This is a genomic window from Amycolatopsis sp. WGS_07 (assembly GCF_045278895.1).
Taxonomy (GTDB): Bacteria; Actinomycetota; Actinomycetes; order Mycobacteriales; family Pseudonocardiaceae; genus Amycolatopsis.
Map to the genome: position 1 here is coordinate 4,026,404 of NZ_CP136053.1, position 919,899 is coordinate 4,946,302.

Genomic DNA, 919,899 nt, shown 5'->3' on the forward strand with positions numbered 1-919,899 from the left:
GGCCTCTCTCTTCTCGACTCGCTCTACTACGCGACGGTTTCCCTCTCGACCACCGGCTACGGCGACATCGCCCCGGCCACCGCGTCCGCGCGGCTGGTGAACGTCATCGTGATCACGCCGCTGCGGGTGCTCTTCCTCATCGTCCTCGTCGGGACCACCCTGGAAGTGCTCACCGAGCGCTCCCGGCAGGCGTTCAAAATCCAGAAGTGGAGGACGAAGGTGCGTGACCACACCGTCGTCGTCGGTTTCGGCACGAAGGGCCGCTCGGCGGTCAACGCGCTGCTCGGCGACGAGGAGGTGCAGGCCAACCGCGTCGTGGTCGTCGACACCGACCAGCAGGCGCTGGACGCGGCGAGCGCGCTCGGCCTCGTGACCGTGCACGGATCGGCGACCAGGGCGGACGTCCTGCGCGTCGCCGGCGTGCAGCACGCGCGCGCCGTAGTGGTCGCGCCGAACCGCGACGACACCGCCGTGCTGGTCACCCTCACCGCGCGCGAACTGGCTCCGAAGTCGCACATCGTGGCGTCGGTGCGCGAGGCGGAGAACGTGCACCTGCTGAAGCAGTCCGGGGCGAACCAGGTCGTGGTGTCGAGCGAGACCGCCGGGCGGCTGCTCGGCATGGCGACATCCACTCCGCTTGTAGTGGACATGGTCGAGGACCTGCTCACGCCGGAATCCGGACTGGCCATCGCGGAGCGCGCCATCGAACCGAGCGAGGAGGGCGGATCGCCGCGGCATCTGCCGGACATCGTGCTCGGCGTGGTGCGCGACGGGGTGCTGTACCGGGTGGACGCCCCGCAGGCCGACGCGCTGGAGCCGGGGGACCGGCTGCTGTACGTCAAGAAGGTCACGCAGGTCGATCACATCGAACGCTGAGGTCGGCCGCGGCTGGGCCCGCCCCAATGTGGCATTGGGTGCTCCATCCATGCCCCCGCCGCCACCCTCAACGGAGGCGCTGCGCGCCGCCAGTTCGCTCAACGCAACCAACGCCACATTGGGTGCGTGGGGCGCAACCAACGCCACTTTGGGTGCGTCAGATGCACCCAATGCGGCATTGGGGCCAAGCGGGACAGCGCCGAGCGGGCGGCGGCGGGTGACCTGGTCGGCACACCGGGACGCGGGGTCCCCCGTGCGCGGGCACCTCACTGGGTTTTGCCCCGGGGATCTGGAAGCATGGCGTCGTGCAGGTTTCCGACCCCCGCATAAGAGCCCCGTCAAGCGGGGGCTGCAGGTGGGCATCCCGGTCGCGGTCGGGGTGCTCGTCGTGGTCTTGACGTGGCTCGCCGGCCCGGGGCTGCTCGGCATCCACGTGAAGCCCGCCGGTGCGCCGGTGGACGCCCAGATCACGAAAGCCGTCGACTGTTCGGTGCAGGGGGCGGCCGAATCGGTCTCCTTCCAGCTCGGCGGCAAACCGCGCCAGGGCACCCTCGACAGCTGCGGGCACGGCAAGGACGAGCATCTCCAGGTGCTGGTCCCGGACGACGCGCCCGCCGACGGCGTCGTCTCGGTCACCACTCCGGACAGCACGGCGGGTTCGCAGGACCTGCGCGCGCCGATCGCGCTGGCGTTGCTGGTGTTCGCCTGCTTCTGCGGCGCGATGTACGCCTACCTGGTGATCCGCGGTCCCGGCAAGCTCGCGCTGCTCAGCTGATTCGTCCGAAGCACGACAGCTGTAGTACTGCAACCGCGCCCGCCGCAGTCACGCCGAGCAAGCCACTGCGTCTGTAGTGGTCTCAGCTGACGTCGGAAGCGGAAGCGGCGAAGGTGTTGCAGTCCGCGATCCGGTTGTCCTTCGCCCCGGCGCGCCACCACTGGGCGTAGTGCGCGTTGGTGCCGTGGTCGTGGCTGCGCGAAGTGTTGTCGCCGCGGGTTTCCTGGTCGTTCCAGGCCTTGTTGTACATGTCGCGGGTGATCGTGCCGCCGCGGTCGACGTGCGCGCCGAGGAACATTCCGGAGAAGCACTGCGCCTGGAGTTCTTTGCGCCGCGACATGTCCAGGCCTTCGGGGCTGTTCTGGCCGGCCGCGTAGATCTTCTGCCACGCGGCGTCCATGATGCCCGCGACTTCCTGCACGTGGTGGCCGTACTCGTGGGCGAACAACGCCAGATAGACGCCGGGGTTGTTGCCGTACTGGTCGGTCTGCAGTCCCTTGAACGGGACGTACAGGTTGTTTTCGCAGTAGTACGCCGCGGTCGCGATGCCGACCTGGATGGTGCCGCATTCGGTGTCGAAGCTGGGCCCGGTCGGGAAGTGCAGCGCGGGCGGCGTGAACGGCAGGTTGTAGGACTCGAGGAACGGGCCCCACGCCGCGTCGAGGCATTTGCTCGCGGCGGTGAAGAACGCTTCCGCGCCTCCCTGCGTGCTCGTCCATGGCGGCAGGTTGCAGGCGAGGTTCTGCAGGCCGGCGTTGCGGTCCTGCAGGATCGGGTGATCAGCGAGCTTCAAGACCTTGTGCGGGCCCGCACTGGTGGAGGTGCTGGGGCTGTCCGACGGACTGGTCGGCGTGCTCGAAGCAGTGGCGGAACCGCTGGTGGGCGGCAGTTCGTAGGCGGACGTCGGCGACGGCGGCGCGGCCTGGTAGCCGGCGTTGCTCGGACCCGACCCGCGGTTCAGCGAAACGATCGCCACGACGCCGAGCGCCAGCACCGCGACCGCGCCGAGGCACAGCCCGACGATCAGCCCGGTCGGCTTGCGCGGCGGCACCGGATAGGACGGCGGCTGCTGCCACTGCGGACCCTGCGGCGGCGGGCCCTGATACGGCGGCTGTTGTCCCTGGTACGGCGCTTGTCCCTGGTACGTACCCGACTGGTACGGACCTTGCGCCTGCCCCGGGTGCTGGCCCGGCGGCACCGGGCCTTGCCCCGGCACCGGCGGCGGTTGAACGGTCCCGCGTGGCGGCACCTGGCCGTAGGGCGGTTGCGTCATCAGGGCAGTCCCGGTGGGTCTCGGCGCGGGCCGGGCGTCCCCCGGCTTGCCGTTCAGCATATCGGGGGACCCCCGGTCCGCCGCAGCACTTCGCCGGACTGCCCGCTCGCCCGGACGTCCCCCCAGGTCTGGCCGGGTGCGGACGGCTCTGGAAGAGTGACGGCAGCAACCGCAGGGCCGTGCAGACGAGGGGCTCCGATGACAGACAAACCCGGTTCGCCCGGGCAGGGGGACGACACGCCGACGCCGAGCCGGGGCTCCGCCGTGCCCGACCCGGCCGCGTCCGCCGCGACTCCGCCGGAGACCGGCGAAACGGACACCTCGTCCTCGCCGTCCGGCTCGAGCGCCGGAACTTCGCCGTCCGCCAGCGAAAACGCCGCTTCGGGTGAGGTGAATCCGGCTGCCGGAGGGGGTCCGGCTAGCGTGGATCCTTCTCCTGCCAGCGAAAACCCGGGCTCGACGGCGCAGCCAGGTGGCGGAAACGCGGCTGGCGTGACGTCGCAGACGGGCAGCGAAGCCGCGGCAGGCTCGACGCCGCCTGCGGGCGGCGAAAGCTCGACGGCCGCGACTTCGCAGCCAGGCAGTGAAGCCGTGGCAGGCTCGACACCGGCAGCCGGGGGTGAAAGCCCGACTCCCGCGACGCCGCAGCCAGCCAGCGAAACCGCAGCAGGCTCGACGCCGCCAGCAGCCAGCGAAAACCCGGGCGCCGGAACCACTCCGCCCCAGCCAGGCGTGACCCCTCCCGCCGGGCAAACCCCGCCCAGCTCCTTCCCTCCACCCGGCGCGACCCCGCCGCCCCCACCAGGCGGTCAGTGGCAATCCCCAGGCCAGCAACCGCTTCCGCAGTACCCCGGCGGCATCTCGAGTCGCCCGGGCGCCGGCTGGAGCCCGAACGGGCTGGGCAAACCGGGCGTGATCGCGTTGCGTCCGTTGAACGTCAGCGACATCCTCGACGGCGCGATCACCGCGATCCGCCGGTATCCGCTGCTGATCCTCGGGGTGTCCGCGATCGTCGCGGTGATCTCGGCGGGGCTGAACCTCGCCGCGTCGCTGTGGCTGGTGCCCGATTTCGAGCGGGTCACCCGGCTCGGCCCGGCCGCGACTCAGCAACAGCAGCTCGACGCGCTCTACAGCATGCTCGGCTCCACGCTCACCGCGTTGCTGCCGTCGCTCGTGATCACCATGCTGGCGCAGACTTTCCTCACCGGTTTCCTCACCGTGGTGATGGGCAAGGCGGTGCTCGGCCGCCCGGTCGACTTCGGTTCGGCGATGCGCGAAGCCGCGCCGCGGCTGCTGCCGCTGCTGGCGGTCACCGTGCTTTACGCGCTGGCCACGATTGTCGCCGCGGCGTTCTGCCTGCTTCCCGCCGTGCTGCCGTATGTGTTCTGGTCGCTCGCCGGTCCCGCGCTGGTGCTGGAACGCGGCACGATCGGACAGGCGTTCACGCGGTCGCGCCAGCTGGTGTCGGGCATGTTCTGGCGGGTGTTCGGGGTGCTGCTGCTGGCGGCGGTGATCGGCTGGGTGATCTCGGCGGTCATCGACATTCCGTTCAGCGTCGGCTCGGGCGCGTTCAGCGGCCTTTTCGACCCGCAGGCGACGGTTCCGAAGGTGACGACCGGCGGCCTGGTGCTGCAGTCGGTCGGCACGGTGATCGCGTCGACGATCGTCATGCCGTTCACCGCGCTGGTCACCGTGGCGCTTTACATCGACCAGCGGATGCGCCGCGAGGGCATGGACATCGAACTGGCCAGGGCGGCCGGGCTGAACCCGCCTGAACCGCCGCGTCCGCCCCAGCAGGCGTGGTGATCGGTTTCCTCGCCGACGTCCCGGTCGACATCGACCGGGACCCGGCCCGGCTGCGAGCGGTCCAGGAGCTGACCGATCCGGGGTACGCGGCCGCGCGGCCGGGTTTCCTCGAGCAGGTCTGGCAGTGGCTCGGGCGGCGGATTTCCGAGCTGTTCAACGCGTTGTCGGGGGTGCCCGGCGGGCCGCTCGGCCTGGTGCTGGTGCTGGGCTTGGTGATCGTGCTGATCGTGGTCGTGCGGCTGCGGGTGGGCAAGGTCGGCCGGTCCGCGAAATCGTCCGGCGAGGTGTTCAGCGGACGGCGGAAAACCGCGGACGAGTACCGGAAAGCCGCCGAGGAAGCCGCTGCTCGCGGTGATTTCGCCGACGCGGTGCGGGATCGGTTCCGCGCGCTCGTGCGGGGCATGGAGGAGCGCGCGCTGCTCGACGTCCGTTCCGGCCGGACCGCGGACGAAGCCGTCGCCGAAGCGGGGAAGTTCCTGCCGGAGCTGGCCGGTGACCTCACCGCGGCCGCGCGGCTGTTCGACGACGTGCATTACGGCGGACGGCCGGGCACCGAGGCCGGTTACCGTGCGCTGTCCGATTTGGACGAACGCGTCCGGCGTGCCCGGCCGGTTCTGGCGGACGCATGAGCACCGCAGTTTCCCCGGATCTGCGCCGAATCTGGCGCGGCGCCCGGATTCCGCTGGCGATACTCCTCCTGATCGTGATCGTCGCACTGGCCATTGTGCTCAGTCGCGGCAAACAGACCAGCGGCGAACTCGAGCCCGGTTCCTACGAACCGCAGGGCAGTCACGCGCTCGCGCATTTGCTGGAGCAGGAAGGCGTCCAAATCCGCGCGGTGCATACGCTCGCCGAAGCGCGCGAGGCCGCCGACAGCGGAACTTTGCTGATTACGGACCCGCAGCTGGTGCCGTCGAACGGGCTGGCCGACCTGCGCCGCCGGGTCGCGCATCTCGTGCTCGTCGCGCCCGGATCGTCCGCGCTGGGCATGGCCGCGCCGACAGTTTCGGTGGGCGGAGGCGGAGAAGTCCGTACGCTGCAACCGGGTTGTACGGTCGGCGCGGCGGTCAGCGCGGGGTCGGTCACGCTCGGCGGTCGCCATTACCTCACCGAGGACAGGACTGCGCGTGCCTGTTACCGCGAGAACGGCGAACCGACTTTCCTGCAGCTGGCCGACCGGACCGGCACGGTGACCCTGCTCGGCACCGGGGACGCGTTCACCAACGACCAGATCGCCAAGGAGGGCAACGCGGCGTTCGGCATGCGGCTGCTGGGCGATCACCGTCAGCTGGTCTGGTATGTACCGTCCACAGAGGACCCCGCGCTGGCCGGCGAGAAGAAACCGTTCTTCGAACTGATCCCGCCTGGCTGGCGCTACGGCGCGCTGACCGCGGGGATCGCGGCCGTACTGTTCGCGTTGTGGCGTGCGCGGCGGCTCGGGCCGGTGGTGCGCGAACCGCTGCCGGTGGTCGTGCGGTCGGCGGAAACGGCGGAGGGCCGCGCCCGGCTGTACCGGCGGGGCGGCGCGAGCGGGCACGCGGCGGAAACCTTGCGCGAGGCGGCGAGGACCCGGCTGCGGAAGAGATTGGGATTGCCGCGCGACGCCGGCCCGCCCGCGGTGGTGGAGACGGTGAGCGCGCGGACCGGCCGGGCGCCGAACGAGGTCGGGGCGGTGCTGTACGGCCCGCCGCCGTCCGACGAGGCGGCGCTGGTGCGGCTGGCGGACGAACTGGACGCGGTGGAACGAGAGGTGGAGCGTTCTTGAGTACCGAACAGATGCAGGACGCGCGGGCGGCCCTGATCGCGTTGCGCACCGAGGTCGGGAAGGCCGTGGTCGGCAACGACGCGGCCGTCACCGGGCTCATCCTCGCGCTGCTCTGCCGGGGGCACGTGCTGCTGGAAGGCGTGCCCGGCGTCGCGAAGACGCTGCTGGTGCGGGCGCTGGCGGCGTCGCTCGACCTGAAGACGACGCGCGTGCAGTTCACCCCGGACCTGATGCCGGGCGACGTCACCGGGTCCATTGTGTACGACGCGCACAGCGGCGAGTTCTCCTTCCGCGAGGGCCCGGTGTTCACGAATCTGCTGCTGGCCGACGAAATCAACCGGACGCCGCCGAAGACGCAGTCGTCGCTGCTGGAGGCGATGGAGGAGCGGCAGGTATCGATCGACGGCACCTCGCGTCCGCTGCCGGATCCGTTCGTGGTGATCGCGACGCAGAACCCGGTCGAGTACGAGGGCACCTATCCGCTGCCCGAGGCGCAGCTGGACCGGTTCCTGCTGAAACTGACCATGCCCGCTCCGTCGCGAGAGGATGAAATCGGCATTCTCTGGCGGCACGCACAGGGTTTCGACCCGCGTGATCTCGCCGCCGCAGGCGTGCGTCCAGTGGCTGGCGCGGCGGAACTCGCGGCCGCGCGGGAGGCGGTCGCGAAGGTGACCGTCGGCCCGGAAGTGATCGGCTACGTCGTCGACCTCTGCCGCGCGACCCGGGAACTCCCGGCGGTGCGCATCGGCGTTTCCCCGCGTGGCGCAACGGCTTTGCTCGCCGTCACGCGTGCGTGGGCGTGGCTGTCCGGCCGGGACTACGCGACTCCCGACGACGTCAAAGCGCTCGCCCGCCCTGCGCTCCGGCACCGCCTCGACGTGCGTCCGGAAGCCGAACTCGAAGGCGTGACCGCGGACGGCGTCCTCGACCGGGTGCTGGCCTCCGTGCCGGTGCCGCGCTAAATGGCCGTCACCGGGCGGCTCGGGCTGCTGGCGCTTCTCGGAGCGCTGGTGGTCGGGCTGCTGTTCCCTTCCACTACGGGTGTAGTGGTTGTCGCCGCGGTGCTGCTGGTGCTGGTCGTCGTGGACCTCGTCCTGGCCGGAAGCGTGCGCGCGCTGCGATTTTCGCGCAGCGGGGCCACTTCCGTCCGGCTCGGCGAACCTGCCGAGGTCACGCTGACCGTGACGAACCCGGGCAGCCGCACCGTCCGTGGCTCGCTGCGGGATGCCTGGCCGCCGAGCGCCGGTGCCGACGACCGGCACCCGCTGGCGGTCCCGTCTGGCGAACGGCGCGCGTTGACGACCGCGCTGCTCCCGACCCGTCGCGGCGACCGGATCGCGGCCCGCGTGACCGTACGCGCGGTCGGCCCGCTGGGGTTGGCCGCGCGGCAGGGTTCGCACGAGGTGCCGTGGACGGTCCGGGTGCTGCCGCCGTTTCACAGCCGGAAGCATCTGCCTTCGCGGCTGGCCCGCTTGCAGCAGCTGGACGGGCGCAATGCGGTGCTGATCCGGGGCCAGGGAACGGAATTCGACTCTCTCCGCGAGTACGTCATCGGCGACGATGTCCGGTCGATCGACTGGCGCGCGACGGCTCGTGCCGCGGATGTGATGGTGCGGACGTGGCGGCCGGAACGCGATCGGCAGGTGGTCCTCGTGCTGGACACCGGCCGCGTTTCGGCTGGCCGGGTCGGCGACGCGCCTCGGCTGGACGCGGCGATGGACGCGGCGCTTTTGCTGGCCGCGCTGGCTTCCCGGGCGGGGGACCGGGTTGATCTGCTCGCCTACGACCGCCGGGTGCGCGCTTCGGTCCCGAACGCGTCGACGCCGTCGTTGGTGAACGCCTTGGCCCCGATCGAGCCGTCGCTGGTGGAGACGGACGCGCGGGGAATGGTGGCGGAAGTGCTGCAGCGGACGCGTCGGCGGGCTCTTGTGGTGCTGCTGACCGGATTGGAGCCCGCGCCGTTGGAGGAAGGGCTTTTCCCGGTGCTGGGGTCGTTGACCGCCCGGCACGAGGTGCTGGTGGCGTCCGTGGCGGACCCGAGGGTGGCGGAGATGGCCGCGGCGCGAGGTTCGGCGGAGGCGGTTTATGACGCTGCGGCGGCGGAACGCGCGCTGGCGGACCGTGAGTCGTCGGTAGCGCGGTTGACCCGGCATGGGGTCGGGGTGGTGGACGCGGTTCCGGAGGAGCTGCCGCCTGTGCTGGCGGACCGGTATCTGGCGTTGAAGGCGGCGGGACGGCTGTAGCGGTACCCGGCGGCGGCTGGGTGCGGCAGGATGCTGTGAGTGACCATCGAGGCTGATGCCGGGGCACGCACCGGCGCGGAGCTACTGTTTGTATCGATCGATTTGGGGACCTTGCCCACGTTGGGGGCCCTGGACCGAAACACAGTAGCGTTGCGCGCTCTGACCAAGCATGCGCGGATTCTGGTGGCATTGCCCGGCGTGCCGGAAGCCGAGCAATTTCGCTATTACCAGCAGAAGCGGGTGCCGACTCGACTGCCACAGCAGCGGGGTTCGTTGCCGCCGAGGCTGGGTTGGGCTGCGGACTTGCGGGTGGTCCGGATGTCCATGGCCAGCCCGTGGCAGGTGGTGCTCGCTGAGGTTGCGAAGGCATCGTCGCCGGTTGCCTACACCGGTGCCGCGCTCATCGCGTTGCAGCAGTTGCTCAAGATGGTCATGGTCTGGCAGCAACACCGGATCGAGCTGGCCAGGGCGGAGATCGACCTGCAAGCCCGTCGCCACGAGCTGGCTCTGCGGGTGATGCGCGAAAGCGGCACCGTGGTCGGCCAGTTGCCTTCCGAGTCCGCAGACCCGGCTATGAAGGAACAGGCGGCAGCTTTCGCCGCGCAACACCGGGTTCCCGATGATCTCGTGGATTCAATCGAAAACCTCAACGACGTCCAAGCCGCCGAGCTGATCCCTCCCGACGACCCGCGCGCGACCGGCCGCTGATCTCAGCCCGCCTCCGGCAACGCGTCCCCGGCCGCCCGCCGGTCCACATCCCCAGTCTCGCCGTCCAGTGCCGCCCGTCGTCCCAGCGTGAACACGTACGTCAGGAACAGCAGCTCCACCACCACGCCGATCCCGATCCGCATCCACGTCGGCCAGCCGGACGGGGTCACGAACGCCTCGATCACGCCCGACACCAGCAGCACGCACGCCAGCCCCAGCGCCATCACCACCACTGAGCGGCCCTGTTCGGCCAGCGCCGCGCTCCGCGACCGCCGTCCCGGGTCCACCACTGTCCAGCCGAGTTTCAAGCCGGTGCCCGCCGCGATGAACACCGCCGTCAGTTCCAGCAAACCGTGCGGCAGCAGCAGTCCCAGCAGCACATCCCCGCGTCCGGCCGAGGACATCAGGCCGATCGCGACCCCGGCGTTCAGCGCGTTCAGCCACAACGCGGAGATCACCGGCAAGCCGAGCGCGACGCCGAGGAACAGGCAGGTCGCGGCGACCCAGGCGTTGTTCGTCCACACCTTCGCCGCGAACGAGGCCGCCGGACCGTCTGAGTAGTACGTCTCGTATTGGCCGCCCGGCGCGGTCATCGCCTTCACCTCGTCCGGCGACACCAGCGACGCGCGCACCTGCGGGTCGCCGGCGATCCACACGCCGAGCACCGCCATCACCGCGACTGACAGCAGCGCCGCGAGGGATCCACCAGCGCCTGCTCAGGTACACCGCGGCCGGGAAGCGCCGCGTGAAGAACAGCCCGACTTCGCGCCACGCCGGGCTGTGCGAGCCGGCCACCGCCGAACGGCCGCGCGCGACCAGCGCGGACAGCCTGGCCAGCAGGGCCGGGTCGGGCGCGGTCGAGCGGAGCATTGACAGATGTGTCGCGGCGCGCTGGTACAGCGTGACCAGCTCGTCCGCCTCCTGGCCGGTCAGCCGCCGGCGTCCGGCGAGATCGCCGAGCCTGCTCCATTCGGCACTGTGCGCCGCGACGAACACGTCGACGTCCACCGGCCACCTCCTCCGCCACCAGGATAGAGGCAGGCGCTCTACGCTGGCGTCGTGCAGGAAGAGTCCGATCTCGTCACCGGTGAGGCCGTCGTCCTCGACCTGCGGGTGGCGAAGCTCGCCAGCCGCGCGGTCGCGATGCTGCTCGACGTCCTGGTCCAGGCCGCGTTGCTGCTGCTCATCCTCGTGACGCTGCTGCTGACCGCGGGGTCGTTCGACTCCGCGCTCACCGTCGCGCTGATGCTGACCTCGTTCGTGCTGGTCGTGATCGGGTACCCGGTGCTGTTCGAGACGCTCAGCCGCGGCCGTTCGCTCGGCAAACTCGCGCTCGGCCTGCGCGTGGTGCGCCTCGACGGCGGTCCGATCAGCTTCCGGCACGCGCTGACCCGCGCGCTCGCCGGTTTCTTCGTCGACTTCTGGGCGCTCGGCTTCCTCGGCGCGGTCGCGATCATTGTGTCGCTGACGTCGTCGAACGGCCGTCGCGTCGGCGACTACCTCGCGGGCACACTGGTGATCCGCGAGCGTGTCCCGCAGTCCGCGCAAGCGATCCTCGTGGTGCCGCCCGGTCTGGAGGCGTGGGCCGCGCAGTTCGACCTCAGCGGCCTGTCCGACGACCTCGCCATGGCCGCCCGCCAGTACCTCGGCCGCTACCACGAACTGCGCCCGGAAGCTGCCGCGTCGCTCGGCTTCGGCCTGGCGCAGGAGGTGTCCGCGGCGATCGGCGTGCCGCTGCCGTACGGGATGCCTCCGTGGGTCTTCCTCACCGCGGTGCTGGCCGAACGCCGCAATCGCGACCACGCCCGGATCGCGCCGACGCACTACAGCCCGCCCGCCTACTCACCGCCGCCGGTGCAGCCTCCCGCTCCGCCGCAGTCCGACAATCCCTTCACCCCGCCGAGCTGAGGACATGCTCGCCGACGACGTCACCGTCACCGCCGCCCAGGACGGTCAGCTCACGGTCATTGAGCGCGTCGTCGCCGACGCCCCAGCCGTCCACCGCATCGCCGAGCGGGTACCTGTCAGCGATAGCGAGGACCGGCTCTACTCGATCACCGACCTCCGGGTTTCCGGTGCTGCCACTGCGGACGGACCGACGGTCACCGTCACCGGGCCAGCCACTCTGAAGTACACAGTGGACGGTGCGGTCGCGGCTGGCGGACAGGTGCGGTTCCAGCTCACCGGCGGCTGGGACCGTGCGCTCGACCGCGTCACCGCCACCTTCACCGCGCCCGGAGTGTCCACAGCGGACTGTTACGCGGGTCAACCCGGCTCGTCTCGGCAGTGCACCTTCTCCGAACTCCGGAGCGGGGGAGCGCATGCCGAACAGAACGTTCTGCGTCAAGGGGATCGGATCGACCTGGCGGTCCAAACCGGGCCGTTGCCGGAGAACGCCAGGTTCGTCCCGAATGGACCGTTGGCCGCGTTCGCGCCTGGATTCCCGACTGTCCTCAGTGGTCTGACGTTGGTGCTGTACCTCCTCTTCGGGGCCAGCCTGCTGCGTCGCCGTACGAGACCGCCCGCTCCTGGAATCCCGCCCGCCTACCTCGCGTACGTCGCGCGCGGCGAACTCGACCTCACCGGAACCGTCCTCGACCTCATCGCACGCGGCCACCTAAGCATCACCGACGGCCAGGTCACCCATGGCGAAGGCGACCAGCTCACTCCCTTTGAGGAAGCCGTCAAAGCCGCGTTCCCGCCAGGCCCGCTCGCGGCCGCGCGGCCAGACCACAACGAACTGCGCGCCCTCCTCGAAGCCGAGTCGCACCGTCAGGGCTGGCTGTCCAATCGGCAACCGCACGTCCGCCGGGCCGGATTGGTTCTGGCTGCAGCAGGCATCGTGACCACCGTCGTCCTGGCCGCCACGGTCGGCGAGGCCCTGATCGGTGTCGCGGTCCTGATCGCCGGGCTCGCCACCTTCGCCGCCGCCCCGATGGTCCCGCGCCAAACCCGCTCCGGCCGAGCGCTGGGCACCCCGGCCGCACGGGCCGAGTCCCCGCTGACGGTCGAGATCGATGCGGTCCAAGCGATGGCCGAGCGCCGCTCGGCGGTGTCCGCGCAATGAAACTCGCGGCCCTGTTGCTGATCCCGTTCCTCTCCGTGGCGCAAGACCAGCCGTCGCTGCCGGGCCTGCCGCAAAGCGTCGAGGTCGCGCTCAAGGTCCAGCACGACGGCAGCCTGTCGGTCACCGAGGCGGTATCGGTGCCGCGCGACACCTCGATGACCCGCACGATTCCGTTGCGCGCCAACGCGCGCGTGCTCGGCATCCGCGACATCAGCATCGAAGGCGCGGGCAACGCCGAATCCGGAAACGACCAGGTCACCTTCTATCTGCGCGGCGGCACGTCCGTCCTCCGGTACACAGTGGACGGTGCGGTCGGCACGAGCCTCGGCGTCGAGCACGTGACCTGGGACGTCGCTGGCGGCTGGGATACCCGCCTCGAACTGATCCGCGCCACCTTCGCCGCGCCCGCCATCCCCGACGCGCTCAGCTGTCTCGCCGGTCCGCCGGGCTCGGCGACCCGCTGCGGTGCCGCGCAGATCGACCACTCCGGCCTGACCCGCGTCTCGGTACCGAACCTCCAGCCGGGCTCGCGCGTACAGCTGACTGCCGAACTCCCTGGCGGCACCGTCGCCGCGACAGAGCGTCTCGTCCCCTCGGGCCCCTTCGCCGCCACTGCGCCGGTGTGGTGGGCGTGGCTGGCCTTCGCCGTGCTGTCGATCGCCGGTGCCGTCACCGTGTTCGTACGCCGCCGTCGAGACCGACAGCCAGGCCGTGCCACTCCCGTACAGCTTCTCGACGACGGCCGTTTCTCTTCGCCGGACGGTGTGCTCCCTGGACACGTAGGACTGCTTCTCACCGGGCGCGTCAGTTCCGTCGACCTAGCCGCGACCGTGCTCGACCTATGCGTCCGTAACTATCTATGGGTCAGCGAGGATGGCGAGGACAACTGGGTCCTCGTCCGTCGTAACCCGCCCGACGAACACCTGACAGCCTTCGAGCGCGCGGTCTACACAGCCGCCGTGCCGGGCGAAGCCGCGACACTCGCCGAGGTCCGCGAAGCAGGCGTACACGAGCTAACCACTGACGCTGTGCGCCGCGGCTGGCTCTCCTCGAAACCGAAGCGACTGTCGAAGGTCGGCCCACGCCTATGCGCGTACGGCGGCTTCCTCACCCTCCTGCTGGCCTTCACCGTCGGTTACGCACAACTCGGGTTGGTGCTTCTCGCCACCGGCATCGCTGTGACGGCTGCCGCCCGGCTCCTGCCAAAGCGGACGAAGGCGGGTATAGACCTCCGAGACCGCCTCCTCGGCCTCGACGCTCAGCTGCGCACGATGGACGCGCCAGACGACGAACTGCTCGCCTCTCGGGCGCTCCCGTACGCGTACGCGCTGGGGGAAGCAGACGCTTGGCTTGTTAACGCTTGTTCGCTGTCGGCGTACTGGTATGGCACCTCCGGCGGAGCGGGTGTTCCGTTGCCCCGGACCAGGGGATTCGTGGCTGCACTGACCGTTGCCTTCGAGGCCGCGCGGCACCTCCGACCGGACGAGTCCAAGACGCCCGCGCCTGCGTAGGGTGGAGGCATGGCCGATCCCGAGCTTTTCCGTTTCACGATCGACAACGGTCTGCGCGTGGTGCTCGCTCCTGATCCGACCGCGCCGGTGGTCGGGGTCAGCGTGCACTACGACGTAGGCTTCCGTTCCGAGCCGGAGGGGCTGACGGGTTTCGCGCACCTCTTCGAGCACCTGATGTTCCAGGGCAGCGAAAGCCTGGAGAAACTGGCGCACTTCCGGCACGTGCAGTCCAGCGGCGGCACCTTCAACGGTTCCACCCACCCGGACTACACCGACTACTACGAGGTGCTGCCCGCCGCGGCGCTGGAACGCGCGCTCTTCCTGGAAGCCGACCGGATGCGCGCGCCGAAGCTGACCGCGGAGAACCTGGCGAACCAGATCGAGGTCGTCAAGGAGGAAATCCGGCTGAACGTGCGCAACCGGCCGTACGGCGGATTCCCGTGGATCCTGCTGCCGCCGGTGCTGTACTCCACCTTCGCCAACGCGCACGACGGCTACGGAGCGTTCGAAGACCTCGAGGGCGCGACGCTGGACGACTGCGCCGCCTTCTTCGACACCTTCTACTCGCCGGCCAACGCGGTGCTGACCGTCGCGGGCGACTTCGAGGTGGAGAACGCGAAGGCGCTCGTCCAGAAGCACTTCGGCGACGTCCCGCACCGGCCGGCCCCGGTCCGGCCGTCGTTCTTCGAGCCGCTGCCCACCACGCAGCAGCTCGGCGAGCACACCGACCCGCACGCGCCGCTGCCCGCGCTGGCCGTCGGCTACCGGATGCCGGACCCGATCAACGACCTCGACGGCTACCTCGCCTACCTCGTGCTGGCCGGCGTGCTCACCGACGGTGACGGTTCCCGGCTGCAGCAGCGGCTGGTGCACGTCGAACCGCTGGTGGTCGACGTCGGCGCGGGGGCCGGGCTGTTCGGTCCGTTCGAGGCACGCGACCCGGACACGTTCACCATCACCGCGATCCACCCGCCGGACGTGCCGCGCGAGCGCGTGCTGGCCGCGCTGGACGAGGAGCTGGAGAAGCTCGCCTCCACGCCGCCGGATGCCCACGAGCTGAAGAAAGTCACCGCGCGCTGGGCGGCGAGCCTGCACGCGGAGCACGACCGGCTCGTGTCGCGCACGCTCGCGCTCGGCGCGTTCGAACTCCTTTACGGCGACGCGTCGCTCGTCTACCAGCTCGCCGACCGCCTGTCCGCGGTCTCCGGCGAAGCCGTGTCGGCGGCGGCGAAGGCGCTGCGCCCGGACACGCGCGCCGTGCTCGTCGTGAAGCCCGCAAGCACCGAAGGGACGGAACAGTGACCTCGGCTGAACAGGTCAAAGCCGCACACCGCAGCGCCGAGGAGATCGGCCGCACCGCCGCCGGACCGCGTCCGCTGCCCGCACTCGGGCACCAACGCGCCGCCGCCGATCTGTCCCATGTGGACACCACGCTGTCCAACGGGCTGCGCGTGCTCGCGGTGCGCAAGGCGAGCGTCCCGATGGTCGAACTGCGGCTGTGGATTCCGTTCGCGGGCGAGGACCGGATGCACGCGGCCACCGCGGAGGTGCTCGCGGAAACCGTGCTCACCGGCACCGCGCGGCGCGACCGGGTGGAGATCGACGCCGAGGTCGCGCTGATCGGCGGCGACCTCAACGCGGGCGTGGACCCGGAGCGGCTGTACTTCGGCGGCACCTCGCTGTCCGAGGGCCTGCCGACGCTGCTGGACGTGCTCGGCGACGTGCTCACCGGCGCCACGTACAGCGACGCGGAGGTCGCGCGCGAGCGGGAGCGGCTGATCGAGCGCATCGCGGTGTCGCGCACGCAGCCGCGCACCATCGCGCGGGAAGCGCTGCAGAAGCACCGGTACGGCGACCACCCGGCGACGCGTGAGGTTCCGCAGGCCGAGGACGTCGCCGAGGTGACCGCCGAGCAGGTGCGCGCGCTGCACACCGCTTCGGTGCTGCCGCGCGGTGCCGTGCTGGTGCTCGTCGGAGACCTTGACCCGCAAGAGGTTCCGGCCGAGCTGGAGCGCGCGCTCGGCGGCTGGAAGTCGGACCGTTCGGCCGTGCTGCTGCCTCCGCTGCCCGAGCTGACCGGCGGCAACGTCCTGCTGGTGCCGCGCGCCGGCGCGGTGCAGTCGCAGATCCGGCTGTCCGCGCAGACGGTGCCGCGCACCGACCCGCGCTACCCGGCATTGCAGCTGGCGAACCTGGCGTTCGGCGGGTACTTCTCCTCGCGGCTGGTGGAAAACATCCGCGAGGACAAGGGATACACCTACGGCGCGCACTCGGGCTTCGAGTTCACCGGCGAAACCGCGGTGGTCAATGTGGACGCGGACACGGCCAACGAGGTCACCGCGGCGGCCTATCTGGAAACCCGGTACGAGCTGTTCCGGCTCGGCACCGTGCCGCCGACCGCCGAGGAGGTCGAGTCGGTGCGGCAGTACGCGATGGGCTCGCTCGTCACCGGCACGTCGTCCCAAGGCGGGCTCGCCGGGCAGCTGATGGCGCTGGCGTCGAACGGCCTCGGCATCGAATGGCTGCAAAGCCACCCGGAGCGGCTCGCGGCCGTCACCGCGGACCAGGTCGCCGAGGCCGCGGCGGAGTTCTTCGCGCCGGGCCGGTTCACCGGCGTCGTGGTCGGCGACGCGGACCTGCTCGCGCCGAAGCTGGCCGCGCTGGGCGTTTCTGCGAGCGAGAAGGACTGATGAGCGTTCCGTTCGAACTAGGGGCCCTGCCGACGCTGTCGCGTTCCACAGTGGACCGTCAGGAAACCTTGCGCACCAACCCGGAGCGGCTCGCCGCGAAATGGTCGGAAGCCCGCGTGGTGCTGCTCGACGACACCGGGCGCACCCCGGTCGTCGAGGGCAGCTCCGCGCTGGCCACCCGCAAGGCGATGGACTTCGGCACCGAACCGCCCGCCGACGCGGTGTTCCTCGGCGAGTGGGAGGACGTCGACTACTGGTCGCTGCCCGGCGGTATCGAGGGCGAAGCGGACACCGTGCGGCTGGCGGGCAGCTGGGGCGTCATCGAAGAGGTGCCGCGCGCCAACGGCGAGCTGTGGGTCGAGTTGCGCGGCTACGGCGAGCAGCTGGACGACACGTCGGCTGGCTTGTTCACCACCGCGCAGGCGCTGCGGAACTGGCGTCGGCAATCGCGGTTCTGCACCCGTGACGGCTCGCCGACGCAGCTGATCCAGTTCGGCTGGGCCAGCCGCTGCGAAGCCAAGGGACACGAGGAATATCCGCGCACCGACCCGGCGGTCATCTGCCTGGTGCACGACCTCGACGGGGTCAACGGTTCGCACGTGCTGCTCGCCCGGCAGCCGATCTGGCCGCCGGACCGGTACTCCGTGCTCGCCGGCTTCGTGGAAGCGGGGGAGTCCCTGGAGGGCTGCGTCGTCCGCGAAATCCGCGAGGAGGCCGGGATCGAGGTCGGGGACGTGCGGTACCTCGGCAGCCAGCCGTGGCCGTTCCCGCGGTCGATCATGCTCGGCTTCACCGCGCGGGCGGACCGCAACGCACCGCTGGTCCCGGCCGAGGGCGAGATCGAGGAAGCGCTGTGGGTGTCCCGGGAGGACGTCCGGACCGCGTTCCGCAACGCCGGGACCGGAGTGCCGACGCCGATCGCCGGTGGCGCGTCGAATCTGTTGCTGCCGGGGAATTCGTCGATTGCCCGCGTGATGCTGAAGGCCTGGGCCGAAGCCGAGGAATGACGATCAGGTGCGGGCCGCTTCGCATTCGGCGATGCGCGCCCGCACCCGTTCGTCGGCGGCGAGGTCCTCGGAAAGCTTGGTATCGCGGTAAATCCTCGCCGACACGAGCTGATCCGCGGTCAATCCCCATGCCCCGCGCAGATTCGCGCCGAGCAGTTTGGCGTTCTCGATATTCGCGCCGGTCAGGTTGGCCGCCGCCAGGTCGGTGTTCTCGAAATCCGCCGACCGCAGGTCCGCCCGGATGAAGTCGGCTCCGCTCAGCAGCGCCGCCTCGAAATCCACCCGCCGTAACTGTCCATTTTGGAACTTCCCGCGGCGCAGCTCGACCCGGCGCAGGTCCAGCCGCGGCTCTCCGTCCCGGATCGGGCGGCGGCACAGCACTGTCACCGCGGCCTGAAGATCCTCCGGCGGCCGCGGCGCGGCCGCGTCAGTTCCCGGCGACCGGTGCCGCAGGAACGCCGCCAGCACCTCGAGCACGGTGTCGTGGTCGGCCTCGCTGTCGCGCAGGATGCGTTCGAGGCTGTAGATCCCGCCGATGCGCTGGTCGGCGTTGTCGTCGCCGAGCAGTTTGATCGCCTCGACGTACCGGCCGGTCAGCTGCTCCTGCCGGTGCAGGTCGAACAGCTTCTGCGTGTGCCGGTGGTTCTTGTGCGTGTAGAGCAGCCCGAGCCCGCCGACGACCCCGGCCCCGATCGCGACCAGCGTCGTGCGGAACCCGGTGACCACCGCGCCGTCGGCCGGTTGCAGATCGTGCTCGCGCAGATGGCTGCCGTCGAGCCACCAGGGTCCGCGCCACAGCAGCAGCGCGAAGACGGCGAGGGCGAGCACGCCCCCGGCAACGACCAGCGCCTGTTTGGTCCTCGGTGTCATGGACCACATGATGCCGCTGGTCTGGACCGCGTACCGTCCGCGCTCGCCCGGTCACCCTGTGCCGGTCGCCGACATCTCGCGGTATCAAGCCGTTACCCCGCTGTTTCCCGAGCCCATTGACGCCGTGTGGCCGCGCTCACTACAGTCCCGGAAAACCGTCTGTAAAGTTTCCTAATAAAGGAGCAGCCAGGTGCGAGCCGGCAGTCCGCGAACGTTGCGCGAGATGAACGACCGCGCGGCGATCGAGGCGTTGCTGCGGAACGGGCCGCTCACCCGGGCCGAACTCGAGGCCGCCATCGGGCTGTCCAAACCGGCCACCGCGCAGCTGCTGACCCGGCTGGAGCAGGAGAATCTCGTCGGCAAGGCGGGGGAGCGGGCCGGCGGCGGGCGCGGGCCGCGCGCTCAGCTGTGGGCGGTCAACGGCGGGCTCGCGCACGTCGCGGCCGTCGATCTCACGCCGAAGGTCGCGGACTTCGTGGTCGCCGACGTCGCCGGGGCCGTGCTCGCCGAGTACCGCGTGCAGCTTCCGGTCGCCGAGGGCGCGGACGTGGTCGGTTCGTTCGGGCAGGCGCTGCGGCGGGTCGCCAAGGCCGCCGGACTGCAGCTCGACGATCTGGCCAATGTGGTCATCGGCGCGCAGGGCGCGTTCGATCCGCGCACCGGGTTGCTGTCCTCGGCGCCGCACATCCCGGGCTGGCTCGGGTTCAACGTGCCGGCGCGGCTGAGCGACGAACTCGGCGTCACGGTCAAGATCGAGAACGACGTAAACCTTGTCGCGGTTGAGGAAATGACCGTCGGCAACGCACAGGACGTCGACGACTTCGTGCTGGTCTGGCTGTCCGAGGGCGTCGGCGGCGCGGTCGTCGTCGGACGGCGGCTGCTGCGCGGCGCGACCGGTGGCGGCGGCGAGATCGACTGGATGCGCGTCCCCGATCCGGCCACTGTGGACACTGGGGACAGCTGGCCGGCGGCAGGCGCGCGGTTCGGCAATCTGGTCGACTCGTCCGCGATCACCCGCCTCGCCAAAGCGCACGGCATCTCCGCCGACAACGGCTGGGACGCGGTCGCGCAGGCACGACGCATTGCCCACCAAGGGTTTCTGGACGATCTCGCGCGCCGCGTTGCCAGTGGCGTCGCCAGCCTGGTCGCGGTCGCCGACCCGCAGCTCATCCTGCTGTGCGGCGACACCAGCCGGGCCGGCGGCGACGAGTTCGCCGGGATCGTCGCCGACAAACTGCACGAACTGGTGCTGCCGCGCACGCCCGTCGGCGTCGCTTCGGTACAGGGCAACGCGGTGCGCGCCGGTGCGCTGCAGTCCGCGCTCGCCACCGCCCGTGAGGACGTCTTCGGCGTCGTCACCCCCACGCTCCTCGGGCCGCGCCGGTCCGCGGGAGAGCAAGCCCCGTCCCCGACCGAGTAGACCCACCCGAAGGACAGGAGGGTTCATGTCCGCACCCACCCGCATCCGGAGGCTCGCGCGCAGGCGCGGTTCTCTGCTGCTCAGCGCTGTCGCGGCGAGCACGCTGCTGGCGACCGCCGCGTGCGGTGCCGCCGCGCCCGCCGGCGGCGGTGACGCCGCGGCCCCGCCGAACAAGGACGACAAGCTCACCATCACCGTCTACAGCAAGTTCACCGACCGCGAGTACGGCGTGGTCACGAAGGCGCTGGACAAGCTGAAGGCGAAGTTCCCCAACATCACCATCAAGCACGAGGGGAACCAGGACGACGACAAGCTCACCCAGTCGATCCGCGGCGGCAACCCGCCGGACGTGGCGATCTCCTTCTACACCGACAACCTCGGCGCGTGGTGCTCCACGGGCAGCTTCCAGGATCTGAAGCCCTATATCGACCGGGACAAGGTCGATCTCGAGCAGATCCCGCAGGCGGTCCGCGATTACACGTCGTATCAGGGCAAACGGTGCGCGATGCCGATGCTCGCCGACGTGTACGGGTTCTTCTACAACAAGAAGCAGTTCGAGGCCAAGGGAATCGCCGGCCCGCCGAAGAACACCACGGAACTGTTCGAGGACGTCAAGAAACTCACCGAGTTCAACCCGGACGGTTCGATCAAGACCGCGGGCTTCCTGCCGTCGATGCCGTTCTACGCCAACCAGGCGCAGTACTGGGCGCCCAACTTCGGCGCCAAGTTCATCGGCCCGGACGGCAAATCCTCGCTCGCTTCCAGCCCCGGCTGGAAGGAGATGTTCGAATTCCAGAAGAAGCTCATCGACTTCTACGGCGGACACGCGAAGGTCGAGAAGTTCAAGGCCGGCCTCGGCGACGAATACTCGAAGGACAACGGTTTCCAGACCGGCAAGCTGTCGATGATCTACGACGGCGAGTTCCGCACCGCGTTCATCAAGGACCAGGCGCCGTCGCTCGAGTACGGCACCGCGCCCGCCCCGGTGCTCGACAGCCTGGCCGGCCAGTACGGCGGCGGGTTCGGCACCGGCACGATCATCGCGATCCCGAAGGGCGCCAAGAACCCCGGCGCCGGGTGGGAGCTGATCAAGCAGGCCTCGCTCGACACCGACACCCTCGTCGAGATGGCCAACGGCCTGAACAACGTGCCCAGCACCAAGGACTCGCTGAACTCGCCGAACCTGAAGATGCCGCCGCAGTTCAAGACCTTCACCGACATCTACAACAGCGGCAAGCTGGTCGCCAACCCGACCACGCCGATCGGCGACGCGTTCCTCAAGGCGGTCAACGACTTCGCCGAGAAGTGGCAGGCGGGTTCGGTGCCTGACCTGACGGCCGGCCTGCAGAAGGTCGACGCGCAGATCAACGACGCGCTGGCGCAGAAGGGCGCCGGCGGATGACCACGCTGACCGCGGCGGAACCCGGAACCTCCTCCTCGCCGAACCAGGCGCGGAGGGGGTCTCCCCGGGCCAAGCGCAGGCGCACGGTTTTCTACTTCATGGCGCCGGCCGCCCTCGGGTTCCTGATCTTCTTCGCTTACCCGCTCGGTGCGACGCTGTTCTACTCGTTCACCCGCTACGACCTGATCAACCCTCCACAGTGGATCGGGTTCGACAACTACGTGCGCATGTTCACCAGCGAGCCGCTGGTGAAAACCGCCGCGTACAACACGTTGTGGCTGGTGATCATCCTGACCGTCTGCCGGGTGCTGTTCTCGCTCGGCGTGGCGTCGGTGATTTCGCGGCTGAAGAGCGGCGTTGGCATCGTCCGCACGCTCTGCTATTTGCCCGCACTCGCCCCGCCCGCGGCCGCGACGCTCGCGTTCGTCTTCGTGTTCAACCCGGAATTCGGTCCGGTGAACCGGTTCCTGCGGCTGGTGGGCATCGACGGCGGATTGTGGTTCAACAGCCCGGAAATGTCGAAGCCCGCACTGACCCTGCTCGCGCTGTGGGGTTCGGGCGAGCTGATGATCATCATCCTGGCCGCGCTGCTGGACGTTCCGCAGGAGCAGTACGAGGCCGCGGAGCTCGACGGAGCCGGCCCGGTACGCCGGTTCTGGCACGTGACGCTGCCGTCGATCTCGCCGGTGCTGCTGTTCGGCGTGGTCAACTCGATGATCTACGCGTTGCAGTTCTTCACCCAAGCGATCGTCGCGGCGTCCGCTTCGGCGGGAACAGCGGACGTCGCCGGGAACTCGAAACTGATCGGCGCGCCGGAAAACTCGACGCTGACGTATCCGATCTGGTTGTACGTCCAGGGTTTCCGGTACTTCAACATGGGCTACGCGGCGGCGATGGCCGTGCTGCTGTTCCTGGTTTCCGCTGGCTTCACGTGGATTCTGGTGCGGCAGATGCGTAAGAACCAGCATCAGGAGGAGGGGGCATGAACATACCCTTGCGACAGCCTGTTCATGACCCCGACCGGGTGCGGGTGTCCCGCATGGACGGAGTGGGTGCATGACCACGATCTCGGCCCCCGCGCCCCCGGCTCCTCCGGTGCATCCACGAGAGAAGTTCAAGCGTCGCTGGGACAAGAAACTGTCCTTTGTGGCCACGCACGCGGTCGGCATTGCGCTCGGCGTGATCTTCATGCTGCCGTTGCTGTTCGTCTTCCTCACTTCGGTGATGAAGAGCGACCAGGCGATGACGTCCAGCCTCTGGCCGACCGAATGGCACTTCGAGAACTTCGTCGAGGTGTTCAAGAAAGCCCCGCTGCTGGAGTACTTCGGCAACAGCCTGCTGTACTCGGCGCTGGCGACGGTCGGTGCGCTGGTCTCGGCGATCCCGGCGGCGTACGCGCTGGCGAAATTGCGGTGGCGCGGGCAAAACCTGTTCTTCATGCTCACCGTCGTCGCGATGATGCTGCCCCCGCAGGTCACCGTCGTTCCGCTGTACGACCTGTGGGTGCGGCTCGGCTTCACCGGCACGCTGGTGCCGCTCATCGTGCCGTACTTCTTCTTCGACGCCTTCTCGATCTTCCTGCTGCGGCAGTTCTTCCTCACCATTCCGAAGGACTACCTCGAAGCGGCGAAGATCGACGGCTGCAACGAGTTCCGGGTGCTCACTCGGGTGCTGATCCCGATGGCGAAGCCGGGGATCGCGGCCACCGCGATGTTCTGCTTCCTGTTCACCTGGAACGACTATTTCGGGCCGCTGCTCTACACCGGCGAGAACAAGGAAAACTGGCCGCTTTCACTGGCGATCGCGTCCTTCCGAGGCATGCACCACGTCGAATGGAACCTCACGATGGCCGCGACCGCGCTGATCATGCTGCCGGTGATCGTGCTGTTCGTGTTCGCGCAGAAGTCGTTCGTCAAGGGCATCACGTTCACGGGAGTCAAGGGATGAAACTGGCAGTGGTCGGCGGTGGGTCCACCTACACGCCGGAGCTGATCGACGGCATCGCCGGACGGCGGGCCTCGCTCGACGTCGACGAGATCGTGCTGATCGACCCGGACGCCTACCGGGGCGAAGCGGTCGGCGGGTTCAGCCAGCGGCTGCTGGACCACGCGGGGCATCCGGCCCGCGTGCGCACTACCGCGAACCTGGAGGAGGGCGTCGACGGCGCGTCGGCGGTCCTCATTCAGCTGCGCGTCGGCGGGCAGCGGGCGCGTGCGTCCGACGAAACGTTCCCGCACCTGTGCGGTTGTGTCGGCCAGGAAACGACCGGCGCGGGCGGACTGGCGAAGGCGCTGCGCACGGTGCCGGTGGTGCTCGACATCGCCGAACGGGTGCGCAAGGTCGCCGGGGACGACACCTGGATCGTCAACTTCACCAACCCGGTCGGCATCGTCACCCGCGCGCTGCTGCAGGAGGGCCACCGGGCGGTCGGCCTGTGCAACGTCGCGATCAACCTGCAGCGCAAGTTCGCGAAGCTGCTCGGCGCGTCGACCGGCGACGTCAAACTCGTCCACACTGGACTGAATCACCTGAGCTGGGAACGCGGTGTCCTGGTCGACGGGGTCGACCGGCTGCCGGAACTCTTGGCGCAGCACGCGGAATTCCTCGGCGAGGAGGTCAGCGTGCCGGTCGAGTGGATGCAGCGGATGCGGGCCGTGCCGTCGTACTACCTCAAGTACTACTACTCGCACGACGCGCAGGTCGCGAAGCAGCAGACCGAACGTCCGCGGGCCGAGGTGGTCAGCGACGTCGAGGAAGAACTGCTGAAGATCTACCTCGACCCGGAGCAGGTCACGAAGCCGGAGTCGCTGGAGAAGCGCGGCGGCGCGTACTACTCGGAAGCGGCGGTGCAGCTCGTGCACGCGCTCACCTCCGGCGGTGCCGCCGAGGAACACGTGGTGAACGTCCGCAACAACGGCACCTTCGATTTCCTGCCGGACGACGCGGTGATCGAGGTTTCGTCCACTGTGGATTCCGCGGGCGCGACCCCGATCCCGCAGACCCCGGTCGACCCGCGGTTCGCCGGCTTGATCGCCGGTGTCACGGCCTACGAACACCTGGCACTGGACGCCGCGGTCAAGGGCGGCCGGGACCGGGTCGCGGACGCACTGCTCGCACACCCGCTCGTCGGCCAGTACACAAAGGCGGACAAGCTGGCGGACGAACTCGTCGCACGCAACCAGGACTTCCTGCCCTGGGCGCGAGCATGAGCGACACCGTCGTCGCGATCGACGGGGGAACAGCAAGACCGAAGTGCTGGTGGTTTCGCGGGACGGCGTCGTGCTCGGCGCGTCCCGCGGCCCCGGCGTTTCTCCCCAGCGCGTCGGGGTCGACGGATGCGTTGCCGCACTGGAAGAATTCGTCCTGGAAGCCCTTCGCTCCGGCGGTCTGCCAACGGACCCGCCGTTCGCCGTGCACACCTCGGCCTACCTCGCGGGATTGGATTTCCCCCGGGAAGAAGAGGCATTGCACCGTGCATTGGCGGCGCGCGGCTGGAGTTCCACTTTGGACGTCGGCAACGACGTGCTTGCCCTGCTGCGCGCCGGAAGCTCCGACGGCACCGGAGTGGCCGTGGTATGCGGCGCGGGAATCAACGGCGCCGGCTTCTCCCCGGACGGCCGGTCCTACCGCTTCCCCGCACTGGGCAAGGTGTCCGGAGACTGGGGCGGCGGCTACCGGCTCGGCGAGGAAGCCCTGTGGTGGGCAGTCCGAGCCGAGGACGGCCGCGGCCCGCGCACCGCACTGGAATCAGCGGTGGCGCAGTACTTCGATGCCTCGACACTGCTGGATGTGGTGCAGGGCCTGCACTTCGAGGAGATCGACGCCGCCAAGATCCACGGCCTGTGCCCGCTGCTGTTCGAGGTGGCCGCAGCCGGCGACGAGATCGCGCAAGACGTGGTGACCCGCTTCGCCGAGGAAGTAAGCCTGCTGGTGGCAGCGATCATGCGCCGCCTGGATCTCACGTCGGCCGCCCCCGAGGTCATCCTCGGCGGCGGCGTGCTGACCGGCGTCGGAGCGTCCGTGATCGCGGACATCGAACGACGATGCCTGAAGGTGGCACCGCGTGCGCAGGTGCGCGTGGTGGAGGTGAACCCGGTCGTCGGAGCCGCACTGTTCGGTTTGGACAGAATCGGGGCGTCCGCTTCCGCGAAAGCCGCGCTGAAAGCCGCGACACAACGCACGTGAACCCGTGGGGTGGCCGCTTTCTCACGGCCACCCCACGTTCCGCCTCAGGCGGTGAGCCCCTTGCCCGTCTCCAAAACGGACTTCAGATCGGACAGCACCCACGCCCAGCCGCCGCCCGCGTTCTCGCCTGGACCAGCGTTGACGTCCTCGTGCTGACCGGACACGAGCGCCGCGTGGTTAGGCGCACCGGTGACGTCGTGGGTGACGGTGAGCCGAGTGCCCGCCGTCTTCGTTTCCTCGATGTCGTAGGTGAGCGTGGTGTACGGCTCGGCGACCAGATTCGGATCCATCTGCAGTTTCCAGGTGATCACCAGCTTCCGCGGCGGATCGACCTCGAGCACCTCGCCGTCGAGGAGATCGCTGGTGAACCCCGAGTCGATGAACTCCTGAGTCGGCTTGGTGCGATGCTTGCCGCCGCGCTTGAGGTCGAACTCGGCCAGCCCGGTGTAGCCGTACTTCGCGGTCCACTCCGGCTTGGTGATGGCGTCCCACACGGCCTGCGGGGTCGCCTTGATGTAGACGCGGTTGACCTGAACGGTCGTGGTGTCAGTCATTTTCCGGGCTCCTTCTGGGTTTCTTCGGCTTCGAGCTGGGCCTTGAGGTCCAGCAGCGCCGAGGTGTGGTGTGCGGTGTACTTGTCGATCCAGCGGTCGTGGATCTGCCGGATCGGGATCGGGTTGAGGAAATGCCGTTTCTCCCGCCCCTCCTTGCGCGAGACGACCAGTTCGGCCTCCTCGAGCAGCTTGAGGTGCTTCATCACCCCGAACCGGGTCATGTCCACTTCGGACTCCAGCTCGGTGAGCGTGCGGCCGTCACGCGCGTAGAGCAGGTCGAGCAGGAACCGGCGGGTCGGATCCGCCAGAGCCTTGAAAACCAGGTCCTCGTCAGGCACGCACTCGAGAATAGGTGACCATATGGTCACGTGTCAACGGGGCAAAAGACCGCGACCGGGCTTCACCTGAGTGAAACCCGGTCGCGACCGTGAAGAGGATTAACTCGCGTGAAGCCTTGCGCGGCCATGAACCTGGTTAGCCGGAGTGAAGCAGCAACGCCCTCGTGAAGCACCTTAACTAGAGCGAACCCTCCACACGGTCGTAAACCGGCTTAACTGGAGCGAATCGGCTGCACTGCCGTGAAGGTCATTAACTTGGATGAAGCGGCGGCCTCGTAGTGAAGGGGCTTAACCGGGGCGAAGCGGTGGCGCTGCCGTGAAGCGGGTTAACCAGCGTGAAGCAGCGACACCGCCGCGAAGGGGGTTGGCCGGCGTTAAAGCAGTGCGCCCAAGGGAAGGATCAACGCGATCGCGACCACCGAAATCACCGTCTCCATCACCGACCAGCTCTTCAGCGTCTGCCCGACTGACATCCCGAAGTACTCCTTGACCAGCCAGAACCCGGCGTCGTTCAGGTGTGAGAAGAAGAGCGACCCGGCACCGATGGCGAGGACGAGGAGGGCGTTGTGCGTCGGATCGAGGGTCGCGGCCAGTGGGGCGACGATGCCCGCTGCGGAGACCGTCGCGACGGTTGCCGAGCCGGTGGCCAGGCGGATCGCCACCGCGACCAGCCAGCCGAGCAGCAGCGGCGACAGGTTCGCGCCCTTCGACAGGCTCGTGATCACGTCGCCGACCCCGGCGTCCACCAGGGTCTGCTTGAACCCGCCGCCCGCGGCGACGATCAGCATGATCCCGGCGATCGGGGCGAGGGAATCGCCGATGATGGACGACAAACGCTCCCGGTTCAGCCGCGCCGGGCGGCCCAGCACGACCATTCCGACGAGGACCGCCAGCAGCAGCGCGACGAGCGGGTCGCCGATGAAGTCCAGGACCCGGCGGGCCGGGTTTCCCTTGTCCGCCAAGATGTCCGCCAGTGCCTTGGCCAGCATCAGGACCACCGGCAGGAGCACAGTGGACAGTGTCGCGCCGAAGCTCGGGCGGTGCTTCTGATCCGTGCCTTCGGATTCCGGGACCAGCCGGGCGGGCGGCTCGGCGTCGGGCACCATTTTCGCGGCGAGGCGGCCGAACAGCGGTCCGGCGATCACCACGGTGGGCAGGCCGACCAGGAGGCCGAGCGCCAGGGTGAGGCCGACGTTGGCGTTGAGCGAACCGGCGGCGGCCAGCGGTCCGGGGTGCGGCGGGATCAGGCCGTGCAGCACCGACAGTCCGGCCAGCGCCGGGATTCCCAGCAGCAGCACCGGTTTCCCGCTGCGCTTGGCGACCAGCAGCACCACCGGGATCAGCATCACGAGCCCGATCTCGAAGAACATCGGCAGCCCGATCAGCGCGGCCACCAGCGCCATCGCCCACGGCAGTCCCGGCCCGCGGACCCGGCCGAGCACGGTGTCCACGATCCGGTCCGCGCCGCCGGAATCGGCGAGCAGTTTGCCCAGCATCGCCCCGAAAGCGATCAGCACGCCGACCGACGCGACGGTGGTGCCGACGCCGGTCGTGAAGCTCTTCAGCAGCTTGTCCACCGGCATCCCGGCGACCAGGCCGAGCACGCCGGAACCCAGCGTGAGCGCGAGCAGCGGATGCAGTTTCACCTTGCTGATCAGCACCACGATGACGGCGATGGCCAGCACGGTGGCGAGGATGAGACGAGTGTCGTGGCCGGTCCAGCCGGCGGCGAGGGTGCTCATGCGCGCTCCTGGAACGCTTTCAGCGCCGACTCGACGAGGTCGGCGGGGGAGAGGCTGATGTCGAAGGTCGCCCCCGGCTCGTCCGCTTCCAGCGGTTCGAGGTCGGCGAGCTGGGAATCGAGCAGCGAGACCGGCATGAAATGGCCGGTGCGGGTCTTCATCCGCTCGGCGAGCAGGTCGCGCGAGCCGTGCAGGTGCAGGAACCACACGTCGCCGCCGCCGCGCAGCACGTCGCGGTAGCGCCGCTTCAGCGCGGACGAACTCACCACCGCGCCGTTTTCATGGTGCTTCCCGATCCAAGACGCGATCGCGGCCAGCCAGGGAGCCCGGTCCTCGTCGGTCAGCGGGATCCCGGCGGTCATCTTTTCGATGTTCGCCCGCGGGTGGAAGGTGTCTGCCTCGGCATACACGGTCCCGAGCCGCTCCGCGATCGCTGTGCCGACCGTCGTCTTGCCCGAGCCCGATACGCCCATCACCACGATGACCGTCATCCGCACCTCCCACGTCTTTGTGCCCTGGAGAGTCAAACTCAAAAGTACTACTTAATCAAGAAGAAGTAGTACTTAATCGAGTCAGAGGGCTACGTTAACCCGGTGGGGACTGATCGGCACGAGGAGATGCTCGACGAGCTGGGCGCGGCCATCGCGAGCGGCGAGCTGGCGCCGGGCGCGGTACTGCGCTCCGAGGAACTGCAGGAGCGGTACGGGGCCTCGCGCACCGTCGCCCGCGAGGTCGTCCGGGTTCTGGAGACGATGGGGCTGACCAGCAGCCGCCGCCGCGTCGGGGTCACCGTCCGCGAGCCGGCCGAGTGGAACCACTATGACCCGAGACTGATCCGCTGGCAGCTCGACGGCGCGGACCGACCCGCCGCGCTGCGCACGCTGACCGAACTGCGCTCGGCCGTCGAACCGTGCGCCGCGCGGTTCGCCGCGATCCGGGCCACCCCGGAGGAGCGCGGGCGCATCCGCGCGCTGGCGGTGCACCTTCAGCGGACGGCGCGCGCTCGCGATCTCGACACCTTCCTCGGACACGACATCGCGTTCCACGATCTGCTGCTGTCCGCGTCGCGGAATCCGATGTTCGCGCAACTGTCCTCTGTGGTCGCCGAGGTGCTTGCCGGCCGCACCGGGCACGGCCTGATGCCGGACGAACCGCAGCCCGAGGCGGTCGCGCTGCACGTCGAGGTCGCCGAGGCGATCGACCTCGCCGACCCGGTGCGCGCCGAACGCGCGATGCGCGACATCGTGGAGCAGGCACGCGACGAAATCGCCGCCGCGGTGTCGAGTAATCTCGGCGGCTGAATCGTCCACGTTCGGGGGGCTACTGGTGAGCGCGGCGCGCGCGATCGGCTTGATTCTCGGTTTGGCCGCTGACGGTGCACTCGGCGATCCGCGGCGGCGGCCGCCGGTCACCGCTTTCCGCCAGGTGGTCGCGGCCACCGGTTCGCGGCGCGCGACCGGGCTGGGGATCGCTGGCGCGGCGGTGGCCGCCGGAGTACTCGCCGAGCGCGCCGGCCGGCGCAGCCCGGTGCTTCAGGCGACTGCGACGGCAGTCGCGACCTGGGCGGTCGTCGGCGCGGCCGGGCTCGCCACCCACGGCACCGAACTGGCCCGGGACCTCGAAGAGGGCCGTCTCGAACCCGCGCGCGACACACTGTCCGAACTGGACCCGCGCGTCACCGACGGACTCAGCACGATCGGGCTTTCCCGTGCGTCCGTGGAAACTCTGGCCGAGAACACGTCCGAAGTGGTCGTCACGCCGCTGCTGTGGGGCGCGGTCGCGGGCGTGCCCGGGCTCCTCGCGGCACGCACGATCGGCCTGCTGCGCCGCCTGCTGCCCGGACACTGGGCCATCGACCGGCTCGACGAACTCGTCCACCTCCTGCCGACCCGCGTGGCGGCCGCGCTGACCGTTTTGGGCGCGCCGGTCGTCGGCGGTTCCGCGGGCGGGGCGTGGCGGGCCTGGCGGCGCGACACGATCGCGCACCCGAGTCCGAACGCCGGACGCGTCGAGGCGGCTTTCGCCGGGGCGCTGGAGATCCGCGTCGGCGGGCGGACCGAATACCCCCACGGCGTCGTGGAATTGCCGGTGCTCGGGGTCGGCCGGAATCCGGACGCCGGGCACGTGACGCGCGCGGTCGAACTGTCCAGAGTGGTCGGTTGGCTGGCCGCCGGGACGTCCGTCGTGGTGGCGGTGCTGAGCGGGGTGCGCCGCCGAAACCCCTGAGCCGTCAGGGTTTCAGGTGTGCCACGGCTTCCGCGTCGCCGAAACCGTCCCGTTCGGACAGTAGTGCGCCGATCCGCTGCCGGTCCTCGGGCTTCTTGTTTCCGCCGTACTTGAACTTCGCCCGCACCTCGGTCACGGTCAGCTCGATGCCGCGAATCCCGGGCAGCAGCCGACGGTCTGGAGCGTCCACAGCGGACACTGGCGTGCGTTTGCCGTCCGGCTCGAAGTGCGCCAGCTGGTGGTTCAGCAGCGCGGCCTTCTCCTCCGGATCGTCGACCAGCCGGACGTCGCAAGCCAGCTGCACACTCGCGTAGTACGAAGTGGGCACGCCCAGCGCGGGGTCGTCGGCGGTGTTCCAGTCTGAGCGGATGTAGGTGTAATCCCCGGTCACCGTCAGCAGCGCGCGCGGGTGTTCCTCCAGCAGCGGCCACACCGGGTTCGGCCGGGCGAGATGCAGGCGTACGGTCGCGTCGCCGTCGAAGACGAAGTGCGTCGGCACCACCACGGGCAGATCACGGCCGCGGCCGCCGGCGACCAGTTCGCCGAAATCGTGTCCGGCGAGCCATTCCCGCCATTCGTTCTCGTCCGCGGCGTCCCAGGGGTGGATCAGCATGCGGCCAGTATCACCGTCGCGAGTGGCCTCGACAAAGGGCCATTTTCCAGCTAAACAACCAGGCCACTCAGGCGGTCGGCGTGTACTCGTCCTCTTCTTCGGCGAGCATCTCCGCGACCGACTTGCGGCGACCGCGCTGCGGCCGTTCGGTGGTCAGCGCGCCGCCCGGGCGCAGCTCGCGGATCGTGAAGTACAGCCAGCCCAGCAACGCCATCGTGCCGAACGCCAGCCACTGCAACGCGTACGAGAAGTACGGGCCCGACTCGAGCTGCGGCAGCGGCAGCGCCTTGAGCACGCCGGGCTGGCCACCGTCGAGCTGGAAGTAGCCGGGCCGGATCGTGAGGCCAGACGCCTTCGCCACCACGCGCGAGTCGACGGTGTAGCTCTGCAGCTTCCCGTTCGTCGACGCGTCGGAGAACGCTTCGCGGTTCTTCGGGTCGGTCTCGTCGCTTCGCACGCGCGCGACGACCGTGACCTGTCCGCCCGGCGCGGCCGCGTACGGGAGCACGCCGGAGTCGCTGTTGAGCCCCACGTAGCCGCGGTCGATGAGGTACACGGTGCCGTCGGTGGCGCGAAGCGGCGTGAGGACCTCGTACGCGCCTTGACCCTGCACAGTGCGCAGCCGCGCGACAACTTCCGCCGAAGGCAGGTACGTGCCGGTGATCGACACGAGGTGCCACTCGGTGTTCTTGTCCGGCTTCGTCCCGGGCGGCAGCAGCTGCGCGGCGGGGGCGGGCTTCGCGGTGAACGACGTGGTCAACGCGTTGTTCTGGGTGACCTGTTCACCGTCGCGGCGGAACTGCCACGGGGCCAGCAGCGTGTAACAGCAGATGGCGAAGGTGAACACCACCACTGTCAACGCCAGCCATCCCGGCCGGAGCAGAAACCGCAACCGCACCCCTCTACGGTAGGCCGTCGCGTTCCGTGCGCGCACCCGGACCGGACGTCACGCCTGTTCGCGGACCCAGTCCAGCAGGCCCGGCACGCTCCGCTCGATCATCCCGAGCACGTCCTCGAAGCCGTCGTCGCCGCCGTAATACGGGTCCGGCACCTCGGCGCCCTCCGGCGCGGACGGGTCGAACGAACGCAGCAGCCGTACCCGCGAAGGGTCTTCGACCCGGGACTGCAGGAAGGCAAGGTGACTCTCGTCGGCGGCGAGCAGCAGATCGGCTTCGAGGTCTTCCTCGCTGACTTCGGCCGCGACGTGCTCAGTGGGGTAGCCGTGCGCCTTCAGCGTGGCACGCGCCCTTCGGTCGGCTGCCTCGCCGACGTGCCACGGTCCGGTGCCCGCGCTCGACACGCGCACGGCGTCGGCAAGGCCCGCGTCGGCGAGCTTCGCGCGGAACACCAGCTCCGACATCGGGGAGCGGCAGATGTTTCCGGAGCACACAAAGACCAGCTGGGATTTCTTTTGGGTCGGCACACCGGGAGCGTAGACGCGACCATCAGAGGAAGCGGACACCCGAGGTCGAGTGCAGCATGGTTCGCAGTCTTCCAGAGCGACCGTGCGAGGATCCCCAGGTGCCTGCATTAGCCGAGATCATCGCCGTCCTCGAACGCAGTTACCCGCCCCGGCTGGCGGAAAGCTGGGACGCGGTCGGGCTCGTCTGCGGAGACCCGGCCGAGGACGTCCGCCGCGTGCTGTTCTGCGTCGACCCCGTCGAGGAAACGCTTGCCGAAGCCGAGGAAATCGGCGCGCAGCTGATCGTCGCGCACCATCCGCTGCTGCTACGCGGCGTGCACGGCGTCCCCGCGGACACCGCGAAGGGCTCGCTCGTGCACCGGATGATCCGCGGCGGCATCGCGCTCTACTGCGCGCACACCAACGCCGACTCGGCCGACCCCGGCGTGTCCGACGCGCTCGCCACGGCCATCGGGCTGGAGGTCGACCGGCCGCTCGACCCGCACGAACCCGGCGGCCGCACCGGGATCGGCCGGATCGGGCACCTGCCCGCCGCCGAGCCGTTCGCGCGGTTCGTCCAGCGGGTCGCGGACGCGCTGCCGGCAACCGTGCCCGGCGTGCTCGGTGCTGGCGACGCAGACCGGCCGATCCGCACCGTCGCGGTGTCCGGCGGCGCGGGCGACTCGTATCTCGCGAAGGCGACGGCCGAGGGCGTGGACGCGTACGTGACCGCGGATCTGCGCCACCATCCGGCCGGCGAACACCTCGCGTCCGGCGGAACCGTGCCCGCGCTGGTCGGCTTGACGCACTGGGCCAGCGAGTGGCCGTGGTGCGGACAGGCCTCGGCCCTTGTCGGCACGGCCTTTGCGGGTACCGTCGAAGCTCACGTCTCCACGCGGCGCACCGACCCGTGGACCATCCGCGCTACCGCCCAGTAACTAAATCAGGGAGCACAGTGAAGGCCGACCCCGCCGTCCAGCGTCAGCTGCTCGAACTCGCGAAGGTGGACGCTGAGCTTTCGCGCGTCACGCACCGCCGCCGCACCTTGCCCGAGCTTGCCGAGATCGAGGCCGGGGAGAAGACCGTCCGGGAGAAACGCGACGCGCTCGTGTCCGTGGAGACCGCGTCCTCGGACCTCGACCGGGAAATCGCCCGGCAGGAGAAAGAGGTCGAATCGGTGCGGGCGCGCGTGGACCGCGACCGCAAGCTGCTGGAATCCGGTTCGATCGGCGCCAAGCAGATGACCGACGTCGAGCACGAGCTGCAGACCCTCGGCCGCAGGCAGGGCGCGCTCGAGGACGACCTGCTGGAGCTGATGGAACAGCGCGAGGCACTGGGCCTGGACGCGCAGCGCACCAGCGCCGAGGTCGACAAGGCGGTGCAGGAGGTGCAGGCCGCCGAGGGCCGCCGCGACGAGGCGTTCAAGGACCTCGACACCACCGAGGCCCGGCGCAAGGAGGACCGCGCGAAGCTGCTGCCGCGATTCCCCGAGCCGCTGCTCAAGCTCTACACCCGGGTCTACGACCACAAGGGCATCGGCGCGGCGCTGCTGCGGGCTCGCCGGTGCGGCGCGTGCCAGCTCGAACTCGACCGCAACACCATCTCCGAGATCAAGGCCGCGGCCGAGGACAGCGTCGTGCAGTGCGACAACTGCGGCGCGATCCTGGTCCGCACGCTGGAGTCGGGCCTGTGACCGACCGGGTGATCGTCGAGGCCGACGGCGGCTCGCGGGGCAACCCCGGCCCGGCGGGCTACGGCGCGGTCGTGAAAGACGCGGCCACCGGCGAGGTGCTCGCCGAACGCCACGAATACCTCGGCATCGCCACGAACAACGTCGCGGAGTACTCCGGGCTCGTCGCCGGGCTCGCCGCGGCCGCCGAACTCGGAGCGTCCACTGTGGACGTCCGAATGGACTCGAAGCTCGTGGTGGAGCAGATGTCCGGGCGGTGGAAGATCAAGCACGCCGCGCTGCAGCCGCTGGCCGCGCAGGCGCGCGAGATCGCGGCGGGCTTCGACCGCGTCGGCTACACCTGGATCCCGCGCGCGGAGAACTCGCACGCGGACCGGCTCGCGAACGTCGCGATGGACAGCGCCGGGTCCGGGGCCACCGCGCCCGCTCCCGCGAAAGCCAAGGCCAAGGTCGTCGAACCGGACCGGGTGTCCCCGGCGGGCTGGACCGGAGCCCTCGGCACGCCGACCAAACTGCTCCTGCTGCGGCACGGCCAGACCGAGATGTCGGTCGACCGCCGCTACTCCGGGCGCGGCGACGTCCCGCTCACCGAACACGGCCGGGGACAGGCCGCCGCGGCCGCGAAACGGCTGGCCGCGATGCCGGGGCTGATCGGCGAGGACGGCGAACCCGCTCCGATCGTCGCCTCGCCGCTGATCCGCACCAAGCAGACCGCGCAGGCAGTCGCCGACGCGCTCGGCGGCCGGGTCGAGACGCATCCCGGCCTCATCGAGACCGACTTCGGCGAATGGGAGGGCCTCACCTTCGGCGAGGCCGCGAAGCGGGATCCGGAACTGCACCGCTGCTGGCTGAGCGATTCGTCGTGCCCGCCGCCCGGCGGCGAGAGCTTCGACGCGGTCCACGAGCGGGTCGGCAAGGCCCGCCGCGACCTGGTCGAACGCTACGACGGGCGCACGGTGGTCGTGGTCAGCCACGTGACGCCGATCAAGACCCTGCTGCGGATGGGGCTCGACGCCGGGCCGTCGCTGCTGTTCCGGCTGCACCTCGACCTGGCGTCGCTGTCGATCGTCGAGTTCTACCCGGACGGCAACGCCTCGGTCCGGCTGGTGAACGACATCTCGCATTTGTCCTGAACCGGACATTTGTGAGGTGGATCACGCTCGGGGATGACGTGTGAACCGGCCCGGATGAGGTATTGGCTAGAGTGCGGTGTCGACCGCGGCGCCGCGGCGCAGGTCCCGGCCGGGACTTCAAGGGGGGCGCAGGCTCGTGCGTTTCTTCGGCAGAATCCGCAAGTGGAAACAGTGACGAGGACATGACGGCTAGCGCACTCACCGCAGTATCCGAGCCCGACCTGCCGGGGGAGGAGACGTCCGGCCCGCCTGCGCGGTTCAGGCTCAGCTGGCTGGCGTCGACGCTGGCGGTGCTGGCCGGCGTGGCCGCGGTCGCGTGGCACGCCACCCGCTACGGGCACTGGATCGTCGACGACGCGGCCATCACGTTCTCCTACTCGCGCAGCGTCGCCGAGGGGCTCGGCCCGGTGCTGGCCCCCGGCGCGCCGCCGGTGGAGGGCTTCTCCGACCCGACCTGGATGATCCTGCTCGCGCTGGGCAAGGTCGTCGGCCTGTTCGACCACGGCCTGCTGTTCGGCATCCCGGACTACGTGCTGTTCCCCAAGCTGCTCGGCCTGTTCTTCACCGCGGGCATCCTGGTGCTGTGCCATCTGGTGGCCCGTCAGGTGTTCACCCGGCACGCGTGGGCGATCACGCTGGCCACCGGCCTCGGGCTGGCGGCGATCCCGTCGTTCGTGATCTGGGTCGTCTCCGGCCTCGAGAACTCGCTGTTCGCGTTCTTCATCACCGCGCTCGCCGCGCTGGTGTTCACCGCGCTGCGCAAGGAAAACCCGCTGTCGTTCAAGGTCGCGATCGGGGCGGGCGTGCTCGTCGCGGCGGCCGCGCTGACCCGGCCGGAGGGCCTGATCTACGCCAGCGCGTACCCGATTGTCCTGCTGTTCGGCGTGAGGCGCGAAGGGTTCTGGCGCAGCTTCCGGTCCGCGCTGGTGTCCATCGCGGCCTTCGCCGTGCTGTTCGGCGGCTACGTCATCTGGCGCTACACGGAATTCCACCGGCTGCTGGCCAACCCGTCGGTCGCGAAGAAGCAGGGCCTGCCCACCTTCGCCTCGATCATCCGGCCGCACCAGCTGGTCGAGTACGCGGGCATCGCGCTGACGCTCGTGCTGCTCGCCGTGGTCGTCTGGGCGCTGGTCAAGGCACCGTGGCGGCGTCCGCTGCTCGCGCTGGTCACGCCGCTCGTGCTCGGCGTCATCGCGTACGGCGTGATGGTGCCGGACTGGATGGCGCAGTACCGCTTCGCGACGCCGGTGTGGGTGCTCGGCACGCTGTGCGGCGTCATGGCGGTCGCCGAGCTGCTCCGCACGCTGCCGCAGGTGCGCTGGCGGGCGCTCGGGGCGGTCGTGCTCGTGGCCGCGTCGGTCCCGTCGGCGATCGGCTTCGTGCAGCAGTCCGACGAGTTCATCAAGGCCCCCACCGTGCCGGCGTGCCTGATCGCCGACCGGTTCGGCCGCGGCTTCAACACCTACGCCGACATGCTCGGCCTCCAGCAGGCGTCGCTGCTGCTGCCGGACCTCGGCGGCTCGTCGATGACCAGCCGGCTCGAACTGGTCGACATGGCCGGACTGGTCAACGCGCCGATCGCGGACCTCACGCACAAGGAAGACATCGCCGGCCTGCGCGACTACGTGTTCGACACGGTGAAGCCGACCTTCATCCACTCGTGGGGCCCGTGGGCGGACGGCAACGAGATCAGCATCGACCCGCGCGTCGACCGGGACTACGTTCCGATTCTGGTGTACCCCGGCCCGGGCAAGCGCCAGGGCGACTTCGTCCGCAAGGACGCGGTGACCGACCCGGCGAAGCTGGCGGCGGTGCAGCATTATGCGCAGGTCACGATGATGAACGTGGAGGCGCAGCGGTTCGGCGACGGTCTCGACGACTGCGGCCCGACGCTGTCCCGCGGCAGCACGATCGCGCCGCGCGGCTAGAGCACCAGCCACAACGCACACGTCGCCGCTGCCAACGACAGCGGTGTCGTGAGCGCGCCGAGCTTCAGGAACTCGCCCACTGGCGGGTGTTGTCCATGCCGGACGACGACGCGGCGCCACAGCAGCGTCGCGAGCGAGCCGAGGTACGTCGCGTTCGGGCCGATGTTCACGCCCAGCAGGACGGCGAGCAGCACGCCCTGATTCGGGTGCGGGCCGAGGACGGACAGCAGGATCAGCGTCGCGGGCAGGTTGTTGACCACGTTCGCCAGCACGGCCGCGATGGCCGCGGTGAGCAGCAGTTCGGGCAGTCCGGCCGTCGTCGGCAGGATCGTGTGCAGCAGTCCGCCGAGGACGTGTTCGTTGACCGCCTCGACGACCACCGCGAGGGCGAGCACGAAGAGGATCAGCAGCGGAGACGCTTCGGTGATCACCTGCCACGGCCGGATCTTCCGTTCCGCCAACGCCTTCGCGGTCAGGACGAGTGCGGTCAGCGCGGCGATCCAAACCGGCTCGACGTGCACCAGTTCCCCGGTCGCGAAACCGGCCAGCATGACCGCCAGCACCACCAGGGTGAAGACCGGCGCTTCGCGGTGTTCCGGCTGACGGATGCTCGGCGGTTCGCGGAGGTCCTTGCGGAAGAACCAGGCGAAGGCAGCGAGTTCGACGGCGAGGGTGACCAGCCAGGGCAAGGCCATCAGCGCGGTGAACCCGGCGAAGGTGAGACCGGAGGCGGTGAAGGCGAGCAGGTTGGTGAGGTTGGAGACCGGGAAGAGCGTCGAGGCCGAGTTGGCCAGGTGGGCGCAGGCATAGACGTGCGGACGCGCGGTGAGCTTCAGTTCCGCCGCGGTCGCGAGGACGACCGGGGTCAGCAGCACGACGGTCGCGTCGAGGCTGAGCACGGCGGTGACGATCGCTGCCGCGGCGAAGGTGAGCAGCAGGAGCCGAGGTTGTCGGCCGCGGCAGATTTCAGCGAGTTCGCCGCCTAGCCAGGTGAAGACTCCTTCCGCCGCCGCGAGGTGGCTGACCAGCAGGATCGCGGCGAGAAAGCCCATGGTGGGCAGCATCTGGACGACCCGTTCGCCTGCTTCGTGCGGCGAAGTCAGGCCGAGCGCCAGTACGACGCCGGCGGCGGGGACCGCGAAGACGGCTTCGGGGAGGCCGCGCGGGCGCGCCATGGCGAACCAGAGCGTTCCTGCCAGCAGGAGCAGGGACAGGGGAGCGTTCACCCCTGAACGCTAGACGGCGCGTCGGGTCAGATCCCCGCCGGTTCCGGGACTCCCGCGCCGCGCTCCAGCACCCGCTCCTTCTCGCGGATCACCGGCAGCACCGCCCGGCCGAAGTGCTCGACATCCTCCAGATAGTGCAAAAACCCGAGCAGCAACAGGTTCGCGCCGCGCTTTTTGTACTCGATCGCCCGGTCCGCGATCTGTTCCGGAGTCCCGATCAGACCGGTCCGGAAACCGTCGTTGTACTGCACGAGGTCCGCGAACTCCGAATCCGCCCACATGCCCTTGGCGTCCGAAGTGGACTTCCCGGCCTGCGCGACCGCCGAGCGGAATCCTTCGACGGCGGGCACGTTCGCCTTCGCCACGATCTCCCGCAACACCTCGCGTGCCTCGGCTTCGGTCTCGCGGGCGATCACGAAGCCGTTGAGTCCGAAGCGAACCGCGTGGTCGTTCTCGGCGGCATACCCGCGCACCTCGTCGACCTGCTCGCTGAACCCGGCGAAATCCTTGCCATTGCTGAAATACCAGTCCGAAACGCGACCGGCCAGCTTGCGCGCCGCCGTCGAGTTGCCGCCCTGGAAGACCTCCGGATGCGGCCGTCCCGGTCCGGCGACCGGCTTGGGCTTGATGTCGAAATCGTGCACCCGGTAGAAATCGCCGCGGAATTCGGCGTGGTCGTCGGTCCACAATTCCTTGAGCACACGGATGAATTCTTCCGAGCGCCGGTAGCGCTCGTCGTGTTCGAGCCAGGGCTCGCCGAGACCGGTGAACTCGTCTTTGAACCAGCCGCTGACCACGTTCACCGCGGCGCGGCCGCCGGAGATGACATCGGCGCTGGCGACGAACTTCGCGAGCACGCCGGGCTGCCACAGTCCGGGATGGACGGCCGCGATGACCTTCAGCCGCTGCGTCGCGAGCAGCAGCGCCAGGCTGAAACCGGTGGATTCGTGCTGGTAGGCGGCCCCGTAGCTGGCCGTGTAGCGGACCTGGGTGAGCGCGTAGTCGAAGCCGTTGTTCTCGGCGAGCACGGCCAGGTCGCGGTTGTACTCGTAGCCCCAATCGGTGCGCTGTTCGATGTCGCTGGTGACCAGGCCGCCGCTCACATTCGGGACCCAGTAAGCGAATTTCAGGGGTTCGGACAGTTCTGGTGCGGACATGGCGGGAGTGAAACAGCGGCCGGGAAAGGGGTCAACGCGCGTCCACGCGGTGGAATGTGCCAACCCGTGCCGGGGCCGCGCCGTCTCCCGGGTAGGCTGTTTCGGCGGACGAGCTGGCAGGACGGTCGCGGCCCGGGTTCTCCCGGTCCGAGGAAAGTCCGGACTCCGCAGGGCAGGGTGGTTGCTAACGGCAACCCGGGGCGACCCGCGGGACAGTGCCACAGAAAACAGACCGCCTCCGTCCCCGGACGGGGGTAAGGGTGAAACGGTGGTGTAAGAGACCACCAGCATCCCGGGTGACCGGGATGGCTCGGTAAACCCCACCCGGAGCAAGGCCAAGAGGGAGCATCGCTCCTGCGCAGGCGATCGAGGGCGGCCCGTCCGATGCCTGCGGGTAGGCCGCTGGAGCCTGCCGGCGACGGCAGGCCGAGATGGATGACCGTCGCCCGGTCCGCCGCGAGGCGGCCCGGGAACAGGATCCGGCTTACATGCCAGCTCGTCCGCCCGATCGCTACGATCGGGCGCATGGGTCAAGCCGTCGCCGCCGCTGTCGCCTTCCGGACCACTTTCGACGCTCTGCACGCCCCCGTCTACTTCGCGCCCGAGACTCAGCAGCGGCTCGCCGCCGCCGGGCTCAAACCGGGGTCGATGACGTACTTCGCCAGCCGCGCCGCGGCCATGGGCCTGGTCGGGCCGGGTACGGTCACCGCCGCCTTCTACAGCTTCAGCCCCAGCCTGATCGCCCACTTCGTCCCGCGGGTCTGGACCATCGCCACCCCCGAAACAGTCCTCGAAGCCCGGCTCGCCGCCGTCGACGAGATCTACCGCCGTCTGTTCGGCGACGAGACGCTCGCGTCCGCTGAGGTCGCCGAAGCCGCCGCGCTCGCCCGCGAAGCCACCGAGGGCTGCCGTCCGGAGGGCCGCCCGCTCTACGCCGCCCACGCGGACCTGGCGTGGCCCGAACAGCCGCACCTTGCGCTCTGGCACGCGGTCACGCTGCTGCGCGAACATCGCGGAGACGGGCACGTCGCCGCGTTGACGGTGCACGATCTGTCCGGCCTCGACGCGCTGGTCACGCACAGCGCGACCAGCAACGGCACCCCGCCGGACACCGCCAAGCGCACCCGCGGCTGGAGCGACGAGGAGTGGGCCGCGGCCGCGGAGAGGCTGACGCTCGACGGAATCCTCGACGCGGACGGCGCGCTCACCGAACGCGGACTGGACCTGCGCGAGCGCGTCGAGACGGCGACGAACGAGGCGGCGCGCGGCCCGTGGCGGCACCTCGGCGAGGAGAAGACGGCACGGCTCGAGCAGCTGTGCGCCGCGCTCAGCCGCCGGGTGATCGAGGCGGGGGCCATCCCGAGCGCGGCGTTCCGGGCCTGACCGGCGAGACGGTCCGGAGCTGCCCGGGATCACGCTTTGTAGTGAACAAATGCGCACATCGGACGTGATGGTGACCGTTATCGCATCAGAGAGTGATCAATTCCGGATTGTTTTCCACACCGGTTGTCACTCACCGGACTCGCGGCGGAACGCCGATCAGGGCATGCCACACTGGTGCCTGCCCGACACGCCGGTCCGGGGCGCACCGAGAGTGAGCGCCGCGCGTTTTGCGGAGCCGCTCCGCCGGAACACTGCGCAATCCGGGTGGCTTGGGTTATTCCGGAGCACCCTTGCCACGATGATGGAGGGCGAGCAATCCTGACCATCGGACCGCAGCACCCCGCCCGTGAACCACAAGTCGACATCCACCGATATCTACGCAGCGCGCTTTGACCATTACCCCTTGTAACGCCATGATGGTGTTCGTAGCTTCGCCGAAGCCAGAACAGCACGGCGCCAGCCGTGCACCGGGAGTATCGCGATGACCAGCATGACCGCCCTCGCCGACGGCCTCAGCACCGGCAACGTCCGGACCTGGCTGCTCGACAACATCATCCCGCTCGTGCTCCTCGCGGTGGCGCTGCTGCTGTTGTGGCTGGGCGGCGGCAAGGGCGACAACGCGGGGGTCATGCGGCGGCTCGCCGGCGTGGTCATCGCGCTCGCGATCATCGGGCTCGCGGTCAGCGGCGCGGGCGTGAACGTGGGCCAGTGGATCGCCGGCCTCTTCACCGGCTGAGGCGGAGCAGGCGTGCGGATCAGGACCGATGACGAGGTGTACCGGGTCGATGCCGTCTGGCTCGGCCCGCCGAAGGCGACTTTTCCCTGGCGAGCCCGCTACGTGGCGTGGCTCGTCGGCATTCCGGTCTTCCTGGTCGTGCTCACCGTGGAGCGGTGGGTCGGCTGGAGTTTCGGGTTTTTCTCCACGGCGTGGGCGTTCGTGGCCACGATCGTGATCACCAGGCTGATCACCGCCAAGATCAGCCACGAGCGCCCGCTGGGCGCGGTGATCGCGATGATGGGCCAGGAACTGCGTGCGCCGCGCGAGCGGACCTCGGGCACCGGCGGCGCGGTGAGCGCCAGCCGGGTCCGGGTGCGGGCGCAGCGCCCGCTGCCGAAGCACAAGAGAAGGCGGCAGTACCAGCACCGCGACGTGCGTCGCGGTGCGGGCACGAGGGCCGGGAATCAGGGAGCACCACGAGCGCGCCGGAGCCGCCCCGCGGCTCGGGCCGGGAGGTAGTCGTTGTTCGGTCGCGGCGGAAGCCGAGGGAAACGGGAGCAAGACGTCCCTGCCGGCGCGTGGAACGCGCCACCGCAGGGCCGTCCGCCGTCCAGCGCCAAGAACTCCGGCGGCAAGGGCCGCCGGCTGCCCGGTGAACAGGCGATACCGGCGTACACGCCGTCGATCGCCGCGCGCAGCATCGACGGCCATCTGCTGCGGACCGGGTACGAGGTGTACGCCTGGTACCGGCTCGCGCCGCAGCGCTGGTCGTTCCGTTCCGATTCGCAGCGCCGCGACCTGATCGCGGCCATCGCGGGCCAGTACGCCGAACTCCAGGGCCGCTGGCTGCACCTGCGCGTCACCAACCGGCCGTACCCGATCCGGATGTGGGCCGAGGCGCACGTGCACAACGCGGTCGGCAGGCCGAACGACGTGCCCGGCGCGCTGTCGTTCGACGACTACCTGATCGGCGAGCAGCAGCAGCTGATGGGCCGCTCGATGGCGGAAAAAGAGGTCTACCTCGGCGTCCAGGTGCAGACCCGGCGCATGGTGGACCGCGCGGTCGAACGCGCCGCGCCGGTGCTGCGCCGGATCCTGCCCGAGGCGGTCGACGCCGAACTGGCCGCGCTCGACTCCGAGATCGAGCACCTCGACCAGATCATCGGCAGCGCCGGGCTGGAGGGCCGCCCGGTGCACGCCGAGGAGATGTCCTGGCTGATGCACCGCTCGTGCTCGCTCGGCCTGCCCGCCCCGCGGAACATGCCCGCGGTGCCGGGCGCGGCGTGGGAGCCCGAGGACCTCGCCAGCTTCACCGACGCGGCGGACTTCCACGCCGACCCGTACGCGCCCACGGTCACCGTGCGCGGCCGGACCGGGTCCAACGCCGGGGTGTCGCGGCATCTCGCGGTGCTCACCGTCGGCCAGATGCACGGGCTGCAGATCCCCGAGGTCGACGACCCGTGGATCCAGCACGCGGACCGGCTGCCGGCGGCGGTCGAGGTGTCCGCGCGGATCTACGTGCGGCGTCCGGAAGAGGTGTCCGGCGAACTGCAGCGGCAGATGAACAAGGTCCGCTCGCAGGTCAAGCACTACACCGACGAGCACGAGCTGGAACCGCCGCAGTCGCTGGCCCGCCAGGCCGGCCGGGTGCTGGAGATCGACGACGAGATGACGTCGGGCTTCACCGCGCTGGCCACGCGCGTGCGGTCGTGGTGGCGCCTCGCGGTGTCGGGCCCCACCGAACGCGACGCGCTGCGGCTGGCCCAGCAGCTGCTCGACCTGTACAAGCCGAAGATCGCCATCGAGCATCCGGAAGCGCAGTACGCGATGGCCCGGGAGTTCATCCCGGGCGAACCGCTGGCCTCGGGCGCGTACATGCGCCGCGGTTCGGTGGTGTGGACGGCCTCGGCGGTGCCCACCGCGACCGCGGAGGTCGGCGACCGGCGCGGCATCCTGCTCGGCGAAACCGTCACCGCGACCCGGCGGCCGGTGGCCTGGGACCCGTGGATGGCGCAGGAGATCCGCGACGGCTCTGGCCTCACCGCGATGGTCGCCGGGCTGGGCGGCGGCAAGTCCTTCCTCGGCGGCGGCATCGTCTACAAGACGCTGCGGGCCGGGGCGCACTGGACGATCCTCGACCCGTCCGGCCCGCTGTCGCGGCTGTGCGACCTGCCGGAGATCCGGCCGTACGCGCGGCCGATCAACCTGCTCAACGCCCAGCCGGGCATCCTCAACCCGTACCGGGTGGTCGCCGATCCGCTGATCGAGCACTTCATGGACGAGGAGGACCCGGAGCGCTCGTGGCGGCGCGAGAAGGCGCTGGCCGGCGCGACCCGGCGGCGGCTGGTGCTGGACGTGCTCACCGGCGTGCTGCCGTACGAGGTGTCGCGGATGGCGCAGACCCGGATCGTGCTGCTGCGCGCGGTCCGCGCGGTCGGCGGCCGGTTCGACGCCGACCCCGGCCAGGTCATCGACGCGCTGCGGCGGGATTCGAGCGAGCACCACGAGCACGCGGTCGTGGTCGCGGACTTCCTGGACGAGATGCGCGAGCGGATGGCGCTGCTGATCCCGGAAACCGACGCGGACCCGTACTCCGAGACCCGCGACGACCGGATGACCGTGCTGACCATGGCGGGGCTGACCCTGCCGAAGGACGGCGTGCCGCGCGAGTACTGGACCGACGCCGAATCGCTCGGCGTGGAGATGCTGAACCTCGCGGCGTGGCTGACCCAGCGGTCGGTGTACGAGAAGCCGAAGGAACTGCGCAAGGGCGTCTGGATCGACGAGGCGTTCTTCCTGTCCGAGGTGCCGACCGGGCGCGTGCTGATGAACCGGTTCGCGCGTGACTCGCGGAAGTGGAACGTCCGGGTGCTGCTGTCGTCGCAGATCCCGGCGGACTTCCTGAAGATCCAGGGTTTCGTGGCGCTGCTGGACTCGGTGTTCGTCGGCAGGCTCGACGACGACGATGCCCAGGCCGACGCGCTGCGGCTGCTGAAGGTGCCGGTCGGCGTGGGCTACGAGCAGGTCGTCGCCGCGCTCGGCCGCCGCCCTGGAGCCCAGCGCGGGCTGGAGCGCGACATGGAGCCCCGGCAGTTCATCTTCGGCGACGGCGCCGGCGGCGTGGAACGCATCCGCGTCGACTTCTCCGGTCCGCATCTCGACCCCCTGCGCGCGGTCATGGACACCACCCCGGGTTCGCCCGACGCGCGCGGCAAGCCTGGCAGCGACCTCGTGGTACCCCACGAGGACGAGGCCAAGCCGTACGTCCCCGCCCCACCGGAGGACGACGAGCTGGAACACGACTTCGAACTCCAGGCGGAACTCGAGGTCGGTCTCGCCGACGAGCAGCTGCTGGGCTCGCCGGACCCGCTCGCTTCCGAAACCGGCGAGGTGGAGGGTGCAGTGCGCAACGGACAGCAGGAGGACCGGCACGCCCGCGCCGGCGGCAAGGGCGGCGGCACCGGCAGGGATGCCGCGTGAACCCCGCTGATCCGGACCGGCCGGCGCCGGTCGTGAGGAGGCCTGCGTGAACACCGTCTTCACGCTGGCGTTCGTCCTCGCGTTCGCCGCCGGCTGGCACGCGCTGCGCAAGCGCGTCAAGGAAGGGCCCAAACCGGGCGGCCGCCGCCCGAGCAGGCGGGCGTCGCTGCTGGCCGTGGTGGCGGTGATCGGGCTGCAGACGGTGCTGTTCGCCCCGTCGGCGAACGCGGCGGCGTGCGGGGAATCGCCGAATCCGGAGCGGCCGGGCGCGGGCATGGTCGGCGCGCTCGACCCGCCCGAGGGGCACGGCGAGCCCGGCAGCGCCTACATCGACTACAGCTACGCGGGCACGGTCTGGAACACCTACCAGACCAACTGCACCGCCCTCTCGGCCATCGCGTCCCCCAGTTCGACCATCGACACCTGGGCCGGGAACCAGCTGTTCAACGTCGGCAAGAACATCGTCGGCGCCACGAACTCACTGCACTACACCGTCCTCGAAGGCGGGTTGCTGAACCCGATCTACAACGCGGTGAAGTCGGGCGCGGAGAAGGTCTACAACAACATCTACGCGCAGCTGTTCGGCCTGGTCGCGCTGATTCTGTCGATCATGCTGTTCCGCAACATCTGGCGCGGCGACCTCGCCGGGGTCAGCAAGCGGGCGCTGTACGCGATGGCCGGTGTCTGGCTGGCCGCCTCGTCGCTGGCGATGCTGAGATATTTCGATCCGATCGACAAAGCGATCGTCCAGACCACCACGAACATCCAAGCCGGGTTCGTCGACTCGTCGCAGAACCGGATCGTGCGCGACATCCTGCCCACGGACCTGCACAACCAGGTGGTCTACGACAACTGGCTGCGCGGCGAGTTCGGCTCGCCCACCGCTCCGCAAGCCCAGCAGTACGGCAAGCCGCTTCTGGACGCGCAGGCGTTCACGCGCGATCAGCTGGTGAATGGGGACGACGGCAAGCAGAACGTCGTCGATGCCAAGAAAGCCGCCTTCAAGGACATCTCCACCAAGCTCGGCCCCGCCACCGGCTACTTCACCGGCGAGGCGGGCGGCCGGACCGGCGCCGGGTTCCTCGCGCTGGGCCAGAGCCTCGTCTACTCGCTCTTCCAGCTGCTGGCCAAGGCGTCCGTGCTGCTCGCGCAGGTGCTGATCCGCCTGTTCGCGCTCACCGCGCCGTTGATCGGCCTGGTCGCGCTGCTCAACCCGGAGATCCTGCGCCGCGTGCTCAAGGTCGCCGGCGGCATCGCGTTCAACCTGGTCGTGCTGTCGGTGCTGGCCGGCGTGCACGCGCTGCTGCTGCAGGCGATCTTCGCCGCGGGCGACGGGCTCAACCTGCTCACCAAGATGGTTCTCGCCGGGCTCATCACGGTGCTGCTGTTCCTCGTCGGCCGCCCGGTGCGGCGGCTGTGGCAGATGGTCGAGATGTCGGTCAGCATGGTCGGCGGCGCGGTGCCGTCGCCGGGCGGCGGGCTGTTCTCCCGGTTCCGCCGGAAGAACGAGCCGACGCCGCAGGACCAGTTCTGGCAGAACGTCCGCGACACCGACGACGTCGTCGACGGCGACCAGCGCGGCCCGATCGGCGCGACGGTCGGCGGCGGCCGGTACCGGCCCGAGGCGGCGGTGTTCGCCAGCTCGCAGCGGCTCGACAACGGTTCCCGGGCGGCCCGGCCCGCCGCGGCCTGGTCGGGTGCGCCGTGGCCGGGAGCGGTCGGTCCCGCGCAATCCGCCGTGGGCGCGCTGCCCGCGGGCGGCGGGGGCGGTGCGCCGGTGTTCGGCCAGTACCACCCGGTGGCCGGTGCGCCCGGCGACTACGTGATGGCAGGCGGCCGGTGGCCGGTCAAGGAAAGCCGTCAGGTCGACACGTCCCCGATCGCCGACCGGAGGTGGAGCGACGAGCCGGAGCCGGTGGTCGTCCCGTCGCGGATGAGCGCGCCCGATCGCGGGTATTCGGCCCCGGCCCCGGACCAGCCCGGGTTCACGGTGCCGACGCAGGGCATCCGGGCCCAGCCGCGCCGGGTGGATCCCGAGGTCGTGGCCGGGAAACCGGTGTTCGTGCTGTACCGCCCGTCGCGCGGCATCGAGGTCCGCGACACCGACCAGGTCATGGGGCGGTGACCGATGCCGATCCGCACCAACCGCGGCCGGACCGCGGTGTACCGCCGCCTGTGGGGCTTCCCGCTCCGCTCGCCCCGGCATCTCGTGGGCACGCTGGTGTTCCTCGCGCTGCTGATCACCGCGCTGGGCATCGGCCTGCCGAAGGTGCTGGGCAAACCGGCGACCGCGCAGCCCGGCGGCGCCCCGGCGAACTCTTCGGCCGCGCCGCACACCGGCGTCGCGGCTCCGGTGCCGAGCACTGAAACCCTGCCCACCCGGCTGTCCCAGCCGCTGGTCACTCCGACGTCGGCGCCCCCGAATCCGGAGGCGCTGAACGTCGCGAAGCAATGGGCGACCGCCTGGGTGCGCCATCCGGCGGGCATCTCGAACGCCGACTGGCTCAACGGGATGCGGGCGCTCACCACCGACGAGTACCTCCCCGTCATGTCCACTGTGGACCCCGCGAACATCCCGGCGACGAAGGTCACCGGCGATCCGACAGTCGCGCAGTCCTACTCCAGTTCGGTCAAGGTCGTGGTCCCCACCGACGGTCCGAAACTCAGCATCACCGTGGTCAAAACCAGCGCGGGATGGCGAGTGTCGGACTACGACCAGGCGAGCTGACCGTGAAGCTGGCCATCCTCGTCTCGGTGGTGATCGCCGCCGTTTTCGCCACGGTGCTCACCACCAACGTCGTGCAGAAGGCGGTGACCGACCAGCAGCAGGCCGCGGCCGGCGGGATCGCGCTGACCTCGTGCGACGCCGCGATCGGCCCCACCCAGCCCGGGCAGCCGGAGCAGGGCGGGTCGGACGCGGCCGAACTCGACCAGGAATCGCGCAACACGGTTTCGCTCATCATCTCGATCGGCAAGCAGCGCAGCCTCGCGCCGCGCGCGTGGCAGGTCGCGATCCAGGCCGGGATGACCGAATCGCGGCTGCACAACGTGAACTACGGCGACCGCGACTCGCTCGGCATCTTCCAGATGCGCCCGTCGATGAACTGGGGCAGCCCGGCGCAGGTCACCGACCCGAACTACGCGATCAACAAGTTCTTCGACGTCCTGCTCGGCGTCCCGGACTGGGAAAACCTGCGCCCCGGCGACGCGGCGCAGCGGGTCGAGCGGTCCGGGTTCCCGGATCGCTACCACCGCTGGGAGGCCATGGCGGCCTCGCTGGTGCAGAACATGGGCCAGATCGCGGACGTGGTCGGCTGCGGCCAGGGCATGGGCGCCGCGCTGCCGCCGAGCCAGGCCGCCGCGCAGGCGATCAAATTCGCGCTCGGCGAGCAGGGCAAGCCCTACATCTGGGGCGCGACAGGCCCGGATTCCTACGACTGTTCCGGCCTGATGCTGCGCGCCTACGAGTCGGCGGGCGTGATCCTGCCGCGCGTGTCGAAGGACCAGTACAAGGCGGGCGCGATGCTGCCGGTGCGCGAAGCGCAGCCCGGCGACCTGATTTTCCTCGCCAACGACCCGGCCGACCCGACGACCATCCACCACGTCGCGATGTACCTGGGAGACGGCAAGATCGTCGAGGCGCAGCAGACGGGCGTCCCGGTGCACATCCGCCCGTTCTCGTTCGACGAGAACCAAGTCGTGCCGCAGGCGGTGCGCCCCGGCGTCTAGCATGGGTGCGGGAGGCACCGGCTCTTGACCCGCGGTGACTCGGTACCGCGGGTCCGGATTCACCCCGAAGTCGCGGCCTGTCCACGAGCACGTGGCCGCGCGCTGGCAGAGGATGGCACACGTGGCACGGAAATTCGGCAAGCGCGGCAAGGCAGGCCAGAGCGAGCCCCAGGACCCGGCGGCGTTGTTCGGCGCACCGCAGCCGCCGCGCCAGTCCGCGCACCCCGCGTCCAGCACCCCGCTGGCGGACCTGCTGAACCAGGGCATGCCCGGCGTCGACGGCGGGTACGTCGTGCTGCCCCGTTCGCTGGCCGAGGGCATGTCGCTGCCGTGGCAGCAGCAGATGGCGGCCCTGCTGGCCCAGTTCCACGGCGAGCACGCCCGGCTGTCGTGGCCGGTCTACCGGGTCGTGCCGTCCCGCTACGAGCGCCTGGTCGATCTCGACGAGGAGCAGCTGGCCGAAGCCGGCTACCTGGTGGAGATGGATGCCGAGGGCGAGATGGTCTACCGGGAGCGCAGCGGCCGGAAGGTCCAGGACCCGGACCGGACGACCGTGCTGGTGTCCTGCTTGGACCCGATTCCCCGGCCCGCTTCGGCGGGCCCCGCGGGGAGGCGCCGCCGGTCGGCCCGCTGGCCGCCCCGGTGCCGATGAACATCGGCCCGGCTCCGGTGTGGCGCTCGGCCGGCGGCGAGGGCGGGCCGGGTCCTGCTGGCCCCGCTGGTCCTGCCGGTGGCGGGCCTGCCGGTGGCGGTCCTGCTGGTCCCGCTGGTCCTGCCGGGCCTGCCGGTGGCGGTCCGGTGCAGGGGCCGCCGAACACCGGCCAGGCACCGCGTCCGCCGGAGGAGGTGCGGCCGCCCGCTCCCGAGCCGGTGACGAATGGCCAGGCCAAGGCTCCGGTGGCGGAGCCGACGTCGGCCGCGCCGGAAGAGCCAGAGCCTGCTGCTGGCTCGGCGACTGCCGAGGAGCCGGTTCCTCCGCGCGACTCGGATGCCGCTCAGCCCGCACCGGCGAGTCCGGACCCCCAGCAGCCCGATCCGCAGCTGAGGGCGAGGCAGTCGTGGCAGCCGAAGCCGTACGTCCACGAGCCGAGGCAGCCCGCCCGCCCGGCGGAAGCGTTGCCGCCACAGGGAAATCCGGCGCACGGCCGACACGAGGCCGCTCCGGACACTCCCGCGGCGACAGGGTGGCAGGGGCAGAATCCGGCGTCGGCGCAGGTTTCTCCGAGGCAGGCTCCTCAGCCCGGAGTGCAGCCGCCCGTTTCCGGGACACCGCAACAGGTTCCGCCGACGCCTCCTGCCGCGCCGGTCACGGAGCAGCCGACGGACCAGCCCGGCAGGTCGCAAGCGCTTCCGCCTGCGAATCCTCCTGCGGCGGAGCCGCAACCGCCGTCGCAACCGAGCGTGCCAGCGAATCCTCCCGCTGCGGCGCCGACTCCTCCTGCTGCTGCGCAGCAACCCCGGCACCGCCGCATCCACAAGTGAATCCTCCTGCCCCGGCTCAGCCGAGCGTGCAGCCGGAGCCGCCAGCGGACGCCCCTGCATTGGCAGTGCACGAGGATTCGTCCGCCTCCGGCGCGCAACCGGCCGAGCAGCAATCCCCGGCTCGACCGATTCCCCCATCGAACCCGCCTGCAGCACCGGCGCAGCAACAGGTTCCGTCCGCCTCCGGCGCGCAACCGCCTGTGCAGCAGCCCCCGGCGCAGTCGCTTCCGTCAGCTGCTCCTCCCGCAGCGGCGACGCAGCAACCCTCGGCTCAGCCGCATCCCCCGGCGCAGCCACCTGCCCCTGGCCCGCAACAGCCGCCGCCCGCGCAGCAACCTCCGGCCCAGCAGGCAGACCCGTCCGGAACGGCACAGCCGACCACGGGGGTTCCTTCCAGCTGCCGCAGCCCAGCGGCCGCCGGAGGTCTTCCGAGACGGGGCCGGACGGGCGTCCGCTGCCGGTGTTCCCGGGGCAGGAGACCGGGACGTCCGGGCCGCCGCCGTCGCGGACGTACCGGGACGAGCTGCCGGTCTTTCCCGGCAAGGCGCCGGCCGTGCCGCCGGTGCCGGACTACCACGCGCCCTCCCCGGCGGACGACGCGGCGACCCCGCCTCGCGGCATCCCCGTTCCGGACAACCGCGGGTGGTTCGACGAGCACCCCGACCACGAGGACGACGGCCCGTCCGACTTCGGGCCCACCGGGCAGCCCACCGAGGTCCCGTTCCGCTGGCGCAAGTGAGCGGCGAAGTGTCAGGCTGAACCCATGTCTGACGACCCGAACCCGGACCAGGGCTGGTACTACAACACCCGGACCCACGAAGTCGAGCACCTCGAACGCAGCCGCGGAGTCGACCTCCTCGGCCCCTACCCGGACGAGGCCACGGCCCGCCGCGCGCTCGATATCGCTCGCGAGCGCACCCGCCAGGCCGATGCCGCCGATCGTTCGTGGGACGGCGACTGACCCTGGTGCGGAGAGCCGGGCCGTGGCGTTCTCGGCCCCTGCCCCGGCTCGCCATCGCCCCGGAGCGCGTCCGTCCGGCTGGTGCACGCCGGGCAGCGGTTGATGGGCCTCGGCTTGCCATGGCCCGGGAGGGACCGGTGTCGCCGGACAACGGCTGATGGGTGCGAAAAGCGGGCCGTGGTGTCCTCGGCCTTGCCCCGGCACGCCATCGCCCGAGCGGCACCCGTCCGGCCGGTGCAGCGTAGCTGACCGGTGCGGAGAGCCGGGGCGTGGCGTTCTTGGCCCCGACTCGCCATCGCCCCGGAGCGCATGCGGCTGGTCCACGCCGGGCAGCGGTTGATTGGTGTGGAGAACTGGGTCCTCAGCTCCGGCTAGCCCGCGAGCGCCGTCCGGCCGATCCCGCCGCACGGGCTGAGGCGAGCCCCGGCAAGTCAAGCGGGGAGGAGCGGTCCACCGCGCGGCTGGCCCCACAACTGCAGCAGGCACCCGGCTTCCGCGGTGTGGAACCGGAGCCGGTAGTCCCCGTGGCCGGCGGGCAGCGGCGGCAGCGGCAGGGTCCGTCCGGCCAGTTCGCGCAGGACGACGTGGCCGGAGTGGAAGCGGCAGCTCAGTTCCGCGAACTGGGCATACGACTGGTCGGGGCCCGGGTCCGAGGGGGCGAGGACCACGGTCAGCGGAAGGTCGCCGTCGGGGAGCGGGGGCCAGAACAGGGCCGCGCCGGGGACCGCGTCGATCAGGGTCGCGGAGTCGGCGGACGGCGGGGCCGGCAGGATGTCGCCGAGCGGACGGTCCCGGTCGAGGAGCATGAACTGGCCTGCCCGGACGCGCAGCAGGAAATCCAGGCGTTCGGTTCGCGCGGTGGCGCGCCGGTCGGGGGCGAGGTCCTCGGGGAGGCCGTCGGGGAAGCCGTGTTCGGCCAGGTATTCGGCGAGTTCGGCGTCGGTCACCTGGCGGGCGCGCTCGGCGAGGCCGGGGACGTCTCCCGGTGCTGGACGCTCGTATTTGCTGAGGACCGCCACGTGGCCCGCGCCTTCGGGCAGGGGGCCTTGCCATTGGCTGACCGAGACCGTCCCGCAGACGCGGCAGGCGTCCCGCCGGATGTGGACGGTTCCGCCGGACGCGTCGGTCCGTGTTTCGGTTGGTTCCAGGGCGAAGTCGGGGAAGTCGTGGGGGCTGCCGCAGGCGCTCAGGATCTGGTCCATCGCGACGTCTTCCCGGGTCGGGACGGGTCTCATCGGTCACCTCGGGGTTGCGTCAGCAGTGCGCGGCCGCGTTCGGGGGTGAGGGTCGCGGCCAGCACTGGGTCGGCGAGCAGGGCGACCGGGGCGATGTGGTCGGCGGACCGGGGTCGCCACTGCGCCATAGCTGTCCGGATGGCCTGCCACAAGGCGTCCGGGTCGTCCGCGTGTTCGGCCAATGCCGTTCTGACCAAACGGTCGAACGGCGGATTGCCGAAGCTCGGGCGGTCGCGCCGTAGCCGGGCCTGGCCTTCGCCGATGGCGAGCTGGATTTCCGGACGTTCGCCGTACATCGCCGTCTGCAGCACCGAGCGGTGATAGTCCGTCGCGGAGCGCGCGTGCTCGGTCAGCAGCCAGGGCATGAGTTCGTCGGTGAACAGCGGATCGGCGAGAAAGCCGTCCGGCGCTTGGTACAGCAGGCGGCTGAGCGACTGGCTGGCTTGGTACTCCTGGCCGAGCAGCAGTTGTAGCTGGGCGAGCAGGACCGTGGCCCGGTCGCGGCCGAACTCCTCGGCTTGTGCGAGCACGTCCGCGGCACCGTCGATGTCACCGGCGAGAATGGCGAGCCTGGCCTGTTCGACCTTGGCGTCCCACGCGTCGCGGGTCTCGCCTTCCGGCTTGCGCATCTGGTGAAACTCGGCGTACAGGCTCTCCATCAACGCGGTGAACGACGCGAACCGAGTGGGCGGCTCAGCGCGCCAGGAGAACAGGCTGTACGCCGCCCACTCGCCGGACTCGTCGACGTCGCCCGGGTCGAGGAACAGGATCCCGGCGTCGGCGTCGCGCGAGATCAGCAGGCCTCGGCTGAACTTGTTGCCCCCGCCGGGATCCGGTTCGTCGTCGGAGAGTTCTTCCCACTCTTCCCAGTACGGCTCGATGTCCCGCAGCCATCCGACGTCGGTGGTGTCCCGCAGGCGCCAGACGAAGGACCCGGCGTCCCGCCAGCCGTCCGTCGTCAGCAGGAATTCCCGGTAGGACGGCGGCAGCGCCTGTCCCAGCCGGGCTTCCGTCGCCGCGACCGTCTCCGCGCTCGCCGGGGCGAAGCCGAGCCAACGATCGCGCAGCACCTCTGGATCGAGTTCGCCGGGCTCCGCGCTCTGGACCCACTCCGCGCTCCACCGGGACAGCCATGGTCGCCAATCCATGGCGGCCATTATGTCGGCGGGGCTTCGTCCGGCGTCGCGGTTTCCGCTATCCCGCCATCGCCGCCGGATCCAGGACGAATTCCGGATCCACCTGCTCCGCCAGATCCGTTCCCGCGCGCCCGTTGCCCCAGGCTCGCGCGTTGCGCAGGTGGAATTCCACTCCCTGCCGCTGGTACCGCGCCCAATCCCGCGGCGTCGCGTCGACCTGAGCCTGCATCGCGGTCAGCGTCGCCAGGTTGCGCGGCTCCAGTTCGCCGATCGGCCGGATGGTGCCGCGTTCGGCGGCCCGGACGTGGCCGGACGTGGTCAGCCAGCCCAGCAGCGCCGTACCCAGCTGTTCGGTCAGGAAGTCGACGTCGTCGCTGTCGGTGACCTTGTTGCCTACGGCCACCAGGTGAACTCCGAAGTCCCGGGCGTGATCCGCGTACTGCCGGTAAACGCCGACGCTGCGCAGGGTCGGTTCGCACACCAGGAACGTCACGTCGAAGCGCGTGAACAGGCCGGAGGCGAACGCGTCGGCCCCGGCGGTCATGTCCATCACGACGTACTCGTCCGTGCCGTCCACCAGGTGGTTCAGCAGCAGTTCCGCGGCGCCGACCTTCGAGTGGTAGCACGCGACGCCGAGGTCGTCCTCGTCGAACTGGCCGGTGACGCCCAGCCGGACCCCGCCGAGCGGGCGGAAGCAGGCGTCGAAGATCGGGTTGTCCTCGAAGGGGCGCACGAGGCGCGAGCCCCGGCCGGGCGGGGTCGTCTTGATCATCGCGTCGGCGGACGGGATCCGCGGGTTGTCGCCGCGCAGGTACTCCTTGATCAGCGGCATGTTGTCACCGAGCGTCGGCCACGCCAGTGCCTGCTCCTCGGTCGCGCCGAGGGCGACCGCGAGGTGCTGGTTGATGTCGGCGTCGATGGCCAGCACCGGTTTGCCCGCGGCGGCCAGGTGGGCGACGAACAGCGACGAGAGCGTGGTTTTCCCGCTGCCGCCCTTGCCGACGAACGCGATCTTCACCGATTCGGCCCCTTCTGAAAATGAAGACGGTTATCAATGCCAGGCAGGCTACACCCGACCGGCCCGCGCCCGAACGGGCGATCACCGGCGCTCCGGCGGGATAGTGTTGGACCGTGCCGCCACTCGTGCTGAGGACGTCAGCGTCGGGAGGGGACTTCGGTCGTCTCCGGGCGGAGTTCGCGCTGCCGGAGTCGTTCGGGCCCGCGGTGCTCGCGGAAGCCGAGACGGCGGTGCTCGATCCGCTCGCCTCCGCCGGCGGCCGCGAGGACGCCACGGACCTGCCGTTCGTCACGATCGATCCGCCCGGGTCCAAGGATCTCGACCAGGCGATGGTGATCGAGCGGCGCGCGGGCGGGTTCCGGGTGCAGTACGCGATCGCGGACCTGGCGGCGTTCGTTCCGCCGGGAGGCGCGCTCGATCACGAGGCGCGGCGGCGCGGGCAGACGCTGTATCTCCCGGACGGCAATGTCCCGCTGCATCCGCCGGTGCTGTCCGAGGGGGCGGCGAGCCTGCTGCCGGGCGAGGTCCGGCCCGCGGTGCTGTGGACGATCGACGTCGACGGGGCCGGGGAAATCCTCGCCACGCGGGTGCGGCGGGCGCTGGTGCGTTCGACCGAACAGCTTGACTACGAAGGGGTCCAGGCCTCGCTGGAGGCCGGGCGGCCGCATCCGTCGGTGGCGGCGCTGCCGGATCTCGGCCGGTTGCGGCGCGGCCTGGCGGTGCGGCGCGGGGCGGTCGAGTTGCAGTTGCCGGAGCAGGAAATCAGCGGCGACATCGACGGCGGCTGGATTCTCGCGCGCCGTCCGCGCACGGCGGTGGACGCGTGGAACGCCGAGATCTCGTTGCTGACCGGCATGGCCGCGGCGCGGATCATGATCGAGGCCGGGATCGGGGTGCTGCGCACGCTGCCGTCGCCGGAGCCGGACGCGGTGGAATGGCTGCGCCGGTCCGCGTCGGCGGCCGGGCTGGCCTGGCCGATCGAACTGGGAGTGTCCGAGTTCCTGTCTACTTTGGACCCCGGGCAGCCCGCGTCGATGGCGTTGTACGCGGACACCACGCGGCTCTTGCGGGGCGCGGGCTACACGGCGTTCGCCGGGGAATTGCCCGCGGTGACAACGCATGCGGGCATCGGCGGGGCGTACGCGCATGTCACCGCGCCGATCCGGCGGCTGGTGGACCGGTTCGGCACGGAGGTGTGCCTGGCGGTCACGGCCGGCCGCGAGGTGCCGGAGTGGGTGCGCGAGGCGCTGGCCGAGGTGCCCGCGCAAATGTCCGCTTCGGACAGTCTGGCGGCACGGGTGGAACGCGCGTGCATTGATCAGGTAGAAGCGTGGGTACTCGCTGAACATGTCGGTCGCGAGTTCACCGCGGTGGTGCTGCGCGCGGAGGAGACGCGGGCGGAGATCCTGGTGGAGAATCCGCCGGTGATGGCGAAGTGCTCCGGCGAGAAGTTCCCGGAGGGCGAGCGGATCGCGGTGCGGCTGACCGAAGTGGACGTCGAGCAGCGGAAGGTGTCGTTCGAACGGGTATGAGGAACGCGGAACTGGTCGATGATCTCGGCGAGCCGGTGCCGATCGAAGGGTCGCCTCGGCGAGTGGTGTCGCTGGTGCCGTCGCTGACCGAGGCGGTCGAGGCGAGTGCGCCCGGGCGGCTGGTCGGGGCGACGGACTACTGCACGCATCCGGCCGATCTGGACGTGGCCAGGGTCGGCGGGTCGAAGTACCCGAAGCTCGACCGGGTGCTCGCGCTCGAGCCGGATCTGGTGCTGGCGAACTCCGAGGAGAACCGTCCGGAGGACGTGGAAACCCTGCGCGCCAACGGGATTCCGGTGTTCGTCATGGCCGCGGCGGAATCCGTGCCCGCCGCGCTCGGGTCGTTGCGGCGGATTCTCACCCAGGTGTACGGGATCGACGAGCCGGAATGGCTGGACACGGCGGAAGAACTGTGGCGCGAGGTGGCGCCGGTCCGGCATCGCGCGGTGATCCCGGTGTGGCGCAAGCCGTGGATCGTGCTGGGCCGCGACACTTTCGCCGGCGACGTGCTGCGCCGCGTCGGGGTCGAGAACGTCTACTCCGGACACTCCGAGCGGTATCCCCGGCCCTCGCTGGAAGAACTCCGCGAGACCGGGGCCGACCTGGTTGTACTGCCCGACGAGCCGTACGAGTTCACCCAGGACGACGGCCCCGGCTTCTTCCCGGAGATGCGCCCGGTGCTGATTTCCGGGCGCTACCTCACGTGGTACGGACCGTCCCTAGTGGACGCCTACGCGGCGCTCAGAGAGTCAGTCCAGTAAGGACAGTCACGCGCTCCTCGGTGAAGTCCGCCATCGCCGCCGCCGGGCCTTCACGGCCGACGCCGGAGTCCTTCACCCCGCCGTAGGGCATCTGGTCGGCGCGGAAGCTCGGCACGTCGCCGACCAGCACGCCGCCCACCTTGAGCCGCGCCGACACGTCGAACGCCGTCGGCAGGTCGCGGGTGAACACGCCGGTCTGCAGGCCGAAGCGGGACGCGTTGATCCGCTCCACGCCGTCGTCCACAGAGGACACCCGGGCCAGCGAGACGACCGGGCCGAACACCTCGTCCGCCATCACCGAGGCGTCCTCGGGAGCTTCGGCGAGCACGGTCGGCTCCACCGTCGCCCCCTTACGGCCACCGCCGGCCAGCAGCTTGGCGCCGGCGACCACCGCGTCGGTGACCCAGGATTCGACTCGCGCCGCGGCCGCCTCGTTGACCAGCGGGCCCACGTCGACGCCGTCCTCGCGCGGGTTTCCGGTGCGCAGCGCGGCGACCTGCTCCAGGACCTTTTTCTGCAGCTCGTCGTAGACGTCGGTGTGCGCGTACACGCGCTGCACCGAAATGCACGACTGCCCGGCCTGGTACATGGCGAACGTCGCGATCCGCTGCGCGGCGAAGTCCAGGTCAGTCCAATCCGGACAGACCAGCACCGCGCCGTTGCCGCCGAGTTCGAGCGCGACGTGCTTGCGCGGCACGGTGTCGCGGATCGCCCAGCCGACCGGAACGGAACCGGTGAACGACACGACCGGCAGCCGCGGGTCCTTGACCAGTTCGGCCGTTTCCTCGTTGCCGAGCGGCAGAATCGACCAGCTGCCCGCCGGCAGGTCGGTCTCGGCGAGGATTTCGCCGAGCAGCAATGCGGTCAGCGGCGTCGCCGGGGCGGGCTTGAGCACGATCGGCGCGCCGACCGCGATCGCCGGGGCGACCTTGTGCGCCACCAGGTTCAGCGGGAAGTTGAACGGCGTGATGCCCAGCACCGGACCGCGCGGCACGCGCCGGACGAGCGCGAGCCGTCCGGTGCCGCCGGGGTCGGTGTCGAGCCGCTGCAGTTCGCCGGAGAACCGGCGGGCCTCCTCGGACGCCCAGCGGAACGTCGACACCGCACGGCCGATCTCGCCGCGCGCCCACTTCAGCGGCTTGCCCGATTCGGCGGTGATCAGCTGCGCGATCTCCTCCGCCCGCTCGGAAAGCCGGCGCGAGACGTGGTCGAGCGCGCCCGCGCGGACGTGCGCGGGAAGCGTCGCGAACTCGTCGGCGACGTCGACCGCGGCCTGGACGGCGGCCTCCACTTCGGACGGTCCGGGAACGTAGTGCGTACCGGCTTCGGAACCGTCGAACGAATGCCGGACGACGGTCGTTTCGCTGCTGGTTACCGGCTTTCCGGCCACCCAGAACGGAAAAGTCACTTGCGGGCCTCCGTGCGGATCGCGTACTCGAGAACGGCGAGGCCTTCGTCGAGCAACTCATTGGACAGGGACAGCGGGGGGAGCAGCCGGACGACGTTGCCGTACGTGCCGCAGGTCAGCACCACGACGCCTTGCGCGTGGCAGGCGGCGGCGATGCGCTTGGTCAGGTCGGCGTCCGGCTCGTTGGTACCCGGCTTGACGAACTCGGCGGCCAGCATCGCGCCGCGTCCGCGAACGTCGCCGATCACGCCGGTTTCCGTTGCCAGCGCCCGAAGCCGCGGCAGCACCAGGTCCTCGATGCGCTTCGCGGAACCGGCCAGTCCGTCGTTCCGCATGGTCTCGATCGCGCCCAGCGCGGCGGCGCACGCGATCGGATTGCCGCCGTAGGTGCCGCCGAGCCCGCCCGCGCCGACCGCGTCGAGCAGCTCCGCGCGCCCGGTCACCGCGGCGAGCGGCAGCCCGCCCGCGATGCCCTTGGCCGTGCAGACCAGGTCGGGGACGACGTCCTCGTGCTCTGACGCGAACCAGTTTCCGGTGCGGCAGAAGCCGGTCTGCACCTCGTCGGCGACGAACACGACGCCGTTCGCCTTGCACCACGAGGAAATCGCGGGCAGGAAGCCGGGGGCGGGCTCGATGAAGCCGCCCTCGCCCTGGATCGGCTCGAGCACGACGGCCGCGACCTGGTCGCCGCCGATCTGCTTCTCGATCCGGTCGATCGCCTGCCGCGCGGCCTCCGGGCCGGCCAGCCCGTCGCGGTACGGGTACGAGCCCGGCACGCGGTACACCTCGGGCGCGAACGGGCCGAAACCGTGCTTGTAGGGCACCGATTTCGCGGTCATGCCCATGGTCAGGTTGGTGCGGCCGTGGTAGGCGTGGTCGAACACCACGACAGCCTGGCGACCGGTGGCGGTGCGCGCGATCTTCACCGCGTTCTCGACCGCTTCCGCACCCGAGTTGAACAGCACCGACTTCTTCGCGTGGTCGCCCGGCGTCAGCTCGCCCAGCGCCTCGCACACCTCCACGTAACCCTCGTACGGGGTCACCATGAAGCAGGTGTGGGTGAACAGCGAAGCCTGCTCGCGCACCCGGTCGACCACCTCGGGCGCGGAGTGCCCGACGCTCGTCACCGCGATCCCGGAGCCGAAATCGATCAGCACGTTGCCGTCGGCGTCGGTGAGCAGGCCGCCGCTGGCGGAGGTGATGTAGGCGGGCAGCGTGGACGCGACCCCGGCGGCCACCGCGTTGGCGCGGCGTTCTTGCAGCGCGCGGGAGGCGGGCCCGGGGATCTCGGTCTGCAGCCTGCGCTGCCGGGGTGCCGGAGCCTGCGGCTCGGCGGCGGTGCTGGTGGTCACGGCGCTCCTACGTCGCGGGGTCGTGAGTGCCGGTGGGAACTCACGAGCTTGAGGTGGGTCGCCCTCAGGATGGGGCCTGGGACGGCCGTCGTCAGCTGGCCGTTCTGTCCAACTTGGCAGCTACACTTGGCCGTTATGGCACTCACCCTCCGCGCCCTCGCCGCCGAACCCGCGCTCGGCCTGCGCGTGGTCGCGGGCGAGGCCGGGCTGGACCGCCCGATCGGCTGGGTGCATCCCACCGAGCTGACCGATCCGCAGAGCTTCCTCGAAGGCGGGGAACTGCTGCTCACGACCGGTCTGACGCTCTACAGCGCGACCTACGCGGCGTACATCCGGCGGCTTGTCGACGCGGATGTCGCCGGGCTCGGCTTCGGCGTCGGGCTGAGCCACGCCAAGGTGCCGGACGCGCTGGTGGCGGTCGCCGACGAAGTCGGGCTGCCGGTGCTGGAGGTGCCGCGGAAGACGCCGTTCATCGCGATCACGCGCGCGGTGTCCCGGTCGGTCGCCGCCGACGAGTACGCCGCGACGGTGCGGATCGGCCGCGCTCAACAGGAGCTGACCCGGACCGCAGTCGGCCGCAGCGGTGCCGGGGGAGTGGTGCGGCGGCTCGCGCGGCTCATCGACGGCTGGGTGGTGCTTTACGACTCCGCTGGACGCGTGCGCGAGGCTTCGTCGGCCAAAGCACGCAGCGTCGAGCTGGACGTCACCGGTCTTCGCGCAGGCACGCGCGTGGTGTCCTATGGGGACGACGAGGTCGTGCTGCAGACGCTGCACACGCGCGGCGCGTTGGCTGTCGGTACCGCGGAACCGTTGGACAGCACCGGACAGTACATCGTCAACACGGCAGTCTCGTTGCTTTCCCTTGCCCTGGAACAAGATCGCGCGCAGCGAGTTTCACAGTCCCAACTGCACACCGGTGTACTGGAGCTGCTTGCCGCCGGACACGACGAGCTGGCCCGCGAGGTAGTGCCGGATCTTCCCCCGGAGCCATGGACGGTGCTCGCGGTGGCCGGGAGCAAAGCCGCCCGGAACACGCTGTACGAACGGCTGGAAACCCTTGCCGGACAAGTGTTCGCCGCGCATCGCGGGGACAAGCTGATCGTGCTGGCGGAGAACGACGAGGTGTGCGAGATCGTCGCGGAGACCGGAGAGTTCCACAGTGGACTGTCCGCTGGGGAGTTTCCGGCCGCGCTCCGGCAGGCGGCGGAAGCGGCCGAGGCGGCCCGGACACAGCGTGTACCGATGCTGCGCTACGCCGACCACGCCGGGGCCGGGCTGCTGGGCCTAGTCGATCACCAAGCCGCACAAGCGTTTTCCGACCAGCTCCTCGCTCCGGTAAAGGAGTTCGACCGGACCGGCCGCGGGGACCTGGAACTGTCCCTGCGTTGCTGGCTCGAACACCACGGCCACTGGGACCTCGCCGCGACGAAGCTCGGCGTGCACCGGCACACCCTGCGCAACCGGGTCACCAAAGCGGCCGAACTGCTGGACCGGGACCTCGACGCACCAGGCGTGCGCGCGGAGCTGTGGTTCGCGCTGCAAGTCAGGTCGTGACCAGCAACGTGATCGGCGAATCCCCGCAGCGCCGCAATGTCATCCCGCCCGGAGCCGTATACGGTTCCGCCCCGGACGCCCACCAGGCGGGCACGTCGATCTCGCGCACCAGCGACCCGGTCGCCTTCCGCACGCTGTTCGAGACGATCACCCGCCCCTGCGCGTTGAGCAGCGCGGCGGTCCGGCCGAGCGTGCGAAGCCGGCGACTCACCGTGCGCTCGAACTCGCGCACATACACGTCCGCACCAACGACTCCGGCGAATTCCTCACCGCGCGTAACAGGAATGGTGAAGGTGAGCGTGTACTCGTCGGTGCAGAGATAGTCCACGTATGGCCCATTGACATGCCGCCGCCCGCTGTCGCGCGGGACGGTGAACCACGATTGCCGCGTGTAGTCAAGGAAATTGGGGCTCTCCGGATCGAGGCTGATGAACAGCTGCTCCGGCGAACCGTCCTCGGAGTTGCAGGAGGTCCACCACTCGAAGCCGAGTTCCTGATCGGCGAGGACGTTCGGCGCGCTCACGAAGCCGGCGCCGACCACGAGGCCGCCGAGCGCCTCGATGACCTGCGGCCGGATCGTGTGCAGCCCTTCGGCGGTCGGCTCGCCGGGTTCGCCGAGCAGCGTTTCGGCGGCGGCCAGAACTGGTTTCAGGCGCGCGAAAATCTCCTCGACGAGGGCGGAAACCTGGGTCACTACCTCTTCGCCGGTCAGCGTGCGGGTGTCGGTCACGATGCTCACCTCGTGATGCGGGTCATCGGAGCTTACGGCGTTTCGAGGGTCAGGTGCAGGTCTGCGAGCCGATCAAGCGCGCTCAGAAGGTGTTCCTCGGTCAAGGCGCGCGCCCGATCGCCGTCGGCCGAGGCGATCGCGGAGACGATCGCCTGGTGCTCAGCGTAAGACCCGCGGCAGGTTTCCTTGTCGCCGAGGGGCGCCCAGAGCAGTACGCCGTGTTCGCTCTGCAGCTGAACTTCCTGGTTGGTGAGCCGCGGGGACTGCGCGGCGGCGGCGACTTCGAGGTGGAAGTGCCGTTCCGCGCGGGTCGCGTCGGGGCCGCTCGCGCCGAGGAGGTCTTCCGCGGTGAGCCGCAGCCGTTCGAGATCTTCGGGAGTGCTGCGTTCCGCGGCGAGTTTCGCGGCCGAGCCGGCGACGGCGAGGTAATGGTCGCCGAAGTCGCGAAGTTCAGCCATTGAGACCAATCGCAGGCGCTCGGCCCACGAACTCTGCGCGGGCCAGTCCGGGGTGCGCACGAAGCTGCCGCCGCCGCGCCCGCGCCGCGTTTCGACCAGGCCCTGCTGCCGCAGCACCGCGAGCGCCTCGCGCACGGTGACCGTGGAGACCCGGAACTGCGCGGCGAGTTCGGCCTCGCTCGGCAACTGCTCCGCGTCGTCGAGGAGACCGAGCGTGATGGCGTCGAACAGCCGCGCCGCGACCGCCTCCGCGCGCCCCACCTGTTCCAGCGGAGCGAACATCGCCAGTCGTGCGCTGTTCGACATCTCCTTGCGCATCGTTGGTCCACCCGTCTCGGCATCCGTTGGAGCCAATCCTGCCCCAGGGCCTTGTCATTTGAAATATGGAGTTATATGTTTCATCCTGCCACGGAGAGTCAGGAGGCGCACGCGTGCAGGAGTTGAAGCACTACGTCGGCGGGACCTACGTCGACTCGCTGTCCGGAAAGGTCGCGGAAATCGTCGACCCGGTTACTGGACGTGCATACTGCACCGCGCCGGTGGCCGGCGCCGAGGACGTGGACCGCGCGCTCAAGGTCGCGGCGGAAGCGTTCGAAAGCTGGCGCGAGACCACCCCGGCGCAGCGGCAGCTCGCACTGCTGAAGATCGCTGACGCGCTCGAAGCGCGCGGCGAGGAGATCATCCGCGTCGAAGCGCAGGACACCGGCAAGCCGTTCGCGCTGACCATGGAGGAGGAGCTGCCCGCGGTCATCGACCAGGTGCGCTTCTTCGCCGGTGCCGCGCGCGTGCTCGAAGGCCGTTCGGCCGGCGAGTACATGGAAGGCCACACTTCGTTCATCCGCCGCGAGCCGGTCGGCGTCTGCGCGCAGGTGACGCCCTGGAACTACCCGCTGATGATGGCGATCTGGAAGATCGCGCCGGCGCTCGCCGCGGGCAACACCATCGTGCTCAAGCCGTCCGACACCACGCCCGCCTCCACGCTGCTGCTCGCCGAGATCTGCGGAGAGCACCTTCCCGCGGGCGTGTTCAACGTGATCTGCGGCGACCGCGACACCGGACGGGCGTTGGTAGAGCACGACATTCCGGCGATGGTGTCGATCACCGGCTCGGTGCGGGCGGGCATCGAGGTCGCCGGTTCGGCCGCGCACGACGTCAAGCGCGTGCACCTCGAACTGGGCGGCAAGGCCCCGGTGATCGTGTTCCCGGACGCGGACCTCGAAGCCGCCGCCGAAGCCATCGCCGCGGCCGGATATTTCAACGCGGGCCAGGACTGCACCGCGGCCACCCGCGTGCTGGTGCACGACGACGTGCACGACACGTTCGTCAACGCGCTCACCCGGCAGGCCGAGGAGAACAAGACCGGCACCGGCGAGGACGTCGCCTTCGGCCCGCTCAACAACGCCGCGCAGCTGGAAAAGGTCTCCGGCTTCATCGACCGGCTGCCGGAGCACGCGACTGTCCACTGTGGAGGACGGCGCTCCGGCGACGAGGGCTACTTCTACGAGGCCACCGTGGTTTCCGGCGTCCGCCAGGACGACGAGATCATCCAGAACGAGGTCTTCGGCCCGGTCATCACGGTGCAGCGGTTCACCGAGGACGACGAGGCGCTCAAGCACGCCAACGGAGTTCCCTACGGCCTGGCTTCCTCGGTGTGGACCAAGGACCACCAGCGCGCCATGAAGTTCTCGGCGAAACTCGACTTCGGGTGCGTGTGGATCAACACGCACATTCCGCTCGTGGCCGAGATGCCGCACGGCGGGTTCAAGCGGTCCGGCTACGGCAAGGACCTCTCGCTGTACGGCCTCGAGGACTACACCCGCGTCAAGCACGTGATGAGTGCGCTGTAGCCGTCGTGACCAGATCCATGGGAAGGCCCGTCATGCCCCATCAAGCCCCCGCCGAGACCCGGCCGCCGGGAAGGCGTCCGCAGACCGGGCAGCCGGCGATCCGGCTCACCGGACTGGAAAAGCACTTCGACAAGGTGCGCGCCGTGGACGGGGTCGACCTCGACATCCCGCCCGGCGAGTTCTTCTCGATGCTCGGCCCGTCCGGTTCCGGCAAGACCACCGTGCTGCGGATGATCGCCGGGTTCGAACTGCCCACCGCGGGCACGATCGAACTCGAAGGCAAGGACGTGAGCCAATTGGCTCCGTTCGACCGCGACGTGAACACGGTCTTCCAGGACTACGCGCTCTTCCCGCACATGACGGTGCAGCAGAACGTGGAGTACGGCCTGAAAGTCAAGCGGGTCGCGAAAGCCGAACGCCGTGAGCGCGCGAAGGAAGCGCTGCGCACGGTGCGGCTGGAGGATTTCGGCGACCGCAAGCCGGCGCAGATGTCCGGCGGGCAGCGGCAGCGCGTGGCTCTCGCCCGCGCTCTGGTAAATCACCCGAAAGTGTTGCTTTTGGACGAACCCCTTGGCGCGCTCGACCTGAAGCTGCGCCAGGCCATGCAGGTCGAACTCAAGCAGATCCAGCGCGAGGTCGGCATCACCTTCGTCTTCGTCACCCACGATCAGGACGAGGCGCTCACCATGAGCGACCGGATCGCCGTGTTCAACGCGGGCCGCATCGAACAGGTCGGTACTCCGGTCGAGGTCTACGAACGCCCGGCAAGTGCTTTCGTGGCAGGGTTTGTCGGCACGTCCAACCTGCTCAGCGGGCGGAGCGCGGAGGCGGTGATCGGCAGGCCGGGCGTGTACAGCATCCGGCCGGAGAAGATCCGCATCGACGGAGACCTTGCGTCGCCGGCCGGTCCCGGAGAGACTTCCGCGACCGGTTCGGTCACGGATGTCGTGTATGCCGGTTCGACGGTGCGCTACGCTGTCGCGCTCGATGCTGGGGGCCAATTGTCCGTAGTCCGCCAGAACACCAGCGAGCCGACCGAGTTCGCCGACGGTCGCGTTCGCCTGCGCTGGCGCCGCGAACACAGTTTCCGGGTCCCCGAAGCCGGCTAGTTCCTCACGGGAAGGTTTCTCTCGCTATGAAGAACAGGAAGACGCTGCTCGCAGGGCTGTGCGGCGTGAGCCTCCTGCTCGCCGCCTGCGGCACCTCGGGCTCCGACTCCAAAACGGGGTCGGCGCCGGGCGCACAGGGCTTCACGCCGCCGAAGCTGAACGCGCTGACGCAGCTCGGCCAGCCGGAAGGCCAGCTGAACGTGCTCGCGTGGCCCGGTTACGCGGAAAACGGCTCGAACGACCCGAAGGTCAACTGGGTGCAGCCGTTCGAGCAGCAGACCGGCTGCAAGGTCAACGTCAAGCCGTTCGGCACCTCCGACGAGGCCGTGACGCTGATGAAGACCGGGCAGTACGACGTGGTTTCCGCCTCCGGCGACGCCTCGCTGCGGCTGGTCGCCTCGGGCGACGTCGAACCGGTCAACACCGCGCTCGTGCCGAACTACAACGACATTTACCCGTTCCTCAAGAACAAGTCGTGGAACAGCGTCAACAATGTCGCCTACGGCATCCCGCACGGCTGGGGCGCGAACGTCCTGGCCTACCGCACCGACAAGGTGCAGCCGGAGCCGAAGTCGTGGTCGCCGATGTTCGACGAGAAGTCGCAGTTCAAGGGCAAGGTCATCGCCTACGACTCGCCGATCTACATCGCCGACGCCGCGCTGTACCTGATGGCGCACCAGCCCGACCTCGGGATCAAGAACCCGTACGCGCTGGACGACAAGCAGTTCAAGGCGGCCACCGACCTGCTGAAGAAGCAGCGCCCGCTGGTCGAGGAGTACTGGTCGGACTACCTCAAGGAAACGCAGTCGCTCAAGAGCGGCGACGGCGTGATCGGCACGGCCTGGCAGGTGACGGTGAACCTCGCGAAGAGCGAGGGCGCGCCGGTCGCGGCCACGGTGCCGAGCGAGGGGGCGACCGGCTGGTCGGACACCTGGATGGTTTCCGCGAAGTCGCAGCACAAGACGTGCGCGTACAAGTGGATGGACTACATCACCAGCCCCAAGGTGAACGCTCAGGTCGCCGAGTACTTCGGTGAGGCTCCGGCGAACTCCAAGGCCTGCGCGGAGTTCAAGGACAAGTCGCTGTGCGACACCTACCACGCCAACGACGCCGCGTACGCCGCCAAGATCCAGTACTGGACCACGCCGATCCCGCAGTGCCTCGACGGCCGCACGGACGTCAAGTGCAAGGACTACGGCGACTGGACCCGGGCCTGGACCGAGATCAAGGGCTGAACCGACCCTCGCGGATGCCGGTACCCACCGCGCCGGCATCCGCGAGCCCGCCGGGGGCTGCGGGCCCTCCCCAATGTTCCCGCAGCTCCCGGCTTTTTCTCCCTTCCGCACCCGAAAGCGCTAAGACATGACCGCCGTGAGCCCGCCGAGCCACCGCATCTCGGCCTTCTTCCACCGCAAACCCCAGCTGCGCCTCGGACTTCTCCTCACCGCGCCGATGCTCTGGCTCGGCCTGGCCTACCTCGGCGCGCTCGCCGCCCTCTTCATCACGGCCTTCTGGTCCACCGACGTGTTCACCGGCAAGGTGGTCACCGACTGGTCCTTCGACAACTTCGTCACTCTTTTCAGTGATTCGATTTACCGCACGATCACGTTCCGCACGGTCGGCATCGCGTTGCTGGTGACCGTGATCGACGCGGTGATCGCGTTCCCGATGGCCTTCGCCATGGCCAAGCTCGCGTCGCCGAAAGCGCAGCGCGTGCTGGTGATCATGGTGATGACGCCGCTGTGGGCGAGCTACCTGGTGAAGGCGTACGCGTGGCGGACCCTGTTGTCCGGCAACGGAGTGCTCAACTGGCTGCTGGACCCGCTCGGCCTGTCCGGCCCGGGATACGGCGTCACCGCGACCGTGATCACGCTGTCGTATCTCTGGCTGCCGTACATGATCCTGCCGATTTACGCGGGCCTCGAACGGCTTCCGGCGTCCCTGGTGGACGCTTCCGGCGACCTCGGCGCGAAATCCTTCCGCACGTTCCGTTCGGTGATCCTGCCGCTGACGTTCCCGGCGATCGTCGCGGGTTCGATCTTCACCTTCTCGCTGTCGCTCGGCGACTACATCGCGGTGAAGATCGTCGGCGGCACCTCGCAGATGCTCGGAAACGTCGTGTACGACAACATCGGCGCGGCCAACAACCTGCCGTTCGCCGCGACTGTCGCGACAGTGCCGGTCGTGATCATGCTCGTCTACCTGGCCGCGGTGCGTCGCACCGGTGCGCTGGACAACCTCTAGGAGACCGCCGTGCGGATGTCGAAACCCGCCCGGGTGCTGTTGTGGACCGCGCTCGGAATCGGATTCGCGGTGATCTATTTCCCGCTGCTGGTGGTCCTGCTGAACTCGGTCAACGCGGACACCACGTTCGGCTGGCCGCCCAAGAGCTTCACCCTGGAATGGTGGGGCCGGGCGGTCACCAACGAGGGCGCCCTGCATGCCTTGTGGACCAGTGTCGTCGCCGGTCTTTCGGCGACCGCGATCGCGCTGGTGCTCGGCACGATGGCCGCGTTCGCCTTGCAGAAGTACCGGTTTTTCGGCCGGAACTCGTTGTCGCTGCTGGTGGTCCTGCCGATCGCGTTGCCCGGCATCGTCACCGGCATCGCGCTGAACAACGCGTTCCGGACGATCTTCGGGCTCGACCTCGGGCTGATGACGGCGATCGTCGCGCACGCCACGTTCTGCATCGTGGTGGTGTTCAACAACGTCGTCGCCCGGTTGCGCCGGATGGGCGGGAACCTCGAGGAAGCGTCGATGGACCTCGGCGCGGACGGCATGACCACGTTCCGCCTGGTGACGTTCCCGATGCTGCGTTCCGCTTTGCTGGCAGGCGGTTTGCTGGCGTTCGCGCTGTCGTTCGACGAGATCATCGTGACCACGTTCACCCTCGGCACCGGCATGGAAACGCTGCCGATCTGGATCTACAACAACCTGTTCCGCCCGAACCAGGCCCCGGTGGTCAACGTGGTGGCGGCGGTGCTGATCATCGTGTCGACGGTGCCGGTGTACCTGGCACAACGGCTTTCCGGCGGCGACAGCTCCAGCGGCGGCCGGATCTAGCTCCGAACGTCCGTGAAGGACTCCTTGAGGGAATCAGATTCCTTCAAGGAGTCCTTCACGGCTTTAAACCGGTTGCCGCGCCGCGGGGCAGCGGGCACAGTGCGGTCCGTGGACATGCGTGATCATGGCGGCACTGGCGCACCGGTCGTCCTGCTGCACGGCGGCGGGGGCCGCACGAGGCACGACTGGGATCACCTGGTCCCGCTCCTGCCGGAGTTCCGGATCATCACCTATACCTTCCGTCCTGGCCCCTGGAACTGGCAGCGGGCGCTGGCCGATCTCGCCGACGTCATCCGGCATTTCGGCCTCGACCGGCCCGCGGTGATCGGACATTCGCTCGGCGGCATGCTGGCCGCGTTGTGGGCCACTGAGCATCCCGAATGCCCGCTGGCGGTCAACCTCGACGGCCACACCAACCCCACCGGCCCAGTGCTGCGCGCCTTCGTCGACGAGCAGGTCCGGCTGTCCGACGATCCCGATCTGGGCGCGCTGATCGCGGCGTTCGACGAACTCGACCTGATCGCGGCTTACCGGGCCACGCGGTGCCCGCTGGTGGTCGTGTCGTCGTTGCGTCCCGAAGCCGGGATGATGCTTCCCGAGGACGTCGGCGTCGCGTTCGCCCGGTACCGCGAGGAATTCGGCGAACTGCTCGCCGCCGCGGCCGCCGACACCCCGCTGCTTTCCTTGCGGGAAACGGATACCAGCCACGACGTGCACCTCGAAGCAGCAGAGGAAGTCGCCGACCTGATCCGCGCCGGGCTGACTACCGGAATCCGTCGGTAGCCTCGCGCAGCGCCGGAATCACGCCTGGATCGCTGATCGCGTGCCCGGAGCCCTCGATCAGCTTCAGCTCCGACCCCGGCCAAGCCCGATGCAGCTGATACGCGGTGATCGGCGGGCACACCGCGTCGTACCGCCCCTGCACCAGCACACCCGGAATCCCGGCGAGCTTCCCCGCGTCCCGGATCAGCTGGCCTTCCTCCAGCCACGCGCCGTGCCCGAAGTAGTGCACGGCGAGGCGTGCGAACGTCAGCGCGAACTGAGGGTTCGCGTATTGGTTCACAAAGGACTGTTGCGGCAGCAACGCCACCGTCGCGCCTTCCCAGATGCTCCAAGCGATCGCGGCCCGTTCACGCACCGCGCGGTCCGGGGAGTGGAGCAGTTCCGCGTACCCGGCGAGCGGGTCTTCCGTATTCTCCAGCGGTTCCAGGAACGCATCCCACTCCGCCGGGAAGAGATTCGCCGCGCCGCCGCGGTAGAGCCAGTCCAGTTCCCGCTGGCGCACGGTGAAAATGCCGCGCAGGACCAGTTCGGACACCCGCGACGGATGAGTTTCCGCGTACGCCAAGGCCAGCGTCGAACCCCACGAGCCGCCGAACAGTTGCCAGCGCTCGATGTTCAGCCGTTCGCGCAGCAGCTCCATGTCGGAGACCAAGTGCCACAACGTGTTCGCCGACAAGTCGTCGCCGGCGTTGGGCGTGCTGCGGCCGGCTCCGCGCTGGTCGAACAGGATGATCCGGTATGCCTCGGGATCGAAGTGCCGCCGGGTCATCGGGGCGACCCCGCTGCCTGGCCCGCCGTGCAGCACCACCACCGGCTTCCCTCGCGGGTTCCCGGCCTCCTGGCAGTAGATCCGGTGCCCGTCGCCGACGTCCAGCATTCCGTCGGCGCGCACCGGGACCGGCGGGTAAAGCTCGTCCATGCCGGATACTCTTCCCGAAGGCTTCCGGCTTTTCCAACGCAGGGTGGGGGCCCGCCCCCGCCGCCGGGCTGAGCGGGCCCCCGTCTGTGATCGCGGTCAGCAGCCTGATGCGGTGGCTACGTTCGCGAAGCCCTTCCCGGCGTTCGTCACCTTGTTGCTGGCGCAGACCTTGTTCCCGGTGGCCGCCTTGACCACGTAGAACCCGTAGGCCGACGGCACCTGCACGTCCGCGGTGTTGTCCGAGAAGGTGTTGTCCCGGCCCCAGCCGTCGACCTGCACGTGGACCTCGAACGCTCCGTAGGTCGCGTCGTGCACGAAGACCTTGCTGCCCTTGTTGCCGGTGACCATGTATCCGTTGCCCTTCACGTCGACCCAGCTGTCGGCGTAGTTCTCGCCGCTCTGGCCGGTGCCGTCGAAGGTGTTGCCGCGCAGTTCGCCGCCGGTGGTGCCTTCCTTGACGTCGATGGACTCCGCGCGCACGTTCGGGCCGATCTTGTTGCCGATCGCCTTGTTGCGGTCGCTGTGGTCGGGCTGCCCGTCCGGCCAGTTGCTCTTCGCCGAACCGAAGTAGACGCCCTCGCCGAAACCGCCGTTTTCCTTGCCGGTGTCGGAGATTTCGGAGTTCTGCACGACGTTGTCGCTGCTGCCGTGCTGGAAGTGGATGCCCTCGTTGCCGATGCCGGTCACCTTGAGCCCGTCCACGAGCGTGTGGTTGACGCCCAGCGCCATCACGCCCTTCTGGCCGCCGGTGACGGTGAACCCGGACAGCGTCCAGTAGCTGCCGGTCAGCTCGATGGTGCGGCCGCCGGACGCCTGCACGACCGCGCTGCGCGGGCCGGTGAGCGTGATGCGGCCGCTCTCGGTGCCGTTGGCGGCGGCCTTGAAGTTGCCGGTGTAGGTGGTGTTTTCGGCCAGCTGGATCGTGGTGCCGGGCTTGGCCGAGGCCAGCGCGGCTTTCAGCTCGGCGGAAGTCTTGACCGGGACTGTCCCGGCGGACGCCGCGGGTGTGGCGAGTGCGAGCAGTGCTATGGCTCCAGCGGTGGCTGCCAGAACTCGATCGCGGACGCGCATTCCAACCCTCCTCGTCGAGGCTCGATGACTTCGGATGCGGCGTGCGCTCACGCTAAGACATCGAGAGAACACTGGTCAAGTACATGATTGATGTTCATGGATGTGAACGAGGTGAACAAAGGGCGACGGAAAAGTGTCGGGTCCGACTGTTCCCGCCCGGCTTGCCCACCGTTAACCCGGTCCTCGGTAGCTTTCCGGGGAATGCCCGAACTGCGGCGAGAAAGGCTTCGTGAATGTCCGCGGTCAGCTACCTCGAGTCCATTGTCGTCGGCGCTTTGCAAGGCGTGTCGGAATTGTTTCCGGTGTCCAGTCTCGGGCACAGCGTCCTGGTGCCCGCGCTCGTCGGCGGAAGCTGGGGACGCGACCTCAGCATCGGAAAGGATTCGCCGTATCTCGCGGTGCTGGTGGCGATGCACGTCGCGACCGCGATCGCGCTGATCCTCTTCTTCCGGCGCGACTGGGTGCGCATCGTCACCGGGCTGTGGACGTCGATCCGCCGCCGCGAGGTCCGCACGGCCGACCAGCGGCTCGCCTGGCTGCTCATCCTCGCCACGATTCCGGTCGGCATCGCCGGGCTGCTGCTGGAAAGCCTGCTGCGCGACGTCCTCGGCAAACCGGTGCCGTCGGCGATCTTCCTCGCGCTCAACGGCGGCGTGCTCTACGCCGCGGAGAAGTTCTCCCGCAAGCCCGCCAGCGCGGTTTCGCGCGAGGAGGAGACCGTCGACTTCAGCGCCGAGGACACGATGATGATGCGCGCGGTCACGGTCGACGAGGCCACCGACGTCCGGCTGTCGAAGCTGAGCGTGAAGGAGGCCGTGCTCATCGGTTCGGCGCAGATTTTGGCTCTGCTGCCCGGGATCAGCCGGTCCGGCATCACCATGGTGGCCGGTCTGCGGCGCGGGCTGGACCACGAGGACGCCGCCCGGTTCGCCTGGCTGCTGGCGACGCCGGTGATCCTCGCCGCGGGCGCGCTGAAGATGCCGTCGCTCTTCACGCCGGAGAACAAGCCTTCGCTCGGCCCGGCGCTTGTCGGCAGTGTGGTGGCGTTCGCGGCGTCCTACATTTCTGTCCGTTTTCTGACGAAATACTTTGAAACGCGCACCTTGACCCCGTTCGCCATCTACTGCGCGGTCGCCGGAATTGGCAGTCTGATCTTCTTCGCGGTCTCGGGGGCGGCGTAAGGCGCAATTTCGGCGGGTGCACACTGAACGCATCGAAATCGTGCCTGACCTCCCGCCGCTGAGCGGATCGACGCTCTTCACGGCCTGGACCCTCGACGTCCCGGCCGTCCTCGTCGCACTCGCGCTCGGCGTCGGATACGTCGCGGCGGCCCGCCGTCAGGAGTGGGCGGCCGCGCGGACGACAGCGTTCCTCGCCGGGCTGGCCACGCTCGTCCTCGTCACGTGCTCGTTCCTCGGGGTGTACGACACGACGCTGTTCTGGGTACGCGCCACGCAGAACACTGTGCTGCTGATGGTGACGCCGTTGCTGCTCGCGCTCGGCGCGCCGGTGACGCTCCTGATGCGCACCGCGTCGCCCAGGCTGGCCGCGTGGCTGCGTACGCACGGCCGTGGCCCCTTCGCGCAGTTCATCACTTTCCCGCTGTCAGTCACCGTGGTGCTGATCGCGCCGTTCCTGATCATCTACCTCACGCCGCTGTACGAGCTTTCGCTCGACTCAGCGGTCGTCGGCGGCTTCGTGCGCGTCGCGCTCGTACTGGCCGGCTTCCTCTGCTTCTACAGCCGCGTGCAGCTCGACCCGACGCCGCGCGACGGTTCGCACCTGGTGTCGGTGTGGATCTCGTTCGCCGAAGTGGTCTTCGACGGCGCGCTCGGGCTCGTGCTGTGGCTCGGCCCGCTGCTCGCGCCCGCGCACTACGACGCGGTGCACCGCGACTGGGGACCGGACCGCCGGACCGACCAGATCATCGGCGCGGGCGTGCTGTGGATCGGCGGCGACGTCGCCGGGCTGCCGTTCGTCGGCGCGCTGTTCATCAGGTGGGCGCGCGACGACGAAAAACGGGCGAAACGGCTCGACCGGAAGCTCGACGAGGAGGCAGCGGCAGGCGAGGCACCGGCGAAGGGGCTGTGGTGGGAAAACGATCCGGAGCTGGCCGAGCGGTTCCGCCGCTCGTGAGTGCCGGTTCGGACCGGCACTCACGAGACAGCTCAGTGGAACGCGTGCTCCGACGCCGGGAACTCCCCGCGCCGAACGTCTTCGGCGAACGCGGCCGCCGCACCCTGCAGCACCCCGGCGACGTCGGCGTACCGCTTCACGAACCGCGGCGCCTTGCCGCGGCGCAGCCCGGCCATGTCCTGCCAGACCAGCACCTGGGCGTCGCAATCCGGACCGGCGCCGATGCCGACCGTCGGGATCTTCAGCTCGTGCGTGACGCGCTTCGCCGCTTCGGCGGGCACCATCTCCATCACGACCGCGAAGGCACCGGCTTCCTGCAGGGCCAGCGCGTCGGCGAGCAGCTTCTCCGCCGCTTCGCCGCGCCCCTGCACCCGGTAGCCGCCGAGGTTGTGTTCGCTCTGCGGAGTGAATCCGATGTGGCCCATGACCGGGATCCCGGCCGAGGTGAGCGCCTCGACGTGCGGCGCGAACCGGTGCCCGCCTTCGAGCTTCACGGCGTGCGCGCGGCCCTCCTTCATGAACCGGACGGACGTGGCCAGCGCCTGCTCCGGGGACAGCTGGTAGGAGCCGAACGGCAGGTCAGCCACCACGAGCGCGCGTTTCGCCGCCCTGGTGACCGAGCGGACCAGCGGAAGCAGCTCGTCCACCGTGACCGGCAGCGACGTGTCGTAACCGAACACGTTGTTCGCCGCGGAGTCGCCGACCAGCAGCACGGGGATGCCTGCTTCGTCGAACAGCTCGGCGGTATACATGTCGTAAGCGGTGAGCATCGGCCACGGTTCGCCGCGGTCTTTCAGCTCGCGCAGATGATGAATCCGGACTTTTCGCGGCTTGCTCGGGCCGGTGCTGGTCGCGGGGCCGGTTCCGTAAGGGGCGGCCACCTCGCCGGCGGCGCCGTCGGGTTGGGCAGACTGGGCAGACATCGTCGTCGACCGTCCTTCCCTCGAGGCCTCTTGGAGGTCCCCGGGTCGTGGAGTCAGTACCGGACACAGCCTGACACGCGCGCCGGAGGGCCCCAAGGTCGTGCGACCAGCTTCACACGGCCGGGTAGCGACAACCGTTTTGCCACCTGTGACGTCTTGATAGGCACCGGACCGATATGCGCCCGGTGGTGAGAAAGTCCGGCGCCTCCTCTCGACGGAGTGGCCGCGCCGCAAGAAAGGTACCGATGGGAACCCCAGTGAGCGCCCGTCCGCGCAGCCTCGGCTGGAAGGCCCGCGCCGGCGGTCTAGTGGCCACTGTCGTGCAGCTGGCGGCGATTTTCTCGGTCGTCCTGCTGCTCGCCGGCGGACGCCACGGGCATCTGCTGAACGGCATCGACATGGCGTTCGGCGTGCTGAGCGTGCCGACCAGTTCGAGCCTGGTCATCGTGCTGCTGCTCGTCGTGCTCGGCGCGGCGCTGCGCAGGCGCAAGAAGGCCGCGCTGTACGTGCTCGTGCTGTTCCAGGTCGCCGGGCTGATCACCACGCTGGTCCTGCAGGCGCTGCTGCTCTGGGCACCCGACCTGCTCACCCTCAACGCCCGGCAGATGCGGCACATCCCCACGCAGGTGGGCGCGCTCGCCATCGCCGACGCGATCTCGATCCTGCTGATCGTGTTCCTGCTGTCGCTGCGGCCCGCGTTCCCCGCGCGGCTCGCCCCCGGCGCCTGGTGGAACGGGCTTTCCGTGCTGTTCGTCGGATTCCTCGGGGTGATCGTGCTCGGCTGGGCGCTCACCGAGGTGTTCCCGGGCAGCCTCGGCGACGCGTGGGAGCGGTTCGCCTGGGTGGTCAACCACGCCACCGGCGAGAACCTGCAGCTGCGCCGGATCGGGGTCGGCGAGGGTCCAGCGTGGATCGACGTGGTCCTCGACCTCGGCGCGACCTTCGTGTCCACTGCCGCGCTGTACACGCTCTTCCGCGGCGTACGCAGCCGTCGCATTCGGACAGACGACGAAGAGCTGCAGTTGCGCCGTCTGCTGGGGGAGTACGGCGAAGACGACTCGCTCGGCTACTTCGCCACGCGTCGCGACAAGAGCGTCATGTTCGCGCCCAACGGCCGTGCCGCGGTGACGTACCGCGTGCTCGCAGGCACCACAGTGGCGAGCGCGGACCCGATCGGCGACCCAGACGCGTGGCCGGATGCAGTGCAGGCGTGGCTCCACGAAGCGCGTACGTACGGCTGGACGCCGGGCGTGCTCGGCGCGAGCGAGAAGGGCGCGAAGGTGTACGCCGCGGCGGGGCTGCGCGCGCTGCAGATCGGCGACGAAGCAGTCCTCGACGTCCGAGAGTTCTCGCTCACCGGCCCTGAGCGGAAGTCCGTGCGACAGGCGGTGAAGCGGATTCAGCGCGCCGGGTACACCGCGCAAGTCCGGCGGCACAGCGAAATCCCCGAAGACGAGATGGTGCAGCTGCTTGCCCGCGCGCAGCAGTGGCGCGTCGACGAGACCGAGCGCGGCTTCTCGATGGCGCTCGGCCGTCTCGGCGATCCGAGCGACGGCCGCAGCGTGATGGTCGAGGCGTACGACGCGCGCGGCGAACTGCGCGGCCTCCTGTCGTTCGTGCCGTGGGGCCGCCGGGGACTCTCGCTCGACCTGATGCGCCGCGACCGGGACGCCGAGAACGGGCTCAACGAGTTCATGGTCGCCGAGGTCGTGGCGGCCGCCCAGCACGTCGGCGCACAGCGGATCTCGCTGAACTTCGCGATGTTCCGCGCGGTGTTTTCCGAAGGCGAGCGCATCGGCGCCGGCCCAGTGCTGCGCGCGTGGCGGGCGGTGCTCGGCGTCGCGTCGCGGTTCTTCCAGCTGGAATCGCTGTACCGGTCCAACGCGAAGTACGGCCCGGACTGGGAACCGCGGTTCCTCTGCTACTCCTCGGCCCGGCGGCTCCCGCGGGTCGGCATCGTCGCGGGCGCGCTGGAAGGCTTCGTGCCCACCGGACGCGCGCGGTCGCTGCGGCTGGAGAACGTGGGGGAGGAGTTCGTCGCGCAGGTCCGGCGGATCGACGAGGAAGCGGCGCAGGTCGTGCCGCGGGCCAAGCGGCGGCCGGAACAGGTGCGCGTGCGAGTGGCCAAAGTGGACAAGCTGCGGGAACTCGGGGTGGACCCGTACCCCGTCGGCTTCTCGCGGGAAGACCACCTCGGCGACGTCGTGCACGCGTTTTCCGGACTGGAACCGGACTCCCGCACCGGAAAACACGTGCGCGTGGCCGGGCGCGTGCTCGCCCTGCGCACCCTCGGCGGCCTGTGTTTCGCGCGGATCAAGGACTTTTCCGGCGAACTGCAGCTGATGCTCGACGCGAAGGTGCTCGACCTCACCGGCTGGCGCACCGGCGTCGACCTCGGCGACCACGTCGGCGTAAGCGGCGAGGTCATCACGTCTCGCCGCGGCGAGCTGTCCGTGCTCGTGGACGAGTGGACCGTCACCGCGAAGTGCCTGCATCCGTTGCCGGACAAGCGAAAGGGCCTCACCGACCCGGAGACGCGGGTCCGCCAGCGCTACCTGGACCTGGCGGTCAACCCGGACTCCGCGAACATGCTGCGCCTGCGCTCGACCGTCGTCCGCGCGGTCCGGGAACGCCTGCACCAGGGCGACTTCCTCGAGGTCGAAACCCCGATGCTGCAAACCGTTCACGGCGGCGCCAACGCCCGTCCGTTCGTCACGCACATCAACGCTTACGACATGCGGATGTACCTGCGGATCGCCCCAGAGCTGTACCTGAAGCGGCTGTGCGTGGCCGGCGTCGAGCGAGTCTTCGAGCTGAACCGGAACTTCCGCAACGAGGGCGTCGACGCGACACACAACCCGGAGTTCACGATGCTGGAGGCGTACCAGGCGTACGCGGACTACAACTCCATGCGCCACCTGATGCGCGACCTGATCCAGTACGCCGCCGAAGCCGCGTACGGCGCACAGATCGTACGACGCCCCGACGCCGACGGTCGCGTCATCGAACACGACATCTCCGGTGACTGGCCAGTGATCCCGGTGCACCAAGCCGTCTCGGAGGCCTTGGGCGAGGAAGTCGACTCGCACACACCGATAGCCACGTTGCGAAAACTGTGTGCCGCGGCAGGCGTCCCGGCACCGGAAGAAGCCGGCCCCGGCGACCTGGTCCTGAAGGCGCACGAGCACCTGGTGGAAGGCTCAACGATCCTGCCGACGTTCTACACGGACTACCCGACCGAGGTCTCCCCGCTGACCCGCCAGCACCGGCGAGACCCGCTCCTGGCCGAACGCTGGGACCTGATCGCCTTCGGTTCGGAAGTCGGCACCGCGTACACGGAACTGACCGACCCGCTGGAACAACGCCGCCGCCTGGAAGCCCAATCCCTGCGCGCGGCAAGCGGCGATGTCGAGGCGATGGAACTGGACGAGGACTTCCTGCTGGCACTGGAACACGGAATGCCCCCGACCGGCGGGCTGGGCCTCGGAGTGGACCGCCTGCTGATGATGCTGAGCGGCACATCGATCCGGCAGACGGTGCTGTTCCCGTTCGTGCGCCCGCAGGGATGATGGCCGCGGTTTCGGGTTCTGCTGGGCTTGGTTCGGGGTGGCTGGTCTAGCTCGTTCACGGGCCGTTGAGCCGGACCGGAGCGGGTGCCGTGGTGAGCGGTGTCTGCAATTGCAGACACCCCGCCGCCGCCAACCCACTGCGGTTCAGTCCGGTTGCGGGCCGTCAGCCTGCGCCCAACCTTGAACCGTGATCCTCTGATGCTCCAGCCGCCTCGGACTGCCTGCTTCTTCTGGTTTCTGCCTCGTGAGCCGTGAGCCGTGGTCTGGTCCACCTCATACCGCCACCCGTCCTGACCCCGCTGCGAATCATCCGTGCGCACCGCACCATCCAGCCCCCTCCTGGGCCCACCCCCGCCCGGCGTGAATCATCCGCCGCTCAACGGGCCCGCCCGACACATCTCCGATCGCCGGTCGATCGGTCGGGCCGACGCGTCCAGTCGCTCCGCAATCCCGCCGATCGCCGCTCACCGGCCCGCCCCACACATCCCCGATCGCCGCTCAATCGGTCGGCCCCGCGCGTCCAGTCGCTCCGCATCCCCGCCGCCCACCCGGCCCACCCCGCGCGTCCGCTCACCCCCGTCCAGCCGCACCGCAATCCCGCCGCCACCCAGCCCACCCTCCTGGCCTCCCACGATGCCGGACCGCCCACGTCCACCCCCGGTTTCGGGGGTGGTATTGGCCGTCTGCCAACCGCGATCCGGTAATCTCCCCGGGGATTCGGTGAGTGAGTTCGTGGTAGCGGATGGTGTCCGGAACCTCCGGTATGTCACGGGTGTGACACCATCCGGCACTTCGTCGCAGAGATTCGCTTAGGGTGGGCAAGTGCATGCTGCGCGGGTGGCTTCGATAGTCCTGCTCGGACTGGGTTTGGCGGGGTATTCCGCGTGGCTGCTGGAGTTCTTCATGCCGACCGGGGTGTCGCTGACCGACCAGCCGGTCTGGGATTTGTTCTACGCGCAACCCGTCTTCCAGCTCGCGACCGGCATCGGCGGCCTGGCCTTCTTCCTCACCGGCCCGACCCTGATGCGGCTGGCCCCCGTGCACTGGACCGGCAGGCTGACGTCGGTTTCGGTGTCGGCGTTCGGGATCGTGCTGATGGTGTACGCCGGTGTCCCGGAGACCGTCGTGACGCCGAACCTGCTGAACGCGGCCTTCGCCCTCGGCGCGCTGAGCCTGGTGTTCTGGTGGCCAGCGGGCTGGCGAGCCTGGGCGGTCGGCGGCTTGGTAGTCGTGCTGATCGCGTGGGCGCTCGTGGTGGTCTCGATGCTGGCCGGGCACCTGGAGGGCTTGTTCACCCGGATTCAGCTAGTGGTGCACGCGGTGGAGATCGTGATCGGCGGCGCGTACGTCGTGCAGACCCCCGTTCCGGTCAGCGGCCGGAAAATGTCGGTGGCGGGTGCGATGCTGCGGAGCAACAGACACCGGAAGTGAGGCCGCCATGGCTGACAAAGTCTCCCTGACCCCCGACGAGCGCGAAGGCTTGCTCGGTTTCCTGGCACAACAGCGTCAAGCGATGAAAGCCGCCACGTACGGCCTGACCGACGACCAAGCGCGCGCCGTGCCCAGCGCGAGCACCCTGAGCGTCGGCGGACTGGTGAAGCACGTGTCATCCACCGAAAGCGGCTGGATCGACCTGGTGTTGCGCATCCCGCCGAAGCCGTTCGCCGAAAGTATCGCGAACTACCAGGAGAACTACCGCATCGCACCGGACGAGACGCTGGAGTCAGTCCTCGCCGCCTACGACCAGGTCGCCGCGCGCACCGAAGAGGTCATCACCGGCATCGCGGACCTGAACCAGGAAGTCCCGATCCCGAAAGACGTGCCCTGGTTCCCGAAGGATGCATCGGTCTGGTCGGTCCGCTGGGTGCTCCTGCACCTGATCGAGGAAACCGCCCGGCACGCCGGCCACGCAGACATCGTCCGCGAATCCCTGGACGGCGCCACCGCGATGCCCCTGCTGGCCGCGGTGGAGGGCTGGCCGGAGACGGACTGGCTGAAACCGTGGAAACCCGCGGAATGACCGGACTTCCACCCCGAGCCGACCGCTCGACGAACTGCCTCGGCTAAGTGAGGGCTGGCTGGATCTCCGGGGCTCGCTGACGCCAGCCGGATGCAGCTCCCGGCCGGTGGCAGGGGACGCGGCCCCTGACTGTTGCCAGAGAGAATCGGTTCCTGCCTGATGTCAGCCGGATGCGGCTCGTGGCTGGTGCCTGAGGGGCGTGGCCCTGGCTGTTGCCGGAGGGAAGCGGTGCCTGCCTGGTCCCAGACGGATGCGGCTCCTGGCTGGTGGCAGGGGACGCGGCCCCTGACTGCTGCCAAAAGGAAGCGGTTCCTGTCTGAGGCTAGCCGGATGCGGCTCTTGGCCGGTGCCCGAGGGCGCGGGCCCGACTGCTGCCGGAGGGAAGCGGTGCCTGCCTGATCCCAGACGGATGCGGTTCTTGCCTGGTCTCGAGCGGAGGTGGCTGGCTGTGCCCAGGTAGACCGCTTGGCTGGCTGAGTCCAGCCAAAGCTTGCCCGGGCCAGCTGGCCTGGGCGGCCGATCGCTGCTTCGGACCGCAAGCAGACTGGGTTGGCAGGTGGGCCGTTCGACTGGCTGAGCTAGCCAGAGATGGACTGGGCTCGCTGCGGCCAGCTGGTTCGGTCGCTGTGGCGGAGCGCAGGCGAGCTGGGTTGGCCAACCGAAGAAGGCGGGCCGACTGGCTGAGGTGGCCCGGTTTGCTGCGGACATTCGGTTCGGCCGACTGATCGGTGCGGGCGGGCTGGGGTGGTTGGTCGGGAAGGCGGGCTGTTCGACTGACTGAGCCCAGTCGGAGTCGACTGACTGAGCCCAGCCTGAGCCGGGCCGGGTTTGCGGCGGCCAGTTGGTGCAGTCGGTGAGACGGGGGTGTCCGGTCGGCTGACCGCCCATGGCCAGGCGGACCAGCGAACCGCCGACCGTGCAGCCTCGGCAGCCCGCGTCCTTCGCCCGGCAAACGGTGCGCTCGGTCGGAATCCTGCCGCACTGGGGGTGTGGCAGGACTCCGACCGAGCGCACCAATCCCCAAGCCGGGCGGCTGATCAAAGAGACTGCTGCCCAGCATGCAGAAACACGCCCGCCGATCCTCAAACCCCACGCAGACTGCCCGGCAGACGATCCGTCAGAACAGCGTCGGCTCCTCCGGAAACGCCCCTTCGATCACCAGCATCCGCCGCTTCGTCTCAACCCCGCCTGGTGCCGAAAACCCGCCGGTGTTCTTGCCCGCGCCCAAAACCCGATGGCACGGCACAATGATCGGAAACGGATTGCTCCCCATCGCCTGCCCGACAGCCTGCGCGGAGCCCGGCGCGCCCAGCTGGTGCGCGATGTCCCCGTACGTCAGAACCTTGCCCGGCGGAATAGCCCGCGCGACGTCGTACGCTCGCCGGTTGAATTCCGGCACATCCCGGTAATCCAGCGGCACCGCGCGCAAGTCGCGGGCTTCTCCCGACAGCAGCGCGACGACGTCGTCCACCACCGCGCGCAGTTCTTCCGGTACCGGCGATTCCGTCGCGTCCGGAAAGCGGGTCGCGAGGTGCGCACGCGTCCGATCAGCTGTACTTCCCGGCAGCGCGGTTCCGATCACCGCACCGTCTCGCCAGGCGAGGCCGCACGCCCCGATCGGGGTGTCGAACACCGTGTACCCAACCGTCATGCCGCCCAGCGTACGACCCGCCACCGACAGAAACTGGCGAGAAAACGACACGACCCTCGAGCCGTATCCGGTCGGCCCGGCTGACCGCGCCCACCGACCCGGCCTGCCGCCGACCCAGCCAGCCGCCGACAAGCCAAACCCAGACCCCGGGATCAGGACTTCCGTTCCCGCCACCCGTTCGTCATCGGTAGCCGCCGGTCGCGTCCGAAGGCCTTGAACGTGATCTTCGTGCCCGGCGGGTACTGCCGCCGCTTGTACTCGGCCCGGTCGACCATCCGCACGACCCGGTCGATCGTCTCCGGGTCGAAGCCCGCCTCGATCAGGTCGGCGTACCCGCGGTCGTTCTCGACGTAATCGTCCAGGACGTCGTCCAGCAGTTCGTAGTCCGGCAGCGAATCGGAGTCCTTCTGGTCCGGGCGCAGCTCCGCCGACGGCGGCTTCGTGATCGAGTTTTCCGGGATCGGCGGCGTTTCCCCGCGTTTGGCGGCTTCCTCGTTCCGCCACCGCGCCAGCTGCCATACGTGCGTCTTGAACAAATCCTTGATCGGCGCGAACGCACCGACCGCGTCGCCGTAGATGGTTGAGTAGCCGACGGCCAGTTCGGTCTTGTTGCCGGTCGCCAGCACCAGGTGACCGTCCAGATTGGACAGCGCCATCAGCAGCATCCCGCGCACCCGCGCCTGGATGTTCTCCTCGGCTAGCCCGGTCAGCCGCAGCTGGTTGACATAAACGTCGACCATGTCCGCGATCGGCTCGACCCGGTAGTGCGCACCGATCCGTTCCGCCAAGTCGGAGGCGTCGTCTCGCGAGTGCGAGGACGAGTACTTCGACGGCATCGAAACGCCGTACACGTTGTCCCCGCCGAGGGCGTCCGCCGCCAGCGCCGCGCAGACCGCCGAGTCGATACCGCCGGAGAAGCCGAACGTGACCGTCGAGAAGCCGTTCTTGTGCACGTAGTCGCGCAGCCCGACTACCAGCGCCGACCACACCTCGGCCTCGTCCGACAGCGGTTCGCTGATCGTCGGAGCCGACAGCGGCTCGTATGCGGGCAGCGGCGCGTCGCTCAGCACTCGCCGGTGCACCTCAAGCCCGTCGAACGAGCCCGTGGCAGAAGCACTCAAAGCGGGCAGGTCCAGATCCAGCACCAGCAGGTGCTCCACGAACTGCGGCGCCCGCGCGAGCAGCGTCCCGTCCGCGCCGACCACCAGCGAGTCGCCGTCGAAGACCAGATCGTCCTGTCCGCCGACCTGGTTCGTGTACACCAGCGGCGCGCCCGCCTCGGCCGCCCGCCGGGCGATCAGCGGCAGCCGCTGTTCGTCCTTCGACCGCTCGTACGGCGACGCGTTCGGCGCGACCACCAGGTCGACCCCGGCCTTGCCCAGCGCGGAGATCGGCCCGCCGTCCTGCCAGATGTCCTCGCAGATCACCATGCCGATGTCGACGCCGTGCAGCCGCAGCACCTCGAGTTCGGTGCCCGGCTTGAAGTACCGGTGCTCGTCGAACACGCCGTAGTTCGGCAGGTGATGCTTGAACTGCCGGGCCACGACCTCGCCGCGGTACAGCGCCGCCGCGGCGTCGCGCGGGCCGATCTCGTCGTGGTCGAGGTAGCCGACGTACGCGAGCACGTCGCCGCAGCCCGCCTCGTCGAGCCGGCGCGCCAGTTCGGTCACCGAGCGGCGGGACGCGTCGGCGAACGTGCGCCGGAGCGTGAGGTCCTCGACCGGGTATCCGGTCTGGGACATCTCCGGGAACACGACGACGTGCGCGCCCGCCTCGGCGGCTTTGCGGGTCCACTCGACGGTGAGCGCGGTGTTCCCGTCGATGTCGCCGACGGTGGTGTTGACCTGGGCCAGTGCGATGCGCAGTTGCGGCATGCCGACATTCTGTCCCACCGCACCGACAGAAACTAAGCGGAGGTGAGCCAGAGAACGGCGAAGGGCCCCTCGCGACCTGCGAGAAGCCCTTCGCCGAGCCGAAAAAGAAAAATCAGGACTTCTTCATCCGCATCATGCTGCGCACCTTCTTGACCGTCTGCTCGAAGTCCGAGTCGAACGGGTTGTCGTGCACCAGGTACGTCCAGGTGGTGTTCGCCCGCCGCACGCCGACCTCGGCGAGATCGAGGCCGTTGTCGGTGATCTCGGCTTCCTCGAGCGTCTTCGAAGCCCGCGCGGCGGACTCGGCGATGATCTTGTGGAACTCCGGGATCGCCGCGCGGTGGAACTCGTCCAGCGGCGTCTCGCGGGCCAGCGCGCGCAGGTGGATGCTCTCGCGCACGTCGGTGAGATACGCCAGATGGTCCGACCACAGCTGGTCGAGGTGGAACAGCCGGACCTCGCGGCACACCTGCTCGAGCCGCTCGGAGTCGTCCAGCTTCTCCTTCAGCTCGGCGAACTTCTCCGGCTGTGCCTTCTCCAGCTCCTCGGCCGCGAGCCCGGTGTGCAGCACCTTGTCCCGGTGCTCCAGCAGCTCCGCGCGCTGCCGCTCGATCAGCCGGGTGTAGCGCCAGGTGTTGCGGTGGATCTCCAGGTCGACGCCCTCGGCGACGCGCTGGGCGTGGTTGAGCTGCCGGTGCGCGGCCGGGTCGGTGATCTCGCCGGTTTCGGGGTCCGCGTCGATGCCGTCCGGCAGATCCGGCGCGTTCGACAGCACGAGGTCGTCGTTGAGGCTCGCGAAGAAGATCGCGCTGCCCGGGTCGCCCTGTCGCCCGGACCGGCCGCGCAGCTGCCCGTCGAGGCGGCTCGACGGATACCGCGCGGTGCCGATCACGTGCAGACCGCCCAGATCAGCGACCTCTTCGCGGGTCGCGCCGTCGCTGCCGCCGAGCCGGATGTCGGTACCGCGGCCCGCCATCTGGGTGGACACGGTGACCGCGCCCTTCTTGCCCGCCTCGGCGATGATCGCGGCCTCTTCGGCGTCGTTGCGCGCGTTCAGCACGACGCACGGCAGGTCGACCTTCGCCAGCTTCTCCGCCAGCTCCTCGGACTCGGCGACGTCCTGGGTGCCGACGAGGATCGGCCGCCCGGTCTCGTGCACCGTGCGGATCTCCTCCTCGATCGCGCGCAGTTTCTGCGACGGCGAGGCGAAGACGCGGTCCGGCAGGTCCTCGCGGACGTTCGGGGTGTTCGGCGGGATCACCGCGACCTCGAGCTTGTAGAACTCGCGCAGCTGCTCGGCGACCGCCACCGCGGTACCGGTCATGCCCGCGACCTCGGGATAGCGCGCGAGCAGCGCCTGCACGGTGATCGAGTCGAGGATTTCGCCCCGGTCGGTGGCGGTGACCTGCTCCTTCGCCTCGACCGCGGCCTGGAGGCCGTCCGGCCAGCGCTGCAGTTCGGCGACCCGGCCGCGGGCGGCGTTGATCAGCTGCACCTTGCCGTCGCGGACCAGGTAGTCGACGTCGCGGGTGAGCAGGGCGTGCGCGTGCAGGGCGACGTTCACCGCGGCGAGCCGGTCCGAACCGGACTCGTCGTACAGGTCGACGCCGCCGAGCGACTTCTCCACGACCGACGCTCCGGCGCTGGTCAGCCATGCGTTGCGGCCCTCGGAGTCGGTCTCGTAGTGCAGGCCGAGGCGCAGCCGCCGGACGATCTTGGCGACCTCCTCGTCGGCGTCGTTGTGGTCGATCGAACCAGCCATGACCAGCGGCACGCGCGCCTCGTCGACCAGCACCGAGTCGGCCTCGTCGACGATCGCCACCTCGGGAGCCTTCTGCACCAGGTCGTCGGCGTTGGTGACCAGCCGGTCGCGCAGCACGTCGAAGCCGATTTCGGCGACCGCGCCGTAGGCGACCTCCTTGCCGTAGGCCTCCTTGCGCTCCTCCTTCGAATGCGCCGGTTCGACCCAGCCGACGGTGACGCCGAGCAGGTCGTACACCGGGCCCATCCACTCCGCGTCGCGGCGGGCGAGGTAGTCGTTGACCGTGACCACGTGCACCCGGCGGCCGCGCAGCGCGTACCCGGCCGCGGCCAGCGCGCCGGCCAGGGTCTTGCCCTCACCGGTCTCCATCTGCACGACGTGGCCGGTGAGCAGGCCCATGGTGCCGAGCAGCTGCACGTCGAAGGCCCGCTCGCCGAGCTTGCGCCGGGCGGCCTCGCGGCCGAGCGCGCAGATCTCGATCAGCTGGCTGTCGGTGAACGAGGCGGCCCCGCCGATGGCGTCCCGCAGCTTGCCCGCGCGCTCGGTCAGCTCGGCGTCCTCGAGCTTCTCCAGCTCCGGTTCGAGCTTCTCGACGGCGGGCAGCAGCGCTTCGTAGCGGGTCAGCTCGACGCTGCCCGGCCGCTGGATGATCCGGCGGAGCCGCTTGCCCACCCGGCTGATCAAAGCCACCCCTGGTCTCCTCGTGTCGATGTGTCTCCGGTCGCACCCGCACTGCCCAACGCGCCGACGGTGCGTTCGAGTTCCGCACCCGGATGGCACGATCAAACCGTGTCCCGTCATCCCAGCGCCAGCCCGAAAGTCCATCCGATAGTCGCGTTAGCGGCTGCCGGCCTGCTCGTGACCACGCTCGCGGCGTGCTCGTCCAAGCCCGGCCAGGCCGCGCTCGCGCCGACGGTCGAATCGCACGCGCCGGTGGGCCCGGTGCCCGCCGGACTGGCGCGGTTCTACGGGCAGAGCGTGTCCTGGTCCGCGTGTGCACCCTACGCGACCTCGGACGACTCGCGGTCGGCGTTCAACGCGCCGGGCATCGAGTGCGGACGGCTCACCGTCCCGCTGAACTATGACAAACCGGACGGCCAGACCATCACCATCGGCGTGCTTCGGCACCGCGCGAGCGATTCGGGCGGCAAAATCGGTTCGCTCGTGGTGAACCCGGGCGGACCGGGCGCTTCGGGCATGGTGGCCGCGGCGGGCTTGATCGACCAGGTGTCGAAGTCCGATCTCGGCGACCGCTTCGACCTGGTCGGCTTCGACCCGCGCGGGATCGGGGCCAGCGAACCGCAGATCAAATGCCTGACCGGGCCCGAGCGCGACGCCGACCGCGCCGACGACACCGAGACGGACGGTTCTCCGGCGGGCGTCGCGAAGCAGGAGACGGAACAGAAGGACTTCGCCGCGAAGTGCGCACAGCGGACGAAGTACGGCGACGACATGCTCGCGCACGTCGGTACGCGCGACGTCGTGAAGGACATGGACGTGCTGCGAAGCGTCCTCGGCGACGAGAAGCTCACGTACCTCGGTTACTCGTATGGCACGCGCATCGGGTCTACGTACGCGGAGACCTTCCCGAAGAACGTGCGCGCGCTCGTCCTCGACGGTGCTGTCGACCCGACGCAGAGCCCTGAGGACTCGCTCGTCGCGCAGGGCCAGGGCTTCGGCGGCGCGTTCAACGAGTTCGCGAAGTGGTGCGCGGCGCGTCAGGACTGCGCGCTCGGCAACGACCCCGCCGCGGCGACGAAGCAGTTCCAAGACCTCACGCGCCGGCTGATCGACTTCCCGGTGCCGGTCGGCGACGGCCGCAAACTCTCCTACGACGACGCGACGACTGGTGCCATACAGGCCCTCTACCAGCAGAATCTCTGGGAGTACCTGAACACCGGGCTGAACGAGCTGAAGCTCCAGCGCGGCACCACGCTGGAGAAGCTGGCCGACATCTACAACGAGCGCAACCCGGACGGCAGCTACGGCACCACGCAGGACGCCTTCATCGCGATCCGCTGCGTCGACGACCCGCGCGTCACCGATCCGAAGCAGATCCTCGAAGGTCAGGAGAAATACGTAAAGGCCGCCCCGTTTCTCGACGACGGCCGCGAGGCCAGCTCGGCCCGCGACGCATGCGCGTTCTGGCCGGTGCCGAACACGTCGCAGCCCCACGAGCCGAAGGTCGAAGGCCTGCCGAAGACCCTGACGATCTCCACGACGAACGACCCGGCGACGCCGTACCAGGCGGGCGTCAACCTCGCGAAGGCGCTTAAGGGTTCGCTGCTCACCTTCGAAGGCACCCAGCACACTGTGTTCCTGCAGGGCAACGCGTGCGTCGACAAGGCGGGCACCGAGTACCTGATCGACGGCACGACGCCTCCGGAGGGCACTCGCTGTAAGGCCAACTGAGCTTGCGCTGGCTCGCGACAGCTGTGGTGGCGACGATGCTCGCCGCTACGGCTTGCGCGGGCCAGCAGCCGGCGCTCGACTGGGGACCGTGTGCGCCGTACGCGCAGACAGCGGGTGAGAAGGAGCTGTACGCAGACCAGCCACGTTGGCGCGTTCCGCGGGGAAGCTTGCCGAGCAGTTCGATCTCGTCGGCTTCGATCCGCGCGGCGTTCACGCGAGCGAGCCGCGCATCAGTTGCCGGCACCGCCGACCTCAAGCCAGGCCTGCCGAAGACACTCGTCGTCTCGACCACGCACGACCCGGCGACGCCATACCGCCAAGGCGTAGCGCTAGCGAAAGGCCTCAACGCCGCACTGCTGACTGTCGACGACGTACAGCACGCAGCGGTCCTCAAGGGCAACGGCTGTGTCGACAAAGCCACAACGGCCTACCGCATAACCGCAGCCGCCCGTGACGGCCGCTGTTAGGGCTGCTGGTCCGAAAGCAGCACTTCGTACATCACCGGGCTGTCGTGGTCCGTCGCTGGCGGTACCTGCAGCCACATCCGCGCGAAGCGGTGTGGTTCGGCGACGGTGACCCAGATCTTCACGTTCACGTCAGCGTGGATCTGTGGCACCAGTGACGTCGCGACGGACTGGGGCACGGTTCCGCCGACGCGGTAGCCGTCGATGTGCTGGATCGTCTCGCGGATCTCGGTTTTCGGCTGCCGGAGCGAGCTGAGGAGGCGGATCAGGCCGGAGTGCGGGCCGAGGAACCGGTCGACCGTGAACGGCGTGGGGCCGCTCGTTTCGCGACCCTTCGTGTCCTTCGTGGTCGCGTTGTGCCCGGAGACGGTGAACGCGAACGACCGATCGGTGAATTCCGCGCTGCCGCTGGCCTGCCCGCCGTTGGCGAGCGTCGCGTTGCCGGCCATCTTGATCATCGGCAGCCCGGGCAGCACCCCGTTGACGCCGACCGAAAAGTGCAGGCTGCGGACCCCGGCGAAGTTCGTCTTGGCGGCGGCGAGCAGTTCGTCCGCCGCGGGCAAGGGGGTGCCGCGGTGCAACCGCCGACCAGCCCGAGGAGCAGCAGCGCCGGCAGGACACGTCGGCTGAGCATGGCCGAGAGCCTACTCGGTTGGCCCGATCCTTTCGGATGGTGTCCTTCCGGCCACTGTCGACAAGGCCCCGGGCACACCAAACTGCTCCCTTGTGACCGTTGAGACTCGTCCTGCTCGCCGCCTGCACCGTGCCTGGTTCGTCGCGGCGGCCGCGTTCGTCGCCCTCCTCGCCGCCGCTGGCTTCCGCGCCGCGCCGGGTGTCCTGATCGATCCGTTGCACCAAGAGTTCGGCTGGTCCCGCGCGACGATCGGGTCCGCCGTCTCGGTCAACCTCGTCCTGTACGGCCTCTTCGCGCCCTTCGCGGCGGCGCTGATGGAGCGGTTCGGTATCCGCCGGGTGGCGGCGACCGCGCTGTGCGTCGTCGCTGTCGGCGCGGGCGGCACCGTCTTCATGAGCGCCAGCTGGCAGCTGATCCTCTGCTGGGGCGTGCTCGTCGGCCTCGGCACCGGCTCGATGGCGATGAGCTTCGCCGCGATGGTCGCGACGCGCTGGTTCATCCGCCACCGTGGCGTCGTAACCGGTGTACTGACCGCTGCAGGGGCGACCGGACAGCTGATCTTCCTGCCCCTGATCGCTTCGCTCGCGGAGGACGACGGCTGGCGAACGGCGTCCATGGTCATCGCTATCGCGGCTCTCGCGGTGGTCCCGGTCGTACTGTTGGCCGTACGCGATCACCCCGCCGACATCGGCACTGTCGCCTACGGAGCGCCCGAAGGCACCGAAGTGGCGCGGCCGGCTCCGAAGGTCGGCACTGTCCGCCGAGGGCTGACCGTGCTGTTCCAGGCCGCGCGCACCCGTACGTTCTGGCTGCTCGCCATCGGGTTTGCCATCTGTGGGGCGACCACTAACGGGTTGGTCAGCACGCACTTTGTCCCGGCCGCACACGACCACGGCATGCCGCAGACGACCGCGGCGAGCCTGCTGGCACTGGTCGGCGTCTTCGACGTGGTGGGAACGATCGCGTCGGGATGGCTCACCGACCGTGTCGACCCACGGATTCTGCTCGGCATCTACTACGCGTTGCGGGGAGTTTCGCTCGCCCTGTTGCCGCAGCTGTTCACGGATTCGGTCCAGCCGAGCATGTGGGCGTTCATCCTCTTCTACGGTCTCGACTGGGTGGCGACGGTCCCGCCGACGGTCGCGCTCTGCATCCGCTCCTTCGGCGAGGCCGGGCCGATCGTGTTCGGCTGGGTCTTCGCCTGCCACCAGCTCGGAGCGGCCTTCGCCGCCTCGGCCGCCGGCGCGGTGCGCGACCAGCTCGGCGACTACGCCGTCGCGTGGTACGTCGCGGCCGGGCTCGCGGTCATCGCGTCGGTCGCGTCGCTGTCGATCACCCGGTCGAGGAAAGCCCAGCTGGCGCAGGTGGCGTGAACCGGACTCCGAAGTGGGCGACCCGTGAAACATGGCGTTAACACGTGCTGGTTAGGGTTCGGCCATGGATCGCCAGCAGGAATTCGTGCTCCGCACTTTGGAAGAGCGCGACATCCGTTTCGTTCGCCTGTGGTTCACCGACGTGCTGGGATTTCTCAAGTCCGTCGCGGTCGCGCCCGCCGAGCTGGAGGGCGCGTTCAGCGAGGGCATCGGGTTTGACGGCTCTGCCATCGAGGGCTTCGCGCGGGTCTACGAATCGGACATGGTCGCCAAGCCGGACCCGTCCACGTTCCAGGTCCTGCCGTGGGAGACCCCTGACGGCAGCCCGTACTCCGCGCGGATGTTCTGCGACATCGCGATGCCCGACGGTTCGCCGTCCTGGGCCGACCCGCGGCACGTGCTGCGCCGCCAGCTGTCGAAGGCCAGCGAGGCCGGGTTCACCTGCTACGTGCACCCGGAGATCGAGTTCTTCCTGCTCGCCAACCTCCCCGAAGACGGCAGCGAGCCCGAGCCCGCCGACAACGGCGGCTACTTCGACCAGGCCAGCCACGCCACCGCGACGCACTTCCGCCGGCACGCGATCGAAACCCTCGAGGCGATGGGCATCTCGGTCGAGTTCAGCCATCACGAAGGGGCGCCGGGGCAGCAGGAAATCGACCTTCGCTACGCCGACGCCCTGACCATGGCCGACAACGTGATGACGTTCCGTTACGTCGTCAAGGAGGTCGCGCTGACCCAGGGCGTGCGCGCGACCTTCATGCCGAAGCCGTTCACCGACCAGCCCGGCTCCGGCATGCACACCCACGTCAGCCTGTTCGAGGGCGACCGCAACGCGTTCTACGACGCGGAGGACCCGCACGAGCTTTCCGAGACCGGCAAGGCGTTCGTCGCGGGCGTCCTGCACTACGCCAAGGAAATCTCCGCGGTCACCAATCAGTGGGTCAACTCCTACAAACGGCTGATCAGCGGCAGCGAAGCGCCCACGACGGTCTCGTGGGGGAGGGCGAACCGCTCGGCGCTCGTGCGCGTGCCGATGTACTCGCCGGGCAAGGCGTCGTCGCGGCGCGTCGAGATCCGGACGCTCGATTCGGCGTGCAACCCGTACCTGGCGTACTCGGTGATACTGGCTGCGGGGCTGAAGGGCATCGAAAAGGGCTACGAGCTGCCGCCGCCCGCCGAGGACAACATCTGGCAGCTGTCGGACTCCGAACGCCGCGCCGCCGGTTACTCGCAGTTGCCGCAGAACCTCGGCGAGGCGCTCGCCGAGATGGAGAAGTCGGAGCTGCTGCCGGAAGCGCTCGGCGAGCACGTTTACGACTTCTTCTTGCGCAACAAGCGGGTCGAGTGGGACAACTACCGGAGCGCGGTCACTCCGTACGAGCTTCGGACCCTGTTGCCGATGCTCTGACGGGCCCCCGGGCCGTGCTCCGACGTTGGGGAGGCATCGGAACATGGGAAAAAGACTGCCCGCCGTCCTCGTCGCGCTGGTCGCGGCGGCGGGCTTGGCCACCGCGCCGCCGGCGGTCGCGATGCGGGATGACCACTCGGACCCGGCCGAACTGCACTTCGACCTCGACCGCGCCGACATCCCGTCGCTGCAGCACCGGATGGCGTCCGGGCAGCTCACCGCGACCCGGCTGACCAGCGCATACCTTGCCCGGATCCGGGCCGTGGACCCGAAGGTCAACGCCGTCCTCGCGCTCAACCCGGCCGCGCTCGCCCAGGCCGCGGCCAGCGACGTCCGGCACCGGACCGGCCACACCCTCGGCCCGCTCGACGGGATTCCGGTGCTGGTCAAGGACAACGTCGACACCCGCGACCAGCAGACCACCGCCGGTTCGCGCGCGCTGCGGAGCCGCCCGGCCAAGGACGCCACGCTGATCACCCGGCTGCGCGACGCCGGCGCGGTGATCATCGGCAAGGCGAACCTGTCCGAATGGGCCAATTTCCGCGCCGCGAAGCCGACTTCCGGCTGGTCCGGCGTCGGCGGGCAGACCAACAACCCGTACGTGCTGGACCACAACCCGTGCGGTTCCTCCGCCGGCTCCGCGGCGGGCGTCGCCGCGTCCCTCGCGCAGGTCGCGATCGGCAGCGAGACCGACGGGTCGATCGTGTGCCCGGCCGGGATGACCGCGACCGTCGGCCACAAGCCGAGCCTCGGCCTGGTCAGCCGCACCGGCGTGGTCCCGATCTCCGCGGAACAGGACACGGCGGGACCCATCGCGCGCAACGTCGTCGACACCGCGTTGACGCTCTCGGTGCTGCAGGGCCGAGACCCCTCCGACCCGGCCACCCTGCGCTACCCGGAGACCCAGCCGACCGACTACGCGAAACTCCTCCGCCCTGGTGCACTGCGCGGCGCCCGGATCGGCCTGTGGCGGCTGCCGGTGCTCGGCCCGGACACCGACGCCGTGGTCAGCAAGACGAAAGCCTCGCTGGAACGCGCGGGCGCGACCGTCGTCGAGGTGACGCTGCCGTACCAGGACCGGTTGTCGGAGCTGGAGTTCCCGGCGCTGCTGACGGAGTTCCACCGCGATATCGACGACTACCTCGCCACCCGTCCCACTGGCCCGCGAAACCTGGCCGACCTCATCGCGTACAACCGCTCCGATCCGCTGGAACGCACCTGCTTCGCTGGTCAGGAGCTGTTCGAGCAGGCGCTCGCCGCACCCGGTCCGCAGGATCCGACCTATCTGAAGAACCGGGCCGAGCTGACCGACCTGTCGCGCCGGTCGCTGGACGAAACCCTCGCGAAGTACGACCTGGACGCCATCGCGTCGCCGACGAACCCGCCTGCCTGGAAGACGGACTGCAAGACCGGCGACAACGACGTGATCCCGTCCTCGACCCCGGCCGCCGTCGCGGGCTACCCGGACGTCACCGTCCCGGCCGGTTGGGTCGGGCCGCTGCCGGTGGGGATTTCGTTCATGGGCGGGCAGTGGGAGGACGGCAAGATGCTCGCCCTGGCCGCGGACTACATGCGGGTCGCGCCGGTTCGGGTTCCGCCTCGGTATTTGCCTCGGTTGCCGGCGTAGGGACCTCGGGCTTCGGTCGCTGGATTCGGACCGGTGCCTGATCGGGTGCCGGTTGGGGGCTTGGAGCTGGCGGGTTTGCGGGCGGACCGGCCGCGGTCGTCTGGGTTCTGGAGATCTGCCTTGGTCCTGGAGACCGGGCCATCCCCGGATCCGCCGGGTCGCGTGAACCGGATGCCGGAGCCGTCGAGCGGGTCTCGGCGAGTGCCCGGAGCGGCTGAAGGTTTGGCAGCCGCTGGTCGGTGCTTGGCACTGGCCGGCGGTTTTCGTCGCGGAGCGGGCTGAGGCTGAGCGGCGGGCAGGCGGCTGACCTGCCGAATCAGGCCGGGGAAGTGGATCAGCCAGCCGTGTCCCGCGGTCGTCGACGGCGGGTGGGGGCCGGGCAGCTCGCTCGCCGGACGGAGACCTGGGTCACTCGGCGGCCTCCGGAAGGCCCGCCGAGGGCGCTCCGCCGCCCGCAAACCGGTCGAAACGGCGCGTTGATAACCCTCTGACCAGCGTCGATGCCGTTAAGTGACCCCCCTGTTTTCGGGTGGTTGGAAGGCATGTAATCTTCTCTTCGTCGCCAGGAACACCGGGCCGGCGGGGTCGAAAGCCTCACCGACCAGGAGCCAGGGCCGAGCGGGTTGACACCGCGAAACGGACCAGGTAATGTTCAGCGTCGGCCCACGAGCGGCCGCCGACTCCCTACGACTAACCTCGTAGGTACCGGCATGCTCGACCAAAAGCTTGAAATAACGCATCGAGCTTGGCCTGGGTGATTCCGGGGCTGGTTCGGGGTGTGTTGCTTGAGAACTCAACAGTGTGCTAGTGAACTAAGCCAGTAGAGCTTATATGAAACCCCCTCGTCGGGGTTTCCTTTGAGAATGATTGATTGAGAATAGTCTCGATCGAACTTGAAGACATTGTTGGAGAGTTTGATCCTGGCTCAGGACGAACGCTGGCGGCGTGCTTAACACATGCAAGTCGAACGCTGAACCGGTTTCGGCCGGGGATGAGTGGCGAACGGGTGAGTAACACGTGGGTAATCTGCCCTGCACTCTGGGATAAGCCTTGGAAACGGGGTCTAATACCGGATATCACACTCTTGGGCATCCAGGGGTGTTGAAAGTTCTGGCGGTGCAGGATGAACCCGCGGCCTATCAGCTTGTTGGTGGGGTAATGGCCTACCAAGGCGACGACGGGTAGCCGGCCTGAGAGGGTGACCGGCCACACTGGGACTGAGACACGGCCCAGACTCCTACGGGAGGCAGCAGTGGGGAATATTGCACAATGGGCGCAAGCCTGATGCAGCGACGCCGCGTGAGGGATGACGGCCTTCGGGTTGTAAACCTCTTTCGCCAGGGACGAAGCGAGAGTGACGGTACCTGGATAAGAAGCACCGGCTAACTACGTGCCAGCAGCCGCGGTAATACGTAGGGTGCGAGCGTTGTCCGGAATTATTGGGCGTAAAGAGCTCGTAGGCGGTTTGTCGCGTCGGCCGTGAAATCTCCACGCTTAACGTGGAGCGTGCGGTCGATACGGGCAGACTTGAGTTCGGCAGGGGAGACTGGAATTCCTGGTGTAGCGGTGAAATGCGCAGATATCAGGAGGAACACCGGTGGCGAAGGCGGGTCTCTGGGCCGATACTGACGCTGAGGAGCGAAAGCGTGGGGAGCGAACAGGATTAGATACCCTGGTAGTCCACGCTGTAAACGTTGGGCGCTAGGTGTGGGCGACATTCCACGTTGTCCGTGCCGTAGCTAACGCATTAAGCGCCCCGCCTGGGGAGTACGGCCGCAAGGCTAAAACTCAAAGGAATTGACGGGGGCCCGCACAAGCGGCGGAGCATGTGGATTAATTCGATGCAACGCGAAGAACCTTACCTGGGCTTGACATGCGCCAGACATCCCCAGAGATGGGGCTTCCCTTGTGGTTGGTGTACAGGTGGTGCATGGCTGTCGTCAGCTCGTGTCGTGAGATGTTGGGTTAAGTCCCGCAACGAGCGCAACCCTTATCCTACGTTGCCAGCGCGTCATGGCGGGGACTCGTGGGAGACTGCCGGGGTCAACTCGGAGGAAGGTGGGGATGACGTCAAGTCATCATGCCCCTTATGTCCAGGGCTTCACACATGCTACAATGGCTGGTACAGAGGGCTGCGATACCGCGAGGTGGAGCGAATCCCTTAAAGCCGGTCTCAGTTCGGATCGCAGTCTGCAACTCGACTGCGTGAAGTCGGAGTCGCTAGTAATCGCAGATCAGCAACGCTGCGGTGAATACGTTCCCGGGCCTTGTACACACCGCCCGTCACGTCATGAAAGTCGGTAACACCCGAAGCCCATGGCCCAACCCGCAAGGGAGGGAGTGGTCGAAGGTGGGACTGGCGATTGGGACGAAGTCGTAACAAGGTAGCCGTACCGGAAGGTGCGGCTGGATCACCTCCTTTCTAAGGAGCACAACACATCCGCGTTCCCGGGATACCCGGACCAAGGGCGCGGGGTGGGCACGGTTTAACACCCGCACGCGGTGTTGCCGGGCTTGCTCAAGGAATTGTGGAACTACTGGTTATCGCCGGTGACGGTGGAGGATGTTCTCGTCTAGTACTGCGGGTTTGTCCCGCGTGGAACGGGGGACGGAGTCCGGGTTGTCGGTTGTTCGCTGCGCACTGTTGGGTCCTGAGGCAACACACGTTGTTTCTGGTGTGGTGTTTGAGAACTGTAGAGTGGATGCGAGCATCTTTGTGGTCAAGTTGTTAAGGGCACATGGTGGATGTCTTGGCTTCAGGAGCCGATGAAGGACGTGGGAGGCTGCGATATGCCTCGGGGAGCTGTCAACCGAGCTGTGATCCGAGGATTTCCGAATGGGGAAACCCAGCACCAGTGATGTGGTGTTACCCGCCGGTGAATATATAGCCGGTGTGGAGGGAACGCGGGGAAGTGAAACATCTCAGTACCCGCAGGAAGAGAAAACAAAAGTGATTCCGTGAGTAGTGGCGAGCGAAAGCGGAAGAGGCTAAACCGTTTGCATGTCAAGCTGTCAGGCGTTGTGCGGGCGGTGTTGTGGGACCCACCTTGGAGAGACTGACATTTCTCCGGATGTACGCGATGGTTAGCGGAACGCCTTGGGACGGGCGGCCGGAGCGGGTGAGAGCCCCGTACGCGAAAGCTGTCGTCGTAGGTCTTGGTGGTGTTCCCGAGTAGCAGCGAGCTCGTGGAATTTGCTGTGAATCTGCCGGGACCACCCGGTAAGCCTAAATACTTCCTGGAGACCGATAGCGGACGAGTACCGTGAGGGAAAGATGAAAAGTACCCCGGGAGGGGAGTGAAAGAGTACCTGAAACCGTGTGCCTACAAGCCGTCAGAGCCTTCGGGTGATGGCGTGCCTTTTGAAGAATGAGCCTGCGAGTTAGTGCTGCGTGGCGAGGTTAACCCGGGTGGGGTAGCCGTAGCGAAAGCGAGTCTGAAGAGGGCGAATGAGTCGCGTGGTCTAGACCCGAAGCGGAGTGATCTACCCATGGCCAGGGTGAAGCGACGGTAAGACGTCGTGGAGGCCCGAACCCACTTAGGTTGAAAACTGAGGGGATGAGCTGTGGGTAGGGGTGAAAGGCCAATCAAACTCCGTGATAGCTGGTTCTCCCCGAAATGCATTTAGGTGCAGCGTCGCGTGTTTCTTGCCGGGGGTAGAGCTACTGGATGGTCTAGGGGCCTTACCGGGTTACCGAAATCAACCAAACTCCGAATACCGGTTAGTGAGAGCGCGGCAGTGAGACGGCGGGGGATAAGCTTCGTCGTCGAGAGGGAAACAGCCCAGAACACCAGCTAAGGCCCCTAAGTGTGTGCTCAGTGGGAAAGGATGTGGGATTGCCCAGACAACCAGGAGGTTGGCTTAGAAGCAGCCACCCTTGAAAGAGTGCGTAATAGCTCACTGGTCAAGTGGTCCTGCGCCGACAATGTAGCGGGGCTTAAGCACACCGCCGAAGCTGTGTCATTCACACAATACATCCGCGAGAGCTTTCGGGCTCTTGTGCAGTGGTGTGGATGGGTAGGGGAGCGTCCTGCATCCAGGGAAGCCGTGGCGGAAGCTAGCGGTGGAGGGTGCGGGAGTGAGAATGCAGGCATGAGTAGCGAATGCAGAGTGAGAAACTCTGCCGCCGGATGACCAAGGGTTCCTGGGCCAGGCTAATCCGCCCAGGGTAAGTCGGGACCTAAGGCGAGGCCGACAGGCGTAGTCGATGGACAACGGGTTGATATTCCCGTACCCGAGCATGTGCGCCCATGGCGAGGCGGTTGACACTAACCACCCGAAGCCACTCGTGAAGCCTTCGGGCGGATCGGGTGTGTGGAGCGTGGGACCTGATTCCGTAGTAGTCAAGCGATGGGGTGACGCAGGAAGGTAGCTCCGCCAGGCGATGGTTGTCCTGGTGCAAGCGCGTAGGCCGGAACATAGGCAAATCCGTGTTCCATACAGGCTGAGACGTGATGCGTAGCCGTTTGAGGCGAAGCGGGTGATCCTATGCTGTCGAGAAAAGCCTCTAGTGAGTGCATGCACGGCCCGTACCCCAAACCAACACAGGTGGTCAGGTAGAGAATACCAAGGCGATCGGGTGAACTGTGGTTAAGGAACTCGGCAAAATGCCCCCGTAACTTCGGGAGAAGGGGGGCCAAGCACCGTGAAGCTTCACGCAAGTGGAGCGGTGGTTGGCCGCAGAGACCAGCGGAAAGCGACTGTTTACTAAAAACACAGGTCCATGCGAAGTCGCAAGACGATGTATATGGACTGACGCCTGCCCGGTGCTGGAACGTTAAGAGGACCGGTTAACTCCTTTCGGGGGGTGAAGCTGAGAATTTAAGCGCCAGTAAACGGCGGTGGTAACTATAACCATCCTAAGGTAGCGAAATTCCTTGTCGGGTAAGTTCCGACCTGCACGAATGGCGTAACGACTTTCCGGCTGTCTCGACCACAGGCCCGGCGAAATTGCATTACGAGTAAAGATGCTCGTTACGCGCGGCAGGACGGAAAGACCCCGGGACCTTTACTATAGTTTGGTATTGGTTTTCGGTTCGGCTTGTGTAGGATAGGTGGGAGACTGTGAAGCTCGGACGCTAGTTCGGGTGGAGTCGTTGTTGAAATACCACTCTGGTCGGATTGGGAATCTGAACCTCGGACCATGATCTGGTTCAGGGACAGTGCCTGATGGGTAGTTTAACTGGGGCGGTTGCCTCCTAAAGGGTAACGGAGGCGCCCAAAGGTTCCCTCAGCCTGGTTGGCAATCAGGTGTCGAGTGCAAGTGCACAAGGGAGCTTGACTGTGAGACAGACATGTCGAGCAGGGACGAAAGTCGGGACTAGTGATCCGGCACCTCCTGGTGGAAGGGGTGTCGCTCAACGGATAAAAGGTACCCCGGGGATAACAGGCTGATCTTGCCCAAGAGTCCATATCGACGGCATGGTTTGGCACCTCGATGTCGGCTCGTCGCATCCTGGGGCCGGAGTAGGTCCCAAGGGTTGGGCTGTTCGCCCATTAAAGCGGCACGCGAGCTGGGTTTAGAACGTCGTGAGACAGTTCGGTCCCTATCCGCCGCGCGCGCAGGATACTTGAGGAAGGCTGTCCCTAGTACGAGAGGACCGGGACGGACGGACCTCTGGTGTGCCAGTTGTCACGCCAGTGGCATGGCTGGTTGGCTATGTTCGGAAGGGATAACCGCTGAAGGCATCTAAGCGGGAAGCCTGTTCCAAGATGAGGTATCCCACCCCTTTGTGGGTTAAGGCCCCCAAGAGACGATTGGGTTGATAGGCCAGAAATGGAAGCACAGTAATGTGTTGTCGAGTTGACTGGTACTAATAGGCCGAGGACTTGCCCACAAAGATCGCTCGCATCCACTCTACGGTTCTGAAACACCACACCGGCTCCCACGCAAGGTGAGGGGTGTGTGTTGTTTCGGAGTGTTTCGGTGGTTTTAGCGTCAGGGAAACGCCCGGTCCCATTCCGAACCCGGAAGCTAAGCCTGACTGCGCCGATGGTACTGCAACCGAAGGGTTGTGGGAGAGTAGGACACCGCCGAACTTAACCTAGAAGGAAGGGGCGGGGCCCCGGTCGAGAACCCGAGAGGGTTTTCCCGGAGCCCCGCCCCTTTTCTCATGCCCAAAAACGGGCCGGTCACAGCGGCAGGCCGCGGCCCCGGACGGGGGAAGAGAACACCAGTGACGTCGTTGTTTCGCCGTAGCGCTGGGCCCGTTCGACGAACTGCTCCAGCTCCGCGGTCGTGCGGCAGTGGACGCGGAGCTGCCAGCACTCGTCCCCGGTGACGTGGTCGGCGTCGGTGATCTCCGGCAGCGGGAGGATCGTCTCGCGGAAACGCGGGCCGTCCAGGCTGCGGACGCGGACTCGGACGATCGCCTGGATCGGGCGTCCCAGTTTCTCCGGGTCGACGCGGGCGGTGTAGCCGGTGATGACGCCGCGTTGTTCCAGCCGGCGGACCCGCTCCGTCACGGCCGGCGCGGACAGGGAGACCCGGCGGCCGAGTTCGGAGAAGGTCAGGCGGGCGTCGAACTGGAGCAACTCCAGCAGGTGCCGGTCGACGTCGTCGAGGTCCACGTCGTGCCCTCCCATAGATCCCAAGCCAATTGCCGTCCGGGCCTGGAAAGCCCTGGTGAAGACCGTAGAACACCTGGATCTTCCGCTGTTCCGCACCGGGGTCGAGAAGAGAGGATCAACGGCGTGAAACCACGCATCCTCTCCCTCCCCATCGAAGCCGGTACCGACGCCGTCGGGTACTTCGGACGCGAACTTGCCTTCGAGGTCGACCCGGTCGATCTCGCCCAGGATCTCGCGGATGGGCGCACCGATGGCTACGTCCTGGTCGAGACCCGGAGCCCGGGGGCGTACCAAGAAGCGCATCTGCCGGGGGCGATTTGCTTGCCGTATCGGGAAATCTCCGAGGAGAGCACCCGTGACCTCGATCGGGACCTCGTCTACGTCTGCTACTGCGAGAGCATCTACTGCAACGCCGCTACCCAGGGCGCGTACCGGCTCGCGCGGCTCGGGTTCACGGTGAAGCGGCTTTCCGGGGGTATCACGACGTGGCTCGCGCACGGCTATCCAACCGAGGCCGGGATGCCCGTACCCTGGACGCCGTGACTCGTCTGCTCATCATCCAGCCCGATGCCAGCGATCCCGTCGGCCCGCTCGGGGAGTGGCTCACCGAGGCCGGTGCCGAACTCGATGTGCGGCTGCCGCCGGAGCAGGAGCTGCCGGCGAGTCTCGACGGGTACGACGGGCTGGTCTGCCTCGGCGGCGGCATGGGGGCGCTCGACGACTCCGCGCATCCCTGGCTGGCGGACGTCCGGAAGCTTCTCGCCACCGCGGCGGGCAAGGCGGTGCCGACGCTCGCGATCTGTCTCGGCGCGCAGCTGCTCGCGGTCGCGACCGGCGGGCAGACCGCGGTGGGCGAGGCCGGGCCGGAGGTCGGGCCGGGGCTGGTGTCGAAAAAGGACGCCGCGTGGATCGATCCGCTCTTCGCGGACATGCCGTTCCTCCCGGACGTCCTGCAGTTCCACCAGGACGCCATCACGGTCCTGCCGCCGAGCGCCGAGCTGCTCGCGTCCTCGCCGAAGTACCCGCACCAGGCGTACCGGATGAACCGTTGTGTCTACGGTGTCCAGTTCCACATCGAGACCACGCCGGACGTCGTGCTGGCCTGGGCCGAGGCCGCACCGGAAATGGCGGAACTCACCCGTCCGGGCGCGTTGGACCGGGAGACCCTGACCTCTGTGCACGCGGACCTCGCCGAGACGTGGCGTCCGTTCGCGGCCCGGTTCGTCCAGTTGGCGGCCGGGCAGCTGCAGGCGGCTCCGGAAAGTCAACGCCAGTTACCGCTGGCTTAACGGATGACGTCGGAATCACTTACGCCGAGTTAACGGTTCACCCAAACGGTCAGGTACCTTGCGAGAGGTATTTCCGTAGGGTTCGGAGGTCGGGGTGGACCCCTCGCTGCTCGTCGTCGTCGTGATCTGCACGGCGCTGGTTTTCGATTTCACCAACGGCTTCCACGACACGGCGAACGCGATGGCGACCTCGATCGCCACCGGAGCACTCCGGCCCCGCGTCGCCGTCGCGATCTCCGCGGTGCTGAACCTGGCCGGCGCGTTCCTGTCGGTCGAGGTCGCGAAAACGATTTCCAGCGGTCTCGTCGACGAGACGAGGATCGGGCCCGCCATCGTGTTCGGCGGGCTCATCGGGGCGATCGTCTGGAACCTCTTCACCTGGTACGTCGGCCTGCCGTCGAGTTCGTCGCACGCGCTGTTCGGCGGGCTGATCGGCGCGACCTGGGTGTCGGCGGGCGCGGATTCCGTGCACTTCGGCAAGATCGTGGACAAGGTGCTCGTGCCGGCCGCCGCGTCCCCGGTGATCGCGGGGGTAGCGGCGGCCGCGGTCACCTTCGTCGTCTATCGCTTCCTCGTGCGCAAGCGCGGCGGGCGCGGATTCCGGGTTGGACAGATCGTTTCCGCGTCGCTCGTCTCGCTCGCGCACGGCACCAACGACGCGCAGAAGACCATGGGCGTCATCACCCTGACGCTGGTCGCGGCCGGCAGTCTCCCGGTCGGGTCCGCGCCGCCGGTCTGGGTGATCGTGAGCGCCGCGTCCGCGCTGGCGCTCGGCACGTACCTCGGCGGCTGGCGGATCACCCACACCCTCGGCAAAGGCCTCACCGACATCGAAGGTCCGCAAGGTTTTTCCGCGCAGACCAGCAGCGCGGTGGTGATCCTGCTGTCCTCGCACCTCGGTTTCCCGCTGTCGACCACGCACGTGTGCTCCGGCGGCATCGTCGGCTCCGGCGTCGGCCGTCGCGAGGCACCGGTGCGCTGGCGGATGGCGGGCCGGATGGTGCTCGCGTGGCTGTTCACGCTGCCCGCGGCGGCCATCGTCGGCGCGGCGGCGGGCAAGATTGCCTCGCTCGGCGAAGCCGGGACCATCGCGGTCGGCGTCGTCGGGATTCTCTTCGCCGCCGGGATTTACCTCCTCTCCCGGCGCAAGCCCGTCACGGCGCACAGCTTCCAGGTCCCCGAGCCGTCCGCGGCCGACACCGAACCGGACCGCCTGGCTGCCTGAACCACCCCGGGTCCGGCTACGGTGTGAGCGATGGCAGAGCGCGCGCGGACCACAGCTTCGGCGGCCAGGTACGGCTTCACTGACACCCGGGCCGACGGCCAACTGCGCGCGGCGGGCTGGTGGACCGAGCGTGGGCCGGTCAACGAGGCCACCGACGTCCTGGTGGCGCTGTCCCGTGCCGCGGATCCCGACCTCGCGCTGGCCGGGCTCGACCGCATGCGCGAGGCCGACGAACCGGGCTGGGCCGAGCTGGATCGCACGCTTCGCGAGAACCGGACGTTCCGCGGTCGGCTGCTGGGCGTGCTGGGCACCTCGACTGCGCTGGCGGATTTCCTGGTCGCCAATCCGGGCGAGTGGCGTTGTCTCTCCGACAACCGGTGCACCGATCCGGCGAAGTTCGCGGAGCGGCTGCTGGAGCGGGTCCGGCAGGACGACGGCACGTACGTCACCGGAACCGCCGCCGAACACGAGCTGCGGGCTGGCTACCGCGGGCTGCTGCTCGGCATCGCCGCCGCTGACCTCGGTCATCTCGTGGAGCCCGGACTGGAGCATCCGCAGTTCCGGGACATCGCGAGCGAACTGACCGCCCTCGCCGAGGCTTCGCTGCAGGCCGGGCTCGTGGTCGCGGAGCAGGAGGTCGGCGCGTCGGCCGAGGGCACGCTCGCGGTGATCGCGATGGGCAAGACCGGCGGGCGCGAGCTGAACTACGTGAGCGACGTCGACGTCATCTTCGTCGGGGCCGGCGACCTCGGCGTCGCGACCCGGCTGGCCAGCACGATGATGCGGCTGGTCGGGAACGCCTGCTTCGAGGTCGACGCGGCGTTGCGGCCGGAGGGCAAGAGCGGTGCGCTGGTGCGCACGCTCGAGGGGCACACCGCGTACTACCAGAAGTGGGCGAAGACCTGGGAGTTCCAGGCGTTGCTGAAGGCGCGTCCGGTGGCGGGCGACGCCGAGCTTGGCCGGCAGTACGCGGAGATGGTCGCGCCGATGGTGTGGTCGGCCGCGGACCGCGAGAACTTCGTGACCGAGGTCCAGCAGATGCGCCGCCGGGTGGAGGACCACGTCGCGTCGGAGCATCTCGAACGCGAGTTGAAGCTGGGCCGCGGCGGGCTGCGGGACGTCGAGTTCGCCGTGCAGCTGCTGCAGCTCGTGCACGGCCGGGTGGATCCCGCGCTGCGCTCGCCGTCCACTTTGGAGGCTTTGGCCGCGCTCGGCGACGGCGGGTACGTCGGCCGGGCGGACGCGGCGGAGATGGGTTCGTCGTACGAGTTCCTGCGGACCGTCGAGCACCGGTTGCAGCTGCGCCGGTTGCGGCGGACGCACCTGTTCCCGGCCGCGTCGGACACCGATGAGCTGCGGATTCTCGCGCGGGCCTGCGGGATTCGGCCGGTTCGCGGGCGTAGCCAGGGCGAGGCGCTGCTGGCTGAGTTCCGCCGCCACGCGCAGGGGATCCGGCGGCTGCACGAGAAGGTCTTCTACCGTCCGCTGCTGCAGTCGGTGGCGAATGTGCCGACGGAAGCGTTGCGGCTCACCACGAAGCAGGCGGCCAGCCGTCTTGCCGCGCTCGGGTATGCCGCTCCGGAGGGCGCGCTGCAGCACATCAAGGCGCTGACGTCGGGGGTGTCGCGGCGCGCGGCCATTCAGCAGGCGCTGCTTCCGGTGTTGCTCGATTGCCTGGCCGATACGCCGGATCCGGACGGCGGGCTGCTCTCGTATCGCAAGGTGTCCGAGGCGCTCCAGGACACGCCGTGGTACCTGCGGGTGCTGCGTGACGAGGGCACTGTGGTCGAGCGGCTCGCGTTCCTGCTCGGCACGTCGAACTTGGTCCCGGATCTGCTTGTCCGCGCGCCGGAAGTGTTGCAGCTGCTGGGAGATCCGGCTCGGCTGACCGGACGGACTCCGGCGGAAGTGGCGACGTCGCTGCGGGCTGCGGTGCGTCGTCAGCCGGGGCTGAGCGCCGCGGTGACAGCGGCCCGGTCGTTGCGGCGGCACGAGCTGCTGCGCGTCGCGTGTGCGGATTTGCTGGGACTGCTGGATGTTCCGGCGGTCTGTGACGCGCTGTCGAGCGTGTGGGTGGCGGTGTTGCAGGGAGCGCTGTCGGCGGCTTACCGGCAACGGCAGGCTGAGCTGGGCCGCACTCCGGCGACGATCGCGGTTATCGGGATGGGCCGGCTCGGCGGGGCGGAACTGGGCTACGGCTCGGACGCCGACGTGCTCTTCGTCTGCGAGCCCGCCGAGGGCGTGACGGACGCCGAAGCGGTGCGGTTCGCCTCGTCGGTCGCCGAGACGGTGCGGAAGATCCTCGGCGCGCCGAGCGCGGATCCGGCGCTGATCGTCGACGCCGATCTCCGGCCGGAAGGGCGCAGCGGGCCGCTGGTGCGGACGCTGGAGTCGTATCGGGCGTACTACCAGCGCTGGGGCGAGGTGTGGGAGTCGCAAGCGCTGCTGCGGGCGCGGTTCGTCGCCGGGGACGACGAGCTTGGCGAGCGGTTCATCGAGATGATCGACCCGTTGCGCTACCCCGACGGCGGGCTTGACCCGACGGACGCGCGCGAGATCCGGCGGATCAAGGCCCGGGTGGAGACCGAACGGCTTCCGCGCGGCGCCGACCCGACGCGGCACACGAAACTCGGCCGCGGCGGTCTCGCTGACGTCGAATGGACCGTCCAGCTTCTGCAGTTGCAGCACGCGCACGAGGTGCCTGGACTGCAGACGACCTCGACCCTCGACGCGCTGACCGCCTTGGCCGAGGCGGGTCTCGCGCCGGCCGAGTCGGTGGAATCGCTGCGCGAGGCCTGGCTGCTGGCCACGCGCGTGCGCAACGCGACGATGCTGGTGCGCGGCAAGGCGGCGGACGAGGTGCCCGGAACCGGCCGCGACCTCGCTGCGGTGGCGCGCGTGTTCGGCTACTCGGTGGACGACGATCCGGGCGAGTTCCTCGACTTCTACCGCCGGGTGACGCGGCACGCGCATGCCGTGGTCGAGGAACTTTTCTACGACAACTAGCCTGGGCCTTGTGACCGACCGCGAACCGTTCCGCACCCGGATCAAGGTGCGCCACTACGAACTCGACACGCTGGGCCACCTGAACCACGCCGTGTACCACTCCTACGGCGAGGTTTCGCGGCTGGAAGTCTTCGAGGCGGCGGGCGGCGGAGGCCTGCACGAAGCGCGGCTCGCGCCGGTGCTGCTCGAATCGAACATCGTCTACCGGCGGGAACTGCGCGCCGGCGACGTGGTGGACGTGACCTGCGACGCTTCGTTCGGCGAGGGCAAGGTGTTCTGGATGACCTCGCGCATCATCAAGCTGGACGGGACGCTGTCGGCCGAGATCAAGTGCACGCTGGGGCTGATGGACCTGGAGAAGCGCAAGCTGGTGCCGGATCCGCGCGGGCAGTTCGAGCGGGCGGGGGTTGATTTGAAGGTGTTGTCTACGGCGGAGTGATTCCGCTTTGCGGTCTGTGAGGGGCACCTTCACGGACCGACCGGGGCAATGCCAGGGGATTTGTGGCGGCTGCGAGGTGAGCGAGCTTTGCCGCTCTTCCCGGCGAGGGTGCCGTAGGCGGGCTTTGCCGTCCGTGAAGGGCTCCTTGAGGGAATCAGATTCCCTCAAGGAGCCCTTCACGGACCTGCAAATACGGTCAGGTGGACATCAATCGGGCATCTCGGCTCGGGTGGCGTCCTGTATGGACAGTCGGCAGGCCGGGACCACCGGCTTAAGCCTGAACCCCAGCCCCTCGCGGATCGTTGGGGGTCGGCAGTGGGTCGTGAGGGGAACCCTGAAGGAATCAGATTCCGTGAAGGGGCCCCTCACGGACCTGCGAACACGGTCAGACGGGACTTAATCGGGCAGCTCGGCGGCGGTAGCGTCCTTTGTGGACAGTCGACGGGCGGAGACCGCGCGGCGTGAGTTCACGGCATCGCCCCTCGGCGGTCCGTGAGGGGTGCCCGCACGGACTGTCAGTCCAGCCGCATGCCGTGCCACACCAGGTCGACTACTCCCTCGGTCTCCTTCTTCCAATCTCCGCCGGGCGTCAGGAAAAACAGTCCGCCCAGGCCGCGCATCAGCGTGTCCGTGGTCAGGTTCGGGCGGATGGTTCCCGCTTCGGCGTTGGCTTTCCGCAGGGTGTCCAGTGCGTCGAGCATGCGCGTGTACGCCTGCGTCGGCAGCTCGCTTCGGGACGCGCGCAACGCGTTGGCCAGTCCTCGTTTCGTCATCATGTAGTGCGCCAGGTGGTCCACGATCCAGACACGCAATGCCTGATCGGGGGAATGTTTGGCGAGTAATTCGGGCACGATTTCGACGAGCTGGTCCACCTCGCGCTCGTAGACCGCGAGCACGAGCGCCTCCGGTGTGGGGAAGTGCCGGTACACCGTGCCGACGCCGACGCACGCCTCCTTGGCGACCGCGTTGAACGACACCTCTCCTGATCGGCTCACGGTTTCCGCCGCCACCGCGAGGATGCGTTCGTGGTTGCGCCGGGTGTCCGCCCGCCGCGGGCTGACCGGCATCGCGCCTCCCGCGTCTGCTTCGGTGTCTGGCCTGGAGCTACTCCAGCTCCACCTGGAGTAGCTCCACTTCATTGCGTACCGGATTCTAATCCGCTAGCCTCGGTCAAAGCGAGCCAAGCGGATGAATATCCGGTTTACCACCGGCGGCTCGTGTTCCCGAAGGGCCGTCACCACCACCATCATGCCGCAGGACGTCCGCCGCGGACGGACTTGCGGGAAAGCGAACCCTACTGTGGACATTTCCCTTGAAGTCAATGGAAGAACCGAGAAGCTCGGCGTCGAGCCGGGGGTGACCCTCCTGGACGCGCTGCGCGAGCGGCTCGGCGTCACCGGCCCGAAGAAGGGCTGCGACCGCGGGCAGTGCGGAGCCTGCACCGTGCACGTCGACGGCAAGCCGGTGCTGTCCTGCCTCACGCTGGCGGCCACCGTGCGCGGGCCCGTCACCACCGTCGAAGGACTGTCCACAGAGGACGAACTGCACCCGGTGCAGCAGGCGTTCGTGGACCAGGACGCGCTGCAGTGCGGGTTCTGCACGTCCGGGCAGGTCATGTCGGCGGTCGCCGCGGTGCGCGACGACGTGTCCGACGTCCGCGAGTTCATGTCCGGAAATCTGTGCCGGTGTTCGGCGTACCCGAACATCGTGCGCGCCGTGGAGCAGGCGAGGCAGGCCGATGCGACCGTTTGAGCTGACCGCGCCCGCCACGGTCGAGGACGCGCTGGGCAGCGCGGGCACCTACCTCGCCGGCGGCACCACCCTGGTCGACCTGATGAAGCTCGACGTCCTCACGCCGCAACGGGTGCTGGACATCAACGACCTGCCGCTGCGGGGCATCGACACCTCCGACGGCCTGCGTTTCGGCGCGCTGGAGCGGATGGGCGACATCGCCGCGCATCCCGGCGTGTACCCGGTGATCTCGCGCGCGCTGCTGCTCAGCGCGTCGCAGCAGCTGCGGAACATGGCCAGCATCGGCGGAAACCTGATGCAGCGCACGCGGTGCTCCTATTTCCGCGACGTCGCGATGCCGTGCAACCGGCGGTCGCCGGGAAGCGGCTGTTCGGCGATTTCCGGCGTGAACCGGATGCACGCGATCCTCGGCACCAGTGATTCCTGCGTGGCCACGCACGCCAGCGACGTCGCGGTCGCGCTGGTCGCGCTCGACGCGGAGGTGGTGCTGACCAGCGCCGAGGGCACCCGGACGGTCGCGCTCGCCGAGTTCTACCGGCAGCCGGGCGACACCCCGGAGATCGAGCACGACCTGCGTCCCGGCGAGCTGATCACCGAGGTGCGCGTGCCGCGGCTCGACTGGGCGGAGAACTCGACCTACGTCAAGATCCGCGACCGGCAGTCGTACGAGTTCGCGCTGTGCTCGGCGGCGGTCGCGCTCGACGTGCGCGACGGGAAGATCGCCGACGCCCGCGTCGCGGCGGGCGGGGTCGCGACCGTGCCGTGGCGGCTGCCCGCGGTGGAAGAGGCGCTGCGCGGCGCGGAGCTGACCGAGGAGGCCTTCGCCGCTGCCGCCGAGGTCGCGGTGGACGGGGCGAAGCCGTTGTCCGGCAACGTGTTCAAGCCTTCGCTGCTGAAGCGGACGATCGTCCGCGCGCTGCTCGAACTGACCGAAGGGAGCCGGGCATGAGTGCGCGGCTGGACGGTCCGCGGAAAGTCACCGGGCGGGCCGATTACGCGCTCGACCGCACGTTCCCCGGCATGCTGTACGGGTACATCGTGCTCAGCACCATCGCGCACGGCGAGATCACGGCCATGGACGTGACCGCGGCGAAAAGCGCGCCGGGGGTCGTGAGCGTTTACAGCCCGTTCGATCCGCTCGAGCTGCACCCGTACACGTCGCAGCTGATGGGGGACGTGTGGCTGCCGCTGCACGACCGGGACGTGGTGTTCTACGGGCAGCCGATCGGGCTGGTCGTCGCGGAGACCTTCGAGCAGGCGCGGGACGCGGCCGGGCTGATCGAGGTTTCCTATCAGGAGAAGCCCGCGCTGACGTCGATGGAGGACGGGCTCGCGACCGCCGAGGACGCGCCGGAAAGCCGGGGAGCCGAACCGTCGATCGAGGTGCTCGCCGACGGCGTCGAGTCCATTGCGGACGCATTGGCGCAGAGCGCGGTCGTGGTTTCGCAGACCTATCGCACCGCGACGCAGAACCACGCGGCGATGGAACCGCACTCCGCGGTCGCGAAGTGGGACGGCGGCGAACTGACGCTCTACAGCGGAAACCAGGCCAGCCACCTGCAAGCGGTGGAAATGGCGGGGGTGCTGGGCATCGAGCCGTCGGCCATCCACGCGGTGAACCCGTATGTGGGCGGGGCGTTCGGCGGCAAGGCGGGCACCTCGGCCCCGGCGATGCTGGCCGCGGCCGCCGCGAAGGCGCTCGACCGTCCGGTGAAGTGCGCGCTCACCCGCGAGCAGGTGTTCACGGCGACCGCGAACCGGCCGGCCACGGTGCAGAACGTCGCACTGGGCGCGGACCGGGACGGCACGCTGATCGCGGTGCAGCACGATTCGTGGTCGGCCACGTCGATGAGCCGGTCCTTTGTGGAGCCGACGTCGCACGGCACGTCACGCGAGTGGTACGCGACGCAGAACCTGTCGATCAGCCAGAAAATGGTGCCGCTGCACATCCCGCCGGGCACGTTCATGCGCGCGCCGGGGGAGGCTTCGGGTTCGTTCGCGCTCGAAAGCGCCATCGACGAACTCGCGATCGCGCTCGAGATGGACCCGATCGAACTGCGGCGGCGCAACAGTTCGCTCGCCCCGCCCGGGGTCGATCTGCAGTGGTCGAGCAAGCACCTCGACGAGTGCTACGAGATCGGGGCGCAACGGTTCGGCTGGGCGAACCGGTCGCCGCGCGGGCACGTCGACGGCGACTGGCTCGTCGGCATGGGCACCGCGACCGCGATGTTCCCCGGCCTGCGCTTCCCGGCGACGGTCGAGCTGACGCTCAACGCGGACGAGACCGCGGACGTGTCCACGAGCGGGGCGGACCCGGGCACCGGGCTGCTCACCGTGCTGGCCACGATCGGGGCCGAATCCCTCGACATCGACCCGGACCGCGTCACCCCGCACCTCGGCGACTCGCACTACGCGCCCGGCGGGATGTCCGGCGGTTCGACCGCCACGGCGAGCACCGGCACCGCGATCATGCTGGCGGCCACCGAACTGCTCGACGAGCTGGTGGCGCTCGCCGCCGAGCCGGGCGCGCCGTTCGAGGGACAGGTGGTCACGTACGCCGAGGGCCTGCTGCACGGCGACCGCGGCACCATGCCGTTTGGCGAGCTGCTGCGGGCGATCGGCCGGGAATCCTTGTCCGCCAAGGGTTCCTCCGCGCCGGGCGAGGAGATGACGAAGCATTCGTTCAGCTCCTTCGGCGCGCAGTTCTGCGAGGTGCGGGTGCACCGGCTGACCCGCGAGGTCCGGGTGTCGCGGATGCTGGGCGTCTTCGACGGCGGCCGCATCATCAACCCGGTGCAGGCGCGGAGCCAGCTGTCCGGCGGCATGATCTGGGGCGTGTCCGCGGCCCTGCACGAGGGCCTGGAAGTGGAGTCGAGCGGCCGGTTCGCGAACGCCGACTTCGCGAGCTACCTGCTGCCGGTCAACGCCGACATCCCGGAGATCGACGTGCAGTTCGTCGAGTACCCGGACACGCTGCACAACGCGGTCGGCGCCCGCGGCGTCGGCGAGATCGGCGCGGTGGGCATGGCGGCCGCGGTGGCGAACGCGGTGTGCAACGCGACCGGGATCCGGGTGCGCAGCATTCCGATCATGATCGAGGATCTGCTGGTCGAGTGACCGGGTGAGGGGGCGTCCGGACGCGGACGCCCCCTGCCGCGGTTGTGGCGGTGCCCGGCCGGGGCTTTCGAGCACGGTGTCGCCGGTTGTGGTTGTCGTCGGCGTGGCGGCCGGAGCGCTGCGGGCCGGGCAGACCATCGCGGCCACGGTCTGTCCGGAGCCGCGTCTACCGAGTCGTCGACGATCGAACAGTTCGCCGCACGACCTCGACAGCGTGCTGCGCGCGATGGTGCCCGAAGGACCGATTGTCCGCACAGATGTCGCCGGGCTGGCGGAGGAAGATCGCGCCGCGGCTGAGGTTTCGATCATCCTTCCGCCTCTCGAAGGCCCGTTTCCTCCGCGCGCGGAACCGCTCCGCGGACTCATTCTCCGCATTGACCGCCTTGTGAAAATGCTCATCAGCGGTGCCAGCGAGGTCTGGTCCCGTCCGCTCCGATGCCTCCCCCGCAGGTCAGCGACCAGATTCCGGACGCCATTCCCGCGTGCGAGAAAATCGCTGGTGCCCCCGCCTTCTGGCGGTATGGTTTTGAGGGCACTTGTTCGGGGAGGCTGGCGAATGGACGCAGCACCGGCCGGGAGTGCGGACCTGCCGCGAAGAGGCGGGATCGGCGCGTATCGCGGATCCGAACCGGGCGTTCCGCTGATCGGCCGGGACGCCGAATTCGCTGTGCTGGCAGGGGCTATCGCCGCCGCGGGCGAGGGGCGCGGGGGTGCGGTCCTGGTGTGCGGGCAGCCGGGGATCGGCAAGTCCCGGCTGGCCGCCGAGGCGATCGCGGCCGCGCGGGGCAAGGGATTCGCGATTGTCGAGGGGCGCGCGGACCCGTTGTTGTCCGGCCTTTCGTACGCGCCTATCGTCCAGGCATTCCGCGGCCATCTGAGTGAATCGGCCGGATTTTCTCCGGATCCCGGTAACGTCGGCGCATTGTTTCCCGACTTGCGCCCGGTTTCGCCTGAGGCCGGGGATCCCGGGCTGCAGCGCATCCGGATGTGCGAAGCGGTGCTCGCGGCGACGCGCCAGCTGACCGTCCGCTCCCCGGTGCTGCTCGTCGTCGACGATCTCCATTGCGCTGATCGGGGGACCATCGAACTGCTGCATTATCTCGGGCGCAACGCGGACGACCTGCCGCTGCTCGTGGTCGGCTGCTTCCGCTCGGGGGTGGGCAACGAGGCGCTCGACGCGATGGCGGAGGCGGCCCGGCGGCATCCGGCGGGCCGGTTGCTGGAACTCGCGCCGCTCACCGACCAGGCGGTGCGGGATCTGGTGCAGCACGTCCTGGGCACGCCGCCGCCGCTCGCGCTGCTGCGCGCGGTCACGTCCCGGGCTTCCGGGGTCGCGTTGTTCGCCGTCGCGCTGACCCGGCATCTCGCCGCCAGCCGGATGTGCGGGCCGCTGCCCGAGGTGATCCGGGACGTCGTGCGCGAGCAGATCGGGCTGCTCGGGGAGGCGGACCGGCGCCTGCTGGAGGTGGTCGCGGTCGCCGGGACGCAGGGGCGGCCGGAGGTGCTGGCCGACGTGTCCGGGCTGGGGCTGCCTGCACTGCACGCGGCGTTGCGGCGGCTGGTCGGCAGGCGGCTGGTCGTCGAGCACCAGTCCGAGGTCGAGCCGCATTACCAAGTGGCGCATCCGCTTTACGCCGAGGCGGTTTACCACGAGCTGCTGCTCGCCGAGCGCCGGACGCTGCACGCGGCGATCGGGACGGCGCTGCATCGCGCCGACCGGACCGTCGCGGCCGCGCCGCACTACGCGGCCGGCGGCGACAGCGTTCCGGTGGACCGGGCGATCGAGGCGTTCAGCGCTGCCGGGAGCCGCGCGCTGACGGTCGGGGATCTGGACGAGGCCGCCGAATACCTCGCCGCGGCGTTGCGGCGGGCGCGGGACGCGCGGCCGGACGCGGTGCCGGCGTTGCTCGTGGATTTGGCTCGGCTGCAGCAAGGGCGCGGGCGGCTGGACGAGGCCGCCGAACTGCTGCAGGACGCGGTCGCGCTCAGCGAGCGGCGCGGGCAGGACACCGAGCGGCGGCGGGCGTGGCGGCATCTGCAGGCGCTGCTCGAGGTCGAGCGCGGGAACCTCCCGGCGGCGGTCGGGCTCGCGCGGGCCAGCGGCCGCCGACCGGCCACGGATCCGCCGACGCGGTTGCTGATCCATTGGATCATCGCGTTGCGGCACGGCGATTTCCCGGAGCTGGCGGTGATTTCGCGGGAACTCGTCGCGCTTCCGTCCACAAGCGACACTCCGGGCGCGCATTCGGTCGCGCATCTCGGGGCCGGTGCGCTGGCTGCGCTGTCCGGCGATATGGAGACAGCGGTCGTGGAGCTGCGCGGCGCGCTGGAGCTTGCGCTGCGTTGCGGTGACGAGGGCCCGCGTCTCGCGTTCGCGCCGCGGATGATGCTCAACGGCCTGTCCACGCTGCGCGGTGATCTCGCCACCGCGATCCGGGTCGCGGACGTCAGCAGCACTCCGGCGGTCCGGCAATGGCTGCCGTCCGCGACGTGCTATCTGCAGACAATGCTCGCCACGACACGGTATTTCGCGGGGGATCTGCGGACCGGACTGTCTGAAATGGACAGTGCGGTGGCCGAGGCGCGCCGGGTCGGGCAGGACCGGCTGGTGGGGCGAACCCTGGCCGGACGGGCTTTCGTCCGTGCCGAGCGTGGGCAGCTCGACGAGGCAGACGCGGACCTGGCGGACGCGCGCCAGCATTACGACCCGTCGCAGATCGACCTGCTGGACGCGTTCGACCTGGCGGCGACGGCGCTGGCGGTGCGGCGCGGAGTGGCGGCACAGGCTCCGGCGCTCACCGACACGCTCCCGTTCGGCGATACGCAGCTCAACTGTCTCCGGATTTCCTTCGCCGGGTATGCCGCGGTGCAGCGGGGAGATCTGGTCGAAGCCGAGCGCGTGGTCGGCCTGCTTCGCGCGGCGGGCAACAAGGCTCCGGTGCTGCACGCGCTCGCGGACCGGCAGCAGGGGTTCGCCGACGCGGCCAGGGGAAAGGCGGCCGAGGCGGTCGAGCGGCTGCGCGGTTCGGCGACCACGCTGCGCGGCTTCGGGATGAATCTGCTCGCCGCGCAAGCCGAACTGGAGCTGGCCGAGCTGCTGCCCCCGGCCGAGGCGGAGGTCGTGACGTCTTCCGCGGCGGCAGCGTTCACCGCGGCGGGCAGCACCCCGTGGCCGGAGCGGATCGTGAAACAGGGCCATTCCGTCCCGGCGCACCGGTCCGGGCCGCTGACCCGGCGGGAATCGGAGATCACCGCGCTGGTCGGCAACGGGCTGTCGAACGCGGACATCGCCGCGGCGCTGTTCCTCAGCGAGCGGACCGTGGAGACGCATCTGCGCAACGTCTACCGCAAGCTCGGGCTCAAATCCCGGGTCCGGCTGGCGCAGTGGGTGCGCGACCGGCGCGGGGAGGGTTCTCGCTGATCGGCCTCCGCATGCCGGGCGAAAGGAATATGCCGAAATGAACCGCGGCCGCGCCGGGGAGCCGCGGCGGTGACGTCGTGGTGACGGTTTCCGATCACACTGTCCCGGTGGTCCAGCGATCGGGAGGGTCCGATGGAGCAGCGCGTCCGGATGCCCGCGCCGGGACCTGCCGGGTCCGAGCCCGCACGCGGCGGGAATCCGCTCGAACCGGACATCAGGCACCTCATGGAGCAGCGCTTCGGGCAGGACTTCAGCCAGGTGCGGGTGTACTCGGACGGCACGGCGGCCGAATCCGCGGCCTGGCTGGGCGCGAAGGCTTACACGGTCGGCGAGCGGGTCGTCTTCGGTACTGGCGAATACCGGCCGGAGACGACTGAGGGACGGCGTTCTCTCGCGCACGAGCTGGCGCACGTCGTCCAGCAGCGTCGCGGTGGCGGGGCGGCTTCGGGGCATTCGCTCGAACGGTCGGCGGACGCGGCGGCGAGCGCGGTGGTCGGCGGCGGCCTGGTGCGGGTGTCCGGGGCCAGCGCGCCCGGGGTTGCCCGGCAGGCTGAGCCGGACTCGCGCGCGGTAGTCGCGAATCTCCGCGGCAACCGGGTGTTCGGGGCGGTCCGGGCGGCGGTCTCGGTGTTGTCGGCGCCGCTCCGGTTGGTGGGGTGGGCGATCACCGGGGCGGCGGTCGGGATGCGCGTCTCCGGCAACGCCGGTGCGGGGGTCGGAGCCGGCGCGGGCCAGGACACGATGGTGTTCGTCAATCTGGAGTCCGGCGAGGTGACCACGGACGTTATCGGCTACGCCGAACTCGGGGTCGCCGTGACCGCGGGCGGCAGCGAAGCGATCGTCGTGGCGCTGCGGCTCGGTCCGGCTGGCCAGGCTGGGAACGTGTCCGGCGCGTACGCGGGCGGGAGCGTCAACGTCGCGGCGAAATTGCTCGCTGGGGTGGGATTTTCGGTCAGCACCGGGCTTTTCTCCGGAGAGGAAGGCTGGGTGGCCGCCGCGTTCAGTCTCGGTGCCGAGGCGGGGGCGCGGGCATCGGGCAGCTACGGCGTGAGCACGGTGGACACCGTCGCGCCGGCGATCGCGGCGTGGACTCGCCGGGTGGCGACCGGGCTCGCGTCCGGGGTGCAGACGGCGAGCGCGATCGGACAGGGGATCAGCAGCGTGATCGCGCAGATGTTCGGCAGCGTGATCGGCATTCTCGACCCGGCCAACTGGGACCTCACCGGGTACACCCCGGCGGAGCAGCAGGCGTGGCGCGAGTTTGGCGGGTATCTGGCGCGGGTCATCGCCAGTACCACGCTCGACCGGTTTCTCGCCGGGGAAGCGCAGGGGGTGCCGGTGTCGAGGCGGATCGCGTCGATCGGGGACGTGGGCGTGTTCATCCGGGTTTCCGAGGCCATCAACGCGCGGTACCGCCGAATGGCTGGCGGAGCGGCGGGACCGGGTGACGCGATCTGGCCGGCGAATGCGTTCAACGAGCGCACGTACCTGCAATTCCTCGCCTTCCTGCGGGACCAGCGATTGCTGGCCGGGACCGGTCCGGGCGGGTCGTTCGCGCCGGCGAGGGAGCGACCGTGAGCGAAGTTACGTGGTAGCACGGATGGCGCGGCGGCGGGGCGGTCACGATCATCGGAGTTCGGCCGGCAGCGTTCCCGGGGGACGCTGCCGAGGATCGAGGGGGTGTCGGTTCGGATGGTCGGTTCGAGAACAACGATGGAGTACGAATCGGGAGAGGGGACTGGGTCGGCGGGGGTGCTCGTCGTGCAGACGTTGCCGGCTTTCGCGGTGGACGGGGCGGTCGGCGCGCGGCCGCTTTCCCGTGCGGCTCAACGGTTGGTGACTTACCTCGCGCTGCGCGACCGGCCCGTGCGGCGGGCCGAGGTCGCGCACGTGCTGTGGGCGGACTCGTCGGAGGAACACGGGGCGGCGAGCCTCCGCACCACGTTGTGGCGGATCGGCCGGGTGCACCGCGATCTGGTGCAGGCGAGCGCGGAACGGCTTTCGCTCGCCGACACCGCGGCTGTCGACGTGCGGGCCGCGTCGAGCCTGGCGCGCTCGCTCGCGTCCGACAGCGCGGAGCTTCCCGGAGACAGCGAACCGGTGATCAGCTTGCTGTCGACCGATTTGCTGCCGGATTGGTACGACGACTGGCTTTTCGTCTTCCGCGAACGGTGGCGGCAGCTTCGGTTGCACGCGCTGGAATGCCTCGCCGGACGGCTCGGCGAGGCGGGCCGGTTTTCCGAAGCGATCGACGCCGCGCTCACCGCGGTCGACGCCGAACCGTTGCGGGAAAGCGCGCACCGGTGCCTGATCCGCGTGCACCTTCTCGAAGGAAACCGCGGCGAGGCGGTGCGGGCGTATCGCGCCCTGGCCGAGCTGCTGCATGCCGAACTCGGCGTCCGGCCCAGCGCGAGCGTGCGGGCGCTGCTGGCCTGATCCGGGTGACGGTGCGGTGACGGGGAATCGTTGTACTGCACCGCATGGCAGGTGCGGACCCGGAGCGAATCGCGCTGCACGTCCTTCGGGCGTGGCGCACGTCCGAAGGACAGCTGCGGGTCCGCGTCACGACGACCGCGGACGTGCGGACCGACGCGACGACGTCGGAGGTTCTCACGACCCGCGAACAGGTTCTCGCGTCGGTGGACCGCTGGCTGAGCCGGATCGGCGCGGAAGACGGCGACGTGACGCCGCGGTGACGGAACCAATGCACGCTCAGTACCACGGCCGAGAAGCCGCGGAGGGAGACGGTCATGCCCATCACGCCCACCTTTCCGGGTGTCTATATCGACGAACTGCCCAGTGCGGTTCGGACCATCACCGGGGTGCCCACCTCGGTCGCGGCTTTCGTCGGCACCGCACCGCGCGGCGTGACGGACGTGGCGGTGCACATTACGAGCTGGGAAGACTACGAACAGGAATTCGGCGGGCTCGATCCGGCGAGCGACCTCAGCTACGCGGTCTGGCAGTTCTATCAGAACGGCGGCAGCGAGGCCGAAATCGTACGGGTGGTCGGCACTCCGGTGCCGCCGAAGAATCCGCCTGACCCGCCGAAGGACGGGGATCCCAAGCCGCCTCCGGAAGCCGCCGCGGCGAAGATCGCGTTGCCGAACGGGCCGACGTTGTCCGCGCGGGGAAAAGGTTCCTGGGCCAACGGAACACTGCTGGCGCGGGTCGACTACAACACCGCCACCGAGGGCGCGGACAAGCTGTACAACCTGACGATCCGGGATGCGAAGACCAAGGTCACCGAGCAGTACCTCAACGTCAGCATCGACCAGAACTCCCCGCGTGCGCTGAAGAACGTCATTGCCTCCTCGGCGTTGATCGGCGAGGTCGAGCACCCCGAGAAGCGTCCGAAGGACCACAGTTCCACGGATCTGCCCGAGGGGGCCGACCCATTCCTGGACGAGAAGAAGAAAGACGTCTGGTACACCGCGGCGAGCGGCGGGGACAACGGTCCGACGCCGCGGCCGGATGACTATCGTGGCGACCCCGCGAAGCAGACCGGCATTTACGCTTTGCTCAAGGCGGACATTTTCAACATGCTCTGCCTCCCGGGTGCGCCGGGACGGATCGGCGCGGACAACATTTTGGCGGACGCGCTCAAACTGTGCGTGGACCGCCGGGCGATCCTGATCGCGGACCCGAATCCGAAGTGGAGCACGACGAACGATGTGACGGCCGCGGTCAAGGATCCCGGGTTCCCGCTGAACAGTGAGAACGGCGCCAACGCGGCGCTGTACTTCCCGCAGATCAAACAGCCGGACATCAAACAGGAGAACCGGGTCCGCGATTTCCCGCCGTGCGGGGCGATCGCCGGGATCTGGGCGCGCACGGACGTCCGGCGGGGCGTCTGGAAGGCTCCGGCGGGCACCGAGGCGACCTTGAGCGGGGTCAGTGCGCTGAGCGTCAAGCTGACCGATCCGCAGAACGGCGTGCTCAACCCGCTCGGCGTCAACTGCTTGCGCGGCCTGCCGTCGGTGGGGAACGTGGTGTGGGGCGCGCGCACCCAGCGCGGCGCGGACGTGCTCGCGAACCAGTGGAAGTACCTGCCGGTGCGGCGATTGGCGCTCTTCATCGAGGAAAGCCTTTTCCGCGGCACGCAGTGGGTGGTGTTCGAACCGAACGACGAACCGCTGTGGTCGTCGATCCGGCTCAACGTCGGCGCGTTCATGAACACCCTTTTCCGCCAGGGCGCTTTCCAGGGCCGCACGCCGAAGGACGCCTATCTGGTGAAATGCGACGCCACGAACAACCCGCAGAACGACATCGACCGCGGCATCGTCAACATCCTGGTCGGGTTCGCCCCGCTGAAGCCCGCCGAGTTCGTGCTCATCCACATCCAGCAGCTCGCCGGCCAGATCCAGGTGTAGGGGGAGACCGTCATGTCCGACAGCAAGACGAAACGCCGCGACCCGTACAAGAACTTCCGGTTCCGGGTGAAGTTCAGCGGCGGCGACTATCTGCTCGGGGTCAGCAAGATCACCGGGTTCAAGCGGAGCACCGAGGTGATCAAGCACCGGTCCGGCGGCGATCCGGCGACCAGCGCGAAACTCCCCGGCCGCACCGAATACGACGCGATCACCCTCGAACGCGGCGTGACCGCGGACAAGGTGTTCGCGCAATGGGCGAACCGCGTGTGGAGTTTCGCCAACTCCGGGCAGGGGCTGGAGACCTCGCTCAAGGACTTCCGCCGCGACCTCATCGTCGACGTGTTCGACGAGGGCGGCCAGAAGGTGCTGTCCTATCAGGTCTTCAACTGCTGGGTTTCGGAGTGGCAGCCGGTGTCCGATCTGGACGCCAACGCCAACGCGGTCGCCGTGCAGCACATCAAGGTCGAGAACGAGGGGTGGGTCGCCGAGGAGGTGCCGGAACCGCAGGACGTGTCCTTCGAAGACCCGGCGTGATGTTCACCGAGGCGAGTCTCCTGGACGTGTGGGAGACGGCGCACGGGCTCGGCGCGGTCCGGCGGGCGCTCGCGCTGGCGGTCGCGGGCGGCGCGGAACCGGCCGAGGTCGGCGATCTCGCGGTGGGCCGGCGGGACGAGTTCCTGCTGGCCCTGCGGGAACGATGTTTCGGCTCCGCGTTCCCGTGCCTGGTGAACTGCCCGTCGTGCGGCGAGGAACTCGAGCTGGAACTGGCGAGCCGGGATCTTCGTCCGTCGCGAGTGGACAGTCCGGAAGCGGTGGCGGTGGACGGGTACGAGGTCGAGTTCCGTCCGGTGACGAGCCGGGACCTGCTGGAAGTCCACAGTAGACGCGCGCTGCTGGAAAGGTGTGTGGTGGCCACGCGGACCGGCGGGCAGGAGGTCGACCGGGCGGAGCTGCCGGACGCGGTGCTCGCCGCGTTGCCGGACGCGTTGGCCGCGTGCGATCCGCAGGCGGACGTCCGGATCGACCTGGACTGCGCCGTGTGCGGGCATCGCTGGGCTTCTCCGTTCGACATCGCGGTGTATCTGTGGACGGAGCTGGAGGCCAGTGCGCGGCGGCTGTTGTACGACGTGCACGCGCTCGCGCTCGCTTACGGCTGGTCGGAGGCGGAGGTGCTCGCGGTGAGCCCCGGCCGGCGCCGACGCTATCTCGAACTCGCGGGGACTACGGCATGAACGATTTCGTGGACCGGCTGCTCGGCCGGCTCGACGCGCCGCCGATCCGGCCGCTCGTGCCGACGTTGTTCGAACCCGCCAGCCGGGTCGGGGCGGAGGCCGAGCTGCCGATGGGCACGTTCACCGAGCCGGAGCCGGGCCCGGAGCCGGACCCGGAACCGGTGGTGCGGAAGGAAATCGAGCGCGTCCGGGAGGTTCCGGGGCCGGAGAGGGTCGAACGGGTCCGCGAGGTCGCGGTGCCGCTGCCGGGGCAGGTCGAACGCGTGCGGGAAACCTCGGTACCGGGTCCGGAACGAGTCGAACGGGTCCGCGAAATCCCGGCACCGCTGCCGGGGAAGGTTGAAAGCGTGCGTGAAACCGTGCTGCCGCAGGCGAAACTGGTCGAACGCGTCCATGAGGTTCCGGTACCGGTGTCGGGAGAACCGGCCGCCGTAGTGCGCGAAAGCGTCGTCGAGTCTCGGACGCGCACCGAGCGCGAGGTCGCTTCCCATACGGAGCGGGTCACCGAACGGTCGCGGGAGCGCGAGGTGCGAACGGAACAGCTGCGGCGAGATGTTGTGGCGGTACCGCAGCCGATCGACGCACCGGAGCCGGAAGCCGCACCGGTGCCATCGGCGGAGGCTCCGGTCGCGCGGGCTTATCCGGTCGAGCCGGTCCGGGCGCAGCCGGTCGCTCGTGCTCAACCGGTGCCGCCACCGGCCCTGGTGGTCCGGCGGCTGAAACCACCGGCCGAACCGGACGTGCACATCAGTATCGGCCGGGTCGAGGTGACCGCGCGTCCGGCTCCCGCTCCGGCCGCGAAGCCACGACCGGAGCGGAAACCGTTGCTGAGCCTCGACGACTACCTCCGGGAGCGGGGATGAGCGACGCCAATGCCATCGAAGCGGTGACCGAGGCGCTGGTCCAGCTGGTCCTCGAGGGCGCGCGCGAGGTCGAGCGCGGCGTGAAGGTCGAAGCGCGGCCGCCGGACGAGACTCCGGGGCCGAGCGGCGACCCGCAGCTCAACCTGTTCCTCTACCAGATCAGCATCGACGAGGGGCTGCGCAACGAGGATCCGGTGGGGCTGCGGCCCGGCGAGCACGGCGATCCGCAGCTGCCGCTGGTCCTGCACTACCTGCTCACCGCGTTCGTGCCGGGCGGGGACGTCATCGCGCACCGGATGCTCGGCGGGGCGATGCGGATGCTGCACGAGAATCCGCACCTCAGCCGGGAGCGGCTCCGGCACGTGGTGTCGCCCAGCGACGTCTCGGAACAGCCCGAACTGATCCGGCTCACCTGGCAGTCCTTCGCGGAGAAGGACATTTACTCGCTGTGGTCGGCGTTTCAGACCAGCTACCGGCTCACCGTCGCGTTCGAGGCCCGGCCGGTACTCATCGACAGCCGGCGGCCGCCGCGGCTGCCGGTTCCAGTGCTGCGCTGGGGCGCGCGGGACCTCGGGCCGGAAGCGGTGGCCAGTGTCGAATCGCCGTTCCCGCAGCTGAACGCGGCGGTGCCGGTCGTGCTCGGCCCCGACGGAAGCGAGCACGAAGAGGCGTCGGTCAAGCTCGGCGGCCGGGTCGTGCTGCGCGGCGCGCATCTGGATCAGGCGAACGAGGTCCGGCTGACGCATCCGCTGCTGGCCGAACCGGTGTCGATTCCGGTCGTCCCGGGCAGCGCGGCCGAGGTCCGGTTCGAGCTGACCGGTCCGCCGCAGGCGTTTCCGGCCGGTCTCTGGTCGGTGGCGCTGGTGTCCGGCACGACGGAGACGAACGCGGTTTCGCTGGCGGTCGCGCCGGAGATCACGAGCCGGATGCCGATGACCGTGCACCGGACCGGATCGGCCGCGGTGGTGCGGCTCGCCTGCCGTCCTCCGGTGCGGGTCGGGCAGCCGGTGCTGCTGGTGCTCGGGTCGCGCTCGGTGCTGGAGCGGCGCGCGGTCGCGGCCCGGCCCGAGGACCCGGTGACCGGCGCGGACCTGATCTTCGAGGTGCCGGACGCGCCGGTCGGCACCCACCTCGCCCGGCTCCGGATCGGGGGCGTGGACAGCCTGCTGGTCGACCGCACCGGCCCGAAGCCGAAGTTCGACGCCACCCAGACGGTGACGATCTCATGACCGGCGACTGGGAGGCGGCCAACGGTCGCTTCCTCGCCGCGTCGCTGGAATGGCTGCGGGAGCGGTTGCGCCACCCGGGCGAAGAGGTCCCGGTCGAAGCTGTGGACTCCGCGGAGATGATCGACCCGCCGCCAGCGCTGACGGTGCTGGCGGCGCGGCTCGGGCTGTCGCGGTTCGAGCGGGACACCTTGCTGCTGTGTGCGGCGGCCGAGCTGGATCCGTCGGTCGCGGGGCTGTGCGCTGAGGTGCACGGCAATCCGCACATGGCGTATCCGACGTTCGGCCTGGCTCTTCGGGTGCTGCCCGATCCGGCGTGGGAAGCCGTGTCACCGCAAGGCGGTTTGCGGTATTGGCAGCTTGTCGAGGGGATCTCCGGGCAAGGTGTGGTGTCCGCGCCGCTGCGGGCCGCGGAGCGTGCGGTCAACTACCTGAAGGGGCTCAATGCCCTTGACGATCGCTTGCGGCCGCTGGTCACGCCGCTGGCTCCGGCTGAGTTGTCGGCGTCGCAGCGGCGGGTCGCCGAAGAGGTGGCGAGCCAGTGGGCGCTCGCCGGTCCGGTGCAGCTCACCGGCGCGGACGAGGCCGCCAAACGGCAGGTGACCGCGTACGCGGCGGAGATCTCCGGGCTCGCGGCGTATCGGCTCCAGGCGTCCGCGTTGCCCGCCCAGCCAGCGGAACTGGACGAGCTAGCGCGGATCTGGCAGCGCGAAGCCGCGTTGCTGCCGCTGGCGTTGCACCTCGAAGCCGACGAGACGGACGCTGGCCGCTTCCTCGACCGGATCGGGGGACCGGCGGTGCTGGCGGTGCGGGAACGCGAGCCGGGGCTCCGGTCGTTCGAGGTCAGCCCGCCGACGCCGGCGGAACGGGCGCTGGCCTGGCGCGACGTGCTCGGGACGGATCAGGCGGTGATCGACGCGCTGTCCGCGCAGTTCGCGCTCGACCTGCCGGGCATCGCGGCGGTGGCCGCGGTCGCCGGAGCCGATCCGGAGAAGGTGTGGCAGGAATGCCGGGTCCGCACGCGGCCGAAGGTGGACGGGCTCGCCCAGCGGCTCGAATCGGCGGCGGACTGGGACGATCTGGTGCTGCCGGACCCGGCCCGCCGGCTGCTCGGCGAGATCGCCGACCAGGTGGGGCAGCGCACGACCGTGCACGAGACGTGGGGCTTCGGCGGCCGCGATCTGGGGCTGAGCGTCCTGTTCACCGGGCCGAGCGGCACCGGGAAGACGATGGCGGCCGAGGTGCTGGCGAACCGGCTGGCGCTCGATCTTTACCGGATCGATCTGTCCACAGTGGTCAGCAAGTACATCGGGGAGACCGAGAAGCACCTGCGCAAGCTGTTCGACGCGGCCGAGGGCGCGATCCTGTTCTTCGACGAGGCGGAATCGCTGTTCGGCAAACGCGGCGAGGTCCGCGACGCGCACGACCGGTACGCCACCATCGAGGTCGACTACCTGCTGCAGCGGATGGAAGCCCACCGCGGCCTGGCGATCCTGGCGACCAACATGCGGTCGACGCTGGACACCGCGTTCCTGCGGCGGCTGCGGTTCGTGGTCGAGTTCCCCTTCCCCGGGCCGGCCGAGCGGAAAATCATGTGGCAGAAGGCGTTCCCGACGCGGGCCCCGTGCGAGGGCCTCGACTTCGACCGGCTGGCACAGCTCCAGACGAGCGGCGCGATGATCCGGAACATCGCGCTCAACGCGGCGTTCCTGGCCGCGGCGGCGGGGTCGGCCATCGGGATGGAGACGGTGCTGGCGGCCGCGCGCACCGAGTACCGGAAGCTGGAACTTCCCGTGCCGGAACGGGATTTCCGCCGGTGATCGAGGTGCGGATCGACCGGCTGGTGCTGGACGGGCTGGACGGCTCGCCCGACCAGCTTCGCGACGCGGTGCGCGCGGCGCTCGCCCGGCAGCTGGCGGACGCGCCGCGTCGAGGCTGGCGGGCGACGCGGCGGCGTCGGGTGGTGGTGCCGGATCTCGACACCGGTGGCTCGCTCGCTGAGGCGATCGCGCGCTCGATTCACCAGGGTATTCGCGAGGTGGCCGGTTAGACGGTGACGCCTTGGTGACGCGGTCCCGGCACGCTTTGGGGCAAGGCGTTCCGCCGTTCGCTGGGGAGGACTACGACGATGACCACCTTTCCGCAGAGCCTGAATCCCGTCCGGGGCGGGTTCGTGCTCGTGGATCCGGACAGCGGCCTGCCGTCGAAGACGATTCCGTTCCAGTACAACCCCGACACGCTCACCCGGACCGTGCAGCTGCAGGGCATCGGCTCGGAACCGGGCGACCGGCTGGAATCGTTGCGGCTCAAGGGCCCGCCGCACGAGACGTACCGCTTCGAGGCCGAGTTCGACGCCACCGAAGCGCCAGCCAAGTTCCCCGACGGACTGTTCCCGGTGCTCTGCGCGCTCGAAAAAAGCATGGCGCCGACGTACGCCCAGCTGCGCAACGAAGACCAGCTGGCCGGGCAGGGACAGCTGGAAATCGTGCCGGTGGAAGCGCCGCTGACGGTGCTCGTGCTCGGGCCGAAACGCGTGATACCGGTACGGATTACCGACTTCAGCGTCACCGAGGAAGCGTTCGATTCGACGCTCAATCCGATCCGGGCCAAGGTCAGCGTCACCGTTCGGGTGCTCACCGTGGACGACCTCGGCTACCCGCACCCCGGCGATCCGGGCGCCCGCGCCAAGGGCGGAACGCTGTACCTGACCTATCTGCAGCAGAAAGAACGCTTCGCCGACGGCGTGAACCACCCGGTGACCGACGTCGGCGTGCCGACCGTCTAGGAGGTGCCCGATGTTCTCCGCGACCAGCCGTTACTACGGCCTGCCCACCGCGGTCCGCGATCTCCCGGACGGCCGCGAGGTCCGCTTCGTCCGGCGGCGGTTGCTGCCGCATCCCGAGCAGCTCGCGCAGATCGGCGAGCGCGTGGTGAAACCGCGCGACCGGCTCGACCGCATCGCGGGCGAGGTGTTCGGCGACGCCGAGCAGTACTGGCGGATCGCCGACGCGAACCGCGCGATGGATCCGGACGAGCTGACCGCGGAACCGGGCCGCCGGCTGCGGATCACCCTGCCGCCCGGGATCCCGGCGGGAGGGACCGCTGGTGGGTAAGAGCTTTCAGCTGCAGCTGATGATGGGCCGGGTGCTCGCCGCGCCGGTGCCGCACACCCTCGTCGACGCGCTGCAGTCGGTGCAGGTCACTTCCGCCGCGGGCGAGCGAAGCGGATTCCAGCTGACCTTCGCGGTGAGCCGGAACTCGGTGCTCACCCGGACGTTGCTGCCGTCCGGCCTGCTCGATCCGCCCGCGCGGGTCGTGCTGTCGGTGATCGTCGGCGGCGCGGTGGACGTGCTGATGGACGGGGTGATCACCCGGCACGAGATGAGCCCGGGGGCCGGGCCCGGCGAGTCACGGCTCACGGTCACCGGCGAGGACCTCACCGCGCTGATGGACCTGCGGTACGAACGGGAGATCTTCCCCGGGCTGCCGTTGCACGTGCGGGTGCTGAAAATCCTGGCGAAGTACGCGATGTACGGAATCGTGCCCGCGCCGGTCCCCGTGCTGTTCTGGGAACCGGAGCTGCCGCAGGAGCGAGTGGCCGGCCAGGCCGGCACGGATCTCGGCTATCTCCGGACACTGGCCGAGGACGCGGGCTATGCCTTCTACCTGATCCCCGGGCCGGTGCCCGGCGCGAGCACCGGATACTGGGGGCCGGAAATCCGGGCCGGAGTGGTGCAGCCCGCGCTCACCGTGGATTCCGGGACCGCGACCAATGTGGAATCGCTGTCCTTCGGCTTCGACGGGATGTCCGGGAAGCAGTACACGATCCGGATCACCGAGCCGAGGACCAAGATCGGATTTTCCCTTCCGGTGCCGAGTATTTCGCTGCTGCGCCTGCCGCTGGCCGCGCGTCCCGCGGCGGCCTTGCACGAGGAACCGTTGCTGGACCTGGCCGGACGGCCGACGCCCGAGGTGTTGCTGCGTGCGCTGAGCAAAGCCGCGAAGGGCGCGGACGCGGTGACCGGACAGGGAAAGCTCGACGTGCTCCGGTACGGCCACGTGCTCAAGTCGCGCGCGCTCGTCGGGGTGCGCGGCGCTGGGCTCGCGTACGACGGCCTCTATTACGTCAACCGGGTCACGCACGAGATCAAACGCGGCGAGTACAAGCAGAGTTTCGGCCTGACCCGGGACGGTTTCGTCCCCTTCTCCCAGCAGGTGAGCGCATGACCGAAGAAAACCGGTTCGACGGCACCTACGAGGGCACCGTGGTGTCCAATGTGGACCCGCTCGGGCTCGACCGGCTGCTCGTGCGGGTCACCGACGTGCTGGGCGACAACGCCATCTGGGCGCGGGCGAGCACCGCCGCGCCGGGCATGAACGTGGTGCCGCTGATCGGTTCCGGCGTGTGGGTCGAGTTCCAGAACGGCGACATCGGCCGCGCGGTGTGGACCGGCTTCCGCCGCGACGTGCGCGAGGAAGGGCCGCCGATCGCGTCCAGCATCCTGCCCGGTGTGCCGCAGGTGGTCATCGGGACGCCGCTGACGTCGGTCGGCCTGCCGCCGCAGAACTACGTGCTGATCACTCAGCAGCCGGGCCCGACCGGCGGCATCCAGCTGCAGATCCAGGGGCCGACGGGTCCGTACGTGAAGCTCAACGAGACCGGGATCGAACTGTCCTGCGGTCCCGGTCTCGCTTCCATCCGGCTCGCCGGGACGTCGGTCATCATCAACAACGGCACCTTCGTCGTTCCGAAGTAGGGGGTGCGGGGATGCCAGGGTTCTTGCTGCACAGCGGAATGACGATGACCTGCCCGCACGGCGGGGCGGTGACCGCCATTCCCGCCGGGCCGCCCGCGGCGCTGGTGAACGGAATGCCGGTGCTCACCACGAAAGACCAGATGGTCGTCGTCGGGTGCACGTTGACCCCGCCGTGCGCGACAGTGCAGTGGACGAACATCTCGTCGCTGCTGGCGGGCGGGACCCCGGTGCTCACCCAGGTGCCTCCGGCCGGCCAAGGCGGCGGCACCTGTGTCGGCTCTCTTTCGCCCGGGCCGCCGATTGTCATTGCCATGCAACCGTTCGTGACGGGGAGGTGACCACTGTGGACATCGACTTTCCGTTCCATTTCGACGAACGGGGCCGGGTCGCCGAAACCGGATACGCGAACCATGTGCTCGATCTGATCGAGCAGCTGCTCTTCACGACGCCGGGCGAGCGGGTGATGCGGCCGGACTTCGGCTGCGGGCTGCTGGACTTGGTGTTCGAGCCGAACAGCCCGGAGCTGGCGGCGGCGGTGCAGGTGTCGGCGGAGGGCGCGCTGCACCGCTGGCTCGGCGACCTGATCACGGTGCAGCACCTGGAGGTCACCGCCGAGGACAGCACCCTGCGGATCGAGATCGGCTACGTCCTCCTCGCGACCGGCGAACGGCGCGAGGACGTCATCACCGGGAGGGCGGCATGATCGGCTGTGCGGACGAGCGCCGCCGGGCGGACGTGCGCGTCGCGGGCCGCAACGGCATCGACTCGGTAGGCGTGAGCGACGACGGCCGTTCGCTTACCGTGGGCTTCTTCGGCAAGGCACCGGAAGACCTGGCGCCGGCGAACTTCCGGATCGACGGCGGACGGCGCGTGACCGGGATCGCGGTCGTCGCGGTCGAAACGTGGGCGAGCGAGGATCCGGAACTCGCGGACGCGGTGCGGCTGACGGTCGATCGCGCTGGGGACCTGTCCACGTATCGGTTGTCCATTGTGGAGTCTGGTCCGATCGGCAAACCGGGCACCCGGCCGTATCCGGGCTTCGACCCGCGGTACTCCTTTGTGGACTTCGCGTTCGGCAGCTGCGGCGACGTCGACTGCGCGCCAGTCGAGGAGGGTGCACCGCAGGCCGACGCGGCGGTCGAAATCGATTACCTCAGCAAGGATTACGCCAGCTTCCGGCAGCTGCTGCTGGACCGGTTGAAGCTGACGATGCCGGCCTGGACCGAGCGGCACGTTCCGGACATCGGCATCATGCTGACCGAACTGCTCGCCTACGAGGGCGACCGGCTGAGCTACCAGCAGGACGCGGTGGCGACCGAGGCGTACCTGGACACGGCGCGGCTGCGGGTTTCCGTGCGGCGGCACGCCCGGCTGGTCGACTATCTGATGCACGACGGGTGTTCCGCGCGGGCTTGGGTGTGTCTCGAAGCCGACAGCGAGGTGAAGATTCCTAAGCGGACTTTCCGGTTCAGCACGCTGCCGGGTCCCGTGTTGTCGGAACGGGACCTCCGTGGTGCGGTGGAAGTGTTCGAGCCGGTCCATGACGAGGCACTTCGGCTTCTCCCGGCGCGCAACCGGATCAGCCTGTGGACGTGGGGCGACCACGACTGCTGTCTGCCGACCGGGACCACCTCGGCCACGCTGATGGACAACGACCGCGCGTTGTGCCTTGAACCGGGTGACGTGCTGTTCTTCGAGGAACTGGTCGGCGCGAAGTCCGGCCTTCCGGCCGACGCGGACCACGCGCACCGGCAGGCCGTCCGGCTGACCTCGGTGACCGCGGCGGAGGACGAGCTGTACCAGCAAAAGCTGCTGGAAGTGACCTGGGCACGCGAGGACGCGCTGACGTTTCCGTTGTGTGTCAACGCTCGGGGCGGCCCGGACTGTGTCGACCTTGAAGTCGGGATCGCCCGGGGCAACGTGGTACTGGTCGAGCACGGCCGACGGATCAAGCCGGAGTGCTACGACGTTCCCGAACCGGCTCCGGAGGAACCGCAGTGCCCGCACGATTGCGGATGCGGCTGCGAGACCGAACCCGAGCTTGCGTATCCGCCGTTGCCGGTGGTCGTTCAGCCGCAGCTGCGTCCTCAGCCGATCACGCAGAGCGTGCCGTTCCCGGATCCTGCAGACGTCGCGGCCGCGCAGGCGCGGTGGCTGGTCGGTCTTCCCGGCCGGATCCGTGCTCGGCTGACCAAACTGTGGCGCGGCAAACTGTCCGAAGAGGACATTGAATTCGTCACCGTCGTGTTCGGGGCCAAGCTCGTGAAGAAGCTGGGTCTGCGTGAGCATCCTCGCCGCGCTCTGCGGTATTTGCTGGCGCGCTTCGACGACCTGCTGGAAGCCAAACTGGAGCGGCTGAAGGATCTCATCCGCCAGGCCCGCGCGGGTTACGTGCTCACGGCCGCCAACGAGGGCTGGGAGATCGGTCAGAGCTGGGGCTGCGACGAAGGCTCGAAGCTCGATGAGCACGGTTCGGCGTTCCGCGGTCCGGCAAGTCTTGCCACGCAACCAGATCCACGGGCCGCGCTGCCAGCGGTGACCGTCCTCGACCGAAAGCAAGCGAAATGGGTTCCGCAGCGGGATCTGCTCGAAAGCGGACCGACCGATCGGCACTTCGTCGGCGAGGTCACCGACACCGGCGCGACCGTGCTGCGCTTCGGCGACGGCCGCAACGGCGCGAAGTTCCCGTTAGGCGGCAAGCTGACCGCGCGGATGCGGGTGGGGACCGGTGTGGCGGGGAACGTCGGCCGCGAAGCTATCAGCAGCATTGTCTTCGGCGGCACGGACGTGCCCGGCATTCGAAGCGTGCGCAATCCGTTGCCCGCCAAGGGCGGGGTCGATCCCGAGCCAGTGTCCGAGGTTCGCTTGCGCGCTCCGCAGGAGGTCCGCCGTCGGCTGCTGCGGGCCATCACCGCCGAGGACTACGCGACGCTGGCCGGTGCCTCGCCGAACGTGCAGCGTGCGGCAGGAGACTTGCGTTGGACCGGCAGCTGGTACGAGGCGCAGGTCGCGATCGACCCGCTCGGCATGGAGGTCGCGCCGAGCTGGCTGCTCGACGAAACGCGCGCCAGGCTGTACCGCTACCGCCGGATCGGCCACGACCTGTCGGTCTTCAGCGCGACCCTCGTCCCGCTCGATCTGACGGTGCACGTCGAGGTGCTGCCCGACCACATCGCCGGGCACGTGCGCTCGGCACTACGGCGGGTCCTCGGCGAGTTCTTCCAGCCCGACCGGCTCACCTTCGGCACCCCGATCCGGGTCGGCCAGCTCGTCGCGGCCGTGGCCGCAGTGCTCGGCGTCCGGCACGCCGAGGTGACCCGCCTGGAACGGCTGTTCGGGCCGCCCGGCACCGCGCTCGCCACCGGCGTGCTCCCGATCGGGCCGCTCGAAGTGGCGCAGCTGGACGACGACCCGAGCCGTCCCGAAAACGGGCAGCTCACCCTCGACCTGGCAGGCGGACGATGAACTGCTGCGCGGGACCCGGCCCGATGACCCCGGCGACGACCTACCAGCGGCCCGGCCTGCCCGCGCTGTCCCGGCGGATCGGCACCTACGGGCGGTTCCGCCAGTCGATGCTGGCCCGGCTCGCGAGCCGGGAAGCGCTGGCCCCGCTCACCACGCGCGATCCGGACGACCCGGCGATCGCGCTGCTGGACTGCTGGGCCGTCGTCGGCGACGTGCTGACCTTCTACCAGGAGCGGATCGCCAACGAGGGCTACCTGCGGACCGCCGTCGAACCCGAATCGCTCGGCCACCTCGGGTCGCTCGTCGGCTACACGCCGCGGCCCGCGCTGGCGGCGACCACCCATCTCGCGTACACGCTGGATCCCGGTGCGCGGACGGTGATCCCGGCCGGTACCGCGGCGAAGAGCGTGCCCGCGCAGAACCAGCTGCCGCAGACGTTCGAGACCACGGCCGAACTCCAGGCCCGCGAGGAGTGGAACGCGCTTCAGCTCGCCATGGCCGAGCCGGTGGACGTCGACTTCTACACCGCGGGGTCCATCCCGCGGATCGGGATCAAGGGCACGACGGCCGCGCTCAAACCGGGGGACCGGTTGCTGCTGCTGTTCGGCACGTTCACCCCGGCGGTGCGGGTGGTCGCGGCCGCGAAGGAGGACTTCCAGGCCGACCGGACGACGGTCACGCTGGTCACCCCGGACGGCTCCCTGGACGAGCTGAACCAGGCGCTCTCCGACCTCGTCGAGGAGATCGGCGACGCGCTGGACGACCAGCCCGCGCCGTCGCCCTGGAGCGACCCCACGGTCATCCTGCTCACCACCGCGAAGTCCGATCTGGAGAAACTCGGCACTCTGCAGGAGGTGACTCCGACCCTGGCCCGGGCCGTCTACGAGCTGAGCACCGAATTGGCGGAACAAGCCGCGCTGGCCCGCGCGCACGCGAGCTGCGCGGTCCAGAACTGGTTCCGCACCTTCGTCAAACCGGTGTCGGACGCGACGGCCGCCTTGCTGAAGCTCTGCGTCGAGGCAAGGCGGGAAAACGACGCGGAACTGCGCTACCTGAACAGCCTCGCGCACGGATTGTTCTGCACGCCACGGGGTTACGGCTTCGACGGCTGCTGCGGATGCTCGTCCGGCACCGACTGCGACCGGGCGGCCGCGTTGGTCGGGCTCACCCCGGTGCTGCCGCGGCTGCGCCGCGAACCGTCCCGGCCGCCGCGCCGGGCGATCGATCTTCCGTCCACAATGGACAAACTGTTCCACGCCAGCTCCGACGTGCACCCGAAGCTGCTCATCGAGGCCGACCGGAGGCTCGGGCCGGATTTGCACCACGCGTGGGCGAACGAGCAGATCGCGCCGCCGCCGGAGCTGTCCGGCGTGCAGGTACTGCGGACCCGGGCCGTCGTCGCGGACCGTCCGGCCGGGGCGTTCGCGGACGCGGCGAACACCACGACGGTGTGGCTGGACGCGGTGTACGACGGCATCGCCAAGGACAGCTGGGTCGTACTGGAATCGGCGACCGGCGCGACGGATTCCGCGAGGGTGACGGCCGTGGAACTGGCGAACGTCGAGGTCACGGTGCCCGATCCGCCGCAGTCCAAGCCGAAGCCGGTCGGGACCAAACAGGTCACCAAGATCACGGTGAACAAGGTCGTCTCGCCGGTGCCCGCGGCGGGCACGGTCGTGTGGGCGCGCGGCGACGCGCTCACCGCGATCGGCGACCCGATCACCGAGGACGTGCACGGCGACGAGATCGAGCTGTCGCGGGTCTACGACGGGCTCCGGCCGGGCCGGTGGCTGGTGGTCTCCGGCGAACGCACCGACGTGCCGCACACCAGCGGGATCCAGGCCGCCGAGCTGACCATGGTGGCCGGCATCCGGCAACGGGTCGAGCCGAGCCGCAAAGGCAGCCACGTCCGTACGTTCCTGTCGCTGGCCACCGAGCTGTCCTACCAGTACCGCCGGGATTCGGTGACCATCTACGGCAACGTCGTGGAGGCTGATCAAGGGGAAACCCGCACCGAGGTGCTCGGCAGCGGCGACCCGGGCGTCGCGGGGCAGACGTTCCAGCTGCGCCAGGTCAACGCGGACAATCCGCTCACCTTCCGGCCGTCCGCCAACCCGTCCGGCGCGGAGAGCACGCTTACCGCGCGCGTCTCCGGGGTGCGCTGGCACGAAACCGACGGGCTGGTCTGGTCCGGGCCGACGGGGCACGACTACGAGGTCTCCGTGGGAGCGGACGGCACCCGCACGCTCCGGTTCGGCGACGGCGTCCACGGCGCGCGCATTCCCGCTGGTACGGAGAATGTGACAGCGGTCTACCGGGTCGGCGCGGGCCACGACGGGAACGTCGCGGCCGGGCAGATCAATCAGGCGACCGTCCGGCCGCCGGGCGTGCGCGCGGTGACCAACCCGCTGCCGTCCGGCGGGGGAGCGGACGGCGACGGACCGGCGGACGTCCGGGCCTCGATCCCGCTGCGGATGCTCGCGCTCGACCGGCTGGTGTCGGTCCGCGACTACGAGGACTTCACCCGTGCCCGGGCCGGAATCGGGAAAGCCAAGGCGGTCAAGCTTTCCGACGGCGGCCGGCGGGTGGTGCACGTGACGGTCGCGGCGACTGGGGACGCGCGGATCGACTCGTCGTCCGGTTCGGTGGTCGCGCTGGAGGCGGCGCTGGCCGGGTTCGGCGATCGCGGAGTCGAGGTGCGGGTCGCGGTGCGGGAACGGGTGCTGCTCGTGCTGCACGCCGGGATCAAGGTGCTGCCGGACTACGCGTGGGAACTCGTGGAACCCGCGGTGCGCGCCGCGTTGCTGGACAAGTTTTCCTTTGCCCGCAGGGAACTCGGCGAACCAGCGTTCCTCAGCGAAGCGTTCGCCGCGATCCAGGCCGTGCCTGGGGTCGATTACGCGGACATCAATGTGTTCGACGGTGTCGGCGGCGACGTCACGCCGATCGAGCTGGCGACGATCGCGGATCGGCTGATCGAGGCGAAGCCGTGCGTCGGAGCGTCGGGCGCGCGGTTTGAAGAAGTCTTCGACACGGCGCGCTACATCAGCGATTTCGGCGAGGACACCTTGACGACGATTGCGCTCCGCAACGGGCTGACGGTGGACGAGCTGGTCGCGCTGAACCCGGGGCTCGAGTCGACGGCGGTGGAACCGGGGCAGCGATTGACGGTATATCGCGGAATCCGGCCCGCCCGGATCGCCGTGTTTCCGGCGGGCGTGCCGGAGGCGCTGACGTTGGTGAGGATCCCATGACTCGCAATCCGGACCGGCTCTACGAGCTGATGCCGTCGGTCTACCAGCGGCGCGACGAGGAGAACGCGGGGCCGCTGAAGGCGTTGCTCGGCGTCATCACCGAGCAGGCCGACCTGATCGGCGCGGACTTGGACGCGCAGTACGCGGACTGGTTCATCGAGACCTGCCAGGACTGGGTCGCGCCCTACCTCGGCGATCTGGTCGGGTACCGGATCCTGCCGGGGGCGGACGAGACGCTCGCGTCGGGATCGGCGGCGGCCCGGCGGCTGCTGTCGGCTCTCGCGCCTCGCCGCGATGTCGCGCACACCGTCGGCAACCGGCGGCGCAAGGGAACCTTGGCGCTGCTGGAACAACTCGCCGCGGACGTCGCGGAGTGGCCGGCGCGCGCGGTCGAATTCCGGCAGCTGCTGGCGGTTTCGCAGGCCGTCCGGCTGCACGGCCGCGACCCGCGAGCCGACCGGCGGCGGCTGACCCGGGGCCAGCTGGCCGACCTGCGCGGGGCCGACGCGCTCGACCGGCTCGACGGGCCGTTCGACGAGCTGGCGCATGCGATCGACGTCCGGCGGATCACCTCGCATCGCGGGACCGGGCGGTTCGGCATTCCGGAAATCGGCCTGTACGTGTGGCGGCTGAAACCGTATTCGATCACGCACGGGCCCGCGTATTGCGAGGACCGGGCGCGGACCCGGTTCACGTTCAGCATTCTGGGCAATGACACTCCGCTGATCGTCTCCCCGGTGCGGGAACCGTCGCCCACCCACATCGCCGACGAGACGAACGTGCCGGCGTTCATCCGGCGGCAGGCCTTCGCCGATCGGCCGGCGGTCTACTATGGACCATGCAAGAGCCTGTGCGTTTACCGCGGCGACGGGAATCCGGTGCCGCTGAGCGACATCGTGCCCGCGGATCTTTCCGGCTGGCGTTACCGGCCCGCGCACGGGAAGGTCGCGCTCGACCCGGTGCTCGGCCGCATCGCGTTCCCGACCCGGCAAGCCCCCGAAACCGGCGTGTGGGTCACGTACCACTACGGGTTTTCCGACGAGATCGGCGCCGGTGAGTATCCGCGTGAAACGGAACCGGCGGAGAACGTGTACCGCGTCGGTCCTGGGCACCACGAATTCGTCATGGACGCTGTCGAGGAATGGCAGCGGGACAAGGAAACCGACCCTTCCGCGCGCGAGGCGGTCATCGAATTCACCGACAGCGGCGCGTATCAGGAACAAATCGAGCTGACCGTCGATCGCGGCGATTGCCTGACGCTGCGGGCAGCGAGCGGCGCGCGTCCGGTGTTGCGGCTGCTGGACTGGAACAGCAACCGTCCGGACGCGTTGCGGATCATCGGGACCGGCCGGGGTGCGGAAGAAGACCCGCTGCCCAAGGTCGTCTTCGACGGCCTGCTGATCACCGGGCGCAGCGTGCAGGTGCACGGTCCGGTCGGGCAGTTCGCGGTGCGGCACTGCACCTTGGTGCCCGGATGGTCGCTCGACGCGCAGTGCTGTCCGGAACACGAGGAGGAGGCGAGCGTCGAACTCGCCGACACGCCCGCGAGTCTGTGTGTGGAACGCAGCATCCTCGGCACGATCCTCGTCTCCGCCGACGAAGTGCACCGCGAACCCAACCAGATCCGGCTCACCGACAGCATTCTCGACGCGGCCGGTCCCGGCCTCGCCGCGCTGTGCGGCCCGGACGACGGCTGTGCGCACGCGGTGGTCAACATCCGCCGGTGCACCGTGTTCGGCTCCGTCTTCGCGCACGGTGCCGGGCTGGTCGAAAACTCCATTATGGACGGTCGGGTGCGGATCGCCCGTCGGCAGGACGGCTGCGTGCGGTTCTGCTGGCTGCCGGAGAGTTCGCGCACGCCGCCGCGGTTCCATTGCGAGCCGGAGCATTCCGGTGATCCGGTGCGCGTCGTCCCCCAGTTCACCTCGGTCCGCTACGGCACCCCTGGCTACGCGCAGCTCGCGCGGTCCGGTCCGGAGGAGATCGCCCGCGGCGCGGAGGACGGTTCGGAAATGGGGGCCTTCCACGACCTGTTCCACCCGCAACGCGAGGACAGTCTCCGGCTGCGGCTCGCCGAGTACACCCCGGCCGGCACGGACGCCGGCATCCTGTTCGCCACCTAGGAGACCGCCATGCAAGCCGACTTCTCGCGCGACACCTTCGACTCGCTGAAGCACTTCTCCGCGGTGCTGGCGCAGCAGGGCCGGGTCCAGCTCGACGCGGACGCGAACGAGCAGGCCGCGATCCTGCTGTACCAGCTGCGGACCACCGTGGCCGACCTGCTCGGCCCGGCCGCCGCGCCCGCCGGCGTGCCCGGGTTCCGGCTGCACCCCGATCTGGACCAGCGGAAGATCACCGACCTGCGGATCTCGGCCGGCCGGCTGTACGTCGACGGGCTGCTGGTCGAGAACGACCGGGCCACGCGCTACTGGAGCCAGCCCGAGGCCTACCTCGACCAGGAGAAGGACACGCTGCCCGAGAACGGGCCGTTCGTGGTGTACCTGCGAGTGTGGGAACGGCTGATCACCGCGCTGCAGGACCCGGCGATCCGCGAGATCGCGCTCGGCGATCCCGGACCGGACACCGCCGCGCGGGCCAAGGTCGTCTGGCAGGTCGCGTGGTGCGCCGGGAAGAACGCGGACGATTTCGCGACCTTCCGCCATTCCCTCAACCCGGAGCCCGGTTTGCTCGCCGCCCAGGCGAAGCATCCCGGCGACACGGACGCCTGCCACCTGCCGCCGGAGGCACGGTTCCGCGGTCAGGAGAACCAGCTGTACCGCGTCGAGGTGCACACCGGCGGCCGCGCGTGGACGGATTCGTTGCCCACCAAGGAATTTGGCAAGACTCCGCACGGCGCGACGTTCAAATGGTCGCGGGAGAACGCGTCCGTGGTGTTCCCGATCGTCTCGGTCTCCGGTGCCACGGTGACGCTCGGCACGCTGGGCCGGGACAGCAAACTGGACCTGGACGTCGGCGACTGGGTCGAACTGCTCGACGACGCCGCCGTCACCCGAGCCGCGGACGACGTCCCCGCGAAGCGCCGCCCCAAACCGGCGCCCGCGCTGCGGAGAGTCGTGGCGATCGACCCGGCCGACCGGCTGGTCACCCTCGACGACGAACTCGACGAACGCTGCGGCCCCGGTTCCGACGCGGACCTGCACCCGTTTCTGCGCCGCTGGGACCACCTGGCCCCGGAAGGCAGCGTGGACGGCGCGGTGCCGCTGGTCGAGAACACGTGGATCGACCTGGAGGACGGCGTCCAGGTGCGCTTCGAAGCCCCGCCCCGGACGTCGGCGGAGGCGGAGGCCGGCCAGCCGGGCACCTACCGGCGCGGCGACTACTGGCAGATCCCGGCCCGCACGGTGACCGGAGACGTCGAATGGCCCCGCGACGACGACGGCCCGCGCCCGGTCCCGCCGCACGGCGTCGAGTACCACTACGCGGTGCTGGGCGTGGTCGGCGAGGACGGCACGGTGACCCTGCCGCCGGACACCTTCGAACCGCTCTTCCGCCCGAGCCCCGCTGTCCCAGACAAGCCGTCGTCCGAGGCGGAGTCCCCGAAGCACTCGACGGAAATCGACTCGCCGCCCGAACCTCCGGCCGATCCGGTGGTGTTCGCGGCGGAGATGTCGACGGCTCACCCGCCGGAGACCGGCTCGAGCAGCCCCTCGGCTTCCACCACGAGCGCGTCGCCGCAGAAACCCGCGCCGTCGAACGGTGCGGCTACCGCGACCTTGGCGCCCCCGGCCGAAGTGACGTTCCCCGCCCCGGAACCGGCCCAACCCCTCGCTGCCGCCGCCAAACCGTCCACATCGGACCCGGCGACCACGCCGGACAACCCGCCCGCCCCTTCCACCGCACCGGAGAAGACCGCCATGACGCACCCCACCGGACAGCTCGGCGACCACCTCACCTCCTGGCTGCGCACCGTCGTCCCCGGCCTGTGGTCGGCGCTCGTCGCGTGGCTCGTCTCGCTCGGCCTGCCCTCGTCGGTCACCGACGCGGTCGCCGGGCTCGGCAACCAGGTGATCGTCCCGCTCGTGCTCGCCGTCGTCTACGCGTTGCTGCGCGGGCTCGAAGCCCAGATGCCGCCGTGGCTGACGCGGATCCTGCTCGGGTCCAACCGGCCGCCGAGCTACGCCGAAACCGGGGCGGACCACCATGCGCTGGGCTGATTATTCGGCGGGAAGGCCGAGCGCGGCCGCACTGAGAGCGGCCGGTTTCGACGGTGTGATCCGCTACGCGGGCCTCGGCCGGTCCTCGAAACGGCTCACCAGCACCGAGTACCGGGAACTCGTCGGCGGCGGGGTCACCGTCGCGCTGGTCATCGAACTGGGCACCGACGACGCGTGGGGCAGCCGCACCGACGACGACTTCGCCCGCGGCGTCTCGTTCGCACAGGCGGGCCTCGCCGACGCACGCGGACTGGGCCTCCCGGAGTCGACGCTGATGGCCTGCGCCGCCGACAAACACGCGCTGGACTTCCAGATCGACGACGTCGTGCGGTTCGCGCGCGGGTTCACCAGCGTGGTCGGCCAGCACCGGGCCGGGTTCTACGGCTTTTCCGAGACGCTGCGCGCGGTCCACGACGCCGGAATCGTGTCGTGGTACTGGCGCTGCGGTTCGCAGCCCACCGCCGCCGAGCGGACCTGGACCCACCTGTGGCAGCGCAACGACGGCAAGACCGAGGTCTCCCGGGTCCCGTGCGACATCAACGAGCAGTACAACCAGCTTCCCGGCGGCAGCGCGCCCGCCCCCGGCCCCGGCAACGACGAGGAGACCATGATGCTGATCCCCGCAGCCCCGAACGGCGACCACTTCTACATCCCGCTCGCCGGCCGCCCGCCGTACCTGTACCTCTTCGCCGGCTTCGGCGACACCATCGAGGTCAAGCAGATGGACTTCGTGCGCGCGAGCAAGTCCGGCAACCAGGGCGATTTCGTGCCCGGCGCCCAGATCCGGAACTTCACGTTCCTCTCCGACCGCCCCGGCCCGCTGGACCTGCGCAGCGCCGCGGCGGCCGGCGCGGTCGGGATTTCGATCTGGTACCAGGCCAAGCATTCGTTCACCGCGTACGTCGGCTGAGCCCTGCTCCGCTCCGTGCCCCAATGCCACATTGGGGTTTTCTCAGCGGCGGGTGCGGCGTAGTCGTCGACGCGCGGGCCACTGGGCCTAGCGTCCGGCGCACGGCCCTCAGCGGTGGCTGACCAGGGTCGGTGCGGCTCTCTTGCCGGGCCGGTGGGCTGCGGGAGTGAGGTTGATTGTCCGTGAAGGGCACCTTCACGGACTCTGATTCCCTCAGGGGGCGGTTGGGCGGCCGGCTCAGCCGGGCAGCTGGGCCCCGTCCGGAAAGTCGGTCGACCGGCTCAGCTCGGCCCATTCCGCGATCTCCTTGTCGACCGCCGCGCGCCCGTTCGCGATCAGCCGCAGCGCGTCCGAGCCGAGGACCAGATGCGCGGGCGGGTTCGGGACGTCGAGGATGTGCAGCACGGCCTCCGCGGCCTTCCGCGGGTCGCCGAGCTGGTTGCCGCTCGCGGCGAGGCGGTGTTCGCGGATCGGGTTCATCACCTGGTCGTAGTCCGGTTCCGAACGTTCGGTGCGGACCATCGACCGGCCAGCCCAGTCGGTGCGGAACGAGCCCGGCGCGATCGCGGTGACGTGCACGCCGAACGGCGCGACCTCCTTGCCGACCGTTTCCAGGATGCCCTCCACGGCGTACTTGCTGCCTTGGTAAAACGACGTGCCCGGCACGGTGATCAGCCCGGCCATCGACGTGACGCCGAGGATGTGCCCGCGCCGCCGTCGCCGCATATGCGGCAGCACGGCCTTCACCGTCGCGACGACGCCGAACACGTTCACCTCGAACTGCGCGCGCAGCTCCGCCATCGTCGACTCTTCGAAGACGCCCTCGTGCCCGTACCCGGCGTTGGCGATGGCGACGTCGATCGGGCCCACCTCGGCCTCGATCTCGTCGACCGTGCGGAACACCGCGTCGTCATCGGTGACATCCAGGATGCGCGCGAGAGATTTCCCCGGCTGAAGCTGCTCGAACGCCTCGGCGTCGGCCTGCTTGCGGACGGTGCCGACGACGGTGTGGCCTGCCCGGAGCGCGGCCTCGGCGAAAGCGCGGCCGAGGCCGGAGCTGGCGCCGGTGATCAGGAAGAGCTTGGTCATGTACCCGACTCTACACCGCGTTGAGAAAAATCTGCACTGCGTCAAAAATAGTCGGCATGTGATAAAACGGGCGGGTGGAAGAGGAGCAGCGCGGCACGAGGAGCCGCCGCCGGAGTGCGCCGACGAAGGGAGACCTGCGCGAACGCGCGATTCTCGACGCGGCGGAGCGGCAGCTGGACACCGCGGGCGCGGACGCGATGACGGTGGCGACGATCGCGCAGGAGGCCGGGATCACCCGGGGCGCGCTCTACTTCTACTTCGGGTCCAAGAACGAGGTGCTCGCCGCGCTGGTCGAGCGCACGGTGACCGCGTTGCGCACCGAGGTCGACGCGGTGGACGACGGCGGGCTTCCCGCGGACGTCGTGCGGAAGGGGATCGAGCGGACCGCCCAGATGTGGCGTGAGCACGGCACGGTGATGCGCACGGCGGTCGAACTGTCGCCGTCGGTTCCGGTGATCGACCAGGCGTGGCGGTCGGCGGTGGTCGCGCTCGCCGACACCATGGGCGGCGTCGCCGAGCGGGCCGGAGTTCCGCCGGAAACCGCGGCGCGGGTCGCCGCCGCGCTGGTCTGGATGACCGAACGCGTCTTCTACCAGGCGTTTCTCGCCGAAAGCTCGCTGGACGAGGCGGCGGCGACGCTGACGCACGTGTGGCTGGCGGCGTTCGGCGTCGCGCGCTGAGGGTTGCGTGACCGGCCGAGGTCGTGCCCGCGCGGACCCCGCCGGGGCGACGTTGGGGCAACTATCGCCCTTCGCGGAACTTCCGCGCAACGCCATTCGGTGCCTCACGTCTTTGGGGGTAGAGATTCGCCAAAAGACACGGGGAGCACACAATGGGATTCACCGCGCTGAAGTCGATGAAGCTGGTCATGGCCGGCGGTGCGGTCGCCGCGACCGCGTTGCTTTCCGCGTGCGGCGGAAACAATGTCGACGGAAATGGTTCCGCGTCGAAGAACATTTCCGACGCGGCCGCGGTCAAGCAGGCCCCGCAGGGCGGTTCGGCAGGCACCGCAGCCACGTCGAATGGTGACGTCAACTGCAGTGAACACGGCGGACAGGTCGGCCCGCAAATGGACCTGATCGCGGTGCAAAGCGCGAACGGAAGCATTCCGGGCTGCACCGAAGCATTCAATGTCATGACGAAGTACTACGAATTGGCGCCGACCCAGGGCGAAGGCCCCGGAAAGCGTGTGCTCGGCATTGACGGGCACTGGGACTGCGCATTGGGCGCGGAAGAGGAATTCACCCAGGGGGTCGTGAACTGCGGCAAGGACGGCGGCACCGAGTTCATGATCAAGACCGCGCCGACCGCGGGCAAGGGCCAGCAGCCGAGCGCCCCGACGCGCCGCTTCCCGAACACGACGCAGACCGTGCAGTTCACCGGCTTCGACCACTCCGTCGCCATGGCCCAGTTCCAGCTGATCACCTGGCAGCCGGGCGGCGCGGACAACGGCCACTTCGTGCCGGCCGACCCCAAGACCTACCGCCTGCCGGTGAGCCAGGCCGCCAAGGTGTTCGGCGCGGCCGAGCTGTGCCCGGGCGACGAGGTCGCCCTCGACCCGCAGGGCCGCGGCACGAACCCGTGCACGGAGCAGGCGCTGATGGAGAAGCTGAACAGCTCGAGCCCGCTGCACGCCGAGATCCACGTCGACAAGAACGACAACATCGACGTCGTCAAGGAGATCTACCGCCCCTGAGCGGAAGCTGGAACCGGCGGCCGGGTGACCCACCCCGGCCGTCGGTTCGCGTTATGCGTCGAGCTTCCGCAGTCCAGCGTCGTAACTGCGCAACGCGGCACCCACCGCCGCGGCGACGGTGATCTCGTAGACCTCGTCTTCCCGGTATTTCGTTGCCAGCTCAGCGAAATCGGCATCCGTGAGCCGGTACGACGCGTCACGCACCTTCGCCGCGAACGGCTGCAACGGCGCGGGCAGACCGTCCCCGCTCGCCGCCGCCCCGCGAAGCGCCGGATCGGTCACCGCGGGCGCGGTGAACACGGAATACCGCATGTTTTCCACCGGATCCTCGTGCGGGCCCGCCGGACCGTCGGCGAGCAGAAAACCGGGGAACCGGTACCCGAACCGGTGCAGCGCCCTGGTTCCGCTCTCCAGCTGTCCGCCGCGGAGCACGAAGCCGAACGCGTTCGCGAGCCGGTTCACGACGTTCCACACCAGGTTCACCCGCAGCGCCTCGCGAATCGCCGACGGCGGAAGATCCGGCAGCACGATCTGGTCCGGGTGCAGCGTGACGGTCTCCAGGAACGCTCGGATAGTGCGCACTTCGGGACGCACCGACTCGGCCCGGGCCGGATCGATCTCGCCGTTCCCGGCGATCCGGGTCAGCTCCGCGTGCGAGTCGACGCAGAACGGGCACTCGTGCAGTAACGCCGTTGACATGGCGAGGAATTCGCGTTCCCCGGCCGTCCAGTACGACGGCCCGCGCATCGCCGGAACGGTGAGGTCCAGCAGCGGCCGGGTGAGGAAACCGGGCCGGTACAGCAGCATCTTCACGATGTCCGGCGATTGTTTCGACGTGATCGACAGGAACAGCTTGGCCCGCAGGCGATGTCCGTTGTCGAGAATGGACAGTCTCATGAGGACTCCAAAGTGGCCAGGCGGCCCGCGAGGAACCGCCGGTCGGCCGGGTTGACAGCGAGTTCGTGCGCCCGCCGGTACGCGGCGATCGCGTCCGCGGGACAGCCGAGGCGGCGCAGCAGATCCGCGCGCGCGGCGTGCAGCAGGTGGTACCGGTCAAGACCTTCGATCCCGTCGATGAGCGCTAAGCCTTCCGCCGGGCCCTCGGCCATCGCGACCGCGACAGCGTGGTTCAACGCGATCACCGGCGACGGAGTCAGTTCGTGCAACCGCTGATACAGCCCGGCGATCGCCGCCCAGTCGGTGTGGGCCTGCACGTGCTGGACCGCGATCGCGGCTTGCAGCTGATACGGCCCGGGCGCGCCGAACCGCAGCGCCCGGTCCAGCAACCCGACTGCTTCGGCGATTTCCGTGTGGTCCCAACGACTTCGGTCCTGGTCTTCGAGCAACACGACGTCGCCGCCCGGCGTGTACCGGGCGGCAGTGCGCGAATCGTGCACGAGCAGCAGGGCAAGCAGGCCGATCGCCTCGGGTTCGTCCGGCATCAGGGTCGCCACGAGCTTCGCCAGCCGGATCGCTTCCTGCTGCAGCTCCCGATGCTCCGGCGAGGTGTAGCCTTGAGTGAAGATCAAGTACAGCACCGCCAGCACCCCGGACAGCCGCTCGGAAAGCAGATGATCGGCCGGCACGGCGAGACTGATCCCGGCGTCGCGGATCTTGCGTTTGGCCCGCACCAGCCGCTGCGCCAGGGTCGCCTCGCTGACCAGGAACGTCCGCGCGATCTGCCCCGCGGTCAGCCCGGCCACCGCCTGCAGCGTCAACGCCACGCGCGCCTCCTCGGCGAGCGCGGGATGGCAGCAGGTGAAGACGAGGCTGAGCCGTTCGTCGCCGATCGCGAGCAGGCGTTCCTCGGAGGGCTCCGCGCTCGTAGCGGGTTGCTCGAGCTGGGCGAGCTTCTCCTGCCCGCGCCGGGCGCGCCGGAGCCGGTCGATCGCGCTGTTGCGGGCGGCGGTCAGCAGCCACGCCACGGGGTCGTCCGGCGGCTCGTCGCCCCAGGTGCGCAGGGCGAGCGCGCACGCGTCCTGCAGCGCGTCCTCGGCGAGTTCGAAATCGCCGAGGACGCGGACCAGCGCCGCGAGCATCCGGGCCCGGTGCGCGCGGTAGGTCTCCCGCAGCAGCGAGGTCATGCCTGGTGCGCGAGCCCCGGCACCCCGGCGACCGGGCGCACCTCGACGGTGCCGACCGCGGCCATCGGGCACAGCGCGGCGAGTTCGAGCGCCTCGTCGAGATCGCGGCAGTCGAGGACGTACACGCCGCCGAGATGCTCGTGGGTCTCCAGGAACGGCCCGTCGGTGATCAGCGTCTTCCCCTCGCGGACGCTGACGGTGGTCGCGGTGTGCTCGCCCCGCAGCGGATGAGCGGCCACGAACACCCCGCGCCGGCGGCATTCGTCCGCGAAGGCGTTCACCCTGGCCAGCGCGTCGGGGAAGGCCAGGTCGTCGGGTTCCGGGCGGTCGCAGTTGTAGATCACCAGCAGGTACAGCATGTGTCCTCCGAGTGCCGTTCGGGCATTGTCGTAGTGGAAGACGAACGCGTCGACCGTAACTCGACAACCCGGGCCGGGCTTCCCGGAAAACCGAGAAACGGCGGGCCCGGGGGAGCCCGCCGTTCTCGTTAGGAGGGGATCAGCCCTTCTGCCACAACGCTGGAGCGTTCGGCGGTTCCCAGCCCTGCTGGGCAGTGTGGCCTTGCAGGCACACATAGCTGACCCCGTTGAACGTGACGCGCGTGCCGGCGGTGTAGGCCTTGCCCACCGCCCAGGACCCGCCCGGTTGGGTGGTCGGCGACGTCGGCTGGGTGGTCGGCCCGGTCGTCGGCGTCTGCCGGACGTTCAGCACGAAGTCGAACGCGGCCTCCTTCGCGTTGTTCGGGACGTCGCGGACCGTCATGAGCAGCCGCGGGTCGAAAATCGTGTCGGTGTTGTTGCGCGGTTCGCCCGGGAAGTACAGCTGGGTCGTCAGGATCCGCTGGCCCGGAGCCTGCACCTTGACGTGGATGTGCCGCGTCCGGCCGGGGTAGAGCCCGGGCACGATCGTGGTCAGCTTGAACTCGCCGAGGTCGTTCGTGTACTGGTGGCCGCGGAAGTCGTAGCCGACGTTGTCGTACGCGCCGTTGTCGTCCGCCTGCCAGAAGTCCAGCAGCGCGCGGGCGATCGGCTGGCAGGCCAGCCCGAAGACGTACCCGCTCACGGTCAGCCGCGTGCCCGGGGTGTTCCCGTCCACGAGCACGCTGCGCTCGGGCGAACCCGGCGTGAAGTACGGGCCCTCGGTCTGGTCGATCGTCGGTTCGTCGCCGTCGTGGCAGTACGGGGTCGGCTCGACCCGCTGCCCGCCCGCGAAACTCGTGCGGGCGAGCGCGGGGCCGCCGACGAGGGCGACCGGAGCCGCGACTCCGGCGGCCAGTGCGGCCTTCAGCACTGTCTTGCGGCTGAACTTTCTTTCTTCGTCCATGCCTGCTCCTCGGTGGGGGCTCGGGATTCCCCTCGACGTTAGGAGAAGTGATCAGCCCGCAGCGATGGACGGAGTCATGCAGTCGTGGTGAATCTTCGGGGCGGCGTCGCCGGTGCGGCGGAATCCGCCGGGGCTCAGCCCGGTTTCGCGCCGAAAGAACCGACAAAAGTAGGCTGGATCGGCGAATCCGACGCGGCTGGCCACCTGCCGCACGGACAGGTTCGTCCGCAGCAGGAACCGTTTCGCCTCCTGGGTTCGCGCTTCGCGCACCAATTCCGCCGCGGTACGCCCGGTTGCCGCCTTGACCGCCTCGGTGAGGTAGCCCGGAGTGACGCCGAGCCGTTCGGCGTGCGCGCGCACCGACCACAGTCCCAGTTCGGATTTTTCGGCCTGTTGCGCGAATTCCGCCGCCACCGCGCGGGCACGGGCGGGCGGCGGGGCCTGCGGGATGCCGGGAAGCCGTCCGGCGCGCACGATGAGCACGTGCAAAAGCGCGCGCAGCACCGATTCGCCGTCCTCGCCGCCGCGCCGGAATTCCTCCTCGAGTTCGGCGATCAGCCGCGCGGTCCGGTCGTGCGCGGGCCCGTCGAGGCGCAGCCACGGCCGTTCGCGCAGCCGCCGCAGGGTTTCCCGGTCCGACGGGTGGTCGAACAGGAAATCGTCGGTGAACAGCACGACCGATCCGGTGAGCGCGCTCGCCTCCCAGTGGTGCACCTGGCCGGGGGTGACCACGCCGAGGTGCGGCGGGCTCAGTTCCCAGCGCGTCAGGTCGACGACGTGCGCGCCGGTTCCGCCGGTGACGAGCACGATTTCGTAGAAGGTGTGCCGATGCGGGAATTCCGCCCGCGACAACGGCCCCACCGCGTCGAAGGAGCCGACCGCGAACGGCACCGCGTCTGGCGCGGGAACCTCCAGCCGATGCAGCGGAAGTTCCCCGGTCTTGACCGGTCGGGAGCACATTCCCGGGGGCACCGTCGTCCCTCGCATCAGTTCCGTCCCTTTCGCCGGGTTCGGAACGAAAAGTCTAGACCAATTTCGCGCCGGATACCTCCGACGGAAGTATCAGTAACTCGGCGGAGTGACGCTCACGAGGAACCGGGCGACGGTCCGGCCGTCGTTGCGGAAGCGGTGCGGGATCGCCGAATCGAAGTGGCAGCTGTCGCCGGTTTTGAGCACGTGCGTCTGCTCGCCGACCTGCACGGTCAGCCGTCCGGCGATGACCACCACGCATTCCTCGGACGGATGCGAGCGCGGTTCGTCGGACGAGGCGCCGCCGGGTTCGAGCACGCCTTCGAGCACCTCGAGCTTCGCGCCGCCCGGCGAGGCGCGGGTGTAGGTGATCGCGTGGTGCGGCGAGGAGATCCGGTACCGGTCGTCGTGCCGGATCACCGCGACGGTCTCCTCCTCCGGCTCCTGGAACAGGCTGAACAGCGGGATGTCCAGCACCTCGGCGATGCGCCGCATGGTTTCCAGGCTGGGGTCGGTGACGCCCCGTTCGACCTGGCTGATCAACCCGGTCGACACTCCCGCCTGGTCGGCGAGCTGGCGCACGGTCAGCCCGCGCAGGGTGCGGAACTCGCGGATCCTCGTCACGGTCACCCGATCATTATCATCGAACGGCGCTCCGGCGCAGGTCACCGGCCTCAGCGGGTCCCGCTGGGCGGTCCCCGGTCCCGATCTCCACCGCCGCTTTCGAGGGCGGCCGGGTCACCAGGCTGACCGCCACCGTCACGATCAGGTTGACGACGAGCGCGGGCAGCCCGACCACGGTCCCGGGCGGCATGGTGTGCGCGGCGAGCGAGCCGAGCGCGGGCACGCCGACGATCAGCCCGCCGCACAGCGCGCCGGCCGCGAGTCCTGGCGCGGTGACCCGCCGCCACAGCATCGAAAGGAACAGCGCGGGGGCCAGCTGTCCGACGGCGCTGTACACGTTCGTCATGATGCTCAGCAGTTTTTCGTTGCTGTGCGCGACAAGAAGTACGGAAAGCGCAGTGAAAACGAGAACGCCCACGCGCATCGCGGTCAACGACGAGGCCCATTTCTTCGACCGCGCGCCAAGGACATTGCGGGTGAACAGACTGCTGGCGGCGAGCACGAGCACCGCGGTCGGCACGAGCGCGACGAGAATGCCCGCGCCGCCGAGCAGACCGATGACCCACTCCGGATATTTCTCGCGGACGAAAATCAGCAGCGAAGCGTTGGCCTGCTTGTCGGTCAGCTTCGGCAGCGCGAGCACCGCGGCCAGCGCGATCATCACGATCAGGACGTAGAACAGCGAATACAGCGGCTGGATCACCTGATTGCGGCGGATCGTCGCGACGTCCTTCGCGCTGTAGGACACCTGGAACATGTGCGGCAGCGCGAACGAGCCCAGCGGAGTGAGCAGCAGGAAGCTCATCCACCACCAGGTGTTCGTGGCGGTGGAACCGTGCAGCCCGGGCAGCGTCGCACCGCTCGGATGCGCCTGTTTCATCGCGTCGAAAACGCCGAGCGGACCGCTGACCCCGGCCGCGTCCGCCGCGCCGATCGCGACCACGAGCAGGATCGCGATCAGCAGCACGTCCTTGACGATCGCGGTGAACGCCGCGCTGCGCATCCCGCCGACCAGCACGAATCCCGCGACCAGCACCCCGCCGGCGACGACGTAGGCCAGCGACGGGACCTCGCTGCCGAACAGGCTCGCCAGGATCAGGCTCAGCCCGGTCAGCTGGACCTGGGCGTAGAGCAGCAGCGCGACGATGCCGAACACGGCGACCAGCCCGCCGAACCAGCGGGCCTCGAACCGGGTGGTGAAGTAGTCGGCCATGGTGACCAGGCCGTGCTGCTTGCCCGCGCGCCAGATTTTCGGCACCACCCAATAGCCGACCGCGGCGGTCAGCACGACCGTGCCGAGGACGTAGAACCCGGGCGCGCCGTTGCTGAACACCCCTTGCGAGGCGCCCAGGAGCGCGAACGTGGTGAAGGTTTCGCCGACCAGCAGGAACCAGAACAGCCAGGTGCCGAACCGGCGTCCGCCGACCGACCATTCCTGCAGGTTCATCGTCCGCCCGCGCGCGGCGGCGACGGTGCCCCCGACGATCGAGCCCACCGCGATCAGCAGAGCGAGTGCCAGTGCCATCGCGTCACACCCGGTCCAGGTCGCCGCGGCGCCGGTCGATCGCGTAGACCAGCCCGATCGCGCCCGATCCGACCAGTACGCCCGCGGTCATCCACACGAGCAGGAACGGGACCGAGCCGAAGACGTACTCGATCCGGTTGACCAGCGGAATCGCCGCGACGCACCACGCGAAGGGGACCGCGAGCAGAAGCCAGTGCCAGCGGCGTTTTACCGGTCGGGTCATGATCGCTCCTCAGCTACCCACGTCGCGGTGTTCAGCCTGGATGAATGCGCATCAGTGTGAGCGATCCATTGTGTTGAGTCAATGACGACAATCGAGCAGGCGCAAGAGAGGCTTGCGCAGTGAGGGTGCTGGCTGTTCACTGTGGCTGACGGCAGCTCTCGCGGAGGTGACTCGTGGATCCCGACCGGTTCCGTGCCCAGTTCCCCAGTCTGGCCGACACCACGCATCTGGCTTCGTGCAGCCAGGGCGCGGTTTCCACGCAGGTCACCGCGGCTTTAGGGGAGCTGGCGTATTCGCTGCGCGACCAGGGCGCGCCGTGGGGTCCGTGGATGGCCGAAGTCGAGCGGTTGCGGGTGGCCGCGGCGGGTTTCCTCCACGCACAGCCGGACGAAATCGCTTTGGTTCCCTCCGCGTCGCACGCCGCGTTCCAGGCGGTCAACGCGGTCGATTTCGACGACGGCGGCGTGATTGTGTCGATGGAGTCGGAATTTCCCAGTGTCGGGCAGGTTCTGCACGCACAACGTCCGATACGGTGGGTCCGCCAGGACGCCATGCGGTCGCTCGGCGTGATCGAGGCGTACCGGGCCCAAATCGATGAGTCGACACGGCTGGTCTCGATCCCGTTTGCCTTGTACACCAACGGTTCCCTGCAACCGGTGAACGAGATCGCCAAACACGCCCGAGCAGTCGGTGCCCGAGTGCTGGTCGATGCTTACCAAGCCGTCGGCGTCGTCCCCGTCGATGTCACGCGGCTCGACTGCGACTACCTGATCACCGGAACCCTCAAGTATTTGCTGGGCCTGCCCGGCATCGCGGTGCTATTCGCCCGCTCCGGCGTCGCAGACCACCAGCCGCCGCGGATGACCGGCTGGTTCGGCCGTGTCGACCCGTTCGACTTCTGACCCCGCGCTCCTCGACGTCCCGGCCAACGCCCGGCGCTTCGAATCCGGCACCCCCGGAATCCCCGCCGCCTACGCGGCCCGCGCGGGCATCGAGGTGCTCAGCCAACTCGACCCCGCGGCCGCCTGGGCACACGTCGAACGCCTGGTCGCGTCAACGACCGAACGACTGACCGACTCCGGCGAGACCCTGCACGGACCCGCCCCGGACGCTCGCCCTGGTCCGCAAGTCGCGCTGGTCGACGCCGATCCCGTTGCCCTGGCGGACTTCCTGGCCGCCCGCCGGATCGTCACCGCCCCGCGCGGAGCGAACCTCCGGATCTCCTTCCACTGCTACAACACCACGGACGACATCGATCGCCTTTGCACGGCGATCGCGGACTACCGGAGGCAGGCATGACCGTTCTCGCCGCCGCGCGCTTGCTGACGGACGCGTCCGCGCCGCTGATCCACGACGCCGCCGTAGCCGTCTCGGACGGCACGATCACCTATGCCGGACCACGGAGTTCGGCCCCGGACGGCGACGTGACCGATCTCGGCGACGTCACCCTGATGCCCGGGCTGATCGACTGTCACGTGCACCTCTGCCAGGACCCGGGTTCCGGCGAGGTCACCCTGGAAATGTCCGCCGACCACGACGCCCTGACCCGTCGGATGACCGCCAACGCGCGACGCCTGCTGGACGCCGGCGTCACCACCGCCCGCGACCTCGGCGCCCCCGGCACGCTCGGCACCCGGGTGCGGGATTTGCTCGCCGCCACCCCGGAAGCCACCCCGCGCATACTCGCCGCGAACGCGCCGATCACCGTCACCGGCGGCCACGCCGCGTCCATGGGCGGCATCGCGGACGGCATCCACGGAGTCCGCGCGATGGTCAAACAACACGCCGAGGACGGCGTCGACCTGATCAAAGTCATGACCACCGGCGGCTTCATGACCCCTGGCAGCCATCCGGCCGAAGCGCGCTACACCGTGGACGAACTGACCGCTTTGGTGTCGGAGGCACACGCCCGCGCCTTGCCGGTCACCACGCACGCGTTAGGCGTCGAAGGCATCGAACGAGCCGTGCTCGCCGGTGTCGACTGCATCGAACATTGCGGCTGGGTCACCCGCACTGGCACCGAATTCGACCGGCGCATCGCCGAGATGATCGTCGCACGCGGAATCGCCGTCAGCCCGACCATGAATACCGCCTGCACCGCCGCGGATTACATGTGCCCCTGGGACGAACGCGACGCCGTGATCGGCAACCTCCGGGCACTCATTTCCTTAGGCACCACCATAGTCGCCGGAACGGATGCCGGAATCCCGCTAGTCCACTTCGAACGCTACGCCGACTGCCTCGACACCTTCGCCGAAGCCGGGATGACACCGCGGCAGGCCATCGCCAGCGCCACCTCCGTCGCCGCCCGAGTGTGCGGTTTGACAGCTTCGGGCCGTCTGGCCCCCGGCTTCCGCGCCGACGTCATCGCGGTGGACGGGGACCCCACGGAGTCGCTCGCGGTCCTGCATCACCCGCGTTTCGTCATGGCGAACGGCCTCCGCCACGAAATCCGCAGTACCGACCTGGGCACGGGAGACTCCGCCGCCCGGGACCGGATCCGCCGAAACCTCGAACAGGGCGCTGGCCGATGACAGACTGAGGGTCCGTTTCCGCGAGGGGGATCCGATGCTTTTCGACTGGACGCCACAGGCGGTCGTCTTCGACTGCGACGGCCTGCTGATGGACACCGAGCCCTGCTGGTCCGTCGCCGAAACCGAACTGTTCGCCCGCCGCGGCCTCCCGTTCGGACCGGAGCAGAAGGCCCTGGTCATCGGCAAATCGCTCGCCGCGGCCGCCGACACCATGGCCGAGGTGTTCGGAGAACCGGGAACCGGCCCCGCGATCGCCGCCGAACTGCTGTCGATGGTGACCGAAGCGGTGTCCACGAAGGCCGAAGCGATGCCCGGCGCCCGCGAACTGGTCGAACTGGCCGCCGCCGCGGTGCCGGTCGCAGTCGCCAGCAACTCGCCGCGCGCACTCCTGGAAGCCGCGCTGGCCCGAGGCGGCTTCGAGTTCCCGATCAGCGTGGCCGCCGACGAGGTCGCGGCGCCGAAGCCCGCTCCGGAGATCTATCTGACGTCCTGCGCCCGGCTAGGCGTCGCCCCGGAGTCGGCGCTCGCGTTCGAGGACTCGATGACCGGCCTGTGCTCCGCCCGCGCCGCCGGAGTGCGCGCGGTCGGCGTCCCGACGCTGGCCGGTGAATTCCCGGCAGATGTCGTGGTCTCGTCCTTGCGGGACCCGGAACTCCTGTCCTGGGTCCGGCGGTGGCGGTGACCACGTGCCACCCGCGCGGCGCCCGCGTGAAGACCCGCCGGTCTCGTGATTGACTGGCTGGCATGGCCTTGCTCCCGCATCCGTGTGCCCGGGGTCCGCGGTGACCTCCGAGCCGGCTGCGGCGACCCGTCCGCGCAACCGCAAGCAGCTCATCGTCGAGGCGGCGGGCCGGGCGTTCAGCGAACGCGGCTACCACGCGGCGTCCATGGAGGAGATCGCCGCCGCCGTCGGGATCACCGCGGCGGCGCTGTACCGGCATTTCCCCAACAAGTACGCCCTCTTCACCGAATGCGCCAACGTCATGGCGGACCGCCTGGTCGCCGCGCTCGACGAGGTGCCGCCGGACGCGTCCGCCGCGGACGTTCTCGGCCCGCTGGCCCGGGTGACGGTCGCCCACCGCGCGTCCGGCGGCCTGTACCGCTGGGAGGCGCGCTACCTCGACCGAGCGGACCGCCGCGTGCTCAGCGCGAAATTCGCCCACGTCGTCGCGCGGGTCACCGAAGCGGTGCCGCCGTCGCCGGACGCGGACCTCCGTGCCGTCGCCGCGCTCGGCGCGATCGGCTCCATCACCATGCACCGCACCTCGATCGCCCACCATCGCGCCGAAGCCCTGCTGACCGAATCCGCCCTGCGCCTCGCCACCGCGACCGCCTCGGCCGCTGTGCCCGCGGTCGAACTCCCCGCCCAGCCCGTTCCCCGGACCCGCCGCGCGCAAATCCTCGCCGCCGCCGTCCCGCTGTTCGAACGAGACGGATTCGCCACCGTCACGAACGCCCGGATCGCCGAAGCGGTCGGTCTGGTGCCGTCCGCGCTCTACCGGCATTTCCCCAACAAAGCCGAAATCCTCGCGGCGGCCTGTCTGCAAGCCGCCGGGCTCCTGTCGCAAGCGGTAGACCGAAACCTCCACGGCACCACCGGCGCGGAAGCCTTGCCCGTGCTGGCCGCGACCTACGTGGCCTACAGCTTCGAGCACACCGCCCTGACCAACGTCGCCGCCGCCGAACTGGGCGGGCTTCCGGCCGCGTTGCAACGTCCGCTGATCCTTGCCCAGCGCGAGCACATCGCCGTGTGGGAACAGCAACTTCGCCTGGCCCGCCCGGACCTCGACCCGCACCAAGCCCGCGTGCTGGTCCACGCGGGCTTCGGCACGGTCGTCGAAACCGGACGGCGGCTGCGGTGGCAGGACACCCCCGAGCACCGCGCCGCCGTCACCGCTTTGCTGCTGAACGCGCTGGGAAGCTAGCTAGTCCAGCGTGATGGCGATCTTGCCGCGCGGACGCCTGCGGTCCCCGATGCCTTCCAGCAGTGCGTGCGCGTGCGCGATGTCGGCTAGTGGCAGCACCTCGCCGATGACCGGCCGGAGCTTGCCCTGGTCGACCAGCCGCCCGAGAGACGCGAGTTTGTCCCGGCCGGGGCTGACGAACACGAAGTGGTAAGTCGCGTTGACCCCCCACGCCGCGAGCAGGTTCTGCGGTTCCGGAATGTCCACAATGGATACCACCCGGCCTCGGCCGGCGAGGACCTGCGGGCTGCGCGAGAGAGTGTCCCCGCCGACGGTGTCCAGCACGACGTCCACTCCGCCCAGCGCGCGGACCTTCGGCACGTAGTCGCCGTCCGAGAAGTCGATCGCGACGTCGGCGCCCAGGCCGGTGACGAACTCGTGGTCCCGCGCCCGCGCGGTGGTCACCACCTCGGCCCCCAGCGCGCTGGCGAGCTGGACGGCGATCGAGCCGACTCCGCCCACGCCGCCGTGCACCAGCACCCGTTCCCCGGCCCGGACCCCGGCGCGTTCGACCAGCGCCTCCCACGCCGTCACGCCCACGAGCGCGAGCCCGGCGGCCTCGACGTGCGACAACCGGGCCGGTTTCGGGGCGACTAGCGCCTGGTCGACCACGTGGAACTCGGCGTAGGTGCCCGGCCCGGCGAACACCGGCGCCAGGTACCAGACCTCGTCGCCCGGCTGGAAGTCGTCCGCCCCGGGCCCGGTCTCGACCACCGTGCCGGCCACGTCGTTGCCGATCACCGCGGGCAGCGCCACCTGGTCGCGGTAGTCGCCGCGCCGGGTCTGCAGGTCGAGCGGATTCACGGACGTGGCTCGCACGCGCACCAGCACCTGGCCGGGTCCGGGGACGGGTCTGGGCAGTTCCCGGGCGGCGAACGCGGTGTCCGCGCCGCCGAAGCGGACGAGTTCCGCCACACGCATCGAAGTCGGCATGCGGCGACTATAGATCGATATATCGGGAATCGTCAATATGAGGTGCTGGGTTAGGATCGCCCCGTGTTCTCGGAGGAGGAGCTGCTGGCGGTGTTCCGGGCCCTGTCGAACCCGACCCGCAGGCAGATGCTGGTGTGGCTCAAGGATCCGATGAGCTTCCCCGGCCAGGAGCCCGAGGACGTCGAGATCGGCGTCTGCGTGACCGACATCCAGCAGCGCGCCGGACTCGGGCAGTCGACCACCTCGCAGTACCTCGCGACGCTGCGGCAGGCCGGGCTGGTCGTCGCCACCCGGCGGGGCAAGTGGACCTACTACCGCCGCGACGAGGCGAACATCGCCCGCCTCCTGGAAACCCTGCGCGACGTGTTCTAGCGCGCCTCCGGGAACGCGATCCCGTTCCCGGAGGCAGGTTTGCTAAGCGCCCGGCCGGTTCGCGGTGGGGAGCGTGATCGGCGTCTGCGTCGGCGAGGTCCCGTTGTTCAGGTACAGCATCGAAATGCCGCGCACGAACTGATCGAAGAGGTAGAAACTGCCCGGCATGATCTTGGTCGCGCCCTCGCGGAATGCGACGTACGCAGGCCATTCAAGGCGAACCAGCGCCGCCTGCGCGTAATCGCGGGGGAGCCCGAGCCAATCGCCCATCTGATCATTGAGCAAATACCGCGTCAGTTCGTTGACGAACCCGGAATCGAGTCCCAGCGTCGGCTTCTCGATATATCCGAGCAACGTATTCGCCAGGCTGACCCCTTCGTCAGTCGGCCCGAGCACCGGCCACAGCATTTGCTGCGCCTGAGCTTCCGCGTCGGCCCAGGTCCGCGGAATGAACTGCTCCTGCACCCCGAGCAGATACAGCGCGACCTGCCAGGCGTGCAAATCCGCGTCCTGCTCCGCCGTCGACAGCGCGATGTGCCACTTGAGCATGTTGCTGCGCGCGAACGTCGCCACCGAATGGAACGTCCGCAGGATGTCCCCGTTGCTGATCGGCTTCGGCTGATCCGCGCCGTCCTGGTATTTCGCCGACGTCGGCAGCAAATTCCGCACCACGGCGTGCACCAGCCGTGTCTTGTTCGCGGTGACGACGAAATGCCCGTCCGGTGCCCAAGCCTTCGAGTTGTGCAGGTCGTAGCCGAAGGTGAACGTCTTGGCCGCGCGCTGCTTCATGTCCGCGCCGCCGGCCGACCAGTAAACCGCCCGCGCCTCACGCGGAATGACGGTGCTCATGATCCCGCTGCCGAGCGTCTCGGAGACGAACAGATAACTGCTCAACCGGGTGTAAAGCTTCTCCGACGCGGCAAGCTTGGCCGGATCCGCCCACGACGGCAGTTTGTTGACCTGCCGCAGATACGCGACCAGATAGTCCGGCATGCCGGCGGGCAGCGGCGCGTTGTTGTCGATCCAGCCCTGCCAGGCCGTGTTGACCGCGGGCATTTTGCCTTCGGCCAGCAACGCCTTGGCGACCGCGTCCGCCGTGTCGTCCCAGACCTGGAACGGATCGGCCCCCGTGCCGCTCCCGGCGACGGATCCCTTGCCCGACCACGCCCACGCGGTGCCCGTCGTCCCGGCCATCCCCGCGATGCCCAACGCCGCGCCGAGGGTCAGCACCTTCCTTCTGCTGAGATTCTCCATGTACTTGTCTGCCTCTCTGGTAGGCGTCGTTGCCATCCCATCACCGGCCAGGGGCTGCTCGCCGCCCCCTGTCGACAGTCTCGGAAGAAGTGATTTCTCATTAACATAACGGCGCCGGTCGGCTGGTGGCAAGAGGTGTGCCCGCTCCGGATCAGCCCGCGTCGCCGTCCTTTGCCCCTGCCGAACTCCGGGTCAAGCGCAACAGGCCTCGCCGGATCCATCCGCCGGTGCGTCCGCCTTGACGGTGTAGACCTCCCAGGCCTCCTGGCCGGGCCCGTGCACCCACACCTTGTCCTGCACGGCGTAGCAGCAGGTGGTGTTGTCCTCGGTCAGGGTCTCCAGGCCTTCTCCGGTCAGCCGCTGGCTGGCCTCACTGACTTCTGCCGGTCGACTCGACCTCGACTCCGAGGTGGTCCAGGACCGTGTCCTGACCGGGTTCGCCTTCCAGAAGCACGAGCTTGAGCGCGGGCTCCGCGATGGCGAAGTTGGCGTAACCGGGCCGGAGCTTGGCGGGCTCGGCGCCGAACAGCTTCGAGTAGAAGGCGATCGAACCAGCCAGGTCTCCCACCCGAAGGGCGAGCTGAACGCGGGACATCTGGTCCTCCTTGAATAGATGACTGTCTAAGCAGCATTGCCGTCTAGATAGAAGCCTGTCAAGATAGACAGATGTCGAAGCAACTCCTGTACGCGGTGATCAGCGCGTGCTGTTCCCCGCTGGCGCGTGACCCGCTGACGGCGGACGATGCCGCGGAGCTGGCGAAGCTGTTCAAAGCTCTGTCCGACCCGGTGCGGCTGCGGTTGCTGTCGCTGATCGCGTCCCACGCCGGGGGAGAAGCCTGCGTGTGCGACCTGACCGGCGCCTTCGACCTGACCGGGCCGACGATCTCCCATCACCTGAAGGTGCTGCGCGAATCCGGCTTGATCACCGGGGAACGGCGCGGCACCTGGGTCTACTACCGCGTCCACTCCGCGATGCTCGCCCGGCTCTCGGCCGTGCTCGTCCCGGGCGACGCATGACCGGGACGCAAGCCGGGGTGGTCGGCAAGCTGTCCACTTTGGATCGATACCTGCCGGTGTGGATCGCCGTAGCGATGGTCCTCGGGCTACTGGCCGGACGGTGGATCCCCGGCCTCGGCGGGGTGCTGAACGCGGTCTCGGTCGACGGGATCTCGCTGCCGATCGCGCTCGGGCTGCTCGTGATGATGTACCCGGTGCTGGCGAAAGTCCGCTACGACCGGCTCGGCGCCGTGACGGCCGACCGGCGGCTGCTGTGGCCGTCGCTGGTGCTGAACTGGCTGATCGGCCCGGCGCTGATGTTCGCGCTCGCCTGGCTCCTGCTGCCCGACCTGCCGGAGTACCGGACCGGGCTGATCATCGTCGGCCTCGCCCGCTGCATCGCGATGGTGATCATCTGGAACGACCTGGCCTGTGGTGACCGCGAAGCCGCCGCCGTGCTGGTCGCGCTGAACTCGGTGTTCCAGGTCGTCATGTTCGGCGTCCTCGGCTGGTTCTACCTCGCCGTGCTGCCCGGCTGGCTCGGCCTGCCGCAAGCCGGACTGAGCGTTTCCGCGTGGCAGATCGCCAAAAGCGTGCTGATCTTCCTGGGCATCCCGCTGCTCGCCGGCTACCTGTCCCGCCGGCTCGGCGAACGCGCGAAGGGCCGCGCCTGGTACGAATCCCGGTTCCTGCCGAAGGTCGGCCCGGTCGCGCTGTACGGGCTGCTGTTCACCATCGTGGTCCTGTTCGCGTTGCAAGGCGACCAAATCACCAGCCGCCCGCTCGACGTCGCCCGCATCGCCCTGCCGCTGCTGGTCTACTTCGGACTCATGTGGGCCGGTTCCTACGCACTCGGCAAGGCAGTCGGCCTGTCCTACGAACGAACCACCACGCTCGCGTTTACCGCCGCAGGCAACAACTTCGAACTCGCCATCGCGGTCGCGATCGCCACTTTCGGTGCTACGAGCGGACAAGCGCTCGCCGGAGTGGTCGGCCCGCTCATCGAAGTGCCAGTCCTCGTCGCCCTGGTCTACGTGTCCCTCGCGCTTCGACGCCGCTTCGCCACTACGCCTGCGGAGGTCTCGTCATGACCGTCCCCGAAGTGCTTTTCGTCTGCGTCCACAACGCCGGACGCTCGCAGATGGCGGCCGGGCTGCTGCACCACCACGCGCGCGGCCGGGTCCTCGTCCGCTCCGCCGGATCCGCCCCAGCCGAAACGATCAACCCCGCGGCCGTCGCGGTCATGGCCGAACTCGGCATCGACCTGTCCCGCCGGTTTCCCCAGCCCTTGACCGCCGAAGCGGTCCGCTCCGCCGACGTCGTGATCACCATGGGCTGCGGCGACGCCTGCCCGGTCTTCCCCGGCAAGCGCTACCTCGACTGGCAGCTCGACGACCCGGCAGGCCTCCCGGTCGAGCAGGTCCGTCCCATCCGGGACGAGATCGACCGGCGGGTCCGGGCGCTGCTCGCCGAACTGCTCACGGACGGGGCTCCACCCCCGGAACATCGGTGATCTGCTCGACGAGAAAATCCCGGAGCAGCCGAACCCGGGCGATCTCCGCCCGCTCCGGCACCACCAGCAGGTTCAATGGCACCGGCGCACACCGGTACTCCGGAAGCACCACCTCCAGAGACCCGTCGCGAAGAAGATCGTCAACAAGCCACCGAGGCACCGGCGACACCCCGCGGCCAGCGAGCAGCGCCTCCCGAGCGGCCAGCCCGTGATCGACACGAAGGCGAGGCGAAAACGTCGCGACCCGCGCCGCTCCCTGCTCATCGATCAGCGTCAGCTCATGGCTCTTGGCGACGCTCGTCCGGCGAATCACATCGTGCGCCGAGAGATCCTCCGGCGACCGAGGCGTCCCGCGCCGCGCGAGGTAGGCAGGTGCCGCGACGAGGATCTGGTGCGCTTCGCCGAGCGGACGCAGGCGCAGTTCGCTGTCCGGCTGCGGCCCGATCTGGATGGCGATGTCCACCCCGTCGCGGATCAGGTCGGAGCGTTCGTCGGTGAGGACGAAGTCGACGCGGATGTCCGGGTAGCGGTCCTGGAAAGCGAAGATCAGCCTGCTCAGATGCATGACCCCGAAGAAAGCCGAACACGAAATCCGCACCTTCCCGGACGCTCCGGTCCTGGCGTCTTCGATCTCCTGGCCCGCCTGTTCGACCAGCCGGAGAATCTCGGTGGCGCGGGCGTAGTAGCGGCGGCCCTCCTCGGTCAGCGAGATACTCCGGGTGGTGCGGCTGAACACGGCGACCCCGAGCGCGTCCTCCAGTTCGCTCACGTGCCGCGTGACGGTGGGCTGGCCGACGCCGAGATCCCGGGCGACGGCGGAGAAACTTCCGCTTTCGGCGACCCGGACGAACGTGCGCATGCGGTCGAGCGTGACCTCTGATTTATGCATGGTGCGGATAGATCCTCTCCTTCGTCGAGGCTAAATGAACCGCTCTTCCGCGGCTACCGTGACGGCATGCCCACGGGATCTGTGCCGGCTTGGCCAGAAGGCAAGAAGGTAGCGGTGAAGATCTGCGTCGCGCTCGAGTCGTGGGCGGAATACGGGGCGACGACCGGAGTGTGGCGGCTGCTCGAGGCGCTGGACCGGCACGACATGCGCGCGACGTTCGGCGTCAGCGGTCTTCTCGCGGAGCGGCATCCTGAACCGGTACTGGCCGCGCACACCGCCGGACACGAGATCGCGGCGCATTCGTACGCCCAGGACATCATCCCCGGACGGCTCGGCCTCGACGAGGAACGCGCGAATCTCATGCGCTGCACCGAAATCCTGCGGCAGGTCACCGGTTCCCGTCCGGTCGGCTGGCTCAGCCCGCGAGCCACCGCGTCCCGGAACACTCCCGACCTGCTCGCCGCGGCCGGCTACCGCTGGTCCGGCGACCACAACGACCGGGACCTGCCCTACGTCACGACCACTTCCGCCGGCCCGCTGGCATACCTCATGCACAGCGACTTCACCGACGTCCGCGGCGTGCTGGCGGGCCCGCGCGCGTACCGCGATGTCCACGTCGACCTGCTCCACTATCTCCTCCGCCAGCCGACACCAGGCATCCTCAACCTGACCGTCCACGCCCACGTCGGGGGACGGCCTCTGTTCGCCGACCAGTTCGAACAGGTACTCCAGCAGATCGCCCGCGTCCGGGACGACGTCTGGATCGCTACCCATCGGGAACTCGCCGACCAGGTGCTCGCGTCATGACCCGCACCCTCGTCATCGGCGGCACGGGCGCGATGGGCAGCCGCGTCGTCGCACAACTCCTCGCCGACACCGACGACGAACTGACGGTGCTCACCCGCAACCCGGACGCACCCCACGCGGCAGCCCTGGCCCAGGACCGCGTGCGACTCGTCCTCGGCGACGCTGGCGACCCAGCAAGCATCGAGACCGCGCTGAACAACGTGTCCCGAGTGTTCTGCAATACCGACTTCTTCTCCACCAAAAGCCCGCTCGCCGAGTTCACCCAGGGCACGAACATCCTTGAAGCGGCACGGAAACAGGGCGTCGACCGGTTCGTCTGGTCCTCTTTGGACAGCACCGCGACGCTGACCGCCGGGCGCGTTCTCACGCCGCACTACGAGGCCAAAGCCGCGGTCGCCGCGCACATCCAGCTCCACCGCTCCGAAGAAATGATGCGGCACGAACCGGACGGCTGGTACTCCGAGCACGTCTCGATCCTGGTGACCTCGCCGTACTTCGAAAACCTCCAGTCCCGCCTGTCACCCGCCGACGGCGACGAGGGCGTGGTGTTCACCCTGCCGCTCGGCTCCGGCCGTTACCCCATGATCGCCTTGGCCGACATCGCCTGGTTCGCCGTGCACGCGCTGGAAAACTGGCAATCCTGGGGCGCACGCGACCTAGCCGTCTCCGCGGACAGCATCACCGGCGCCGAAATCGCCGCGACCTTCGAGCGCGTAACCGGCATTCCCGCCCGCTACACCGACCTGCCGCTGGACACCCTCCGGACAACCATCCCCGAGGTCGGCCACGACTACGCGGGCATGTTCGGCTTCTTCCAGCAACACGACCTCGCCGCCCACGACCGCGACCTAAACCTGTTGAGCCGCCTCCATCCCGCCCTGATGACCTTCGAGGACTGGCTCCGCCGAACCGGCTGGGACGGCCGTCGCCACGAAGTCCAGCAGTTCCGGCCCCGATCATGACGTCCGCCTCCGTCCGACCCGAACTGCGAGGAAATTGTGGACCTGCTGCGGCAGCGCTCCCGCCCGCCGCGAGGCACTGCACCGAAACACCGCCGCCTTCCGAGCCCAAATGACCCAGGCAGGCTTCCGCATCCTCCCCGGCGAACACCCCATCGTGCCGGTCATGTTCGGCGACGCGGGCGAGGCCGTCCGGACCGCCGAACGAATGCTGCGCTCCGGCGCGTACAGATTTCGTCGGAACACTCCCGCGAGGACCTCGACCGGTGCGTCGAGGCCTTCGTCGCCGCCTGTCGGACGCGCTACGACTGATTGGGATAGGCGTAGACGGTGTCCGAAGAGGCCGCGTAGATCGCGTGCGGCGTCGCGCAGGTGACCCATTCAGCGGTGCCTCCGCCAGTTTCGGCCCAAGCAACGCCACCGTCGTAGCCGCGCAGGACGAGGAAACCGGCTGGCGGCTTGTCGGACGAGACGATGGTGGACACCAAGACCCGGTCCTCCGAGGCGGTGACACTCCCGGCCATCGGGAGCGGCAAGCGCGTCTCCCAGGCCTTGCTGCCGTCGCGCGGGTCGATTCCCCACACCGTGTCTCTGGTTTCTCCCGATTCCGTTTCGGTGTGCTCCCCGACGGCGAACATGGTGGTCAACGCGCCGACCCCGCGGATGCCGGTCGACGTCTGCAGCGCGTTCGGCCGCCGGGCGCCGGTGGCGGCGTCCAAGAGGACCAGCCGGTCTCCGGCGACCGCCACGGCGGTCCCGGACCTCGCGATGCTCATCGGACGGTCGCCCGAGCAGGTGTTGGGGGTGGCCCACACCTGGGCACCCGACGCCAGGTCCAGGCAGACGGTGTCGGTGTCGTCCTGCAGGTAGCAGTGCTGGCCGTCGATGAGGGCGACGGCGCGGTCTTGCGTCTTGAGCGGACGCCGCCACATCTCGCCGGGGACGGGCGGGCCGTAGGCGACGAGTTCGTTGAGGCCGTTGGGCTTCTGCGTCGCGAACAGGGAGAGGCCGCCGTCGCCGTTGCCCCCGCCGAGGACGTCGAGAACTGCCCTCAGGGTGGCTTCGCCCTTGCGATAGGTGAACTGCTGTTTGCCGTCCGGGCCAAGGCCGAACACCACCCCGTCCGGACCCCCGACGGTGGTGGACCCGATCAGCGACGAGCCGTGCAACCCGATCCAGCTGAAGGAGGTGAGCCCGTCGGGCAACTCCGGTTTTCCCGTCCACCGCGGCGCGCCGGTCGCCAAGTCGAACGCCTGCGCTGTCTTCCGGTCCCACCGGACGACGACGTCGCCCATCACGTCGATGCCGCCCAGCCAGCGAAAGGTGTCGCCAACGGGGCGGGTCCAGGTCGGCGCGGGACCCTTGGGCGCCGGGGGCACCTCCGCTGTCGCGTCACTCGGGGACGACCGATTCCCGGTCAGCGCGACCGCGACACCCCCGCCCACCGCGGCGAGACCAGCGGCGCCGCCGATCCCGGCCATCCACAGGAACTTGCGCCGATTCGGCTTCGGCGGGACCGGGACTGGGGCCGGGGCCGGTCCGGCGACCCAGCCCCGCGGTCCAGGGGCGGCGAACATCTCCCGAGTGCGACCGTCGTCAACGAGCGCACCGGTGATCCGGCCGACCTCGGCGCGCTGGGCAGCGATCAACGCGTGCACCGACGCCGGCCACGGCTCGAAGCTCGGAGGCTGCGGCCCGGCCATCTCCAGCACCTGAGCCGGGGTCGGCCGGGCGGCCGGATCCTTCACCAGACAGGCCGCCACAATCCCGCGCACCCGTTCAGGCAGGGCGGACAGGTCGGGCTCGCCGCTCACCACGTTGTAGAGCGTGCGCAGCGTCGAGGAGTCCGCGAACGGACTGTGTCCCACGCAGGCGGTGGCGAGCACGCTGCCGAGTGAGAACACATCCGACGCGGCAGTCAGCTCCCTGCCCTCGGCCTGCTCCGGGGAGGCGAACCCCGGCGACCCGACCAGCCAGCCAGTGCGCGTCAGCTCCCCGCCTCCGCCGTCGGCGTCCGCGGCACGGGCGATCCCGAAGTCGATCACCCTGGGCCCGTCCGCGGCCAGCAGCACGTTCGACGGCTTCAGATCCCGGTGCACCAAACCGACCCGGTGGACGTCCACCAGCGCCGACGCCAGCCCAGCAGCCAGCCGCACCACCGCCGCCTCAGGCAGCGGCCCGCCGGCGTCCAGCGCTTCGCGCAGCGACGGGCCAGGCACGAACACCGACGCCAGCCACGGCACCTCCGCCTCCGGCCCGGCATCCACAACCGCGGCGGTGTAAGCCCCCGACACCGCCCGCGAGGCCACCACCTCCCGCGCGAACCGCGCGCGAAACCCCTCGTCCGCGGCGAACCGAGCATGCACCTGCTTGACCGCGACCAACCGGCCGTCCGGACCCGAGGCCAGCCACACCCGGCCCATCCCGCCCTCGCCCAGCCCGGCCAGCACCCGATACCGCCCCACCGAACGAGGATCCACGGCCCCTGCCGCCTTCACCCGCGCCTCCCGCACCTGCTTGCCTATCCGTCCGGGCGCACCCTGTCAGCTGCCGATGAAACCCTGATGACACGACAGAAAGGACCCCGGCGGGTCAGGGCTGGTCGCCTGCGAGAGCGGTCGCGCGCGCCTCGGGAACTCCCAGCATCAGCAGGCTCGTGATCATGGCTGCCCGTGCGCCGCGTGGCCCGTCCGGCAGATCGCTGTCCGCGATGGCGAACACGGTGCCGTAGGCGAGCTGGCTCAGGATTCCGGCAGGCAGGTGCTGGGCGAACACGTCGCTGTCCTGGCCGCGTTTCACCAGGTCGGCGAGGAGTTCGTCGAGCGGCCCGAGCAGGCTGTGGATCGCCTCGCCGTACTCGCCGCGGCGCAGCGCCAGCAGCACCCGGTACCGGTGCGCCACCGGCCAGACGCGGGCGACGAACTCGACCCAGGTCGCGTCCGCTTCCGCACGGGCGGCGGTGGCTTCGGCGAGCACGGCGGTCATCTCGGTGACGGCCCGCTCCGTGAGCGTCCGGATCAGGTCCAGGCGCGAGGGGAAGTGGCCGTAGACGGTGCGGCGGACGACGCCGGCCGCGGAGGCGATGTCGCCCATTCCGGCGTCGGGGCTCTCGCCCAGCACGTCGAGGGCGACGTCGAGGATGCGCTCGCGGGTCTCGTTCATCGAGCGCGCACGGGAGGACTCGGTGGGCACGGCACGATCATTGCACACCTGTGTGCAATGAAGTACGTTGCACACAGGTGTGCAACGAAAGCTGGGAGAAAGCCATGACCGCGACGCCGACCTCGGCCCTCGTCCGCCCGTTCGCCGTGTCGATCCCGGATTCGGACATCGACGATCTGAAGCGGCGGCTGGCCGGAACTCGATGGCCGGATCCGGAAACGGTGGACGACTGGTCGCAAGGGGTGCGCGTGGAGAACGCGAGATCCCTGGCCGGCTACTGGCAGCACGGCTACGACTGGCGGCGTTTCGAGTCAGCGCTCAACCGGTTCCCCCAGTTCCTGACCGAGATCGACGGGCTGGACATCCACTTCATCCACGTCCGGTCCAAGAATCCCGACGCGCTGCCGCTGCTCCTCACGCACGGATGGCCGGGCTCGATCGTCGAGTTCCTGAAGCTGATCGGCCCGCTGACCGATCCGGTCGCCTTCGGCGGAGACGCTGCCGATTCCTTCGACGTCGTCGTCCCTTCGCTTCCGGGGTTCGGGTTCTCCGGGAAGCCCAAGCAGTCCGGGTGGACCGCATCGCGGATCGCAAACGCATGGGTGGAGCTGATGAAGCGGCTCGGCTACTCGACCTGGGCCGCGCAAGGCGGCGATTGGGGCGCCGTCGTCACCACCGCCCTCGGGGCCATGCAGCCGGAGGGGCTTCTCGGCATTCATCTGAACACCCAGTACGCCTTTCCCGCACAGATCCCCGACATCCTCTCGTCCGAACAGCGCTACGCGGTGGAAACCCTCGCCCGCTACACCGGCGAACTCGGCGGGTCGAACCACCTTCAGGGCACGAAACCGGAGACGGTCGGATTCGCCCTGGCGGACTCTCCCGCGGGCCAAGCCGCCTGGATCTACGAGAAGTTCCAGTCCAAGACCGACAACTCCGGGCTCGCCGAAGACGCCCTGAGCATCGACGACATGCTCGACGCGATCTCCCTCTACTGGTTCACCAACAGCGCGGCGTCGTCCGGCCGCATCTACTGGGAGAACAAATCGCTCACGTTCGCCGGTCCCAAGCTGATGCTTCCGGTCGCGGTGACCGTCTTCCCGAAAGACATCCCACGCCTGCCGCGAAGCTGGATCGAAGACACTTACCGCAATCTGATCCACTACGGCGAAGCCGACAAAGGCGGGCACTTCGCCGCCTTGGAACAGCCCGAAATCCTGGTCCGCGAAATCCGCACCGGCCTGCGCACCCTCCGTCAGCAGGCCGCCTGATTCACCCCCGTTGATCCCGGGATTTCCCGGGCGAGACCGGCGAGAAGAACGTCGATCATGTGGCGGGCGTGGTAGTCCGGGAAGGTCTCGACTCCGATGCACAGGTTGCCGATGCCGAGCATGAGGTCGTACGCCCGTACGTCGCCACGCGTTTCGCCGGCGGCGGCGGATTCGGCCAGCAGGTGATCGAGCACGGGCAGCAGGCGCTCGACGAACTCGGCGTGCAGGCTCTCGAACCCGGCCTGGTCCGAGTGCATCGCCTCGGCCAGACCGTGCTTGGTGACCAGGAAATCGGCGAACCGGGCAACCCATGACCGCAACGCTTCGTATGGCGTCTCCCCGGCCGCGGAGACGGTGACGTCGGCCAGCGCGTCGAGCTGGTGCCGGAAGACCGCGACGACGAGGTCGGCCCGGGTGGGGAAGTGCCGGTAGATGGTGCCCATGCCGACGCCCGCCTCGGCGGCGATCTCCCGCACGGGCGCGTCGACCCCCGCGCGAACGAACACCGCGGCGGCGGCGTCCAGCAGCACCTGCTGGTTGCGGCGAGCGTCCAAGCGCTTGCGCCGGCCGCCCGCGGGCGGCGGCTCTTCGGCGATCGCCATCCGAATTCTCCTTCCGGTCACCCGATGGTTGCCAAGCGGAGCAATGCTCCGTATGTTGATGTGGAGCAGTGTTCCGCATCGGAGCGGTGCTCCACTTCTCGATTGTGCCAGGTCGGCACAGCCCTCGGCAGGAAGGACTCAGGCTCATGAGCGCCCCAACATCAACCGGCACCGACTCGGCCACCGCGGTCGTCTCGGTGGCGCCGGTGACCCTCGCGGCCCCCGACCGCGGCCAAGACCTCCAGGTCAGGGTCTCGGCCCCGGCAACCGGCAGCGATCTGCCGGTCGTGGTCTTCTCCCACGGCATGACCCTGACCATGGACGACTACGCCCCGCTGGCCGGCTTCTGGGCCGCCCGGGGCTTCGTAGTCGTCCAACCCACCCACCTCGACTCGTCGGGCCTCGCCCCGGACGACCCGCGGACGCCGCACATCTGGCGTATCCGGACCGACGACCTCACCGGCATTCTCGACCGGCTCGACGAGATCGAAGACGCGGTGCCCGGGCTGGCCGGGCGCATCGACCGCAGCCGCGTGGCCGTCGCGGGACACTCGTGGGGAGCACAGACCGCGAGCACGCTCGCGGGCGCCCGGGTCATCGGCGCGGACGGCACGCCAGGGGAAAGCATGAGCGATCCGCGTGTCAGGGCAGCGGTGCTGCTCTGCCTGCCCGGAACCGGCGGCGCCGACCTGAGCCCGATGGCCGCGCAGTACTTCCCGTTCATGAGCCCGGACTTCGCCGAGATGACGACGCCGAGCCTGATGGTCGCGGGCGACCACGACCAGTCCCCGCTGACGGTGCGCGGGCCGGAGTGGTTCACCGACGGCTATCGCCTCAGCCCCGGCGCGACCGACCTGCTCACCCTGTTCGGCGCCGAGCACGGACTCGGCGGCATCCAGGGCGCCTTCGACGCGCGGACCACCGACGAAAGCCCCGAGCGGGTCGCGCTCGTCCAGCAGACGACCCTGGCCTACCTGCGCACCGCGCTGGGCCTGGACGACGACGCGTGGCCCACTGCTCGCAAAGCCCTGACCGAGACCAGCGAACCGCTCGGCACGATCGAATCGAAGTGACGGGGCGGCGTCGGAATGATGGACATCAAAGAAGCAAACGGCCCGAGCCTGACCAACCGGGGCCGGTGGGGCGTCGACGACGACCGCGGCACGTTGAACTTCATCACGGACGCGGCGCGCGCCCGGGGCGCGGCCGAGGCCACGACCGGCAGGGTCGTCTCGCTGGCTCACCCGATCACCCCGGTGCCCATGGCCGCGCCGATCGCCTTCGCCGAGCACGGCATGCCCGCGCCGGTCCTGCAGACGCTGACGTTCACCGGTTCCCCCGCCCCGGCACTCACCGACGTACTGCTGATCAACGTCCACCACGCACGCTCGACGCACATCGACGCCCTGGCGCACATTCCGGTCGACAACACGGTCTATCCCGGTATTCCGCTGGCCGAGGCGACCGCCGGGGGAACGGTCAGCAGGAGTTCGTCGTCCGCCTTCCTCGACGGAATCGTGACGCGCGGGGTACTGCTCGATCTCGCGCCGGGCGGCCGGCTCGCCGAGAACCACGTGGTGACCGCGGACGATCTGGCGGCAGCCGAAAAGCGCCAGGGCTCGCGAGTCGAGTCCGGCGACGCGCTCGTCGTACGCGCGGGATGGGTCTCCGCCGACGATCCCTTCGGCCCCCTGCCGACCACCTCGCGCAGCGCGGTCGAGTGGATGGCGGAACGCGAGGTGTGCCTGTACGCCGGCGACATCGGCGACAAACTCCCGGACGGGTCCGCCGAGCCGCCCGTGCTGCACGACATCGGGCTCGCGCAACTGGGAATGCCGCTGATCGACTGCCTCAACGTGGCCGAACTGGCCCAGGTCTGCGCCGAAATCGGACGGTACAGCTTCCTGTTCGCACTGGGCACGATCCCCGTGCGCGGCGCCAGCGGGCTCCCGGTCAACCCGCTGGCGATCTTCTGACTGCGGCTGCTTGAGGTGCCCATAAAACAGCGGCCTGACCGGCGTTTCCGCTGGTCAGGCCGCTGTGGCTGCTTCAGGAATCACACGTCGTAGGTCTGCCACGCCCCGGCGCTGACCTGCGGTCCACCCGGCCCGGAAACGCCGCGTGAAACGACAAGTGCACAAAGAACGGGACGGCGGCCGGGGAATCCCCTCGACCGCCGTCCCGTGTCTGGTGGGCCGTCACCTGCTGACCTTGCACGGCCTGGTGACGGCCTGGCGGGGGCTCGGACCAGTGAAATCCCTGGTCAAAGCCCCGCGCCGATCACACGTCGTAGTACAGCGAGAACTCGTACGGGTGCGGGCGAAGCCGCAGCGGGTCGATTTCGTTCTCGCGCTTGTACTGGATCCACGTCTCGATCACGTCGGGCGTGAAGACGCCGCCCTCGAGCAGGTAGTCGTGGTCCTGCTCCAGGGTGTCCAGCACGGTGCCGAGGTCGCCCGGCACCAGCTTGACGTTCTTGGCCTCCTCGGGCGGCAGCTCGTAGAGGTCCTTGTCGATCGGCTCCGGCGGCTCGATCTTGTTCTTGATGCCGTCGAGCCCGGCCATCATCATCGCGGAGAACGCGAGGTACGGGTTGCCCGACGAGTCCGGGCAGCGGAACTCGGCGCGCTTGGCCTTCGCGTTGTTGCCGGTGATCGGGATGCGGACGCACGCGGAGCGGTTGCGCTGCGAGTACACGAGCGAAACCGGGGCCTCGAAGCCCGGCACCAGGCGGTGGTAGGAGTTCACCGTCGGGTTGGTGAAGGCCAGCAGGCTCGGCGCGTGCTTGAGCAGGCCGCCGATGTAGTGCCGCGCCGTGTCGGACAGGCCCGCGTAGCCGGACTCGTCGTGGAACAGCGGCTGGCCGTCCTTCCACAGCGACTGGTGGCAGTGCATGCCCGAGCCGTTGTCGCCCGACAGCGGCTTCGGCATGAACGTCGCGGTCTTGCCCGCGGCGAACACCGTGTTCTTCACGATGTACTTGAACAGCTGCAAGTCGTCCGCCGCGTGCAGCAGCGTGTTGAACTTGTAGTTGATCTCCGTCTGGCCCGCGGTGCCCACCTCGTGGTGCGCGCGCTCGATCTCGAAGCCGGAGTTCGTCAGCTGGCGGACGATGTCGTCGCGCAGGTCGGCGAAGTGGTCGACCGGCGGGACGGGGAAGTAGCCGCCCTTGAACCGGGTCTTGTAGCCCTGGTTCCCGCCCTCGGTGTCGGCCCCGGTGTTCCACCAGCCCTCGACCGAGTCGATCTCGTGGAACGACAGGTGCTCGGCGTCCTCGAAGCGGACCGAGTCGAAGATGTAGAACTCCGCCTCCGGGCCGAAGTACACGTTGTCGGCGACGCCGTACTCCGCGATGTACTGCTCGGCCTTGCGCGCGATGTTGCGCGGGTCGCGGCTGTAGGCCTCGCGGGTGAACGGGTCGTGCACGAAGAAGTTCAGCGAGAGCGTCTTCGCCTTGCGGAACGGGTCGATCCGCGCCGTCTCGGGGTCCGGCAGCAGCAGCATGTCGGACTCGTGGATCGACTGGAAGCCGCGCACCGAGGAGCCGTCGAAGGCGAGGCCTTCTTCGTACGCCTCCAGGTCGAACGCCTTGGCCGGCACCGTGAAGTGCTGCATGACGCCCGGCAGGTCGCAGAACCTGACGTCGATGGACTCCACCTTCTCATCGGCGATGAGACGCTGAATGTCGTCTGGAGTAGTGGGCACCCTCGGTGACTCCTTCTCGTTCGTTACCGGCGGCTGTACTCTCTTCGGCTCACGCTAAGAGGGCGGTGTTGCCCGACCGTCACCCGAATGTTTCGCCGGTGTTAACGGGCCGCCGTCAGTGTCCAGTCGACCAGGCCGGATGTGGTCCGCGCCACCGGCATACCCTGGACGGGTGGCGAGATGGACGGGCGAATGGCTGCCGGGAACCGGCGACGGCTCCACCGCGGCCCCGCGCGAGGCCCCGAAATGGCGCGGCGAGTCGATGGGCCTCCCCGAATCCGGCGTGGGCGCGGTCGCCGGCGGCGGCCAGCGCTTCCTCGCGCTGGTGCTCGACCTGGTGCTCGCGTCGCTGATCACGGCCCTGTTCGTGCGCTACGACCTGCAGAACGCCGCTGCGATGCAGACGTTCAACCTCTGGGCCGGCGCGGTCTGGGCGGTGATCACGGTCCTCCCGGTCACCTTCTTCGGCTTCACCCCCGGCATGGCCGCCCTCGGCATCCGGGTCGCCCGCCTCGACGGGGCGACGATGGTCGGCGCGTGGCGGGCACTGGTGCGGATGGTGCTGACCGCGCTGCTGCTCCCGCCTCTGGTGCGCAACGCGGACGGCCGCAACTGGCTCGACCGCGCCACCAACACCGTCGTCATCCGGATGCGCTGACACTGGCCCGGCCGAACCGCGGCCTCGAACGCGAAGAACCCCCGGCCGTGACCAAGGCCGGGGGTTCTCGACGTTTCAGGCAGCGTCAGCGGCGGCGGATGGTGCGCTGCACGTTCCGCATCTTCGCGCCGGCGGGCATCGGCCCCTTCGGCATCGCCGCGCCGCGCGAGCCGAGGGCGGCCAGCTTCGCCTCGAGCGCGTCGATCTGGGCCGGCTTGAGGTTGCGCGGCAGCTTCGTCAGGTGCGACTGCAGCTTCTTGAGCGGAACCTGCTTGTCTTCGTGCCCGATCGTGACGTCGTAGATCGGGGTGTCGCCCACCAGCCGCGACACGCGCTTCTTCTCCTGCGCGAGCAGGCCCTTCACCCGGTGCGGCGCGCCTTCGGCCACGAGGATCACGCCGGGGTGGCCGAGCACGCGGTGGACGGCGTCGAGCTGGGTCGTCGCGGCGACGGTCGGCGTGACCTTCCACTTGCCGCGCATGTTCTCCAGCGCCCAGGCGCCGGCGCCTGGCTGGCCGTCGGCCTTCCCGTAGACCGTGCGCTGCACGCGCCTGCCGAAGATGATCACGGCGAGCAGGATGCCGAGCACGATGCCCAGCGGCAGCAGCGTCCACTGGATGTCGAAAAGGAAGCCGATGCCGAACAGCACACCGGCGACCACCACGATCGAACCGGCCATCCAGGGGATGAGCATCGGGTCTTCGCGGCGCTGCATCTTGAACGCCTCGAACAGCTGGCCGCGCCGTGCCTTGCTCGCAGCGCGCTTTTCCCGCTTGGCCTGCTTGGCCGCTTCCTTGTCCTGCTTGCCCGCCATATGACCAGGATACGGCCGCGTGCCCGGCCGGGAATCCGTCGGCCCCCTCTGCGAGGATCGCGGGGTGGCCATCGCATCGTCTCCCCAGAGCCGGCAGAGCCGCGCGGGCCTGCTCGACGGGCTTGATCCCGAACAGCGCGCCGCCGCGGCGGCCCCCGCGGCCCCGTGTGCGTCCTCGCCGGAGCGGGCACCGGCAAGACCCGGACGATCACGCACCGCATCGCCCACCTGGTGCAGGCGGGGCACGTTTCGCCAGGCCAGGTCCTGGCGGTCACCTTCACGACGCGCGCCGCGGGGAGATGCGCACCCGGCTGCGCGGCCTCGGGGTCGACGCGGCGCAGGCGCTGACGTTCCACGCCGCCGCCCGCCGCCAGCTCCGCTACTTCTGGCCGCGGGTCGTCGGCGACCGGCCGTGGGACCTGATCGACAACAAGTTCCGGCTCGTCGCCCAGGCCGCCCAGCGCGTCCGGCTGAGCACCGAGACCGAGGTGCTGCGCGACCTGGCGAGCGAGATCGAGTGGAGCAAGGCGTCGCTCGTCTCGCCGGACGACTACCCCTCGGTCGCCGCGCGGATGCAGCGCGACACTCCCGCGCCGGTCGCGCAGGTCGCCGAGGTCTACCGCTGGTACGAGGAACTGAAGACGAACGCCCAGGTCCTCGACTTCGACGACCTGCTCCTGCAGACCACTGCGGTCCTGGAGCGCCACGACGCGGTCGCGGCGGAGTTCCGCGACCGCTACCGCTGCTTCGTGGTCGACGAGTACCAGGACGTCACGCCGTTGCAGCAGCGGCTGCTCGACGCGTGGCTCGGCGGCCGAGACGACCTCACCGTCGTCGGCGACGCGAACCAGACGATCTACTCGTTCGGCGGTGCCTCGCCGAAGTCGCTGCTGGAGTTCACGCGGCGGTTCCCGGAGGCGACCGTCGTGCGCCTGGAACGCGACTACCGGTCCACGCCGCAGGTCGTCGCGCTCGCGAACCGTGTGATCGGTGCCGCGCGCGGACGTCCGGCCGGGTCGCGCCTCAAGCTCATCGGACAGCGCCCGGATGGCCCAGAGCCGCGGTTCGCCGAGTACGAGGACGAAGCCGCCGAGGCCGCCGCCGTCGCGCGGCGGGTCCGCGAACTGCTCGACGCCGATGTACCGGCGAGCGAGATCGCGGTGCTGTTCCGGGTGAACGCGCAGTCGGAGGCGTACGAACAGGCGCTCACCGAGGCCGGGATCCCGTACCTGGTCCGCGGCGGCGAGCGGTTCTTCCAGCGCACCGAGGTGCGGCAGGCGATGGCGGCGCTGCGCACGGCGTCGATGGAACCGACCTCGCTGGAGCTGGTCACCGCGGTGCGCTCGGTGCTCGCCCGGGTCGGCCTCACCGAGCAGCCGCCGTCGGGTGGCGCGGCGAAGGAGCGGTGGGACGCGCTGCTCGCGCTGGTGGAGCTGGCCGAAGAACTGGCGGCGACGGTCGAGGACGCAGACCTGCCGCGGTTCGCCGCGGAACTCGAACAGCGCGCGGCGGCACAGCACCCGCCGACCGTCGAAGGCGTCACGCTCGCGTCGCTGCACGCGGCGAAGGGGCTGGAGTGGGACGCGGTGTTCCTCGTCGGGCTGTCCGAGGGAACGATGCCGATCCTGCACGCGGACGGCGACGACGCCGCGATCGAAGAGGAACGGCGGCTGTTCTACGTCGGCGTCACGCGGGCCCGGGAACACCTGTCGCTGTCGTGGTCGCTGTCGCGCGGGCAGGGGAGGGGACGCAACCGGCGGCGGTCGCGGTTCCTGTACGGGCTGATCCCGGAGGACCACCCGGCGGCGCGCGTCGCCCGTTCGCAGCAGGTGGCGAAGCCCGGCTCGAACGTCGCCCGCTGCCGGCTGTGCGGCGGCCCGCTGGTGCAGACCATGGAGGTCAAGCTCGGCCGGTGCGGGAAGTGCCCGTCGACGGTCGACGAGGGGTTGCTGGAGAAGCTGAAGGCGTGGCGCGGGGAGCGGTCGCGGGAGTTGAAGGTTCCGGCCTTCGTCGTGTTCACTGATGCGACGCTGATGGCGATCGCCGAGCAACGGCCGACCGACGACGGCGCGCTGGTGTCGATCTCCGGGATCGGCGCGACGAAGCTGGAGCGGTTCGGCGCGGAAGTGCTCGACGTGGTCCGGTCGTCGATGCGATCTTGACCGCGTCTTAGCGGTGATCGATGCGGCGAACCTGCTGCTAGGGAGCGATCTTCGTCTCTTCGGCAGAGATTTGGGAAAATAAGTTGCCCCGGCTGTGCCGGGGCGCATAGCCTGCGTAAGCACCCGGGCGAGAAGCCCGGTCTGGGGAAGTACACGACGGTCGCCGCCTCAAGCGGCGCGGTCCGACAGAGAAAGGCGGTGCCGGTGAAATGATCAGCAACTTGATGCACACGAACCCTGGCACCGGTCTGCCTGTCCGCATGGCCGCCACCGCCCCGCGCCAGGGCACCGGTGTGTCCACGTCTGCGCACTTCGGCGAAACGCGTCGTCACATCGACGGACTGCGTCGTATCGAGCGCAACGGGACCCCGGTCGGCATCACTCTCGCGAGCGCCGCCGCTGTTGCCGCGTACCCGCAGGTTGATGTCGATCTGCCGACCATCAAGCAGTTCCGTGTTCCGTTGTCGATACGGGAGCGAAGTTCCTGACCTGCGTCAGGACACGAGGCTCACGAAGGCCGCGGAACCGGTAACCGGATCCGCGGCCTTCGTGTTTTTTGGCTGCACAACAAAAAGGAACAAGTTGTCCAGTTCGATCGCCCACCGCCACACCACCACCGCACCGCAAAGGAGCACGGAAATGTCATCCGCCATCGCCCTCGCCGAGGGCCCTCTCGCCGAGGGGTTCGACATCGGCGACTTGCTCGACGGAGTCGCCGAGCCCGAACTCCCCTGCCGCTCGCGCGACGCGGACCTCTGGTTCGCCGAATCGCCCGCGGAACTCGAGCGGGCCAAGGCGTTCTGCGCCGGCTGCCCGGTCCGCGAGGCCTGCCTCGCGGGAGCACTCGCCCGGCGTGAGCCGTGGGGTGTCTGGGGAGGCGAAATCTTCGAACGCGGCGCAGTGATCGCGCGCAAGCGGCCCCGCGGCCGTCCGCGCAAGAACGCCGCCCTCGAACCCGCCGCCGCAGCCCGGAGCGCCGCCGCATGACCGTCAACCTCATCACCACGCGCGATTTCGAGGCCCACGCCGGAAAACCGGTTCGTGTCCAGCCGAAACCCAAGCAGAACAAGTCTCAGGAGACCACGAAGATGTTGCTTCACGAAGAACTGTCCCGAGCGCGAATACGCGACCTCATAACCGAACACGAAACCCAACGCCCGTGGCGCCGGGCCCGAGCCGCGCGCCGCTGGTCGCGGGTAGCCCGCTGGGCGACCAGCCGAGCGGAGCGATACCAACCACCCAACTAATGCGGCAGGTCAGGCAGGCCCTCGGCTCCGGCCGCCCCTGCCTGACCGGCTTGTTGGCGACACCGGCCGCCCGCCGTCAGGACTGCCTCCAGCCCTGACGGCGGCGTCCCGTCGCGCTCTCACCTTCACCAGAATGAGCCTGGAAGGTCTGTCGGGGGACCTTCGAGGCTCTTTCTCGTTCGGGGACCGCTGACGGGTGTTCAATGAGCCCGTGTCCGGACATACGCACGACCACATCGACTGGGCGGACCGGCTGGCCCTCCTCCGCGCAGCCGACACCCTCGACGCTCCCGCACAGGCCGCCATCGCAGCACGCCTAGTCGCGAAACTCCCCGATCATCCCACGGTGATCGACCTAGGCTGCGGCGCCGGTGGGATGAGCACCCACTTCGCCGAAGCCCTGGCCGCCCACGACGGCGGCACGATCATCCTGGTCGACGCGACTCCTGAATTGCTCCAGGAAGCCGAGCGCGCCGTACGCACCGCCGCCGAGACAGCGCAGGATAGCCAGCCAGGGTCGAAGGTCGAGGTTCGCGCGGTAGTCGCCGACCTAGCCGACGGTTCCTTGCCCGACTTGCTACCCGCCGCGGATCTCGTGTGGGCTTCGCGCGTCGTGCATCACCTGCCGGATCAGCAGGCCGCGATCGGCACCCTCACGGCCGTCGCGCGGGCTGGCGGAGTGGTCGCACTCGCTGAAGGTGGTTTGTCTTTCTCTTGCCTCCCTTGGGATATCGGGATCGGACGGCCTGGATTAGAGGACCGGCTGCAGGCTGCGCAAGCCGCATGGTTCGTCGGGATGCGCGAGGGCATCGACGGCGCCGTGCCGATGCCCTACGGCTGGACAGTCGCGCTCGAACGGGCTGGGCTCGCCGACGTCAGCTCGTTCAGCGCACTGGTGGACCATCCCGCACCCGGTCCGGACGGTCTCACTGACTATGTGCACCACCACCTTTCCCGCCTCGCGACGCATGGCGCCGACCATCTCGCGGAGGAAGACCGCGCGACGTTGGCTTCGTTGCTCGATCCGGACAGCGCCCACCACCTCGGCAAGCGCCGCGACCTCTTCCTGCTCGGCGCACGCACGGTCCACCACGGACGTCGACCGTGACCGCGCCCGACCCCACGTGCTCGTGGTGCGGCCGAGCACGCGCCGCGGAAACTGACCCGCTCGCGACCCTGGCATGGGTGAGCACCAAGGAAAACGGCGAGCAGCGCTGGCTGTGCCCAGACTGCGCGCGCAACCACGTCCGGGACATCGAGGGCAAGCTGCCGGACGAGTACTGGTGACCGACCATGCCCGGGCAGTGGGGCTGGTTGCCCGGATTGCGCGCGCAGCTATGTTCGGGAAGCTGACGGCACGCTGTCTGGCGAACACCTGTAACTGAATCGCGTGCGCAGCCGCCTCCGGGATGCCTGGGATGAGTCGCCTAACCATGTTCGTGATGCCGAAGGGCGAGCCGCCTGACGGCCGTTGGTGGCTGGATCGCGGGCGTAGTCACGTTCGGGACGCCGAGCGGGCAAGTCGCCGGACGAGCACTGGCGGCCGGATTGTGCGCAACCCGTCTGGCACCGTGAGAGCGACCTTCCCGGCGAGTGCTCGGTTCCGCGCAGGCTGGTCGGCCTGGGGTATCAGGTTCGGATCATGCGGCATTTCCCGTCTTGTAGACGGCGCGCACTTTGGGGCGGGGTGTGCGCGTCGCGTGGCGGTAGGCGTTGAGGAGTTCTACGCCCATGTCCTCCGGGGATTCCCGGAGTTGTCGTGGGGTGCACCGAAACAGCACGGTGCCGGTCGCGGCCAGGGCTAGGTGGCTGAAGTCTTCGGGGCCCGCAGCGGTGCGGTAGCGCCAGGCCAGGCCGATTTCGTCCCACCAAGCGTCCGCGGTGCCGAGCCGGCGGCCGCGGCGGTCGCAGACTGCGACGTTCCATTGCGGGGTCGGCAGCGGGGTTCGTTGGAGGACGCGGAGTGCTTGGCCGTGCGCGAAGGTTTCTTGGTCGTCGAGGTTGCGCAGTACTGAGCGCACGGCTGCTGAGCCGCGCTGGTTTCCGGTGTCCAATTCGGCGGTTAGCTCGGTGCGGTCTGCTAGCCCCCAATACAGCGGCAGCGAGACCAGCCTTGCGATTTCGTCGGGATCGTTTTCTCGGCGGGCCAAGTCGAGCGCGGCGCGGGCTGCGCTCACGTACGGCAGGCCGTCGATCAGGATCGCTTCGGGCATTCGTGCGGTGCGGTAGGTGATGACGCTCGGTTCGTTGGACGGCCTTCTGTTGTGCGGCACCAGCAGATGGATTTCCGGAGTCCGCGGATGGCTGATTCCGTGTGCGCACAGCGCATCCGTGCCCGTGATGACGGTTGCGGGACCATAGCGGGCCACGGCCGCGTGCAGAAGTTCTTCCCGGCTCGGAGGTTTGTCGTGCACTAGGTACACGCCGGAATACACCTGCCGCCACGGGCCGCCCGGGCCGGAGAGCTGTGCGGCTCTTCGGTCTGAGATTCCCGCTATCCGCAGATGCCGCCGGTGAAGCACTCCATGCGAGACCAGATCACCGAAAGAGAGGGAGTCGATGCTTTTCGTAGTTGCCATACATCGAGAATGCCGCCCTGATCAACTCAGCGAAACCACCCTGCGCAATCTGTGGACAACTCGGGGTTATTTCCCCGCCTTGTGGATAACTCAGGCGGCGAACCCGGGCTGCCACCGTTCCACGATGCCGCGGGCCGGGATCTCGGCGTCGAGCTGGCACAGGATGCCCGTCGAGCCTGCCGTGACCCGGTGGATCATCAGGTATTCCGGCGGTAGGTTCAGCGAACGGCCGACGTGGAAGTCGTTGCTGCGGGAGTCTCCGACACGGCCTGCTTGCCGCTGCATCCAGCGACGCGTGAAGTGGAACGTGGGCTCGGCCAGCGGCTCGGTGAACGGCGCGAGGTACGCCAGCACCTCGTCCGCCTCCAGGGGCGAATCCGCACGCACGAACCGGTTCTCGCGCAGCAGCCGCATCAGTTCGTCGGAGTGGCCGTCCAGAGCGAGGCGCGTGATTTCGCCCAGGTGCCGCGGAATTCCGTGCGGAAGCTTGGCTACGCCGCCGAAATCGATCACGCACAGCCTGCCGTCGCTGGTGAGCATGAAGTTTCCGGGATGCGGGTCGGAGTGCAGCAGATGCGCCCGCGCCGGCGACGAGTAGTGGAACTCGGCGAGCAGTCGTCCGGCGAGGTTGCGGGTGGCCGGGTCGCCGTCCGAGATGATCTCGGCCAGCGGGGTGCCGGTGGCCCACTCGCTGACCACGACCTTCGGCGCGCTCGCCACGACGCGCGGGATCAGGAATTCGGGGTCGCCCTCGAACGCCTTCGCGAACGCGCGCTGGTTGTCGGCCTCGGCGAGGTAGTCGAGTTCCTCGTCCATCCGCTCGGCCAGCTCGGTGAGCAGCGGTTTCACGTCGGTGCCGGGCACGAAAGCCTGGAACAGCCTGCTGAAGCGCTGCAACTGGCGCAGGTCGCTGCGCAGCGCCTCGTCCGCGCCCGGGTACTGGACCTTGACCGCGACCTCGCGACCGTCGTGCCAGGTCGCGCGGTGCACCTGGCCGATGCTCGCGGCGGCGGCCGGCTCGTCGTCGAAGTGCGCGAAGCGCCCGACCCAGGACCGGCCCAGTTGCTCGGCGAGCACGCGGTGGGTTTGCCGCGCGGGCATGGGCGGTGCGGCCGACTGCAGCTTCGTGAGCGCTTCCCGGTACGGCTGCGCCATGTCGTCCGGCACCGCGGCCTCGAACACGCTCAGCGCCTGCCCGAACTTCATCGCGCCGCCCTTGAGCGTGCCCAGCACCTCGAACAGCTGCTCAGCGGCCTTGGCCGAGAGCGTCGCGCTCACCTGCTCAGCGCTCTGCCCGGCCAGCCGCTTGCCCCAGCCGCCCACCGCTCGGCCGGCGATGCCGAGCGGAAGGCTCGCCAGCTTCGCGGTACGGGCAGCGCCGCGGCGCGGCATGGCGGAATCGCGGTCTCCGGTGCGGTCGCGAAAGTCGGTCACCCTGCGATTCTGCCTTGGCGAGCACGACGGCCGCAGCCCGCTGACGGCACCCAGGTGTGGCCTACGTCTCTTGGAGCACCTCCTCGGGACTTTCCTCCGCTGGCGACGGACCTTCCTCGACGGGAACGGGTGCTCCGCAGCCGCAGTCGGGATGCGGTTCCCACTGCTGGCGGCGCACTTGCCCGTCGAAGTTGTCGATCTCGAGTGTGGCGTTCCACGCTGGCGGCGGGGTTTCGCTCGGCGAGAGCAACCGCATGGCCTGCGCGACGGCGAGCGAGGCGCACGCGTGCACGGCACCGAGATCAGGCCGCGGCAGCCGGCCGACCAGCTGGGTCGCGATCCTTGGCCAGGACTCGTCCGCGTCAGTTCGGTGCAGGTCACAGCAGCGGAGACAAGCGCTGCGGCCAGGCACCACGAGCGGCCCGACGATGCCGGTGCCCTCGCAGACGCGGACCAGCAGGTGCGAGATGCCCGAGTCGATCAGCTCGGCCACTTCTTCCGGCGGCGGGACCAACGTGTCGGTGAGCAGCACGAGATCGGGGACGCGGCGCTGGTTCCGGGCGGTGCTGACGTCCGGCGCGATGCGCGCGACGACTGTCCGTATCGCGCGTTGCCGGGGTTGTCCCAGTTCAGCGGGCGTGAACCCGGAACCGAGATCGGCTTCGGTGACGGTGCCGGCCGCGCGGATGTCGAGGTGCCCGACGCCGGACGTCGCGAGCAGCGCGGCGACTGCCACGGCGATCCGTCCGCTGCCGTGCACCGCGATGAGGCTTTGCCAGCGACGGTCGGTGAGCGCCGGTTGGTAGTGCCGGGCGCGCAGCGACCACAGCCCGGTTTCGACCCGTTTCGCGGATTTCTTCGCCGCTTCCGTGACCAACCCGAGCGCGGCCAGCTGTTTCAGCAGGAGCTGGAACTGCTCCCGGTGTTCGCCTACAGCGAGCAAGACGTCCTCGAGCGCACGCCGCCCGTCGAGCCTGCGGACGCTGTCGACGATCGGCGCGGGCAGGCCGTTGGCGATGATGCCGTGGCGGGGGTCGAGGCCGAACTGGATCTCGTTGCCGTCGCGTTCGAGCACGTGGAGGCCCGGAAGCAACGTCGGATACGCCGGAAGGAGCACGTCCGGCGGCGGAACACTGGACAGGGTCATGCGGCCAGCTTGGCAGCTCCGCGACGCCACTCGCGGGTGAGAATCCGAGTTGTCCACAGGGAAATCTTGTTGTGGACAACTTAGGGCTGTGACCTTTCGGCGCTCCAAGTTGTCGGTGCTGAGCCTTACCGTTGTCGAGTGGTCGAAGCACGGATTCCCTCCCTGAGGGGCAGGGGCGAGAAGGCCCCGTCGGACACTTCTCAACACAAGGTCGAGGTGCGGCGCAGCCAGCGCAGGCACCGGACGGTCACCGCGTACTGGAACGAGGACACCCTGGTGGTGCTCATCCCGGCACGGATGACCCGCGAGGAAGAGAAACACTGGGTCGCGGAGATGGAGCGCAGGCTGCTGCGTTCCGGCGGGCGGAAGGCACCGCCCAAGTCGTCGGACGCGGCGTTGCTGGCGCGCTGCGCCCTGCTCGGCGCGAAGTACCTGGGCGGGAAAGCGCTGCCCGCCAGCGTGCGGTGGGTGCCGCCGATGCGCACCAGGTGGGCGTCGTGCACGCCGGTGGACGCGACCATCCGGGTCAGCGAGCGGCTCCAGCGAGTGCCGCAGTGGGTGCTGGACTACGTGCTGGTCCACGAGCTGGCGCACCTGAGCGAGCCGGGGCACGACCCGGCGTTCTGGGCGCTGGTCAACCGGTATCCGAAGACGGAACGGGCGATCGGGTACCTGGAGGGGCTTTCGGCCGCGGCTGGATGGGGGCTTTCGCTGGACGATTGAGCGGGCCGGGTTTGGTGCGGGCAGGGAGGTGGATGGCTGGCTGCGGGGCTGGAGGGTTTCGGAGGTGAGCACGTTCGGCGTGCGGGAGTTGACGGGCCGGGTGCGGCTGGTCGCGGTGGCGGAGGAGTTTCGGATGTGAGTCGGCGGGCGGGCCGGGCGTGGGTGAGTGGTGGTCGCTCGCGGTTGTGGAGGGGGCTGGGTGCGGTCCGGCGTTGGCGGCGCGTGAGGTCCGCGCGAGGGCTGAGCGGGCGGGCGTGGGTGAGTGGTGGCGGCTAGCGGTTGTGGAGGGGGCTGGGTGCGGCCCGGTGTTCGCGGCGCGCGAGGCCTGAGCTGGCGGCTGGGCGTGGCTGAAGGAGTGGCCTGGCGGCTGGGCGTGGCTGAGGAGAGTGGCCTGGCGGCTGGGGGAGGTCTGGCTGGCCGGAGCGGCTGGTTCCGAAGACCCTGGACGGACCGGGCGATCGCTGCGGCTGGGCGCTGAGTCCTGCGCGTTTGGGGTGGCGGTCGCGGTCAGCCGTGCTGGGTGCGAGCTGGGCCGAAGACGGTCGAGCGTCTCAAGCTTGGGACCGGGCGACAGGCACCTGATCGTCGGTCAGGCCGACGATCGATGGCGATAGGGGAAGGCGTGGGCGCGGAACAACGGCCATAAAACGCCGCGCGGACCGTCTCTAGGAGGCGAGACGGTCCGCGCGGTGGTCCAAAACAGCCAGCCCTGCCGGGAAGCGCAGGTCAGGAGGACGGGTTCCCCTTGTCCTTCGGGGCCTCGCCGCCGTCGGAGTCGGTGCCGCCACCCTCGCCAGTCCCGTCAGACTCGCCAGCAGCCTCGCGGGCCTCCCGCTCGGCCTTCTCGGTGCGTTCCAGTTCCGCGATCGGGTCCAGGTCGGACGCGAGCGCGGGCGGTTCGGCCATGCGGTCGGCGAAGTCCAGGGGCTCGTCCAGGTCCTCGGCGGTCGGCATGAGGTCCGGGTGGGACCAGAGGCCGTCGCGCTTTTCCAGGCCGTGGCGTTCTCCCACCAGGTTCCACAGGGACGACGCGGCGCGCATCCGGCGCGGGCGCAGTTCGAGGCCGACCAGGGTCGCGAAGGTCTGCTCGGCCGGGCCGCCGGTCGCGCGGCGGCGGCGCAGGGTTTCGCGCAGGGCCTCGGCTCCCGGGAGGCGGTCGCCGATCGCCTCGGCCACCACTACGTCCACCCAGCCTTCGACCAGGGCCAGCAGGGTTTCCAGACGCTTCAGCGCCGCCTGCTGCTCGGGGGTGGTCTGCGGTTCCAGCAGGCCGGACGACATCGCTTCCTCGATGCTCGCCGGGTTGGCTGGGTCGATGCTGCCGGCCAGGGACTCCAGCGCCGAAGTATCGACGGTGATCCCGCGGGCGAACTCCTCGACCGTCGCCAGCAGGCGCTGCCGCAGCCACGGCACGTGCGCGAACAGTCGCTGGTGCGCGGCCTCGCGCGCGGCCAGGAACACCAGCACCTCGCTGGCCGGCAGCTCCAGGCCCTCGGTGAACTTCTCGATGTTCGCCGGCAGCAGCGCCGACGTCGTGGCCGGGCCCAGCGGCAGGCCGACCTCCGTGGACGTCAGCACTTCCTGCGCGAGCTGCGCCAGTGCGTTGCCGAGCTGGGAGCCGAAGGCCATCCCGCCCATCTGGCCCATCATCGACAGCAGCGGCCCCGCCGCCTGCTTGGCCTCCTCGGGCAGCGCCTGCATCCACGCCCCGGACACCTGCTGCGCCACCGGATCGCACAGCCGCTGCCAGGTCGGCAGCGTCTTCTCGACCCAGGTGCGCGCCGACCACGACACGGTGGTGCTCGCGCCCGCGGGGAGGATCGTCGCCGCGTCCAGCCACAGTTCCGCCAGGTGCGCGGCGTCGCGCACGGCGGTCGCGGAGTCGCCGCCGCTCTCGGACGCGAAGCCGATCTTGGCGTCGTCCCGCCCGCTCAGGTTCTGGAGTGCGATCTGCTTCGCCAGGTCGTAGTTGACCGGCCCGCTCGACGAGCCCGCCTGGCTCAGCATCTGGCCCAGCTGGCTCAGCATCTGCCCGAGCTGGTTGAACGCCTCGGCTCCGCCGGGCTGGCCCGGGTTCGAGGGGTCGTTGTCGCCTCGCTTGTCGGGATCGGGCGGTCCGAAGCCGAACGGGGGATTGCTCATAGCTCCACCGTACGCGGGTAGGACCCGGCTCAGCGCGTCAACCGTGGCCTTCACCGGGAAGCGAACACAGTCACCGTACGCTGTCGCTCGTGACAAAACCGGACGAGGACACCGCGAACCAGTCCGACCGCGCCGAGCCGTCTCGCGCGCCGGCCCGCAGCGACCGGCGGATGACCCGCCGCGGCTGGACGATGCTGGTCAGCGGAGTGCTGTTCCTGGTGTTCGTCGTGGCCGGGTTCCTGGTCCAGGTCCCGTATGTCGCGATCAGCCCCGGGCCCACCTACGACACCCTCGGCCGCGACGCCGCAGGCAACCCGGTGATCCAGGTCAAGGGACAGCAGACCTACGGCACCAGCGGCGAACTGCGGATGACCACCGTCTCGCTCAACGACGGCATCAACCTCTTCACCGCGCTCGGCCTCTGGGCCAGCGGCCGCTACGCGCTCGCGCCGCGCGAGGAGTACTACAAGCCCGGCGAGACCAACGAGCAGGTCAAGCAGGAGAACATCCAGCAGCTGCAGAACTCGCAGAGCAACGCGCAGGTCGCCGCGTTGCGCCACCTCGGCTACCCGGTGCAGGTCGTCGCGAAGCAGATCGTGTCCGGCAGTCCGGCCGACCACATCCTCGCCCCCGGCGACAAGCTCATCGCGGTCAACGGCAAGCAGGTGCGCGAAGCCTCCGAGGTCGCCGCCTCGATCGCCAACACCAAGCCGGGCGACTCCGTCCAGGTCACCTTCCAGCACCTCGGCCAGCCGGAACGCACCGTGCCGGTCACGCTCGCCCAGCGCGACGACCGCACCCAGGGCTTCCTCGGGCTGACCGCCGTCGACCGCGCGGTCGCGCCGTTCTCCGTCGACATCTCGCTGCAGGACGTCGGCGGCCCGTCGGCGGGGCTGATGTTCACCCTCGCGATCATCGACCGGCTCACCCCGCCCGGGAAACCGGGCAGCGACCTCGCGGGCGGCAGGCACATCGCGGGCACCGGCGAGATCAGCGAGACCGGCCAGGTCGGGCCGATCGGCGGGATCTCGTTCAAGGTCGTCGGCGCGAAGGAAGCGGGCGCGACCGACTTCCTCGTCCCCGAGCACAACTGCGCCGAGGCCAAGTCGGCCGCGCCGGAGGGGCTCAACCTCATCAAGGTGTCCACGCTCGACGACGCGCTCAAGCAGCTGGACAACCTGAAGGCCGGCCGTCCGACCGCGCACTGCTGAGCGAGGTCAGCCGAACTCGCCGGTGATCGCCAGGCCGACTCGCCGCAGGACGGCCACGATGCCCGCGGCGGTGCCGGGGGAGCCGTCGGCGAGCCAGCGGCGCAGCACCTCGGTGGTCCCCGCGACCACGAGCACGAAGGCCGACCGGGCGTCCGGGTCGGCCTCGTGCCCGGGGAGCAGGATGCCGACGAGAAGGTCGGCGAACTCGGCGTAGGCCTCGCTTCGGGGACGTTCCAGGGCCGGGTGGTGATTCGCTTCCACCCACAACCGGCTCACCCTGGGGTCGGTGGCGATGGCCTCCACCGTGGCGGTGACCAGCCGCGTCATCCGCTCCTCGGCGGCTGCGGGGGCGTCCGCCAGCGCGGTTTCCAGCGCGGACCGGACGGCCTCCAGGACCCCGGTCAGCACGGCCTCCAGAAGAGCTTCCCGGTCGGCGAAACTCTCGTAGAAGTAGCGCTTGGACAGGCCCGCGCGCTTGCACACGAGATCAACGGTGGTTTCGGCGACGCCGACCTCGCCGACGACGTCGAGACCCGCCTCCATGAGCTGGCTCCGGCGTTGCCGGCGGCGGTCCTCGGCGCTGACGCCGCGGTACGGGCGGACTACTTCAGGCACCGGGCAACCTTGACACACGTGCGTTCCTAGTTCACTGTCGAAGGAATCAGGAACGCTGGCGTTCTTACTTGCCCCGGAGGTGCCCATGAACCGGCGGAGGAACGGGCTGGCCGGCGGGCGCGGCCTCGCGGCGGCGATCGCGGCCCTCGACCCGGTGCGGGACAACGAGGCCATCACCCACCTCAGCCTCGGCGTGCGATACGGCGACGCGATGTTCGTGCACGGCGCCTACACCGTCGCGTTCGCCCGTCAGGTCGCCTCGCCGTCGATCGCGCGGATCGTCTACCGCACCGGCACCGGCGACATGATGCGGAACGTCCGGCGCCGCAACGACCACACGCTCGTGTTCTTCGGCGAGATGATCCGGCACGGGCACAGCAGCGAAGCCGGCCGCCGGGTCATCGACCGGATGGAGGAGATCCACGCCCGGTTCGGGATCACCGGCGAGGACAAGCTGTTCACGCTCGGTTCGCTGATCTTCGAACCGGGCCGGATCCTCGGCGAGCTGGGACTGTCGGTCTTCACCGAGGCCGAGGACCAGGCGCACTACTGGTTCTGGCGCGGCGTCGGCGAGCGCATGGGCCTGGAGATCCCGCCCGGTCGTCAGGAGTTCCTGGACTGGATCGACGGCTACGAGCAGCGGCTCGCCTTCACCGACGGCGGCCGGGCCCTCGTGGACCAGCTCTTCCTCGACTGGCGCCGCTGGTTCCCCGGACCGGCGGGCCGCCTCGCCGCGCCGAGCCTGCTGCTCCTCCTCGGCAGGCAACTGCGCGAGGTCCACCGGTTGCCCGAACCGCCCGCCGCGGTGCGGAAGGCGGGGCCGGGCCTGGTGGCGGCGTACCTCGGCCTCCAAGGGGCCCGTCCGCACCACGTCGATCGATCCTGGTCGGATCACTTCGCCGACCCGCACGCGGACGCGGCCGACATCGCCCGGTACGGCCACCAGCCGCCGGAGCGGACGGCGGCCGTCGCGAGCTGATCAGGGCTGCAGGGTCGTCTTCAGCGCGTCCACCAGATTCGGCGCGAGATCCGGGCTTTCCACCAGTTCGTCCACCGCGTTCTCGTCCTCGTCGCCCGGCTGGACGCCGCGCAGCCGCATCACGCACGCCGCGTCGCCCTCGCGCAGGACGGCGGCCACGAGCCGCGCCTCGGTGCGGCGCGGGTGGTCCGCGGCGGCGCGGCGGAGGCTTTCGGCGTCCGCCTCGGCGATTCCTTCGAGTTCCGCCTCCACGTCCGGGGGCAGCACGATGATCTCCTGCGCCAGCGCGCAGCCGACCACGATCTCCGGCCACGCGATCCGGCCGAGCGATTCGGCGAGGTCGCCGTCCGGCAGGGCCTCCTGAGCCACCGGCGTGAGCGGGTTCGCGCGGTCGAGCTGACCGGCCAGTTCGGGCTGCTCGTCCAGCAGCGCGGCGGTCGGGACCAGCGCGAACAACTGCGGCGGCTGGTTCCAGCCCGCGGCGGCGACGAACTCTTCGACTTCCCGGGCCAGCCCGGCGACAGGGTGGGCGGCAGACGGCTCACTCGGTGGCATGGCGACCATCGTGTCAGGCGTCCCCGCGACGCGCCGCGCGTGCCCGGTTTGGGTGGTCCCGGGAACTCGCGGCACCGTCCGTAGAGTTAGAGGTCACGGGGACACAGCTGTCCCCGGAGAACGTGTTCACGAAGACAGGAGCATTGCCGTGGCGACTCGGCCCCCGGTGAGCCTGAAGCTGTCCCGGCGCAGCCGGATCCTTCTCATCATCGCCGCGGTGATCGTGCTGGCCCTGCTGGCCGGCGTCCGGTTGCTCGACACCTACGTGGACTGGCTGTGGTTCGGCGAACTGCAGGCCCGTTCGGTGTTCACCACCCAGCTGGTGACCCGGATCGTGCTCTTCCTCGCGGTGGGGCTGCTGGTCGGCGGCGCGCTGGCGGTCAGCCTGCTGATCGCCTACCGGACCCGCCCGGTGTTCGTGCCGGTGTCCGGCCGCGACGATCCGCTCTCGCGCTACCGCTCGGTGATCGTCAGCCGGATCCGGCTGTTCGGCATCGGCATCCCGGTGCTCACCGGGATCATCTCCGGCGCGTCGGCGACCGGGGACTGGCAGACGATCCAGCTGTTCCTCAACGGCACCTCGTTCGGCCAGAAGGATCCCGAATTCGGCATCGACCTCGGTTTCTACGCCTTCACCCTGCCGTTCGTGAACTGGCTGCTCGGCTGGCTGTTCGTCGCCATCGTCGTCTCGTTCTTCGGCGCGCTGATCGCGCACTACATCTTCGGCGGCATCCGGCTCGCCGGCCGCGGCGGCCAGCTGGCCGGCCCGACGCGCGCGCAGCTCGCCATCACGGTCGGGCTTTTCGTGCTGCTGAAGGCGGTCGAGTACTTCTTCGACCGGTACAACCTGCTGCTGTCCGACCGGAATATGCCGCTGTTCAACGGTGCCACGTACACCGATCTCAACGCGGTGCTGCCGGCGAAGCTGATCCTGCTGTGCATTTCGGTGATCTGCGCGATCGCGTTCTTCGCGGGCGCGTTCCTGCGGAATCTGCAGCTGCCGGCGATTTCGCTGGTCCTGCTGATCCTTTCCGGCGTGCTGGTCGGCGTGGCGTGGCCGGCGATTCTCGACCAGTTCTCGGTCAAGCCGAACGCCAACGAGAAGGAAGCGCCGTCGATCCAGCGCAACATGGACGCGACGCGCGCGGCGTACGGCCTCACCAACGTGAAATACGAGCAGTACCCGGGCAAAACCGAAACCACGGCGGACGCGGTGAAGGCCGACACCGGCACGGTGTCCAACATCCGCCTGCTCGACCCGAACATCCTCAGCGACACCTTCACCCAGCGCGTCGGCCGCGAGAACTTCTACGGTTTCCCGTCGAAGCTGGACATCGACCGGTACACCATCGGCGGCACCACGCAGGACTACATCGTGGCCGCCAAGGAAATGAAGACCGACGGGCTGAGCGGCAACCAGAACAACTGGATCAACAAGCACATGGTCTACACGCACGGCAACGGATTCGTCGCCGCGCCCGCCAACACGATCGACCGTGCGGTGAAGGATTCGAACTCCGACGGCGGCTACCCGATCGCCACCACGAGCGACACCACCAACCCCGCGGGCGCGGGCTCGGTGAACGGCCAGCCGGGCATCAAGGTCGACCAGCCGCGGATCTACTACGGCGAGCTGACCAACCAGTCCGACTACGCGATCGTCGGCGGCACCCCGGGCAAGGCGCCCGGCGAGTACGACACCGACGCCCAGCGCGGCTATCTCTACCAGGGCAAGGGCGGCGTCTCGCTCGACAACTGGTTCAACCGCCTGATGTTCGCCGCCGAATACCGCGAACCGAAGATCCTCTTCTCCGACGCCATCGGCGACGGCTCGAAGATCATGTACAACCGCGAACCGCGCGACCGCGTCGCCAGGGTCGCCCCGTGGCTCACCCTCGACGGCGACCCGTACCCCGCGGTGGTCAACGGCCGCATCCAGTGGATCGTCGACGGCTACACCACGCTCGACAACTACCCGTACGCCCAGCAGACCCAGCTCGGCGAAGCGACCAACGACTCGCTCAACGGTGTCACCAAACAGGCGAACAACTCGATCAACTACATCCGCAACTCGGTGAAGGCGACCGTCGACGCGTTCGACGGCACCGTCACCCTGTACTCGATCGACGACAACGAACCCGTCCTCAAGGCGTGGGAGAAGGTGTTCCCGGGCATCGTCAAACCCAGCTCGGAGATTTCGCCGGAACTGCGCTCGCACTTCCGCTACCCCGAGGACCTGTTCAAGATCCAGCGCGAACTGCTCGCCCGGTACCACGTGGACAGTCCACAAGAGTTCTACGCGCAGCAGGCGTTCTGGAGCGTCCCGCAGGACCCGACCGAGGACGGCAGCTCCACCACCGCCGGCTCGAACGTCGCCAACCAGCCCGGCTACTACGTCCTCGCCAACGCGGCGGGCGAAGGCAGGCCGACGTTCCAGCTGACCAGCGCGCTCACCGGGTTGCAACGGCAATACCTCTCCGCCTGGATGTCCATTTCCTCCGATCCGCAGGACTACGGCACCATCCGCGTCCTCCGACTACCGCCGGCCAGCGGAGCCAACCAGGTCGACGGGCCTGTCCAGGTGCAGAACCGGTTCCAGAGCGACCCCCGCGTCGCCCAAGACCGGACACTGCTGAACAACCCCAACGTCATTCCCATCTACGGCAACCTGATCACGCTCCCGGTCGCCGACGGATTCCTCTACGTCGAACCCGTCTACATCCGCCAGCGCAACCAGCTCAGCTACCCGCAGCTCGCCCGCGTGCTCGTCTCCTACGGAGCCAAGATCGGCTTCGCGTCCACCCTCAACGAGGCACTGGACCAGGTGTTCGGCAAGGGCACCGGCGCGGCGGCCACCACGCCGAAGGAAGGCGAACCCGGCGGCACCACGACCCCGCCGACGTCCAGCACCCAGGCTCCGCCGCCCAGCACCGGCGGCAGCAACCCGGCCATGGACAAAGCGGTCTCCGACATCCAGGCCGCGCTCGCCAAGCTCAAAGCGGCACAGCAGTCCGGCAACTTCGCCGATCAGGGAGCCGCGCTCCAAGCGCTCGACGCGGCCACCAAGGAATACAACTCGGCCAAACCGACCACCCCGCCCGCCAGCAGCGGGCCGCCGACCCAGACCGGCGGGTGACCTCGGTTACGTAATAGGCACCTGCTTTGCGCCCGCCGGAAACCAGGGCGTAAGGTAGGTCCTACGACGCGGGGTGGAGCAGCTCGGTAGCTCGCTGGGCTCATAACCCAGAGGTCGCAGGTTCAAATCCTGTCCCCGCTACAGAGATGGGAGACCCGTCCTCGCAGAAAGCGCGAGGGCGGGTCTCTTTCGTTGTGTCTTCTGGGGGTCGAACCCCCAGACCCCCGCCAGGGGGCTCGCCCCCTGGACCCCCGTGGTGGGCCGGGTTCTGAGGGTGGGTTCCGGGGGCTAGCGGGGCCGCTGGTTGCGGGAGCGGAGAGGCTGCGGGTGCCCAGCCAAAGCCGCTCGTCCTTTAGGGCTTCTGCGGAACTCGCATCTCTAGGCTAGAAACGCTGCGGCTTTCGCAGGTTCTGCGGGGGCTCCTTTTTCGACAGTGATGCTGGAATATTCCAACGTGCCAACGGTTTTCTGGTCGGGGAGTGGAGGTCTAAACCTCTTCTCGGGCCGCTTTTGGCCGGTGCTGAAAGTTGGTGCGTTAAGAGGTGGTTCCGGAGCGGTGTTGGGGTGGCCGGGGGTTGGGTGGGGTGTTTTTGCTGGTGAGGGGGTGTTTTGGGGGGTGGTGTGGTGGGGTGTTTTGGGGGGTGTATTGTTGTTTTTACAACGACGCGGGGTGGAGCAGCTCGGTAGCTCGCTGGGCTCATAACCCAGAGGTCGCAGGTTCAAATCCTGTCCCCGCTACGTAGATACAAGCCGGGGCTCGTGCAGGTGCACGGGCCCCGGTTTTTTTGTGCGCCATTTGGCCGTCGCTCGGGTGGTGGTTGCGGCGCGGTGATCGTTTCGGCGGTGGTTGCGGAGCGTGGCAGAGTCTACTGTGGACATACCAGCGGACTGGGCTGTTAGAGGGGTTGCCGCTGGCCACAATGGACTCATTGGTGACCACTGTGGACACAGCGGCGGATAAGTGGGACCGTAGAGGGGTGTCCGAATTGAATGCAACCGCCGCCGCTCTTCTCGGTCTGCTCCACGACGGCCCCGCCACGGGCGGGCAGCTGGTCTCGGGCGCCGACGAGCGTTTCGGCGCCTTCTTCAGTGTCACCCGCAGCCAGGTCTACCGCGAGCTTCCGGCGCTCTCGAAAGAGGGCCTCGTCCGGCTCGGCAAGCAGGGACCCCGCTCGAGCCAGCAGTACGTGCTCACCGCGGCGGGCAAGAAGGCCTTCAAGACGTGGCTCACGTCCGAGGCCGGACCCGACCACCTGCGCAGCCCGCTCATCCTGCGGCTCGTGCACGCCGGCTCGCTGACGGCCAAGCAGCGCACCGCCCTGCTCGACAGCGCCCGCACCACCTACCAGGCGCAGCTCGAAGAGGCCAAGAACGCCACCAAGACCGCCGACGGCCCCTACGCCAAGGCAGTCGCCGAGTTCGCCCAGGCGCAGGCCAAGGCCGCGCTGAAGCTGCTCGACTCGATCCCGCAGGCCTGAGCTTCGCCACGGCCCCACGACCGGTTCGCGACCGGTCGTGGGTTTTGCCGTAACGTTGTCCGACGTGAGTGATGAGTTCGATGCGGCGCTGAAGGACCTGACCGGCAAGCTGACGCAGATCGAGTCGGTGATGGACCTCGACGCGCTGCGGGCGCAGGTCGCCGAACTTGAGGAGCAGGCGTCCAGCCCCACCCTCTGGGACAACGTGGAAGAAGCCCAGAAGGTCACCAGCCAGCTGTCCCACCGGCAGGCCGAGCTGCGCCGCGTCTCCGAACTGCGCCAGCGCCTCGACGACCTGGGCGTCCTGTACGAACTCGCCGCCGACGAGGGCGACAGCGGCAGCATGACCGAGGCCGAGAGCGACCTCGCCGACCTCGGCAAGGACATCGACGCGCTCGAGGTCCGCACCCTGCTGTCCGGCGAATACGACGAGCGCAACGCCGTCGTCAACATCCGCTCCGAGGCCGGCGGCGTCGACGCGGCCGACTTCGCCGAGATGCTGCTGCGGATGTACCTGCGGTGGGCCGAACGCCACGGCTACCCCACGGACGTCTTCGACATCTCCTACGCCGAGGAAGCGGGCATCAAGTCCGCCACCTTCAAGGTGACCGCCCCGTACGTCTACGGCACGCTGTCGGTCGAACAGGGCACCCACCGCCTCGTGCGGATCTCGCCGTTCGACAACCAGAGCCGGCGGCAGACGTCCTTCGCGCACGTCGAGGTCCTGCCCGAGGTCGAGGAGGTCGACCACGTCGACATCCCGGAAAAGGACATCCGCGTCGACGTGTACCGCTCGTCCGGGCCCGGCGGGCAGAGCGTCAACACCACCGACTCCGCGGTCCGCCTCACCCACATCCCGACCGGCATCGTCGTCTCCTGCCAGAACGAGAAATCGCAGCTGCAGAACAAGGCGGCCGCGATGAAGGTCCTCCAGGCGCGCCTGCTGCAGCGGAAAAAGGAGGAGGAACGCGCCGAAATGGACGCGCTCAAGGACGGCGGCTCCAGCTGGGGCAACCAGATGCGCTCCTACGTGCTGCACCCGTACCAGATGGTGAAGGACCTGCGCACCGAATTCGAGGTCGGCAACCCGTCGGCGGTCCTCGACGGCGACATCGACGGCTTCCTCGAGGCCGGGATCCGCTGGCGCAAGCAGACGAACGCGATCTGATCCGCCCCCGGCGACGGCCCGCGCCCGGTGCGGCGCGGGTCACCCGGGGCACCGGCAACCCGGGCTTAACGGGGCCCATGGGTAGGATGCCGAACCGTGATCCGGCTCGAAGAGGTTTCCAAGGTCTACAAGACCTCGACCCGTCCCGCCCTCGAACGGGTGTCGGTCGAGATCGACAAGGGTGAGTTCGTCTTCCTCATCGGCCCGTCCGGTTCCGGGAAGTCGACGTTCCTGCGGCTGCTGCTGCGGGAAGAGGTGCCCTCCAAGGGACGGGTCATGGTGTCGAACTTCGACGTCGCCAAGCTCGCCCGGCGCAGGGTCCCCCGCCTGCGCCAGACCATCGGCTGCGTGTTCCAGGACTTCCGGCTGCTGGCCAACAAGACCGTCGCGGAGAACGTCGCGTTCGCGCTCGAGGTCATCGGCAAGCCGCGGCCCACGATCCGCAAGGTCGTCCCCGAGGTGCTCGAACTCGTCGGCCTCGACGGCAAGGCCGACCGGCTGCCGAACGAGCTGTCCGGCGGCGAGCAGCAGCGCGTCGCGATCGCCCGCGCGTTCGTGAACCGGCCGCTCGTGCTGCTCGCCGACGAGCCCACCGGGAACCTCGACCCGGACACCAGCCAGGACATCATGCTGCTGCTGGAGCGGATCAACCGCACCGGCACCACCGTGCTGATGGCCACGCACGACCATTCCATCGTGGACTCGATGCGGCGGCGGGTCGTCGAGCTGCAGCTCGGTCGCGTGATCCGCGACGACGCCCGGGGCGTCTACGGCATCGGCCGCTGACGCCCACCGCCCCCGCCCTTTCCCGCCCCGAACCAAGGAATCACGAGAGCGATGCGTGCCAGTTTCGTCTTCAGCGAGGTCGTCACCGGTTTGCGCCGGAACGTCACGATGACCATCGCGATGATCCTCACCACCGCGGTCTCGCTCGCGATGCTCGGCGGCGGCCTGCTGGCCGTGCGCACGATCGACAAGATGAAGGCGAACTTCCTCGCCGAAGTCGAAGTTTCGGTCGCGCTTGTCGACGACGTGAGCGCGAACGACAAGAACTGCACGCAGGCGCTCTGCAACGGGCTCCGCCAGTCGCTGCAGAACAACCCCGGTGTCGAGTCGGTCGTCTACGAGAACCGCGACCAGGCCTACGACCGGTTCAAGAAGATCTTCTCCAGCCAGCCCGAACTGCTCGAGCTGACCGGTCCCGAGGCGCTGCCCGCGTCGCTGCAGGTGAAGCTGAAGGACCCGGACCGGTCCGACGCGATCATCAAGCAGTACACCGGCCAGCCCGGCGTCAAGAAGGTCGACGACCAGAAGAAGTTCCTCGACCGCGTGTTCAACGTCTTCAACGGGGTCCGGAACATCGCGTTCGTGATGGCGCTCATCATGGCCGTCGCCGCGCTCCTGCTGATCGCGAACACTATTCAGGTTTCGGCGTTCACGAGGCGGACGGAAGTCGGCATCATGCGCCTGGTGGGCGCGACACGGTGGTATACCCAGCTGCCGTTCCTCTTGGAGGCGGTGGTCGCCGGCACGGTCGGTGCCGTGCTCGGGGTGGTGTTCCTGCTTCTGACGAAGCTGTCCTTCCTCGACACGGTCTTCACCGGCGAAGTGTTCCCGCAGATCACCACGCTCGAGGTGCTGTTCCCGGTCGCGCCGATCCTGCTGGCGGTGTCGATCGTGATCTCGGCGATCACCGGCTACGTCACGCTGCGGCTGTACGTGCGCCACTAGCCGCTCTTCTTCGCACCCGAACCGCCCGGCGAACGTTTCGCCGGGCGGTTCGTGCGTTTCAGCCGCCTTCGCCCAGCACCTTGACCGCGCGCGCCAAGAGCGCGCGCAGCAGCTCTTCTTCTTCCGGCTCGAACTCCGCCGACAACCGCGCCTCCACGGCGAGCGCGGCTTCGTTGGCCTTGCGGAAGACCGCGTGCCCGGACCGCGTCAAGCGGGCGATGAGCACCTGCGCGTGCACCTCCGACGGGGTGCGCTCGACCAGGTTCTTCGACTCCAAAGTGGACAACATGGATGTCATGCTCTGCGGAGTCACGCAGCACACCCGGGCCAGCTGCGCCCCGGACAGCGGCGCGACCGACAACGCGTGCATCGCCGCGTACTGCGGAACCGACAGTCCGAACGGCTTGAGGACGCGGCCTTTCTCCGCCATCAACGCGACTTCGGCGCGCTTGAGGTGATTGCCGAGCCGCGGGTCCAGCTTCTCCGCGATCCGCTCTTCGACGCCCATGCGACCTCCTAGCCCGCCCCCAAACTATCAGCCTTCGAACATCGCCTCGGCCCCTGCGACTTGACATAAACCTACGAATGCTGCTTCGATCTTTGGTGTCTATCAGAGTTCGAATGGTTGGGTGGGGGAGCTTCATGGGGGTCGTCGTCGCCATGCCGCGGCAGGCCAAGCCCGGTCTCACGTTGTTCGCGGTATGCGCGGCGATCGTGCTGGTCCCGGTCACAGCGACCGGTGCGTCGCTCGCGCTGCCTGACATCAGCGGCAGCCTTGCCACCAGCCTCTCGTCCGCGCAGTGGGTGGTGAACGCGTTCTTCCTGACCTTCGCCAGCTTCATGGCGATCACCGGCTCGCTGGCCGATCTCGCCGGACGGCGGCGGATGTTCGCCGCGGGCATCGGTGTGTTCTGTGCCGCGATGCTGGCGGCGGCGTGCGCACCGTCGATCGGGGTGCTGATCGCCGCCAGGGCGGTCGCCGGGATCGGCGCGGCCTGCGTGACCACCGGCGGCAGCGCGCTGCTCGCGCACGCTTTCGAGGGCGCCGCGCGCACGCGGGCGTTCGGCCTGTTCGGCACGGCGATCGGGCTCGGCCTGGCGTTCGGTCCGCTGGCCGCCGGGGTGCTGGTGACGTCGCTGGGCGGCTGGCGGGCGTTCTTCGGCGTCGCCGCGGTGGTTCTGCTGCCGTTGCTGGGGGTGGCGCCGAAGCTCGCCGAATCGAAGGACGCGCATCCGGCCGGTCCGGACTGGCCGGGTGCGCTCACCTTCACCCTCGGACTGTCGCTGTTCGTGCTCGCGCTGGTCGAAGGCCCGGAACTCGGCTGGGACAGCCCGCTGGTGCTGGCCTCCTTCGCCGGGTTCGCGGTCCTGCTGGCCGGGTTCGCGGCGATCGAACGCCGCGCGGAACACCCGATGATCGACGTGTCGCTGTTCGCGCGGCCGCGGTTCCTGGCGATTTGCGCGATGCCGGTGCTGCTTGCCTTCGGTTTCGTGGCGCTGCTGATCGCGCTTCCGGCGTACTTCATGGCGGTGGACGGACTGAGCGCGCTCGCCGCCGGGCTGCTGCTGATGCTGCTCACCGGGCCGACGCTGGTCGTGCCGGTGCTGGTCAGTTCGATCGCGCACCGGGTGTCGCAACGGCTGCTGCTGGTGGCGACCCTGCTGCTCGTCGCGGTCGGGGCGGCCTGGCTGACGGTGGTGCACCCGGGAGCGGCGGTCGGGGAGATCGCCGGACCGCTGCTGTGCATCGGGGCGGGATTCGGCGTTTCGCTGGCGATTCTCGACGGGGCCGCGGTGTCGTCGGTGGAACCGGCCAGGGCCGGGATGGCGGCGGGGGTGTTCAACACGATGCGGCTGGGCGGGGAATCGGTGTCGATCGCCGTACTGGGCTCGCTGCTCGCCGCGGTGACCCAGTCCCGCCTCGGTTCCGGGATGGGCCCGGACCAGGCGGGCGCGATCACCGCGAAGCTGCTGCAAGGGGAAAGGACCGGCGGTGAGCCGGCGGCTGCCGCGTATACGAGCGCGCTGCACGTCGGGCTTTGGACCATCGCCGCGGTATCGACGCTCGGCGCGATCGCGGTCGGGCTGCTCACTCGAGAAGGGGAAACGGCATGAGTGCACGGGTTTGGCTGATCACGGGGGCTTCGTCGGGGTTCGGCCGGGAACTCGCGGTCGCCGCGCTGGCGGCCGGGGACACCGTCGCGGCGGCGGTACGGCGTCCGGAATCTGTCGCTGACCTGGTCGCGAGCGCGCCGGGCCGGGTTTCGGCCGTGCCGCTCGACATGACCGACGAGGCGCGGATCGAGCCGGCGGTGGCCGAGGTGCTCGACCGGCACGGCCGGATCGACGTGCTGGTCAACAACGCGGGCCGGGGACTCATCGGAGCGGCCGAGGAAGTCACCGCCGCCGAGCTGCGCGGTCTGATGGACCTCAACTTCTTCGGCCCGGTCGCGTTGACCAAGGCCGTGCTGCCGCACCTGCGGGAGCGGGGCAGCGGCGCGATCGTGCAGATGAGCAGCCAGGCCGGGCGCTTCGCGTTCGGCGGCGTCAGCGCGTACGCCTCGACCAAGTTCGCGCTCGAAGGCTGGTCGGAGGCGCTGGCGGAGGAACTCGCGCCGTGGGGCGTCCACGTGCTGATCGTCGAGCCGGGTGCCTTCCGCACGGCGTTCAACGAGCAGGGAGTGCTGCTGTTCACGCAGGAGGGCGAGGCATACCGCGAGCAGCTCGGGCCGATCCGCGCCCAGCTGGCCGAGGTGGCCGGCCGGCAGCCGGGAGACCCGGTCAAGGCCGCCGAAGCGATCCTCGCCGCACTGGCCGCCGAACGTCCTCCGCTGCGGCTCGCGCTGGGCACGGACGCGGCGGACAACGTCGCGGCCAGCTACGAGCGCGGGCAGGCGGAACTCGCGGCGTGGGAGAAGGTCGCCAGGAGCACTGACTTCGCTGGGTGACCGGCCGTAAACCGGCGTGCTTGATCACCTGCGCGGCACGTAAACTGGCCAGTATGCCCAAGGAACGCGGACAGAAGGTCATCGCGTCGAACCGCAAGGCTCGGCACGACTACTCCATCCTGGACACCTATGAGGCCGGGATGGTGCTGCAGGGCACCGAGGTGAAGAGCCTGCGGGCAGGCAAAGCGTCGCTTGTGGACGCGTTCGCGACGGTGGACGACGGCGAGGTGTGGCTGCGCAACGTGCACATCCCGGAGTACACCCAGGGCACCTGGACCAACCACATGCCGCGGCGCACGCGGAAGCTGCTGCTGCACCGGCGCGAGATCGAACGGCTCATCGGCAAGACCAAGGAAAGCGGTCTGTCGCTGGTGCCGCTGTCGATGTACTTCAAGGACGGCAAGGTCAAGGTCGAGATCGCGCTGGCCAAGGGCAAGAAGGCCTACGACAAGCGGCAGTCGCTGGCCAAGCGGGACGCGCAGAAGGACATCAGCCGCGCGATGGGGCGGGCGTTGAAGGGCCGGTTCACGGAGTGACGCCGGGGCCGGCCACCGACGCCGACGTCCCGGGCTGGATCGCCGGGCTCGGCCTCGACGGGATCGTCGACCTGCACGTCCACTTCCTGCCGAAGCCGGTCCTGGACAAGGTGTGGGCCTATTTCGACCGTGCCGAGCAGCATTACGGCACGCCGTGGCCGATCCAGTACCGCACGCCCGAACCGGAGCGGGTCGAAACGCTGCGCGCGCTGGGCGTGCAGGCCTTCGCGCCGCTGGTGTACCCGCACAAGCCGGGCATGGCGGAGTGGCTCACCTCGTGGGTGCTGGACTTCGCCGAGCAGGTGCCGGAAGCGGTGCCCACCGGCACGTTCTACCCGGAGCCGGGCGCGGCGTCCTCAGTGGACAGTGCGCTCCGCGCCGGAGCCCGGTGTTTCAAGGCGCACGTGCAGGTGGGCGCGTACGACCCGCGCGACGAGCTGCTCGACCAGGTGTGGGGCTCGCTGTCCGAGGCGGGTGTGCCGGTGGTGATCCACTGTGGACACGGTCCGCTGCGCGGCGACTTCACCGGGCTCGAGGTGTTCGAGGAAGTTTTGCAGCGGCATCCGCGGCTCACCGCGGTCCTCGCGCACGCGGCGATGCCCCAGTTCACCACCGCGTTCGAGCTGATGGCCCGGTATCCGCGCGTGCACCTGGACACCACCATGGTCGGCGTGCCGTTCTCGGAGGCGATGTCGCCGTTGCCGCCGGACTGGACGGTCCGGCTGGCCGAGGTGGCCGATCGCGTGGTGCTCGGCACCGATTTCCCGAACATCCCGTACTCCTACGCGACACAGCTGCGGGCGATCGCCTGCTGGGCGGCCGACGATCGCCTTGGCGAGCCGTTCCTGCGAGCGGTGCTGCACGACACGCCCGCGAAGCTGCTCAGCGTTTGACCGCCACGAGGGCCCGGTTCCTCGGCAGCGACACCTGACGTCCGGCCAGCGTGAACCCGGCCGCGACCAGCGCCACCCACGGCAGCGGGCCGTTCAGCAGGCCCTCGCTCAGCGGCGCGAACCCGTGCGCGGCCAGGCCCAGGAGACCGCCGGAGGCGAGCAGGCCCGCCAGCACCAGCTGCGGCGTCCGCGCGGTGACGACCACGCCGTCCGGCTGCATCTCGAAGCGTTCGAACAGCCGCAGCAGGCCCAGCAGCACCGCGCCGCACACCGCGAACCAGGCGGGTGCCATCAGGAACCACATCGACGAGCCCGGGGTCGGCGTCGAGTAGCCGAGGCCGAACACGGTCACGCCGGAAACGACGACCAGTGCGGGCATGTGCCACAGGTAGACCGACATGAATCGCGGGCTGAGCCAGCTGAGCGCGGCCGTGACGCGGGGGAGCGAGACGAGCTTCTCGCGGAACGCCAGCAGGAACCCGATCTGGCCGAGCGCGAGGAACAGCAGCAGGACGGTGGGCGGGCTCATGTTGGACACCGGCGCGCCCGGCATGCCGATCATGCTCGCCGGGTACGGACCGAACGCGACCAGCAGCGCCGTCACCCCGAAACCGGCGGCGGACACGGCGAGCGCGGCGCGGCGGCTGAGCGAGCCGAGACGGCCTTCGACGTAGTGGAAACCGAGCTGATGGACCGTGACCCAGACGATGACGGCGTTGGCGTACCCGATCATGCCGAGGTCGGAAAACCGTGCCACGTCTACGAGAACGCCGAGTCCGGCCAGTACCGCGGGCACCGCGAGACCCCAGCGCCGGTGTGCGGCGACCATCAACGGCGTGAGCAGCACGGTGAGCAGGTAGACCGAGAGGAACCACAGCAGCTGCGCGGCGATCGCGCTGGCGACCTGGACTGGTTGCGGGGGAACTCCCATGCCGTGCAACAGATCCGGCACGACGAGCCACACCGCCATCAGCGGCAGCACCGGAACGAGCAGCCTGCGCACGCGGCCGGCGAACCAGGCGCGGGTGGATTCCGCGCGGCGCAAGGAGATCAGGTTCGCGGCACCGCCGGCGAAAAAGACGAGGGGCATGACTTGCGAAGCCCAGGTGATGATCCACCAGCCGGGGGTCGCGAGCGCGTTGCCGGTGGCGAGAGTGTTGCCGGAGAAGGAAAGCACCGGCATCGTCCAGTGCTGCGCGACCACCGCGAGGATCGCTCCGGCTCGCACCACGTCGAGGAACTTGTCCCGGGTCGCCCTTGTGCCGCGGGTCTGCAGCTGGCTCGTCGTCATGCTGAAGAGCCTGTCGCGTTTCGGGCGCGGAAACAGCGGTGCTGACCACCGAAACCAGGTTCGGGTCAGCAGGGGGTCCGAGGTGGGGTCTGCCCTACCTGGCTAGGAGAGCGTGTCCGGTTCCGGTTCGGACTCGTGCGCCTGCACTCGGTACGCCCAGCCGTCCTCGGTGAGGCCGAGTTCGTACCGCGTCTCGATTTTCGGTCCGCCGTGCAGGTGGATGTGGCGTACTACGGTGCCCGGAACCGGTTCCTCGTCGGCGAGTTCCTGCACCCGTCCGTCGAGCGGGCCGCCGAAGAAGCGGACGCTGCGGTCGGGCATCGGACTCTCCTCACTCGGTTCGGGCATCAGTCCATGGTAGGCGAGAGAGGGCGGGCGGGGCTGCCGTCAGTTCGAGTGAGGGGGTTCAACGGCCCAGATAGGTCAGCACCGCGCGCACCCGGCGATGTTCCTCGGAGCTGGCCTCGAGACCGAGCTTCGAGAAGATGTTGCCGATGTGCTTTTCGACCGCCCCGTGCGACACCACCAGCGAGTTCGCGATCGCGTTGTTGGACAGCCCCTGCGCCATCAGGCCGAGCACTTCGGATTCCCGTGCGGTGAGCGAATCGAGCGGGTTGCGGCGGCCGCGGGCCATCAGCTGGGCGATGACGTCCGGGTCGATGGCGGTGCCGCCGTCCGCGACGCGACGGACCGCGTCCAGGAACTCGTCCACGTCGGCGACGCGCTCCTTGAGCAGGTAACCGACGCCGCCCGCGCCGCCGGACAGCAGCTCCACCGCGTAGCTTTCCTCGACGTACTGGGACAGCACGAGCACCGGCAGCCCAGCGATCTCCTTGCGGGCCGCCAGCGCCGCGCGCAAGCCCTCGTCGGTGAACGTCGGCGGCATCCGGACGTCGACAATCGCCAGGTCAGGACGGTGTTCGGTGATGGCGCCGAGCAGATCGTCGCCGTTGTCGACCGCGGCGACGGTCTCGATGCCCTCGTCGGCGAGCAACCGGGTGACCCCAGCCCGAAGCAGCACGGCGTCTTCGGCGATCACAACCCGCATCAAGGCCCCCAGGTCCGTGAGTGAAAAGCTCCCGGAGGCTATTCACTCACGAACGGGTCACCATTGACACGGCAGGTCCGCTCTGATGACCGTCGGCCCGCCGACCGGGCTCACGACGGTGATGACGCCGTCGATGGTCGCCGCTCGGTCGGCCAGCCCGGCGAGCCCGCCGCCTGGGCGAACCTCGGCGCCGCCGTGGCCGTTGTCGGTGATCTCGGTGATGACGTGCGTTTCCGAGCGCCAGACCTTCACCATCGCCTCGGTCGCGCCGGAGTGCTTGGCGATGTTGGTGAGTGTCTCGCCGACGATGAAGTACGCCGTGGTCTCGACCGCGGCCGGCGGCCGGGGCTGGACGTCGACGTGCACGTCTACCGGGATCGGCGACTTCGCGGCCTGTGCGGACAGCGCGGCGTCGAGACCGCGGTCGCCCAGCACCGCGGGGTAGATGCCCCGGGCCAGGTCGCGCAGCTCGGAGACGGCGAGCTTGGCGTCCGAATGCGCCTCGTCGATCAGGTCGCGCACCGCGTTCGGGTCGTTGTCGAACTTCGACTTCGCCCGGCCGAGGCTCATCGCGACGGCCACGAGCCGCTGCTGGGCGCCGTCGTGCAGGTCGCGCTCGATCCGGCGGCGCTCGGCCTCCGCAGCGTCCACGCCACGAGCCCGCGACGCCTGCAGGTGCTCAGCCTTCTTTTCGAGCTTCTTCGTGCGGTTCGGGCCCAGCAGCGACAGCGCCAGGTTCCCGTGCAGCCAGCCCAGCCACGGCGTCACCCAGATCGCCATCGGCAGCAGGACGATCGACGCCAGCGCGATCGGCAGCTCGACGATCGACAGCGGGAACGCGACCAGCAGGTACGCCAGATCGCGCCAGGTCGTCGGGTCGGACAGCCGGGTCAGCCAGCGGCGGGTCAGCGACTGCCCGTCCAGCGGCAGCCGCTCGACCGGGCCGAGCGGGGTGCCGAGCATCCGGCGGGCCCACCGGCGTTCGAGGTCGCCCGACCAGCGGATGAACCCGGTCACGGCCAGCAGGATCGGGAAGCCGACCCAGATGATGAGCGTCGCCGTGCCGAGCGTCGCGCCGACCACGATGAGGATGAACTGCAGCAGCCGCAGCACGAACGACGGGATCATGTACCCGATCGTGCGAGCCGGATTCGGGCGCGGGTGCTCCGGAGGCGGGTCTTGCAGAAGTCATCCGGCCACCGTGATCCCGTCGATCTCGTTCCACGAGCGCTCCATGCGACGCCGCTGGGCGACCGTCGGCCGCAGCAGCCCGGCCGCGAACGCCGCGTGCAGCGCGGCCAGCCCCTTGGTCAGGGCCACGGCGACCGCGGCGAGCAGGACCCCCAGCGCCGCCCAGGGCAGCGCGGCCACCGTCGAGTCGACGACGAACCACTGCACATCGTAGCTGGGGAAGGCGTAGATGCCGTCGGGAAGGAAGCGGTAGTAGACCGGCAGCGCGACCAGGCCGAGGCTGACCGCCCAGACCGTCACGACCAGCACGAACTCCATCAGCCCGAGCGGGAAGAGCAGGAACAGGTAGGCCAGGTCGCGCCAGGTCGCCGGGTCCTTCAGCCGGGCCAGCCACCGCTGCTTCTGCCCCGACGGCGGCAACGGCAGATACGGATCGTCGAGATACACGTCGAGCAGCGCGAACACCCGCCCCCGCTCGACCCGCCCCGCGGTCCGCGCGAACAGGACGAGCAGCCCGAGCAGCGGAACGCCGAGCCACACGACGAGCGTCCCCAGCCCGGCCGAGGCCAGCGTCACGATGAGCGTGAACGAGAGGATGCCGATGGGCAGGTTGAGCAGGAGATACGCCAGCGCCCCGCCCAACGGCGGAGTGCGGCGCCCAAGACTGCGACCGGCGGGCACGGTGACCATGGCGGGGCTCCCTCACTGCGGAAACTGACCTGCTCAGCATGGCCGGACCGGCTCCGGGCAACCAGGGGGCGGGCGGGCATCTTGGGGGTGGGGCCAGCCCTACCCCGTGCGCTGGCCCATGCGCTGGCCCATGCCGGAATTATCGGGTTGCCGGGGGAGTTATGATGGTGAGGTTACAAGCACCTACAAGGGGGTGAACGGTTTCGACTCTGGACGTTGAATCAAGGGAAGCGTGCCGGTGCAGGCGAGAGACCACCGCAAGCGTCATCGCAACCTAATAAGCGCCAAGGCCAATAGCCAGCGCGACTTCGCTCTCGCTGCCTGATCGCAGTAGAGCAAGTCTGTCGGCCCGGGGTCGCCTCCGACCCGGTCGCCGGCATCAGCTAGGAGGCTTACCGCCAGTCCCGGCCACGGGGCCTGGCAGGGAAGCAAACAGTGGCTGGGCTCGTCACTTCAGCTTGTTCGCGTGACTGAAGGGGCCAAGCAGAGACACAGCGGACTGCGCACGGAGAAGCCTTGAGGAGGCGCTAGAGGACCCGGGTTCAATTCCCGGCACCTCCACTCGATTCGCGGGAGAGCCCTGCCCCACGCTTGCGCGGGGGCCAGGGCTCTTCTTCGTATCTGCCCTTGGGGGTCGGACCCCCAAACCCCCGCCAGGGGGCTGCGCCCCCTGGACCCCCGTCGGTGGGGGCGGGTTGGGTGGGTCGGCCGTGAGTGGGGTTACTTCCAGCGGAAGTTTGCTAGGGCGGCGTGGTTCAGGGGGTTGATCCTTAGGGCGATCAGGTTTCCGGTGGGGGATGGGCGGGGGATCTCTAGCCACTCTGTGCAGCCGAATTCGGTGAAGATTCGTGGCATTGCGCGTAGGTAGCGGCAGTCAAAGCAGACGGAGTAGGGGGTCGTTCGTTCTTGGATGTCTTGGCCGTGCAGGAACATCTCTTGTAGGTGGGCGCCGCGTCTTTCTGCGTAGGCCAGTCCGGCGCGTGCGGCGCGGGTCAAGGGGCTTGTGCTCGGCCAGCGGCGTGCTAGATAGTGTTCGGCTTCTGGGCTGGCGGCGATGTCCTCTAGCAGGACTTGCTCTATGTGGATAATCTTGTTCTTGGCTAGTTCTATGAGTCCGAAGCGGATGTCGATTGGAATTCGTCTTTCGATTCCGGCGAAGCAGGGCATCATGCCGTGTTCGGGGTCGTTGAGCTTTGCGGCTACTGTCGCCGGGTTTGCCCTGCGTTCTCGGTATGCGGCCTGCTTGCAGGAGGATGAGCAGTACTCGCGCGGTCTGCCGGTTGGTTTTCCTAGAACGGGGATCTTCGGTTGACGACAGTGCCGACATTCTAAGAGGGTGTCCACGCCGTGGCGTGAGCCGATTTTGCGCACTGCTGGGGAACTGTGCCAGTCCAGCTCGTCTTCGGTAAGGCCTCTTTCTTCGAGCAACTCGCGCAGTTGACTTCTCCCTGAGTAGAGAAGGCTATGCATGTGGCCGAGATAGTCGTAGTCGTCGAGTACTCGTACGGCACGTGCCTTGAAGAGTCGGACTAGAATCGCAACGGGGACCTCAAACGCTTCGCGCAGGACGACAAAGTCTGCGACATGGCCCGTCATTTGGGCGAGCGCGGAGCCGAGTACGTCGTCGTAGCTTGAGTGGATGGCCGCTTTGGCTGTCGGGTCGGACTGGCTCATGCGAGTCCTCTTGCGGTGACCCGGATGCGGCTGACGCCGTTCGTTATTGCTGGCAGTGCGCCAAGTACTGCTGCGAGGTCGCAGGGGTTCGACCGGTTGATCGCGGTGGTGGCGATGGTTCGGATGGTGCGCATCGCGACTACGGCGCTGGTGCACCACATGCACATCGCCATGGCGGCGAAGGCTGCGGTGGCGTTGGTGATCGAGTGCATCGGGTCTCCTAACGAAAACGGGCCTTCGTGGTGAACACGAAGGCCCTGAAAAACAAAAAGCCCATCCGGTGTCTTCCGGTGGGCTTGCGGACACAGGAGTGTCCTCTTGAAAAGGATCCTAGCATGCGAATTTTGCCCCTGCCAGGGGCGCTGGCGGCAAGTTTTCGCTGTTCGGCGACGGTTTGATGGCAAAGAGCAATACTCTTTTTGTTTCGTAACGCCGGTCTGTGGCTTGAGCCCGGTCTCATTCTGGGCGGGTGCCGCCGATGTGGGTCGTGAGCGTGGCTGCGGTGGCCGCGACTGCCTCGGCCAAATCGGGGAAGGTTTCGTCGCACGGGCCGTCTTCTGGGCAGAGGTGGCGGAGCGTCACGCTGATCGCCGCCATGGGGCGGGAGCCGTGGTCGAAGACGGGGGCGGCGACGGAGGCGAAGCCTGTTGTCACGTGGCCGTCTTCGACCGACCAGCCTAGGCGGCGTTCGGTGGCCAGCGTTCGGCGTAGGGCGGCTAGGGAGTTGGGGCCGCGGGGGGTGCGTAGGACGAAGGACGTTGCGGCGGGGAACAGGGCGCGGACGTGGGCGGCTGGGAGGTGTTGCAGCATCGCGCGGCCGGAGGCGGTCAGGTGGGCTGGCAGGCGGACGCCGACATCGGTGACCAGGGTTTCTGGGCGGGTCGGGCGTTCCTTGATCAGGTACAGGGATTCGTTGCCGTGCAGGACGCCCAGGTGTGCGGTGTGGCCGATGCGGTCGACCAGTTTGCGCAGGAGGGGGCCGGCCAGGCGCTCCAGGGGGTCGTGGCGGAGGTAGGCCGAGCCTAGTTCGAAGGCGGCGATTCCTAGGCCGTAGCGGCGTTCGGCGGGTAGGTGGGTGACGAAGCCGGCTGCGGTGAGTTCGTTGAGCAGGTGGTAGGTGGTGGAGCGGGGTAGCTCCAGGTCTCGGGCGATGGCGGCGGCGGAGACCGGGCCCGCGTGGCCGGCTAGGAGGCGCAGGACGGAGAGGCCGTTGCGCAGGGCGGGAACGTCGGAACTGCTCATGTGCCTCCTCCGGAAATGGTGCGAGGGGACCCCTCGCACCGTCCGGACGGAGTATGAGGGGGCCGTTCGCGTCAGCAGGCGAGGCTCTCGCCACGTATTGTCTTGGATACCAGACACTACCCGGAACTCCGCCCTGTCGCCGCGCGCCGCGGGGAGGTGCAATGGCGGCATGCCGGAACCAGTCCTCCTGAGTTCGAAGCCGATGACCGCGGCGCAGGTTGTCGACGTCGTCCGCGGACACGCGCACGTCGGGCTCTCCGAGGCGGTCGAGAAGAACCTCGCCGCCACTCGCCAGCACATCGAAGACCTCGCCGACGCCACGTCGCCGACCTACGGGGTCTCGACCGGGTTCGGCGCGCTCGCCACGCGCCACATCCCGGTCGAGAGCCGCACCGCGCTGCAGCGCAGCCTGATTCGCTCGCACGCCGCGGGTGCCGGGCCTGCGGTGGAGCCGGAGGTGGTGCGCGCGTTGATGCTGCTGCGCTTGCGCACGCTGGCCAGTGGCTACACGGGAGTGCGGCCGCAGACGGCGCAAACGCTTGCGGCCCTGCTCAACGCGGACATCACGCCGGTCGTGCACGAGTACGGGTCGCTTGGTTGCTCCGGTGACCTCGCGCCGCTGGCTGCGGTCGCGTTGGCGTTGATGGGCGAGGGCGAGGTGTTTCACGCGGGCGAGCGGAAGTCGGCCGCGGACGCCTTGCGGGCGGCTGGGATCACGCCGGTCGTGCTGGCCGAAAAGGAGGGCCTCGCGCTCACCAATGGCACCGACGGCATGCTCGGCATGCTTCTGCTCGCCGCGGCTGATCTGCATCGGTTGCTGGACGTCGCGGATCTCACGGCGGCGATGAGCGTCGAGGCGTTGTTGGGGACGGACCGTGTGTTTGCCGCTGATTTGCAGGCGCTTCGGCCGCACCCGGGGCAGGCGACCAGTGCGGCGCGGATGTTCGCGGCGTTGCAGGGGTCGAAGATCGTGGAAAGCCACCGCGGTCCGGACTGCAACCGCGTGCAGGACGCGTACTCGCTGCGATGTGCGCCCCAGGTACACGGTGCCGCGCGGGACACGTTGACGCACGCGGAACTCGTCGCGGAGCGGGAGCTGTGGTCCGCGGTGGACAATCCGGTGGTGCTGGCCGACGGCCGGGTCGAGTCGAATGGCAACTTCCACGGCGCGCCGGTCGCGTATGTGCTCGACTTCCTCGCCGTGCCGGTGGCGGACGTCGCGAGCATCGCCGAACGCCGCACCGACCGGATGCTCGACCAGGCGCGGTCGCATGGACTGCCGCCGTTCCTCGCGCACGACCCCGGCGTCGACTCCGGGCACATGATCGCGCAGTACACGCAGGCCGCGGTGGTCAGCGAGCTGAAGCGGCTCGCGGTGCCTGCCTCGGTGGACTCGATCCCGAGCAGCGCAATGCAAGAGGACCACGTGTCGATGGGCTGGTCCGCCGCGCGCAAGCTGCGCAAGGCGGTCGACGGTCTCACCACCGTGCTCGCCGTCGAACTGCTCACCGCGGCTCGCGCGCTCGATTTCCGCGCGCCGCTGCAGCCTTCGCCGGTCACCGGACGCGTCCGGGACCTGTTGCGCACCAAGGTCGAGGGCCCCGGCCCCGACCGTCATCTGGCGCCCGAGATCGCGGCCGCCGAAGAACTCGTGCGGTCGGGCGCTGTCCTGGCCGCGGCCGAACTGGAGGCCTGAGCAATGACAAGCACCGCCCGTACCGTCCGCGCAGCCAGGGGCACCTCGCTCACCGCGAAGAACTGGCAGACCGAGGCCGCGCTGCGGATGTTCCACAACAACCTCGACCCGGAGGTCGCCGAGCGGCCCGACGACCTGGTGGTCTACGGCGGCACCGGCCGCGCGGCGCGCAACTGGGCGAGCTTCGACGCGATCACCCGCGAGCTGACCGCGCTGGAGCAGGACGAGACGCTGCTGGTCCAGTCCGGCAAACCGGTCGGCGTGTTCCGTACGCACGAGTGGGCGCCGCGGGTGCTGATCGCGAACTCGAACCTGGTGGGCGACTGGGCGACCTGGCCGGAGTTCCGCCGGCTGGAGCAGCAGGGCCTGACCATGTACGGCCAGATGACCGCCGGTTCGTGGATTTACATTGGCACGCAAGGCATTCTGCAGGGCACCTACGAGACGTTCGCCGCGGTGGCGAAGAAGCGCTTCGGCGGAACGCTGCGCGGCACGCTCACCGTCACCGCCGGGCTCGGCGGCATGGGCGGCGCGCAGCCGCTGGCCGTCACGATGAACGACGGCGTGGCGTTGTGCATCGAGGTCGACGCCCAGCGCGCGCACCGCCGGGTCGAGCACCGGTATCTCGACGAGGTGGCCGACGACCTGGACGACGCGATCCGGCGGGTCACCGCGGCGAAGAAGGAGCGGCGTCCGCTGTCGGTCGGCGTGGTCGGCAACGCCGCCGAGGTGCTGCCGGAGCTGCTGCGCCGCGACGTCGAGGTGGACATCGTCACCGACCAGACGTCGGCGCACGACCCGCTGTCCTACCTGCCCAAGGGCGTCAGCGTGGACGACTGGCCGGACTATGCGGCCAAGAAGCCGGACGAGTTCACCGACCGGGCGCGCGAGTCGATGGCCGACCACGTCGACGCGATGCTCGGGTTCCTCGACCGCGGCGCCGAGGTGTTCGACTACGGCAACTCCCTGCGCGGCGAGGCGAAACTCGGCGGCTGCGAGCGCGCGTTCGACTTCCCCGGCTTCGTGCCCGCTTACATCCGGCCGCTGTTCTGCGAGGGCAACGGGCCGTTCCGCTGGGCCGCGCTGTCCGGCGACCCGGAGGACATTGCCGCGACGGACCGCGCGATGCTCGAGCTGTTCCCGGAGAACGAATCGCTGGCCCGCTGGATCAAGATGGCCGGCGAGCGCGTCGCGTTCCAGGGCCTGCCCGCCCGGATCTGCTGGCTCGGCTACGGCGAACGGCATCTGGCCGGCCTGCGCTTCAACGAGATGGTGGCCAGCGGCGAGCTGAAGGCCCCGGTCGTGATCGGCCGCGACCACCTCGACTCGGGCAGCGTCGCCTCGCCGTACCGCGAGACCGAGGGCATGGCCGACGGCTCCGACGCGATCGCCGACTGGCCGCTGCTGAACGCGCTGGTCAACACCTCGTCCGGGGCGAGCTGGGTGTCCATCCACCACGGCGGCGGGGTCGGCATGGGCCGGTCCATCCACGCCGGGCAGGTGAGCGTCGCGGACGGCACGCCGCTGGCCGCGCAGAAGCTGGAGCGGGTGCTCACGAACGACCCGGGCATGGGCGTCATCCGGCACGTGGACGCCGGATACGACCGCGCGGCCGAGGTCGCCGACGAGCGTGGTGTGCGGGTGCCGATGCGGGAGCAGGCGTGACCGCGTCCGGGCTGCTCGGCGAGATCGCCGACGTCGGGCGCGATGCGCGGCGTGGCGGTTACTCGCGGCACGCGTTCGATTCGCCGGAACACGACCTGCGTACGTGGTTCGTCGAACGGGCGCAGCAGCTGAGCCTCGACGTCGAGACCGATCGCAACGGCAACCTGTGGGCGTGGTGGGGCGTTCCCGGGGTGGACGCGGTCGTCACCGGCAGCCATCTGGACTCGGTGCCGGGCGGCGGCGCGTTCGACGGGCCGCTCGGCGTCGTGAGCGCGCTGGCGGCGGTGGAAGCCTTGCAGGCCAAGGGGTTCCGTCCGGCCAAGCCGTTCGCGGTGGTGGTGTTCGCGGAGGAGGAGGGCGGGCGCTTCGGCATGCCGTGTCTCGGCTCGCGGCTGCTCACCGGGACGATCGACGCGGACCGGGCCCGTGCGCTGCGGGATCCGTCCGGCGTCACGTTCGCCGAGGCGGCCGCGAAGGCCGGGTTGGACGTGGACCGGGTCGGCGCGGATCCGGACCGGCTCGGGTTGATCGGGCAGTTCCTGGAGCTGCACGTCGAACAGGGCAGGGGGCTGATCGACCTCGGGTCGCCGGTGGCGGTCGGCAACACGGTGATCGCGCACGGCCGGTGGCGGTTCTCCTTTGCAGGACAAGGCAATCACGCGGGCGCGACGCTGCTCGCGGACCGGGTGGACCCGATGCTGCCCGCCGCTGAGACGGTGGTGGCGGTGCGGCGGCTGGCGCGAACCGTGCCGGACGCGCGGGCGACGGTGGGCCGGTTGGTGCCCACGCCGGGCGGGACGAACGTGATCGCGTCCACTGTGGACCTGTGGCTGGACGCACGGGTGCCGGGCACGGCGACGCCGGAGCTGGTTGAGGAGATCACTCAGGCGGCGCGGGCGGCGGCCGAGGCGGAAGGGTGCGAGCTGGCGGTCACGCGCGAGTCGTACTCCGACGACGTGGTGTTCGACGAGTCGCTGCGGCGATCGCTGGGGGAGTGGCTGGGCGCGCCGCCCGAACTGCCCACCGGTGCCGGGCACGACGCGGCGATCCTGGCGGGATTCGTGCCGTCCGGGATGCTGTACGTCCGCAATCCGACCGGGATCAGCCATGCGCCAGAGGAATTCGCTGAGGCGGACGACGTCGAGGCCGGTGCCCGGGCGCTCGCCGAGGTGCTGGAGCGGCTCGCGAGATGACCACGTACTGGTGCGAACGGGCCTGGCTGCCCGACGGGGTCGCGGACGCGGTCCGGATCGAGGTGGCGGACGGCCGGATCGTCTCGGTGGCCGCCAACGCCGATAAGACCGGGACCGTCCTCAATGGACTGACGCTGCCCGGGTTCGCCAACGGCCACTCGCACGCGTTCCACCGTGCGCTGCGGGGCCGGACGCACCACGAGCGGGGCACGTTCTGGACGTGGCGGGAGCGGATGTACTCGCTCGCCGCCCGGCTCGATCCGGAGTCCTACTACCGGCTCGCCAGGGGCGTCTACGCGGAGATGGTGCTGGCAGGCTACACGAGCGTCGCCGAGTTCCACTACCTGCACCACGGGCCGGGCGGCGCGCCGTACGCGTCGCCCAACGCGATGGGCGACGCGCTGCGGCAGGCCGCGCGGGACGCTGGGATCCGGATGACGCTGCTCGACACCTGCTATCTCGCCGGCGGCATCGGCGTGCCGCCGGACGAGGTGCAGAAGCGGTTTTCGGACGGTTCCGCTGAGAAGTGGGCGGAACGCGTTGCGCTGCTGAAGGAAGACGACCTGTTCCGCGTCGGCGGGGCGATCCACTCGGTGCGCGCGGTGCCGGAGTATGAGCTGCCGAAGGTGGATGAAGCAGTGCCGGAGGACCGGCCGTTGCACATCCATCTGTCCGAGCAGCGCGCGGAGAACGAGCAGTGCGAGGCCGCGTATCGATGGACGCCGACCGGGCTGCTTTGGGACTACGGCGTGCTCGGCGAGCGGCTCACCGCGGTGCACGCGACTCATCTGACCGAGCAGGACGTCAAGTGGCTGGGCGATTCCCGGAGCGGCGCGTGCTTCTGCCCGACCACCGAACGGGACCTCGGCGACGGCATCGGACCTGCTCGGAGCCTGCTCGACGCCGGGGTGCGGCTGGGCATCGGGAGCGACAGCAACGCGGTGGTCGACGCGTTCGAGGAGACCCGGGCGCTGGAGCTGGACGATCGGCTCGCCAGCGAGGAACGCGGCCGGTTTACCGCGGAGGAACTGCTCGCCGCCGGCACCGAGCACGTCTCCGCCGGCTGGCCGGAGAACGGCACGATCGCGGCCGGAGCCGGGGCTGACCTGGTCACGGTCGCGATGGACACGGTGCGCACAGCCGGGATCGAACCGTCCGGCGTGCTGTTCGCCGCCGCGGCCGCGGATGTCCGTACCGTGGTGGTGGCCGGGCGGGAAGTGGTGCGCGACGGCGCGCACGTGCTGATCGAACGACCGGAAACCTTACTGGCCAAGGAGATCGAGGCGCTGTGGCAGTTCTGATCACCGGAATCGGCGAACTCACCACGAACGATCCGGAGCTGGGCAAGCTCCGCGACGCCGCGCTGGTGCTCGACGGCGAGACCGTCGCGTGGGCCGGTCCGGCCGGGCAGGCCCCGGACGCCGACGAGCGCGTGGACGTCGAGGGCCGGGCCGTGCTGCCCGGGTGGGTGGACAGCCACACCCACCTCGTGTTCGCGGGCGACCGCACCGCCGAGTTCGAGGCACGGATGGCCGGACAGGCTTACGCGGCAGGCGGAATCGCGGTCACTGTCGATGCGACGCGGGCGGCCTCGGACGAGCATCTGACGGCGAATCTTCGTCGACATGTCGAGGAAGCGGCCGCGCAGGGCACCACCTGCCTGGAGACCAAGACCGGGTACGGCCTCACGGTCGCGGATGAGGAACGGTCGGCGCGGATCGCGGGGACAGTCGCGGACGAGGTGACCTTCCTCGGGGCACACCTGGTACCGCCGGGTGCCGACGCGGAGTCCTATGTGGACCTGGTGTGCGGCGAGATGCTGGACGCGGTCGCGCCGCACGTGCGGTGGGCCGATGTGTTCTGCGAGACCGGTGCGTTTGACGCGGCGCAGTCGGCACGCGTGCTCAAGGCGGCGAAGGAACGCGGGCTTGGGTTGCGAGTGCACGGGAATCAGCTCGGCGAAGGGCCGGGTGTGCGGCTGGCGGTGGAGCTGGATGCGGCGAGCGTCGACCACTGCACCTACCTGAGCGATGCGGACGTCGAGGCGCTCGCGTCGTCCAACACGGTCGCGACAGTGCTGCCCGCGTGCGATTTGTCGACGAGGCAGTCGCTCGCTCCAGCGCGGCGGTTGCTCGACGCGGGGGCGACGGTCGCGTTGGCCAGCAACGCTAATCCGGGCAGCTCGTACACCACGTCGATGGCGTTCTGCGTGACGACGGCTGTGTTGCAGATGCGGATGACCGTGGACGAGGCGGTGTGGTCGGCGACGGCTGGCGGTGCGCGGGCGCTCCGTCGCGACGACGTCGGGTATCTGCGGCCGGGTGCGCGGGCGGATGTGCACGTACTCGACGCTCCGTCCACCACGCATCTCGCTTATCGGCCGGGTGTCCCGTTGACCCACGCGGTGTGGCGGAAAGGGGCAAGGGTGCGTTAATCGGGTGGCGACGGAGTCCGCGGCTACGCTAACGTGAAAGGGAACAGGACGCGCGAAAGACCATTGTCCGGTATGGGTTAGGCTGGACGATCCATTCGCTCTGTTTCCGAGTGCCCGGCGTAAGCGGGCCAGCCCAGTGCGTCCCTCTCGAACCAGAACCTGGTACGGAAGGGACTTGGCTGATGCTGGATAACGCGGATGACACGGTGCTCGTGATCGGGGCCGGGCTCGGCGGGCTGTGTCTCGCGCAGGGGCTGCGCAAGGCAGGCATCCCGTGCGCGGTCTACGAACGCGATTCCGCGCTGGACGCGCGGCGGCAGGGTTACCGGCTGCACATCGATTCCCGCGGCGACCAGGCGTTGCGAGAGGTGCTCCCGCCGCAGCTGCACGAGCTGTTCCGGGCCACCTCGGGGCAGCCGCGCAACGTCACCACGATCTACGACAGCCAGCTGACGCCGGTCACCGAGTTCGTGCTCGACGACGGCGACGTGCAGCGGAACGTCAACCGGTTCACTCTCCGGGAGATTCTGTTCGAGGGCCTCGAGAACGTCCACTTCGGCAAAGAGTTCGTGCGCTACGAGGAGCGCGACGGCGGCGTGATCGCGCACTTCGCGGACGGGACGCAGGCGCGCGGCGCGGTTCTCGTCGGCGCGGACGGGGTGAATTCGCCGGTGCGCCGGCAATACCTTCCGCAGGCGCAGGTCGTCGACACCGGATTGCGTCAGCTGTACGGGAAAATCCCGCTCGCCGCGGCGAACCGGGAGCTGTTCGACCCGGCCATGTTCTCCGTGTTCAACATTATTTCCGGTCCGGGGAAAGCGATGATCGGAGTCGCGCCGGTCGACTATCCGGAGCCGATCGCCGACGCGTGCGCCCGGCTCGCGCCCGGGGTGCGGCTCAGCCCCGACGAGGCGTACATGACCTGCGCTTTCGGTGCGCGCACGGAAATCTTCGGGCAGACCGACGACGAACTCCGCGCGCTGTCCGGCGACGAGATGCGGAAGCTCGTGCTGGACCGGGTCGGGGACTGGCATCCGAAGGTGCGCCGGATCGTCGAAAGCTGGGTCCCGGAAACGGTATTCCTCGTCTCGATCCGGACCAGCGTGCCGATCGGGCCGTGGGAACCGTCGCGGATCAGCCTGGTCGGCGACGCGATCCACGCGATGAGCCCGGCCGCCGGCGCCGGGGCGAACACCGCGATGCGCGACGGTGCCGCGCTCGCGGCCGCGCTGAGCAGCGGCGGCCCGGAGGCGATCGGGGAATACGAGGCGGAAATGCGCCGGTACGGATTCGCCGCCGTGCGCGAGTCTGCGGCGAACGGGGCACAGCACCTCGGACAGAATCCATTGCCGGAATTGTCCGCGGAACCCGTTTTCTAACCGAGTCCGGGAAGTGCGCGGGGGCAGAGTTCCTGCCCCCGCGCCCGACCCCGCGCGCGGACGCCGGGCGCTCGCGCGACGATGAATCCGGACCAGCAGGTGGACGGCGGAAAACCGGCGACGGCGGCAAGATCCCGTTCATTCAGAGTTCAACTACTGGCCACCCGCTGAGGGATCTGGAGACCCCGCCCGCGTCGGTACCGTCATTCCCGCAGGACACTCCGAACTGGAGAGCGGGCATGGACTTTTCTCTCATCGTCCTGGTGGTGATCGTCGCGGCGCTGGCCTTCGACTTCACCAACGGGTTCCACGACACGGCCAACGCCATGGCCACCTCGATCGCCACCGGCGCGCTGAAGCCCCGGGTCGCGGTCGCGATCTCGGCGATTCTCAATCTCGTCGGCGCCTTTCTTTCGATTGAAGTCGCGAAGACCATTTCCGGCGGAATCGTCGACGACACCAAGGTCACTCCGGTGGTGATTTTCGCCGGATTGGTCGGGGCCATCGTCTGGAATCTCGTCACGTGGCTGGTCGGGCTGCCGTCGAGTTCGTCGCACGCGCTGTTCGGCGGGCTGATCGGGGCGACCTGGATCGCGTCCGGCGCGGACGCCGTGCATTTCGCGAAGGTCATCGAAAAGGTGCTGATCCCGGCGGTCGCGTCGCCGGTGGTGGCGGGCGTGGTCGCGATCGCCGGCACCTTCCTCGTCTACCGGATCACCGCGAAATCGCGGCAGGACGTCGTCGGCAAGGGTTTCAAGACCGGTCAGGTGCTTTCGGCCAGCCTGGTTTCGCTCGCGCACGGCACCAACGACGCGCAGAAGACGATGGGCGTCATCACGCTCGCGCTGATCGCGGGCGGCTCGCTCGCGCCCGGGTCGAACCCGCCGGTCTGGGTCATCCTCGCCTCCGGCGCGGCGATCGCGCTCGGCACCTACTTCGGCGGCTGGCGGATCATCCAGACGATGGGCAAGAAGCTCACCGAAATCCAGACGCCGCAAGGGTTCGCCGCCGAAACGAGTTCCGCGGCGGTCATTCTCGCCTCGTCGCACCTCGGCTTCGCGCTGTCGACCACGCACGTCACCTCGGGCGGCATCATCGGCTCCGGGCTCGGCCGGAAGCTCGCCGAGGTGCGCTGGGGCGTCGCGGGCAAGATGGTGATCGCCTGGGCGCTCACGCTGCCCGCCGCGGCGATCGTCGGTGCCATCGCCGCCGCGGTTTCCACGCGCGGCAGCTGGGGAACGGTCCTCGTCGGCGGCGTCGGGGTGCTGCTCGCGCTGGGCATCTGGCTCGCGTCGCGGCGCAATCCGGTCACGCCGGCCACTGTCAACGACGAGCCGGAGGCCGCCAAGGCCGCCCCGGTCGCGGCCTGAGGGAGCACGACATGGCGATCAACTGGGGTGCCCTCGGCATCGTTTTCGTGGTGGCGCTGGCCGCGGTGGTCGTGCTGACCGGGCTGTTCGCGTACGGGGTGCGCGGGCTGTCCGAACGCGTGACGGCGCGGGCGCACGGCGGCAGCGGCACGGTTCAGCTGACCGGCGCGGTCGTGTGCTTCACGATCTGCGCCGCGGTGATCGGGTACGGGATCTACCTGATCGTGGCCTAGGCGAGGGCCGCCTCCGCGCGGGCCCGCAGTTCTTCCGGAAGCTCGTCGAGCAGCGGTCGCACCGTTGCCCGGCGAGCTTCGTTCAGGTGGGCCAGCACGTCCAGCGCCGGCGCCCACAGCGACTCGTCCGCGGCGGCGGTCCGGACCAGCAGAAGGCAGCCGGGCGTCGCCGAGCAACGCGAGCACGTGGTCGATCCGGCTCCGGTCGTCCAGGACATACGCGGTGCGCAAGAGACCGGCGTCGTCCAGCAGCCCGACGCAACGGCGCACCGTCTCGTCCGGCAGGTGGCCGACGAACCGGCCCAGCGTGATCCAGTCCTCGCGACGGGTCAGTTCCTCGGCGACCGCTACGACCGTCGCGACCGGGATACGCGTGATGATCGACGTCGCGCGCCGCGGGTCCAGCTCCGCGGCGACCGAGGCGAGGAACTTCGGCGACAGCCGCTTCGCGACATCGACGCCGCGCGACACGTCGACCAGTCCGGCGATCCGCGCGCACAGCAGCGGGCCGAACACCTTCTCGGCGATCTTCGCGGTCACCGCCGCCGGCAGCAGCTTGCTCGCCAGCGCCATCCGCTCCAGCACGACCAGGTTCGCGTCGAACAGCGTGGTCGTCACCTGCTCGCGGAGCAGCCGTACTTCGCCCTGGTCGACGTCGGCGAGGTAGTCGAGCCGGGCGGGGTCGACGTCGAGCACCCGGGCGAGCTTGAGGATTTCCGGGTTCACAGGCCGACCGCTTTCCGCACCGCGCCGCGCAGCAGAGCGGGCACGTACTTCAGGCTCTCCTCACCCGCGCGGGCGAGCGCCTGCGCTTGCCGGTGCCGGGCGTCCCGCAGCGCCGCGGACAGATCCTGTTTGTGCTGCTCAGACAGGGCTTCGATGCCGTCCGGCAATGGAGCGCCGAGCTGTTCGGCCAGGGTGCGTTCAGCCATGGTGACCCATCATGCCTCACGGTCTCGACCTTGACTTTCGGCAGTGGTGACGAATCGGGCGGCCCTTGTAGCGTCAGCGGCATGAAGGAGGCGACGCGGGTTCGGTGGCGCGTGGCGTTCGACGTGCTGCTGTGGGCCGCGTTGTGCGGATTCGTCCTGCTCGACGCGCCGAACAGCCCGAACGGCTGGGAACTCGCCTACGGACTGGCGTCGGTCACCGTCGCGATGGCGACCGCCCGCGTGTACCCGGCGGTCGCGCTGGTGGTCGCGATGGCGACGGCGATCGTCATCGCGTTCGGCTGGGGCGGCCGGGTCGCGGTGTGGGAGTTCTTCCTGATCGTCGTGATCTCCTACCTGGCCGGGCTGCGGCTCGCCAGGGCGCGCGTGGCGATGATCAGCTTCTTCGCCATCGCGGTGGCCGGGATCCCGCTCGCCCTCCTGCCGACGTCCGGCTTCGACGCGTGGGGCGCGGTGCTCGGCACGCTCGCCTTCGCCGGGGTCGCGCCGTGCCTGCTCGGACGGCACGTGCGGCTGCGGCGCGAACTCGCGCAGGACGGATGGCGGCGCGCCGAGGAGATGGAGAGCAGGCACCGGCTGGTCGCGCAGGAGGCGCGGCTGCGGGAACGCGCCCGGATCGCCAGCGACATGCACGATTCGCTCGGCCACGAGCTGAGCCTGATCGCGGTGCGGGCGGCGGCGCTGGAGGTCGACAGCGGGCTCGGCGACGAGCAGCGCGAGGCCGCCGGACAGCTCCGCGCCGGTGCGGCGACGGCAACGGAACGGCTGCGCGAGATCATCGGCGTGCTGCGCGAGGACGCCGCGCCGGTCGAGCCCGTGCAGGGCGATCTGGGCGAGCTGATCGACCGCGCGCGTGCGTCGGGGATCGAGATCGGCGCCCGGGTAGGCAGCCTCGGCAACGCGCCGCCGATGGTCGCGCGGGCGGTCTACCGCGTGGTGCAGGAAGGGCTCACGAACGCGGCGAAGTACGCCCCCGGCGCGGCCGTCACGGTGGTCGTGACCAGCACGGACGAGGCGACCGACGTCCAAGTTCGGAACGCGCCGCCGCCCGCCGGACCGTTGCCCGGCCGGTCCGGGCAGCGGGGGCTGATCGGGCTGCAGGAGCGCGTGCGGCTGGTCGGCGGAAGCCTGACGGCGGGCCCGTCGGACGGCGGGTTCGAGGTGGCGGCGCGGCTGCCGCACGACGCGGCGCCCGCGCCGGAGCAGGACGACGAGATGATCGGGCAGGCCGCGCGCGAACTGGAACGCGCCCGCCGCGCCGTCCGGTCGAGCCTGGTGCAGGCGATCCTGGTGCCGCTGGGGCTGTTCGGCGTGATCATCGGGGGTACCGGGGTGGCGTTCGTGGCACAGTGGTCGGCGTCGGAGCTGCCGCCGGAGTCGTACGCGCGGATCCAGATCGGCATGCCGCATTCGGCGGTCGAACCGATGCTGCCCTCGCGCCAGCGCACGACGCTGCCGGTGATCAACGTGCCGCCGCAGCCGGACCGGAGCACCTGCGAGTACTACGGAGCCGGCCGGAGCTGGCTCAACTTCAACCACGCGGTCTACCGGCTGTGCTTTGTGGACGGTCAGGTGGCGAGCAAAGATCTTTACAGTGAGGACGAACCGTGATCCGGGTACTGCTGGCCGACGACGAAGCGATGATCCGCGCCGGCGTGGCCGCGATTCTGGCTTCGGACAAGGAAATCGAGGTGGTCGCCGAAGCCGCGGACGGACGCGCGGCGGTGGAACTGGCGCGGGCGAACCGGCCGGACGTCGTGCTGCTCGACATCCGCATGCCCGGCCTGGACGGCCTCGCCGCGGCCGAGGAGATCCGCAAACTGCTGCCGGACACCGGCGTGCTGATGCTCACGACGTTCGGGGAAGACGCCTACATCGAACGCGCTCTCGGCCTTGGTGCGAGCGGTTTCCTCCTCAAGGCAGGCGATCCGCGCGAACTGCTCGCCGGAGTGCACGCGGTGGCCGACGGTGCGGCCTTCCTGTCGCCGAAGGTCGCGCACCGGGTGATCACGCGCTTGTCCGGCAACCGGTTCAGCCGCGCCGCGACCGCCCGCGAGCGGGTCGGCGTCTTGACGAACCGGGAGCGGGAAGTGCTGGTGCTGCTGGCCGAAGGACTGTCCAATGCGGACATCGCGGCGCGGATGTTCGTGGTGGAGGGCACGGTGAAGGCGCACGTGAGCACCATCCTGACCCGGCTGGACGTGCGGAACCGGGTACAGGCGGCGATCACGGCTTTCGAGGCCGGGCTGGTGTGAGCTTCGGCGGTTGCCAACGGCTGACACTGGCTCCTACCCGGGTGGTGACCTTTGCTGGCAGCAGTTGGGTGAATGCCGCCCTCAACGCGACCGCAGTTCGGTTCCGAAGGAGCGGCCCGCTGGCACCGGCCTGAATGGACGCTCGCGCGACCTTTTGCGTGCGTGGACGGCGTTCCGCGTCGTAACGACGGAGTGCTTCCTCCACTGTGGACTCGTTGGCGTGCGAAGCCAGCACCACCGCGTCCTCCAGCGCCTGGCAACCGCCTTGCCCCAGGAACGGTGGCATCGCGTGCGCGGCGTCCCCGAGAAGCGCGATGCGGCCGCGGGTGTAACTGGGCAGTGGAGTCGCCAGGTGATATGTGTCGTGCAGCAGGATTTCCGTTGTGGCGTCAATGAGTTGCGGAATCGGCTCGTGCCAGCGACTGTACTTCGCGGTCAGGTACGCGCGGACGTCGTCGTGCCGGATCCCGGCGGGGCGCGCTTCGGAGATCCACCAGTACACCTCGTCGTCGAGCAGCGGAAGGACACCGATCTCGATTCCGGCCGCCCACGTGGTGCTCAACGTGGGCTTCAACGACAGCTTGGCGATGCCGCGAAACGCCGCGCCGCCGCTGTAGGCGACTCGCGCGGACGGGAAGAGCGCCTGCCGGATCGGACTGTTGATGCCGTCGGCGGCCACGACCAGGTCGGCTTCGATCGCGCCGGAACTGTGGTGCACCACGCCGTTCTGCTCGACGCTCGCCACCTCGACCCCGGTCTTCAGGCACTCGTCCGGCAACGCTGACCGCAGTGTCTCGATCAGGCTTGCCCGGTGAATCGCGCCCAGCGGGAGGCCGTGACTGCGCACGAAGAGGTCCGCGTCCCACCTGGCCAGCCGACGCCCGCGCCAGTCGACCAGCCCGCCGCCGCGCTGCGCCGAGATCCGCGGCTCGACACCGAGTTCCGCCAGCGCCCGCTGCGCGTTGGGCCACAACGAGATCCCCGCACCGATCGCGGCGAACTCCGGCGCCCGCTCCAGCACGGTGACCCGCCAGCCGACCTTGCGCAGCCCGATCGCCGCCGCCAGCCCGCCGATGCCCCCGCCGACCACGACCGCGTGTCGCTGAGCCATTGCCCGCCTCCTCTACGTCTGTAGAGAACTCTACACCTGTAGTGTCGTCGGGGTGGAGCGGATAGCTGTGATCGGCGACGCGGCCATCGAGGTGATCGCGGCCGAAGGCATGCGCGGACTGACTCACCGCGCGGTCGACCGGGCGGCGGGTTTGCCCGCGGGCTCGACGTCGTACTACGCCCGCACCCGCGCGGCGCTGCTGGAACTGGCCGCGGACCGGATGATCGCGCTGGACCAGGCCGAAATCGCGCCGCCGACCGGGCAACTGGCGGAATTCCTCGGCGCCATGGTGCACCGGTCGATCACCGTCGGCCGCACCAGAATGCTGGCCCGGTACGAGTTCGCCCTCGAATCAACCCGGCGCCCCGAACTGCGGGCCCGGTATGACGCTGGTGGCTTGGAATTGCGCCGCCGGTGCGCGGAAGTGCTCGCCGCGGCCGGTTCCCCGACGCCGGAGGACCACACCCGGGTGCTCATCGGCTGGCTGGACGGATCGATCTTCGACGCACTGGCAGGCACCGGCTCGGTGAACCCGCCGACCGAAGCCGATTTGGTCGCCGGAGCCCGCGCCGTGCTCGCCGGACTGGGATTGCCGCACGCCTGACCCACTCGTCTGTGAGGGGAACCCTCGCAGACCCTGATTCCCCCAGGGTTCCCCCTCGCGGCCCGCTGCCGCCCCGGGAAGTCGTGAGGGACCCCTTCACGTACTTAGATTCCCTCAAGGAGTCCTTCACGACCCGCCCCGCCCCGAACCGCCACCGATGCACCCAAAGAGCGAGGCACCCACACGACCCCCGCACCCCGATACGAAGCCAAAACGCGGTCTGGGGTGGCTTGTCAAGGCATCTTTCCCGCCTTGACAAGCCACCCCAGACCGTCGTAACAATCAGGCTTCGGGGTGCCCCACGCAACAACAACCCCTCAAGCATCACGCCGATTCAACAACGCAGTACCAGCCCCAAGCCCAACCAAAGCCCACACGAGACAAACCAACACCCCCACCCAAGGCCCGTACGGCGGCAAACTCCCCAACAACGGATTCACATCCCCAGGCGGAACCATCGCATTAACCCCAGCGAACGCCGGAAAATAATTCATCGCCTCCGGAAACACATACGAAGACATCAACATGGGCAACGGCAGCAGCAACACAATCACCACCACCAACGTCCCAGCCGCACTGCGCAACACGAACGAAACCCCAAGGCAAAGCACCCCGAGCAGCGCGAAGTAAGCCCCCATCCCGAGCGCAGTAACCGCCCCCTGCGACAGCGACGTGGAACCCCCAGCCCCACGCATCACCACCGAAGCGACACCCATGCCGACGAGAGAAACAACCACACCGTAAACGAACAACACCGGCACCAGCACCGCAGCCTTAGCCACGGTAACCCGGCCCCGAACCGGAACCCACTGCAGCGTAGACCGAATCGACCCGCTGGTGTACTCGCTCGTCACAAACAACGTCGCCACCGCAAGCACACAGAACTCAACCAGATAAATCGCCCCGGCATTGACAATGCCGTGCGCCGACTGCTGCCGATCATCGCCGACATGCTGGGAAATTCCCGACACGACGGAGTAGAACGCCATCAACAGCACTCCGCCGATCAACGACAGCCACGTCGCCCGCACCGACCAAAACTTGGTCCATTCCGCGGAAATCGCCAGCTTCGTCATGCCGTCACCCCGTATTCCACCGATCCGGCAGTCAGTTCCATGTACGCCTGCTCGAGCGAGGCGGTCCGCTCCTCGAGGCCGTGCAACCGAATGCCCAGTTCATAAGCCAGATCCCCGACCTCGGCCACGCTCATCTCGTCGACGAGCAGTTCGCCGTCCTCCCCGGGCAGCGCCGTGCGGCCGTTCCCCCGGAGCCGGTCGGCGAGTTTCGCGCGCTCGGCCGGATCCGGCACGCGCACCGCGACCGACCTGCTCGAGTTGCCCGCGATGAACTCGCCGATCGCGGCGTCGGCGAGGATTTTGCCTTTGCCGATGACCAGCAGGCGGTCCGCGGTCAGCTGCATTTCGCTCATCAGGTGGCTGGACACGAACACCGTGCGTCCCTCGGCGGCGAGCGAACGCATCAGCTGGCGCACCCAGCGCACGCCGTCTGGGTCGAGGCCGTTGACCGGTTCGTCGAACATCAGCACCCCCGGGTCGCCGAGCAGCGCGCCGGCGATGCCGAGCCGCTGGCTCATGCCGAGCGAGAACGTCCCGGCGCGCTTGCCCGCGACGTCGCTCAGCCCGACCGTCGCCAGCACCTCCTCGACCCGGCTCGAGGCGATTCCGTTGCTGCGCGCCATCGCGAGCAGGTGTTTGCCCGCGCTGCGTCCGGGATGCATGGCTTTCGCATCCAGCAGCGCACCGACTTCGCGCAGCGGAAACCGCAGTTCCGCGTACGGTTTGCCGCGGATCAGGGCGTCGCCCGAGTCGGGCCGGTCGAGGCCGACGGTCATCCGCATGGTGGTCGACTTGCCCGCGCCGTTCGGGCCGAGGAACCCGGTCACCGTGCCCGACTCGATAACCGAGGTGAGGCCGCTGACCACCGTTTTCTGGCCGTAGCGCTTCGTCAATCCGCGAAACGTGATCATAGGGCGAAGTGTGCGCCCGCGCGGGCGCCGCGGACATCAGCCGACCGTCTCCGGCCGACCCCGACTTTAGACAGGGGTCAGCGCGACCGGCGGGTGGTGTGCCGGGTGGGCTTGGCGGTCGCGGGGTCCTCCGGCCACGGGTGTTTCGGGTAGCGGCCGCGCAGGTCCGCACGGACGGCGGGGTATCCGTTGCGCCAGAAGGATTCGAGATCGGCGGTGACCGCGGCCGGGCGGCCGGCGGGGGAGAGCAGGTGCAGTACCACCGGCACCCGGCCGTCGGCGAGCGCCGGCGTTTCGGTCCAGCCGAACGTTTCCTGCAGCTTCACCGCGAGCACCGGCTGGTCGCCGCGATAGTCCACGCGGTAGTGCGAACCGGACGGGACCTCCAGCCGGTCCGGGGCGAGGTCGTCGAGCCGCGCGGCCTCGGGCCACGGCAGCAGGCCGCGCAGGGCGGCTCCGGCGTCGACGTTCGCCAGATCGGCGCGGCGGCGCACCCGCGAGAGGTCCAGCCATGTGTCCACATCGGACAACAGCGCCTCGTCGGTCATCGACGGCCACGGCTCGCCGAGTACGCGGTGCAGAAAGGCGAGGCGTTCCCGGAGCCGGGTGCCGTCTTGGCTCCAGCGCAGCAAACCGAGGCCCTCGGCGCGGAGCCCGGCGACCACGGCGTCGTGCACGAGCTGTAGATCCGGGTTGCGCAAAGGCTTTTCTGACAACACGATCGCGCCTAACCGTCGGACATGCCGGGCGACGACATCGCCGTCCCAATGCACTTCGTCCACTTCGGATACGAGTGTTGGCGCGGCTCGGGTCGCCAGAGCTTCATCGGCGGTCGCGGCGAGCCGGATGGTGCCGTGTACTCGGCCTGGGTCGCGGGTGGCTTCGGCGACGGCAAGCCATTCGGCGTCGCCCAAACCGCTGCCGTGGGGCAGTTCGGCTGCGGTGCCGCTGGCCATCAGATACACCGGGGCTGAGCCCGCGCGACGTCGCGCCAAGCGTTCCGGATGTGCGAGAGCGACGACCAACGCGGCGTCGGGAGAACCCTTCGACGGGGTATTTACCAAAGCTGCCAACCGTTTCGCGTCCCGCTGCCATCGGCGGGCCGCGTCGTCGTGGGCGGAACGGAGCCGACGCAGTTCGGCTTCGACGTCAGTGAGTGTCGCGCCGGAGTCCAGCAGCGCAACCACTTCTGCGGCCGCGCGGGCTCCGACGGCCTCCGCGCCGTCCAGCAACGCGCGTGCCAGCCGGGGATGCAAGCCGAGGTCCGCCATCTTCTGGCCGCGCGGCGTGACAGCACCGTCGGCGGTGGTCGCACCGAGTGTCACGAGCAGGCTTCGCGCGGCGGCGAGCGCGCCTTCGCCAGGCGGATCCCACCAGGCGAGCCCGCTTCCGTCCGGAGTGGACCAACAGGCGAGTTCCAAGGCGAACCGCGCCAGCTCGGCGGTGCGGATTTCGGGTTCCGGGTACGCGGGCAGCGTCGCCTGCTCGTGCTCCGGCCAGCAGCGGTAGGCGCGACCAGGAGCTTCGCGGCCAGCGCGACCTGCGCGTTGTTCGGCGACCGCCGCCGAAACCCGCACCGTGGCGAGCCCGGCGAGGCCGCGTCGGTGATCCACCCGAGGCACGCGTGCGAGACCGGAATCCACGACGGCGCGGACTCCGGGCACGGTCAGGCTCGATTCGGCGACGGCGGTTGCCAGAACCACCCGGCGACGGTCTCGCGGTCGCAACGCGTCGTCTTGCCGGGCGGCGGACAGTCGTCCGTGCAACGGCAGCACGTCCGCGTCCAGCGAACTCAGCAACGCGGACGTGCGCGCGATTTCCCCGGCGCCAGGGAGGAACGCGAGCACATCACCGTCCCCTTCGGACAGTGCTTTCCGGACTGCCGACGCCACCGCGGCTTCCGGACGCTCCCCACGCGCTGGAGCGCGATAGCTCAGCTCGACCGGATACGTGCGCGCGTGCGCGGTGATCACCGGGGCGTCGCCGAGCAGTTCGGCCAGCCGTCCAGCCGCGACGGTCGCCGACGTCGCGAGGAGCCGCAGGTCGTCGCGCAACCCGGCGCGGACGTCGAGGAGCAGCGCCAGCAGCAGATCGGCGTCGAGATGGCGTTCGTGGCATTCGTCCAGCAGCACCGTCGACACCCCAGCCAGCTCGGGGTCGTGCTGCACCCTCCGCACCAGCAAGCCCGAAGTGACCACCTCGATCCGCGTACGCGACGACACTTTCCGATCGCCTCGTACGGCGTACCCGACCGTCTCGCCGACCGGTTCACCCAGCAGCGCGGCCATCCGCCCGGCCGCGGCCCGAGCAGCGAGCCGGCGTGGTTCGGCGACCACGACGCGTCCCTCGCCGCGGTTGAGCGCGAGCGGTACGAGTGTGGTTTTGCCGGTGCCGGGCGGGGCGACGAGCACCGCGGTGCCGTGGTCGTCGAGCGCGCTCAGCACGGACGGCAGCACCGCGCGGACGGGCAGGTCCGGCAGCGAGGCTAGGTCGGTCACTGCTCGGTGATCTCCGGTGGGTTCGGCAACGGATAGTTCGACGGCCCGAGGTTGGTCTGCAGCGATTTCAGCCAGGCCCCGGTCGACACCATCTTCCGGATGGCGTCGTTGACGGCGTGCTGGCCCTCGGTGTCGCCCTTCCGGAGGCCGACGCCGTACCGCTCAGTGGAAAACGGACGGCCGACCACCTTCAGCAGCTCCGGATTCTGCGCGGCGTACCCGGCGAGGATCACCGCGTCCGTGGTGACCGCGTCGACCTGGTTGGCCAGCAGCGCGGTGACGCAGTCCGGATAACGCGGGTACTCGACCAGCTGCACCCGCTGCGCGAACTTGTCCTTCACCATCTGCGCGGGCGTCGACCCGGTGACCGAGCAGAGCCGCCGCCCGTTGAGGCTTTCCGGGCCGGTGATGTCCGGCGACGTGAGCCGGACCAGCAGGTCCTGGCCGGTGCTGAAGTATGGGCCGGCGAAACCCACCCGCTGCTTGCGCTTGTCGGTGATCGAATAGGTGGCCACGATCAGGTCGACCGCACCCGAGGTGAGGTCGGTCTCGCGCCGCGCCGGGGTGGTCTCGTGCCAGGTGATCCCGCCGGGTTCGACCCCCAGTTCGCGCGCGACGAAAGTAGCGACGTCGACGTCGAAACCGGCGAGCCTGCCGTCGACCGTCCGCTGCGAAAGACCCGGCGCGTCGAACCGGACGCCGATGGTCAGGTGGTTGCCGTCACGCGCCCGGGTGGGAAGCGGATCGTCCTTCGACACCGCCGACGATCCGCACGAGACGCAGCTGACCAGCAGAAACACGGCGGCGAGCACTGCGCGAAATCGCATCGGTGCCTCCGCTTCGCCGGCTGGCTGCTCACATAGTTCTCAGGTCAGACGGCTAGCCTAAGCGCGTGCGCCGACTGCCCCAACCTGTACTCGACACCATCGGGACGCTGGCCCGGCTCGGGCTGGCGGCCGTGTGGCTCGTGTCCGGCGGCCTGAAGATCGCCGATCCGGGGCAGACGTACATCGCCGTGCAGGCCTACGAGGTGCTCCCGCACGCGCTGGTGCGCCCGGTCGCCACCGGGCTGCCGCTGCTGGAGCTGGTGCTCGGGCTGCTGCTGCTCGCCGGACTGGCCACGCGCTGGGTCGCGGGCGCCTCGCTGCTGCTGCTGGCCGTGCTCGTCGCGGGCATCGCGCAGTCGTGGGCGCGCGGGCTGAGCATCGACTGCGGCTGCTTCGGCGGCGGCGGGCGCGTGAACGCCGGGCAGACCGAGTACCCGCAGGAGATCCTGCGGGACACTGGCTTCGCCCTGCTCGCGGTGTGGCTGCTCGCACGGCCGCGCACGTGGTTCTCAGTCGACGGCTGGCTCGGCTGGGGCAAGGGCAGTGATTCCAGGGACTCCGGGAACTCCGGCGAGACCTCGGACGACTACCCCAAGGGCATCGCGGAAGGGAATTAGGAACAGTGGGTGGAGCTGCGCGCAACGCGCGGAAAAGCCGTCAGCAGGCGGCGGCCGCGAGGTCGGTCGCCCAGGCGCGGGGCTCGGGGAGCGACCGGAACAAGATCATCGCGGTGGTGGTGGCCGTCGTGGTGGTCGCCGCGCTCGTGATCGGCGGCGTGCTCTGGATCAACTCGAGCAAGAACGCCACGCAGGACAGCGCGATCCAGCCGGGAGCGACGCCGTCGCTCGGGCAGGGCGTGGTCGAGAAGCGCGACGGGGCCGTGGTGTCGGTCGGCAAGCCGGGCGCGCCGAAGACGATCGACCTCTACGCCGACTTCCTGTGCCCGTACTGCGCGAAACTGCAGCAGGACTTCGGGCAGCGGATCGAGAAGGCGGTCAACGACGGCCAGCTCACCGTGCGCTACCACATGGTGATCCTGCTCAACAAGAACTCGGACCCGCCGGGCTACTCGCTCGACTCGGCGAACGCCGCGCTCGCCGCCGCCGACCAGCAGAAGTTCACCGCGTTCCACGACGCGCTGTTCAAGAACCAGCCGCCGGAAGGCGGCCGCGGGTACGACAAGGGCCAGCTGATCAAGCTCGGCCAGGACCTCGGCATCACCGACCCGAAGTTCGCGCAGACGGTCAACGCCGGCACGTACGACCAGGAGCTGCAGAAGGCGTTCCAGCAGATCCAGAACGACCCGAAGCTCCAGCAGGACTTCGGCAACGGCCAGGTCGGTTTCGGCACGCCCACCGTCGCGGTCGACGGCAAAGCCGTCCCTGCTTCGGGCGACTGGCTCGGGAAGATCCTCAACGGCTGACCTGATCCGGTCAATTCGCCTGTCCGGGCACAACCCGTCCGCTAACCTGGGCCGCAGGGCTCAGGGGAGGGGCGGGTTGTGTCCGGTTTTCATGTCGACGACGGCGCGTACGAGAACTACGCGAAACAGGTCGACCCACTCGGCGACGAGGTGCGCGCGGCGGCGAAAGCACATCTCGGTCCGCACGTGACGCTGTCCGGCGACGGGTTTTCCGCCATCGGTGACGAATCCGGGTTCGCCAGCGCGTACGGCGCGCGAATGCGGGCGCTGCAGGAACGGATGCACGCGCTCGGCGGCGGCTGGCACAACGTCGGCGAGGCCGCTCGGCGCACGCAGGGCAACTACGCCGCGGTCGAGCAGGAACACGGCGACGCGATGCGCAGGCTTTCGTGAACGCACCTGTCGACCACCTGGTCCGGAATGGACTGGACACCACCAATCAGTTCGCCGCGAAGCTGAAGCACGATCCGTCGGCGATCAACGGCGCACGCGACGGGCACGTCGCGCTGCAGACGTCCGTCGGCCAGGCCAACCAGCACGCGGGCAGCCAGCGGGTGAATCTGGCGCAGTCCAGTTCCGGGGCGACCTCGGAGCGGGCGGTCGCGACGTCGAAGGACCTGGAGAAGGAAGTCCAGGACCTGCTCGACGAGAGCGCGGAAATCGAGCGCGCGGTCGCGGAGGCGGCCGAGACGCTGCACGTCGGCGAGATTCGCAATGACCAGGTCCGGGACCAGATCCTGCGGGAGATCGCGTCCTCGATGAAGGCGCTGGCGGCGGTCAACGGGATCCAGCCGCCGGAGAGCCGGGCGGCCGCGGCCCGGCAGATTCTGCTGCAGCTGCAGACGAAAATCGGGCAGCTGACCGGGCAGGCGGCGACGTTCACCGAGGAAACGCTCGGCAAGCTGACCGGGCTGGGCCAGCGGCTCGGCGGGTCGGAATCGACCTCGGCGAGCAGCGCGACGACTTCGGTGCCGCAGGCGTTCAACAACAACGGGGCGCACGTCAGCCACGGCGGTGGCGGAGGCGGCGACAGCGGTGGCGGCGGAGGCGGCGGCGGGTATGCCGGGAAGCCGCGGTTGCCGGTCGCTGTCCCGCCGCAGCCGGGCAGCGGCGTCGGGATCAACCTGCCGGGCGGGAAAACCGTGATGGCGCCCAACGAGACCGCGGCCAAGGCGGTCCGGGCGGCGTTGTCCCAGCTGGGCGTGCCGTATGTGTGGGGCGGGACCGCGCGGGGCCAGGGGCTCGACTGCAGCGGGCTGACGATGACGTCCTATCAGGACGCTGGGCTCCAGTTGCCGCGGACGGCCAAGCAGCAGACGGTCGGGGCCGAGGTGCCCTCGATCGATCAGTTGCTGCCCGGGGATTTGGTGGTGTGGTCCGGGCACGTCGCGATGGTGATCGGCGACGGGCAGATGGTCGAGGCTGGGGATCCGGTGCAGATCAGCAAGATTCGCACGACCAATGCCGGGCAGCAGTTCATCGGGTTCTACCGGCCTACGGGGTGAGTGGTGGCTGAGTTCGACATGGACCGCGCGGTGGCGCGGGTGATGGAGGAGGCTTCCCGGACCGGGGAGGCGGCGGCCGCGCGGTTCGAGCGGGCTGGGCCGGTGGTCGGGAAGGCTGCCGCGGGCGGGGTTTCGGTTGAGGTCGCGCCTGGCGGGTTGCTGACTGGGCTGACGTTGACGCGGGCCGCGTTGCGGAGCGGGTCGGTTGCCTCGCAGATTCTGGAGCTGTCCCGGCGGGCTGAGCGGCGGGCTGGGGACCGGATGCATCAGGTTCTGTCGCCGGTGCTGGGGGCGGAGGCGGTGGAGGCGCTGGGGTACTCGGCGTTGACCGAGGACGATCCGGATTTTTACGACGAAGAGCCGGTGGTGTTGTGAAGACTCGGGAATTGATTGAGCTTGCCCGTTCCCGGGAGGACGCGTTGGCTCGGGTGTCTTCGGTGATGGGGGAGGTTCGGGGGTCGGCTCATGCTCTGGATGGGTCGGTTGAGGTGACGGTGGATGCTTGGGGGGCGCTGAAGCGGTTGTGGCTTGCGCCTTCGGTGTCTGAGTGGGATCCGTCGCGGGTTTCGGCTTTGGTGCTTGAGGTTGTGCGGGTGGCTATGGCTGAGGCTGAGCAGGATTGCTACAACCGGGTGGGGTTGCTGCTGGGGGAGGAGGCGGGGTTGCTGGTGGAGGCGTTGTCCGGGCGGGCTGCTCCGGCTCGGGCGGTTGATGATGACCCGGGGATGACTGTGGAGGAGTTTCAGCGGTTGCGGGAAGAACGGCTTGGGGTGCGGCGGTTTTCTGCTCCTGTTGAGTCTGTTGAGTCTGTTGTGGATGGTGAGGAGGAGTGGGAGGGTTTTGATCCGGCTTCGTTGCGGTCGGATCGGTGAGGGTGGGTTGGGGTCTTGGTGCCTGAGGGGGCGGGAGTCGTGAAGTCTGAAGTGTCAGGGCTTTGAAGGCGGGAGATGAGTTCTGAAGGCCAATGCTTTGGGGGGCCGAGTGCTCAAAGCTCCCGAAGCTCGAGTTCCAATCTCGACAGCTCTAAGCTCCGCAGCCCGCAGCCCGCAGCCCGCAGCCCGCAGCCCGCAGCCCGCAGCTCAAAGCCCCACAGCTCAAAGCCCCACAGCTCAAAGCTCCGCAGCCCAAAGCCTGCAGCCCAAGCCCCAGGTCCTAAGCCCCACAGCCCATAGCCCCACAGCCCCAGGCCCTAAGTCCCCAGTCCGAATCCCCAACGCCAAAACCTTCCCAACCCCCAAGCCTCAACGCTCGGAGGGGCTGACGCCCCCTTCGGGGGTGGTGGTTGCGGGGGACACCCCGAAGTTTGATTGTGACTACGGCGCGGGGGTGCTTGTCAAGGCGGGAAAGATGCCTTGACAAGCACCCCCGCGCCGTGTTTTGGCTTCGTATCGGGGTTGGGGGAGGGCTGGGTGTTCTCGAGTTTGGTGGTTTGGTGCGGTGGTGTGTGGGTGCGATCCATGCTGGATCGCACCCACACCCTTCCTGTTGTTTAGCCTCGTTCGATTAGGTGGCCTACTACTTCTGGGCCTGGGTGTGCGTGGCCTGAGCCGTCTCGGCGGAGGTCTACTTCTGGGAGTTCTACCGGGTCTCCGGTGCGGCTCGCGCCTGCGGGGCGGGGGCCGATCCAGGCGACCTCTACTTGGGTTTCTCCCTTGAGGAAGCGGTGGGCTCGTACGCCGCCGGTGGCTCGGCCCTTTGCTGGGTATTCGCTGAAGGGCGTGACCTTGACGCTTTGGCCCGTTGCGGTGACGACCATGGGTTCGCCGTGTTCTTCGTCGTCCGTGCGGATGGCTCCGAAGAAGACCGCGGTGTTGTTCGCGGACAGTTTCACGCCTGCCATGCCGCCGCTCTTGGTGCCTTGCGGGCGGATCAGGCTGGCGGCGAAGCGGAGTAGCGACGAGTCGGACGAGATGAAGGCCAGGGTTTCGTTTCCGTCGGTCAGCCAGGTCGCGCCGACTATCTCGTCGCCGGGCTTGAGGGTGATGACCTCGAATTCGTCCGAGCGGACTGGCCAGTCGGGGGCGCACACCTTCACTACGCCGGCGCGGGTGCCGATTGCCAGGCCGGGGGAGTTGCCTGCCTGTTCGCCCAAGGGGGCGATGCCTACGACGCGTTCGCCTTTTTCCAGCGGTACCAGCTCTTTTGCTGCCATGCCGCCGCGAAGGGAGACCGTGCCTGCTTGTTCCGGGAGCACCGGCAGGGGCAGGACGTCCGTCTTGAACGCGCGGCCTCGGCTGGTTACCAGCAGGACCTGGCCGCGTGCGGTGGTGTGCACGACGGCCGACACGGCATCGTGTTTTACGCGGCCGTTGCGGCGGCGGACTTCTGACGCCTCTTCGGATTCCGCCGCGGTGCGGGCGACCAGGCCGGTGGCCGACAGGATCACCTGGCACGGGTCGTCGGCGACTTCCAGCGGGCCGGACGGTTTCGACGCGGCCAGGACTTCCTTCAGGTCGCCGTCGATGAGGCGGGTGCGGCGTTCGGTGGGGAAGTCCTTGGCGATCTTCGCCAGTTCCGTCGACACGAGCTTCTTCAGGACCGACTCGTCCTCGAGGATCGTGGTCAGCTCGGCGATCTCCGCGCGCAGCTTGTCCTGCTCGTTTTCCAGCTCCAGCCGGTCGTACTTCGTGAGGCGGCGCAGCGGAGTGTCCAGGATGTAGGTGGCCTGGATCTCGGACAGCTTGAACTTCGTCATCAGGCCGTCCTTCGCGGCGGCCGCGTTTTCGCTTTCGCGGATCAGCCGGATGACCTTGTCGATGTTCAGCAGCGCGATCAGCAGGCCGTCGACCAGGTGCAGGCGCTCTTCACGCTTGCGGCGGCGGTAGCGCGTGCGGCGCGTGACGACCTCGTAGCGGTGCTTCAGGAAGACTTCCAGCAGCGCCTTCAACCCGAGCGTCTGCGGCTGGCCGTCGACGAGCACCAGGTTGTTGATGCCGAACGACTGCTCCAGCGGCGTGAGGCGATACAAATCCGCCAGCAGCGCCTGCGGGTTGACGCCCACCTTGCACTCGATGACGAGCCGGGTGCCGTTCTCGCGGTCGGTGAGGTCCTTGACGTCCGCGATTCCGGTGAGCCGCTTGGACTTGTTGACCTCGTCGGTGATCTTCTCGATCACCTTCTCCGGGCCGACGCCGTACGGCAGCTCGGTGACCGTGATGGCCTGGCGGCCGCGGCTGCCCTCCAGCGGGCCGGTTTCGACGTTCGCGCGCATGCGCACCACGCCGCGGCCGGTTTCGTAGGCCTTGCGGACCTCGTCGAGGCCCAGCAGGCTGCCGCCGGTGGGCAGATCGGGGCCGGGGACGTACTCCATCAGCTTGTCGAGCGTGGCGTTCGGATGGTTGATCAGCCACCGCGCGGCGCCGATCACCTCGCCGAGGTTGTGCGGGATCATGTTGGTGGCCATGCCGACCGCGATCCCGGACGTGCCGTTGACCAGCAGGTTCGGGTACGCCGCCGGGAGCACCGAGGGCTCTTCGAGCGAACCGTCGTAGTTCGGGCGGAAGTCGACGGTGTCCTCGCCCAGTTCGCCGACGAGCAGCATCGCCTCGTTCGACATCCGGGCCTCGGTATAACGCGAAGCGGCCGGTCCATCGTCTGGGCTTCCGAAGTTTCCGTGCCCGTCGATCAGCGGGGCGTTCATCGAGAAGTCCTGCGCCAGCCGGACCATCGCGTCGTAGATCGCCACGTCGCCGTGCGGGTGGTACTTGCCCATGACGTCGCCGACCACGCGCGACGACTTCACGTACGCGTGGGTCGGGCGGTAGCCGTTCTCGTTCATCGAGAACAGGATGCGGCGGTGCACCGGCTTCAGGCCGTCCCGTGCGTCCGGGAGGGCGCGCGAGTGGATCACCGAGTACGCGTACTCCAGGTACGAGTCTTCGATCTCCGTCTTCAGCGGGCTGTCGAAGACCTGCGCGCCCGGCGAGTCGAACGCACTCGGGTCGACCCGGGTCACCGGGGTCTTGCTACGGCGAGCCATGGCTCACAACTCCTTGGGAACGAACGGAAAACTCAGACGTCGATGGCGTCGCGGTCGACGCGGTCGGACGATTCGACCAGCCAGTTGCGCCGCGGCTCGACCTTTTCGCCCATCAGCAGTTCCAGCGCCAGCTCCGCGGCCTCGACGTCCTCGAGCGTGATCCGCCGGACCGAGCGCGTCGCCGGGTTCATCGTGGTCTCCCACAGTTCGTCGGCGTCCATCTCGCCGAGGCCCTTGAACCGCGGCACCGGCGTGACGATCTGCTTGCCCGCCGCTTCGAGTTCGGCGACCTTCTGCTCCATCTCGCGCTGGGTGAAGGTGAAGATGGTCTCCGAACCGCGGCCCTTCGTGGTGACCTTGTGCAGCGGCGGCATGGCCGCGTACAGCCTGCCGTCCTCGATCACCGGGCGCATGTACTTCGCGAACAGCGTGATCAGCAGCGTGCGGATGTGCGAACCGTCGACGTCCGCGTCCGCCATCAGGATGACCCGGCCGTAGCGCATCGTCGACAGGTCGAACGTGCGGCCGGTGCCCGCGCCGAGCACCTGCACGATCGACGCGATCTCGGCGTTCTTCAGCGTGTCGCCGAGCGACGCCTTCTGCACGTTGAGGATCTTGCCGCGCAACGGCAGCAGCGCCTGGTACTCCGACACCCGCGCCATGCGCGCCGATCCGAGCGCGCTGTCGCCCTCCACCAGGAACAGTTCGCTGCGCGAGACGCCGGTGGTGCGGCAGTCGACCAGCTTCGGCGGCATCGCCGCGCCCTCCAGCGCGGTCTTGCGCCGGGCGGCGTCCTTCTGCTGTTTCTGGGTGAGCCGCACGCGCGCCGCGTCGACCACCTTCTGCAGCACGATCTTGGCCTCGGACTTGGTTTTCCGGTCCTCGGTCCAGGCCCGCACCTGCTTGTCCACGATGCCCTGGAGGACGCGCGTGATGCCGGCGGTGGACAGCTCGTCCTTGGTCTGCGACGTGAACTGCGGTTCCGGCAGGCGGACGTGGATCACCGCGGTCATGCCCTCCAGCACGTCCTCGGTGGTCGGCGGGTCCTCCTTCGCCTTGAGCAGCCCGCGCGTCTTGCCGATCACGTCCTGCAGCGCGCGGGTGACCGCGCGGTCGAACCCGCGCCGGTGCGTGCCGCCGTGCACGTTGCGGATCGTGTTGGTGAAGCACTCCACGGTGCGCTCGTAGCCGGTTCCCCAGCGCAGCGCGACCTCGACCTCGGCGTGTCGCTCCACATTGGACTGCATGACGCCGTTGGCGTCCGCCGCGTTCTCCTTGTACGTGCCCTGCCCGGTGATCATCAGCGTGCCGCAGACGGGTTTTTCGCTGTCCGGGGCGAGGAAGTCGACCATGTCCGCCAGCCCGTTCGGGAAGTGGAAGGTCTCCTCGTTGATGGTGTCCTCGAACGTGGTGCGCAGCACGTACGTGACGCCTGGCACGAGGAACGCGGTGTTGCGCAGCTTCGAACGCACGCCTTCGACGTCGAGCGCCGCGCCGGTTTCGAAGTACCGCGCGTCGTACCAGTAGCGGATGGACGTGCCGCTGCGCTCGCCGCGCTTCATCTTGCCGACGAGGTTGAGCCCGGAGCGGCGGGTGAACTTCGCCTTCGGGCCGGGGCCGTCGAACACGCCGGGCACGCCGTGCGCGAACGACATCTGGTGCACCTTGCCGTTCTGCTTCACCGTGACGTCGAAGCGGTGCGACAGCGCGTTGACCGCCGAAGCGCCGACGCCGTGCAGGCCGCCGGACGTCTTGTACCCGGAGCCGCCGAACTTGCCGCCCGCGTGCAGCCGGGTCAGCACCAGTTCGACGCCGGAAAGGCCGGATTTGGCGTGCACGCCGGTGGGGATGCCGCGGCCGTCGTCGTCCACCTGGACGCTGCCGTCGGCGTGCAGCGTGACGACGATGCGCGAGGCGTGGCCCGCCACGCCCTCGTCGGTGGAGTTGTCGACGACCTCGGAGAAGAGGTGGTTGATGCCTCGGCTGTCGGTGGAGCCGATGTACATCCCGGGGCGCTTGCGGACCGCCTCGAGTCCTTCGAGGTGGGTCAGGTCGTCGGCCCCGTACAGAGTCTCAGCGGTCACGAGGTCGTTCTCCCGGATCGAGGCGTGCTGTTCGGTGGGCAAACAGGCGGCCGGAGCAGGGGCCCCGGGCCGTCACCGTACTGCAGGATATCCGCACCCCCCGACAGGATCGGGCCGCTGCGTCCCGGATGCGGTCCGGCAGCGTGTCCCAGGTCACCGGTATAGTCCCGTCGGAATACATCTTCCACGCGAGTAGTTGTGCCGACAAGCAAGGACAGAACGAACCGGCTAGGGAGCGGTCATGCAGTTCGGAATCTTCTCGGTGGGCGACGTCACGACCGACCCCACCACGGGCGTTACGCCCTCGGAGCACGAGCGCATCAAGGCGATGGTCAGGATCGCGCTCAAGGCCGAAGAGGTCGGTCTCGACGTCTTCGCCGTCGGAGAGCACCACAATCCGCCGTTCGCCGCGCCGGCGAACCCGACGGTGCTGCTCTCGAACATCGCGGCACAGACGGAGAAGATCGTCCTCTCGACGTCCACCACCCTCATCACCACCAACGACCCGGTGCGGCTGGCCGAGGACTACGCCATGCTGCAGCACCTCGCCGACGGGCGGCTCGACCTGATGATGGGCCGCGGCAACACCGGCCCGGTCTACCCGTGGTTCGGCCAGGACATCCGCCAGGGCATCCCGCTCGCCGTCGAGAACTACGCGCTGCTGCACCAGCTCTGGCGCGAGGAGGTCGTCGACTGGGAGGGCAAGTTCCGCACCCCGCTGCAGGGCTTCACCTCGACCCCGCGCCCGCTCGACGGCGTGCCGCCGTTCGTGTGGCACGGTTCGATCCGCAGCCCGGAGATCGCCGAACAGGCCGCCTACTACGGCGACGGATTCTTCGCGAACCACATCTTCTGGCCGACCTCGCACTTCCAGCAGCTGATCGCGTTCTACCGGCAGCGCTACGAGCACTACGGGCACGGCAAGGCCGACCAGGCCATCGTCGGGCTCGGCGGGCAGGCGTTCATCCGGCCGAAGTCGCAGGACGCGTGGAACGAGTTCCGGCCGTACTTCGACAACGCGCCGGTGTACGGGCACGGCCCGTCGCTGGAGGACTTCACCGAGCAGACGCCGCTGACCGTCGGCAGCCCGCAGGAGGTCATCGACAAGACGCTGACCTTCCGCGAGCACTTCGGCGACTACCAGCGCCAGCTGTTCCTGATGGACCACGCCGGCCTGCCGCTGAAGACCGTGCTGGAGCAGCTCGACCTGCTCGGCGAGGAGGTCGTGCCGGTACTGCGCAAGGAACTGGCGGCGAAGCGGCCGGCGCACGTGCCGGACGCACCGACGCACGAATCGCTGAAGGCGGCTCGCGAAGCGTCGGCCGTCACCGCTTGACCTGGGTTTCGCCGGACTTAGTGGAGAGGTCATGACTGCACGCACCATCGCCGTGGTCACCGCGGGCTTGAGCCAGCCGTCGTCGACGCGGCTGCTGGCCGACCGGCTGGCCGAGGCCGCCCGCGCCGCGCTGGCCGACGACGACGTCACGGTCAAGGTGTTCGAACTCCGCGACATCGCGGTGGACGTCACCAACAACATGCTCACCGGGTTCCCCAGCCCGCAGCTGCGGGAAGTGATCGACACCGTGACCCGCGCGGACGGACTGATCGCCGTGACGCCGGTGTTCACCGCTTCCTACAGCGGGCTGTTCAAATCGTTCTTCGACGTGCTGGACAAGGAAGCGCTCGACGGCAAGCCGGTACTGCTCGCCGCGACGGGCGGTACGGAGCGCCATTCGCTCGCGCTCGACTTCGCGCTACGGCCGCTCTTCGCGTACCTTCGCGCGACTGTGGTGCCGACGGGTGTGTACGCCGCTTCGTCGGACTGGGGCAGTGTCGAGGCGACGGGCGCACTGCAGCAACGCGTGGAGCGGGCTGGTCGCGAGCTGGCTCAGCTGGTGGCGGCGGCACCCGAGGCGAAGCCGGACGACGAGTACGCCTCGGTGTCGTTCGACCAGCTGCTGGCTGGGCACTAAGGGCTGCTCCTCGCGGTCAAGATCGCCTGCGGCGCCGGGGTTTCCGGGTTGAGGAGAAGTTCGGCCTCGACGGTGAACCCGGCGTCGCGCAGCCAGGACGTCATGCGTTCCCGAGGGCGGCGGTGCACCAGGAGCTTCATCGGGTGACCGCCGTAGCCCTCGGTTTTGCGCTGGACCTCGTCGCCGACGTGGAACAGCAGCTGCAGCACCCCGCCGGGACGCAGGGCTTGGCGGAAGTTCGCGAGAACGGCCGGGAGCAGGTCGTCGGGCAGGTGGATGACCGACTGCCAGGCCACGATCCCGGCCAGCGAAGCCGCGGGCAGCGGATCGGTCATCGAACCGACCTCGAACCGCACCCCGGGATGGTCGCGCCGGGCGACCTCGATCATGCCGGGGGAGAGGTCGACGCCGTACGCGGCGACGCCCAGTCCGTTGAGGTGGGCGGTGACCTGACCGGGGCCGCAGCCCAGGTCCGCGACTGGGCCGTCGCCGACCTGTTCGGCGAATAACTCCAGCGCGGCAAGCAGATACGGTTGCTTGCCGAGCGCTTCGCGGACGAAGACGGCGTAGTCCTCCGCCACGGTGTCGTAGGAAATCCGCGTGTCGGTGAGCCATTCCATGTCAGCCTGCCGGGGTTTGGGCGATGAGAACGGTGGCGCGCGTGGTCCAGCCGAGTGCTGAATACAGCCGCTGACCGTCCGCGGTAGCGACGAGAATCCCCGTGGTCGCTCCGTGCGTGACGGCGGCTTCCGCGAGAGAACTCATCACCACGCTGCCGAGACCACGGCGGCGATGCTCCGGGACGGTTTCGATCCGGTCCGCGATCGCGTCCGTGCCGACCACTGCCATGGTTCCGCGCGCCGCGACGCCCGAATCGGGATGTCGCAGCACGGTTTCGACCACGACCCCGTTCATCGTGGTCGCGCACGTATACGGCGGCGGAGCTGGCCGGTGCGGATGCCCGCGCAGGTGAATGGTCATCAGCGACTCACGCTCGTCCCGCAGCACCAGCCCGGCGGCGCGGGCGATCTTTTCCGCCGTCTCGGGTTCGTTGGTGGGCACGGTGAGCCAGGTCGGGCGCGACGCGGCGGCTGCCTCGTCGGCGAGCGCGCGCAGCGAATCCGGCGACAGCGCGATGATTTCGCGATGCCGACCCGGCTGTCCGAGCAGGACATGCAGCCCGCCGCGGGCTTCTTCGGCCGGACGGAATCTTCGGGAGACGCCCCATCCCGCCTGCCAGCGGCGGATGAGGTCAGGCAGTGTTTCGACCACGCTGAGCAGCTAAGCACGCACCACCGACAAAAACCGGAAAGGTCCAGTATGGACAGTCCGGCTGGCAGTACCGCGAAACCGGCGGCACACTGGCCCGATGGGATTGGGCAAGCCGGTGCGGCGAGTGCTTTTCGCGGCGGTCGGCGGGGTGCTGGTGGTCGTCGGGGTCGTGCTGCTCGTGCTGCCGGGTCCGGGGCTGCTGCTGGTGCTCGCCGGGCTGCTGGTGCTGGCCGCGGAGTTCCCGGCGCTGCAGCGATTCGTCGACCCGGTGCGGACACGGGCGATGCGGGCGGCCGAGGACAGCGTGTCCTCCCCGCTGCGGATCGCCGGTTCGGTGCTCGCCGGGCTCGCGCTGCTGGCCGCGGGCATCGTGTGGGGGACGGTCCGGTGGCTTCCGCTGAGCGGGTGGAGCACCGGGACGAGCCTGATTCTGTCGAGCTTGATCCTGTTCGCGTTGCTGATCTGGAGCTATCGGCGGGTGCGGGCGAAGCGGGAAGAGCCGTGAAGGACTCCTTGAGGGAATTAGATTCCCTCAAGGAGTCCTTCACGGACCGTCAGGAGGCGTAGAGCTTGGCGACCTCCGCTGCGGAAAGCGCCCGGTCGTACAGGTGCACCTGGTCGACCGCTCCGTTGAGGAAGTCGACCGGGTTGCCGCCGTACTTGCCGCGGCCGATCACTGTGTGTCCGGTGGACGCTTCGCCGAGACAGACGCTCTTCGACGCGGCGAGCTGACCGTCCACGTACAGCGCGAGCTGCCCGGTAGCGGCGTCGCGTACGCCGACCAGGTGGTACCAGCGTCCTGCTTCCGGCGTGATCGGTGCGAGAGCCCGCGTGCCGACGAAGCTGAACGCCAGCTTGTGGTCCGCGCCCGAGTACTGCAGGAAGAACGCGCTGTGGTCGTTACCGTCCTGGCTCACCACGGTCTGGAAGCCGTCGCCGACCGCGTTGAACTTCACCCACGCGGCGACGCTGTAGCTCAGGTCCGTCTTCGCCAGCGCGGCGCCGGTGTCGGCGTACTGGCCGGAGCCGTTCACCGCCAGGGCCGAACCGCTGTGTCCGGCGGTCCAGGAAGCGCCTCCGACGAGCGTCGCGTCGTGGTGGCCCACGGTGTCCGCCGCGGTGGTGCCGCTGTTCTCGTCGAACGGGTACGCGGCGATTCCGTCGATGCCCGGGGTGCCTGGCGGGATCACCGGGCCTTGTTGCGGTGTGCCGTCAACGCCCTTGATCACCGACAGGTTCGCGGCCCGGACAGCGGCGAAGTCCATCTTCTTCACCTGACGGTCGTAGGTGAAGAAGCCGTTGACCTCCTTTTCGACGTCGGTGGTCTGCGTGTACACGCCTGCCGAGACTCCGCATTGCCGTCCGGCGAGCAGCAGGCGTTGCTGGAGTTCGCCGTAACGGCGGGTGAGCGTCGCGCTGTCCGGTTCCATTTCGTACGCGAAGCTGCCGGCCGGGTCGAATTGGTGTCCGTCGACCTTCAGGCCCAGGCCGCCGTACTCGCCGTCGACCGCCGCGCGGTTCGCGTCCGGCACGGGGGTGCCGGGGCCGGTGTAGGTGTGGTCGTCGTAGAGATCGCCGCGTCCGCTGTCCGGTTCGGAGCGGCAGCAGTTCACGCCGGATTCGGCGTTGACCAGCCGGGTCGGATCCCAGGCCTTGACCTGGTCGGCGATCCGGCCGACGGCGTAGTCGCCCCAGCCCTCGTTGAACGGCACCCAGGTGACGATCGACGGGAAGCTGCGGTGCTGGTCGATCATCCGGTGCAGTTCGGATTCGAAGTTCGCCTGCGCGGCGGGCGTCGCGTCGACGTCGTCCTTCATCGCGGGCATGTCCTGCCACACCAGGAGACCGAGTTTGTCCGCGTAGTAATACCAGCGGTCCGGTTCGACCTTGATGTGCTTGCGCACCATGTTGAACCCGAGCGCCTTTTCCTGTTCCAGGTCGAACTTCAGGGCCGCGTCGGTGGGCGCGGTGTAGATGCCGTCCGGCCAGAAACCTTGGTCCAGCGGGCCGAGTTGCATCACGAACTTGCCGTTGAGCATCATCCGCTGCTTGCCGTCCGCGGTCTTTCCGATCGAAACCGACCGCAGCCCGAAGTACGTGCCGACACTGTCCCCAGAGGACAGTGAGACGCGCAGGTCGTACAGGAACGGATCGTCCGGCGTCCACAGGTGCGGGCGGTTCACCTTGAGTTTCAACGGGGTGTTGGCCGGTCCGGACGCGTAGCCGACGACGCGGCCGTGGTCGTAGGCGACCGCTTGCACCCGCTGGTTCACCGGTCCGCCCACGACGGCGTTGACGGTGACCGATCCGTTGGCGACGTCCGGCGTGGTGTCCACGCGCGAGATATGGGCCGGGGTCACCGGTTCCATCCAGACGGTCTGCCAGATTCCGGACGACGGGGTGTAGAAGATTCCGTCGCCGGGTTTGCGCTGTTTGCCGAGCGGTTGCCCGCCCGCGTCGTTCGGGTCGGTGACCCCGACGACGACTTCTTGGTCTTTGCCGGTGGTGAGCGCATTGGTGACGTCCGCGGAAAACGCGTCGTAACCGCCGGTGTGCCGGGCGACCTGATGGCCGTTGACCCACACCGTGGTGTCGTAGTCGACCGCCTGGAAGTGCAGGATCAGCCGCTGGTCCCGGCCGCCCACGTGCCAGTTCTTCGGCACCTGGAACGTCCGCCGGTACCACATCGACGTTTCGTGCCGCATGATTCCGGACAGCGCGGATTCGACCGGATACGGGACGAGGATTCGTTCGCCGAGGCCGCGGTTGATCGGCGGGGAATCGCCCGGTTTGGCGGCGGAGAATTCCCAGACGCCGTTGAGGTTTTGCCAGTTGTCGCGGGTCATCTGCGGCCGCGGGTATTCGGGAAGGGCGTTGCTCGGCGAGACCTGATTAGTCCACGGCGTGGTCAGGGGAGGGGTGAGGCGGTGCCATTGCGGCGGATCAGCCGCGGCGGCGGGGACACTCGACAACCCGGACACGGCCACGGCGAGCGCGGCGGCCGCGGTGGCCAAACGACCGGGTCTGCGGACAGGACGGACCATCGTCGAACCTCCTAGCAACAGGTGGATCTCCGGTGAAGGGGTCAGGCGCGGCGGGAACGGGCGAGCAGCCGCTGGATCACGACGACGACCAGCAGGAACGCGCCGCTGACCACCGTCTGGTAGTTGGAATCGAGAGTGCCTACCTGGTTGATGACGTTCTGGATCAGCGTCTTCAGCAGCACGCCGACGAGCGTGCCGATGACGGTTCCGGCACCGCCGGTGAGCAGCGTTCCGCCGATGACGACGACGGAAATCGCGTCCAGTTCCGTGCCGACGCCGAGCACGGTGACGCCCGATTGCAGGTATGCCGCGGTGAGCACGCCGGCGAATCCGGCGAGCGTGCCGCTGAGCGCGTAGAGGGTGATTTTGGTGCGGGCCACCGGAAGCCCCATCAGCAGCGCGGACTGTTCCGCACCGCCGAGCGCGAACACCGACTGCCCGAACCGGGTCCGGCGCAGCAGCAGCCCGCCGAGTCCGAAAAGGACCAAGGCGAGGTACACCGGCACGCCGATGCCGAGGATCTTGCCTTGCCCCAGCCAGAGCAACGCCGATCCTGGCTCCACTTTGTACGTTGTCGCGCCCTCGTTGGTCAACGCCAGCAGGAGTCCGCGAGCGAACAACAGCGAGGCGAGCGTGACGATGAACGGCGCCATTTTCGTACGGGCGATGAGGAGACCGTTGACCAGGCCGATCAGTCCACAAACGACTAGTGGCAGCAGGATCGCGACCACTAAACCGTATCGGGACCCGTACGCGGCCAGCACGCCGCCGAGCGCGTACACCGAGCCGACGGACAGATCGATTCCGCCGGAAATGATCACGAACGTCATGCCGAGCGCGATCACTGCCAGGAAAGAACTTTGCAACGCGAGGTCGCGCAGGTTGTCCGCGGAGCCGAAGCGGGGGAAGGCGAACCACGCGGCAACGACGCCGAGCACCAGCACGACGGCCGCGCCTTGGCGTTGCAGGACCGCGGCGAACGCGGCTCCCCGTTCCGACGGCGGGGCGGCGGTGGTCGCGATCATCGCGTGCTCCGTTCCCTGGCGACGTAGACCGCGACGACGATGATGGCGGCCTGCACCATTTGCGCGGCAGAATCGGGCAGGTTGTGCTTGATCAGCGTGGCGTGCACCAATTGCATGAGCAGCGCGCCGAACACCGTGCCGAGCACGCGTACCCGGCCGCCGGTGAGCGGAGTCCCGCCGACCACCACTGCGGTGATCGCGGAAAGTTCCATCAGCAGACCGAGATCGTTCGGGTCACTCGCGGCCAGCCGCGCGGTGGACAGCACCCCGGCGATCGCCGCCAGCGCGCCGGACATCGCGTACACGCCGATCAGGACGCGTTTCACCGGCAGCCCGGCGAGTGTCGCGGCAGGACGGTTGCCGCCGACCGCGACCAGGTGCCGTCCGAAGGTGGTGCGCCGCACCAGCAATCCGGCCAGCACGGAGAGAACCGCGGCCACCAGCACCATGATCGGAACTCCGAGCACGTCGCCGGTGCCGAGCGCGAGGAAGTCCGGGTTGTGCAGCTGCACCAGCTGTCCGTGCGCGATCACGAGCGCTAACCCGCGCCCGCCGACGAGCAAGGCCAGTGTCGCGATGATCGGCTGAATCCCGAGCTGTGCTACCAGGAACCCGCTGAACAGCCCGGAAACGACCCCGGCGATCAGCGCGACCACGATCACCATCAGCGGCCCGGCCCCGAGGTACAGCGGGACGAGCGCGGCGGCGACCGACATCACCGAACCCACCGACAGATCGATGCCCTCGGTGCCGATCACCAGCGCCATGCCGAGCGCGACGATGCACACCGGCGCGGCCTGCACCAGCTGCGTGCGGAAGTTCGCGGCGGAGAGGAAGTTCTTCGTGAAGGCGATGTTGAACAGCAGCAGCACGACGACAGCCAGGTACACGCCGTAGTTCTGCAGCCAGCTCGTGACGCGGGCGCGGTCAGGTCTCGTCAGTGTCGCGGTCGACATCGTTGTCACCCCCTGCGGCGATCGCCGCCAGCACGTTGTCCTCGGTGATCGCGTCGCCGGCCAGTTCGGTGGCGACGCTGCCGTCGCGCAGCACGACCACCCGGTCCGCGCCGTCGAGAAGCTCCTCCAATTCGGACGAGATCAGCAGCACGCCAAGCCCGTCCTGGGCCAGTTCGTCGATGAGCGCCTGCACCTCGGCCTTGGCCCCGACATCGATGCCGCGAGTGGGCTCGTCCAGCAGCAGCACTTTCGGCCCGGTGGCGAGCCAGCGCGCCAGCAGCACCTTCTGCTGATTTCCGCCGGACAGCTCGGACACCTTCTGCTCCGGGCTGGATGCCTTGATCCGCAACCGTTCCATGAACGTCTTCACCACCCGATCCTGTTTGGACCGGCTGACGAAGCCGAAAGTGGACAGTCGCGGCAGGGCGGCGAGCACGATGTTCTCGCGCACGGACAGATTCGGAATGATCCCGTCGGCCTTACGGTCCTCGGCGAGCAACGCGATCCCGGCGCGCATCGCGGCGGAGATCTTCCCGCGCTTCAACGGCTTCCCGGCCAGCAGCACGGTTCCGCCGTCGAGCGGGAACGCGCCGACCACCGCCCGCGCGGTCTCGCTGCGACCGGACCCGAGCAGCCCGGCCAGCCCGACGACCTCGCCCGGCCGCACACTCACCGAAACGTCGTGCAGCTTGTTCCCTCCGGACAAATGAGCGGCCTGCAGCAACGGTTCTCTCTCGGCGTGATGCTCCTCGCCGAACGCGGTGACACCCTCGGCGCGGATCTGCTTGATCTCCCGGCCGAGCATCATCGACACCAGTTCGATGCGCGGCAACGGCTTCAGCGGTCCACTGTGGACGACACGGCCGTCGCGCAGCACCGTGACGCTGTCGCAGACTCGGTACAGCTCGTCCATCCGGTGGCTCACATACAGCACCGAGATGTCCTCGGCGTGCAGCCGGGCCAGCACCTCGAACAAAGTGTCCACTTCGCGCGGTTCGAGCGACGACGTCGGCTCGTCCATCACGACCACACCGGCCTTTGTGGACACCGCACGGGCCAGCGCGACCATCTGCTGCGCGCCGACCGCGAGCGTGTGCAGCGGACGCCGCACGTCGGTGTCGATCCCGTAGCCGCTGAGCAGTTCGCGCGCCTGCTCGTTCATCGCGGACCAGTCCACCAATCCGGTGCGGGTGCGCGGTTCCCGGCCGAGGAAGACGTTGCTCGCCACGCTCATCAGCGGAACGAGGTTGACCTCCTGGTAGATGGTGGAGATCCCGGCGCGCTGCGCGTCGATCGGCCTGCGGAACTCGACCGGCTCGCCGAGGTGGCGCACTTGCCCCTCATCCGGCCGGTACACGCCGGTGAGGACCTTGATCAAAGTGGACTTGCCCGCGCCGTTTTCCCCGACCAGCGCGTGGACTTCGCCGCGGCGCAGGCGGAAGGAGACGTCGTCGAGGGCCACGGTGCCGGGGAACCGTTTGGTCACCCCGGTCACCTCGAGCACTGGTGCGGTCATGGTCGCCGCCAACGCGTCGGCCGTGCTCGTCATCAGTACGCGTTCCCGACCTTCTGGGCCGCGTTCGATTCGTCGTAGGAGTCGTCGGTGATGACGATGCTCGCCGGGATCGGCTTGCCGTCCGCGAACTGCTGCAGCGTCTGGAACGCCAGCTGCCCGAAGCGCGGGTTCGATTCGATCACCGCGTTGTAGCTGCCGTCCACGATCAGCTGCACCGCGTTGCGGGTGCCGTCGACGGACACGACCTTCACGTCCTTGCCGGGATTCTTGCCCGCGGTCTTGAGCGCGTTGACCGCGCCGATGCCCATCTCGTCGTTCTCCGCGTACACCGCGGTGAGGTCGGGATGGCTCTGGATCAGCTGTTCCATCACTTGCTGGCCCTTGGACCGGTCGAACTCGCCGGTCTGCTCGGCGACCACGGTGAGGCCGGGCGTCTTCGCGAGTTCGTCCTTGAACCCCTTGGTGCGGTCGGTGGTCACGTTGTTGCCCGAGGAACCGAGCAGGATCGCGACCTTGCCGGTGCCGCCGGTGGCCTTCGCGAGCGAGGCGGCCGCGCGCTGGCCCTGTTCGATGAAGTTGGACCCGATGAAGGTGAGGTAGTCGGTGCACGGCTTCGACGTCACCTGCCGGTCGATGGTGACCACCGGGACCTTCTTCGCCTTCGCCGCGTCGAGCGCGGGCTGCAGGCCGTCGGAGTTCAGCGGAGCCACGATCAGCAGCTGCGCGCCCCGGTCGAGCAGCGATTTGATGTCCGAGATCTGCTTGTTGAGGTCACTCTGCGCGTTCGTGGTGAGCAGGTGGTCGGCCGGGATGCCGAGCTTGCCCGCCTCGCTGCGGATGGACTGCGTCTCGGCGATGCGGAACGGGTTCGCTTCCTTCTCCGACTGGGAGAAGCCGACGATCGCGGTCTTCGGGTCGAGCTTCGGGTACCCGGTCTTGTCGATCGTGCAGCCGTCGGCGCTCGGCGCGGCGGACGCGGCCGAGGCGGCCGGACCGGAGCCATTGCTCTGCGCGGCCGGGGTTTCCTCGCGGCTGGTGCACCCCGCGAGCACGAGTGCCGTGGCGGCGCCGGCGACCAGAGCGAAGCGGGTGGGGACGGACGGGGACACGGCGGACTCCTCGCAGCCGACGACTGGGGCAACCCGCTCGACGGCGTGACCTCCGTCACGACGCTGAGCTGCGGCTATTTTTACATCGTTGGAACAACGTTGTAAACAGGCAAAACGTCGCTACACTACGTGGTCGTCGGGGCTGGTGCCGGGAGCCTCGCGGGCTCGTGATGGGCTCTGGGCCGACAAGATGAGGAGTCAGCGTGGCCGTGACCCTGAAGGACGTCGCGACGCTGGCGGGCGTTTCGGTGAAAACCGTGTCGAACGTGGTGAACGGCTACGCGTTCGTGAAGCCCGAGAACCGGCGGCGCGTCGAGGAAGCACTGGCCGCGACCGGGTACCGGCCGAACGTCGGCGCGCGCAACCTGCGTCGCGGGCGGACCGGGTTCCTGGCGCTGATGGTGCCGGAGCTGAGCATTCCGTACTTCGGCGAGATGGCCGGGCTGGTGATCACCGCCGCGCAGCGCCGGGGGTGGAGCGTGCTGATCGAGCAGACGCAAGGGACCCGCGACCGGGAACGGGCCACTGTGGACTCTCTGGGCCCGCATCTGGTCGACGGCGCGCTGGTGCATCCGGAAGCGCTCGAAGCGGCGGATTTCCCGGACGCGGAAGGGAAAATCCCGTTCGTGCTGCTCGGCGAGCACGCGGTGGACGTCGCGCTGGACCGGGTGGCGATCGACAACGTGCGGGCCGCGCACGCCGCGGTGTCGCATCTGGTTTCGCTCGGCCGCCGCCGGATCGCCGCGATCGGCGCGAACCCCCAGCGCGGGACTTCGTCGCTGCGGCTCGCTGGCTATCGGGCGGCGCTGGCTGATGCTGGTTTGCCGTCGGCGGATTCCTTGGTGGAGCCGGTGGCGAAGTATCACCGCGCCGAGGGGGCGGCGGCGATGAAACGGTTGCTGGCGCAGGAAGACCCGCCGGACGCGGTGTTCTGCTTCAACGACCTGCTGGCGGTCGGCGCGCTGCGGTCGGCCGCCGAGCACGGGCTTCGCGTGCCCGGCGACATCGCGATCGTCGGCTTCGACAACACCGAGGAAAGCGCGTTCAGCCTGCCCGCGCTCACCACGATCTCGCCGGACAAGGCGGCGATCGCCGAGGCCGCGATCGACCTGATCCATCGCCGCCTCGCCGGTACCGAGAGTGCCGAGCCGCGTTCGGTGCAGCCGCCGTTTTCGCTGGAGATCAGGGAAAGCACGGTCGGTTCTTAGAGCAGCCGCACCGCCAGCACGAGGATCACCGCGCTGGACAGCAGTGCGGTGCCGAGCCGTCCGCGCGGGCCGGTGAGCCCTCGGCCGAGCAACGCGCCGCCGATCGCCAGCAGCAGTTGCCAGCTGGCCGATGCAGCGAACGCGGCGGCGGCGAACACGGTGCCGTTGGCGGGCCGGTCGCCGAGCACGAGCGCGGTGAAGTAGATGATGGTGGACGGGTTGAGCAGGGTGAGGCCGAGCAGGGTCGCGTAGGCCCGCAGTGGGTGTGGTTCCGTTGCCAGCAAAGGGGTTTCGGCGGACCGGTAGCGCCGGATCGCCCGGACGGCGGTCCACGCGGCGAGCACGAACAGGGCGGCGGCGGAGGTCAGGCGCAGGGGAGTGGTGATCGGGGCGAGCAGCGGGGCCAGCGCGGCGCCGCCGGTAGTGGCGAGAACGGCGTAGACGCCGTCCGCGGTGGCCACCCCCATCGCCGCGGCCGCCCCGACCCGCCACGACGTACGCGCGGTGAGTTCGACGAGGTAGACGCCGATCGCGCCGACCGGCATGGCGATCCCGTACCCGGCGATGAGCCCCGCGACGAGCGCGGCGCTCATCGGACGGCCTGGGTCGTCCCTTCCTTGGCCGTCTGCTGCTTGCCGTACGCGGAGAGGCAGCGGTACGGATGGCGGCGGGCGGGTTCGGTGGTCATGGGCGGAATACTCGGCTGCCCGAAGGGGAATGGGCAACCGAATTTCCGGTTACTCGCCGCGGACCGAGATCTTGTCGATCACTGCAGCCACCGCTTCAGGCTGCGAGAACAGCGGGTAATGGCTGGCGTCCAGTTCGACACACTCCGCCCCGGCCCGGTCAGCGAGCCACCGCTGCAGATCCGGATGGAGGATCCGGTCCTCTGTGGACACTGCGTAAGCGGTCGGCAGATCATGCCAAGCGCCAGGCCCGCTTGGAGCGACGAAACAACCGGAGTGCGTCCGCCGTTGCACCGCGGCCAGCGCGGCGGCTCGCTCGGGCGGTACGTCGGCGGCGAGCGCTTCGGGGAAGAGGTTCGGGTCGAGGAAGGACCAGCCATCCTCGTGGAACACCATCGCGCCAACGCCGGGGGAGTCCGGGAACTGGGAGTTCAGCGAGGGAATGGTCTCGCCTTCGTCGGGGACGTACGCCGCGACGTAAGCCAGGGCGGCGACCTGCGGATTATCCTTAGCCGCACCGGAAATCACCGTGCCGCCGTAGGAATGGCCGACCAGCACGACGGGGCCGTCGAAGCTGGCGACTTCCCGGCGGACCTCAGCGATGTCGTCGGCCAGCGTGGTCAGCGGCAGGTGCACCGCGCGAACCCGGTGGCCGTGCCGTTGCAGCACGGGAATCACGTCGAGCCAGACCGATCCGTCGCCCCAAGCTCCGTGTACCAGAACGATTTCCGCCATGGATGCCTCCTTCATCTCGAAGGCAAGCCAACCACCGCCGGCGTGCGGGCACTCCCGAAAACGGCGGGATGCGGGGCATTCCGACCTCAACCCGGCCCGGAACGGCGCTATCCGACACCGGCCCCTTGACAGCGAAGCGGCGGCCGGGACGCGCCCGGCCGCCGCTTCGCTCACTGCTGGCTCAGCCGACCTGCGAGTGGTCGTAGATCCGCTGCTGCGGTCCGGAGACCGCGCTCAGGCCGTTGGCCCACAGCCGCTGCACCCGGGCGGCTTCCTGGGCGTTCGGGTTGGCGTTGCGGCAGGACGGGCCGGGGCCGCCGCCCGACATCAGCTCGGAGCACGGGCCCGAGTAGTGGTCCGGCAGGCCGAGCACGTGACCGGTCTCGTGCGCGGTGATCCGGGTCTGGTCGTACTGCCGGGCCTGGCTGTAGTCGATGAAGATGGTGCCGTGGCCGTGCCCGTCGGTCTGCGCGTACGAGCCGCGCGGGTCGTTGCCCTCGGTGTAGCGCAGCGTGGCCCCGGACGAGCGCTCGACCAGCTTCACGTTGGTCACCGCGCGGTTCCAGTTCGCCGCGCCCGCGTTGATCGCGGCCCGGAACGACGGCGCGCCCGACGTCGAGTAGTAGACCGTGGCTGCCGCGACCGCGGAGGGGGCCGGAGCGGCGACCGCTACGGCACCGGTGAGCGGGGCGGCCGCCAGGGCGAGCGCGGCCGCGCCGGACAGCATGAACTTCCTGGACATAAGAAAGCTCCTGGGGGATGGGGGAGTTTTGCCGGGTTTGCGCGCGCTCAACCCAAAGTAGGCAGAAGCTCCCGGATTGTGACCCCCCATTCGTACGGTCTGGCAACTGGTGATTTCCCAGCACTAACGGAGGGTTGACAACCCGGTCACCACGGCTGCATCTCGTCGTCGTCCTCGCCGGCCGCGCGGCGGCGGTGCGGGCCGGACGTCGGGCGCGGCGGTTCGGGCGCGGCCGGGGGCGGCGGCGGGGTGGTGCCGGGAGGCGGCATCGGCGGACGGCTGTGGGTCGCGCCGCTCGGCGGGGGCATCGGGCGGCCGTACGGCGCGCTGCCCGGCGGAGTGGCGGTGCCCGGCGGAGGTCCGGAGTAGCGGGCGGGCTCGGCCGGGGGTTCTGGCTCCTGCTCTTCCTCGGGTTCCGGCAGGTACGACTTGACCACGTTCATCATCTCGCTGTCGCCCGCGATCGGCTCGAACGCGTCGATGACGTCGCGCGACACCTGGCGCTGCGCTTTCCCGTAAGCGTCCATGATCGAGGCGGTGAGCCGGGCACCGCCGTGCCGCAGGGCGCGATCGTCGATCTCGAGGTTCTTGAGCGCTCCGTTCGGCGTCACCGAGACCGACACCAGCCCGTCGCCGGATTTGGCCCGGCCCTCCGCGGTGCTCAGTGTTTCCTGCAGCGCAGCGCTTTTCGCCCGCATCTCGTCAATCCGCCGCTGGAAGTCGTCCAGCCACCCCTGATCGTCCACCGGCGAACGCTATCGACCGCCGCCGCCCAGCCGGTGAACCTCGGATGGCGCACGGGCTACGAAATGATCGCCATCAGCGGCGGGCCGGAGCGGCCGAGGGCAGCGCGAGCGGTAACAATGGGCAGGTGTCCGAAGAAGTCCAGGCCCGCACGCGCAACCGCTGGGGCGAGGGCGAACGGCTGCGCGGGGAAATCCTCGCCGCGGCCAGCAGGCTCCTGTCGGAACTCGACGGCGAGGACGCGCTCACCATCCGCGGCGTCGCGCGCGCCGTCGGCATCGCCCCGGCCAGCATCTACCAGCACTTCAGCGACCGCGCCGCGCTCGTCACCGGGCTGGCCGAGCACGAGTTCGGCCGGCTGCGCGCCGCGATGGAGGCGGCCGAATCCCGGGTGCCCGCCGGCGACGCGCCTGCCCGGGTGCGCGCGCTGCTGCACGCGTACTGCCGCTTCGCGATGGACAACCCCGGCCACTACCGGCTGATGACCGCGAACGGGGCCAGCCGCACCGCCCCCGGGGTCCGGCCGCACGGTCCGATGATCGATCTCATCGACCTGATCACCGCCGCGTTCGCCCGCTGCGCCGAGTCCGGCGCCGCGCTCCGGGTGCCCGCCGACCGCGCCGGGGTGATCGCGTTCGTCGGCGCGCACGGCCGCGTCGCGCTGTTCCATTCGTCCGGCAGGAGGCCGGGCGAGGACATCGTGGTGAGCTTCGCCGACGAGCTGCTGTCGCTCATTTTCGCCTGAGCCACGGGCGTTTTCTTCCGTTTGCCATGATCGTCCACGGCCATCCTGGTGATCTTTGGACTCAGGTCTGGGCAATCGTTCACCAAAACGCCTAACATGTGTTCGGTAAGTATCCGAACGATCGTTTGGTGACTTGTCCGCCAGGAGGCTGTGATGCCGGAGGCTCAGACCGCAGAACCGGGGCCGACCCAGTTCCCGATGACCCGCGGGCGCTGCCCGTTCGATCCGCCGCCCGAACTCGGCCGCAAGCTGCGCGAGGAGCCGGTGTCGCGCGTGCGGATCTGGGACGGCAGCGAACCGTGGCTGTTCACCCGTTACGAAGACGTCCGCGCGCTGCTCACCGACCCGCGCGTGAGCGCCGATCCCGAGCGAGACGGCTATCCGGCGCAGACGCCCGGGGTCAAGGCGCGGCGCACCCGGTTCAGGTCGTTCATCGGCATGGACGACCCGGAGCACGCGGCCCAGCGGCGGCTGTTGACCGGCGATTTCATGGTGAAGAAGGTCCAGCGGATGCGGCCGCGGATCCAGCAGATCGTCGACGAGCTGCTCGACGAGATGCTGGCCGGTCCGAAACCCGCCGACCTCGTGCAGGCGTTCGCGCTGCCGGTGCCGTCGCTGGTGATCTGCGAACTGCTCGGCGTGCCGTACGCCGACCGCGACTTTTTCCATCGCTGCAGCAAAATCCTGGTCTCGCGGGAGGCGACCGTCGAGGAGACGCTCGCCGCCACCGAGGAACTGCTCGACTATCTCGCGCGGCTGGTGGAGAAGAAGATCGACGATCCCGCCGACGACGTGTTCAGCCGGCTCGCGACCGGACAGGTCGCCACCGGCGCGATGACGGTCGAGGAAGCCGCCGCGATGGGGCAGCTGCTGCTGGTCGCCGGGCACGAGACGACGGCGAACATGATCGCGCTCGGCACGGTCGCGTTGCTGGAGAACCCGGACCAGCTCGCCGCGGTCCGCGACGGCGACGACGCGTTGCTGGCCAACGCGGTCGAAGAGCTGCTGCGCTACCTGACGATCGTCCACTCCGGACGCCGCCGTGTCGCGCTCGAAGACGTGGAGATCGGCGGGCAGACGGTGCGCGCGGGCGAGGGCTTGATCGCGGCCACGGACGTCGCCAACCGCGACGAGACGCAGTTCCCCGAGGCGGACAAGCTCGACGTCACCCGCAAGGCGCGCCACCACGTCGCGTTCGGCTACGGCGTGCACCAATGCCTCGGTCAGCCGCTCGCACGGGTCGAACTGCAGGTGGTGTACCGGACGCTCTACCGGCGGATTCCGACGCTGCGGCTGGCCGCGCCGGTGGACGAGCTGAAGTTCAAGCACGACATGGTCGTCTACGGGGTGCACGAACTCCCCGTGACCTGGTGAAAGGAGTCGCGAGATGAAGGTGGTCGTCGACCAGTCCCGTTGCGTCGGGGCCGGGCAGTGCGTGCTCGTCGCGCCCGAGGTGTTCGATCAGCGCGACGAGGACGGGATCGTCGTGCTGCTGCAGGAGGACCCGCCCGCGGAACTGCACGCGCAGGTGAAGGACGCGGCGCAGCTCTGCCCGGCGCTCGCCATCGAGGTGGACGGCTGAGCCGGCGGCCCCGGCGGTCCTTTATCCTGTAAGGGGAAAGGGGTCGCCGGTGGTCGTGTTCGCGGGGCAGGGCGACGCCCGCCGTTCGATGGAGCTGCTGTGGCGCGCGGGCACGGAACCGCGCAGCGCGCCGGGGCCGAAACCCGCGCTGAGCGTGGATCTCATCGTGGGCGCGGCGATCGAACTCGCGGACGCCGAAGGCATGTCCGCGCTGTCGATGCGCGCGGTCGGGGAGCGGCTCGGGCGCACGGCGATGGCGCTGTACACGTACGTGCCGAGCAAAACCGAGCTGATCGACCTGATGTGCGACCAGGTGTTCGGCGATCTGCGCGACGACCACGATCTGTCCGGCGGCTGGCGTCCCGCTTTGGCCGAGCTGGCCGGCGACCTGTGGGACTTCCATCTGCGGCACCCGTGGCTGTTGCAGGTGTCCTACGCGCGGCCGGTGCTGGGTCCGGGGGAGTTCCGGATGCAGGAAACGCTGCTGCGAGTGCTGTTCGCGACCGGGCTGCCCGCCGGTCAGGTACGGCGGTTGGTGGGCGCGCTGCTCAACGTGGTGCGCGGCGCGGTGCAGATCGCCGCCGAATCTCGGCAGGCGCTGAAGGAAACCGGACTGTCCGATGAGGACTGGTGGCGCGCGCGGACGTCGGCGCTCGGCGAGCTGGCCCCGGATCTGGCGAAGCGGTACCCGAATGTCGCGCGGCTGGGCGAGGAGAGCGCACCGCCACCCGCGGGTGTGTCCTATTTGGAGCATGAAGCGCGGTTGAGCTTTGACGCGGGGGTGGCGGTGCTGGCCGACGGGATCGAGGCGGCTATCGCTTCCGCGCCTCGATCAGGTACCGCGTAGTCGTCGCCACGAACGGCCCGTCCTGCAGTTCCTCGTGCAGCTCGCGCAGCCGGGGCAGGTATTCGTCCACAGTGAACCCTGGCACCATCCAGACCACCTTGCGCAGGAAGTAAATCACCGCGCCGATGTCGTGGAACTCAGTACGCAGCTCCTCGAAACGCAGGTCTACTACTTCGAGCCCGGCCTTCTCCGCTGCGGCCTTCGCGTGGTCCGGATGCCGTCCGTTGCGCACCTCCTCCGGCTGCGGCCCAAGGAAGTACTCGACCAGCTCGAACACACTCCACGGCCCGACCTGCTGCGACAGATAGCTCCCGCCCGGCTTGAGGACACGGGCGATCTCGTCCCACCAGACAGTCACCGGATGCCTGCTGACAACCATCTCGAACGTGTTGTCCTGGAACGGAAGCGGCGGTTCGTCGGTGTCCGCGACGACCGTCGCACCTCGTGGTTCGAGCAGCGCGGCGGCCTTTTCGAGATTCGGCGGCCACGATTCGGTGGCGACCGTCAGCGGCGGCAGCACCGGCACGCCCGCCAGCACCTCGCCGCCGCCGGTCTGAATGTCCACAACGGACCGGACGTTACGCAGCCGTTCGCCGAGCAGCCGCTGATACCCCCAGGACGGCCGCTGTTCGCTGGCCCGTCCGTCCAGCCAGGAGAAGTCCCAGCCGGCCACCGATACCGACGCGGCCTCGTCCACCAGTTCGTCGAAGGTACGCATCCGGTGATCGTCACAAATTCGGCGCGGGCGGGCCACTCGATTTTCGCTGCGGCGCCGGCGGCACGGGTTTGGCGGCGACCACCGCGGCCAGCGGGACGACGACCAGTCCGCGTTTGGTCTCGACGGTGCAGGTCTCGGCGTCCCGGGCGCGAAGCGGACCGAGGGCGTCGGTGAACCCGCCCTCGATCCGGTACCGCACGACGACCCGTGTGCCCAGCGGGAGTTCCGTCAGCGGAGTCACCGGGACAGGTGTGCGTTCAGCTCGTCGTCGCTCGGTTCCACGAGGTGGCTGCCGTCCGCGAAGACGATGGTCGGGATGCGGCGGGCGCCGTCCTGCAGTTCGCGTACGCGGGCTTCGGCGGCAGCGTCGGCCTCGACGTCCACGTAGTCGTACTCGACGCCCTTCGCGTCCAGGAGCGCGCGGCTGCGTTTGACGTCCGGGCACCAGCTCGCGCCGTAGACGATCGGGTTGCTCATGACACTACCTCCGAGGGGACGACAGCGGATTTGCCTTCGGCCGCACCGGGTTCCGGGTGGCCGAGGAAGGTGAGCCAGTCGCGGAACACGCGGTGCACGGCTTCCGCGCCGACGGGTTCGCCGGGTGCCGGGAATTCTCGCGGATGCAGCAGGAAGCCGCGCTGCTGCGGTCCGCCGAGCCCGCCGTGCGAGCCGACGTGCCGTTCAAACGGCGAGGACTGGTCGGAGTCCGCGTCGTACCGGCTGTTGATCATGATGTCCGCGCAATGCGGGAAACTGTCGACGCGCTGGACCAGCTCGGCGGCGTACGGACCGTAGCCGGCCAGCGGGTCTTCGCCGATCACGACGCCGGTGGCCAGCCGCTTCAACCCGTCGCGACCGAGCACGACGGGACCGAATTCGCGGCTGCGGACCAGCAGGAATCCGACGCCGTCGTGGTCGACCAGAGTCGGCAGGAGGTCCGGGTACTCGCGTTCAATGGTCTCCAGTTCGACCCGGCCCTCGTGCTCGGTGAACGACACCATCGCCAGATGTCCGGAAACGACGGCAACGACGCCGGGTGCGACGCGGGTGACCTGCCCGGGCGAGCCGGTCGCGGTTCGCGGGCGGTTCTCGGCTCCTTCCGCGCCTTCGACCCGGGCCCGCAGCCTGCGGGCGATCAGGCCACCGGTCGCGGTCGCCTCAGCGAGTGCCGCGTTGACCTGCCAGCTTTCCGCCTGCCGGCGCTTTCCGTGCTCGGCAACGGGTGCGCCGCCGCAAAGCCGTCCGACCAGCGCTTCGATGGTTTCGCCGAACCGGTCGACGAACGCCTGGCCCTGCGTCTGCCCGTGATCCGACAGGCCGACGATGTGGTACTTCCGCGGCGCGAGCCGTCCGGCGCGCAGCAGCCGCGCGAACTGCTGGTCGATCGACCGCAGCACCTCCAGCGTGTCGAACCGCTCGATGCCGGAGTGGTGCGCGACCTCGTCGTAGCCGAGGAAATCGGCGTACACCACGGGCCGTCCGGCGAGCATGTCGCCGATGATCGCGGACACCACGACGTCGCGGGCGATCACCGTCGTGCCCGGCCGGGCGAGCGGGTAGACCCCGCCGCGCGGGATCCGCGGCAGCACCCCGGCGCGTCGCTGCTTAGCCGCCGCGGACAGCTCCCGGACCACGTCGGCGAGCGCGACGCCGAAGGTCCGCAACACGTTGACCGGGTTGGCGAAGTAGGCGCGATACCCCGCGCCGACCCGATCCCGGCGACGTTTGCGCGGCGTGAGGACCGGCACCGAACTCATGGTGAGGCTGACGTGCGGGGCGTCGCCGGAGAAGAGGTTGCCGTGGCTCGCGCCGCCGATCGACAGCAGGCCCTTGCCGTCGCTGTGCCGCCGCTCGATCTCGGCCGCGTCGGACGGATGCGCGCACGCCATGACGTGGTCGCGATCCTTTTCGTACCAACGGAAACCGAGGATGTCGTGGTTGGAGCCGTGCAGGATCCCGCAGACGCTCGCGCCGGTCTGCGAACTCCAGTCGGTGTGCCAGCGGGTGAGCGAATGCGTGCCCTCGGACAGCCACGCGGCGAAGGTCGGCATGTCGCCGTCCCGCACCGCGCGGCGGACGGTGTCGTAACCGAGCCCGTCGATCTGCAGGAAGACGACCCCGGGCGGTTGATCGGCGAAATCGGTGCGGTGCTTCGCTTTTCGCCGGCGGCGAGCGGCGCGGCGGAAGAAGATCTCGTCCTCGTCGACCGCCAGCACGCTGGAGATCACCGCGCCCACGGCGGACATCGCGACGGTGATGACGACCGCCGTCGAGAAGCCGTGCAGCTCGACGCCGGGCACGGCCTGCAGGATCGCGAGCGCGGCGGCGCTGAGCAGGATGTACGTGCCGACGCCGAGCGTGAAGTACGCGATCGGCCACGCGACGCGCACCACGAGCGGCCACACCACAGAGACGAGCAGCCCGAGGATCAGCGCGCACACCGTCGGCTGCCACCACGACTGCATCGTGAACCCGTCGAGCCACGCGTCGAGCAGCCGCAACGCGCCGGTGACCGCCACCCAGACCAGCAGGACCCGCGCGACGACCCGGCCGCCGCGCAACAACCGGCCCTTTGCCGGAGCAGGTGCGGTCATCGGTGTCCTCCCGTCTGATGGGCTGCTCGTCGTTTGGAGATCAGCGTGGTCAGCACCGTCACCAGCAGCACCAGGACGGTGGCGAGCAGCGTCGCGATGAGCGGCGAGTCGAAGATGCCGCCGCTGAGGATGCCCAGCAGCGAGTACGCCACCGCCCACAGCACGCAGGCCAGGAGCCCGGACGGCAGGAACTTGCGCCACGGGTAGCCGAGAGTGCCCGCGGCCAGCAGCACTGGGATGCGGCCAGCGGGTACGAGGCGGCCGATCACCACGAGCTGCCAGCCGCGCCGCGCGAACTGCTCGCGGCCTTTCGCGAGGCGTTCGGCCTGCTGGCGTCGTTCCACGAAGCGCAGGAGCGGTTCGCTGCCGAATCTCGGGACGGCGAAGGTGATCACGTCGCCCAGGTAGGCACCGGCCACCGCCAGCAGGATGACCAGCGGAAGGGAGAGGTGGTCGGTGGTCATCGCGACTGCCGCGGCCGCCCCGACGACCGCGCCGGTCGGGACGATCGGGATGACGGAGCCGAGCAGCACTCCGCCGAACAGCGCCGGGTAGCCGATCGCTGACGGGTCGGTCCAGTTCACCCGCGCTCCTCGCGAGTGGGGAGCAGGACGTCGGTGCCGGGGCGGGTGTGCAGGACCTTGGTGTCCAGGCCGTTGCAGCGGACGTGGTGCGCGAAGGTGCGCGGCGGTTCCACGAGGAGCCGGCGCATGCGCGCTGTGCGGTGGACGCCGGGGACGGCGAGGGTGCCCCAGTGGACCGGGACCGCGGTGCGGGCCTGCAGCAGAGCGGCGGCTTCGGCGGCTCGTTCCGGGGTGAGGTGGCCTGGGCCGAGGTTCGGGCCCCAGCCCCAGACCGGGAGCAGCGCTACGTCTACCGGGCCCAGGTCGGCCATGCCGGGGAAGAGGTCGGTGTCGCCCGCCGAGTAGACGCGGGTGCCGTCTCCCTCGAGGAGGTGGCCGAGGGCGGGGCTTTGCGGGCCGTGGGTGAGGCGGGGGCCCCAGCGGTGCCCGGAGTGGACGGCCTCGGTGGCGGTGATGGTGAGGTCGCCTGCGGTGACGGATTCCCCGGGGGAGATTTCTTCTACGGCGGTGAAGCCGTGGCTGGTCAGCCAGGAGCCTGCGCCTCGCGGGACGACGATTCTGGTGTGGCGGCCGAGGAGTTTGAGGGAGGGGAGGTGGAGGTGGTCGCCGTGGAGGTGGGAGATGAGGACGATGTCCACCGCTGACCAGGCGGAGATGTCTGGCTTGGGGACTACCCGGGTTAGGGGGCCTACCCAGCGGGTGAGGACTGGGTCGGTGAGGGCGACCTGGCCGGCTAGTTCCACGCGGGTTGACGCGTGGCCTAGGAAGTGGAGGTTCAGGCTGGTCACGGGTTCGAGTATTGCCGGATGTGGCGGGGGATGCTCGGCGGAGTGGCGGGGCGCACCCTTGCGGGCGATGGGTGTTGTGTGCGGCTCGTCGCCTGGCGGCGACATTGCGGCTGGTCTGTGTGGGGCACCCCGAAGCCTGATTGTGATGACGGTCTGAGGGTGCTTGTCAAGGCGGGAAAGATGCCTTGACAAGCACCCTCAGACCGCATTTTGGCTTCGTATCGGGGTGCGGGGGTGGTGTGGGTGCACGGTCGGGTTGGGTGCGTTGGCTGCGGTTTGCTGACCTGGTCAGTTCGTGGTGGAGCGGAGGTGCAGGGAGGTCGTGCCCCGGCCAGTCGGGCCGTGGTGGTGGGGGCGTAGCGCGGCTTCGGGTGGGGGTGGTTTGACGCCGGTGCAGCCTGGGTGCGAGAAGGCGTTGGTGGCGGGGGTGCTCGAGCGGGTGCCTCGGACGCCGACGCGGGCCAGTTCTTTGTCGGTGTATCGGGCGCATTCGTGGTGCCAGTTCACGATGCCGGTCATCATGTTCTTCAGGACTTCTGCGTATCCGGTGAGGGTGTCCTGGGTTTCCTTGTCCAGGCCGTAGTCGGCGAAGAGGCTGGGCAGTCCGACGTCTGCTGCGTGGCGGAATTCGGCCAGTCTTGCTTCGGCCAGGTCGGCGACGATGCGCAGTGCGCGGTCTTGGTCTACGTCGAGGAAGGAGCGGACGACTAGCACCGCGTTGTGGAGTTCGCCTTCGTATTCTATTTCCTTGCGATAGGAGAACAGGTCGTTGACCAGCCAGGCGTAGTCGGCGGCCGAATCCTCCAGTGCTTCGATTGTCCGGTTCCGCTGGATTTCCGGAGGCACGGTGCGGCTGGTGGCGAGTCGGCAGATGCTGGCCACCATGTCGGAGCCAGAAGGCGCGGCGGCGCATTTCGACGTAGTCGATGGGGTCCGGGATGCGGTTTTGGGCCTCGTTGGCCAGTTCCCACACCCAGGCACCGGTCATGGACTCGACGGTGCCGCGGAAGGTTTCGCGTTCGGGTGGGGTCATCGACGAGGTGGTGCGTTGCCACAGGTCGGCCAGGCCGGTTTCCAGTGCGGTCAGCGGGGGCGGCGGGAGTGAGCCGTCCGTGGGCATGAAGAGTTTGAGGCGTTCGGTGGTCAGTTTGGCCGCGGGCAGGTCTTGGCCGAAGACCTCGGGGTAGTAGTCGTCGGCGTAGGTGCCCCAGGTGAGCCAGTCGGTGGTGAGGGACAGTTGCTCCGGGGTCGCGTCGGGGCAGATGCCCGCGGCGGCCAGCGGTATGTCGGTCGCGCGCAGTCGGGTCGCGTCCCAGACTGGTTCGGACAGGATGCCGGTCAGTTGGGGCCAGCTTTCGATCTTCTCGCGCTCCGCGGCTAGGTGCGGGCTGAGTCGCAGCGGGAACGGCAGCGGTATGGCGGGCAGCGTGACCGGGCCGAGTTGTTCGAATGGCTGGTGGGAGAAGGCCCTCGCGCGTTGCGGGGCGGTGGTCGCGACGGAGCGGAAGATTCGGGCGGCGGAGGTGCCCAGACCGGTCGGTCCGCCTAGCAACTCTGGGCCGCCGCGTGAGTCCAGGGCGCCTTCGTTCATGTAGCGGCTCGAGCGCAGATGCCATTCGTGTCCGCCGGATTGCCAGTCTTGCAGGCCTTTGACGTACGCGAAGGTTTCGGCTCGTCCGACGGGTTCCACGCCGTGTTCGTCGAAGAGGGCGGGGACCTCGGTGACGGCGGTGTGTTCGAACTGGTGCAGCCTTGAGGTAAGCAGGTCGTTGACGGCGTCGGCGGCTTCTTGGGTGGTGCAGCCCAGGAATTTCTCGAAGACCAGGACGCTGTTGGAAAGTTCGCCCTCGTCCTCGACTTCGCGTTGGTAGGAGAACAAATCGTTGCGCAGGTGCACGGCGTCGGCGAAACAGTCGCGCAGGACTTCCATCGGGCGTTTCGCCGCGATTTCGTCCGGGACCTCGGCGTTCACGGAATGTTCGATCAAATTGGCCGACCAAGGGGCTCCGCCGACTTTCCGGCGCATCGCGACGTATTCGATCGGGTTCGCGATCCGGCCCTCGTTCATGTTGGCCAGTTCCCACAGGGACTCGTCGAGCAGGTTGCGCGTGCTTTCGCGGAATCGCCGCCGCCAGCCCGCCGAGCGGTGCGGCACGGTGCGGTTCCACAGGTCGGTCAGGCCGCGTTCGACCGGGTTTTCCGGGGTCTCGGTGATTTCGCCTTCGGCGGGCATGAAGAGACTGATCCGGTCGAGGTAGGCGCGCGCGTGTTCGATGTCGCCGGTGCGTTTGAACAGTTCGAGGAAATGGTCGTCGAAGTAGAAGACCCAGACGTACCAGTCGGTGACCAGGTCGAGTTCCCGAGGGGCGGCGTCGGGATGGGTGTAGGAGCACAGCAGCGCGTAGTCGTGGGAATCGAGGTCGTGCTCGTCCCAGATGACGGTGCCGTGCTGGGGCACGTCGATCATGTCCATCGAGTAGGCCCACGCCTTGCTGTGCTTCCGCGCGCCGTCCAGGTGCGGGTTCAGCCGGGCGGGATAGGACAGGTAGAACTCGGGCAGGACGAACGGCTGCACGCGTGCTCCCTCGCCTTCCGTGGGTGCCGACTCCCCGAGGCAAACAGACCGGGCCGGGGCCGCGGAAGGCCTGCGGCGGCACGCCACTCCCACGATCGCGGAGCATCGCTCATGCGGCCCACGAGCGGGGCTGTTTTGATGGGCGCTGAGTACTGCCGCGTCGCTCGATGGTGAAGATCGAGACGACGACCGTGACCGACGAGGAGCCGAAGATGAGCGACGAACCCCGGGTGTCCCGCAACGACAGCGAGAACCGTTACGAGGTGTATGCGGACGGCAAACTCGCCGGCTTCGCCGAATTCACCCCGAAGGACACCGAAACCGTCTTCACGCACACGGAGATCGGCGACGAGTTCGGCGGCCGTGGCCTCGGCAAGGTGCTGGCGAAGGCCGCGCTGGACGACGTCGTGGCGCGCGGCAGTGTGATCGTTCCGGTGTGCCCGTTCATCGCCGGATACCTGCGCAAGAACGAGGGCTACGCCGAGCACGTCCGGTGGCCCGGACAGCACTGACGCAGGTCAGCGGCGCCGTTCGGGGTATTCCAGGTGACCCGAACGGCCCAGCCGTGTCCGATTGGTCCGCATTTTTTGGTTATTAACCAACCTTCGTCGGTTTCGCGTTGGTTGCCGGGCAACAAAAGTGTGGGGCGTCCCACCGGTCGGTTTCAGCCCACCTGGAGGAAGATTCATGACTTCCCGGAAGACGCTCGTCGCGGGATTCACCGCACTGTCGGCCGCGGCGTTGACCGCGGGCATGTGCGTGAACGCCGCCTCGGCAAGCCCGATGGCGTTCGCCCAGATGCAGGCGCAGGCGATCACCCAGGCGACGCAGGTCGCCGACACGCTCGGCGCCGGAAACGGCGGCATCTACCTCGAACGCGGCAAAGCGGTGCTGAACGTCACCGACGCCGCGGCGCAGGAGAAGGCCGAGGCCGCGGGCTTCGCGACCAAGCTCGTCAAGCACAGCTTCACCGCCCTCACCGGGGCGAAGAACCAGATGGACTCGGTGAAGAACGTCCCGCAGACCTCGTGGGGCATCGACACCAAGACCAACCAGGTCGTCGTGAAGATCTACGACTCGGCCTCGCAGGCCACCAAGGACAAGGTCGCCGCGGCCGCGGCGAAGCTGGGCGACGCGGCGCGCGTCGAGCACCGCTCGGGCAAGCTGTCCACCTACATCGCGGACGGCGACTCGATCAACAACGGCCAGTTCACCTGCTCGCTCGGCTTCAACGTGACCAAGGGCGGCCAGCCGTTCATGCTGACCGCGGGCCACTGCACGAACGAGGGCGGCACCTGGTCCGGCGGCGACGTCTCCGGAGCCGAGGTCGTGGAGAGCGACTGCCCCGGAGCCGACTCCGGCCTGCTGACCCGCCCGAACGGCACCGGCGAGGGCGCGATCAACAACGGCCAGAAGATCACCAGCGCCGCGGCCCCGACCGTCGGCGAGAAGATCGAGAAGATGGGCCAGACGACCGGCGGCGGCAGCGGCGAGGTCACCTCGGTCGACGAGTCGGTGAACTTCGACGTCGGCGTGCTGAACCACGAATTCGGCACCACCGCGCACACCGACCACGGCGACTCCGGCGGCCCCGCGTACGACGGTGAGAAGGGCCTGGGCACCCTCTCCGGCGGCGACACCCAGACCAGCTACTTCTACCCGCTGACCCTGGAATTGCAGGCCTACGGCCTCGAACTCGCCTGAAGTTCTTCCCGCTGCACCGGCCCGCCGTCCCGTTTCGGGGCGGCGGGTCTTTCTTGGCCGCTGCGGGCGGTTTCTGTCGTACCCCTCGCCTAGAGTCGTCCCCATGAAGCCGAATCCGGCACGGAGTCTGTGGACGGCGTTCGAACCCCTGCACGCGGTGGTCTACTTCGCCCCCGAACCCGCCGCGGCGGCGAAGGAGGTGGGTCTGCGCGGCTGGTGGATGGGCTATTTCGCGGGCCGGGCAGCACCTCTCGGCCCCATCGGCCCCGAACCCGTCACGTCGATGTTCTTCGGGTTCGCGCCGCGGATGGTGGCCCGGGCACTGCCCGACGCCTGGGCGTTCGCGTCGGCGGAAGACGTCCTGCGCACCCGGGTGGAAGCGACCGAAGCGGCGTTGACGCGGTTGCTCGGGCCGCTTGACTCCGATGCCGTCAACGAGCTGGCCACCTTGCTGGAACAAGCGGTCGCCGGATGCCGCTTCGACGGCCGTCCGCTCGCGGCGGCGTGGTCCGCGGTGAAGAGTCCGGATCGTCCGCTGGCCCGCCTGTGGCTGGCCACTGCGGTGCTGCGCGAACACCGAGGTGACGGCCACGTCCTAGCCGCTGTCGCCGCCGGGCTGACCGGCCTGGAAGCCAGCCTCACCCACATCGCGTCCGGTGCCACCACCCGCGAGCAGGTCCAGCGCGCCCGCGGCTGGACCGACGAAGAATGGTCCGCCGCAACGAAACGCCTCACCGATCGAGGCCTCATCGACGAAGACGGGCTCACCCCGGCAGGCACCGAAGTCCGCCGCACCATCGAAGAAACCACCGACCGCCTGGCCGCCGACCCCTTCGAGGCCCTCGGCCCAGCCGGAATAGACCGGGTACTCGACCTAGCCGCCCCGCTCAGCCGCAAGATCATCGACAACGGCGGTCTCCCCATCCCCAACCCCATGGGCGCGATCCGCCCCTGACCGCGGTGTCGATTCTCCGGCTCCCCATCCGACGCACTGGTGACAGTCACCGGAAAGGAGTCCTGCACATGCTGCTCAACGGCAAAAACGCAGTCGTCTACGGCGCTGGCGGAGGAATCGGCGGCGCGTTCGCCCGAGCGTTCGCCGAGGAAGGCGCCCGAGTCTTCCTGGCCGGACGCACCCGGGACAAGCTGGAACGCGTAGCCACCGACATCCGCGCCGCTGGTGGAACCGCTGACGTGGCCGTGGTAGACGCACTCGACGAGAAGTCTGTCGACGCGCACGCCGACGCCGTAGTCGAAGCCGCGGGCAGCCTCGACATCTCGGTGAACGTGATCACCCACGGCGACGTCCAGGGAACGCCCATGATCGAGATGTCCCTGGCCGACTACGAACAGCCAGTGATCACCGGCGTCCGCACGAACTTCCTCACCATGCGTGCGGCCGGACGGCACATGAAACGCCAAGGCGGCGGCGTAGTCCTCCTCTTCGGCGGCGACGGCGACCCGGTGCGCAACCACGCGGTCGGCGGCCTCCAAGTGGGATTCGCCGCTCTCGAAGCCATGCGCCGGCAACTCGCCGCGGAACTCGGCCAGTACGGCGTGCGCACCGTGACGCTGAGGACCGGCGGCGTCCCGGAGACGATCCCCGCCGATTTCCCTGGCGCGGAAGCACTTGCGGCGGAACTGGCGGAGCCGACAATGCTCGGCCGCACCGCGACCCTGGCCGACGTCGGCGCGGTCGCGGCGTTCGTCGCGTCCGACCGGGCCCGCACGATGACCGCCGCGACGGTGAACGTCAGCTGCGGGGCCCTGGTCGACTAGGTCGTTTCGACGCCAGCGATCGCTGACCACGATGATCGTGGCAGTAGCGCCGAAACTGCCGGAGATCAACCCTTGGCGCGGGCGGAAATCTGCTGCACCGCCCAGCTGTTGCCGTCGGGGTCGGAGAAGTGGACGAACCCGATGTTGTCCAGGTCTTCGAGCGCGCCGGTGCCCGGATCCGGGCCGTAGAGCTGCAGCTCGCCGACCTCGACGCCGCGCTCCACCAGCTCCTCGCGGGCTTTGCGCACATCGGCGACGACTAGTTGCAGCCCCTTGAGCGACCCCGGCGGCATGTCCGGCACCACGCCCTTGCCCAGGACGATCGAACAGCCCGAGCCCGGCGGGGTCAGCTGCACCAGGCGCTGTCCGGGGCCGGGGCTGACGTCGTGGTCGAGGTGGAAGCCGACCTGGTCGGCGTAGAACGCTTTCGCCCGGTCCACGTCGGACACCGGCACGACGACGACCTCGAGAGTCCAGTCCATGCGACGAGTTCTAGCGAGGGCCCCGCCAGCGGTCAAGCGCTCGCCAGCTCGACCCGGTTGCGGCCGGCCTGCTTGGCCCGGTACAGCGCGGCGTCGGCGGCCACCAGCACGTCGTCGACGCTGGCGAGATGCTCGGCCGGGTACATCGCGCAGCCGATCGAGACGGTCAGGTCGCTGATCACCGAATCCTGGTCCGGCAGCGCGACGACCACCTGCGGGATCCGCCGCCGGATGCGGTCGGCGATGTGGCCGAGATGCTCGGCGCTCGGGATGTCCGGCAGCGCGATCGCGAACTCCTCGCCGCCCCAGCGGCCGCAGACGTCCTGCTCGCGCACCTCGTCGCGCAGCGACAACGCGATCTCGCGCAGCACCAGGTCGCCGGTGGGATGGCCGTAGGTGTCGTTGATCGCCTTGAAGTGGTCGAGGTCGAGCAGCAGCACGCCGACGCTGTCCTGGTTCGCCCGCGCGCGTTCGAGATAGCGCTCGGCGACCGTGCGCCACCAGCGTTTGGTGGCCAGCCCGGTGGTGACATCGGTGCGCGCGTCGCGCTGGAACTGGGTGAGCAGCAGCCCGCGGTGCAGCGCGACGAGCGCGATCACGACGCCGGCCAGGATCAGCGGGTTGGCCAGCAGGAGGAGCGCCGCGGTGACCAGCCCGAGCCCGATCGCGCCCGCTTCGAGCAGCTGGTCGCCGAACCCGGAGAACAGGTCGGCGAACGACCGCGGCTGGCTCGACAGCGCGATCGCGATCATGACGAGCGCGGTGTTGATCGCCCAGCGCAGCCCGGCGGCCAGCACGAAGACGACGAGGTCGAGCAGCCCCGGCCCGAAGCCGCCGGCGAGGACCCCGGGGTACTCGTGCATGCCGAGCGCGAGCACGGCGACCGCGGCTTGCGTGCCGCAGAGGACGGACGCGCAGGAGAAAATCCAGCGGTGCGGCAGGACCGGCCGTTCGCGCGGCCAGATCCGCCACCAGGCGACGGCGTAGGTGAGCACGACCATCGCGGACGCGAGAATCGCCGGCAACGCGACTACGGCGGCGATGCTCCACACCGCTTTGGTGTCGACGTACGCGACGGTGGGCGCGCGGCTGTACTCGCGCTGCCGCTCGATGTGCCGCGTCGCCTCGATCGCCAGCGCCGCACACACGGCGAGAACTCCGAAGCGGATCAGGTCGATTTGCCTTACGGGGGCGAGCCACGCGGTGGCGATCGTGGTGCCTACTGCCACGACATTCACCAGCAGCACGTACATGCGGACGTGCGAGGGCAGCCGCCATAGGCGCCAGCCTGTGAACCACCCGGCAACTCGTCCGCGCACTCTTCACCTCACCCGATTGGCTTCTACGGTAAACGACGAGGCGCGTTGTGTGCTGCCTGTCGTCCGGACTCTGGGAACCGCCGGGGCGATTTCGCCCGGACAGCCCAGCGCCAGGCGGCCGGCGAGGGGAGGTGGCCACTGTGAGTAGTGGCCAGCTGCTCCGAATCCGGGCCGGACCAGGGGATCCGCGAGGGTCCCTTTTGGTCCTCGATGGCCACTTTCGGTGACCGGCCTACCGGCGATGACGTGCGAAAACCGCCGAAGGCGCGACTCTGAAACGGAGGTGACGACCGTGCGCGACAACAACTGGACCGCTCTTCGGTGACCTCGGTCTCCTTCGCGGTCTCGACTCGAGGTCGAGACTTCGGTCTTCGCAGATGAGAGGAGGTGCCCACAGTGCGGGACAACAACTGGTGAACGGCGCCGGGCCGGGAATCCGGGATGCGGAAAGAAACGGAAAGGAGACGTCGCGGTGCGTGACAACAACTGGACTCGCTGAATTCGCCGGATCGCTGATCGCTGATTGCCGATCAGGAAGGGAGGCCGTGATGCGCGACAACAACTGGACCCGCTGAACCCCGTTGCCCGTCCGCTGCTTGGCGAGGAAGGAGACCGCTGTGCGCGACAACAACTGGGCTCGCTGAGCCTCACCGACCACTGCCCGCTGATGCGCGAAAGGAGCTGCCCGCGATGCGTGACAACAACTGGATTCGTTGAGTCCCGCCGACCATCGCCCGCTGATTCGAGAAGGGAGCTGTCCGCGATGCGTGACAACAACTGGGCCCGCTGAACGCCCCCGACCGTCGACCGCCGAGCCATGAAGGGAGTCACGGCTGTGCGTGACAACAACTGGACCCGCTGAGCCCCGCTGACCACCGCCCGCTGATTCGAGAAAGGAGCCGCCGCCATGCGCGACAACAACTGGACCCGCTGAAACCTGTCGGCCATCGACCGCTCGTCAGGAAGGAGCCGCAGCGATGCGTGACAACAACTGGGCCCGCTGAGCCTCACCGATCGCCACCCGCCGAGCAGCGAAGGGAGTCACCGCCGTGCGCGACAACAACTGGACTCGCTGAGCCTCACCGACCACCGCCCGCCGAGCCACGAAGGGAGCCGCTGCCATGCGCGACAACAACTGGACCCGCTGACTTCCGTCCATCAGTCCGCCCCACGAGGAGGTGAGAGGGCATGCGTGACAACAACTGGACGTGACCCGAACCGGTCCCGCGGATTACGGCGCGGGAGGTGGAGTGGCCCCGTCGAGGGGAGTTCGGCGGGGCCGCACCGCGCGGGCCGCCCGGGTCCACGCGATCCCGGCCGCTCCGGCGCACGCGGCTCCGGCGACGGCGGCGATCGCGACCACCGTCGTCGGCGCGAAGGCCAGTGCCAGCGCGCCCGCGGCGGCGATCGTCAGGCCCTGCGCCGCCCGTAGCGCCGCGATCGCCACTCCGATCACCTGGCCGCGCTGTTCCGGCGGCGCGGCGAGGCTGTACTGCACCTGGGTGATCAGGTCGTGCGCGGAGAACATTCCGGAGACCGTCCAGAGCGCCACGACCACCGGCAGCGCGGGCGTCCAGCCGGTCGGCAGCAGCACGAGACTGCTCGCCACCGCGAGCGGGCCCAGCCACCGCACCTGCCGCGCCCGTGGCAACCGGCTGATCAGCAGCGCGCCGAGCAGCGTCCCGACCGGGTTCGCCACCAGGAGCCAGCCGAGCACGCCGGTGCCGCCGAGTTGTGCGGCCACCGGCACGGCCAGCCCTTCCGGCACGACGTAGAACCCGCAGCAGCACGCGATCGCCAGCAGCGACCGCAGTTTCCGGTCCCGTGCGACCAGACGGCAACCGGCCTTCAGCGACGTCCATTGCGGCGCGTGCTCGGTCACCTTCGTGACCGGATACAGCCGCAAACCCCAGCGCAGCGCGGCCGCTGACACGGCGAAAGTCACCGCGTCCGCCCACAACGCACCCGAAACCCCGAGCCACGCGACCACCGCGGCACCCGCGCCGAAGCCGATCACCAGCGCGGCCTGGTACGTCGAGGAGAGGATCGCTTGGCCGGTCGCCAGTTTCTCCTCGCCGAGCAGGTCCGGCAGAACCGCTTGCCGCGCGGCCTGAAACGGCCCGGCCGCGAGTTGCACGACCACGAGCAAACCCGCCGCGAGCGGCCAGGGCATGCCGGGAATCGCCATCGCCGCGACCAGCAGTGCGCGCACGACATCCGCGACCACGAGCACGGTCCGGCGCGGGAACCGGTCGGCGAGCCCGCCGAGCGCGCCGCCGAGGAGGTCTGGCAGATAGGTGAGCGCGTACGTCCCGGCGGCCCAGCCCGCGGACGCCGTTCGGTTGAACACCAACACTGTCAGCGCGACCCGTGCCAGTTGATCACCTGCCACCGACAAAACGTGCGCGAGCCAGAGCGCACGAAATTCGCCGACCCGGAACACGCTCCGGAAAGACGGCGCCGTCGTGGTCATGCGCTCACCCTGTCCTGACTCGGCCACCCGGAGCAACCCCGGCCGACCTCGGGTGGGTCGCGAACTCCGCTTCGGCCGTCCGTGGAAAACTGGGTGATCGCCGTCCGTGGATGATGTCGCACCGAAGGGTTTTCCGTTGACCGAGGAGAGCCGGCAGGTCGCCGGTCGCTATCAGCTCGTCGAACTGATCGGCAGCGGCGCGATGGGGATGGTCTGGCGCGGGGAGGACAAGATCCTCGGCCGCGTCGTCGCGGTCAAGGAACTCCTCATGCCCGTGAACCAGGGCGAGGACAAGGTCGAAGAGGCCCGCAACCGCGCCATGCGCGAGGCCCGCATCGCCGCCCGGCTGCAGCATCCGAACGCCATCTCGGTGTTCAACGTGGTCGAGCACGAGGACCGGCCGTGGCTGATCATGGAGTACCTGCCCTCGCGCAGCCTCGCGGTGAAACTGCGCGAGGACGGCCCGCTGACCGTCGACGAGGCGATCCCGTTCGCGGTGCAGCTCGCCGGCGTGCTCGCGGCCGCGCACCGGGCGGGCATCGTGCACCGCGACGTCAAACCGGGCAACGTCCTGCTCGGCGACGACGGGACCACGGTCAAGGTGACCGATTTCGGCATTTCCCGCGCGGTCGGCGACGTCACGCTCACCGCGACCGGCGAAATCTCCGGCACGCCAGCGTTCCTCGCGCCGGAGGTCGCCCGCGGCGAAGAAGCCACGTTCGCTTCCGACGTCTTCGCGCTCGGCGCGACGCTGTACATGGCGGTGGAGGGCGATCCGCCCTTCGGCACCGCGGACAACGCGATCGCCTTGCTCTACCGGGTTTCCAGCGGTTCGATCAACCCGCCGAAACAGGCCGGGAAGCTGGAGCCGCTGCTGCTGAAGCTGCTCGAACTCAAGCCGGAGGACCGGCCGTCGATGGCCGAGGTCGTCGAGGAACTGCGCAAGCTCGACGGCGGCGTCACCCCGGTCGCGACCGTTCCGGAACCGCCGACGCTGCCGGACGCCAAGCCGCCGGTCGTGCCCGCGACGGTCGCGGTCCCGGCGTCTGGCTCCGGTTCCGGCGGGGCTGCCGCGGGTGCCGGCGCGCCGCCCGCGGGCGCGGACCGAAGACGTCGCGGGATGATTTTCGCTGGCGCGGGCGCGCTGCTCGTGGTGCTCGCCGTGATCGTCACTGTCGTGCTCACCCGCAACCACGGGGAGCAGGACCCGTCCGCGAACCCGCCTCCCGCGAGTTCGGCGGCTTCCAGCGCTCCTGGCACTTCGTCCGCGTCGCAGCCGTCGCCGTCGACGCAGCCGTCTTCCCCGCCGTCCAGCACGCCTTCGTCGAGCACCGCTCCGCCCAGTTCCGCGGCGAACTCGCCGGAGGCGATGGCGGCCGCGCTGCGCACGTACTTCTCGTACCTCCCGAGCAATCTGGAGAGCAGCTGGGCGATGCTCAGCGACGGGTTCCGCAGTTCGCGCAACCAGAGTTTCGACCGGTACAAGTCGTGGTGGAGCGGGTTCAGTTCGGTGGTCGCGAGCGACGTCCAGGTCACCGGACCGAACACGCTCAGCGCGAAGATCACCTATCACCGCACCAACGGCACCGTGACGAGCCAGACCCACCGATACACGATGTCGCAGCGCAACGGCGCCTGGCAGATCGACGTGGAGAGCTAGCTCCCGAGCAGCAGCGCGATCGCGGCGGCGGTGTCCGGGACGGCGTGGTCCCGGTCCGGCCCGATCCGCACGGTGCGCAATCCGGCGGACCGTCCGGTCTCGACGTCCGCGCCGACCAGCCAGCCGCCGTCGAGGGTGGTTTCGCAGCGTTCGGCGGCGAGTTCGAGCAGCTTCGGGTCCGATGTGGACAGTCCGTCCGGCCCGGCGAGCGCCCAGCCGTCGACGAGCCCGGCGATCCCGGTGCACAGCAGCGTCGACAGCTGCGGTTCGCCCTCGCCGACGACGCCGATCCGCCAGCCCGCCGCACGCAGCCGGGGCAATCCGGCCAGCACACCGGGCGCGGCCGGGACGAGCGCGGGATGGCGTTCGCGGTAGGCGTCCTCGAGGTCGGGTTCGGATTCGCGCAGGTCGAAGCGTTCGCGGAGGCTCTTGAAGAACGTGGCCCGGTCGGCGCGCCCGCGATCGTCGGCGGCGACGAGCCAGGCGGCGTCCGCCTCGGCGAGCCGGTGTTCCGCGCAGAACTCCCACACCCAGCGGCGGAATCCCTCCGCGCGATCGACGAGCGTGGTGTCGAGGTCGAACAGGACGAGCCGCACGGGGAGACATTAGCGCGTCCCGGCCGGGCTCCGGGAGGTCTTTCTACTCCGTTCGAGTGAACGGATCCCGGTTTTTGTCGGGGTTCGATGCGAACATATGTTCGTGACGAGCGAAGGACCGATCCTCCACGCCGACCTCGACGCGTTCTACGCCTCGGTCGAGCAGCGCGACGATCCCCGGCTGCGCGGCAGGCCGGTGATCGTGGGCGGTGGCGTGGTGCTGGCCGCGAGCTACGAGGCCAAGGCGCTGGGCGTGCGCACCGCGATGGGCGGGGCGCAGGCGAGGAGGTTGTGCCCGCATGCCGTGGTGGTGCCGCCGCGGATGGGGGTCTACAGCGCGGCGAGCAAAGCGGTGTTCGAGGTGTTCCGGCGGACGACGCCGGCGGTGGAAGGAGTGTCGATCGACGAAGCTTTCTTGGACGTCGGAGGACTGCGGCGGATAGCCGGGCGTCCGTCGGAGATCGCGGTGCGCTTGCGCGCGGAGGTGCTGGCGCAGGTCGGGCTCCCGATCACGGTGGGGGTGGCGCGCACGAAGTTCCTCGCGAAGGTGGCCAGCGGCGTCGCGAAACCGGACGGCCTGCTGGTGGTGCCGCCCGAGCGGGAGCTGGAATTCCTGCACCCGCTGCCGGTGGAGCGGTTGTGGGGAGTGGGGAAGGTGACGTCGGCGAAGCTGCGGGAGCGAGGCGTCCGCACCGTGCGCCAGGTCGCCGAGTTGCCGGAGGCCGCCCTGATCTCCATGCTGGGCCCGGGTTCCGGACGGCACCTGCACGCCTTGGCCCACGGCCGCGACCCACGCGCGGTCCAGCCCGGCAAACGCCGCCGCTCCATCGGCTCGCAACGCGCACTGGGTCGCCGCTCGCGCTCCCCGGCCGAACTGGACGAAATCGTGGTGTCCATTGTGGACCGTCTGGCGAGGCGGCTGCGTGGCGCGTCGAGGGTGTGCCGCACGGTGGTGCTGCGCATGCGCTTCGCGGACTTCACCCGCGCGACGAGGTCGCACACGCTCGCCGACAGCACCGACCACACGGAGACGTTGCTGTGCGCTGCCCGCGGTCTGCTGTCCGCGGCGCAACCGCTGGTGTACGACCGGGGTTTGACGTTGCTGGGCCTGTCGTTCGCGAATCTCGACAGCCATGGCGCGGTGCAGTTGGCGCTGCCGCTGGATCAGCCTTCTCGCCCGGCGATGTCAGCGGAGGCAACGGCGCTGGACTCGGCAGTGGACGCACTACGAAACCGCTTCGGCGCGGCGGCGCTGACGCGGGCGGCGTTGTTGGGTCATGAGGCGGGGGTGGAGATGCCGATGCTGCCGGATTAAGGGGGCGCTGGCGTGAGCGGTGTTGGTGAGGCGGGAGCGGAGGTGTCGGTGTTGCTGGATTGAGAGGGGTGCTGTGGTGGCTGGGTTGCCGGGTTGATCTGCGGTGGCTGGCTTGATCGGACGCGTGGTGGCGCTGTCGGTGAGCCGTGCGTTGGGGTGGAGATGTCGGTGTTGCCGGACTGAGAGGGGTGCTGTGGTGGGTGGTGAGGCGGGAGCGGAGGTGCCCATGTTGCTGGGCTGACGGCGGTGTGGTGCTGGCGTTGGCGAGTCTCGGGACGGGTGGTGTTCACGGCGCGGGATTGATGGGGTGGTGCTGAGCTGAGCGGGCTCGGCCTGGTGGAGCACCGGTCGGATGGACCGCGACATCATTCGAGCGCCGGTTTGGTCGGCCGCGATCTCGTTCGACGGCTTCATCTCCGGACCCGGACCCGGCGGGAGGTCTGGGCTGGCTCGCGCCATGCCCCCGGTCCGGGCAGGCCCTTCTACGGTGAGCTACCGCGGCTGTGCGGCGTGGTACAGCGCCTGAGCCATCTTGCGCAGCGGACCGCGGCAGGTTTCCGGGTTGTTGTCCGGTTTCGCCGGGGTGTAGTGGACCTGGAACATCGCGTTGCGGTCGAGGACCACTAGTCCGCATTCGGGCGAGTGGACCTCGGGAAGCCAATGAGCTTTTTCCCCGAAGGAGAGGCCGACGGCGCTGTCGTCTTTGCTCAGGGAGGCAGCGCCGATGAACGTGGATTCGGCGGTTTGGTTTCCCGCATGGGCATCGGTCGTCCCGAACCAGGTTGCTTGGAGCCGGACGATCGGGCGCTGGTCGTTCAAGGGGGTGAAGCTGCAGAGGAGCGTGCCGTCCTTGGTTTCCTCTGGATGCCAGCTCCGGAGCACCTCGGATGCCTCCTGCGGCAGTTCCGGGCTGTGCGCGGCGAGATCGGCGCAGCTGGCGAAGTTGGTCTCGTGGTACTTGTCCGGCTTCGCTTCCGTGGTGTCGCTGAACGAGCCCGCGAGAAACGAGCCGGCGCCGATCAGCCAGATGACCAGGAGCGCGGTCGCCGCGGCGGCTACGCAGATTCCAGCCCACAGGGCGATCCGGTGTCCCGTCTTGGTCGTTCGCCGGGACGGCGGCATTGGTGCGGCCGGCGGGCGGCTTGGCTGCATGCTCAGCCTCCGGCCGAGTGGACGGCTTGCGGCCACTGGGAAGCGGGGAACGCCTTGTCGTTCATCCAGCTGTTCACGTCCCGGATCCGGCTGAGAGTCGCCATGAACCGGTTCGCGACATCAACGAGAATGCCGATGCCGTCGGTGACCAGTCCGCCGACGGCACCGGCGAGTTTGCTGATGGAGAAGGGGATGCCGACTACTGAAGCGGCGTCGATCGCGGCCGAGGCCATGGCTCCCAGGAAATTGCTGGCCAGCTTGGCGAGTTTCGTCATGTATTCGACGTTGGCCTTCGCGATTTCCATGAGCCACTTGCTGATGGCGTCGGCCTTCTCGCCCATCACGTTGATCGCGTTGACTTGTTCGGCGACCTTGCTGTCGTACACGGTCTTGGCAGCACCTTGCCAATTCGCGAGATCTTCGTTGTGATAGGAGGGGGCTTGCGAGGACCCGGGCGCGTTCTGCGAATAGACGCCGTTGAGCGGGCGTTGAATCCCGTCGGTCCACTTGAATGCTTGATATACCAGGGAAACGATGGGCATCTGGTGCCGCAGGGCGTACTCGACAAGCCGGTACAGCTTGTCCAGGTCTCCCTTGATGCTGTCCATTCCCGCCTTGATGGTGTCCGCGACCGGGCCGAGCAGGAAGATCCAGTCGTTGATGTGGTCGACGGCGGCATTGAACTTGTCGATGATCTGCTTGATCGCCGTGCTGACGGACGTGAAAGCTTCCTCGAGCGGTCGAATCAGTTCGTCCGGGTTGACGGGCATGGCATTCCTGTCCGGTAGGTCTACTTCTCGTATGCCTTGGTGAGGTCGATCTCAGCCACTTCCTCGGCCTCGTCATATTTTCGGGCGATTTTCTCGAGAGTCGCGGCGAGGTCGCGGAACTGCCCGATGCCCTGGTGGAGCGTTCCTTCCACCCAGGAGCCGAACTCCTTGTACGCGCTGCTTTCCGGGCCCGCGCTCACCGCGGAAAGCGCTAAGGTGACGGGATCTCCGGTGAAGAACGCGGAGGCGTCCAAATGTGTTTCCTGGACGGTCTTCGCGATTTCGCTCAGACTGTCCGCGCGGAGGTGCCACCACTTCGCTTCCGTGCGAATCGCTTCGGTGACGACCTGGTATCCGGCCATGCTGATCACCCGTCGATGGTGAAGTCGGTGAAGTAGTCGTCGTCGGGGGCGTCCGGATCGTTCGCGGGGCGACGCTGTGCGGCGGGCTCCTCGCCGGCCGCCGAACCGACGCCGGCGATCTCGAACAGGTCTGTTGCTTCGGTGGAAATCTGGTAGGACGAGAATCGTTGAAGCAGTTCCGTGTTTCCGGTTATGCCCACCGGCTGGCTGCCGCGGGAGATCATGGTCAGGCTTCTTCGCGGACTGGTGAACCGGCGCTCTGGTTCTTCGTGGGCCGGCGCGTCGGCCTGGCGGATCTCAGTGATCTTCGCGTTGATTTCTTCGAGTTCCTGCTTGGCGTGGTCCAGGACTTCGTCGAGGCTCAGCGTGCTCCAGTCTGACCTGCTCGGCTCGGCCGGTGGCCGCTGTTCCGCGGGCCGGGGACGTCGAGCTTCCAGGAGCGCGGTTCGCTGCAGGGCGGCAAGATAGGTTCCGAAGAGCGCGGCAGCGAACTGGCCGGGATGGATGCGCTGCTCCCACTGGGGGTCGACGTGGGCGTGCGTCAAGTGTGCGTCGCGGTCGACGGTGAGTTTTATCGAACCGCTCGAATCCTCGGCGTGATACGAGTCCGCGGGAGTCAATTCAACGCCGTTGTCGTGGGTAAGCTCGTAGATCCGCTGGCGGGCAGCTGCTTCGTCGGGAGTTTTCAGGCTGGCGAGTTCCAGTTTCGGGATGTCGGCTTCCATAGTTCCTCCGTGTGCGGCGAACCTGGTCCGATGCGCGGCTGACGGCTCTGGGCACGGCGATGCTGCCGGACGGCATCGCGGCTATGCGAGCGGACAGCGGGTCAGCTCCGGGCTTTCCTGACCGCCGATGCGGCACGTCTCGACCATGGCATACGCCTCCCCTGCGTAGCTTGGAGCCGAAACTATAGCACTCCGGAGTCAATAGGTCACCTGTTGTGATATTCGCAGGAGGATGAGCCGGATCGGCTGATCGCCGCAGAAAAACGGCCGGGCGGCAAGGGAATTCCCCTGCTGCCCGGCCGTACCCCGAGGTGAGATTCAGGCGCGCGCCTTCGAATGCGTCCGGCCGCGCAGGTCGAGTTCGATTTCCTCCAAAGTCCGGCCCTTGGTTTCCGGGACGAGCCACTTCGTGAGGACGAACAGGACCACGTTGATGCCCGCGAACAGGAACATCGAACCGCCGAGGCCGAGGGCGCCAGGGTCGGAGATGATGGGGAACACGGCGCTGATGATGCCGGTCGCGGCCCACAGCACGACGCTGCTCACGCCCATGCCCGCGGCGCGGACCTTCAGCGGGAACACCTCGGCCATCATGACCCACACGACCGCGCCCCAGCCTAGTTCGTAGCCGACCAGGTACAGCACCATCGCGACCAGCATCAGGATGCCCTTGGTCGTCGTGTCGTGGACTTCCAGCACGATGAAGCCCGCGGCGACCAGGGTGATCACCATCAGCACGTTGCCGATCAGCAGCAGCGGTTTGCGGCCCCACCGGTCCACCACGAACACCACCCACGCGGTGAACAGGAACTTGGTCACGCCCAGCAGCACGCCGGACAGCAGCGCCGCCTGCGTCGCGAAGCCGAGGCCGATCAGCATGGTCGGGAAGTAGGCGTTCACCGCGTTCACGCCGCTGAACTGCTGGCCCATCGCGAGCAGCAGGGCCACCACGAGCATCGGCCGGACAGTCGGGGTCAGCAGGTCGCGGAAGCGGGTTTTCGCGGATTCCGAGTCCAGCCGGATGACCTCGCGGATCGTGCCGATCTCGTCGTCGACGTTCACGCCGCCGCCGTGCGAGCTGAGCAGGACCGCGCGGGCCTGTTCCTCCTGGCCGTTCGCGACGAGCCAGCGCGGTGTTTCGGGCAGGAACACCAGGCCCGCCAACAGGATCACCGCGGGCACGATCGCGCCGGCGAACATCAGCCGCCAGTTGCCGGACGTGCCGAGGCCGTAGCTCACCAGGAACGCGATCAGGATGCCGAGCACGATGAAGATCTGGTTCAGCGCGCCCATCGCCCCGCGCAGCCGCGCGGGAGCCAGTTCCGACAGGTACGTCGGGACCGTTGACGACGACAGGCCGATGCCGACGCCGATCACCAGCCGGGAAATGATCAGCAGGGCGAACGTCGGCGAGAAGGTGGCCGCGAGCGTGCCGATGATGACCACGACCGCGGCCACCATGATCGTGCGGCGGCGGCCGAGTCTTTCGTTGAGCCGCGAGGAGAAGCTCGCGCCCACGATCGCGCCGACCGAAATGCTCGCGGTGATGACGCCCTTGTCCCATCCGGACAGGCCCCAGAGTTTCCCGATGAACGGGAGCACCCCGGAAATGACACCGAGGTCGTAACCGAACAGGATGCCGCCGAGGGCACCGAAGAAATACAGCGTCGTTCTGCCGATAGGCCGCCGCGCCGCGGCTGTCTGTGTCATTGCCGAGCCGTCTCTTTCCGGGATGGCCGGCCGGTCCTGGTCCGCTGACCGGGAGGCCAGCGCCGTCCGGGCCGGACGAATGGGGGTCGAGGGGACAAGGACTGCCGGACTGGTCCAGCACTGCGTCGCGGCCGGTTCCGCACCGCTCGCAACGCCTTTCCCCGTTGCGGGCCGCCCCGGCCGCGTCCGTTCGAACTTCGCCGTACACAGTCACACGCTGGTCACCGGCGGGCAAGACGCGGGCTGATAACTATTCAGTCACGTGACTAGCGTTCACATATGTGGACACGCTAGGCAGGCGTTTCCGCAGGCCAGCGGAGTGCGGACAGGAGTTTTCCCGAAGGCCGAACTGTGGGGAACCGGCTGTCGCGGACGTGCGTCGGACGGGTCGTCTGATCGCCGTGCCAGTCGGGGGTGGGGGAGATGCGCAGGGGAACGGGTTTCGAGGTCGCTCCGGCGGAGGTCGCGACCGCGGCCGGACGGGCGCGGCAGGCCGCGAGCGCGGTCAAGGCGGCGGGTCTTCCCGGTGCGCTGGCCGGGGTTGGGCTCCCTGGCGGAACGAGCGTGGCGGCGGCGGATCGGCTGTCGGACACCTGGGGGCGCGCTGTTCCGAAGTGGGCGGCGGACACCGAGGCGTACGCGGAGAACCTCGACCAGGCCGTAGCGGGTTACCGCGACTCCGACCAGAACGCGACCAACAAGATCGCGACGGCGGGCCGATGATCACCTGGGGAGACGTCCGGCGCTGGAACCCCGCTGACCTCGCCTCGGCGGTCGACGCGCTCGGAGCGAGCGGCACCCGCCTCACCGGGGCGAACGACGACGCCGACGCGATGACGAAGTTCGGCTCCTGGCAGGGCGATGCGGCGGACGCGGCGACTGCCAAAGGCACTGCGTTGGCGACGGAATTGCGGCAGCTGACCACCGACGTATCGGCGGTCCGGCGCGGGGTGCACGACGCGCAGCTGGCGGTCGAGCGGATCAGTTCGGCGGTGCGCGAGGTCGACGATTTCGCCGCCCGCAACGGATTGCGGATCGACGACGGCGGCACGGTCACCGGCGAACCCGAGCGGCAGGCCGAGGTTACTGACCGGGTCGGCCGAATTCTCCGTGCCGCCACCGAAATCGATGCGGACCTCACCGTCGTGCTCGATCGCGCGGCGAAGGGCGAAAGCGGCGGGTCCGGGGTCGTCGCGCTCGCGATGGCGACCACTAGCCAGCCGAAGCCGAACGGCACTCCGGCGGAGAACCGGGCGTGGTGGGACAGTCTGTCCGATTCCGCGCAGTCCTCGATCCTGCGCGACAACCCGGATCTGGTCCGCAACCTCGACGGTATCCCGGTTGTCGATCGCGACGCGGCGAATCGTGTTGTGCTGCAACAGGAAATCGACGAGCGGAAGGGCGACGACGCACAGCTGCGCGGCCTCACCGCGATCCGCGACCGGCTCGCGGCCACCGGCGAGGGAAAGCCGCCTGCCTTCCTGATGTCGCTCGACGTCAGCGGCGACGGCACCGCGGTGGTCGCCGCCGGAAACCCGGACACCGCGGCGAATGTCGCGACCTATGTGCCCGGCACCGGCAGCGAGCTGGCCAAGATCGGCGGCGATCTCGGCCGGTCGGACAAGATGTGGCAGTCGGCGACGATGGCGGGTTCGCCGTCGACGTCGGTGATCACCTGGGTCGGCTACGACGCGCCGGACGAACTCGTGAACGCCGCCAGCGAGAAATACGCCGACGGCGGCAAAGAGCAGCTGGCGAAATTCGAGGACGGCCTGCGCGCGTCGCACGAGGGTCAGCCGTCGCACAACACAGTGCTCGGTCACAGCTACGGCACCACAGCGGTCGGCCACGCGGCTCGCGACGGCGGGCTCAACGCGGATGACCTGATCTTCGCGGGCAGCCCGGGCGTCGGTGTCGACCACGCGAACCAGCTGCACCTCGACGGCGTCCCGCAGGACCAGGTCGCTCAGCACGTGCATTCGACGGTCGCGGAACACGATCTCATCAAGATCACCAATATCGGCGTCGGCGGCCACGATCCGCTCGGTCCGAGTCCGACCAGCGACGGCTTCGGCGGCCAGGTCTTCGAATCGGCTCCCGGCGACAAGGGCCCGTGGTACGAGGGCGGCCTGTCCGGGGCCGCGCACAGCCAATACTGGGAAGACGGCAACCCGTCGCTGCGCAGCTTCGGCCGGATCATCGCCGGATTGCCCGCGTGACCGCGCGTCGCGCGACGCCGCCCTTCCTCTCGTAGCCTGCTCCCCAGGAGGTGAAGCCATGAACCCCACGATCACCGAAACCGAGGCTCGCGACCGAGTCGAGGACTACGTGCGCGGCGCGTTCTCCGCGCTGCCCGCGCCGGCCGCCCGGGAACTGTTCTCCCGCAACCGTTCCGAATGCACCGACCCGACCGACCACGGTCCGGCGGGGCGGTTCGAGATCTCCGCGACCTACGAGGTGACCGGGCTCGAGCCGGACACGTTCCAGGCGCAGTTCGACGCCGTCGTGAAGTGGTGGCAGGGGCACGGCTTCACCGTGCTGACCGATCGGCGGCCCACCGACCAGTACGTCTTCGTGCGCAATGAGCGCGACGGGTTCGACATGTCCTTGCAGGCCAACGAACTCGGCAAGCTCTACCTGGGCGCGACCTCGCCGTGCGTCTGGCCGGAGGGCACTCCCGAAGCGGAGCCCGAAGCCGAGGAAGCCGCGGAGGTTGCGGAGCCCGAACGGCCCCGGCCGCGCCGCGCGCCGGTGGACGACGAGGACTTCGGCCAGACGTCCTGGTCCGACGGAGGCACCGCGTTCTGAGCCGCCGCGAGTAGAGTGGACTCGCAGGTCCATTCGGGAGGCAGGCGATGACGCTCACGCGCAAGGGCGAGGCCACGCGGCAGCGGATCGTGGAGGGCGCGGCCGACGTGATCCGCGATCGCGGGGTGCTCGCGACGACGCTCGACGACGTCCGCGCGCGGACCGGCACCAGCAAGAGCCAGCTGTTCCACTATTTCCCGGACGGCAAGGAAGAACTGCTGCTGGCCGTCGCGCGCTGGGAGGCGGACCGGGTGCTGGAGGTGCAGCAGCCGTCGCTCGGCACGCTGCGCACCTGGGACGACTTCCGGACCTGGCAGAAGGTGGTGCTCGGGCACTACACCGAGCAGGGCAGGCACTGTCCGCTGAACGTGGTGATGTCGCAGATCGGCCGCAATACGCCGGGTGCGCAGGCGGTGGTGACGCAGCTGATGCAGCGGTGGCTGTGCGAGCTGACCGCGGGGATCGAAAACCTGCGCGCGGCGGGGGAGACCCGGCCTGGGCTGGACCCGCGGCAGGCGGCGTCGGCGCTGCTGGCCGGGGTGCAAGGCGGGGTGCTGATGCTGCTGACCACCGGCGAGCCGCAGCACCTCGAAGCCGCGCTCGAGGTCGGTATCGCCGGATTGCGCGCGGCCTAGCCAAAATCCGTGAAGGACTCCTTGAGGGAATCAGATTCCCGCAAGGAGTCCTTCACGGACCGTCGGGGTGGTTCAGGCGTTCTTGATCGCGGAGATCTCGAACTCCAGGGTGATCTTGTCCGAAACCAGCACGCCGCCGGTCTCGAGCGCGGCGTTGAAGGTGACGCCGTAGTCGCTGCGGTTGATCGAGGTGGAGCCCTCGAAGCCGACGCGGTCGTTGCCGAACGGGTCCTTCGCGGCGCCGCCGAACTCGAACGGGATGGTGACCGACTTGGTGATGCCCTTGACGGTCAGGTCGCCGGTCACGTCGAAGGTGTCCTCGCCGGTCTGCGCGATCCCGGTGGAGGCGAAGGTGATGGTCGGGAACTCGTCGACCGACAGGAAGTCGTTGTTGCGCAGGTGGCCGTCGCGGTCCGCGTTGCGGGTGTCGACGCTCTTGGTCTGGATGGTGACGTTCGCGCTGGACTTGGCGGGGTCCTCGCCGTCGATCGCGAAGGAGCCTTCGAACTCGTTGAAGGAGCCGCGGACCTTGGTGACCATGGCGTGGCGGGCGACGAAGCCGATGCGGCTGTGCGAACCGTCGATCGTGTAGGTGCCGGTCAGGTGGGCGTAGGTGGTCGCGCTGGTCATGTGTTCCGTTCCTTCGGGTCCTTGGTTGAGTGTTCAACTAGCACTGTAGACCACAATAACTGATTGCGCGAGCAAGTGTCGGATATACTCCCCCTCTGTGGTGAACAGAACCCCTCTGACCAGCGAAGAAGAAGCCGTGTGGCGTCCGCTGGCGCGCATCGTCACAGTCCTGCCGCGGGCCCTTGAGGACCAGTTCGCGCACGACAACGGGGTCTCGCTCACGGATTACACCGTGCTGGTGTCGCTGTCGGAAGCGCCCGAAGGGCGGCTTCGGCTCACCGATCTGGCGCAGGACACGGCGCTGTCGCTGAGCCGGATCAGCCGGGTCGTGGAGGACCTGGTGCGCCGCGGCCTGGTGCGGAAGGTGAAGTGCCCGCAGGACCGCCGGGCCGCGCACGCGACGCTCACCGACGTTGGCAAGGCGAAGCTCGCCGCCGCGTACCCCGGGCACCTCGACCGCGTGCGGACGTTCCTGTTCGACCACCTCTCGCCCGAGGAGGTCCGCGCCGCGGGCCCGATCCTCGCCCGGCTTGCCGCCGCGCTGGAGCCGCCGGACTGTTCGGCCTGCCCGGACGACTGACCCGCCTCCCGACGAAAGGCTTCCGATGCCCGACCAGGGTGAGTTCAAGCGTGACACGAACTACATCTCCGACCGCATCACCGCCGACGGCCGCGACGGCTGGCCGGTGGAGCCGGGCCGGTACCGCCTGGTGATCGCGCGCGCGTGCCCGTGGGCGAACCGCGCGTCGATCGTGCGCCGGCTGCTGGGTCTCGAAGAGGTGCTGTCGATGGGCCTGTGCGGCCCGACGCACGACGAGCGCAGCTGGACCTTCGACCTCGACCCCGGCGGCCGCGACCCGGTGCTCGGCATCGAACGGCTGCAGGAGGCTTTTTCGCGCGGTACCCGGACTATCCGCGCGGGATCACCGTTCCGTCCATTGTGGATGTCCCCAGTGGACAGGTGGTGACCAACGACTTCAAGCAGATCACCGTGGACCTGTCGCTGGAATGGGGCGCCTACCACCGGGACGGCGCGCCTGAGCTGTACCCGGAACGGCTGCGCGACGAGATCGAGGACGTCGCGGAGAAGGTGTTCCGGGACGTGAACAACGGGGTGTACAAGGCGGGTTTCGCCACTTCGCAGGCGGCTTACGAGGAGGCGTACCGAGCGCTGTTCGACCGGCTGGATTGGCTTTCCGCGCGCTTGGCGGGCCAGCGGTATCTGGTGGGGGACACGATCACCGAGGCGGACGTGCGGCTGTTCACGACGCTGGTCCGGTTCGACGCGGTGTACCACGGGCATTTCAAGTGCAACCGGGAGAAGCTCGCGGAGATGCCGGTGCTGTGGGCGTATGCGCGGGATCTGTTCCAGACGCCCGGGTTCGGGGACACGATCGATTTCGGGCAGATCAAGGAGCATTACTACGTGGTGCACCGGAATGTGAACCCGACCGGGATCGTGCCGGTGGGGCCGGAGGCGGCGGGATGGTTGACGCCGCATGGGCGGGAGGAGCTGGGCGGGAGGCCGTTCGGGGACGGGACGCCGCCTGGGTTGCCGCCGGCGGGGGAGCGGGTGCCTGCGCTCTCGTGAGCGGCTAGGCCCCGGCGTCCAGGAGAATCCGCAGCAGCTCGTCCGGTGCGTCGCGCATCAGGTCGTGCTTGCTCTCCAGTGCGTGGACAGTCCACTGTGGATCGTTGAGCAGCCGCCGGTAAGTCGGCTCGAACGGGGATCCGCCGTCCCAGATCCGGGCGTACACGTAGTCCCGGCGGAAGCGGCTCTGGTCCGAGCCCAGCCGGATGGACTGCAGCAGCGTCGCCAGCGGATGTGCGGACGCGCGCGGGTCGAAGAACGGCAGGGGCGGCACGGCGTACCCGGTCTCGCTGACGCTCAGGTACCACTCGCGTTGCCGGTCGTCGGTGAGGGTCCAGCAGGAGTCGCCGTCTTCCGGGACGAAGGCGTCGAGGTACACCAGTGCGTCGACCAGTTCGGGCACTCGGTCGGCGGCGCCGGTGATGACCATCCCGCCGTAGCTGTGGCCGACCAGCACAGCGTGCTCAACCTGTTCGGCTTGCAGCGCGCGCACGACGTCCTCGATGTGGGTGTCGAGATTGACCCCGGAGTGCAGGAGGTGCTGGCGTTCGCTGAGGCCGGTGAGCGTCAGCGGGAGTACGCGGTGGCCGCGGTCGCGTAGCTGGCCGGTGAGCCGGTCGAAGCACCAGCCGCCGTGGCAGGCGCCCGGGACGAGGACGTAGGTGGTCATGGACGTAACGCTAGGAGCGGCGAAGCGAGAAGTCTAAGAGCTGGTTGTTCCGTGCTCCAGAAGTGCTGGTTATGCCTGGCTGGGCAGCCGCAGGTCGTGTGCTTTGCGGAAGTCGGTCAGCGTCGCCCACGCCAGGTGCGGGTCCAGTGCGAGCCGTCGGCGGGCGACGGCTAGTTCGTGCAGGCTTGGGGTCAGGCGGGACTGGGTGAGTGCGTCGGTGAAGACGTCCAGGACGGTGGCGCAGAAGAGGACGAACGCGCTGCTGTGCAGGCGCAGCCGGTTGACCGGGTCGGCGAGGTCGGGCGTCGCGTCTTCGTGCAGTTCGGCGGCCAGTTCGGCGAGGGCGGAAGCTTCGCGGGTGTCGGGGATGCGCAGGAGTTTTGGCCACAGGTCCGCCAGTTCCGGGGTCTGCGTGAGCCCGCGCGCCTGCGAAATGAAGCCGCTCGTTTTCAACCCGAGGTCGGTGCAGACCAGGATGGCGGTGACGGTCGACAGGGAAGGCTCGTAGTGCTCGATCGTCACGTCCACCATGTCGATCGTGGTGCGGCGCAGGTCTCGGGGCAGTCCGCCGGAGAGGCAGTGGGCCAGGTAGCAGAACTGTTCCGGAACCCCGGGCAGCCGCTGCGCGAGCCACAGCCGGCTTTCGTCGAGCGTGAACGATTCCAGGCGCACTACCTCGGAAAACGCGCTGTCGAACGCGTCGCGGACGGCCAGGCCGCGTTGTTCGAAGCTGAGCACCGCGTCGTCGGACACCGCGACGAAGTACAGGCAGCCGGGGACGCCGAAGATGCCCTTGATGTCGTTCACCAGCTGCTGGGCTTTGTCCTGCTCGCCGATCTTGTCCAGCTCGTCGATGGCGACCACGACCCGGTCGGTGATCCCTTCCTCGCGCAGCACCTCGGCGGTGAGCTGGGCGAACGCGCGGAACTCGTCGACCACCTCGGGATGGGTCAGCTGCTGTTCGGCCCGCTGCGTGGTGCGGGTGCGGCCCAGTTCGCCGCCCGCCGGGACGGCGAGTTTGCCCGACCAGCCGGTGGTGTAGGTCAGCAGGTACTGGATCCGCAGCAGCTGCCGCCGGGCTTCGGCCTGCAGGGCGCGCGGGACCTCGGACGACTTGCGGCGCAGCAGGATCAGCAGTGCGTCGGCCGCGGCGGCGAGGAGTTTCGCCGCCGACCGGAGCGCGAGGACGGCGACTACGGCCAGTGCGATCCGGTTGCCGTCCGGCTGGTTTGTCCACAATGGACCGAGGAGGTCCGGGAACCGTACCTTGGCGAGGGTTTGCCACAGTTCGGCGGGGAATTGGGTGAATTTCCCGTTCCACAGCACGCCGCCGATGGCCCAGCCGAGTGCGGCCGAGAGGACGAGGTCGGTCGCCCCGCGCCGGATCCGGCGGGCCCACCAGCGCCAGCCGGTGCCCAGTCCCAGCACTTGACGAAGCCGGTCGAGGACGGCTTGGCACAGCAGTTTGTGCAGGTGCAGCACGAAATCGCGGGCGTCGTAGGTGGCCGGCGCGGAGGCGACCACCACCAGCGGGGCCGGGTTTTCGCTGCCGTGCAGCAGGCCGCGCTGCATGGAACGGATCGCGGTGGTCTTGCCCGACCCGCGTTGCCCGCCGAGCGCGACCGCGCCGGAGCCCGCGCGTTCGAGGACGCGCCGGATCCGTTTCGCTGCCGCGGTCGGGACGATCCGGCTGCTGTCCTCCTCGCCGAGGTCGTATTGCTGCTCGAAAACCAGCGTTGTGCCGAAATGCAGCTGCCGGTGCGCGGAAATGACGTCGCGGACCTCGGGCAGGATGATCTCGCGCGCGGCGAAGGACCGGCGCGGGCCCAGGCCGAATTGCTCCTCGTGGAACTGCATCGAATCCGGGTTGATCCACTCGCGCAGGGCGGTGACCTTGCGGACCGCGAGCGCGCCGGTGGCGAACAGGACGCACGGCACCATCAATCCGGCGAAGATCCGGTGGAACACCGGAAGCTGTTCCCAGGCGGCGCTCATCAGGCTGAGATACCCGAGCCCGAGCAGCACCGCGACGAGCAGCCAGAGCACCTCGCGCGCCGACACGGTGCGGTTTCGCGGGCGAAAACCGCGGTCGCCCTGTGCCATGACCTGGTCCTGCAGCGTCCGGATCTTCGCGAGCAGCGTCTCGTTCGCGAACAGCTCCTCGCGTACGACCTCGGTCCGCAGCGATTCCCGGGCGAGGAGCCGGACGACCTCGGGGGTGCTGAGCGTTTCGTCGATCAGGGACCCCAGCGCGGCCTGCGCGGTCCAGGAATCGAAGTCCTCGAGGTCCTCTTCCTCGATCGAATGCGGGTCGCTCGGCTCGCCGGTCACCGGCGGATGATGCCACATGAAGTGTTGCGACAGGCCGGTTTAGCGCGAAGCGACCTCAAGCAGCCTGAGAGCGTCCCGGGAAGCGTCGTCGCGTGGGGTGTAGGCCTCGAGTCGGTGGTCGGGGTTGTCGGGCTGGAGCCAGACTTGGTAGTCGACGTCGATGTTGCCGAGTGTCGGGTGGCGCAGGTGCATGGGGCCGCTGGTGCAGTCTGCGACGTCGCCGGTCGCCCACAGCGTGGCGAAGTCGGGGCTGCCCATGGTGAGTTCGCCGATCAGTTCGGCGAGGCGGGCGTCGGTCGGATGCCGGCCGGACGTCAGGCGCAGGTAGCCGATGTGGATGCGCGCGAGGTCGGTCCAGTTGCGGTAGAGGTCGCGGTGCAGCGGGTCGAGGAAGAACATCCGGGGGATCGACGGCCGCGTCTCGGGCGAGTCCGGTGCGGTGTAGTCGAGGTGTTCGGCGAGCAGGAGGTGGCCGGTGCGGTTCCAGCCGAGCACGTCGCCGCGGCGGCCGAGGACGATCGCGGGCACGCTGTCGCTCAGCGCGTGCAGCAGGGTCGCGACCTGCGGGTCCAGGGTTTCCGGCTCGGGGCGCACCAGGCGGGAGACGCCGGAGCGCTGCGCGAGGTTGTGCAGGTGGCGCGACTCGGCGTCGTCGAGGCCGAGGACTCGCGCCAGCGCGTCGAGCACCTGCGGTGATGCGGTGCCGGACTGGTCCTGCTCCAGCCGCGTGTAGTAGCCGACGCTGACGCCCGCGAGCTGGGCCAGTTCTTCCCGGCGCAGACCGGGCACCCGGCGGAGCGTGCCGTACGTCCGGAGCCCGGCGGCGTCCGGGGTCACGCGGTCGCGGCGGGTTTTGAGGAATCCGCCGAGGGTTTCGGTCTGCACAGCTCCGATCGTAAGCATCCGCGCGCGACGGTGCCTGCACCTGCGAGGGGTACTCATCGCCGGTGCTGGTCGCGGCCGGCCGGGGTTTCGAGGATCGGGGGCATGACTGAAAACCGCCGCGCCCTGCTCGGGCTGCTCGTGGTGCTCGGACCGGTCCTGCTGGTCTCGATGGACGGTTCGATCCTGTTCCTGACCATGCCGACCATCACCCGCGCCCTGGCCCCGACCGCCGATCAAGCCCTGTGGATCCTCGACAGCTACGGCTTCGCGGTCGGCTCACTGCTCATCGCGTTCGGCAGCCTCGGCGACCGGTACGGGCGGCTGAAGCTGCTGATGATCGGGGCCGCGGTGTTCGGAGCGGGCTCGGCCGGTGCCGCGTTCGCGACCTCGCCGGAGTGGCTGATCGGCTGTCGCGTGGTGATGGGACTCGGCGGCGCGACCCTGTTGCCGTCGGGGCTCGCGGTGCTCAGCGAACTGTTTCCGGAGCCGCGGAAGCGGTCTCGCGCGATCGGTGTTTTCGCCGCGACGTTCGCCGCTGGTTTCGCGATCGGCCCCATCCTCGGCGGGGTGCTGCTGAGCCGGTTCGACTGGGGAGCGGTGTTCCTGGTCAACCTGCCGGTCGTCACGGTTTTCCTTGCTGTTGCGCCCTTTGTGCTCCGGGAGGTCAAGACGACCCGGCCGGGCAAGGTCGACGTGCTCAGCATTGTGTTGTCCGCCGGGGGTTTGCTGCTGGCGGTCTACGCGGTCAAGCACCTCGCCGCCTACGGTCTGTCTTGGTCGGCGGGGATCGCCGGGCTGGTCGGCGCGGGGGTGCTGACGCGGTTTGTGCTGCGGCAGCGGACGCTGGCGTATCCGCTTCTCGACGTGACCTTGTTCCGGGAGAAGGTGTTCACCGTCGCGGTGATCACCGGGGTGCTGTCGCTGTTCGCGTGGTCGGCGGCGGCGTATCTGACCGGCGTCTATCTGCAGTCGGTGCTCGGGTGGTCCGTGCTCGACGCCGCTTTGCTCGCGCTTCCGGGGGCGGCCGCGCTGACCGTGATGTGCGTCCTCACCCCGGCGTTCGCCCTGCGGATCGGGAACCGGGCGGCGCTGGTGACCTGCCATTTCGCGATGGCGCTCGGACTGGCGTTGCTGCTGGCGACGACGGCGACCGGTGGTATCGGCTGGTTCGTCGCCTCGACGGTGGTCGCCGGTGTCGGCTACGGGATCTCGTTCTCGCTCGTCGCCGATACTGCGGTCGGCGCGGTCCCGGCCGAGCGCGCGGGGTCGGCCGGGGCGATCGCGGAGACGTCGAACGAGATCGGCAACGCGCTGGGGATCGCGGTGCTGGGTTCGGTCGCGGCGTTCGTCGTCCGGCTGGACGGGACGGTCGTGATGGGGCTGCACGTCGCGATGGGGATTGCGGCGGTGTTGTGTGCGGGGTTGGGCGTGCTTGCGTTGCGGTGGCTTCCGCGTCAGGTGAGGACGTCGTAAGCGAGGGCGACCGGATCGTCGGCGGTGCCGGACGGCTCGGCTTGGACGGCGGCCTCGGCGGCGGTCGCGTCGGGGAGGGCCAGGTCGGGGCCGCCGCGGATGGTGTGGGCGGCGGCCAGCAGATCGGCGGCGGCGACCGGGCGGTCGAGGCGGAGAGCGTGGTCGGCGACGCCCACCAGGACTGTCGCCAGGTACGGCGCTTCGCCCGCTTCCGCGGCCATGGCCAGCGCTTCCCGGCGGCGGTCTCGCGCGGACGGCAGATCGCCTGCTTCAGCGTCCAGATAGGCGTGCGAATGCTGGAGCATCGCGCGGAACAACGGATGCGGCGGCACCTCGCTCAGCAACGCTTCGGCGCGGTTCAGTTCCCGCCGCGCCTCCGCCGGGTCACCGCGCCAGCGGGCGAGTTCTGCCTTGGTCTGCGCCAAAAACGCGAGGGAATCCGGGAACGAAACAGTCCGCGCGTCGCGTTCGGCCGCGGCTACTGCGGCCGCGGCGGCTGCCTCGTCGCCGAGTTGCCAGAACAGGTGCGCTTGCCGTCCGCGGGCGAAGAGAATGTCTTCTGCCGAACCGATCTCCGAGATCACTCTGATCGATTCCTCGTAGCACGAAACGGCTTCCTCCAGTTCGCCGCGGCGGCCGAGTACCTCGGCGAGGCTGTTCAGCGCCAGCGACATGCCCCAGCGTTCGCCGCTCTGCCGGAACAGCCGGACCGCCTCGCGCACGTCGGCTTCCTGTGCGGCCGCGTCGTGCCAGACGTTCAGCACGACGCGTGACCGGCGCAGCAGCGTCTGGGCGCGCAGCCACGGGTCCTCATCGGACAGAAGTTCGTCCAATGCGGACATGAGCACACCGTTGTCGCCGGTTTGCGCGTATACCGGGACGAGGAATCGCAGCAAGGAATTCTTGCTGTCCCGGCTCAGTTCGAGCGCTTTGCGGCCCAAGGCGTCGGCGGACGTTTCGTCGGTCATCCCCACGGTCAGCAACAGCGCGGCCATCGCGTACCCCATCGCGCGCAGTTCGCGGTCGGCCTCGCCGGGCAACGCCAGTGCCGCTTCGATCAGTTCCTGCGCCTCGGTTTTGTGTCCGGTCAGCATCCAGAACCACGCGCACGACGTCGCCAGCCGCAGCGACGTCGTGGCCTCGCCGGCGGCGATCGCGCCGCGCACGGCGGAGATCAGGTTGCCGTGTTCGGCGGCGAACCGGGCCAGCCATTCGATCTGCTCGGCGCGGCGCAGGAATTTGTCGCCGGTTTCGGCGAAGGAGGCGAACCATTCAGCGTGCGCTTGACGCAGTTCCTCGCGCTCGTCGGCCACGGTGAGCTGTTCCAACCCGTACGCCTTGATCGTTTCGAGCATCCGATAGCGCGGCTCGTCGTCCTCGGAAACCGTCAGCAGCGATTTGTCGACTAACGCGCTGAGCAGCTCGGACGTACCGCCGCAGACCGCCTCCGCGGCTTCCGCGGTCGCGCCGCCGGAGAACACCGACAGCCGGCGCAGCAGTTGCCGTTCGTCCGGTTCCAGCAGATCCCAGCTCCAGTCGACCACCGCGCGCAGCGTGCGATGCCTCGGCAGCGCGGTCCGGCTGCCCGCGGTGAGCAGGCGGAACCGGTCGTCGAGCCGAGCCGCCAGCTGCGGCACGGTCAGCGACCGCAGCCGGGCCGCGGCAAGCTCGACCGCGAGCGGCATTCCGTCCAGCGCCCGGCAGATCCGCACCACGTCGTCCACAGTGGACTCATCGACCGTGAAGCCGGGACGCACCGCGGCGGCTCGGTCGGCCAGCAGCCGTACCGAGGAGCACGACATCGCTTCGACGGGCGTCGCGCCTTCCGCGGGCAGCGCCAGCGGTTCGACCGGCCAGAGCGCCTCACCGGTCACCGCCAGCGGTTCGCGGCTCGTCGCGAGAACGCGCAGCCGCGGGCATTCGCCGAGCAGGTGTTCGGCCAGTTCGGCGGCGGCTTCGATGACGTGCTCGCAGTTGTCGAGCACCAGCACCGCGTCCCGGTCGCGCAACGCTCGCACCGCCCGCTCGCGTGGAGTGCCGCTGCTCAGCGACCCGGTGTACATCTGCTCGCGCAGGCCCAACGCGTCGAGCACGGCCTGTGGGACGTCCGCGCCGTCGGTGATCGGGGCCAGTTCGGCGAACCAGACGCCGCCGCGTTCGGTGAGCAGCTGCCGTCCGGTTTCCGTGGCCAGCCGGGTCTTTCCGGCGCCGCCGGGCCCGGTGAGCGTGGTGAGCCGGTACTCGCCGACCAGCTTGGCCACGCGCGTGACCTCGGCGTTCCGGCCGACGAAACTGGTCAGCCCGGCACGGAGGTTCGTGCGGGCTTCTCCTTGGTCCGCCATCGTTTCGCGGAGGATCTTGGTGTGCGCGGCGGACAGTTCGCGCGCTGGATCGGTGCCGAGTTCGTCGGCGAGCGCCGTCCGGATCCGGGCGAACACCTGCAGGGCTTCGGCGGGCCGCCCGGCGGCTTGCAGCGAGAGCATCAACGCCGCCGCCAGCCGTTCGCGCAGCGGGTGTTCGGCCAGCAGCCTCGACAGTTCCCCGACGAGATCCGCGCCGTGCCCCAGCCGGAGCACGGCTTCGGCGTACTCCTCGGTGGCGGTCAGCCGCAGTTCGTTCAGCCGCGCGATGTGGCCTTGGAAGAACTGCGCGTCGGAGACGTCGCCCAGTGCCGGGCCGCGCCACAGTCTGAGCGCCTCGCGCAGCAGCACGACGCGCTTCTCGTCGGGTGCCGTTCTGGCCGCGGTGACCAGTTCCTCGAATCGGGCCGCGTCCACGGTCGCCTCGGGCAGCCGGTAGCCGGACGGGGTGGAATCGAGCCGCGCGCCGGCCCGGCGAAGCCGCGAGACGAGCGCCTGCAACGCGTTGGCCGTGGCCGGCGGGCTCGTCCCCCAGACGGCGTCGACCAGCCGCCCGGCCGAGACCACCCGGCCGGGCTCCAGCGCGAGGGCGCTCAGCAGCGTCCGCAACCGGGCACCGGTGATCTCGACTGCGGCACCGTCGTCGTTCCGGACCTCCAGCGGGCCCAGCAAGCCGATCCGCACTGGTCGATGATGCCGTGCCGATGGGAGCCGCGGCCTCCGGGATCTCCCGGAGATCTGAAAATGGAGTCGACACCAAATTTGGAGTCTGCTTCACTGAACGACGTGGGACTTCTGGGAGCGGAAGAAGCAGGAGACCGTGCGGCGCATCGCGGAAACCGCGCTGCGGATGTTCGTCGAGCGCGGATTCGACGCGGTGACGATTGCCGAGGTGGCGGAAGCCGCCGACGTCGCGGTCAACACGGTCTACAACCACTTCCGCGTCAAGGAGGACCTCGTACTGCCGCCGTCGGAGGCGTCGGCGGACCGGCTGGCCGGGATCGTGCGGGCGCGGGGGCTGGGGGTCTCCGCGGCGCGCGCGGTGCTGGATTGCCTTCGCGAGGAGATCCGGCAGCGCTCGCGGACGATCGGGCTCAGTCCCGGGTTCGGCCGGGTGCTGCCGATGATGCTGGCCGCGCCCACGCTCTCGGCCCGGCTGCGGGACCTCGGCGAGCAGATGGTCGCCGAACTCGCCGAGCTGCTGGCCGCGGAAACCGGTGCGGCGCAGGGGGATCCGGTGCCCGGGCTGGTCGCGGCGCAGATCGGCTGGGCGCACAGCCTGCTGTACGGCGAGATCGGCAAACGCACCGTCGCCGGCGAGCGGTCCGACGACATCGCGGAGGCGGCCCTGGCGCTCCTCGACGCGGTGGAAGGCCTGCTCAGCGAACGAGTACTGACTTATGCGACCCGGAAGGACACCTGACATGGACGCGTTCCGCGTGATCATCCGCGGCAAGTTTGACGCTCTCGACGAGAACGCCCGCGCGACGCTGGAAAGCAAGGCCGACGTCGCGTTCACCGAGGAGGGCACGTTCTCCTACGACGTCAACGCGACGGCGTTCACCTTCCGCTGCCAGGTGCCCGCCGGTCCGGACGACGACGAACGCGTGGCCAAGGACGGCGCGACTGCGGCGCTGGCTGAGCATGGGTTGCCGTGTCGGGATTTGAATTACGCGGTTACTGACCTGCGGGCGATCAAGATCCGGCGGAGGAAGCGTTAGTGACGTCGGCGAGTGCGGTCGGCGCGCGCCAGCAGTCGTGGAAGGTCGAGTACATCGGCACGGGGGCAAGGCAGATCACGTCAGTGCGTCGCTGACCGCGTCGAACGCGCGGCCAGGGACGGCGCGACCGCGGCGTTGGCTGAGCATGGGTTGCCGTATCGGGACTTGAACTACGCGGTTACTGATCTGCGGGCGGTCAAGATCCGGCGGAGGAAGTGACCTCGGCGAGTGCGATCGCGGCGCGCCAGCAGTCGTGGAAGGTCGAGTACATCGGCACGGGGGCAAGGCGGATCACATCGGGACGGCGGGCGTCCGCGACGACCCCGTGCCGGGTTCGCAGTGCGTCGCTGACCGCGTCGGCGTCCAACCCGTGCAGCCGGACGGAAAGCTGCGCTCCCCGACGGTCCGGGTCGCGGGGCGTGAGCACCTCGATCGGACGGTCGGCGCAGGTCTCGTCTAGCAGCGTTTCGAGGTAGCCGGTCAGCCGGATGCTCTTGGCGCGCAAGGCTTCCATACCTACCGCGTCGAACATCTCCAGTGAGGCGCGCACCGGGGCCATGGCGAGGATCGGCGGGTTCGACAGCTGCCACGAGTCCGCCGTATCGACCGGGGTCACGGCGGGGTGCATCCGGAACCGGACGGCCGGGTCGGTGCTCCACCAGCCCGCCAGCTTCGGTCGCGAACGGTCCGCGAGATGCCGTTCGTGCACGAAGGTGCCGGCGATCGCGCCCGGTCCGCTGTTGAGGTACTTGTAGGTGCACCAGGCGGCCCAGTCGACGCCCCAGTCGTGCAGCCGCAGCGGCACATTGCCCGCCGCGTGCGCGAGGTCCCAGCCCACGATCGCCCCGGCGGCGTGCCCGGCGCGGGTGATCGCCGGGATGTCGAGCAGTTCCCCGCTGTAGTAATTGACCCCGCCCAGCAGGACGAGCGCGACCCGGTGCCCGTGCTCGGCGAGCCAGGCCGCGACGTCCTCGCTGCGCAAGGTCGATTCCCCGGGGCGCGGCGAGAGCCGGATGACCGCTTCGTCTGGGTCGTATCCGTGGAACGCGGCCTGGCTGCGGACCGCGTAGCTGTCGGACGGGAAAGCGGTGTCCTCGATGAGGATCGCGTGCCGCTCCGGGGTCGGCCGGTAGAAGCTGACCATCATCAGGTGCAGGTTGACCGTCAGCGAGTTCATCATCACGACCTCGGCCGGGCGTGCGCCGACGAGCCGGGCGGCCGGATCGCGGAGAAACTCGTGGTAGGAGACCCACGGACGCTCGGCCTCGCGGTGTCCTTCGACGCCGAGGCGGGCCCAGTCGGCGAGTTCCGCGTCGAGCGCGGCACGGGTCGCGATCGGTTGCAGGCCAAGGGAATTTCCGGCGAAGTAGGCCGTCTCGCAGCCGTTCGCGGGCGGGACGTGGAACTGCGCCCGCGACGTCGGCAACGGGTCCTTGGCGTCGAGATCGCGGGCGGCTGCCTCGCTGAGGGCCGGCATGGGAACTCCAAGATCGTCGGCGGAGAAGGGGCATCTCATGGTTCTTGCCGGGCGACATGCCCGTCCAATGCCTGATTCGCTCGTTCCCATGCCCGCCCGGCTATCCCGGGGTATTCCCGGACGGCTATGTCGCGGCGGACATTCGGTATTTCCGAACCTTCGCGGATTGGGTCACGCTGTGCCGACCGACAACGGCCAGCAGGAGGCAGTGCTTATGACGCCGACCGAACCGCAGCCCGCGAACCTCAAGCGCAGCATTTCCCTCTTCCAAGCCGTCGGAGTCTCGTTCCATCAGGTCGTCGGCGGCGGGGTCGTCGCGTTGATGGGCACCGCGATCGCCCTCACCGGCGCGGGCGCGCCGATCGCCTTCGCGGTCGCGGCGCTGGCGGTGATCGTTTATTCGCTGCCGATCGCGTCGCTCGGCAGCGCGATGCCGGTCACCGGCGGCCGTTACACCTACGCCGCGCGGCTCGTCTCGCCCGCGGCCGGATTCGCGTCGATGTGGCTGTCCGCGGTGTCGGTCATCCAGCTCAGCCTGATGGCGCTGGCCGGGGCGAACTACGTCAGCGCGCTCGTGCCAGGCGTTCCGGTCCGACCGCTGGCGGTCGCGCTGATCACGGTGTTCTTCCTGACGAACCTGGCCGGCGCGACGTTCTCCAGCCGGGTCGGCATCGTGCTCGCGGCGGTCATGCTCGCCGCCTTCCTGCTGTACGGGATCGCGGGCATCGGGCAGGTGCGGTGGAGCGAGTTCGGGAATCTGACCCCGCACGGCGTCAGCGGATTGCTCAACGCGGCGGCCATGCTCACCTTCGCCACCACCGGCGCCTTCCTCATCGCCGACATCGGCGGCGAGATGAAACGTCCTGGCCGCGACATCCCGCTGTCGGTCGTCGGCGGCACGCTCGTCGCGGCGGTGATCTACGTGATCGTGGCGATCCCGTCGGTGGGAGTGCTCGGCGCGGACGCGTCCGCGGGCAAGCCGATGTCCGACGTCGCCCGGCACATCCTGTCCCCGGGCGGGTTCGCGTTCTTCATCCTCGGCGGCGCGATGGCGTCGGTGATCGGGCACATCAATTCGCTGCTGCTGGCCGCGACGAAACCCGTGCTGGCCGCGACCGGCGACGGCTGGCTCCCGGCCGGGCTCGGCGCGGTGAACCGCCGGTTCGGCACCCCGCACTGGCTGCTGGTGATCCTCTACCTGATCGGCGTGGTCCCGGTGCTGGCCGGCTTCAGCGTCGCGAACATCGCGGCCATGACGTCGATTGTCACCGGGCCCTTGCTCACCTTGCTGATCATCGCGTCGTGGCGGTTGCGCCGGCTGCGTCCGGAACTGCACGCGGTGGCCCCGTTCCGGATGCGCCGGGCGACCCAGATCGTGCTGTCCGTGCTCGGCGTCGCGATCCTCGCCGGGCAGACCTGGTTGCTGCTCAAACAAATCACCCTGCCGGCGCTGCTTGCGCTGGCAGCCTGGAGCGTGCTGGGGCTCGTCGTTTGGCTGGCGCGCCGGTCGCGAACGGCTTCCTTCAACCTCGAAAGCGAGTATGCATGACCACGCAGCTCATCCTCCTCGGCACGGCGGGCGGTCCCGCGCCGAAACGCACCCGGAGCGCTCCGGCGCAGGCGATCGTCGTCGACGGTGCCACGTATGTGCTCGACTGCGGCAACGGAGTCGCCCGGCAGCTGGTGCACGCGGGGATCCCGCTCGACTCGCTGCGCGCGATCGGCATCACCCACCACCACTCCGACCACAACGCCGACTACGGCAATCTCTACCTGCTCGCCTGGGCCGCAAACCTGGAACGACGCGTCCCCGCGTTCGGCCCGCCGCCGCTGGGGGACATGACCCGGCACTTCCTGGCGATGAACCGCTTCGACATCGACACCCGGGTCGGCGACGAGGGGCTGCGTCCGCTGGACGAGCTGCTCGATCCCCACGAGGTCGAGGCGGACGGCGTGGTTTTCGAGGACGACAACGTACGGATCACTGCGGCCCGCGTGGACCATCCGCCGATCGTGGACGCCTTCGCCTACCGCGTCGACACCGCGGACCGCTCCATCGTGGTTTCCGGCGACACCGCGCCGTGCGAGAACCTCGTCCGGCTCGCGCGCGGTGCCGATGTGCTGGTGCACGAGGTCATGTACGTCCCGGCGGTCGATGCCATGGTGGGCCGGTACAACGGCACGACGCTGCGGGACCATCTGCTGGCGAGCCACACGAGCGTCGAACGGGTCGGGGCGCTGGCCGAGGAAGCGGGCGTCGGGACCCTCGTGCTGTCGCATTTCGTGCCCACCGACGCCGACATCCCCGACGAGGTCTGGGCCAAGCACGCGGCCGAGGGATTCGGCGGCGAGGTCGTGGTCGGCCGGGACCTGTTGCGGCTTTGAGTCGCGTCGTTCCCGGTCTTCGGTGCGTTTCGTACCTACAGTGGCGAGGTGACTACGCCCGCAGAAGACCAGCGCGACCACGCGATGGCGCGCGCCTCCGCGCTCCGCCGCGAGCTGCGCGCGGGTCTGACGCTGCTGCCGGACCAGGCGGAGGACGAACGCACGCAGATGCTCGACTCCCTGGTCGAGCGTGCGGAGGCACTGCTGCGCACCGAGCAGGAGGTCGACGCCGCCGTCGAGCAGGTGCGGCTCGCCCGGCTGGAAGCCAAGCGCGGCAGGGCGCAGCGGACGACGCTGTACCTGGCGGTCGCGCCGGTGGCGGTCGGGATGGTGAGCGGGGCGATGATGCTGTTCGGCGCGCTCAACGCGGTCTGGTTGCTGCTCGCGCTGCCGTTGCTGGGTGCCGGATTGCGGATTGCGTTCGGGCCGCTGGGTCCGACGCCGCTGATGGTCAGCCGTCGGCAGCGAGCCGCGTACGCCGGGGCGCTGGCGGCGGTCTTCACCGCGGTGGCGCTCATCGGGGCCGGGCCGTCGGCGGAGACGGTCGTGGTGGTCCTGGCCGCGCTCGCGACGGCGGCGACCGTGGCGTTCCTCGTGCAGGAGACGCGATGACCGAGTACTACCGCGACACCGAGTACTACCCGGTCGAAGAGGGCGAGGAGCACGACCCGGAACTGCTCGCGCTCACCGACACGGTCGGCGGGATGCAGGAGACCTTCGACGACCTGGAAAACCGCACCGGCCGCGAGCTTTCCGAGCTGCGCGAGACGGTCGAAGCGTTCACCGAAACGCATTCCCGGCACGAAACCCGGCTGGACCACACGGCCAAGCAGCTCGAACGGCTCCGGCAGCGGCTGCTGGTGCTCGAACGCGCGGTGCGGGTGTCGGAGAAGGTGCCGGTGGTCGACCTGGACGACGTCGGCCCCCGGCTCCGGCAGCTCGCCGCGGAGGCGGAACGGCGGCACAGCCTGGCCGCGCAGCTGCTCACGCCGACTCAGCGCCGACCGTACGAAGAGGACGTTGCTCGCCTGCCGCAGGCGCGGGAAGCGTTGGCACAGAGCGAAGAAGCGTTGATCGCCGTGCTGGAGGTGCTGGCGAAAGCCGAACGCGGCACGCCGGAGCGCGACGACGCGGAGTCGCGACTGTCCGAAGTGGTCGCTCGACGGCGTGGCGTGCTGGATCGTCAGCTGCCCGCCGCGCAGCAGGATGCCGAAGCGGCGCAACAGGTTCTGTCGGCGGACGAGGTGACGCGGACCCGGGTGCTGCCGCAGATCGAGAAGTGCGAGCGCGACTGGGAAGAGCTGCACGCGAAGCTGCGCGAGCGAATCACCGACGCGATCGGGTCGAGTGCGCTGCTGCCGGTGTGGTTCACGCACGCGTTCGGGGTCGCGCCGCCGTCCGGAGCGGCGGGGGACAAGTGGATCCGCGCGGCGACGTCGGCGCTGGCGTACCGGGTGACGCACGGCGTGGCCGACCAGGCGTTGCCGCTGGGCGAGCCGCCGCCGTCGGACACCGACTGGACGGAACCGAAGTGGTCCTGGCGGGCCCGGCTCGAACACGACATCGAGGAACTCGACCTGGGCGTGGATTAACGCGGTTCCTCCGGCGTGGCGTCGCTTTCCGGCACCAGCTCCCGCTGCATCCACGTGACGTCGCGCCACGCGCCGTGCTTCCAGCCGATCCGCTTCCAGGTCCCCACCAGCTCGAACCCCATCGCCCGGTGCAGCCCGACGCTCGGCTCGTTCGGCTGCGTCATCCCGGCCACCGCCATCCGGAAGCCGCGCTCGGCCAAGCGAGCGAAAAGGGCTTCGTACAAGGCTTTCCCGCCGCCCTTGCGCCGACGGTCCTGCGCCAGGTAGACACTCACCTCGCACGACCAGCGGTAGGCCGCGCGCTCCTTGTACGGGCTGCCGTAGGCGTATCCGACCACCTCGCCGTCGATTTCCAGCACCAGCCACGCGTACGACTTCGTCGCCTTCGCGATGCGGGCGGCCATTTCCGCCGGGGTCGGCGGTTCGGTCTCGAAGGAGATCGCGGTTTCCCGGACGTACGGCGCGTAGATCGCCGCGCACGCCTCGGCGTCCCGTTCTTCGGCAGGTCGGATCAGCATGTGCACGATAGTAGACACGATCCGCTGCTATAGTCGACCACTGTGATCGATCCCCTCTCCGCCTCGCTCGCCGCGGCGGTGCGCGAAGCCCGTCAAGACCGGGCGCTGTCCGCGGGTGTGCTCGCCGAACGTTCCGGAGTTTCCCGTGCCATGATCGGGAAAATCGAACGCGGCGAAGCGCAGCCGACGGCCGTGCTGCTGAGCCGGCTCGCCACCGCGCTCGGGCTCACGCTGTCCGAGCTGATTGCCCGCGCGGAGGGCGACGACCGCCGTCTCGCCCGTCGCGAGGACCAGCCGACCTGGCAGGACCCGGTCACCGGCTACGTGCGCCGCGCCGTTTCGCCGCCGGGTCACGGGGCGACCGAGCTGGTGGAAATCGACCTGCCGCCCGGCGCAAAAGCTGGATTCCCGGCCAGCTCCTACGCGTTCGCCGACCACCAGGTGTGGGTGCTGTCCGGCCAGTTGCGGTTCCACGAAGGCGACGTGGTGCACGAGCTTGCCGAAGGCGATTGCCTCCAGCTGGGCCGCCCGGTTGACTGCGCGTACGAGAACCCCGGGACACAGTTGTGCCGCTATCTGGTGGTGCTCACCAAGCGCTGACGTGACGCAGTTCACTCCCGATTTGTCTGATTACCGGGGTCTCCCGCCTGGACATGATGCGACCGCAGACGCATCCGGGAGGAGAAACGAGTGGGTTCGTGGCGGGAATTGGGCGCGCACTTCAGCACCGCGGTCGTGCTGGCCGGCGGTGTGCTCGTCGGCGCGGTCAACATCTATGTGGCGGCAAGCCTTTTGCCGACCGCGGTCGCCGACATCGGCGGGGAACGGCTCTACGCGTGGAACATGACGGCGTTCCTGGTCGCGCAGGTCGTCGCGACGATGTTCGTCAGCCGGGCGCTCGCGCGGCTCGGCAACGCGGCGGCGTACTACCTCGGGTTCGGCGTTTTCGCGGCGGGCTCGGTGGCGTGCGCGGTGAGCCCGGCGATGCCGGTGCTGCTGGCCGGGCGCGGCGTGCAGGGGTTGGGCGCGGGATTGCTGACCGGGCTCGGGTTCGCGGTGATTCATTCGGCGCTGCCACCGGAGTTGTGGGCGCGGGGGAGTGCGTTGATCTCGGCGATGTTCGGTGTCGGCAACCTGGTCGGACCGGCGCTCGGCGGGTTGTTCGCACAGTTCGGTTCGTGGCGGTTGGCGTTCGTCGTGCTTGCGGTCGCGGCCGTGGTGCTAGCCGCTTTGGTGCCGCGGGCGGTCCCACGCAGCGAGCGCGGCGCGGCGGATCCGGTGCCGACCTTCGCGCTGGTGGCCGTGGTGGGGGCGGTCGGGGCGGTGAGTGTCGCCGGGATCTTGGCGAACGTCGTCGCGATGGCTTTGCTCCTCGGGCTGGGCTTCGGTTTCGTGCTGGCGTTCCTGCTCGTCGAGAAGCGCGCTGCGGTGCGGGTGCTGCCCGCTGAGACGTACTCCGGCTCGCCGCTGCGCTGGATCTACCTGACCATCATGTGCCTCGCGTCCGGAGTTTCGGTGGAGTCGTTCCTGCCGCTGTTCGGCCAGCACCTCGGCGGATTACCGCCCGCTGCGGCGGGATTCTTCTCCGCCGCGTTGTCGTTCGGCTGGTCCGCCGGGCAGATCGTCAGCTCGTCGGCGCGCCGGGTCCGGCTGCTCTGCCTGGCCGGCCCGACGCTGCTCACGGCCGCGTTCGTCGTGCTTGCCTTGCTGCAGCGGGAAAACGCTTCGGTGCTGGCGTGGCTGGTCGTGCTGCTCGCCGGAGGAACGGGGATCGGCATCGCGATGCCGCACCTGTCGGTCGCCGCGATGGCCAGCGGTCAGCAAGCCGCGGCCGCGATCGCGACGGTGCTCACGATGGCGACCGCGTTCGGCGCCTCGATCGCCGGTCTGCTGGTGAACCTGGGCGCGCCGTCGATGGTGACGTCCGCGCGTTATCTGCTGATCGGCTTCGCTTTCGTTGCCGCCGCAGGGATTTTCACGACAGCCGCGGCAGGCGTTGGTGCACGTCGAGCAACTGCGCGAACGGATCGCCCACAGCCGCGACGCGATCGAGCACCGTCCTGATGGTCCACCGATCCGGAGTGAGGCCGGGGTCGTCGAGTTCGTCCCACTCCAGCGGGACGGACACCGGCGCCCCCGGCTTCGGCCGCACGCTGTACGGCGCAACCAGGGTTTTGTTCAGCACGTTCTGCGTGTAGTCGAGCCGCGCCAGCCCTCCGCGCCGGTCCTTCTGCCACGCCCAGCTCACCAGGTCCGGCATCGTCTTGCCGATCGACTTCGACACGGTTTCCGCCCACGCCCGGGTTTCGGTGTAGGAATACCGCGGCTCGACCGGCACCCAGATCTGAATGCCGCGCTGCCCGGTGGTCTTCGGCCGCCCGACGAGCCCGAAGTGGTCGAGCGCGGTGCGATGCAGCCGGGCGAGCGCGAGCACGTCGTCGAAGGACGTCTCCGAACCGGGGTCGATGTCGAACAGCAGCCAGGTCGGATGCTCGACGTCGGACGTGCGCGACGTCCAGGCGTGCAGCTCCAGCGCGGCGAAATTCGCCAGCCAGGCCAGATCCGCGACGCCGGAGGGCACGAGGTAGTACTGGACGTCGCCCGGGTCGGCCGCCTCGTAATGCCAGCGGTGCAGCCACTCCGGCGCGTGCTCGGGGACTTCCTTGTGCCAGAAGCCGGGTTTGCCGACGCCGCCGGGGAACCGGTTGGTGTTGAGCGCGCGGCCGGCGAGGTAGGGGAGCATCGTCGGCGCGATCCGTGTGTAGTACTCGATCAGCTCCCGTTTGGTGATCGGAGCTTCGCCCTCGCGGCCGGGAATCAGCGTCTTGTCGAGGTTGGTGACCTTCAGCTGCCGTCCGGCGACCGTCCAGGTGCCCTGCTTGCCCAGCTCGCGCAGCGCGTCCAGCTCTTCCTCGGACGCCGGTTCGAACACCGGATGCAGCGGCACTTCCGCCTCGGTCGCGGGCAGATCGCCCCGCCACAACGCGGGCGGCGCGGCGGCGATCTCGTCGTTGGTGAGGCCGCTTTTCACCGACTTCGGATGGTCCTCGGCGTCCCAGCCGGAGACGGCGTGGTCGTCCTGCTTGTGCAGCAGGAACCACTGCTTCCCGTCGCCGTCCCGCTTCGGATGGATCAGCACGAAGCGCCCGGCCAGCTTCTCGCCGAACAGGTCGAAGTGCAGGTTCCCGTCCGCCAGCGCCTGCTCGGGATCGTCGGTGTCGACCGGCTCCCACCGTCCGCGATCCCACACGATCACGTCGCCGCCGCCGTACTCGCCGTGCGGGATCACGCCCTCGAAATCGGCGTACTCCAGCGGATGGTCCTCGACGTGCACGGCCATCCGCCGCGCCTTCGGGTCCAGCGTCGGCCCCTTCGGCACCGCCCAGCTGACCAGCACGCCGCCCAGCTCCAGGCGGAAGTCGTAATGCCGTCGCCGCGCCCGATGCCGCTGCACGACAAACCGGTAGCCGGGCTCCTTCGGGGCGTTCGCGCCGGACGGCTCGTCGGTCTTCGCGAAGTTGCGCATCGCGCGGTACCTCGCAAGGCGCTCCGCGGCACCGTCCATTCGCCGCCCCCTCCCGTCAGCAGCTCGGAGGTTCCTCCGTGCACGCGCTGCTGTCGACCGTTCCGGAAGCCGCCTGCAACAGCAAGTTGTAGAGCTGCTCGCGCTGGTCTGGATCGAGCGCGGCGAAGACCTCGTCCTCGACCGCCGCGAGCGCCGCCTCCGCCCGCGCCAGCTCCTTCGCCCCGCGCTCGGTCAGCACGACGACGTGCCGCCTGCGGTCCTCCGGCGAGCGCCGCCGCTCGATCAGCTGGCCGGCCTCGAGGTCGTTGAGCAGGCCGACGACGTTGGTGCTGTCCATCTCGAGGATCTGCGCGAGGGACTGCTGGGTGCTGGAACCGCGCGTCTGCAGGACGGTGAGCGCGATCAAATGCCGCGGCCGCAGCCCGAACGGAGCGAGCACCCCTTCCGCACGCAGGCGGATCCGGCGCGCGAAGTGCTCGAGCAACGCCCCAGACCGGCGCGGAGCCTGGGCGACGAGCGGCAGCGGGGCCATGCGTCCAGTCTACGAGACGCGCCGGGTCGCTGCCGTGCTATAAATGGTTTGTCCAACGCAAACTATCTACGGACGGTCATCGACATGGCACACTTGCTGCACCTCGACTCCAGCATCAACGGCGACCGCTCGGTGAGCCGCAAACTGAGCGCCCGGGCTGCCCAGGCCTGGCAAGCAGCCCACCCCGGCGGCACGGTGACCTACCGTGACCTGGGCGCGAACCCGATCCCGCACCTGGACCCGGTCGCCTGGGCAGCCCGCATCACCCCGGCTGCCGAGCGCACTCCAGAGCAGCGCGCGGCCGCCCGAATCGGCGAAGAACTGGCAGCGGAAGTCCTGGCCGCGGACACGGTGCTGCTGGGCCTGCCGCTCTACAACTACGGTGCCCCCAGCTCGGTGAAAGCCTGGGTGGACCGCCTGATCGCCTCCGCGGGCGACGACCCGTCAGTACTGGGCGCCGGCCGGGAACTGCTAGTCCTGGCCAGCCGCGGCGGCGGGTACGGGGAAGGCGCCCCTCGCCAGGGCTGGGACCACGCCGAAGGCTGGCTCCCGCACGGCCTTTCCCTGACCGGCCTGGAACCGCGCTTCATCACCGCGGAATTCACCATGGCAGGCGTCAACCCCGCACTGGCCGAATTCCGTTCCCACGCCGAGGAAAGCCTGGCGACCGCGGAACGGGAAATCGACGCCCTCTGGACCCCCGCCGCCGCCCACTGACCCCGCTCACTCGGAAGCGGCCCGTGAGGGCCACCTTCACAGACGCTGATTCCCCAGGGTTCCCCTCACGACCCACTACCGCCACCGAAGGTCGTGAGGGACCCCTTCCCGGACTTAGATTCCCTCAAGGAGTCCTTCACGGACCACCCGCCACCGATGCACCCAACGAGCGAGGCACCCAGCCCACCCCCGCACCCCGATACGAAGCCAAAACACGGTCTGGGGCTGCTTGTCAAGGCATCTTTCCCGCCTTGACAAGCAGCCCCAGACCGTAGTCACACTCAAGCTTCGGGGTGCCCCACGCAACCACCAGAACCCCAGCGAAACCGGGGCATCAAACGACGTCCCCCCGCCGAATCCGATAAACCTGCAACCGAAGCTCGTAATACTTAGTAGTCTCCCCCACCCACTGCATCCCGATCCGCTCCGCAGTAGCAATCGCCCGCGAGTTGCTAGGCCGCGCAACCGCGAACAACTCGTCCGTCCCGTCCTGCCGGAACGCCCACTCCATCAACCCCCGCGCCGCCTCCGCCGCGTACCCGTGCCCCCATTCCTCGGGTCGCAGCTGCCAGCTCAGCTCCAGATCCTCCTGATACGGCGGCAGCAACCGGATCCCGAGCCCGCCGATAACCTGCCCGTCGGACCGCCGCTCCACCGCCCACCTCCCCCGGGGCGGGATCAGATTCGGCTGAGCCTCCTGCCACGCCTGCAACACCGACCGCATCGCGGCGGCGTCGGCGACCCGGTCCATGGCGGGGGTGAGCCAATGCGTGACATCGGAAGAGCCGTAAATCTGGTACGCGGCTTCGGCGTCGTCGGCCGTCCAGTCCCGGATCACGAGACGGTCGGTGGTCAGCGGCAGGGTCATGTACGAACGGTACGCCCGTTCCACCCGGTACGGGATGGTGATCCAGGACGCACCGAAGGCTCTTGTCCGCCAAGGACTCCGCCCGGCAGGGGAGCGGGTTAGACTGCGCGGGTGGAGATCTGGGTGAACCCGCGGTGTTCCAAGTGCCGTTCGGCGGTGTCGCTGCTCGACGAGGCGGGCGCGGAGTACACCGTGCGCCGCTATCTGGAGGAACCGCCGACCGAGGCCGAACTCGTCGCGGTGCTCGACCGGCTCGGCCTCGAACCGTGGGACATCACCCGCACCGGCGAGAAAATCGCCGGTGAACTTCAGCTGAAATCCTGGTCCCGCACCGCGGCGGACCGTCCACGATGGATCGCCGCGCTCGCCGGGCACCCGGAGCTGATCCAGCGTCCGATCATCACCGCCGACGACGGCACCACCGTGGTCGCGCGCGACGAGGAAACCGTCCGCTCGGTGCTCAGCTGACCGCCACCGCGATCAGCGCAGCCGCCAGCAGGAGCACGTACGCGACGGCGTGCACCTTGTCCGGCAACCGGTCGGCGATCCGGCGGACGAGCGCGATCGTCGGCAGCGAACCGGCCAGCAGGGCCGCGCCGGCGATCGGGTCGAGGTATCCCGACGGTCCGCCGCCCGCCGTCGCGTAGACCGCGGTCGCCACGACCGCGACCGGCACGCTGAGCGGGTTCGCCATCGCGGCCGCGTCCGCCATCGGAAGTCCCTTGCGGCGCAGCAACGGCACCGTCATCACACTGCCGCCGACGCCGAGAAAGCTCGCGACCGCGCCGATCCCGACCCCGCCCGCGGTCGTGGTGAACGTGCTCAGCGGTTTGGGTTCGCCTTGTGGCTTAAGGAATCCGCCGCGCGCCAGGCTGTCCACAATGGTCACCGCGAGGTAGACGATGAAGAGGACCCGCAACAGCCCGTCGCCCGCGTAGGTCGCGGCCACCGAGCCCGCCACGGCGCCAACGGCGACAAACGCGGCGAGCGGCCAGATGTAGTCGCGACGGAGCCGTCCGGCCCGCGCTTGCACGACGGTCGCGCTGATCGCGTTCACCACCATCACCGCGGTGGACGTGGCGACGGCCACATGCATCGCGTCGCCGCGGCTGGTGACCGCCGCGACCACCGGCACGGTGACGAATCCGCCGCCGAAACCGAACAGGACAGTCGTCACGCCGCTGAGGCAGCCGAAGAGCAAAAGAATCAGGATCGAGGTCAACACTGGCTTCAAGGTAGGTCGTCCAGGGCGCGGCGCGCATCCGAAGATTCGCCAGATCCTTTCGAGAATCGGACACCTACTCTGGAGGCATGCGCAACGTTCCGCTCGACGAGGTCGACGCCCTCCCGCGCGCCGTGCTCGCGATCAGCACGGACTACCCGCCGGACCATTTCCTGCCGCCGCACCGCCACCGCCGCGCGCAGTTCCTCTACGGGGCCACCGGCGCGATGCGGGTCGGAACGGCCGACGGCACGTGGACCGTTCCGACCCGGCGCGCGGTGCTGATCCCGCCGGAGACCGACCACAGCGTCGTGATGATGAACGTGACCACGCGCAGCCTCTACCTCGAACCTTCCGCGGTGCCGTGGTTCCCGCGCCGCTGCCAGACCGTCGACGTCTCGCCGCTGCTGCGGGAGTTGCTGCGCGAAGCCGTGGACGTGGCCCCCGAATACCCGCGCCGCGGCCGCGATGCCACGCTGATTTCCCTTCTGCTGCACGAACTTTCCCGCTGCGTCCCGCTTCTGCTGGAACTCCCGTGGCCACGGCACGAAGGCCTGCGCGCCCTGTGTCAGTCCTTTTCGGACGCTCCGGACGTGCACGATCCGCCGGCACGCTGGGCGGCGGAGCTGCATGTCAGCGAACGGACGCTGCACCGGTTGTTCCGCGCCGAAACGGGCCTGAGCTTCGCGCGCTGGCGGGAGCGGGCCTGTGTGCTGCGCGCGCTCCCACTGCTCGCCGCGGACCTTCCGGTCGCCGAGGTCGCGGTGACCCTCGGCTACGAGAGTCCAGCCGCCTTCACCACGATGTTCAGCCGCCTGCTCGGCGCCCCGCCCAGCGCCTACCGCGACCCGGCCGACCAGTGACCCATGTCTCATTGAGTGCAACTTGATTGTGCACAACTGAGTTGTACAGTGGGTCCCGTTCGGAACTTTCCTGAGGAGGACCCCATGACTGCCACTGTCGTTCTGGTGCACGGCGCGTTCGCTGACTCGTCCAGCTGGAACGGGGAGATCGAGCGGGTGCGCGCCGCCGGGCACCGGGTGATCGCGTCGGCGAACCCGCTGCGCGGAGTCGCCGAGGACGCCGCGTACGTGCGTTCTCTGCTGGACACCATCGAGGGCCCGATCGTCCTGGTCGGCCACTCCTACGGCGGCTCGGTGATCTCGGCCGCGGCGGCGGGGCACCCCGGCGTGCGGGCGCTGGTCTACATCGCCGGCTTCCTCCCGGACGAGGGCGAAAGCGCTGGTGAGCTGGCCGCGAAGTTCCCCGGCGGGACGCTGGGGGAGACCCTGGAGCAGGTGCCGCTGTCGAACGGCGTCGACCTGTACGTCCGGCAGGACCTGTTCCACCAGCAGTTCGCCGCGGACGTCCCGGACGCGCAGGCCCTCCAGATGGCCGTCGGCCAGCGCCCGATCGCCGCGGCGGCGTTGGACGAGGCGTCGCCCGCTCCGGCGTGGAAGGACCTGCCGGTATACAGCCTGATCCCGACCGCGGACAAGAACATCCCGGCCGCCGCGCAGCGGTTCATGGCGGAACGCGCGGAGGCGGAGGTCGTCGAGGTAGCGGACGCTTCGCACGCGGTGCTGGTGTCGCAGCCGGAGGCGGTCGCGGAGCTGATCCTGCGCGCGGCTAAGCGCGCTTGACCGAGTGATGCCGGTCGGCACCGCGCGATGGGACGCGCGGTGCCGGTCCGCGTTGCGGTCGGGGACTTCGCGCTGAGCTGGTCGGGCACTGGATGGCTCGGCTCGGCGGTCTCCTTTGGCGGCGCAGTCCGGCCCGGCTGGATCGCGCGGCCGGGCCGACTGCGGCTGGCGTGGAGCCCGGGGCAGGGGAGTTTGGCCTGGTCAGCGGCCGCAGCGTGCGGCCGCCGCGGACCCGGGCCGTCCCGTTGTGCGGACTTGTCATGGCCGAGCCGGGCTTTCGCCGGTCGCGGCGCGGGCGCGGCAGTTACCATCGGCGGCCATGAGTACCTCAGGGGGTCCACAAGAGCAGCCGGGCACGCCGCAGGAGCCGGGTGCGGTCCCGCCGGGATGGCAGGCGCCCCCGCCGGGCGCCGGGTACCCGCAGCAGCCCGCCGCCCAGCCAGGGCAGCCCGGCCCGGCGCAGCAGCCCGGGCAGTCTCCGCAGTACGGCCAGCCCGCGCAATCGCCGCAGTACGGCCAGCCCGCCCAGCCGGGTCAGCCCGCGCCGGGCTACTACCCGGGCCAGCCGCAGCCGGGCCAGCCGCAGCCGGGCCAGCCGCAGCCGGGTCAGTACCCGGGCCAGCCGGGTGCACCGCAGCCCGGCCAGCCGTACCCCGGCCAGCAGCCGGGCCAGCCGCAAGCCGGTCAGGCAGGTCAGCAGCCGGGCCAGCCGTACCCCGGCCAGCCCGCCTACCCGGCCCAGCAGGGTTATCCGGCACAACAGCCCGGCTACCCCGCCCAGCAGCCGGGTGCCGGCTACCCCGCGCCCCAGGACAACCGCCCCCTCACCACCCCGGGCCTCGGCGCCATCCCGGCGGCCCTCGGCGGCATCCTCGAGATCGTCGCCCTCTTCATCCCCTGGATCACTTTCACCAAGGGCTCGCAATCGGCGTCGCTCACCTTCTTCGACATCTTCACCAAGCTCCCGTCCGGCTCCGACGGCTTCGCCTCGATGTATGTGCGCTTCCTCGCCTTCATCGTGATCGCTGCGACGCTGCTGTCCAGCCTCCCGTGGGTGCTCGGCGCGCTGCGCACCAAGAAATCCGCCTACTGGCTGAGCGGGATCCGCAGCCGGGAACTGACGCCGCAGAGCCTCGGCTGGTACCGCACCGTCTTCGCGGGACGGGCGACCGTGATGCTGATCATCCACATCGCGGGCATCGCCACGATCTTCTCCGAGGACCTGTCGATGATCGGCCTCGGCGCGTATCTGCTGCTGGCCGGCGGCGTGCTCGTGATCGTCGGCGCGGCGATCGGGCCGAAGCTCACCGCCGCCCGCTGACGTCGCGGATGACCGGGTTCTGACAAATGTCATCGCGCGCCGGTGCGCGGTGACACTACGGCCCGCTTGCCCGTCCGCCCACCATGGGACGGGCAAGCGGCGCCGGATCCACCGGGCCGGAAAGGTCCGGAAAGGACAGTCATGAACTCCCGTCCCGCAACGGTTTCCGTGCCGCGGGCCGACCCGGCGCTCCGGGCGGTCCGCGGCCTCGCCGGGGCTTATCTGGCGCTGAGCGTGCTCACCCTCGGCGCGATCTTTCTCCTCCGCGACGACCCGGCGATGGTCACCGACGTCGTCTGGGTCCGCGCCACGATCGTGGCCGCCAGCGCGTTGCTCACCTTCCTCTTCGCGAGAAGCGCGGCGAACGGGTCGAAACGAGGGCTGCTGCGGCTCCGGATCGTCTCGGCGGTGATGACCGTCGCGATCGTCGTCATCGTGTCGATTCCGGGATTCCTGCCGCTGTGGGTCCGGCTTGAGCAGGGCGTCTGCGGGGTGCTGCTGCTGGCGGTGGTCGTGCTGGTCAACGGACGGCACGTGCGCTCGCTGTTCGCCGGGTAGCGTGCCCGACGTGGACCGCGGCCCCGATTCCGACGCGCGGCGCTGGGTATTGGGCTGGCACCGGCTCGTGCTGGACGCCGGCCTCCTGGTGTACCCGCTGATCGTGCTGGCCCAGACCGCGGATCAGCCGACGGCGGTCGTGGCTCTGCTGGCGTTCTGCGCGTGCTACATCGGGGCGGCCGTCGCCGCTTACGAGGTCCGGAGCCGGCTGTTCTGGATCCTGACCGGCGTGTTGACGGTGCTGTTCGCCGTCGTCCTGCCGATCGCCCACGAGAACGCGTTTTACCTGCTCGCGGTGGTGATCTCGCTCGCCGTTCCCCGGTTGCCGCGTAAGGGAATGCTCCTCGTGCCGCCCGCCGCGGCGGCGACGGTGCTGGTGCCGTGGGCGGTCTGGGACACCGATCCGGGGTGGGCGCAGGCGGCCGCGCTGGTGTTCACCGTGCTGGTGGTCGTCGCGTTCGCGGAGGCGTTGCGGGCGAACCGGGCGTTGGTGCAGGCGCGCGCGGAGGTGCAGCGGCTGGCCGCGGACGCCGAGCGTTCGCGGATTTCGCGGGATTTGCACGACCTGCTGGGACATTCGCTCACCGCGATCACGGTGAAGAGCAATCTCGCCCGGCGGCTCGCGGCCAAGGGGGATGAGCGAGTGGTCGACGAGATCGGCGAGGTCGAGCAGCTTTCCCGGCAGGCGCTCGCGGACGTCCGGGCCGCGGTGTCCGGGTACCGGGACGTGACGCTCGCCGGCGAACTCGCGCGCGGCCGGGAATTGCTGCGCGCGGCGGGAATCAGCGCGGACCTGCCGACGGCCGCGGACGGGCCGCATCAGGAATTGTTCGGCTGGGTCGTCCGGGAGGGGCTGACGAACGTGGTCCGCCATTCGCGGGCGACCTCGTGTGCGGTGACGGTTTCGGCGAATGCGGTGGAAGTCCGCGACGACGGCGTCGGCGCCGCGGCGGAGGACGGGAACGGGTTGTCGGGATTGCGGGATCGCGTGGCGGCGGCTGGGGGACAGATGGAATCGGGGCCGGTGCGGCCGAGGGGATGGCGGTTGCGGGTGACGGTCCAGTGACCATCCGGTTGTTGCTGGCCGACGACCAGGCGCTGGTCCGGCAGGCGTTGAGCACGCTGCTCGACCTGGAGGACGACTTCGCGGTGGTCGCCCAGGTCGGCCGGGGCGACGAGGTGGTGGACGCGGCCCGCGAGCACGAGCCCGACGTCGCGCTGCTGGACATCGAGATGCCCGGCCTGGACGGGCTCGCGGCGGCCGCGGTGCTGGCCGAGCAGGTGCCGGACTGCCGGGTGGTGGTGCTGACGACCTTCGGCCGCGCGGGCTATCTCCGACGGGCGATGGAGGCCGGGGCGGTCGGGTTCGTCGTGAAGGACGCGCCCGCCGAGGCGCTGGCGGACGCGATCCGCCGGGTGATGCGGGGCGAGCGGGTGGTGGATCCGGCGCTGGCGGTGGCGACGCTCGCGGCGGGCGAATCGCCGTTGACCGCCCGGGAACGGGACGTGCTGATCGCGGCCCGCTCCGGGGCGTCGGTGGCGGAGATCGCCGGGAGTCTGTATTTGTCGCCGGGGACGGTCCGGAACTACCTGTCCGGGGCGATCGCCAAGACCGGGGCCCGCAATCGCCTGGAGGCACTGCGGATCGCCGACGACCGGGGTTGGTTATGACCGGCCGCGCGCGGCCAGTACCGCCGCGAGGCCTTCCCGCACGTCCTTGACGAAATACCCGGGCATCTCCAGCGACGGGAAATGCCCGCCGGATTCCGGCGCGTTCCACCGGACGATCTGCCGGTACCGCTCCTGCGACCAGGCACGCGGGTACTTCTCGATGTCGCGGGGGTAAATGGTGATCGCGGCCGGGACGTCGACCCGGAGTTCGGGGTCGAGCGAATTGTGGCTTTCGTAGTAAATGCGGGCCGCTGAGGCACCAGTGCGGGTCAGCCAGTACAGGGTGACGTTGTCCAGAATTCGGTCGCGGGAAATCGTCTCGAACGGGCTGTCCTCGGTGTCGGACCATTCGGCGAATTTGTCCAGGATCCAGGCGAGCAGCCCGGTCGGCGAGTCGACGAGCGAGTAGCCGATGGTCTGCGGCCGGGTCGCCTGCTGTTTCGCGTACGCCGCGCGGTGTCGCCAGAAATGGTGGGTTTCCTCCGCCCACTTGCGCTCGATCGCCGTCAGCCCGTCCGTCGTCTGGCCGGGAATTCCCTGTGCGAACGTGGTGTGGATACCGAGAACGTGCTCCGGGAACCTGCCGCCGAGAACCGTGGTGATATTGCCGCCCCAGTCGCCGCCTTGGGCCACGAATTCGGCGTAACCGAGGTTTCCCATCAATTCCACCCAGGCGGCGGCGATCTTTTCGGTCCCCCATCCGGTGCTGGCCGGTTTGTCGCTGTAACCGAAGCCGGGAAGCGACGGAACCACGACGTGGAACGCCGGTGCGTTCGGGTCTTGCGGATCCGCGAGTTCGTCGACGACATCGACGAACTCGGCGATACTGCCCGGCCAGCCGTGCGTCACGAGCAGCGGAGTGGCGTCCGCCCGCGCGGAACGACGGTGCAGGAAGTGGATTCCCAGACCGTCGATGACCGTGCGGAACTGCCCGATCTCGTCGAGGCGCTTTTCGAACGCCCGCCAGTCGTACCCGGTGCGCCAGTAGTCCACGACCTCGGCGAGATCGGCGAGCGGAACGCCCTGGTCCCACCGGCGCTCGCCGCGGACCGTCTCGGCCTCCGGCAGTCGCGCCGCGCCCAACCGCGCCCGCAAATCCTCGAGATCGGCTTCCGGCGCGTGGGCTTCGAACGCTTGGACGTCGCTGGTCGGACGGGACATGAGACCTCCTCGGCCATCGTGGAACCGGCTAAGACGGTTCTAACACGGCAGTCGGGCAGCTCGCAACCAGCTAAGCTGGTTCCATGCCTGCTGGGTTCCCTGACTTCCGCCTCGGCAGCGTGCTGGCGACGAGCTTCACGGCGACGCTGACCGAGCGTCGCGGCGATCCGGTGGAGCGCATCCCCACGCCGCAGCGTCTCGTCGATTGGCTGGCGGTGAGCGGTCTCGCCGTGGACTCCTGCACCCCTGCCCAGCTCGAACTCGCGCGCGAACTGCGGGAGGCGATCCACGCCGCCGCGACCGCGACCGCCACTCAAGCCGCGCTTCCCGCGTCCGCGGTCCAGATCATCAATGACCGCAGCGTTGAAGGCCGGGCCGCAGCTGTCCTGACGGCGGAGGGCAAGCGGCAATGGCAGCTCAGCCCGGCTGCCAGCGTGGAGGACGCGCTCAGCGTGGTCGCCGCCGACGCGGTCAGCATCATCTCGGGCGAGCGAGACGGACGGATGGCCTTGTGCGCGTCGCCGACCTGTCAGGCCGCGTTCTTCGACACCAGCCAGAGCCGCACCCGCCGGTGGTGCGACATGAACACGTGCGGGAATCGCCAGAAGAAGGCGCGCTTCAACGCCAATCAGCGCAAGAAGGCCAGCTCAGCGGAGTGACCTCGGTGCTCGATGTCCGTGAAGGACTCCTTGCCGGAATCTGATTCCCCCATGGAGTCCTTCACGGACCGCTAGATCGCGGCACTCGGTCCGCAGTGGACGGTCAGTCGTTCTTCTCCGCCTGCAGCCGGGCGGCCTCGCGGCGGACCTCGGCCTGGGTGTCGCGTTCGCGCTGCAGCCAGTCCGGGTTGTCGGCCTTCAGCGCCTCGATCTGCTCCGTCGTCAAGGCCTCGGTGACGCCGCCGCGGGCGAGGCCGCCGATGGACACGCCGAGCTTCGCCGCGACGACCGGACGCGGGTGCGGGCCGTTGCGGCGCAGGTCGCGCAGCCATTCGGGCGGGTCGGTCTGCAGGGCGTTCAGCTCGTCGCGCGAGACGGCGCCCGCGCGGAACTCGGCGGGGGTGGCTTCGAGGTAGACACCCAGCTTCTTCGCCGCCGTCGCCGGCTTCATGGTCTGGGGGGTCTTCTGCGCCGTCATGCCCACCAGCGTAACCGGCACGTCCGCGCCGGTAGCCTGGCCACGTGACAGGAGCCGAGCAGCCCCCGGCGTTCCGGCTCGCCTACGTTCCGGGTGCGACCCCCGCGAAGTGGGTCCGGATCTGGGGCGAACGCCATCCCGAAGTGCCGCTTGACCTGGTCGCGGTCCCCGCCGCCGAGGCCGCCGGGCTGGTCCGCGAGGGCGGCGCGGACGCGGCGCTGCTGCGGCTGTCCGAAGACCGCGAAGGCCTGCACGCGATCCCGCTCTACACCGAGACCACGGTGGTCGTCGTCCCGAAGGACCATCTGATCGCGGCGGCCGACGAGGTGTCCATCGAGGACCTCGCCGACGACCTCGTGCTGCATCCGCTCGACGATCCGCTCGGCTGGGACGAACTGCCCGGCCGTCCCGCGCTGGAGCGCCCGGAGACGACCGGCGACGCGATCGAGCTGGTGGCCGCGGGCGTCGGCGTGCTGCTGGTGCCGCAGTCGCTGGCCCGGCTGCACCATCGCCGCGACCTGACCTACCGGCCGGTCGCCGACGCGCCGCAGTCGCGGGTCGCGTTGTCCTGGCCGGAGGACGAGACCAGCGATCTGGTGGAGCAGTTCATCGGCATCGTGCGCGGCCGCACCGTGAACAGCACGCGCGGCCAGCAGGAAACGCAATCGAAGACGGGGAAAGCGGCCCCGGCGAAGAAGAAACCGCAACCGCAGCGCGAACCGGCCCGTCGCCGGAACGTGCCCAAGCCCGGCGGGCGCGGCAAGCCCCGCCGTCGTCGCTGACGTTCGGGGAGAAGCCGTGGATCTCGGTCTGAAGGGCAAGTGCGCGGTCGTCACGGGGGCCAGCCGGGGCATCGGGCTGGCGGTCGCCGACGCGCTCGCGGCGGAGGGCGCTGATCTCGCGCTCGTCGGCCGGGACGGCGAAGCCCTCGCGGCGGCAGCGGAAAGCGTTGGCAGGCACGGCACGAAGGTGGTCGCGATCTCGGCGGACACCACCGACGACGCCGCGGTGACGGCGATGGCCGAGCAGGTGCGGACGGAATTCGGCGCGGCAGACGTCCTGGTCAACTGCGCGGCTCCGGCGTCGAGCGGAGTCCGGACGCCGCTCGACGACCTCCGCGACGAGGACCTGCGCACCGAGATCGAGACCAAGGTGCTCGGTTACCTGCGCTGCGCCCGCGCGCTCGCGCCGGGGATGCGGGAGCGCGGCTGGGGCCGGATCGTCAATGTCAGCGGCCTCAATGCGCGGCTGGCGGGTTCGACGTTCGGTTCGATCCGCAACGTCGCGGTCGCGGCGATGACCAAGAACCTGGCCGACGAACTGGGGCCGCAGGGCATCACCGTCACGGTCGTGCACCCGGGCTACACGGTCACCGAGCGGACGCCGGAGAAGTTCGCCGAGATCGCGCGGGCGCGCGGGATTTCGGTGGCGGAGCTGGAAAACGGCCTGGTCGCCGGAGTGAGCATCGGGCGGCTGGTGACCGCGGCCGAGGTGGCGGACGTGGTGGCCTTCCTGGCGTCTCCGCGCAGCGTCGCGATCAACGGGGACGCCATCGCGGTCGGCGGCGGCGTCCCCGGCCAGATTTACTACTGAACGATCTGGATCGAGTCTGGGGATTCCGTCGCCGGGCGGGGATACCCGAGGCGGCCCCTCGTCGCGACGATCACGAGCAGCGCGGCGGCGGCGAAGGCGGCGAAGAGCAGGTGTTCGGCGATTTTCGGGTCCGCGCTGGGGAACAGTTCGCTCCACGCGACGGACAGGTAGTTGTTGATCCCGGCGTGCAGCAGCAACGCGATCGGCAGGCTTTCGCCGCTGCGGTTGAACACCCACGTCATCACGAAGCTGATCGCGATGGCGGTCGCGACGAACTCCAGCACCGACCAGACCGTCACGTTCGGCCAATGTCCCCACTCGGTGAAGAACAACGGCAGATGCCAGACGCCCCACAACGGACCGAGGATCAGCGTGCCGCGCAACGGGCCGTACTTCGGCTGCAAGTGCGGCAGCGCGAAGTCACGCCAGCCCGGCTCTTCGGCGAGTCCGGTGGTGATCACCTGCAGCACGAAACCCAAGGCCCACACCAGGATCAGCGACCCGGCGGGAATTCGGAACGCCCCGGCGAACGGCAGGCTGGCCAGCGTCAGCACGACCGGCACGGCGAACAGCGCGAGCGCGTACCACCGCCAGTTCACCCGCCAGCGCAGCAACCGGCCGACCCACACGCGCAGCCCGAGCCGGCCTTCGGCGAGTGCGGTGACCAGGAACGCCGAGAAGATCGGGCCGAGGTAAGCGCCGGGGAGCATGCCCAGGATCTGCGTCGTGCCGAGTACGGGCGGGAATCCGAAGTGGACAATGCCGAGACCGTTGTCCGAGAGCACGTAAGGGATCCACGCGAGCCAGCTCAGTGCGATGGCGAGGGTGAAGAAGGTCGCGATCGGGCGGCGTGCGACGAAAGCGCGCAGCGCGGGGAAAGCAGTCATGGCATTCGTCCTTCTGGGTCCGTTGTGGACGGTCGGGCTCAGCGGCGGGAGCGGTAATTCGCGACGAGCGCGATGCCCGCGGCGAGCGTGACGACCCCGAACACGGTGCTCAGCACGAGGTTGACGCCGAGAGCCGAGGTGACCGCGTTGGCCGCGGCGCTCAGCACCAGCACGCCCCACAACAGCGGCCGGGCACCTTCCCGGGCAGGTGATTTCGTCATGCCGGGAACGCTACGAACCGGGTCTCGCCGCGACGATCCCGCGCGCGGGAGAATCGAGGTACAGCAGGCTGTACTTTCGCGCTCCGCGGCGGCGCCGGCGCGGATTTCTCGGCTAGGGTTCGGCGGGGGAGGAGGTGCGATGGCAACCGCAGGCGAACCCCGGCCGCGTCCGTGGACCGCGCGGGTCCGGACCGCCCTCGACGCGCTGGAACACCTCGTCGGCGGGATCGGCACCTCGGTGCTGGCGCTGCTGGTGCTGGTCGGCGCGGCCGCGGTCGGGCTGCTGTGCCTCGTCGGGGCCGGATTGCCGCTGGCGCGGCCGATGCTGCGCGTCGTGCACGCGGTCGCCGACCGGGAACGGATCCGGCTCACCGCGATCAAACCGGACGTCATCAGCCCCGGCCCCGGCCCCGAACGGCTCGGCGCGGCCCTGCGCGACCGGACGGTGCAACGCGAACTGCTGTGGGTCGCGGTGCACGGCCTGGCCGGTCTCCTGCTCGGCTTCGTCGCGCTGACGATGGTGCTCAACACCGCGCGGGACGGGCTTTTCCCGCTCTACTGGTACTTGCTGCCGGACGACGAGGCGTCGGCGTCACTCGGCTGGCCGGTGCACAGTTTCGCGGAAGCGCTCCCGGTTTCGCTGCTCGGCGTCGCGTGGGCGTTCCTTTCGGTCGCGCTGCTGCCCGCGATGGCACGGCTGCAGGCACTGCCCGGCCGACGGCTGCTGCCCGCGGGCTCGGACGCCGACGTCACGCTGCGGATCGCCCACCTGACCGCCACCCGGGCCGCCGCGCTCGACGCGCATTCCGCCGAACTGCGCCGCATCGAACGCGCCCTGCACGACGGCACGCAAAACCGCCTGGTCGCGGTGAACGTCCTGGTCGGCGCGGCCCGCCGGGCAGCCGCACGGGGTTCGGCGGACGTCGACGAGATCCTCGGCCGCGCACAGGACGCCACCGAGACGGCGCTCGGCGAACTGCGCGCGGTGGTGCGCAGCATCCTGCCGCCGGTGCTGGCCGACCGAAGCCTCGCCGACGCGTTGACCGCACTCGCCGCGGACTGCCCGGTGCCGTGCACCATCGACGCGGACCTGCCTGGCCGATATGCCGTTTCGGTGGAGGCGTCGGTGTATTTCGTGGTCGCCGAGGCGCTCACGAACGTCGCCAAACATAGCGGTGCCCAAAGCGTCGAAGTGGTTCTGCACCGGCACGATGACGTGCTACATCTCCGGATCACTGACGACGGCCGCGGCGGCGCGGCCGAAACCGGCGGCTCAGGATTGGGCGGAATGCGCCGCCGGATCGAGGCGCTGGACGGAACTTTCGAGCTGGCGAGCCCCGCCGGCGGACCGACCACTGTGACTGTGAGCCTGCCATGCGGATTGTGATCGCCGAGGACGACCCGTTGCTGCGCGAAGGACTCGCGCTCCTGTTGCGCGCGGAAGGCCTGGACGTCGTCGCGACGACCGACAACCCAGCGGATTTCCTTGCCGCAGTAGACGAACACGAGCCGGACACCGCGGTCGTGGACGTCCGGATGCCGCCGACGCACACCGATGAGGGCATCGTCGCGGCCGTCGAAGCCCGCCGCCGACGCCCAGGGCTGGCGGTGCTGGTGCTGTCGGCGTATGTCGAGCAAGCCTTCGCGACCGACCTGCTGGGCAGCGGCAGCGCGCGGCTCGGCTACCTGCTGAAAGAACGCGTCGGCCGGGTCACGGAGTTCATGGAGGCTTTGAACCGCGTGGCCGACGGCGGGACGGCGATCGATCCCGAGGTAGTAGCCCAGTTGTTGACCCGGACACGCGCGGATTCCGGACTGGAACGGCTCAGCCCCCGGGAACGGGATGTGCTGTCGTTAATGGCCGAGGGATTGGGAAATAGCGCGATCGCGGAACGCCTGGTGGTGACTGACGGCGCGGTGCACAAACATATTCGCAGCATTTTCGCGAAACTGGATCTGGCTCCGGATGACAGCGCGGATCGGCGGGTGACGGCGGTGCTGCGGTATTTGGAAGAAGCTCGACGCTGAATGGACCCGGTTTATCTTTTACGCGGTTCCTGGCGGGTTTGTTGAGATCTGCCGAGACGTGGCGCGGGGTTGGTCAAGACGGGCGGGAGTGCTGCCTGCCGGACGGGCTCGGATTGGCGCGGAGCGGGGTGCTGAGGCGGGATTCGGGGGTATGGGATTCACCCGGACGAGTGCAGTAAACCGGTGATACCCAACTGGCCTAGCCCGGTCCTCGGCACGCGAACCCGCACCGGTGCGGGTTTCGGCGGGCGGAGCGAGAATCCCGCGCCAAGGTGCGGCCGCCGCGTGGGCTGCTGAGGAGTCCTCCGCCCGCGATGGTTGGGCGGCGGACCGCTGAGGAGACCACCGTTGCTGTGGGGTGACTGGGTGGTTGGCTGCCGAGGAGTCCGCCGCCGACGGTGGTCGGGTGGCGGACCGCTGAGGAGTCCGCCGCTGCTGCGGGGGCACTGGGCGGTTGGCCGTCGAGAAGTCCGCCGCTGCATGGTGGCCGGGCGGTTGGCTGCCGAGGAGCCTGCCTCTGCACGGTGGCTGGACGGCTGGTAGTCGAGCAATTCGCCGCTGCTCCGCGATGGTCGCATGCCTGGCTGCCGCGGAACCCGTCGCTGTGCGGCGACTGGGTGGCTGGCGGTCGAGCGACTCGCCGCTGCTCGGCGGTGGTCGGGTGGCTGGGGGCCTGCCGCGGTGTGGTGGCTGGACGGCTGGCCGTCGAGCAACTCGGTGTTGCTCCGCGGTGGTCGGATGGCTGGCGGGGAGCCTGCCGCAGTGCGTTGACCGGGCGTCTGGCCGTCGAACAACTCACCGCGACTCCGCGGTGATCGCATGCCCGGCTGCCGAGGAACCCCATCACCGCACGGCGACTGGGCGGCCGGGCTCCCGAAACCCCGTCACCGCACGTCGACCAGGCGGTCGGCCGCCGAAGCACCCACCGCCGCTACCCGATTCCCGGACCGCCCTGCAACGGGGGCGGCTACTTGCCCGCCCCGGGTTTCGTCCCGTCGTCCGTCCCGCCCTTGCCGCCCGCCGGGACGTCCTCTTCGGACCAGTCGACCCCGGCCTCGGCGACCACGCCGTCGAAGATCGGGGTGGCCACGGCCTGTTCGGCGCTCACGGCGCGCTCACCACGTCGATGATCGCGTCCGCCGCGACCCAGTGCGGGTCCGCGTCTCTCGCCTGGCCGTCGACCTGGACCGGGACCCAGGTGACCGCGGTGGCGTCGTCGATGACCGGGGCTCCGGTGACCACCCCGCGCCGGCACAGCTGGCGCCTGCCGGTGCGCTGGCCGACCACGTAGGTGACCCGGTGGCCGGTGGACAGTTCCGGCCGGTGCTGTTCGCCGTCCATGTGTTCCTCCCTGCACGCCGCCCGCGCGGGCGGCGCTCGCTTCACCGACGCGACTTGCTCCCCGCGTGCCGATGACGCACTCCCGGCTCGTGATCTAGGTCACACCAAAGCAACTGTCGCCCGAAAGCGACTGGCCACATCGAGGCAACCCCGACCACCGACAGTCATCCCTCTATACCCAAAGTAACAGGTACAGCGCCGTATCCGATATGTGACCCGGCGATACACTCGCGCGGATGACGTCCTCAGGTACTCCGCCCGACGGGCGGGCCGCCCGGTGGGCAGGGCAGCGGGAACGCCGGCGCCGGGAATTCGTGGAAGCCGGGATGCGCGCGATCGCCCGATACGGGCCGGAGGTGTCCACCGAGCAGATCGCTGACGAGGCCGGCGTCGCTCGCACGCGCATTTACAAGCATTTCTCGGACACCGCTGATCTGCAGCGCGCTATCGCGTTGCGGGCGGCGGAAATGATCGGTGCGCAATTCGCCCCGCTGTGGGGAGTTTCCGGTACTCCGCGCGATATGGTGCACGCGACGATCGGCGCGCACATCGAATGGCTTTCCGAGCACCGCGCGCTTTACCAATACCTGATGCGGCAGTCGGTGACCGGCCCGCGTGACGTCGTCGCGGACGTGAAGACCGCGATCGCCCGGCAGCTGACCGTGCTGTTCGAGTACTACCTCGGGCTGTTCGGCGCGGACCAGAAGGTCGGCGAGACCATCGCGTACGGACTGGTCGGGCTGGTCGAATCGAGCACCGCGCACTGGCTCGACGTCCCGCGCGGCATCGGCCGCGAGGAACTGCGGGAGCTGCTCGCGCGCTGGGTCTGGTCGATCCTCGACGACACCCTGCGCACGGTCGGCGTAGTGCTCAACCCGGATTCGCCGTTGTCCGCGCTGGATTTCCGCACCCTCGACTGACGGCGAAGGGCCCCTCGCAACCAGGCGAGGGGCCCTTCAGCACAAAAAGAACTCAGGCCTTCCGGCCGACTCCGCCCGCGATGCACTCCTGAACCTGGTTCAGCGGCTGGTAACGCGGGCCGTCCGGCCACCAGTCCTCGCACAGCACCAGGCCGGGGTCGACCAGCTCGGTGCCGCCGAACATCCGCCCGATCTCTTCCCACGTGCGGAAGACGCCGCTGCCCATCGGGCTGTGCGTGAACTTGTCCTCCATCTTCCGCGCGATCTCGCTGTGCTCCGGCGTCTGCGGGTCGAGGAAGTGCGCGACCACGACGAACGAGCCGGACGGCAGCGCGTCGACGTAGGTCCGCATCATCTCCTCGTAGTCGTCGCCGAGGTAGTGGTGCAGGGTTCCGTTGTGCAGCAACGCGATCGGCTTGGTCCAGTCGAGGAACTCGCGCGCGGTCTCGTGCTGAAGGATCTGCTCGGGCTTGAAGATGTCGGCGTCGATGAACTTGGTGTTCTCGTTCTCTTCGAGCAGCGCGCGCCCGTGCGCGAGCACCACCGGGTCGTTGTCCACGTACAGCACGCGGGCTTCCGGGACGATCCGCTGCACGACCTGGTGGGTGTTCTCCGCCGTGGGCAGGCCGGAGCCGCAGTCGAGGTACTGGGCGACCTTGCCCTGGGTGGCGAGGAACCGGCAGGCGCGGATGAGGAAGTTGCGGTTGGCCCAGGCGAGGTCGTTGACCTCGGGTGCGACGGTCCGCACCTGGTCGAGCACCCTGCGGTCGATCTCGTAGTTGTTCGTGCCGTTCAGCGCGGCGTCGTACACCCGGGCGATGCTCGCTCGCGTGATGTCGACCCCGACCGGATGCGAACTGGGCGATTCGACGGCCTCGGTCATTTCTGGCGTCACCTCGGATGTGTCAGGCGTCTCTTAGGTCTACTCACCGTAGTCCTTCCGGGCTGTCAAGCGACCGCCAGGAGGAGGACAACCGGAGTGGGTGACAGATTCTTGATTCATTCCAGAAAATGGGGCAGACTCCGGGGCATGCCGACGACCGCGGACTTCGAGCAGCTGCTGCGCGGAGTGCAGTTGCGGATCACGCGCCCTCGGGTGGCCGTGCTCTCCGCCGTGCACGCCAACGCGCACGCGGACACCGAATCCGTCATCGGCATGGTGCGCGCGGATCTCGGCGAGGTTTCCCACCAGGCCGTCTACGACGTGCTGCGCGCGCTGACCGACGCGGGGCTGCTGCGGCGCATCCAGCCGCCCGGTTCGGTCGCGCGGTACGAGGCCCGGGTAGGGGACAACCACCACCACGTCGTGTGCCGTTCGTGCGGTGCCATCGAGGATGTCGACTGCGCGGTCGGCGAGGCTCCGTGCCTGACCGCCTCGCAGACGCACGGCTTCGTCATCGAAGAGGCGGAGGTCGTCTACTGGGGCCGCTGTCCCAGCTGTTCCGCCGCAGTGAGTTCCTGAGCAAGACCATGATTCCCGGAAGGATTTCAGTTGTCCGAATCGCTTGACTCCGTTGCCGACGACCAGAAGGCGGGGTGCCCGGTCACCGGCCGCATGGGCTACCCCTCCGAAGGCGCCGCGAACCGTGACTGGTGGCCGAACCAGCTCAACCTGAAGATCCTCCGGAAGCACGCCCCCGCGGCGGACCCGATGGGCGGGGACTTCGACTACGCCAAGGAATTCAAGAGCCTCGACCTCGACGCGCTGACCCGCGACGTCGACGCGCTGCTCACCACGCAGCAGGACTTCTGGCCCGCCGACTTCGGCAACTACGGCCCGCTGTTCATCCGGATGGCCTGGCACAGCGCAGGCACCTACCGGATCGACGACGGCCGCGGCGGGGCGGGCGGCGGCCAGCAGCGGTTCGCGCCGCTGAACAGCTGGCCGGACAACGTCGGCCTGGACAAGGCGCGCCGCCTGCTGTGGCCGGTCAAGAAGAAGTACGGCAAGAAGATCTCGTGGGCGGACCTGATGGTCTTCGCGGGCAACCGCGCGCTCGAGACCATGGGCTTCAAGACCTTCGGCTTCGCCGGCGGCCGCGCCGACGTGTGGGAGCCGGACGAGGACATCTACTGGGGCCCGGAGCGCACCTGGCTCGGCGACGAGCGCTACAAGGGCGACCGCGAGCTGGACAACCCGCTCGCCGCGGTCCAGATGGGCCTCATCTACGTGAACCCGGAAGGCCCGAACGGCAACCCGGACCCGATCGCCTCGGCGCGCGACATCCGCGAGACGTTCGCCCGGATGGCGATGAACGACGAGGAGACCGTCGCCCTCATCGCCGGCGGCCACACCTTCGGCAAGACGCACGGCGCGGGCGACGCGGACGCGAACGTCGGCCCGGTGCCGGAGGCCGCCCCGATCGAGCAGATGGGCCTCGGCTGGAAGAACAGCTTCGGCAGCGGCAAGGGCCGCGACCAGATCGGCAGCGGGCTGGAGGTCACCTGGACCCCCACCCCGACCAAGTGGAGCAACTGGTTCTTCCACAACCTGTTCACCTACGAATGGGAGCTGACCAAGAGCCCGGCCGGCGCGCACCAGTGGAAGCCGAAGAACAACGCGGCGCAGGGCACCGTGCCGGACCCGGAGACCGGTGAGCTGAACCGCGCGCCGAGCATGCTGACCTCGGACCTGGCGCTGCGCTTCGACCCGATCTACGAGCCCATTTCGCGCCGGTTCTACGAGAACCCGGACGAGTTCGCGGACGCCTTCGCCCGCGCCTGGTACAAGCTCACCCACCGCGACATGGGCCCGATCCAGCGCTACCTCGGCCCGCTGGTGCCGCAGGAAGAGCTGATCTGGCAGGACCCGGTCCCGGCCGTCGACCACGAGCTGGTCAGCGACGCGGACGTGGCGGACCTGAAGGCGAAGATCCTCGAGTCCGGCCTGTCGGTTTCGCAGCTGGTGTCCACCGCGTGGGCGTCGGCGTCGAGCTACCGGCACAGCGACAAGCGCGGCGGCGCGAACGGCGCCCGCATCCGCCTCGAGCCGCAGCGCGGCTGGGAGGTCAACGAGCCGGACGAGCTGGCCTCAGGTGCTGCGCACGCTCGAGGGCGTTCAGGAAGCGTTCAACAGCGCGCAGACCGGCGGCAAGAAGATCTCGCTCGCCGACCTGATCGTGCTGGCCGGCGCGGCGGGCGTGGAGAAGGCGGCGAAGGACGGCGGCGTCGACATCACCGTTCCGTTCACGCCGGGCCGCACCGACGCGACGCAGGAGCAGACCGACGCGGACTCGTTCGCGCCGCTCGAGCCGAAGGCCGACGGGTTCCGCAACTACCGCGGCAAGGCCAACCCGCTGCCGTCGGAGTACCTGCTGGTGGACAAGGCGAACCTGCTCAACCTGAGCGCGCCGGAGATGACCGTGCTGGTCGGCGGCCTGCGCGTGCTGGGCGCGAACTACCAGAACTCGCCGCACGGCGTGTTCACCGACCGGCCGGGCACGCTGACGAACGACTTCTTCGTCAACCTGCTCGACATGGGCACCGAGTGGAAGCCCGCCGACGGCGAGGGCCCGCACGCGGAGTCCTTCGAGGGCCGCGACCTCGCCACCGGCGAGGTCAAGTGGACCGGCACCCGCAACGACCTGGTGTTCGGCTCGAACTCCGAACTGCGCGCGGTCGCCGAGGTCTACGGCAGCGACGACGCCAAGGAGAAGTTCGTCCGCGACTTCGTCGCCGCGTGGCACAAGGTCATGAACAACGACCGGTACGACCTGGTCTGAGTTTCCTGATCCGCTGATCGTGAAGGGCTCCTTGCGGGAATTCCCGCAAGGAGCCCTTTGCCGTGGGCGGGCGGGTCAGCTCTGGACGAGCTTGCCCATCGCGTTGACCTCGTCGACGTCGCCGGTGTTGAAGAACGACCAGGGCACGGTCACGAAACCGCTTGCGCCCCAGCCGGATCCCCAGCTGTTCTCGATCTTCACGCCCTGCTCGTTGTAGGCGACGACGGTCACCTCGTGGCCGCCGACGACCGGGTCGCTGCCCGAGTCTCCGGGCAGGTACGAGTAGTCGCTCGCGGTCGAGGAGTCCAGGTTCATGAAGCTCTGGTGCACGGTGAAGCCGATCGCGACCGGCTCGCCCTGGGAAATGGCGTTCTCGATGTCAGACTTCGCCGCGGCGCCGCTGGTCGACAATTCGGTGTAGCCGGACAGTTTGTAGTGCGCCGCATTCGTCCGTTCGTTCTGGTCGGGTTGAGTGGTGTAGTCGAAATCGCCCTGCCAGTAGTCGGATTTGGTGTCGATGCCCTGTTTCTGTTCCATTGGCAGCGCGACGCTCGCCCAGGTGCCCTGGTCGTTTCCCTTGGCGATCTGGGAGTAGATGAACATCGGAGCCATCGGGCCGCCGGAGATGCCCTGCTCGTTCATCAGCACGCCGTAGCCGGTGTAGCCGGTCGCCCAGGTGACGCACGAGCCGACCTGGCCCTGGTCGCCGGGTTCGTTGGCGTACTGGGTGAGGTCGGCGCTGGACGGCGCCGCCGCGGTGGTGCGGGGATGCACGGGGAGCGCGGAATGCGCGTGGGCGCGCTTGCCGGCTTGCGCGGCTTTCAGCCCGGCGACGTTCAGCCCGAGGCCGTGCTTCAGCGGGGCCGGGTGGTGCTGCGCGGCGGTCGCGGGCGTCGCGCCCATCGTCGCGGCCAGTCCGGCCGCGGCGAGCAGGGAAACGAGCGCGGACGTTTTTCTGATCTGCATCCTGGTACTCCTTTGGGCACGCAGAAAAGAACCCGGAAAGGGCGGGGGAGGGTGAAGCGGAACACTGCAAAGGTAGATGGACGGAAATTTTCCGGGAACCTACGAAAGGAGGGACCGTATCAACTGTGGTTTTAGAGTGAATCGATCAAACGGACATCGCGCCCGTTGTCGCCGCTATTCCGGCGTAACGGTCCATTATGGACGCTGGTTCACTCCGGCAGCGGGGTGGTGCGCGCGCCGTTGAGAAGGACGTCGATCGCCCATCGGGACCGGGAGTTTCCGGTGCCGGAGAACAGATTTCGCCCCGCCGCGGCGATGTTCGGATGCGTTTCCGCGGAGAGTCCGCGGAGGATTTCGGCGAGCGCGTCGTGCTGCCGTTCCGCTTCCGGGCGCGCGTTGCGGGTGCTGTGCTCGACCGCGCTGGCGGTGGCGACGAGCAGCAACAGGTCGACCGACCAGGCGGCTGGGCCGGACGGCACCCCGGCTTCGGCGAGCAGGCCGAGCACGGTGTCGACGATGGCGAGGTAATTCGGCCCGTTCAACGAGGTCACGAGCGCGACGCGGGCGAGGCCGGGGTGGGTGTACAGGATGTCGCGGTAAGTGGACATGACTGTCCACAAGCGACTCCGCCAGTCGCCCTCGGTGGCTGTGATGGGCACCGCGGTGAGAAGTTCGTCGAGCACGGCGGCGTGGAGTTCGTCGGTGTCGCGGACATAGACGTAAAGCGAGGCCGGCCCGGTGTCCAGCTCCTTCGCGAGCCGCCGCATGGTGACGCGCTCGGCCCCTTCGCGGCGCAGAACGTCAAGCGCGGCCGCGACAATGCCTTCGCGACTCAGCGCGGGCTTGGCGGGCCGTTCCCGGCGGTTGTAGGCGCTCGCGGTCATCCGCCCATGGTAGGCGGAGGGGCTCGGATGGGTCTGGACCTTGGCGGGACTGGGGGTTACTCGGCGAGCACGCTGTCGAGGGTGGGCTGGACGTCGGTTCGCAGGATCGCGCCGAGATAGACCGCCGCGACCCGTTGCTGCTTGTCGACGATCAGCGAGACCGGCACCGCGGACAGCGGGATCCCGCGCAGCTGCAGGGCGACCCGGCCGGACGGGTCGAAGATCGACTCGTAGCCGAGCCCGAGGTCCCGGACGAAGTCGGCGGCGTACTTCGGGTTGTCGCGGACGTTGATGCCGAGCACTCGGATCCCGCGCTCCCGGCCGGAGTCCGCGATGGTCTTCAAGGTGCCCGATTCGGCGCGGCACGGCCCGCACCAGGCTCCCCAGAGGTTGAGCAGGACGACCTTGCCGGAGTAATCGGCCAGCGAGAGGTCCTTGCCGGGCTCGCGGAGGCTCTGGCCCTTGAGGTTCGCGACCTTTTTGCGCTGCGCCACGGGGTAGTGGATGGTCGTCTGGCCGCCTGGCGAGACGAACTCGAAGGTGTCCGGGTCCTTCCCGCTCGTGCACGAAGCGAGGGGCAGCAGTGCCAGCAGGAGGAAGAGCCGAACGAAGCGCACGCGGCATGTTATCGCTGATACACCCGGCGGCCGCCGACCTGGTTTTCTAGGCTGGACCTCGTGTGGGAAACAGCGCGGGACCGGTTGCGGGGCAGGCTGGCCGACGGCTTGGCCCGGTCCGGGCTCACGTTGCCCTGGTGGATTCCGCTGGGGACGACCGCCTTCACGGTGGTCGGGCTGATCGTCGCGGTGGGGCAGCGGGTCGGGCCCGCGCTTCCGGTGGCGATCGCGGGGTTTCTGCTGGCCACGGCGTCGACGCTGCTGTGGGTCTTCACCGGGCGGCTGGCGCCGTCGTGGCTGAAGGCGGTCGGGATGCTCGCCGGGATCGGGCTGCTGCTGGCCTATCCGGTGGTGCCGGACTTCGCGCCGATGCCGCTGGTCGTGCTCACCGGCGAACTGGGGTCGATCGCGTCGGCGCGGGTCGCGTTCGCGGCGACGGGCGGGGCGGTCGCGGTGCTCGGGGCGGCGGCGCTGACCGTGGGGCTGGTCGGGTCTCCGGTGTACATGCTCGCCGTGGTGGTCGGGATGGCCGCCGGGTTCATGCTGCGCTGGTACGTGCGCGCGCTGGACGCCGAGCGCGGCAAGCAGGAGGCCGTGCGCGAGCAGGCGATGCTCGGCGAGCGGCAGCGGATCGCGCGCGAGGTGCACGACGTCGTGGCGCATTCGCTGAGCATTACGTTGCTGCACGTCACGGGCGCGCGGCACGGGTTGCGCACGGATCGCGACATCGACGAGGCCGTCGCCGCGCTCACCGAGGCGGAGCGGATCGGACGGGCGGCGATGGCCGATATCCGGCGCACGGTTGGATTGCTCGCGCAGGAGTCGGCGGGGACGCGGCCGCTGCCCGGTGCGGTCGACATCGCGGACCTGGTGGCCGAAACGTGCGCGGCCGGGCTGGTCGCGGATTACGAACTGGAGGGCGACGTGACCGCGGTCGACAATACGGTGGGACTGGGGCTCTACCGGATCGTCCAGGAATCGCTGGCGAACGTGGTCAAGCACGCCCCGGCCGAGAAAGCCTTGGTAAGACTGGAGATCGGCTCCGCTGAGGCCAGCTTGACCGTCCGCAATGGACACAACGGCGCGGCGCGGAAGCCGGGCGGCTCCGGGTTGGCGGGCATGGCGGCGCGCGCGAATCAGCTCGGCGCGCGGTTGAGTGCCGGGCCCGAGGGCGGCGAGTGGGTCGTCGACGTGACGGTGCCGCTGGCGCGCGAGGTCGCGTCGTGACCGCTGCCTCCGGGGAAATGCGGGTACTGCTCGTCGACGATCAGGAACTGGTGCGGTCGGGGCTGCGGTTGATCCTGCGCCGCCGCGACGGGTTCGTGGTGGCGGGGGAGTGCTCCGACGGCGACGAGGTCCCGGCCGCGCTCGAAGCGGCCGGCGGGGTCGACGTCGTGGTGATGGACCTGCGGATGAAGCGCGTCGACGGCATCGAGGCGACGCGGCGGCTGCGGGCCTCCGGCGCGCGCCCGCCGGTGCTCGCGCTGACCACGTTCGACGACGACGAACTGCTCGCCGGGGTGCTGCGCGCGGGCGCGGTCGGGTATGTGCTGAAGGATTCCCCGGCGGAGGACCTGATCCGCGCGGTGCGAGCGGTCGCGATGGGCGAGGCGTGGCTCGATCCGGCGGTCACCGGTCGCGTGCTCACGACGTATCGCGAGGCGGCCGCGGACCGGCCGGTGGTGCCGTCCGGGCTGTTGACGCCGCGCGAACTGGACGTGCTCACCGCGGTGGCGCGGGGGCTGACGGACGCGGAAATCGCCGGGACGCTGGCGGTTTCGGCGAGCACGGTCGAGGCGCATTTCGAGCGGGTGTGCGCGAAACTCCGGCTCCGCGACCGCGCGGCGGCCATCGTGTACGCCTTCGACCACGGCCTGGTCACCCCGGGCGCGGCACCGGCTCCGGCGGGCCCGGACTCGTTGCGGTTCAGCGTGCTCGGCCCGCTGCAAGCGTGGCGGGGACCGAACCTGCTGGACCTGGGCCCGGTCCGGCAGCAGGCGCTGCTCGCGGCGCTGGTGCTGCGGCAGGGCGAGACGGTCAGCCCCGGGGAACTGCTCGACGGCGTGTGGGGCCTGGAACCGCCGGGCACCGGCGGCCGGGTGGTGCCGGTGTACGTACATCGGCTGCGGAAATGCCTGCGCGGGGCGGGAGAGCGTACGGAAGACTCGGTAATCGGCAGCGATCGCGGCGGATATCGCTTCGCGGGGGAACGAGTACGACTGGACGTCACCGAACTGCACGACCGGATCTCCGAAGCCGCGACCGCCACGCACAGCGGCGATCCGGCGGCCGCGGTCGATGCTTATGCCGGTGCGCTGGCCCTGTTCCACGGCGAGCCGCTGGCCGGTTTGCCCGGCCCGTTCGTCGAGGGGGAACGCCTGCGCCTGACCGAGCGGCGGCTGACGCTGGTGCAGGAAAAGGCCGTGCTGCAACTGAAACTGGGCCGGACGGACGACGTGGTGCACGAGCTGTCGGCGCTGCTGGCGGTGCATCCGCACCGGGAACCGCTGGCGGTGCTGCTGATGCGAGCCCTGCACGGCGGCGGCCGCCGGGCGGACGCGCTGGCGGTGCACCGGCGGACGCGGGAGCGGCTGCGGATGGACCTGGACGTCGAACCGGGGGCGGAGCTGGACCGGGAACTGCGGGTGGTGCTCAGCTCGGATCGGGGTCCCTCGTGAGTGAACACGGGACCCTGGCGGAAACGCCGCGCGGCCCGGAACGGGGAGGTTCTCGTACCGAGCCGCGCGGCGGGATCAGCTCTGCTGGGCGGTGCTGACCGGAGTGCGCGGGCGGTGCTGGCCCGGGTACTGCGAATCCGACGGGTACTGAGAATCCGAAGAGTCCGAGGAGCCCGGGTACTGCGAATCCGCCGACGACGGGTAACGCGACGAGGGCTGCGAAGAGTCCGGGTACTGCGAGTCCGACGAACTGGAGTACTGCGACCCCGAAGACGACGGATACCGTGAACTCGCCGACGAATCCGAAGAGCCGGACTCCCCGTCAGAGCTGCTCTTCGAAGCCTCGCTGAGCTTCGACATCAGCTGTGTAGCCGCCTCAAGCCCCTGCGTCACCGAGGTGATCAGCTGCAGCAGATTGTCCGAGTCCGACAGCAAAACCCCGAGCTTCTGCGCGATCTGCCCGCCGTACTGGGTAGCGATCGCCACCGCCTGCGGGATCGCCGCCGCGATGCTCGCGCCGAATGTCGCTTGCGCGGCGGCGAAGGCCTGGGTCATCAGCTGGATGATCTGGCCGACAGCCTCCGAAATGAGCCCGCCGACTTCCTGCTGCGCCTTCGCGACCACCTTCCCCGCCCCGGTGGCCGCCTTCGCCATCGCGATTCCGGCCTGGCCGACCGCTTCGACGCAGTCCGCGTGCTGGGAGCTGTTGTCGCGGTAGCTGGACGCCGAGGAACCGCTCCAGCCCGACGTTTCCGGGCCCGCGGACTGCCGGTAGTCGTCCGCGACCGACGACACCTGCTGGCCGCCGCCTTCCATGCCCTGCGAGTGCGACGACACCGCATCCGGGTTGCCCTGCAACTGTTTCAGCGGCTCCTCCAGGAACCGCACCAGCTCGGTGATCATGCCGAACCCGGCCGAGGTCAGCGCGGCGAGCGGGTCTTGTGTCGCGCCGAGCAGGTCGAGTGCGGTGCTGGCGCCGCCGAGGCCGGCGGACACCCAGTCGTGGTTCTCGACCGCCTGGGTGGTGGTCTTCAGGTCTGCCAAAATCTGGCCGGAATCGGTCATGGCAGGTCCTTTCCGGGCAGCGACGCGGCGTTGCCCTGGTCGCGGCGTTCGTAGCTTTCCGCGGCCTGGGTCAGGTTCGCGCTCACTTTGTCCACAGTGGACGAAGCGTGCGAGACCGCGTCGGTCGTCTTGCCGACCGCCGACTGCAGGCCCGCGGTGAGGAACTGCACGAAGACGCCGAGTGCCTGGTCGCCGAGTCCGGACGGGGCGCTGCGGGCCACGTTGCCGAGCCGGTCGGCCAGGTCGCCGACGGTGGCCGCGTGCCGGCGCAGCTGCGCGGGGTCGACCTCGAAGCCGGCGGTCACGAGATGATCCCCGGGTGCGCGAAGTAGTCGTCCTCCTGGCGCGGGGCGGCGGGGGCCGCCTCGACCGGGAGGTTGTCGCGGACCAGCTGGAGCGCGGGGCCGTCGCCGACGTAGTCGGTCATGATGTCCACGACCTGCGCGCCCGCTTGGCGGTGCGCGTCGTGCACCGTCGCGAGGATGAGCCGGGCGAGCGCGTCGGCTTCGAGGGCGCGGGCGGCGGGGCTCAGCCGCAGGTCGGTCAGCGCGCCGCTCGGGCCCACCTCGACCTCGACCTCGCCGCGCGGGGACGCGGCCCGTCCGCCGACGCGGCTGAGGCTCGCGCTCGCGGCCTCGGCGTTCGCCTGCATCCGGGACAGGTTTTTCTGGTAGTCGGCGAGCCAGGCCGCCGAGTCTTGGATCGGCACGGAAGATCCTCCGGTCGTTTTCGGTGCGGTCATCACGGCCGCCGCGCGACGGTGGCCAGTTCGCCGAGGGCGAAGCGCACGTCGGCCGGGCGCAGCGAGTTCACGCTCAGCCAGCCGTCGCGCGCGGGGTTGACCCGGACGCGGCCGCGCGGCCCGTCCAGCCAGGACAGTTCGCGGCCTTCCCTGGTGCGCCCGTCGCGGGTCGCGCCGAGCTGGCCGCGGCCGGTCAGCGGGACGACCAGGCCGACGAGGCTGTCGAGCGCCGCCGGGTCGCCGCCGCTGTCGCGGACCAGGTCGCGCAGGCGGTGCGCGCGGGAGACGTCGTCCTCGTCGTCGGTGAGCGCCATCGCCTCCTTGACCGCGTGCGCGGGCAGCGTGACCGGCAACGTGCGGGCCGCCTCCACCTTGGGGACTTCCGCGAACAGGGCGTCCACCAGCGCGGTCTCGTCGACCCGGCGCACCGACAGCGTGTCGGCCTCGAGCCGCTGACGGCAGATCAGCGCCGACGACCGGTAGACGAGTGCGGTGACGGCGGTCGCCCCCTCGGCGTCCGCCACCACCAGATCGACGACGCCGCGGCGTTCGCGCAGTGCGGTCACCGCTTCCGCGGCGAGGCCGTCCGGTCCGGATTCGTCGGCGAGCCCGCGGGCTTGCAGCGCCTGCCCGGCGGTGGCGAACAGGATCTCGCGTTCGCCCTCGATCCGGCCGTAGGACGGCACCTGCAAGGGAAACGGCCAGCTCGCCCCGGCGTGCACGGCCAGCAGGTCGGCCTCCACGAGTCCGATGTGGACGGTCTCGTCGCCGGTGCGCGGCACTACCGCGGTCATTCGGCTTGCCGTTCGAGCCGCTGGAACGCTTCCCGCACGCCGGATTCGTGTTCCTGGTAGCGCCGGATGCCTGCTTGCAGCGCCTCGTGGAACCCGGTCAGCTCGGTGTCCGCGGCGCCCAGTTCGCCGGTGAGCCCGGCGTGCCCGGCGGCCTCGCGCAGCCGCTGCGCCAGGTGCAGCGCGGGCGGCGCGGTGCCGAGCTGCGGGAGCCGGTCGGCGAGCCGTCCCGCCGAACCGACGAGTTCCCCGGTCTGCTCGCCGAGTCTGCCGAGCGCCGCGACCTGCCGGTCCAGCGCGTGCGGGGCGACCTCGTGGCCGGTCATCGGAAGCTCCTGTCGGTCTTGTCGCTCACAGCCCGATCACCGGGCTGATGGTCTTGTCTTCGGGGTGCAGGAGCGGCTGGTCGAGCACCGGCATCTTGTTCTTGTGCTCCTCTTCCTCCTCCTGCGAGGCTCCCGCGCCGCGGCCGGGCATCATGCCGTTGCCGTTGGCCGCGCGGGCGGCGGCCATCTCCGCCATCGCGGCGTTGCGGGCGAGCATCGCGCTCTCCATGCCGAGCGCGGAGCGGAATCCGGCGGACAGGCCCGATTCGACCGGGGCCGCGGTGGTCAGCGCGCCCCACGGCATGCCGCCGCCCACGCCGGACCCGGCCCCGCCGAGCGGACCGGCGTAGCTCGACGCGCTGGTCGACTCGTCCGCGCCATAGGAATCCGCGGTCGTCGCCCCGGCCGGCGGCGGATTGATGGCGCGCGAACTCTTGTGCAGGCTGGCCTCGTAGCGCTGCATCACGTGCACCGCCTCGGCCTTCTGTTCGGCCGCCGCGACGTTCGCGACGAACAGGCTGGCCCCGCCGCCCGCGACGGCTCCGATCGCCGCGCCCATCAGCGCACCCGGGCCGGCCCCGATGCCGCCCGCGCCTGCCCCGAGGATCCCGCCGATGACCGCGCCCGCACCCGCTCCTGCCGCCGCGGCGGCGACTGCGCCCCCAGTCGGGTCGCCCGGCGGCTTCGGCATGGTGTTGCGCGCGACGGCGAGCGAATCGCCGGCTTCCTGGGCGGCGCCGCCGACGGTCCCGGCGCGGTCGCCGATCCCGGACGCGCGGTCGCCGAGCGAGCTGAGCCGTCCGGACGCGCGTTCGGCCGCCTCCCCGCTCCAGTTCTCGTGCAGCGTCCCCTTCTGCGATTTGAGCGAGTCGGCGTGCGACTGCATCGCCGAGCCGTGCCGCTGCCATTCCGCCGCGACCGTGCTGACGTCGCCGACGTCGGCCTTCTCCCACAGCATCTGGTACAGCTGCTGGTGCGTGTAGGCGTTCCAGTTGGTGCTGCCGGGCGGCACCGGCGCGCCGAAGTAGCCCTCCCACACGTTGCGCAGCGCGGACACCACCGGGCGGGCCAGGTCGCCGACCGGCCCCGCCTTGTCGAGTCCCGCGAGCGCCGAGTCCGCCAGGTTCTCCACCCCGGCCGACGCGGCGTCGACCACTGATCCGGATTCGCCGGTCATACCCCCACCTTCGCCTCTGCCCGGCCAGCTGTCGCCGGGCACTCGCGCACGGTAAAGGGCGGCGATGAAATCACGATGAAAGCTGTGATCACCGGGGCGGGACGAGGTCCCCGCTCTCGATCCGGGCCGCGGTGGCGGCGAGCCACGCGGCGTCGTGCCGGAGCCGCGAAACCAGGAAATGCGCCTCGATCATCTGCATTTCCGGCAAATCGGCGCTTTCGAGCGTCACGGACAGCTCGTGCTGCTGGTCCCGGACGCGGTCCGCGCGGTCCCGCAGCAGGGTCACCGCGCGCGCCGGCGGGAGCGCGCCGAGGTAGGCCAGCGCGATCAGGAACCGGGAGTCGAGGTTCGGGTCGGCCTCGCGCAACTGCCGTTCGATCCGTGCGCGGAAATCGGCGAGGCCGGCGTCGGTCAGCCGGACCGGCTGGGGGTCGCCGTCGCCGCCCGGTTCGACGAGCCCGTGCCGGGTCAGCGTGCTGACCAGCGTGTACACGGTCGACGTCTTCGGATTCAGGAACGGATAGCGCGTGCGGAGTTCGCGCAGCAGCGCGTACTGGTGGCGCGGGGTTTCCACGAGCAGGCCGAGCATCGGCAGCACGAGCGGGTTGTCGAGGGCGTTCGTCGGCACCGGACCAGGGTAGCGCACGTTAGTCGTATACGAGTACATTGCTCGTATACGACTACTGGAGAGGGATGGTCATGATCACCTTCGGCGTGTGGCCCGGCGTGGTGAGCGCGGATCTGGTGCGGCTGGAAACGTTCGTCGACGCGCCGCCGGAAGACGTCGAGCGGACCGCGGAAGCGTTGCGGGACCTCGCGAAGGGCACGGAACGGTTCTATGTGCGCTGCTATCGCCATTACCGGGGCACGCACGAGCCGACGCCGCCGGATCCCGTGCCGTACCTCGGCGACGGACGGGTGGTGGATTACGTGCTCGGCTACAGCAGTCCGGAGGTCGATCCGGGCGGGTTCGCCGACGCGGTGCGCGCCGCGGTCCGGGAGGTCGCCGAACTGGGCGGCGGGAAGCTGCAGGTCTGCGAGGAGGTGAACGTGGCCGCGCCGCTGGACGGCGGCAGTCCTGGTTGTTACGACGCGTTGGGCGCGGGGCTCGCGGCGGCGCTCGACGAGCGGACGCGACTGGGGGCCGACGTGGCGATCGGGTTCAACGCCGCGGTCGCATTGCCGGGCGATCCGTTCTGGGACGCGGTGCGTTCGGCGGTAGACCCGGAAGTATTGACTAGGGTGGATTTCCTTGGCTTGGATTTCTTTCCCGACGTTTTCCGGCCAGTGTCTGCGGACGCGTTGCCCAGCGCGGTGACGTATGTCGTGCAGTCGTTTCGGGAGTCCGCGTCGGCAATCGGCATTCCCGGCTCGGTGCCGATGCACATCACCGAAACCGGATGGCCAACCGGACCGGAGAATTCGGAGGAACAGCAGGCTCGGGTGATGGAATCCGTCGCGCGCACCGTTTTCGGGCTGCCTGAAGCGGGGGTGGACACGTATGAGATTTTCGGGCTGCGGGACGGGTTGTCGAGCGGTCCCCGGGAGAACCGGTTCGGTCTGCTGCGCGACGATTATTCCGCCAAACCCGCTTATGCGATGGTCCAGCGGCTGATCGCCGAACATTCCGCCTGACCGCGAAACCTGGACATTCCGCCGCGTGCCGGACTCTTTACTTCCATCTGGCCCCTGGCCACCGGGAAGGCGAGGGCCGATTCTGGAGCGGTCAGAGATCACCAGTTCGCTCAGGGAGATACCGTGCGCAGAAAGAAGTTTGTCGCAGGCATGCTCGGCGCTTGCGCACTGGTCGTTGGCGTGGCGCCAGCGGCTGTCAGCCAAACCGGCCAGCAGCTGCCCGACACCGCCCGGCAACCCGCCGGCTCGGCGGCCCGCGACGGCGACTCCGCATCCACCACCTTGAAGGACGCCAAGGGCAACGAGGTCGGTTCCGCGTGGTTCACCGCGGACCGCCGTTCGCACAAGGTCTGGGTCGAGGTGTACCTCACCAGCCAGTTCACGCCCGGGTTCCACGGCATGCACGTCCACGAAAAAGGCAATTGCACGGTCGGCGACCCGAAAAACCCGTTCACCGCGGCCGGCGCCCACCTGATGCCGATGGACCACCACACCGGACTGCCGATCGGCCAGCTGACGCCGGTGCTCGTGCAGTCCAACGGCCGCGGGTACACGAAGTTCGTGCTGGACACCTTCACCCTCGACCAGCTTTTCGGCCCGGACGGGACCTCGTTGATCGTGCACTCGAAGTCCGACAATTTCGCCAATATCCCGGCCGATCGCTACAGCGTCCGCGGCAAGCCGGACGCTCCGGTGCCGGACGAGAAGACGCTGGCGACCGGCGACGCGGGCACCCGGTTCGCCTGCGGCGTGATCACCCGCGACCAGAACTGACCGTTGTCCTTTGTGGACTGTCCGGGAAGGACTCCTTGAGGGAATCTGATTCCCCCAGGGAGTCCTTCACGGACCGGTAGCCGGGGTGCGGTGCAGGCGGCTACTACGATTGCCGCATGTCGAGTACTCAGCCGGACACGCTCTCGCGGCCCGCGCGGTTCTTCGGGTTCGCGTCCCCGGCGAGCCTGCGCTGGACCGGCTTCGGCGGGGCTCTGCTGCTGGCCGTCGCCGTGTACGCCGGGGCCGCCGGGATGTCCGGGGTGCTGCCGTTCGCGGGCGGGATCGCCGGGGTCGGGCTGGTGGTGCTCGCGTGGGTGCTGCTCGGCGGACGCGTACTCGCCGCGGACACCCCGGACGCGGGCTGGCTGAAGTGGACGCTCGCGTTGTGGTGCGGGCCGCTGCTCGTCGTGCCGCCGCTGTTCAGCGGGGACGTGTTCAGCTATCTCGCGCAGGGTGCGGTGGCCGCGCACGGGTTCGACCTCAACGCCGTCGGCCCGCAGCAGGCGCTGGGTCCGGCGTCGGACATCGTCGGCCGGGTCAGCGTTTACTGGCGCGAGACGCCGTCGCCGTACGGGCCGTTGTTCGGGGTGGTGCAGCGGGTCATCGCGCAGGTGTCCGGCGGGAATCCGATCGCCGGCGTCGCGCTGCACCGGCTGGTCGAGGTGGCCGGGCTCGTGCTGATCGCGTGGGCGGTGCCGCGGCTGGCGGCCAAGGCGGGGGCGTCGCCGCGAGTCGCGTTGTGGCTGGGCGTGCTGAACCCGCTGGTGCTGTGGCACGTCGTCGCCGGAATGCACAACGATTCCCTGATGCTCGGCCTGATGGTCGCGGGCACGGCGGTCGCGCTGGACGCGATCGGCGACCGGATCCGCTGGTGGCCGCTCGCCGGCGGGGTGCTGCTGATCGCGCTCGGCGCGGAGGTGAAAGTGCCGGCGCTGGTCGCGCTGGCCGCAGTCGGGACGGCGATCGCCCGGCGGCGCGGGCGGATCGGCGAATTCCTGCTCGCCGGCGCGGCGATGGTGGTGGTCTTCGTAGCGGTGTCCGCGGCGGTCTCGCTGGCGTCGGGGATCGGGTTCAGCTGGATCTCCGCGTTGACCACCTCGGGGGAGGTCAACAGCTGGATGGCGCCCACGAACTGGTTCGGCTTCCTCGTCGGCGGCGTCGGTTCGCTGTTCGGCGCGCACATCACGCAGACGATGATCGGCGTCGGCAAGATCATCGGTTACGTGCTCACCGCGGCCGGGATCGTCGTGGTGCTGCAGCGCCAGTGGACCGGCCGGATCGACGCGGTCCGTTCGCTCGGGCTGATGCTGAGCGTGGTGGTGATTTTCGGGCCCGTCGTGCAGCCGTGGTACCTGCTGTGGGCGGCGGTTCCGCTGGCCGCGTCGTTGCCTGCCGGACGCGTGCGCTCGGTGGTGATCACGCTCGTCACGGTGTTTTCCGTCGTGCTGCCGCCGGTGGGTGGCAACTTCAGCGGGCGTGTCGGGTTGCTGGTGCTCGGGTACGTGATCGGGCTGGCGGTCGTGGTGGCGGCGTACTTCGCGCTGCGGAAAGCGTCCACAGTGGACTAATGCTGGCTCAGCCAGACCTGCTCGGCGGCTCGGGCGGAGGCGATCGCGTCCTCGACCACCAGCGGGTTCGCCGGGTCGAGAGTGGTGTGCGATTCGGTGGTGTAGAAGCGGACTTCGTGCCCGTCCGGATCGTGCAGGCCGGGCAGGATCCAGCCGACGGTCGCGAAATGGACGCCCGCGTGCTGTTCGCCGCGGCGCGTGAGGTCGTCGGCGAGGGCGGTGAGGCCCTCGCGGTCGGGGACGCCGATGGAGAAGTAGTCGAACCCGGCCGCCGCGCGGGCCAGCTCCGGGTTGAGCACGAGGCCGAGATCCGGCCCGCCGCGCGGATGCGTCATGGTGACGCCGGTCCGGCGGCCGTGCTGCCGGAATTCGAGCGCGATCGCGTAGCCGAGCCGGTCGGCGTACCAGGCGGACGACCGCTCCAGATCGGTCACCGGCAGCTTCAGGTGATGCACTCCGTCGAGGGTGGGAATCATCGGTGACCTCCACTGGTGCAGTAAGACTGCAATGCAGTTATGATGCATCTGATGAAAGACCAGGTCAAGCCTGATGCGCGAGCCGAGTTCGGGGCCGCCCGGATCGCGCGGACCGAGGCGCTCGTGGTCGCTGCGGCGCGGGAGCTGTTCCTGGAGCACGGCTACGCGGCCACCGCGCTTACGCAGGTCGCGCGGCGGGCCGGGGTCGCGCCGAGGACCGTGTACGTCCGCTTCGGCACCAAGGCCGCGCTGTTCCGGCGGGTCATCGACGAAGCGCTCGTGGGCGACGCGGAGCCGGTCGACGTCGCGCACCGGTCTCGGGCGCAGGACGCGATGACTGGCCGGACCTTGCCGGAACGGTTGAACGCGCTGGTCGACGTCACAGCAGGAATCGCGGACCGGGCCGGAGCCTTGCTTGAGGTGGCGGCGCAAGCCGAGGGTGCGGAGCCGGAGATCGCCGAGGCTGCCCAGTCCGGGCGGCGGGAGACGGCGCGGCTGTGCCAGGAATTCTGGTCCCGTGCGGTCACGGACGGGCTGCTGGAGTCCACTGTGGACATTGAGCGGCTCGCGGTCACCACGGACGTCTTGCTGTGCGCTGACACGATGGTGCACCTGCGCCGGGCCAACGGCTGGTCCGCCGCGGAATACGGGCCTTGGCTGCGGGAAGCACTGCGAACGTTGTTGCCCCGCCCGCAGCTGTCAGGTTAAGTTGCGAAGAGCAGGGGGAGAGAACGTTCATGGACATCGATGTGCTCGTGTTCGACGTACTGGGCACGCTCGTCGACGAACCGGCCGGAATCCGCGCTGCGATCCGGAAAATCGCGCCTTCTGCTCGCCGAACCGGAGGTCGAGCAGGCGCTTTCGGTGTGGCAGAAGCACGTCGAGCGGGAGCAGGCGCGCATTGTCGCCGGGGAACGGCCGTTCGTCGCGAGTGACGTCATCGACCGGGAAGCCGCGCAGGCAGTCGGTATCGGAGACGCGGCCGAACTGGCACTCGCGGCCCGGCACCTGCCGCCGTGGCCGGATACCGTCGCCGGGCTCGCTCGTCTCGCGGAACGCTTCCCGCTCGTCGGGCTGTCCAATGCGAGCCGGACAGCGTTGCTCGACCTGTGTGCACACGCGGGGCTGCGCTGGCACACCGCACTGTCCGCTGAGGACGTTCGCACCTACAAGCCAGCTCCGGACGTCTACCGCCTCGCCATCGACGTCGCGGGCCGCGCGCCGGAGCGGCTGCTGATGGTCGCCGCGCACGCTTGGGATCTGCGTGGGGCGCAGGCGGCCGGGATGCGGACCGCGTACGTCGGCCGTCCGGTCGGCGACCCGCCCGGTCCCGCCGACCGCTTCGACCTGCAGGCCGACGGGCTCGCGGACCTCGCCGACCAGCTCGAGCGCGCGTCTCGTCGCGGCTGAGCGCCGGACCCGGCATGATTCCGGCGTGACTGCGCCCCGGGTGACCGATCTCAGCGACTTCGAACGCCGTGTCGTCGAGGCGGCCCGGGAAGGCGAGCTGCTCGGCGCCGAACAGATCGAGGTCGCCGACCTGGCCGAAACCGAGAACCCGGACCATCTCCTGCGCGCGGAGGTGCTGCGGGACCTGCTGCTCGGCAGGCACGGCGACCTCGACCCGCGCGGGATCCTCCTGGCCCGCGTCCGCATCACCGGCGAGCTGAACCTCGACGGCGCCACCGCGACGGCGGGGATGATGCTGCTCAACTGCGTCTTCGACGAGTCCGTCCTCGCGCGCCAGGCGACGCTGCCGCATCTGTACCTGATCGGCGGCCTGGTGCCCAGCCTGCAGGCCTCGCGCGTGCGGATCGAGGGCGACCTGCACCTGTCCGACGGCGTGCGGATCACCGGCGGCACGCCGGACGGCGCGATCCGGCTGATCGGCGCGCGCATCGGCGGGAGCCTGCTGTGCCGGGAAGCCGAGATCACGAATCCGGACGGGCTCGCGCTGGAGGCGAGTTCGGCGGACCTGGGCAGCGGCCTGTACCTGCACCGCGGAACGCGGATCAGCGGTTCGTCGATCGACGGCGCGCTCCACCTCAACGGAGCGCGCATCGGCGGTCCGCTGGAATGCCAGAGCGTCAGGATCGCCAACGACCGCGGACCGGCGATCGAGGCGGACACCCTGACGGTCGGCCGCAGCATGCTGATCCGGGACACGGAACTGACCGGCACCGGGGAGATCGGCGCGGTGCGCTTGCAGGGCGCGCAGATCGGCGGGCAGCTCGAGTTCTCCTCGACCACCCGCATCACCTCGCCGGACAACCGGCTGCTGAGCCTTTCCGACGCGAAGGCCACCACGGTGTTCATGCCGGACGACCTCGTGTGCCCGGACGGCCGCACGAACGCCGAGTGCCGGCATCCCGGACTGGTGTGGCTGGACGGGTTCACCTACACCGCGATCGACCCGGCGTTCGGCTGGCGGCGGTGGCTGCATCTGCTTCGCTGCCACACCGAGTACTACGACGCCACCGGCTACCAGAAGCTGGCGGCGGTCGAACGCACCGCGGGCCACGACGGCAACGCGCGCGCCATCCTGATCGCCCAGCAGGACGACCTGCGCCGCCGGTTGCCGGACGCGCTCGGCGGGCGGATGTCGCGGCTGTTCCACTGGATCTGGGGCGCGCTGGCCGGATACGGCTACCGCGCCCGGCGCACGGCGGCGGCGCTGCTGCTCGCGCTCGTCGCCGCCGGAGCGCTCGGATTGTGGGCCGGGGCAACGGAAACCCGGCCGGGGCACCACGCCGCCGAACGCGTCGCGACCGGGACGTCGTGCTCGCCGGTCGAACTGATCGGCCTCGGCCTCGACCGGGGCCTGCCGATCGCGCCGACCGGCCTGCGCAGCCGTTGCGACCTCGACACCGCCAGCGCCGCCGGTCAGGTGTTCACCGCGGCGATCTGGGGCGTGCAGGTCGCGGTGTGGGGACTGGCGACGCTGGCGCTGGCCGGGTACACGAACCTGGTCCGCAAAACCGCCTGAGTTTCCGCGCTGCTCACAGCAGATCCGCCGTGGGCAGCGAAAGCGGCCGCGACGGGGTCCGCGGCGGCACAGTCGGGGCATGACCAACGAATCGACTCCGCCGATGTTCGACCAGCGGCTCCGGGAACGGTTCCTGAGCCAGCGGGTCCTCGTACTGGACGGCGTGCTCGACGACGACAACGGGACGGTCCTCGCGACCCAGATGCTGTCATTGGCCGGCGAGGACCCGGTCAAGGACATCGCGCTGTGGATCCACTCGCCCGGCGGTTCGGTCCCGTCGATGCTGGCGATCCGCGACGTGATGCGGCTGGTGCCCTGCGACGTTTCGACGCTCGCGCTCGGTTTGGCGTGCAGCGCCGGGCAATTCCTGTTGTCCGCGGGCACTCCGGGGAAGCGGTTCGCCCTGCCGCACGCGCGGATCCTGATGCACCAGGGTTCGTCGGGGATCGGCGGTTCGGCCGTGGAGGTCGAGGTACAGGCCGACGACCTGCGCTACACGCGGGACACCGTCCTCGGCCTCACCGCGGAGGACACCGGACAGCCCTTCGACCGGATTTTCGCCGATTCCCTGCACGACCGGTGGTACACCGCGTCCGAGGCGAAGGACTACGGCTTCATCGACCAGATCGTCGACCGCCTGGAGCAGGTCGTGCCGGTGCGCACGCACGCAATGGGCCTGGGGGTACGCGCATGAGCACCTACACCATCCCGAACGTCGTGACCCGCAGCCCCGGCGGCGAGCGGATCATGGACGTCTACTCGCACCTGCTGTCCGAACGGATCGTGTACCTGGGCACGGCGATCGACTCGGGCGTCGCCAACGCGCTGATCGCGCAGCTGCTGTTCCTGGAGTCGGACAATCCGGAGCAGGAAATCAACCTGTACATCAACTCCGAGGGCGGCGACCCGTCCGCGATGCTGGCGCTCTACGACACGATGCGCTTCATCAAGGCCCCGGTGGCGACGACCTGCGTCGGCCAGGCGGTCGCGACCGGCGCGGTGCTGCTGGCCGCCGGCGCGGCGGGACGGCGTTCGGTGCTGCCGCACGCGCGGGTCGTGCTGCATCAGCCCGCCGCGCAAGGGCGGGGGACGATCCCGGACCTGATCCTGCAGGCCGACGAGGTGGTGCGGGTGCGGACGCAGCTGGAGGAGATCGTGTCGAGCCACACCGGGCACGACGTGGCGGAACTGCGGCACGACACCGATCGCGACCGGGTGTTCGACGCCGCCGGGGCGGTGGAGTACGGGCTGGCGGACCAGGTGATCGCGGAGCGTCCGTGAGGCTGACGCCTTGGGTCCGCCGAGCCGCGGGTCGGCCTGGGGGTCTGGCCCGCTGGGACGCAGCCGCTTCCGGAGGTCCGTGAAGGACTCCTTGAGGGAATCTGATTCCCTCAAGGAGTCCTTCACGGACGACAATCCGGGCTGGTTCAGGCGGCCATCAGCACGGGCCCGGCCGGACGGCGCGTCGGCCGCGGCCCGACCACGCTGACCCGCCGGATGTCCATGGCGATCCCGCTCAGCAGCCCGGCGAGGTCCACGCCGAGCGCCCCGGTGACCGCGGCGATCATCTCGCTCGACGGTTCCTTCCGGCCGCGTTCGATCTCGGACAGGTACTGCGGCGAGATCCCGGCCCGCTCGGCGACGTCGACGAGCCGCTCGCCCTGGGTTTCCCTGGCCGAGCGGAGGCTGCGGCCGAGCACCTCGCGCCACAGCGGTTCCGCCTCGTCGTCCCGGGCGGGGGCGCGGCGCTGGTGGAAAGGAAGGATGTCCGCCATAGGCCCAGCCTGGCATCAGACCGCGCCCTGGGAACAGCCGTTCCGCTCACGGCAGAACGGTTCGTCAGCCCGCGACCAGGTTGCCGAGCATGATCACGCCGAGCACCAGCGCGATCGCGGAGACCGCGACGCCGGTCGCGGACAGCGGTTTGCCGGTGCGGCGTCCGACGAGGCCGACGATTCCGCAGGTCAGCCCGGCCAGTCCGAAGGGGAGGGCGAGGTAGGCCCGGATGCCGGACAGGTCGATCGGCAGCAGCGGGACTACACAGCCGAGGAGGCCCAGGACCAGGGCCGCCGCGCCGAGCCAGACGCCGTTCGCCGGTGCGGGCGGGTAGGGCGCGTAGCCGGGGTAGTGCTGGGGCATCGGCTGGACAGGCCACTGCGGCGGTTGCTGTTCAGGCGGGCCGGCAGTCATCGAAGCTCCTCACCGCGAGAGAACCAATGCGGCACACCCTAGAACGCCGTCGCGAAAAATCCGAGCGACCGCCCGATGATCGGTAGGCTGCCCACCATGGACCGGCGCGAACTGATCGACCAGGCCCTCCGCGGCGTCGAGGCGTGGGAACGCAAATGGGGCCCGTTCACCCCGTCCCCGGCGAGCAGCCCGGACGCCGACCTCCCCGCGCTGCTCGACGCCTATGCAGCTCGGATGGACGCGTCCTTCCCGTTCTTCCACCCGCGGTACGCGGGCCAGATGCTCAAACCGCCGCATCCGGTCGCGGTCGCCGCCTACCTCGCGGCCATGGTGGTCAACCCGAACAACCACGCCCTCGACGCCTCGCAGGCCACCTCGCCGATGGAGGTCGAGGTCGTTGCGGACCTGGCGCGGATGTTCGGATTCGCCGAACCGTCGCTCGGGCACCTCACCTCCAGCGGGACCATCGCGAACCTCGAAGCGCTCTGGGTCGCCCGCGAACTGGCCCCGGGCAAGGCCGTCGTCCATTCGCGGGACGCGCACTACACGCACGGCCGGATGTGCCAGGTGCTCGGCGTGGAATCCCGTGCGGTGCGGGCACTTCCGGACGGGCGGATCGACCTGGAGGCCGTCGAAGCCGAAGTCCGCGGCGGCGGGGTGGGCACGGTCGTGCTGACGCCGGGGACGACCGGGCTCGGCGCGGTCGACGACATCCGGCAGGCGCTTGCGCTGAAGGAACGTTACGGCGTCCGCCTGCATATCGACGGGGCGTACGGCGGGTTTTACGCGCTGCTGGACGAGTACGAGGCCTACCATGCGATCGGTGCGTGCGATTCCGTCGTCGTCGATCCGCACAAGCACGGGCTTCAGCCGTATGGCTGTGGTGCGGTGCTGTTCGCCGATCCAGCGGTCGGCCGATTCTACAAACACGATTCGCCCTATACCTACTTCACCTCCGACGAGCTGCACCTCGGCGAGATCTCCCTGGAATGCTCTCGCGCGGGTGCCGCCGCCGGAGCGCTTTGGCTTACCCTGCAAGCGTTTCCGCTGGAGCGTGACCGCGGGCTCGGGAAGCTGCTGGCCGCTTGCCGTCGGGCGGCAAACGATTTCGCCGGTCAGCTCAAGGAATCCGACCGCTTCGCGCTGCACCTCGAGCCCACTTTGGACATTGTCGCGTACTGGCCCCGGCGGGCCCGGATGAGCGAGATCTCCGAAGCGGCCAACACCATCCTGCAGAAGGGGATGGCGGACGCGGACAACCCGCTGTATCTGTCCACCTTGCGCGTCGACGCGGACGCGTTCGCCGCGCTGCACCCGGACGTCGAACGCGACGCCGAGACGGTCACGATCCTCCGGTCGGTGCTGATGAAGCCGGAGCACGAGGCCTGGATTCCGCAGCTCAAGCAAGCGCTCGACCGGTTGGCGGACTGAGTCCCGGCCAGCGGGATTGATCTGTCCGTCCCGGGCGGGCCGCCGGTTACATCGGTGCGCATGGCTGAGGAACCGCGCACCGCCGAGCGGCCGACCTGGTATTACGTGCTGATCGTCGTCGCGATCGCACTCCTGACCGAGAACGCCAACTTCGAGTTCACCCTCGTCGGGGTGGGCTTGCCCGACATCGCCGCCGCCTTCGGCACCGACCAGGTGGCGCTGGTGATGACCGTCGTCTTCGTCGCGTCGCTGGTGTTCCTCCCGATCGCCGGGAAACTCGCCGACGCGCACGGCAAGAAGAAAGTTCTCCTGGCCGCGGCCGTCATGTTCGGCGCCGGTTCGCTGATCTGCGCGCTGGCTCCGGTGTACTGGCTGTTCCTGACCGGACGCGTGCTCCAGTCTGCTTTCATCGTCGCGTACGTCGCCGGTTACGGCCTCATCCGCGACCTCTTCCCGCCGCGGCTGGTGCCGCTCGGCGTCGGTGCGCTCGGGGTCGGCACCGGGGTCGCCGCGTTCGGCGGTCCGCTGCTCGGCGGGTATTTGGTCGAGGCCTTCGGCTTCCGCAGCGCCTTCTGGTTCACGCTCGGGTACGACGTCGTCGTCTCGACGCTCGTGCTGCTGGTCGTTCCCGAAACCCGGGTGCGGATCAAACGCCGGATCGACGTCGCCGGTGGTCTCCTGCTCGGAGCGGGAATGGCGGTCCTCGTGCTCGGGCTGGTCGAGAAGGAGTACCTCGGTTACCTGCTGGTGCTTTCCCTTGTGCTGCTGGCGCTTTTCGTCATTGTCGAGCGCCGGCGCGCTGAACCGTTGATCGATCTCGCGCTGGTGTCGGAACCGAAGGTGTGGCTGACGCTGCTTGCTTCGGGAACCGCCATTTTCGTGACCACGGCCAACAGTTCCGTGCTCATCCCGCAACTGCTGCGGACTCCGCACATTCCCGGGGTCGCGGAGCACGGTCTCGGCATGAACGCATTGGAATACGGGGTCAGTTACGGTCTCCCGTTCGGGGTCGTCGGTGCCGCCGCCGGGTACGTGGCCGGATGGGTGTGCCGGAGGTTCGCGCCGAGAACCGCTTTGCTCACCTCGATTATCGGCACGCTCGGCGGGGTGGTGCTGATCCTTTTCGGACAGTTGAGCGGTCCGGTCCTGATCGTGGTGATCGCCGCGCTCATGGGTATCGGGCTCGGATTTCTGTACGCGGGGGCCAATAATCTCGTCATCGAAGCGGTGCCAGCGGAAGCGCAGGGTGTCACGACTTCGCTCCTGTACACCGCGCTTGGCGTGATGAATACGCTCGGCACGGCAATCGTCGGCGCGGTCACTTCCGCCCATCAAGTCCGGCTCAGTTCCGGTGCCTCGATTACCAGCGACACCGGATATCAAGCGGCGTACTTCGTGTTGCTCGGCGTCAGCGTGCTCGCGCTTGTGCTGACATTGGTGATGCGGCACGGCCGGACTCCGGCATCTGGTGGAACCGCGGCGGCGAAAACCGCCGAACCCAAGGCGATTCCGTCGTAAGATCGCGGCCGATCAGTCGGCGAAGGTCTGCGCCGCGACGTACTCCTCCAGCCCGCGCCCGGTCAGCGGATAGTAGTCCGACAACCGGCCGCCCTCGTCGAGCCGTCGCCGGGCGAACGCCTCTTTGTCTTGGTGGGCAAGGGAATCCTCGGCGATCGCCAGCGCCTTCTGCTGCGGCACCACGACCGCACCGTCCTCGTCGGCCACGATCAAATCGCCCGGTGTCACCAGTGCGCCGCCAGCGCCGACCGGGACGTTGAACGCCGCCGGGAACAGTTCCGACTGCGACGCGTAGTGCGGCGTTGTTCCGGTGCACCACACCGGAACGCCCAGCGCGCGGATCCGCGCGGCGTCGCGAACCCGGCCGTCCACCACGATTCCGGCACCGCCGCGCAGTTTGAAGTAGCGCACCAGCATGTCGCCGAGACAGCCGGTGAAGTGGCTGCCGAACGCGGAAACAACCAGCACGTCACCGGGCTTGATCGACTCCAGCACCTGCCACAACGCGGTTTTGCGCTCGGCGTCCTCCTGTGCGGTGCCGGAGAAAACGTCCTCGCGCTGCGGCAGGAACTGCAGCGTCACCGCGCCGCCGACCACCTTGACGTCCGGCGTCCGGTGCAGCGGGACCGGGCCGTCGAGGAAGGTCCGGGTGATGCCCATCTGGTGCAGCTTCGCGCACGCCGTCGCCGCGCTCACGTCGTCCAGTGCCTCGACCATCCGCGCGGTCGGCCGGGTGAAGGTCGCGGTCTGCACCGGCGCCAGCTTCGAGTCGTACGTGTCGGTTTCCCCTGCTGGGACAGCCTGCCGGCCGTTCGCGTCCATGGCGTGCCTCTCCGCGCGTCGCCGTCCGGGTGACGGTGACATTATCGTCTATCGATGGTAGATGTAACCGCCGACGGCCGACGGCTGTCAACCTCGGAGACCCCGCAGCGGTCCCGGGGGTCCCGCCAGGTCCCGCGGAAGGAGACCGCTGTGCCCGCATCCCCGGATTGGTTCGAGCCGGCCCGGTTCGGATTGTTCGTCCACTTCGGCCTCTACAGCCTGGCCGCGCGGCACGAATGGGTCCGCAGCCGCGAGGCGATCCCGGACGCCGATTACGACCGCTACCTCGAACGTTTCGATCCCGACCAGTTCGACGCCCCGGCGCTGGCCAAAGCCGCCCGCGCGGCCGGGATGCGCTACGCGGTGCTGACCGCCAAGCACCACGACGGCTTCTGCCTCTTCGGCTCGAAACTGACCGACTACCACTCGGTCCGCGTCACCGGCCGCGACCTGGTGGCCGAGTTCGCCGACGCGATGCGCGCCGAGGGCATTCGCGTCGGGCTGTACTACTCGCTGCTCGACTGGCATCACCCGGATTTCGAGATCGACCGCTATCACCCGCTGCACGCCGACGCAGCCGCGCTGGAACAACCGCGCGACATGGCCCGCTACCGCGAATTCCTGCGCGGCCAGATCACCGAGCTGCTCACCGAGTACGGCGACATCGACCTGCTGTTCTTCGACTTCACCTACCCGGCGAAAGGTCCCGAGGACTGGGGCGCGGAGGAACTGCTGGCCCTCGTCCGCGAGCTGCGTCCGGGAATTCTGGTCAACGACCGCCTCGGCATCCCCGGCGATTACGTGACGCCCGAGCAGTACCAACCGGACCGTCCGCTGGAACGCGACGGCGTGCCGGTGCGCTGGGAAGCCTGCCACACGCTCAACGGATCCTGGGGCTACGACCGCGACAACCACGAGTACAAAGACCCCGGAATGCTGGTGCGGATGCTGGTCCAGTCGGTGGCGTGCGGCGGAAATCTGCTGCTGAACGTCGGCCCGACCGGCCGGGGCGCGCTCGACCCGCGCGCTCGCGAGACGCTCGCCGCCATCGGCGAGTGGATGCAGCTGCACGAACGCTCGGTGCACGACGCTGGCCCGGCGGAGTTCACGCCGCCGTCGAACGTCCTGTACACGCAGGTCGGCGACCGGTTGTACGCACATCTGCTGTCCTGGCCGCTCAAACACCTCCACCTGCCGGGGCTGGCCGGCCGCGTCCGGTACGCGCAGCTGCTGCACGACGGTTCTGAGGTGCGGTTTCACCAGCTGGACGGGGAAAACCACGAGCACAACAACCTCGCGCCGCCGAGCCAGGACGCGGGCACGCTCACCCTGACCCTGCCGATCATCGCGCCGGACGTGCTGCTCCCGGTCCTCGAGCTGTTCCTTGAAGCCGATGCTTGAGCGACTGTCCGAAATGGACCCGAACCTGCCGGACGTCACCGACCGGGACGTCTGGGAGGCGGCAGAAACCTCGACCCGGCAAGACATTCTCGCCGAGGCTGCGCGCGAACTCGACCGTCCGGCCCCGCAATTGCTGGCGAGTGACTGGGCCCGCCCGTTCCGCGACGGCAACCGCGGTGCGTACGAAACGCAGGTCCGGCTGCTGAAGGAACGCGTCACCGTGCTGGTCCTGGCCGCGGTGCTCACCGGTGAAGCCGCGCCAGCCGCCGCGTCGCCGGGGGAGTGCCCGCACCTCGACGCGGCGATCGACGGCCTGGTCGCGCTCGCCGAGGCGACCACCTGGTGCTGGGCCCCGCACGACCGGTTCACCGCGGCCCGCGGCGACGTCCTCCCAGACCCGGACGAACCGTTCCTCGACCTCGGCGCGGCCGACGTGGTGTCCCTCTTCGCCTGGGCTGACCAGGTGCTCGGCCCGCATCTGGACCTGCGCGCCCCAGGCTTGCGCCGCCGTCTCCGGCGCGAGGCGGACCGGCGCGTGCTCGGTCCGTTCGAGCGGATCCGGGACTGGGCGTGGATCGGCGCGGACGGCACGGCGAACAACTGGAATCCGTGGATTCACGGCGCGGTTCTCGCCGCCGCGGTGTTCCTGTGCACCGATCACACGCGGCAGGCCCGGCTCGTGCGGCTGGTCGGCGAAGGACTTGAGCACTACCTCGCCGCGCTGCCCGACGACGGGGCCATCGACGAGGGCATCGCGTACTGGTGGCAAGGCCCGTGCCGGCTACTGGAAGCGCTGGACCTGCTGGCGGACATCGGCGGTCCGGACGTGTGTGAACGGTTCACAGAGCTGCTGCGTTATCCACAGCGGATGCATCTCGGCGAGGATTGGTACGTCAACGTCGGGGACGCTTCCGCGCGGCTGCTGATGACTCAGCCCTGGCATGTGCCGTACCAGTGGGGTCTGCGGCTGGGGCAGCCGGAAACGGCGGCACACGCGGCGGCCGGCGCGCGGTTGTCCGGTCGCGCGGTGCATCCGGTGGCCGGACTTGGCCGCGCACTCGCCGCATTACGAGACCCAAGCTGGTGCCGGGCGGCTCTCGAAGGCAGCCCGGACACGCCGTGGCTGGCGCGCGAAGCGTGGTTCCCCCGGGTCCAGATTTTGGTGGCACGCGAGGAAAACGGCCGAACCGACGGGCTTGCGGTGGCGGCGAAAGCCGGGCACAACGGGGAGCACCACAACCACCTGGACGTCGGCACGTATTGGGTTGCGCTCGACGGCCGTCCGATGGTCGTGGACGCCGGACGGCCGACCTACACCGCCGCGACGTTCGGTCCGCACCGGTACGACGCGTGGCCGTTCCGCAGCGCTTGGCACAACGTCCCGGAGCCCGGCGCGGAGCAAGTGACTGGTTCACAGCACGGGGCTCGCGCGGTGTTAGCCGATCTCAGCGTGCCGAGCCTGCGGGCGGAACTGAGCGGGGCGTATCCGGACGGTGCCGTGCCGCGCTGGCAGCGGACGGTCCGGTTGTGCCGCGCGGAGCGTGCGGTGGTGGTCGAGGACGAGTGGGACGGAGATCCGGAACCCGTTCTGCTGCACCATCTCCTGGCCGGTTCGGTCGAGTGCGGGGAGGGCTGGGCCGAGGTCGCCGCGGACGGCCGGACGCTGTGGCTGACGTGGGATCCCGAGGTGGCGGTCGCGGAGGTGCGGCGGCAGCCGCTCGACGATCCGCTCCTGCGGCTGAGCTGGGGGAACGTCCTCGTCCGGCTCACCTTGCGGGTGACCGATCCGGCCGCGCGCCGGGTCGCGGTGCGCTGGCGGCGGTGAAAATCCGGTCTTGACAGGCGGGGGACGAGGTTTACGATCAGTTATCGATAGACGATGAAAAGACCCTGATCGCGGTTCGGCCCGACCGGACGTCCGGCGCTGCCGAACGCGTCCCCCTGTGCGTTCATGGGTGCGATTTCCGTTGTGGCACAGGCGTTTCGCTTCCGATTCGTTATTGACCCCGTCCGGACCGCGTGGTTTCATCTCGACTATCGATTACTCGTGATGACGCAATGGAGCGTGTGGCTGACATGAGAAAACACTGGCGCCGAGGCACCGCTGCCGTTGCGGCGACGATCGTGCTGGGTTCGAGCGCGGCGTGCGCCGGCGGCTCGTCGGACGCGTCCGGGGAGACGACGCTGCGGGTGATCGTCAACATCACCCCGAACCTCACCCAGGAGTACTGGAAGGGCCTGTTCGCCCAGTACGAGCAGAAGCATCCGGGCGTGCACGTGAAGCTGGAGCTGACCGGGACGATCTCGGCGGGCGCGAAGCTCAACCAGGACCTCGCCGCGGGCGATCCGCCGGACATCGCCCAGCAGATCATCCCCACCAAGGAGAACGCGCAGCTGTTCACCGATCTCAGCGACCAGGAGTGGACGAAGGACACCCCGCTCGCGCAGCAGCACGAGATCGAGGGCAAGCGCTACCTGGTCGGCGTCGGCGAGCAGATCCAGTCGCTGGTGTTCTACAACAAGGCCGCGTTCGCGAAGGCCGGGGTCGATCCGGCGGCGATCAAGACTCTCGACCAGTTCACCGAGGCGATGGGCAAGCTTAAGGCGGCGGGCTACCAGCCGCTGCAGACTGCGGGGCAATGGGTGCCGGGGTCGCAGTTCTCCATGATGGCCGACGCGGGCGTGCTCACCGCCGATCCGGAGTGGACAGTGAAACGCACGGACAAGAAGGTCAGCTTCGCCGGCAGCGGCTATGTGAATTATTTGCAGCGCTACCAGAGCTGGATCCAGCAGGGCTATCTCCAGAAGAGCGCGCTCGGCCTCACCTACACCGATGGACAGGCCGCGTTCCTCGCCGGAAAGTCGGCGATGTACATCATGGGCTCGTACTTCGTTCCCGCCGCGGACAAGGCGAAGAAGAGCGACGAGATCGGCGTGTTCAGCATGCCGACCGACGGCGCGTACCCGTCCGGCCAGTTCGGCAATGTCGCGGATCCCTACGTGGTCGCCGCGGCCTCGCCGCATCCGCAGGAGGCGACCGAGCTGGTGCGCTGGCTGGTCACCGACAAGGAAGCCGTGCGCAGCCAGCTCGCCGCGGACGGCAACCTGCGCAAGGGCTTCACCTACGAGATGTCGAGTCTCGGCAAGCAGGTGCAGCAGATCCTCGAAGCCGCGCCGTCGGTGCACGTGAAGGCGGGCGAACGGCAGCCGATCGACGGCTACACCACCGAACTGAACACCCAGGTGCAGTCCTTGTACACCGGTTCGTCGGCGCAGCAGGTCGCGGAGGGGTTGGACAAGTGGTGGAACTCGCAGAGCTGACGAAGCCGGTCGCGGCCCCGCCCGCGCCGCCGCGGCGGAACACCCGGCCGCGCGGCGTCCGGCTCCGCGCGGCCGCCGTTTCGCTGGGCATGAGCGGCCCGGCGGTGCTGCTGTACACCGTGCTCACCGTCGTTCCGGTCGGCGTGGCGATTTATCTCAGCTTCACCGACTGGAACGGCTTTTCCAAGGCGGTGTTCGTCGGGCTGAAGAACTACGCGAAGCTGTTCTCCGATCCGGCGTCCGGCCACGCGTGGTACGTCACCGGCATCATCTCGGTGGCGGGCACGGTGCTGATGGTCGGCGGCGGGCTGGTGTACGCGCTGGCGTTGCGCGGCCGGTCCAAATGGAACTCTTTCTTCCGCGCGCTGGCCTATTACCCGCACGTGATCAGCGCGCTGATCCTCGGTTATCTGTGGGCGGCGATCCTCGGCACCAACGGGGCGATCAACAGCACGCTGCAGAAATTCGGGCTCGGCCCGATCGGTTTTCTCTTCGACGAGAAGCTCGCGCTGATCGCGTTGATCTGGGTCATCGTGTGGGCCGGATTCGGGTTCAACGTGGTGCTGTTCGTCGCCGCGCTGCAGACGGTCCCGGCGGAACTGCTCGAGGCGGCGGCGATCGACGGCGCGTCGAAGGGGCAGATCAACCGGCGGATCGTGATCCCGATGATCGCGCCGGTGGTCACCGTCGCGACCGTGCTGAACCTGGTCGGCCTGATCCGCGCTTACGACCTCGTCGTAAGCCTCACCGGCGGCGGGCCGGCCGGATCGACCCAGACGTACGGCTATCTCATCCTCGCCAAATCGTTCGAGGGCACCAAAATCGGCTACGCGACCGCGCAAGCCGTGTTCCTGATGGTGGTCTCGGCCGCGCTCGCGCTGCTGGTGACGGCGCTGCGCAACCGGCAAGACCAGGCCGCGGCCGGATAAGGGGACAAGCAGTGGTGGTACAGACGGAACTGCGGCCTGCCCCGGCGAGGCGGGTCTCGGATCGCGAGGGCGGTGTCGTCCGGTTCGTGCTGCTCGCCGGGCTCCTCGTGGTGATGGTGGTGCCGGTTTACCTGTTGCTGGTCAACAGTTTCAAACCGCAGGAAGACATCGTCGACAACCCGTTCGGGCTGCCGGTCGGGAATTTCACCTTCGATTTCATCAAGGCCGCGGCGACGAGCCCGGACTTCAATGTCCTGCAGGGCTACGGATTCACGCTGTTCCTCGTCGTCATGGTGGACATCTTCTGCATCGCGCTCGCCGGGCCCGCGGCGTACGTGATCGCGCGCAGCATGAAGAAACGCACGCAGTTGCTGCTGCTGTATTTCCTGGCGGGCACGTTCATTCCGGGTGCGGCGCTGGTGATCCCGGTGATCTACGTGCTGCGTTCGGTCGGGCTGGCGAACACCGTGACCGGCCTGATCGCCCACGACGTCGCCTCGACGCTGCCGGTGAGCATTTTCCTATTCGTTGGCTTCATCCGCACCATTCCGGTCGACATCGACCACGCCGCGACGATCGACGGCGCGGGCCGGTATCGGACGTTCTGGATGATCATTTTCCCGCTCATGCGGCCCGCCGTGGTCACCGTGCTGATCCTGAATTCGATCGGCATCTGGAACGACTTCGTCAGCCCGCAGATCCTGCTGAGCCCCGGTTCCGGCCACTACACCGTGACCACCGCGATCTACGCCGGGATCAGCCAGTATTCGACCGACCTGACGAAGGTGTTCCCGAACCTGCTGCTCGCGGTCGCCCCGGTGATCATCTTCTTCATTTACATGCAACGGCACATCATCAGCGGCCTCACCGTCGGGGCCGTGAAGGGCTGAGTCTCTCTCATAAGGAGTAAGGACAATGCAGTGCTGAGGAAGGTCGCGGTCCTGGCGGCCGCATTCGTCACGACGCTAGCCGTCGCCCCCGCCGCTTCAGCGGCCGGACGCACGTTTTACGTGGCCACCACCGGCCACGACACCGCGAACGGGCAAGCCCCGGACGCGGCGTTCCAGCACGTTCAACGCTGTGCCGACGTAATGGTGGCCGGTGACACCTGCGTCATCGCCGGCGGCACCTATCGGGAAACGGTGAAGCCAGCCAATTCCGGTAGCGCCGGAAAGCCGATCACCTACCGCACCGCACCCGGCGAGAAGGTGACACTGAGCGGTGCGGAACCAGTGCGCGGCTGGGCCAAAGTGTCCGCCACCGACGTCGCGGCGATCGCGCAGAAGGACCCGTTCGCCGCGAACTCGCCATTCAGCCAGGCTGTTTCGGCAGGAAATGTCTACAGCGCCCCAGCGGATCTCGGCACCGATGTGACCACCGTGCAAGTGTTCACCGACGGAACCATGGGCGTCGAAGCACAATGGCCCTATCCTGGTCTGGACCTGGTAACACCGAAGCTGGCCTACGCGGGCGCGGGCAGCGCGGACGCCACCATCGTCGACCCCGCAATGACCCGCCCCGCCGGATACTGGAACGGCGCCCGCGCGCTGACCGGATACTGGTACGTGTCGGCAACGTCCACAGTGACCAGTTCCGCAGTCGGCTCGGTGACGTTGGCCGCCGCTCCGCCGTGCGTCCACAAGGTCGTGCCGAAAGACACGCGATACTCGCTGTCCGGCAAAATCGGCGAACTGGCGAACCCAGGGGAGTGGTTCTACGACCCCTCCGCCAAACGACTCTACGTTTACAGCACGGACAACCCAGCCACGCACAACATCGAGGCCAAACGACGCAAACTCGCCTTCGATCTCACTAATACCAGCTACACCAACCTGACCGGCCTCACCCTGTTCGGCGCTTCGGTGCAGACCGGTTCGTCCAGCACGAATGTGGTGCTGGACAAGATCAATGCCCATTATCTTTCGCACTACACCGACATCACCCAGGGCGCGACAGACTGCGGCTCCACCGTGACTCGCGGCGTTGCCGACACCGGTCTCGTCATCAACGGGACGAACAACCAGGTCATCAACAGCAACCTGGCCTACAGCGCGGGAAACGCGATTGCCTTGCGCGGCCAGCACAATACCGCCTCCAACAACGTAATCCACGACGCTGACTATCTCGGCACTTACGCGGCAGGCATCGCCGTCGCAGGCAACAGCCAAACCGTGCAGCACAACACGATTTACCGCGTTGGCCGGAGCGGCATCAACCTGCAATGGGACGTCGCAACCGGCACGACACCCGGGCCGGACCGTATCGCGTACAACGACATTTCCCAGTACGCCCGGCTCAGCCTGGACACCGCGGCGATTTACACCTGTTGTGCCTCCGACATGTTGCAAACGTCGATCGACCACAACGTCCTGCACGACGGCACTCCGACCCCCGGCGTGAACCCGTTCGCCGTAGCCGGAATCTACGCAGACAACGGCCAGAGCAACCTCACCATCGCGAACAACGTAGGCTGGAACAACCTAGAGAAAACCGTAATGCTCAACGGCCTCGGTTCCGGTTCGCGCAACAACCTCGTCTACAACAACACCGGCGGGGCGACGTTGTTCTACGTCAAGGGACCGGGCCAGTCGACCGGAACCAAGCTGTACAACAACATCGGCGAGATCGTCGGCCTGGATGGCGCGACGGACGGCGGAATGCTGATCTCGAACAACCTCCCCGCAGGCACCGACCCGAAGTTCGTAGACGCGGCGAACCACGACTACCGATTGGCCGCGGACTCCCCAGCCCGCAACGCGGCAATCCCGCTACCCGGCATCAACGACGGCTCCACCGACCCGACGCCAAGCCTGGGCGCGTACCAGTACGGTGCTCCTAAGTGGACAGCTGGCGCGACCCGATAATGCCGACGGCGCCCGGACTGTGCGGAACGGTCCGGGCGCCGTTTTCTTCAGCCTTCCTGAATCCACGCCGGACTGATGCTCATCTCGATGAACCGCCAGCCGTCCGGCGTTTTGACCGCCGCAGTCGCCACCCGCAATCCAGTGCGACGATGAGGCGGCTGGCCATCACGGTAGAAGTAGACGAGCTGATTGGCAGTCGCCGTGGCCCGGTCGCCGTCGAGGTCGACGAGGATGTCGCCGTGCACGTGCTGGACGAGTTCGTCGCGCTCCTGGGTGAGAAACTCGGTCACCTCGCCCAGCCCGCGCAACTCTCCGCGCGGTGAATGAACCGCGATATCCGGGTGGTAAACGCGGTCGATCTCGTCGTGCCGTCGCTCGTCCAGCATCCGCGCCAGCCGGGCGAACAGGTCCGCGACCTCAAGACGGTCAATGGTCGGCATGGTTGGTCCTCCTATGTTGGTGCGACCAACACTAGCGGAAGCATGTTGGTCGCGCCAACACTGCTAGGCTGATCCGCATGGACGAGATCCCGCGCCGCCTGAAGGAAAAGCCGAGCTGGCTGCTCACCCAGCTGACCGTGCACGCCCGCCGGCTGGTGTCAGACGGCTTCGCGGAGGCCGGCGCGCGCGGATACCACTACCGGATCCTGGCCGCCCTGGACGAGTTCGGCCCAGCCAGCCAGGCCGACCTGGGCCGCCGCTGCCGAGTAGACCGCAGCGACGTCGTGGCGGCGGTCAACCAGCTGTCCGAACTGGGCTACGCGGAACGCACCCCCGACCCAGACCACGGGCGGCGCAACATCGTGCACCTGACGAAGCCAGGGGCCCGCCAGCTGCGCCGGATGGATAAGGTCCTGGACGGGGTGCAGGACGAACTGCTGGGCGCTTTGTCGGCGGAAGAGCGGGCGACGCTGGTAGGGCTGCTGGGACGAGTGCTGGCCGACCACGAACGCAGCTGATCCTTGAGCGGCGACGCGGTGCGCGGCCTCGGCGGGCCGTGGATGCGGCTGACTCTTGAGCAGTGGGGTGGCGCGCGGCCTCGGCGGGCCGTGGATGCGGGAGCCTCTCGCATGGCGGAGGGATGCACGAGCGCGGCGGGCCGTGAACGCAGCTAGCCTTCGAGCGGCCCAGAGGTGCGCTGGCGGGGCGCGAACACGGCTGGCCCCCGAACGCCGGAGGGATGCGTGAACCGACGGGCGGTGAATGCGGCCGGTTTCGATCGGCGGACGCACGAACGCGGCTGACCCTCGAACGGTGGAGCGGCGCGCGAACTCAGCGGATCCGAACACGGCCGAACCCGCTTCTCCGAACGCCCCGCAACCACCTCGCCGCCGAAACCGCCCGCAACCTGCCCCGCGCGACCGACCCCAATGCCACATTGGGTGCGTCAGACGCACCCAATGTGGCGTTCGGTGCGTCGCATGCACCCAATGCCACATTGGGGCGCTACCGGACCAGCCGCACCCGCCCGCTCACCCAGCCACCGCCCCACCGCACCGGAGCGGCCCTGCAGCGCCGCACCAGCCCCGCCGCACTGCACCGGCCCCGCCGCAACGCACCAGCGCCACCGCACTGCATCGGCCCTGCCACACCGCACCAGGCCCACCGCACCGGGGCGGCCCTGCAGCGCCGCACCGACCCCGCCGCACCGGCCCCACCGCAACGCACCCGCCAGCCAGCCCGGCGCCCACCGGGGCCAGTCGTGAGCGGCCACCCCGGTCAGAACCGGCACAACCCCTCACTTCTTCCGCCCAGCACCCCCGCGAGCAGCCCGCTTCTTCTGCGCCCGCGGATCCGGCACCGGCGACTGCCCCGCGGCATGCGCCGCGAACGCCTCCGCCGCGGCCTCCCCGTCCCGCTCGCGCAGCAGCGACACCAGCCGGCTGTGCTCGTCCGCCATCGCGTGCCAATCGCCGTCGAACAGCGGGTCCGCGATCGCCCGCAGCGCGCGCAGGCTCGGCTCCAGCACCTCCCACATCCGGGTGAGGAACGGGTTCCCGGGAATCTGGCTGACCAGCGTGTGGAACGCGATGTCGGCGTCGCGGAATTTGCCGACGTCGTTGAGCGCCACCGCGCGGTGCATGTCCTCGACGAGTTCGTCCAGCGCCGCCAGGTGCTCGTCGGTGATGTGCTCGGCGGCCAGCCGCGCGGCGAGCCGTTCGAGCGGTTCGCGGACCTGCCGGGCGTGTTCGGCGTCCTGTTCGGAGATCTCGACGACGAAATTGCCGCGCCGGGGGATGTGCGTCAGCAGGCCTTCGCGGGCGAGCTGTTTGACCGCCTCGCGGACCGGGGCCTGGCTCACCCCGAGCCGCCGCGCGATTTCCGATTCGACGACGCGTTCGTTCGGCTCGAGTTCGCCGTCGACGATGGCCTGGCGCAGCAGCGCGTACACCCGGTCGGAGATCAGCGGATTGCGGAACTGGTCCTTGTTCGTGGCCAGCGTGGAGGCGAAACCCGCTGGTGCGTTGTCGGTTTGCCGTGTCGGTGCCATGAGATTCCCATCGTGCGGCTGCCGGAACCGTCCTGCCATGATAGGCGGGATCGCCTAACAGGTATCGATGGACCGGGTCAAGTTCCGAGCAGTCCGGCCAGCCAGGCCAGTTTCACCGTTTCGTGCGGGGCCGCGCCGCCTTCGTGGTCGTTGAACGGATAGCTGCGGATGCTCTTGCGTTCCGGCGCGAGCCCGTTCAGCGCGCCGTAGTGATTGAACGCGGCGAACACCGTCGAGGGCGGGCAAATGTGATCCATTAACGCGGTGGAAAACAGCGCGGGCGCGTTCGCTCGCCGGGCGTGGCTCGCGCCGTCGAGATAGGCGAGCGTGCGGTTCACCGTTTCCGCGTGCTGCCGGCGCAGCTTCACGAACTGCTGCACCTCGACGTACGGCGGTTTGTCGGTGATCGTGGTGGCGCGCGGGAAATGGCACAGGAACGGCACGTCGGGCATCGCCGCGACGAGGTCCGGCACGAGGCCGGCCGCGGCCAGCGCGATCCCGCCGCCCTGGCTGGTGCCGGTCACCACGACGCGCGCCGGGTCGACCTCCGGATGCGTGCGCACCGCGTCGACCGCGCGGACGGCGTCGGTGTAGACCCGGCGGTAGAAGTGGCGGTGCGGGTCGAGGATGCCGCGGGTGAGGAAGCCCGGGGCGGCGATGTCGCCGGTCGACGGGTCGGGGTCGGGCGTTTCCGCGCCCTGGCCGCGGGTGTCCATGATGAAGTGCGCGTACCCGGCGCTGGCCCACAACGTCTTCTCGTGCGGCACCCCGCGGCCGCTGCCGTATCCGAGGTATTCCACGACCGCGGGCAGCGGGCCGGTGCGCGTGACCGGGAGTTGCAGCCAGCCGCGGATCGGGGCGCCGCCGTAGCCGCGGAAGGTGACGTCGAAGGTGTCGATCGTCGCGAGGCCGTTCGGCGTCGGCTCGAAGGTCGCCTCGACGTCGGCGGCCCGCTGCTCGGCGAGGGTTTTCGCCCAGAACTCGTCGAAGTCGGCCGGTTCGGGGAGCGTCGGCAGGTAGCGCTCCAGTTCGTCGAGGGGCAGGTCGAAGAAGGCCATGCGTCGGATCTCCAGGCTCCCGGGGCGACGGTCAACCATCGCCTATCGATCATTGAATCGAACCAGTCGCGCGGGAACGTTGTCAACCAGCCAGCCGGTAGACCCGGCGGGGCGTGCCGACCAGGACTTCGTCCCGTTCTTCCGGGGCGAGGGCGTCGGTCGCGCGGGCCAGCGAGTCCGCGCGGGAGCCGCGGGGCAGGCAGATCGGCCAGTCCGAGCCGACGACGCACCGGTCCGCGCCGACGGTGTCGAGCACCTCCCGGGCGATCGCCGGAGTGCCGTGCGGCTGGGTCAGCAGGCCGGACAGCTTCACGGTCACGTTCGGCACGGTCGCCGCGTCCTGGAGTTCCTGTCGCCATTCACGCAGGTCAGCAGGGTTTCCGAGGTGATCGACGACGACAGTCAACGTCGGGTGTTCGACCGCCGCTTCGGCTGCGGTGCGCAGGGCGTGCCGGTGGAGGTTGAGTTCGAGGACCAGCCCCGCGTCGGCCAGCATCGGCACGAGCGCGCGGGCTTCGGCCGGGGTGGTGGCCCAGTCCGCGCCGCCGATCCGCATGCCGTTCGGCGGTTCCGGTTCGGCCAGCAGCGCGCGGAACGCGTCGGCCGCGTAGACGTGCAGGTTCCCGACGTATCCCGCGACCAGTTCCGGTCGGCGACGCCGTAAATCACGCAGCGCGAGTGTCTCGCCAGCGTCCCCGCGCGACGCTTCCACCAGCACAGTTCCGCGGAGCCCCGGTCCGGCGGCGGCCAGGTCGTCGGGGCCGAACGCGCGGTAGTGCGGCGATCCGGGCTTGATCCAGGGAAACCCGGCGGCCGGGTCCCACAGGTGCGCGTGGCAGTCGAACATCTCGCGGCCTCCGGGAGTATTGACACGGGGAATCCCGGTCTCGATGATAGCCATCGGTTATCGATCAGCAATAGAGAGCGGGTGGCGGCGGTGCAGGACGTGCCTGGGGTGCGGGCCGGTCGCGAGCTGGCGGCGGCGCCGGAATGGGCGCGGCTGGAGCGGGAGCTGTTCGCCGCGCTGGACCGGGCGTGGCCGGTGTTTTCCGCGCGCTACACCGAAAGCGACGGCCGGCTGGTCTTCCGGGACAAGCTCGGCGAGGGCCACGACGACCGCGACGGCGTCGACGACTTCTACGAACCGTTCTTCAACTGGCCGACGCTGTACCTGCTCGGCGGCAGCACGGAGGTGCTCGACGCCGCGCACCGGCATTGGCGCGGCGTGACCGCGCAACTGGCGGAAATGGGCATGGTCGTCGACGGCATTGAACGCGGCTATGACTGGTTCCACCAGGGCGAAGGCCTGCTGCTCTACTACGCGCTGTGCCTGGCGCGCCCGGATGACGCCGAGCTGCGCGACCTGGCCGTCCGGTTCGCCGACCTGTACCTGCCCGGCGGGCCGAACTACTCCGCCGAACACCGCGTGATCCGCGCCCCGCACACCGGCGCGGCAGGCCCGCGGTGGGGATTCAGCGACCACGAGGAGTACTTCCCGTGGAGCGAGGCACTGCGCCCGTATGGCCTCCCGCTGGATTGGCTGGGCAGCACGGAGTTCGACGACCTCAAAGACCCGGAGAAAGCCCGCGCGTACGGCCGTGAGATGTGGGAGCGGATGGGGCGCGGCGACGTTGTCGTGAACCTGGCCGTCACCAGCCTCGTCACTACCGCGTTTCTGCTGACCGGCGAACAGCGTTACGCGGACTGGGTCGCGGAATACGTCGGTGTGTGGCGCGAACGGTTGGCTGGCCGCGAAGTGCTGCCGGACAACGCGGGTTTGCACGGCGAGGTCGGCGAACACCTGGACGGCCGGTGGTACGGCGGGCACTACGGCTGGGCGTGGCCGCACGGCCTCAACCCCGTCGGGACCGCCACGCTGGTCGCGGCGATGAACGCCGTACTCCTGACCGGCGATGAGTCCTTTTTAGACTTGGCCCGCAACCCGCAAGACGCTGTACTGAAGCAAGCGGAACCGCGCACCGGCTCGCAAATGGGCACGCTGAAGAAGCGCTGGCAACCACATCTGCGCGAGCTGGACGGCGGCCCGACCCTGATGGTGCCGCAACGGCACGACGATTCCGGTTGGTTCGACTACAACATCATGCCGACCCAGCTGCCCGTTTCACTGTGGCAGTTCAGCCGTGACCCCGCGGACTTCGAGCGGATCGAACGGTTGCGCGCGGAGTCTACTTGGGACTGGACGACCGTCCACACGCAACGGCTGAAGGACGAGGCCGGGCACGAGGAACCGTGGTTCGAATATCTGCACGGCCGTAACCCGGAGTTCCCGGAACGGATGCTGCGCAGCGCGCTGGACAGCAGCGCGGCGAAGCTGGCCGCCATCGAACAGGACCAGTCGCCTGTCCCCAGCGCGCTGGACATCCACCACTGGCAGGACCACAACCCGGTCGTCACCGAGGCATTGCTGCAGCTGACGACCGGATCGCCGCAGATTCTGTACAACGGCGGCCTGGCGCAGCTGCATTTGAGGTACTTCGACGCGGATCTGCGTCGCGCTGGCCTGCCGGAGGACGTCGCCGCGCTGGTGTCCGACATCGCGGCCGACCACACCGTCGTCGACCTGGTGAATCTCGGTGCCACTACGCGGAATCTCATTCTGCAGTCCGGCACCTTCGCCGAACACCGGCTGGAATCTGTACAAGCCGACGGCCAACCCCTTCCGATCAACGGCCGATACCTACGCGTGGAACTGCCCCCGTCGAGCGCGATCCAGCTGACCTTGTCGATGACCTTGCGGGCCGAGAAGCCGACCATGCGCGCACCCTGGGAGAACGAACAGTGAACGTCGACCTGCCCCGCCTCGGCATCGGCACCGCGCCGCTGGGCGGGCTGTTCGAGGAAGTGTCCGAAGAGGACGCCGCAGCGACCATCCGCGCCGCCGCCGACGCCGGGATCACCTACTTCGACACCGCGCCGCGCTATGGCCACGGACAAGCGGAAGAACGACTCGGCCGCCTCCTTCCCGGCGCTGGAATCGCTCAGCCCGTCCTATCCACCAAAACCGGCTGGCTACTGCGTCCCGGAGCCAAGGTCGAACCCGTGTGGACCGAACGCGGAATCCGGGAATCCCTGGAATCCAGCCTCGCCCGGCTGCGTAGGTCCTCAGTGGACATTCTCTATCTGCACGACCCGGACGAATTCCCTGATGAAGTCCGCGCTTCGGCGTACCCAGCCGTACGAAAGCTCCGTGACGAGGGTTTGGTCCGCGCCATCGGTTTCGGCATGAACCATGCCGAGAAGCTGGCCGCGTACGTCGCCGAGTACGAAGTGGACGTAGTGCTCATCGCCGGCCGTTTCTCCCTGCTCGACCACGACGCCCTGCGGACATTGCTGCCACTGTGCGCCGAACGCGGCACCGAGGTGGTCGTTGGCGGTGTGTTCAACACCGGCCTGCTGGCGGACCCGAACGTGGCGGCGATGTTCAACTACCGTCCCGTGCCCGCCGAACCGCTGGCCCGGGCTCGGCGCTGTGCGGAGCTGTGCGCGGAATTCGACGTGCCGCTCACCGCGGCCGCGATCCAATTCCCGTTCCTGCACCCCGCGGTGCGGTCGGTGGTCGTCGGCTGCCGATCCGCCGCCGAGGTCACGCGTAACGCGTCGGACTTTCGCGTACCGATACCGGATGAGTTGTGGGAACGGCTCGCCACTGAGGGTTTTGTACCGCCGGAATTGCTGCCAGCCTGACCCGAGTACTGTTCCGGCATGCCGGGCAGACAACGCGGGAACCGGGTGACGCTGCGTGAAGTCGCCGACCACGCAAAGGTATCCGTGGCGACCGTTTCCCGCGCACTGGCCGGAAACTACCCGATCGCGACAGAAACCCGCCGACGCGTCGAGCAGTCAATCCAGGCGCTCGACTATGTGCACGCTCGCGCTGGCTTCGTTCCTCGGACAGTCGCATTTGTACTGCCGGACGTCCGCGCACCAGCCTTTGCCTATGCCGCGCAAGGCATCGAGGAAGCCAGTGCCGAGCACGGCGCACTCTGCCTGATCTGCCCCACCCAAGGCGACCCGGACCGAGAACGCGACGTCTTACACCTGCTGCGCGAACAACGCGCCAGCGCAGTCATCCTGATCGGCGACGTAGTCGATGACGTCGAATACCGCACCCGAATCACCGACCTAGCCCAAGGATTAGCCGCCGCCGATGCACGTTTAGTCCTGTGTGGACGGACGCCGACTGGTCATGTCCCCGCAGTCGACTACGCCAACGAGGCCGGCGCCTATGCCGTGACCAAGCACCTGCTCTCCGCAGGCCACCGCCGAATCCTCTTCCTGGGCGGCCCGCCCTCCGGCCCCACGACCACAACCGTCGCCGAACGACTGGCCGGTTACCGTCGCGCCCTCGGCCATTCCGGCTGGACGCAACCAGCCGAATCCACCCGGGAATCCGGCTACCAGCAGCTTTGCGCCCGCCTGCCGGAAGACTTCACCGCCGTATTCGCCGCGACTGACCTGATCGCCGCTGGTGCCCGAACCGCTCTACGCGCACACGGCCTGCGCGTGCCCGAAGACGTTTCCCTGGTCGGCTACGACGACCTAGACCTAGCCGAAGACTTAAACCTGACCACCGTCCGGGTGCCGTATGAGGAATTGGGCCGCGCTGCCGTCCACTTAGCTCTGTCCGGCCACACGGAGCACGAGGTCCTCGAAACGTCGGTCGTGATCCGAGGATCCGTCGCTCCCTTCTAGGTGCCGCCAACTCGGCGCGATGCCGCGGAACCTGAATCCGGAAGACAGTCCGGTGAATCCAGTCGCTCGCATCCCGTCGGCTGGATCCTGTCGCATGGATGCGGTCGTCTGGATGTCGTTGTCTGGATGTCGCAGATGAGCTTCATGGATCCAGTCTTTTGTATACCGGCGACTGATGACATGTCGACTTGCTGCGTGGATGGAGCTGGCCGGGATCCTGGCGACTGGCTCCAGGGGACTTTCCTGGTGGATCCGGACGCCGGTCTTCTGTCCGCTCGGAGACCGGCTGCATGTATCCCGGGCGATTGCATACCGTCGACCCGCTGCCCGCTGCCCGCTGCCCGCTGCCCGCTGCTCTGCCTGCGTGACCCGCGCGGCCCGCTCTGCCCGCGCAACCTGCTGCGCGACCTGCGCGATCCGCGAGACCTGCGCGGCGCGCTCTGCCCGCGCGACCTGCGCGACCCGCTTTGCCCGCGAGACTCGTTCTGCCCACAGGCGCGTGCGACCCGCGCCACCCGCGAGACCCGCGCGGCCCGCGACCGCCCGCCCACGGCTCGCGACCTTCCCTCCCCTCCCCCCAACGCCCCACCGCCGTCGATCCGCCATCCGGCACCGCTGACGAACCCCCGGCAGACCCGCCCGGCCCGGACCCCCCGCCGCACCACCGACGACCCAGCCCGCGGACATCACCGACACCAGCCCGCCCCGCCTCGATATCGCCCACCCGCTCCCACCCCACCCCGCCCAACCACTGTGACCCTCATCAACAACACGCGCCAACAACATGCCGCGTATGCAACTATTGCGAAGGCCGACAAACAGCGGCCACCACAGACCAAGGAGACGCGGGCTCATGCCACTAGCACTGGTAGCCCTGGCCATCGGGGCCTTCGGCATCGGAACCACCGAATTCGTCATCATGGGCCTGCTCCCGGAGATCGCCGCGGAGTTCGGCGTTTCCATCCCGTCCGCGGGCTTCCTGGTGACCGGGTACGCGCTGGGCGTCGTCGCCGGGGCCCCGGTGATGACGATTCTCGGCACGAAGATCAACCGCAAAACCATGCTCATGCTGCTCATGGGCCTGTTCGTCGCCGGGAACCTGCTGTCGGCCCTCGCGCCCGTGTTCGGGGTCATGCTCGCCGGGCGGATCGTCGCGTCGCTCGCGCACGGGGCGTTTTTCGGGATCGGCTCCGTCGTCGCGGCCGAGCTGGTCGCGCCGGACAAGCGGGCCGGGGCGATCGCGATCATGTTCACCGGGCTCACCGTCGCCAACATCGTCGGCGTGCCGCTCGGCACGTTCGTCGGGCAGGCGGTCGGCTGGCGGGTCACTTTCGGGATCGTCGCGGCGCTCGGCGTCGTCGGGCTGGCCGGGGTCGCGAAGCTGGTGCCGGATCTGCCCCGGCCGGAAGGAGCGCATCTTCGCCAGGAGCTGGCCGCTTTCCGGAATGTCCAGGTTGTCCTCGCGATGGCGATGACGGTGCTCGGCTTCGGCGGCGTTTTCGCGGCGATCACTTACATCGCCCCGATGATGACCGAGGTCGCCGGGTACTCGGCGGGCGCGGTGACCTGGCTGCTGGTGCTGTTCGGCGTCGGCATGTTCCTCGGCAACCTGACCGGCGGCCGGTTCGCCGACCGCAAGCTCATGCCGCTGTTGTACGTCAGCCTCGGCGGACTCGCGATCGTCCTGGCGCTGTTCACCTTCACCGCGCACAGCAAAATCCTCGCCGCCGCAACGATTCTGCTGATCGGCGCGCTCGGATTCGCCACTGTGCCGCCGCTGCAGAAGCGCGTTCTCGACCAGGCGCACGGCGCGCCGACGCTCGCGTCCGTCGTCAACATCGGCGCGTTCAACCTCGGCAACGCACTGTCCGCGTGGCTCGGCGGCGTCGTGATTTCCGCCGGATTCGGTTACACCGCGCCGAACTGGGTCGGGGCCGCGCTCGCCGGTTCCGCGCTCGGGCTCGCGATCTGGTCGGCCGCGCTCGAGCGACGGCCGCGGGTCGCGGTGGCCGAACCCCTTGTCCAGCACTGAGAAAGGCAAATTCGCATGACTGTCCCCAATGTCCGTCTCAACAACGGCGTCGAAATCCCGCAGCTCGGCTTCGGCGTCTTCCAGGTCCCGGACGACGAGACCACCGCCGCGGTGGCCAGCGCGCTCGAAGCCGGTTACCGCAGCATCGACACCGCCGCGATCTACGGCAACGAAGCCGGCGTCGGCCGCGCGATCGCCGAGTCCGGGATCGCGCGCGAGGACCTCTTCGTCACCACCAAGCTGTGGAACGACGACCAGGGCTACGACTCCACCCTGCGCGCCTTCGACGCCAGCCTCGCGAAACTCGGTCTCGACTACGCCGACCTGTACCTGATCCACTGGCCGACGCCCGCCCGCGACCGCTACCTCGACACCTGGCGCGCGCTGGAGCGGCTCGCCAAGGACGGCCGGATCCGCGCCGCCGGCGTGTCCAACTTCCAGCCCGCGCACCTGCGCCGGCTGCTCGACCACAGCGGACTAGTGCCCGCGGTCAACCAGATCGAACTGCACCCCGGCCTGCAGCAGACCGAACTGCGCGCATTCCACGCCGAACACGGCATCGCGACCGAAGCGTGGAGCCCGCTCGCCCAGGGCGCGGTCCTGACCGACCCGGCGATCGCCGAGATCGCCGCGCGCACCGGGAAATCCGCCGCGCAGGTCGTGCTGCGCTGGCACCTGCAGCTGGGCAACGTCGTGATCCCGAAGTCGGTGACGCCCGCCCGGATCCGGCAGAACCTCGACGTCTTCGACTTCGAACTGACCGAGAGCGACCTCGCCGCGATCGCCGCCGCCGACCGCGGCCTGCGCACCGGCCCGGATCCCGACCAGCTGAACTGACGGTTCGTTACGGAGTAACGGAAAACCCGGTGGCCGGGAGCCCGCGCGGCTCCCGGCCACCGGTGCGGCATCTGGTTGACAACCCGCGCGACCGCCTGCAAAGGTGGCCGCAGGTGACGAGGTCGGTCACCGCACTGGGGATGTTCGATGAGGACTCGGGGGAGCCAGCAGGCTGATCCGTCTCCTTGTGCTGCCAAGATTTTCTTACCGGACCTCCCCGTCCATCGAGGAGGACGCCGATGACCGCCGATGCCGGGCTGCTCGCCCAATTGCTGCCGTACGACCCGTTCGATCCCGCGTTCATCAGCGATCCGTACCCGACCTACCGCACGCTGCGCGAGGAGAGCCCGATCCTGCGGACCCCGGCGGGCATCTGGGCGCTCACCGGTTTCGAGGACTGCTCCGCCGTGCTGCGCGATCCCCGCTTCGGCTGGGGAGACGGCGCCACGGTCGCCGATCACTTCAACACCGCCGAGGACGGTTCGGTCGTCCGGCCGTTCATCTTCGCCGACCCGCCCGAGCACACCCGGATCCGCACGCTGGTCAGCAAAGCGTTCGCCGCGCGGCGGGTCGACCGGATGCGCGACCGGGCGCTCGAACTGGCGCACCAGCTGGTCGGCGCGGCTGCGGGCGGGACAGCGGACCTGATGACGGCGGTCGCGCATCCGCTCCCGGCGCTGCTGCTGGGCGAGCTGATGGCCGTCGAACCCGAGCACGAACCGCGTTTCCGGCAGCTGACCAGCGACATCGCCCGCGGCCTCGACCCGAGTTTCTTCCTTACGCCAGAGGAAATCGCCAAACGCGACAACGGCCGCCGCGAGCTGCGCGAGTACTTCGCGACGCTCGTCGAGGCGCGGCGCGGCAAGCCGGGCGACGACCTCGTCAGCAGCCTGGTCGCGGCCGAGGAGGCGGGCGACCGGCTCACCGAGTTCGAAATCCTGGTCACCTGCACGCTGCTGCTCGGCGCCGGCTACGCGACCACGGTCAACCTGATCGGCAATGGCATGCTCGCGCTGCTGCGGTCGCCCGGCCAGCTCGAATGGCTGCGCGCCAACCGCGACGCGATCCCCGGCGCGGTCGAGGAAATGATGCGGTTCGACGCCCCGGTCCAGCTGGTTTCGCGGACCGCGCTCGCGGAGGCGGAGATCGGCGGGACCACGTTCCAGCCGGGCGAGCAGCTGATGCTGCTGCTCGGCGCGGCCAACCGCGACCCCGCGCTGTTCGAGGACCCGGAGGAACTGCGGGTCGCGCGGCCGGCGAGCCGCAACCTCGCGTTCGGGCTCGGCATCCACTTCTGCGTCGGCGCACCGGTCGCACGCCTCGCCGCGCAGGCCGCGGTGACCGCGCTGCTTGACCACGACCTGGCGCTGGCCGGGGAACCGAGCCGGGTGCCGAACGTCGTGATGCGCGGGCTCGCCGAACTGCCGGTGGAGATCGACGGCTGAGCACGAGCCGCTGAGCATGCACCGCTGAGCGCTGCCTCGAAAACGGCTCGAGGATCCGCCGTACCCTGCCGGCGCGCAGTTCCGCAACCGCATTACGTCCTGGACTCGCGAAGCATTTAACGTAATTCGCGCGCCCATCCGCACTAGTTGCCGACCGGGCAAGCGGCGGCGTGCAGCGGAAATGGCCGACGTTTCCGATATCACGGCTCTGTCGAGAATGGAGCAAGGCGGAATTCGTGTGACGAAATAGGTTTCGCCCGACTTCGGGAAGTGATCGATCGCGTGCGCGCAGTAGTCCTTTGTGGTCACCCGACCACGTAAGACGCGGCATCTGCGCAGGTCAGTGCCTTGCGGTTGGGACGAACACGCGGCGCGACCGGTGCGGTACCGGCTGGATAGGCCCAACCGGAGGCTTGACGTAGTTCGGATCCGTGCGGCAATGTCGGGCTCAATCACAGAATGCGCTGGGGGTCGCAAGAGTGGCACAACAACCCGCCCTGTCCACTTCACGAGGGGCTGCCGAAGTCGCCGGTCAGGATCTCCCCGAGGTCCTCGGAGGTTTCGACCTTTCCGATCAGGACCGGTTCGCCGCCGGTTTCCCGTACGACGTTTTCGCCCGGCTCCGGGAGTCCGCGCCGGTGCTGCTGCATCCGCCGGGACGCACCCGCGACGGCGAGAACTTCTGGGTGCTCAGCCGCTACCGCGACATCGTCGAAGCGGCGCAGAACCCGGTGTTTTCCTCCCAGGGCGGCGGTTCCCGCGAGGGCGGCGGCACGCACCTCGACGACCTTCCCGCCGGGACGTACTCCGGCGGAATGCTGAACATGATGGACGATCCGCGGCACCGGCTGCTCAAGGACCTGGTCGCGCCGATGGTCACCGGCTCCGGGCTCGGCAAGCTGGAACCGGTGGTCCGCGACCGCGCCGCGGCCGTGGTGGCCAAAGCGGTCGAGCGCGGCACGGGCGATTTCCAGACCGCGGTCGCCGGCCGGTTCTCGGTGGAGATCATGGCGGCGCTGCTGGGAGTTCCGGCCGAGGACTGGGACCGGCTGGTCGGCTGGACCGATGTCGCGATGGGCTACGAGGACCGCGATTCGGGCGAGTCGAGCGACCGCAGCCAGTCGGTGCTGCTCGACATGTACAACTACAGCCGCGAGCTGGTCGCGGCCAAACGCGCGGACCCTGGCGACGATTTCCTGTCCGGCATCATCCACGCCGACCTGCCGCGGGTCGACGGCGTGGCCCCGCTGTCGGACTACGAACGCGAGGTGTTCTTCAACCTGCTTTCGCTGGCGGGCACCGAACCAACCCGCAACGCGATCGCGATCGGCATGCTCGCGCTCGCCGAACGTCCCGACCAGTGGCGCGACCTGCGCGCGGACCGGTCTCTGCTGGACGGTGCGATCGAGGAGATGCTGCGCTGGTCGAGCCCGACGCCGTACAACCGGCGCACGGCCACCGAGGACATCCGGTTCAACGGCCAGCTGATCCGGGAGGGCGACAAGGTCACGCTCTGGTGGGCCTCGGCCAACCGCGATCCGGAGGTCTTCGCCGATCCGGACACTTTCGACATCCGCCGCGACCCGAACCCGCACCTCGCGTTCGGCCACGGCACGCACACCTGCCTCGGGCTCACCCTCGCCCGGTCCGAACTGCGCGCGCTTTTCACGGAACTGCTCGACCAGGTCGCCGAGGTGCGGCTGACCGGGCCGGTTCCGTGGGCCCGCAACAACAAGCACACGGTCGCGCTCGAGATGCCGGTGGAGTTCGTCCCCGCCTGACGCGCCTCGCCCGGCCGCCCCTGCCCGCGGCCGGGCCTCCCGAAACCGGCCGACGCACCGCCGAACCGATTGGTGTCCCGTCATGTCCGAAACCGCTGAGCTGGCGAATCTTTTCCCGTTCGACCCGTCCGACCCCGGGTTCCGCGCCGACCCGTACCCGGTGTTCCGTTCGATGCGCGAACAGGCTCCGGCGCTGCGGACCGCGCCGGGGATGTGGGTGGTGACCGGGTTCCCGGAGTGTTCCGAGGTGCTGCGCAACCGCAGTTTCGGGCACGGCGACGGCAGCCTGGTCTCGTCGCAGATCACCACGAACGCCGACGGCGAAGAGGTCCGGCCGTTCGTTTTCCTCGACCCGCCGGACCACACCCGGATCCGGCGGCTGGTCACGAAGGCGTTCTCCGCGTCGATGATCGAGAAGCTGCGCTCGCGGGCCGAGGAGCTGGCCAGCGGGCTGCTCGCGGAGGCCGCGACCGGCGAACCGGTGAACCTGATGACCTCGCTCGCGCTGGCGATGCCGTCCCAGCTGATCTCCGAACTGCTCGGCGTGCCCGCCGAGGACAAACCACTGTTCGAACAGTGGTCCGCCGCGCTCGGCCGCGGGCTCGACCCGGACTTCATGCTGACGCCGGAAGAAGCCGAGCAGCGCAACCGCGCCCGCGCCGACTTCGACGAGTACTTCGCCGAGCTGGCCCGCCGTCGCCAGACGGAACCGGCGGCGGACCTGGTGAGCGCGCTGGTCGCGGTCGCCGAGGACGGGGACCGGCTCAGCCGGACCGAGCTGGTCAGCACGTGCCGGCTGCTGCTGTCCGCGGGCTACCTGTCCACCGCGCACCTGATCGGCAACGGGGTCGCCGCGCTGCTGCGTCATCCGGAACAGCTGGAGTGGTTCCGCGCGAACCCGGGGGAAGCGGTCGGCGTGGTCGAGGAACTGCTGCGTTTCGACTCGCCGGTGCAGGTCGCCGGGATGCGGCTCGCGCTGGAGGACACCGAGATCGCCGGACAGCCGGTCGCCGCGGGCGAGGCGGTCACGATCATGGTCGGCGCGGCGAACCACGATCCGCGCGCCTTCGAGAACGCGGACACCCTGGACGTCAGCCGGAAGCCCGAGCGCAACCTCGGCTTCGGCGTCGGCGCGCACTTCTGCGTCGGGGCGCCGCTGGCCCGGCTGTCCACCCAGGTCGCGCTCACCGAGCTGGTCACGCGGTACCGGATCGAGCGCGCGGACGCCGAGGCGACCCGCATCGACAACCTCGTGCTGCGCGGATACGCGGATCTTCCGGTCCTGCTCAACGCGGCCTGACCGACACCCGGGGGTGGTGCGTCCAGTGAGTTCGGCGAGAGAAGACGACCCGGTCGCGGTCGTCGGGATGTCCTGCCGGCTGCCGGGGGCGGCGAACCCGGCGGAGTTCTGGAAGCTGCTGCGGGACGGGACGGAGGCGGTCGGGGAAGCGCCCGCGACCCGCTTCGTCCCCGGCGGCCCCGAACCGCTGCACACCCCGGACGGCCGGCCGCTGCGAGCCGGTTTCCTCGACCAGGTCGACACCTTCGACGCGCAGTTCTTCGGGATCTCCCCACGCGAGGCCGCGGTCACCGACCCGCAGCAGCGGCTGATGCTGGAGCTGTCCTGGGAAGCGCTGGAGGACGCGGGCATCGTGCCCAGCGCTGGCCAGGTCGGGGTATTTTTCGGTGCTGTCGCAGGGGATTTCGGGTCGATCGCGGACACGGTCTCGCAGCACACCGCCACGGGGTTGAGCCGGGGCCTCATCGCCAACCGGGTTTCCTACGCGCTCGGGCTGCACGGGCCGAGCCTCACTGTCGACAGTGCACAGTCGTCGTCGTTGCTCGCGGTGCACTTGGCTTGCCGCAGTTTGCGGGGCCGCGAATGCGAGATCGCGCTCGCGGGCGGGGTGAACCTCAACCTCACTCAAGGTGCACACGACGTCATCGAGGCGTTCGGCGCGTTGTCGCCCGACGGACGCAGCTACACCTTTGACGCGCGCGCCAACGGGTATGCGCGTGGCGAAGGCGGCGGCATCGTCGTGCTGAAGACGCTGTCCCGGGCCATCGCGGACGGTGATTCGATCTACGCGGTGATCCGGGGGAGCGCGGTCAACAACGACGGCGGCGGCGCGGGGTTGACTGCGCCGAGCCAAGAGTCGCAAGAGGACGTGCTGCGACTGGCTTGTCAGCGCGCGGGGATAGCGCCGGCCGAAGTGTCCTATGTGGAGCTTCACGGGACCGGCACGCCGCTGGGCGATCCGATCGAGGCGGCGGCGCTCGGGCGGGTGTATTCCGCCGAACGCGAGCTGCTGGTCGGTTCGGTCAAGACGAATATCGGACATCTCGAAGGCGCGGCCGGGATCGCCGGGCTGCTGAAGGCGGTGCTGTGCGTCGCGCATCAGTCCGTGCCGCCGAGCCGGAACTTCGAGACGCCCAATCCCGCCATTCCGCTGGACGAGCTGCGCATGCGGGTCGTCACCTCCGCGGAGCCGCTGCCGGATTCCGCGCGGGTGGGGGTGAGTTCGTTCGGGATGGGCGGGACGAACTGCCACCTGGTCCTGTCCGGATGGGCTTCCGCCAGCGCCGCGCAGACCGAGTCTGCCCTGCCGGTACTGCTGCCGTTGTCCGCGCGCGACGATGCGGCGCTGGGGGAGTTGGCTTCCGCGCTGCGCGGGGTTGCGGCGGATCCGGCCGACGTCGGCTACTCGCTGGCGACGACCCGGGCTGAGCTGGAGCGCCGGGCGGTCGTAGTGGCTGCGGACGCGGCTGAGGCGGACACTGGTTTGGCCGCGCTCGCGTCCGGCACGGGGGCGATCCAGGGTTCCCCGGTGCCGGGGGAAGTGGCGTTCCTGTTCACCGGCCAGGGCAGCCAGTGGGCCGGGATGGGCCGGGCGCTGTACGAGCGGTTTGAAGTCTTCGCGACGGTGCTGGACGAGGTGTGTGCTGAGTTCGACGCGCATCTCGATCGTCCGTTGCGCGAGGTGATGTTCTCCGAAGCTTCGGTGCTCGATGAGACCGCGTACACGCAGCCTGCGCTGTTCGCGATCGAGGTGGCGTTGTTCCGTCTGCTGACGGAATGGGGCCTGACGGCGGATGTCCTTCTTGGACATTCCATCGGTGAGCTGGCCGCGGTTTACGCTGCTGGTGCCTTGTCGCTGTCGGACGCGTGCGCGCTGGTAGCTGCGCGGGGACGGTTGATGCAGGCGTTGCCGGGCGGCGCGATGGTCTCGGTGCGCGCTAGCGAAGACGAGCTGCGCTCTGATGTGGACGGTCAGCCCGAGGTCTCGATCGCCGCGGTCAACGGGCCGTCGGCGACGGTGTTGTCCGGTGCTGAACCGGCGGTGCTGGAGATCGCGCAACGGTGGGCCGCACAGGGCCGGAAGACTCGGCGGCTGCGGGTCAGCCACGCCTTTCATTCGCCGTTGATGGACCCGATGCTGGCGGAGTTCCGTACCGTCGCGGAAGCCGTGACGTGGCGGGAGCCGCGGCTTCCGGTGGTGTCCAATGTGACCGGTCGGGAACTGACCGCCGACGAAATCCGGTCGCCGGAGTACTGGGCGCGGCATGCGCGTGCGGCGGTGCTGTTCGCCGACGGGATCCGGCGCTGTGCTGAACGCGGCGTGACGACCTTTGTGGAGCTGGGGCCGGACGGGACGCTGTCCGTGCTGGGCCGGGATTCCGCCGAGGGTGCGTTCCTGCCGGTGTTGCGGGGGCGGGATCGGGACGAGGTTCGTGCGCTGCTCGAAGCGGTGGCGCGGGCGCACGTGCGCGGGGTTTCGGTTGACTGGCGGTCGTTCTACGCCGCGCACGGCGCGCACCGGGTGCGGCTGCCGACGTATCCGTTCCAGCGGCAGCGGTACTGGCCGGGAGCCGCCGTCGAGCAAGCTCCAGCTCCGGTGAAGTCCACTGTGGATGAGGGCGCGACGCTGGAGCTGGTCCGGCGGCACGTCGCCGCTGTGCTGGAATATGCATCGGCAGACGCGGTCGATGTGCGGCGGCCGTTCAAGGACCTGGGGTTCGGTTCGTTGATGCTGGTCGAGTTGAGCGATCGGCTCACGGAAGCGCTGGGGCGGCGAGTCCCGCCCTCGCTGCTGTTCGATCACCCGACCCCGGTCGCGGTCGCCGCCGCGCTGGCCGGAACTGTTTCCAGTGCACCGGACGAGGTCGTGCAGCCGGTCGACGAGCCGGTCGCGATCGTCGGGATGGCGTGCCGGTTCCCCGGCGGGCTGGACGGACCGGAGCAGTTCTGGCAGTTCGTCCGGGCCGAAGGCGACGCGATCGGCGATTTCCCGGACGATCGCGGCTGGGACCTGACGCGGCTGTTCGGCACCGAGGAATCGGGAACGAGCTACGTCCGGCAGGGCGGCTTTCTTTCTGGCGCGGCAGAGTTCGACGCTGAGTTGTTCGGGATCTCGCCGCGTGAGGCACTGGCGATGGATCCGCAGCAGCGCCTGTTGCTAGAGACTTCGTGGGAAGCGTTCGAGCGGGCCGGTATCGCCCCGCATTCGTTGCGCGGCAGCCGGACCGGTGTGTTCGTTGGTGCGACGGCGCAGGATTACGGCGCGCGGATGCACGAATCGTCCGAAGGGGACGGTTACGTGCTGACCGGGACCACGCCGAGCGTCGCGTCAGGACGGGTTTCGTATTCATTCGGACTTGAAGGACCGGCGGTCACTGTAGACACCGCGTGCTCGTCTTCGTTGGTGGCGCTGCATTTGGCGGCGCGGTCGCTGCGGTCCGGGGAATGCTCGCTGGCGCTGGCGGGCGGGGTGACGGTGCTGGCGTCGCCGGGAATGTTCACCGAGTTCAGCCGGCAGCGCGGGCTGGCGCCGGACGGCCGGTGCAAGGCTTTCTCCTCGGACGCGGACGGCACTGCCTGGGCCGAGGGCGTCGGAATGCTGGTGCTGGAACCTCTTTCGCTGGCTCAACGCAACGGGCGGCGGATTCTCGGCGTGCTGCGCGGTTCCGCGATCAACCAGGATGGTGCGTCGAATGGGTTGACCGCGCCGAATGGTCCTTCGCAGGAGCGAGTGATCCGGGCCGCGCTGGCTTCGGCTGGACTGTCCACTCAGGACGTTGACGCTGTTGAGGCGCATGGCACTGGTACGGCGCTGGGTGATCCGATTGAGGCGCAGGCATTGCTGGCCACCTACGGGCAGGATCGGGAGCGTCCACTGTGGCTGGGCTCGGTCAAGTCCAACGTCGGGCACATGCAGGCGGCGGCCGGGGTCGCCGGAGTGATCAAGATGGTCCTGGCCATGCGCGACGGAGTGCTGCCGCGAACGTTGCATGTGGACGAACCGTCGCCGCAGGTGGACTGGTCCGCTGGCGCGGTGGAGCTGCTGACCGAAGCCGTGGACTGGCCTGCCGTGGACCGGCCGCGGCGCGCTGGGGTGTCGTCGTTCGGAATCAGCGGGACCAACGCGCACGTCATCATCGAGCAGGCTCCCATCGCTGAGAATGCGATGGTCGAGGGCTCGGCACCAGTACTGCTTTCCGGACAGAACGCGACCGCGGTGAGCGCCCAGGCCGCGCGGTTGCGGGACTTCGTGGCGGACCGTCCGGAAGCGACGGTCGCCGATCTCGCGTATGCCACCGTGACGACCCGCGCCGCGCTGGAGCACCGGGCGGCTGTACTGGCGGAAGACCGCACCGAGCTGTTGCAGCAGTTGCAGGCGCTCGCCGACGGTCGTGAAGTGCCTGGCAAAGTCCAGGGCACCGCGGACGTCACCGGTGGCATCACGTTCGTCTTCCCCGGTCAGGGCGGGCAATGGGCGGGAATGGCACAACGGCTGCTTGCCGAGTCGCCGGTGTTCGCCGCGCGGTTGAATGCCTGCGCGGACGCTCTGCAGTCGCATGTGGACTGGAAACTGCTTGAAGTGCTCGGCGATCCCGCCGCGCTCGAACGAGTCGACGTCGTGCAGCCCGCGCTGTTCGCGGTGATGGTGTCGTTGGCTGAACTTTGGCGTTCTCATGGCGTCGAACCGTCGGCGGTCATCGGGCACTCGCAGGGAGAGATCGCCGCAGCCTGTGTCGCGGGTGCGTTGTCGCTAGAGGACGCGGCGGCGGTCGTTGCCTTGCGGGGCAAGGTGCTCACGACGTTGTCCGAGCCGGGCGGCATGCTGTCGGTGCTGCTGCCCGAGTCCTCAGTGGAACCCCGGCTTACGCCGAACGTCTCGATCGCAGCGGTGAACGGCCCGTCGGCGGTCGTGCTGTCCGGCGATCCGGCCGAGCTGACGGAGCTGCTGGCGGAATTCACCGCCGAGGGTGTGCGGGCCCGGCTGATCCCGGTGGACTACGCCGCCCATTCCGCGCAGGTCGAACCGCTCCGCGCGCAGCTGGTGAAACTCTTGTCCGGGATCGTGCCACGCACGTCGGACATCCCGTTCTACTCCACCGTCACCGGCACTCGGATCGACACCACCGAGCTGGACGCGGAGTACTGGTACCGGAATCTTCGCGAGACTGTCCACTTTGATCATGCGGTCCGGGCGGCGGCCGAGGCGGGGAACCGGTTCTTCGTCGAGGCCAGTCCGCATCCGCTGCTGGTGGCCAATGTGGAGGACCTCGTCCCCGGCGCGGTGGCGGTCGGATCGCTGCGTCGCGACGAAGGCGGTTCCGGCCGGTTCCTGACCTCGGTGGCGGAGGCCTATGTGCGCGGGGTCGCGGTGGAATGGCCGATCAGCGGCACCGGGCCCGCGCTCGAATTGCCCACCTACGCGTTCCAGCACCAGCACTTCTGGCTCGAAACCCCGGCCGGTTCCGCCGACCCCGCCGCACTCGGACTGCAGCCGGCCACGCATCCGTTGCTGGGCGCGGTCACCTCGGTAGCCGGGTCGTATTCTCTGCTGGCTACCGGAAATGTAACTGTCCGTCAGCATTCCTGGCTGGCTGATCACGCTGTGTTGGGCACTGTGGTGCTGCCGGGCACCGCGTTCGTCGAGCAGGCGGCCTGGGCCGGGGAGCAGGTCGGCTGCCCGTATGTCGAGGAACTCACCCTGCAGGCGCCGCTGGTCGTGCCGGACCGGGACGGCGTCCTGGTCCAGCTGACCGTCGGGTCCGCCGGTGACGACGGCCGCCGGACCGTCGAGATCTACTCCCGGACCGACGCGAGTGCCGAATGGACCCGGCACGCGACCGGCATGCTTGGTGCGGGCAGCCGTCCGGTGGCCGACCTCCGCGCCTGGCCGCCCGCTGGTGCCGTCGAAGTGTCCACACGGTACGAAGCGCTGGCTGATCGCGGGTACGGCTACGGCCCGGTCTTCCAAGGTTTGCGGAAGATGTGGCGCCGCGGCGACGAGGTGTACGCCGAGATCAGCTTGCCGGAAGTGCCGGGCGGACACCTCGTGCATCCCGCGTTGCTGGACGCCGCTCTGCACGCGATCCTCCCCGACACCGGCGACACGATGCTGCCGTTCACCTTCAACGGCGTGCGGCTGTATCCGACCAGCGCGACAACGCTGCGCGCTCGCGTGACTTCCGCCGGAGCCATCGACCTCACTGACGAGCAGGGCAATCCCGTGGCCACTGTGGACTCGGTGGCGCTCCGGCCGGTGACGGTGAACCAGCTCGGCACTGGCCAGCACGAGTCGCTCTACCGCGTGGAGTGGTCGCCGGTTTCGGTTCCGGCATCGGGCGCTTTGCCCATGGTGACCGATCTGTCCGAAGTGGATTCCGCGCTGCCGGTAGTCGGCGTTCGTACGGACGCGCCGGACCGGGCCCTCGCCTTGGTGCAGCAGTGGCTCGCGGAAGACCGGTTCAGCCAATCCCGGTTGGCGGTCGTGACCAGCGAGGCGGCCGTCTGGGGACTGGTGCGTTCGGCCCAGTCCGAGCATCCCGGCCGATTCGTCCTGGTCGAGGACGGCGACGAGCGGCTGCTGGGACGAGCGGTGGCCACTGGGGAACCGCAGCTTGCGATCCGGGCTGGCCGGGTTCTCGTGCCGCGGCTGACCAGAATGACCGGTACCACAGCGCAATCCCCATGGGGTCCACATTCGACAGTGCTGATCACCGGTGCGGGCGGGACGCTCGGCCGACTGGTCGCCCGGCATCTGGTGGCAGAGCACGGGGTACGGCGGCTGGTGCTGGTCGGCCGCCGGGGTTCCGCGACACCGGGGATGGCCGAGCTACGTGCCGAACTGGACTGCGCGGTCACCGTGGCGGCTTGCGATGTGTCCAATCGGGACGCGGTCGCGGCGCTGCTCGCCAAGCATCCGGTCACCGCGGTCGTGCACGCGGCCGGGGTGCTGGACGACGCGGTGATCGAATCGCTGACCGCGGAACGCATCGAGCACGTCATGCGCGCCAAGGTCCAGGGCGCGCGCAACCTGGACGAACTGACCAGCGACCTCGACGCCTTCGTCTTGTTCTCCTCGATCGCCGGAACCTTCGGCAGCCCCGGCCAAGCCGCGTACGCGGCGGCGAACGCGGCGCTCGACGCGCTGGCCACGGACCGCCACGCCCGCGGTTTGCCCGCCACGTCGCTGGCCTGGGGTTTCTGGGCGGACCGCAGCGAGATGACCGAGCACCTCAGCGACGTCGACGTGTCCCGCATGGCACGCGCCGGGGTGATCCCGCTGACCGCGGCCGAGGGGCTGGCGCTCTTCGACGTCGCCACCGCACTCGACGAGCCCGTGCTCGTCCCGGTGCGGCTCGACCTCGCCGCGTTGCGCGCCCAGCAGCGGGATGGCCTGCTACCTGCGGTTTTGCGAGGTTTGGTGCCGACGGTCGACTCGAGTGCGCCGCAGGCCCGGCTCACTAACGAACAGCACGCGCTGGACCTGGTGCTGGCGCAGGTCGCGGTGGTGCTCGGGCACTCCGACCCGGCCGGGCTGTCCCCGGACCGGCCGTTCAAGGACTTCGGTTTCGACTCGCTGACCGGGGTCGAACTGCGCAACCGGTTGAGCCGGCTGACCGGCCTGCGACTCCCGGCGACCGCCGTCTTCGACCACCCGACCCCGGCCGCGCTCGCGGATTACCTGCGCAGCCAGTCGGCGGGGGAGGACCGTCCTGTTGAGACGGTGCCGGTGGCGGCGGCCGACGAGCCGATCGCGATCGTCGGCATGGCCTGCCGGTACCCGGGCGGAATCGATTCGCCCGAGCAGCTGTGGCGGTTCGTGTCCGAAGGCGGGGACGCGATCGGCGAATTCCCGGCCGACCGCGGCTGGGACATCGACGCGCTTTTCAACGCCGACCCCGACCACCCCGGCACCAGTTACGTCCGGCAGGGCGGTTTCCTTTCCGGCGCGGCGGAATTCGACGCCGCGTTGTTCGGGATTTCGCCGCGTGAGGCGTTGGCGATGGATCCGCAGCAGCGGCTGTTGCTGGAGACCTCGTGGGAAGCTTTCGAACGGGCCGGGATCGATCCGTTGTCCCTGCGCGGCAGTCGCGCTGGGGTGTTCGCGGGCGTCATGTACCACGACTACAGCGCGGCGTTCGGCGAAATTCCGGCTGAGCTGGAAGGTCAGGTGCTGGCCGGCACGAGCGGCAGTGTCGTGTCGGGCCGGGTGTCGTACTCGTTCGGTCTCGAAGGACCGGCGATGACGGTCGACACCGCATGCTCGTCGTCGCTGGTGGCGCTGCATTTGGCCGCGCAATCGCTGCGGTCTGGGGAATGTTCGCTCGCGTTGGCGGGCGGGGTCGCGGTAATGGCGACGCCGACGACGTTCACCGAATTCAGCCGTCAGCGCGGACTCGCGCCGGACGGCCGGTGCAAACCGTTCTCGGCGGCGGCCGATGGTACCGGCTGGTCCGAGGGTGTCGGAATGCTGGTGCTGGAACGGCTTTCGGACGCTGAGCGCAACGGGCATCGGGTGCTGGCTCTCGTGCGTGGCTCGGCGGTGAACCAGGACGGTGCTTCGAACGGCCTGACGGCCCCGAACGGCCCGTCGCAAGAGCGGGTCATTCGTGCCGCGCTGGCCTCGGCTGGGTTGTCCACTCAGGACGTTGACGCGGTCGAGGCACATGGCACTGGTACGGCGCTGGGTGATCCGATCGAGGCGCAGGCACTGTTGGCCACCTACGGCCAGGACCGGGAGCGTCCACTGTGGCTGGGTTCGCTGAAGTCGAATCTCGGGCACACGCAGGCGGCGTCAGGCGTGGCCGGGGTCATCAAGATGGTGCAGGCGATGCAGGACGGTCTGCTGCCGCGAACGTTGCATGTGGACGAACCTTCACCGCACGTCGACTGGTCGGCTGGCGCGGTGGAATTGCTGACCGACAACGTGGAATGGCCTGCCGTAGAGCGGCCGCGGCGGGCTGGGGTGTCGTCGTTCGGGATCAGCGGGACCAACGCACACGTCATCCTCGAGCAAGGTCCGGCCGTCGAGCGCATGGAGACCCCTGCTGCTGGACCAGTTCCGGTGCTGGTCTCCGGACGCGGCGAAGCAGCGTTGAGCGCGCAGGCCGCGCGCTTGCGGGATTTCGTGAATGCGCGACCGGAACTGACGGTGGCTGAACTCGGATACGCCTCGGCCGCGACCCGAGCCGTATTGCCAGACCGGGGTGTCGTCGTCGCGTCCACTCGGGACGATCTGGTGGCGAAGCTCGACGCTCTCGCCGCTGGTCGTGAGCTGCCGGGAGTGCTGCGCGGGACCGCAGCGACCACGCCGGGTCGAGTGGTGTTTGTGTTCCCCGGGCAGGGTTCCCAATGGGTGGGGATGGCTCGGGAGCTGGCCGCGGCATCGGAGGAGTTCGCGGCGCGGCTGTCGGAATGCGCGGCGGCGCTGGCCGAATTCGTGGACTGGTCGCTGGACGAAGCGTTGTCGGACGGCGCGTTGCTGGAACGTGTCGACGTCGTGCAGCCCGCTTCGTGGGCCGTGATGGTGGCGTTGGCGGGATTGTGGCGGTCGTACGGAGTGGAACCGGCTGCCGTGGTCGGCCACAGCCAAGGCGAGATCGCCGCGGCGTGTGTGGCAGGTGCGTTGTCGCTGCGGGACGGCGCGCGGGTGGTGGCGTTGCGCAGTCAGCTCATCAGCGAGGTGCTGGCTGGTCAGGGCGGCATGGTTTCGGTCGCACTGCCGGTCGGCGACCTGGCGGATCTGCTGGGGGAGCTGGAAGTAGCGGCGGTGAACGGACCGTCGTCCACAGTGGTCTCCGGCAGTCCGGAAGCGGTCGAGAAGCTGCTGGAAGTGTGCGAATCCCGCGAGATCCGGGCGCGACGGATCGCGGTGGACTACGCGTCGCACTCCACGCAGGTCGAGTCCATTCGGGACCGACTGGTCGAGCAGCTCGCCGAGATCTCGCCGAGCAGTGCGGAGATCGCGTTCTATTCCACAGTGCACGGAGCGGTGATCGACACCCACGGTCTCGACGGGGACTACTGGTATACGAACCTCCGCCAGACAGTGCGTTTCGAGGAGGCGATCCGCGCGGCGCTGTGGGACCGCTTCGGCACCTTCATCGAAGTCAGCCCACACCCGGTAGCCGCGCAAGGCATTCAGGAGACCCTCGACGCCGCCGAAAGTCCGGCGACCGTGCTCACCACGCTCCGTCGCGATGACGGTGGCCTCGATCGGTTCCTGTCCTCAGTGGCCGAAGCGCACGTGCGCGGGGTGTCCGTCGACTGGCCTCGACCGGCGGTGTCCTCGCCGCCGGTCGAGCTTCCTTCCTACGCGTTCCAGCACCAGCGGTTCTGGCCAGCCGGTTCTGGACAGTCCGCAGTGGACAAGTGGCGGTACGCAGTTGAATGGCAACCGGCCGGTGCACCGGCTGCCGCGGAGCCGGGACCGTTGGTCGCGCTCGTCCCAGCCGGACATCAGGGGTGGGCGGCGACCGTCCTCGAAGGACTCTCCGCGCAAGTGGTCGAGTTCGACCCGGACCGTCCGGTGCTGGATCAGATCGGCCACGCGGCCGCGCTCGTGTCCCTGCTCGCGGCGGACGACCGGCCGCATCCGGACTACCCATTGCTGTCGCGCGGTGTAGCGGGAAGCCTTGCGCTGTCCCAAGCCTTGCTTGAACACGACATTCCCCTGTGGACACTGACTCGCGACGCACTCAACGACCCGATGCAGGCACAGATCTGGGGCCTGGGAAGGGTTGTCGCACTGGAGCACCCGAAGACCTGGGGCGGTTTGATCGACCTGCCGGAGGACATCGGCCCGGCCGAGCTGACGGCCGTCAAGCACGCCATCGCCGGTGGCTGGGGCGACGAGGACCAGTTCGCCATCGGTCCCGACGGCGTGCGGGTCGCGCGTCTCGTGCGTGCCCCGGCCGTGGCGGGCGGGAATTGGCAGGCGCGGGACACCGCAATCATCACCGGTGGCACCGGCGCGCTCGGTCCGGACATCGCGCGCTGGCTGGTACGGGAAGGTGCGGACCACGTCGTCCTCGTCAGCCGCAGCGGACCGGCTGCCGACGGTGCTGCGGAACTCGAAGCCGAACTCACCGAACTGGGCGCCGCAGTCACCATCGCAGCCTGCGACATCGCGGACCCGGACGCGGTCGCGAAGCTGCTCGACAGCCTCCGCGAGCGCGGGTGTGCGGTGCGCTCGGTATTCCACGCCGCCGCGTTGATGAAACTCGGCGCGGTGCGGGACATCGACCTGGACGAGTTCGCCGCCGTCGTCGAGGCGAAGATCGCCGGTGCGGAGAATCTGGCCCGGCTGCTCGACTACCACGAACTCGATGCGCTGGTGTTCTTCTCGTCCATCGCGGGCGTCTGGGGCAGCGGCGATCACGGTGCCTACGCGGCCGGAAACGCCTACCTCGACACGCTGGCGGTCCGGCTGCGCGCGGAGGGCCGCCCGGTGACCTCGGTCGCGTGGGGTGTCTGGGACGGAGCCCGGTTCCCGGACGGGGTCGATCCGGATCAGTTGCGGCGTCAGGGTTTGCCGCTGGTCGGCACCCGCCCCGCGCTCGCGGCATTGCGCCGGATTCTCGGGCAGGACCAGGCGATGGTCGCGGTCGCCGACGTCGACTGGACACGGTTTGTCCCGCTGTTCACCTCCGCGCGTGCGCGGCCGCTGCTGACCGGCGTCCCGGAAGCGGTGCGGGCGATGAGCGAACCGGCACCGCGGGAAGAGTCCGCTTTGGCCAGTCGGCTGGCCAAACTGTCCGAAGTGGAGCAACGCGCGACGCTGCTGCGGTTGGTTCGCGAACAAGCGGCACTTGTCTTGGGGCACAGCAGTTCTGAGGCGATCGGCGACGACCAGCCGTTCCGAGACCTCGGCTACGACTCGCTGACCGCGATGGAGTTGCGCGGCCGGCTGGGCGAGCGCGTCGGGCTTCGACTGTCCGCGACGCTGGTGTTCGACCATCCGACGCCGGCCGCGGTCGCGGACCACCTGCGGACACGGATCGCTCCGGCGGCTCCGCCGCTCGGGGTGGAGCTGGACCGGCTCGCCGCCCGGCTGTCCGAAGTGGACGAAAGCGAGCGGGCGGACGTGGCGGACCGGTTGCGGACGATGCTCGCGGCGGTGCGGGACGAACCGGACGACGACCTCGGCGCGGTGAGCGACGACGAGATGTTCGACCTCATCGACCGCGAACTGGGCCTGGACTAAGGGGAATCGGATGGCGGACGAGGACCGGCTGCGCGACTATCTCAAGCGGGTGACAGCCGACCTTCGCAAGGCGAAGCAGCGCGTGCGGGACCTGGAGGAGGCACGGCGCGAGCCGATCGCGATCGTCGGGATGGCCTGCCGTTACCCCGGCGGCGTGCGCTCGCCCGAGGACCTGTGGCAGCTGGTGGCCGACGGCCGCGACGCGATTTCGCCGTTCCCGGCGGACCGCGGCTGGGACGTCGAAGCCTTGCACGACCCCGATCCGGCGCGTTCTGGCCGGTCGTACGTCCGGGCGGGCGGCTTTCTCGACGATCCCGGTGTGTTCGACGCCGGGCTGTTCGGGATCAGCCCGCGCGAGGCGCTGGCGATGGACCCGCAGCAACGGCTTCTGCTGGAAACCGCGTGGGAATCCCTGGAGCACGGCCGGATCGACCCGTTGTCCCTGCGGGGCAGCCGGACCGGGGTGTTCGTCGGGCAGAACTACCAGGAGTACGGGCCAGGCCTGGCCGTCGCGCCGCAGCGGGTGGAAGGCAATCTGGTCACCGGTGTCGTGCCGAGTGTCGCTTCTGGACGCGTCTCGTACAGTTTCGGCTTCGAGGGTCCAGCGGTCACTGTGGACACTGCCTGCTCGACTTCGTTGGTCGCGCTGCATTTGGCGACGCAGTCGTTGCGCGCCGGGGAATGCACGCTCGCGCTGGCCGGTGGGGTGACGGTGCTCGCGAACCCCGGCACCTTCGTGGAGTTCAGCCGGCAGCGAGTGCTCGCACCGGACGGCCGGTGCAAGGCGTTCTCCGCTGGTGCGAACGGGATGGGCATGGCCGAGGGCGTCGGTCTGCTGGTGCTGGAACGGCTTTCGGATGCCGAACGCAACGGACACCGTGTGCTGGCCGTCGTGCGCGGCTCGGCGGTCAATCAGGACGGTGCTTCCAACGGCCTGACCGCGCCGAACGGCCCGTCGCAGGAACGCGTCATCCGGGCAGCGCTGGCCGCTGCCGGGTTGTCCACACAGGACATCGACGCAGTCGAGGCACATGGCACGGGAACGGCGCTCGGCGATCCGATCGAGGCACAAGCACTCCTGGCGACGTACGGGCAGGACCGCGACCGTCCACTGTGGCTGGGCGCGCTGAAGTCCAACATCGGCCACACGCTCGCGGCTTCCGGCGTAGCGGGCGTGATCAAGATGGTGCAGGCGATCCGCAATGGTTCGCTGCCGAAGACGTTGCATGTGGACAACCCTTCGTCGCGTGTGGACTGGGAGAGCGGCTCGGTCCGGCTGCTGGCTGAGTCGATGGCATGGCCGGAGGCGGACCGTCCGCGACGGGCCGGGGTGTCGTCGTTCGGGATCAGCGGCACGAATGCGCACGTGATCCTGGAACAAGCCCCTCCGGCCGAGGTCCCGACCCGAACCTCCACCGGGCCGGTTCCCGTGGTGGTCTCTGGCCGTGGCAGGGCGGCGATGCAGGCGCAGGCCGCACAGTTGCGCGACTACGCGGCTACGCATCCGGAGGTAGACCTCGCCGACGTCGGCTATTCCTCGGCGGTGACCCGCGCGGCCCTGCCGGACCGAGGCTTCGTGATCGCCGACGACCGCGCCGATCTGCTGGACAAACTCGACGCCCTCGTGGCCGGCCGAGACGTTCCGGGTGTCCGCCACGGCACCGCGAGCCGCACGCCCGGGGGAGTCGCCTGCATGTTCCCGGGCCAGGGGTCGCAGCGGCTGGGCATGGGCCGGGAGGCCTACGACCGTTTCCCGGTCTTCGCGGAAGCCTTCGACGAAGCGTGCGCAGCGGTCGGACAAGAGCTGCGCGAAGTACTGTGGGGCAACGACGAAAAGCTGGTGGAGCGGACCCAGTACGCCCAAAGTGGACTGTTCGCAGTCGGCATAGGACTGTGGCGGCTGGTGCAGTCGTGGGGGATCGAACCCGCCTGCGTGCTCGGACATTCCGTCGGCGAGATCACCGCGGCTTGCGCGGCGGGCATCTTCTCGCTGGCGGACGCGGCGCGGCTCGTGGCCGCGCGCGGCCGGTTGATGGACGCGCTGCCTGAGGGCGGCGCGATGGTCGCGGTGTCGGCTTCGGAAGACGCGGTGCGGCCGCGGCTCACTCCGGAGGTGGCGCTGGCAGCCGTCAACGGTCCGGAATCGGTGGTGCTCTCCGGTGACGAGGACGCGGTCGAGAAGCTTGCGGAAACCCTTGCCGCGGAAGGACATCGGACCCGGCGGCTGCGAGTCAGCCACGCTTTCCACTCGCCGCGGATGCAGCCGATCCTCGAGGAATTCCGTCAGGTCGCCGAGTCGGTGGAGTATCGCCGTCCGCGCATCCCGTTCATCTCCAGCGCGGATCCCGCGACGCCGGACTATTGGGTGCGCAACATCGCCGACACGGTGCGATTCGCCGACGCGGTCCGCAAGGCGAACACCACTGTGGACGCTCGGACCTTCCTCGAACTCGGCCCCGACCGCGCGCTCTCCGCTGCAGGCACGGAATGCCTGAGCGAGGCGGCCTTCCTGCCGATGATGCGCCGTGACCAGCCCGAGGCCCGCACCATCACGACCGCCGCCGCGCAGCTGTACCTGCACGGCACCCCGCCGTCGTGGCGCTCGTTCGAAGCCAATCTTGTCGACTTGCCGACTTATTCATTCCAGCGCGACCGTTACTGGCTGGACGGCATCAGTGCTGGTCACCCCCTGTTTGGTGAGACGGTGGAGGTGGCCGAGGGCGGCCTGCTGCTGACCGGCCGGCTGTCGACTGCCGATCAGCCGTGGCTCGCTGAGCACGTCGTGCTGGGCTCGACTGTCGTCCCCGGCAGCGCGATCGCCGAGCTGGCTCTGCACGCTGCTGCCAAAGCGGGCTGTGCGACGGTCGAGGAGCTGATCCTCGAGACGCCGCTCGTTCTCGACGGTCCGGCGGAGCTGCAACTGAAGGTCGGCGAACCCGACGAGGCCGGCCGTTGCGAGCTGACCGTCCACGCTCGCCCCTTCAGCGGCGACTGGACCTGTCACGCGCGGGCCGCCGTGTCGCCTAGGGAAACCAAACCACTGCAGGTGTCGTGGTCTACGGACGGCGCACCGATCGACGTCTCCGCCACCTACGCGGACCTCGCTGGGGTAGGCCTCGGCTACGGGCCGTCCTTCCAAGGACTGCGGGCCGCCTGGCGCTCCGGCACCGAGATCTTCGCCGAGATCGACCTCACCGACCAGGCGGACGCGGAGCGGTACGGCATCCATCCAGCGTTGCTGGACTCCGCCCTGCACGCGGTCCGGCACTTCTTCGGGTCCCGGCTGGTGCTGCCGTTCGCCTGGCGCGGGCTGACCCTGCACGCGAGCGGAGCGTCGTCCGTGCGGGTACGGCTGACCGAGACCGGAACGGACACCGTGGCGGTCGAGATGACCGACGTCCACGGCGCGCCGGTGCTGTCGATCGCCTCGCTTGCCGTCCGTCCGGTGTCCGCCGGGCAGCTCGGCAGCCACGAGTCGCTGTTCGGCGTCGAGTGGTTCGACGTGCCCTTCGCGGAAACGGCCAGCGAGCAAGCCGTGCTCGCTCCTGGGACCACTGCGGCTGAAGTGCTCACCAAGGTGCAGGACTGGGTGGCCGAACCGCGAACCACTCCGCTCGTAGTGTGTACCCGGAACGCCGACACCGACCCGGCCGCCGCGGCGGTGGCCGGGCTCATCCGGTCGGTGCAAACCGAGCACCCCGGCCAGTTCATCCTGGCCGACCTCGACACCGACCTGCCGCCCGCCGGTCTCGCCGAGCTGGACGAACCGCAGGTCAAGATCCGCGACGGCCGGGTGTCCGTGCCGCGGCTGGTGCGCCTGCCCGCCGCGGACGAGCTATTCGCCTGGAACCCAGACGGAACTGTGCTGATCACCGGCGGCACCGGCACTCTCGGCCAGCTCGTCGCCCGGCATCTGGTCGACGTGCACGGCGTCCGGCGGCTCGTCCTGCTCAGCCGCAGCGGCGGGGAGATCGAGCACCTGGACGCTGACGTCACCGTGGTCGCCTGCGACATCACCGACCGCGAAGCCGTCGCTGGCGTGCTGAAGGAACACCAGGTCACCGCGGTCATCCACACGGCCGGAGTGACCGACGACGGCGTCGTCACCTCGCTCACTGGCGACCGATTGGCCGCCGTCGCGCGCCCGAAGATCGAAGGCGCGCTGATCCTCGACGAGCTGACCGAAGACCTCGAAGCCTTCGTCCTCTTCTCCTCCGCCTCGGGCACCTTAGGCAACCCCGGCCAGAGCGCGTACTCCGCCGCCAACGCGGCGCTCGACGCGCTCGCCCGGCGCAGGCGGGAAGCCGGTCAGCCCGCGACGTCGATCATCTGGGGTCTGTGGGAACAGAACAGCGGCATCACTGGCAAGCTCAGCGACGCCGACCGCGCGCGGATCAGCCGCGCTGGTTTGGCCCCGCTGTCGACCGAAACCGCGCTCGGTCTGTTCGATGCCGCCCTCGCGTCGGGCGAAGCCACGCCGGTCGCGATTGGTCTGGACCCGGCAGCGGTGCGAGCGGCCGGGCCGGTACCGGCGATGCTGCGCCGGCTCGTTCCGGCCGGAGAAACGCGGGCTGCGAAGCGATCCGTGCGCTTGGACGTCTCGGCACTGTCCGGAATGGAGCGTCAGCAGGCGCTCGCCGACCTGGTCCGCGCCGAGGCCGCCACGGTCCTCGGCTACGGCACGCCGGACGCGATCGGCCCCGGCCGCGCGTTCGCCGACCTCGGGTTCGATTCGCTGGCCGTCGTGGAACTGCGCAACCGGCTCGGTGCAGCCACCGGCGTTTCCCTTCCGCCGACAGTGGTTTTCGACCACCCGACGCCGGCCGCGCTCGCCGAGCACCTGCACCGCTGCCTGCCGTCGGCCGAGGGAACCGTCGACCCGTCGCTCAGCGCGGAGTTCGACCGGCTCGAAGCGGCGCTGGAAACCGCCGACGCGCTCGACCGGCCGAAGATCGCGATGCGCCTGTCCGCGCTGCTGGCGAAATGGACCGGCGCCGAACCGGCTTCGGCCGGGGAGCAAGACCTTTCTTCCGCCAGCGACGACGAGTTGTTCGACCTCGTCGACGGCCTCGGCGCGAACTGAGCTAGGGGGACACACAGGCATGGCCGGTGAGGACAAGCTCCGCGAATACCTGAAACGCGCGCTCGCGGAAGCCCAGCAGGCGCAACAACGTCTGCGTGAGGTCGAAAACGCGCGGCGGGAACCGTTGGCGATCGTCGGCATGGCGTGCCGCTACCCGGGCGGAGTGTCCACTCCGGAGGATCTGTGGAACTTGGTCGCCGAGGGCCGCGACGCGATCTCGCCATTCCCGGCCGACCGCGGTTGGGACACTCGCGACGTTCCCGTTGGCGCAGGCGGCTTTCTGGCCGATGCGGGTGCCTTCGATCCGACGCTGTTCGGTATCAGCCCGCGTGCCGCGCTCGCGATGGACCCGCAACAGCGGCTGTTGCTCGAAGTCGCGTGGGAGGCGTTCGAGCGTGCGGGCATTGATCCGCTTTCCGTGCGGGGCAGCCAAACCGGCGTGTTTTCCGGCGTCATGTACTACGACTACGCCACTTTGATGGACGCGGTTCCGGAGGAGCTTGCTGGTTTCGTCGGCCATGGCAACGCGGCCAGTATTCTCACCGGGCGCATTTCCTACACCTTCGGGCTCGAAGGCCCAGCGGTCACTGTGGACACTGCGTGCTCGTCTTCGTTGGTGGCACTGCATTTGGCGGCGCAGTCACTGCGATCGGGGGAGTGTTCGCTCGCTCTCGCCGGCGGCGTCACGGTCATGCCGAACCCAGGCACCTTTGTGGAATTCAGCAAGCTCGGCGGTTTGGCCGCGGACGGCCGGTGCAAGTCGTTCTCTGCCAGCGCGGACGGCACCGGCTGGTCGGAGGGCGTCGGGCTGCTGGTGCTGGAGCGGCTGTCTGACGCCGAGCGCAACGGGCATCAGGTGCTGGCCGTCCTTCGCGGTTCCGCTGTGAACCAGGACGGTGCGTCGAACGGTCTGACCGCGCCTAACGGTCCCTCGCAGGAACGCGTGATCGTCCAGGCCCTCACGAACTCCGCGCTGACCCCGGCTGAAATCGACGTCGTGGAAGCGCACGGCACCGGTACTGCGCTGGGCGACCCAATCGAAGCCGGCGCGCTGCTCGCGACCTACGGCCAGGGCCGCGAACGTCCACTGTGGCTCGGTTCGCTGAAGTCGAACCTCGGGCATACGCAAGCCGCGTCCGGGGTCGCGGGCGTAATCAAGATGGTGCAAGCGATCCGCGCGGGCACGCTGCCGAAGACGTTGCATGTGGACGAACCCTCGCCGCACGTCGACTGGAACAGCGGTGCCGTCGAGCTGCTCACCGAAGCGCGGCCGTGGCCGGAAACCGGGCACCCGCGTCGTGCGGCGGTCTCGTCGTTCGGCATCTCGGGGACGAACGCGCACACGATCATCGAGCAAGCACCGGAAGCCGTCGTCGAAGACAGTCCACGGAGGACACTTCCGGCTATCCCATGGGTGATCTCCGGGAAGACCGAAGCGGCCCTGCGGGAACAGGCTCGGCGACTGGCCGAAGCGGACGCCGATCCGATGGACATCGGGTACTCGCTCGCCGCTACCCGGGCCACTCTCGACCACCGTGTCGTGGTGCTCGGCGCTGACCGGGAAGAACTCCGGGCTGCCCTCTCCGACCTGATCTCGACTCCCGCTACCACCGGTCGCCTCGCATTCTCGTTCTCCGGCCAAGGTGCGCAACGGCCGGGAATGGGCCGGGAACTGTACGAGACGTTCAGTGTTTTCGCCGAAGCCTTCGACGAGATCTGCGCCCATCTGGACCCGTTGCTGGATCAGCCGTTAAGGGACGTCATCTTCGGCGACAGCGACTTGGTGCACGAGACGCAGTACACGCAGGCCGGGCTGTTCGCTGTCGAAGTGTCGCTGTTCCGGCTGGTTTCCTCGTGGGGCGTGAAGCCGGACTACCTGATCGGCCATTCCATCGGAGAACTCGCGGCCGCGCACATCGCCGGAGTGTTTTCCCTTGAAGACGCCGCGAAACTGGTCGCCGCGCGCGGCCGGTTGATGCAAGCGTTGCCGCGCGGCGGGGCGATGGTGGCGATCGAAGCGACCGAGGACGAGATCGTCCCGAGTTTGGCGGAAGGAACAGACCTCGCCGCGGTCAACGGTCCGCGCTCGGTTGTGGTCTCCGGTGACGAGGACGCCGTACTGCGCGTCGCGGAGGCTTGGCAAGCCGAGGGGCGCAAGACGAAGCGGCTGACGGTGTCGCACGCGTTCCATTCGCACCGGATGACAGCGATGTTGGCCGAGTTCGGCGAAATCGCCGCGAGCATCGGCTACGCCGCCCCGGCTATTCCGGTGATCTCCAACCTGACCGGGGAAATCGGTGCCGAACTGAACGAACCGTCCTATTGGGTACGGCACGTCCGCGAAGCCGTGAAGTTCCACAATGGACTCACCACCCTGGCCGGCTACGGTGTCACGCGGTACTTGGAACTCGGCCCGGACGGTGTCCTGACCGCGCTCGCGCCTGCTGAGGCCGTCGCCGGTGCGGCTATGCGCAAGGGCCGTCCCGAACCGGCCACGCTGCTCACCGCCCTGGGCCGCCTGCACTCCGCTGGTGTCGACGTCGACTGGGCCGCGGTCTTCGCGGGCACCGGTGCCCGCCGGATCGAACTCCCGACGTATCCGTTCCAGCACGACCAATTCTGGCTCGAACCCCAGCCCCGGCGCGGACAACTGGCCGCGGCCGGTGCGCGCGACGCCGGACATCCGTTGGTGCGCGCGGTCGTCACGCTGCCCGGCTCGGCCGGGACACTCCTAACTGGACGGTTGTCCGTCGCCGCTCAGCCATGGCTGGCCGACCACCAGGTCTCCGGCGCGGTCGTGTTCCCCGGCGCGGCGTTCGTCGAGCTGGCCGTGCAGGCGGGCAATCACACCGGCTGCGCGACCGTCGACGAGCTGACCCTGCACGCCCCGCTGATCCTGCCCGACGGAGAGGCCGCTGACCTGCGGGTATGGGCGCGCCCGGACACCGTGCCGGGCCGCTGGACCCTGGAAATCCACTCGCGCCCGGAGACCGCGGCCGACCAGGAGTGGACCCAGCACGCGACCGGTCTCCTCAGCGAACAGCCAGCCCCGGCGGCGGAGGGCCTGGCGGAATGGCCACCCCACGCGACCCCGCTCGACCTCGACGGACTCTACGAACGCCTGGAAAACTCCGGCCTCAGCTACGGCCCCGCCTTCCGCAACCTCCGCGCGGCCTGGCGCGACGGTGACACCCTCTACGCCCACATCGCGCCCACCGGAACCCCCGCCGCGCAACGCTTCGACCTCCACCCCGCGCTGCTCGACGCCTCCCTGCACGCACTAGCGTTCACGGGCGAAACGGCGCAACTGCCATTCTCCTGGCAGGACATCCGGATACACGCCACCGGCGCGCGTTCGCTGCGCGTCCGGCTTACTCCGAACAACGGCTCAGTGTCGATCGACCTCGCTGACGACACCGGCGCACCCGTCGCGTCGGTCGGTGCGCTGGCATTGCGGCCGATCGGTGCCCCGGTCCGGCGGACGGCCCAGGACTCACTGTTCCGAATGGACTGGGAGACGCTGTCGCTGGAACCGTCCTCAATCGACGGACGCTGGGCCATCGTAGGTACCCCGATGCGCGGCCTGGCTGCCGAGTCCTTTGTGGATCTCGCAGCGGTTCCGGAGGGATTTGACACCGTAGTAGTCCGCGCGGAGACGGCGGAGATCGGCCCGGCCACTCACGAAATGCTGCGGACAGTCCAGGAATTCCTGGCCGCGGAAAGGTTCCAACGGCTAGTAGTGGTGACCGCCGGAGGACTGGCCGCCGCCGCGGTCCGGGGCCTTCTCCGGTCAGCACAGGCCGAGCACGCCGGACGAATCGTCATCGCGGAATTGGAAGACTCGGACGTTGCGCCGCCCTTGCTGGGAGCCGCACTCGCTACCGGCGAGCCGCAGTTCTCGTTCCGGGACGGGGAAGTCCGGGTGCCTCGTCTCGCCCGCCCGGAGCTGACCCCGCCCGACGGACACTGGCGGCTGGACGTCACCAAGCGCGGCACGCTCGACAACCTCGCCCTCATCCCGTGCCCCGAAGCGGGAGAACCGCTGGCCGAAGGGCAGGTAAGGATCGCCGTCCGCGCGGCTGGCGTGAACTTCCGCGACGTCCTGCTCGCTCTCGGCATGTACCCGGACGAAGTCGCGCTCGGCGGCGAAGGCGCGGGCGTGGTCACCGAGGTCGGACCCGGCGTCCCGGACCTGGCCGTCGGCGACCGCGTGACCGGGATGTTCGGCGGTTCCTTCGGCCCGACCGCCATCGCCGACCACCGGCTGGTGGCGTCCATTCCGGACAGTTGGTCCTTCGAGCAGGCCGCGGCCGTCCCGATCGCTTACCTCACCGCATACCTTGGCCTGGTCAAACTGGGCGGCGTCACCGCCGGGGAATCGGTGCTGATCCATTCCGCGGCGGGCGGCGTCGGCGTCGCGGCGGTGCAGCTCGCCCGGCACCTCGGCGCAGAGGTATTTGGCACTGCCAGCCCCGGCAAATGGGACACTCTGCGCGAACTCGGCCTCGATGACGAGCACATCGCCTCGTCCCGCACCCTTGAATTCGCGGACAAGTTCCGCCAGGCCGACGTCGTCCTCAATTCCCTGACCGGCGATTTCGCCGACGCCTCGCTGCGCTTGCTGCGTCCCGGCGGGCGATTCCTGGAAATGGGCAAGACCGACCTGCGCGACCCGGCCGCGTATCCCGAACTGCGCTATCAGCCGTTCGACCTGATGCGCGTCCCACCGGACGAGATCCGGCAGATGCTCACCGACGTGCTCGCGCTTTTCGCGGAGGGAGCGCTGCGGCTGCCGCCGGTCACCACCTGGCCGGTCGCCGGCGCGCGCGACGCGTTCCGGTTCCTCAGCCAGGCAAAACACACCGGCAAGGTCGTGCTGACCCTGCCCCGGCGGCTCGACCCGGACGGCACCGTCCTGATCACCGGCGGCACCGGCACGCTCGGCCGCCTGGTCGCGCGCCATCTGGTTGCCGAGCACGGTGTCCGGCGTCTGCTGCTGCTCAGCCGTCGCGGTACGGCCGATGACCTGGCCGACCTGGGCGCGACCGTCACCGTCGCGGCCTGCGACGTCACCGATCCGGCCGCACTGTCCACTGTGCTCAGCGAGATCCCGGCGGCCCATCCGCTCACCGCGGTCTTCCACGCGGCCGGAATCACCGACGACGGAACGGTCGAATCGCTCACCCCGGAACGAATCGACGCGGTCCTGCGCCCGAAGATCGATGCGGCGTGGCAATTGCATACCGCCACTCAGCACCTGGATCTGGCCGCGTTTGTCCTTTTCTCGTCGGCCACGGGTGTCCTAGGTGGACCCGGACAGGCGAACTACGCCGCCGCAAACGCCGCCTTGGACGCACTCGCGCAGCACCGGCGCGCAGCTGGCCTTCCCGCACAATCGCTGGCATGGGGTCTGTGGGCACCGAGCAGCACGCTCACCGGCGAACTGACCGAAGCGGACCTGGCCCGTATTGCTCGGTCCGGTGTCGGGGCATTGTCGGCCGAGGAAGGATTGGCGCTCCTCGACGCGGCAATGGCGGTCGATGAACCGGTGCTGGTCCCGCTGAAGCTCCGCCCGGAACGCGCGGAAACGGTGCCCTGGACCTTGCGCGGCTTGATCAAATCCCCGGTACGCCGGGCCGCGGCCAAGACCGCCGACCCGGCTCCGCAACGGGTGGACAATTTCGAGGAACTCGTCTGCGCGGAAGTCGCCGCAGTTCTCGGGTATCCCGGAGCTTCCGCGATCGACCCGCAGCGCGCGTTCACCGATCTCGGGTTCGACTCACTGTCCGCAGTGGAATTGCGCAACCGGCTCTCCGTTGCCACGACTATGGCCTTGCCCGCGACACTGGTGTTCGACTACCCGACCCCGGCCGCGCTCGCCGCGCACCTCGGCCGTTCCGCGGAACCTGAGCCTGTCATTCCGGTGCAGCAAGCCGTTGCCGACGACGAGCCGATCGCCATCATCGGCATGGCCTGCCGATTCCCCGGCGATACGCGCTCACCTGAAGAATTCTGGCAATTCCTCCTGCAGGACGGCGACGGCGTCACCGAATTCCCGCGCGACCGCGGCTGGAATCTCGAAACGTTGTTCGACGACGACCCCGATCGCTCCGGCACCAGCTATGTGACCCAGGGCGGATTCCTGGCCTCGGCAGCGGAGTTCGACGCGGACTTCTTCGGCATCAGCCCGCGTGAAGCCCGTGCGATGGATCCGCAACAGCGGTTGTTGCTGGAAACGTCGTGGGAGGCGCTGGAACGCGCTGGTATCGATCCGGCGTCCGTGCGCGGCAGCCAGACCGGGGTGTTCGTCGGCGCGATGCGTCAGGACTACGGCCCGATGCTGCACCAGCCCGTCCCCGGCGGCGAAGGCCACCGGCTGACCGGCAGCGCGGCGAGCGTCGCGTCCGGCCGGGTGTCCTACACCTTCGGTTTCGAGGGCCCGGCGATGACAGTCGACACGGCGTGCTCGTCGTCGCTGGTCGCGATGCACCTCGCTGGGCACGCTCTCCGCCGCGGTGAATGCGATCTGGCCTTGGCCGGCGGCGCGACCGTGATGGCCACGCCGGGCTTGTTCACCGAGTTCAGCCGCCAGCGCGGGCTGGCCCCGGACGGCCGGTGCAAGGCGTTCGCTGGCGCCGCCGACGGCACAGCGTGGGCTGAAGGCGCGGGAATGCTGTTGCTGGAACGGCTTTCCGACGCCGAGCGCAACGGTCACCGCGTCTTGGCGGTCGTGCGCGGCTCGGCAGTGAACCAGGACGGTGCGTCCAACGGCCTGACCGCGCCGAACGGTCCTTCGCAGGAACGGGTGATCCGCGCGGCATTGGCGTCGGCTGGTCTGTCCACAACGGACATCGACGCGGTGGAAGGGCACGGCACGGGAACGTCACTGGGCGACCCGATCGAGGCCGGGGCATTGCTCGCGACCTACGGCCGGGACCGCGACCGTCCACTGTGGCTCGGCTCGGTGAAGTCCAACATCGGCCACACCCAGGCGGCGTCGGGCGTTGCCGGCGTGATCAAAATGGTGCTGGCGATGCGGGACGGCGTGCTGCCGCGCACCCTGCACGTCGATGAACCGTCGCCGCACGTCGATTGGCGTTCCGGTGCGGTGCAACTGCTGACCGAACCGACAGACTGGCCGGAGACGGATCGTCCACGCCGGTCCGCCGTCTCGTCGTTCGGCGTCAGCGGAACCAACGCGCACATTATTCTCGAGCAAGCCCCGGCCGCGACGGTGCCCTCTGGCAAACCGCTCGTTGCACCGCTGGTGCTTTCCGCGCGGTCTCCGCTCTCGCTCGCCGATCAGGCCGCCCGTCTGCTGTCTGTTGTGGACGAACCGGACCTTGCCCGCGCGCTCGCCACGACGCGAACGGCGCATCCGTATCGAGCGGCGGTGCTCGACGATTTCCGTGCCGGTCTCGCGGCGCTCGCCGAGGGGATCGACGCGCCGAATGTCGTGACCGGGCGGGCAGAGGCCGGGAAGCTCGCCTTCACTTTCTCCGGTCAGGGATCACAACGGCTCGGAGCGGGACGCGAACTCAGCGCGGAGTTCCCGGTGTTCGCGGCCGCTTTCGACGAGGCTTGCCGAGCACTGGACCCGCACCTCCCGCGAGGCATTCGCCAGATCGTATTCGCCGAGGAAGGCACGCCCGAGGCGGCCTTGCTGGAACGGACTGGCTATACCCAGGCCGCGTTGTTTGCCACCGAAATTGCGCTGTACCGGCTGCTCGAACACTGGGGTCTGCGCCCGGACTTCCTCGCCGGACACTCGGCGGGCGAGCTGGCGTGCGCGCATGTGTCAGGTGTGTTGAGCCTGGCCGACGCTGCCGCGGTGGTCGGCGCGCGGGCCCGGTTGATGGACCAGACGTCCGGGAACGGCGCGATGTTCGCCATCGAGGCCACCGAAGACGAAATGGCTCCGACGCTCGCGGGCCGCGACCACGAGGTCGGAATTGCCGCGGTCAACGGGCCGACGTCGCTGGTGTTGTCCGGGGACGATTCCGTCGTCACGGAGATCGCCGCGCAATGGCGCGAACGGGGCCGTCGGACGCGTCGGCTTGAAGTCAGCGTCGCGGCGCATTCTCCGCAAATGGACGAGATTCTCGGGGAATTCCGGGAGGCCGTCGCCGCGGTGACTTTCGGCGAACCGGCGATCCCGATCGTCTCGACGGTCACCGGGCAACTGGTTACTCCGGACGAAATGCGCACTCCAGACTACTGGGTGCGGCATTTGCGGCAGGGCGTCCGGTTCTTCCCCGCGGTGCGGTGTTTGGCTGAGCTGGGCGTAACGGCCTTTGTGGAGGTCGGCCCAGCGAGCGTCCTAACTGCGACCACTGTGGACTGTCTGCCGGATCCGATGGACGCGTTGCTGGTTCCGTCGATGCGCAAGGACCGTCCGGAAGTTCCCGCGCTCCTGGATACCGTGGCCCGGCTCCACGTGCACGGCTTCTCTCCGGAGTGGACTGCGGTGTTCGCCGGCCGCGAAGCCGCGGTGGTGGACCTGCCGACGTATGCCTTCCAGCACCGGCACTTCTGGCTCGCCACTCCGGAACGGGACGCGGCCGCCGCTGGCCTCGCCCCGATCGAGCACCCGCTGCTCGGTGCGAGCGTCGCACTGGCGGACGGCGACCGCGCAATCTTCACGGGGCGGCTTTCGGTCTCCGCGCAGCCGTGGCTGGCCGACCACGTGGTCTCCGGCCAGGTCGTGCTGTCCGGGACTTCGCTGCTGGAACTGGCCCTTCGTGCCGGTGCCGAGCTGGGGTGCGGGACGGTCGCCGAGCTGATTCTGGACACGCCGATGGTGCTTCCGGCGGACGGCAGCGTGACCGTCCAGCTGGTGGCGGGCGAACCGGACGAGTCTGGCCGTCGTGAGCTGAGCTGCTACTCGCGATCGGACCCGGCACTGCCGTGGACCCGGCATGCGCGCGGGGTCCTGGCTCCCGCTGAGCCGGTCGAGGCGGAATGGCCGGTGCTTCCAGACGGCGAGTCCGAAGTAGACATAGACGACCTCTACGCGACGATGGCGGACCGCGGCCTCGACTACGGCCCAGTGTTCCGCGGCCTGCGGCAGGTCTGGCTTCCGGACGGCGACCTCCTTGCATTGGTCACTGTCCCGGACGAAACCGAGCCGGAAGCCTTTGGTCTGCACCCAGCGTTGCTTGACGCAGCCCTGCACGCCTTGGCTGCGCGTGATGAATCGGGCACCGCGTCGCTTCCGTTCTCCTGGAGCGGTGTGACCCTGCACGCGACGGGCGCTCGCGCGCTGCAGGTTCGACTGAGCCCGGTCCCTGGCGGCTATTCGGTCACGGCGGCCGACCAGCACGGCCGCCCAGTACTGTCGGTGGACTCGCTGGCACTGCGACCGGTCGCACTCGACCAGCAGGTCGACGACGCACTGTTCACAGTGGACTGGCAGCCGATCGAACTTCCCGCCGCCGACGACACCTCGGAGTTCACGGTGCTCCGGAGTTCGGCTGAGGACGCGCTGGCCGAGCTGCATCGGGTGCTGCCGATTCTTCAGAACTCGCTGGAGGACGAGCAGTCCCGGTTGGTTGTGCTCACGAAGAACGCCACCGAGGACCCGGCGGCTGCGGCGGTGCACGGTTTGGTCCGCTCCGCCCAGGCGGAGAACCCCGGCCGGTTCGTCCTGGTGGACGCCGACACCGACTCGCCGGACCTCGCTGGCGCACTGGCTTCGGGCGAACCGCAGATCTCCTTGCGGGACGGCAAAGCCTTCGTCCCGCGCCTGGTTCGCACCAACTCCACTGTGGACGGCGAGTGGACCGGAGCCGTCCTGATCACCGGCGGAACGGGCGGCCTCGGTTCGCTGCTGGCCCGTCACCTGGTCACCGAACACGGCGTGCGCGATCTGGTGCTCGTCAGCCGTCGCGGCCGGGCGGCAACCGGAGCGGCGGAACTCGAAGCCGAACTCTCGAAGCTCGGCGCGACCGTCCACATTGAAGCCTGTGATGTGGCTGATCGTGAGGACACGGCGGCGTTACTCGCCTCGATCGACAACCTGGGCGCGGTCATCCACGCGGCCGGTGTGCTGGACGACGGCGTCGTGGAATCCCTGACGCCGGAACGCCTCGAGCAGGTCTTCCGGGCCAAGGCCACCGCCGCCTGGAACCTCCACGAGCTGACTCCGGACGTGCCGCGCTTCGTGCTGTTCTCGTCGGCGGCTGGCATCCTGGGCAGCCCCGGCCAGGGGAACTACGCGGCGGCCAACGCGTTCCTCGACGCGATCGCCCACCGCCGCGTCGCCGACGGGCTTTCCGCGGTGTCGCTGGCCTGGGGGCCGTGGGCATCGGGCATGGCCGGCGCGTTGGACGAGGCTTCCCGACGCCGGATCGAACGCCTCGGCTTGACCCCGCTCACGCCGGAGGAAGGTCTGCGCCTGTTCGATGCCGCGGTCGCCGGACCGCCGCTTTCGGTGCCGCTCCGGCTGAACTTCCCCGCGCTGCGCGAACGCGCCCGGGCGGGGGAGAACCCGGCGCTGCTGCGCAGCCTGGTGCGCGTCCCCGCGAAGTCCACTGTGGTCAGTGCGTCCGGTCTGGGAGCCGAATTGGCTGCGCTGGACGAAGCGGGCCGTCGGCGATTGCTGCTGAACACGGTCCGCTCCGCGGTCGCCGCGACGCTCGGTCACGACGAACCCGTCGATGAGCACCGGGCGTTCAACGATCTCGGCTTCGACTCGCTGACCTCGGTCGAACTGCGCAACCGACTGTCCACAGTGAGCGGACTGCGGCTGCCGACGACGCTGGTGTTCGACCATCCGACCACAGAGTCCGTTGTGGACTATCTGCTGTCGAAGATGACCGAGCAGGCCACCACCCGGCGCACGGTGGTGACCGCGCCGTCGGACGAACCGATCGCGATCGTCGGCATGGCCTGCAGGTATCCCGGCGGCGTCGAGACCCCGGAAGACTTGTGGCACCTGGTCTCCCACGATGGGAACGGCATCTCGGCCTTCCCGACCGACCGCGGGTGGGACCTCGACCGGCTCTATCACCCCGACCCGGACCACCCCGGCACCAGCTACGTCACCGAGGGCGGTTTCCTCGCGGACGCGGCGAAGTTCGACGCGGAGTTCTTCGGAATCAGCCCCCGCGAAGCGGTCGCCATGGACCCCCAACAGCGGTTGCTGCTGGAAGTGTCCTGGGAAGCCTTCGAACGCGCCGGGATCGATCCGACGTCCGTCCGCGGCAGCCGGACCGGAGTGTTCGCGGGCGTCATGCACCACGACTACGCCAGCCGGATGCCAGTCCTGCCGGAGGAAGCGGAGGGCTACCTCGGCGCTGGTACCGCCGGAAGTGTGGCGTCGGGACGTGTTTCGTATTCGTTCGGTCTCGAAGGCCCAGCGGTCACTGTGGACACTGCGTGCTCGTCGTCGTTGGTGGCAATGCACTTGGCGGCACAGTCGCTACGGGCCGGGGAATGCACGCTCGCGTTGGCTGGTGGTGTCACCGTGCTCGCGACGCCCGGGTTGTTCACCGAGTTCAGCCGCCAACGCGGCCTCGCCCCCGACGGCCGGTGCAAGGCGTTCTCGTCAGCGGCGGATGGGACGGTGTGGGGTGAGGGCGCGGGAATCCTGTTGCTGGAACGCCTATCGGACGCCAAACGCAATGGCCGCCGGATCCTCGGCGTCATGCGCGGCTCGGCGGTGAACCAGGACGGCGCGTCCAACGGCCTGACCGCACCGAACGGCCCGTCGCAGGAACGCGTCATCCGGACCGCGTTGCAGTCGGCTGGTTTGTCCACTCAGGACATCGATGCGGTGGAAGCGCACGGCACCGGCACCGCGCTCGGCGACCCGATCGAGGCGCAGGCGTTGCTCGCGACTTACGGGCAGGACCGGGACCGTCCACTGTGGCTGGGTTCGATCAAGTCGAACATCGGCCACACTCAGGCCGCTGCCGGCGTCGCGGGCGTGATCAAGATAGTGCTGGCGATGCGCGACGGCCTTCTGCCCCGGACGCTGCACGTGGACGAGCCGACGTCTCATGTGGACTGGGAGAGCGGGGCGGTCCGGCTGCTCACCGAGCCAGTGGAGTGGCCGCAGGCGGATCGTCCGCGCCGGGCGGCGGTGTCGTCGTTCGGCATCAGCGGCACGAACGCGCACGTGATCGTGGAGCAGCCGCCGGTCGCTGAACTGCCGGAGCAGCCGGAACGCCCGGTGCCCGTGGTGCTGTCCGGCCGGGGCGAGCCCGCGTTGCGCGCTCAGGCAGCACGCCTGCGTAGCTGGCTCGACGAAGACGCCGACTGGTCGGGCGCCGCCTACACGCTGGCCACAGCCCGGGCCGCGTTTGAGAACCGCGCGGTCCTGCTCGCGGGTGACCGGGCCGGTCTCGCCGCTGGCCTCGAAGCGCTGACCAGCGGAAATCCGACTGCCGGGCTGGTTGAGGGAACGGTCCGTGCGGCCGGCCAGGTGGCATTCGTCTTCCCGGGGCAGGGCTCGCAGTGGGTCGGGATGGCGCGCGAGCTGGCGGCGGACTCGGAAGTGTTCGCGACCCGGCTGGCGGAGTGCGCCGCCGCGCTCAGCGAGTTCGTGGACTGGTCGCTGGACGACGCGCTGACCGACAGCGCGCTGCTGGAGCGGGTCGACGTCGTGCAGCCGGTGTCGTGGGCGGTGATGGTCTCGTTGGCCGAGCTGTGGCGTTCCTACGGCGTCGAGCCGGCCGCCGTTGTCGGTCACAGCCAAGGGGAGATCGCCGCCGCGTGCGTCGCCGGAGCATTGTCCTTAACGGACAGTGCTCGGGTAGTTGCGTTGCGGAGTCGACTGATTCGTCAGGTACTGGCCGGACAAGGCGGCATGGTCTCGGTCGCGCTGCCGGTCGACGACTTGACCGACCTGCTCGTGGACCTCGAAGTGGCGGCGGTCAACGGCCCGTCGTCCACAGTGGTCTCGGGCAGCCCGGCCGCCGTCGACAAGCTCCTGGAGGTGTGCGAATCCCGCGATATCCGGGCGCGCCGGATCGCGGTGGACTACGCCTCGCATTCCACCCAGGTGGAGTCCATTCAGGACCAGCTCGCCGCGGAACTCGCCGGAAGCACCGCCGGACCGGCCGCGGTCCCGTTCTATTCGACGGTCACCGGCGACTGGCTCGACACGGACGGCCTCGACTCCGGGTACTGGTACCGGAACCTCCGCCAGACTGTCCAATTCGACCAGTCGGTGCGCGCGCTTTACGCGGCTGGGTACCGGACGTTCATCGAGGTCAGCCCGCATCCGGTGCTGGTGCCGACGATCGCCGAAAGCGTGCCGGACGCGATCACGGCCGGCTCGCTCCGCCGCGACGACGGCGGGCTCGGCCGGTTCCACCAATCGCTGGCCGAGGCCTACGTGCAGGGCGTCAAGGTCGAATGGGCGGCTGCGTTCCCCGCCGGGATCCGTCCAGCCGAGCCGCCGACGTATGCCTTCCAGCGGCAGCGGTATTGGCTCGATGCGCCCGCGACCAGCGCTGATACCGAGGACGCCAGCTTCTGGGCCGCGGTCGAGGGCGACTCGCTGGACACGTTGCTAGGAGTTGAGAAAGACGCACTCGCTCCGGTGCTGCCCGCATTGTCCGCTTGGCGGAGGAAGAGCCAGCAACGCTCCGATGTGGACTCCTGGCGATATAGGGCGGTGTGGCGACCGCAACCCGTCGCCGACGTCCAGCTCACCGGCCGTTGGGTCTTGGTGTCGCGCGAGGAAAACCAGGACTACGCCCAAGTGCTGGAGAACGCTGGCGCGTCGGTTGTCACCGTCCGGCCGGGCGAGCCGATCGGTGCGGCGGACGGCATCGTCTCCCTGCTTGCCCTCGGCGAGGGCGGCCTCGAATCCACCCTCGAGCTGATCAAGACCGCGGGGGACACTCCACTGTGGCTGGTCACCTCGGGTGCTGCTGGTGACCAGGTCACCGCACCCCGGCAAGCCATGGTGTGGGGTGTGGCCCGGACCGCCGCGCTCGAATATCCGCGCCGCCGCGGTGGCGTAGTCGACCTTGACGACCCTGCCTTGCTCCCCGCCGTGCTGAACGGGAACGAGGACCAGGTGGCGATCCGTGAGTCCACTGTGCTCGCTCGTCGGCTCGTCCCGGCTCCATTGCGGACAGCCGACCGCTGGCAGCCGCGCGGTACTGTGCTGCTCACCGAAGGACAGTTCACCGAGGCGACCGCCCGCTGGCTGGCGGAAAACGGCGCCGAGCGACTGGTCTTGGTCGGCGAAGGTCAGCCATTCCCGGACGACCTCGGCGTGCCGGTCCTGCGCGAAGTCTGCGACGTGACCGACCGGGAAGCGCTGTCCCGGGTGCTCACCCAGTATCAGCCGACGGCCGTCGTGCACGGAGCTGGCGAAGTCACTTCCGGCGCACTGGCCGACACCTCTCCGGAGGCCCTTGCCGCCGCCGTGCGGACGAAGGTGCTCGGCGCGATCAACCTGCACGAACTGGTGTCCGATGTGGACGCGTTCGTGCTCTATTCATCGGTTTCGGGGGTGTGGGGTGCGGCCGAACAGGGTGCGTTTGGGGCGGCCAACGCCTTCCTGGACGCGTTGGCTGAGCACCGGCGTGCGCAGGGGTTGCCCGCGACGTCGGTCGCCTGGGGTCCCTGGGCCGATGCCGGACTAGGCGCGGATGACGAGGAAACCGAACGTGACCGCCGGGAACAACTCCGCCGACGCGGCGTGTTCGCCCTGCCCGCCGAACGCGCCCTGCCCGCCATGGCCGACGCGGTGGCCAACGGCGATCCCACCATCGTCCTCGCGGATATCGACTGGGCTCGGTTCCTGCCCGCCTTTACCGCAGTCCGCCCGAGTGCGCTCTTCGAGGAGCTGGAAACGGCACCGGAGAACGACGACGCGGCTGAGCCGACGCTCCTGGCCAAGCTCGCCGGACTGTCCGAAGAGGACCAGCTGCACGAGCTGACCGAACTGGTCCGTGGCGCCGTCGCGGCCGTACTGTCCCATCCGGACCCGGCGACCTTGCCGGCCGGACGGGCCTTCCGCGAACTCGGTTTCGACTCGCTCGCCGCGGTCGACCTCCGGAACCGGCTCGGCGCGGCCACCGGGATCCGGCTCGCAGCCACCGTCGTCTTCGACTATCCGACCCCCGTCGACCTCGCCCGGCATCTGCACGCCCAGCTGTCAGCGGCGCAATCACCCAGCGGGCCGGCGGGTTCGGTGGACGCGGAACTCGACCGGCTGCACGGGATGTTGACCGCGGAGTCCAATGCGGACACTCGCCGCCGCGTCCGGGAACGGCTGGCGGCACTCGTCGCCGAGCTGACCCCGGAGGCCGAGGACGAACCGGTGGCGGACCGGCTCGGGGCGGCGTCCGACGAGGAAATCTTCCGGTTCATCGACACGGAGTTGAACTGACATGAGTGATGCGGAACGGCTTCGCGAATACCTGCGCAAGGTCACCGTCGACCTGCACGAAACCCGGAAGCGGCTGAAAGAAATCCAGGACCGTGCCGCGGAACCCATCGCAGTCGTGTCGATGGCCTGCCGCTACCCGGGCCGCGTGCGGTCGCCGGAAGACCTGTGGCACCTGGTCGACGAGGGCCGCGACGCGATCTCCGGATTCCCGACCGATCGCGGCTGGAACCTCGACGAGCTATTCCATCCAGACCCTGATCACGTCGGCACGACCTACGTGCGCGAGGGCGGATTCCTTTCCGGAGTAGGCGGTTTCGACGCGGGGTTCTTCGGAATCTCCCCACGCGAGGCGCAAGCGATGGACCCGCAGCAACGTCTGCTGTTGGAAGTCTCATGGGAAGCACTCGAACGGACCGGCCTCGATCTGGCTGCTTTGCGCGGCAGCGCCACCGGAGTGTTCGTCGGCAGCGGCGCGCCGGACTACAGCATGGTTGTCTCGCAGGCGGACGAAGACCTCGGTGGATACCTGATGACCGGCAACGCGGGCAGCGTGCTGTCCGGGCGGCTGTCTTACACCTATGGCTTTGAAGGCCCATCGCTCACAGTGGACACTGCGTGCTCATCTTCGTTGGTGGCATTGCACTTGGCGTGCCGCGCGCTGCGCCGCGATGAGTGTTCGCTCGCGTTGGCGGGCGGGGTTTCGGTGCTGAGCACGCCCGCCGGATACGTCGAGATGAGCCGTCAGCGCGGCATGGCTCCCGACGGTCGGATCAAGGCCTTCGCCGCGGCCGCAGACGGCACCGCATGGTCCGAAGGTGCCGGTCTCGTTGTCCTGGAACGACTTTCCGACGCACAGCGACACGGACACCCGGTGTTAGCTGTCGTGCGCGGAACCGCGATCAACTCCGACGGTGCCAGCAACGGCCTCACCGCGCCGAACGGTCCTTCGCAGGAACGCGTGATCCGCCAAGCTCTCGCCGACGCTGGTATCCCGGCCGCGGATGTGGACGCCGTCGAGGCCCACGGCACCGGCACCGAACTCGGCGATCCCATCGAGGCCAACGCCTTGCTCGCCACCTACGGACGAAACCGGCCGGCCGACCGTCCATTGTGGCTCGGTTCGCTGAAGTCCAACCTCGGCCACGCCGGTGCGGCCGCCGGAGTGGCCGGAGTGATCAAAATGGTCATGGCCCTCCGCGCGGGCACCCTGCCCAAAACGTTGCATGTGGACGAACCGTCACCGAAGATCGACTTCGCGCAGGGCGGCGTCGCATTGCTCACCGAACCGAAGCCCTGGCCCACGTCCGACCGCCCGCGCCGGGCCGGGGTATCCGCCTTCGGCATCAGCGGAACCAACGCGCACGTGATCCTGGAGCACGAGCCCGAACCGGCAGTCGTGTCTCCCGAGTTCTCTGGGCCGGTCCCGCTGCAGCTTTCCGGGAGAAGCGAAACCGCGCTGCGCGCTCAGGCGGAGCGATTGCTGCCGTACATCGACGGTCCGGCGCGGCTCGCCGACCTCGGTTGGTCGCTGCTGCGTTCGCCGGACTTCGAATACCGAGCAGCAGTCGTGGCCGACAGCCGGGATACCGCGAGCCGGGCCCTGCGCGCTTTGGCGGCGGGCGAGGAGGACCCAGCGTCGGTACGGGGACTGGCAAACCCGGTGGACAACGCGGTTTTCGTCTTTCCCGGCCAGGGCTCCGAGTGGCCCGAAATGGCGGTCGAACTGTGGGAGTCCTCTCCAGCCTTCGCTCGCTCCATGGCGGAGTGCGAATCCGTCCTTTCCGGACTGGTCGACTGGTCGCTGTACGACGCCATACGTGACGTGGAGTCGTTGAGCCGAATTGACGTCGTACAGCCAGCGCTGTTCTCGGTGATGGTCTCGCTCGCGGAACTCTGGAAGTCGTACGGCGTTTCCCCAGCCGCCGTCGTCGGCAGCAGCCAGGGGGAAGTCGCTGCGGCTTGCATCGCCGGTGCACTGTCCCTTGAGGACGCAGCGAAGATCGTCGTACTGCGCAGCCGGTTGTTCGCCGAGGAGCTGGAAGGCCGTGGTGCCGTGGTCGCCGTCGGCGCACCGGCCGCGCAGGTGGAACAACGCCTCGCTGCCTTCGCGGGCCAGCTGACGATCGGCGGGATCAACAGCCCGAGCGCGGTAACAGTGGTCGGAGAACTTGCGCCGCTGGAGAAATTCGTCGCGGACTGCACAGCGGACGGAATCCGCACTCGCGCAGTGTCCACAGTGGCCTCGCACTCGCCGAAACTCGAACCACTGCGCGAACGGTTCCTGAAGATGGTCGCCGACATCGCTCCGCGCCCAGGCGGAATCCCGTTCTGCTCAACGGTGACCGGCGAGTTCGTCCCGACCGAATCCCTCACCGCCGAGTACTGGTACGACAACGTCCGCGAAATGGTCAACTTCGACGGCGGTATCCGTGCGCTCATCGCGGCGGGGCATCGCTTCTTCATCGAGGCCAGCCCACACCCAGTGCTGACCTCGTCAATCATGGAGACCGCCGAAGACGCCGGCGTCGAGGTGGTGACGATCGGCTCGCTCCGTCGCGGCGAGGGCGGCTTGACGCGATTCCTCCTTTCCGTTGCTGACACACAAGTGCACGGTCTGCCAGTGGACTTCGCCCCGGCGTTCGAGGGCGCGGAACCACGACGCGTCACCCTGCCCACGTACGCCTTCCAACACGAAACGTATTGGCCAGAAGCGCGTAAAGCGACCACTGTGGACCCCGTCGAGGCCGGTTTCTGGGACGCTGTCGACCGTTCCGACGCGGGGGAGTTGTCTCGCACGCTGGACGTCGGCGAAGAACCACTGTCGAAGGTGCTGCCCGCGCTCACCGCGTGGCACCGGCGTCGGCAAGAGAAGTCCATTGAGGACTCCTGGCGCTACCGGATCACTTGGCGGCCAATGCCCGACCCGTCGACAACGACGCTCTCCGGCAACTGGCTCGCCGTCGTGCCGGAGGACAGCACCTGGGCCAACCACTGCCTCGACGCCCTGTCCCGCCACGGCGCGAACCTGACCCGGACCACCAAACTCGACCGAGACCTCCTGGCCGGCACTCGGGGCATCATCTCGCTGCTCGGCTTCGCGGACACCCTGGCGCTGGTCCGCTCCCTGGACACCGATCTTCCGTTGTGGCTGACCACGTGCGGCGCAGTCGCGGCTGACGGCACCACTCCCGATCCCGATCAAGCTGCGATCTGGGGCCTAGCCGCCGCCGTCGCAGCGGAACGTCCGGGCCTTTGGGGTGGCGTGATCGACCTGCCGGAAGCACTCGACGAGCCGACCGCCGCCCGGTGGTCCGCCGCGCTGTCCGGAGACACCGGCGAGGACCAGATCGCGGTACGGAACACTGGTCTGTTCGCCCGCCGCCTAGTCCGTGCGACACCTCGCGCCGAAACCTGGTCGTGGCAAGGAACCGTCCTCGTGACCGGTGCCGACACTCCGATGGGCGCACACGCGGCCCGATGGCTCGCCGACAACACGACCGCCGAAGTTTTACGGACTGTCCAACCAGGACACAACGTGCTCCTTGGCGAGCACGTCATCGAATGCGACCTCACTGATCGCGCTGCGGTCGCCAATCTGCTTGCGGGACAGGAACTCTCCGCGATCGTGCACACGGATGTACCGCTGGAGGAAGGTGCGCTGGACAACCTGACGCCGGAGATGTTCGAATCCGGAGTGGCCGGAGCCCGGAACCTCCACGAGCTGGCCGACGTGCCGCTGGTCCTGTTCTCCTCGATCGCCGGCACGTTCGGCGGTGTCGGCCAGGGTGTCTACGCCGCCGTCACCGCCACTTTGGACGCTCTGGCCGAGCGAGACGGAACGTTCTCCGTCGCCTGGGGCCCGTGGGAGACCGGTGACGAGGTACGTCGAGAACGCTTAGGACGCAGGGGAATCCGCCTGCTCGACCCAGACCGGGCCATGTCGGCGCTGTCACTTGGCGAGTCCCAGATCATGCTCGCCGACCTCGACTGGCCAACCTTCGCCGACGCCTACCGCGCCGCCGGTGAACGCCCGCTGATCGCCGACCTCGCACCCACTCGCGCGGTACCGACGGCCGCTGAGCCCGACCGCCTCACCGGGCTGTCCGCCGAAGAGCGCCGCGATGTCCTGCTCGACCTGGTCCGGAGCCACGCCGCCGCGGTACTGGGCCATCCCTCGGCGGCCTCGGTAGACCCGCGCCGCCGCTTCCTGGAACACGGCTTCGATTCACTGACCACAGTGGACCTCCGCAACCGCCTCAACGCCGCGACCGGCCTGCGGGTGCCGGTCTCGGCGTTCATCGAACACTCCACCCCGGAAGCGCTGACTGACTACCTGAATCATGAATTAGGTGGACAGAAGATTGTATACAGTCCGCTGGCTACCCTCCTGACGCAAGCCCGGGAGTCCGGAAAACTGCCCGAGTTCCTGGATGTCCTCGCCGCGGCCGCCAAGCTCCGCCCGACCGCCAAGCTCCGCCCATCCGACGAACCCCGCTCATCCGGCGAACTCAGTCCGTCCGGCGAACTCCGTCCGGCTGGCGAGTTTCGCTCGTCCGGCGAACTCGGCTCGGCTGGCGAACTCCGTCCGGCTGGCCAACTCGGCTCGGCTGGCGAGCTTCGTCCGTCCGGCGAACTCGGCTCGGCTGGCGAACTCCGTCCGGCTGGCCAACTCGGCTCGGCTGGCGAGCTTCGTCCGTCCGGCGAACTCCGCTCGGCTGGCGAGCCTCGCTCGGCCGACGAACTGCGTCCGGCCGCCGAACTCCGCCCGGCCGCCGAATCCCGCCCGGCTGCCGAATCCCGCCCATCCGGCGAACTCCTCCCTCCCGGCGAGGAGGCGCTGCCGACCACGGTCCCGCTCACCACGACTGGCCCCGCGACGAAGCTGGTCTGCCTCCCGTCGGTGCTGGCGACATCAGGCCCGCACCAGTTCGCCCGCTTCGCCGCGGCCCTGCGCGGCGAGCGGCCGGTGTCCGCGCTGTCTCTGCCGGGGTTTCAGAGCGGAGAAGCGCTTCCGGAGAGTCTCGAGGCTCTGGTCGACAGCCTCGTCGCCGAGGTGAAGAAGACCGAGGGACCGTTCGTCCTGGTCGGCTACTCGTCCGGCGGCCTTCTCGCGAATGCCGTGACCGCTGCCCTGGAGCACACAGATACCACTCCATCCGCAGTGGTCTTGCTCGACACCTTCGTACTGGGCCGGGCGTCGTGGTCCGGGGTCCTGGACGGCCTGGCTGACCGGCTGGCCGAAACCGGCTTGGCCGACGACACCCGGCTGTCCGCGATGGGCGCGTACCTCAGTCTTTTGCACGCCTTCGCCCCGGCGGAGATCGACACCCCGGTGCTCCTGGCCAGAGCCGCCGCGGGGCCCCACGCGCATTGGCCGGGTCCGCACGACACGACGGACCTGGCGGGGGATCACTTCACGATCCTCGAGGACGAGGCCGACGACGCCGCGAAAGCGGTGCACGAGTGGTTGGAGAAGCTGGCGGTGGAGAAGTCATGACTGAGCGAACGACAGTCCTGGTCGTCGGAGCCGGGCCGTGCGGGCTTGCGGTCGCGGCGGAGTTGGCGCGGCTCGACGTGCCGGTCACCGTCGTGGACGCCGAACCCGAACCGGGTGCCGGATCCCGCGCGATCCTGTTGTGGCCGCCGGTGCTGGAGGTGCTGACCGAACTCGGCGTCGCCGGACGGGCGCGCGAACAGGGGCTCGGACCGGCCGCGCTGCACTATCACCTGCCGTCCGGGGTGGGCGCGCGCGTCGCGCTCAACGACGACAACCGGCCGCTCGTGCTGCCGCAGGAGAAGACGACGGTGCTGCTGGAGCAGGCGGTGCACGATCTCGGCGGCACCGTCGAACGCGGGGTGCGCGTGACGAAAGTCGTGCCCGGCGCGGAATCCGTGCTCGTCGCGGCCACTGCCGCCGACGGAACGGCCCGGGAATTCGAGGCCGACTGGGTGATCGGCGCCGACGGCCACCGCAGCGAGGTGCGCACTCAGCTCGGCATCGCGTTCGACGGCGAGCACATCCCGGTCTCCTTCCTGCTGGCCGAAGGAACCCTCGAAGGCGACCTCCGCCGCGACGAGGTGCACTACTTCCTCAGCGATTCCGGCGTCCTGCTGCTGGCCCCGCTCCCCGGCGGCGAATTCCGGATCTCCGGCGCTCTCCCGCCCGGCGGACAACCCGACGAACGCCAGGTGCAACGCCTCCTGGACGAACGCGGCCCGGCCGGGCTGAAAGTCAAGAGCCTGCGGACGATCACCACGTTCTCCAGCGACGAACGCATCGCGGCCAAACTCCGCGCGGACCGCGTGTTCCTGGTCGGCGACGCCGCGCACGTGCACAGTCCGATCGGCGGACAGGGCCTGAACCTCGGCATCCCCGACGGCCGCAACCTGGCGTGGAAACTGGCCGGCGTGCACCACGGCCGCCTCGCCCCCGCGATCCTGGACACCTACGACCCCGAACGCCGCGCCGCGATCCAGCAAACCCTCCGCGCGACCGGCATGATGGCCCGGCAATCGGTGGCGGGCCCGATCGCGCGGCGGGTGCGCAACCTGACCTGGCGGCTGGCGCAGTCGAGCGGGGTGCTGGAGCGGAAGTTCGCGCCGACCCTGGCCGGCTGGCGCGCGGAATGCCCGAACCCGTTGCCGGGTAACGGAAAACTGGCTGCCGCTCGTTCGTGGCCGCGCCCAGGGACGCGCGATCCGCGGTGGCTGCCGAAAACGGACCGGGGCCTTGCGGGGCAATTCCAGCTGGTGACGTTCGGCCCGCCGAGCAGTGAACTGGCGACGCGCGCGGCTGCCTTGGCGACACGGATGCCGGGGGTGGTGGCGCACTTCAGCGTCGGCGGTGCGCGGGAGGGTTTTGTGCTGCTGCGCCCGGACGCGTACATCGCGGCGGCTGGTCCGGCGGAGACATTCCCGGAGGTGGCGCGGTTGGTGCGGGACCTCGCTTAGCGCTGCTCCCGCCGACGTCCGTGAGGGGAACCCTGAAGGAATCAGCGTGCCTCAGGGTTCCCCGCACGGACATCCGGGCGGCGTCCCCCAACGCCACGCGGAACTGTTCGCCGCGACAACGCCGCGCTCAGTTCCGGACGAGGCGGGTAGCCGTGACCCCATTCGGGAAAGCCGTCCGTTCGGCGACCGAGAACACCGTGGGGTCGAACTCGCCGTCCACCATCGGGATGCCCGCGCCTGCCACGACCGGGTAGCTCTTCAGCACGATCTCGTCGACCTCCGGCAACAGCGCGCCGGCCAGCGTACCGCCCCCGCACAGCCAGATGTCCAGCCCGGTTTCCTCTCTCTTCAGGTCGCGTACCAGGCCGATCGGGTCGCCGGGGACGACGGTGACGTCAGCGGGGGTGTCCGGTTTCAGGGTGCTCGACACGACGTACTGCCGCAGGTGTGCGTAGGGGCTGGGCACGGCCGGGTCCAGTTGATAGGTCGCGCGGCCCATCAGGACGGTGTCGAATCGGCGGTTGGGGGCGTCCTCGACGCCGGCCATGGCGCGGAAGGCGGTCGGGACTGTTTCCGGGTACAGCGAGTTCATGAATCCCATGTAGGCGGCGGTCTGCTGAGCATCGCCCTGCGGGAAGAAGTCGAACTCGCCCGCGGGGCCGGCGATGCGGCCGTCGAGGGTGACTGCGATGTAGTACACGAGCTTTCGCATCTAGCAACTCCGTCTGTAGTACTATGGTTGAAGTGGTTTGAACCGTACAACTACAGCTGGAGTGGTGTCAAATGGTCCGGAGGAACGACCAGCGGCGGGCGGCGCTCGTTGACGCGGCGATCGAGGTGCTGGCGCGCGAGGGGGCGCGGGGGCTGACGTTCCGGGCGGTCGACGGGGAGGCGGGGGTGCCCGCGGGGACCGCGTCGAACTACTTCGCCAACCGGGACGAGTTGTTCACGCAGGCGGGGGCGCGGGTGTATGAGCGGCTGCAGCCGGACGACGACTCGATCCCGCCGGGCAAGGGGGATCGGGCCGCGTACGCGCAGTTGATGCGGGAGCTGGTCAGCCGGATCGCGGCGTTCCGCACCGGGTATCTCGCGTTGCTGGAGTTGCGGCTGGAGGCGACCCGCCGGCCGGAGTTGCGCAGGGTGCTCACCGAGCGGGTCCGCGCGGATGTCGAGGCGAATGTCGCGTATCACGAGGTGTCCGGGCTGCCCGGCGACGCCACCGCGGTCAAGCTGCTCATTCTCGCGTTGAACTGGTTGATCGTCGAACAGCTCACGTTGCCGGACGTTTTCTCCGAAGCGGAGCGGGAACGATTGATCACCGAAGCGGTCGAACGGATTGTGGCCGCCGAATAGGGAAATGCCGGGGTGGCGCTCGTGCTGGCTGCTCTGCCGCCGCGCGAACTTGTGGCGGCTTCGCTGATCCAGCGGTGGCACGGAGCTGATCACCGGATGGCAGTGTTGCCTCGTCGTCGTGATTCCGTTGTCCGGCAAAGTGCGGCGAGGTTCCGGTCGTGGCGGTCGCGCCGACTGGTGCGCCCGAGAATTGTTTGCTTAGCCTAACCTTGCCTCAAGCCGTCTCGATGCGGTGCAATGTGGTATGGACCTGTACTCGATCGGCGAGGTGTCGGCGCGCTTCGACGTGCCGGTGTCGACGCTGCATTACTGGGAGAGTTGCGGCCTGATCCAGCCGCACCGGCGCTCCGGCTGGCGGTATTACGACCGCGACCAGCTCTACCGGATCGCGCTGATCCGCACCTGGCGGGAAACCGGGCAGCTGAGCCTGGACGACATCTCGGTGCTGCTCGGCAGCAACGGGAAGTCCGACGACTGGCGGGGCACCGTCGCCGCCCGGATCGACGCGATTCAGGAGCAGGTGACGCGGCTGCTCGACGCGCAGGCCTACCTGCAGCACCTCATGACGTGCCGGCACGACGGCGCCCTCGACGAGTGCCCTTGGTTCCGCGCCGGGATCGAACTCCCGGTCGCGAAGGCGGCTAAGTCGGCTTGATTTTTCCGCGTGGCACCACGCGTTGACCTGGGGATTTACCGCCAAGCGTGCCACTGTGGTGCCAAACTGAGCCAAGGTGGCTTGTGGTGGTGCCACGCGTGTGCCATAGTGGTGCCATGGACTTGACCACGTACGTAAGCAACCTCGGGCGGGAGTTCGCGACGCTGGCCGAGGCCAGCGGCGAGGAGGGGCGCGCGCTGGTCGAGCGCTTGACCGGATCGCTCGAATCGGCGATCCGGATGACCCTGCTGGACACGCTCTCCGGCGCCGCCGACGAGATCACCCGGGACCTGGCTCCCGGCTCGGTCGAGCTGCGTCTGCGCGGCCGCGACCCGAACTTCGTCGTGACCACGCCGCCCGCCGAACCCGCTCCGGCCGCCGCGCCCGCGGCCGAGCCGGCTCCGGAGGCTCCGGAACCGCTGTTCGCCGAGGACGGGCCGTCCGCGCGGATCAACGTGCGGCTGCCCGAAGCGCTCAAGGCCGCGGTCGAGGAGGCCGCCGCCAAGGAGGGCCGTTCGGTGAACGCCTGGCTCGTCCGGGCCGCGACCGCCGCCCTGCAGCAGCGCCCCGAGCGCGAGCCGCGGTTCGAGCCGTCCGGCGGCGGTTTCTCCAAGCAGAGCTTCACCGGCTGGGTCCGCTAGCCCGCTTTCTCGCTACTTCCTTCACCCGTCTCTGACCTGCGGAGACGGCACACCTATCCGAAACGTGGGGACAACCATGCCTAAATTCGATACGCCCGAACCGATTTCCGTCACCCTCGACCTCGGCAACGGCCAGGTCCGGTTCGCCGCGAGCGACCGCTCCGACACCGTCGTCGACGTCCGGCCGTCCGACGACCTGGACGAGTCCGACGTGAAGGCCGCGAGCCAGGTCCGCGTCGACTACAGCAACGGCACGCTGCACATCTCCGGGCCGAAGATGCGGGCGTTCGACTTCTCCCGCAAGACCCGCTCGGTCGACGTGACGGTCGAACTGCCCACCGGCTCGCGGGTTTCCGCCGAGGTGCAGGCCGGCGCCTTCCAGAGCATCGGGCAGCTCGGGCAGGCCCGGTTCAAGACCGCCGCCGGGAACGTCAGCCTCGACCGCACCGGACCGTTGCGCGTCAACACCTCGGTCGGCCACGTCACCGCCGAGGAGGTCGCGGGCGACGCCGACGTCACCACCGCGTCCGGCCGGATCCGGCTCGGCCCGGTCGACGGGACCGTGACGGCCAAGAACTCCAACGGCGACACCACGATCGAGTCCGCGGGCGGCGACGTCCAGGTGCGTGCCGCCAACGGCGACATCACAGTCGGGCACGCCGGCTCGGGGGTGGACGCGAAGACGTCCAACGGCGCCATCCAGATCGGCGAGGTCGTCCGCGGTTCGGTCGTGCTCGAGAGCGCGATCGGCGACCTGCGGATCGGCATCGCCGAGGGCACCGCGGCCTGGCTCGACGTCAAGACCAACTTCGGCCACGTGCGCAACGAGCTGGAGACCTCGGCCAGCCCCGGCGAGTCCAAGGAGACCGTCGAGGTCCGCGGCCACACCGCGTTCGGCGAAATCGTCATCCACCGCTCCTGACCACAGTTTTTGGAGAAACTCCTATGTCCAGCAATCATTCCCGGCCGGCGATCGCCGCCGCCGGACTGCGCAAATCCTTCGGCGACCACGTCGTGCTCGACGGCATCGACCTCACCGTTGCGCGCGGCACGGTCTTCTCGCTGCTCGGCGCGAACGGCGCGGGCAAGACCACCACGGTCAAGATTCTGTCCACTTTGATCAATGCCGACGGCGGCGCGGCACAGGTCGCCGGGTACGACATCGGCTCGGAAGCCGACGGCGTGCGGGCCTCGATCGGCGTCACCGGGCAGTTCTCCGCCGTCGACAATCTGCTGAGCGGCGAGGAAAACCTGCTGCTGATGGCGGATCTGCACCACCTCGACCGGACCGCGCGGCGGACCCGGACGGCGGAACTGCTCGAACAGTTCGACCTCGTCGAAGCGGCGAAGAAGCCGGTTTCGACCTACTCCGGCGGGATGCGCCGCAGGCTCGACCTGGCGATGACGCTCGTCGGCAGCCCGCGGGTGATTTTCCTCGACGAGCCGACCACCGGGCTGGACCCGCGCAGCCGCCGGGCGATGTGGCAGATCGTGCGCAAGCTGGTGGCGGGCGGCGTCACGATTTTCCTGACCACGCAATACCTCGAAGAGGCCGACGAACTGGCCGACCGGATCGCGGTGCTCGACCACGGGCGGATCGTCGCCGAGGGCACCGCGGACGAGCTGAAGCGGCAGATCCCCGGCGGGCACGTCCAGCTCCGCTTCGAAGAGGAAAGCGACCTCGTCCACGCGCAGCGCGCCCTCAGCGAGGCGTCGCGGCAGCACGACGCGCTGGTGCTGCGCGTCCCGAGCGACGGCAGCCTGCACTCGCTCAAATCGCTGATCGACCGGCTGGACTCGATGTCGGTGAAGGTCGACGAGCTTTCCGTGCACACCCCTGATCTTGACGACGTATTCCTCGCCCTCACCGGCAATTCTTCCGACGAAAAGGTGACTTCCCGATGACCACGCCCGCTCTCGCCGGACCGGACCTGCGGTTCCATCCGGTGCGCGATTCGATGACCATGCTGCGCCGGAACCTGAAGCACATGCTCCGGTATCCGTCGCTGACGATCATGCTGGTCGGAATGCCGGTGGTGTTCCTGCTGCTGTTCGTCTACGTTTTCGGCGGCACGCTCGGCGCCGGGCTCGGCGGACCCGGGGGCGGCCGAGCCGAATACGCCAACTTCGTCGCGCCGACGATTCTGCTGATGACGATCACCGCGACCGTGCAGGGAACGGCGATTTCGGTGGCGATGGACCTGACCGAGGGCGTTATCGCCCGGTTCCGGACCATGCACATCGCCCGGGTTTCGGTGCTGACCGGGCACGTGCTCGGCAGTGTGCTGCAAGCGCTTTTCGGGCTCGTGGTGGTCACCGGGGTCGCGCTGCTGGTCGGCTTCCGGCCGGCCGCCGGGGTCGGTTCGTGGTTCGCCGCGGTCGGATTCCTCGTGGTGGTGGCGCTCGCGCTGGTGTGGCTGTGCGTCGCGCTCGGACAGGTGAGCAAGAGCGTCGAATCGGCCAGCAACACGCCGATGCCGTTGCTGCTGCTGCCTTTCCTCGGCAGCGGGTTCGTGCCCGCCGACTCGATGCCGGGCGCGCTGCGGTGGTTCGCCGAGTACCAGCCGTTCACGCCGATCATCGAAACCCTGCGCGCGCTGCTGCTCGACAAGCCGCTCGGCAACCACCTGTGGTTCGCGCTCGGCTGGTGCGCCGTGATGGGCATCGGCGGCTATCTCTGGTCCAAGAAGCTTTTCAATCGCGAATACGCACACTGAAAGGGGTACGGGGGATGACTGGCGAAGCGATTGTGCAAGGGGTTCCGATGGGCCGGGCGGAGGGCTGCCCGTTCGATCCGCCGCCGTCGCTGACCGAGGTGCGGGACCGGGCCCGGCTGACGCGGATGGTGTTCCCGGACGGGCACGTCGGCTGGCTGGCCACCGGCCACGCGGAGGTCCGCGCGATTCTGGGGGACCAGCGATTCACCAGCCGGTACGAATTGTGGCACTACCCGTTTCCCGGGATGGAGCAGTTTCCGGAATTGCCGCCGGCCCCGGTGGGGGACATGACGGGAATCGACGCTCCGGAGCACACGCGGTTCCGGAAACTGCTGACGGGGAAGTTCACCGTCCGGCGGATGCGGCTGCTCAGCGACCGCGTGGCCGAGGTCGCGGCCGAGTACCTGGACGCGATGGAGAAGGCCGGTCCGGGGGTGGATTTGTTCGAGGCCTATGCGCATCCGGTGCCCGCGGTGATGATTTGCGAACTGCTGGGGGTTCCTTATTCGGACCGGGCGTCGTTTTTGGGGGACGCGGCGGCGATCAGCGATGTCAATTTCTCCGAAGAGGAAAGGATGACCGCTTATGGCCGGTTGCAGGAGTATGTGGCTTCGCTGGTACCGGCTAAGCGGGCTGCGCCTACGGATGATTTGTTCAGCGACTTGACCAGTAGTGATCTGACTGACGAGGAACTGGCCGGGCTGGGGACGTTCCTGCTGGCCGCGGGGTTGGACACGACGGCGAACATGATCGCGCTGGGGACGTATGCGCTGCTGAGCAACCCGGAGCAGCTGGCCGTGGTCCGCGACGAGCCGGAGGCCGCGGGCGGGGCCGTCGAGGAGCTGATGCGGTATCTGTCGATCGCGCACACGGGGGTTCGGGCCGCGCTGACGGATGTCGAGATCGGCGGGGAGGTGATCCGGGCGGGGGAGACTGTGGTGATTTCCATCCAGGCGGCCAACCGGGATCCGGAGCGGTTCGAGCGGCCGGACGAGCTGGATGTCCGGCGGCCTGCTGGGGGGCATTTGGGGTTTGGGCACGGGATTCACCAGTGTCTCGGGCAGCAGCTGGCCCGGGTGGAGATGACGGTGGCGTTGCCCGCGCTGGTTCGGCGGTTCCCTGGGCTGCGGGTCGAGGGGGAGGTTTCGCTGCGGCCTGAGTTGCAGAATATTTACGGGGTGCAGAAGCTGCCTGTTGCTTGGTGAATCTTTTCTCAGCACCGGCTCGATGCTCTTGACGGCGTCGGGCCGGTGCTCGTTGCGGACAGGGGTGTCTTGGTCTTGGTCGACGCGGATGCGGTGTGCGCGGGAGTTCGTGAGCTGGGCGTGGGGGACGGCGCGGTGGTGATCGTGCATTCGTCGCTGTCCGCGCTGGGGGAGGTGGACGGAGGGGCGGACGCGGTGGTGCGCGGGGTGCTGCGAGCGGTCGGTCCGGAGGGGACGGTGGTGGTGCCCGCGTTCACGCCGCAGGTGGCGGATCCGTTTCCGGAGCACGTGGGGGATGCTTCGGTTGACGAGGAGCGGGCGCGGGTGCCGTTGTTTCATCCGGACCTGGTGACGCCGATGGGGGCGATTCCCAATGCGGTGCTGGGGTGGGCGGGACGGTGTCGCAGCCGGCATCCGCAGGCTTCGGTGGCGGCGGTGGGGGCGCGGGCGGCTGAGGTCACGGCGCGGCAGCCGCTCGCGTATGCGGTGGGGCCGGGGTCGCCGTTCGAGTGGCTGCACCGGGAGCGGGCGCGGATCCTGCTGATCGGGGTCGGGCACAACCGGAACTCGTTCCTGCACTACGCGGAATCGCTGGTGCCGCATCACCGCCGGAAGGTGCGGCGGTTTCCGTACCTGGTGGACGGGGAGCGGGTGTGGGTGCGGACCGACGACGTCGGGGACGACAACGGGCGCTTCTTTCCTCAGGTCGGGGCCGAATTCGGGAAGACGGGCGGCGTGCGGCGGGGGAAGATCGGCGCGGCGGACTGCGAAGTGATCGGCTGTGTACCGTTCGTAGGGTTCGCGCGGCGACGGCTGGGTGAGCTGCTGCGATGAACTCGCCACCTATACTCGGGCGTTGTGACTGAAGGGTTCTCGCAGGTACTGGAGCGTTGCCGGGCGTTCCTGGAGGAGCGGCGGCCGCCCGTGCCGTGTCTGGTGGTGGACCTGGACGCGGTGCGGGGGAACTGCGAGCGGCTCCGGCGGGTGCTTCCGGAAGCTCGGATGTACTACGCGGTCAAGGCTAATCCGGCGCCGGAAGTGGTGCGGGTTCTTCGGGACGCGGGGGCCGGGTTCGACGTTGCCGGGCGCGAGGAGATCGAGTTGTGTCTCGCGCAAGGGGTTCGGCCTGAGTTGCTGTCCTATGGCAACACGGTGAAAAAGGCGCGGGACATCGCGTTCGCTTATCGCGTGGGGGTGCGGCGGTTCACCTTCGACAGTCTTGCCGACCTGGAGAATCTCGCGGAGTTCGCGCCGGGGGCGGCGGTTTCGTGCCGGATTCTGGTGGACAGTCCTGGGGCGCGGACGCCGTTCGGGCGGAAGTTCGGGTGTGCGCCGGAGATGGCGGCCGACCTGCTGGTGCGGGCGGCTGAGCTGGGGCTGGACGCGGAGGGGGTCGCGTTTCACGTCGGGTCGCAGCATCTGGATCCGCGGGCTTGGGAAGGCGGGATCGCGGCGGCGGCCGAGGTGACTCGTGCGGTGGCGGAGCGCGGGGTTTCGTTGCGGGGGTTGAATATCGGCGGCGGGTTTCCGGTTGGTTACGTGACTGAGGCGCCGCCGCTGGAGGAGTACGCGACGGCGATTCGTGCGGCGGTGGAGCGGTATTTTCCGGTCGCGCCCGCGTTGTCGTTCGAGCCGGGGCGGGCGGTGGTGGCGTCGGCGGGAGTGATTCGCAGCGAGATCGTGCTGGTGTCGCGCAAGTCCGCGGCGGACGAGAAGCGGTGGGTGTACCTCGACATCGGCCGGTACGGCGGGCTGGCCGAGACGGAGAACGAGGCCATCGCGTACCGGCTGCTCACCGCGCACGACGGCGGTCCGGACGGGCCGGTCGTGGTCGCGGGGCCGACTTGCGACGGGGACGACGTGCTTTATCAGCGTACGCCGTATCGGCTGCCGTTGGCGTTGCGGGCGGGGGATTACGTCGATATTCCGGACGCTGGAGCGTACACGCAAAGCTACTCTTCGGTGGCGTTCAACGGGTTTCCGCCATTGCGGTCTTACTTTATCGGCGGGGATGCCGGTGGAGTGGGGGAATTCGCCGGACGGCATGTGCTGGCGGAGTTTTCCGGGGTGTCGGCGGAGGTGCTGGACGATCCGGTGTTTCTGTGCGAGAGCTTGGAGCGCGCGCTGGAGAAGGCCGGGGCGACGGTGTGCGAGTTGACGCACAAACAGTTCGAGCCGTACGGGGTGACGGCGATGGCGTTGCTGTCGGAGTCGCACGCTTCGATTCACACGTATCCCGAACGCGGGTCGGCGTTCGTGGATGTGTTCACGTGCGGGCGGAAAGCGGATCCGGAGCTGGCGGTGCAGTTGCTGCGGGATTCGCTCGGCGCGAGCGTTTCGCGGGTCACCACTATCCACAGAGGACAGGAAGACAGTTGAACATCGAGGAACCCGTCGGCGCGGGACTGATCCGGCAGTGGCAGGTCTCGGACGTGCTGGTCGACACGCGGACTGCCTACCAGAACCTGGTGATCGGCAAGACGGCGCAAGGCATTTCGCTGTTCTGCGACAACGAGCGGCAGAGTACTGAGTTCAGCCAGCTGGTGTATCACGAGGCGTTGCTGGTGCCCGCGTTGCTGCTGGCGTCCACTGTGGACCGGGTGCTGGTGGTCGGGTCGAGTGAGGGCGTGGTGTGCCAGATCGCGGCCGAGGCGGGGGCTTCGGTCGATCACGTGGACATTGACGCGGAGGCGGTCCGGCTTTGTGCGGAGCATCTTCCGTATGGGTATTCGCCGGCGGAGCTGGCGCGGGCGGAGCGGGGTGACGGGCCGGTTCGGGTGCATTACGCCGACGGCTGGGAGTATGTCCACGGCTGCGCGGAGAAGTACGACGTGGTGCTGGTGGATCTGCCGGATGAGCAGGATGACGCGGACGCTCAGCACAATCGGTTGTACGGGGCGGAATTCCTGGCGCAGTGCCGGTCGTTGCTCACGCCGGGCGGGGTGGTCGCGTATCAGGGCGGGTGCCCGACGTTGTGGCGGAATTCGACGCTGGTGAAGTGCTGGCGGCGGTTCGAGGAGACTTTTCCGGCTCCGGTTTATTTCGGGTCGGCTGAGCATGAGTGGGCGTTTTTGTTCGGCACGGACGGGGAGGTGCCGGTGGAGACGATGGCCGAGCGGTTGGCGGCGTTGCGGTACCGGCCGGTGACGATCGACGAGGCGGCGCTGCGGGGCGGGACGGTGCCGCCGATCAGTTTGCGCAGGTGAGGAGTCGTGAGTGGTGATCACGGTTAGAACCGCGATCGCCACTCACGACCCACTGAACCAGCCCGGCAGGTCCAGGCGTGCTGACTCTGGCGAGGCGACTTTCCGCAGGTCCTCCTCCAGCGCGCGGAGCCGCTCGGTGCCCAGGGTTTCCGCCCATTGCGAGCGCAGCCGGTCGAAGATGCGCGCGGACTTGGCCAGGCAGTCGAGGCCCTGGTCGGTCAGGTGCACCAGCATCCGGCGGCCGTCGGACGGGTCGCGGTCCCTGGTGACGTAGCCCAGCCGTTCCAGTGCGTCGATCGTCTTCCCGGCGGCTTGTTTGGTGACGCCGAGCGTGCGGCCCAGTTCGACGGCGGTGGTGCCCTGCGGGCCGATCGCCTGGAAGACGAAGCCGTGCATCGGGCGGACGTCGGGGTGGCCTTGTTTGGCCAGTTCGGTGTGCAGGTCGTCGATCAGGCTGCGGAAGCCGAACAGCAGGCGCAGCGGCAGCTCGTAGCCCGGGGGATCGCTTGACATAGGTAGACAACCTCGTTGACTATATGGACAACCTTGTTGTCTAGTTTACCCCAGGGAGCGCGCATGACAGTCATCCGGGACAGCCGCCGGACGGAAACGCCGAACGCGGTCATGACGACGTTGGCGTCGCCGACGCAAGGCGGCAGCCAGCTGGCGGTGTGGAGAGTGGAGATGGCGCCCGGCGCGGTCGGGCCGGTGCACGCGTTCGACACGGAGCAGGTGTGGACGATTCTCGACGGCGGGGCGGAGATCACGCTGGACGGTGTGGTCGAGCCCTTGACGAAGGGCGAGACGGTGGTGCTGGCGGCGGACGCGGAACGCCAGGTGCGAGCGGACCCGGAACACGGAATGGCGGCGATTGTCTGTGCGCCGGGCAGTACGCGGGTGTATCGGACCGGAGTGGTGCCGGCGTGTGCGACGGCGGACGGGGACAAAATCCTGCCGGACTGGGTCGCCTAGGCTGTGGCGGGCGTCACGGAATGTTCGGCGATCTTGAGCGCTACAACGGATATGTCTGCTCCCACCACGCCAGAAGAAGCCGCCCCGGTCGTTCCCGCTCTGGACGACTTCGACTTTCCGCTCGTCGACGGCGCGGCTTGCCGCATCGACGACCCGGATTGCGAAGCCTGCCAGTAAGTAACACTGCACGCACGGAGGAATCCGTTGCGTGACAACTGGTAACGGCCCGAGTGACCGGTCGGTGACGGCTCGGGAAACACGGTAACCGCCGGCCGGTCCGGCGGTTACCGTCGTTCTCGTGCCGTTGACATTGATCAAAGGTCAGTTTCGGGTCGTCGGGGCTTCGCCGGACGGGGATTCGGTCCGGTTCTATCCCGAGCGCGCCGACGCGTTTTCCGCCGCGGGCCTCAAAGTGCGGACCAATTCCCGAGGCGGCGTGCAGTTGCGCCTCGACGGGATCGACGCCCTCGAGACGCACTACCGGCCGCGGGTCGCCGGTGCCGAATTGTGGCGGCAGCCGGTCGAGCTGGCGAACGCCGCCGGGGACGAACTGTTGCGCTACCTCGGGTTCACGAAGGTCGAGCGCGACGAAGGCGGCCGCGTTTCCACCAGTACTCCGGGGGCGACGAACGGGCATATTCTGACCCGGTTCGCCGACAAGTACGGCCGCGCGGTCGCGTTCGCGTTTCCCGGGCAGCGCGCGGGACGTTCCACCGACGGCGGCGACGTGCATCTCGACCCGAAGGCGCTGAAGGCGTCGGCGAATTTCCATCTGCTCGAAACCGGGCTGGCGTACCCGACGTTCTACTCCAAGCTTTACCCGGATCTCCGGCAGGCGATGGCCGACGCGTCGGTCGCGGCGCGCACCGCGGGCAAGGGCGTGTGGGAGCACGACGTGACCAACAGCGGGTTCAAGCTGACCAGTCGCGCCCAGTTGCGCGACAAGGTGGTGCTGCTGCCGAAACTGTTCCGCCGCTTGGTCGATTACCTGAGCCTGGACGAAACGGACGGTGTCTCGCTCGCCGGATTCGCGGATTACGTCGACACTCGCAACGACCGGTTGTTCACCATTCCCGACGGGCACGCGACGGAGCTGCACACGCTTCTGTCCGTCCGGCGGCAGACGTTGAAGCTCACGACTCCGCCGGAGCAGATTGTGTTCCAAGAGGCTTGACCGGTTGCCGCAGGACGGTCTTGAGCTTCTCGGGCGCGGTGCGTCGCGGGTCGCTGAGGTAGATCTCGTGGTGGTCGCCGTTGAAGGTCAGGCCGTGCTCGGGCAGGTATTCGTGGTGGAGCCGGTTCAGCGTGGGCGTTTCGTCGTCGTATGAGCCTAGGTGCAGGATCTGGACGCTCGTCCCTTCATGCAAAGTGCGCAGCTGAACATTCGCGAGCGCCGGGTTGCCCTTCTTCTTCGCGACCCGCTCGGCAGCGTCCCGGACCATTTCCTCGGTGATCCAGTCCGGCTGGTTGATCATCATCGTCCAGTCCCACTTTTCTTTCTCCCGCGAGAGAAAGACCGCCGGATCGTCGGCGCGCCACAAGCCTTCCAGCGGCCCGACGACGAAGTCCCGGCCGAGGGCCTTGCTGGCGAACTTCACCGCGTACGCGATGCCGTACAGCGCTTCGACGGCGTTCGTGTACTCCGGAGCGGTGTTGGGGTCGCCGTGGCCGTCGGCGGCGAGGTAACGGAGCGCAGGTACGTCCACGACGGTGAAGTCCTTCGGCGAAGGCGAATACAGCGCGCGGTGCGCCTTCTTGACGTCGTACTTGTCCATCGCTGTCTCCTTGCTGAGGACGCTCTCGGTCCAGGTGAGGTCGGCCGTGAGCATCGCTTCGCTGTAGTCGAAGATCGCCGACGCGGCCGCGGGCAGCGGTTCTTGGCGGGCGCGCGTCGCCCGGACTTCGGCGAGCTGGTCGCGTAACGCGGTGAGGCGCGCGGTCAGCCCGGAAAGCACTTCAAACTCCGGCAGGACCGGGCTGTTCGCCAGGCCGATGAGGACGCGCGCGTGGACCGGGGTCAGCGTGGTGAGCGCTTCGCGGGTGGCGTCCGCGCAGAGTTCGATGCCGGACGGGGTGGCTTGGAAGGTCGCGCGCGATTTTCCGGAACGGGGTGCGCCGGTGGCCTCGATCAAGCCGCGCTTGGCCAGTTTGTCGAGGACGTAATAGATGGACGAGAAGCCGAGCGCGGTCCAGGCGCGGATGCCGCGTTCCTCGATCACCCGCTCCAGGTCGTAGCCGTGCCGGGGTTGCTCGACGAGCAGGCCGAGGACGGTCAGTTCGGCGTCGGTGAGGGCGGGCACCCCGCTATTCTAGCGCTAGAATAGCTGCGCCTCCAGGACCTCGACCTCCGGTTTCGGGTCGAAGCCGTGGTCGACCAGCCAGCGGACCACGCGGAGGCTGCGCAGCGACCACCACGCGCGGAGCACGTCGAGGTCGACGTCGCCGCCGTAACCGGCCAGCACGTCGGGGACGTGTTCCTGATGGGCGAGGGTCAGGGCGGCGATGTCGAACAAGGGGTCGCCCTGGGCGGCTTCGGACCAGTCGAGCACGCCGGTCACCTCGTCGCCCTCGACGAAGATGTGCGCGACCTGCAGGTCCCCGTGGGTGAACACCGGGGTCCACGGCCGGAGCGCCGCGTCGGCGATCCGCCGGTTGCGGGTGACCAGGTCGGCGGGGAGGACGTCGTTCGCGATCAGCCACGCGCATTCGCGGTCGAGGTCTTCGGCGAGATCTTCCGGGTTCAAGCCGGGCGCCGCCGGAAGCGGTGCTTCGTGCAGTTTCCGCGCGGCGGCGCCCGCGGCGGCCCAGGCCGCGGCGGAGCCGTTCGACGGTTTGCCGGGGCGGCCTAATTCCCGTCCGGGGAGGGCGGCGAGCGCGAGCACGGGCGGCTTTCGCCAGAGGATCTCCGGCGTCGGGATCGGGGCCAGCGCCATCGCGGCGACCTCGGCGTCGGCGCGCGCCTGATCGGTGTCGATCTTCAGGAACACGTCGCCGACGCGCAGGGTGGCGCGCTCGTGGTGGGCGACGACGACTTCAACTTCCGCCATGCGGGCGATTGTCGCGAAGATGATCTCCGCTGTCGCCGGATTTTCACCGCTGCAGCCGTGGATCCTGTGAAGGATCGGCGTACATCGGCGGGCAGCCGTGGTCGACGGCCTCCGGGCGCAGTTCGTAATGCCACGGTTCGTTGCGGTAGATCTGGCAGAGTCCATACGCGGCACCGTGTTCCGACAGCCACGCGGTGGCCTCGTACGGTCCGAGGTCGATCGCGTTCCCCAGGACGTGCGCGGACCGGTCGGCGGTGGCGACCCAGCGGGCGGCTTCCTGTTCCGAGCCGTACTTGACGATCGCCTTGCGCCGGAGCTGATTCTGGTACGCCGGCGAACGCCAGCCGCTGTTGACGCGGAACTCGACGCCGTCGTTCGCGGCGTCCTTCGCCGCCCGGCGCAGCGCGGAGAGGAAAACCGGGTCGAGGTTGGCCACGGCGGGAATCTCGGCGAACACCGTCGTGCCGTGCGGGACGGCTCCGTCGGCCTCGCTGAGCGCGCCACGACGGCGAAGCACCCGGCGGACAGTTCGCCGGAAGACGGCGAACGCCGGTGCCGCGAGGACGCGTGCTGATTCGCTGCGGGTCATGGCGTTCAGCGAAGGCGAAACGGTGTTGCCGTCGCGTACGCGGTTTCGGATATGCCCGCGATACGTGCCTGCTCGTAGCATCGAGAGCATGCGTGTGCTGATCGTCGAGGACGAGCCTTATCTGGCCGAGGCCATCCGGGACGGATTGCGCCTGGAGGCGATCGCCGCCGACCTGGCCGGGGACGGCGACACCGCGCTGGAACTGCTGAGCGTCAACTCCTACGACATGGCTGTCCTCGACCGGGACATCCCCGGCCCCTCGGGCGACGAGATCGCCAAACGCGTCGTCGCGTCCGGCAGCGGGATGCCGATCCTGATGCTCACCGCCGCCGACCGGATCGACGACAAGGTCTCCGGCTTCGAACTCGGCGCCGACGACTACCTCACCAAACCGTTCGAGCTGCGGGAACTCGTGCTCCGGCTGCGCGCGCTCGACCGCAGGCGCGCGCACAACCGGCCGCCGGTGCGGGAAATCGCGGGCCTGCGGGTGGACCCGTTCCGCCGCGAGGTCTACCGGGACGGCCGGTACGTCGCGGTCACCCGGAAGCAGTTCGCCGTGCTGGAGGTGCTGGTCGCCGCGGAGGGCGGGGTGGTCAGCGCCGAGGAACTCCTCGAACGGGCCTGGGACGAGAACGCGGACCCGTTCACCAACGCCGTGCGCATCACGGTTTCGGCGCTGCGCAAACGGCTCGGCGAACCGTGGCTGGTCGCCACCGTGCCCGGGGTCGGCTACCGGATCGACGACGGAACCGGACGCGGATGATCCGCAAGCCCGGGATGAGCGTCCGGCTCAAACTGACGCTGAGCTACGCCGGATTCCTCATGCTGGCCGGGACGCTGCTGCTCGGCGCGGTGGGCCTGTTCCTGCTGAACTACCAGGACCGGGCGCTGGAGGTCATGCCGGTGGTGATGGCGCCGTCGGGCCGCGACCTGATCAAGGACTTCCTGCCGGACGCGGCCGTCGTGATGCTGCTCCTGCTGATCTTCGGCCTGCTGGGCGGCTGGGTGCTGGCCGGGCGCATGCTCGCCCCGCTGACCCGGATCACCGCCGCGACCCGGCGCGTCTCGACCGGATCGCTCACCCACCGGATCGAGCTGGAAGGCCGCGACGACGAGTTCCGCGAACTCGCCGACAGCTTCGACGCCATGCTCGCTCGCCTCGACGCGCACGTCGCCGAGCAGCGGAGGTTCGCCGCCAACGCCTCTCACGAACTGCGCACCCCGCTGGCGATCACGCAGAGCCTGCTCGAAGTCGCCCGCAATGACCCGGACCGCGACAGCAGCGAACTCGACGAACGCCTCCGTGTCGTCAACGCGCGGGCGATCGAACTCACCGAAGCCCTGCTGCTGCTCAGCCGCGCGGACCAGCGTTCGTTCACCCGGGAGCCGGTCGATCTGTCGCTGCTGGCGGAGGAAGCCACCGAAACGCTGCTGCCGCTCGCCGAGAAGCACGGGGTGGCCATTGAGACTTCGGGGGATATCACGGCCGTTCGCGGGTCTCGTGCGCTTCTGCTGCAGCTGACGACGAATCTGCTGCACAACGCGATCGTCCACAATCTGCCGGAAGGCGGCATCGTGCGGGTGCGCACGACTGCCTCCACGACGTCGAGCACGCTGACCGTGGAGAACACCGGGGAGGACGTCGATCCGCAGCAGGTGTGGACGTTCACCGAGCCGTTCCAGCGCGGGACGGAACGGGTCCGGCGTGATCATGCCGGGGTCGGGCTGGGGCTGGCGATCGTGAAGAGCATTGCCCAGGCGCACGACGGGGCGTTGTCGCTCGCGCCGGGTGCGGCGGGCGGGCTTTGCGTGACGGTGCGGCTACCTGGCGGGTCGATGTCGTTCGGCGATGGCTAGGACGTGGCGGGCCAGGACGGTGTCGGTGTTGGGGGCTCCGGCGGCGGACGCGCGGGCGGACATCGCCGCGATCCGGGCGGGGTCGGTGAGGACGGGGATCAGGGTGGCTTCGATCCAGGCTGGGGTGAGTTCGGTGACCAGCAAGGCCCCGCCGGCTGCCACGATCGGTGCGGCGTTCAGCCGTTGTTCGCCACCGCGGTCTGGTAGCGGGACGAACGCGGCTGGCAGGCCGACCGCAGCCAGCTCGGCGCAGGTCATCGCTCCGGAACGGCAGATCGCGAAGTCGGCGGCGGCGTAGGCGTACTGCATTTCGTCGACGTACGGCAGAACTAGGTATGGTCCTTCGGGGATCTCGACGGTGTGCTGCGGACCGGTGATGTGCAGGACTTGCACCCCGGCCTCGCGCAATGCCGTTGCAGCGCCGGAGGTTGCGGCGTTGATCGCGGTGGCGCCTTGTGAACCGCCGGTGACCAGCAGGACCGGGGCGTCGGTGCGGAGGCCGAATCGGTGTCGTGCTGCGTCGCGGGCTTCGGCGCGGTTGAGGCTGGTGATGGCGGGGCGCAGCGGGATTCCGATCGGGGTGCCGTGTTTCAGCCGGACGTCCGGTGAGGCGGTGTACACATGCGACGTCAGGCGGGCGGCCAGCCGGTTGGCCGCGCCGGGGCGGACGTTCGCCTCGTGGATGACGATCGGCAGCCGCCGCCGACGGGCGGCGAGGTAGGCCGGGGCGGCGACGTAGCCGCCGAAGCCGACCACGACGTCTGCCTGGACCTGGTCGAGCACCTTCCCGGCGGCGCGGATCGACTCGCGCAGCTGGGTTGGGGTGTGCAGGAGGGCGCGGGTGATTTTGCGCGGCAGCGGGGCCGGCGGGATGAGTTCGAGCGGGTAGCCGCGGGCGGGGATCAGCGTCGTGTCCAGGCCGCGGACGGTGCCGAGTGCGGTGACCTCGGCGGTGGGGGCCAGGCGGCGCAGTGCGTCTGCGAAGTTCATCGCGGGTTCGATGTGCCCGGCCGAATGGCCTCCGGCGACCACGACGCGCGGTCCTGTGCGGTTCATTTACGCGACGAGGAAATCGAAGTACGTGTCCGGATACGGTTCGTCCTTCAACGTGTAATGCCACCATTCGGCTTCGTAAGCGGCGAAACCGCAATCCTCCATCACGGAACGGAGGTGCCGCCGGTTCGCCGCCTCGGCCGGGGCGAGACCCGGTGCGCCGTGGTGCGACACGGGGTCCATCAGGTCGAAGCCGCCGCTCATCGGGAGCAGTTCGCCGGTGTCCAGGCGATACAGCGTCAGGTCGACCGTGCTGCCTCGGGTGTGGCCGGATTTGGCCGCCACGTAACCGTTTTCGAACATTTCCGCGCGGTTGAGGTTCGGGTAGTGCTGCCGCTTTTTCCGGCCGTCTTCCGGTTGTTTCGCCCAGCGCAGGAAGCAGTCGACCGCGCGCTGCGGGCGGTAGCCGTCCCAGATCAGCAGGCCGAAGCCGAGTGTCGCGGCCTTGTCTTGCGCGCTTTGCAAGGCGGTGCACAACGCATGGGTGCCGACGATCCGGTTCGCCACGTAGCCGTCGACGGGTTTGCCGGTGAAGTTGTCCCAGGTGGCGTACTTGGCGTCCCAGCGGATCCCGGGCGCGGCCTCGTCCAGGAAGGCGAAACCCTGCTTCATCGGAGCTTCCCGGTCAGCGCCAGCGACACCAGCCGGTCGAGCATCTCGGAGAACGGCAGGCCCGCTGCCGCCATCATTCGCGGGTAGCGGCTGTAGGAGGTCAGTCCGGGGAAGGTGTTGACCTCGTTCAGCATCGTGGTGCCGTCTTCCAGCAGGAACAGGTCGACCCGGGCGAGGCCGGCGCAGCCCAGCGCACGGTAGATGGTCCGGGCGGTCTCCTGGACGCGGTCGCGGGACTCGGCCGGGATGTCCGCGGGCACGACGATGGTCGAGTTCTCGGAACCGGTTTCGGGGCTGTCTTCCTGGTGGATTTTGAAGAAACCGTGCGACAGGCGGATCTGGTCCGGTTCGCCGACGATCAGCTCCGAGCCGTTGCCCAGCACCGCGCAGCCCACTTCGCTGCCCGTGATCGCTTCCTCGATCAGGATTTTCGCGTCGAATTCCCCCGCGACCGCGATCGCGCCCGGCAGGTCTTGCGCGCGCGAGACCTTGGTGACGCCGAACGACGAACCGGACCGGGCCGGTTTCACGAAGACCGGGTAGGTGAACTGGCTCGCGTCGACGTCGTCGTCCACGGTGCCCGCCCAGAAGCCCGGCGTGCGGATGCCCGCGCTCTGCACGATCAGGTAGGTGAGGGACTTGTCCATGCACAGCGCGGAACTTTGGACGTCACAGCCCGCGTACGGGATGCCGGACAGCTCCAGCAGGCCCTGCATCGCGCCGTCCTCGCCGAGCTTTCCGTGCAGCACCGGCAGCACGACGTCCAGCTTGACCGGCTCGCCCTCGACGAGGAGGCCGTGGACGCTCCGGTCCGGCGACAGCATCGCCGGGCGGCCGCGGTCTTCCCATCCGGAGCCGGGGCCGTCGCACAGCTTCCAGGAGCCGCTTTGGGTGATTCCGATCCAGTACGGTTCGTACTTGTCGAGGTCGAGGTTTTTCGCGACCTCCCGCGCGGATTTGACGGAGATCGGGTGTTCCTCGGAGATCCCGCCGAAAAGGACGCCGACCTTGAGCTTAGCCATGGGTTGTCCAGCTTTCGAAGTTCAGGCAGTTGAGGATGCTGTTTTCCACCGCGTCGCGCAGGGCGTGGTCGGTGTAGTACGCGGTGTGCGGGCTGATCAGCACATTCGGCAGGTTTTGCAGCCGCGCCAGATTCGTGTGCTCGAGCGGTTTTCCGCGGCAGTCGGCGTAGAACGTCCCTTCCTCCCCTTCGAGGACGTCCAGCGCCGCGCCGCCCAGCCTGCCGCTTTCCAAAGCGGACAGGAGAGCCTCGGTGTCGATCAGCCCGCCGCGGCCGGTGTTGACGACGATCGCGCCGGGTTTCAGCTGCTCGATCCGGTGCCGGTCGAGCAGATGCCGGGTTTCCGGGGTGAGCGGGGTGTGCAGGGTGACGATGTCGCTCTGCTGCAGCAACGCCTCCAGCGGAACGTAGTCGGCCGACGTCCGGGGATGAATGTCGTAGGCCAGCTTCTGTCCGCCAAAACCCCACAGCCGGTCGATGACCGCCGCGCCGATCCGTCCGGTGCCGATGACGCCCACGGTCAGGTCGCGCAATTCTTTCCCGGGAAGCTCGCTTAACCGGTAATCGTGCGCGTCCGTCCGGCGGATGAGCGATTTCGCGTTGCGGATCGCCATCAGCATCAGCATCACGGTGTAATCGGCCACGCTGTCCGGCGAGTACGCGACGTTTTCCACCGAAATCCCGACTTTCTCGGCGTACGCGAGGTCGAGATGGTTGCAGCCGATGCTTCTGGTCGACAGATACCGCACGCCGGCCTCGCTGAGCGCGCGCAGGGCGGCGTTGGCGATCCGGGTTTTGTGGCCGACGCTGACACACCGGTTACCCGCGGCGAGTCCGGCGGTGGCTTCGGTCAACGCCGCCGAGGTGACAGTCGGTGTCACCCCCAAACGGGACACCGCCTCCCGGACCAGGGCGGCTTCGCCGGGCTCGCAGCCGTAGAACGTGATCCCGGCCGGGGACGCCAGCGATCCGGCGCGCCGGTCCGCGGTGCGTGCCGGTTCGCGGTAGGTCATGGCTGCCAGTCAAGGCAGCGCGATGTTGCCAGCGCGTATGCGGTTTCCGATACACGGACGATATCCGGCCGCCGGGGAAGGGGAATCGCACTGGCGGCGGCCGGTTTCGGCGCGATCGCGAAGAATCCGCGACCAGGACTGCTGTTTTCGCAGTTCAGGTGCGTTCGCCTGCGCCTCGCGCTCTTGGACATCGGCCGCGAACCGTGCGACCGTTGAAGCGGCGGCGGGACTGGGGGCGGGAAAGGCGGACGCGCAGGGGAGATCGGCAGTGACGGCGGTCGTGGCAGTGCATGTCCCGCGCCGGACGGTTCTGGACGTTGTGTTCGTCCACGGGCTGGACGGCGATGCCCGCGCGTCGTGGCGCTCCGGCGGCGACGGCACGTTCTGGCCGCGGTGGCTGGCCTCCGACCTGGCCGGCGTGGCGGTCTGGACCGTCGGATACGAGGCGTGGTCCAGCGGATGGCGCGGCCCGTCGATGTCGATGCCCGACCGCGCGGACGGCCTCATGGCCCAGCTGCGGAACGCCGGCCTCGGCGAGCGTCCGATGTGCTTCGTCGCGCACAGCGTGGGCGGCCTGCTGGTGAAGGAACTCCTGGTGCGGGCCGCGGAAAGCCGAGCCGATTTCGCGTGTTTCGCGGAGGCGGCGAAAGGCGTCGTCTTCCTGGGCACGCCGCACACCGGTCCCGGGCTGACGCGGGCGGTGGACGCGCTGGGCGTGCTGTACCGGGGCACTCCGGCCGTCGAGGATCTGCGCGGCGAGATCGAGCATCTGCGGCGGCTCACCGACGGCTACCGGGATTGGGCGGAGGAGACCGGCATCGCCGCCCAGGTGTTCTTCGAAACCCGCCTGACCCGCCGGGTCCGGGTGGTGGACGAGACCGCGGCCGATCCGGGGCTGCCGGGCGTCCGGCCGGTTCCGGTGGACGCCGACCACGTGGGCCTCGGCAAACCGGAGAACCGCGGTTCGGTCGTCTACGGGCAGGTCAAGCGGTTCGTCCTGGGCCTGCTTCCCGGGCCGGGCAACGGCGAACCGCGCGCGCAGGCCGCGGTGCACCGCACGATTCTGGTCGCCGACGTCGAGGGGTTCAGCGACCGGAGCCGGACGAACCGGCACCAGCTGTCCGTCCGGGACGCGATGTACCAGACGCTGCGCCGGGCGTTTCGCGAGGCGGGCATCCCGTGGGAAGCCTGCTATCACGAGGACCGCGGCGACGGGGTGCTGGTGCTCGCCCCGCCGGAGGTGCCGAAGGCGGTGTTCACCGAAGCGCTGCCCGGCGCGATCGTCGAGACGCTGGAGGTGCACAACCGGGTCGCCGCCGAGGCGGAGCGGATCCGGCTGCGGCTGGCGGTGCACGCGGGCGAGGTCCACTACGACAAGCACGGCGTGACGTCGAACGCGGTCGTGCTGGCGTTCCGGCTGGTCGATTCGCCGGGGTTGAAGGCCGCGCTGGCCGGATCGTCCAGCGTGCTCGCGATGATGGTCTCGACGTGGTTCTTCGACGAGGTCGTGCGGCACAGCCAGGGCAGCCGTCCGGAGACCTGCCGTCCCTTTCCGGTGTCGCTCAAGGGAAGTCACACGACGGGCTGGGCGAGCCTGCCCGGAGATCCCTGGCCGGCGGACCCGGCCTACTCGCGTGGCTACCGGGAAGCTCCCGCCGTCGCCGATTCGCCTGCCGAGCAGGCCACCTACGCTTTGCCGCGCGCCGACCGGGACGGCCGACCGGCGAAACGCACGCTTCCGCGCGACGCTCCCGCGTTCACCGGCCGGACCGCGGAACTGGAGAACGTGCTCCGGGAGATCACCGACGCGGTCCACACCGGCGGCATGGTGGCCATCCACGCGATCGACGGCATGGCCGGAGTCGGGAAAACCGCGCTCGCCGTCCACGCCGGTCACCTTCTCGCCGAACGGTTCCCGGACGCGCAGCTCTTCCTCCGCCTGCACGGGCACACCCCGGGAGAACGGTCGGTGGAACCGGCCGACGCGCTCGCGTCGCTGCTGGCCATGATCGGCGTGACCGCACAGCAGATGCCAGCCGGGCTCGACGCCCGGGCCGCGCTGTGGCGGGACTGGCTGGCGGACAAGCGGGCGTTGCTGATCCTGGACGACGCGCTGAGCCACCAGCAGGTCGAACCGCTGCTTCCGGCGGCGAACGGCTCGCTGGTGATCATCACCAGCCGGCGCCGGCTTTCCGCGCTCGACGGGGCGGTTTCGCTGGCGCTGGACGTCCTGCCCGCCGAGGAAGCGGCCGCGTTGTTCGTGCGGCTGTCCGGACGGCCGATCCGGCCCGAGGAGGGCGAAGCGGTCGACCGGGTGGTGCGCCTGTGCGGCTGGCTCCCGCTCGCGGTGACCCTGCTGGCGGGACGGCTCCGCAGCCGTCCACAGTGGACGGTGAAAGATCTCGCCGAAGAACTGGATTCGACGCACGACCGGCTCGGCCGGCTGCGCGCGGAGGACATCGAGGTGGCCGCCGCCTTCGATCTGTCCTATCGCGAACTCGGCCCCAGCCAGCAGCGGTTCTTCCGGCGCATCGGCCTGCACCCCGGCCCGGAGCTGGACGCGCACGCGACCGCCGCGATGGCGGACATCCCGGTGGCCGAGGCCGGCGCGCACCTCGGCGCGCTTTACGACGACCACATGCTCGAAGAACCGGCGTTCGACCGCTACCGGATGCACGACCTGATCCGCGAGTTCTCCCGCAACCTCAGCCACGACGACGACCAGCGGGAGGCCGAACGGGCGGTCGGCAGGCTTTTCGACTACTACTGCGCGACCGCCGCGGACGCGGCCCTGCACATCGCCAAGGACGTCACCACCGACGGGCTCCGCGAAACCCGCCCGCTCCGGCGCTCGAAGCTGCTCGCCACCCGGGTGGCGAGCAGCATCGAGGCGTGGCGGTGGATGCGCGTCGAGACGGTCAACCTGCTCGCCTGCGCCGACCACGCCGTCCGGCACGGCTGGCATCAGCAGGTCGTCGACCTTTCGGCGTGCCTGGCCAAATTCCTCTACATCGCCGGGCCGTGGGACCGGGCACTGAGGCTGCACCAGTCCGCGGTGCGGGCGGCGGAGCACAACAGCGACGAGGCGGCGCGGGCGCACGCCTTGAACCATTTGGGGAGCGTGCAGCGGCGGGTCGGCGACTACACGTCCGCAGCCGCCTCGCACACCGCCGCGCTGGACAGTTACGTCGCACTCCGGGACGAGGCAGGCCAGGCCGCCGCGCTCAGTCAGCTCGGTGCCGTGCGGCGCTGCCTCGACGATTACTCTGGCGCCGCCGAAGCCTTCCGCCGTGCCCTCGCCATGGCGATCACCCTGGGGGACCGCAGCGGGGAAGCGCACGCCCGCAACGAAATCGGCATCCTGCACCTGGTCAACGGCGACTTCCGGGCCGCGGTCGAATCGCACGAGCAAGCGCTGAGCATTTACGAGGAACTGCACGATCTCCTCGGGCAGGCGGACGCCTGGAACGAGCTGGGAGTCGCGCGGCGGACGATCGGCGATTTCCCGGGCGCGGTCGACGCGAACACCCGGGCGGCCGCCGGTTTCCGCAGGCTCGGCGACGGTTTCCACGAATCGTTCGCGCTGAACAGTCTCGCCGTGGCCTTGCGGATGCTCGGCGAGTACCGGAAGGCGGTCGACGCGCACAACGAGGCGCTGGCCATCTCCCGCTCGCTGGGCGACCGGCTCGGCGAAGGGTTCGGGCTCAACGAACTCGGTGCGGCGCTGCGGCTCCTCGGGGAACTCGAGGCCGCGGAGAAGTGCCACGGCCAGGCACTGGACATCTTCTCGGAACTGGGCAACCAGCTCGGCAAAGCCGAGACGCTGAACCACATGGGCGCGCTGCTGCTGGCGACCGGGCAGGTGGAGGAGGCGGGTGCGCGGTATTGGAGTGCGCTGCCGCTGGCCCGTGAGGTGAACAGCCCGCTGGAAGAGGCACAGGCGTTGGCGGGGCTCGGCCGGTGCGCGGTCTCGCGCGGCGACCGGGAAGCCGCGCGCGAGGTTTTGCGTTCCGCGCTGGAGATTTTCGACCGCATCGGATCTTCGGAAGCGGATTCGGTCCGCGACTATCTCCGGTCGCTTGACCTCAACCCGAGTTGAGCTGCCAGCCTGGTTTTCGTGACCGCGCACGGCCTGATCAACACCACCGAGATGTACCTCAAAGCGGCGTACGAGCTGGAGGAGGACGGCGTCGTCGCGCGGCGCGCGCGGATCGCGGACCGGCTCGGCCAGAGCGCGCCCACGGTGAGCCAGACGGTCGCGCGGCTGGAACGGGACGGGCTGCTCGAACTCGACGCGGACCGCCAGCTGGTGCTGTCCCCGGAGGGACGGCGGCTCGCGGTGCGGGTGCTGGCCAAGCACCGGCTCGCGGAAGTGCTGCTGTACCAGGTGATCGGGCTGGAGTGGGAGGAACTGCACGTCGAGGCTTGCCGGTGGGAGCACGTCATGTCGGCCGCGGTGGCACGGCGGGTTTTCGAGGTGTGCGGCGGTCCTCGGCGGTGTCCGCACGGGAGTCCGATCCCGGGCCTCGCCGAGTTCGGGATCGCTGCCGCGCCACCGGTTCCGCGCGGGACGCGGACGCTGGCCGAGGCAGTCCGGGCGGGGCAGGGTTCGGCGTGGTTGTACCGGATCAGCGAGCGGATTCAGGACGACGTCGGGTTTCTCCGGACATTGCGGGACGCGGGGGTGCTGCCCGGAACGGAGGTGCGGCTGTCCGCGGAGGGGGAGCGCGGTGTGCGCGTGACGGGGCCGGGCGGTTCGGTCGTGCTGGACGCGCGGCAGGCCTCGATGGTGGTGGTGTGCGGAAATGCGGTGGAGCCCGCGGACTCCGGCGTGGTCCGATATCCGGGTGGAAGAGTGGGAACTGAACAACGCGGCCCGGCGGGAGGCAGTGCTGGGGCTGCCGGTCGTTCCGGTGCGCCAGCACGCGCGAATCGTGCCGCCGCGGCAGGGGGATGTGTGGGTTTCCGCGTCGATCGGCCCGTCCGGTGAGCTGATGACGCTGTGGTCGGCCACGGCGGACCAGCAGGCCCTGACGCCGGTCACGATCGGGCAGGGGGCGACGTTCCCGGACGCGCGGGCATCGCGTCCGACGGCGGCGCGGGTGACCGTGCATACGCCGGAGTTGGCGGTCGTCGCGTGGATTCCGCATCTTCGGGTGGCGCATCCGACGGTGCAGCCGTTGCCGGATGGCCGCGTCCTAGCCGTCGGCGCCCGATGCGAATGGCGCCCGGAAGGGGCGGACCGCAACGCGATCGTCTATAGCTCTACGGGCGAGGTACTGGCCGAGCAGACCTTCGGCGACGCGATCGGCCACGTGCAGACGACCCACAGCGGCGATATCTGGGTCGGCTACTTCGATGAAGGCATCTTCGGCGCCTACGGCTGGGGCCAGGAGGACAGCGCCCCGCCGATCGGCGAGCGAGGGCTTCTCCGTTTCTCCGCCGATTTGGCTTTGGAGTGGCAGTATCCCGAGTTGGCCGAGGAGGTGTGGGGCCACCTCTCCGATTGCTACGCGCTCAACGTGGACGGCGACACCGCGTGGACGTGCTCCTTCAGCGATTTCCCGGTTCTCCGGATCCGCGACGGGGGAGTGACCGGGTGGTACAACGACATCCGCGGAGCCGGGGCCCTGCTGGTGGGCGAGCCCAGGCTGGCGTTGTACGGCGGGTACGGGCCGGACTGCGATCGGCTGGTCTCCGGGGTGCTGGAGGACGACCGGTTCCGGGCGACCGGCGAGTATCGCCTCGTTCTGCCGGACGGGCGGGAGGTGCCGCAGACGGCGCTCGTGTTCGGTCGGGGGGCGGATTTGCATGTGTTGGTTGAGGATGAGTGGTATCGGCTCGGCTTGGAGGACATTCCCGGATAACCGCGGCGAAGCTCAGCCACCGGAAGCACCGCCCCTGCCCCCAGCGAGATCCGCCGGAGCCTGCCACCGGGCGAGCCGGTCGTAGAGCCGGGACAGCCGAACCTGAAAAGTCTCCAGCGCCCAGGCCAGTTGCCACCCGGTGGTGTTGCGTTCGAGCGTCGTGGCGGTGTGCTGGGCGGCGAGCAGGCAGGCGTGTTCGGTGTCGCACCAGGCGAGTGCCGCCAGTGCGTCGGGCAGCGGGTGGGGCGGGACGTCCGGCGTCGGCGGATCGAGCCGGACCTCGTGTTGGCGCGGGTTCAGCAGGCGGTCGGCGGCTTGGGCGGTGTGCGTGTAGAAGTACAGGATTCGCCGCAGTGCCGCGTCGCGGGTGTCGCGGGTGAGGGTGTGCGCGGCGGTGTCACTGGCGTACAGGCGGATCAGGTCGTGCATCCGGTATCGGCCCGGAACGTGTTGCTGCACCAGGGAAGCGATCTCCAGTTCCCGCAGGACCGTTCGCAGCCGTCCGGCCGGGAGCGCGGCCAGTGCTTCGGCGGCGGCGAGGCTGATGTCCGGGCCGGGGGCGATGCCCAGCAGGCCGAACAGGCGGACCGCTTGCGGGCTGAGGGCGCGGACTGACCACGACAGCACCGCTCGAAGGTTCACCCGCAGGCCGCCGGCGTTCAGTCCGTCCAGCCGGGCCGAGGCGTCGCGCAGTTCCTCGGCCAGCACGGACAGCGGGAACGTCGGATGGTGCTGGGCGCGGGCCGCCACGATCCGCACCGCGAGCGGCAATCCGGCGCACATCGCGAGGAGGTCGGCGACCGTGCCCGGTTCGGCCGCCAGCCGTTCCGGGCCGAGGTGGCCGGCGAGCAGTTCCCTGGCGTCGGAGTCGGACAGCACGTCCAGGTTGAGCAGTTGCGCGCCGTACAGCGCGGCGAGGCCGACCAGGTGGCGGCGGCTGGTGATCAGGACCGTGCAGGTGGGCGTGCCCGGCAGCAGCGGCGTGACCTGGTCGGCGTCGCGCGCGTTGTCCAGCACGATCAGCATCCGTTTCCCGGCGAGCAGGCTGCGGTACAGCCCGATCTGCGCCTCCAGGTCGGCCGGGACCGCGGACGGTGCGACGCCGAGGCCGTCCAGGAAGCCGCGGACCGCCTCGCCCGCCGACATCGGCTGGCCGGTCGGGTCGAACCCGTGCAGGTCGACGTGCAGCTGCCCGTCGGGGAACCGGCTGAGCCGCTGGTGCGCCCAGTGCAGGGCCAGCCAGGTCTTGCCGATCCCGCCGGTGCCGCCGATCGCGACCGTGCCCGCCAGGTCGAGGCGCCGGTCCAGCTGGACGAGTTCGGTGCCGCGGCCGGCGAACAGGCGCGGCGGGCGGGGCAGCTGCCGGGGGACCGGCGGCCGGAGCGAGAGTTCCGGCCGGGGAGCGGCCAGCGCGGGGTCGTCGGCCAGGATCTGCTCGTGCAGCCGGCGGAGCGGACGGCCGGGGCCGGTGCCGAGTTCGTCGGCGAGAACGCGGCGCAGGCGGTCGTAATGCTGCAGCGCCTCGGCCTGGCGGCGGCTGCGGTGCAGCGCCAGCAGGTACTGCCCGGCCAGGCGTTCGTCGAACGGGTGGCTCGCGGTGGCGGCGGCGAGTTCGGCCAGGAGTTCGGCGTGTTTGCCCTGGCGCAGCCGGATGTCGGTGAGGTCCAGCCGGGCGGTCCGCTGGCGTGCGGTGAGCGCGGCGCGCAGCGAGCACAGCCAGGGGATGTCGGCCGCGGCGGCCAGGTCCGAGAACGGGGTGCCCTGCCACAGGGCCAGCGCCTCCTCGAGCGCGCTCGCGGCGAGCTGATCGGCGCGGGGGTCCGGTTCGCCCTGCTGTGCGGCGCGGGTCTGGTCCAGCAGGGCGTGGAAGCGATGCAGATCGATCGCGTCCGGTTCGGCGGAAAGCCGGTACCCGCAGCCGTTGCGGGTGAGGACGACGTCGGGAATCGGAGCGAGAGCCTTGCGCAGCAACGGAATATTGTGCTGCACCGCCCGGCGCGGCTGCCGGGGGAGCGCGCCTTCCGGCCACACCCGGTCGATGAGTTCGTCCATCGTGACCGTGTGGCCTGCCTCGATCAGCAGCACCGCCGCCATGCAGCGCAGCTGCGGATGGCCCAGCGCGATCGCGCGGCCGTCCACCGTCACGCCGACAGGGCCGAGCAGACGGAAACACACTGGCATCGTGATCACCCCGGATCCGGTCGCCGGGCCAGGACCTGGTCGTGTCTAGCTGCCTTTCGCCAGGCCCGGCAACCGCCGGGGCGGATCTGCGGCATGACGGCCGAGCAGTTTCGGCCAAGCGGACCGGAAACGCGCGCCGGGGCGGCCCGCCGGATGGCCGCCCCGGCGCGTTTCCCCGTTAGTCCAAGGATTCCCAGCTGATGGTCCGCATCGGGACGCCCGGGCAGGAAAGCACGAATCGGTAGACGTAACCCGCGTACATGGCGGGGCCGTCGATCCGGGAGTTGTCCGAACAGAGCAGGTAAACCCGCACCACGCCGGCCCCGACCGCGCAGCCGAAGGCGACGTCGTGGAACGGGACCTGGGAGTAATAACTGCAGTTGAACACCGGCGGCGTGGCGTTCGCGCCGGTTGCGCTGACGGTTCCGGTCTTGGCGGGTGCCGCGGTGGCGATGCTCGCGGTCGCGAACAAAGCGGCGATTGTCAATGCGATGGCGAGGAACGGCTTGGCCGCTCTAGCGGAAAGGGAATCCGGGCCGGTGAATCGAACCATGGTGAATATTCCTTCGCGCCTGGGCGGCACCTCGGATGGTGCGCCTCGCGACCCAGGCTGTCCGGTCGCGGCGTCGCGGATGCGGCATTGTTGCGTCATCGCGGAAACCGCGAAAATCTCCGGCCCTGGCTCGGTTATTGCGTGCTTCGGCCGTGCTGGTGGTTGAGCGCGTAGCGGACCGCGTCGGCGCGCGAGTGGAAACCGGCCTTGGCGAAAAGGTTGTTGATGTGCGTTTTCACGGTGGCCTCGCTGATCACCAGTTTGGCCGCGATCTCCGGATTGCGCAGGCCGTCGCCGATCAGGCCGAGGATCTCCCGTTCGCGCGCGGTCAGCCCGAGGTCCGGCTCGGCGGGCGCGGCCGGTTTGGCGGCGAGCGCGAGCAGCCGCCGCTGCACCTCGGGCGAGAGCACGGCCTGGCCCTGCACCGCGGTGCGCACGGCGTGCAGGATGGTGGTGCGATCGGCCTCTTTGGTGAGGTAGCCGCTCGCGCCCGCCTGCAGCGCGGCCAGGATGGATTCGTCGTCGTCGAACGTGGTCAGCACGAGAACCGCGGTGCCCGGCTGGGTTTCGCGGATGCGCGCGGTCGCGCCCGCCCCGTCCAGCACCGGCATGTTCAGGTCCATCAGCACGACGTCCGGCTGGTGCTGCCGCGCGGCTTCGACGGCTTCGGCTCCGTTGGTCGCGGTGGCCACGACGGTGACGTCCTCGGCGAGGTCGAGCATGACCGCGAGCGCTTCGCGGACGGTCGCCTGGTCGTCGGCGACGACGAGAGTGATGGGGCGGTCAGTCATCGGGGCAGCTCCAGTTCCACGGTCCAGCCGCCGTCGGCCGGTCCTGCTCGCAGGGTGCCGCCGAGCAGGGCGGCTCGTTCGCGCATGCCGACGAGCCCGACCCCGGAACCGTCCGCCAGTTCGGCGCGGCGGGGTTCGGTCGCGGGCCCGTTGTGCACGGTCAACTTGAGCTGGCCGGCGGTGAAGGCCAGCCGGAGTTCGCGGGTCGCGCCCGGCGCGTGCTTCGCCGCGTTGGTCATCGCCTCCTGCGCGGCCCGGACCACGGTGTGCGTGGTCTCCGGGCCGACCTCGCCTGCCTCGCCTTCGAGCACGAACTCCGCGGACCCGTTCTCGGCGAGCTGCCGCAACGTTTCGGGTAACGGCAGGGTGTCCTCGCGCAGCGCGTGCACCGCACGGCGGGTCTCGCTGATCGAGTCGACCGCGATGGCGCGCGCCTTTCGGACGGCGGCGGCTGCCTCGTCCTCGCGGCCGCTGTCGCGCAACGCGTCGGCCATGTCCAGCTGCAGCGCGATCCCGGAGAGCGAGTGGCCGAGGACGTCGTGAATCTCGCGGGCGATCCGGCCTCGCTCCATGAGCGCGGCCTCGCGGGCCTCGGACTCGCGGGCGCGCTGGGCGGACTCGGCGGCGAGCCGGGCGTTGCGGATGGCGTCGAGGCGGTCGCGGTGCGAGATGCCGAACGCGACCGGCAGGGCCACCGTAAGCGTCTGCCACACCGGCCACTGGAGCAGGCCCGGCGACAGCGCGCCGGCCACCCAGGTCGCGCTGGCCGCGACGAGCGCCCCGGCGACCGCGATGGTCACCGCGGCCCGGCGGGACGCGAGCTTGATCCCGGCGGCGGACGCGGCGACGAACGGGAACATCGCCGCGAACGTGCTGTGCGCCAGCGGCATGAGCAGCGCGCTGACCAGCATGTACGCGCTCATCGCGGCGATTTGCCGGTTTTCGGCCAGCCGGGACCAGGGCAGCAGCGAGGCGAGCGCGGCGATCGAGGCGAGCACGAACAGCGGCAAGGCCAATGGCCGGCACGCGATCTGCGCGTCCGGCCACTGAACGGCGGTGCAGGCGATGGCGGTGAGGACGAGGGCGGGCTGGATCAGCTCGTCCCGGTACCGCCCGAGCTGGGCGATGCCCCGCTGGTCCGGCGTGCTCATGGGACCAGGTTCCTCCTCGCCGGGCGAGTGTCGCGTTCGGACATGTCGTGCTGGGAGCGAGTGTCCCACTGCGCCGCGCGGCCGGTGAGGTTGCGCTGGATGTTGTCCAGCAGCGGCGAGGTCTGCGCGGGCGCGCCGTCCTTGCCCTGGGTCCACATCACCTGGTGCCCGGCGCGGAGCGCGCGGTAGAGCACGACCAGTCCTTCGGCGAGGATGCCGACGCCCAAGGTGAGCATGAGGCTGTTGGACACGCCGCCGGCGTCCTGCGGGTCGAACGCGTCGAGGGCGAGGTTCACGCCGACCTTGACCACGATGTTCGCCACCCACAGCCCGACGGTGAGCGCAGTGTAGCGGACGAAGGCGGTGCCGTCGCGCCGGGAGATCCGCACGCTGGCCCCGCGCAGGACGCCGAGGACGATGCTGATCGCCGCGGTCCCGACCAGGAAGACCAGCGACGCCGGGGTCTTCACCTCGCCGGACAGCGTGCTGAGGCCGACCACCGACAGCACCGCGGGCAGGATCAGCATCTGCTTGGCCTGCGCGGGTTCGCCGATCATCCGCCGCACCATCAGGTAGCCGACCGCCGCCACGATCAGGACGACCTCCACGGGTCCGCTCATGAGTTGTCCCTGCCTTTCGAGTTTCGTTCCGACGCCGAGAAAACTACGGCGGAACCACCCGTGGGGTCTTGCGGTGCGCGGGGTATCCGCGGGTGGAGAAATCTCTCCACCCGGAGCCCGGATTTCTCCACCCGGGATACCCCCGCGGAGCCAAGACGGCGACCGGCCGCGACCGTAGCGTTCCCCGCGAATCCCATTAGCCAAGCCGAAATCGGGGAGTACGGCATGCCCAAGTTCGCCCGTTCGATGATCTCCACGATGTTCCTGGACGTCGTCCTTCCGGTCGTCGTCTACTACGCGGTCACGCTGCTCGGCGCGAGCGCCTACGTGTCGCTGCTGGCCGGCACCGTCGTCGCGGGAGCGCGGACCGTCTGGGTCGCGGCGAAGCAGCGCCGGGTCGACCTGTTCTCGACGTTCCTCTTGCTGATGTTCGGCCTGGGCCTCGGGCTGACCTTCCTCACCGGCGACCCGAGGCTGCTGCTGGCGAAGGAATCGGCGACCACCTTCGTCTCGGGGGTGGTCCTAGTCGGCAGCTGCGCGCTTCGCCGTCCCCTCACGTACTACGCGGCACGGCGCTTCGCCCAGTCGGCCGGCGATGCTCAGCTGCGTGAATTCGAGGCCACGGCGCAGGATCCGGCTCGGCGCCGCCGTTGGTACCAGGTCTCGCTGGTGTGGGGCTTCGGGCTGATCGCCGACTCCGTGCTGCGCATCGTGGGCGTGTACACGCTGCCGTTCGACACGGCGGCGAGCTGGTCACAGGCGTTGCTGCTGGTCGCTTTCGCCGGGCTGATCGGGTGGACTCTGCTGAGCAAGCGGCGGGCCGAACAGGCGCGGCAGGAAGCCGATCATCAGCGCCGACCAGGTCACGTGCGTTAACACCGGTGCCTGCAGGCCTCCGGCACGGCGGCGCTGCAGCGTGAAAAGCGTCCCCATCACCGCGGACGCCAGCACCAACGCCGGGTTCCGCGTCGCGGTCGTCGACAGCACGTACGCCGCTGTCGACCCGCGCGCGCCGAACGCGTCGTAAAGCGCGCCGCGGAAGAAGACCTCTTCCGCGGCGCCTGTCACGAGCGCGGTCGTCACCACGGTCGGCGTCGAGCCGTGGCTGAGTACGCCGGTGATCGCGCGGCGCAACACCGGGATGCGGCGGGCGACCAGTGCACAGCCGTAGAACACCCCGAACGCCCCCGCGCCCGCGAGCACCGGCTGCACGACGTCCGGACGACCGCGGGGCACCGGCCCGGCCGCTCGCGCACCGGCGAACCAGGTCGCCGCGACCGTCCCGGCCAGTACGCGGAACCGGCGGGAGCCGGGTTCGCTGGCCAGCGACGCGCGCAGGACCCCGGAGCCCGCCGCGGTCACCGCCGTGAGGAACGCTTTCACTTGGCCCGCCGCTGTTTCGCTCGTTCGCCCAGCGCTTGCAGCACGGCGTCGTCGTAGCCCATCGGCTCGAACTCGACGATCCGGCGGATCGCGTCGTCGCGGACGACGACCTCGTTGCCCATCGACTCGATCAGCGCGCGCCCGGTCGTGGCGTCGATGTCGGTGACCAGCGAAAGCCAGTAGGACGACAGCCGGGGCGAGAGCAGCGGGACTGGGACGATCACTAGCAGCCTGCCTTCGATCGCCGCGAGGCGCTGCAGCATGTCCCGGTAGGTCAGCACTTCCGGGCCGCCGAGGTCGAAGGTCCGCGCCTCGGTCTCCGGATGCTCCAGCACCGCGGCGAGATAGCGGACGACGTCGGCGAGCGCGATCGGCTGGGTGCGCGTGCCGACCCAGCGCGGGGTGATCATCGCGGGCAGGTGCTCGACGAGCTGGCGGGTCAGCTCCCACGACGTCCCGCCGTGCCCGATGACGATCCCCGCGCGCAGCACGGTCACCGGCACCCCGGTCTCCGCCAGCAGCCGTTCGACCTCGCGCCGGCTGGCCAGATGCTCGGACAGCGAGTCGGCGTCGTCGCCGAGCCCGCCGAGGTACACGATCCGGCGAACGCCCGCCTCCGCCGCGGCACGAGCGAACCCGCGGGCGGCGTCGGCGTCGCGTCGCTGGAAGTCTGCGCTGTCGAGGGAATGCACGAGGTAGTAGGCGGCTTCGACGGTTTTGAAGGCATCTCGCAGCGAACCGATGTCGGCGACGTCGCCGCGGACCGGTTCGCCGGTGCCGCGGTATTTCGCCGGGTGGCGGGTCATGGCGAGCACTTCGTGCCCGGCTTCGGCCAGCGCCGGGCACAACCGGCTGCCGACGAACCCCGAGGCCCCGGCGACGAGTACGCGCATGCTTGCGACGGTAGCCGCGCGGACGCCGGCGCGCAGATTCTTCCCGTACGATCCGGAGGTGCGTGAAGGACTCCATGAGGGAATCTGATTCCCCCAAGGAGTCCTTCACGGACTTTTGCGGGAGCGGTCTTCGACGAGCTTGTCCATCAGTCGCGCGAGCGCCTCGTCCAGCTGGCCGCCGAGCCGCTGTCCGAGCCGAGCGCTCAGTTCGGCGTCGACGGCCGCCGCGTGCGAACCCATCTCGGCCAGCAGGGATTCGCCTTTCCCGGTGACGGTGAGGATGTGCTTGCGCCGGTTGGCCGGGTCCCGCCGCCGTTCGAGGAGACCGCGTTGCTCCAGCTGGTCCGCCAGCCGGACGACCAGGCTGGGGCTCACCCGCATCAGCCGGGCGATGTCGTCCTGGGTCCGGGCGAGGCCTTGGCTGACCATGGCGAGCGTCCCGAGGTGTTTGGGGGTCAGCCCGGTTTCGCGCAGGTGCTCGGCGAACTCGTTGGCCAGGTCGGTGCCGAGCACCATGAGCCGGAACGCCGCGGTCTCGGGCAAGGAGCTGTCGGTCGCCATCCCGGTACTCTATCATCAGTGAACAGTTCAATCTGTGAATAGTTGAGGAGTGCGATGATCGTACTGGTGGTGGCCAATGCCGTGCTCGCGGTGGTCAGCGTGGTTTTCGCGGTGGTGGCGGCAGTGCGTCCGGCGGCGTTGAGCCACAGTGCGGCCCCGTCGAACGGGGAGAAGTTTTACGGTTGGATGTATGCGGTCAGAGCGGTGCCGCTGGGCTGTGCCGCCGCGGTGGTACCGCTGATTTGGTCTGGACCAGTCTGTGCGGTGGTGCTGATCGCGGCCGCGGTCGCGCAGGCGGGCGACGTCGGCATCGGGGTGTTCCGCGGGGAACGGGGCATGATCGCGGGCAGTTCGGTCGTGGGGGCGGTGCATGTGCTCACCGCCGTCATGACGTGGTGAGCAGCGTCGGAAAGCCGCGCGTCAGCGTCACGTCAGTGCCGGTTGGGACGCTGTCGAGGTGACCTGCCTGATGTCTGTGTCCAGTTACCTGCCCGCCGCGGTGCCGATCGCGACCTTGCAGGACGCGCTCGGCCTCACCGATGCCCAGTTGCGCAGGCTGCAGCGCATTTACGGGTTGTCCGAGGTCTGCCGGTCGGCCGAGTCCGAGACCGAGATGCTGCTCGGCGCGGTCGCGAAGCTCGACGGGTTCGCCGGGGTTGAGGAGCGCGTCCGCTATGTGCTGCGGCCGAAGACGGTGCCCGCGGCGTCGCCGTATCCGTTCGATCCGATGGCCGAGGTGCGGCAGCGGCTCGGACTGCGGAACGCGCTTGTTTTCACCGTCACCGACCACGCGTGCGCGTCTGGGCTGCTCGCGCTCGACCTCGCGGGTGCGCTGCTCGAACAGGACGGCGACCCGGACGCGCTGGCGTTGATTCTCGCCGGGGAGAAGGCTTTCACCCCGGCCGCGCAGCTCATCCCGGACGTCGCGGTGATGGGCGAGGGGACCGCCGCGGTGCTGGTTGCCCCTGGCGGGCAACGGGATCGGCTGCTCGGGTACGCGACGACCACGCTCGGCGGGCCCGGCGGCGAGGTCATCACGAACGACGAGCAGAACAAGGTGTTCCGGCAGATCTATCCGGACGCGCTGGGCGACGTCACCCGCGCCGCGCTCGAAGCCGCCGGGTGCGCGGCGAGCGATCTCGCGCTCGTGCTGCCGCACAACGTCAACAAGGTCTCCTGGATCCGCGCGGCGGACGCGATGGGGGTGCCGCGCAAGCGGATCTTCCTCGGCAACGTCCCGCGCACCGGGCATTGCTTCTGCGCGGACCCGTTTCTCAACTACCACACCGCGACCCGGCTCGGGCTGCTGAACCCTGGCGAGCGCTACCTGATGGTTTCGGTCGGCCTCGGCTCGACGTTTTCCGCGACGGTCTTCGAACACTAGGAGCAGAACCTGATGAGTACGGAACTCGAGATCGAGGGCGTCGGGATCACCGAGCTGGCCGACCGGCACGGCACCCCGTTGTTCGTCTACGACGGCGGCGAGCTGGCCGGCCGGATGGCGCGGCTGCGGCGCGGGCTGCACGCGAGCATGGAGGTCTTCTTCTCGCTGAAGTCGAATCCGAACGTGTCGATTCTGGCGGTGCTGCACGACAATGGGGCGCGTGCGGAGGTGTCGAGCCTCGCCGAACTGCGCACCGCGCGGCGAGCCGGGGTCGAACCGCGGGACATCATTTTCCTCGGTCCCGGCAAGAGCCAGGCGGAACTCGAAGCCTGCCTTGACGAGGACATCGCGGCGATCGTCTGCGAATCCTTCGGGGAGCTGGCGTTGATCGACCGGCTCGCCGCGGAGCGCGGGGTGCGGGCGCGGGTCGCGTTGCGGGTCAACCCGAGCTTCGCGGTCAAGGGCTCCGGGCTGACCATGGGCGGAAAGCCCCGCCAGTTCGGCATCGACGAGGATCAGCTGTTCGCCGCCGAGGATCTGGTCGCCCGGCACGCGCACGTGCGGATCATGGGCGTGCAGGTGTACATGGGCACGCGCATCCTCAGCGAGGAATCGGTGGTGGAGAACACCACCCGCATCTTCGCGCTCGCCGAACAGCTGTCCGCCCGGCTGGGTTTCCGGCTCGATCTGGTGGACGTCGGCGGCGGGCTGGGCGTGGCGTACTTCGACGGGGAGCGCGATCTCGACCTGGATCTGCTGACCTCGCGGCTCAATCCGGTGATCGACGAGTTCGCCACGCGGCATCCGGACACGCGGCTGGTGATGGAACTCGGTCGCTACCTCACCGCGACGAGCGGCACCTACGTCGTGCGCGTCCGGTACGTCAAAGCCTCGCTGGGACAGAACTTCGCGGTCGCCGACGGCGGCACCAACCACCACATGGCGGCGGTCGGGATCGGGTCCTACGTCAAACGCGATTTCCCGATGCGGCTGCTCAACCGGATCGACGAACCGGCCACCGAGACCTGGCAGATCACCGGTCCGCTGTGCACGCCGAACGACGTGCTGGGCAAGAAGATCCCGCTGCCGCCGGTCCGTCCGGGCGACCTGATCGGCGTGGAACGCTCGGGCGCGTACGGCCCAAGTGCGTCGCCGGTGCTGTTCCTCAGCCACGGCTATCCCGCCGAGGTTTTGGTCCATGATGGACAGTCCTATGTGATCAGTGAACGAGACCAGCCCGAGGACCTGCTGCGCCGTCAGCGGTTGCACCGGCTGCCGGTTCCCGCCGTGGAGGGCTGATGTTCAGCGCTGGTGCTCCCGAAGCGGCCACGCGCACTTCGCCGTTCGCCGTGCTGCCGATGGGCTTGAAGACCGTGCTGCACCGGCGATTCGAGTCCGGCACCGACCGGCTCGACGGTCCGATCATGACGCGGTACTTCACCGATCTGGCGACTGGGCACGACGTCGGCTACTCACCGGAGCTGGTCGAACGGGTGCGAGGCAACACGTTCATCTCGATGACCCGGGACCTGCTCGACGGCCAGTTCACCGAGCCGATCGACCTGGTCGTCGTCGCGCACGACGGCCCCGATTTCGACCCGCGCCTGTCGGCCCCGGTCAACCTGACTGCGGTGCTGCCGGGCGGCCCGATGACGTACTCGGTGTCCGGACAAGGACCGCTCGCCGGTTTCCTCGCGCTGCGGGTGGCGGCCGGATACGCGCGGCGCAAGCCGATGCACCGCGTCCTGATCCTCGTCCTGGAACAGCGGGGAATGCCGTACGCGGGGGAGCGTCCGCCGGCGGACGCGGCGGTGGCGCTGCTGTTCGAGTCCGGTGCCGGCAGTACGCGCGTCGCGATGCTGCCCGGGATCGACCCGGCTGACGCGCGCGCCGAGGCCGATCGGCTCGCTCCGGCAGACCGTTACGGACCCGGCCTGACCGGCGGCGCGGTCGCCGAAGGACGCTCCGCCACCGCCCTGTGGGCCGATCCGCCCGAGGTGCTCGCCGATTACGACCCGATTCGCGGAACTCTCGGAATGTGCGCCTTCGCCCGGTAATCCGCGCCCTATAATCGGGAACGGAACTGCCGCGGCGAAAGGTGAAGCTCTGTGCGCGTGGTCATCGGCGAAGACCAGTTCCTGCTCCGCGACGGGCTGGTCCGGCTGCTCGAAGCGCACGGGATGACGATCGTCGCGGCGCTCGACAACGGGCCGGATCTGCTGCACGCGCTGGTCACCGAGAAACCGGACGTCGGCGTGGTCGACATCCGGCTGCCGCCGTCGTTCACCGACGAGGGCCTGCGCGCGGCGATCGAGGCGCGCCGCCAGGTGCCCGGGCTGCCGGTGCTGGTGCTGTCGCAGTACGTCGAACGCTTGTACGTCAACGAACTGCTGGCCGACGGCGCGGGCGCGGTCGGCTACCAGCTCAAGGACCGGGTGCTCGACGGCGACCACTTCGTCGACGTGCTGCGCGGGGTCGCGGCGGGCAACACCATGATGGATCCCGAGGTGGTGTCGAGGCTGTTCACGCACAACACGCGCGACCGCGCCCTGGAGAGCCTCACCCCGAGGGAGAACGACGTGCTCCGGCTGATCGCCGAGGGCCGGTCCAACAGCAACATCGCCGCCGAGCTGTACGTCACGGAGAAGGCGGTGTCCAAGCACATCAACAACATCCTGGCGAAACTGCAGCTGCCGGTGTCCGAGGACAGCAACCGCCGGGTGCAAGCGGTACTGGCCTACCTGCGGCGCTGAGGCACCGGCTTGCTGACTGTCCATAAAGGACGCCAGTTGCCGGCGGGCGCGGCCTTGTCGTCCGTGAAGGACTCCTTGCGGGAATCAGATTCCCTCAAGGGGTCCCTCGCGGACCGGCGGATAAGGTCATACGGGACTAAATCGGGCACCTAGCCAACGCTGGTGTCCCTTGTGGACGGTCAGCGGGCTCAGGCCGTCCGGCTCAAGCCCCGGGCGGTTTGTCTCCGCCGTCCATGATGGGCCCCTTCACGGACGGCAACCTGCCCGCTGGCCTGCCACGAGCGGGTCTCGGCCCTGCCAGCCCTCGACCGGCCGGGCCTGTGAGGGACTCCTTGCGGGAATCAGATTCCCTCAAGGAGTCCTTCACGGACAACTGTCCAGCGGCTGGCAGGGGATCTCGATGACCACCGAGGTCGGCCCTCCGAGCGGGCTGAGCACGGTGAGGAATCCGTCCAGCGGGGCGAGCCTGCGCTCCAGTTCCCGCAGCCCGGTGCCCTTGGCCGGGTCCGCGCCGCCCTTGCCGTAGTCGGTGACCGTGATGGACAGGCGTCCGCCGGAATGGTGGACGTCGATTTTCCCGGAATCCGCGCCGGAATGCTTCATCGCGTTGTTGAGCACCTCGGAAACGGTGAAATACGCGGCCGTCTCGACGGCGGGCGCGAACCGGCCGGGGAGGTCGACGCTGGTCTCCATCTCCAGGGTGGCTTCCATCCCGAGTTCGCGGACCGCGTCGGCGAGACCGCGGTCGACCAGCACCGGCGGCTGGATCCCGCGCACCAGATCGCGCAGCTCCTGCAATGCCTTCACCGAACTCGCCTTGGCCTCCTCCATCAGGCTCTTCGCGGCCTCCGGCTGCCGTTCGGCGAGTTTCGCCGCCGCGTCGAGCGTCATGCCCATCGCCACCAGCCGGGCCTGCGCGCCGTCGTGCAGGTTGCGTTCGATCCGGCGCAGCTCCAGTGCCTGGTGGCCGACAGCGTCGTCCCGCGTGGTGGTCAGATGCTGTACCCGCTGGGCGAGAACGGTGCTTTCGGACGGGGAAAGGAATTTGGCCGCCAGCGCCGCGTGCAGCTTCAGCAGATGCGGGGCGGCCCACAGCACGAGCGGGAAGTGCAGCAGGCCCAGCACGGCGGCGATCCAGGCGACGGCCGGGTCGTCCACCGGCAAAGCGACGTACCAGTCGCCGAGCCACAGATCGTCCAGCACCGGGTAGAACAGCGGCATCAGCAGCCCGCGCACGCCGTCGACCACGAGGGCCAGCGGGGCCAGCGTGAGCAGGCAGCCGATGGTGCAGTCCACCAGCAGCCAGGCGGTGTCCCGCCAGGTGGCACGGTCGGCCAGCAAGCGCGCGAACACCTGGAAGAACCGCGTGCCCTCGGGCAGCGGCAGATACGGTTCCGGCACCTGCTGCCCGGTCCAGGTGCCGTGCAGTTTCCGCTGCAGATTGGTCACCGCGCGGACGGCGTAGACGACCGGGGGAATCAGGAACACCCCGACGCCCACGCCCAGCAGCGAAGCGGCGCAGGCCAGGAGCGCGAAAAGCGCCACTTCGACCGGCGCGAGCAGCCCCAGCGCGGTGCTGTGCAGCACGGCGACCGCGCCCCGCGCGAACCAGGGCTTCGACACCGCCGGCTCGCGGGCTTCGGTGGAGGGCATATCCCGATTATGTGCTGTTCCGGGCTTTCCCGGCAGGGGTGCTAGGACCCGTCCGGATCGAAGAGCTAGCACCATCGGATTCCGGCCGCTCCGCTCGTACGTTCGTTGGGTAGCCCGACGCGCCTGGGAGAGTGAGCGATGTACCAGTCCGGACAGCCAAGCACGGAGGCGGTGACCCTCCGCTCCGTCACCAAGTTCTACGGAGGGAACCGGGCCCGCGTCGTCGCACTCGACGGGATTTCCGTTTCGTTCGCGCGCGGCAGTTTCACCGCGGTGATGGGGCCGTCCGGTTCGGGCAAGAGCACGCTGCTGCACTGCGCGGCCGGGCTCGACCAGCCGGATGCGGGCACGGTCGTGCTGGCCGGCCAGGATCTCGGCCGGCTCGACGAGGCGCAGCTGACCCGGATGCGCCGCGACCACATCGGGTTCATCTTCCAGCAGTTCAACCTGCTGCCGTCGCTGGACGTGGTCGACAACGTGACGCTGCCGCTGCGGCTGGCAGGCAAACGGGCCGATCCGGCGCTGGTGAACCGGATCGTCGAGCAGGTCGGGCTCGGCGGGCGGCGCGGGCACCGCCCCGGTGAGTTGTCCGGCGGCCAGCAGCAGCGGGTGGCGATCGCTCGCGCGCTGGTCAGCCGTCCGCACGTGACCTTCGCCGACGAGCCGACCGGGGCGCTGGACACCCAGTCGGCGAGCGAGATCCTGGACCTGCTGCGCACCGCGGTGCGCGCCGAACAGCAGACCATCGTGATGGTGACGCACGATCCGGTCGCCGCCTCCTACGCCGACCGGGTGCTCTTCCTGGCCGACGGCCAATTCGCCGGCGAGCTGCACGAACCGACCGTGGACGAGGTCGCGCGCGGGCTGACGGCGTTGAGCAGCCTTACGGCGCGGCTCGGCCGCGACAGCCGGAACGGCAACGGCCGGAACCCGGACGGCCGGAGCACGGTCGGGACGGTGCGCTGATGCTGCGCCTCGCTCTGAGCACCCTCCGGTTCCGCAAGGCCGGATTCACCGCGACGTTCGTCGCGCTCCTGGTCGGCACCGCGATCGTGATGGCGTGCGGCGGGCTCATGCAGACCGGGATCTCGCCCCGGGTGCCGCCGCAGCGGCTGGCCGAGGCCCCGGTGGTCGTCGCGGGCGACCAGCACTACAACCTGCCGCCGACGAACCCGGGCACCGAGGACGAGGACCACGAGTCCGCGACGCTGCCCGAACGCGTGCGGCTGGACGCGTCGCTGGGCGCTGCGATCGCCTCGGTCCCGGGCGTCGCGAAGGTCGTGCCCGACGTGTCGATCCCGGCCACGCTGCCCGCGGCTCCGGACGCGAAACTGGTGCGCGGCACCGCGTTGGGGCACGACTGGGCGACCGCTGAGCTGGCTCCGTACTCGCTGACCGACGGCCGGGCTCCGCAGCGCAGCGGCGAAGTCGTGCTCGATCAGGCGACGGCAGCTGCCACCGGGGCGGCACCGGGCGGTTCGGTGCAGATCGCCGTGCGCGGCGGGGTCCGGCCCTTCCAGGTCGTCGGAATCGCTGTCGCGGCCGGGAAAATGGCTTCCGACGCGGTGTTCTTCTCCCACGAAGACGCTCTCGCGCTGGCCCCCGCGACCGGACAGGTCGACGCGTTCGCCGTGCTTCCCGCCGCGGGCACCGATCCAGCCGCGTTGAGCACTCAGGTGGCCAACGTGGTCCGGGACCACCATGCGGTCGCACTGACCGGAGTCGCGCGTGGGACGGCCGAGTTCGCGCAGGCGAGCGACGGCGGGGAAATCCTGGTGATCCTGGCCGCGGTCTTCGGCGGGCTGGCGGTGCAGGTCGCGTTGTTCGTGGTGGCCAGCACGCTCGGGTTGTCGGTGCAGCAGCGCCGTCGCGAGGTCGCGTTGCTGCGTGCGGTCGGTGCGACTCCGAAGCAGGTCAGCCGCATGATCACCGCGGAGTCGATGGTGATCGGCGTGCTCGCGACCGTGCTGGCGGCTTTCCCGGGCGAACTGCTGGGGAACTGGCTCTTTGACCGGCTGTCCGGGTTCGGCGTCTTCGAACCGGTGCTGGCGTATCACCAGGACTGGATTCCGACCGCCGCCGGCGTGCTCGTCGGCCTGTTGTCCGCGTGGGGCGCGGGCTTCGTGGCGGCGCGGTATGCCGGGCGGACGCGGCCGGTGGAGGCGATGCGGGAACTCGTCTCGCCGAAGCACTGGCTGACGTCGTTCCGGCTCTGGTGGGGCATCGGCAGCCTGGTCGGCGGCGTCGCGCTGGCGTATCTGACGATCACCGTGATGGACGGACCGCTCGCGGCCAGCACGGCCGGACCGGCGGTCACCCTTGTCGCGGCGGCGGTCGCGCTCTTCGCGCCGGGGATCACCCGGGCGATGGTCGCGGTGCTGCGGGTTCCGGTGCGGGCGGTGAGCGGGCTGTCCGGCTATCTCGCGATGGCCAACGCGCGGGTGCGCTGGCTGCCGATGTCCGGGGCGGTCGTGCCGGTCATGCTCGCCACGACGCTGGCCGTGTTCATGCTCTATTTCCAGACCACGCAGGTGGAATCGGCGAAGCAGAAGTACGCGTCGAACCTTTCGGCGGACGCCGTCGTCACCTCCTCGACCGGCGACGTCGGCACCGGGTTGCTCGACAAGGTCCGGTCGCTGCCCGGGGTCGGCACCGCTTCGGCGTACGTGACCAGCAAGGGCTACAACGAGAAGCCGTCCGACCCGGGGCAGGACGAGGACGGGCTCGCGCTGACCGGGGTCACCGGCGACGCGGTCGCGAAAACCCGGGCCGCCGAGGTCGCGTCGGGATCGCTGGACGCCTTGCAGGGCAACACCATCGCGCTCCCGCTCGACCACGCGAACCGGCTGCACGTGAAGGTCGGCGACGAGATCGGGCTACGGCTCGGGGACGGCGCGCAGGTGCGGTTGCGGGTGGTGGCGACACTGCGGTCCGCACCGGAGTTCGCGACGGCGCTCATGCCCGCGAGCACGCTGGCCCCACACACCACCGGTGGGATCGCGTCGCAGGTGCTCGTCACCGCGGCGCCGGGCACGAGCGTCTCGCAGCTGATGAGCACGCTCGACGGCTTGACGCAGGACTCGCCCGGAGTGCAGGTCGCGAACCGGGACACGCTCACCGCCAAGTTCGTGCAGGAACAGGAAGCGAACGCGTGGGTGAACTACCTCGTGGTCGGCATGATCCTGCTCTACGCGGCGATCTCGGTGGTGAACACGCTGGTGCTGTCGACCGCGCACCGGCGGCGCGAGTTCGGCCTGCAGCGGCTGGCCGGGTCGAGCCGGGGCCAGGTGCTGGGCGTGATGGCCGTGGAGGGGATGGTGGTGGCGGTGATCGGCGTGGTGCTCGGCACCGCGGTCGCGCTCGCGATGCTGGTTCCGTTCAGCCAGGCGGTATCGGACAGCTGGCTGCCTTATGGTCCATTGTGGATTTATGCGGTGGTGGTCTTGCTCGCCGTCGTGGTAAGCATGGTCGCCACGCTCTTCCCGACGTGGCTCGCGGTGCGCGGCAAGACCTCGATCGCCATGCTCTCTCCTGAATAGGTGACCCTGGGCGCCGCCGGTCGCTGACTGCCCCCAGCTGTCAGCGCGCGGTCAGCCCGGGGTCACCGCCCCGCCGTAGCGTCAGCGGTATGAGTCCGAACGAGGCGGGAAGCCCTTCCTGGGACGCGATCGTGATCGGGTCCGGGATCGGCGGCCTCGTCTGCGCCGGCTACCTCGCCGCCTTCGGCTCCCGGGTGCTGGTGCTGGAACAGCACGACGTGGCGGGCGGCAACTGCCACATGTTCCGGCGGCGGCGCTCCTACGAGTTCGACATCGGCGTGCACTACCTCGGCGACTGCGGGCCCGGCGGGCTGCTGCCCTCGCTGCTGGCCGGGCTCGGCGTCGGCGACCGGGTGCGGTTCCGCCGGCTCGACCCGGACGGCTTCGACCGGATCGTGCTGCCGGGCCTCCGCTTCGAGGTGCCGGAAGGCTGGTCCCGCTACGGAGACCGGCTCCTGGAAACCTTCCCCGCCGAGGCCGCAGGACTGCGGGAGTACCTCTCGATCTGCGGCGAGATCGCCGCGACAGCACGGTACTCGGCGGGCCGGACGCCGCTTGGTGCTTCGCCCGCGACAGTGCGCTGGAGCCGCCGCAGCCTGAGCCGCCTGTTCGACCATTGTGGACTGTCGGTGGCCGCCCGCACGGTGCTGGCCGCACAGTCCGGCAACTACGCTTCCGCACCGGCGAACACGGTGGTAGCGGCGCACATCCGGATGCTGGACGACTACCTGACCGGCGGCGCGTACTACCCGGAGGGCGGCGGCCAGATGCTGGCTGCCGCGCTGGTGGAGCAGCTCGAAACGCACGGCGGTCAGCTGCGCACCAAGCGCGCGCCGCGCGGATCCTGATCGAGCACGGCCGCGTGACTGGCGTCGAGCTGACCGACGGGGAAGTGCTGCGCGCGCCGCTAGTGGTGTCCAATGCGGACTATCGACGGACGGTGCTGGAGCTGTGCGGGGGAAGGGAAAACCTTCCCGAAGGTATCGTCCGGCGCACCGAGGACGCGGTGATGCGGCTGCCGCTGGTCACCAGCTATGCGGTGGTGGACACCGAATTGCCCGAAGCGTCCGAGGCCAACATCTGGTACTGGCCGAGCGGCGACATCGAAAGTGCGTACGTCCGAACGGAAGCGGGCCAGTTCGACGAGCTGCCGTTCGTCTTCATCTCGTCCGCCTCGCACAAGGACCCCGGCAACCCCGCCGTCTGCCCGCCCGGCTACACGAACCTCCAGATCATGACCGCGTGCCCGCCCGGCTACGCGCAGTGGGGCGTGTCCGCTGGCCCAGCTTCGGGGCTCCGGTACCGGCGCGTCGCCGAATACCGCTCGGCCAAAGAGAAACTCGCCGCTTGTCTGCTTGACCGGGCGGAAGAGGTGCTCGGCCCGTTCCGGGAGCACATCGTCTACCTCGAATCGGCCACCCCGCTCACGCAGGAGCGCTACACCCTGGCCACCGGCGGCGCCGCGTACGGGCTGCAGTCCTGGGGCCCGCACGGACGTCGCCCCGATGTGCGCACCGCGGTCGAAGGATTGTTCGTTGCCGGACAGGACATCCATGGCGGGGGAGTCGTCGGCGCGGCGGTCGGCGGTGCGCAGTGCGCCGAGGCGATCCTCGACCGGCCGGTGCTGGCCGAAGCGTACGAGGGCGCGGTCTTCGCCGACCGCGCCCGGTTGCCCGAACGCGGCCGCGACTGGGATCCGCTGCGGATTTCCCGGGGCGAGGCCCGCCGCGACGCCCGCGGATTCGCTCCGGTGGCGCGCTGAACCCCTTGGAAACGAAGGAGAATCATGACTGAGACCGCGCAGGCCCTGACCGAAGACCGGATCATCGAGGGCATCACCGGCGCGCTGGGCACGGTGCTGGAACGGGACGTCGCCGACCTGTCCGCGGACACCCGGCTGTCCGACGCCGGCCTCGATTCCACCGGTGTGCTGGAACTGCTGATGCAGCTCGAGGACACCTTCGGCATCGAGTTCGACACTGAGAACCTGGAGATGCAGCACTTCGAATCGGTGCGTTCGCTCGCCGCGTTCGTCATCGCGGAAATCCGTGCCTGACCCGGCGCAGTGGCAGGAGTACCGCCGCGTCGCCCGGGAGCAGGGCGTCGCGCCCGCGCTCAAGCTGCTGCCGACGAGGTGCCGGAACGGCGCGATCGCGGCTGTCCCGGCGGGAGAACTGCCTGCCGGGACGGAGATCCTGCGGCAAGCCGAGCTTCCCGGCGGCGCGGTCGCGTTCGCCCGGGGTCTGCCGGGCGCGCTCGCGGGGCCGGACCTGGTGTGGGTGCGGCTGGGGCTTTCCCAGGGGCTGCTCGACGAGTGCCTCCAGTACCTGCGCGAGCGGCGGTCTGGCGAGGAATCCTTGCTGCGCAAGCAGATGATCCAGGACTGCCTCGCCACGGCGTTCAACGGCCAGCTGGCGGTCGAGGCGGATCTGCTCGCGACGGGCGGAGCCCTGCCGCCCGCCCGGCTGCGGTATCTGCACCAGCTGCTGTCCGATGTGGACCGGAAACTGCTCGGCCTGCTGGGCGCGAAGGGCTTCCTGGCTGGCGGGCCGGGCGAGGTCGCTGACGTCTCGGAGCTGCTGGCGAGCGTGCACGAAATGGGGACGACGTGACCGGCACTGTGCTGAGCGAACCCTTGCTGGCCCTGCGCGGCCTCGCCGCGGAGTGGGCGGCCGATCTCCGCGCCGCCGGAGCCGTGCTCGACCGCGATCCCGAGGCCACTGCCCAGTTCGCCGAGCTGCCCGCAGTGCGCTGCATGGCGCAGCTGCTGGTCCCGGCAGAGTATGGCGCGGAGGGCATCAAGGTCGCCGGGCACCGCTTCCACGGGATGACCGCGCTGGAACGGACGGTGCTGCTGGAGGAGTTCGCCCGGGGCGACGCGGGCGCGACGCTCGCCGCGCCGGGTGCGTCAATGTCCGGCGTCCTGATCGACCTGCTCGGCGACGCCGAACAGAAATCCTGGTTCTACGGCAGGCTCATCGACCGTCCAACGTGGACTTTCTTCGCGCTCACCGAACCCGACGCGGGCTCCGACGCGAACGCGCTGACCACCAGCCTCACCCCAGGCGCGGACGGCGATTTCGTGCTCACCGGCCGGAAACGCTACGTCGGCAACGCGTCCCGCGCGGGCATGGGAGTGGTCTTCGCCCGCACCGCCCCCGGCCCGCTCGGCGTGACCGCAGTGCTCGTCGACACCGATTCCCCTGGCTTCCACGCCGAATCGCTGGGCATGCTCGGCTTGCGCGGCGCCCGGTTCTGCGCCGTGGAGTTCGACGGCGTGCGGATCCCCGAGGACCGGGTGCTGGGCAGGCATCTTTCCCCGGCCCGGCGCGGGATGTGGGCCGCCACGCTGACCTTCAACCGGCTCCGGCCCGGCGTCGCGGCCATCGCGATCGGCATCGCGCGGGCGGCGCACGAGTACGTCCGCGCCGAGGGCGGCCTGCACCCCGGCGTGACTGCCGAATGGGACCAGCTGGGCTACCGGATCGAGAGCGTCCGGAACCTCGTGCACCTCGCCGCGATGGAGGTGGACGCGGGGAGCAGCCGCGGCGGGCACCTCGCCTCGTCGGCGAAAGCCGAGGCGAGCCGGCTGGCCGAGGACGCGACCAGGGCGGCCTGCCGGTTCTTCGGGCCGACCGCACGCTGGACGCATCCGGCGCTGGACCGGCTGGTTCGCGACGCACGCGGCGTCGAGTTCATGGAAGGCGCCGCGAACATCCAGAAACTCATCGTCTTCACCGGGCTGCTCGCCGGAAAGGTGGGCCGGGGCGAATCGTTCCCGGCGCTGAGCCGCCCGTCGCACCCCGGAGGTTTGCCGTGCGGGTGATTTCCGCCCCTCAGGAGTTCACCGTCCCGGATCTGTACGTCGACCTGCGCCGGTTCGTCGGCCGCGACCTGTTCGTCAAATGCGAGGGGTTCAACTTCGCCGGGTCGATCAAGCTCAAGGCCGCGCTCGAGATCGTGGAGCGGGCCGAACGGGACGGCACGCTGCGCCCCGGCGCCACGATCGTGGAAAGCTCGTCCGGGAACATCGGCGTCGCGCTCGCGATGGTCGCGGCGAGCCGGGGATACCGGTTCATCTGCGTCACCGACGAGCACTGCACGCTGTCCGCGCGGCAGCTGATGCAGAACTACGGTGCCGAGGTGCGGGTGCTGACCGAACCGCATCCGGTGGACGGCCTCGTCGGCGCGCGGCAGCGGCTCGTGGAGCGGCTGTGCGCGGAGCACGACGATTACGTCTGGCTCGACCAGCACACCAACCCGGGCAACTGGACCGCGCACTACCGGACCACCGGACCGGAGATCCTGCGCATGTTCCCCGGCCTCGACGTGCTGTTCGTCGGAACCGGCACGGCCGGGACGCTGATGGGCTGCGCCCGGTACCTGCGGGAGGCGCGCGGGTCGATCCGCGTGGTCGCGGTGGACAGCGTCGGCTCGGTGAGCTTCGGCGGCCCGCCCGGTCCGAGGCGCATTCCCGGGCTCGGCTCGGCGATCCGCCCGGCGCTGCTCGACGAGTCCTTAGTGGACGATGTGGTGCACGTCGAGGAAACCGAAACCGTGGAGATGTGCCGGACGCTGGTGCGGCACGGGTTCCTGTTCGGCGGCTCGACCGGCACCGTCGTCGCCGGCGCGCTGTCCTGGCTCGCCCGCGAGGACCGCGACCTGACCGCGGTGGCCATCTCGCCCGATCTGGGCGACCACTACCTGGACACCGTCTACCGCGACCACTGGGCCGCCGACGCGCTCGGCCGCACAACCACCGACCGACTTTCCGAGGTGCCGTGATGACCGCAGTCGAGACCAGCCTGCCCCTGTCCACCGCCCAGACCGACGTCTGGTTCGACGAGCAGCTGTCCGGAGGCGGCCTGGCCTACGCGATGGCCGACTACCTGGACATCTCCGGCGACCTGGACGTGGCGGTGTTCACCGAGGCGTTCCGCCTGCTCACCGAAGAGGCGGAATGCTTCCGCGCCCGGTTCTTCGAGGTCGACGGCGAACCTCGCCAGGTGGTCGAGCCGCTGACCGACCTGCCGGTGCGCTTCCTCGACCTGTCCGGCGAACCAGATCCCGAGACGGCCGCGCTCGCCTGGATGCACGAGGACCTGGCCCGGCCGTTCTCCGTCACCGACTTCCCGCTGTTCCGCTGCGCGCTGCTCACGCTCGGCCCGCGCCGCCGGTTCTGGTACCTCACCACGCACCACCTGGTGGGCGACGGGTTCAGCGCCGCGATCTGCCACCGCCGCATGGGCGAGCTGTACACCGCGGTGCTGGCCGGTGCCGAGCCCGAAGGCCGTCCGCTGCCGCCGTTCCGGGACCTGCTGGAATCCGAACTCGCCTACCAGAACTCGGCTCACCTCGGGCGCGACCGCGAGTTCTGGAGCAGCCACTTCAGCACCGTCCCGGACCTGATCAGCCTGTCCGGCAAGGAACCCGCACCGGCGCGCGGATTCCTCCGCCGCACGCTCGCCCTGCCCGCCGACGCGGCCGCCGCGGCCCGGAAGGCCGTAGCACAGGCCGGGGTGACCCTGCCGACGTTCCTGCTCGCCGCGATGGCCGCCTATACCGAACGCCTTTCCGGCATCCAAGACCTGATGCTGACCGTCCCGGTCGCCGCCCGCGCCGGGGTCCGGACCAGGACGATCCCGGGGATGATGGCGAACTACCTGCCGCTGAAGATGCAGGTCACGCCCGCGATGACCCCGCAGGCGCTGCTGAAGCAGGCTTCGCGGGAACTCGCCCGCACGCTCAAGCACCAGCGGTATCACGTCAACCAGATCCGGCGGGACATCGGCGTGCGCAGCGACGAGCGGCGGCCGTTCGGCGGCCCGTTCGTCAACGTGCTGCCCGCCGACCCCGGGCTGCGGCTCGGCGACTGCGTGACCCGGGTGCGGAACCTGTCCACCGGGATCACCAACGACCTGTCGATCACCGTCCTCGACGAGCCCGGCGGCGGGATCGAACTGCACCTCAACGGGAATCCCGACCTCTACGACGAGTCCGGAGTGGACACTCACCTGCACCGGTTCGCCGGATTCCTGGACCGCTTCGCGCGCGCCGATCCGGACGCGCCCCTCGCGCACGTGGACGTCGCCGACGCACGGGAACGGGAGGACCTGCTCGCGGCCGGGCTGGGCGCGACCGTCCCGGTCGGCGCAGGCGTGGTGGAGCGGGTGCGGGCGCAGAAGCCGGACGCGGTGGCCGTAGTCGATGCGGCCGGGTCGGTGACTTATGCGGAGCTGGTGGGGCTGGCCTCGGCGCTGTCGCGGCGGTTGCCTGCCGGACGTGTGGTTGGCGTGCTGGCTGGTCCCGGAATCGGCTTTGTTTCGGCGGTGCTCGGTGTGCTGGGCGCGGGTGGTGCTTACGTCCCGCTGGACCCGTCGATGCCGTTGGCGCGCTTGCGGGACCTGGTGGCGGACAGCGGGGCGGCTTGTGTGCTTGCGGCACCGGAGTTCCGGGAGATCGCCGCGGAGCTGCCAGTGGACGTCGTGGAGCTGGACGGCACCGTTGATGCCGAGCTGGCCCCGGTGGCGGACGGGGACACCGCGTACGTGATCTTCACGTCGGGTTCGACCGGTCGTCCGAAGGGCGCGATGGTGTCCCGGCTCGGGATGATGAACCACCTGCTGGCGAAGGTCGAGGACCTGGGGCTCACGTCGTCGGACGTGGTGGTGCAGAACGCTCCGCTGACCTTCGACGTGTCGGTCTGGCAGATGCTCGCGCCGCTGGTGGTCGGCGGTCAGGTCCGGGTGGTGGACCGGCAGGTCGCGGCGGATCCGGACGCGCTGTTCGGGCTGGGCATGTCGGTGCTGGAAGTCGTGCCGTCGTTGCTGCGCGCGGCGTTGGACTTCTGGGACGCAAGCGGCTCGCCGGACTTGACCGGGTTGCGCTGGTTGGTGGTGACCGGTGAGGCATTGCCGCCGGACCTGTGTGTGCGCTGGTTCGGGTACTTCCCGGAGATCCCGCTGGTGAACGCCTACGGCCCGACCGAGTGTTCAGACGACGTCACGCATGCGGTTCTGTCCAGTGTGGACGATGTGCGCGGGGTCCGGACGCCGATTGGCCTCCCGGTGCGGAACACCCGGCTGTACGTGCTGAGCGACGAGTTGCGTCCCGTTCCGGCGGGTGCGGCGGGCGAGCTGTACGTAGGTGGCCTGGTGGTCGGACGCGGTTACGTGGGTGATCCGGTCAAGACGGGTTCGGTGTTCGTGGCCGACCCGTTCGGCGAGCCAGGCACCCGGATGTACCGGACCGGCGACCGGGTGGTGCGCCGGGAGGACGGTGCGCTGGAGTTCATCGAGCGCCGGGACTTCCAGGTCAAGATCCGCGGCCATCGCATCGAACTCGGCGAAATCGAAGCCACCCTGCGGGAACTGCCCGGGATCGCGGACGCGGTCGTCGTGGTGCGCACCGACGAGTCAGGGACGAAGCGGCTCGCCGGCTACCTCGTCGGGACGGCCGACATCCCCACCGTGCGCAGCGAACTGCAGCAGCGGCTGCCGGACTACCTGGTGCCGCCCGCGATGGTCGTGCTCGACGCGCTGCCGCTGACCGTCCACGGCAAGGTCGACCGGGACGCGCTGCCCGAGCCGGACTTCGCCGCCGAGGCGGTCGGCCGGGCCCCGCGCAACGCCGTCGAGGCCATCCTGTGCGACGTGCTGGCCGAGGTCCTGACGGTGCCGAAGGTCTACATCGACGACAACTTCTTCGCTCTCGGCGGCGACAGCGTCAGCTCGATCCAGGTGGTCAGCCGCGCGCGCAAGGCCGGGCTGGTCATCACTCCGCGCGACCTGCTGGAGGCCCGCACCCCGGCGGCGATCGCGGAAAACGCGGTCGCGATCGGGGACGACCTCGTCCCGGAGACCGCCGCACTCGTCGAACTCGAGCCAGGAGAACTCGACGAGCTGAGCGTCGGCCCGGTCGAGGAAGTGCTTCCGCTCGCGCCGCTGCAGCAGGGCATGCTCTTCCACACCGAACTGGACGCCGACGGCGTGGATTTCTACGCCGTGCAAGCGATCGCGGACCTCGAAGGGCCGCTCGACACCGCCGCGGTCCGGGAGGCATGCGCCGCGCTGCTGACCCGGCACACCGCCCTGCGCGGCTATTTCCGGCGGCGCCGCAACGGCGAACCGGTGCAGCTGGTCGCCGAATCCGTTGAGCTGCCGTGGCTCGAAATCGACCTGACCGAGTTGCCGGAGGACCGTCGTGCGGCGGAGCTGGCTCGGCTGGTCGAGCAGGACCGGTTGCGCCGCTTCGATCTCGCCCGCCCGCCGCTGGTCCGCTTCACCCTGATCCGGGTCGCCGCCGAGCGTTACCGGTTCCTGTGGAGCGCGCACCACATCGCCACCGACGGCTGGTCCGTGCCCATCCTCATCGACGAACTGGCGCAGCTCTACGCGGGTGGCGCGGCTTTGCCGGAGGTGCCGCAGTTCCGCGACTACCTCGCCTGGCTGTCCCGCCAAGACGAGGAAGCAAGCCAGAAAGCCTGGCGCGATCTGCTCGACGGACTGCCCGGACCGACCCGCGTAGCGCCAGACCTGCCCGCTGCCGCTGCCTTGCCCGCGACTGTCGAGTTAGCACTGTCCGAAAGCGACACTGCGCAGCTTTACGCCTGGGCAAGAGAACACGAGCTGACGGTCAGCACGATCGTGCAGGCTTGCTGGGCGATTCTGGTCGGCAGGCTGGCCGGGCAGCAGGACGTGGTCTTCGGCGCGGTGACCTCCGGGCGTCCGGCGGAGCTGCCGGGCGTGGAAACGATGGTCGGCATGTTCGTGAACACCGTGCCGGTGCGGGCCCGGCTCGACCCCGCCCGCCCGGTACGTGACCTGCTCGCCGAACTCGGCGGCCAGCAGGCCGCGATGGTGTCCTACCAGCAGGCCCAGCTGTCCGAGCACGGGGAACTGTTCGACACCGCGGTGGTTTTCGAGAACGTGCCCGCCGGCGACGGCGGACCGCTGGTGAAGCTCGGCGAGGACGTCCGGGTGGTCGACGCGGTGACGCTCGATTCGCGGCACTACCCGCTCAGCCTGGTCGTGGAGCCGCACGACTCCCTCGTCCTCCGCTTCGACTACCTCCGGGAGGCGTTCGGCGACGACCGGGTTCGCGAGCTGGCCCAGCAGTTCCAGTCCCTGCTCGACACGGTGCTGACCGACCCGGACCGTCTGCTGGGCCGGATCGACGTGGCCGACCCAGCGCAGGCGTTCCTGCTGGGCGCGACCGGTCCGGTCGGCGCGGGCGTGGTGGAGCGGGTGCGCGCGCAGGTGCCGGACGCGGTGGCGGTGGTCGACGACGCCGGGTCGGTGACTTACGCGGAGCTGGTCGGCTTGGCTTCGGCGCTGTCGCGGCGGGTGCCTGCCGGGCGCGTCGTCGGGGTGCTGGCTGGTCCCGGAATCGGCTTCGTCTCCGCGGTTCTCGGGGTCATTGGCGCAGGTGGCGCTTACGTTCCGCTGGACCCGACCGTTCCGCTGGCTCGGCTGCAGGGGCTGGTCGAGGACAGCGGCGCGGCGTGTGTGCTTGTGGCTCCAGAATTCCGGGAGATCGCGGAGAAGCTGTCGGTGGACGTCGTTGAGCTGGACGGCGCGATCGACTCCGACCTTGCCCCGGTGATGGGCGCGGACGACGACGTGGCGTACCTGATCTTCACCTCGGGATCGACCGGACGCCCCAAGGGCGCGATGGTGTCCCGCCGCGGGATGGTCAACCACCTGCTGGCGAAGGTGGAAGACCTGGCCCTCGAACCGTCGGATGTGCTGGTCCAGAACGCCCCGCTGACCTTCGACGTCTCGGTGTGGCAGATGCTGGCCCCGCTGATGGTCGGCGGTCAAGTCCGGGCAGTCAGCCGGGAGACGGCAGCCGATCCGGACGCGCTGTTCGGGCTGGGCATGTCGGTGCTGGAGGTCGTGCCGTCGTTGCTGCGCGCGGCGCTGGACTTCTGGGACGCGGGCAGCCCGCCGGACTTGAGCGGGTTGCGTTGGCTGGTGGTGACTGGCGAGGCGCTGCCGCCGGACCTGTGCGTGCGCTGGTTCGGCTACTTCCCGGAGATCCCGCTGGTGAACGCCTACGGTCCGACGGAGTGCTCGGACGACGTCACGCATGCCGTGCTGTCCAATGTGGACGATGTGCAGGGCTTGCGCGTCCCGATCGGCCTTCCGGTACGGAACACCCGCCTTTACGTGCTGAGCGACGAGCTGCGTCCCGTTCCAGCTGGAGCGGCAGGTGAGCTGTACGTCGGCGGCCTGGTCGTCGGACGGGGCTACGTAGGCGACCCGGTCAAGACGGGTTCGGTGTTCGTCGCGGACCCCTTCGGCGAACCGGGCACCCGGATGTACCGGACCGGCGACCGAGTGGTGCGCCGTGCGGACGGTGCGCTGGAATTCGTGGAACGCCGCGACTTCCAGGTCAAAATCCGTGGCCACCGCATCGAACTCGGCGAAATCGAAGCCAGCCTCCTCGCGCAGGACTCTGTCACCGACGCGGTGGTCGTGGTGCAGGGCTCCGACGCGGCCAACCGGCACCTGGTCGGCTACGTCGCGGGAACCGCCCGGCCCGAGGACCTGCGCGCCCGGCTGGCCGAGCTGCTGCCCGCGTACCTGGTGCCCAGCGCGATCGTCGTGCTCGACCGGCTCCCGCTGACCGCGCACGGCAAGGTCGACCGCAAAGCCCTGCCCGCCCCGGAAAACCTGGCCGGACCAGCGAAACGCGGCCCGCGCACACCGGTCGAGGAACAGCTGACCCGGCTGTACGCCGAGGTGCTGGGCGTGCCCGAAACCGGCATCGACGACGACTTCTTCGACCTCGGCGGCCATTCCCTCCTGGCCACCGCGCTGGTGAGCCGGATCCGGTCGGAACTGGACGTCGAACTGCCGCTGCGCGACCTCTTCGAGGCCTGCACCGTCGCGGCGCTGGCCGGACGGCTCGCGTCGGCGGGCCAGGCGCGCGCGGCGTTCCGCAAACTGGACCGTCCCGACCCGCTGCCGTTGTCGTACGCCCAGCAGCGCATGTGGTTCCTCAACCGGCTCGAAGGCGAGCACGGCGGGTACACCATCCCCCTCGCCGTGCGACTGTCCGGAGACCTGGACCACTCGGCACTCGCCGCCGCCGTCGACGATCTGACCGCACGCCACGAAATCCTGCGCACCGTCTTCCCCGACACCGACGGCGTGCCGTTCCAGCGCGTGCTCGACGCGGGGGAGTCCCTGCGCATCGCGCCCATGCCCGACGACCTCGCCGAAGCCCTCGCGGCCGAAGTCGCCCGCGGCTTCAACCTGGCCGTGGATCTTCCGTTGCGCAGCAAGCTGTTCGGCCCCGACGACAACGGCGACCACGTCCTTCTGCTGGTGCTGCACCACATCGCCGGAGACGCCTGGTCGGTCGACGTGCTCGCCCGCGACCTCGCCACCGCCTACGAGGCCCGGCGTGCCGGGAAGAGTCCGGAGTGGACGGACCTGCCCGCGCAGTACGCGGATTACTCGGTCTGGCAACACTCCCTGCTGGACGATCCGAAGGACGGCGAATCCGCTCGCCTGCTGAAGCACTGGCGAGAAGCCCTCGCCGGCATGCCCGGCGAGCTGGCGCTGCCGGTCGACTTGCCGCGCCGGGCGTCAGCCGGCTACCACGGCGGGACCATCGAATTCGAGGTGCCGTCCTCCGTGCACCGAGGGCTCGCGCGGCTCGCGCACGAACAAGGGGCGAGCCTGTTCATGGTCGTACAGGCCGCACTGGCGACGCTGCTCACCCGCTTCGGCGCGGGCACCGACATCCCCCTCGGCAGCCTCGTCGCCGGACGTCCCGACGAAGCCGTACACGATCTCGTCGGCTTCTTCGTCAACACGCTCGTCCTACGCACCGACACCAGCGGCGATCCCCGCTTCGCCGAACTGGTCGCGCGAGTCCGCGACGCCGACTTCGCCGCGTACGCGCACCAGGAGCTGCCTTTCGAGCGGCTGCTGGAAGCAACGCAACCGGCCCGCTCGATGTCGCGGCAGCCGCTGTTCGGGGTGCTGTTGTCCTTCTACGACGTCCCGCCGTCCGAAGTCAGCCTCGGCAGTCTGACCGCGCGCCCGGAACTGCTGGCCCCGACGCACCAGAAGTTCAAGTTCGACCTGACCTTCCAGTTCGGTCAGCACAAGCGCGGCTTGGAAGGCACGCTCGAATACAACGCCGACGCGTTCACCCCGGAAACCGCGCACCTGCTCGTCGACCAGCTGACGCTCGTGCTGGCCGCTGCCGCCGAAGACCCCAGCCTGCCGCTGAGCCGGATCGACCTGCGCACCGAAACCCCGCCCCCGTGGACCCCCGAGGTGCCGGACCTCGGCTTGCTCGTACCGGGCGACGCCGGTCTGCGCGAACAGGCCAACCGCCTCGCCCGAGCTTTGCAGGCACAGGGCGCGGGACCAGGGGAGAAGGTCGCGATCGACCTGGCACCGGGCCGGGACCGCTGGGCGGCCATCTACGCCGTCCTCGCCACCGGTGCCACCTGGACGCCGCCGGGCAGACCATCGCTCTGCACAGTCCACGAACGAACCGACGTCACCGGGTTCGCCGCGACCGAGCTAGCGGCAGCATCCGCCGAGGACCTGGCGTACCAAGGCGAGGCGGTCTTCACCCGCGGTGCCTTGGCCGCCACGATCGCGGCGCTGCTCACCGAATTGCCGCTGACCGCCAGCGACCGCGTCCTGGCACCGGACACCGAGTTCGCGCTGCCGGTCGTGCTCGCCGCGTTGCACGTCGGCGCGCTGGTGACCGTGGCCCCGGCCGCCGAGATCGCGGAACTCGCGTCCTCGGTGGACCCGAGCGTCGTGGTCCTGACGCCGAGCATCGCGAAGATGCTGGCGCTGCCGTTGCGGCCGGGCACCCGGGTGCTGAACTTCGGCGAGGCACTCCCATCGCTCGACGGAGCACTGCACTGCGAGGGCACCGCGGAATCCGGCTGGCTCGCCCTCATCAACGGACGTCCCTTCGCGCACAGCCGCGCCTACGTCCTCGACCAGCAACAGCAGCCAGTACCTCGTGGCGGCCGAGGCGAGCTGTACCTGAATGGGCTGCCCACCGGCCTCCCCGCCCGTACGCGCTTGGACGGGACCGTGGAACTGATCCGCGAGGCTCGGGTACGCGCCTTCGCGATCCCTCTCGGGCAGATCGAAGCAGCCCTGCAGCGCCAGCCCGCAGTCGCTGCCGCCGCAGTGCTCGCCAAGGACGACACCCTGACCGCCTACGTCGTCCCGCAATGGGAACGCGGCGTCGACCCACTCGCCCTGCGGGAAGCACTGGCCGCCGAACTCCCGGACTACCTGATCCCGACCGCGTTCGCGGAACTGGACACCATCCCGGTCACCCCGGACGGACAGCTGGACGTCGCCGCGTTGCCCGCTCCCGCCGCGCAAACCGGCCAGGACCCGAGCGAAGCCGTGCGCCTCCTGCGCGAAGCGTTCGCGGAAACCCTCGGCCGCGCCGACATCGACGTCCGGACCGGGTTCTTCGACCTGGGCGGCAACAGCCTCCAGTCCGTCCGGCTGGTCGCACTCGCCCGGCGAGCCGGACTTCGGCTGACCGTCGCCGACGTCCTGACCCACGGCAGCGTCGAACGCCTGGCCGCACTCGCCGAACGGGCCGAACCCGACCTCGCCGACCTGCCGGACCCGTTCGCGCCGGTCCTGCCGATCCGCCCGGCCGGCACGAAACCGCCGCTGTTCTGCCTGCACGCCGGACTCGGCCTGAGCCTGCCGTACCTCGGCCTGGCGGCCCATCTGCCGGACCGTCCGGTGTATGGCCTGCAGTCGCCGGGAATCAGCGGCACCGAACAGTTCCCGGACTCGGTCGAACAGGTCGCCGAGGACTACCTGCACCACATCCGCCGCCTCCAGCCGCACGGCCCGTACCACCTCCTGGGCTGGTCCTACGGCGGCTTGCTGGCCTTCGAGCTGGCCGTACGCCTCGAGTCCGCCGGCGAAACGGTCGGCTCACTGTCCATCTTGGACAGCTACCCGCAGGACGGCACCGAAGCCGCACCTTCCCGGCACGAGCTGCTCGTCGATTTCCTGGAGCACGTGGGCTTCCACGACCACTCCGCAGCCGAACTGACCCCCGCCGACGTCATCTCCGTGCTGCGGCAGGGAGACAGCAGGCTGGCCGACATCGGCGAGGAACGCATGACCCGCGTCCTAGCCGTGATGGACAACAACGCTTCGCTGGCCCACCGGTACCGCCCGGCCAGGTTCCTCGGCGCGGTCGAGCTGTTCGTCGCCGCCGAGGGCCTGACCGACGCCGAGGTGGCCGAACGAGCCGGCCGCTGGGTGCCGCACGTGTCGGGGCCGGTGCGGGCCCGCCGGATCGACTGCGGCCACGAATACCTGATGGACCCGAAGCCGCAGGCGGAGATCGGCGCCGCGGTCGCGGAAACACTGGCGAGCACCGGAAACGAGGAGTCGCGGTGACCACGATGACCACCCCCGTGACGGCGGCCGCCGTCGAAACCTTCGCACTGGCCGGACGGCGGCTGACCCACCTGCGCAAGGTGCCGGGCCGCCTGCTGGCGATCACGCTGAACTCGCTGATCACCATGCTGGCCATCGGCTACGTCTTCAAGGGCGCGGTGAGCGTCGAAGGCGGCGGCAGCTATCCGGAATTCCTGTTCCCGGCCGCGCTGATGCAGGTCGGCCTCGCCGGGGTCGCGCCGACCGCGATCGCGGTGGCGATGGACCTCAAGGGCGGCCTGACCGACCGGTTCCGCTCGCTGCCGATCTCGCGCCCCGCCGTGCTGTTCGGCCACACCCTCGGCGACGCGCTGGTGGGGTTCGTGGCGCTGGCGATCGTCGCCGGGATCGGGCTGGCGGTCGGCGGCCGCGTGCACGCCGGGTTCCCCGCGCTGCTCGCCGGCCTCGCCGTGCTCGCCGTCTTCCTCTACGTGATGATCTGGGTCGGCGTGCTGCTCGGGCTGTCCATGGGCAATCCCGAATCGATCGACGGCGTCGGCGCGGTCCTGACGCTCGGCCTTTCCTTCCTCTCCAACGCGTTCATGGCGGTCAGCCAGCTGCCGTCCTGGGTCCGGCCGATCGCCGAATGGAACCCGGTCAGCTCGGTCACCACGCTGTGCCGCCAGCTGTGGGGCGTGCCGGTGCCCGAGGACAGTTCGTTTCCCGCCCAGCATCCCGGCGTCGTCGTCGCGGTGACGCTGGTCGTGCTCTTCGCCGCGGCGACCCTGCTGAGCTTCCGCCGTTACCGCCTCGCCTAACCGATCCGGAGTACGAGATGACAAACCCGTTTGACGACCAGAACGGCACTTTCCTGGTCCTGGTCAACGAAGCGCGGCAGTACAGCCTGTGGCCCGCCTTCGCGGAAATCCCGCCGGGCTGGCGCGTTTCGCTCGGCGAGAGCAGCCGCGAAGACGCCCTCGCGCACATTTCCGGCCACTGGACCGATCTGTCTCCTGAGAACCTCCGGGAAGCGGGCTGACATGCGAGAACTCGCGATCGAAGCCGAAGGGCTCCGCAAACGCTACGGTGACCATGAAGCGCTCGCCGGCGTCGACCTCGCCGTGCCGCCGGGCACGGTGCTCGGCTTGCTCGGCCCCAACGGCGCCGGGAAAACCACCACCGTCCGGATGCTCGCGACGCTGCTCCCGCCGGACGGCGGCCGCGCGCTGGTCGCCGGGCACGACATCGTCCGGGAACGCAAGCAGGTCCAGCGGCACATCGCGCTCGCCGGCCAGTACGCGGCCGTGGACGAACTGCTGACCGGCAGGCAGAACCTGGTGCTGCTGGGCCGTCTCCTGCACCTCGGCCGCCGCGGCGCGCGCGCCCGCGCGGGCGAACTGCTGGAGCGGTTCAACCTCGCCGAGGCGGCCGACCGCGCGGTCGGCACGTACTCCGGCGGAATGCGCCGACGGCTGGACCTCGCGACCTGCCTGGTCGCGAAGCCCTCGGTGCTCTTCCTCGACGAACCGACCACCGGACTGGACCCGGCGAGCCGGATGGGCTTGTGGACGATGGTCCGCGAACTGGTCGGCGAAGGCGTCACGGTCCTGCTCACCACCCAGTACCTGGAAGAAGCTGACTACCTCGCCGACCGGATCGTGGTCATCGACAAAGGCCGGAGCGTCGCGGAAGGAACCGCCGACGAACTCAAGCGCAAGGTCGGCCGCGAACGGCTGGAGGTCGCCGTCGCACACCCCGAAGGACTCGCGGACGCAGTGGCGGCCCTGACGCCGGTCGCGGTCGGTGCCCCAGTCGTGGACGAGCGCCGGTGCAGCATCTCCCTCGAACTGCTCGACGAGTCCGGCGGAATCGCGGCGGCGGCGAACGCGCTGCACGAACGCGGCGTCGCACTGGCGGATTTCGCCCTGCGCCGCCCGACCCTCGACGAAGCCTTCCTCGACCTCACCGGCCACCCGACCACGGGGTGACCCCTCGCGGTCACTTTCGCGCAGCCCCCGGCCCGGTCCGCCGCCACCAGCGGACCGGGCCGGTCAGCGAGAGCAGCAAGGGCAGCAGCACCAGCCGGATCAGCAGCACGTCGATCGCCAGCGCCGCGGCGGCCGCCCAGCCGAACTCGCTCAGCGCACCGGTACCGGCGAACCCGAGCGCGCTGAAGACCCCGATCGACACGACACTAGCGCTGGAAATCGCCACCGTGCCCCGGCGCAGGCCTTCCGCGAGCACGTGCTGGGGCGACATCCCGGTCAGCGCTTCGACGCGGAAGTGGTGCAGCAGGCAGACGTGCATGTCGGTCGTCGGCGCGGCGAGCACCGCCACCAGCGCCACGGGCAGCCACGTCGGGGCCGGCGGGTCCAGGCAGGTGAGCATGGTCAGCGCGAACAGCGCCGAAAGGACCGAAAGCACCGCGGTCGTCAACGCGACCACCACCGGCCGGAAAGCCGTGATGACCGCCAGCGAGGTCAGCCCGATCAGCAGCGCCAGGGGCAACGGCGGCAGCGTCGGCGATTTGAGGTAGCGGTAGACGACGTAAGCGAGAGCCGCGGTGGTGCAGGCCAGCGCGCCGATCAGCCCTGCCGCGCTGCCGCAGCGCCAATTCGCCGGCAGCCGGGCGACGAACCGGGGCAGCCAGTGCCACTGGAACGACCTCCGCGCGGGCAGCGCGCTCCGGGTCAGCAACACCGGGAGCAGCGTCAGCGCCGCGGCCGCTTCCACCAGGACCACCAGGACCACGGCCGCCGCCAGCCGCATGACCTGCGGTTCGCCGGTCAGATACAGCCCGGTCATCGCGGACAGCATCGCCAGCCCGGTGACGAGCGCGGTCCGCCCGGCGGTCGAGGCGACGATCTGCGCCGTGTCGGACGCGTTGTGCTTGCCCGGCGGCATTTCCTGCTGCCTGCGGACCGCGAACAGCAGATGGTTGGCCGCGCCCGTGATGCTGGGCAGCAGGGCGAGGCTCCAGCTGCCGAACGAGCCCGTACCGGCTTCCGGCACCGCCAGCAGCACCCCGAGCGCGCTGACCCCGACCGTCGCGAGATACCCGAACGCGACCGCGGCCAGCCGCAGCGAACCCAGCACCAGCACCAGCAGCACCGCGGTGACCAGGCATCCGGCCGCGAGGACGGAACCGGCCGGCGCGAAACCGGTCGTGGCGGCGAGGCCCTCGCTCGCCGCCGCGACCAGGAACAGCAGCCACGCGGCCAGCACCGGACCGGGACGTCCGGCACACCAGCGCGCGAGACGGAGCAGAGGTAGCGTTCGCAAAGCCGCACTCCTTGGGCCGCTTCAGGCCTCCCGCCGCGCAGGCGGCAAGCCGGACGGTCTAAGGATGGCTCCTCGTGATCGTGCGCACACTGGGCGTGGCACCTCGATTTCGAGTGGTACTAGCTCCCGAGCGCGGCGGGCGGGGCGAGCGCCGCCTCTCCGTAGAGATCGGCCACCCACTGGTCGTGATAGACCGTGTCGAGGTACCGGTCGCCGAGGTCGGGGGCGACCGCCACCGCGACGCAGCCGCCGCCCGCGTTCCGGTCGAGCCAGCTCAGCGCCCCGGCGACGACGGTGCCGGTCGAGCCGCCGAACAGGAAACCCGCCCGGACGAGCCTGCGGCACATCCGCACCGTGTCGAGTTCCGGCACGTGCACCACATCGTCCACAAAGGACTCGTCGAGCAGCGCGGGCCGGACCCCGGTGCCGAGGCCGGGGATCATCCGCGGCGCGGCCGGGGTCCCGAAGGTCACCGAACCCACCGTGTCGATCGCGACCACGCGCATCCCGGGACAGTGCTCGCGCAGGTAGCGCGCGCAGCCCATCAGCGTCCCGGTGGTGCCCGCCCCGATGAACGCCACGTCGGCCCCGGGGAACGAACTCGCGATCTGCGGGCCGGTGGTGCGGTAGTGCGCCTGCCAGTTGCCCGCGTTCGCGTACTGGTTGAGCCACACCCGGCCAGCGCCCTCCGCGCCCTCGGCGCACAGCCGCCGCACGTGCGCGATCCGCGCGCCGAGCAGCCCGTCCTCCGGATGCGGTTCGGTGATCACGTGCACCTCGGCGCCGAGCGTCTGCATGAGCTGCCGGGCGCCGAGGGTGCACCGCGAATCGGTGACGCAGATGAACCGGTAGCCCCGGCTGGCGGCGACGAGGCTCAGCGCCACCCCGAGGTTGCCCGACGAACTCTCCACGAGGGTCGCGCCGGGCGTCAGCGTGCCGTCCCGTTCGGCCGCGCCGATCATCTCGGTCGCGGCCTTGATCTTGATCGAGCCGGCGAAGTTGAAGCCCTCGCATTTAAGGTAGAGCGATCGCCCTGTACACCCGTTCAGGTCGACGAACAGGTCGTCGACGTTGAACTCGTGCGGGCTGGTGATGATCGGCATCAGCGCCGGCCGTAGCGGTCGAGTTCGAAGAAGAAGTCGCCGGCGGTGCGCAGTTCGCCGCGCCGGCGCAGTTCGTCCAGGACGTGCTTGCCGACCGCGAGGTCCAGCACGCCGAGGCCGAACGGCGAGAACACCAGCGGCCGGTCCGCGTCCAGGGCGAGTGCCCCGGTCAGCACGTCGAAGAGGGTGCCGTCGAGGAAGTCGCGTCCGCCGGTGGCCTGTTCGGCCAGGTGCACCGAGGTGTTGGCCTTCAGGCAGTGCTCGACGTCGTCGACCACGTTCGCCGACGCCAGGATCACCTCGGTGGACAGGTCGCGCAGGGACACGTTCAGCACCAGCGGGCGGTGCGCGAACCAGGCCGGATCGTGCACGTGCGGTTCCCCGGCCACGGTGGCGAACACGATCAGGTCGCTGCCGCGGATCAGGTCCTCGGCGCTCTCGCGCACCGAGATCCCGCTCGCGCCGGTGCTCTCCAGGTAGCCCCGGAACCCGGCGGCGTGCTCGGCGGAGAGGTCGAACACCGCGGTCTCGTCGAAGTCCCAGCCGGTGCCGATCAGGAACCGGTGCACGTAACGCGCGATGAGGCCGGTGCCGACGAACCCGAGCCGCCGCGGCCGTTCGCCGCGCCGGCTGAGCCAGTCGGCCGCCAGCGCCGCCGACGCCGCGGTCCGGCTCGCGCTGATGATCGAGCTTTCCATGCAGGCCAGCGGATAGCCGGTGCTCTGGTCGTTGAGGATCAGCACGGCCGAGGCGCGCGGCAGCCCGGAGCGGACGTTCTCCGGGAAGCTGGAGATCCACTTGATCCCGTCCACCGCGACCTCGCCGCCGACCGAGGCGGGCAACGCGATGATGCGCGCCGACGGCCGGTCCGGGAACCGGAGGAAATAGGAGGGCGGGTTGACGGTCTCCTGCCGCCCGTGCAGCCGGTAGGCCGCTTCGATCAGCTCGACGAGCTGCTTCTCGGCCCCGTCGAGCACCTGGTGCACCTGGGCGCCGGACACGACGGCGAACTCCGGAACGGTTTCAGTCACAGAACTTCCTCATTCTTCGGCTGGGCGGAAACGGGTGCTCAGTCCTGCTGCAGGACGGCCAGCGCGCGTTCGACCCGCGCGTCGATCCGGTCGACCTCGGCGGCCGACTCCCCGATGAGCACGCCGTAGAGGCGGCCGGCGAACGGCGCTCCGCCGGCGGTCTGCGCACCGGCGTTGACGGTGGCGAAGTTGTTCACCAGCAGGCCGCTGCCGGAACCGTCGAACAGCAGGCCGCCGAGCACGTCGCGGAAGCGGTCGAAGCCGACGCTGGCGCCGAGCCGCAGCGAGTAGTGCCGGGCCATCGCGGTCTCGCCCGCGGTGACGAAGCGTTCCTGCACCGGCACCTGATAGGTGGACATGTTGTTGCGGGCGTTGATCTCCAGCACCGGGAAGATGCCGCCGTCCGGCTCGACGATCGCGTCCACGCCGACGACGCCGTAGTAGCCGTCGGCGGCCAGCTGCCCGCCGAGCGCCTGCGCCGCGGACCGGATGTTCTCGAGCTGCGCCTCGTCCAGCCGAGGCGGAATCCGGTGTCCTTTGTGGACGCCGTGCTCGGTGATCAGCTCCTTGACGAAGTCGAAGCGCACCGAACCGTCCCGGCTCACGGTGAACTGGTAGTTGAGGTCGGCGCGCTTGTCGACCCACTCCTCGACGACGAACGCGATCCGCTCCCGGCCCCTGCGCCGCGCGGCGGCGGAGATCATCCGGCGCAACCGGTCGAGCCTGCGTTCGTCGGAGACCACCGAGATTCCCTTGCCGGACACCCCGAACGCCTCTTTGACGACGACCCGCCGCCCGGTCGCGAGCACCGCAGCGGCCTCGGTGACGGCCTCGTCGAGCAGTTCGAGCGTGTCGCAGGCCCAGCCGTTCGGCTGCCGCAACCCGAGCTGGGCCGCGATGCGCCGGCTGTAGATCTTGCTGTTCACCGCCTTGCACCGGGCGGCGTCCGGGGCGGCCAGCGGCAACCCCGTCGCAGTGGACAGCTCTTCCTCCACCGCGGAGACGCCGTGCGCGAGCAGATGCGCTTCGTCGGTGCGCAAGGCGGAAAGCTCGGCGATCAGCCACGGATCGTGCAGGGCGTCCTGGCTGACCGTGCGCGCCGGGTCCGGGTCCGCGATGACGTGGATTTGCGGCAGGTCGAGGCCGAGCCCTTCCAGATAGCCGCGGTACCCGGGGTCCGGCGCGTGCTTGAGCACCACGTGATCCCGTTTCCCGCCCAGCAGCAACGCGAACTCGTCCATGCTGTTGACGACCGCCGTGCCGCCCGGGGCGGACACCCTGGGCAGTCCCTGCTCGCCGACCGCCCACTGCTCCTCGACCTCGAAGTTGCCGAGGAACACCAGCGGGCGCTCGGCCGTGCCCAGTACCGCGGTCTTGAGCCGCGGGATGAAACCGTTGTCGGCGCTCATGACGTCCTTTCGCCAGCGCACGGATAGGACGCGGCCCGCGCTTGCCCGCGCGGCCGCGATGAAGGACCGGCTAGACGACGAAGCCGCCGTCCACCTCGAAAACGCTGCCGGTGATGTAGGAGGCGCGTTCGGAAACCAGGAAGGACACCAGGTCCGCGACCTCGTCCGGCCTGCCGAACCGGCGCAGCGGGACGTTCCGCAGCATCTTCTCGCGCGTCGCTTCGCTCAGCTTGCCGAGCATGTCGGTCTCGATCAGGCCGGGCGCGACGGAGTTGACCCGCACCCCGTACCGGCCGACTTCCTTGGCCAGCGCCTTCGTGAAGCCCAGCACCCCGCTCTTGGCCGCGGAGTAGTTGGTCTGCGTCGGATTGCCGTGCACGCCGGACACCGAGGAAAGCGTCACCACGCTTCCGGTGCGGCGCTTGATCATCCGGAACACGGCGGGACGGCACGCGTGGAAGACGCCGTCGAGATTCGTGCGCAGGACACTCGACCAGTCCGGTTCGGACATCAGCGCGAGCGAGCCGTCCCGGGTGATCCCGGCCGAGGTGACCAGCGCTTCCGGCGGGCCGAACCCGTCGGCCGTGCGCTCCACCCACGCCGTGACCGCTTCGCCGTCGGCGACGTCGACCTGGCTGGCCTCGACCCGGACACCCAGGTCGAGGACTTCCTTGACGAGGACGTCCGCCGCGGTTTGGTTGCTGTGGTAGCAAAAGGCGACGTCGAACCCGTCCTGAGCCAGCCGGAGCACGACGGCCCGGCCGATCCCTCGCGAGCCGCCGGTGACGAGCGCGGTTCTGCTCATCTCTCACCGCCGAGCCGCAGCAGCGCACCGGCCACCGAACCGTCGTCGTCGCAGGCAGTCACCACGATGTGGTCCTGCTCGCCGCGGTCGGCCCCGTCGGCGAGGCTGAGCACCGAAGCCAGACCGAAGAGCGAGGTCGCCGCCGAGGTATCGCCGATGAGATCCACCGGAGGCACCCGATCGGTCACCTCGTCGCCGAACAACCGCCGGAGCGTCGCGTCCTCGGGCCAGCCAGTGGGGAAACGGCTGCCGACCGCCGCCCACACCCGTTCCGCCCCGATGCCAGACCGGTTCAACAGCGAGGACACCAAGGCGTGCAGGGTCCCGGCGAGATCGCCGTCGAGGCAGATCCGCGAGTCGATACCGGTCAACGTCGCCAGCACGCTGCGCGGGTCAGCCGAGTCCGCGGGTTCAAGTAGGAACATGGCACAGCCTTCGCCGAGCGTCGCCGGACCGCCGCGCCGATGGTGTTCCATCCAGGACCGGGCGTCGGAATTTTCCTCGGCGGCCCCGCACAGCACCTGCGCGGCGCGTCCGGTCATCAACAGCCGGCGCGCGTAGTTCAAGGCCTGCAAACCAGTGGTGCGCCCGGCGGCGATCGTCGCGTTGGGACCCTTGAGCCCGTGCCAGATCGCCGCCTGCCCGGCCGCGCAGTTCATCACGGTGCCGGGAACGGCCGCGGGCTCGACGTGGTCGGGCTGCTCGCCGGTGATCGACGCGCGGGTCAGGTCCATCATGCTCTGCGCGCTGCCGGTCGTGGTGCCGAGCACGAAACCGATGTGCTCGCGATCGCCTTCCGGAGCGAGCTTCATGTCGGCGAGCAGCTGCTGCGCGGCCGCCACGGTAAGCCCGCTGACCCGGTTCATCGCCCGGGTTTTCTTGCGGCCGAACAGTTCCCGCACGTCGAAGCCGGGCACGACGGCCGCCGGATCGCCCGGCCCGCCGGGTTCGAGGGCGGGCTCGCGCCGGGAACGGACGCCGCCGGCGAACGCTTCCCGGCCGTAGCCGAAGGGGGAGATGGCGGTCCAGGCCGAGATGACCGGACGGCGCCGGGCGGGCGCGGTCATCGCACGGCCTCCTCTCGGGGCTGCCGCTCGTACCGGCCGAGCAGGACCACGGCGTTGTTGCCGCCGAAGGCCCAGCCGTTGTTCTGCACGATGTCGAGTTCGGCGTCGACGGATTCGTTGGGCACGCAGTCCACCGGGCAGTCCGGGTCGGTGTCGCGGTGGTTGATGGTGGGCGGGATGAACTGCTCGGTGAGCGCGATCGAACAGCCGATCGCGGCCAGCGCGCTCGCCGCGCCCATCGAGTGCCCCAGCATGGATTTCATCGAAACGGTGCGCGGCGGCTTCGGCCCGAAAAGGTCCCGGATGGCCGCGGACTCGGTCATGTCGTTGGCTTTGGTCCCGGTGCCGTGCGCGGAGATCAGGTCGATCTCGTCCGGCTTCACCCCGGCGTCGGCCAGCGCGAGTTCCATGCAGCGCGCGATCCCGGCCTGGTGCGGAGCCACCGGATGGTGCGCGTCGCAGGACATGCCGTACCCCAGCACTTCCGCGTAGATCCGGGCACCGCGGGCGAGCGCTGAGTCGAGGCTCTCCAGAAGCAGGATGCCCGCGCCTTCGCCGGTGAGGATGCCCATCCGGTTGCGGTCGAACGGACGGCAGCAGTCCGGGGCGATGCTGCGCAACCGGTAGAACGCTGTGAAGGTCTTGCGGCACAACGCGTCCGCGCCGCCGCAGAGAGCGAACTCGGCGTCCCCGCACCGGATTGCGTCGAGCGAGTTGCCGATGGCGTAGTTGCCCGCGGAACAGGCCGTCGCGATCGTCGCGGTCTCGACGTCGGTCAGTTCCAGCTCGCGCGCGATCGACGTGGCGAGCCTGCCCGCGGAGATCCGGCGCACCACTCCCGGGTCGAGGCCGGGCAGCCCGGCGGAAAGCTCCTGCGCGACTAGGCGATCGAGTTCGTGCGCCTCGCCGTCGGTGCTGCCCACCGAGACGAGCGTGCGCGCGCCGCGCAGGGTTTCCAGCGGCAGCCCCGAATCCTCGACCGCGAGCCGGGCGGCCGCGGTGGAAAACCGGCTGGCCCGGCCGAGGTCGGCGGGGTCGAGCGTGCGGATCCACCGGGCCGGCTCGAACCCGGTGACCTCGCAGCCGTTGTCGTGGGCGAACCCGGTGGTGTCGAACACCGAGATCGGCCGGACCTCGCTGCGCCCGGCGCGCAGTGCGGAGGTGAACTCCCGGACCCCGATGCCGATGCTGGACACGACCCCGCATCCGGTGATGACCACCCGGCGGCCGATGCTCGTCGACATGGTCTCTACCAGCTCGCGGATTCCGACACGACCTCGTACACCGCGCGCAGGTTGGTCATCCTGGCGAACTGCGCCTGGTCGATCGTGACGCCGAACTTCTTCTCCAGCGCGGCGAGCACGTCCATCAGCGACAGCGAATCGGCCTCGTGGTCGTCGGCGAAATCGCTGGTTTCGGTCAGCTCCGCGTCCTCGAGTTCGAGGTGGGTGCAGACGATCTCGCGGATCTGCTGCATGCGTTCGGAGACGGCTGTGGTCATGGGGGACTCCCGATCGTCAGGGACCGTTTCTGGGGATCGGCCCGAAACTAGCGGCGAGCGGTGACACCCTTCTGACAGCTTCCTGACGCGGCGGGCCTGTCGGCGCGGTGTCAGCAGACAGTCATCGGGCGCTGCCATGCTGACGCGGTGGAAGAGACCCCGGCGGATCAGTCGAGAACCTGGTCCTGCATGAGAATCGACTGGTACAGCCTGCGCAGCCCCGGCCCCGGCTCCAGCCCGAGTTCCGCGCTGAGCCACTGGCGCGTGCTGTGGAAGACCGACACCGCGTCGCCCTGCCTGCCGTCGCGGTAAAGCGAGATCATCAGGTACTCGCTGAGCCGTTCGCGGGCGGGGTTCTCCGCGACGAGCTGCTTCAGGTCGTGGGAAAGACCGTGGTGCTCCCCGACCTTCAGGCGCGCGGAGATCAGGTCCTCCTGCACGGTCAGCCGATGCTCGTTGAGCTGTTCGGCGGCCATCCGGCAGCGGGAGCAATCGGCCACGTCGAGCAGCGCCGGCCCGCGCCAGAGCCGCAGCGCCTGCTCGAACACCGCGATGGCGCCCCGCGGATCCGGCCCGAGCAACGCGGTCCCACGCGCGGCGAGCGCGGAGAACCGGTGCGCGTCCACCGCCTCGGCGGGCACGGTCATCAGATAACCGCTGCTGACCGTGCGGACCACCTCGCGCTCGCCGGTCACGGTGAACACCAGCTTCCGCAGCCGGGCGATGTTGGCCTGCAACGCGTTTCGCACGTTGGAGACCGGTTTGTCCGCCCACAGCTCGTCGGCGAGCGTGTCCAGCGACAACGGAACCCCCGGCGACAAGGCCAGCAGGGCGAGCACCGTCCGCACCTTTCTGGAAGCGACCCCGTGCCCTCGGCCGGCTTGCCGAAGCGTCACCGATCCCAATAGCTCAATTTCCATCTCTACCCCTGAGGAAAAATAGCCCGTCTCAAGTGACCCCACGCACCGAGCTGTCGGCCGAGCCGAGCATGTCAGACGTTGAAAAGACGGTCTACCTCCGATTGGGGTAATGAACTGGCGGCATCCACGACAGTTTCCCGCCCCAATAGGAAGGACGTTCCCGATTTGTCGCCCCAGACCTCCCGAAGGTAGTGCTGGCACCCGGTGCGGCAGTGGTGGTACCTCCACCAGGAGACCGTTCTGCGGCGAAAACCTTGTCGTACTCGCCGGTACGGTGTTGAATCAATTATCGCCGCCCGCCCGGCCCTCCCGTTTCCGGTATGCGGCGAGTGCAATTTGCAGTTCCGGGCAATATCTTTGCCTGTTGCCGCCAAACCGGCGAATGGTTATTTATTAGCGGGCTCGCGACGGAGGGTGTTTCTGTTGTTCCCGTGGGTCGCCGGACTCCCGGCGACTGAGACGGAAACTGTCTTTGCGTCAGCGTGCAATCCGCCGCCTCGGCTATCCGAGTCGTAACAGCGGCATTTTGCGAACTTCGGTACTTTCGGCGGGCGAGGATCCCGCCGAGCGAGATAAGGACCAGTGGCGGCAGAGGTACGGCATGAACGAGCCGAGCCCGTACCCGGAAGCACGGATCTTGGAGAGATACACCGTCGCGACGCCGAACGACCAGATCGCGACGACGCAGAGCAAAGCTGCCTCCGTCGCCCAACAGCACCAGCATCGCGAGAAGGCTCAGCAAGCATGGTGCCCCCGGAGCAGCTCAACACCCGGCGGCGGCCGTACCTCCGCCCGAGGCCCGGCTGCCTGACGAGGCCGGCTCCGCCACCACGCCCCCCGGCTACCGCCACGACACCGCTGGCCGGCACCTGCCCGCCTCGGCACACAGCGCCAGCACCGGCCACACCCGACACACCGTCGACCGGACCACACGACGCGACGCCACCCGGGGACTCGGCCGCGACCGTCCTGTACGGCCACACCGGAGACGGAGACCCGGCCGATCGGGCACTCGGCACAGACCAGCGAGTCCTGCCCCGAAGCCTGCCGCTGCCCGGCGTCGTCCTGGCGACACTGACCTACACCAGCGGGGCCGCCACTCCCAAGCACGACCACATCAACATCCGCGGCGACATGGTCTTCTCCACCGACGGCACCGGAACAAGCAGGAAGCCTCTACAGCTACGCCCCCCGGAACACGCCGGCCGCTGCTTCTGAGACGCGTACATCGGCGAAGCGACCGGCACCTGGGAACTAGCCGCAGTGGTCGTCGTCGGAGTGGCCGCATTGTGGTCGGCGAAACATCCGCCGCGACTAGGCAGCGGACGCCCCACAGCCAACACCGGTCCGCGAGCCCGCGTGAGCGACACCAACGAGGCGTTGCATCCGCGTACGATGCGCATGGCCGCGCCGCGGAAGCCCAAGATTCCCGTCCAAGAAGGCAACCAACGGCAGAGGGCGTAACCGGTACCGCGGGGCTCGCAGATACGAAGTATCTTTCGATTGCTTGGATGGTTTGACGGTGGAAGAAGAACCGCGGTACGTGGACGGCGGCGACGCTGTTGCCGGTCCTGACGCCAGCAGGTGGACGTTCGTCACAGGCTGGCTCGAGCCCGACGAAGTCCGAAGCATCGCCAAAGCCGGTGCGGTGCTAGCCGTCAACGAATGTTCCGGATGGCGATGGGATGTCTCCCTTGACGACGAAGCAATGAAGCAGGTCGTCACAAGCGAGACGTCGCATAAACTTGCCAAGGGAAAGCACCCGAAAAGCGTGATATTCGCGCCCACACTATGGCGCAGAGTCGGGGGCACGGATGCTCTCATAGTGCTGGCCGAGGAAGCCCCGAACAGGAGGAAGGTCATCGAAGAGCGGCGAGAGCCGTACAAGTTCCCATTCGATGATCAGTGACAGCCGATCCCTTCGCTAGCTGAGTGGGTCAATATCTTCGCCCATCGAGATGCCGTAGGCGATATGCGCGGGCGACGACTGCCGGACAACCGCGCATATCGCCTCGAAGGCGTCCGCGTAACGGCCTTGGCCGGAGCAAAGGCGCTCGATGGCAGACAAGGCTCGACCCGATCTGTTCGACTGCCCCCGTCGTTAGTCGTGCTGGCTGGCGTTCTGCTCTAGCTGCAGTTCGCGTTTGCGTTGCGGTTCCTTCATGACTTCGACCTTTTCGGCGTACCTCACGAGAGCGGTCTGGCCATGCGCCACCCGCGCCGCTCATCGCCTTGGCAGCCGTCTCATTCATGATCCGGCCGAACAGACGTACCAACGCCGCGGCCCGTCCTATCCCGACGTACTGACCTTTCTGCATGAATCCGATGACGGTCGCGAACCGTGGTTCGACCTGGCCGACCATGAGATTGCAACATCGGCCGACGATGTCTGCCAGCAGCTGGCCGCGCGTCCGCACGACCGGTGAGCCCGCACGCACCGGACTGCCCCGTCGCAGCTCTGTTGACCCACCAACAACGGATTTCACACCACGAACGCACCTCACACGAACTGTTGCGCGGGGTCGGCCGAGCCGAGTTCGCACTGCGTCACCTCACCGTCGCTCGCCATTGGCACCGAATATCTGCCGCCCACGGTTCGACACCGGCTCCGCAGCAACTTCACCGCCGGCACGGTCGCGGCCCACGCAATCAGACTCGCGTCGCGATCGAAGAAACGCCACGGATTTGATACTGATCTTGATGACATCGACGTGAGACAGCTTGAAAATCTACAAGTTACTCAATATCGAAATGTCGTGCGTCGTGAGACGCTGCACACGCATGGGCGGCGATGCGTTCTCTTCGGCAGTGCTTCTGTGTTCAGTGCTCCTCGGAATTCCGTGCGAAGCCATGAACCGCCAGGAGCCCAGGCCGGTTGCTCCCTCCTGAAAGCCGGGAGAGTCTGCGCGGGCACGAGCCGTTCTGCAACAACGACATCTCGACAGCCGCGCAGGCGTCGCCGCATCGACGATTGCTCGCGCAGGATTAGGCCTGTGGACAGGTGTCAGATTGTCCACAGATTCCCGTAGCCCCTTGGCTAGTCCCAATCCGTGTCAACAGCCAGTCGGAATTCCCTGCGGACGGCCAGCTCGATTCCCCGCAGGCGGCCAGTTGCACGAGTCAGTAGTCGCAGCAGGTTCGTCGGCCGGCGCGGTCGCGCTAGTCCTGCCGCGAGGTTGATCGCGCCTCCGACCGCCAGCTCGGCACCTTGAACGGAGCGGCGCGGTGACACGGCATTCGTCAGTCACCACAGTCGTCGCGGCTCGTCAGTCTTCTGCCGACGAGCGGACGTCCGTCGCGGGCGAGTTAGACGCATCTGTACATGCGGCAGCGACGCCGGATCGGGTAAACGCAGCCCAAAATTTTCGAGAGGCTACTAGGCATCCGTGGAGAGGCCGATCTGCCCGGCTCATGGTCTTTAACGACCGCCGCATCCTTCAGTTGCCGGATTGCTGCCGTCTATGAACAGGGCGCTCCAGGCCACGCTGGTGACAACGGGCTGACGCCAATGCACGCTGCGGCGCAGGCGTAACGAGTTGGCGGACGCAAGGCCCCTGTCTTACGGCTGGTCTGCCCGCCGCGCGAGCAAGCAGCGCAGCGGGCCCCAACTCGTCGCATGCCGAAGAACTTTCGGGGCAACCACTCAATCGGTGACATGTCCTGGAGCAGAACTTGCGCCCGATCCGAAACGGGATCCAGCTACTGAACGGTAGCTGAAGTTCGCGACTCCAAATCTCAAGATTTGGCGGCATGAAAAAACCGCCCTGCCTGGACCATTGGACCCGGCGGGCGGTGTTTCGTCACTGTGGAGCTAAGGGGACTCGAACCCCTGACCCCCTCACTGCCAGTGAGGTGCGCTACCAGCTGCGCCATAGCCCCGAAGCAGAGGTGAACTCCGCATCTCGTATGGACATACAGTACACCCCGCCTCCGAGGCCCTCCGGCAGGGGGTCGGTTATGCGCCGCGGCCGTGCTCGGAGCCCGCTTTGCCCCTGCTGAACCGGCCTAGTCGGCTGCGGTCGAGGGCGCGTCAGTGCAGGTCCACTGCCTTTCCTGACTTTCTTTCAGGTTTTCGTTGAGTGCCAGTGTGCCCGGGGTTACATTCCACCGCAGGTGCGCCGCCCGCCCGGCCCCGCCACGCGGCGGGCTACATCCCGACGGTTGTCGCCCAAGTGGTCCCGTCCCGATGAGGAGGTGGCGATGAGTTCCCCGACACGGAGAGTCGCTGCCCTGTCATCGCCCCCTCAGCTAGCTGGTGACCTTCGGTCCACCGGCCCCGCCTTGCTGGCCCACTCGTACACCCGCACCGGAACAAACGCGCACGATTGGCACTTCCAGCTCACCCACGAGAGCGATGCGGAGACGACCACCCGCAACGCGCGACTTCCCATACCGGAGAGCAATGACGTCCCGGGCCCCCGCCTCGCCGCACTGCCCCCTCGACCGCCGTTCACCGAGCCTGACCCGCGATGGCCAGCGAATCCGTCCGCCTCGGTTGTCGATCTTGGCCACAGCCACAACGCTGAAACGTGCCCGGCCGAACCGACCGCCGACCGCACGAAGCAGCAGCGGTATGGCCATCATGACGCCACCGCCGAGTCGTTCACACTGACCTCCGTGGGTGGCACTACTTCTCCGCCGCCGGGGCAAGTGGACCTGGGGCCGAACGTCGTCGTTTTCGATCCGTCGATGCCGAGTGCGAGCATCCAGCGCACGTTGGACTCGATCTTCGCGGAGCAGGAGAAGAACCAGTTCGGCAGTCAGCGCTACGCGGTGCTGTTCAAGCCGGGCACGTACTCTAACGACGTCAACGTCGGCTTCTACACCCAGATCCTCGGGCTGGGCAGCACGCCCGACGACGTGACGATCAACGGTGCGGTACACGTCGAGGCAGACTGGTTCCCCCGAACAACGCGACCCAGAACTTCTGGCGCGGCGCGGAAAACCTGTCGGTGAGCCCAACCAACGGCGCGGATCAGTGGGCCGTTTCGCAGGCGAGCCCGTACCGGCGGATGCACGTCCGCGGGGACCTCCGCCTCGACCACGGCGGCGGCTGGTCGAGCGGCGGATGGATCTCGGACACGAAGATCGACGGACAGGTCCGCTCCGGATCGCAGCAACAGTGGATCTCGCGTGACTCGCAGTTCGGCAGCTGGAACGGATCCACTTGGAACATGGTGTTCGTCGGCGTGGCCGGCGCGCCCGCCAGCACCTTCCCGGACCCGCCGTACACGACGGTCGACCAGACCCCGATCGTGCGCGAGAAGCCGTGCCTCCAGGTCGATGAGTCCGGGCACTACCTGGTGTTCGTGCCCGCATTGCGAACCAGCACGTCCGGGGTCACCTGGGAACACGGTGCCGCCCCAGGCACTTCGCTGCCGATCGACCAGTTCTTCATCGCGAAACCCGGCGCTGCCGCGGCCGACATGAACGCGGCGCTGGCAGCGGGCGAAAACCTCCTGATCACCCCAGGCGTGTATCACCTGGACGAGCCGCTGCACGTGACCCGACCGGACACCGTGGTCCTCGGCCTCGGCATCGCAACCCTGGTGCCGGACGGCGGGATCGCCGCGATGACTGTCGACGACGTGGACGGCGTGAAGATCGCCGGCCTGCTGATCGACGCCGGAACCACCTCGTCGTCGGCGCTCATGCAGATCGGTGATCCCGGCTCGGACGCAGACCATTCGGCGAACCCGACCTCGCTGCACGACGTGTTCTTCCGCGTCGGCGGTGCCACCGTCGGCAAAGCACACACAAGCCTCGTCATCAACAGCAACGACGTGATCGGCGACCACCTGTGGCTCTGGCGAGCCGACCACGGAGGCGACGACAGCAACGTCGGCTGGAACTCCAACACCGCCGACACCGGCCTGGTGGTGAACGGCGACGACGTGACCGTCTACGGATTGTTCGTCGAACACTTCCAGAAGACGCAGGTCGCCTGGAACGGAAACGGCGGAAGTACCTACTTCTTCCAGAACGAGATGCCCTACGACGTCCCTGACCAGGACGGCTGGATGAACGGCGCGACGGCGGGCTACGCCGCCTACCAAGTCGCCTTGGACGTGACAAGTCACGAAGCCTGGGGCTTGGGCAGCTACTGCTTCTTCAGCACGAACCCCTCGGTGGCCTGCTCGCACGCATTCGCCGCCCCGGCTGCCCCAGACGTGCGGTTCCACAGCATGGTGACGGTTTCGCTCAACCACCAGGGAACGATCACTCACGTGATCAACGATGTCGGCGCGACGACCCCAGCCGACACGAAGCCGGTCAACTTGGCGAGCTACCCGTAGCCGCCACCTGAACAACCGGTGTCCGCCGCGGTGGCGGCCGCGACGGGCACCGGTCCCTGGTTCTGTTGCTTGCGACGACGGCTGGCGAGACACCGTAGGCTGTGCCGTGTGAGCCAGCCGATCCTGATGACCGTCGACGACGACCCCGCCGTTTCGCGGTCGGTGGCGCGTGACCTGCGTCGCCGTTACGGCAAGGACTACCGCGTCATCCGCGCCGACTCGGGTGCCGACGCCCTCGACGCACTTCGCGAGATCAAGCTGCGCGGCGACGCCGTCGCGGCGATCCTCGCCGACTACCGCATGCCGCACATGGACGGCATCGTCTTCCTGGAGAAGGCGATGGATCTCTTCCCCAACGCCCGGCGCGCGCTGCTGACGGCCTACGCCGACACCGACGCCGCTATCCAGGCCATCAACGTGGTCGATGTCGACCACTACCTGCTCAAGCCCTGGGACCCGCCCGAGGAGAAGCTGTACCCCGTCATCGACTCTCTCGTCGAGACCTGGCTCGCCGTCGGCGACCGGCCGGTCGAGGAGACAAAGCTGATCGGGCACCGGTACTCGGCCCCGTCGTTCCGGATGCGCGACTTCCTCGCTCGCAACGCGGTCCCGTACCGGTGGTATTCGGTCGACGACGAAGAAGCCGGCCGCATCCTTCAGGCAGCCGGCGCGTGCGAGACCGATATCCCGGTCGTGGTGACGCCGGACGGAACGGTGCTGAAACAGCCATCGGGAAGCGAGATCGCCGACGCGGTGGGCCTGTCTACCCAGCCCGCACAAGACTTCTACGACCTGGTGGTGATCGGCGGCGGCCCGGCCGGACTCGGTGCCGCGGTGTACGGCGCTTCCGAGGGACTGCGGACGGTGCTGGTCGAGCGCAAGGCAACCGGCGGCCAGGCCGGAACCAGCTCCCGGATCGAGAACTACCTGGGCTTCCCCGACGGAGTGTCTGGCGCACAGCTGACGGATCGGGCCCGCCGCCAGGCGCAGAAGTTCGGAGCCGAAGTGCTGACGGCGCGCGACGTCGTGGGCCTGGAAGCGCGCGGATCGAGCCGGGTGGTGACCTTCGGCGACGGATCCGAGATCGCGGCGCACTCCGTGATCCTCTCCAGTGGAGTCAACTACCGTGCGCTTGACGCCGAAGGAATCGCGGAGCTGACCGGCCGGGGCGTCTACTACGGATCCGCGGCCACGGAAGCGCCCGAGTGCTCGAACGACCACGTGTACATCGTCGGCGGCGCGAACTCCGCAGGACAGGCCGCGGTCTTCTTCGCTCAGCACGCCGCCAACGTCACGCTGCTGGTTCGCGGCGCGTCGTTGGAAGCATCGATGTCCCACTACCTCATCGAACAGATCGCGGCGATCGAGAACGTCCACGTCCGCACGCACACCACGGTGGTCCAAGCGCACGGGGACGATCACCTCGAGTCCATCACGGTCTGCAAGAACGGCGTGACCGAGAAGCTGGACACCGAGCACCTCTTCATCTTCATCGGAGCCGCGCCGCGCACGGAGTGGCTGGGGAAGAACGTCCTGAGGGACTCCCACGGATTCGTCCGGACCGGCCCAGACCTCGTGGAAGACGGACGCAGGCCACCGGGATGGACTCTGGACCGCGATCCGCACTACCTGGAGTCGTCAGTACCCGGCGTGTTCGTGGCCGGAGACGTGCGCTCGCAGTCGGTGAAACGCGTGGCGTCCGCCGTCGGCGAGGGTGCGATGGCCGTGACCCTGGTCCACCGCTACTTGGAGGAACAGTGACTCAGCCCGCATTGCCGCGCGAGGAACTGCGCGGCCTGTTCTTGTTCGAACATCTCTCCGACGCGCAGCTCGATTGGATCGAGCAGAACGCGGTGCGCGAGGAGTTCAAAGCTGACTCCGTGGTGATCCGCGAGGGCGATCCGGCGACCTGCTTCTACGTCCTGCTCAACGGCGCGCTGCGGATGACCCGCGTGGTGGCCGGCGCCGAGGTCGAGATGAAGCGATCAGACCAGCGCGGTTCCTATTGCGGCGCAACGCAGTTCCTGGCCTATCAGGACAGCGAGGCCACCTACGGCGCGACCATCTACGCGGTCAGCGACCTGACTTTCCTCACGCTTCCCGCCGCGGAGTTCGCCGTCGAATTCCGGCAGTGGTTCCCGATGGCAGCGCACCTGCTGGAGGGGATGTATCTCGGCTGGCGCAACACCGACGCACTGGTGTCCTCTCGCCGCAGGCTCGTCGCCCTAGGCGAACTGTCCGCCGGGCTCATGCACGAACTCAACAACCCGGCCGCGGCCGCGGTGCGAGCCACTGCCGCGTTGCGCGAACGGGTCGCCGGCATGCGGCACAAGCTCGCGATCCTGGCGAAGAAAGACATCGACCCAGACCTGCTCGAGTTGCTGCTCGACGTGCAGGAACGCCTGGTGAAGCAGGTCGGCGACGCGCCCAAGCTCTCCGCGATGCAGCAGGCCGACCGCGAGGACGAGATCGGCGACTGGTTCGACGACCACGGCATCGACCAGGGCTGGGACCTCGCCAGCATCTTGGTCGCCGCCGGGCTCACCCCGGAGAATCTCGACCACGTTCTCGAGTCGGTGGGCGAAGGACTGCTCGACGGTGCGATCCGCTGGCTCGCGTACGCACTCGAAACCGAGATGCTCATGGGCGAGATCGAAGACTCGACCAGCCGGGTTTCCACGCTCGTCGGCGCGGCGAAGCAGTATTCGCAGATGGATCGCGCGCCGCACCAGTTCATCGACGTCCACGAAGGACTCGACTCCACGCTGGTGATGATGTCGGGCAAGCTCGGCGAGGGAATCCGCGTGGTCAAGGAATACGACTGCTCGATCGATCGGGTTCCGGCCTACGCCGCCGAGTTGAACCAGGTGTGGACCAACATCATCGACAACGCCGTCGGAGCCATGGGCGGCGAGGGAACGCTGACCCTCCGCACCTGGCAGGTCGGCAAGCAGGTGCGCGTCGAGGTCGGCGACACCGGGCCCGGGATCCCGGAAGAGGTGCGCCAGCGCATCTTCGAGCCGTTCTTCACCACCAAGGGCGTGGGAGAAGGAACCGGTCTCGGACTGGACATCTCGTGGCGGATCGTCGTGGAGCGGCACTCGGGCGACATCAAAGTGACGTCGGTGCCGGGCGACACTCGGTTCGAGGTGTGCCTTCCGGTGGAGGAACAAGCGTCGCTCTGAACGCGCGCTTGCCCGCGAAAACCCGGCACAGGACCGGGTTCTTCGGAGAGCTTCTGCGGCGACTGTCATCGGTGTATCCCCTCGGAGCGGACTGACGGCTCGGTTCCGAGGTTAGCCGGCCGCGCCGACAGGATTTCGGGCGCTTTTCGCGTTTTCCTTGCGCGCCAACGGTTTTCGATCTTTCCCTGATCGGGTGATGATTGAGAACGGTTGTTCGAGCACTCTGGATCTCGGCAGCGCGGCATCCATTGATCGGGCCCAGAGGGGGCCCGGTGGGCGCCGCTGCCGGTTCAGGGAGGGACCGTGATCCGAATCCGGGAAGTGTCAGTGTCATTGCCGCTGTTGTCAGCCAGCTCAGCAGGTCGGGCAACGGAATCCGGGCGAGCCGCCCAGGCCATTCGTCGGCTGCGATCGTCAGTGCTAGCTCGTCTTCGCCAGGCCGAATTCCGGTCAGGCGCAGGCCTTTCGGCAGATCCGGCAGCGGAAGCACGATCGGCCGGATCCGCTTCGGCGGATGCCTCGTCCACCGTCCGATGTGGAGTGCGGCCGGAGTCAGCACTACTGCGTCGTCTTCGATGCCTGCGACGAGGGTCAAGTGCCCCCAGTGCGGATGCTTCCGCCATCGCACCCGAAACCCTTCCGCATGCGGCGTCGCGATCAGGTCCGGACGTGCGGCGGCAACCCGATCCCGCACCACGGTCCCGCTCACTTCTATCTCGAGTTCGACAGATCCGGGAATCACCGCTGGCGAAGGCAATCCTCGAAGCCGCACGTCGCTGGCGAGCACGGTTACGCGGCGCAGCGGAATGCGGTCGACAGCTGGCCGCGCAGGCATCTCGACAGCTGATTGCGCTGCCGAGCCGGCTTCGCGGCCAGTGGACTGACGCCCGGAGCCGCTTCGAGAAGTCGGTTGTTCAGATTCGGACGGTCCCGCGCATGTTGCGTCGGATTCCTCAGTGGCGTTCCGCGCTGCGGCACCTGGTACGGCTTCCGCGATTCGGCGATCGTCTTGCACCTGACCGGAATCCGACCATGCTGTGCTCTCTCGTGGACCGGTCGGGCGTGCGCCAGTTCGGTCGCCGCCGGACTGCTCGGTGCAGTCGGGCGCAAGCGGAGATGTGTCGTGCGGGCCGTCCGCCTGGCTCAGCGCATCAGCGGAAGGCGGCGTGCTCTTCCCCCCAGACGTATCGAAAGCATCCGCGGTGGTCGGCTCCTTCGTTCCGCCACGCGCGTTCGGCACTCCTGCGGCCGCTCCTCTTCGAGGCGGGCCAGCGGTGCCAGCAAGGCGGCCAGCGCCGTGCGCAACGGGGGCCGCCGAGGCATTCGGAACGGGCCAGTCGACGTCTTCCGCGACGATGCGAACGTCTCCCACCCGGCCGGTGGCCAGACGCAGCGAGTCCGCGGGGTAATCGAGTTCGGTGAGGGTCAGGCCCACCTCGTGGCCTTGCACCGTAGTCGTGAGGCGACGACCCACGAGCTGTTCGGTGACGGTTCGGGCGAGCGCGGCCGGAGTCGCGGGCACTGCGGGCAGCAGTGCCCGTCCGGCGGCGGCCAAGCCCGACAGTTCGGGCCAGGGCACCCAGGCATCGAACCATCGGCCTTCGCTCATCCGGCCATCGTATGGCGACCCTGAGGAGACCGCTCCTCGCTGTGGCGTGAGCCGCGTAGCTGAGCGGAAGGGGTTGACCACGCAAGCCGACAGACCAGCCGGAGCCGCAGCACATGCCGCGACCCGGTGATCCTGGCCACCACCAGTGCGTACTCCGTGGCGACGGCACGACGGGAGCTGTGTCCGGTGTCAAAGCGGCGGGCGGGCGAACTAGGCTCGGCGAATGCCTGAACAGGACCCGGAGCAGCCTGGCCTCGAGACTGTCGAAGACCGCATCTACCGGCGGGAAGACTGGTACGCCGAGGAGTTCACGGCCCGGCGTTTCGAACGCTGTGAGTTTCACCAGGTCGATCTCACCGAGGCAGTCACACGCGGTGTCACCTTTCTGGACTGTGTGTTCGGCAACGTGCAGTTCAACGCGTCCCGGCACACAGACTCGGCGTTCACCGGATGTGTGTTCAAGGGGTGCAACCTGTTCGACACCGAGTTCACCGGGTCCAAGCTGGTCGGCAGCCGGTTCCAGGACTGCGATCTGCGGCCGTTGCGCGTGACCGGCGGAGACTGGTCCTTCGTAGGGTTGAGCAGCGCCGATCTCCGTGGAGTCACGTTCCAGGGCGTCCGGATGCGAGAGGCGGACCTCGCCAAGGCGAACTGTTCGGGAGCGGTGTTCACGGAGGTGGATCTGTCCGGCGCGGAGCTGCAGGACATCGACATCACGCGTGCTGAGCTGCGGGGGAGCGATCTGTCGTCGCTTGACGTGACCCGCGCGTCGTTGACCGGTGCGATCGTGTCGCCAGAGCAAGCGGCGGTGCTCGTCACGTCGCTCGGACTGCACGTGCGCGGGTAGTCTCGCGCCTGAGGGCTGAGCTGTCGGGTATGTCTGGAGGGAACGCGATGGGAGTCGTGACACCAGGCTTCACCGGGCGCGCCCGCGGCGCGAATCCGCGGCTGCCGCCAGGCCAATACCTCGCCGAAGACTTCCCCGTCCTTACTGCCGGACCTACCCCGCGGGTGAGCACGGACCGATGGGAGTTCGCGGTGGTGACCGAGAGCGGCGAACGCCGCTCGTGGTCTTGGCCGGAACTGATGGCGTTGCCGAGCGAGAAGATCACGGTCGACATCCACTGTGCCACCCAATGGTCCAAACTGGACACTCGTTGGCGCGGCGTCCCCCTCGACTCGCTCGTGGGGGATCTCGACACAGCCGCTGACTACGTCATGGCGCATTCCTACGGCGGCTACACGACAAACCTGCCGCTTGCTGACCTTCTCGACGGACAAGCGTGGATCGCCTATGAGTACGGCGGCAAGCCGCTCACCCCGGAACACGGCGGACCGGCTCGGCTGCTGGTGCCACACCTGTATTTCTGGAAGTCCGCGAAGTGGGTGCGCGAACTGCGCCTCGCAACGAAGGACGATCCAGGTTTCTGGGAAGCGTCCGGCTATCACGACTACGGAGATCCATGGCGGGAACAGCGGTATCAGGGCGACTAGCGTGGCGAGTCGCCCGGCTCGCGGAGATCCGGCAGGAGACGCCGACCGCGCGCACCCTCGTCTTCGACATCCCGGGTTGGCCGGGTCATCTTGCGGGACAACACGTCGACGTCCGCCTCACTGCAGCGGACGGCTACACGGCACAGCGCAGCTACTCGCTCGCCGCGCCAGCGAACGGAGACCGCATTGAACTGACAGTCCAGCGGGTCCCCGACGGCGAGGTGTCCGAACACCTCACCGCCCCCTACGCGATCGGAGACCCCGTCGAAATCCGCGGTCCGATCGGCGGCTGGTTCGTATGGCGTCCCGCCGATGCGACGCCGGTGCTGCTGGTCGCCGGTGGAGCGGGCATCGTCCCGCTGATGGCGATGATTCGGGCTCGCCGCGAAGCAGGCAGCAAGGCATTGTTCCGGCTTGTCTATTCGCTGCGCACCCCGGCGGAGCTGTACTACGCCGAGGAACTTCGCCGACCGTACGCGGGGTTGGACGTTACTTATGTCTACACGCGAGAGCTTCCAGAAGGACGCCCCGGTATTCCGCGGCGCCTCGACGTCGCCACGTTGAACTCTGCTGCTTGGCCAGCTGAATTCGGTGCCACTACGTACATTTGCGGGCCGACTGGCTTCGTCGAGACTGCTGCGGACATCATGCTTGCGCTCGGGCGCTCGCCGCAGTCGATCAGGACCGAGCGATTCGGCCCCAGCCGGGACTGAGGCCGTTCGCGAGTCAGTGCACCGTAGGTTTGGCGAGAAGTTCGCGAAGGGTCGCGAGCAACTCGCGGCGGTCTGTGGCACCGAGCTTGCCGCGGATGCGGGCCATGTGGTGTTCGACAGTCTTGCCGGAGATGAAGAGCTTGCTGCCGGCCTGCTTGTAAGTCAGACCGTCGACGACCAGGCGGGCGACCTCCAGTTCGCGCTCGCTCAGTGCGCTCAAGCCGGTCGCCGCTCCGGGCGTCGGGGCGGCGGATTCAAGACGCCCGGTCGTGCCCTGGAACTGCCGAGCCGCTTCGAGGAGCTGGACCATCGCCTTGCGGTCCGAGGTGCGAATTGCGGCTTGGCCGGCTAGCCGAGCAGCGTCCCAGCACAGGTCCAGTTCGTGCAGTTCCGCGGCGGCTGAGGAGATTTCGCTCGGATCGAACGTGCCGCTGAGCACGGCCAGCCAGCATCCGGCGGCACGGGCGAGCGCGGCCGGATAGCGGCCGCAGTCAGCGAAGTGATTCAAGGCCGCCAGTTGCCGTTCGGCGGTGGCGCGGTCTTCTGTGGTGATCGCGGCGTGCAGTTCGTGCCAGCACAGTGAAACTGTCCACAAAGGAGGGTTGCCGAGACGGTCCAGCATGGCGTGGGCGCGCTCGAGCCGACGGGACAGCTTGGCGTGAGCGCCGGTTCGGGCAGCTGCGATTGCCAGTTCGCCCAACGGCAGCAGGGTGAACAAGTCCACTTGCTGACGCATGGACGCCTGATACGCACGTTCCCACGACTGTTGCAGCCCGACCAGGTCGCTCGCCCGTCGGGCGAGACCGAGTTCCAGCGTCGCAAAGAACAGTTCGTCGCGGGCTTCCAGTTTGGTGCCTGCGACGGCGTCGCGATGCTCAGTTGCAGCGGCGAGGTGGCCACCGGTCATCGCAGCCCAGCCGAGGAGCAGCCGGTGCCGTGTGGCGAGCAGGTCGCCGCCGACGCTGCTCGCCAGTGCTCGTTCCAGGACTGATTCGGCGAGTGCCAGTTCACCAGCGTGCAGGCCGGCGAGTGCGGCGAGCGCTGCGGGGCTGTCCGGTAGCGGTGCGCCGCCGACTGCTGGTTCGAGCATTGCTGCGGCACCTACGAGCGTCGGCAACGCCTCTGTTCCGCAACCGGATACCGATTCCACGATCCCGTTTGCCGTTCGCGCGGCGGCACCGGTGAACAACGTCGGCGCGACTCCCGGCATGGGGGCGTTGGCGACTGCTTGGCCGTCGGTTGTCTGACCGGTTCCGACGAGGGCGATCGTGGCGAACGCATCTACTGCGCCGGGGCCTACCCAGCGATAGCTTTCGCCGTTTGGTTGGGGCGCAGTCGGGAACGAGGTATTGCCGTTGGGGGCGTAGGCGGTTTGAGCTGTGGGGTTGGGGTGGCTTGACGTCCCGTCAGTGTTTGTGCGGTGCGGGATCGCGGAGGTTTGCGGGTGCGTCGAAGCGGCCGGAGCCGGGTGGTTCGTGGCTTGGCTGCTTGAGCCAGTGACGTCTGAGCTTTCGTTGCCAGGCGAGGCGGAGCGAGACCAGTCGTCGGTGGCTGCTGCCCAGCGGTACAGCTCCGCGGTTCGGGCCAGTTCGCCGCGGTGGGCCAGGACTGTCGCGGCGATCTCGGCACCGGCGGCTCGGGCTTCGGGGTCTTCGCCGGACAGCATGCCGTCGCCTAGGCGGAGGGCGGTATCGAGGTCTCCGGATAGCGCGGCGGCGCGAGCCCAACCGGTGGTGGTCGCGGCGTCGCGGGCACCGGCTTCGGCTGCGGCTTCGAAGAGGCTTGCGGCGAGCTTTGGATCGGTGGGCAGTGCTTCGTTTGCGGCCGTCGCGAATGCGGTTGCTGCGGAGGCACCGGAGCTGCCGGCGTCGAGGAGAGACGTCGCGAGGTCTAATACGGGCAGGCCTCGGGTCAGTTGTGCTTCGACGAGTTGTTGCAGCACCGCAAGGCGACGGGCTGGCGGACCGTAGGCGCGCACTGCTTCGGCGGCGGCTGGCAGGAGAGTGTCTTCGGCATCGAGGAGACCGGTCGCGCGGGCTCCATCTACCACTTCGGGCAGTTCGTCTGGTGTGCGCTCCAGCAAGGAACAGAGCAGGTCCAAATTGCGGGCCGCACCGGCTTCGGCGGCGATGAGGTAGCGGAGAACGTCGTCGTCCAGTGCGGCCAGTTCGGCACGGAAGTCGGAGAGGCGGGCTGTTACGACTCGTTCCACGAGGCGGGGGACACCGCCGGTGCTGGCGTGCAGGGCGGGGGCGTCTGCAGTGCGGCCCGTGAGCTGTTTCGCGAGCTTGCCGACTTCGTCGACGGTCAACGGTGGCAGCAGCAGTGTTTCGCCGAGTGCCCGCAATGCTTGCGCGCGAGGGTTTGGGCGGTGGGCCACCACGAGCGGTCCCTCTTTGGCGGCCGCGAGCATGGTGAGCCTGGCCAGGTCTTCGTCGCCGAGTTGGTCGGCGTCGTCGATGACGGTGGCCTCGACGCCTGCTTCGCGGTAGCTGCGGTCGAGGGCGTCGAGCAGCGCAGTCTTGCCGTAGCCGCCCGGGGCCACGACCACGAGCCGAACTGGGGCCGCAGGGGTATCGGCGAGTTCTTCAAGGAGGCGGCGGGCTGCGGGGTGGACGGCGTCGTTGCCGGTTTTCGCCAGCAGTGCGTTCAACAGTGACCTTCACCGGAGGGAGTCGTGGCTGGGTGGGCACACGAACTCAGGACAGGGGGACGGGGAGAAACGGGTTCTTTGTCCGCGGTCGCTTCGTGTGACGTGAGGACCGCGATCAGGATCGAGGAGCTGATCGCGAGCACCGCCGCCGCGGCGGCTAGTGGTCGCCATCGACGCAACAGTTTGGCAGCGCCCTCGGGCTCCGGCAGCGTGAATGGAGTGATTTCCACCGGCGGCCGCTCGGGTCTTTCGGGAAGTTCGGGTTCGCGGTCGACTCGCGGCAGCAAGGTGGTTTCGGGGGCGGGGGCTTCCCGCCGAGCGAGAGGCCTCGTCCGTTGGCTGGCCAGGATGCCGGCCCCGAAGGCGGCCGTGTGCGCGGGCTGGGAGCCCGTGAAGAACGGGCAGGGCAGACGTCCTGGGAGGGCGCCCGGGGCTGGGTCGCCGCAAAACACGATGCCGGCCAGCGACTCCGGGGTGACGTTGGCTGCCTGCGCGAGTCCGAACGCGGTATTGACCGCGGAGCCAGGGGCGACGCCTTCGGTGCTGGTGCGGGCGATCCAGCCGCTGGCTCCCGAGGCGGTCGCCAAGGTGACGGTGACGCCGTCCGGGCCGAACTCGCACACGGCGGCCGTCCGGTCGCCCGCGCCGGGTTCCGGGAGGTGGGCGTAGAGCGCGGCGACTGCGCTCGGGGCGAGGGTGACCGCCGTGAATCCGGATTCCGCCAGAGCCTGGCGCAGGAGTTCGCGCCGGTAACCGCCCCAGTCACCGGGGTGGGTGACGACGAGTTGGCGCGGCGGTCCGCCGGCCTGGCTGGCAGCGACGTCGGCGATGCCTTCGATGAAGACTGTCGTCAGGGACTCTGGGGTGAACGGTTCGCTGCCGATGAATACCGGCACGTCGTCGCCGATGCGACGGTGGAAACCAGTGATCAGCTGGGATGGCACGGCAGCGCCGGCCTGGGCGGCCGCATCGCCGGTGAGCAGGTAACCCTCGTCGTCGAGGAAGAGCGCGGACGCGGTCGCTGGCGTGGTCTCGCCCAGCCACAGCGGCTCAGGATCGTCCCACCGGTCGCCTTGCCTGCGACGGAGCGCGGCGTGGGTCCGGGCAGCGCCGAGATCGATGCCGAGCACGTAGGGCACCGCCGATTCCTCCCTTCGTCGCAGTCCGGGTTCGGCCAAGGGGCGTAACTCACTCAACGCATACGCATCCTCACCCGTTCGGGTCATACGGGCAAGGGTGGGGTGGGATTTAACCCAACCGGGTTCCGCGTGTCCTATCCCCTAACTCCCTAACGATCTCATATCGACCCCCTAACGGCTGAGCGAGGCGCGACTGGGTGTAAACCCCGATGTGAGCGGGGGTGCCCCGTCCCTACCTTGATCGCCACGCCCGGCCGGGGAGGGCCGGGCATCCCCCGTAATCACTACAAGTGGAGATCCCCCCATGGACTCGGTGCAGACTCTGCACGACTTCACGCTCACTTTGCTGCAGGACCCGTCCGCGCTCGCCGCTTTCGGCCAGGACCCGCAGGCCGCGCTGGCCGCTGCCGGGCTGGGCGACATCAGCGCCGCCGACGTGAACGAGGTCGCGCCGCTGGTGCTCGATTACGTCCCGGTGGACAACCTGGCTTCGCTCGGTCACCTGCCCCAGGCGGGCGACCTGAACACCGCGCTCGCCGACGGCCCGCAGGGCGCGATCGAACAGCTGCAGGCGCTCACCGCTTCGCTCGGCCTTCCGGCCGGCGGTGCGGCGGCGTCCGTGGGCGCGCCTGCGCTTCCGGGCCTTGGCGACCTGCCGGTGGTGCCGGGCGTGGGCGAGCTGCCCGGTCTCGGCGAGCTGCCGGGTGCTGGCGCGCTTCCCGCCGTCGGTGACGTTCCTGGTCTCAGCGAACTGCCTGTCGTCGGCGACGTGGCCGGTGGCGGTGCCTCGGCGCTGCCCGCGGCTGGCGACCTTCCGGGCCTCGGCGAGCTGCCGGCGGTGCCTGGCGTCGGCGAGCTGCCGGGCCTTGGCGAGCTGCCGGGCGTTGGTGCTCTCCCGGGCGTCGGCGCGCTGCCTGGTGTCAGCGACGTCGCGAGTGCGGTTCCGGCCGTCCCGGCGATTCCCGCGGTCGGCGAGCTGCCGTCGGTCCCGGCGGTGCCGGCCGTTCCGGGGCTGCCCTCGGTGCCGGGTGTCGGCGACGTGCAGAACGCTGCCGCGTCCGTCACCGCGCTGGTGCAGAACCCGACCAGTGCACTCGCCCTGGGCAACGACCTGGCCAGCGGGCTGGACTCCAGCGCTGTCGCGCAGGCGAGCGGGCAGGCTGCCGCGGCGGCCGACGGTGCCATCTCGCAGGTGCAGCACGTCGGCGGCGAACTCGCGGCCGCCGCGCCGGTCAGCGTCGGCGACCTGCCGGTCGCGAACTCCGCCGGGCAGGTCGCTGACCACGCGACCGAGGCCGGCGGCGGGGTTGCCGGGCACGTCAGCGACGCGGTCGGCACCGTCACCGAGAACGTCGGCAGCTTGAGCAGCGCGCTCAGCGCCGACGGGCTGAACCACGCCGTCAACGGCGTGACCCAGCAGGCGCACTCGCTCATCTCGCACGGCGAGGCCGAGCGTTCCGACGCCGCGACCGAGGCGCACACCGGGACCGACGCTGGCGTCGGCATGGTGCACGACACCGTTTCGACCGTGTCCGACCTCGGGCACCAGGGCCTCGGCCTTGACCTGCACGCCGGTGCGGAGACCTCGCACGGCGGCGGTGAGCTGCACATTTCCCTCTGAGCAAGGGTAATTCGGGAGTGGCTCCGCGGTCTGGGTGCGACCGCGGAGCCACCACCCGGTTCGGATACTCCCCGTACACGGGGGACACTGGTTCGCCGTGACGGCTCCAGCTTGGCTCGAAGTGCTCTCCGAGACCTCGGATGCCTGCCGGGCGCATGGCCGCGAAGACCTGGCCCAACGACTCCGTCGGCGTCAGGACCGGCCGCCCGGGGGCACCCGGATCGCTGTGCTCGGATTCCCTAAGCAAGGCAAGGGCTACCTGGTCAACGCGGTGCTCAACGCACCGGTCTGCCCAGTCGGCGACGCGGCGACTCCCGCGGTGCCGATCAGAAGTCGGATACGCGGCCGAACCCGGTGCGACGCTCGTCGGACGCGCTGACGAACGCATTCCGGCCGAGATCGATCAGCTGACCGGCGAGGTCGGTGCCCGGCCCGCCGGATCGCTGCGGCGGGTTGAAGTCGGGATACCGCGCGATCTGCTGTCCGCCGGCTTGGTGCTCATTGACACTCCGGCGATCGGCGACCCGCGATCGCCTCGCACGGCTGCAGCGTTGGACGTTCTCGCGGACGCCGACGCAGTCATTCTCGTTTCCGACGCTGCCGCTCCACTGAACCAGGCCGAGCTGGCGTTGGCGCATCACATCCGGACGTGGTGCCCGCACGTGGTCGTCGCACTGACCAAGATCGATGTCAGCGCCGGATGGCGCACGGTCGCCGAGCAGAACCGGACCGCGTTGTCCGGGGCCGGGATCGATTCGCCGGTGCTGCCGGTGTCCGCGACGGTTCGCTTCGCCGCGGCGAAGGGCGGCGATCAAGACCTCAACGCGCGGTCGGGGTTCCCGGAGCTGCTTTCCTGGATCGCGACACAGGTTTCGCGGCCGGCGGAGAGCACGGCCGCATTGCTAGCCGCGGTGAGTGTGCGCGCAGCGGCTGCGGAGTTGGTCGAGACGTTGCGTGCGCGGGCCGAGGCGGCGGGGCAGGAAGCAGGCGTCGACCAGACGACGTTGCTGCAACGGTCTCAACGTCGCGCCGACGAGCTGCGTCGCCGCAACGCCCGCTGGCAGAACCTCCTGTCCGACGAGATCGCCGACTTGCAGTCCGACGCTGAGTACGACCTGCGCGAACGCACTCGGAAGATCGTCGAGACGATCGACGAGACCTTCGACCGCGGGGACCCGGTGAAGGTGTGGGACGAGTTCGGGCCGTGGTTGGACAGCACGCTCGCGGAAGCGGTCGAGACGACCTACACGTTCGCGGCCGATCGTGCGGAGTGGATCGCGCAGGCCGTGGCGGTCAGCTTCGGCGCACAGTACGACCTGCCGGAATTGCCCTTGACCGACTCCGGCGCGGACCGGATCGCCGAGGTGCGGCAGCCGCGGATCGAGCGGTTCAAGATCGGGCAGAAGGCGTTCACCGGATTGCGCGGTTCGTACGGTGGCGTGCTGATGTTCGGCCTGGTGACCGGGCTGGCGGGGTTGCCGTTGATCAACCCGGTGTCGATCGGGGCCGGTGTCGCGTTCGCGGCGAAGACGATCAGCGACGAGGGCGGGATGCGGCTGCAACGTCGGCAGGCGGTGGCCAAGATGACCGCGCAACGGCACGTCGACGACGTGTTCCTGCGGTTCAGCAAGGAGTGCCGCGACGCGATCCGGCACGTGCACCGGCGGTTGCGGGACCACTTCACCGACCTCGCGGACAGTCTTGCCGACGAGCTGACCCGGGAACGCGAGATGATCATCGCCGGGTCGGCCGAGCGGGAACGCCGGACCGCGGCGCTGCGGCGGGAGATCGACCGGCTCGCGGGGTTGCACAAGCGGGCTGGGGAGCTGGGGATGCTGGCCAATCGGACTCCGAAGGAGCTGCCTGCGTGACCTTGGCCGGGCTGGCTGGGTGCCGGGGCCGTAGTGATGGCTTTGCGGGCTGGCTAGTCGGGGATGCTGGCAAATTGGGTGCCTAGCGAACTGTATGCGTGACTTCGGCTGGGCTCGCGAGGCTTCGGCGTCGCTGATGGTTCAGCGGAGTCAGCTTTGGCTGGGTTCGGTGCTGGCTGAGTGCTGCTTCTGACAGCAGGGTGCTTCGGTCATTGAGTGCTTCCGCATCGTGGGAGCGGGTTGGTTCTCGGTGGGTTGGGGCGTTCGCTGTGGCGGCAGGCAGCTTGGACAGAGGGAAAGAGCTGCGGTGGTTGGTTAGTGAGTCGCGGCGTGCTTTGACGGGTTAAGCCGCTTTGGTTATGAGCGACGCTGGTCATGCGCGGGGAGGCAGCGTTCTTGGGCGGTTGAGGGCGTTTTGGGGACGGTGGCTGGATTGGTGGCGGCCGGCTTTGGTGTTCGGTGAGCGGGGCGTTGCCGGGTAGTCGAGGATGTTCGGGGCTGTGCTGTGAGTCGAGTGAGGAGTGGTGTCGCGCGTGGTTGAGGACGTTCGGGCTCTTCTGGCGGATGCTTGTGCGTACTACCGCGACAGCCCGCGGGCTTCGGCGTTGCTGCGGGAAGCGCTTGACCATCTCGACGAGCCGCTTCGGGTGAGCATCGGCGGCGCTGCGGGAACGGGGAAGTCCACACTGGCCGCAGCATTGGGGGATTGGCCGACACGGGCGTTGCGCGATCTGGAGTTCCTCGACGCGCCGCATCCTTCGACGCTCACTGACGCGTCTGTACAGCTGCTGCGGCACCTTGAGCCCGACCAGTTGGCGACGTTGCGTCCGACAGCCTCTTCGACGTTCGCGCGGCAGACGGCAGTCGACACGATCCTGGTGCTCGCGCGCGCGGACGAGACGGGCGCGGGACGGATCGACGCACTGCTTACCGCGAAGCAGATCGCGCGGCGCGCGTGGCGCGAAGATCCGCTGTGCAGCGGGTTCCAAGGCGTGATCGCAGTGGCGGCGCAGCTTGCGTACGGGGCGCGCGCGTTCACTGAAGACGAATTCGAGCTTCTCGCGGCCTTTGCGGCTGTGCCGCGTGAAGAGCTGGAGCGGTATCTGCTGTCGGTGGATACCTTTACAGATCCTGCATTCCCGGGGCCGGTGTCAGTTGAGACGCGACGGTCGTTGGTGGTGCGTTTCGGGTTGTTCGGGGTGAAGCTTGCGCTGACGTTGATCCGTACAGGCTGTGACGACCGGATGAAGCTGTCGACGGAACTGGTGCGGCGTAGCGGCCTTGGCGAGCTTCGCGACACTATTGCGGGTTGTTTCGCTGCGCGTGCTGACGCTTTGCGCGCGCGGACTGCGGTCATTCGGTTGGAGACCGTGTTGAATGCGGAACCCCGGCCGCACAGTGATCGGCTTGCGGCGCGGGTTGAGCGGTTTTCGGCCAGCGCGCACGACTTCCGCGAGTTGCGGCTGATCGCGGACATCCGTGGTGGGCGTACGGCGTTGACGGGGGAATCGGCGGAAGAAGCTGTGCGGTTACTGGGTGCCGAGGGGACGTCGTCGGAAGAGCGGCTGGGACTCGCGGAGGGTACGGATCCGCGCGAGATGTACGACGCCGGTCTTGACGCGGTGATGCGGTGGCGGCATGAAGCGGAACGGCCGGACCGGGCGCTGGCGGAGCGGGCGGCGGCGCAGGTTGTGGTGCGCAGTGCGGAAGGGTTGCTCGCGCAGTTCGTCTGACCTGGACGGCTGATCGAGGCGGGTGGCCGGGGCAGTTGGCTGGGGCAGTTGGCTGGGGCAACTGACCTGGCAACCGATCTGGGCAGTCGCCCTGGGCGGTTGACCAGGGATGTCGGCCGGGGCAGTCGATCGCGGAGATCGGCCAGGGCGATCACCCAGGGCGGGTGGCTGGGGCACCTGATCGAGGCAGTTGGCCTAGGGGACTGGCTCGGGCGGTTGGCCAGGACGATTGCCCCGGACGATCGACCGGGACGACTGGGGTCAGTGCAGGTGGTGCAATGCGGGTCCGAAACGGGGTTTGACAGCGGGGCGTCGGCTCGGAGTGGGTGTGGCCGGGATCGGTTGCGTCGACGGGAAGCATTGCTGCATAACGTGATGGGGAACGACGTCAACCCGGCGTAGGCGGGGGTCGCTCTGGCAGAAGTAGAAGCAGGGGCCGGGCTGGAAGTAGGGACGGCGACAGGTCTAGGAGCCGCCGCGGTCGGAACGGGAACCGGAGCAGCAGTTGGGCCCGGAGCAGGTACGGGAGTAAGAGCAGGCGCGGGGCAAGAACCGGAGCTGCGGCCGGAGCAACGAACTGACCAACGACCGGAGCTGCGGCCGGAAGCAACGACCGGAAGCAACGACCGGAGCCGCGGTCGGAGCAGGCGCGGCTCGGGAGGAAGAGCCGGAACATCAGGCGTTGCCCAGGACCCGTCCGATGGTGAGTTCCAGGACGACGCGCTGCGGGTTCTCCCGCGGCTGCCGGTACCGCCGGGCGTAGCGCTCTTCGGCGTCGCGGACGGAAGCGGCGTCGTCGAGGAGGCGGATTCGGCCTTCCAGCGTGGACCAGGTCCGGCCCTCGAATTGGCATACCGCGCCGGCAAGGCCGGTGTCTCCGGCGGCGCGGACGAGGCGGGCTTTGTAGGAGGTTCCGGAGGCGATCACGCGCGCGATGCCTTGTTCGAAGTCGACCGTCACGCCTACCGCGACTACGTGCGGCGTTCCGTTCGGGCGCACCGTCGTGAGCGACGCGAGCCGCCGTTCGGTCCAGAACTGGCGGAAGCCCTCGTCGAGTGTCATGTCCGCACGCTAGACGAGACAGGATTTCAACTGCTTGTTGACCTCTTTAACAACCAGTTGTAGCGTCCCGCGGAACCAACGACGTCCTGGAGGGTCCGCATGTCGTCGCTTCGTTCTCGTGCCTGGCAGGCCGCGCTGCTGGGCGGTCTGCTCGTGTTCGCTGCTGCCTGCGGAGGAGGTCCCGACGGGGCCGGCGGCGGGCAGCAGCAGAAACCGGGCGCTGTCCCGGACAACAGTGCGTTGCTCGGGGCGATCAAGGCTGATCCGCAACTCGTGCAGGCGTTGCCGCCGGCTGTCGGGCAGGCCAAGACGTTGCGGTTGGCGTCCAACATCCAGTCCGCGCCGAACAATTTCTACGCCTCGGACGGCAAAACGCCGATCGGGTACGAGGTCGACCTGGCCAAGGCGGTCGGGGCGAAGCTCGGGGTGACCGTCGCTTACCAGGACCTGGCGTTCGGGTCGCTCATCACGAGTCTCCAGTCCGGCCGCGTCGATCTGACCATGGCGGCGATGAACGACACCAAGGAACGCCAGCAGCAGATCGACTTCGTCGACTACTTCTCCTCCGGGATCACGATCATGATCCGCAAGGGCAATCCGGACGGCATCACCGGGCCGGACACGTTGTGCGGCAAGAACGTGGCAGTCGTACAGGGCACCAGTCACCAGAAGTTCGCCACCGCGCAGAGCGCGAAATGCACGCAGGCGGGCAAGCCGGCGATCACGGTCACGGCGACCGACAGCGACAACCAGAACCAAAACCAACTGCGCACTGGTCGTGTCGCGGCGATCCTCAATGACCTGCCGAGCGCGGTTTACATCTCGCGCACTGCGGGCGACGGCAAGTTCTTCGAGGTCGTGCCTAGCCAGCCGCTTGAGGGCGGGCCGTACGGGATGGGCTTCGCCAAGAACAACGCGAAGCTGCGTGACGCGGTCAAACAGGCGTTGCAGTCGCTCGTCGCTGACGGGACCTACGGCAAGATCCTGCAGTCCTGGGGCGTCGAGCAGGGTGCGGTGAAGGAGGCGGCCGTCAATGGCGGAAGCTGAACCGCTGCCGATTGTCCGATTGCGGCATTGGGGTCGCTGGGTCAGTGCGGCGGTGATCGTCGCGCTGCTGGTGCTGCTGGGCTTCGCGCTCGCGCAGGCGCAGATCGAGTGGGGCTCGGTGCCCGACTTCGTCTTCTACCGAGTGATGGCGCTCGGACTGCTCAACACCGTCGTGCTGGCGGTGATCGCGCAGGCGATCGCGATCGTGCTCGGCATCCTGATCGCGTTGCTGCGGCTCAGCGCCAACCCGGTCGCGAAGTGGTTCGCGGCGGCTTACATCTGGTTGTTCCGCGGGCTCCCGGTTCTGCTGCAGATTCTCCTTTGGTACAACCTGGCGCTGATCTTCCCGACTATCTCGATCCCGATGCCCTTCGGCGGCTACCTCGTCCACGAGCCGACGAACGTGCTGATCAGCGCGTTCACTGCGGCGTTGCTCGGGCTCGCGCTGAACGAGAGCGCGTACATGGCGGAGATCGTCCGCGCTGGGTTGACCAGTGTGGACTCCGGACAGACCGAGGCGGCGAAGTCCATCGGCATGACGCCCGGTGCGACGCTGCGCCGGGTTGTGCTTCCGCAGGCCATGCGCGTGATCATCCCGCCGACCGGCAACGACTTCATCAACATGCTCAAGGGCACGTCGATGGCGTCGGTGATCGGCGTGACCGAGCTGATCCACGCGGCCAACAACATCTCGTCCAACAACCTGCTCGTGATGGAGACGCTGATCGCGGCGGCGATCTGGTACATGGTCGTGGTCACCGTGGCCGGCGTCGGCCAGCACTACCTTGAACGATCGTTCGGGGCGGCTGACCGGAGTCCGGCCGCACGGGTCGGGAAGGCGCTCAAGGGGATGCCGCTAGTGAGGGATGCGCGTGTCTGAGCCGCTGCTGAAGGCTGTCGGGGTGCGCAAGAACTACGGGCACACCGAGGTGCTCAAGGGCATCGACCTGGAGGTCTACAAAGGACAAGTCGTGTGCTTGCTCGGACCGTCCGGTGCCGGGAAGAGCACGTTTCTGCGCTGCCTCAACCACCTCGAGACGATCGACGGCGGCCAGGTCTGGGTCGACGGCGAGCCGATCGGATTCAAACTGCGCGGCGGCAAGCTGTACGAACTGCGGGAGAAGGACGTCGCCCGGCAGCGTCGCGACATCGGCATGGTCTTCCAGCGGTTCAATCTGTTCGGGCACCGGACGGCGCTGGAGAACGTGGTCGAGGGGCCGGTGCGGGTGCTCGGCATCGATCCGGGGCGGGCGCGCGAAGAGGCGCTGGACCTGCTGGACCGGGTCGGGCTCGCGGACCGAGCGGGCGCTTACCCAGGGCAACTGTCCGGCGGGCAGCAGCAGCGCGTCGCGATCGCCCGGTCGCTGGCGATGAAGCCGAAACTGATGCTGTTCGACGAGCCGACGTCCGCTTTGGACCCCGAACTGGTCGGGGAGGTGCTCGCGGTGATGGGTACGTTGGCTCGGGAGGGAATGACGATGGTGGTCGTGACGCACGAGATGGCCTTCGCCGCGGAGGCCGCCGACGAGGTGGTGTTCCTCGCCGACGGCGCGGTGGTCGAAACCGGGCCTCCGGAGCGGGTGCTGAAAGAGCCGGACCACGAGCGCACGCGGCAGTTCCTCGCGCGGGTCCTCTCGTGACCCGGATCCCGCCCCGGTACCTCCTCCAGTTCGACGAACCCGCCGGTTACCTGGACTTCGCGCGGTTCGGACCGCCGTCGCACGCCGTGCTCGACACCACCGCGCGGCTGCTCGAGGCGACGACCAAGGCCGGTCCGTCCACTGTGGACGAGCTGATGCGGCAGGAGATCCGGGCGAAAGCGGCGGCCGCGCGGCTCTGCGGCAGCGACACCGACCACACCGTATTGCTCCCGCACACCAGCCTTGGCCTGTTCCAAGCGGCATTCAACAGCCACGGCGAAGTGCTCGTGTCGGCCGCGGAGTTCCCGGCCAACACGTATCCATGGGCACGCGCCGAGCAAGCGGGCAGAGTACGGATGCGGCGGCTGGAGGGCGGTTATGTCACTGCTGACCGTCTCGCGGAAGCGCTCACGCCGGATACGTCGGTGGTTTCGGTGAGCGCGGTCGACTTCCGCACTGGCTACCGTGCTGACCTCGCCGCCTTGCGCGAGGTCGTGGGCGACCGGCTGCTGGTGGTCGACGGGATCCAGGGCTTCGGGGTCGTGGACGCGCCGTGGGAGGTCGCTGACGTGCTCGTCGTCGGCGGGCAGAAGTGGCTGCGGGCAGGCTGGGGCACCGGATTTGCGGTGCTGTCCGACCGGGCGCTGGCGCGCATGGACCCGATCCTGTCCGGCTGGACCGGCGCGCGTGACCCGGGCTTGTTCGACAACGAGATCCACCCGGCCGACCCGACCGCGGCGAGCTGGTCGATCTCGAACCTCAGCCCGGTCACGTCCGGCGCGTTCGCGGCGGCGCTCGAACTGGTCGAGGAAACCGGCGTCGCGGCGATCGCGGACCGGATCGGCGAACGCGTCGGCGAGCTGGAGGACGTGCTGCGCTCGTTCGGCGCGGAGATCGTGTCGGCGACCGAGCGGCGGGCCGGGATCCTCGCGTTTTCGCTGCCCGGCAAACCGGCGGAACAGGTCGGGGCGGCGTTGACGGCGGCGGGGATCGCGGCGACGGTGCGTCCGGAGCATGTCCGATTGTCGCCGCACGCGTCCACTCCGGCGGCGGCCGCCGACCTGGTGCGGGATGCGTTGGAGACGCTGCTGCGGCCTCGCCGGGTCGTGCCGGTCTCGTCGGCTTCGGGCGCGGCCACGCACGAACTGCTCACCGCGTTGATCCCGGCGGTGGACGGTCTGGCCGCGATGCTCGGGCCGGGCAACGAGGTGCTGCTGCACGACCTGTCGCGGCTGCCGGATTCGATCGTCGCGATCGCGGGCGAACTCACCGGCCGCTCGGTCGGGGGGCCGATGACGGATCTGCTGCTCGGGCTCGTCCGCCGCGGCACGACGCAGGACCTGACCAACTACCGCACGCACAGTCCGGACGGCCGCGAGATCCGGTCGTCCACGTTGTTCCTGCGCGACGCCGAGGGCACGGCGATCGGCTGCCTGTGCGTGAACAGCGAACTGCCGGCGGCAGCGCAGCCGTCCGAGGAACGGCGGGAGGAGACGTTCCTGCCGGACGTCGACAGCCTGCAGCGGTTCCTCGTCGGGCGGGCGATCGGGAAGTCCGGGATCCCGGTCGAGCTGATGAAGAAGCGGCACAAATCGGCGGTCGTCCGGGAACTGGACGAGGCCGGGTACTTCCTGATCAAGGACGCGGTGGACCATCTGGCAGGCCAGCTCGAGGTGACTCGGTACACGATTTACAACTACCTCAACGAGATCCGGGCCTGATGCGCGTCGTCGTACCGGCCGGGCTGGCGGCGGCGGTGCGGCGGCGTGAGGGCGCCGCGGGAGAAGCTTGGCTGCGGGAACTGCCTGAGCTGGTCGCGGCGGCTTGCGCGCGGTGGCGGTGCCAGGTCGCTGGCTCTCCGTTGCATGGGGAGACGGCGCTGGTGTTGCCGGTCGAATGCCCTGGGCAGGCGGCCGTGCTCAAGATTTCGTTTCCCCATCAGCATTGTGCGGCGGAAGCGGCGGCGTTGGAGCGTTTCGGCGGTGCCGGGGCGGTGCGGCTGCTGGCCTCCTCCGCGGACAGCAGCACGCTTTTGCTCGAACGCGCTGGTCCGGCGACGCTGGAGACAGTGCGAGCGGAGGAAGCGACCGAGATCGCGGGCGAGCTGGCCCGCCGGCTGGCGGTGCCCGCACCGGCCGGGGCGCGGTCGCTTGCTTCGACAGCCGGGCCGTGGCTCGCGCAGTTGGATCAGCAGGCGGTGCCAGGGTTATTGCCGGAGCGAGAGGTTGATCAGGCGCGTGAGCTGATCGCGCATCTCGCCGACGATCAGACCGGCACGATGCTGCACGGTGATCTGCATTTCGGGAACGTGCTGCGGGCGCGGCGGGAACCGTGGCTGACGATTGACCCGGTCGGGTGGCGTGGGACGGCGGCGTTCGACGCGTTCACCGTGGTCGCGAGAATAAAACGGGCGTATGACCTGACCGCGTTGATCACCCGGTTTTCCCAGGCCGCACAGACAGATCCGGGCCTGACAGCGCGATGCTGTCAGGCCCGGGCGGTCAGTGCTTACCTGCACCAGGAACACACCGGCGGCGCATGGTTCGACCGCGATGTGCTCCTCGCGCTTATTTCAGGAACTTCTCCACCGCGTCCGTGGCCGCGGTGATACCACCGTTGGCCCGGATTTCCGCGCGCAGTTCGGCCAGCCGCGCGGCGACCTCCGGCGAACCGCTGACCGCGTCGACAGCTTCGCGGAGGGACTTGGCGGTCACCTGATCGGCCGGCAGGTGCTTGCCGACCCCGAGCGCCTCCAGTTGCGCGGCATTGCCGAACTGGTCGACGGCCTGCGGGATGGCGACCGTCGGGACGCCGTACCACAGGGATTCCGTGCAGCCGCCCATGCCGGCGTGCGTGATGAAGGCGGACGCGACGTCGAGAATGGCCAGCTGTGGCACCGTTTCGTGCGCCTCGACCGACTCCGGCAGCGGGCCGAGATCGTCCTTCGACACGTGCTTGCCGATCGAGAGCACGACGTGCCAGTCCTCGAATTCGGTGATGCAGTGCCGGTAGATGTCGAGCTGGTCGTTGTACGCGGTGCCGAACGATACGAGCAGTACGGGTTTCCCGTCGGACGGCGGCGTCCAGTGCTCGGCGGCTCGCGCCGGGTCGAGGCACGGGCCGACGAACTGGACGCGGTCCGCCGGCACGCGGTCGGCGTTCGGCTGCATCGCGCGCGGGATCAGCGACAGGATCGGCACCGGACGCGCGAGCCAGGTCCAGGCGTCTTCGTCGACCCCGTTTTCCTTCAGCCACTCGGTGAATGCCCGGTCGTAGTCCACTCCGGACGGTGACGTGCGGATCGGCTTGAGGACGTCGGCGAGTTCTTCCTCGTAGCCGTCCCACGCCACGTAGGTGGGGGAGAGCTGCACGGCCGGCACGTCGTAGCGGAGGCCGAGCAGCGGGGCGCCGAGGCCGCCGATGTCGTAAAGCACCAGGTCCGGCCGGTCCTGGTCGAAGGTTTCGACCAGCCGCAGGTGGATCGCGACGGCCTCGTCGAGGAAGACGCGCATCGCTTCGGCCGGGTCTTCCGGCCATTCCGCGTCCGGGCCGACCGGGAAGATCGTGGGGTGCGCGACGACGTTCGCGCCGGTCGCTTCGACCAGTTCGGCGAGCGGTTCGCCCACGACGTAGCTGACCCGGTGCCCGCGTCGCACCAGTTCGCGGATGATGCCCAGCGAGGGATAGACGTGGCTGGGCGCGGAACAGCCGACCACGACGATGTGCTTGCCCATGAGGCGGGAGTGTCCTTTCCGGACAGGATGGCGGTCCGGCACGCGAGGAAGGGGCTGCCCGGCGGCGGGCGGCCCGGAAGGTCGTGCCGGGATCAGGACAGGCGGCAGCGGGCGAAGATCGTCATGTGCCGGGACGGTAGTGCGGCCGGTCGCGGGGAGCAACCGGATTTCACCGGGTGTGGCCGGGCGGGCTCGCCGTTGTGAACCACTTCGCAGCACCCACTGGTTTCCACTGCCGTGGACTTTGTGTTACAAAGTTCAGGACGGCGAAGCACTGGGGGAAGAGATGACAGAAGCGTTCAGGCTGACTGGCCTGGTCAAGCAGTTCAAGCAGGTCCGCGCGGTCGACGGCGTGTCCTTGACGGTCCGGCGCGGCGAGGTCGTCGCGCTGCTGGGGCCGAACGGCGCGGGCAAGTCGACCACGATCGACATGCTGCTCGGGCTCGCCGCACCGGACGAGGGGAGTGTCCAGGTGTTCGGCGGCGCTCCGCGGGCGGCGCTCGACTCCGGGCGGCTCGCGGCGATGATCCAGAACGGGTTCCTGCTGCGGGACGTCACGCCCGCCGAACTGGTCGAGCTGCATCGGTCGATGTTCCGGAACCCGTTGGCGGTCAAGGAGATCTATGACCGGGCTGGCATCGGGGAGTTCGCGAAGCGGCGGTGCGGCAAGTTGTCCGGCGGGCAGCTTCAGCGGGTCCGGTACGCGCTCGCGCTCACCGGCGACCCGGAGCTGTTGATCCTGGACGAGCCGACGGCGGCGCTGGACGTCGACGCCCGGCGCGAGTTCTGGGCGTCGATGCACGAGTTCACCGCGACTGGGCGCACCGTTCTCTTCGCGACGCATTACCTCGCTGAGGCCGAGGACTTCGCGGACCGCGTCGTGTTGATGCGGCACGGGAAGGTCGTCGCGGACGGCGCGGTCGACGAGGTGCGCGCGAATGTGTCCGGGCGAGTGATCAGGGCAGTCGTACAGGGTGCCCGTCCGGAAGCCTTGGCGATGCTGGACGGGGTGGCCAGGGCACACGTACAGGGCGATCGTACAGAGCTGGACTGCACGGATTCCGATCTGGCGATCCGGGCGTTGCTCACGGCGTTTCCGCACGCCAGCTCGATCGAGATCACGTCCGCGGGGCTGGAGGAAGCGTTCCTCGCCCTCACCTCCGACGAACCGCAGGGAGCGCTCCGATGAACCTCGTCTACCTCCGGCTGGAGATCCTGCGGATCGTCCGCAGCCCGCAGTTCGCGCTGTTCACCATCGTGGTTCCGCTCGGGATGTTTCTGCTGTTCGGCGGGCTCTTCGGCGACCAGGTCGGCGCGGACGGCATCAAGACGAGCGTCACCACGATGATCAACATGGGCGCGTACGGCGCGATGAGCGGTGCGTTGTTCACCGGCACCCGTGTCGCGACTGAACGGACTGACGGCTGGCAGCGGCAGCTTCGGCTCACACCGATGCGCGGGCCGGGCTACCTCCTGGTGAAGATCGCGTCCTCGATGGCGATGGCGTTGCCGGTCGTGCTGGTGATCTTCGTGGCTGGCGCGCTGCGCGGGGTGGACCTCACTGCGGCGCAGTGGCTGCTCAGCGGGGTTGCGTTGTGGCTGGGCGCGTTGCCGTTCGCGGTGCTCGGGCTGCTGCTCGGACTGTTCGGCAAGGGCGACACGGTCGGTGCGATGACCGGCGCGCTGATGCTCCCGCTCGGTGTGTTCGGCGGGCTGTGGATGCCGCTGTCGATCTTGCCGGAATGGATGGCCACGCTCGCGCACTTCTTCCCGACGTACTGGCTCGGCCGGGTCGGCACGCTTCCGGTGGATCACGGAGGCGGGCTGGGGCTGGCGGCCGGGGTGCTGGCGGCGTGGCTGGTCGTGCCCGCGCTCGTGGTGATGCGGCGGTTCCGGCTGGGCCCGGTGAAGGTCGCGTGACGTGTTAGCTTCCGTGCTGAGCGCGGGGTCAGTACGGGGGAAGGGCGGTCCGGGGTGAACAACGACGCGGGGGACCCCGTCGAGGACGAAGGCGAGCCGCTGTCCGCAGCCGAATCGCTCGAACTCATCGCCCGGCAGAACGAACGGACGCGCCGGGAGCTGCGAGTCAGCCCCGCGCGTCTGTTCGGCGTCTGGGCGTTCACCTGGCTCGTCGGCTGGGGACTCGTCTATCTCTCGGACGATCAGACCGCGGCGCTGCTGCCCGGCTGGGTCGCGGGAATCGTCGTCGCGGTGCTCATGGCGGGCGCGATCGTCTACTCCGCTTGGCACGGCAGCAAAGGCGGCCGCGGCATCCGCGGGCCGTCGCGGCGGATCGGCGCGATGTACGGCTGGGCGTGGATGATCTCGTACGCCGGGATGTTCCTGATCGACATCCACTTCACCCGGCTCCTCCCGCCGGGCTCGGATCTCGTGCCGCTGCTGTGGTCGGGTACGTCGCTGCTGCTCACCGGCGCGCTCTACCTCGCGGGCGGGACGCTGTGGCAGGACCTGCGGCAGTACTTCCTCGGCGGCTGGATCATCGCGTGCAGCGGGGCGAGCGTCCTGGCCGGCGTACCGGGCAACTTCCTCGTCCTCTCGCTCGCCGGCGGCGGCGGGTTCGCGGTCGCCGCGCTGGTCTACGTGGTGCGGCCCCGTGACTGACCTGCCGGAACTCGACCCTGTCATCCACGCCCAGGCGCGGTTGCGCGTCACGGTCGCGCTCGCCGGACTGCGTCCCGCCGACCAGATCACCTTCCCCCGGCTGCAGCAGTTGCTGGAGATGACCGCGGGCAACCTCTCCACGCATCTGCGCAAACTCGAAGACGCCGAGTACGTCGAGATCACCAAGGCCTACGAACACCGCACGCCGGTCACGCTGGTGCGGCTCACCAGCAAGGGCCGGGCCGCGTTCGAGAGCTACACCAAGGCGTTGCAGCGGCTCCTGGACGCTGGAACCTGACATGTCTCGCTGGGTCGTGCACCTGGACCTCGACGCGTTCTACGCCTCCGCCGAACAACTCACCCGGCCGACGCTGCGCGGGCGAGCGGTGGTGGTCGGCGGGACCGGGCACCGCGGAGTCGTCGCCGGGGCGAGTTACGAATCCCGCGAGTACGGCGTGCGTTCGGCGATGCCGATGTCTCAGGCACGTCGGCTGCTTCCGGCTGGCGGTGTGGTGCTCCCGCCGCGGTTCCGGTTGTACGAGGTGCTGAGCAAGCAGGTCTTCGACGTCGTCAGTGAAGTCGCGCCGGTGCTGGAACGCATTTCGCTCGACGAGGCGTTCGCGGAACCGCCCGCGCTGGCTGGCGCGTCGGTCGAGCAGGTGACGGAGTGGGCCGAGAATCTGCGGGCGCGGATCCGTTCGGAGACGGGGCTGACTGCGTCCATCGGGGCGGGAACCGGCAAGCAGGTCGCGAAAATCGGTTCGGATCGCGCGAAGCCGGACGGTCTGCTCGTCGTGCCGCCGGGGACCGAGCGCGAGTTCCTGGCTCCGCTGCCGGTACGCGCGTTGTGGGGGATCGGGCCGGTGGCGGAAGGAAAACTGCGCGCGATCGGCGTTCTCACCTTGGGCGAGTTGGCGGCGTTGCCGGAGCCGGACGCGGTGTCGACGCTCGGCGGCGTGGTCGGCCGCGACCTGAGGCGGCTGGCGAGCGGGTTCGACGACCGGCCGGTCGCGGAACGGGGCGAAGCCAAGCAGGTGAGCGCGGAGACGACGTTCGACGTCGATGTGGTCGACCTCGTCCGGTTGCGGGCGGAGGTACGGAAAATCGCTGCTGGCGCGCACGCTCGGCTGGTGAAAGCAGGCCGCGTCGCGCGCACGGTGGTGATCAAGCTGCGGCATACGGACATGAGCACAGTCACCCGTTCCGAAACCACCGCGTCGCCTACCGACGATCTCGAACAGCTTGCGGCTACTGCGGAACGGCTGCTGCTCGACCCACAGGAATTCGGCGGAGTGCGGTTGGCGGGAGTCGCGTTCAGCGGGCTTTCGGTGCCGCATCAGGACGCGTTGTTCAGCTTGACCGTGCCTGCCGCGACTGAGGAGCCGGTGGTCACTTCTGCTCCGTCACCGGGCGGCAACGCGCCGGTGTCGTCTTCGGGGTGGCGTCCGGGCGACGACGTGGTGCACGCCGAGTACGGCACGGGCTGGGTGCAAGGCGCGGGACACGGCCGGGTGACGGTGCGGTTCGAGACCCGGACGTCGGGTCCGGGGGTCGCGCGGACGTTCGACCAGACCGATCCGGCGCTGACTCGCGGACAGCCCTCCGACTGCCTAGCCTGAGCATTTTGCCTGGTCACGACCGGGGTGTTAACCCACAAGAGTGATGAGGAAGGATGTGCCGGGCAGTCGGGCAAAGGGGATGATCATGACCAACATGCGCCGCGCCGCCGCCCTCGCCGGGGTCGCGCTGATGCTGACGGCGTGTGGGAGCGAAGCCGCCCCGCAGCGGAACGGACCGCAGTCGGCTGGGCCGTCTTCTGCCGCACCGGATTCGTTCACCGTGGTGGCGACCGGGGACGTGCTGATCCACCCGCGGCTCACCGAACAGGCCGAGGCGGACGGCGGCGGGAAGATCGACTACCGGCAGTTGTTCGCCGGGGTCAAACCGCTCGTGTCCGGCGCGGATCTGGGGATCTGCCACCTCGAAACGCCGCTCGCGCCGAAAGGCGGGCCGTACAGCGGGTATCCGTCGTTCAGCGCGCCGCCGGAGATCGCGGACGCCTTGAAGGACACCGGATACGACACCTGTTCCACCGCTTCTAACCACACGCTCGACCAGGGCGCGGCGGGTGTCCAGCGCACGTTGGACGCGCTTGACCAGACTGGGCTCAAGCACACCGGCTCGGCGCGTTCGGCCGAGGAAGCGGGGAAACCGCTGATCCTGGACGTGCACGGGGTGAAGGTCGCGCAGCTGTCGTATTCGTTCGGGTTCAACGGGATCAAGCGGCCGGCCGGGAAACCGTGGCTGGCCAACGAAATCGACCCCGACGAGATCCTCGGCGCGGCGCGCGAGGCGAAGGCGGCCGGCGCGGAGGTCGTGATCGCGAGCCTGCATTGGGGCGTCGAGTATCAGCATGACGTGACTGCTGAGCAGAAGCAGTTGGCGCAGAAGCTGACGGCGTCGCCGGATCTCGATCTGATCGTCGGGCATCACGCGCATGTGGTGCAGCCGTTCCAGAAGGTCGGCGGGAAGTGGGTGGCGTTCGGGCTGGGCAATGAGGTCGCGCGGCATGACGAACCTCGCGGGTCCACCGAGGAAGGGGTCGCGGCTCGGTTCCGGTTCAGCCGTGCCGGTGGGAAGTGGGCGGTGGACAAGGCCGAGTACGTGCCTACGTTGATCGACCTTGGGCCGCCGATTCGGTTGCGTGACTTGACGACCGAGCCGTCTGCTCAGCGAGGGAAGGAAGCGCTCGCGCATACCGACGAGGTGGTGCTTTCCCGAGGTGCGGGGGATGACGGGTTGAGCCGCCCGGGGCGGTGATGGTTCGGGGCGGTGCCGGTCCGCGGTGGCGTGGGGTGCGCTGGATGTGGGACGGGGGCCGTGGTGGGGCCGGTGTGTGCGAGCCGATGCGGGGTTGGGGCGGTTGCCCGGGTGCGCTAGGGGTTGCTGTGGGGTGGGCTCCGAGCGGGTGCCCTGGGCGGGCGATCGTTCTGGGTGGGCGACTGCCTTGGTAGGTGGTTGCCTGGGTCGGGCGGTTGCCCTGGCCGGTCGTCCAGGTCGGTTGCCCGGGGCGGGCGGTCGCGCTGGGTGGGGGATCGTTCTGGGCGGGCGACTGCTCTGGTGGGTGGTTGCTTGAGTTGGGCGGTTGCTCTGGGCGGACGGTCGTCCGGGTCGGGCGGTTGCCCTGGTTTGGTGGGCTCTGGGGTGGGCGTCTGCTCGGGGCGGACGATCGCCCTGGTTGGGCGACTGCCCTGATGGGGTGGGTCGCCGGGGTTGGACGGTCGTCAGGGCGATCGCGCTGGACGGGCGGTTGCCCAGGTCGGGCGTCTGCCCTGGACGGACGGCTGCGTAGGCCGGGCGTTTGCCCTAGTTGGTCGGTCGCCCGGGTCGGGCGGTCGTCCTGGTTGGTCGGTTGCCCTGGGCGGGCGATCGCCCTGATTGGACGGTTGCGTGGTCGGGCGAGTGCCCGAGGCAGGTGGTCGTCCAGGTTGGGTGGTTGCCCGGAGCGGGCGATTGTCCGGGTTGGGCGATCGCCCTGGGCGGACGACTGCCCGGGGCGGGTCGGATCGGGCAGTCGTCCGGGGTGGTGGTCCGGGGCGGGGTCAGTGGTCTCGGCGGGTGATGAGCTGGGCCAGTGCGGTCAGTTCGGCCGTGGGGCGCGGGGCTGGGTTGGCGGCGGTCAGGGCGGTGAGTGCGTCGGTGAGCAGTTCGTCGGCCTGGGTGTGGCTCCAGGTTCGGCCGCCGGCCTCGTCGATCAGGGCTGCGGTTTTGGCGAGGGAGTCGTCTGGCAGCGGGTGGCGGTACAGCATCGCCAGTTCCTGTCCGGCGGGGGTGCCTGACGTGAGCGCGGCGACGACTGGCAGTGATTTCTTGCGGCTGCGCAGGTCGGAGTACACCGGCTTTCCGGTGACCGCTGGGTCGCCCCAGATGCCTAGCAGGTCGTCGACGTGTTGGAAGGCCAGGCCGAGCGATCGGCCGAATCGGCCGAAGCGTTCGACGTGCTCGCCGCGGCCGCCGACTACTAGTACGCCTAGCGTGCATGCTGCGCTCAGCAGGGCCGCCGTTTTGCCCTGTGCCATCCGGATGCACTCGGCTACTTCGACGTTCGGTCGCTGTTCGAAGGCCAGGTCCTCGTGCTGGCCGTGGAGCAGGTCCAGTACCGCGGTGCTCAGGAGTCGCGCTGCGGCGGGGCCGTCGGCGGAGAGGACGTCGAACGCTAGGGCGAGCAGGGAGTCTCCGGCCAGTACCGCTTGTCCGGTGCCGAACACGGTCCACGCGGTGGGTCGGTGCCGGCGGGTGCGGTCGCCGTCCATGACGTCGTCGTGCAGCAGGGAGAAGTTGTGCGCCAGTTCGACGGCCACCGCGGCCGGGATCGCGTCCTCCGGGTCTCCGCCGCAGGCCTCCGCGCACAGCAGGACCAGCGCCGGGCGCAAGGCCTTGCCGCCGGACGCGGTTGTCGGCGTTCCCGTCTCGTCCCACCAGCCGAGGTGGTAGCCGGCGATCCGGCGCATCGACACGGGCAGCCGGTCCACCGCCGCGCGCATCGCCGGTTCCCAGCGGCTCCGGCTCCAGTCCAGCACCTCGGCCACCGAGCGGGCTCCGGTGCGGGCGTCCACCGTCGTCATCGTTCTTCCGCTTCCTCGCTCGGCGCGGCGGCCAAAGTGGACAGTGCGGCGGGGTACGGGACGGTCACTGCGAACCACCTAACGTCGAATACGCCGGGAGAGTGTTTTCCGGGAGCGGGCGAAGGAATGCGAATCGTAAGCGGCGCCGCGCATCAACATAGCAAGCCGTCCGATCCCGACAATCACTCGATCGGGTAGCCGGGGCCTGTTCACCTGTTTGCCGAAGCTGCATTTCGGACATCACTGACGCTGTTGTCGGCATGGCAATCAGGAATGCGTCACGGTGGGTCGGCGGCCGTAACCCGGTCGTGCGCGCGGGGGCCGGTATCCGGGCTGTTTTCCCTTGTCGAGCAATGGCAATCGGGGGACTCGTGTCCGGCGCGCTGCTCCGATCCGGCGAACCGCGATGGCGGTGGGCGACCACCCGGCTGAATCGCGCGTTCCGCCGTTGTCCGTTCCGGAATCGGCTGGATAGCGTCGGCCAGCGTATTTACCCGCGCGAAAGGAACCGGATGAACGTCTACGTGACCGGGGTGTTCTGGGTCGTCGGCGCGGCGATCGCGGCGGCGGCGGTCGGCTATCTCGTGCGGCGCTTCGGCTGGGACGAGGGGCGGCGCGACAACAACGACGCCGCGGGCCAGGTGTTCACCATTGTCGGCGGGTTGCACGCGGTGCTGATCGCGTTCGTGCTGATCTCGCTCTTCGACGGGGTCTCGTCCGCGCGCGAGGGTTCCTACACCGAGGCGGACAATCTGGTCGCGGCCACGTGGTCCGCGCAAGCGCTGCCCGGGGACGCCGGAGAGCAGGTCCGCCGGCTCTCCATCGCGTACGCGACCACGGTGGCGCAGCGGGAATGGCCGCAGCTTGTCGTCGAGGGGCCGGTTCCGGACACCGGCTGGACCCAGCTCGACCAGATGCGCCGCGCGATCGCCGCCGCGCCGGGCGGCGACGAATGGACGACCGAACTCAAGCGGCGGGCCTCCGACGAGATCTGGCAGGTGTACCAGGCCCGCCAGACGCGGCTGACCGGCGTGGACACCGACAGCGTCGGCCCGGTGATGTGGTTCGCGCTCATCCTCGGCAGCGTGATCTCGGTGCTGCTGCCGAACCTCTTCGGCGGTACGCGGATGGCCGCCCACCTGGTGATCGTGTCGACGCTGGCGGGCACCATCGTCGTGCTGCTGTACGCGATTTACCAATTGCAGAACCCTTACGCCGGAAGCGCGAACGTGCACCCGGACGCGTTCGTCGCGGCGATCTCGCGGCTCGGCTGACCGGTGCGGGGTTCCCGGTACCTGACGGTGGTGGCCGCCGCGGCCGCGGTCGCCGGGCTGCTCGTCGCGTCCGGCTGGCTGGCCCCGGCCCGGCAGCGCGCGGCGGCGACGTCCTGCCGGGTGCTGCAGGTCGAGAGCCACGACGGATCGTCGTCGGACATCGTGCGGCTGCGGCTGCCCTCCGGTGCGCGGCATCTGTTGCACCACAGTCCTTTCGCGCTGAACGCCATCGCGTATTCGGCTGCGCAGGACGTCACGTACGGCGTCGCGAACGGCCGGTTCCACGACGGCTGGCACGCGGTGCGGATCGATTCCGACGGCGAGCTGACCGACCTCGGCCCGGTCGGCCGCGACACGCACCATGGGGTGTGGAGCTGGGTGACCGGTGCGACGGCCGGGGCGATGTCGGGCAATTCCTGGTATGTGAAAAAGGGAACCAGTCTGTACACAGTGGACGTTGACCCGCGCAGCCCTGGCTATCTCACCGCGACCGGGCCGTTGCTGCTGCGGCCGTGGTGGCTCGCTTCGGGGGTCGACGATTTCGCGTACAACCCGGAAGACGGTCTGCTGTACGGGGTTTCGTCCACTGCGGACGGTGCGGTGGTCACGGTGAACCCGGTGAGCGGGCGGGTCGCGAAGGTGCCGGGGGAGAAGTTCCCGGACGCGATCTACGGTTCGGTCGTGTTCGGGCCGGACCGCAAGCTCTACGCGACGGCGAACTGGATCGACGGGCGGAGCGTCACGTACCGGCTGGACGACGGTGTCGCGGTCGAGGTGAGCACGGGGCCGCCGTTGGCGATTTCCGACGGTGCTGGGTGTTTGGCGGAACCCCCGCCTCCTCCGCCGCCACCCCCGCCGTCGTCGTCCTCGCCTTCTCCGACGCCGTCGACCTCGGCCAGCCCTGCGCCGTCCTCGACCCCGCCGTCCCCGCCGTCCTCACCAGCGCCTTCGCCGACTCCGACACCAACGCCTACCCCGACGCCGTCGCCGACGCCAACCCCGTCGCCGACTCCGACTCCGGCGCCGTCGTCGAGTCCGGTTCTGCCCGCTCCGACCCCAACACCGAGCCCGGCCCCGCAAGCGCCGGACGCGATCATCCAGCCGATCCCGATGCCGCGCCCACCGGACCCGCCTCGCGCCACCCGGGTGAGTCCGCTTCAGAAAACCGTCGAGAAACGCGCGGCGAAAGCGCGGGAGAACGTCAAGAAGCAGCGTCGCTGGGGCATCACGACGGTGCTGCTGATCGTCGGCGCGGGAGCAGTAGCGGCTCGGGCACGGCGTGCTCGTTAACGCGGCAGTCGTCTCGATGACGGACGTTGTCCAACTCGGCCGTCGAGACTCCGTCGGGCGTCGAAGTGACGCCGGAGGAGGAGAGACCGATGAAACGCGTGAAGATCGCGCTGGTCGCCGGGGTGCTGGTGCTGCCACTGGCCGCTGCGGGTCCGGCTGGGGCCAAGGGCCGCCCGGACGACTATTACCGGGTGCGGGCCGGGCACACGCTGCAGGTGCGCGGCGATGCGCAGCGCGACGGCGCGGTCGTGCGGCACACCGAGCCCGGGCATGGTGCGCTGACCATCGGCCCGGACGGATCGTTCCGCTACACGCCTGCCGCCGGGTTCACCGGGCGCGACACGTTCACCTACACCGTCAGCGACGCGGTCCGGCTGTACCCGACGGCCTTGCCGCCGCTGGGCACTGTCGGGGGCGTCAAGATCACTGGCGGCGGGTACGGTTCCGCGCTCACGCCGGTGCCGGGTTCGCGCGACGAGTTCTACGGTCTCACCGACCGCGGCCCGAACGTCGACGCGCCGGACGGGTCCAAAGTGGAGCCGATCCCGTCGTTCACGCCCGCCGTCGGCAAGTTCCGGCTCCGCGGCGGGAAAGCCGTGCTGGAGCGGAATATTCCACTGCGCGCGGCGGACGGTTCGCCGTACAACGGCCAGGTCAGCACCGTGGCGAACACTGGCGAGACCATCGTGGACCTGAACGGCGCGAAACTGCCCGCGTCGCCGAACGGTTACGACTCCGAAGGGCTCGTCGCCCAGCGCGACGGGACGTTCTGGGTGTCGGACGAGTACGGCCCGTTCATCACGCACTTCCGCGCCGACGGCCGCGCGATCGAGCGGCTGTCTCCGTTCAATGGTTCACTGCCTAATGAACTAAAGAACCGTGTGCCGAACAAGGGCATGGAGGGGCTCGCGCTCACTCCGGACGGCCGGACGCTCGTCGGCGTCATGCAGTCCGCGCTGCAGCAGCCGGACCTCACGAAGAAGCCCAGCAAGGTCCCCGCGCTGCGGATCGTGACGGTCGATCTGCGGACCCGTGCCACGCACGAGTACGCCTACCTGCTCGACAACCCGGACGAGACCGGCACCGCGGTTTCGGAGATCACCGCGCTGTCGGCGACCCGGTTCCTCGTGGACGAACGCGACGGCAAGGCCGAGCCCGGTGCGTACAAGAAGCTGTTCGAGGTCGACCTGAGCAAGGCGACCGACCTCGGCCCGGCGGCGAAGGTGCCGGGCGCGACCTACGACGCGGCCAAGGGCGGGCTGCTCGTTGACGGCGGCAAGAGCATCGAGGCGTACGTCGGCAAGGCCACCACTGCGGAAGCTGCTGACGCGCTGGCGAAGGTCGGGGTGACTCCGGTGGCGAAGAAGCTGTTCCTCGACCTCGGCGGACTGGTGACCGGGCTGGACCCGAGCGGCGGCTTCTTCGGCCACGACAAGATCGAAGGCGTCGCGACGACCGACGGCGGCCGCACCGTGGTGATCAGCAACGACAGCGACTTCGGCATCGACGGCGTCGCGAACTCGGCGGCTCCGTACACGCTGCATGCCAAGACGCAGCCGAACGGACGTCAGGACGACGGCGAGTACCTGCGGGTGGACATGACGAAGCTGCCGGCGCGGACGCGCACGCTCACCGTGAGCATCGACGTGCGCTAGTACTTGAACTGATCCACGTTGTTCTGCGTGATCAGCAGGGGATCACCGAGCAGGACCGTCTGAGTAGCCGCGTCGTAGCGCACCGCGGGAAGCTCCGGGCTCACGTTGTTGCTGGGCCGGAGCGGGGTGCCGGTCGCGAGCTGCTCGGCGGTCCAGGCGGTGAGGTAGCCGAGGGATTCGACGTTCCACAGCACCGTCATGGAGCAGGAACCGTCGACCAGATACGGCTTCATCGTCTGCGGCGTGCCGGTGCCGACGGTGAACACCTGGCCGATCTTCTGCTGATCACGCACCGCTCGCGCGAGGCCCGGCGTGGCTGTCGTGCACTGGCCGATCAGCCCGGTGAGCTTCGGATGCCGGTTGAGGATGTCCTTCGCCATCTTCGTGGCGGTGGTGGTGTCCTCGTCGGCGTACACCGTCTCGACCAGCTTCGCGTGCGGATAGCGTTGTGCCGCATACGCTTTCTCGGCTTCGATCCACGAGTTGAGGTTCGCCGCGGCGCGTCCGCACGAGACGATCGCGTACTCGCCGGTGCCGCCGGTCTTCTTCATCAGCGAGTCGACCAGCGCGGTGCCGATGCCCTCGGCCGTCGTCTGATTGACGAAGACCTCGCGCTGCGAACCGGCGGCGTCGGTGTCCGCGGTGAGCACGTGGATGCCCTTCGCCCGCGCCTCCGCGATCGCCGGGGCCAGCTCGGCCGGATCGTTGGGGGCCACCGCGATGACGTCCACGCGTTCGGCGATGAGCTGCCGCAGGATCGCGGTCTGCGCGGCCGGTTCGACTGTCGCCGGGGCGCGGGTGATCCACTTCGCCCCGAGCCGTTCGGCGGCCAGCATGCCGCCCGCGTTCATCGCGTCGAAGTACGGGATCCCGCCGATTTTCGGCACGAACGCGATCTTCGCGGGCTCCGGGCCCGAGTCCGGCATGACCGGCGAGCAACTGCCGATCATGACCGCCGCTGCCGCCAGCAGCGCCGCGCCCGGCACGAGCGTTCTGGTCCGCCCTCGCATCCCCCACCGTTCCCCGGCAATGTGATCTGGCAGCCGAAGGTAGGGCCAGCGACGGCAGGGGGTCAACCGAACGCGACCAAACGGTTACGGAAGCGAGTTCAACCCCCGGGCACGGCAGCCTCGGAGCCGCCCGGCGGGCACGTTCCGTCCTTGGGCAGTTCACCGGTCAGCAGGTAGTGCGCGGCCGGGCCGTCGATGCACGGGTTCGGCTCGTTCAGGTAGGCCGCGTGGTTGCCGCCGCCGTCGACGAGCAGGCTCGAACCGCGCAGCACCCGGTGCATTCGCTGCGCGCCGACCAGCGGCGTCGCCGGATCGTCTTTCCCTTGCAGCAGCAGGATCGGCGGCACGTGCACCGAACCGATCGGGACCTCCGGCGACGGCGGCACCCGCCAGAACGCACACGGGGCGCTGTACCAGCTGTTGAGCCACGCGAACAGCGGCGCGGCCTTGGCCGATTTCGCGGTGTCCGCGTGCCAGGTCGCCCAGTTGCGCGGCCAGCCGGCGTCGGCGCAGTTGTAGGCGAGCTGACCGGGATCGACCGCGTACTGGGCCTGTCCGGCGGCGATGGCCAGCCCGGTGGAATCCCCGCCGCGGTGGCTCGCGACCGCCTGCATCAGCGACGGCCAGGCCCAGTCGCCGTACATCGCGGACGACAGCAGATCGTCCAATTCGGACACTCCGGCCTTGCCGTCCGCCGGTTGCGCCGCGAGCTTGTCGCGCAGTTCGTTCCACGCGGTCTTCACCGCGGCCGCGGTGGCGCCGAGGTGATACGTGCTGTCGCGCGCCGCGGTCCAGGCGAACAACTGCTCGGCCCGTGCCTGCAGGGCCGGGTTTTGCTGGAACTGCGTTTGATACGTGGTGACCGTGGGGTCGACGACGCTGTCCAGGATCATCCGGCCGGTGTGCGCGGGGAACAGCGTCGCGTACGTCGCGCCGAGCTTGGTGCCGTACGAATAGCCGAGGTAGTCGATCTTGTCCTTGCCGAGCGCGGCGCGGATCCGATCCATGTCCCGCGCGGCGTTCTCGGTGGTGAGGTGCGGAAGCAGGCCCTTCCCGTTCTCCGCGCACTGCGCCGCGATCTGCCGGGCCAGGCCCTCGCGGTTCCGTTCCTGCTGGAGATCGCCTTGGTACGGCGACGCCGGATGCGGCGTGAGCTTCGTGGTGTCGCCGCACGAAACCGGTGTGCTGGAACCGATTCCGCGCGGATCGAAGCTGAACACCGCGTACTGCTGGGCAACCTCCTGCGGCAGCTGGCTGAACACCAGCTTCTCCGTGCCGAGTCCGGACGCACCCGGCCCGCCTGGGTTCACCAAGAGGTAGTGCGGCGAGCTGAGACTGCCCATGCCGGAGACGGTGAGGGTGATCTGCTCGCCGTCCGGCTTCGCGTAGTCGAGCGGCACCCGCAGGCTCGCGCACGACACCTGCCGGGGTGTCCCGGCTGGACATTCGCCCCATGTGAGCGCGGACGATCGCGCGCTGGCGGCTGGAGCGCTGAGGAAGCTTCCGAGGAGGAGAACGAGGACGAATGCGGCGGCGCGGCGGCGCGCCGAGTTGATCACCACCCTTCCGGTTATACCGATTCGCCGGAGGCCCCGGGCGACAGTCATCACATCGGGCGACCTTGTGCGATTTATACCCTTGGGGGGTATAGTGAGCCGCATGAACGAACACCAGCACGGAGCGTCTTGGTCCACCGCCGCACAGGCGACGCTGCACTGCCTCACCGGGTGTGCCATCGGCGAGGTGCTCGGCATGGTCATCGGCACCGCGCTCGGCCTGCACAACGCGGCCACCGTGGTGCTGTCCATCGCGCTGGCGTTCGTCTTCGGCTACGCCCTCACCATGCGCGGCGTGCTCAAGTCGGGCCTCGCGTTCGCCGCCGCCTTCAAGGTCGCGCTCGCCGCCGACACGGTGTCGATCGCGGTCATGGAGGTCATCGACAACACGGTCGTCGTGGCGATCCCGGGCGCGATGGACGCGGGCCTGTCGAGCGGATTGTTCTGGCTGTCGCTGGCCTTGTCGCTCGCGATCGCCTTCGTGGTCACGGTTCCGGTCAACAAGTGGATGATCGGCCGCGGCCGTGGGCACGCCGTGGTGCATGCCCACCACCATCACTGAGTTCAGCAGGACGGCACGGCCGCATCGGCCCGGAGATAGGCCTCGGACACGTAGTGTCCGGGGCCTATCCGGTTCCAGCGGGTAGTGCCGTCCACTGCTTCGCCCTGCACGGAACATTCGATCGGCACCTGGGCGGAGTCGGCCGCCAGCCCGGCAGGCGGCGCGGCGTTGTCCGCGGACGTGCGGACGACCAGCGGGGCCCCGTCAGTGGTCACGACGCCGCTGGCCGGGGAGCTGCCGGTCCAGAGGAACGTGACGTCCACGTAGCTGTTGCTTTTGAGGCCGAGCCCGTCCCAGAACGTGCCGTCGGCCAGGTCGAGACCAGCGGGGTTCCGCACGGTGCGGCCGCGTTCGTCCTTGCCGCCGTTGAAGCCGTTTTGGTACGCCGCTTGCGCTTCCGGCACACCTTGCGGCAGCGAACCGAACTGCGCGCGACGGTCGGCGGGGTTCCAGTAGTCGTCGTGTTCGTTCCACGGCCCGACATCCAGCACCGGCGCGTACTCGCAGCGCGTGCCGTCGGTGCGGCACACCCGGACGGTGAAGGTCCCTTTTTCTTGGAGGACACCGTTTTCGTGGACGGGAGCGCCACGAAGTGGTCCCGTTCGGTGATCCGGTGCCCGCTCGAAGTGGTGCCGCCGACGAGCCCTTCGCGGGTCGCGAAGAGGCGGTAGGTCAGCGGTCTCTCCAGGACTCTTCTGCCGTGCTTCGGTTTGGCCGAGGCGGGCTCCGGAGTCGACAAAGCGATAACCGTCAAGATCAGAAGGACGTGACCAGCGGCTTTCCTGGTGTTCATGAGCGCATCGTGGCCCGGCGCGCGCGATTGGCCGCGCAACCGGGCCCGCGCGTCAGGCGGACACGATCCGGTGCGGTCCGGTCTTGCGCGGACGGGTGGCGGCCGGGAGGTCGGCGGACAGCTCCCGGCGGATGGCACGGGCGCGTTCGGCGTAGCTGCGGGACCGTTCGGGCTGGCTGAGCGCGGAGTGGAGTTCGCCGAGCAGCTGGGACACGTGGGCTTCGGAACGGCGGTCCCCGTTGCGGCGGTGCACGCTCAGCGAGTTCACCAGCAGCAGCTGCGCGTGCGCGAGATCGCCGCTGTACAGGCACAGTTCGCCCAGGTTCTGGTTCGCGTAGCCGACGCAGTGATCGTCGCCGAGATCGGTGAACACGGCGATGGCGCGCGTGACGTGTTCGCGGGCTTCGGCGAGGTTGCCTTCGCGTTGGTGGAGGAGCCCGAGCCGTTGCAGCGCATGGGCTTCCCGGTGCCGGTCGCCGATTTCGCAGGACAGCTCCAGCGCGTCGGTGTACCAGCGGCGCGCGGTCGCGTAGCACTTTCGCGCCACCCAGATCGAGCCGATCGCGATCCGGATCACCGCTTCGCCGTGCGGGTCGCCTGCCTCGTCGAACAGCCGCAGCGCTTCGTGGCACGGTTCGAGAGCGCGGTCGGTCTGGCCTTGCATCCGCAGCACGGTGCCGAGGCCGGCGTGCGCTTCGCCGAGGCCCTGCTGATCGCCGATCCGCTGGTACAGCTCGCGCGCCGCTTCGAAGGCGACCATCGCGTCCGCGTCGTTGTCTTGGTACAGCAGGACTTGGCCGAGATTGCGCTGCACGACCGCCTCGCCGCGGACCGCGCCCGCCCGGCGCGCCGCTTCCAGCGCGATCAGGTGGGTGGCGTGCCAGTCGTCCTGGTGGCCGCGGAGGTCGAAGTACGGGGTGAGGGCCGCGGTGAGCCGCCAGGTCAGGTCGTCGAAACCGCGTTCGGCGGCCAGCCCGACAGCCGCGACGCAGGTGGCGCGTTCGGCGGCGAACCACGCGGCCGGGTCGGTCAGCAGGCGGTTCGCGTCCGGCGGCAGGGGAAGTTCGCTGTCGTCGTGGTACTGGCCGAAGAAGTGGATCGGCATGCGTTCCGCGGCTTCTACTGTCAGCGCTAGATATCCCTCCAGCACCCGGCCGATCGCGGCGCGGGTTTCGTCGGGCTCGGCCAGCTCCGCGGCGTAGACCCGCAGCAGGTCGTGCAGGCGGTAGCGCGGCTGTCCCGCGACGTCGGTGGCGACCAGTTCGACCAGGTGCGCGTCGACAAGCACGTCGAGGACGTCGTCGGCCGACGGTCGGCCCAGAACGGCGGCAACGGCCCAAGCCGGGAATTGCACCGGGCCCAGCGCGCCTAGCCGGCGGAAGGCCGCGGCGGCGGACATGGGCAGGAGGTCGTAGCTGAGGGTCACGCTCGCCCGGACGGCCAGGTCGCCGACGCGCAGCTCGTCCAGGCGGCGGTGCTCGTCGTGGAGGCGGTCGGCGAGGATGCGCAGGGACCACGTCGGCCGGTGGGTGAGCTTGGCCCCGGCGACGCGGATCGCCAGCGGCAGGTGCCCGCATTGGCGCAGGATGGCCGCCGCGTCTTCGGGTTCGGCGGCTACCCGCTCGTGGCCGACGATGCCTTCCAGCAGGCGGGCGGCTTCCGGCTCGGGCAGCAGATCGACGTCCACCGGAAGCGCGCCGGCGAGGTCGGGCAAGCGGATCCGGCTGGTGATCAGCACCGCGCACGCGCCCGCGCCGGGAAGCAGCGGGCGGACCTGGGCGGCGCTGCCCGCGTCGTCCAGGACGACGCACATCCGGCGGCCCGCGAGCTGGGAACGCAGCAGCGCGGCGCGCTCCGCGAGATCCCGGGGCAGGCCGGAGTCCGGAATGCCCAGGGCGCGCAGGAGTTCGGCCAGAACGCTCATGGGCGAGCGCGGGGACGACGAGGTGCCGGCCAGGTCCACATGCAACTGTCCGTCCGGGAACACTGAGCGGACCGCGTGCGCGACCCGCACGGCGAGAGAGGATTTGCCGATGCCTGGCGCGCCGGACAGGACGACGATCGTGGGGCGTTCCGCTTCGGCGTGGTGCCGGAGTTTCGCGACCAGGTGCTCGGTTACCTCGCTGCGGCCGGTGAAATCCGGCAGGTCCAGTGGCAGCTGGCAGATTGGCGGGACCTTGGCGCAGGGGACTTCGAGGGTGGCGCGCAGTTCGCGCAGGGCCGCGCCAGGGCGGGCGGACAGTTCGTCGGCGAGGGTTTGCTCGACCAGTTCGTACGCTTCCGCGGCTTCGGTGGTGCGGCCCGCGTCGCGCAGCGCGGTGATGAGGTGGTGCCAAAGTTCTTCGCGCAGCGGATGTTCGGTGACCAGGGCGCGTAGTTCGGCGATGACCTCGTTGTGGCGGCCCAGCGCGAGGCGGGCGCGGAGGCGTTGTTCTTGCACCGCCAGGCGCAGCTCGTCGAGGCGGGCGACGGCCGGGCCCCAGGTGGGGTCGTGCGGGAGGCCTTCGAGCACTTCGCCGCGCCACAGGGCGTGTGCTTCGTCCAGCAGGGCCAGGGCGGTTTCCGGGTCGTCTTGCGTTTCCCAGGCTTGGGTGGCCAGGCGGGTGAAGACCAGGTGGTCCAGTTCTTCTTCCGGGACGGTGAGGAGGTAGCCGGAGGCGCGGCTGGTGATGCGGTCGGCCAGGTCGGGGGAGGTTTCGGCGAGGCGTCGGCGGAGCGAGTGGACGTAGGTGCGGATGTTGGCCGCCGCCGAGCGCGGGGCGGTGGTCGGCCAGAGGACTTCGACCAGCGCTTCGGTGGAGACGACGATGTTCGGCTGCAGCGCCAGCGCGGCCAGCAGCAGGCGGGGCTTCGGGCCGCCCAAAGGTACGGCCCGGCCCTCGGCGATGACCTCCAGCGGCCCCAGGATCCGGAAGGTCAGCGAAATCAATTTACCCGCCTTGGCGGCAAGGTCCCCATGCCCGGCATGCTAGGAGCGTTTGCCCGGGTTAGCTAGATCCACTTGGGGAGGAATACCCCATAAGGGGTGATACCGGGGGTGGATGTCACGGGGGGTTTGCCTGTGTGGGGGTGAATTGTTTTCACGTGTTCCGTCTGGCCGTGGTTGCTCAGGCGATGGTTGCGGGTGGCACCCCGAAGCCCAAGTGTGCTGACGGTCTGGGGGTGCTTGTCAAGGCGGGAAAGATGCCTTGACAAGCACCCCCAGACCGCAGGGAGGCTTCGTATCGGGGTGCGGGGGAGGGGCTGGGTGCACCGATGGGTGAGTTGGGATTGTGCGACCTTCGTAGGTGGTGTGGTGGGGCTTTAGGTGTTCTGAGACGGGTGTGGTGAAACGGGCGTTTTTCTTATTTCGGCACATTCCGGTGTGGACGGTGTGGAGGAAACGGACTTTGTGCGCATTGGTCGCTTGTGGTGCGCGGGGAGGGCAGATAACGGTTCCGCACCGGGGAGACGGACGCTTCCCTGGCGGGTGTGGGCGGTCCTAGTCTCGTTGCGGCGGCGGGGGGTTGGAGGCCGCGCAACACGAGGGAGTTGCTGTGCGTAGAAGCGTCACCGTGTTTCTTTCGCTGGCGGTGGTGGGCGGCTTGGCCGCTTCGCCCGCTGTCGCGTCGGCTCAGGGGCGGGCGGACATTCCGCAATCGCATCCGGTGTGGGCCAATCCGCAGGCCAAGGTGGCCGACACGGCCGGATCGTCCACTATGGACTTTCGGGTTTACCTGAACCTCAAGGACCAGGGAGCGGCGGAGGCCGCCGCGCGGTCGGTGTCGGATCCGAACAGCCGCGGGTACCGGCATTACCTGTCGCCGGACCAGGTGCGGGATCAGTTCGCCGCGTCCGACCAGACCGTTTCCGCGGTGAAGAATTGGCTCACCGCAAGCGGTTTCTCCACCGGTGAGGTGCCGTCCAACCGGGCCTACGTCGAGGCGACCGGCACCGCGGACCAGGTGCAGCGCGCGTTCGCCGTGACGCTGGGCAAGTACCGGGTCAAGGGGCAGACGCTGCGGGCGGCGGACAAGGACCTGTCCGTTCCGGCCGCGCTGGCGAACGACGTGCTCGGCGTCGTCGGCGTCGACCAGGCGACGAATCTGTTCAAACCGGACCACACCGACGGTGCGGACACGCCCGCGGCCCAGCAGAGCGGGCCGGCGACCGCGCCGCCCAGCAAGGGATTCCGCAATTCGGGTCCGTGCAGCGCTTACTACGGCGAGAAGACCGACACGACTGACCCGGCGTACAACGGAAAGCAGCTTCCGTACGCGCCGTGCGGCTACACGCCCGCGCAGCTGCGTTCGGCGTACGGCCTTGACCAGGTCGCGAAGTTCGGCGCGGACGGCCGCGGCACCACGATCGCCATCGTGGACGCGTTCGCCTCGCCGACGATCTACGCCGACGCCGCGGAGTACGCCAAGCGCAACGACCCGGCGCACCCGCTCACCAAACAGCAGTTCAAACAGCACATCTTCCCGCCCAACCCGGTGCTCGAGCCGCCGGACCAGTGCGACGCTTCCGGCTGGTACGGCGAGGAAACCCTGGACGTCGAGGCCGCGCACGGGCTCGCTCCCGGCGCGGACATCCTGTACGTCGGCGGGCAGGACTGCGAGGACCTTTCGCTGGACACCGCGCTGAACTACGTCGTCGCGGGCCACAAGGCCGACATCATCTCCAACTCCTACGGCAACACCGGCGAGGACATCCCGGCCTCCGAGGTCAAGGTGTTCAACCAGATCTCGGTGCAGGCGGTGCTCGAGGGCATCGGCGTGTACTTCTCCTCCGGCGACAACGGGGACGAGGTCGCGCGGCTGGGCACGCCGTCGCCGGACTTCTCCGCCTCGGCTCCGTGGGTGACCGCGGTCGGCGGCACCTCGCTCGCGGTCGGCAAGGACGGCAAGCGGATCTTCGAAACCGGGTGGGAGACCGGCAAGTCGACGCTGACCGGCGGCGCGTACACCCCGGCGTTCCCCGGCGCGTTCAACGGCGGCGCGGGCGGCGGCACGAGCCGGCTGTTCGGCCAGCCCTTCTACCAGAAGGGAATCGTGCCGGACGCGCTGTCCACGAAGAACCAGACCGGCGGCGCGAAGGGCCGCGTGGTCCCGGACATCTCCGCGATCGCCGACCCGAACACCGGGTTCCTGGTGGGCCAGACGCAGACCTTCCCGGACGGCGTCTACTACGACCAGTACCGGATCGGCGGCACGAGCCTCGCGTCGCCGGTGTTCGCGGGCGTGATGGCGGTGGCCGACAGCCTCGACCACTTCCACCACGGGTTCATCAACCCGGTGCTGTACCAGCTGACCTCGCGCACGTCGGCGATCCACGACGTGCAGCACGTGGACGGCGCGGTGCAGCGCGTGGACTTCGCCAACGGCGTCGACGCCACCGAAGGGCTGAAGACCTCGGCCCGGGTGCTCGACTACCCGAACCTGACGATCCACACGACCAAGGGCTACGACGACGTGACGGGCCTCGGCTCGCCCAACGGAGTGGCGTTCCTGCTGCTGGTCTGACCGAGGGGAAGGTGGAAGGGCCTGCTGGGGTTACCCCGGCAGGCCCTTTTCACTGCGTGCGGACCGGCGGATGCCGCAGCGCGCGGACCTCGCCGGAACGCAGCGGCCACAAGGCGGCGGCGACGAGGACGAACCCTCCGGCGAGCACCACCGGCTGGGCGCCGAAGGCGGCGGCGAGCGGTCCGGCCAGGAGTTCGCCGATCGGAATGCCCGCGTAGGAACCGAAATCGTCGAACGCGGCCATCCGCGACAGCAGGTGCCCGGGGATGTTCTCTTGCATGGTCGTGTCCCAGGCGACGCTCAGGACGCCCTGGCTCGCTCCGGAGACGAAGCTCGCCCCGGCCAGCAGGGCGAAGCCCGCGTGCGCGCCGAGCACGAGCAACGGCAGCGCCGTCACCGCCGCGCACACCTGCCCGAGCAGCAGCAACCGGCGCGGGGCGAGCCGGTACATCACCAGCCCGGCCAGCAACCCGCCGATCGCGCGCGTGCTCAGCACGAGGCCCCACGCGGCCGCGCCGATGGTGGCCTGTGCGATGCCGGGGCCGAGCACCAGCCAGCTGCCGGTGAAGACGATGTTGTAGACGAAGAACGCCGTGACCACCCGCCACAGCCAGCCGATCCGCCAGAACTCCCGCCAGCCGGTCCGCACGCTGTGCAGCAAGCCGGTCTGCTCAGTGGCTTTCACCGGGGGCAGGGTGATCGTCTGGTACAGCAAGGCGGCGAGGACGAACGAGATCCCGTCCGCGGCGATCGCCCAGCCGCCGCCGACCGTGCCGACCAGCACGCCCGCCACGGCCGGACCGGCGACCTTGGTGATGTTCTTACTGGTGGACAGCAGCGAGTTCGCCTGGCGCAGCGCTTCCGGCGCGACGATCTGCGGCACGATCCCGCGCAGCACCGGCGTGGTGAACGCGGCGCAGACGCCGCCGAGGAACTCGGTCGCGACGAGGGCGGGCAGCGAATAGTTGCCGGTGAGCAGAATCGCGGCGGCGGCCAGCTGGGCCGCGCCCGCGCCGAGGTTCGACAGCCGGAGCACGCGGTTGCGCGGGAACCGGTCGCCGACCGCGCCGCCCACGAGCAGGAACGCCAGCAGCGGCACGATCCCGGCGGCGAGCACGATGCCGAGGTCGGTGGTCCGGTGACTGCTGTCGAGCACGGCGAACGCGAGCGCCACCGGGGTCATCGAACTGCCCATCAGGGACACCAGGCGGCCGGCGTAGAAAATCGCGAATTTCCGCTGGCGCAGCGACGAGCGCGGTCCTTCCCCCATCCCCGCGATCTTGCCGATCCCGCGTCGGAAACGCCACAGAGTATTGGCACCGGCGGCGGCCCCGGTTCAGACTCACGGGTCGGCCGGGAGAAAGGGCAGCGCATGAGCGGGATCGACGCCGAGGTTTTCGGTGGCCGGATGCCGTCCGGAGCAGGGGATCTGGCGATCGAAACGCACGGGATCACCCCGATTCCGGCGGAGAATCGCTTCGGGAAACCGTGGCGGCTCGCGGGCGTGTGGTTCGCGCCGAATCTCACCATGACCGCCGTGTTCACCGGCACCCTCGGCGCGACGCTCGGGCTCGGGTTCACCACCGGCTTCGTCATCGCGCTGATCGGCACCGTGCTCGGTTCGCTGCCGGTCGCGTGGCTGTCCACCTGGGGTCCGCGCACCGGGACCGGCCAGCTGCCGCTCGCGCGGCTCCCGTTCGGGCGCGGCGTCGTGCTGCCCGGCCTGGTGCAATGGCTCGGCTCGATCGCCTGGGACGCGCTGGTCGGGCTGTTCGGCGGCGAAGCGCTGGCGCAGCTGACCGGGCTGCCGTTCTGGGCCGCGGTGCTCGTGGTGCTGGTGCTGCAATGCACGCTCGGCGTATTCGGCTACGCGGTGATCCACCGGGTCCAGGCGGTGATGAGCGTCGTGCTCGTTGTCGCATTTGTCGCGCTCGCGGTCAAGGTGGTTCTTGATCACCCGATTACGTTCGCCGACTCCGCGACCGGCGGCGAATTCGCCGGCGCCGTCGTGCTGTTTTCCACCATTACGCTCAGCCTCGCTATTTCCTGGGCTCCTTACGCGTCGGATTTCAGCCGTTATCTGCCCGCTTCGACGCGGCCGAGCGGAGTTTTCTGGTTCACCCTGCTCGGGCTGACCGCGTCGTACGCGCTGGGCGAGGGCATCGGTCTCGCGCTCGGCACGGCGCTGGGCGACCAGACCGCGGCCGGGGTGTCGACGCTGCTCGGCGGGGGAGTGCTGGGCGCGGTGGCGTTGCTGGTGATCGCGCTGGCCGCGGTGTCGTCCAACGCGATGAACGACTACAGCGGCTCGCTCGCGCTGCAGACCGTCGGCGTGCGGGTGCGCCGTCCGGTGTCGGCGGTGGTCGTGACGGTGCTCGCGTTCGCGTTGATTCTCTGGATGCACAGCGGTGATCTGGCGGCGAAATTCCAGAACGTGCTGCTGGTGGTGAGTTACTGGATCCCGCCGTTCCTCGGTGTCGTCGTACCGGATTGGCTGCGCCGCACGCGTCGTGGCCGCGAGGTCGACGTGCTGGCCGAGCTGCGCCGCCCGGTGCGCAGCTGGGCCGCGCTGGTGGCGTTCGTGGTTGGCTTCGCGGCGGCGGTTCCGTTTATGAACACGACCGTTTACACCGGACCGGTCGCGGCGGCCCTGCACGGCGCGGATCTGGCTTACTACGCCGGGTTCGTGGTTTCGCTGGTGGCGTACACGCTGCTGCGCGGCCGCCGTCCGGTTGACCTCCAGTAAGGTAGAGGTCGCACGCTGGCAGGTGCCTACCTTCTGGAGGGACCATGCCAGTAGCTGTCGTCACCGGCGCCTCCGCCGGTCTGGGCCGGGCGCTCGCCTCGGCTCTCGTCCGTCGCGAATGGACAGTGCTGGGCACCGGACGCGACCAGGGGACGCTGCGCACGGCCGCGGCGGACCTCGGGTTCACCGCGGTGCCCGGCGACGTCACCGATCCCGCGCACCGGGCCCGGCTCGCCGAAGCCGCCGGACCCCGGCTCGACCTGCTCGTCAACAACGCCAGCACGCTCGGCGTCAGCCCGCTGCCGCCGCTGGCCGAGTACCCGCCGGACGAGCTGGAAACTGTCTTCCGCACCAACGTTTTCGCCCCGCTTGCGCTCACCCGGCTGTTGTTGCCCGCGCTCGGCACGGCAAAGGGAGCGCTGGTGAACATCAGTTCCGACGCCGCCGTGGAACCGTATGAGGGCTGGGGCGGCTACGGTTCGGCGAAAGCCGCGCTGGACCACGTGAGCGCGGTGCTCGGCGTGGAAAACCCGGACATCGCGGTGTACGCCGTTGATCCCGGCGATCTGCGCACCGCCATGCACCAGGCCGCTTTCCCGGGCGAGGACATTTCGGACCGTCCGCTGCCGGAGACCGCAGTACCCGCTTTCCTGCGGCTGCTGGAGGAACGTCCGCCGAGCGGCCGGTACCGGGCAGCGGACCTGCAGGTGCGGTCATGACCACGCCGCGCACGCGATTCGACCTGGCCGAGGACCGCAGCGCGTCCGCCCCGCCGGAAGCGCGCGGCCTCGCCCGGGACGAGGTGCGGCTGCTCGCGGCCGGTCCGGACGGCGTGCGGCACGCCACGTTCCGCGACCTCGGCGAGTTCCTGGAACCCGGCGATCTGTTGGTAGTCAACACTTCCGGCACGCTGGCCGCCGCGGTCGACGCCGTCCGCGGCGAACGCGTCATCGCCGTCCACTTCTCCACCGAACTCGACGACGGCACCTGGGTGGTCGAACTCCGCGCACCCGGCGGTCCGCTCCTCGACGGCCGCGCGGGGGAGCGGCTCGGCCTGCCCGCCGGTGCTGTCCTCAGCGCTGCGCGAGCCGCATGTCGCCGGTGCACAACGGTTGTGGCGCGCGAAGATCGACGTGGAAGGCGGGGTCGCGCAGTATCTCGCGAAGGTCGGGCGGCCGATCCGCTACGGCTACGTTCCGCGCGCGTGGCCGTTGCCGAATTACCAGACCGTGTTCGCGCTCGACCCGGGTTCGGCGGAAATGCCGAGCGCCGCGCGGCCGTTCACCGCGGAACTGGTGACCCGGCTTGTCTCGCGTGGCGTGCTGTTCGCGCCGATTCTGCTGCACACCGGCGTCTCGTCGCCGGAAGCCGGGGAACCGCCGTACGGCGAGCGATTCCGTGTCCCGGCGACGACCGCGGCGTTGGTCAACTGGGTGCGGGACCAGGGCGGACGCGTGATCGCGGTGGGGACTACCGCGGTGCGGGCGCTGGAATCCGCCGCGAATCCCGGCGGTCTCGTCACCGCCGCGGCGGGCTGGACCGAATTGGTGCTCGGCCCGGACCGGCCCGCCCGCGCGGTCGACGGATTGATCACCGGGTTGCACACCCCGGAGGCGTCCCATCTGCTGCTGCTCGAAGCGGTCGTGGGACCGGAACTGGTGCAGCGGGCTTACGACGCGGCGGTGCGGCGCGAGTATCTGTGGCACGAGTTCGGCGACGTCTCGCTCTTGACAAGCAGGTGAGGCCCGGGCCTGTCAAGTAATCCCGCACAATTTCCCGGGATGCGGATGCCTATGCAGTCTTGCGGGTGAACGTGCCATTCTGCGCCCGTTCCGCTTCCCGCGAAAGGGCCATTTGTGCGTACATTTCCGCGAACCCGATTGCTCGCTTCCGCACTCGCCGCGCTGACGGCGCTCGGGGCGCTCGCCGGGTGTTCCCGCGCGGACCGCACCGAGGCCGAAGCCAACCAGGGCGCCGCGGGGGAGGTGCGCGTCGGCTTCTTCCCGAACGTCACGCACACGCCCGCGCTGATCGGGGTCAAGAAGAACTTCTTCGCCCAGAACCTCGGCGGCACGAAACTCACGACCCAGACGTTCAACGCCGGTCCGTCCGAAGTGAACGCGCTGCTCGGCGGTTCGCTCGACGTCGCGTTCATCGGCTCCGGACCGGCGATCAACGCGTTCACCAAGTCCAAGGGCGCGATCCAGCTCGTGTCCGGCGCGGTCACCGGCGGCGCGCAGCTGGTGGTCAAGCCCGGGATCGCCTCGGTCGACCAGCTCAAGGGCAAGACGATCGCGACCCCGCAGCTGGCCAACACCCAGGACGTCGCGCTCAAGAAGTTCCTCGCCGAGAAGCACCTGACCGGCCAGGTGAACGTGACCAACCTGGACAACCCGAAGACGCTCGACGCGTTCCGCAAGGGCGAGGTCGACGGCGGCTGGCTGCCCGAACCGTGGTCGTCGCGGCTGGTCACCGACGCGGGCGCGAAGGTGCTGGTGGACGAGAAGACACTGTGGCCGGAAGGCCGGTTCCCGACCACTGTCGCGATCGTGCGCAGCGAGTTCCTGAAGCAGCACCCGGACACCGTGCGCGCGCTGCTGAAGGGCGAGCTGCAGGCGATCGACTGGGCGAAGAAGAACCCGGCCGAGGCGAAGACCGTGGTCAACGGCGCGCTCAAGGAGCTGTCCGGCAGCTCGCTCAGCCCGGCCGTGCTCGACCGCTCGTTCGCGAACATCGAACTGACCACCGACCCGGTGCCCGCGCAGTTCCCGCAGCTGGCCAAGGACTCGGTGACCGCGGGCGTGGTTGACAAGGTGGTGGACCTGAAGGGGTTCGCCGACTTCGGCCCGCTCAACGAGGTCCTCAAGGCACAGCAGCTGCCCGCCGTCAACGCGCCCGAACTGGCGAAGTGACGTCCCGACCGGAAGGCGATCCGCGATGACCTCCACCCTGGCCCGACCAGTGACCGCCGCCGTGCACCTCGACCGGGTCGGCAAGGTGTTCGGCTCCGCCGGCAGCGCGGTGACCGCGCTCGACGGGGTCGACCTGACCGTCGAGCCGGGCGAGTTCGTGTGCCTGCTCGGCGCGTCCGGCTGCGGCAAGAGCACGCTGCTGAACCTCGTCGCCGGTCTCGACCAGCCGTCCGCCGGTGAGATCACTCTCACCACTTCGCGGCCCGCGGTGATGTTCCAGGAGGCCGCGCTGATGCCGTGGCTGACCGCGTCCCGCAACGTGGAACTGCCGTTGCGGCTCGCCGGTTTCGGCCGTTCCGAGCGTCGGGAAAAGGCCGCTGAGCTGCTGGAGCTGGTGCGGCTGAGCGACGCGGCGCGCAAGCGTCCGCACGAGCTGTCCGGCGGGATGCGGCAGCGGGTCGCGCTTGCCCGCGCGCTCGCCGCGACCCATCGCGTCGGCGGCGACGACGGCAACGCGCTGCTGCTCATGGACGAACCGTTCGCGGCGCTCGACGCGATCACCCGCGATGTCCTGCAGAGCGAGCTGCTGCGGGTGTGGCGCAGCACCGGCACGTCGGTGCTGTTCGTCACGCACGACGTGCGCGAGGCTGTCCGGCTTGGACAGCGGGTGGTGCTGCTGTCGTCGCGTCCGGGTCGCGTGGTGCGCGAATGGCACGACGTCCCGTCCGCGGACGGAGAACTGCTGGCCGAGGAGATCACGGCCGATCTGCGAAAGGTGATCAGCACCCATGCCGCAGCCTGATCAGGCGGCCCCCGACCTCGACGAAGCCGTCGGCGCCGGCCTCGACCGGCTCGACACCCCCACCGGCGCGCGGCCGGCGTCGCTGCGCCGCCGGTTCGTGCGCGGATTCCTGCCGCCGGTCGGCGCGCTCGTGCTGCTGGTCGCGATCTGGCAGGCCCTGTGGGCGGCTGCGTTCTGGCCGGAAACGACGCTGCCCGCGCCGCTGGACGTCTGGGCCGAGTTCTGGAACACGGTCAACGACGGTTCGGTGTTCGGTTTCATCTGGACCTCCGTGCACCGCGCCGCGCTCGGCTTCGCCGCCGGGGTGGTCATCGGCACGCCGCTGGGCATCCTGGTCGCGAAGGTTCGCGTGGTGCGCGCCGCGATCGGCCCGCTGCTGAGCGGGCTGCAGAGCCTGCCGTCGGTGGCCTGGGTGCCCGCCGCGGTGATCTGGTTCGGCATCAACGACGCGGCGATCTACTTCGTCGTGCTGCTCGGTTCGGTCCCGTCGATCGCGAACGGCCTCGTGGCGGGCATCGACCAGATCCCGCCGATCCTGCCGCGCGTCGGCAAGGTGATGGGCGCGGGCCGGTTCGCCGCGGCCCGGCACATCCTGCTGCCCGCCGCGCTGCCCGGGTTCCTCGCCGGGCTCAAGCAGGGCTGGGCGTTCTCCTGGCGCTCGCTGATGGCGGCGGAGCTGATCGCGCGTTCGCCGAGCCTCGGCGTCGGGCTGGGGACGTACCTGAACGACGGGTCGTCGTACAACTCGATGCCCATGGTGATCGCGGCGATCTTCCTGATTTTGTTCGTCGGCGTGGCGATCGAGCTGATCGTGTTCCGCCCGCTGGAGCGGTCGGTGCTGCGGGCGCGGGGGCTGACCACGTCACTCTGAGTGCACCTCGGCGAGCGACGCCCGCAGGTGCCAGACAGAATGCACGACCATGACCTCCGGGCTTTTCGCGATCGCTTCCGTGCTCGTGTTCGTCGTACGGTTCGCGCGCGAGCCGAGGCGGGTCGGCAACGCGATCTGGTTCCTGGTCGCGCTCTGGTTCACCGGGCTGTGGCTGCTGTCCTTCTTCAACCACGTCGAATGGGCGCAGATCGCGATCATCGCGGCGGTGGCGGTCGTCGGCGGGCTCGGTGCGCTGGCACTGCCGTGGGCGCTGATCGCGAACGGCGTCGTGATGCTCCGCCGCGAGGGACGGCGGCTGGCGAATCTGCTGTCGCTGCTGGCCGGGCTGGGCCTGCTCGCGGTGTTCGCGCTCGCGGTGAGTTCGCTCGTCTTCGACGATCAGCCGTTGCTGCGCGTGGCCGCGATGGCGGTGCTGTTCGTGACCGGCTATCTGGCGTTCATGTTCACCGCCCTGCTGCTGTACTCGATCCTCTACAGCCAGGTGAACCGCCGCGCGCGGGCCGGCGCGGTGATCGTCCTCGGCTCCGGGCTGCTCGGCGATCGCGTGCCGCCGCTGCTGGCCAGCCGGCTCGATCGCGCGGTCCAGGTACAGCAACGGTCGCCGGGCGCATTGCTGGTGGTGTCCGGGGGACAGGGCGCGGACGAGCTGACCTCGGAGGCGGACGCGATGGCGCGGTACCTCGTCGCGGCCGGCGTCCCTTCGGACCAGATCGTGCTGGAGGACCGCGCGACGACCACCAGCGAGAACCTGCGCTTCAGCGTCGCTTTGCTGAACCAGCGCGGGTTTTCCGGCCCGATCCTGGCCGTGACGAACAACTACCACGTGTTCCGCACCGCGGTTCTCGCCCGGCAATTGGGGTTGCGGCTCAACGTGATCGGCGCGAAGACCGCGTCGTATTTCGTGCCGAGCGCGTTCCTGCGCGAGTTCGTCGCGCTGCTGCTGCAGTACCGGAAGACGAACGCGGCCGCACTGTTGTTCCTCGGCGTGGGACCGTTTTTGCTGTTCTGGTCCGCACAGTGATCAGGCGGCGCGCACCCGGACCGCGCGCCAGTGGTACCCGTCCTGCTCGGCGCGCTCGACGGTGAACAGCACGCCCTCGCCGACGGTCAGGGATCGGAATCCGTCGGCCTCGATCATCGAGAAATGCGCCCAGATTGGACCGTCGACAGCGGCCGATTCGATGACTCCCCAGCCCTCTTCGACGTCCCAGCGCACGACTTTCCCGCGATGCTCCACGGCGGGCAGTCTAGGGAAGGATCGCCGTGCCGCACAGGGAATTTCGGCACGGCGACCCGGTTCCTAGCGGACCAGCGCGCAGGAATCGCGCTGTGCCTCGACGTCGGAGAATTGCTGCCAGCCGCCGTCGCCGATCACGGTCGGGCCGGGTGCCCAGGTGTCGCTGTAGGGCAGGTAGCGGTACCAGCGAAGTTCGCCCTTTTCGGTGACGGTGTAGAGGACGTCCGCGCCCGCGGAAGTGATGCGGGTGAACGCGTTCCAGCCGCCGTTGCCGACGAGCTTCTTCTCCTGGGCCCACTTGTGCCCGGCCTCGTCCCACGCGTAGCGGTAGAGGAAGCCGTCGGTGCTGCGGGCGTAGAGCACGCCGTCGCCGCCGCCGGTGATGAGGTTGTAGGAATTCCAGCCGGTGCCAAGGGTTTCGGTCGCCCAGGTCTTGGCCGTGGCGTCGTAGCGGCGGCGGGAGAGCGAGCCGTCGGCGTTGACCACGTAGAAGTCGCCGCGGCTGTCGACGGTGATGCGGTTGTGGTTGGCCGGATCGTCGAACCCGGTCCAGCCGGTGGCGACGACGGTGCGCGAGTCGTCCGTCCAGCCGGTGCCGTTCCACTGGTAGCGATAGACGTCGCCGTTCGCGCGGATGCCGTAGACCAGCCCGTTGGGTCCGGCGAGGAGCCGGACGTAGCCGTTCCAGCCGCCGGTGCCGATCGTGGACTGCTCGGGCGCCATCGGGCCGCCGTCGGCCGGGTTCGGGTGCCCGTAGAGCTGGAGGTCGCTGGTGGCGGCGAAGAGCGGAACCTTTGCCTGGCACTGGATCGCCAGCTCGGGTGCCTGCGCGCGGATCCAGTCGACGAGGTCGTCGGTGCGGGTTTCGACGCTGCCCTGGCGGGTTTCGGCGACCGCCAGGCAGCCGTGCTGCCACGACCGCGAGCTGATCCCGACGAGTTCGGGCGTGCTGTTCGCGGTGGTGCGCAGCGCCGGGCCGCCCGCGTCGCCGAGACAGGTGTCGTGACCGTCGGCGTTGGTAAGGCTGACGGTGATGGCGGTGATTGAAGCCGTAGTGAACGGCGAGGTGGTGGCCTTGTCCGGGACCCAGGTGTCGGAGGTGCGGCCGAATCCGGCGACAGTCAGCGTTTCGCCGGTCGCGGGCGCGGTCCGGCCGAGCGCGACCGGGGCGACGTTGGCGATCGGGGTGGCGAGCTTGGCCAGCACCAGATCCCGGTCCGGCCTCGGGATCAGCGTGGCGACCTTCGCGGTGGTGCCGCCGGCCGTGACGGTGACCGGGCTGGCGGGCGTCCCGGAGCCGGCTGGGACGCACCCGCTCGCGGTGACGATCCATTGCGGTCCGAGGAGAACGCCGCTGCAGCCGTGCCCGTCGGCGGCGACGCGCACGACGAAGTCGAAAGCCTTGTCGGGGACGGGGATTCCACCACTGATGGCATTCGCGGGAGGGGCGAGCAGCAGCCCGGCCGCGACGGCGCTCGAGGCAGCGACAGCCAGCCTGAGGCGAGGGGGAGTAGTCACGGCAACGTTATCGGCCGTGGCGCAGGGGTATTACCGGGAGGCGCCGGTGAGCGGGAGCGCTCTGCCAGGCTGGCCGGATACTGCCGACCAGCCTGGCGCGAACTCAAGACTCCGACTGCCGCCGTCCGGGCGAACCGTTCCGGCGGTTCCGCGAGGGCTGGCCCGATCCGCGCCGGTCGGCGCCCGCGCCACGACGGCCAGCGCCTTCCGCGCCACGGCGACCGGCGCCGGAACCGCGGCGCTGGTCCTCCCGGCGGGCCTGCCCCTGCTGCCGGTCCGAGGACCCGGCCCGAGCCTCATTGCCCTGCCGGGGCCCGCCCCGGCCGCCGCCGGAACGTCGGGACTGTCCGCCAGTCCGCGCGCCCAGTCCGCCCCGGTTCTCCGAAGGCGCGCCTCGACGCCGTCCGGTGCCCGGTGCGGCACCGGAAGCGGTCACCGTCTTGGGCCGGTTGTCCACCACCGGACGGCGCGGCGAAGCGGTGAACGAACGGTCTCCGGGGGCCAGTTCGGCCAGCAGCGGGTGCGAGGGAGAGATCCGCGTGGTGGTGGGCGAGATCCCGGCCTTCCGGGTCAGCGCGCGGACGTCCGAGACCTGCTCGTCGGTCATCAGCGTGACCACGGTGCCCGACGCGCCCGCGCGGGCGGTGCGGCCGGAACGGTGCAGGTACGCCTTGTGCTCGACCGGCGGGTCGGCGTGGATCACCAGCGTCACGTCGTCCACGTGGATGCCGCGGGCGGCGATGTCGGTGGCCACCAGCGTTTTCGCGGTGCCGGACGAGAACGCCTCCAGGTTGCGCGTGCGCGCGTTCTGGCCGAGGTTGCCGTGCAGTTCGACCGCGGGCACGCCGCTTGCGACCAGCTTGCGGGTGAGCGCCTTCGCGCGGTGCTTCGTGCGGGTGAAGACCAGGGTGCGGCCCGGAGCCGCGGTGAGGTCGACCAGCACCGGCAGCCGGTGCGTTTCCTCCAGGTGCAGCACGTGGTGCGTCATCGTCGCGACCGGCGACTGCGCCGAGTCGACGCTGTGCAGCATCGGGTCGTTCATGAAGCGCTTCGCCAGCACGTCGATGCCGCCGTCGAGCGTCGCGGAGAACAGCAGGCGCTGGCCGCGCTCGGGGGTGGCCGCCATGATGCGGCGGACCTCGGGCAGGAAGCCGAGGTCGGCCATGTGGTCGGCCTCGTCCAGCACGGTGATCTCGATCTTGTCCAGCTTCGCCTCGCCGGAGCGCATGTGGTCGGCGAGTCGGCCGGGGCAGGCGACGACGATGTCGACGCCGTCGCGCAGGCGGGTGATCTGCGGATTCGCGCTCACGCCGCCGAAGATCGTGGTGGCCTTGAGGCCGAGCGGACGCGCCAGCGGCACGATCGCGGCCTCGATCTGGGTGGCCAGCTCGCGCGTCGGGGCGAGGATGAGCGCCCGCGGACGGCCGGGGCGCCGCCGCGTCGGGCCCGCGGCGAGGCGGGCCAGCACGGGCAGCACGAAGCCGTAGGTCTTGCCGGAGCCGGTGCGGCCGCGGCCGAGCACGTCGCGGCCCGCCAGCGTGTGCGGGAGCGTGGCGGCCTGGATCGGGAAGGGCTCGGTGACGCCCTGTGCGGCGAGCGCGTCGACAAGGGGCTTGGGCAGGCCGAGTTCGGTGAAAGTCGTCATGGGTGGGTGCGGACGCCACAAAGCGTCCCGTATCTCCGTACGTAGCGCGGTTGTCCTGCCCGGCGCGGCCTCGGGTGGCTGCGGCGCGTGGTCGTCGACAACAGTGAAACGCGGCCCGAGGCAGAACTGAGCGGACCGCATCGTCGACTATACCGCCCCAAGATCCGGTGGGCTACGTGATATCGCCCGCAGGCCGCCACGCGCGAACCGACGAAGCGGATGCGCGATGTTCGTTCGTTTCCACCATCGCCCGCGCGGCGCCGGGTGCGAGGCTGGCCGCATGAGCGCGGACGAACTCCGGAACCTGCTGGGCGAATGGGCGCGAGAGGCCGCGGTGCCCGGCGTCTCGGTCGGGATTTTCCACGAGGGCAAGGAAACCCTGCTGACCGCTGGAGTGTCCAGTGTGGACATCCAGGCGCCGGTGGACGACGACACGCTGTTCATGATCGGCTCCACCAGCAAGACGTTCGCCACGGCCGCGGTGCTCGCGCTGGTCGAGGACGGCGTGCTCGACCTGGACCGGCCGGTGGCCGAATACCTCCCGGGCCTGCGGCTGGCCGATCCAGTCGCGACCAAGACGGTGACGCTGCGCCACCTCCTCACCCACTCGCCGGGCTTCCTGGGCGACGTCGAGGTCGACACCGGCTGGGGCGACGACGCGCTCGCCCGCGCGGTGCAGCGGTTCGACGAGCTGCCGCAGGTGTTCCCGGTCGGCGAGGTGTTCTCCTACTGCAACGCCGGATTCCTGCTGGCCGGACGTGTCGCCGAAGCGGTATCCGGCGGCAGCTACGAGGACCTGGTCCGGACTCGGCTGCTGGAGCCGCTCGGCATGACGGACTCGTACTACCAGCCCTGGGAAGTGCTGACCCGGCGGCACGCGGTCGGGCACGCGCTGCGCGAGGACGGCCCGGCGGTCGCGCACACCGTCGGCCTCGCCCGCGCGGACGCGCCAGCCGGCGGCCTCTGGTCGACCGCCCGGGACCAGCTGAAGTGGGCCCGCTTCCAGCTGACCGGCGCGGAGGTGCTGAGCGACGAGACCCGCCGCCTGATGCACGACGCGCAACGCGAGGGCGCGCTGCCGTTCGAGGAGGTGGGGCTGTCCTGGCTGCGGCTCCGGCACGGCGACACACAGCTGGTGCGGCACGGCGGGAACGTCAGCAACCTGCAGCTCTCGGAGTTCGTGATGGTGCCGAGCCAGAACCTCGCGGTCACCGTGCTCGCGAACAGCGCGGGCGGCGGAGCGCTCGGCCCGCGGGTGGTCGACTGGTGCCTGGAGAACCTGGCTGACCTGCCGAAACAGGGCGGTCGTCCGACCAGGGCGATCGACCCGGGCGACTGCCCTGGACGGTATCGGACCGGCTCGCTCGTCTTCGAGGTCACCGAACGGGACGGCTCGCTCTGGGCGCAGACGATCCTCGACACCGATCAGCCGGACATCCTCTCGGCCCCGCCGTTCGAGGTCGCCTTCGTCGCCGAGGACGTGCTCGCCCGGGCCTCGGACACCCGCAGGCCGAGCGCGCGTTTCCGGCGCGACCGCCACGGCCGGGTGGACGCGGTGGAGTTCGGCGGCCGGACCGCGCTAAAGTTACCGGGCAGTAATATCAGCTGACCTGGAGATGCGATGAGCGATACGGCGACAGCGCTGCTGAACCCCCGGGACTACGACGCCCGGAAGTTCGACCCGGAGACCCAGCGGCTGCTGCGGGCGACGATCGACTGGTTCGAATCGCGCGGCAAGCGCCGTCTCGCGGAGGCCTATCACGACCGGGAGTTCTACGCCGACTTCCTGGAGTTCGCGGGCAAGGAAGGCCTTTTCGCCACCTTCCTCACCCCGGCGGCGGATTCGGCGGGTGACCCGGAGAAGCGCTGGGACACCAGCCGGATCGCCGCATTAGCGGAAATTCTCGGCTTCTATGGGCTCAATTATTGGTACCCATTTCAAGTGACCGTTCTCGGCCTCGGTCCGGTGTGGCAGAGCGGAAACGCGACCGCTCGCAAACGTGCCGCGGAAGCATTGGCCGAGGGCGGCGTCGGCGCGTTCGGACTGTCCGAAAAGGAGCACGGCGCGGACATCTACTCGTCCGACCTCGTGCTCACCCCGGACGGCGAAGGCGGCTACCGCGCGAACGGGTCGAAGTACTACATCGGCAACGGGAACTGCGCGCGCACGGTTTCGGTGTTCGGCCGGATCGACGGCGTCGAAGGACCTGAGCAGTACGTGTTCTTCTACGCCGATTCCGAGCACCCGAACTACCACGTCGTGAAGAACATCGTGCCGTCGCAGATGTACGTCGCGGAGTTCCGGCTCGAGGACTACCCGGTGCGCGCCGAGGACATCCTCCACACCGGACCGGAAGCCTTCAGCGCCGCGCTGAACACGGTCAACATCGGCAAGTTCAACCTGTGCTTCGGCGGCATCGGGATGGCCACGCATTCGCTGTACGAGGCGATCACGCACGCGCACAACCGGATCCTGTACGGCAACCCGGTCACCGATTTCCCGCACGTGCGCCGCGAATTCGTCGAGGCGTACGCGCGGCTGACCGGGATGAAGCTGTTCTCCGACCGCGCGATCGACTACTTCCGCTCGGCGAACCAGCAGGACCGCCGCTACCTGCTGTACAACCCGATCACCAAGATGAAGGTGACCACCGAGGCGCAGAAGGTGATCGGGCTGGTCGCGGATGTCGTGGCGGCCAAGGGGTTCGAGGCCGACACCTACCTCGCGATGGCCAAGAACGACATCGACGGCCTGCCGAAGCTGGAGGGCACGGTCGCGGTGAACCTCGCGCTGATCGCGAAGTTCATGCCCGCGTACCTGTTCGCGCCGCAGGAGTACCCGGCGGTGCCGACCCGCGACGACGCCTCGGACGACGACTTCCTGTTCCGCCAGGGCCCGGCGCGCGGGCTGTCCAAGATCCGGTTCCACGACTGGAAACCGGCCTACGAGAACGCGAAGCACCTGCCGAACGTCGCCCGGTTCACCGAACAGGCGGGCGTGCTGGTGCGGCTGCTTTCCGAGGCGACGCCGGACGAGGCGCAGCAGAAGGACCTGGACTTCGGGCTCGCGCTGACCGAACTGTTCACGCTCGTCGTGTACGGCCAGCTGATCCTGGAGCAGGCCGAGCTGACCGGCGTGCCGGACGACGTGGTCGACCAGCTGTTCGCGGTGCTGGTGCAGGACTTCAGCGTCGCCGCGGTCGATCTGCACGGCAAGTCCAGCTCCACGGAGAAGCAGCAGGAGCTGGCACTGGCCGGGCTGCGGAAGCCGGTGGTGGACGACGAACGGTTCGCCCGCGTGTGGGCGAGGGTGCGGGAGCTTTCCGGCGCTTACGAGATGAATCCCTGAGCCAGGCAACGGAAACGGCCTCCCAGAGTGTCTGGGAGGCCGTTTCCGTCTGTGCTACTTGCCGAATCCGGCGCGCCGCAGCGCGTCCGCCATCGCGCCGCCGCCTCCGGAGTCGCGACGGTCTCGGCCGCCGCCGCGCTGCTGCGGCTGGTTCCGGCGCTGACCGCCGCCGCCACCGCCCTGGCCGCGCTCCCGTCCGCCGCCACCGCCGCGGTTATTGCCCGCGCCGGGCTCGTCGTCCAGGCGCAGGGTCAGCGAGATCCGCTTGCGCGGCACGTCGACGTCCAGCACCTTCACCTTGACGATGTCGCCCGGCTTCACGACGTCGCGCGGGTCCTTCACGAAGTTCTTCGACAGCGCCGAAACGTGCGCGAGACCGTCCTGGTGCACGCCGACGTCGATGAACGCGCCGAACGCCGCCACGTTCGTCACCACGCCCTCCAGCCGCATGCCCGGCTTGAGGTCGGCGATCTTCTCGACGCCCTCGGCGAAGGTCGCGGTCTTGAACGCCGGACGCGGGTCGCGGCCCGGCTTCTCCAGCTCGGACAGGATGTCGGTGACGGTCGGGAGCCCGAAGGTGTCGTCGACGAACTCGGCGGGCTTCAGCGCCTGCAGGGTGCGGGCGTTGCCGATCAGCTCGCGGATGCCGGTGCCGGTGCGGTCGAGGATCCGCCGCACGACCGGATAGGCCTCCGGGTGCACCGAGGACGCGTCGAGCGGGTCGTCGCCGTCCGGGATGCGCAGGAAGCCCGCGCACTGCTCGAACGCCTTCGGGCCGAGCCGCGCGACGTCCTTGAGCGCGGTCCGCGAGCGGAACGGGCCGTTGCTGTCGCGGTGCGCCACGATGTTCTCCGCGAGCGACGTCGTGATGCCCGAAACCCGGGTCAGCAGCGGGGCGGACGCGGTGTTCACGTCCACGCCGACCGCGTTCACGCAGTCCTCGACCACCGCGTCCAGCGAACGCGACAGCGACACCTCGGACAGGTCGTGCTGGTACTGGCCGACGCCGATCGACTTCGGGTCGATCTTCACCAGCTCGGCCAGCGGGTCCTGCAGCCGGCGCGCGATCGAGACCGCGCCGCGCAGCGAGACGTCCATGCCCGGCAGCTCCTGCGACGCGAACGCCGACGCCGAGTACACCGACGCGCCCGCCTCGGACACGACCGCCTTCGTGAGCTTCAGCTCCGGGTGCTTCTTGATCAGCTCGATCGCCAGCTTGTCGGTCTCGCGCGAGGCGGTGCCGTTGCCGATCGAGATCAGGTCGACGTTGTGCTTCCCGGCCAGCACGGCCAGCTCCGCGATCGACTGGTCCCATTTGTTGGCCGGCTGGTGCGGGTAGATCACGTGGGTGTCGACGACCTTGCCGGTCGCGTCGACCACGGCCACCTTCACGCCGGTGCGGAAGCCGGGGTCGAGGCCCATCGTCGCGCGGGTGCCCGCCGGGGCGGCCAGCAGCAGGTCGCGCAGGTTCGCCGCGAACACGCGCACGGCGTCGTCCTCGGCCGACTGGCGCAGCCGCATCCGCAGGTCGATGCCCAGGTGCAGGAGGATCTTCGTGCGCCAGGCCCAGCGCACGGTGTCGCCGAGCCACTTGTCCGCCGGGCGGTCCTGCTGGCTGATCCCGAACCGGGCGGCGATGCGCTGCTCGTACTCGGTCGGCCCGACGCGCGGCGGGGCGTCCTCGGCGACCGGCTCGGAAGGCTCCATCGTGAGGTCGAGGATCTCCTCCTTCTCGCCGCGGAGCATCGCGAGGATCCGGTGCGAGGGGAGCTTGGTGTAGGGCTCGGAGAAGTCGAAGTAGTCGGAGAACTTGGCCCCGTCGGTCTCCTTGCCCGCGCGGACCTTCGACGACAGGTGGCCCTCGGCCCACATCTTCTCGCGCAGCTCGCCGATCAGGTCGGCGTCCTCGGCGAAGCGCTCGACCAGGATGGCGCGCGCCCCGTCGAGGGCGGCCTGCGCGTCCGCGACGCCCTTGTCCGCGTCGACGAACACCGCGGCGGCCGCCTGCGGGTCGGTCGACGGGTCGCTCAGCAGGCCGTCGGCCAGCGGCTCCAGACCGGCCTCGCGGGCGATCTGCGCCTTGGTCCGCCGCTTCGGCTTGTACGGCAGGTAGATGTCCTCCAGCCGCGACTTCGTGTCCGCGGCGAGGATCTGCGCCTCGAGCGCCTCGTCCAGCTTGCCCTGGCTCCGGATGGACTCCAGGACCGCGCCGCGGCGCTCGTCCAGTTCGCGCAGGTAGCGCAGCCGCTCCTCGAGCGTGCGCAGCTGCGCGTCGTCCAGCTCTCCGGTGACTTCCTTGCGGTACCGGGCGATGAACGGCACCGTGGACCCCTCGTCGAGGAGGGTGACGGCGGCCTTGACCTGCCCCTCGCGCACCCCCAGCTCTTCGGCGATCCGCTGCTCGACCGACTGCACGCTCAAAACCAGGCTCCTGCTTCGTCTCGGGTTGCTCCGAGCCTGCATTGTGCCGCTGCCCGCCCGGCGCGGCGCGCATGGCCCGCCGAAGCACCTCCGGAAGTTCCTTGACATCCGTATTGGTCTAGTCCATTTTGAGGTGACCTGGCTCACTGTCGTGCGGAGGTCTGCCCGTGTCCCCACACCCGTCCACCCGGCGGCTGCCTGCCCTGGTGTCCCTGCTGGCGTCGGTCGCGCTCGCGCTCGGCGTCACGCTCGCCCTCGGCACCGGCAGCGCGTCGGCCGCGAACATCCTCGCCAATCCCGGCTTCGAGACCGGCTCGCTGTCGGGCTGGACCTGCACCGGCACCTCGTCGGTCGTCTCGACCCAAGCGCACGACGGCAGCCACTCGCTGAGCGCGGCGCCCTCGGGCTCCGACACCGGGCAGTGCTCGCAGCAGGTCACTGTGCAGCCCAACACCGCGTACAAGCTGTCCGCGTGGGTGCAGGGCAGCTACGTGTACCTCGGCGTCTCCGGCTCCGCCACGCAGAACACCTGGACGCCCAGCGCGACCGGCTGGCAGCAGCTCAGCCTGAGCTTCACCACCGGCTCGTCCACGAGCCTCACGGTGTACCTGCACGGCTGGTACGGCCAGCCGGCCTACCTCGCCGACGACGTGAACCTCGACGGCCCGGGCACCCCGCCCACGTCGTCGACGAACCCCACCACCCCGACCACGCCCACGACGCCGACCACCCCCACCACGACCACGACGACCAGCACGCCGCCGCACAGCGGAGACCTGCCGAAGCACATCCTCACCGGCTACTGGCAGAACTTCGACAACGGCGCGAAGACGCTGAAGCTGGCTGACGTGCCCACCACGTACAACGTCATCGCGATCGCCTTCGCCGACGCCACCACCACGCCCGGCGCGGTGAACTTCACGCTCGACCCGGCGCTGTCGGCGAAGCTCGGCGGCTACACCGACGCGCAGTTCCGCGAGGACGTCAAGACCGTGCAGGCGCGCGGCCAGAAGGTGATCATCTCGGTCGGCGGCGAGAAGGGCACGATCAGCGTCGGCGACAGCTCCTCGGCGAACAACTTCGCCACCTCGGTGAAGAAGCTGATCTCCACCTACGGTTTCGACGGCGTCGACATCGACCTGGAGAACGGCATCAACGCCACCTACATGGGCCAGGCGCTGCGCAGCATCCACGCCGGCGGCGGTTCGGTGATCACCATGGCGCCGCAGACGATCGACATGCAGTCCACCCAGGGCGGCTACTTCCAGCTGGCGCTGAACGTCAAGGACATCCTCACCGTCGTCAACATGCAGTACTACAACTCGGGCGCGATGAACGGCTGCAACGGGAACGTCTACTCCCAGGGCACGGTCGACTTCCTCACCGCGCTCTCGTGCATCCAGCTGCAGGGCGGCCTGCGGGCCGACCAGGTCGCGTTCGGGCTGCCGTCCTCGGGCTCGGCGGCGGGCGGCGGGTACCAGTCGCCGTCGAACGTCGTGTCGGCGATGAACTGCATGGCCAAGGGCACCGGCTGCGCTTCGTTCAAGCCGCCGGCGACGTATCCGGAGTTCCGCGGCGCGATGACCTGGTCGATCAACTGGGACGCGTCGAACGGATACGGCTTCGCCAACACGGTCAGCGCGGGGCTGAAGAACCTGCCCTGATCGAACGCACCAGGTAGTCGGCCGGGTCGAGTGCCCTGGTCCGGCGGTCGTACTCAGTGACCAGCCCGGGCCAGTTGGTGCTCACCCGGCCGTTTTCCTGCCGGTACCAGCTGGTGCACCCGCTCCAGACGCTGTGCGAGAGCCGCGCTTGCACCTCGCGGTCGTAGCGCTCCTCGACCTCGGCCCGCACCTCCAGCGACGCCACGTCCGGCCGCGCGAGGTGCTCGACGGCCTGGCGGAGGTAGCGGGCCTGCCGCTCGATCATGTAGATGATCGAACCGGCTCCGAGATTCGTGTTGGGGCCGTAGACGCAGAACATGTTCGGAAATCCCGGCACTGTCATGCCGAGATACGCCCGCGCGCCGCCGCGCCACGCCTCGTCCAGCGACCGGCCGTCGCGCCCGAACACCTTCATCGGGCCGAGGAATTCCGTCGCCTTGAAACCGGTGCCGTAGATCAGCACGTCCACCTCGTGCTCCACGCCGTCCGCGGTGCGCACGCCACGCGGGGTGATCTTCTCGATCGAGGCCGATTCGACGGTCACGTTCGGCTGCGCGAGCGCGGGAAGATAGTCGTTGGTGAACAAGATCCGCTTGCAGCCCAACGGATAATCCGGCGTCACCCGGCGGCGCAGCGCCCGGTCTTTGAGATGACGGCGGCGCAGCTGGGCGGTGCGCAGTTCGAAGATCTTGGTCAGCACCGGATGCCGCGTCATGCCGTAGGTCGCGTACTCGGCGAGCAGGAAGATCCGGGCGCGGCCGAACAGCTGCGTCTTCGGCAGACGGCGGAAAAGCCGCTTCTGCCAGTCGGTGTAGCGGCCGTCGTTCTTGGCCATGATGTACGGCGGCGTGCGCTGGAAGACCGTGACGTGCGCGGCTTCCCTGCGGATCTCCGGCACGAACTGGATCGCGCTCGCGCCGGTCCCGATCACCGCGATCCGCTTGCCCGCCAAGGGGATTTCGTGGTTCCACTCAGCGGAGTGGAAAGCCGGGCCGGCGAAGGTCTCGCGGCCGGGGATCGACGGCCAAGCCGGTCGCGACAATTGCCCGACGGCGGGCACGAAGACGTCTGCCTCGAAGGTTTCGCCCTGTGCGGTTTCGATCCGCCAGCGGCCGTCTTCGTAGGTCGCGGACGTGACCTCGCGGCCGTAGCGGATGTGCGGTTCGATGCCGTACTTCGCGATCACGCGCTTGAGGTAGGCGTGGATGTCCGGCTGCATCGCGTACCGCTTCGGCCAGTCCGGGTTGGGCTCGAAGGAGAACGAGTACAGCGGCGACGGGATGTCGCAGGCCGCGCCCGGGTAGGTGTTCTCGCGCCACACACCGCCCGGCTCGGTCGCCCGCTCCAGGATCGTGACGTTCGGGAAACCGGCGCGCTTCAGCTCGATCGCGGTGCCGATTCCGCCGAATCCGGTGCCCACTACCAGCACCGAGGGGGTGTCGTCCATAGCCCGAAGCTACGCAGGGACCCCCGGCCCGCGGAAGGGCACGAACGGCCACTCGATCGAGAGTTTCGGCCAGCGGAAGCGGTTACTCGCTCATGAGCCGGACCTCGTGCGTCTTGCCGGGCTCGGCCCACGCGAGCAGCTTCCGCCCGGCGCTCTCCAACGCGGCGGTGTCGCGCTTCGTCAGCCGTTCGAACGGCGTGAGGGTGAGCGTCGCCGACTCCCGCTTGGCCGTCGTCTCCCAGCTTCCGCGCACCCGGCCGTCCACCAGCAGAGTGCCCTTGACCAGGCCGTTGATCGTGATCACGCGTTTGCGGTGCTCGTCGCTGATCATCCGGGTGCGGTCGGCGTAGGACAGCAAGGTCTGGTCGAACGGGCCCAGCAGCCGGGGCGGCGCGGGCGTGTCCTCGTCGGGCAGCGTCGCTTCGGGCAGGTCGTACAGCGTGCGGCCGTCGGGATCGAGATAGGTGCGCAGATCCATCCCCTCGACCACCTCGCCGAGCTTCGTGACGCCGGCCCAGGTCTGCATGTCCGCCACTGTCGCCGGGCCGAACGCGGCGAGATAGCGGCGGATCAGCCCGGCCGCCGACGGTTCGGGCGCGGCGACGCCGTCGAGCCAGTGGTCCGCGACCTGGTACGTCGGCTGCCCGGCCTTGCCCCACACGCCGCGCGGCGGGATCTGGACGAGCGGCAGGATGGCGCGGACCAGGAACATCAGCGACGCGGCCGGCGTCTCCGGATAGTGCTCGACCAGTGCTTTGCCGAGCTGGTCGCTCGAATACGGGCGCTCGCGCAGCAGCTCGCTGGTCGTCTTCGCCACCGCGTCGTGATCGAGTTTGGCCAGCGGATCCCGGTGCTGGTTGGCGGCGGTCAGGGCGCGGTCCATGACGATCTGCACCAGCGGCCGCCAGGCCAGCGCGTCGGCGGCGGGGACGAGGTGCACGGTCCCGCGCATCAGCACCATCCGCACCACGCTGCGGTCGAGCAGCAGGCTCGCGAGGTCCTCCGGCTGAAAGCCCGCCAACCGGCACCACAACGCGTAATACGGCGGGAACGGCGCTTGCGCCTGCAGCCCGGCGAGGTGCGTGACGGCGTCGAGCACCGGCAGCTTGGCGGGCTTGAGGAGCAGCTGCCGGTCGAGGGTCGCGCGGTTGAGGACACGGTGGGAAAGGTGCACAGCGGGAGCTTAACGAGCACCCCGGACAGTTTTGGCCCTCGATCGGCGCGCGAGCGGCCGGTTGACCCATAATTCCGGCCATGGCCGAGCTAGCCGCACCCGCCATCCGCGACTGGGACTACCCGCGCGGCACGGCGAGTGTGCTGCTCATGCATCGTTTCGCCGAGGAACGCGGCGTCGCGCTGCCCGGGGTCGCGGTCGAGGAACTGCGCGCGCCGGACCGGCAGCTCGACGCGCGGCAGGAGCTGGCGGTCGTGCGCGCGCTGGTGTCGACGGTCGGCTCGACCGACGACGTCGCGCTCAGCCTCGGCTGCCGGTACCGCGTGGCGACCTTTGGGATCTTCGGCTTCGCCTGCATCAGCAGCCCGACGATGCGCGACGCGATGGTGTTCGCGTTGCGCTACTTGGATTTGTCCTTCACCTTCTGCATTCCGCACGTCGAACTGGACGCTGCCGGGCTCCGCCTGGTGCTGGACGACTCCCGGGTGCCCGGCGACGTCGCCCGGTTCCTCGCGCTGCGCGACCTGTCCGCGATCTGCACCGTCATGCGAGACCTCCTCCCGGAGATCTCCCTGGAGCGGCTGGAGTTCCGCTTCCCCTCGTCGTCCTTTGTGGACGCATACCGGACGGCCTTCGGCGTCGCCCCGGTGTTCGGCGCGGCCGAGCATCGGGTCACCCTCGATCCCGAGCTGCTGAACCTTCCGTTGCCGCAAGCGAATGAGCAGACCGTCGCGTTGTGCGCCGCGCAGTGCGACGCGCTGGTCGCCCGTCGCCGCACGCGTTCGGGCATCCCGCAGCTGGTGCGCGAACGGCTGGTGCGGCTCGGCGGCGCTGATGCCGGGATGGACGAGATCGCCCGCCAGCTCACCTTCAGCACGCGGACGCTGCGCCGCCGGCTGACCGAGGCGGGCACCGGCTACCGCCAGCTGCTGGACGAGGTCCGCCAGACGCTCGCCGAGGAAATGCTCGACACCGGCGTGCTGTCCGTCGACGATGTCGCGCTGCGCCTCGGTTACGCGGAAGCCTCAAGCTTCATCTACGCCTTCAAACGCTGGACCGGCACGACGCCCGCCGCGTACGCCAGGCGGCATCGCTAGCCGTTATGGACACTCCGTTACACTATGCCGTAAGCTGCCCGCATGGCTCGACCGCGCACCTTCGATCGCGAGCAAGTGCTCACCGCCGCCACTGATCTGTTCTGGCGGCGAGGCTTTCACGCGACCAGTGCCGAAGAACTATGCCAGGCAACCGGTCTGGGCCGCAGCAGCTTGTACAACACCTTCGGCAGCAAGGGCGCGTTGTTCTCGGAATGCCTCGCCCGCTATCTCGACGCCACCGCGCAGGCCACCGCCGAAGTGATCGCGAAGAAGGGCGACGCGGTCGCGCGTATCAATGCCTACCTGACGAAGGTGATCATCGAGGAAGCCGAGCGGTCGAGCAGTGGCGCGCCGAGCGGATGCCTCGCCGTCAATTCCGTCGCCGAGTTGGCGGGCGATGCGGAGAACGCGGAGTTCCTGGCGCAAGTCGCTCGCGATACCGATGCTCGGCTGCGGTTGCTCACTGACCTGTTACGCGCAGGTCAGGCCGCTGGCGAAGTCACTTCTGAGGTGCCCGCGGAGGGTCTTGCCGCGTATGTGAACGCCAGCGTCGCCGGGCTGCGGATCTCCGCGCAGGGTGGCGCGTCACTGGCCCGGCTGGCCGACGTCGTCCAGGCGACCACTCGGGCGCTTCGTCCGTAACACCTCCTTTCCGGCTTAATGCTGGCCTGGTTTTGAACCGATCGTTACAGGAAAGGGTCTCCATGTCCTCGCCCAAAGTGCCGTCCGCGGTGTATGTGCTGGCCGCCGGCATCTTCGCCATGGTCACCAGCGAATTCGCCGTCGCCGGGCTGATGCCGCAGCTCGCCGCCGGACTCGGCGTCGACGTCGCGCGGATCGGCTACCTCATCACCGTGTTCGCCGTCGCGATGGCGGCCGGCGGCCCGGTGCTGACGCTGGCGCTGCTGCGCATCCGGCCGAAAACCGCGCTGATGGCGGTCTTCGCCGTGTTCCTGGCTGGCAATGTGCTGGCCGCGCTCGCGACGACGTACTCGGTGATGGTGGTCGCGCGCGTCGTCAGCGGCGTTGCGTCGCAGGCGTTCTTCGGCATCGCGATTTCCCTGTGCGGGCAACTGGTCGAGGAACGCGTGCGCGGGCGGGCGATCGGGGTCGCGATGAACGGCCTGATGCTCGGCACCCTGCTCGGGCTGCCGCTGGCGACCTTCGCGGGCGGGCATTTCGGCTGGCGGGCGGCGTTCTGGACAATCACCCTGCTGACCGTGCTCGCCGCGCTGCTGACCCGCTTCCAGGTGCCCGGCACCGCCGGGCAGACCCAGCACCGCGAACCCGCGGACTTTCGCGTTTTCCGCCGTCCGCGGCTGCTTCTCGCGCTCGTCTCCAGCACGCTGATCATCGGCGCGACGTTTTCCGCGTTCAGCTTCTTCACCCCGATCCTGACCGAGGTCAGCGGGTTCTCGCCGGACGCGGTCCCGTTGCTGCTGCTCGGCTACGGCGCGGCCACCGTGCTCGGCAACAGCGTCGTCGGCAGGCTCGCCGACCGGCACACCCTGTCGACGCTGGTGACCGGCACGATCCTCAACGCCGTGTTCCTCGCCGGCTTCGCCCTGTTCACCGACATACCCGCGGCCGCGCTGGCGTTCATGCTCGCGGTGGGCCTGGTCGGCGTGACGATGAACCCGGCGATGGCGGTGCGAGTGCAGCGGGCCGGGAACACCAGTCCGCTGGTCAACACGGTGCACTCGTCGTTCATCACGCTCGGGGTCATGCTCGGCTCGTCCGTCGGTGCCAGCCTGATCACGCCGTACGGCCTGCGCGCGCCGATCGTCCTCGGGGCCGCGATGGCGGCGGCCGCCGTCCTGACGATCCTGCCCGCGCTTGCCCGGGGAAAGGCTCAGCCGGTGCTTTCCGCTCCGGAAGTCTGCTGCGCCAGCACGGCCGGGTAGGTGGTTTCCAGCAGCTGCACCAGCGATTCCACCAGGAACGCGCGCAGCTCGGCCCGCTCCAGCGTGCCGCGGACCAGCCACTCCCGGGACGCGGCGCGCAGCATCCCGCCGTACGCGCGGATCATCGCCCGCAGCTGCGGATGCCCGTCCGCGGGGAGCAGGGCCGCGGCGAGCACGCGGTCGGCGGCGATCTCGTCGGCCTCGCGCAGGATCCGCTCGACCTCCGGGTCGTGCGCCGCGTCGATCACCGTGAGCCAGGCGTCCCGGTTGCGTTCCACGACGTCGATCCACCGGTCGATGCCGACCTCCAGCCGCAGCCGGGGCGGGCCGTCCGGGAGCGCGTCGACCACCGGGGCGGGCACGATGGTCATCTGCCGCACCACCTCGAGGTACAGCTCGCGTTTGCCGCCGAAATAGTGGTTGATCAGCGGACGGGCGACCCCGGCCGCCGCCGCGATGTCCGAAGTGGACACCGACGCGTAGCTGCCCGCGCCGAAGCACCGCCTGGCCGCGGCGAGGATCTCCGCCCTGCGCTGCTCGGGGTCCAGCCGCCGCCGGGGTCCGCTGCTCACCGCGCCAGCCTCGCCGCCGGGCGAGGCCGTTGTCAACTTGACGCGAACCGCGCGAAGCCGCTGTCACCGGATGCCGTTACCCAACCGGAACAACCGGCAGGTAACTCCGGGCGCCCCGGCCGCGACCCTTCACCGGGGGGCCTGGGGGAGCGGGAGCGCGCGATGGACGGCACGGACCACGAGCCGCGGCCGCCCGGCCGATGGGTCGGGGTGCGGTTGCACTACCGGCACGTCCGGATGGACGACCGGCCGTGCGCGACCGCGTGCCCGGAGGACGAGCTGACCGTGTCGTATCCCGGGATCCTGATCAGCAGCTACGACCGCGGCGAACTGGTGGCGGAGCGCTGGATCCCGCTGGGAGCCGAGCCGAGCGAGGAAGACGACGAGGCGCTGATCGAACAGCTGCGGGAGGCGTTGTGGTGGCAGCTGGGCGAGACTCAGCCGGACAGCTGAGCCTCGCCCGCCGCCGTGGGTGTCCACAAAGGACTAGCCGGTGACCGCCCGGTCCGCCGTCTCGGTCTTCTCCCGCAGGTCCACGCCCCGCGTCTCCGGAAGCGTGAACACCACCAGCGCGCTGATCACCATCAGCACCATCCCGTAGATGATGAACAGCGACGGATGCCCGTTCCCGGCGAACAGCGTCTGCAGATACGGGGCCGTACCGCCGAAGGCCGCGACCGCGATCGAGTACGGCACGCCGACGCCCACCGCGCGGATGCGGGTCGGGAAGATCTCCGCGTAGACCGCCGGGCCGACCGAGGAGAACCCGGCCATGAACAGCAGCGCGATCGACATCGCCGCGAACAGCTGCCACGGCTCGTGGCCGACCATCGCGTTCAGCGGGAAGCTCAGCAGGATCAGGCCCGCGATCGCGATGAACAGGACCGGTTTGCGGCCGATGCGGTCGGACAGCATTCCCCACAGCGGCAAGGCGACGAGGAAGACGACGTTCGCGAACACGCCCGCCCACAGCGCCCCGGTCGGCGGGACGCCGCGCACGGTGATCGCGTACGACGGCGCGGCGACAGCCCACATGTAGTAGATGACCGTCGCGCCGACAGTCAGCCCGATGACCTGCGCGAGCAGCTTCGGGTTCTTCTTGATCGTCCGCCAGATCTGGCCTTTCTCCTTCGGAGCGTTGTTCTTCGCGGCCTGGAACACCTCGGTCTCGCGCATGCGCAGCCGCACGTAGAGCGAGTAGAGCCCGAAGACGCCGCCGAGGATGAAGGGGATCCGCCAGCCGAAGGAGAGCATTTGCTCGTGGCTCAGGACACCGGAAAGCACCGCGCCCAGCAGGGTGCCCATGAGCACGCCGCAGGTGCCGGAGAAGTAGATCAGGCTCGACCACAGCCCGCGCCGGGCAGGCGGGGCGACCTCGGCGATGTAGGTCTGCGCCGAGGGCAGCTCGCCGCCGTGCGCGAGGCCCTGCGCCAGCCGCGCCACCACAAGGATCACCGACGCCCACACGCCGATTTGGCCGTACGTAGGCGAAAGGCCGATGACCAGGCTACCGATGGCGGCGATCGCGACGGTCAGCGCCATCGCCAGCTGGCGGCCCTTGCGGTCGGCGATCCAGCCGAAGACCCAGCCGCCGATCGGCCGCGCGGCGAACCCGACCGCGAACACCGCCAGGGTGCTCAGCAGCGCCGAAACCGCGCTGTGGGCATTGAAGAACTGCGCGGCGAAGAACGACGCGAACGTCGCGTAGACGTTCCAGTCGAACCATTCCATCGCGTTGCCGGCACCGAGCCCGAAGAGGGTGCGGCGCCGGTCTTGGACGGCAGCAGTCATCGCAGGGCTCCTTCGGCGAAACGGTCGAGACGGCGGACGGCGAGTTCGGCGTACACGGTCGCGGCGCGGGACAGCACTGACGGATCGAAATCGGCGTACGGGCTGTGGTTGTTGGGCGCGGTGTGCGGCTCGAGGCCCGGCATCAGCGCGCCGAGGCCGAGGAACGTGCCCGGCACCGCGGCGAGCACGCGCGAGAAGTCCTCGGAACCGGCCACCGGATTAGGCAGTTCGGTGTAGTACTGCTCGCCGATCGACTCACGGACAACCTCGGCCCCGAAGGCGGTTTCGTCGACATCCGTGACGGTCACGGGATATTCGTTCTCGAACACGACCTCAGCGGTGACACCGTTCGCCCGCGCGACACCGTCGATGGTCTCGCGAATGGCGGTGTCGAGCAGCGCCGCAGTGTCGTCGGAGAAGCAGCGGACGGTCGCCTCGAACTCGGCGGTCGCGGGGATGACGTTGCGCTTCGTGCCGCCGCGAATGACGCCGACGGTGAGCACAGCCGGGTCGAAGATGTCCAGCCGACGCGTGATCATCGTCTGCAACGAGGTGATCATCGCGGCGGCAGCGGAGATCGGGTCCTTGGCGCGATGCGGCATCGACCCGTGGCCGCCTTCGCCGTGCACCGTCACCAACAGCTTGTGCGAAGCGGACATCAGCGTCCCCGGACGGCTGGCGAACTGTCCGGTCGGCAGCATCGACGAGAAGACGTGCAGCCCGTACGCGGCGTCAACGCGTCGGCCCGCAGCGTCGAGCACGCCTTCTTTCAGCATTACGCCTGCGCCGTCCCAGCCTTCCTCGCCAGGCTGGAACATCAGGACGACGTCACCGTTGAGCCGGTCGCGATGCGTGTGCAGCAGCCGAGCCGCGCCGACCAGCGACGTGGTGTGCAGGTCGTGCCCGCACGCGTGCATCGCGCCGTTGGTGGCGGCGAAGTCGAGCCCGGTCGCCTCCTGCACCGGGAGAGCGTCCATGTCCGCCCGCAACAAGACCGTGCGCGGCTGCGCCGAATCCCGGTTCGAGCCCTCGCCGCGGAGCACCGCGGTCACCGACGTCGTGCCGGTCCCGGTCGAGACCTCCAGGCCGAGCCCGTCGAGTTCGCGCAGAACCCGTTCCTGAGTGCGCGGCAGATCGAGACCGATCTCCGGCTCGCGGTGCAGGTCGCGGCGCAACTGGGCCAGGTCGTCCTGCTGGCTGCGGGCGTCTTCGTGGAGGTCCACCGGCTCGGCTCCTCTTCGTCGGGGAACGGGCGTCTTGGTCGTCGAGTGTGCGAACCAGCGGCCGATATCGAGTTAGAGTTGTCGGAATCGCCCGCAGACTGGCCAGTTGGAGAAGAAAAAGTGATCGAATCACTGGAGGAGGAAGACTTTTCGCTCATCCACGCGCTGCAACTGCGCCCGCGCGCGTCCTGGACGCAGCTGGCCAGCGCCCTCGACTCGTCCCCGGTCACGCTGGCACGTCGCTGGGAACGGCTGCGCGACGGAGGCGCGGCCTGGGTGACGGCCTATCCGCACGTGCCCGGGCTGTACCAGGTGCAGGCCGCGTACGTGGAAATCCGCTGCGCGAGCGGGCAGGTGCGGGAGCTGATCCGGGAGCTGTCCACGTGGCCTTCGGTGGCCAGCATCGAGGAGGCTTCCCGCGAGTACAGCCTGGTGCTGACAGTCTTCGGCCTCGGCCTGCGCGAACTGTCCACCCTGCTGCTGGACGCGATCCCCAGCCTGCCCGGCGTGCTCAACACGCGCTCGCACCTGGCATCGCGGCTGCACGTCGAAGGCAGCTCGTGGCGAGTGGGCGCGCTGGACCGACGCCGCGTGCAGGCGCTGTCTCAACTGCCGTCAATCGGCGGCGGGCGCGTTGCCAAGCTGCAGCCGTGGCAGGAGCCCTACGCGCCGCTGACCGTTGCGTTGGGCGAGGACGGCCGACGCAACGCCGCGGACTTGGCCCGGATCACGGGACGTCCGGTGTCGACCGTGCGCCGCCAGCTCGGACACCTCCTGGGCGCTGACGCACTGACGTTCCGCTGCGAGATCGCGCAGGGCCTCACGCCGTCGCCGATCGTCGTGAACTGGTGGTGCCAGGTACCCGTGGCGCACGTGTCGACCTGCGTGGACCGCCTGCGCGCCAACCCGACCGTGCGGCAGATGGCAAGCCTGCCCGGCCCGGCGAACCTTTTGGTGACGACGTGGATGCGGTCGATCGAGGAGTCGATGCGGATGCAGGAGCACCTGGAGCAGGACCTGGCGCCGCTGTCGGTCGTGGATTCGGCGCTGATCCTGCGCACGGTCAAGCGGATGGGGTGGCTGCTGGACGATCTGGGGCGGAGTACGGGGTTTGTGGTGACTATGCCCGCGCCGGCTCGGGAGGATCGTTGAGGGAGCCGGTGAATTCCTCGAAGTGGACGTCGGTGTCGCGGAGCTGACGGAGGAATCCGACCGCTTCGGGCAGCAGGACCCGGCCGGTGATGGTGAGCGCGGCCAGGCGGGGGAGGCGGTGACCGGAGGCCAGGAGGCGGGCGAGCTGGCTGGCGTCGAGGGTGAGCACGCGCAGGGCTGGCAGGTGAGCGAGCTGGTCGATCGCGGGGATGTTTAGGCCGTCGATGGCGAGCCGGGTGAGGTTCGGGAGGGTGGCCAGGGGGAGAGGTCGACGGGGTGGGCGAGGTCGCGGAGGGTGAGGTCCCACAGCGTCGGATGCCCGGCTAGCGCGTCGAGGTTGGTTCGTTCGGCGGCGATGGTGAGGGATTCCAGGAGCGGCAGGTTCGTCGCGGTAGGAGTCACGGTTTTCGCGCCGCGCACGCCGATATCGCGCAGTGAGCGGAGCGGTTCGAACACGGTCAGGTCGAGGTCGCCGTCGTGGCGGAGATAGCAGGCCTGAACCAGCTCCGGATGCTCGGCACTGGCAATCGCCTCGACCGGGTCCGCGCCGTCGCGGATGAGCTCGAGCGGGTCTCGGACCGGGAGACCGGCGAAGGAAGCGTGGACCTCGATCCGGGGATCGCCTTCGTGCCGGGTGAACCGGCCGGCACGCAGGGCCTTCAGCACCTCCTCGATCATCTCGGTGACCGAAGCGCCGACCAGGCGCGGTGTTTCGGAAAAGTCGCCGTACGCGAGCACCTGCCCCGACCAGCCCTCGACATCCGGGTCCAGGTCGACAGCGAGGTACTCGCCGCCGTGGTTGCCGCCGAAGGTCACCCACCAGTCGTTGCGGAACACTCGCTTGAGCCGCCCTGGCGGGTCGGCGGCGAACACCGGACCGGTGTCCTCCAAGGGGCTGTCGTAGGAGACTCCGGCGCACGAGCCAGGCAGGTCGTAGTAGTACTCCTCGATCAGCCTTTCCAGCGACTCGTGGGAGTAGTAGCTGAGCAGCCCGGTTTCGCCGGAATCCCGGCCGATCAAGCGGAAAAGCGCGCGCAGGTCTTCCGGCAGCCGAATCCCGATCTGAGCTTCGGCCGCGGCGATTTCCTCCTCGCCGGCTCCGGGCGCCCAGTCGGGGGCGTGTCCCATGATCGCGGTGTACCGCTCGGCGAACTCTTCGACGAGCGCGCCGACTTCCCGCAATACCGCCGGATCAGTCGGCGTTCCGGCCGGCTCGATGCCCGCTGGTCGCGGCATGCCGGGCAACGGATGCCCCGGGTAACGGAAGTCCGGGTCGAAGACGAACCGGGCGCGCTCGGTCAGCAGGTCGACATCGGGGCTGAACGAGAAGCGGTAACTGCCGTCCCGGCGCAGCCGCGTCTCGTACACCCCGTGCGGCAAGTCGGCCGAGAACACTTCGTAGGTGTTGACGTCCAGGTACGGGTCGTCCGGCGGCTCCTCGTCCAGCCAATGCGCGCCCCGGGTTCCCCGGCCGTGCCACGTCATCTGCAGCACCGCGCCCGACTGACGGTCGCCGACCGCGTCGCGGAGCCGCTCCGCCAGAGTCCGCCCGATCTCCCCCAGATCCATGCCGCCAGCCTAGCGAGAAAAGCCAAGCAGGAGCACAAAACCGGGTCAGGCACGCAACCCGTCGAACGCCATCTTGCACACCGCGTCCGCCAGTTCCTCCGGGGACGCCCCGCGCCGCGGCCGGTACCACTCGATCAGCGAGTTCACCGTGCCGAACAGCAACCGCGCCGCGATCGCCGGGTCGATGTCCGGCCGGACGTCCCCTTCGGCCTCGGCTTGCTTCACCAGATCCGTCACCAGATGGTCGAACTCGCGCCGCCGCGCCAGCGCCGCCCGCTCGGCCTTCGTATTGCCGCGCACCCGAAGCAGCAGCGTCACGAACGGCAGCCGATCCGCCAGCACCAGCACACTTCCGCGCACCAGATGCTCCAAACGGTCGATCGCGCGGCCGTCCAGTGCCTCGGTTGATTCCGCGACCTCGAACAGTCCGTCCAGTGCCCGGCCCACCGCCAGCCGCAGGAGTTCTTCCTTGCTCGGGACGTGGTGGTAGATCGCGGATTTCGTGATGCCGAGCTTGCGCGACAGGTCCTCCATGCTGGTCCCGTCGTAGCCGCGGTCGTTGAACAGCTTGACCGCGACCTGGAGCAGCGACTCCAGGTCGTAGCCGGGACGGCCGCGGCGGGCGGGGGTCGTCACGAGCGTTCGTCCAGCACGCGGCGCATTTTGCCGAGCGAGCGCTCCAGCGTGTCCGGGTCGACGACCTCCACCGAAACGCTCACGCCGACGCCGTCCTTCACCCCGGCGGCCACCGCGGATGCCGCCGAAGACCGGCCCTCGGCGGTGGTGTCCGCGCGGGCTTCGACGCGCACGGTCAGGTGGTCGAGGCGGCCGCGGGTCGAGCGGACCAGTTGGAAGTGCGGGCTCAGCCCCTCGGTGCGCAGCACGATTTCCTCGATCTGCGTCGGGAAAACGTTGACCCCGCGCAGGATGATGAGGTCGTCGCTGCGGCCGGTCACCTTTTCCATCCGGCGGAAGGCCGGGCGCGCGGTGCCGGGCAGCAGGCGGGTCAGGTCGCGCGTGCGGTAGCGGATGATCGGCAGCGCCTGCTTGGTCAGTGACGTGAACAGCAGTTCCCCGCGCTCGCCCTCGGGCAGCACCTGTTCGGTGAACGGGTCGATCACCTCGGGGAAGAAGTGGTCCTCCCAGATGTGCAGGCCGTCCTTGGTCTCCGCGCATTCCTGCGCGACGCCGGGGCCCATCACCTCGGACAGGCCGTAGATGTCGACCGCGTCCAGCGCGAACCGTTCCTCGATCTCGCTGCGCATCTGCTCGGTCCACGGCTCCGCGCCGAAAATGCCCACCTTCAGCGAGCTGGCGCGCGGATCCACGCCCTGGCGCTCGAACTCGTCCAGCAGCGTCAGCATGTACGACGGCGTGATCATGATGATCTCCGGCTGGAAGTCCGTGATCAGCTGGACCTGCCGGGCAGTCATCCCGCCGGACGCCGGAATCACCGTGCAGCCGAGCTTCTCCGCGCCGTAATGCGCACCGAGCCCGCCAGTGAACAAGCCGTATCCGTAGGCCACGTGCACCTTGTGCCCGGGCCGCCCGCCCGCCGCGCGGATCGAGCGCGCCATCACCGTCGCCCAGGTGTCGAGGTCGTCCTCGGTGTAGCCGACGACGGTCGGCTTCCCGGTGGTGCCGCTGGAGGCGTGCAGCCGGCGGATCTGGTCTTGCGGCACGGCGAACATGCCGAACGGGTAGCTGTCGCGCAGGTCGGCCTTGGTGGTGAAGGGGAACTTCGCCAGGTCGCCCAGTTCGCGGCAGTCGTCCGGATGCACGCCTGCCTCGGCGAACTTCTTGCGGTACAGCGGGACGTTCTCGTACGCGTGCCGCAGGGTCCACTGCAGCCGTTCCAGCTGGAGCGAGGCCAGCTCGTCGGCGCTGACGTTTTCGGCGAGGTCTGCAGTCACTGTGTTTCCCGGGTTTTCTCGATGACGCGGCTGCGGCCGCGGAATTCGGCGACGACCTCGGGCCCGTCGGGGGTCTCCCGGTGCACCGTGACGTCGTAGATGCCGTTGCGGCCGTAGCGGGTGCGCTCGGCGGCCGTCGCGACGAGGTGGTCGCCCAGTTTTCCGGCGGCGACGAACGAGATCTCCGCGCCGGCGGCGACGGTGACCGGCCCGTGTGTGTTGCAGGCGAGGGCGAAAGTGGTGTCGGCGAGCAGGAACACGTAACCGCCGTGGGCGATGTCGTGGCCGTTGACCATCGTCTCGGTGACCTTCATCGAGGCCACCGCGCGGCCGTCGGCCGCTTCGACGAGTTCGATGCCGAGCGCGCGCGACGCTTCGTCGGCGTCGAACATGGCGTGCGCGGCGTTGCGGGTCACGAGTTCGCCCTCCGGAATGGTGACTTACTGACCGAACGGCCGGTAATCCTGGCCGGAGCCCAGTAAAGGCCGCCGCCCCGGCGGTGTCAAGCAACGCGGGGGTTCCGATCAGCGCGGCGAGCGGCTATCCTGCGAATTACTGAACGTCCGGTTGGTAATTCGGCGAGAGGGTCGGCATGGTTCTGCTCCGCAGCTACGTCTCCGGGGGATGGCACACGGCGCCTGGCGAGGGCGTCCCGCTGCACGACGCGGCGACCGGGGAGGAAGTCGCCCGGATTTCGTCGGAGGGCATCGATTTCGCCGCCGCGCTCGACTACGGCCGCAGCGTCGGCGGTCCAGCGCTGCGGAAGCTGACGTTCCACCAGCGGGCCGCGCTGCTCAAGTCGCTCGCTTCGCACCTGCGCGAGCACCGCGAAGAGCTGTACGCGCTGTCGGCACGCACGGGTGCGACGCTCGGCGACTCGAAGTTCGACATCGACGGCGGCATCGGCGTTCTGTTCAGCTACGGCTCGAAGGGCAAGCGCGAGCTGCCGAACGACACGGTGTACGTGGAGGGCGCTGTCGAGCCGCTGAGCCGCGGGGGCACGTTCGTCGCGCAGCACATCGCGACCCCGCTGCAGGGCGTCGCAATCCAGATCAACGCCTTCAACTTCCCGGTGTGGGGTCCGCTGGAGAAGTTCGCGCCCGCGTTCCTCGCCGGCGTGCCGAGCCTGATCAAACCGGCCAGCCAGACCGCATACCTGACCGCGCGGCTCGTGGAGCTGATCGTCGAATCCGGCATCCTGCCCGAGGGCACGGTGCAGTTCGTGGCGGGCAGCGTCGGCGACCTGCTCGACCACGTCACCGCGCAGGACCTGGTGTCCTTCACCGGTTCCGCGTCCACCGCGCAGAAGCTGCGCGCGCACCCGGCGATCGTGCGGAACTCGGTGCGCTTCAACGCCGAGGCCGACTCGCTGAACTGCTCGATCCTCGCCCCGGACGCCCGGCCGTCCACGCCGGAGTTCGATCTCTTCGTCAAGCAGCTGACCACCGAGATGACGGTGAAGGCGGGCCAGAAGTGCACCGCGATCCGCCGCGCGTTCGTCCCGGCCGAGATGCTGGACGACGTCGCTGAAGCGGTCAGCGCCCGGCTCGCCAAGGTCACCGTCGGCAACCCGAATGCCGAGGGCGTCCGGATGGGTGCGCTGGCCAGCCTGGAGCAGCGCGAAGAGGTACGTCGTTCGCTGAAGGCACTGCTCGACGCGGGCAGCATCGTCTTCGGCGACCCGGAGCACGTCGACGTCGTGGACGGCGACGAGGCGACCGGCGCGTTCATCTCGCCGATCCTGCTGAAGGCGGACCCGGAGCGGGCCGAACCGCACGAGGTCGAGGCGTTCGGCCCGGTGTCCACGCTGATGCCGTACACGTCGGTAAAGCAGGTCATCGAGTTCGCGGCGCGCGGCGGCGGCAGCCTGGCCGGGTCGGTCGTGACCGGCGATCCGGTGTTCGCCCGCGAGATCGTGCTGGGCGTCGCGCCGTACCACGGCCGGCTGCTCGTGCTCGACAGCGAAGACGCGAAGGAATCCACCGGGCACGGTTCGCCGATGCCGCAGCTGGTGCACGGCGGACCCGGTCGCGCGGGCGGCGGCGAGGAAATGGGCGGTATCCGCGGCGTGCTGCACCACATGCAGCGCACGGCCGTCCAGGGCAGCCCGAAGGTGCTCGGCGCCGTCACTGGCCGATGGGTCGAGGGCGGTCCGCGCGTCGAGGGCGAGCATCCGTTCCGGAAGTCGCTGGCGGAGCTGAGCATTGGCGACACCGTCGTGGCCGGTCCGCGCACGGTCACGCGCGCCGACATCGACCACTTCGCCGAGTTCACCGGGGACACCTTCTACGCGCACACCGACGAGGCGGCCGCGGCGGCAAACCCGCTGTTCGGCGGCATCGTGGCGCACGGCTACCTCGTCGTGTCGTTCGCCGCGGGCCTGTTCGTGTCGCCCGAGCCGGGGCCGGTGCTGGCCAACTACGGCCTGGAGAACCTGCGCTTCCTCACGCCGGTGAAGGTGGACGACGCGCTGACGGTCACCTTGACGGCCAAGCAGATCACGCCGCGGATCGACCAGGAGTACGGCGAAGTCCGCTGGGACGCCGACGTCACCAACCAGGACGGCGACTCGGTCGCGAAGTACGACGTGCTCACTCTCGTCTCGAAGGAGCAGCCGTGACCGCTGTAGCCGAACCTGAATTGGAAGCCCTGTTCGAGCACACCATCGAACGGGACCAGCGCATCGAACCGCGCGACTGGATCCCCGAGGGCTACCGCAAGACGATGATCCGCCAGATCGCGCAGCACGCGCATTCGGAGATCATCGGCATGCAGCCCGAAGGCAACTGGATCACGCGCGCGCCTTCGTTGCGGCGCAAGGCGATCCTGCTCGCGAAGGTGCAGGACGAGGCCGGGCACGGGCTGTACCTGTACTCGGCGGCGGCGACGCTCGGCGCGGACCGCGCGGACCTCACCGACAAGCTCATCACCGGCAGGCAGAAGTACTCGTCGATCTTCAACTACCCGACGCTGACCTTCGCCGACGTCGGCGTGATCGGCTGGCTGGTAGACGGTGCGGCGATCTGCAACCAGGTGCCCCTGTGCCGGTCGTCGTACGGGCCCTACGCGCGGGCGATGATCCGGATCTGCAAGGAGGAGTCCTTCCATCAGCGGCAGGGCTACGAACTGCTGATGACCATGATGAAGGGCACCCAGCAGCAGCGGGACATGGTGCAGGAGGCGGTGAACCGCTGGTGGTGGCCGTCGCTGATGATGTTCGGCCCGCCGGACGCGGATTCGCCCAACACCGCGCAGTCGATGGCGTGGAAGATCAAGCGGCACACTAACGACGAGCTGCGGCAGCGCTTTGTCGACATGTCCGTGCCGCAGGCCGAGGCGCTCGGCGTGACCTTCCCGGACCCGGAGCTGAAGTGGAACGCCGACCGCGAGCACTACGACTTCGGCGCGGTCGACTGGGACGAGTTCAAGAACGTGCTCAAGGGCAACGGTCCGTGCAACGCGGACCGGATCGCGCATCGGCGGCGCGCGCACGATGAAGGTGCCTGGGTTCGGGAGGCCGCTGCGGCGCACGCGGCCAAGAAAGAGGTTTCGGCATGAAGCACGACTGGCCGCTGTATGAGGTGTTCGTCCGCGGGAAGCGGGGCCTGAACCACGTGCACGTGGGCTCGCTGCACGCGGCGGACGACGAGATGGCGCTGCACCACGCGCGCGATCTCTACACGCGCCGCAACGAAGGCGTGTCGATCTGGGTCGTTCGCGCCTCGGACATCACCGCGTCGTCGCCGGACGAGAAGGACCCGTTCTTCGCGCCCAGCGGGGACAAGGTGTACCGGCACCCGACGTTCTACGACATTCCCGACAACGTTCCCCACATGTGAGGTCTGGGATGTCATTCGACAACGTCTACGAAGCCATCACCGAGGACAACGACGCGCGCTGGGCATTCGGCACCGGCTTCGCCGACCCGCTGTCCGGTGTGGACACTTCGGTTCCGTCCGGAGTGGACGGTGCGCAGCTGGCCGCCTACTGTCTGATGCTGGGCGACGACGCGCTGATCTTCTCGCACCGGCTGCAGGAGTGGGTCAGCAACGCTCCCGAGCTGGAGGACGAGGTCGCGATCGCGAACATCGCCCTCGACCTGCTCGGTCAGGCGCGGTTGCTGCTGGCCCGCTCGGGCAAGGCGGACGGGACTGACCGGTCCGAGGACACGTTCGCGTTCCTGCGCGCGGAGAACGAGTTCCGGAACGTGCGGCTGGCCGAGCTGGGCGGTGGCCACTTTGGACACCTGATCGCGCAGCTGTTCGTGTTCTCGACCTGGCGGCTCGCGTTGTTCCAACGGCTGGAGTCCAGTGTGGACCCGGTGCTGGCGGCGATCGCGGCCAAGGGTGTGAAGGAATTGGCCTATCACCGGGACTATGCCGCGCAGTGGCTGGTCCGGCTTGGCGACGGGACGCCGTTGTCGCACGAGCGGATGGCCGAGGGGCTCGCCGCGGTGTGGCCGTATGTCGAGGAGCTGTTCGCGACGCATCCGGCTGAGCTGGTGGACGCTGCTTCGTTGCGGCCGGAGTTTGACGCCATTGTGGATCAGGCATTGGCCGCTGGGACGTTGGAGCGGCCGGAAATCGGGGCTATTGCCGGGGTTTCCGGGCGGACTGGCCGCGATGGAGTCCACACGGAACAGATGGGCTTCCTGTTGGCTGAGCTGCAGAGTGTGGCTCGTGCTATGCCTGGAGCGTCGTGGTGACCGCGGTCGCGGTGGCTTCTACGGTCACGGATCCCGAGCTGCCGATGCTGACGCTCGCGGATCTGGGCGTGCTGCGTGAAGTGTCCGAAGAGGACGGTCGGGTGACGGTGTCGATCACGCCGACGTACACCGGGTGTCCGGCGATGGACACCATGCGGGACGACCTTGAGCATGCCTTGCGGGATGCGGGTTATACCGAGATCGAGATCCGCACGGTGCTGGAACCGGCTTGGACGTCGGATTGGATCAGCGAGGACGGGCGGCGGAAGCTGGCTGAGGCCGGGATCGCGCCGCCGGGGTCCGCGCCGCGGCGGTCCGGGCCGATTCCGCTGACGCTCGGGCCTTCGGTGCGGCGGGTGGCTTGTCCGCATTGCGGGTCGTTGGACACCGAGGAGCAGTCCCGGTTCAGTGCGACCGCTTGCAAGGCGTTGCGGCGTTGCCGGTCTTGCTGGGAGCCGTTCGAACACGTCAAGGAGATTTGAGTGACTGCCACCGTTTCCCGTCGCACGGGGTTCCATTCGTTGCGGGTGGCCGAGGTTGAGCGGCTTTGCGACGACGCTGTGGCCGTGACGTTCGACGTGCCTGCCGGGTTGGAGTCGACGTATGCGTTCGCGCCTGGGCAGTCGCTGACTTTGCGCCGGGTGGTGGACGGGCGGGACGAGCGGCGGTCGTACTCCATTTGCGCTCCGGTGGGGGAGCGGCCTCGGGTCGGGGTTCGGCTGGTGCCTGATGGGGTGTTCTCGTCGTGGCTGGTCAATGAGGTGCGTCCGGGGGATACCGTTGAGGTTTCTGCGCCTACTGGGTCGTTTACTCCGGACTTGGCGGCTGGTGGACATCATGTGTTGATTGCTGCTGGGTCGGGGATTACGCCGGTGTTGTCTATTGCGGCTTCTTTGCTGGCTACTCCGGACGCTACGGTTACTGTGCTTTATGGGAATCGGCGTACGGATACGGTGATGTTCGCTGATGAGCTGGCTGATTTGAAGGATCGGTATCCGGCTCGGCTGGAGCTGGTGCATGTGCTGTCCCGGGAGCCTCGTGAGGCTGAGTTGTTTACCGGGCGGTTGGATTCGGACAAGTTGAAGGCGTTGTTCGGGTCTATTGTGCCGGTTGAGGATGTTGATCATTTTTGGTTGTGTGGGCCGTTTGGGATGGTGACCTCGGCGCAGGAGCTGCTTGGTTCGCTGGGGGTTCCTGGGGAGCGGGTTCATTCGGAGCTGTTTTATGTGGATGATGTGCCGCCGGAGCCGGTTAAGCATGTCGATCCTGCGGTTTCCGGTGCTTCGTCTGAGGTGACGTTGGTGCTGGATGGGCGGTCTACGACGATGAATCTGCCTCGGGAGTCGTCGGTGCTGGACGGGGCGCAGAGGTTTCGGCCGGATTTGCCGTTTGCCTGCAAGGGCGGGGTTTGCGGGACTTGCCGGGCGAGGGTTACTGAGGGTTCTGTTGACATGCGGCGGAATTTTGCGTTGGAGAAGGGGGAGGTTGAGGCTGGGTTTGTGTTGACTTGCCAGTCTCATCCGGTTTCGGAGCGGGTTACGGTGGATTTTGACGCTTGAGTGGGGGCTCGTCGCCTGGCGGCGACATTGCGCCCGGGTGGTGGCGTGGGGCACCCCGAAGCTTGATTGTGCTGACGGTCTGGGGGTGCTTGTCAAGGCGGGAAAGATGCCTTGACAAGCACCCCCAGACCGCAGGGAGGCTTCGTATCGGGGTGCGGGGGAGGGGCTGGGTGCACCGATGGTTGGGTGCATCGGTTGCGGGGTCGTGAGGTTCCCTCACGGACCGTTAGCGGCGGCGTCGTTTGCGGCGAGGGGGCGGGAAGTCGTCTGGGTCTGGGGTTTCGGTGGTGGTGGGTTCGCCTAGGCCCAGCATTTCCGCGGCTAGTTCCTGCGATGAGGCGAAGCGGCCGGTGGGTTTGTCCTTTGCCCGCCGTAGTGCTGAGGGGCGTAGGCGGTTGTAGCCGCGTACGGCGATGGGGCGTCTCGTGCGTAGGTCGAACTCCGGCAGGGATTCCAGTTGTCCGGCAAGTTCTCGGTCGACCAGCACCGTTCCCGGCCTGGCTGCGGATGTTAGCCGGGCGGCGAGGTTGACTACCGAGCCGTAGACGTCGCCGAAGCGGGACAGGACGCGGCCTGAGGCCATTCCGGCTCGGACTGCGGGTAAGCCGCCGTCTTCGCCGGTGCGTTCGGCTAGCGTCAGGGCGATTTCCGCGCCGTCGGCGGGGGAGTCGGTGACGAAGAGGACCTCGTCGCCGATCATTTTCACGACCCGGCCGTGGTGTTCTGCGATGACTTCCGTGGCCAGTGATTCGAAGCCGTCCAGGACCTCGGTTAGTTCGTCTTCGTCGGCTTCCCTCGTGAAACGGGTGTAGCCGACCATGTCCACGAAGCCGACGACCAGTGCGCGCGTCTCCAGGTCCTCATCGGGGCTGGCGAAGGCGCGGCCGGCGAAGGCGGCCAGGTGGCGGCGCCAGACGTAGCTCTGTACTTGCTCCAGTTCGGGGAGCAGGCGCTCCACCAGGCGGGTCACCTGACGGTCGCTGCGGGCCAGTTCCGGGTTTTCCGTGATCAGCTGCCACAGCATGTGCACCTGCCACTCGGCCAGCCGGGACAGATGCTGGCCGAGGGCACGGGTCACCGCGACTTCCATGCCGGGCGCGACCAAGCCGGAACTCACCAGGCCGTCGGCGATGCGCATTGCCTCGACGTCCGCGTCGGTGAACACCATCTCGTCGTCTTCGACGGTGGCGAAACCCAGCGCCCGCCACAGCCGGCGCGAGCGTTCCTCGGGTACGCCGGCCCGTTTCGCTACCTCGAGCCGGGTGTAGCGGCGGGGCCCGCCGAGCAGGGCGCGTTCTAGCCGTTGCTGCAGGTCCCGGGAAGAATCGGTCACGGACTCAGGTGGTGTGCACGATCAGCACGTCGACGCCCGACTTCCGGGCCACCTCGGCGGGCACCGAGCCCAGGATCCGCCCGGCCAGGGTGTTGAGGCCGCGGTTGCCGACCACGAGCAGGTCGGCCGAGCGGTCCTTCACGACCTTCCGCAGGATGTCGACCGGCTGGCCTTCGAGCGCGACCGTCTCGACGTTCGTGGCGCCGACCTTCGCCGCGCGGTCCCGTGCGGACTGCAGCGTGTCCTCCGCGGGCGCGGACCCGACCACCTGGTAGGCCTCGTCGCCCAGCTCGTCCTGCGCGCGTTCCACGTCTTGGCGGCTGGCCGGGTGGTACGCGCAGACGACGACCAGGGTCGCCCCCGCGTCGGCGGCCACCCCGGCGGCCTTGTCCACCGCGGCGAAGGACGAGTCCGACCCGTCCGTGCCCACCACCACAGTCCGATAGACAGCCATCCAGAACCTCCCGGCGATCGGTCAGCGGGGCGGCGCGGCCCCTTCGCGGGGGAAGGTTACTCGCCAGTCGGTTTTCCCGCCGGGCGCGGTTGCGGCTGCGGCTTGGGCACGTCGGAGGTCCGCAGCCGGACGGTCTGCTCGACGTCGCCGCCCGCCGCGGGCTTTCCGCTGTTCGCCGGGGCCTTCTTGCTGCCCTGACCAGCGGAAGCCGGAGTGCTGGCCGCTGCCGCGGCACCGCCGGGCTTACCCGGTTGGGTGCCGTTGCCGGTCGAGCCGGGTCCGTCGACCGAGGCCTTGATGTCCTCGGGGACGGCTCCGTCGGTCTCGCCGAGCACGTGCTGCGCCTCGGCCAGCACCGTGCGCGCCGACCGGACCTGCTCGGCCAGGCTTGCCCGGACCGTGCGCAGCGCCTCGACCCGCTCGTTGGCCTGGGTGATCCGGCGGTTCGACTCGTCGGTGGCGGTGCGGACGCGGCGGCGGGCCTCGTCGGCGGCTTCCGCGAGCCGCGCGTTGGCCTCGGTGATCGAGTCCTGGCGGCGCTTGTTCGCGTCGGCGACCGATTCGCGCTGGCGGCGGTCGATGTCGGCCTTCGCCGCGGTCTCCTCTTCGAGCACCTTCGCCCGGATCGCGGCCGCGTCCTCGGCGGCCTCCCGGACCCGGCGCTCGGCTTCGGCCTTGCTGGCCGCCTCCTGCTCGGCCAGCACGCGCATCGCCTCGGCGCGGCGGGTGGCCATGGCGATCTCGAAGTCTTCCTCGACCTGCGTGCGGCGGGCCTCGGACTCCGCGTCGAGCTTCTTGCGCTCGGCCTCGGCCTCGTCGGTGATCCGCTTGGCCTCGGCGCGCGCGTCCTCGAGCACCTTGCGGTGCTCGGCCTCCATCTCCTTGCGGCGCAGGTCAAGCTCGGTGAGCAGCTGCTCGTACCGGGCGCGCATGGCGCTGGCGTCGGTCTCCGCCTTGGCCCGGATGTGGCCTGCTTCGGCCTCGGCGCGGGCGCGGGTGTCGGCGGCCTCGTCCTGCGCCAGCCGCAGCATCCGCTGGAGGCGTTCGGACAGCCCCTCGACACTCGTCGGCGGCTGCGCGAGCCGGTCGACCTGACCGCGGAGATCGGCGATCTCGCCGCGCGCGACTTCCAGCTGCCGGGCCAGGTCGCCGGCTTGGGCGATGGCGGCGTCGCGGTCGGCGGTGAGCATCTTCAGGTCGCCGTCGAGCCGTTCGAGGTGCTCGTCGACCTGCGCCCGGCTGTACCCCCGCTTCGCTACGTCGAAGCCGGCTCCCAGCGGCACGAGTTCGCGTTCATCGCCAAGACTCATGACACCACCGTAGTCGCTCCGCGGTCACGGACGGGTGAGCACCCACGGCGTCCGGCCGCCCAAGCGCTGAGCGGCCGGACCGATCGGGCAGGTGGTCTGCCCTCACGCGCCGCGGAAGGCGTTGATGCCGTCGAGGTGCTTCGCGCGCAGCTCCTCGTCGCGCACGCCGAGGCCTTCTTCCGGAGCGAGGGCGAGCACGCCGACCTTGCCCTGGTGGGCGTTGCGGTGCACGTCAAGGGCGGCCTGGCCGGTCTCCTCGAGCGAGTACGTCTTCGACAGCGTCGGGTGGATGAGGCCCTTCGCGATCAGCCGGTTGGCCTCCCACGATTCGCGGTAGTTCGCGAAGTGCGAGCCGATGATCCGCTTCAGGTTCATCCACAGGTACCGGTTGTCGTACTGGTGCATGTAGCCCGAGGTGGACGCGCAGGTGACGATGGTGCCGCCCTTGCGCGCGGCGTAGACGGACGCGCCGAAGGTCTCCCGGCCCGGGTGCTCGAACACGATGTCCGGGTCCTCGCCGCCGGTCAGCTCGCGGATCTTCGCGCCGAACCGCTGCCATTCCTTCGGGTCCTGCTCGGTCTCGCTCTTCCAGAACTTGTAGCCCTCCGCGGTGCGGTCGATGATCAGCTCCGCGCCGAGCTTCCGGCAGATCTCCGCCTTCTCGGGGCTGGACACGACGCACACCGGGATCGCGCCGCCGTTGAGCGCGTACTGCGTCGCGTACGAGCCGAGGCCGCCCGACGCGCCCCAGATCAGCACGACGTCGCCCTGTTTCATGTCCGCGCCGTTGCGCGACACCAGCTGCCGGTACGCGGTCGAGTTCACCAGCCCGGGGGCGGCGGACTCCTCCCAGGTCAGGTGGGCCGGCTTCGGCATCAGCTGGTTCGCCTTGACCAGCGCGATCTCGGCGAGCCCGCCGAAGTTCGTCTCGAAGCCCCAGATCCGCTGCTCGGTGTCGAGCATCGTGTCGTTGTGCCCGTCCGGGCCTTCCAGCTCGACGTTCAGGCAGTGCGCGACGACCTCGTCGCCCGGCTTCCAGTTGTGCACGCCCGCTCCGGTGCGCAGCACGACGCCGGACAGGTCCGAGCCGACCACGTGGTACGGCAGGTCGTGCCGCTTGGCCAGCGGCGAGAGCTTCCCGTACTTGCGGAGGAACTTGAACGTCGGGATCGGCTCGAAGATCGACGTCCACACGGTGTTGTAGTTGATCGCGCTGGCCATCACCGCGACCAGCGCCTCGCCGGGGCCCAGCTCCGGCGTCGGGACGTCGTCGAGGTGCAGCGAACGGCGCGGGTCCTTGTCGCGGCTTTCGAGGCCTTCGAACATGTCGACCTCGTCGGCGTGCACGGTGACGCCCCGGTAGCTCTCGGGCACGGGCAGCTCGGCGATCGCGTCGAGGCGGCCGTCGAGGATCGCCTGCTGGATCTCGTCGAGGTGCGTCATCGGGAACCTCCAGGGGTCGGTCGCGGCGCGCGACTAGACGAAATTACTCGTCGGTAACCGGGGGCCTCACTGTACGAGACAAGGACCTTGTCCACGAGTCGAAGTGTGACCAACGAATCTTGACCGGCTGGCCAACCAAGGAGCATAGTCGGCTATGGGAAATCTCCCTGAACGGCTCTTTTCCGGCGGAGGTGAGCACGAATGAGTGAAGTCTCGACGCGCGCCTGGACGCGGCCCTACGACTGGGCCGAGGTCGTCATCGGTGTTGTCGCCGCTCTTTCACCCCTTTGGCTGAGCACGAACACCACGATGGTGTGGACGATGGTGGTCCTCGGCGCGCTGATCGCGCTCGACGGCCTGGTGTCGCTCGCGGCGCCGAGCATGGTTTACGGCGAGGGCGTGCAGATCGTCCTCGGCGCGTTGCTGTTCATCGCGCCGTGGGTGATGGGGTATACGGAATTCAACGGGGCGTCGTGGACGTCCTGGGTCGCCGGGGCGCTGACGATCATCGCCGGCGCGGCCGCGATGCCGGAGGCCAACGCCGCCCACCGGATGGCGGGCCAGCACTGATCGGGGCAGCGCAGCCCTGACGAGGAAGGTGACATGACCGAAGACTCGGCGAAAGAACGGATCCTGTGCGCGGCGGAGGAGCTGTTCGCCGAGTCCGGCTTCGAGGCGACCCCGACGTCCCGCATCGCGGAGCGCGCCGGGGTCCCGAAGGGCCTGGTCCACTACTACTTCCGCCGCAAGTCCGACCTGCTGGCCGCCTTGGTCGCCCGTTTGCCGGACGAACGCATCGAACCCGCCGCGGTCGTCGTTCCCGGCGACCTGGCGGGTTCCCTGCGCAGGCTGGTCGTCGAACTCGACCGCCGGTTCACCGGTTCGCTCGGGCTCTCGCACCTGCTGTGGCGCGAGGCCGACACCCACCACGTGGTCCGCGACGCGCTGTCCGAACGGTTCCAGCAGCTGGTCCGGCTGATGCGGTCGGTGATCGTGGCCGCGACCGGCGGACGGCTCGCCGGAGCCGACATCGACAACGCGTCCGGGCTGCTGGCCCGCGCGATCACCCACCGGCACGCGACGGCCCGGCACACCGGCGACGACCGCCCGGCGGAGTTCGACGGGGAGCTGACGTTCGTGGCGAACGCGCTGTCGGCTCGCGCGGCCAAGGGGACGCCGCCCGCTTCGGCGGTGTGAGTCTCAGTGCGCGTTGGCGGCGGGCTCGACCAGCTCCACCAGCACCCCGCCCGCGTCCTTCGGGTGCACGAAGTTGACCCGGCTGTTCGAGGTCCCGCGCTTGGCCGCGTCGTACAGCAGCCGCAGGCCCTGCGCGCGCAGCGCCGCCGCGGCAGCGTCCACATCGGACACTCGCAGCGCGAGCTGCTGCAGGCCCGGCCCGTTGCGGCCGATGAACTTCGCGATCGTCGAATCGTCGCGGGACGGGGCGAGCAGCTGGATCATCGTCTCGGTGCCCGCGGTACCCGGGGCGCGCAGCATCGCCTCGCGCACGCCCTGCTCGTCGTTCACCTCCTCGTGCGCGACCTCCAGGCCGAAGTGGTCGCGGTGGAAGGCGATGGCCGCGTCGAGGTCGGGCACGGCGATGCCGACGTGGTCGATCGCGGTCACGAACGGCTTGAGCACGGATGCGCTGGGCTCGGTGTCCATACCGGGGAGGATAAGCCCGGAAGCGGCGCGCGGAACCCCGCGTGCGCCCCCTCACACTGGCTCCATCAAGACGCGCCGCGAACCCCGCGCAGGCCGTATCGTGGGAACACTGCCAGTGCACCGATGCTTTGGAGGACGTCGTGTCCGGTTCCGTGATCCTGGGCGCTGCCCGTACCCCGATCGGGCGGCTGCTCGGCTCGTTGAAGGACTTCTCGGGAGCCCAGCTGGGCGGGATCGCGATCAAGGCCGCGCTCGAACGCGCCGGCGTCTCCCCGGACCAGGTCCAGTACACGATCATGGGCCAGGTGCTCACCGCCGGCGCGGGCCAGATCCCGGCTCGCCAGGCCGCGGTCGCCGCGGGCATCCCGATGGACGTTCCGGCGCTGACCATCAACAAGGTCTGCCTTTCCGGCCTCGACGCGATCGCGCTCGCCGACCAGTTGATCCGCGCGGGCGAGTTCGACCTCGTCGTCGCGGGCGGCCAGGAGTCGATGACGCAGGCGCCGCACCTGCTGCCGAAGTCCCGTTCGGGCTTCAAGTACGGCGACACCACGCTGGTCGACCACATGGCCTACGACGGCCTGTTCTGCGCGTTCGACCAGGTCGCGATGGGTGTGTCGACGGAGAAGCACAACGCCCGCTACAGCATCACCCGCGAGCAGCAGGACGCGTTCTCCGCGCGTTCGCACCAGCGGGCCGCGGCCGCGATCGAGGCCGGGTTCTTCCGCGAGGAGATCGCGCCGGTGTCGATCCCGCAGCGCAAGGGCGACCCGGTCGTCTTCTCCACCGACGAGGGCGTGCGCGCGGACACCACCGGCGAGAGCCTCGCGAAGCTGCGTCCGGCGTTCTCCTCGGACGGCACCATCACCGCCGGTTCGGCGTCGCAGATTTCCGACGGTGCGGCCGCGGTGATCGTGGCCAGCCCGGAGAAGGCGGCCGAACTGGGCATCACGCCGCTGGCCGAGATCGGCGCGCACGGCGTCGTCGCCGGTCCGGACGCGAGCCTGCACGAGCAGCCGTCGAACGCGATCCGCGCCGCGCTGAAGAAGGCGAAGCTGGACGTGGGCGACCTGGACCTGGTGGAGATCAACGAGGCGTTCGCCGCGGTCGGCCTGGTGTCGAGCGAGAAGCTCGGGCTGGACGAGTCGAAGGTGAACGTCAACGGCGGCGCGATCGCGCTGGGCCACCCGATCGGCGCGTCCGGTGCGCGGCTGGCCGTGCACCTGGTGCACGAGCTGCGCCGTCGCGGCGGCGGGCTCGGCGCGGCCGCGCTGTGCGGTGGCGGCGGCCAGGGCGACGCGCTGCTGATCCGCGTTCCGTCAGCGTAAGTTGGCCGGCCCGGACCTCGACGAGCTGGTCGGCCGCGCGCGGGAAGGACAACCGCGCGCGGTCGCCCGGCTCATTTCTCTGGTCGAGGATTCCTCGCCGCGAGTGGCGGACATCGCCCGTGCTTTGACGCCTTACACCGGCCGCGCCCGCGTCGTCGGGCTCACTGGCCCGCCCGGGGTCGGCAAGTCGACGTCGACGTCCGCGCTGCTCACCGCCTTGCGCGGCGAGGGTTTGCGGGTCGGGGTGCTGGCGATCGACCCGTCGTCGCCGTTCTCCGGCGGCGCGCTGCTCGGCGACCGGATCCGGATGACCGAGCACGCCACCGATCCCGGAGTCTTCATCCGCTCGATGGCGACCCGGGGCCATCTCGGCGGCCTGTCGTGGGCGACCCCGCAGGCGGTGCGGGTGCTGGACGCCGCCGGGTTCGACGTCGTGCTGATCGAGACTGTCGGGGTTGGACAGTCCGAAGTGGACGTTGTGAAACTGGCTGACACCACCGTGGTGCTGCTGGCTCCCGGCATGGGCGACGGCATCCAGGCGGCGAAAGCGGGCGTGCTGGAGATCGCGGACGTGTTCGTGGTCAACAAAGCCGACCGCGACGGAGCCGACGCCACGGTGCACGACCTGAAGCAGATGATCACCCTGGCCCGCCGCGAATTGCGCGGGCCGAGCTGGCGGCAGCCGATCGTCCGCACGGTGGCGGCGAAGGGCGAAGGCGTCGACGAGGTGGTGTCGGCCTTGCGCACGCACCACGAATGGCTTGTCGCGCATGGGGAATTGGACCGCCGCCGCGCCGCTCGCGCCCGGGAGGAGGTCGCCGCGATCGCGGTGCGGAGGCTGCATGCGGAGCTGGCGGACCTCCGCCACGGCGACCGGCTGGGCGAGCTGGCGGAGCGGGTGGTGGCCCGGGAGCTGGACCCGTTCGCGGCGGCGGACCGGTTGATCGCGGAGCTGAAGGGCTAACGCTGCGCGGCTTCGTACAGCGGCTTGGTCACCTTGCCGCTGAACTGCGGTCCGACGAGGTACCGCGTGCAGCCCGGGGTGTCGCGGTCGCACGGTTTTCCGTTGGCGGCTAAGAATCCGGCGTGGGTGTTGTCGCCGACGACGGTGCCCAGTCCGGTCGTCGGGTTGAAGTCGCGTAGTCGCGGGCCGCCGCTGGAGCCGCCGCCCATGACGCATGCTGTACCCCATTGGTCGGGGGAGTCGGGGTCGGTCGCGGTGCCGGTCCAATGCCGTGCGGTGCCGGTGCAATACGCCAGCCGAGCCCCGGTGTACTCCGGCAGCCCCTCGCGCGCCGGGTCGGACGCCGCCCGCGGGTAGCCGAACTGCGTCACCTTCACGCCGCCCGGCCGGTCGAAGCCGATCTGCTGCGCACCGCCGACCGCGTCCTGCACCAGCTGTCCGGATTCGTTCGGGCCGAGGACCGCGAAGGCCTGGTCGAAGGTGTCGAATTTCTGTGCGTTCTGCTGGTCGTTCGCGAGCCAGGTGCGGTCGACGACGCCTGCCCGGGCGGCGAACTTCCCGTACGGCGCTTGGCCGTCGTGATAGCCGGGCACGAACATGAGGTGCGCGTTCCAGGCGTTGTGCTCGCCGATGAGGTCGGTGTTGTTGACGCAATGTCCGGCCGTGACGATCGTGCTGCGGTTCTTGCTGCGGACGACGGTCGCCGTGCAGCTCGCGTCCTCGCCGTGGTCGGTGTAGAACAGCCGGCCGATTGTCTTCGGGAGCGGGTCCGGCCACGGCGCACCGTCCGGGCCGCTCTTCGGCGGATTATCCGACGACGGCTGGGTCAGCGCGGCCAGGCGCTGCGGAGTCCAGTACGCGAACACTGCCTGCTGTTCGGCGGCGGAGGTCGCCAGCGGCTGCAGCACGGGACCGGCGGTGGCGGCGAGAAGCCCGGCGACCAGTCCGGCGATGAGGGGAGTGATCATGAAACCGCACGGTAGGACGCGGGTGTCAGGAACCGGTCAGGATGCGACTTTAGCCGGAAGCGCGGGCAGTTTTCCGTCCCTATACTGCGATCCTCCGTGCACTGGGAGGGAACCGGAATGAAGAAGCTGCTCGTGTCCGTGCTGACTGCGTTGTCGCTGGTCGCGGTAGCCGCACCGGCTTCGGCGACGGAAGCGAAGCCGCCGAAGGTCACGTCGGGGCCGTGCCAGTACACGGAAACTCCGGACGATCCCGCGGTGCGCCCGGTATCGCTCCCGCGCGACCCGCGGCACACGCCGGATCGCGGCAGCGTCGACGTCGCGGTGTTTTCCAACCAGGGCCTGCTTCCGCTGAAGCTCAACCGCGCGCAGGCTCCGTGCACGGTGCAGAGCTTCCTGCACTTGGCGGCCAACGGTTTCTACAACCAGACGACCTGCCACCGCCTCACCGCGTACCCGACGCTGAAGGTCCTGCAGTGCGGCGACCCGTCAGGCACCGGCGAAGGCGGCCCGGGCTACAAGTTCCGCGACGAACTCCCGACCACGCTCCCGCCCGCCCCGTCCGACCCGACCGGCAAGCGCCGGACGTACGCGCGCGGCCTGCTGGCCATGGCGAACGCCGGACCGGCGACGAACGGCTCGCAGTTCTTCGTGGTGTACGGCGATTCCAGCCTGCTGCCGAACTACACGGTGTTCGGCACGGTCGGCTCGGCCGGGCTGCGCACCCTGGACCGCGTGGCGGCGGGCGGCATCCAGCCGGACGCGGACACGCCGCCGGGGAAGACGCCGGTGGACGGGAAACCGGTGCGCAAGACGGATCTCGGACTGGTCCTGCCGCTCTGCCTGTTCTGCGGCCGCTGAGGCCGTGGCCGGGTAGAACGGACCCGGCCAGGTGCTGCACTTCTCCGAAGACCCGGGGATCACGCGTTTCGCGGCGACCGCGCGGCAGCCTTATGTCCGGGCGGTCGACGCCGATCGCTGCCTGCGTCGCCACCGAAACCTCTGGCCGTTCTGGGACGCGGTGACCGCCAGCACGGCGGGATTCAGCGGAATCCGGCTCCGCAACGCCCGGCCCCGCGCCTGACTGGCCCAGATCAACAGGCCCGGATTGGACCACCCGGCTAGGCCAATCCGGATTAGCGTGGAGGCATGACGAAGCGAATCGCCCTCGCCACGGGCGAGTTGTACCAAGCGATGTCCCACCTGCAGGGCGAGGTGAAGAAGGCCAGCGCGAACGCGGGGCTCGACGTGAAGCTCATCGAGCTGGTGAAGATCCGTGCGTCGCAGCTCAACGGGTGTGCGTACTGCCTCGACATGCACGCGGCGAAAGCCGTCGAAGCCGGGGAATCGCCTCGGCGGCTCTACGTGCTCGAGGGGTGGCGTGAGACGGAGCTGTTCACCGAGCAGGAACGCGCCGCGCTTGCCTACACCGAGGCGATGACCCTGATCTCGGACCACAAGGACGTTCCCGAAGACGTCTATGCCGAGGCCGTCCGCGTGTTCACCGAGGACCAGTATCGCGCGCTGGCCTGGTGCGTCGTCGCCATCAACACCTGGAACCGGCTCATGGTCACCAGTCACGCCGAGCTGCCGGAGCGGGCCGCGTGAGCGCCGGGCAGCTGCGGGCGCTGCACGTGCCCGGGAAGCCGCTGATCCTGCCGAACGCTTGGGACGCGGATACCGCGAAGGCGGTGGAAGCGGCAGGATTCCCGGTGGTGGCAACGAGTTCCGCGGCGGTCGCGGCGGCGCTGGGGCAGGCGGACCACGAAGGCGCGTCCGCGGACGAGATGCTCGCGGCGGCCAAGCGGATCGTGGACGCGGTCTCGGTGCCGGTGACCGTCGACGCCGAGGCCGGGTATGGCTTGGCTCCGGCGGATCTCGCGGCCAGGCTGGGCGAAATCGGGGCGGTCGGGTGCAACATCGAGGACACCGACCACGGCAAGGGCGCGTTGCGGCCGGCGGCCGAGCAGGCGGAGCGGATCGCCGAACTGCACCGGGCGGCCGGCGACGGGCTGGTGATCAACGCGCGGGTGGATTCGTTCCTCGGGGTGCCGGACGAACAAGCGGTGCTCGACGACGCCGTCGCCCGCGGGCGCGCGTACCTCGAAGCCGGGGCCGACTGCGTGTACCCGATTCTCGTGCGTTCGCCGGAAGTGCTGGCCGAATTCGTCCGTCAGGTGGGCGGTCCGGTCAACGCTTCGGCGCTGCCCGGCGGTCCGGGGCTGGCCGGGTTCGCCGAACTGGGGGTAGCCCGGATTTCCCTGGGGGCCGGGCTGTGGCGGTATCTGCGCGGCGTGCTGGAGGGCACGCTCGGCGAGATCGCGCGGGGGAAGCTGCCGTATTGAAAAAACCGCTGGGTGCCGCGACAGAAGCGGCACCCAGCGGTTTCAGTGCGTAAAACTCAGTGCTGCACAGCCTTTTCCGCACCGGCGCCGGTGAGCGCCCGTACTTCCATTTCGGCGAACTTCGCTTTGTCGTGTTCCTTCGACAGGATCGTGCCGAGCCAGCCGAGAACGAACGCGATCGGAATGGACACCAGACCCGGGTTGTCGAGCGGGAACCAGTGGAAGTCGACGCCCTGCAGCATCGACGCGCTCTTCCCGGTCTTCGGGTCGACCGGCTTCCCGGAAACCGCGGGCGAGAACACGATGAGCACGATCGTCACGATCAGCCCGCCGTAAATGCTCCACAGTGCGCCCTGGGTGTTGAACCGCTTCCAGAACAGCGAGTAGAGAATCGTCGGCAGGTTCGCCGAAGCCGCGACCGCGAAGGCCAGCGCCACCAGGAACGCGACGTTCTGCCCGTTCGCCAGGATGCCGCCGAGAATCGCGACCACACCGATCACCACGGCGGTGATCCGCGCGACGCGGACCTCCGAACCGGTGCCGATCTTGCCCTTCTTCAGCACGTTCGCGTACACGTCGTGGGCGAACGAGGCGGACGCGGTGATCGTCAGCCCCGCGACCACGGCGAGGATCGTGGCGAACGCGATCGCCGAGATCAGCCCCAGCAGCACCGGGCCGCCGAGGTTCAGCGCGAGCAGCGGGGCCGCGGAGTTCACGCCGCCGGGGGCCTTCTTGATCGCGTCCGGGCCGACCAGCGCGCCCGCGCCGTAGCCGAGCACCAGGGTGAACAGGTAGAACACGCCGATCAGCACGATCGCCCACACCACCGAACGGCGCGCCTCGCGCGCGGTCGGCACGGTGTAGAAGCGCATCAGCACGTGCGGCAGGCCCGCGGTGCCCAGCACCAGCGCGATGCCGAGGGAGAAGAAGTCCAGCTTCGTCGTGCCGTCCTTGCCGTACTGCTTGCCCGGCCCGAGCAGCGCCTCGCCCGCCTTGCCCGCCTTGTCGACCGCGCCCTGCAGCAGCGAGGAGAAGTTGAAGCCGTACTTGCCGAGCACCCACAGGGTCATCGCCAGCGCGCCGATGATCAGCAGCGCCGCCTTGATGATCTGCACCCAGGTGGTGCCCTTCATGCCGCCGATGAGGACGTAGGCGATCATGATCACGCCGACCACCGCGATCACCAGCGACTGCGCGGCCTTGCCCTCGATGCCCAGCAGCAGCGCGACCAGGCCGCCCGCGCCCGCCATCTGCGCCAGCAGGTAGAAGAACGACACCACGAGCGTCGAAATCGCCGCCGCGGCGCGCACCGGGCGCTGCTTCATCCGGAACGCCAGCACGTCGCCCATGGTGAACTTGCCGGTGTTGCGCAGCAGTTCCGCCACCAGCAGCAGCGCGACCAGCCACGCCACCAGGAAGCCGATCGAGTACAGGAACCCGTCGTAGCCGTACACCGCGATGGCGCCGGCGATGCCGAGGAACGACGCGGCCGACAGGTAGTCGCCGGAGATCGCGATGCCGTTCTGCGGGCCGGTGAACGCGCGGCCGGCGGCGTAGTAGTCGGAGGCGGTCTTGGTGTTGCGGCTCGCGCGGAACACGATCACCAGGGTGATGACCACGAACAGCGCGAAGATCGAGATGTTGAGCGTGGGATTGCTGCCCTCGACGCTCTCGGCGAGAGTCTTCACGCCCCCTCCTTCTCCGGGTTTTCGATGTCGTCCTTGATCCGCTCGGCCAGCGGGTCCAGCTTCTTGTTGGCGTAGCGCACGTACAGCCACGTGATGAGGAACGTGGAGACGAACTGCAGCAGCCCGAACAGCAGGCCGACGGTGAAGTTGCCGGCGATCTTCGTGCTCATGAAGCCGTGCGCGTAGTCGGCGAGCAGGACGTAGAGCAGGTACCAGGCGAGGAACAGTCCGGCCATCGGGAACACGAACCGGCGCAACCGGCCGCGGAGTTCGCGGAACTCGGCGCTGTCGTGCGCCTGCTCCCAGATCGTGTCCGGCGGCGCGCCTGACGGGTCGCCTGCGCTCATGGGATCTCCCTTGTGCGACGCTGCGGATGTGGTGCGCGACACAGTAGGGAGGACGCCGGGGAGAGGGAACCGTCAGCGGCTCAAACGCCTCGCCGCACGACGAACGGTTGACGAACGGTCACCCGGCGTGGACGAAGGGCGCTCGTCGAGATGCAGCCGTAACATGGCGGCTCCCGCCCAGGACGGTGGGCGCCCGCGCAGTGACACCGTGATCATCACGCCGAACGCGAGCGGTACCGACCAGGGTGCCGGTTGCGAGACCAAGATCGCCACCCAACCTTGCACCGGCGGCCCTGCCAGCGCAAACAGGATTGACCCGGATGAGGCAGCCAGCCCGGTGAGCACGCCGGCGATCGCGCCCGCCGCGGTGAGCCGCTGCCACCAGATGCCGAGCACGAGCAGCGGGCAGAACGTGGACGCGGCGACGGTGAACCCCCAGGTCACCAGCACTCCCGCGTCGAGCCGAGCGGACGGCAGCGCGAGCAGCACCATCGCGATCGCGGCGAACACGACCGTCACGCGCAGCCGGCGCAGGCCGCCGGGCATCAGGTCGTAGGCGATCGCGCCGGACATCACCAGCAGCAACCCCAATGACGTCGCCAGAAACGCCGCGAACGCGCCTGCGGTGAGCAGTGCGGTGAACAGCTGCCCGGCCCAGCTGTGGTCGACCTGCGAGGGCAGCGCGACGACCACGGTGTCGGTGTTGCCGGAGAGATACAGCTGTGGCACCAGCACCCGGCCGAGCACGCCGTAGATGCCGGGGAAGAGGTAGAAGACTCCGAGCAATGCCACGGTGATCGCGGCGGTGCGGCGCGCGGCGCGGCCGTCCGGGCTGGTGTGGAAGCGCATCAGGACGTGCGGCAGACCCATCGTGCCGAGCACGGTCGCGATGAGGACCGCCCACGTGCCGAGCAGCGGGTGTCCTTTGTCGATCTCCAGCAGCGGACGCTGCCACTCCGGTCCGCCGAGCGCGACCTCTCCGCTGACGCCGGGAACCTGCGTGCCGGCGGCGAAGACGAGCTGTTCTCCCTTGTGCACCACCAGTTGTCCGGGCGGGACGGTGCCGCGGTTCTCGATCGCGGTGGGTTCGCGGAAGGTGAGGGTGACGTCGTGGTCGAACTGCACCGGGGTGGCGTGGGAGAACCGGGTGAACTCGACCGGCGTGAGGCTCGCGTCGCGGGTGTCGGTGCTGATGTGGAGGACCAGCCACAGCGCGGGGACGAGGAACAGCACGAGTTTCAGGAAGAACTGGAACGCCTGGACGTACGTCGCGGCGCGCATGCCGCCGAGCGCGAGCGTGACGCTGACCGCGGTGCCCGCGATGACCACGCCGACCCAGTACGGAGTCCCGCCGACCGCGGTGAGCACGAGCCCGGCGGTACGGAACTGGGGGACGACGTAGATGGTCCCGATCACCAGCACGACCACCGCGGCGATACGGCGCAAGGCGGGGGAGGCGAGGCGCGCTTCGGCGAAGTCGGGGACGGTGAGCGCGCCGGATCTCCGCATTGGAGCGGCGACAAGGACCAGCATCGCGACGTACCCCGCGGTGAAGCCGACCGGATACCAGAGCGCGCCGACGCCGTCCTTCACCATCAGCCCGGCGACGCCGAGGAACGACGCCGCGGACAGGTACTCGCCGGAGACCGCGGCGGAGTTGACGAAGGGGGAGATTCGCCGGGAGGCCACGAGGAAATCGGAGGTGGTGCGCATGGCGGCGACCCCGCGCACGCCGATGAGCAGCGTGACGAGCACGACCGGGGCTACCGCCAGCGCGATGTCCATCTATCCGCCCGCCCCCGCTGCTGCGGATGTCCGGCTCACCGATCGTCCTCGATCTTCTCCGCGCGGCGCAGCTGCCACCACGAAAGCCCGGCCAGCACCGGGTACGGCAGGACCGCGATCAGCAGCCAGGACAGCGGAATCCCCCACAGCCGCACGTCGTCCAGCGACGGGGCGAGCGCGAGCAGCACCGGCAAACCCAGCACCAGCACGAACATCGCGACCAGCGCGGGGATGCCGCGGCGGCGCTGGATCCGGTACAGCACGGCCGCGCGTTCCGCTTCCGGCGCGCGCAGGCGCGGCATCCGCCACCGGCCGCGTTCGAGCCGCCGCGACCGGGCGAGCCTCGTCTGCGGACTGGTGACGGCGACGCGTTTGGTGCGGCTCACCGGACGCCCCGCGCAACCCTCGTGAGCGGCAATCCCGGTTCTAACCGGGATAAACACTCACGACCCGCCCCGGCCACGCGCGTCACCGGGCACTCCCGAGCTGTCCCCGCTGCGCCGCCTCCAGCAACCGGTCCCGGAGGTCCCGCGCGTGCCTTCGGCTGACCGGTACGTCGCCGGCCTCGGTGTGCGCCAGCAGCCCGCCCGTCGTGTCGCTCCGCAGTTCCAGCACTGCGCTCACCGCGAGCAGGAATCCGCGGTGCACGCGGGTGAATCCGGTCCCTTCCCAATACTCCTCGAGCCGCGAGATCGGCATCCGCACCGGATGCACGCCGCTGCGCGTGTGCAGCCGGACGTAGTCGCCGTTGGCCTCGGCGAACAGCACGTCGTCGCGCCGGACGTACCGGGTGCGGCCGCCGGAATCCACCGGCAGCGCGGCCATCGCGTCCGGCGAGGACCGGCGGCGGCTGCTCGGCACGAGGCGGGTCACCTTCGCCAGCGCGGCGGAAAGCCGTTCCGTGCGCACGGGTTTGAGCAGGTAGTCCACCGCTCCGATGCCGTACGCCGCTACCGCGTGCCCGTCGTGTGCGGTGACGAACACGATCACCGGCGGTTCGGACAGTTTCGCCAGCAGCGACGCGAGTTCGAGCCCGTCCAAGCCCGGCATGGAAATGTCGAGGAAGACCGCGTCGAAATGGTCTGCCTGCAACAGTTTCAGCGCCTTCAGCGCGTCGCTCGCGCCGACGACCTCGCCGACCTCCGGTGCGTCGCTCAGCATCCGGCACAGTTCGCCCAGCGCCGGCGCGAGATCGTCGACCGCCAGCACCCGCAGCCCGCTCACGGCAGCACCCCCGGCTGGAACCGCGGCACCCGCAGGACGACCCGGGTGCCCTCGCCGACCGCCGTTTCCACTGTCAGCCCGTACCAGGCCCCGTACACCGTGCGCAATCGTCTGTCCACATTGGCCATTCCGAGCCCGGTCCCGTCGCCGCTGCCCGCGAGGATGGCGGCGGCGCGCTCGGGCTCCATGCCGACTCCGTCGTCCTCAACGCTGATCACGCAGTCGTTCCCTTCCGCCTGTCCGTGCACCTGGACCAGCCCGGCCCCCGACCTCGGCTCGATGCCGTGCCGGATCGCGTTTTCCACGAGGGGTTCGAGTACCAGGTACGGCACCGCCACCGCAAGCACTTCCGGCGCGACCCGCACCTGCACCTTGAGTCTTTCGCCCAGCACCGCCCGCTGCAGCGCGAGATATGTTTCCACCGCGCGGAACTCCTCGGCGACGACGGTGTACTCGCCGTGCCGGGAGAGGCTGTAGCGGGTGTAGTCGGCGAAATCGAGCATCAGATCGCGTGCGCGGTCCGGTTCCGAGCGCACGAACGACGCGATGACGGTGAGCGCGTTGTACACGAAATGCGGCGACATCTCCGCCCGCAGCGCCCGAAGCTCGGCTTGCGCGGCCTGGTCCGCCGAGGCTTCGAGCCGGCCCCGTTCCAACGCCTGCACCACCAGGTCCGCCGCCTGCCGGGGCACCCCGCCGGGCACCTCGCCGACCAGCAGCAACGCGCCCGCCAGTTCGTCATGAACGTGCAGCGGAACCGCCGTCACGCCGCCCGCCGCGACGGGTTCTTCCTGGTGCAGGACGTCGTCGAGAACCTGGGACACCGAGGAGTCGGCCCCCGGCCGCCCGGACCACATCAGGGTGCCGGACAGGTCCGACAACCCCAGCCCGGCCACGTCGAACAGCCGCCGCAACCCGTGCGCGGCGCGCCGGGCGCGGACTCCGGACAGGCCGTCCTTGAGGTCGTCGGCGACCTTCCGCGCCGCGCCGAGCACGCGGACGGCGTCCGGGCGGGAGCGCCACGGCAGCCGGGCACTCTCGGTCATCGACGTGCCTCCCCTCAAGGTACCTGGGGGAGTTGATACTAGCCCGGAAGTGACCGAAGGGGACTTTCCGCACGGAAAGTCCCCTTCGGCCGCACCAGTGGCTAGCAGCTCTGCTTGTAGAAGTACTTCGAGTTCGCGTCCAGGTCGTCCTTGGTGATCGAGTGCAGCTGCGCGGTCAGGTCCCGTTCGGTCGGCTTGCCCTCGAGCGCGGCCACCGCCTGGTCGACGCCCTTCGTGCCGATCTGCGCCGGGTCCTGCGCGATGAGCGCCTGGTACTCGCCCTTCTTCAGACCGTCCACTTCGGACGGGCTGGCGTCGAAGCCGACCAGGTTGACCTTGCCGATCTTGCCCGCGTTGCGCAGGCCGGTCGCCGCGCCCTCGCCGGTGTTGAGGTTGGTGGCGAAGATGCCGATGAGGTCCGGAGTCGAGGCCAGCGCCGCAGTCACCTTCGACGCGGCCTGCTCCGGTTCGTTCTGGGTGAACTGGATGCCCGTCGACTTGAGGTTCGGGTGGTTCTTCAGCTCGTCCTCGAAGCCCTTCGCGCGGGCCGCGGTGGTGGACGTGCCCGCGATGGTGTCGAGGATCAGCACCGAGCCCGGCTTGTCGCCGACCAGCTTCGCCATGGTCTGCGCGGCCAGCTTGCCGCCCTCGGTGTTGTCCGAGGAAACCGACGACACCGCGACGCTCTTGTCCTTGAGCGAAGTGTCGACCTCGACGATCTTCGCACCGCGGTTCTTCACCTGCTGGATCGGCGCGAGCATCGCCTGGTCGTCCGTCGGGGCGACAAGCAGCGCGGCGGGCGGGTTGGAGCCCAGCGCGTTCACGATCGACGTCTGCATCGCCGCGTCGAACTTCTGCGGTGCCTGGGTGGTCAGCTCGTAGCCGAGCTTCTTCGCTTCTTCCTGTGCGCCGCATTGCATCGAGATGTAGAACGGCTCCGCCTGCACGCCCGGCACCAGCGCGAGCTTCTTGCTGTTCGCGGAGTTGCCGCCGGGCTTGTCGCTGGACCCGCTCTGCCCCACCTGCCCGGAGCCGCACGCGGCCACCAGCATCGCCGCGGACGCGAGCGTCCCCGCGGCGAGGACGGTCTTGCTGAACTTCATCGTAAGCACCTCTTTGTACTCGGGGACCGATTCAGCGGGAGTTGCGCTTGCGACGGTGGCGCTGGTCGAACCACACCGCCGCGATCAGGACCGCACCGACCGCGATGTACTGCCAGTAGTCCTGCACGTGCGTGATGTTGAAGCCCTTCCGCAGCACCGCCGGGATGAACACCCCGATCACGGTGCCGAGCATCGAGCCGATGCCGCCGAAGAGGCTCGTGCCGCCCATCACCGTCGCGGAGATGGAGTTGAGATTGTCGTTGGTGTGCGCCGAGATCGTGGTCGACGCGTAGTACGCCAGCGACATGAAACCCGCGATCCCGGCGAGGAAACCGGTCAGCAGGTACACCTTCAGCAGGTGCGCGGTCACGCCGATGCCCGACCGCCGCGCCGCCTCCGCGTTCGAGCCGACGGCGAACGTGTAGCGGCCGAACCGCGTGGTGTGCAGCAGCCACGCGCCGATCAGCGTGATCACCACGGCCACCAGCACGAGGTTCGGGATCCCGCCGAACGACGTGCCGTAACCGAGGGTCTTGTTCAGCTCGGTGGGCACGCTGCGCACGTCCGAACCGTTGTTGAGCAGGTACGACGCGCCGAGTGCCGCGCCCATCGTGCCGAGCGTGACGATCAGCGGCGGGATGCCCGCCACCGCGATGAGGAATCCGTTGATCAGACCCCAGATCGTGCCCGCGAGCACCGCCGCGACCAGCCCGGCGGTGATAATGCCCCAGCCCGCGTGCGAGGCGTCGCCGCCGCTGAGCGCTTCCATGGTCTTGCCCGCGACCATCCCGGCGAAGATCAGCACCGATCCGACGGACAGGTCGATGCCGGAGGTGATGATCACGAACGTCATGCCGACCGAAAGCACCAGCAGCACGGACGTTTCGATCAGCAGCGTCTGGAAGGTGAACAGGCTCGCGAACTGGCCGGGCGCGAGGGCGGTGAACACCGCGATCAGCGCGATCAGCACCAGCGCGATCCAGAACGTGTTGGCCCCGACGAGCCGTTTCCCCAGCGGCGGCTTGACGAACTCGCCGTCCACAGTGGTCTGAATGTCCTTGACCGGTGCGCTCATGCCGCCTCCTCCTGCACCAGCGCCCCGGTCATCGCGGCGACCAGATCCTCGAGCTTGGTGTCCGCACCGGCGAACCGGGCGACGCGCCTGCCCTGCAACAGCACCTCGATCCGGTCCGAGACCGACAGCACCTCGGGCATGTTGTGGCTGATCAGCACCACCGCGATGCCCTTGTCCCTGACCTTCCTGATCACGTCCAGCACGCGTTCGCGCTGCCGGACGCCGAGCGCCGCGGTCGGCTCGTCCATGAACACGACCTTCGACGCCCAGGCCACCGACCGGGCCACCGCGACGCTTTGCCGCTGCCCGCCGGACAACGAGCCGATCGGCACCTCGGTGCTCTGCAGCGTGACGCCGAGCCGTTCGAACTCGGCCACCGCCTGACGGCGCATCTCCGCCTTGTCGAGCATCCCGAGCTTGCCGAGGAGGCCTTTGCGCGGGATTTCCCGGCCCAGGAACAGATTCGCCGCCGGATCCAGCTCCGGCGCGACAGCGAGATCCTGGTACACCGTCTCGATGCCGGCCCGGCGCGCGGCCACCGGCGAGTCAAGATGGATCTCGCTGCCGTCGAGCAGGATCCGGCCCGAGGTCGGCTGCTCGGCCCCGGACAGGCACTTCACGAGCGTGGACTTGCCCGCGCCGTTGTCGCCGATCAACGCGGTGACCTCGCCCGCGCGCGCCTGGAAAGACGCGCCGCGCAAGGCTTCCACCGAACCGTAGTGCTTGGTCAGGTCCACCGCGTCGAGCAGGATTTCGCTCATGCGGACCGGCTCCTTTCCGGGGCTGGCGGACGGCACCGGATCACGGTGAGCGAGCCGGACAGCTCCGTCTGGCCCGCCGAGAACGGCACCGCGTAGGTGTCGCCCTTGGCCACCGGGAACTCGCCGCCGTGCTCGGTGCGCAGGGTGCCCTCGCCGGCGAGCGCGACGAGCACGCTGAACGACGGGTCGAGGGCGAACGTGGTGCCGGACAGCTGGATGCGGTCGGCGCGGAAGAACTCCGCCGAGTCCGGCGCGAGCAAGTCCACTGTGGTCGCTTCGTCGCCGGAGGTGTGCTTCACGATGGTCTTGAGCCGGTCGTCGTCCCAGCCCGAGGTGTCGAGCGTTTCGATCGCGGTCTCGAAACCGATCCCGAGGTGGCCCTTTTCCGGCGAGGCAAGGAAATCACGCCATTCCAGGGTCAGAGAGAAGTCCGTCGGCTGCTGCAGTTCGACCACGAACACGCCCTCGCCGATCGCGTGCGGCAGCCCGGCCGGGATGTAGACGGTGTCGCCCGCCTGGACCGGGATGCTGTTGAGCGCGCTCAGCATGCTCGGCGCGTCCTGCTCGCGGGTCCATTCGGCGACGGTGTCCTTGCTCAGCGTCTCCCGGAAACCCGGATACACGCGCGGGTCGTCGCCGTAGGTGCCGACCACGATCCACGCCTCGGTCTTGCCGAAATGCGAGTCGAAGTGCTTGCGGGCGAAGGAATCCGACGGGTGGAAGTGCACCGGCAGCCGTTGCCCGGCGTCGAGCAGCTTCACCAGCAGGCCGGTCGAGTCGCCGAGCTTGGCGACGTGCGCCGCGCCCAGCCACGCGTCCGGATCGCCGCTGACCGCGTCGCGCAGCCAGATCCCGCTGGGCAGCCTGGTGAGACCGTTGGTCTCCTGGCCGAACATGGTGGTGACGGAACCGACCCAGTCCTCCGGCCCGAACTTCGAGTCGGTGCCGCTGGCCCCGCGCAGGGCGGCGATCGCGTCGCCGCCCCGGTAGAACTGCGGGGGCTGGTTGGCCGGGAGTGCGACCGGCTCGAGGTGCTTGGTCACAGGGCGGCCTCACCGGAACCGCGGGCGACGAGGTGCACGGGCAGAACTACCTTTCTCGGGGCGGATTGATCGCCTTGGATGCGGGCGAACAGCAGCTCGGCCGCTGCGTGCCCAAGGGCGCTGACGTCGTGGGCGATCACGGTGACCGGCGGGTCGAGCAGGTCCGCCAGTTCGAAATCGTCGAAGCTCACCAGCGCGGGCCTGCGCTCGGCGTGCGCGAGCGCGCGCAGCAGGTGCACCGCGACCCGGTTGTTGCCCGCGATCACCGCGGTGGCCGGGTTCGGTCCGGCGGCCAGCTTGCGCACCGCGTGGCCGACGGTCTCCGGGGTCGGCGTCTGCATCGCCACGAGGCTCTCGTCGTAGGAGATCCCGTTGCGCACACAGCCTTCCCGGAACCCGCGGAGCCGTTCGGCGGCGGTGAAGATGTCCGGGCTGTCGCCGAGGAACGCGATCCGCCGGTGGCCGTGCCGCACGAGATGGCCGACCGCCTCGATGGTGCCGCCGAGGTTGTCCACGAGCACGGTGTCGGCCACGATGTCGCCGGCCGGGCGGTCGAGGAACACCACCGGCGTGCCCGCGCGCATTTCCGGCACGAGATAACCGTGCTGCAGCCCGGCGGGCACGATCAGCAGCCCGTCCACGCGCCGCGCGCAGAATTCCAGGGACAGCTCGCGTTCGCGGTCGGAGTTCTCGCCGGACGACCCGGTCAGCACGTGTCTGCCGAAGGACGTCGCGATCCGTTCCACCGCGCGGTTCAGCTCGGAGTAGAAGGGGTTGCCGACGTCCTCGACGACCAGGCCGATGGTGCCGGTGGTCGAGCCGCGGCGCAGGTTGCGGGCGCCGAGGTTCCGGCGGAACCCCAGCTGTTCGATCGCGGCCACCACGCGTTCGGCGGTGTCCGGATGCACCGCGGGCTCGTCGTTGACGACCCGCGACACCGTTTTGATGCTGACGCCGGCCAGCCGGGCCACATCGCTCATCGTGGCCCGCCTGCTGGCGGGGCGGGGAAGCCCGTCCGCGTCCCGGCCCGAGTGAGACAACGTTGTCATAATGCGGGGGATTGGACACCATCGCGCTCCGGGTTGTCAATGGCGGGCGGCCGGTGCTGCCCGTCTCGACGAATCCGCTGGTGCGGATGGTGGACATCGTTGTCCCGAATCGGACAGGCTCTCACCGCGGTCTTGACGATCCGGTGAGCCATTGCCCAAGGTGACCGGCATCGACGGTGCGCGACAAGGTTGTCATCGATGCCTCGAGGGCCGGTGGCGGGTTCGCGCCGGACAACTGGAGAGGCGATGGCGATGGCGCGAGCGCGCTGGAGAGCCGGACTGATCTTCCTGACCTCGGCGGTCGTGGCGACAGGGGCGTCCCTGGCCCCCGCCGCCCCCGCACTGGCTGATTCCGCGAAATCCGCTGACCTGGCGAAGTGGGTGAACCCGTTCGTCGGCACCCGGCCCGGCGGCGCGGACCACGGGACCGGCGGCGGCGCGGGCAACACCTTCCCCGGCGCGGTGGCGCCGTTCGGGATGGTGCAGTGGAGCCCGGACACGAAGAAATCCCAGCCGGGCGGCTATTTCTACGACGACAACACGATCACCGGGTTCAGCCTCACGCACCTTTCCGGCGCGGGCTGCACCACGTATCAGGACCTGCCGTTCATGCCGTACGTCGGCGAGGTCAGCACGTCGCCCGCGACCGATCCGGGCCGCTACACCTCGACCTTCGACCACAAGAACGAGCACGCGACCGCCGGCGCTTACGACGTCGCCCTCGACAACGGCGCGAAGGTCGAGCTGACCGCGACGCAGCGCACCGGTTCCGGACGGTTCACCTACCCGGCGGGCGCGGCGTCCACGCTGCTGGTCAACACCTCCGGCTCGGTCAACGGCACCGACGACGCGTCGATCAGCATCGGCAAGGACACCATCAGCGGCTGGGCGACCAGCGGCCGGTTCTGCGGCGCGAAGAACTCCTATCGGGTCTACTTCTCGGCGAAGTTCGACACCCCGTTCGCGTCCGTCGGGACGTGGAAGAACGGCGCGGTGACGCCCGGCAAGACCTCGGAAACCGGCGGTGCGAAGGCGAAGGTCGCGCAGCCCAACGGGATCGGCTCCTCGCTGGCGCGTCCGGCGGCGGCGAAACCGCAGGACACGACGGTAAGCGGCCCGGGAAGCGGCGGCTACGTCACGTTCCCGAACCTCAACGGCGCGCAGGTCAACGTCCAGGTAGGACTGTCCTTTGTGTCCGTCGACGGGGCGAAGGCGAACCTGAAGGCGGAGAACAACGGCAAGAAGTCGTTCGAGACCGTGGCCGCGTCCGCGCGCAAGGCGTGGAACGACCAGCTGGGCAAGATCCAGGTCAGCGGCGGCAGCGACGCCGACACCGCGACGTTCTACACCTCGCTGTACCACTCGCTGGTCCAGCCGAACGTCTTCTCCGATGTGGACGGTCGCTACCCCGGTTTCGATGGCCGGATTCACGAGGCCGAACGCGGGCACGCGATGTACACCAACATCTCCGGCTGGGACATCTACCGGTCCGAGGTCCCGCTGCTGGCCACGATCGCGCCGAAGGAGACATCGGACCTCGTGCGCTCGATGATGGCGTTCGCCGAACAAGGCGGTTCGTGGGACCGCTGGACGGTGGCGAACGACTACACCGGCGTGATGAACGGGGATCCGTACCACATCATCGTTTCCAGCGCCTACGCGTTCGGTGCGCGTGACTTCGACGCGCAGAAAGCGTTGCTGCTCATGATCAAGGGCGCGACGCAGCCGACACAGGGCTACACCGAACGCCCGGGTCTGCAGGACTACCAACGCCTCGGCTACGTTCCGGGCGCGGCGGCGGACACGCTGGAGTACACGAGCGCGGACTTCGCCATCGCCCAGTTCGCGAAGCGGCTCGGCGACGGGGCCACGTACACCACGTTCATGAAGCGCGCGCAGAACTGGCAGAACCTCTACAACCCGGGCAGCGGACACCTCCAGCCGCGCAACGCGGACGGCTCGTTCTCCGGGAACTACGACCCGGCCAGCTCGCAGGGCTGGGTCGAGGGCAACGGCGCGCAGTACGACTGGATGGTCCCGTACGACCTCGCCGGTCTCGTGACCGCGTTCGGCGGCACCAGCGCCACTCAGTCGCGTTTGGACACTTTCTTCACGAAGCTGAACGCCGGAACCCATGAGCCGTATGCGTTCCTGGGCAACGAGCCGAACTCGAACGCGCCCTACGTGTACTCGTTCGCGGGTGCCCCGGCGAAGACGCAGAACATCGTGCGCCGGGCGATGGACGAGCTGTACAACCCGCGTCCGGAAGGCCTGATCGGCAACGACGACCTCGGCCAGATGTCGTCCTGGTACGTCTGGTCGGCGCTCGGGGTGTACCCGGAGATCCCGGGCCGCGCCGAAACCGTCCTGACCACGCCGCGGTTCCCGCACGCCGAGCTGACCACCGGCGCTGGCAAGAAGATCACCGTCAACGCTCCCGGCACTGGCGAATACACCAGCGGCCTGAAGGTGAACGGTTCCGCGGCCAGCAAGGCGTGGCTGTCGGAAGGCCTGATCTCGCAGGGCGGCAAGCTGGACTTCACCCGGTCGACGACCGCGACCTCGTGGGGTGCTGCGGCAGTCGACGCGCCGCCGTCGTTCCGTGAGCAGGAGAAGCCGAGCCTGTCCTTTGTGGACCCGGCACGCGCGGTGGTGCCCGCTGGCACGACCTCGACCGCCTCGGTGGGCGTGCAGGATCTGTCCGGCAGCGCCAAGACCTGGACCTACTCCGCGGGCAGCGCCGACGGCATCACACTGACGCCCGCCACCGGTTCCGTCCAGGTCCCAGCGGCCGGAAAGGGCCACGCTGACGTGACGGTGAGCGTTCCGGCGGGCACCTCCGACGGTCCGCGCCGGATCCCGGTCACCTTCTCCTCGCCGGGCCTCGCGGACGTGCAGGCGGTGCTGACCGTCCTGGTGGCGAAGCCGAACAGCTGGCTGGCCACAGTGGACAACACCGGTCTCTCGCCGGACGCGAACTCCGCGGCCGGGAACTTCGACGGCGGCGGCTGGAGCTATTCCGCGGACGCGCTGGCCAAGGCCGGTGCCAAGCCGGGCAGCACGGTGTCGAGCGACGGGCTGAACTTCACCTGGCCGTCGTACCCGGTCGGCGACCCGGACAACGTCGTCGCGGCCGGGCAGACGATCAACCTGTCCGGTTCGGGACGGCTTGCGCTGCTCGGTTCCGCCAGCAACGGCAACGCGCAGGGCACGCTCACCGTCACCTACACCGACGGCAGCAAGTCGACCGCCACCGTCGGATTCTCCGACTGGACGCTCGGCGGCGGCGGAGCGCAGCCGGCGTTCGGCAACCGGATCGTCCTGTCCACGCCGTACCGCAACTCCGCGGGCGGCGACCCGCAGCAGATCCGCACGATGGTGTTCGCCACCGCGCCGATCACGCTGGACGCGGGCAAAACCGTCGCGAGCGTGACCTTGCCGAAGGGCGTCAGCGGCGGCTCCATGCACGTGTTCGCCATCGCTGCGGGCTGACCTTCCGTGAAGGGAACCCTGAGGGACTCTGATTCCCTCAGGGTTCCCCTCACGGACTTTTCCTAGAGGAGTCCTATGAGGAGCAGGGTTTTGGCGGGCGCGCTGTCGCTCGCTGTGGTCGCTGCGGCGCTCACGCCGGTGGCGGCGCAGGCGCGTCCGGCCGATCCGCTGGACGCGGTGAACACGTTCATCGGCACGCAGGACGAGGGCAACACGTTCCCCGGCGCGTCCGCGCCGTTCGGCATGGTCCAGTCCAGCCCGATCACCACGCACTACGCGGGCTATCTCTACACCGACACCGCGATCCGCGGCTTCGGCCATTTCTTCCTGTCCGGCGCGGGCTGCTGGGAACAGGGCGGCCTCGTGTCGATGCTGCCCACCACCGGCGAGATCGGCCCAGGCGCGGCGTTCGACACCAGCAAGCCCGCGACCTTCGACCAAGCCAAGTACGCCGCGCCGTATACCCACGAAGGCGAAGTCGGCAAACCCGGCTACTACAAGGTGCATTTGACCGGCTACGGCGGCATCGACGTCGAAACCACGGCCAGCACCCGCAGCGGCGTCGAACGGTACTCCTTCGACAAATCAGGCCCAGCCAACGTTTTCGTGAACGTCGGACAGGCGAACGCGAAAGAACCGGTGAGCGCCAGCAGCGTCCGGATCGTCGACGACCACACCATCGCGGGCACCGTCGAATCGCAAGCCTTCTGCGGCGGCAAACCGTACACCACTTACTTCACCACGAAATTCGACCAGCCTTTCTCGTCCTACGGCACGTGGTCGCCGGACGGTGGCACGCCCGGCAGCCGCTCGGCGCAAGGCGGCGCGGGCCTGCGCGGCGCGTGGCTGACCTTCCCGAAGGGCGGCCAAGTCACTGCCACCACGTCGATTTCCCAAGTGGACGCTCGTGGCGCGGACACGAACCTCGCCGCCTCCCGCGTCCGCCCGTTCGACGCCGTCAAGAACGACGTGCAGCGAGAATGGCGACGCGAACTGTCCAGCGTGGACATCACCGGCGGCACCCCGGACGACCGCACGGTCTTCTACACCTCCCTCTACCACGCCTTCCTGCAGCCGCTGACCGCGAACGACGCCGACGGCCGCTACTACGGCTTCGACAAGAAGATCCACCGCGCGATCGGCTGGACCTATTACGACTTCTTCTCCCTCTGGGACACTTATCGCTCGCAAAACCAGCTGCTGGCCCTGCTGAAACCCGACCGCGCCAGGGACGTCGCGAAGAGCATCCTCGCCATCCACGACCAAGGTGGCTGGCTCCCGCGCTGGGCATACGCGAGCCAGGAAACGAACACCATGACCGGCGACCCCGTGACGCCATTCCTGGTCGACCTGTGGCGATTCGGCGCACTGAGCGGCGACGAAATGCACGCCTACCAAGCGCTGTTGCAAAACTCCCGCGAAATCCCGCCCGCGGAGTCGCCGTTCCAGGGCCGCTCCGGCAACGCGAGCTACCAGGCGGACGGATTCGTCCAATACGACCCGAACTTCCCGAAAAAGGGCCAGGACACCGACCCGGCACACGGCGCCTCAGCCACCCTGGAGTACGCGCTCGCAGACTGTTCCCTCTCGGTCATGGCCTCCGCGCTCGGCCAGAAACAGGACGCGAAGCAGCTGGCGGCGAAGGGCCGGACGTACGCGACGCTGTGGGACCCGTCCGTGACCGACCGCGGCTTCACCGGCTACTTCCGCCCGAAGGTGACCGGCGGCAGCTGGTACACCCCGGCTGACGGCCCGTACAGCCCGCAAGGCCAGGACGGCTTCCACGAGGGCACGGCGTGGCAGTACCAGTGGCTGGTGCAGCAGGACGTGCCCGGCCTGGTCGCGAAGATGGGCGGCGCGGCCAACGCGGGCAAGCGGCTCGACGACTTCTTCGCCTACGACGACCTCGTGAAGGACCCGGCGAAGACCGCACACGAGAAGTGGGTCGTCGGCCCTTACGACTACTACCGCCAGTTCCGCTACAACCCCAACAACGAGCCCGACCTCCACTCGCCGTGGATGTACACGCTCACCGGGCAGCCGTGGAAGACCTCCGCGGTGGTGCGGGCCGCGCACACGCTGTTCACGAACGCCCCCAACGGCGTCACCGGAAACGACGACCTCGGCACGATGTCCGCCTGGTACGTCTTCAGCGCGCTCGGCCTCTACCCGGCCGTTCCGGGCACCGGGAACTTCGTGCTCAACGCGCCGCGGTTCGCCAAGTCCGTGCTGCACCTGCCGAACGGCCGCGACTTCACCATCAACGCGCGCGGCGCGACCGGCGCGCAACTGCAGTACGTGTCCGGGCTTCGGGTCAACGGCACGGCGTCGGACAAAACGTTCGTCGGCCTCGAACAACTGCGCCGCGGGTCCACTCTGGACTTCTCGCTGACCGGCGACGCGCCGAAGGCCACGTGGGGAACGTCACCTTCCTCCGCGCCGCCTTCTCCTTGTGCCGCTTAGTATCCGCACGCGGACATTCCGTGAAGGCCGCCTCCCGGATCGTGGGATCCGGAGGCGGCCTTTGCCGTTAACCGGGCATTTCCCGCCCGTTTCCGGCCGCCGTCCGGAATTGGTGCAGACCATTGCCGGGTTTGCTCGTGACCAGAGTCACGGGCCCCGGTGTTCCGGTGAGGCCGGTCACGCCTCACACTGGTCTCATACCCGTTCGACAGTGCTGTTGACGCCAGGCGGTTTCGGTCCGCCTAGGACAGTCCGTCGGACGTGTTTTTGTGTGTGCAGTCAGCACGCACCAGGTGACACACAGGAGGATGTCGTGTCCAGCAAGGCCGCTCTCGTGTTCCGCGTGGCCGCAGTCGCCGAGGCTCTGTCCTGGCTCGGCTTGCTGATCGGGATGTTTCTCAAGTACGTCGTCGACGCGTCCAACGAGGGCGGCGTTCCCGTCCTCGGCATGGTGCACGGCGTCGTCTTCGTCCTGTACGTGATCACCTCCCTGTCCGTGGCGAAGCCGCTGGGCTGGCGCGGCAAGACGCTGGCGCTGGCGCTGCTCGCGAGCATCCCGCCGCTGTTCACCTGGCTGTTCGAGAAGTGGGCGCTGCGCAACGGCAAGCTCGACGGCCCGCAGCGGCTGTCCCACGGCGGCGTGGGCCTCTTCGTCCGCGCGCGGGAGACTGTGAACGCCTGATCTTCGCTTTTCCGAAGGGCCCGCGCGACGACCGCGTGGGCCCTTCGTGCGTTTACGAGGTGAAATCGCCCGCGGACTTGCGGACCTTGGTGAGCAGTTCGGTCAGCTGCTCCACCTGCCGCTCGGTGAGCCCGGTGAGCCCGAAGTCGATGCCGGTCACCGCGGCGGTGGCGGCCTCCCGCAGCGCGCGGCCGTCGTCGGTGATCTCGACGAGCGTGGTGCGCCGGTCGGTCGGATGCGGCACGCGCTTCACGAGCCCGTCGCGCTCGAGCCGGTCCACTATGTTGGTGACGCTGGTGGGATGCAGCTGCAGCCGTTCGCCCATCACCCGCATCGGCAGCCGCGCGTTGCGGGAGAAGGTGAGCAGCACGAGCGCCTCGTAGCGGGCGAAGGTGAGGCCGTGCGGCTTCAAGGCGCCGTCGACCGCCGACTGGATGATCTGCTGCACCCGCATCACACCGGTGACCGCGGCCATGGTTCCGGCCGGGCCGATCCGGTCTTCCCACAGCTGCGCGGCACGGGCGATCGGATCGAACGGCAGCGGACGGTTCATGGCAACCGAAGCTACCAGCGGGTACCCCGGTCGCGGGGGCCACCCTGCGAGAACTGGGAAAGGAAACCGACATGATCGTCGCGTTCAGCGTGAGCCCCTCGGCCGGAGCGCCGGACGGCGGAGTGAGCGAGGCCGTCGCGCGCGCGGTGAAGGTGGTGCGCGATTCCGGGCTGCCGAACTCCACGAGTTCGATGTTCACCGAGATCGAAGGCGAGTGGGACGAGGTCATGGCGGTGGTGAAGCAGGCGGTGGAGGCCGCGGGCGAGGGCTCGGCGCGCGTCGGGCTGGTGCTGAAGGCCGACATCCGCCCCGGCTACGACTCCGGCCAGCTCACCGCGAAGGTCGACCGGGTCGAGGCGCACCTGCGCGAGGGCTGAGCTACGGGATCGGCGGCGTGAACGCGACCGTCCAGCGGCCCTTGGCGCTGGTCACCGCGAGCCGGTAGCTGAACTGCTCGCCCGCGCCGGTCTTCCCGCGCACGACGACCGCGGTGGGGGAGCGGTCGTCCGGCGCGAGCTGCACGGAGATGTCGCGCGCGTTGCCGTCCTTGAGGACGGTGACGTAGTTCTTGGCGAGGTCGTCCCCGCCGGAACCGGGCACGTCGAACAGCCCGGCGAGCGCGTCCGCGTCCCGCCCGCTCAGCGCGGCGGCCAGCTCCGTGCGCAGTTCGGGCGGGGACGCGGCGCCAGGCGGGTCCTGGTGCGCGACCGTCACCGTGATGCTGGCGATCCACGCCACCGCGACCACGACGGCGACGGCGACCGTGGCGTTGCGCCGGCTCAGCATCCTCGGGCCTCCCTTTTCGTTCCCGGGCAGAGCATGCCTCAGGGGAGTGCGCATGCCAAAAGCGAACCTCGGGGACGGCGCTGAACTCTCGCGGCGGGCCGTGCCAGGATGGAGGGCGTGACACACCCACGCGGATCTGCAGCGAACTCAGCGGCGATGTCCGCCGCGTTGTCCGGCGCGGTCGACCTGTCCGCGCTCAAAGCCAGGGCGGAGGCGAGCCGGAACCAGCCGCCTTCGGGAGCGGGACAGCGGGACGGCACTCCCGCCCCGCCGTCGGACACGGTGCTCGAAGTCACCGAGGCGACCTTCCAGTCCGTCGTCGAACTCTCGCTCAACCAGCTCGTGGTCGTCGACCTGTGGGCCGGGTTCTCCGACCAGTGCCAGCAGCTGACCGCGGTGCTGGAACGGCTGGCGGGCGAGAGCGGCGGCTCCTGGGTGCTCGCGAAGGTCGACGTCGAGGCGAACCCGCGCATCGCGCAGGCGTTCGGCGCGCAATCGGTCCCGACCGTGGTCGCGATCGCGGGCGGTCAGCCCGTGGACGCGTTCTCCGGCGCGCTGCCGGAGCCGGAGATCCGCAAGTGGCTGAACTCCCTGCTCGACGCGCTGCGCGACCGCCTCCCGGGCATCCGCGCCGCCGAGGAGGCCCGCGGCCCGGTGGAGGAGCCGGAAGACCCGCGCTTCACCGAGGCCGAGGAAGCCTTCGAACGGGGCGACTACGCCGCCGCGCAGGCCGCGTACGAGCGCATCCTGGACGCCGAACCGGCCAACGAGCTGGCGAAGAACGCCCTGGCCCAGGTCAAGTTCACCGCCCGCGCCGAGTCCGCGGACCCGAGCGCCCGCGAAAAGGCCGAAGCCGACCCGAAGGACATCGACGCCCAGCTGGCGGCCGCCGACCTGGACATCGCGGAGCAGGACGTGGAAGGCGCGTTCCGCCGCCTGGTCGACGTCGTCCGCCGTACCGCCGGGGACGACCGCAACCGGGTCCGGGAACACCTGGTCGCGCTGTTCGAACTCTTCGATCCGTCGGACGAGCGCGTGGCGAAGGCCCGCCGCGACCTGGCGAGCGCGCTGTTCTGAGCCCCCGCTTTAGGTCCGTGAAGGACTCCTTGAGGGAATTAGATTCCCTCAAGGAGTCCTTCACGGACCTCCCGGCCCCAGCCTCAGGCGTACAGCTTCGAGCAGGAAGACGACCCTTCGAGGTATCCGCGGCGCAGCGCCTCGACGCGGTCGAACCCGCTGTCCGGCCGCTCGCCGTTCACATTCGCCGACACCAGCCCGTCCGGCCGGAGCAGATCCGCGATCGCCTCGTCCAGGTCACCCGAGGAGAGCTTCAGCTTCACGTTCCCGGTCGGATGGTTCGAGAACGCCGCCCAAGCCCCCACCAGACACGCGGTACGCAGCCCGGCGTTGGGCGTGTCGATCGAAGCACCCACGCCCTTCTGCACCCCGATCGCATACCGGGACGCCAGCTCGGCGAAAGCGGCGAAGTCGCCGAGCCCGCCCCCGGCCTTCCCGGCCATCTCGGCTTCCTGATCCACCGGCTCGGCCAGCCGCTCCAGCGCCCGCTGGTCGAAGTTCACCGTGTTGTCGTCCGGGCAATAAGACGCGGGCGGCGTGCTCGGCCCACCGGCACAGCTGCCCGAGCCGGCGCGGAACTGCGGCCCCTGCACCCCGGCCCCCTTGAACGCCTCGTCAAGGCTGGCCTTCACGTCCGCCACCCGCCGCTCGTCGAAGCGGGCGTCGCCCTTGCCCTTGTCCCCGGAGTCGAACGGCCGCTCAGTCAACCGCTTCTGCACGTTCTGCGCGTTCATCCCCGCGCATTCCTTCGGCCCCTTCTCGAACCCGGCCTGGAACGCATACGTCCGGTCGAACGCGGTCCCGTGCGCCTGCCGGTCGGTCGCACTGGTCCCGGCCTGGTCCCGGATGAAGAACATCGCGGCCAGGATCTGGTCCAGCCCCTCCGCGGTCGACACCCGGTAGAACTTGCTCTTGTCCTCGGCGACCCAGCGGAAGTACCCGCCGGCGAAACAGTCCGCCTGCTGTTCCTTCACCACCGTCGGCGTCGACTTCGAGATCCCCGCCGCGGGCCCGAGCCGGTACTGGATCGCGTGGCCGAACTCGTGCGCCAGCACGGTCACCACCGACATCGGCCCGAACCGCTTGCGCAGCATCGGCAGCAGCACGCCGCGGTCCCAGGCCACCGAGTCGTCGCCCGCGCAGTAGAACGCGTTCACCAGCTGCTTGACGCTGCCGCACGCGGTGTCCTCGGTGTCGTGCTTCGAGTCGTAGGACAGCAGGGACCGGACCGGCGAGAACCGCTTGCCGCCGAACTCGGCGGGCAGCGCTTCGCTCCAGTAGGCCTGCACGTCGGCGATCGCGGCGGTGGCGAGCTGGTCGTCCTCGCCGCCGCTGGCGTTCTTCACCGTCAGGTCCGGCTTCGGCGCGCCGGAGCGCAGCCCGCTCTCGAAGTGCGTGACCGGCAGCCCGGCGACGTTGCCTGCGCCCGGCGTCGCCGGGGGAGTCTTGTCCCCGCACGCGGCTGTCCCCAGCACGGTCGCCGCGACCAGCGCGACCAGCGCGTACCGGCGTCCCCCTCGGCTCATGTTCCCTCGTTCCACTTCCGCGTCCGACAACGAACCCGGACATTACTGACCTGGCCGGCGCGACGTGCGGACAATCCCCGAAGTGGGGCGCGAGCGCGCGCGAAGCGGGCCGGATATCGTCGCTGACCATGCGTGCAGTCCGCCGGTTCACCGTCCGCGCCAGCCTGCCCGAGCCGCTCGCCGGGCTCGGGGCCCTCGCGACCAACCTTCGCTGGACCTGGCATCCGCCGACGCGCGACCTGTTCGCCTCGATGGACGCCGAGCTGTTCAACAAGATCCGCGACCCGCTCCGCATGCTCACCGCGCTGCCCCCGGAGCGCCTCGAAGAGCTGGCGAAGGACGAGGACTTCCTGCGCCGCACCCGCGAAGCCGCGGCCGGGCTGGAGCGCTACCTCACCGAACCGCGCTGGTACCAGCGGCGCACCGACGAGGGCCTGCCGCAGGCGGTGGCGTACTTCTCGATGGAGTTCGGCGTCACCGAGGCGCTGCCGAACTACTCCGGCGGCCTCGGCGTGCTGGCCGGCGACCACCTCAAGGCGGCCTCGGACCTCGGCGTGCCGATGGTCGGCGCGGGCCTGCTGTACCGGTCCGGCTACTTCCGCCAGGGCCTGTCGCTGGACGGCTGGCAGGTCGAGCACTACCCGGTGATCGACCCGAACGCGTTCCCGCTGGAGCTGGTCACCGAGAACGGCCGCCCGGTGCTGGTCGAGGTCGCCATGCCGGGCGGGCGGGACCTGCGCGCGCAGATGTGGCGGGCGCGCGTCGGCCGGATCCCGCTGCTGCTGCTCGACACCGACATCGAGGCCAACGACGAGGACCTCCGCTCGGTCACCGACCGGCTCTACGGCGGCGACGCCGACCACCGCATCCGGCAGGAGATTCTGGCCGGCATCGGCGGCTTCCGCGCGGTGCGGAAGTTCTGCGAGCTGACCGGGCATCCGCAGCCGAAGGTGTTCCACACCAACGAGGGTCACGCCGGCTTCCTCGGACTGGAGCGCGCCCGCGAGATCATCCAGTCCGACGGCCTCGCTTTCGACGAGGCGCTGCCCGCGGTCCGCGCCGGCACCGTGTTCACCACGCACACCCCGGTCAGCGCGGGCATCGACCGCTTCCCAGTCGACCTGGTGCAGCGCTACTTCTCCGACGGCAGGCTCGTCCCGGACGTCGACGTGCGCCGCGTGCTGCAGCTCGGCGCGGAGGACAACCCGGGCCTGTTCAACATGGCGCACATGGGATTGCGGCTGGCGCAGCGCGCTAACGGCGTGTCCGAACTGCACGGCCGCGTCACCCGCCGGATGTTTTCCCGGCTGTGGCCCGGTTTCGACGAGGCCGAGGTGCCGATCGCGTCCATCACCAACGGCGTGCACGGGCCGACCTGGGTGGCGCGCGAGCTGAGCGCGCTGCTCGGCGGCAACCACGAGGAGTTCGGCCACGAGGGCCGCACGCCGGGCAGTTCGCTGCGCGACGGCGTCAGCGACCAGCAGCTGTGGGAACTGCGCCGGGAACTGCGGGAGAAGCTCGTCGGCGAGGTCCGGCGGCGGGTGCGGGCGGCGTGGATGCAGCGCGGCGCGTCAGCGCTGGAACTGGGCTGGACGGACCGCGTCTTCGACCCGGACGTGCTGACCGTCGGCTTCGCCCGCCGCGTCCCGACGTACAAGCGGCTCACGCTGATGCTGCGCGACCCGGACCGGCTGCGCGCGCTGCTGCTGGACGAGAAGCGGCCGATCCAGATCGTGATCGGCGGCAAATCGCATCCCGCCGACGAGAACGGCAAGCAGCTGATCCAGCAGATCGTGCGCTTCGTCGACGATCCCGCGGTGCGCCACCGCATCGTCTTCCTGCCGGACTACGACATGTCGATGGCCCGCTACCTCTACCGCGGCTGCGACGTGTGGCTGAACAACCCGGTGCGGACGCTGGAGGCGTGCGGCACGTCCGGGATGAAGTCGGCGCTCAACGGCGGCCTGAACCTGTCCATCAAGGACGGCTGGTGGGACGAGTGCTACGACGGCTCCAACGGCTGGGCGATCCCCACGGCGGACGGCGTCACCGACCCGCTGCGCCGCGACGACCTCGAAGCCGCGGCGCTGTACGACCTGCTCGGCCAGCAGATCGCGCCGCTCTACTACGACACCGGCGAGGACGGCGTGCCGACCGGCTGGCTCGCGATGGTCTGGCACACGCTCGAAACGCTGGGCCCGCGCGTGCAGGCGTCGCGGATGGTGCGTGAGTACGTGGATTCCGGCTACTTGCCCGCGTCGCGCATGGTCGCCGCCGCGACCGACAACGGTCACCAGGGCGCGCTTTCGCTGGCCGACTACCGGACCAAACTGGAAGTCGCGTGGCCGCGCGTGCGGATCTTCGACGCCGAACTCCAGTACGACCACACCGAACGCCTCGTGGTGGGCACCGAGGTCACCATCCGCGCGCGGATCGACCTGGCCGGCCTCGAACCGTCCGAAGTGGACATCCAAGCGGTGGTGGGCCAGGTCGGCGACGGGGACGAACTCGCGGACTCGGTACAGGTCCCGATGGAGCCGGACGGCATCGGCGCGTTCGCCGCGACCCTGCGCCTGCCCCGCGCCGGCTCGGTCGGCTACACGGTGCGGGTGCTGCCGAAACACCCGCTGCTGGCGAGCCCGGCGGAGCTGGCCCGCGTCGTGCTCGCCTGAGCTGGTCACCGGCGGAAACTGACCGGCGGGACGGAGTGGCGGCATTCCGTGTCCCGTTCGGCCAGTTTCCGCTCCAGCCTGCGCCGCGCGTTCCAGCACGCCCCGAGCGCGGTGAGCCACGCGCCGTTCGTCCAAGCCAGCGCGACAATCACAAACAGTTCCACCGGAGATCTCCCTTCGGTTTCCCGTGGACGGTTTCGTCGTGAACGTAGCTCCGAAACGGTCGCGCACACCGCTGTTCCGGTGATTCTCGCGGGAAAATCGTGCCTGGCCGCCGGCCCGGACTCCGGCACGCGTCGTCATCTCGAATTGTCCCTGCGTAGCCGACGCGGGATTTTTCCGGGATTTCCCCGTTGTTGGCCATTGGCCAGCCGTGACTTTTCCGCGTTTTCCCAGGAAAACGCTGCTTTCGTGAAGGTGTGCAGAAAATTCCGGTGGAGAGAAACGGGGGAATGTCGCTTAGGATCTTCGCTGGTGATCGACACAGGGGAGTGCCCGTGAATTCGCGTCCAGAGCCGCAGCTGAGCGTCGCGCTGAGCAGAGCGGTGGAACGGCTGCACAAGGGGAGCGGGGTCTGGCACGCGGACCTGCGCCGCCGCCTCGGCCCGGAACTCTGCCGGCGCTGGCACGTTCCGGCCGCGGCCACCGCGGCCGAGGTGCGGGCGATCGTCGTCGCCCGGCTCGCCGCGGTGCTCGCGAGGTTCGGCGGCGACCGGTACGCCGAGGTGTTCTGGACCGCGTTCAACGTCGGCCTCCCGCCCGGCGAGGAGAACGCGAAGCTGGCTGGCCGGTTCGCCCGGCTGACCATGAGCCGCACGAAGTGCGACGAGCTGCGCGACCGGTTCACGCACGCGATCAAGCAGAGCCTTTTCCGCGAGCTGCCCCCGCTCGGCCCCGCGGAGCTGGCCTCCGCTCGTGCTCTGCTGGAACCCCCGCCCGCCCGGCCGGTGTCGCACGTCGTCGAAGCCTTCGCCGATCTGCAGGGCTACGTCCTGGCGCGGTTTCCGGAGGAGCGCGTCCGGATGCCGTTGGCCGGCAAGGAATTGCTGATCGCGTCGCTGGGCGAAGGCGGAAAGTGGTGCTGCGTGTTCACCGACGACCAGGCCCTCGACGCGTACGGGAAAGCACTGGGGCAGCGGTGGTCGAGTGTCAGGTCGTGCTCCGGCCGGGAAGCCGCGCGGGCCGCCGCCCGGCATTCGGCGGGGCTGCTGGTGAACCCGAACGCCGCGTTCGGCGGCGGAACCGAGCGGATGCTCTCGTTGCCGCCCGCCGCGGTACGGGAGATCGCCGGACTGCGGGAGGCGTGATGAGCGGGTACGAAACCGATCCCGCGCGGCTCGGCCATGCCGCCGCACGGCTCGCCGAACTGAACACGGACGCCAAGCACCGCCGCGGCGCGCTTCGCTACAGCGCCCAGCCCGGCCGGTCCGGCGAAGCGCTGCTGGCCCGCAGCTTGGAGCGCTTCCAGAGCGCGTCCGTACGCGCCAACGAGGCGGTCGAGACCGATCTCGCCCGGCTCGCCGAACGGCTCGAAACGGCCGCGAACCATTACGCCGCTTACGAATCCGACGCGGTCGAAGCGATCGAGGAGATCATCGGCACCCCGCCGGAGGCCAGCGGCCCTAGCGAGATCCGGACGGTTCTCGGCTGATGGCGGAGTGGTCCGACGACATCTCGTCGCTGATGCGCGCCGAGGCCGACCGGTGCGGCCTGCTGGCCAAGCTGCTGGATCCGCTTTCCGCCGGGCTGGACGAGCACGCCCTGCCGGAGTGGGCCGGCGCGGGCGCGGAGGCCTACGCGGCGGTCCGCAAGAAGCAGCGCGACCAAACCGATGCCGTCGCCGAAGCGCATCGCGTCGCCTCGGCCGCCCTGTACCGCTACGCCGACGCCGCGCAAGCGCTGAAGAATCGCCTGCTCGGCGGCGAAGACGAGCCCACGCTGCTGTCCGAACGCGGCCAGCACGCCGACGAAGCCGCCCGAGCGCTGGACCACGCGTCCGACCTGCTGGACGACCTGCGGTCCACTCTGGACCCGGTCCCCGCACCACGCGCAGCCCCGCTCGAACGCCCCTCGGCGGCGGCCCAGCGCCCGCCCGCGTTGAACCTGCCGACCGAGACTCGCCGGCCGGACTGGGGCCAGGCGCAGTTCCCGGTGCCCGGCGGCACGAACCCGCACCTGCAGGCGCTCAGCGACGCGGTGCTCCGGTACTTCCAGGCGAACGGCGGGACGATCTCGGCCCGGCTCGAACCGGACCGCTGAGCCGTCAGTCGACCGCCGCGGTACCGCCCTCCCGCACCGGCAGCCCAGCCGCCGCCCAAGCCCGGAACCCGCCCGCCAGATCCGTCGCCCCAGCCAACCCCAGCCGCCGCAAATCCGCCGCAGCCAGACTCGACGCGTAGCCCTCGTTGCACACCACCACCGCGACGGTCTCCGCCGAAACCCCCGGCAGCCGCCATTCGCTCTCCGGGGCGAGCCGCCACTCCAGGTGGATCCGCTCCACCACCACCGACCCGGGGATCTCGCCCTCGGCGACCCGGTTGGCGTACGGCCGGATGTCGACGATCAGCGCGCCCTCGGCCTGCAAGTCCGCGGCGCGCGCCGGATCCGCCCGGTCCAGCGTGGACCGGGCGTCGGCGAGAAAATCGTCAAGTGCGGTCATGACCGCACAATGGCAGGCAGCGGCGGGATCTCGTTCGGCACGTCGGCGAGGCTCGTGTACTCGCGCGTCGGCACCAGCGGCGGCGAGTAGGCGTGCACGCTGGCCGCCGGTTCGCTGCCGACGCCGAGCACCTGGTGCGCGCGCCCGGCGCCGAAGCCGATGCCCTGGCCCGCGGTGTGCGTGCGCCGCCGCACCGGGCCGCCGGGGTAGCGGTACTCCTCGCCGAGTTCGCCCTGCAGCACGGTGAACGAACCCGACGCGCCGCCGTGGTCGTGCGGCTTCGTGTGCTGGCCGGGCAGCCACGACAGCAGCCACAGCTCGACGCCGTCGGTCAGCGCCAGCCGTGCCCACCAGCGCTGGTCCTCGTCGAAGCGCAGGACCTCGCGCAGGCTGGTGGTCAGTTCGGTGGTGACGGTGCGGGTCAGGTCGGCCAGCTCGCGCGGCGTCCACAGCAGCCGCGACGGGTGCAGCAGCTCGGGCAGCAGCGGATCGGTCAGCCGGGGGTGGATTTCGACTTCCGGACGGACGATGGACGTGGTCAACGGAGGCTCCTGGAAATAGCTCGGAAGGTTGCCGGACGCGAAGCGACGCGGCACGCCGACGAGGATCAGCGTGCGTGCCGCGCCCGGCTACATCCGCTGGAAGCGACCAGGAGCAGGTCGATCGCGCGACGGCGCCAGAACACGGGGCGCGCGGACCTGGACATGTCGTGGATGCTGCCACAGCATCGCGATCACGGCCGCTCGTCCCATCCGCTGGACACCCGGCGCGCCGTTACCCCCGGGCGGGTGCGCGCCCGCGCCCGGGCGACCGCCACAATGGGCGCGTGAGCGAGCCGATCCTGCCCAGCGATCCTGACGACCTCGTCGTGCGGATGTCCGGTGTCGGCGTCCGCCGTACCGGAAACGACCTCCTCGCGGCCCTCGACTGGGCGGTCGAGCTGGACGAGCGATGGGTGGTGCTCGGCCCGAACGGGGCGGGCAAGACCACCCTGCTGCGCCTGGCCGCCGCCGAACTGCACCCCACCACCGGCACCGTCGACCTGCTCGGCGACCGGATCGGCAAGGTGAGCGTCTTCGACCTCCGCCCGCGCATCGGGTTCACCTCCGCGGCGATCGCCCAGCGCGTGCCCGGCGACGAGCGCGTCGGCGACGTCGTGGTCAGCGCCGGCTACGCGGTCATGGGCCGCTGGCGCGAGCAGTACGACCGGATGGACCTCGACCGGGCGACCGAACTGCTCGGCACCCTTGGCATCGCGCACCTGGCCGAGCGCACGTTCGGCACGCTGAGCGAGGGCGAGCGCAAACGCGTGCTGATCGCCCGGTCGCTGATGACCGACCCGGAGCTGCTGCTGCTCGACGAGCCCGCCGCCGGCCTCGACCTCGGCGGCCGCGAGGACCTCGTGGCCCGGCTGTCGGCGCTCGCGATGGACCCGGACGCGCCGGCGATGGTGCTGGTCACCCACCACGTCGAGGAGATCCCGCCGGGCTTCACGCACGCGCTGCTGCTGCGCGAGGGCCGCGCGGTGGTGTCCGGGCTGGTCGACGACGTGATCACCAGCGAGAACCTGTCCAAGACGTTCGACCAGGACCTGGTGCTGCAGCGTTCGGGCGAGCGGTTCTTCGCCCGCCGCAGGTAGGTTGACCTGGGTGGTCTTACCGGCCGGTAGCCTGCTGTCAGTTCGTCAACGAGGAGGATTCGCGTGGGAGAGTTCGTAACCCTGGAGGTCGAGGGCGGGGTCGGCACGATCCGGCTGGACCGGCCGCCGGTCAACGCGCTGAACAACCAGGTGCAGGCCGAACTTGCCGAGGCCGCGCGCGAGGCGTCCGACCGCGACGACGTGCGCGCGGTGATCCTCTACGGCGGCGAGAAGACCTTCGCCGGCGGCGCGGACATCAAGGAGATGGCCTCCCGCACGTACCCGGAGATCGCGAAGTTCGGCGCCGAGCTGACCGCGTCGCTCGCCCGGGTCGCGAACATCCCGAAGCCGGTCGTCTGCGCGATCACCGGCTACGCCCTCGGCGGCGGCCTCGAACTGGCGCTGACCGCCGACTGGCGCGTCGCGGGCGACAACGTGAAGGTCGGCCAGCCGGAGATCCAGCTCGGCATCATCCCCGGCGCGGGCGGCACCCAGCGGCTGACCCGGCTGATCGGCCCGAGCAAGGCCAAGGACCTGATCTTCACCGGCCGGTTCGTGAAGGCCGAGGAGGCGCTGAAGCTCGGCATCGTCGACGAGGTCGTCGCCCCGGACGACGTGTACGCCGCCGCGCACAAGTGGGCGTCGCAGTTCGCGAACGGCCCGGCGGTGGCGCTGCGCGCGGCCAAGACGGCGATCGACTCCGGCCTCGACGTCGACCTGGCCACCGGCCTGAAGATCGAGACGCAGCTGTTCACCGCTCTCTGGGCGACCGAGGACCAGCGCAACGGCATGCAGTCGTTCATCGACAACGGCCCCGGCAAAGCCAGTTTCGAGGGGAAGTGACTTCCGTGTCCGACTCAGGAGTGTCCGACCCGGTGCCGAACCCGCACGCCACCGAAGACGAGGTCAAGGCGGCCTACGCCGACCCGAAGCTCGCGAACGTCCTCTACCACGACTGGGAAGCCGGGACGTACGACGAGAAGTGGTCCATTTCCTACGACGAGCGCTGCATCTCCTACGCCACTGACGTGTTCAACGCGGTGGCCGGCGAGGACGGCCAGCCGTACCAGCACGCCATGGAACTGGGCAGCGGCACCGGCTTCTTCCTGCTGAACCTGATGCAGGGCGGCGTCGCGAAGAAGGGTTCGGTCACCGACCTGTCACCGGGCATGGTGCAGGTCGCGCTGCGCAACGCCGAGGGTCTCGGCCTCGACGTCGACGGCCGGGTCGCCGACGCGGAGCGGATCCCCTACGACGACAACACGTTCGACCTCGTGGTCGGGCACGCGGTGCTGCACCACATCCCGGACGTGCGCCAGGCGTTCGGCGAGGTGCTGCGCGTGCTCAAGCCGGGCGGGCGGTTCGTGTTCGCCGGCGAGCCGACGAAAATCGGCGACCGTTACGCGCGCCGGCTCGGCCAGCTCACCTGGTACCTCACCACGAACCTCACCAAACTGCCCGCACTGAGCGGCTGGCGGCGTCCGCAGTCCGAATTGGACGAATCCTCTCGCGCGGCGGCGCTGGAAGCGGTGGTCGACATCCACACCTTCGACCCGTCCGAACTGGAAGCGATGGCGCGCGGCGCCGGAGCCCAGGACGTGCGCGCGGTCACCGAGGAATTCTCGGCGGCGCTGGCCGGCTGGCCGATCCGCACCTTCGAGGCCGCGGTGCCGCAGGAGAAGCTCACCGTGCGCTGGCGGCTGTTCGCCTACCACCTGTGGCTGCGGCTGTCCGCTTTGGACAAGAAGCTGCTGTCGAAGGTGCTGCCGCGCGAGCTGTTCTACAACGTGATGATCACCGGGACCAAGCGGCCGTCCTGAATTGCCCTACAGTTTCACGCTCGACGACGTCGCCTTCCTGCGCTCCGCCGCGGGACGGGCGGCGCTCGCCGAGTGCTCCACATTGGACGCTTCGCGAATCGCGGACGTCACCACGGCCCGGCGGCTGGCTGGCGAACACGCTTCGCCCGTGCTGGAAACCATTGCGCTACGGCGTAAATCGGCTTTGAAGCTGGCTTCCTCTTCGGATTGGTTGTTCACCGCCGACGCCTTGCAGCAGGCGAGCGCGACCCCGGTAGCCCGGCACCGGGCTTCCCGGCTGGCCGGCCGCGCCGTACACGACGTCACCTGCTCAGTGGGCGCCGACCTGGTCGAGCTGTCCCGGGTCGCCTCGGTGGCGATCGGGTCCGATGTGGACCCAGTACGGCTGGAAATGGCCCGGCACAACGCTTCCGTCGCCGGAGTGTCGCCTTTCGTCGCCCGGTCTGATGCCCTGCGCCCGGTTTCCCGCGACACCGCCGTAGTCGCCGACCCCGCCCGCCGCGACTCCGCCGGTCGCCGAGTATGGCGCCCCGCCGACTTCCTGCCGCCGCTCGACGAGCTAGTGGCCGCCTACCCTGGTCGGATCCTGTCGGTGAAATGCGCCCCTGGCATGGATTTCTCCATCGCATCGTGGGCGGACGAGGTAGAACTCGTGTCGCTCGACGGTCAAGTCCGCGAGGCCTGCCTGTGGCGCGGCCTTTCCTCCGGTGTCACCCGCCGGGCGACAGTGTTGCGTTCGGACAGTACACAGTGGACCATCACGGATGCTGAACCAGACGACGTTCCCGTGCAGGCAGCAGGGGAGTGGCTGGTAGACCCAGACGGCGCCGTCGTACGCGCCGGTCTCGTACGCCACTATGCCGCCCGGCATGGCCTGTGGCAGCTGGACGAACGCATCGCCTACCTCACCGGCGACACGCCGCCGCCCGGAGTGCGTGCCTTCCGGATCCTGGAACAGCTGCCGTACCGCGAAAAAACGCTTGGCCAGACGTTGAAGAAACTCGAGGTCGGACGGCTGGAAATCCTCGTCCGCGGCCTCGACGTCGACCCGGACGCCTTGCGTCGCAAGCTGAAGCCACGCGGTCCCAACGAGTCCACTGTGGTGCTGACGAGGATCGGCCGGTCGCCCGCGGCTTTCGTCTGCCGGGCCGAACGCATCCCAACGGAGGGTTTTCAAGCCGGGGAACGCGGCGTAAGTTCTGCGGGTTGACGAATCACCACTGGAGGGTCGCTGTGTCTCGTTTTCCCGCTCTCGTCAAACTGGCCGCCGCCGCGGCCGTCGGCGCCACCGTGGCAGGCGGCGCGACCGCCCTCGCCGGGTCGGACGCCGTCACCGCCGCGCACGGCCGGGAACCAGCCAACATCGGCCAGGTGAAGAACGACGTCAAGGCGTACTACGGCGACTGGCTCGACGCGTCCGGCAAGCACCATTACTCCGAAACCAGCCGCTTCGTCACGGACACGAAGCGCGTGGTCGCCGACGCGAAGCGGCACCTGCAGCAGGCGCTGGGGAAGGTCAAGAACCCGGCGATCGTGCTCGACGTGGACGACACGTCCGAAATCACCTACGGCTGGGAAGCCGACAACGACTTCGGCTTCGACCCGGTGAAGCAGCAGAAAGCCATCGACGACGGCACTTTCGAAGCCAACAAGCCAGTGCTGGAACTGACGAAGTGGGCCGCCGAACGCGGCGTGCAGATCTATTTCCTGACCGGCCGCAACGACAAACAAGGCCCGCAGTCGCTCAAGAATCTCGCCAACGAGGGCTACCCGACTCCCGCCGGCGCGTACTTCAAGCCGAAGACCACCCCGCCGGACTACCTGCCGTGCGGACTCAACTGCAACACCGTGCAGTACAAATCAGGCACCCGCGCACACATCCAGTCGACCGGCGCACACATCGTGCTCAACCTCGGCGACCAGTTCAGCGACCTGGAAGGCGGCTACGCCGATCACCCGGTGAAACTCCCCAACCCGATGTACTACCTGCCCTGATTCGGGCATCGGAGCCAGCCCGGGCCCCGCGCCGGGCCCGGGCTGCCTCCGCTCCCGTCAGCCGGAATACCCGGCGAAGATCCTCGAGAACTCATACGGCTGCTGCGAAATATTGGTGCACCGGTACAACGGCCCGCTGCACGCGTTCGCGTCCCGGCCGAGTTCCCAGAACGACAGCATTCCCATGTGGACACTCTGCGCGTAGCTCACCACCGCACTGGCGTCCTTCTGGTAGAAGATCTCGTTCTGCGAATCGTTGACGCCCAGCATCGGCGTGAGACCGACCTTCCGCCAAGCGTCCGCATCGGACAGTCCGAGTGCCGATTTCAGTTGCGCCTGCGTGGATTGCGCCGCCTGGATCGCCTTGGCCCCTTGGTCGCCGGAGCCCTGGTAGTAGTCCATCGCCATGACGTTCACCAGGTCGAGATCAACCCCCGCGTCCCGCGCGGCGGTCACGACGTTCAGCCCGTCCGACGTGAGCCCAGTAGGAAGCACCGGCAACGTCAGGGAGATCTTCAGCCCAGGATTGTCGTCCTGCACCTTTTTCAACGCCTGCGAACGAAGCTTGATCGACCCCGGGTCGGCGACCGCCGCGCCCTCGATGTCAATGTCGATGTACTTGAGGTCATAAGCCTTGACGACTGCCTCGTACTCGCCAACCAGCGAATCGACATTGCCGCAGGCTTGCGCAAGCTCGACACCAGACGCACCGCCGAAGGAGACTTTGACATCCCCGCCCGCCGCGCGAATCTTGGCGATTTCGTCGGACTGCCACCCTTGCCGGGGGTCATAAGCGGCGAACCAGCTGGCCTTGCAAGCAGCCCCGGTGACGAACCCGAGGGTAAAACTCTTGATACCGCTCTGCTCAGACATAGAAGACAACACGGGCGACGGCCAAGCACCCATGTCCACATAGGGCGCGAGCGAGATCGACGAGCCACTAGCCGCGACCGCAGTGCCCTGCGGCACCACGAGCCCGGCAACAGCCAGCAACCCGCCCAACGCGGCGGCCAATTTCCGGGGGAGGGGAGACGCATGGGTGGAACCTCCACGGTGAGGACCGAGGGGCGGAAAACCCCTGTCCAAATGGTATAGACCAATAAGTCCGGGGAGGCCATACGCCATTAGTATGCCGATCCGTCCCGCTCAGCGGGATCCGCTGTCGCCCTCGCGGACTCACACCGCAGGCCGACCGCGGGTTTTCGTGGTCCCGCCACGTCGGCTTCCCACCCGATGACGCGGTTCCCTGGGCGATCCCGGCCAGCCAGCACGACCCGCGCAGCGTCCCCGGTTGCGGCGGCTCGCCCAGCGTTTCCGGTCCCGACGGCGACCTGCCCGAGGTCTCTGGTTGCGGCGGCGGCCTGCCCGGCGTCCCCAGTCCCTCCGGCGTCCTGCCCATCGTTCCCGGTTGCGGCGGCGGCCCGCCCAGCGTCCCCAGCCCCTCCGGCGATCCGCCCGACATTCCCGGTCCCGACGAGCGACCCCCGGCGACCCCAGCCCGGCCCACCCCCGACCAGGCCGGAGCCGCCACACTCCTCACTTCTTCCGAGCCACCAGCACCGTGTCCCGAACCGTCGTCTCCGCCGCCGCCCGCTCCCGGACGTCCGCGGCCACCGAAGCCCACGACTGGTCCAGCGTCTCCGCCACCTCCTCGGCCGTGAACATCATGTCCGGCATGTGCGGCCGCCCGGCGTGGACGTCCGAGGGATCGTGCCCCACCACCAGCAGCGTCCCGCCCGGCGCCACCGCGTCCGCGAGTCGCGCGAACGCCGCCGTCCGGGCCGCCGAAGGCACGTGCAGGAAATGCGACGTCACCAGGTCGTACTTCGATTCCGGGAGCCAGTCGGCCAAATCCGCGGCGACCCACGTGATCCGGTCCGCCACGCCGAGTTTCGCCGCCTGCGCACGTCCGCGTTCGATGGCCGTCGTGGAAAAGTCGACCGCCGTTACGCGCCAGCCCTGCTGTGCGAGCCAGATCGCGTCGCCGCCCTCGCCGCAGCCCGCGTCGAGCGCGTGGCCCGGTTCCAGATCGCGCGCCTCGGTCACGAGCTGAGCGTTCGGCCGCCCGCTCCACATTTCCGGCTGCGAGCGATACCGCTCCTCCCACGAACCACGGTCGAACGGCGGCGCGTGCATCTGATGCTCATTCACCCGCGCCGCGACCTCCCGCTCGATCTCGTGCGAGAACGGCATTTCCCGCCGCCGCACGGCTTCCGCGGCTTCCTCCTCGACCAGATTTCCGTTGATCGCCGCCCCCGCCATCAAGCCTGCCGCAGCCGAAACGACGACCTGCGCACGCATGTCCGCGACGTTCCCCGCGACCCACAAACCAGGCACGGACGTCATGCCGGAAGCGTCCGCGGGAACCCTCGTGCCGATCACGAACCCGTTGAACTCCACCGGTTCCGGCTCGATCCCGAGCGGTGCGAGAAAGTCCGCCCGCGCCGTGGCCCGCGGCGCGATCGCGAGCGCCTCGCGCGCCACGACCTCACCCGATTCGAGCCGGATCCCCGTCAGCTGGCCGTCCTCGGCCTCGACGGCGGCGACCACACCGTCCACGATCCGGATCCCGCGCGCCAGCAGCGGAGCCTCGTCGAAATCCCCGTGCGTGTGCCGGAAAACGACGACGTCGTCGGTCAGCTGCCGCCACATCAACGCCTGATGCACAGTCATCGGACCGGTCGACAGCACGCCGATCGCGCGGTCGCGGGCTTCCCAGCCGTGGCAGTACGGGCAATGCAGCACGTCCTGGCCCCAGCGGTCCGCCAGTCCGGCGATCTCGGGCAGCTCGTCGACGAGACCGGTCGCGACCAGCACGCGCCGCGCGTACGTGCGCCGCCCGTCGGCCAGCGAGATCTCGAACCCCTTGTCCCCGTGGGCGATCGACGTCACCGTCTGCGCGACCACCTCACCCCCGTACCCGGCCAATTCCGCACGCCCGAGCGACAGCAGTTCGGCCGGCGGCGTGCTTTCGCGAGCAAGATAGTTGTGCACGTGTCCAGCGGGCGCGTTGCGCGGCTCGCCGGAATCCACGACCAGCACCGAGCGCCGGGACCGCGCGAGCGCCACCGCTCCGCTGAGCCCCGCCGCGCCGCCTCCGACCACCACGACGTCGTACTTCTCGTCCACTGGATCCTCCTGTAAGTCCCTTGCTCCTCGGACTATCCGGAGAACTCGCCGACTTGACAAAGTTCTTTGCCGAAGTGGCAAATTGAACGGCATGAGCGAAGACGACCAGGACCTGGGCGAGGTCCTGCACGCGGTCGGACCGAGGCTGCGCGCCCTGCGCAAACAACGCAACGCGACGCTGACCGGCCTCTCCGAAACGACCGGAATCTCGGTAAGCACCCTGTCGCGGCTGGAAGCCGGCCAGCGCAAACCGACCCTTGAGCTGCTGCTAGCCCTGGCGCGCGCCTACCAGGTCCCACTGGACGAACTGGTCGGCGCACCCCCGACCGGCGACCCGCGTCTGCACCCAAAACCATTCGTCCGCCACGGCCGCACTTACCTGCCGCTGACCCGACGCCCAGGCGGCGTGCGCGCGTACAAGATGATCCTCCCGCCAGAACGCTCCGCCGAGCCCCCGGACCAGCGAGTCCACGAGGGATACGAATGGCTGTACGTCCTGTCCGGACAGCTGCGCCTGATGCTCGGCGACCACGACGTGACCCTCATGCCCGGCGAGGTCGCCGAGTTCGACACCCACGTCCCGCATTGGTTCGGCAACGCCAGCACCGAGCCCTGCGAGGTATTGGCCCTGTTCGGCCCCCAGGGAGAACGCTTCCACGTCCGCGCCCGCCCCGCCTCTTGACGCATACCCATATCGGAATATGATTGGCGGCATGGCACGGGCAGCAACCACCGCCGACGTCTTCAACGCCGTCGCCGAACCGCGGCGCCGGGAAATCCTGGACGTCCTGGCCGAGGGCGAACGCCCAGTCAATGACCTGGTCCGCGTGTTGGGCCTGGGACAGCCGCAAGTGTCCAAACACCTGCGGGTGCTGCGCGAGGTAGGCGCAGTCGAGGCACGCGACGAAGGCAGGCAGCGCCTTTACCGCCTGAACGCTCGCGCCCTCAAGCCGATCCACGACTGGGTGCGCCGCTACGAACGTTCGTGGGAGGAACGGTTCGAATCGCTGGACGCCGTGCTGGAAGAGATCGCTTCGACCGAGGAGGAAAACAATGCCCGAAACGACAACCGGCACGGCGAAGGTGACCCTGCCCGCTGACGACCAGATCCTGATCACCCGCGATTTCGCAGCTCCCCGCCGCAACGTCTACCGCGCCTGGACCACGCCGGACCTGGTGAAACGCTGGTGGGCAGGCAAAAGGGGCACCGTGACGTCCGTGAACATCGACCTCCGAGTCGGCGGCCAATGGCGCTACGTGATGATCGCGAACGGCAGCTACGAAGTCGCTTTCCACGGCGAATACCGAGAAATAACGCCCGAGGAACGCCTAGTCCACACGGAGGTCTACGAAACCCCGGGCGCGTCGGATGATGACGCACCGTTGGTGACCGTGACGTTCACCGAATCGGGCGACCGCACGACGGTGACAATGCTGATCCAGACGAACGGCAAGGAACTGCGCGACCTGATCATCGAGTCCGGCATGGAAGTCGGAATGCAGGAGTCGATGGACGCACTGGAGGAAATCGCGGCCTCGCTGACCTGAGCCGAGCTGGTTGCCCCGGCCTTGTCATGGCCGGGCACGCCTCGGCCCCCGGTCTGACCTGCGCCGGCTCGCCGCGGTCCGGCTTGGCCCGGCCTGCCCCAAGCTCGGTTCAGCGCAGCCAACCCGGCCCAGCCTGCCTTGGCCCGGCTCAACCCGGCTCAACTGGCCGCGTTCCAGCCCGGCCCAGCTCGGCAGCGCGGCCCAGCCCGGCCCCGGCACCGCGGTCCGGCCTGGCCTGGTTCGGCTTCGCCCTGCCCTGCCCTGCGCTGTCTTGCCTTGCCCGGCTCGGTTCGGCTCGCATAGCCCGGTTCAGTTCGGCTCAGGTAGCTCGGCTCGGCCCGGTTCGGCTCAGGCAGCGCGGTCCGGATCGGCCCGGTCTGGCCCAGGCCTGGCTCGGCCTGACTTAGGCCCAGTCCAGCACAGCCAGCCCGTCTCAACTCGCCTTGGTCCCGCGCAGCCTGGGCTGGCCCAACTGGCATTGGCCAGGTCCGGCTTGGCTCAACCCTGGCCGGTCCGGCCAGGGTTGAGCCCAGCCTGACTCGGTCCTGCCCCGCCCGACTCGGTCCGGTTCGGCTCCACTCGGACCGATCCGATCCGATCCGGCTCGGTCCAGGTCGGCACACCTCGGCTCGCGTCTGCCTGGGGCCATCCCGGCGCGCCTCAGGTCGCGTCTGCCCGAGGCCATCCTGGTGCGCCCGAGATCGGGTCTGCCCGGGCCTTTCCCGGCCCACTTCGAGTCGGGTCTGCCCAGGCCCATCCTGGCGCAAGCTGAGCCCAACAGCCCGGTCCGGCCCAGTCCGGGGGCGGCCCGGCCGGGCCCGGTCCGGCTCGGTCCGGGCGAAGCAACCGGGCCGATCCGGTCCGGCTCGGCGCGGTTCGCCCTGGCTCGGCTGAGCCCGGTTCGGTCTGGCCAGACCTAGCTCGCCTCGGCCCAGCTCGCCTCAGCCCAGCTCGGCTCGGTCCGTCTCAGCTCGGTCCGGCCCGGCCAAACTCGGCCCAGCTCAGTCCGATCAGGTCCGGGCCCACCTCATGCCCAGCCGAGTTTCAGCACCGGCGTCCCAGCGCCATGCAGAGTCCGTCACCGAACTTACCTAGGCGTGCCTCCGGGACCCGCGTCCCCATGCCAGGCCAAGACCGTCACCGAACCGGCCCCAGGTGCGCCTTCAGCACCGCCGCCTCAGCGCGCAACTGCCCAGCCAGCTCCGCTTGCCCCAGCCGCTCGTACTCGTCCGCCGCCGAAGTGCGTTCCGCGACCTCGCGCTCGACGATCCCGCGAACATCCGCCTCGCTGAGATCCCGACGCGCGGTCTCGGCCGCACCCAAGCCGACCGCCGCACCTGCCACGTGCTCGTCGCCGACGCTGCTGTCCACCCGCTGCTCGATCGGCACTGCTTCGGCATTGTCGATCGCCGCGAGGGCGGACCGCAGCGCGCTGACGGCGACACGGTCACGCTTCTTGAGCGCCGACTTCAGACCGGCACGCAGATTCGCACGCATGGCAAGGAATCCATTAATGGGTGAAGAGAGATGATCAAACGTTGATGTCTCCACCCTACCAGCACCACCATCACCCAAGCGTGCGAATTTCCCGCGAACAGTCAGCACGCCGACGCCGACTGAGGCCACCACCAGCACCGCGAATCCCCATGGTGGCAGCAAACTCTTCCCGTCAGGGTGGGTGCTGACCACCAGCCACGTCGAAGCCGCAGCCACCACAGCAACCCGTGAAAGTGGCCACGCAGCAGCACTTCCCAGCACTAACGGCCACGTGAAGTACCAAGGAAGAACCACCGGTGCCAACACGACGGTCGTGAACAAGGCCGCCGCAGCCCCGCGCACCGCGTCTGCACCGCCGGCTCGCGAACGCCACCACAGCCACGTGACTACGACTACGGCCACGACGTAGCCCGCCGTCCGGCTCGCGGCGAGAGTTCCTGCTGGGTCAGCCGTCAGCGCGCCCAAAATCTTCCCGGCTGCCGTAGGGATCGACGTCCATGGCTCGAGCGTGGAATTTCCGCTCAACGCGCCAATCCACCCCAGATCGACGCCGGCGGCGACGCTGCACAACCCAAACACGGTGACCACAATGGACACTGAGGCAACGAGTGTGAAGCTGTAGCTGCGAAACGACATCCGTCCGCGAGATCGACGGTTTGCCCACTCCCACAACAGAAACGGCAACGCCACCGCCGCCGGAGCCTTCACTGCCGCAGCAAGTGCTACCAAGGCGAACCCAAACCCTGGTACAGTGGTTATCACTAACGCAGCACCTGCACTCAAGAGCCCGATCATCAGTAAGTCGTTGTGCCCGCCTGAAACTACGCACAGCACCGTCAACGGGTTCGCGGCAGCCATCCACAGTGCACACTCCGGCCGGGTGCCCAGCCGCCGGCACAGGATCGGCACAGCGAAACACATCAGCGCCAGACCGGCCGTCATGGCAAGGCGGGTCAGCAGCGCGCCGAAAATCAGGTTGTCACCAGTCACGGAGAGGACGCTTTTCACGATCAGAATCTGCAACGGCCCATAGGGCGACGGAATGCGCAGCCAGCCGCCGGCTGCGTTGTCGGTGATCGGTCCCGGGAATTCAGCCGGAACATGGGTATACGGATCGAAGCCAGCGTGCGCGACCACGCCTTGCGCGAGATACGTGTACAGGTCCGTGCTGAACAAGGGTGGCGCGCAGAGCAACGGTGCGCACCACAGCCAGGTTGTCCGCACTACCTCTCGCGTGCTCGTCCGGCCCGCACGCGCTGAGTGTCCTAACCGGATCCACGACACTACCAGGAGGGATATGCCGAGATAGATCGCAGCAGTCGCGAGCACGCGGCCATGGCCGAAGCGCACGGCGTTCAGCACTGTTCCGGAGAGGACGGGATCGTGTCGCAGCGTCGCGCCCGCGCCGAACGCGCCGAGCGAAGCCAACACTGATCCGACGACTCCGACGGTAGACGCGCTCAAACCGGAAAGCCATGCGGCGAGGGTGCGTTTCCCCTCGGGAGTTGAGGCTGGAGCGGGTTTTCCGGCGCGTTGTGCGATGGGGCCGACTTGCGCGGTTGGCCCGAGTCGTGCGGCGAACTTGGCTAGTGCAGTCGGTTCAAGCAGTGTGGTGAGCTTGACTGGTGCGGTCGGTTTCAGTGGTGTGGCGAGCCTGACTGGTGCGGTCGGCTTAAGCGGTGCGGCGAACTTGGCCGGTGCGGTCGATTCACGCCGTGAGGCGAACTCGGACGGCGCGGTCGCTCTGAGTCGTGCGGTGCGCTTGAGCCGTGCGTTCGATCCGAGCCGTGTGCTCGATCCGTGCTGTGCGGCAGACCCGAACCGCGCGAACGGCTTGAGCCGCGTGGCAAAGCGGAGTGGGCCGAACCGCAGGGCGGAACGGATTCGTGCAGCGGGCGCGACCTGAACGGCGGACCGCGGTCGTGCGGCGCGATTGAGCCGTGCCGTCGACCGGATTCGTGTGGCGGACCGGAGTCTGTCGGCGAGTCTCGCGACAGCGCAGCCTATCCCCGCGAACCGTGCACCAGACGCGCTCTTCCCGGCGAAGATCATCCCGCAGGTCTAGTCAGCGAGTGATCCCAGGCCGTTAAGATCGACGTTTATCCGGTCTTTATCCGGCCGGCGTTGTACTGGTGCCGTGGGGAGAAGCTGAATGCGGGTGCTCGTGGCCGAAGACGAGCGGATGCTGGCCGATTCCGTCACGGAGGGCCTGCGGCATCTGGGCATGGCGGTCGACGTCTGTTACGACGGCGATGCCGCGCTCGAACGCGTCGCGGTGCATCGGTACGACGTCGTGCTGCTGGACCGCGACCTGCCGCTGGTGCACGGAGACCAGATCTGCCGCAGGATCGTCGGCGACGGCGGGGAGACCCGGGTGCTGATGCTGACGGCCGCCGCGGGGATTCGGGATCGGGTCGAAGGGCTCGGTCTCGGCGCGGACGACTACCTGACCAAGCCGTTCGCGTTCGCCGAACTCGTCGCACGGGTGCATGCGCTGGCTAGACGGTCGCGGCCCTCGTTGCCGCCAGTCCTGGAGAGCGCGGGTGTCGAGCTGGATCCGGCGAAGCGGTTCGCGTCGCGGGACGGTCGGCCGTTGTCCTTGTCTCCCAAGGAGTTCGCCGTGCTGGAGGTGTTGCTGCGGGCCGAGGGACGGGTCGTCAGCCCGGAAGAGCTGCTGGAGAAGGCATGGGACGAGCACGCCGATCCGTTCACGAACACGGTCCGGATGACGGTCATGACGCTGCGGAAGAAACTCGGTCCGCCGCCGGTGATCCACACCGTTCCCGGCGCTGGCTACCGTTTGGCTACCTGAAACGGGCCCGAGCCTCGCTGCGTGGGCGTATCGAGCTGGTGTTCCTCGGCGGGCTGCTGGCCGCGCTGGTGCTCGCGTATCCGGTCGGGAAGGCGGCGGCCATGGTGCTCGGGACCTACGTGGACACCTCCTTCTGCCCGCGCGACTCCGCTTGCCGCAACCCGTTGGGCACGATCTGGTGGTTCCTTCCGCTGATCGCGGTCGTCGTGCTGGCGATCAGCGTGTGGCGTCCGCTGGCGTCGTGGGTGATGCGGCCGCTGCTGGACCTTTCGGCCACTATCGACCAGCTCGGGCCGCAGAACCTGGGGCAGCGCATGCCGCCGCACCAGACCGAACGCGAGTTGCGCGTCCTGTCGACGGCGGTCAACGGGATGCTCGACCGGGTCGCCGTCGGCTTCGAGGGGCAACGCCGGTTCGCCGCGAACGCATCGCATGAGCTGCGCACGCCGCTCGCGGTGCAGCGGACGCTCGCCGAGGTCGCGATCGTCGCCGGCGGAGGAGAGGACGTGCAACGGCTCGCGGCGCAGTTGCTGGTCGTCAACGAACGCAACGAGCAGCTGATCGAGGGCCTGCTCGTGCTGGCCGAAGCCGATCGCGGGCTGCCCGGCACGATCCCGGTGCGGCTCGACGAGCTGGTGGACACCGTCGTCGCCCGGTACGCCGAGCAGCTGACCGAGCATGAGCTGACTCTGCGTCATCACTCGGCCGAGCGCACGGTACCCGGCGATCCGGTTCTGCTCGAACGGATGATCGCCAACCTGGTGCACAACGCGATCAAGTACAACCGGCCTGGCGGGTGGGTCGAGGTGAACGTCGGAGGCGAACCCGCGCTGAGCGTGCGCAACTCGGGCGATCGCGTCCCCGCGGAGGTGGTCGATTCGCTGTTCCAGCCGTTCCGCCGGCTGACTGCCGAACGGCTGAACCACCGTGACGGTGCCGGGCTCGGACTGTCCATTGTGAACTCGGTAGCCACCGCGCACCACGGCCGGGTGTCCGCTGCGGCAATAAAAGACGGCGGTCTGCGGGTCGACGTGGTGCTGCCCTGATTCAGCCGTACGAGTAGAACCCCTCGCCGGTCTTGACCCCGAGTTTGCCCGCTTCGACATACGTGCGCAGCAGGTCCCGAGGCCCGGCCGGCAGGTGCGGATTCTCGTCCGCGTAATGGTTCTCGATGTCCAGCACGACGTCCAGTCCGACCTGATCCATCATCTGGAACGGCCCGTACGGCAGATGCCAGTTGATCTTGAACATCCCGTCGACATCCTCCGGACGCGCGACTCCCTCCACGACCACGGCCAGCGATTCCCGCTTGATCGCCGCCCACACGCGGTTGAAGATGAACCCGACGCTCTCCTTCCGCGCCTCGAACGGATGAATGCCGAACTCCGGCAACACCCCGAGCAGCGTGTCGAGCACGGTACGGCCGGTGTCGCCGTCGGACATGAGGTCGACCGCGTTGGCTGTCGGCGGCATGTAGAAGTGGATGTTGCACAGCCGCGATTTGTCGCGCACCTTCTCGGCCATCAGCCGCGACGGGTACGACGACGAGTTCGTGGCGAAGATGGTGTCCGCGGGTGCGGCCTCGTCGATTTGGCCCCACAACGGGATTTTGATGTCCAACCGCTCCGGCACAGCTTCCACGACGAGCCACGAATCGCGCAGTGCTTCCTCGATCGACGCCGCGCCTTCGACCTGGCCGACCTCGCCGCTGCCGCGTTTTTCGAGCAGGACGGGTAAAGCCTGTGCCACGTATTCCGCAGCCGCCGCGACCTGTTCGGCGTTCGGGTCGCTGATCCGCACGGTTCCGCCGCGCGAGGCGAACATCAGCGCGATGCGCCGCCCCAGCGTGCCGGCGCCGAACACGGTGACCGGCCGGTCGCGGATCTGGTCGAAGGTATACGCATACGGCATGGCGGGCTCACCTTTCGATCTTGAGCCAAGAAGACCACCCGCCGGTGCCCGCCGCAATTCCGTGCCCACTGGTGGGGGACCGTCCGCGTAGAATGCCGCGGTGGTCGATGTTCGCGAGGTTCGCCGTCTCTGTTACGACTTCGCCCGGCGTACCGGCGGAACGGTGACCGATTTTCGCGTTCCGACGGTCACGCCGAACTTCTGGCAAGCCGTTGTCGCATACCACGACCGCACGATCTCGGTCGTCGCCGCCAACGACCTGCCGGTGCTCGCGATCGCCCGGCCCCGCTCGCTCGACTTCGCCCAGGTCAGGGACTCCGGACCGCTGGAGTTCGTCGACGAACCGGAACTAGTCGCCGTGCTGGCGGAAACGGAGCGGTTCCAGGTGCTCACCCCCGCCGAGCTGGAACGTTCCTTCTCCGCCGAAGACTGGCCGCACCTCACCCGATCCGACGTCGCGTACTGGAAACCGGCGACGGTCGGCGAAGCCCTGTTCAATTACTGGGACTGACCTCCCGGACGCCGGACAGCGGAAAGGTGCCACCGCCGGAAATCGTGACGGAACCGGTGAACGCGTCCCCGTCGACCGTGGCGGCTACGCTCAACTCGAACTGGACCGGGTCGGTCACCAGCGCGGTGAAAGCGACCTCTCGGCCGTCGACCGTGCCCGACACGATGGGGACCGTGATCTTCATCTGGGTGTCGAAAATGGAACCGGACACCGCGGTGCCGTCGGTCGCGAGGTCGAGGATCAGGTCTTTGCTTCCCGCCGGATGGATAAAAGTGATCTTCCACTTGCCGTCCGGCTCGGTTTTGCCGCTCGCGGGCCGCGCCGCCTGGTCCGGGCGGGCGACCGGTGCCGGAGGTTCGCCGAGCGCGGGCTGTCCGGGCTTCACCGGGACGCCCGCGGAGTTCAGGAACCCCGCCATCATCCGGTAATAGCCGACGAGGAACAGGACCTCGATGATCTCGGCATGGTCGCGAGTCGCGGCGAGATCTGCCCAGGTTTCGTCGGATACGAAGATATTCGCGCACAGTTCGTCGACGGCGCGCAGCACCGCGTCGTCCTCGGGCGGCCAAACGGCGTCCGGTTCGGAGAGAGCCGCGATCTCGGACTCGGTCGCGCCGCCGCCGAGCGCGGCGGGCGCGTGATTGGCCCATTCGTATGGCGCGTCGCAGCGGAGCGCGACCCGGAGGATCGCCAGTTCGCGAATCCGAGGATGCAGTTTTCCTTGGCTCAGCAGGTAAGCGCCCAATGCCCCGGACGCTTGCATCACCTCCGGCGCGCGAGCGAGAACCTGGATCACGGTGTCCGCGCCGAGTTTCGCCAGTTTTTGCTGCTCGGGGTCCATCTCGTCGAGCGCGAGCGGCGGGATGCGGGGAGTCGTTGCGTGCGGCATGTCAGTTTCCTTCCGGCGGCAAGCGGTCGAGAGCGGCTTGCGCTTCGTCGAGGGTGAGCAGCGGGTGCGAGTGGAGGTCGATCAGCGCGCGGGCGAGGAGGTTGTCGCTCTCCGGGCTGAGGATGTCGATGCCCGCGGCGCGGGAAATGTGCTGGTGCAGCACGGTGATCGACAACGCCATCGCGGTGCCGATCGCGGCGCGGACCTGAGGATCGACCGTCGGCGGATCCGGCCGTTGCCGATCTGCGGCGACAAGCCTGCGCACGCCGAGTTCGACCATCTCGTCGAACAACGGCGCGACACCGCCGTCGACCAGCGCCCGGACGAGGTAGTCCCGGTACGGGCCGACGGCAATCCGGGCTGCCGCAACGGGATTCGCGGGCATGTCGCCGGCGTAGTCGGCCGGAACCTGGTCGTCGAGCTGGCGGAGCAGCTTGATCAGATGCGCGTCGCACACCTCGCGGAGCGCCTGTTTGGACCCGAAATGGTGCCGGACCAGTCCCAGAGACACACCGGCTTCCGCGGCAATGCCCCGGATCGTGGCCCGCTCGAAGCCGTGCTCGCCGAAGTGCCGCATCGCCGCGTCCCGGATCCGGGCGCGTGCGGTCAGGTCGTCCGGGTCTGTCATGACGCCGTCGCTATACGCATGTACAGCAGGCTATACCTGTGTATAGCCCTCGCGCTAGGGGCAGCGGGGCGAGAACGCCGTTGTTCCCGCGTTGCTGCTGGTCAGAACTGCTTTTCGCCGCCGTCGACGTAGATGTTCGCGCCGAGGACGAAGCTGCTCTGATCCGAGGCGAGGAACAGCACGGCGTCCGCGACCTCGTGCGCCGAGCCCATCCGGCCGAGCGGAACTCGCGCCGCGAAGCTCGCCCGCGCCTCGTCGACCTTGTCCGCCTCGACCGTCTTCTCAAGCACCGGCGTGTCGATGGTTCCGGGCGAAACCACGTTGACCCGGATGCCGCGGTCCTTCAGCTCGTTGGCCCAGGTTCGGGCGTAGGAGCGGAGGGCGGCCTTGGACGCCGCGTACGTCCCGAACGACGCGACGCCGTCATCCGCGCGGACCGACGAATTCAGGATCACCGACGCGCCCTTGTTGAGCAGTGGCAACGCTTTCTGCACAGTGAAGAGCGTGCCGCGCACGTTGGTGTCGAAGACCTGATCGAAATGCTGCTCGGTGGTTTCTTCCAGGGTAGCGAAAGATCCCGTCGCGGCGTTGGCGAAAAGGATGTCGAGTCCCTTGCCGCGGGCGCGAACCGCCTCGTAGAGCCGATCCAGGTCGGCCGGGTCGGCGATGTCGCCCGTTACTGCGGTAGCGGAACCGATGGTTTTCGCGGCTGTGTCGAGTGCGCCCGGGTTCCGGCCGGTGATGAAGACGTGCGCGCCCTCGGCGGCGAACCGCTCGGCGGCGGCCAGGCCGATCCCGCTGCTGCCGCCGGTGACGACCGCCGTCTTGCCTTCGAGTTGTCCCATCGCGGACCTCCTCAGACTTGGGTACCGATCGGTACTGAACTCGACGCTAGCACTTCCGGACCGATCGGTACTGAAGGGGTACACTCGGGCTGTGACCAGTCAGGACAAGCCGCACATCGGCCGGCCGCGCGGATTCGACGCCGACGAGGCGCTCCGGCGCGCCATGCTGGTGTTCTGGGAGCAGGGCTACGAAGGGGCCAGCCTGGCTGATCTGACCGGGGCCATGGGCATTACGAAAACCAGCATGTACGCGGCTTTCGGCAACAAAGAACAGCTGTTCCGCAAGGCTTTGGCTCTCTATAACGAAGGCCCTGCCTCCTACGGGCCACGAGCGTGGGAGGAGCCGACCGCCGCCAAGGTGGCCGCCGCGATACTCAACGGTGCGGTCTGGGCGACGACTGATCCCGGCTGTCCGCCCGGATGCCTGGGAGTGCAGGGCTCGTTGGCGGCTGGCGAACTTGGCCTTCCCGCGCGCGAGCTGCTGGTCGAGTGGCGCAACGCCGCGCGTCAAGGCCTCGAAAACCGGTTCCGGCGCGCAATTGATGACGGTGACCTGCCGTCAGGCGCGGATGCGGCACGGTTGGCTCGCTACGTCATGACGGTGGCGTTCGGGATCGCCGTCGAGGCGGCCAGCGGGGCAAGCCGTGAAGAACTGCAAGAGGTTGCCGATGCGGCCCTGTGCAGCTGGCCGCCGGCCTGAGTTTCAGCGGCAGTAAAGGTCGATCGCGACGGTCATCCGGGCGCGGAACTCGTCCCGGGTTTCCGCGTCGTGCTTGATGCCGATCGAGGTGCTGATCAGTGTGCTGGCGACGTCCGCGGGGAGGGGGCGTCGAGTGCGTCGATGACGAGGGCGCGGAACCGTTTCGGGTAGTCGGCGGGCATGGTGCCGAGCAGGTCGGGGTTCGAGTCGATCAAGACGCCGATCTCCGCGGCCATCGGTCCGACATAGCGGCCCGCCCAGTGGTCGAACGCCTCAATCAGCCGTTCACGCAGCGGTCGCCCGGAATCGGCGAGAGCGAGTTGGGCCGCCTCAATGCTGTTGTCGAGTGAATGCCGCACGGTGGCGCGAAACAATTCCGGTTTGGACGAGAAGTAGAAGTACAGGCCAGGGCGGGAGATGTCCGCGGCCTTCGCGACGTCGTCCATGGACGCCTTGCGGTAGCCGTAGCGAGCGAACACCTCCAAAGCCGAGTCCAGTACGTGCGCGCGCCGATCGTTGCCCATAGGCGCACTATACAAACTGCGTTCAACCCGTATAGTCGGAAGGGTGTCTCCAGCATCACTGATCCGCACGGCCTTCGACGCCGACAGCACCGCCGATGACGTCGTGGCAGGCCTCGACCTCGGCGGCCTTCGCGCAATCGTCACCGGTGCCACCTCCGGCCTGGGCCGCGAAACAGCCCGCGCGCTCGCCTCTGTCGGCGCTGAAGTCACCCTCGCCGTGCGCAACACTGCTCACGGCGCGAGCGTCGCCAACGACATCGCCGCGTCCACTGGGAATCGAGCTGTCCACGTCGCGCACCTGGAACTCGCCGACCTCGCCACTGTCGCCCGCTTCGCCGATAGTTGGCACGGCCCGCTGCACCTGCTGATCAACAATGCCGGCGTCATGCGTCCGTCGCTGGGCCGCACCCCGCAGGGCTGGGAATTGCAGTTCGCCACCAACCACCTCGGCCACTTCGCGTTGGCGCTCGGACTGCAGGACGCCTTGGCGGCGGGCGCGAATCAGCGAGGAGCAGCCCGGATCGTCGCGGTGACCTCCGGCGCGCACATGTACTCACCCGTTGTCTTTGATGACATCCACTTTACCCGCCGCGCCTACGACCCCCAACTGGCTTACGGGCAGTCGAAAACAGCGAACTCGCTGTTCGCCGTGGAAGCGACGCGGCGGTGGGCGCCGGACGGAATCGTCGCCAACGCGGTCAATCCAGGCGGAGTTTCCACTGGCCTGCAACGGGATTTCACCCAGGACATGAAGGACCACCTCGACCGGCTCGAAGCCGCCGGGGTCTTCGCGTACAAGACCGTCGGACAGGGCGCGGCCACGACCCTCGTCGCCGCGACCGCACCCGAATTCGCCCATACAGGTGGTCATTACCTGGACGACGGCAACGAATCCGCGACAGTGCCTGACGACGTCGAGCTGGCGGGAAACAGCCACGCCGTCAAACAATGGGCGCGCGACGAGGCGGCAGCGCGGAGACTTTGGGAGGTGTCCCTCGATCTGGTCCGCGAACGTTGAGCAAGACGGATGTGTTGATGCATTGGCAACATGGTCAGCGCGAAGCAGGTTATTTGTTGCCACAAAGGAGTTCTCCCGCGTAACTCGGCTGGTGTCCGCTAGGTTTTCGCCGTGGACACGACAGACGGAGTCGAGGATCTGTGGTTGTCATTGCGGGTGGCGCATGCCATGGAACACGGTCCGGAGCGAACCGCGGTTCTGGCGGACGCAGTGCGAACCGCCGATCGGTTGAACGAGCCGCGGGCCGCGTTCACGTCCCGGCGGATGCTTGCCAGCGCCTATCGGCTGGACGGCCAATGGGACCGGACGCGCCGGCTGTTAGACGAATGTCTCGACGCGTATGACCGGCGCAGGTGGCAGTTCGACCCGGACGACGAGGCCAAACTCCTGGGCTGGTACGCCTGGATGGTTGCGTGCATGGCCGACTTCCCCGACCTCAGCCTCGACGAAATCCGTGCCGCCCTGGAGGGGGTGGAGCGCCGGTACACCGACGCCGGCCTGCCATGGCACGAGGTCTACGCGGCGAGACGCGGAATCGCGGCACACCTCGGCGACTGGGCGGCCGCCGACGAGGCCCATCTTCGCTGGGTAGCCACCGCCCCGACCGACACAGACGACCGATGGCTCGACGTCAATGCTATCGATCACTATCTGGGCAAAGGAGAATCGGCCCGTGCGCGGCGAATCGCGGCCGCGATGCTCGACGATCCCGCGGCGTCCGACGGTCCGGTCGTGCTTGCTCGCTGCCTGATGCTGCTGCCGCTGGCTCGCGCGGGCGAATGGCAGCTGGCTGCCTTGACCTTCCGCCGAATGCGGCGCGGGATGTCCGATGGTATCTACTCGCTGGAACACCTTGCCCGCGTAATCGAATTTTGCGCGCTGACCGGCAACGTGCTCGTGGGCATCGACTGGTTGTCCGCCATGGCCGGGTTCGAAGCGCGCCAGCGGCCGTTGGCCACCATGGAGTTCGCCGCCTCGGCCGCGGTGCTCGCGAGCGCGATGGTTCGCGCCGGCCGTGGCGACACCGTGCTCGACCTGGGGCCGGACGACCCCAACACGGTCCCGCTGCGCGTGCTCGCCCGCCGGATGCGCGGGCTCGCGCTGGACCTCGCCGGACAGTTCGATCGCCGCAACGGCAACTCTTTCCAGAGCGACCGAATCCGCGCCCGTCTCGCCGCCGAACCGCTCACCGAGTTCCTGCCGCTCGAACCGGCCAGCAGGCCGCCGTTGCAGTTGCTGCCACCGCCCGGACTGTCCGATGAGGACCTTCTCGCCCGCGCGGAGCAGCACGACTTGCGGTGCGAGGCAGACGAAGCACGCGCATGCCTGACCGTGATCTCTGATGATCTTCCACCGTATCTTAACGCGCGCCTCGTTGAATTGCGGGCGAAATTTTTCCAGAGCGAGGAGACCGAACCAGCGCTGCGGTACGCCATCGACGTCTACCGCCAGCACGGCGACCTGCCGCGCGCCCTGCTCGCCGAATGCTGGCTCGGCTTGTGGGCAGCTCATGCGGGACGTCCCGAGGAAAGCGTCGAGATCGTCGCAGCCGCTGTCGCACAATTGCGTCGTATCGGCGATGACACCCATTGCGCGTGGGGCGAATACTGGCTGGCCTATCTACTCGCTGGCCAAGGCGCACACGCCGACGCGCTAGACGCACTGGCGCGCGGCCAACGCCACGCCGAGGCAGCGTCGGACCATTTGGCGCTGGGCACGCTGCTGATTCTCGACACGACCCTGCGTCCTTCGCCCGCCACCGCCACCGCTGCGTTGGACGCCCTCATCGCCGCCGGCGTGCCGGAAAAGGCGTTGGAGGCACTGGCACAACTCACCCATCACGAGGGTTACCTGGAGATCGTCGAGAAAATCTTGGCTGCCCCGCCACACGGCATGGACCGCCTGGTCGGCCGACTGCGCTACCTCCGCGCTTGCGCACTTCCCGACTCCGGACACGCAGCCGACGACCTCACCGAGGCCGTCGGCCAAGCCGCATTGCGCAGCGAGGACACCGCCGAGCAATGGCACCAACTGGCGCAAGCCAACCACGCCGCCGGCCGATACGAGGACGCCGTCGACGCGAGCCAACACGCTGTCGAACGGCTCGACCCGCAGAGCGAGGCTCGCGACCAGGCGAGTTACCTGCTCGCGGACAGCTATCGCGCCCTCGGAGACCATCGTGCGGCCCTACGGGAGTACCGCCGCCTCGCCGATGGTGATGGTGCGCTCGCGGCCCAGGCTTTCGTCGCTGGAACAGCTTTGCTGGAGCAGTTGGGTATTACTGGCTGGCCGGTCTAGCGATCTTGAAGCTGGTCGAGTGTGCCTGATGTCTGCGTATGCGCAGGTCATCGCGACCGGCGCGGCCTCACGATGGGCTTCGAGATCCCCGAAATGGCTTTCGCCCCTGGGCGGCGAAAGTGCCTCCCAGGGGCGAGTTCCGCGGAGAAAGCGCCCTCTCAGGCGGTCGGTCGGCCCGCACCCGCGTAGTCGTCGCCCGGCTTCCGATACGGATGAACCTGCACGGCCTGCCCGGTCTGCGGCGCGTCGATCATCTGCTGGTTCCCGATGTACAGACCCACATGGTGGATCTTCGTGGTCGGCGCGCCGTAGAAGATCAAATCGCCCAGTTGGGGTTCGCTCACATGGGCAACGCTGCGGAATTGCGTGTCCGCTGTCCGCATCAGCTTGACGTCGGCGCTCGCGTAAGCCGCGGTCGTCAGGCCGGAACAGTCGAAGCCCGGATCGGGATCGCGAGTGCCGTTGCCGCCCCAGACGTACGGCAGCCCGATCTGGTCGATCGCGAAGTCGACCGCGGTGAGCACGGCGGGGTTGGGCGGCTGGTCGCTCTGGCCGACCGTGCCGTAGACGTTGGTCGTCGCGAGCGTCCGGTGCAGGACGACCGGAGCCGGCTCCAGCGTGGCGACTCCGTTCCACCAGTCCGTCGCCAGATCGCGGCCATTCGCGCAGAGCGCGCGACCGGCGGTGAGCGCCGCGTCGTCGACGTTCTGGATGTCAGGTTTGCCGCCGGACGCGCTGCGCTGCCACTTGTTCCACACCGCGGGGGAGAGCTGCAACGGCCCCGCCGACCCCGGTGTCGACACTGGCCGGTGATAGAAGTCGAGAACTTCCAGCGTGCCAAGCGGTTTCGCGAGGGTCCCGTTTTCCCCGATTTGACCACCCTGCGCCCGCCCGTGATCGCTGGCGATCTTCCCGATCGCGGCGAGAGTGATCCAGGACAGGTGACAATCAGGCTGTTCCTTGCTGAGCGTGACGGTCGCCTGTGCGTACCCGTTCATGGCCCGCAAGGGAATGTCGAGCCATTGACTAGTCCGCGACGCCCACGCCCCGAACTCGCCAGTCCGCGGCACCCCCGGCTGAACCGGTACCCCCGACGTCGGCGTGGCAGAGGTGGGGACTGCCTTCGAAGTAGCCGGGGTCATCGACGACGTCGCCGCGACGTTCCCGGAATTCGCGTCACTGGTGCCTCCCGGCAGGACCCGCATCGCGACGGTCAATGCCGCTACGACGACGATGACTGCCGCCAGCGCCACGACAGCACGTCGGTTCCGTGCGAGAAAACCCTGCTTCGCGCCAGGCGCGTCCCCTTCGCCGCCAGACGGCTGGGACCCGTCGCCGTTGAATGGCGAAACGCTGGATGAGCCGGATGCGTCGCCGGTGAGCGGCGAAACGCTGGTCGAGTCTGTTGTGTCGCCGTTGAGCGGCGAGACGCTTGGCTCGGAAGTGTCGCCGTTGAGCGGCGAAATCTCGGCCGACCCAGGTGTGTCGCCGTCGAACGGCGAAACACTCGCTGACCCAGCCCCGTCGCCGCTCACCGGCGACCCACCGGCCTGATCGGCCGTGTCGCCACTCAGCGGCGAAACACCGCTTGGCTGAGGTACGTCGCCACCCAACGGCGACGTCGCAGCCGCCCGGGGCTCGTCGCCATTCGCAGGCGAGACCGGCCCAAGCACATCGCCCTCCAGCTGCGAGGCCGCAGCCGATCCAGATGTTTCGCCACTCAGCGGCGACGCACTGGTCGGCGCAGACTTTTCGCCGCCCGCCGGCAACGCCCCACCCCCGGCCGAACCACCCGAGGCGACCGATTCGCCACTCAGCGGCGACGAACCCGCACCCCCGGGCTCGCCACCGCTCACATCCTCCCGCGCGCGGGGCGTGACCTGCGATTCGCCACTCAGCGGCGACGAACCGGCATCCCCGGGCTCACCACCGCCGACATCCGCTCCCGCGCGGGGTGTGACCTGCGATTCGCCGCTCACTGGCGACGAACCGGCATCCCCAGGCTCACCACCGCCCACGCCCGCCCCCGAACCAGGCGTGACCTGCGATTCGCCATTCAGCGGCGATCTCTCGGTCCCCGCCATCACCGGCCCCCAGCGAGTCTCGACAGCACGAACTCGCGCAGCACGTCCAGCTCCGTGTCCATCGCGACCTCGACCGGCCGCCCGGTCGGCGAATTCGGGACTGCCCGTCGGTCGACGATCGTCATGCCCCGGGTCGGGCCGGGGGCCGAGTCGATGTCGACCGGGTAGGTCTCCGTGTGCAGGATGCCCGGGCGGATGGCCTCGGCGACGGCGACCGCGTCGTGCATGACGATGCCTTCGTAGCCGAGCACCTGCCGGTAGTGCGCGAGGTAGTCCGGCGTGAACGAGTCCAGCGCCTGTCCGATCGGTCCGGATGCGGCGAGTTTCGCCAGCCACGCGCTGTCGACCGCGCATCGGTGGGTGAGGTCGAGGGGGACCATCACGCACGGGACGTCGTCCTCGGCGAGCACGCGGCGTGCCGCGTCCGGGTCGGCCCAGATGTTGAATTCCGAGACCGCGGTCGCGTTGCCGAGGGTGATCGCGCCGCCCATCAGGACGATTCGCGCGATCTTCGAACGCACCCCGGGATGGGCCGCGAGCAGGGCGGCGATGTTCGTGAGGGGGCCGATCGGGGCGATGGTCACCGGCTCGTCCGCGGCTTCGAGCAGGGAAACCATCAGGCTGACCGCGTCGGAATCCTCGAGCGGGCGGGTGGCTTCGGGCAACGAGGCGGCGTGTCCGGAGAGCCCGTCCAGGCCGTGGACGGTGCTCGACCGGTGCAGTTCGCGGTAGAGGAGCGGCCGCGAAGCACCCGCGGCGACGGGCACGTCCGTGCGGTCGCACAGCTGCAGCAGCCGGCGCGCGTTCGCGGTTGTGGTGGTCAGCGGCACGTTCCCGAAGACTGTCGTCACGCCAAGCAGGTCGACGTCCGCCGACCTCGCGGCCAATGCGATCGCGAAAGCATCATCGACGCCGGGGTCGGTGTCGATGATCAGCTTGGTCCCCATCGTGCTCCCCTTGCCTGTGGCCGGCCGTCGTCCACAGGTTACGATCAAGGGCATGACGTCGATGTGGGGTGCGCCCGCGTTGTCGCGCGTGCGCGCCTGGCGGCGGGCCCGGCGGGACCCGCACCAGGCGAAGTTCCTGACGGCCGACTCGCTGCGCTGGGTGCTGCGCAATCGCGCGTACACGCCGTGGTACCTCGTGCGCTACTACCGCCTGCTTAAATTCCGCATCGCGAATCCGCACATCATCCTGCGCGGCATGCTGTTCCTCGGCAAGAACGTGGAGATCCACTGCCGCCCCGGCTACGGCCGGATGGAGATCGGCCGCTGGGTGCACATCGGCGACGGCAACGCCATCCGCTGCCACGAGGGGTCCCTTCGCATCGGCGACAAGTCGGTGTTCGGGCGGCAGAACGTGATCAACTGCTATCTCGACATCGAACTCGGCGCGGCCACGCTCGTCGCCGACTGGGTCTACATCTGCGACTTCGACCACGTGACCGCGGACATCCACGTGCCGATCAAGGACCAGGGCATCGTCAAGTCGCCGGTCCGGATCGGGCCGGACACGTGGCTCGGCACGAAGGTCAGCGTCCTCAAGGGCACGCGCATCGGCCGCGGCAGCGTGCTCGGCGCGCACGCGGTGGTGCGCGGTGACATCCCGGACTACTCGATCGCGGTCGGCTCACCGGCCCGGGTGGTCCGCAATCGCGAGGACGACTACGCCGCGGATGCGGCCCGGCGCGAGGCCGTCGCCGACATGGCGCGCAAGGCGAACAAGGCACTGCAGAAAACTCTTGGCGACAGCTGACGCTGACCTGTCGTACTTCGCGACGGCGAAAATAGTCTGACAGCGTGGATAGCCTTGGCGCATGAGCGAAGCTCTCCGTCGGCACGTCGCAGCCTTCAACAACCGTGACCTCCAGGCTCTCCTCGACGGCTTCACCGAAGACGCGGTCTGGATCACCGGCAGCAGCGTGGTGCGCGGACACGACGAACTCACCGAGCTGTTCAGCGGTGCGATGGAACAACTTCTCCCGACGTTGAAGATCGAGAACGTTCTCGCGGACGGTGACCAGGTCGCCGCCCAATTGACTGAGCGGCTCACCCACAACGGCGAGGACCATATTTTCCCCATCGCCGGCTTCTATCGGCTGTCCGGAGGCCGCATCGCGTCGGCGAAGATCTACCGCGAGGGCAGCGCCGAACTCGGCTGACCGGTGTTGCCGTTTTTTGGCGAAACACGCTGACCAGCGGAAACGTGCCGGTTCACGGCCTGATCTGGGCGAGCCGGCCGTGCTCCTCGGGTCTTTTCGGCCGGGTTTGTCCGGCCGATCGGCCGATGTCCGCAGCCAGTCCGGCGATGATCATGGCCGGTATGCCGAAGCTCCGCCAACTCGCACCTGTAATCGCGGCCGTAGCGGCGGTCCCACTCGCTCCCGCGGCGGCCGCCGCAGGAACCCTCGACTGGCGGCCCTGCGTGTCGATCGCGAAAGGCTGGGATGCGGACGACCACCGGACCGAATGCGCGATGGTCACTGTCCCGCTCGACTACGCCAATCCCGGCGGCCGGACCATCGACGTCGCCGTCAGCCGGATCCGCGCGACCGGCCACCGCACGGGTGCGATCGTGTTCAACCCCGGCGGACCCGGCCAGTCCGGCATGGGGGTTCCGCTGAACATCGCCGAAAGCAAGGCCGCCGGGCTTCTGGAACACCATGACCTGATCGGGTTCGATCCACGCGGCGTCGACTACAGCGCGAACATCCCGTGCGCCGAGGATGATGCCCAGCCCGACCCCGGACTGTCCGAAAAGGACCAAGCCCGCTTCCTCGCCGAACACAGCGCCGCCGCGAACGCCGCCTGCTTCGCGAAAGACCCGGATTTGGTGAAGTCGTTCACCACACCGAACATCGCCCGCGACGTCGACCGCATCCGCGAAGCGCTGGGCGAGGAGAAGATCGGCTACTACGGCGTCTCGTGGGGCACGGCGCTCGGCGCGGAGTACCGCACGCTTTTCGACAGCCATGTCGACAAAATGCTGCTGGATTCAGTGATGCCGCCGCAGTTGAGCGTCAAGACGATGGACGACGACATGGCAGTGGCAGGGGAGAACACGTTCCGCGAGTTCGCCGCGTGGGTCGCGCGGTACGACTCCGTCTACCACTTCGGCGAGACAGAACCGCAGGTAGAGAAGGCCCTCCTCGACCTGCGGGCTGAGTTGACCGACCATCCACGCCCCGGCTCGGGCGATTCGCCGATTAATGGCGACACGGTCAACCAGTACTTCGCCTACCCGCGCCGGCAGTGGGTCGACGCCGCTAGCCACCTGGTGGCAATTCGCGACGGTGGCACCCCGCAGACGCAACCTTCCACCGCGCACGGTTTCGGATGGGACACCGAACGGACCGGAGGCAGCAGGTTCCAGCAGACGGCTTTGCTCTGCAACGAATCACCCACCCCTCGAGACTTCGACACCGTCTGGCAGGACCACCTAGACCGCGTCAAGGCCAACCCGATCGCCGGCAAATACGGCAGCTACGAGCAGATGTGCATCGGCTGGCCAGTGCCCGCGACGCAGTGGCAGTTCACCCCGGGCAAGAGCCCGTTGCAGCTGGTTGGCCACACCTACGAGCCGGTCACGCCCATCAAATGGGCCGTCGCCACTCAGCGGCGAATCGGCGGTTCCCTCATGACGGTCGAGGACGACGCCCATGGCTCGCTGTCGAGCCTTCCTTGCGCTACTGCGGCAGTCGAGTTCTTCGACACCGGTCGGCCCACGACGCAGTCCTGCCCAGGCGAACCGATCCCGGCTCCGCAGCCGTAACCGGTAACGCCAAGCCGGGTCAGGCAAACGACAGGGCATGCCCGCAGCAGGTCAGCCAGCCAATGCCACTGCGGGCAACGCCCGGGCGAGCACCTGCCGGACCGAACAGCCAACCCCAGACCAGCGAAACCTCAAAGCAGGAAGTGGAACAACGGACTCCCCGGCTCCACCCGCTCCACCTGCAGCGGGCTCTTCTCCAGCCGCGCCAGGAGCCCCGGGAGGTCCGCCCGCCGCGGGATCTCGACGCCGATCAGCGCCGGGCCGATCTCCCGGTTGTTGCGCTTCACGTACTCGAACCGCGTGATGTCGTCCTCCGGTCCGAGGATTTCGTCGAGGAACCGACGCAGCGCGCCGGGTTCCTGCGGGAAGCTGACGAGGAAGTAGTGCTTCAACCCCTCGTGCATCAGCGAGCGTTCGAGGATTTCGCTGTACCGGCTGACGTCGTTGTTGCCGCCGGACACGATGCACACCACCGTCTGCCCCGGCTCGACCTGCACGCTGGTCCCCAGCGAAGCCGCCGCGAGCGCGCCCGCGGGTTCGGCGATGATGCCGTCCGATTGGTACATCGACAGCATTTCCGTGCACACCGCGCCCTCGGCGACGGACGTCAGCTCCGCGCCGCTGTCCCGGATCAACGGGAACGTCACCTGGCCGGCCTCGCGCACCGCGGCGCCGTCGACGAACGGGTCGACCGCGTCGATCCGCACCGGTTTGCCTGCGTCGAGAGCTGCCGCCATGCACATCGCGCCGGCCGGTTCGACGCCGACGACCCGGATGTCCGGATGCCGCTCGCGAACCCACGTCGCGATCCCGGCCAGCAGCCCGCCGCCGCCGACAGGCACCACCAGGACATCCGGCACGAAGCCGAGCTGCGAAACCACTTCGAGCGCGACAGTGCCCTGACCGGCGACAGTGCGTACGTCGTCGAAAGCTGGCACGAGCGTCGCCCCGGTGCGGTGGGCGTCTTCCTTAGCCGCAGCGAAGGCGTCTTCGTACGTTTCGCCGACAACGATGACCTCGATGTGCGCGCCACCGAGTGCCGCGATGCGCTGACGCTTCTGCCGAGGCGTCGTGCCCGGCACGTACACGCGGCCGTTCGCCCCTAAACGGCGACACGCGTACGCGACGCCTTGTGCGTGGTTGCCCGCGCTCGCGCACACGACACCGCGCTCCCGCGTCGAAGCGTCGAGCTGCACGATGAAGTTGTACGCGCCGCGGATCTTGTACGAGCGGACCGTCTGCTGGTCTTCGCGCTTAAGCCACACGCGCGCGTCTACGCGGGACGAGAGACGCGCGTTGGGCTCGAGGGGAGTGCGTGTGACCACGCCCGCGAGCCGTTCGGCGGCCTGCTCGACCAGTTCTGCGTTCACCGTATCGATATCGTGCACTCGGGTGAATGTACTTCGCACCCGGTGAACACGTCCGGGGCACTCACGTCACGGACCGCGCTCACGTCTTCGGCACCGCCGGATACGGGACGAAGGTGCTGGTGTTTTCGTCGACCGTGAGCGGTTTGCCGATCGCCGGAAACGCGCGCTGCGAACAGGCTGGCCGGTCGCACACCTTGCAGCCCATCCCGATCGGCGTCGCCGCGGCGGGTTCGTCCAGGTCAAGGCCGGTCGAGTAGATGAGCCGGCCGGCGTGCCGCAGCTCGCAGCCGAGGCCGACGGTGAACGTCTTGCCCGGGCTGCCGTAGCCGCCGATGTTGCGCGACACCGTCCGCGCGACCCAGAAGTAACGCTTGCCGTCCGGCAGCGCCGCGATCTGCGTCAGGATCTTGCCCGGCGAGGTGAAGGCCTCGTAGATGTTCCACAACGGACACGCGCCGCCGACGCGCGAGAAGTGGAAACCCGCAGCCGACTGGCGTTTCGACATGTTCCCGGCCCGGTCCACGCGCACGAACGAGAACGGCACCCCGCGCTGTTTTGGCCGCTGAAGAGTCGACAGCCGGTGGCACGTGGTCTCGAAACCGACGCCGAAGTGGTCGCAAAGCCGCTCGATGTCGTACCGGAACTCCTCGGCCGCGGCCAGGAACGGGCTGTAGGGCAGGATCAGCGCGCCGGCGAAGTAGTTCGCCAGGCCGACCCGCGCGAGCGTCCGCGCGGCCGGGCCGGAAAACGCCCACGAATCGGCGAGTTCGGTGATCAGGTCGTCGTATTCCAGCAGCGCGATCTGGGACGCCATCCGGAATGCCTGCTGCCCGACGCGAAGGCTCGGCGCCAGCCGCAACACGCGCGTCGCGGGCTCGTATCGATGCTGTTCACCAGCGGATTCGTTGATGCCCTCGTTCGTCACGTCGACGCCGTAGCGCTGCCACAGCCGTTCCTTGAGCGACCCCAGCACCGATCCGCGCCGCAGCGGGATCTCGGCGGCCATCCGCTCCGCCCGTTCGTCCAGCTCGGCGACGTAGTTCTCCCGCTCGTAGAAGAAGTCGCGGACCTCCTCGTGCGGCAACGGCGCGGCAGCGCTTCCGTGCAGGCCGAGCCCGTTTTCCGTGGTCAGCGCGGCGGTGCTTTCGACCGCGTTGCGGTAGCTGCGGTGCAGTTTCACCAGCGCCTGGGCGATGGACGGCAGGTTGCTGGCCAGGTCGTTCAGTTCGCTCGTGGTCGCTTCGACCCCCACGGCCTCGTCGAGCAGGGCTTCTTTCACGTCAGCGACGAGCCGCGAGGTGTCGTTGTTCGCGAAGAACTCCGTGTCGACCCCGAACGCCTGCGTGATCCGCAGCAGCACCGGCACGGTCAGCGGGCGCGAGTTGTGCTCGATCTGATTGAGATAACTGGGTGAGATCTCGAGCACACGGGCGAGGTCCGCCTGGCTCATCGACCGGCTCTCGCGCAGATGCCGCAGCCGCGCCCCGGCGAAAGTTTTGTCCATGGGTGCTCCGTCCGGCCGGAAGGTTTCCGGGCCTGAACGATTACGTGAACGATCAAGCCCGCGAATTTTCGCTGCGGTTGCGAACGCTTGATTCGCAACCTTTGCAACATGCTAGGCAATCTTCGCAGAAATTGGCAAATTGGAGCAGTAGACCGGGTTTTCCCGCTCGTGTCAGGGTCGTGACCAGGCAAGGCGAGCAATCGCAAACTTCGCAACACGGGAGAGTCCGATGACCGAGCAGGCCAATCAGCTCGAGCAGGCGGCGGCCGAGCTGGCCGAGCAGTGGAAGACCGACCCCCGCTGGGCGGGTGTCCAGCGGACCTACTCCGCCGCCGACGTGGTGAAGCTTCGCGGTTCGGTCGTCGAAGAGCACACCCTCGCCCGCCGCGGCGCGGAGAAGCTGTGGGAGCTGCTGCACAGCGAGGACTACGTCCACGCGCTGGGCGCCCTCACCGGCAACCAGGCCGTGCAGCAGGTGCGCGCCGGCCTCAAGGCCATCTACCTGTCCGGCTGGCAGGTCGCCGCCGACGCCAACCTCGCCGGCCAGACCTACCCGGACCAGAGCCTCTACCCGGCCAACTCGGTCCCGGCCGTCGTCCGCCGCATCAACAACGCGCTGGGCCGCGCCGACCAGATCAACTGGGCCGAGGGCAACGGCGACATCGACTGGTTCGCCCCGATCGTCGCCGACGCGGAAGCCGGCTTCGGCGGTCCGCTGAACGCGTTCGAGCTGATGAAGGGCATGATCGCGGCCGGAGCCGCGGGCGTGCACTGGGAAGACCAGCTCGCGTCCGAGAAGAAGTGCGGCCACCTCGGCGGCAAGGTCCTCATCCCGACCAAGCAGCACGAGCGCACCCTGAACGCCGCCCGGCTCGCGGCCGACGTGCTGAACGTGCCGTCCCTGGTCGTCGCCCGCACCGACGCGCAGGCCGCGACCCTGCTGACCAGCGACGTCGACGAGCGCGACCGCAAGTACCTCACCGGCGGCCGCACCTCCGAGGGCTTCTACGAGGTCAACAACGGCATCGAGCCGTGCATCGACCGCGGCCTGGCCTACGCGCAGTACGCCGACCTGCTGTGGATGGAGACCTCCACGCCGGACCTCGAGGTCGCCCGCAAGTACGCCGAGGCGATCAAGGCGCAGTACCCGGACCAGATGCTGGCCTACAACTGCTCGCCGTCGTTCAACTGGAAGAAGCACCTCGACGACGACACCATCGCGCGATTCCAGCGCGAACTCGGCGCCATGGGCTACAAGTTCCAGTTCATCACGCTGGCCGGTTTCCACGCGCTGAACTACTCGATGTTCGACCTGGCGCACGGCTACGCCCGCAACGGCATGAGCGCCTACGTCGACCTGCAGGAGCGCGAGTTCGCTTCGGAGGAGCGCGGCTACACCGCGACGAAGCACCAGCGCGAGGTCGGCACCGGCTGGTTCGACCTGGTTTCCACCGCGCTGAACCCGGAAAGCTCGACCACTGCGCTCAAGGGTTCGACCGAAGAAGACCAGTTCCACTGACGCACCCCGCGGGCCGGCGATTCCGGTCGCCGGCCCGCCCCCTTCCTTTCCCCCTTCGCGGAGGTACGAGATGGCTGACACGTTGAACACCCGCATCGAGGTCACCGGGCCCGCCGATGGCCGCTTCGCCGAGATCCTCACCCCGGCCGCACTGGACTTCGTAGCCAAGCTCGACAACACCTTCGCCGGACGCCGCCGCGAACTCCTCGACGAGCGCCGCCGCCGTCGCGAGCGGCTGCAGTCGGGGGAGGAGCAGCTGGACTTCCTGCCCGAAACGCGGTCGATCCGGTCGGACGAGAGCTGGCACATCGCCCCGGTCGCGCCCGGTCTGGAGGACCGGCGCGTCGAGATCACCGGCCCGACCGACCGGAAGATGACGGTCAACGCGCTCAACTCCGGCGCGAAGGTGTGGCTGGCGGACTTCGAGGACGCGACCTCGCCGACCTGGCACAACGTCGTCGACGGCCAGCTCAACCTGTTCGACGCCATCCGTCGCAACATCGACTTCACCACCGAGGCGGGCAAGCGCTACACGATCGGCGACGACCCGGCGACGATCGTCGCCCGCCCTCGCGGCTGGCACCTGGTGGAGAAGCACATCCGCATCGACGGCCGCCCGGTTTCGGCGAGCCTCGTCGACTTCGGCCTGTACTTCTTCCACAACGCCCGCCAGCTCCTCGCGCGCGGCAGCGGCCCGTACTTCTACCTGCCGAAGCTGGAAAGCCACCAGGAAGCGCGGCTGTGGAACGACGTGTTCCTGCTGGCGCAGAAGGAACTCGGCATCCCGCGCGGCACGATCCGCGCGACCGTGCTGATCGAGACGATCACCGCGGCCTTCGAGATGGACGAGATCCTCTACGAACTGCGCGAGCACGCGGCCGGCCTGAACGCCGGACGCTGGGACTACATCTTCAGCGTCATCAAGAACTTCTCCGCGCACGGTGCCGATTTCGTGTTGCCGGACCGTGCCCAGGTGACGATGACGGTCCCCTTCATGCGCGCCTACACCGAACTGCTCGTCAGCACCTGCCACCGCCGCGGGGCGCACGCGATCGGCGGCATGGCGGCGTTCATCCCGAGCAAGGACCCGGTCACCAACGAAAACGCGTTGGAAAAGGTCCGCCAGGACAAGGAACGCGAGGCAGGCGACGGCTTCGACGGTTCGTGGGTCGCGCACCCCGGCCTGGTGCCCGTGTGCCGCGAGGTGTTCGACCGCGTGCTCGGCGGCTGGCCGAACCAGCTCGGAAAGCTCCGCGAAGACGTGTCGATCGAGGCTGCGGACCTGCTCGACGTCGCGAGCGCCGGCGGCGAGGTGACTGAGGCGGGAGTGCGAGCGAACATCAACGTTGCCCTCCGCTACGTCGACTCCTGGCTGCGCGGCACGGGTGCCGCGGCGATCCACAACCTCATGGAAGACGCCGCGACGGCCGAAATCGCGCGGTGCCAGGTGTGGCAGTGGATCCGCAACGGCACGAAGCTCGAGGACGGCACGGCGCTGACCCACGAGCTGGCCGTCGAGTTCCTGGACGACGAACTGGCGAAGGTCCGCGCGGACCTCGGCCCGTCGGCCCGCCTCGACGACGCCCGCGCGATCTTCACCGAGACCGCCCTCGGCGAGAAGCTGCCGAGCTTCCTCACGACTGTCGCCTACGCCCGCTACCTGACCGAGCGGTGACAGGCTCCGGTCGCCAGTGACCTGACCACCGGCGACCGGTTACCCCGCACCACTTTTTGGGATGGTGCCGGGGACGGGCCCGGTGGCGGAGGCTCCCCGCCACCGGGCTCGGGTCTTTCCGAACCCGCGCTCCTTTCGCCGTTAGCTGGCGAGGGGCGCGGGTTTCGGCCTTTGCGGAGTTCTCCGGGGCTCTCGATCGCTCCCGAGCTTGCGGCTTCCGCTGGCTTTGCGAGCTGCCTCTTTGCCCCTGCTCGCCATCGAGTCCAGCGGTATCTCCGCCGCACTCGCCATGCGAACGAGCGGCTCCTCGCCCTACCTCGCTGGTGCCGCAGCGACCGCTCCGTTCCCACCCCTCCATCGGCCGAATCGCCGTCGCCGCTCAGTGGCGAATCCCAGGTCATCCCCGCTTTCCAGCCTTGACCGCCCCGCCTCCCCATCCGCCGAACCCCCCTTGCTTATTTGATTCGACATACATATATTGCACATGTAACTACCTGGGGGAGCGTCGCCGGCAAGGGCGCCGGGCAGCTTCCGATCTCACTCGCACCCGGAGAAACCATGCACTGGCTTTACCTCGGCATCGCTGTGTTCTTCGAGATCGCCTTCGCGCTCGGAGCCAACGCCACGAACGGGTTCACGAAGCTGTGGCCGTCGGTGTTCACGCTGGTCATGGCAGCCGGCGGCATCTTCTTCCTCAGCCGCGCCCTGCTGACCCTGGACGTCGGCGTCGGCTACGCGATCTGGACCGGCCTCGGCTCGGTCGGCATCGTGCTGCTGGGCGCGCTGATCTTCAAAGAGAAGCTCGACTGGCGCAAGCTCATCGGCTTCGGCTTGGTGATCTGCGGCATCATCGGTCTCCAGTTGACCGGTGCCTGACCCCCGTCTTCCCCTTCCCGAAAGGACTTTCGCCGTGTCCGCTCAGCCCGAAGCACCAGTCATCGCCGAGGAAAAGGCGCAAACCAGCCGCCGCGCGTGGGGCATCCTCCTCTTCGCCGGCGTCTGCGAAATCGCGTTCGCCGTCAGCACGGACGGCAGCCGGGGCTTCACCAACCTGCCGTGGTCGATCGCCACGGTGATCGCCGCCGCCGCAACGATTTTCACCCTCAGCCTCGCCCTGCGCACCATCGATGTCGGCGTCGGCTACGCCGTCTGGACCGGCATCGGCGCGAGCGGCGCCGCGATCTTCGGCGCGATCATCTTCGGCGAAAGCCTGGGACCACTGCGGATTCTGTTCCTGGCCGTGATCATCGCCGGAGTCATCAGTCTGAAACTCACCGGCGGTTCAACCGGTTCAGCGAAAGCCGACGACTAACCGCATTCAGCGCGACGTCTCACACGATCGCTTCACGCCGCAAATTTCGTCACTACGCAGCGTCTTGCCGGTGCCGTTGTCTGCTGCCTGGAAGCCAGCCGAATGCCCACAGCAATGGTCAACAACCGCCCGATCTCCTTCGTCGACACCGGAGGAGACGGACCCGGCCTTGCTGCTTGGGCACGGCTACTTCCTGGACCACTCAACCTTCACTCCTCAAACCGGGGCACCTGAACGAGATAACTTGCCCGACATTGCTGATATGGGGCGAGCAGGACATTTCCCTTACTCGCGACCACATGGACCTGCTGAGCGACCGCCTCCCGAACACCAGCGACGTACACGTGATCCGCGGCGCGGCCACTCCGACCCTGACTCATCCAGAGCAGGTCAACCTGTTCCTGCAGTCGTTGGACTGACCCCGCTCCGACAAGCCGCTCGGACGATGCAGAACCACACGCCCTAGCCGATCCGTCCAGGCACTTCCCTGCTCTGCTCGGTGCAAATCACCAACGCCTCCCAGCGACGACCGGCTTGGTGAGCACCCAATTGCATGCACGCACATGTGCTATACAAGAGGTCTCGGCGTCATTTCTCGATGCCGGGCAAGGATTTGCCGGAGAGGTCGTTCGCGTGGCCACCACACCTTCCCCCGGACGGAAGTCCGCAGGGGCGAAACTCACCACCCTCGGCGCGATGTGGCCCCGCATGATGGCCCTTCGCAGCCGGGTCGACCACGAGGTCGAACAGGCCCTGCAACGGCAGCTGCACCTGGGCTTCTCAGAATTTGTCGCCCTGATGTCGCTAGCAGATCGCCCCGACGGCGAACTCCGCATGCAGGAACTCGCGGACGCGACGTCGCTCAACCAGAGTTCCGCGACCCGCCTCGTCGGCCGGCTCGAACGGACCGGCCTCACCGAGCGACGCCTCTGCGAGTACGACCGCCGCGGCGTCTACACCGGAATCACCGACGCTGGACGAGCCACGTTGCGCAAAGCCGTCCCGGTCTACGAAGCCGCCTTGGCGAGCGCCTTCGACCGAGTGGCGGCAGACCCCGACTACCGCGACCTCATCGCGGCCGTCGACCCTCGCTGACGGGTCTCTGACCAGGCATTAGCCACTGAACGGCAACGGACTTTGGCGAGCGTGGAGCTATACCTCGAATGCGTTCCCAGTCGCGATCTTCGGCCGCCCCAATTCTACCGGCTCGCCGACCCGGGCGCGCCGGTAAACCTCGACAGTCGCCTCCGCGATCCGTCCCCAATCGAAGTCGGCACCGAGCCGAGCCTGCGCCGCACGCGCCCGCCGAGTCGCAGCCGGAACGTCGCTTAAGACGCTGGTCACGGACGAAGCAAGGCCGGCGACGTCGCCCGGCGCGAAAGCCAAGCCAGTCTCGCCGTCGATGACGACCTCTCCAAGTCCGCCCGCAGTCGATGCCACCAGCGGTGCCTTCGCAGCAGCAGCCTCGAGGGCGACGATGCCGAAAGGCTCGTACCGACTCGGCAGCACGACCGCGTCGGCAGCGGCCAAAAGTGCGCGCAAGTCGCGGTCGGAGAGATGCCCGACGAAGTCCACTGCCCGCCGAATCCGGAGCTTGCGAGCCTGCGCGACGAGTTCGTCATGGTGTCGCCCTTTTCCGGCGACAACGACCCGCGTCCCCGGGAACTGGCGGCGGATCCGAGGCAATGCGGCCAGCAGGTCCTGGACGCCCTTCTCCCACTCCAGCCGACCGAAGAACAGCAGGAACGGGGCACCGTCCGGGCTGTGCCGCTCCCGCATCTTCGCGACTTCACTGGACGACACACGCCAGCTGCGGCCCTCGATGCCGTTGTGGATCACCGCGACATCGGCCGGCTCGATTTCGAAGAGGTGCGCGACTTCCTTGCGCATAGCCTGCGAACAGGTGATCACCGCGTCGGCACGGTTGGCCAGCCACCACTCGACTGAATGCACCTGCTGGTTCAGCGGATGCGACAGCCAACCCGAATGCCGGCCCGCTTCGGTCGCGTGGATCGTCCCGACGAGCGGCACCCGAGCAGCCTCAGCAACCGCGATCGCCGGATGCGTGACCAGCCAGTCGTGCGCATGGACGACCTCGGGTTGCCACGTGCGGAGCAAATCCTGCGCGGCCCGGATCATCGCGTGCCCCATGGCGAGGGTCCACGCGACGAGGTCCCGCTCGAAAGTCAGGTGCATCGGATCCTCAGCGACGCGGACGACCCGGACCCCCTCGATGACCCGATCGCTGCGCGGATGCGTCGACGCGTCAGTGCCCGCGGTGTGCCGGCAGAGGACGACGACGTCGTGGCCTTGCTGCGCGAGATGTCGCGCCAGCGCGTGAACGTGCCGGGCCAGCCCGCCGATGACCACCGGCGGATACTCCCAGGACAACATCAGCACGCGCATGGCCCGAGGTTACTCGCCAGTCGCTTACCCCGGGGCGGCCGCCCGAACGACCGCCGGAAAGCCATGCTGGCACCAGGCGGAGAAGCGTCGGAGACGGCAAGAACTCGCTGGTCAGAGCGTTTCGCCAAAAAACGGCAACAGCTTCAGCCTGGCCGGTCCGCAGACTCGCGACGACAACATCCGCCCTGCTCAGCGGGCAGTTCCACGCCGCCGCGACCGCCGGAACGACGCATGAATCCCTCCGGCGATCACCTGTCGCTACGAACGACGTCCACCCGCCGCAATCAACCCCTGCTCCGGCCGCTGACCAGCAATTAGCCACTGAGCGGCGAACCGTCGCCGACGCACTTCCACTCGTCCGCCTGAGCAGACCCCGCCGATAACCAACAGCCAGCGATCGACCACCCACAGACGGGCTCAGCCATCGAGGAGGCCCCGCACACGAGCCTGCCCGAACGGCCGTCAAGCCATGCCGCGGATCGCGATTCTCTGCCACCATGATCGGTGATGACTCCAACAGAGCCCGAATGGCAACGCGCGGACCCGCCGCTGACCACCCCGTGGACCGACCGAGTCGACCCGGCCGCGGTGCTGCCCGAGTACCCGCGCCCACAGCTTCGCCGACCGGAGTGGCTGAGCCTCAACGGCGTCTGGGAGTACGCAGGATGGCCAGCTTCGCCCGCCGAGCCGCGCCCCGTCGGGTATAGCGAACGCATCCTGGTCCCCTTCGCGCCGGAATCAGCGCTCTCCGGAATCGGCCGACGAGACGAAGTGCTGTGGTACCGACGTCTGTTCGAGATCCCTGAAGGCTGGCGCGGGCGACGGGTGCTGCTGCATTTCGGTGCAGTCGACCAGAAAGCCGAGGTGCGGGTCAACAACCAGTCGGTGGTCACCCATGAGGGCGGGTACACGTCGTTCTCCGCGGACATCACGGACGCTCTCCGTGCATCGGGTCCGCAGGAAATTACCGTTCGCGCGGAGGACCGCACGGACATCGAGCCGTACCCGATCGGCAAGCAGCGCAACGAACCCGGCGGTATCTGCTACACGCCGACGTCAGGGATTTGGCAGACTGTGTGGGTCGAGCCCGTGCCGAACGAGCGCATTTCCTCCCTCGAAGTTACCTCGGACTTGTCTGGTGTTTCCGTGTTCCCGCAGGTCTCCGGTGGTGCCCAAGTAGAGCTGATCGTTTCGCCGCCAAACGGCGACGAGGTCGCGCGCGTTCGAGGCGCTGCTGGCGCACGGCTGCGGGCGAACCTTCCGGAACCGCATCTGTGGTCTCCGGACGATCCGTTCCTTTACGACCTCACCGTCCGGCTTCTGGATGCGCACGGTGATGTGCTGGACGAGGCGGCCAGCTATTGCGGGCTGCGAACGGTAGAAATCGTCCCGGATGTCGACGGACGGCCACGGATCGCTTTGAACGGCCGGATCACCTTTCTGCACGGACCACTCGACCAGGGCTACTGGCCGGACGGCGGTTACACCGCACCGACCGACGAGGCGCTCCGGTTCGACCTGGAGAAGACGAAGGAACTCGGGTTCAACCTGGTCCGCAAACACATCAAAGTCGAGCCCGCGCGCTGGTACTACTGGGCAGACCGGCTGGGTTTGGCCGTCTGGCAGGACATGCCGTCGCTGGTCGTCTCGTTCGCAGGGCCTCCTGGGTACGCACCGGATCCATTGCCCGAAGGCCAGCAGCGCTTCGAGGCTGAGCTGCGGGAACTGGTGGCGCAGCTGCGAAATGTCACGTCGATCGTCGCCTGGGTGCCGTTCAACGAAGGCTGGGGAGAATTCGACACGGTCCGGATCGCGGCACTCGTGAAGGAACTCGACCCGACTCGGCTTGTGGTCGCGAACAGCGGTGTGAACTGCTGTTTCTCCCGCCCGGACACCGGCACCGGAGACATCTACGACGACCACACGTACGTCGGGCCGGGGGAGCCGCACGAGGGGGACCATCGTGCATTGGTGGACGGCGAATACGGCGGCCTGGGCTTGATCCTCGAAGACCATGTCTGGCCTGGTCCGCCCAACGCCTACGAAATGACGACCGATTCCGCGCACCTCACCCGACGGTATGCGGAGGTGAGCGAACGCCTCGAAGGGTTGATTTCCGATCTTGGGCTGTCCGGCGCGATCTATACTCAGACCACTGATGTAGAGAACGAAGTGAACGGCCTTCTCACCTACGACCGTCGAGTGCACAAACTCGACTTCGTCGACGCCGCGAACCACAACCGGGCGGTGATCGCCCGCGGTTCGCATCCTGAGGTGAAGACCGCTGCCGAGCCATCTGGCGAAGCTCCGGACGGCCGTTGACCTGCGACTCGCCACTGAGCGGCAACGGAAGACATGCAGTCCTGGTTAGGGGCTGCGGCCTGGGGGACAGACCAGGCCGACTTGCGATTCGCCGCTAGCGGGCGACGAGCTGGCCAGCGGTGCTGCGAAGCTCGCGAGATGCGTCCGTCCGGGCGCGCTGCTTCGGCATTTCCGGTCGACGACTGCAGGATTGGGCGACCGGGGGTGTCGGAATCGCCGGCGATCGACGACGTCCTCGGAGACGGCTGGTGTCGCTGGCTGACTTTGTCGTGCGCGGGCGATGTCAGCCCTTGGTGACTCACGCGATTGGTCGACAGTCGCCAACGGGTAGCGACTGCCCCCACGGGCGAGCGGACGTAGGAAGGCCGGAGTCTTTCGCCGTTGAACGGCAACGGCACGGGGGCTAGCGGTGACCTCGCCTCTTCTCGAAACCTGCTGGTTCGGCCACGGCGGGCATTTGCCGAAAAACGGCGAATGCTCTCCGGCCGCTAACTACGCAGGCCGGAGAGCTGGGCCGGAACTCAAGCAGGCAGAGCCGCCTCGATCGCCGCGACGATCGTCTCGTCTTCAGGCTCGGTGCGCGGACGGAAACGACCGAGCACTTCGCCGCTCGGGCTGATCAGGAACTTCTCGAAGTTCCACTGCACGTCGCCGGCTTCGCCGTCCGCGTCGGGAGTTTCCGTGATGCTGGCGTAGAGCGGGTGCCGGTCTTCACCGTTGACGTCGATCTTCTCGAACAGCGGGAAAGACACCCCGTACGTGGTGGAGCAGAAGGTCTGGATTTCCTCCGCCGTGCCTGGTTCCTGGCCAGCGAACTGGTTGCACGGGAACCCGACGACCGAGAAACCCTTGTCGCCGTAGCGTTCCTGCAAGCGCTCCAAACCGCTGTACTGCGGCGTCAGGCCGCACTTCGACGCCACGTTGACCACGAGCAGCGTCTTGCCCGCCAGCGGACCGCCGAGAGTGGCGTCGTCACCGGACAGGGTCTTGAGGGGCAGGTCGCGGATTCCCATGGAGTTCCCTTCGATCGTCATGCGAGAGGACGGCGCAGGGCACGCGCGTCCAGATGTCCGAACGGGCCGTCGGCCCGGCGGTATTCCTCGGCCAGGGCGAGTCCGCGGGCACGATCCCCGCTGCGGAGCAAGCCTGCGAGGGCATCGAACCGTTCAGTGTGCACGCGGGCGCGCCGGCGGGCGTAGTCGGCGGCGGAGTCCTTGGTGACCATGAACGCCCAGTCGCTAGACAGTGCCATCATCGCTTCGGCGACCGCCTGATCGACGATGACGTCGCGAGTGGTCCCATCCTGCTTGTCGACCAGGTCGAGCAGCCGTGTCTGCAAGGCCGCGTTGTCTTGCACCATGTCCGCGACCTGCTCACCGTCCCAGACTCGCCAGTCCTTGCCAGAGCCCCATGACGAAGCTGGTAGCTGGACCGGTTCGCCTAGGTGGCCGACCTCGAGCGCGCCGCGCAGCGTGGTCACCCGGACGCCCGCTTCGGGCAGTGCGCGCAGGATTCCTTCGAGCCATGCGGGACCTTCGTGCCACCAGTGTCCGAATAGTTCCGTGTCGTAGGCCGCAACCACCAACGATTCGCGGCCGTGTTGCTCCCGGAGTGACCGCAGCCGCGCGACGACTGTTTCGACGAAATCTTTGACGTGCGAGCCCAGAACGTCCGCGGCAAGCGCGGGATCGTATGGAGATTTGTCTTGCGGGGCAACGGTTTTCCCGGTTACCCGTGACGCTTTCAGTCCGACTTCGTGTGCCCAGGTGTGGAAATCGCGGTACGCGGCATGGCCTGGGTAGCCGGCTTTTGGCGACCAGACCCGGTACGTGACCTCGAGATCTCGGCCGAAACAAACAACATCGGAGTCACCGACGGGATGCGCGGCCGAGGTGTCACCATGGAGTGAAGGGCCGTCTACAAGGAAGCGTCGCACACCGGCGTCGTGATAATCTCGTTCCATTCCCGGTGCGTAACCACATTCAGGTGCCCAAATACCTTCTTGCGCGCGGCCAATGCGCAGCGCGGTGTCCTCCAGCCCGGCCTGGAGGGCGAACCGTCGCACCCTCTGGTCCAGCAGTGGCTGGAACGGATGCGCCAACGGCCCGCCGAGCAGTTCGATCGTGTCACTGTCCACAAGCGACCGCAGAATAGGAGAAAAACCATGCCGCCAGCGCGTTTCCAGCTCCTCGGTGGCGTGCATCGCGGCCTGGTGCTCGGCGGCGGCGAGGTCGCGCAGCAACGGATCGCCGCCCCAGAGCGTCGACGCGTGCTGTGTGCGCAGCTGCCAGTGGCCGACCCAGTCGTGACAGGCGCGGATGGCGTACGGATCGTCAAGCTGCGCGGCGAGAACTGGCGTCATGCCGAGCGTCAAGACGTCGCGTCGCCCCTCAGCGGCGAAACGGCGAAGCAGGTCGACGACCGGCAAGTACGAGTGTGTCCACGCCTGGTAGAGCCATTCCTCGCCGACCGGCCAGCTGCCGTGATGCGGCAACCAGGGCAGGTGGCTGTGCAGGACGAGGCAGAACGTGCCTTCGTGCGAAGGAGTCCGGGCGGTCACGGGCGCACCGCCACAGCCACCAGGTCGAGGCTCGCGTCAAGATCGTTGTCGTGCACGGTGAAGTCGTCGGCTCTGATCGCGGCGACGTCCGCGAGGAGGTCGGCGGGCCAGGTCGCTTGTCCGGGGAGCGAGCCCATTACGACGTCCAGTTGCGCGTCGATGATGGAGCCGCCGTAGCGGGCCTCTGTCGTGCGCAGGGTTTTCGCGTGGTGCAGCCCGTTCAGCGCGGCAACCGAGAACCCGGCCGCACGCAGCAGACCGTCCAATTCGGACGGTGCCATTTCGCGAGTGTGGAACGGGTTGAGCGGGGTGTCGCTGTCCGGTGTAAAAGTGAGCCGGTTCGGGGTCGTGACCAGCAGTTTCCCGCCTGGGCGCAGGACGCGGAAGCATTCGGCCAGGAAACTGTCCTGGTCCCACAGATGCTCGATCACCTGGAAGTTCGCCACCACGTCGACCGCGCCGTCCCGCAGTGGGAGGTACGCCAGGTTCGCCTGTGCGACGGCGACGTCCGGATACCGGCGAGCGACGTGCTCGGTGGTCGGTACGTCGTAGTCCAGCGCGAGCACTCGCCGGGCGTGTTGGGCGATGAGCCCGGCGCCGTAGCCCTCGCCGCAGCCGGCTTCGAGCACCGTCGCGTCGGTGCAGTGGGGGAGGAGGGCGAGGTAGGCGGCTTCGTGGCGCCGGAACCAGTAATTTTCCTCGGGGATGCCGGGGACGGTTCGTTCGCCGGTGAGGTGCAGTGCCTCGGCCCGGGTGGCTGCGTTGGTCACCTGCGCGACCCTAGCGCCTGTCACGTTCCGCGCAGTCGTCTCGTTCCAGCCATATGCAACGGACGATCACGCGCATCCTCCTCATCCTGCTCGGCCTTTACACCCTGGTGCAGGGGCTGTGGCCGCTGCTCGACCCGATGGGGTTCTACCAGGACTTTCCCGGATTCCGGCACGGCTGGGTCTCCATGGACGGGCCCTACAACGAGCACTTCCTCATCGATTTCGGCGGCCTCAGCCTGGCGCTCGGCGCGATGCTTGTCGGCGCTGCCGTGATGGGCACCACAGCTGTCGCGCGGATGGTGGCCGTCGCGGCGCTGCTGTTCGCCGTCCCGCACCTCATCTACCACGCGGGTCACGTCGGGCACTATCCGCAGCTCGACCAGGTGCTCATCATCGGCGGGCTCGCCGTCACAGTGCTGCTTCCGCTCGTGGTGCTTTCGGTCCCGGGGCGGCGAATCGAGGTCAGTTCGACGGCGACACCGTGATGCTGAGCGCACCCGGCCCGACGTGCGCGCCGATCACGGTGCTTGCGTCGCCCACCACGATGTCGCCCGCGCTCGGCACGCGTTCCCGGAGCCGTCGGACGACTTCGCTTTCGTCGGAGCCGAATCGGGTCACCGCGAGGTCCACTGGCTGGTCGCCGGCGGCCTTCACCGCTAGGTCGACAAGCCGGTTCATCGCTCGTTTGGTGCCGGGGACGCGAGCGAGCGGGCTCACCTCGCCATTGCGGACGGTGAGCAGCGGCTTGATCGCGAAAGCACTTCCGAGCATCGACTGGGCGGCGCCGATCCGTCCCGATCGCCGCAAGTACTCGAGCGTGTCGACGTAGATCAGTTCGGTCGAGTTGCGCACTCGCCGTTCCGCGGCGTCCAGGACCCGCTCGAGCTGCCCGCCGGCCCCGGCGACGCGGGCGGCGGACACCGCGGCATAGCCGAGACTCATACTGGCCGTCCCGCTGTCGAGGATGTGCACGGGAATCCGGACCTGCTGCGCGGCTTCGCGGGCGGCTTCGACGGTCTGCGAAAGCCGTCCGGAGATGTGCAGGCTCACGATGGCGGACGCGCCCGCGGACGCCGCGTCCTGGTAGGTCCAGAAAAACGCCCCCGGATCGGGCGGCGAAGTCGTGACGGCCGCGCCGGACTTCATGGTCTCGATGAGGTCGCTCCGGTCGAAGCGGTGCTCGTCGTCCGTCTGGTCGCCGACGTGCAGCTGGACCTGGACGACACTGATTCGCCACTGGGCGGCGAGTTTCTCGGGCAGGCACGAGGTCGAGTCGGTGACTACGGCGATGTGCGCGGACATGGTGCCGGAGCGTAACCCCTAACGGCCTACTGCGAGTAAGTGACCGTTGCTCCGATCGGGCGAGCGGCGCGCTGGACGGGCTAACCGGTCAACTACTAGGACGATAGTCCCAATAGATTGCTCATCCAGGTGAATGCCGTCACCTCGAGGGGTCCGGTCGGGGAATTGGCCCTAATCTACCGCTCAGTAGAGCACTGTCCCGCGGCCGAGAGCCGGCCCCAACCGGGAGGTCGAAGAAGACCCATGACGAACATCGTTGTCCTGGTCAAGCAGGTACCGGACACCTACTCGGAGCGGAAGCTCTCCGGTTCCGACAACACACTTGACCGCGAATCCGCCGACGCCGTGCTCGACGAGATCAACGAGAAGGCCGTCGAAGAGGCCCTCAAGATCAAGGAGGCCGGCGAGGGCGAGGTCACCGTGATCTCGGTCGGCCCGGACCGCGCGACCGACGCGATCCGCAAGGCGCTCTCCATGGGCGCCGACAAGGCCATCCACGTGTCCGACGAGGCGCTGCACGGCTCCGACGCGATCGCCACCGCGAAGGTCATCGCCGCCGCCGTCGGCAAGGTCGAGGGCTACGACCTGATCCTGGCCGGCAACGAGGCGTCCGACGGCCGCGGCGCCGCCGTGCCCGCGATCCTGGCCGAGCTGCTCGGCGTGCCGCAGCTGACCTACGTGCGTCAGCTGACCGTCGAGGGCTCCGCCGTGAAGGCCGACCGCGAGACTGAAGACGGCATCACCCACCTCGAGGCGAACCTGCCGGCGCTGGTGAGCGTGAGCGAGAAGATCAACGAGCCGCGTTACCCGTCGTTCAAGGGCATCATGGCCGCGAAGAAGAAGCCGGTCGAGACGCTGACCATCGCCGACCTCGGCATCGACGCGGGCGAGGTCGGTCTCGCCAACGCGTGGTCGACGGTCGTCGAGGCCTCGCCGAAGCCGCCGCGCACCGCGGGCGAGAAGGTCGAGGACGAGGGCGACGGCGGCTCGAAGGTCGCTGAGTACCTGGTCGCGCAGAAGCTCATCTGAGACACGGTTTCGAGGAGGATTCCGGAAAATGGCTGAAGTACTCGTCCTCGTCGACCACGTCGACGGTGATGTCAAGAAGGTCACGCTCGAGCTGCTGACCGCCGCGCGCGCCCTCGGCGAGCCCTCCGCTGTCGTGGTGGGCCCGACCGGCACCGCGGCGAAGGCCAAGGAAGCGCTCGCCGGCCACGGCGCGGCGAAGGTGTACGTCGCCGAGGGCGACGACGCGACCGGTTACCTGGTGACCCCGAAGGTCGACGTGCTCGCGAAGCTCGCCGAGCAGGTCTCCCCGGCCGCGGTGCTCGTCGCCGCCAGCGCGGAGGGCAAGGAGGTGGCCGCGCGGGTCGCGCTGCGGCTGGGCTCCGGTCTGCTTTACGACGCGGTCGGCATCAGCGCCGACGGCACGGTGGACCAGTCCATCTTCGGTGGCGCGTTCTCCGTGAAGGCCAAGGCTGCCAAGGGCGCGCCAGTTGTGTCGGTGCGTCCGGGCGCGGTCGAGGCGGAGGCCGCCGACGGTGCGGCTGCCGAGGAGACCGTCGAGATCCCGGCGCAGGACCCGGCGAAGGCCGCCAAGATCACCGGCATCGAGCCGGTCGTGGGCGGCGACCGTCCGGAGCTGACCGAGGCGTCGATCGTCGTGTCCGGTGGCCGCGGCGTCGGCTCGGCGGAGAAGTTCGACGTCGTCGAGAAGCTGGCCGACTCGCTCGGCGCGGCCGTCGGCGCGTCCCGTGCCGCTGTCGACTCCGGCTACTACCCGGCGCAGTTCCAGGTCGGCCAGACCGGCAAGACGGTGTCGCCGCAGCTGTACATCGCGCTCGGCATCTCCGGCGCGATCCAGCACCGCGCCGGCATGCAGACGTCGAAGACCATCATCGCGGTCAACAAGGACGCCGAGGCTCCGATCTTCGAGATCGCCGACTTCGGTGTGGTGGGCGACCTGTTCAATGTCGCGCCGCAGCTGACCGAGGCTGTCGACAAGCGCAAGGGCTGACATTTCTTTCGCTCGGAAGGCCGTCGCGTGCTCGCCACGCGGCGGCCTTCCGCGTTTTCCGGATGCCTCTCTCCCGCCTGAGAGGAACCTGAGAACCGGCAATTAACTCAACGTGCACTGACCGGTCATCGATTGGCACTCTTCGCGGCCGCCTACCGGCAGGTACACCTTGACCATGACGTCGTCACAGCTCCTCGTCAGTACTGATCAGGCGGGTGCCGACCTTCCCGCTGGCGCGCCGCGGTATTCGCTTCTGGTCGCCAACGGGAACGATGAAGTGCTCGCCGCACAGAAGCTGCGATACCGGGTTTTCGCCGAGGAGATGGGGGCGGAACTGCATTCCCCGGAGCCCGGCCGGGATGTCGACTACTTCGACGAATTCTGCGACCACCTCGTGGTCCGCGACGACAACACCGGCGAGATCGTCGGCTGTTACCGCATGCTTCCGCCGGAACGTGCCGCGCAGGCCGGAAAGCTCTATTCGGACAGCGAATTCGACTTGACCACGCTCGCCGCCCTGCGGCCGTCCTTGGTCGAGACTGGACGGTCCTGCGTCCACCCTGATCACCGTAGCGGTGCCGTCGTGAGCCTGGTGTGGGCTGGGATCGCGCGCTACATGCTCCTTTCGGGGCACCGTTATCTCGCTGGTTGCGCTTCGGTCCAGCTGAACGACGGCGGCAGCTACGCCGCGGGGGTCTGGGATGTCCTGCGCACCAAGCATCACGCTGACGACTCGCTGCGCGTCTCACCGCTGAACCCGTGGGACCCGGGTGCGATCGCGCGTCCCGACCGGGCCATGCTTCCGCCGCTGATCAAGGGTTACGTGCGGCTTGGCGCCAAAGTGTGCGGCCCGCCGGCGCTCGACGCCGACTTCGGTGTCGCCGACTTCTTCGTCCTTCTTGATCTGCAGCAGGTCGACGAGCGGTACTTGAAGTTCTTCCTCGGAGCGCAAGGATGAGCCACGCCTGGATGCCGACGTCGCCATGCGGTGACGATTGTCTGACCGAGGGCGCACCGACGGTCGCCCTGCCTCGGAGGGTTTTGCGTTTCACCGCCGCGATCTCAGTGGTCTTCGCGACACTGCTGATCGCGCCGGCGCTGCTGGTGATCCGTGGCCGGAGCCGGGAACGCTTGGTGCGCCGGATTTTCCGGGCCGTGCTGAGGGCGTTCGGCGTCCGCATGTCTGTCGTGGGCGGCGAGGACTTCCTCGCTGCTCCGGTCGGCCGCGGCGCACTCGTGGTGAACAACCACATCTCGTGGCTGGACATCATCGCCATCAACGCCCTGCGCCCGATGCGCGCGCTCGCGAAGATCGAGATCGGTTCCTGGCCGATCCTGGGCACACTCGTGCGTCGCGGCGGCAGCATCTTCCTGGACCGCGACCGCTTGCGCACCTTGCCAGGCACCATGTCCGAACTGGCCGACGCCCTCCGCTCCGGCGCGCTCGTCAACGTCACCCCCGAGGGCACCACCTGGTGCGGCCTGGCCTCCGGTCGCTTCACGACGGCGACCTTCCAGGCCGCGATCGACGGGGGTGTCCCGGTCCGGCCGATCGCCTTGCGTTACCGCCTCGCCGACGGTCGCGAAACCAGCCAGCCGGCGTTCATCGGACCGGAGTCGCTCATCGCGTCCCTGCGCCGGGTCGCCGCGTTGCGCGGTCTGGTCCTGGAGGTGCACGTGTGCCCGGAGATCGCTCCCGGCCGCGCCGAAGACCGCCGTTCGCTGGCCGCTCTTGCCGAGGCCGCTGTCCACTCGGCCCTCGGCACAGTCCGCATCCCGCCGCAGCGCCGCCGGGTCCTGGTCGGCCGTCGTGCGGCCTCCCAGCCGGTTGTGCACTGACGAACACGCTGGTCACAGGGCTGCGGAGAGGTGTTGCCGTTTTTTGGCGAATCCTCTCCGTCGCTCTCTGCCCTCGCTCGGGTTCGCCTGCGATCGACCGACGTCAGCCCATTCGCCGCTAAACGGCTACGGCCATCCCGACGTGTCCTGCCACCGAACGGCTAACCCGTCGCCTCGCTGTCGCCGCTGAATGGCGACAGACTCTTGCCTCGGCACACCGGGGTCCCAGCCCTTGTCGCCACTGATCGGCAATGGCACCCACCGCTGTTGCCGCAAAATGGCGACACGGACCTATCCGGTCATCCGAGTTGCACCACGGGCGAGCCTAGCCGACAACCATGGTCAGGAAACGGCAATAGTCAGCTTCCCGCCGGGGTGTCCGTTCTGGCTCTCCTCCTGCGCGGCTGCCGCTTCCTCCAGCGGGAAGGACTTTCCCTGCGCAATCCGCAGTCCATTGTGTACATACCCGAGGATCTCGTTCAGCACCTGCTGCCCCTGCCCGTCTTTGCCCCCAGACGAAAAAGTCAGCCCAAGCTGGAACGCCGCACCGTCGGCGATGGTCACGATGCGGTCCTTCGACCCTCGCAGTTCGATTGATTCAGGCAAGACGCCGTGACCGGACGCGTCGAACACCGCGTCGACCGGCCGATCCGCCACCTCGCGGACCCGTTCGAGCCACCCGTCGCCGTAACGCACCGGAATCGCGCACAACGACTTCACCTCATCGAGATTGCGCTGTCCAGCCGTTCCGATCACTGTCACGCCCAACGCAACTGCGATCTGTGTCGCGAACCGGCCGACAGCGCCACTCGCTCCATGGATAACCACAAGCTCGCCAGCTTTGACGTCGAGCAGACGCAGCACGCGCAACGCGGTTTCGCCAGCAACCGGCAACGCCGCAGCGTCGGCCCAGGAGAGGTCGGCCGGCTTACGAACGATTGCTCCGCCGAGAGCGAACTCCGCGTAGCCGCCCGTCGCCGACCAGCCGAACACCTCATCGCCGACGCCGAATTCGGCACCGTCTCCCACTGCGTCGACCACTCCCGCGATCTCCAGCCCCGGGATCTGGGGACCTTCCGGTGCCGCACCGCTGGCCATCGCCCCTGAACGAATCTTCCAGTCGATCGGGTTAATCCCGGCCCTTCGGACGGCGACGCGGACCTGTCCCGGGCCAGGTTCCGGTGCCGGAACCTCCTTCAGTTGCAGTACTTCGGGCCCGCCGTATTCGGTGAAAGTGATGGCTCGCATTTTGGTTCGCGCTCCTTAGGTCTGTGGCACCACGCCGCACGTCCTACTTAAAGCCAACCAGCGTCCGGCGCATTCCGAGCCGCATGCTTCGTTCGCCAGTCAACGGCAACATCCGCCCTCTGCCGCGTTCGATCACCCTTGATGCCGCCTGTCGTCGTAACACAGACAGTGCCCACGAATAGCCACAAGAAGGCTGATTTTCATCGGCCGGGGCCCTTCCATGACTACCCGGCGTCATCGCTCCTTTTGCTGGCCCGGAAGTAATCCGCACGCCCGTTTCGAGGCGCACAACATCATCGCGGGACCCTCACTTCCACCCCCTGCTGCCCCAGAAGGTGACTTGACCTCCACAGCGCTGGAGGTTGCAGGCTCACGATCATGAGCCAGACCGTCGAAGCGCAGCCCCGAAAGAGTGTCCTTTGGAGCCGCGAACACCGTCTTGTCACCGTCGGCCTGCTGCTTGTGGTCACGTTGGTGGCCTTTGAAAACATGGGCGTCGCCACCGCGATGCCGACGCTGGTCGCCGAACTGCACGGTCTGGCGCTCTACTCCTGGCCGTTCACGACCTTCTTGGTGGCCAGCGTCGTCGCCACGGTCTTGTCCGGACGACTGGGCGATCGCCGAGGCCCCGCTCCGGCCCTCCTGGTCGGACCAGTCCTGTTTGCTGCAGGACTAGCCGTCGCCGGTGTCGCCACTTCGATGCCAATGCTTCTTATCGGTCGTGCGCTGCAGGGCTTCGGTTCAGGGTTTCTGCTGGTGTCCGTCTCGCTGCTGATCGCCCTGACATTCACCGATCGTGAACGCCCGGTCATCTACGCGGCCAACGCGGCCGCTTGGGTCCTCCCTGCGGTTATTGGCCCCTCAGTCGCCGGCTTGGTGACCGTGACCGTCGGCTGGCGTTGGGTCTTCCTCGGCCTGCTCCCGCTGGTCGGGATCGGAGTTTTTCTCCTTAGCAAGATCACCCGCCGATTGCCCGCCCACGTGCCGCTGACAGCCGGACGTCGCGCGGGTGTCGTGGCCGCAGTGGTCGCTGCGCTCGGAGTTGCGGCTCTCAGCTGGGCTGCGCAACACCCGTCACCTGCCGCGATCGCGTACGGAGCTTTGGGCCTAGTGGCGCTAGCCGTCGCATTACGCAAGCTCCTGCCAGCCGGAACCATGACCGCTCGCCCCGGATTGCCCACCGTGGTTGCCTCCAGGGCCCTGATCGCGGGCGCATATGCAGGCATGGAGGCGTACCTCCCGCTGACCATGACCGCCGTCCACGGTTACAGCCCTGCGCTCGCCGGCCTGCCGCTGACCATCACCGCGCTTGGCTGGTCAGCCGCGTCGGCCCTCCAGGGCAGGTTCCTCGACTGGTCCCGCGAGGCGTCGCTGCGCACCGGATTCGCGCTCGTCGCGATAGGCCTGGTCGGCTTCGGTTTCGTCGCTCAACCGTGGTTCCCCGCCTGGGTGGCTTTCGCTGTCTGTGCGGTCGGCGGCGCGGGGATGGGCATCGCGATGCCCGCCATCTCGGTCCTCCTACTGCGCTACTCGCCGAAAGGGGAGCGCGGCTTCAACACGTCCGCCATGCAGCTTGCCGACTGGGTCGGATCGGCGCTGCTCATCGGCCTCGGCGGGGTGCTCCTGGCCGCCGTCGCGTCCGCTGCCCAGCCTTCCGCCGCGATGGGACTCCTCAGCGTCGCCCTCGTCCTGCTAGCGCTGCTCGGCGTCCGGTTCACGAGCAGGTGGCCGAAACAGGTGTGACGTGCCACTCCGCGGCCCGGGGCGAGCTTCGTCACAGGCCGCATCGGTCTACCCTGATAGAGCGATGACCTATCTCGACCATGCGGCAACCACTCCGATGCTGCCCGAAGCCATTGCGGCGATGACTGAGGCTTTGTCCACCGTGGGCAACGCCTCTGCGCTGCATTCTTCGGGGCGGCGGGCACGGCGGGCCGTCGAGGAAGCGCGCGAGGTGATCGCCGCCGCCGTGGGGGCTCGGCCGTCGGAAATCATCTTCACCGGTGGCGGTACGGAGAGTGACAACCTCGCGGTCAAGGGCATCTTCTGGGCCCGGAACAGCGAGGACTCGGCTCGGCGGAGGATCCTCTGCAGCACAGTCGAGCATCATGCGGTTCTCGACACGGTCGAGTGGCTGGAGCAGCACTCCGGTGCCGAGATCACCTGGCTCGAGGTCGACGACCAAGGCAGGGTGTCGCCGGAAACGCTCCGCGCCGCGATCGATTCGGCACCGGAGACTGTCGCCCTGGCAACGGTGATGTGGGCGAACAACGAGGTCGGCACTGTCAACCCGATCGCCGCTCTCGCCGAGGTCTGCAACGAATACGCGATTCCCCTGCACACGGACGCAGTCCAAGCGGTCGGTGCAGTTCCGGTCGACTTCACCGCATCCGGTGCCGCCGCGCTCACATTGACCGGTCACAAACTTGGCGGCCCGTACGGCGTCGGCGCGCTTCTCCTTGACCGCGACACATCGTGCGTCCCCGTCCTCCACGGTGGTGGCCAGGAGCGGAGCGTGCGTTCGGGCACCCTCGACGTCCCGGCGATCGCCGGCTTCGCAGCTGCGGTGCAAGCAGCGATCAGCGGTCGCGCGGAGTACGCCGCTCGGGTCGAAAAGCTGCGCGACGAACTCGTCGCAGCGGTCCTGCGCGAGGTCCCGGACGCGATCTTGAACGGCCGCGACGGCGAGCGCCTGCCGAGCCATGCCCACTTCACTTTCCCCGGCTGCGCGGGCGACAGCCTGTTGATGCTCTTGGACGCCAAGGGCATCGAGTGTTCCACCGGCTCGGCGTGCACCGCAGGTGTCGCTCAGCCAAGCCACGTCCTCCTGGCAATGGGGGCAGACGCCGCTGCGGCCCGCGGTTCGCTCCGATTCTCGCTTGGCCACACGTCGACACTGGACGACGTGCACACGCTGGCCCGCGAGATCGGCGGCGTTGTCACCCGTGCCCGACAGGCCGGTCTCGCCGGCATGCGCAAGCAGACGCAGAAGCAAGAGGTGTAAAGCAATGCGGGTATTGGCCGCAATGAGCGGAGGAGTCGACTCGGCCGTCGCCGCTGCGCGCGCAGTGGACGCAGGCCACGACGTCGTCGGAGTGCACCTGGCGCTTTCGGCCCAACCAGGCACGCTGCGAACGGGTTCGCGCGGCTGCTGCACGATCGAGGACTCGCACGACGCTCGCCGCGCCGCGGACATCCTGGGTATCCCGTTCTACATCTGGGATTTCGCGGAGCGATTCACCGAAGAGGTCGTCGAGACGTTCGTCGGCGAGTACGCCGCCGGCCGCACGCCGAACCCTTGCGTGACTTGCAACGAGAAGATCAAGTTCGAGGCACTGCTTGAGAAGGCGCTTGCCCTCGGTTTCGACGCCGTCGCGACAGGCCACTACGCGCGCCTAGCGACGGTCGACGGAGAACTGGAACTTCGTCGGAGCGCAGACGAAGGCAAGGACCAGTCGTACGTGCTGGCTTCCCTGCAGCCAGAGCAGCTTCAGCACGCGATGTTTCCGCTGGGCGACTCCTGGAAGTCGGATGTGCGTGCCGAGGCGGAGCAGCGCGGGCTTTCCGTCGCGCGGAAGCCGGACAGCCACGACATCTGCTTCATTCCGGACGGCGACACCAAGAAGTTCTTGGAGAAGCGGCTCGGCGAGCGTCCCGGCGAACTCGTCGACGCGGAGACGGGCGCGGTGCTCGGGCGGCACACCGGTGTGCACGGATTCACTGTGGGCCAGCGCAAGGGTCTTGGGATCGATGCGCCGGCTGCTGATGGACGGCCTCGGTATGTCCTTTCGCTCGAACCTGTTTCGGGCACGGTGAAGGTCGGCTCGTCGGCGGATCTCGGCGTCGAGGCTATCGACGCGGATCGGCCGATCTGGCCGAGCGGGCGAGCCTTGGACGGGCCGACCGAGTGCACCGTCCAGGTCCGCGCGCACGGAGGCATCGCCGACGCGGTCGCTGAAGTGGACGGAGACGGACAGGTCTCCATCCAGCTGCGCGAGCCGTTGCGCGGTGTGGCACCGGGCCAGGTCGTTGTCCTTTATCGGCGAGACGACCAGGCGGGCGACCTTGTGCTCGGTAGTGCCAAGATCTCAGGCACGCGCTGATCTCCTTATGCGCCTAGGCGTTCCTCTCCTGGTCTTTCTGGCTCGGGCTGAGGATCGTGCAACGGCGGAGGCGAGCTTTCAGCCGTCTCTCCGGTCGGTGTCGTGACGATGAGCTTCCCGTCCTGCAGGACTTCGTAGGCCCAATCGGCTCGATTCTTCAGGCGCCGATGGCGAAGGCAGTAGCTCAACGTCGAGTCTGTGTCCGCGGAGGCAGTCCCAGTCGGCTCCGTTACGCAGTTCTGTGCAGGACGCGGGCATCCGGGCTGTCGGCACTCGCGATCGCGGATCCGTACGAACTCATCCACGTCGATGCTCGGCCGGTACCGGAACTTGCCGACCTCGATCACCTGGCCGGTCAGCGGATCGGTGATGACCCGGCGGACGATCGTGTCGGGGCCAGTAGCGATGTGCCGGGCTAGTTCGGCCGGGATATGGCCGTGTCCGGCCAGTTCGGCGGGATTGTCGTTCAGCCCCAAGTAGGTCTGCAGATCGGTGTAGAGGTACACCTCGGTCTGCTCTGGGGCACCTCCTTTGCCACTGAGCAGAAGATCGATCGCGACGTCAGCGCGTAACTGATCGAGGGTTCGCTTCTCCTCACCCGTCTTGAGCGATCGAGCGATCTTGTCGACACGGAGGTAGGCCGCTGTTGCCTTGTCAGCCGAGGCGTTGTCGATGGAGAACCGCGAGATGCCTTCGCTCTGGTGGTGCAGGATGACGCGGCGCTCGGCTCTTCGCTGAGCTAGTCGGTTCATCGCACCGGCGGGATCGATTTTCGTTGCGGCGTAAGCGGTTGCCTTGCGGACTTGGGTGGGGTTCTTGTCCGCTAGTCGGTGTTCGAGCAGGTAGTCGACCATCCGTGCATGATGGTTGGACAGCTGACTGGTGCCCTCGGTGACCTTCATCGCGCGATAGATGTCGAACTGTCCCTGATCCATCAGGCGGAACGTGCGCGGCAGACGTTGGGTCAGGGCCTCGGCAGCAGCGATCATCGCTCCGGCTCGGGTGTCGGTGATGTGCAAGGCGAGCGCGAACTCGCACGCCAGTTCTTGCGGGTCTGATCTTCGTCTTCGCATGCCTGCCATGCAATGCAGCTGCAACGCCTGCAGCCGGGCGATCTGGCGGTTCGCGTCCTTCACTGCAGTCATCAGTTGGTCTGTCTGCAAGCGATCGAAAAGGTCGAGGTTCGCGTGCATCGTGCGAAGCAGGAAGGCGAGGTCTGCGGTTTCGGTGGTGTTATCGGTCTGATCGGCGTGGCTCGCCGTTGCGGATGACTTGCTCATGGAAGTCACGATACGCATCTATCCGAGTACAGTCAGCTAAATTGCGCGAAGGGACCCATCGTGCGATTGCTTGGCTTTTGCGTGACAACTCTGGCACGGTGGAAGTCGGGCGGTTGGGTGCGGGACGGTTGAAGCTGCCGGGAGGGAGTGATCAGAGATGCAGCTTGAAACCCGTGTGGCTTGGGACAAAACCCAGGCGCTCGTAGAAGCGATGCGCTGCCGCCCTCGTCTTATCCGAGGTGAGCTGGACTAAGTTGCAGCCGCGTCGCCGTGATTCGTCGATGGCCCATTGCATGAGCTGTGCACCTAGGCCGGACCCGCGGTGATCGCGGTGCACGCGCACAGCTTCGATTTGTCCGCGAAGTGCTCCGCGCCGCGCGAGGCCGGGGATGATCGTGAGCTGAAGCGTGGCTACCGGCTGATCGTTTGAGGTTGCGACTACGAGCAGCTGATTTGGGTCTGCTGCAATGGTTTCGAACGCTCGCAGGTAGGGCTCCAGGTCGGCTGGCGAGTCGCGGGTCGCTCCCAGTTGGTCGTCCGCGAGCATCTGGACGATCGCTTCGACATCGTCGGGTCGAGCGCGTCTCACAGCGATAGGAGGCATGGCGGATCAGTATTCCATCGGGTGAATGATCAGTTGTCGGCAGCTACGTGGTCTTGTAGCGGCGAATGCCGTCGACGTCTTCGGCTGCAAGCTTGTGTTGCGAGACCAGCAGATCAAGGTGTGCGCCGGTCTCGAGGACGGCGAGCATCTGATTGAAGGCGTCCATTTCGGACAGTTTGCGGCCGCGACGGGTCCAGCCGAGGCGGTTGGCGGCTTCGAAAGCAGTGCTCGCGCCGGCTTCGATCTGAGCTGCCATCGTTTCGAGACGTTGCCGGTGGTGTTCGAGCAGTTCGTCGATGCGGGCATGCACGCTGTCGGTGACTGGGCCGTGGGCTGGCAACATGCGGCGGTCCGGCATGCCGCGCACCAGGCGGAGGGAGTCGAGATAGTCGTTGAGCGGCAACTCGGCCGGAACCGGCTGGAAGCCGATCGACGGAGTGATGTGGGGGAGTACGTGGTCGCCGGTGAACAAGAGGTTGGCTGCGCCGTCGACGAAAACGACGTGCCCGTTGGTGTGTCCCGGGGTGTGGACCACGTCGAACTCGCGGTCGGGGAGCGCCGATCGCCGGCCAGGCGTCAGCCATTCGTCCGGCTCTTCCCAAAGATTCGCCTCTGTGTGGCGAGGTTCCGAGCCGAACAGCTTGCTGAGGGCGGTGATGACCGGCTGTCCGCCGCTGAGACGAAGGAGGTCGAGCTGGGCTTGCATCGGAAACTGATTCGGATTGGCGCTTGCGTCGAGCGAGGGCTGCTCGAGCTTGCCGAGAGCGATCCGGTTGCCGAATTCGCGCCGAAGCGCGACTGCCTGCGTGTAGTGGTCGCGGTGGACATGGGTGATGAGGAACTCTCGAACGTCACCGAGTTCGGCACCGATCGCTTTGAGCGCGTTCGCCAGCAACTGGCGAGACTCGGTGAGAGCCCACCCTGAGTCGACGAGCACGAGGTTCGAGCCGTCGGTGACGGCGTAAACGTTGACCGCGCGCAGTCCGTCGTTCGGCAATGGCAACGGGATCCGGTAGACGCCCGCGGCTACTTCGTAGACCCCGGGATCGGCCCAGCTTGAGTTGCTGCTTTCGGGCAACGGCTCCACGGCGACCTCCGTCCAGGCGGGACCTCGGTGTCCCGGACTTTCCTTACATTGGGCCGTATTCCGGGCGCTGTCCACCTGGCGGGGATGAGACACCGGTCACGTGATCAGCCGGACTGTGCGGTGAGCGCGATGTCGATGGTCAGGGTCGTCGCGACGAGCATGCTGGCCAGCGGCTCGGGGACCTGCATCGGGATCTCTACGAGGCAGGCGTTGCCATTTACCGGCGAAAGTTCCGGTGATGGGTGTCCGACGTGGGCGACTTTGGTGCCCGCGGGATCCTCGATTGTGACTTCCCAGGGTTGCCGGCCACTGGCGACGACGGTGGCGATTGTCCTGCCTTCAGCGCGGAGGGCGAAGCGGACTCGGCCGGCGTCGGTCGGGGCTATTTCGCCTATCGGTGTCCCATCGGCGCGGGTCACGACGAAGCGAGCCAGCGGGTCCTTCGACGGTTTCGCTACCTTGAGGACAGTGCTCTGGTTCGCGTCGCGGACTTCGAATCGGCGGCTGACGTACTGGTTGGATTTCCGCAGCAGCTGGCTGGCTTTGCGGAGGAAACCGGGCGTCGTGACCGCGACTCCGCCGATGCGGAGGCCCTGGCGGTCGAACACGCCGTACTCTTGGCCAGCGGCTGTCGGCGTCGTCTCCCGGCTGACGAAAAGGACCGGCTCGGTGAAAAGAGTCCGCTCAAAGGAGCGGCTCGGAGCCCGGCGGTGCGGTGTTCCGGGCATGCTGCCCCGCTGCGGCTCCCGGGCGGATGCGTCACCGGGTGTTTTGCCGGACGGTGTCGGGGCGGAGCTGGTCATGGCGATCCAGACTAACGCGGCGACCGCGAATTCGGTGCAGGCAAAGGGATATGCGGCGAATGTCCGGCTATTGCCGCGCGGTCGGGTGAAGCTTGTCCGAAGGGGCGGTTCGGACCGCAGCCGTCCGTTCCGCGACAATCCCGATTGTGAGTGAACGACCTTGGCCTGCGGGCGCGGCAACGGGAATCGGGTCCATGCCGGGGACCGACCCCGTCGAGGCCGCGGCCGTGGTGTTCGGAGAGCTTCCCGGCTTCCCTCATGTGCCTGAACTGCCTGCTCGCGGCGTCGGCGCTGACCTGATCGGCCGGACCGCGGCGCTGCTCGTGGACCTCGCGATCGAGGTGGTGCCGAGCGGCTACCGCGTCGCCGGGCGGCCTGGTCACGACCATCGTCGTGGGCGTGACCTGCTCCAATGGGACCTTGACGCGCTCCAAGCCGCCAGTGAGAACGCGGGTGCGCCAGCGGTCCTCAAGGCCCAGATCGCCGGGCCGTGGATGCTCGGCGCGGGCATCGAGCTTCCCCGGGGACATCGGGTGCTCACTGACCGCGGGGCGTTGCGGGACTTCACGGCGTCATTGCTCGACGGGCTTGCTCAGCACGTCGCGGAGCTGACGGCGCGGACCGGCGCGCCGGTGGTGGTGCAGCTCGACGAGCCGTCGCTGCCCGCTGTTCTCGGCGGAAAGCTGCCGACGCCGTCGGGCTACGGCAACGTTCCCGCAGTGCCTGAGCCGGAAGTCCGGGAGCTGCTCTCCTCGACGATCGAACGGATCGGCGTGATGACCGGGCAGCCGGTCATCGTCCACTGTTGCGCTCCGCGCCCGCCGATCAAGCTGTTCCGGGCTGCGGGCGCTGGTGCGGTCGCGTTCGACATGAGCATGCTCGCTGGGGCGCCCGCCGAGCTTCTGGACGAGATTGGCGAGGCTTGGGACAGCGGTATTTCGTTCTTCTTTGGCCTTGTTCCGGCCACTGACCCGGCGACTGCGCCGGGGTTGAAGGACCTCGCGGCACCGGCGCTCAAGCTTGTGGACAGGCTGGGATTCAATCGCTCGATCCTGGCCGAGCGTGCGGTTCCGACTCCCGCCTGCGGCCTGGCCGGTGCCACGAACGAGTGGATGCGCCGGGCGCTCGCTCTTAGTCGCGACCTGGGCAAAGGGTTCGTGGAGCCGCCTGAGAACTGGTGATTTCGGGGACGCGCCGCTGACGTGACGCGTACCGTGGCTGGTGGAGAGAGACAACCGGGGGAAATTCCGAATCATGCGTTTGTTCCGTCGTCGCCGCTCGGAAGCCGACACCGAGGCCGCGCCGCCAGATCCCCGTACGCCGTGGCCTGAGCAGCAGGTGCCGTCCGACGCTGCTGCTGCGGCGGCCGCGTTCTGGGAAGGCTGGTACGACCTTTTGCCCGAGGTCAGTGCCGCGCTGGGCGAAGGAGAGCCGCATCGCGTCGAGCACGACCTGTGCGTGCTGGTCGAGGCGTTGCACCCGCGGCTGCACTTCTCCCTCGAACGCGGTCGGAGGGCTATCTACGCGCTGGTCGTCAGCGGGCAGGAAGACCCTGAGCTGCGCCCGTACACCGACGCGTGGAAAGCGGCCGGGCCGCCGGACGACGCGATCTGGGAGTACCACGATTCGGTTCCGCCGGTCCCGGATCCGACCGAGGTGACGGTGAACCTTGGCGAGCACCGGATCTCGCTGGCCGACGTCCGGGTTGTCGCGCAGGTGGACGACGGCGTGGTCGACGTCGCGGTCCATCATCCCGCGTTCGCGGACCTCGACGAGGCCGCCCGCACCACCATGACGTTCCTGCCGCTCGACGCCACGCTGGGCGAGCGTCTGGCCGCTGAGCGGCTGCGCCGGGTCGAGACCGCCGAGGCCGAACCGGAGAGCACGATCGATCTGCTGGAGTTCCGGGAGCTGGTCCGCGGGCTGACCGGCCAACCGGACGAAAGTGTCGGTGCCTCCGGCTAGGCTCACCACCCGTGAGCAGCACCGACCTTCCCCCAGACCAGGCGGCCGTGGAGGCCGCCCAGGACGTGACCGACGTGCCGGCCGACGTGCGTGAGCGGCACGGCGCGCTCGCCGAGGAGATCCGCGGCCATCAGTTCCGGTACTACGTACTGGACTCGCCGATCATCTCCGACGGCCAGTTCGACGCGCTCCTCGGCGACCTCCAGCAGATCGAAGACGAGTATCCGGCGCTGGTCACGCCGGATTCGCCGACCCAGAACGTCGGCGGCACGTTCTCCACCGAGTTCACCGCGCACGACCACCTCGAGCGCATGCTGAGCCTGGACAACGTGTTCGACACCGACGAGTTCCTCGCCTGGGTCGAGCGCGTCGAGAAGGAAATCGGGGCCACGGAGTACCTGGCCGAGCTGAAAATCGACGGCCTGGCCATCAACCTGCTCTACGAAAACGGCAAGCTCACTAGGGGCCTTACCCGCGGCGACGGGCGCACAGGCGAGGACGTCACGCTCAACATCCGCACCCTCGACCAGGTTCCGGACGAACTCGCCGGCACGGACGAGTTCCCGGTGCCGAAGCTCGTCGAGGTGCGCGGCGAGGTCTTTTTCCGCGTCGAGGATTTTCTCGAACTCAACGCGAAGATGGTCGAAGCGGGCAAGCCGCCGTATGCGAACCCGCGCAATACCGCCGCAGGGTCGTTGCGGCAGAAGGACCCGAAGATCACTCGGGAACGTCGGCTGCGGCTGATCTGTCACGGTCTCGGCAAGCGGGACGGGTTCGAGCCGGTCACACAATCGCATGCCTACGACGCGCTGGCGGCTTGGGGACTGCCGGTGTCACCGCACACGCGAGTGCTGCGGACTGGCAAGGAACTCACCGAGCACATCGCCTACTGGGGTGAACATCGGCATGACGCCGAGCACGAGATCGACGGCGTCGTGATCAAGGTCGACCAGGTCGCGCTGCAACGCCGCCTCGGCACCACGTCGCGCGCGCCGAGGTGGGCGATCGCCTACAAATATCCGCCGGAAGAAGCGATCACGACGCTGCTCGACATTCAGGTCGGCGTCGGGCGCACCGGGCGGGTCACGCCGTTCGCCGTCACCGAGCCGGTCAAGGTCGCCGGCTCGACGGTGGCCAGGGCGACGTTGCACAACCAGGAAGAGGTCAAGCGCAAGGGCGTGCTGATCGGCGACCGGATCGTGATCCGCAAGGCCGGCGACGTGATTCCCGAGGTGCTCGGTCCCGTCGTCGACGCGCGGACCGGTGACGAGCGCGAATTCGTGATGCCCACCGAGTGCCCGGAATGCGGAACGGAACTCGCCTACCAAAAGGAAGGCGACAAGGACATCCGCTGCCCGAACACCCGGTTCTGCCCCGCGCAGCTGCGGGAACGGCTGTTCCACCTCGCCGGCCGCGGCGCGTTCGACATCGAGGTGCTCGGGTACGAGGCGGCGGTCGCGCTGCTCGACGCCAGGGTCGTCGCCGACGAGGGCGACGTGTTCGACCTCAACGAGGATTCGCTCGCCGAGGTGGAGTTGTTCCGTACCAAGGCAGGCGACCTGTCGGCGAACGCGCGAAAGCTCTTGGCGAATCTCGATTCGGCGAAGGACCGTCCGCTGTGGAAGGTGATCGTCGCGTTGTCGATCCGGCACGTCGGACCGACCGCGGCGCAGGCGCTCGCGCGGGAATTCGGTTCGCTGCAACGGATTCAGGACGCGAGCGAGGAGGAACTCGCGGACGTCGACGGCGTAGGCCCGACCATCGCGCACGCCGTGCAGGAATGGTTCGAGGTCGGCTGGCACCGGGAAATCGTCGAAAAATGGCGACGGTCCGGGGTCCGGATGGAGGAGGAGCGCGACGAGTCCATCCCGCGGAACCTCGAAGGGCTGTCGATCGTGGTGACCGGTTCGCTCGAAGGTTTTTCCCGGGACGAGGCGAAAGAAGTCATCATGGCTCGCGGTGGCAAGGCCGCTGGGTCCGTGTCGAAGAAGACGGCGTTTGTCGTCGTGGGCGACTCGCCGGGGTCGAAGTACGACAAAGCCGTCCAGTTGAAGGTGCCGGTGCTGGACGAGAACGGGTTCCGGGCGCTGCTGGAGAGCGGTCCGGAAGCGGCCGCGGAACTGGCGCTCGACACCGGCGCGGACGAGGAGGCTGAGGGCGGCGATGAGTGAGGTGGAGATCCGCGCGGCGCGGCGGGAAGAGTTCGACGCGCTCGGAGAGGTGACCGTCGAGGCTTACCGGATCGAGGGATTCTTCGAGGCTGATTCCACGTACGAGGCGAAACTTCGCGACGTCGCCGGGCGGGCGCAGCACGCTGAACTGCTGGTCGCGGTCGATCCGGACGGGCAGGTCATCGGGTCGGTCGCGATCGTTCAGCCGGGGAGCGAGCTGTCCGAGATTTCCCAGCCGGGGGAGTTGGAGTTCCGCATGCTGGCGGTCTCCGAGGCGGCGCGCGGGCGAGGGGTTGGCGAAGCGCTCACTCAGGCGGTGCTGGCTCGCGGCCGGGAACTCGGCGTTGACCGGGTGGTGCTGAGCAGCCTCGACGTGATGCGGAAGGCGCACCGGCTTTACGAGCGGATCGGGTTCCGGCGGTTGCCCGGACGGGACTGGCATCCGCATCCCGGGGTCAATCTGATCGCGTACGAATACGACTTCTGACGGGTCGTTCTCGCAGGTCAGAGTCTTTTGCCGTTTTTTGGCGAAAGCGTTGGACGGGGTTCGCCGCGGGTATTCGCCGTTGAGTGGCGACGGATGGCGAACTCTCGTCCTGGCTTCCTTCGGGAGCTGTCGGGTGCTCTTCGCGTGCTCTGGTGATGAGTGTTATCCGGGGTGAACGGTCGTGGCCGTCGCTGATGGACGGTTATGGATGTCGGGTCTGTTTGGTGAGTTGCTACGGAGTGTGGGTTGTAACGTCCGGGTGTCTGGCTTCGACTCAAGCTGTCACGCGTGAAGTACTGACTCGTCTCGGGGAAGCGTGATCATGGCCAAGCTCGTCCAAGCCGCCGCTCCGGTAATTGGTGCGGCTGCGTTTCTTGCCGTCGCGTGCAACGCTGCGCCACAGCCCGGTGGCACTTCAACGACGGTCACGACTCAGACGGTGACGGCAATCGAATCCGCGAGCGCGTCGGTCAGTGCTCCAAAGCCGGCGACGATCAAAGTCCCGGACGTGTCCGGTATGAACCATCAGGACGCGCAGGACGCCATGCAGGCGGCTGGGCTGTACAACCTCCGCGAGGTCGACTCGTCCGGGAAGAAGCGGATGATGATCATCGACCGGAACTGGTGCCAGACCGGGCAGGATCCCAAGCCCGGAACCGTGGTTTCCGCTGGCACGGTCGTCACCCTCTATGCCGACAAATGCTGACGCCGGGCGACATTCACCTTCTCGGGGGAGATTGTCTGCACTTGAGGACAAAACGACTCGCAGTCGTTCGTGCGCGGCGAACGCCTGAATCGGAACCACTGACAAAGACCGCATTCGACCAGACTGATCAATCAAGCCCGAAATGCCTGGTTCGCCAAGCGCTCCCAGCTCGGCCATCCAGAGCACTTCAGGACAGCCGACCCAAAACCCGGGTCAGCCGTCCAGGACCACCGCGACGATCCCGGCGAAGTGAGCCAGCCGGGCGACTTCCGCGGCACGGAAGTTGGGCCCGCCCGGGCGAGCGACGAGCATCGCCTTCCCCGGCTTGCCCAGCGGAGTCGCGGCCAGCTCGGTGCCCAGTTCCTTCCACGTTTCCGGAACCCAGGAGTCCTCGCCGTCCAGGACGGTCGCGCGCTCCAGCGGCAGCCACGGCAAGTCCGTGAACGGGTTCTCCGGAGCCGCGCTCGACGAAGCCAGCCGGCGGGGTCCTGACTCCGAGTGCTCGACGATCACCGCCCATCCGGCGCGGATGATCTTCGGCACACCTTCGGCGAGCAGGTCCAGCCCGGCTTTCGGCTGGGCGGCGATCTCCTCGACCAGCTCCAGCTCGCGATGCGTGTCGAGGATCCCCGCATACGGCCGCACCGCGTCGACCTCGACGCCTTCTACGCTCTCGGCCGCCGTGATCAGCGCGTCCGGCAGCCGGCCCGACGGGAGTTCGACCACGAGGTCGTCGATCGCGAGCCCGCCGCCGCGTTCCACCACGTCCACGCTCAGGATGTCGGCCCCGACCGTGCCGAGCGCGGTCGCGACCGCGCCGAGGGTGCCGGGGGAGTCCGGTAGCTGGACCCGGATCAGGAACGACACCACGCGCCCCTCTCGCCTCAGGCGTCCCAGCCCTGTCGTGGGACGCGCTTGCCGGGCGCCGATTGTGACAGACCGGGTACCCGCGGGGGCCCGCCGTCCGGCAAGCGGGACGCCCTGCCCGGCGCCCGCGGCCCGATAACCCGGTCGAACCGTCCAACGCCGTCACCATAGACTTGCAGCTTCCGAGAGCACCCGCACAGCACACCCCGGGAGTCACCCGCGTGCCCAACATTTCCCGAGACGAGGTCGCACACCTCGCCAGGCTGGCCAGGCTGGCCGTGACCGACGACGAGCTGGACGTTTTCGCCGGCCAGCTCGACCAGATCCTCGACTCGGTGGCGAAGGTCAGCGAAGTCGCCGCGGAGGACGTCCCGCCGACCTCGCACGCCGTGCCGCTGACGAACGTCTTCCGCGAGGACACCGTCCGGCCCAGCCTCGAGCAGCAGGACGCGCTGGCCGCCGCGCCGGCCGCCGAAGAGGGCCGGTTCCGGGTGCCGCGGATCCTGGGAGAAGAACAGTGAGCGAACTCGTCAAGCTGACCGCCGCCGAGCTGGCGGCGAAGATCCACGCGCGCGAGGTGTCCGCGGTCGAGGTCGCGCAGGCGCACCTGGACCGCATCGCCGCGGTGGACGACCACGTGCACGCGTTCCTGCACGTCGACACCGAAGGCGCGCTCGGCGCGGCCAAGGCGGTCGACGAGCAGCTGGCCGCGGGCGAGCAGCCCGCGTCGCCGCTGGCGGGCGTACCGCTGGCGCTGAAGGACGTGCTGACCACGAAGGGCGTGCCGACGACCTGCGGGTCCCGCACGCTCGAGGGCTGGCTGCCGCCGTACGACGCGACCGTCACCCGCAAGCTGCGCGAAGCCGGCGTCGTGATCCTCGGCAAGACGAACATGGACGAGTTCGCGATGGGCTCCTCCACCGAGAACTCCGCGTACGGCCCGACGCACAACCCGTGGGACCACGCGCGCATCCCGGGCGGTTCGGGCGGTGGCTCCTCCGCGGCGATTTCGGCGTTTGAAGCGGCTCTCGCCATCGGTACGGACACTGGTGGTTCGATCCGCCAGCCAGGTGCCGTTACCGGCACTGTGGGCGTGAAGCCGACGTACGGCGGAGTGTCGCGCTACGGCCTCGTGGCGTTCTCGTCTTCGCTCGACCAGGCCGGACCGTGCGCGCGTACGGTGCTCGACGCCGCGCTGCTGCACGAAGCGATCGCTGGCTACGACCCGATGGACTCGACGTCCATCAACGCACCGGTGCCGCCGGTTGTCGCCGCGGCGCGCGAAGGCGCGAAGGGCGACCTGACCGGCGTACGCGTCGGCGTCGTGAAGGAGTTCGGCGGCGACGGCTACCAGGCGGGCGTGCTGCGGTCGTTCGAGGCCGCTGTGGAGCAGCTTCGCGCTCTCGGCGCTGAAGTGGTCGAGGTGTCGTGCCCGCACTTCACGTACGCGCTGCCGGCGTACTACCTGATCGCGCCGAGCGAAGCGTCGTCGAACCTCGCGCGCTTCGACGCGATGCGGTACGGCCTGCGCGTCTCGGACGACGGTCAGCACAGCGCTGAAGAAGTCATGTCGCTGACGCGTGAGAAGGGCTTCGGCGCTGAAGTGAAGCGTCGCATCATGCTCGGCACGTACGCGCTTTCGTCGGGCTACTACGACGCGTACTACGGCTCCGCGCAGAAGGTGCGCACGCTCATCACGCGCGACTTCACCCAGGCCTTCGAGAAGGTCGACGTGCTGGTGTCGCCGACGACGCCGACCACGGCGTTCAAGCTCGGCGAGCGCGTGGACGACCCGATGGCGATGTACCTCGCCGACCTGTGCACCATCCCGTCGAACCTCGCGGGCAACGCCGCGATGAGCGTCCCGAGCGGGCTGTCCGACGAGGACGGGCTGCCGGTCGGCCTGCAGATCATGGCCCCGGCGCTCGCCGACGACCGGCTGTACCGCGTCGGCGCCGCGTACGAGGCCGCGCGCGACGCCGCTGCCGGCGGCTCGCTCGTGCACCAGGCTCCGGAGCTGGGAGGAACGAAGTGACTGCCGTGGCCGAGTTGATGGACTACGCCGAGGTCATCGAGCGGTTCGACCCGGTGCTCGGGCTCGAGGTCCACGTGGAGCTGAGCACGAACACGAAGATGTTCTGCGGCTGCGTCAACGAGTTCGGCGGCGAGCCGAACACCAAGACGTGCCCGACCTGCCTCGGGCTGCCCGGTTCGCTGCCCGTGGTGAACGGCAAGGCGGTCGAGGGCGCGATCCGGATCGGTCTCGCGCTCAACTGCGAGATCGCGGGGTGGTGCCGGTTCGCCCGGAAGAACTACTTCTATCCGGACATGCCGAAGAACTTCCAGACGTCGCAGTACGACGAGCCGATCGCGTTCGACGGCTACCTCGACGTGACGCTGGACGACGGCGAGGTCGTGCGCGTCGAGATCGAGCGCGCGCACATGGAGGAGGACACCGGCAAGTCGCTGCACATCGGCGGCGCGACGGGCCGGATCCACGGCGCCGAGCACTCGCTGCTCGACTACAACCGCGCCGGCGTGCCGCTGATCGAGATCGTCACCAAGCCGATCACCGGCACCGGCGAGCGGGCGCCCGAGGTGGCGCGCGCGTACGTCACCGCATTGCGTGACTTGCTGCGCGCGCTCGACGTGTCCGACGTCCGCATGGACCAGGGCTCGCTGCGCTGCGACGCGAACGTGTCGCTGATGGCCAAGGACGCCACGGAATTCGGCACGCGCACGGAGACGAAGAACGTCAACTCGCTGCGCAGCGTCGAGCGCGCGGTGCGGTACGAGATGACGCGCCAGGCGGCGATTCTCGCCGAAGGCGGGTCGATCCGGCAGGAGACGCGGCACTTCCAGGAGGCCGACGGCACCACGTCGTCCGGGCGCGCCAAGGAAACCGCGGAGGACTACCGGTACTTCCCGGAGCCCGACCTCGTGCCGATCGCGCCGTCGCGCGAGTGGGTCGAGGAACTGCGCGCGACGCTGCCGGAGATGCCGTGGGAGCGGCGCAAGCGGATCCAGGAAGAGTGGAAGCTCTCCGACGAAGCGCTGCGCGACCTGCTGAACGTCGGTGCCGTCGACCTCGTCGCGGCGACGGTCGAGGCCGGCGCGACGCCGGACGAGGCGCGCGGCTGGTGGGTCAACACGCTGGCGCAGGAAGCGAACGCGCGCGAGGTCGAGCTGGCCGGGCTGGCGATCACGCCGGCGCAGGTCGCCGAGGTGATCGGGCTCGTGTCCTCTGGGGAGCTGACGAACAAGCTCGCCAAGGAGGTCGTGCAGGGCGTTCTCGCGGGCGAAGGTTCGCCGCGCGAGGTCGTCGAGAAGCGCGGCCTGAAGGTCGTTTCCGACGATTCGGCGCTGCTCACCGCCGTTGACGAAGCCCTGGCCGCGCAGCCGGACATCGCCGACAAGATCCGCGGCGGCAAGGTCGCGGCGGCCGGTGCGATCGTCGGCGCGGTCATGAAGGCGACCAAGGGCCAGGCCGACGCCAAGCGGGTGCGCGAGCTGATCATCGAGCGCGTCGGTTCCTGAGTGGCTTTCTCGCTCCGACGCGTCACCTGGCGCGAGTGGCTCGGCCTGGCGGCCGGGCTGCTCGCGGTCGGGTCGACGCCCTTGCCCTGGACGGTGCTGTCAGCGGACACCGCGACGCCCGACGTCCGCGACGCGTTCGGGACGTTGCCGCACAGCGACGTCGTCCGCACGGCGTGGCATTCGGATCTCTTCTCGTGGGGTCCGCCGCTGCTGCTGGCCGTGGTGGGGCTCGCGGTCGTGTTGTTCGGGCAGGTCACCAAGGCGCGCGTGAGCGGGTTGCCGCAGCTGTGGCTGGTGGGCGGCCTGGCGACGGTGCTGCTGATGGTGATCGGCTGGACGACGCTGGACTGGGTGTTCGACAGTGATCAGCGTGCGTTCCTGGACGCTGCCGGGGTGTCGATCTCGGGCGGGGTCGGACGGTATCTGGCGATGGCGTTCGCGGTCGGGTCGGTCGTGGTGGCGATCGTGGACATCCGCGCGGCTCGGGCGGAAAGCCGGGCTTCTCGTCGTCGCCGCTGAGTGGCGACAGGGATGTTCCCTGGGTGAGGCGGCTTTTCGCGGATTCGCCGTTTAGTGGCGACGAGGTGCTCAGGGGTTCGCGGTCGCCGTCTAGTGGCGACGGAGGGTTGGTCGCGGCTGGCTAGCGGGGTTGCCGTTTGGTGGCGACAGGGGCGTCAGGCCGAGAGGCATCCTGCGGATTTGCCGTCGAGTGGCGACGGTTCGGGGTTGGTTGCCGCTCGATAGCGGATTTGCCGTTGGGCGGCGAATGGGCCCAGCGACGGTTCTCGCGGGTGTTGCCGTTGAACGGCGACGGCAGTCGGGGCGGTACCGGGCCGGTATCGGCGGCACGCTGGGTGCCAGCTTGATGGTCGTCGCCGTTTACTGGCGACTCCGGCCGGACTCGCCGTCGCCCTGCAGCAACGAGCGGGGGACCCGGGCCGTTGGAGCGAGGCCGGTCGCCGCTGTGGTGACCGGATCGGCTGTCGCCGCAAAACGGCTAATCGCAGGTGAACGGGTATGCCGGACCCTGGAACGGCCCGGCAGGCGCTCCCGGCGTCAGTCCTTGCCCGGGCCGCCGCCTGTGTCGCTCACCACGATCAAGACCACGCGGTCGTCGCTGGAGACTGGTTTGCCGCCGTCCTTGTTGACGGTTCCCGCGACAGCCAGTTGCGGGTTGATCATGCTCATGGCGGAGAGCCGGCCGTACGTCGTGGCGGCCTTGCTCTTGCCGTCGAGGGTGACCGCGGGCTTGCCGGTGACCGCGCCGTCCTTGTTGACCGGCACGTTCTGCATGCCTGTGGACGACGCGATGCCGAGGATGCCGTTCGCGTCGACGAAATCGACGCAGCCGCCCAGGCTGGGCTTGTCCTGCCAGGTCCAGGCGGGCGTGCTGAGCGGCTGTCCGGGCTGGAGGCGGTAGACGGCGTCCGGGCCGTTGGCCGGGTGATCGGTCACCCAGGTGCGTTTGCCGTCGGGCGAACGGCAGATGCCGCCGGGGGAGTGCAGGCCCGAGGCGTAGACGGCGGATCCGGATTTGGGGTTCCCGGTCGCCGGCTTTCCGGACACGTCTACGCGCAGGACCTTGCCCGCCAGGGAGTTCGGGTCCGAGGTCGCGGCAGGGTTGCCAGCGTCGCCGGTCGCGACGAGAAGCGCGCCGCTTCCGTCGCTGGCCAGAGCGCCGCGGTTGCCGGTCGCGCCCTTCGGGATCCCGGTCAGCACCGGTTTCGGCGCCTGGCCCTTGGCGAAACGCACGACTCGGTTGTCCGACGCCGTGGTGATGTAGGCGAAGACCAGCTGGTCCTCGACGTAGCTGGGCGACAGCGCCAGGCTGGTGAGCCCGCCGTCGCCGTCGGCTTGGACGTCCAGCTGCGCGAACGACGTCGCGTCGTGCCCGGAGCCGGCCAGCATGACCCGGCCGGTTTTCCGTTCGCCGGCGAGAGCGGCGGGCGCGGATCCTTCGCCGGGAAGTCCGGCGACGGCGGCGACAGTGTCCAGGCAGGTGGCGATGACGGCCTTGTCGAAGTCCTTGCAGCCCTGCGGAGGCGGAACCGGAGAAGGAGACGCTTGCGCCGGGCCGGAGCGGGGGCCGTTGCCGGAGCCGTCGCCGTGCTCCTGGACATGCGGTGGAGACTCCGGGCTCGGCACTGGCGCGGGGGTGAACGTCTGGCCGGCGGCGGTGTCGTCGAACCGGGCGCAGCCGGAAAGCACGAGGCCGCCGCAGGCGAGGAGGGCCAGCGGCGCCGACCACCGGTACCGGGTACGCATGATTCCCCAGCCTAGGTGGCGCGGCGTGAGCCACTGGTAAGTGGCTACCGTGGTGATCATGACAGTCACCGTGCTGGTCCCGGACGACGAGGGCGTCGCCGTGCTGTCCGAAATCCCCCTCGTCCACACAGTGCGCTACGAATGGGGCCGTCCGCTGCCGCCGGAGGCTGCGAAAGCCGAGGTGCTCGTTCCGGCCATGGATTCGGTGGGCGACGACATCTGGCGCGATCTGCCGAACCTCAAGCTGGTGCAGCTCCTGACCGCTGGCGCAGAGGACTGGGTGGGCCGCGTCCCGGACGGCGTGCTGCTGTCCACCTGTCGCGGTGCGCACGGCGGCAGCATAGCGGAGTGGGTGGTCGGCGTGCTGCTGTCGATGTACCGGAATCTGGACGTTTACGCGGCGGCGCAGCGGGCCGGGCGTTGGGAACAGTTGCCGTCCGACACTTTGCAGGGTCAGCGCGTGCTGATCGTCGGGGCCGGTGACGTCGGGCGGCAGTTACGGCGGAGGTTGGAGCCGTTCGATGTCCGCTGCACGATGGTCGGGATGTCGGCGCGCGAGGGTGTGCACGGTGTCGATGAGTTGCCGGAGCTGCTGCCGTCCCACGATGTGGTGGTCATGATGGTCCCCCTCACGTCGCGGACGCGGGGCATGGTGGACGCCGAATTCCTCGCGGCGATGCGTGACGACGCGGTGCTGGTCAACGCCGCTCAAGGACCGGTCGTGGTCACTGACGCGCTGGCCGCGGAACTCTCGGCGGGCAGGCTTCGCGCCGCGCTCGACGTGACCGATCCCGAGCCGTTGCCCGCGGATCATCCGCTGTGGACGGCGTCCGGTTTCGTGCTGACGCCGCACGTGGCCGGAGCGGTGCGGGGAGTCCGGCGGCGCGCTTATTTGGTGGCTGCGGCGGAGATCGCCCGGTACGCTGGTGGCGAGCTACCTGGAAATCTCGTGCGCGGCGAATACTGATCATTTCCCGAATGTCGGCCTGGCACTCAGGGTGAACCCTGAAAGAGCCCCTGACCTCGGCGTGCTCGCTCGCGGGTCACGGCTGAATCCCCTAATCTTCGCCGCGTGACCACTCAAGGGGACGACTACCAGACCAGCGTGCTGTCCGGTGTCGAGGACTCTGCCGGCAACGACTACGACGAACCGCGGCAGGGCGGTCTCGGCTTCGGCCTGCTCGTCTTGCGCCTCGGGCTCGGCGTGATCATGGGTGCGCACGGCCTGCAGCACCTGTTCGGCGCTTTCGGCGGACCGGGCGTCGGCGGGTTCGCGCACGTGCTCGAGATGTTCGGGTACCACAAGCAGACGACGCTGCTGTCGTGGATCACCGGCATCACCGAGGTCGCGGGCGGCGCGCTGGTGATCGTCGGCCTGTTCACGCCGCTCGCCGCGGCGGGGCTGCTGGGCGTGGCCGCGAACATCGTCTACGCGAAGTTCCACGGCGGCTTCTTCCAGGGCACCGGTCAGGGCTGGGAGTACGAGCTGCTGCTGGGCCTGTGCGCGCTGACGTTGATCTTCACCGGCGCGGGCACCCTGTCGCTGGAGCGCAACACGCCGTGGCGGAAGCGGCCGTTGCCGCTCGGGCTCATCTCGCTGCTGCTGGCCGCGGCGGCGTCTGTGGTGGTCATCGTTCTGACTCGCTGACGGCGCTGACCCCCGCTGGCTCGCTGAGGCGCTTCAAGCGGTGTCGTTGACACGCTGGAGTCAGCTGGCGTGGGGATGCCGGGGGTGGTGTCGATTTGTCGCTGACCTGGGCTGTCGGGGCGTTGCCGTTTAGTGGCGAATGCCTGGTCAGGGGCAAGATTTAGGTGGTCGCGGGCGGGGTTGGCGCTCGGCTGGATTGGCTCGTGAGTGGCGACGGCGGGCTTGCCTGAGGCTTCGGCCGGGGCCGGGGCTAGGGCCGGGGGCCGGCTGAGGTGACGATTGGCCGTTTTCTGGCTAACGGCGTTGATCAGCAGTCTGAAAGTGCCGAGGTGACAGCTGGTCGTTCAGTGGCGAATCGCGTCGATGGAGATCCGGCACCGGGCCAGAGGCAGAACCAGCCGAGAAAACGGAAGGGGCCCGCGCATCGTGCGCAGGCCCCTTCCGGCAAAACGAGCAGGAATCAGCGGTTCGGGTCCCGGACAGCGCCGGTGTCCGCGGACGTGGCCATCCGGGCGTAGGCCCGCAGCGCCGAGGTGATCGGGCGGTGCCGGTCCTTCGGCTGCCATGGGCGTTCCGAAGCGTCCATCTTCGCCCGCCGTTCGGCCAGAACCTCCGGCTCGACCAGCAGTTCAAGCCGGCGCTCGTGGACGTCCAGGACGATCTGGTCGCCGTTTTCCACCAGGCCGATCAGGCCGCCCGCGGCGGCTTCCGGGGAGATGTGGCCCACTGAGATGCCCGAGGAGCCGCCGGAGAACCGGCCGTCGGTGATCAGGGCGCACTTCTTGCCGAGGCCGGAGCCCTTGAGGAACGCCGTCGGGTGCAGCATTTCCTGCATGCCGGGGCCGCCTGCCGGGCCCTCGTAGCGGATGACCAGCACCTCGCCCGGCTGGATCTCCTTCTTGAGGATCGCCGACACGGCCTCCTCCTGGCTCTCCAGCACGCGCGCCGGGCCCTGGAAGTGCCACAGTTCCTCGTCGATGCCCGCGGACTTGATCACAGCGCCGTTCTCGGCGAGGTTGCCGCGCAGGATCGCGAGGCCGCCGTCCTTCGTGTACGCGTGCTCGACGTCCCGGATGCAGCCGCCCGCGGCGTCGGTGTCCAGCGAAGACCAGCGGTTTTCCGTCGAGAACGCCTGCGTGGTCCGGACCCCGCCCGGGGCGGCGTGGAACAGTTCCAGCGCCTTCTCCGACGGGGACTCGGCGCGGATGTCCCACTCGTTCAGCCACGTGGCGATGTCCGGCGCGTGGACCGCGTGCACGTCGGCGTTCAGCAGGCCGCCGCGGTAAAGCTCGCCAAGGATGGCGGGGATTCCGCCGGCCCGGTGGACGTCTTCCATGTGGTAATCGGAGTTCGGCGCGACCTTCGACAGGCACGGCACCCGGCGTCCGATCGCGTCGATGTCGCTGATCGTGAAGTCGACCTCGCCCTCCTGCGCGGCGGCGAGGATGTGCAGCACGGTGTTCGTCGAGCCGCCCATGGCCATGTCCAGCGCCATCGCGTTCTCGAACGCCTTCTTCGTGGCGATCGAGCGCGGCAGCGCGGACTCGTCGTCCGAGCCGTACCAGCGCTTGCACAGCTCGACGACCGTGCGGCCGGCGTTGGCGAACAGCTCGCGCCGGGCGGCGTGCGTCGCAAGGGTGGAACCGTTGCCCGGCAACGACAAGCCCAGCGCTTCGGTGAGGCAGTTCATCGAGTTCGCGGTGAACATGCCGGAGCACGAACCGCAGGTCGGGCAGGCCGAGCGCTCGACCTCGGACAGGCCGGCCTCGTCGATCGCCGAGTTCGCGGACGCCGCGATGGTGGTGATCAGGTCGGTCGGGGCGTGCGCGACGCCTTCGACGACCACCGCCTTGCCCGCCTCCATCGGACCGCCGGAGACGAACACGGTCGGGATGTTGAGCCGCATCGCGGCGTTGAGCATGCCCGGCGTGATCTTGTCGCAGTTGGAGATGCACACCAGCGCGTCGGCCTGGTGCGCGTTGACCATGTACTCCACCGAGTCCGCGATGATCTCGCGCGAGGGCAGCGAGTAGAGCATGCCCGAGTGGCCCATGGCGATGCCGTCGTCCACCGCGATCGTGTGGAACTCGCGCGCGATGCCGCCGGCTTCGGCCACCGCCTCGGCGACGATCTCGCCGAGGTCCTTGAGGTGCACGTGGCCGGGCACGAACTGGGTGTAGGAGTTGGCGATCGCGACGATCGGCTTGCCGAAATCGCTGTCGGTCATTCCGGTCGCACGCCAGAGCGAGCGTGCGCCCGCCGCGTTGCGACCGTGGGTGGTGGTCCGGGAACGGAGGTGCGGCACGGCATTCTCCCAGGTCAGAAGGCTGGACCAGGCGGAGGGGAACTACGGCTCCGCAAACTGGTCCTACCAATTCTACTCGGCTGGTTTGCCGTCGGCGCCGCCGGTCTGTTCCTTGCCGGCGGACGACGCCGGTTCGGCCGGTTCCGAAGCGGCGTCCGGGGCGGTCTCCGCGGCAGGCTCCGCCGGCTTCTTCCCGGCGAGTTCCTCCTCGCTCAGCACGCCCGACGGGTCCTGGATCTTGCCCTCGCTCACCAGCGCCAGTACTGGAAGGTGCCGCGTCCGCACAGTGGGAAGGCTCACTTGGGTGTCATCGCCGAGGACCGCGCGCACGCGGGCTTTGTTCGTGATCGCCAGTCCCTTGAGCGACGACCAGGGCAGGTCGCGCTTGCCGAAGACGGTCCGGACCTGCAGTCCTTCGCGGTTCGCGACGGTGCGGGTGCGGGCGACGAACACGAGCAGCGCGAGCGGGAAGACGTACAGCCACTGGAATCCGCCGATCTCGCCCAGTGCGACCGGAGTCACACAGACGGTCAGCAGACCGATCGCGAGATACGCCGTGGTCGGGATCCGGAACACGGCCTTCCGGCCCTCGTCCGCACGCTGGTCCTGCTGTTTCTTGGCCACGCAGGAATGGTGCACCGACGCCGGGAGCGGCGTGCGGCCGGGTCGCGGGGCGGCAGTACTGGCCGTCCACGATGCGGAACCGCCGTCCCGCAGAGTTGACACTCGCCCGTGCGCGCGACTAGCCTCGGGCCCGTGATTACGCAGACCGGTCTCGTACTTCCTCAGCGCGCCGACGCTTAGGAAGAGTCCTCTGCGTCGACGCGCGACCCTCGTGCGACCTTACGGTCGGCGGGGGTTTTTTGTTGCGTGAAACCGGTTCCCCGACCGGAAGTACGGCCCAGACAACCCGAACGAGTGACACCGAGAACCCACGAGGCAGAACCGATGACCAGTGCCACGTCGCGCAGCGACGCGAAGCCCGGGCCGACCGCGCCCGGTGTCCCAGGAGCACGTCCGAAGCCCGCCCCTCCGGCGGGTACGCCGGTGCGCGTCACCGGCGCGCAGTCGCTCGTCCGCTCGCTCGAAGCGGTCGGCGCGGAGGTCGTGTTCGGCATTCCGGGTGGCACCATCCTTCCCGCCTACGACCCGCTGCTCGACTCCACGAAGGTCCGGCACGTCCTCGTCCGCCACGAGCAGGGCGCGGGCCACGCCGCCACCGGCTACGCGCAGGCGACCGGCAAGGTCGGCGTCTGCATGGCGACCTCGGGTCCCGGCGCCACGAACCTCGTCACCCCGCTGGCCGACGCGAACATGGACTCGGTCCCCGTCGTCGCCATCACCGGGCAGCAGTCGCGCGGCCTGATCGGCACCGACGCGTTCCAGGAAGCCGACATCTGCGGCATCACCATGCCGATCACGAAGCACAACTTCCTCATCACCGACCCGGCGGAGATCCCGCGGGCGATCGCCGAGGCGTTCCACCTGGCCGCGACCGGACGGCCCGGACCGGTCCTGGTGGACATCCCCAAGGACGTGCTGCAGGAGATGACCTCGTTCTCCTGGCCGCCCGAACTCCGGCTGCCCGGCTACCGCCCGACGCTGCGGCCGCACGGCAAGCAGGTCCGCGAGGCCGCGAAGCTGATCGCGCAGGCGCAGCGCCCGGTGCTGTACGTCGGCGGCGGCGTGATCAAGGCCGAGGCGTCCGCGCAGCTGCTCGAGCTGGCCGAGCTGACCGGCATCCCGGTCGCGACCACGCTGATGGCGCGCGGCGCGTTCCCCGATTCGCACCGTCAGCACGTCGGCATGCCCGGCATGCACGGGTCCGTCGGCGCGGTCGCTTCGATGCAGCGCGCCGACCTGCTGGTCGCGCTCGGCGCCCGGTTCGACGACCGGGTCACCGGCCAGCTGTCGTCGTTCGCACCGGACGCGAAGATCGTCCACGCGGACATCGATCCGGCCGAGATCTCCAAGAACCGCAAGGCGGACGTGCCGATCGTCGGCGACTGCAAGGAGATCATCGGCGAGCTGATCGACGCGGTGAAGACCGAGTTCGACCGCGGCCGCCCCGACCTGACCGACTGGTGGACCCAGGTCGACTCGTGGCGCGAGGACTACCCGGCCGGCTACGAATGGCCGGACGACGGTTCGCTGTCTCCGCAGTACGTCATCGAGCGGATCGGCGAACTGGTCGGCCCGGACGCGGTGTACGTCGCGGGCGTCGGCCAGCACCAGATGTGGGCCGCGCAGTTCGTGAAGTACGAGAAGCCGCGCTCCTGGATCAACTCCGGCGGCCTCGGCACCATGGGCTTCGCCGTCCCGGCCGCGATGGGCGCGCAGTTCGGCCTTCCGGACACGCCGGTGTGGGCGATCGACGGCGACGGCTGCTTCCAGATGACCAACCAGGAACTCGCCACGTGCGCTATCGAGGGTGCGCCGATCAAGGTCGCCGTGATCAACAACGGCAACCTCGGCATGGTCCGCCAGTGGCAGAACCTGTTCTACTCCGAGCGGTACTCGAACACCGACCTCGGCACGCACAAGCACCGCATCCCGGACTTCACGCTGCTGGCCGAGGCGCTCGGCTGCGCAGGCTTGCGCTGCGAGTCCAAGGAGCAGGTCGACGCGACCATCCGGCGCGCGATGGAGATCAACGACCGCCCCGTCGTGATCGATTTCGTCGTGGGGAAGGATGCCCAGGTGTGGCCGATGGTGGCCGCGGGCACCGGGAACGACGAGATCATGGCCGTCCGCGGCATCCGGCCGCTGTTCGACGACGACGAGGTTTCGCAGGAAGCCGCCGAGGCCGCCGCCGCGGAAGGAGAGCAGGCATGACCGTGCACACGCTGAGCGTGCTGGTCGAGAACAAGCCCGGCGTGCTCGCCAGGGTCTCCGGGCTGTTCTCCCGCCGCGGCTTCAACATCGAGTCCCTCGCAGTCGGGCCCACGGAGAACCCCGAGGTGTCCCGGATGACGATCGTGGTCGCCGTCGAAGAGCTACCGCTCGAACAGGTGACCAAACAGCTCAACAAGCTGGTGAACGTGATCAAGATCGTCGAGCTGGAAGCCGGCAGTGCCGTGCAGCGCGAACTGCTGCTCGTCAAGGTCAGGGCGGACGCCACCGTGCGCAGCCAGGTCCTCGAGACCGTCCAGCTCTTCCGCGCCAAGGTGGTGGACGTCTCGCCGGAGGCGCTCACCGTCGAGGCGACCGGGACGTCGGACAAGATCGGCGCGCTGCTGCGGATGCTGGAGCCGTACGGCATCCGCGAACTCGTCCAGTCCGGCATGGTCGCGGTGGGCCGCGGGGCCCGCTCGATCACCGCCGCTTCTCCCCGCTGAACACCCAGTTTTCGTGTAAGTACGGAAGGAAGTAGTACCCCCCATGGCAGTGGAAATCTTCTACGACGACGACGCCGACCTGTCGATCATCCAGGGTCGCAAGGTCGCCGTGATCGGCTACGGCAGCCAGGGCCACGCGCACTCGCTCAGCCTGCGCGACTCGGGCGTCGACGTCCGGATCGGCCTGCAGGAGGGGTCCAAGTCCCGGGCGAAGGCCGAGGAGCAGGGCCTGCGCGTGCTGTCGGTCGCCGAGGCGGCCGCCGAGGCCGACGTGATCATGATCCTCGCGCCGGACACGAAGCAGCGCTTCATCTACGAGGAGCACATCGCGCCGAACCTCAAGGACGGCGACGCCCTCTTCTTCGGCCACGGCTTCAACATCCGCTACGAGCTGATCAAGCCGCCGGCGAACGTCGACGTGGCGATGGTCGCCCCGAAGGGCCCGGGCCACCTGGTCCGCCGCCAGTTCGTGGACGGCAAGGGCGTGCCCTGCCTGATCGCGGTCGAGCAGGACGCTTCGGGCAACGCCCAGGCGCTCGCGCTCTCCTACGCCGCGGCGATCGGCGGCGCGCGGGCCGGCGTCATCAAGACGACCTTCACCGAGGAGACCGAGACCGACCTCTTCGGCGAGCAGGCCGTGCTGTGCGGCGGCGCGTCCGCGCTGGTGCAGACCGGTTTCGAGGTGCTCACCGAGGCCGGTTACGCCCCGGAGATCGCCTACTTCGAGGTGCTGCACGAGCTGAAGCTGATCGTCGACCTCATGTACGAGGGCGGCATCGCGCGCCAGCGCTACTCCATCTCCGACACCGCCGAGTACGGCGACCTCACCCGCGGCCCGCGCGTCATCTCGCCGGCCGTCAAGGAGGAGATGAAGAAGATCCTGGGCGAGATCCAGGACGGCACCTTCGCCCGCGAGTGGGTCGCCGAGGACGAGGCCGGCCGGCCGAACTTCACGAAGCTCGAGGAGCAGGGCAACCAGCACCCGATCGAGAAGACCGGCAAGAAGCTGCGCGACCTCATGTCGTGGGTGGACCGCCCGATCACCGAGACCGCCTGACCGGTTTCCCTCGGAGGAGGCCCTGTCGTCCGTTCGCCGGACGGCGGGGCCTCTTTTCCGTTCCAAGGCGATACCGCCGAACGGCGGATACGCTGTGCCGATGAGCCGCCCGACCGACGACAAGGCGCACATCCGGCACGAACTCGACCTGACCGGCGCGACCTGGATCCGTGCCGAACCGGCGGGCGTGACCCTGGAGCATTGCGCGGAGTACGCGTTCGTCCCGCATTCGGACGGGGTGACTTACGTGGCCATCCGGCAGCCGACCGATCCGGACGGGGCGGTGCTGGTGTTCACGCCGTCGGAATGGGACGCGTTCACTCGCGGGGTCCGGGACGGCGAGTTCGAGTTGCCGGGGGAGGCGTAGGCGTCCGTCCTCGTTCGGGGAGTTTGCGGTGGCGCTCGTCTTCGCCGTGGCTGGTCAGGACGGCAGGAAGATCGCGGCTGCCGCGTCGGCGAGTGCGTCGGGGCTCGGGGCATCCGCGTCGGTTTGGGCCAGGTGCAGCAGGCCAAGAATGGCCGCATAGGCGACGCGCGCCCGGTGCGTTGCTTGGTCCGGTGGGAGTCCGAGTTCGCGGTACGTGCGGGTCAGAAGGTCCAATCGTGCTTGATTGACCCGGCTGACCGCGTCCTTGACCCGCGGGTCGTTGCGGTCGCCGAGCAGGCTCAGGTGGACCGACGGTGCCAGCGGCTGGACGGCGCGCACGACGGCGGTCAGCAGGTCGCGCAGCCGTTGCTCGGGATCGTCGATCGCGGCGTATTCGGCGAGCCCGGCCTCGCCGTGGTTTCGCCGCCAATCGGCGAGTGCCGCGGCGATCAGCTCGTCCCGGTTCCGGAAGTGCGCGTAGAAACTGCCCTTGGTTACGCCGAGCGTCTGCGCGAGCGGTTCGACGCGGACCGCGGCCAGCCCGCCGTCGGCGATCGCCTTCAGCGCGGCCCGGGTCCAGTCCTGCGCGGACAGCCGGGGCGAATCGTTCACCATGCGCGGAGGATACGGCACCGTATTGACGGTCTCGCGCACGCTGGATACGGTGGCGTATGGATACGCAACCGTATCCTTGCTGAGGGGAGATCGAATGACGCATGCGAAGGTTCGCCGGGTGGTCACTGGACACGACTCCGGCGGCAAGGCCCAGGTGGTCGCCGACGAGGCGGTCGAGCCCATCACTTCCGGCCTGATGCCCGGCTGCGCGATCTACCGGCTGTGGGGCCGGGACGAGCGGCCGGTGTTTCCGGACGACGGCTCCCCGCGTCGCGCCGAGGAGTACTACCCGCCGCGGGACGGGTCGCGGTTCATGATCAACACGATCGCGCCCGGCGAGTTGACGCCTCCGCCGGATCTCGATGTGGCTGCGGCCTGGGAAATGCTGGAGCGTCAGGCACCGGGCGCGGCCGCCGCGATGGAGCCCGATTCGCCGGGCATGCACACCACGGACAGCCTCGATTACGTCCTGGTCGTCTCAGGGGAGGTCACGTTGGAGCTGGACGACGGCGATCAGACGGTGTTGCGCGCGGGCGATGTGCTCGTTCAGAACGGCACGCGGCACGCCTGGCGCAACCACGGTGCCGAACCGTGCACGATTGTCGGCGTCGCGATCGGCGCGGACCGGCGGTAGCCCAGTTTCGCCACGGAGCGGCGACGATCGTTTTGCCCGCCGGGTTTGACCTTGACATCGTGACAAGGTCTTCACTGGTCGACGGAGGTGATCCCGATGAACTCGACACAGATGAATTCCCAGCTCACGCGGCTGATCGAGGCGTTGGGCGCCGGGGGCTCGTCGACGCGGCTGCAGGCCGCGCTCACGATCGGAACGCACCCGGAGGGCCCAGGTCTCGTCGAGGCGCTCGTCGCACGGTGCGCCATCGAGCCGGACTTTTACGTCCGCGACATGCTGACCTGGGCGCTGACCCGTTTTCCGGCGGAAGACACAGTGCCGCGGCTGCTCGCGGAGCTGCGGTCGCCGGTGGCGCAGGCCCGGAGCCAGTCGCTGCACACGTTGTCCAAAATCGGCGACCGGAGCGTGTGGCCAGCGATCACCCGCTCGTTGCTGCGTGACGCCGACGACGAGGTCGCGAGAAGTGCGTGGCGGGCGGCTGTCGTCCTCGTGCCCGACGAGGACAAGGCCGGACTGGCCGCGGAACTGGCGGCCCAACTCGGCCGCGGCGACCGGACCGTGCAGCTCAGCCTCAGCCGGGCGTTGGTCGCGCTCGGACCCGTCATCGAGCCGGCCTTGCAGGCGGCGCTGACGAGCACAGACCCGGCTGTTCGCGCGCACGCCGGTGCTACTGAGCGGCTTCTTCGCGACCCGGACACCGGTTTCGACCAGGCCGTTTACGAGGCGAAACGCATCGCGGCGCTCGGTCCGGAGCGGGCTGAGGAAACCGCGTGCTGATCGGCGAGGTCGCCCGCCGCTCGGGGGTGAGTACCCGGATGCTCCGGCACTACGACGCCCTCGGGCTGGTGCGGCCGACCGGTCGCACCGTGGGCGGCTATCGCGAGTACTCCGACGACGACATCCGCCGGATCTTCCACGTGGAGAGCCTGCGGTCGCTCGGGATGTCGCTGCGGCAGATCGGCCGGGCTCTGGAGGACCCGGCCTTCGTGCCGTCGGAGCTGGTCGGCGACCTGATCCGGCGGACTGAGGACCGGTTGAAGCGGGAACAGGAACTGCTCGACCGGCTCCGTGCGGTCGATGCTTCGGCACCCTCGGCCTGGGAGGGTGCCTTGCGCATCGTCGAGCTGCTGCGCGGGCTCAGCTCACCCGGCGCCGCGCGTCGGCAGCAGACCGTGCTGGCTCCTGCCGACGACGTGCCGGTCCCCGCTGAGGTGCTGGCCAGAGCGGTCCTCGCCGAATCGGACCCCAATGTCGCCGGTGCTTTGCGGTGGGCGCTCGCCCGGACCGATGGCGACGGGGTGGCGAATGTCGCGGCCGGCCTCCGCTCGGAGAACGCGGATATCCGCCGTCGTGCGGTTTTGGCGATCGTCGAGCTGCCTGGTGACGAGGCGACTGCGGTGCTGATGGACGCGCTCGTCAGTTCGGACGCTGTGGTTCGTCGGCATGCGGCGCTCGCTTTGGGCGCGCGGGGTGTCGCGGAGGCTGTGCCGACTCTTGTCGAGATGGTCGTTGAGGGGCGAAACGACGTCGAGGCGGCTGAGGTTTTGGGTGCGTTGGCGGATGGGGGTGTGGCGGGGATTGTCGAGGCGTTGGCTGAGGCGTCGGCTGCGAATCCTGATTCGTCGGTGCGGATCCGGCTGACGCAAGCGCTTGCGGAGATGCCGGGGACGCTCGCGCAGGGGGAGTTGCGGCGGTTGGCGGGGGATGGGGATCGGGCTGTGGCGTTGGTGGCTTCGGCGCTGGTGAAGGTTGTCGAGGAGCGTGGCGAGGGGCGGTGAGGGTTGCCCGGGTCGGGTGCCTGGGGGTGCGGATTTTAGGGCAATGTGCTGGTCAGGGGGATTTGCCGATTAGTGGCGAAATTTGTTGGGGGTGTGTTGCCGGTCAGTGGCGATCGGCGTGGCTGGGTGGCGTGGTTGTTCTCGGGGTGGATTTGCCGCTGAGTGGCGAGAGTTGGGGCGGCGAGCTGGTGCCTCTGCACGTCGGGGATTGGCCGAGCCTTTGTTGCCACGTGGTCAAGACTGAAGCCGTGGGCGTCGCCATTGAACGGCGAATGCGGGGCTAGTGAGCCACCGTTGCTCGGCTGCTGTTGTGGAGGGGATCTTTCGCCGTTGAGCGGCAACGGTCGGCAGTACGTAGTTCCGGTAGAGGCGACGGTCGGCGGTACGTAGTTCCGGTAGAAGGTGACGGGTGTTGCGGGAGGAGTTGCCGTTGAGTGGCGACTGTGGTTTCGATGGTCGGGCGGCTGTCGCCGGCGAGCAGCGACTCGGTATCGGGGGCGGCGTTGTTTGTTCGCGGCGACCGGGGCTGGCGGGGGCTGTTGCCGTTGAGCGGCGACGGCGTTCGGCGTCGGCGGAGGTTTCGCCGTTTAGTGGCGAAAGCCTGGTCGGGGCGCAGTTATCCGGTGACTCGGGCGATTAGCTCCGGCAGGCGGCCAGTCGCCGCGGCCAGGGCGAGATGGTCGCCGTAGTCGCGGGATTCGATGATTTGTCCCTCGCGGATGCGCATTGCGAAAATGTTGTTCACCTGGAAAGGCGTCCCCGAGCTGGTTTCGCCGACGTAGGTCGACTCGCCGATGATGACTTCGGGGTCGGTGCTCAGGTGGAGCACGAGGCCGGTCACCTCGATGCGGAATCCTGCCGCGGCGCCGGCGGTGAAGTGGGTGCGTAGGTCGTCTCGGGTGTGGAGGATGGGGGCTCCGGGCAGGAACGGGTGCCGGACATCGGTTTTTGCCGCATAGAGGTCGGGGAGTTCGGGCCAGCGTCCGTCGGCGACGCCGAAGACGAGTTGGTGGAAGACGCCTTCTCGACTGGTTAAAGGCAAGGGCGCGGTGGGGCGCGGGGCGATGGGGTGGGGTTCGTACGCGGGGGCGTTTGCGTAGGCCTCGGCTAGGGCGGCGGTTGCGTTTTGGATGGCGGCCAATTGCAGATAGTCGTGGTAGTCGCGGGTGTGAATCAGGAGTCCGTCGCGGACGCGGAGGACTTGGATGTTGGCTGTTTCCGCGGTGCGGCCGGTTTGCCGCGATTCGGCTGTGTACTGGTATTCGGCGACGATGACTTCCGGGTCGGCCGTTTCGTGGATGGTCACGTCGTGGCGGGTGAGGCGGAGGGTGCCGCCAAGGCCGTTGACGAATCGGTCGTGCAGGGCGGCGCGGCCTTCCAGGCGTCCGGGCCTGGGTACGGCGGTGGGGTGTTCTACGACGGTGTCTTCGGCGTAGAGCTGGGCCAGGTCGGCGAATCGGCCGTCGGTGATTCCGGTCGAGAGCTGGTCGAACAGGGCGCGTGGGGTGGCCATGAGGGTCTCCGCAGGGTCGATTAACCGGAGTCGGTAGTCCGTTAATCGAGACGATACGGACTATCGACTCCGGTTGTCTACTCGGGGAGTTGCCGATTAGTGGCGACTGAGTCGATGCAGCAGCTCCTGAGCTGCGGGGCTGTCGCACGCTTCGGCCCAGCCTTCGGGGGTGCTGTCCCAGAGGGCGTCGCGGGCGGTGAGGTCGGCGCCGGCGGTTACGAGGAGTTCGATGACGTCCAGTTGGTTGCTCTGGGCGGCCAGGTGCAGGGCTGTCACGCCGACGCCGTGGCTGGGGCCGCCGAAGGAGCCGATGTGGTTGACGTCTGCGCCTAGTGTCAGGAGGGTTTCTGTCGCCGCTGAGTGGCCACACGTCGCTGCCCAGGCCAGCGCTGTGCCTCGATACACGTCGGCGTTCAGGTTCGCGCCGCGTGCGGTCAGGGTGCGGAGTGCGGCTGTTTGGTCGTTGCGGGCGGCCCAGGCCAGTGATTCGTTGAGGATCTCAGTCGGGTCGTTTGTCGGCTGCCAGAAGGGAAAACCGCTGTGCGGCCGGTAGAAATCACGGTGTGCGCCGGCCGCTGGCGAAAGTGTCCCCTTTGGACTGACGAGTTCATCCAGCAGTGCGACGTCGCCGAGACCGGCTGCGACGCGCAGGTTGTGAGGGGACCGGTCGTGCGTTGCCAGTTTTTCGGCGACAGCGCGATTTCCCCAGAACAGCGCCACTATCAGCGGGGTTCCGCCGTCTCCGCGAGCGGAAATGTCCAGTGGTGCGCCGGCTTCGAGGAGAATGTCGGTGATGAGCGGTAGATTGCTGTAAGCGGCTTGATGTAAAGCAGTCCATCCATGGGCGTTGGCTCGCGCGGGGTCGGCGCCGTGGGCGAGCAGGATGCGGACGAGGCGTTCGTCGTGCGTTGCGGACGCCATGCCGAGGAGGTCGTTGCCGTTGGTGCCGCGGGCGTGTGCGAGGTGCGGGGCTTCGGTCAGCAATGACGACAAGCCGTCTGGGTCTCGGGCCTCTACCAGCTGATACGCCCGGGCGAACGGTTCGCCGTTTTTCGGCAAATCCTCGACGTGCGCCTTCAGCGCTCGCCACGTGCGGAAGCCGTGCTCTCGCGCGATCACGGTTAGTGCGCCGGCGCGGGTCAGTGGTTGCTCGTGACGGTCGAAGGCGGCTCGCGCGGCGGGGGTGTCGTCCTCGGCTGAGGCGAGGAGGCCGACGGCGCGGCCGCGGTAGTACTCGACGTCTTGGTGGTAGGCGTGCTGGACGTCCGGGCCGTGTTCGGCGACGCGGCGGACGTACGACTGCAGCTGCGGCCAGCTGGGGAATCCGTAGCGACGCGCGAGCCGGAACTGCGCTTCCGACAGTGCGACGGAGTCGGCGCGGGCGAGTTCCTTCGCCTGTTTGCGGAGCTGGCCGAGGTTGGGGTTGGCGGGCAAGGCCGTCATGAGGGAGTCCTTCCTTCCCTTGCGCGCCCCGTGGTCCGCTGGCACCGGGCAGGGAAGAAGGCATAGCTCGGCAACTCGTGGTTCGGGGGTGGGCTCAGCCCTTTCCGCGGACAGGACGCGGCCCCTGCCGCGCGAGAAACACTGTAGCTCAACGTCCGCCGGTGATGACGCTGACCGCGATCCCGAGCGTGGCCGTGTTGTACATGAACGACAGGACGCTGTGCGCGAGCACCAGGGAACGGATTGACGTCGTTCGCGTTTCGACGTCCGAAACGGCGAAGCTCGTCCCGATGGTGAACGCGAAATAGGTGAAATCGGCGAGCGTGGGGCGTTCGGTTTCGGGGAAGCGGAAGTGTTGTGCCGGGAGATCGTCGTAGTACTTCTGCGCGTAGCGCTCCGCATAGCCGAAATGCAGGATCGCCCAGGCCAGGAGGACTGCGGGGACGCCGGCGACCTTCGCGGCGACCGGGTCGACGCCGGTCGTTTCCGGCAGGACGATCGACAGGCCGGCGGTCACGCCGACGATGCTGGTCAACAGGGTGACCAGCAGTCCGATACGACGGCCGAGAACGCCTTTCAGCCACCGGGCGTGGCTGATCTTCCGGCTGCGCGACACTCGCGCGATCCGGATGCCGAGATAAACCAGCGCGACGAGGTCCCAGCAGAGCAGGGCGAGGACGTTGTTGTCCTGGACGAAGGTGACGATTCCCAGCACCAGCAGGACGAGTTCGACCATCCGGGACGCGGCGAGGGCGAGGTTCGTGAACACCGGCGGCTCCCGGGGCGAACGCGGGCTAGGCGTTCGCGACGATAACAGCGGGGTGTGGACGCTGGGCGGCGAAACGGTCCGGCCGGGGTCGCTCGTTCAGGGGAAGTACCGCGGGAGATCGGGAATGCCTGCGGGGGCCGCGAAAGTTCTCGCGTTCAGGAGATTGGTTCGGAGGCTCGCTTGCGCCGCCGGGGGCTTTCGCCAAGAAGCGGCGAAAGCCCCCGGGTGAAAAGCGTCAGAGCACTAGCGGGGCGAGGCGACGCCAGCCGTCCACCGGAATCTCCGGTCCGTCGACGAGGACCTGGACGCAGACGTGATTCGCCCCGGCGTCGAGGTGTGCGCGGACACGGTCGGCGACTTCCTGCTCGCCGCGGTAGGCGACGATCGCGTCGACGAGACGGTCGCTGGCGCCGTCGGCGAGGTCGGCTTCGGTGTAGCCGAGCCGGAGCAGGTTCGCTCGTTGGTGTGGCGCTAGCCGCACGTATCCGCCGACGTGTTCGCGAGCGATTTGCCGTGCGCGCAAGGGATCCGCGTCCAGGACGACGGCCTGTTCGACGGCGAGGTAGGCGTCAGGTCCCATCGTTTCCCGGGCGAAGGCCGTGTGTTCCGGCGGGACGAAATACGTGTGCGCGCCGTCGGTCCGTGTTGCCGCGAGTTTCAGCATTTTTGGCCCGAGAGCGGCGAGCAGTCGGCGCGGCCGAGAGCCAGGATCGGCGGGAAAGTCCAGGTCCGCCGCGTCCATGGCGTCGAGATACTCCCGCATCGCGCTGCCTCCGCCGCCGGGCCGATGTCCGCCGAGCCCGAGCGTGAACCGGCCCGGGTACGCCTCGGCCAAGGTGCGCCCGGCGGCCTCCGCGGCTGCTGGCGACCGTTCGGAAAACCGGGCGATCCCGGTCGCGACCGGCAGGCTCGCGGTCGCCTCGAGCAGCACGGCCGCTTGGGTGAACGCTTCCCGCCCGCGGTACTCGCCGAACCACAGCGCGGCGAAACCCAGTGCTTCGGCCTCGCGCGCCGCCGCCCGGACTTCGCCGATTTCCTTGCCGTCAAAGGCGAATGTCCAGATTCCGACCGTCATCGCGTCACCGTTCCCGTCCACACCAGACTCCATGAGCTTCTCGGCCGCAGAACGCGGCATTCCTTGGGGAGCCTAACCAGAGGCTGCCTCCGGTTACTATACGGAGGTACCCTCCGATTTGTCACGGGATAAGCTCGAAGCCGAGATGACCGACGACAAGCCGATGCGCGCGGACGCCCGCCGCAACTACGAACGCCTGCTGGTCGAAGCGAGGCGCGCCTTCGCCGAACGCGGAGTGGACGCCTCGCTCGAAGAGGTCGCCCGCAACGCCGGCGTCGGGATCGGCACCCTCTATCGCCACTTCCCGACCAGGGAAGACCTGATCGAGAAGCTGCTGCGGGACCGGTTCGACACCCAGGCGGAAAAGGCCCGCGAGCTGCTTCTCGCCGAGGATCCGCTCGACGCGCTGTACGCCTGGCTCATCGGGTTCGGCGAAACCTCCGCCGTTTACCGTGGCCTTACCGAACTGCTGGCCGAAGCGTTCGACGATCCGGAATCGCGGCTGCACGCGTCCTGTGACGCGATGCGGGACGCCGCGTCCCAACTGGTGGAACGGGCGCAGGCGGCCGGCGTTTTCCGCACCGACGTGACTGTCCAGGAGCTGCTTCTGTTGCTGCACGGCGCTTCCTGGGCCGGATCCCACCTGCCGGGCGACGGCGGTACAGAGCGCCTGATGACGCTTGTCTTCACCGGATTACGAACAAGTGAACAGCGGGGGCAGCGGGCTGTCAGTGCCCCGCGTTAAACTCCCGCCAGTCCGGGCACAACGACGTGCGCCGCGAGAGAGCGTCCTCGATTTCGTGACCAGATAGTGGGAGCCGCATCGTGACCAAGCCCAGCAAACCCGTAGTCCTCATCGCGGAGAAGCTCGCGCCCTCCGTGCTGAGTGTGTTCGGTGACGAGGTAGAGGTCCGGCACGTGGACGGCACCGACCGTCCCGCTCTGCTCGAGGCGGTGAAGAGCGCCGACGCGCTTCTGGTCCGATCCGCCACCAAGGTCGACGCCGAGGTGCTCGGGGCGACCACCCAGCTAAAGGTCGTCGCCCGCGCGGGCGTCGGACTGGACAACGTCGAGGTCCCGGCCGCCACCGAACGCGGCGTGCTCGTGGTGAACGCGCCGACGTCCAACATCGTGTCGGCCGCCGAGCACGCGGTCGCGCTGCTGCTCGCGGTCGCCCGCCGCGTGCCCGCCGCCGACCAGAGCCTGCGCGGCGGCGAGTGGAAGCGCAGCTCCTTCTCCGGCGTCGAGATCAACGGCAAGACGGTCGGCGTCGTCGGGCTCGGCAAGATCGGCCAGCTGTTCGCCCAGCGGCTCGCCGCCTTCGGCGCGAAGCTCATCGCGTACGACCCGTACGTCTCGGCCGCGCGCGCCGCCCAGCTTGGCATCGAGCTGGTCACCCTCGACGAGCTGCTGGAACGCGCCGACGCGATCTCCATCCACCTGCCGAAGACGCCGGAGACCAAGGGCCTCATCGACGCCGAGGCGCTCAAGAAGACCAAGCCGGGCGTGATCATCGTCAACGCCGCCCGCGGCGGGCTCATCGTCGAGGAGGCGCTGGCCGATGCGGTGCGCAGCGGCCACGTCGGCGGTGCGGGCATCGACGTGTTCGTCACCGAGCCGACCACCGAGAGCCCGCTGTTCAACCTGCCGAACGTCGTGGTCACGCCGCACCTCGGCGCGTCCACCGCCGAGGCGCAGGACCGCGCGGGCACGGACGTGGCGCGCTCGGTGCTGCTGGCGCTGCGCGGCGACTTCGTGCCGGACGCGGTGAACGTGTCCGGTGGCGGCGCGGTCGGCGAGCACGTGCGGCCGTACCTGTCGCTCACCCAGAAGCTCGGCCAGGTGCTGACCGCGCTGAACCCGAAGGCTCCGACGTCGCTGACCGTCGAGGTCAAGGGCGAGATCTCCAGCGAGGACACCGCGGTGCTGAAGCTGGCGGCGCTGCGCGGGCTGTTCTCCGGCGTGGTCGAGGACCAGGTCACCTTCGTCAACGCGCCGCGGCTGGCCGAGGAACTCGGCGTGCAGGCGGAGCTGGTTTCCGAGTCGGAGAGCCCGAAGTTCCGCAGCCTGGTCACGCTTCGTGCGGTGCACGGCGACGGCGCGACGCTCACCGTGTCCGGTTCGGTCACCGGCAAGGACGAGGTCGAGAAGATCGTCGAGGTCAAGGGCCGCCACTTCGACCTGCGCGCCGAGGGCGACGTGCTGGTCATCGAGTACCCGGACCGGCCCGGCGTCATGGGCCGCGTCGGCACGCTGCTCGGCGAGGCGGGCATCAACATCGAGGCCGCGCAGATCAGCCAGAGCACCGACGGGTCCGACTCGATCATGCTGCTGCGCGTCGACCGGCACGTGGACGCCAACGTGCTCGAGCCGATCGGAGCCACCGTCGGCGCGCACACCATCCGCGCCGTCGATTTCAGCTAGTCCCGAATTCCGCCGAACGGCCCTTTTCCCGGACTTCCGGGGAAGGGGCCGTTCTGTCGTTCACCCGTACCGGCAACATTCGGGTAACGGACCTTTTTCCGCACGAAAGTAGGGGTTTCGGGCAGCTAGGTTTTTGCCGCGAGGCTGAACCACGCGCCGTGAGAGCACGGGGCGGCGCCGGTGCTCACCGTCGGGGGTGCGAATGGGGAGCGCGGGCAGGTTCGTGATCCGGGCCTCGAGAAGGGGTTACTCATGAGCAGAACCCGGTTGCCCGGGTGGGCTGCCCGCTCGGTGGTCGTGGGTTCCGCGGTGGTGCTGGCGGCGGCCGTCGCCGTGCCCGCGGCGTCCGCGCAGAGCGCGCCGCTGGCCGAGCCGGTCGCTCCGGCGAAGGTCGACACGAGCAAGGTCCAGGGCAAGCTTTCGCCCCGGCTGAGCGCGGCGCAGGGGCAGATCACCGCGTTCGTCGAGCTGGCGAAGAAACCCGCGGTCGACGCGTTCAAGGAACAGCAGGGCAAGGGCAAGGAGAAGGCCAAGCAGGCGGCGAAGGCGGCCAAGGCCGACGTCGCCGCGGCGGTCAGCTCCGTGGTGGGGCAGCTGCGTTCCGCGGACGCGGGCACCAAGCTGGTCACGCAGACTGCCAACGCTGTTCCCGGCGCGGTCGTCACCGCCGACGCGGCCAAGATCCGCAAGCTCGCGGAACGGTCGGACGTCGTTTCGGTGCGCACGGTCGTGCCGAAGAACCGCACCAACGCCAGTGCGGAACAGCTCACCAACACGCTCGCCAGCTGGCAAAAAACCGGCAAGTTCGGCGACAACATCCGCGTCGGCGTGATCGACGACGGAATCGACTACACCCACGCCGATTTCGGCGGCCCGGGCACGGCTGACGCGTACAAGTCGGTCGACCGCACGAAGCCGTCGCCGTTGTTCCCGAGCGCCAAGGTGGTCGGCGGCACCGACCTCGTCGGCGACGACTACGACTCGGCGGGCAAGACCGGATCGCCGACGCCGCAACCGGACCCCAACCCGATCGCGTGCGGCGAGCACGGCACGCACGTCGCGGGCACCATCGGCGGCTTCGGCGTCAACGCCGACGGCAGCACGTTCACCGGCGACTACCAGAAGCTGAACAAGAAGAAGCTCGACGCCATGCGGATCGGGCCGGGCACCGCGCCGAAGTCCCTGCTGTACGCGATCAAGGTGTTCGGCTGCAAGGGTTCCACGAACGTCACGTCGCAGGCGCTGGACTGGGCGCTCGACCCGGACGGCGACGGCGACTTCACCGACCACCTCGACGTCGTGAACCTGTCGCTGGGCAGCGACTTCGGCGCGCCGGACGACCCGGACTCGCTGTTCGTGCGCAAGCTCGCGCAGAACAACGTGCTCCCGGTGATCTCGGCGGGCAACGGCGGCGACATCAACGACATCGCCGGTTCGCCGGGCAACACGCCGGAAGCGCTCACCGTGGCCAGCAGCCGCGACGCGGGCGAACTGCGGGACGCGATCGAGGTCAAGACGCCGACCGCCGGACAGCAGCCGGGCCAGTACAGCCAGGAGTACACCGGCTACGACACCCTCGACCTCACCGCGCCGGTGGTGCCGATCTCGGCGAACAACAACGCCGGTTGCGCCGCCTATTCGGCTGAGGACAAGGCAAAGGTCGCGGGCAAGATCGCCTGGCTGGAGTGGGACGACAACGACGCGACGCGTCCGTGCGGTTCCGCGGCGCGGGCCAACAACGCGCAGGCCGCGGGCGCCAAGGGCGTGCTGCTTTCGTCCACTGTGGAGCATTTCGGCGCGGGCATCGCGGGCAACGCGGCCGTTCCGATGTTCCAGCTCACCGGCAAGGCCACCCAGTCCGTGCGGGCGGGCCTGACCGCGGGCACGCTCACCGTGCGGCTGTACGGCGCCGGGCGGACCACGCTGCAGACGTACGACCAGTCCATCGTGGACACTCCCAGCTCGTTCACCTCGCGCGGCGGACGCGGTCCGTCGGTGAAGCCGGACGTCGCCGCGCCTGGCGACACGATCACGTCGGCGTTCCGCGGCAGCGGCAACGAGCGGCTGGTCATCTCGGGCACGTCGATGGCCGCGCCGCACACGTCGGGCATCACGGCGCTGGTCCGCCAGGCGCATCCGGACTGGAGCGTCGAGGAGGTCAAGGCCGACGTCGTGGGCACCGCGGCGCACGACATCACCGACGGGGCCGGCCACACCTACGGCCCGCAGCGGGTCGGGGCCGGCCGGATCGACGCGAAAGCCGCGCTGGACAACCAGGTTCTCGCGTACGTGCAGGACGACCCCGGCGCGGTGAGCGTCACGTTCGGCACCGTCGAGGCGGCCGGTCCGGTCACCCTGAGCAAGACGATCAAGGTGGTCAACAAGGGCGTCAAGCCTGCCGAGTACTCGGTGGGCTACGAGGCGGTCAACAGCCTGCCCGGCGTTGAGTACACAGTGGACAAGAACTCGGTGAAGCTGAACCCGCGCGGGGTCGCGACGGTGAAGGTGACGCTGAAGATCGCCGACCCGAAGGCGCTGCGCAAGGTTCTCGACCCGACCATGGCGGCTTCGCAGGCCGGGCTCGCCCGGCAGTTCGTGGCCGACGCCTCGGGCCGGGTCGCGTTCACTCCGAAGAACGGCGCGGGCGTTCCGCTGCGGGTGGCCGTGTACTCGGCGCCGAAGCCGGTTTCGGCGATCACCACCCCGGTCGGCGTGCGCTTCGGCGCGAACGCCGACCAGGCCGTGCTGAACCTCGGCGGCAAGGGCATCGACCAGGGCAGCGGCTCCCAGCGGTACCGCTCGCTGATCAGCGTGCTCGAACTGCAGGCCGAATCACCGCAGCTGCCGGAATGCGATTCGCACGTCACGTCCGACTGCACCCTCAACCGCACCGCGAAGGGCGGAGACCTGCGCTACGTCGGCGCGGCGTCGACGGCCCCGCTCGCCAAGGCGCAGGGGGAGCCGGAGAACGCGATGCTGGCGTTCGGGATCACGACCTGGAGCGATTTCGCGAACCTCGGCAGCAACACGGTGCCGTTCGTGGACATCGACACCACCGGCGACGGCAAGCCGGACTTCGAAACCTTCGTGACGAAGGCGACGGGGTCGGACGTGCTGCTCGTCAACACGGTGTCGCTGACCAAACCGGGCAACCCGTCGGTGGACCTGCAGGCGATCAACGGGCAGCTCGGCGACGTCGACACCAACGTGTTCGACTCGAACGTGATGGTGCTGCCGGTCAGCATCGCCGCGCTCGGCATCGACCCGAAGGAGGCGTCGCACCGGATCAGCTACACGGTCGGCACCGCCGGGTACTACGTCGCGCCGGGTACCTCGAACGGGTTGATCGACCAGGTCAGCACTCCGCTGTCGTTCGACGCGCTCGCGCCGGCGTACTCGGCACAGGGCGGCGGCGACGCGGCGCTGGGCTACGTCGCCAAGCCGGGCACGGCTCTGGTGGTCAACCGCAACAAGGACGCCGTCGCCGGCGACAAGGCGAAGGGCCTTCTGGCGATCGAGCACCACAACGCGACCGGGCAGCGCGCCGCGGTCGTGCGGATCGAATCGGAGCTGCCGCGCGGCTGATCCGGTTCACCCTTTAAGGGGAACTTGACGCGCGTCGCGGAAGCGGCCGCATCGCGAGACGCGGGGGCTTGCCAAGGCTGTCCGGCCTGGGCAAGCCCCCGTTTCCGTTCGCCCGAACGGGTGTCTCACCCTGTGGGAGGATGCGGCATAAGGGTGGTGCGGCTACGGCACCTTGTCTACGGCCGGTAACCTTCCGCTGCTGGCGTTTTTGTGCGAATGGGCCATCGGTGCGCCCGGTGGCCTGGGCTACGGAGGTGTGTGGATGCGGCTCGCGGTGATCCCAGGGGACGGGATCGGGCCCGAGGTGGTCTCCGAGGCGCTCAAGGTGCTCGGTGAGGTAGCACCGGCGGCGGAGATCACGAACTACGACCTCGGCGCCTCGCGGTGGCACGCCACCGGGGAGCTGCTCCCGGAGTCGGTGCTGGGCGAACTTCGCCAGCACGACGCGATCCTGCTCGGCGCGGTCGGCGACCCGACGGTGCCCAGCGGCATCCTCGAGCGCGGGCTGCTGCTGCGGCTGCGGTTCGAGCTGGACCACCACGTGAACCTGCGCCCGGCGCGGCTGTACCCCGGAGTGCGCGGCCCGCTGGCCGACGCGGGGGACGTCGACATGGTCGTGGTGCGCGAAGGCACCGAAGGCCCGTACGCGGGCAACGGCGGCCTGCTGCGCAAGGACACCGAGCACGAGATCGCCACCGAGGTCAGCGTCAACACGGCCTTCGGCGTGCGGCGCGTGGTCGCGGACGCGTTCAACCGCGCCGAGGAGCGTCCGCGCAAGCACCTCACGCTCGTGCACAAGACCAACGTGCTGGAGCACGCGGGCTCGTTGTGGTCGCGGATCGTCGAAGAGGTCTCGCTGGAGCACCCGGACGTCACCGTCGCGTACTCGCACGTGGACGCCGCCACGATCCACCTGGTCACCGACCCGTCGCGGTTCGACGTGATGGTCACCGACAACCTCTTCGGCGACATCATCACCGACCTCGCGGCCGCGGTGACCGGCGGCATCGGCCTCGCGGCCAGCGGCAACCTCGACATCACGCGCCGCAACCCGAGCATGTTCGAGCCGGTGCACGGCAGCGCGCCGGACATCGCCGGCCAGGGCCTCGCCGACCCGACCGCCGCGGTGCTGTCGGTGTCGCTCCTGCTGGACCACCTCGGCCAGAAGGAAGCGGCGCGGCGCATCGAGGCCTCGGTGGCGTTCGATCTCGCCACGCGCGACCAGTCGTCGCCCGGTGCGACGCAGGCCATCGGCGACCGCCTCGCGGCGCTGGTTTCCTCGAACGTCCGTCAGGTCGGCTGACCGCCTGATTCTTCACGGACCCCCGCCGCGGAAGCCGGTCGAAATCCGGCGCTGACCCGCAACGGTAGGCCTTCGGTTCTCTCGGGACCCGAAGGCGAGCCCGATACCGGCGGGGGTTCTTCGAATCTCGTCCCCTCCCGTCGTGGTCTGCGGGAGACGACACTCCCGCCGTCTCGACGCCGGCGGCTTGCCGTCTTTGCCCCGCGGGCCCAGGTATCTCGATTGGGTCCTTGCCGGTGGTGTCGTCGTCTGAAGAGCGTTCTGGTTGTCCTGATCCGGTGCTGGGCGGGGATTCGCCGCCTGGTGGCGACGGCGGTTTTTCGTCGGCCAGCGATGGTGATTCGCTGGCGGGTGGTTCTGGGGTTTCAGGTTCCTCGCCCTTTGGTAGCGAGGGAGCTTCCGGCTGTTCGCCATCTAACGGCGGCCGAGTTTCGGGTGTTTCACAGTCTGGGGGCGACAGTGTCTTGGGTGTTTCGCCGCTTGGCGGCGACAGCGTCTCGGATGATTTGCCACCGAGCGGCGAAGGTACGGCGGATGGTTCGGGTTCGAGCGCTGGTGTTGCTTCGGGTGGTTCGCCCTCAGGGGGCTCCAGCGTTTCGGACGGTTCGCCGCTGAGCGGCGACAGTGGTTCAGGCGCATCGCCATCGAGCAGCGGTCCCGGTGCACACGATTCGAATCGACCGAGCGGTTCTGTCGCGGGGGAGGATTTGCCACTCCGCGGCAACGCGTCGCATCGCGGCGAGCCACCGAGCGACGACTCGGTTGGTCGTGAACCGACCCACACTGGCGCTCGTGGTGTCTCGCGACTGGATGGCCGATCCTCGGGTTCGGGGAACGCTTCGCCGTTGATCGGCGAATCCCCGAGCCAGCGAGGCCCTTCGCCGTGGGGTGGCGAATCCCCTAAGCGATGGGGTGTGTCGTCGTTGGGTGGCGAGTTCTCGAGCCGGCAGGACGCGTCGCCGTTTGGTGGCGAATCCCAGGTCGGAGCCGGTGGTGTGCAGCGGCGGCGGCCGTTGATGCCGGTGCTGCTTGGTCTTGGCGTGGCGTTGCTGGGGTCGGTTGTCGTCGCGGTCGGGATCGGGACGGTGGCGGTGCCGGTCACTCACACGTGGGCGTTCCTCCGCGCTGGGTTGTTCGGCGGGACGATCGGTCCGGACGAGGTCGGGCAGTACCGGATCATCTGGGATCTCCGGCTTCCTCGCGTTCTGCTCGCGGTGGTCGTCGGCGCTGGGTTGTCGACTGTTGGCGTCGCGATTCAGGCGATGGTGCGCAACGCGCTCGCCGAGCCGTATGTGCTGGGGATTTCCTCCGGTGCGTCCGTCGGGGCGACGGCGGTGACGTTGTTCGGTGTCTTCGCCTCGCTGGGGATTTATGCGTTGTCAGTCGGGGCGTTTGTGGCGGCGCTCGCTGCGACCTTGATCGTGTATCTCGTCGCCCGTACGCGGCAAGGGCTTACGCCGCTGCGTCTGGTGCTTACCGGGACGACGCTGTCCTACGGGTTTTTCGCGGTCACTACAGTGATCGTCTTTCAAGCACCGAACGGCGAGGCTGCGCGGGCGGCGCTTTTTGGCTTCTCGGTTCACTCGCCGGAGCGAACTGGGGCACGCTGCCGATCGCCGCGATCGTGGTGGTCGGCGGGGTTTTGTTGTTGCTGGCGCTGGCTGGACGGCTCAATGCGCTCGCCATGGGCGACGAAGCGGCCACGACTCTTGGCGTCGACGTCGGCAAGCTGCGAGTTCTTCTGTTCATCGTTTGTGCTGCGATGACTGGGGTTCTGGTCGCGGTGAGCGGGGCGATCGGATTCGTCGGGCTGATCCTTCCGCATCTGGTGCGGCTGGTCGTCGGTGCCGATCACCGTCGGGTGCTTGCCGTCGCGCCGCTTGCCGGTGCGGTGTTTCTGGTGTGGGTGGACGTCGCGGCGCGGGTGCTCGCCGCACCTGAGGAACTGCCGATCGGGGTGCTTACTGCGGCAGTCGGGGTACCGGCCTTCCTGTTCTTGATGCGCCGGCGCTCGTACGTGTTCGGAGGTGCGTGAATGGACCTCTCGCTCAACGGCGTCAGCGTGACCGCAGCCGGTCGCAAGCTGGTCGACGACGTGACTCTCGAAGCTCGGCGAGGCCAGTTCGTCGGACTGCTCGGTCCGAACGGCAGCGGAAAGTCGACGACGTTGCGCGCCGTCTATCAAGTGCTCAAGCCGTCAGCAGGCGCGGTGCTGGTCGACGGCCAGCCGGTGGACGGCATGGCACCGCGGAAGCGGGCGCGGGCGATCGCCGCGGTTGCGCAGGAATCGCATGCGGAGTTCGACTTCACCGTCGCCGAAGTGGTGGCGATGGGCCGGATGCCGCACCACGGCCTGTTCGACCGCATGAGCGCAACCGATCATCGGCTGTGCACCACCGCTTTGACGCAGGTCGGCTTGGCGCACCTGGCCGACCGAGGCGTGCTCACCTTGTCCGGCGGCGAACGGCAACGCGTGCTGATCGCGCGTGCACTCGCGCAGCAGCCCCAGATCCTGGTGCTCGACGAGCCGACCAACCATCTCGACATCCGGCATCAGCTCGAAGTGCTCGCGCTCGCTCGCAGCAGCGGGCCGACGGTGCTGGCTGCGCTGCACGACCTGAACCTGGCCGCGGCCGTGTGCGACATGGTCCACGTGCTCGACCACGGCCGCCTCGTCGCGAGCGGAACCCCGGCTGAGGTGCTCACGCCTGCTTTGCTCGCCGACGTGTTCGGAGTGCGCGGGCATGTGGTGCCGCACCCCGCTACGGGGCGTCCGCAATTGTTGTTCGACCGGCTCGAGTCCCAGGAGGACAATCATGCGTAGGACAGTCGCGATGATCGTGACGGTCGCTCTCGTCGCCACCGGCTGTGGCGCTCAAGTGTCCGAAGGGGACAGTGCGGCCGCCCCCGCCGGGTTTCCCGTGACGGTGACTAATTGCGGTTCGTCGTTGACCGTGTCTCGACCTCCTTCTCGAGTCGTCACGAATGACATCGGCATCACCGAGCTGATGTTCGCGCTGGGCCTGGGCGACCGGATGGCCGGTTACGTGGTCGACAAAGGACAGTCCGGCGGCGTGGCCTCGTCGCCGTGGAAAGCCGATTTCGCCAAGGTGCCCAAGCTGGCGGAGAAGATCAACCGCGAGGTGGTGCAGGGCGCTGGCGCGGACCTCGTGTTCGCCGGCTGGAGCTACGGCTTCTCGGAGGCCACCGGGTTTACCCCGGATTCCCTCGCGAAGCTGGGCATTTCCAGCTACCTGCTCACCGAAGCGTGCCGCAACGGCAATGGCAAGCAACGTGGCATCATGCGCCCGCTCGACGCGCTGTACACAGATGTGCGCAACCTGGGGAAAATGTTTGGAATCAGTGATCGTGCAGAACGTTTGATCACAGAGTACCGCGCACGAGCCGCCGCTGTCACGGATGCGGCGCCCGCCGGACGGCCCAAGCCGAAGGTCTTCCTCTACGACGACGGCCGTGACCAGCCGTTCACCTCCGGACGCAACGCGGGCCCGGACGAAATCATCACCAAATCGGGTGGTGCCAACATCTTCGCCGACCTCAATGACAGCTGGACCAGTGTCAGCTGGGAGGCCGTGATCCAGCGCGCGCCCGACGTCATCCTCATCAACGACTACGGCGGCGAGGTCGGCAGCGTGGCCGACAAGGAGAACTTCCTCCGCTCGCGTCCTGGTCTGCGCGACATCCCGGCGGTGAAGCAGGGACGGTTCTTCGCGCTGCCGTACGCGGCTTTGGTGGAGGGGCCGCGGAACGCGTCCGCGGTCGAAGAATTCGGGCGCTACCTGGCGAAACTGCCCGGCTGACGGCTCTCAGAAGGTGGGAAGCTTCGCCCGGCGCTTGGACGCCGGGCGAAGCTGTGGCATGATGTTCGGCATGACCGCCATCTCCACCATTATTGCCTTGCGCGCCGGATAGACGCTCCACAAGAGCTACCGGCGCGCAACCTCTCGCACCCATGCGGGAGGTTTTTTTGTTGCCTGGACCAGGTTCTGCCCCGCCACAAGGAGAACACCGTGACCCGCACGGAACCCGCTGGCACGCCGCTCGGCGATGCCTTCCACCTCTACGACACCACTTTGCGCGACGGCGCTCAGCGCGAAGGAATCACCTACTCCGTCACGGACAAACTGGCCGTCGCGCGGCTGCTGGACGAGTTGGGGGTCGGGTTCATCGAGGGTGGCTGGCCGGGTGCGCTGCCGAAGGACACGGAGTTCTTTTCCCGTGCGGCAAAGGGAGAACTGCCGCTCAAGCACGCCGCGCTCGTCGCGTTCGGGTCCACGCGCAAGGCGGGAACTGCGGCCGACAAAGACCCGCAGGTCCGCGCGCTTCTGGATTCGGCGGCCCCGGTCATCACATTGGTGGCTAAATCGGACCTTCGGCACATCGAGCGGGCACTGCGGGTCGACGTCGACGAGGCGTGCGCGATGGTGCGAGACACGGTCGCGTTCCTCGTCGGTGAAGGACGCCGTGTTTTCCTTGACGCAGAACACTTTTTCGACGGCTATGCCTTCTCGCCCGAAACCTCGCTGCGGGTGCTCGACGCGGCGGCGCACGCCGGCGCGGACGTTCTCGTACTGTGCGACACCAACGGCGGCCAGTTGCCGCTGGGGCTTGCCGAAACCGTAGGCGAGATCAAGGAAAAGACCGGATTCCGACTCGGAATCCATTGTCAGGATGACACTTCCTGTGCCGTGGCGAACTCTGTCGCCGCGGTACAGGCTGGCGCGACGCACGTGCAGTGCACCGCGAACGGTTACGGGGAACGGGCGGGTAATGCCGACCTGTTCGCCGTAGCGGGAAACCTTGTGACCAAGCTCGGAATGGAGGTCCTCCCGACCGGAGGTGCCGCCGAGCTTACTCGCGTCTCCCATGCATTGGCCGAAATCGCCAACCTCGCACCCGACACCCACCAGGCCTACGTCGGGTCGTCCGCCTTCGCCCACAAGGCGGGGCTGCACGCGAGCGCGATCAAGGTGGATCCGTTGTTGTACAACCACATCGATCCGTCTTCTGTCGGCAATGGCATGCGAGTGCTGGTCACTGAGATGGCCGGCAGGGCCAGCCTCGAACTCAAGGGACGCGAACTCGGGGTCGACCTCGCCGGTCGGCCTGACGCACTCACGAACGCGGTGCGGAAGGTGAAGGAACTGGAATCGGAAGGCTGGTCGTTCGAAGCGGCCGACGCCTCGCTGGGGCTGTTGCTGCGTCGCGAGGTGGAGGAGGTTTCCGGCGAAAAGTCGGATCCGCCGCCGTTCGAACTCGAGTCGTATCGGGTGGTGCTGGACCACCGCCCGGACGGCGAGGTTGTTTCCGAGGCGACGGTGAAGGTGCACGTCGCGGGGGAGCGGGTCATCGCGACCGCGGAAGGAAACGGCCCGGTGCATGCACTGGACGCGGCGTTGCGGGAGGCGCTGACGCCGTATCTGTCCTGGTTGGACAGCATGGAGCTGGCCGATTACAAGGTGCGGATCCTTCCGTCGAATCCGGGTACGGACGCGGTCACCCGAGTGTTGCTCGAAACGAGTGACGGCGAACACGAATGGACGACGGTCGGGGTGCACGGCAGCATCGTCGAGGCGAGCTGGCTGGCGTTGTGCGACGCGTTGGTTCACAAGAGCTTGGCGGTTTCGTCGGGGCTTGACCAGTCGGTGCCTGAGCTGGAGGTGGCTGCTGTGGGCAAGTGAGCTGGGGCTTTCGCTGGCCCCGGCGTTCGTGGCGGTATTGCGGCTCACAGTTGGGCGATGCTTGTTCGCGTTGGTGTTGCGTGGGAGTCGTCGTTCGGGTGGGCTTCTTGCTGGTGCGAAGGGTCCTTTCGCACCAGTGAGGTCACCGCCGGCTAGCTGGTGCGAGGGGGCATTGGGCACGGAACGGTGCGAAGGGGACAGTCGCGCACGCTCGGGGTGCGCGACTGTCGGTGGGGATACGTAGACTGGTGTGGTGCGTCTAGCTCGTATTGCTCATCCCAGTGGTGTCGCGTTCGCTTCGATCGAGGGGGACGGCGACGATGCGCAGGTCCTGGAGATCGCGGAGCATCCGTTCGGCCAGCCGAACTTCACCGGCAAGCGCTGGCCGCTCGCCGATGTCCGGCTGCTCGCGCCGATCCTGCCGTCGAAGGTGATCGCCGTCGGCCGGAACTACGCGAAGCACGCGGCGGAACTCGGCAACGAGGTGCCGTCCGCGCCGATGCTGTTCATCAAGCCGTCCACGACGGTGATCGGGCCGAACGTGCCGATCCGCCGGCCCGCGGACGTCGGCCAGGTCGACTTCGAGGGCGAACTCGCGGTCGTCATCGGGCAGCCGGTGAAGAACGTGCCCGCGGCCCGCGCGGCGAGTGCGATCCTCGGGTACACGGTCGCGAACGACGTGAGCGCGCGCGACCTGCAGAAGTCCGACGGCCAGTGGGGCCGGGCGAAGGGGTTCGACACCTTCTGCCCGCTCGGGCCGTGGATCGAGACGTCGATCGACCCGTCCGACCTGGCGCTCCGCAGCGAGGTCGACGGCGAACTCAAGCAGGACGGCCGGACTTCGGATCTCGTGCACAAGGTGCCCGAGCTGGTCGAGTTCGTGTCGCGGGTGATGACGCTTCTTCCCGGCGACGTGATCCTCACCGGTACGCCGGAGGGGGTCGGCCCGATCGTCAACGGGCAGTCGGTGTCCGTCACGATCGACGGCATCGGCACTCTGACGAACCCGGTGCAGGACATCTGAGCTGGGCGTCGCCGTTTGGTGGCGACAGGGCTCGGTGGGTCGGGTTCGGGTGTTGCCGTTTAGTGGCGAATCCCTGGTCGGGGCTGGTTTCTCGCCGACCAGGGGTGGGGCGGTGGTTTGAGCTGGTGGCGTTGCGCGGCGAGAGGGTCGTGGGTGCACCGGCGGCGCGTTGCCGCTGAGCGGCGAAATGCGAATGGCGCTCGGATAGCGAGTAGTCAGGGTCGTTGCCGTTGAGTGGCGAGTGATGCTTGGTGCTGGATGCGGGACTGTCGGTGCTGTTGCCGCTGAGTGGCGAGCGATGCTTGGTGCTGGATGCGGGACTGTCGGTGCTGTTGCCGTTGAGCGGCGAGCGATGCTTGGTGCTGGATGCGGGACTGTCGGTGCTGTTGCCGTTGAGCGGCGAGCGATGCTTGGTGCTGGATGCGGGACTGTCGGTGCTGTTGCCGTTGAGTGGCGAGCGATGTCTGGTGCTGGGACGTGGAACGGTCGGTGCCGTTGCCGTTTGGTGGCGAAAGGTGGCGGGCGGCCGGATGGTGAGTAAGTGGTGTTGTCGCCGTTAGGTGGCGAGAGGGTCGCTGATGCTCAGTCGGCGAGCTGGTGGCGTTGTTGCCGTTGAGTGGCGACAAGGTGGCAGGTGCCCGTTCGGTGGTGGTTGGTGTTGTTGCCGGTGAGTGGCTAGAGCAGCTGGGCGAGGCTCGGTTGCCGAGGGGCGGGGCGTTTTCGTCGTTGAGTGGCGAAGGCGTCTGGGCGGTGCTCGGCTGGCTAGCAGTGGGGCACTTTCGCCGTTAAACGGCGAGAGGGGCTGGACCAGAATTGGCTGTCGAGAGGTGAGGCGCTTTCGCCGTTGAGTGGCGATGGCGGCTGGGCGAGGCTCGGTTGTCTGGCGTGAGGCGGTTTCACCTTCGACGGCGGGGGTAGAGGTTGGTTGCCGGGGGACGGGCTAGTGGGGGCCGTTCGGTGGCGGGAGGTCGGTCTGTCGGTGAGGGGCTGGAGTCGTTGTCGCCGGGGCGGTGGCTAGGCGGGGGTGTCGTGACAGGCCAGTGCCCACCGGCGTGTTTTTGCCGGTGGGTGGCGGGGCGAGTGTTGCCGGGTGGCGGCGGACTCGGTTGTCGGGGTTAGCGGCTTGCCGGTTCTGCTGGGCGGCGGGCGAAGGCTGGGGCGGATTCCCGGCGGATGCCTACTCCGATGAGGTACGCCGGGACGTACGAGAGTTTCGGGAAGCGCTTCACGAGCGCGGCCAGTTGTTGCGGGGGGCCGTCGGCGCGGCCAGTCATGACGGGGCCGATCACTCGGCGGTGGAGAAGGCGTTGCAGTCCCTGGACGGCGGCGGTCGGCAGGAGGCGACGGCGGCGGACGGCGGTCAGCTCCTTGGTGGTCGGCTTGCCGCGGAGGAGCGGGTCGGCCAAGAGTCGGGCGGCGGCTACTGCGTCTTGTACTGCCAGGTTGATTCCGACGCCTCCTATCGGTGACATCGCGTGGGCGGCGTCGCCGATGCAGAGCAGGCCGTCGACGTGCCAGCGGCGGAGGCGGTTGAGGCGGACGTTGAGGAACTTGACGTCGTCCATGGACTTCAGTTCGTGCACTCGGTCGGCGAATTCCGGGCAGACCTCGGTGACGTCGCGGCGGAAGGCTTCGATGCCCGCGTCGTTCAGGTCTTCGCCTTTCGCGGCGAGATAGGCGATCTGGTAGTAGCCCTTGCGCGGCAACGGCACCGCGAAGCGGTGGTTGCGCATCTGCGGCCTCAGCGTGGCTTCCTGCTCCTCGGCGTGCCGGGAAAGGCGGAACCACCAGGCGTCGAACGGGGTGTAGTACTCGCGTGGGGTGAGGCCGGCTGAGCGGCGGGCCAGCGACCAGCGGCCGTCAGCGGCCAGTACGAGGTTGGCCGCAAGCTCGCCTTCGGTGCCGTCGGCGGTGCGGTATCGGACGCCGGTGACTTGCTTGCCGGAGCGGAGGAGGCCGGTCATCTCGGTCTCCAGCCGGAGGGTGAAGGTCGGTTCTTTGAGCGCGGTTTCGGCGAGCAGGTCCAGGAAATCCCACTGGGGGACCATCGCGACGTACGGACGGGGGACGTTCAGCAGCGACATGTCGGCGATCGTCAGCGGGGCGCCGTCGGCGGTCGGGAGTCCGACGGTGGTCACTTTGGTCTGCGGCAGCGCGGCGAACTTCTCGCCGAGGCCCAGTTCGTCCAGGAGCGCGAGGGTGGACGGATGGACGGTGTCGCCGCGGAAGTCGCGCAGGAAGTCCGCGTGCTTCTCCAGCACGGTGACCTCGACGCCCGCCCTGGCCAAGAGCAATCCCGCCACCATGCCGGCCGGTCCGCCGCCGACGATGACGCACCCCGTGTGCTCGGTCATTGTCCCCAGCTCCCTCTTATTCATCGTCTGTTGAATAAAGTCAGGATGCACCTTGGGCGGAGGGTGCGTCAAGTCGGCCGATGGGGTTGTGGGGCGAGCGGCTGGAGGGGAAAGCGGCGGGCGGTCGAGTTTGGACGGAGTGAGGTGGGGAGTTTGCGTAATGGTGTGTGGTTTATGTGTGTCGATCTCGGGGTGGTCGCGATCCGGGGCGGAAAGGTGCGGTAGTGGCAATTTTTCGGGAAAAGGTTTGGGTGGTTGGTTCGGTGGTGGAACTTTTGTGCGGGTGTCGTTGCGGAGGGCGTCCGCGGGGTGGGTGTCTGCGGGGAAAGGGTTGGGGGTAAAGGGGATTTCTTGGTGAGAGAGGTGGGGGAGTTGTTCGGAATTCGCAGGTTTCCGGGGGATCGCCGGGGCTGGCGGCTTTCACCCGCTCGGCCGCCTGGGGCGGTGGCGAACGTCACCGGGTGGACACTTTGTGCACTGGCGGTAGAGCCGGTCAGCGGCAACGGCTCTGGGGTAATCACCTTTTTGGCCGCGTTGCGAACGCGACGAGTGCCCTAGCCTCACGGGGTGGATTTCGCCCCGGCCGCTCTGTCGCGCGCTCATGCTGTCCCGCCGGCCGCCGCCGGCCGCGAACCGTGGGCTCCTCCTGAGTTGAGCTTGGTTTGCCTCGACATCGATGACACGTTGATCGATTGCACTGCCGCGATCCGCCGTACTCTGCACGCGCTCACCGGGCGCGACGATCTCTGGCCGTTGTGGGATTTGATCACCGAGGAGCACGTTGCGCTCGTCGTGGCCGGGAAGCTCGGCTACGACGTGATGCATCACCGGCGCACTGAATGTTTCCTCGCCGAACTCGGGATCTTCGGGGACTCCGCGCAAGTGAGCGCGTTCGAGGCGCGTCGGCTGGAGATTCTGGCGCGGTCCTGGCGGCTGTTCGACGATGTTCTTCCCTGTCTTGAATGGCTGCGTGCCGCCGGACTGCGGATCGCCGCGGTGACGAACGCCTCAGGCGTCCATCAGCGGAAGAAAATCGCGGAACTCGGGCTCGCGCCGTTTTTCGACCACGTTGCCATTGCGGGCGAGGTCGGGGTCGCGAAACCGGATCCGGTGATGTTCCGCTCGGTGTGCTTGGCGCTGGACTGCCCGCCGGAACGCACGGTGCACGTCGGGGACAAACTCGACACCGACGCCGTCGGCGCGTTCGACGCCGGGCTCGGCGCGGTCTGGCTCGACCGGGACGGGACGGGGCGCACCGGCGAGCGCGCGCCTGCGGGCGTGCACACTGTGACCGGCCTCGACGAGCTGCCTGAGCTGCTGGTTTCGGAGTACGCGACGGTCGGCGTCCCCGCTCCGCGCGCGGCGGGGACCCCCGCTGCGACGGTCCGCGGCGGGATGTTCTAGTATTTCTTCTCGTGCGGCACTGACCTGGGCAACCGGGAAAGTACCTCACTGGGGTATGGTGTAATTGGCAGCACGACTGGTTCTGGTCCAGTTAGTCTAGGTTCGAGTCCTGGTACCCCAGCTGCAGAGAGGACCCCCTCTCGGAAGTGCGAAAATCGCTTCTGGTAAGTTCTCTCTCGCAAGAAAAGCCCCGGAAACGGGGAAGTTCCTAAGCCCCCGTCGTCTAGCGGCCTAGGACGCCGGCCTCTCACGCCGGTAGCGTGGGTTCGAATCCCATCGGGGGTACAGCTGGCCCGGTTGATCGTTAGATCAACCGGGCTTTGTTGCGTTTACGGGGATGTGCTGGGGCTGGTGGTGCGGGCGAGGCTGGCGGGGAGCTGCGGGCTGGACAAGGCCAGGGATGCGTCGAAGCGAGCAACACCCCGAGACCTGCCGACGGCCAAAGCGGCAACGAACCCGCAGCGAGGCAAGCAAACCCCGGGAAAGCTCATTCCTCCCGAGCACCACCGAACATCTCCGCCGCCGCACGGCCGTTTGCCTGGTTTTCCGTGACGTACGGGCGGAGTTCGGCCTCGTACTTGGCGAAAGCATCCGGGTATTCAGCAACCGACAGGTGGCGGGCCAGCGACCGAGCGCCGAGCAGGGCCTGGGAAGTGCCCATCCCGGCGGCGGGGGCGGCGCAGTACCCGGCATCCCCCAGCAGGGCGATCCGGCCGGTCGACCACTGGTCCACCTGCACCTGTGCGCTTGAGCTGAAGTAGAAGTCCGACGCCGCCGACATCGCCTCCAGCAGGCGAGGAATGTGCCAGGTGTCACCGGCGAAGGCGGTGCGCGTCGCGGCTTCCTGGGCGGCCCGGGGGAGGCGGTCCAGGTCTCCGGTGGGGGTTCCGAAGGACAGGCTCACGGTGAGCCGGTCGGGATCCGCTGAGTTGAACAAGTACGCCGCGGTGTCGTTGACGGTGCGCAGGAGTCCGCTGTGGTCCAGGCCCAGGAAGTTGGGCATGGTGAAGCCCGCGCCGGAGAGGCCTAGGTGGTGCAGGGCCTCGGAGTGCGGGGCGAAGGCCAGCTGGCGGACCTTCGAGTACACGCCGTCGGCGCCGAAGACCAGGTCGTAGGTCTCGGCGGAGCCATCGGTCAGGTGCGCGGTTACGGCGTCCTCAGTCTGGGCTAGCGACGTGATCGACGTGTCGAAGCGGTACTCGACGTGATCGGCGGTCAAGGCGTACAGCAGCTCGTTCAGGACTCGCTTGGGCACCTCTAGCTCGCCGGCGAAGGCTTCGGCGGGCAGTTCGGCGGTCTGGACGCCGTCGCGGTCGACGATGGCGGTTCCGGTCATTTTCGTGTCGTGCTCGCGGACCGCGTCGAGGATGCCCAGTTCGGACAGGACGTCGAAGGCGGCGCCGCGGAAATCCACGGCGTAGCCGGTGTGCCGGAGGGCGGGCGCGCGTTCGGCGATCGTCACGCGGTGGCCGGAGCGGGTGAGGAACTCGGCGAGGGTGGTGCCGGCCACGCCGGCTCCGGAGATCAGCACGTTCATGGGAGAGACCGTAGCGCGGTCTTGTCCATTTGGTCAAACCATTTGGATAAACCATCTGGGCAAGAGATCGGCTAGGCTGTCGGCCATGGGCAATCGCGAGGATCTGCTGGCCGGGGCGAAGCGCTGCTTGATCGAGCGGGGCTGGGGGAACACGACGGTGCGCGACATCGCGGCCGCGGCGGGGGTCAGTCACGCGGCGATCGGGTATCACTTCGGGTCGCGGGACGCGTTGCTGACCCAAGCGCTGGTCGCGGCGGTCGACGAGCTGGGCGGGCAGGTCGCGGATTCGTCGTTCGAGCTGTCCGAGCCGGGGCTGAAGCGGATGATCGACAGCTTCGGCGAGCACCGGGCGTTGTGGGTGGCTCAGCTTGAGGCGCTGGTGCAGGCGGAGCGGTCGCCGGACGTGCGCGAGCATCTCGTGCGGGGGTTGCGGGAGGCCCGGGCCGGGGTCGGCGGGGCGGTGCAGAGCGCGTTGGTCATCGGGCTGATGGTGCAGTGGCTGCTCGACCCGGAAGAGGCTCCGTCGGCGAAGGAAGTCATCGACGGAATTCGTGCGGTGGCGGAGGAAATTTAGACCCAGACCGCTTCGGCCGGGTTTCCGGCGGGAGGTTCGCCGCCCGCTTCGGCGAACGCGGTGAGGGCATCGACCAGGCCGCGGCGGGCCGTTTCGGGCATTTTTTCCACGATGGCGGCGATTTCGCGGCGGCGGCGATGGGTGACGACGCGGACGATCCGGTCGCCTTCGCGGGTGAGTTCGATGACGACCTCGCGCCGGGACGACGGATTGCCCAGCCGGGCGACCAGCGCGACGGCGACCAGCCGGTCGATCATCCGGCTCGCGGTCGACGGCGTGACGCCGAGGTATTCGGCGAGCGCGGCCTGTTTGAGCGGGCCGCGCGAATGCAGCACCACCAGCAGCCGGAACTGCGGCACCGTGATCAGATCGCCCGCGGAGGCGATGGACCGCGCGGACACCGCGACGAGCAGCCGGGACGCGGTGAGCACGGCTTCGGTGACCGCGTCGACGTCGTCGGGTCCGTCGGTGCGGGCAGGAATCGGCGCGCGAGACATGCGACCAGTGTGCCGCATCCGGCGGCGGATTCCGTGCGATAACGGTGCTGGGCAACGAATCAGGGGGCAATCGGGCCTAGCCAGCTGCCCTGGCCGTTGAAAAAGAAACGACCCCGCCGTCCCGGCGAACGGGAGGCGGGGTCGTCCGAAGCGGGCTCAGAGACCGGCGAAAGCCTGGTCCACGAACTGCTTGTGCTGATCCGCCCACTGCTTGGCGGCGGTCTTTTCCTGGCCCTTCGGGGCCTTCTGAATCGCGTCCTCGAGCGAACCGAGGTCCTCGTCCGACATCTTCAGCTTCTTGGCGACGCCGGCGAGCGCCGGGAAGTCCTTACCGAAGCCCTTGCGGCCCAGCGCGTGCAGCTGCTCGCCCTTGCCCATGGCGCCCTTCGGGTCCTTCAGGTCCTTGAGCTGGTAACGCGAGTACGCCCAGTGCGGGTGCCACAGCGTCACGACGATCGGCTTCTTCGCCTTGATGGAGCTGTCGAGGGCGGCCAGCATCGCGGTGGTCGAGGAGTTCTGCAGGGTCATCGCGCCGTCGAGGCCGTACTGCGGGATCGCGTCCTTCTGCACGATGCCCGTCTCGCCCGCGCTGGCCTCGATGCCGGTGATCTTGCCGCCGAACATGCTCGCCTTGTCCTTGAGGTCGGCGATGCTGTTGACGTCGTTCACGTACTCCGGCACGGCGAGGTTGAGGGTCGCGTTGTCGTACCAGACGCCGAGGTCTTCGACCTGGTCCTTGTACTGGTCCCAGTACTGCTTGTGCGTCGCGGGCAGCCACGAGTCGAGGAACAGGTCGACGTCGCCCTTCGCGAGGCCCGCGTAGATCGGGCCGACGTCGAGCATCTGCGTCTTGACCTTGTAGCCCTTCTCCTCCAGCACCGCCTGGTACAGGTTGGTGAGGGCGACGTCCTCGTCCCAGTTGATGTAGCCGATGGTGACGCTCTTGGCTTCCTGGCTGTTGCCCGACTGGGACTCCCGGCCGCCGCACGCCGCGGTGAGGCCGACCAGGGCCGTCACGGCGGCGCCCACGGCGAGAATCCGGCCGAAGCGTTTCGAAGTGCGCACTCGTTCGTCCTTTCTGATTGCGGAGTAAAGGGATCAGGCCGCGTCGGCCCGGCGCAGCGCGCGGCCGACCGCCGAGCGCGCCCCGAGCGAGGAGGTGAGCCGGTCGAGGTAGATGGCCAGCACGACGACGCCGAGGCCGGCGTTGAAACCGAGGTCCAGCTTCAGGCTCGTGACCGCGGCGTACACCTCGGCGCCGAGGCCGGGCGCGCCGACCATGCCGGAGATCACGACCATGGACAGCGACAGCATGATGATCTGGTTGATGCCCGCCATGATCGACGGCATCGCGAGCGGGATCTGGATCTCCCGCAGGATCCGCCGCGGCGGCGAGCCGAACGCCTCGCCCGCCTCGACCATTTCCGGGTCGACCTGGCGGATGCCGAGTTCGGTCAGCCGCACGCCCGGCGGCAGCGAGAACACGACGGTCGCCACGACGCCGGGCACCGGGCCGATCGAGAAGAAGAAAATGACCGGGATCAGGTACACGAACGCGGGCAGCGTCTGCATGAAGTCCAGGATCGGCTTCACGATCCGGCTCACCGTTTCGTTGCGCGCGGCCGCGATCCCGACCGGAACCGCGATCGCCACCGCGACCACGCCGGAAATCAGCACCTGCGACAGGGTCTGCATCGCGGACGGGAATTCGCGCAGGCTGTCGATGAGCGCGAACCCGATCGCCGAGCCGAGGCCGAACTTCCAGCCGCGCAGCCACCAGCCGAGCCCGGCGAACACCACGACCAGCACCGGCCACGGCAGCCAGGTCAGTCCCGAGGCGAGCCCGGTGACCGCGCCGTTGACGATCTTGTCGACGAAATCGAAGAACGGGCCGATGTTGCCCTGCAGCCAGTCGATGATCGCCTTGAACCACGTGCCGACGGGAATCTGCGGCAGATCGCCGACGAGGACGTTGTCAGACACGGGCGCTCACCTCCTGGTCGTCGTTTTCCCCTGTGCTCAGCGCGTTCAGCAGCGCCTCGCGGGTCACCGCGCCGAGCAGCGCGCCCCCGTCGTCGACCACCGCGAGCGGCGCGGGCGCGGACGCGGCGTGGCCGAACAGTTCGGCCATCTGGGTTTCGGGGCCGGTGCGCGCGGCGGACCGGTCGACGATCCCGGCGATCGTCCCGCTGCCCCGGTCGGCGGCCTCGCTCACCGAACGGCGGTCGACCGCGCCGGCGAACTTGCCGTCCTCGGTCACCAGCACGCCGGAGAGTTCGTTCCGGCGCATCGTTTCCAGCGCTTCGGCGACGGTCGTGGCCGGGGTGAACGCAATGTCCGCGGGCGTCATCACGGCGGACGCGGTGAGCACCCGGGAACGGTCGACGTCGCGCACGAACTTCGCGACGTATTCGTCGGCGGGCGCGGTCAGCATCTCCTGCGCGGTCGCCACCTGCACGATCCGGCCGTCGCGCATCATCGCGATCCGGTCGCCGAGGCGCATCGCCTCGTTGAGGTCGTGCGTGATGAACACGATCGTCTTGCCCAGCTGCCGCTGCAGTATCAGGAGCTGGTCCTGCATCTCCTTGCGGATCAACGGGTCCAGCGCGCTGAACGCCTCGTCCATCAGCAGGATCTCGGTGTCCGCGGCCAGCGCGCGGGCCAGCCCGACGCGCTGGCGCATCCCGCCGGACAGCTGACCGGGCAACCGGTCCTCCCATCCGGTGAGCCCGACCATCTCCAGCGCTTCGGCGGTGCGTTCGCGCTGCCGCTCGCGCGGCGCGTTCTGCACGCTCAGCCCGTAGGCGACGTTCTCCGCGACCGTGCGGTGCGGGAACAGCGCGAAGTGCTGGAACACCATGCTCATCCGCCGCTGGCGCAGCTCGCGCACTTGCGCGGCGGACTTGTCGGTGAGGTCGATGTCGTCCACCAGCACCCGGCCGGAGGTGGCCGGGAGCAATCCGTTCAGCGTCCGCAGCAGGGTCGACTTGCCCGAACCGGACAGTCCCATCACCACGAAAATCTCGCCGCGCTCCACGGTGAAGGAGGCGTCGATCACCGCCGCGGTCACGCCGGGCAGTTCCAGTTCGGCGCGATCGGCGCCGTTCTCCAGCTGGCCGACCGCCTCTTCCGCCCGGCGGCCGAACACTTTGTACAGCTTCTCCACACGAACTATCGGCACAGTCGTCTCATGTTCTTCGCATTCGGGGTCCTTTGCCGGGCGCCATGATTGCATAGACCAACACTGATCGGAGCCGATCGCGCGACCGGTTCACCGATGACAGCCGGTTTTCGTGGCCCGGCACCCACTTTTCCCGGCGCTTCGCGCGCGCCCGCGAGACACCGCTGCGGCGGCCGGGAAAAGACGGTGTGCGCTGGCGAAACCAGTCCGGATTCAGCAGTTCGCCCGACTGGATTACCCGTGGCCACGGTGCGTGGTGGTCACGTTCGCATAACAACCCGAAAGTCTGTTGTGGACCGTGCGTGGCCTGCGTGATCGCGGACACCCGGCGGCCACGCATGGTGCCGGACCGGACACGGCAAGGAAACCCCGGCGAGTTGCTTGGGGGAACAGGTGATCGACCGGAGACGGGCGCGAGATGGCCGGTGTGATCAGGAAAACGCGACGGTCGTCTCTCGATTCCCTTCGCCCTGCGCGGATGCGGTACGGCTGGGACAATGCCCGCTGCCGAGGGGGCGGGGTCGATTCCGCTGTGCTGGCGGTCGCTTCACGGCCAGCGGGAGTCGAACGGGCAAGCGTGCCAACGGATCTTGGAGACGGGCGGATCGCCGTCCTCGCCGGGTGCCGGACAGTGCCGCCGCGGCGGGAAAAACGGGCAGAGATGCACCAAGCCCCGCCCGGGGAGAAGCCGGGCGGGGCTTGGCGGTGGTTTCCGGAAGACCGGAGTTACTTCTTCTTCGCGGCCGAGGTGCGCTTGGCCGGAGCCTTCTTCGCGGTCGCCGTGGTCTTCTTGGCGGCCGGCTTGGCGGCGGCCTTCGCCCGCGTGGTGGTGGCCTTCGGAGCCGCCTTGGCCGCGGTGGCCTTGGTGGCGGTCGCCTTGGCGCGGGTGGTGGCCTTCGCGGCGGTGGCCTTGGCGGGAGCCTTGGCCGCGGTGGCGCGGGTGCGGGTGGCGGCCGGCTTGGCGGCGGTCGCCTTGGCGCGAGTGGAAGTCGTCGCCGTGGCGCGGGTCGCGGTCGCCTTCGCCGTGCTGGCGGTCGCACGCTTCACGGCAGTCGCCTTCGGCAGCTTCTTCGAGCCGGAGATGACGTCCTTGAACGTGGTGCCCGCGCGGAACGCCGGAACGTTGGTCTTCTTGACCCGCACGGCTTCGCCGGTGCGCGGGTTGCGAGCGGTGCGGGCGGCACGCGCGCGCTTCTCGAAGACACCGAAGCCGGTGATGGTGACCTTTTCGCCCTTGTGGACGGTGCGGATGATGATGTCGACGAGACCGTCGACGGCTTCCGCGGCTGCCTTCTTGTCGCCGATGCGCTCCGACAGAGCTTCGATCAGCTGGGCCTTGTTGGCCATTCCAGTTCCTCCAACCAGAACTTGTTTTATACGGCCATACAGGCCGAACGCAGTCATTATCACCCATAGACTTCGCAAGTCCAATCGGGACCTGCCTTTTCCGTTGCCGTGTCGGGTAACCGGAGAGCGCGCGAGAGGGCGCGCGGGCGGGATTCTTTCACTGGCCGGAAGACCCGCGAGAGTGCTTGCGGCACCGGCAAAGTCGCATGTAGACACCCGTTGTCCTGCGGTTTTGCCTTTTCTTGAGGTTCTGCGGCCGGGTCGTGCGCGGCCGCGCGAGCGACCCGCGAAGCGGCCGGACGGTCTACTGAGGACGATCGAAAACCGCGCGAAAAAGGCTGCCTCCCACGGGCGTGGCGCGAGAGGGGCGGGGCGGCGGAGGCGTTCCCCGGGGCGCGTCGTCGGCGGCGTGCGGGGCTCGCGGCGGTGCGGTCGATCGGTCCGGAGACCAACGCGGGCTATGCCGGAGGAATCGTGCATCGGGCGGAGGGGCTGGCGGGGTTCGTGTCCGGCGGGGCTTTGGGTGCGGCTGCGGTGTGCTTTGGGTGGAGTGTGTTCGTTGGATGGGGTGTCGGCGGCAAGGGGATGGCTGTGCCGGGTGTGCGGTCGATCGGTCCGGGGACCAACGCGGGCTGTGCCGGAGGAATCGTGCATCGGGCGGAGGGGCTGGCGGGTTCGTGTCCGGCGGGGCTTTGGGTGCGGCCGCGGTGCGCTTTGGGCGGAGTGTGTTCGTTGGAAGGGGCGACGGCGAGGGGTGGCTGTGCCGGACATGCGGTCGATCGGTCCGGAGACCAAACCGCGGCTGGGAATCGCGCGCGGCGGGCGGAAACGCGTGCGGTGCCGGGTTCGTGTCCGGCGGCGCCGCAAGCGGAGTGCGTTCGCCGTATGCCGCGTCGGGTGAAGACGGCTGTGCGAAAAAGGCCGCCTCCCGCCGGCGTGGCGGAGAGGCGGCCCGAGGTTGGCGCGTGGTGGGAGCTGTCGGTCAGAGGCGTTCCTGGAGCGCGTCGGCGGCGGCGAGAAGATCGGCCGCCCACCGCGCGCCCGGCTTGCGCCCTATGCGTTCGATCGGGCCGGACACCGACACCGCGGCGACGACCGTTCCGGAGGAATCGCGCACCGGAGCCGAAACGCTCGCGACGCCCGGCTCGCGTTCGGCGACGCTTTGCGCCCAGCCGCGGCGGCGGACTTCGAGCAGGGTGCGCTCGCCGTAGACCGCGTCCGCGAGGATCGTCCGCTGCGTGTGCGGATCCGACCACGCGGCAAGGACCTTCGCCCCCGAGCCCGCCGTCATCGGCAGCCGCGAACCGATCGGAACCGTGTCGCGCAAACCGCTCGGCGGTTCCGCGGTCGAAACGCACACGCGCTGCACGCCGTCGCGCCGGTAAAGCTGAACGCTTTCGCCGGTGATGTCGCGCAGCTTCGGCAGCACCGAACTCGCCGCGTCGAGCAACGGGTCGGTCGAGCCGCCCGCGAGTTCGGCGAGCGCGGTGCCCGGCCGCCACCGCCCGTCCGGGCCGCGCCGCAACAGGCGATGCACCTCGAGCCCGACCGCGAGCCGGTGCGCCGTCGCCCGCGGAAGGCCGGTGCGCGTGCAGAGTTCCGCCAGCCCGCACGGGTCCTCGGCGACCGCCTGCAGCACGGCCACGGCTTTGTCCAGTACTCCGATACCGCTATGCTGTCCCACGACGCGATACTATCTTCCCGCAGTGTGGGAAGTCCAGAATCTGGGAAAAACGAAACCCGGGCCCGCGGACCGCCGCGGCTCGCCCCTCCTCACCGGCATCGTCCGGGTTCCGTGCTCCCGGCCGATCCCGTGGAAGGAGCCGGAGATGACCAGCCCCACCGGCAAGGCTCGTACGCTGGCGGAGAAGGTGTGGGACAGCCACCTCGTGCGCCGAGGCGAAGGCGCCGAACCGGATCTGCTCTACATCGATCTCCACCTGGTGCACGAAGTGACCAGCCCGCAGGCGTTCGACGGACTGCGGCTCGCCGGGCGGAAGGTGCGCCGCCCCGACCTCACCATCGCCACCGAGGACCACAACGTCCCCACGGTGGACATCGACCTCCCGATCGCCGACCCGGTGTCGCGCACCCAGGTCGACACGCTTCGCCGCAACTGCAAGGAGTTCGGCGTCCGGCTGCACCCGATGGGCGACGCCGAACAGGGCATCGTGCACGTGATCGGGCCGCAGCTCGGGCTGACCCAGCCCGGCACCACCGTGGTGTGCGGCGACAGTCACACCTCCACGCACGGCGCGTTCGGCGCGATGGCCTTCGGCATCGGCACTTCCGAGGTCGAGCACGTGCTCGCCACCCAGACGCTGCCGCTGCGGCCGTTCAAGACCATGGCGATCAACGTCGACGGCACGCTGCAGCCCGGCGTCACCGCGAAGGACGTGATCCTCGCGGTGATCGCCAAAATCGGCACCGGCGGCGGACAGGGCTACGTCCTCGAGTACCGCGGCAAGGCCATCGAAGAGCTGTCGATGGAAGCCCGGATGACTATCTGCAACATGTCGATCGAGGCCGGCGCGCGGGCCGGCATGATCGCTCCGGACGAGACGACTTTCGAGTACCTCAAGGGCCGTCCGCACGCGCCGAAGGGCGAGGAGTGGGACGCCGCCGTCGCCGCCTGGCGCGAGCTGCGCACCGACGAGGGCGCGGAATTCGACGCCGAGGTCCACCTCGACGCGGACCAGCTGACGCCGTTCGTGACGTGGGGCACCAACCCGGGACAGGGCCTGCCGCTGGGCGATTCGGTGCCGGACCCGGCCGCGATCGCCGACGAGAACGCGCGCTTCGCCGCTGAGAAGGCCCTGTCCTATATGGATCTGAAACCGGGCACCCCGCTGCGCGAGATCGCGGTCGACACGGTGTTCCTCGGCTCCTGCACCAACGGCCGGATCGAGGACCTGCGGGCCGCGGCCGAGGTGCTGCGCGGGCGGAAGGTGGCCGATTCGGTCCGGATGCTCGTGGTGCCCGGTTCGATGCGGGTGCGCAAGACCGCCGAAGAGGAAGGCCTGGACAAGATCTTCGCCGAGGCGGGGGCCGAATGGCGGCAGGCGGGCTGCTCCATGTGTCTCGGGATGAACCCGGACCAGCTCGCCCCGGGCGAGCGCAGCGCGTCCACCTCCAACCGCAACTTCGAGGGACGGCAGGGCAAGGGCGGGCGCACGCACCTCGTGTCGCCGCTCGTGGCCGCCGCCACCGCGGTGCGCGGGACGCTGTCCTCGCCCGCCGACCTGCCCGCCTGAACCCCGCCTGACTGCCCCGAGAGGAGCTACCACCATGGAACCGTTCACCCAGCACACCGGGGTCGGGGTCCCGCTGCGCAGGTCCAACGTGGACACTGACCAGATCATCCCGGCCGTCTACCTCAAGCGCGTGACCCGCACCGGATTCGAGGACGGGCTGTTCGCCGCCTGGCGCGCGCAGGAGGACTTCATCCTCAACCAGGAGCCGTTCAAGAACGGCTCGGTGCTCGTCGCCGGACCGGACTTCGGCACCGGCTCGTCGCGCGAGCACGCCGTGTGGGCGTTGATGGACTACGGCTTCCGGGTCGTCATCTCGTCCCGCTTCGCCGACATCTTCCGCGGCAACTCCGGCAAGGGCGGCCTCGTCGCCGCGCAGTGCGAGCAGTCGGATGTCGAACTGCTCTGGAAGCTGCTCGAGAACGAGCCCGGCACCGAGGTGTCGGTGGACCTCGAAGCCAAGACCGTGCGAGCCAAGGACTTCACCGCGCCCTTCCAGATCGACGACTACGTCCGCTGGCGGCTGCTCGAAGGGCTCGACGACATCGCGCTGACTCTGCGCCACGCGGGGGACATCGACGACTTCGAGTCCCAGCGGCCTTCCTGGAAGCCCGCGACGCTTCCCGCGGTCACCTCCTGACCCGCGCCGCCGGGCCCGGATTCCCTGCTCAGAAAGGGAATCCGGGCCCGGCGGACCCCTCTTCGCCCACGCCAGACGGCACCTCCCCGGACCGGAAAAGGGTCCATCGGGAGGGCGGAACCGTTCCCGTCGCAAGGGAAAATTTCGCGTGCCGTTTGGAATTTGTGCTGTCTTGGTAATACCGTGTGCGTTAGCCGGCCGACCTGGCCGTGGACGAAGAGTTCTTCTTGGAGGGACTGGAATGGCCAACAAGGCCCAGCTGATCGAGGCGCTGTCGGAGCGTCTGGGCGACAAAAAGGTTGCTTCGGAGGCCGTCGACGGTCTCGTCGACATCATCATCCGGACGGTCAACAAGGGCGAGAAGGTGAACATCACCGGCTTCGGGGTGTTCGAGAAGCGCGCTCGCGCCGCCCGCACCGCGCGGAACCCGCGCACCGGCGAAACCGTGCGGGTGAAGAAGACGAACGTTCCGGCATTCCGCGCGGGCACCACGTTCAAGGACGTCATTTCCGGCTCGAAGAAGCTGCCGAAGGCCACGGCCGCGAAGCGGGCCACCGGCACCACCGCGCGCGCCACTACCACCCGCGCCGCCGCGACCACCGCGACGCGCAGCACCCGTGCCACGGCGGCGAAGCCGGCCGCCACCCGCACCCGCGCCACCGCGGCCAAGGCTCCCGCCAAGGCCGCCGCGGCCAAGACGACGACGCGCGCGACGGCCGCGAAGTCGACCACCACGCGCGCCAAGACGACCGCGACGAAGGCCGCTCCCAAGGCGACCACCACGCGGGCGAAGGCCGCCGCCAAGCCTGCCGCCAAGACCACCGCGGCAGCGAAGAAGACCACGGCCGCGGCCAAGAAGGCCCCGGCGAAGCGCACCTCGGCGGCCAAGAAGAAGTAACTCCGGCAGTTCGTCGCTTCGCGGCAGGGCCCCGACCTCGGGTGAGGTCGGGGCCCTGCCGCATTTTCGGGCTTGATCGGCCGAACGGGCGGAATCGGTGTGGTGGGGCGGGTTGGGACGGCGGATTGGGGGTGAGGGCCGGGTTTCCGGGCGAGAAGTTGAGCGTGGGGTGGGGCGGGTTGCCGGGCTGGGTTTGCGACGGAGGCTGAGCGGGTTGGGCAAGGCCGTTGGGCTGAGTTTGAGAGGGAGACAGGGCGGGTTGGGGCTCGGTTTGCCGGGCTGGGCAAGGCCGCAGGGCTGGGCCTGCGGGAGGCTGAGTTCGCGGGGGAGTGTTGGCGGAACTGGTTCGCGGAGAGCCTGAGCGGGCTGTGGGACGGATTCGCCGGTGAGCGGCTGAGCCTGGTGCGGGGGCAGGAGTTCGGGGCCGGGTGCGGCGGCTGGGCCCGTGAGCTGGTGCGGTGAGCGCCGGTCGTGAGGCTGGCGGGATTGCTGGGCCGCGGCGGCGGGCCGGACGCGGAGAATCCGCTGCACGACTGGGGGTTCGCGGATGCGGCCGAGGCTGTGAGAAGACAGCGTTTCCCGAGGTCGGCGGCCTGTCCGGAGGTCAAAAGGGCCCCGCTGAATTGATGATAGGACAACAGTTTCGCTCGCCGGGGAAGGGCCCTCGCGGGGAATCGGATTCCCGCAAGGAGTCCTTCACGGACCGGCCCGGGAGAGCTAATCGGAAATCCCCGCCGGGGGTTAATCGGAGGCTCGGGTTAAACCTGTCTCGGACGTCGCTTATGCCGGACCCGGGGATAAGTCCTGAGCATCGCTGAGCAATACCGGTCTCTATAGAATCCGCGGCCCGCCGAATGGCGGTCGGGCTAATGCGAAGGGCCCGGCGCCGCCGAAGCGAGGCCGGGCCCGGTGAAAAAGATCAGCCTGCCGAAGGGACCGGGGCGGGCAGCGGGCTCGGGTAATAATCCGCGCCCGCCAGAACCGGTCCGTCGTCGCCGGTGCAGAACGACAGGACCCACAGCGAGCCCTTCTTGCTCGGCACCACCCCGTCGCGGGCGGCGGGCAGTTCCAGGCCGTCCCGGTCCGCCAGCGCGCTCACCAGGTCCGGGATCACCCCGCCCTGGCTGCTGATCAGCGGGGTGCCCCCGTCGGCCGCGATCTCCAGCAGGCGGCGGATTCCGAGCACCGGGTCGGGCCAGTAGCCCTCCTCCGACAGCAACGGCTCGTGCCGCACCTCGACGCCGAGTGCGTCCGCGATTCCGCCGACGGTCTGCACGCAGCGCAGCCGCGGCGCGGAAAACACCCGGTCCGGGCCGAAGAGCGGCAGCAGGTCCCGCAGCGCGGCCGCTTGGCGCTGGCCGGCTTCGGACAGCGGGCGCAGGTCGTCGTCGCCGGTCCAGTCCTCGCGTTTGCCCGCTTTGGCGTGGCGTACCAGCAACACCGTCGTCAGCACCGGCGGGAGGGCGCAGAACTCGCGCAGCACCCGCACATCCGCCGGACGCGTCAGCAACTGCTCGGCGGCGATCGGGTCCAGCCAGCGCAGTTCGTCGACCTCTTCGTTGGGCTCGAACGCTCCCGAGACGGCTTCGCCGCTGAAGTAGTCGACGCTCTTGCGCAGCAGCCGCCCGTTGTTCTTCGCGGGCACCTCGTACCTCGTCTGCGCGACGTAGCGGCCCAGCACCGCGCGGAACCCGGTCTCCTCGGCGATCTCGCGCACCGCGGTGGCCGCGATCGTCTCGCCCGGGTCGACCTTTCCCTTCGGCAGCGACCAATCGTCGTAGCGGGGCCGGTGCACGAGGGCGATCTCGATGCCCGCTCCGGCGCGGCGCCAGAGCACCGCGCCCGCGGCCCGGACGTCCACGCTCATCCGACGGCCCCGTGCAGCTTCGCGAGTTCGAGCTGGTGGTCGCGCACCTGCGAACCGGCGGCCGGGAACGGCTGCCATTCGCCGGACGCGCTGAGCACCCAGCAGCGCGTGTGCGGGTCGAGCGCCGAATCGAACACCTCGTCCAGCTGCCGCGTCAGCCTCGGGTCCTTGACCCGCACCAGCGCCTCGATCCGGCGGTCGAGGTTGCGGTGCATCATGTCCGCGCTGCCGATCCAGTGCGTGCCGCCCGCGCGGAAGTGGAACACCCGCGAATGCTCGAGGAACCGGCCGAGGATCGAGCGGACGCGGATGTTCTCGCTCAGCCCCTCGACGCCCGGCTTCAGCGAGCAGATCCCGCGCACCACCACGTCGACCGGGACGCCTGCCTGCGAAGCGTGGTACAGCGCGTCGATCACCTGCTCGTCGACGAGCGAGTTGCACTTGATCCGGATGCCCGCTTCGAGCCCGGCGCGCGCGAGTTCGATCTCCTCGCCGATCGCGCGCACGATGCCGCGGCGGATCCCGTGCGGCGACGTGAGGATCGTGCGGTAGGTGTCCTGGCGCGAGTAGCCGGTGAGGACGTTGAACAGGTCGGTGATGTCCGCGCCGATGCTCGGGTCCGCGGTGAGCAGGCCGAGGTCTTCGTACAGCCGCGCGGTCTTCGGGTTGTAGTTGCCGGTGCCGATGTGGCAGTAGCGGCGGATGGTCGAACCCTCCTGCCGCACCACCATCGACACCTTGCAGTGCGTTTTGAGGCCCACCAAGCCGTACACCACGTGCACGCCCGCGCGTTCCAGCGTGCGCGCCCAGGTGATGTTGGCCTGCTCGTCGAACCGCGCCTTGATCTCCACCAGCGCCACGACCTGTTTGCCCGCCTCGGCGGCATCGATCAGCGCGTCCACGATCGGCGAATCGCCGGACGTCCGGTACAGCGTCTGCTTGATCGCCAGCACCTTCGAATCGGCCGCGGCCTGTTCGATGAACCGCTGCACGCTCGTGGAGAACGAGTCGTACGGGTGGTGCACCAGCACATCGCCCTCGCGCAGCGTCGCGAACACGCTCTTGGGCGTCTCGCGTTCGCCGAACGCCGGATGCGTCGCGGGCACGAACGGCCGGTCCTTCAGCTCCTTGCGGTCGACGCCGGCCAGCTGGAACAGGCAGGTGAGGTCGAGCAGCCCGGGCACCTCGACGACGTCCTCGGGGTCGACTTCCAGCTCGCGCAGCAGCAGTTCGAGCATGTGCTCGCTCATGTCCTGCGCCACTTCGAGCCGCACCGGCGGGCCGAACCGGCGCTGCGCCAGCTCGCGTTCCAATGCCTGCAACAGGTCCTCGTCGCGGTCTTCCTCGACCTCGAAGTCCGCGTTGCGGGTGACCCGGAAGACGTGGTGCTCGGTCACCTCCATGCCGGTGAACAGATCGCTCAGGTGCGCGGAGATCAGTTCCTCGAGCGGGAGGAAGGTGGCCGACCGGCTGCCGCGTTCGGTTTCCACGCGCATCAGCCGCGGCACGTTGCTCGGCACCTTGACCCGGGCGAACCGTTCGAGCCCGCCTTGCGGGTCCCGCACGGTGACCGCGAGGTTGAGCGACAGCCCCGAGATGTACGGGAACGGGTGCGCCGGGTCGACCGCGAGCGGCGTGAGCACCGGGAAGATCTGCTCGGAGAAGTAGCTCGACAGCCGGAGCTGGTCGGCCCCGGACAGATCGGCCCAGTCGACGAGCCGGATGTCCTGCTCGGCCAGCTGCGGGCGCAGGTGCTCCTCGAACGCGGCGGTGTGCCGCTCGACCAGGTCCTGATTGCGCTTGGCGATGTAGTCCAGCTGTTCGCGCGGGGTGAGCCCGTCCGCGCTGCGCACCGACAGGCCGGTGCCGTCGCGCCGCTTCAGCCCGGCGACCCGGACCATGTAGAACTCGTCCAAATTGGACGCGAAAATGGCGAGGAACTTGGCCCGTTCGAGCAGCGGCTGCGATTCGTCCTCGGCCAGCGCGAGCACCCGGGCGTTGAAGTCGAGCCACGACAGCTCGCGGTTGAAATACCGGTCGTCGGGAAGCGATTCGACGGCGGTGGGCGCGGACGTGACGGCGGGCGGGGCCGACGGGACGGAGCGGAATTCCTCGCCGCTCTCGGTCGTGGTCCGGCGCGGCCGCACAGCGGCCTTGGAGACGGCGGGCGGCGCGGCGGGTTTCTTCGCCGCGGTGCGCAGCGGGCTCGAGGCGGCGGCTTTGCGCTTGGCCGGTTTGGCGTTGTCCTCCGCCGAAGCCGCCTTGGGTTTCGCCCGGCGGGCCGCGGCGGAGTCAGCGTTCCCGCGCGAGTTCGCCTTCCTGCCCGCGCCGCGCGGAGCCGGGGACGAGGGGGTGGCGCTGCTGCCGCTCTTCACGCGCCGCCGGTGCGGAGTGCTGCCGTCTTCTGTGCTCACGCTGCCCATTGTTCACTACGAAGCCGCGGTTTGCGCAGGCCGCGATGAAGGTCGAGTGAACACGTCAGCGCGATTATGCCCGTTCGGCCGGGAGCAATGCCGCGGTGCGCTTCCCGAGACCGAGTTTCGCGGCGTGGCGGAGGTCATCTTCGGTGTCGACGTCGCCGCGCAGCGAGGGCAGGGCCCGGGTGAGCGGAATCGCACCGGACGCCCGGTGCAGTTCCGCGGAGCCGGTTCCGAAGTGCGGGTCGAGCGGTTCCCCTGGCGCGGACAGCAGCAGCGTGGTCCCGGTGCCCTGCCGGTCGAAAACCACCGCGCGGCGGCCGGCGGCCTCGGACAGCGCCTGCTCCAGATCGACCGCGCGCAGGGCGGGCAGATCCGCCTGGAGCGCGCCGACCACGCCGCCGGGCGCGTCCGCGCGCAGCAGTTCCGCGCCGTGGCGCAACGCTTCGTTGAGCCCGCCGCCCGGCGGTTCGGCGACCAGTTCGACGCCGAGACCGGCCAATTCGGACAGCGCGGCCGGATCGGCGGTGACGACGAGCACGCGCCGGACCCCGGCGACCGAGGTGACCGCGGCCAGCGTGTCGCAGGCCAGCGCCAGCACCAGCTCCGCGTGCCGGTGCGCGGGCACCGCGCCGCGCAGCCGGGACTTGCCCGCGCCCGGCGGTTTCAGCGGCATGACCAGGTCTGCGTCCACGTGTCCATCTTTACCCGAAACCCGCCGGAGGCGTGCGTGAGCGCACCCTCCCTGGACTGCGCGAACCGCCGCGCGGCAGGATCACCCGGAGCAGAGGCGACCCGAGGAGGAGAACTGTGGCACGGCGTGAGAAGGGCGGATTCTGGGTGGGGCTGGCCGCCGCCGCGTTCTACCCGCTGACCGCGATCGGCAAACGGGTGTACCTCGGCGCGGAGAAAATCCCGAGGCAGGGGCCCGCGGTGCTGGTGATGAACCACATCTCGCACCTGGACCCGGCGGTCGACGCGGTGTTCGTGCACCGGCAGAAGCGGGTGCCGCGGTTCTTCCTCAAGGCCAGCCTGAAGGACGTGCCGATCTTCGGCCGGATCGTGACCGGGTCCGGGCAGATCCCGGTGGCGCGCGGGTCGAGCGCGGCGGGCGACAGCCTCAAGGCCGCGCACCAGGCGCTCGAAGAGGGCAAGGTCATCGTGATCTACCCGGAGGGCACCATCACCAAGGACCCGCTCGGCTGGCCGAAGGAGGCCTACAGCGGCGCGGCGCGCCTGGCGCTGCAGAACGACGTGCCGGTGATCCCGATCGCGCGCTGGGGCACGAACCAGATCTTCAACGGCTACACCAAGAAGTTCACGCCGTTGCCGCGCAAGACGGTCACGCACCTGGTCGGCGACCCGATCGACCTGTCGCGCTTCCGCGGCGCGAACCCGCGCAGCGCCTCGACCTTGCGCGAGGTGACCGCGGTGCTGATGGACGAGGTGACCCGGCTGCTGGTCGAGATCCGGCAGGAGGAGCCGCCCGCCAAGAAGCCGGACGACGGCTCCGCGCAGGACGGTGCCTGATGGCGGGTTTCGCCGCCGACGTGCAGCGGGTCACCGTGCTCGGCGCGGGTTCGTGGGGCACCGCGTTCGCGAAGGTGCTCGGCGACGCGGGCCGGGACGTGACGATGTGGGCGCGCCGGGAAAGCGTCGCGGAGGAGATCCGGGAACGGCACACCAACGAGTCGTATCTCCCGGACACGCCGCTGCCGGAACGGATCACCGCGACCGCCGACGCCGCCGCGGCTTTGGACGGCGCGCAGGCGGTGGTGCTCGGGGTGCCGAGCCAGAGCCTGCGCGCGAATCTCACCGGCTGGCAGCCGCTGCTGCCGCCCGAGGCGATCCTGGTCAGCCTGGCCAAGGGCGTGGAACTGGGCACGCTCAAGCGGATGAGCGAGGTGATCGCCGAACTCGCGCGGGTCGCGCCGGAGGAGATCGTGGTGGTGTCCGGGCCGAACCTGGCCCGCGAGATCGCCGCCGGGCAGCCGGCCGCCGCGGTGCTCGCGTGCGCCGATCACGAGCGCGCGAAAGCGGTGCAGCAGGCGACGTCGAACCAGTATTTCCGGCCCTACACCAACACCGACGTGGTGGGCTGCGAACTGGGCGGCGCGTGCAAGAACGTGATCGCGCTCAGCTGCGGCATGGCCGCCGGGATGGGCCTCGGCGCGAACACGATGGCGACGCTCATCACCCGCGGCCTCGCCGAAATGGCGCGGCTGGGCGCGAAACTCGGCGCGGACCCGCTGACCTTCGCCGGTCTCGCCGGACTCGGCGACCTGGTGGCGACGTGCTCCTCGCCGTTGTCGCGCAACCGCACCTTCGGCGAACGGCTCGGCCGAGGCGAGACGCTGGCCGAGGCGCAGGCGGCGACCGGCGGCCAGGTCGCGGAGGGGGTCGCGTCGTGCTCGTCGATCCGCGAACTGGCGCGGCGGCACGGGGTGGACATGCCGATCACGGAGGCGATGCACCGGGTGTGCCACGAGGGCGTCGACCCGCGGCAGGCGGGGGCGGAGCTGCTGGGGCGGTCTCGGAAACCGGAGTGGAGCTGAGCCGCTCGTGAGTGGCGGGGCCGGTGAGAACCGGTGTCGCCGCGGACGAGGTGTGGGCCGGGCGGGCAAGCTCAGCCAGGCGGTGGCTGGGGCCTCGTGAGTGCTGGCGCCGGTTAGAACCGGGATTGCCACTCACGACGGGCGGTGCCGGTGTGAACCTGCGCTCACCGGGGCGGTCCAGGGGGTGAGACGGGTTGACCGGGCGGTCCGGGGCTGGTTCGCTGTTTGGCATGCTGACGTGCGAGATGACGATGCGGCCGGGGTCCGACGACCTCCGCCCCGTCATGGGCATGTCGTGTCGCTGTTGTCGGTGAACCCCGCCCCGGCCCAGTTCGACACCCCATTCTTCCCGTGAGGATTCCTTTTCATGTTCGCCGTTCCGGACAACACCCTGCTGCGTCCCGAGAACCCCGCCCTGCGCCATCCGGTCCGCGTCGCCGTCGACGTGGCCGCCGACCGGGAACGCTGGGGCAGCCTGCTGCGCTACGACCCCGACGAGCGGTTCTCCGCCCTCGTCGAACGCACTGAGGGGCAGGAGATCTGGCTGCTCAGCTGGCTTCCCGGCCAGCACACCGACCTGCACGACCACGCCTTCGCGACCGGGGCGTTCACCGTCGTGTCCGGGCGGCTGACCGAAACCGTCGCGCGGCGGGCTCCGGGCGGGCGCGCGGTGACCGAGGTGCACGGGCTGTCCGCCGGGCAGTCGCGGGTGTTCGGGCCGGGCTACGTGCACGAGGTGCGCAACGACGGCCCGGACCCGGCGATCAGCGTGCACGTCTACCGCGAGGGCGGGCGGCAGATGCGGTCGTACCAGGCGAATCCGGTGGACGGCCCGTTCCGGGTGTGATCAGCGGTCGAGGTCGCCGCGCAGCCTGAACTGCCGTTCGATCTCCTCCCGGCTCACCCCCGCCGCCAGCAGAAGCTGCAGCAGGATCCGGGATTTCCGCGGGCACAGCCATCCGGCCATCGTCGCGCCCATCCGGATGAGGCTCGCTTCGGAGCCGTGAAATCCGTACGTGCCGCGGAAAGTCGGGCCCGCGCCGGTCCGGGACGCGACGACGACCGGCACCTCGGCGGCCGCGATCACGTCCGCCGTTCCGGTCGACACGTGCCCCACGCCGTTGGCCGCGATGACCACGCCGCGCACGCCGCCCTTGAGCACCAGCGACAGCAGTTCGCCCGAATCGTCGAGCCCGGATTCCAGCAGCGGAACGAGATCGACCGTTTCGGCGCCCGGCAGCACGGGCAGGCGCGGCGGCGACGGGTGGAAGTAGTGCACCGTTCCTTCGGCGACCATGCCGAGCGGTCCGGCCGGCCGCGACGAGAACGTTTCGACGTGGCTGGAATGCGTCTTCCGCACCCACCGCGCCGCGTGCACGTCGTCGTTGAAGGCCACCAGCGCGCCCCGGCCCCGGCTGCGCGGATCGGCGGCGGCGGTGAGCGCGGCGAGGAGGTTTGCCTGTCCGTCCGGGCTGGGCAGGCTGGGATTCCGCATCGCGCCGGTGACGACGACCGGCGCGTCGGACGGCCACGTGAGGTCGAACAGATACGCCGTTTCCTCCAGCGTGTCCGTGCCCTGCACCACCACGAGACCGTCCGCGCCCGCTTCGATCTGCTCGAGGCCCCATTGCCGGGTCCGGGCGAGCGTCGCGTAGTCCATCGACGAACTCGAGATCCCGGCGAGCGTCGCCGCGGTGACCTCCATCGGCAGCCGGGAACCGAGTTCGCCCAGCAGATCCTCGGCGCTCAGCCTCGGCACGACGCCGTCTTCGATCGAACGTCCGGGAGCCATCGAGATGGTGCCGCCCAGCGCGGCGACGGCGATGCGAGTCATGTCTCGCACTCTATGCGGGGCGCTGGGCCTGCAGGGTGTAGCTCGCGGCGATCCGGCGCGAGCGGTCGCGCAGCCGCCATTCGCCGCCGCCTGCCTCTTCCATCTCGTGCGGCAGCGCGTTCCACGCCGCGGTGTCGTGCTCGGTCAGCCCGGTCAGGACCAGGCCCTGGTCGAGCAGCGCGGTGACGACCTCGCCGAGCGAATGGTTCCAGCTGTGCGTGGTCGTCGCGCGCACCGGTTCGTCCGTGTCGACGTAGGTGGTGTCGTCGCTGAACACGAGCGGCTCGTCGTGTTCGAAGTAGTCGTACTTCGGCCACGCGCGTTCGGATTCTTCGTCGAGCGTCCACAGCATCGGATGGCCTTCGCGCATGAACAGCCGTCCGCCTGGGCGCAGCAGCCGCGCGATCACCTCGGCCCACGGCGCGATCTTCGGCAGCCAGCACAGCGCGCCGACCCCGGTGTACACCAGGTCGAACGCGTTCTCGCCGAAGACTTCCACCGCGTCGTAGACGTTCGCCTCGTGGTAGTCGATGTCCGCGCCGGCGGCGTCCGCGAGCTTGCGCGCCTCGGCGAGCGACGCCGGGGAAAGGTCCAGACCAGAGATGTGCGCGCCGAGCCGGTGCAGGGACAGCGTGTCGGTGCCGATGTGGCACTGCAGATGCACGGTGCGCAGCCCGGAAACGTCGCCGAGGCGCGGCTGGTCGAACCGCACGATCTGGCTCAGGTGCGCGGGATCGGATTGGAACTTGTCGAACTCGTAGTACGCCGAGCGCGCGTGGATCGGCGCGCGGTCGTCCCAGTTGGCTCGGTTGATCTCGAACGAATCAGTCACGCCTTCTCCGCCGCGCTGCGCAGGACACAAAACTCGTTGCCTTCCGGGTCTTGCAGGACGGCCCAGCCGCTGCCGTCCTCGCGGCGATGGTCGGAATGCAGCGTCGCGCCCAGCTTGAGCAACCGGTCCACCTCCTCTTCCCGGGGCACGTCCGGCGTCAGGCACAGGTGCAGCCGGTTCTTGACCGTCTTGGGTTCCGGGACGGCGATGAACAGCAGCGTGACGCCGGAGTCGAGCGTGATGCCGATCTCCGGGTCGCCCTGTTTGTCGTCCTCGCCGACCGAGCGGCCGGTCACCTGGGTCCAGAACTGGGCGAGCTGCCACGGATCGGCGCAGTCGACGGTGATGTTGTCCACGACGGAAGTCATCGGGCTCCTTGTGCTCGGGGCGGATTCCGGTCCGGAGTCTGCCCGGAATGCCCGAAGCGCGCGACAGGTTTCCTGTCGAGTGGCTGTCAGCTCGGGGTTCGGCTCGCGCGCCCGCGCGGACGTCGCGGAGGATGGCGGGGTGGAGAACCCGAACCCGGTGCGGCTGCTGGTCGTGGACGACGAGCCGCACATCGCCGACCTGGTCGCGACCGTCGCCCGCTACGAGGGCTGGCAGGCCGTGACGGCCGGATGCGGCGCGGACGCGCTCGCGCGGGCCGCGGAGTTCTCTCCCGACATCGTCGTGCTCGACCTGATGCTGCCCGATTTCGACGGCTTCACCGTGCTCGACAAGCTGCGCGAGAAGCACGACGCGGTGCCGGTGGTCTTCCTGACCGCGAAGGACGCGACCGCCGACCGTATCGCCGGGCTCACCCGCGGGGGTGACGATTACCTGGTGAAGCCGTTCTCCGTCGAGGAGTTGATGGCCCGGCTGCGCGCGGTGCTGCGCCGGACGTCCGAGAAACCGGACGCGCGCCCGGCGGTGCTGGAGGTGGGCGACCTCACGCTGGACGAGGAGACGCACGAGGTCCGGCGCGGCGGACGGCTCGCCGAGCTGACGCCGACCGAGTACGAGCTGCTGCGCTACCTGATGCGGCGCTCGCCGGCGGTGCTGACGAAGGCGCAGATCCTCGACCACGTGTGGGAGTACGACTTCGGCGGCCGGTCCAATGTGGTCGAACTCGCGGTCTCGCGGCTGCGGCGCAAGCTCGACACCGGGGCCGAACCGCTGATCCACACCGTGCGCGGCGTCGGGTATTCCGTGCGGCAGGCGGGCCGGTGAGCCGGATCGGGCGCTGGGCTCGCCGGTGGTACCGGGCTTGGCGCGCCTCGCGGCTGGGCACGCGGCTGGCGTTCGGGCTGGGCGCGCTGGCGCTGGTGGTGTTCGCGATCGTCGGCGCGCTGACCGTCGAGCTGATGCACGACTACCTCAACCGGCGGCTCGACGAGCAGCTCAAGACCAGCCAGGTCGCGCAGGTGCCGCATCTGCGCGAGTCGAAGGACAATCCGGAAGTCGTCTATTCCTGGTATTCAGCGGTGTTCGACGTCCGGGAGGGGCGCGCGGTCCCGCAGCCGGGTAGCACGTTGCCTGACGACGTGCGGCCGCTGGCGCGGATCGCCGAGGAGGCGACCAGCGGCGACCTTTTCCGCACGATCGCCTTGCCCGGTCAAGGTTCTTACCGCGTCCGGGCGTGCCCGGTGGAGACCTCGCACAACGGAACCGGCACCGTGCTGCTGAGCGCCGCTCCGCAATCCGACCTCGACAACACCGTGCAGCAGCTGATGTTGATCGAAGTGATCGCGTTCCTGATCGCGTTGGCGATTCTCGTCGTCGCGGGCCGGGTGGTGCTGCGGCGCGGGCTGCGGCCGTTGTCGGACATGGCTGGCACCGCGCACGACATCGCTTCACACGACCTCACTGCCACTGCGGATTTGCCGGTGCGCGCGTCCGGCACCGGCGGCGGTGCGGAGGTCGAGGAGTTGCGGACGGCGTTCAACCTGATGTTGACCCACATCGAGTCTTCGCTGGCCGCGCGCACTGAGGCGAACGATCGGCTGCGCCGGTTTGTCGCTGACGCTTCGCACGAACTGCGCACGCCGTTGACGTCGATTCGCGGCTACGCCGATCTTTTCCGTTACGCCGCCGCGAATGAGCCGGAGGAACGCGAGGCGCACCTGGAGAAGATCCGGGCCGAGACCGCGCGAATGAGCGTGCTGGTGGACGATCTGCTGCTGCTCGCCCGGCTCGACGCACGCGATGTCGAACCGCCGGTGCGTCCGCAGCGCATGGATCTCACCGAGATCGCCGCGGCTGCCGCGGACGCGTTCCGGGCCGGTCGTCCGGGACATCCGCTGACGGTGTCGAGTCCGGAGGAACCCGTGCTGCTGCTCGCGGATCCGGCACGGCTGCGCCAAGTTCTGGACAACCTGCTCGCGAACGCCGCGGTGCATACCGCGGAAGGAACCCCGGTCGAGCTGGCGGTGACCGCGGCGGACGGAATGGCGGTCGTCGCCGTCACCGATGCCGGGCCAGGGATTTCCGCGGAGGACCAGCAACGGATTTTCGACCGGTTCTATCGCGTCGACAACTCCCGGACCCGGGCCGCTGGCGGCACCGGGCTGGGGCTGTCGGTGGTGCACTCGCTGGTGGTGGAACACGGCGGAACGGTCTCGCTGGAGAGCCGCCCCGGCCGGACGGTGTTCACCGTGCGGTTGCCGCTGTCTTCGTGACGCGTGCCGCGACGTGCTCCGGCACCGTCCAGCCTGCGGGCAGATCGGCGGACGGTTCTGGTTCGCCGAACACCGTGCGCACCGGCAGCACTCCGGCCCAGGCGGCGTTCGCGGTGACGTCTTCGGGCTCGTCGTCCGGTCCTTCGGCGCGGAGTTTCACCGACGCTTCGGCCAGATCGAGTGCGATGACCGAAACGGCGGCGAACTCCTTCTTGTTCACCGGGCGGGCGTGCTCCCACGAGCCGGGGGAGAGGTGGTCGGTGAGCACGTGCAGGCCGCGCATCTTCTCGTCCGGGTCGGTCACCAGCCGGGCCCGGCCGAGGATGACCGCGCTGCGGTAGTTGACCGAGTGGTTGTTCACTGAGCGGCAATAGACGATCCCGTCGAGCAGGGTCACCGTCACGCAGACGTCGGTTTCCCCGGCAGCGGCTCGCAGACTGGCCGCGCCCGTGGAACCATGCAAGTACAGGGTGTCGCCGTCGCGGCCGTATCCGGTGGGCAGCACCAGCGGGACGCCGTCGCGGACCACACCGAGGTGGCAGATCAGCGCCTCGTCGAGCACGGCGTGCAGCGCCGCGCGCTCGCTGGCGCCGCGGTGGCGTTTGCGGCCGAGCGTGGTGCGTTCGGTGGGCGAAAGGCTGCTCATGCGTTCAGTGTGCGGCGGGCAAGTGGATATGTTGAATGTCCACTTCTTCTACACTTGAGAAGTCCACTTCGCGATAACGGAGGTCCGCCGTGTCCTACGCCGACACTGCCCTGCCGGTGAGTCTCGACCGCGAAGCGGCCACTCCGCTGGCTGTGCAACTGGCCGACGCGCTCCGCGAAGCCGCCGCCGGCGGACACCTCCGCGGCGGCGACCGGTTGCCGTCCACTCGCGCGCTGGCCGAACGGCTCGGCGTCTCGCGGACGGTCACTTCCGCCGCGTACGAGCAACTCCACGCGGAGGGCTGGATCGCCGGACGGCACGGTTCCGGCACCTACGTGACCACCCCGCCGACCCGCGCCGCCGCCTCGGTCTCGACACCCGGCTCGCTCCTCGCCGAGCCGGAATCCGGGCCGATGCTCGACCTCGCGCCGGGCACCCCGTGGGCCGGCGGGCTCGACCGCGCGGCCTGGCGGCGAGCGTGGCGCGCCGCCGCCGACCCCGAACCGCTCACGCGCGCGCATCGCGCCGGGCTGCCCGAATACCGCGCGACTGTGTCAGAACACCTGTTGCGCCACCGTGGTCTGGCCGCTGGCTCAGTGCTGGCGACCGGCGGTACCACTGCGGCGGTTGTGGAACTCGCCGCCGCGGTGTTGCGCCGAGGCGCGGTCGTTGCCTTCGAGGAACCGGGCTATCAGCGTGCGGTGCAAGCGTTTCGGCAGGCCGGGCTCACCGTCGTCGGCGTGCCGGTGGACGAGGAAGGCCTGCGCCCGGACGCGATTCCCGCCGGTGCGCGCGCGGTTTACTGCTCGCCCGCGCACCAGTACCCGATGGGCAGCCGGATGAGCGCGGCCCGGCGGGTGCAGCTCGTGGAACGCGCCCGGGCGGAAGGCATGCTGGTCATCGAGGACGACTACGACGGCGAGCTGCGCTTCGACGTCGCCCCGCTGCCGATGCTGGCCGCGCTCGCCCCGGATGTCGTCGTGCACCTCGGGACCACCAGCAAAATCCTCACCCCGACACTCGGCGCGGGCTGGCTCGTCGCCCCCGCCGCGGTCGCGGATTCCGTGCTGGCGTACCGGGATCTCACCGGAACCCGCCCGTCGCCGGCGGGCCAGCGGGTGCTCGTCGAACTGGCGAGGACCGGCGATCTGGGCCGCCACCTGCGAAAGCTGCGCCGGGAAATGGCCGAACGCCGGACGGTGCTGGTCGGCGCGCTGAGGACGGCCGGAATCCCGTTCGTCGGCGACGACGCCGGGGCGCACCTGGTGGTTCCCGTGGGGAGCGCCGAGGCGGAGGCGCGGCTGATCGCCGAAGCGGAACGGCATTCGATCCGCCTCGACGGGCTGGCGCGGCATTTCGCCGGGACGCCGACGGTGCACGGCATCGCGCTGGGGTACGCGGGGTGCTCGCGGGAGGCGTTGATGGCGGCGGTGCCGACGCTGGTCGATCTGCTCCGCTGATCCCTGCTGCCTGGGCGGCCACCCCGCTGCGGTCTTGGCCGAACCGGGCGGCGGGTGGCGGGGTGCTCCGCTGACCCGCTGGCGCCTGGGCCGTCACCAGGGCGGACACCCCCGGCGCGCGTCGCCGGACAGGCTCACCCGGTACGGTGACCGGCTATGAGTGCTGAAAAGATCCGGGTCGCGGTCGTGTTCGGCGGGCGCAGCAGCGAGCACACCATCTCGTGCCTGTCCGCGGGCAGTGTGATCTCGAACCTGGATCCGGATCGCTTCGAGGTGCTCCCGGTCGGCGTCACGCCGAGCGGCGGCTGGGTGCTCGGCACCGGCGACCCGAAGCAGCTCAGCATCCAGGGCCGCGAGCTGCCGTCGGTCGAGTCCGGCCGCGCGCTCGTGCTTGCCGGCGATCCGACGAGCCGCGAGCTGCGCACCGTCGACCCCGGCCAGGCCACCGAGGTGCTCGGCACCGTCGACGTCGTCTTCCCGGTGTTGCACGGCGCCTTCGGCGAGGACGGCACCATCCAGGGGCTGCTCGAACTCGCCGACATCCCCTACGTCGGTCCCGGCGTGTTCGCCAGCGCGGCGGCGATGGACAAGGAGTATGCGAAGAAGCTGCTCGCCGCGGAAGGGCTGCCGGTCGGCACTTACGCCGCGCTGCGCCGCGGACAGTCCACTTTGTCCGAACAGGACCGCGAACGCCTTGGCCTGCCGGTGTTCGTGAAGCCCTCGCGCGCCGGTTCCTCGGTCGGCATTTCCCGGGTCGCGGATTGGTCCGATGTGGACGCCGCGATCGAGCTGGCCCGGCGCACCGACCCGAAGGTGCTCGTGGAGGCCGCGGTGCGCGGGCGCGAGGTCGAATGCGGCGTGCTGGAGTTCCCGGACGGCCGCGTCGAGGCTTCGCTGCCGGCGGAGATCCGGGTGCTCGCCGAGGGCGAGGACGCCTGGTACGACTTCGAAACCAAGTACCTCGGCGAGGACGCCGAGCTGGACATCCCGGCCAAACTGGACGACGCGCTCTCCGACCGGCTGCGCGCGATGGCGGTCGAGGCGTTCCGCGCGCTCGACTGCCAGGGCCTCGCCCGCGTCGACTTCTTCGTCACCGAGGCGGGCGACCTGGTGATCAACGAGGTCAACACGATGCCCGGTTTCACCACGAAGTCCGCCTACCCGAAGATGTGGGAGGTGACCGGGGTGGACTACCCGACGCTGCTGTCCACCCTGATCGACACCGCGCTCGCCCGGGGCACCGGCCTGCGCTGACCGGCGGGATCACGCCTTTTCGAGCCTTCCGGTCAGCGGAAGCAGCACCAGCGGGAGCACGACGGCCGCGGCGAGCCCGGTCAGCAACGGCACGCGTTCGCCGGGCGTGAGATGGTGCAGCAGCTGGATGTGGATCATCAGATGCGGCGCGGCGAACGTCAGGTACACCGCGAGCGCGGTGCGCGCCAAGATCCGCCGGGTGACGAAAAAGCTCACGCCCAGCACCACTGAAGTGGCCAGGCTCATCGCGCCGTAGTCCAGCATCAGATGCGCGTTGTAGGGCATGCGCATGCCCACCCAGGGGATGTCGAAGAACGAGCGCGGGGACCACAACGCCCAGTTCCCCACGGCGAACTGCGTCACGGCAAGAAAGGCCAGGCCCGCGCGCAGCCAGGCACGGGCGCTCATGCGGCGAGGAACTGGTCGAAGGTGATCCGGCCGTCCGCGTGCTCCGGGGTCAGATGTCCCCCTTCGCGGTAGCCGCGGAGGCCGGGCATCGGCAGCGACACCACCGGGCGGCGGCCTCCGCGCGAGCGAAGGTAAGCGCGGGCCAGGTCGGCGGCGGGGCGCACCTCGGGCCCGCCCAGGTCGGGCACCCGCCCGGACGGCGGCGCATCGGCCAGCATGGCCAGGCGAGCGGCCACTTCGCCGGTGTCGACGGTCTGGAAGCTGACCCCGCGAGGCATCACGACCACCGGCAGCCACCGCTGGACCGCGCACATCCAGGCGACGAGTTCGTGGAACTGGGTCGTCCGCTGGATCGTCCACGGCAGACCAGAGCGTTCCACGAGCCGTTCGCAGGCCAGTTTCGCGCGGTAGTAAGGCAATGCCACCCGGTCGACGCCGACGATGGACACGTACAGCAGATGCGGCCGCCCGGCTCGCGCCGCCGCTTGGACGAGGTTGCGGGTGCCGTCGACGTCCGAGCGGCCGTTTCCGGTCGCGCAGTGGACGATCACCTCTACGCCTGCGACCGCGGCGTCGAGGCCTTCGCCGGTGAGCAGGTCACCGTGGCAGGTTTGCGGCGAGGGCTTCCGGCTCAGCACGCGGACGGCGTGACCGTCCGCCGCCAGACGGGGCACGAGTACGCGGCCGAGGCGGCCGGTGCCGCCGGTCACCAGGATCTGGGTTGTCATGGGTGAATTTCTCCGGGAGAGAGTCACCCTTAAGAACCGGACAGGCCTCCCGAACGTGACAAGGACCGGAGTTTGTCCGGGTTGGCGACGATGCGGATCCCGGTGATCCGGCTGTCCGACGTCTCCGGCACCAGCACACCCGCCAGCGTCTCGCCCATATAGGCCAGCAGCCCCAGCGAGCCGTTCACTTCCGCGGCCGACAACGTCGTCTCCGGACCGGCGAGGCGGAACGTGCCCGCGAAGTATCGCGCCACCTTGGCGATGCCGGAGACGGGCCGCCGGGCCGCGCCGACCTTGCCGCCGCCGTCCACCCACACGGTCACGTCCTCGGCCAGCACTTTCTCGAGCGTCGGCAGGTCACCCTGTTCCGCCGCGGCCAGGAAGCTCTCCACCAGGTCGCGGCGAGGGGACGTCCGGCGATCGGAGCCGTCGCGGGCCTCAGCCAGGTGCTTGCGGGCGCGGGCGTACAGCTGCCGGGAATTCGCCTCGGAGGAGCCGATGACCTCGGCCGTTTCCCGGTGGCTGTAGCCGAAGGCTTCGCGCAGGACGAACACCGCGCGCTCCACCGGGTTGAGGCTTTCCAGCAGTACCAGGAAGGCCAGCGAGACGATCTCCCGCTGCTCGGCACGGTCCAGCGGACCCAGCGCGCCGTCCGCGGTCAGGACGGGCTCCGGCAGCCAGAAGCCGGTGTAGCTCTCGCGGCGCGCACGTGCCGACGTCAACCTGTTCACGCACAGGTTGGTGGCGACTTTGGCCAGCCATGCCCACGGCGACGCGACCGGACCGGCCCGATGCCAGCGCAGGAAGGTGTCCTGGACGACGTCTTCGGCCTCCTCGGCGGAACCCAGCATCCGATACGCCAGCCCGAACAGTTTCGAGCGGTGCCGCTCGAACTCCTCAACCGCGTCAGCTGTCACGTGGTGACCTTACGATGATCCCCGAACATCCCCAGCCCGTAAGGAAGACAGCGCGTGCAGATCGCATCCCGGCTCGACCGGCTCCCGGTCACCCGGCGGCACCGGTACTTCGTGGCAGTGGTCGGCATCGCCACCTTCTTCGACCTCTACGACCTGTTCCTCGCCGCGACCATCAGCACCGTCCTCACCAAGGAGTTCGGCGTCACCCCGACGACGCTGAAGTACGTCCTGGCGTCGGCATTCGTCGGCGCGTTCGTGGGCGCGGTGTTCCTCGGCCGGCTCGCCGACCGCCTCGGCAGACGGCGCGCGTTCCTGCTCACCCTGGGCCTGTACTCGGTGTTCACGCTGCTCGGCGCGTTCAGCACCGACGTGTGGATGCTGGTGATCTGCCGCTTCATCGCCGGGATCGGCATCGGCGCGGAACTCCCGGTCGCCGACGCCTACCTCGCCGACCTGCTGCCCGCCCGCTCCCGCGGCCGCGCGACGGCCTGGGCTTACACGATCGGCTTCTGCGGCGTCCCGGCCGCCGGGTTCCTGGCCCGCGCGCTCGTCGGGCACGCACCGCTCGGCATCGACGGCTGGCGCTGGCTGTTCGTGATCGGCGCTCTGGGTGCGGCGATCGTGTGGGCACTGCGGTTCACGCTGCCGGAATCGCCGCGTTGGCTTGCCGCACAAGGCAGAACCGGCGAAGCGGACGAGATCGTGCGCAAGCTCGAAGCGAGCGCGCCGCAACCGTTGCCCGAACCGGAGCCGGAACCGCCCGCGCCCGAACCGGTGCGTGCGTCGGCTTTGCTGCGCCCGCCGTGGTTCCGCCGCACGGCGATGCTGTACGTGTTTCAGCTGCTGCAGGCGTTCGGCTACTACGGTTTCGGCTCGCTGGTGCCGATTGTGCTGGCGGCCAAGGGTTTCGGCCTCGTCAGCTCGCTGACCTTCAGCGCGCTCACCTTCCTCGGCTATCCGATCGGCTCCGCGCTGTCCATCCCGATCATCGAACGGCTGGAACGCAAGTGGCTGATCGTCGCGAGCGCGGCGGCGATGGCGGCGTTCGGCCTTGCCTTCGGCTACGCCACGTCCGGCGCGCTGATCGCGGTGTTCGGCTTCTGCTACACCGCCGCGAGCAACGTGTTCTCCAACGCCTTCCACACCTATCAGGGCGAGCTGTTCCCGACGTCGCTGCGCGGCACCGCGGCCGGTTCGGCTTACGCGCTCTCCCGGCTTGCGACGGCTGCGATGCCGTTCGTGCTGCTGCCGATCCTGCACGCGGCGGGCGCGACGACGATGTTCGCGGTGGTGGCGGGCGCGATGGTGCTGCTGATGATCGACGTGGCGGTGCTCGGCCCGCGCACCACCGGCGAATCGCTGGAGAAGATCGCGGCTAGAACGTCAGGGGTTTGACCGGCAGCTTGGCCGCGATCGCGTCCGAAATGGTCTGCAGCGGACCCGTTCCCGCGCTCTTCGGCACAGTCAGCGCCAGGTAGACCGGCCGGTCGACCGCGTACCAGGTGGCCGAGTCGCCCTGCTCGACCTGCAGCCACTGCACCTTGTTGACCACGCGCAGCGGCGAGGTGCGGGTGAGGTCCGGCGGGCGTTCCAGCCCGCAGCGCAGCACGACCGGATCCGGTTCGCCCCAGGCGATGGTCGCCTTCGGCGCGGGCTCGGCGAGCGTGCGCGGCGACAGCTCCTTGCCGTTCGACGTCAGCGTGGACGGGACGCCGGCGATCAGGTTCGCGCAGTCGGCCGACCCGGCCTGCGGCGCGGGAACGGAAACGAGCGCGAGGGGCTGGTTCGGGGCGGCGGTCTCGGAGGAGCTTTTCGTCAGCGCGACGACGGCGACCGCGACCGCCAGCGCGGCCACGAGCAACGACGCGGTGACGAGGACGACCTTCGGCGGGGCCCCGGTCTCGGTGTCTGCCACCGCCTCAGTGGACCACGGCTCAGAGATGGACGACCGGGCAGGTCAGCGTGCGCGTGATCCCTTCCACGTTCTGCACGCGGGCGACGACGAGCTGGCCGAGCTGGTCCACAGTGTCCGCGGCGGCGCGCACGATCACGTCGTACGGGCCGGTGACGTCCTCGGAGCTGGTCACGCCCGGGACCCCGGCGATCTCCGCAGCCACCGCGGCCGCCTTGCCGACCTCGGTCTGGATGAGGATGTATGCGTGGACCACGGCGTGCCCTTTCGTCGGTGGCGGTCGAGTCGAGGTAGGAACGGTGTTGACGGTGTAGGAAACGTAGCGCCAGCCCTGGGAAAAACCTAGGGGATCCGATTGTCGGTGGCCGATCCGACACAGGCGAGGGAAACAGGAGGTGACCGGTGTCACCGGACGAGCACTCGGTGGCCGGGACGGGCGAATTCGGCCTGATCCGGCGGGTCACCGAAGGACGCGCGCAGCCCGCGTCGACATTGCTGGGCCCCGGCGACGACGCGGCGGTTCTCGCCGCGCCGGACGGCCGCGTGGTCGTGACGACCGACGTGCTGGTCCACGGCGTGCATTTCCGGCTCGACTGGTCGAGCCCGGAACAGGTCGGCCGCAAGGCGGTCGCGGTGAATCTGTCCGACGTCGCCGCCATGGGCGCGAAACCGACGTCGGTGGTCGTCGGGCTCGCGTGCCCGGCGGACACCCCGGCGCAGGTCGTGACCGAGATCATGGACGGCATGTGGGCCGAGGCCCGCCAGGTCGGCATCGGAGTGTCCGGCGGCGATCTCGTGAGCGCGGACCAGCTCGTGATCAGCGTCACCGCATTGGGCGACCTCGAAGACCGCGAACCGGTGACCCGCGCGGGCGCGCGTCCCGGCGACGTGCTCGCGGTGTGCGGACGGCTCGGCTGGGCGGCGGCGGGGCTCGCCGTGCTGCGTCGCGGATTCCGGTCCCCGGTCGGCGTGGTGAACGCGCAACGCTGCCCGGAACCGCCGTACGCGGCCGGTCCGCAGGCCGCGCTCGCCGGCGCGACGGCGATGATGGACGTGTCCGACGGCCTGCTCGCTGACCTCGCGCACCTGGCCGCCGCGTCCGAGGTCGGGCTCGACGTGCAGACCGCGCTGCTGGAGGTTTCGACGCGGCTGAAGGAAGTCGGCAGCGCACTGGGCGCGGACCCGCTGCAGTGGGTGCTGACCGGCGGCGAGGACCACGCGCTGGTCGCGACGTTCCCGCCGTTCGACGACCTGCCCGAGGGCTGGCGCAAGATCGGCGTGGTCACCATGCCCGGCTCCGGGGTCACTGTGGACGGCGCGGAGTACGACCAGCAGGGCGGCTGGGAGCACTGGCAGCAGTGATCCTTCATTAGGCTGAGCGCCGTGGACATCCGTGCGGTCGCCTTCGACCATCCCGACGCCGCCAAGCTGATGGCCGAGGTGCAGCTGGAGTACGTGCGCCGCTACGGCTCCGAGGACGAGACCCCGATGGACCCCGCGGAGTTCGCGCCGCCCCGGGGCCTGTTTCTGGTCGGGTACCTGGACGACGTGCCGGTGGCGTCCGGCGCGTGGCGCGCGCACGACGGTCCCGAGCCGACGTTCCGGCCCGGCGACGTCGAGCTGAAACGGATGTACGTGGCCGAATCCGCGCGGGGCCGCGGTTTCGGCCGCGCGATGCTCGCCGAACTGGAACGCACCGCGGCCGCCGCCGGACGGCGCCGGGTCGTGCTGGAGACGGGCACCGAACAGCCGGAGGCGATCGCCCTCTACCGTTCGACGGGTTACGTCGAGATCCCGGCCTTCGGCTATTACGGCGATCTGCCCGAAAGCCGCTATTACGGCAAGGATCTTTCGCACGACTACTGACCCGGAGGCGGCTTTGGCCATCTACGCGCTCGGCGACCTGGTCCCGACGATCCACCCGGACGCCTACGTCCATCCCGACGCCACCGTGATCGGCGACGTCCGGATCGGCGCGCGCGCCTCGGTCTGGCCGCAGACGGTGCTGCGCGGCGACCACGGGTACATCGAGATCGGCGAACGCTCGAACGTGCAGGACGGCTGCGTCGTCCACTGCACCGCGCGGCATCCGACGATCGTGGGCCCGTCGTCGGCGGTCGGGCACGCGGTGCACGTCGAGGGCGCGACGATCGGCACCGGCTGCCTGATCGCGTCGGGTTCGGTGGTGCTGAACGGAAGCGTGATCGAGGACGGCGGGATGGTCGGCGCGGGCGCGGTGCTGTCGTACGAATCGACGGTCCGCACCGGCGAGATCGCGCTGGGCGTTCCGGCGAAAACGCGGCCGAACAAGTCGTTTTCGGGGGATCAGATCGCCGCGGTGGTGGATTCCTACGTCCGGCGCGGGGCCCGGTTCCGGGCCGAGTTGCGCAGGCTGGACCCGCCACAGTGACCCCGGGCACGTGGCGCTAGGCTCGCGGGCCGTGACTGGACGACCGCTGGACGAAATCGTCGAAGCCGGCTGGGCGAAAGCCCTGCAACCAGTGGCCCCGCAGGTAGCCGCGATGGGGGAGTTCCTCCGCGCCGAGATCGCCGCGGGCCGCACCTATCTTCCCGCGGGCGAGCACGTGCTGCGCGCGTTCAAGCAGCCGTTCGACGACGTCCGCGTGCTGATCGTCGGGCAGGACCCGTACCCGACCCCCGGGCACGCGGTCGGCCTGAGCTTCTCGGTGGCCCCGGACGTGCGGCCGATCCCGAAGAGCCTGATCAACATCTACCAGGAGTACTGCGAGGACCTCGGCCATCCGACGCCCTCCAACGGCGACCTGACCCCGTGGGCGGAGCAGGGCGTGCTGCTGCTGAACCGGTCGCTCACCGTGCAGCCGCACAAGTCCAACTCGCACCAGGGCAAGGGCTGGGAACAGGTCACCGAGCAGGCGATCAAGGCACTGGCCGCGCGCGGCGGCCCGCTGGTGGCCATCCTGTGGGGCCGCAACGCGCGCAACCTGAAGCCGATGCTCGGCGACGTGCCGTGCATCGAATCGGCGCACCCGAGCCCGCTCTCGGCGCGCAACGGCTTCTTCGGTTCGCGTCCGTTCAGCCGGGCGAACCAGCTCCTGGTCCAGCAGGGCGCGGAACCGCTCGACTGGAAACTTCCCTGACCCGGCGTGTCCAGTTCCGGCGGCCGGTGCCGACCACCAGGGTAAGGAACGACTGAACCCCTGGAGGAAAGCCATGACCGCCACCGTCACGTCCGCCGACGGCACCCCGATCGCCTTCGACACCTACGGCTCGGGTTCGCCGGTGCTGCTGGTCGGCGGCGCGGTGAACGACCGGACGACGGTCGCCGGACTGGCCGCGGTGCTGGCCGACGCCGGCTTCACCGCGGTCGCCTTCGACCGGAGAGGCCGCGGCGACAGCGGCGACGCGCCGGTCTACGCGGTCGAGCGCGAGATCGACGACCTCGAGGTGCTGATCGAGGCCGTCGGCGGTTCGGCCGCGCTGTTCGGCCACTCGTCGGGCGCGATCCTGTCCCTGGAAGCGGCGGCACGCGGCCTGCCGGTCACGAAGCTGGCGGTGTATGAACCGCCGTTCGTCGGCGACGACCGTCCGCGCCCCGCTGAGGACCTGGTCGACCGGGTGAGCGCCTGCCTCGCCGCCGGGGATCGGGACGGCGCGGTCGAGCTGTTCCTGGTCGAGGGCACCGGGACGCCGGCCTCGGTGGTGGAGTCGATGAAATCCGCGCCGGTGTGGGGCTGGTTCGTCGGCCTGGCGCACACGCTGCCGTACGACCTGACCATCTGCGGCCGCGGCAACCACCTGCCGACGGACCGGCTGGCGGCGATCACCGTCCCGGTGCTGTCGCTGTCCGGCGGCGCGGGGGAGGCGTGGATGACGTCGTCGGCGAAGGCCGTCGCTGCGGCTGTGGTGCATGGGCGGTATGCGGAGATCCCGGGGCAGGATCACGGGGTGCTGAACGCGCCGGAGTCCTTGCGGGATGTGCTGGCGGACTTCTTGAGGTGACGAAAAAGGGGCGGGTGCCGAAGCACTCGCCCCTTCGCAAACCCAAGGCGACCCAGCGCGGGGGTCCGGGGGCTTGCCCCGATGCCCGGGATTCAATCCGCGTGGCCCATGCCTGCTGGACCATCCACAAAGGACGCCAGGACCGCTGAATTGCCCGATTTATGCCCACGTGGCCATATCCGAAGGTCCGTGAGGGGAACCCTGAGGGAATCAGAGTCCGTGAAGGTGGCCCTCACGGACGGCCACCTTGCGCCCGGAGCCGCGCCCTTCCTCAAGCCCCTGGCATGGGGTTCGACCCCGGGAAGGCACCTGAACGCAGAAAAATGGCGAGTGCTCTCCACGAGCACTCGCCATCTTCGAGTCTGAACTCAGCCGCGGACGACCTTGCCAGCCTTGATGCACGAGGTGCAGGCGTTCAGGCGCTTGCGCTGGGACACGCCGACCTTCGCGTGCACAACCTGGATGTTCGGGTTCCACCGGCGGTTGGTACGCCGGTGGGAGTGCGAGACCGACTTGCCGAAGCCGGGTCCCTTGCCACAGACGTCGCACACGGCAGCCACGTCGAACTCCTCTGGATATGGGACAAAGAATGCGCGCCCGAACGTGCCGGGCAACTCGACCATAGTAACTAGTGGTTCCAAGGGCCTTGCCGCGGGGTCGTTACCCTCGCGGGGACCGGCTAGGAGGTTACGGGGTGCGGGTGCTGGACGCGGCGGCGGTGTCGGGCTGGGCGGCGGCTTCGGTGCGCAGCTTGGACAGGCTGCGCACGGCTATCGACGGCATCAACGTCTACCCGGTCGCGGACTCCGACACCGGCTCCAACCTGCTGTACACGATGACCGGCGCACACGAGGCGCTCGCCGCGGCCGAACCGGCTGACGCCGCCGAGGCGCTGGCGGTGCTGGCGCGCGGGGCGGTGGCGCACGCGCGGGGCAACTCCGGCGTGATCCTGTCCCAGGTTGTGCGGGGGATGGCCGACTGGGCGACCGGCGGCGGGGACCTCGACGGCGCGGGTCTGGCCGCCGCGCTCGGGCACGCGGATCAGGTCGCCACGGGCGCGGTCAGCAGGCCGGTCGCCGGGACGATGCTGACCGTCCTGCACGCCGTGGCCGCGGCCGTGCGAGGGACGACGCGGGCGTTGCCGGACGTCGCGCGCGAGGTCGTCACCGTGGCCGCGGCGGCGCTGGAGGAGACGCCCAAGCAGCTGCCCGCACTGGCCAAGGCCGGGGTCGTGGACGCCGGGGGCCGGGGTCTGGTCGCGGTGCTCGACGCGCTGGCCGGCGTGATCACCGGCGAGACCGAGGAACCCGGGCACGACCTGCGGGCGGTCGCCTCGCTGCCGGAGCAGGCGCCGTACGCGTGGGAGGTCATGTACTTGCTGGACGAGGTCGACGAGGCCCGGCTGCCGGCGTTGCGGAAGGAACTGAGCGGGTTCGGCGACAGCGTGACCGTGGCCGGCGACGGTTCGGGCAGCCACGCGGTGCACGTCCACTGCGCGGACATCGGCGCGGCCATCGAAGCCGGGCTGCAGCTGGGCAGGCCGCGGAAGATCCGGGTCGAACCGCTGCTCACGCCGACGCCGATCGAACCGGGAGGCGGCATCGACCGGTCGGTGGTCGCGGTGGTGCGCGGCGGCGGGCTCGCCGAGCTGCTGCGGGCCGAGGGCGTCGCCGTGCTGGCCGTTCCGGACGGCGAGCTGCCGAGCGTCGAGGACATGATCGGGCTGTTCAACGAGGCGGCCGGGCAGCATCTGAGCGTGCTGCCGGGCGGGCCGGACCTCACCTCGGCCGCCGACGCCGCCGCCGGGCATCCGATGGCGGGCGAGCGCGACGTCGTGGTGATCCCGTGCGCGTCGCCGGTGCAGGTGCTGGCCGCGCTCGCGGTGCACGACGGCGAACGCCGGGTCAACGACGACGTCGTGGCGATGGCCGAGGCGGCGGCCGCGACCAGGCGTGGCGAGCTGCGGATCGCCCGCGAGGAGTCGCTAACCTGGGTGGGCCGGGCCCAGTCCGGCGACGTGATCGGTCTGGTCGACGACGAGGTGGTGCTGATCGAACCCGCCCCGGCGTCGGCGACGAATCTCGTCGCGGCCGCGGTCAGCGTGCTGAACCGGATGCTGGCGCTCGGCGGCGAGCTGGTCACCGTGCTGAGCGGCGCGGACGCCCCGCCGAGGGTGGCCGCCGAACTCGCCGAGCAACTGCGGCTGGAGCACCCCGAGGTGGAGTTGACGAGTTACGCCGGCGGTCAGAGCGACGCCGTGCTGCTGATGGGGGTCGAATAATCATGGCCGGGCTTCGCGACAAGCTCCCGCTGCTGCTGGGCGCGAAAACGGCGAAGGCACTGTCGACCGCTCTCGACATCGAGACGGTTTCCGATCTGCTGCGCCACTATCCGCGCCGGTACGCCGAACGCGGCGAGCTGACCGACATCGCCGGGCTGGAGCTTGGCGAGCACGCGACCGTGCTGGCGCGGATCGAGAAGATCAGCAAGCGCCGGATGAAATCCCGCAACGGCACCATCCTCGACATGGTGATCACCGACGGCAAGCGACGGCTCGCGTGCGCGTTCTTCAACCAGGCGTGGCGCGAGAAGGAGCTGGCCCCCGGCAAGACCGGGCTGTTCGCGGGCAAGGTCACCGCGTTCCGGGACACGCTGCAGCTGGCCAACCCGGAGTACGAGCTGCTCGACGCCGAACGCGAGGCCGAGGCGGTCGACAACTTCCTCGCCGAGATCATCCCGGTCTACCCGGCCGCGCAAGGCATGCCGACCTGGTCGATCGCCAAATGCGTGCGGCAGGTGCTGGACGTGCTGGAGGTCGGCGACGACCCGATGCCCGAGGAACTGCGCAAGCGGCACGGATTGCCCGGCCTGGAGCGCGCGCTGCGCGGAATCCACCGCCCGGAGGACTGGGCGCACCTGGAGACGTCGCGGCACCGGCTCAAGTGGGACGAAGCGATGGCCGTGCAGCTGATTTTCGCGCAGCGGCGGCATTCCGCGGTGTCGCGTCCGGCGAAGGCGAGCCCGCACGTCGACGGCGGCCTCCTCGACGCGTTCGACAAGCGGCTGCCGTTCGACCTGACCGCCGGTCAGCGCGCGATCGGCGAGGAGATCGCCGCCGACCTGTCGTCCGAGCATCCGATGAACCGGTTGCTGCAGGGCGAAGTCGGGTCCGGCAAGACGGTGGTCGCGCTGCGGGCGATGCTGCAGGCCGTCGACTCCGGACGGCAGGCGGCGATGCTCGCGCCCACCGAGGTGCTGGCCGCGCAGCACGCGCGTTCGCTGCGCGAAATGCTCGGCGACCTCGGCATGGCCGGCGAACTGGGCGCGGCCGAGAAGTCCACCCGGATCACGCTGCTCACCGGGTCGATGGGCGCGAAGGAACGCAAGAAAGCGTTGCTGGAGACGGTAAGCGGCGAGGCGGGCATCATCGTCGGCACGCACGCGCTGATCCAGGACACCGTGCAGTTCGCCGATCTCGGGCTCGTGGTCGTGGACGAACAGCACCGCTTCGGCGTGGAGCAACGGGACGCGCTGCGCTCGCGCGGAGCCGACTCGACGAGCCCCCACGTGCTGGTCATGACGGCGACGCCGATCCCGCGCACGGTCGCCATGACGGTCTACGGCGACCTGGAAATCTCGGCCCTGCGGGAAATGCCGGTCGGCCGTTCGCCGATCAAGACGACGGTCGTTCCGGTGGCGGAGAAACCTGCGTGGTTCGACCGGGTGTGGCAGCGGGTCAGCGAGGAAGTCGGCAAGGGGCATCAGGCGTACGTCGTGTGCCCGCGGATCGGCGACGAACCGCCGTCGGACAAGAGCGACAAACGGCCCCCGCTCGCGGTGCTGGACGTCGCGCCGGACCTCGCCAACGGCGCGTTGAAGGGCTTGAAGATCGCCGCCCTGCACGGCCGGATGCCGACCGACGAGAAGGACGCCGTCATGCAGGCCTTCGGCGCGGGGAAGGTCGAGGTGCTGGTCGCGACGACGGTGGTCGAGGTCGGCGTGAACGTCCCCAACGCGACGGCGATGGTCATCCTCGACGCGGACCGCTTCGGCGTGAGCCAGCTGCACCAGCTGCGCGGCCGCGTCGGACGGGGCAGCGTGCCCGGATTGTGCTTGCTGGTCACGGAAACCCTGGACGGGACTTCGACTCGCGAACGGCTGGCCGCCGTCGAGTCCACAACGGACGGTTTCGAACTGTCCCGATTGGACCTGGAACTGCGCCGCGAGGGCGACATCCTCGGCGCGGCCCAGTCGGGCAAGCGATCCGGGCTGAAGCTGCTGTCGCTGCTGCGCGACGAGGACGTGATCACCGAAGCGCGGGCGCAGGCCCAGGAGATCGTGACGGGCGATCCGGAGCTGGCCTCGCTGCCCGGCCTGGCGCAGATGGTGGCCGACGTGGTCGACCTGGAACGCGCGGAGTACCTGGAGAAGAGCTGACCCCGCTCGCGGCGGTGGGGCCGGGACTTCCGGCCCCACCTGCTTGGTCAGTCGGATCCGTAGAGGTCGTCTGAGTCGTAGTCGTACTTTCGCTTGCTGGAGCTGCTGCCGTAGGTTCCAGTGCCGCCGTAGGTGCTGGAGTGCCCGCCGCCGTAGCTGCTGCTGCCGTATCCGCCGCTGCTGTAGTGGCTGCTGCTCGGATAGTTACTGCTGCTGGGGTAGTGGCTGCTGCTCGGGTAGCTGCTGGTGCTGGGGTAGTGACTGCTGCTGCTTGGGTAGTGGCTGCTGCTGGGGTAGCTGCTGGTGCTGGGGTAGTGACTGCTGCTGCTTGGGTAGTGGCTGCTGCTGGGGTAGCTGCTGGTGCTGGGATAGTGACTGCTGCTGCTTGGGTAGTGGCTGCTGCTGGGGTAGCTGCTGGTGCTCGGATAGCGACTGCTGCTGCTCGGGTAGCTGCTAGTGCTCGGGTAATGGCTGCTGCTGCTCGAGTGATGGCTGCTGCCGCCGCCGTAGCTGCTGCTGCTCGGCTTGGTGGTTTTGGGCTCCGGCACCCAGTCCGCGACCGGGTTTCCGCGGTAGCCGGGCGTGCCCTTCTTCCACCACACCGGGTTGGCTCCGTTGCTCGGGGTCGTGTCCCGGTATCGCTGTTCCTTGCCGCCGCTGGCGTTGGAATCGGCGCGCTTCTCGAGCCAGCCGAACGAGTTGGGGTCGGCGTTGTGCGCCTGGTTCGCCGGGCGGTCGTTCTTGTAGCCCACTTTGTTGAAATGCGCGCTGGCTGAGGGGCTGTGCCCCATGACGAGGTTGCTGTGGCCCTTGACGACCCCGGTCGGGTTTCCCTGGTAGTCGCGGGTGTAGTAGCTCCGGTTCGGGTCCATGTACCACTTGGTGTCCTCGCCCCGCTTCTTGAAGGCAGGTGGCGGGGACACCGCACTGCGTTCGAAGATCGGCCGCATCGCCTTGCTGCGGTGGGACAGGTTGGCGTACCCGTAGTGGCCGCGCCGGTCTTTCGGGCCGGTTTTCTTGTGCTCCACGTACACCGTCCCGCCGGGGGACTGCTTCCGCGAGCGGCCCGACGGGTCCGGCGTGAGGCTGGGGCCGCGGTCGTACGGGTCGGGGCTGGGGCTGCGCTCCGAACAGCTGCTGCCCGCGAGGCCGAGCGGGTCGACCAGGACGTGCGGGTTGCTGACGTAGGCGTGCGGGTCCGGTCCGCCGGCGAGCCCGATCGGGTCGGGGCTGACGTAGCGGGCGAGCGCCGGGTCGTAGTAGCGGTGCAGGTTGTAGTGCAGGCCGGTTTCGGCGTCGAAGTACTGGCCCTGGAACCGCAGCGGCGTGCCGGTTTCCCCGGCCGCGTCGACCACGAGGCCGAACAGGCTGGTGCGGGCGTGCCACACGATCTCGCCCTGGTCGTCGAGCAGTTCGGTCGGGGTGCCGGAAGGCTCGGCCACGATGGCGAAGAACTGCGCGTCGACCTTCTCCTGCGGGCTCTCCGGCACGGAGCGACGGCGCTGCAGCAGCGGACGGAAGGAGTCCGGTTCGTAGTCCCACACGGTCGTTTCGGCCGCGCCGCCCGCGGAACGGGTTTCCTCGACCAGCGTGTCGCCCGCCCAGGCGAAGTCGACGCGTTCGAGCGAGGTGCTCCCGTCGGCGGCGAAGTGCTCCTTGCGGATCCGGCGGCCCATCGGGTCATAGGTGTAGCGCCACGAGGTGCCGTCCGGGACGCGGACCGCGACCAGCCGCTCCAGCGGACCCCAGGTGTACTCCCAGGTCCGGCCGTTCTCGTGCTGGCGGGTGCGCATCCGCCCGGCGTCGTCGTAGGTGTAGCGGACGCCGCCCGCCTCGGTGATGACCGATGCCGGTCCCGCGCGCCTGCCGAGCCGGTCCTCCTCTTCCGGGGCGGGCCAGGCGGCGTCGACGAGCCGTCCGGTCGCGTCGTAGGCGTACTGCTCGCTCCAGCCGTCCGCGCGGACCGAGGTGACCCGGCCGCGGACGTCGAGGGTGAACCAGCGCGGGCCGGACGTCTGGTCGTCGATCCGCGCGGGCAGGCCGTCGGGGCGGTAGTGGTAGCGCCGGTCCCGGCCCAGTTCGCCGGACGCGTCCCGCACCGCCTGCCCGGACAGGTGCCCGGCCGGGTCCCAGGAACGGAGGATCGCCGCGCCCTTGCCGAAGGTCCGGCGCACCTCGCGGCCCGCCGGGTCGTACTCGAACCGGGTGCTGCGGCCCGAGGTGTGCAGAGCGGCGGGCTCGCCGGCTTTGCCGTACTCCCACGTGCTTTCCGCCCCGGACGGCGTCCGCCTCCGGACCAGGTCGCCGCACTGGTCGTATTCGGAACGGACGGTGCGCCCGTTCACCGTCTCGGCGATCACGCGGCCCGCCGCGTCCCGGGCGTACTCGATGCGGGTGGTTCCGTCGTCGACGGCGACGAGCTGGCCGAGGACGTCGTGCTCGAACCGGGTCCGCACGGTCCCGGACGGTCCTTCGACGACCTCCTCGACCGGGTTGCCGCGCAGGTCGCGGCTGAGCGTCACGACGTCGCCGGACTGGCTGCGGATCTCGGTCAGCTCGCCGGCCGCGTTGTAGCGGTAGGCCGAGGACGCGCCGCCGAAATCGGTCTCGCGCACGAGGTTTCCGGCCGGGTCGTACTCGTAGCGCCAGACCTGGCCGTGTTCGTTGGTGACGCCGATCAGCCGCAGTTCGGTGTCGTAGGCGTATTCGAGCCGGGTGCCGTCCGGCCGGATCTCAGCCGAGATCAGGTCGAAGTGGGTCACTTCCTGCTGGGTGATCGCGGACGAGGCGTCGGCGTGCAGGCGGTTGTTGCCCTCGCCGTCGTAATGCCATTCCTCGGTGGACCCGTTCGCGCGGCGGTGCCAGGCGAGCGAACCGTCGACGGTGTAACCGAATTCCTCGACCGCGCCGGTCGGGTCGACGGTGGAGGAGAGCCTGCCGAAACAGTCGTAGCGGTAGGCCGTCGTCGCGCCGTGCGGGTCGGTGACGGTGATCGGATTGCCCGCGTCGTCGGACACCACGGTCAGCTTCACGCCCGCCGGATCGGTGACCGACGCGAGGTGGCCCCACTCGTCGTAGGCGTAGACGGTGACGCCGCCGTCGGGTTCGACGAGCCGGGTCACGTTGCCGTGTTGGTCGTATTCCCAACGGGTTTCGACGCCGGGAGCCTCGATCAAGTGCACCGGCTGGCCGAATTCGTCGCGTTCGATCGACCATTCCGTGCCGTCCGGCCGGCGCACGCCGATCAGGTTGTTCAGCTCGTCGTAGCGGTAGCGCTGGGTCCGGCCGAGTTCGTCGGTTTCGCTGAGCAGCCGGTCGCGCGCGTCCCATTCGTAGCTGTGCGCGGCGCCGAGCGGGTTGACCTCGCGCAGCAGCTGGCCGGCTTCGTTGAGGTGGTAGGCGGTGCGGTGGCCCAGCGAGTCGACGACGTGGGTGACGTGGTTGACCACGTCGTATTCCATCGTGACGGTGAGGCAGTCGCCCGAGCCTTCGGTGCGGACGACCCGGCCGTGCTCGTCGTAGTGGAAGCGGTACCACTCGCCGTTGCGGTCGGTCCACGCCTCGATCCGGCCCAGCCGGTCGTAGCGGTACCGGAAGGGGAGCCCGGATTCGTTCGTGACCTCGGTGAGGTTGCCGTTCGCGTAGCCGTAGCGGACCAGCTGCACCTCGGCGCCGTCGTCGGCGACCGTGGACAGCCCGGTGACGAGCCCGCCCTCGGTGGCGATGTCGATCCGGTAGCCGCCGCTGTGCCGGATCGCGATCGGCGTTCCGCGCGGGTCGCGTTCGAAGTAGATGTGCTCGTCGTTGCGGTCCGCGATCGAACGGATCGGCCGGATCTGCTGAGTGCCGCGTTCGAAGGTGAGGATCCGCTGCCGCTCGCGGTCCTCGATCACGAACCCGCCGCCGGGCTCCCGGGCGAGATACCGCGCGGGCCCGTGCTCGGCGGGCACCCAGTCGTCGTCGCCGCGGGGCAACGGGAAAACCTGGACGATCCCGTCCGAACCGGCGAACCACACCTGGTCGTCGTAGACCTCGACCCGCTCGTCCAAAGTGGACACCCAGGCCCCGCCGAGCCAGCCGCCCGCGCGGAACGCCGAGAAATGCGCGCGCTCGAAGACCATCGGCAGCGCGCCGCGGAACGCCACGTCGGTTTCGGCCATCACCATCTGCCCGGTCGCGACGTCGATCGGGTCACCGGTAGTGCAGATCTTGTTCAGCGACCGCGAGTTCTCGCCCTGCTTGTCGAGCGACCGCGAAGTGCCCTGCCCGCCGCGCGCCCCCGACGCCGACGTGTGCCCGTCCGTCCCGCCGTGGGTCCCCTCCTGGTCCAGGCTCCGATCATTCTGGTGCTGCCCGCCGCCGTGCTCGCCGGACGGATGCGTGGTCCCGCTGTGGTCGCCGGACGCCGTGGTGCTCTCGTCCTTGGAGACGGACCTGGACTTGGTGTTGATGTCCTTGGGCTTCGGCACCGGGGCGCTCTTGCCGCTCTTGAGCCCCTTCAACGACTTCGCGGCGTCCTCGAACAGCGTCCCGGCCTTCTTCAGCAGCGGGATCAGCGCCTTGAGCGCCTTGACCAGCTTCGCGGTCACCTTGGCGATGGTCGAGGAAGTCTTCGCGACGGCCGTGACGACCTGCGGGACCACCCACGCCATCCCGATCCCGAGCGTGAACACCACCTGCAGCGCCCAGGAAATGAGATGCCCGACCAGATCCGCGATCGTGTCCCGCACCAGCGACCGGACCGCCGCCACGATCTCGCCGGCGGTCTTGACCCCGCTCGCCGCGCCCTCGCTGCCCTTCTGCGCACTGGCGATCAGTGCGGAAGTGTCCTCGGCCTTCTTGCGGTAAGTGTCGGCCGCTTCGCCCTGCCAGTCCTGCACATCCTTTTTGACCAGTTCGGTCAGCTCCGCCGAAACGCCTTCGAGTTCCTTGGCGACATTCGTCCAGGTCGCGGCTTGCGACGCGACCTCGTCCGCGTTGCCGGTCAACGCGTCGAGCGCCTCCTTCAGCGGTCCGACATGCTCCATCAGCCAGCCGACCCCCGCCGCGAAAATCGCGCCGAACGGATCCATCACCGCGGTGAGCACGTCCAGCGCGGTGCCCACGGCCCCGATCGCGACCGCCGCCCAGTTCTTGCTCTCGATCGCGGTCTTCAGTCCGGTCGCGTCCTCCAGCAGCGGAATCCCGGCCGCGGCCGAGGTTTCCTTCACCGGCGCGATCAACGGATTGGTCATCGATGTCCCATTTCCTGGTGCGCACGAGCATGACGAACAAGCGGAACCCTGGCCCGCCAATCCGTCGAGGCTATCGGCTGGGCGCCCCCGGTGCCGCCGGAGCGGGGCGGGGATGCCTGAACTCCCGGAACCCTTGCCCGAACGCCCCCGCCGGGTCCGTTCGCCGCCGTTTCGGGCTCGTTGACAGTCCTTTGTGGACTGACCGGCCGGTTCCGGTAAACCGCATGCGTTCCCGGGTCTTTTGTGCTGAACTTCCTCGCAGCCGATCGTCGCCCGAATTGCTGGAGGAATGGTGCCCGACCTCGTGATCCGCCCCGCGACCCCCGCTGACGCGGCCGGCATCGCCACCGTCCACGTGGGTTCCTGGCAGGCGGCGTACGCGGGTTTGCTGCCGGAGGAGTTCCTGTCCGGCCTGTCGGTCGAGACGCGGGAACAGTTCTGGGCGTCGAACCTGGCGAACTCGTCCGTGCCGCACACAGTCCTGGCCGCGACCTCTCCCGGCTCCGACGCGATCACCGGCTTCGCCGTCTTCGGCCCCAGCCGGGACGACGACGCCACTCCGCAAACCGGCGAACTGTCGTCGATCTACCTCCTGCCGTCCGAATGGGGCCGGGGGATGGGCCGAGCGCTGCACGAGGAGTGCGTGCGCGGCTTGGCGGCGCAGTTCGAAGTCGCGACGTTGTGGGTCCTGTCGACCAACACGAGGGCCCGGAACTTCTACGAACGCGCCGGCTGGGTCACGGACGGCACGACGAAGGTGGAGACCATGTCCGACGGGGCGGTGACCCTGGAGGAGGTGCGGTACCGGCTGCCTTTGGGCGGCTGATTTCTCGCCGTTGCGTGGCGGCTGGTTGGGTGGTTGACCTGTCAGGTGTGCTTGGTCTCTCGCCGTTCTGTGGTGACTGGCTGGGGCCGGTTGATCCGTCAGGCGTGTCCGACCTCTCGCCGTTGAGCGGCGATTCCCTGCTCAGCCCCTTCAACGGCTAGCTCCGCGGGTGCCGTCGTTTGGCAGCGATCGCCTCCCGCCGAGCCTGCCGAACCCCTTCGCCGTTTCACGGCGAATCTTCGGCCGGTCTGCCAGCTTCGTGCGGCCTGTCGTCGTTCCATGGCGAATTGCCCGGCTGGCCTCGCGGCAGACCCCGGTCGGCCTGTCGCCGTTTTCTGGCAACAAGCCTCCCGTCTCACCCAGGGATCAACCCCCGTCGCCATTCCGCGGCAACCGCCGCCCCAGCACCCCCGCCCGAGCCGCCGCGGCTCCCGCTTCCGCCGCGATCTCCGCCGTCTCCTCCGACACCGGCTCGCGCGACACGAACAACCGGTAGAACACCGGCCCGCACACCGTTCGTGTCACCTCGTCCGGGTCGGTGTCGGCCGGGACCTCTCCGCGCGCCACCGCCCGCTCCACGATCACCGCCGCTCGGGCATGGCGGTCCCGGTAGAACTCGCGCAACGCTTCGGCCGCTCGTTCCGAGTGGAATGCCGCCAGCACCGCGGCCGTCGGCAGCTCCCGTTGCCCCGGAGAGGTCAACGCGCGCACCACGTCCAACGCCATTCGCCGCAAATCGGCGACGAGCGATCCGGTGTCCGCCGGGCTCCACGGTTCCTCCGCGCCGAACCTCAACGCAGCTGCGACCAGCCCCTCGCGCGATTCCCACCGCCGGTACACCGTCGTCTTGTGCACGCCCGACCGCTCGGCGACGGCCTCGACCGTCAGGTCAACGAACCCGACCTCCGCCAGCAGATCGAGCGTTGCCCGCAAAACGGCGACGCGCGTGCGCTCCGTGCGCCCGCCCGGCCGGCTCGTCCCCGGCAAGCCCGGTGACTCAGTTGCCAATTGCGACCCCTGTTGCATTAGTGTCCTCAGTATGACACCGCTGAGCACCCGTTCGCCGCTGGACGGCGACGTCGCTTCGATCACGGACCTGATCGGCGACGCACGCATCGTCGCGATCGGCGAGAACAACCACCACATCCGCGAGTTCGGCGAACTCCGCACCCGGTTGCTGCGGCGGCTCGTCGAGGACCACGGGTTCACGGTGCTCGGCTTCGAATCGGGATTCGCCGAAGGCGACCTGGTGCAGCAGTGGCTGAACGGCGGTCCCGGCACGGTCGCCGACGTCGCGCGAGAAGGGTTCACCTTCTCCCTCGGCGATTCGGTCGAGGTGCACGACATGCTGACGTGGATGCGCAGCCACGGCGGCGTCCGGTATGCCGGACTCGATCTGCCCAGTTCGAGCGGTTCGCCGCAGCCGGCGTTGCAGATCGTCCGGAGCTTCGTGGAAGAGGTCGACCCGGAGGTGCTGCCGCTGGTAGACGCCGCGATCGCCGCGTCCGAGCCGTACTCGGGGGTCAGCAACGCGGTCGCGCCTGGCCGTTATGCGGCAATGACCGCCGCGGAACGCGACGCTGCGACGGCTGCGTTGACCACCCTCGTCGCGCACCTTCGCTCTCTATCGCCCGTTTATCGGCAACGGAGCGAGCCAGCCCGGTACGCGATCGCCGAACACCACGCGGTCGGCGCGCTTCGCGTAGACGCGTACATGCGCGAGCTGAGCGCGATGATGTCGGGAACAGCACCGTCGCTCCAGGGGTCGTCTCGCGACACGTACATGGCCTCAACCGTGAAGCTGCTTCGCAAGCTGTACGGCGAAGGCGAGAAGATCGTGGTGATGGTCCACAACGGACACCTGCAGCGCGTGCCTTTCGCCGCTTTGCCGACCATGACGTTCCCCTCCGCGGGCACGCACCTCGCCGCGGAGTTCGGCGACGACTACTTCGCACTCGGCCTGACCGCGGGCACCGGCACGACCACCGGTCTTGAGCCGGACGAGAGCGAGCGCCTCGGGTTCCGGGTCTATGCACAGGAGTTGGAGCCACCTGTCGAGGGCAGTGTCGAGGCGGCCCTGGCCGGCGCAGATCCGTGTGTGGTCGATTTGCGGCAAGACCGAGCACAGGGTCTGACCGGGTCGTCGAGCATGCGGCACGCGCACATGTTCACGAAGGTCGACGTCGTGCAGGCCTTCGACGCGCTCGTGTACCTGCCGACGATGTCGGTGACCGCGCACGTCCGGGCCGTGAAGTAGCGCCCTGGCCTGCGATTAGCCACTTAGCGGCGAAACATCGAGCGGCGGTCATCGTCCCTCCCGCCTGTCATAGACCGGTGCGTCCGGCAGGGAGGCGGCGGGGACGCGGACCAGCCCATCGTGTGACGTCGAGTTGCCGCCCGGTGGCGGCCGGGATACGACCGCAGGCATGCGGAACCGAGCGGCGCGTGGTCTTTTTCGGCAACACTGACGTTTCTGCTGGTCGCCGGTGTGCAACCGGCCGCGCTGGCGGAGAGCGGGATGCAAGCCAATCCGCCGAGCTGGGCGCTCGACCGGATCGACCAGCGAACCGGCCTCGATCAGAAGTACCACTACGACTCCGACGGCTCCGGCGTCACTGTCTACGTGATCGACAGCGGTGTCGACGCCAAACACCCGGATCTGCGCGGCCAGGTCCTGCCTGGCAAGGATTTCCTCACCACCGGCACGGACACGTCGGACACCAACGGCCACGGCACCCGGGTCGCCGGAATCGTCGCGGGACACACCTACGGCGTCGCCAAGGCCGCACAGATCTTCCCGGTCCGGGTGCTCGACAAGGCAGGCGGCGGCTCGACCGACACGATCATCGCCGGTCTGAACTGGGTCGCCCAGAACGCGCACCAGCCGTCGGTCGCGGTGCTGGGCATCGGCGGAGTGCCGAACGAGCAGCTCGACAACGCGGTCAAGGGCGTCGCCGCGGTGATGCCGATCGTGCTTCCGGCGGGGGAGGGCAGCACCGACGCCAGCCAGACCTCGCCCGCACGAGTTCCCGAAGCGCTCACCGTCGGCGCGACTGACGTTCAGGACCAGGTCGCGCCCTTCTCGAACTTCGGCCAGTCGCTCGACCTGTACGCACCGGGCGTCGACATCCCCGCGCCGATAGCCGGTACCGCGGAGGTCGGGACGCTGTCGGGCACCTCGATGGCAGCCGCCGTGACCGCCGGTGCGGTGGCCCTTTACCGGTCCGCGCATCCCGGCGACGCGCCTAATGCGGCAACCGAAGCAATTGTGCGGGACGCAACGCAGAACGTGGTCAAGAATGCGCCCTCCGAAACCGCGAATCGGCTGCTGTGCACACTGCCTGCGGGAACGCCCTGACGGTTGCGGCGCGGCGCCCCGGCCAGCATCATGCACGCAGGTCGGCGCGCATGATGTCCATCACCTGGACTACGGCTCCCGCACCGCGGGACGAACCGGGTAACGTGCCTTCGATACCGATCCGAAAAGGGAAGGACCGGGCATGTTCCGCAAAGTGCTGGTGGCCAATCGCGGCGAAATCGCGATCCGGGCGTTCCGCGCAGGTTACGAACTGGGCGCGGGCACAGTCGCCGTGTTTCCGCACGAAGACCGCAACTCGCTGCACCGGCTGAAGGCCGACGAGGCCTACGAGATCGGCGAACCGGGCCATCCGGTGCGCGCTTACCTCTCGGTCGAGGAGATCGTCAAAGCCGCCAAGAAGGCGGGTGCGGACGCGGTCTATCCGGGCTATGGCTTCCTGTCGGAGAACCCCGACCTGGCCAGGGCCTGCGAAGAGGCGGGGATCGCTTTCGTCGGCCCGAGCGCCGAAATCCTCGAACTGACCGGCAACAAGGCGCGCGCGGTCAAGGCGGCGCGCGAGGCCGGGGTCCCGGTGCTCGGCTCGTCGCAGCCGTCCAGCGACGTCGACGAACTGGTCGCGGCGGCCGACGAACTCGGCTTCCCGGTGTTCGTCAAGGCGGTCGCCGGCGGCGGCGGTCGCGGCATGCGCCGCGTCGAGGACCCGGCCCTGCTGCGCGAGTCGATCGAGGCCGCCGCGCGCGAGGCCGAGTCCGCGTTCGGCGACCCGACCGTGTTCCTGGAGAAGGCCGTGGTCGAACCGCGGCACATCGAGGTCCAGATCCTCGCCGACGGCGAGGGCAACGTGATCCACCTCTTCGAGCGCGACTGTTCCGTGCAGCGCCGCCACCAGAAGGTCGTCGAACTGGCCCCCGCGCCGAACCTCGACCCCGAACTGCGCGACCGCATCTGCGCCGACGCCGTGAAGTTCGCCCGGCAGATCGGCTATCGCAACGCGGGCACCGTCGAATTCCTGCTGGACCGCGAGGGCAAGCACGTGTTCATCGAGATGAACCCGCGCATCCAGGTCGAGCACACGGTCACCGAAGAGGTCACCGACGTCGACCTCGTGCAGTCCCAGCTGCGCATCGCCTCCGGGGAAACCCTCGCCGACCTCGGCCTGTCGCAGGACAAGATCTACCTGCGCGGCGCCGCGCTCCAGTGCCGCATCACGACCGAGGACCCGGCCAACGGCTTCCGCCCGGACATCGGCCAGATCAGCGCCTACCGCTCGCCGGGCGGTTCGGGCATCCGGCTCGACGGCGGAACCGCGTTCTCCGGCACCGAGATCAGCGCCCACTTCGACTCGCTGCTGGTGAAACTCACCTGCCGCGGCCGCGATTTCCGCACCGCGGTCGGCCGCGCCCGCCGCGCCGTCGCCGAGTTCCGCATCCGCGGCGTGGCGACGAACATCCCGTTCCTCCAGGCGGTGCTGGACGATCCGGACTTCCGCGACGGCAACGTCACCACGTCGTTCATCGAGGAACGGCCGCACCTGCTGACCGCGCGCCACTCCGCCGACCGCGGCACGCGCCTGCTCACCTACCTCGCCGACCAGACGGTGAACCGCCCGCACGGCGAGCGCCCGCGCACGCCCGAGGCCGCGACAAAACTGCCGAAGCTGCCCGCGGATCTCACTCCTCCGGACGGCTCCAAGCAGAAGCTGACCGAACTCGGCCCGGAGGGCTTCGCGCGCTGGCTGCGGGAAACGCCGCAGCTCGGCGTCACCGACACGACCTTCCGCGACGCACACCAGTCGCTGCTCGCGACGCGCGTGCGGACGAAGGACCTGCTCGCCGTGGCCCCGGTCGTCGCCGCGACTGTGCCGCAGCTGCTTTCCCTGGAGTGCTGGGGCGGCGCGACTTACGACGTCGCGCTGCGCTTCCTCGCCGAAGACCCGTGGGAGCGGCTGGCGCAGCTGCGCGAGGCCGTGCCGAATATCTGTCTGCAGATGCTGCTGCGCGGCCGCAACACCGTCGGCTACACGCCTTATCCGACCGAGGTGACCACGGCTTTCGTCGAGGAAGCCACCGCGACCGGCATCGACGTCTTCCGCATCTTCGACGCGCTCAACGACGTCGAGCAGATGCGGCCCGCCATCGAAGCGGTCCGTGCCACCGGCAGCGCGGTCGCCGAGGTCGCGCTCTGCTACACCTCCGATCTGTCCGATCCGAACGAAAAGCTCTACACGCTCGACTACTACCTCAAGCTCGCCGAGCAGATCGTCGGAGCCGGGGCGCACGTCCTGGCGATCAAGGACATGGCCGGCCTGCTCCGCGCACCGGCCGCGGCTCGGCTGGTGACCGCGCTGCGCAAGGAATTCGACCTCCCGGTGCACATCCACACGCACGACACCGCGGGCGGCCAGCTCGCCACCTACCTGGCCGCCATCCAGGCCGGTGCCGACGCCGTGGACGGCGCCGTGTCGTCGATGGCGGGCACCACGTCGCAGCCGTCGCTCGGCTCGATCGTCGCGGCCACCGACCACTCGGACCGCAGCACCGGCCTCGACCTGCACGCGATCGGCGACCTCGAGCCGTACTGGGAGAGCGTCCGCAAGATCTACGCCCCGTTCGAGGCCGGTCTCGCGTCGCCCACCGGCCGCGTCTACGACCACGAGATCCCCGGCGGCCAGCTCTCCAACCTGCGCACGCAGGCGATCGCGCTGGGCCTCGGCGACCGGTTCGAGGACATCGAGGCCATGTACGCCGCGGCGGACAAGATCCTCGGCCACCTCGTGAAGGTCACGCCTTCGTCCAAAGTGGTCGGCGACCTCGCGCTGCACCTCGTCGGAGCCGGCGTTTCGCCGGAGGACTTCGAGGCGGAGCCCAACAAGTTCGACATCCCGGACTCGGTGATCGGCTTCCTGCGCGGCGAACTCGGCGACCCGCCCGGCGGCTGGCCGGAACCGTTCCGCACCAAGGCGCTCGAAGGCCGTTCGGCGGCCAAGCCGGTCGCCGAACTGTCCGAAGAGGACCACAAGGAACTCGCCGAGAACCGCCGCGGCGCGCTGAACCGGCTGCTGTTCCCCGGTCCCACCAAGGAATTCCTCGCGCACCGCGACGCCTATGGCGACACCAGCGTGCTCCCGAGCAAGGACTTCTTCTACGGCCTGCGCCCGGGCGAGGAGTACTCGGTCGACCTCGAACCCGGCGTCCGGCTGCTCATCGAGCTGGAAGCCATCGGCGAGGCCGACGAACGCGGCGTGCGGACCGTCATGTCCACGCTCAACGGCCAGCTCCGGCCGATCCAGATCCGGGACCGTTCGATCGCCTCGGACATCCCGGCCACCGAAAAGGCCGAGAAGGGCAATCCGAAGCAGATCGCCGCGCCGTTCGCGGGCGTGGTGACGCTGCAGGTGGCCGAGGGCGACGAGGTCGCGGCAGGGGCGACGGTGGCGACGATCGAGGCGATGAAGATGGAAGCGTCGATCACCGCTTCGGCGGCGGGCAAAGTCGGTCGGCTGGCGATCACCTCCGTTCAGCAGGTCGAGGGCGGGGACCTTCTCATCGTGCTCGAATAGCCCGTTCCCGCGCCACTTTTTTCGGTACGAGGGGTCCCTTCGCTCCAAAACGGAGCGAAGGGACCCCTCGCACTATTTGCCGCTCGCTTTTTCCGGGGGTTTCGCGCTAGCGTCGAAGCATGCTGATCAACGCGGTGCCGCAATGGCAGGGCGCGATCAGCCCCAGAGCGAGGGGGCTGATCGAGGGCTGCCGCGCACTTTCCGAACTGGCCGGGCACGTGCTCGGCAAACCGGTGCACCACGTACGCCAGGACCCCGCGACGTCCGGCGTCGTCACCGGGATAGCCAACCGGGCCGTGCTCACGGGCATGAACCGGCAGCTGCAACTCGCCGCGCTGGAAGCGCCGGAAGGCCCGGTGCTCACCATCGGCGGCGACTGCGGTGTCGAGCTGGTCCCGGTCGGCGTCGCGCGTTTCCGTTACGGCGCAACGCTTGGCGTCGCGTGGTTCGACGCGCACGCGGACCTGAACACGGTGGAGTCCTCGCCGTCCGGCGCGTACCACGGCATGGTGCTGCGGTCGTTGCTCGGCGAGGGCGACAAGGATTTCGCCGCGAGCCCCGCGCTCGAACGGGGCCGGGCCGTGCTGTTCGGCACCCGCTCGCTCGATCCGGCGGAAGAGGAAGCCGTCGCCGGCGGTCTCGCCGTGCGCTCCGACGACGTCGCCGGAGCGCTGAACGCCGCGGGAGCCGAACGCGTTTATCTGCATGTGGATTTGGACATTCTCGATCCCGGGGAGTTCGCCGGAGTGAATTATCCGGAACCCGGCGGTCTCACGATCGCGGAATTGGTCGCGGCAATCGACGGGCTTTCCGGAATGGACGTCGTCGGCGCGGGCATCACGGAATGCGCCGGCACGGAAGTGGCCGCGCTCGAACCCGTGCTGGCCGCGGTGGGGAGGGTGCTGATGGAGGGCTGAACCTCCGCGCCGAGGCGGTGAGGATCCGCGCCTCGTCCGGTGAGTGGACCACGGGAACGCACGGGCACGAAGGAGGTGTCCCCAGACCGTGCGGAAGACGGTTCACCGAACGGCGAAAACCGCGCCGGCCGGACGATCGCCCGGGTTCACCGCGACGGTGCGTCCAGGCTCGCCAATGCCACGCGCACGGCGTCGACGGCTTCGTCCGGCGCGACCCCGAGTTCCCGGCTGTGCCGGGCGTACTCGGCGGCCGCGTCGCGGAGCAGCGCGCCCGGATCCGGCCGGTCGGCCGGGCCGGTCACGACGGTTCCGCGTGCTCGTGCGGTGGTGACCCATCCGGCGGACTCCAGCTCGCGGTACACGCGGGCGATGGTCCCGGAGGCGAGCCCGAGGTCCCTCGAAAGCTGACGGATCGGCGGAAGACGGGCGTCCCGGGCAAGGGAGCCGGTCGTGATCGCGCGGACTATCTGGTCGTGCACCTGACGCCAGGGCGGAACCCCGCTTTCGGCGTCGACCACTACTCGCAGCGGCATCTACCGCGCTGCCGTGGTTGTCGCGCGCTGCTTGGGCGGCGGGCCGACGATCGCGAGGAACGCGGCGACGGTGGCGATGAACGGGAGGAATGTGGCAAGGCTGCCGGCCGTCGTCCAGCCGAGCGTGGCAGCCGTTCCGGTGCCGAGCCCGAGAGCGACGCGGGCGCTGCGAACGCGCAGCGCCAGGTCGACCTCCGGGTCGCCGGCGGCCGGACGCCGCACCGCGAGGAGCACGATGATCCACGACACCGCGGCCGCGCCTACGGTCACCGCGAGCGGGCCCCATTGCCGCACAACGGCGAGGTGCACGACGGCGGCGAGCGTGGCCAGCCCGGAGACGATGATCGTCCACAACGGAGCGAAATCGAGCACGCCGCGCGGTGCGAGCACGGCTTCCCTGCGGGGTTCCCGCGAGGGGCGCTGAGCGAGGATTTCGGCGGCGAGCCCGCCGAGCAGCACCACGAACACCAGCGAGTTCGCGTTCCGTTCCCCGACGAGATCCGCCGCGCCCGGAATCAGCGGGAGGCCGAGAAACAGCCACGGATACCAGAATCGCCTGCGGCGCAGGTAGCGCACGGCCACCGGCACCTGGTCGGCGGCCGGGTTCCGCACGCCCCACTTCACGAGCAGCCGGGCGCCTTGCTTTTCGCCCGGCCACAGCACGATGAGGATGATCAGGCCGAACAGTCCGGTGACGCCCGCGACGGCGATCGCCGAGTCGAGTTGCATGGCGGGTCCCTCCCTCTTGTATCAAGTGCATGCTACAAGAGGGCCGGCGACTCTGCCGCGTGACGTTCTGTGGTCGTCCTCGGCGCTTGCTGGGTGACCGCTGAAGGCAGGTGCCCGGGTTCGCCCGTTCGTACGCACGGGCTGGCGCGCCTGGTGGTGTGTTGTCGCGACGTGCTGCCCTGACCTCGTGAACTTGTCACAAACGTGACAAGAAATCGGTTTCTCCCCGGACTTGTGACACGTTTAGCGTTGGTTTTTCGATGTGTCGGGTGTCACCCCTCAATGGATGCGGGGGTTCCGGCGGCGCTCCGGCGCCGCCGGTGGACCGGGGCGGAGCGAAGGAGCTGCGATGTCGGTGGAGCGCGGACTCGATCACGCTGTGCCGTCGGCCGCGCTGCCGCGCAAGCTCGCCGAAATCCTTCGCCCCGAACTGGCGAGTCTGTCCGCGGAGATCGTCGACGAGATCCGCGCGACGATCCCCGCCTACGCGCGGCCGCTCGACGGTCCGTACGGGAGATCGATCCGTGCGGGCGTCGAGTATGCGATCACGCTGTTCGTCGCGCAGATCGCCGACCCGCGGGCGTCGAAGGAACAGTCGCACGAGGTGCACCATCGGCTCGGGCAGAACGAAATGCGGGAAGGGCGGAGCCTCGACACCTTGCAGTCGGCCTACCGGGTCGGCGCGCGCGTGTCGTGGCGCCGGATCATGCGCGTCGGGCGGCGGGCTGGCCTGTCGTCGGCGGTGATGTCGCAGCTAGCCGACGCCATGTTGGCGTTTATGGACGAATTGGCGTCGGTCGCGCTGGATGGCTACTTAGAGGCGAAAGCCCGCACAGCCGGTGCGTTGGACACTTGGCGGCGAAGATTGCTGGGCGTCCTGCTGGAGGTGCCGGCCGCTCCGCCGAAAGCGATCGCGGAGCTGGCGCAGCTCACCGGCTGGGTCGTGCCGGAACAGGCGTCGCCGATCGCCGTCCAATCGCCGCTGAACGGCAGAGCCCGCCGGCACGCGACGCTGGACTCGGACGTCCTGGCGGAACTCGACTCCGCCGAGCCGTGCATCGTCGTGCCCGGCGCGGTCACCGGTGCCCGGCTGGCGACGCTCCAGGCCGCGCTGCCGAATTGCCGGTTGTCCGTCGGGCCGTGTGTGCCGTTGGCCAGCCTCGCCGATTCCCTGCGCTGGGCCCGGCGAACACTGGTTCTCGCCGATCGGGGGCGAATCCCGGCCGAGCGGGTGCTCCGCGCGGAGGACCACCTCGCGGCCTTGCTGGTTCATTCGGACGGTGCGCTCACCGAACTCCTCCGGACCCGGCTTTTCGCCCCGCTGGCGGAGATGACCGATAAACAACAGGACCGCCTGCTCGAAACGCTGCGCGCCTGGCTCGACAGCCAAGCGAACGTGGTCGAAATCGCCGAACGTCTGCAAGTCCATCCGCAGACGGTGCGGTACCGCATGCGCCAGCTGCAGGCAACGTTCGGCGAGCTGCTGCGTGATCCCGCCGCGCGGTTCGAAATGGAACTGGTCCTTCGCGCGGCCACGCCCGAGCAGCGGCACGCGGAACTGCCTTGGCCGACCCCGCTCAAGCGCACGAGCGTGGTGCCCGCCAGCCGGCGGCCCAGCTCGTGCGAGAACGCCAAAAGCCGCCGCTGACCAGCGGATCCCGGCTTTCGCCAAAAAACGGCGAATCCGGTTTCGCCCGTGGATGGCGACAGCGAGTGCGGTTTCGCTCGCAGGTCCCGGCGAGATGTTGGCACCTGGGAGACGCGGCGTGCCAGCTGTCGGTTGGCAGCGCGAGTGGCCGCTCGACGCCGAGCCGAGTGGCGCGGTAGAAAAGCCGATGCCGAAATCGCCGTGGGGCGGTCCAGCGAGATCGTGCTGCGGGCCCGGAGCGGCCGCTTCAAGAAGAGAATCGGTGATGCATCTCCGGATGGCGTACCCCATGAGCTGACTGCGGTCGGCGCTGAAAACTGGGCGCCGGAGCGGTCAGTGCGGAGTGGCTGTCGCGGAGGCGGGCGGGACCGGATTCGTCGATGAGGAGCCAGTGTCAGCCGTCGGTTGCTTGGCTGCCGCGGTGTTCGGTTTGGGGGTCGAGCCAGGCGGGGTCGGGGGCGGCGGGCACTGAGTGTGGTTCGGCTTGGTGCATTCGCCGAAGTTGACCGCGACGACCTTGGCCTGGTTGATGTTCGTGGTCGTGGAGGCCATGCCGGTCAGCAAGGGGTTGAGCGGTTCGCTGGTGCCGCAGTGGACGAACGGGGGCAACGTGAAACCGCGGTAGTCGGGGTCCGCCGCGTTCGGGTCGGTCCCGACGGTGCCGCCCTGCAAGGCGTTGTACGGGCCGAAGAGGTTGAGGGAAATCGGCGAGGCGGAGACGCAGTCCGGGCCGAGGTCGAGGGGGACGCCGTTGACCTTGGCGTTGCTCATCCTGGCCATGACTTTGACGTGCGTGGTCAGGATGGTCTCGCCGGGCGGTGCGCTGAGCTGGGCGTTGAGTTCGATCAGCTTGGCGTTGCGGTAGTCGACGGGCAGGAACTCGACCGTGGCGCTCACCGGAACGAAGCCGAAGCCCAGGAAGGTCGCGGTGACCGGTTTGAAGCCGACGGAACCGGTGATGGTGCTCGGATCGTGCTGGATGCCGTTGTCGTCCAGGACGATGGTCCAGACTCCGTTGAGCAGGCCAGTCGGTTTGCTGGTGACGGTCGCGCCCAGGCGATAGATCGACGAGTTGGCGACGATCTGCACCAGGTTCAGCGGCGTCACGATGGTGAAGCCGCCGCTGTCTTGCGTGGCGGCTTCGTTGCGCGGCGCGGCGGGCGGCGGGGTTTTCGGGTTGCCGGCGCTGGGTTTCGTGAGGGCCGGGGCGACGAGGATGGAGGCCAGGGTGGTCTTCTGGCCCGGGGCCAAAGTGCACCGGACCGGGGCAGCCTCGGTGGTGGTTTCGGTGGCCGGTTTCAGGGCGATCGTCGGGGCACCGACGTCGAAGGTGACTTCGCCGGGGACGGTGATCGCCTGGTCCGGCAGGTCCGCGGTCGCGGTGACCTGGACGTCGCCGTTTTCTGGCAACGGCGTGGGGGCGATCGTGAACGGCGCGGGGATCGCGGTGCTTTTGTCGCCTTGACGCGCGGTCAGGTCCAGGGTCAGGCCGCCGCGGAGGCTGGTGGCCGGGGCCGGAGCCAGTTGTGTGGCGACGGTCCGGGGAAGCGTGAACGACGCGGTCAAGGAACGGAATTTGACCGCGGAGCCGACTGTCGCCGTCGCGGGCAGGATGGCGGTCGTTGTGAGGGCGATCCGCTGGGGGCCGGCGGCGAACGGGCAGTCCAGGGCGACGGTCGCGGTTGCTTGTTGTTCGTCAGACGAGGGCGGGGCGGCCGGGGGCGTCGGGTCGGTCGCGGCGGAGCTGATGCCGGTGAGGCCGCCGGTTCCGATCGACAGGGCGGCGAGGATCGCCAGGGCGGCGAAAGGAGTGCGGCGGGCAGCAAGTCTGCGGAGTGCCGGCATTGAGACGCCCTCCTCGCCCGCGGGGAATCGTTCTCGGGCGAAGTTACCGGTGGGTTTACCAAGCGGGCAAGAGGGCTGGCCGCGAGGAGGTATTTCCGTTGGCGCAGCAGGGTTTTCTTATGCTCGCGGGCTAGTTCGGAGCGGGGTTTTCATCGGAATCTGACAAAGAATCCACGAGTCCGCCGACGGCTGCGAGGATCGCCGGAAAAGCGCGGAGAAAGGAGCTGCGATGGCGGCCGGATACAGACGGTGGGGCAGGACCGCGACGCTGGTTGCCGCGGTCGTCGCGCTCGGAGCGAGCGGCGTGAGCGCGGCTGCCGCGAGTGAGCCGCAGTTGATGGCGGCGAACGGTGTGTACGCGTGGGGAGTGACGAACGCGATCCTGCGGACTCCGAAGACGGTTGCGTCCGGGGTCTCTTCGGTGTCGGCTGGCGGGCTGGTCGCGTTGGCGCTCAAGGACGGTGCCGTGATTGCCTGGGGAGACAACAACTTCGGCGAAACAGAGGTGCCGGCGGACCTCGCGTCCGGGACAAGTCAGATCGCCGCGGGTTGGACGCACGGGCTCGGGCTCAAGGGCGGCAAGGTGTACGCGTGGGGGAACGACTGGTACGGCCAGACCGATCTTCCGTCAACGGTGTCCAGCGGCGTGACGGCGATTTCCACCAGTTCGGTGCACAGCCTCGCGTTGCTGCAGAACGGCCAGGTCGTGAGCTGGGGCAGCCGGTCGGACGTGCCGGACTTCGCGCAGTCGGGCGTCAACGCGATCTCGGCGGGCGGGGACCACAACCTCGTGCTGAAGAACGGCAGCGTGCTCGCGTGGGGCAACAACACTTACGGCCAGGCAACGGTTCCGGCGGAGGCGCAATCCGGGGTGACGGCGATTTCGACCGGGTTCGAACACAGTCTCGCGCTCAAGAACGGCGGCGTGCTCGCGTGGGGGCGCGACAACGTCGGCCAGACTGACGTGCCCGCCGCGGCGACGAGCGGGGTGGTCGCGATCGACGCGGGGTGGAACCACAATTTCGCGTTCAAGGCGGACGGGACCGTCGTCGGCTGGGGCAACAACACTTACGGCCAGGCGACGGTGCCCCGGCCGCCGATCTGCGGCCCGGTCGTCAGCGGGTCCGCGGGCGACGAGTTCAGCCTCGTGGTGACGGATCGTTCGATTCCCTGCCACTGAACCGAGGGCGGAGGGACGGCCGCGCGCCGCCCCTCCGCCGGATGGGTCAGCCGATCGTGCCCGACGGGCTGAAGTCGGTGCCCGACGGAGCGGTGCACGTCATGGTCCAAGGAGTCCAGCTGTTGTCGGACGCCTTGTGGAACTCGAGTTGCGCGGAGAGCGTCGTGTCGAGGCCGAACGTCACCGTGCCGGGGCTGCCCGGCGCGGTGTAGGTCGGGATCGACGACGACGGCGTCTGCGCGATGTGCACCGTGATCGCGCCGCCCGCCGGGTAAATCTGCTCCGGGATCTGCAGGCCGGAGGCGGACGACGGGGACAGCGAACCGTTGTCGACAGTGATCGGGACGTCGGCGGTGCCGCGGATGCCGTCGTAGCCCGCGGCGGTGAGCAGCGCGTGGACCAGCGCGGTGATGGTGGCGGTGCCGGAAACGTTGGACGGCGTCGTGGTGCCGTTCACGGGGATCGTGTCCGGCCCGTCGAACTGGGCGGTGACCGACACGTTCTGCGCCGGGATGGCCGGGAACGTGCAGCTGTAGTTCGCGGGGCCGGCCTGGTAGGTCGCGGTGGCGGCCGAGGCCGTGCCCGCGGTGAGGATCGCGATCGCGCCGACCGCGACGCCGGTCACCGCGCTCGTGGACAGTTTGCTGAGCCTGGGCATACCATTCTCCTTAGATCGGACTGCGGTTTTCGCGGCGTCCTGCGCAGTGGGGACGGAGGTGTGCGCGGATTCCGTTCCGGGGCATTCGCCGGAAACGGGAGCGGGTCCGGTGAGGAATCCCGGCCGCGAGCCCAAGGTTACCCGCGAGTTCAGTCGGCAACAACCCTGTTTCATGCCTGTTCCGCGGTTCGGAAACTGGACCGATTCTTTTGTCGCCGTCGGCGTAAACGGTACCGGCGTTTCGTGGGAAGGTGACAATTCGCGGAAGATCGGGTATGCGAAAACGGGATGCCGGAAACTGTGCCGGCATCCCGTTTTCGCGTGCTGGATCAGTTCTTGGAGGTCAGGGTGAGCGAGATCGTGTTGTCCGGTCCGGACACCAAGGCGCCGAGGGCGAGATCGGCGATGAAGCAGTTCTTGAAGTCGGGAATGGTGTACTTTCCGCTGAGCGTGATCGGCTTGGTGATGTCGACGTTCGCCGCGGTCAGCGTCAGGTCGATCGGCTGGACGGTCGTGCAGCTTCCGGGCACGGTCGGCACGGGGAAGACCGGTTCGATCGGGCCCGCCCAGATGTCGCTGATCTCCATGTTCGCGGTTTCGTGAGTGGTGAGGGTGCCGTTCGCGAGACTGCCGGTCGCGGGCGCGGTCGGCTTGACGGTGACCGTCGCCTTGATCTTGAACCCGCCCGCGAGCAGTGAAATGTGCGCGGTCGCGGGCGGCAATTGCAGATCGGCTTTGAGACCGACGGCTCCGGTTTGGTCGTCGACCAGGAGATTTCCGGCGAGATTGCCGGGCCCGAGGGCGAGAGTGCTGCCGGTCTTCTTCACCACTGTGCTGCCGGTAACCGAGTAGGAGATCGGAATGGGGATTTCGGTCGCCGACGCGGGAACAGCGGCGGCGAGGCTGACTGCGGTCGCGGCGGCCGCGGCCAGCGCGCCGGTTCTGACGATCCGGGAAATGGGCATGACGGTACTCCTTCGGCGGTGAGGAAACAGAATTTCATCGGGGCACGAGATCGGTGACGAACCAGTTTCCGTCAATTCGCTGAGCGGTGACGGACAGTTGTGCCGCGGCCGTCTCCGGAGTGGCGGAATTCCCCCTTGCGGCGGACTGGTCGAGGAAAACGAGCAACTGGGCGTGGTCGTCGGTGAGCTGCTGTACCGAGGTGGCCGAGACGCGGGAGGTGAGAGTCAGGCGCTGATTCGGGGCCATGGTGCGGACCTGGGCGAAGAGTTTTTCGTAGGACTCGCGGGCGCGGCCGCGCAGCAGGGAGGCCGCGGCGTTCTCGGTGACGTCGGTTTTGTCGTAGGTGTAGGAGAAGATCTTGGTGAGGGTGAGGCTGATCGCGGAGGCGACCTCGGCGGTGGCGGGCTGATCGGTCAGCGCGCGATTCGAGGCGGCGGCGGACGCGGTGATGGAGCGGGCTTCGACGGTGCACCAGACACCGGCGGCGGTGAGGAGGACGGTCAAGGCCAGAAGGATCGCTGGCAGGCGGCGGGAGGTTGTGGGATGAGGCGAGGAGGGAGTTGGTTCGGCGGGGAGGAGTGCGGACGCGGGGGATCGGGTGGGTTCGGGGCCGGTGACGGCGGGTTGGCCAGTGCCAGTGCCAGTGCCAGAGCCGGTGCCGGTGCTGGTGTCGGCGGGTTGGCTGACGTCGGTCTCGGTGTCGGCGGCGGCGGGTTGGCTGGCGTCGGTGTCGGTCTCGGCGGGCGAGTGGCCTGAGCCGAGGGCGGTTGCGGGCTGGTCGGGAGGTGAGTCGGCAGGTGATGGGGTGACGATGGGAGGTTGAGTGGCGGCGTTGGACGGGTGAATGGCTTCGGCGGCGGTGATTCGCTGCTCGGCGGTCGGCTCGTGGCTGGGCTCGGTTGAGATGGGCCCAGCGGACGGCTGTGCGGTCGCGCGATGTGCGGTGGAGTGCTGGGCGGCGCGGGCCTCTGCGGTGGGCTGGGCTGTGGCGGGTTCGGGCCGGTTGGTGGGCTGGGCCGTGGTGGGTTCGCGCCGGTTGGTGGGCCGGGCGGAGTCGGCTTCGGGTCGGTTGGGCGGTCGGGTGGAGTCGGCTTCGGGTCGGTTGGGTGGCTGGGCGGAGTCGGCTTCGGCGGCAGTGGTGGGCTGGTCGGCTGGCAGGTGCTCGGATTCGGTTGCGGCAGCGAGGGAATCCGTGTGGCCGTTGCGGGCCTTCGACCGGAGTCGTGCGGGTTTCATGAGGCGGCCACTCCCAGTTGGTCCAGTGAGCTGAGTTTCCAGCCGGATGCCGTGCGGGCCAGGGTGGCGGTCAGGCGGGTGCGGCGGGTGGGTTGCGCGGTGCCGTCCTTGGTGACGGTGATTTCCACTGACGCGAGGAGTTTCGCGGTGCCGGCTTGGGGGTCCAGGTCGGAGAGTCCGGCGTCGAGGACATGGCCGGTCATCGCGGCACCGGAGGGCGGGATGGTGCTGGGCAGGGAGGTTTGGAGGGCACCGGTTGTCGCGGCTTGCCAGTGGGCCAGGTCTTGGTCGCGGTGTTGCGGGTCGAAAGTGGTCACGGTGGTGATCAGGGCGCGGCCCGCGGTGACGGCTTCGTCTCTGGTCGCGCCGGTGGTCGAGGCGGGGGAGGTTGCGGCGGTGTGCCAGGACCAGGCTGACCAGGCGGCGAAAGCGGTGGCCGCGGCCAGGGCGATTCCGGCGGCCCACGTCAGGGTGCGGCGGGGGGACCTGGCCGGGGATGCAGCGGTGGCGTCGGGGCTATCGCTGGGCTGAGGCGTGGGTTCGGTCGTGGCGGCAATGCTGTCGGCGGGTGGGGGAGTGGCGTCGGTGGTGGCTGCGCTGTCGGTGGGCGAGGGAGCGGCGTCGGTCGCGGTGGTAGCACTGTCGGCGGGAGGGAGAGTGGGCTCGGTTGCGGCGGCAGCGCTGTCGGCGGGCCGGGGAGCGGTGTCGGTTGCGGCGGTAGTGCTGTCGGCGGGCCGGGGAGCGGTGTCAGTCGCGGCGGCGGTGCTGTCGGCGGGCCGGGGATTGGCGTCGGTTGTGGTGGTTGCGCTGTCGCCGAACGGGTGGTCGGCGTCGGCAGTGAGGGTGGTGCTGCCTGCGGTGTCGGTTGCGGAGCCAGTGCTGGCAACCGATTCGACCGGGGAGGTGGCATCGGTCGTGGTGTCAGTCGCGCTCGCCACGGAGACCTCGGCGAGGTGGCCAGCATCGGACCCGAGCGGCAAGGAACCAGTGCGAGTCAGTTTCCCCGGCGTAGCCACAGCATCTCCTCCAGATCAGTCGAAGTCGGCAGCCCCGCGACAACCCCCGGGAACCCGCCGGGCTGGGCAGGCGTGGGAACCCCGGCGTGCGGAGCGTTCTGTGAGCCGCGGACTGAAGACGGGTTGCCCGCGGGCAGGGTGCATGCCGCGGAGGTATTGAACGGAAGCACCGGCAACTCAGCGCTGCTGCGGATTTTCGTCCCCTCATACCCCTTCCGGCACGGCGGCGGGTCGAAGAACGTCAGCGCCAGTGAGAGCTTCCCGCCGTCCGGGGTGATGGCGGAGGACGTCGCAGCGACGGTTTTCGGGAGGGTCACCAGCAGTTGCTCCAGACCGTCGGTGCGGGCGCTGAAGACGTCCGCCGTCGTGAGGAGGTTTGCCATCAGGATGGGGAGGCCTGGGCTGGTGTCTCGGAGCAGGCCCGTCACCTGCGAAGCAGCAGGCGGAGCGGTGGCGATCAGTTGCCGTAAGTCGCCGTCGGAGGAGGACAGTTGGGTGGCGAACAGGTGGGCGTTGCGGCTGAAGTCTCGCCAGGCATCGGACGACGCGGCTTGCGTTTTCAGCACAGTCGAGCCGTCGTTGATGAGTTTTGTGGTTTGAGGCAGGTGTTTGGAGGCGGAGTTCGTGAACGACCGCGCGGTGTCCATCAGCAGTTGCAGGTTTGGGCCGGTGCCTTGCAACGCGTTGTCCAGTTCGTTCACTACCGTGCGCAGGTCCTCGGTCGGCACTGACGCGGTCAGCGAGTCCACATCGGACAGGAACGTTTGTACGGGTAGCGGCAGGGTGGTTGCGCTGCGGGGGATTACGCTGCCGTCTTCCAGGTACGGGCCGCGGTCGGTGGGGGGTTGCAGGTCGACGTATTGCTCGCCAACCGCGGAGCGGTTCGCCACGATCGCGCGGGCGTTCGACGGAATCGGAGGGGCTGAGGTGTCCAGTAGCAGGTCTGCTTCCATGCCGTGGTCGGTCAGGCGGAGCTGTCCGATCCGGCCGACTGCGACGCCTCGGTAGGTGACTTCTCCGTTGGTGAAGATGCCGCCGCCTTCGGCGAGTTCCAGGCGGACGGTGTAGGTCCCGGCTCCGAACAGGCGCCCGATTCCGGCGTATTTCGCGCCCACGAAAGCGGTCGCGGCCAGGGCGATGACGACGAATGCGATGACCTGGACCCGGATCCGTCGGGTGAGCATCAGCGGCCTCCTGGCGAAAGCGGCAGGGTCGGAAGGCCTGGTGGGACGCCTTGGCCGGGTGGCGGAAGCTGGACGTCCGAGCCGGGGACCAGTGACGCGTAGACGTTCAGGTAGTCGCCCTTGATCGCTTCCAGCACGGGATCGGTGAAGGGGAACGAGGGCAGGATCTCCAACGCCTTCGGCAGGTTCTGCCCGGCATCGGCCAGGCGGCGCAGGATGGGGGCGAGCGCGCGCAGGTCGGCGGCCAGGTTGTCGCGGCTCTTGTTCGTGACGTCGGTGGCCACTGTGGACAGTTGGTCCAGCGACTGCAACATGGTCACCAGTTGCGGACGCTGGTCGGTGAGGGTTTTCAGGCCCGGCGTGAGGTCGGTGAGGGCGTCGGCGATCTGCGAGTTCCGGTCGGCCAGTGTCGCGGAGAGGTGGTTGAGGCCGTCGAGTGCGGCAGTGATGTCGTGGCGGTGTGCGTCGAGGTTCGTCATCAGCTGGTTGACCCCGGCGAGGAAGCTGCGGATCTCCTCCTCGTTGCCGTCCATGGCCTTGGTCAGTTCGCGGTTGATCGTCTGCAGCTGTTCGATTCCGCCGCCGTTGAGCAGCAGCGACAGTGCGCCGAAGATCTCCTCGAACTCCGGGTTGCGGTTGGTCCGCGACACCGGGATCACGGCTTTGTCGGCCAGCTGTCCGGAGGGCGACGAGATCGGCGAAGCCAGTTCCACGAATTTCTCGCCCAGCAGCGACGATTGCCGCAGGCGGGCGACCGCGTTCGCGGGCAGGTGGACGTCGCCGTTCACGGCCAGGACGGCCTCGGCGGTCCAGCCGTCGGCGCCCAGCCGGATCGACTGGACTCGGCCGACCGGGACGTCGTCCACCTTTACCGCTGCCTGCGGGACCAGGTCGAGGACGTCGGCGAACTGGACGGTGACCTCGTACGGATGCGCGCCGAGGTCCGCGCCGCCGGGGAGCGGGAGGTCGTAGACGCCGTGGAAGCCGCCGGGGGCCGCACAGCCGGCCAGCGTGCTTACTGCCAGCGCCAGGAAAAGTCGTCGCGCCTTCATCGGCCGCCTCCCGTCGCCGACACGAGTGGCAGGTATTCCAGCAGGTCGGAGCGGCCTTGCAGACGGCCGGTTTCCGGATCGACGGCGTTCAGCACGTTGGAAGCGGCCAGTGGGGCGACGTCCAGCGCTTCGGCCAGCGAAGCGCGTTGATCGACCAGGAGCTGGGTCGTGTCGGCCAGTTTGTCTACATTGGACTTAATCGCCGCGCGGTTGTCCCGGATGAAGCCCTGGACGGACGCGAGCGCGCTGCCCAGCGAACGCAATGCGTCGGACAGTTCGAAGCGGTTTGCCGAGAGGGTGCCGGAGACCTTGGCCAGCTGCTGGTTCACGTCCGCGACCTGACGGTCGTTCGTGGCCAGCATGGTGGTGAACTTCTGCAGTTCGTCGACCGTGCCGAACAGGTCCTCGGAGTTGCCCGCCAAAGTACGCGCGAGACGGGCGAAATCGCGGACGGAAGTGTTGAACGCCTTGCCGTTACCGTCGAGGTTCGCCGCGCCGGTGCGGAGGAGGTCGGACAGCGCGCCCTGGGAGTTCGCGCCGTTCGGGCCGAGCGCTTTGCTCAGCGTGTCCAGGCTTGAGTACAGCTGGTCCAGTTCCACTGGCGTGCCCGTGCGGTCGGGGGTGATGACCGCGCCGTCGGCCAAACGCGGGCCGCTGCGGGCGAGTTTGCCCAGCTGGACGTAGCGGTCGGCGACCACGCTCGGGGCGATGACCAGCGCGGTCGTGTCGGCGGCGACCGGGATGTGCGGATCTACCGATAAGTCGACACGCACCTGGCCGCCCTGCGGAAGCACGGCGGTGACCTCGCCGACCTTCACCCCGAGCACCCGGACGTCGGATCCGCTGTAGACGCCGACGGCCCGCGAGAAGTACGCCGTGACGCGGTAGCGGCCGGAACCGGAGAACACCCACCACAGGACGCCGCAGATCACCAAGGCCAGCACCAGCAGGAAGACGACGAAACGGTATGCGCGCGTGGTCATTTCGCGCCTCCCTTCGGCGGGGTGCACGGATCGCGGTTCTCCGGGATGAGTCCGCACAGGTAGCTGTCGATCCAGCGGCCGTTGCCCGCGGAGTTGTTCAGCACGCGGAAGTACGGCCCGGCGAGTTTGAGGCTTTGCGCGAGGTTCGCGTCCTGCCGCTGCAGGAGGTCGGTCACCTGGTTGAGCTGCTGCAACGCGGGCGCGAGCTTCTCGGTGTTGTCCGAAACCAAGCCGGACAGCTGCTTCGCGAGCTGCTGGGTCCCGACGAGCAGCTGGTGGATCGCTTCGCGGCGGTGGTCCAGTTCGGTGAGCAGCAGGTCGCCGTCTTTGACGAGCTTCTCGAAGTCGTCGTTCGAGTTGGCGATGGTGGTGGTCAGTTTGCGGGCGTTGGCCAGCAGTTCGGCGATTTCGCTGTCGCGCGACGAGACCGTTTTCGACAACGCGCTGAGCCCGTCGAGCGCGGTACGGACGTGCTGCGGCGAGTTGCGGAAGGTGTCGCTGATCGTGGCGAAGCTGCTCGCGAGCTGCTTTGTGTCGATCGCGCCGGCGGTGTTGGCGAGGCCGTTGAACGCGTCCGTGACGTCGTACGGGGTCACCGTGCGGTCGCGCGGGATGGGCTGATCCGGGTTCTGCTCCGCGCGGCCGGCGGGGTCGAGGGCGAGGAACTTGCGGCCCAGCAACGTTTTGATCTTGATCTGCGCGGACGTCCGGTTCCCGATCCACGCCTTCTTCACCCGGAAGCTGACCAGCACGTGGTCGTCGTCGAGGTCCACCCGGGACACTTCGCCGACCTTGATCCCGGCGATCCGCACCTCGTCGTCCGCCTGCAGCCCGGCGGCCTCGCTGAATTCCGCCTGGTAGGTGGTGCCGCCGAGGAACGGCAGGTTGTTGTAGTTGAGCGTGCCGGTGAGGACCGCGGCCAGCGCGACGCTGCCGACGACCCCCAGCACGAGCGGATTGCGCTCCCGGAACGACTTCACGCGCCACACCTCGCCGCGGTCGCCGGCACGCCGCGCGGCGGCGACGTTTCCAGGGTGGCGCTGCACAGGTAGAAGTTCATCCACGAGCCGTACGACCCGAGCGTGCCGATGCCGTTCATCTTGCGCGGCAGCGTGGTCAGTGCCTGGTCCACGTCGGCTTCCCCTTGTTCAGGTTCCGGGTCAGCGCGTCGAGGCCGGAGATGCTGTCCTTCAGCCCCGGCCGGATTTCGGTGAGCAGGCCGCTGGTGGACTGCGTCAGCGCGGCAAGGCCGGACACCGCGTCGCCGATCGCGGTGCGGTCCTCGGCGAGCCCGGACACGAGCTGGCGCAGGGTCGACACCAGGGTCGCGAGCGAATCTCCCTTGCCGTTCACCGTTTTCAGCACCGAGTTCAGGTTGCCGATCACCTCGCCGATCACCCGGTCCCGGCTCGCGAGCGTGCTGGTGAGCGATCCGGTGTGCTGGAGCAGTTCGGTCACCGTGCCGCCTTCTCCTTGCAGGACTTGGACAATCTCGCCGGACAAGTCGTTGACGTCCTTCGGCGACAGGGCTTGGAAGAGCGGTTTGAAGCCGTTGAACAGGTCGGTCAGGTCGAGCGCCGGAGTCGTGCGGTCCAGCGGGATTTCGCCGCCTGGCGGCAGCGTCCCGGCCGCGGCGCGGGGCGTTCCAGCGCGAGATAGCGCTGGCCGACCATGTTGCGGTACTTGATCACCGCGGTCACGTTGGCGGGCACCGTGCGGCCGTTTTCCAGCGAGAAGCTGACGTGCGCGCGGTTCTGGTCGACCACGTCGAGGCCTTCGATCTGGCCGACCTTCACCCCGGATATCCGCACGTCGTCGCCGACGTTCAGAGCGGTGGCGTCGACGAAAGTAGCCCCGTACCGCTGGCTGTCGCCGACCGAACCGCCGGTGATCGACAACGCGAGAACGACCGTCGCGAGCACGGTGACCAGGATGAAGATCAGGCTTTTGACCAGGGGAGCGGCAAGGTTTCTCACTTCGCCGTCACCTCCGTTCCGCGGTAGAGCGGGCCGACGAGCACGCTGCTCCACGCCGGGACCTCGGCGGTCGAGATGCCCACCGAAGGCGCGATCAGCGGAGCCAGGAACTGCTGCTCCTGCGGGGAATTCGCGATGCCGAGATCGCCGGACGACGGCACGGCCGCCGGAGTTCCCTCGCTCGGTGCCACCCCGCTCGGGTAGCAGCGCGGGCCGGTCTTCTCGGTGTAGGCGGGGGCGTCCTTGCCCGGCACGTACTTCCCGCGTGACTGCGACACGGTGACCTCGACGTGCAGCCCAGGTTCTTTCGTCCCCGCGCCGAGAACCCGGTCCATCGCCGGTTTTAAGTCGGTGAGCGCCTGTAGAGTGCAGGGGTAGCTGGGGGAGTATTTAGCGCCGATTTCGAGCGGACGGCGGCTGTCCGCGGACAACGCGATGATGTTGTTTCGGTTCTGCCGCAGGAACGTGGTGAGATCGCGCGACGACGCCGTGACCTGCTGGTACAGCGAGCCGAGGTCCGTGCGTTTCGCGTCGATCGTGCCGAGGGTGACCGACGAAGCGGTGAGCGCGTCGAGGAGATCGGGTGCGATGTCGCCGTACATCCGGGTGACGGTGGCGAGGTCGCGCACGTTCCGGTCCAGTTGCGGCAGGTTCGGGTTGAACCGCCGCAGATAGTCCGACGCGGTCGCCAGCGTCTGGCCGAGTTCCGCGCCGCGGCCTTGCAGCGCGGTGGACACGGCGGTCAGCGTGGTCGCCAGTTTCTGCGGCTGCACGGCCTTGAGCACCGGCAGCAGGTTGTCGAAGACGCGTTCCAGCTCGATCGCGTTCGCCGACCGGTCCTGCGAGATCACGTCCCCGGAACGCAACGGCCGCTTCCGTCCGGTGTCCGGAATGGACAGTTGCACGTACCGCTCGCCGAAGAGCGTCTTGGGCACCAGCAGCGCGGACACGTTGACCGGCAGCCATTTCACCTGCTCCGGGTCCAGCGCCAGCGAGATCTCCGCGCCGGCGCGGGAGGCGTGCACGGCCCGGATTTCGCCGACCACCACCCCGCGCGCCTTCACCTGTCCGCCCGCGCGCAGCTGGTTGCCGACGCGATCGGCCTGCAGCGTCACCGGAACCGTCGTGGTGAAGTCCTTGTTGTAGATCTTCACCGTGAGCACCACGAACGCCGACAGCACCGCCAGGAACAGCACCCCGGCGGTGCGGACGCGGGTCTTGTGCCATCGCCGGTTCATCCGGCCACCTGCACGGTCGTCGTCGCGCCCCAGATGGCGAGGCTGAGGAAGAAGTCCAGGACGCTGATCGCGACGATCGCCGTCCGCACCGCCCGGCCCACGGCGACGCCGACCCCGGCCGGGCCGCCGCTCGCGCGGAAACCGTAGTAGCAGTGCGCGAGCACCACGACGACGCTGAAGATCAGCACCTTCCCGAACGACCACAGTACGTCGCCTGGCGGCAGGAACAGCAGGAAGTAATGGTCGTACGTGCCCGCCGATTGGCCGAAGCCCCACACCGTGACCTGCCGCGACGCGAGATACGACGACAGCAGACCCACCGCGTACAGCGGAATCACCGCGACGAACCCGGCGATCACCCGCGTGGTCACCAGATACGGGACGCTCGGGATGCCCATCACCTCGAGCGCGTCGATCTCCTCCGAGATCCGCATCGCGCCCAGCTGCGCGGTGAACCCGCAGCCGACCGTCGCCGACAACGCCAGCCCGGCCACCAGCGGCGCGATCTCGCGGGTGTTGAAGTAGGCCGAGATGAACCCGGCGAACGCCGACGTACCCACCTGGTTCAGCGCCGAATACCCTTGCAGCCCAACGACCGTCCCGGTCGCGACGGTCATCCCGACCATCACGCCGATGGTCCCGCCGATCACCGCCAGCGCGCCGCTGCCGAAACTCACCTCGGCCAGCAGCCGGACGATCTCGCGCAGGTACCGGCGCACCGCGCGCGGCACCCAGCCGAGCGCGCGCAGGAAGAACAGGATCTGGTCGCCGAGGGTGTCGAGGAAGCCCAGCCGGCGGTCGATGGCCTCGAGTACGCGGGTCGGAGTCGGGGTGGCCATCAGCTTCCCTTCGGCGGCACGAGCTGGAGGTACACCGTGGTGAGGATCAGGTTGAGCACGAACAGCAGCAGGAACGTGATCACGACGGACTGGTTCACCGCGTCGCCGACGCCCTTCGGCCCGCCGCGCGGGTTCAGCCCCCGGTAGGACGCGACGACCGCCGCGACGAACCCGAACAGCAGCGCCTTGATCTCGCTGATCCACAGGTCCGGCAGTTGCGCCAGCGCGGAGAAACTCGCCAGGTACGCGCCCGGCGTGCCGCCCTGCATGATGACGTTGAAGAAGTAGCCGCCGAGGACGCCGACCACGCTGACCATGCCGTTGAGGAACACCGCCACGCCCATCGCGGCCAGCACCCTCGGCACGATCAGCCGCTGGATCGGCGAGACCCCGAGCACCTCCATCGCGTCGATTTCCTCGCGGATGGTGCGCGAACCGAGATCGGCGCACATCGCGCTGCCGCCCGCGCCCGCGATGAGCAGCGCGGTCACGATCGGGCTGGCCTGCTGGATGATCGCGAGCACGCTCGCCGCGCCGGTGAACGACTGCGCGCCGATCTGCGTGGTCAGCGACCCGATGTGCAGCGCGATCACCGCGCCGAACGGGATCGACACCAGCGCGGTCGGCAGGATCGACACGCTCGCGATGAACCAGAACTGCTGCACGAGTTCGCGGAACTGGAACGGGCGGCGGAAGGTCAGCCGGACGACGTCGAGCCCCAGTGCGTAAAGCCGTCCGGTCTGACGCAGTGCCGCGGCGCCGGGAAACGCCATCGCCCGACCTCCCAGCGTTTTCCGGGCACGGCGGAATGCCCGCCGAACGTCCGTTCCGGGGCTGATCCGTTTGGCGGATCGGGCCGGAGGGAAAACGTCGGCGGGGTTACCGTGCGGTTTCGTTACTGGTCAGTACGCTAACGAGGGCCTTGGCCGCAGACAAGAACTTGCCCCGTCCTGCGGGGTCACGGCGGCGTAACCGCCGAATTCTTGTGCGGTTGTGACAACTGTCGGGAATGGGGTTGTCAGTGCGGGGAAATAAATACCGGTGCGGCGGTTTCCGGATAATTCAGCGAGAGAGCCAGCGGTGCAGCGAAGCGGTGAGCGCCTCGGGTGCGTCGAGCTGGATGAGGTGCCCGGCCGAACGGACCAATTCGAGTCCGGCACCCGGGATCAGCCCGGCGAGCCGGTGCGCGCGGTCCACCGGGATCCAGGTGTCCTCGGTGCCCCACACCACGAACGTGGGCACGCTGACGTCGCGGTAGCGCGGCTCGATCTCGTCGGTGTACCGCTGATCGGCTGCCGCGATCTGCCGGTAGAACGCCGCCTGCCCAGCCGGACCGAGCCACGGCCGGACGAGCATGTCGTGCGCCTCGGCGGACAGCGGGCGGTGTGCCGCGCCGGCGATGTACTCCCGCACCAGCGCTTCGTGCAGGTTCGGCGGCAGCTGCGCGAACACGGCCGCGTTTTCCGCCACCAGCCGGAAGAACTCCGAACCCCACGGTGCCAGCGCCACGACGTCCACCAGCGCCAGCGAACGGTAAGCCGCGCCGTGCAACAGATACGCGCGCAGGCTGACCGCGCCGCCGTAGTCGTGCGCCACCACGTCTGGCTCTTCGAGGCCCCAGTGGTTCAGCAGCGCGGCGAACGTCTCGCCCTGCGCGGCCAGCGAAACGTCCTGGCCTTCGGCCATTGTGGAGCTGCCGTAGCCCGGCATGTCCCACAGGTACACGGTGAAGTCCTGCGCGAACGTCGAGGCGATCGGCTCCCACAGCTTCGACGACCACGGCGTGCCGTGACAGAACACGAGCGGCGGCCCCGAACCCTGCCGGGACCACCGCACCTGCTGTCCCCGCCAGTCGAAGACCTCCATCAGCGCTTGAGGTCCGCGACGATCTCGTACGAACGCACGCGGTCCTCATGGCCGTGCACCATCGTGGTGATCATCAGCTCGTTCGCGTCGGTGTCGGCCAGCAGCTGGTCAAGTCCCTTCCGGACGCTCTCCGGACCGCCGACGATGCTCGACCCGAACCGCTCGGCCAGGAACGCCCGGTCCATTTCGGTGTACGGGTACTCGGCGGCGTCCTCCGGCGTCGGCAGCGCGATCGGACGGCCGCGACGCAGGCTGAGGAAGGTCAGCCCGCTCGGCCCGGCGAGGTACTCCGCGCGCTCGTCGGTCTCGGCGGCGATCACCTGCACGCCCAGCATCACGTACGGCTCGGAGAGCACTTCGGACGGACGGAAGTTCTCGCGGTACAGCCGCACCGCCGGCAGCGTGTTCTCGGCCGCGAAGTGGTGCGCGAAGGAGAACGGCAGCCCCAGCCGTCCGGCCAGCTGCGCGCTGAAGCCGGAGGAACCGAGCAGCCACACCGGCGGCTTGTTGCCCTCGGCGGTGACCGCGTTGACGCCGCGCGCCGCGTCCGGCTCGAAGTAGGAGATCAGCTCCATCAGGTGCTCGGGGAAGTTCTCCGCGGACAGCCCGCCCGGCCCGCGCAGCGCGAGGCGCGGTGCGCTGGTCGGTGCCCGGCGCGCGGCCGATCCCGAGGTCGATCCGTCCCGGATGGAACGCCTCCAGCGTGCCGAACTGCTCGGCCACCACGAGCGGCGCGTGGTTGGGCAGCATGATCCCGCCGGAGCCGACGCGGATGCTCTCGGTGGCGTCCGCGACGTGCCCGATCAGCACCGCCGTGGCCGAGCTGGCAATGCCCGGCATGTTGTGGTGCTCGGCGAGCCAGTACCGGTGATAGCCCAGCCGCTCGGCGTTGCGGGCGAGATCGAGAGTGTTGCGCAGCGCTTCGCCGACCCCCTTCCCCTCGGAAACGGGGGAGAGGTCGAGCACGGACAGCGGCACGTCAGGCAGGGAGGTCACGTACAGCCGTAACGCACGCGGTCGCGATTCCCTTCCCGCCTTACGCGCCCGGCAGCCAGTCCGGGTCCGAGGCGAGCACGATCAGCTGCTGCGTCGCGCGGGTGAGCGCGACGTACAGCACGCGCCGCCCGGTCGAGGACTCGGTGACCAGGTCCATCGGCTCGACCAGCACGACCGCGTCGTACTCGAGGCCCTTCGAATCGAGGCTGCCGACGACCTTGAGCCGCTCGTCGGTCTGCCCGGCGAGCCAGCCTTCGACCTCCTCGACGCGGTCCATGGCGGTGATCACACCGACGGTGCCTTCGACCGCGCCGAGCAGTTCCTTCGCCGCGCTCTGCGTCGCCGTCGCCAACGCGGCCTGGTCGACCGGCCGGACCTCCGGCTCGATTCCGGTGGTGCGCACGGCCTTGGGCAGCTCGTCCGCCTGCGCGTGGCCGGCCACGACCTTCGCCGCGAGGTCGAAGATCTCCGCGGAGTTCCGGTAGTTCGTGCGCAGCGTGAAGCGCCGTCGCGTGGTCTTCACGCCGAACGCCTGATCGCGCGCCTGCGCGGCCTCGTCCGGATCCGGCCACGAACTCTGCACCGGGTCGCCGACGACGGTCCAGCTCGCGTACTTGCCGCGCCGCCCGATCATCCGCCACTGCATCGGCGAAAGGTCCTGCGATTCGTCGACGACCACGTGCGAGTACTCGTCGTAGTGCTCCGGACGGTGCGGCGCGCCTCCAGAACTGCCGCGCTCCGGCGCCGCCTCGACCACAGTCTGGCGACGGCGGCGCTTCGGCTCCGGCCCGACCAGCACGCGCAGCTCGTCCAGCAACGCGACGTCGGCCACCGACCAGCCGCGCGAACGGTCCGCGAAATCGGCCGACAGCAGGCTGATCTCGTTCCGGTTCAGAATGCCCTTCGACGCCGCGGCCATCCGCTTCTCGGTGCCGAGCCACTTGAGCACCTGCGCCGGGTACAGCACCGGCCACCACACCACGAGGAAGCGGTGGAAGTCGATGCGCTCGCCGAGATCGGTGATCAGCTCCGCGCGGTCGATCTCCTTGCCGTCCTCCTTCGCGTACTCCTCGGCCTTGTCCGCGAGCGCGCCCAGCAACAGCTCTGCCACGCGTACACGCGAGCGGTTCGGCGGCGCGCCCTGCGTGTGCGCCTTGCGTCGCACCTTCTCCAGCTCGCGCGCGGTGAGCTTCAGGACTTCGCCGCGGTAGACGATCTTCAGCTCTGTCGGCGCTTCGGGCGGGGTGTCGCGCAACGCGCGCAGAAGCACCTTTCGCATCCGCAGTGAACCCTTGATCGCGGCGAGCGCGGCTGTGTCCTGTCGTGTCGCTTCGAGACCGTCGAGCACTTCGCCGAGCGCGCGCAGCTCTACGTTCGTTTCGCCCATCGACGGCAGCACGCGCGAGATGTACGTGGTGAAGACGCCGGACGGCCCGATCACGAGCACGCCCGCGCCGCCGAGCTGACGGCGGTGCCGGTACAGCAGGTACGCGGCACGGTGCAGCGCGACGGCCGTCTTGCCGGTGCCGGGACCGCCAGTGATCTCGGTGACCCCGCGCCACGGCGCCCGGATGACCTCGTCCTGTTCCTTCTGGATCGTGGCCACGATGTCGCGCATCTTCTCGCCGCGCGAGCGGCCGAGCGCGGCCATCAGCGCGCCCTCGCCGACGATCTGCATGTCCTCGGGCACGGCGTCGGCGATCAGCACGTCGTCGTCCACGTCCAGCACCGTCTGCCCGGAACAGCGGATCACCCGGCGGCGCACGACGTCCATCGGCTCTTCCGCGGTGGCCTGGTAGAACGCGGCGGCGGCGGGCGCGCGCCAGTCGGTGACCAGGTTGTCGAACTCGGTGTCGCGGATGCCGAGGCGGCCGACGTAGATGTGCTCGCGGTCGAGGTGGTCGAGCCTGCCGAAGACCAGGCCCTCGTACTCGGCGTCGAGCGTCTGCAGGGTCTGGTTGGCGTGGTAGACCATCATGTCGCGTTCGAACAGCATCGACGCCTGCTCGAAGATCGCTTCGCGCTGGGCGCCTTGGCCAAGCTCGTAGCCCTTGGCCCGCATCGCCTCGGCCTGGGTCCGCAGCTCGGCGAGCCGCGTGTAGACCCGGTCGACGTGTGCCTGCTCGACGGCGATCTCAGCCCGTCTCACCCGGGGTTCCGACACGCAACGCTCCCTTGAACTCCATCAACGCGCCTCTGGAGGGCGAAGGACGACTCTACGCGCCCGCGCGCGCGGGTTCGGCAAGTCCTGCCCAACGCCACATCGCGACCTTGGGCGAAGATGGCCGGGTGACGAGGATCGTGGCGGGGAAGGCGGGCGGACGGCGGCTGAAGGTGCCGCCCAAAGGCACCCGCCCGACGTCGGAGCGGGTGCGCGAAGCGCTGTTCAACGCCCTCGAAGTGGCTGGTGAGCTGGACGGGGCCCGCGTGCTCGACCTCTACGCCGGCTCCGGCGCGCTCGGCCTCGAAGCGCTTTCGCGCGGCGCTGCGGACGCGTGGTTCGTGGAGGCTGACCGTCGCGCCGCTGAGGTGCTTCGCGGCAACGTCGCCGATTTACGGCTAGGCGGCACAGTCCGAGCCGGACAGGTCGAGACAGTGGTTGCCGTGCCCGCGTCGGTGCAGTTCGACGTGGTGCTCGCAGACCCGCCGTACGCGGTCGACGCTGCTTCGCTGGGCACTGTGCTCGCTTCGTTGCACAGCGGTGGCTGGCTCGCCGACGGCGCGTTGGCAGTGGTTGAACGTGCTGCGCGTGACGGTGCGCCAGACTGGCCGTCGACGTTTAAGCCGCTTCGCGACAAGCGCTACGGCGACACGGCGTTGTACTGGGCGGAGTACGACGGCTCATCTGAGGTGTGACGCAATCGTCACGAGAGCGCGCGCGACGGCGCGGCTTGATAGCGTCCGCGCCATGCGGCGTGCGGTCTGTCCCGGTTCTTACGATCCGGCCACCAACGGACATCTCGACATCATCGAGCGGGCTTCGGTGCTCTTCGACGAGGTCGTCGTCGCGGTGGGGGTGAACAAGAGCAAGAAGGGCCTCTTCAGCGTCGAGGAACGCATGGAGATCCTGCGCGAGATCACCGCGAAGCTGCCGAACGTGCGCGTCGATTCGTGGCAGGGCCTGCTCGTGGACTACTGCCGCGACAACGACATCGCCGCGGTCGCGAAGGGACTGCGCTCGGTCAGCGACTTCGACTACGAGCTGCAGATGGCCCAGATGAACCGCGAGCTGACCGGGCTGGAAACGCTGCTGATGGCGAACAACCCGGCGTACGGCTTCGTGTCCAGCTCGCTGGTCAAGGAGATCGCGGCGCTCGGCGGCGACATCGAGAACCTCGTGCCGCCGGTGGTCCACGAACGCCTCCTCGCGGCCTACGCGAAGCGGGACTGAGTACCGTGACCGGCCGAAAGGCCAGTCCAGCGGCCGATTTAGCCTGAACGGATTACAGCCTTCGTCGGGACTTCGGCCGCGGCCTGAAGCTGTTCACCTCGCGTCATTCTGCAGACCACCCCACCGGGTTACGGTCCGAAAATGACCAACAACCGCAGCCGCATAGTCGGTGTCCTTTTCGCACTGCTGGTCGGTTTCCTGGGGTTCGGCACGGCCGCGGAGGCCGTCCCGCTGTCCCCGGCGGCGCCGGCGTCCGTGCAGCCGAAGCAGAACTCCTGTGGCGATCTGTCCGGCTTCACGCACGTCAAGCTGTCGGCGCTGCCCCCGGAGGCGACTGACACCTACAAGCTGATCCAGACGAACGGGCCGTTCCCGTACCCGAAGAACGACGGCGTGGTGTTCACCAACCGCGAGGGGATCCTGCCCTCCTGCGCCTCGAGCTACTACCACGAGTACACCGTGCCGACGCCCGGTTCGAGCAACCGCGGCACCCGCCGGATCGTGACCGGACAGGGCGGCGAGTACTTCTACACCGGCGACCACTACCAGTCGTTCAAGGTCATCGACATCGACGGCGGCAGCACGCCGACGAAGTGCGGCGACCTGTCGAAGCTGAGCCCGGTCGGCTACTCGAAGCTGTCCGCCGACGCCAAGCAGGTCGTCGACGGCGTCCGCGAGGGCACCCTCAACGACGGCACCACCTACGAGAACCGCGAGGGCGTCCTGCCGGTGTGCGACTCCGGCTACTACACGCTGTACGACGTCGGCTCCGAGGACCGCGTGATCTCGGGCAAGGGCGGCGAACTCGTCTACACGCCGGACCACTACGCGACTTTCCAGAAGATCGATCTCAACGGCTGAGCCGCTTGTACGGGGCGGTCCCACCTCCGGGTGAGGCCGCCCCTCCCGGCCCGTGCCAGGACACGCCCGGTCGGGTGCTCGTTCACCGGTTCAGGCTGCGAAGCGGGCAGACTGGAAGCCAGTGATCGGGGAAACTGCTTGAGGGAGTGGCCGTGTACCGGGTTTTCGAGGCACTCGACGAGCTCGTCACGATCGTCGAAGAGGCCCGTGGGGTTCCCATGACGTCCAGCTGCGTGGTGCCCCGCGGCGACGTCCTCGAGCTGCTCGACGACGTCCGCGACGCGCTTCCCGGCGAGGTGGACGACGCGCAGGACGTTCTCGACAAACGCGACGACCTGCTGCTGGCCGCGCGCAAAGAGGCGGGGGAGACCGTCGCGAGCGCGAACGAGGAGGCCGAGCGGACGGTGTCGGACGCCACGTCCGAGGCCGAGCGGATCCTCGCGGACGCGCGCGCCCGCGCCGAGCAGATGCTGGGCGACGCGCACAACGAGGCCGAGCGCATGGTCGCGGGCGGGCAGGCCGAGTACCAGAACCTCACCGAACGCTCCCGCGCCGAGTCCGAGCGGATGATCCAGGCCGGCCGCGACGCCTACGACCGCGCGATCGAGGACGCCCGCGCCGAACAGGCCCGCCTCGTGTCGCAGACCGAGGTCGTGCAGGCCGCGCACGCGGAATCCGCGCGCATCGTCGACGAGGCGCACGCCGAGGCCGACCGCCAGCGCGCCGACTGCGACGCGTACGTCGACGGCAAGCTGGCCGAGTTCTCCGAGCTGCTGGCCACCACGCTGCGCACCGTCGACTCGGGCCGCAACCACCTGCGCTCGCCCGCGACCGGCCACGGCGGCGGCCGCTCGACGCTGTACGACTACCAGGTCTGAGACCCGCTCGGGCTCTCCGGCGACCGCCCGCCCAGACGGCGTCCTCGTGCGTGCCTGAGCCGGTTAGAACCGGCACTCACGAGACCCGCAGCGGAGCTAGGGCGCACGTCCCAGCGGCGGGAGTCTCGTGCGTGTTTACGCCGGTTAGAACCGGCTTCAGCGCGCACAACGCCCGGCCACCTCGAACGATGCGCGCGGGCCTGCGTACGCTGGTAGGCGATGTCCGAAAACCCTGCCCAGAACCCCCGCCCGGCGCAGCTCGACGACCGCAGCCCGTGGGTGGTCGACACCCGTGAGCTGGGCCGCCGCGCGGGACTCAGCCGGGAGGTGCGCCGCAGCGCGCCCGTGCCGACCTCGCTCGGCGTCCCCGGCGTGCTCGAGATCCGCGAAGGCGAGCCGGTCGAACTCGACCTGATGCTCGAGTCCGTGGTCGAGGGCGTCCTCGTCACCGGCACCGCCGCGGCCGTCGCCGCCGGCGAGTGCTCGCGCTGCCTCGACCCGGTCACCGAGCAGGTCGAGGTGGACCTGACCGAGCTGTTCGCCTACCCGGGCTCGGCCACCGAGGAGACCACCGACGAGGACGAGATCCCGCGCCTCGTCGACGACCGGATCGACCTCGAGCCGACCGTCCGCGACGCCGTGGTGCTGGCGCTCCCGCTGGCCCCGCTGTGCCGCGAGGACTGCCCGGGACTGTGCGTCGAATGCGGCGTCAAGTGGGCCGATCTCGAGCCCGGACACGGGCATGAGAAGATAGACCCTCGGTGGGCCGCGCTGGTCGAGCGATTCGACGAGAACGCGGGCGAAAAGCCTGCGCACGGCTCCGGAGAGCAAGCCTGACGAGCGTCCAGCTCGATCCGGGAGAAAGCAAGTTCGCTCGCAACCGCGAGCAGACCGTTTGAAGGAGATCTACTCGTGGCCGTCCCGAAGCGGAAGATGTCGCGATCCAACACGCGCTCCCGCCGCAGCCAGTGGAAGGCGGCTCCGGTTCAGCTGGTGCCCTGCTCCAACCGCGCCTGCCGCCAGCCGAAAATCCAGCACGTCGCCTGCCCGGCATGCGGCCAGCACAACGGCCGCCAGGTCGTCGAGCCCGCCTGAGCCGGCAGCCGACCATGGGGGTAAGCCCGTCGGAGGACCCGCGGCCGATCCCGCATCGTTGCTCGAGGCGCTCGGGGTCGTTCTCGACCCCGAGCTGCTCCGTCTTTCGCTCACGCACCGCTCGTACGCGTACGAGCACGGCGGCCTCCCGCCGAACGAGCGACTGGAGTTCCTCGGAGACGCGGTGCTCGGCCTCGTCGTCACCGACCACCTCTACACCACCCACCCCGACCTGCCCGAGGGCCAGCTCGCGAAGCTGCGCGCCAGCGTCGTCAACATGCACGCGCTGGCCGGCGTGGCGCGCGGGCTCGGCGAGGGCGGTCTCGGGGCGCATCTGCTGCTGGGCAAGGGCGAAGAACTCACCGGCGGCCGGGACAAGGCGAGCATCCTCGCCGACGGTCTCGAAGCCGTCATCGGCGCCACGTACCTCGCGCACGGCATCGAGGTCGCGCGCAAGCTCGTGCACCACCTCTTCGACGGGTTGCTGGCCGAGGCTCCGCTGCGCGGGGCAGGCCTCGACTGGAAGACCAGCCTGCAGGAGCTGACCGCCTCCGGGGGACTCGGCGTGCCCGAGTACCGCGTCGAGGACAGCGGTCCCGACCACCGCAAGGAATTCACCGCCACCGTGCTGGTGGCGGGCCGTGCGCTGGGCGAAGGCAGCGGAACTACGAAGAAGGAAGCCGAGCAGAAGGCAGCGGAGACCGCATGGCGGGCGCTGTCGGAGGAACTCGGCACGGGCGACGACGCGAGCTGAGCGCGTTTTCTCTCTCTTCCCGGGGCTGATCGGCGGCGACGCCGGTCAGCCCCGTTTTCGTGCCTGCCCCGTTTTTTGTCAGGGGTGCCGGGCAGAATGAGCGCATGCCCGAACTACCCGAGGTCGAGGTCGTCCGCGCCGGCCTCGAAGCGCACGTCGCCGGCCGTACCGTCCGGGCCGTCGAGGTGCTGCACGACCGCGCCGTCCGGCGGCACGCGCAGGGAGCCGCCGACTTCACCGGACGCCTGGCCGGCGTCACGATCGAGGCCGCCCGGCGGCGCGGCAAATACCTGTGGCTGGAACTGTCCGACGGCGAGGCGGTGCTGGCGCATCTCGGCATGAGCGGCCAGATGCTGGTGCAGGCCGAGGACGCGCCGGACGAGAAACACCTGCGCGTCCGCGTCCGGTTCGACGACGACGGACCGGAACTGCGCTTCGTCGACCAGCGCACCTTCGGCGGCCTGTCCTTGGACGACCTGGTCGAGGCCGACGGCGACACGCTGCCCGGAACCATCGCGCACATCGCCCGCGACCCGATGGATCCGAAGTTCGACCCGGAGGCCGCGGTGCGCGCGCTGCGTTCGCGGCGCACCGAGGTGAAACGCGCGCTGCTCGACCAGACGCTCGTGTCCGGCGTCGGCAACATCTATGCCGACGAGGCGTTGTGGCGCTCCAAACTGCACTGGTCGCGACCGACGGAGAAACTCACTGCCGCACAAGGACGAACGCTGCTGTCCGCGGCCACCGACGTGATGTCGGCGGCATTGCTGGCGGGCGGCACGTCGTTCGACGCGCTGTACGTGAACGTCAACGGCCAGTCCGGCTACTTCGAACGCTCGCTCGACGCGTACGGCCAGGAAGGCATGCCGTGCCGCCGCTGCGGTTCGCCGATCCGCCGGGAGCCGTTCATGAACCGGTCGTCGTTTTCGTGCCCGAGGTGTCAGCGGCGGGCGCGGGCGGCTTAGCTGGGTGGAGGTGGAGGGAGGCTGGGGCAGGTGATCGCGTGGTGGTGACTGTCGTTCGCTGATCCGGCTGGGCGTAGGGGCTCAAGCGGGTGGATGCCGGGCCTGCCGCGGTTCGGTGGCAGCCCGGTGGCAGACGTTCGTGAGCCGGTCGTTGTTGTCGTGCTCGTGACGTCATCGGCGGGTGGCTGCTGGGCTTGCCACGGTTCGGTGGTGACTGTGGCGGCGGCCTGGCGGGAGGTGTTCGTGAGCCGGTCGTTGTTGTGACGGCACCGGCGGGTGGCTGCCGAGCCTGCCACAGTTCGGTGGTGACTGCGGTGGCGGCCCGGCGAGAGCCGTCACGAGCCGGTCGTCGTTTTCGTGCCCACGATCCCATCCGCGGACGCGGGCCGCTTGACCGCGCGAAGGCGGGTGAACGCCAAGCCAGCTGCGGTGATCGCGAGCGAGAGCCAGGCGAACCAGTCGCCGAAACGGGTGTGGAACGTCGCGCTGGGGCCGGCCGGGACGTCTGCGGTGACTGCCGTGAACGGGGCCGGGCCGCCGGTGCGGGCTTCGCCTAGGACGCGGCCGTAGCCGTCGGACAGCATCAGGCTGCCGTTCGCGTCGGAGAGGGCGATCGACTGTCCGCTTTCGACACCCCGGAGCAGCGCGTTGCGCGTGTGCTGCCAGCCGCCCTCGTCGTTGCTGCCCGGCGGGACCGCGAGTTCCGCCGGGATGGCGAGGACGCGCGAACCGGCGGCGGCGTAGTCGCGGCTGGGGGAAGCGAACGTCGTGTCCCCGCAGATCACCACTCCGGTCGGGACCTTCGCGCCGGGGACGAACACCAGGTCGTGGCCCGGCGGGCTCACCAGGTCGTGGTGTTTCAGGTACCGCGCGGGCGGGGCGCCGTCGGCGGGGAAGGCCAGTGCGTAGGCGTAGTTGTGCTTGCCCGGCCGGTCGTAGTACTCGAAACCGATCACGATCGCCGTGCCGCGGGCCTTGGCCGCGCTGCGCATTGGCTCGATCAGCGCGGCTGGCCATTCCTCCTCGGCGCTGAAAGCGGCTTCGGGCAAGACGACGAGCTGCACGCCGTCCGGCATGGCCTCGATCTCCCGGATGTAGTCGTGCACCAGGGCACGTCCTTCCTCCGTGCCGAGTTCGGGACCCCAGTGATAGCCAGCGTTTTGCGTGATCGCGGCCATTCGCACCGGCGGGCCGTCCACACTGCCGGACAGCCGCAGCGCGCCGCCGCCGAGGCTCAGCGCCACGATGATTCCGGCCACGACACCGGTGCGCAGCCGCGCGGCACCAGGCGCGCACATCGCGGCGACCGCGCAAGCGGGCAGCAGCACCAGGAATTCGACGCCCCACATACCGGCCCACGACGCGGTTTGCAGCACGAGCGGCGCGTCGCCCTGGTCGTTGGCGAGGGAACCCATCATCCCCATCGGGTTCAGCACGGTGATCAGGTACACGAGACTGGTCCACGCCGCCGGTGCGGCCAGGCTGGCCAGCAGCGTCCGGCGGCGGCGCACCAGCGCCCAGAACAGCCACACCGTGAACGTGAACACCAGCGACATCCCGACATCGATGACGGTGCCGAACGGCCACAGCGGTTCGTCGCCGGAATGTGCTTGGTAGGCCCACATATTCGCGGTGCCGAGCAGGAAAGCGCCGAACGCGGTGCCCGCCGTGGTCCAGCCGCCGGCGCGAGTTGCCAGCAGCAGCACCGGAAACGGCGCGAGCCAGGTCAGCGCGGCGACCGGGGCGAGCCCGGTGCCGAAGTAGAAGAGGACCGCCGAAGACAGCAGCGCGGCCGGTATCCGCCAGCGGGCATTACGCTTTGAGTCCATAGAAAACCCTCCGGGAAGTCCGCCGGCACAGCGCGCGGAACTCGGGTTCCGCGGTCCCCATCCGTCCGGCGAGGTAGTGCAGCACCATGCCCTGCATCTGGGTGCTGACGGTCAACGCGGCTTCCAGCGGATCGTCGGCACGCAGCACCCCGTCGCGCATGCCGTCTTCGATCAGCCGGACCAGTGCGGTGAACGGCGGCGAGCCGGGCTCGCGGAAACCGTCCGGGTAAAGCCGGGCGCGCGCCCAGCTGTCGGTCATCAGGAAGCGGTACAGATGCGGCTGGCCGAGCGCGAAATCCAGGAATCCGTCGAGCAGCGCGTCGTACCGGTCGGTCCAGTCGCCCTCGGACATCGGGTCTTTCCACGCCGCGCCCAGTTCGCGTCCGGTGGCGTCGGCGACCGCGCGCAGCAGGACCTCGCGGTTTTCGTAATGCCGGTAGATCGCCATCGCGGTGACCCCGGCGGCTTCGGCGACCCGGCGCATGGTCACCGCGGCGGCTCCCTCGGCGGCGATGATCTCGCGCGCCGCCGCCACGAGCCGTTCAGCAGTCGGAAGCTCAGCCATGTCTACACTGTAGACCTCGATGTCTACGTTGTATACCCCGCCGTTGGTCTCTCGCTGACCTGGCCGAACGGGCAGCGATACCGCCGTTCGGCCGCTCGTCGCGCACACTACTGCGCTATGCGTGGTACCTTCTCTCGCGCAGGACCGGAGAGGAACGCTGTGGAAATCAGTCAGCTGCTCAAGGGAGTGCTGGACCTGGCGGTGCTCGCGGTGCTGCGCGACGACGACGGGTACGGCTACGACGTGCTGCGAAGACTTCGTGTCGCCGGTCTCGAGGAGGTCGGGGACGCATCGGTGTACGGCACGCTGCGGCGGCTGTACAAGGCGGGATTGCTGACGTCGTATGTGGTGCCGAGCGAGGAAGGCCCGCACCGCAAGTACTACAGCCTGAACGACCGGGGCAGGCAGCGGCTCGCCGAATCGGCGCGCACGTGGCGCAGCTTCGCGTCCACTATGGACAGTTTGGTGAAAGAGCGGTCCTGACCGCGCGGGCAGGCGAAACCGCGGCGCGTCCGCGGCAAAAATCGGGGAGAGGCAGCATGAGCACGGACAAGCCGACGGCCGCGCGGGTGTACCTGTCGAGGGTGCGCACCGCGCTCGCGGACCTGCCCGCGAACGAGATCGAGGAACTGCTCGAGGACGTCCGGCCGCAGCTGGCCGAGATGGAGGCGGAGTCCGGCGCGGCGGCGCGGGTCGAGGATCTGGTCGCGCGGCTGGGCACGCCGGAGAGCTACGCGGCCGAACTGCGGGCGTCCGGCGGCTATCCGCCCGCTCCGGAAGGGGGCCCGGCCGCGGCGACCGAGGTGCTCGCGACCGCGAAGCCGGGCCGGATCGGACCGCGGCTCGCCTTGTGGGGCTTGGTGTTCTGCGCGGCCGGGACGGCGCTGGTCGCGTTCACCGCCGCGGTGCGGTTCGACGCCGAGACGCTGATCGGGATGCTCGTGCTGGCCCCGGTGTTCGCGGTGAGCCTGGCGTTCCTGCTGCTGCGCGGGCCCGGCGCGATACGGGAGCTGCCGGAGGTCGTCCGCGCGCGGGCGATGGTGAAGTCGATGCGGGAGGACCGGTCGGCCGACCGCGCGTTCGCCTACCTGAACTCGCTGAAGCCGGCGTGGTGGGTGGTGTGCGCGTTCGCGCTGCTGGCGTTCGGGCTGCTGATGATGATCCGCGACCTGCACGCGGTCCTGCTGCTGCCGGTGCTGCTGGTCGCCGCGGGCCTGGTGATGTGGGCGGGCCCGCGGAGCAAGGCCGACCGGCGGATGCTGTGGATCGCGGTCCCGGTGTCGGCGTTCGTGGTGGGCAGCGCGTTCGGCGGCCTCGGCGCGGCGGTCAAGCTCGTCCGGGACCGGTCGTACACGTCGCATTCCACTCCGTCGTACGCCTCGTCGATGTACCAGGACTCCCACGGCAACGAGTCCCTGCGCTACGGCCAGCGCGAACTGACCAACCTGTACGTCTTCGACGCGAACGGCAAACCGCTCGAGAACGTCTACCTGTACGACGACCGCGGCCGCCCGCTCACGATCACCCGCTACGGCTGCGAGAAGGACACCGGCACGAGCGAGATGACCGGCGAGGACAACCAGTTCCCGCGTCCGAAGGTCACCCTGGGGACGCAGGACGACCGCGGGAACGTCAACGGCTACAACGGTTATCGCAGCTACTGCCGGGAGGACGCGGGGGTGCCGTTCGCCGCGGTGATCCCGAAGCCCCCGGCGACCTCGGTCCCGCCGACGCCGGCCAGCCCGGCGAAACCCCCTCAGCCGACTCGGTAGGGGCTGGGCGGTCGTGAGTGGCGACCACCCTCCCCGCGAGGCCCCGGAACGCGAAACCGGGCGCCAAGGCCGCGAACGGCCCTGGCGCCCGGGAGGCGGGAACAGCTCAGTGGTTGAACGCCGAACGCGCGGCCAGGTCCGCGAGCAGCTGGCGGCCCTTCTCGGCGTTGCGCGGCTGGGACAGCACGTCGTAGCGCTGCGCGACCAGCTGGCTCTGCGAGATGAACCCGCGCTTGTTGCGGTTCGCCGCGTAGCCCAGCGCGCCGAAGGCCACGTTGAACACGACGCCCGCGGCGAGGCCGAGCACGATGGACAGCAGTCCGGCGGCCGGGTTGAGCATGCTCAGCACCAGGCCGAGGAACAGGCCGAACACCGCGCCGGACATGGCCGCGCTGCTCAGCATCCGGCTCCAGCTCATCTTGCCCGCGATGCGCTCCACCAGCATCGGCTGGACCCCGACGATCGTGACGTCGGTGACCGGGAAGTCAGCGTGCGCGAGGTGGTCGACGGCCTGCTGGGCCTGTTCGTAGGACTCGTACGACCCGATCGGCCACCCGGTGGGCAGCGTCGGGAGCTGCGGCCGCGCCTGCTGCTGGCTGAACGTGGTCTGCGTGAATGCTTCAGTCATCCCTCTCACCTCTCTTGCCCGGTCCAACGCACGAGGCGGCGGATTTGGTCCCGGACGCACCCGATTCACAGTATCTTCTCAGCCGGGCAACCCGGACATAGCAGGCGCCGCGCGGGTGAGCGGGGCCGGAGCCTCCGCTAAAGGTATAGGAAAATACCTTTCGGTGGATTGACCCGCTCGCGGCGGCCCGGTAGGAAGAAGCCGCAAAGGACCTGATCCGAACCTTTGGGGCGATGCGATGGCGGCCAGGCGAGGAATGCTCACGCTCGAAGATCTCCGCGAACGGGTGACGGCCGGCACGATCGACACGGTGCTCGTCGCGCTCACCGACATGCAGGGGCGGCTCCAGGGCAAGCGCTGTTCGGCGGAGTACTTCCTCGAAGAGGTGGTCGGCCACGCCACCGAGGCGTGCAACTACCTGCTCGCGGTGGACGTCGACATGAACACCGTCGACGGCTACGACATCTCGTCCTGGCAAAGCGGCTACGGCGACTTCGTGCTCCGGCCGGACTTCGCGACGCTGCGGGAGATTCCGTGGCAGGATGGCACCGCGCTGGTGCTCGCGGACGTCGAGCGCGTGCAGGGCGGCCCGGTTTCCGTCTCGCCGCGCCAGGTGCTGCGCCGTCAGCTCGACCGGCTCGCCGAGCACGACCTGAAGGCCTACGTCGGCACCGAGCTTGAGTTCATCGTGTTCGACGACTCCTACGAGACCGCGTGGGACAAGCGGTATCAGGACCTCAAGCCGTCCAATCAGTACAACGTCGACTACTCGATGCTCGGCACCGCGCGGATCGAGCCGTTGCTGCGCCGGATCCGCAACGGGATGGCGGGCGCGGGCCTGTATCCGGAGTCGGCGAAGGGCGAGTGCAACCCAGGTCAGCACGAGATCGCCTTCCGCTACGCCGAAGCGCTCGCGACGTGCGACAACCACGGCATCTACAAGAACGGTGCGAAGGAGATCGCCGCGCAGGAGGGCAAGAGCCTCACCTTTATGGCGAAGTACAACGAGCGCGAAGGCAACTCCTGTCACATCCACCTGAGCCTTCGCAGCAAGTCCGGCGAAGCGGTGCTTCCTGGCGACGGCGACCACGGCTTCTCGAAGCTGATGCAGCACTTCCTCGCCGGACAGCTGGAAGCGTTGCGCGAGATGACGTACTTCTTCGCTCCGAACATCAACTCCTACAAGCGTTACGTCCCAGGCAGCTTCGCGCCGACAGCGATCGCGTGGGGCACAGACAACCGTACGTGCGCGTTGCGCGTTGTCGGGCACGGTGACGGGTTGCGCGTCGAGAACCGCGTACCCGGCGGAGACGTCAACCCGTACCTCGCTGTCGCCGCGATGGTCGCCGCGGGGCTGCACGGCATCGAGAACGAACTGCCGTTGGAGCCTGAGTTCGTAGGCAACGCGTACGAGTCCGACAAGCCCACTGTGCCCGTCACGCTCGCCGAGGCCGCTGAAGTCCTCGAAGGCAGCCGTATCGCGCGAGATGCCTTCGGCGACGAAGTAGTTGACCATTACCTCAACGCGGCGCGGATCGAGCGCGAAGCGTACGAGCGAGCTGTGACCGATTGGGAGCGCATCCGTGGTTTCGAACGACTCTGACCCACCCGTCATCGGCCTCAGCACCTACTCGGAGCAGGCGAAGTTCCTGGCCTGGGACACCGAAGCGACGCTGCTGCACCGGGTTTACGCGGACTGTGTGGTCAAAGCGGGCGGGATTCCGATGCTGCTGCCGCCGGTCACGGACCAGTACGCCAGGCTGATCGAGCGCATCGACGGCCTCGTGCTCACCGGCGGCGCGGACGTCGAACCTGCTCGGTACGGCCAGGAACCGCACGAGAAGACGTATATCCGCCCGGAGCGCGACGCGTTCGAGTTCGGCCTGTTCGAGGCGGCGCGCGCGGCCGGGAAGCCGGTGCTCGGAGTGTGCCGGGGGCTGCAGGTGATGAGCGTCGCGCTCGGCGGCACGCTCGCGCAGCATCTGCCGGAAACCCTTGGCGACGCAACGCATCAGCCGGCTCCGGCGACGTTCGGCACCAGCACCGTGAGCCTGATCGAAGGCACGCGGGCGGCGTCGATTCTCGGGCGGGAAACGAAGGTTCAGTGTTACCACCATCAGGCGATTGACCGGCTCGGTTCCGGGCTGATCGCGTCCGGGCACGCGGCGGACGGCACGGTCGAGGCCGCCGAGGTGCCGGGGGAGTTCGTGCTCGGCGTGCAGTGGCATCCGGAGCAGGACAGCGACGACGTCCGGCTGTTCGCCGCGCTGGTGAACGCCGCGCAGGAGGGGAAATGACGACGTTCGAGGTGCGCAACCCGGCGACCGCGGAAGTGGTGCGCCAGGTCGAGTTGACCGCCGAGGCGGAGACCGACGCCGCGATCGCCCGCGCGCACGCCGCGTTCCCCGCCTGGCGGGCGGTCGCCCCGGGCGATCGGGCGCGGCTGCTGCGCCGGTTCGCGGACGCGGTCGACGCCGACCTCGAACACCTGGCCCGGCTGGAAGTCGAGAACTCCGGGCACACCATCGGCAACGCCCGCTGGGAAGCGGGCAACGTGCGCGACCTGCTCGAATACTCCGCCGGCGCGCCGGAACGCCTGCTGGGCAAGCAGATCCCGGTCGACGGCGGCGTCAACGTGACCTTCCACGAGCCGCTGGGCGTGGTCGGCGTGATCGTGCCGTGGAACTTCCCGATGCCGATCGCGGGCTGGGGTTTCGCGCCCGCGCTCGCGGCGGGCAACACCGTCGTGCTCAAACCGGCCGAGCTGACCCCGCTCACCGCGCTGCGGCTGGCCGAACTCGCCCGCGAGGCGGGGATCCCCGAGGACGTCTTCCAGGTGCTTCCGGGCAAGGGATCGGTTGTCGGACAACGGTTTGTGACGCATCCGGCGGTGCGCAAGGTCGTGTTCACCGGGTCCACCGAGGTCGGCAAGCAGGTGATGGCCGGCTGCGCGGCGCAGGTGAAACGGGTGACGCTGGAGCTGGGCGGCAAGAACGCCAACATCGTGTTCGCCGACGCCGACCTGGAGAAGGCGGCGGCGACCGCGCCGTACGGGGTGTTCGACAACGCCGGGCAGGACTGCTGCGCGCGGTCGCTGATCCTGGTGCAGGACAACGTTTACGACCGGTTCCTCGAACTGCTCGAACCCGCTGTCCAGGGCGTGGTCGTCGGCGATCCCGGCGACGAGGCGACCGAGATGGGCCCGCTGATTTCCGCGGACCACCACGCGAAAGTCTCCTCCTACGTCACCGAGAAAACGCCAGTCGCCTTCCGCGGCAGCGCGCCGTCCGGGCCGGGCTACTGGTTCGCGCCGACCGTCGTGCTCCCGCCGGGACTGGACGACCCGCTGGCCCGCGACGAGATCTTCGGCCCGGTCGTCGCGGTGGTCCGCTTCCGCGACGAGGCCGAGGCGGTGCGGATGGCCAACGACACCGACTACGGCCTGTCCGGCTCGATCTGGACCCGCGACGTCGGCCGCGCCTTCCGTGTCGCGCGCGGCGTCGAATCCGGGAACCTGTCGGTGAATTCGCACTCCTCGGTCCGCTACTGGACGCCCTTCGGCGGCTTCAAGCAGTCCGGCCTCGGCCGCGAGCTTGGCCCGGACGCCGCGGCCGCCTTCACCGAAACCAAGAACGTTTTCCTGAGCACGGAGGAATGAACCAGATGGTGCAGCGTTTTGACGGCCGCGTCGCGGTGATCACCGGCGGCGCGAGCGGCATCGGCCTCGCCACGGCCAAGCGCCTGGCGAGCGAGGGTGCGAAGGTGGTGATCGGCGACGTCGCGCCGGAGGAGGGCAAGGCGGCCGCCGACGCGGTGGGCGGGGCCTTCGTGCAGGCCGACGTCACCGACGCGGACCAGGTCGAGGCGCTTTTCCAGACGACCGTCGACGAGTTCGGCGCGGTCGACGTCGCCTTCAACAACGCGGGCATCTCGCCGCCCGAGGACGATTCGATCCTCACCACCGGCATCGAAGCGTGGGAGAAGGTGCAGCGGGTCAACCTGACCTCGGTGTACCTGTGCTGCAAGGCCGTGTTGCCGCACATGCAGCGCCAGGGCCGCGGTTCGATCGTGAACACCGCGTCGTTCGTGGCCGTGATGGGAGCCGCGACGTCGCAGATTTCTTACACCGCCTCGAAAGGCGGCGTGCTCGCGATGACGCGCGAGCTGGGCGTGCAGTTCGCGCGCGAGAACATCCGGGTCAACGCGCTCTGCCCGGGCCCGGTCAACACGCCGCTGCTGAAGGAACTCTTCGCGAAGGACCCGGAGCGCGCGGCCCGTCGTTTGGTGCACGTCCCGGTCGGCCGGTTCGCCGAGCCGGAGGAGATCGCCGCCGCGGTGGCCTTCCTGGCGAGCGACGACGCCAGCTTCATCACCGCTGCGCAGTTCCTCGTCGACGGCGGCATCTCGGGTGCCTACGTAACGCCCCTGTGACTGTCCGTGACGGAAATCGGCGCGCGAGATCGCGCCGGTTTCTGGACTGAGCGATTTCGACGGCCCCCGGGCCGGCGGAATCGGGAGGAAGAAATCGGCTTCCCGGCGATCTCGCCGCCTCGGCGGAGCCGAGGCCATGTCACAGCCTGGTGCAGTAGACTGGCGCGTGAAGCGGCAGGTAGGGTGGCCGCAACCACAATTGAACACAGGGCCGTTCGAGCCGGAGCGGGAGAGTCCCATGTCAGCAGTGGGACACCGAAGGAGCAAACTCCCCGGAATCTCTCAGGTAACCGCTACCGCTTTCGGCGAGGCCACTCTGGAAAGCAGGCGCACCCGCGCCTCACCCAAGGTGAAAGCCGTGCCGAGCGCGCGGTGAAACTCTCAGGTGCCCATGACAGAGGGGGAGTTCCCAGTGCACCGCCGCGCCCGGTGCCCGTCCCGAGGAGCTCCCATCACCTCCACCCCCTTCGACACCCGCCACATCGGTCCCGGCGAGGCCGAGCGGGCGAAGATGCTCGCCGAATGCGGTTACGGAAGCCTGGACGCCCTCGTGGAAGCGGCGGTTCCCTCCGCCATCCGCACGGCCGGCGACCTGGCGCTTCCCGCGCCCGCGTCCGAGGAAGAGGCCACCGCCGAGCTGCGTGCGCTCGCCGCGCGCAACCGGCCGATGACGCAGATGATCGGCCTCGGCTACTCCGACACCGTCACGCCGGGCGTGATCCGCCGCAACGTGCTGGAGAACCCGGCCTGGTACACCGCGTACACGCCGTACCAGCCGGAGATCTCGCAGGGCCGCCTCGAAGCGCTGCTGAACTTCCAGACCGCGGTGTCCGACCTGACCGGGCTGGCGATCGCCAACGCCTCGATGCTTGACGAGTCCACCGCGGCCGCCGAGGCGATGACGTTGATGCGCCGCGCGTCGAAGTCGAAGTCCAATGTGGTCGTTCTCGACGCCGAATGCCTTCCGCAGACCATCGAGGTCGTGCGGACGCGCGCTGCCGGTCTCGGCATCGACGTGCAGGTGCGCGACCTGCTGACCGGGCTGCCCGAGGAGTTCTTCGGCGTCATCGTGCAGTACCCCGGCGCGTCCGGCGTGCTGCGCGGCCGCGGTTTCTACCACGCGGTTTCCGAAGCGGCGAAGGCTGCGGGGGCGCTGTACACGGTCGCTGCCGACCTTCTCGCGCTCACCTTGATCGCCGCGCCCGGCGAGTTCGGCGCGGACGTCGCTGTCGGTTCTACGCAGCGCTTCGGCGTGCCGCTGGGCTACGGCGGTCCGCACGCCGGGTACATGGCGGTGCGTGCTGGTCTGGAGCGGTCGCTGCCTGGGCGTCTCGTCGGCGTGTCCGTGGACGCGGACGGGAACACTGCGTACCGCCTCGCGCTGCAGACGCGCGAGCAGCACATCCGTCGCGAGAAGGCGACTTCCAACATCTGTACCGCGCAGGTGCTGCCCGCGGTGCTCGCGGCGATGTACGCGGTCTACCACGGCCCCGAGGGCCTGAAGGCGATCGCGACGCGGGTTCACGAACTCGCCGCAGGTCTCGCGAACGCGCTGCGTGCCGGTGGCGTCGAGGTCGCGCACGAGGCCTTCTTCGACACTGTCGTCGCGAAGGTGCCTGGCCGGGCGGCTGAGGTGCACGCGGCTGCGCGCGAGGCCGGGATCAACCTCGGTCACATCGACGCCGACCACGTCCGCATCGCCTGCGACGAGGTCACGCGTCCCGACACGCTCGCGAAGGTGCTTCGCGCCTTCGGTGTCGACGGTGCGTGGGAAGCCGCGCAGGCGCTCCCGAACGGTCTCGCCCGCGAGAGCGGCTACCTGACGCACGAGGTGTTCAGCACGCACCGGTCCGAGACGTCGATGCTGCGTTACCTGCGCCGTCTCGCCGACCAGGACTTCGCGCTCGACCGCGGGATGATCCCGCTCGGCTCGTGCACGATGAAGCTCAACGCCACCACCGAAATGGAGCCGATCAGCTGGCGCGAGTTCGCGGGCATCCATCCGTTCGCGCCGGCCGAGGACGCCGAGGGCTACCACGAGCTGGTCCGCCAGCTGTCCGGCTGGCTGGCCGAGGTCACCGGCTACGACCAGGTGTCGCTGCAGCCGAACGCGGGCAGCCAGGGCGAACTCGCCGGGCTGCTGGCCATCCGCGCCTACCACCAGGCCAACGGCCAGCCCGAACGCGACGTCTGCCTGATCCCGTCGTCCGCGCACGGCACCAACGCCGCGTCCGCGGTGCTCGCCGGGATGCGCGTGGTCGTGGTCAAGTGCACGAACGAGGGCAACGTCGACCTCGAAGACCTGCAGTCCAAAGTGGACCAGCACAGCGCGGACCTCGCCGCGATCATGGTCACCTACCCGTCCACGCACGGCGTCTACGAGCACGGCATCGAGCGGCTCGCCAAGATCGTGCACGACGGCGGCGGCCAGGTGTACGTCGACGGCGCGAACCTCAACGCCCTGCTCGGCCTGGCGAAGCCGGGCGAGTTCGGCGGCGACGTCTCGCACCTGAACCTGCACAAGACGTTCTGCATCCCGCACGGCGGCGGCGGCCCCGGCGTCGGCCCGGTCGCGGCGCGCGAGCACCTCGCGCCGTACCTGCCGAACCACCCGCTGCTGGCGCAGGCCGGACCGGACACCGGCGTCGGCCCGATCAGCGGCGCGCCGTACGGTTCGGCGTCGATCCTGCCGATCTCCTGGGCCTACGTCCGGATGATGGGCGCGCCCGGGCTCACCGAGGCCACCAAGGTCGCGGTGCTCGCGGCCAACTACATCGCCGCCCGGCTCGCGCCGCACTATCCGGTGCTTTACACCGGGCAGGACGGCCTGGTCGCGCACGAGTGCATCCTCGACCTGCGCGGCATCACCAAGGACACCGGCGTGACCGTGGACGACGTCGCGAAGCGGCTCATCGACTACGGCTTCCACGCGCCGACCATGTCGTTCCCGGTCGCGGGCACGCTCATGGTCGAGCCGACCGAGAGCGAGGACCTCGCCGAGATCGACCGGTTCTGCGAGGCGATGATCGCTATCCGCCGCGAGATCGACGAGGTTGCGGCCGGCCGCTGGACCGCCGAGACCAGCCCGCTGCGCGGCGCGCCGCACACCGCGTCGTCGATCGCTGGCGAGTGGACCGCGGACTACGACCGCGAGCTGGCGGTGTACCCGTCCGGCGTGGCGCGCAAGACGAAGTACTGGCCGCCGGTGCGGCGGATCGACGGGGCGCGCGGCGACCGCAACCTCGTCTGCTCCTGCCCGCCCCTCGACGCGTACGACGCGTGAGCGTGTCCTCCGCTCGCGACAACGAAAGGCTTCCCGTGACGGAAACCCCCTGCACCAGGTCCACCAGGATCTCGGTGCGCTGTTCACCGATTTCGCCGGCTGGTCGATGCCGGTGCGCTACGCCAGCGAACTGGCCGAGCACAAGGCCGTGCGCGAGGCGGCCGGGCTGTTCGACCTGTCGCACATGGCCGAGATCCACGTCCGCGGCCCGCAGGCGGCCGACGTGCTCGACTACGCGCTGGTCGGCAACCTGACCGGCGTGAAGCCGGGCCGCGCCCGCTACACGATGATCTGCGACGCCGACGGCGGCGTGCTGGACGACCTGGTCGTCTACCGGCTCGCCGACGAGGAGTACCTGGTCGTCGCCAACGCGGGCAACGCCACCGTGGTCGCGGACGCACTGGCCGAGCGCGTCGCCGGATTCGACGCGGTGGTCGAGAACCGGTCGGCGGACACCGCGCTGATCGCGGTGCAGGGCCCGAAGGCGGTCGACGTGCTCGCCGCGGTGACCGACGCCGACCTCGCTTCGCTCAAGTACTACGCGAGCGTGCCCGCCGTCGTGAAGGGCATCGAGGTCTTGCTTGCCCGCACCGGTTACACCGGCGAGGACGGCTTCGAGCTGTTCGTTCCCGCGGCGCAGGCTCCGGCGTTGTGGCAGCTGCTGACCGAGGCCGGCCAGGAGCACGGTCTGGTCCCGTGTGGACTCGCGTGCCGCGACACGCTGCGCCTGGAAGCCGGAATGCCGTTGTACGGCAACGAACTCACCCGCGAGCTGAACCCGTTCGCGGCCGGGCTCGGCCGGGTCGTCAAGTTCGAGAAGCCGGGCGACTTCGTGGGCCGCGCGGCCCTGGAGGAGCTGAAGAAGGCCGACGTCCCGCGCGTGCGGGTCGGCCTGCGCGGCACTGGCCGCCGCGCCCCGCGGCACGGGTACGCCGTGCTGTCCGGGGATGCCACTATCGGGGAGATCACCAGCGGCGCGCTGTCGCCGACGCTGGGCTACCCGATCGCCATGGCGTATGTAGACCGGGAGCACGCCGAGCCCGGCACCGCGCTGTCCGTCGACATCCGGGGCCGCGTCGAGCCGGTCGAGGTCGTCGCCCTGCCCTTCTACTCCCGAGCCTGAGAGGCCCCCGAACGATGAGCATCCCCCAGAACCTGTCCTACACCAAGGAACACGAGTGGCTGTCGGTCTCCGACGGCGTCGCGACGGTGGGCATCACCGCGTTCGCGGCCGGCTCGCTCGGCGACATCGTGTTCGTGCAGCTGCCGGGCGTCGGCGACACCGTCACCGCGGGCGAGGTGTTCGGCGAGGTCGAGTCGACGAAATCGGTCAGCGAGCTGTACTCGCCGGTCAGCGGCGAGGTGGTGGCGGTGAACGAGACCACATCGGACACCCCCGAGGTCATCAACTCCGATCCCTACACCGAAGGATGGCTGCTGCAGGTGCGGCTCACGGGCGACGTCCCGGAGCTGCTCGACGCGTCCGCGTACGCCGAGCTGACCCAGGAGAACTGATGACCGCCACGTTCGACGCCCGCCTGTCCGAAGTGGACCCCGAGGTCGCCGCCGCGGTGGCCGCGGAGCTGGACCGCCAGCAGTCGACGCTGGAGATGATCGCCTCGGAGAACTTCGCGCCGGTCGGCGTGCTCGAGGCGCAGGGCTCGGTGCTGACCAACAAGTACGCCGAGGGCTACCCGGGCCGCCGCTACTACGGCGGCTGCGAGCACGTCGACGTCGTCGAGCAGCTCGCGATCGACCGGGCCAAGGCGCTGTTCGGCGCGGAGCACGCGAACGTCCAGCCGCACTCGGGCGCGCAGGCCAACGCGGCGGCGATGTTCGCGGTGCTGAAGCCGGGCGACACCATCCTCGGCCTCGACCTCGCGCACGGCGGCCACCTCACGCACGGGATGAAGATCAACTTCTCCGGCAAGCTGTACAACGTGGTCGCCTACCACGTCGACAAGGAGACCGGGATCGTCGACGTCGCCGAGATCGAGCGGCTCGCGGTCGAGCACAAGCCGAAGCTGATCGTCGCCGGCTGGTCGGCCTACCCGCGCCAGCTCGACTTCGCCGAGTTCCGCCGGATCGCCGACCTGGTCGACGCCAAGCTGATGGTCGACATGGCGCACTTCGCCGGCCTCGTGGCCGCCGGGCTGCACCCGTCGCCGGTGCCGCACGCCGACATCGTCACCACCACCACGCACAAGACCCTCGGCGGCCCGCGCGGCGGCCTGATCCTGTGCCGCCAGGAACTGGCGAAGAAGATCAACTCGGCGGTGTTCCCCGGCCAGCAGGGCGGCCCGCTGGAGCACGTGATCGCGGCCAAGGCCGTGGCGCTGAAGATCGCCGCGAGCGACGAGTTCCGCGAGCGCCAGGAGCGCACCTTGGAAGGCTCGAAGATCCTCGCCGACCGGCTGTCGCGCACCGACTGCGCCGAGGCGGGCGTCCGCGTCCTCACCGGCGGCACCGACGTGCACCTGGTGCTCGTCGACCTGGTGAACTCCCAGCTCAACGGCCAGGAGGCGGAGGACCGGCTGCACGAGGTCGGGATCACCGTCAACCGCAACGCCGTCCCGTTCGACCCGCGCCCGCCGATGGTCACCTCCGGCCTGCGGATCGGCACCCCGGCGCTGGCCACCCGCGGTTTCGGAGCCGAGGACTTCGCCGAGGTCGCCGACATCATCGCCGAGACGCTCAAACCGGACTTCGACGCGGCCGCCCAGCAGGCGCTGCGGGCTCGCGTGGAACTGCTGGCCAAGAAGCACCCGCTGTACGCGGACCTCAGCCGATGAGCGCGCAGCCCGAGGGTCGGAAGCTGTTGCGGCTTGAGGTGCGCAACAGCGAGACGCCGATCGAGAAGAAGCCGTCGTGGATCAAGACGCGGGTGCGGATGGGTCCGGAGTTCACTGAGCTGAAGGGCTTGGTGCGCCGGGAGGGTCTGCACACGGTGTGCGAAGAGGCGGGTTGTCCCAACATCTACGAATGCTGGGAGGACCGGGAAGCCACGTTCCTGATCGGCGGCGACCAGTGCACGCGGCGGTGCGATTTCTGTCAGATCGACACCGGGAAGCCCGCCGCGCTGGACCGCACGGAGCCGCGGAAGGTCGCGGAGTCGGTGCAGGCCATGGGCTTGCGGTACTCGACGATCACCGGTGTCGCCCGGGATGACCTGGCTGACGGCGGTGCGTGGCTGTACGCGGAGACGGTGCGTCAGATCCACTCACTGAACCCCGGCACCGGGGTCGAGCTGCTGATCCCGGACTTCAATGCGGAGCCGGAGCAGCTGGCCGAGGTGTTCGGGTCGCGTCCGGAAGTGTTGGCGCACAACGTGGAGACGGTGCCGCGGATCTTCAAGCGCATCCGCCCCGGCTTCCGCTACGCCCGCTCGCTGGACGTGATCACCCAGGCCCGCGCGGCGGGTTTGGTGACGAAGTCGAACCTGATCCTCGGGATGGGGGAGACTCCGGACGAGGTGACGGCCGCGTTGCGGGACCTGTTCGACGCCGGCTGCGAGATCATCACGATCACCCAGTACCTGCGGCCTTCGCCGCGGCACCATCCGGTCGACCGGTGGGTCAAGCCGGAGGAGTTCGTGGAGCACGCGAAGACCGCCGAGGCAATCGGGTTCCCGGGCGTGATGGCGGGACCGCTGGTGCGATCGTCGTATCGCGCGGGCCGGTTGTACGCGCAGACCAAGGCCCACCGGGGCGAGGAACTGCCGGAGAACCTGGCCCACCTGACCGCCGAAGGACCGGCGGCGCAAGAAGCCAGCAGCGTGCTGGCGAGGAACTAAGAGAAGGGGCGGATCAATGGCGATCAGCGTCTTCGACCTGTTTTCGATCGGCATCGGGCCGTCGAGTTCGCACACGGTCGGCCCGATGCGGGCGGCCAAGACCTTTGTGGACGGTCTGGTCGAGGACGGCGTGCTGGAGACTGTCGCGCGGGTGCAAGCCGAGTTGTTCGGCTCGCTCGGCGCGACCGGATTCGGCCACGGCAGCGACAAAGCGGTGCTGCTCGGGCTTTCCGGCGAGCGACCGGAGGCGATCGACACCGACATGGTGCCCGCCAAGGTCGCGGAGATCCGGGAGTCCGGGCGGCTGTCCGTCGGCGGGATCCATCCGGTGGCCTTCGCCGAGGACACCGACCTGACGATGCACCGGCGGAAGTCGCTGCCCGCGCATCCGAACGGGATGGTGTTCCGGGCGTTCGCCGCGGACGGTTCGCTGGTGCGGGAACGGACGTACTACTCGGTCGGCGGCGGGTTCGTGCGGGATGAGTCGTACGAGACCGACACGGTGTTTGTCGAGGATTCCACGCCGGTGCCTTATCCGTTCCGCACTGGTGCGGATTTGCTGAAGCATTGTGCGGATACTGGGCTGCCGGTCAGCGAGATCATGCTGCAGAACGAGCTTTCCTGGCGCAGTCGCGAGGAGGTTCGGGAAGGGCTGCTGGAGATCTGGCAGGTGATGGCCGAATGCGTGCGGAACGGGTATACGCATGAGGGTGTCTTGCCTGGCGGGTTGAAGGTGCCTCGGCGGGCTAAGTCGTTGCATGACAAATTGCTTGCTGAAGACGGCGCTGACGATCCGTTGTATGCGATGGACTGGGTCAGTCTGTTCGCTTTGGCGGTGAATGAGGAGAACGCTGCTGGCGGCCGCGTTGTTACTGCTCCTACTAATGGGGCGGCGGGGATTATTCCGGCGGTGTTGCATTATTATCAGCGGTTTGTGCGCGGGGCGTCTGATGATGGGATTGTGACGTTTCTGCTTACTGCTGGTGCTATTGGGTCTATTCTTAAGCAGACTGGGTCGATTTCTGGGGCTGAGGTTGGGTGCCAGGGGGAGGTCGGGTCTGCTTCGGCGATGGCGGCTGCTGGGTTGACTGAGGTGCTGGGCGGGTCGCCTGCTCAGGTGGAGAATGCTGCTGAGATCGGGGTGGAGCATCATCTCGGGTTGACCTGTGACCCGGTTGGTGGGTTGGTGCAGATTCCTTGTATTGAGCGGAATGCGGTGGGGGCGTCCAAGGCTATTCATGCCGCGCGGATGGCTTTGCGCGGGGATGGCAGTCATGTGGTGACGTTGGACAAGGCGATTAAGACTATGCGCGAGACTGGTGCGGATATGTCTGTTAAGTACAAAGAGACTGCTCGGGGCGGGTTGGCTGTCAACGTTATTGAGTGTTGATTTTTTTGTTGCGTGGGGCACCCCGAAGTTTCAGTGTGACTACGGCGCGGGGGTGCTTGTCAAGGCGGGAAAGATGCCTTGACAAGCACCCCCGCGCCGTGTTTTTGGCTTCGTATCGGGGTTGGGGGAGGGGTGGGTGCCTCGATGGGTTGGGTGCATCGGTGGCGGGGTGGCGGGTCGTGAAGGGCTCCTTGAGGGAATCTAAGTACGTGAAGGGGTCCTTCACGGGCCGTCGGGGTGGCTGCGGGGCGCTGAGGGTCGTGAGGGGAACCCTGGGGGAATCAGAGTCCGTGAAGGTGGCCCTCACGGAACGCGGCGGGTCGTTCACGGTGTTTCGGGGTCGCTAGGCGCAAACCCAGTTCCATGAGCCACCATCCGACGCGCTGTCGGGCAGTGGCGGTGCGGGCGGGGCGTGGGCGGCGGACGGCGGCGGCCCGCAACTCGTCGTGTCTGGCGGCGGCTTGTGCGGTCAGGAATGGGTCCATCAGGAGGTTCCCTCGTCTTCGGGGGCGGCAGTCGAGCGCGGGAACGCCGCCCAGTGCGCGATCACTGCTTCGTCGCCGGGGGCGGCGGGGCGGCGGTACTGGTCGATCACCGCTTCGATTTCCTGGATCATCCGGCGGGCTTCGTCCGCGGTGAGCGACAGCTGGGTGCTGCTGAGGGTGGAACTGTCGCGCCAGTTGTCCGACCAGCGGGGCAGTTCGGCGACGAACTGGGCTTGTTCGCGGTAGCGGCGGTCGACGAGCTGGTGCAGGAAGGTCATCAGCGGACCGGCCATGTGCGGGTCGTGCACGAAATCCGCGGCGCTCATGCGCGTCGAGTCCTGGGCGGCGCGCCACCAGCGTTCGCGTTTCGAGCCGCGGCCGGGGTCTTCCACGACCAGGCCGGTGCCGGCGAGTTGCCGCAGGTGCCACGACGTCGTGCCGGAGCTTTCGCCGACGCGCTTGGCCAAACCGGTCGCGGTGGCGGGGCCGTCGATGGTCAGCAGGTCCAGCAGTTCCATGCGCAGCGGATGTGCCAGCGCGCGCAGGGTCTGTGCGTCGAGCTGGCGGGTGTGGCGTTCGGAAGACATGTCCCGACTCTAGACCGCAGAGAAAGCTTTGCAAAGAGTTCTCTGCAATCAGGGCAGCATAGACTCGGACAGGTGGAATCGACCTCGGTGGTGAGCGCGAACGCGGCCCTGTTCCGGCCGGTGCGGGCCGGGAACGCCTTCGAGGAGACCGTCGAGCGGCTGTTGCAGGCGATCCGGCTCGGGGTCGTCGGCGCGGGGGACCGGCTGCCGTCGGAGCGGGAGCTGGCCGAGCGGCTCGGGGTGAGCCGGGTGACGTTGCGGGAGGCCATTCGCGCGCTGGCGGACGCGGGGTATGTCGAGTCGCGGCGCGGGCGGTACGGCGGGACGTTCGTGAACGAGAAGCTGCCGGACCCGGCCGAGCGGGCGGTCGGCGAGGTGGACGCGGCGGGGCTCGAGGACGCGCTGTGCCTGCGGCACGTGCTGGAGACCGGGGCGGCCGAGGCGGCCGCGGCGCGGACGTTGAGCCCGGCGGACCGGCAGCATCTCACCGGAACGCTCGCCGAGGCGTCGGCGGCGGGGCTCGCGGACTACCGGCGCAAGGATTCCCGGCTGCACCTGGCGATCGCCGAGGTCACCGCGTCCGCGTCGCTGACCAGCACGGTCGCCGACGCGCGGACCAGGGTCAACCAGCTGCTCGACCGGATTCCGCTGCTCGAACCCAATCTGGAGCATTCGAACGCACAGCACGAGGCGATCGTCGACGCGATACTGGCCGGCGATCCGGCGGCCGCGCGGCAGGCGATGGCCGAGCACATCGAGGGCACCGCGTCGCTGCTGCGCGCGTTCCTCTCGTGATCAATTCACCGGGTCGACAGAACCTTGCCACCGGTTCAGTCGTCCTCCAATCGTGGAGCCAGCCCCGGAGAGTGACCAATCCGTCGGTGCCCGTCGCAAGTGGCGCCGTATCCGCAGAGGTGCTTACTACCTGACCGGGTTCGCCGTCGGCGTGCCGCTGATCGCGTTCTGGATCGCCTACCTGCTGCTGGACGTTCGCAGTCCGCAGGACGTGCTCGCCTCGCTCGGCAAGACAGTCACGCTGAAGGCGGCCGACGGCAGCGAACTGCTGCGCATCGTGCCCCCGGGCGGCGACCGGCGGTTCGTGCCCTTCGCCCAGGTGCCGCAGAAGCTGCGCGACGCCATCGTCGCCACCGAGGACCCGACCTTCTGGGCCAACTCCGGCTTCGACCCGACCGGGATCGGCCGTGCGTTCCTGACCGGCGTCGGCGGCGGGTCCGGGATCACTCAGCAGTACATCAAGAAGTCGACCGGCGACGAGGATTCGACGCTCGCCCGCAAGCTGCAGGAACTCGTGCTCGCCACGAAGATCACCCAGCAGCAGAGCAAGGAACAGATCTTCGAAAGCTACGTCAACATCATCTCCTTCGGCCGCAACACTTTCGGCCCGGCGGCGGCGATGAACGCGTTCTTCGGCCGCCCGCTCGACGACAGCATCACCTGGAGCGAGGCCGCCTTCCTGGCCGGGATGATCCAGTCGCCGTCGGTGCACGACCCGGCGGTGTCCGGCGACGAGCACGCGGCGAAACGCTGGCGGTATGTGCGCGACAAGCTGGTCGAGCGCGGCTATCTGAAGAACACCGACGGCATGGCCTACCCGGGTGCGGAGATCAAGCCGCCCGCGGAGACCCGGGTGAGCCTGAACTACGACCAGTACCACCTCAAACAGCGAGTGCTCGCCGAGCTGGAGACGGCCGGGTTCTCGCTTTCCCGGTTGCAGCAAGGGAATCTGACCGTCCAGACCACACTGGACCCGGGGCTGCAGAACGCCGCGCACGCCGCGCTGAGCGACCGGTTGAAGGGCGAGCCAGCGGAATTCCGCGGCGCTTTGGTGGCGGTTGATCCGGCGACCGGCGCGGTGCGCGCGTACGACGGCGGCAACAACGGCGTCCGGGATTATGCGTCAACCGGCCACGCACTCGGCTCGGCGTTCTACCCGTTCACCGCGGCGGCCGGGCTGAAGAACGGGATGTCGCTGGACGAGAAAGTGGCTGCTCCCAAGGAGATTCAGTACCTCGGCGAGAAGTTCGAGTATCCGCCGAAGTGCCCGCAGTCCTGCACCTTGCGCAGTGCGCTGACCTCGGGCGCGGACACGCCGTTCATCACGGTGTCCAGAAAGGTCGGGGTCGACGAGGTGAGCGCGGCGGCGCGTGCGGCGGGGATCCCGGACGAAGTGGACGGCACGCCGACGATGCGCGAACAGGACGGCGCCACGATCGGCTCGGGCATCGCCGTCGGCCGGTATCCGATGCGGCCGCTCGACGTGGCCGGTGCGTACGCGACGTACGCCGCCGACGGGATGCGCGCGCCGGTGCACCTGGTGGACAAGGTGCTCGATCAGTCGGGGAAAGTCGTGTGGCAGCACGAAAACGAGCCGGTTTCCGCGGTCCCGGCCAAGGTGGCGCAGGACGTGACCTCGGCGTTGCGGACGACGTTGCCCGACGGTCGCGAGGCAGCCCTGCGCACGGGCGAGTTCGAGCACGGCAATTCGCGCGACAACCAGGACGCCTGGGCGGTCGGCTACACACCGCAGCTGGCGACAGCGGTGTGGCTCGGCTCCGACGACGACCGGCGGCTGATCGACGCGAGCGGCAAGAAGGTGACGGGCGCGTCGGCGCCCGCGGACGTGTGGCGGTCGTTCATGGCCCGCCGCTAGCTCACGCGGCCCGGCGGCTGACCTTGGGGATCACCATCGGGCTTCCGCTCTCCGGGCACTCCATCACCCGGCACGGCAGCTCGAAAATCCGCTCCACGTTCTCCGCCGTCACGACCTCCTCCGGCGTCCCGGTGGCCAGCACCTTCCCGTCGCGCATCGCGATCAGGTGCGTCGCGTACCGGGCCGCGTGGTTGAGGTCGTGCAGCACCGCGACCAGCGTGCGGCCCTGTTCGCGGTGGAGCGTCGCGCAGAGGTCGAGGATGTCGAGCTGGTGTGCGATGTCCAGGTAGGTCGTCGGCTCGTCGAGCAGCAGCAGGTCGGTCTGCTGGGCCAGCGCCATCGCCATCCAGACGCGCTGCCGCTGCCCGCCGGACAGCTCGTCCACCATCCGTTCGGCGAGGTCGTCGACGCCGGTCGCGCGCATCGAATCGGCAACCACCGTCGCGTCGTCACGGGACCATTGGCGCAGCAGTTTCTGGTGCGGGTAGCGGCCGCGCGCGACGAGATCGGCCACGGTGATGCCGTCCGGCGCGATCGAGCTTTGCGGCAGCAGCCCGAGCCGGCGCGCGACCTCCTTCGCGCCGTAGCTGGAGATCACCTCGCCGTCGAGGTAGACCGAGCCTTCGCGGGGCTTCAGCATCCGGGCGAGCGCGCGCAGCAGCGTCGTCTTGCCGCAGGCGTTGGGGCCGACGATGACCGTGAACGACTTGTCCGGGATGACCACGCCGAGCCGTTCGGCTACCGTGCGGCCGTCGTAGGCCAGGGTCAGGTTCTCGGCGTGCAGCCGGGTCTCTTCGCTCGTCAGTGCCACACAGGTAAGGCTAACCTAGTGACCCCCGTTCGGGGAGTTCCGGAGGTCGCATTAGCCGTACGTGACCGGCCGGTGCCATGATGCGTCCGGGAGAATCCCGGGCAGAGCGAGGGTGGGATGGACGACTACCGCGTCGTCGCGGACGAACTCGCCGCCGACATCGAAAGCGGCCGGCTGCGCCCCGGCGACCGGCTGCCGCCGCAGCGGAGGTTCGCGCGCGACCGCGGCATCGCGGGCTCCACCGCCGCCCGCGTATACGGCGAACTCGTGCGCCGCGGCCTCGCGATCGGCGAGGTCGGCCGGGGCACCTTCGTGCGCGCGGCGAAGCCCGGTCCCGAACCGGCGCTGTCCGAACCCGGCGACGCGCGGGTCGACCTCGAACTGAACTTCGCCGTGCTGCCGAACCAATCGGCCAAGCTCGCCCGCGCGCTCGAACCCGTGCTGCGCGCGGACGTCTTCACCGACGCGCTGCATCCGCTCGGCGCGGCGGGCACCAAAGCGGTGCGCGAGGCGGCCGCCACGATGCTCGCCCGCGGTTCGTGGGCGCCGGATCCGGAATCGGTGCTGGTCGCGGGCAACGGACGGCAGGGCATCGCGGCCGCGCTCGCCGCGTTCGTGCCGACCGGCGAGCGGCTGGCCGTCGAATCCCTGACGTACCCGGTGGTCAAGGCCGCCGCGACCCGGCTGGGCATCGAACTGGTGCCGATCGAGACCGACGCGTACGGCCTGGTCCCGGCCGCGCTCGCGGCGAGCGCCCCGGTGCGGGCGCTGTACGTCCAGCCGACCCTGCACAATCCGCTCGGCACCACGATGCCGCCGCACCGCCGCGCCGAACTGACCGCGACCGTGCGCGCGCTGGACCTGCCGGTGATCGAGGACGGCATCTACACCTTCCTCCGCCCGGACACCGAACCGCTGGCCGCGCTGATGCCGGAGCGGACGGTTTTCGTGGACAGCCTGTCGAAACGCGTCGCACCCGGTCTCACCGCGGGTTTCCTCGTCGTGCCGCCGGCGTGGGTCGCGCGCCTGGCGAGCGCGATCCGATCCGGCGGCTGGGCGGCGTCGCGCTTCTCGGTGGAGGCCGCGCGGCGATGGATCACCGGTGGCGTGCTGGCGGAGGTCGAAGCGGCGAAACGCACCGACGCCGAGGCGCGAGCGAGGATCGTCGCCAACCGGCTGGCGGGCTTCCAGGTACACGGCGACGCGGCGGCTTACCACCGATGGTGGGTGCTGCCGGATCAATGGCGCGCCGAGACTTTCGTGGCCGCCGCCGCCCGCCGGGGGATCGCGTTGTCCCCGGCGGCGGCGTTCTCGGTGGTACCAGGCCACGCGCCGAACGCGGTGCGGATCGCGGTGTCGGCGCCGGCGGAGGAGACGTTGGCGAGTGCGTTGGATGTGCTGGCTTCGCTGGCGAATGGGTCTCCGGACGACACGTTGGTGGAGTAGTTCAGGCTTTTCGCCGCCAGAACATCCTCGTGAGCGTCGCCGCAACGGCCGCCGCCGCAGGCTGCCGAGGCCGGTTCCTGGCTTCTGGCGCGGATTCCGGCATCACCCGGTACACGAGATGCGCCGCGAACCGCGCGAGGTCTGGCGTTGCCAGCGAGGCCAGCTCCGCGGCTCGGCCCTCGGGCAGGCTCAGGATCTGCGGCCGCCGTTCGATCGCCTTCACCACCAGCGCCGCGGCGCGTTCCGGGGAACTCGCGGGCAGCCCTCGGTACGAACCGGTCGGCGCGATCATGTCTGTGCGCACCAACGGCATCCGGACCGACGAGAACGTGACGCCGTCGGACAGCGTTTCGCGTCCGGCGGTCAGGCCGAACTCCTCGAGAGCCGCTTTTGAGGCCAGGTAAGCGGAAAACCGCGGGGTGTCGGTCTGCAGGCCCTGCGTGGTCACGTTCACGACGTGGCCGAACCGGCGTTCGGTCATCGACGGCAGCAGGCCGAGGATGAGCCGCACGGGGCCGAAGTAGTTGATGGCCATGGTGCGTTCGTAGTCGTGGAACCGTTCCGTCGACAGCTGCACGGAGCGTCGGATGGAGCGTCCTGCGTTGTTGACCAAGACGTCGACCGCACCGTGGTCGGCGAGGACCGCCTTTACGAGACCGTCGACTGCGTCGCCGTCTGTGAGGTCGCATGGGTACGTCGCTGCTTCGCCGCCTGCTGCGGTGATCTGGCTACGCACGTCTTCGAGTTCTTCGGCGCGGCGCGCGACGAGAAGCACCTTCGCGCCGCGACGCGCGAGAGCGAGCGCTGAAGCGCGGCCGATGCCAGACGACGCACCGGTAATCAGGACAACGCGTCCCTTGATCCCGGGGCGGCGAGCGTGGTCCGGGTCGAGATGCGCGCGCCAGTAGCGGTACAGCGGTTCGGCGTAGTCGCGAAGCTCGGCGAGGTGGACGCCGCTGCCGTACAGCTCCGAAGTGGTGCGCGCGGTGTCGAACTCCACCTCCATGTTCAGGTGGGGGAGTACTTCGAGCGGAATTCCCAGCTCGGTCAACACTGCTGCGCGCGTCGCACGTCCAGTCGGCAGGCGGTCTACCACGTTCGCGAGTCGGGACGCAGTGCTGCGAAGCAGGCCAGACGGCACCGTCGTGCGTACGCGAGGCGCTCCGGCAACGCGCGCGAAGGCGTTGTAGATCTCGTGCAGCTTCTGCGGTCGCGGCGAAGCGAGGTGATACGTGCTGCCCGAAGGCGCTTCGCGGTGCATGAGGTTTTCCATCGCGGCGACGACGTAGTCGACCGGGACGAGGTTGGTGGCCCCGAGATCGGGCGCGACGAGCGGAAGCTGCTTCGGCAGCGCAGCGAGCCGCGAGATCGCGGGCAGGAAGTAATACGGGCCGTCGATCTTGTCCATCTCGCCGGTGCGCGAATCGCCGACGACCGCCGAGGGCCGGTAGACGCGGAACGGCACGTCGGACTGTTCGCGGACCAGCTTCTCGGCCTCGAACTTCGTGGCGTGGTACGGAGAGCTGAAGGACTGGCCGAGGTCGAAGTCGGCCTCGGTGAAGCGTCCGGAATGGTCTCCGGCGACGGCGATGGACGAAACGTGGTGCACGAGCCCCGCGCCGGCGGCCGCGGCGAAGGCGAGCAGGTTCCGGGTGCCCTCGACGTTCGCCGCCCGGTTCGCCGCGTCGTCGGCGGTGAAGTCGTAGATCGCGCCGAGGTGGACGACGTGGTCGATGCCGTCGTAGCCGGCCGGGTCGAGGCCGAGCAGCGGTTCGGTGAGATCGCCGACGGCGGGGACCAGGCGGTCGGCGTTCGGCCAGTCCCGCGCGAGCGCGGCGAGGCGGTCGCGCGAGGTGTTGCGGACGAGCACGTGGACGGCGGTCGTGGTCCGCCGCGCGAGCAACCGGGCGACCAGGCGCTTCCCGAGGAAGCCCGTCGCGCCCGTGACGAAGTAGGTGGTCATGGCCGGCACCTTTCGGGGTCTGCGGGTGCCGACTCTACCTACTCATGAGTAGGAACGGTAGTTGTCAGTCGGTTCCGGTGCGCCGCGCCGACGTCGCGGTCGCCACCACGGCGTCGCGCAGGGCCGCGCGCAGCCGCCCGACCTCCAGCGGCCCGAGCACGGCCGCCTCTCCCGGCGGCGCGACCAGGACGACCTTGTCGTCGCTGCTCACGAACACCGTCACGTCCCGGCGCCTTCCCGCCAGGTCGCGGCAGCCGACCGTCCATTCGTTCCGCATCGCACTGTCGTCCCGCGCTGTCACGGCCCTCGCCCTCCGATCACGTAATGCCCGTGTCCTTCGTGCGGAGGTGTGACCCGGCCCTCCGAGGCGTCTTACGCCGGTTCACCCGAATTGCCTACTGGCCGGTTTTCCACGGGATGTGACCGGCCGGATACCGGAGTAGCGTCGGCCACCGCACGCCGCGGCCACTCGGGAGGACGGATGTCGGAACCTCGGAAGATCGTCGTCGTCGGATCCGGGCTGGCCGGCGCCACCGCGGCGGCGACCGTCCGGGAGCGGAGCTTCGACGGCGACGTCCTGCTGATCGGAGCCGACCCGCACCGGCCGTACGAGCTGCCGCCGCTGTCGAAGGCGGTCTTGCTTGGCAATGCCGACGAACCGGACTGGGTGCGCGAAGAGGGTTACTGGGCCGAGCGTGACATCCGGCTGCTCTCCGGCACCACCGCAACCCGGGTTGAGCTGGGTGCGCGTCTGGTGCTCGACGACGCTGGCGGTGAACACCGCTACGACCGTCTGGTCCTCGCGACCGGCTCGCGCCCGAGGACGCTGAAGGTGCCCGGCGGCGACCTGCCGGGCCTCTACACACTTCGCACCCTCGATGACGCACTGCGGCTGCGCGAAGCCTTCGAGGCGGCGAAGCGAGTACTGATCGTCGGCGCGGGCTGGATCGGCACCGAAGCCGCCGCTGCCGCGCGTACGCACGGTGCTGAGGTCACAGTGGTCGCTCCGGAGAAGCTGCCGCTCGCGAACGTCCTCGGCGACGAAGTAGCCGGTGCGTTCTACCGCCTCCACGAAGAACACGGCGTGCAGTGGCGTCTCGGCGAAGGCGTCGCAGCGATCACGGGAGACACAGCTGCGACCGGCATCCGGCTGTCGAGCGGCGAAGAGCTGTACGCCGACGTAGTGCTGATCGCGGTCGGCGCTGCTCCTCGCATTGAGTTGGCGCACGCTGCTGGCCTGGAGCTGGCAGACGACGGCGGCGTAGACGTCGATGCTGGTCTGCGTACAGCGGCACCGGACGTCTACGCGATCGGCGACATCGCTTCGCAGTTCCACCCGCGCTACGGCCGCCGCGTACGCGTCGAGCACTGGGCGACAGCGCGTACGCAGGGCGAGCACGTGGCGTCCAACCTCTTCGGTGCGAACGAGCCGTACTTGAACACCCCGTACTTCTTCTCCGACCAATACGACCCAGACCGCGGCGGGCCGGCGATCGGCTGCGAGTACCGCGGCCTGCCGGTCCTGGAGCGAGACCGCGTCGTGGTGCGCGGCGATCTCGCGGCTTACGACTTCACGGCGTTCTGGGTGACCCCGGACGGCGAGGTCTCGGCCGCGATGAACGTGAACCAGTGGGATGACGGGGACGCGCTGCAGAAGCTGGTGGACGAACGGATCACGGTCACCGACGACCAGCTGCGGAACGGGAATCTTGCCGGCTTGGGCTGACGGTGAGCGTCGCGAACGACAGCAGCGCGAGCACCCCGAACCCGGCCATCACGGCGGTCATCGGCACCGCCGTGCCCGGCCCGCCGAGCCCGACCAGCGGCGTCGCGATCCCGCCGATCGCGAACTGCAGCACGCCGAGCAGCGCGGACGCCGACCCCGCCGTGCGCGCGTGTGCGGCGAGGGCGAGCGAACTGGCGTTCGGGCCGATGATTCCGATGCAGGAAACCATGAGCAGCAACGGAATCAGCAACGCGGGCAAGGGCAGGCGCAGGACAGCTGCGGTCAGCGTGGCGAGGCCGGACAGCGTGGACACGGTCAGCCCGGCGCGCAGCAGCGTCCGTTCGCGGAACCGTCCGACGAGCCATCCGTTGAGCTGTCCGGCGAGCACGATGCCGACCCCGTTGAGCCCGAAGACGACGCTGTATTCCTGCGGGCTCAGGCGGTAAACGTCCTGCAGCGCGAACGACGAACCCGAGATGTACGCGAACAGTGCGGCGAAGTTCAGCCCTGATGTGAGCGCGTAGCCGAGGAACGTGCGGTCGGTGAGCAGCCGTCCGTACGTGCGAAGCACCCCGCCGAGTCGCGCGGAGTGCCGACGCTCGACCGGCAGTGGCTCCGGCAGCGCGAACGCGACCGCGCCGAGCAGCACCGCGCCGAACGCGGCGAGGATGACGAACACCCCGCGCCAGGAGGTGAACGTGAGCACCTGTCCGCCGATCACCGGGGCGAGGATCGGCGCGAGACCGTTGACGAGCAGCAGGAGCGAGAAGAACTTCGTCACCGCGGTGCCGGTGTAGAGGTCCCGGACGGCCGCGCGGGCGATCACGATCCCGGCCGCCGCGCCGAGCGCCTGAACGCTTCGCGCGGCGATCAGCACCTCGACTCCCGGGCTCGCCGCGGCGGCGACGGACCCGGCGACGTAGAGCACCAGCCCGGTCAGCAACGGCCGCCGCCGTCCGAGGGAATCCGACAGCGGCCCGGCGACGATCTGCCCGACCGCCAGCCCGACGACGAACGCGGTGAGCGTCAGCTGGACGGTGGTGTCGGAGGCCTGGAAATCGCCCGCCATCCGGGGGAGGGCGGGGAGGTACATGTCGATGGAGAGCGGGCCGAAGGCGGACAGCCCGCCGAGGATGAGGAGACGTCGGATCTTGCTCGCGTCGCCCGTTTCCCGCTCAGCGGTACTCACTTCGCCCTCTTCCCCGCCTCCGCGCGAAGCCCTAGCCTCAGCACCAGCCACTGCCCGCCGTCGCGGTCCCGCCGCATCTTCCGGTCCCCTTCCCGCTCGCACCGCATCGTCTTCATCATCCTGACCGGGCTTCGGTGCCGGGACGAGTGTCCGTTATGCGACTCACCACCCGGTGATCGGATCAATTTTCACGGGAAATCCGGGTTCCCTCTAGATCTGACTCCGCCAGATGCGCTATACATCGGATGTATCGCGAACAGAGAGGGGATCGTCCGTGCGGTTTGTGCGTCTCGGGGCAGCGGGGGCTGAGCGTCCGTTCGTCCGTGCCGGTGACGGCACCCTCCACGACCTCTCCGGGGTCACGCCGGACATCGACGGCGCGTTCCTCGCCGGCGACGGGCCGGCGAGGGCCGCGCGGGCGCTCGAAGCCGGGGAGCTGCCGGTCGCCGACGGGGCCGGGCTGCGGGTCGGCGCGCCGATCGCCGCGCCGGGCAAGATCGTCTGCATCGGCATGAACTACCGCCGCCACGCCGAGGAAACCGGCGCGGCCGTGCCGACCGAGCCGGTGCTGTTCATGAAGGCTCCCGACGTCATGGTCGGACCGTTCGACGAGGTGCTCGTCCCGCGCGGTTCCACGGCGACCGACTGGGAGGTCGAACTCGGCGTCGTCATCGGGAAAACCGCCCGCTACCTGGAAAGCGCGGACGAGGCGCTGGCGCACGTCGCCGGTTACGTCGTGTCCAACGACGTCTCCGAGCGCGATTTCCAGCTGAACCGCGGCGGCCAGTGGGACAAGGGAAAGAACTGCGAAACGTTCAACCCGCTCGGCCCCGAACTCGTGACCGCCGACGAAATCCCCGACCCGCAGGCGCTCGGCCTGCGCACCTGGGTCAACGGCGAGAAGGTGCAGGATTCGTCCACAAAGGACATGGTGTTCGGCGTCGCGGAGATCATCCATTACCTGAGCCAGTTCATGGTGCTGCGCCCCGGTGATCTGATCAATACCGGCACCCCGGAGGGCGTCGCGCTCGGACAGCCCGAGCCGAAGCCGTACCTGCGCGCGGGCGACGTCGTCGAATTGGAAATCGACGGCCTCGGCAAGCAGCGCCAGACCTTCGGGCAGGCCTGACATGGCGAAAATCGTGGCCATGGAGGTCCGCGACGTCCGGTTCCCGACGTCGCGCGACCTCGACGGTTCGGATGCGATGAACCCGGATCCGGACTATTCGGCGGCCTACGTCGAACTGCACACCGACGCCGGACCGGGCGGGTACGGCCTCGCGTTCACCATCGGCCGCGGCAACGACGTGCAGGCCGCCGCGATTCGCGCGCTCGCGCCGCACGTGGTCGGCCGGGACGTTCCCGAGGACGCGGAAGCGCTCGGCGCGCTGTCCCGGTCCTTGGTCGGCGACTCGCAGTTTCGGTGGCTGGGGCCGGAAAAAGGCGTGGCGCACATGGCAATCGGCGCGATCGTCAACGCCGCGTGGGACCTTGCCGCGCGGCGCGCCGGGCTGCCGCTGTGGAAGTTCGCGTCACGGATGACGCCAGAGGAGCTGGTGTCCCTTGTGGACTTCCGCTACCTCTCCGACGCGCTCACCGAAAAGGAAGCGCTCGACATTCTGCGCGCCGCCGAACCCGGTCGGGCGGAACGGATCGCCAAAATCGAGGCCGAGGGGTACCGCGCGTACAGCACTTCGGCGGGCTGGCTCGGCTATTCCGACGCGAAACTGGTGCGGCTGGCCGAACAGGCGGTGGCCGACGGGTTCGAAATGATCAAGCTGAAGGTCGGCGGGAATCTTGAGGACGACGTCCGGCGGATGAAGCTGGCCCGCGAAACTGTCGGCGCGGATATCCGGATCGCGGTCGACGCGAACCAGCGTTGGGATGTCGCGACGGCGGTGTCGTGGATGACCGCACTGGCACCTTTCGATCCATATTGGATTGAAGAGCCGACCTCGCCGGACGACGTGCTCGGCCACGCGGCGATCGCGAAGGCGCTCGCGCCGATCAAGGTCGCGACCGGTGAACACGTGCAGAACCGTGTGGTGTTCAAGCAATTGCTGCAGGCCAACGCGATCGACGTGTTGCAACTGGACGCCGCGCGCGTCGGCGGGGTGAACGAGAATCTCGCGATCCTGTTGTTGGCGGCCAAATTCGGCGTTCCGGTGTGTCCGCACGCCGGCGGCGTCGGGTTGTGCGAACTGGTGCGGCATCTGTCCATGTTCGACTTCGTGGCGGTGTCCGGTTCGGACGAGGACCGCACCATCGAATGGGTCGACCACCTGCACGACCACTTCACCGACCCGGCCGTCGTGCGCGACGGCCGCTACCTCGCTCCGACCTTGCCGGGCTTTTCCGCGCGCATGCACGACGCTACGCTGCGCCGGTTCAGCTTCCCGGACGGTCCTGAATGGACGGAGAACGCGCAGTGAGCGAATTCGACGGCCTGGTCGCCGCGGTCACCGGCGGCGCTTCCGGCATCGGCCTGGCCACCGCGCACCTGCTGGCCCAGCGCGGCGCGCGGGTGGCGGTGCTCGACCTCAAGACCGACGAGGTGCCCGAACCGCTGGCCGGGTTCCGCTGCGACGTGACGTCCGACGCCGAGGTCCGCGCCGCGGTCGACGCGGTGGCCGAGCGCTTCGGCCGGCTCGACATCCTGGTCAACAACGCGGGCATCGGCGCGCAGGGCGACGTCACCGCGAACGACGACGACGAGTGGCACCGCGCGTACGACGTGAACGTGGTCGGCATGGTGCGCACGGCCCGGGCTGCCTTGCCGCACTTGAAAAACTCGCCCGCGGCGGCGGTCGTGAACACCTGCTCGATCGCCGCCTGGGCCGGGCTGCCCGCGCGTGCGCTGTACTCGGCCACGAAGGGCGCGGTGCTGTCGCTGACCCTCGCGATGGCCACCGACCACCTGCCGGACCGGATCCGCGTCAACTGCGTGTGCCCCGGAACCGCGGACACCCCGTGGGTCGGCCGGCTGCTCGACACCGCCGCCGACCCGTCCGCCGAGCGGGAAGCGCTCGCCGCCCGCCAGCCGATGGGAAGGCTGGTGACCGCGGACGAGGTCGCGAACGCGATCGCGTACCTGGCCAGCCCGCTTTCCGCGTCGACTACCGGCACCGCGCTCGCGGTGGACGGCGGCATGTACGGCCTGCGCCCGCGCGGACCCGTACAGAACTGATCTGCTTAGCCAACAAGGCCTGTCATCAAGGAGGATGCGGTGCGTACGAAGGTGATCCGGCTGGCCGCCGCGGTGGCCGCCTGCGGTTTGGTGCTCGGTGCGTGCGGGTCCACTAAGGACAAACCGGCGGCCGCGGCGGGCGGCGGCACCGGCAAGGTCGGGGCGACTCTGCCGCTGCTGACCTCGCCGTTCTGGCAGGCCTACAACAAATACGTGCCGCAGATGGCGAAGGAGCAGGGCCTCGACGCACTGCCGACGGTGAACGCCGACAGCGACCCGGCGAAGCTCATCACGGACATCGGCACCCTGCTCAACCAGGGCATCAAGGGTCTCGTCGTCACGCCGCTCGACTCGGCCGCGGTCGTCGCCGGGCTGAAGCAGGCCGAGAACAAGGGCGTCCCGGTGGTCGCGGTGGACGTCGCGCCGGAGAGCGGCAAGGTCGCGATGGTGGTCCGCGCGGACAACAAGGCGTACGGAACCAAAGCGTGCGACGAAATCGGCAAGCGCGTGAAGAGCGGCAAGGTCGTGCAGGTGATGGGCGACCTCGCGTCGGTCAACGGCCGCGACCGGTCGGCGGCGTTCCGCGAGTGCATGAAGCAGAAGTACCCGGACGTAAAGGTGCTTGAGGTGGCCGCCGAATGGAAGGCGGACAAGGCATCGTCTGGTTTGGACAGTCTGCTCACCGCGAACCCGGACATCAAGGGCGTGTACATGCAGGCGGGCGGCGTCTACCTGGCGCCGACCGAGCAGGCGCTCAAGCGCAAGAACCTGTTCTTCCCGGTCGGCGACCCGAAGCACGTGGTGCTGGTGAGCAACGACGGCATCCCGCAGGAACTCACCGCGATCCGCAACGGCGAACTGGACGCGACCGTCTCGCAGCCCGCCGACGCCTACGCCAAGTACGGCATGTACTGGCTCAAGAAGGCGATGGCCGGCGAGAAGTTCAAGCCCGGCCCGACCGACCACGACTCCACGATCGTCGAGATCAGCCCCGGCATCCTGGAAGACCAGCTGCCCGCGCCGGTCGTGACCAAGGACAACGTGGACGACAAAGCGTTGTGGGGTAACAACCTGTGAGCGCGCCGGTAGTGCAGGCGGACGGCGTCGGGAAGCGGTACGGGCCGACCGTGGCGCTGCACGACGTCAGCCTCACCGTGCGTCCCGGCGAGTCGCACGCACTCGTCGGGCGCAACGGAGCGGGCAAGTCCACGCTGGTGTCCATCCTAACTGGACTGTCCGAAACGGACACCGGCAGTGTGTCCTTCGGCGGCGTCCCGGCTCCTTCGCTGTCCAAACAGGACGACTGGAAGGCGCGCGTGGCGTGTGTGTACCAGCACGCGATGGTGGTGCCGCAGCTGACGGTCGCGGAGAATCTGTTCCTGAACCGGCAGGCGCAGGGCGGATTCGCGATCGGCTGGAAGAAACTGCGCCGGCAGGCGCGGGAACTGCTGGACTCGTGGGACGTCCGGGTCGATGTGGACACTCCGGCGGGCGATCTGTCCGTTGAGGACCGTCAGTTCGTCGAGATCGCCCGCGCGCTGAGCTATGGCGCCCGGTTCATCGTGCTGGACGAACCGACCGCGCAGCTGGACAGCCAGGCCATCGAGCGGCTTTTCGAGCGCATGCGGCAGATGCAGGAGAACGGCGTCACGTTCCTGTTCATCTCGCATCACCTGCACGAGGTTTACGAGGTGTGCCAAGCGGTTACCGTTCTGCGCGACGCCCGGCACGTGCTCACCGCGCCCGTCGAAGAGGTCAGCCGCGCGGCCCTGGTCGACGCGATGACGGGGGAGCAGGGCGGCTTGGCCGTCCGCGACGCGGCTACCCGCGAGCCGCTGGCGGCGGATGCTGAAGAGGTGCTCACCGTCGACAACCTGTCCGGCGATGGCTTCCGCGACGTCTCGCTACGGGTGCATCGCGGCGAGGTCGTCGGACTCGCCGGCAGCAACGCGAGCGGCAAACACCAGGTCGCCGAGACGGTCTACGGCCTGCGCTCGGCTACCTCAGGAACTGTTGCAGTAGAAGGAAAACGACTCCAGTCGGGCGACATTCCCGCCGCCCTCCGCGCGGGCATCGGCTGTGTCCCCAGGGATCGGCACCACGAGGGTCTCGTCCTGGAACACTCCATTATGGACAACGCGACCCTGTCCGTGCTCGACCGGATGGGCCGCGGCGGCCTGGCGTCACCGAAGATCCGCCGCGAACGCGGATCGCGCGCGTTGACCGACTACGACATCGTGGCCGCCAGCCCGGACCAGCCGGTTTCGGATTTGTCGGGCGGAAACCAGCAAAAAGTCGTGCTAGCCAGGGCGCTGGAGAGCGACCCGCGCGTGGTGGTGCTGATCAACCCCACCGCGGGAGTGGACGTGAAGTCGAAGGAGGCCCTGCTCGCGGTCGTGGACCGGGTGCGGGCCGAGGGGAAGGCGGTGCTGCTCGTGAGCGACGAGCTGGACGACCTGCGCCTGGCCGACCGGGTGCTGGTGCTGCGCGCCGGCGCGGTCGCCGCCGTTCACCAGGCCGGCTGGTCCGACGGGGACCTGGTGGCGGATATCGAAGGAGTCGGGCTCCATGACTGACCTGATGAGCGACCCGCAGACGGCGCTGCCCGCGGTACGGGCGAAGCGCCGGAAGTCGGCGTGGCTGCGCGAGCTGGCGCTGCTGCCCGCGCTCGTGGTGGTGTTCGTGATCGGCGGCTTGATCAGCGACACGTTCTTCACCTTCGACAACATCATCAGCATCCTGTCCGCGGCGGCCGCGCTGTCGCTGGTCGTGCTCGGCGAATCGCTGGTGCTGCTGACCGGCAAGTTCGACCTGTCGCTGGAATCGACGATGGGCATCGCCCCCGCGATCGGCGCGATGCTGGTCATCCCCGCGGCGTCCTCGGGCTTCGGCACCGAATGGCCCGCGGCGCTCGGCCTGGTCGCGATCCCGGTGGTCGGCGCGCTGATCGGTTTCGTGAACGGCTTCCTGATCGTCAAGCTGAAGCTGAACGCGTTCATCGTGACCCTGGCGATGCTGACGGTCCTGCGCGGCACCCAGATCGGAACGACGAACGGCAAGACGCTGTTCGACCAGCTGGACGCGTTCACCGCCTTGGCGACAACAACGTTCGCCGGACTCCCAATGTCGGTGTGGCTCGCGGCGGTGCTTTTCGTGGTGTTCGGCCTAGGCCTGCGGTACCACCGAGTAGGCCGCTCGCTGTACGCGATCGGCGGCAACCGCGAAGCAGCCCGCGCGGCAGGCATCCGGGTCGACCGAATCTCGTGGGCGGTTTTCGTAGTGGCCGGAGTGTTGGCAGCGATCGGCGGCCTCGCATACACCGGCTACGTCGGCGCGCTGGGCGCGGACCAGGGCGACGGCCTGATCCTGCAGGTCTTCGCAGCCGCGGTAATCGGCGGTGTGTCACTCGATGGTGGCCGGGGAACGTTGGTCGGCGCGTTGACGGGTGTGCTGCTGTTGCAGTCGGTGGATAGTCTGCTGCGCATCGCCCAGGTCCCAGCGGAGTGGCTCAAGGCGATTTACGGCGGGATCATTTTGATCGCGTTGATCATCAGCCGGTATGCGGGCGGAAAGCCCCAGACCTGATCGGCGGAGGTCCGGTGATCATCCGACCTTCTCGGCTGTCTGGTTCGGTGGGCGGCCAGGCGGCCGGTCAGGCGGGTTCTGCCGGTCTGGCGGGTTCTCCGGTGGGCGGTCGGATGGCTGGCCCGACGGGTGACCGGATGGCTGGCTCGATGGGCGACGGGGTGGCTGGCCCGGTGGGCGACGGGGTGGCTGGCCCGATGGGCGGTCGGGTAGCTGGCGCGATGGGCGTCCGGCTGACTGACCTGGCGACCGGCCGGTCGGCTGAATCGGTGACCGCGATGACGGGTTCGCCGCGGACCCAGGCGGCTTGTCCTCTGGTCGGCCCGAGACCTGTCCCGACCGAAAGGCCAGCACCTAGCGCGGCGAAGGGACCCTTCACCGCGCTAGGACTGAGGCCGATGAAGGGACCCGTCACCCCGCCAGACGGCGAAAGAGACCCCGCCGCTTCAACCGGACCTGCGCGACGGGTCCCCTCGCTCTCGCCGGTTAGGCGCATGAGGGGTCCCGTCATGCTGCGGCCGCGAGAGTCCCCTTCGCTCGGCCTGGCCGTGCGTGATGGGTCCGTTCGCTCGTACTGTCATGGCGTGAATGGCCCGGTCACCTTTGCGGGGAAGGTGCGGAAGTCCCCTTCGTTCGGCCCGGCCGTGCACGATGGGTCCACTCGCTCCAGCCGTCACGGCGCGAAAAGCCCGGTCACTTCCGCCACGAACGCACGAAAGTCCCCTCCACCGCAGCCGAACCAGCGCGAAGGGTCCCTTCACCCCAATCCGCAAGGAATGAAGGGACCCTTCACCACAACAACCAGTTCGGGAACCACCACTGTCCACTCAGGAAGCGGCGGGCTCCACGTCATCGCCCGCTGCGGCGTCCTCGACCAGCGTGCTGCGCAGCCACTGCTCCACCCCGGCGACGTGCACCGTCGCCCAGGAGCGGGCCAGTTCCGGCTCGCGGGCGGCGATCGCGTCGTAGATCGCCGCGTGTTGTTCCCGGGTGCGGGCTACCGCGCCTTCCTGGGTGAGGCCGCGCCAGATGCGGGCTCGCGCTGTCGGGCCGGAAAGGCTTTCGAGCAGCGAGCACAGCACCGGGTTGCCCGAGCCGTCCGCGATTTTGCGGTGGAACTGCAGATCGTTGGCCACCAGTGCCTCGACGGTCGGCGATTCGTCCAGTTCGCCGAGCAGCGCGCCCAGTTCGGCGACGTCCTCGTCGCGCATGTGCAGCGCCGCCATCGCGGTGGCCGCGGGCTCCAGAATCCGCCGTACGGCAAGGAAATCGAGCACGGTGTCGTCGCGGTGGAAGTCGACGACGAAGGTCATCGCGTCGAGCAGCAGATTCGGCTCCAGGCTGGTGACGTACGTGCCGTCGCCCTGGCGCACGTCCAGCACCCGGATCAGGCACAGCGCCTTCACCGCTTCCCGCAGCGAACTGCGGGAAAGCCCCAGCCGCTGCGCCAGCTCGGCCTCCTTGGGGAGCCGGTCGCCCGGAGCCAGCTCGCCCGAAATGATCATGTCCTTGATCTTGTCGATCGCGACATCGGTGACGGGCATCGGGACCGCCCTCCCTGCAGAGACCTCGGATGTTTACCCCCTACAGCGTGCCACGACTCCCGTCTGGAGGAACGATGACCCACGGCCCGGCGCCGCAAACGGTCGCATTGCGCACCCGGCTCAAGCCCGGAATGGAGAAAACGTACGAGGAGGTGCACGCGGTGATCCCGCAAGACCTGGACGCCGCGTTGCGCCGCGCGGGCGTGCGGTCGTGGCGGATCTGGCGCGACGGGCTCGACCTGTTCCACTTCGTCGAGGTGGACGATTTCGAGCAGATGCGCGCGAAACTCGCCGACGACCCGGCCGACATCGCGTGGCAGAAGCGGATCAACGAACTGCTCGATCTCGATCATTCCGACGTCGCCCACGGTCTCGGGCTGGTCTGGCAACTCCCGGCGGAGGCGTGACCGTGGACCTTCCTCCGCTGGGACTCGGCGGCGCGCAACTGGGCAACCTGTACCACGCGGTGCCGGACGAAACCGCCGCGGCGAGCGTGCGGCGGGCGTGGGACGAGGGGATCCGCTACTTCGACACCGCGCCGCATTACGGGCTCGGGTTGTCGGAACGCCGGCTCGGGGCCGCGCTGGCGGCGTATCCGCGTGCCGAATACGTCCTGTCCACGAAAGTGGGACGCGTGCTGGAACCACGCGCAGCGGCACCAGGGGAGCGCGACAACGAGGGCTTCGACGTCCCCGGGACTTACCGGCGCCGTTGGGATTTCAGCCGCGACGGGGTGTTGCGTTCACTGGAATCAAGCTTGAAACGGCTCGGTCTCGACCGTATCGATCTGGTGTACGTGCATGATCCGGACGACCATTTCGAGGAAGCGGTTTCGGGCGCGTTCCCGGCGTTGCTGGAGTTGCGCGAGCAGGGCGTAGTCGGGGCGATCGGAGCCGGGATGAACCAGGCGCCGATGCTGGCGGAATTCGTGCGCAGGTTCGATCTCGATCATGTGCTGATGGCCGGTCGCTACACCCTGCTGAACCAGCCGGCATTGGACGAACTGCTGCCGCTGTGCGTCGAACGCGGGGTCGGCGTAGTGGCCGGCGGGGTGTTCAACGGCGGAATTCTCGCCGCTGAACAACCAGGCGCCATTTACGATTACGCGGCCGCTCCCGCGGATCTTGTCGAGAAGGCGCGCAAGATCGCGGAAATCTGTGCGCGACACGGTGTTTCGCTGCCGGAAGCCGCGCTCGCGTTGCCGCGCACGCACCCTGCGGTGGTGTCGGTAGTCGTCGGCGCGCACGACGCGGAGCAGGTGTCGCTGAACGTTCGCCGGGCGTCGGCGAAGATCCCGGCCGTACTGTGGGACGACCTCGCCGACGCCGGCCTCCTGCGCTCGGCCGCCCGCCCCGTCGTGTCCGGAGGGACGCAGTGATCGATTCGCACCACCACCTGTGGGATCCGGCGCGCCGCGAGTACCCGTGGATGTCCGGCGACGCACTGGCTCCGATCCGCAAGCCGTACACCGTCGACGATCTGCGCACGGTGACCACAGCGGCGGGCGTCCACGCCACGGTGCTGGTGCAGACCGTGTCGGACGAGGCGGAAACCGAGGAGTTCCTCGCTACGGCCGCGTCCGAGCCGTTGGTGGCCGGCGTGGTCGGCTGGGTCGACCTCGCCGCCCCGGACGTGTCCGACCGGCTGGCCCGGCTGCGCGAGCTGGGTCCGCTGGTCGGCATCCGGCACCAGGTCGAGGACGAACCGGACCCGGATTGGCTGCTGCGCCCCGAAGTCCTGCGCGGCCTGACCGCGGTCGGCACGGCCGGCCTGGTCTACGACCTGCTGGTGGCACCGGCACAGCTCGCGTCCGCCCGGCAGGTCGCCGAACGCTTGCCGGACTTGCGGCTGGTCCTCGACCACGCCGCGAAACCCGCCATCGCGGCCGGCGAATGGCAGCCGTGGGCGGACGGCGTGGCATCGCTGGCCGCGCACGGCAACGTGCACTGCAAGCTGTCCGGCTTGGTGACGGAAGCCGACTGGCGCGCATGGCAGGTGGGCCACTTGCGCCGCTACGCAGACCACGTTTTCGAGTCGTTCGGCGCGAACCGGGTCATGTTCGGCTCCGACTGGCCAGTGTGCGAACTAGCGGCAGCGTACGAAGTCGTGCTGGACGCGGCGGTCTCGCTGACCGGCGTGCTGAGCGACCCGGAACGGCTGGAGGTCTTCGAGCACACGGCGGCACGCGTTTATGAGTTGAGCTGAGAGATGCGGCGGCTCAATCCAGAGTGCCGCGCGGATCGGCGCGTGTCGAGCGGTTCGAGGGGCTAGGTCGGGGTTCAAGCCGTTCGGGTGACCAAAGAAGCTCAGAACTCCTGGCCCTGCACCATCTCGCGGAGCTTGGACAGCGCGCGATGCTGGGTGACGCGGACGTTGCCGGGCGAAATGCCGAGCGTTTCGGCCGTCTCGTTCGCGCTGAGGCCGACGACGATGCGCAGCGCCAGGATTTCCTGCTGCAGCGGGGCGAGGCGGGTGAGCAGCTCCTGCAGGCGGCTGCCGAGGTCGAGGCGCAGCGCGTGCGATTCCGGCTCGTTGCCGCCGGCGAGCGGGTGCTCGGGCAGTTCGGGAACCGGCTCGGAACGGTCGCGCGCGACGGCCCGGTAGGCGTCGGCGACCTTGTTGGCCGCGATCGCGTGCACGAGGTACAGGAACGAACCGCCGCGGTCCTGGTAGTCCGGAAGGGCCTTGAGGACGGCCATGCAGACGTCCTGCGCGACGTCGTCGGCGGCGAGGTAGGAAAGGTCGCGGCCGCCCATCCGTGCCCGGCAGTAGCGGGCGACGACGGGACGGAGCACGTGCAGCAGGTCGGCGATCGCGGCTTGATCGCCCTGTCCCGCGGCGCGTACGAGCGGATCGAGGTCTTCCTTGGTCAGGCGTCCGCCGGACCGGGGCAGCGTCGCAGGGCTCACGTAGCCCGCGACGTCGGAACCCGCGGTTCGGGACGTCTTCGACGGTGCTGTCATGGTCGTCTCCCCGGCAACCCTGTGACCGTCGCTGTCTCGGGGTCAACACTCTGTGATGTTGCGGTCGCAGGTACTCCTATCGAACGGGGGAGTACTGCGATCGTTGCGACGCTCCGTAACCTTAAGCGGCTGGAGGCCGACCGTCCACATTTCAACTACGAATACCCCGTTAGCAGCAGTGGTCTTGACACAAACGAGACCAGCCGACGCACAGTACGAATCCGGCCTCGCAGCATGTGCGGATGTCCGAATTGGTACGTCACGAAGAGTGATAGCCGGGTAGCGCAACAGAGAGTGGCCGTACTGCGGGTAGAACGGGTTCCACTACCGTTGGTGATCTTGCCGCGCGTCCTTGCGTCGCGTCCGGGCGAAAACCCACCAGCGCAGTACTGCGAACCGGACGACCCCGCCGACGAAACTGGCCGCGAGCAGCGCGGCGGTCTGCTGCCCCGCGGAGGGCTGCGCGACGACGGCGTCGAGGGTGGCGAGGACGACCGATCCGTAGCCCGCGTAGAAGGCGAAAGTGACGAGATCCTGGAAATGCCGCTTGCCGGCGCGGCTGCTCCGGTTGGCGAACGTGACGCGCCGGTGGAATTCGGTGTTGCCGACCGTCGTGATCGCGAGCGCGGCGAGATTCGCCCATTGCGCGCCTAATTCCGGGCGGAGGACCAGGAAGAGGACGGCCTGCAATCCGGTGGTGACGACCCCGGCGGCCAGGTACCACGCGGCATGACCCCCGATCTCGCGACGGCGAGCGGTGCGATCGGCGGCTCGGGTCGGCCGGTTGTCGGCGACACTCGCGGGTGTTGGGTGCGGGGTTGGGCGGGGCTGGGTGGGTTCGGCTTCTCCGGCGGCGCGGGCGTCGCCGAATACGCGCTGGCCTAACGCCGCGGCTTCTTCGGCTCGTTGGCGGTCGGTTGCGGGTTGTGGCAGTTGGCTGGTGTCGGTGGTTGACGGCAGTGGGGCCGAATCGGCTGTCGCCGATTCGTGGCGGGAGCCGTTCAGATTCGCCGCTGAGCGGCGACGAATGTGTTCGTTGCTGATCTCTGACCGCAACTCGGCGTCGTCGGCGCTCGCGTCGGCCACTCGGTCGAGGGCGGCGACCTCACCTCCGGAGCCCAGTGGAGCGCCCGCGTCGTCAGTTGCCGTTTCGAGGCGAATCGCGGTCGCGTTGGTCTTCGAGTGGCTAATGCTCTCGTCTTCGGACTCTGGCGGTCGCGGTCCAGCGTCGTTGGCCGCCGAGTGGCGACGGCCGTTCTGCCTGCGCCGGTCGGCATTCTCGGCCAGCGGGTCGCGGCGGGATCCCGGGGGCGTGGCCAGGTCGCCGTCAGCCGTGTGGTGATCCTCGAGCGCCGGGGAGGCGTGGCCCGAAGCCTGGTCGCGCGTGCGGAAGTCCGCGCTGGCGTCGCCGGGGGCGGCGTCCGGGCCGGTTGTGCGCCGGGGGCGGATTCCGATCCGGCCGCGCGGCATCCACCTTGTGGTGGTCATAGTCCTGACGCTAACTCCGCTTCGGCCGCTGATGCCCTGGTCGGGCCCAGGAACCCCTGTGATTCCGGCGACAGCCTTTCGGCCCGTTTCACCGGAGGCCGCCTCGGGTAGCTCACCACGAACGATCCGGAGTTTCGGGAGGTGCCCGTGAGCGATCCCGGTGACGACACTCTCCGCCAGAGTCAAGCACCCGGCATGGACAGCTCTCGCGTCGACCCGTTCTGCCCTCCTGAGCCCCGGTCCGCGGAGCGTCCCGGAGACAGTTATCCGGAGCAGCGGCCGGGGGAGCAGCCGGAGGTCCGGCCGCCGGTGTCCGGCGGGCCGGTCGCGAGTGTGCCGGACGAGGGATCGGCCGGCGACGCCGAACCGGAGCAGACCGGTTGGCCTGCGGAATCCAGCCACGGCGAACGGGTCGACCACGGGGGATGCACGGTCGCCGACGCGATCCGGTCGGCCATGGCCCGAAGATCCTGATCTCAAACGTATTTGTGACAGGTTCCACCCACGCGGCGACGGTCCGGCGCTCACACTGCGCGACCGTCGTGCCGCCTTTAGCGTGAAAAACCACCCTGCAACCGACCGTGCGCATCCGACTGCGACGAAGGGAAGGCCGAAAGATGCTGACCGTTACCGAAGCCGCCGCCGAGGCGATCACTGCGTTGACCGCCGAGCAAGGCGCTGGCTCCGAACAGAGCGGCCTGCGCTTCGCGCTGCAGAGCATGGAAGGCGACGGTGCCCAGCTGGCGCTGTCGGTAGCCCCGGCCCCGGAGGACGGCGACCGCATCGTCGGCGCCGACGGCGGGGCGAAGGTCTTCCTCGAGCCGCAGGCCGCGGCATTGCTCGACGACAAGGTCTTGGACGTCCAGCAGGACGACACCGGCGACGTCGCCTTTGCCGTTCTGCCGCAACAGCAGTCCGCCTAAGGGCTGTGCGAACGCTCGGCCACGGGGTTCGCGCGGCGGTGCTCGTCCGCTGATCCCGTGTGCCGTTCGCCGGTGCCCTCGGATGTTTCCGAACGTCTGGGCTTCGGCGAGGTGAACCATGGCCGATTCCTGAACGGCGACGTTGCGTCCTCGACGCGGTGTCGTCCGGACGGCGGGGTGGCTGTGCGGAAGCGCTCCCGAGGTTGATCGCGGGAGCGCTTCGCTATGAGGTGCGCAGCCAGTCCCGGACCAGGACCGCGGCACGCTCGCGCAGCAGTTCCGCGGCGTGGGCTCGGGCGTAGTCCAGCGACGGCGCATGGTCGATCAGCGCGCTGCTGCCCACGACTCCCAGCCCGGCCAGCGCGTCCGCGTCCAGCTGGATCCGCCCGGCGAGCACCAGCAACGGGATGCCCGTCCGCCCGGCGCGAGCCGCGATGCCTGCCGGGGCCTTGCCGGACAGCGACTGCTCGTCCAGCGAGCCCTCGCCGGTGATCACCAGGTCCGCGCCGGTCAGCGCGGTGTCGACGCCGGTCAGCGCGGCGATCAGGTCGAAGCCTGATTCGACCGTCGCGCCGAGCCCGGCGATCGCTCCGGCCGCGACTCCTCCGCCTGCCCCGGCCCCGGGGAGGTCGGAGACATCCGGCGCGCCAGCCTGCCCCAGCGCCTTCGCCCAGTGCGCCAGTGCTTCGTCCAGCGCCTGGACGTCGTCTGGCCCCGCGCCTTTCTGCGGACCGAACACCGCCGCCGCACCGTTCGCGCCGAGCAGCGGATTCGTCACGTCCGTGGCGACCGCGACCGGCACCGCGCCCAGTCGTTCCCGCGCTGGACCCAGGTCGACGCGCGCGACCCGCGCCAGCGACCCGCCGCCGAGCCCGACCGGTGCGCCGGACGCGTCGACAACGCCAGCACCCATCGCGGCCAGCATTCCGGCACCGCCGTCGGTGCTCGCGGTGCCGCCGACAGTCAGCACGAGCCGCCGTGCTCCGCGGGCGAGGGCGTCGTTCAGCAACTCGCCGACGCCCCACGTGTGCGCGGCCAGCGCGACCTCCCGGCTCGGCGTCACGAACTCGATCCCGCACGCTCGCGCCGACTCGACGTAGGCCGCGCCGTCGAGCAGCACGTACCGCGCCTCGACCGGTTCGTCGAGCGGACCGCGCACCGACAAGCGCACCACCGAGCCGCCCGCGTTCTCGAGCACCTCCAGCGTCCCTTCGCCGCCGTCGGCGACCGGGCACGCGGAGATCTCGGCGTCCGGCAAGGCATCGCGCACGCCTTGCGCGATCGCGTCCGTCACCTCGACTGCGGTCAGGCTTCCTTTGAACTTGTCCGGTGCGATCACGACCTTGGTCACTGACTCACCTCCGTCAGCGGCTCGGCGCCAGCGAGCACCGAGACGACGTTGCGCGCGGCCAGCACCGCCATCGCCGTCCGCGTTTCCACCGTCGCCGACCCGAGGTGCGGCGTCAGCACGACGTCGTCACGGTCCAGCAACCGCGGCTCGACGTCCGGCTCCTTTTCGAACACGTCCAGCGCCGCGCCCGCGATCTCGCCGGCTTCGAGCGCGTCAGCCAGCGCCGACTCGTCGACCACCGGACCGCGCGTGGTGTTCACCAGGTACGCAGTCGGTTTCATCGCCCGCAACGCATCCGCGTCGACGAGGTGCCGTGTCTCGGGAGTCAGCGGACAGTGCAGCGACACGAAGTCGGAACGCCGCAGCAGTTCGTCGAAGGCCACGAACTCGCCGTCGAAGTCCGGTTTCGCCGACCGTCCGGAGTAGACGATCCGCATCCCGAACGCCGCCGCCCGCTTCGCCACCGCGCGGCCGATCTGCCCGAGCCCGACGATGCCGAGCGTCTTGCCCTGCAGCCCGGACCCGAGCAGAAAGCCGAGGTGGAAGGACCACGCTTGCTGCGCGCGCAGCAAGCGTTCGCCTTCGCCGAGCCGCCGCGTTACGGCCAGCAGCAGTCCGAACGCGAGGTCCGCGGTGGCGTCGGTGAGCACGCCTGGCGTGTTGGTGACTACGACCCCGCGTTCGGCCAGTGCACTGACCTCCACGTTGTCGTAGCCCACCGCCACGTTCGCGACGACCTTTAGCTGCGGACCCGCCGCGTCCGCGACTGAGCCGTCGATCCGGTCGTGCAGCATCGACACCACCGCGTCCGAGCCGGCTACGAACTTCCGCAGTTCCTCGGGCGTGAGCGGCCGGTCCTCCCGCGAGATCTCGACTTCGCCTGCTTCGCCGAGCACCTGCACGGCCTCGTCCGGGATCCAGCGGGTGACAGCGATCTTCGGCATGCCGAGCAGCCTAATGCCGACTGTGCCGCCCGAGCGAGGTTCGCGGCGCGCTCACCGCCGGACACCCGCCTGAGCTGCGACGGAGCGTCCAACCGCGACAGAACGCCGCCGACGCGGACAGTGCCCGAAATTCCGCATTGCGGTACCACGCAACGAAATTCCGGTCTGCCGCCGACCGCGCCGCTCTGTGCCGGCCGCGAAACCCGTTCGCCGACTCCCAGCGCACCGTGTTGTCCTATCGCCTCACCTCCTTTCTCCCTTTCTTCGTGGCTCGCGAACCTTCGCCTTGTTCTGTGCCGTCTGTCCGGACGTCCGTCCCACCGTTCAGGTACTCGCCGAGGGCGGCCGGGTCATGCTATGTTCTCATTCAGAACTTCTGTGCGCTATGCGAACACGCTAGCACGGAATGACCGAAGCAGGAAGATCCAGACGGAAGGGCTCGTGATGGCAAGGGTGCTGTCGCTCGGCGAGGCGGTCGCCGAGCTGGTGCACGACGGGGACACCGTCGCTCTCGAGGGCTTCACGCACCTCATCCCGGTAGCGGCCGGGCACGAGATCATCCGTCAGGGCAGGCGGAATCTCACGCTCGTGCGGATGACGCCGGACATCGTCTACGACCAGCTCATCGGCGCGGGCTGTGCGAGCAAGCTGATCTTCTCGTGGGGCGGCAACCCCGGGGTCGGCTCGCTGCACCGGTTCCGCGACGCCGTGCAGCATGCGTGGCCGGCGCCGCTGGAGATCGAGGAGCACAGCCACGCGGGCATGGCGAACCGTTATGTCGCAGGCGCTTCCGGGCTTCCGTTCGCCGTGTTGCGCGGTTACACGGGCACCGATCTGCCCGCGCAGACGGACACGATCAAGCCGATCACCTGCCCGTTCACCGGCGAACAGCTCACCGCGGTGCCCGCGCTGAACCCGGACGTCACGATCGTGCACGCGCAGCGCGCCGACCGGGCGGGCAACGTTCAGCTGTGGGGCATCGCCGGCGTGCAGAAGGAAGCGGTGCTCGCGGCGAAGCGTTCGCTGGTCACCGTGGAAGAGGTCGTCGACGAACTGGAGCCCCGGCCGGGCGCGCTGGTCCTTCCCTCGTGGGCGGTCACCGCGGTGGCCGAGGTGCCGCGTGGCGCGGCGCCCTCGTATGCCGCTGGGTACTACGAACGGGACAACGCGGCGTACCAGGCGTGGGACGAGATCGGACGGGACCGCGAGGAATTCGGCAAGTGGCTGAACGACCTGACCGGGGTGAAGGCATGAGCGAGTACACCGCCGACGAGATGATGAGCATCGCCGCGGCCCGCGCGCTCGGCGAGGGCATGTCGTGCTTCGTCGGGATCGGATTGCCCAGCACGGCGGCAAACCTGGCTCGTCGCACGCACGCCCCGAACCTCACGCTGATCTACGAATCGGGTTGTCTCGGCGCGAAACCCGGCAGGCTGCCGCTGTCGATCGGCGACGGCGAACTGGCCGACACCGCCGACGCGGTGGTCAGCGTGCCCGAGGTGTTCAACTACTGGCTGCAGCCCGGCCGGATCGACGTCGGATTCCTCGGCGCGGCGCAGCTGGACAAGTTCGGCAACATCAACACCACGGTGATCGGCTCGGACTATCACGACCCGAAGGTGCGCCTGCCCGGCGCGGGCGGCGCGCCGGAGATCGCCGCGTCGTGCAAGGAAGTGTTCGTCGTGCTGCGGCAGAGCAAGCGGACGTTCGTGGACAAGGTCGATTTCGTGACGTCGTTCGGCCACGGCACCGGCCGGGGAGACCGCGAACGGCTCGGCCTGCGCGGCGCTGGGCCCACGCTCGTGGTCACCGACCTCGGCCTGATGCGGCCCGATCCGGAAACGGCGGAACTCACGCTCACCGAACTGCACCCCGGGGTCGAGCTGGAACAAGCCGTGGCGGCGACCGGGTGGACACTGAAGACGGCCGCGGACCTCAAGACCACCCCCGCGCCCACTGAACGCGAACTGACCCTGCTCCGTGAACTGAAGAAGGCCGGCGAATGAGCGACGCTTACGTACTCGACGCGATCCGCACTCCCTTCGGGCGCTACGGCGGCGCCCTGTCCGGGGTGCGCCCTGACGACCTGGCCGCGGGCGTGCTGCGCGCGCTGGCCGAGCGCAACGGGCTCGATCCGTCCACAGTGGACGAGGTGGTGCTCGGCGACGCCAACGGGGCGGGCGAGGACAACCGCAACGTGGCGCGGATGGCCGCGCTGCTCGCGGGCTGGCCGACGTCGGTGCCCGGCGCGACGGTGAACCGGCTGTGCGGATCCGGCGTCGAGGCCGCCATGCAGGCGAGCCGGGCGATCCAGGTCGGCGACGCGTCGCTGGTGGTCGCGGGCGGGGTCGAATCGATGAGCCGCTCGCCGCTGGTGATGCCGAAGCCGGACAAGGCTTTCCCCGCAGGCAACCAGACGTTGTACAACACCGCGCTCGGCTGGCGGATGGTCAACCCGGCGATGCCGTCGCAGTGGACCGTTTCCCTTGGCGAGTCCACCGAACTGCTCGCCGAACGCTACGGGATCAGCCGGGACGAGCAGGACGCATTCGCCGCGCGCAGTCACGCGAACGCTGCCCGGGCGTGGGACGAGGGCTTCTACGACGACCATGTGGTGCCGGTCGAGGGCGTCGACCTGACCCGGGACGAGGGCATCCGGGCGGATTCCACGCCCGAGAAGCTCGCGAAGCTGAAAACGGTGTTCCGCAAGGAAAACGGCACTGTCACGGCGGGCAATGCTTCGCCGTTGAACGACGGTGCTTCGGCGTTGCTGCTGGGCGACGCGGCCGCGGCTGAGCGGCTCGGCAAGACGCCTCTGGCGAGGCTCGCGGGCCGCGGCGCTGCGGGGGTCGATCCGGATGTGTTCGGCATCGGTCCGGTGCGTGCCGCGGAGATCGCGCTCGAACGGGCGGGCATCGGCTGGGGCGACCTGGCCGCGGTGGAACTCAACGAGGCGTTCGCGGCGCAGTCGCTGGCTTGCCTGAAAGAGTGGCCGAAGCTCGATCCGGAGATCGTCAACGTCAACGGCGGGGCCATCGCGATCGGGCATCCGCTTGGCGCGTCCGGCGGGCGGATCATCGGCACGCTGGCGCATCAGCTCCGCCACACCGGCGGCCGCTGGGGCCTCGCGGCGATCTGCATCGGCGTCGGCCAAGGGCTCGCTGTCGTGCTCGAGAATCGCTGAGAAAGGGAGGCATCGTGGCCACACCGACCGATCGGCGGCTGCCGCAGTACCGGCCCGATCCGGACGGCACGCACCCGCCGCTCGACTACGCGCCGTACCGCTCCACCGCGTTGCGGCATCCGAAGCAGCCGCTGGTCCTGCTGCCGCAGATGCTCACCGAGGTCACCGGTCCGCTGCTCGGGCCGGGACGGCTCGGCGAGTTGGACAACGACCTCACCCGCCAGCACGCGGGAGAGCCGCAGGGGCAGCGGATCATCGTCACCGGCAGGCTTCTCGACGGCGACGGGCGTCCGATCCGCAACTCGCTCGTGGAGATCTGGCAGGCCAATGCCGGCGGCCGCTACCGGCACACCGGCGACCGCTGGCCGTCCCCGCTCGACCCGAACTTCGACGGGCTCGGCCGCACGCTCACCGACGACGACGGGCGCTACGAGTTCACCACCATCAAACCCGGTGCGTACCCGTGGAAGAACCACGACAACGCGTGGCGTCCCGCGCACATCCACTTCTCGGTGTTCGGCTCGGCGTTCACCCAGCGGCTCGTCACGCAGATGTACTTTCCGGACGATCCGCTGTTCTCGCAGGATCCGATCTTCAACTCCATCCCGGACGAGAAGGCGCGGCAGCGGATGATCTCCCGGTTCGACCTCGACCGCACCGAGGAAGAATGGGCGCTGGCGTTCCAGTTCGACATCGTGGTGCGCGGGCGCGAACAGTCGGTGTTCGAGGACGAGGAGGAAGACGAGTGAGGCTGGAAGGAACGCCCTCGCAGACCGTCGGGCCGTACCTGTCCATCGGGCTGCCGTGGGACGACGGGCCGTTCGTGGTCCCGGAGGGCACCGAAGACGCGGTGTGGATCCGCGGCGGGGTGTACGACGGCGCGGGCAATCCGGTGCCGGACGCGATGATCGAGACGTGGCAGGCCGATCCGGACGGCGGCTTCGACCATCCCGACGATCCGCGCGGCAAGCCCGCCACGCCGTTTCGCGGGTTCGGGCGGTGCCCCACCGACGAACAAGGCCAGTACCGGATTCTCACGCTGCTGCCCGGAATCGTGCCGGACACGGCCGGGGCAGCGCAGGCGCGGCACATCGACGTGTCGGTGTTCGCCCGCGGGCTGCTGAACCGGGTGGTCACGCGGATGTACTTCGAGGACCAGGACAACGCTGGCGACGCCGTGCTGGCGAGCGTGCCCGAGGAGCGGCGGGATACGTTGCTGGCCAAGAAAGACGGTGCCGACTACCGGTTCGACGTGCGGTTGCAGGGCGAAGGCGAGACGGTGTTCTTCGCGGTCTGACCGGCCGTGTCCATTGTGGAGGTTCAAGCGTGAGCAGTGTCCGGGTGCACCGGGTCGTCGAAGGCCCGGAAGCGGGTCCGGTGGTGGTGTTCTCCAACTCGATCGGCAGCGACCACCGGATGTGGGAGCCGCAGGTCGCGCCGTTGACCGAACGCGGCTTCCGCGTGGTCCGGTACGACACGCGCGGGCACGGGGCGTCGCCGGTGCCGCCGGGTCCGTACGACCTGACCGATCTGGGCGGCGACGTGCTGGGACTGCTCGACGATCTCGGTGTCGAGCGGGCGCATTTCGTCGGCTTGTCGCTGGGCGGGATGACCGGGATGTGGCTCGGTGCGCACGCCGCGGACCGGTTGGCGAGCCTGACGTTGTGCTGCACGTCGGCGCTGCTCGGGCCACCCGAGATGTGGGCTGATCGCGCGCGCACTGTGCGAGCCGAGGGCACTGCGGCGGTCGCGGAAGCCAGCGTCGGCCGCTGGGTCACGCCGGGTTACGCACAGGCGCATCCGGACCAGGTCGCGTACCTGCGCGAGATGGTCGAGTCCCAGCCAGACGAGGGCTACGCCGGATGCTGCGAAGTCATCGAGCGGATGGATCTCACCGGCGACCTGCCGAAAATCTCCGTCCCGACGCTGGTGATCGCGGGTGCCGACGACCCGTCGACGCCCGCCGATCCGCACGGTCAGGCCATCGCCGACGGCATCCCCGGCGCCCGGCTCGAGGTCGTCGCCTCCGCCGCGCACCTGGGCAGCTACGAACAGCCGGAGGAATTCACCCGGCTGATCCTCGAGCGGATCACGGAGGAGCAGTGACCGAAGACCGCTACGAGGCGGGCATGCGGGTGCGCCGGGAGGTGCTCGGTGACGAGCATGTCGACCAGGCGGTCGCGCGGACCACTGAGTTCAGCAGGCCGTTCCAGGAGTACATCACCGAAGCGGCGTGGGGTTCCGTGTGGACGCGCGACGGCCTCGACCGGCGGACGCGCAGCTGCATCACGCTGGCCGCGCTCGCCTCCCTGCAGTGTCACGACGAGTTGGCGATGCACGTCCGCGCGGCGGTGCGCAACGGGCTCACCGCGGACGAGATCCGCGAGGTCCTGCTGCACACCGGCGTCTACGCGGGGGTGCCCGCGGCGAACACCGCGATCGGGATCGCCCAGCGCGTCCTCGCCGAGCTGGGAGAACCCACCGCTCAGCCGCCGGCCGGATAGGGTTCACCGCATGGAATCCGACGACCAGGCCGAACGCGGCGCGCACCACGTGCAGTCGCTGGAGCGCGGGCTGGCGGTGATCAAGGCGTTCAGCGCCGAGGCCCCGCACCCGACGCTCAGCGACGTCGCCCGCATCACCGGGCTGACCCGGGCGGCCGCGCGCCGGTTCCTGCTGACGCTCGTCGACCTCGGCTACGTCCGCACCGACGGCAAGTACTTCTCGCTCACCGCACGCGTGCTGGAACTCGGCTACGCCTATCTGTCCAGCCTGAGCCTGGCCGAGGTTTCACAGCCGCACCTGGAACGGCTGTCGGCGGAGGTGCACGAGTCGAGTTCGGTGTCAGTACTGGAGATCGCCGACATCGTGTACGTCGCGCGCGTCGCGGTGTCGCGGATCATGACGGTGAGCATCAACGTCGGCACGCGGTTCCCCGCACACGCCACGTCGATGGGACACGTCCTGCTCGCTGACATGAACCGGACCGAACTCAACGCATACTTCATCGTCGCCGACCTCAACCGACTGACCTCGCACACGCTGACCCAGCGCACCGCGCTTGAGGCCGAGCTGGCCAAGGTCCGGGAACAGGGCTGGGCGATGGTCGACCAGGAACTCGAAGAAGGCCTGCGCTCCGTCGCCGCGCCGATCCGCAACCGGGCCGGTCGCGCGGTCGCGGCGGTGAACATCTCCACGCACGCGAGCCGGACGCCGGTGGAGACCGTCCGCACTCAGCTCGTTCCGCCGTTGCTCGAGACCGCGGCCGCCATTTCGGCGGATCTCGCCGTGGTCGCGCCGGGGCGAGCGATCAAGGGCTGAGAGGGTGCCGATGCCGGAACCGGTCGCCGGTCTGCTGCTCGCCGCCGGGGCGGGGCGGCGGTTCGGCGGTCCCAAAGCGCTGGTCGAGTACGACGGCGAGCCGCTGGTCCGGCGTGCTGTCCGGAACTTGGCCGAGGCTGGCTGCGCGTCGGTGCGGGTGGTGGTCGGTGCGTCGGCTGAGAGGGTCCGGGAGTTGCTGCCGCCGGACGTGACTTCGGTGCCCGCCCTGCGGTGGCAGGACGGAATGGGGGAGTCGCTCAAAGCCGGGATGGAGTCGCTGGCTGGCGACTCTGCGGTCGCGGTGCTCGTGCACCTCGTGGATCTGCCCTGGGTGCCTGCCGCGGCGCTCGCGCGGATCGCCGGGGAGGCGTCCGAGGACGCGGTCGTTCGGGCCGCTTACCAGGGCGTTCCTGGGCATCCGGTGCTGTTCGGACGGCGGTGGTGGGGCGAAATCGCGGCTTCGGCACAGGGCGACCACGGGGCGCGGGATTGGCTGCGCGGGCGGACTGACGTGCGCCTCGTCGAGTGCGGCGACCTCGGCAGCGGCAGCGATGTCGATCGGCCCGGGGACCTGGCTGGGCCTGGCGCGGAACGGCGATGAGCGCCGGATGGCCGAGCCGGGCGGACTGGCGGCGGACAGCGAACCAAGCGGTCGCGGATCTACGATCGGGGGCGTGACAGAGTCCCTCGCCTCGCCCGACGCGCTCGCGGCCGCCCTCGACACCACCGGTTACCTCGCCGACGAGGGGCTGGCCACCGCGGGATTCCTCGCGACGCAGATGCAGCGTCCGCTCTTCTGCGAGGGCGAGCCGGGCACCGGGAAGACCTCGCTGGCGCTCGCGTTGTCCGAAGCGCTGGGATGGCCGTTGGTGCGGCTCCAGTGTCACGAGGGCATCGACGCCGCGCAGGCGCTCTACGAATGGGATTTCCCCCGTCAGCTGCTGCACCTGCGCGCCCTCGAAGCGGCCGACGGCGGACGGCTTGATGCGGAAACTGCCGAGCGGTCGCTGTACACCGAGCGGTTCCTGCTCGCCCGCCCGCTGCTGCAGGCGCTCACGACGACGCCGTGCGTACTGCTGGTCGACGAGATCGACCGCGCGGACGACGAGTTCGAGGCGTTCCTCCTGCAGTTGCTGGACGAATACACCGTCACGATTCCGGAGTACGGCGAGGTGCGCGCGGAGCAGCCGCCGCTGGTCGTGCTGACGTCCAACCGCACCCGCGAGGTGCACGACGCGCTCAAGCGGCGGTGTCTCTACCACTGGCTCGAACATCCCGATCTCGCGCGCGAAATCAGCATTCTGCGCCGTCGGCTGCCCGGCATCGGCGAGACGCTCGCCCGCCAGATCGCCGACGCGGTGCAACGGTTGCGCGCGATGGACCTTCTCAAGCCGCCGGGCGTCGCCGAATCCCTTGACTGGGCACGGGCTTTGCTCGCGCTCCAGCGCGACGAACTGGACGCCGAGACGGCCGCGCGGACCCTTGGCGCGGTGCTGAAGTACAGCGAGGATCTCGATCGCGTCCGGGCGAAGCTGGATACGTTGTTCTCGTGATCTTTCGTCCATTGTGGACGGTGGGATAATTCCGTTGCGGCGGTGCGCGGGATCGGGCATGCTTGAAGCATCACTGAATGACTTCGTTGACTTTGCGACTGTGCCGGAAGGAGGGCTCGTGACCGACTTCGCCCGGGCTGCCCTCCTGGCACTCCGTTGAGTTCCGTTCTTTTCTGAAGGTTCCGCGCGCCCGTCCTGAGCTACCGGGGTTGGTCGCTGCGCGCAACCACGGTCCGCGCACGCCGTCCCGGAGGCGGGATGGCGTGCGCGGCCGCCCTTCGCCGAGGCCGTGGTTGGCGCGAGGCGGTGCCTTCGGGAGTTCGGTGCGGCGGGATGCTTGGCTGGCTGCGGCGGGATGCCCTGGTGGCGGCTGCTGTGGGATGCCGTTGGAAGGCGGGTGCCGTGTGGTGTCTGCGGGACGGCTGTTGTGGGATGCCGTTGGGACGCGGGTGCTGCGAGGTGTCCGCGGGACGGCCGCAGTGGGACGCCGTGGGGTGTCTGCGGGACGGCTGCTGTGGGATGCCCTTGAAAGGCGGGTGCGGTGAGGTGCCTGCGGGATGGCCGCAGTGGGACGCCGTGGAAAGCGGGTGCCGTGAGGTGCCCGCGGGGCGGCCGCTGTCGGATGTCCTTGAAGGCGGCTGCCGTGGGATGTTCTGAAGGTGGCTGCGGTGGCGGGTCCTGAGGCTGCTGCGGTGGGAGGTCCTTGACGCTTGCCTTCGCGTGGGCTTGGTCTTGGCGGGCCGGGATGACTGCGAACCTTTGGGCGGCGTGAGTGCGGCTGGTGGTGCGCTGGATTCCGCGAAGCCGTGGTCTTTCGCCGACGGAGCGGGGTTTCTGGGAACGGCAGTGCGGCGTGGCGGTTGGCTGGGCTGCCGGGCGGCTGGGAACACTGGCCAGTGTTTGGCGGCTGGCGGAGCGGGCTGGGTTCGTTGCTGGTCTCGGGAGACTGCATGGCTGGGCGCTCGAGCGGGGCGCTGGAGCAGGGAGCCGTAGCAGGTCGGCTGGAGGCGGCGCTGAGCTGGCCGTCTGGAGGTGGCGCGGACTGGCGATCTGGCGTGCCTGGGATCGGCCGCCGTCCGATCGGGCTGCGAGTGCGCGCGGAGCCCGGTAAGGCAGCGAGTTTGCACGCTCCAGGCGAAATTGTGGAGCGGCCGGAACATCCGCGAGCCCAGTGTGGTTCACACTGGAATGGCGGTGCGGAGGAACACTGGCGAGCTGGAGCAGCTCAAGCCGGAACTACCGCGCGCCAAAGAATCCGGCCGAGAACCTTGGCGCGGCAAGATCGTCGAGCACGGCTCCCAACCTGCGGCCAGGCAAGGGAAACGCAAGCACGCCGAGCACCGGACGGTCGTCGAATCCGGTGGGTGCTGCCGGAGCGAGGGCGGAGCGGTCGCGGTGCGGGTTCCCGGGTTGGGGTCACAATGGGGGACATGAACACCGAAGTCGCTGATCCGCTCGCTGGGTACGCGGGGTTCGCGGCGGCGTTGCGGGAAGCGGGCGTCGCGTGCGATGCGCGGCGGGTGCAGGCTTATCTGGCGGCTGTCGCGAAGGTTGATGTCGCTCGGCCGACGCAGCTTTACTGGGTCGGGCGGTTGACGCTCTGTTCCGACCCGGACGACCTTCCTCGGTATGAGGAAGCCTTCGCGCGGTGGTTCGAAGGAGACGACAGTCCTCGGGCGGCGTCGGGGACTCCGGTGCGGAAGCAGGCCCGGATCGCTCCGCTGGCAGTCGCGGGCGGTGACGGGGACAGTGCTGAGGAATCGCACGACACGCTCCGGGTCGCGGCTAGTGACCATGAGGTTCTCCGGCATCGGGATCTTGCCGAACTCACCAAAGCCGAGCGCGCGCATTTGCGTGAGCTGCTCGCGACGTTGCGTCCGGTGCTGCCCAAGCGGCAGGCGGCGCGGCGGACGCCGGCGCGTCGGGGTGCGCTCGATCCGGCTCGGACGTTGCGGGCGATGCTCGCGGCCGGCGGCGAGCCGGTTCGGCTGGCGCATCACCGGCGGGGGACGCGGGCTCGGAAAGTGGTGCTGCTGATCGACGTTTCCGGCTCGATGAGTCCGTACGCCGACGCGTTGCTGCGGTTCGCGCACGTTGTCGCGCGGGCGGCGCCGTTGTCGGTCGAAGTGTTTACGCTGGGTACCCGGATGACTCGGGTGTCCCGGCAATTGCGGCAGCGCGATCCGGAGCAGGCCATGCTCGCCGCTGGTACCGCGGTGCCGGATTTCGCTGGTGGGACGCGGCTTGGCGAGACGCTGCGGGTGTTTCTCGACCGGTGGGGGCAACGCGGTTTCGCGCGACGCGCGGTAGTCACCGTGTTCTCCGACGGGTGGGAGCGCGGCGACGTCAGCCTGCTCGCCGAGCAGCTCGGCAGGCTGCGCCGGCTCGCGCACGCCGTATTCTGGGTGAATCCGCACGCAGGGCACGAGGGTTATGCTCCGGTCCAATCCGGCATCGTGGCCGCCCTGCCGCACATCGACCGGCTGCTGGCCGGGCACAGCCTGGCGACGTTGGAACGACTCCTCGGGGAGATTGCCGATGCGTGACGTACTGGACGACGTGTACCGCCGCTGGCAGGCGGGTGAAACGGTCGGGCTCGGCACGGTGGTGGCGACATTCTCGTCGGCCCCGCGGGCGCCGGGCGCGTCGATGATGGTCGCGCCGGACGGGACGGTCGTCGGCAGCGTGTCCGGCGGCTGCGTCGAGGGCGCGGTGTACGAGCTGGCCAACGAGGTCGTCGCCGAGCGGAAGCCGGTGCTGCAGCGTTATGGCGTCAGCGACGACGACGCCTTCGCGGTCGGGCTGACCTGCGGCGGGATCATCGACATCTACGTCGAGCCGGTGGACCGCGAATCGATGCCGGAGCTGGAGCGGGTCGTCGAATCGGTGCGCAGCGGAGAACCGGTCGCGGTCGTCACGATCGTGGAGCACGAGACGCCCGGACTGGTCGGCGAGCACATGATCGTGTGGCCGGACCGGGTCGAAGGGTCCCTTGGCTCGTCCCGAATGGACGACGCGGTCGCCGACGACGCGCGCGGGCTCCTCGCCACCGGGCGCACCGGCACCCTCCACTACGGACCGGACGGGCAGCGTCGCGGCGAAGGCATGGCTGTCTTCGTGAACTCCTTCGAACCGCCGCCGCGACTTCTCGTGTTCGGCGCGATCGACTTCGCCGCCGCGATGGCCCGGATGGGTGCTTATCTCGGGTATCAGGTGACGGTCTGCGACGCGCGTCCGGTGTTCGCGACCAGCAGCCGGTTCCCGGACGCGCACGAGGTGGTCGTCGACTGGCCGCACCGCTACCTGAAGGCCGAGGCCGAGGCGGGCCGGATCGACGCGCGGACGGCGATCGCGGTCCTCACCCACGATCCGAAGTTCGACGTGCCGTTGCTGGAGGTCGCGCTGCGGCTGGACGTCGGGTACGTCGGGGCGATGGGGTCGCGCAAGACGCACGACGACCGGTTCGCGCGGCTCCGCGAGGCGGGGATTACCGAGGCGGAACTGGAACGCCTGTCCTCGCCGATCGGCCTCGACCTCGGCGCGCGCACGCCGGAGGAGACGGCGGTGTCGATCGCGGCGGAAATCATCGCCCTCCGCTGGAGCGGCACCGGGCGGCGGCTGGCGGCGCTGACCGGGCGGATTCACAGCTGAACCGGGCCCGGCCGATGTGCTGCAGCGGCGGGGCGCTGGCCGGACTGGGATGCGGGGGCCGTTGGCATCGGCGCTGATCAGGTGCGCGCGGCTGGGCCACCCGGTGAGCATCGCGCGGACTGGATTCGGCGGTTGGTGCAAAGCGGGGACGCCGACCGCGAGGACACCGGGTGGGCTGAAGCTGGTCGGTGGTGCTCGGGCGGGCGGTGCGTTGTCGCGACGCGGGACGTCGACTACGAGGTGATCGGTGGTGGGCTGAGGCTGGTCGGTGGTGCGCGGGTGGGCGCTGAGCTGTCGCGAAGTGGGACGCTGGCCACGAGGAAACTGGCGGCGGGCTGAAGGTTGCCGGTGGTGCGTGGGTGGCTGGTGCGTTGTCGCGAAGCGGGACGCCGACCACGAGGTGACCGGCGGCGGGCTGAACCTTGCCGGTCGTACGCGGGCGGGCGCTGCGCTGTCACGAAGCAGGACCCTGACCGCGACGAAACAGCGCGAACCGAAGCTCACCGGCCAGCCCCAATCGGCCCGTAGCCGCGCACCCCGGCCAGCGCCGAATTCGCCGGAAAACCCCCATCCAGCAACCGAAACCGGTGAACCGCCGCCCCGAAACCCCGCCCCCTCGGGAAGATCCGCCCACCGGACCACGGCGGCCGAAAAATCACCCGTCCGGCTTCACGCGCATGCGGATCAAAAGCGCCAGAAACCCCGCATCTGCGGAACAGTGCGAGCGACGTGCGACATCAGGACTTGTCCGCGCGCGGAACGCGTAGCACGCTCCCTGTGAGGCCGATCACGATCGCGCCTTGGCCGTTCCCGAACCGGCCCGCCGCCTCCGCCGGGGCTGGCGGGCATTTGCACTTGGAGGCCTTTGATGCGCATCACCGTCACTGTCGACGGCACGAAATACACCGATGACGTCGAGCCGCGCACCCTGCTCGTCCACTACTTACGGGAACGCGTCGGGAAGGTGGGCACCGTCGTCGGGTGCGACACCAGCAACTGCGGCGCGTGCACCGTCCATCTCGACGGGCACAGCGTGAAATCCTGTTCCGTCCTCGCCGTGCAGGCCGACGGATGCGAGGTCACCACCATCGAAGGGCTGGCCCGCGACGGGCAATTGCACCCGGTCCAGCAAGCTTTTCACGACAACCACGCGCTGCAGTGCGGATTCTGCACCCCGGGCATGATCATGCAGTCCATCGACCTGCTCGCGGACAACCCGGACCCGGACGAGCAGGCCGTCCGGGAAGGGCTTGAGGGCAATCTCTGCCGCTGCACCGGGTACCAGAACATCGTGAAGGCCGTGCGCGACGCGGCGAAGCACATGAGTCCTGGGGCGGGGCCGGAAGCCGAGAAGATCGATCAGCCCAACCACGTCGGCGTGGGTGGTGAATGATGACCGCCACGATCGAGCCTGAGGTAGGGAAGTCCCGGCGCCGCAAGGAGGACGAGCGGCTCATCACCGGGCGCACCCAGTGGACGGACAACATCGTGTTGCCGGGGATGCTGCATCTCGCGGTGCTGCGGAGTCCGTTGGCGCACGCCAAGATCGTTTCGATCGACACGTCCGCGGCGAAGGAAGCCGCTGGTGTCGTAGCCGTTTACACCGCGGCCGACCTCGATCCCGAGGGCGCGATCGGCATGCCGTGTGCGTGGCCGATCACGCCGGACATGGCTGCGCCGCGGCGTCCGGTGCTGGCGGCGGACCGGGTGAATTTCGCTGGCGAGGGCGTGGCCGTGGTGGTCGCGCGGTCGGCGGGCGAGGCGCATGACGCGCTTGAGGCGATCGAGGTCGAGTACGAGGACCTGCCGCCGGTGCTCGACCTGGAGGCCGCGCTCGCCGAGGACGCGCCGCTGGTCCACGAGGAACTGGGCAGCAACAAGAACGCGTTCTGGGTGTTCGACTCGGCCGAGGCGGGCACCGGCGGGAATGTCGAGGAAGCACTGTCCTCTTCGGAGGTCGTGCTGAAACGGCGGTTCCGCCAGCAGCGCCTGGTGCCGGCGTTCATGGAGCCGCGCGCGTGCGTGGTGGATCCGACCGGCGCGCAGCTGACCATGTGGTCGGCCACCCAGGTGCCGCACATCCTGCGCGTGATGTCCGCGCTGACGCTGGGCATCCCGGAGCACAAGCTGCGCGTGATCGCCCCGGACGTCGGCGGCGGGTTCGGCGGCAAGATCGGCGTGCTGCCCGAGGAAATGATGACCGTGCTCGTCGCGAACAAGCTCGGCAAACCGGTGAAGTGGAACGAATCCCGGTCCGAGACCATGCTCGCCGCGCACCACGGGCGCGACCAGATCCAGGACATCACGATCTCGGCGAAGGCCGACGGCACGGTCACCGGGCTCAAGGTCGAACTGCTCGCCAACCTCGGCGCGTACAACGGCCTGGTCGGGCCGGGCGTGCCGATCCTCGGCGCGTTCATGTTCAACGCGATCTACAAGATCCCGGCATACCACTTCGCCTGCACCAACGTGTTCACCACGACCACGCTCACCGACGCCTACCGCGGCGCCGGGCGTCCGGAAGCGACGTTCGCCATCGAGCGGATCATGGACGAGCTGGCCGACGAGCTGGGCATGGACCCGGTGGAGCTGCGCGAAAAGAACTGGATCAAGCACGAGGAATTCCCGTTCACCACGGTCTGCGGGCTCACCTACGACTCCGGCAACTACGAGGCCGCGACCGAGAAGGCGAAGGAGCTTTTCGGCTACGACGCGCTGCGCCGCGAACAGAAGGAACGCCGTGAGGCGAACGACCCGGTGCAGCTCGGCATCGGGATCTCGACGTTCACCGAGATGTGCGGGCTCGCGCCGTCGCGGGTGCTGGGTTCGCTCGATTACGGGGCCGGCGGCTGGGAGTACGCGTCGCTGCGGATGCTGCCGACCGGCAAGGTCGAGGTGACGACCGGGGCGTCGGCGCACGGGCAGGGGCACGAGACGGCGTGGAGCCAGATCGTCGCGGACCAGCTCGGGGTGTCGTTCGAGGACGTCGAGGTGCTGCACGGCGACACGCAGTCGTCGCACAAGGGCCTCGACACTTACGGCTCGCGTTCGCTGGTCGTCGGCGGGATCGCGATCGTCAAGGCGGCCGAGAAGGTGGTCGCGAAGGCGAAGCCGATCGCCGCGCATCTGCTGGAGTGCTCGGAGGACGACCTCGAGTTCTCCGGCGGCAAGTTCACCGTGAAGGGCACGGACACGTCGACGACGATCCAGGACATCGCGCTCGCGGTGTTCGCCGCGCACAACCTGCCGGACGGCGTCGAACCGTCGCTCGATTCCGACGCCACCTTCGACCCGGAGAACTTCTCCTTCCCGCACGGCACCCACCTGTGCGCGGCCGAAGTGGACACTGAAACCGGCCGGGTGAAACTGCGTTCGTACGTCTGCGTGGACGACGTCGGCAAGGTGGTCAACCCGCTGATCGTGGAGGGCCAGGTGCACGGCGGGCTCGCGCAGGGCATCGCGCAGGCGTTGTTCGAGGAGGCCGTGCACGACGAGAGCGGCACGCTCACCACCGGCACGTTCGCCGATTATCTGCTGCCCTCGGCGGCCGACCTGCCGTCGTTCACCACGGACCGCACGGAAACGCCGTCGACCACGAACCCGTTGGGAGCCAAGGGCGTCGGCGAGGCGGGCACGATCGCCTCGACGCCGGCCGTGGTCAACGCGGTGGTCGACGCGGTGCGCCACTTCGGGGTGAACGACATCGAAATGCCGCTCACGCCGATGCGCGTGTGGAACGCGGTGCGTAACGGCACCGCCAATGCCGGCGGACCCGGCGGCGAGGCCGGTGGCGGCCTCGGTTCGATCGACGCCTCCGGAGGTGCCCAGTGATCCCGGCTCCGTTCGACTACGTCGCTCCGTCCACGGTGGACGAAGCCGTGCAGGCGCTCGCCGCGGCGGGCGAGGACGCGAAGGTGCTGGCGGGCGGGCAGAGCCTGCTGCCGGTGCTGCGGATGCGGCTCGCCGCGCCGACCACGCTGATCGACCTCGGGAAGGTCGCCGAAATGCGCGGGGTGCGCGAGGACGGCGACGCGCTCGTGGTCGGCGCGATGACGACGCATTACGAGGTGCAGCGTGACCCGTTGATCGCCGAGCACGCCGCGCTGGTGAAGGAGGCGACCGACACCGTCGCGGACCCGCAGGTGCGCCACCGCGGCACGTTCGGCGGCGCGATCGCGCACGCGGACCCGGCCGGCGACCTGCTGGCTCCGGTGCTCGCGCTGGACGGCGAGCTGGTGCTGGCGGGTCCGGGCGGGCGGCGCACGGTGGCCGCGGCGGAGTTCTTCCAGGACTACTTCACCACCGCACTGGCCCCGGACGAGCTGCTCGTCGAGGTGCGGCTGCCCAAGCACACCGGCTGGCGGGCGCACTACGAGAAGTTCAACCGGGTCGCGCAAGCCTGGTCGATGTGCGCGGTGGCGGCCACCGTGCGCACCGAGGGCGGCGTGATCGAGGAAGCCAGGGTCGCGCTCACGAACATGGGCGCGACGCCGGTCCGCGCGACCGCCGTGGAGCAGGCCTTGCTCGGCGCGCAGGCCAACGCGGAGACGATTCGGGCGGCCGCCGCGCACGCCGCCGAAGGCACCAATCCGGTCGCGGACGGCAATTCCGACGTCGAGTACCGCCAGCACCTCGCGCGGGTGCTGACCGGGCGTGCCGTCGCGGCGGCGGTGGGCGCCTGAGCTGACCGGCCGGGAAGGACTCCTTGGGGGAATCTGATTCCCCCAAGGAGTCCTTCACGACAACGCTCGCCGGGAGACGGCCGTAAGGTGGACGGCAACGGCTCGAAGCAGTGTGCAGGAGAGGAGGTCGGCCCGTGCGGCTCGACCACGAATTCACCGTCCCCGCCCCGATCGGGGAGGTCTGGCAGGCCGTCATCGACCCGGAGCGGGTCGCCCCGTGCATGCCGGGCGCCTCGCTCACCAAGGTGGAGGGGGACACCTTCGCGGGCACGGTGAAGGTCAAGCTGGGGCCGATTTCGCTGCTGTACAAGGGAACCGGCGAGTTCCTGGAGAAGGACGAGGCGGCGCGCAAGGTCGTCATCAAGGCGTCCGGCAAGGACGCCCGCGGCGGCGGCACGGCGGCCGCGACGGTCACCCTGACGCTCACCGAACGCGACGGCGGCACGCACGGCGCGGTCGCCACCGACCTGGCGATCACCGGCCGTCCGGCGCAGTTCGGGCGCGGGCTGATCTCCGAGGTGGGCGGCAAGATCCTGGACACCTTCGCGGGGAATCTCGCGGCCTCGCTGGAGACCCCGGCCGAGGAAGCCCCCGCTCCGGCTGAGAAGGCGGAGAAGGCGGAGGAGAAGCCCGCCGAGGCGCCCGCCGCCGAGAAGCCGGTCGCCGACGAGAAGCCGCATCTGCGCAGCGTGCCCGCCGGGGGTTCGACCGGCGAGTCCGAGGCGATCGACCTGCTCGACTACGCCGGGCAGTCCGTCGCGAAGCGGCTGGCCCCGGTGGCCGCGGGCGCGGTCGTGCTGCTGATCGTCCTGGCCATCGTGCGCAAGCTGCGCCGCCGCTGACCGCTCCGTCCGGCCACAGGGAGGTTGCCCGCCCGCTCTACTCAGAGCGTGCCCAGCGGGCAGTTCGAGGGCGGGTTGTCCCTCGGCTCGGCTAGCTCTGGAGCGGACCCGCTACCCTGGGCAACCTCCGTCGGCCGAATTTCGCGTGGGGGCGCCCGTGACGCAGGCACCTGTCCCCAGCGCGGCGACGGCGTGGCGCGGCTGGCCGCCGCGCTGGACGATGTGGGCGGTCGCGCGACGGCGGTGGATCGGCTACGCCATGGGGTGCGAGGCCGCCGCGGTGGTGGTCACCGTGACCGGTCTCGCGACCGGGTTCGGCGGGCCGGTGCAGTTCAGTTCGTTCGGGGTGCTCGTCGGGCTGGGCATCGCGCAGGCGGAGATGTCGCGGCGGATCGAACGCCTGCGACGGTGGATGAGCGGCCAGACGCACATCAACGTCACGTCCGTCTGGTACCTCGCCGGCGCGTTCCTGCTTCCGCCCGCGTGGGTCGCGTTGCTGGCGTTGGTGCTGTACCTGCATCTGTGGCTGCGAGTGTGGCGACACGTGCGTACGCGGCCCGCGCATCGCTTCGCAGCGAGTACGGCGTGGGCGATGCTGTCGTGCTTCGCGGCGTCTGCGGTGTTGACCATCGGCGATCTCGACCAAGGCCGTCTCGACACTGCGTACGGCGTCCTCGCGCTCGTCCTGGCGGCCGCTGTCTTCGAGTTGGTGAACGTCGTGCTCGTGGCGACGGGCATCTTCCTGTACACGAACAGCCGCTCGCCCGCGGACCTCATCGGCACCTGGGAGGACAACGCCTTCGAGTTGGCGACGCTGTGTCTCGGCGGGCTCGCTGCGCTGGCGTTCGTCCATCAGCCGGTGCTGGTGGTCTTCGTGCTGCCGCCGTTGCTGTTGCTGCACCGGTATCTCCTGCTGAAACAGCAGCTGCAGGTGGCGGTCGTGACCGACGAGAAGACCGGGCTGCTCAACACCGGCGGCTGGCACGACCTGGCGACCCGGGAGTTCACCCGGGCCCGGCGGCGCGGGGCAGGCAGCGGCTTCGCCGTGCTGATGATCGATCTCGACCACTTCAAGCGCATCAACGACACATACGGCCACCTCACCGGCGACGAGGTGCTCGCCGCGGTCGCCGTGGCGATCGAGGCTTCGGTGCGGCAAAGCGACACCGTCGGCCGGTTCGGCGGTGAGGAATTCGTGGTGCTGCTGCCCGCGACCGGGGACACCGACGTGCTCGCGATCGCCGAGCGGGTGCGTGTCGCGATCGGGGAACTGACGGTCGCGGTGGGAGGCCCGCTGCGGATCAGCGGACTCTCCGTGTCCGTCGGGGTCGCGTGTTATCCGCAGGCGGGTGCCACGCTCGACGAGGTGTTGCGGTCTGCTGACGCCGCGCTGTACCGGGCCAAGGACGCCGGCCGCAACCGCGTGGCGGTCTGAGCCGGAAATACCGGGCGCGGGCAATTGTTGAACGTTGTATGAGCACTGCGGATCACGAGACCGACGTCGTGGTGATCGGGGCCGGGCAGGCCGGATTGTCGGCGGCGTACCACCTGCGCCGCGCCGGGTTCGCCAACGAACGCGGGTTCGTCGTGCTCGACCACGGCAAGCGCGCGGGCGGGGCGTGGCAGTACCGGTGGCCGTCGCTGGTGGTGGGGAAGGTGCACGGCATTCACGACCTGCCGGGGATGGCGTTCGGGACCCCGGACGCGACACGGCCGGCGAGCGATGCCGTGTCGGAGTACTTCGGGCGTTTCGAGAAGACGTATGACCTGCCGGTGCACCGCCCGGTCGACGTGACGGCGGTGCGGCGCGCGGGGGAGCGGCTGCTGGTCGAATCGCCCGCGGAGACGTGGGCGGCGCGCGCGGTGATCAGCGCGACCGGGACGTGGGACCGGCCGTTCTGGCCGCGTTATCCGGGGACTTTCTCCGGAAAGCAGCTGCACACGGCGGATTACCGCGGTGCGGAGGAGTTCCGCGGCCAGCGCGTGGTGGTCGTGGGCGGCGGGACGTCGGCGGTGCAGCTGCTGATGGAGATCGGCCCGGTCGCCCGTTCGACGGTGTGGGTGACGCGGCGTCCGCCGGTGTGGCGAGACGAGCCGTTCACCGAGGACTGGGGCCGCCAGGCGGTCGCGAAGGTGGACGAGCGGGTGCGGGCCGGGCTGCCGCCGGAAAGCGTCGTGAGCGTGACGGACCTGGCGGTGACGCCGGAGGTGCTCGCCGGTCGGGCGGCGGGATATCTGGACCGGCGGCCGATGTTCTCGCGGCTGGTGCCCGACGGTGTCGTGTGGGAGGACGGGAGTTTCGAGCCCGCGGACGTCATCCTGTGGGCGACTGGGTTCCGGGCCTCGATCGACCATCTGGCTCCGCTGCATCTGCGGACGTCCGGCGGCGGGATCCGGATGGACGGGACTCGGGTGGTGGCGGAGCCGCGGCTGCATCTGGTCGGGTACGGGCCTTCGGCGAGCACGGTGGGGGCGAACCGGGCCGGGCGTGCGGCAGTGCAGGAGGTTCGGCGGCTGCTGCAGCGGTGAGAGGTCCGTGCGGGGCTCCTTCACGGAATCAAAGCCCCTCACGGCGTGTCAGCGCGGAGGAAGCGGGCATTCCGCTGATCGGGCGGTCTTGATCGTTTCACGTCCGTTCCGGGCTTGTCGGGAGAAACCGGTCCCGCTACTCTGCCGTTTTAGTTAGGAAACTTTCCTAACGCAATAACCGCAACGAGACGCCGCAGAACCGTAACGCCGCCGCCCTGTTCCCGTCCGGCCCGAAGGAGTGCGACGTGTCCTCGTCCCGTGTCCGAAGTCTCGCCCGGTTCGCGTTACCGGCCGCCGCGGTGGTGTTGCTGCCCGCCGCGGTTTCGCCCGCGCGCGACGCCAGTGCCGCAGCCGCCGATGTGCTGCTGTCCCAAGGGAAACCTGTCAGCACGTCGACGCTTGAGACGTCCACGCTCGGCGGCGAGAACGCCGTCGACGGGAATCTCAAGACGCGCTGGGCCAGTGCGGTCAGCGCCGACGCCCAGTGGCTGCGCGTCGACCTCGGGCAGGCCGTCACGGTCCACCGGGTGAAGCTGAACTGGGAAGCGGCGTACGCCAAGAAATATCGCATCGAGATCTCCGACGACGGCGAGAACTTCAAGTCGATCGCGACGATCACCAGCGGCGACGGCGGCACCGACGACCTCACCGGGCTGTCCGGGCACGGCCGGTTCCTGCGCTTCGTCGGCACCGAGCGCGCCACGAAGTACGGCTACTCGCTCTGGGAACTCCAGGCGTACGGCACCCCGGACTCGTCCGGCGACACCCAGGCGCCCACCGCTCCGTCGAACCTCGCCGCGGGCGAAGTCGGCTCGAACAGCGCCGCGCTGACCTGGGCCGCCGCGACCGACAACGTCGGCGTCAGCGGGTACGAGGTCCTCCGGGACGGCAAGTCCGTCGCCACCAGCACGACCACGTCCTACACCGACAACGGCCTCTCTCCGGACACCGACTACACCTACACCGTCCGCGCGAAGGACGCCGCCGGGAACACCTCGCCGGTCAGCGGGCCGGTCAAGGTGCACACGAAGCCGGGGAACGCGGGCACCAGCTTCGTCCTCGCCGCGGCAGGCGACATCGCCGAGCAGTGCACCGCCAGCAGTTCCAGCTGCGTGCACCCGAAGACCGCGAAGCTGGTCCAGGGGATGAACCCCGCCGCGGTGATCACCATGGGCGACAACCAGTACGACGCCGAGGACACCGGGCTGACCCTGCAGAACTTCAAGGACTACTACGACAAGACCTGGGGCAAGTTCAAGAGCATCACGCACCCGATCCCCGGCAACCACGAGACCTACGACGACAACAAGCCGTTCGAGGCCTACGAGCAGTACTTCGGCAAGATCGCCACGCCGAACGGGAAGCGGTACTACAGCTGGGAAATGGGCAACTGGCACTTCATCGCCCTCGACTCCAACGGCTTCGTCGACGACAAGGACGGCGGCCAGCTGGAGGACACCGACCAGATGAACTGGATCAAGCAGGACCTGGCGAAGAACACCAAGGGCTGCGTCGCGGCGTACTACCACCACCCGCGGTGGAGTTCGGGCGACCATGGCGACCAGCGCGGTTCCAAGCAGCTGTGGGACCTGTTCGCGCAGAACAAGGTCGACCTGATCCTCAACGGCCACGACCACCACTACGAGCGGTTCGTCCCGCAGAACGCCAGCGGCAAGGCGGACCCGGCCGGTCCGGTCGAGATCATCGGCGGCATGGGCGGCGCGAACCCGTACCCGGTCCACTCCGCGCACCCGACCACGGCGAAGCTGCTCAAGGACACCTTCGGCGTGCTGAAGCTGACGATGACCGACACGACGTTCTCCGAGCAGCTGATCGGTCTCGACGGCAAGGTCCAGGACAGCAGCCCGACCTACACCTGCCACAACTAGGGGCCGGGCATGTACATCGCGACAAGCCGTAGTTCGGACGTCGCGGCGGGCACCGAGCGCAAGGCCGGCCTGCGCCGGGTGTCGGCGAACGTCGTCGCACTCGGCGCGGTCAGCCTGGTCACCGACATCTCCTCGGAGATGGTGACCGCGGTGCTCCCGCTCTACCTGGTGCTCGGCCTCGGGCTGAACCCGCTGCAGTTCGGCCTGCTCGACGGGCTTTACGCGGGAGCCACCGCCGTGGTCCGCGTGCTCGGCGGGCATCTGGCCGACCGGTGGCGCCGGCTCAAGGCGGTCGCCGGGTTCGGCTACGGCTTGTCCGCGGTGTGCAAGCTCGGCCTGGTCGCGGCCGGTTCGTCGGTCGCGGCGATCGGCGTGGTGCTCGCCGCCGACCGCACCGGCAAGGGGCTGCGCACGGCCCCGCGCGACGCGTTGATCTCGCTTTCCAGCGAGCCCGACACGCTCGGCCGGTCGTTCGGCGTGCACCGCGCGATGGACACTGTCGGCGCGTTCCTCGGCCCGCTCGTCGCGATGGCCGTGCTCGCGCTGAGCCTCGGCAGCTACACGTCGGTGTTCTTCACCAGTTTCTGTATCGCGGCGATCGCGGTCATGCTGCTCGTGCTGTTCGTCCGCGACCGGCCAGCCGCGGTCGACCGGGCCGCGGTGTCCGTGCGCGCCGCGTTCGGGCTGTTGCGCGAGCGAGGCTTCCGCCGCGTCGCGGTGTGGGCGGCACTGCTCGGGTTCGTGACGCTTGGCGATTCCTTTGTGTACCTGGTGCTTCAGCGGCGCTGGGACGTCGCGGCGACGTTCTTCCCGTTGCTGCCGCTCGGGACGGCCGGGGTGTACCTGGTGCTGGCCGTTCCGCTGGGCAAGCTGGCGGACAAGATCGGGCGCTGGCCGGTGTTCCTCGGCGGGCACGTCGCACTCGTCGCCGCGCTGATCGCGTTGTGCGGGCCGGTGTCGGGCTTCTGGCTCGCGGCTCTCGCCTTGGGGTTGCACGGCGTGTTCTACGCGGCTACCGACGGGGTGCTCATGGCGGCCGCCGGACCGTTGGTGCCCGCTGATCTTAGGGCGACCGGTCTCGCGGTGGTCCAAACTGGACAGGCTGCCGCGCGGATGCTTTCGTCGGTCCTCTTCGGACTCGCCTGGACCTTGTGGGACCTGCAGCCCGCGGTCCTCGTGGCGGCCGGAGCGCTCGCTGTCGTGGCGCTTGGCGCCGCTTTCGCAAGGCCGGTGCGTAAATGAAAAAGGTCCTTCTCGCTGTTGTCGGCACTGTGGTGCTCGCTGCTGCCGCGGTGGTCTACACCGTTGCCGCGCGGCCCAGTCCTGCTGAGCCCGCGAAGGTCGAGCATCTTTCGCTCGCGCCTGGGCAGTTGTTCTTTCGCAGTACTAAAACGGGCAACGTCGGCGTCGTTCCGCTGGCGAATCCTGGTGCCGCGCCGAAGTTCAGCGACCTGAAGTGCGACCGGTTCGCGGTGTCCGGCACGACGGGAATGTGTCTCGCCGTGCGTCCGGGCACGCTGCCCGCGGTCAGTGACTTCAGTGTCCTCGACCGGAATCTCGGCATTGTGCACAAGGACTATTTGCCGGGGACGCCGAGCCGGGCCCGTGTTTCGCCGGACGGGAAACGGGTGTACTGGACGCTGTTCGTCACCGGTGACTCCTATGCCGCCACCGGGTTCTCGACCCGCTCCGGGGTTTACCAGCTGGACAACGGCGAGCTGGAGAAGACGATCGAGGAGTTGCCGGTCCTGGTCGACGGGAAGCGGTATTTCTCCGCCGACGTCAACTACTGGGGCATCACCTTCGCCAAGGACGGCAAGCGGTTCTACTCGACGCTCGGCACCAAGGGCAAGACCTACCTGATCGAAGGCGATTACGACACCTACCGCGGGAAAGCGCTGCGGGAAAACGTGGAATGCCCGTCGCTGTCGCCGGACGAGACGCGGATCGCGTTCAAGAAGAAGGTCGGCGAGGGCGTCTGGCGGCTGTCCGTGCTCGACCTCAAGACGATGCGGGAGACCGCGCTCGCCGAGACCCGCAGCGTGGACGACCAGGCGTTGTGGCAGGACGACCACACGATCCTGTACGGGCTGGAGAACGCCGTGTGGGCGGTGCCCGCGGACGGGTCCGGGGCCCCGCGCAAGCTCGTCGCCGACGCCGTCTCGCCCGCCGTCACCAGCTGATTCGACATCTCTTTACGTCGTATAGTACCCTACGTGTCCGTAGATACTTTACGACGTAAAGAGATGAGATGGCTGAAGCTGCGCTGCACGACGGAACACGGATCGAAGCACAGGTGCACGGGGACGGGCCGGTGCTGCTGCTCCCGGTCGACCCCAAGCCCGCCGAAGGGCCGGAGGCCGAGGCGGCCCGGCAGTGGGGAGCCGACCCGGAGCTGGGCCGTTCGCTGATCGCGGGATTCGCCGGGTTCCGGGTGGTGGCCTTCGACTACCAGGGGCACCGGATGGCGCATCCGGCCGATCTGGCACCGGAGGTGGTCGCGGCCGATTTCCTCGCGGTGGCGGACGCGGTGGGGGCGGAGCGGTTCTCGTATTACGGCTACTCGTGGCTGGCACTGTCCGGTCTGCAGCTGGCGTTGCGCACGGATCGGCTGGATGCCTTGGTGATGGGCGGATATCCGCCGCTGGACGGGCCGTACGCGGCGATGCTGGCGGTGACCCGGGCGACGCACGAGATGGCGCTCGCCGGGCCGACGGCCGAAACCAAACCCGAGCCGGGGGATTGGGACTCGGTAGACGTCACGTTGTCGACGGGGCAGACGAAGCAGTTCGTGACGTTGTACGAGGCGTTGCAGGACTTCGATGACCGGGCCGTCGAGTTGTCGTGTCCTCGGCTGTGTTTCGCGGGGTCGGAGGATCGGATCGAGTACGGCGAGCGGTGGGGCGGGGTGACCGTCGACATCGTTGGGCCGTTGCTGCGGGAGCGGGCCGAGCTGGAGGCGCGCGGGTGGAGCGTCGAGGTGCTCGACGGGCTGGACCACATGGGGGCGATGCAGGCCGCCGCCGTGCTGCCGGTGGTGCGGCCGTGGCTGGAGAAAGTCGTGTAGCTACTCGGCTTGCCGCAGCTCGTGCTCCAGCGCTTCTAGCTCCGCGCCACCCGCCATCTGCCGCGTCAGCTCCGGCAGTTCGATCTCCGACTTCTCATAAGACCCGAGCGCCGCGCCGCGTTTGAGCAGCAGGAATCGATCCGCCACCGGATACGCGTGGTGCGGGTTGTGCGTGATCAGGACGACGCCCAGGCCCCGGTCGCGGGCCTGGGCCACGTACTTCAGCACCACCCCGGCCTGCTTCACGCCCAACGCGGCCGTCGGCTCGTCCAGGATCAGCACCTTCGCGCCAAAGTGGACCGCACGTGCGATGGCCACGCACTGCCGTTCGCCGCCGGACAGGGTGCCGACCGGTTGTTCGACATCCCGCAGATCGATGCCCATCTCGGCGAGCGCCTTCTTGGTCAGCTCGCGGCCTTTGCGCCGGTCCAGCGCGCGGAACGGGCCGAAGCCGACGGTCGGTTCGGAACCGAGGAAGAAGTTGCGCCACACGCTCATCAGCGGAACCACCGCGAGATCCTGGTACACCGTGGCGATTCCGCGGTCCAGCGCTTCGCGGGGCGACGCGAACCGCACCGGCGTGCCTTCGACCAGGAACTCGCCTTCGTCGTGCTGATGCACGCCGGCGAGGATCTTGATCAAAGTGGACTTTCCCGCGCCGTTGTCGCCCAGCACGCAGGTGACTTCACCCGCGTTGACCACAGTGGACACTTCGCGCAACGCGACCACGGTGCCGTATCGCTTGCCGACGTTCTTCACTTCGAGGAGAGCGTTCATCGCCGGACCCTTTCCGCGCGCCGCCGCAGAGCGTTGTTGACCAGGACCGCCGCCAGGAGCATGATCCCGAGGAACAGCATGAACCAGTCGTTGTCCCAGCCGGCGAACACGATGCCCTGGCGCGCCATGCCGAAGATCAGCGCGCCGATCGCCGCGCCGACGGCCGAGCCGAATCCGCCGGTCAGCAGGCAGCCGCCGATCACCGCGGCGATGATGTACTGGAATTCCAGCCCGATGCCCTGATTCGCCTGCACGCTCGCGAACCGCAGGATGTTGATCGAGCCGACCAGCCATCCGGCCAGCGCGGTGCCCATGAACAGCAGGATTTTGGTGCGCACCACCGGAACGCCGACCGAACGGGCGCTCGCGGACGACCCGCCGACCGCGAAGATCCAGTTGCCGAACCGCGTCCGCACGAGCAGCCACGCGGCCACCGCGATCGCGCCGAGCCACCAGACGATGGAGATCTGGAACGGGGTCCCGCCGATGTCCACTGTGGAGGCGAAGACGAACCCGGCGGACGCGTAGCCGTCGGTCGAGCGCATGCCCGACACCTGCACGGTGCCGGTGACGAGCCGGGTGACGCCGAGGTTCAGCCCTTGCAGGGCCAGGAAAGTGCCCAGGGTGACGATAAAACTCGGCAGCCCGGTTTTCATCACGAGCCAGCCGTTGAACGCGCCGACCGTCAGCGCGAACGCCAGCGAGACGAGCAGAGCGAGCCACACGTTCCAGCCCGCCTGGGTGGCGAGGATCGCGGTGACCAGCGACGTCGACGCGGTCATCACGCCCGCCGACAAGTCGAACTCGCCGCCGACCATCAGCAGCGACACGGCCACCGCCATGATGCCCAGCGTCGCCGCGTCGTCCAGCCAGGTCGCGGCACCGCTGGCGCTGAAGAACTTGTCGGTCACAAAGGTGAAGAACAGGAAGACGACGACTGCGCCGAGCAGTGCGCCGATCTCCGGGCGCACCACCAGCCGGTCGGTCAGCCGCGGCTTCGCCAGCCGTTCGTCGAGGGTCGTCATCGGGTGCCCCTTTGCACGTACTGGCCGACCTTGTCCACTGTGGATTTGTCGACCAGGTCGGGTCCGGTGAGCACCGGTTTGCCGCCGCCGACGACGTTCGCGTTGTCCCGGTACAGCTTCAGGAACTGCACCGGCAGATAGCCCTGTTCGTACTGCTGCTGGTCGACCGCGAACAGCACGTCGCCCGCCTTGATCGCGGCCACGACGTCGGAGTTGAGGTCGAACGTGGCGACCTGCGCTTTCGCGCCCACCGACTTGACCGCGCTCACCGCCCGGGCGGCGACCTGCGAGTTCAGCGTGAGGACCGCGTCGATCGACGAGTCGGTCTGGACCGCGCCGCGGATGCGCGACTCGGCGTCGGTCGGGTTGGAGATGTCCACCTGCAGCGTCTGGACGGTGCCGGCGAACCCGGTCTTCGCGCCGTCGCAGCGCTGCGCCTGCCCGACGTTCCCGGCCTCGTGGATCACGCACAGCAGCTTGTGCTTGCCGAGGTCCTTGAACTTCTTCCCGGCTTCCTCGCCGGCGATCGACTCGTTCTGCCCGACGTGCGTGAGCGCGCCGTACGCCGCGCTCTTGTCCTCGCCGGAATTGATGGTGATCACTGGGATTCCGGCTCGCACAGCGGCCTCAATGGACGGACGCAGCGCTTCCGGGTTCGCCATCGACACCACGAGCCCGCCGGTCTGCTGCGCGACCGCGTTGTCGATCAGCTTCGCCTGTGCGCCCGGATCGCCGTCCGAGGTGTATTCCACTTGTACGCCAAGGTCTTTGCCCGCCTTCTCGGCACCGTTCTTGACCACGTTCCAGAACGCGTCGCCCGCGGTGCCGTGCGTGATCACCGAAACCTTCAGCGGCCCGGACGGTGCCGGAGCGGCGGCGGGCGCGGTCGTCTTCGGCTCGGCGGCCGGCCCGGTGCACGCCGCCAGCAGCCAGCCCGCGGCCAGCAGGCTCGCTACCGCGCGGCCGGTGCGCTTCCAGCGATGGGACATCGTTGTCTCTCCTCGCTTGTCAGCCGGTGATGTTCCGTAGGTACGAGAGACTGGCCGCGACGTCCTGGCCGGGCCGGTCGACCGGGCTGTCTTCGCCCAGCGCGGTGTCCTGTTCCAGCACGTACCAGCCGTCGTAGCCCGCTTCGGCGACGGAGCGGACCATGGCCGCGAGGTCCACGTCGCCCTGGCCGAGCGGCACGTAGAGGCCCTTGCCGACCGCTTCGGTGTAGGGCAGCGAGCCCGCTCGGACGGCTTCGGCCAGCTCTCCGCGGACGTCCTTGAGGTGCAGATGGCCGATCCGTTCCGGATGCCGCCGCGCGAGCGCGACCGGATCGGTGCCGCCGATCAGCAGGTGTCCGGTGTCCAGGCAGAGCTGGAGGTCGGAGTCGGCGAGGAAGCGTTCGACCTCGGCCTCGGTTTCCACATGGGTGCCAACGTGTGGATGCAACACGGTCCTCAGCCCGTGTTTCGCGGCCACGTCACGGATCTTGCCCGCCGTGCTGACCAAAGTGGACCATTCGGCGGCGGTGAGTGCGGGCCGTTCGTCGTAACCGTCGAGGCCGGTCGCCGCGGCGAGCACGAGCATTCCGCCGCCGCAGGCAGCGAAGAGCGCGGCCGATTCTTCCGCTTCGGCGACGGCCGCGTCCGGATTTTCGTGCAGCGGCACGGCAAGGAAGCCGCCGACGAGTTCGAGCCGATGGCTTTCCAGGAGCGCTTTCAGCTCGGCCGGTTCGCGCGGGAGATAGCCGGGCGGCCCCAATTCCGTTGCGGTGACGCCTAGTCCGGCCATTTCCCCGAGCACGTGCGCGGCGTCGAGCACCCGGCCCCAACCGGGCACCTCGCAGACTCCCCACGAGATCGGGGCGGCGGCGACGCGGATCTTCGCGGTCATGGATCCCTCTCCGGTCGGGGGACACGCCTTGATTAGAGCGCTCTAAGCTTGTAGCGTCCGGACCGTCGCGTCAAGCGCTTCTCCGGGGAGGTTTTCAGATGGGGAAGCCCACGATGGAGGACGTCGCCGCGCGCGCCGGTGTCTCCCGTGCGCTGGTGTCGCTGGTGATGCGCAACGCGCCGAACGTCTCGGCGCGGCGGCGCGCGGCCGTGGTGAAAGCGGCCGAGGAGCTGGGTTATTCGCCGCACGTCATGGCCCGGTCGCTGGCGAGCCGGACCTCGACGGTGCTGGGCGTGATGGTGAACGACCTGCGCAACGCGTTCTTCGCCGATGTCGTGGAAGGGCTGGACGCCGCGGCGCAGGCGGCCGGTTTCGACCTGATCCTCAACACCGGCGGCCGAATGCCTTCACGGGAAGGCGCTGCGCTGCGCAGTCTGTTGTCCTTCCGCCCGGCTGGCGTAGTGCTGTTGTCGCCGGTCGTTCCGGCCGCGGCGATTGAGGCCGCGGCGCGTCAGTGTCCGGTAGTATTGGTGTCGCGGACTTCTCGACTGTCCTCAGTGGACACGGTGAACGACGACGGCGAAGCTGGGGCGGCGTTGGCGGTCGAACACCTGGTACAGCTGGGGCATCGCCGGATCGCACACCTCGACGGCGGGGGAGCAGCCGGTGCCGCGGCCCGGCGGCGGGGCTTCCGGCAGGCAATGCGGTCGCACGGGCTGGAGCCGATCGTGGTGCGCAGCGAACACACCGACACCGCGGGCGAGAAAGCCGTGCAGGAGTTGCTTTCCTCGTATTCCCCGAGGCCGACCGCGCTGCTGGCGGGCAACGACTTCAACGCCGTCGGCGCGATCTCGGCCCTCGAAGAACACGGGTTGCGAGTGCCGGAGGACGTGTCGGTGGTCGGCTACGACAACACGTCGCTGGCCTCCCTCCGGCACATCTCACTGACCACAGTGGACCAGCCGCGCGCCGAAATGGCCCGGCTGGCCTTTGACGCGTTATTGGAACGGGTACGGGGTGAACGCACTGAACCGGTGCGGCATCTGCTTCATCCGTCCCTGGTCGTGCGGGAGACCACGGGGCCATACTCAGGGGAGACACAGCGATGAGGTTGGGACTGGCAGGGGCCGGACGGATCGGTGCCGCGCACGCGGAAACGCTCGCCGGCTTCGACGAGGTCGCGTCGGTGGTCGTCGCGGACGTCGATCCCGCACGCGCACAGGCGGTCGCGGCGAACCTGGGTGTGGAGGCGGCCGAAGGAATCGACGCCTTGTTCCAGGCTGGCCTCGACGGTCTGGTGATCGCCGCGGCCACCGACGCGCATCCCGAGCTGATCATGAAAGCGGTCGACGCGCGAGTGCCGGTGTTCTGCGAAAAGCCGGTCGCCGCGGACATCCCCGGCACGCTCGCGGTGATCGACCGGATCGCGGACTCGGACGTACCGGTGCAGATCGGCTTCCAGCGCCGGTTCGACGCGGGGTACCAAGCCGCGCGGGCAGCGGTGGCGAGCGGGGAATTGGGCTGGCTGCACAGCGTCCGAGCGACCACTTTGGACCCGGCTCCGCCGCCCGCGGCCTATATCCCGCATTCCGGCGGCCTGTTCCGGGACTGCGGGGTGCACGACTTCGACATCCTCCGCTGGGTGACCGGGCGGGAGGTTGAGGAAGTATTCGCCGTGGGGCGCAACAAGGGCGAGCAGTTCTTCGCCGATGCCGGGGACGTCGACACCGCGGCGGTGGCGATGACCCTCGACGACGGCACGCTCGCGACGGTTTCGCTGACCCGCTACAACGGCGCGGGTTACGACGTGCGGTTCGAGGCCCTCGGTTCCTTGGGGAATGCCGTGGTGGGCTTGGACGACCAGGCCCCGCTGCGGTCGGTGGAGCCGGGCGTGGGGCCGTTGCCGGGACCGGCGTATCCGGGGTTCATGGAACGCTTCCGTCCGGCTTATGCGGCTGAGCTGCGGACTTTCCTGGACGTGGCAGCTGGCCGGATACCGTCGCCTGCGGGGGCGGGGGATGCGTTGGAGGCGTTCTACATCGCGGAGGCGTGCGAGGTATCGCGACGGGAGAACCGCCCGGTGCGGGTCGCGGAGGTGCGGCGGTAAGTCAGGCTCGCGGGCGAAGAATGTTCTCCGCCAACGTATCCACCAAGTCTCGCGTTACTGCCACCCCAGTCAGTGCACTGTAGACAATCGGCCCCAGCAGAGCGTCCATTGTGGCCTCCGGACCCAGCACCGGAGCCACCTCGCCCGCTTCGGTAGCCCGCGTCAGCATCTCCAGTTCGGCGATACGGCGCGGTTCCAGGTAACGCTCGTGGAAGCTCGCCGCGGTTCCCGGGTCGTGCTGGGATTCGGCCAGCAGGGTCAGCAGGCATTTGCCCGCCGGGTCCGCGGCGAGGAAGTCCGCGAAATCGCGCAGGTACGCGCGAATGCTGTCGGCCGTCGGGAGTTCCGTGGGAACGGGCAGGCGTTTCGCGGTGTCCTCGATCAGCGTGTCCAGCAGGATTTCGACCTTGGACGGCCACCAGCGGTAGATCGTCTGCTTCGCGACCCCGGCGCGGCGGGCGATCGCTTCGACGGTCAGCGCGGCGAAGCCGTGCTCGACCAGCAGATCGTCGGCGGCGTGGAGCACGGCGACGCGGGCGGCCTCGTCGCGCCGGTTGCCGGAGCGTGCCCTGCGGGGCTGGGAATTCACGGCGGGCATGGCGGACATCTTACCGTGCTACTGTCTAGACGTGACGTCTCGTCTAGACAAAGGAGCGGCCATGGCCGGACGCCGGGCATTGGTGGTCGGAGCTTCGCGAGGGCTGGGGTTGGTGCTGGTCACCGAACTGGACCGGCGCGGGTGGGAGGTCATCGCGACCACCCGGAACGGGACGGTGCCGAAGAAAGGGATGCGGACCGAGCAGCTGGAGATGACTGACGACGCACAGATAGCCGCGCTGCACGACAGAGCGGACGGTCCGCTCGATCTGCTTTTCGTGAACGCGGCGATTAATCAGGGCAACCTGCCGATCAGCGAGGTGCCGACGGCGATGTTCACCGAAGTGATGATCACCAACGCGTTGAGCCCGTTGCGAGTCCTCGAAGGACTGCACGATCTGGTGAAGCCGGGCGGGACAGTCGCGGTGATGTCGTCCGAGCAGGGCAGCGTCTCGATGAACACCGAACCCGGATACGAGCTGTACAAGGCGAGCAAGGCCGCGCTCAACCAGCTCATGCGCAGCTACGCCACCCGGCAGGAGGGGGACGGGCGGACGAAGCTGCTCATCGACCCTGGCCACAACCGGACGCGGCTCGGCGGGCCGGACGCGCCGCTGCTGCCCGAGGAAAGCATCCCCGCGGTCGTCGACGTGCTGGAAGCGCGGGCGGGCGAACCGGGGCTGCAGTTCCTCGACCGGTTCGGCAAGCCCGTTCCCTGGTAACGACTGGGCCGAACGGGTAGCGCTCGGCGGCTTCGCATGCCAAGCTGCGGGGCGTGCCTGGATCCGGAGAATCCGAGATCGTGCTGATCCCGCTCGACGAGCCGGGGCTCGAGCGCCTTTTGGCGGCCGCGGTGGCCGACGCCGATCCGCTCGAGGTGATGCCGCCGGTGGAAGGCCCGGCCGGCTGGACCGAAGCCCGCCGCGAAGCGTTTCTCACGTTTCACCGCCGACGATCCCTCAACCCGGACACGGCTATCGAGACGACGTGGGTCGTGGAAGTCGACGGCCAGGTCTGCGGGGCGGCCCGGCTGCGGCCGGTGTCTGGGAAGTCGGCGCTGGAGGTCGAAGCCGGGGTGTGGCTCGGCCGTTCGGCGCGCGGACGCGGGATCGGCCGGAAGGTGACCGCGGTTTTGCTGGACGCGGCCCGCGACGGCGGCGCGGCGAAGTTCGTCGCGACGACCACTGTGGACAATGCGGCGGCCCGGCGGCTGCTGAGCGGAACCGGCGCGGAACTGGACGTGCACGGCGCGGAGATCGACGCGCACCTGGAACTCTGACCGCTCGCCGCCGCTCCCGCAGAGGTCCGTGAAGGACTCCTTGAGGGAATTAGATTCCCTCAAGGAGTCCTTCACGGACGTTCGCCTTGCGTGCCGGGGCGACCGGCTGGGCGGCGCGGGGCGGAGGGTCAGTCGATTTCCAGTTCCGGCGAGTACATGTCGAACCAGTGGTGCAGGTCAAGCGCCCGGTCCATGCCGGCCCGCTGCGTCGGGCTGATCGCCGCCGGGTCGGTTTCCGCCGACTGCTGCAGCCATTCCCGGCCGACCATCTGGAACATCGGATTGTCCTTCTGCGCCAAGGCTTCCTTGATCTGCTGCTGCAGCGCGACCGCGTAGCCCGGGTCCTGAGTGGACGGATACGGGCTCTTCACCCGGTCCCGCACCGACGCGGGCAGCACGTGCTTCGTCGCGTGCCGCAGCAGGCTCTTCTCCCGGCCGTCGTAGGTCTTCAGCGACCACGGCGTGTTGTAGACGTACTCGACGAGCCGGTGGTCGCAGAACGGCACGCGCACTTCGAGGCCCACCGCCATCGACATCCGGTCCTTGCGGTCGAGCAGCTGCCGCACGAAACGGGTCAGGTGCAGATTGCAGATGACCCGCATCCGGGAGTCCCGCTCGGATTCGCCGTCCAGCAAGTCCACTTCGGACACCGCGGTGCGGTACTGGTCGGCGATGTAGGACTCCAGGTCGAGCTTCTTCGCCAGCCCCGGTTCGAGCAGCGAGCCCCGGTCCTCCATCAGGCTGTTGCGGAACGCCAGCCACGGGAAGGTGTCCGCGTTGACCGCGGCCTCGTCGTGGAACCAGCGGTACCCGCCGAACACCTCGTCGGCCGATTCGCCGGACAGCGCGACCGTCGATTCGCCGCGGATCGCCTTGAACAGCAAGTACAGCGACGTGTCCATGTCGCCGAGCCCGGACGGGATGTCGCGGGCGCGCAGCACCTTGCGGCGGACCTCGGGGTCGCTTAGGTCGGCCGGGTTCAGCATCACGTCCTGGTGCGCGGAACCGACGAGCTTGGCGACGTCGCGGATGTAGGGCGAGTCCGGGGTGTCGCGCATTTCGTCCGGCTGGAAGTTCTCCTCCTGCCCGAAGAAGTCGACCGAGAACGTACGCAGCTGCTCGCCTTCCTCGGCCAGCCGGGCGGCGGCGAGGCCCGTGACGGCGCTCGAGTCGAGGCCGCCGGACAGCAGCACGCAGCGCGGCACGTCGGCGATCAGCTGCCGGTTGACGATGTCGGTCATCAGCTCGCGCACGCGCTCGACCGTCGTCTCCTGGTCGTCGGTGTGCTGCTTCGCGTCGAGCTTCCAGTAAGTGCGGGTGTTGATGCCCTCGCGGGTCACGGTGACGACGGTGGCCGGGTCGACCTCGTACATGCCCTTCCACAGCGACCAGCCCGGACGCTTCGTGAAGCCCATCAGCTCGCGCAGGCCGTCGCTGTCGACCACCTTGCGCGCCAACGGGTTCGCCAGGATTGCCTTCGGCTCGGAGCCGAACAGGACGCCGTCGCGGGTGGGGTAGTAGTAGAACGGCTTGATGCCCATCCGGTCGCGGATCATCACGAGCTTCTGGTCGCGCTCGTCCCAGATCGCGAACGCGTACATGCCGTTGAGGTGGTCCACGACCTCGGCGCCCCACTGCAGGTAGCCGTGCAGCACGACCTCGGTGTCGCTGTCGGTCTCCCAGCGGTGGCCGAGCTTCGTGAGTTCTTCACGGAGTTCGGAGAAGTTGTAGGCCTCGCCGCTGTAGACCATCGCGACCTCGCCGTTCGGCGTCTTGACGCTCATCGGCTGCCGTCCGCCCGGCAGGTCGATGATGGCGAGCCGGCGATGGCCGAGCGCGACCGAACGGCGGACCCACGTGCCCCGGTCGTCGGGTCCGCGGCAGGCCATGGTTTCGGTCATCGCGTCCGCGATCTCCTGCTGCTGCGTGAGATCGGTGTCGTAGGAAACCCAGCCCGCGATTCCGCACATGCGAGACCTCCCGGAAGGTAGTTAGTTAGCTGATACAACTATTGGTTACTCAGGTGTAACACGAACCCCCGATCCTTGTCTGCCCGAATTGCACTCTCTGTCCTTGATCCGCTACGCGTTGTGCCGCAAGTCACCCACCAACTACGGACAGTCATTCGCCTGGGGAGCCCGGAATGGCGTCCGACGTAGTGGCACGGGTCACCGGCCGTCAAGATCCCGTAAACGCCCCCAGGTCGCGGTGTCAAGGAGGCGTCAGACGCGGGTGCTTACGCTCCGCGACGACCGCACAGTGGCTCTCGACCGACGGTCACCCCGTGCCGGGTGACCCTTCCTGAGAGGTGCCTCGTGGCGGATTTGCTGTACGCCCTATTGCTCATCGGCGTTTTCGTGGTGCTCGCCGGTGTCCTTCGCGGGCTGGAGAAGCTGTGAGCGGCGCGGGCACCGTGGCCAACATCGTCGGCGGACTGCTGGCGCTTGGCCTCCTCGGCTACCTGTTCGTCGCCCTCGTGAGGCCGGAGAAATTCTGAGATGAGTGACGTCGGCGCCGGCTTTCTGCAAGCCGGCATGCTCCTGGTCGCCCTCGCGGTGGTCTACAAACCCCTCGGCGACTACCTCGCCCGCGTCTTCTCGACCGAGAAGCACCTGCGGGTCGAGAAGGCCCTGTACAAGGTCGTCCGGGTCGACCCGGACACCGAGCAGCACTGGAAGACCTACGCCTCCGGGGTGCTCGGCTTCTCGTTCGTCTCGGTGATCCTGCTGTACCTGCTGCAGCGCCTGCAGTCGATCCTGCCGTGGAACTTCGGCCGCGGCCCGGTGTCGCCCGCCGTCGCGTTCAACACCGCGGTTTCGTTCGTGACCAACACGAACTGGCAGTCCTACACGCCCGAGACGACCATGGGCCACTTCGTCCAGATGGCCGGGCTCACCGTGCAGAACTTCCTGTCCGCGGGCGTCGGGCTGGCCGTGGCGATCGCGGTGACGCGCGGGTTCATTCGCTCGCGCACCGACCGGCTCGGCAACTTCTGGGTCGACCTGACCCGCGGCACGATCCGCGTGCTGCTGCCGATGGCGTTCGTGTTCGCGATCGTCCTCGTGGCGCTCGGCGTGGTGCAGAGCCTGCGCTCCGGCGTCGCGGTGACGAACCCGGACGGCAGCAACAGCACGATCGCGCTGGCCCCGGCGGCGAGCCAGGAAGTGATCAAGGAACTCGGCACGAACGGCGGCGGCATCTTCAACGCCAACTCCGCGCACCCGTTCGAGAACCCGAACGCCTGGACCAATCTCATTGAGATCTTCCTGATCCTGGTGATCCCGGTCTGCCTCACCCGCGCCTTCGGGCAGCTGGTGGGCAACCGCAAGCAGGGCTACGTCCTGCTGTCGGTGATGGCCGGTCTGTGGGCCGCGATGCTCGCGGTGATCTGGACGTCCGAGACGCACACGAACAGCCCGGCCGCGCTGGCCGCGGGCGGGAACTTCGAGGGCAAGGAACAGCGGTTCGGGCTCAGCCTGACGTCGCTGTTCGCCGACTCCACCACCGGCACTTCCACCGGCGCGGTGAACGGCGCGCACGACAGCCTGTCCGGCCTCGGCGGCGGCGGCGCGATGCTCAACATGCTCTTCGGCGAGATTTCGCCGGGCGGCGTCGGCACCGGGCTTTACGGCATCCTCGTGATGGCCGTGATCGCGATGTTCCTGGCCGGGCTGATGGTCGGGCGCACGCCGGAGTACCTGGGCAAGAAGCTCGGCAAGCGCGAGGTCACCTGCGCGGCGATCTCGATGCTGGCGATGCCCGTCGTGGTGCTGCTCGGCTCCGGCATCGCCCTGATGATCCCGAGCACGCGGGACGCGCTCACCAACTCGGGCTCGCACGGACTGTCCGAAGTCCTTTACGGCTACACGTCCGCGGGCAACAACAACGGCAGTGCCTTCGGCGGTCTCACCGCGACCAGCGACTGGTTCCAGGCGTCGCTGTCGGTGGCCATGCTGATCGGCCGGTTCGTGCCGATCGTCGCCGTGCTCTGCCTGGCCGGTTCGCTCGCCTCGCAGAAGAAGGTCCCCGAGACCGCGGGCACGCTGCCCACCACCGGGCCGCTGTTCGGGACGCTGCTGACCGGCACCGTCGTCCTCGTCGCGGCTCTCACGTTCATCCCGGCGCTCGCGCTGGGGCCGATTGCAGAGGCATTGGCATGACCATCACCCAAGAGCGGACTCCGGAAGAGGAGACGCAGCACCACGTAGAAAACGCTGGCCGCGTCGGGGCGGGAGTGTTCAGCCCGAAGCAGCTGTGGTCGTCCATGCCGGACGCGCTGCGCAAGCTGAACCCGCGTCACCAGCTCAAGAACCCGGTGATGTTCGTGGTGTGGGCCGGTTCGGTCCTGACCACCGTGTTCGCGATCACCGACCCGAGCGTGTTCTCGATCCTCATCGCGGTGTGGCTGTGGTTCACCGTCGTGTTCGCGAACCTGGCCGAGGCGGTCGCCGAAGGGCGCGGCAAGGCGCAGGCGGAAACGCTGCGGCGGACCAAGAAGGAGACCGTCGCGCGGCGGCTCACTGAGGACGGCTCCGAGGAGCAGGTGCCCGGTGTCGACCTGCGCGTCGGCGACCGGGTGGTGGTCGAGGCGGGCCAGGTGATCCCCGGCGACGGCGACGTCGTCGAGGGCATCGCCACGGTCGACGAATCGGCCATCACCGGCGAGTCGGCCCCGGTGATCCGGGAGTCCGGCGGCGACCGGTCGGCGGTCACCGGCGGCACCACGGTGCTGAGCGACCGGATCGTGGTGCGGATCAGCACCAAGCCCGGCGAGTCCTTTGTGGACCGGATGATCGCGTTGGTGGAAGGCGCTTCCCGGCAGAAGACGCCGAACGAGATCGCGCTGACCATCCTGCTGTCGACGCTGACCATCATCTTCCTGCTCGCCGTCGTGGCGCTGCAGCCGATGGCCGCCTACTCCGGCAGCGAGCAGTCGGTGATCGTGCTGACCGCGCTGCTGGTCTGCCTGATTCCGACGACGATCGGCGCGCTGCTGAGCGCGATCGGCATCGCCGGGATGGACCGGCTCGTGCAGCGCAACGTCCTCGCCACCTCCGGCCGCGCGGTCGAGGCCGCCGGCGACGTGTCGACGCTGCTGCTGGACAAGACCGGCACGATCACCTTCGGCAACCGGCGCGCGACCGAGCTGATCCCGGTCGGTTCGTCCACTGTGGACGACCTGGCCCGCGCGGCCCGGTTGTCCAGCCTCGCCGACGGGACGCCGGAAGGCCGCAGCATCGTCGAGCTGATCGCCGAGCAGCACGGGCTGCCCGGTGCGCCGGACGAGAGCGAAAAGCTCGCCGAGTTCGTGCCGTTCACCGCACAGACCCGGATGAGCGGCGTCGACCTCGACGGGCGCGAGGTCCGCAAGGGCGCGACGTCTGCGGTGCGCCAGTGGGTGCGCGAACGCGGCGGTGACGTGCCGGACGAGACCGAACGCGTCGTGGACGAGATCAGCCAGCAGGGCGGTACTCCGCTGGTGGTCGCGGAAGCGGCGGGCGGGACTGCGTTCGTACGCGGCGTGATCCGGCTGTCGGACGTGGTGAAGCCGGGCATGAAGGAGCGCTTCGAGGAACTGCGCTCGATGGGCATCAAGACGGTGATGATCACCGGCGACAACCCGCTCACCGCGAAGGCTATCGCGCAGGACGCGGGCGTCGACGACTATCTCGCCGAGGCCAAGCCCGAGGACAAGATGGCCCTCATCCAGAAGGAGCAGGAGGGCGGGCGGCTCGTCGCGATGACCGGCGACGGCACGAACGACGCGCCCGCGCTCGCGCAGTCCGACGTCGGCGTGGCGATGAACACCGGGACCATGGCGGCGAAAGAGGCGGGCAACATGGTCGACCTCGACTCGAACCCGACGAAGCTGATCGAGATCGTCGGGATCGGCAAGCAGCTGCTGATCACCCGCGGCGCGCTCACCACGTTCAGCGTGGCGAACGACCTGGCGAAGTACTTCGCCATCCTGCCCGCGATGTTCACCGGCATCTTCGCCCAGCTCGGCGCGCTCAACATCATGCACCTGGCGACGCCGAAGTCGGCCATCCTGTCCGCGGTCATCTTCAACGCGCTGATCATCGTCGGGCTGATCCCGCTCGCCCTGCGCGGCGTGCGCTACCGGCCGTCGTCGGCGTCCGCGCTGCTGCGCCGCAACCTGCTCGTCTACGGCCTCGGCGGCATCGTGAGCCCGTTCCTCGGGATCTGGGTGATCGACCTGATCGTGCGCCACATTCCAGGGATTGGCTGACATGAACGTTTTGCTCAAGCAGACCTGGGCCGGCCTTCGCCTGCTCATCGCGATGACCGTGCTGCTCGGCGTCGTGTACCCGCTGGGCGTGTGGGCGGTGTCCCGCATCCCCGGCCTCCAAGGGCACGCCGAGGGCTCGGTGGTGACGCAGAACGGCCAGGCCGTCGGCTCGTCGCTGATCGGGATCGACCCGGTGCCCGCCGACCCGGCGCACGACCCGTGGTTCCACAACCGGCCCTCCGCCGGCTCGAAGGACGTGCTCGGGCCGGGCGACCCGTCGACCTCGGGGCCCTCCAACAAGGGCCCGTACAACGAGGATCTGACCAAGGCCATCGCGCAGCGGCGGGAACTGATCGCCAAGCGCGAGGGCGTCAACCCGGCGGAGGTGCCGGCGGACGCGGTGACCGCCTCGGGTTCGGGCCTCGACCCGGCGATCAGCGTCGCGTACGCGGATCTGCAGGTGCTTCGCGTGGCGCGCAACACCGGGCTGAGCGAGGAGAAGGTGCGGCAGCTGGTCGCGGACAACACCACTGGCAACGGAATCGGCGTGCCGGGCGTGAATGTGCTCCAGCTCAACCTTGCCGTGCATTCGGCCGCGCCTGGCGCACACTGAACACTGTGAGCGCACCTGACACACCACCGAAGCCGCGCCGAGGCGAACTCCGCATCTACCTCGGCGCGGCTCCGGGCGTCGGCAAGACCTTCGCCATGCTCGGCGAAGCCCGCCGCCGCCTCGACCGCGGCACCGACGTGGTCGTCGGCCTCGTCGAGACGCACGGCCGCAAGAAGACCGCCGACCTGCTCGACGGGCTGGAGATCGTGCCCCGGCGCACGGTCCGCCACCGCGGGCACGAGTTCGCCGAAATGGACCTCGACGCGGTGCTCGCCCGCGCGCCCGAGGTCGTCGTCGTGGACGAGCTGGCGCACACGAACGTGCCCGGCGGACGGCACGAGAAACGCTGGCAGGACATCGAGGAAATGCTCGAGGCGGGCATCGACGTGCTGTCCACGGTCAACGTGCAGCACCTGCAGAGCCTCAACGACGTCGTCGAGCGCATCACCGGCGTCACCCAGCAGGAAACCGTGCCGGACGAGGTCGTGCGCCGCGCGGAGCAGCTGGAGCTGGTGGACATCACGCCGGAGGCGTTGCGGCGGCGGCTTGCGCACGGCAACGTCTATCCGGCCGAACGCATCGATGCCGCTTTGGGCAACTACTTCCGGCCCGGCAACCTCACCGCGTTGCGCGAGCTGGCGCTGTTGTGGGTGGCCGACCAGGTCGATGTCGCACTGCAGCGGTACCGCGCCGAGCAGAAGATCACCGACACGTGGGAGACGCGCGAACGGGTGGTCGTGTCGATCACCGGCGGGCCGGAAAGCGAGACGCTGATCCGGCGGGCCAGCCGGATCGCGAACCGGGCGGGCGCGGAACTGCAGGTCGTGCACATCCTCCGCGGCGACGGGCTGGCCGGGATCGGGCCGACCGCGATGTCCCGCTGCCGCACGCTGGCCGAGGAAGTCGGCGCGACCTTCCACACGGTGGTCGGCGACGACGTGCCCACCGCGTTGCTCGATTTCGCGCGCGGGGTCAACGCGACCCAGCTCGTGGTCGGCACTTCGCGGCGCTCCCGGGTCGCCCGGCTCTTCGACGAGGGCATCGGAGCGACGGTGGTGCAGCAATCCGGGCCGATCGACGTGCACATGGTCACCCACTCCTACGCCGGCGGACGGCTGCGGGCGCGGCTAGGGACGAGTCCGCTGGCGCCGTCGCGGCTCGTGATGGGATGGGTGCTGAGCATTCTGCTGCCAGTCGCCGCGACTGGTCTCGGTGTGCTTTTGCGCGATGCGGTGGAGTTTTCCACCGATGTGATTCTCTACGTGCTGGCTACCGTTGTCGTAGCGCTAGTCGGCGGGCTCGGTCCGGCTTTGGTGGCCGCGATTTTCGGTGCCGGGCTGTTGAATTTCTTCTTCACGCCGCCGCTGTACACGTTGAATGTGCACAGTCCGCAGAACGTCGTCACGCTCATCGTGATGATCGTGGTGGCGGTGATGGTGGCGCTGGTCGTCGCTTCCGCCGCCCGCCGGGGTGCCGCGGCGGCGCGGGCGCGGACGGAAGCGTCGTTGCTGGCGTCGTATGCACGGACCGTGCTGACTAATCCCAATCCGATCGAGCGGTTGCTGGAAAAGGTGCGGGAGAATTTCGGCCTCACTTCCGTGACGCTGCTGGAAAAGCGCAGCGGAAAATGGGAAAAGGTCGCGCTGTCCGGCGGCGAACCGTGCGCCGATCCGGACGAGGCCGATGTGGACATCGCGGTGACGGCCGATGTGCACCTGACGTTGCGCGGTCGCGCCCTGCCCGCAGCGGACCGTCGAGTGCTGGAAGCTGTTGCGGGACAAGCGTTGCTCGCCCTGCGGCAACAGCGGATGGCAGCGGCCGCGGCAGCCGCCGAACGCAAGGCCGAGGCGACCGAACTGCGCACGACGCTCCTGTCCGCGGTCGGACACGACCTCCGGACGCCGCTCACGTCCATCAAGGCCGCGATCGGCAGCCTGCGCGCGCCGGATCTGTCACTGTCCGATGAGGACACCGAGGAATTGATGGAGGCCGTCGAACTTTCGGCGGACCGGCTCGCCGGGCTGATCGACAACCTGCTCGACTCCTCGCGCCTGGCGACCGGTGCGGTCACCCCGCATCTGCGTCCGGTCGGCTATGACGAAGTGGTCGCGCACGCGCTGTCCAATGTGGACAACTCGCAGGGGGTGCAGGTTTCGGTGGACGCGCGGTTGCCGTCCGTGCAAGCGGATCCCGGTCTGCTGGAACGGGTGATCGCGAACGTGCTCGACAACGCGCTGCGACACGGCGGCGGCGACGTTTCGGCACGGGCGAGCGCGCATTCGGAGTTCGTGGAACTGCGCATCGTCGACCACGGCAAGGGCCTGCGGAAGGGCGCCGCGGAGTCCGCGTTCGCGCCGTTCCAGCGGCTGGGCGGAGACCGGGACTCGACCCCCGGCGTCGGGCTCGGCTTGTCCGTCGCGAAGGGGTTCACCGAGGCGATGGGCGGTACGGTTCGCGCCGAGGACACTCCCGGCGGAGGATTGACAGTGGTGATCTCGCTGCCGGCGTGCACCGGCCGGGAACTGGTAGAGGCTGAGGAGGGCGTGGCGCGATGACTGCCGACCCAACGGCGACGGTGCTGGTCGTCGACGACGAACCGCAGATCGTGCGGGCGCTGCGGATCAACCTCAACGCACGCGGGTACAAGGTGATCACCGCCCACGACGGCACCGCGGCGCTGAAAGCGGTCGCCGAAACGAAACCCGACGTGGTGGTGCTCGACCTCGGCCTGCCCGACCTGGACGGCACCGAGGTGATCGCGGGCCTGCGCGGCTGGACGACGGTGCCGATCATCGTCCTGTCCGCCCGCGGCGATTCGGCCGACAAGGTCCAGGCCCTCGACGCGGGCGCGGACGACTACGTGACGAAACCGTTCGGCATGGACGAACTCCTCGCCCGCCTGCGAGCCGCGGTCCGCCGTTCGTCGGTCGGAGGCACGGACGGCGCGGAAGCCGTGGTGGACACCGGCTCGTTCACGATCGACCTGGCGGCGAAGAAGGTGCTGCGCGAGGGCCGCGAGGTGCATCTGACGAAGACGGAATGGGGAGTGCTGGAACTGCTGGTCCGCAACCGGGGCCGGCTGGTGGCGCAGAAACAGCTGCTGCACGAGGTGTGGGGTCCGTCGTACGAGACGGAATCCCATTACCTGCGGGTGTATCTGGCGCAGTTGCGGCGGAAGCTGGAACCGGAACCTTCTCGGCCGCGGCATCTGCTGACCGAGCCGGGGATGGGGTATCGGTTCGAGGTCTGACACGAAGAAAGGCCCCTGCGGGAGAGTTTCCGCAGGGGCCTTTCTTCGTGGTCAGCGGCTGCTGGGCCCGGTCGAGCCGGAGTCCGAAGTGGACTCGCTCGGCGAGGACGGGGACGACGGCTGCCCGCCGGTCGAGCTGCTGCCGGTCGGCTTCGTCGGGGTGGTGTCCGTGGACGACGGCGGAGTCTGCGACGAGGTGTCCGGCGGAGTGGTCACCGGGGTCGACGGCGGCGTGACGGTCTTCGAAGTCGACGTGTCGCTGCGCGGCGGAGTAGTCGAATCGCCGGGGTTGCCGCCGGGAGGCGGGACCTGGCCGACCGGCTGGCCCGCGTTCGGCGGGGGCGTGACGACGCTCGTGGTCGGCTTTCCGTCCGCGCCGACGGCGACCACGGTGGTCGGCGTCGCCGGGGCGGTCTGGCCGGGCGTGGGCGAGCCGGGGACGGTCATCGGGCCGCCGGGGACGGCGTTGCCCGGCACGACGACCTGCGAGCTGTTCTGCAGGCCGCCCTGGCCGCCGCCGGCGCCGTTGGTCGCGGTGTCGGTGCCCGAGCCGGGGCCGGCCAGTTCGGCGACCGCGGCGAAGGCCGTGGCCACCACGAGGCCGCTGACGCCCAGGATCGCGTAGCCGGAGCGGCTGAGCTTCCCGCTCGCACCCCGCGGCGGAGCGGTCGGGGCGGCGCTCACCGCGACGGCGTTCTCGGACTGCGCTGAGCTTGGTTCAGGCCCGTCGGGACGGGACATGCGGGCTCCTTAGAAGGGTCAACGCTCAGGTCGAGGGCGGCACGGGGGAGCGGGCTCCGGGCCCGGATGCCAGGCGGGAGGTTATCACCGGTCAGGACCCGTTCGCGCGACCGAGGGACAGGACCGTCACGGTCCGCAGCCGGGCGGGTGCGGCAGGATGGGGCGGGTGAACGAGCAGGAAACGCCCGTCCGGCTGGCCGCCTGGGTGCACGGGCAGGTGCAGGGAGTCGGTTTTCGCTGGTGGACCCGCAGCCGGGCGCTGGAACTCGGGCTGACCGGATTCGCCAGGAATCTTCCGGACGGCCGTGTCGAGGTGGTCGCGGAGGGTAGCCGAAGCCACTGTGGGCAATTGCTGGCCGCGCTGCGCTCCGGAACCTCACCCGGACGAGTGGATCAGGTGGTTGAACGCTGGACTGCCGCCAAAGGCGGGCTGGAGGGATTCGCCGAACGCTGAGGGCCGCGTGGGGCGGCTGCGGCTGATGGGGTGCCTGGGGTTGCCGGGGCGCTCGAACCTGTGCTAGGCGCGCCCGGGCGGCACGGCCTCCCACGGCGCCCGGGAACCGCCGAGTAGCCTGTCCGGACCGGGGGAACCGGTAGCCAACCTGTACCCGTGGCCAGAGGGGTCGGCAGCACGTGCACCTGAAAAGCCTGACGCTCAAGGGCTTCAAGTCCTTCGCCTCGGCGACCACGCTGCGCTTCGAACCCGGCATCACCTGCGTGGTCGGCCCGAACGGCTCCGGAAAGTCGAACGTCCTCGACGCGCTGCGCTGGGTCATGGGCACCCAGGGCGCGAAGGACCTGCGCGGCGGCAAGATGGAAGACGTCATCTTCGCCGGCACCGCGGGCCGCGCCCCGCTCGGGCGCGCCGAGGTCACGCTCACCATCGACAACGCCGACGGCGCGCTGCCGATCGAGTACGCCGAGGTCTCCATCACCCGCCGGATGTTCCGCGACGGCGCGAGCGAGTACGAGATCAACGGCGACCGCTGCCGGCTGATGGACGTCCAGGAACTGCTGTCGGACTCCGGCATCGGCCGCGAGATGCACGTCATCGTCGGGCAGGGGCAGCTGTCGGCGATCCTGGAGTCGAAGCCCGAGGAGCGGCGCGCGTTCATCGAGGAGGCCGCCGGCGTCCTCAAGCACCGCAAGCGCAAAGAACAGACCCTGCGCAAGCTCAACAACATGCAGGGCAACCTCGACCGGCTCACCGACCTCACCACCGAGCTGCGCCGTCAGCTCAAACCGCTGGGCAAACAGGCCGAGATCGCCCGCAAGGCCCAGTCGGTGCAGTCCGACCTGCGCGACGCGCGGCTCCGGCTGTTCGCCGACGACCTGGTCACCCAGCGCGAGTCCATCGCGCGCGACGAGGCCGACGAGCGCACCGCGCGCCAGCGTCGCGCCGAGGTCGAGCAGGCGCTGGAGATCGTGTCCGCCGAAGAGGCCGAGCTGGAGGCTTCGCTCGCCGAGGACGCGCCGCGGCTGCAGATCGCCCAGGAAACCTGGTACAAGCTGTCCGCGCTCACCGAGCGGCTGCGCGGCACCGTGCGGCTGGCGGTCGAGCGGCAGCGGCACCTTTCTTCGGACGTCTCCGCGCCCACCGGCGGTCGTGACCCGGAGGAGCTGCTCGCCGAGGCGGAGCAGGCCGCGGAGCGCGAGCAGGAGCTGACCGAAGCCGTCATGGAGGCCCGCGAACTGCTCGCGGAAACCGTGCTGCGCCGGGAAGATCTCGAACAGCGGGTGCAGGCCGCCGAGCGCGCGCACTGGGCCGCGGTCCGGGCGATCGCCGACCGCCGCGAGGGCATGGCGAAGCTGACCGGCCAGGTCGAAGCGTTGCGCAGCAAGAACGGCGCGACCGCGGAAGAGGTCGACCGGCTCACTGTCGGCCTGCAGGAAGCGGCCGAGCGCGCCGAGATCGCGGTCGAGGAGCTGGAAGAAGCCAAAGCCGCTGGCGGGACTGAGGAATCCGACGACGCCGAGCTGCGGCAGCGGCACGATCGCGCGGTGGAGGCGAACAACGCCGCCAAGGCGCGCGTCGAAGAGCTGGTGAAGGCCGAACGCGGTGCCGAGCGCGAGATCGCGTCGGAGAAGGCGCGCGTCGATGCGCTGTCGATGAGCCTCAAACGCAAGGACGGCGCGGGTGCGCTGCTGGGCGCGTCCGCGGAACTGCCGGGCTTGCTCGGTTCGATCGCCGCGCTGCTCACCGTGCAGCCGGGGCACGAGGTGGCGCTGGCCGCCGCGCTCGGGCCGGTGGCGGACGCGGTCGCGGTGTCCGGCGGCGAGAACGCGCTGTCCGCGCTGAAGTACTTGAAGGAGACCGATTCCGGTCGCGCCGGGATCGTGCCCGCCGGTGGCGTGTCCACTGTGGACACCAGTTCCTGGCCGATGCTGCCCGAGGGCGCGCGCTGGGCCCGCGAGGTCGTCAGCGCGCCGGAGCAGCTGCGGCCGGCGGTCGAGAAGGCGCTGGACCGGCTCGCGCTGGTGCCGGACCTGGAGTCCGCGCAGCAGCTCGTGGCGCAGCACCCGGAGGTGCGCGCGGTCACCGCCGAGGGCGATGTCTTCGGGGCCAACTGGATCGCTGGTGGTTCGGCCGCTCGCGAGAGCGTGATCGAGGTCCAGGCGGCGGTCGACGAGGCGCAGGAACGGTTGCGTACGGCCGAACGCGCGCTGGAGCAGTACTCGGCCGAGCTGGAAGGCGCACGCGCCGAGCAGCAGTCGCGCCGCGAAGAGGTCGGGCAGGCGAAGGATGCGCTGGGCGAAGCCAAGGTGCGCAACGCGCGCTCGTCCGAGCGGCTGAACCGGTTGCAGCAGGCCGCGCGGTCGGCGCAGGCGGAGGTCGAACGGCTGACCCAGCAGCGCGCGAAGGTCGAGCAGAGCCGCGAGCAGGCGCTGGAACAGCTGGCGGAGCTGGAAGAACGGCTCGCCGCGGTCGCCGAGCAGCCGGTCGAGGACGACCCGGACACCGCCGAACGCGACGAGGCCGCCGAGCAGCTTGCCGTGGTGCGGCAGGAAGAAGTCGAGGCGCGGCTCGCGCAGCGCACCGCTGAGGAACGTGCGCGCAGCATCGCCGGGCGCGCGGAATCGTTGCGCCGCGCGGCTTATGCCGAACAGCAGGCCCGCGAGCGTGCGGCCAAGGCTCGCGAAGCGCGCGAGCGGGGTGCGGAAATCGCCAACGCGGTGGTGAACGCCGGTGAGTTCGCGTTGGAGCGCATCGAGATCTCGGTGCAGCGCGCGGCCGCCGAGCGCGACGAAGCCCAGGCACAGCGCCAAAGCCGGGAAACCGCGCTCACCGCGGTGCGCGCGAAGGTGCGCGAGCTGTCCGGCGAGCTGGAGAAGCTGACCGACGCCGTGCACCGCGACGAGGTGCTGCGCGCCGAGCAGAAGCTGCGGCTGGAAACGCTGGAAGCCAAGATCGCCGAGGACTTCGGCATCGGGCTGGCGGATCTGGTCGAGGAGTACGGCCCGAATGTCCCGGTGCCGCCGAGCGCGGGCGAGATGGCCGAGTACGAGGCGGCCAAGGAGCGCGGCGAGGACGTCACCCCGCCGCCGCCCATGCCGTACGACCGCGACACCCAGGCCCGCCGCGCCAAGCGCGCGGAGAAGGACCTGACCCTGCTGGGCAAGGTGAACCCGCTGGCGCTGGAGGAGTTCGCGGCGCTGGAGGAGCGCTACAAGTTCCTGTCCACGCAGCTGGAAGACCTCAAGGACACCCGCAAGGACCTCGAGGCCGTCATCAAGCAGGTCGACGAGAAGATCCTGGAGGTCTTCGCCTCGGCCTACGCCGACGTGGCGCGCGAGTTCGAGACCGTCTTCGGCGTGCTGTTCCCCGGCGGCGAGGGCCGGATGGTGCTCACCGAGCCGAACGACCTGCTCGCCACCGGCGTCGACGTCGAGGCCCGTCCGCCGGGCAAGAAGGTCAAGCGGCTTTCGCTGCTGTCCGGCGGCGAGAAGTCGCTGGTGGCGGTCGGCATGCTGGTCGCGATCTTCCGCGCCCGCCCCTCGCCGTTCTACGTGATGGACGAGGTCGAGGCGGCGCTGGACGACACCAACATGCGCCGGCTGATCGGCCTGCTGGAGCAGCTGCGCGATTCGTCGCAGCTGATCATCATCACGCACCAGAAGCCGACGATGGAGATCGCCGACGCGCTGTACGGCGTGAGCATGCAGGGCGACGGCATCACCAAGGTGATCTCGCAGCGGCTGCGCACCGCGGAAGAGGAACCGGTCCCGGCTTCCTGAGCCGGGGTTGCGCCGGTCGGGACGATCCTGCCCGTTCGGGCAGGTCTGCCCGGACGGGCGTCCGACGGGCCAACTGCGGTCGGAGCTACGCGTCTTCAGGGGTGTTCACCAGCAACACTTCCTGGAGGGGATTCGACAATGCGCACCATCGTGGCCCGCACCCTGATTTCCGGTTCGCTGCTCGGCGCCGCGCTGGCGGTCGCCGCGTGCGGAGGCAGCTCGCAGACCGGGCAGGCCGCACCGAGTGCGCTTTCTGCCGCACCGACCGCTTCGTCGGTGGCTGCGCCGAGTTCTTCCGCCACGTCCGCGCCGTCGACCCAGGCGCACCCGAGCAAGACCAAGCCGCGCCCGACTCCGGCCAAGGAACAGCCGAGTGACCGCTTGCCAGGCAAGGGAGAACTCGGCAAGGGCGCGGACTGCGGCCCGATCGACGGCCCCGGCGGCAAGGTCGACGTGGTGGCCGAGGCGATGCCGGCCGGCACCGTCGGCTGCACTGAGGCGATCAATGTGATGTCCGACTACCTGGCGCAGGCGCCGACCAAGGCGCAGGGCACCGGGCGCTTCCTCGACGTGGACGGCTGGAACTGCGGCTACGACGGCGGAAACGGCGGCAGCAAGCAGATTTTCTGCGGCAGCAAGGGGCTTTCGTTCCACGGCAAGGCTGTTTGAGCGTTGGTGTCGGACCCCGGGTACGAACGGGTAGAAGCGGGCATCGCGGCTGTCGGCTGAGTGTCCGCGGCTGGCACCGTCGATCTCGCCCGGCAGCGCGGGTTCCGCCGGGCTCACCTTCAAGGCAGCACTGGGAGAAAGGTTCCACAGCGATCATGCCTTCACTCGTCAAGAGACTCGCGATCGGCGGCGCCGCGGCGCTCGCGCTGGCCGTCACCGTTCCGGCCGGTCAGGCGTTCGCCATCGACCGGGTCGCCTGCAACGGCCGCACCGATTTCGTCCAGCTTCGCCTTGCGGGCGGAAACCCTTGGGACGGCAGCGATGTCGCCTGCTTCGCCAACAGCGGCGCGACGTACGTGGACCTTGGCGGCGTCGCCAGGGTCGACTCCGGCAACAACTCGGTCACCCTGTACTGGGACGGCGGCCGGACCGACCTCGGCCACTGGCAGGGCGCTGACCTGAACTTCGTGCACGTGCGGCAGGTCGTCATCCGCTGACGCGTTTCCCGGCGACGGCCCGGCTTCCGTTCCGCGAAGCCGGGCCGTGCGCCGGAGTTCCCTCGGTCACGTTTCCGCCGCCACGCTGCCGACCCGTCACGGGCCGCTTAAGGTGATCTTGGCCGATCGGCGGCCGAAACAGGGGAGGAAATTCTTCATGCGCACGATGCTGTCCAAGACCGTTGCCACGGCGGCGGTTCTCGCGTTCGGTGCGCTGGTCTCGGCGTGCGGCGGAAGCAGCGACACAGCGGCTCCGCCGTCTTCTTCGGCACCGGTTTCGGCCGCGCCGACCGCCACGTCCGCACCGGCGTCGAGCACCGGAAGCGCGCCTTCGAGCAAGGCGCACCGCCCGAGCAAGACGGCGACCAGCAGCCCGGACGCCGGCGAAACGGTCGGCCCGCCGGTCGACTGCGGCCCGATCGACGCGCCCAACGGCAAGGTCGGCCTGATCGCCACCGAGACCAAGGCGGGCCGTCCCGGCTGCACCGAGGCGATCGACGTGATCACCGAGTACTTCCAGGAAGCGCCGAAGAAGGCCGAGGGCACCGCGCACGTGCTGACCGTGAGCGGCTGGCGGTGCATGGCCGACACCGGCGCGCAGGGCAGCGGCCGGATCGGCTGCGACAAGGACGGCCTGGTCTTCTACACCCAGCCGTAAACGGCCTCTGGCCGGGTCCCCACGGGAACCCGGCCAGAGAAAACCGTTGCTACGCGGGCGTTTCCGCGGGTTCTTCGACCTTCTCGACGTTCGGGTCCACCCCGCGCCGCCGCAGCGACAGCAGGCCGCCCACCACCAGCGTGATCAGCACCCCGGCGAAGGTGTACCAATACGTCGCCAGCGGCACCAGCGTCTTCGTCGCGGTGCCGAAGTGGATGTGCACCTCGGTCGTCGCCTTGTCGAATTTCACGAACAGGATCAGGAACGCCATCCCGACCACCGAACAGGCGAACGCGATCACCGCGTCGGATTGGCGGGCCTTGCGCACCAGCAGGCCGAGGAAGAACGAGCCGAGCAGCGCGCCGTAGGTGTAGCCGACGATGCCGAGGCCCTGCTGGATCACCGGGTCCTTCGAGTTCGTGAACATCGAGGCGAACACCGCGAACACCGCCGCCCAGATGAGTGTCCACATGCGACCGTGCCGGAGCAGCTTGGCGTCCTCGATCGACTTGTGGGTGAACCGCTGGTAGAGGTCGGCGATGGTGGACGTGGACAGCGCGTTGAGCGCGGACGCGAGCGCGCCCATGGTCGACGCCAGGATGCCCGCGATCAGCAGCCCGGCGAGGCCGACCGGCAGGTCGTTGACGATGAAGTTGGAGAACACGTCGTCGCCGGACATCTTCCCGGCCGCGACCGCGGTGGCCGTCGCGCCGTTCTTGCCGCCGGTGTAGACCCACAGCATCGCGCCGACCAGCAGGAACAGCGCAAACTGGACGAACACCACGATGGACGAGCCGATCAGCGCGCGCTGCCCGTCGCGCAGGTTCCGGCACGACAGCAGGCGGCCGACGATCAGCTGGTCCGCGCCGTGCGAAGCCATCGACAGGAACGCGCCGCCGACCACCGCGCAGAGGAACGCGTACGGGTTGGTGAGCAGGTTCGACGCGAAATCGGTGAGCTGGAACCGGCCCTGGCTCGAAGCGATCTGCGTCCAGCCGGACGGCAGCTTCGTGGACAGGAAGATCACCGCGCCGATCGCGCCGAGGACGTACAGCGACCACTGGATGACGTCCACCCAGATCACCGACTTGATGCCGCCGACGAACGCGTAGACCACGGTGAGCGCGGTCAGCAGCACCACGATGTGCCAGTACTCGGTGTGGATGCCGTAGTGGCCTAGGATCGCCTTGATCGGGATCGCCCCGGCGAACAGCCGCAGGCCCTCGGCGAGCAGCCGGGTCACCACGAAGGTGACCGACGCGGTGCCCTGCAGCCCGCGGCCGAAGCGGCGGCCGAGGAATTCGTACGCGCTCACGTAATTGCCGCGGAAGTAGCGCGGCAGCAGCACGAACGCGGCGATCACGCGGCCGATGATGTAGCCGAAGGCCACTTCCAGGAACAGGAACGCGCTGCCGAACACGAGCCCGGGCGTGGAGATCACGGTGAGCGTGGACGTCTCGGTGGCCACCACCGAGAGCGTGACCGCCCACCACGGCATGCTGCGCTCGCCGACGAAGTAGTCGTTCGCGGACTTCTGTCTGCGTCCGACCAGCACGCCGATGACCGGCATCGCCGCGAGGTACACGATGACGATCACCAGATCGACTGGATTCATGGGGTTCTCCTACCGTGGTTGCCCGGATTCCGCGACCCGGAGCCGGGTCGCGGCGCCCCCAGCGGGGCGGGGAGATTCAGGGGCGCCGCACCCGGCGTCAGCGCGCCGAGCAGGCGGGGACCGCTCGCTCCGGTCGCCGACGGCAGCGTCGCCGGGACGCCGCACCAGCTCAGCCAGCCGAGCAGCGCGGTCAGATAGGCCTCCTTGCCGGAGCCGGGAAGGCCGAGGTCGTCGCTGGTGCGGAGCGCGCCCTCGGGCAGATGCCGGGCGAGCGCGGCCATCGTGGCCGGGTTCGCGACCCCGCCGCCGGACGCGACGACGGTCGCCACGCCGTGCCGCCGGCATTCCGCGGCGACCGTGGCGGCGGTCAGTTCGGTGAGCGTGGCCAGCAGATCCTCCGGCGACAACGGCGGCAGTCCGGACAGGGCCGCGTCAAGGTATCCGCCGTGGAAGTGCTCCTTGCCAGTGGATTTCGGGGGAGCGGCGGCGAAATAGGGGTCGGCGAGAAGACGGCGCAGCAGGTCCTCGCGGACTGAACCGGCGAGCGCGAGCCGCCCGTCGACGTCGGCGGACAGCCTGCCGTCGCTGACGTGCGCGGCGGCGAGGTCGAGCAGCGCGTTGGCCGGGCCGGTGTCGTACGCGAGCACCGCGTCGGAATGCGTGACCACGGTGATGTTCGCGATGCCGCCGAGGTTGAGCGCGGCCACCGGCTGCCCGGTCTGCTCGGCGAGACCGCGCAGCCACATCGCGTCGAGCGTGCTCGCCAGCGGCGCGCCCTGTCCGCCCGCGGTGATGTCGCGGATGCGGAGGTCGGCGATCACCGGCACCCCGGTGCGCTCGGCGATCCACGCCGGCTGGCCGAGCTGGAGCGTGCCGAGCGCGACGCCGTTTTCGACCCAGTGGTAGACGGTCTGGCCGAGCGAGGCGATCACGTCCACCGGTCCGTACGCCGCGATCCCGCGCGCGGCTGCGTCCGCGAAGGCTTGGCCGACGCGGGTGTCGAGGACGGTCAGCTGGCGCGCGCTGCTCGGGCGCGGCGGGAGGGCGTCGAGGAGATCCGTGCGGAGGTCGGCGGGATAGGGCACGTCGAGTTCGCCGAGCGGGGTGAGGACGACGGTCCCGCCGTCTGCGCGGAATTCGGCGACGGCGACGTCGATGCCGTCCACGGAGGTGCCCGACAGCAGCCCGAGGACGCGGAAACGGTGGCCGGTCGGGGTGGTCATCCGATGTGGTCTAGTCAACGCGGAAGGGGTGGCGCAAGACGCGTCGTGGAGTCTTGGCCGAATCGGAACCGTTCGCGTTACTCGTTGGCCTCGCGGTGGGGTGTCCGGTGGCTTGTGCACACGGATGACAGGATGGTGGGCGTGTCGAGCACCTGGTTCTGGATCGTTGTCGTCGCCGTCGTCGTCCTGGTCGCCGTTCTGGTGTCCGGGCTGCTCATCGCGCGCAAGCGGCGGATCAGCATGGCCGAGCCGCGCGAGGTCGAGGAGAAGCCGAAGGGCGGCGGGTACGCCGCGAGCGGCGGGATCTCGCTGGCCCCCGGCGGGAAGACCGCGGAGGCCGCGCCTGCTCCGTCTCCGGAACCGGAGCCTTCTCCGGAGCCGGTGGTCGAGCATCCCGTCGAGGACCGGCCGGAGGTGGACGGCCAGCCCGCGGTCGGCGACGACGCCGCGGTCCCGCGCGACTCCGACCAGCGCACGGTGCGCGACGTCAAGCTCCCCGAGCCGGTCGAAGAGGCTCCCGAAGCGGTCGTGCCGGACACGATCGAGGAAATCGAGTCCCCGGCCGGCCGCCTCGAACGGCTGCGCGGCCGCCTGGCGAAGTCCCGTTCGGTGTTCGGCCAGAGCCTGCTCGGCCTCCTCGGCGGCGGCGACCTGGACGAGGATTCCTGGCAGGACGTAGAGGACACGCTGCTCCTGGCGGACCTCGGTGCCGCCACCACGACACAGATCGTCGACCGCCTGCGCGACGAGCTGAACCGGCGCGCGGTGCGCACGTCGGCGGAAGCGCGCGAACTGCTGCACGAGGTGCTGACCGCGGCGCTGTCGACGGACGCCGAGCGTTCGGTCCGCGCCCTGCCGCACGAGGTGGACGGCAAGAAGCAGCCCGCGGTCGTCCTCGTGGCCGGCGTGAACGGCACCGGCAAGACCACGACGACCGGCAAACTGGCGCGAGTCCTGGTGGCACAAGGCGGAACCGTCGTCCTCGGCGCGGCCGACACCTTCCGCGCGGCGGCCGCCGACCAGCTGCAAACCTGGGGCGACCGGGTAGGCGCCTCGGTCGTGCGCGGCAAGGAAGGCGCGGACCCGGCGGCGGTCGCGTTCGACGCGGTCAAGCAGGGAATCGCCGAAGGCGTGGACGCGGTCCTGGTCGACACCGCGGGCCGCCTGCACACGAAAACCGGCCTGATGGACGAACTCGGCAAGGTGAAGCGAGTCGTGGAGAAGCAGGCGCGGGTGGACGAGGTGCTGCTCGTGCTCGACGCCACGACCGGACAGAACGGGCTCGCGCAGGCCCGGGTGTTCGCCGAGGTCATCGACGTGACGGGCATCGTCCTGACCAAACTGGACGGCACGGCCAAGGGCGGGATCGTGTTCCAGGTCCAGAAGGAACTGGGAGTACCGGTGAAGCTGGTGGGACTGGGCGAGGGGCCGGACGACCTGGCACCGTTCGAACCTGGGGCGTTCGTGGACGCGTTGCTGGGCTGATTCGCCTGGTCGGGTGAAGAGCGGTTAAAGCGGGCATCCCTCGAGAAGCGGCCTGCCACGGTGGGCGGATGCATCCCGCATCCGCCCCGTCTCCCTCGCCGCGGCCGGACACCGAGGCAGTGAACCTCCGGCCGCTCACCGAAGCCGACCGGGCGCGGGTTCACGAGATCCTTTCCGCCCCGGAAGTCGCGCAGTGGTGGGGCGATCCCGACGAGGAGACCGACGGGCTGCTCGCCAAAGACGAGCAGGCCTACGCGATCGAGCACAACGGACACACCGTCGGCGTGATCCAGAGCTGGCAGGAACTCGATCACCGTTACCGGCACGCCGGAATCGATCTCGCCGTGCATCCGGACCACTACGGGCTCGGGCTTGGCGCGCAGGCGATCCGCACCCTCGCCCAGCGCCTGTTCGACCAGGGGCACCACCGGATCACCATCGATCCGGCGGCGGCCAACGTCCGCGCGATCCACGTGTACGAGAAGCTCGGCTTCCGCCGCGTCGGGATCCTTCGCGACTACGAGCAAGGGGCCGACGGCACCTGGCACGACGGCCTGCTGATGGACCTCCTCAAGGGCGAACTCAAGTAAGAACTCAAGTAACCGGCAGCTGCTGCGAAAGCCGGTCCGCGATCTTCTGCACCACCGGCGCGATGTGGCTCACCGCGTCCGCCGTCAGCCGGCCGGACGGGCCCGACACCGAGACCGCCGCGGGGACGGGCGCGCCGGGGATCGCGACGGCGATGCAGCGGACGCCCAGTTCCTGTTCCGCCTCGTCGAGCGCGTAGCCCTGGCTCGCGATCTTCTTCAGCTCCACCGCGAGCGCGTCCGCGTCGGTGAAGGTGTGCTCGGTGTACGCGGGCATTCCGGTCCGTTCCAGCAGCGCCGCGACCTCGTCGGCGGGCAGTTCCGCCAGCATCGCCTTGCCCACGCCGGTGCCGTGCGGCAGCAGGCGCCGTCCGACCTCGGTGAACATCCGCATCGAGTGCTTCGACGGGACCTGTGCGACATACACCACCTCGTCGCGTTCCAGCACCGCCAGGTTCGCCGTCTCGCCGACCTCCTCGACCAGCTCCACCAGCAGCGGCCGCGCCCACGCGCCGAACTGCATGCTGGCGTTCTCGCCGAGCCGGATCAGCCGGGCGCCGAGCGCGTAGTGCCGGTTGGTGTTCTGCCGGACGTAGCCCAGCGACACCAGCGTGCGGATCAGCCGGTGGATCGTCGGCATCGGCAGCCCGGACAGGGTCGCCAGCTCCGACAGGCTGGCCTCGCCGCCGGTGTCCGCCAGGTGCTCCAGCAGCTCGAACGCGCGCTGCAGGGACTGGACGCCGCCGTCTCGTCCGCTCTTCTCAGCCGCCACCAGTGGTCCTCCTCACAGACCCGATTGATGTTCCGCTATGCAGAAACTATAGTCCGTCAGGTAAAAACCGTAGGGACGTTATCCAAAGCACTACTCGGGGTGTTGCGCATGTCTGAGGTCCAGGTTCTCGGCGGGTCTGTCGAGCGTGGGGACGAGATTCTGACGCCGGAAGCCCTCGCTTTCGTGGCGGGCTTGCACGACGAGTACGCCGCGCGGCGTGACGAGCTTCTCGTCGCGCGGGGCAAGCGGCGCGAGGAGGCCCGCACCACCGGCCGCCTCGATTTCCTGGCCGAGACCAAGGAGGTCCGCGAGGGCGACTGGCAGGTCGCCGGCGCTCCGGCCGCGCTGCGCGACCGCCGCGTGGAGATCACCGGCCCGACCGATCGCAAGATGACCATCAACGCCCTCAACTCCGGAGCCAAGGTCTGGCTCGCGGACTTCGAGGACGCCAACACGCCGCACTGGGCGAACGTCGTGGGCGGCCAGGTCAACCTGTCCGACGCGATACGCGGCACCATCACGCTCGACCAGAACGGCAAGCACTACGAGCTGAAGCCGGACGTCGAGCACGCGACGATCGTGGTCCGCCCGCGCGGCTGGCACCTCGACGAGCGGAACCTGACCTTCGGCGGACGCAAGGGCGTCGGCGCGCTGGTCGACTTCGGCCTGTACTTCTTCCACAACGCCCAGGAGCTGCTCAACCGCGGCAAGGGCCCGTACTTCTACCTGCCGAAGATGGAAAGCCACCTCGAAGCGCGGCTGTGGAACGACGTGTTCACGCACGCGGAGAAGGCGCTCGGCATCCCGCACGGCACCGTCCGCGCGACCGTGCTGATCGAGACCATCCCGGCCGCGTTCGAGATGGAAGAGATCCTCTACGAACTGCGCGAGCACGCCTCCGGCCTCAACGCGGGCCGCTGGGACTACCTGTTCAGCGTCATCAAGTATTTCCGCGACGCGGGCGAGAAGTTCGTGTTGCCGGACCGCAACTCGGTCACCATGACCGCGCCGTTCATGCGCGCCTACACCGAACTGCTCGTGCGCACCTGCCACAAGCGCGGCGCGTTCGCGATCGGCGGCATGGCCGCGTTCATCCCCAGCAAGGACCCGGAGGTCAACAAGGGCGCCTTCGACAAGGTGCACGCCGACAAGTCGCGGGAGGCCGGGGACGGCTTCGACGGTTCGTGGGTCGCGCACCCGGGCATGGTCGCACTCTGCAAGGAAGAGTTCGACAAGGTCCTCGGCGACAAGCCGAACCAGCTGGACCGCACCCGCGACGACGTGCAGGTGACCGCCGACCAGCTGCTGGACGTCGCCTCGACGCCGGGCAGCGCCACCGCGGCCGGCCTGCGCGCGGCGGTCGACGTCGGCATCCGCTACCTGGCCTCGTGGCTGGGCGGCAACGGCGCGGCGGCGATCCACAACCTGATGGAGGACGCCGCCACGGCCGAGATTTCGCGGTCGCAGGTGTGGCAGTGGGTCAAGAACGGCACGCAGCTGGACAACGGCGAGAAGGTCACCGCGGAGCTGGTGCGCGGCGTCGTCGCCGACGTCCGCGGCGAGCTGGCGGCGGAGGTCTCCGACGATCTGCTGAAGCCCGCGGTCGAGCTGTTCGAGCAGGTCGCGCTGGCCGACGAGTTCCCGGACTTCCTGACCCTCCCGGCGTACGAGCACATCCAGTAATGGGCGGCGGACGGCTCGCCGAGGACGTCTACCAGTCCGCCGACGCGCGGTTGGCCGAGGCCGACGCGCGCGTGGCGGCGCGGTATCCCGGCGAGTCTCCCGGCCGTCGTCCGGTGCACACGGTGTACGTGCCGGCGTCGCAGTACCGCACGCGCCTGGTCGCCGACTGGGGCAAACAGGCGATGCGGGTCTTCGTCGAACACGGCGACCTGCTGAACCTCGACCCGGCGGTGGCCGAGCGGGTCCGCGAGAAGCTCCTCACCGAGCCGATCGAGGATCTCCGCATCGACTTCGAGGACGGCTACGGCCATCCCGGCGACGAAGCGGAGGACGCGGCCGCGGAGACCGCCGGGCGCACCCTCGCGACCACCGGCGGGACCCCGTTCGTCGGAATCCGGTTCAAGAGCTTCGAAGCCGCGACGCGGCGGCGGGGCATCCGGACGCTCGATCTGTTCCTGTCCGGGCTGCTGTCCGAAGGATCGCTGCCGGACGGATTCGTGGTGACGCTGCCGAAGGTCACCGCGGTCGAGCAGGTCGAAGTCGCCGCGGAAGTGTTGGGGCGGCTGGAAACCGCGTACGGACTGGCGGACGGTGCGCTGCGGTTCGAGGTGCAGATCGAGACCGCGCAGTCGATCCTTTCGACCGACGGCACGGTCTCGGTGGCGCGGATCATCCAGGCCGCGGACGGCCGGTGTTCCGGGCTGCACTACGGGACCTACGACTACAGCGCGGGTCTCGGGATCAGCGCGGCGTACCAGAGCATGGCGCATCCGGCGGCGGACTTCGCGAAGCAGTTCATGCAGGTCGCGGCCGCCGGTACGGGCGTGCGGCTGTCCGACGGTTCCACCAACCGGCTTCCGGTGGGCGATGACCTGCCGGGCGCGTGGGAGGAGCATCTGCGGCTGGTGCGGCGGTCGCTGGAGAACGGCTTCTATCAGGGCTGGGACCTGCATCCGCATCAGTTGCCGACTCGGTACGCGGCGACGTACGCCTTCTACCGCGAAGGTGCTCCGGCGGCGGCCAAGCGGTTGCAGGACTACGCGTCGAAGACCGCCGGGGGAGTGCTCGATGAGCCTGCCACGGCGGAAGCGCTGGCCCGGTATCTGCTCGGCGGGTTCCATTGCGGGGCGCTGGCGGAGTCGGAGCTGCCCTTCGAGGTGGCCCGGCTGGACGCGTACGCGCGGCGGCAAGCCTGAACGATCGCGAGTGCCTGCTAACCCGCGCAGGCACTCGCGATCGCCGCGGTGTCCCAGTAAAACGGCCACACCTCGGCGATCCGCCCGTCCTCGATCCGGAGCGTCTGCAGGATCGGGAACTCCAGCTCCCGCCCGGTCGCCCGGGTCCGGGCGCGGACCTGGGTGCGCACCACCGACGTCGCGCCGAGGGCGAGGAACTCCTGCTCGCCGATCTCGAACGACTCCCACGTCCGGCTCATCGCGAGGAAGAACTCTTCCATCCCGGAGTGGCCGCGCCAGGCGCCGCCGAACGGCAGTCCGTCGGCCTGGTGCAGTACGACATCCTCGGCGAAATACGGGGCCAGCGGGGCAAAAGAAGCCGAACCGGGGCCACCGGCGGCGAAATACTCAGCTTCGGCTCGGTACATGCCGTTGAGCACGGCGGCGGGATCAGTCACGGCTGCCAGCCTCGCCATTCCGGGACGGCACTGCTGGCGGCAATCGGACTTCGCGGTCTCCGCTCGTTCTGTCGTCCCTCCTCGGTAGACTTCACGCCGGTCTTTCAGGGGCGGAAAGGAAACACGAAAGCCATGGCTGAGGAAACCGGGACGGTCGAGACGCTGGAGTTCCAGTCCGAGGCGCGCCAGCTGCTGCAGCTGATGATCCACTCGATCTACTCGAACAAGGACATCTTCCTGCGCGAGCTGGTTTCGAACGCCTCCGACGCGCTGGACAAGCTGCGCCTGGAGACGTACCGCGACAAGGATCTGCGGGCGGAGACCGACAACCTGCACATCGAGATCCTCCTCGACGCCGAGGCGCGCACCCTCACCGTGCGCGACAACGGCATCGGGATGAGCCGCGACGACGTCGTCAACCTGATCGGCACCATCGCGAAATCCGGCACCGCCGACTTCCTGCGCAAGCTGAAGGAGTCGAAGGAATCCGCCGGACAGGACCTGATCGGGCAGTTCGGCGTCGGCTTCTACTCCAGCTTCATGGTCGCCGACAAGGTCACCCTGGTGACCCGGCGCGCGGGCACCGACGAGGGCGTCCGCTGGGAATCCACCGGCGAAGGCACCTACACGATCGAGTCCCTCGGCGACGCGCCGCAGGGCACTTCGGTGACGCTGCACCTGAAGCCCGCCGACGACGAGGACCACCTCTACGACTACACGTCGCCGTGGAAGGTGCGCGAGATCGTCAAGCGCTACTCCGACTTCATCACCTGGCCGGTGCAGATGGTCAAGGAGAACACTGCGGGTGACGGGGGTGACGACGCTGCGGGCATGGAGACCGTCAACTCCATGAAGGCGCTGTGGGCGCGCTCGAAGGACGAGGTCTCCGACGAGGAGTACCACGAGTTCTACAAGCACATCAGCCACGACTGGACCGACCCGCTCGAGACGGTCCGGATGCAGGCCGAGGGCACCTTCGAGTACCAGGCGCTGCTGTTCCTGCCCTCGCGCGCGCCGGTCGACCTGTTCATGCGGGACGCGAAGCGCGGCGTGCAGCTGTACGTCAAGCGCGTGTTCATCATGGACGACTGCGAAGCGCTGATGCCGAACTACCTGCGCTTCGTGAAGGGCGTTGTCGACGCGGCGGACCTGTCGCTGAACGTGTCGCGCGAGATCCTGCAGCAGGACCGGCAGATCCGGGCGATCCGGCGGCGGCTGGAGAAGAAGATCCTCTCCACGGTCAAGACGATGATGACCGAGGACGCCGAGAAGTACGCGACGTTCTGGTCCGAGTTCGGCCGCGCGGTCAAGGAGGGGCTGATCGACGACCCGGAGAACCGGGAGCAGATCCTGGAGATCTCGTCGTTCGCCTCGACGCACCACGCGGAGAAGCCCACCTCGCTGCGCGACTACGTGTCGCGGATGAAGGAGGGCCAGGAGCACATCTACTACCTGACCGGCGATTCGCGCACCACGATCGAGAACTCGCCGCACCTGGAAGCGTTCCGCGCCAAGGGGTACGAGGTGCTGATCCTCACCGACCCGGTCGACGAGATGTGGGCCGATTCGGTGAGCGGCTTCGACGGCAAGACGTTCCAGTCGGTCGCGAAGGGCGAGGTCGACCTCGGCGACGAGACGAGCGACGAGCAGAAGGCCGAGTACGAAGACCTGCTGAAGTGGATGTCGGCGACGCTGTCCGACACCGTCAAGGAGGTCCGGCTGTCGTCGCGGCTGACCACGTCGCCGTCCTGCATCGTCGGCGACGCGGGCGATCTGACGCCGACGCTGGAGAAGATGTACCGCGCGATGGGGCAGGAACTGCCGCCGGTGAAGCGGGTTCTGGAGCTGAACCCCGAGCACGCGCTGGTGACCGGTCTGCGCAAGGCGTTCGCCGAGAACCCGGAGGACACCTCGCTGGCCGAGACGGCGGAGCTGCTGCACGGGATGGCGTTGCTCGCCGAAGGCGGCGAGCTGAAGGATCCGAGCCGGTTCCTGGGGCTGGTGGCGGATCGGGCGGCCAAGGCGTTGTGACGGTCGTGAGCGGCAATCCCGGTTCTCACCGGGATTGCCGCTCACGAGCTTGAGGAGGTTCGCATGCGGACAGTCATCGAACACGCCGCGATCGCCACCGTCAGCGGCCCCGAATACCGCAGTGGCCACGTGGTCATCGACGACGACCGCATCGCTGCTGTCGGCGACGGTGCCTTCGCTGGTGAGGCGGACGAACGCGTTGATGCCGCTGGCTGTCTCGTCACCCCAGGCCTCGTCAACACCCACCACCACCTCTACCAATGGGCCACCCGCGGTCTGGCCGCCGACCACACGCTCTTCGAATGGCTGGTCGCGCTGTACCCGGTGTGGGCCAAGCTGAACGAAGAGATCACGCACGCCGCGGGCACCGCAGGCATGGCGCGGCTCGCCCTGTCCGGCTGCACCACGGTCGCCGACCACCACTACGTCTTCCCGGCCGGCGGCGGCGACCAGGTGGCCGCGCTCGTCGCCGCGCGGGAGCGGATCGGGCTGCGGCTGCACCTGGTCCGCGGCTCGATGGACCGCGGCGAATCGGACGGCGGGCTGCCGCCGGACAGCCTGGTCGAGACCGCCGAGGACGCGCTGCTCGGCACCGAGGCGGCGATCGACCGCTACCACGACGCCTCGCCGGAGGCGCACCTGCGGATCGCGGCGGGCCCGTGCTCGCCGTTCACCGTCACCGAGCGGCTGATGACCGGCGCGGCGGAACTGGCCCGGCGCAAGGGCGTCCGGCTGCACACGCACCTGGCCGAAACCCGGGACGAGGAAAAGCAATGCCTCGCCGAAACCGGTCTCACGCCGGCTGAATACGCGGACAAACTGGGCTGGCTGGCGTCGGACGTCTGGCTCGCGCACACCGTCCACCTCGCACCGGACGCGATCCGCCGCTTCGGCGCGACGGGCACCGGCTCCGCGCATTGCCCGACGTCGAACGGACGGCTGGGCAGCGGAATCGCCCCCGTACGCGACCTGCTCGACGCGGGCGCGCCGGTCGGGCTGGGCGTGGACGGCGCGGCTTCCAGCGAATCCGGCGGACTGACCGAGGAACTGCACCAGGCGCTGCTGCAGGCAAGGCAACGCGGCGGGCCGACCGCGCTGACCACCCGGGAAGCCTTGTGGCTAGGGACAATGGGCGGCGCGCGCTGTCTCGGCCGGGAACGCGAGACGGGCTCGGTGGAGGCCGGGAAGCTCGCGGATCTGGCGGTGTGGGACCTGAACGGACTGAACTACGCGGGCATCGACGACCCGGTCGCGGCGCTGGTTCTGGCCGCTCCGCCGCCGTTGCGGAGGCTGTTCGTGGGCGGCCGAACGGTGGTGGAGCGGGGGCGGCTCATGACGGCGGATGAGCGGCTGATCGCGGGCGAGCTGGCAGAGGCGAGTGCCCGGTTGCGGGCCGGTTGACCAGTACGGTCCCCGTCTCCGCCAACGGCGCCCGCACCGCCTGCGCCGGAGCCGTGGTGCTCGGCTTGCGCGCCGCGTCCGAGATGCGCAGCAGCAGCGCGACCAGGATGTAGTTCGCCAGCAGTGACGAACCGCCCTTGGACAGGAACGGTGCGGTGATGCCGGTTTCCGGGATCAGCTTCGTGACCCCGCCGACGACCACGAAAATCTGCATCACCACCGTGAACGCAAGCCCGCCGCCGAGGAGTTTGCCGAAGCTGTCGCGGACGGCCAGCGCGTGCCGCATTCCGCGCAGGGCGATCAGCAGGTACAGCAGGAGCACCGCGGCCAGCCCGAGGAAACCCAGCTCCTCGCCGAGGCTCGCGGTGATGAAGTCGGAGTTCGCCTCGGGCACGATGTCCGGCCGTCCGGCACCGAGGCCGGTGCCGCTTACGCCGCCGGTGCCGAGGCCGAACAAGCCCTGCGCGATCTGGTACCCGCCGCCCGGCTGGTCGTAGGTCGCGAGCGGGTCGAGCCAGTTCGCGACCCGCTGCCGCACGTGGTTGAACAGGAAATACGCCAGCACGCACCCGCCGACGAACACCGTCAGCCCGGCGTACACCCAGATCGCCCGCTCGGTCGCCAGGTAGATCATCACCAGCACGATCCCGAAGAACAGCAGCGAGGCGCCGAGTTCCTTCTCGAACGCCAGCACCGCGACGCAGCCGAGCGCGGCGGCGACGATCGGGCCGAGATCGCGCGCCCTCGGCAGTTCGACGCCGAGCACTTTCCGCCCGGCGATCCGGAACAGCTCCCGTTTCGCCACCAGCGTCGTCGCGGCGAACACGATCAGCAGCAGCTTCGCGAACTCGCCCGGCTGGATCGACAGCGGGCCGAGCTTGATCCACACCTTCGCGCCGTTGACCTCCGACAGCGCCGACGGCAGCACCGCGGGCAGCAGGACCGCGACGATCCCGGCCAATCCGGCGAGATAGCCGTACCGGGCCAGCACGCGGTGGTCGCGCACGAATCCGAGCACGGCCAGGAACAACGCCAGCGCCACCACCGTCCACAGCACCTGCTGCCCGGCGACGGCCGAGTACTGCTTTCCCCGTTGCGCCGCCTGTTCGGCGAGGCCGAGGTCGATCCGGTGGATCAATACCAGGCCAAGGCCGTTCAGCAGCACGGTGCACGGCAGGATCAGCGGATCCGCGTGCGGGGCCCAGCGCCGGACCGCGAGGTGCGCCACCGCCGCCACCGCGGCGAACGACGCGCCGTAGCCCGCTGTCGAACCGGTGACCTGGCCCAGTGCGTTCGCGTCTACGAGCAGGAACGCGCACCACACGATCGCCACCGCGAACAGAAGCAGCCGCGATTCCGTACCGCGCGCGGCAGGCATGGATTTCCCGTCTTTCGAAAGCAGGCGAACGGGCGCGAGCGTAGTCACGATTTCTGGCAGAACGCTGAGAATGCTCGGCAATTCGGTCGGACAGTCCTAAAGCGACTAGTGCACAGCCAGGATATGCTTTCGGAAAAGCGGGCGGGCGAGCGGAGAACGTGCGGTGGCGACAGAACTGACCCCGGTGCCGATTCAGGTGCCGGCGCCAGCCCCGTCGGCGAAGGGAACGAAGCGCGCGCTCGGCGCCGCGGTGGTGGCGGTGCTGGCCGCGGCGGCGTTTCTGGTGGTGCTGCACGTCGACCGCTACTGGGGTCCGATCGACCCGGTCAGCGCGATGCTCAGCGACTACGCCTGGACGCCCGGCTGGTGGATGTGGGCGGCGGCGATGCTGCTGACGTCGGCCGGTTCGGTGGTGGTGGCCGTGGTCCTGCGCCGCCGGGGGATTCTGCGCGGGCTGCTGACGCTGGTCGCGATGACTGCTTGGTGCGCCGGGCTCGCGGCGGTGGCGTTGTTCACCAAGGACCCGCAGGGGAATGCGGTGACCTGGGTAGGAAAAGTGCATCTCGGCGCGACCGGGGTCAGTTGCGTGAGTTTGCCGCTGGCCGGCTGGCTGCTCGGCTGGGCGCACCGGAAAACGCCGAAGTGGCGGGTTTATGCCCGCTGGTCGCGTATTCTGGCGTTGACCGCGGTGCCGTTCTTTCTGCCGTTTCTCATTCCGTTCGCGGCCAATGTCGCATTCGGCCAGCATCTGCCGACCGTCGCGACCGGGCTCGTGGAACGGCTCATGGCGGTATTGGAACTGGTCGAACTGTTGGTGCTCGCCGGATGGGCGTGGCGCGCGGCGGAGTAGCTCAGGTGGCGTCGGGATCGACCGGCGGCCGCTCGTTCGCCCGCAACGGAACCGGAGCCGGGACGGGAGCGGAGACCGGGCTGGCGGGAGCGTCGTCGAGCAAATACCGCGTCACGGCCGCGCGCGGGCTGCCGATCCGCAGGGACTGCAGTTCCTGCAACGGTTTCCGCAGCTCGTGGTACTCCGGGCCGAGTTCCGTCTCGAGCTGGGCCTTGGTGCCCGCGGCGAACTCGCGAGCCCGTTTCAAGCCCGTAGCGACCCAGCGCGCCGCTTCGGGCAGCCGCTCCGGGCCGAGGATGAACAACCCGGCGAGCAACAGAATCACGATGTGGTCGATGCTGAGACCGAACACCGGCCACCTCCTGCGGACACGGATGCTGTCTCCCAGCTTAGCCGCGTCAGGGGCGTCGTTTCCCGTCGTCACCCAGTTCGTTCAGCAGCCGCTGTGCGACATCGACCACTGCCGCGCCCGCGACCGCCATCGGTTCGGTCGTCCGCATGGACCGGCACAGCACGAACGCGCCCTCCAGGCTGGTGACCAAGGCGAGCGTGAGCGTGCGGGCCTGCTCCTCGGGAAGCCCAGAAGGCGGCGAAGCCCCGGGTTCCCGCTTGGGTCCAGGCCTCGAACACGTCCGCGGTGGCCTTGCGCAGGGGTTCGTTCGTGGTCGCCACTTCGAGCGCGACGGTCGCGATCGGGCAGCCCTCGACGTAATCCGTGTCGAGCAGCGTGGTCACCGCGCCCGCGAAGAACGTTTCGAGGCCGGTGATCAGGTCCGGCGCCGGAGTGATGAAGACCTCGAACAGCTGCCCGTATTGCATCCCCGAGGTGCGTACCACTTCTTCGCCCAGCTGCTCCTTGCCGCCGGGGAAGAAGTGGTACACCGACCCGAAAGGCGCGCCGGCCTTTTCGACGATCTGCTTCATGCCGGTGCCGGCGTACCCGCCCTGGCGGAACAGTTCCGCCCCGGCGGCGAGGATGCGGTCCTTGGTGCCTGTCACGACACCGAGGATAGCTCCTTGACAGTAGAGCGTTCTATCAAGCGAGGCCGGAGCACCAGGTTCAGCACCACCGCGGTCACGCAGCCCGCGCTGATCCCGGAGTTGAGCACGACCTGCAGCGCCGCCGGGAACCCGGAGTAGAAGTCCGGCATGGCGATCGGGATCAGCCCGACGCCGAGCGACGCGGCGACGATCGCGACGTTCACCGGATGCTCGAACGACGCCTTCGCCAGCGTCCGGATGCCGCTCACCGCGACGCTGCCGAACAGCACCAGCCCGGCCCCGCCGAGCACCGGCTGCGGCACCAGCGCGACGATCCCGCCGGTCACAGGGAAGACGCCCAGCAGCACGAGCACCACGCCGCTGGCCGCGACCACGTACCGGCTCACCATGCGGGTGAGCGAGACGAGGCCGATGTTCTGCGCGAACGCCGTGCAGGCGAATCCGCCGAAGATCGTGCCGACGGCGGTGGAGAGCCCGTCCGCGCGCAGGCCGTCGGCCAGTACGCGGCTGGTGGTCGGCCGGTCCACGATCTCGCCGAGCGCCAGCAGGTCGGCGGTGCTTTCCGCCATCACCACCAGCATCACGATGAGCATCGAGACGATCGCCGCGACGTCGAACGCCGGAGTGCCGAAGTGGAACGGCGACACGATGCCGAACACTGGGGCCTGCCGCAGGGTCGACGTGTCGACTTGGCCGAGCGGCCACGCCACCGCGGTGCCCACGACGAGGCCGAGCAGCAGCGCGATCCGGCTCCAGAACCCGGTCAGGAACCGGGTGAAGACGAGCACCGCCACCAGCGTGATCCCGGCCAGCACGAGCCCGGTGGGCTTGGCCGACTTCTGCTGCGCGGCGATCCACTGCACGGCGACCGGCAGCAGCGAAATCCCGATGAGCGTGATGACCGTCCCCGTCACCACCGGCGGGAAAAACCGCGTCAGCTTGGAGAAAAACGGAGCAGCGAGCACTACGAACACGCCACCGGCGAGCGTGGCGCCGTACACGACGCCCAGCGCGTTGCCGTCGCGATGCTGCGCCGCGATGGACAGAATCGGGGCAACGGCGGCGAAAGTGACGCCGTTGACCAGCGGCAGCCTGGCACCGAAACGCCAGAAGCCGAGGGTCTGCAACAGGGTGGCCAGTCCCGCGGTGAACAGCGCCGCGCTGATCAGCAGCGCGAGCTGGCCGGGGAGAGGCCGACGGCCGCGCCGATGACGAGCGGTGGCGCCACCACTCCGGCGTACATGGCCGCGACGTGCTGGATTCCTCCGAGGATCAACTGCGGCAGCGGGGGCGCCGCGTCCACGGGGTGCCGAGAAGGTCGTTCCTGTGTAACTGACATGCGCTCTCCCGGAGGGGACTCGGGGCTAGAGCACGGCGTCGGTCCAGGCCGGGCCGGGCTCTTCGGCTTCGTCGCGGACCACCGTGCCCTCGATGAGGCCGTACGGGCGGTCGGCGGCGTAGAACACCTCGTTGTGGTTCTCGAGGCCGAAGGGGCTTAGATCGACGAGGAAATGGTGCTTATTGGGCAAGGAGAACCGGATCTCGGCTACCTCCGGTCGCGCCCGCAGCACGGCTTCGCCCATCGCGTACAGGGTCTGCTGCAGCGAAAGACTGTGCTTGGTGGCGAACGTTTCCAGGAGCGTCCGCCGGATCTCCCGATGGCTCTTGGCCCAGTCGATCCCGGTGAATCCCTCATAGCGCCAGCGCGCGGTGACGGCGGTGGCGAGAATGCGGTCGTCGGTTTCGGCGAGGGTGGTGTACTCGTCCTTCGGGTAGCCGTGGAACTCGGACCCGGTGGACTTGAGCACGGTGAGACCGTCCACTCCGGACACCACCCAGGCGCGATCGCCCTGCACGGTGACGGTGGTGGTGCGGCGCTCGCCGCTGGAGCTGCTGAACGAGTGGTCGTGCGGCGCGCCGTCCACGGTGATGCGGTCCCATTCCCGCTCTTCGACGGAGATCCGCGCGCCGGTGATCTTCTCCTGCGTGTCCACGAAGCGCCTGCCGAGCCGGATCGCGAAGTCCTCGATCTCGCCGACGTCCTGCTGCTTGGCGAACGCGTACATGGTGTTCTTCTGCGTGTCGGTGGCCAGCACGGCGGAGTTGTCGCCGGTGAGGTGCGTGGCCGACAGGTCGCCGCGCAGGGCCGAGGACACCGTGAGGTCGCGCAGGTGGTGCACGCCGCCGGTGCGCCGGACGGTGACGAGGCGGACCTCGGCCTTGCCGTACTGGTTGGGGCCCAACGAGATTCCCATGTCAGCTCCCGCGGTAGGTGGAATAGGCGAACGGGCTCAGCAGCACCGGCACGTGGTGGTGCGAGGTGCCGTCGACGATCCGGAAGGCGATGGTGACCTCGGGGAAGAAGGCCTCCGGGCCCAGGTAGCTCCCGGTGTCGAAGATCAGCCGGTACACCCCGGGCACGAGCGTGTCCGGGCCGAGGTCGCGGATGCGGCCGTCGTCGTCGGTCACTCCTTCGGCCACCGGCGTGCCGTCTTGGCGCTCGAAGCGGACTGCGATCCCGGCCGCGGGCTTCCCGGTCGCGGTGTCAAGGACGTGGGTAGTCACGAGGCTCATGCTGTTACCGCTTTCGCGAGGCGCAGTTGCGCGATCTTGGCCAGCTCCGCGCCGGCGACGTCGAGTTCGGTCTCCGGGTCGTTGCCGAGCCGGGACCGCAGGTTCGCGAGCAGTTCTTCTCCGCTGCGGCCGCTGGCGCACACGAGGAAGACGTGCCCGAAGCGTTCTTCGTACTCGGCGTTGGCGGCGGCGAACTCGTCCGCGTTGTCCACTCCGGACTGCTCGGTTCGCGACCAGTCCGCGTCGCTGCCCTTGCTCGTCGGGCGTTCCCCGATCCTCGGGTGCGCGGCGATCGCGTCGCGGATCTCGTTGCGCCGCAACGGGGTCGCGCTGTCGGCGCTCTTGCTCAGCGCGGCGAAATCGGCGTACGGGCGGCCGGCGAGCACGGTGTCGACCCAGCGCGGCACGGCCAGGCAGGCGGTGAGCGTCGGCCGGAGTTCGGCGGCGGATGCGGAGTTGAACTCGGCGAGTGCGAGCGGCAACGGAATCTCCTCCGGGGAGGTGGTGTTCCGCTGACCGTACGGGCGGGCCGAGCGTGCGTCAACACTTTGTTGAATCGTCGCCCGAGCCTGTTTCAGTCGGCTTCCCGGTTGAGGTAGTTGTAGACCGTGAACCGCGTGACGCCCAGTTCCTCGGCGACGGCCGAAACCGATTTCCGCAGGTTGAAGGCCCCGCGCTCGCGCAGCAGGCGGACCGCGCGCTGTTTTTCCGGGCGGTCGAGTTCGCGGAGTTTCGAGCCGAGTTCGCGTTCCACGTCGGCGATCAATCGCGACAGCGCGCTGTTGAGTTCGACCGGCGGAACGGTGTCGGAATCGTCGGTCCGGCGCAGTTGCAGCGTCACCCGGGTGGCCCCGCCTTCGAGGGCGGCGCGGGCGATGGAGGGCAGCGCGGCGAACAGGTCGTCGGCGGGGCCGCGGGCCAGCGTGCCGAGCGGGCCGAAGTCGGTGTCGAGCCCGGCCGCGTCGGCGGCGTCGCGGGCGCGCACGGCGTGCTCCGGCGGTGCGCCCTCGCCGCGGAACGGCTCGCTGGTGAACTCGGCTTCCAACTCCACCCGGTGACCGTAACGTGGTAGGGACGGCGTTGACGAGCCGGGAAGGACGTGTCTAATCTCGGTGAGCGAAAGACTCTTTCCGTAACGTGGAACTGGAGGATGCCGTCGATGGACCTCGTGGTGCGGGCCGCGCGTGCGGTGACCCCGGCCGGTCCGGGACCGGCGACGATCGGCGTGCGGGACGGCCGGATCGTCGCGGTCGAGCCGGGCGTCGTGGACCTGCCGGGCACGCGGGTCGTCGACCTCGACGAGGACGAGGTGCTGCTGCCCGGTCTCGTGGACACGCACGTGCACGTCAACGACCCCGGCCGGGCCGAGTGGGAAGGCTTCGAGACCGCGACGCGCGCGGCGGCGGCCGGTGGCGTCACGACGATCGTGGACATGCCGCTCAACAGCCTGCCGCCGACGGTCGACGTGGCCGCGCTGGAGGTCAAGCGCAAGGCGGCGAGCGGCCGGGTGCATGTGGACGTCGGGTTCTGGGGCGGCGCGATTCCCGGCAACGAAGGGGATCTTCGCGGTCTGCACGACGAAGGTGTCTTCGGCTTCAAGTGTTTCCTGCTGCACTCCGGCGTCGACGAGTTCCCTCCGCTGGACGCGGCCGGCCTGGAATCCGCGCTGCGCGAGCTGAAATCGTTCGACGCGCAGATGATCGTGCACGCGGAGGATTCCGACGCGATCGACGCGGCGCCCGACCCGCACGGCGAGAAGTACCAGGACTTCCTCGGTTCCCGCCCGCGCGGCGCGGAAAACCTGGCCATCACGCACGTGATCGAAGCGGCCCGCCGCACCGGTGCCCGCGCGCACGTGCTGCATCTGTCCTCTTCGGACGCTTTGCCGCTGATTTCCAGCGCCCGTCGCGAAGGCGTCGCGCTGACGGTGGAGACCTGCCCGCACTACCTTTCGTTCATCGCGGAGGAAATCCGGGACGGGGCAACGCAATTCAAGTGCTGTCCGCCGATTCGCGAGGCAGCGAACCGGGAATTGCTGTGGCAGGGTCTTGCCGACGGCGTGATCGACACGATCGTCAGCGACCATTCGCCGTGCACTCCGGAGCTGAAACGCTTTGACACCGGCGATTTCGGTCTCGCCTGGGGCGGCATCTCCAGCCTCCAGCTCGGCCTGCCCGCGATCTGGACTCAGGCTCGGCAGCGCGGCTTCGGCCTTGCCGATGTCGTGCGCTGGATGGCCGAGCGTCCGGCCGCGCAGGTCGGGATGACGCGCAAAGGCAAACTGGAAGCAGGCTGTGACGCCGATTTCTGCATCTTCGCGCCGGACGAGGCCTTCGTCGTGGACGTCGCGAAGCTCGCCCACCGCAACCCGGTGAGCGCGTACGACCAGCGCCCGCTGGCCGGCGTCGTGCGCGGCACGTGGCTGCGCGGCGAGCCGGTGACCGGCGACCAGCCGAGGGGGACTCTGCTGACCCGGGGCAATTGCTGAAGAGATGGAGGAGCACGTGTCCGACCGTCCGGAGTGGACTACCCAGCCCGACCTGGCCTCGCGCCTGTTCGGGGGCACCGTGATGTGGGCGACCGACGAACTGTTCGCCGAAAAGGAAAACCTGGTCAACCCGTGGCGGCCGGCGCACCGCGCCGAAACGTTCGGCCCGAAAGGCCAGGTGTACGACGGCTGGGAGACCCGGCGGCACCGCGAACCCGGCGACGACCACGCCCTCGTCCGCCTCGGCCTCGGCGGCGTGGTGTCCGGGGTAGTGGTGGACACGGCGTTCTTCAAGGGCAACTACCCGCCGTACGTGTCCGTCGCCGCGACGTCCGTGCCCGGCTACCCGAGCGCGGCCGAACTGCAGGACGCGGACTGGGACGTCCTGGTCGACCACGAACCGGCGGTCGGCGACTCGGAGAACTACTACAAGGTGACGTCCCCGCGCCGCTACACCCACGTGCGCCTGACCCAGCACCCCGACGGCGGCGTCGCCCGGCTGCGCGTGCACGGCTCGCCGGTCCCCGACCCCGCGCTGCTGGACCCGCGCTCGCTCGACTTGGCAGCGCTGGAAAACGGCGCGGTCGTCACCGGATGCAGCGACATGTTCTATTCGTCGCCGAACAACATGCTCTCCCCGGGCCTCGCCGCGCACCAGGCGGAAGGCTGGGAAACCGCCCGCCGCCGCGACGACGGCAACGACTGGGCGACGGTCCGGCTGGCAGGCGCGGGTTTGGTCCGGTTCGTGGAGCTGGACACGAGCAACCTCAAGGGAAACGCGCCCGGCTGGGCCTCGGTGAGCGGCCGCCTGGACGAGGGCGAGTGGGCGGAACTGCTGCCGCGCACCAGGTTGCAACCCGACACCCGGCACCGGTTCGCCCTCGCCGACGACGGCCCCGAGGTGACCGAAATCCGCCTGGACATCTACCCCGACGGCGGCCTGGCCCGGCTGCGGCTGTTCGGCGAACTGAGCAAACGCGGCCGGGAAGCGGTGACGTCGCGGTTCGCCGAGACCTCCGGCTGAGTTCTCTGGAAGGGCCCCTCGCGACTCAAGGGGCCCTTCCTGGCTTTACTCCGCGGCGCTTCCTTCGGCGGCCGGGTCCGGGTGCTCCTTGCGCCATTCCTCGTCCGACGTCTTCCAGGCCTCGTCCGCCTGCATCTGGATGTCGGTGATCGCCTTGTCGAAGTTGACCGCGTCCTTGCCGACCCAGCCGACGGCGTTCTTGCTGCTCTTGGCGTCGGCGAGGCCCTTCAGGAACGGATAGATCTTCGGGTACTGCTGGAAGAACTTGTCCGGGCCCTTGACGATCTGGTCCCACACGTTGATCCCGCCGGTGTACTTCTGGACGGCGGGGATGTTGCAGACCGTGTTGAGCCAGCTTTCGTGCTTCTTCATCCAGCTGAATTCGTAAGGCTTGAACGGCGACTGCGGCGGGGCGGGCGGAGTGTGTTCGCCGTTGTTGCCCGGGGTGTTGTCGTGGTTGCCGCCGCCCGGGTTGTCCTCGTGCTGGTTGTTCCCGCCCGGGGTGTCCTCGTGCGGATTGTTGTTGCCCCCTGGGGTGTTCTCGTGGTTGGTGTTGTTGCCGGGCGGGTCCTCGTGATGGTTGTTGCCGCCAGGCGTGTCCTCGTGCGGGGTGTTGTTTCCACCGGGGGTGTCTTCGTGGTGGTTGTTGCCACCCGGAGTGTTCTCGTGGTTGGTGTTGTTGCCCGGCGGGTCCTCGTGGTGGTTGCTTCCGCCAGGGGAGTTGTCGTGGCCGGAGTTGCCGCCTGGCGTGTTGTCGTGGTTGCTTCCGCCTGGGGCGTCCTCGTGGTGCGTGGTGCCGCCCGGGGTGTCGTGCGGGCGGTTGGGCGGCGGGTTGAAGTGCTGGTCCGCGGCCAGCCAGGTGTCGAACGGATCGTCCTCGTGCGGCTGGTTGTTCGGCCGCTCCTCGTGCGGATTGTTGTTTCCGCCGGGAGTGTCTTCGTGCGGATTATTGTTGCCGCCAGGCGGATCCTCGTGGTGGTTGTTGCCACCGGGGGTGTCTTCGTGCGGGGTGTTGTTCCCGCCGGGGGTGTCTTCGTGGTGGTTGTTGCCGCCCGGGGTGTCTTCGTGCGGGGTGTTGTTCCCGCCTGGAGTGTCCTCGTGATGGTTGTTGCCACCAGGCGTGTCCTCATGCGGAGTGTTGTTCCCGCCGTGACCGCCGCTGCCCCCGCTGCCGCCACTCCCGCCGCTGCCCCCGCTCCCGCTGCTTCCCGGCCGGGGCGGAAGGTCCGTCATCTCGTGCGTGCTGCCGCCCCCGTGCGTGCTGCCGCCGCCCCGGTTCGGCTTGACCTTCTCCGCCAGCTGCGCCAGCCGGCTCGCCGTCCGCCCGCCGAGGCCGACGACCCTGGCGATCTTGGACGCCATCGTCAGCGCGAGCGAGATCCCGGACCGGATCACGTTGCCCACTCCGACCACGATCGACGCGCCGAACGTGAACGCCGCCATCGCGAGCGCGATCAGCATCGTCGCGATGACGTCGCCGAGGAACGTCGTGATCAGGTCGCGGATCAGCGAGCGCACCACGGAGACCAGGGCCATCGTCGTTTTGACCACGTAGCCCGCGGCGTCGACCGCGTGCCCGGCGCTGTCGATCTGGCCGCGCCGGTCGCCGATGTTCTTCTTGAACGCCTCGGCGCCTTCGCCCTGCCAGTTGGCGACCGTCTTCTGCAGCGTGGTGTCCAGGTCCTTCGCCGCGTTGCGCAGGTTCTCGGCGGTCTTGTGCAGTTCCTCGGCCATCTTGTTGATCGCCGCGGGGTCGCCCGCCAGCTTGTCGAGGCCCTCTTTGAGGAACGAGATGTGCTCGATCAGCCAGCCGAGCCCGGCCGCGATCAGCTTGCCGAACGGGTCCATGACGAACGCGGCGGTGTCCGCGACCGCGCCGACGATCGACACGCCGATCTCGACGCCGACCGCGGCCGCGTCGCCGCCGTGCAGGTGCTGGATCTCCTGGATCGACGAGACGACGCTGTGCCAGCTGTCCGCGACGCCCGCGCCGGTGGTGCTGTTCTTGTCGGTGATGGGTTCGACGCCGGTCATTTCACCTGCTCCGGCTTGAACTTGTCGAACGCCTTCGCGAGGTCCTGGTCGCCCTTGCTGTACTGCTCGCTGGCCTGGCGCGTCTTGTCCGCGCTGTCGGTCACGTCCTTCGCGACGCCGTGCAGATTGTCGGAGACGACCTTCAGCGCGATCCGCGCGGGAATGGCGAGCACCTGTGCGAGCACGACGCCGAACGCGTCGATGTCCCCGCCGTTGGCGTCGTCCACCGCCTTCGCGGAGTCGTTCACCGTGGGCACGGTGGTCTTGTCCAGATACTCGCTGAATTTGTGCAACTCGTCCGTATGGACGGTGAAGCCGTTCCCTGCCACCAACACTCCTTCGCCTGCCGCGATCGGGCCGCGCCGAGTAGAGCAGCGGCGGCTGAACCGGAGGCGACGTCCGTGCGGACGAAGGTTGAACGAGACGCCCTTCCTGCCCGAGCGTCCGGGCGGGGTTGCCCTGGCGGGTCAGCCCCGGGCGCTCGGCCGGTTCAGGTAGGCGGAGAAGGAGGACAGCAGCGCCGCGACGCCGACGATCGCGGTGACCCACCACGGGCCGCCGGTCACCAGGTTGAACACGAACGCCGCGGCCATCAGGACGGCGGCGATGATGTTCCTGATCTGCAGCCCGGAGGGTTTCGCCATGCCTCCACCTTCTCACGGCGGCCGCCGCCCGGCCTTGCCCGTCGCCTCCTAGGTTGCTAGCATTCTAGGCATGGCCGGTGAAGAGGTCAAACAATTCAACGTCTACCTGCCGGTCGAGCTGATCAAGCAGGTGAAGTACCGGGCGATCGAGACCGAGCAGTCGCTGTCCGCGCTGGTCACCGCGGCCTTGCGGGCCTATCTCGACGCTCCGCCCGAACCACGAGAGGACGGCTGAAATGAGCGAAGGCATCACCACGCTCTTCCTGGAGACGCACAACTGGGGCAAGACCGCGAAGTTCCTGCAGCGCATCGGTTTCACCCTCGACTTCGAGACCGATCACAACTCCGGCCAGCTCTCGAACGGCGACGGCGTGCCGGTGTTCGTGGCCGAGGTGCCCGAAAGCCAGGAGCCGCGGACGAGCGTGGTCGTGGCGGTGCCGGACGAATCGGTCGACGCGGAACTCGACGTCGTCGCCCCGTTCGAGGACACCCACTACGGCACGCGCGAGATGACCGTGCGGGATCCGGACGGGAGGATCTGGCAGCTGCGAGCCCCGAAGTGAGCGAGCCCGACCACACCGCGGTGCGCGTCGCGCTGTGGCGTGCGCTGCACGTGCTCGCCGACCCGCCGCCGCACGCGCTGTCCGACGAGATCGGCCTCCGGCTGGCGGACCCCGGTCCGGACTGGCGGTCCCGGCCGGACATGGACCTCGATTTCACCCGGCGGTTCCGCGCCGGAATCGCGCTGCGCAGCCGGTTTGTCGAGGATCTGGTGCGCGAACGCGGGGTCGAGCAGTACGTCCTGCTCGGCGCCGGGCTCGACACGTTCGCGCAGCGCGAGCCGGAGCTGGGCGTGCGGGTGTTCGAGATCGACCGGCCCGGCACGCAGGAGTGGAAGCGGGCACGGCTGGCCGAACTCGGGCTGCCCGCGCCGCACCGGTTCGTGCCGGTCGACTTCGAAGCCGGCGAGCAATGGCCGGAACGCTTGGCCGCCAACGGTTTCGAGCTGGCGAAACCCGCGGTCGTGGCGTCCACCGGAGTCAGCATGTACCTGACCCGCGAGGCCAACGCCGCGACGCTGCGCGCGCTCGCCGGGTTCGCGCCGGGCACCGTGGTGGCGATGACGTTCCAGCTGCCGGAGGAGTACCTCGACGAGCCCGACCGCGCGGCCCGGGCGGCGGCGATGAAGGGCGCGAAGGCGTCCGGGACGCCGTTCGTGAGCTTCTTCGCGCCGGACGAGATGCTGGATTTCGCGCGGGAGTGCGGTTTCCCGGACGTCGAGCACGTCAGCGCGGCCGAGCTGACCGAGCGCTATCTGCCCGGACGTTCGGACGGGCCGCAGACGTCGGGGGAGGAGTTCCTGGTCGCGACGGTCAGCTGAACTCGTTGTCGCTCTCGTAATAGTCGACGGGAAACCCTTCGGCGGTCAGGAAAGCGTGGAGCTGGGCAGCCAGGTCGTCTTTCTCCGCGCCCGCCTCCATCGTGGTCGTGACGGTGGCTTTCCACTCGCCGTAGACGGAGCGTCGCCACGGCCGGAGCGTCCAGGCCAGGTCGATGTGCCCGCCGGAGCGGAACGTCGCCGAGACGATGAGGTCCCGGTCGGCGTTGACCCAGCGTCGCTCGCCTTCCCAGCCGCGGAAGTCGAGACCGTCGAGGAAGCGCGCGAGGCCACGTCCGGTGACGTAGTTGGTGACGCCCTCCAGTCGCGCGTCGAGCCCAGGTGCCTGCGCGCGGACGGTAAAGAACAGCCGACGGTCCAGGTGATGGACGGCGGCACGCCGTTCGCCGAACCGCACCGAGACTGATTCGCCGCGGAACACGACTTCGAGATCGTCCAGCCGGGCCGTCTCGACCTCGGGGCGGTTCACGTTCACTAGCCAACCGTACCCAGGCCAGCACCCGGTTTACGGCGCTGTTTGCCGCCGCGAGCTGATCAACCCGGTATTGAACCCGGCGAGGTGCAGACCGCCGGCGAAGCGCGCATGCTCGATCTTCACGCAGCGGTTCATCACCACGTCCAGCCCCGCCTCGCGGGCCCGGTCCGCCGCCGGTTCGTGCCACAGCCCGAGCTGGAGCCACAGCGTCCGCGCGCCCGCCTCGATGACCTCCTCGGTGACGCCGGGGAGATCGTCGTGCTTGCGGAACACGCTCACCAGGTCCAGTTCGCCCGGGACGTCGGCAAGCGACGGGTACACCGGCCGCCCCAGCAGCGTGTCGAGGCGCGGGTTCACGAAGTTGACCTCGTACCGCGTCGAGGACAGCAGATACGTCGCGACGAAGTAGCTCGGCCGCGCCGGATTCGCCGACGCGCCCACGACCGTCACCGATTTCGTGCGGCCGAGCAGCCGCCGCCGTTCGACCGCGCCGACGTCGTAACTCACGCGTTCACCGCCTTGCCGAGGGCCTGGTCGAGGTCCCAGATGAGGTCTTCGACGTCCTCCAGCCCGACCGACAGCCGGATCAGGTCCGCGCCGACGCCAGCCGCGGCGAGCTGATCCTCGGACAGCTGCGCGTGCGTCGTCGAGGCGGGATGGATCACCAGCGTCCGCGCGTCGCCGACGTTCGCCAAGTGCGACAACAGTTCCACCGACTCCACGAACTTCTCGCCAGCCGCGCGCCCGCCCTTGACCCCGAACGAAAACACCGCTCCCGGCCCCTGCGGCAGATACCGCGCGGCCCGCTCGTGGTCCGGATGATCGGGCAGCCCCGCGTACGACACCCACGCGACCCGCGGGTCCGCGTTCAGGTACTCCGCGATCGCCCGCGCGTTGACGACGTGCGCGTCCATCCGCTGCGGCAGCGTTTCCACGCCCTGCAGCAGCAAAAACGCCGAATGCGGCGACAACACCGCGCCGATGTCGCGCAACTGCTCGGCGCGCAGCCGGGTGCAGAAGGCGTACTCGCCGAAGTTCTCCCAGTACTTGAGCCCGCCGTAACTGTCGACGGTCTCGGTCATCCGGGGGAACTTTCCGTTGCCCCAGTTGAAAGTCCCCGCCTCGACGACCACCCCGCCGAGCGTCGTGCCGTGCCCGCCGAGGAACTTCGTGGCCGAGTGCAGGACGATGTCCGCGCCGTGCTCGATCGGGCGGCAGAGGTACGGCGTGGCGAGCGTCGCGTCGACCACGAGCGGGATGTCGTGCGAATGCGCGAGATCAGCCAGCCCGGCGAGGTCCGCGATGCCGCCGCTGGGATTGCCGATGACCTCGGTGTAAATCAGCTTCGTGCGGTCGGTGACCGCTTCGGCGTACTTCTCGGTGTCGCCGTGCACGAACGTCGTCTCGACGCCGAACCGCGCGAGCGTCCCGGTGAGCTGCGTGACCGTCCCGCCGTACAACCCGGCGGCCGACACGATGTGATCGCCAGCCTCGGCGAGCGCCGAGAAGGTGAGGAACTCTGCCGCCTGCCCGCTGGCCGTCGCGACCCCGCCGATGGCCCCCTCGAGACTCGCGACCCGCTCCTCGAACGCCGCGACGGTCGGGTTGCCGATACGGCTGTAGACGTTCCCGTACTTCTGCAGCGCGAACAGATTGGCCGCGTCGGCCGCGTCCTCGAACACGAAGCTGGTCGTCTGGTAAATCGGCACCGCACGGGCCCCGGTAGTGGGGTCGGGAGTGCCGCCGGCGTGCAGGGCGCGGGTGCGGAAGCCCCAGGTACGTTCGCTCATCGAGCGCCACGCTAACTCAGCTTCGGGGGCGGCGGCCATTCCTCCCGAAGAGTGACCCGGCGGGAGCGCCAGACCACCGCGAGCGCCGGATCCCCGGTTGAGCTGGGCTCGATCCGCTCGACCGCGAAGCCCTCTCGCTCGTAGAACGCCCCGGCCCGCTCGTTGGCGGCGAAATGTTCGATGCGCAGGACGCCGACGTCCGGCGGGAGCTGCCGGGCGAGGGCGTCGAGCAGTCGCGGGCCGAGTCCGTAGCCGCGGTGCTCCGGATGCAGGTAGAGCTTGTAGATGACATGGTCCGGTCCGCGCTGCCCGACCCCGACGACCTGCCCGTCGGCTTCGGCGACGACGACTCGCTCGTCGGCCACGGCCGCGGAGATGTGCGCTTCGTTCCACCAATGGCGGACTTGGCGCTGTGCGGCCGCTTCGCCGATCAGAGGGGTGTAATGCGGCGGGATGTGAATCTCGCCGAAACGGCAGATCGCCGCGACGTCGCCCGGCCCAGCCGGGCGTATCCGGGCCTCCGGCAGGGTTCCCCTCACGACACGTCGTCCCGCTTCCGCCACACACTCACCGAAACAGCAAGCGTCACCTCTCGCCCCTCCACCCCCGCAAGCCGCTCCCGCCGCCCGTCCCGGTCCAGGTGGAACCCGGCCGGCCCCATCGCCACCACATCCCGCACCTGCTCCGCGCTGAACGCCTGCGTCCGGACCACCTCCACCCCAGACTCCCGGGCGAACAACCCGCCCAGCGAAGCCTCGAGCCGCTCTTCCTTCCGCGAGTCCACCGCGAGCACCAGATCCCCCAGCTCAGACAGATGCCCCGGCAACGGCGACGCCACCACCAGCTTCCCGCCCGGCTCCAGCACCCGGTGGAACTCCGAAGCGTTCCGCGGCGAGAACACGTCCAGCACCACCGAAGCCACCCCGTCGCCCACCGGCCACGGCTCCCACAGGTTCCACACCGCCGCCCCCAGCCGCGAATGCGCCCGCGCCGCCCGTCGCAACGCGATCGCGGACACGTCCAGCGCCAGCCCCACCGCGTCCGGCGAGTCGTCCAGCACCCGCGAGAGGTAATAGCCCGGCCCGGCACCGGCGTCGATGATCAGCCCAGCGCCAGAACCGGCGAAAGCGACCGCGTCGGCCAGCGGCGCGTAAGCCCCGGAGGACAAGAACGCCGCCCGCGCGTCCACCATCGGCGCGGTGTCGGCCGTCCCCGCCGGGATGCGCGCGTGCAGGAGATTGACGTAACCCTGCCGGGCCAGGTCGAACGCATGCCGCCGTGCGCAGCGCAGCGTCCGGCCGGTCAGCGAGACCGGCTCCGCGCACACCGAACAGCGCAGCGCTTCGATCACCCGATCAGGCAAAGACATGGACCGTATTCGACCACGAGGTTGCCTGACCGGACATTTCGCCCCATGATCGCGGAAACGTTCCCGTAACAACCAGCGCACCGGAGTTCACGCGGGGGAAACGTGAACCGAAGCCCCGCGAAACACCCGCGCCCAACACTTCCTCTGCAGTTGCCCACGGCACGGGAGGACGATTGTGCTGAACGCCGGAGATACCGCCTGGGTGCTGATCAGCGCCGCGCTGGTCATGCTCATGACCCCAGGCCTCGCGTTCTTCTACGGCGGCATGGTCCGCGCGAAGAGCGTTTTGAACATGTTGATGATGAACTTCATCGCACTCGCGATAGTCGGGGTGCTGTGGGTGCTCTTCGGGTTCTCGCTGTCCTTCGGCGACGACGCATTCGGCGGCCTGGTCGGGAACTTCGACTACGCCGGCCTGTCGGACGCGTTCGGCAAGCTCGTCGGTCTCGCGAGCGAAGGCCCGCCCGCGGTGCCTTGGCCGGGGCCGGACGCATTGCCGCTGCTCGCGTTCTGCATGTTCCAGCTGATGTTCGCGATCATCACCCCGGCGCTGATTTCCGGCGCCATCGCGGATCGCGCGAAATTCTGGGGCTGGACGCTTTTCGTGGCGATCTGGGTGACCGTCGTGTACTTCCCGGTCGCGCACTGGGTCTTCTCGTTCGACGGATTCACCGGCAAGGACGCGGTGGGCGGCTGGATCGCCAACCAGCTGAAGGCGCTCGACTTCGCGGGCGGCACGGCGGTGCACATCAACGCCGGCGCCGCGGGTCTCGCCCTCGCGCTGGTACTCGGCAAGCGCAAGGGCTGGCCGAAGGACACCGGACGGCCGCACAACGTCCCGTTCGTGCTGCTCGGCGCGTCGCTGCTGTGGTTCGGCTGGTACGGCTTCAACGCCGGGTCGGCGCTCGGCGCGAACGACCTCGCGGGCGTCGCGTTCACCAACACCACCGTCGCCACCGCGGCCGCCGTGCTCGGCTGGCTGATCGTGGAGCAGCTGAAGTTCGGCAAGCCGACCACGCTCGGCGCGGCGTCCGGCGCGGTGGCCGGGCTGGTCGCGATCACGCCCGCCTGCGGTTTCGTGACCCCGCTCGGCTCGATCGCGATCGGCGTGATCGCCGGGGTGCTGTGCGCGCTGGCCATCTCGCTGAAGTTCCGCTTCGGCTTCGACGACTCCCTCGACGTCGTCGGCGTGCACCTGGTCGGCGGCCTCGTCGGCACCGTGCTGATCGGATTCTTCGCCACCACCAGCGTGAACTCGGCGGGCGCGGACGGCCTCTTCTACGGCGGCGGGTTCAAGCAGCTGGGCATCCAGGCGGTCGCCGCGCTCGCGGTGCTGGGCTACTCCTTCGTCATGACGTTGATCATCGGCTTCGCGATCAAGAAGGCGGGCGGGTTCCGCGTCAGCGCCGAACACGAGGTCAGCGGCATCGACGAGGGCCAGCACGCGGAGAGCGCCTACGACTTCACCGGCATGGGCGGCCTCGGCCACTCGGCGACGTTCCCGGTCAAGCCCGTCACGAAACTCGAGGAGAGCAAGGCATGAAGCTCATCACCGCGATCGTCAAGCCGTTCACCCTCGACGACGTCCGCTCCGGGCTGGAGCAGCTGGGCGTGCTCGGCATGACGGTGAGCGAGGTACAGGGCTACGGCAGGCAGAAGGGCCACACCGAGGTCTACCGGGGAGCCGAGTACTCGGTGGATTTCGTGGCCAAGCTGAAGATCGAGGTCGTGGCGGACGACGCCGTCGTGGAGAAGGTCCTCGACGCGGTCACCACCGCCGCGCACACCGGCAAGATCGGCGACGGGAAGGTCTGGGTGACGCCAGTGGAGACCGTGATCCGGGTCCGCACCGGCGAACGCGGCACGGACGCGCTGTAGCCGATGACCGACGGGGGAGAACTAGCCCGAGCCACGGCACTGCTGCTCGAAGGCCGGCACGGGGCACCCGCATTGCGGACGTCCTTGGTCGATCTGTACGAGTTCTGGCTCGGGAAGGGAGCAGCGGCGGCCGGCGTCGACACCTCGGACCCAGGTGTCGCGCTGGTCGCCGTCGGGGGGTTGGGGCGGCGCGAGCTGGTGCCGTACTCCGATCTCGATTTATTGTTGCTGCACAACGGAAACAGTCAGATCGGGGAGATCGCCGACGCGCTGTGGTACCCGCTGTGGGACGCGCGGGTCGGCCTCGACCATTCGGTCCGCACTCCCGGCGAGGCCCTGAAAGTCGCGGCGGACGACCTGCGCACCGCGCTCGGTCTCCTCGACGCCCGGCACCTGGCCGGCGACCCGGGACTCGCCGAACGGCTCGCGGCCGCCGCGCGCGACCAGTGGCGGCGCACCGCCCGCAAACGCTTGCCCGAGCTGGCCGAATCCGTCCACACGCGGTGGCGGCGCAGCGGCGAGATCGCCCAATCCGCCGAGCCGGACCTCAAACACGGCCGCGGCGGCCTCCGCGACTTCGGCATCCTGGAAGCCCTCGCGGCAGCCCAGCTCACCGCACGGCCGGGCGAAGAACTGTTGGCAGCCAAGCAACTCCTGCTCGACGTCCGCACCGAACTGCGCCGGGAAGTGCGCCGCGAACGAGACATCCTCGGTGCCGCGGACGCCGACGTCGTAGCGCACGAGCTGGAGCTAGGCGATCGGTTCACGTTGGCGCGCAAGCTTTCCGGCGCGGGCCGGACCATCGCGTACGCCGTCGACGTCGCCCTTCGGTCCACTGTGGAGCAACCACGGCCCCGCTTCGGCCGGCGTCCAGTCCGACGCCCGCTGGCCGAGGGCGTCGTGCTGCACGGCGACGAGGTGGCGCTGGCCCGCGACGCACTGCCCGCAAAGGACCCAGCGTTGCTGCTCCGCGCGGCCGCCGCGTCCGCGCGCACCAGAAAACCCATCTCGCCAGGCACTTTGCGGACGCTCGCGGACTCCGCGCCCGAACTGCGCGAGCCGTGGCCGGACGACGCCCGCAACGCCCTCGTCGAGTTGCTGGGCGCGGGGGAGGGGCTGGTCGACGCGGTCGAGGCACTGGACCGCACCGGCTTGTGGTCCCGCCTGTTCCCGGAATGGGGCGCCGTGCGAGACCTTCCGCCGCGGTCGCCCGTACACCAGTGGACAGTCGACCGGCACCTCGTCCAGGCGTGCGTCGAAGCAGCGAAGCTGACCACCACCGTGTCGCGGCCAGACCTGCTGCTGATCGGCGCGCTGCTGCACGACATCGGCAAGGGCCGCGAGGTCGACCACTCCGAACTGGGCGCGAAAATCTCGGCTTCGGTGGCGCAACGGCTGGGCCTGCCGCCCGCGGACGTCGCGACGGTCTCCGCCATGGTCCGGCACCACCTGCTGCTCCCGCACACCGCGACCCGCCGCGACATCGGCGACCCGGCGACCATCTCGCGCGTGGTGAAAACGCTGGACCGCGACGTCGTCCTGCTGGAACTCCTGCACGCGCTCACCCGCGCTGATTCGCTGGCCACCGGGCCCGGCGTGTGGACCGACTGGAAGGACCGGCTGCTCGCCGAACTCGTCAGCGGCTGCGAGGAAGCGGTGCACGGCAAGGGTTTCACCCCGCCCGAGCCGTTGGACGACGACCAGCGCGAGCTGGTCGCCGAGGCCGCGCGGACCGGAGCCGGCCAGATCCGCATCTCCTCGCACGGCAAGGTCGTCACAGTGCTGCTGGCCGTGCCCGCGGGCCGCGAACTGCTGGCTCCCGCCGCCGGGGTCTTGGCGCTGAACTCGCTGGAGGTCCATTCGGCGGTCCTGCGCGACGGACGCGCGGGCGTCTTCACCGCGTCGCCGAAGTTCGGCTCGCTGCCGGATTCCGCGCTGTTGCGGGAACAGTTCGCCCGAGCCGTGGCCGGGACGATGCCGCTCACGCAACGGCTGGCCGCGAAGGAACGCGACTACGCCACCGCGTCGCCGGTCGTGGTCAAGCCGGTGGTGCGGTGGTTCGACGACGAAACAAGCGGCCCGGACGCGGTCGTGCTCGAACTGCGCGCCCCGGACCGCATCGGCCTGCTGTTCCGCGTGGCGAGCGCCCTGCGCCGCGCCGAGGCCGACGTCCATTGGGCGAAGGCGGCGACCCTCGGCGGCGCCGTGGTCGACTCCTTCGCCCTGTCCCCGCGGTCCGGTCACCTCACCCCGCAGTGGCGGACCACCGTGACCGACGCCGTCCTGGCCGCCGTCTCCTGACCGTCCGTGAAGGACTCCTTGATTCCCGCAAGGAGTCCTTCACGGACCGCTGGCCAGGCACAGCGGGCCGCATTGCGCCATCCGGGCTCACCCGTCCGGGGTGTCGGGGATGCGAGGGCCGGTTCCGGTGGCAGGATGGCAGGTCCGACCCAGGGGGCGAGGTGAACGCGGTGCGAGGTCAGGAGAACCTGCCGGAGCTTTCGCTGCCCCCGACAGTCGTCGCCGGACACCTCCGCACCTGCGCCGAAGAACTTTCCGCCCTG

At 69.2% G+C, this 919,899-nt stretch carries 792 protein-coding genes, 5 tRNA genes, 3 rRNA genes, 2 other RNA genes, 19 pseudogenes and 2 riboswitches (2 of these 823 only partly in view); of the genes and pseudogenes, 500 read left to right on the forward strand and 321 right to left on the reverse strand.

Annotated features, from left to right (window positions below):
• Together RPX00_RS19300 and RPX00_RS19305 are read left to right on the forward strand one after the other, a co-directional pair.
• Positions 1-876 carry the 3' portion of a potassium channel family protein gene (locus tag RPX00_RS19300; protein WP_406641152.1) on the forward strand. It extends 207 nt beyond the left edge of the window, so 876 of the gene's 1,083 nt are visible here — the last part of the coding sequence; its start codon lies off the left edge, out of view; the stop codon is at positions 874-876.
• Between the two features lie 355 nt (positions 877-1,231).
• Positions 1,232-1,651: a hypothetical protein gene (locus RPX00_RS19305; RefSeq protein WP_406641153.1), complete on the forward strand. Its 420-nt coding sequence runs from the start codon at positions 1,232-1,234 to the stop codon at positions 1,649-1,651.
• 82 nt (positions 1,652-1,733) lie between these two features.
• Here the strand turns inward: RPX00_RS19305 and RPX00_RS19310 are convergent, their stop codons facing one another.
• Positions 1,734-2,675, reverse strand: coding sequence for a neutral zinc metallopeptidase (locus RPX00_RS19310; RefSeq protein ID WP_406643009.1), 942 nt, complete (start codon positions 2,673-2,675; stop codon positions 1,734-1,736).
• Between the two features lie 1,161 nt (positions 2,676-3,836).
• On the opposite strand from RPX00_RS19310, the gene RPX00_RS19315 reads away from it, so the two are divergent.
• Genes RPX00_RS19315 through RPX00_RS19340 form a run of 6 tightly spaced genes read left to right on the forward strand, consistent with a single transcriptional unit; the run spans position 3,837 to position 9,446 of the window.
• Positions 3,837-4,730 (forward strand): hypothetical protein, encoded by an 894-nt coding sequence (locus RPX00_RS19315; protein WP_406641155.1) that lies wholly within the window; start codon positions 3,837-3,839, stop codon positions 4,728-4,730.
• Entirely contained in the window at positions 4,724-5,359 is a 636-nt protein-coding gene (locus tag RPX00_RS19320; protein ID WP_406641157.1) for a DUF4129 domain-containing protein, read from the forward strand. Before RPX00_RS19315 ends, RPX00_RS19320 begins: the two co-directional genes overlap by 7 nt.
• Positions 5,356-6,495 carry a DUF4350 domain-containing protein gene (locus RPX00_RS19325; RefSeq protein WP_406641159.1) on the forward strand — a complete coding sequence of 380 codons (1,140 nt, stop codon included), beginning with the start codon at positions 5,356-5,358 and terminating at the stop codon, positions 6,493-6,495. The genes RPX00_RS19320 and RPX00_RS19325 overlap by 4 nt, the downstream gene beginning before the upstream one ends.
• Before the next feature lie 11 nt (positions 6,496-6,506).
• Positions 6,507-7,457 (forward strand): AAA family ATPase, encoded by a 951-nt coding sequence (locus RPX00_RS19330; RefSeq protein WP_378308599.1) that lies wholly within the window; start codon positions 6,507-6,509, stop codon positions 7,455-7,457.
• Positions 7,458-8,738, forward strand: a complete 1,281-nt coding sequence (locus tag RPX00_RS19335) for a DUF58 domain-containing protein (protein ID WP_406641161.1) — start codon at positions 7,458-7,460, stop codon at positions 8,736-8,738. It abuts the gene before it with no gap.
• 39 nt (positions 8,739-8,777) lie between these two features.
• Entirely contained in the window at positions 8,778-9,446 is a 669-nt protein-coding gene (locus RPX00_RS19340) for a hypothetical protein (protein WP_406641162.1), read from the forward strand.
• 2 nt (positions 9,447-9,448) lie between these two features.
• Here the strand turns inward: RPX00_RS19340 and RPX00_RS19345 are convergent.
• Positions 9,449-10,454: pseudogene (locus tag RPX00_RS19345) on the reverse strand (stage II sporulation protein M).
• Positions 10,455-10,505: 51 nt separating this feature from the next.
• Between RPX00_RS19345 and RPX00_RS19350 the strand changes: the two are divergent.
• From RPX00_RS19350 to nudC, 6 genes are read left to right on the forward strand one after another with little or no spacing between them, the layout of a single operon-like run.
• The gene (locus tag RPX00_RS19350; RefSeq protein WP_406641164.1) at positions 10,506-11,354 is read left to right on the forward strand and encodes an RDD family protein; all 849 of its coding nucleotides are present in this window, start codon (positions 10,506-10,508) and stop codon (positions 11,352-11,354) included.
• Positions 11,355-11,358: 4 nt separating this feature from the next.
• Positions 11,359-12,513, forward strand: a complete 1,155-nt coding sequence (locus RPX00_RS19355) for a hypothetical protein (protein ID WP_406641166.1) — start codon at positions 11,359-11,361, stop codon at positions 12,511-12,513.
• Positions 12,510-14,024, forward strand: a complete 1,515-nt coding sequence (locus RPX00_RS19360) for a DUF2207 domain-containing protein (RefSeq protein WP_406641167.1) — start codon at positions 12,510-12,512, stop codon at positions 14,022-14,024. The genes RPX00_RS19355 and RPX00_RS19360 overlap by 4 nt, the downstream gene beginning before the upstream one ends.
• Before the next feature lie 9 nt (positions 14,025-14,033).
• Entirely contained in the window at positions 14,034-15,326 is a 1,293-nt protein-coding gene (locus RPX00_RS19365; protein WP_406641169.1) for a M16 family metallopeptidase, read from the forward strand.
• Entirely contained in the window at positions 15,323-16,714 is a 1,392-nt protein-coding gene (locus RPX00_RS19370) for a M16 family metallopeptidase (RefSeq protein WP_406641171.1), read from the forward strand. The genes RPX00_RS19365 and RPX00_RS19370 overlap by 4 nt, the downstream gene beginning before the upstream one ends.
• Positions 16,714-17,721, forward strand: a complete 1,008-nt coding sequence (gene nudC, locus RPX00_RS19375) for an NAD(+) diphosphatase (protein ID WP_406641173.1) — start codon at positions 16,714-16,716, stop codon at positions 17,719-17,721. The genes RPX00_RS19370 and nudC overlap by 1 nt, the downstream gene beginning before the upstream one ends.
• 3 nt (positions 17,722-17,724) lie before the next feature.
• On the opposite strand, the gene RPX00_RS19380 is transcribed toward nudC, so the two are convergent.
• On the reverse strand, positions 17,725-18,591 hold the full coding sequence (locus RPX00_RS19380; protein ID WP_406641176.1) for a pentapeptide repeat-containing protein: 867 nt from the start codon (positions 18,589-18,591) through the stop codon (positions 17,725-17,727).
• A gap of 190 nt (positions 18,592-18,781) precedes the next feature.
• Here RPX00_RS19380 and RPX00_RS19385 point away from each other — a divergent pair, with 190 nt between their 5' ends.
• The 6 genes and pseudogenes from RPX00_RS19385 to RPX00_RS19410 all read left to right on the forward strand — a co-directional run bounded on the left by RPX00_RS19385 (position 18,782) and on the right by RPX00_RS19410 (position 25,598).
• A complete protein-coding gene (locus tag RPX00_RS19385; RefSeq protein ID WP_406641177.1) occupies positions 18,782-20,011 on the forward strand; it encodes an ROK family transcriptional regulator in 1,230 nt (409 codons plus the stop codon).
• 25 nt (positions 20,012-20,036) lie between these two features.
• A complete protein-coding gene (locus RPX00_RS19390) occupies positions 20,037-21,413 on the forward strand; it encodes an extracellular solute-binding protein (RefSeq protein WP_406641179.1) in 1,377 nt (458 codons plus the stop codon).
• Positions 21,410-22,399 carry a carbohydrate ABC transporter permease gene (locus RPX00_RS19395; RefSeq protein WP_406641181.1) on the forward strand — a complete coding sequence of 330 codons (990 nt, stop codon included), beginning with the start codon at positions 21,410-21,412 and terminating at the stop codon, positions 22,397-22,399. Before RPX00_RS19390 ends, RPX00_RS19395 begins: the two co-directional genes overlap by 4 nt.
• A 70-nt stretch (positions 22,400-22,469) precedes the next feature.
• The gene (locus RPX00_RS19400; RefSeq protein ID WP_406641183.1) at positions 22,470-23,360 is read left to right on the forward strand and encodes a carbohydrate ABC transporter permease; all 891 of its coding nucleotides are present in this window, start codon (positions 22,470-22,472) and stop codon (positions 23,358-23,360) included.
• Positions 23,357-24,622, forward strand: a complete 1,266-nt coding sequence (locus RPX00_RS19405) for a 6-phospho-beta-glucosidase (RefSeq protein ID WP_406641185.1) — start codon at positions 23,357-23,359, stop codon at positions 24,620-24,622. Before RPX00_RS19400 ends, RPX00_RS19405 begins: the two co-directional genes overlap by 4 nt.
• Positions 24,619-25,598 (forward strand): annotated as a pseudogene (locus RPX00_RS19410) (N-acetylglucosamine kinase). Before RPX00_RS19405 ends, RPX00_RS19410 begins: the two are co-directional and overlap by 4 nt.
• Positions 25,599-25,642: 44 nt before the next feature.
• On the opposite strand, the gene RPX00_RS19415 reads toward RPX00_RS19410, so the two are convergent.
• The 4 genes from RPX00_RS19415 to RPX00_RS19430 form a co-directional block, all read right to left on the reverse strand.
• On the reverse strand, positions 25,643-26,152 hold the full coding sequence (locus RPX00_RS19415; protein ID WP_406641187.1) for an SRPBCC domain-containing protein: 510 nt from the start codon (positions 26,150-26,152) through the stop codon (positions 25,643-25,645).
• Entirely contained in the window at positions 26,149-26,490 is a 342-nt protein-coding gene (locus RPX00_RS19420; protein ID WP_406641188.1) for an ArsR/SmtB family transcription factor, read from the reverse strand. Before RPX00_RS19420 ends, RPX00_RS19415 begins: the two co-directional genes overlap by 4 nt.
• 374 nt (positions 26,491-26,864) lie before the next feature.
• Positions 26,865-28,232 (reverse strand): gluconate:H+ symporter, encoded by a 1,368-nt coding sequence (locus RPX00_RS19425; RefSeq protein ID WP_406641190.1) that lies wholly within the window; start codon positions 28,230-28,232, stop codon positions 26,865-26,867.
• Positions 28,229-28,723: a gluconokinase gene (locus tag RPX00_RS19430; RefSeq protein WP_406641191.1), complete on the reverse strand. Its 495-nt coding sequence runs from the start codon at positions 28,721-28,723 to the stop codon at positions 28,229-28,231. Before RPX00_RS19430 ends, RPX00_RS19425 begins: the two co-directional genes overlap by 4 nt.
• Before the next feature lie 126 nt (positions 28,724-28,849).
• Between RPX00_RS19430 and RPX00_RS19435 the strand changes: the two genes are divergently transcribed.
• Entirely contained in the window at positions 28,850-29,533 is a 684-nt protein-coding gene (locus RPX00_RS19435; protein WP_406643010.1) for a FadR/GntR family transcriptional regulator, read from the forward strand.
• Positions 29,534-29,558: 25 nt separating this feature from the next.
• Positions 29,559-30,458, forward strand: coding sequence for a cobalamin biosynthesis protein (locus RPX00_RS19440; protein ID WP_406641192.1), 900 nt, complete (start codon positions 29,559-29,561; stop codon positions 30,456-30,458).
• Between the two features lie 4 nt (positions 30,459-30,462).
• Here RPX00_RS19440 and RPX00_RS19445 read toward each other — a convergent pair whose 3' ends face one another.
• From RPX00_RS19445 to RPX00_RS19455, 3 genes are all read right to left on the reverse strand, one after another.
• The gene (locus RPX00_RS19445) at positions 30,463-31,071 is read right to left on the reverse strand and encodes an FMN-binding negative transcriptional regulator (protein ID WP_406641193.1); all 609 of its coding nucleotides are present in this window, start codon (positions 31,069-31,071) and stop codon (positions 30,463-30,465) included.
• 67 nt (positions 31,072-31,138) lie between these two features.
• Positions 31,139-31,969 (reverse strand): SURF1 family protein, encoded by an 831-nt coding sequence (locus RPX00_RS19450; RefSeq protein ID WP_406641195.1) that lies wholly within the window; start codon positions 31,967-31,969, stop codon positions 31,139-31,141.
• A gap of 48 nt (positions 31,970-32,017) precedes the next feature.
• Complete coding sequence (locus RPX00_RS19455) at positions 32,018-32,494, reverse strand: low molecular weight protein-tyrosine-phosphatase (protein ID WP_406641196.1); 477 nt, start codon at positions 32,492-32,494, stop codon at positions 32,018-32,020.
• Between the two features lie 98 nt (positions 32,495-32,592).
• Here RPX00_RS19455 and RPX00_RS19460 point away from each other — a divergent pair, with 98 nt between their 5' ends.
• The 4 genes from RPX00_RS19460 to RPX00_RS19475 all read left to right on the forward strand — a co-directional run bounded on the left by RPX00_RS19460 (position 32,593) and on the right by RPX00_RS19475 (position 37,224).
• Positions 32,593-33,411 (forward strand): Nif3-like dinuclear metal center hexameric protein, encoded by an 819-nt coding sequence (locus RPX00_RS19460; RefSeq protein WP_406641198.1) that lies wholly within the window; start codon positions 32,593-32,595, stop codon positions 33,409-33,411.
• A 17-nt stretch (positions 33,412-33,428) separates the two neighbouring features.
• The gene (locus RPX00_RS19465; RefSeq protein ID WP_406641199.1) at positions 33,429-34,166 is read left to right on the forward strand and encodes a zinc ribbon domain-containing protein; all 738 of its coding nucleotides are present in this window, start codon (positions 33,429-33,431) and stop codon (positions 34,164-34,166) included.
• Positions 34,163-35,296: a bifunctional RNase H/acid phosphatase gene (locus tag RPX00_RS19470; protein ID WP_406641201.1), complete on the forward strand. Its 1,134-nt coding sequence runs from the start codon at positions 34,163-34,165 to the stop codon at positions 35,294-35,296. Before RPX00_RS19465 ends, RPX00_RS19470 begins: the two co-directional genes overlap by 4 nt.
• A gap of 182 nt (positions 35,297-35,478) precedes the next feature.
• Positions 35,479-37,224 (forward strand): hypothetical protein, encoded by a 1,746-nt coding sequence (locus RPX00_RS19475; RefSeq protein WP_406641202.1) that lies wholly within the window; start codon positions 35,479-35,481, stop codon positions 37,222-37,224.
• Here RPX00_RS19475 and RPX00_RS19480 read toward each other — a convergent pair.
• Positions 37,221-38,399, reverse strand: coding sequence for an SLC13 family permease (locus tag RPX00_RS19480; RefSeq protein WP_406643011.1), 1,179 nt, complete (start codon positions 38,397-38,399; stop codon positions 37,221-37,223). The two genes, RPX00_RS19475 and RPX00_RS19480, sit on opposite strands and share 4 nt — an antisense overlap.
• A 77-nt stretch (positions 38,400-38,476) precedes the next feature.
• Complete coding sequence (gene sfnG, locus RPX00_RS19485; protein WP_406641204.1) at positions 38,477-39,607, reverse strand: dimethylsulfone monooxygenase SfnG; 1,131 nt, start codon at positions 39,605-39,607, stop codon at positions 38,477-38,479.
• Between the two features lie 109 nt (positions 39,608-39,716).
• On the opposite strand from sfnG, the gene rnpB reads away from it, so the two are divergent.
• The 11 genes from rnpB to RPX00_RS19540 all read left to right on the forward strand — a co-directional run bounded on the left by rnpB (position 39,717) and on the right by RPX00_RS19540 (position 51,360).
• An RNA gene (rnpB, locus tag RPX00_RS19490) (RNase P RNA component class A) lies at positions 39,717-40,110 on the forward strand.
• 22 nt (positions 40,111-40,132) lie between these two features.
• The gene (locus tag RPX00_RS19495; RefSeq protein WP_406641206.1) at positions 40,133-40,990 is read left to right on the forward strand and encodes an SCO6745 family protein; all 858 of its coding nucleotides are present in this window, start codon (positions 40,133-40,135) and stop codon (positions 40,988-40,990) included.
• A gap of 481 nt (positions 40,991-41,471) precedes the next feature.
• A complete protein-coding gene (locus RPX00_RS19500; RefSeq protein ID WP_378308554.1) occupies positions 41,472-41,726 on the forward strand; it encodes a hypothetical protein in 255 nt (84 codons plus the stop codon).
• Between the two features lie 12 nt (positions 41,727-41,738).
• On the forward strand, positions 41,739-42,227 hold the full coding sequence (locus RPX00_RS19505; RefSeq protein WP_406641208.1) for a hypothetical protein: 489 nt from the start codon (positions 41,739-41,741) through the stop codon (positions 42,225-42,227).
• Between the two features lie 3 nt (positions 42,228-42,230).
• The gene (locus tag RPX00_RS19510; protein ID WP_406641210.1) at positions 42,231-45,188 is read left to right on the forward strand and encodes an ATP-binding protein; all 2,958 of its coding nucleotides are present in this window, start codon (positions 42,231-42,233) and stop codon (positions 45,186-45,188) included.
• A gap of 46 nt (positions 45,189-45,234) precedes the next feature.
• The gene (locus RPX00_RS19515; protein ID WP_406641212.1) at positions 45,235-47,313 is read left to right on the forward strand and encodes a magnesium transporter; all 2,079 of its coding nucleotides are present in this window, start codon (positions 45,235-45,237) and stop codon (positions 47,311-47,313) included.
• A 3-nt stretch (positions 47,314-47,316) separates the two neighbouring features.
• The gene (locus RPX00_RS19520; protein ID WP_406641214.1) at positions 47,317-47,916 is read left to right on the forward strand and encodes a hypothetical protein; all 600 of its coding nucleotides are present in this window, start codon (positions 47,317-47,319) and stop codon (positions 47,914-47,916) included.
• A gap of 2 nt (positions 47,917-47,918) precedes the next feature.
• Entirely contained in the window at positions 47,919-48,917 is a 999-nt protein-coding gene (locus RPX00_RS19525; protein ID WP_406643013.1) for a C40 family peptidase, read from the forward strand.
• Between the two features lie 121 nt (positions 48,918-49,038).
• Positions 49,039-49,569 carry a hypothetical protein gene (locus RPX00_RS19530; protein ID WP_406641216.1) on the forward strand — a complete coding sequence of 177 codons (531 nt, stop codon included), beginning with the start codon at positions 49,039-49,041 and terminating at the stop codon, positions 49,567-49,569.
• A 1,290-nt stretch (positions 49,570-50,859) separates the two neighbouring features.
• Positions 50,860-51,138, forward strand: coding sequence for a hypothetical protein (locus RPX00_RS19535; protein WP_406641217.1), 279 nt, complete (start codon positions 50,860-50,862; stop codon positions 51,136-51,138).
• Between the two features lie 24 nt (positions 51,139-51,162).
• Entirely contained in the window at positions 51,163-51,360 is a 198-nt protein-coding gene (locus RPX00_RS19540) for a hypothetical protein (RefSeq protein WP_037815747.1), read from the forward strand.
• Between the two features lie 431 nt (positions 51,361-51,791).
• On the opposite strand, the gene RPX00_RS19545 is transcribed toward RPX00_RS19540, so the two are convergent.
• The 3 genes from RPX00_RS19545 to RPX00_RS19555 are packed head-to-tail and all read right to left on the reverse strand — an operon-like array spanning position 51,792 to position 54,749.
• Positions 51,792-52,595: a hypothetical protein gene (locus RPX00_RS19545; protein WP_406641219.1), complete on the reverse strand. Its 804-nt coding sequence runs from the start codon at positions 52,593-52,595 to the stop codon at positions 51,792-51,794.
• On the reverse strand, positions 52,592-53,743 hold the full coding sequence (locus RPX00_RS19550; protein WP_406641221.1) for an SMI1/KNR4 family protein: 1,152 nt from the start codon (positions 53,741-53,743) through the stop codon (positions 52,592-52,594). The genes RPX00_RS19545 and RPX00_RS19550 overlap by 4 nt, the downstream gene beginning before the upstream one ends.
• A gap of 46 nt (positions 53,744-53,789) precedes the next feature.
• Complete coding sequence (locus tag RPX00_RS19555) at positions 53,790-54,749, reverse strand: AAA family ATPase (RefSeq protein ID WP_406641222.1); 960 nt, start codon at positions 54,747-54,749, stop codon at positions 53,790-53,792.
• A 113-nt stretch (positions 54,750-54,862) separates the two neighbouring features.
• Between RPX00_RS19555 and RPX00_RS19560 the strand changes: the two genes are divergently transcribed.
• On the forward strand, positions 54,863-56,281 hold the full coding sequence (locus RPX00_RS19560; protein WP_406641223.1) for an RNB domain-containing ribonuclease: 1,419 nt from the start codon (positions 54,863-54,865) through the stop codon (positions 56,279-56,281).
• Entirely contained in the window at positions 56,278-57,042 is a 765-nt protein-coding gene (locus tag RPX00_RS19565; protein WP_406641225.1) for a helical backbone metal receptor, read from the forward strand. The genes RPX00_RS19560 and RPX00_RS19565 overlap by 4 nt, the downstream gene beginning before the upstream one ends.
• Here the strand turns inward: RPX00_RS19565 and RPX00_RS19570 are convergent.
• Together RPX00_RS19570 and gabT are read right to left on the reverse strand one after the other, a co-directional pair.
• A complete protein-coding gene (locus RPX00_RS19570; protein ID WP_406641227.1) occupies positions 57,023-58,450 on the reverse strand; it encodes an aldehyde dehydrogenase family protein in 1,428 nt (475 codons plus the stop codon). The genes RPX00_RS19565 and RPX00_RS19570 overlap by 20 nt on opposite strands.
• Positions 58,447-59,802, reverse strand: a complete 1,356-nt coding sequence (gene gabT / locus RPX00_RS19575; protein WP_406641228.1) for a 4-aminobutyrate--2-oxoglutarate transaminase — start codon at positions 59,800-59,802, stop codon at positions 58,447-58,449. The genes RPX00_RS19570 and gabT overlap by 4 nt, the downstream gene beginning before the upstream one ends.
• A 135-nt stretch (positions 59,803-59,937) precedes the next feature.
• Between gabT and RPX00_RS19580 the strand changes: the two genes are divergently transcribed.
• Positions 59,938-61,356 carry a PucR family transcriptional regulator gene (locus tag RPX00_RS19580; RefSeq protein ID WP_406641230.1) on the forward strand — a complete coding sequence of 473 codons (1,419 nt, stop codon included), beginning with the start codon at positions 59,938-59,940 and terminating at the stop codon, positions 61,354-61,356.
• On the opposite strand, the gene RPX00_RS19585 is transcribed toward RPX00_RS19580, so the two are convergent.
• Together RPX00_RS19585 and RPX00_RS19590 are read right to left on the reverse strand one after the other, a co-directional pair.
• Positions 61,346-62,086 (reverse strand): cache domain-containing protein, encoded by a 741-nt coding sequence (locus RPX00_RS19585; protein ID WP_406641231.1) that lies wholly within the window; start codon positions 62,084-62,086, stop codon positions 61,346-61,348. The two genes, RPX00_RS19580 and RPX00_RS19585, sit on opposite strands and share 11 nt — an antisense overlap.
• 32 nt (positions 62,087-62,118) lie before the next feature.
• Positions 62,119-62,862, reverse strand: a complete 744-nt coding sequence (locus tag RPX00_RS19590) for a FadR/GntR family transcriptional regulator (RefSeq protein WP_406641233.1) — start codon at positions 62,860-62,862, stop codon at positions 62,119-62,121.
• 113 nt (positions 62,863-62,975) lie between these two features.
• Between RPX00_RS19590 and RPX00_RS19595 the strand changes: the two genes are divergently transcribed.
• The 6 genes from RPX00_RS19595 to RPX00_RS19620 all read left to right on the forward strand — a co-directional run bounded on the left by RPX00_RS19595 (position 62,976) and on the right by RPX00_RS19620 (position 69,346).
• Positions 62,976-64,391, forward strand: coding sequence for a gamma-aminobutyraldehyde dehydrogenase (locus RPX00_RS19595; protein WP_406641235.1), 1,416 nt, complete (start codon positions 62,976-62,978; stop codon positions 64,389-64,391).
• A gap of 32 nt (positions 64,392-64,423) precedes the next feature.
• A complete protein-coding gene (locus RPX00_RS19600) occupies positions 64,424-65,500 on the forward strand; it encodes an ABC transporter ATP-binding protein (RefSeq protein WP_406641237.1) in 1,077 nt (358 codons plus the stop codon).
• A gap of 26 nt (positions 65,501-65,526) precedes the next feature.
• Positions 65,527-66,735 carry an extracellular solute-binding protein gene (locus RPX00_RS19605; RefSeq protein ID WP_406641240.1) on the forward strand — a complete coding sequence of 403 codons (1,209 nt, stop codon included), beginning with the start codon at positions 65,527-65,529 and terminating at the stop codon, positions 66,733-66,735.
• Between the two features lie 127 nt (positions 66,736-66,862).
• Positions 66,863-67,744, forward strand: a complete 882-nt coding sequence (locus tag RPX00_RS19610; RefSeq protein WP_406641242.1) for an ABC transporter permease — start codon at positions 66,863-66,865, stop codon at positions 67,742-67,744.
• Between the two features lie 15 nt (positions 67,745-67,759).
• Positions 67,760-68,563 (forward strand): ABC transporter permease, encoded by an 804-nt coding sequence (locus tag RPX00_RS19615; RefSeq protein ID WP_406643015.1) that lies wholly within the window; start codon positions 67,760-67,762, stop codon positions 68,561-68,563.
• A 114-nt stretch (positions 68,564-68,677) separates the two neighbouring features.
• The gene (locus RPX00_RS19620; protein ID WP_406643017.1) at positions 68,678-69,346 is read left to right on the forward strand and encodes an alpha/beta fold hydrolase; all 669 of its coding nucleotides are present in this window, start codon (positions 68,678-68,680) and stop codon (positions 69,344-69,346) included.
• On the opposite strand, the gene pip is transcribed toward RPX00_RS19620, so the two are convergent.
• Both pip and RPX00_RS19630 read right to left on the reverse strand, forming a co-directional pair.
• Positions 69,327-70,265: a prolyl aminopeptidase gene (pip, locus tag RPX00_RS19625; RefSeq protein WP_406641244.1), complete on the reverse strand. Its 939-nt coding sequence runs from the start codon at positions 70,263-70,265 to the stop codon at positions 69,327-69,329. The two genes, RPX00_RS19620 and pip, sit on opposite strands and share 20 nt — an antisense overlap.
• 96 nt (positions 70,266-70,361) lie before the next feature.
• On the reverse strand, positions 70,362-71,336 hold the full coding sequence (locus RPX00_RS19630; RefSeq protein ID WP_406641246.1) for a right-handed parallel beta-helix repeat-containing protein: 975 nt from the start codon (positions 71,334-71,336) through the stop codon (positions 70,362-70,364).
• Between the two features lie 233 nt (positions 71,337-71,569).
• Here RPX00_RS19630 and RPX00_RS19635 point away from each other — a divergent pair, with 233 nt between their 5' ends.
• A complete protein-coding gene (locus RPX00_RS19635) occupies positions 71,570-72,517 on the forward strand; it encodes an undecaprenyl-diphosphate phosphatase (RefSeq protein ID WP_406641248.1) in 948 nt (315 codons plus the stop codon).
• A gap of 16 nt (positions 72,518-72,533) precedes the next feature.
• Positions 72,534-73,472 carry a cytochrome c oxidase assembly protein gene (locus RPX00_RS19640; RefSeq protein WP_406641250.1) on the forward strand — a complete coding sequence of 313 codons (939 nt, stop codon included), beginning with the start codon at positions 72,534-72,536 and terminating at the stop codon, positions 73,470-73,472.
• Between the two features lie 32 nt (positions 73,473-73,504).
• Here the strand turns inward: RPX00_RS19640 and panB are convergent, their stop codons facing one another.
• Positions 73,505-74,395: a 3-methyl-2-oxobutanoate hydroxymethyltransferase gene (panB, locus tag RPX00_RS19645; protein ID WP_406641253.1), complete on the reverse strand. Its 891-nt coding sequence runs from the start codon at positions 74,393-74,395 to the stop codon at positions 73,505-73,507.
• A gap of 245 nt (positions 74,396-74,640) precedes the next feature.
• Between panB and lysX the strand changes: the two genes are divergently transcribed.
• The 3 genes from lysX to RPX00_RS19660 all read left to right on the forward strand — a co-directional run bounded on the left by lysX (position 74,641) and on the right by RPX00_RS19660 (position 79,984).
• The gene (gene lysX, locus RPX00_RS19650) at positions 74,641-77,964 is read left to right on the forward strand and encodes a bifunctional lysylphosphatidylglycerol synthetase/lysine--tRNA ligase LysX (protein ID WP_406641255.1); all 3,324 of its coding nucleotides are present in this window, start codon (positions 74,641-74,643) and stop codon (positions 77,962-77,964) included.
• An 837-nt stretch (positions 77,965-78,801) separates the two neighbouring features.
• Positions 78,802-79,395 carry a hypothetical protein gene (locus tag RPX00_RS19655; protein ID WP_406641257.1) on the forward strand — a complete coding sequence of 198 codons (594 nt, stop codon included), beginning with the start codon at positions 78,802-78,804 and terminating at the stop codon, positions 79,393-79,395.
• 7 nt (positions 79,396-79,402) lie between these two features.
• Positions 79,403-79,984, forward strand: a complete 582-nt coding sequence (locus RPX00_RS19660; protein ID WP_406641259.1) for a DinB family protein — start codon at positions 79,403-79,405, stop codon at positions 79,982-79,984.
• A 1,117-nt stretch (positions 79,985-81,101) separates the two neighbouring features.
• On the opposite strand, the gene RPX00_RS19665 is transcribed toward RPX00_RS19660, so the two are convergent.
• From RPX00_RS19665 to secA2, 3 genes are all read right to left on the reverse strand, one after another.
• Positions 81,102-81,635: a methylated-DNA--[protein]-cysteine S-methyltransferase gene (locus RPX00_RS19665; RefSeq protein WP_406641261.1), complete on the reverse strand. Its 534-nt coding sequence runs from the start codon at positions 81,633-81,635 to the stop codon at positions 81,102-81,104.
• A gap of 152 nt (positions 81,636-81,787) precedes the next feature.
• Positions 81,788-83,509 carry an NAD+ synthase gene (locus tag RPX00_RS19670; RefSeq protein ID WP_406641262.1) on the reverse strand — a complete coding sequence of 574 codons (1,722 nt, stop codon included), beginning with the start codon at positions 83,507-83,509 and terminating at the stop codon, positions 81,788-81,790.
• A 112-nt stretch (positions 83,510-83,621) separates the two neighbouring features.
• Positions 83,622-85,961 carry an accessory Sec system translocase SecA2 gene (secA2, locus tag RPX00_RS19675; protein ID WP_406641263.1) on the reverse strand — a complete coding sequence of 780 codons (2,340 nt, stop codon included), beginning with the start codon at positions 85,959-85,961 and terminating at the stop codon, positions 83,622-83,624.
• A gap of 99 nt (positions 85,962-86,060) precedes the next feature.
• Here secA2 and RPX00_RS19680 point away from each other — a divergent pair, with 99 nt between their 5' ends.
• Together RPX00_RS19680 and RPX00_RS19685 are read left to right on the forward strand one after the other, a co-directional pair.
• Positions 86,061-87,683: an alpha/beta hydrolase gene (locus RPX00_RS19680; protein WP_406641265.1), complete on the forward strand. Its 1,623-nt coding sequence runs from the start codon at positions 86,061-86,063 to the stop codon at positions 87,681-87,683.
• 167 nt (positions 87,684-87,850) lie between these two features.
• Positions 87,851-88,150, forward strand: coding sequence for an alpha/beta hydrolase (locus RPX00_RS19685; protein WP_406641266.1), 300 nt, complete (start codon positions 87,851-87,853; stop codon positions 88,148-88,150).
• Here the strand turns inward: RPX00_RS19685 and RPX00_RS19690 are convergent.
• A complete protein-coding gene (locus RPX00_RS19690; protein WP_406641268.1) occupies positions 88,147-88,728 on the reverse strand; it encodes an LppX_LprAFG lipoprotein in 582 nt (193 codons plus the stop codon). The two genes, RPX00_RS19685 and RPX00_RS19690, sit on opposite strands and share 4 nt — an antisense overlap.
• Before the next feature lie 145 nt (positions 88,729-88,873).
• Here RPX00_RS19690 and RPX00_RS19695 point away from each other — a divergent pair, with 145 nt between their 5' ends.
• The 6 genes from RPX00_RS19695 to rrf all read left to right on the forward strand — a co-directional run bounded on the left by RPX00_RS19695 (position 88,874) and on the right by rrf (position 99,228).
• On the forward strand, positions 88,874-90,154 hold the full coding sequence (locus RPX00_RS19695; RefSeq protein WP_406641270.1) for an MFS transporter: 1,281 nt from the start codon (positions 88,874-88,876) through the stop codon (positions 90,152-90,154).
• 64 nt (positions 90,155-90,218) lie between these two features.
• Complete coding sequence (glnA, locus tag RPX00_RS19700; protein WP_406641272.1) at positions 90,219-91,562, forward strand: type I glutamate--ammonia ligase; 1,344 nt, start codon at positions 90,219-90,221, stop codon at positions 91,560-91,562.
• 43 nt (positions 91,563-91,605) lie between these two features.
• Positions 91,606-93,189, forward strand: a complete 1,584-nt coding sequence (locus tag RPX00_RS19705) for an amidase (RefSeq protein WP_406641274.1) — start codon at positions 91,606-91,608, stop codon at positions 93,187-93,189.
• 902 nt (positions 93,190-94,091) lie between these two features.
• Positions 94,092-95,611 (forward strand): 16S ribosomal RNA (locus RPX00_RS19710).
• 296 nt (positions 95,612-95,907) lie between these two features.
• Positions 95,908-99,026 (forward strand): 23S ribosomal RNA (locus RPX00_RS19715).
• An 85-nt stretch (positions 99,027-99,111) separates the two neighbouring features.
• Positions 99,112-99,228, forward strand: a 5S ribosomal RNA gene (gene rrf, locus RPX00_RS19720).
• Together the 16S, 23S and 5S rRNA genes form the textbook arrangement of a ribosomal RNA operon.
• 93 nt (positions 99,229-99,321) lie before the next feature.
• Here the strand turns inward: rrf and RPX00_RS19725 are convergent.
• The gene (locus RPX00_RS19725) at positions 99,322-99,759 is read right to left on the reverse strand and encodes an Lrp/AsnC family transcriptional regulator (protein ID WP_406643019.1); all 438 of its coding nucleotides are present in this window, start codon (positions 99,757-99,759) and stop codon (positions 99,322-99,324) included.
• Positions 99,760-99,882: 123 nt separating this feature from the next.
• Between RPX00_RS19725 and RPX00_RS19730 the strand changes: the two genes are divergently transcribed.
• The 5 genes from RPX00_RS19730 to RPX00_RS19750 all read left to right on the forward strand — a co-directional run bounded on the left by RPX00_RS19730 (position 99,883) and on the right by RPX00_RS19750 (position 105,718).
• The gene (locus RPX00_RS19730) at positions 99,883-100,302 is read left to right on the forward strand and encodes a rhodanese-like domain-containing protein (RefSeq protein WP_406641275.1); all 420 of its coding nucleotides are present in this window, start codon (positions 99,883-99,885) and stop codon (positions 100,300-100,302) included.
• Positions 100,299-101,048, forward strand: a complete 750-nt coding sequence (locus RPX00_RS19735; protein ID WP_406641277.1) for a type 1 glutamine amidotransferase — start codon at positions 100,299-100,301, stop codon at positions 101,046-101,048. The genes RPX00_RS19730 and RPX00_RS19735 overlap by 4 nt, the downstream gene beginning before the upstream one ends.
• A gap of 94 nt (positions 101,049-101,142) precedes the next feature.
• On the forward strand, positions 101,143-102,273 hold the full coding sequence (locus RPX00_RS19740) for an anion permease (RefSeq protein WP_406641279.1): 1,131 nt from the start codon (positions 101,143-101,145) through the stop codon (positions 102,271-102,273).
• A 30-nt stretch (positions 102,274-102,303) separates the two neighbouring features.
• Positions 102,304-105,279, forward strand: coding sequence for a bifunctional [glutamine synthetase] adenylyltransferase/[glutamine synthetase]-adenylyl-L-tyrosine phosphorylase (locus RPX00_RS19745; protein WP_406641281.1), 2,976 nt, complete (start codon positions 102,304-102,306; stop codon positions 105,277-105,279).
• A 10-nt stretch (positions 105,280-105,289) separates the two neighbouring features.
• Complete coding sequence (locus tag RPX00_RS19750) at positions 105,290-105,718, forward strand: acyl-CoA thioesterase (protein ID WP_406641283.1); 429 nt, start codon at positions 105,290-105,292, stop codon at positions 105,716-105,718.
• A 515-nt stretch (positions 105,719-106,233) separates the two neighbouring features.
• Here RPX00_RS19750 and RPX00_RS19755 read toward each other — a convergent pair.
• Complete coding sequence (locus RPX00_RS19755; protein ID WP_406641285.1) at positions 106,234-106,785, reverse strand: TetR/AcrR family transcriptional regulator; 552 nt, start codon at positions 106,783-106,785, stop codon at positions 106,234-106,236.
• A gap of 232 nt (positions 106,786-107,017) precedes the next feature.
• Here RPX00_RS19755 and RPX00_RS19760 point away from each other — a divergent pair, with 232 nt between their 5' ends.
• The 25 genes from RPX00_RS19760 to RPX00_RS19880 all read left to right on the forward strand — a co-directional run bounded on the left by RPX00_RS19760 (position 107,018) and on the right by RPX00_RS19880 (position 138,263).
• The gene (locus RPX00_RS19760) at positions 107,018-107,470 is read left to right on the forward strand and encodes a (2Fe-2S)-binding protein (protein WP_406643021.1); all 453 of its coding nucleotides are present in this window, start codon (positions 107,018-107,020) and stop codon (positions 107,468-107,470) included.
• Positions 107,457-108,419 (forward strand): FAD binding domain-containing protein, encoded by a 963-nt coding sequence (locus RPX00_RS19765; protein ID WP_406641286.1) that lies wholly within the window; start codon positions 107,457-107,459, stop codon positions 108,417-108,419. The genes RPX00_RS19760 and RPX00_RS19765 overlap by 14 nt, the downstream gene beginning before the upstream one ends.
• A complete protein-coding gene (locus RPX00_RS19770) occupies positions 108,416-110,587 on the forward strand; it encodes a xanthine dehydrogenase family protein molybdopterin-binding subunit (RefSeq protein ID WP_406641288.1) in 2,172 nt (723 codons plus the stop codon). The genes RPX00_RS19765 and RPX00_RS19770 overlap by 4 nt, the downstream gene beginning before the upstream one ends.
• A gap of 556 nt (positions 110,588-111,143) precedes the next feature.
• Positions 111,144-114,008 (forward strand): AAA family ATPase, encoded by a 2,865-nt coding sequence (locus RPX00_RS19775; protein ID WP_406641290.1) that lies wholly within the window; start codon positions 111,144-111,146, stop codon positions 114,006-114,008.
• Positions 114,009-114,140: 132 nt separating this feature from the next.
• Positions 114,141-115,586 (forward strand): DUF4157 domain-containing protein, encoded by a 1,446-nt coding sequence (locus tag RPX00_RS19780; RefSeq protein WP_406641292.1) that lies wholly within the window; start codon positions 114,141-114,143, stop codon positions 115,584-115,586.
• A gap of 183 nt (positions 115,587-115,769) precedes the next feature.
• Positions 115,770-116,444: a BTAD domain-containing putative transcriptional regulator gene (locus RPX00_RS19785; protein WP_406641295.1), complete on the forward strand. Its 675-nt coding sequence runs from the start codon at positions 115,770-115,772 to the stop codon at positions 116,442-116,444.
• 44 nt (positions 116,445-116,488) lie between these two features.
• Entirely contained in the window at positions 116,489-116,704 is a 216-nt protein-coding gene (locus tag RPX00_RS19790) for a hypothetical protein (protein ID WP_406641297.1), read from the forward strand.
• 54 nt (positions 116,705-116,758) lie between these two features.
• A complete protein-coding gene (locus tag RPX00_RS19795) occupies positions 116,759-118,381 on the forward strand; it encodes a phage tail sheath family protein (protein WP_406641299.1) in 1,623 nt (540 codons plus the stop codon).
• A 12-nt stretch (positions 118,382-118,393) separates the two neighbouring features.
• Complete coding sequence (locus tag RPX00_RS19800) at positions 118,394-118,915, forward strand: phage tail protein (RefSeq protein ID WP_406641301.1); 522 nt, start codon at positions 118,394-118,396, stop codon at positions 118,913-118,915.
• Entirely contained in the window at positions 118,912-119,613 is a 702-nt protein-coding gene (locus RPX00_RS19805) for a hypothetical protein (RefSeq protein ID WP_406641303.1), read from the forward strand. The genes RPX00_RS19800 and RPX00_RS19805 overlap by 4 nt, the downstream gene beginning before the upstream one ends.
• Entirely contained in the window at positions 119,610-120,476 is an 867-nt protein-coding gene (locus tag RPX00_RS19810) for a hypothetical protein (RefSeq protein ID WP_406641305.1), read from the forward strand. The genes RPX00_RS19805 and RPX00_RS19810 overlap by 4 nt, the downstream gene beginning before the upstream one ends.
• Positions 120,473-121,705 (forward strand): DUF4255 domain-containing protein, encoded by a 1,233-nt coding sequence (locus RPX00_RS19815; protein ID WP_406641306.1) that lies wholly within the window; start codon positions 120,473-120,475, stop codon positions 121,703-121,705. Before RPX00_RS19810 ends, RPX00_RS19815 begins: the two co-directional genes overlap by 4 nt.
• Entirely contained in the window at positions 121,702-123,522 is a 1,821-nt protein-coding gene (locus RPX00_RS19820; protein WP_406641308.1) for an ATP-binding protein, read from the forward strand. Before RPX00_RS19815 ends, RPX00_RS19820 begins: the two co-directional genes overlap by 4 nt.
• Positions 123,519-123,752 (forward strand): hypothetical protein, encoded by a 234-nt coding sequence (locus RPX00_RS19825; protein ID WP_406641310.1) that lies wholly within the window; start codon positions 123,519-123,521, stop codon positions 123,750-123,752. The genes RPX00_RS19820 and RPX00_RS19825 overlap by 4 nt, the downstream gene beginning before the upstream one ends.
• A 78-nt stretch (positions 123,753-123,830) precedes the next feature.
• A complete protein-coding gene (locus RPX00_RS19830; protein WP_406641312.1) occupies positions 123,831-124,487 on the forward strand; it encodes a hypothetical protein in 657 nt (218 codons plus the stop codon).
• A 10-nt stretch (positions 124,488-124,497) separates the two neighbouring features.
• A complete protein-coding gene (locus RPX00_RS19835) occupies positions 124,498-124,815 on the forward strand; it encodes a LysM peptidoglycan-binding domain-containing protein (RefSeq protein WP_406641314.1) in 318 nt (105 codons plus the stop codon).
• Positions 124,808-125,929, forward strand: coding sequence for a hypothetical protein (locus tag RPX00_RS19840; RefSeq protein ID WP_406641315.1), 1,122 nt, complete (start codon positions 124,808-124,810; stop codon positions 125,927-125,929). The genes RPX00_RS19835 and RPX00_RS19840 overlap by 8 nt, the downstream gene beginning before the upstream one ends.
• Positions 125,926-126,459, forward strand: coding sequence for a phage baseplate assembly protein V (locus RPX00_RS19845; protein ID WP_406641316.1), 534 nt, complete (start codon positions 125,926-125,928; stop codon positions 126,457-126,459). The genes RPX00_RS19840 and RPX00_RS19845 overlap by 4 nt, the downstream gene beginning before the upstream one ends.
• Positions 126,460-126,470: 11 nt before the next feature.
• The gene (locus tag RPX00_RS19850; RefSeq protein ID WP_406641318.1) at positions 126,471-126,797 is read left to right on the forward strand and encodes a hypothetical protein; all 327 of its coding nucleotides are present in this window, start codon (positions 126,471-126,473) and stop codon (positions 126,795-126,797) included.
• A gap of 5 nt (positions 126,798-126,802) precedes the next feature.
• Positions 126,803-127,162 (forward strand): GPW/gp25 family protein, encoded by a 360-nt coding sequence (locus RPX00_RS19855; RefSeq protein ID WP_378303347.1) that lies wholly within the window; start codon positions 126,803-126,805, stop codon positions 127,160-127,162.
• A complete protein-coding gene (locus tag RPX00_RS19860) occupies positions 127,159-129,924 on the forward strand; it encodes a putative baseplate assembly protein (protein ID WP_406641320.1) in 2,766 nt (921 codons plus the stop codon). Before RPX00_RS19855 ends, RPX00_RS19860 begins: the two co-directional genes overlap by 4 nt.
• A gap of 23 nt (positions 129,925-129,947) precedes the next feature.
• Positions 129,948-133,178 (forward strand): putative baseplate assembly protein, encoded by a 3,231-nt coding sequence (locus RPX00_RS19865; RefSeq protein WP_406641323.1) that lies wholly within the window; start codon positions 129,948-129,950, stop codon positions 133,176-133,178.
• A complete protein-coding gene (locus RPX00_RS19870; RefSeq protein WP_406641325.1) occupies positions 133,175-135,301 on the forward strand; it encodes a hypothetical protein in 2,127 nt (708 codons plus the stop codon). Before RPX00_RS19865 ends, RPX00_RS19870 begins: the two co-directional genes overlap by 4 nt.
• A gap of 9 nt (positions 135,302-135,310) precedes the next feature.
• Positions 135,311-137,353 (forward strand): DUF6519 domain-containing protein, encoded by a 2,043-nt coding sequence (locus RPX00_RS19875; protein ID WP_406641326.1) that lies wholly within the window; start codon positions 135,311-135,313, stop codon positions 137,351-137,353.
• Complete coding sequence (locus RPX00_RS19880; RefSeq protein WP_406641328.1) at positions 137,340-138,263, forward strand: glycoside hydrolase domain-containing protein; 924 nt, start codon at positions 137,340-137,342, stop codon at positions 138,261-138,263. The genes RPX00_RS19875 and RPX00_RS19880 overlap by 14 nt, the downstream gene beginning before the upstream one ends.
• A 237-nt stretch (positions 138,264-138,500) precedes the next feature.
• Here RPX00_RS19880 and RPX00_RS19885 read toward each other — a convergent pair whose 3' ends face one another.
• A complete protein-coding gene (locus RPX00_RS19885) occupies positions 138,501-139,352 on the reverse strand; it encodes an oxidoreductase (protein WP_406641330.1) in 852 nt (283 codons plus the stop codon).
• Positions 139,353-139,426: 74 nt separating this feature from the next.
• Between RPX00_RS19885 and RPX00_RS19890 the strand changes: the two genes are divergently transcribed.
• Both RPX00_RS19890 and RPX00_RS19895 read left to right on the forward strand, forming a co-directional pair.
• On the forward strand, positions 139,427-140,032 hold the full coding sequence (locus RPX00_RS19890) for a TetR/AcrR family transcriptional regulator (protein ID WP_406641331.1): 606 nt from the start codon (positions 139,427-139,429) through the stop codon (positions 140,030-140,032).
• Between the two features lie 152 nt (positions 140,033-140,184).
• Positions 140,185-141,048 carry a hypothetical protein gene (locus tag RPX00_RS19895; protein ID WP_406641333.1) on the forward strand — a complete coding sequence of 288 codons (864 nt, stop codon included), beginning with the start codon at positions 140,185-140,187 and terminating at the stop codon, positions 141,046-141,048.
• Between the two features lie 51 nt (positions 141,049-141,099).
• On the opposite strand, the gene RPX00_RS19900 is transcribed toward RPX00_RS19895, so the two are convergent.
• From RPX00_RS19900 to RPX00_RS19935, 8 genes are all read right to left on the reverse strand, one after another.
• The gene (locus RPX00_RS19900) at positions 141,100-141,945 is read right to left on the reverse strand and encodes a hypothetical protein (protein WP_406641335.1); all 846 of its coding nucleotides are present in this window, start codon (positions 141,943-141,945) and stop codon (positions 141,100-141,102) included.
• The gene (locus RPX00_RS19905; RefSeq protein WP_406641336.1) at positions 141,942-143,132 is read right to left on the reverse strand and encodes an RNA polymerase sigma factor; all 1,191 of its coding nucleotides are present in this window, start codon (positions 143,130-143,132) and stop codon (positions 141,942-141,944) included. The genes RPX00_RS19900 and RPX00_RS19905 overlap by 4 nt, the downstream gene beginning before the upstream one ends.
• Positions 143,129-143,491, reverse strand: coding sequence for a YciI family protein (locus RPX00_RS19910; protein ID WP_406641337.1), 363 nt, complete (start codon positions 143,489-143,491; stop codon positions 143,129-143,131). Before RPX00_RS19910 ends, RPX00_RS19905 begins: the two co-directional genes overlap by 4 nt.
• A gap of 139 nt (positions 143,492-143,630) precedes the next feature.
• Positions 143,631-144,455, reverse strand: coding sequence for a carbohydrate-binding protein (locus RPX00_RS19915; RefSeq protein ID WP_406641339.1), 825 nt, complete (start codon positions 144,453-144,455; stop codon positions 143,631-143,633).
• A gap of 51 nt (positions 144,456-144,506) precedes the next feature.
• Positions 144,507-145,442 (reverse strand): AraC family transcriptional regulator, encoded by a 936-nt coding sequence (locus tag RPX00_RS19920; RefSeq protein WP_406641340.1) that lies wholly within the window; start codon positions 145,440-145,442, stop codon positions 144,507-144,509.
• Positions 145,443-145,517: 75 nt separating this feature from the next.
• On the reverse strand, positions 145,518-146,054 hold the full coding sequence (locus RPX00_RS19925; protein WP_406641342.1) for a helix-turn-helix domain-containing protein: 537 nt from the start codon (positions 146,052-146,054) through the stop codon (positions 145,518-145,520).
• Between the two features lie 10 nt (positions 146,055-146,064).
• Positions 146,065-147,573 (reverse strand): sodium:solute symporter, encoded by a 1,509-nt coding sequence (locus RPX00_RS19930; RefSeq protein WP_406641344.1) that lies wholly within the window; start codon positions 147,571-147,573, stop codon positions 146,065-146,067.
• A 4-nt stretch (positions 147,574-147,577) separates the two neighbouring features.
• The gene (locus RPX00_RS19935) at positions 147,578-147,796 is read right to left on the reverse strand and encodes a DUF3311 domain-containing protein (RefSeq protein WP_406641346.1); all 219 of its coding nucleotides are present in this window, start codon (positions 147,794-147,796) and stop codon (positions 147,578-147,580) included.
• 173 nt (positions 147,797-147,969) lie between these two features.
• Between RPX00_RS19935 and RPX00_RS19940 the strand changes: the two genes are divergently transcribed.
• The 5 genes from RPX00_RS19940 (at position 147,970) to RPX00_RS19960 (ending at position 152,255) form a co-directional block, all read left to right on the forward strand.
• The gene (locus tag RPX00_RS19940; protein WP_406641348.1) at positions 147,970-148,698 is read left to right on the forward strand and encodes an aminotransferase class V-fold PLP-dependent enzyme; all 729 of its coding nucleotides are present in this window, start codon (positions 147,970-147,972) and stop codon (positions 148,696-148,698) included.
• Complete coding sequence (locus RPX00_RS19945) at positions 148,676-149,095, forward strand: aminotransferase class V-fold PLP-dependent enzyme (RefSeq protein ID WP_406641350.1); 420 nt, start codon at positions 148,676-148,678, stop codon at positions 149,093-149,095. Before RPX00_RS19940 ends, RPX00_RS19945 begins: the two co-directional genes overlap by 23 nt.
• Positions 149,092-150,330: an amidohydrolase family protein gene (locus tag RPX00_RS19950; protein ID WP_406641352.1), complete on the forward strand. Its 1,239-nt coding sequence runs from the start codon at positions 149,092-149,094 to the stop codon at positions 150,328-150,330. Before RPX00_RS19945 ends, RPX00_RS19950 begins: the two co-directional genes overlap by 4 nt.
• Before the next feature lie 34 nt (positions 150,331-150,364).
• Complete coding sequence (locus RPX00_RS19955; protein WP_406641353.1) at positions 150,365-151,012, forward strand: HAD family hydrolase; 648 nt, start codon at positions 150,365-150,367, stop codon at positions 151,010-151,012.
• Positions 151,013-151,112: 100 nt separating this feature from the next.
• The gene (locus RPX00_RS19960; protein ID WP_406641355.1) at positions 151,113-152,255 is read left to right on the forward strand and encodes a TetR/AcrR family transcriptional regulator; all 1,143 of its coding nucleotides are present in this window, start codon (positions 151,113-151,115) and stop codon (positions 152,253-152,255) included.
• On the opposite strand, the gene RPX00_RS19965 is transcribed toward RPX00_RS19960, so the two are convergent.
• Entirely contained in the window at positions 152,256-153,227 is a 972-nt protein-coding gene (locus RPX00_RS19965; protein ID WP_406641356.1) for a zinc-binding dehydrogenase, read from the reverse strand.
• A gap of 63 nt (positions 153,228-153,290) precedes the next feature.
• Between RPX00_RS19965 and RPX00_RS19970 the strand changes: the two genes are divergently transcribed.
• Entirely contained in the window at positions 153,291-153,599 is a 309-nt protein-coding gene (locus RPX00_RS19970) for an ArsR/SmtB family transcription factor (RefSeq protein ID WP_406641358.1), read from the forward strand.
• 42 nt (positions 153,600-153,641) lie between these two features.
• On the opposite strand, the gene RPX00_RS19975 is transcribed toward RPX00_RS19970, so the two are convergent.
• Both RPX00_RS19975 and RPX00_RS19980 read right to left on the reverse strand, forming a co-directional pair.
• Positions 153,642-154,853 (reverse strand): oxygenase MpaB family protein, encoded by a 1,212-nt coding sequence (locus tag RPX00_RS19975; RefSeq protein WP_406641359.1) that lies wholly within the window; start codon positions 154,851-154,853, stop codon positions 153,642-153,644.
• Between the two features lie 192 nt (positions 154,854-155,045).
• Positions 155,046-155,448: pseudogene (locus tag RPX00_RS19980) on the reverse strand (ArsI/CadI family heavy metal resistance metalloenzyme).
• A 71-nt stretch (positions 155,449-155,519) separates the two neighbouring features.
• Between RPX00_RS19980 and RPX00_RS19985 the strand changes: the two are divergent.
• From RPX00_RS19985 to RPX00_RS19995, 3 genes are read left to right on the forward strand one after another with little or no spacing between them, the layout of a single operon-like run.
• Positions 155,520-155,870 (forward strand): ArsR/SmtB family transcription factor, encoded by a 351-nt coding sequence (locus tag RPX00_RS19985; protein WP_406641361.1) that lies wholly within the window; start codon positions 155,520-155,522, stop codon positions 155,868-155,870.
• The gene (gene arsB / locus RPX00_RS19990) at positions 155,867-156,940 is read left to right on the forward strand and encodes an ACR3 family arsenite efflux transporter (protein WP_406641363.1); all 1,074 of its coding nucleotides are present in this window, start codon (positions 155,867-155,869) and stop codon (positions 156,938-156,940) included. Before RPX00_RS19985 ends, arsB begins: the two co-directional genes overlap by 4 nt.
• Positions 156,937-157,362, forward strand: a complete 426-nt coding sequence (locus RPX00_RS19995) for an arsenate reductase ArsC (protein ID WP_406641365.1) — start codon at positions 156,937-156,939, stop codon at positions 157,360-157,362. Before arsB ends, RPX00_RS19995 begins: the two co-directional genes overlap by 4 nt.
• Here the strand turns inward: RPX00_RS19995 and RPX00_RS20000 are convergent.
• A complete protein-coding gene (locus RPX00_RS20000; protein WP_406641366.1) occupies positions 157,328-158,221 on the reverse strand; it encodes a LysR family transcriptional regulator in 894 nt (297 codons plus the stop codon). The two genes, RPX00_RS19995 and RPX00_RS20000, sit on opposite strands and share 35 nt — an antisense overlap.
• Before the next feature lie 96 nt (positions 158,222-158,317).
• Between RPX00_RS20000 and RPX00_RS20005 the strand changes: the two genes are divergently transcribed.
• Together RPX00_RS20005 and RPX00_RS20010 are read left to right on the forward strand one after the other, a co-directional pair.
• On the forward strand, positions 158,318-159,058 hold the full coding sequence (locus RPX00_RS20005; protein ID WP_406641368.1) for a polysaccharide deacetylase family protein: 741 nt from the start codon (positions 158,318-158,320) through the stop codon (positions 159,056-159,058).
• Entirely contained in the window at positions 159,055-160,020 is a 966-nt protein-coding gene (locus tag RPX00_RS20010) for an NmrA/HSCARG family protein (protein WP_406641370.1), read from the forward strand. The genes RPX00_RS20005 and RPX00_RS20010 overlap by 4 nt, the downstream gene beginning before the upstream one ends.
• 299 nt (positions 160,021-160,319) lie before the next feature.
• On the opposite strand, the gene RPX00_RS20015 is transcribed toward RPX00_RS20010, so the two are convergent.
• Both RPX00_RS20015 and RPX00_RS20020 read right to left on the reverse strand, forming a co-directional pair.
• Entirely contained in the window at positions 160,320-162,515 is a 2,196-nt protein-coding gene (locus RPX00_RS20015; protein WP_406641372.1) for a protein kinase domain-containing protein, read from the reverse strand.
• Between the two features lie 94 nt (positions 162,516-162,609).
• On the reverse strand, positions 162,610-163,209 hold the full coding sequence (locus RPX00_RS20020; RefSeq protein ID WP_406641374.1) for a TetR/AcrR family transcriptional regulator: 600 nt from the start codon (positions 163,207-163,209) through the stop codon (positions 162,610-162,612).
• Between the two features lie 74 nt (positions 163,210-163,283).
• Here RPX00_RS20020 and RPX00_RS20025 point away from each other — a divergent pair, with 74 nt between their 5' ends.
• Positions 163,284-164,450, forward strand: coding sequence for an epoxide hydrolase family protein (locus RPX00_RS20025; RefSeq protein WP_406643023.1), 1,167 nt, complete (start codon positions 163,284-163,286; stop codon positions 164,448-164,450).
• On the opposite strand, the gene RPX00_RS20030 is transcribed toward RPX00_RS20025, so the two are convergent.
• Positions 164,435-165,052, reverse strand: coding sequence for a TetR/AcrR family transcriptional regulator (locus RPX00_RS20030; RefSeq protein ID WP_406641375.1), 618 nt, complete (start codon positions 165,050-165,052; stop codon positions 164,435-164,437). The two genes, RPX00_RS20025 and RPX00_RS20030, sit on opposite strands and share 16 nt — an antisense overlap.
• A gap of 146 nt (positions 165,053-165,198) precedes the next feature.
• Between RPX00_RS20030 and RPX00_RS20035 the strand changes: the two genes are divergently transcribed.
• Together RPX00_RS20035 and RPX00_RS20040 are read left to right on the forward strand one after the other, a co-directional pair.
• Positions 165,199-166,125, forward strand: coding sequence for an alpha/beta hydrolase family protein (locus tag RPX00_RS20035; protein WP_406641376.1), 927 nt, complete (start codon positions 165,199-165,201; stop codon positions 166,123-166,125).
• A gap of 18 nt (positions 166,126-166,143) precedes the next feature.
• Positions 166,144-167,028 (forward strand): cyclase family protein, encoded by an 885-nt coding sequence (locus RPX00_RS20040; protein WP_406641377.1) that lies wholly within the window; start codon positions 166,144-166,146, stop codon positions 167,026-167,028.
• A gap of 304 nt (positions 167,029-167,332) precedes the next feature.
• Here the strand turns inward: RPX00_RS20040 and glnA (RPX00_RS20045) are convergent, their stop codons facing one another.
• Entirely contained in the window at positions 167,333-168,757 is a 1,425-nt protein-coding gene (gene glnA / locus RPX00_RS20045) for a type I glutamate--ammonia ligase (protein WP_406641379.1), read from the reverse strand.
• Between the two features lie 172 nt (positions 168,758-168,929).
• Between glnA (RPX00_RS20045) and RPX00_RS20050 the strand changes: the two genes are divergently transcribed.
• Complete coding sequence (locus RPX00_RS20050; protein ID WP_406641381.1) at positions 168,930-169,415, forward strand: RDD family protein; 486 nt, start codon at positions 168,930-168,932, stop codon at positions 169,413-169,415.
• Positions 169,416-169,500: 85 nt separating this feature from the next.
• On the opposite strand, the gene RPX00_RS20055 is transcribed toward RPX00_RS20050, so the two are convergent.
• The gene (locus RPX00_RS20055; protein ID WP_406641383.1) at positions 169,501-170,229 is read right to left on the reverse strand and encodes a DUF4191 domain-containing protein; all 729 of its coding nucleotides are present in this window, start codon (positions 170,227-170,229) and stop codon (positions 169,501-169,503) included.
• Between the two features lie 64 nt (positions 170,230-170,293).
• On the opposite strand from RPX00_RS20055, the pseudogene RPX00_RS20060 reads away from it, so the two are divergent.
• The 5 genes and pseudogenes from RPX00_RS20060 (at position 170,294) to RPX00_RS20080 (ending at position 174,925) form a co-directional block, all read left to right on the forward strand.
• Positions 170,294-172,391: pseudogene (locus RPX00_RS20060) on the forward strand (ATP-dependent DNA helicase UvrD2).
• A 209-nt stretch (positions 172,392-172,600) separates the two neighbouring features.
• Positions 172,601-172,879, forward strand: a complete 279-nt coding sequence (locus tag RPX00_RS20065; protein ID WP_406641385.1) for a hypothetical protein — start codon at positions 172,601-172,603, stop codon at positions 172,877-172,879.
• A gap of 151 nt (positions 172,880-173,030) precedes the next feature.
• A complete protein-coding gene (locus RPX00_RS20070) occupies positions 173,031-173,378 on the forward strand; it encodes a WhiB family transcriptional regulator (protein WP_067592977.1) in 348 nt (115 codons plus the stop codon).
• 471 nt (positions 173,379-173,849) lie between these two features.
• A complete protein-coding gene (locus RPX00_RS20075; RefSeq protein WP_406641387.1) occupies positions 173,850-174,746 on the forward strand; it encodes a class I SAM-dependent methyltransferase in 897 nt (298 codons plus the stop codon).
• On the forward strand, positions 174,743-174,925 hold the full coding sequence (locus RPX00_RS20080) for a hypothetical protein (RefSeq protein WP_009073268.1): 183 nt from the start codon (positions 174,743-174,745) through the stop codon (positions 174,923-174,925). The genes RPX00_RS20075 and RPX00_RS20080 overlap by 4 nt, the downstream gene beginning before the upstream one ends.
• A gap of 353 nt (positions 174,926-175,278) precedes the next feature.
• Here RPX00_RS20080 and RPX00_RS20085 read toward each other — a convergent pair whose 3' ends face one another.
• From RPX00_RS20085 to RPX00_RS20095, 3 genes are all read right to left on the reverse strand, one after another.
• The gene (locus RPX00_RS20085; RefSeq protein ID WP_406641389.1) at positions 175,279-176,217 is read right to left on the reverse strand and encodes a hypothetical protein; all 939 of its coding nucleotides are present in this window, start codon (positions 176,215-176,217) and stop codon (positions 175,279-175,281) included.
• 90 nt (positions 176,218-176,307) lie between these two features.
• Positions 176,308-177,609: an ABC1 kinase family protein gene (locus tag RPX00_RS20090; RefSeq protein WP_406643024.1), complete on the reverse strand. Its 1,302-nt coding sequence runs from the start codon at positions 177,607-177,609 to the stop codon at positions 176,308-176,310.
• 103 nt (positions 177,610-177,712) lie between these two features.
• Complete coding sequence (locus tag RPX00_RS20095) at positions 177,713-178,798, reverse strand: ThiF family adenylyltransferase (protein ID WP_406641390.1); 1,086 nt, start codon at positions 178,796-178,798, stop codon at positions 177,713-177,715.
• Positions 178,799-179,014: 216 nt separating this feature from the next.
• Between RPX00_RS20095 and RPX00_RS20100 the strand changes: the two genes are divergently transcribed.
• The gene (locus RPX00_RS20100; RefSeq protein WP_406643026.1) at positions 179,015-179,521 is read left to right on the forward strand and encodes a M48 family metallopeptidase; all 507 of its coding nucleotides are present in this window, start codon (positions 179,015-179,017) and stop codon (positions 179,519-179,521) included.
• Between the two features lie 726 nt (positions 179,522-180,247).
• Here RPX00_RS20100 and RPX00_RS20105 read toward each other — a convergent pair.
• The gene (locus RPX00_RS20105) at positions 180,248-181,663 is read right to left on the reverse strand and encodes a zinc-dependent metalloprotease (protein ID WP_406641391.1); all 1,416 of its coding nucleotides are present in this window, start codon (positions 181,661-181,663) and stop codon (positions 180,248-180,250) included.
• 191 nt (positions 181,664-181,854) lie between these two features.
• Between RPX00_RS20105 and RPX00_RS20110 the strand changes: the two genes are divergently transcribed.
• Positions 181,855-182,874, forward strand: coding sequence for a PDZ domain-containing protein (locus tag RPX00_RS20110; RefSeq protein ID WP_406643027.1), 1,020 nt, complete (start codon positions 181,855-181,857; stop codon positions 182,872-182,874).
• A 6-nt stretch (positions 182,875-182,880) separates the two neighbouring features.
• Here RPX00_RS20110 and RPX00_RS20115 read toward each other — a convergent pair whose 3' ends face one another.
• A complete protein-coding gene (locus RPX00_RS20115; RefSeq protein WP_406641394.1) occupies positions 182,881-183,489 on the reverse strand; it encodes a TetR/AcrR family transcriptional regulator in 609 nt (202 codons plus the stop codon).
• A gap of 85 nt (positions 183,490-183,574) precedes the next feature.
• On the opposite strand from RPX00_RS20115, the gene RPX00_RS20120 reads away from it, so the two are divergent.
• Positions 183,575-184,468 (forward strand): DUF2236 domain-containing protein, encoded by an 894-nt coding sequence (locus RPX00_RS20120; protein WP_406641396.1) that lies wholly within the window; start codon positions 183,575-183,577, stop codon positions 184,466-184,468.
• Here the strand turns inward: RPX00_RS20120 and RPX00_RS20125 are convergent, their stop codons facing one another.
• Positions 184,469-185,023 (reverse strand): PPA1309 family protein, encoded by a 555-nt coding sequence (locus RPX00_RS20125; protein ID WP_378303264.1) that lies wholly within the window; start codon positions 185,021-185,023, stop codon positions 184,469-184,471.
• 148 nt (positions 185,024-185,171) lie between these two features.
• On the opposite strand from RPX00_RS20125, the gene RPX00_RS20130 reads away from it, so the two are divergent.
• The 7 genes from RPX00_RS20130 (at position 185,172) to ftsX (ending at position 192,536) form a co-directional block, all read left to right on the forward strand.
• Entirely contained in the window at positions 185,172-188,159 is a 2,988-nt protein-coding gene (locus RPX00_RS20130; RefSeq protein ID WP_406641399.1) for a UPF0182 family protein, read from the forward strand.
• A gap of 67 nt (positions 188,160-188,226) precedes the next feature.
• A tRNA-Met gene (locus tag RPX00_RS20135) sits at positions 188,227-188,300 on the forward strand.
• Between the two features lie 523 nt (positions 188,301-188,823).
• A tRNA-Met gene (locus tag RPX00_RS20140) sits at positions 188,824-188,897 on the forward strand.
• A 239-nt stretch (positions 188,898-189,136) separates the two neighbouring features.
• Complete coding sequence (locus RPX00_RS20145) at positions 189,137-189,637, forward strand: PadR family transcriptional regulator (RefSeq protein WP_116206874.1); 501 nt, start codon at positions 189,137-189,139, stop codon at positions 189,635-189,637.
• Between the two features lie 64 nt (positions 189,638-189,701).
• Complete coding sequence (gene prfB / locus RPX00_RS20150; RefSeq protein ID WP_406641401.1) at positions 189,702-190,805, forward strand: peptide chain release factor 2; 1,104 nt, start codon at positions 189,702-189,704, stop codon at positions 190,803-190,805.
• 96 nt (positions 190,806-190,901) lie between these two features.
• Positions 190,902-191,591: a cell division ATP-binding protein FtsE gene (gene ftsE, locus RPX00_RS20155; protein ID WP_009073292.1), complete on the forward strand. Its 690-nt coding sequence runs from the start codon at positions 190,902-190,904 to the stop codon at positions 191,589-191,591.
• 51 nt (positions 191,592-191,642) lie between these two features.
• Positions 191,643-192,536, forward strand: coding sequence for a permease-like cell division protein FtsX (ftsX, locus tag RPX00_RS20160; protein ID WP_406641404.1), 894 nt, complete (start codon positions 191,643-191,645; stop codon positions 192,534-192,536).
• A 58-nt stretch (positions 192,537-192,594) separates the two neighbouring features.
• Here ftsX and RPX00_RS20165 read toward each other — a convergent pair whose 3' ends face one another.
• On the reverse strand, positions 192,595-193,044 hold the full coding sequence (locus tag RPX00_RS20165) for a MarR family winged helix-turn-helix transcriptional regulator (protein ID WP_406641405.1): 450 nt from the start codon (positions 193,042-193,044) through the stop codon (positions 192,595-192,597).
• Positions 193,045-193,178: 134 nt separating this feature from the next.
• Between RPX00_RS20165 and RPX00_RS20170 the strand changes: the two genes are divergently transcribed.
• From RPX00_RS20170 to RPX00_RS20185, 4 genes are read left to right on the forward strand one after another with little or no spacing between them, the layout of a single operon-like run.
• Positions 193,179-194,651: an MFS transporter gene (locus tag RPX00_RS20170; RefSeq protein ID WP_406641406.1), complete on the forward strand. Its 1,473-nt coding sequence runs from the start codon at positions 193,179-193,181 to the stop codon at positions 194,649-194,651.
• The gene (locus tag RPX00_RS20175; RefSeq protein WP_406641407.1) at positions 194,648-195,484 is read left to right on the forward strand and encodes an oxidoreductase; all 837 of its coding nucleotides are present in this window, start codon (positions 194,648-194,650) and stop codon (positions 195,482-195,484) included. The genes RPX00_RS20170 and RPX00_RS20175 overlap by 4 nt, the downstream gene beginning before the upstream one ends.
• A 53-nt stretch (positions 195,485-195,537) precedes the next feature.
• On the forward strand, positions 195,538-196,020 hold the full coding sequence (gene smpB / locus RPX00_RS20180) for an SsrA-binding protein SmpB (protein ID WP_037818295.1): 483 nt from the start codon (positions 195,538-195,540) through the stop codon (positions 196,018-196,020).
• Positions 196,017-196,913, forward strand: a complete 897-nt coding sequence (locus RPX00_RS20185) for an amidohydrolase family protein (protein ID WP_406641409.1) — start codon at positions 196,017-196,019, stop codon at positions 196,911-196,913. Before smpB ends, RPX00_RS20185 begins: the two co-directional genes overlap by 4 nt.
• On the opposite strand, the gene RPX00_RS20190 is transcribed toward RPX00_RS20185, so the two are convergent.
• From RPX00_RS20190 to RPX00_RS20210, 5 genes are all read right to left on the reverse strand, one after another.
• Positions 196,903-198,204: an acyltransferase gene (locus RPX00_RS20190; RefSeq protein WP_406641411.1), complete on the reverse strand. Its 1,302-nt coding sequence runs from the start codon at positions 198,202-198,204 to the stop codon at positions 196,903-196,905. The genes RPX00_RS20185 and RPX00_RS20190 overlap by 11 nt on opposite strands.
• 102 nt (positions 198,205-198,306) lie before the next feature.
• Positions 198,307-198,525, reverse strand: coding sequence for a hypothetical protein (locus tag RPX00_RS20195; RefSeq protein ID WP_378303404.1), 219 nt, complete (start codon positions 198,523-198,525; stop codon positions 198,307-198,309).
• Positions 198,526-198,610: 85 nt separating this feature from the next.
• Positions 198,611-199,252, reverse strand: a complete 642-nt coding sequence (locus RPX00_RS20200; protein WP_009073303.1) for a response regulator transcription factor — start codon at positions 199,250-199,252, stop codon at positions 198,611-198,613.
• Between the two features lie 57 nt (positions 199,253-199,309).
• On the reverse strand, positions 199,310-200,380 hold the full coding sequence (locus RPX00_RS20205; protein WP_406641413.1) for a sensor histidine kinase: 1,071 nt from the start codon (positions 200,378-200,380) through the stop codon (positions 199,310-199,312).
• A 60-nt stretch (positions 200,381-200,440) separates the two neighbouring features.
• Positions 200,441-201,133: a sensor domain-containing protein gene (locus RPX00_RS20210; RefSeq protein WP_406641415.1), complete on the reverse strand. Its 693-nt coding sequence runs from the start codon at positions 201,131-201,133 to the stop codon at positions 200,441-200,443.
• A 189-nt stretch (positions 201,134-201,322) separates the two neighbouring features.
• Between RPX00_RS20210 and ssrA the strand changes: the two genes are divergently transcribed.
• Positions 201,323-201,697: a transfer-messenger RNA gene (gene ssrA, locus RPX00_RS20215) on the forward strand.
• Between the two features lie 156 nt (positions 201,698-201,853).
• Here ssrA and RPX00_RS20220 read toward each other — a convergent pair.
• The 3 genes from RPX00_RS20220 to RPX00_RS20230 form a co-directional block, all read right to left on the reverse strand.
• Positions 201,854-202,807 carry a hypothetical protein gene (locus tag RPX00_RS20220; RefSeq protein ID WP_406641417.1) on the reverse strand — a complete coding sequence of 318 codons (954 nt, stop codon included), beginning with the start codon at positions 202,805-202,807 and terminating at the stop codon, positions 201,854-201,856.
• The gene (locus RPX00_RS20225; protein WP_406641419.1) at positions 202,804-203,019 is read right to left on the reverse strand and encodes a hypothetical protein; all 216 of its coding nucleotides are present in this window, start codon (positions 203,017-203,019) and stop codon (positions 202,804-202,806) included. Before RPX00_RS20225 ends, RPX00_RS20220 begins: the two co-directional genes overlap by 4 nt.
• 244 nt (positions 203,020-203,263) lie before the next feature.
• On the reverse strand, positions 203,264-204,049 hold the full coding sequence (locus tag RPX00_RS20230; RefSeq protein WP_406641420.1) for an IclR family transcriptional regulator: 786 nt from the start codon (positions 204,047-204,049) through the stop codon (positions 203,264-203,266).
• 169 nt (positions 204,050-204,218) lie between these two features.
• Here RPX00_RS20230 and hutH point away from each other — a divergent pair, with 169 nt between their 5' ends.
• From hutH to RPX00_RS20270, 8 genes are all read left to right on the forward strand, one after another.
• On the forward strand, positions 204,219-205,745 hold the full coding sequence (hutH, locus tag RPX00_RS20235) for a histidine ammonia-lyase (protein ID WP_406641422.1): 1,527 nt from the start codon (positions 204,219-204,221) through the stop codon (positions 205,743-205,745).
• Between the two features lie 3 nt (positions 205,746-205,748).
• Entirely contained in the window at positions 205,749-207,410 is a 1,662-nt protein-coding gene (hutU, locus tag RPX00_RS20240; protein WP_406641424.1) for a urocanate hydratase, read from the forward strand.
• Positions 207,407-208,603, forward strand: coding sequence for an allantoate amidohydrolase (locus RPX00_RS20245; protein ID WP_406641425.1), 1,197 nt, complete (start codon positions 207,407-207,409; stop codon positions 208,601-208,603). Before hutU ends, RPX00_RS20245 begins: the two co-directional genes overlap by 4 nt.
• Positions 208,600-209,904, forward strand: coding sequence for a formimidoylglutamate deiminase (locus tag RPX00_RS20250; protein ID WP_406641427.1), 1,305 nt, complete (start codon positions 208,600-208,602; stop codon positions 209,902-209,904). The genes RPX00_RS20245 and RPX00_RS20250 overlap by 4 nt, the downstream gene beginning before the upstream one ends.
• Positions 209,892-211,037, forward strand: a complete 1,146-nt coding sequence (gene hutI, locus RPX00_RS20255) for an imidazolonepropionase (RefSeq protein ID WP_406641429.1) — start codon at positions 209,892-209,894, stop codon at positions 211,035-211,037. The genes RPX00_RS20250 and hutI overlap by 13 nt, the downstream gene beginning before the upstream one ends.
• 182 nt (positions 211,038-211,219) lie before the next feature.
• Complete coding sequence (locus RPX00_RS20260) at positions 211,220-212,416, forward strand: FAD-dependent oxidoreductase (protein WP_406641431.1); 1,197 nt, start codon at positions 211,220-211,222, stop codon at positions 212,414-212,416.
• Positions 212,417-212,655: 239 nt separating this feature from the next.
• On the forward strand, positions 212,656-213,786 hold the full coding sequence (locus tag RPX00_RS20265) for an anion permease (protein WP_406641433.1): 1,131 nt from the start codon (positions 212,656-212,658) through the stop codon (positions 213,784-213,786).
• 11 nt (positions 213,787-213,797) lie between these two features.
• Complete coding sequence (locus RPX00_RS20270; RefSeq protein ID WP_378303232.1) at positions 213,798-214,019, forward strand: hypothetical protein; 222 nt, start codon at positions 213,798-213,800, stop codon at positions 214,017-214,019.
• On the opposite strand, the pseudogene RPX00_RS20275 reads toward RPX00_RS20270, so the two are convergent.
• Both RPX00_RS20275 and RPX00_RS20280 read right to left on the reverse strand, forming a co-directional pair.
• Positions 214,016-214,745 (reverse strand): annotated as a pseudogene (locus tag RPX00_RS20275) (hypothetical protein). The gene RPX00_RS20270 and the pseudogene RPX00_RS20275 sit on opposite strands and share 4 nt — an antisense overlap.
• Positions 214,742-214,951, reverse strand: coding sequence for a hypothetical protein (locus RPX00_RS20280; protein WP_406641434.1), 210 nt, complete (start codon positions 214,949-214,951; stop codon positions 214,742-214,744). Before RPX00_RS20280 ends, RPX00_RS20275 begins: the two are co-directional and overlap by 4 nt.
• Positions 214,952-215,032: 81 nt before the next feature.
• Between RPX00_RS20280 and RPX00_RS20285 the strand changes: the two genes are divergently transcribed.
• Positions 215,033-216,580: a sensor histidine kinase gene (locus tag RPX00_RS20285; RefSeq protein ID WP_406641436.1), complete on the forward strand. Its 1,548-nt coding sequence runs from the start codon at positions 215,033-215,035 to the stop codon at positions 216,578-216,580.
• Complete coding sequence (locus RPX00_RS20290; RefSeq protein WP_406641439.1) at positions 216,577-217,224, forward strand: response regulator; 648 nt, start codon at positions 216,577-216,579, stop codon at positions 217,222-217,224. Before RPX00_RS20285 ends, RPX00_RS20290 begins: the two co-directional genes overlap by 4 nt.
• Here the strand turns inward: RPX00_RS20290 and RPX00_RS20295 are convergent.
• A complete protein-coding gene (locus RPX00_RS20295) occupies positions 217,196-218,335 on the reverse strand; it encodes an FAD-dependent monooxygenase (RefSeq protein ID WP_406641441.1) in 1,140 nt (379 codons plus the stop codon). The two genes, RPX00_RS20290 and RPX00_RS20295, sit on opposite strands and share 29 nt — an antisense overlap.
• A gap of 52 nt (positions 218,336-218,387) precedes the next feature.
• Between RPX00_RS20295 and RPX00_RS20300 the strand changes: the two genes are divergently transcribed.
• Positions 218,388-218,939, forward strand: coding sequence for a TetR/AcrR family transcriptional regulator (locus tag RPX00_RS20300; RefSeq protein ID WP_406641443.1), 552 nt, complete (start codon positions 218,388-218,390; stop codon positions 218,937-218,939).
• A 317-nt stretch (positions 218,940-219,256) separates the two neighbouring features.
• Here the strand turns inward: RPX00_RS20300 and RPX00_RS20305 are convergent, their stop codons facing one another.
• The 4 genes from RPX00_RS20305 to RPX00_RS20320 form a co-directional block, all read right to left on the reverse strand.
• A complete protein-coding gene (locus tag RPX00_RS20305; protein ID WP_406641445.1) occupies positions 219,257-220,015 on the reverse strand; it encodes an ABC transporter permease in 759 nt (252 codons plus the stop codon).
• On the reverse strand, positions 220,012-220,926 hold the full coding sequence (locus RPX00_RS20310; protein ID WP_406641447.1) for an ATP-binding cassette domain-containing protein: 915 nt from the start codon (positions 220,924-220,926) through the stop codon (positions 220,012-220,014). The genes RPX00_RS20305 and RPX00_RS20310 overlap by 4 nt, the downstream gene beginning before the upstream one ends.
• A gap of 77 nt (positions 220,927-221,003) precedes the next feature.
• Positions 221,004-223,424, reverse strand: coding sequence for an ATP-dependent helicase HrpB (hrpB, locus tag RPX00_RS20315; protein ID WP_406641449.1), 2,421 nt, complete (start codon positions 223,422-223,424; stop codon positions 221,004-221,006).
• The gene (locus tag RPX00_RS20320) at positions 223,421-224,251 is read right to left on the reverse strand and encodes a glutamate ABC transporter substrate-binding protein (protein WP_406641451.1); all 831 of its coding nucleotides are present in this window, start codon (positions 224,249-224,251) and stop codon (positions 223,421-223,423) included. Before RPX00_RS20320 ends, hrpB begins: the two co-directional genes overlap by 4 nt.
• A gap of 98 nt (positions 224,252-224,349) precedes the next feature.
• Here RPX00_RS20320 and RPX00_RS20325 point away from each other — a divergent pair, with 98 nt between their 5' ends.
• The 6 genes from RPX00_RS20325 (at position 224,350) to RPX00_RS20350 (ending at position 228,051) form a co-directional block, all read left to right on the forward strand.
• Positions 224,350-224,868, forward strand: a complete 519-nt coding sequence (locus RPX00_RS20325; protein ID WP_406643030.1) for a MauE/DoxX family redox-associated membrane protein — start codon at positions 224,350-224,352, stop codon at positions 224,866-224,868.
• Between the two features lie 5 nt (positions 224,869-224,873).
• Complete coding sequence (locus RPX00_RS20330; RefSeq protein WP_406641453.1) at positions 224,874-225,674, forward strand: thioredoxin domain-containing protein; 801 nt, start codon at positions 224,874-224,876, stop codon at positions 225,672-225,674.
• Between the two features lie 78 nt (positions 225,675-225,752).
• A complete protein-coding gene (locus tag RPX00_RS20335; RefSeq protein ID WP_406641455.1) occupies positions 225,753-226,067 on the forward strand; it encodes a hypothetical protein in 315 nt (104 codons plus the stop codon).
• The gene (locus RPX00_RS20340; protein ID WP_406641456.1) at positions 226,064-227,179 is read left to right on the forward strand and encodes a C40 family peptidase; all 1,116 of its coding nucleotides are present in this window, start codon (positions 226,064-226,066) and stop codon (positions 227,177-227,179) included. The genes RPX00_RS20335 and RPX00_RS20340 overlap by 4 nt, the downstream gene beginning before the upstream one ends.
• On the forward strand, positions 227,180-227,554 hold the full coding sequence (locus RPX00_RS20345; protein WP_406641458.1) for a YbaB/EbfC family DNA-binding protein: 375 nt from the start codon (positions 227,180-227,182) through the stop codon (positions 227,552-227,554). It begins immediately after the preceding gene.
• Positions 227,551-228,051 (forward strand): YbaB/EbfC family nucleoid-associated protein, encoded by a 501-nt coding sequence (locus RPX00_RS20350; RefSeq protein ID WP_406641459.1) that lies wholly within the window; start codon positions 227,551-227,553, stop codon positions 228,049-228,051. The genes RPX00_RS20345 and RPX00_RS20350 overlap by 4 nt, the downstream gene beginning before the upstream one ends.
• A 617-nt stretch (positions 228,052-228,668) precedes the next feature.
• On the opposite strand, the gene RPX00_RS20355 is transcribed toward RPX00_RS20350, so the two are convergent.
• Complete coding sequence (locus tag RPX00_RS20355; RefSeq protein WP_406641461.1) at positions 228,669-231,158, reverse strand: DNA topoisomerase (ATP-hydrolyzing) subunit A; 2,490 nt, start codon at positions 231,156-231,158, stop codon at positions 228,669-228,671.
• Positions 231,159-231,190: 32 nt separating this feature from the next.
• A complete protein-coding gene (locus RPX00_RS20360; protein WP_406641463.1) occupies positions 231,191-233,242 on the reverse strand; it encodes a type IIA DNA topoisomerase subunit B in 2,052 nt (683 codons plus the stop codon).
• Between the two features lie 241 nt (positions 233,243-233,483).
• Here RPX00_RS20360 and RPX00_RS20365 point away from each other — a divergent pair, with 241 nt between their 5' ends.
• Both RPX00_RS20365 and RPX00_RS20370 read left to right on the forward strand, forming a co-directional pair.
• A complete protein-coding gene (locus tag RPX00_RS20365) occupies positions 233,484-234,578 on the forward strand; it encodes an LLM class flavin-dependent oxidoreductase (RefSeq protein WP_406641464.1) in 1,095 nt (364 codons plus the stop codon).
• A 31-nt stretch (positions 234,579-234,609) separates the two neighbouring features.
• A complete protein-coding gene (locus RPX00_RS20370) occupies positions 234,610-235,215 on the forward strand; it encodes an FMN reductase (protein ID WP_406641466.1) in 606 nt (201 codons plus the stop codon).
• On the opposite strand, the gene RPX00_RS20375 is transcribed toward RPX00_RS20370, so the two are convergent.
• Positions 235,212-235,835, reverse strand: a complete 624-nt coding sequence (locus RPX00_RS20375; RefSeq protein WP_406641468.1) for a class I SAM-dependent methyltransferase — start codon at positions 235,833-235,835, stop codon at positions 235,212-235,214. The two genes, RPX00_RS20370 and RPX00_RS20375, sit on opposite strands and share 4 nt — an antisense overlap.
• A 1-nt stretch (position 235,836) precedes the next feature.
• The gene (locus tag RPX00_RS20380; protein WP_406641469.1) at positions 235,837-236,487 is read right to left on the reverse strand and encodes a GNAT family N-acetyltransferase; all 651 of its coding nucleotides are present in this window, start codon (positions 236,485-236,487) and stop codon (positions 235,837-235,839) included.
• Between the two features lie 97 nt (positions 236,488-236,584).
• On the opposite strand from RPX00_RS20380, the gene RPX00_RS20385 reads away from it, so the two are divergent.
• The gene (locus RPX00_RS20385; RefSeq protein WP_406641472.1) at positions 236,585-236,992 is read left to right on the forward strand and encodes a PGPGW domain-containing protein; all 408 of its coding nucleotides are present in this window, start codon (positions 236,585-236,587) and stop codon (positions 236,990-236,992) included.
• Positions 236,993-237,041: 49 nt separating this feature from the next.
• Here RPX00_RS20385 and RPX00_RS20390 read toward each other — a convergent pair whose 3' ends face one another.
• From RPX00_RS20390 to RPX00_RS20410, 5 genes are read right to left on the reverse strand one after another with little or no spacing between them, the layout of a single operon-like run.
• Complete coding sequence (locus RPX00_RS20390) at positions 237,042-239,531, reverse strand: LamG-like jellyroll fold domain-containing protein (RefSeq protein ID WP_406641474.1); 2,490 nt, start codon at positions 239,529-239,531, stop codon at positions 237,042-237,044.
• Positions 239,532-239,572: 41 nt separating this feature from the next.
• On the reverse strand, positions 239,573-240,556 hold the full coding sequence (locus RPX00_RS20395; protein WP_406641476.1) for an ABC transporter permease: 984 nt from the start codon (positions 240,554-240,556) through the stop codon (positions 239,573-239,575).
• The gene (locus RPX00_RS20400; RefSeq protein ID WP_378303190.1) at positions 240,553-241,512 is read right to left on the reverse strand and encodes an ABC transporter permease; all 960 of its coding nucleotides are present in this window, start codon (positions 241,510-241,512) and stop codon (positions 240,553-240,555) included. Before RPX00_RS20400 ends, RPX00_RS20395 begins: the two co-directional genes overlap by 4 nt.
• Positions 241,484-243,061, reverse strand: a complete 1,578-nt coding sequence (locus RPX00_RS20405; RefSeq protein WP_406641477.1) for a sugar ABC transporter ATP-binding protein — start codon at positions 243,059-243,061, stop codon at positions 241,484-241,486. Before RPX00_RS20405 ends, RPX00_RS20400 begins: the two co-directional genes overlap by 29 nt.
• Entirely contained in the window at positions 243,061-244,137 is a 1,077-nt protein-coding gene (locus tag RPX00_RS20410) for an ABC transporter substrate-binding protein (protein WP_370940037.1), read from the reverse strand. The genes RPX00_RS20405 and RPX00_RS20410 overlap by 1 nt, the downstream gene beginning before the upstream one ends.
• 203 nt (positions 244,138-244,340) lie before the next feature.
• Here RPX00_RS20410 and RPX00_RS20415 point away from each other — a divergent pair, with 203 nt between their 5' ends.
• Positions 244,341-245,345 (forward strand): LacI family DNA-binding transcriptional regulator, encoded by a 1,005-nt coding sequence (locus RPX00_RS20415; RefSeq protein ID WP_406641479.1) that lies wholly within the window; start codon positions 244,341-244,343, stop codon positions 245,343-245,345.
• Here RPX00_RS20415 and RPX00_RS20420 read toward each other — a convergent pair.
• The 4 genes from RPX00_RS20420 to RPX00_RS20435 all read right to left on the reverse strand — a co-directional run bounded on the left by RPX00_RS20420 (position 245,342) and on the right by RPX00_RS20435 (position 248,254).
• On the reverse strand, positions 245,342-245,938 hold the full coding sequence (locus RPX00_RS20420) for a LysE family transporter (protein ID WP_406641481.1): 597 nt from the start codon (positions 245,936-245,938) through the stop codon (positions 245,342-245,344). The two genes, RPX00_RS20415 and RPX00_RS20420, sit on opposite strands and share 4 nt — an antisense overlap.
• Before the next feature lie 144 nt (positions 245,939-246,082).
• The gene (locus RPX00_RS20425; RefSeq protein ID WP_406641483.1) at positions 246,083-246,766 is read right to left on the reverse strand and encodes an alpha/beta fold hydrolase; all 684 of its coding nucleotides are present in this window, start codon (positions 246,764-246,766) and stop codon (positions 246,083-246,085) included.
• 181 nt (positions 246,767-246,947) lie between these two features.
• Positions 246,948-247,508, reverse strand: coding sequence for a snapalysin family zinc-dependent metalloprotease (locus RPX00_RS20430; protein WP_406641485.1), 561 nt, complete (start codon positions 247,506-247,508; stop codon positions 246,948-246,950).
• A 146-nt stretch (positions 247,509-247,654) separates the two neighbouring features.
• The gene (locus RPX00_RS20435; protein WP_406641486.1) at positions 247,655-248,254 is read right to left on the reverse strand and encodes a YbaB/EbfC family nucleoid-associated protein; all 600 of its coding nucleotides are present in this window, start codon (positions 248,252-248,254) and stop codon (positions 247,655-247,657) included.
• A gap of 125 nt (positions 248,255-248,379) precedes the next feature.
• On the opposite strand from RPX00_RS20435, the gene RPX00_RS20440 reads away from it, so the two are divergent.
• From RPX00_RS20440 to RPX00_RS20455, 4 genes are all read left to right on the forward strand, one after another.
• Positions 248,380-248,997, forward strand: coding sequence for a TetR/AcrR family transcriptional regulator (locus tag RPX00_RS20440; RefSeq protein ID WP_406641488.1), 618 nt, complete (start codon positions 248,380-248,382; stop codon positions 248,995-248,997).
• Between the two features lie 153 nt (positions 248,998-249,150).
• Positions 249,151-250,371, forward strand: a complete 1,221-nt coding sequence (locus RPX00_RS20445) for a cytochrome P450 (RefSeq protein ID WP_406641489.1) — start codon at positions 249,151-249,153, stop codon at positions 250,369-250,371.
• A 13-nt stretch (positions 250,372-250,384) separates the two neighbouring features.
• Positions 250,385-250,579: a ferredoxin gene (locus RPX00_RS20450; RefSeq protein ID WP_406641491.1), complete on the forward strand. Its 195-nt coding sequence runs from the start codon at positions 250,385-250,387 to the stop codon at positions 250,577-250,579.
• 49 nt (positions 250,580-250,628) lie between these two features.
• Complete coding sequence (locus RPX00_RS20455; protein WP_406641493.1) at positions 250,629-251,426, forward strand: TetR/AcrR family transcriptional regulator; 798 nt, start codon at positions 250,629-250,631, stop codon at positions 251,424-251,426.
• On the opposite strand, the gene RPX00_RS20460 is transcribed toward RPX00_RS20455, so the two are convergent.
• From RPX00_RS20460 to RPX00_RS20490, 7 genes and pseudogenes are all read right to left on the reverse strand, one after another.
• Positions 251,392-252,144: a methyltransferase domain-containing protein gene (locus RPX00_RS20460; RefSeq protein WP_406641494.1), complete on the reverse strand. Its 753-nt coding sequence runs from the start codon at positions 252,142-252,144 to the stop codon at positions 251,392-251,394. The two genes, RPX00_RS20455 and RPX00_RS20460, sit on opposite strands and share 35 nt — an antisense overlap.
• Positions 252,145-252,154: 10 nt before the next feature.
• Positions 252,155-252,385 carry a ferrous iron transport protein A gene (locus RPX00_RS20465; protein ID WP_406641497.1) on the reverse strand — a complete coding sequence of 77 codons (231 nt, stop codon included), beginning with the start codon at positions 252,383-252,385 and terminating at the stop codon, positions 252,155-252,157.
• Positions 252,382-252,621 (reverse strand): glutaredoxin family protein, encoded by a 240-nt coding sequence (locus tag RPX00_RS20470; RefSeq protein WP_378310851.1) that lies wholly within the window; start codon positions 252,619-252,621, stop codon positions 252,382-252,384. Before RPX00_RS20470 ends, RPX00_RS20465 begins: the two co-directional genes overlap by 4 nt.
• Entirely contained in the window at positions 252,618-254,738 is a 2,121-nt protein-coding gene (locus RPX00_RS20475; protein ID WP_406641500.1) for a phage holin family protein, read from the reverse strand. Before RPX00_RS20475 ends, RPX00_RS20470 begins: the two co-directional genes overlap by 4 nt.
• The gene (locus tag RPX00_RS20480) at positions 254,735-255,322 is read right to left on the reverse strand and encodes a DedA family protein (protein WP_406641502.1); all 588 of its coding nucleotides are present in this window, start codon (positions 255,320-255,322) and stop codon (positions 254,735-254,737) included. The genes RPX00_RS20475 and RPX00_RS20480 overlap by 4 nt, the downstream gene beginning before the upstream one ends.
• Positions 255,319-256,110, reverse strand: a complete 792-nt coding sequence (locus RPX00_RS20485) for an MBL fold metallo-hydrolase (RefSeq protein WP_406641505.1) — start codon at positions 256,108-256,110, stop codon at positions 255,319-255,321. The genes RPX00_RS20480 and RPX00_RS20485 overlap by 4 nt, the downstream gene beginning before the upstream one ends.
• Before the next feature lie 288 nt (positions 256,111-256,398).
• Positions 256,399-258,685, reverse strand: a pseudogene (locus tag RPX00_RS20490) (germacradienol/geosmin synthase).
• A 212-nt stretch (positions 258,686-258,897) separates the two neighbouring features.
• On the opposite strand from RPX00_RS20490, the gene RPX00_RS20495 reads away from it, so the two are divergent.
• The 4 genes from RPX00_RS20495 (at position 258,898) to RPX00_RS20510 (ending at position 262,168) form a co-directional block, all read left to right on the forward strand.
• Positions 258,898-259,197 (forward strand): GNAT family N-acetyltransferase, encoded by a 300-nt coding sequence (locus RPX00_RS20495; protein ID WP_406641507.1) that lies wholly within the window; start codon positions 258,898-258,900, stop codon positions 259,195-259,197.
• A gap of 175 nt (positions 259,198-259,372) precedes the next feature.
• Positions 259,373-260,389: a S1 family peptidase gene (locus RPX00_RS20500; RefSeq protein ID WP_406641509.1), complete on the forward strand. Its 1,017-nt coding sequence runs from the start codon at positions 259,373-259,375 to the stop codon at positions 260,387-260,389.
• A 103-nt stretch (positions 260,390-260,492) separates the two neighbouring features.
• Entirely contained in the window at positions 260,493-261,344 is an 852-nt protein-coding gene (locus RPX00_RS20505) for an SCO6745 family protein (protein ID WP_406641511.1), read from the forward strand.
• Positions 261,345-261,412: 68 nt separating this feature from the next.
• Positions 261,413-262,168, forward strand: a complete 756-nt coding sequence (locus tag RPX00_RS20510; protein ID WP_406641514.1) for an SDR family NAD(P)-dependent oxidoreductase — start codon at positions 261,413-261,415, stop codon at positions 262,166-262,168.
• A gap of 65 nt (positions 262,169-262,233) precedes the next feature.
• Here RPX00_RS20510 and RPX00_RS20515 read toward each other — a convergent pair whose 3' ends face one another.
• The 3 genes from RPX00_RS20515 to RPX00_RS20525 form a co-directional block, all read right to left on the reverse strand.
• A complete protein-coding gene (locus RPX00_RS20515; RefSeq protein WP_406641516.1) occupies positions 262,234-262,650 on the reverse strand; it encodes a VOC family protein in 417 nt (138 codons plus the stop codon).
• 32 nt (positions 262,651-262,682) lie between these two features.
• Positions 262,683-263,969, reverse strand: a complete 1,287-nt coding sequence (locus RPX00_RS20520) for a diguanylate cyclase (protein ID WP_406641518.1) — start codon at positions 263,967-263,969, stop codon at positions 262,683-262,685.
• Between the two features lie 1,231 nt (positions 263,970-265,200).
• Positions 265,201-266,442: an MFS transporter gene (locus tag RPX00_RS20525; RefSeq protein WP_406641521.1), complete on the reverse strand. Its 1,242-nt coding sequence runs from the start codon at positions 266,440-266,442 to the stop codon at positions 265,201-265,203.
• Positions 266,443-266,578: 136 nt separating this feature from the next.
• Here RPX00_RS20525 and RPX00_RS20530 point away from each other — a divergent pair, with 136 nt between their 5' ends.
• A complete protein-coding gene (locus RPX00_RS20530) occupies positions 266,579-268,102 on the forward strand; it encodes a serine/threonine-protein kinase (RefSeq protein ID WP_406641523.1) in 1,524 nt (507 codons plus the stop codon).
• Here RPX00_RS20530 and RPX00_RS20535 read toward each other — a convergent pair.
• Entirely contained in the window at positions 268,099-268,698 is a 600-nt protein-coding gene (locus tag RPX00_RS20535; RefSeq protein ID WP_406641525.1) for an HAD family hydrolase, read from the reverse strand. The genes RPX00_RS20530 and RPX00_RS20535 overlap by 4 nt on opposite strands.
• A 97-nt stretch (positions 268,699-268,795) precedes the next feature.
• Between RPX00_RS20535 and dinB the strand changes: the two genes are divergently transcribed.
• A complete protein-coding gene (gene dinB, locus RPX00_RS20540) occupies positions 268,796-270,013 on the forward strand; it encodes a DNA polymerase IV (protein WP_406641527.1) in 1,218 nt (405 codons plus the stop codon).
• Between the two features lie 492 nt (positions 270,014-270,505).
• Here dinB and RPX00_RS20545 read toward each other — a convergent pair whose 3' ends face one another.
• The 5 genes from RPX00_RS20545 to RPX00_RS20565 form a co-directional block, all read right to left on the reverse strand.
• Positions 270,506-271,165: a hypothetical protein gene (locus tag RPX00_RS20545; RefSeq protein ID WP_406641529.1), complete on the reverse strand. Its 660-nt coding sequence runs from the start codon at positions 271,163-271,165 to the stop codon at positions 270,506-270,508.
• Between the two features lie 2 nt (positions 271,166-271,167).
• Positions 271,168-271,935 (reverse strand): hypothetical protein, encoded by a 768-nt coding sequence (locus RPX00_RS20550; protein WP_406641530.1) that lies wholly within the window; start codon positions 271,933-271,935, stop codon positions 271,168-271,170.
• A gap of 20 nt (positions 271,936-271,955) precedes the next feature.
• Positions 271,956-272,306, reverse strand: coding sequence for a hypothetical protein (locus tag RPX00_RS20555; protein WP_406641531.1), 351 nt, complete (start codon positions 272,304-272,306; stop codon positions 271,956-271,958).
• A complete protein-coding gene (locus RPX00_RS20560) occupies positions 272,303-273,022 on the reverse strand; it encodes a hypothetical protein (RefSeq protein WP_406641533.1) in 720 nt (239 codons plus the stop codon). The genes RPX00_RS20555 and RPX00_RS20560 overlap by 4 nt, the downstream gene beginning before the upstream one ends.
• A 318-nt stretch (positions 273,023-273,340) precedes the next feature.
• Entirely contained in the window at positions 273,341-274,732 is a 1,392-nt protein-coding gene (locus tag RPX00_RS20565; protein WP_406641535.1) for a sugar porter family MFS transporter, read from the reverse strand.
• Positions 274,733-275,155: 423 nt separating this feature from the next.
• On the opposite strand from RPX00_RS20565, the gene RPX00_RS20570 reads away from it, so the two are divergent.
• The 4 genes from RPX00_RS20570 to RPX00_RS20585 are packed head-to-tail and all read left to right on the forward strand — an operon-like array spanning position 275,156 to position 278,175.
• Entirely contained in the window at positions 275,156-275,455 is a 300-nt protein-coding gene (locus tag RPX00_RS20570) for a hypothetical protein (RefSeq protein WP_406641537.1), read from the forward strand.
• Complete coding sequence (locus RPX00_RS20575; protein WP_406641539.1) at positions 275,452-276,951, forward strand: alpha/beta hydrolase; 1,500 nt, start codon at positions 275,452-275,454, stop codon at positions 276,949-276,951. Before RPX00_RS20570 ends, RPX00_RS20575 begins: the two co-directional genes overlap by 4 nt.
• Before the next feature lie 58 nt (positions 276,952-277,009).
• The gene (locus tag RPX00_RS20580; protein ID WP_406641541.1) at positions 277,010-277,540 is read left to right on the forward strand and encodes a hypothetical protein; all 531 of its coding nucleotides are present in this window, start codon (positions 277,010-277,012) and stop codon (positions 277,538-277,540) included.
• A 47-nt stretch (positions 277,541-277,587) separates the two neighbouring features.
• On the forward strand, positions 277,588-278,175 hold the full coding sequence (locus RPX00_RS20585) for a TetR/AcrR family transcriptional regulator (RefSeq protein WP_406641542.1): 588 nt from the start codon (positions 277,588-277,590) through the stop codon (positions 278,173-278,175).
• Between the two features lie 72 nt (positions 278,176-278,247).
• On the opposite strand, the gene RPX00_RS20590 is transcribed toward RPX00_RS20585, so the two are convergent.
• On the reverse strand, positions 278,248-278,805 hold the full coding sequence (locus RPX00_RS20590) for a YceI family protein (RefSeq protein ID WP_406641543.1): 558 nt from the start codon (positions 278,803-278,805) through the stop codon (positions 278,248-278,250).
• Positions 278,806-278,905: 100 nt separating this feature from the next.
• Between RPX00_RS20590 and RPX00_RS20595 the strand changes: the two genes are divergently transcribed.
• Positions 278,906-279,385 carry a MarR family winged helix-turn-helix transcriptional regulator gene (locus RPX00_RS20595; protein WP_406641545.1) on the forward strand — a complete coding sequence of 160 codons (480 nt, stop codon included), beginning with the start codon at positions 278,906-278,908 and terminating at the stop codon, positions 279,383-279,385.
• A 25-nt stretch (positions 279,386-279,410) separates the two neighbouring features.
• A pseudogene (locus RPX00_RS20600) lies at positions 279,411-280,396 on the forward strand (glutathione S-transferase family protein).
• A 4-nt stretch (positions 280,397-280,400) separates the two neighbouring features.
• Here RPX00_RS20600 and RPX00_RS20605 read toward each other — a convergent pair.
• The 3 genes from RPX00_RS20605 to RPX00_RS20615 all read right to left on the reverse strand — a co-directional run bounded on the left by RPX00_RS20605 (position 280,401) and on the right by RPX00_RS20615 (position 284,300).
• Positions 280,401-281,066 (reverse strand): alpha/beta fold hydrolase, encoded by a 666-nt coding sequence (locus tag RPX00_RS20605; protein WP_406641547.1) that lies wholly within the window; start codon positions 281,064-281,066, stop codon positions 280,401-280,403.
• 69 nt (positions 281,067-281,135) lie between these two features.
• The gene (locus RPX00_RS20610) at positions 281,136-283,397 is read right to left on the reverse strand and encodes a hypothetical protein (RefSeq protein WP_406641548.1); all 2,262 of its coding nucleotides are present in this window, start codon (positions 283,395-283,397) and stop codon (positions 281,136-281,138) included.
• 39 nt (positions 283,398-283,436) lie between these two features.
• Positions 283,437-284,300 (reverse strand): helix-turn-helix transcriptional regulator, encoded by an 864-nt coding sequence (locus RPX00_RS20615; protein WP_406641551.1) that lies wholly within the window; start codon positions 284,298-284,300, stop codon positions 283,437-283,439.
• A gap of 84 nt (positions 284,301-284,384) precedes the next feature.
• On the opposite strand from RPX00_RS20615, the gene RPX00_RS20620 reads away from it, so the two are divergent.
• Positions 284,385-285,755: an MFS transporter gene (locus RPX00_RS20620; protein WP_406641553.1), complete on the forward strand. Its 1,371-nt coding sequence runs from the start codon at positions 284,385-284,387 to the stop codon at positions 285,753-285,755.
• Here the strand turns inward: RPX00_RS20620 and RPX00_RS20625 are convergent.
• Positions 285,737-288,799, reverse strand: a complete 3,063-nt coding sequence (locus RPX00_RS20625; protein WP_406641555.1) for a BTAD domain-containing putative transcriptional regulator — start codon at positions 288,797-288,799, stop codon at positions 285,737-285,739. The two genes, RPX00_RS20620 and RPX00_RS20625, sit on opposite strands and share 19 nt — an antisense overlap.
• Before the next feature lie 136 nt (positions 288,800-288,935).
• Between RPX00_RS20625 and RPX00_RS20630 the strand changes: the two genes are divergently transcribed.
• Positions 288,936-289,538: a TetR/AcrR family transcriptional regulator gene (locus RPX00_RS20630; RefSeq protein WP_406641556.1), complete on the forward strand. Its 603-nt coding sequence runs from the start codon at positions 288,936-288,938 to the stop codon at positions 289,536-289,538.
• Between the two features lies 1 nt (position 289,539).
• Positions 289,540-289,836: a DUF6204 family protein gene (locus RPX00_RS20635; protein WP_406641558.1), complete on the forward strand. Its 297-nt coding sequence runs from the start codon at positions 289,540-289,542 to the stop codon at positions 289,834-289,836.
• Positions 289,837-290,032: 196 nt separating this feature from the next.
• On the opposite strand, the gene kynU is transcribed toward RPX00_RS20635, so the two are convergent.
• Positions 290,033-291,313, reverse strand: coding sequence for a kynureninase (gene kynU / locus RPX00_RS20640; RefSeq protein ID WP_406641560.1), 1,281 nt, complete (start codon positions 291,311-291,313; stop codon positions 290,033-290,035).
• A 214-nt stretch (positions 291,314-291,527) separates the two neighbouring features.
• Between kynU and RPX00_RS20645 the strand changes: the two genes are divergently transcribed.
• Genes RPX00_RS20645 through RPX00_RS20660 form a run of 4 tightly spaced genes read left to right on the forward strand, consistent with a single transcriptional unit; the run spans position 291,528 to position 295,290 of the window.
• The gene (locus RPX00_RS20645) at positions 291,528-292,862 is read left to right on the forward strand and encodes an APC family permease (RefSeq protein ID WP_406641562.1); all 1,335 of its coding nucleotides are present in this window, start codon (positions 291,528-291,530) and stop codon (positions 292,860-292,862) included.
• On the forward strand, positions 292,859-293,698 hold the full coding sequence (locus tag RPX00_RS20650; RefSeq protein WP_406641563.1) for an MBL fold metallo-hydrolase: 840 nt from the start codon (positions 292,859-292,861) through the stop codon (positions 293,696-293,698). The genes RPX00_RS20645 and RPX00_RS20650 overlap by 4 nt, the downstream gene beginning before the upstream one ends.
• Before the next feature lie 48 nt (positions 293,699-293,746).
• The gene (locus tag RPX00_RS20655; protein WP_406641565.1) at positions 293,747-294,310 is read left to right on the forward strand and encodes a hypothetical protein; all 564 of its coding nucleotides are present in this window, start codon (positions 293,747-293,749) and stop codon (positions 294,308-294,310) included.
• Positions 294,307-295,290: a hypothetical protein gene (locus tag RPX00_RS20660; protein ID WP_406641567.1), complete on the forward strand. Its 984-nt coding sequence runs from the start codon at positions 294,307-294,309 to the stop codon at positions 295,288-295,290. Before RPX00_RS20655 ends, RPX00_RS20660 begins: the two co-directional genes overlap by 4 nt.
• Here the strand turns inward: RPX00_RS20660 and RPX00_RS20665 are convergent.
• On the reverse strand, positions 295,287-295,808 hold the full coding sequence (locus RPX00_RS20665) for an arsinothricin resistance N-acetyltransferase ArsN1 family B (RefSeq protein WP_406641569.1): 522 nt from the start codon (positions 295,806-295,808) through the stop codon (positions 295,287-295,289). The two genes, RPX00_RS20660 and RPX00_RS20665, sit on opposite strands and share 4 nt — an antisense overlap.
• Before the next feature lie 42 nt (positions 295,809-295,850).
• On the opposite strand from RPX00_RS20665, the gene RPX00_RS20670 reads away from it, so the two are divergent.
• Together RPX00_RS20670 and RPX00_RS20675 are read left to right on the forward strand one after the other, a co-directional pair.
• Positions 295,851-296,408 (forward strand): helix-turn-helix domain-containing protein, encoded by a 558-nt coding sequence (locus tag RPX00_RS20670; RefSeq protein ID WP_406641570.1) that lies wholly within the window; start codon positions 295,851-295,853, stop codon positions 296,406-296,408.
• Between the two features lie 90 nt (positions 296,409-296,498).
• Positions 296,499-297,872 (forward strand): MFS transporter, encoded by a 1,374-nt coding sequence (locus tag RPX00_RS20675; protein ID WP_406641571.1) that lies wholly within the window; start codon positions 296,499-296,501, stop codon positions 297,870-297,872.
• On the opposite strand, the gene RPX00_RS20680 is transcribed toward RPX00_RS20675, so the two are convergent.
• Positions 297,784-299,373 (reverse strand): DNA polymerase ligase N-terminal domain-containing protein, encoded by a 1,590-nt coding sequence (locus tag RPX00_RS20680; protein WP_406641572.1) that lies wholly within the window; start codon positions 299,371-299,373, stop codon positions 297,784-297,786. The genes RPX00_RS20675 and RPX00_RS20680 overlap by 89 nt on opposite strands.
• A gap of 16 nt (positions 299,374-299,389) precedes the next feature.
• Positions 299,390-299,866: a MarR family winged helix-turn-helix transcriptional regulator gene (locus tag RPX00_RS20685; protein WP_406641574.1), complete on the reverse strand. Its 477-nt coding sequence runs from the start codon at positions 299,864-299,866 to the stop codon at positions 299,390-299,392.
• A gap of 84 nt (positions 299,867-299,950) precedes the next feature.
• Here RPX00_RS20685 and RPX00_RS20690 point away from each other — a divergent pair, with 84 nt between their 5' ends.
• Entirely contained in the window at positions 299,951-300,583 is a 633-nt protein-coding gene (locus RPX00_RS20690) for an FMN-dependent NADH-azoreductase (RefSeq protein ID WP_406641576.1), read from the forward strand.
• 334 nt (positions 300,584-300,917) lie between these two features.
• Here RPX00_RS20690 and RPX00_RS20695 read toward each other — a convergent pair whose 3' ends face one another.
• Positions 300,918-301,451, reverse strand: a complete 534-nt coding sequence (locus tag RPX00_RS20695) for a GNAT family N-acetyltransferase (RefSeq protein WP_406641577.1) — start codon at positions 301,449-301,451, stop codon at positions 300,918-300,920.
• A gap of 111 nt (positions 301,452-301,562) precedes the next feature.
• Here RPX00_RS20695 and RPX00_RS20700 point away from each other — a divergent pair, with 111 nt between their 5' ends.
• Positions 301,563-301,919 carry an ArsC/Spx/MgsR family protein gene (locus tag RPX00_RS20700; RefSeq protein WP_406641578.1) on the forward strand — a complete coding sequence of 119 codons (357 nt, stop codon included), beginning with the start codon at positions 301,563-301,565 and terminating at the stop codon, positions 301,917-301,919.
• Here the strand turns inward: RPX00_RS20700 and RPX00_RS20705 are convergent.
• Positions 301,912-302,676: a sulfite exporter TauE/SafE family protein gene (locus tag RPX00_RS20705; RefSeq protein WP_406641580.1), complete on the reverse strand. Its 765-nt coding sequence runs from the start codon at positions 302,674-302,676 to the stop codon at positions 301,912-301,914. The two genes, RPX00_RS20700 and RPX00_RS20705, sit on opposite strands and share 8 nt — an antisense overlap.
• An 86-nt stretch (positions 302,677-302,762) precedes the next feature.
• Here RPX00_RS20705 and RPX00_RS20710 point away from each other — a divergent pair, with 86 nt between their 5' ends.
• The 6 genes from RPX00_RS20710 to RPX00_RS20735 all read left to right on the forward strand — a co-directional run bounded on the left by RPX00_RS20710 (position 302,763) and on the right by RPX00_RS20735 (position 307,866).
• On the forward strand, positions 302,763-303,536 hold the full coding sequence (locus RPX00_RS20710; RefSeq protein ID WP_406641582.1) for an AraC family transcriptional regulator: 774 nt from the start codon (positions 302,763-302,765) through the stop codon (positions 303,534-303,536).
• A gap of 84 nt (positions 303,537-303,620) precedes the next feature.
• The gene (locus RPX00_RS20715) at positions 303,621-304,316 is read left to right on the forward strand and encodes an alpha/beta fold hydrolase (RefSeq protein ID WP_406641584.1); all 696 of its coding nucleotides are present in this window, start codon (positions 303,621-303,623) and stop codon (positions 304,314-304,316) included.
• Between the two features lie 319 nt (positions 304,317-304,635).
• Positions 304,636-305,637 (forward strand): hypothetical protein, encoded by a 1,002-nt coding sequence (locus tag RPX00_RS20720; RefSeq protein WP_406641586.1) that lies wholly within the window; start codon positions 304,636-304,638, stop codon positions 305,635-305,637.
• A 141-nt stretch (positions 305,638-305,778) separates the two neighbouring features.
• Positions 305,779-306,195 carry a hypothetical protein gene (locus tag RPX00_RS20725; RefSeq protein ID WP_406641588.1) on the forward strand — a complete coding sequence of 139 codons (417 nt, stop codon included), beginning with the start codon at positions 305,779-305,781 and terminating at the stop codon, positions 306,193-306,195.
• A gap of 10 nt (positions 306,196-306,205) precedes the next feature.
• On the forward strand, positions 306,206-307,261 hold the full coding sequence (locus RPX00_RS20730; RefSeq protein ID WP_406641590.1) for a sensor histidine kinase: 1,056 nt from the start codon (positions 306,206-306,208) through the stop codon (positions 307,259-307,261).
• Positions 307,234-307,866, forward strand: a complete 633-nt coding sequence (locus RPX00_RS20735) for a response regulator transcription factor (protein ID WP_406641592.1) — start codon at positions 307,234-307,236, stop codon at positions 307,864-307,866. The genes RPX00_RS20730 and RPX00_RS20735 overlap by 28 nt, the downstream gene beginning before the upstream one ends.
• Here the strand turns inward: RPX00_RS20735 and RPX00_RS20740 are convergent.
• Positions 307,861-309,027 carry an epoxide hydrolase family protein gene (locus RPX00_RS20740; RefSeq protein WP_406641593.1) on the reverse strand — a complete coding sequence of 389 codons (1,167 nt, stop codon included), beginning with the start codon at positions 309,025-309,027 and terminating at the stop codon, positions 307,861-307,863. The genes RPX00_RS20735 and RPX00_RS20740 overlap by 6 nt on opposite strands.
• Positions 309,028-309,110: 83 nt before the next feature.
• On the opposite strand from RPX00_RS20740, the gene RPX00_RS20745 reads away from it, so the two are divergent.
• Positions 309,111-309,686 (forward strand): CGNR zinc finger domain-containing protein, encoded by a 576-nt coding sequence (locus tag RPX00_RS20745; RefSeq protein WP_406641595.1) that lies wholly within the window; start codon positions 309,111-309,113, stop codon positions 309,684-309,686.
• Positions 309,687-309,789: 103 nt separating this feature from the next.
• Here the strand turns inward: RPX00_RS20745 and RPX00_RS20750 are convergent, their stop codons facing one another.
• Positions 309,790-310,164 carry a DUF5997 family protein gene (locus RPX00_RS20750; protein ID WP_406641597.1) on the reverse strand — a complete coding sequence of 125 codons (375 nt, stop codon included), beginning with the start codon at positions 310,162-310,164 and terminating at the stop codon, positions 309,790-309,792.
• 44 nt (positions 310,165-310,208) lie between these two features.
• On the opposite strand from RPX00_RS20750, the gene RPX00_RS20755 reads away from it, so the two are divergent.
• A complete protein-coding gene (locus tag RPX00_RS20755; protein WP_406641599.1) occupies positions 310,209-310,946 on the forward strand; it encodes a LysR family substrate-binding domain-containing protein in 738 nt (245 codons plus the stop codon).
• Positions 310,947-310,962: 16 nt separating this feature from the next.
• Positions 310,963-311,757, forward strand: coding sequence for an SDR family NAD(P)-dependent oxidoreductase (locus RPX00_RS20760; RefSeq protein ID WP_406641601.1), 795 nt, complete (start codon positions 310,963-310,965; stop codon positions 311,755-311,757).
• Here RPX00_RS20760 and RPX00_RS20765 read toward each other — a convergent pair.
• Together RPX00_RS20765 and RPX00_RS20770 are read right to left on the reverse strand one after the other, a co-directional pair.
• Positions 311,751-312,644, reverse strand: coding sequence for a CPBP family intramembrane glutamic endopeptidase (locus tag RPX00_RS20765; RefSeq protein ID WP_406641602.1), 894 nt, complete (start codon positions 312,642-312,644; stop codon positions 311,751-311,753). The two genes, RPX00_RS20760 and RPX00_RS20765, sit on opposite strands and share 7 nt — an antisense overlap.
• A gap of 38 nt (positions 312,645-312,682) precedes the next feature.
• Positions 312,683-312,865, reverse strand: a complete 183-nt coding sequence (locus RPX00_RS20770) for a hypothetical protein (RefSeq protein ID WP_406641604.1) — start codon at positions 312,863-312,865, stop codon at positions 312,683-312,685.
• A gap of 139 nt (positions 312,866-313,004) precedes the next feature.
• Here RPX00_RS20770 and RPX00_RS20775 point away from each other — a divergent pair, with 139 nt between their 5' ends.
• The gene (locus tag RPX00_RS20775; RefSeq protein ID WP_406641606.1) at positions 313,005-314,252 is read left to right on the forward strand and encodes a sensor histidine kinase; all 1,248 of its coding nucleotides are present in this window, start codon (positions 313,005-313,007) and stop codon (positions 314,250-314,252) included.
• Positions 314,240-314,893, forward strand: a complete 654-nt coding sequence (locus RPX00_RS20780; protein WP_406641607.1) for a response regulator — start codon at positions 314,240-314,242, stop codon at positions 314,891-314,893. Before RPX00_RS20775 ends, RPX00_RS20780 begins: the two co-directional genes overlap by 13 nt.
• A gap of 967 nt (positions 314,894-315,860) precedes the next feature.
• Here RPX00_RS20780 and RPX00_RS20785 read toward each other — a convergent pair.
• Positions 315,861-316,001 (reverse strand): hypothetical protein, encoded by a 141-nt coding sequence (locus RPX00_RS20785; protein ID WP_406641609.1) that lies wholly within the window; start codon positions 315,999-316,001, stop codon positions 315,861-315,863.
• Positions 315,998-316,234: a hypothetical protein gene (locus tag RPX00_RS20790; protein ID WP_406641610.1), complete on the reverse strand. Its 237-nt coding sequence runs from the start codon at positions 316,232-316,234 to the stop codon at positions 315,998-316,000. Before RPX00_RS20790 ends, RPX00_RS20785 begins: the two co-directional genes overlap by 4 nt.
• 236 nt (positions 316,235-316,470) lie before the next feature.
• Here RPX00_RS20790 and RPX00_RS20795 point away from each other — a divergent pair, with 236 nt between their 5' ends.
• The gene (locus RPX00_RS20795) at positions 316,471-317,154 is read left to right on the forward strand and encodes a TetR/AcrR family transcriptional regulator (RefSeq protein WP_406641612.1); all 684 of its coding nucleotides are present in this window, start codon (positions 316,471-316,473) and stop codon (positions 317,152-317,154) included.
• Positions 317,155-317,206: 52 nt separating this feature from the next.
• On the opposite strand, the gene RPX00_RS20800 is transcribed toward RPX00_RS20795, so the two are convergent.
• Positions 317,207-318,037 (reverse strand): SAM-dependent methyltransferase, encoded by an 831-nt coding sequence (locus tag RPX00_RS20800; protein ID WP_406641613.1) that lies wholly within the window; start codon positions 318,035-318,037, stop codon positions 317,207-317,209.
• A 147-nt stretch (positions 318,038-318,184) separates the two neighbouring features.
• Here RPX00_RS20800 and RPX00_RS20805 point away from each other — a divergent pair, with 147 nt between their 5' ends.
• A complete protein-coding gene (locus RPX00_RS20805) occupies positions 318,185-318,616 on the forward strand; it encodes a Fur family transcriptional regulator (RefSeq protein ID WP_406641615.1) in 432 nt (143 codons plus the stop codon).
• A 93-nt stretch (positions 318,617-318,709) separates the two neighbouring features.
• Positions 318,710-320,876: pseudogene (gene katG, locus RPX00_RS20810) on the forward strand (catalase/peroxidase HPI).
• Between the two features lie 75 nt (positions 320,877-320,951).
• Here katG and RPX00_RS20815 read toward each other — a convergent pair.
• From RPX00_RS20815 to RPX00_RS20825, 3 genes are all read right to left on the reverse strand, one after another.
• The gene (locus RPX00_RS20815) at positions 320,952-321,842 is read right to left on the reverse strand and encodes a C1 family peptidase (RefSeq protein WP_406641617.1); all 891 of its coding nucleotides are present in this window, start codon (positions 321,840-321,842) and stop codon (positions 320,952-320,954) included.
• 209 nt (positions 321,843-322,051) lie between these two features.
• Positions 322,052-322,726, reverse strand: coding sequence for a TetR/AcrR family transcriptional regulator (locus RPX00_RS20820; protein WP_406641619.1), 675 nt, complete (start codon positions 322,724-322,726; stop codon positions 322,052-322,054).
• Positions 322,727-322,782: 56 nt separating this feature from the next.
• Positions 322,783-323,343 carry a TlpA family protein disulfide reductase gene (locus tag RPX00_RS20825; RefSeq protein ID WP_406641621.1) on the reverse strand — a complete coding sequence of 187 codons (561 nt, stop codon included), beginning with the start codon at positions 323,341-323,343 and terminating at the stop codon, positions 322,783-322,785.
• Positions 323,344-323,403: 60 nt separating this feature from the next.
• Between RPX00_RS20825 and RPX00_RS20830 the strand changes: the two genes are divergently transcribed.
• Both RPX00_RS20830 and RPX00_RS20835 read left to right on the forward strand, forming a co-directional pair.
• On the forward strand, positions 323,404-324,570 hold the full coding sequence (locus RPX00_RS20830; RefSeq protein WP_406641622.1) for a sensor histidine kinase: 1,167 nt from the start codon (positions 323,404-323,406) through the stop codon (positions 324,568-324,570).
• Positions 324,567-326,021 carry a BTAD domain-containing putative transcriptional regulator gene (locus RPX00_RS20835; protein WP_406641624.1) on the forward strand — a complete coding sequence of 485 codons (1,455 nt, stop codon included), beginning with the start codon at positions 324,567-324,569 and terminating at the stop codon, positions 326,019-326,021. Before RPX00_RS20830 ends, RPX00_RS20835 begins: the two co-directional genes overlap by 4 nt.
• A gap of 75 nt (positions 326,022-326,096) precedes the next feature.
• Here RPX00_RS20835 and RPX00_RS20840 read toward each other — a convergent pair whose 3' ends face one another.
• The 7 genes from RPX00_RS20840 to RPX00_RS20870 all read right to left on the reverse strand — a co-directional run bounded on the left by RPX00_RS20840 (position 326,097) and on the right by RPX00_RS20870 (position 330,750).
• A complete protein-coding gene (locus tag RPX00_RS20840; protein ID WP_406641626.1) occupies positions 326,097-327,086 on the reverse strand; it encodes a hypothetical protein in 990 nt (329 codons plus the stop codon).
• Positions 327,083-327,391 carry a type VII secretion target gene (locus RPX00_RS20845; RefSeq protein ID WP_406641627.1) on the reverse strand — a complete coding sequence of 103 codons (309 nt, stop codon included), beginning with the start codon at positions 327,389-327,391 and terminating at the stop codon, positions 327,083-327,085. The genes RPX00_RS20840 and RPX00_RS20845 overlap by 4 nt, the downstream gene beginning before the upstream one ends.
• Entirely contained in the window at positions 327,388-327,795 is a 408-nt protein-coding gene (locus RPX00_RS20850; RefSeq protein WP_406641628.1) for a YbaB/EbfC family nucleoid-associated protein, read from the reverse strand. Before RPX00_RS20850 ends, RPX00_RS20845 begins: the two co-directional genes overlap by 4 nt.
• 32 nt (positions 327,796-327,827) lie before the next feature.
• The gene (locus RPX00_RS20855; protein WP_406641630.1) at positions 327,828-328,622 is read right to left on the reverse strand and encodes an ESX secretion-associated protein EspG; all 795 of its coding nucleotides are present in this window, start codon (positions 328,620-328,622) and stop codon (positions 327,828-327,830) included.
• Positions 328,619-328,945: a hypothetical protein gene (locus RPX00_RS20860; RefSeq protein ID WP_406641632.1), complete on the reverse strand. Its 327-nt coding sequence runs from the start codon at positions 328,943-328,945 to the stop codon at positions 328,619-328,621. The genes RPX00_RS20855 and RPX00_RS20860 overlap by 4 nt, the downstream gene beginning before the upstream one ends.
• A gap of 25 nt (positions 328,946-328,970) precedes the next feature.
• The gene (locus RPX00_RS20865; RefSeq protein WP_406641634.1) at positions 328,971-330,122 is read right to left on the reverse strand and encodes a WXG100 family type VII secretion target; all 1,152 of its coding nucleotides are present in this window, start codon (positions 330,120-330,122) and stop codon (positions 328,971-328,973) included.
• Positions 330,123-330,210: 88 nt separating this feature from the next.
• Complete coding sequence (locus tag RPX00_RS20870) at positions 330,211-330,750, reverse strand: PadR family transcriptional regulator (protein ID WP_406641636.1); 540 nt, start codon at positions 330,748-330,750, stop codon at positions 330,211-330,213.
• A 71-nt stretch (positions 330,751-330,821) separates the two neighbouring features.
• On the opposite strand from RPX00_RS20870, the gene RPX00_RS20875 reads away from it, so the two are divergent.
• From RPX00_RS20875 to mptB (RPX00_RS20885), 3 genes are all read left to right on the forward strand, one after another.
• Positions 330,822-331,757, forward strand: a complete 936-nt coding sequence (locus RPX00_RS20875; RefSeq protein ID WP_406641638.1) for a hypothetical protein — start codon at positions 330,822-330,824, stop codon at positions 331,755-331,757.
• Positions 331,758-331,880: 123 nt separating this feature from the next.
• On the forward strand, positions 331,881-332,531 hold the full coding sequence (locus RPX00_RS20880) for a superoxide dismutase family protein (RefSeq protein ID WP_406641639.1): 651 nt from the start codon (positions 331,881-331,883) through the stop codon (positions 332,529-332,531).
• A 116-nt stretch (positions 332,532-332,647) separates the two neighbouring features.
• Positions 332,648-334,099, forward strand: a complete 1,452-nt coding sequence (gene mptB, locus RPX00_RS20885) for a polyprenol phosphomannose-dependent alpha 1,6 mannosyltransferase MptB (protein WP_406641641.1) — start codon at positions 332,648-332,650, stop codon at positions 334,097-334,099.
• Here the strand turns inward: mptB (RPX00_RS20885) and RPX00_RS20890 are convergent.
• A complete protein-coding gene (locus RPX00_RS20890; RefSeq protein ID WP_406641643.1) occupies positions 334,096-334,575 on the reverse strand; it encodes a VOC family protein in 480 nt (159 codons plus the stop codon). The two genes, mptB (RPX00_RS20885) and RPX00_RS20890, sit on opposite strands and share 4 nt — an antisense overlap.
• A 51-nt stretch (positions 334,576-334,626) precedes the next feature.
• On the opposite strand from RPX00_RS20890, the gene RPX00_RS20895 reads away from it, so the two are divergent.
• The 5 genes and pseudogenes from RPX00_RS20895 (at position 334,627) to RPX00_RS20915 (ending at position 338,842) form a co-directional block, all read left to right on the forward strand.
• Positions 334,627-335,283: a TetR/AcrR family transcriptional regulator gene (locus RPX00_RS20895; protein WP_406641645.1), complete on the forward strand. Its 657-nt coding sequence runs from the start codon at positions 334,627-334,629 to the stop codon at positions 335,281-335,283.
• A gap of 29 nt (positions 335,284-335,312) precedes the next feature.
• A pseudogene (locus tag RPX00_RS20900) lies at positions 335,313-335,985 on the forward strand (haloacid dehalogenase type II).
• Positions 335,986-336,010: 25 nt separating this feature from the next.
• Positions 336,011-337,561 (forward strand): hypothetical protein, encoded by a 1,551-nt coding sequence (locus RPX00_RS20905; RefSeq protein ID WP_406641648.1) that lies wholly within the window; start codon positions 336,011-336,013, stop codon positions 337,559-337,561.
• 79 nt (positions 337,562-337,640) lie between these two features.
• Positions 337,641-338,255, forward strand: a complete 615-nt coding sequence (locus RPX00_RS20910) for a ClpP family protease (protein ID WP_406641649.1) — start codon at positions 337,641-337,643, stop codon at positions 338,253-338,255.
• Entirely contained in the window at positions 338,252-338,842 is a 591-nt protein-coding gene (locus RPX00_RS20915; RefSeq protein WP_406641651.1) for a ClpP family protease, read from the forward strand. Before RPX00_RS20910 ends, RPX00_RS20915 begins: the two co-directional genes overlap by 4 nt.
• Positions 338,843-338,988: 146 nt before the next feature.
• Here the strand turns inward: RPX00_RS20915 and RPX00_RS20920 are convergent, their stop codons facing one another.
• Positions 338,989-339,336 carry a helix-turn-helix domain-containing protein gene (locus RPX00_RS20920; RefSeq protein ID WP_406641653.1) on the reverse strand — a complete coding sequence of 116 codons (348 nt, stop codon included), beginning with the start codon at positions 339,334-339,336 and terminating at the stop codon, positions 338,989-338,991.
• A 64-nt stretch (positions 339,337-339,400) separates the two neighbouring features.
• Positions 339,401-339,751: a hypothetical protein gene (locus RPX00_RS20925; protein ID WP_406641654.1), complete on the reverse strand. Its 351-nt coding sequence runs from the start codon at positions 339,749-339,751 to the stop codon at positions 339,401-339,403.
• A gap of 96 nt (positions 339,752-339,847) precedes the next feature.
• Between RPX00_RS20925 and RPX00_RS20930 the strand changes: the two genes are divergently transcribed.
• Together RPX00_RS20930 and RPX00_RS20935 are read left to right on the forward strand one after the other, a co-directional pair.
• Positions 339,848-341,182: a pyridoxal phosphate-dependent decarboxylase family protein gene (locus tag RPX00_RS20930; RefSeq protein WP_406641656.1), complete on the forward strand. Its 1,335-nt coding sequence runs from the start codon at positions 339,848-339,850 to the stop codon at positions 341,180-341,182.
• Positions 341,183-341,242: 60 nt separating this feature from the next.
• On the forward strand, positions 341,243-342,700 hold the full coding sequence (locus RPX00_RS20935; protein ID WP_406641658.1) for an MFS transporter: 1,458 nt from the start codon (positions 341,243-341,245) through the stop codon (positions 342,698-342,700).
• A 12-nt stretch (positions 342,701-342,712) separates the two neighbouring features.
• Here RPX00_RS20935 and RPX00_RS20940 read toward each other — a convergent pair whose 3' ends face one another.
• Entirely contained in the window at positions 342,713-343,522 is an 810-nt protein-coding gene (locus RPX00_RS20940) for a ribonuclease activity regulator RraA (RefSeq protein WP_406641660.1), read from the reverse strand.
• A 54-nt stretch (positions 343,523-343,576) separates the two neighbouring features.
• Here RPX00_RS20940 and RPX00_RS20945 point away from each other — a divergent pair, with 54 nt between their 5' ends.
• The 6 genes from RPX00_RS20945 to RPX00_RS20970 all read left to right on the forward strand — a co-directional run bounded on the left by RPX00_RS20945 (position 343,577) and on the right by RPX00_RS20970 (position 352,037).
• Entirely contained in the window at positions 343,577-344,923 is a 1,347-nt protein-coding gene (locus RPX00_RS20945; protein ID WP_406641662.1) for an alpha-L-fucosidase, read from the forward strand.
• Entirely contained in the window at positions 344,916-346,748 is a 1,833-nt protein-coding gene (locus RPX00_RS20950) for a heparinase (protein ID WP_406641664.1), read from the forward strand. The genes RPX00_RS20945 and RPX00_RS20950 overlap by 8 nt, the downstream gene beginning before the upstream one ends.
• A gap of 251 nt (positions 346,749-346,999) precedes the next feature.
• On the forward strand, positions 347,000-348,244 hold the full coding sequence (locus RPX00_RS20955; RefSeq protein ID WP_406641666.1) for an ABC transporter substrate-binding protein: 1,245 nt from the start codon (positions 347,000-347,002) through the stop codon (positions 348,242-348,244).
• On the forward strand, positions 348,223-349,173 hold the full coding sequence (locus tag RPX00_RS20960) for a carbohydrate ABC transporter permease (protein WP_406641668.1): 951 nt from the start codon (positions 348,223-348,225) through the stop codon (positions 349,171-349,173). Before RPX00_RS20955 ends, RPX00_RS20960 begins: the two co-directional genes overlap by 22 nt.
• Positions 349,174-349,184: 11 nt before the next feature.
• Positions 349,185-350,063 carry a carbohydrate ABC transporter permease gene (locus RPX00_RS20965; RefSeq protein WP_406641671.1) on the forward strand — a complete coding sequence of 293 codons (879 nt, stop codon included), beginning with the start codon at positions 349,185-349,187 and terminating at the stop codon, positions 350,061-350,063.
• 30 nt (positions 350,064-350,093) lie between these two features.
• Entirely contained in the window at positions 350,094-352,037 is a 1,944-nt protein-coding gene (locus RPX00_RS20970; RefSeq protein ID WP_406641673.1) for a right-handed parallel beta-helix repeat-containing protein, read from the forward strand.
• A 47-nt stretch (positions 352,038-352,084) separates the two neighbouring features.
• Here RPX00_RS20970 and RPX00_RS20975 read toward each other — a convergent pair whose 3' ends face one another.
• Positions 352,085-352,477 carry a nuclear transport factor 2 family protein gene (locus tag RPX00_RS20975; RefSeq protein WP_406641675.1) on the reverse strand — a complete coding sequence of 131 codons (393 nt, stop codon included), beginning with the start codon at positions 352,475-352,477 and terminating at the stop codon, positions 352,085-352,087.
• A gap of 77 nt (positions 352,478-352,554) precedes the next feature.
• On the opposite strand from RPX00_RS20975, the gene RPX00_RS20980 reads away from it, so the two are divergent.
• Positions 352,555-352,995, forward strand: a complete 441-nt coding sequence (locus tag RPX00_RS20980) for a MarR family winged helix-turn-helix transcriptional regulator (RefSeq protein ID WP_406641677.1) — start codon at positions 352,555-352,557, stop codon at positions 352,993-352,995.
• A 779-nt stretch (positions 352,996-353,774) separates the two neighbouring features.
• Here the strand turns inward: RPX00_RS20980 and RPX00_RS20985 are convergent.
• The 3 genes from RPX00_RS20985 to RPX00_RS20995 all read right to left on the reverse strand — a co-directional run bounded on the left by RPX00_RS20985 (position 353,775) and on the right by RPX00_RS20995 (position 356,486).
• Positions 353,775-354,527, reverse strand: coding sequence for a GntR family transcriptional regulator (locus RPX00_RS20985; RefSeq protein ID WP_406641678.1), 753 nt, complete (start codon positions 354,525-354,527; stop codon positions 353,775-353,777).
• Positions 354,528-354,604: 77 nt separating this feature from the next.
• Positions 354,605-355,585 carry an acetylxylan esterase gene (locus RPX00_RS20990; protein ID WP_406641680.1) on the reverse strand — a complete coding sequence of 327 codons (981 nt, stop codon included), beginning with the start codon at positions 355,583-355,585 and terminating at the stop codon, positions 354,605-354,607.
• 82 nt (positions 355,586-355,667) lie between these two features.
• Entirely contained in the window at positions 355,668-356,486 is an 819-nt protein-coding gene (locus RPX00_RS20995) for an amidohydrolase family protein (RefSeq protein ID WP_406641682.1), read from the reverse strand.
• A 27-nt stretch (positions 356,487-356,513) separates the two neighbouring features.
• On the opposite strand from RPX00_RS20995, the gene RPX00_RS21000 reads away from it, so the two are divergent.
• From RPX00_RS21000 to RPX00_RS21060, 13 genes are all read left to right on the forward strand, one after another.
• Positions 356,514-358,388 (forward strand): hypothetical protein, encoded by a 1,875-nt coding sequence (locus RPX00_RS21000; RefSeq protein ID WP_406641684.1) that lies wholly within the window; start codon positions 356,514-356,516, stop codon positions 358,386-358,388.
• The gene (locus RPX00_RS21005) at positions 358,385-359,290 is read left to right on the forward strand and encodes an aldo/keto reductase (protein ID WP_406641685.1); all 906 of its coding nucleotides are present in this window, start codon (positions 358,385-358,387) and stop codon (positions 359,288-359,290) included. Before RPX00_RS21000 ends, RPX00_RS21005 begins: the two co-directional genes overlap by 4 nt.
• A 45-nt stretch (positions 359,291-359,335) precedes the next feature.
• Entirely contained in the window at positions 359,336-360,298 is a 963-nt protein-coding gene (locus tag RPX00_RS21010) for a LacI family DNA-binding transcriptional regulator (RefSeq protein WP_406641687.1), read from the forward strand.
• Positions 360,299-361,151: 853 nt separating this feature from the next.
• On the forward strand, positions 361,152-362,330 hold the full coding sequence (locus RPX00_RS21015; protein WP_406641689.1) for an MFS transporter: 1,179 nt from the start codon (positions 361,152-361,154) through the stop codon (positions 362,328-362,330).
• A 15-nt stretch (positions 362,331-362,345) separates the two neighbouring features.
• A complete protein-coding gene (locus RPX00_RS21020) occupies positions 362,346-363,167 on the forward strand; it encodes an aldo/keto reductase (RefSeq protein ID WP_406641691.1) in 822 nt (273 codons plus the stop codon).
• A 239-nt stretch (positions 363,168-363,406) separates the two neighbouring features.
• On the forward strand, positions 363,407-364,612 hold the full coding sequence (locus RPX00_RS21025) for a cytochrome P450 (RefSeq protein ID WP_406641693.1): 1,206 nt from the start codon (positions 363,407-363,409) through the stop codon (positions 364,610-364,612).
• A 479-nt stretch (positions 364,613-365,091) separates the two neighbouring features.
• The gene (locus RPX00_RS21030) at positions 365,092-366,393 is read left to right on the forward strand and encodes a cytochrome P450 (RefSeq protein WP_406641695.1); all 1,302 of its coding nucleotides are present in this window, start codon (positions 365,092-365,094) and stop codon (positions 366,391-366,393) included.
• Between the two features lie 82 nt (positions 366,394-366,475).
• Positions 366,476-367,693 (forward strand): cytochrome P450, encoded by a 1,218-nt coding sequence (locus RPX00_RS21035; RefSeq protein ID WP_406641697.1) that lies wholly within the window; start codon positions 366,476-366,478, stop codon positions 367,691-367,693.
• A gap of 25 nt (positions 367,694-367,718) precedes the next feature.
• Entirely contained in the window at positions 367,719-379,895 is a 12,177-nt protein-coding gene (locus RPX00_RS21040; RefSeq protein ID WP_406641699.1) for an SDR family NAD(P)-dependent oxidoreductase, read from the forward strand.
• Between the two features lie 49 nt (positions 379,896-379,944).
• Positions 379,945-384,978 carry an SDR family NAD(P)-dependent oxidoreductase gene (locus tag RPX00_RS21045; RefSeq protein WP_406643031.1) on the forward strand — a complete coding sequence of 1,678 codons (5,034 nt, stop codon included), beginning with the start codon at positions 379,945-379,947 and terminating at the stop codon, positions 384,976-384,978.
• Between the two features lie 19 nt (positions 384,979-384,997).
• Positions 384,998-400,333 carry a type I polyketide synthase gene (locus RPX00_RS21050; RefSeq protein ID WP_406641701.1) on the forward strand — a complete coding sequence of 5,112 codons (15,336 nt, stop codon included), beginning with the start codon at positions 384,998-385,000 and terminating at the stop codon, positions 400,331-400,333.
• Between the two features lies 1 nt (position 400,334).
• Positions 400,335-405,830, forward strand: a complete 5,496-nt coding sequence (locus RPX00_RS21055; protein ID WP_406641702.1) for a type I polyketide synthase — start codon at positions 400,335-400,337, stop codon at positions 405,828-405,830.
• Positions 405,827-407,284: an FAD-dependent oxidoreductase gene (locus RPX00_RS21060; RefSeq protein ID WP_406641705.1), complete on the forward strand. Its 1,458-nt coding sequence runs from the start codon at positions 405,827-405,829 to the stop codon at positions 407,282-407,284. Before RPX00_RS21055 ends, RPX00_RS21060 begins: the two co-directional genes overlap by 4 nt.
• Before the next feature lie 127 nt (positions 407,285-407,411).
• On the opposite strand, the gene RPX00_RS21065 is transcribed toward RPX00_RS21060, so the two are convergent.
• Positions 407,412-407,996, reverse strand: a complete 585-nt coding sequence (locus tag RPX00_RS21065; protein ID WP_406641707.1) for a dihydrofolate reductase family protein — start codon at positions 407,994-407,996, stop codon at positions 407,412-407,414.
• Between the two features lie 71 nt (positions 407,997-408,067).
• On the opposite strand from RPX00_RS21065, the gene RPX00_RS21070 reads away from it, so the two are divergent.
• The 11 genes and pseudogenes from RPX00_RS21070 to RPX00_RS21120 all read left to right on the forward strand — a co-directional run bounded on the left by RPX00_RS21070 (position 408,068) and on the right by RPX00_RS21120 (position 417,061).
• Positions 408,068-408,637 carry a TetR/AcrR family transcriptional regulator gene (locus RPX00_RS21070; RefSeq protein ID WP_406641709.1) on the forward strand — a complete coding sequence of 190 codons (570 nt, stop codon included), beginning with the start codon at positions 408,068-408,070 and terminating at the stop codon, positions 408,635-408,637.
• 244 nt (positions 408,638-408,881) lie between these two features.
• Positions 408,882-409,292, forward strand: a complete 411-nt coding sequence (locus RPX00_RS21075) for a MerR family transcriptional regulator (protein ID WP_406641711.1) — start codon at positions 408,882-408,884, stop codon at positions 409,290-409,292.
• 116 nt (positions 409,293-409,408) lie between these two features.
• On the forward strand, positions 409,409-409,933 hold the full coding sequence (locus RPX00_RS21080; RefSeq protein WP_406641713.1) for a YlcI/YnfO family protein: 525 nt from the start codon (positions 409,409-409,411) through the stop codon (positions 409,931-409,933).
• Between the two features lie 76 nt (positions 409,934-410,009).
• A complete protein-coding gene (locus tag RPX00_RS21085) occupies positions 410,010-410,855 on the forward strand; it encodes a DUF4097 family beta strand repeat-containing protein (RefSeq protein WP_406641715.1) in 846 nt (281 codons plus the stop codon).
• Positions 410,856-410,878: 23 nt separating this feature from the next.
• Positions 410,879-411,838, forward strand: a complete 960-nt coding sequence (locus tag RPX00_RS21090) for an ATP-binding cassette domain-containing protein (protein ID WP_406641717.1) — start codon at positions 410,879-410,881, stop codon at positions 411,836-411,838.
• Complete coding sequence (locus RPX00_RS21095; RefSeq protein WP_406641719.1) at positions 411,835-412,650, forward strand: ABC transporter permease; 816 nt, start codon at positions 411,835-411,837, stop codon at positions 412,648-412,650. Before RPX00_RS21090 ends, RPX00_RS21095 begins: the two co-directional genes overlap by 4 nt.
• A gap of 14 nt (positions 412,651-412,664) precedes the next feature.
• Positions 412,665-413,855 carry a cytochrome P450 gene (locus tag RPX00_RS21100; protein WP_406641720.1) on the forward strand — a complete coding sequence of 397 codons (1,191 nt, stop codon included), beginning with the start codon at positions 412,665-412,667 and terminating at the stop codon, positions 413,853-413,855.
• Between the two features lie 75 nt (positions 413,856-413,930).
• Positions 413,931-414,689, forward strand: coding sequence for an aminoglycoside N(3)-acetyltransferase (locus RPX00_RS21105; RefSeq protein WP_406641722.1), 759 nt, complete (start codon positions 413,931-413,933; stop codon positions 414,687-414,689).
• 105 nt (positions 414,690-414,794) lie between these two features.
• Positions 414,795-415,781 (forward strand): annotated as a pseudogene (locus RPX00_RS21110) (type III PLP-dependent enzyme); the annotation flags it as partial.
• A 75-nt stretch (positions 415,782-415,856) separates the two neighbouring features.
• Complete coding sequence (gene speD / locus RPX00_RS21115) at positions 415,857-416,234, forward strand: adenosylmethionine decarboxylase (RefSeq protein ID WP_406643033.1); 378 nt, start codon at positions 415,857-415,859, stop codon at positions 416,232-416,234.
• A complete protein-coding gene (locus RPX00_RS21120; protein ID WP_406641723.1) occupies positions 416,231-417,061 on the forward strand; it encodes a spermidine synthase in 831 nt (276 codons plus the stop codon). The genes speD and RPX00_RS21120 overlap by 4 nt, the downstream gene beginning before the upstream one ends.
• 42 nt (positions 417,062-417,103) lie before the next feature.
• Here the strand turns inward: RPX00_RS21120 and RPX00_RS21125 are convergent, their stop codons facing one another.
• The gene (locus tag RPX00_RS21125) at positions 417,104-417,574 is read right to left on the reverse strand and encodes a MarR family winged helix-turn-helix transcriptional regulator (RefSeq protein WP_406641725.1); all 471 of its coding nucleotides are present in this window, start codon (positions 417,572-417,574) and stop codon (positions 417,104-417,106) included.
• A gap of 63 nt (positions 417,575-417,637) precedes the next feature.
• On the opposite strand from RPX00_RS21125, the gene RPX00_RS21130 reads away from it, so the two are divergent.
• The 3 genes from RPX00_RS21130 (at position 417,638) to RPX00_RS21140 (ending at position 419,207) form a co-directional block, all read left to right on the forward strand.
• A complete protein-coding gene (locus RPX00_RS21130; RefSeq protein WP_406641727.1) occupies positions 417,638-418,033 on the forward strand; it encodes a cupin domain-containing protein in 396 nt (131 codons plus the stop codon).
• Between the two features lie 51 nt (positions 418,034-418,084).
• Complete coding sequence (locus tag RPX00_RS21135; protein ID WP_406641729.1) at positions 418,085-418,210, forward strand: hypothetical protein; 126 nt, start codon at positions 418,085-418,087, stop codon at positions 418,208-418,210.
• A gap of 121 nt (positions 418,211-418,331) precedes the next feature.
• Positions 418,332-419,207 carry a nuclease gene (locus RPX00_RS21140; protein ID WP_406641731.1) on the forward strand — a complete coding sequence of 292 codons (876 nt, stop codon included), beginning with the start codon at positions 418,332-418,334 and terminating at the stop codon, positions 419,205-419,207.
• On the opposite strand, the gene RPX00_RS21145 is transcribed toward RPX00_RS21140, so the two are convergent.
• The 3 genes from RPX00_RS21145 to RPX00_RS21155 are packed head-to-tail and all read right to left on the reverse strand — an operon-like array spanning position 419,167 to position 421,669.
• Positions 419,167-420,333, reverse strand: a complete 1,167-nt coding sequence (locus RPX00_RS21145) for a GyrI-like domain-containing protein (protein ID WP_406641733.1) — start codon at positions 420,331-420,333, stop codon at positions 419,167-419,169. The genes RPX00_RS21140 and RPX00_RS21145 overlap by 41 nt on opposite strands.
• A gap of 15 nt (positions 420,334-420,348) precedes the next feature.
• On the reverse strand, positions 420,349-421,080 hold the full coding sequence (locus tag RPX00_RS21150) for a phosphotransferase family protein (RefSeq protein ID WP_406641735.1): 732 nt from the start codon (positions 421,078-421,080) through the stop codon (positions 420,349-420,351).
• Between the two features lie 43 nt (positions 421,081-421,123).
• On the reverse strand, positions 421,124-421,669 hold the full coding sequence (locus tag RPX00_RS21155; RefSeq protein WP_406641737.1) for a M15 family metallopeptidase: 546 nt from the start codon (positions 421,667-421,669) through the stop codon (positions 421,124-421,126).
• Between the two features lie 88 nt (positions 421,670-421,757).
• Here RPX00_RS21155 and RPX00_RS21160 point away from each other — a divergent pair, with 88 nt between their 5' ends.
• Positions 421,758-422,432 carry a response regulator transcription factor gene (locus tag RPX00_RS21160; protein ID WP_406641739.1) on the forward strand — a complete coding sequence of 225 codons (675 nt, stop codon included), beginning with the start codon at positions 421,758-421,760 and terminating at the stop codon, positions 422,430-422,432.
• Positions 422,429-423,526, forward strand: a complete 1,098-nt coding sequence (locus RPX00_RS21165) for a sensor histidine kinase (RefSeq protein WP_406641741.1) — start codon at positions 422,429-422,431, stop codon at positions 423,524-423,526. The genes RPX00_RS21160 and RPX00_RS21165 overlap by 4 nt, the downstream gene beginning before the upstream one ends.
• Here the strand turns inward: RPX00_RS21165 and RPX00_RS21170 are convergent.
• The 4 genes from RPX00_RS21170 to RPX00_RS21185 are packed head-to-tail and all read right to left on the reverse strand — an operon-like array spanning position 423,491 to position 427,177.
• The gene (locus RPX00_RS21170; protein ID WP_406641742.1) at positions 423,491-424,582 is read right to left on the reverse strand and encodes a UDP-N-acetylglucosamine--N-acetylmuramyl-(pentapeptide) pyrophosphoryl-undecaprenol N-acetylglucosamine transferase; all 1,092 of its coding nucleotides are present in this window, start codon (positions 424,580-424,582) and stop codon (positions 423,491-423,493) included. The genes RPX00_RS21165 and RPX00_RS21170 overlap by 36 nt on opposite strands.
• Positions 424,583-425,191 carry a D-Ala-D-Ala dipeptidase VanX gene (gene vanX / locus RPX00_RS21175; protein ID WP_406641744.1) on the reverse strand — a complete coding sequence of 203 codons (609 nt, stop codon included), beginning with the start codon at positions 425,189-425,191 and terminating at the stop codon, positions 424,583-424,585.
• Entirely contained in the window at positions 425,188-426,213 is a 1,026-nt protein-coding gene (gene vanA, locus RPX00_RS21180) for a D-alanine--(R)-lactate ligase (RefSeq protein ID WP_406641746.1), read from the reverse strand. The genes vanX and vanA overlap by 4 nt, the downstream gene beginning before the upstream one ends.
• On the reverse strand, positions 426,206-427,177 hold the full coding sequence (locus tag RPX00_RS21185) for a D-isomer specific 2-hydroxyacid dehydrogenase family protein (RefSeq protein WP_406643035.1): 972 nt from the start codon (positions 427,175-427,177) through the stop codon (positions 426,206-426,208). Before RPX00_RS21185 ends, vanA begins: the two co-directional genes overlap by 8 nt.
• 316 nt (positions 427,178-427,493) lie before the next feature.
• Here RPX00_RS21185 and RPX00_RS21190 point away from each other — a divergent pair, with 316 nt between their 5' ends.
• On the forward strand, positions 427,494-431,324 hold the full coding sequence (locus RPX00_RS21190; RefSeq protein ID WP_406641749.1) for a tetratricopeptide repeat protein: 3,831 nt from the start codon (positions 427,494-427,496) through the stop codon (positions 431,322-431,324).
• Positions 431,325-431,342: 18 nt separating this feature from the next.
• The gene (locus RPX00_RS21195; RefSeq protein WP_406641752.1) at positions 431,343-432,215 is read left to right on the forward strand and encodes a metal-dependent transcriptional regulator; all 873 of its coding nucleotides are present in this window, start codon (positions 431,343-431,345) and stop codon (positions 432,213-432,215) included.
• Between the two features lie 889 nt (positions 432,216-433,104).
• On the opposite strand, the gene RPX00_RS21200 is transcribed toward RPX00_RS21195, so the two are convergent.
• The 5 genes from RPX00_RS21200 to RPX00_RS21220 all read right to left on the reverse strand — a co-directional run bounded on the left by RPX00_RS21200 (position 433,105) and on the right by RPX00_RS21220 (position 438,388).
• Complete coding sequence (locus RPX00_RS21200; protein ID WP_406641754.1) at positions 433,105-435,273, reverse strand: BTAD domain-containing putative transcriptional regulator; 2,169 nt, start codon at positions 435,271-435,273, stop codon at positions 433,105-433,107.
• A 178-nt stretch (positions 435,274-435,451) separates the two neighbouring features.
• Positions 435,452-435,826 (reverse strand): hypothetical protein, encoded by a 375-nt coding sequence (locus RPX00_RS21205; RefSeq protein ID WP_406641756.1) that lies wholly within the window; start codon positions 435,824-435,826, stop codon positions 435,452-435,454.
• Between the two features lie 134 nt (positions 435,827-435,960).
• A complete protein-coding gene (locus RPX00_RS21210; RefSeq protein ID WP_406641757.1) occupies positions 435,961-436,617 on the reverse strand; it encodes a response regulator in 657 nt (218 codons plus the stop codon).
• Positions 436,614-437,768 carry a sensor histidine kinase gene (locus RPX00_RS21215; RefSeq protein ID WP_406641758.1) on the reverse strand — a complete coding sequence of 385 codons (1,155 nt, stop codon included), beginning with the start codon at positions 437,766-437,768 and terminating at the stop codon, positions 436,614-436,616. The genes RPX00_RS21210 and RPX00_RS21215 overlap by 4 nt, the downstream gene beginning before the upstream one ends.
• Positions 437,765-438,388 carry a DUF1453 domain-containing protein gene (locus tag RPX00_RS21220; protein WP_406641760.1) on the reverse strand — a complete coding sequence of 208 codons (624 nt, stop codon included), beginning with the start codon at positions 438,386-438,388 and terminating at the stop codon, positions 437,765-437,767. The genes RPX00_RS21215 and RPX00_RS21220 overlap by 4 nt, the downstream gene beginning before the upstream one ends.
• A 258-nt stretch (positions 438,389-438,646) precedes the next feature.
• Between RPX00_RS21220 and RPX00_RS21225 the strand changes: the two are divergent.
• A pseudogene (locus RPX00_RS21225) lies at positions 438,647-439,132 on the forward strand (VC0807 family protein); the annotation flags it as partial.
• Positions 439,133-439,141: 9 nt separating this feature from the next.
• Here the strand turns inward: RPX00_RS21225 and RPX00_RS21230 are convergent.
• The 3 genes from RPX00_RS21230 to RPX00_RS21240 all read right to left on the reverse strand — a co-directional run bounded on the left by RPX00_RS21230 (position 439,142) and on the right by RPX00_RS21240 (position 441,225).
• Entirely contained in the window at positions 439,142-439,771 is a 630-nt protein-coding gene (locus RPX00_RS21230) for a lysostaphin resistance A-like protein (protein WP_406641762.1), read from the reverse strand.
• Positions 439,768-440,664 (reverse strand): NAD(P)H-binding protein, encoded by an 897-nt coding sequence (locus RPX00_RS21235; RefSeq protein ID WP_406641763.1) that lies wholly within the window; start codon positions 440,662-440,664, stop codon positions 439,768-439,770. The genes RPX00_RS21230 and RPX00_RS21235 overlap by 4 nt, the downstream gene beginning before the upstream one ends.
• 105 nt (positions 440,665-440,769) lie before the next feature.
• On the reverse strand, positions 440,770-441,225 hold the full coding sequence (locus tag RPX00_RS21240; RefSeq protein ID WP_406641765.1) for a MarR family winged helix-turn-helix transcriptional regulator: 456 nt from the start codon (positions 441,223-441,225) through the stop codon (positions 440,770-440,772).
• Between the two features lie 54 nt (positions 441,226-441,279).
• Here RPX00_RS21240 and RPX00_RS21245 point away from each other — a divergent pair, with 54 nt between their 5' ends.
• From RPX00_RS21245 to RPX00_RS21265, 5 genes are all read left to right on the forward strand, one after another.
• Complete coding sequence (locus tag RPX00_RS21245) at positions 441,280-441,624, forward strand: hypothetical protein (RefSeq protein WP_406641767.1); 345 nt, start codon at positions 441,280-441,282, stop codon at positions 441,622-441,624.
• Between the two features lie 70 nt (positions 441,625-441,694).
• On the forward strand, positions 441,695-442,609 hold the full coding sequence (locus RPX00_RS21250; RefSeq protein ID WP_406641769.1) for a 3-oxoacyl-[acyl-carrier-protein] synthase III C-terminal domain-containing protein: 915 nt from the start codon (positions 441,695-441,697) through the stop codon (positions 442,607-442,609).
• A 12-nt stretch (positions 442,610-442,621) separates the two neighbouring features.
• Entirely contained in the window at positions 442,622-443,908 is a 1,287-nt protein-coding gene (locus tag RPX00_RS21255) for a type III PLP-dependent enzyme (protein ID WP_406641770.1), read from the forward strand.
• Entirely contained in the window at positions 443,908-444,666 is a 759-nt protein-coding gene (locus RPX00_RS21260; RefSeq protein ID WP_406641772.1) for a hypothetical protein, read from the forward strand. Before RPX00_RS21255 ends, RPX00_RS21260 begins: the two co-directional genes overlap by 1 nt.
• 51 nt (positions 444,667-444,717) lie before the next feature.
• Positions 444,718-445,362: a LuxR C-terminal-related transcriptional regulator gene (locus tag RPX00_RS21265; protein ID WP_406641774.1), complete on the forward strand. Its 645-nt coding sequence runs from the start codon at positions 444,718-444,720 to the stop codon at positions 445,360-445,362.
• A gap of 363 nt (positions 445,363-445,725) precedes the next feature.
• On the opposite strand, the gene RPX00_RS21270 is transcribed toward RPX00_RS21265, so the two are convergent.
• Positions 445,726-447,015 (reverse strand): sensor histidine kinase, encoded by a 1,290-nt coding sequence (locus RPX00_RS21270; protein ID WP_406641776.1) that lies wholly within the window; start codon positions 447,013-447,015, stop codon positions 445,726-445,728.
• A gap of 138 nt (positions 447,016-447,153) precedes the next feature.
• On the opposite strand from RPX00_RS21270, the gene RPX00_RS21275 reads away from it, so the two are divergent.
• The 12 genes from RPX00_RS21275 to RPX00_RS21330 all read left to right on the forward strand — a co-directional run bounded on the left by RPX00_RS21275 (position 447,154) and on the right by RPX00_RS21330 (position 466,950).
• On the forward strand, positions 447,154-447,981 hold the full coding sequence (locus RPX00_RS21275) for an ABC transporter ATP-binding protein (RefSeq protein ID WP_406641778.1): 828 nt from the start codon (positions 447,154-447,156) through the stop codon (positions 447,979-447,981).
• Positions 447,981-450,554, forward strand: coding sequence for an ABC transporter permease (locus RPX00_RS21280; protein WP_406641780.1), 2,574 nt, complete (start codon positions 447,981-447,983; stop codon positions 450,552-450,554). The genes RPX00_RS21275 and RPX00_RS21280 overlap by 1 nt, the downstream gene beginning before the upstream one ends.
• An 89-nt stretch (positions 450,555-450,643) precedes the next feature.
• A complete protein-coding gene (locus tag RPX00_RS21285; RefSeq protein ID WP_406641782.1) occupies positions 450,644-451,402 on the forward strand; it encodes a phytoene desaturase family protein in 759 nt (252 codons plus the stop codon).
• A gap of 14 nt (positions 451,403-451,416) precedes the next feature.
• On the forward strand, positions 451,417-452,316 hold the full coding sequence (locus RPX00_RS21290) for a phytoene desaturase family protein (protein ID WP_406641784.1): 900 nt from the start codon (positions 451,417-451,419) through the stop codon (positions 452,314-452,316).
• A 24-nt stretch (positions 452,317-452,340) separates the two neighbouring features.
• Complete coding sequence (locus RPX00_RS21295) at positions 452,341-452,610, forward strand: acyl carrier protein (protein WP_406641785.1); 270 nt, start codon at positions 452,341-452,343, stop codon at positions 452,608-452,610.
• Entirely contained in the window at positions 452,603-453,166 is a 564-nt protein-coding gene (locus tag RPX00_RS21300; protein ID WP_406641787.1) for a DUF2786 domain-containing protein, read from the forward strand. Before RPX00_RS21295 ends, RPX00_RS21300 begins: the two co-directional genes overlap by 8 nt.
• Positions 453,163-454,380 carry an acyl-CoA dehydrogenase family protein gene (locus RPX00_RS21305; RefSeq protein WP_406641789.1) on the forward strand — a complete coding sequence of 406 codons (1,218 nt, stop codon included), beginning with the start codon at positions 453,163-453,165 and terminating at the stop codon, positions 454,378-454,380. Before RPX00_RS21300 ends, RPX00_RS21305 begins: the two co-directional genes overlap by 4 nt.
• The gene (gene sbnA, locus RPX00_RS21310; protein WP_406641791.1) at positions 454,371-455,339 is read left to right on the forward strand and encodes a 2,3-diaminopropionate biosynthesis protein SbnA; all 969 of its coding nucleotides are present in this window, start codon (positions 454,371-454,373) and stop codon (positions 455,337-455,339) included. The genes RPX00_RS21305 and sbnA (RPX00_RS21310) overlap by 10 nt, the downstream gene beginning before the upstream one ends.
• Positions 455,339-464,983 carry an amino acid adenylation domain-containing protein gene (locus RPX00_RS21315; protein WP_406641792.1) on the forward strand — a complete coding sequence of 3,215 codons (9,645 nt, stop codon included), beginning with the start codon at positions 455,339-455,341 and terminating at the stop codon, positions 464,981-464,983. The genes sbnA (RPX00_RS21310) and RPX00_RS21315 overlap by 1 nt, the downstream gene beginning before the upstream one ends.
• A gap of 5 nt (positions 464,984-464,988) precedes the next feature.
• The gene (locus RPX00_RS21320) at positions 464,989-465,780 is read left to right on the forward strand and encodes an ABC transporter permease (protein ID WP_406643037.1); all 792 of its coding nucleotides are present in this window, start codon (positions 464,989-464,991) and stop codon (positions 465,778-465,780) included.
• A 17-nt stretch (positions 465,781-465,797) separates the two neighbouring features.
• Positions 465,798-466,001 (forward strand): MbtH family protein, encoded by a 204-nt coding sequence (locus tag RPX00_RS21325; protein WP_406641794.1) that lies wholly within the window; start codon positions 465,798-465,800, stop codon positions 465,999-466,001.
• Position 466,002: 1 nt separating this feature from the next.
• Entirely contained in the window at positions 466,003-466,950 is a 948-nt protein-coding gene (locus RPX00_RS21330) for an ATP-binding cassette domain-containing protein (RefSeq protein ID WP_406641796.1), read from the forward strand.
• Positions 466,951-466,960: 10 nt separating this feature from the next.
• Here the strand turns inward: RPX00_RS21330 and RPX00_RS21335 are convergent, their stop codons facing one another.
• The 9 genes from RPX00_RS21335 to RPX00_RS21375 form a co-directional block, all read right to left on the reverse strand.
• A complete protein-coding gene (locus RPX00_RS21335; protein ID WP_406641797.1) occupies positions 466,961-468,244 on the reverse strand; it encodes an MMPL family transporter in 1,284 nt (427 codons plus the stop codon).
• A gap of 119 nt (positions 468,245-468,363) precedes the next feature.
• The gene (gene sbnA / locus RPX00_RS21340) at positions 468,364-469,347 is read right to left on the reverse strand and encodes a 2,3-diaminopropionate biosynthesis protein SbnA (protein WP_406641799.1); all 984 of its coding nucleotides are present in this window, start codon (positions 469,345-469,347) and stop codon (positions 468,364-468,366) included.
• A complete protein-coding gene (gene sbnB / locus RPX00_RS21345) occupies positions 469,347-470,378 on the reverse strand; it encodes a 2,3-diaminopropionate biosynthesis protein SbnB (protein WP_406641801.1) in 1,032 nt (343 codons plus the stop codon). Before sbnB ends, sbnA (RPX00_RS21340) begins: the two co-directional genes overlap by 1 nt.
• Positions 470,379-470,416: 38 nt before the next feature.
• Positions 470,417-471,787 carry an ATP-grasp domain-containing protein gene (locus RPX00_RS21350; RefSeq protein WP_406641803.1) on the reverse strand — a complete coding sequence of 457 codons (1,371 nt, stop codon included), beginning with the start codon at positions 471,785-471,787 and terminating at the stop codon, positions 470,417-470,419.
• 70 nt (positions 471,788-471,857) lie between these two features.
• A complete protein-coding gene (locus RPX00_RS21355) occupies positions 471,858-472,592 on the reverse strand; it encodes a beta-ketoacyl-ACP reductase (RefSeq protein ID WP_406641805.1) in 735 nt (244 codons plus the stop codon).
• Positions 472,589-473,659: a beta-ketoacyl synthase N-terminal-like domain-containing protein gene (locus RPX00_RS21360; RefSeq protein ID WP_406641806.1), complete on the reverse strand. Its 1,071-nt coding sequence runs from the start codon at positions 473,657-473,659 to the stop codon at positions 472,589-472,591. The genes RPX00_RS21355 and RPX00_RS21360 overlap by 4 nt, the downstream gene beginning before the upstream one ends.
• The gene (locus RPX00_RS21365; protein WP_406641808.1) at positions 473,656-474,903 is read right to left on the reverse strand and encodes a beta-ketoacyl-[acyl-carrier-protein] synthase family protein; all 1,248 of its coding nucleotides are present in this window, start codon (positions 474,901-474,903) and stop codon (positions 473,656-473,658) included. Before RPX00_RS21365 ends, RPX00_RS21360 begins: the two co-directional genes overlap by 4 nt.
• Positions 474,904-474,908: 5 nt before the next feature.
• Positions 474,909-475,160, reverse strand: a complete 252-nt coding sequence (locus RPX00_RS21370) for an acyl carrier protein (RefSeq protein WP_406641810.1) — start codon at positions 475,158-475,160, stop codon at positions 474,909-474,911.
• 167 nt (positions 475,161-475,327) lie between these two features.
• The gene (locus RPX00_RS21375; protein WP_406641812.1) at positions 475,328-476,080 is read right to left on the reverse strand and encodes a BTAD domain-containing putative transcriptional regulator; all 753 of its coding nucleotides are present in this window, start codon (positions 476,078-476,080) and stop codon (positions 475,328-475,330) included.
• Between the two features lie 1,522 nt (positions 476,081-477,602).
• Between RPX00_RS21375 and RPX00_RS21380 the strand changes: the two genes are divergently transcribed.
• Together RPX00_RS21380 and RPX00_RS21385 are read left to right on the forward strand one after the other, a co-directional pair.
• Positions 477,603-477,989, forward strand: coding sequence for a hypothetical protein (locus RPX00_RS21380; RefSeq protein ID WP_406641813.1), 387 nt, complete (start codon positions 477,603-477,605; stop codon positions 477,987-477,989).
• Positions 477,990-478,242: 253 nt separating this feature from the next.
• A complete protein-coding gene (locus RPX00_RS21385) occupies positions 478,243-478,506 on the forward strand; it encodes a hypothetical protein (RefSeq protein ID WP_406641815.1) in 264 nt (87 codons plus the stop codon).
• Between the two features lie 1,380 nt (positions 478,507-479,886).
• Here the strand turns inward: RPX00_RS21385 and RPX00_RS21390 are convergent.
• A tRNA-Ala gene (locus RPX00_RS21390) sits at positions 479,887-479,959 on the reverse strand.
• 321 nt (positions 479,960-480,280) lie between these two features.
• On the opposite strand from RPX00_RS21390, the pseudogene RPX00_RS21395 reads away from it, so the two are divergent.
• From RPX00_RS21395 to RPX00_RS21405, 3 genes and pseudogenes are all read left to right on the forward strand, one after another.
• Positions 480,281-482,376 (forward strand): annotated as a pseudogene (locus RPX00_RS21395) (coagulation factor 5/8 type domain-containing protein).
• Positions 482,377-482,484: 108 nt separating this feature from the next.
• Positions 482,485-484,137: an FAD-dependent oxidoreductase gene (locus tag RPX00_RS21400; RefSeq protein WP_406641817.1), complete on the forward strand. Its 1,653-nt coding sequence runs from the start codon at positions 482,485-482,487 to the stop codon at positions 484,135-484,137.
• Positions 484,134-485,561 (forward strand): ATP-binding protein, encoded by a 1,428-nt coding sequence (locus tag RPX00_RS21405; protein ID WP_406641819.1) that lies wholly within the window; start codon positions 484,134-484,136, stop codon positions 485,559-485,561. Before RPX00_RS21400 ends, RPX00_RS21405 begins: the two co-directional genes overlap by 4 nt.
• On the opposite strand, the gene RPX00_RS21410 is transcribed toward RPX00_RS21405, so the two are convergent.
• Positions 485,488-487,170, reverse strand: coding sequence for a hypothetical protein (locus RPX00_RS21410; RefSeq protein WP_406641821.1), 1,683 nt, complete (start codon positions 487,168-487,170; stop codon positions 485,488-485,490). The two genes, RPX00_RS21405 and RPX00_RS21410, sit on opposite strands and share 74 nt — an antisense overlap.
• Positions 487,171-487,393: 223 nt before the next feature.
• Here RPX00_RS21410 and RPX00_RS21415 point away from each other — a divergent pair, with 223 nt between their 5' ends.
• From RPX00_RS21415 to RPX00_RS21425, 3 genes are read left to right on the forward strand one after another with little or no spacing between them, the layout of a single operon-like run.
• Complete coding sequence (locus RPX00_RS21415) at positions 487,394-488,017, forward strand: pentapeptide repeat-containing protein (RefSeq protein ID WP_406641823.1); 624 nt, start codon at positions 487,394-487,396, stop codon at positions 488,015-488,017.
• 47 nt (positions 488,018-488,064) lie between these two features.
• On the forward strand, positions 488,065-488,664 hold the full coding sequence (locus tag RPX00_RS21420; RefSeq protein ID WP_406641826.1) for a sulfite oxidase-like oxidoreductase: 600 nt from the start codon (positions 488,065-488,067) through the stop codon (positions 488,662-488,664).
• Positions 488,634-489,377: a ferredoxin reductase gene (locus tag RPX00_RS21425; RefSeq protein WP_406641827.1), complete on the forward strand. Its 744-nt coding sequence runs from the start codon at positions 488,634-488,636 to the stop codon at positions 489,375-489,377. Before RPX00_RS21420 ends, RPX00_RS21425 begins: the two co-directional genes overlap by 31 nt.
• 13 nt (positions 489,378-489,390) lie before the next feature.
• On the opposite strand, the gene RPX00_RS21430 is transcribed toward RPX00_RS21425, so the two are convergent.
• Positions 489,391-492,030, reverse strand: a complete 2,640-nt coding sequence (locus RPX00_RS21430) for a LuxR C-terminal-related transcriptional regulator (protein WP_406641829.1) — start codon at positions 492,028-492,030, stop codon at positions 489,391-489,393.
• Positions 492,027-493,169, reverse strand: coding sequence for a molecular chaperone DnaK (locus RPX00_RS21435; RefSeq protein WP_406641830.1), 1,143 nt, complete (start codon positions 493,167-493,169; stop codon positions 492,027-492,029). The genes RPX00_RS21430 and RPX00_RS21435 overlap by 4 nt, the downstream gene beginning before the upstream one ends.
• 304 nt (positions 493,170-493,473) lie before the next feature.
• Between RPX00_RS21435 and RPX00_RS21440 the strand changes: the two genes are divergently transcribed.
• The 3 genes from RPX00_RS21440 to RPX00_RS21450 all read left to right on the forward strand — a co-directional run bounded on the left by RPX00_RS21440 (position 493,474) and on the right by RPX00_RS21450 (position 498,394).
• Complete coding sequence (locus RPX00_RS21440) at positions 493,474-494,790, forward strand: IniB N-terminal domain-containing protein (RefSeq protein WP_406641832.1); 1,317 nt, start codon at positions 493,474-493,476, stop codon at positions 494,788-494,790.
• A gap of 551 nt (positions 494,791-495,341) precedes the next feature.
• Positions 495,342-496,661, forward strand: a complete 1,320-nt coding sequence (locus RPX00_RS21445) for an isoniazid inducible protein IniA (RefSeq protein ID WP_406641834.1) — start codon at positions 495,342-495,344, stop codon at positions 496,659-496,661.
• A gap of 533 nt (positions 496,662-497,194) precedes the next feature.
• Positions 497,195-498,394, forward strand: a complete 1,200-nt coding sequence (locus RPX00_RS21450; RefSeq protein ID WP_406641835.1) for a GTPase — start codon at positions 497,195-497,197, stop codon at positions 498,392-498,394.
• A 675-nt stretch (positions 498,395-499,069) separates the two neighbouring features.
• Here the strand turns inward: RPX00_RS21450 and RPX00_RS21455 are convergent.
• Entirely contained in the window at positions 499,070-499,456 is a 387-nt protein-coding gene (locus tag RPX00_RS21455; RefSeq protein WP_406641837.1) for a pyridoxamine 5'-phosphate oxidase family protein, read from the reverse strand.
• A 99-nt stretch (positions 499,457-499,555) separates the two neighbouring features.
• Between RPX00_RS21455 and RPX00_RS21460 the strand changes: the two genes are divergently transcribed.
• From RPX00_RS21460 to RPX00_RS21480, 5 genes are read left to right on the forward strand one after another with little or no spacing between them, the layout of a single operon-like run.
• Positions 499,556-500,503, forward strand: coding sequence for an ABC transporter substrate-binding protein (locus RPX00_RS21460; RefSeq protein WP_406641839.1), 948 nt, complete (start codon positions 499,556-499,558; stop codon positions 500,501-500,503).
• Entirely contained in the window at positions 500,490-501,383 is an 894-nt protein-coding gene (locus RPX00_RS21465) for an amino acid ABC transporter permease (RefSeq protein WP_406641840.1), read from the forward strand. Before RPX00_RS21460 ends, RPX00_RS21465 begins: the two co-directional genes overlap by 14 nt.
• Positions 501,376-502,143: an amino acid ABC transporter ATP-binding protein gene (locus RPX00_RS21470; RefSeq protein ID WP_406641842.1), complete on the forward strand. Its 768-nt coding sequence runs from the start codon at positions 501,376-501,378 to the stop codon at positions 502,141-502,143. The genes RPX00_RS21465 and RPX00_RS21470 overlap by 8 nt, the downstream gene beginning before the upstream one ends.
• Positions 502,140-503,864 carry an aminotransferase class V-fold PLP-dependent enzyme gene (locus RPX00_RS21475; protein WP_406641844.1) on the forward strand — a complete coding sequence of 575 codons (1,725 nt, stop codon included), beginning with the start codon at positions 502,140-502,142 and terminating at the stop codon, positions 503,862-503,864. Before RPX00_RS21470 ends, RPX00_RS21475 begins: the two co-directional genes overlap by 4 nt.
• Positions 503,864-504,751: an aminoglycoside phosphotransferase family protein gene (locus RPX00_RS21480; RefSeq protein WP_406641845.1), complete on the forward strand. Its 888-nt coding sequence runs from the start codon at positions 503,864-503,866 to the stop codon at positions 504,749-504,751. The genes RPX00_RS21475 and RPX00_RS21480 overlap by 1 nt, the downstream gene beginning before the upstream one ends.
• Here RPX00_RS21480 and RPX00_RS21485 read toward each other — a convergent pair.
• Positions 504,711-505,877, reverse strand: coding sequence for a macrolide family glycosyltransferase (locus RPX00_RS21485; protein WP_406641847.1), 1,167 nt, complete (start codon positions 505,875-505,877; stop codon positions 504,711-504,713). The genes RPX00_RS21480 and RPX00_RS21485 overlap by 41 nt on opposite strands.
• A 286-nt stretch (positions 505,878-506,163) precedes the next feature.
• Between RPX00_RS21485 and RPX00_RS21490 the strand changes: the two genes are divergently transcribed.
• The 6 genes from RPX00_RS21490 to RPX00_RS21515 all read left to right on the forward strand — a co-directional run bounded on the left by RPX00_RS21490 (position 506,164) and on the right by RPX00_RS21515 (position 511,319).
• Positions 506,164-507,066 (forward strand): ABC transporter ATP-binding protein, encoded by a 903-nt coding sequence (locus RPX00_RS21490; RefSeq protein WP_406641849.1) that lies wholly within the window; start codon positions 506,164-506,166, stop codon positions 507,064-507,066.
• The gene (locus tag RPX00_RS21495; protein WP_406641851.1) at positions 507,063-507,797 is read left to right on the forward strand and encodes an ABC transporter permease; all 735 of its coding nucleotides are present in this window, start codon (positions 507,063-507,065) and stop codon (positions 507,795-507,797) included. Before RPX00_RS21490 ends, RPX00_RS21495 begins: the two co-directional genes overlap by 4 nt.
• A gap of 54 nt (positions 507,798-507,851) precedes the next feature.
• Positions 507,852-508,499: a hypothetical protein gene (locus RPX00_RS21500; RefSeq protein WP_406641853.1), complete on the forward strand. Its 648-nt coding sequence runs from the start codon at positions 507,852-507,854 to the stop codon at positions 508,497-508,499.
• Entirely contained in the window at positions 508,492-508,797 is a 306-nt protein-coding gene (locus RPX00_RS21505; RefSeq protein ID WP_378310458.1) for a winged helix-turn-helix domain-containing protein, read from the forward strand. Before RPX00_RS21500 ends, RPX00_RS21505 begins: the two co-directional genes overlap by 8 nt.
• A 1-nt stretch (position 508,798) precedes the next feature.
• Positions 508,799-510,118 (forward strand): DNA polymerase IV, encoded by a 1,320-nt coding sequence (locus tag RPX00_RS21510; protein WP_406641855.1) that lies wholly within the window; start codon positions 508,799-508,801, stop codon positions 510,116-510,118.
• Positions 510,119-510,197: 79 nt separating this feature from the next.
• On the forward strand, positions 510,198-511,319 hold the full coding sequence (locus RPX00_RS21515) for a CapA family protein (RefSeq protein ID WP_406641857.1): 1,122 nt from the start codon (positions 510,198-510,200) through the stop codon (positions 511,317-511,319).
• Positions 511,320-512,101: 782 nt separating this feature from the next.
• On the opposite strand, the gene RPX00_RS21520 is transcribed toward RPX00_RS21515, so the two are convergent.
• Positions 512,102-513,124 (reverse strand): family 2 encapsulin nanocompartment cargo protein polyprenyl transferase, encoded by a 1,023-nt coding sequence (locus tag RPX00_RS21520; RefSeq protein ID WP_406641859.1) that lies wholly within the window; start codon positions 513,122-513,124, stop codon positions 512,102-512,104.
• 512 nt (positions 513,125-513,636) lie between these two features.
• On the opposite strand from RPX00_RS21520, the gene RPX00_RS21525 reads away from it, so the two are divergent.
• From RPX00_RS21525 to RPX00_RS21535, 3 genes are all read left to right on the forward strand, one after another.
• Positions 513,637-514,398, forward strand: a complete 762-nt coding sequence (locus RPX00_RS21525) for a hypothetical protein (RefSeq protein WP_406641861.1) — start codon at positions 513,637-513,639, stop codon at positions 514,396-514,398.
• 3 nt (positions 514,399-514,401) lie between these two features.
• Entirely contained in the window at positions 514,402-515,688 is a 1,287-nt protein-coding gene (locus tag RPX00_RS21530; RefSeq protein ID WP_406641863.1) for a DUF6923 family protein, read from the forward strand.
• A gap of 89 nt (positions 515,689-515,777) precedes the next feature.
• A complete protein-coding gene (locus RPX00_RS21535) occupies positions 515,778-517,343 on the forward strand; it encodes an esterase-like activity of phytase family protein (RefSeq protein WP_406641864.1) in 1,566 nt (521 codons plus the stop codon).
• Here RPX00_RS21535 and RPX00_RS21540 read toward each other — a convergent pair.
• Complete coding sequence (locus tag RPX00_RS21540) at positions 517,340-518,353, reverse strand: autoinducer 2 ABC transporter substrate-binding protein (protein ID WP_406641865.1); 1,014 nt, start codon at positions 518,351-518,353, stop codon at positions 517,340-517,342. The genes RPX00_RS21535 and RPX00_RS21540 overlap by 4 nt on opposite strands.
• A 98-nt stretch (positions 518,354-518,451) precedes the next feature.
• Entirely contained in the window at positions 518,452-519,774 is a 1,323-nt protein-coding gene (locus tag RPX00_RS21545; RefSeq protein WP_406641867.1) for an alpha/beta hydrolase, read from the reverse strand.
• A 238-nt stretch (positions 519,775-520,012) separates the two neighbouring features.
• Between RPX00_RS21545 and RPX00_RS21550 the strand changes: the two genes are divergently transcribed.
• Positions 520,013-520,471, forward strand: a complete 459-nt coding sequence (locus RPX00_RS21550) for a DUF4396 domain-containing protein (RefSeq protein ID WP_406641868.1) — start codon at positions 520,013-520,015, stop codon at positions 520,469-520,471.
• Positions 520,472-520,473: 2 nt separating this feature from the next.
• On the opposite strand, the gene RPX00_RS21555 is transcribed toward RPX00_RS21550, so the two are convergent.
• Together RPX00_RS21555 and RPX00_RS21560 are read right to left on the reverse strand one after the other, a co-directional pair.
• Positions 520,474-521,001, reverse strand: a complete 528-nt coding sequence (locus RPX00_RS21555) for a hypothetical protein (protein WP_406641870.1) — start codon at positions 520,999-521,001, stop codon at positions 520,474-520,476.
• A 315-nt stretch (positions 521,002-521,316) separates the two neighbouring features.
• On the reverse strand, positions 521,317-524,193 hold the full coding sequence (locus RPX00_RS21560; RefSeq protein WP_406641871.1) for an AfsR/SARP family transcriptional regulator: 2,877 nt from the start codon (positions 524,191-524,193) through the stop codon (positions 521,317-521,319).
• 607 nt (positions 524,194-524,800) lie between these two features.
• Here RPX00_RS21560 and RPX00_RS21565 point away from each other — a divergent pair.
• Positions 524,801-526,768, forward strand: coding sequence for a protease pro-enzyme activation domain-containing protein (locus tag RPX00_RS21565; RefSeq protein WP_406641872.1), 1,968 nt, complete (start codon positions 524,801-524,803; stop codon positions 526,766-526,768).
• 49 nt (positions 526,769-526,817) lie between these two features.
• On the opposite strand, the gene RPX00_RS21570 is transcribed toward RPX00_RS21565, so the two are convergent.
• Positions 526,818-528,038, reverse strand: coding sequence for an MFS transporter (locus RPX00_RS21570; RefSeq protein WP_406641873.1), 1,221 nt, complete (start codon positions 528,036-528,038; stop codon positions 526,818-526,820).
• Between the two features lie 102 nt (positions 528,039-528,140).
• Here RPX00_RS21570 and RPX00_RS21575 point away from each other — a divergent pair, with 102 nt between their 5' ends.
• The 8 genes and pseudogenes from RPX00_RS21575 (at position 528,141) to RPX00_RS21610 (ending at position 535,141) form a co-directional block, all read left to right on the forward strand.
• Positions 528,141-529,514 carry a purine-cytosine permease family protein gene (locus RPX00_RS21575; protein ID WP_406641874.1) on the forward strand — a complete coding sequence of 458 codons (1,374 nt, stop codon included), beginning with the start codon at positions 528,141-528,143 and terminating at the stop codon, positions 529,512-529,514.
• A gap of 44 nt (positions 529,515-529,558) precedes the next feature.
• Entirely contained in the window at positions 529,559-530,233 is a 675-nt protein-coding gene (locus tag RPX00_RS21580) for an SDR family NAD(P)-dependent oxidoreductase (protein ID WP_406641876.1), read from the forward strand.
• Positions 530,230-530,511 (forward strand): annotated as a pseudogene (locus RPX00_RS21585) (S-adenosylmethionine:tRNA ribosyltransferase-isomerase); the annotation flags it as partial. The gene RPX00_RS21580 and the pseudogene RPX00_RS21585, both read left to right, overlap by 4 nt.
• A gap of 67 nt (positions 530,512-530,578) precedes the next feature.
• A complete protein-coding gene (locus RPX00_RS21590) occupies positions 530,579-531,256 on the forward strand; it encodes an S-adenosylmethionine:tRNA ribosyltransferase-isomerase (RefSeq protein WP_406641878.1) in 678 nt (225 codons plus the stop codon).
• 114 nt (positions 531,257-531,370) lie between these two features.
• On the forward strand, positions 531,371-532,426 hold the full coding sequence (locus RPX00_RS21595) for an ABC transporter substrate-binding protein (protein ID WP_406641880.1): 1,056 nt from the start codon (positions 531,371-531,373) through the stop codon (positions 532,424-532,426).
• 25 nt (positions 532,427-532,451) lie between these two features.
• Entirely contained in the window at positions 532,452-533,228 is a 777-nt protein-coding gene (locus RPX00_RS21600) for an ABC transporter ATP-binding protein (RefSeq protein ID WP_406641882.1), read from the forward strand.
• Entirely contained in the window at positions 533,215-534,099 is an 885-nt protein-coding gene (locus RPX00_RS21605; RefSeq protein WP_406641884.1) for an ABC transporter permease, read from the forward strand. Before RPX00_RS21600 ends, RPX00_RS21605 begins: the two co-directional genes overlap by 14 nt.
• A gap of 49 nt (positions 534,100-534,148) precedes the next feature.
• Positions 534,149-535,141 (forward strand): YdcF family protein, encoded by a 993-nt coding sequence (locus tag RPX00_RS21610; protein WP_406641886.1) that lies wholly within the window; start codon positions 534,149-534,151, stop codon positions 535,139-535,141.
• On the opposite strand, the gene RPX00_RS21615 is transcribed toward RPX00_RS21610, so the two are convergent.
• From RPX00_RS21615 to RPX00_RS21625, 3 genes are all read right to left on the reverse strand, one after another.
• Positions 535,142-535,357 carry a cold-shock protein gene (locus RPX00_RS21615; protein WP_406641888.1) on the reverse strand — a complete coding sequence of 72 codons (216 nt, stop codon included), beginning with the start codon at positions 535,355-535,357 and terminating at the stop codon, positions 535,142-535,144. It abuts the gene before it with no gap.
• Between the two features lie 63 nt (positions 535,358-535,420).
• The gene (locus tag RPX00_RS21620; protein ID WP_406641889.1) at positions 535,421-536,875 is read right to left on the reverse strand and encodes a tachylectin-related carbohydrate-binding protein; all 1,455 of its coding nucleotides are present in this window, start codon (positions 536,873-536,875) and stop codon (positions 535,421-535,423) included.
• Between the two features lie 103 nt (positions 536,876-536,978).
• Entirely contained in the window at positions 536,979-538,520 is a 1,542-nt protein-coding gene (locus tag RPX00_RS21625; RefSeq protein WP_406641890.1) for a DEAD/DEAH box helicase, read from the reverse strand.
• 280 nt (positions 538,521-538,800) lie between these two features.
• On the opposite strand from RPX00_RS21625, the gene RPX00_RS21630 reads away from it, so the two are divergent.
• Positions 538,801-540,129, forward strand: a complete 1,329-nt coding sequence (locus RPX00_RS21630) for a serine hydrolase domain-containing protein (RefSeq protein WP_406641892.1) — start codon at positions 538,801-538,803, stop codon at positions 540,127-540,129.
• A gap of 12 nt (positions 540,130-540,141) precedes the next feature.
• Positions 540,142-541,869 carry an acyl-CoA dehydrogenase gene (locus RPX00_RS21635; RefSeq protein WP_406641895.1) on the forward strand — a complete coding sequence of 576 codons (1,728 nt, stop codon included), beginning with the start codon at positions 540,142-540,144 and terminating at the stop codon, positions 541,867-541,869.
• Between the two features lie 54 nt (positions 541,870-541,923).
• On the opposite strand, the gene RPX00_RS21640 is transcribed toward RPX00_RS21635, so the two are convergent.
• A complete protein-coding gene (locus tag RPX00_RS21640) occupies positions 541,924-544,332 on the reverse strand; it encodes a Tex family protein (RefSeq protein ID WP_406641897.1) in 2,409 nt (802 codons plus the stop codon).
• Positions 544,333-544,457: 125 nt separating this feature from the next.
• On the opposite strand from RPX00_RS21640, the gene RPX00_RS21645 reads away from it, so the two are divergent.
• Positions 544,458-545,954 carry a chitinase gene (locus RPX00_RS21645; protein WP_406641899.1) on the forward strand — a complete coding sequence of 499 codons (1,497 nt, stop codon included), beginning with the start codon at positions 544,458-544,460 and terminating at the stop codon, positions 545,952-545,954.
• On the opposite strand, the gene RPX00_RS21650 is transcribed toward RPX00_RS21645, so the two are convergent.
• The gene (locus RPX00_RS21650; protein ID WP_406641901.1) at positions 545,926-547,401 is read right to left on the reverse strand and encodes a flavin-containing monooxygenase; all 1,476 of its coding nucleotides are present in this window, start codon (positions 547,399-547,401) and stop codon (positions 545,926-545,928) included. The two genes, RPX00_RS21645 and RPX00_RS21650, sit on opposite strands and share 29 nt — an antisense overlap.
• Before the next feature lie 82 nt (positions 547,402-547,483).
• Positions 547,484-548,575, reverse strand: coding sequence for a winged helix DNA-binding domain-containing protein (locus tag RPX00_RS21655; RefSeq protein ID WP_406641903.1), 1,092 nt, complete (start codon positions 548,573-548,575; stop codon positions 547,484-547,486).
• An 80-nt stretch (positions 548,576-548,655) separates the two neighbouring features.
• On the opposite strand from RPX00_RS21655, the gene RPX00_RS21660 reads away from it, so the two are divergent.
• From RPX00_RS21660 to RPX00_RS21670, 3 genes are all read left to right on the forward strand, one after another.
• Entirely contained in the window at positions 548,656-549,672 is a 1,017-nt protein-coding gene (locus RPX00_RS21660; RefSeq protein WP_406641904.1) for an AraC family transcriptional regulator, read from the forward strand.
• A gap of 42 nt (positions 549,673-549,714) precedes the next feature.
• Positions 549,715-550,314, forward strand: a complete 600-nt coding sequence (locus tag RPX00_RS21665) for a TetR/AcrR family transcriptional regulator (protein ID WP_406641906.1) — start codon at positions 549,715-549,717, stop codon at positions 550,312-550,314.
• Positions 550,315-550,376: 62 nt separating this feature from the next.
• Entirely contained in the window at positions 550,377-551,576 is a 1,200-nt protein-coding gene (locus tag RPX00_RS21670; protein ID WP_406641908.1) for an MFS transporter, read from the forward strand.
• Here the strand turns inward: RPX00_RS21670 and RPX00_RS21675 are convergent.
• Complete coding sequence (locus RPX00_RS21675) at positions 551,525-552,148, reverse strand: TetR/AcrR family transcriptional regulator (RefSeq protein ID WP_406641910.1); 624 nt, start codon at positions 552,146-552,148, stop codon at positions 551,525-551,527. The genes RPX00_RS21670 and RPX00_RS21675 overlap by 52 nt on opposite strands.
• 162 nt (positions 552,149-552,310) lie before the next feature.
• On the opposite strand from RPX00_RS21675, the gene RPX00_RS21680 reads away from it, so the two are divergent.
• Positions 552,311-552,601: a hypothetical protein gene (locus RPX00_RS21680; RefSeq protein WP_406641912.1), complete on the forward strand. Its 291-nt coding sequence runs from the start codon at positions 552,311-552,313 to the stop codon at positions 552,599-552,601.
• 33 nt (positions 552,602-552,634) lie between these two features.
• Here the strand turns inward: RPX00_RS21680 and RPX00_RS21685 are convergent, their stop codons facing one another.
• Positions 552,635-553,939: an MFS transporter gene (locus RPX00_RS21685; RefSeq protein ID WP_406641914.1), complete on the reverse strand. Its 1,305-nt coding sequence runs from the start codon at positions 553,937-553,939 to the stop codon at positions 552,635-552,637.
• A complete protein-coding gene (locus RPX00_RS21690) occupies positions 553,936-555,162 on the reverse strand; it encodes a M20 family metallopeptidase (RefSeq protein ID WP_406641916.1) in 1,227 nt (408 codons plus the stop codon). The genes RPX00_RS21685 and RPX00_RS21690 overlap by 4 nt, the downstream gene beginning before the upstream one ends.
• A gap of 120 nt (positions 555,163-555,282) precedes the next feature.
• Between RPX00_RS21690 and RPX00_RS21695 the strand changes: the two genes are divergently transcribed.
• On the forward strand, positions 555,283-556,314 hold the full coding sequence (locus tag RPX00_RS21695; protein ID WP_406641918.1) for an AsnC family transcriptional regulator: 1,032 nt from the start codon (positions 555,283-555,285) through the stop codon (positions 556,312-556,314).
• Between the two features lie 22 nt (positions 556,315-556,336).
• A complete protein-coding gene (locus RPX00_RS21700; protein WP_406641919.1) occupies positions 556,337-556,531 on the forward strand; it encodes a hypothetical protein in 195 nt (64 codons plus the stop codon).
• Here the strand turns inward: RPX00_RS21700 and RPX00_RS21705 are convergent.
• From RPX00_RS21705 to paaI, 4 genes are read right to left on the reverse strand one after another with little or no spacing between them, the layout of a single operon-like run.
• Positions 556,528-557,883, reverse strand: a complete 1,356-nt coding sequence (locus RPX00_RS21705) for an SMI1/KNR4 family protein (protein WP_406641922.1) — start codon at positions 557,881-557,883, stop codon at positions 556,528-556,530. The two genes, RPX00_RS21700 and RPX00_RS21705, sit on opposite strands and share 4 nt — an antisense overlap.
• Before the next feature lie 45 nt (positions 557,884-557,928).
• A complete protein-coding gene (locus RPX00_RS21710) occupies positions 557,929-558,519 on the reverse strand; it encodes a TetR/AcrR family transcriptional regulator (RefSeq protein ID WP_378310392.1) in 591 nt (196 codons plus the stop codon).
• Complete coding sequence (gene paaK, locus RPX00_RS21715) at positions 558,516-559,796, reverse strand: phenylacetate--CoA ligase PaaK (protein ID WP_406641924.1); 1,281 nt, start codon at positions 559,794-559,796, stop codon at positions 558,516-558,518. Before paaK ends, RPX00_RS21710 begins: the two co-directional genes overlap by 4 nt.
• Positions 559,793-560,188: a hydroxyphenylacetyl-CoA thioesterase PaaI gene (gene paaI, locus RPX00_RS21720; protein ID WP_406643039.1), complete on the reverse strand. Its 396-nt coding sequence runs from the start codon at positions 560,186-560,188 to the stop codon at positions 559,793-559,795. Before paaI ends, paaK begins: the two co-directional genes overlap by 4 nt.
• A 200-nt stretch (positions 560,189-560,388) precedes the next feature.
• Between paaI and paaZ the strand changes: the two genes are divergently transcribed.
• From paaZ to paaE, 6 genes are read left to right on the forward strand one after another with little or no spacing between them, the layout of a single operon-like run.
• Positions 560,389-562,416 carry a phenylacetic acid degradation bifunctional protein PaaZ gene (gene paaZ, locus RPX00_RS21725; protein ID WP_406641926.1) on the forward strand — a complete coding sequence of 676 codons (2,028 nt, stop codon included), beginning with the start codon at positions 560,389-560,391 and terminating at the stop codon, positions 562,414-562,416.
• Positions 562,413-563,354 carry a 1,2-phenylacetyl-CoA epoxidase subunit PaaA gene (paaA, locus tag RPX00_RS21730; protein ID WP_406641928.1) on the forward strand — a complete coding sequence of 314 codons (942 nt, stop codon included), beginning with the start codon at positions 562,413-562,415 and terminating at the stop codon, positions 563,352-563,354. Before paaZ ends, paaA begins: the two co-directional genes overlap by 4 nt.
• Positions 563,351-563,635 (forward strand): 1,2-phenylacetyl-CoA epoxidase subunit PaaB, encoded by a 285-nt coding sequence (gene paaB, locus RPX00_RS21735; protein ID WP_009073848.1) that lies wholly within the window; start codon positions 563,351-563,353, stop codon positions 563,633-563,635. Before paaA ends, paaB begins: the two co-directional genes overlap by 4 nt.
• Before the next feature lie 8 nt (positions 563,636-563,643).
• Positions 563,644-564,501 (forward strand): 1,2-phenylacetyl-CoA epoxidase subunit PaaC, encoded by an 858-nt coding sequence (paaC, locus tag RPX00_RS21740; RefSeq protein ID WP_406641931.1) that lies wholly within the window; start codon positions 563,644-563,646, stop codon positions 564,499-564,501.
• On the forward strand, positions 564,495-564,983 hold the full coding sequence (gene paaD / locus RPX00_RS21745) for a 1,2-phenylacetyl-CoA epoxidase subunit PaaD (protein WP_406641933.1): 489 nt from the start codon (positions 564,495-564,497) through the stop codon (positions 564,981-564,983). The genes paaC and paaD overlap by 7 nt, the downstream gene beginning before the upstream one ends.
• Positions 564,984-566,060: a 1,2-phenylacetyl-CoA epoxidase subunit PaaE gene (paaE, locus tag RPX00_RS21750; protein ID WP_406641935.1), complete on the forward strand. Its 1,077-nt coding sequence runs from the start codon at positions 564,984-564,986 to the stop codon at positions 566,058-566,060.
• Between the two features lie 226 nt (positions 566,061-566,286).
• Here paaE and RPX00_RS21755 read toward each other — a convergent pair whose 3' ends face one another.
• From RPX00_RS21755 to ccrA, 4 genes are all read right to left on the reverse strand, one after another.
• Entirely contained in the window at positions 566,287-567,393 is a 1,107-nt protein-coding gene (locus RPX00_RS21755; protein WP_406641936.1) for an adenylate/guanylate cyclase domain-containing protein, read from the reverse strand.
• A 4-nt stretch (positions 567,394-567,397) separates the two neighbouring features.
• Complete coding sequence (locus RPX00_RS21760; RefSeq protein ID WP_406641938.1) at positions 567,398-567,847, reverse strand: universal stress protein; 450 nt, start codon at positions 567,845-567,847, stop codon at positions 567,398-567,400.
• 56 nt (positions 567,848-567,903) lie between these two features.
• Positions 567,904-569,130 (reverse strand): chromosome segregation protein, encoded by a 1,227-nt coding sequence (locus RPX00_RS21765; protein ID WP_406643041.1) that lies wholly within the window; start codon positions 569,128-569,130, stop codon positions 567,904-567,906.
• 129 nt (positions 569,131-569,259) lie between these two features.
• Positions 569,260-570,600 carry a crotonyl-CoA carboxylase/reductase gene (gene ccrA, locus RPX00_RS21770; RefSeq protein WP_406641940.1) on the reverse strand — a complete coding sequence of 447 codons (1,341 nt, stop codon included), beginning with the start codon at positions 570,598-570,600 and terminating at the stop codon, positions 569,260-569,262.
• Positions 570,601-570,801: 201 nt separating this feature from the next.
• Between ccrA and RPX00_RS21775 the strand changes: the two genes are divergently transcribed.
• Together RPX00_RS21775 and RPX00_RS21780 are read left to right on the forward strand one after the other, a co-directional pair.
• Positions 570,802-571,170 (forward strand): SPW repeat protein, encoded by a 369-nt coding sequence (locus RPX00_RS21775; RefSeq protein WP_406641942.1) that lies wholly within the window; start codon positions 570,802-570,804, stop codon positions 571,168-571,170.
• Positions 571,171-571,203: 33 nt separating this feature from the next.
• Entirely contained in the window at positions 571,204-571,797 is a 594-nt protein-coding gene (locus RPX00_RS21780) for a TetR/AcrR family transcriptional regulator (RefSeq protein ID WP_406641944.1), read from the forward strand.
• Between the two features lie 3 nt (positions 571,798-571,800).
• Here the strand turns inward: RPX00_RS21780 and mce are convergent, their stop codons facing one another.
• Positions 571,801-572,265 (reverse strand): methylmalonyl-CoA epimerase, encoded by a 465-nt coding sequence (gene mce, locus RPX00_RS21785; protein WP_406641946.1) that lies wholly within the window; start codon positions 572,263-572,265, stop codon positions 571,801-571,803.
• 140 nt (positions 572,266-572,405) lie between these two features.
• Between mce and RPX00_RS21790 the strand changes: the two genes are divergently transcribed.
• Together RPX00_RS21790 and meaB are read left to right on the forward strand one after the other, a co-directional pair.
• Complete coding sequence (locus RPX00_RS21790; protein ID WP_406641948.1) at positions 572,406-573,593, forward strand: acetyl-CoA C-acetyltransferase; 1,188 nt, start codon at positions 572,406-572,408, stop codon at positions 573,591-573,593.
• A 1-nt stretch (position 573,594) separates the two neighbouring features.
• Complete coding sequence (gene meaB, locus RPX00_RS21795; protein ID WP_406641950.1) at positions 573,595-574,557, forward strand: methylmalonyl Co-A mutase-associated GTPase MeaB; 963 nt, start codon at positions 573,595-573,597, stop codon at positions 574,555-574,557.
• On the opposite strand, the gene RPX00_RS21800 is transcribed toward meaB, so the two are convergent.
• A complete protein-coding gene (locus tag RPX00_RS21800) occupies positions 574,554-575,525 on the reverse strand; it encodes a trypsin-like serine peptidase (protein ID WP_406641951.1) in 972 nt (323 codons plus the stop codon). The genes meaB and RPX00_RS21800 overlap by 4 nt on opposite strands.
• A gap of 117 nt (positions 575,526-575,642) precedes the next feature.
• Here RPX00_RS21800 and RPX00_RS21805 point away from each other — a divergent pair, with 117 nt between their 5' ends.
• From RPX00_RS21805 to RPX00_RS21820, 4 genes are all read left to right on the forward strand, one after another.
• The gene (locus RPX00_RS21805) at positions 575,643-576,383 is read left to right on the forward strand and encodes a peptidylprolyl isomerase (RefSeq protein WP_406641952.1); all 741 of its coding nucleotides are present in this window, start codon (positions 575,643-575,645) and stop codon (positions 576,381-576,383) included.
• A 31-nt stretch (positions 576,384-576,414) separates the two neighbouring features.
• Entirely contained in the window at positions 576,415-576,606 is a 192-nt protein-coding gene (locus tag RPX00_RS21810) for a DUF6886 family protein (protein WP_406641954.1), read from the forward strand.
• Between the two features lie 65 nt (positions 576,607-576,671).
• The gene (locus RPX00_RS21815; protein WP_406641956.1) at positions 576,672-577,130 is read left to right on the forward strand and encodes a carboxymuconolactone decarboxylase family protein; all 459 of its coding nucleotides are present in this window, start codon (positions 576,672-576,674) and stop codon (positions 577,128-577,130) included.
• Positions 577,127-577,867, forward strand: coding sequence for an isocitrate lyase/phosphoenolpyruvate mutase family protein (locus RPX00_RS21820; protein WP_406641957.1), 741 nt, complete (start codon positions 577,127-577,129; stop codon positions 577,865-577,867). The genes RPX00_RS21815 and RPX00_RS21820 overlap by 4 nt, the downstream gene beginning before the upstream one ends.
• A gap of 56 nt (positions 577,868-577,923) precedes the next feature.
• Here RPX00_RS21820 and RPX00_RS21825 read toward each other — a convergent pair whose 3' ends face one another.
• The 11 genes from RPX00_RS21825 to RPX00_RS21875 all read right to left on the reverse strand — a co-directional run bounded on the left by RPX00_RS21825 (position 577,924) and on the right by RPX00_RS21875 (position 588,919).
• Positions 577,924-579,555, reverse strand: a complete 1,632-nt coding sequence (locus RPX00_RS21825; RefSeq protein ID WP_406641959.1) for a cation acetate symporter — start codon at positions 579,553-579,555, stop codon at positions 577,924-577,926.
• Positions 579,552-579,902, reverse strand: coding sequence for a DUF485 domain-containing protein (locus tag RPX00_RS21830; protein WP_378310357.1), 351 nt, complete (start codon positions 579,900-579,902; stop codon positions 579,552-579,554). Before RPX00_RS21830 ends, RPX00_RS21825 begins: the two co-directional genes overlap by 4 nt.
• A gap of 72 nt (positions 579,903-579,974) precedes the next feature.
• Positions 579,975-581,687, reverse strand: a complete 1,713-nt coding sequence (locus RPX00_RS21835; protein WP_406641961.1) for a cation acetate symporter — start codon at positions 581,685-581,687, stop codon at positions 579,975-579,977.
• 35 nt (positions 581,688-581,722) lie between these two features.
• Positions 581,723-582,073: a hypothetical protein gene (locus RPX00_RS21840; protein ID WP_406641964.1), complete on the reverse strand. Its 351-nt coding sequence runs from the start codon at positions 582,071-582,073 to the stop codon at positions 581,723-581,725.
• Positions 582,074-582,155: 82 nt separating this feature from the next.
• Positions 582,156-582,911: a LytR/AlgR family response regulator transcription factor gene (locus RPX00_RS21845; RefSeq protein WP_406641966.1), complete on the reverse strand. Its 756-nt coding sequence runs from the start codon at positions 582,909-582,911 to the stop codon at positions 582,156-582,158.
• Positions 582,908-583,957: a sensor histidine kinase gene (locus RPX00_RS21850; protein WP_406641968.1), complete on the reverse strand. Its 1,050-nt coding sequence runs from the start codon at positions 583,955-583,957 to the stop codon at positions 582,908-582,910. The genes RPX00_RS21845 and RPX00_RS21850 overlap by 4 nt, the downstream gene beginning before the upstream one ends.
• Positions 583,958-584,058: 101 nt before the next feature.
• Positions 584,059-585,060, reverse strand: a complete 1,002-nt coding sequence (locus RPX00_RS21855) for an ABC transporter substrate-binding protein (protein WP_406641970.1) — start codon at positions 585,058-585,060, stop codon at positions 584,059-584,061.
• Positions 585,061-585,091: 31 nt separating this feature from the next.
• Positions 585,092-586,135, reverse strand: coding sequence for an ABC transporter permease (locus RPX00_RS21860; protein WP_406641971.1), 1,044 nt, complete (start codon positions 586,133-586,135; stop codon positions 585,092-585,094).
• A complete protein-coding gene (locus RPX00_RS21865; protein ID WP_406641972.1) occupies positions 586,132-586,896 on the reverse strand; it encodes an ATP-binding cassette domain-containing protein in 765 nt (254 codons plus the stop codon). Before RPX00_RS21865 ends, RPX00_RS21860 begins: the two co-directional genes overlap by 4 nt.
• Positions 586,893-587,939 carry a class I mannose-6-phosphate isomerase gene (locus RPX00_RS21870; protein ID WP_406641973.1) on the reverse strand — a complete coding sequence of 349 codons (1,047 nt, stop codon included), beginning with the start codon at positions 587,937-587,939 and terminating at the stop codon, positions 586,893-586,895. The genes RPX00_RS21865 and RPX00_RS21870 overlap by 4 nt, the downstream gene beginning before the upstream one ends.
• Complete coding sequence (locus RPX00_RS21875; protein ID WP_378310339.1) at positions 587,936-588,919, reverse strand: LacI family DNA-binding transcriptional regulator; 984 nt, start codon at positions 588,917-588,919, stop codon at positions 587,936-587,938. The genes RPX00_RS21870 and RPX00_RS21875 overlap by 4 nt, the downstream gene beginning before the upstream one ends.
• 315 nt (positions 588,920-589,234) lie before the next feature.
• On the opposite strand from RPX00_RS21875, the gene RPX00_RS21880 reads away from it, so the two are divergent.
• The 3 genes from RPX00_RS21880 to RPX00_RS21890 all read left to right on the forward strand — a co-directional run bounded on the left by RPX00_RS21880 (position 589,235) and on the right by RPX00_RS21890 (position 595,625).
• On the forward strand, positions 589,235-592,480 hold the full coding sequence (locus RPX00_RS21880; protein ID WP_406641975.1) for a GH92 family glycosyl hydrolase: 3,246 nt from the start codon (positions 589,235-589,237) through the stop codon (positions 592,478-592,480).
• Positions 592,481-592,555: 75 nt separating this feature from the next.
• Entirely contained in the window at positions 592,556-594,943 is a 2,388-nt protein-coding gene (locus tag RPX00_RS21885) for a GH92 family glycosyl hydrolase (RefSeq protein ID WP_406641977.1), read from the forward strand.
• Positions 594,944-595,256: 313 nt separating this feature from the next.
• Positions 595,257-595,625, forward strand: a complete 369-nt coding sequence (locus RPX00_RS21890) for a DUF3817 domain-containing protein (protein ID WP_406641980.1) — start codon at positions 595,257-595,259, stop codon at positions 595,623-595,625.
• Between the two features lie 52 nt (positions 595,626-595,677).
• On the opposite strand, the gene RPX00_RS21895 is transcribed toward RPX00_RS21890, so the two are convergent.
• A complete protein-coding gene (locus RPX00_RS21895) occupies positions 595,678-596,178 on the reverse strand; it encodes a MarR family winged helix-turn-helix transcriptional regulator (RefSeq protein WP_406641982.1) in 501 nt (166 codons plus the stop codon).
• A gap of 71 nt (positions 596,179-596,249) precedes the next feature.
• Here RPX00_RS21895 and RPX00_RS21900 point away from each other — a divergent pair, with 71 nt between their 5' ends.
• Entirely contained in the window at positions 596,250-596,555 is a 306-nt protein-coding gene (locus RPX00_RS21900) for an MTH1187 family thiamine-binding protein (RefSeq protein WP_406641984.1), read from the forward strand.
• A 1-nt stretch (position 596,556) separates the two neighbouring features.
• Here the strand turns inward: RPX00_RS21900 and RPX00_RS21905 are convergent, their stop codons facing one another.
• A complete protein-coding gene (locus tag RPX00_RS21905; protein ID WP_406641986.1) occupies positions 596,557-596,964 on the reverse strand; it encodes a hypothetical protein in 408 nt (135 codons plus the stop codon).
• A 117-nt stretch (positions 596,965-597,081) separates the two neighbouring features.
• Here RPX00_RS21905 and RPX00_RS21910 point away from each other — a divergent pair, with 117 nt between their 5' ends.
• Entirely contained in the window at positions 597,082-598,041 is a 960-nt protein-coding gene (locus RPX00_RS21910; RefSeq protein ID WP_406641987.1) for a tetratricopeptide repeat protein, read from the forward strand.
• Positions 598,042-598,124: 83 nt separating this feature from the next.
• Here RPX00_RS21910 and RPX00_RS21915 read toward each other — a convergent pair whose 3' ends face one another.
• Positions 598,125-599,567 carry a neutral zinc metallopeptidase gene (locus RPX00_RS21915; RefSeq protein ID WP_406641989.1) on the reverse strand — a complete coding sequence of 481 codons (1,443 nt, stop codon included), beginning with the start codon at positions 599,565-599,567 and terminating at the stop codon, positions 598,125-598,127.
• 128 nt (positions 599,568-599,695) lie between these two features.
• Between RPX00_RS21915 and glgP the strand changes: the two genes are divergently transcribed.
• Positions 599,696-602,239, forward strand: a complete 2,544-nt coding sequence (glgP, locus tag RPX00_RS21920; protein ID WP_406641991.1) for an alpha-glucan family phosphorylase — start codon at positions 599,696-599,698, stop codon at positions 602,237-602,239.
• A gap of 5 nt (positions 602,240-602,244) precedes the next feature.
• On the opposite strand, the gene RPX00_RS21925 is transcribed toward glgP, so the two are convergent.
• Positions 602,245-602,403 carry a hypothetical protein gene (locus tag RPX00_RS21925; protein WP_406641993.1) on the reverse strand — a complete coding sequence of 53 codons (159 nt, stop codon included), beginning with the start codon at positions 602,401-602,403 and terminating at the stop codon, positions 602,245-602,247.
• A gap of 333 nt (positions 602,404-602,736) precedes the next feature.
• Here RPX00_RS21925 and RPX00_RS21930 point away from each other — a divergent pair, with 333 nt between their 5' ends.
• From RPX00_RS21930 to RPX00_RS21940, 3 genes are read left to right on the forward strand one after another with little or no spacing between them, the layout of a single operon-like run.
• Positions 602,737-603,546 (forward strand): hypothetical protein, encoded by an 810-nt coding sequence (locus RPX00_RS21930; protein WP_406641995.1) that lies wholly within the window; start codon positions 602,737-602,739, stop codon positions 603,544-603,546.
• Complete coding sequence (locus RPX00_RS21935; RefSeq protein ID WP_406641997.1) at positions 603,546-603,890, forward strand: hypothetical protein; 345 nt, start codon at positions 603,546-603,548, stop codon at positions 603,888-603,890. Before RPX00_RS21930 ends, RPX00_RS21935 begins: the two co-directional genes overlap by 1 nt.
• Complete coding sequence (locus tag RPX00_RS21940) at positions 603,890-604,498, forward strand: hypothetical protein (protein WP_406641999.1); 609 nt, start codon at positions 603,890-603,892, stop codon at positions 604,496-604,498. Before RPX00_RS21935 ends, RPX00_RS21940 begins: the two co-directional genes overlap by 1 nt.
• 4 nt (positions 604,499-604,502) lie before the next feature.
• Here the strand turns inward: RPX00_RS21940 and RPX00_RS21945 are convergent, their stop codons facing one another.
• The gene (locus RPX00_RS21945) at positions 604,503-604,898 is read right to left on the reverse strand and encodes a rhodanese-like domain-containing protein (RefSeq protein WP_406642001.1); all 396 of its coding nucleotides are present in this window, start codon (positions 604,896-604,898) and stop codon (positions 604,503-604,505) included.
• The gene (locus RPX00_RS21950) at positions 604,895-605,440 is read right to left on the reverse strand and encodes a cysteine dioxygenase (protein WP_406642003.1); all 546 of its coding nucleotides are present in this window, start codon (positions 605,438-605,440) and stop codon (positions 604,895-604,897) included. Before RPX00_RS21950 ends, RPX00_RS21945 begins: the two co-directional genes overlap by 4 nt.
• A 284-nt stretch (positions 605,441-605,724) precedes the next feature.
• On the opposite strand from RPX00_RS21950, the gene RPX00_RS21955 reads away from it, so the two are divergent.
• The 5 genes from RPX00_RS21955 to RPX00_RS21975 all read left to right on the forward strand — a co-directional run bounded on the left by RPX00_RS21955 (position 605,725) and on the right by RPX00_RS21975 (position 610,352).
• A complete protein-coding gene (locus tag RPX00_RS21955; protein ID WP_406642005.1) occupies positions 605,725-606,537 on the forward strand; it encodes an ABC transporter ATP-binding protein in 813 nt (270 codons plus the stop codon).
• Positions 606,538-606,600: 63 nt separating this feature from the next.
• The gene (locus tag RPX00_RS21960; protein ID WP_406642006.1) at positions 606,601-607,380 is read left to right on the forward strand and encodes an enoyl-CoA hydratase/isomerase family protein; all 780 of its coding nucleotides are present in this window, start codon (positions 606,601-606,603) and stop codon (positions 607,378-607,380) included.
• A 20-nt stretch (positions 607,381-607,400) separates the two neighbouring features.
• Complete coding sequence (locus tag RPX00_RS21965; RefSeq protein ID WP_406643042.1) at positions 607,401-608,357, forward strand: class I SAM-dependent methyltransferase; 957 nt, start codon at positions 607,401-607,403, stop codon at positions 608,355-608,357.
• Between the two features lies 1 nt (position 608,358).
• The gene (locus tag RPX00_RS21970; RefSeq protein WP_406642008.1) at positions 608,359-609,567 is read left to right on the forward strand and encodes a THUMP-like domain-containing protein; all 1,209 of its coding nucleotides are present in this window, start codon (positions 608,359-608,361) and stop codon (positions 609,565-609,567) included.
• Positions 609,568-609,590: 23 nt separating this feature from the next.
• The gene (locus RPX00_RS21975) at positions 609,591-610,352 is read left to right on the forward strand and encodes an HAD family acid phosphatase (protein ID WP_406642009.1); all 762 of its coding nucleotides are present in this window, start codon (positions 609,591-609,593) and stop codon (positions 610,350-610,352) included.
• Positions 610,353-610,409: 57 nt separating this feature from the next.
• Here the strand turns inward: RPX00_RS21975 and RPX00_RS21980 are convergent, their stop codons facing one another.
• Positions 610,410-611,366, reverse strand: a complete 957-nt coding sequence (locus RPX00_RS21980; protein ID WP_406642011.1) for a chitinase — start codon at positions 611,364-611,366, stop codon at positions 610,410-610,412.
• 522 nt (positions 611,367-611,888) lie between these two features.
• On the reverse strand, positions 611,889-613,481 hold the full coding sequence (locus RPX00_RS21985; protein ID WP_406642012.1) for a methyltransferase domain-containing protein: 1,593 nt from the start codon (positions 613,479-613,481) through the stop codon (positions 611,889-611,891).
• Positions 613,482-613,572: 91 nt separating this feature from the next.
• Here RPX00_RS21985 and RPX00_RS21990 point away from each other — a divergent pair, with 91 nt between their 5' ends.
• The 3 genes from RPX00_RS21990 to RPX00_RS22000 are packed head-to-tail and all read left to right on the forward strand — an operon-like array spanning position 613,573 to position 615,029.
• Positions 613,573-614,163: a helix-turn-helix domain-containing protein gene (locus tag RPX00_RS21990; protein ID WP_406642014.1), complete on the forward strand. Its 591-nt coding sequence runs from the start codon at positions 613,573-613,575 to the stop codon at positions 614,161-614,163.
• A 31-nt stretch (positions 614,164-614,194) separates the two neighbouring features.
• Positions 614,195-614,581, forward strand: a complete 387-nt coding sequence (locus RPX00_RS21995; protein WP_406642015.1) for an ArsR/SmtB family transcription factor — start codon at positions 614,195-614,197, stop codon at positions 614,579-614,581.
• Positions 614,535-615,029: an SRPBCC family protein gene (locus tag RPX00_RS22000; RefSeq protein WP_406642017.1), complete on the forward strand. Its 495-nt coding sequence runs from the start codon at positions 614,535-614,537 to the stop codon at positions 615,027-615,029. Before RPX00_RS21995 ends, RPX00_RS22000 begins: the two co-directional genes overlap by 47 nt.
• 1,137 nt (positions 615,030-616,166) lie before the next feature.
• Here RPX00_RS22000 and mptB (RPX00_RS22005) read toward each other — a convergent pair.
• Positions 616,167-618,578, reverse strand: coding sequence for a polyprenol phosphomannose-dependent alpha 1,6 mannosyltransferase MptB (mptB, locus tag RPX00_RS22005; RefSeq protein WP_406642018.1), 2,412 nt, complete (start codon positions 618,576-618,578; stop codon positions 616,167-616,169).
• Between the two features lie 100 nt (positions 618,579-618,678).
• Between mptB (RPX00_RS22005) and RPX00_RS22010 the strand changes: the two genes are divergently transcribed.
• Both RPX00_RS22010 and RPX00_RS22015 read left to right on the forward strand, forming a co-directional pair.
• Positions 618,679-619,338, forward strand: coding sequence for a response regulator transcription factor (locus RPX00_RS22010; RefSeq protein WP_406642020.1), 660 nt, complete (start codon positions 618,679-618,681; stop codon positions 619,336-619,338).
• A gap of 38 nt (positions 619,339-619,376) precedes the next feature.
• Positions 619,377-620,384, forward strand: a complete 1,008-nt coding sequence (locus RPX00_RS22015) for a sensor histidine kinase (protein ID WP_406642022.1) — start codon at positions 619,377-619,379, stop codon at positions 620,382-620,384.
• A 1-nt stretch (position 620,385) separates the two neighbouring features.
• Here the strand turns inward: RPX00_RS22015 and RPX00_RS22020 are convergent, their stop codons facing one another.
• Positions 620,386-621,249 (reverse strand): 3-hydroxyacyl-CoA dehydrogenase family protein, encoded by an 864-nt coding sequence (locus tag RPX00_RS22020; RefSeq protein ID WP_406642024.1) that lies wholly within the window; start codon positions 621,247-621,249, stop codon positions 620,386-620,388.
• A 100-nt stretch (positions 621,250-621,349) separates the two neighbouring features.
• On the opposite strand from RPX00_RS22020, the gene RPX00_RS22025 reads away from it, so the two are divergent.
• Positions 621,350-621,760, forward strand: coding sequence for a hypothetical protein (locus tag RPX00_RS22025; protein WP_406642025.1), 411 nt, complete (start codon positions 621,350-621,352; stop codon positions 621,758-621,760).
• On the opposite strand, the gene RPX00_RS22030 is transcribed toward RPX00_RS22025, so the two are convergent.
• From RPX00_RS22030 to RPX00_RS22040, 3 genes are all read right to left on the reverse strand, one after another.
• Entirely contained in the window at positions 621,744-622,649 is a 906-nt protein-coding gene (locus RPX00_RS22030; protein WP_406642027.1) for a carboxymuconolactone decarboxylase family protein, read from the reverse strand. The two genes, RPX00_RS22025 and RPX00_RS22030, sit on opposite strands and share 17 nt — an antisense overlap.
• A gap of 1 nt (position 622,650) precedes the next feature.
• Positions 622,651-623,277: a TetR/AcrR family transcriptional regulator gene (locus RPX00_RS22035; RefSeq protein ID WP_406642028.1), complete on the reverse strand. Its 627-nt coding sequence runs from the start codon at positions 623,275-623,277 to the stop codon at positions 622,651-622,653.
• A gap of 101 nt (positions 623,278-623,378) precedes the next feature.
• Positions 623,379-624,122 carry a glucose 1-dehydrogenase gene (locus RPX00_RS22040; RefSeq protein WP_406642029.1) on the reverse strand — a complete coding sequence of 248 codons (744 nt, stop codon included), beginning with the start codon at positions 624,120-624,122 and terminating at the stop codon, positions 623,379-623,381.
• A gap of 91 nt (positions 624,123-624,213) precedes the next feature.
• Between RPX00_RS22040 and RPX00_RS22045 the strand changes: the two genes are divergently transcribed.
• Positions 624,214-624,822, forward strand: coding sequence for a TetR/AcrR family transcriptional regulator (locus RPX00_RS22045; protein WP_406642030.1), 609 nt, complete (start codon positions 624,214-624,216; stop codon positions 624,820-624,822).
• Positions 624,823-624,917: 95 nt separating this feature from the next.
• Here RPX00_RS22045 and RPX00_RS22050 read toward each other — a convergent pair whose 3' ends face one another.
• The gene (locus tag RPX00_RS22050) at positions 624,918-625,346 is read right to left on the reverse strand and encodes a TetR/AcrR family transcriptional regulator (protein WP_406642032.1); all 429 of its coding nucleotides are present in this window, start codon (positions 625,344-625,346) and stop codon (positions 624,918-624,920) included.
• 43 nt (positions 625,347-625,389) lie between these two features.
• Here RPX00_RS22050 and RPX00_RS22055 point away from each other — a divergent pair, with 43 nt between their 5' ends.
• Together RPX00_RS22055 and RPX00_RS22060 are read left to right on the forward strand one after the other, a co-directional pair.
• Entirely contained in the window at positions 625,390-626,364 is a 975-nt protein-coding gene (locus RPX00_RS22055; RefSeq protein ID WP_406642033.1) for an SDR family NAD(P)-dependent oxidoreductase, read from the forward strand.
• Between the two features lie 111 nt (positions 626,365-626,475).
• Complete coding sequence (locus tag RPX00_RS22060; RefSeq protein WP_406642035.1) at positions 626,476-628,662, forward strand: hypothetical protein; 2,187 nt, start codon at positions 626,476-626,478, stop codon at positions 628,660-628,662.
• Between the two features lie 158 nt (positions 628,663-628,820).
• Here RPX00_RS22060 and RPX00_RS22065 read toward each other — a convergent pair whose 3' ends face one another.
• Complete coding sequence (locus RPX00_RS22065; RefSeq protein WP_406642038.1) at positions 628,821-629,915, reverse strand: NlpC/P60 family protein; 1,095 nt, start codon at positions 629,913-629,915, stop codon at positions 628,821-628,823.
• 830 nt (positions 629,916-630,745) lie between these two features.
• Entirely contained in the window at positions 630,746-631,693 is a 948-nt protein-coding gene (locus RPX00_RS22070) for a nucleoside hydrolase (protein ID WP_406642040.1), read from the reverse strand.
• Positions 631,694-631,745: 52 nt separating this feature from the next.
• On the opposite strand from RPX00_RS22070, the gene RPX00_RS22075 reads away from it, so the two are divergent.
• The 3 genes from RPX00_RS22075 to RPX00_RS22085 all read left to right on the forward strand — a co-directional run bounded on the left by RPX00_RS22075 (position 631,746) and on the right by RPX00_RS22085 (position 634,517).
• Positions 631,746-632,501, forward strand: coding sequence for an acyltransferase (locus tag RPX00_RS22075; protein ID WP_406642042.1), 756 nt, complete (start codon positions 631,746-631,748; stop codon positions 632,499-632,501).
• A gap of 61 nt (positions 632,502-632,562) precedes the next feature.
• Positions 632,563-632,907, forward strand: coding sequence for a nuclear transport factor 2 family protein (locus RPX00_RS22080; protein ID WP_406642043.1), 345 nt, complete (start codon positions 632,563-632,565; stop codon positions 632,905-632,907).
• Between the two features lie 161 nt (positions 632,908-633,068).
• Complete coding sequence (locus RPX00_RS22085; RefSeq protein ID WP_406642045.1) at positions 633,069-634,517, forward strand: alpha/beta fold hydrolase; 1,449 nt, start codon at positions 633,069-633,071, stop codon at positions 634,515-634,517.
• Positions 634,518-634,648: 131 nt separating this feature from the next.
• On the opposite strand, the gene ilvA is transcribed toward RPX00_RS22085, so the two are convergent.
• Both ilvA and RPX00_RS22095 read right to left on the reverse strand, forming a co-directional pair.
• Complete coding sequence (gene ilvA / locus RPX00_RS22090) at positions 634,649-635,905, reverse strand: threonine ammonia-lyase IlvA (protein ID WP_406642047.1); 1,257 nt, start codon at positions 635,903-635,905, stop codon at positions 634,649-634,651.
• A 61-nt stretch (positions 635,906-635,966) separates the two neighbouring features.
• Positions 635,967-637,391 carry a short-chain fatty acyl-CoA regulator family protein gene (locus RPX00_RS22095; protein ID WP_406642049.1) on the reverse strand — a complete coding sequence of 475 codons (1,425 nt, stop codon included), beginning with the start codon at positions 637,389-637,391 and terminating at the stop codon, positions 635,967-635,969.
• Positions 637,392-637,620: 229 nt separating this feature from the next.
• On the opposite strand from RPX00_RS22095, the gene aceA reads away from it, so the two are divergent.
• The 6 genes from aceA to RPX00_RS22125 all read left to right on the forward strand — a co-directional run bounded on the left by aceA (position 637,621) and on the right by RPX00_RS22125 (position 642,992).
• A complete protein-coding gene (gene aceA / locus RPX00_RS22100) occupies positions 637,621-638,910 on the forward strand; it encodes an isocitrate lyase (RefSeq protein WP_037811829.1) in 1,290 nt (429 codons plus the stop codon).
• Positions 638,911-638,980: 70 nt separating this feature from the next.
• On the forward strand, positions 638,981-640,585 hold the full coding sequence (gene aceB / locus RPX00_RS22105) for a malate synthase A (protein ID WP_406642050.1): 1,605 nt from the start codon (positions 638,981-638,983) through the stop codon (positions 640,583-640,585).
• A gap of 558 nt (positions 640,586-641,143) precedes the next feature.
• Positions 641,144-641,461, forward strand: a complete 318-nt coding sequence (locus tag RPX00_RS22110; RefSeq protein WP_406642052.1) for a DMT family transporter — start codon at positions 641,144-641,146, stop codon at positions 641,459-641,461.
• Between the two features lie 34 nt (positions 641,462-641,495).
• The gene (locus RPX00_RS22115) at positions 641,496-641,897 is read left to right on the forward strand and encodes a DMT family transporter (RefSeq protein WP_406642054.1); all 402 of its coding nucleotides are present in this window, start codon (positions 641,496-641,498) and stop codon (positions 641,895-641,897) included.
• Positions 641,898-642,151: 254 nt separating this feature from the next.
• On the forward strand, positions 642,152-642,316 hold the full coding sequence (locus RPX00_RS22120) for an alpha/beta fold hydrolase (RefSeq protein ID WP_406642056.1): 165 nt from the start codon (positions 642,152-642,154) through the stop codon (positions 642,314-642,316).
• A gap of 214 nt (positions 642,317-642,530) precedes the next feature.
• The gene (locus tag RPX00_RS22125; RefSeq protein ID WP_406642057.1) at positions 642,531-642,992 is read left to right on the forward strand and encodes a MarR family winged helix-turn-helix transcriptional regulator; all 462 of its coding nucleotides are present in this window, start codon (positions 642,531-642,533) and stop codon (positions 642,990-642,992) included.
• 57 nt (positions 642,993-643,049) lie between these two features.
• Here RPX00_RS22125 and RPX00_RS22130 read toward each other — a convergent pair whose 3' ends face one another.
• Positions 643,050-644,303 (reverse strand): glycosyltransferase family 4 protein, encoded by a 1,254-nt coding sequence (locus tag RPX00_RS22130; protein WP_406642059.1) that lies wholly within the window; start codon positions 644,301-644,303, stop codon positions 643,050-643,052.
• Between the two features lie 507 nt (positions 644,304-644,810).
• Between RPX00_RS22130 and RPX00_RS22135 the strand changes: the two genes are divergently transcribed.
• Positions 644,811-646,625 carry a glycoside hydrolase family 2 protein gene (locus RPX00_RS22135; RefSeq protein ID WP_406642061.1) on the forward strand — a complete coding sequence of 605 codons (1,815 nt, stop codon included), beginning with the start codon at positions 644,811-644,813 and terminating at the stop codon, positions 646,623-646,625.
• 521 nt (positions 646,626-647,146) lie between these two features.
• On the opposite strand, the gene RPX00_RS22140 is transcribed toward RPX00_RS22135, so the two are convergent.
• Genes RPX00_RS22140 through RPX00_RS22150 form a run of 3 tightly spaced genes read right to left on the reverse strand, consistent with a single transcriptional unit; the run spans position 647,147 to position 649,955 of the window.
• Positions 647,147-647,638, reverse strand: coding sequence for a glutathione peroxidase (locus RPX00_RS22140; RefSeq protein WP_406643044.1), 492 nt, complete (start codon positions 647,636-647,638; stop codon positions 647,147-647,149).
• Between the two features lie 17 nt (positions 647,639-647,655).
• Complete coding sequence (locus tag RPX00_RS22145; RefSeq protein ID WP_406642063.1) at positions 647,656-649,185, reverse strand: 1,4-alpha-glucan branching protein domain-containing protein; 1,530 nt, start codon at positions 649,183-649,185, stop codon at positions 647,656-647,658.
• A complete protein-coding gene (locus RPX00_RS22150; protein WP_406642065.1) occupies positions 649,182-649,955 on the reverse strand; it encodes a class I SAM-dependent methyltransferase in 774 nt (257 codons plus the stop codon). Before RPX00_RS22150 ends, RPX00_RS22145 begins: the two co-directional genes overlap by 4 nt.
• A 53-nt stretch (positions 649,956-650,008) precedes the next feature.
• Here RPX00_RS22150 and RPX00_RS22155 point away from each other — a divergent pair, with 53 nt between their 5' ends.
• Positions 650,009-650,440 carry a hypothetical protein gene (locus tag RPX00_RS22155; protein WP_406642067.1) on the forward strand — a complete coding sequence of 144 codons (432 nt, stop codon included), beginning with the start codon at positions 650,009-650,011 and terminating at the stop codon, positions 650,438-650,440.
• Here RPX00_RS22155 and RPX00_RS22160 read toward each other — a convergent pair.
• Positions 650,418-651,257: a DegV family protein gene (locus RPX00_RS22160; protein ID WP_406642070.1), complete on the reverse strand. Its 840-nt coding sequence runs from the start codon at positions 651,255-651,257 to the stop codon at positions 650,418-650,420. The genes RPX00_RS22155 and RPX00_RS22160 overlap by 23 nt on opposite strands.
• A gap of 243 nt (positions 651,258-651,500) precedes the next feature.
• On the opposite strand from RPX00_RS22160, the gene RPX00_RS22165 reads away from it, so the two are divergent.
• From RPX00_RS22165 to RPX00_RS22180, 4 genes are all read left to right on the forward strand, one after another.
• Positions 651,501-652,286: an electron transfer flavoprotein subunit beta/FixA family protein gene (locus RPX00_RS22165; RefSeq protein ID WP_378310234.1), complete on the forward strand. Its 786-nt coding sequence runs from the start codon at positions 651,501-651,503 to the stop codon at positions 652,284-652,286.
• Positions 652,287-652,314: 28 nt separating this feature from the next.
• Entirely contained in the window at positions 652,315-653,274 is a 960-nt protein-coding gene (locus RPX00_RS22170) for an electron transfer flavoprotein subunit alpha/FixB family protein (RefSeq protein WP_378310233.1), read from the forward strand.
• A gap of 175 nt (positions 653,275-653,449) precedes the next feature.
• A complete protein-coding gene (locus RPX00_RS22175; protein ID WP_406642072.1) occupies positions 653,450-654,232 on the forward strand; it encodes a GNAT family N-acetyltransferase in 783 nt (260 codons plus the stop codon).
• Entirely contained in the window at positions 654,229-655,113 is an 885-nt protein-coding gene (locus RPX00_RS22180; RefSeq protein WP_406642074.1) for a lysophospholipid acyltransferase family protein, read from the forward strand. The genes RPX00_RS22175 and RPX00_RS22180 overlap by 4 nt, the downstream gene beginning before the upstream one ends.
• Before the next feature lie 342 nt (positions 655,114-655,455).
• Here the strand turns inward: RPX00_RS22180 and RPX00_RS22185 are convergent, their stop codons facing one another.
• On the reverse strand, positions 655,456-656,361 hold the full coding sequence (locus tag RPX00_RS22185) for an NADP-dependent oxidoreductase (RefSeq protein WP_406642075.1): 906 nt from the start codon (positions 656,359-656,361) through the stop codon (positions 655,456-655,458).
• A gap of 378 nt (positions 656,362-656,739) precedes the next feature.
• Between RPX00_RS22185 and RPX00_RS22190 the strand changes: the two genes are divergently transcribed.
• The 3 genes from RPX00_RS22190 to mnmA all read left to right on the forward strand — a co-directional run bounded on the left by RPX00_RS22190 (position 656,740) and on the right by mnmA (position 660,464).
• Positions 656,740-658,104: an MFS transporter gene (locus RPX00_RS22190; protein ID WP_406642077.1), complete on the forward strand. Its 1,365-nt coding sequence runs from the start codon at positions 656,740-656,742 to the stop codon at positions 658,102-658,104.
• Between the two features lie 64 nt (positions 658,105-658,168).
• Positions 658,169-659,365, forward strand: a complete 1,197-nt coding sequence (locus tag RPX00_RS22195; protein WP_406642079.1) for a cysteine desulfurase family protein — start codon at positions 658,169-658,171, stop codon at positions 659,363-659,365.
• Between the two features lie 4 nt (positions 659,366-659,369).
• Positions 659,370-660,464 carry a tRNA 2-thiouridine(34) synthase MnmA gene (mnmA, locus tag RPX00_RS22200; RefSeq protein ID WP_406642080.1) on the forward strand — a complete coding sequence of 365 codons (1,095 nt, stop codon included), beginning with the start codon at positions 659,370-659,372 and terminating at the stop codon, positions 660,462-660,464.
• Between the two features lie 5 nt (positions 660,465-660,469).
• Here the strand turns inward: mnmA and RPX00_RS22205 are convergent, their stop codons facing one another.
• The 4 genes from RPX00_RS22205 to RPX00_RS22220 all read right to left on the reverse strand — a co-directional run bounded on the left by RPX00_RS22205 (position 660,470) and on the right by RPX00_RS22220 (position 664,238).
• Positions 660,470-661,744: a DUF222 domain-containing protein gene (locus RPX00_RS22205; protein WP_406642083.1), complete on the reverse strand. Its 1,275-nt coding sequence runs from the start codon at positions 661,742-661,744 to the stop codon at positions 660,470-660,472.
• 151 nt (positions 661,745-661,895) lie between these two features.
• The gene (locus RPX00_RS22210) at positions 661,896-662,348 is read right to left on the reverse strand and encodes an N-acetyltransferase family protein (protein ID WP_406642085.1); all 453 of its coding nucleotides are present in this window, start codon (positions 662,346-662,348) and stop codon (positions 661,896-661,898) included.
• A gap of 43 nt (positions 662,349-662,391) precedes the next feature.
• Positions 662,392-663,435: an MBL fold metallo-hydrolase gene (locus tag RPX00_RS22215; protein WP_406642086.1), complete on the reverse strand. Its 1,044-nt coding sequence runs from the start codon at positions 663,433-663,435 to the stop codon at positions 662,392-662,394.
• Between the two features lie 104 nt (positions 663,436-663,539).
• The gene (locus RPX00_RS22220; protein WP_406642088.1) at positions 663,540-664,238 is read right to left on the reverse strand and encodes a hypothetical protein; all 699 of its coding nucleotides are present in this window, start codon (positions 664,236-664,238) and stop codon (positions 663,540-663,542) included.
• 146 nt (positions 664,239-664,384) lie between these two features.
• Between RPX00_RS22220 and RPX00_RS22225 the strand changes: the two genes are divergently transcribed.
• From RPX00_RS22225 to RPX00_RS22245, 5 genes are all read left to right on the forward strand, one after another.
• Positions 664,385-665,419, forward strand: coding sequence for a methionine synthase (locus RPX00_RS22225; protein ID WP_406642090.1), 1,035 nt, complete (start codon positions 664,385-664,387; stop codon positions 665,417-665,419).
• A 73-nt stretch (positions 665,420-665,492) separates the two neighbouring features.
• Positions 665,493-666,203, forward strand: coding sequence for a hypothetical protein (locus RPX00_RS22230; RefSeq protein WP_406642091.1), 711 nt, complete (start codon positions 665,493-665,495; stop codon positions 666,201-666,203).
• An 11-nt stretch (positions 666,204-666,214) separates the two neighbouring features.
• Positions 666,215-668,374: an NAD-dependent DNA ligase LigA gene (gene ligA / locus RPX00_RS22235; RefSeq protein WP_406642093.1), complete on the forward strand. Its 2,160-nt coding sequence runs from the start codon at positions 666,215-666,217 to the stop codon at positions 668,372-668,374.
• Positions 668,367-668,861: a GNAT family N-acetyltransferase gene (locus tag RPX00_RS22240; RefSeq protein ID WP_406642094.1), complete on the forward strand. Its 495-nt coding sequence runs from the start codon at positions 668,367-668,369 to the stop codon at positions 668,859-668,861. The genes ligA and RPX00_RS22240 overlap by 8 nt, the downstream gene beginning before the upstream one ends.
• Positions 668,862-669,183: 322 nt before the next feature.
• Positions 669,184-669,567, forward strand: a complete 384-nt coding sequence (locus RPX00_RS22245; protein ID WP_406642096.1) for a PASTA domain-containing protein — start codon at positions 669,184-669,186, stop codon at positions 669,565-669,567.
• Positions 669,568-669,780: 213 nt separating this feature from the next.
• Here the strand turns inward: RPX00_RS22245 and RPX00_RS22250 are convergent, their stop codons facing one another.
• Complete coding sequence (locus RPX00_RS22250) at positions 669,781-670,434, reverse strand: amino acid-binding protein (protein WP_037367388.1); 654 nt, start codon at positions 670,432-670,434, stop codon at positions 669,781-669,783.
• Positions 670,435-670,655: 221 nt separating this feature from the next.
• Between RPX00_RS22250 and gatC the strand changes: the two genes are divergently transcribed.
• The 4 genes from gatC to RPX00_RS22270 are packed head-to-tail and all read left to right on the forward strand — an operon-like array spanning position 670,656 to position 674,490.
• Positions 670,656-670,955, forward strand: coding sequence for an Asp-tRNA(Asn)/Glu-tRNA(Gln) amidotransferase subunit GatC (gene gatC / locus RPX00_RS22255; RefSeq protein WP_378310203.1), 300 nt, complete (start codon positions 670,656-670,658; stop codon positions 670,953-670,955).
• Positions 670,952-672,469, forward strand: a complete 1,518-nt coding sequence (gatA, locus tag RPX00_RS22260; protein ID WP_406642098.1) for an Asp-tRNA(Asn)/Glu-tRNA(Gln) amidotransferase subunit GatA — start codon at positions 670,952-670,954, stop codon at positions 672,467-672,469. The genes gatC and gatA overlap by 4 nt, the downstream gene beginning before the upstream one ends.
• Positions 672,466-673,971: an Asp-tRNA(Asn)/Glu-tRNA(Gln) amidotransferase subunit GatB gene (gene gatB, locus RPX00_RS22265; protein WP_406642100.1), complete on the forward strand. Its 1,506-nt coding sequence runs from the start codon at positions 672,466-672,468 to the stop codon at positions 673,969-673,971. Before gatA ends, gatB begins: the two co-directional genes overlap by 4 nt.
• Complete coding sequence (locus RPX00_RS22270; RefSeq protein ID WP_406642102.1) at positions 673,972-674,490, forward strand: hypothetical protein; 519 nt, start codon at positions 673,972-673,974, stop codon at positions 674,488-674,490.
• A 537-nt stretch (positions 674,491-675,027) separates the two neighbouring features.
• Here RPX00_RS22270 and RPX00_RS22275 read toward each other — a convergent pair.
• Positions 675,028-676,236, reverse strand: a complete 1,209-nt coding sequence (locus RPX00_RS22275; RefSeq protein WP_406643045.1) for a PQQ-dependent sugar dehydrogenase — start codon at positions 676,234-676,236, stop codon at positions 675,028-675,030.
• A 58-nt stretch (positions 676,237-676,294) separates the two neighbouring features.
• Here RPX00_RS22275 and RPX00_RS22280 point away from each other — a divergent pair, with 58 nt between their 5' ends.
• Together RPX00_RS22280 and RPX00_RS22285 are read left to right on the forward strand one after the other, a co-directional pair.
• Positions 676,295-677,203: a 2-hydroxyacid dehydrogenase gene (locus RPX00_RS22280; RefSeq protein WP_406642104.1), complete on the forward strand. Its 909-nt coding sequence runs from the start codon at positions 676,295-676,297 to the stop codon at positions 677,201-677,203.
• A 105-nt stretch (positions 677,204-677,308) separates the two neighbouring features.
• Positions 677,309-677,884, forward strand: a complete 576-nt coding sequence (locus RPX00_RS22285; protein WP_406642106.1) for a DoxX family protein — start codon at positions 677,309-677,311, stop codon at positions 677,882-677,884.
• A 460-nt stretch (positions 677,885-678,344) separates the two neighbouring features.
• On the opposite strand, the gene ilvD is transcribed toward RPX00_RS22285, so the two are convergent.
• Both ilvD and RPX00_RS22295 read right to left on the reverse strand, forming a co-directional pair.
• Positions 678,345-680,189 (reverse strand): dihydroxy-acid dehydratase, encoded by a 1,845-nt coding sequence (ilvD, locus tag RPX00_RS22290; RefSeq protein ID WP_406642108.1) that lies wholly within the window; start codon positions 680,187-680,189, stop codon positions 678,345-678,347.
• A gap of 72 nt (positions 680,190-680,261) precedes the next feature.
• Positions 680,262-680,813 (reverse strand): PH domain-containing protein, encoded by a 552-nt coding sequence (locus RPX00_RS22295; protein WP_406642109.1) that lies wholly within the window; start codon positions 680,811-680,813, stop codon positions 680,262-680,264.
• Between the two features lie 324 nt (positions 680,814-681,137).
• On the opposite strand from RPX00_RS22295, the gene RPX00_RS22300 reads away from it, so the two are divergent.
• The 4 genes from RPX00_RS22300 (at position 681,138) to RPX00_RS22315 (ending at position 684,951) form a co-directional block, all read left to right on the forward strand.
• A complete protein-coding gene (locus RPX00_RS22300) occupies positions 681,138-683,024 on the forward strand; it encodes an acetolactate synthase large subunit (RefSeq protein ID WP_406642111.1) in 1,887 nt (628 codons plus the stop codon).
• Positions 683,021-683,527: an acetolactate synthase small subunit gene (gene ilvN / locus RPX00_RS22305; protein WP_009074017.1), complete on the forward strand. Its 507-nt coding sequence runs from the start codon at positions 683,021-683,023 to the stop codon at positions 683,525-683,527. The genes RPX00_RS22300 and ilvN overlap by 4 nt, the downstream gene beginning before the upstream one ends.
• Positions 683,528-683,570: 43 nt before the next feature.
• Positions 683,571-684,584: a ketol-acid reductoisomerase gene (gene ilvC / locus RPX00_RS22310; RefSeq protein ID WP_037811773.1), complete on the forward strand. Its 1,014-nt coding sequence runs from the start codon at positions 683,571-683,573 to the stop codon at positions 684,582-684,584.
• Positions 684,585-684,684: 100 nt separating this feature from the next.
• Complete coding sequence (locus RPX00_RS22315; RefSeq protein ID WP_406642114.1) at positions 684,685-684,951, forward strand: DUF397 domain-containing protein; 267 nt, start codon at positions 684,685-684,687, stop codon at positions 684,949-684,951.
• Positions 684,952-685,005: 54 nt separating this feature from the next.
• On the opposite strand, the gene RPX00_RS22320 is transcribed toward RPX00_RS22315, so the two are convergent.
• Complete coding sequence (locus tag RPX00_RS22320; RefSeq protein ID WP_406642116.1) at positions 685,006-685,566, reverse strand: TetR/AcrR family transcriptional regulator; 561 nt, start codon at positions 685,564-685,566, stop codon at positions 685,006-685,008.
• 94 nt (positions 685,567-685,660) lie between these two features.
• Between RPX00_RS22320 and RPX00_RS22325 the strand changes: the two genes are divergently transcribed.
• The 3 genes from RPX00_RS22325 to RPX00_RS22335 all read left to right on the forward strand — a co-directional run bounded on the left by RPX00_RS22325 (position 685,661) and on the right by RPX00_RS22335 (position 687,978).
• Positions 685,661-686,200 (forward strand): cupin domain-containing protein, encoded by a 540-nt coding sequence (locus RPX00_RS22325; RefSeq protein ID WP_406642118.1) that lies wholly within the window; start codon positions 685,661-685,663, stop codon positions 686,198-686,200.
• A 96-nt stretch (positions 686,201-686,296) separates the two neighbouring features.
• Entirely contained in the window at positions 686,297-686,977 is a 681-nt protein-coding gene (locus RPX00_RS22330; protein WP_406642120.1) for a HEAT repeat domain-containing protein, read from the forward strand.
• On the forward strand, positions 686,971-687,978 hold the full coding sequence (locus RPX00_RS22335; protein WP_406642122.1) for a MerR family transcriptional regulator: 1,008 nt from the start codon (positions 686,971-686,973) through the stop codon (positions 687,976-687,978). The genes RPX00_RS22330 and RPX00_RS22335 overlap by 7 nt, the downstream gene beginning before the upstream one ends.
• 616 nt (positions 687,979-688,594) lie before the next feature.
• Here RPX00_RS22335 and RPX00_RS22340 read toward each other — a convergent pair.
• From RPX00_RS22340 to RPX00_RS22355, 4 genes are all read right to left on the reverse strand, one after another.
• On the reverse strand, positions 688,595-689,491 hold the full coding sequence (locus RPX00_RS22340) for a nuclear transport factor 2 family protein (protein ID WP_406642124.1): 897 nt from the start codon (positions 689,489-689,491) through the stop codon (positions 688,595-688,597).
• Between the two features lie 96 nt (positions 689,492-689,587).
• Complete coding sequence (locus RPX00_RS22345; protein ID WP_406642126.1) at positions 689,588-690,934, reverse strand: ankyrin repeat domain-containing protein; 1,347 nt, start codon at positions 690,932-690,934, stop codon at positions 689,588-689,590.
• 148 nt (positions 690,935-691,082) lie between these two features.
• Positions 691,083-691,703, reverse strand: coding sequence for a DUF1345 domain-containing protein (locus RPX00_RS22350; protein ID WP_406642127.1), 621 nt, complete (start codon positions 691,701-691,703; stop codon positions 691,083-691,085).
• 235 nt (positions 691,704-691,938) lie between these two features.
• The gene (locus tag RPX00_RS22355) at positions 691,939-692,799 is read right to left on the reverse strand and encodes a TIGR03620 family F420-dependent LLM class oxidoreductase (protein ID WP_406642129.1); all 861 of its coding nucleotides are present in this window, start codon (positions 692,797-692,799) and stop codon (positions 691,939-691,941) included.
• A gap of 124 nt (positions 692,800-692,923) precedes the next feature.
• Between RPX00_RS22355 and RPX00_RS22360 the strand changes: the two genes are divergently transcribed.
• The 10 genes and pseudogenes from RPX00_RS22360 (at position 692,924) to RPX00_RS22405 (ending at position 707,376) form a co-directional block, all read left to right on the forward strand.
• Positions 692,924-693,523, forward strand: a complete 600-nt coding sequence (locus tag RPX00_RS22360; RefSeq protein WP_406642131.1) for a TetR/AcrR family transcriptional regulator — start codon at positions 692,924-692,926, stop codon at positions 693,521-693,523.
• Between the two features lie 80 nt (positions 693,524-693,603).
• Positions 693,604-695,202 carry a phosphoglycerate dehydrogenase gene (serA, locus tag RPX00_RS22365; protein ID WP_406642133.1) on the forward strand — a complete coding sequence of 533 codons (1,599 nt, stop codon included), beginning with the start codon at positions 693,604-693,606 and terminating at the stop codon, positions 695,200-695,202.
• A gap of 252 nt (positions 695,203-695,454) precedes the next feature.
• Entirely contained in the window at positions 695,455-698,787 is a 3,333-nt protein-coding gene (locus RPX00_RS22370; protein WP_406642135.1) for a S8 family serine peptidase, read from the forward strand.
• 262 nt (positions 698,788-699,049) lie between these two features.
• Positions 699,050-700,090 (forward strand): 3-isopropylmalate dehydrogenase, encoded by a 1,041-nt coding sequence (locus RPX00_RS22375; protein ID WP_406642137.1) that lies wholly within the window; start codon positions 699,050-699,052, stop codon positions 700,088-700,090.
• 5 nt (positions 700,091-700,095) lie between these two features.
• Positions 700,096-700,220, forward strand: a riboswitch (cobalamin riboswitch).
• Between the two features lie 886 nt (positions 700,221-701,106).
• A pseudogene (locus RPX00_RS22380) lies at positions 701,107-702,125 on the forward strand (FecCD family ABC transporter permease).
• Positions 702,126-702,914: an ABC transporter ATP-binding protein gene (locus RPX00_RS22385; protein ID WP_406642138.1), complete on the forward strand. Its 789-nt coding sequence runs from the start codon at positions 702,126-702,128 to the stop codon at positions 702,912-702,914. It abuts the pseudogene before it with no gap.
• Positions 702,915-702,924: 10 nt separating this feature from the next.
• The gene (locus RPX00_RS22390) at positions 702,925-703,911 is read left to right on the forward strand and encodes an ABC transporter substrate-binding protein (protein WP_406642140.1); all 987 of its coding nucleotides are present in this window, start codon (positions 702,925-702,927) and stop codon (positions 703,909-703,911) included.
• A gap of 210 nt (positions 703,912-704,121) precedes the next feature.
• Positions 704,122-705,792, forward strand: coding sequence for a citramalate synthase (cimA, locus tag RPX00_RS22395; RefSeq protein ID WP_406642142.1), 1,671 nt, complete (start codon positions 704,122-704,124; stop codon positions 705,790-705,792).
• Positions 705,793-706,045: 253 nt separating this feature from the next.
• Entirely contained in the window at positions 706,046-706,816 is a 771-nt protein-coding gene (locus RPX00_RS22400) for a fumarylacetoacetate hydrolase family protein (protein ID WP_406642144.1), read from the forward strand.
• A gap of 248 nt (positions 706,817-707,064) precedes the next feature.
• Positions 707,065-707,376: a hypothetical protein gene (locus RPX00_RS22405; RefSeq protein ID WP_406642146.1), complete on the forward strand. Its 312-nt coding sequence runs from the start codon at positions 707,065-707,067 to the stop codon at positions 707,374-707,376.
• A 555-nt stretch (positions 707,377-707,931) separates the two neighbouring features.
• Here RPX00_RS22405 and RPX00_RS22410 read toward each other — a convergent pair.
• Positions 707,932-709,170 carry an FAD-dependent oxidoreductase gene (locus RPX00_RS22410; RefSeq protein WP_406642148.1) on the reverse strand — a complete coding sequence of 413 codons (1,239 nt, stop codon included), beginning with the start codon at positions 709,168-709,170 and terminating at the stop codon, positions 707,932-707,934.
• Positions 709,171-709,737: 567 nt separating this feature from the next.
• Here RPX00_RS22410 and RPX00_RS22415 point away from each other — a divergent pair.
• The 3 genes from RPX00_RS22415 (at position 709,738) to RPX00_RS22425 (ending at position 710,859) form a co-directional block, all read left to right on the forward strand.
• A complete protein-coding gene (locus RPX00_RS22415) occupies positions 709,738-710,574 on the forward strand; it encodes an HAD family hydrolase (protein ID WP_406642149.1) in 837 nt (278 codons plus the stop codon).
• Positions 710,575-710,623: 49 nt separating this feature from the next.
• Positions 710,624-710,695, forward strand: a tRNA-Gln gene (locus RPX00_RS22420).
• 91 nt (positions 710,696-710,786) lie between these two features.
• Positions 710,787-710,859: transfer RNA gene (locus RPX00_RS22425), tRNA-Glu, on the forward strand.
• A gap of 202 nt (positions 710,860-711,061) precedes the next feature.
• Here RPX00_RS22425 and RPX00_RS22430 read toward each other — a convergent pair.
• Positions 711,062-712,111 carry an FAD-dependent monooxygenase gene (locus RPX00_RS22430; protein ID WP_406642150.1) on the reverse strand — a complete coding sequence of 350 codons (1,050 nt, stop codon included), beginning with the start codon at positions 712,109-712,111 and terminating at the stop codon, positions 711,062-711,064.
• A gap of 85 nt (positions 712,112-712,196) precedes the next feature.
• On the opposite strand from RPX00_RS22430, the gene RPX00_RS22435 reads away from it, so the two are divergent.
• Positions 712,197-712,685: a TetR family transcriptional regulator gene (locus RPX00_RS22435; RefSeq protein WP_406642151.1), complete on the forward strand. Its 489-nt coding sequence runs from the start codon at positions 712,197-712,199 to the stop codon at positions 712,683-712,685.
• Here the strand turns inward: RPX00_RS22435 and RPX00_RS22440 are convergent.
• The 6 genes from RPX00_RS22440 to RPX00_RS22465 all read right to left on the reverse strand — a co-directional run bounded on the left by RPX00_RS22440 (position 712,682) and on the right by RPX00_RS22465 (position 719,394).
• Entirely contained in the window at positions 712,682-713,182 is a 501-nt protein-coding gene (locus RPX00_RS22440) for a MarR family winged helix-turn-helix transcriptional regulator (protein ID WP_406642153.1), read from the reverse strand. The genes RPX00_RS22435 and RPX00_RS22440 overlap by 4 nt on opposite strands.
• 156 nt (positions 713,183-713,338) lie before the next feature.
• Positions 713,339-714,247 (reverse strand): glycine betaine ABC transporter substrate-binding protein, encoded by a 909-nt coding sequence (locus tag RPX00_RS22445; RefSeq protein WP_406642155.1) that lies wholly within the window; start codon positions 714,245-714,247, stop codon positions 713,339-713,341.
• Positions 714,248-714,280: 33 nt separating this feature from the next.
• Entirely contained in the window at positions 714,281-715,165 is an 885-nt protein-coding gene (locus tag RPX00_RS22450) for a proline/glycine betaine ABC transporter permease (protein ID WP_344285646.1), read from the reverse strand.
• Positions 715,158-716,363, reverse strand: a complete 1,206-nt coding sequence (locus tag RPX00_RS22455) for a glycine betaine/L-proline ABC transporter ATP-binding protein (protein ID WP_406642158.1) — start codon at positions 716,361-716,363, stop codon at positions 715,158-715,160. Before RPX00_RS22455 ends, RPX00_RS22450 begins: the two co-directional genes overlap by 8 nt.
• A gap of 726 nt (positions 716,364-717,089) precedes the next feature.
• Positions 717,090-717,710 carry an HU family DNA-binding protein gene (locus RPX00_RS22460; protein WP_406642159.1) on the reverse strand — a complete coding sequence of 207 codons (621 nt, stop codon included), beginning with the start codon at positions 717,708-717,710 and terminating at the stop codon, positions 717,090-717,092.
• 982 nt (positions 717,711-718,692) lie between these two features.
• The gene (locus RPX00_RS22465) at positions 718,693-719,394 is read right to left on the reverse strand and encodes an IclR family transcriptional regulator (RefSeq protein WP_009074079.1); all 702 of its coding nucleotides are present in this window, start codon (positions 719,392-719,394) and stop codon (positions 718,693-718,695) included.
• Positions 719,395-719,539: 145 nt separating this feature from the next.
• On the opposite strand from RPX00_RS22465, the gene leuC reads away from it, so the two are divergent.
• From leuC to RPX00_RS22480, 3 genes are all read left to right on the forward strand, one after another.
• Positions 719,540-720,964 carry a 3-isopropylmalate dehydratase large subunit gene (gene leuC, locus RPX00_RS22470; protein WP_406642162.1) on the forward strand — a complete coding sequence of 475 codons (1,425 nt, stop codon included), beginning with the start codon at positions 719,540-719,542 and terminating at the stop codon, positions 720,962-720,964.
• A gap of 34 nt (positions 720,965-720,998) precedes the next feature.
• Complete coding sequence (gene leuD, locus RPX00_RS22475) at positions 720,999-721,601, forward strand: 3-isopropylmalate dehydratase small subunit (protein WP_406642163.1); 603 nt, start codon at positions 720,999-721,001, stop codon at positions 721,599-721,601.
• 241 nt (positions 721,602-721,842) lie between these two features.
• Positions 721,843-722,499: an HU family DNA-binding protein gene (locus RPX00_RS22480; RefSeq protein ID WP_406642166.1), complete on the forward strand. Its 657-nt coding sequence runs from the start codon at positions 721,843-721,845 to the stop codon at positions 722,497-722,499.
• A 919-nt stretch (positions 722,500-723,418) separates the two neighbouring features.
• On the opposite strand, the gene RPX00_RS22485 is transcribed toward RPX00_RS22480, so the two are convergent.
• The 3 genes from RPX00_RS22485 to cofC all read right to left on the reverse strand — a co-directional run bounded on the left by RPX00_RS22485 (position 723,419) and on the right by cofC (position 727,477).
• Positions 723,419-724,366 carry an NUDIX domain-containing protein gene (locus tag RPX00_RS22485; protein ID WP_406642169.1) on the reverse strand — a complete coding sequence of 316 codons (948 nt, stop codon included), beginning with the start codon at positions 724,364-724,366 and terminating at the stop codon, positions 723,419-723,421.
• The gene (locus RPX00_RS22490) at positions 724,363-726,789 is read right to left on the reverse strand and encodes an RNA degradosome polyphosphate kinase (protein ID WP_406642171.1); all 2,427 of its coding nucleotides are present in this window, start codon (positions 726,787-726,789) and stop codon (positions 724,363-724,365) included. The genes RPX00_RS22485 and RPX00_RS22490 overlap by 4 nt, the downstream gene beginning before the upstream one ends.
• Positions 726,790-726,853: 64 nt before the next feature.
• Positions 726,854-727,477, reverse strand: coding sequence for a 2-phospho-L-lactate guanylyltransferase (cofC, locus tag RPX00_RS22495; protein WP_406642173.1), 624 nt, complete (start codon positions 727,475-727,477; stop codon positions 726,854-726,856).
• Between the two features lie 116 nt (positions 727,478-727,593).
• Between cofC and RPX00_RS22500 the strand changes: the two genes are divergently transcribed.
• The 3 genes from RPX00_RS22500 (at position 727,594) to RPX00_RS22510 (ending at position 730,185) form a co-directional block, all read left to right on the forward strand.
• A complete protein-coding gene (locus tag RPX00_RS22500) occupies positions 727,594-728,313 on the forward strand; it encodes a lysophospholipid acyltransferase family protein (protein ID WP_406642175.1) in 720 nt (239 codons plus the stop codon).
• Complete coding sequence (locus RPX00_RS22505; protein ID WP_406642177.1) at positions 728,313-729,338, forward strand: NAD(P)H-dependent glycerol-3-phosphate dehydrogenase; 1,026 nt, start codon at positions 728,313-728,315, stop codon at positions 729,336-729,338. Before RPX00_RS22500 ends, RPX00_RS22505 begins: the two co-directional genes overlap by 1 nt.
• A 367-nt stretch (positions 729,339-729,705) precedes the next feature.
• Positions 729,706-730,185, forward strand: a complete 480-nt coding sequence (locus tag RPX00_RS22510) for a cysteine dioxygenase (RefSeq protein WP_406642179.1) — start codon at positions 729,706-729,708, stop codon at positions 730,183-730,185.
• Here the strand turns inward: RPX00_RS22510 and RPX00_RS22515 are convergent, their stop codons facing one another.
• The 3 genes from RPX00_RS22515 to RPX00_RS22525 are packed head-to-tail and all read right to left on the reverse strand — an operon-like array spanning position 730,186 to position 732,372.
• On the reverse strand, positions 730,186-731,172 hold the full coding sequence (locus tag RPX00_RS22515; protein ID WP_406642182.1) for an asparaginase: 987 nt from the start codon (positions 731,170-731,172) through the stop codon (positions 730,186-730,188). It abuts the gene before it with no gap.
• A gap of 10 nt (positions 731,173-731,182) precedes the next feature.
• The gene (locus RPX00_RS22520) at positions 731,183-732,004 is read right to left on the reverse strand and encodes a class I SAM-dependent methyltransferase (protein WP_406642184.1); all 822 of its coding nucleotides are present in this window, start codon (positions 732,002-732,004) and stop codon (positions 731,183-731,185) included.
• A complete protein-coding gene (locus RPX00_RS22525; protein WP_406642186.1) occupies positions 732,001-732,372 on the reverse strand; it encodes a VOC family protein in 372 nt (123 codons plus the stop codon). Before RPX00_RS22525 ends, RPX00_RS22520 begins: the two co-directional genes overlap by 4 nt.
• 139 nt (positions 732,373-732,511) lie before the next feature.
• Here RPX00_RS22525 and RPX00_RS22530 point away from each other — a divergent pair, with 139 nt between their 5' ends.
• Both RPX00_RS22530 and RPX00_RS22535 read left to right on the forward strand, forming a co-directional pair.
• Positions 732,512-733,213 carry a response regulator transcription factor gene (locus RPX00_RS22530; RefSeq protein WP_406643047.1) on the forward strand — a complete coding sequence of 234 codons (702 nt, stop codon included), beginning with the start codon at positions 732,512-732,514 and terminating at the stop codon, positions 733,211-733,213.
• The gene (locus RPX00_RS22535) at positions 733,210-734,661 is read left to right on the forward strand and encodes a sensor histidine kinase (RefSeq protein WP_406642188.1); all 1,452 of its coding nucleotides are present in this window, start codon (positions 733,210-733,212) and stop codon (positions 734,659-734,661) included. Before RPX00_RS22530 ends, RPX00_RS22535 begins: the two co-directional genes overlap by 4 nt.
• Here the strand turns inward: RPX00_RS22535 and RPX00_RS22540 are convergent.
• Complete coding sequence (locus tag RPX00_RS22540; protein WP_406642190.1) at positions 734,633-735,307, reverse strand: pyridoxamine 5'-phosphate oxidase family protein; 675 nt, start codon at positions 735,305-735,307, stop codon at positions 734,633-734,635. The genes RPX00_RS22535 and RPX00_RS22540 overlap by 29 nt on opposite strands.
• An 89-nt stretch (positions 735,308-735,396) precedes the next feature.
• Between RPX00_RS22540 and RPX00_RS22545 the strand changes: the two genes are divergently transcribed.
• On the forward strand, positions 735,397-736,767 hold the full coding sequence (locus tag RPX00_RS22545; RefSeq protein ID WP_406642192.1) for a PLP-dependent aminotransferase family protein: 1,371 nt from the start codon (positions 735,397-735,399) through the stop codon (positions 736,765-736,767).
• A 156-nt stretch (positions 736,768-736,923) separates the two neighbouring features.
• A complete protein-coding gene (locus RPX00_RS22550) occupies positions 736,924-738,021 on the forward strand; it encodes a D-alanine--D-alanine ligase family protein (RefSeq protein ID WP_406642194.1) in 1,098 nt (365 codons plus the stop codon).
• Positions 738,022-738,030: 9 nt separating this feature from the next.
• Here RPX00_RS22550 and RPX00_RS22555 read toward each other — a convergent pair whose 3' ends face one another.
• Genes RPX00_RS22555 through RPX00_RS22565 form a run of 3 tightly spaced genes read right to left on the reverse strand, consistent with a single transcriptional unit; the run spans position 738,031 to position 740,074 of the window.
• Positions 738,031-738,429: a hypothetical protein gene (locus RPX00_RS22555; RefSeq protein ID WP_406642195.1), complete on the reverse strand. Its 399-nt coding sequence runs from the start codon at positions 738,427-738,429 to the stop codon at positions 738,031-738,033.
• Positions 738,426-739,157 carry an SDR family oxidoreductase gene (locus RPX00_RS22560; RefSeq protein WP_406642196.1) on the reverse strand — a complete coding sequence of 244 codons (732 nt, stop codon included), beginning with the start codon at positions 739,155-739,157 and terminating at the stop codon, positions 738,426-738,428. Before RPX00_RS22560 ends, RPX00_RS22555 begins: the two co-directional genes overlap by 4 nt.
• A 29-nt stretch (positions 739,158-739,186) precedes the next feature.
• Complete coding sequence (locus RPX00_RS22565; protein WP_406642198.1) at positions 739,187-740,074, reverse strand: RNA polymerase sigma-70 factor; 888 nt, start codon at positions 740,072-740,074, stop codon at positions 739,187-739,189.
• Positions 740,075-740,128: 54 nt separating this feature from the next.
• Here RPX00_RS22565 and RPX00_RS22570 point away from each other — a divergent pair, with 54 nt between their 5' ends.
• Positions 740,129-741,469: an MFS transporter gene (locus tag RPX00_RS22570; RefSeq protein ID WP_406642199.1), complete on the forward strand. Its 1,341-nt coding sequence runs from the start codon at positions 740,129-740,131 to the stop codon at positions 741,467-741,469.
• Here the strand turns inward: RPX00_RS22570 and RPX00_RS22575 are convergent.
• Positions 741,450-741,989: a DUF3515 domain-containing protein gene (locus tag RPX00_RS22575; RefSeq protein ID WP_406642201.1), complete on the reverse strand. Its 540-nt coding sequence runs from the start codon at positions 741,987-741,989 to the stop codon at positions 741,450-741,452. The two genes, RPX00_RS22570 and RPX00_RS22575, sit on opposite strands and share 20 nt — an antisense overlap.
• Before the next feature lie 19 nt (positions 741,990-742,008).
• Positions 742,009-742,242, reverse strand: coding sequence for an Lrp/AsnC ligand binding domain-containing protein (locus RPX00_RS22580; RefSeq protein ID WP_009074118.1), 234 nt, complete (start codon positions 742,240-742,242; stop codon positions 742,009-742,011).
• 146 nt (positions 742,243-742,388) lie between these two features.
• Here RPX00_RS22580 and RPX00_RS22585 point away from each other — a divergent pair, with 146 nt between their 5' ends.
• The 5 genes from RPX00_RS22585 to RPX00_RS22605 all read left to right on the forward strand — a co-directional run bounded on the left by RPX00_RS22585 (position 742,389) and on the right by RPX00_RS22605 (position 745,967).
• On the forward strand, positions 742,389-743,348 hold the full coding sequence (locus RPX00_RS22585; protein WP_406642203.1) for a thiamine-phosphate kinase: 960 nt from the start codon (positions 742,389-742,391) through the stop codon (positions 743,346-743,348).
• 21 nt (positions 743,349-743,369) lie between these two features.
• Positions 743,370-743,852: a GNAT family N-acetyltransferase gene (locus RPX00_RS22590; RefSeq protein WP_406642205.1), complete on the forward strand. Its 483-nt coding sequence runs from the start codon at positions 743,370-743,372 to the stop codon at positions 743,850-743,852.
• A gap of 13 nt (positions 743,853-743,865) precedes the next feature.
• On the forward strand, positions 743,866-744,396 hold the full coding sequence (locus RPX00_RS22595; RefSeq protein WP_406642207.1) for a gamma carbonic anhydrase family protein: 531 nt from the start codon (positions 743,866-743,868) through the stop codon (positions 744,394-744,396).
• 31 nt (positions 744,397-744,427) lie between these two features.
• Positions 744,428-745,105, forward strand: coding sequence for a uracil-DNA glycosylase (locus RPX00_RS22600; RefSeq protein ID WP_406642209.1), 678 nt, complete (start codon positions 744,428-744,430; stop codon positions 745,103-745,105).
• A gap of 73 nt (positions 745,106-745,178) precedes the next feature.
• On the forward strand, positions 745,179-745,967 hold the full coding sequence (locus RPX00_RS22605) for an alpha/beta fold hydrolase (RefSeq protein WP_406642210.1): 789 nt from the start codon (positions 745,179-745,181) through the stop codon (positions 745,965-745,967).
• A 368-nt stretch (positions 745,968-746,335) separates the two neighbouring features.
• On the opposite strand, the gene rpmB is transcribed toward RPX00_RS22605, so the two are convergent.
• Positions 746,336-746,527, reverse strand: coding sequence for a 50S ribosomal protein L28 (gene rpmB, locus RPX00_RS22610; RefSeq protein ID WP_009074135.1), 192 nt, complete (start codon positions 746,525-746,527; stop codon positions 746,336-746,338).
• 134 nt (positions 746,528-746,661) lie between these two features.
• Here rpmB and RPX00_RS22615 point away from each other — a divergent pair, with 134 nt between their 5' ends.
• Positions 746,662-748,248 (forward strand): DAK2 domain-containing protein, encoded by a 1,587-nt coding sequence (locus tag RPX00_RS22615; protein WP_406642212.1) that lies wholly within the window; start codon positions 746,662-746,664, stop codon positions 748,246-748,248.
• A 2-nt stretch (positions 748,249-748,250) separates the two neighbouring features.
• Positions 748,251-750,404 (forward strand): ATP-dependent DNA helicase RecG, encoded by a 2,154-nt coding sequence (recG, locus tag RPX00_RS22620; protein ID WP_406642213.1) that lies wholly within the window; start codon positions 748,251-748,253, stop codon positions 750,402-750,404.
• A 47-nt stretch (positions 750,405-750,451) separates the two neighbouring features.
• Here recG and RPX00_RS22625 read toward each other — a convergent pair whose 3' ends face one another.
• Complete coding sequence (locus RPX00_RS22625) at positions 750,452-755,638, reverse strand: RHS repeat-associated core domain-containing protein (protein ID WP_406642215.1); 5,187 nt, start codon at positions 755,636-755,638, stop codon at positions 750,452-750,454.
• Between the two features lie 292 nt (positions 755,639-755,930).
• Between RPX00_RS22625 and RPX00_RS22630 the strand changes: the two genes are divergently transcribed.
• Positions 755,931-756,464, forward strand: a complete 534-nt coding sequence (locus RPX00_RS22630; protein WP_406642217.1) for an N-acetyltransferase family protein — start codon at positions 755,931-755,933, stop codon at positions 756,462-756,464.
• Between the two features lie 366 nt (positions 756,465-756,830).
• On the opposite strand, the gene RPX00_RS22635 is transcribed toward RPX00_RS22630, so the two are convergent.
• Entirely contained in the window at positions 756,831-757,472 is a 642-nt protein-coding gene (locus RPX00_RS22635) for a TetR/AcrR family transcriptional regulator (RefSeq protein WP_406642219.1), read from the reverse strand.
• Between the two features lie 31 nt (positions 757,473-757,503).
• Between RPX00_RS22635 and RPX00_RS22640 the strand changes: the two genes are divergently transcribed.
• From RPX00_RS22640 to RPX00_RS22655, 4 genes are all read left to right on the forward strand, one after another.
• Positions 757,504-758,721 carry an erythromycin esterase family protein gene (locus RPX00_RS22640; RefSeq protein WP_406642221.1) on the forward strand — a complete coding sequence of 406 codons (1,218 nt, stop codon included), beginning with the start codon at positions 757,504-757,506 and terminating at the stop codon, positions 758,719-758,721.
• 261 nt (positions 758,722-758,982) lie between these two features.
• Complete coding sequence (locus RPX00_RS22645; protein ID WP_406642222.1) at positions 758,983-759,822, forward strand: S8 family peptidase; 840 nt, start codon at positions 758,983-758,985, stop codon at positions 759,820-759,822.
• A gap of 142 nt (positions 759,823-759,964) precedes the next feature.
• A complete protein-coding gene (locus RPX00_RS22650) occupies positions 759,965-763,342 on the forward strand; it encodes a pyruvate carboxylase (protein ID WP_406642224.1) in 3,378 nt (1,125 codons plus the stop codon).
• 119 nt (positions 763,343-763,461) lie between these two features.
• On the forward strand, positions 763,462-764,259 hold the full coding sequence (locus RPX00_RS22655; protein WP_406642226.1) for an arginase family protein: 798 nt from the start codon (positions 763,462-763,464) through the stop codon (positions 764,257-764,259).
• 146 nt (positions 764,260-764,405) lie between these two features.
• Here the strand turns inward: RPX00_RS22655 and RPX00_RS22660 are convergent, their stop codons facing one another.
• Together RPX00_RS22660 and RPX00_RS22665 are read right to left on the reverse strand one after the other, a co-directional pair.
• Complete coding sequence (locus tag RPX00_RS22660; protein WP_406642227.1) at positions 764,406-764,792, reverse strand: GntR family transcriptional regulator; 387 nt, start codon at positions 764,790-764,792, stop codon at positions 764,406-764,408.
• Positions 764,793-765,521: a hypothetical protein gene (locus RPX00_RS22665; RefSeq protein ID WP_406642228.1), complete on the reverse strand. Its 729-nt coding sequence runs from the start codon at positions 765,519-765,521 to the stop codon at positions 764,793-764,795.
• Between the two features lie 349 nt (positions 765,522-765,870).
• Between RPX00_RS22665 and RPX00_RS22670 the strand changes: the two genes are divergently transcribed.
• On the forward strand, positions 765,871-767,169 hold the full coding sequence (locus tag RPX00_RS22670) for a PucR family transcriptional regulator (protein ID WP_406642230.1): 1,299 nt from the start codon (positions 765,871-765,873) through the stop codon (positions 767,167-767,169).
• 333 nt (positions 767,170-767,502) lie between these two features.
• On the opposite strand, the gene RPX00_RS22675 is transcribed toward RPX00_RS22670, so the two are convergent.
• On the reverse strand, positions 767,503-769,014 hold the full coding sequence (locus tag RPX00_RS22675; RefSeq protein ID WP_406642232.1) for a DUF6801 domain-containing protein: 1,512 nt from the start codon (positions 769,012-769,014) through the stop codon (positions 767,503-767,505).
• A 229-nt stretch (positions 769,015-769,243) separates the two neighbouring features.
• Here RPX00_RS22675 and RPX00_RS22680 point away from each other — a divergent pair, with 229 nt between their 5' ends.
• Complete coding sequence (locus RPX00_RS22680) at positions 769,244-770,194, forward strand: RCC1 domain-containing protein (protein ID WP_406642234.1); 951 nt, start codon at positions 769,244-769,246, stop codon at positions 770,192-770,194.
• Positions 770,195-770,240: 46 nt separating this feature from the next.
• Here the strand turns inward: RPX00_RS22680 and RPX00_RS22685 are convergent, their stop codons facing one another.
• From RPX00_RS22685 to RPX00_RS22755, 15 genes and pseudogenes are all read right to left on the reverse strand, one after another.
• Positions 770,241-770,852, reverse strand: a complete 612-nt coding sequence (locus tag RPX00_RS22685) for a DUF6801 domain-containing protein (protein WP_406642235.1) — start codon at positions 770,850-770,852, stop codon at positions 770,241-770,243.
• A gap of 329 nt (positions 770,853-771,181) precedes the next feature.
• Positions 771,182-771,817 (reverse strand): hypothetical protein, encoded by a 636-nt coding sequence (locus tag RPX00_RS22690; protein WP_406642237.1) that lies wholly within the window; start codon positions 771,815-771,817, stop codon positions 771,182-771,184.
• Between the two features lie 34 nt (positions 771,818-771,851).
• Positions 771,852-772,322, reverse strand: coding sequence for a hypothetical protein (locus RPX00_RS22695; RefSeq protein WP_406642238.1), 471 nt, complete (start codon positions 772,320-772,322; stop codon positions 771,852-771,854).
• 728 nt (positions 772,323-773,050) lie between these two features.
• The gene (locus RPX00_RS22700) at positions 773,051-774,070 is read right to left on the reverse strand and encodes a hypothetical protein (protein ID WP_406642240.1); all 1,020 of its coding nucleotides are present in this window, start codon (positions 774,068-774,070) and stop codon (positions 773,051-773,053) included.
• Positions 774,049-775,254, reverse strand: a complete 1,206-nt coding sequence (locus tag RPX00_RS22705) for an MCE family protein (RefSeq protein WP_406642242.1) — start codon at positions 775,252-775,254, stop codon at positions 774,049-774,051. Before RPX00_RS22705 ends, RPX00_RS22700 begins: the two co-directional genes overlap by 22 nt.
• The gene (locus tag RPX00_RS22710) at positions 775,254-776,306 is read right to left on the reverse strand and encodes an MCE family protein (protein ID WP_406642244.1); all 1,053 of its coding nucleotides are present in this window, start codon (positions 776,304-776,306) and stop codon (positions 775,254-775,256) included. Before RPX00_RS22710 ends, RPX00_RS22705 begins: the two co-directional genes overlap by 1 nt.
• A complete protein-coding gene (locus tag RPX00_RS22715; protein ID WP_406642246.1) occupies positions 776,303-777,289 on the reverse strand; it encodes an MCE family protein in 987 nt (328 codons plus the stop codon). Before RPX00_RS22715 ends, RPX00_RS22710 begins: the two co-directional genes overlap by 4 nt.
• Positions 777,286-778,269: an MCE family protein gene (locus RPX00_RS22720; RefSeq protein ID WP_406642247.1), complete on the reverse strand. Its 984-nt coding sequence runs from the start codon at positions 778,267-778,269 to the stop codon at positions 777,286-777,288. Before RPX00_RS22720 ends, RPX00_RS22715 begins: the two co-directional genes overlap by 4 nt.
• Positions 778,266-779,265: pseudogene (locus RPX00_RS22725) on the reverse strand (MCE family protein). The gene RPX00_RS22720 and the pseudogene RPX00_RS22725 overlap by 4 nt, the downstream one beginning before the upstream one ends.
• The gene (locus RPX00_RS22730; protein ID WP_406642249.1) at positions 779,262-780,503 is read right to left on the reverse strand and encodes an MCE family protein; all 1,242 of its coding nucleotides are present in this window, start codon (positions 780,501-780,503) and stop codon (positions 779,262-779,264) included. Before RPX00_RS22730 ends, RPX00_RS22725 begins: the two are co-directional and overlap by 4 nt.
• Complete coding sequence (locus RPX00_RS22735; RefSeq protein WP_377870395.1) at positions 780,500-781,342, reverse strand: MlaE family ABC transporter permease; 843 nt, start codon at positions 781,340-781,342, stop codon at positions 780,500-780,502. Before RPX00_RS22735 ends, RPX00_RS22730 begins: the two co-directional genes overlap by 4 nt.
• On the reverse strand, positions 781,342-782,115 hold the full coding sequence (locus RPX00_RS22740; RefSeq protein ID WP_406642250.1) for an MlaE family ABC transporter permease: 774 nt from the start codon (positions 782,113-782,115) through the stop codon (positions 781,342-781,344). Before RPX00_RS22740 ends, RPX00_RS22735 begins: the two co-directional genes overlap by 1 nt.
• Before the next feature lie 289 nt (positions 782,116-782,404).
• Positions 782,405-783,208, reverse strand: a complete 804-nt coding sequence (locus RPX00_RS22745) for an alpha/beta fold hydrolase (protein WP_406642252.1) — start codon at positions 783,206-783,208, stop codon at positions 782,405-782,407.
• A pseudogene (locus RPX00_RS22750) lies at positions 783,208-784,204 on the reverse strand (LLM class flavin-dependent oxidoreductase). The gene RPX00_RS22745 and the pseudogene RPX00_RS22750 overlap by 1 nt, the downstream one beginning before the upstream one ends.
• A gap of 40 nt (positions 784,205-784,244) precedes the next feature.
• Entirely contained in the window at positions 784,245-786,368 is a 2,124-nt protein-coding gene (locus RPX00_RS22755; RefSeq protein WP_406642254.1) for a HelD family protein, read from the reverse strand.
• 125 nt (positions 786,369-786,493) lie between these two features.
• On the opposite strand from RPX00_RS22755, the gene rsmD reads away from it, so the two are divergent.
• The 8 genes from rsmD (at position 786,494) to mutM (ending at position 792,148) form a co-directional block, all read left to right on the forward strand.
• Positions 786,494-787,060: a 16S rRNA (guanine(966)-N(2))-methyltransferase RsmD gene (gene rsmD / locus RPX00_RS22760; protein WP_406642256.1), complete on the forward strand. Its 567-nt coding sequence runs from the start codon at positions 786,494-786,496 to the stop codon at positions 787,058-787,060.
• Positions 787,061-787,112: 52 nt separating this feature from the next.
• Complete coding sequence (coaD, locus tag RPX00_RS22765; RefSeq protein WP_378306015.1) at positions 787,113-787,595, forward strand: pantetheine-phosphate adenylyltransferase; 483 nt, start codon at positions 787,113-787,115, stop codon at positions 787,593-787,595.
• 141 nt (positions 787,596-787,736) lie between these two features.
• A complete protein-coding gene (locus RPX00_RS22770) occupies positions 787,737-788,456 on the forward strand; it encodes a ribonuclease domain-containing protein (protein ID WP_406642258.1) in 720 nt (239 codons plus the stop codon).
• 152 nt (positions 788,457-788,608) lie between these two features.
• Positions 788,609-789,334: a DivIVA domain-containing protein gene (locus RPX00_RS22775; RefSeq protein ID WP_406642260.1), complete on the forward strand. Its 726-nt coding sequence runs from the start codon at positions 788,609-788,611 to the stop codon at positions 789,332-789,334.
• A 219-nt stretch (positions 789,335-789,553) separates the two neighbouring features.
• Entirely contained in the window at positions 789,554-790,171 is a 618-nt protein-coding gene (locus RPX00_RS22780; protein WP_406642261.1) for a YceD family protein, read from the forward strand.
• A gap of 75 nt (positions 790,172-790,246) precedes the next feature.
• Positions 790,247-790,429 (forward strand): 50S ribosomal protein L32, encoded by a 183-nt coding sequence (rpmF, locus tag RPX00_RS22785; RefSeq protein ID WP_009074209.1) that lies wholly within the window; start codon positions 790,247-790,249, stop codon positions 790,427-790,429.
• Between the two features lie 58 nt (positions 790,430-790,487).
• Positions 790,488-791,183, forward strand: coding sequence for a ribonuclease III (gene rnc / locus RPX00_RS22790; protein ID WP_406642263.1), 696 nt, complete (start codon positions 790,488-790,490; stop codon positions 791,181-791,183).
• 104 nt (positions 791,184-791,287) lie between these two features.
• Positions 791,288-792,148, forward strand: coding sequence for a bifunctional DNA-formamidopyrimidine glycosylase/DNA-(apurinic or apyrimidinic site) lyase (gene mutM, locus RPX00_RS22795; RefSeq protein WP_406642264.1), 861 nt, complete (start codon positions 791,288-791,290; stop codon positions 792,146-792,148).
• Between the two features lie 335 nt (positions 792,149-792,483).
• Here mutM and RPX00_RS22800 read toward each other — a convergent pair whose 3' ends face one another.
• Positions 792,484-793,977: a nitrilase-related carbon-nitrogen hydrolase gene (locus tag RPX00_RS22800; RefSeq protein WP_406642266.1), complete on the reverse strand. Its 1,494-nt coding sequence runs from the start codon at positions 793,975-793,977 to the stop codon at positions 792,484-792,486.
• On the reverse strand, positions 793,961-794,542 hold the full coding sequence (locus tag RPX00_RS22805; protein WP_406642267.1) for a TetR/AcrR family transcriptional regulator: 582 nt from the start codon (positions 794,540-794,542) through the stop codon (positions 793,961-793,963). Before RPX00_RS22805 ends, RPX00_RS22800 begins: the two co-directional genes overlap by 17 nt.
• Positions 794,543-794,701: 159 nt before the next feature.
• Here RPX00_RS22805 and RPX00_RS22810 point away from each other — a divergent pair, with 159 nt between their 5' ends.
• On the forward strand, positions 794,702-795,025 hold the full coding sequence (locus RPX00_RS22810) for a PadR family transcriptional regulator (protein ID WP_406642269.1): 324 nt from the start codon (positions 794,702-794,704) through the stop codon (positions 795,023-795,025).
• A gap of 56 nt (positions 795,026-795,081) precedes the next feature.
• A complete protein-coding gene (locus tag RPX00_RS22815; protein ID WP_406642270.1) occupies positions 795,082-796,314 on the forward strand; it encodes an HAAS signaling domain-containing protein in 1,233 nt (410 codons plus the stop codon).
• A gap of 106 nt (positions 796,315-796,420) precedes the next feature.
• On the opposite strand, the gene RPX00_RS22820 is transcribed toward RPX00_RS22815, so the two are convergent.
• The gene (locus RPX00_RS22820) at positions 796,421-796,942 is read right to left on the reverse strand and encodes a general stress protein (RefSeq protein ID WP_009074217.1); all 522 of its coding nucleotides are present in this window, start codon (positions 796,940-796,942) and stop codon (positions 796,421-796,423) included.
• A gap of 256 nt (positions 796,943-797,198) precedes the next feature.
• Between RPX00_RS22820 and RPX00_RS22825 the strand changes: the two genes are divergently transcribed.
• The 10 genes from RPX00_RS22825 (at position 797,199) to RPX00_RS22870 (ending at position 809,839) form a co-directional block, all read left to right on the forward strand.
• Complete coding sequence (locus RPX00_RS22825) at positions 797,199-798,545, forward strand: glutamine synthetase family protein (RefSeq protein WP_406642272.1); 1,347 nt, start codon at positions 797,199-797,201, stop codon at positions 798,543-798,545.
• On the forward strand, positions 798,526-799,239 hold the full coding sequence (locus RPX00_RS22830) for a gamma-glutamyl-gamma-aminobutyrate hydrolase family protein (protein WP_406642274.1): 714 nt from the start codon (positions 798,526-798,528) through the stop codon (positions 799,237-799,239). Before RPX00_RS22825 ends, RPX00_RS22830 begins: the two co-directional genes overlap by 20 nt.
• The gene (locus RPX00_RS22835) at positions 799,236-800,600 is read left to right on the forward strand and encodes an aldehyde dehydrogenase family protein (protein WP_406642276.1); all 1,365 of its coding nucleotides are present in this window, start codon (positions 799,236-799,238) and stop codon (positions 800,598-800,600) included. The genes RPX00_RS22830 and RPX00_RS22835 overlap by 4 nt, the downstream gene beginning before the upstream one ends.
• Before the next feature lie 5 nt (positions 800,601-800,605).
• The gene (locus RPX00_RS22840; protein WP_378306039.1) at positions 800,606-801,373 is read left to right on the forward strand and encodes a 3-oxoacyl-ACP reductase; all 768 of its coding nucleotides are present in this window, start codon (positions 800,606-800,608) and stop codon (positions 801,371-801,373) included.
• Between the two features lie 306 nt (positions 801,374-801,679).
• Positions 801,680-801,781, forward strand: a riboswitch (glycine riboswitch).
• Positions 801,765-804,656, forward strand: a complete 2,892-nt coding sequence (gene gcvP / locus RPX00_RS22845) for an aminomethyl-transferring glycine dehydrogenase (RefSeq protein WP_406642278.1) — start codon at positions 801,765-801,767, stop codon at positions 804,654-804,656. (Overlaps the previous riboswitch by 17 nt.)
• A 49-nt stretch (positions 804,657-804,705) precedes the next feature.
• Positions 804,706-805,779 (forward strand): glycine cleavage system aminomethyltransferase GcvT, encoded by a 1,074-nt coding sequence (gcvT, locus tag RPX00_RS22850; protein ID WP_406643049.1) that lies wholly within the window; start codon positions 804,706-804,708, stop codon positions 805,777-805,779.
• 14 nt (positions 805,780-805,793) lie between these two features.
• Positions 805,794-806,171: a glycine cleavage system protein GcvH gene (gene gcvH / locus RPX00_RS22855; RefSeq protein ID WP_406642280.1), complete on the forward strand. Its 378-nt coding sequence runs from the start codon at positions 805,794-805,796 to the stop codon at positions 806,169-806,171.
• Positions 806,171-807,448: a serine hydroxymethyltransferase gene (glyA, locus tag RPX00_RS22860; protein WP_406642282.1), complete on the forward strand. Its 1,278-nt coding sequence runs from the start codon at positions 806,171-806,173 to the stop codon at positions 807,446-807,448. The genes gcvH and glyA overlap by 1 nt, the downstream gene beginning before the upstream one ends.
• Positions 807,445-808,449: a lipoyl synthase gene (gene lipA / locus RPX00_RS22865; protein ID WP_406642284.1), complete on the forward strand. Its 1,005-nt coding sequence runs from the start codon at positions 807,445-807,447 to the stop codon at positions 808,447-808,449. The genes glyA and lipA overlap by 4 nt, the downstream gene beginning before the upstream one ends.
• Before the next feature lie 16 nt (positions 808,450-808,465).
• A complete protein-coding gene (locus tag RPX00_RS22870; protein ID WP_406642285.1) occupies positions 808,466-809,839 on the forward strand; it encodes an L-serine ammonia-lyase in 1,374 nt (457 codons plus the stop codon).
• Between the two features lie 484 nt (positions 809,840-810,323).
• Here the strand turns inward: RPX00_RS22870 and RPX00_RS22875 are convergent, their stop codons facing one another.
• The gene (locus tag RPX00_RS22875) at positions 810,324-810,911 is read right to left on the reverse strand and encodes a winged helix-turn-helix domain-containing protein (protein ID WP_406642287.1); all 588 of its coding nucleotides are present in this window, start codon (positions 810,909-810,911) and stop codon (positions 810,324-810,326) included.
• 72 nt (positions 810,912-810,983) lie between these two features.
• On the opposite strand from RPX00_RS22875, the gene RPX00_RS22880 reads away from it, so the two are divergent.
• Both RPX00_RS22880 and RPX00_RS22885 read left to right on the forward strand, forming a co-directional pair.
• Positions 810,984-811,706 carry a FadR/GntR family transcriptional regulator gene (locus tag RPX00_RS22880; RefSeq protein ID WP_406642289.1) on the forward strand — a complete coding sequence of 241 codons (723 nt, stop codon included), beginning with the start codon at positions 810,984-810,986 and terminating at the stop codon, positions 811,704-811,706.
• A gap of 52 nt (positions 811,707-811,758) precedes the next feature.
• Complete coding sequence (locus RPX00_RS22885; protein ID WP_406642290.1) at positions 811,759-813,582, forward strand: transglycosylase domain-containing protein; 1,824 nt, start codon at positions 811,759-811,761, stop codon at positions 813,580-813,582.
• A 1-nt stretch (position 813,583) separates the two neighbouring features.
• Here the strand turns inward: RPX00_RS22885 and RPX00_RS22890 are convergent, their stop codons facing one another.
• Positions 813,584-814,393 carry an ABC transporter ATP-binding protein gene (locus tag RPX00_RS22890; RefSeq protein ID WP_406642292.1) on the reverse strand — a complete coding sequence of 270 codons (810 nt, stop codon included), beginning with the start codon at positions 814,391-814,393 and terminating at the stop codon, positions 813,584-813,586.
• Between the two features lie 117 nt (positions 814,394-814,510).
• On the opposite strand from RPX00_RS22890, the gene RPX00_RS22895 reads away from it, so the two are divergent.
• Positions 814,511-815,839: a PLP-dependent aminotransferase family protein gene (locus RPX00_RS22895; RefSeq protein WP_406642294.1), complete on the forward strand. Its 1,329-nt coding sequence runs from the start codon at positions 814,511-814,513 to the stop codon at positions 815,837-815,839.
• Between the two features lies 1 nt (position 815,840).
• Here the strand turns inward: RPX00_RS22895 and RPX00_RS22900 are convergent, their stop codons facing one another.
• Positions 815,841-817,802, reverse strand: a complete 1,962-nt coding sequence (locus RPX00_RS22900) for an SDR family oxidoreductase (protein WP_406642295.1) — start codon at positions 817,800-817,802, stop codon at positions 815,841-815,843.
• 64 nt (positions 817,803-817,866) lie between these two features.
• Positions 817,867-818,079 (reverse strand): hypothetical protein, encoded by a 213-nt coding sequence (locus tag RPX00_RS22905; protein WP_101440722.1) that lies wholly within the window; start codon positions 818,077-818,079, stop codon positions 817,867-817,869.
• Positions 818,080-818,283: 204 nt separating this feature from the next.
• On the opposite strand from RPX00_RS22905, the gene RPX00_RS22910 reads away from it, so the two are divergent.
• Positions 818,284-819,528 (forward strand): NAD(P)/FAD-dependent oxidoreductase, encoded by a 1,245-nt coding sequence (locus RPX00_RS22910; protein WP_406642297.1) that lies wholly within the window; start codon positions 818,284-818,286, stop codon positions 819,526-819,528.
• Here the strand turns inward: RPX00_RS22910 and RPX00_RS22915 are convergent.
• A complete protein-coding gene (locus RPX00_RS22915; RefSeq protein ID WP_406642298.1) occupies positions 819,482-820,717 on the reverse strand; it encodes a Bcr/CflA family multidrug efflux MFS transporter in 1,236 nt (411 codons plus the stop codon). The genes RPX00_RS22910 and RPX00_RS22915 overlap by 47 nt on opposite strands.
• A gap of 274 nt (positions 820,718-820,991) precedes the next feature.
• Here RPX00_RS22915 and RPX00_RS22920 point away from each other — a divergent pair, with 274 nt between their 5' ends.
• From RPX00_RS22920 to RPX00_RS22930, 3 genes are read left to right on the forward strand one after another with little or no spacing between them, the layout of a single operon-like run.
• Positions 820,992-821,846 (forward strand): fumarylacetoacetate hydrolase family protein, encoded by an 855-nt coding sequence (locus RPX00_RS22920; RefSeq protein WP_406642299.1) that lies wholly within the window; start codon positions 820,992-820,994, stop codon positions 821,844-821,846.
• A gap of 1 nt (position 821,847) precedes the next feature.
• Positions 821,848-823,149, forward strand: coding sequence for an enolase C-terminal domain-like protein (locus tag RPX00_RS22925; protein ID WP_406642301.1), 1,302 nt, complete (start codon positions 821,848-821,850; stop codon positions 823,147-823,149).
• Entirely contained in the window at positions 823,146-823,904 is a 759-nt protein-coding gene (locus RPX00_RS22930) for an SDR family NAD(P)-dependent oxidoreductase (RefSeq protein ID WP_406642304.1), read from the forward strand. The genes RPX00_RS22925 and RPX00_RS22930 overlap by 4 nt, the downstream gene beginning before the upstream one ends.
• 5 nt (positions 823,905-823,909) lie before the next feature.
• On the opposite strand, the gene RPX00_RS22935 is transcribed toward RPX00_RS22930, so the two are convergent.
• A complete protein-coding gene (locus RPX00_RS22935) occupies positions 823,910-824,053 on the reverse strand; it encodes a hypothetical protein (protein ID WP_406642306.1) in 144 nt (47 codons plus the stop codon).
• Between RPX00_RS22935 and RPX00_RS22940 the strand changes: the two genes are divergently transcribed.
• The 3 genes from RPX00_RS22940 to RPX00_RS22950 are packed head-to-tail and all read left to right on the forward strand — an operon-like array spanning position 823,992 to position 827,489.
• Positions 823,992-824,981, forward strand: a complete 990-nt coding sequence (locus tag RPX00_RS22940) for a sugar ABC transporter substrate-binding protein (protein ID WP_378306078.1) — start codon at positions 823,992-823,994, stop codon at positions 824,979-824,981. The two genes, RPX00_RS22935 and RPX00_RS22940, sit on opposite strands and share 62 nt — an antisense overlap.
• The gene (locus RPX00_RS22945) at positions 824,978-826,480 is read left to right on the forward strand and encodes a sugar ABC transporter ATP-binding protein (RefSeq protein ID WP_406642308.1); all 1,503 of its coding nucleotides are present in this window, start codon (positions 824,978-824,980) and stop codon (positions 826,478-826,480) included. The genes RPX00_RS22940 and RPX00_RS22945 overlap by 4 nt, the downstream gene beginning before the upstream one ends.
• Positions 826,473-827,489 (forward strand): ABC transporter permease, encoded by a 1,017-nt coding sequence (locus tag RPX00_RS22950; RefSeq protein ID WP_406642310.1) that lies wholly within the window; start codon positions 826,473-826,475, stop codon positions 827,487-827,489. Before RPX00_RS22945 ends, RPX00_RS22950 begins: the two co-directional genes overlap by 8 nt.
• A gap of 827 nt (positions 827,490-828,316) precedes the next feature.
• Here RPX00_RS22950 and RPX00_RS22955 read toward each other — a convergent pair.
• Positions 828,317-829,033 (reverse strand): FadR/GntR family transcriptional regulator, encoded by a 717-nt coding sequence (locus RPX00_RS22955; RefSeq protein WP_406642312.1) that lies wholly within the window; start codon positions 829,031-829,033, stop codon positions 828,317-828,319.
• 74 nt (positions 829,034-829,107) lie between these two features.
• On the opposite strand from RPX00_RS22955, the gene RPX00_RS22960 reads away from it, so the two are divergent.
• Genes RPX00_RS22960 through RPX00_RS22970 form a run of 3 tightly spaced genes read left to right on the forward strand, consistent with a single transcriptional unit; the run spans position 829,108 to position 831,238 of the window.
• The gene (locus RPX00_RS22960) at positions 829,108-829,440 is read left to right on the forward strand and encodes an L-rhamnose mutarotase (protein ID WP_406642314.1); all 333 of its coding nucleotides are present in this window, start codon (positions 829,108-829,110) and stop codon (positions 829,438-829,440) included.
• Positions 829,437-830,411 carry an aldo/keto reductase gene (locus tag RPX00_RS22965; RefSeq protein ID WP_406642316.1) on the forward strand — a complete coding sequence of 325 codons (975 nt, stop codon included), beginning with the start codon at positions 829,437-829,439 and terminating at the stop codon, positions 830,409-830,411. The genes RPX00_RS22960 and RPX00_RS22965 overlap by 4 nt, the downstream gene beginning before the upstream one ends.
• Complete coding sequence (locus tag RPX00_RS22970; RefSeq protein WP_406642317.1) at positions 830,408-831,238, forward strand: amidohydrolase family protein; 831 nt, start codon at positions 830,408-830,410, stop codon at positions 831,236-831,238. The genes RPX00_RS22965 and RPX00_RS22970 overlap by 4 nt, the downstream gene beginning before the upstream one ends.
• Before the next feature lie 101 nt (positions 831,239-831,339).
• Here RPX00_RS22970 and shbA read toward each other — a convergent pair whose 3' ends face one another.
• Positions 831,340-831,996, reverse strand: coding sequence for an RNA polymerase sigma factor ShbA (gene shbA / locus RPX00_RS22975; RefSeq protein WP_406642319.1), 657 nt, complete (start codon positions 831,994-831,996; stop codon positions 831,340-831,342).
• A gap of 324 nt (positions 831,997-832,320) precedes the next feature.
• A complete protein-coding gene (locus RPX00_RS22980; protein ID WP_406643050.1) occupies positions 832,321-832,737 on the reverse strand; it encodes a GtrA family protein in 417 nt (138 codons plus the stop codon).
• Positions 832,738-833,631: 894 nt separating this feature from the next.
• Here RPX00_RS22980 and RPX00_RS22985 point away from each other — a divergent pair.
• Positions 833,632-833,958: a hypothetical protein gene (locus RPX00_RS22985; RefSeq protein WP_406642321.1), complete on the forward strand. Its 327-nt coding sequence runs from the start codon at positions 833,632-833,634 to the stop codon at positions 833,956-833,958.
• Positions 833,959-834,101: 143 nt separating this feature from the next.
• Positions 834,102-834,407: an iron-sulfur cluster biosynthesis protein gene (locus RPX00_RS22990; RefSeq protein WP_406642323.1), complete on the forward strand. Its 306-nt coding sequence runs from the start codon at positions 834,102-834,104 to the stop codon at positions 834,405-834,407.
• A gap of 223 nt (positions 834,408-834,630) precedes the next feature.
• On the opposite strand, the gene RPX00_RS22995 is transcribed toward RPX00_RS22990, so the two are convergent.
• Positions 834,631-835,758 carry a glycerate kinase gene (locus tag RPX00_RS22995; RefSeq protein ID WP_406642325.1) on the reverse strand — a complete coding sequence of 376 codons (1,128 nt, stop codon included), beginning with the start codon at positions 835,756-835,758 and terminating at the stop codon, positions 834,631-834,633.
• Positions 835,755-836,702, reverse strand: a complete 948-nt coding sequence (locus RPX00_RS23000) for a 2-hydroxyacid dehydrogenase (RefSeq protein ID WP_406642326.1) — start codon at positions 836,700-836,702, stop codon at positions 835,755-835,757. The genes RPX00_RS22995 and RPX00_RS23000 overlap by 4 nt, the downstream gene beginning before the upstream one ends.
• A gap of 444 nt (positions 836,703-837,146) precedes the next feature.
• Between RPX00_RS23000 and RPX00_RS23005 the strand changes: the two genes are divergently transcribed.
• The 22 genes from RPX00_RS23005 (at position 837,147) to RPX00_RS23110 (ending at position 861,420) form a co-directional block, all read left to right on the forward strand.
• Positions 837,147-837,956 carry a CoA transferase subunit A gene (locus RPX00_RS23005; RefSeq protein WP_406642328.1) on the forward strand — a complete coding sequence of 270 codons (810 nt, stop codon included), beginning with the start codon at positions 837,147-837,149 and terminating at the stop codon, positions 837,954-837,956.
• Positions 837,953-838,708: a CoA-transferase subunit beta gene (locus RPX00_RS23010; RefSeq protein ID WP_378306101.1), complete on the forward strand. Its 756-nt coding sequence runs from the start codon at positions 837,953-837,955 to the stop codon at positions 838,706-838,708. The genes RPX00_RS23005 and RPX00_RS23010 overlap by 4 nt, the downstream gene beginning before the upstream one ends.
• Positions 838,705-839,886: a thiolase family protein gene (locus RPX00_RS23015; protein WP_406642329.1), complete on the forward strand. Its 1,182-nt coding sequence runs from the start codon at positions 838,705-838,707 to the stop codon at positions 839,884-839,886. The genes RPX00_RS23010 and RPX00_RS23015 overlap by 4 nt, the downstream gene beginning before the upstream one ends.
• A gap of 14 nt (positions 839,887-839,900) precedes the next feature.
• Positions 839,901-840,635: a protocatechuate 3,4-dioxygenase subunit beta gene (gene pcaH, locus RPX00_RS23020; RefSeq protein ID WP_101435212.1), complete on the forward strand. Its 735-nt coding sequence runs from the start codon at positions 839,901-839,903 to the stop codon at positions 840,633-840,635.
• Positions 840,632-841,183: a protocatechuate 3,4-dioxygenase subunit alpha gene (gene pcaG / locus RPX00_RS23025; protein WP_406642331.1), complete on the forward strand. Its 552-nt coding sequence runs from the start codon at positions 840,632-840,634 to the stop codon at positions 841,181-841,183. The genes pcaH and pcaG overlap by 4 nt, the downstream gene beginning before the upstream one ends.
• A 29-nt stretch (positions 841,184-841,212) precedes the next feature.
• Complete coding sequence (pcaD, locus tag RPX00_RS23030) at positions 841,213-841,992, forward strand: 3-oxoadipate enol-lactonase (RefSeq protein WP_406642333.1); 780 nt, start codon at positions 841,213-841,215, stop codon at positions 841,990-841,992.
• Entirely contained in the window at positions 841,989-842,390 is a 402-nt protein-coding gene (gene pcaC / locus RPX00_RS23035; RefSeq protein WP_406642335.1) for a 4-carboxymuconolactone decarboxylase, read from the forward strand. Before pcaD ends, pcaC begins: the two co-directional genes overlap by 4 nt.
• 10 nt (positions 842,391-842,400) lie before the next feature.
• Positions 842,401-843,207 carry an IclR family transcriptional regulator C-terminal domain-containing protein gene (locus RPX00_RS23040; RefSeq protein ID WP_406642337.1) on the forward strand — a complete coding sequence of 269 codons (807 nt, stop codon included), beginning with the start codon at positions 842,401-842,403 and terminating at the stop codon, positions 843,205-843,207.
• 10 nt (positions 843,208-843,217) lie between these two features.
• Positions 843,218-843,808 carry an NTP transferase domain-containing protein gene (locus RPX00_RS23045; protein WP_406642339.1) on the forward strand — a complete coding sequence of 197 codons (591 nt, stop codon included), beginning with the start codon at positions 843,218-843,220 and terminating at the stop codon, positions 843,806-843,808.
• 73 nt (positions 843,809-843,881) lie between these two features.
• Complete coding sequence (locus RPX00_RS23050) at positions 843,882-844,760, forward strand: AAA family ATPase (RefSeq protein ID WP_406642341.1); 879 nt, start codon at positions 843,882-843,884, stop codon at positions 844,758-844,760.
• Positions 844,761-846,190: 1,430 nt separating this feature from the next.
• Positions 846,191-847,306 (forward strand): vWA domain-containing protein, encoded by a 1,116-nt coding sequence (locus tag RPX00_RS23055; protein ID WP_406642343.1) that lies wholly within the window; start codon positions 846,191-846,193, stop codon positions 847,304-847,306.
• The gene (locus tag RPX00_RS23060) at positions 847,299-848,411 is read left to right on the forward strand and encodes an XdhC family protein (RefSeq protein WP_406642345.1); all 1,113 of its coding nucleotides are present in this window, start codon (positions 847,299-847,301) and stop codon (positions 848,409-848,411) included. The genes RPX00_RS23055 and RPX00_RS23060 overlap by 8 nt, the downstream gene beginning before the upstream one ends.
• Before the next feature lie 868 nt (positions 848,412-849,279).
• Positions 849,280-849,804: a (2Fe-2S)-binding protein gene (locus tag RPX00_RS23065; RefSeq protein ID WP_378306122.1), complete on the forward strand. Its 525-nt coding sequence runs from the start codon at positions 849,280-849,282 to the stop codon at positions 849,802-849,804.
• Positions 849,804-852,242, forward strand: coding sequence for a xanthine dehydrogenase family protein molybdopterin-binding subunit (locus RPX00_RS23070; RefSeq protein ID WP_406642347.1), 2,439 nt, complete (start codon positions 849,804-849,806; stop codon positions 852,240-852,242). Before RPX00_RS23065 ends, RPX00_RS23070 begins: the two co-directional genes overlap by 1 nt.
• Positions 852,239-853,093, forward strand: a complete 855-nt coding sequence (locus RPX00_RS23075) for an FAD binding domain-containing protein (protein ID WP_406642349.1) — start codon at positions 852,239-852,241, stop codon at positions 853,091-853,093. Before RPX00_RS23070 ends, RPX00_RS23075 begins: the two co-directional genes overlap by 4 nt.
• A gap of 134 nt (positions 853,094-853,227) precedes the next feature.
• A complete protein-coding gene (locus RPX00_RS23080; protein WP_406642350.1) occupies positions 853,228-853,935 on the forward strand; it encodes an SRPBCC family protein in 708 nt (235 codons plus the stop codon).
• 220 nt (positions 853,936-854,155) lie between these two features.
• Positions 854,156-855,370, forward strand: coding sequence for a diguanylate cyclase (locus RPX00_RS23085; RefSeq protein WP_406643052.1), 1,215 nt, complete (start codon positions 854,156-854,158; stop codon positions 855,368-855,370).
• Positions 855,371-855,408: 38 nt separating this feature from the next.
• Complete coding sequence (locus RPX00_RS23090; RefSeq protein WP_406642351.1) at positions 855,409-856,464, forward strand: NAD(P)-binding domain-containing protein; 1,056 nt, start codon at positions 855,409-855,411, stop codon at positions 856,462-856,464.
• A gap of 245 nt (positions 856,465-856,709) precedes the next feature.
• Positions 856,710-858,353: a discoidin domain-containing protein gene (locus tag RPX00_RS23095; RefSeq protein WP_406642353.1), complete on the forward strand. Its 1,644-nt coding sequence runs from the start codon at positions 856,710-856,712 to the stop codon at positions 858,351-858,353.
• A gap of 9 nt (positions 858,354-858,362) precedes the next feature.
• On the forward strand, positions 858,363-859,595 hold the full coding sequence (locus RPX00_RS23100) for an MFS transporter (protein WP_406642355.1): 1,233 nt from the start codon (positions 858,363-858,365) through the stop codon (positions 859,593-859,595).
• The gene (locus tag RPX00_RS23105; protein WP_406642356.1) at positions 859,592-860,536 is read left to right on the forward strand and encodes a hypothetical protein; all 945 of its coding nucleotides are present in this window, start codon (positions 859,592-859,594) and stop codon (positions 860,534-860,536) included. Before RPX00_RS23100 ends, RPX00_RS23105 begins: the two co-directional genes overlap by 4 nt.
• Positions 860,537-860,604: 68 nt before the next feature.
• The gene (locus RPX00_RS23110; protein ID WP_406642359.1) at positions 860,605-861,420 is read left to right on the forward strand and encodes an alpha/beta fold hydrolase; all 816 of its coding nucleotides are present in this window, start codon (positions 860,605-860,607) and stop codon (positions 861,418-861,420) included.
• Here the strand turns inward: RPX00_RS23110 and RPX00_RS23115 are convergent, their stop codons facing one another.
• The 4 genes from RPX00_RS23115 to RPX00_RS23130 are packed head-to-tail and all read right to left on the reverse strand — an operon-like array spanning position 861,421 to position 865,103.
• Positions 861,421-862,197 (reverse strand): ATP-binding cassette domain-containing protein, encoded by a 777-nt coding sequence (locus RPX00_RS23115; protein ID WP_406642361.1) that lies wholly within the window; start codon positions 862,195-862,197, stop codon positions 861,421-861,423.
• Positions 862,194-863,222, reverse strand: coding sequence for an ABC transporter permease (locus RPX00_RS23120; protein WP_406642362.1), 1,029 nt, complete (start codon positions 863,220-863,222; stop codon positions 862,194-862,196). The genes RPX00_RS23115 and RPX00_RS23120 overlap by 4 nt, the downstream gene beginning before the upstream one ends.
• Entirely contained in the window at positions 863,219-864,211 is a 993-nt protein-coding gene (locus RPX00_RS23125) for a sugar ABC transporter substrate-binding protein (RefSeq protein WP_406642364.1), read from the reverse strand. The genes RPX00_RS23120 and RPX00_RS23125 overlap by 4 nt, the downstream gene beginning before the upstream one ends.
• A gap of 19 nt (positions 864,212-864,230) precedes the next feature.
• Positions 864,231-865,103, reverse strand: coding sequence for a sugar phosphate isomerase/epimerase family protein (locus tag RPX00_RS23130; RefSeq protein ID WP_406642366.1), 873 nt, complete (start codon positions 865,101-865,103; stop codon positions 864,231-864,233).
• Between the two features lie 98 nt (positions 865,104-865,201).
• Here RPX00_RS23130 and RPX00_RS23135 point away from each other — a divergent pair, with 98 nt between their 5' ends.
• Positions 865,202-866,212 carry a LacI family DNA-binding transcriptional regulator gene (locus RPX00_RS23135; RefSeq protein ID WP_406642367.1) on the forward strand — a complete coding sequence of 337 codons (1,011 nt, stop codon included), beginning with the start codon at positions 865,202-865,204 and terminating at the stop codon, positions 866,210-866,212.
• Positions 866,209-867,210, forward strand: a complete 1,002-nt coding sequence (locus tag RPX00_RS23140) for a Gfo/Idh/MocA family oxidoreductase (RefSeq protein WP_406642369.1) — start codon at positions 866,209-866,211, stop codon at positions 867,208-867,210. The genes RPX00_RS23135 and RPX00_RS23140 overlap by 4 nt, the downstream gene beginning before the upstream one ends.
• 1 nt (position 867,211) lies before the next feature.
• On the opposite strand, the gene RPX00_RS23145 is transcribed toward RPX00_RS23140, so the two are convergent.
• Positions 867,212-867,808, reverse strand: a complete 597-nt coding sequence (locus RPX00_RS23145; RefSeq protein WP_406642371.1) for a TetR/AcrR family transcriptional regulator — start codon at positions 867,806-867,808, stop codon at positions 867,212-867,214.
• A gap of 61 nt (positions 867,809-867,869) precedes the next feature.
• Here RPX00_RS23145 and RPX00_RS23150 point away from each other — a divergent pair, with 61 nt between their 5' ends.
• Entirely contained in the window at positions 867,870-868,529 is a 660-nt protein-coding gene (locus RPX00_RS23150; RefSeq protein WP_406642373.1) for an SDR family NAD(P)-dependent oxidoreductase, read from the forward strand.
• Positions 868,530-868,582: 53 nt separating this feature from the next.
• On the forward strand, positions 868,583-869,086 hold the full coding sequence (locus tag RPX00_RS23155; RefSeq protein ID WP_406642374.1) for an N-acetyltransferase family protein: 504 nt from the start codon (positions 868,583-868,585) through the stop codon (positions 869,084-869,086).
• A gap of 128 nt (positions 869,087-869,214) precedes the next feature.
• On the opposite strand, the gene asnB is transcribed toward RPX00_RS23155, so the two are convergent.
• Positions 869,215-871,056 (reverse strand): asparagine synthase (glutamine-hydrolyzing), encoded by a 1,842-nt coding sequence (gene asnB / locus RPX00_RS23160; RefSeq protein ID WP_406642376.1) that lies wholly within the window; start codon positions 871,054-871,056, stop codon positions 869,215-869,217.
• Positions 871,057-871,481: 425 nt separating this feature from the next.
• Between asnB and kdpF the strand changes: the two genes are divergently transcribed.
• From kdpF to RPX00_RS23190, 6 genes are read left to right on the forward strand one after another with little or no spacing between them, the layout of a single operon-like run.
• Positions 871,482-871,583 (forward strand): K(+)-transporting ATPase subunit F, encoded by a 102-nt coding sequence (kdpF, locus tag RPX00_RS23165; RefSeq protein WP_037358287.1) that lies wholly within the window; start codon positions 871,482-871,484, stop codon positions 871,581-871,583.
• Position 871,584: 1 nt separating this feature from the next.
• A complete protein-coding gene (gene kdpA / locus RPX00_RS23170; RefSeq protein WP_406642379.1) occupies positions 871,585-873,246 on the forward strand; it encodes a potassium-transporting ATPase subunit KdpA in 1,662 nt (553 codons plus the stop codon).
• The gene (gene kdpB / locus RPX00_RS23175; RefSeq protein ID WP_406642381.1) at positions 873,243-875,336 is read left to right on the forward strand and encodes a potassium-transporting ATPase subunit KdpB; all 2,094 of its coding nucleotides are present in this window, start codon (positions 873,243-873,245) and stop codon (positions 875,334-875,336) included. The genes kdpA and kdpB overlap by 4 nt, the downstream gene beginning before the upstream one ends.
• A gap of 1 nt (position 875,337) precedes the next feature.
• Entirely contained in the window at positions 875,338-875,949 is a 612-nt protein-coding gene (locus RPX00_RS23180) for a potassium-transporting ATPase subunit C (RefSeq protein ID WP_406642382.1), read from the forward strand.
• 5 nt (positions 875,950-875,954) lie between these two features.
• On the forward strand, positions 875,955-878,504 hold the full coding sequence (locus RPX00_RS23185; protein WP_406642384.1) for a DUF4118 domain-containing protein: 2,550 nt from the start codon (positions 875,955-875,957) through the stop codon (positions 878,502-878,504).
• The gene (locus tag RPX00_RS23190) at positions 878,501-879,199 is read left to right on the forward strand and encodes a response regulator (protein WP_406642386.1); all 699 of its coding nucleotides are present in this window, start codon (positions 878,501-878,503) and stop codon (positions 879,197-879,199) included. The genes RPX00_RS23185 and RPX00_RS23190 overlap by 4 nt, the downstream gene beginning before the upstream one ends.
• A 51-nt stretch (positions 879,200-879,250) precedes the next feature.
• On the opposite strand, the gene RPX00_RS23195 is transcribed toward RPX00_RS23190, so the two are convergent.
• Positions 879,251-879,940: a hypothetical protein gene (locus RPX00_RS23195; RefSeq protein WP_406642388.1), complete on the reverse strand. Its 690-nt coding sequence runs from the start codon at positions 879,938-879,940 to the stop codon at positions 879,251-879,253.
• A gap of 157 nt (positions 879,941-880,097) precedes the next feature.
• On the opposite strand from RPX00_RS23195, the gene RPX00_RS23200 reads away from it, so the two are divergent.
• The 5 genes from RPX00_RS23200 (at position 880,098) to RPX00_RS23220 (ending at position 886,000) form a co-directional block, all read left to right on the forward strand.
• On the forward strand, positions 880,098-880,394 hold the full coding sequence (locus RPX00_RS23200; RefSeq protein ID WP_406642390.1) for an acylphosphatase: 297 nt from the start codon (positions 880,098-880,100) through the stop codon (positions 880,392-880,394).
• 179 nt (positions 880,395-880,573) lie between these two features.
• Positions 880,574-884,176, forward strand: coding sequence for a chromosome segregation protein SMC (smc, locus tag RPX00_RS23205; protein WP_406642392.1), 3,603 nt, complete (start codon positions 880,574-880,576; stop codon positions 884,174-884,176).
• A gap of 138 nt (positions 884,177-884,314) precedes the next feature.
• A complete protein-coding gene (locus RPX00_RS23210; protein ID WP_406642394.1) occupies positions 884,315-884,845 on the forward strand; it encodes a hypothetical protein in 531 nt (176 codons plus the stop codon).
• Between the two features lie 155 nt (positions 884,846-885,000).
• The gene (locus RPX00_RS23215) at positions 885,001-885,342 is read left to right on the forward strand and encodes a beta/gamma crystallin domain-containing protein (RefSeq protein WP_406642396.1); all 342 of its coding nucleotides are present in this window, start codon (positions 885,001-885,003) and stop codon (positions 885,340-885,342) included.
• 157 nt (positions 885,343-885,499) lie between these two features.
• Positions 885,500-886,000: a hypothetical protein gene (locus RPX00_RS23220; protein ID WP_406642398.1), complete on the forward strand. Its 501-nt coding sequence runs from the start codon at positions 885,500-885,502 to the stop codon at positions 885,998-886,000.
• A gap of 49 nt (positions 886,001-886,049) precedes the next feature.
• On the opposite strand, the gene RPX00_RS23225 is transcribed toward RPX00_RS23220, so the two are convergent.
• Positions 886,050-887,615: a sodium:solute symporter gene (locus RPX00_RS23225; RefSeq protein ID WP_406642399.1), complete on the reverse strand. Its 1,566-nt coding sequence runs from the start codon at positions 887,613-887,615 to the stop codon at positions 886,050-886,052.
• Positions 887,616-887,624: 9 nt separating this feature from the next.
• A pseudogene (locus RPX00_RS23230) lies at positions 887,625-888,838 on the reverse strand (anhydro-N-acetylmuramic acid kinase).
• A 141-nt stretch (positions 888,839-888,979) separates the two neighbouring features.
• Between RPX00_RS23230 and ftsY the strand changes: the two are divergent.
• Entirely contained in the window at positions 888,980-890,323 is a 1,344-nt protein-coding gene (gene ftsY / locus RPX00_RS23235) for a signal recognition particle-docking protein FtsY (RefSeq protein WP_406642401.1), read from the forward strand.
• A 68-nt stretch (positions 890,324-890,391) separates the two neighbouring features.
• Positions 890,392-890,913 carry a GNAT family N-acetyltransferase gene (locus RPX00_RS23240; RefSeq protein ID WP_406642403.1) on the forward strand — a complete coding sequence of 174 codons (522 nt, stop codon included), beginning with the start codon at positions 890,392-890,394 and terminating at the stop codon, positions 890,911-890,913.
• 4 nt (positions 890,914-890,917) lie between these two features.
• Here the strand turns inward: RPX00_RS23240 and RPX00_RS23245 are convergent, their stop codons facing one another.
• The gene (locus tag RPX00_RS23245) at positions 890,918-891,682 is read right to left on the reverse strand and encodes an IclR family transcriptional regulator (protein WP_406642405.1); all 765 of its coding nucleotides are present in this window, start codon (positions 891,680-891,682) and stop codon (positions 890,918-890,920) included.
• A 108-nt stretch (positions 891,683-891,790) separates the two neighbouring features.
• Between RPX00_RS23245 and aceB (RPX00_RS23250) the strand changes: the two genes are divergently transcribed.
• Positions 891,791-893,365: a malate synthase A gene (gene aceB / locus RPX00_RS23250; RefSeq protein ID WP_406642407.1), complete on the forward strand. Its 1,575-nt coding sequence runs from the start codon at positions 891,791-891,793 to the stop codon at positions 893,363-893,365.
• Positions 893,365-894,561, forward strand: a complete 1,197-nt coding sequence (locus RPX00_RS23255) for a DUF6986 family protein (RefSeq protein ID WP_406642409.1) — start codon at positions 893,365-893,367, stop codon at positions 894,559-894,561. Before aceB (RPX00_RS23250) ends, RPX00_RS23255 begins: the two co-directional genes overlap by 1 nt.
• A 17-nt stretch (positions 894,562-894,578) precedes the next feature.
• Here RPX00_RS23255 and RPX00_RS23260 read toward each other — a convergent pair whose 3' ends face one another.
• A complete protein-coding gene (locus RPX00_RS23260; protein ID WP_406642411.1) occupies positions 894,579-894,998 on the reverse strand; it encodes a nuclear transport factor 2 family protein in 420 nt (139 codons plus the stop codon).
• 132 nt (positions 894,999-895,130) lie between these two features.
• Between RPX00_RS23260 and htpG the strand changes: the two genes are divergently transcribed.
• Both htpG and RPX00_RS23270 read left to right on the forward strand, forming a co-directional pair.
• A complete protein-coding gene (gene htpG / locus RPX00_RS23265) occupies positions 895,131-897,029 on the forward strand; it encodes a molecular chaperone HtpG (RefSeq protein WP_406642413.1) in 1,899 nt (632 codons plus the stop codon).
• Between the two features lie 63 nt (positions 897,030-897,092).
• Positions 897,093-898,430, forward strand: coding sequence for an 8-oxoguanine deaminase (locus RPX00_RS23270; RefSeq protein WP_406642414.1), 1,338 nt, complete (start codon positions 897,093-897,095; stop codon positions 898,428-898,430).
• On the opposite strand, the gene RPX00_RS23275 is transcribed toward RPX00_RS23270, so the two are convergent.
• Positions 898,360-899,808: an FtsW/RodA/SpoVE family cell cycle protein gene (locus RPX00_RS23275; RefSeq protein ID WP_406642417.1), complete on the reverse strand. Its 1,449-nt coding sequence runs from the start codon at positions 899,806-899,808 to the stop codon at positions 898,360-898,362. The two genes, RPX00_RS23270 and RPX00_RS23275, sit on opposite strands and share 71 nt — an antisense overlap.
• A gap of 163 nt (positions 899,809-899,971) precedes the next feature.
• Between RPX00_RS23275 and RPX00_RS23280 the strand changes: the two genes are divergently transcribed.
• Positions 899,972-900,658: a DUF998 domain-containing protein gene (locus RPX00_RS23280; protein ID WP_406642420.1), complete on the forward strand. Its 687-nt coding sequence runs from the start codon at positions 899,972-899,974 to the stop codon at positions 900,656-900,658.
• 1 nt (position 900,659) lies between these two features.
• Here the strand turns inward: RPX00_RS23280 and RPX00_RS23285 are convergent, their stop codons facing one another.
• From RPX00_RS23285 to RPX00_RS23315, 7 genes and pseudogenes are all read right to left on the reverse strand, one after another.
• Positions 900,660-901,010, reverse strand: a complete 351-nt coding sequence (locus RPX00_RS23285; RefSeq protein ID WP_406642422.1) for a twin-arginine translocase TatA/TatE family subunit — start codon at positions 901,008-901,010, stop codon at positions 900,660-900,662.
• A gap of 46 nt (positions 901,011-901,056) precedes the next feature.
• Positions 901,057-901,657: pseudogene (locus tag RPX00_RS23290) on the reverse strand (TetR/AcrR family transcriptional regulator).
• Positions 901,654-902,999: pseudogene (locus tag RPX00_RS23295) on the reverse strand (nucleobase:cation symporter-2 family protein). The pseudogenes RPX00_RS23290 and RPX00_RS23295 overlap by 4 nt, the downstream one beginning before the upstream one ends.
• 25 nt (positions 903,000-903,024) lie before the next feature.
• Positions 903,025-903,915: a factor-independent urate hydroxylase gene (gene pucL, locus RPX00_RS23300; protein ID WP_406642424.1), complete on the reverse strand. Its 891-nt coding sequence runs from the start codon at positions 903,913-903,915 to the stop codon at positions 903,025-903,027.
• Position 903,916: 1 nt separating this feature from the next.
• Entirely contained in the window at positions 903,917-904,234 is a 318-nt protein-coding gene (uraH, locus tag RPX00_RS23305; protein ID WP_406642426.1) for a hydroxyisourate hydrolase, read from the reverse strand.
• Complete coding sequence (uraD, locus tag RPX00_RS23310; RefSeq protein ID WP_406642427.1) at positions 904,231-904,716, reverse strand: 2-oxo-4-hydroxy-4-carboxy-5-ureidoimidazoline decarboxylase; 486 nt, start codon at positions 904,714-904,716, stop codon at positions 904,231-904,233. Before uraD ends, uraH begins: the two co-directional genes overlap by 4 nt.
• 92 nt (positions 904,717-904,808) lie before the next feature.
• The gene (locus tag RPX00_RS23315; protein ID WP_406642429.1) at positions 904,809-905,285 is read right to left on the reverse strand and encodes a helix-turn-helix domain-containing protein; all 477 of its coding nucleotides are present in this window, start codon (positions 905,283-905,285) and stop codon (positions 904,809-904,811) included.
• A gap of 108 nt (positions 905,286-905,393) precedes the next feature.
• On the opposite strand from RPX00_RS23315, the gene allB reads away from it, so the two are divergent.
• Together allB and alc are read left to right on the forward strand one after the other, a co-directional pair.
• On the forward strand, positions 905,394-906,722 hold the full coding sequence (gene allB / locus RPX00_RS23320) for an allantoinase AllB (protein WP_406642431.1): 1,329 nt from the start codon (positions 905,394-905,396) through the stop codon (positions 906,720-906,722).
• Positions 906,723-906,726: 4 nt separating this feature from the next.
• On the forward strand, positions 906,727-907,746 hold the full coding sequence (gene alc, locus RPX00_RS23325) for an allantoicase (RefSeq protein ID WP_406642433.1): 1,020 nt from the start codon (positions 906,727-906,729) through the stop codon (positions 907,744-907,746).
• 45 nt (positions 907,747-907,791) lie between these two features.
• Here alc and RPX00_RS23330 read toward each other — a convergent pair whose 3' ends face one another.
• The 3 genes from RPX00_RS23330 to RPX00_RS23340 all read right to left on the reverse strand — a co-directional run bounded on the left by RPX00_RS23330 (position 907,792) and on the right by RPX00_RS23340 (position 910,424).
• Positions 907,792-909,780 carry a hypothetical protein gene (locus RPX00_RS23330; protein WP_406642435.1) on the reverse strand — a complete coding sequence of 663 codons (1,989 nt, stop codon included), beginning with the start codon at positions 909,778-909,780 and terminating at the stop codon, positions 907,792-907,794.
• A complete protein-coding gene (locus tag RPX00_RS23335) occupies positions 909,777-910,109 on the reverse strand; it encodes a type VII secretion target (RefSeq protein WP_370939475.1) in 333 nt (110 codons plus the stop codon). The genes RPX00_RS23330 and RPX00_RS23335 overlap by 4 nt, the downstream gene beginning before the upstream one ends.
• 138 nt (positions 910,110-910,247) lie before the next feature.
• Complete coding sequence (locus RPX00_RS23340; RefSeq protein WP_167441866.1) at positions 910,248-910,424, reverse strand: hypothetical protein; 177 nt, start codon at positions 910,422-910,424, stop codon at positions 910,248-910,250.
• A 70-nt stretch (positions 910,425-910,494) separates the two neighbouring features.
• On the opposite strand from RPX00_RS23340, the gene RPX00_RS23345 reads away from it, so the two are divergent.
• Genes RPX00_RS23345 through RPX00_RS23355 form a run of 3 tightly spaced genes read left to right on the forward strand, consistent with a single transcriptional unit; the run spans position 910,495 to position 911,805 of the window.
• Positions 910,495-910,659 (forward strand): ribbon-helix-helix protein, CopG family, encoded by a 165-nt coding sequence (locus RPX00_RS23345; RefSeq protein WP_406642437.1) that lies wholly within the window; start codon positions 910,495-910,497, stop codon positions 910,657-910,659.
• A 1-nt stretch (position 910,660) separates the two neighbouring features.
• Entirely contained in the window at positions 910,661-910,987 is a 327-nt protein-coding gene (locus RPX00_RS23350; RefSeq protein ID WP_406642439.1) for a VOC family protein, read from the forward strand.
• Positions 910,984-911,805, forward strand: coding sequence for a class I SAM-dependent methyltransferase (locus RPX00_RS23355; protein WP_406642440.1), 822 nt, complete (start codon positions 910,984-910,986; stop codon positions 911,803-911,805). The genes RPX00_RS23350 and RPX00_RS23355 overlap by 4 nt, the downstream gene beginning before the upstream one ends.
• Here the strand turns inward: RPX00_RS23355 and RPX00_RS23360 are convergent.
• The 5 genes from RPX00_RS23360 to RPX00_RS23380 are packed head-to-tail and all read right to left on the reverse strand — an operon-like array spanning position 911,798 to position 915,457.
• On the reverse strand, positions 911,798-912,298 hold the full coding sequence (locus RPX00_RS23360; protein WP_406642442.1) for a DUF6228 family protein: 501 nt from the start codon (positions 912,296-912,298) through the stop codon (positions 911,798-911,800). The two genes, RPX00_RS23355 and RPX00_RS23360, sit on opposite strands and share 8 nt — an antisense overlap.
• A gap of 30 nt (positions 912,299-912,328) precedes the next feature.
• A complete protein-coding gene (locus RPX00_RS23365) occupies positions 912,329-912,805 on the reverse strand; it encodes a CoA-binding protein (RefSeq protein ID WP_406642444.1) in 477 nt (158 codons plus the stop codon).
• Positions 912,802-914,088, reverse strand: coding sequence for an O-acetylhomoserine aminocarboxypropyltransferase/cysteine synthase family protein (locus RPX00_RS23370; protein WP_406642447.1), 1,287 nt, complete (start codon positions 914,086-914,088; stop codon positions 912,802-912,804). Before RPX00_RS23370 ends, RPX00_RS23365 begins: the two co-directional genes overlap by 4 nt.
• Positions 914,089-914,099: 11 nt before the next feature.
• Positions 914,100-914,627 carry an N-acetyltransferase family protein gene (locus tag RPX00_RS23375; protein WP_406642449.1) on the reverse strand — a complete coding sequence of 176 codons (528 nt, stop codon included), beginning with the start codon at positions 914,625-914,627 and terminating at the stop codon, positions 914,100-914,102.
• Positions 914,624-915,457, reverse strand: coding sequence for a putative RNA methyltransferase (locus RPX00_RS23380; protein ID WP_406642451.1), 834 nt, complete (start codon positions 915,455-915,457; stop codon positions 914,624-914,626). The genes RPX00_RS23375 and RPX00_RS23380 overlap by 4 nt, the downstream gene beginning before the upstream one ends.
• A 175-nt stretch (positions 915,458-915,632) precedes the next feature.
• Here RPX00_RS23380 and RPX00_RS23385 point away from each other — a divergent pair, with 175 nt between their 5' ends.
• The 4 genes from RPX00_RS23385 to RPX00_RS23400 all read left to right on the forward strand — a co-directional run.
• Positions 915,633-917,000 carry an ammonium transporter gene (locus RPX00_RS23385; protein ID WP_406642453.1) on the forward strand — a complete coding sequence of 456 codons (1,368 nt, stop codon included), beginning with the start codon at positions 915,633-915,635 and terminating at the stop codon, positions 916,998-917,000.
• Positions 916,997-917,335, forward strand: coding sequence for a P-II family nitrogen regulator (locus RPX00_RS23390; RefSeq protein ID WP_406642455.1), 339 nt, complete (start codon positions 916,997-916,999; stop codon positions 917,333-917,335). The genes RPX00_RS23385 and RPX00_RS23390 overlap by 4 nt, the downstream gene beginning before the upstream one ends.
• Positions 917,336-917,338: 3 nt before the next feature.
• Complete coding sequence (locus tag RPX00_RS23395) at positions 917,339-919,636, forward strand: [protein-PII] uridylyltransferase (RefSeq protein WP_406642456.1); 2,298 nt, start codon at positions 917,339-917,341, stop codon at positions 919,634-919,636.
• Between the two features lie 170 nt (positions 919,637-919,806).
• On the forward strand, positions 919,807-919,899 hold the 5' portion of the coding sequence (locus RPX00_RS23400) for a hypothetical protein (RefSeq protein ID WP_406642457.1). 285 nt of this gene lie beyond the right edge of the window; 93 of the gene's 378 nt are visible here — the first part of the coding sequence; its start codon is at positions 919,807-919,809; the stop codon falls past the right edge of the window.

Coding starts and splice junctions, on each gene's coding strand:
- RPX00_RS19325 (WP_406641159.1), top strand. CDS start 5,356: ATGAGCACCGCAGTTTCCCCGGATCTGCGCCGAATCTGGCGCGGCGCC.
- RPX00_RS19330 (WP_378308599.1), top strand. CDS start 6,507: ATGCAGGACGCGCGGGCGGCCCTGATCGCGTTGCGCACCGAGGTCGGG.
- RPX00_RS19335 (WP_406641161.1), top strand. CDS start 7,458: ATGGCCGTCACCGGGCGGCTCGGGCTGCTGGCGCTTCTCGGAGCGCTG.
- RPX00_RS19355 (WP_406641166.1), top strand. CDS start 11,359: ATGCTCGCCGACGACGTCACCGTCACCGCCGCCCAGGACGGTCAGCTC.
- RPX00_RS19360 (WP_406641167.1), top strand. CDS start 12,510: ATGAAACTCGCGGCCCTGTTGCTGATCCCGTTCCTCTCCGTGGCGCAA.
- RPX00_RS19365 (WP_406641169.1), top strand. CDS start 14,034: ATGGCCGATCCCGAGCTTTTCCGTTTCACGATCGACAACGGTCTGCGC.
- nudC (WP_406641173.1), top strand. CDS start 16,714: ATGAGCGTTCCGTTCGAACTAGGGGCCCTGCCGACGCTGTCGCGTTCC.
- RPX00_RS19380 (WP_406641176.1), bottom strand. CDS start 18,591: ATGACACCGAGGACCAAACAGGCGCTGGTCGTTGCCGGGGGCGTGCTC.
- RPX00_RS19390 (WP_406641179.1), top strand. CDS start 20,037: ATGTCCGCACCCACCCGCATCCGGAGGCTCGCGCGCAGGCGCGGTTCT.
- RPX00_RS19395 (WP_406641181.1), top strand. CDS start 21,410: ATGACCACGCTGACCGCGGCGGAACCCGGAACCTCCTCCTCGCCGAAC.
- RPX00_RS19400 (WP_406641183.1), top strand. CDS start 22,470: ATGACCACGATCTCGGCCCCCGCGCCCCCGGCTCCTCCGGTGCATCCA.
- RPX00_RS19405 (WP_406641185.1), top strand. CDS start 23,357: ATGAAACTGGCAGTGGTCGGCGGTGGGTCCACCTACACGCCGGAGCTG.
- RPX00_RS19415 (WP_406641187.1), bottom strand. CDS start 26,152: ATGACTGACACCACGACCGTTCAGGTCAACCGCGTCTACATCAAGGCG.
- RPX00_RS19425 (WP_406641190.1), bottom strand. CDS start 28,232: ATGAGCACCCTCGCCGCCGGCTGGACCGGCCACGACACTCGTCTCATC.
- RPX00_RS19430 (WP_406641191.1), bottom strand. CDS start 28,723: ATGACGGTCATCGTGGTGATGGGCGTATCGGGCTCGGGCAAGACGACG.
- RPX00_RS19435 (WP_406643010.1), top strand. CDS start 28,850: ATGCTCGACGAGCTGGGCGCGGCCATCGCGAGCGGCGAGCTGGCGCCG.
- RPX00_RS19445 (WP_406641193.1), bottom strand. CDS start 31,071: ATGCTGATCCACCCCTGGGACGCCGCGGACGAGAACGAATGGCGGGAA.
- RPX00_RS19475 (WP_406641202.1), top strand. CDS start 35,479: ATGACGGCTAGCGCACTCACCGCAGTATCCGAGCCCGACCTGCCGGGG.
- RPX00_RS19480 (WP_406643011.1), bottom strand. CDS start 38,399: ATGGCGCGCCCGCGCGGCCTCCCCGAAGCCGTCTTCGCGGTCCCCGCC.
- sfnG (WP_406641204.1), bottom strand. CDS start 39,607: ATGTCCGCACCAGAACTGTCCGAACCCCTGAAATTCGCTTACTGGGTC.
- RPX00_RS19495 (WP_406641206.1), top strand. CDS start 40,133: ATGGGTCAAGCCGTCGCCGCCGCTGTCGCCTTCCGGACCACTTTCGAC.
- RPX00_RS19500 (WP_378308554.1), top strand. CDS start 41,472: ATGACCAGCATGACCGCCCTCGCCGACGGCCTCAGCACCGGCAACGTC.
- RPX00_RS19520 (WP_406641214.1), top strand. CDS start 47,317: ATGCCGATCCGCACCAACCGCGGCCGGACCGCGGTGTACCGCCGCCTG.
- RPX00_RS19540 (WP_037815747.1), top strand. CDS start 51,163: ATGTCTGACGACCCGAACCCGGACCAGGGCTGGTACTACAACACCCGG.
- RPX00_RS19545 (WP_406641219.1), bottom strand. CDS start 52,595: ATGAGACCCGTCCCGACCCGGGAAGACGTCGCGATGGACCAGATCCTG.
- RPX00_RS19550 (WP_406641221.1), bottom strand. CDS start 53,743: ATGGATTGGCGACCATGGCTGTCCCGGTGGAGCGCGGAGTGGGTCCAG.
- RPX00_RS19565 (WP_406641225.1), top strand. CDS start 56,278: ATGAGGAACGCGGAACTGGTCGATGATCTCGGCGAGCCGGTGCCGATC.
- RPX00_RS19580 (WP_406641230.1), top strand. CDS start 59,938: ATGGCACTCACCCTCCGCGCCCTCGCCGCCGAACCCGCGCTCGGCCTG.
- RPX00_RS19590 (WP_406641233.1), bottom strand. CDS start 62,862: ATGCGCAAGGAGATGTCGAACAGCGCACGACTGGCGATGTTCGCTCCG.
- RPX00_RS19600 (WP_406641237.1), top strand. CDS start 64,424: ATGCCCCATCAAGCCCCCGCCGAGACCCGGCCGCCGGGAAGGCGTCCG.
- RPX00_RS19605 (WP_406641240.1), top strand. CDS start 65,527: ATGAAGAACAGGAAGACGCTGCTCGCAGGGCTGTGCGGCGTGAGCCTC.
- RPX00_RS19610 (WP_406641242.1), top strand. CDS start 66,863: ATGACCGCCGTGAGCCCGCCGAGCCACCGCATCTCGGCCTTCTTCCAC.
- RPX00_RS19615 (WP_406643015.1), top strand. CDS start 67,760: ATGTCGAAACCCGCCCGGGTGCTGTTGTGGACCGCGCTCGGAATCGGA.
- RPX00_RS19620 (WP_406643017.1), top strand. CDS start 68,678: ATGCGTGATCATGGCGGCACTGGCGCACCGGTCGTCCTGCTGCACGGC.
- pip (WP_406641244.1), bottom strand. CDS start 70,265: ATGGACGAGCTTTACCCGCCGGTCCCGGTGCGCGCCGACGGAATGCTG.
- RPX00_RS19630 (WP_406641246.1), bottom strand. CDS start 71,336: ATGCGCGTCCGCGATCGAGTTCTGGCAGCCACCGCTGGAGCCATAGCA.
- RPX00_RS19635 (WP_406641248.1), top strand. CDS start 71,570: ATGTCCGCGGTCAGCTACCTCGAGTCCATTGTCGTCGGCGCTTTGCAA.
- panB (WP_406641253.1), bottom strand. CDS start 74,395: ATGTCTGCCCAGTCTGCCCAACCCGACGGCGCCGCCGGCGAGGTGGCC.
- lysX (WP_406641255.1), top strand. CDS start 74,641: ATGGGAACCCCAGTGAGCGCCCGTCCGCGCAGCCTCGGCTGGAAGGCC.
- RPX00_RS19660 (WP_406641259.1), top strand. CDS start 79,403: ATGGCTGACAAAGTCTCCCTGACCCCCGACGAGCGCGAAGGCTTGCTC.
- RPX00_RS19665 (WP_406641261.1), bottom strand. CDS start 81,635: ATGACGGTTGGGTACACGGTGTTCGACACCCCGATCGGGGCGTGCGGC.
- RPX00_RS19670 (WP_406641262.1), bottom strand. CDS start 83,509: ATGCCGCAACTGCGCATCGCACTGGCCCAGGTCAACACCACCGTCGGC.
- glnA (WP_406641272.1), top strand. CDS start 90,219: ATGGATCGCCAGCAGGAATTCGTGCTCCGCACTTTGGAAGAGCGCGAC.
- RPX00_RS19705 (WP_406641274.1), top strand. CDS start 91,606: ATGGGAAAAAGACTGCCCGCCGTCCTCGTCGCGCTGGTCGCGGCGGCG.
- RPX00_RS19745 (WP_406641281.1), top strand. CDS start 102,304: ATGGCAGAGCGCGCGCGGACCACAGCTTCGGCGGCCAGGTACGGCTTC.
- RPX00_RS19755 (WP_406641285.1), bottom strand. CDS start 106,785: ATGCCGGTCAGCCCGCGGCGGGCGGACACCCGGCGCAACCACGAACGC.
- RPX00_RS19765 (WP_406641286.1), top strand. CDS start 107,457: ATGCGACCGTTTGAGCTGACCGCGCCCGCCACGGTCGAGGACGCGCTG.
- RPX00_RS19770 (WP_406641288.1), top strand. CDS start 108,416: ATGAGTGCGCGGCTGGACGGTCCGCGGAAAGTCACCGGGCGGGCCGAT.
- RPX00_RS19775 (WP_406641290.1), top strand. CDS start 111,144: ATGGACGCAGCACCGGCCGGGAGTGCGGACCTGCCGCGAAGAGGCGGG.
- RPX00_RS19780 (WP_406641292.1), top strand. CDS start 114,141: ATGGAGCAGCGCGTCCGGATGCCCGCGCCGGGACCTGCCGGGTCCGAG.
- RPX00_RS19790 (WP_406641297.1), top strand. CDS start 116,489: ATGGCAGGTGCGGACCCGGAGCGAATCGCGCTGCACGTCCTTCGGGCG.
- RPX00_RS19795 (WP_406641299.1), top strand. CDS start 116,759: ATGCCCATCACGCCCACCTTTCCGGGTGTCTATATCGACGAACTGCCC.
- RPX00_RS19800 (WP_406641301.1), top strand. CDS start 118,394: ATGTCCGACAGCAAGACGAAACGCCGCGACCCGTACAAGAACTTCCGG.
- RPX00_RS19810 (WP_406641305.1), top strand. CDS start 119,610: ATGAACGATTTCGTGGACCGGCTGCTCGGCCGGCTCGACGCGCCGCCG.
- RPX00_RS19815 (WP_406641306.1), top strand. CDS start 120,473: ATGAGCGACGCCAATGCCATCGAAGCGGTGACCGAGGCGCTGGTCCAG.
- RPX00_RS19820 (WP_406641308.1), top strand. CDS start 121,702: ATGACCGGCGACTGGGAGGCGGCCAACGGTCGCTTCCTCGCCGCGTCG.
- RPX00_RS19830 (WP_406641312.1), top strand. CDS start 123,831: ATGACCACCTTTCCGCAGAGCCTGAATCCCGTCCGGGGCGGGTTCGTG.
- RPX00_RS19835 (WP_406641314.1), top strand. CDS start 124,498: ATGTTCTCCGCGACCAGCCGTTACTACGGCCTGCCCACCGCGGTCCGC.
- RPX00_RS19845 (WP_406641316.1), top strand. CDS start 125,926: ATGACCGAAGAAAACCGGTTCGACGGCACCTACGAGGGCACCGTGGTG.
- RPX00_RS19850 (WP_406641318.1), top strand. CDS start 126,471: ATGCCAGGGTTCTTGCTGCACAGCGGAATGACGATGACCTGCCCGCAC.
- RPX00_RS19860 (WP_406641320.1), top strand. CDS start 127,159: ATGATCGGCTGTGCGGACGAGCGCCGCCGGGCGGACGTGCGCGTCGCG.
- RPX00_RS19865 (WP_406641323.1), top strand. CDS start 129,948: ATGACCCCGGCGACGACCTACCAGCGGCCCGGCCTGCCCGCGCTGTCC.
- RPX00_RS19870 (WP_406641325.1), top strand. CDS start 133,175: ATGACTCGCAATCCGGACCGGCTCTACGAGCTGATGCCGTCGGTCTAC.
- RPX00_RS19875 (WP_406641326.1), top strand. CDS start 135,311: ATGCAAGCCGACTTCTCGCGCGACACCTTCGACTCGCTGAAGCACTTC.
- RPX00_RS19880 (WP_406641328.1), top strand. CDS start 137,340: ATGCGCTGGGCTGATTATTCGGCGGGAAGGCCGAGCGCGGCCGCACTG.
- RPX00_RS19885 (WP_406641330.1), bottom strand. CDS start 139,352: ATGACCAAGCTCTTCCTGATCACCGGCGCCAGCTCCGGCCTCGGCCGC.
- RPX00_RS19895 (WP_406641333.1), top strand. CDS start 140,185: ATGGGATTCACCGCGCTGAAGTCGATGAAGCTGGTCATGGCCGGCGGT.
- RPX00_RS19900 (WP_406641335.1), bottom strand. CDS start 141,945: ATGAGACTGTCCATTCTCGACAACGGACATCGCCTGCGGGCCAAGCTG.
- RPX00_RS19905 (WP_406641336.1), bottom strand. CDS start 143,132: ATGACCTCGCTGCTGCGGGAGACCTACCGCGCGCACCGGGCCCGGATG.
- RPX00_RS19910 (WP_406641337.1), bottom strand. CDS start 143,491: ATGCTGTACCTGCTGGTGATCTACAACTGCGACCGCCCGGAACCCGAC.
- RPX00_RS19915 (WP_406641339.1), bottom strand. CDS start 144,455: ATGGACGAAGAAAGAAAGTTCAGCCGCAAGACAGTGCTGAAGGCCGCA.
- RPX00_RS19920 (WP_406641340.1), bottom strand. CDS start 145,442: ATGCGAGGGACGACGGTGCCCCCGGGAATGTGCTCCCGACCGGTCAAG.
- RPX00_RS19930 (WP_406641344.1), bottom strand. CDS start 147,573: ATGGCACTGGCACTCGCTCTGCTGATCGCGGTGGGCTCGATCGTCGGG.
- RPX00_RS19935 (WP_406641346.1), bottom strand. CDS start 147,796: ATGACCCGACCGGTAAAACGCCGCTGGCACTGGCTTCTGCTCGCGGTC.
- RPX00_RS19950 (WP_406641352.1), top strand. CDS start 149,092: ATGACCGTTCTCGCCGCCGCGCGCTTGCTGACGGACGCGTCCGCGCCG.
- RPX00_RS19955 (WP_406641353.1), top strand. CDS start 150,365: ATGCTTTTCGACTGGACGCCACAGGCGGTCGTCTTCGACTGCGACGGC.
- RPX00_RS19965 (WP_406641356.1), bottom strand. CDS start 153,227: ATGCCGACTTCGATGCGTGTGGCGGAACTCGTCCGCTTCGGCGGCGCG.
- RPX00_RS19975 (WP_406641359.1), bottom strand. CDS start 154,853: ATGGAGAATCTCAGCAGAAGGAAGGTGCTGACCCTCGGCGCGGCGTTG.
- RPX00_RS19985 (WP_406641361.1), top strand. CDS start 155,520: ATGTCGAAGCAACTCCTGTACGCGGTGATCAGCGCGTGCTGTTCCCCG.
- arsB (WP_406641363.1), top strand. CDS start 155,867: ATGACCGGGACGCAAGCCGGGGTGGTCGGCAAGCTGTCCACTTTGGAT.
- RPX00_RS19995 (WP_406641365.1), top strand. CDS start 156,937: ATGACCGTCCCCGAAGTGCTTTTCGTCTGCGTCCACAACGCCGGACGC.
- RPX00_RS20000 (WP_406641366.1), bottom strand. CDS start 158,221: ATGCGCACGTTCGTCCGGGTCGCCGAAAGCGGAAGTTTCTCCGCCGTC.
- RPX00_RS20005 (WP_406641368.1), top strand. CDS start 158,318: ATGCCCACGGGATCTGTGCCGGCTTGGCCAGAAGGCAAGAAGGTAGCG.
- RPX00_RS20010 (WP_406641370.1), top strand. CDS start 159,055: ATGACCCGCACCCTCGTCATCGGCGGCACGGGCGCGATGGGCAGCCGC.
- RPX00_RS20025 (WP_406643023.1), top strand. CDS start 163,284: ATGACCGCGACGCCGACCTCGGCCCTCGTCCGCCCGTTCGCCGTGTCG.
- RPX00_RS20030 (WP_406641375.1), bottom strand. CDS start 165,052: ATGGCGATCGCCGAAGAGCCGCCGCCCGCGGGCGGCCGGCGCAAGCGC.
- RPX00_RS20035 (WP_406641376.1), top strand. CDS start 165,199: ATGAGCGCCCCAACATCAACCGGCACCGACTCGGCCACCGCGGTCGTC.
- RPX00_RS20040 (WP_406641377.1), top strand. CDS start 166,144: ATGGACATCAAAGAAGCAAACGGCCCGAGCCTGACCAACCGGGGCCGG.
- RPX00_RS20055 (WP_406641383.1), bottom strand. CDS start 170,229: ATGGCGGGCAAGCAGGACAAGGAAGCGGCCAAGCAGGCCAAGCGGGAA.
- RPX00_RS20065 (WP_406641385.1), top strand. CDS start 172,601: ATGATCAGCAACTTGATGCACACGAACCCTGGCACCGGTCTGCCTGTC.
- RPX00_RS20070 (WP_067592977.1), top strand. CDS start 173,031: ATGTCATCCGCCATCGCCCTCGCCGAGGGCCCTCTCGCCGAGGGGTTC.
- RPX00_RS20085 (WP_406641389.1), bottom strand. CDS start 176,217: ATGGCAACTACGAAAAGCATCGACTCCCTCTCTTTCGGTGATCTGGTC.
- RPX00_RS20090 (WP_406643024.1), bottom strand. CDS start 177,609: ATGCCGCGCCGCGGCGCTGCCCGTACCGCGAAGCTGGCGAGCCTTCCG.
- RPX00_RS20095 (WP_406641390.1), bottom strand. CDS start 178,798: ATGACCCTGTCCAGTGTTCCGCCGCCGGACGTGCTCCTTCCGGCGTAT.
- RPX00_RS20105 (WP_406641391.1), bottom strand. CDS start 181,663: ATGAGCAATCCCCCGTTCGGCTTCGGACCGCCCGATCCCGACAAGCGA.
- RPX00_RS20110 (WP_406643027.1), top strand. CDS start 181,855: ATGCTGGTCAGCGGAGTGCTGTTCCTGGTGTTCGTCGTGGCCGGGTTC.
- RPX00_RS20120 (WP_406641396.1), top strand. CDS start 183,575: ATGAACCGGCGGAGGAACGGGCTGGCCGGCGGGCGCGGCCTCGCGGCG.
- RPX00_RS20125 (WP_378303264.1), bottom strand. CDS start 185,023: ATGCCACCGAGTGAGCCGTCTGCCGCCCACCCTGTCGCCGGGCTGGCC.
- ftsX (WP_406641404.1), top strand. CDS start 191,643: ATGCGTGCCAGTTTCGTCTTCAGCGAGGTCGTCACCGGTTTGCGCCGG.
- RPX00_RS20165 (WP_406641405.1), bottom strand. CDS start 193,044: ATGGGCGTCGAAGAGCGGATCGCGGAGAAGCTGGACCCGCGGCTCGGC.
- RPX00_RS20170 (WP_406641406.1), top strand. CDS start 193,179: ATGGGGGTCGTCGTCGCCATGCCGCGGCAGGCCAAGCCCGGTCTCACG.
- RPX00_RS20175 (WP_406641407.1), top strand. CDS start 194,648: ATGAGTGCACGGGTTTGGCTGATCACGGGGGCTTCGTCGGGGTTCGGC.
- smpB (WP_037818295.1), top strand. CDS start 195,538: ATGCCCAAGGAACGCGGACAGAAGGTCATCGCGTCGAACCGCAAGGCT.
- RPX00_RS20190 (WP_406641411.1), bottom strand. CDS start 198,204: ATGACGACGAGCCAGCTGCAGACCCGCGGCACAAGGGCGACCCGGGAC.
- RPX00_RS20195 (WP_378303404.1), bottom strand. CDS start 198,525: ATGCCCGACCGCAGCGTCCGCTTCTTCGGCGGCCCGCTCGACGGACGG.
- RPX00_RS20200 (WP_009073303.1), bottom strand. CDS start 199,252: ATGCGGGTTGTGATCGCCGAAGACGCCGTGCTGCTTCGGGCTGGGGTC.
- RPX00_RS20205 (WP_406641413.1), bottom strand. CDS start 200,380: ATGATCCCGTCGTTCGTGCTGCGGCTGCTGCAGTTCATCCTCATCGTG.
- RPX00_RS20210 (WP_406641415.1), bottom strand. CDS start 201,133: ATGGTCACCGTGCCCGCCGGTCGCAGTCTTGGGCGCCGCACTCCGCCG.
- RPX00_RS20220 (WP_406641417.1), bottom strand. CDS start 202,807: ATGAGCCAGTCCGACCCGACAGCCAAAGCGGCCATCCACTCAAGCTAC.
- RPX00_RS20225 (WP_406641419.1), bottom strand. CDS start 203,019: ATGCACTCGATCACCAACGCCACCGCAGCCTTCGCCGCCATGGCGATG.
- RPX00_RS20230 (WP_406641420.1), bottom strand. CDS start 204,049: ATGAGCAGTTCCGACGTTCCCGCCCTGCGCAACGGCCTCTCCGTCCTG.
- hutH (WP_406641422.1), top strand. CDS start 204,219: ATGCCGGAACCAGTCCTCCTGAGTTCGAAGCCGATGACCGCGGCGCAG.
- hutU (WP_406641424.1), top strand. CDS start 205,749: ATGACAAGCACCGCCCGTACCGTCCGCGCAGCCAGGGGCACCTCGCTC.
- RPX00_RS20250 (WP_406641427.1), top strand. CDS start 208,600: ATGACCACGTACTGGTGCGAACGGGCCTGGCTGCCCGACGGGGTCGCG.
- RPX00_RS20260 (WP_406641431.1), top strand. CDS start 211,220: ATGCTGGATAACGCGGATGACACGGTGCTCGTGATCGGGGCCGGGCTC.
- RPX00_RS20265 (WP_406641433.1), top strand. CDS start 212,656: ATGGACTTTTCTCTCATCGTCCTGGTGGTGATCGTCGCGGCGCTGGCC.
- RPX00_RS20270 (WP_378303232.1), top strand. CDS start 213,798: ATGGCGATCAACTGGGGTGCCCTCGGCATCGTTTTCGTGGTGGCGCTG.
- RPX00_RS20280 (WP_406641434.1), bottom strand. CDS start 214,951: ATGGCTGAACGCACCCTGGCCGAACAGCTCGGCGCTCCATTGCCGGAC.
- RPX00_RS20285 (WP_406641436.1), top strand. CDS start 215,033: ATGAAGGAGGCGACGCGGGTTCGGTGGCGCGTGGCGTTCGACGTGCTG.
- RPX00_RS20295 (WP_406641441.1), bottom strand. CDS start 218,335: ATGGCTCAGCGACACGCGGTCGTGGTCGGCGGGGGCATCGGCGGGCTG.
- RPX00_RS20305 (WP_406641445.1), bottom strand. CDS start 220,015: ATGACGAAGCTGGCGATTTCCGCGGAATGGACCAAGTTTTGGTCGGTG.
- RPX00_RS20310 (WP_406641447.1), bottom strand. CDS start 220,926: ATGATCACGTTTCGCGGATTGACGAAGCGCTACGGCCAGAAAACGGTG.
- RPX00_RS20320 (WP_406641451.1), bottom strand. CDS start 224,251: ATGCGATTTCGCGCAGTGCTCGCCGCCGTGTTTCTGCTGGTCAGCTGC.
- RPX00_RS20355 (WP_406641461.1), bottom strand. CDS start 231,158: ATGGCTCGCCGTAGCAAGACCCCGGTGACCCGGGTCGACCCGAGTGCG.
- RPX00_RS20365 (WP_406641464.1), top strand. CDS start 233,484: ATGCAGTTCGGAATCTTCTCGGTGGGCGACGTCACGACCGACCCCACC.
- RPX00_RS20370 (WP_406641466.1), top strand. CDS start 234,610: ATGACTGCACGCACCATCGCCGTGGTCACCGCGGGCTTGAGCCAGCCG.
- RPX00_RS20375 (WP_406641468.1), bottom strand. CDS start 235,835: ATGGAATGGCTCACCGACACGCGGATTTCCTACGACACCGTGGCGGAG.
- RPX00_RS20385 (WP_406641472.1), top strand. CDS start 236,585: ATGGGATTGGGCAAGCCGGTGCGGCGAGTGCTTTTCGCGGCGGTCGGC.
- RPX00_RS20390 (WP_406641474.1), bottom strand. CDS start 239,531: ATGGTCCGTCCTGTCCGCAGACCCGGTCGTTTGGCCACCGCGGCCGCC.
- RPX00_RS20395 (WP_406641476.1), bottom strand. CDS start 240,556: ATGATCGCGACCACCGCCGCCCCGCCGTCGGAACGGGGAGCCGCGTTC.
- RPX00_RS20400 (WP_378303190.1), bottom strand. CDS start 241,512: ATGTCGACCGCGACACTGACGAGACCTGACCGCGCCCGCGTCACGAGC.
- RPX00_RS20405 (WP_406641477.1), bottom strand. CDS start 243,061: ATGACGAGCACGGCCGACGCGTTGGCGGCGACCATGACCGCACCAGTG.
- RPX00_RS20420 (WP_406641481.1), bottom strand. CDS start 245,938: ATGAGCGCCGCGCTCGTCGCGGGGCTCATCGCCGGGTACGGGATCGCC.
- RPX00_RS20425 (WP_406641483.1), bottom strand. CDS start 246,766: ATGGCGGAAATCGTTCTGGTACACGGAGCTTGGGGCGACGGATCGGTC.
- RPX00_RS20430 (WP_406641485.1), bottom strand. CDS start 247,508: ATGTCCAGGAAGTTCATGCTGTCCGGCGCGGCCGCGCTCGCCCTGGCG.
- RPX00_RS20445 (WP_406641489.1), top strand. CDS start 249,151: ATGCCGGAGGCTCAGACCGCAGAACCGGGGCCGACCCAGTTCCCGATG.
- RPX00_RS20450 (WP_406641491.1), top strand. CDS start 250,385: ATGAAGGTGGTCGTCGACCAGTCCCGTTGCGTCGGGGCCGGGCAGTGC.
- RPX00_RS20460 (WP_406641494.1), bottom strand. CDS start 252,144: ATGCGTACCTTCGACGAACTGGTGGACGAGGCCGCGTCGGTATCGGTG.
- RPX00_RS20470 (WP_378310851.1), bottom strand. CDS start 252,621: ATGAGCAACCCGATCGTCTACGGCGCGAGCTGGTGCCCGGACGTCAAA.
- RPX00_RS20475 (WP_406641500.1), bottom strand. CDS start 254,738: ATGACCGCACCTGCTCCGGCAAAGGGCCGGTTGTTGCGCGGCGGCCGG.
- RPX00_RS20495 (WP_406641507.1), top strand. CDS start 258,898: ATGAGCGACGAACCCCGGGTGTCCCGCAACGACAGCGAGAACCGTTAC.
- RPX00_RS20500 (WP_406641509.1), top strand. CDS start 259,373: ATGACTTCCCGGAAGACGCTCGTCGCGGGATTCACCGCACTGTCGGCC.
- RPX00_RS20505 (WP_406641511.1), top strand. CDS start 260,493: ATGAAGCCGAATCCGGCACGGAGTCTGTGGACGGCGTTCGAACCCCTG.
- RPX00_RS20510 (WP_406641514.1), top strand. CDS start 261,413: ATGCTGCTCAACGGCAAAAACGCAGTCGTCTACGGCGCTGGCGGAGGA.
- RPX00_RS20515 (WP_406641516.1), bottom strand. CDS start 262,650: ATGGACTGGACTCTCGAGGTCGTCGTCGTGCCGGTGTCCGACGTGGAC.
- RPX00_RS20525 (WP_406641521.1), bottom strand. CDS start 266,442: ATGACCACGACGGCGCCGTCTTTCCGGAGCGTGTTCCGGGTCGGCGAA.
- dinB (WP_406641527.1), top strand. CDS start 268,796: ATGTTCGTGACGAGCGAAGGACCGATCCTCCACGCCGACCTCGACGCG.
- RPX00_RS20545 (WP_406641529.1), bottom strand. CDS start 271,165: ATGCAGCCAAGCCGCCCGCCGGCCGCACCAATGCCGCCGTCCCGGCGA.
- RPX00_RS20550 (WP_406641530.1), bottom strand. CDS start 271,935: ATGCCCGTCAACCCGGACGAACTGATTCGACCGCTCGAGGAAGCTTTC.
- RPX00_RS20560 (WP_406641533.1), bottom strand. CDS start 273,022: ATGGAAGCCGACATCCCGAAACTGGAACTCGCCAGCCTGAAAACTCCC.
- RPX00_RS20565 (WP_406641535.1), bottom strand. CDS start 274,732: ATGACACAGACAGCCGCGGCGCGGCGGCCTATCGGCAGAACGACGCTG.
- RPX00_RS20570 (WP_406641537.1), top strand. CDS start 275,156: ATGCGCAGGGGAACGGGTTTCGAGGTCGCTCCGGCGGAGGTCGCGACC.
- RPX00_RS20575 (WP_406641539.1), top strand. CDS start 275,452: ATGATCACCTGGGGAGACGTCCGGCGCTGGAACCCCGCTGACCTCGCC.
- RPX00_RS20580 (WP_406641541.1), top strand. CDS start 277,010: ATGAACCCCACGATCACCGAAACCGAGGCTCGCGACCGAGTCGAGGAC.
- RPX00_RS20585 (WP_406641542.1), top strand. CDS start 277,588: ATGACGCTCACGCGCAAGGGCGAGGCCACGCGGCAGCGGATCGTGGAG.
- RPX00_RS20590 (WP_406641543.1), bottom strand. CDS start 278,805: ATGACCAGCGCGACCACCTACGCCCACCTGACCGGCACCTACACGATC.
- RPX00_RS20605 (WP_406641547.1), bottom strand. CDS start 281,066: ATGACCACCTACGTCCTCGTCCCGGGCGCCTGCCACGGCGGCTGGTGC.
- RPX00_RS20615 (WP_406641551.1), bottom strand. CDS start 284,300: ATGCTTACGATCGGAGCTGTGCAGACCGAAACCCTCGGCGGATTCCTC.
- RPX00_RS20620 (WP_406641553.1), top strand. CDS start 284,385: ATGACTGAAAACCGCCGCGCCCTGCTCGGGCTGCTCGTGGTGCTCGGA.
- RPX00_RS20635 (WP_406641558.1), top strand. CDS start 289,540: ATGGACGCGTTCCGCGTGATCATCCGCGGCAAGTTTGACGCTCTCGAC.
- kynU (WP_406641560.1), bottom strand. CDS start 291,313: ATGCCGGCCCTCAGCGAGGCAGCCGCCCGCGATCTCGACGCCAAGGAC.
- RPX00_RS20645 (WP_406641562.1), top strand. CDS start 291,528: ATGACGCCGACCGAACCGCAGCCCGCGAACCTCAAGCGCAGCATTTCC.
- RPX00_RS20650 (WP_406641563.1), top strand. CDS start 292,859: ATGACCACGCAGCTCATCCTCCTCGGCACGGCGGGCGGTCCCGCGCCG.
- RPX00_RS20660 (WP_406641567.1), top strand. CDS start 294,307: ATGACCGAGTACTACCGCGACACCGAGTACTACCCGGTCGAAGAGGGC.
- RPX00_RS20665 (WP_406641569.1), bottom strand. CDS start 295,808: ATGCTGATCCGACCTGCCGAAGAACGGGACGCCGAGGCGTGCGCGGCG.
- RPX00_RS20680 (WP_406641572.1), bottom strand. CDS start 299,373: ATGGACGGTGCCGCGGAGCGCCTTGCGAGGTACCGCGCGATGCGCAAC.
- RPX00_RS20685 (WP_406641574.1), bottom strand. CDS start 299,866: ATGGCCCCGCTGCCGCTCGTCGCCCAGGCTCCGCGCCGGTCTGGGGCG.
- RPX00_RS20690 (WP_406641576.1), top strand. CDS start 299,951: ATGGCACACTTGCTGCACCTCGACTCCAGCATCAACGGCGACCGCTCG.
- RPX00_RS20695 (WP_406641577.1), bottom strand. CDS start 301,451: ATGACCCTGCCGCTGACCACCGACCGTCTCGTGATCCGGGACTGGACG.
- RPX00_RS20710 (WP_406641582.1), top strand. CDS start 302,763: ATGCGCAACGTTCCGCTCGACGAGGTCGACGCCCTCCCGCGCGCCGTG.
- RPX00_RS20715 (WP_406641584.1), top strand. CDS start 303,621: ATGACTGCCACTGTCGTTCTGGTGCACGGCGCGTTCGCTGACTCGTCC.
- RPX00_RS20720 (WP_406641586.1), top strand. CDS start 304,636: ATGAGTACCTCAGGGGGTCCACAAGAGCAGCCGGGCACGCCGCAGGAG.
- RPX00_RS20725 (WP_406641588.1), top strand. CDS start 305,779: ATGAACTCCCGTCCCGCAACGGTTTCCGTGCCGCGGGCCGACCCGGCG.
- RPX00_RS20735 (WP_406641592.1), top strand. CDS start 307,234: ATGGCGGTTGCGGGTGACGGTCCAGTGACCATCCGGTTGTTGCTGGCC.
- RPX00_RS20740 (WP_406641593.1), bottom strand. CDS start 309,027: ATGTCCCGTCCGACCAGCGACGTCCAAGCGTTCGAAGCCCACGCGCCG.
- RPX00_RS20745 (WP_406641595.1), top strand. CDS start 309,111: ATGCCTGCTGGGTTCCCTGACTTCCGCCTCGGCAGCGTGCTGGCGACG.
- RPX00_RS20750 (WP_406641597.1), bottom strand. CDS start 310,164: ATGACGGCGCAGAAGACCCCCCAGACCATGAAGCCGGCGACGGCGGCG.
- RPX00_RS20765 (WP_406641602.1), bottom strand. CDS start 312,644: ATGACTGCTTTCCCCGCGCTGCGCGCTTTCGTCGCACGCCGCCCGATC.
- RPX00_RS20770 (WP_406641604.1), bottom strand. CDS start 312,865: ATGACGAAATCACCTGCCCGGGAAGGTGCCCGGCCGCTGTTGTGGGGC.
- RPX00_RS20775 (WP_406641606.1), top strand. CDS start 313,005: ATGGCAACCGCAGGCGAACCCCGGCCGCGTCCGTGGACCGCGCGGGTC.
- RPX00_RS20780 (WP_406641607.1), top strand. CDS start 314,240: ATGCGGATTGTGATCGCCGAGGACGACCCGTTGCTGCGCGAAGGACTC.
- RPX00_RS20790 (WP_406641610.1), bottom strand. CDS start 316,234: ATGGACGGCGAACAGCACCGGCCGGAACTGTCCACCGGCCACCGGGTC.
- RPX00_RS20795 (WP_406641612.1), top strand. CDS start 316,471: ATGACGTCCTCAGGTACTCCGCCCGACGGGCGGGCCGCCCGGTGGGCA.
- RPX00_RS20800 (WP_406641613.1), bottom strand. CDS start 318,037: ATGACCGAGGCCGTCGAATCGCCCAGTTCGCATCCGGTCGGGGTCGAC.
- RPX00_RS20805 (WP_406641615.1), top strand. CDS start 318,185: ATGCCGACGACCGCGGACTTCGAGCAGCTGCTGCGCGGAGTGCAGTTG.
- RPX00_RS20815 (WP_406641617.1), bottom strand. CDS start 321,842: ATGCAGATCAGAAAAACGTCCGCGCTCGTTTCCCTGCTCGCCGCGGCC.
- RPX00_RS20820 (WP_406641619.1), bottom strand. CDS start 322,726: ATGACCGCGAGCGCCTACAACCGCCGGGAACGGCCCGCCAAGCCCGCG.
- RPX00_RS20840 (WP_406641626.1), bottom strand. CDS start 327,086: ATGACCGATTCCGGCCAGATTTTGGCAGACCTGAAGACCACCACCCAG.
- RPX00_RS20855 (WP_406641630.1), bottom strand. CDS start 328,622: ATGACCGCGGTAGTGCCGCGCACCGGCGACGAGACCGTCCACATCGGA.
- RPX00_RS20860 (WP_406641632.1), bottom strand. CDS start 328,945: ATGACCGGCCACGAGGTCGCCCCGCACGCGCTGGACCGGCAGGTCGCG.
- RPX00_RS20865 (WP_406641634.1), bottom strand. CDS start 330,122: ATGACCGGCGAATCCGGATCAGTGGTCGACGCCGCGTCGGCCGGGGTG.
- RPX00_RS20875 (WP_406641638.1), top strand. CDS start 330,822: ATGATCACCTTCGGCGTGTGGCCCGGCGTGGTGAGCGCGGATCTGGTG.
- mptB (WP_406641641.1), top strand. CDS start 332,648: ATGTCGAGTACTCAGCCGGACACGCTCTCGCGGCCCGCGCGGTTCTTC.
- RPX00_RS20890 (WP_406641643.1), bottom strand. CDS start 334,575: ATGATTCCCACCCTCGACGGAGTGCATCACCTGAAGCTGCCGGTGACC.
- RPX00_RS20895 (WP_406641645.1), top strand. CDS start 334,627: ATGAAAGACCAGGTCAAGCCTGATGCGCGAGCCGAGTTCGGGGCCGCC.
- RPX00_RS20910 (WP_406641649.1), top strand. CDS start 337,641: ATGACCAACGAATCGACTCCGCCGATGTTCGACCAGCGGCTCCGGGAA.
- RPX00_RS20915 (WP_406641651.1), top strand. CDS start 338,252: ATGAGCACCTACACCATCCCGAACGTCGTGACCCGCAGCCCCGGCGGC.
- RPX00_RS20920 (WP_406641653.1), bottom strand. CDS start 339,336: ATGGCGGACATCCTTCCTTTCCACCAGCGCCGCGCCCCCGCCCGGGAC.
- RPX00_RS20925 (WP_406641654.1), bottom strand. CDS start 339,751: ATGACTGCCGGCCCGCCTGAACAGCAACCGCCGCAGTGGCCTGTCCAG.
- RPX00_RS20930 (WP_406641656.1), top strand. CDS start 339,848: ATGGACCGGCGCGAACTGATCGACCAGGCCCTCCGCGGCGTCGAGGCG.
- RPX00_RS20935 (WP_406641658.1), top strand. CDS start 341,243: ATGGCTGAGGAACCGCGCACCGCCGAGCGGCCGACCTGGTATTACGTG.
- RPX00_RS20940 (WP_406641660.1), bottom strand. CDS start 343,522: ATGGACGCGAACGGCCGGCAGGCTGTCCCAGCAGGGGAAACCGACACG.
- RPX00_RS20945 (WP_406641662.1), top strand. CDS start 343,577: ATGGTAGATGTAACCGCCGACGGCCGACGGCTGTCAACCTCGGAGACC.
- RPX00_RS20950 (WP_406641664.1), top strand. CDS start 344,916: ATGCTTGAGCGACTGTCCGAAATGGACCCGAACCTGCCGGACGTCACC.
- RPX00_RS20955 (WP_406641666.1), top strand. CDS start 347,000: ATGAGAAAACACTGGCGCCGAGGCACCGCTGCCGTTGCGGCGACGATC.
- RPX00_RS20975 (WP_406641675.1), bottom strand. CDS start 352,477: ATGCCGACCATTGACCGTCTTGAGGTCGCGGACCTGTTCGCCCGGCTG.
- RPX00_RS20980 (WP_406641677.1), top strand. CDS start 352,555: ATGGACGAGATCCCGCGCCGCCTGAAGGAAAAGCCGAGCTGGCTGCTC.
- RPX00_RS20985 (WP_406641678.1), bottom strand. CDS start 354,527: ATGGCACCGACACGGCAAACCGACAACGCACCAGCGGGTTTCGCCTCC.
- RPX00_RS20990 (WP_406641680.1), bottom strand. CDS start 355,585: ATGGCCTTCTTCGACCTGCCCCTCGACGAACTGGAGCGCTACCTGCCG.
- RPX00_RS20995 (WP_406641682.1), bottom strand. CDS start 356,486: ATGGCTATCATCGAGACCGGGATTCCCCGTGTCAATACTCCCGGAGGC.
- RPX00_RS21015 (WP_406641689.1), top strand. CDS start 361,152: ATGCCACTAGCACTGGTAGCCCTGGCCATCGGGGCCTTCGGCATCGGA.
- RPX00_RS21020 (WP_406641691.1), top strand. CDS start 362,346: ATGACTGTCCCCAATGTCCGTCTCAACAACGGCGTCGAAATCCCGCAG.
- RPX00_RS21025 (WP_406641693.1), top strand. CDS start 363,407: ATGACCGCCGATGCCGGGCTGCTCGCCCAATTGCTGCCGTACGACCCG.
- RPX00_RS21035 (WP_406641697.1), top strand. CDS start 366,476: ATGTCCGAAACCGCTGAGCTGGCGAATCTTTTCCCGTTCGACCCGTCC.
- RPX00_RS21050 (WP_406641701.1), top strand. CDS start 384,998: ATGGCCGGTGAGGACAAGCTCCGCGAATACCTGAAACGCGCGCTCGCG.
- RPX00_RS21055 (WP_406641702.1), top strand. CDS start 400,335: ATGAGTGATGCGGAACGGCTTCGCGAATACCTGCGCAAGGTCACCGTC.
- RPX00_RS21060 (WP_406641705.1), top strand. CDS start 405,827: ATGACTGAGCGAACGACAGTCCTGGTCGTCGGAGCCGGGCCGTGCGGG.
- RPX00_RS21065 (WP_406641707.1), bottom strand. CDS start 407,996: ATGCGAAAGCTCGTGTACTACATCGCAGTCACCCTCGACGGCCGCATC.
- RPX00_RS21070 (WP_406641709.1), top strand. CDS start 408,068: ATGGTCCGGAGGAACGACCAGCGGCGGGCGGCGCTCGTTGACGCGGCG.
- RPX00_RS21075 (WP_406641711.1), top strand. CDS start 408,882: ATGGACCTGTACTCGATCGGCGAGGTGTCGGCGCGCTTCGACGTGCCG.
- RPX00_RS21080 (WP_406641713.1), top strand. CDS start 409,409: ATGGACTTGACCACGTACGTAAGCAACCTCGGGCGGGAGTTCGCGACG.
- RPX00_RS21085 (WP_406641715.1), top strand. CDS start 410,010: ATGCCTAAATTCGATACGCCCGAACCGATTTCCGTCACCCTCGACCTC.
- RPX00_RS21090 (WP_406641717.1), top strand. CDS start 410,879: ATGTCCAGCAATCATTCCCGGCCGGCGATCGCCGCCGCCGGACTGCGC.
- RPX00_RS21095 (WP_406641719.1), top strand. CDS start 411,835: ATGACCACGCCCGCTCTCGCCGGACCGGACCTGCGGTTCCATCCGGTG.
- RPX00_RS21100 (WP_406641720.1), top strand. CDS start 412,665: ATGACTGGCGAAGCGATTGTGCAAGGGGTTCCGATGGGCCGGGCGGAG.
- RPX00_RS21125 (WP_406641725.1), bottom strand. CDS start 417,574: ATGTCAAGCGATCCCCCGGGCTACGAGCTGCCGCTGCGCCTGCTGTTC.
- RPX00_RS21130 (WP_406641727.1), top strand. CDS start 417,638: ATGACAGTCATCCGGGACAGCCGCCGGACGGAAACGCCGAACGCGGTC.
- RPX00_RS21135 (WP_406641729.1), top strand. CDS start 418,085: ATGTCTGCTCCCACCACGCCAGAAGAAGCCGCCCCGGTCGTTCCCGCT.
- RPX00_RS21150 (WP_406641735.1), bottom strand. CDS start 421,080: ATGGCGGAAGTTGAAGTCGTCGTCGCCCACCACGAGCGCGCCACCCTG.
- RPX00_RS21155 (WP_406641737.1), bottom strand. CDS start 421,669: ATGACCCGCAGCGAATCAGCACGCGTCCTCGCGGCACCGGCGTTCGCC.
- RPX00_RS21160 (WP_406641739.1), top strand. CDS start 421,758: ATGCGTGTGCTGATCGTCGAGGACGAGCCTTATCTGGCCGAGGCCATC.
- RPX00_RS21165 (WP_406641741.1), top strand. CDS start 422,429: ATGATCCGCAAGCCCGGGATGAGCGTCCGGCTCAAACTGACGCTGAGC.
- RPX00_RS21170 (WP_406641742.1), bottom strand. CDS start 424,582: ATGAACCGCACAGGACCGCGCGTCGTGGTCGCCGGAGGCCATTCGGCC.
- vanX (WP_406641744.1), bottom strand. CDS start 425,191: ATGAAGCAGGGTTTCGCCTTCCTGGACGAGGCCGCGCCCGGGATCCGC.
- vanA (WP_406641746.1), bottom strand. CDS start 426,213: ATGGCTAAGCTCAAGGTCGGCGTCCTTTTCGGCGGGATCTCCGAGGAA.
- RPX00_RS21200 (WP_406641754.1), bottom strand. CDS start 435,273: ATGCCAGTGTGTTTCCGTCTGCTCGGCCCTGTCGGCGTGACGGTGGAC.
- RPX00_RS21205 (WP_406641756.1), bottom strand. CDS start 435,826: ATGGTTCGATTCACCGGCCCGGATTCCCTTTCCGCTAGAGCGGCCAAG.
- RPX00_RS21210 (WP_406641757.1), bottom strand. CDS start 436,617: ATGACTGACCGCCCCATCACTCTCGTCGTCGCCGACGACCAGGCGACC.
- RPX00_RS21215 (WP_406641758.1), bottom strand. CDS start 437,768: ATGAGCACGCCGGACCAGCGGGGCATCGCCCAGCTCGGGCGGTACCGG.
- RPX00_RS21220 (WP_406641760.1), bottom strand. CDS start 438,388: ATGAGCGGACCCGTGGAGGTCGTCCTGATCGTGGCGGCGGTCGGCTAC.
- RPX00_RS21235 (WP_406641763.1), bottom strand. CDS start 440,664: ATGCGCGTACTCGTCGCCGGGGCCTCGGGGTTCGTCGGCAGCCGGTTG.
- RPX00_RS21240 (WP_406641765.1), bottom strand. CDS start 441,225: ATGGCGACCGACAGCTCCTTGCCCGAGACCGCGGCGTTCCGGCTCATG.
- RPX00_RS21245 (WP_406641767.1), top strand. CDS start 441,280: ATGATCGTACTGGTGGTGGCCAATGCCGTGCTCGCGGTGGTCAGCGTG.
- RPX00_RS21250 (WP_406641769.1), top strand. CDS start 441,695: ATGTCTGTGTCCAGTTACCTGCCCGCCGCGGTGCCGATCGCGACCTTG.
- RPX00_RS21255 (WP_406641770.1), top strand. CDS start 442,622: ATGAGTACGGAACTCGAGATCGAGGGCGTCGGGATCACCGAGCTGGCC.
- RPX00_RS21260 (WP_406641772.1), top strand. CDS start 443,908: ATGTTCAGCGCTGGTGCTCCCGAAGCGGCCACGCGCACTTCGCCGTTC.
- RPX00_RS21270 (WP_406641776.1), bottom strand. CDS start 447,015: ATGCCCTCCACCGAAGCCCGCGAGCCGGCGGTGTCGAAGCCCTGGTTC.
- RPX00_RS21275 (WP_406641778.1), top strand. CDS start 447,154: ATGTACCAGTCCGGACAGCCAAGCACGGAGGCGGTGACCCTCCGCTCC.
- RPX00_RS21280 (WP_406641780.1), top strand. CDS start 447,981: ATGCTGCGCCTCGCTCTGAGCACCCTCCGGTTCCGCAAGGCCGGATTC.
- RPX00_RS21285 (WP_406641782.1), top strand. CDS start 450,644: ATGAGTCCGAACGAGGCGGGAAGCCCTTCCTGGGACGCGATCGTGATC.
- RPX00_RS21295 (WP_406641785.1), top strand. CDS start 452,341: ATGACTGAGACCGCGCAGGCCCTGACCGAAGACCGGATCATCGAGGGC.
- RPX00_RS21315 (WP_406641792.1), top strand. CDS start 455,339: ATGACCGCAGTCGAGACCAGCCTGCCCCTGTCCACCGCCCAGACCGAC.
- RPX00_RS21320 (WP_406643037.1), top strand. CDS start 464,989: ATGACCACCCCCGTGACGGCGGCCGCCGTCGAAACCTTCGCACTGGCC.
- RPX00_RS21325 (WP_406641794.1), top strand. CDS start 465,798: ATGACAAACCCGTTTGACGACCAGAACGGCACTTTCCTGGTCCTGGTC.
- RPX00_RS21330 (WP_406641796.1), top strand. CDS start 466,003: ATGCGAGAACTCGCGATCGAAGCCGAAGGGCTCCGCAAACGCTACGGT.
- sbnA (WP_406641799.1), bottom strand. CDS start 469,347: ATGCCGATCATCACCAGCCCGCACGAGTTCAACGTCGACGACCTGTTC.
- RPX00_RS21350 (WP_406641803.1), bottom strand. CDS start 471,787: ATGAGCGCCGACAACGGTTTCATCCCGCGGCTCAAGACCGCGGTACTG.
- RPX00_RS21355 (WP_406641805.1), bottom strand. CDS start 472,592: ATGAGCAGAACCGCGCTCGTCACCGGCGGCTCGCGAGGGATCGGCCGG.
- RPX00_RS21360 (WP_406641806.1), bottom strand. CDS start 473,659: ATGACCGCGCCCGCCCGGCGCCGTCCGGTCATCTCGGCCTGGACCGCC.
- RPX00_RS21365 (WP_406641808.1), bottom strand. CDS start 474,903: ATGTCGACGAGCATCGGCCGCCGGGTGGTCATCACCGGATGCGGGGTC.
- RPX00_RS21370 (WP_406641810.1), bottom strand. CDS start 475,160: ATGACCACAGCCGTCTCCGAACGCATGCAGCAGATCCGCGAGATCGTC.
- RPX00_RS21375 (WP_406641812.1), bottom strand. CDS start 476,080: ATGGAAATTGAGCTATTGGGATCGGTGACGCTTCGGCAAGCCGGCCGA.
- RPX00_RS21385 (WP_406641815.1), top strand. CDS start 478,243: ATGACTTCGACCTTTTCGGCGTACCTCACGAGAGCGGTCTGGCCATGC.
- RPX00_RS21410 (WP_406641821.1), bottom strand. CDS start 487,170: ATGAGCGAAGGCCGATGGTTCGATGCCTGGGTGCCCTGGCCCGAACTG.
- RPX00_RS21415 (WP_406641823.1), top strand. CDS start 487,394: ATGCCTGAACAGGACCCGGAGCAGCCTGGCCTCGAGACTGTCGAAGAC.
- RPX00_RS21420 (WP_406641826.1), top strand. CDS start 488,065: ATGGGAGTCGTGACACCAGGCTTCACCGGGCGCGCCCGCGGCGCGAAT.
- RPX00_RS21425 (WP_406641827.1), top strand. CDS start 488,634: ATGGCGGGAACAGCGGTATCAGGGCGACTAGCGTGGCGAGTCGCCCGG.
- RPX00_RS21440 (WP_406641832.1), top strand. CDS start 493,474: ATGGACTCGGTGCAGACTCTGCACGACTTCACGCTCACTTTGCTGCAG.
- RPX00_RS21455 (WP_406641837.1), bottom strand. CDS start 499,456: ATGACACTCGACGAGGGCTTCCGCCAGTTCTGGACCGAACGGCGGCTC.
- RPX00_RS21460 (WP_406641839.1), top strand. CDS start 499,556: ATGTCGTCGCTTCGTTCTCGTGCCTGGCAGGCCGCGCTGCTGGGCGGT.
- RPX00_RS21465 (WP_406641840.1), top strand. CDS start 500,490: ATGGCGGAAGCTGAACCGCTGCCGATTGTCCGATTGCGGCATTGGGGT.
- RPX00_RS21480 (WP_406641845.1), top strand. CDS start 503,864: ATGCGCGTCGTCGTACCGGCCGGGCTGGCGGCGGCGGTGCGGCGGCGT.
- RPX00_RS21485 (WP_406641847.1), bottom strand. CDS start 505,877: ATGGGCAAGCACATCGTCGTGGTCGGCTGTTCCGCGCCCAGCCACGTC.
- RPX00_RS21490 (WP_406641849.1), top strand. CDS start 506,164: ATGACAGAAGCGTTCAGGCTGACTGGCCTGGTCAAGCAGTTCAAGCAG.
- RPX00_RS21495 (WP_406641851.1), top strand. CDS start 507,063: ATGAACCTCGTCTACCTCCGGCTGGAGATCCTGCGGATCGTCCGCAGC.
- RPX00_RS21510 (WP_406641855.1), top strand. CDS start 508,799: ATGTCTCGCTGGGTCGTGCACCTGGACCTCGACGCGTTCTACGCCTCC.
- RPX00_RS21515 (WP_406641857.1), top strand. CDS start 510,198: ATGATCATGACCAACATGCGCCGCGCCGCCGCCCTCGCCGGGGTCGCG.
- RPX00_RS21520 (WP_406641859.1), bottom strand. CDS start 513,124: ATGACGACGGTGGACGCCCGCACCGGAGCCCGCTCGGTGGCCGAGGTG.
- RPX00_RS21525 (WP_406641861.1), top strand. CDS start 513,637: ATGAACGTCTACGTGACCGGGGTGTTCTGGGTCGTCGGCGCGGCGATC.
- RPX00_RS21535 (WP_406641864.1), top strand. CDS start 515,778: ATGAAACGCGTGAAGATCGCGCTGGTCGCCGGGGTGCTGGTGCTGCCA.
- RPX00_RS21540 (WP_406641865.1), bottom strand. CDS start 518,353: ATGCGAGGGCGGACCAGAACGCTCGTGCCGGGCGCGGCGCTGCTGGCG.
- RPX00_RS21550 (WP_406641868.1), top strand. CDS start 520,013: ATGAACGAACACCAGCACGGAGCGTCTTGGTCCACCGCCGCACAGGCG.
- RPX00_RS21570 (WP_406641873.1), bottom strand. CDS start 528,038: ATGGGGGAAGGACCGCGCTCGTCGCTGCGCCAGCGGAAATTCGCGATT.
- RPX00_RS21575 (WP_406641874.1), top strand. CDS start 528,141: ATGAGCGGGATCGACGCCGAGGTTTTCGGTGGCCGGATGCCGTCCGGA.
- RPX00_RS21580 (WP_406641876.1), top strand. CDS start 529,559: ATGCCAGTAGCTGTCGTCACCGGCGCCTCCGCCGGTCTGGGCCGGGCG.
- RPX00_RS21600 (WP_406641882.1), top strand. CDS start 532,452: ATGACCTCCACCCTGGCCCGACCAGTGACCGCCGCCGTGCACCTCGAC.
- RPX00_RS21605 (WP_406641884.1), top strand. CDS start 533,215: ATGCCGCAGCCTGATCAGGCGGCCCCCGACCTCGACGAAGCCGTCGGC.
- RPX00_RS21610 (WP_406641886.1), top strand. CDS start 534,149: ATGACCTCCGGGCTTTTCGCGATCGCTTCCGTGCTCGTGTTCGTCGTA.
- RPX00_RS21625 (WP_406641890.1), bottom strand. CDS start 538,520: ATGACGACTTTCACCGAACTCGGCCTGCCCAAGCCCCTTGTCGACGCG.
- RPX00_RS21630 (WP_406641892.1), top strand. CDS start 538,801: ATGAGCGCGGACGAACTCCGGAACCTGCTGGGCGAATGGGCGCGAGAG.
- RPX00_RS21635 (WP_406641895.1), top strand. CDS start 540,142: ATGAGCGATACGGCGACAGCGCTGCTGAACCCCCGGGACTACGACGCC.
- RPX00_RS21640 (WP_406641897.1), bottom strand. CDS start 544,332: ATGCAGGCTCGGAGCAACCCGAGACGAAGCAGGAGCCTGGTTTTGAGC.
- RPX00_RS21650 (WP_406641901.1), bottom strand. CDS start 547,401: ATGGACGACACCCCCTCGGTGCTGGTAGTGGGCACCGGATTCGGCGGA.
- RPX00_RS21660 (WP_406641904.1), top strand. CDS start 548,656: ATGGCCGAGCTAGCCGCACCCGCCATCCGCGACTGGGACTACCCGCGC.
- RPX00_RS21665 (WP_406641906.1), top strand. CDS start 549,715: ATGGCTCGACCGCGCACCTTCGATCGCGAGCAAGTGCTCACCGCCGCC.
- RPX00_RS21670 (WP_406641908.1), top strand. CDS start 550,377: ATGTCCTCGCCCAAAGTGCCGTCCGCGGTGTATGTGCTGGCCGCCGGC.
- RPX00_RS21680 (WP_406641912.1), top strand. CDS start 552,311: ATGGACGGCACGGACCACGAGCCGCGGCCGCCCGGCCGATGGGTCGGG.
- RPX00_RS21685 (WP_406641914.1), bottom strand. CDS start 553,939: ATGACTGCTGCCGTCCAAGACCGGCGCCGCACCCTCTTCGGGCTCGGT.
- RPX00_RS21705 (WP_406641922.1), bottom strand. CDS start 557,883: ATGGATCTGGGGGAGATCGGGCGGACTCTGGCGGAGCGGCTCCGCGAC.
- paaI (WP_406643039.1), bottom strand. CDS start 560,188: ATGTTCGACGCCGACGAAGCGTCGCGCGCGCTCGGCATCGAACTCGTC.
- paaZ (WP_406641926.1), top strand. CDS start 560,389: ATGGTTCTGCTCCGCAGCTACGTCTCCGGGGGATGGCACACGGCGCCT.
- paaB (WP_009073848.1), top strand. CDS start 563,351: ATGAAGCACGACTGGCCGCTGTATGAGGTGTTCGTCCGCGGGAAGCGG.
- paaC (WP_406641931.1), top strand. CDS start 563,644: ATGTCATTCGACAACGTCTACGAAGCCATCACCGAGGACAACGACGCG.
- RPX00_RS21760 (WP_406641938.1), bottom strand. CDS start 567,847: ATGGCTGTCTATCGGACTGTGGTGGTGGGCACGGACGGGTCGGACTCG.
- ccrA (WP_406641940.1), bottom strand. CDS start 570,600: ATGACGCACCTCGACGAGATCCAGCAGGCGATCCTCGACGGCCGCCTC.
- RPX00_RS21775 (WP_406641942.1), top strand. CDS start 570,802: ATGAGTGAAGTCTCGACGCGCGCCTGGACGCGGCCCTACGACTGGGCC.
- RPX00_RS21780 (WP_406641944.1), top strand. CDS start 571,204: ATGACCGAAGACTCGGCGAAAGAACGGATCCTGTGCGCGGCGGAGGAG.
- mce (WP_406641946.1), bottom strand. CDS start 572,265: ATGGACACCGAGCCCAGCGCATCCGTGCTCAAGCCGTTCGTGACCGCG.
- RPX00_RS21800 (WP_406641951.1), bottom strand. CDS start 575,525: ATGATCACTCCCCTCATCGCCGGACTGGTCGCCGGGCTTCTCGCCGCC.
- RPX00_RS21805 (WP_406641952.1), top strand. CDS start 575,643: ATGAAGAAGCTGCTCGTGTCCGTGCTGACTGCGTTGTCGCTGGTCGCG.
- RPX00_RS21815 (WP_406641956.1), top strand. CDS start 576,672: ATGACGAAGCGAATCGCCCTCGCCACGGGCGAGTTGTACCAAGCGATG.
- RPX00_RS21830 (WP_378310357.1), bottom strand. CDS start 579,902: ATGAGCGCAGGCGACCCGTCAGGCGCGCCGCCGGACACGATCTGGGAG.
- RPX00_RS21835 (WP_406641961.1), bottom strand. CDS start 581,687: ATGGACATCGCGCTGGCGGTAGCCCCGGTCGTGCTCGTCACGCTGCTC.
- RPX00_RS21850 (WP_406641968.1), bottom strand. CDS start 583,957: ATGACCGAGAGTGCCCGGCTGCCGTGGCGCTCCCGCCCGGACGCCGTC.
- RPX00_RS21855 (WP_406641970.1), bottom strand. CDS start 585,060: ATGAAGTTCAGCAAGACCGTCCTCGCCGCGGGGACGCTCGCGTCCGCG.
- RPX00_RS21860 (WP_406641971.1), bottom strand. CDS start 586,135: ATGAGCGCACCGGTCAAGGACATTCAGACCACTGTGGACGGCGAGTTC.
- RPX00_RS21865 (WP_406641972.1), bottom strand. CDS start 586,896: ATGAGCGAAATCCTGCTCGACGCGGTGGACCTGACCAAGCACTACGGT.
- RPX00_RS21875 (WP_378310339.1), bottom strand. CDS start 588,919: ATGAGCGATGTGGCCCGGCTGGCCGGCGTCAGCATCAAAACGGTGTCG.
- RPX00_RS21880 (WP_406641975.1), top strand. CDS start 589,235: ATGGCGATGGCGCGAGCGCGCTGGAGAGCCGGACTGATCTTCCTGACC.
- RPX00_RS21885 (WP_406641977.1), top strand. CDS start 592,556: ATGAGGAGCAGGGTTTTGGCGGGCGCGCTGTCGCTCGCTGTGGTCGCT.
- RPX00_RS21895 (WP_406641982.1), bottom strand. CDS start 596,178: ATGAACCGTCCGCTGCCGTTCGATCCGATCGCCCGTGCCGCGCAGCTG.
- RPX00_RS21900 (WP_406641984.1), top strand. CDS start 596,250: ATGATCGTCGCGTTCAGCGTGAGCCCCTCGGCCGGAGCGCCGGACGGC.
- RPX00_RS21905 (WP_406641986.1), bottom strand. CDS start 596,964: ATGCTGAGCCGGCGCAACGCCACGGTCGCCGTCGCCGTCGTGGTCGCG.
- RPX00_RS21915 (WP_406641989.1), bottom strand. CDS start 599,567: ATGAGCCGAGGGGGACGCCGGTACGCGCTGGTCGCGCTGGTCGCGGCG.
- glgP (WP_406641991.1), top strand. CDS start 599,696: ATGCGTGCAGTCCGCCGGTTCACCGTCCGCGCCAGCCTGCCCGAGCCG.
- RPX00_RS21935 (WP_406641997.1), top strand. CDS start 603,546: ATGAGCGGGTACGAAACCGATCCCGCGCGGCTCGGCCATGCCGCCGCA.
- RPX00_RS21940 (WP_406641999.1), top strand. CDS start 603,890: ATGGCGGAGTGGTCCGACGACATCTCGTCGCTGATGCGCGCCGAGGCC.
- RPX00_RS21945 (WP_406642001.1), bottom strand. CDS start 604,898: ATGACCGCACTTGACGATTTTCTCGCCGACGCCCGGTCCACGCTGGAC.
- RPX00_RS21990 (WP_406642014.1), top strand. CDS start 613,573: ATGAGCGAAGACGACCAGGACCTGGGCGAGGTCCTGCACGCGGTCGGA.
- RPX00_RS21995 (WP_406642015.1), top strand. CDS start 614,195: ATGGCACGGGCAGCAACCACCGCCGACGTCTTCAACGCCGTCGCCGAA.
- RPX00_RS22000 (WP_406642017.1), top strand. CDS start 614,535: ATGCCCGAAACGACAACCGGCACGGCGAAGGTGACCCTGCCCGCTGAC.
- mptB (WP_406642018.1), bottom strand. CDS start 618,578: ATGATCTTCGCCGGGAAGAGCGCGTCTGGTGCACGGTTCGCGGGGATA.
- RPX00_RS22010 (WP_406642020.1), top strand. CDS start 618,679: ATGCGGGTGCTCGTGGCCGAAGACGAGCGGATGCTGGCCGATTCCGTC.
- RPX00_RS22020 (WP_406642024.1), bottom strand. CDS start 621,249: ATGCCGTATGCGTATACCTTCGACCAGATCCGCGACCGGCCGGTCACC.
- RPX00_RS22030 (WP_406642027.1), bottom strand. CDS start 622,649: ATGCCGCACGCAACGACTCCCCGCATCCCGCCGCTCGCGCTCGACGAG.
- RPX00_RS22035 (WP_406642028.1), bottom strand. CDS start 623,277: ATGACAGACCCGGACGACCTGACCGCACGCGCCCGGATCCGGGACGCG.
- RPX00_RS22040 (WP_406642029.1), bottom strand. CDS start 624,122: ATGGGACAACTCGAAGGCAAGACGGCGGTCGTCACCGGCGGCAGCAGC.
- RPX00_RS22050 (WP_406642032.1), bottom strand. CDS start 625,346: ATGGGCAACGATCGGCGCGCGCACGTACTGGACTCGGCTTTGGAGGTG.
- RPX00_RS22070 (WP_406642040.1), bottom strand. CDS start 631,693: ATGGGGACCAAGCTGATCATCGACACCGACCCCGGCGTCGATGATGCT.
- RPX00_RS22075 (WP_406642042.1), top strand. CDS start 631,746: ATGACGTCGATGTGGGGTGCGCCCGCGTTGTCGCGCGTGCGCGCCTGG.
- RPX00_RS22080 (WP_406642043.1), top strand. CDS start 632,563: ATGAGCGAAGCTCTCCGTCGGCACGTCGCAGCCTTCAACAACCGTGAC.
- RPX00_RS22085 (WP_406642045.1), top strand. CDS start 633,069: ATGCCGAAGCTCCGCCAACTCGCACCTGTAATCGCGGCCGTAGCGGCG.
- RPX00_RS22095 (WP_406642049.1), bottom strand. CDS start 637,391: ATGGACAAAACTTTCGCCGGGGCGCGGCTGCGGCATCTGCGCGAGAGC.
- aceA (WP_037811829.1), top strand. CDS start 637,621: ATGACCGAGCAGGCCAATCAGCTCGAGCAGGCGGCGGCCGAGCTGGCC.
- aceB (WP_406642050.1), top strand. CDS start 638,981: ATGGCTGACACGTTGAACACCCGCATCGAGGTCACCGGGCCCGCCGAT.
- RPX00_RS22110 (WP_406642052.1), top strand. CDS start 641,144: ATGCACTGGCTTTACCTCGGCATCGCTGTGTTCTTCGAGATCGCCTTC.
- RPX00_RS22130 (WP_406642059.1), bottom strand. CDS start 644,303: ATGCGCGTGCTGATGTTGTCCTGGGAGTATCCGCCGGTGGTCATCGGC.
- RPX00_RS22135 (WP_406642061.1), top strand. CDS start 644,811: ATGACTCCAACAGAGCCCGAATGGCAACGCGCGGACCCGCCGCTGACC.
- RPX00_RS22140 (WP_406643044.1), bottom strand. CDS start 647,638: ATGGGAATCCGCGACCTGCCCCTCAAGACCCTGTCCGGTGACGACGCC.
- RPX00_RS22155 (WP_406642067.1), top strand. CDS start 650,009: ATGCAACGGACGATCACGCGCATCCTCCTCATCCTGCTCGGCCTTTAC.
- RPX00_RS22160 (WP_406642070.1), bottom strand. CDS start 651,257: ATGTCCGCGCACATCGCCGTAGTCACCGACTCGACCTCGTGCCTGCCC.
- RPX00_RS22165 (WP_378310234.1), top strand. CDS start 651,501: ATGACGAACATCGTTGTCCTGGTCAAGCAGGTACCGGACACCTACTCG.
- RPX00_RS22170 (WP_378310233.1), top strand. CDS start 652,315: ATGGCTGAAGTACTCGTCCTCGTCGACCACGTCGACGGTGATGTCAAG.
- RPX00_RS22175 (WP_406642072.1), top strand. CDS start 653,450: ATGACGTCGTCACAGCTCCTCGTCAGTACTGATCAGGCGGGTGCCGAC.
- RPX00_RS22180 (WP_406642074.1), top strand. CDS start 654,229: ATGAGCCACGCCTGGATGCCGACGTCGCCATGCGGTGACGATTGTCTG.
- RPX00_RS22185 (WP_406642075.1), bottom strand. CDS start 656,361: ATGCGAGCCATCACTTTCACCGAATACGGCGGGCCCGAAGTACTGCAA.
- RPX00_RS22190 (WP_406642077.1), top strand. CDS start 656,740: ATGAGCCAGACCGTCGAAGCGCAGCCCCGAAAGAGTGTCCTTTGGAGC.
- RPX00_RS22195 (WP_406642079.1), top strand. CDS start 658,169: ATGACCTATCTCGACCATGCGGCAACCACTCCGATGCTGCCCGAAGCC.
- mnmA (WP_406642080.1), top strand. CDS start 659,370: ATGCGGGTATTGGCCGCAATGAGCGGAGGAGTCGACTCGGCCGTCGCC.
- RPX00_RS22205 (WP_406642083.1), bottom strand. CDS start 661,744: ATGAGCAAGTCATCCGCAACGGCGAGCCACGCCGATCAGACCGATAAC.
- RPX00_RS22210 (WP_406642085.1), bottom strand. CDS start 662,348: ATGCCTCCTATCGCTGTGAGACGCGCTCGACCCGACGATGTCGAAGCG.
- RPX00_RS22220 (WP_406642088.1), bottom strand. CDS start 664,238: ATGACCAGCTCCGCCCCGACACCGTCCGGCAAAACACCCGGTGACGCA.
- RPX00_RS22230 (WP_406642091.1), top strand. CDS start 665,493: ATGCGTTTGTTCCGTCGTCGCCGCTCGGAAGCCGACACCGAGGCCGCG.
- RPX00_RS22240 (WP_406642094.1), top strand. CDS start 668,367: ATGAGTGAGGTGGAGATCCGCGCGGCGCGGCGGGAAGAGTTCGACGCG.
- RPX00_RS22245 (WP_406642096.1), top strand. CDS start 669,184: ATGGCCAAGCTCGTCCAAGCCGCCGCTCCGGTAATTGGTGCGGCTGCG.
- RPX00_RS22275 (WP_406643045.1), bottom strand. CDS start 676,236: ATGCGTACCCGGTACCGGTGGTCGGCGCCGCTGGCCCTCCTCGCCTGC.
- RPX00_RS22280 (WP_406642104.1), top strand. CDS start 676,295: ATGACAGTCACCGTGCTGGTCCCGGACGACGAGGGCGTCGCCGTGCTG.
- RPX00_RS22300 (WP_406642111.1), top strand. CDS start 681,138: ATGACCAGTGCCACGTCGCGCAGCGACGCGAAGCCCGGGCCGACCGCG.
- ilvN (WP_009074017.1), top strand. CDS start 683,021: ATGACCGTGCACACGCTGAGCGTGCTGGTCGAGAACAAGCCCGGCGTG.
- ilvC (WP_037811773.1), top strand. CDS start 683,571: ATGGCAGTGGAAATCTTCTACGACGACGACGCCGACCTGTCGATCATC.
- RPX00_RS22315 (WP_406642114.1), top strand. CDS start 684,685: ATGAGCCGCCCGACCGACGACAAGGCGCACATCCGGCACGAACTCGAC.
- RPX00_RS22320 (WP_406642116.1), bottom strand. CDS start 685,566: ATGGTGAACGATTCGCCCCGGCTGTCCGCGCAGGACTGGACCCGGGCC.
- RPX00_RS22325 (WP_406642118.1), top strand. CDS start 685,661: ATGACGCATGCGAAGGTTCGCCGGGTGGTCACTGGACACGACTCCGGC.
- RPX00_RS22330 (WP_406642120.1), top strand. CDS start 686,297: ATGAACTCGACACAGATGAATTCCCAGCTCACGCGGCTGATCGAGGCG.
- RPX00_RS22340 (WP_406642124.1), bottom strand. CDS start 689,491: ATGGCCACCCCACGCGCCCTGTTCGACCAGCTCTCGACCGGAATCACC.
- RPX00_RS22345 (WP_406642126.1), bottom strand. CDS start 690,934: ATGACGGCCTTGCCCGCCAACCCCAACCTCGGCCAGCTCCGCAAACAG.
- RPX00_RS22360 (WP_406642131.1), top strand. CDS start 692,924: ATGACCGACGACAAGCCGATGCGCGCGGACGCCCGCCGCAACTACGAA.
- RPX00_RS22370 (WP_406642135.1), top strand. CDS start 695,455: ATGAGCAGAACCCGGTTGCCCGGGTGGGCTGCCCGCTCGGTGGTCGTG.
- RPX00_RS22375 (WP_406642137.1), top strand. CDS start 699,050: ATGCGGCTCGCGGTGATCCCAGGGGACGGGATCGGGCCCGAGGTGGTC.
- RPX00_RS22385 (WP_406642138.1), top strand. CDS start 702,126: ATGGACCTCTCGCTCAACGGCGTCAGCGTGACCGCAGCCGGTCGCAAG.
- RPX00_RS22390 (WP_406642140.1), top strand. CDS start 702,925: ATGATCGTGACGGTCGCTCTCGTCGCCACCGGCTGTGGCGCTCAAGTG.
- RPX00_RS22410 (WP_406642148.1), bottom strand. CDS start 709,170: ATGACCGAGCACACGGGGTGCGTCATCGTCGGCGGCGGACCGGCCGGC.
- RPX00_RS22430 (WP_406642150.1), bottom strand. CDS start 712,111: ATGAACGTGCTGATCTCCGGAGCCGGCGTGGCCGGCACCACCCTCGCC.
- RPX00_RS22435 (WP_406642151.1), top strand. CDS start 712,197: ATGGGCAATCGCGAGGATCTGCTGGCCGGGGCGAAGCGCTGCTTGATC.
- RPX00_RS22440 (WP_406642153.1), bottom strand. CDS start 713,182: ATGTCTCGCGCGCCGATTCCTGCCCGCACCGACGGACCCGACGACGTC.
- RPX00_RS22460 (WP_406642159.1), bottom strand. CDS start 717,710: ATGGCCAACAAGGCCCAGCTGATCGAAGCTCTGTCGGAGCGCATCGGC.
- leuC (WP_406642162.1), top strand. CDS start 719,540: ATGACCAGCCCCACCGGCAAGGCTCGTACGCTGGCGGAGAAGGTGTGG.
- leuD (WP_406642163.1), top strand. CDS start 720,999: ATGGAACCGTTCACCCAGCACACCGGGGTCGGGGTCCCGCTGCGCAGG.
- RPX00_RS22480 (WP_406642166.1), top strand. CDS start 721,843: ATGGCCAACAAGGCCCAGCTGATCGAGGCGCTGTCGGAGCGTCTGGGC.
- RPX00_RS22485 (WP_406642169.1), bottom strand. CDS start 724,366: ATGAGCGTGGACGTCCGGGCCGCGGGCGCGGTGCTCTGGCGCCGCGCC.
- RPX00_RS22490 (WP_406642171.1), bottom strand. CDS start 726,789: ATGGGCAGCGTGAGCACAGAAGACGGCAGCACTCCGCACCGGCGGCGC.
- RPX00_RS22505 (WP_406642177.1), top strand. CDS start 728,313: ATGGCGGGTTTCGCCGCCGACGTGCAGCGGGTCACCGTGCTCGGCGCG.
- RPX00_RS22510 (WP_406642179.1), top strand. CDS start 729,706: ATGTTCGCCGTTCCGGACAACACCCTGCTGCGTCCCGAGAACCCCGCC.
- RPX00_RS22515 (WP_406642182.1), bottom strand. CDS start 731,172: ATGACTCGCATCGCCGTCGCCGCGCTGGGCGGCACCATCTCGATGGCT.
- RPX00_RS22525 (WP_406642186.1), bottom strand. CDS start 732,372: ATGACTTCCGTCGTGGACAACATCACCGTCGACTGCGCCGATCCGTGG.
- RPX00_RS22540 (WP_406642190.1), bottom strand. CDS start 735,307: ATGAGCAGCCTTTCGCCCACCGAACGCACCACGCTCGGCCGCAAACGC.
- RPX00_RS22550 (WP_406642194.1), top strand. CDS start 736,924: ATGAGTGCTGAAAAGATCCGGGTCGCGGTCGTGTTCGGCGGGCGCAGC.
- RPX00_RS22555 (WP_406642195.1), bottom strand. CDS start 738,429: ATGAGCGCCCGTGCCTGGCTGCGCGCGGGCCTGGCCTTTCTTGCCGTG.
- RPX00_RS22560 (WP_406642196.1), bottom strand. CDS start 739,157: ATGACAACCCAGATCCTGGTGACCGGCGGCACCGGCCGCCTCGGCCGC.
- RPX00_RS22605 (WP_406642210.1), top strand. CDS start 745,179: ATGACCGCCACCGTCACGTCCGCCGACGGCACCCCGATCGCCTTCGAC.
- recG (WP_406642213.1), top strand. CDS start 748,251: ATGGCCGGGCTTCGCGACAAGCTCCCGCTGCTGCTGGGCGCGAAAACG.
- RPX00_RS22625 (WP_406642215.1), bottom strand. CDS start 755,638: ATGACCAATCCGTTGATCGCGCCGGTGAAGGAAACCTCGGCCGCGGCC.
- RPX00_RS22640 (WP_406642221.1), top strand. CDS start 757,504: ATGACACCGCTGAGCACCCGTTCGCCGCTGGACGGCGACGTCGCTTCG.
- RPX00_RS22645 (WP_406642222.1), top strand. CDS start 758,983: ATGCAAGCCAATCCGCCGAGCTGGGCGCTCGACCGGATCGACCAGCGA.
- RPX00_RS22650 (WP_406642224.1), top strand. CDS start 759,965: ATGTTCCGCAAAGTGCTGGTGGCCAATCGCGGCGAAATCGCGATCCGG.
- RPX00_RS22655 (WP_406642226.1), top strand. CDS start 763,462: ATGCTGATCAACGCGGTGCCGCAATGGCAGGGCGCGATCAGCCCCAGA.
- RPX00_RS22660 (WP_406642227.1), bottom strand. CDS start 764,792: ATGCCGCTGCGAGTAGTGGTCGACGCCGAAAGCGGGGTTCCGCCCTGG.
- RPX00_RS22665 (WP_406642228.1), bottom strand. CDS start 765,521: ATGCAACTCGACTCGGCGATCGCCGTCGCGGGCGTCACCGGACTGTTC.
- RPX00_RS22670 (WP_406642230.1), top strand. CDS start 765,871: ATGTCGGTGGAGCGCGGACTCGATCACGCTGTGCCGTCGGCCGCGCTG.
- RPX00_RS22675 (WP_406642232.1), bottom strand. CDS start 769,014: ATGCCGGCACTCCGCAGACTTGCTGCCCGCCGCACTCCTTTCGCCGCC.
- RPX00_RS22680 (WP_406642234.1), top strand. CDS start 769,244: ATGGCGGCCGGATACAGACGGTGGGGCAGGACCGCGACGCTGGTTGCC.
- RPX00_RS22685 (WP_406642235.1), bottom strand. CDS start 770,852: ATGCCCAGGCTCAGCAAACTGTCCACGAGCGCGGTGACCGGCGTCGCG.
- RPX00_RS22690 (WP_406642237.1), bottom strand. CDS start 771,817: ATGCCCATTTCCCGGATCGTCAGAACCGGCGCGCTGGCCGCGGCCGCC.
- RPX00_RS22705 (WP_406642242.1), bottom strand. CDS start 775,254: ATGCTCACCCGACGGATCCGGGTCCAGGTCATCGCATTCGTCGTCATC.
- RPX00_RS22710 (WP_406642244.1), bottom strand. CDS start 776,306: ATGAAGGCGCGACGACTTTTCCTGGCGCTGGCAGTAAGCACGCTGGCC.
- RPX00_RS22715 (WP_406642246.1), bottom strand. CDS start 777,289: ATGACCACGCGCGCATACCGTTTCGTCGTCTTCCTGCTGGTGCTGGCC.
- RPX00_RS22730 (WP_406642249.1), bottom strand. CDS start 780,503: ATGAACCGGCGATGGCACAAGACCCGCGTCCGCACCGCCGGGGTGCTG.
- RPX00_RS22735 (WP_377870395.1), bottom strand. CDS start 781,342: ATGGCCACCCCGACTCCGACCCGCGTACTCGAGGCCATCGACCGCCGG.
- RPX00_RS22740 (WP_406642250.1), bottom strand. CDS start 782,115: ATGGCGTTTCCCGGCGCCGCGGCACTGCGTCAGACCGGACGGCTTTAC.
- RPX00_RS22745 (WP_406642252.1), bottom strand. CDS start 783,208: ATGGAGGTCTTCGACTGGCGGGGACAGCAGGTGCGGTGGTCCCGGCAG.
- coaD (WP_378306015.1), top strand. CDS start 787,113: ATGCGGCGTGCGGTCTGTCCCGGTTCTTACGATCCGGCCACCAACGGA.
- RPX00_RS22770 (WP_406642258.1), top strand. CDS start 787,737: ATGACCAACAACCGCAGCCGCATAGTCGGTGTCCTTTTCGCACTGCTG.
- RPX00_RS22780 (WP_406642261.1), top strand. CDS start 789,554: ATGTCCGAAAACCCTGCCCAGAACCCCCGCCCGGCGCAGCTCGACGAC.
- mutM (WP_406642264.1), top strand. CDS start 791,288: ATGCCCGAACTACCCGAGGTCGAGGTCGTCCGCGCCGGCCTCGAAGCG.
- RPX00_RS22800 (WP_406642266.1), bottom strand. CDS start 793,977: ATGGACTCAAAGCGTAATGCCCGCTGGCGGATACCGGCCGCGCTGCTG.
- RPX00_RS22805 (WP_406642267.1), bottom strand. CDS start 794,542: ATGGCTGAGCTTCCGACTGCTGAACGGCTCGTGGCGGCGGCGCGCGAG.
- RPX00_RS22815 (WP_406642270.1), top strand. CDS start 795,082: ATGAGCACGGACAAGCCGACGGCCGCGCGGGTGTACCTGTCGAGGGTG.
- RPX00_RS22820 (WP_009074217.1), bottom strand. CDS start 796,942: ATGACTGAAGCATTCACGCAGACCACGTTCAGCCAGCAGCAGGCGCGG.
- RPX00_RS22825 (WP_406642272.1), top strand. CDS start 797,199: ATGCTCACGCTCGAAGATCTCCGCGAACGGGTGACGGCCGGCACGATC.
- RPX00_RS22835 (WP_406642276.1), top strand. CDS start 799,236: ATGACGACGTTCGAGGTGCGCAACCCGGCGACCGCGGAAGTGGTGCGC.
- RPX00_RS22840 (WP_378306039.1), top strand. CDS start 800,606: ATGGTGCAGCGTTTTGACGGCCGCGTCGCGGTGATCACCGGCGGCGCG.
- gcvP (WP_406642278.1), top strand. CDS start 801,765: ATGACAGAGGGGGAGTTCCCAGTGCACCGCCGCGCCCGGTGCCCGTCC.
- gcvH (WP_406642280.1), top strand. CDS start 805,794: ATGAGCATCCCCCAGAACCTGTCCTACACCAAGGAACACGAGTGGCTG.
- glyA (WP_406642282.1), top strand. CDS start 806,171: ATGACCGCCACGTTCGACGCCCGCCTGTCCGAAGTGGACCCCGAGGTC.
- lipA (WP_406642284.1), top strand. CDS start 807,445: ATGAGCGCGCAGCCCGAGGGTCGGAAGCTGTTGCGGCTTGAGGTGCGC.
- RPX00_RS22870 (WP_406642285.1), top strand. CDS start 808,466: ATGGCGATCAGCGTCTTCGACCTGTTTTCGATCGGCATCGGGCCGTCG.
- RPX00_RS22875 (WP_406642287.1), bottom strand. CDS start 810,911: ATGTCTTCCGAACGCCACACCCGCCAGCTCGACGCACAGACCCTGCGC.
- RPX00_RS22895 (WP_406642294.1), top strand. CDS start 814,511: ATGGACGACTACCGCGTCGTCGCGGACGAACTCGCCGCCGACATCGAA.
- RPX00_RS22900 (WP_406642295.1), bottom strand. CDS start 817,802: ATGACCACCTACTTCGTCACGGGCGCGACGGGCTTCCTCGGGAAGCGC.
- RPX00_RS22905 (WP_101440722.1), bottom strand. CDS start 818,079: ATGCGGAACGAATGGACGGTCGGCTGCCGCGACCTGGCGGGAAGGCGC.
- RPX00_RS22910 (WP_406642297.1), top strand. CDS start 818,284: ATGTCGGAACCTCGGAAGATCGTCGTCGTCGGATCCGGGCTGGCCGGC.
- RPX00_RS22925 (WP_406642301.1), top strand. CDS start 821,848: ATGGCGAAAATCGTGGCCATGGAGGTCCGCGACGTCCGGTTCCCGACG.
- RPX00_RS22950 (WP_406642310.1), top strand. CDS start 826,473: ATGACTGACCTGATGAGCGACCCGCAGACGGCGCTGCCCGCGGTACGG.
- RPX00_RS22955 (WP_406642312.1), bottom strand. CDS start 829,033: ATGCCCGTCACCGATGTCGCGATCGACAAGATCAAGGACATGATCATT.
- RPX00_RS22960 (WP_406642314.1), top strand. CDS start 829,108: ATGACCCACGGCCCGGCGCCGCAAACGGTCGCATTGCGCACCCGGCTC.
- shbA (WP_406642319.1), bottom strand. CDS start 831,996: ATGACAGCACCGTCGAAGACGTCCCGAACCGCGGGTTCCGACGTCGCG.
- RPX00_RS22990 (WP_406642323.1), top strand. CDS start 834,102: ATGCTGACCGTTACCGAAGCCGCCGCCGAGGCGATCACTGCGTTGACC.
- RPX00_RS23000 (WP_406642326.1), bottom strand. CDS start 836,702: ATGCCGAAGATCGCTGTCACCCGCTGGATCCCGGACGAGGCCGTGCAG.
- RPX00_RS23005 (WP_406642328.1), top strand. CDS start 837,147: ATGGCAAGGGTGCTGTCGCTCGGCGAGGCGGTCGCCGAGCTGGTGCAC.
- RPX00_RS23010 (WP_378306101.1), top strand. CDS start 837,953: ATGAGCGAGTACACCGCCGACGAGATGATGAGCATCGCCGCGGCCCGC.
- RPX00_RS23015 (WP_406642329.1), top strand. CDS start 838,705: ATGAGCGACGCTTACGTACTCGACGCGATCCGCACTCCCTTCGGGCGC.
- RPX00_RS23040 (WP_406642337.1), top strand. CDS start 842,401: ATGGAATCCGACGACCAGGCCGAACGCGGCGCGCACCACGTGCAGTCG.
- RPX00_RS23045 (WP_406642339.1), top strand. CDS start 843,218: ATGCCGGAACCGGTCGCCGGTCTGCTGCTCGCCGCCGGGGCGGGGCGG.
- RPX00_RS23055 (WP_406642343.1), top strand. CDS start 846,191: ATGAACACCGAAGTCGCTGATCCGCTCGCTGGGTACGCGGGGTTCGCG.
- RPX00_RS23060 (WP_406642345.1), top strand. CDS start 847,299: ATGCGTGACGTACTGGACGACGTGTACCGCCGCTGGCAGGCGGGTGAA.
- RPX00_RS23065 (WP_378306122.1), top strand. CDS start 849,280: ATGCGCATCACCGTCACTGTCGACGGCACGAAATACACCGATGACGTC.
- RPX00_RS23070 (WP_406642347.1), top strand. CDS start 849,804: ATGACCGCCACGATCGAGCCTGAGGTAGGGAAGTCCCGGCGCCGCAAG.
- RPX00_RS23085 (WP_406643052.1), top strand. CDS start 854,156: ATGTGGGCGGTCGCGCGACGGCGGTGGATCGGCTACGCCATGGGGTGC.
- RPX00_RS23090 (WP_406642351.1), top strand. CDS start 855,409: ATGAGCACTGCGGATCACGAGACCGACGTCGTGGTGATCGGGGCCGGG.
- RPX00_RS23100 (WP_406642355.1), top strand. CDS start 858,363: ATGTACATCGCGACAAGCCGTAGTTCGGACGTCGCGGCGGGCACCGAG.
- RPX00_RS23105 (WP_406642356.1), top strand. CDS start 859,592: ATGAAAAAGGTCCTTCTCGCTGTTGTCGGCACTGTGGTGCTCGCTGCT.
- RPX00_RS23110 (WP_406642359.1), top strand. CDS start 860,605: ATGGCTGAAGCTGCGCTGCACGACGGAACACGGATCGAAGCACAGGTG.
- RPX00_RS23115 (WP_406642361.1), bottom strand. CDS start 862,197: ATGAACGCTCTCCTCGAAGTGAAGAACGTCGGCAAGCGATACGGCACC.
- RPX00_RS23120 (WP_406642362.1), bottom strand. CDS start 863,222: ATGACGACCCTCGACGAACGGCTGGCGAAGCCGCGGCTGACCGACCGG.
- RPX00_RS23125 (WP_406642364.1), bottom strand. CDS start 864,211: ATGTCCCATCGCTGGAAGCGCACCGGCCGCGCGGTAGCGAGCCTGCTG.
- RPX00_RS23130 (WP_406642366.1), bottom strand. CDS start 865,103: ATGACCGCGAAGATCCGCGTCGCCGCCGCCCCGATCTCGTGGGGAGTC.
- RPX00_RS23135 (WP_406642367.1), top strand. CDS start 865,202: ATGGGGAAGCCCACGATGGAGGACGTCGCCGCGCGCGCCGGTGTCTCC.
- RPX00_RS23140 (WP_406642369.1), top strand. CDS start 866,209: ATGAGGTTGGGACTGGCAGGGGCCGGACGGATCGGTGCCGCGCACGCG.
- RPX00_RS23145 (WP_406642371.1), bottom strand. CDS start 867,808: ATGCCCGCCGTGAATTCCCAGCCCCGCAGGGCACGCTCCGGCAACCGG.
- RPX00_RS23150 (WP_406642373.1), top strand. CDS start 867,870: ATGGCCGGACGCCGGGCATTGGTGGTCGGAGCTTCGCGAGGGCTGGGG.
- asnB (WP_406642376.1), bottom strand. CDS start 871,056: ATGTGCGGAATCGCGGGCTGGGTTTCCTACGACACCGATCTCACGCAG.
- kdpA (WP_406642379.1), top strand. CDS start 871,585: ATGAGTGACGTCGGCGCCGGCTTTCTGCAAGCCGGCATGCTCCTGGTC.
- kdpB (WP_406642381.1), top strand. CDS start 873,243: ATGACCATCACCCAAGAGCGGACTCCGGAAGAGGAGACGCAGCACCAC.
- RPX00_RS23180 (WP_406642382.1), top strand. CDS start 875,338: ATGAACGTTTTGCTCAAGCAGACCTGGGCCGGCCTTCGCCTGCTCATC.
- RPX00_RS23190 (WP_406642386.1), top strand. CDS start 878,501: ATGACTGCCGACCCAACGGCGACGGTGCTGGTCGTCGACGACGAACCG.
- RPX00_RS23195 (WP_406642388.1), bottom strand. CDS start 879,940: ATGTCCCGTCCCGACGGGCCTGAACCAAGCTCAGCGCAGTCCGAGAAC.
- RPX00_RS23200 (WP_406642390.1), top strand. CDS start 880,098: ATGGGGCGGGTGAACGAGCAGGAAACGCCCGTCCGGCTGGCCGCCTGG.
- RPX00_RS23210 (WP_406642394.1), top strand. CDS start 884,315: ATGCGCACCATCGTGGCCCGCACCCTGATTTCCGGTTCGCTGCTCGGC.
- RPX00_RS23215 (WP_406642396.1), top strand. CDS start 885,001: ATGCCTTCACTCGTCAAGAGACTCGCGATCGGCGGCGCCGCGGCGCTC.
- RPX00_RS23220 (WP_406642398.1), top strand. CDS start 885,500: ATGCGCACGATGCTGTCCAAGACCGTTGCCACGGCGGCGGTTCTCGCG.
- RPX00_RS23225 (WP_406642399.1), bottom strand. CDS start 887,615: ATGAATCCAGTCGATCTGGTGATCGTCATCGTGTACCTCGCGGCGATG.
- RPX00_RS23240 (WP_406642403.1), top strand. CDS start 890,392: ATGCATCCCGCATCCGCCCCGTCTCCCTCGCCGCGGCCGGACACCGAG.
- aceB (WP_406642407.1), top strand. CDS start 891,791: ATGTCTGAGGTCCAGGTTCTCGGCGGGTCTGTCGAGCGTGGGGACGAG.
- RPX00_RS23255 (WP_406642409.1), top strand. CDS start 893,365: ATGGGCGGCGGACGGCTCGCCGAGGACGTCTACCAGTCCGCCGACGCG.
- htpG (WP_406642413.1), top strand. CDS start 895,131: ATGGCTGAGGAAACCGGGACGGTCGAGACGCTGGAGTTCCAGTCCGAG.
- RPX00_RS23270 (WP_406642414.1), top strand. CDS start 897,093: ATGCGGACAGTCATCGAACACGCCGCGATCGCCACCGTCAGCGGCCCC.
- RPX00_RS23275 (WP_406642417.1), bottom strand. CDS start 899,808: ATGCCTGCCGCGCGCGGTACGGAATCGCGGCTGCTTCTGTTCGCGGTG.
- pucL (WP_406642424.1), bottom strand. CDS start 903,915: ATGGGAATCTCGTTGGGCCCCAACCAGTACGGCAAGGCCGAGGTCCGC.
- uraH (WP_406642426.1), bottom strand. CDS start 904,234: ATGAGCCTCGTGACTACCCACGTCCTTGACACCGCGACCGGGAAGCCC.
- allB (WP_406642431.1), top strand. CDS start 905,394: ATGGACCTCGTGGTGCGGGCCGCGCGTGCGGTGACCCCGGCCGGTCCG.
- alc (WP_406642433.1), top strand. CDS start 906,727: ATGGAGGAGCACGTGTCCGACCGTCCGGAGTGGACTACCCAGCCCGAC.
- RPX00_RS23330 (WP_406642435.1), bottom strand. CDS start 909,780: ATGACCGGCGTCGAACCCATCACCGACAAGAACAGCACCACCGGCGCG.
- RPX00_RS23340 (WP_167441866.1), bottom strand. CDS start 910,424: ATGGCGAAACCCTCCGGGCTGCAGATCAGGAACATCATCGCCGCCGTC.
- RPX00_RS23345 (WP_406642437.1), top strand. CDS start 910,495: ATGGCCGGTGAAGAGGTCAAACAATTCAACGTCTACCTGCCGGTCGAG.
- RPX00_RS23350 (WP_406642439.1), top strand. CDS start 910,661: ATGAGCGAAGGCATCACCACGCTCTTCCTGGAGACGCACAACTGGGGC.
- RPX00_RS23370 (WP_406642447.1), bottom strand. CDS start 914,088: ATGAGCGAACGTACCTGGGGCTTCCGCACCCGCGCCCTGCACGCCGGC.
- RPX00_RS23380 (WP_406642451.1), bottom strand. CDS start 915,457: ATGTCTTTGCCTGATCGGGTGATCGAAGCGCTGCGCTGTTCGGTGTGC.
- RPX00_RS23390 (WP_406642455.1), top strand. CDS start 916,997: ATGAAGCTCATCACCGCGATCGTCAAGCCGTTCACCCTCGACGACGTC.
- RPX00_RS23395 (WP_406642456.1), top strand. CDS start 917,339: ATGACCGACGGGGGAGAACTAGCCCGAGCCACGGCACTGCTGCTCGAA.